Below are 922746 nucleotides of genomic sequence, written 5' to 3' on the forward strand. Positions count from 1 at the left end.
GGACGCTTCCGACGCTTGGAACAGGTGGACCGGCTCCCCGGCCGCCCGCGACAAATCCGCTCTAAGGGGAACGGCTTCGACCGTGCCGTCCCTCATCTGGATCCACTCATGACAGTAGACCATCCACGGTCTGCCCTCCTCGTCGATATACAGCGTCCCGTCCAGTGTCATGAGCGAGGAGTGCACGGCGGGCCCATCCGGCTGAAGCAGTTCGAAGGGTCCTTCCAGCGAGGAGCTCACCGCCACCGCCGTTCCACGCCAGTGATTCGGCATGGGGATCAGCGGGGAATCCGGGAGCCTCCGGTCGTTATTGTGCAGCGTAACCAATAGGTAGTAGCTTCCCTTATACGCATGAACCTCCGGCGCCCAGGCTCCGTGCCGGGGATTCGCCCACACGCCGTCCGGAACCGTGAAGACGACATAGGGCCCCTCCCAGTGCCGGAGATCCGCGCTTTTGTAGGTCACCACCCCGCATCTCTTCATCCCGTGGAGCTGCGGCCCGCTGCCGGTGTACAAATAGTACGTGCCGCTCTCCCGATCCGCCACCACAAAGGGATCATGCGCCGGAATGTCGCTCAGCCGCAGGCCCTGCTTGGGATGGGCGGTATCCGAAGCTTCGTTGTAGATGTTCATAGGACTCTCCTCACCTTCCGCTTGCCCTGATTCCTCTGCTGCTAGACCGGCATGAACGCAACCCGCCGGAGCTCCGCATCGTCTCCTGCTCCTTCTACCAGCAGGGACAGCCGGCTGCTTCCCTCCCGGTACCAGGGCTCCGGCAAATAGATCACGTCCTGTCCTCCCCCGGTCATATGCGGCCTTACTCCCGCGCCTTCGAGCCAGACCCTCCCAACCAGATGGCCGTTAAAAAAGGCGGTGATCTTCATGCTGCGGCCTTCGCACCTCAGCTTGCGGCACTTGGCAGCCAGGCCCGCAGGCAGCTCGGTCTGCAGCCAGGCCCATTCCCCGGGCAATAACGGCACCGGCAGCTCGCAGGCTGCGGCCTGGCCGGCAGCCTCCTCCGAGGCTTGCCACAGCTGCTCCTCCTGGCATCCCGCGACCCGCCAATGCACGGCATCGCTGCCTTCGTAGAGCATCACCCTGCCTGCCGCCTGATGGTCACGGCGCTCCAGATACAGGGCGATTTCGATCTCCCCGTCCCGGTCTATATAAGGGGTCAGATCGACAAACGGAAGGCTCTGCACGATCTCACCCGCATACTGACGGTTTACATACACACGAACCACACATGCCGCCCCCGGCACGTGAAGCACCCACCGGTCTGCATCTGCGGAAGCCGTGAAGGTCTTCCAATAGATCCCCGACTCCGGCAGGCGCGTCGTCATCCAGCCGCCCCAGCTTTGAATCGAGCAGAACCCCGGGTCCAGCTCACCGGCGGCTAAAGGCTCGCCGGCCTGCTTCGGAGAGCAGGTCTGAAAGTTCCAGTTGGACATGGGGCTCACCTGCCTCGTGACCATGACCGCACGGCTTAAACCCTTCAGAGCGTTCAATCTCAGTCCCGGCAGGATACTGTCATCGAAGTTGGTGTGGCCCCAGATTTCCGCACGGATCAAGAGATCGGGATACCACCGCCGGCGGGTCGAGCGGAATGTAGGCATGGCCTCCGCCCGGAATGACCGTGCCGGCGTAGGTCCCATCCGTATACACGCTCAGAATATCGCCCGCATCCTGGAGCAGTACGCCGACCACCGGCTGCTTAGCCGGCTCCCGCCGTTTGGCTTCGTACCACGCCATCCCCCGGTATATGCCGGCTTCCTCCAGGTGCACGGCCTGATCCCCAAGCTCCAGCCACCGCTGCGGCAGGGCGGCGCCTCCGAGCGGAAGCGTCACCTTCCTCCAGTTCAGGGTCTCCGCCTCCGCGACCGACTCCGATGCCTCTCCTTCTCCTGCGGTCTCCTCCTCAAACCGCAGCTCACCGCCCGGTAAGATCTCGAGCAGCCGTGACGCCCGATGTCTCTCCAGCAGCCGGATTTCGAGGAGGCTGCCGTCCCCCAAGCGGATTTCCGTGCATCCCTCTGCTCCCGGTCGGTAACACAGCACAAGCTCCTGCTCATTGCGGTACACCTCCGCTCCGCCATCTGCCACGACGGCGGCATCCGGTACGCTCAGCGCGATCTCGGATTCGGCATCCTTCTCCGCCGTCAGGACGAGGATCAGCTTCTGCTCCGATGACCGGACCGCCGCCGGTTCGGCAGTCGAGTAGCGGAGTCTGCCCTCGAGACCCCAGTGCTGTAACGGGAACTCGTACAGAAGCAGCGGGCATCGGTCTGGGGCAAGCCGGAGTGAGGTATATTGAGGAATGACCTGCCCATCGCCATGAAGCGCTGCGCTCCCGTCCTTCCCGTCCACATTCGGCAGGGCGATCACGTACCCGCCTCCATCCAGCGCAAGCACATAACGCATTCCGGCACTCACCGTCAGATCCGTTTGAACGGAGAAGAAGCTCGGAACAGTCGCCGCCTTGGCCAGACTGCTTCCCATGGACCGCAGGAAGCCTCCCAGCAGCCTGCCTTCATAGAACTCCTCGCGCTTGGCTCCCCCGGGGGTGATCATCCCGTGAAAGTCATAGTCAGAGGTCAGGAAGGCCAGCGGCTTCCCCCAATTGTTAATCGCGTTCGTGAAACCAAAATCGGTGCCCGATGCCTGGAGGTAGGGGCCCAGCAGCTTGGCTCCGCCCGCGAGCTAGCCGGCGAAGCAAAAAGTGGGAGCGGTTCGTCTCCGTGACGCACAAGGGATACCCCCGGCCCCCGAGCGTCTGCGCATACCGGACCACCTTATCCTCGAATGCCGGCTCCCTGTCGTTCGGATAAAAATTGCATGTCGGCATGACGCCTTCCGCATGCCCGGTTGCCCGGTACAGGTCTCCCTGGCCCGCGCAGGCAAACAGCGGAACGCTGACCCCGTAAGCGAGGGCCATATCGCGCAGCGCGGATATATAGCCGGACGGGTCCTGACAATCATAGAAATCAAGCTCATTATCCAGCTGTACGGCGATCACCGTCCCATCCTTCCCCAGCTCGAAGCGGCTCAGGATGGGCAGGATTCGGCTGAACCACCGGTCTGTTGCCCGGAGGAAATTCGGATCGTTGTCCCTCAGCCGCATTGACCGGTCCGTCAACAGGTGGGCAGGCAGTGCGCCGCCGTCCCACTCCGAGCAGATATAAGGCCCCGGACGGGCCACGACCCATAAGCCTTCCTCCGCCGCAAGCTTCAGGAAAGCCTCGACATCACGTTCGCCGCCGAAATCCCAGACTCCCGGCTCCCGCTCATGGTGATTCCAGGGAAAGTACACATCGATGGCGTTATAACCCGCCTCCCTTACCTTGTGCAGCCGGTCCTTCCACAAGCCTCTCGGGATCCGAAAGTAGAAGAGGGAGCTGCACAGCAGGATCACCGGAGTCCCCCCGATATAAACCGCATCCCGTTCAAACCGGACGTTCGGATCCACGCTCCCCTTTTGTCCTGCCTCATGGGTCACATTCCGTTCGTTCACCGTATTCATTTCATTCATTGTACCCATCTTCCTCCTGTCTCCCCTTCCTGCATCCCACGAGAGAAGGGCTGTCTCCCGTCAGCAAGATCAGCCCTTCCGCCCAGTATCCTATCCGGTTATTTGCTTTCGACCAGCTTCTTGTATTCGTCGAGCTGTCTCTGCACCTCGGCCATCACCTTATCGTATCCGGCCGCCTTCAGCTTGCTGCGGAGGTCCTCCACCGCCTTGACCGGATCTCCCGCTTTGCCGTAGGCAATGGCCGGCCCCATCTGAGAGGTCACCTGCGACATGGCGGTCAGCTGCGGATCGATCTTCGACTTGTCGAGTACGAACCGGCCGTACGGGTAAGGCTTCTTGATCCCGTCATATTTCTTGTAGATGTCCTTGATGCCGTCCCAGGTCGTTGCGCTCGGAATCTCGAGACGGTCCACACGGCCGCCCCAGAAGTTCGAAGAGAACCCGTCCCGTGTCGCATCGTAGCCTTCCGGCTGGGCGCGCTTGCCGTCCTTGATCACATACTGCACGCCTTCGATGCCGTAGTTCATCAGATAATAGACTTCCTTGTTCTGGCGAATGAGCTCATAGGCCATCAGGGCGCGCTCCGGATGCTTGCTCTTCGCTCCGACCGCGGTGGCGCCGTGGGTGATCGGCTGCGAGATCAGATTGCCGCGCGTGTCGGACCAGGCGAACATCTGAAGCTCGGAGCCCGGCTGCTTCGCGTCCATCTCGGTCCGCAGTCCGCTGAACGTCTGGGTATGATGCTGGTCCGCGCCTGTCTGTCCGGCCTTCAGTTCATCCCTCACGTTGCCCTTGTAGTTCAGCACGTCTTCCCGCCAGTAGCCCCGGTCGGCCCAGGCCTTCATCATCTTCGCGAAGTCCACGAAGGTATCGTCGAAGATCGGGCTGTGAGCCGTGTATCTTTCGTCATAGGATTTGCCCCATACCACAGGGAGATAACCTGTCGGAACCGCCAGCTCAATCGCGTCCGTCTTGGACTGAATGAAGCCCTTGGCATGCTCGCCGTTCGTTCCGTTGGAATCCCAAGGGATGACATCCGGCTTCTTGTCTTTGATTCCCTGGAAGTACTTGCCCATGGTTTCAAAATCCTTGATCGGCTCCGTGATTCCGAACTCCTTCGCCCAGTCCCCCCGGTAGAAGAAACCGTGATTGACCCACTGGGTATAGCTGTTCTCCGGGATCATGTAGATCTTGTCCTTGTATTTGGTCTGATCCCATTCCTCCGGCTTGATCTCCTTCCAGGTCTCCGGCGCATACTTGGGCAGCAGCTGATCGAGGGGCAGGAAGGCGCCCTTCTGGGCATTAGGCCACGCATCCAGCCAGTCCGTCGCCGTCGTGATCAGATCCACGGGCTCGCCGGAAGCCAGCAGCAGGTTATATTTGGTCTGCCAATCCGCCCATTCCACCCACTTGAGCTCCAGCTTGGCATTGATCTTCTCCTTCATGATGACGTTAATCTTCTCCAGCACCTTCTCGACCTGGCCGTTCTTCGGTTTGTCGCCAAGCATGACGTAGGTAATCGTCTCGAACTTCGAAGTGTCCGCCTGTCCGGAATCCGCCGTACCCGCCGGGCCGGGGGCCGCTTTGCCGGATTCCGAATTGCCGCCTCCGGAACAAGCCGTCAGGCTTACCGCCATCACCGCGGACAGCAGGGTCATACCGATTTTTCTGGTTACCATGTTATTGCCTCCCCATTCGTTATCCATTCTTGGCGAAACCGCCAGTTCACCCTTTTACCGCCCCAACCGTAATGCCTTGGATAAAATAACGCTGAACAAACGGGTAGAACAGGATCACCGGGCCCGTTGCGACTACGGCCGTCGCCATCTTCATGGACTCCAGAGGGACATCCCGAAGAGGCACATTGGAAGCGGCAGCGGAGTTCCGTATGAAATCCGCCGAGGTGACCACATTGTACAGGAACAGCTGCAGCGGCCTGTACTTCATATCCGGGGACAAGAAGAGCATGGAATTGTACCATTCGTTCCAATACCCCAGAGCAATGAACAATCCGATCGTAGCGAGAGCGGGAGTCGACATGGGCAGAATCAGGCGCATGAAGATGGTGAAATCCCCGGCCCCGTCGATCTTCGCCGATTCCGTAATCGCATGCGGGATCGATTGGGTGAAGCTCTTCATCATGATGATCAGGAAGGGACTGAGCAGTCCCGGCAGCAGGACGGCGAGATAGTTATCCTTCAAGTGAAGATACTGGGTGATGAGCAGATAGAAAGGAACAATGCCCCCGGAGAACAGGGTGGTGAAGTAGATAAAGAAGGAAATCTTGTTCCGGAAGTGAAAATCCGGCCTTTGCAGCGCATATCCCGTCATCGCGACCAGGAACAGGCCTACGGCCGTTCCGACCAGCGTAATGCCCAGGGTGACGATATACGAGCCGATAATGAGCTCCGGGTTCTCGAAGACGATCCGGTACGCATAGGTGCTGAATTCCTTGGGCCACAGATTAAAGCCGTTCTTGAGGATGGAAGCTTCCGAGGTGAGGGAGGTGGCCACAATCAGCACAAAGGGAAGCAGGCAGCTTACCGCAAGCAATGCGATAAACACATAAGAGACGATCCGGATGATCAGGGACGAACGGTCCGTATGCCTTACATTCATGGAAGCTTGCACAGCTGAACCTCCTCTCAGAATAAGGAATTATCGGGCGAGAACTTCTTCACGAGCCAGTTGGCGGTCAGCACGAAGGCGAAGCCGAACAAGGACTGGTACAAGCTCACGGCACTGCCCATGGAGAAGTTGAAATTGTTCATCAGGGAGCGGAAGACAAAGGTCTCGATAATATCCGTCGTGCTGTACAGCATCGTGTTATTGGCTCCGACAAGGTTATAAAATAAGCCGAAGTTGCCTCTCAACACGCCGCCCAGAGAGAACAGAAGGAGGATGATGAATGTCGGCTTGAGCCAAGGGAGAATGATGTACCGGATGCGCTGAAAGCCGTTCGCCCCGTCGATCTCCGCCGCTTCCACGATCTCGGAGTCAAGTCCCATGATGGCGGCAAAATATACGATGGACCCGTACCCGGTGGACTGCCACAGGTAGGTAAGAATGATAATGTAAGGCCAGATGCCGGGGTTCGAGTAGGTCTTCACGGGCTCCATGCCCATCGACTTCAGGATGCTGTTGAGCAGACCGTAATCAAAGCTCAAGATGTTATAAGCAATCAGGCCGATCAGGACCGCAGAAATAAAGTGGGGAAGAAACATGAGAGTCTGGGATACTTTCTTGAAAAATTTGCTCCGCAGCTCGTTCAGCATGATGGCCACGAAGATCTGAAGGGCATTGCCAAGCAGGATAAAGGCCAGATTATAGGCTACGGTATTGAAGGTTAATCTCCACAGGTCCCCTGATTCCACGAGAAACCGGAAGTTGTCGAGCCCGATGAACTCACTGCCGAAGATGCCGTCGGTATAATTGTAGTTGATGAAGGCCAGATACAAGCCCGGCATCGGCAGATAAGAGAACAGGATAAAGAACAGGACGGCCGGCAGGCACATCATGAGCAGCGTCCGGTTATTCCGCAGTTTCCGCCAAAACGTAAACTGGTTCTGCTTGGTCAGGGCCGACGGTACGGACGGCTCAGCAAACGCTCGATTCATATCGGTTCCCCCTTTGCCATAGTTATGAACTTCCTGAAACCCGTTTCATGAAATGGGTTTCATTAGTTGCAAAAAAAGAGATGGTGCATCATGTCGGGCAGGAACAATCCCGCTGCTATCACCGCCTGGGTCTAAGGATTCGGAGTACTGCGATCGGTGGAGAACGATCCCTTCGAAGGGTGCACCTTCTATGAAAGGGGTTTCATTTGGCTAAATTTTACTCCCGTCCTCCGCCTATTGTCAAGCGATTTGTTGAAACCGCTTTATTCAACGGGTGCTCCCCTTTTATTCACCTGTTTGTTTGGGAATGGTGTGGGATTGGTGTGGGATTGGTTTGTGCGGCATCTCGAAGAAAAGAAACAGGCGTAACGCAGCAGCGCACGCCTCTCCCTTCTTCCCTCGTCTGTCGGCGGAACCTGAAGCCTTGAGGAACGCCTTATCCCGCCTTATCCCACTGGCAAAAGCTCCTCCGCCGCAGCCGTCCGGTTCCGGCCGCTCCGCTTGGCCTGGTACAGCGCCTGGTCGGCCCGCTCGAACACCTCGCCGAAGGTCTCTCCGTGCCTCGGGCAGGCCGCCGCCCCGATCGATACGGTGATCGGCCTGCCCGTCGGCGACACCGTGTGCTCCATCCGGCTGCGGATCCGCTCGGCCAGATCCAGCCCGTCCTCCAAGCCCCCGCCCGGCAGCAGGACCACGAACTCCTCGCCTCCGAACCGGAAGGCGAAGCTCTCCCCGCCCGCTTCCAGGCTGATCATGCGGGCCAGATGCACGAGGGCCTCATCCCCCGTCTGATGCCCGTACACATCATTCACCGATTTGAAATGGTCGATGTCCAGCACCAGCAGCGCATACGGCTGATTCCCGGTCTCCATGTCCGCCACCCGCTCCTCCAGGCACACCCGGTTGGCCAGCCCGGTAAGCCCATCGGTCCTCGCCTGCTCGCTCATCCGGTCGGCCTGGTGCTGAAGCGCACCGACCGCCCACATCATCGCCTTCGCCAGGTGATGCGCCTCGTAGTTCCAATGCCTCGTGAACGGCGGATCGACCATCCGTTCCCCCGCCGAAATCTGCCGGGCCGCAGCCGTCAGCGCCGCGAAGGGCGCGGCCAGCTTCCGGGCGATCCCCAGGCTCACGAGCAGCATGAGGACGAACAAGGGAAGAATCCACGCCAGCTGGGCCTTGATCAGTACGCCCAGTGCTTCGTCCACCACTTCCGCCGGGGACTGGAACACGATGCCCCAGCCGATCTTCGGAATCGTCAGATATCCTGCAAGCACTTCACGGCCTTCGGTATTACGAACCGCCGCATAGCGGATATCCTCATTCGGGAAGGTTTGCCGGAGCACCTCCGGTGCGATCAGTTCGCCGGACCGCTGGTCGTCGGGATTGAGCATCACCTGCCCCCTTTCGTTCACAAGATAAGCGTACGTCCCGTTCTTGCTCCGGCTCGCATGCTCGAAGAAGTCGCTGAATACGTTCCTCTCGTCGAGATCGATAACGCCCGCCACGACACCCAGCCGCTGCCCGTCCCGGTTCATCACCGGGTGGGACACCAGCACCGCGCAGTGGCCGTTGGGTGCTATGAAGGCTCCGGACACGAAGGGACGGGGAAGCGCCAAGGCCATCTCTACGACTTGTTCGTCCAGCGCTTCGCCCGCCTGCATCAGCAGTCCGGGCGTGCTTGCACGGACGACCCCCTTGGCGTCCAGGAGCACCGCCCCTGCAAAAAAGCGCCGTCCCCCCAGCATCTCGTTGACATATCCCGCCTGCTGCTCGAGCGGACCTTCCTGCCCGCCGATGAATTTGGCCGCAGCCCCCAGTTCACGCATCATCAGATCGAGCAGCTTGTTCATCGATACGTTGAGATTGCGGGCGCCTTCGAAATTCGACTGCAGGATCGAATCGGTCATCGAGTCATTCTGCTTGGTCAGCGCCACCCCCGTGAGCACCGCTGTCGTTCCCGCCAGAGAGAAAGCCAGCAGCCCGGTCAGCAGCACCTGAAATTTAATAAGGCCCAGTCTTTTCGGTATCCATCCGGGCATCCCGTCACACTCCTACATTTATACAGACTGGCCACTATTTTCGACACGTTTCCCCATATTTCCTGCCATGCTTCGACAGTTTTCTTTTCATTTGATAAGAATATCCCTGATGCGGGCCCTTTAAGATCTCTGCGTGCGAGTCCATTACACGGGGAGGAATGGGTATCGGGTTCCAACCGCTCTCGAAGTCGTATCCAATTTGATTTATTTAGCGGTCAGGACACGACTTGAAAGACGGCCCGTAAACTTCGCCCATCCCCATCCCCTATCTCATCTCCGATAAGAAAAATAAGATGTGCATAACGGGGACAGCGGTGCGGGGATTACGCCTGCCGGACGGCTGGTTTCAGCTGAAGCCGCCGCAGGTGGATCTGAGAGTTTGATATCGGAACCCTGGTCAAGCTGAGTGACGGACGTACCGGGGAGATCGTGTTCCCGGACCGTGCTGAACCGCTATTTGCCTCAGGAGGCCGCGACCGGCGACCTGGCAGTGCGGGCCGGAAGTTGTGCGGGTCAGCGTCCGCCTTGGTGACCGATCGTTTCGGCAGGACGCCGGAACGTTCGTTTTAAAATAGCGGAACTCCGATGCCTTATTCGACTATTTCCCATCATTTCCCGAAGAATAGCGGAACTCCGATGCCTTATAAGGGGAAAATGGCCTGGAAACGGTGCTCCTCCCTACAATAGCGCATCTGAGTTCCTTTATTTCTGAAGGGAACCATCGAGAAGCGGAAATAACGCACCGTGCTTCCGTTATTTTCATAGACGGCTTGCGCGCCAGCAGGATCAAGTCCTGGCGAGATATAAATTCTTATATTTCAATATATAAAAAAACTTGAAGGGCACGGGGCCGATCAAGTTCATCATCAGTACATCATCACCTGTTCTGTTCTCTTTCGTTATCGAAAGCTCCCCGCGATCCATGACATAAATTCAGCGTCCGGGCGCTCCCTTCTCATGTTCATGACAAACTCCGCATCTTCCCCTGCAAGATACCGGAACTGATCCGTTCCGTCTGACGCGGCCCGGTAGATGGTCCTGGCGATGAGTTCGGGCGAGGAGCCGTTCGCTTGAAAACTCTCCACCTGCTTCTGCAGCACTGTCTCCGTGTAGTCTTTATAGGCTTCGAGTGAATCGCTTCGGATCAGATCCAGCGACCGCCCCGTCGAAATCCGTGTGCACGTTGCCGGGCTCCACCACCTTCACCCTGATCTTGAGGCCCGCGAGCTCATAATACAGGGACTCCGAAAATCCCTCAAGAGCCCATTTGCTGGCATGATACAGGGTTAATAACGGAAAGGCCACCCTTCCGCCAATCGATGACACATTGATGATCGTTCCTTCCTGGTTGGTCCTGAAATGAGGGAGAATCGCCTGCGTCATACGAAACACACCGAACACATTGACATCAAACTGCCTATGGATCTGCTCTTCCGATGCCGCCTCAAATGCACCGAATGCCGCATAACCGGCATTATTCAGCAGGACATCGATTGTACCGAAACGCTCGATCCCCTGGCTCAGGGCCTCCTGAATCGTTTCTTCGCGTACAACATCCAGCCTTGAAACCAGAACCCGGTCCAATCGGCCGAGTTCCGTCTCCTTCTCCGGCGAACGCATCGTTGCGATTACATTCCACCCCTGCTCCTGAAAGTATAAAGCTGCGGCGCGTCCGATCCCTGAAGAAGCTCCCGTAATCAAGATGGTTTTCATGGTCATCCTCCCTTGGTTTCGCTGTACAGGAAAAATTATACACCGGGAACAGATCAAAGTAAACTAATTATACTAATTTAGTTCATTTATTATTTTTCGTTCATTTATATAGTTTATTTAGCCTGCGGATAAGCATATAATGGAGTTATACCTAAGAGTGGAGGGTCTGGAGTGAGGAAGCCGGGAAGTGTGGATCAATATATCGAACGAATCAAGCCCGTTGTCAGAAAAACCAGGTTCAGTCAGCTCAAAATCGACGAGGTCGCCAAGGTAATGGATATCAGCAAGGCCACCCTTTATAAGTATTTTTCTTCGGGTGAAGACATCATCTCTACGATTGTAGATCACTATACGGACTATATGCTTCAGGCGGATACCCTGGTCCAAGAGGACTCGGTTCCTTATCCGGAACGGTTTCAGAGGCTGTACGGGCATTCGCTGCGGTGTGTGATCTACGGCTCCAATCTGTTCATGCAGGATCTTCAGGAAAACTATCCGCCGTTGTACGACAAGCTCGCTGCAGCCCAGCAGGTCCGGAATAAAAATTTAACCCCCTTCTATGAGTCGGGCATGGAGAAGAAGATATTCAACCCCATGAATCCCATTCTATTTATGATCCAGGACGAAGCGGTCCTCCGGTCGATCGTGGAGCCTCTGTTCTGCGTCCAGTATGACCTTACCCTGAAACAGGCGCTTCTCGATTTTTATACGCTGAAGAAATTCCAGCTGCTTACACCGGAGCACCTCCAGGCGGTGGACGACTCCATCATCGAGAACGAGATCGTACAGCTCCTGCAGAGCCTGTAAGATACGATATCCCGATAAAGAAAATGCGAATAGGGCACCCGCCGGAGCAGGTCATCCTGCCCGCCGTGGTGCCCTTGCCTCCCTCTATTCCCGCGATTCCCCGACCAAGCCTCCATACGCTTCGCTGCCGAACGGGAACAGCAGCTTCTGGTTTGCCTTCGAGAACATCGTGCTTCTCGTCACGGTGACCGCCCCCGTATCGACCCAAGGAGCAGCAGCGACTCCCGAAGAGGCCTCGACGGCTGTTTTGACCGCCAGATACCCCATGTTGAACGGCTTCTGCACAACGATGGCCTGAAGGACGCCTTCCTCCAGAAAGGCGATTTCCCTCATCGAGCTGTCGAAACCGACCATCGGCACCCTTCCGCCCTCCGGCTGCCCTTCCTTCAAGGCTCGGGCCGCCCCCACGGTGGAGGGCTCGTTCAGACCGATGAAGCCGTCCAGCTCACTGGCTGCCGCAGTTTGCAGCAGCTCCGTGGTCAACCGGTAGGCGAGCTCTTCCTCGGCATTCGTATAGAGGGTCTGCGCTACGGTGATCCCTTTCTCCTCCAAGCTGTCCCTCACCCCTCTTTCGCGTTCCACCGCAGGGGTCGAGCCTTTCACGAAGCTGATGACCGCCACCTTGGCCCCCGGCTTCAGCAGGGCCCCCATCGCATCGCCGACCTGCCTCCCGGCCGCATAATTGTCCGTGGCGATCAGGCTGGCGGCCGCCTCTGCACTCAACCCCGAATCGACGGTAATGAGAGGGATTCCCGCCTCCTTGATCCGGGTGCATACAGGCAGCAGCCGATTGGAATCCGCAGCCGCCAGGATGATGGCCCGGGGCTTCCGGAGGATCGCCTCCTCCAGCAGGCGGATCTGCCCTTCGATCTCGGTCTCCGCCGCCATACCGGCCATCTGCACCTCCACGCCGTACTCCCTGGCGGCTGCCTCGGCTCCTTGCCGCATCGCCTGCCAGAACGAGATCCGGGGATCCGTCGTCTTCGGGATGAGCAGAATCGGCCTGCTCTTGGCATCGGCGCCCGACGTCCAGCCGTAATATCCGAGTCCGGCGGCAAGCAGCAGCAGTACCGCCAGGACCACTCCCCATCCTTTATTCAACCCGCTGACCCTCCCTTGTCCTCCAGCTCCGGAAGCCGGATCGTCACCGTTGTCCCTTCCTCCAGTTCACTCTCGAACCCAAGGCCATAGCCCGGCCCAAAAGCCAGCGCGATCCGTTGATGGACATTATGCACGCCTACGCCGGAGCCTCCGGGAGCCTCCTTAGTGCGGGGAGTCCCGCCCAGTATCGTCTGCAGCTTCTCCGGGGTCATGCCGACGCCGTCGTCCGATACCGCCAGTTCAATCCCTCCGGCCCCCCGCCGCCCTGAGATGCGGATATGGCCCGGCTCCGCCTTGTGCTTGATCCCGTGGTAGATGGCGTTCTCCACGATCGGCTGCAGAACGAGCTTTACGATGGGGTACGGGTACAGCTCCTCCGGCACTTCAATGGAATAGGTGAACTTGCGGCGGTACCGGATCTGCTGGATCGTCAGGTAATGACGGATCTGCTCAAGCTCCACAGCGAGGGGGACCCATTCTTCCCCTTGGTTAATGCTGGAGCGGAGCAGCTTGGCGAGCGCGGAGGTCATCGTGACGACTTCATCCACCTTCCGGGTTTCGGCCATCCATATGATCGAGTCGAGGGTATTGTATAGAAAATGGGGCTTGATTTGAGCCTGAAGCGCTTTCAGTTCACTGATGCGCTTCTGCTCCTGCTCCTGTACGATCTGCTCCATGAGATCCTGAATCCGGCCGATCATCACATTGAAAGTTCTCGCCAGCTTGCCGATCTCATTCGTGCTCTCAATCTCGACACGCTGCCCGAAGTCCCCCTTCTCCGCCAGCTTCATATGGCCTTCCAGCGCTTTGATCGGCCGGGTCAGCCTGAAGGACAGGATCACCGAGATCGATAGGGCGACGGCAAGGCACAGGCTCCCCCACAAGGCCGCGGACCCCTGCATGGCACGCTTGTTGCGGGCGAGATCCTCCGGATACACGACACCGACGACCTTCCAGCCGAACCGGGTTGTCGACACGGTGTAGATCTTCTGCTCCGCGCCCCTTCCGAAGGTCATCGTCCCGTCCCTGGACTCCAGGATGTCCGGTATCCGCTCCGTCTTCAGCTGCGTATTCAGGATCTGCTGCTGCGGATGATACACGAGGTCGCCGGAGGGCGCCAGGATAAATACATATCCCCGCCGGCCGAGCTGGATCTGCTTGCACAGGTTATCGATCACGCTGTAGTTCAGATCCACCAGCAGCACGCCTCCGTCCGCCCCTTCGCCCGAAGGCTTGGCGGCGGTAGAAGGAAGGGCTTTACTGATGGATACGACCCACGGGTACTCTCCCCTGTACAGCTGCTGAACATGCGAGGAGGTGATGGCCGTGCCCCCCTCCAGCTGATGCGCATTCAAGTACCACTCCTGCTGCCGCACTTCCGAAGAGGGCTTGAGGCTCTCCCCGCTCCGCCCTCCGACCATTCCCCCGTGCCCGCCGACAAAGAGAATCGAAGCCATATCTTTCCGGGAAGCGAGGACCGAGCGGAAATAGTCGCCGAGCCGCCGTCCCAGCTCCTCCCCTTCTTCGCTGTCCTGCCGCGGCAGGGAGGCATACCGCTTCAATTCCCCGCTGCTGAGCGCAAGGGATGCAATGCTCTCCATGCTGTAGATGTAATTCTCGACATTCGTGTGCACCTGCCGGACCAATTCCTTCGTATACTCCAGCGAAGTGCCGGTCACCGCATCGGAGGAGAGCCGGTAAGCGGTATAGCTGAGAATGATCGTGGTGCAGAGAATGAGGGCCGAGAACGCCAGCGCGATCTGCGTGTGGATGCTCTGATATTGAAAGAGCCGGACGCCTCTCATACCGTCTCCCCGGCTGCTGCGAGCAGGCGGAATTCCTTGGGCGTCCTGCCGGTATGCCGTTTGAAGATGACGCTGAAATACTGCGGGTCGGGGTATCCCACACGGGAAGCGATGTCGTAGGCCTTGAGAGCCGTCGCCGCCAGCAGCTCCTTGGCCTTGTCGATCCGCAGACGGGTCAAATATTCCACGAAGGTCAGTCCGGTATGCTGTTTGAAGCAGGCGCTGAAGTAGCTGGCACTCATATAGATGTGGTCGCAGACCTGCTGAAGCGACAGGCTCTCGCTCACATAATGCTCCTTGATATAAGCCTCGGCGAGGTGCATCTGAGACTGGGTGGCCAGGCTCCGCCGCTCACCCAGGGTACAGATCACCCGGTGACAGAGCCCTTCCAGCCACTGCTTCAGCTGATCCAGGGTTCGGAGCGCCCTCATCTCCCGGAACGGATCTTCGCCGAATACCTCCGCTTCGCCGCAGCCCGTCTCCGCCACCCAGTTCATCAGGGCCACCACGAACTTATACAGCATGCCGTAGCATTTCTCCACCGGAAGACCGGCCGACCTCCATTCTTCAAGCCAGGCGGAGAGGACGCTGCTGACCTGACTTCCCTTGCCCATTTTCAGAGCCGACAGCAGCTTCTTCTCCCATTCCAGATATTCCATGGAATGCAGGCTCGTCCCCTGCTCCAGATCGCTGATGCACAGAATCCGGTTGCTTCCGAGCAGCAGGCGGTAATCCAGCGCCGAGCCCGCTTCCCGGAACGACCGGGGGACCTGCGTGAGGGCCGTACAATGCCTTCCTATGCCGATCGTCAGGGTAAGCTTCAGGTACTTCTCCACGCTGTAGGCTGCGTGAGCGGCCAGGTTCTGCGCGAGCGGCCCGATGCTCTCAGGCAGGCCGCAGAGCAGGACGCCGATCCGGTCGTCCCGCGTACGAAAGACCGCCCCGCCGTTCTCCTTCTCGAAGATTTCCTGAAAAATATTGAACACGGCGAAGTGCAGCAGTTCAAGGTCCGAACCGGCATCGGCGGCCCCTCCGGCAGCCTGGGGATTCTGCCGCGGATCGATGTCCGCCACCATGGACACAAAGGCCGGGCCCGGCAGCGTCAGCCCAAAATACTCCAGCTTCCGGTGCAGCTCTTCCCTCTTCATGACCGAGGCCGACAAGCGTTCCAGGAAACGCTCCTTGAGGAGGGGAAGGCTCTGGTTCAGCTGCTGCCGGATGACGCTGAGGTTCTCTCTGGAGGCCCGCTGCTCATCCAGCTCCGTCTTCAGCCTGCCAAGGAAAGCCATAAATTCCCTGGCATTGATCGGCTTGAGCAGATACTCATTCACCCTCAGCTTGATCGCCTCTTTGGCATAGTCGAACTCTTCGTAGCCGGTGATGATCACGATCTTCGTATCCCGGCTGATCTCCGCCGCGTAGCGGCTGAGCTCCAGCCCATCCATGAAGGGCATGCAGATATCGGTAATGAGGACATCCGGGCGCAGCGCTTCCAGAGCTTCGGCCGCATCCCTGCCGTTCTCATAGGCTCCTGCCAGCCGGAAGCCGCAGGCGACCCAGTCGGTCTTCTCCATAATGCCTTCCCGGACCTCATCTTCATCGTCTACCAGCATCAGCGAATACATTTCGATCGACCTCTCCGCATTCCAGAATGACCTACCGCAGCAAATATGTAACCGCTTTATTCATTGTACAACGAATGCCCAAAGAGACAACCCCTTGCGGAGCTGTCCCATTCGGCTTGGCAGCTGTACTAATTATAGAGCAGCGGCTTGATCGTATCCGAATCCATATTGCTCTTGTCGTACCAGTGGAAGCCCGTGTCGATGGTCTTCGGCACACTCTCGCCTTTGACCGCCATGGCCGCCGCCTTGACGGACCAGTAGCCGATCCCGATCGGATCCTGTGTAATGGCCCCCGCCATCCGGCCGCTTCGGATCGCCTCGATCTGCTGCTTGCCGGAGTCGAAGCCGATGATCACGAGCTTCTCCTTCTTCAGCTCGGCGGCCGCGTTGAGCACGCCGATCGCGGAGCCTTCATTGGCGCCGAAGAAGCCCTTCACGCCGGGATGCGCCTGGAGGATCGCCTTGGCCAGGTCCGTGGACTTCAGATGGTCGCCTCCGCCGTATTGAACGTCCACGATGCGGATCTTCGGATACTTCTCCTTGATCCGGTTCACGAAGCCGTCGCGGCGGTCGACGCCCGTTCGGCTCGTTTGGTCATGAACGATCAGGGCAATCTCGCCCTCCTGGCCGATCAGCTCCGCCATCTTATCCGCTGCCAGCGCCGCGGCCGCCTTGTTGTCCGTGGCCGCCGTCGTAACCGGCACGTCACTCTCGACGCCGGAGTCAAAGCCGACGACCGGAATGTTCTGGGCTTTGGCCTTCTGCAGCAGCGGAGCGACGGCTTTGCTGTCCAAGGCGGCGAGGGCGACAGCCTGCGGTTTCTTGCCGAGTGCGGCCTGCAGCATCTCGATCTGCTTATCCACCTGCGTTTCGGACTCCGGCCCTTCGAACGTAATCTCGACCTGATACTCCTTGGCCGCTTTCTCCGCGCCCTGCTTGACGGCCTGCCAGAACTGATGCTGGAAGCCCTTCGAGATGACGGGAATATACACCTTCCCGGCAGCCTGGCTGTCCCCGGCCTTCGATGCTTCCGATGAAGCCGGCGCATTCGCCTGCTGCGATCCGCCCCCGTTCCCCCCGCAGGCGCCCAGAAGGGCTGCCGCCATCACGGTCACTCCGGCAAGCGCAAACCAAGATTTCTTTTTGGCCATACGTCTTCTCCCCCTTGTTTCGCTTAGGATCAATGACTACTTCTTCCGGCGCCGCAGCATATCCGCATAGACCGCAAGGATGACGACCAGCCCGACGATCACCGTCTGCCATTCCTGCGGAACGGACAGGATGCGCAGCCCATTCGTCAGGACGCTCATGATCAAGGCGCCGATCACGGTACCCAGAATCGAGCCCTGCCCGCCGCTCAGCGAAGTTCCGCCGATGACGACCGCGGCGATGGCTTCCAGCTCATAGCCCGCGCCCAGGGCAGGCTGCGCCGAGTTGAGACGCGATGCCATCAGGATGCCGGCAATCCCGCTGAAGGCGCCGGTAATCGTGTAGATGATGATTTTCCACTTATCGACGTTGACGCCGGACAATCTCGTCGCTTCTTCATTGCTGCCAAGCGCGAAGGTGAAGCGCCCGATGATCGTCTTGGAGAGGATGATGCTGGCAATGACCGCCAGCCCGAAGAAGATCAGCACCGCATTCGGGATATCGAAGCCCGGTACGACCGCACCGATCACGGAGCCCATGGCGATGTCCATGAAGAGGGGAGCGTCGTTGAAATAAATCGGCTTCGTTCCCGAGATGACCAGCGACAAGCCCTTGGTGATCATCATCATGGCCAGGGTGGCGATAAAGGGCGGGATCTTCAGCTTGGCCACGGCCAGCCCGCTGAGAAGTCCGCAGACGGCCCCTGTAAGAATGCCTCCGATGATGCCGAGCGGCATGGGAAGCTGCCAGGTGGTGATGATGACGCCGGTCATCACGGAGGCGAAGGTCATGACGGTGCCGACGGAGAGATCGATGCCGGAAGTGATGATGACGAACGTCGAGCCCAGCGCCAGCACGCCGATCACCGCCGTGGACAGGATAATCGCAACCAGGTTGTCGAAGCGGAAGAAGTTGCTTGAAGCCAGAGAGAAGACGACCACCAGCAGGATCAGGCTGGCAAAGGCAAGCACCTTCTGCATGGCCCCGGTCCGGATGGAAGGCTGGCGGTTCAGTGAAACGACTTTCATGGTACATCCTCCTTACGTTCGCATCGTAGCCAATCTCATGATTCTCTCCTGCGTCGCTTCCCCGCTGCTCAGCTCTCCGGTGATCCGCCCCTCGCACATCACGAGAATGCGGTGGCTCAGCCGCAGAATCTCGGGCAGCTCCGAGGAAATCATAATGATCGATTTGCCCTCTTCGGCGAGCTGCTCCAGCAGGGCGTAGATCTCGCTCTTGGCCCCCACATCAATCCCCCGGGTCGGCTCGTCGAAGATCAGAATGTCACAGTCCCGCGTAAGCCATTTGCTGATAACGACCTTCTGCTGGTTGCCTCCCGACAGGAACTTGACGGGCTGTCCGGTGCCCGGAGTTTTGATCTTGAGCGACTGGACATACCGTTCGGCCGTCTGGGCGATCCGCTTGTCATCCATCCAGCCCCACCGCGCGCAGCCGGCATAGCTGGCCACCGCGATATTCGTCTTCACGTCCATCTCGGTCAGGAGACCGAACTGCTTGCGGTCTTCCGATAGATAACCGAGACCTTGGGCGACCGCATCGTGAGGCTGCTTGATGCTCACCGGCCTGCCGTGGATCCGGATCTCCCCCCGGTCGACCGGGTCCGCCCCGAAGATCGCCCTTGCCGCTTCGGTGCGCCCGGCCCCCATCAGTCCCGCGAAGCCCAGGATTTCGCCCTGCCGCAGATGGAAGCTGATATTCCTCAGCTGCGTCCCGCGGCTTAAGTCCCGCACCTCCAGCACGACCGGGTTCCGGTTCTCCGCCGCGGAGGGTCTCGAGAGATGCCGGATCTGCCGGCCCACCATCATCGCGATGATCTGATCGATGGTGATGGACTCCGTCCGCACGGTATCGATATAGCAGCCGTCCCGCATGACCGTAATCCGGTCCGTGATGCGCTTCAGCTCCTCCATCCGGTGGGAGATGTAGACGATGCCTACCCCCTGGCTGCGCAGCTGTTCGATGATCCGGAACAGCTCTTCGATCTCCGATTGGGTCAGCGCGGCCGTCGGCTCGTCCATGATGAGCACCTTGGAGTCGAAGGAGAGGGCCTTGGCAATCTCCACCATCTGCTGCTTCGCTACCGTCAGCTCGGAGACCGGAGTGCCCGGGTCCAGCTGCAGGTGAAGCCGCGCGAACAGCTCCTGTGTCCTGCGGTGCAGCGCCTTCTCGTCGAGAAACCAGCCCCTGCGCGGCTCGCGGCCGATGAAGATGTTCTGGGCCACCGTCAAATGCGGCATCATGTTCAGCTCCTGGTGGATGATGCTGATGCCCATCTCCTGGGCCGCTTTGGTGTTCGGGATCTCGACCTCCCGTCCTTCGTACCGAATCCGGCCCTCGTCCTTGGCGTACACTCCGGTGAGGATCTTCATCAGGGTCGACTTGCCGGCGCCGTTCTCCCCTACGAGCGCATGCACCTCGCCGGCATGCAGCTCGAACCGGCACCCATCCAGCGCAAGCACACCGGGGAACCGCTTCACGATTCCTTCCATGGATATCAAGGGTTCACCCATAACCTTCCCCCCTTCCCGTCTTATTCGCTGCCTATGTGTCTCATTGTAGAGCCTGAAGGGCAGCAGGAGAGTGGAGGAATCTATGGGAAAAGTTTCATTTTTCTCCTGTAGCCCTATCCTCCGGGAGGAAATAAAAAACAGGCGCCCGAAGTTCGGTACGCCTGTGATCCCATCACTGTGAAGGCTGCTGCTTAAGAAGCAGCCTGATTAAGAAGCCGCTTGATTTCGTTGTACGCCATAAGCAGCGGCGCCGCGCCGTGCCCGTTATTGTCCACGATCTTCTCGCTATGAAGATAATAGTCGACGCTGCCGTCCCGGACGGCACCGGTATCGGGATGTGTGCCGAGACCCGCGCTTCGGCAAATCCCGCCCAGCAGCACTTCCCCCTCCTCTTCCCGCACATAACGGCTGACCGTTCCGTCGAAGGCCTTCTTCCCGTGCCCTGCATATTCGCCCGGCAGGAAGCCGAGACGGACCCCCTTCAGGATGGCGTAGGCCATCATGAGGGTACCGCTGCTCTCGAGATAATTATCCGGATGGTCGGCCCGGTCGACCACCTGATACCACATCCCTTCGCTGTGCTGATGCCGCAGCATGTCGTCTATGGTATCCTGCAGATCCTGCTGCAGGAACCCGGCGTCGGCCTCCTCGCCCTCCAGCAGCTCCAGCACGTCGACAAGTGCCATCACATACCAGCCGACCGCCCGCCCCCATACATTCGGGGACTGGCCGGTGACCGGGTCGCTCCAGAACATCTGCCGGCTCTCATCATAGGCATGGCTGTAGAGCCGCTTCTTCTCGTTGTAGATGTTCTTCCGGACGTTGCGGAACTGGGCAAGCGTATCCGAATACTCCTTAGGTTCGGCAAACTGCTTCGTATATTGAACATAGAACGGCTGTCCCATGTACAATCCGTCTAACCATACTTGATGAGGGTAATTGGATTTGTGCCAGAACGCCCCCGAGTTCGTCCGGGGATAGTGGGACAATTGCCCGTAAAGCAAATCCATAACACGTTTATATTTCGGGTCGCGCTCCCGCTCGTATAAGGGAAACAGCACGGTGGCCATTCGAATCTGGTCGATATTATAATAGGCTGGGTTGACAGCGGAGATATTCCCCTCCTCATCATACAGCCGGTCGATGAACCCCTTGACGAACTGATAGTCCTCTTCACTGCCGGTCTGCGCCCAGCTGTCCAGATACGCCTTCAGAATGCAGCCTTCAATATAATGCCAGCGGACGGAATACCACTTCGGTTCCGCCCTGTACTGCGCCTTCATCTTGTCCACAAGCCCGTATTCCACTGGTTCTTCGCTCCCTCTCCACCTGGATTGTCCTGCACGCTGCGGCGTTCATCCGGCTCTCCCCGTTCACCTCTGACCGCGCAGCTATCCGCTCGAGTGGCTGTCACGGTACTGACCCGGGGTCATGCCGGTCAGCTTTCGGAAGGTCCGGATAAAGCCCGTCGCATTCGTGTAATTCAGACGCCCTGCGATTTCGGTAATTTTCAGATCGGTGTTCTCCAGCCACGACTTGGCCATCTTCATCCGGTAATCCGTCAAATAATCGATAAACGTGACTCCGATCTCCTTCTTGAACACCCGGCTCAAATAAACAGGATGGTACTTGAGGCGTTCCGCGCATGTCTCCAGCGTAAGATCCCGGCCGTACTGCTCATGGATAAGCTGAACCATCTCATGGGCGATATTGATATATTGGCGGTCGACGCGCTCCCTCATATATTCCAGGATGGGCGGCAGGAATTCCTGCTTGAACCAGGCTGTCATTTCCGAGGCGGTATGCAGCTTGACGAACCGGTTCAGAATCGATTGGTTCCGGACGAGACTGTGCAGCGAGCCCTCCTGTTCGTTCACCAGACGGTACACGCGGTTGACCAGCTGCAGCATCACCATCTGAAAATCGTTGAAGCCGATCTCCTTCTCCATGATCGCTTCGACATACCGGTCATAATGCCCGGCTGTGGAGACGGAATCGCCGACCTTGAGCGCATGGATGACGTCGTCCTCGAAATGCTCCAGGGACACACAAGCGCTGCTTCGCTGCCCGGAGCCGAGCTTCATATCGTCATAATGGAGAATGATGTCGTTGCCGAGACTGATTCTCCGCTTCAAGGCCTCCAAGGCCTCCGTGTACGCATGGTTCGCGTCGGTATATCGGGTGAAGCTCCGGCTGATGCCGATGCTGACCTTCAATTGCAGCAGCTCGTACACCCTCGTTTTGATCCAGGCGGCCGTTTGATGCAAAAAGGCTTTGCATGCATCCGGGTCGTCGGAGTCGCTGATCAGGATCGAAATCTGGGACTGATCGAGCAGCACATTGCCCAGCAATCCTGAAGAGGGAATGAGCTCGCCCACCATGTTGTTGATCGCGAACAGCAGGAGCTCCTTATCGTTCTCCGTGAACCGGGTTTCATGAAGCGCATCAATTTGGAGGGTCAGCACCCCCATCGACCTGCCCTTGCCGGCAAATCCGTAGGTCTCGCTCTTGTAGGTAAATTCGCTTTCCGTGATCTGTCCCATGAGCAGCTTGAGCACAAAAAACTCCCTCATCTGCCCGCGCTGCCCCTGTAGCTGGGTCTGAAGCTGCTTTCGCGTGCGGAACAGCGAATTGAACCTGTCCTCGATATAGGCGAACTCATCCTGCTGCCGGGAGACCGCCGCCTCGCCGCCATACCGTTCCATCATCAGGAACAGACGGCGGAACGGGGAGTACATGCGCCTGGACCCGTAATAGGCGCCGGCCGCGATAATAACAAAGATGATGAGACAGGCGTTGAGGGTAATGACCGCAATTTTTTTGGACTCCTTCGTCATCGATTCAATCGAATTGACCGAGGCATATGTCCAGTGATTGTAAGGGGACACCCGGTAGTTCACCGCCATGCCGTCCGCCTCGAAATACCCGCCGGAGTTCGTAAGCGTTTTCAGATGAAGCAGAATGCTATCCGTCAGATCGACCGAGCCCGGGTTCGTCAGGAACGGCAGCCCTTCGCGGCTCACCACATACATGTTGCCCCACTGCTCGTTCGGCGTCATGTCGCTCTCCAGCTTCTGTTCATCCATGTCGATGATCAGAAGGGCCTTCGGCTCGCTTGAGGGCGCGATCATGGGCAGCTTGACGACCATCCGGACCGTCTCCCGTGCGGGCGCTTCCTCTTCGGTGCTGCCGCCCCTCTTCTTCCCGGTGCCGCCGGCCAGCCAGAACAAGTTCTTCGGATTGCTGCTGTACTCGCTCAGCAGATCCGGCTCCAAATAATCGCGAACCTTCGTAAAGCCCAGATTGCTGATCATCCAGTCATGCTCCAGGTTCACCAGGTGCGTATCCGCCACACCCGACAGCGAGTGCAGGTTGTACAGACCCTTGGCCAGATCCGTTATCGTGACAAAATCGTCAGGCGTCAAATCATCGTACAGATGATCGGTAACCAGAGAGGAGCTTACATATTGGACGGCTCCCATTTCCACATGTTTCAACACCTGCTCGATTCTCATCTGATTCTGAAGCAGCATGTGCGTGTTGCCTTCGTTCACCTTCTGCTCGGTATCCTTGGAGGCGATATAGTAGGAGATCATCCCGATGGAAACGACCGGCGCTGCCACTAACAACAGAGTGAAAACAAGTAATCGATACAAGTATCTGGGCAATGGAACCCTCCTCCCCCTCTCACTTCATGCGGAGCATCGATAAAAGAAACCGGAAGGAGCGGAAAAACGGCTCCCCCGGCTATCATTATATCAAAAAGTTCGGAAGATTACGCCTTCGTTTGGGCCGTACGGTCCTGAAGCTGGTGCACCGAAATATTCCCCCAGCTCAGATCGTCCACCCGGTACTTCCCGATCCGCTCCCAGTCCAATTCCACGCCCAATCCCGGCTGATCGCGGCCCGGCACAAGAAGGTAACCGTCCTGATATTGAACCGGATGCTTCACGATGTCACCGACATATAATTCCGGTCCGGTCGGGTCCGACGTGTAGTTGAGGTTGACAAGCGCGCTTCCGAGATGCGCCATGGAAGCCGTTCCGACCGACAGCTCCTGCGTCGTTCCGATCAGGCACGACTTCCCTGCGACCTCCGCGGCTGCGGCCGCCTTCCTCGCGCTGGTCAAGCCTCCGATGAAGATCGGAGAAATGTTGAAGATGTCGACGGAGTCCTGACGGATCATTTCGAACTGCTGCCGGAAGCTCCACACATGCTCGCTGACCGGATGATCCGCCTTCAAACGGAAATGGCGGAGCCCTTCGAAGTCGTTCTGGACAGCCGGACTTTCGATCAGCTGAAAGTCGTACTGGCGGAACCGCTTGGCGGCCTGCAGCGCGAGCTTCCATTCGAGCAGATGGCTGAAATCGAGCGACTTGATCGTGACTCTGCTGCCGAACTCCGTCCGCACCCGGTCCATGAACGCCTCGTCCGCATCCAGATTTTTGCCGACATAGAGCCGGAACGTATCGAAGCCCTGCGCCAGCCGGCGGCGGACGACAGCCACATTCTCCTCGACCTCTTCCATGAAGCGGTGACGGAAGATCGGGAAGCAGACCTTGATCTTCTCCCGGATTCTGCCGCCCAGCAGCTCGGAAACCGAGATGCCGAGCGCCTTGGCGCACAGGTCATGAAGCGCCGTATCGATCCCGTTCCGGATAAAATTGCCCTTCTCGTAATAAAACATAGCCTCAGGGTAATAGCTCCCCAGCACTTTGTTGCTCAGCGAAATATCAAACGGGTTGGTTCCCAGCAGGGCTGATTTCAGTACGGTAAGCAGATCGTGAATATCGAGCGAGTAATACGGCAGATGGGAAAAATCGGACATCTCCCCGATCCCGGTCAATCCGTTATCGGCGTCGATTTCGACGATCACGTGCTTGCTCACGAATCCGGTATGTCGCGGCATGCCGACTACCGTCAGCCTGATGTCTGTTATTTTCATTGAACAGCCTCCTCTTGTTTCTTCAGCAGTCCCCATGCGCCAGCAGCGCGGTGACTTCCTTCTTATCCGATTCGTTCAGCGGATCGACAGGCTCGCGCGTGACCCCCGCCCGCAGCCCCAGCTGCTCCATCGCTTCTTTGACGATCACGACATTGTTCCCGGCGTTGTATTTGGCACGCAGGTTCTCGAAGGGCAGGATGTCCTCCCACAGCCGCCACACGGCCGTCCAATCGTCCTCCCGCAGCGCCTTCAGCATGGCATGGGACTTGCCCGGAACGACATTGACAAGGCCCGAGGTGAAGCCCTTGGCTCCGGCACGGAAGAAATACGGCGCCCACTTTCCGCTGTGCCGCAGATCCAGGCGATCCCGTACTCCTCCGGGATGCGCCGAACCGTATGCGTGAAGCGGGGCAGATCGTTAATCGCATACTTCACGCCGACACACTCAGGCAGCGCGGCTAAGGTCAGCAGAATATCGTCGGAGACCGCAGCATCCTTCAAATACAGCGTGGAGGGGATATCGAGGCTCTCCATCACCTTCCGGAAGTAAGAGACCGCCCCCTCCTTCGTAATATAAGGATGAATGGGCTGATGGATCATGACGCAGTCGGCCCCCGCCCGCTGGGCATGCCGCCCGAGCTCAACCGCGGTGTCCGCCGAGTAACCGATGCCGGCCATGACGATCGCCCGCTTGTTCACCTGCGCGACCACCCGCTCCGTGACTTCCTTCGCTTCCTCCAGCGTCAGCGCATAGAATTCGCCGGTATTGCCGCACGTCACAATCACCTCGGAGCCGCTTGCAATCAACGCTTCGATGTTGGCCTCCAGGCCCTTCCAGTCGATCTCACGGGTTTCTTCGTCGAACGGAGTGATATGAATGGCCGAAATGGTTTCCAACCTTTTACTGAACTCCCCATAGCTCATTCCCGATTCCGCCTTTCTTAAGCGCTCAATTTGAATTAAGGTGTCACTGCTACGGTCTTGACCTGCGTAAAGAATTCAATGGCCGCCCGGCCTTGCTCCCGGGAATAGGAGCTGGACAGCTTCATGCCGCCGAACGGCGCCTGCGGCTCCACACCCGCCGTCTCTCCGTTGATCTTGATCAAGCCCGCTTCGATCGCGTTCACGAAACGGTGGATGCTCTTCTGGCTCTGTGTGAAAAGAGCCGCGGCCAGGCCGTACCGGACATGGTTGGCAAGCTCGATCGCATGCTCCAGATCGTCCGCTTCCAGAATGACGAGCACCGGGCCGAAGATTTCTTCCTGTGCGAGCAGGCTGTTCGGGTCCACCCCATCCAATATCGTCGGCTCGATATAATAGCCCTTCCCGAAGCCGCCTTCCGTTCTCGCTCTGCCTCCGGCAAGCAGCCTCGCCCCTTCCCGGATGCCCTGCTCCACCATGCCCAGGATGCTGTCATACTGCCGCTTCGAGACCACCGGACCGAGATAGCAATCGCCCTCCCGCGGATCGGACAGCTTGATGCGCTGGGCACGTTCGACAAGCAGGGCCGTCAGCTCCGCCTTGACCGATTTCTCCACGATCACGCGGCTGGTCGCCGTGCATTTCTGGCCGGCCGAGCGCATGGCCGCGCTGATGATCGTGTCCGCCGCCCTGCCGAGATCGGCATCGGCCAGCACGACGCTTGCGTTCTTCCCGCCCATCTCCAGCTGGTACTTGGCGTGGCGGGCCGAAGCCGCCTGCGCGACGGTCCTGCCTACCGCGTCCGAACCGGTGAAGGAGATGCCGGTAATCCCCGGATGCTCCAGCATGCGCTGCCCGACGACGGAGCCCGAGCCGCTCACCAGCTGCACGATCCCGCGGGGCAGCCCGCTTGCTTCGAGCAGCTGCATGAGATAGGACGCGGTGATGGTGGCATGCTCCGCCGGCTTCCAGACGACGGTGTTGCCGAAGATCAGCGCCGGGGCCATCTTCCAGACCGGGATGGCGGCCGGGAAGTTCCACGGCGTAATCAGACCGACGACTCCGAGCGGAACGCGGGTCGTATACAGATGGGACACGCCGTCGGTTGCCGGCAGCACTTCGCCCACGCTGCGAAGCCCTTCACCCGCATAGTAGCGCAGCAGCACGACTGCACGGTTGACCTCGCCCCTGGCTTCGCCGATCGGCTTCCCCATCTCCAGGGTCAGCAGATCCGCGAGCTCCTGCGCATGCTCTTCGATCTTTTGCGCGGCCTTGAACAGATAGGCTCCCCTCTCGCCCCCCGACAGGCCGGCCCATCCGGGAAGCGCGAGCCCCGCGGCCTGAACCGCAAGGTCGACATCCGCCGCGGTCAGCTGCAGGCTGCGTCCCACCAGTATAGAGCTGTCCAGCGGGCTGTAATGCTCCTTAAGCGGCCGGCCCTCCGGGTCGATCCAGCCCCCGTCCACATAAGCGGTTCGTTCGATCACCGTTGTCATTTTGTCCTTCCTCCATTTCCTATTTTTTCTGCTTTGCGTACTCTGCCGTGAATTCTTCAATGACCTTGTCTCCGCCCATCTTTCTCCATGCCTCGATCTCCGCCTGGAAGCCGGCCTCGTCGAGCTTGCCCATAATGAATTTGGTTTGGGCGTCGCGAATGTGCGTATCCAGCTCGGAGCCGTTCTCCACGTAGGTCTTCGAATTCAGCGTGAGGGCCACATTCGGAACGACGTTCTTGAGATTGTCGGAGATGACCTTCCAGCCTTTCTCCTGCAGGGCGTCCAGCTTCAGAGGAAGTCCTTTGCCCGTTACCTCGAACGACGGCAGGCTGTCGCGGAACGGCTTGACCTCCAGGTTAAAGAGGTTCAGATCGAGGAATTCGGCTTTCCCGTCGTCCGTCTTCTTGAAGTGCTTGCCTTCGAGGCCCCGGGTAAGCAGCGTGGACATCTCCGGCTCCAGCAGCTTGTCGAAGAACGCCAGCAGGCGCTTCAGCTCCTCCTCCGATTTCACGCTGGACTTAGGGAAGACGAAGAACCCGTTATTGCCCGGCTCGGCCGGTACCCGATTGCCGCCTGGGCCGGCGAACGGAACCACATCCACTACCGCATCCGGAACGGCCTTCTTCAGGTTATTGGCCGAGGTAGCCGCGGCAGAGGCCACGGTATTCACCCGGATGGCCACCTTCCCGGCATTCCACTTGTTGTCGGCATCCGCCGCCTGGACGACGGAGAAGTCCTGGTTGATCAGCTTCTCTGCATACAGCCGCCTCAGCAGCTTCAGCGAGTCCTGGTAGGGCGCCGTCATGAACTCCGGGATGACTTTGCCGTCCACAAGCCCCCATTTGTTCGGAGCTCCCTGGGCGACGGCCAGCCGGGTCAGGAACGCGCTGCTCGCAACCGGGTCATTATAGGATTTGTCGAGGAACATCCCGTACGTGTCGGCTTGGCCGTTCTTGTCGGGATCCTTCTCCGCGACGGTCTTCATCATCTGATACCAATCGTCGATCGTCACCGGAGCCTTCAGCCCCAGCGCATCGAACCAGTCCTTGCGGTGCGTTATGCCGGCCCTGCCGATATCCCGGTACAGCGGGAGCCCGTAGAGCTTCCCGTCGACCTTGATGTTGTCGTAATGCATCGGATTTGGCTCGGCCAGATTCTTGTAATCCTTCAGATACGGACCGATCTCCCAGAACAGACCGGATTGGATGGCGCTGAGCGTGGTCGCATTGAAGGTCAGCTTGAACGCTTTGGGCATATCGCCGGAGGCGATCATGACGTTCTTTTTGTCCTCGAAGGCCGCGGTCGGAATCCATTGAATCTCCAGCCGGGAGTTCGTGTACTGCTCGATGGCCCGTTCGATTTCACTATCCGCTTTGGGGGCCTCGCCGACCTGCGGCGTCCCGATGGTAATCTCAAGCGGTCCATCACCTGCTCCCCCCTTGGCCCCGTTGGCCGAATCCTTGGCGGCCGTCTGATCGCTGCTGCACCCGGCAAGTGATCCTGCGGTCAGCACCATGGAAAGCAGCAAAGCTGCACCCTGACGTTTTCTCTTCATTCCGAAACCCTCCTTTTGCATCTGTTTGTATCTGGTTGAACCGGGACGGCCCGCTATCCCTTGACCGATCCCAGCATAACGCCTTTCGCAAAGTGCTTCTGAAGAAACGGGTAGACGAGCAGGATCGGCACCGTCGCAATGACGATCGAAGCCATACGGATCGTCTGCGGCAAATAATCCTCCGGGTCCTGCTGCGTGGTGGAATCCCCGATCTGGTCCTGCGAGAGCAGCACAATCTGCCGGAGAACAATCTGGACCGGAAACTTCACGGAATCGTTAATGTACATAACGGCGTTGAAGTAGGTGTTCCAGTGGCCCACCGCATAGAACAGGCCGAAGGTCGCCATAGCCGGCAGGGATAAGGGCAGCACGATGCGGAACAGAATCCCCAGATCGCTGCAGCCGTCGATTCTGGCCGCGTCCTCCAGCCCGTCGGGAATCTGCTGGAAGAAGTTCTTCAGTACGATCAGATTAAAGGCGCTGATCGCCGTAGGGATCATCAGCGACCAATACGTATTGATCATGCCGAACGCTTTGACGACAAAATAGGTCGGGATCATCCCCCCGCTGAACAGCATCGTGATCAGGACCAGAAGCAGGATCGTCCGCCTGCCCTTCAGTGTGCTGCGTGCCAGAGGATACGCCGTGATGGAGGTGAAGAACAGATTGATCGCGGTTCCGAACACGGTGATATAGACCGAAACCAGGATGGCTCTCATCATCGTATCCGTCGAGAAAATATACTGATAGGCCGCAAAGGTGAATTCCTTCGGGAACAGCAGCAGCCCTCCCTTAACCACCTCCGCCGGGGAGGTAAACGATACGGCAAGAATGTACAGGAATGGAATCACGGTAATCAGCGAAAAGAGCAGCAGCAGGGAAGCATTGGCCGCATTGAACAGCTTGCTGCCGACCGTCCGGTTCTCAATGGACACTTCATTCTCCCTCCTCGTGTTAATAGACGCCTTCTTCTCCGAATTTCTTGGCCAGCCAATTGGCGCCAAGCACCAGGACCAGTCCGACCGCCGATTTGAACAGGCCCACCGCCGCACTGTAGCTGTACTGCGCCTGGGTTAACCCTTTCAGGTAAACATAGGTGTCGAACACTTCCCCGACTTCCCTGTTGACGGAATTGAGCATGAGGAAGATATGCTCGAAGCCCGTGTCCAGGAAGCTGCCCAGACGCAGAATGAACAGGATGACGATCGTGCTGCGGATCGCGGGCAGCGTAACGTGCCAGAGCTGCCGCCAGCGGCCGGCTCCATCGATGCGTGCCGCCTCATAGAGCTGCAGGTCCACGCCGGACAAAGCCGCCAGGAAAATAATCGTCCCCCCATCCGGCCTCCTTCCAGATGGATTGGGAGATGATCATCGTCCGGAACCATTCCTCGCTGAGCAGGAAAGGAATCTTCTCAAAGCCGAGCCGGGCGATGATATCGTTAATAATGCCCCCTTCCGTCGTAAGAAGCACATAGAAAATGCCGACGGCCACCACCCACGAAACGAAATGCGGCAGATACAGCATCGTCTGGACCCACCGCTTGAACGTCTCCCGGCGAACCTCATTTAACATCAGGGCCAGAATGATGGGCAGCGGAAAGAAGAACACCAGGTTATACATCGCAAGAACAAACGTATTTCGGAACAGCATCCAGAATTGCGGCTCGGTGAAGAACCGTTCAAAGTGCTTCAACCCTACCCATGGACTCTCCAAAAATCCGATATGCGGCTTGTAGTCCTGGAAAGCGATGGCCAATCCGAACATGGGCACGTACTTGAATAGTAGAAAGTACAAGACGCCCGGGACAAGAAGCATGTACAGCCATTTGTCCCTGAGGATCTGTCGTCCCGCCGGAAACCGTCTAGGCTTGACTGCTGAAACTGCTGCCAGCTGAACTTCATATTGCCGTTTCATCCCTTTCCCTCCTGTTGATGTGGATTGCACTCAAGACAGCGCTTACAACTCCGATCATAAGAGACCGCGGTCTGACAGGCAATAGTACTGCCGCAACCAATCCCTTCCGAAGCCTGATACCACGGGCTTTTTTCCACCCGGATCATCATCTTTTGCACAGGCATCGTACTCGTTTAACCCGCTTCGGCACCGTATCGGCAGACGATCAGAACGGGGGTTCTGCAAAAATGCACAAAAAAACAAGGGCGGCTGCCGCGGCAGTCCGCTCCTTGCTGGGAATCCGATTCTTATTCACATGCCATCCAAAGAAGGAGTTTTCCTTCAATGGGACTTTTTTGCTCCCATGCGAAAAGCCGCTGCTTAGGAAGGGTCTTCCGCTAAGACAACCGCTCTCTGGAACGGTAACGCGGATGCTCTGAAAGCATAGACCCCAGCAAGCTTCTCACCGCGGGGTGAGGCGACAGCAGAAACTGCTCTTTACGCTCGCAGTACTCGGCCACCTGGCCCTTCTCCATCACCGCCAGTGCATCGGCAATCGTATAAGCCGCTTTGATATCATGGGTAATGAACAGATAAGACAGCCCAAACGCGGACCTCAGGTCGCTCAGCAAACGCAGAATATTCGTCTGATGGACCATATCCAGGGAGCTGACCGCCTCGTCCAGCACGATCATCTTCGGCTTCAAGGCGATCGCCCTTGCGATATTGATTCGCTGCAGCTGGCCTCCGCTGAATTGATGAGGATACTTCCCCCCATCCTTGGCGCTTAATCCGACACGCTCCAGCAGCTCTCCGACGGCCCGTTTTTGCTCCTGGGGCGACAAGGATTCATAATTGCCGAGCGGCTCACCGATGATTTGCTCGGCCGTCATCCTGGGGTTCACCGAGGAGTAACAATCCTGGAACACCACCTGGAGATCCCGGCGCAGCTGCCTGCGTATTTTGGAATCCACCGCATACAGATCGTGTCCCTGAAAGAGAACCTGGCCCTGCTTCGGCTTCTCCAACCCGAGAATGACCCGGCCCAGCGTACTCTTGCCGGCCCCGCTCGCTCCCAGAAGCCCGAGACATGTCCCTTCTTCGATCCGAAGCGATACGCCCGACAGTATATTCGTGTCCCGCTTGGAACGTCTGAACAAAGAGGAAGAGGCGTACGCATGCGTTACCTCGTTCACTTGAAGCAGTGTCAATCTACTCACCTCGATTCGGGGTCAGGACCAGATACAATGGGCCATCTCCGGACTGATTTGGAGCATGGGCCTTGCAGCCAGCAGGGTTTGGGTATACGCATGCTTCGGGTGATCGAACAGCTCGAACACATCCGCCTGCTCCACAATACGGCCCTGCTGCATGACCGCAACATCATCGGCCATCTCAGCGATGACCCCCAGATCATGAGAGATCAGGAGGATCGCTGTCCCATGGTCCTGCCTTACCCTGTCGAGCAGCCGCAATACCTGAAGCTGATTCGTCACGTCCAGTGCGGTAGTCGGCTCATCCGCAATAATGACCGATGGGTTCAGGCATACGCTCAGGGCGATCATCACACGCTGCAGCATGCCTCCGCTCAATTCGAACGGGTACTTCCGCAGAAGCTCGGAAGAATGAGGCAGATTGACGTCCGACATCGCACTGCAGGCCAACTCCGCCGCCTGCTTTTTACTGAGGCTGGTATGGGTGCGAATCGTTTCAATGAATTGGGTGCCTATGGGATAGACGGGCGAGAAGGCGTTCATCGGATTCTGCATAATGAGCGCCACCTCTTTCCCTCTGATCCGGCGCATGTCCTCTTCTTTGCGTCCGTTCAGCTCGCGGCCGTTCAAGCGAATGCTGCCTTCCACCTCGGATGCTTTTCGCTCCAGCATCTGCATGAGAGCTAACGACGTGACGGTTTTGCCGCTGCCGCTTTCTCCCACAAGACCAAGGACACGCCCCGGTTTCAGTTCAAAATCTATGGAATGTACAAGCGGCAGCTTCCCCTGCTCCGTCTTGACCGTTACCTTCAGATCCTTCACCTGCAGTACAGGGCTTGTTTGTTCTGCCACTACGCTCAGTCCTTCTTTTTAGAAACGTCGTTTTACGCCATACCGCTCTGACAAAGCCTCTCCAAGCAGATTGAACGTCGCTACAACAACAACGATCAGCAGGCCCGGATAGAGCATCAGCTGCGGATGATTGCGTATGAATGATTTCCCTTCGTTCACCATGGCGCCCCACTCCGGCGTCGGAGGCTGAATGCCCAGGCCCAGGAAGGACATGGCGGAGATATCCATGATCGCCCATCCCATCTCCAATGTGCCGATGACCAGAATCGGAGGCAGGATATTGGGAATCATATGCCTTCGGATGATCTGCCACTGCGAGGAACCGCTGACCCGTGCCGCCGTAATGAAGTTCCGGTCCTTGAGACCGACCACCAGATTACGGAACATGCGCGCATAATACACCCACTGCACCATCATCAAAGCAATCACCAATTGAAACAAGCCCGGACCCAGGATGCCGACCAGACCCAATACCAGGATCAGACTCGGAAACGCCATGACCCCTTCGCAGAACCGCATCAATACGGCATCCAGCCAACCGCCCCGGTACCCGGCCGCGGTTCCCACCAATAATCCGAGCCCCAGGGAACAGATGAATATCAAGGAAGCAAAGCCTAACGAAACACGCGAGCCATACAGGAGTCTCGACAGATTGCACCGGCCCAGCTGATCCGTCCCCAGCGGGTAGTCCCATGAGGGACTCTGCAGCTTGACCGCCAAATTCACATGAACCGGATCGTGGGGTGCAATCCATGGGGCGAATACACTCACGAGAAAGAAAAACACGATAATGATGGAGCATACGGCGACAGCCTTCTGACTTTTGAACCCTCTGCGTAATCCGCCAATCACTGGTCAGCCCTGCCTTTCCGTGAGATCCGGGGATCCATGTACAATTGGAGCAGATCCACAATGAGGTTGCATCCCACCACAATGCAGACGGACAGCAGCACGTAGCATTGGATCACCGGAATATCGCGGTTCACAATCGATTGAACGAAGTAGCGCCCGAACCCGGGCCAAGAGAATACCTGCTCTACGATGATAGCTCCCGTCAATAATTTCCCCATGTTCATGCCCAGTGCCGTGATCATAGGCAGGATGGCAATCCTCAGCACATATTTCAGCATGATCACTCTCTCTTTGATCCCTCTCGTTCGGGCATACCGCACGTAGGCTTCCTGCAGCTCCTCCAGCACCGTCGTCCGGAGCAGGCGCGTATAGATGGCGATGAGCCACAGCGCCAGCGTGACCGACGGCAGCACGAGGTGCTGCCAAGTCCCTCTGCCTTCTACGGGGAGCCAGTCGAGCTTAACCGAGAAGAAATAAACCAATAAGTACCCAAGCCAAAAAATCGGAATACAGGCGCCGATATACGAAAGCACCCTGCTCGAATAATCGACCGCACCGTTTTTAAAAATCGCGGATAAAAAGCCGATCGGCACACTGACGAGGATCGCTAGAAGAATACTGCACAGGGCAAGCTGAATCGTGGCCGGGAACTTCAGCACCACTTCCTGCCATACGGGCTCATTCGTAATATAAGATGTGCCGAAATCGAGCCGGCACATCTTCATCACGGATTGAGCATATTGAACAAGAAGGGGCTGATCCAGGCCGAATTCATGCCTCTTGGCAGCAAGCACCTCATCGTCGGGATGAATGTGGGCCGCGGCGAGATAGGCTTCGGCCGGGTCCACGGGTCCCACTTTGATCATGACAAACATAAGAAACGAGGCAAACAGCACAATGGGAACAATGGAAAGAATTCGTTTGCCGATATAGATGGCCATGTCCTGCCTCCTGCCCGTTACTCCTTCGTGTCGATTCCGTAGAACGGATGCTCGTCACGATTCGACGGGAACTGAACGGTGCTCACGTCTTTCTGGTAAACAGCGAGCTTCTTGATATAAGAGATCGGAAGGATCGATGACTGCTCCTGCAGTGTCGTGAGCACGGAACTGAACAACGCGGTACGCGCCTTTTCATCCGTTGTGGTCATGCCTTCCTTGATTTTCTGGTCAATCTCCGCTTTCATAGGCAGGGCCTGCAGCGGATCGGAAAGTCCGAAGCCCTTCTGCACCACTCCCGTCATGAAGGAATGCGGGTCATACGGAGCCCCGAAGTTGGAGTAGAAATTCATATCGAATTCATTCGCTTTTCTGCGCTGAATGTATACCGTTAATTCGACGCCGGTGATGTTCAGCTTGACGCCGATCGCAGCCCATTCGGCCTGCAGCGTTTCGGCCATGGCTTTTTGCGTTAAGTCGGCCTTGTCGTAAAGCAATTCCAGCTCGAGCGCTTTCCCGTCTTTTTCACGAACCGTTTTTCCGGCGGACAGCTTCCAGCCCGCTTCTTCCAGCAGCGCTTTCGCCTGCTCCACATTGTACTCCACCGGCTTGACGTCGATGTTGGCATAAGGCAGGTTCTTCGGCAGGATATTGTCGGCCTTCTCTTCCATCCCCAGCGTTACGCCTTCCACCATGGCCTGCTTATTGAAGCCTTGATGAAGCGCCTGGCGAACCCGCAGATCCGCAAGCTTCTCGTTCATCGTGTTGAGCACCAGGTTGCGGGTGCCTACCGGCTCGGACAGCTTGGCCTCATATTTTCCTGTCTGCTCCAGCTGCTTGTAGGCGTCGAAGCTGATCACCCCTTCACCGAAGATCAGATCCAGATCCCCCTTCTCGAAGGCCAGCACACGGGTTTCCGCATCCGGAACCACTTTCACGACAACCTTATCGACCTTCGGCTTCTCTCCCCAATAGTTCGGATTGGGGATAAACGTCGCAGACTCATCCTTCTTGTATTCACCGAGCATCCAAGGCCCGGTTCCGATCGGGTTCTTCACGCCCTTGGAGGTGTCGCCATCGTCAGGAAAGCCCGATTCCGCAAGAAACCGGACGGGACGCACGACAGCCAGATCGTGCAGGGTCGGATAATACGCCTCTTTGAGCGTCATCTTGAACGTAGCGTCATCGACCGCTTCCGTCTTCTCGAGCACGCTGATGACGCCCAGCCAGGTATGTAACTTCATATTTTTCAACACCGCATCAAAGTTCTTCTTGACGGTGGCGGCCGTAAAGGCGGTGCCGTCCGAGAATTTGACATTGCTGCGGAGCTTGAATGTGTATTCCTTGCCATCCGGCGAAAGCGTCCAGGATTCGGCCAGATGGGGGACAATCTTCCCATCCTTATACGCAACCAGCGGCTCGTAGATCATCGATTGGGCAAACAGCTGGGAAGGGTTATACAGATGCGGATTCATCGGCCCGATATCCCTTGGCCACGCCATCGTTACCGTTTCTTCCTTATTCCCCGTGGCAGCGGTCTCGGCGGTCGCTCCGGCATTCTCGGTCTTCGGTGTAGAACAGCCTGCGACTGCGGCCGATAAGGCCAGAAGCAAAGACATGCTGAGCAGCAGACTCTTTCTCTTGGTTGCAAACATTGACAAGTGACCCCTCTCTGTAGTGATAATGATTATCACTGATAGAAGATATCATACGTCATCTTATTAAAAATTGTCAATGTAATAAACTTCCGATTGCTAAAATCGTTACAGCTTATCGATCTCTTCATCATGGGGGTAAGCCATGGAAAAATCGGACAAGAAGCCCCCTCTCTGTTTTCGTTGTCCTCCCATCCATCCTCATGCTATATTTCATGAATACTCTTACCGAGAAAGGAGAAGAAGTAGTGGCTGTTCAAGGTCCATTCTCACCCGGACAAATCAAGCTGTACCTGCTCGCCGTCTTATTCTTCTCGGCCAACGCGATTCTGACGGTCATTCTCCCCCTGCAAAGCGATGCCCAAGGAATGGAGCAGGGTGAAATCGGCCTGATGATGGGCGCTTATATGCTGACTTGTATGCTTTTCCGCCCCTGGGCCGGGCAGTGGCTCAGCCGGTACGGAGCGCTTGCGGTCATGCGCATCCTCCTGCTCGTTCACGCCGTCTGCCTGGTCCTGTTCGCCGTCACCGGCACCGACAGCTATCTATGGCTTCGCGCCCTGCAAGGGGCCGTTACCGCCTTCTTCTCCATGATCATGCAGCTGTCGATGGTCACGATGCTCTCTGCCGCGGACCGCGCCCAGGGCATGTCGCTCTATACGCTGTCCACCATGATCCCCCAGCTGTTTGGGCCCATGGCGGCCTTATTCCTATGGGAGACGGGAGAGCCTTCCCTGTACCTTGGGGTCATGATCGCTTTGAGCGTCACGACCTGGCTGACCGGCTTCCTGGCCCCGCTGCCCGCCGCCCCTTTGGGGGAGGGGTCTTATACCTTCCGGGAGATGCTCCGGTCGACAGCCCAGCTGTGGCACAACCGGATCCTGCTCGTCTGCTCCGTCGTGATGCTGCTCGCTTCCTGCATCTTCGGCGCCGTGTCCACTTTCCTGCCGCTGTATATGGAGAAGACCGGCACGGGGCATGCGGGCTATTATCTCATGCTGCAGGGCCTCGTCGTGGTGGTCTGCCGCTTCGTCCTGCGTAAGCACATCCCATCGGACGGGAGCTGGCATACCGGACTCATCGCGGGGCTCCTGCTGTCCGCGGCCGCCGGTTCCCAGCTCCTGTCCCTGATGGAGTCGCTTGGCGCCCTCGTGTATGTCTCGGCCGTATGCAACGGACTGGCAGTAGCCTTCCTGTATCCCACATTGGTCACTTATCTGTCCTTTGTGCTGCCTTCCCGCAGCCGAGCTGTCCTGCTGGGCCTGTTCATTTCATCCTATGATCTGGGCTTCTCTTCCGGGGGACTCTTCATGGGGATGCTCGCCCAAAGGATCAGCTACTCCGGCATGTTCACCTTTTGCGCGTGGCTGGGGTTATCCGCCTTCCTCGTCGTGCTTATGAACAAGAAGCGAATGAGCACATCGAAGGCGGAATCGTGAGGGATTAGTAAGAAAACGCCTGACGGCGTCCTTTAAGATCTCTGCGTGCTATCCCATACCGTGGTGCATGGGAGGGGATGGGTATGGGGTTCCAACCGCTCATGAAGTCGTGTCCCATTTGAATTTCTTAGTGGTAAGGACACGCCTTCAAAGGCGGCCCGTAAACTCTCCACCCCATACCCATTCCCTCTCTCATCTGCTCTCTACTTCCCCTGAAATTTTATAAGTACCAAACAACAAAGAGCTGACTGCCGCGGCAGTCAGCTCTTTGTCCTGTAGGGATCGTTCACTTCATTATTTCAGATATTCTACGGCCGCCCGTTCGATAGCAAGCCCGCTCTTGTAACGCCCCATGAATACTTCAAAGCCTTCGACATCCTTCGGATCAGGGGAGATGGTTTCGCCGGCCTCTCCTGCGAAGACTTTCTGGCTCAGGTACGCTTCCAGCGTTTCATTCTCCGACTTGTTGATCATATAGGAGGCCAGCAGGGCAATACCCCAGGCTCCGCCCTCACCGGCCGTCTCCATCACGGAAACCGGTGTATTGAGCGCCGCAGCCATAATGCGCTGTCCTACGCCCTTCGTCTTGAACAAGCCGCCGTGGCCCAGGATTTCATCGAGCTGGACATTCTCTTCCTTCAGAAGAATGTCCATGCCGATCTTCAGTGCGCCAAGAGCGGTAAACAAGTGGACGCGCATGAAATTGGCCAGGTTGAAGTTGCTGTCGGAGGAACGCACGAACAGCGGACGCCCTTCTTCGAAATGGGTCATATGCTCACCGGAGAGATACCCGTATGCCAGCAGGCCCCCGCAATCCGGATCTCCCTGAAGGGCAAGGTTATACAGCGTGCCGTACAGCTTGTTCATATCCGTGTTCAGACCCATGGCCTTACCGAATTCTTCGAACAAACCCACCCATGCGTTCAGGTCGGAAGAGCAGTTGTTGGAGTGAGCCATGGCTACCAGGTTACCGGTAGGGGTCGTCACGAGGTCGATCTCTCCATAGGCTTTGGACAATTCCTTCTCCAGCACCACCATGGCGAATACGGAGGTCCCGGCGGATACGTTCCCTGTGCGCTTCGCTACACTGTTGGTTGCGACCATTCCGGTCCCTGCATCGCCTTCCGGCGGACACAGCGGAATGCCGGCCTGCAGTTCGCCGGTCACGTCCAGCAGCTTGACTCCTTCTTCCGTAAGCACGCCGGCGCTCGCACCTGCTGTCAGCACCTGAGGCAGGATGTCCTCCAGCTTCCATGGAAGATTACGGGAAGCAATCAGCTCGTTGAACTGATTTACCATGGCAGCGTTATAGTCCTTGGTAGCGATATCAATCGGGAAGACCCCGGATGCTTCTCCGACGCCCAGCACCTTTTGTCCCGTCAGTTTCCAATGGATGTACCCGGCCAGTGTGGTCTGGAAGCCGATCTCAGCCACATGCTCTTCCCCATTCAAGATCGCCTGATACAGGTGAGCAATGCTCCAGCGCTGCGGGATGTGGTAGTTGAACAGTTCCGTCAGCGTCTCGGAAGCGGGGCCGGTGATATTGTTTCTCCAGGTGCGGAAAGGAACCAGAAGCTCTCCCGCTTGGTTGAACGCCATATAGCCGTGCATCATGCCGCTGAAACCGATCGCTCCGATCTTCTGCAGGGTGACGCCATACTGCTGCTTCACGTCGGCAGCCATCTTCTGGTAGCTGTCCTGTATGCCCTTCCAAATTTCCTCCGTGCTGTAAGTCCAGATGCCGTTCACATAGCTGTTCTCCCAGTCGTGGCTGCCCGATGCGATGGCGGTATGATCTTCACCAATAAGAACCGCTTTAATCCGAGTGGAACCAAGCTCAATACCAAGTACTGTTTTGCCGCTCTCGATGGCATGTTTCACATCAAAACTCATGAATGCTCCCCCATCACACAATTTAAATTAATGGTTTTCATTACGGTAAATTAATTCATATAAAGATAAATAAATTATACACTTACTATACCATAGAATAAAAGACTGGAGATTTAAAAATATTCTATCCCACTATACAAAATTTCGATAGCGGCGTTGGACCCTCCGCATAAAAAAAGGCCGCGGTATTTACGCGGCCATTCATCGCAATCCTTTGATGCCCCGGCGGTGATTTAAAAAATGCTGTCGGGAACGTAATAAATTTTCTGCGTATTCTGTTTGTTCACCGGGTCTGTAACGATAGTAAAATAAACGTTCCCGTCTTTCGTCTGTACCCCCTCGATTTCATGGGTTCCCACATTCGTAATTCTCACGAGCGTTTTGTACACTCCTGTATTCGTCATCATAGCAATCTGCGGGGTCTCGCCTTCCGCGCCGCCCGACGTATAAAGCTCCGTATTCCCGAGCAGATCCAGCCCTTGGAACGAGCCGTTCGGTCTGACGATCCCGCTGCCCGACTGCGTAAAGCTGCCCACGGATGCGCTGACCGCCGCCGCACTGTCCATACGCACCTGTTCATTGCTGTCCAGGAGCTTGTTCAATGCCGCCGTGTCATACATGGACCAGGTGACCGTTCCTTCCGCGGTTTGGACGCGAAACAGAGTGTGGGTACTGTTGCCGCCGCCGTCCACACGGTAGGTTTCGCCCAGTCTTGTACCGGTCGTGTTGGCGTAATTCATGTAAGTGAACCGGTGAAGATCCGTATAATCGACGGTCACGCCGGGAGCGTATTGAAGCCTTGCTACCTGGAGCGACCAGTAATAGCTGGTCGAAGCATCCGCTTTGGAACTGAAATAAAAGTAATTGATGCCATTGTACGTATACATATCGAGGGTCTGGCAGTGGCCGGTATTCGTAATGGTCATTTCATCCACGTAGGTTGCGTCGTTTCCACTAATGAGCAGTCTGGAAAGATAGCACGTTCCCTGAGACCGCTGAGTGACGTAAACATACTTCGAAGCGATATAAGCTTTCTGGACAGCCACGTTGTGCTTGAGTCCCTTGAGATTGTAGGCAAGTGTCGCTGAAGCGTTGACCGTTTTCTCCGGAGCTGCCGCTTGCGCCGGCATACCGGACATTCCAAATAGAAGCAGCGTGAGTAGAGCGCAGATAAGAACTTTTAGCTGCTTGGGGTTCAGACTCCACGATGGAATATGAAACATTACGATTCCTCCCTTGTTTGGCCGTATCAGGTTTAATCGGCATGCCGTAAAATCCGCATGTTCTGGAACAGATCCCACATCCTTCCATTTGATTCTGTTCCCATGTTATCGTTTCCCCGCCCGAAGCGTCAAGGCCGGGATCAGCTTCGAGTAGGATGATCGAAAAAAACAGGCATCCGCAATTCGGCACGCCTGCTGTTATCTCACCGCCTCGGCTATGAAACTTCCCGCTTCCGCCCGTCCAGGCACAGCTCACTTTGGCGCCTGGCCCCGGTACCACTCGTTCGCCTCGCCAAGCACCTGCTCACCGCCGGCTTCCCTAAACGCCTTGACGAAACCGTCAAACGCCTCGATGGGCGTATCTCCCGTAATCATGGCAACATAGGCTTTATTGCGGAGTTTAATCAGCTCCGGGCCGTATTGGATCAGGGAAGGCAGGGGAACCTTCAGCGCATTGTAAATGCCGTGCTCCCCGAGCCCAAGGGTGGAGGCCCACTGCTCCCTACGGCCCCTCGGGCGCTGCGGAACCATCATGCCGATATTGGCCCCAATGTGGTTGGTATAATTGGCGCTCCGATCAAATGGAGGCAGGATGACGACATCGTCCTTCGCCTCCCCGGCCCACTTCCAGTGCTTTCCCTGGATTCCGTGCTTCATCGTCATGCTCGCTTCCAGATCCGGGTTCGCACTGACATAATCGAGGATTTCGAGGATTTTGGCCAGTTTGCCCGGCTCTTGCAGCGCCCCCGCACCGATCGCCGTATAACTCATCAGCTTGTCGTAGGCCTTGGAGCCCCTCTTCCCCTGGGGGCCTGTAACGGGCTGCCCGAAGATGATCCGGGCCTGGCTGTTCCTGCGGGCCAGCTCCAAGGCATTGAACGCCGCTTCTACCGGAACCTCTCCCCCTTTGTCGTCCATAACCTGGTAATCCCCTGCTTGAACCCAGTGATAATAGTTGCCCATCGAGGTCATTCCGATCCTGCCGTGAATAAAGGCATGGGACAAGTGCTTGTAGCCGCCCTTGTTCTCGCCGGTTATGAACTCGGGATCAATGACGCCGTCCCGGTACCACTTCTGCAAATACCCCAGCGCTTCCTTCATCTCCGGTTCCAGCGCCCCGATGACAAGGCGGTGATCCTTCTCGGCAAAATAGAGCTGCTCGGTAAACACCATCTGTCCGAATGCGCCGAAGACAACGTTCATCCCTTCGCTTGAGAGGCCATACGTATCGTGCTTCCCGTTGCGGTCCGGATCCTCGCGCGTGAAGGCATACATCACCTTCTCGAGCTCCGCCAGGGTTGCTGGGGGCTTAAGACCAAGCTGATTCAGCCAATCCTCCCTGTAAACGACGGGAACCCGGTACGCATTGGTCGGATTGATCACCGGAATGCCATACTGCCTGCCATCCAGCTGTCCGTATTCCATATAGCCCGGAGCATCGGTATGAATGAGGCGGGTCAGGTTCGGCGCATGCTGTTCGAGCATCCCCGGCGGGATTTCGGCCAGCACCTGCTGGTTCCGGTACTTCAACAGATCATACGACTGACGGATACGGAACAGATCGGGGATTTCGCCCTGCGCCAGCTTGAGATCCAGCAGCGCTTCATATTGATTGTTTTCGAGATTCCAAATCTCCAGATCCACATTGAATTTGTCTTCCAGGAACCGGACCATCTCCGCATCCCCGGGAACCGCTTCATTCAAATGCATTGTCCATGTAATGTGATACCGCTCCCCCTGGGCGGACGCAGCGGAAGCGGAGACGCCTTCGGCCACAGATGCCTGTTCGTCCGGCATTCGGCAGGCGCTTAGCAGAAGGAGCAGCGCTGAAAGAATAAGCCCCCATCGGCGGCTGATCGTCATTGTCATAAGCATGACCTTTCATCGAAGGAATGGCTGCCCGTGTTCACTAGACTTCGGACATAAGTCTTCGGTGTACATCCATGGATTTCCTTGAACTTCTTGATAAAGTAAGCGGGGGTTCCATAGCCGACAGCACCCGCAACCTGTTCAACGGTCAGGGAACTGTTCTGCATAAGCTCCAACGCGCGTTCCATCCGCTTCTGCGTGACGAATTCCGTATAGCCCATTCCCGTTTCTTCCTTGAAGATCCTGCTGAGGTATTTGGCGCTCAAAAAGACTTCTGCCGCTGCCGCATCCAGCGACAGATCTTCCGAAAGGTGCGAGATGACGTACTGCTTGACGGCTTCTATGCTGTCCTTAGCCCGTTCGTCACTGCGCTTCTCCATAAGCTCGTAACACTCCGCAATCGACGATAGCAGCCACTCCCGGAAGCTGTGGATGTCGTAAAGGGATGGGTACTGCCTGTAGAGATCGATCTGAAGCGGCCCCGGCTGCTTCACCCTCGCGGTCTTCAAGAAGTCCGCGTACATCGAGACCAGGTTCCTCAGCACAAATTGACCGTAATCGGCCGCATACATGCCTTCCATCAACTCTTCCAGAAGATGGTCGGTGGCAGCGGTCACGTCATTCAAACTCCTGGCCTGCAGCTTTTCTTTGAACTTCAGGAGAGCGGACTGCGGGATTTCCAGGTGGCTGTGTTCCCGGTTCAGCAGGCTGAGCTCCCGAAGAATCGAAGCTTCCGGGAAGAAAAAGCCGTACTTGATCAGCGTCTGCGCGGCTGCGAAGCTTTGGCAGACCTGGCTCCACTCCTCCACCCACAGGCCCCAGGCGATTTTAAACTGCAGGCCGAAGTGAGCCTCGACATCCGACAAAATCTGTCCCGAGACCGATTCCAGCAAGGCATCGTCCGGATGATGCGCACATACGATCACGACGATTTTGTGATCCGGCAGCTCTTCCGCAATGAGGCGCGCCTCTTCCATACCCGCCGCTTCCAGCTGGTTGATCAGCTTGTACACGGCATACCGGTTGGCCTTGGAGCCCAGCTCCTTGAAGCCCTTGCTGACCGGGTCGATCACCATGCAGCAGTAGCCGGAGTAGTCCATGGAGAAGTTCAGCGACAAGAGCTGATCTTCCAGCTCATCGGGAAGGTACCCGTTCCGGAGCACATTCATCACCACGTTGTGCTTGATCACCGGCTGATTGGCCTGGAGCGTCTCCTCCAGGGTGCTTACCTTGGTGGACAGCTTATGAATGGCCGTATCGATCAGCACGTACTCATTATGGCGGGTCTCGGAAGGATGCTCGAACAAGCCTTTCACTTTGCCCATGAGCCGTTTGATCGGAGAATAGCTGATCACCGTGAAGACCCCCGAGAGAACCGCACCAATGAAAATAGCGAACAAGCAGATGTACAGGATGACCTTTTGCAGGACGAGCGACTTTTGATAGAAGCTGTTCTCCTGAATGACATTGTAGATTTTCCAGGGGCTCGACGGAAGCTTATGGTGGGATACGACATAGGGGGTATCCCCGATCGTCTCGGTGAAGCTTTGCGCTTCCGCCTGGGAGGCAAGCATGCTCTTGATCGAGTCCGTCTCCCCGGCCCGGCGCCCGAGCATGGTTTTGTCCGCCGCCGAAATCACGATGCCCTGCTCATCGATCAGGTAAGTGTTCGGGTAGTCCGCAGGCATCATCTGCCGGAGAATGCCGCTGAAAGCCGATTCCTTGATATCCATGCCGATCATCAGGTCGGATGCTTCGCCCATCGAATGGAAGGGATAACTGCGGGCATACGTCATCAGAGGCTGCATCCCGTTGCTCGCGGATGCGCTCGCATGAATATCCTTGGGCACCATGCGCGGGCCGGTCCACAAGGAGCCGCTCCCGCTGGTCCGCATCCTCTCGATCCAGTCCATCGAGCGGAAGGCTTCGCTATCTGCATCCACGCGGGTCTTCAGTCCATACAGGGAGGAGATCATGACGCCCGACTTCGGATAGTACAAATGAATGGCCTGCACGAGATCCGAATTCGTGATGACCTCCTGCTTCAGATGATCCTGAATATCCAGAATGGTGCTGTTTTGTCCCTGAAAGGAACCCTTCGGCGCTATATCGACACTCGTCGTTTTCTTCAGTGTAATGTCCAAATAAATCTTATGGACCCGCTCGAGAACGGCGGATTCCATGGTTTGGGCCGCATTCTTCAGCATGATCCCGTTTCGGCTTCGGATTTCTTCATTATAGTTGTAGGGTACGACCAGATAGAAAATGGAGCACAGCAAGAGAACAACGACGATAACGATCGTCAGATACGAAATCGCCAGGTTCGCAAACACGGTATTTCTCTTTCTCATCGCTATCATCGCTTCCCCTCCTTCCAATTCCAGATTATACAGCATCCCCGGGGACAGGTTCGGCCATTTACCGAAACTTAACAGTTCGCTTGGGAGGAATGGAAATATTTGAGGGTTGGACGATGGGCTCCCCGGCTGACCGGCATCCCGGCCCCCGGGGAAGTGGCCTGAATTCATGGACGCTGCCTTGGATCGTACGATTTTGGTATCATGCGGAAATTGTTCTATTGAGGCCCCTTTCCCCGGATGCTAGATTGATGTCGTAGTTCCAAATTGCATGCAGAAGGGTGATGAAAAGAACAATGATGCCTTGGCGAAAGGTGCTGCCCATCGCGCTGGCGGCGAGCGTTATGCTCCCTCTGGGAATGACTGGCGGCCCCGTGAAACCGGCCCATGCGGCTGCGGGCAGCTTCGATGTCCTGTCCTATAACATAGGCGGGCTGCCGGCCATCCTGTCCAGCAGTGCCGATCCGGAGAAGTATACCCCGATGATCGGCGCCAAGCTCGCTCCTTATGAGGTGGTGAACGTGCAGGAGGACTTCAATTATCACGCCTCGCTCTATGCGAGCGATACCCATCCCTACCGTACGCCTACCTCCGGCGGCGCCGGGATCGGCAGCGGCCTGAACACCTTGTCCCATTACCCGCTGTACGATCTGAAACGGGTTACCTGGAACAAGCGGCATGGGCTCTTCGATAACGGCTCGGACGAGCTGACCCCTAAAGGGTTCACCTATACGCAGGTCAAGATCGCCGACGGAGCTTATATCGACGTCTACAATCTTCATGCCGACGCGAACACCGATACGCTCTCGAATGAGGCCAGACGCGACAATCTGACCCAGCTGGCCGCCTACATCGAGGCGAATTCGCAGGGTCACGCCGTGCTTGTGCTCGGCGACACCAACTGCAGATACACCAGGTCGGAGGATCAGCTGAAGTCGCTGTTCGTCGACAGACTGGGCATGAAAGACGCCTGGATCGAGCAGATCCGGGGCGGCAGCTATCCGGCCATGGGCTCCGCAGCACTGCTGGGCACGCCGGGGTCGACCAGTCCGGACAACGAAGTGGTCGATAAAATTTTCTACCGAAGCGGCGCTGCCGTATCGCTGCAGACGAATGCCTACAAGGTGGAGGATACTTACTTTACCGACTCCACCGGGCACCAGCTGTCCGACCATTATGCCGTCAGCGCGAACTTCTCCTTCTCCACCGGCGGCGGCCTGATCTACAGCGACCTGGTGGGCGGAGACGGCGGAACCCCCTTCAACTTCCTGGCAAGCACCTCCCCGGCGGCCAGCCAACCGGCCTCGGTCACCTTAAGAGGCGCAAGCCGGCTGGACGCGGTGTCGATGTCCTATGCGAACGGAACGGTGCTGACAAGCGGCGGAACCGGCGGCAATGCGTCATCGCTTATCCTCGGCAGCGGGGAATATTTCGTCAGCGCGCTCCTGTACCAGAATACGTACAACGAAAGCAGCCGCGTGTTCTATCTGGAACTGACCACGAACCAAGGCCGCAAGGTCTCCGCCGGTACGAAGAGCGGCACCGCCACCACACTGACCGCCCCGGCAGGCAGCTATATCGCCGGCTTCTTCGGACGCTCAGGCGATACCATCGACAAGCTGGGTCTGGTCTATAAAGCTTTGCCTGCGAAGTGAGTTTGTTTGCGAGGCTATGCGAAGCCATAGGCATGGGATGCACTTCATATGCCCGCGAGGCTGTATCTTTTTGATAGCGACCTTTATGCGAAGCATCTCTTACAAATTTAACCGCGAGGATATGCGAAGCCATAGGCGGATGCACTACCCTATACCAGCGAGGCTATATCTTTTTGGTAGCGACCTTTATGCGAAGCATAACGGAGCGCAAAAAGATATAGCCGAGCCGAAAGGAAGACACAACACATGAAAACCATAAAAACCGTATCCACCGCGTTAAGCCTGACCCTGCTGCTCCAAACGATTCCAGCGCATTTCGCCAGCGCGGAGGCCATCCCGTCCATCCCCTTGGCAGAACCGGCAGCCTCCGTATCCTCATCTGTGTATCTTCCTCCCGCGCCGGCCTGGGGACATTTCGTCGATTCCTACAAAACGAATCAGGCGGCGAACAATACAACGACCTCCAATGCGGCCATCGGGATGCTGTCCCAGTTCCTCGAGCTTTGGACACCGGGAAGCTCCTGGGATAACGGCACCAAGCTGAACAGCAGCGTGCTCGACGCCAACATTCAGAAGGTGGTTGACATTGCCGCCAAGCGGACCCAGGCCGAAGCCGATATGGCTTATTACGACGACCGCAGAAAGCAAAGCTACGGCGTCATCGACGGCCTCGGCTCGCTCACCGACGTATACCGCACGAACGCGGGCGCCACCACAACGATCAACGACATCCCCGCCGACACCACCACGAAAAAGTACGATGACGGCGGAACCGATGCCGGTGACCCGAACTCGAATTTCGGCCGGATCGTAACGCTGGTCAAGACCCTGCGCGGCAACTACTCGTCCACGAACCCGGCCAAAAACTTTTATGCCTATAAGCGCCCGTTCCGCTGGGCCGGCACGTCGATCATCGTGCCTTCGCTGGTGCCTGCCATCAGCAAGACACCGGAAACCGACGGCGGCTATCCGAGCGGACACACCAACGCCTCGTATCTGAGCGCATTCGCGATGGCCTATGCCGTGCCCGAGCGGTACCAGGAGCTGCTGACGCGGGCATCGGAGATGGGCAGCAGCCGGATTGCATCCGGGATGCACTCCCCGATGGATGTCATGGGCGGAAGGATCATGGCGACGGCACTGTCGGCTGCGATCCTGGCCGACCCCGACAATGCCGCGGTGAAGCAGGCCGCTTATGACGAAGCGCACGCCAAGCTGCTCACGCAAACAGGTACGGCGGAAGACCGCTTCAGCGATTATGCGAAGAATAAGGCGCAGTATACCGAGCGGTTGACCTACGGCTTCAGCCAGATCGGCGACACCTCCAAGCCCATGACCGTACCGAAGGGCGCCGAGGTGCTGCTGGAGACCCGTCTGCCTTACCTGGATGGCCCGCAGCGCCGCGAGGTACTGGCCACGACTGGCCTGCCTTCCGGTTACCCGGTGCTGGATGACCCCGAGGGCTGGGGACGGCTCAACCTCTTTGCGGCTGCGGACGGATACGGCGCCTTCCACCAGGATGTCACCGTAACCATGGACGCCTACCAAGGCGGCTTCCATGCGGCCGACCGCTGGCGCAACGATATTTCCGGTACGGGTAAGCTGACCAAGGCAGGCTCGGGTACGCTCAAGCTGCAGGGCGGCAACACGTACTCCGGCGGCACGCAGATCCTCGGCGGCCTGCTCGTGGGCGAATCCCCGTCCGCCTTCGGAACCGGCGACGTTGCCGTTAACGAAGGAAGCTTGGCGGAACAGGTTTCCGGCAGCATGACCATCGGCGGGAATTATACGCAGGCTGCAGGCGGTACGCTCGAGCTGAACGTCGGCGGCGCCCAGGATCTGCTGGAAATTAAAGGTGCGGCCCAGCTGAACGGCAAGCTGCGTCTGAATTTTACGGATGCCTATGTGCCTGGCGGCGTTATGACCATCCTGACCCATGCCAAGGATCAGCGGACAGGACAGTTCGCCTCCGTAGAGACGGCAGGCCTGCCGAGCCAGTATAAAGCGAATGTCAGCTATCTGTCCGACCGGATCCAGGTAGCGGTTGAGAATACATCGTCGTCCTCCGGCTCGGACAACTCTTCCTCCTCCCCTTCTGCTCCGGCTGCGGATCCAAAGCCAGCCGAAGGTACAAAGCCGGCTGACGGTGCTTTGCCGGCCGAGGGCGACCGGCATAAGATGAGCGTATCTGTCCCAGCTGCTGTGGACGAGAACGGAAGAGCAGCGGCCGAACTGCAGGCTTCCCAGCTGAGCGATCTGCTGAGCAAAGTCAATTCCCAGACCGGAGAAGGCATGGTCGCGGAACTGAAAGCCGAACCTGCCAAGCAGGCGAAATCGGTAGAGCTTACCCTTTCCAAAGAAGCAATCGGCAAGCTGGCCGACAGCAAAGCGAAGGAAGTCGCCATCACAACTTCGTTCGGAACTGTCACGCTCCGCAAAGACGTGCTGGAGCGTTTGGAGAACACGGCGGGAGATGCGATCCGGATCGGGATGGCTCCAGCGGACACCGCTAAGTTTGCTGACGAAGCCAAGAGTCTGATCGGCACAAGACCTGCGCTGCAGGTGACCCTTCTCTCCGGAACCTCCAGCATCAAGAGCTTCGGCGGAAGCCGCATCGGCATCCAGATCCCTTATCAAGCGGCGCAAGGGGAAGATACGAATGCGCTTGGGGTCAGCGAGATCGATGCGAACGGCAAGCCGCACCTTCTCCCGCAATCGGCCTTCAGCCCGCGTGATGGACAGGCGTCCTTCCTGACCGATCATCTCGGCACCTATGCCGTAAGCTATAACAAAGTCAGCTTCAACGACACATCCGCACATTGGGCGGACAGCTATGTGACCTACCTGGCTGCGCGCGGCATCGCCTCCGGTTCCGGCGACAGCACCTTCGCTCCCGATGCGAGCATCACGCGGGCCGAATTCGTCAAGCTGCTGGCAGGGATCGCCCATGCCGATGGTTCCGGCTTCACGGCTTCGGCATTCACGGACGTCCAGGCGGGCGACTGGCACATGCCATACGTGGCGTGGGCTGCCCAGCAGAAGCTTGTCGAAGGAGACGCGGATGGACAGTTCCGGCCCGATGCCCGAATCAGCCGCGAGGAACTGTGCGTCATGCTGAACCGGTTCGCCGGTCTGACCGGTTACTCCCTGCCGTCTGCTGCAGGTGACGCCGGTTTTGCCGACCAGCACCTGATCAGCTCTTGGGCGGCCGATGCGGTCAGCGCCTTGTACCAAGCGGGCTTCATTGCCGGCAAAGACAACCGGCAGTTTGACCCGCAGGGCCCTACCACGAGAGCGGAAGCCGCGAAGCTGCTCGCGGTATTCCTTCAAGGCATGGTGGAGCAAAGATAAGCATGACTAACCCGCCGTAAAACAATAAAAACCTTCTTTACTGTCCCGTTCCATATGAAACAGGGACAGTAAAGAAGGTTTTGTTCTTCCAGATCATCCGAAGAGCCGCTTTCCATTACTCTATACTTTTTAACGATTCAATCATATGGATTCGGGACACCTTTCTCCGCAGCAGCAAGTTAGAGAGAGTGGTGAGCAAGAAGGCAAGAATGACGGATACCAGGATAACCAACAGACTGAGTTGATCCGGGATTTGCTGATGGGTACTCGACAGCGCCTCAACAATGATGGAATACATCCAGCCGCTGATCGGCAGTGCTGCAATGACCGCAAAGGTGGTGAGGATCATGTTCTCAACGAAGATAAGCCGGTTTATTTTGCTTTTGGGATAACCCAATACCTTAAGAGTGGCAAGCTCGCGATTCCTTTCATAAATATTGATGGAGGATATCGTGTAGATGGCACCAAACGAAAGAATGACGGCACTGATGATAAACAGGACAAAGATAAAACGATTTTGCTTCAGAATATATTGTGCGGATTCTTTCAAATCATTCTTGTCATGGATGGTATCTACCTGCTTATCTTGTTCGAAGAACTGGCGGACGGAAGTAAGGTCTGCGGCGCTGCCGGCTTTCACTAGAAGCGAGGTTGGTTGGTAGTCGATGCCAAAGCTCTTAAGATACGCTATCGTGCAATAGAACGAGGAATTCGAATACTGGTTGGATATTTGCGCAACCTTCATATCAACCGTTTTATTCGCAAACGACGGATCGGTGAATCTGATGCGGATCGCATCCCCTACCGCAACCTGATAGTGGCCCGCATACGATTTGGGTACCAGCACGCCGCTGTCCTCAAGCGCCGTCGGATTGTCGTTCTCGTCGAAAAAGTGAATGAGATCATTATCCTTCTCCGTAACGATCAACGTGGCGTTCTCATGATGATCGCCTTTGATGAATTCCACGGGAAGGGCCGATTGATGATAACTGCTTTCAATCCCGGCGGGCAGCCGGAGCTTCTGCAGCTCTGCTTCCCTCGTATATTCTACCTTCAGATCATAGGTATTCACCTCCTCGATCTGGTCGGCCACCCTTTGTAAAGACGTCTGCGTCCCGAAAGCAGTGATCAATAACACGGTGCTCACCACAACGCCGACGGAGCTTGCTAACGCCTTTTGCTTATGAAGAAAGATGTTTCTCAAAATGAGCTTGTGGCTGTAGGAAAGGCGTCTCCAGATCCCCGGAAACTGTTCGATGAGCAGCTTCTTCATCTTCTTCGGAGGTTTAGGCCGCATTGCCTGCGCTGCGCGTTCACGCAGAATGCCTATGCCGCTCAAGTAACAAGACAGCATGCCGAATGCGCTCGAGAACAGGATGGGCAGAATGACCGAGAAGGAGGATAGGGAGAAGGCGATGTTCGGCAGCGAGTAGGCTTTGGCATTCGACGCCTCAATCAATGGAATGAATAGGCTGGCCGCAGCGACGCAGCCAAGAATGGAGCCTATGATGCCGACAAGCACCGGGAATCCCATGTAATGGAGCATGATGCTGCTGTTCTTCACTCCCAGTGCCTTCATAATGCCAACTTGGTTCCTTTGCGAATCGATGATCCGGGACATGGTAAGGAAGAGAATGATCGCTTCGATGATAAAGAGAACCAACGGAATAACCCTGCTCATCAATTGATTGTTATGGATGGTTTGCTGGAGCTGCGAATAACTGAATGTCCGCTCCTTGCTTATTTGGCTTACATAGGAAAGTTTCTTGGATTGCGCTTCAATGGTTTGACCTAACTGGTCTACATCGACCCCTTCTGCCGCATCGATCAAAACTTCATTATAGTAAAGACTTCCTGCGATTCGGGGAACTCCCGCTTCAGCCATATAGGCGAATCCAGACGTTTTATGGTCTTGGGTTTCGTTCTTTTTGGCATATTCCACATTCTCGCCCAAGCCGCTGATGATGAACGCCACATCCTTGTCATTGACACTTACCTTGATTTGATCCCCGACTTTGTACTGATGTTCCCTGGCGTAATGGGAATCCAGCAAGAGCTGATCCTTGCCGGACGGAATGCTGCCCTCTATGATCGCAGGCGTATTCATGATATTGCCCGCAGGGATCGAATGGATCTTTAAGGTCGCTTTCGTGTCGTCAAAGGATTGAGTCGCAGTGAAGGTGTAGCGTCCTTCAACTTTGTTGATCCCTTCGATGTTGCCAAGCGCCGCCGTGTCCTGCTTGGAAATGTGCTCGTAGTAGACGTTCAAGTCGCTTAAATGATGCGCTTGAAAGTAGTCCTTCGTGTAAGCGCTCAAATTATTGCTTAGCGTAACCAGCCCCGTGTAGAAAAAAGCGCCTACGGTGACAACCAGCACTAAGGCAAGAAATTGGCCGATCGATTGCTTGATATCCCGTAGCAATTTCTTGAATAAGTTCATCACCACTCTATCCCTTCGACGCTTTGCTTGAGCTCATTGACCGTTACGCTTTCGATTTTTCCGCTTTTCACCCGAATGATTTTATCCGCCATCGGCGCAATGGCGGCGTTATGCGTGACCAGCACAACACACGTTTTCGTTTCCCTGTTCAAATCCTGAAGAAGCTTCAATACGGACTTGCCGGTCACATAATCCAACGCGCCGGTGGGCTCATCGCAGAGCAGTAGCGAAGGGTTTTTGGCAACAGCACGGGCTATGGCGACTCGCTGCTGTTCTCCTCCGGAGAGCTGGGACGGGAAGTTGTTCATCCGGTTCTTTAACCCGATTTTAGTTAATATCTCTTTGGCATCCAGATGGTTTTTACAGACTTCAGCGGCGAATTTAACGTTCTCCAAAGCGTTCAAATTGGGGATTAAGTTATAGAATTGAAAGACAAAGCCTACCTTCTCAGCGCGATATGCCGTAAGCTTCTTCTCGTTCAAGCCGGTAAGATCCTGACTGCCGACCGTCACTTTACCCGAGGTAGCCGTATCCATGCCGCCAAGTATATTCAGAATCGTGCTTTTGCCGGCGCCGCTTGCACCAAGAACTACGACGAATTCGCCCTCGTTGATGATAAAATCAACGCCGTTCAGGGCCTTGATCGGCACTTCGCCTATGTTGTATTCTTTCGTTACGTTCTTGAATTCGATTAACTTTTTCACCTTACACCTCCTCCTAAGGGAATCCGGACCGCAAACTGCGGGCACATTGCACGTACACCTTTTATTGTCATTTTTAGAATATGTATCCTTCCCATTCAAATTGATTATACGAAGCCAAAAAGAAAGGAACAACCAACTTCAGTCCCCCCTGAAGCTGGACCAAAGTCGGGTTCCACAACACAACAAAAACAGGCGCCCATGATCGGTACGCCTGCCTTCCTCTCACCGCTTCGCCTTATAAAACTCATGATACAGCTTCATCAGCGCCCGCTTCTCGATCCGCGACACATAGCTCCGCGAAATGCCGAGCTCCTTCGCGATCTCCCGCTGCGTCCGCTCTTCCCCGCCGGCTTCGAGCCCGAAGCGGCCGACGACCACTTCCCGCTCCCGCTCGTCGAGGATATCGAGGTTCTTGTAGATCTTGCTCTTTTCGATCTTGAGCTGCACCTTCTCCACGACGTCGTCGTGCTCCGAGCCGAGGATATCGATCAGCGTGATCTCGTTGCCTTCCTTATCCGTGCCGATCGGGTCGTGCAGCGACACGTCCTTGCGCGTCTTCTTCAGCGACCGCAGATGCATCAGAATCTCGTTCTCTATGCACCGCGCGGCGAAGGTCGCCAGCTTCGTGCCCTTGTCGGGCGAGAACGACTCGATCGCCTTGATCAGGCCGATGGTGCCGATGGATATGAGATCCTCCAGGTCCTCTCCGGTGTTGTCGAATTTCTTCACGATGTGCGCGACCAGCCGAAGGTTGTGTTCGATAAGCAGGTTGCGGGAATGCTGGTTGCCCTGGGCCATGAGCTTCAGGTGCTTCTCCTCGTCATCCTCCGCCAGGGGTTGGGGGAAAGCATTGTTCTTGACATACGAGACGAGCAGCATCAACTCTTTGATGAACAGGGCAACGGCAGTAAAGAATCCAGGCACTTCAGGCACCCCCTCATGGTTTCGCAAAAGCAGCGGAGAGGCCGGCCCAGTGGTGCGGCTTCTTCCGCCAGAGATTAGTACCATTTTATGTGGGTGTCCGCCTATCCGTGCCTGTACCGCAAAAATTCGTTACCCTTTGACCGCGCCGATCGTCATGCCCTTGATGAAGTAGCGCTGCAGGAACGGGTACAGGAAAATGATCGGGCCGATCGTGATGCATACCGTCGAAAGCTGCACGCCGGCGGCGGCCGGGGAGATGTTCACATTCGCATTCAGGTAATCGAGGTTCTGCGAAGTGGACACGATTCTGCGCAGCATCATCTGCAGCGGATGCTTGGTCGGATCGTCGATGAACATCAGCGCATTGAACCAGTCGTTCCAGCACGACAGCGCATAGAACAGCGTGATCGTGGCGATGACGGGCATGGAGATCGGCCAGATGATCCGGAAAAAGATATAGAGCTCATGCGCTCCGTCCACGGTCGCCGCTTCATTGAGCTCGAAAGGCAGCGTACGGAAGTAAGAGGTCATGAGGAAGGCGTTGAACGCCGAGAACAGGTGCGGCAGGATGAGCGCCCAGATCGAATCCCGCAGGTCCAGCCAGTTGGAGATCAGCAGATAATAACCCACCAGACCTGGGGCGAAGAGCATCGTGAAATAAATGTAGAAGGCGAGCACATTGCGGTACTTCACCCTCGGATGGGCCGTTACATAGGCGAACATGGACGTGAGGAGCACCGCTCCCACGGTCCCCGTCACTGTGACGACGATGGAGACCATAGCGCTGCGGTACACCTGGCTGCCCTGAAGCAGGAAGCGGTAGGAGTCCAGCGAGAACTCGGTCGGCAGCAGCTGGAATCCCTTCACAATCTGGTGCTCCGCGGTGAACGATCCGATATACACGAGCCAGAAGGGAATGAAGCACAGCAGGGAAAACATCCCGATGAACACATAGGCCGCGGCGGACAGAGCCCACCCGGATGCGTCTTGTGGTTTGGCCGGCATGCGCAAGGCTCCTCTCTAGAACAGCTTCGAGTCGGGGTCGACCCGGCGGACAACCCCGTTGAAGAACAGGATGGTGATGAAGCCCATCACCGACTGGAACAAGGCCACGGCGGCCGCATTGCTGTAGCTGTTCATGTTGGAGACGTCCCGCAGCGCCCGGTAGGTGTAGGTGTCGATGACATCCGTCGCTTTGAAGAGCAGGGAATTGTCCCCGATGATGCCGTAGATCAGCCCGAAGTCCCCGTAGAAAATCCGCCCCAGCGCCAGCAGCGTCAGCACGATGATGGTCGGCCGGAGCAGCGGCAGGGTGATGTACCAGATCTGCTGCCACCGTTTGGCCCCGTCGATGCGGGCGCTCTCGTAATATTCCTCGGAGAACCCGGTGAGGGTCGCCAGATAAATGATGGAGCCCCACCCGGCCCCCTTCCAGACGAAGATGACCGTTAACAGCAGCGGCCATACGGACGGCGTCTGGAACCAGTCGACCGTCTCCAGTCCCACATCACGCAGCATCCTATTGATCATGCCGTCCTGCCCGTTGAAGAAGTTCAGCACCATCAGATTGACGACGATAATGGAGATAAAATGCGGAAGGATCACCAGCGACTGGGCGGCCTTCTTGAACCAGACCAGCCGGATTTCATTCAGCATCAGAGCGATCAGCAGCGAGAAGAACGTACCCGCGATAATGAACAGCAGGTTGAGGTATACGGTGTTCAAGGTGACTGCCAGCCAGTCCGGACCCGTGAAAAAAACATCAAGTTATCCAGCCCCACCCACCGGCCTCCCCCAGAGCCCCTTCACCGGGATAAACTGCTTGAACGCCAGAAGGTGGGCGGACATCGGCATATAAGAAAAGATAAAGACGTACACCACGACGGGCAGCGCCATGGCATACAGCCATTTGTTCTTCCGGAGCTCCCGGACCACACCCATGCTATTGCTCCCCTTTCATTTCCAACCCCGGCAGCGCGCAGCAAAAAGACCGGCGGCCTGCGTGCGCTGCCGCCGGTAGATGCAAGGCTTCCGGCTGGGCGAGACTTCCGCGGATGCGGCGGCTCCCCCGCAGGGCGAGGCCTCCCGCGTATGCAGCCTCCCGCTAAGCCAGGCTTCCCGCAGACTGGCCGTTCTCCCGCGGATGCAGCCGCGCCCGCCCATGTGCGCCGCGAAGCCCTACTTCTTTTTGCCGGCCAAATACGCATCAAGCTGCTTCTGATATTCCGCCTGGATCTTCTTCACATGGCCGTAGGCCTTCTCCTTGAATTTTGCCAAGCCCTCGTTCGGCTCGATCACCCCCAGCACGACGGGCTCGAACAGCTCCTTGCTCATACTGCTGAGCTGGGCGATCTCATTGGAGACCGGGCTCGGATCGAAGGTGAACCCGGAGAGAATGTCCGCCGTAAAGTTGTTCGGATCCCGCTCCCACTGGTTCAGCTTAATCACTTCTTCGTCCATCGTGGCGTCAATACGGTCGAGCTTGGGATTCCAGCCCCACGCGAACGGAATGCCGGTGTACGGATTTTCCTTGATCGGTTTGTACAGGCCTTCCCCGGCGTCCTCCCAGTTCTTCCCTTTGATGCCGTAGGCGAGCAGGTCGTAGTTGTCCTTCTGATTCAGCGCATTGATGAATTGAATCGCCCGCTCCTTGTTCTTGCTGACCACCGGCACCGCAATGTAGTTGCCCGCCTTGTACGTGGAGCTGAGCTTCATCCCCGGATCATACAGGCTGAACGCTTCCGCGGTGGCGCCAGGAACGGATTTCTCCAGGCCGGTACGGGTACCGAGATTGACGCCGAAGTCGAAGAAGGTCGTGACCGCCGCTTTGCCCTTGGAGAACTCCCCGTTCTTGAGCAGCAGAACATCCTTGGGGAAGATTCCGTCCTTGTAGAACTTATGGTTCATCTCGAAGTTCTTCATCATCATCGGGTCCATGTCATCGAAGATATTGTAGACCTTCCCGTCATTGCCCTTGGTGTACAATCCGGCATAATTCAGCACAGGCGCGAGATTCGCCCCCGGGTCGAGCATCCCGGCCGTCCGGACTCCCACATGCTCCGATCCGTTGGGAATGAACGGCGTGATCCCGGGCACTTTCTCTTTGACCGTATACATGAACCGGACCAGCTCGTCATAGCTCTTGATCGGCGGGACGCCGAGCTTCTCCCGGATATCCTTGCGGATGACGAACGTCCAGGGACGGATAAAATTCACCTCCAGCGGCACCGCATACAGCTTGCCGTTCACCTTGTTGGCCTCGAGCAGCTGCGGGGAGCGGGTGCTCTTGATGTCGGGCCCGTATTTCTCGATGAGCTCGTCGAGCGGTTCGTAGAGGCCGGCCGCGATGCTCTGTACCGGATTGTTGTCCCAGATGAGGTCGTAGTCTTCCGCCGAGGACAGAGCGACCTGCCGCTTCTGCATGACATCCGCCCAGGGGATGAACACGACATTGAGCTTGACGTTCAGCGAATCGGCCAGCCGCTTCTCGAGCTCGCCCTTCACTTCGCTCCAGTTTGCGGGCGGATCTCCCGGGAACATGATTTTCAGTGTAACCGCATTCAATTTACCGGAGGCGCCTTCCTCCCCGCCCTTGCCGGAAGGCCCCGCTTCATCGGAACTGCACGCGGCCATCGTTCCCGCCAGCATCAGCGCCACTGTCAAGGCAAGCCCCCGGGCCCCTCTTCCTCTTCTCATCGCAACCCCTCCTGAATTTCGTAGACCAGCGGAGCCTTCTTTACTGCCGGGCCGTTCTCTCTCTGCCGCCCCCATGCCCTGCTGCCGGCTCCGCTTGGTGTCTGCATCATAAACCGGTAGCCGGCGGTCCGTACAGTCCGGTTTTTACTCATCGGTACGGCTGATTACGCCAGGGGCGGAGTCCGTGATTTCACTGTGAGGAGTCCGGATTTTCATGATGAGGCTCCGGCTGACTTTTCCATACGGTACTGGTTCGGCGTCATGCCGGTGGCCCGTTTGAAGGCGGCGAAGAAGGTGCTTTTCGTCTGAAACCCGGACTGCTCCGTAATCTCCGCTACGGTCCAGTCGGTGGTGGTCAGCAGCTTGGCTGCATAATCGATCCGCTGGCCGGCGATAAAATCGGACAAGGAGCTCCCGAACTGGTCCTTGAAAATCTGCCGGGCATAGTTCACCGACATAGAGACGTGGGCGGCGATGTCATCCACGGAGAGCATCGGATCGTGCAGATGGTTGCGCACATAATCGATCATCTCGGCAGCGACCTCTTCCTTTCGGTTCGAGCCGCTCTTCCTGCGATGGCTGTCCATGATCTTCAGCATCTCCCGGTACATCCACGACTGGACTTCCCCCAGGGTGGCGAACTGGTCTAGGAACGAATGGATGCTCTTCATCCCGTGGAGGACGCTGTGATGCTTGAAGCTTTTCATGATCGTATAAATGATGTGCGTCAGCTGCAATCGGCATTCCTCGTAGCTCAGCTCCCGCATCTGGTGGGTGAGCTGGTCCCAGTACCCCTCCAGCGCCTTCTCATTGCGGAGCTGTACGGAGTGGATCACCTGCTTCAGCAGCGCTTCGTCCAGCTCACTGCCCCGGCCCCGTTCGTACCGCTCCAGGTCCTCCCGGGTATACACTTTGTCCTCTCCGCTGTGGATGAACCGCAGCAGCGTCAACTCGTAGAGCTGGTGGTAGGTCTGCGGCAGGTTCTCCTCCGCATCGAGCCGCGGGCTGACGGCCGCCTGCACCTCAAGCTTCAGCCACTGCCGGATCTGCACCCGTGCTTCCTCCGCTGCGGCGATGACCTGCTCCCACTCCCCCTCCGAAGCAGGTGAAGCAAGGATCGCCACAATGTGGTCGGAGCCGAAGTCCACGGTTTCCGCAGCATAACCCTGATTCGCAAGCACCTCGGACAGGATGTTCCCTATCGAAAAACGCAGCAGCTTCCGTGAAGCGAAATCATACTGCTCAGTGAAGCGTCCGTACGACTCCAGCCGGATGACGGCCATACGGAACCATCCCGCACGGAGCAGGGGCGTCCGGCTTTCGATGAATTCCCGCACGGGCTTCGAAGGCCTCGGACTGAGAATCCACTGGCGCAGAAAATCGTCCTTGATCAAAGCCTGGCTGCTCTTCATCGACAGATCGAGCTGCTCGATCCGCTCCACCAGGGACTGGAACCCCGAGTGAAGCAGCGCCATCTCGTTCCCGGCAAGCGGGGATTGGTTGACCGGGTCCCCTTGGCCAAGACGGCTCTTAACGTGGGCGGCCAGGTCGCTGAGCGGCTTCAGGCTCCGGTAGGACTGCCAGTACAGGAACAGCAGCAGCGCGGCCAGGAGCAGTACGGAAGAACCGATAATCTCGAGCCGGATCTTGGCAACCTTCGCCTGCCACAACGAGAGGGGGGACAGGTGATACACCTTCCAGCCTTCGATAGGAAGCTGCTCCGAGCGGATGGACCAGGTCTCCCCTCCGGACTCCCACCTCCAGCCTGCCGCTCCCTCCGGCACCTGCACGGCACTCAGCTCCTTCGCTAACGCAGGGTCCGCATTGCCGAGAATGTACTCTCCGTTTTTTCCTTCTATATATAGCTTGTTCTGATCCTCGTCCGAGACCTGGAGCATGTACTCCTTCAGCAGCGGTTTGCTGAACAGGATCGCCGCATAGCCCTGGTAGCTCTGACGGGGCCCGGCGGACGGAACGACCAGAGCCAGATACGTCTCTCCCTCCACTTCATGGTTCACGTACTGCAGATACGGGGTGGTCTGATGTTGAATGTAGTCCAGCAGGGCGGGGTCGTAAAAATCCTGGGTGGAATAAATGCTGGAGTCGGAGGTGTAAATGCGGTCGAGATCGAAGTTGATCAAATAAATGGCGTGGATAAAGGGCTCGCTGCTCATGAACTCCCTGACGCTGGTAGCGGCCTTGCTTAAGGCCAACGGTGCCTCTGCGCCCTTCTCCATGCTGAGCCAGAGCTTGATGCTCTCATCCGAATAGATCCGGAGGGCAAACTGGCGCAGCTGCTGCAGAGTGAATTCGGAGGATTTCATCACCTGCTTCATCTTTGCCTCGTGGGACTTGTCCATCTCCTCCAGGGCCGTCCGGACGAACTGCCCGCTGAGGAACCAGGTGAACATCAGGGTGAGCAGGCTGACGGCGGCACAGGAGTACAGAAAGATGGTCAAGTACATTTTCTTCGGTTTGATACGGCTCCACATGAGCTTCCTCTCCCCTCTTCCCAAGCTCCAAGATGAACATAGGCCAGGATTCCAGATTTGTCCAGTATGAATCTTATCGGGGAGGTCCGGATTTTATTACTCGGCGAGGAAAAAGCGGCGGAGCCGCGTAGTGTTAAAAGGCGAAGCGGCCATATGCATTGCAGCTTAACTGCGGGGTCACTTTAAGGATAACCGGCTTACGGTCCTTTAAGATGACAGAATCGAGCTGAAGCGAGTTATCCTTTCGGACATTTGCGCAAAAAAGCGCAGAAGAGATGAAGCATCCAAATGGAAGCTTTCATCGCATTCTGCGCTTGGGGGGCGTACGCGGCCGGACCAGCCGCGGCTCTCTACCGGAGCCCTTCCGAGCCGTCCGTATAGAGGGCCGGGGAACCGGCCGGCACCTCCGCAAGAGGAGCCTGTTCGGGCTGCAGCTCGTCGTCGGCCGCCTGCAGCTCGGCCAGAGTCGCGCCGCCGCTGTGTTCTTTTCCGGGGATGGCATAGGTCTTTATTTCCTTCACCGGTTCGCTATTGATCTTGCTTTTAAAATAACTGATAATCAGGGAAGCGAGGGCAATGGAGCCGATCGAATACAGGGCCTTGGTCACGCCGACAGCGGACAGGGAGATGAGCACCACCATGCCGTCGAAGGCAAAATTGACGAGCCCCGGGTCCCAGCCGTACTTCCTGCGGAGGTAGAACGCCAGGATGTTCGCTCCGCCGAGCGACGAGTTGTTCGCAAAGAGGATGCTGACCCCGAGGCCGATGCCCATCCCGCCCAGCACGGCGCCAACGAGATTCGAGGGCTCGAAGGCCGGGAGCAGGGAATCCACGCCGGTGAACAAGGTGAGGATCAGGACCGAACCGACGGAATACACGGTGAACGAACGGCCCATCGTCAGAGCGGAGAAAAGAAAGAAGGGAATATTGATCGCCAAGAACAATGCGGTAAAAGGAAGATTCATCAAGTAAGACAGGCTCAGCGACAGCCCTGCTGTACCTCCGGTCACGGCATGCGTATGTTTGAGGAATAACAAGCCGATGGCCGTTACCATACAACCGAACACAATATTGGCAAATTTACGCATAGCTCACTCACTCCACCGGTCTTTTTTTGCGACACGTTATCTTTTCTTACATGATATACTAAGCGTAAAGCTTGTTATATAAAGAAACGAACCCGTTTGGTGGAGCTGACCGAAACTTTGAAGGAAATTGATGCAAATAAACTTCACATTGAAAGTTGGTTGTAAATCGTGGATGCCATAGATATTGCCCTGCTCAAATGGCTGCAGGAAGATGGGCGGATGACGGTCAGCGAGCTGTCCAAGAAGCTCTCGCTCAGCCGTCCCAGCATCTCCGAGCGCCTGCTCCGTCTCCAGGAAAAAGGGGTTATTGAGGGATTCAGCGCCAAGGTATCACCGGCCGCGGTCGGCCGGAGTACCGTACTTATGATTCAGATGAGCGAGCTCAAATTGTCCTACCATGATTTCGAGCAGAAAATGATCGCCGATCCCGACATCATCGAATGCCACCGCGTTACAGGCACGGTGGACTACATCATGAAAGCCGCGGTCGGCGGCGTCGACGGCCTGAGCCTGCTCGTCGAGCGGCTCATGCTCTACGGCAGCCCGCACACGTCGGTGATCATCGGCTCCCCCGTCGCCGGACGGCCGATCCTGCCGCGGGAGAAGAAGTAGACCACGGCAGCCGCGAAGAACGAGAACAGCCCGCCTGCAGATTGCTGCAGGCGGGCTGTTTGCGTCGGCGCGGGGGTGTCGGGACGCGGCATATCGCGGGGATGGGCGGCGGGACAGTGGGCGCGTCATGGCCTGGCCTGGAGTCCGCCACCCCTAACACGGATTTTCCGTGTTAGACAGGCGGCTTCTCGCCGTGGCGAGCCTGGGCGGAAGTCCGCCACTGTTAACACGGATTTTCCGTGTTAGACAGGCGGCTTCACGACGCGCGGCCAAGTTAACGCGGATTTTCCGCGTTACGTGCGGGCCAGGCCGGGCCTGGGCGGAAGTTCGCCACCCCTAACACGGATTTTCCGTGTTAGACAGGCGGCTTCTCGCCGTGCGACCAAGTTAACGCGGGTTTTCCGCGTTACGTGCGGGCCAGGCCGGGCCTGGCCGGGAGTCCGCCACAGCTAACACGGATTTTCCGTGTTAGACAGGCGGCTTCACGACGCGCGGCCAAGTTAACGCGGGTTTTCCGCGTTACGTGCGGGCCCTCTAACGCGGCTTCGCCACGCCTCTCCCTTTTTGCCTGACCGGTGGCGAATTAAGGGGTTCACGTACCACTTTTTTCCTATATAATAGAATCAGATTCACGCTTGTCCCGCATCTGCGGCCGAGACTCTACAGAATGGGAGGATGAGATGAGCCGTATTCATACAGAAGCAGGAGGTGCTTCTCCCGGATGAGCCGATCGAACGATGCGTCCACCTGGCCCGCCTGGGCCGTGGAGCCTGTAACGCTTGCCCCGCCCGACCCGCAGTGGCCCGCGCAGGGAGAGAACCTGCGGCAGGAGCTGGCTTCGCTGCTGCTTCCCTTCGGCGTGACGGAGATCGAGCATATCGGCTCCACCTCCATTCCCGGCCTGTCCGCCAAGCCGGTCCTGGATCTCATGGCCGCCGTGCGCGGCTGGGAGGATGTGCCCGGGATCGCCCGCACCCTTGCGCCCTATCACTGGCACTTCGTGCCCCCTGAGCTGGACGAACGACCCTGGCGGCGGTTTTTCGTCAGAGCGCCGAAGGACCGGCGGACCGCCCACCTTCACCTGCTGCTGGATGGGGATCCCCATTGGGAGGAACAGCTCTGCTTCCGCAACCGCCTCCGGGCAGACGATACGCTACGGGATGCCTACGCAGCCCTCAAAGCAAAGCTGGCCGCCGATTTCCGGGAGGACCGGGAAGCCTATACCGCAGCCAAATCCGAATTTATCCGCAGTGTACTTCAGACCTAATCCGCAATTCCATTTTATCCCACCGACTGCCCGGGCTACGGGCCTATTTTCACTTCTTTTCATAGAATCACAGATTCTCTTCACATCCCCTTAACAAGCCAATAACACAACCCTGCTAAAATGTTCCATGAGTCGACAAATTTCTTAAAAGCGAACGGCTCCATACTACGGGAGGTAGAGAAATGAGATCACCAGCATTCAAACTGGCGCTGGCCCTGCTGCTGTCCGGCAGCACGCTCGCACCATCGGCATCGTACGCTTCTTCCGATACATATCGTATCCTGGCCGCATCAGGTGATACAGCGCCGGTACAGACATCCGTGTACGGCGGTGAGATCGGAACAGGCACCACCGTGCAGGAGGCCGCCTACGGACCGGTATCCGTCCAGCTCCTGAACATCAACGACCTGCACGGCAAAGTGGACCAGACCTACCCGGTCGACCTCGACGGCGACAAGGTCAACGAATCGAACCTCGGCCGCATGGATTACGTCGCCGCCTACCTCAAGCAGCGCGAAGCCGGCAATCCGAACACGCTGATCCTGCACTCCGGCGATACGATCGGCGGCAGCTCGCCAGTTACCGCCCTGCTGCAGGACGAGCCTACGGTCGAGATGCTCGAATCCATCGGCTTTGACGGCGGTACGGTCGGCAACCACGAGTTCGACGAAGGCACCGCCGAGATGCTCCGTATGATCCAAGGCGGCACGCATCCGAAGGGCACCGAGAACTATGACGGCATGAACTTCCCTGTCGTTGCCGCCAACATCGAGTACAAGGCGGACGGCAGCCCCGTGCTCCCTCCTTACTTCATCCGCGAGATCGGCGGCGTGAAGATCGGATTCATCGGCGTGGTCACCCAGTCCACCGCCTCCATCGTGATGCCGGGCGGCATCGCCGACATCCGCTTCACGGATGAGACGGCGGCGGTGAATAAGGCGGCGGCCGAGCTCAAGGCCCAGGGCATCCGCTCCATCGTGGTGCTTTCGCACTTGGACGCCGTGCAGAGCGGCACAGGCGTCACCGGCGCAGCGGCGGATCTCGCGAGCAGCGTGGATGACGAGGTCGATGTGATTTTTGCGGCTCACAACCACACGATCGTCAACGGTACCGTCGACAACAAGCTGATCGTCCAGGCTTGGGAATACGGCAAAGCCATCTCCGACGTGGACCTGCAGATCGATCCGGCTACGGGCGATATCGTGCAGAAGAGTGCGGAGATCGTATATGTGAACCAGGCCGGCATCACACCGGACCCTGCGGTAGGAACGATCCTCCAGAAGTACGTGGACCGCGTGGCTCCGATCATCAATGAAGTCGTCGGCGTAACGGCCGCAGAGATGACCGGCGGGTACGGCGTCCGCGGACCGATTGGCGACAATGCGCTCGGCAACTTCATTGCGGACGGTATGCGCCATGCCATGAACAGCGATTTTGCCCTGATGAACGGCGGGGGCATCCGCGACAACCTGAACCGAGGGGACGTGACGTGGGGCGAGCTGTATAACATCCAGCCGTTCAACAACCAGCTCGTGAAGGTGGAAGTCACCGGCGCGGATCTCGAGACGATCCTGAACGCCCAGCTCTCTTCGCTCTACGGGCCGGATTACAGCATCGGCGGCTTCTCCTATACGTGGAACGGCAGCACGACCAAGGTCGTCGACATCTTCCTGCCGGACGGCTCGAAGATCGACAAGACGAAGACGTACACCGTCACCGTGAACAACTTCATGCAGACCGCTACCTCCTCGAAATACAAGCCGATCGGCACGCTTGGGAAGAATCCGGTATACGGTCCGGAAGACCTCGAGGCTTCCGTAGCCTTCACGCGCAGCTTCGGCGGAACGCCGATCAGCTATAAGGCCGAGGGACGCATCAAGGAAGTCTCCGGCGTACCGACCGATCCGGCACTGCTGACGGTCGCACAGTTCCGTGCACTGGCTGACGGCACCGCAGGCAAAGCCCAAGGCGTCATCACCACCACGCCGCTCGGGAACAAAAGCTTCTACATGCAGGACAGCACGGGAGGCATCTTCGTCTATTCGCCATCCGTGACCGAGACGCTGGCCCTCGGCGATAAAGTATCGGTCAGCGGGATCAAGAAGACGTTCAACGGCGAGCTGGAATTCGACTCCGGCGCGACCGTGACCAAGATCGGTACCGAGCCTGTGCCGGCACCGATCCAGATTACCCCCGCACAAGTGGGTGACCACCAGGGCAAGCTCGTGACCCTGAAGGGCGTCAAGGTATCGGATATCCGTGCGAATGACTTCAACGTCACGTCCGGCGGCTCGACCGTCATGGTGTACACCGGCGCTTACGGCGTAGGTACAACTCAGGTGAAAGACGGCGACATCATCGACCTCACAGGGATCGCCGCCTACTATAACAAGAACCAGATCAAACCGCGCAGCGCAGCGGACATCATGGTAACCGGCGGACTCAGCGACGCTGAAATCACGGCGGCCGACCACAAGGCGCTGACGCTCGGCGATACGAGCGCCGTCACGCTGAACCTGACGCTGCCAACAACCGGGGCGAAGGGCTCCGTCATCACGTGGAGCTCCTCCAATCCGGCCGTCGTCGCAGCGGACGGAACGGTCACCCGTCCCGAGAAAGGCCAGCCGGCGGCAACGGCCGTCCTGACGGCGACGATCACGAAGGGCACCTCCACCCTGACCAAGAGCTTCTCGATCACCGTCAAGCCGAAGCGGCTTACGGACCAGGAAGCGGTAGCCAACGCCAAAGCCGCCCTGTTCCTGACGTATGACGGCGTATCCGACAAGCTGAAGCTGATCACCGCAGGGGCTGACATGACCACGATCTCCTGGAGACTGACGAATCCCGAGCTTTCGCGCATCGTGGACGTCACAACGGGTGCCGTAGACCGCACCAAGGTGATCGGAGGCAGCGAAAAGGTAACCCTCGTCGCCACGATCTCCCGCGGAACGTACTCCGATATCGACGTATTCACGATTCTCGTGCGCGGCCTCCCTGCACCGGCGGTAGTGAATGCCGTATACGAGAATGACACGTTCGTCACCGGCACGGCCAAGGCGGGCTCCACCGTAACGGTCCGCACCGGCGATACGGTCCTTGGCAGCGCGGCGTCCCATGCGACCACCGGCGCTTACCAGGTGGCCATCGCGGCCCAGCCTGCAGGCACCGTTCTTGAAGTCATCGCGACAGCCACGGGCTACACCAGCACCCCGGCGTACGTCCTGGTGCTGACACCCGTACTGAACGATGCCGGAGCGGTTGCGGCCGACAAGAACGCCCTGACGGACAGCGTGATCCTGAACGGTAACCCATCGCTGGATGCCGTGACTGGTGCACTGAAGCTGCCGGTTTCCGGCGAGAACGGAACGACGATCTCCTGGCAGTCCAGCCAGCCGTCCGTAGTGTCGGCAAGCGGCACGGTGACCCGCCCATCGTCTTCTTCCGAGAATGCCGTGGTGACCCTGACGGCAACAATCTCCCGCGGGGGCGCCAGCGATACCAAATCTTTCACCGTCACCGTGCTGAAGCAGACGGCTCCATCCGGTGATACGCTGACAGTCCTCGAAGCCAAAGCTTCGCCGCTCGGCACATTGGTCAAAGTCCGCGGCTACCTGACCTCCAAGACGGCGGCAAGCAACAGCAACATCGTCTTCGTCCTGGCCGATCAGGAAGGCGTGACCGACTTCACGGGGAATGCGGGCGCGATTCAGATTCCGCAGACGAACTCCTACTACGTAGACCCGGCTGCGAAGCAGACGCTGCTCGATGCGCCGATCGGCTCCATTGTTATCGTGGAAGGCAAGATCGATACGTATAACTCCAAGCCGTCCATCGAAGCGATCCGTTCCGCTGCCCTCCAAGGGGCCGAGAACACCGCGCCGACCGTAACGAACGTGACCTACAGCGGCGTGCCGCAGGTTGGCGCGACCCTCACGGGCGTGTACACCTACACCGATGCGGAGAACGATCCGGAAGGTGCCTCCGTCTATGCCTGGTACCGCTCGGATTCGGCAGACGGCACAGGCCTGACCGCCATTGCCGGCGCATCCGGCAAGTCTTATACAGTGACCGAAGCCGACCTCGGCAAATACCTCGTCTTCGAGGTCACTCCTGCCGCCGCCTCCGGCACCTCCGCCGGCCAGCCGGTGAAGAGCGCTCCGACAGGGCAGGTGACGGGGCAGCAAGGTCCCGGGCCAGTAGGCGCCGACCTCTTCTTCTCGGAGTACGTCGAAGGCACGTCCAATAACAAAGCCATTGAAATCTTCAATCCGTCCGGCACAGCCGTTAATCTCACTGGGTATACCGTGGAGCTCTACGCCAACGGGGCAACCGCACCAACGAACAAGCTGGATCTCAGCGGTACGCTGGCTGCCGGCGACGTCTTTGTCATCGCCAACGCCTCGGCGAATGCGGCGATCCTGGCCGTGGCTGACGTCACCAGCACCGTTACCTTCTTCAACGGCGACGATGCGCTTGTGCTCAAAAAGAACGGCGTGATCGTCGATGTGATCGGCCAGGTGGGAACCGACCCCGGCACCGAATGGGGCACCGGCGTAACCTCCACCCTGGACAATACGATCCGCCGCATGCCGGGGACGACCGCGGGCGACACCAACGCTTCCGACGCCTTCGATCCGGCGGCGCAGTGGATCGGGTATCCGGTCGACACGCTCGACGGACTCGGCCAGCACACGAACTAATCCCATCCTACACGAGGAGGCTCTCCCATGAAGATTCCGCATCAACGCTTCACCCGCACGCTGCTCAGCCTGGCCCTCTCCCTGACGGTGGCCGCTTCGGCGGTTCCCGCCGTCCTGGCCGAGGGGCCGGCCGATCCGGCTCCGTATCTCAATCCGGCGGGCACGGCCAACGGCAAAAAGGTGCTCTTCGACAACACGCACGGCCAGACGGCCGGCGCAGCCGACTGGGTGATCAACGGCGGGTTCTCGGACTTCGCCGAAGGCATTGCCGCCGCAGGCTACTACGTCAAGGAGCTGCGCAAGAGCACGCCGATCACGCTCGACGATCTCAAGGGCTATGACGTCTTCATCATTCCGGAAGCCAATATCCCCTACAAAACGACCGAGCAGGCGGCCATGCTGCAGTACGTACAGGGAGGCGGCAGCATCTTCTTCATCTCCGACCACTACAACGCCGACCGCAACAAGAACCGCTGGGACTCCTCCGAGGCCTTCAATGGCTACCGCCGGGGCGCCTGGACCGATCCGGCGAAGGGCATGTCGACGGAAGAGCGAGCTTCCGCCGCCATGCAGGGCGTAGCCAGCACGGACTGGCTCGCCACGAACTTCGGCGTGCGGTTCCGCTACAATGCGCTCGGGGACATCAACGCCACAGTCATCGTCTCGCCGGAGCAGTCGCTCGGCATCACGCGCGGCGTGAAGTCCGTGGCGATGCACGCCGGCAGCATGATCGCGATCACCGATCCGGCCAAAGCCAAAGGCATCGTTTACCTGCCGGCAACCAGCCAGTCCTGGGGCAATGCCGTGGACAAGGGCGTCTATGCCGGCGGCGGCATCGCGGAAGGCCCTTACGCCGCCATCTCCAAGGTAGGCAAGGGCAAGGCGGCTTTCATCGGGGATTCCTCTCCGGTGGAGGATATCACCCCTCGCTACCTGCGTGAGGAGACCGGTGCGGCGAAGACCACGTACGACGGGTACAAAGAGCAGGACGACGCCACCCTGCTCATCAATGTCGTGAACTGGCTGGCGAAGAAGGAGTCCTATACGAAGCTGTCGCAGATCAGCGGGCTGAAGCTCGACTCCCCTACGCCGCTGCTGACCTCCGGTCCGGAGAACGAAATTCCGCAGCAGTCGGTGGAGCCGCAGGCCGAGCCATGGGCCGCTCCGGCCGCCGGCTACAAGTGGTGGGATCCTTCCACCTTCAAGGCAGGCTCCTACGGGAAGTAAGAGCAGCCCGACGAGAATGTGAATGACCCCTGTACAACCAAAAACCTCCAATCCCACGCTTCGCGGGTTGGAGGTTTTTTGGTGTTTCGGTGGAGTTCTGAAAACGGACGGGCAAGGGCTATACAAAGCCGGCTCATTACAACCATGGCGACCGCAGCTTTACAGCCAGCCTGAACTGCCTGCAGCTTTCGAATCTTCCAGGCCGCCGGCATTCAGGAGCCCATCAGCTTCCGGATCAGCTCCTTGCGGTTGCGGACGCCGGTCTTCTCGAAGATGTGGCTCAGGTGCTTCTTCACCGTAATCTCCGCGACGATCAGCTTCTGCGCAATATCCGCCGTCGTGTGGCAGTCGAGCACCATCCGGGCCACTTCCGCTTCGCGCTCCGTGAAGCCGTACGGGTTGTCGTCCAGCAGCTGCGCGCTCCGCTTCGTCAGCCGCTCATGCAGCGCAGGCTGCCGGCGGGCCAGATCGCCCGCCAGCAGCTTCCGCAGCTGCCCGTGGATCTCCCATCCGCCCTCCCCGTGCGGGCGGACGAACGAGAGCGCGCACAGCCGGCCGAACTCGGCCTGCGCCACTTCCGCTTCCAGCAGCTCCTCGAGGCGCTCGTGCTGGAAGGAAGGCAGCATCGCCGCCGCGTCGAGCAGCGGGCGCAGCTCATCGGCCCCGTCCTCCCGCAGCCACCGGCCCAGCAGATAAGCCTGCAGCCCGGTTCCTGCTTCCAAGCCGGGGCCGCGCCCTGCTGCCTCCCCCTCTCCCGCCATCACAAGCGCGGCCAAAGTCAGCGGATGGCCCTGCGACGCGGCCCAGAGCCGATCGGCCTCCCCGGCCTCCCGCCGCCCGGAGGCTTCAGCATAGGCGCGGACCTCCGCCGCCGTGAAGTCTTCGAGCCGCATCACTTCCATGCGCCCGGCCTCCGCAAGTCCCGGCTCGGCCGGCCAGACGCCCGGGCCTCTCCGGCTGGCCGTCACGAGCAGAACAGACGGCGGAAGCTGCGGCAGCAGCGTCCCGCACAGCCAGCGCTCGGCATCTCCGGCCGCCTCGTACGCGTCGACGGCGAGCAGCACCGGAACCCTGGCGGCAGCTGCGGACAGCTTCTCCCGGCATAAGGAGCCGTAGGATGGCAGGATCGCCCAGGGATCGGGAGCCGGCCCGTCCGGCTCCGGAGGCATGACGGCGAGGATCGCCGCCGCCAGGGACTCGCCGTGTCCGGCCGCATCCCGGCTGTCGACCTGCAGGGTCAGCCAGCCTCTTGCCCCGGCGAGCCGGCGGAGCTCGGCCAGCAGGCTGCTTTTGCCCGCGCCCGCCGTCCCCTCGATATGAAGACGGGAGACGCCGGTCCCGGACACATGCGTTTGCATCTGTTCCAGCAGCGCTTCGAACCGAAGCAGTTCGCTGCTTCTTCCGATGAAGAGAGGGGAGGCATGAGAACGCTCTCCGGGTTCCCTTAGAGTCATACTTTTGAGCATAGCTGCATCCGACCTTTGGCTTGGTTTCGTTATCCCCATTGTAAACAAATCCCATAGCAGCGGCAATGCACAGACGGCCTTACTTTCTGTGAGATGTATCACAATTCGGCAAAATGTATACCTTCGTATACTACCCTGACGCGGTACTGCGGTGATATGCTTACCTACGTCAGACAACGAGACGATGACGGCAAGGAGGTGAGCATCAATGAAACGCACCCTGATGGTTATGGCGGCAGCAGCTGTCGTTCTGCTTGGCACAGGCGACTTCGCCGCTCCGGCAAGCGCCATGTACAAAGGCTATGTTCCCGGCTCGATCATGGAGACGATTGAGATGGGCTACTGGTACTGGTTCCTTACGTAATACGGCAGCAGCCATGCTTCGCCCGGTCCGCAGCGAATATACCATGAACCGCTTGATGGCCCCACGATCCCCCCTTTTTCGCCGGCCTTGCGCTGACGAGCTCCACACCCCACTAACCCACACTACTGGAGGATGATTCATCTATGAAAAAGCATACCCGCAAACTTGCCATGATCACGGCCTGCGCTGCCGTTGCAGCGATTGGTCTCGGTGACTTCGCCACGGAAGCCGGCGCTATGCCGCGCAGCGTGATGGAATCCATCGAATACGCGTACTGGTACTACTTCCTCCGCTAGGAGAGCATGCCATGACGCCGGCCGCAGTTTCTACGGGCTATCGCATGAGCGACCCGCTAGCAGCTGCAGCCGGCGTATCTTTTTTTATTCACCTGACCGGGATGTTGAAAGGAGACTTAATCCTTTATGCTTCACGCTGACCTCACGACTTCTCCGCTTGCCTCCTACGGCCGGTGGTCCGGCTTCGCGCTGCTCCTCGGCGGTGCCGCCGGCGTCATCGCCCACCTGCTTCACCCCGGCATGCCCGAAACCCTGCACGAAACCGCGGTCTACACCGCACGGACCGTTCCGGTGCATACCGTCCTGCTCCTGGCATCCGTCCTGCTGCTCTTCGGCCTGCCGGCCTGGTACGTCCGGCGCAGTGCCGAACTCAACCGGATCGGCTGGATCTCGCTTCCGTTCCTCTTCTTCGGCCTCCTGCTCACCGAAACGCTGCACTGTATGCTCGAGATCACCGTGCTGCCGGGCATGTATACCGGCCTCACCGCACCGGAGGAGATTCGCGCCGTGAATGTGGAGATCGCCCGGATGTATGCCGCGCCTCCCGGCCCGTTCCTGTTCATCCCGGGGACCCTGATGACCATCGCCGGCGCCGTGACCGCCTTCCTCTCCATCCGCCGGATGTCCCGTATGCCGCAAAGCGCGGCCGTCCTGCTCGTGCTGTATCCGGTATGCGGCCTGCTCCGTACCGTGTTCCACGCCTCATCGCTGTATGCCTTCCCGGCCCTGCTGTATGCCGCGCTTGCCGTGCTCGGCTGGACGCTGCTGAAGCCGCGGGCCTACACGTAAGACTTCAGCACCTCCTGGAGCCGGAACGCCACGGTCATCTTGCCCTCCATCTTGAGCTTCCCTTCCATATAGGCCGCCGCTGCATTGAGCCTGCGGGTCATCAGCCTGCGCATCGTGTCCTCCGTCAGAATCAGCTTGCAGTCCGGAGGATAAGGCGCGCCGTCCACGAGCTCCGCCTTCCCCCCTTTGAACCTCACCTGCAGCGTGTTCCCTTCCCCAAAATCAAACTGGTACACCGCCTGCAAATTCCGGATCGGATCCGGGCTGCCGTTCATTCGGTCGACGAGCTTCCCGATCTCTTCGCGAATGACCATGCTCTCACCTCGTTATCGTCCTAGTATCGTCCTATGGTCGTACCATCCCGTATCAAGTGGGGATACGCTCTTCCTCTTCCTTCTCCGCCGCCTTCCTCTCGGCTTCTTCCTCCAGCAGCGCCCGACGCAGAATCTTGCCGACGAGCGACTTCGGCAGCGTGCTCCGGAATTCATACTGCTGCGGCACCTTGAAGGCGGCCAGACGCTCCCGGCACCAGCGGTCGAGCTCGTCGCGCCCCGCCTCGCTGCCTTCCTTCAGCACCACGTAGGCCTTGACCGTCTCGCCCCGGTACGCGTCGCGGATGCCGGCCACCACCGCCTCCACCACGTCCGGATGCTCATACAGCACTTCTTCGACCTCCCGCGGATAGATGTTGAACCCTCCGGCGATGATGAGGTCTTTTTTGCGGTCCAGAATCGTAAAAAATCCCTCCTCATCCATCTTCCCGAGATCGCCGGTGTACAGCCATCCGTCCTTCAGCACCGCCGCCGTCTCTTCCGGGCGGTTCCAATAGCCCTTCATCACCTGGGGACCGCGCACGATAAGTTCACCAATCTCACCTGCCGGCAGCTCCTCGCCCGTCTCCGGATCGATCACCTTCGCCTCCGTATCGGGAAAAGGAATCCCGATCGAGCCCGGCTTGCGCTTGCCCCAGATCGGGTTGGCATGGGTCACCGGCGAAGCCTCCGTCATGCCGTACCCTTCGATGAGCCGGCCGCCCGTCAGTGCCTCGAAGCGCTCCTGCACCTCGAGCGGCAGAGGGGCCGCCCCGCTGACGCAGACCGAGGGCGCCCGGCCGCGGAATCGCAGCGAACGGGGATCGCCGAGGAACGAGATGTACATGGTCGGCGCTCCCGGGAACACCGTCGGCTGCGTCCGCTTCAGCGTCTCGAACAGCAGGTCGAGATCGAAGCGCGGCAGCAGAGCCAGCGTCCCCGCCAGCGCGACCGACTGGTTCAGGAGCACGGTCAGGCCGAACACATGAAAGAACGGCAGCGCCGCCAGATACACCTCTTCGCCGCGCTTGCACCGGTACGCCCACAGCCTGTTCTGAATCGTAGCCGTGACGAGGTTCGCATGGGTGAGCATCACCCCTTTGGGCCGGCCCGTCGTGCCGCCGGTATACTGGATCAGGGCCAGATCCTCCTCCGGATCGACATTGTGCCAGTAGGGCTCGGGGGAAGCCGCCTTGAGCAGCTTGGGCCAGGCATAGACGCCGTCCCCGTAGTCGACCGAGCGGTCCAGACCCTGCCGGCGCGCGAACAGCGGGTAGAGCAGGCTTTTGGGGAACGGCATATAATCTTTCAGCGAGGTGACGATGATCCGCCGCAGACCCGCGGCTTCCGCCGTCTGGGCGACCCGCTTATACAGCAGGTCGAGCGTCACCACCGTCCGCACCCCCGCATCGCCGAACTGGTTCAGCAGCTCGCGGGGCGTATACATCGGGTTCGTCATGACGACGATGCCGCCGAGCAGCAGGGTGCCGTAGAATGCGATCACCGCCTGCGGACAGTTCGGCAGCATGATCGCCACCCGGTCCCCCTGGTGAACGCCGAGATGCCGCAGCGCATTCGCGAACCGGTAAGCCGCCTGAAGCAGCGCCGCATACGACAAGCGCCCTCCGAGGAAATCGACGGCGGCCCGGCGCGGGTAATCCCGGGCCGCATCGAGCAGGAACTGCGCCGCATGCTGCTTCGGGTAATCGTAACTCGGCGGCACCTCGGCAGGATAATGGGCCAGCCAAGGCTTAGCAGACATAGGTGGACACCTCCTATAGAAGATGCGGGTACAAGCAGAGGCCAGGCTGGTGCAGCAGTAAGAGGCGCCCCTCCCCCGGCGGGTCTCCCGCATCAAAGCCAAACGTAGGCGAAGCAGCCATGGAAAGATCAGTAGAGCGCCCACAGGTTGTCCGAAAACGCTTACATTCGCTTTGTACTGAATAAGATATGCGGTGAACCGGAGAATATGCCAAGCGGTTGAGGATTTTTTTGCGGGGGAGCCTCTATGGGCTGCTGCCCAGGCTGCAGCGGCTGTGAAAGCCAAAAAAGACGGCCGTTGGCCCGTCAGTCTTCCCGAAAGAACGTATGATTTTTTTACCCTGCTTCTGCAAAAAGGACAGACAAAAAAGATCGGAGTTCATGCCTCCGACCTGTTTCTTGTGCCCCGTCTGCTATGGCTGCTGCTCCCGGTGAGCCGCATAGTACACGATCGCCATCGGCAGCCCCGCCTCATCGCGCAGGTCCGTCTCCGGCACCTGCTGCAGTCCGGCCCTGCTGCCGGCCGCCGACGCGGCGGCGGCCAAGGCGAGCGCGTCGACGATGTCGTCGCGGGCCAGCACCCGGCGGGGATAGCGGGCCATCAGCTCCTCCACGACCTGCACTGCCTCGGGCAGCCGCTGCTGCAGCACCGCCATCCGCTCGGCATATCCCTCCGCCGTCTTCTTGCCGCCGCGCATCGGCGAGCCGGCAAGCCCCGCGAAGACCAGCTCGGGATGCGCCTCGAAGATCGTACCGCATGCCGCCGGCTCCTGCTGCAGCAGCGCATCGAGCTCGCGGATCTTGGGCACAAGCGCCCAGGACTGGCGCGACAGGCCGCGCCCGCCGAGCTCCTTGTGCCGCGCGTTCGCCTCCGCGTAAGAGCCGACATCGAGCACCCCGCGGACCGGCGCAGCAAAAATGCTGGACGCCCGCCAAGGCCTCAGCAGCCGGCGGGCCTCTCCGTCGCAGCTGCGGCGCTCCGTGCCGGAAGGCAGGCCGATCGGCATATCGATCAGAAGCAGGCTGCACCCGCGGCAGGCCTCCCAGAGTGCGGCCAGGCTGGAGTACACCGCCCCCTGCCAGCCTCCCCCGCTCTCCAGCCGAACCGCCACCCAGCCGCCGGGACAGCCGTCGACGCCGACATAGCCTTCCCGGGAGTCAGGCTGCTCCGCGAACGGCTCCCTTTCCTTTTCGCTGCCGCCGCTCTCCCTGATCCCGGATCCTGCGGCATTCCCTTCCGTTGTCACCTGTAACCCGTCCGTCTTCCTCATTCGGCTCCCCCGCTTCGATTTTACGCTCTGCCCTTCATTCATCGCAGCTGCTCTATGAATCCATTATACGGGACATTCTTCCTTCCTGCCGGCAATTCTGGACGAATGAACAGGGACAGAGGTACAAGCGACAGGGCACGGGTACACATACCTTATAGAGGCATAGGTTTAGACATTCGTGGAGCGGCTTGGTCATCCTCCGGGCATCCGTCCTGCAGAAGATGGGTCTGCCGCATTCTATGGCCAGGTCAAGATGAGAGAGCAAGGAGTGGATAGAACATGGCCTACGGCATTGTGGATATTTCGGTCTCGGATCAGATGGAGGATACGGCAGCGGCGCTCGTGCTGGATTGCTACAACAGCTTTCCCCACGATTTGGACTCGATCCGCAGCGGCGTTTCCGTTGTCATGAAAAATAACAATACCGAACGCAGCGTACGCCTATACCGCGAACAGGGGGACGAATGCGGCTTCCCTTATCTTGAGCTGAGCAGCGCCGCGGCCAAGGCGCTCGGCCTCAAGGACGGATACCGCTACCAGATCGACTATAACGAGATGGGCGGGACTCTGACCTTCCGCCGGGTGACGCTGAGCCGGGTGATGGCGCCGATCGATGTCAGCACGGACCGCAGCAGGGAAGCGGCCGTTACGATGGGATACTCCATCCTCAGCATGCTCGGCCTCGCCGAACAGCGGGGGTCTTACGTGTCCGTCAAAAAAGGCGGCACAACGCACAAGCTCCGCCTGATCGTCCCTGAGAACGAGCTCGACGAAGAGGTCTGGCTCTCTCCCGCGGCCGCGGCGAAGCTTGGAATCTCCGGCGGGAATGAGCACCTGCTGGAGTACAGCCAGTCATCCAGGGTGCTGTATGTGGATGGAGCCTCGCAGTCCGAGAGCAGTGCAGCGGTCAAGCGCACCGCCAGTTCCCGGACCAAACGCACGACGGCCTCCCAAGGCAGCGTTTGGACCGCGAAGACAGCGAATCCCGCTTCCAAAAAAGGGAAGAACGTCTGGACGCTGCGTTACCCGGCCGGTCCGAAGAAGTCCCCGGGCCCTGCGGCCCCCGCACGGAGGAGCAGCCGCAAACCGGGCTCCCCCCAAAGGCAGGGAGCCTGGCTCAGCAGCCGCAAGCTGGCTCCCCGTTCCCGGTGATCCTGGGTCCGCAGGAGCTGCAGTATCACTGGAATGGGGCTGTCACTGGCACTTGGCGGGTGCCGGGTGCCGGCCGCCCAAAAAGCCTTGGTCCTACGCTTCGGCAGCGCGGACGCAAGGCTTTTTTGGTTTTGGAGTGCTGCTTAGCGCAGCATGCGCTCCGCGGCAATCCAGCCGGACATCGCACTGCCCAGCGTCCCTGCTCCCGGGTAGACCGTATCGCCGCACAAGTAGACGCCCGGAACTCCTGAGTACGCGGAGGACATCCGGAGCAGGTCGAGCGGCCCCTGCGGGATATACCCGCCGACCTTGCCCCGGCTGCGCTGCGTGTAGCGTTCGAAGGTAACCGGAGTGCCAGGCAGCACGACATCCAGTGAGTCCGAGAAGCCTGGGAACACCCTGTCCGCCCCTTCCAGGATGCTGTCCGCATACTCCTGCTTGCGTCGTTCGTAAGCCTCCCTGCCGAGCGACCACCAAGGGTCCGGCGCCGTGTGGGTGGAGGCCGTTAGGGCCGCATGACCGGCAGGGGCGCGCAGATCGTCGCCGGGCCTGGAGATCGAGAGCAGGAACTGGTTCGTCTCGGCCAAGGGCGCTCCATAGCTGCGGATGAATTGATGATAGAGCACCGGCGGTGCTCCGGCTTGATCAGCGGCGTCGGCGGCGACGGGTGGAAACACCTTGTCGGCGGGACACCCCATGTACAGGGTAAAAGCACTCCACGCCGGCCTGGCCTCCTCCTCCTCTTGGGACAAAAAGCCGGGGCCGCCATGCCGCTCCGCTTCATCCAGAAGTCCGTGGAAGCTGTGCAGCGAATTGCCCAGCACGACCTGGTGTGCATGGATGATCTCGCCGCGGCGGGTGCGCAGCTCCCAGCCCCCCTCCGCACCTGCGGACTTCCGCAGACCCGTGATCGGGGTCCGCAGCCTGACCTCTCCGTCGCTGCTGCGAACCGCCTCGGTCAGGTCCAGTGCGATGCGGGATAATCCTCCGTCGATATAATAAGCCCCACGGTGAAACACATTGAGAGCCGTATACGCCAGAACCACCGGACACTCATCCGCTGTGGTCTGTACGCTGTCGATCAGCTGCCCGTTCAGGAAATGAACGAACGCCTCCTCCCGCTCTATTCCGTACCGGCGCAAGCGCTGGCCCAAGGATTGCAGCAGCAGCGGCGCCCGCTTCAGCAGCCGGGGGTCAACCATCCGCAGCAGCCGGGCCGCGTCACCGAATGTTCTCGGCGGAAGCACTGGACGATGGACCGCGATCTGCTCCAGCAGGAAGGAGAAGCCGAAGACCTCTTCGTAGAAGTCGATGATGCTCTGGGCTTTGGCCGGGAACACCCGCCGGATCTCCCGGAACCACGCCTCCTTCTGCTGGTAATACCGCACCGTGCGGTCCGGCAGGTGTACGTCCATGATGACGCTCTGCGGATGCAGCGGCGGCAGCGGCAGCCCGAGCTCCCGGTACAGCCGCTGGAACAGGCCCCCCGGCTCGAACCCCATGCCGTAGGTGGCTCCGGCGGAGAACAAATAGCCGCTGCGCCGGAACGACCCTGCGCAGCCGCCGAGCTCCCCCGAGCCCTCGCATACGAGCACGGAGCGTCCGCCTGCAGCGAGAACTGCCGCCGCCGCGAGTCCTCCCATGCCGGCCCCCACTACCGCTGCGTCCACTTTTTTCATGCCGGCTCCCCCTTCGATGATGTCGATGCTGAACGTACATGATTCAGCGCTTTTCATTATACAAACATTATACACAACATTATACACGGACTCAAATGTTTTCGATTCGGTGGGAAGGCCCGTCCGCCCCTCGCTCTCTACCTCTCCAGCCCACTCTATATGATATTTTTCAGCATATAATCGTCGGGATGCTCCTTATTCGTCCCGTATCCGATGTTTTGAATCATATAGTAAGCTCTATCACGGAAAAATGCCTCATTCCTCCGATCATCCGATGTATTTCACCACATAAGGAGGCATTTTCCGGCTCCTGATTGTTTATATGATCTTTTTCATCCCATACACTTCTGTACCGGCTCAACTGCTTCCCTAGCGTTTTGACTCCTTCTTACACTCAACCTTCTCACTTCCCGCACCCTCAAACCTTCTCATAACCCTCCTCTCTCCATACCATCTCTGACCTGCTGCTTCTCTTCCAAGCTCTGCACACCTTACCCTCGGCTCTTCCCACACCAAAATAAAAAAATCCCCGCTATCCATAAGGACAACGGGGATGATTCCATCAGATCAGAGCGGGAAACCCGCAAAACAATGACTGCACCAAATCGTAACCGCACAGCGCCATATCACTTACCGCCTTACTCGAACAGCGGCAATTGGCTTAACCACTTACCTCACCATGTCTGCAATACAATCCAGCGCACATCCTTCGCGCGGTGCTATTACTGCTTTAGTACACCGACCAAACGTTTGGCTTCGCCGGTAGCCGTGGTGATCGTCTCATAGATGTTCACCGTCAGCGGGTAGTACTGCTCATCGGTCTTCAGGTTGTCGAACGTGATGAACTGCTTGCCCGAGACGACGCGGTTCATGCCGGTGAACGGCAGGGTGCGGACCGAGATCAGCTTACCCGTCGAATCGACGAGCTCCAGCGACATCTTCGAGAAGTTCGAATCGACGACAACGTGCTCCTGGCGCGTAATGTCCATCGAGAGGCCGAGCTTGTACGTGTATGTCATCGGCGAATACGGATTCAGCGCGCTTGGCATGTTCGTACGGAAGCCAAGCTCCCAGTCGTTCAGCTTCACCGTGAACGGATAGAACGCCATATTCTTGAGATCCATGGTTTCCTTCTGCACGGCTACGCGGTACGAACCGAGCGTCGTCACGGCCGGAGCGGCGGTCTTGAGATCGCTGAGCTTCAGCACGAACTCCTCGTCCTGCACTTCCTCCGGCATGTTGAACGCATAGCTGACGACATAGCTCGTCTGCGGCATGATCTCGGTGACCGTACCGGCCTGGCGGCTGCCGCTGTAGGTCAGGCCCGACTTCGTGACGAGCTTCGTCCCGAGCGTCGGCAGCGGAATCGGCAGCTCGCCGCTGTTCGTCAGCATGATCTTGGCGATCGCCGTCTGGTAGCCTTCGCCCTCATTCACATGCTGGTGCAGCTCCACGAGCGATACCGCCAGGTTCGGGTCGACGGCATCCGCTGCGCCCTGCAGCGGGAACGGCTTGCCGTTCTCCACCATCGCCGCTGATGCAAACTCGGCGATGCCGTTCACGACCGGCAGCTTCATCCCGAAGCGGCCTACCGAGTAGGCGCTCGCCGACACTTGGCCTTTGGCGTCCATCTGGCGGAACGTCTCCTGCGTCATCACGTTGAACGACTTCAGCACCGTGCCTTTGTCGGTCGGAATTGCAAAGTGAATGTACCGCTGCTCGCCCGCTTCGAGGATCAGCGGGGAAGCTTCCGTCCGCTTGCCGCTGTAAACGGTCTGGTCTGTGCCTACGGTGCCTTCCGTTCGCCCGTCCACCGTGAAGTCCGGGACCGCTTCTCTTTTCGCCGAAGGATTCTTAACCAGCACCTTCACTGTCGTAACCGGCCCGTTCGCCGTGTTATCCGTGCTTACCGATTCCGGCGTGTACACAAGCGGGGAATCCACGGCCGGCGACAGGCGGAACGGTGTGCCCCAAGACAGCAGGGCATCCCCGAAGCCTGCCGCAGGCCCTGTCCATGCCTGGCCGGCCACCGGCACAGCCAGCTTCAGGGTCTCCTGCTTCGGATACGAGTACCAGTCCACGGCGTACCAAGCCAGCTCCGAGAGATCCAGCGGTACCCGGCTGTCCACCGTAACCATATAGTTCAGCTCTTCCGTCGTTCCCGGACGAATCGCATGCGCATTGAATACGCTGGCCTGCAGCGGATACTCGAAGCCGTCCGACGTACGGGCGCGCAGCTCGAGGTCCGGAATTTTGGCCACTTTGGCCGCCGAGCTTCTCAGCTTCACCACAACGGCGATCTTCGTGCCTTCGCTCGTCGTTTCGTTCAGGAGGCTTTTCACTTCCACCTGCAGGTTGTCCGTGAGCTGGTAGGCTGCCGCTGCAGCCGTCCCGGTCACTGCGGCATCCGCAGCCGTTACCGCCGCCGCATCGGCCAGAGCAAGGCGCGCCGTATCCGGCACTGTGCCCGACAGCAGCACCGCTGTGGTCAGAAGAGCGGCCAGGGTTGTTTTTGTCCAGATCTTGTTGGTTGGTCTCATGCCATAATCTCCCCTACTTGCGTTGTTGTATGCGCAGCTGCCGGCAGGGCAGCCTCTTGTGGTGCAGCGGGCAGGCCGGTGTCGGCCGAAGCCTTCGCCGCCTTCCTCGTTTCTCTCCAGAGCAGCAGGCCGATGATCAGCGAGTATACACCGATCATGAGCACGAACACCCCGAGCTCACCGGTAAAATACTTCAGCTCGCCGCCCCGGTATCCCATGCCCCGGATAAATTTGAAGAGCCAGGTCAGCGGCAGCAGATTCGAAAGAAACTGGACCGGTGCAGGGAACATGATCGTGGCGACCTGCACGCCCGAGAGCATGAAGGACGGGTACACGATCGCGTACGTCCGCAGGGTCACCTTGGACGGCTCTGAAGCGGTCCAGCCGACCGCCATCCCCATCAGCGTCGCTGTCAGCGAGTACAGGAACAGCGGCAGCAGGAACTCGACCGGATTGCTGACGAAGCGCAGACCCCCGACCTGCTTCAGCATCCCGAAGGCAAGCTGCAGCGAGATTGTATTGATCACCGCATACGGCAGCACTCGCAGCCACAGCCCGATGGGGGAGCGAAGCGCCTCGGTAAGGCGTCCCTCCATCCGAAGCCGAGGCACGATGGAAGCCGCTGCGATCGAGGTAATCCCCAGCGCCGTCACATTCACGAAGCCGATGACCATGAACGCTATAAAATCCGACGTCGGGTTGAACAGCAGACGCTGCTGCATGGAGAGCGGGGTCGCCATCCCCATGGCCGCTTCATCCCCCATCCCCATCACCTTCAGCTTGCCAACGGTGAGCGACGTGTTCTCGGTGGTGATGAGCTCCTGCATCCCCGAGCGGATGTTCCCGATCGCCGAAGGCATGGAGTTGTCGATCAGGAATCCGATGTTGATCGACTTGCCCTGGAAGCGCAGCTGCTCCATGCCTCTTGGCAGGTACACGACAGCCATGAACTTCTCGTTGGCCATCAGCTTCTCCGGCGCGATCGCCTCGTGGAATACCCCCGCTACGTCCATATACTGTGAAGCGTTGATTTTGTCCGTGAATTGGCGGCTGTAGAGCGAGTTGTCCTCGTCCACGACCGCGACCGGCACCTCATTGATCTGCCCGTTCTGAAAAATATATCCGAACACCGCCGCCATAATCAGCGGAGCGAGCAGGATCGAAGGAATAAACTTGCTCGTCAGGACGTACTTCCACTCACTGAGCTGGGACTTCATCGACATGCACCTCCGCCGTCATGCCCGGCAGCAGCTTCTCCGTACGATCTACGTACACGCGCACCTGGAATGAGTTCAGGTCGGCAGTCCCTTTCTCCCGGCTCATACGGAGCGCGGCGAACTGCGGAGCGGCCGTGACGAATTGGACCTTGCCGTCCACGACGTCATCCAGCGCGGCAAAATGCGTAGGCACCGCCGAATCCGGATGGAACTTGCCCACCTGCGTTTCATCAACGTACAGGTCATAGTACAGCTTGCCGGTTTCGAGCAGAATGACCGGCGTGCCTGCGCCGACGTTCTCGCCCGCCTTCGGCACCACCTTCACGATCTTGCCGTCCGCCGGAGCCTTCAGCGTCATGCGGTCCTTCTGGATCTGCAGCGACTGGAGCAGGATGTTCTGCTGCTCGAGCTGCTTCTTGAGCGCATCGATGCCGATCTTCTGATTCGCGATATCCCCGCCGGCCAGCTCCTGCTGCTCGACTACGGCCGCAGCCCGATCCGCCTGCAGCGCCGCCTGCTGGCGCTCCTTCTCCGTCGCGCCGTTAAGCATCTTATCGAGCACGGCCTGCTGCTGGTTCTTCGCATTCTCGAGCGTCGCCACCTGGCTGCGGGCATTCTCCACGGCATCCCGGTGATCCTTGTAGTTGTAAGGATTATCATCGTAGCTCTCCTCGAGGTTAAGCAGCTGGTTATACAGCTTCAGCGCATGCGTGTACGATTCTTCAGAAGCGGCCACGGCCAGCTTCTGACGCTCGATATCCTCCGACCGGGCGCCTTCAGCCACCTGCGCCTGCTGCGTCTGGGCCTGCGACAGGCCGATCTGCGCCTGCTTCACCGCATTGCCGAGCTTGCTCTCGGCTACACGTATGCCGTCCTCCGCCTGGGCGATCTTCAGCGTCGTCACCTCGAGATCCGCCTGCGCCTTTTTCAGCTGCAGATCGATATCCGTCGGGTCAAGGGTCATGAGCACGTCGCCCTGCTTCACGCTCTGCTCTTCCTTGACCGGCAGGTCGATGATCCTGCCCGCCACGCCCTGGAACGACACGTTAATTTGCTCCGCCGTCAGAATGCTGGCCTTCTCGGACGCCGACAGCGTCACCGCATCCTTGCCTTCCGCCCGCAGCATATACCCCCCGCCGCCGAGCGCGAGCGCCAATACCACTACAGCCGCTACTTGTTTCTTCATACCCACACTTACTCCTCTCAGATAGTTACAACCCCTGTGCCTGACGGCACTGAAGGGCATTCATGATGAATCCGGTCGTGTACCTGACCACTTCGTCCCCGTTCTCCGAGGCCTGCGCCGTTTCGCCCGCCTGCTCGAACACGGGATCAAGGAATGCCGTGCTTCTTGCAAAAACCAGCGTTCCGATAATGGACTGGACCGTATGCCTCAGCGAATCATAGTGAAAATGACCGTCCGCCCTGCCCTTCTCCAGGATCATGATGAGCTGGCGCCACAGCCCGTGAATCACGGATTGGACCCGTTCGAGCCGGGGACTCTGCATCATGACCTCCTGCTGGAGCATGTTGATCAGGTCGGGCTCCGCCAGCCGGAACAGCGTGAACTCCCGGATGAGGGAGCTGAGGTCCTCCACGGGATCCTTCAGCTCGTACTCCGTCTGAAGGAATTCCGGAGCGAACGTCTCGAACAGGGCGAAGAACACATTCTCCTTACCCCCGAAATGGTACGAGACAAGCGCCAGCGCCACCCCCGCCTCATCGCAGATCTGCCGCACGGTCGTTCCCTCGAATCCTTTCTTCGCGAACAGCTTCTTCGCCGCATTCAGAATCTTCAGCTTCACGTCTTCCTTGACTTCCCTGCCTTCAGTCTCCCGTTTCAATGCAAGCCCCCCTTTTGCTCCGTACAGGTCACCCATGTGCTTAACGATTGTTTTGAACGTACGTTTTGAACGTACGTTTTGAACGATTGTTCAAATGTTCTTCGTTGATTATTTTACTACTAATGAAATCGGCCTGTCAATGAAAAACCTGCAGATTGGTTTCAAGGGAATTCTTCCCAAGCGTGCCATGGCTGCATCTTATCCCCTCTGTGAAGTACGAACTTCCCAGCCCCAATGCAAAAAAGCACCGGCCGCGCCGTTTCCGGCACGCCGATGCTTCTATTTCTTCAGCGGTTCCCGCTGTCTTACTGCACTTTCCGCAAGCGGATGAGCACACTCTCAAAATCACCATGCTGCACCGGCAGCGAAATGCCTGCGTGCATCAGCTCGTCGCCGCCGTACACCTCGCCCGACTCCAAGTCCGTATAGTCCGCAGCCGGATCGAGCCCCCGCAGCTTCAGCCGCTTATAAGGCTCGTTCGGCTCCGCCAGCACGTTGAAGTAGCAGGCCAGTACGTCGTCCCCGCTCTCCGACACGAACATCCACGCGGCCTCGAGCTCCTCGAACGGAGAGATCAGGCGGTAGAAGCGGCCGAACTGCACGAATTGGCGCAGCTCCTTGTAGAGCGCAACCTGAGCCTTCGCCAGCTCCTTCTCCTCCGGCGTGAACTTCGTCAGGTCCAGCTCGTAGCCGAAGTTGCCGCTCATCGCCACATCGCCGCGCATCTTCAGGGACGTCATCCGGTGCACCTGGTGATTCGGCACCGCGGAGATGTGCGCGCCCATCGCGGAGACGGGATACACGATGCTCGTCCCGTACTGAATCTTAAGGCGCGAGACGGCATCCGTATTGTCGCTTGTCCACGTCTGCGGCATATAATGCAGGATGCCCGGATCGAACCGGCCGCCGCCGCCGGAGCAGCTCTCGAACAGCACGTGAGGGAATGCGGTCGTGATCCGCTCCATGACCGAATAGAGGCCGAGCATATAGCGGTGCGCTGTCTCCCGCTGGCGCTCCGGCGGCAGCGCCGCGGAGCCGATCTCGGTCATATGGCGGTTCATGTCCCATTTGACATAGGAGATCGGGGCGCCGGCCAGGACACCGGACACCGTCTCAACGATGTAGTCGCATACCTCCGGGCGGGAGAGGTCCAGGATGAGCTGGTTGCGGCCCTCGGAGCGGACCCGATCCGGTACATGAAGGCACCAGTCCGGATGGCTGCGGTACAGCTCGCTGTCCACCGAGATCATCTCAGGTTCGAACCAGAGGCCGAACTGCAGCCCCAGCCCCTTCACCCGCTGCGCCAGATCGTCCAGTCCCTGCGGAAGCTTCGCCTTGTCCACGAACCAGTCGCCGAGCGAGGTCGTATCGTCGTTGCGCCGGCCGAACCAGCCGTCGTCGAGCACGAACAGCTCGATGCCGAGCTCCCGTCCGGCCTTCGCGATGTCTTCAATTTTCTCTGCCGTGAAGTCAAAATACGTCGCTTCCCAGTTGTTGATGAGCACCGGTCTCGGCTTGTCGCGGAACTCGCCGCGGCACAGCCGGGTACGGTAGAGCTCATGATATGTCTGCGACATGCCGGTCAGCCCTTCGGCCGAATACACCATGACCGCCTCCGGAGTCTGGAACGCAGCGCCTGGCTCCAGCAGCCAGCTGAAGTCGAACGGGTTGATGCCGAGGGACACACGGGTCGTATACCACTGGTCCACCTCGGCCGAAGCCAGGAAGCTGCCGCTGTACACAAGGTTGAAGCCGTAAGCCTCGCCCCGCTCCTCCGTCGTATCCTTCCCGAGCAGCGCAACGAATGGATTCTGCTGGTGCGAGCTTGCGCCCCTGCGGCTCTCGACGGACTGCGTGCCGCTGGCCAAGGCCCGCCGCTCGATATAACGCTCTCTTGCCCACGCACCCGGCAGCGTAAGAAGATCGAACCGGTGATGCGGGAAGTCGACGCTGGCACTCAAGGCGCGAAGCACGCGCACAGATTCTGTTCCCCCGTTGACGATCCGGGAGCTGCGGGTAATGACATTGCGCTCGCGGTACGCGGTGTAAGACAGCTCGACACGCAGGCCTGTCAGCGCATCTTCGAGCAGAAGCTTCAGCGTATCCGCTTCATCCTCCGCCTCCACATAGGTGGAGGGAAGCCCTTCGAGCGCCGGCTTGCCGGCTGTAATGTCATGCGATATGTATTTCAAATCGGTGACCGTCGTTCCGTTGGCGAGTTGAATCTGATAAGCCGGCTGGCGGAAGTCGGAATTGCCGTAGCCCGGGTACTCCAGCGGCAGCGCATCCAGGGAATAGCTGCGGTCGGGCGGATTCGGGTTCGGGGAGAAGGCACGGTCCCTGGTGCGGATGACATGAGACATCGGCAGGGCACGGACTTTCGCCCCCCAATATAGGTGAACCACATGGCCGCTCGGATAAACCTGCAGAATATAACTGCTGCTGCCGGCCTGCAGATGAAATTGACGCTGCTCCTCTAGGTAACGAATGCTCATATAAGTTCAGGCTCCCTTTTCTGTACCAAAATAGTCATCGTTTCTACCCTCATGATACCCTCTGTTGGGCAGGCCGGATATGGAGGGATGACTCCATTGTATGGAGGAATGTAGCACGTTCACGCCATGGGTGAACGATACCCCGGAAAAACCCGCCCAAAGCCCCGGTCATTTTTCGACATTTTTCTCCCCGTGCCCGGCGGGTATGCTATAATGATTTAAGATTATTTTTGGGAGAGAAGGATCCGCTTACGCCTATGTCCGATCAACAAAGCAGCGCCGCCCCCGCTATCTCGCTGGGCAGCCATTATGACGCCTTTTTCGCTGCGGCCACCAAGAGCTGCATCTTAATCCACCTGCTCTGGCTTGTTTTGTTCTGGGCGCTCGGCGTCATGCCCATGGCCATGTACAACTTCGTCAGCACCTGTTTTTTTGCCTGGTCTCTCCAGTTTCTCCTGGGCAAGCATAACCGGACCTGGGCCCTGCTGGTCCATATGGAAGTAAGGCTGCATATGGTGCTCGCCAGCATTTGGTCGGCTGGGATACCGGGTTCCATTATTATTTCTTCCTCCTGATCTTCGTCTGCTTCATGAATCCCATGTACGGCAGAGGCATGAGGATCTTCCTTGCGGTCTCCGATGTGGTGATCTACCTGCTGCTGACCCAATATGCCCTCAGGCCATGGTATACGGTAGATCCTCTTTATACCGAACTGCTTAACATTCACAATATTCTCATCGTAACAATCACGATCACCATCCTGTCCTCCGTGTTCCGCAAGCGGATTACCGAGACGATCGGCGATCTGGAGATGGCTGCGAACACCGATCCGCTCACCGGGCTGCTTAACCGGCGCTCCATGTTTGCCAGGCTCGAGAGAGAACATGACCGGTACCAGTCTGGGGCTGCCTCCTACTGCGTGCTGCTGTGCGACATCGATGATTTCAAAATGTTCAATGACCTGTACGGGCATGACTGCGGCGATTATGTGCTGAGGGAATGCGCTCAGGCGATCCGCGGGCTGGTCCGGACCGGCGACTCCGTATCCCGCTGGGGCGGCGAGGAATTTCTGATCCTGCTGCCGGCAACGGACCCGGAAGAAGCCTTCCACATCGCCGAACGCATCCGCTCCCGCATTCAGCATGCCGTTCATACGTTCCAGGGTGCCGAGCTGCGCATCACGCTTACCTTCGGGCTCTCTTCCTGCCCGCCTTCCGTCTCGGTATCCGATTGCATTAATCAGGCGGACAACGCGCTGATGCAGGGCAAGCAGGAAGGTAAAAACTGCGTAGTCAGCCAGCTGTTATGAGCAATATCCCCTCACGATAGTGCCCTATTCTCCGGTCCCTGCCAGAGGATAGGGCACTTCCTGCTTCCCTGAGACCTCCTCTTCACAATAAGGCCCCGGCTGTACCTGAAGCCACAGCACGCCCTCCTCGAATGCGGCCAACTTGAGGCCGTCTCCGGTAGGTTCCACTGCCATGATCGCCGGGCGTCCCTCGATACTGCGCCGGCACTTCTCGCCGAACAGATCCCGGTAAGGCGTGTAGAGCTTTCCACCGGCCAGCACCCTCATCGTATCTGAACGTGAGTGTCTCAGGATAACAACCCCCTCCTTCGGATATCCCTCCACATAAAAAGGCGTCCCCCAAGAGGCATCTGCCTGCGATGCCGGGGACTGCTGGCCCCCCGGCTGCTTCGCTTGTCCGTCCTGCTGTTCGGCAGCCCCAAGTCCGATCCGGGCTGCAGGCTCTCCGGTCTTATCGTCCCACACGGTCAAGACCCGGCCGTCATGCATCAGCACCCAATCCCCTGCTGCCGTTATATTCTTTCCCTTCCCCCAGTGGTACTCCAAATTTTCTTTCTGAAGAATTTTCCCGTTCCGGATATAGGCAAGTATCACACGGTCATGAATCAGGGGCTCCCCATACGATTGAACGGCTTGGAGAACTATACCTTGCTTCAGCACGGTCAGCTCATACTGAAACGAATTGCGCCCAGGCGCAGCGGGGTAGAGGGCCTCCAGACCGACTATCACCCCTTCCAAAGCCTTGGGAAGACGCGGAAGTTCCAGCAGCTCCTCTCGGGATATGGCATCCGGCGGTCCGGCCAGCCAGATCCCGTTTTCCCTGCCCAGTCCGTAGAAGCCGGGCGGCAGCTTGAAATCTCGCTCTATTCCCACAGCGTATAGAAGGGCTGCACACAAGATGACTGCACACGCCAGCATCCCAATCCGCTTACTTCGCATACTTTTTTTGCCCCTTGCCTCTTTCTCCCAAGCTCTGATCACCCGTCTCTCCCCCTTGAAAATACCAATAGGGCACAGCAGCAGACAGGAATCTCAGTGCCCGCCCCATTACCAGACGCTGGAAACTGGCAAAAAGGTTCGGCCTGTAAAAAAAGCCAGGACCCCAAGCGATAAACGCTTGAAATCCTGGCTGCTGCTTTTGCGTAATGAATGAGAATCTTACTTGCCGAGCTGGTGAATCGGATGGCCGAGCGCGCCTTCGGCGGCGTCCATCGTGATCTCGCCCAGGGTCGGGTGAGCGTGAATCGTCAGAGCGATATCCTCGAGGGTAGCGCCCATCTCGATGCCGAGCGTCAGCTCTGCAATCAGGTTGGAGGCTTCCGCCCCTACGACGAATCCGCCGACGAGTACGCCGGTGTCTTTGTCCGCGATCAGCTTCACAAAGCCATCGGTCGCGTTCATCGACTGGGCACGGCCGTTGGCTCCGTAAGGGAACTTGCCTACAACCGTGTTGATGCCTTTGGCCTTCGCTTCGCTCTCGCTGAGACCTACGCCGGCAATCTCCGGATCGGAGAAGACTACGGCCGGGATGACCTTGTAGTCTACGACGCTTGGCAGTCCCGCGATCGACTCTGCCGCCACTTTCGCTTCATAGGAAGCTTTGTGCGCCAGTGCCGGACCTGGAACGATGTCGCCGATCGCGTAGATGTGAGGCACGTTCGTCTGGCCCTTCTCGTTGACTTTGATCAGGCCGCGCTCGCCGATTTCGACGCCGGCAAGTTCGAGGGACAGATCGCCGTCGGTGTTCGGGCGGCGTCCGACCGTAACGAGGACATAATCCGCCGTTACTTTCTTCTCTTCGCCTTTGACCGTGTACGTTACCGTTACGGAGTCGCCGGACTGCTCGGAGCCCTGCGCCATCGCTTCGGTTACTACTTCCACCTCAAGCTTCTTCAGGTTGCGTGCAACCAGGGAAGACAGGTCCTTCTCAAAGCCTGGCAGGATGTGGTCGGAGCCTTCAAGCACCGTCACCTTCGTGCCGAACTTCGCGAACGTCTGGCCAAGCTCGATACCGATGTAGCCGCCGCCGATGACGACCATGCTCTTCGGAATCTCGGAGAGCTGCAGAGCTTCCGTCGAGGACAGGATGCGTCCGCCGAACGGGAACGTCTTGAGCTCGATCGGACGGGAGCCCGTCGCGATGATGCAGTAGTTGAACTTGTAACGTGCCGTTTCGTTATCGTTGAACACGCGGGCTTCATGCTCGTTGATGAACAGCGCCTCGCCGTTGAATACCTGAATCTTGTTGCCCTTCAGCAGCATGCCTACGCCGCCGGTCTGCTTCTTCACGATGCCGTTCTTCCATTCCTGCACCTTTGCGAAGTCCACGGCTACGTTATCAGCCGTGATCCCGATAGAGGAGCCGTGCTTGGCCACTTCATACTGATGGGCCGCGCTGATTAGCGCCTTGGATGGAATGCAGCCGCGGTTCAAGCAGACGCCGCCGAGTTCGGCCTTGTCCACTACGAGCACGCTCTTGCCCAGCTGGGCGGCACGGATGGCCGCAACGTAACCGCCAGGACCGGCACCAATGACGAGAACGTCAATTTCTACCGATGCGTCACCTACTACCATAGCGATTACACCTCCATGATCAGCAGCTCAGGATCTGCGAGGAGCTGCTTAATGTAGTTCATAAAGTTCTGTGCCGTAGCACCGTCGATAATCCGGTGGTCGAAGCTCAGTGACAGCGCCATGACCGGAGCCACAACGATCTCGCCGTTCTTCACAACCGGCTTCTCCGTAATGCGGCCGGTTCCGAGGATCGCCACTTCAGGGAAGTTGATCACCGGCGTGAAGAACATGCCGCCTGCCGAACCGATGTTGGTGATCGTCAGCGTGGAGCCCTTCAGTTCCGTCGGTCCGAGCTTGCCTTCGCGACCGCGGGCAGCCAGGTCCTTGATGCTTGCTGCGATCGTCCAGATGTTCTTGCGGTCCGCATCCTGGATGACCGGTACGAGAAGCCCGTTATCCGTATCGGTAGCGATACCGATGTTGTAGTACTTCTTGTAGACGATCTCCTGCTTCTCTTCGTCGATCATGGCGTTCATGACAGGGAACTGGCGTGCCGCTGCCACGAGAGCCTTCACGATGAACGGCAGGTACGTCAGCTTCATGCCTTTCTTCTCAGCCATCGCTTTGTTGGCACGGCCGCGCAGAGCGACGAGCTCCGTAACGTCGACTTCGTCCATCAGCGTAACGTGAGGAGCCGTGTACACGCTCTTCACCATAGCGTTCGCGATCGCCTTGCGGATGCCCTTCAGCGGTACGCGCTCTTCGACGCGATCGCCGCTTACGGCTGCCGCTGCGGAAGCTGCCGGCGCTGCTGCTGCCGGAGCCGCTGCGCTTGCCGCAGGAGCCGCTGCTGCTGGAGCTGCTGCTGCGCCAGGCGTGAAGCCAAGCACGTCCTCGCGGGTGATGCGGCCGTTCTTGCCGGTCGGCGTCACTTGGGCAAGGTTTACGCCCTTCTCACGGGCCAGCTTGCGCACGCTAGGCGTAGCCAGGACGCCGCTCGGCGTTACCGCAGGCTGGGCTGCAGCTGCCGGAGCGCCGCCTGCCATCGGCGTGTCGATCTTGCTGTTCGCGACGTTCGCCGCTACGGAGCTGCCTACCGGCTCGATGCCGCCGACAGCCGCTTCAGCTTCCGTCTTCGCTGCAGCCGGCGTAGCCGCCTCTGCTGCGCTTGGCGCTTCGCCGTGGCCGTGTGCCTGCTCAGGCATTTCGCCGGTTACGTCGATTACAGCGATGACGTCGCCAACCGTACATACCGCGCCTTCGCCGACTTTGATCTCGACGATGGTGCCTTCTACAGGAGAAGGAACTTCTACGGTGGATTTATCGTTTTGAACGTCCATCAGGATCGTTTCGTCATTGACTTTATCGCCGGCTTTGACATGCCACTTGACAATCTCGCCTTCGTGAATGCCTTCGCCCAGCTCCGGAAACCGGTACTCAAACTTTGCCATGGTCGCTCACCGTCCTTATTGATCGCTTCGATTTAGAAATCCAGTACTTTGTTCAGGCCCGCAACGATCTTCGCCGCGTTAGGCAGCCATTGATCTTCGATTTGGGCGAACGGATACACCGTATCCGGCGGAGCCACACGCAGTACAGGCGCTTCGAGGTGCAGGATCGCCTTCTCGTTGATCTGCGCAATCACTTCAGCCGCAATACCGGAAGTCTTCTGAGCTTCCTGTACGACGATCGCACGGTTCGTCTTCTTGATGGACTCGACGATCGTGTCGGTATCGAGCGGCATCAGGGTACGGAGGTCGATGACTTCCACTTTCACGCCGCGGGTCTTCTCGATCTCTTCCGCTGCTTTCAGGGAGGTATGAACCATAGCGCCGTACGTGATGATCGTTACGTCGGAACCTTCGCGGACCACGTTCGCTTTGCCGATCGGCACCGTGTACTCGCCCTCAGGCACTTCCGCACGGAACGAACGATACAGGTTAAGGTGCTCCATGAAGAAGACCGGATCGTTGTCGCGGATCGCGGAGATCAGCAGGCCTTTGGCGTCGTAAGGATTGGAAGGCACGACAACCTTGATACCCGGTGTCTGTACGAGGAGACCTTCGAGCGGGTCCGTATGAAGCTCGGCCGCCTTAACGCCGCCGCCGAAAGGCGTACGGATCGTGATCGGAGCCTGGTACTTGCCGCCGGAGCGGTAACGCATACGGGCAGCCTGCACGGCGATCTGATCGAAGGCTTCATAGATAAAGCCGACGAACTGGATCTCCATGATCGGGCGGAAGCCCTGGGTTGCCATACCGACAGCCATACCGCCGATAGCGGCTTCGGCCAGCGGCGTATCGTATACGCGCTCTTCGCCGAACTCGGCCTGCAGGCCTTCGGTCGCACGGAATACGCCGCCGACTTTACCTACGTCCTCACCGAAAATTACCACGTTAGGATCACGCTGAAGCTCGACGCGCATTGCGTCTTTTATCGCTTGAATCATTGTCATTTGAGCCATGGCTGAATGTCCTCCCCTTTACGCTAAGTAATCCGCTTTTTGCTCTTCGAGATGCTGCGGTGTCGTTTCGAACATGGAATCGATCAGGCCAGGAATCGTCATTTTCTCGGTCGTCTCGGCCTTCTTGATCTGCTCCGCCACCGTGTTCTTCGCGTCTTCCACGACAGCCGCTTCTTCGGCTTCGCTCCACAGGCCCTTGTTCACCAGGAACGTGCGGAAACGGTTCAGCGGATCCTTCTGCTCCCATTCAGCCGTCTCTTCTTTCGTACGGTACTTGGACGGGTCGTCACCGGACATCGAGTGCGGCAGGAAGCGGTAGGTCAGGGCTTCGATCAGCGTCGCGCCTTCGCCGTTGCGGCCGCGCTCGGCAGCATCCTGAACAGCCTTCACGACAGCGAGGACGTCCATGCCGTCTACCTGTACGCCTGTGATACCGGCTGCAACTGCCTTATGCGCTACGGACATAGCCGCCGTCTGCTTCGCAAACGGAGTCGTGATCGCATAGCCGTTGTTCTGAACCATGAAGATGGAAGGCAGCTTGAACGCACCTGCGAAGTTCAGTGCTTCGTAGAAGTCGCCCTCGGAGGAACCGCCGTCACCCGTATAAGTGATCGAAACGCGCTTCTCGCCTTTCTTTTTGAACGCCATAGCGACGCCCATTGCGTGCAGGTACTGCGCGCCGATGATGATCTGCGGCATCAGCACATGTACGTCGTCCGGAATCTGGCCGCCGTGCTGGTGGCCGCGCGAGTACAGGAACGCCTGGTACATCGGCAGGCCGTGCCATACGATCTGCGGCATGTCACGGTAGCCCGGGCAGATGAAATCGTCTTTATTGAGAGCGAACTCGGAACCGACCATTGTCGCTTCCTGTCCGGAAACTGGTGCATAAAAACCAAGACGGCCTTGGCGCGTCAGGTTGACAGCGCGCTGGTCCCACGTGCGTGTGAAGACCATGCGGCGCATGAGCTCCTTCAGCTGCTCGTCGGAGAGCTTAGGCATCTCGTCCGGATTGACGACCGTACCGTCGGTGCCGAGTACGGACAAAGGCTTTACTTCCTGCACTGCCACTACATATGACTTGTCTTGCACGCCCGCTACAGATGGCTTGCTCATAAGTTTAGTCACCTCGAAGATAGAATTTGGGGTTGAAGGTGTTGCTGAAGATCCTGCCCGCTCTGGAGAAAAGGAAAGAACTTCTGTTATAGTAGTATTATAAACCTGTTTTTGTGCAGAACACAAGAACTTACTTGAAAAATGCCGTGTCCTTTGCGGTATAGCATTGATACAGTGTCACAAAATAGATAGTACAGTTTCATGAATTGTTAAGAAACTATTATAATACAACGCCCAAAAGGAGAATGTTCCCATGGATGAAAATGTCTATCTCAAACGAACGATTGTCAAAGAGCAGGTGCCGTCGAACCATTTGGACGCTCCGAGACCGCTTCGGATCTACCTCCCGCCGGGCTATAACGAGCTGATCTCCTACCCGGTCATCTACTGCCAGGACGGGGAGGACTTCTTCAACTTCGGGCGCATCGCCACTACGATGAACCGTCTGATCTACGATGAGAATATCGAGCCGGCCATCATCGTCGGCGTCGATGTCGACAAATCCGTGCGGACTGCGGAGTACGCGCCCGAAGGCGACCGGTTCGCCGCTTACTGTCGTTTCTTTGCGGAAGAGCTGCTGCCCTTTGTCGAAAGCCGCTACCCGGTCCGCGGCTCCGCAGAGGACCGCATCCTCGCGGGAGACTCGCTCGGGGGGACGGTTTCCCTACATCTTGCCTTGGATTATCGTAGCCTGTTTTACCGCGTCCTATCCTTATCAGGCGCATTTTTGGAGGGCACCCGCAGCCGCATCGCGCAGGAAACCGATCTGTCCTGGCTCGAGCTCCACATGGTGATCGGCACGGAAGAAAACGAGGTGGCCACCGAGCGCGGCACCTACGATTTCCTCGAAGCCAACCGGCAGGCCAAGGCAATGCTTGAGGACCGGAACTGCCGGCTGTCGTACGAGGAAAAGCCGGGCCGCCATGTGTGGGGGCTGTGGCAGCAGGAGCTGCCGGGCATGCTCAAGCGGATGATGGAGTAGCGGGAGCAGCTGTGAGCGAGGGGCTATGGCAGCAGGAGCTGCCGTCCTGCATGTTCAATCGCAGGATCGGGTAGCGGGAAGTTGAATGCGTGAGGGAGCTGTTGGCAGCACTGCCGCCGTGTATGCTCAAGCGCATGATGAGTGTAGTGAGAAGTTGAATGACTAATTACCCCCCTCCCCTCATACAGCCCCCGAACTGCTTTCAACTCCCCTCCTCGCATCCAACAGGGATTCCGTGCGGGAGCCTTATCAGAACAGAAAAATAAAACAGCCCGGCCATCGACGGCCGGGCTGAACTGTTTTTATGCAAGAAAGGAATTTAGAATAAGAAAGGTTGCATAGGGTGTGCCATCCTGCCGATCGAGCTCACCCGGATAGACATAACCTTACCTGACTTTCCTTGATTCTGATGCATGATGTTTAAATAAAGGAACTGAGATTCCTTATTCGACTATTTCCCATCATTTCCCGAATAATAACGGAACTCAGATTCCTTATGAGTCCCGATTGACCGTTTACAAGGCCTTGACCCCAAAATAGCGAACCTCAGTTCCTCTATTTGATAATTGTCCCTCGCTGTATGACCCATAGCGAATCTGAGTTCCGCTATTTCTTTTTTAGCCTGCTGCGCCGCTTCTTCTTGTCGAGGATTCTCTCCGCTTCGGCTTGGCGGCTGTTTAGAAGTATATCAGTTGCAACTGGAAGGCGGAAGCAGGTTCATCCGGCGCGTGATGCTCGATGGCTTTACCTTCTTCGGGGAAGCGTCATCCCCGCCAGCCGGCTGCCGGCGCCGAGTCCGGCCAGCTCCTGCAGCGAAGCCGTGCTGCTCTCCGTTTCATTCGGGTGGCTGAGGCCCTCCCGCGCGAGGCATATCCACCATGCCTCTCTCACGCTGCCGGGCCCAAAGACAGCCCTTCCCCCGGCCTCCGGCAGGCGGAAGCGGGCAGCGGCCACGGCCATGCCCTCCGGCGTCTGGCCGCGAGCACAGCACGCCTCACCCTTTCGGTGAAGCGCTCCCCGCTCCCCGCGCGGCCCTTCCGCCAGGCGCATCCGCTGCGCCTCGCTCCGGCCTGCGTTCGGGCAGCGGCGCCGCCAAGCCCGCCGCCTACTGCGCGATGCCGTACCGGCGGCGCAGCTCCGCCGCCATCTCCCGCACGTCCGCAGCCTCCGGCAGGCGGAAGCGGGCAGCGGCCGCGGCCATGCCCTCCGGCGTCTGGCGGGCGCGCACAACGCGCTTCACCGCTTCGGTGAAGCGCTCCGCCCCCCGCCCGGCCGGCTCCCCAGCGCCGAGGCCGGTCAGCTCCTGCAGCGAAGCCATGCTGCCCTCGATGACCTCGGGGTGGCCGAGGCCCTCCCGGCCGGCCGCCGCGCGGTCGTAGAAGCCCCGGGCAAGCCGGGCCATCTCAATGCCGGAGCCCTCGACGATGACGAAGGCCTGCACGACGTACGCATGGGCCTGCCTCCGCTGGGCGATCCCACAGAACTTGCGCCCGCCGATGGAGAGGTCGAAGTCTCCGGGGCAGTAGGCCCCGAGGATCTCCCCCTTCTCCACCCGGCAGCCCGTCTCCTTCAGCGTCTCCGCGAGGAGCAGGTACATCCGCTCGAAGTCGTCGCGGAAGTCGATCTCCCCCGCCCGGCGCTTCGGCAGGATCAGCGAGACGTTGACGATGCCCGGATCAAGCGGCACCGCGGCGCCGCCCGAGTTGCGCACGACCGCGGAGTAGCCTTCGCCTTCCAACCAGGCGGACGCCTCCGCCGCCCCAGGGAGGCGCGAATCGCGCAGGCCCATCACGAAGCCCTTCGGGTGCCGCCACAGGTGGCACAGAGGAGCCCCTCCCTCGCCAACATGCCGGCACAGCAGCTCTTCCAGCGCAAAGTGGTAGAGCACGTCCTTCTCGCCAAGCTCCTTCGTCCGGTCGAGCAGCAGCAGCTCGGGAAGCCCGAGATCGGTTAGCTCCTCTGCCGGCCTTTCCTCGCGTATTTCTTCATTCATCCTGTTTTCCCGTCCTTTATCTGCATGGTCCTCCAATTGTACGGGCAGCCGCCGGCGGATTGCAAGGCTTGCCGGTTGCGAGTCTTTCCGCCCCGCACAAGCATGCCATATGAACGTTCACCGGACAGTACGGCGTCATAAGAACGGCGCTCCCCTACAAAGAAGCTCATACAAAACAAAGAGGCCCTCCCATGAGAGCCTTCCCGCTGACCTTATACCGTAGTACTGTGGAGCGCAAGCCGAGAGGATCGCCGTCACGCCTCCCTTGCTTTGTGTGCTCAGGAACGAGACGCCTTCCCGGTACCGCCCGAGCGCCCGAGGTGAGACGAATGTTGACCCGGCTTGCTGACGGTTTAAGTTGAAGGCGGCATCGCAAGTTGTACCGCCCGCCGTTTCCTTGATTGGCAGCCACCCCATTTAGAGTGACAACCGGCCTCAACTTCCCTGCTGCCCTGCGCCCGATTCCGGCACCGGCACCACGTCTTCGATCTCCCCGATCGTCACCTGCCCCCAAGGGGCCGCCTTGACCCGGACGATGAGATTCGCCGCCCGCTCCTCGAGCGCCTTCCCGGTCCCCTCCGGCACGTAGTACCGTTCGATTCCGTAGCGGACGGAGAAGCTTTCCTCGCCGCGGAAGTCCGGGTTCCAAGCGTACTGCACGATCCCCTTCAGGGCGGCTTCGCCTTCCGCCAGTGACGGCTTCGATACGTAGACCGCCATGGGAACCGCCACGCCGTCCGTTCCCTGCTTCACGACGACGTACACCGTATCGCCACGCTCCGGCGGCGCAGCTTCCTTCCAGAGCGTGCTGTCCAGCCGGCTGATCTCATAGCTCAGCGTCACGTAGTCGCCGTAGAAAATATCCCGCGGATCCACCGGCACGGTACGCAGCCTGATATCCTGTCCATACCAGCCGACGGCGTAGTAAGAAAGTGCAATCCCGGCAAGCACAAGGACCTGGGCCGCCGCGAAGAGGATAGCCCAAAGCCCCCGCCTTGCCGCATGCTTTTTATTTTCCATGGCCGTCATCCCCCTTCACTTCGCTCAGAAACCGGTTCTTCCTCCGGTTCAGGAACCAGCTGAGGACAAGAAGCAGCACGCCCCCGAGGATGAAGAACAGCGATTTGTCCATGAACGCCCAGGTCAGCTTGCCGTAAGCCACCAGCGTGCTGCAGATGAAGAGCACCGTCCCGAAGTTGATCTTGAAGCGGAACTCTTCTGCGTATCCCCGCCACAGCACATAGAAGGAGAAGAAAAAGAGAGCCAGCAGATACAGCACTTCATACCCGCTCGGCAGGTAGACATATGGGGCGAGCAGAATCCACTCGAAAGCGCTGGAGGCGCGGCCCTGGCGGAACTTGCCCGCCAGCGACACGGCGAACACCAGCAGCAGAGCCGGCACGTAATACAGCGGCTCGGCCCGCAGCTCCGACAGCATCCCGCTGTCCCATTCCGGGGGAAACAGCACCATGAAGACGGCAAAGCCGTACGCTGCGGCCAGCGGGGCGGTCTGCAGGGCGTAGCCGCCCTCCCGCTCGCGCAGCCAGTCCCCTGCCGCATACAGCGCCATGGCCGGCACGAACATCCAGAGGAAGGAGAGATCCTCGGAGACCGCCCACATCAGCGAATGCACCGTCCAGCTGAGGGCGCCGCACCAGGTTAGCAGGGCGCTCTTCCACCTCATGACCGGCACGTACATCACCGCAGCCATCACCAGGAAGGCGGTATAGCTGAACCCGTTGAATTCCGAGACGCTGTACCACTGGGCGATATCGAACAGCAGCAGGGCCAGCAGCGCCAGGTAGCGCGAGCGGTACAGATAAGCGGCTGCCGCACCGGCTGCCGCCCATAAGATGAACGAGCCCGCACTGTACGCAATAAGATGGAACATCTGCCCGATGAGGATGATTCCCGCACCGAAGGTCATGACGCCGAGACCCGCGAACGCCGTGGCGAACTTCTCCTGCCCCCGCCTCTGAAGAACCTCAGCGGCTGCATAGAAGCCGCCCGTAAAGACCATCATCATCAGAAGCCGCAGCAGCTCCGGCAGCTCCTGCCAATTCGCGGCGATAAAACTCAGAATCCCCAGCCCGACAAGAATGCTCCCCAGGATGGGCAGCAGCCTCGAGGGCTGCGATCGATCCTTATACAGGTCCAGGATCCGTCCGGCCTGTTCCTGCGTGACGATGCCCCGTTCCACCCACTGCGGGGCTTCCTTTTCCAGCCATTTGCGGCTCATGTCACTTCACCTCTGTCCTCTCCCGCTCACGCGCCGGTTGTCTATGATGCACGGATGCACAGTTCCATTGCCATTTCACCCTTCTTTAGCTCCAGTATACCTCCCATCCCTCGTGTCCAAAAGTACTAACTTCCCCTAGTACCCTGTCCTCCGCCCGCAGCAAAGCGAATCGCCCGCCGGAAATCCTTCCAGGGAAAAAGCCCCCCGGGTCCGCTTCCCTGCATTCAGCAGCTTATTTCTATTTATGAAGGCCTGCATTATAATAATAGTATTCCGTCCTCCAGAAGGACGCCCCGGAGGGATGAAGCTTTACCATGATATCCAGACGCCTCTTTGTCAAACAGATGCTCGCCTTCTTTGCTCTGGCCGCCGGCAGTGCAGCCTCGGCTGTCCGTGTATTCGGTCCGGGCTCCGAGAAGAACAGCGCCGAGCTCGCCGAGGCCGCTTCGCCGGCTGCAGCCGACCCTGCAGGACCGGCCGTGCCGATCGCATCCTTTTTTCTGCTCAGTGACATTCATCTCTCAGCCGTTGACCCGTCCATGGCCGATAAGCTGCACCTGGCCCTTCAGGATATTTCCAAGTTTGAGTCGAAAGTGGACACCGTCATCCTCGGGGGCGACCTGACCGATTTCGGGCGAACGATCGAATATGACCAGCTGCGCAAGATTCTCGGCAGCTACAAGCTTCCTCCGGTCTACGGCAACATGGGCAACCATGATTATTACGATATCTGGCTGACCTCAGCCGGCGCCTTCTCCACCGAGACGATGCCGAACGGCAAGACGGACGCCATGGCCCGCGAGCGGTTCCAGCAGTTCTTCGGCCAGCCGAAGCCTTACCGCGACGTGTGGATCGGCGGCACCCACCTCATCCTGCTCTCCCAGGATGCCTATGTGCAGGAGAGGCCCGAGGTGGGCGAAGGCGCCTGGTATTCCGATGAGCAGCTGGCCTGGTTCGAGGAAGTGATGAAGGTGCACAATTACAGCCAGCCGGCCTTCGTCTTCATCCACCAGCCGCTGCCGGATCCCGGTACGGACGGGGGCACCCACCGCCTCATCCGGGCCAAACGGTTCCGCGAGATTCTGGCGCCTTATCCCAACGTATTCGTCTTCTCCGGACACTCGCACCGCAACTTCATCGGTGAGAACCATTACAACCAGCAGAACACCTTCCACTGGTTCAACAACGCCTCCGTCGGCAAAACCCGTGCCAAGCCCGGCGGAGCGGCGGGTACGCAGGTGCAGGGCATGCACGTGCAGGTGTTCTCCGACCGGGTGGTGGTCCGCGGACGGGAATTCACGGACCGGACATGGATCGACGGCGCTTCGTGGACCGTTCCGCTGACCAAGCCGGGACACACCTAAGTGCGGCCCGGCAGACCGCCGGGCCGAACAGCCCATGAGACGCTTCTCCTTCTTTGCAAAAAATACCTCAATCCGTTTCAAACCGAATCACGCAGGGTAATAGTTCAGGTTAGGGAGCAGGCGGGTCCGCAGCGGCCCGGCGGCCTGAGCGGTTCCTCTGCCCAGCAAGCCAAAAAGAGCCGCGAGAGCAGCCGGAGTTCCGGCCGTTCTCGCGGCTCTTTTTGTCAACCCAGAGGTAGGTCACTTCAGCGTGTCGTAGCCGGACGGCGTCTCGAGATGCACGAACCGGAGCCTGCCGGCTTCCCTCGCATCCTTCGGCTCGGAACGCGAGGAAACGGCGAACACGGCCAGTCCCTTGCGCTGATACCGCCGGACAAGCTCCACCTGCTTCGCGGACCATTCGTCCTGGCGCCACTCGCCCCGCCAGTCTTCCCACAGGAAGCCCTGGAGATACGGCGCCGAGGCGGCGAGCGAGTCGAAGCCCCGGTTCTGAATCAAGAACACTCCGGGGAACCGGGCCTTCACTTCGCGGAGGAAGGCGACATACGAGCGCCGCTGCTCTTCCCGGAGCGCGGGCTCCTGCACATACTCGTCGATATCGCCGACCGTATCGAGGAATACCGCCGTGAAGCCTTTCTCTGCCGCGGCCCCGATCTCGTCCAGCAGCACCTGGCGGTAGGAGGCCTGCCGCAGGTCCATCAGGTAGGAATCCCAGGCCGCAAAGTGGGTCCGCTCCCCGCCCTGCAGCAGGTAGTCTCCGGGCTGAAGCCGGCCCATGCGGGTTTCGTTCCATGAAGGCGACTCCATGACGCTGAGATAGGCTGCCGGCAGCGTGCCCGCTTCCTGAAGTCCCGCCACCTGCTGCGGAGTGTACAGCTGGGGCTCGATGATGGCCAGGCCGGTCTTCTTGAGCGCGGCGAGTGCCTGCTCCGACGGCTCGGCATAATAGATGGCAAACGACTGGATATGCTGAAGAGGTCCTTTCGCCTGCGCCTGGAGGGTGCAGAGAACGAAGATGACCGCCCCCACACATAAGGCCGCGGCGGAAGCAAGTCCCGCTGTCTTCATGGCTGCTCCTTCTTTCGGGGTGATGTAGGGATAAGGGTTGCCGCTGTTATCAATATTATACAATGGAAGGCCTCTCCCGCCTATGGCGAGGAACCTGAATTTCCTTCCCGGGACGATCCCGGGGCTTGAACTTGATAAGGAGGTACCGGTATATGAACTCATTGGCGCTTATTGATGACGATCCTATCCTCCTGTCCGTGCTGGAGGAAATCTTCGGGCTCCGCGGACTGCAGGTCACGGCCTACGGCAGCCCTCTGAAGGCGCTGGAGGAGCTGCCGGAAGCGCGTCCCGATGCGGTCCTCTCGGACTGCATCATGCCCCATATCGACGGGTTCGAGCTGTGCCGGAAGCTGCGGGGGTCGCCGGGCTTTACGCGCACGCCGATCTTCCTCATGAGTGCCAAGCATTCCATCAGCGAGCTGTCGAAGGCCATGATGTCCGGAGCGGACGAGTATGTGATCAAGCCGTTCTCGCCCGACGATATGATGAAGAAGCTGGCCGAAACCTACGAGAAAAAGAACAACCCTATCCGCATCAAGCCCGGCGGAAGGTGATGGAGGAATTCCGTTGATCTATACGCAGGAACGCCGCTGGATTCCCTGGACCGAGCTCGTCATCCTGTTTCTGCTGCTTGCGGCAGCATCCCATTTCGGGTCTGTCCGGTTTTCGGAGTGGACCCCGAACCCGCTGTTCTTTGTCGTTCTCTATTTTGCGCTCCGCTACGGTACGCGGCTTGGCCTGCCCGCCGCGGCGGGGGCCGCCCTGCTGTACGGCTGGGATTATTACCGCGGAGGCGGGGATGGGTACACGCTGCTGCACGAGTGGGCGGATTACCAGCCGCTTGCCGTCTATGCGGGGCTTGCCCTGTTCGTCGGCCACTATTCCTCCACCCAGCGCTACCGGTACCGGTCGCTGGCCGAGGAGCACGAGGACCTGCAGAGCCGGCTGGCGCTTGTGGAAAAAAGCTACAGCGATCTCTCCATGGTGAAGGATGCATTGGAGAAACGGATCGTGGGAGCCCAAGAGAGCCTGTTTACGCTGTACAAAATGGCCAAAGCCTTGGGCTCCGACGACCCGGAGATCATCTTCACCGATGCCGTGCGCCTGTTCCGCGAGCTGATCCATGCCGAGTCCATCGTCATCTACCGGATGGATGCCTCGGGCAGGGTCCTGCGGCTGAAGGTATCGTTCGGCTCCAAGCCCGAAGGATATCCGGGCTCGGTCTTCCTCGAGCAGCCCTCCCTGTACCGCCGGGTATGCGACAGCCGGCAGATCCAGCTCCGGGATGCCGGCGATCCTCCCCGGGACCCGCTCATGGCCGGTCCCATTATCGGAGAGGAGGGAGAGCTTATAGGCATTATCGGCTTGGACGGACTCGATTTTAAGACGATGAACAAAGCGACGGCGGATTTGTTCAAGCTCATTCTCGGATGGATGGGCGAGAGCTGTGTCAGAGCCTTCCGCGAAGCGGCCAAGCTGCGGGGAGAGCGCTATTTCATGGATACCCTGATCATGAAGCCCGAGCCGTTCTACAAGCGGCTCTCCGAGGAAACGCTGCGGGCCACCGACTTCTCGCAGAAGTTCACGCTCTTCCAGCTTCCCATCGAGTTCGAGGGCCTGGACACCGACTCCGCCCTCCAAGAGATGGATGCGCTGCTGCGCCAGACGCTGCGGGCCGACGATGTCGTCGGCTACGACGCCTTCCGCGGGGAGCTGCTGTTCCTGCTGCCCGCGACGGCTCCCGAGCTCCGGGAGCGGATCGAGTCGCGCATCCGCGGAAGGTTCGGCGAGGGGGACAGCCCATGAAGCGCCCCCGCTCCTCGCTTCACCGGGACCTGCCCCGGTCCGCCTCCCTCTCGGCACTCGTGCTGCTGGCCGCCGGCACGCTGGATCTGGCCCAGACGCTGCTGCTGCCCGGCGTGCTGACAGGCACACCGTCCGGAGGGACCGCCTTCGGCTGGGACTGGGCGGCCGTCCTGCTCCTGCATCTGCTGCTGTGCGCCGGCGTGTGGCTGCTGTTCCGGGCGACTCCGCGCTACCGGCCCCACGACCGGGCCAGCCTCCAGTGGATCACGACGCTGGGCCTGTTCCTTCCCGGCGCGGGGCTGCTCTGCGGCGCCTTCATCGTCATCGCCCTGTGGGCGTGGAGATATGACGACGAGTTTTTCCGGGAATACGAGAATTACGTCTACTATGTGCCGGGCTCGCTCGATACGTTCGATGTGAATGTGGAGCAGCAGGCCGCACTGATCCCCTTCCGTGAGATTCTGCTCTCGGGAGGGTACGGCACCAAGAAGGATGCGATGTTCTCGCTGCTCCAGTACGAGGGAGGCAATAAAGTCGCCTTGTTCCAGGAGGCGCTGCGGGACGAGGATCCCGAGGTCGTCCACTATGCGGCCACGACGCTGACCTACCTCAACGAGCTCTTCGTCCGGGAGATCAAGAAGGAAACCCGCGAGCTGCAGGCCGATGAGAATTCGCTTCCCCAGTGGAAAGCGCTGCTTCAGACGTATGTCCGCTATCTGGACTCCCGCCTGCTCACCGAAGAGCTGGCGGCGGAGGTCCGGACCACCCTGCACCGGTTTGTCCAGAGGGGCGCCTCGCTCTTTCCCTCCGAGCCGTTCTTCACCGAGAAGCTCTGCTATCTGGCCCGGGCCGAAGGCGACTTTGCCCTGGCTGAGAGGCTCGCAAGGACCCTCGAAACCACGGCGGAGTACCGGTACGTCTCCTATCTGGCTTCTTGCGAACGCCTCTACCAGGAAAAGCGCTTCGAGGAGCTTCGGAGGCTGGCCGCAGTCTGGTGGAAAAGCGGCGTCACGATCCCGGAAAGCTATCAATCCGCCGTCAGGCTGTGGAAGGAGATGAACGATCAAGGTGTTCCGCAAACAAGTGATTTTGAGCTGCGTTATCGCTAGCGTGCTGCTGCTGGGCGGCCTTCTTCAGCTCTCCCGGTCCCTGCAGTGGAACCCCTTCCCCGCGGACAGCTCCTATGCCGAGACCGAATTCCCCCTCGGCAGCAGCGACCCGGCCCCCGGCGGCGAAGGGAGCCCCCTGCGCCTGATGATCTACAGCGACCCCTCCGATGCGGAAGGGCTGAGGGTAAAAGGAAATCTGGCGGAGGCGCTCGAGCTGGCCAAGTTGGCCTGGGACGAGATTGCGGCGGAAGATATCGCCGCCCTCCCCCCTGATCCCTGGCAGGTGCTGGTCCTCACCGGCCAAAAGAACGAGGCGATCGACCCGGTCCTCCTGAAGCGGTACGTGGAGAACGGGGGGCGGCTTGCGGTCATGACCCGCTTCTACGCCCCCGCACTGAACGAGCTGTTCGGCATGGCGCAGAACCGCGGCTTCCTGCAGGGGGCCGTGCAGGGCATGACCATGGTGAAGCCGCTCTTCCCGGGATATCCCGATCTGCCGTCCACAAACAACATGTTCTCCAACTCCATGTTAGATGTAACCCTGCTGCCGGCGTCTCGCGTGTATCTGACCGCCGGCGGTGTCCCGCTCCTGTGGACCCACGGGTACGGGAGCGGCCGGGTGGTCTACTGGAACTCCACCACCGGCGTGCAGAAGACGGGCCGGGGTCTTCTGGTCCATTCGCTCGGCCTGGCCGCAGAGAGCATGGTCACCGCCCAGGCCGGCATCCGGACGCTGGAGATCGACGACTTCCCGTCCCCGGCGCCCCAGGCGACCAACCCCTTGGTCCGGCAGGAGTACGGGCTGAGCACGCTGGAGTTCTACGAGCGGATCTGGTGGGCCGACATGGCCCGGTTTGCCGGCAAGTACGGGTGGAAATACACCGGCCTCATGATCGGCAATTACCAGAACCGGACGACCCCGCCCCTGCCGCCGCTGACCGGGGAGGGCCCGTCGCAGACGATCCGCTTCTTCGGCCCCAGGCTGCTGAAGCTGGGCGGCGAGCTGGGCCTGCACGGTTATAATCATCAGTCGCTGGTGACGCCGGACGAGCCGCTTCCGCCTTCGCTGAACTACGTCCCCTGGCCCGACCGCGGCGCCATGGCCGAAGGGCTGACCCGGCTCGCCGAGCTGGCCCATTCCTATTTTCCCGATCACGATCTGCGCACTTATGTGCCTCCTTCCAATGTCATGGGCCGGGAGGGCAAGGAAGCGATCGAGGCCGCCGTGCCGTCGGTGAACATCATCGCCTCCCTTTATTTTGCAGGCAGCGAGGAAGCCGGGCCGCTCGAGCAGGAGTTCGGGCCGGACCCCGACAACGCGAGGTTCTATGATTACCCCCGGATTTCGTCGGGTTACTGGCTTGACGAGGAAGAGCAGTTCTTCCAGACGGATGCCATCGCCAACTTCGGGCTTGTGAATCACTTCGTGCACCCGGATGACGTGCTGGACGCCAAGCGCTCGCAGGGCCGGGGCTGGTCCTTTCTCAGCTCCAAATTCGAAGAGTGGATGGCCCATTTGACCGGGAGCTACCCTTACCTGCAGCCGCTGACCGTCCGGGATTCGGTCAAGAAGCTCATCCTCTACCAGAACAGCCGGATCGAGACGCGCTATACGGCAGACCGGATTACGATCCGGGCCCAGGAGGCGCCCCTCCCTTCCGTCTATACGCTCCGGCTGCCGGTGGGCAAACAGCCTGAGCTGCCGGCGGAGCAGGGGACCGTGATCTCCTGGGAGCCCGCCTCAGGACTGTGGCGGATCGAAGCGGTGCAGCCTGCGCTGGAGATTACGCTGAAGGACGGGGAGGATGCGCCGTGAAGATCGCCCTGATCGTCGAAGGAAGCTACCCCTACGTTGCCGGCGGCGTGGCGAGCTGGATCCAGATGCTCGTCACCTCCATGCGGGAGCACGACTTTGAGATCATCGCCATCTCCTCCTCCCGCAAGGAGGCCCGGGAGTCCAAGTACAAGATGCCGGTGAATGTCACGGGCGTGCACGACGTGTTCATCATGGACTACCTGGAGCTCACGGAGGGCCGGGGACCGCGGCTGAGTCCCGAGGAAGCGCGGCTGTGCCTCGATTGGTTCGCCTTCCGGGAGGGCTCCGAAGGGGCTCTTCCCATCATTGCCGACCCGTCGAGGCTGGGCAATCCGATCGCCTTCCTGAAGAGCGAGGCCTTCTGGGAGCTGCTTGTGGATTCTTACCGCCAAGAAATGCCGACGCGGTCGTTCAACGCTTATTTCTGGACCTGGCGCTCCATGTATCTGCCGGCCATCTTCCTCCTGCAGCAGCCTTACCCGGAAGCGGATCTGTACCATGCCGTCTCCACCGGCTACGCCGGTATGATCGCCTCCTATCTGCGGCAGAAGCACGGCAGGCCGTTCATCCTGACGGAGCACGGCGTGTATGCCAGGGAGAGGGAAGAAGAGATTCTGCAGTCCGCCTGGGTGGAGCCGGGGTTCAAGCGCCGCTGGATCGATTACTTCTACCATATGTCGAAGGGCGCCTACCGCACGGCCGACCGAACCATCGCCCTCTACGGCGGAACACAGCACATCCAGCTGGAGCTCGGCGTCCCCGAGGAGCGCTCCCTGGTCATCCCGAACGGGATCGATTACGGAACGCTCTCCCGGCTGCCGCGGCGAACGAGCGAACCGGATGCGGGCATGATCTTCGGCGCCCTGGTGAGGCTGGTGCCGATCAAGGACGTGAAGACGCTGCTCTATGCCGCCCGGCTCGCCTCCCGGCGCATTCCGGGCATGGAGCTCTGGATCATGGGCCCGACGGAGGAAGACCCCGATTATTACCAGGAATGCCTGGCGCTGTCCCGGCAGCTGGAGCTGGAGGACATCGTTACCTTCACGGGCAAGGTGCCGATCGCCGAGCGGCTGCCGATGGTGGATGTGCTCATCCTCAGCTCGATCAGCGAGGGCCAGCCGCTGGCTGTCCTCGAAGGCATGGCCGCCGGCATTCCCTGGATCTGCACGGATGTGGGCAGCTGCAGGGAGCTGCTCGAAGGCAAGGACGAGCATGATCCCGGCACCGCGGGATACATCGTGCCGCCGGTAGACCCGGCCGCCATGGCCGAGCGCATGCTGCAGATGTACGAGTCGCCCGGGCAGCGAAGCTATATGGGATCGGTCGGACGCCGCCGGGTCGAAGCCTACTATCAGACCGAGCACTTCATTGGAACGTATCGCAAGCTGTACCGGGAGGCGGTGGACGGATGGCCGGAATAGGATTCAAGCTGCAGAAGCTGTTCCGTGAAGACTATACCTCGCTCCAGTTCCGGGCGTATGCCTATGCCTCCTTCATTGCGGCGGGTCCCTGGCTGATCTCGGTCCTGAGCGTATCGATCGTGAATTTCCTGATCCGCAGGTACGGAGGGATCGGCGAGCAGGAAGCCCAGCTGTTCATCGTGACGGTATCGTACTGCTTCATCTTCTCCCAGATCCTCTCGGGAGGCTGGCAGCTGGTGGTGACACGCTTTCTCGCGGATCATTTTTATCTCGGCCGGCTCGATATCATCACCCCGGTATATACCGGCATCTCCCGTCTTGTCATGGCCCTGTCGGCTGTCTTGGTGCTGCTCTTCTACTGGAACGCTCCGCTGCCCTTCAGCTACAAGCTGATCTCTGCGGTCCTGTTCCTCACGGTCGGCCAGATCTGGCTCTCCATGGTCTTCCTGTCCGCGGCCAAGAACTACAAGATCATCTCCTGGGCGTTCCTGACGGGCGGTCTGCTTGCCGTCGCCTCCGTGCTGATCCTGCTCCGCTATCCGCTGCCCTTCGCTTCCCACCGGGACGCTTCGAACGTGCTGCTGGGCTTTACGTTCGGCATGCTTGTGACGATGGCCATGCTGGCCGTGGTCCTGCTGCGTACGTTCCCGTCGAAGCGCATGGAGAATCCGTACGGCTTTCTGCACTATGCGGACAAATATCCCTCCCTGCTCGCGGCCGGCTTCAGCTACAATCTCGGGGTGTGGATCGACAAGATTCTGATCTGGCTCGGTCCCTCCGGCGTCACCGTGGAAGGAACCTTCCGCTTCTCGCCGATCTACGACAACGCCGTATTCCTCGCCTACCTGACCGTCGTCCCCTCTCTGGTGCTCTTCGTGGTATCCGTGGAGACGAGGTTCTATGACAAGTACCGGAAGTTCTACGGCTATATCACGAACGGCGGGACGCTGGAGATGATTCTGGCGGCCAAAAAGCGGATGGTGGAGGTCCTCTGGAACGAAATGCTGCGGATGGCCAAGCTGCAGGGCAGCCTGACTCTCTTCCTGATCGTGGTCTCCGGCTTTCTGCTCGAATCGTTCGGTTACGGTCCGCTGACCGCCGATATCTTCCGCATCTACAGCCTTGGCGCCATGGCGGGCACCTTGATGCTCACCGTGATTCTCATCATGCTGTACTTCGAGGACCGCCAGGGAGCCTGGGTCACGTCCCTGCTGTTCCTCTCTCTGAATGCCTTGTTCACGCTCGGCGTGCTGCCTCCCGGGCTGGACTTCTACGGCTTCAATTATTTCCTGGCGGCCTTCATCGCCTTTACCTACAGCGCGTGGAGACTGCTCGGTTTCCTCCAGCGCATCGAAGTGCAGACCTTTGTCCGCCAGGGCATCCTGGAGCCGGACTACCGCAGGTGGTTCACCCGCCTCAGCGAGTTCGCTTACCGCTGGCTGTAAGGGCCCTTGTCCCGGACCGGCCGCCGCCTCTCTTCTTTCCATGCCGAACACCTCTTTACCGCCCTGCAAGAAAGAATCCCGGGTGGTGAAGAGGTTTTTTTTGTTGAGGATGTAGGAAATTAGAAGAATTTGTCGAATACATAAGATATGAACAACAGGCCTGCCATGTCGGCCTGTCCGTTACCCGTCAATCCAGCACTTACTCTATAAAAGGCAAAGGTGGTTCTCTTGAATCTAGTCAATGTCCTGCTGCTCAATGTGCTCGCGCTGGCCGCCGCCGTCATGCTGTATCAGCTGCCGTGGTCGGAGAAGCTCCGCAGGGGCCGCGAGACCCAAAGCCGCCTGATGGCGGCGGCCGTCTGCGCTCTGGCTTCCCTGTTCGCCATGGCCCACCCGCTCCAGCTCGGTTCGTGGCCCCCGCTGGACTTCGGCATGATCCCGCTCGCCGTCTGCTTCTTCTACGGCGGTCCGCTCTACGCGCTCGGCGCCGCGGCGCTCATGCTCGCCTTCCGGTTCGGAGCCGGCGGGCTGGAAGCCTGGGTCTTCCCCGTCGTTCTAGCGCTCGTGCTCGGCGGCCTCTGGCTCGTCCGGCGCCGCCTGCGGGAGACCGCGGTGCTGCTGCATCCGCTGAACGGCGCCCTCCTCGGGCTCGCCGTCTCGGCGGTGATGGTGCTCTCGGGCGCAGCCACCCTGCTCGCCCAGGGCATCGCCCCTTCCTGGCAGTTGTACGCGCTGTGGGCCGCTTACGCCGCTGCCCACGCCTGTACGGCCGGGCTCATCGCTTACCTGCTCGGGCAGACGCGTCTGCGCATCAGCGGGCAGCAGGCCGGCCTCCCGGAGCAGAATACGTCGGCCGCCGCCGCCGAGCTCGCCTCCTCGATCGCCCGGGAGGTGCATCCCTCCCTCACCGCCGCCAAGGGCTTCGTGCAGATGCTCGCCGGGCACGAGCTGCCCGAGAGCAAGCGGCAGGCTTACGCGAAGCTCGCGCAGGAGGAGATGGACAAGGCCCAGACGGTCATCGGCGACTTCGTGACCCTCTCGCGGCCCCCGCTGGCCGACCTGGAGCTGCTCGACGTGAAGCAGGCGATCCTGAAAGCGCTGGAGACGCTGCAGCCTTACGCGGCGCTGCAGAAGATCGAAGTGCTGACCCAGCTGCAGGACAGCCTTATCATCAGCGCGAACGCAGACCACTTCACGCAGTGCATGCTGCATCTGCTCCGCAACGGCATGGAAGCCATGCCGGGCGGCGGACGCCTGCACATCGTGGCCGGGCGCCAGAACCAGACGGTCTGCATCGACATTATCGACGAGGGGGCGGGCATGTCGCCGGATGAAGTCGGCCGGCTCGGCACCCCGCTCTACTCCGCCGGCAGCAAGCGCAGCCGGCTCGGCATGATCGTCACGTACCGGACGATCCAGAACCTGCACGGCCGCATCGACGTGACGAGCGAGCTCGGCAAGGGCACCTGCTTCTCGATTCTGCTCCCTTCCCTCCCTGCATCCACTTATCATTAAGAGGGGGAAGGGCTCATCTTCGGCTTTGCTTCCTGTTTTGCCAGCACATCCATGACCTCCCGAAAGAGAGTCAGGGATGTGTTTTTTTGTCCCTCGGGCAGCTGCCCGACCAGCACCGCTGCCGCATAGCGCGGCTTCGCGGCGGGGCCGTAGCCGACGAACCAGTGGTTCTCGCCCGGCTGCCCGTTCTTCAGGGTGATCTGCGCGGTGCCCGACTTGCCCGCCAGCGGCCACACCGCCTGCTGGAGCGGCCGCCCGGTGCCGCGGGAGACGACCCCCTGCATCCACTTCAGCAGCACCTTGGCGGTGCCTGGAGCGATGCCTTCATCCGCCGGGACGGCCGCCGTCCTCACCTTCGGCTCGAATACCTCATACGGCCGGCCGGTGCGGAAGCGGATGCTCTCCACGAGCCGCGGCGAGCGGACCTCGCCCCCGTGCAGCAGCGTCACGACCAGATTGGCCGCAGCCAGCGGCGTGAGCTGGACGTCCCGCTGCCCGATCGACGTCTGCGCAACCGCCCCCGCATCCCTCGCCGCCGCGGGGTCCGCATAGACGAGCCCGCCCTCTTCGCCGTCCCATTGGTGAAGGTGCGGGTGCCCGTGCACCTCCCCGCTCCAGCCGACCGTGCCGGTCAGCCCGAGCTTCCTGGCGTACAGCTCCAGCTTCTCCCCGCCGAGCCGCTCGGCGATCTTCGCGAAGGCGACGTTGCACGACTGCGCGTACGCCTCCTCGAGCGTCAGGCGGCCGTGCCCGCCCTCCTTCCAGCACGAGAGCCCGAAGCGGCCGAGCTCGCCCGTGCACTCGAACGTCTCGCCCGGACGGACGGCCTTCGTCTCGAGCGCAGCGGCCGCGGTCACGGTCTTGAAGACCGAGCCGGGGGCGGCCGCCTTCACGGCCCGGTTGCTCCACCCGCCGCCGGAGAGATCTACATGCCCCGGATGGAAGGCGGGCCGGCTTGCCGCCGCCACCGTATCCCCCCGCTCCGCATCGAGCACAACGACGGCACCCTCCCGGATGTGCAGCCGTTCCATCACGGCCTCGATCTCCCGCTGGATGCGGCCGTCCAGCGTCGTGACCACCTGCAGCGGGTAGTTCGGGTTGTCCGGTGCGATCCGCCGCGCATCCAAGCCCGGAAGCGCCCGCTTCGTCCCGTCGGTGAACAGGGACACCGAGGTGGGCCCGAGGCCCTGCAGCCACGGCTCGAAGGTCTTCTCGAGCCCGGCATTGCCGATCTTGCTCGTGAGCTGGAGCTCTCCCTTATGAAACTGGTCCGTGAACTGCTTCGTGATCCGCTCGGGATTCTGCCCGATGAAGCCGATAAGCTGCCCGGCCGTCTGGTCTTCCGCATAGCGCTCCTTGTACGGCAGCACCCGGACGCCGGGGAGGCCGAGCGCTTCGAGACGCCGGGCTTCCCCGGGGGAGAGCGGGGCCGGACGCCCGGCCCGCTGCCACAGGCGGGGCGACTCCAGCCCGAGAATCAGGCTCTTCCACTGGGCAGGCGGCACGCCGAGGATCCCGGCCGCCTCCTCGTAGCGTGACGCCTCCGTGCCGCTCTCGAGCACCTGTTTGTTCACGGGGAAGAGCACCAGCACCTGCAGCTCGCGGCCGGTCAGCGGCTCCAGCCGTCGGTCCAGGAAGTCCCCCCGGCCCGAATCCAGCACAATCCCCTCCGCCCGCTGGATGACGGAATTCTCCGTCAAATCGATGCCCCGTCCGGCGAAGCTGTGCACGGCCGCCGCCTGAATCCAGAACAGCCGGATATTCCACAGGACGAGCACCGCCGTAATTCCCGTTAAGACGATAAAGATCCGGTTTTTCCGGACTCCCGTTTCCCTCATGCTGCCCACCTGCCAAGTCTGTCGAAGTTTGGCACTACAGGAATTCTCCTCTCAGTATCCACCTCCGCCGCCGCCTCTAAACGATGCCGGCCCAAAGATTCCCATGAAACGCCGCCTTACAGCAAAAACGCCTTCTCCCCGACGGAAAAGGCGTCTGCGTTCTGCTTGCGATTATACTTGAAACTTCGTCAGAGACTCTTTGAGCGAGTTCGAAAGCTGCTCGAGCTTCTCCGACAGCCGTACGAGCCCTGTGGAGACGCCCAGCTGCTCGGAACTTAGCGAGGCGACCTGCTCGGATGTAGCGGACGATTCCTCCGCCACCGCGCTCACATTGGCCATGGCGTCCGTGAGCACCAGCTGCGAGGATTCCAGCTGGGAGATCGACTCCGTGACCTCCGAGAGACGGCCGATCAGATTGCCCATCTGCTCATCGACCTGCTGGAAGATCGAGCCCGCTTCCTTAACCGAGGAGATCTGCTCCTGGAAGATCGGGTACGCCTGGGAGAGCACGCCCACCGTCTCTTCAATCTCCTTCTGGATCTTCGCCGTGATCTGGCCCACGATATCGATCGACTGCTTCGACTGGTCGGCAAGCTTGCGGATCTCATCGGCCACCACCATGAAGCCTTTGCCCGCCTCGCCGGCCCGCGCCGCCTCGATCGTCGCATTGAGCGACAGGATATTCGTCTGCTTGGTCATGCTCCGGAGCACATCGAGAATCTTCACGATGGAGCCCGTGCTTTCCTTCAGATTATCCACCTTCTCGACCATCGAGCGGGTCATCGTTTCCGTCGTGTTCGTCTTGCCGATGAGCTCCGACATGTATTCGATGCCCTGCTTGCTCGAATGCTGTACCTCCGAGGCGGAGGTGCCCATGACCACGTTGGCTTCGACCACGCTCTTCATCTGCGTCGAGATTTGGTAGGTGAGCTCGTTGCCCCGCTCCGATTCCATGGCGAGCGAGGTCGCCCCTCCCGCAATCTCTTCGGTCGCTACGGCAATCTCCTTCGCGGAAGAAGCCGTCTTCTTCGATACGTCGGAGAGCTCTGCGGCCGTGTCGAGCACTTCCTGCGCGGAGTGGTTGGTCTGCCGGACCAGCACCGTGATCTTCTCCATCATCTCATTGAAGCTCCGGCCGAGCTGCCCGATCTCGTCTTCGCTCTTCACTTCCATGCGGACCGTCAGGTTGCCCTGCTCGCCTTCCTTCATCAGGTTGCGGAGCAGCACCAGCGGACGGCCGATCATCCGGATAATGAAGTAGCCGATCCCTACGGCCATGATCATGGCGATGACCGCCATCACCCAGGTCATCGTAAAGATTTTCTTCGCATCCTTCACCAGCTGGTCTACCGGCATCGAACCGACGAGCAGCCAGCCTGTTTTTTCGGACTTGTAATAAACGATCTGCGTATCTTCCTTGTCGCTCAGCAGACTTCCTTTGGCTTCATTCAGCTTCTCCTTGGTCACGCCAAGGGCACTGTCCTGCCCGATCAGTCCGTTATCTACAGCGGAGATCGTCTTGAGCTCCGGGTTCACGATCAGGGTCCGGCCGCCATCCCCCATGTTGATCTCGGCGACTTCCTTGCTCAGCGTCTCTCCCTGGATCTCCATCATCAGGACGGCCTGGACACCACTTGATGTCGTATCCCGGAGCAGACGGCTGAGACCGTAAGTTGGGGTCCCTCCGAAGCCGATGCCGTCCGAATACCCCTTCGGATTGGTCTCCATCCAGTAAGGACGTCCGCCCTCTTCAACCGCTTTCTTGAACCAGACTTCTTCCGAAACCTTCTTCGCCGGCGACATGCTGCCCCCCACCGAGCTGAGAAGCTCCCCCTTCGAGTCGAACAGGTAGATCGATTTCAAGGTTTTGTTCGAAAAAGCGAACACATTGAGCCGCTCGCCCAGCTCCCGGCGCAGCTGAAGGAAATCGAAGCTTCCTTTGTCCATGCCGGACGACTTCACCAGGGCATCCTTGATGAATCCGTCGAGCATCACCTGCATTGAAAGATCTTCGTATACGGCATACATGAGATCAAGCTTCTGCCCCGCCTGCGAGATGGTGCCCTCCGAAGCTTCGCCCACCTTCGTCTGGATGACTCCCTTGGAGATGCTGTAGGAGGTCAGTCCCACCGTCAGCACGAAGAACAGGATCGACACGAAAAAAATCAAAAACAATTTGGCCCCCACCGACTTCACCAGCTGGCTGAGGCGCACCTCTCTCTTCGAGCCTGCCGCCCGAAGGACCGCCGCCGTCCCTTTGACCGTTCCCTTCACCGCGCCTTTGGCCGCCGCCTTGGCCGCACGCCGCGCCTTGTCCCCAAGCCCGCTCTCCTGCAGCTTCCGCCCGCCCCGGGACAGCCTGGATTTGATTGTTGCCCACTGCTCTTTCACATGTACCCACCCCTATGTAAGTTAGATTTCATGAAAGGATAGAGAAATTGGGGAATGCCAATGTAATCGCATACAAAATGTATTCGACATTTTATGCTCTATTCCTTCCTGAGCTTACAATAACGTTGTGAAAAAAGACCTATAATTACTGGAAACAGATAGTTCCTGGATCCCTCTTTGGAAAGAGGTTCCAACATCTCTTACTTTATATCGGGACATGTGTCTCCAATTGTTAGATCTTGGCGAATTTTTTACGGAACCGGGCCCGGTGAGATATCAATCCTTGGATATTAGAAAAAAACCTATCGGGTTTCTTTCGAAGAAGTACATGCGTGGTGGATATGAAGCTTTTCTTGCGGTATAAGAAAGCTTCAGCTTCGCTGAAAACTTTATATTCTTATATCATAAGAAAAAAAAGCCGCAGCGGCCGCTGCGGCTTTCCATGCTTGATTATTTACCGAACTTCTTGCGCATCATATCGAGCGGCTTCACCGGCGCATCCACCTTCATGCAGATGAGCTGCAGCGGATGTCTTGCGGCATCCAGCTTGTCGCCTTCCTGACTGAAAATCTCCGGCACCGCCTGTTTGAAGAACGTGCCCTTCGGTCCGAAGAATTCGACCTCCTGGCCCGGCTTGAAGTGGTTGCGCTGCTGGATCAACGCCGTCCCGGTCGCTTCGTCATACTCCATGACGACCCCGACGAAGTCGTACGGAGCGGCTTTCTCCTCCGGCTCGAAGATATGGTCCTCATGCCCCGGAGAATCGTAGAAGAAGCCCGTGTTCAGCGGCCGGTTGGCGGCCTTCTGAATCTCGTAGAGCCACTGCGGGTTCATCCGGTAGTTCTCCGGATCCTCGAAGTAAGCGTCGATGGCCTGGCGGTACGCATTGACGACCGTCGCCACATAGTGCACGCTCTTCATCCGGCCCTCGATCTTGAACGAATCCACGCCCGCACGGATCAGGTCCGGCACATGCTCGATCATACAGAGGTCCTTCGAGCTCATCGAGAACGGATTGTCGCCCTCCTGGAAGAGCGGAATCTCCTTGATGCCGATCTGCGTGTCCTCTTCCGTCGTGAACAGGTCATACTTCCAGCGGCAGGACTGCGAGCAGCCCCCGCGGTTGGAGTCCCGGTCCGTGAAGTGGTTCGAGAGAACGCAGCGTCCGGAATACGAGGAGCACATCGCCCCGTGGACGAACACCTCGATCTCCATCTCAACGTTCTCTTTGATCTCGCGGATCTCTTCCATCGTCGCTTTCGCGCGCCAGTACGACGCGGTCGATGCCTTCTTCCTTCCAGAACTGCACCGCCCCCGCATTCATCGTGGACTGCTGGGTGCTCAGGTGGATCTCCAGCTTCGGCGCCGCGCGTTTACAGGTCTCGATGATAACCGGATCCGCGACGATAATCGCATGCACGCCGGCATCCTGGATCCCCTTCAGATAAGCTTCAATGCCTTCGATGTCCTCGTTGTGGGCGTAGATGTTGGTCGCGACGAACACTTTCGCGCCGTATTGCTCCGCGAACTCAACGCCCTCCCGCATTTCTTCGAACGTAAAGTTGTCCGCATTGGAGCGCAGTCCGTACTGCTGTCCCCCGATATATACCGCATCGGCACCGTAATGCACCGCAAACTTCAGCTTCTCGAGGCTGCCTGCCGGCGCCAGCACCTCCGGCTTCTCGAACCGGACGCGCCTGCCGAGCAGCTGCTCTCTCATCAAGGTCATGATGTTCACCTCTCTATTCGTTCGTTCCTTGGATTAATAAACCTGCTCTTTGAAGAAAAAGCCGTAGCTCAGCTCCCGGTTCGGATCCTGAAGCTCCCGGATCTCATCCAGCCACTCCTCCTGGAACTCGTAGCCTGCCGGATCGACCGTATAAGCATCGATCACCTTGCGGTAGCTGCGGATCACCGCTTCGTTGTACTCCGCCGACTTCAGCAGCGACTCGAGCTTCATCGAATCGACCCCGCCTTCCATCAGCTCGTGCAGCGAATCGAGCATGCACATATCGTCCGAGCTCATGATATGCGTACCGTTCTCGTCCTCATACACGGGGAACCGCTCGTTCGGGCGCTCCTGCTCGATCAGGAACAGGCCTTCCTCCTTGCTGAGCTCCTCGCGGGAGATGGTCTCGAAGCGGCCCTGGTGCTCCTTGTAGTTCTGCAGCAGGCTGCGCTTCGAATGATAAATATTCGTGATGCCGTGCACCTGGACCTGCACTTCCATCGTGCCTTCCAGCTGCCGTGCGATCTCCAGCGTCTCTTCCAGATTCAGCTCGCGCGCCAGCACCATCCGCACGGCGCCCTTCGAGCCCCAGTACGCGCGCCGTCTCGTAGTTCGTGGAGGTCATCTCCGCATTCCAGTGCAGCTTCACGTCCGGAGCCGCCTGGCGCGCGGCCATCAGCACCGCCGGATCGCCGAAGACGGCGCCGTCGACACGGGCTTCCTGCAGCTTCGCCATATAGGCCTTGAGGTCCGGCAGGATGCGGTTATCCATAATGTTGTTGACCGCCGCATAGACGCTTGCTCCGCGGGCATGAGCCCACTCCCGCAGCGCGCCGAGCTCTTCTGCGGGCACCTCGCCCGGCAGACGCATCCCGAAGCGATGCTCGCCGACCAGCACGGCATCGGCTCCCGCTTCGATATACCGGCGGGCTTCCTCAGTCGAGCCGGCCGGGATGAGCAGTTCCGGTTTTTTCACCATAACGTTCCCTTCTTTTCTTTCAAGTGGTATAGCCTCAGTCATCGTTCAACCGCTCCGATCCAGCCTTAAGGATTGCCGGCCTTGTTGCTTTCGGCAATATTCTTCTTATGCTGCTCGAAGGTTTCGGCGAACAGATGTCCCATCGTTCCGTCCTTCTTCGTCACGTAGAACAGGTAGGTCGTCGTCTCCGGATAGAGCGCCGCTTCGATGGAAGCGAGCGACGGACTCGCGATCGGTCCGGGAGGCAGGCCTTTATTGAGATAAGTATTATAAGGACTGACCACTTCGAGATCCTTGTGCAGCAGCCTCTCCTTCGGCTTGTCCAGCAGATACTGGACCGTCGCGTCGATCTGCAGGGGCATCCCCTGCTTCAGGCGGTTCTGGATGACGCCGCTGACGATCTTCCGTTCCTCATCCACGACCACCTCGCGCTCGATCAGGGAAGCGATGGTGAGCACCTCATGGAAGGTCAGGCCGCGTTCCTTCATCACGTCCTGCCAGCCCTTGGGCAGCGCTTCGAGCCTTCGGCCCAGCTCCCGCACCATCGTATCCACAATCTCCTGCGGCTTCGCGTCCTTCTTCCATTCATACGTCTCGGGGAAAAGATACCCTTCGAGCCGGTGGCGCAGCTTCGCATCCGGCGCCGGCAGGGCAAGCAGGTCCTCCGTTCCTTCGGACGGCTGGTAGCTGTCCGCCGCGGCCAGCAGGTCCGCCGCCTTCATCCCTTCCTGCTCCTCCAGCTTCTGCGCAATCTGGAGCAGGGTGAAGCCCTCCGGCACGGTCAGCCGCAGTCCGGCTTCCTTGACGGTCCCGCCGCTGTTCAGCGAGGCGATAATCTCATCGGCCGTGACGCCGGGAGTCCATTCGTACTCGCCCGCCTGAAACCGTCCTCCCTCGCCCTTGTAGCGGAGATAGAGGCTAAAGATCCGGCTGTCCCGGATCAGTCCCTTCGCTTCCAGCTCCTGTGCCAGCTTGGCGGTCGAGGTCCCCGCCGGGTAAGAGATCCGCACGGCAGCCGCGGAAGGCACCGGCGGCTGAAGTGCGCTGTTGATATAAAACCATACGGCAGCCGCAGCTGCGGCCAGTAGTACAAGAATGCCCAATACGCCCCAACGCCGGGAGCGTCGGCGCGATGCTGTCGTATCCACGTCGCGTTGCTGCTCCCCTTTCCTGCTTTGCCCGGCTTCAAAATAAAAAGAGCGGATTGTCTCCGCTCCAGGCTTCCCTGCTTGCTCCCTTCGGTCAGGACGGCGCAGCAGCCCCATGGCTGCCGCAGCGTCCCCGGCTCGCGCGGAGCCTGCCGGTTCCGCATCATCCCGCAGGGTTACAGCGTATTACATCGATTCATCCGCCGGGAAAGTCCATTCATCGAAGAGTTCGGAGATGTTCTCCCACTCATCGTCGTCGTCGATCGTCTCCAGCTCGAGTTCCCCGTCCGCCTTCGCGGTGACGCGGAAAATCTCCGGTTCGTCTTCCTTGCCCGGAGTGGCCTTCTCGAGCATGGCATACCCCTGGCCGTTCAGCATGAGTTCGGCGGAAATCCGGTACACGACCGATTCCTGCCCCTCATCATACAAAATAATATCATCTCCGAACACGTCCCGCAACTGGCGTGTCGGCTGAGCTTCGGATGCAGCGCTCAAACGGATAAGCCTCCTCGGCAGACAGCCTGTGCCCCAATGTGGCGGCACAGGCTCTGTATGGATTAGGATTTGGATTCTTCTTCCTCTTCGTCGAACTCTTCCATCAGGGTGTTGAAGGTTTCCTCGACGATGTTCCATTCTTCTTCGTCGTCAATAGTGTAGAGCTGCAGATCGTCGCCGTCTTCTTCATAGCGGAACGCATACACTTCGTCGGATTCCTCATCGGCATCGACAGGAACAACCATCATGTACTTTTTGTCCGAGCCGTCCACTTCGAATTTCATGATGACTTCGAACTCTTCTTCGTTGCCTTCTTCATCCGGAATGTAAATGATCTCGGGCTCTTCTTGCAGCTGTTCTTGGATTTGGTCTTTGTCTGACATGTTCCTTCACCTCTTTACCTAGAATGAGAATCCATATAGTTTTGCAAAATGAGCGCAGCCGCCATCTTGTCGATGACCTGCTTTCGTTTCTTTCGGGAAACGTCCGCCTCCAGCAGTGTGCGCGTGGCGGAGACGGTCGTGAGCCGTTCGTCCCACAGATGAACCGGCATCCCTAGTGTTTCATGCAAAGTTTGGGAGAATGCAATACAAATTTCTCCACGGGGGCCAATCGTGTTATTCATATTCTTCGGCAGACCGACGACAATCTCGGTCACGCCGTACTGCTCGGTAATCTCCCGAAGGCGGGCGAAGTCTCGCTCCGCCGTGGTCCGGCGGATCACTTCAAGACCCTGTGCCGTCCAGCCGAGCTCGTCGCTCAGTGCCACGCCGATCGTTTTGTCCCCGTAATCGAGTCCCATGTAACGCATGCTGCTTGCTCTCCTTGCAGCGGCAGCAGCCCCAAGTTCAGCCGCCTGCCGCCATTCCCTCGGATGCTTAAGATTTGTGGTTCTGAAGATAGGAACGCACGAGCTCCTCGATCAGTTCGTCGCGCTCCCTCTTGCGGATCATGCTCCGCGCGTTGTTGTGGCGCGGGATGTAAGCCGGATCGCCGGAGAGCAGATATCCGACGATTTGGTTGATCGGATTGTACCCTTTCTCCTGGAGGGCATCATACACGGCGAGTATGACTTCTTTGGGCGAAGTCTCGATCTCCTCCGCTTTCACGTTAAACTTCATCGTTTTATCCATCGAACTCACGCTGAGCACCCCCTGCCATCATCTTACACTCTCTTATTCGCCATTTGTCGAAAAATTCCTCTTGACAAGCAAAAATTTATTTGGAAACGAGCAGCCCTTCCACGCTTTGCAGCGCCTCCTGGAGCTTCGAGGCATCCTTGCCGCCCGCCTGCGCCATGTCCGGACGTCCGCCGCCGCTGCCTCCGCAGCGCACAGCCACTTCCTTGATGAGCTTGCCGGCATGGTAGCCTTGGGCCACGAGATCCGGAGTAACGGCCGCCACGAGGTTGACCTTGTCTTCCGCAGGCGCCCCCAGCACGATCACGGCCGAACCCAGCTTCGATTTCATCTGGTCGACGATGTTGCGCAGGGACTCCATGTCGGCTGCGGATACCTGGGCCGCCAGCAGCTGGACGCCGTTCACGGTCCGCACCTGATCCGTCAGGGAGCCCGCTTCGATCCCGCCCAGCTTCGCCTTCAGGGACTCGTTCTCGCGGGAGAGCTCCTTGATCTGCCCGAACAGGGCGTCGATGCGCTTCGGCACGTCGGCGATGTTCGACTTGAGCAGCGACGACGCGTCGCGGAGCAGCTGGAGCTGGCCGTCGAGGTACTGGTAGGCATGGCGGCCTGTAGTCGCCTCAATCCGGCGTACGCCCGAGCCGATGCCCGACTCGCTGATGATCTTGAAGAGGCCGATCTGGCTCGTGTTCTGCACGTGGCAGCCGCCGCACAGCTCGAGGCTGTAGCCGCCGACCTTCACGACGCGGACCACGTCGCCGTACTTCTCGCCGAAGAGGGCCATCGCGCCCATCGCCTTCGCTTCCGCGATCGGCTTCAGGGAAATGTCGACCTCGGTCGTCTTCCAGATCTGCGCGTTCACCCGGCGCTCGATCTCCTGCAGCTCTTCGGCCGAGATCGAACCGAAGTGCGAGAAGTCGAAGCGCAGACGCTCCGGTGCCACGAGGGAACCCGCCTGGTTGACGTGCTCGCCGAGCACTTCTTTTAGTGCCTTATGGAGCAGGTGCGTCGCGGTATGGTTTTTGATGATATCCTCACGCACTTCCTGCGTGACGGTAGCCTGCACGGAATCCCCCTTGCGGAGCACGCCGGCTTCCACCACCACGGTATGCACGTGCTGGCCGTGCGGTGCCTTCGTCACATCTTCGACCTTCAGCACCGTATCGCCTGCCGTAATGTAGCCGTGGTCGCTGACCTGGCCGCCGCTCTCGGCATAGAACGGAGTGACGTCCAGGATCACCTGGCACGTCTCACCGGTGCCGACCAGATCCACGAACTGGTTCTCATGGACCACCGCGATCACTTTAGCAGGTGTTACCAGATCAGTATATCCAACAAACTCGCTTTTAACCGCGAAGTCGGCCAGCGGCCCGCCCTGCGTCTGCATGCTGCCGGAATCCTGGCGTGCGGCACGAGCACGGTCGCGCTGCTCCTGCATCGCGGCGTCGAACCCTTCGCGGTCCACGGTCATCCCCTTCTCCGCTGCAAAATCCTCCGTCAGGTCGAACGGGAAGCCGTAAGTGTCATAGAGCTTGAATGCGTCCGGTCCGGAGATCTGCGTGGAGCCCGCCTGGCGTGCCTTCTCCGCCATCTCGCCGAGAATCGCGAGGCCGTCGGACAGCGTCTCGTGGAAGCGCTCCTCCTCCGTGCGGATCACCTTCTCGATGAACTCGCGCTTCTCAACGACTTCCGGATAGTACACGCCCATCACGTCGCCGACGATCGGCGTCAGCAGGTACAGGAACGGCTTATCCATGCCGAGCACCTTGCCGTAGCGGACAGCCCGGCGAAGCAGACGGCGGATGACATAGCCGCGGCCTTCATTGGATGGCAGGACGCCGTCGCCGACGGAGAACGCGACCGTACGGATGTGGTCCGCGATAACCTTCAGCGCCACGTCGAACTCTTCGTTCTCCTTGTACTTCACGCCGGCCAGCTCGCAGGTCTTCTGGATCATCGGCTGGAACAGGTCGGTGTCGAAGTTCGAGTCCACGTCCTGCAGGATCGAAGCGAAGCGCTCGAGGCCAGCGCCCGTATCGATGTTCTTGTTCGGCAGCGGCGTATAGGAGCCGTCCTTGTTGTGGTTGAACTGCGAGAACACGAGGTTCCATACTTCGAGGAAGCGCTCGTTCTCGCCGCCCGGCCAGCACTCCGGATCGCTCAGGTCGCCGTACTTGTCGCCGCGGTCGTAGAAGATCTCCGTACACGGTCCGCAAGGGCCTTCGCCGATATCCCAGAAGTTCTCCTGCAGCTTGTAGATGCGTTCCGCCGGCAGGCCGATCTTCTTGTTCCAGTAGTCGAACGCCTCCGTATCCTCCGGGTAGACGGTAACGGACAGGCGCTCCGGATCGAAGCCGATCCACTCGGGGCTCGTCAGGAACTCCCATGCCCACGTGATGACTTCTTCCTTGAAGTAGTCGCCGATGGAGAAGTTGCCGAGCATCTCGAAGAACGTATGGTGGCGGCGCGTCTTGCCGACATTCTCGATGTCGTTGGTACGGATGCATTTCTGCGAGTTCGCGATCCGCGGATTCTCCGGCACGACGCGGCCGTCGAAGTACGGCTTCAGCGGCGCCATCCCCGCGTTGATCCACAGCAGCGACGGGTCGTTATGCGGAACGAGCGGCGCGCTCGGCTCGATTTTGTGTCCTTTGCTTTCGAAGAACTGCAGCCATTTGGAACGGATTTCACTGGCTTTCATGACGGTAACTCCTTTTATGGTAGGTTTGGGGAAAACAGGTGTGAAAAAACAAAAAAACGCCCCTGAAAAACAGGGACGAGTTGCTCGCGGTACCACCCTGGTTATTGCGCGGCGCGGCCCCGGTTCAAGGCGGCCCTGCAATCTCCTTAGACAAGACGATAACGGGTCTTGAGACCGGCGGAGTTGATCCGCGCTCCGAAAGTAGCGTTCAGTCATTCTTCATCAGGAAGGCATTCGCAGCGAGGACGGGCGCTTCCGGCTCCGGTTCCTCAGCCTTCTCTCTGGCTAATGGGCTATGACCTACTGAATTTCATCTACGCTTTGGTGGGATATGCTTACTTGGGTATTCCTTCCCAAAGTATACCCGGACGGGGGCGGGCATGTCAACTTGGGTCCGCTCCCGGTGGAAGCGCCTCTCCATAGAGCCGCCAGGGTTCATTGTGGCGTCGCTCGGTTCTTCCCCCGCCCCGATTACACCAGCCTCAGTTCCAGCTCATCCGGGTGACGAGCCGGTGCTTGAACAGGCTGAGCACGAAGTCGATATAGTAGTCCTCGCGGACAATCCACTGGTACTCCTCGTGGCCGTGTGCATAGAAGAGCACATCCGTAAGGACATCGTTGTCGTTAAAATGGTCGCGGATGCGCTTCACCGCTTTCTCCAGCTCGGCATCCGGGCTGTGGAGCTTCATGCGGAACTCGATATCCTGGCCTGATGCATCCTCTTCTATGGTCAGCAGCTCGGGATTGTATTCATAGTGGAGCATGGAACTGCCTCCTTACCTTGGACAAATGACAGCTTGGCGCTGCAGCGGCGGTACCTTTCCGATAGGTCCGTCCCTATATTTACTATCTCACAGCGGACACGCCAATGCAATCACCGGAAGGCCATGGCCGGCTGACTGGATGATCATGGTAAGTTTTTATAAATAAGGTAGCAACTTTGTTTTCATCGATGACTGATGAAGCTGACCGTCTTCCGCTCCTCCATCTTTTGGTAGTTATGCCGGCTGCTATTCTATTTTCGTTATGTTGTTAGTCTTCAATTCAGAACGCTGCAGTGTAATGTGAACCTCCACTTCAATGGGGGACTGTGCAAACGATTCATTCCATTTCCCCGCAACCGAAAGGAATTGCCGGTAATGCCTCCGATATAACTTCTCACCGAATCCGATGGGGTCAACTCCGTATTCCCCTTGGATATGCCGGATCGTTACCATCATCTGGTTCTTAATATAACTCGACGTCAGTTCCTCCAATTTCTGATACTCCAAAACGCTGCTTAAATCTTTCTCTATGTCCGTACTGGGCACATTTCCTTTACCATATAAGACCAGGCGGATCTCGGGCTTCCCGTGCTCCAGCGAGACTTTCATTTGCGAACGCCAATTCAGCAGTCGGATCGCCGCGTATTCTCCCTTTTTCTCAAGGGGGACAGACAAGGTTGTACCCTTTAATTCACCGGCAGCCATAGACAGCATACGAGTATCATCTAAAGAAATAAAACCGAGTAACTTGTCTTTTTGAAAGACTGCTGTTCCAACCAATTCAGCCGTGGCTTTGGGTGTCGGAGATTTTATACTGCCCGCATCCTTTCCCAATGCGGGGTCCCCTATGAGGGTGATCGCACTTAGAGTAGGCTCTCGGCCTTTCGCAGCCAGAGCCTGGTTAAAAATCAAACAAGCGGCTTCGAAGAGCTCCACCCCACAGCTTCGATAAATTATCCAGTTGCGAATGTATTTTAAAGGTGGGATAGGGTCCGCGAGGGAACAGAACCTTGAGTATGTCAGATGCTTTGTAATTCTTAGCAACCAGAATTAAGACGTCTTCACGTACGTATCTCGAGCGTTGAAGCACATCAATATAGTGGTTGAGCCCCTTACGGGCAAGGCGCTCGTCGATAATGATAACCCCAACGTGAGATACATTGATACTTCGATCCAAGACCTGGTTGAATTTTACCATGGCTTCCGGCGTCGTATTCGCCTCAACAGCGTAATTGATGACAGGCGCCGCTCCTTCCCCGCCTTTTATTGCCTGCGCCTCGCTGGCATTCAGCGTTTCGCCTGTCACTCGAATTTTACTCTCGGTACCCGGTTCGAGGGCTAATCCTGTGAAGAGAGACGTTCTATTCAGTTCCTGTAAGTCCCAGCAGCCTGAGAGCAATAGAAGTGATCCCAGACCTGCCATAGCGATAATCGGCTTGATCATCATGTGTGCCTCCAGGTCAGGTGTCCGCATTAATTCGATTTTGATCGAAAGAGGCGAATGGGGTCAAAGTACGAAAACCCAAACGTAGTAAGCCTGATCAAATGAATAATCAAAAAGCACGCAGACAAGATGAGCCCATAGATTCCGAAGAGGGATGCTATAATAATCAGCGCAAACCGGAGCAGACGGACATTAGATCCGAAAGTATACACCGGGGCTGCAAAGCCTGAAATGGCAGCCATCGCTACAATAATGACCGCAAAATTGCCAACGATCCCTGCTTCGACGGCTGCTTGTCCAAGTACCAATGCCCCGACAACGGATATGGCCTGACCTACGATCCGGGGCATTCTTGTACCCGCCTCTCTTAAAATCTCAAAGGTAACCTCCATCAATAAGATCTCGATCACCGCGGGAAACGGGACGCCTTCTCTTTGGGAAGCTATGCTGATCAACAGAATGGTTGGCACAAGTTCCTGCTGATAATTCGTTGCCGCAATATAGAGCGCCGAAATAAAAAGGGAGATGAGAAAAGCTGCATACCTTAGGTAACGGGTGAAATTGCCGAACACAACCCACTGATATTGATCCTCCGGTGACTTAAAAAAATCGCGCATGGCTGCAGGGAAGGCTAGTACGTAAGGACTTCCATTCACAATAACCGCAGCTCTGCGTTCGAGCAGGAATTCACAAATCGCATCCGGACGCTCGCTGCTGTAGATCGTCGGGAATAGGGCAAATCCTTTTGGCCGCAAAATGTTCTCAATGTTTCCCGAATCGAAAACACTGTTGATTTTTGTTTTTTGAATTGAAGTTCTCAATTTCCACAACAGGTCCGGATCAATCCCGCCTTCAATATAGGCGATGTACAGGTGCGTGCCTGATTGCTCGCCGATGGTGTGCTTCTCGAAACGAAGATTTACGTTCAGTAACCGTCTGCGGATCAGACTCATATTGGTTTGAGCGGATTCTGTAAATCCCTCTTTAGGTCCTCTGATGACAGATTGTGAAGTTGGCTCTTCTACCGATCTGGCGTCCAAGTGCTTTACATCGACCGCCAGCACACCCTCAACCTCATCGACAGCCAATCCAGCGTATCCGTTCACCAGCATGCGATCCAATCCTTCTACACTGCAGAGCAGTTCACTTGCCATGCCGCCAAAACAGGTTTCCTTTACTACTTGCAGCGGTTGAGTGCACGCTGCATCTATATTCGCAAAAGAAAGGGGCCCAATGACATGTTCCATCATGTAAGCCGAACTGGTCATTGAATTCAAGAAGCAAAGAAGTGCTTTTTTCTGTCCAATGCGAATCTCCATCATGGAAAGATCGTCCGAGTTTCCGAATATACCGTCGATGTGTGCCTTTATTTGAAGAAGGGAAGAGATAACCATAACTTCATCTTTTGATGACGGTGGATTTTTACCCCAATGCTTCATCGGCCCGCTCCCTTCGTTTCATGCGAATCCATACCATGAGTCCCGTTATAAGCGGAAGAATGAGTTGATGCGGGATATGCAGAATCTTAATGACGGTTTGAAGACCTTCGGTACCATGTTCAGCGAAATTTTTGGATACCATTAAAGAGACGGCTCCAATAACTAACGACAGGGGATAGACATAGTTCCGACTGGAGGTTTGAAAGACCAATGACAGACCCTTTGTACCGGCATACAAAAAAATCGCACTTTTTACCATAACTCCGAACATGATAATAAAGGCCACGAGAGCATCCATGCGGGTAATAAAGTTCCCGACATTGATCAGGCGGGCCGAATCCAATAACGGAAAAGCCGAAATTTGCTGCTGCTCCACTCCCAGGACCCAAGTTTGAAGAAGATCGGACATGGTCAAGAGAAGACCGGCGGACAGCACTGCAGCCAAGCCTACTTTTCGGATTTGATCAGGGGCACATAAGTTATTGTACAGAACCAGGAAAACGACCATTTCCCCATAGGGAAACCAAAGATTAATAGCCAGGCTTTCCTTCAAAATCGGCAGAAGCCCATTCGGCAAAAAGGGGAGCATCTTCTCCAGTTGGATATAGCCGCTCATCAGTAGGAGCAGAAGAATACCTAGAAAAAATATGATAACCAGGGCTGCGGTTATTTCCGCAAATCTACCTATAACTTTGATTCCCCCGCCTACCGCATAGGCAGCCACAAGGACAAACATGATGGTAATAATCCATTCGGGAGTATCGCGTAAGAGTGTGATTTTTACCAGCTCTACCATATCCCGTACATTGCGGGCCGCAATATATAGAAAGTATACGGTATAAGAAAGAATAAGCAGCTTTCCGCAGTACTTACCCCAAGCTTCAACTAAAAGGTTGTATAACCCCTTACGCTGACCCAGTGCTCCTACGGCTGTGTAGTATATCCATGCCATAAGCAGCCCGGGAATCAACGCCATGATATCGACAAGCCACAGGTCATGGACCAGCTTGGGGGTACCGAAAATAACGGAGGTACCCAGCAAAAGCCCGAACAGAAGGGAAAAGGTCTCGTATGAGCTTAATTTAGCCATTGCGTACCACCTTTTTGCGACGATTTCGGGCCCTTTTCCTGCGGAAATCTCCCACCATTGAAATAACGAAGGCCATAGCCATTATAAATTGGCTCTGGTGGTTATTAGCAGAGACTTGCCTTGATAGAGCGGCAGGAAAAGACTCTTGATACACCAGCATATCCAGCCAAGCAACCAGTTGAGATGTGAATAAGCAGATCACCAGCAAGCCTATGCTTATCATACAAACCCTTTCCTCTTCCTTGTACTGTCCTTTTCATATTTTTCCACGATGACAATTTAATATGTAAATATCAGCTTATTTCTTGTGTCCTCCCATGCCGGATATTCGATACGGCAAAAAGTGCCTGCACGAAGCAGGCACTCGGTTGACTCAACTATCCAGAGCACAAACGGCAGCAGGTGCAGCTTCTGCTCACCCGGCCATATGCCCCCCTTGCTCCCCCTGCCCCTTCCCACTCAGGTCGGGGTCCGGCGGTGAATATAATAAGAAAACACATGCTGCAGGATTACCTTCATCACGGCGAAGAAGGGCACGGCCAGAATCAGGCCCGCGATCCCTGCGATCTCCCCGCCCACGAGCAGGGCGAAGATGATGAAGAGCGGATGCATCTTCAGCGACCGGCCGACAACCTGCGGCGAGATCACATTGCCCTCCATGATCTGGCAGGCCGTGTTGACGAGAATGACGAAGAGCACCATTTTGACGGAGATGGTTGCCGCTACGATCAGCGCCGGGGCCGCCCCAAGGAAAGGGCCGAGGTACGGAATGATATTGAACACCGCCACCACGCAGGCTAGCAGGAGCGCATAAGGCATCCCGATCAGCCAGTAGCCGATGTACGCGAGCAGGCCGACGATCATGCATACGGTGAACTGGCCGCGGATGTAATTGCCGAGCGCGGTGTCGATATCCATCAGCATCGAGACGATTTCCTTACGGTGGTTTCGCGGCACGATGGCCAAGGTTGTTTTCTCCAGCAGCTGAAAGTCCTTCAGAATATAGAAGGCGACGAACGGGATGATGAAGATCAGGAACAGCGTATTGATCGTGCTGCCGATCGAGTTGATATAATTGGCGATCGCCAGCGAGATGCCGTTCTCGAGCTTCGACAGCGACTGGTTGATCCCGGTCCGCACGCTGTCCGGCAGAAACTGCAGCTCGTTCATGTTCTGCACGACGCTCTGCGCCTTGTACGCCACATCCGGCATGTGCTCGTTGAGCTCGGCGAGCTGGCGCACGAACATCGGGATGACGTTCATCAGCACGACGGTCGTCGAGGTGATGAAGACGGCATAGATCAGCAGCACGGCAATCGTCCGCGGCACCTTCCTGGCCCCCAGCAGGGTCACCACCGGATTGAGCACGTACGAGATGATCATCGCAATGATGAACGGCGTCAGGATCTCCCGCAAAAATTGATAGATGCCCACAAACAAGGGACGGAGCTGCTGCAGCATGAACAAAATGATCAAGGCGAGCAGCATATACACCATCCAAAGCAGCAGACTGTTCTTTGAAAACCGGTCCATGGCCAGCCCCCTCCCCCTCCGGGCCAAATTCGGCGCGCTCCCCATGCAGAGCGTCCGGTCCTTCTTCTACAGGTACTGGTTCACACATCTCTGAACGCATCTCTGAGGCCTGGGCCGAAGCCCGTCCGTGCAGGGCGAGAACGGAGCCCTCCGTTCTCTGCTCGTTACAGTATATGTAGGACCTCTCCCGCTTAACCCTGCAGGCCTGTCTTCCTCCTGAACAAGCCATCTGTCTTGTGGAAAAGCCTGATCCGTCCCCCAGCCCGCATATGCTGCCGGCGGCCGGAATACAATGAGGGGGATGAGCAAGGTACGCTTAACGGAGCAAGATCAAGGGTTTTGCCGTCCTTTCCATATACGAACAAAAAAACACCGCTCCCGTAAGGTCATCGACCCCGGAAGCGGTGCGTGTGCCCTCCCTCAGGAAGGGGAAAAGGGCGTTAGTTTGCGTGAACTTGCGGCATTTCTTCCTCAAAGAACAAATCGTCCAGAGAGCTCAGCGTGCCGTCTTCTTCCACCTGGAAGACCGACATTTTCTCTCCGTTGACGGTCAATTCGATAAAGCATCCCCAGCAGTAGAACTGATGGGAACCGATTTTGCCGATATCTTTGGAATTGCAGTTTGGACAACGTAGCATCGGTATCACCCTATTCTTCTTTTGATTCGAAGATTTCTTGTAATGTATCGCTGGCATGGACGGGTACAATGAGTACATCTTCCCCGGCTTTCACCGATTCAGGAAGCGGCAGCCACTTGCGCCCCTCTCTTAAGTCCGTCAGGAAACCCTCGCTAAGCTCGTAACCTATTACCTTTATACCCTGATCCGCCTGCAGGTAAACATCCTCGACAACGCCCAGCTCGCGGCCGTTCGACGTGAGCACAGGGATCCCTTTGACCTTGCAGTCCCCGCAGAGCAGGCTGCGGTAAGGAACCTCTTCCGGCAGGAGGGCGATGACCTCCTCGCATGGAATCATGACCGCGTCCTCGCCGAGAGCGGCTACGTCCTCCGCACGGATGCACATCGGATCGGAATACCAGTGCTTCGTCTCCAGCAGGAGCATCTGCACGAGCCATTTCTCGTCCAACAGAAGGTCTTTGACTTCGCCGGCCTGCTTGCCCGATTCCAGGCACATGACCGGAAGACCGATGACATCGCGCGCTCTTCTCAAGACTCGCTCACTCCTCTTCTGGCTGTTCACCCCGGTGACGGAGGACCGGAAGCGCTCGGATGACTTACCGTGAAAGCTGCGCCTATCTGCGCAGACGGGTAACGATGTCTTGGACGGCTTCGGCAGCGGCAGCGATCTGCGCCTCATCATTGGTCCGTCCGAAGCTGAAGCGCACGGCCGAGGCCGTCACTTCCTCCGGAAGCCCCATGCTGCGCAGTACGTGCGACACCTCCAGCGAACCGGAAGTGCACGCGGAGCCGCTGGCCGCAGCCACTCCCGCCAGATCCAGATTCATCAGCAGGCTCTCGGTCGATACCCCCGGGAAGCTGACGTTCAGGATGTGAGGGAGCCTCTCGGTAGGATGGCCGTTGACGACATAGCCACCGGAACCGAGACGGCGTTCCAGCTCCATTACCATTTCTTGACGTAGTTTTTCCAACTTTTGTTGCATTTCATACCTTGCACCCTCAAAAATCTTCACCGCTTCGGCAAACCCGACAATGCCCGCAGTGTTCTCCGTACCCGCCCGGCGCTTGCGCTCCTGAGAGCCGCCGTAGAGCAGGGGAGCCACCCGGGCCGACCTTGCTATATATAATGCACCAGTCCCCTTGGGACCGCTGAGCTTATGCGCGGAAAAACTCATAAGATCGACAGGCAGGCTGCCAAGGTCGATCGGAAGATGTCCAAGCGCCTGAACGGCATCCACATGAAACAGGATCCCCTTCTCCCGGGCGATGGCTCCGATCTCCTTCACGGGCTGGATCGTGCCGACCTCATTGTTGGCGTACATGACGCTGATGAGGACTGTGTCCGGACGAACGGCCGCTTCCACATCGCGGACCGACACCTGTCCGAACTTGTCGACCGGCAGGTACGTCACTTCGTACCCGAACTTCTCCAGCCGCTCGCAGGCATGAAGCACCGCATGGTGTTCGATCTGAGTCGTAATGATATGGCGCCCCCGGCCGGATGAAGCTTCCGCCGCTCCGAAGATGGCGGTGTTGTCGCTCTCCGTGCCGCCCCCGGTGAACACGAGTTCCGCCGGCGAGCAGCCGATGAAGGCACTGATCCGGTCCCGGGCCGCATTCAGGGCCGAGCGGGCATCGCGGCCCGCCCGGTGTGTGCTGGATGCGTTACCAAAATATTCCGACAAATAGGGCAGCATGCGCTCCACCACTGCCGGGTGAACCGGAGTCGTGGCCGCATGGTCCAAATAGATAGGATTCAAGTCAAGTCACCGCATTCTCGTGAAGAGTTCATTCCTAGATATAGAACATATAGCTGTCGCCGCTGCCCTCATCCTTGAATGAGATAAGATCAGCCAGGGTGGTTGAATCGAGCACTTCCGCGATTCCGTCACGGATTCGCATCCACAGGTGTCTCTTCGCCGGGTCGTCCTCTTCCGTAAAGTCTACGGGCGAGATCGGCCCTTCGAGCACCCGGATCACGTCGCCGGCGGAAATCTCTTCCGGCGTTTTGGACAGGATGTAGCCGCCGTATGCGCCGCGGATGCTTTTCACCAGTCCCGCATTACGCAGAGGCGCGACCAATTGCTCGAGGTAGTGCTCCGAGAGCTGATGCTTTTCCGCGATGCTTTTGAGTGAGGTAGGGCCTTCTCCGAACTTTGTCGCCAGCTCCATCATGATGGTAAGCCCGTAGCGGCCTTTGGTGGAAATCTTCAATTCAAAGCACCTCGTTTTGGTTTCAAAAAGTGCAAGTTTCTTACGGTCCATGAAATCACAAGCCGGAACAAAAACTCGCCTCGGACGGACTGCAGTCAGACCACCGGCAGAGCCGGCACTTCCCGACAATCCATACATTAGTGTATCGTTTCTATGGTAACATAAAACCTTCTATTATGGGAGAAATTCCGTGACATATTGTTGAAAATTTTTTCCGCTTTGGAGCTTGGGCCCTTCCCGTGTATAATGGGAAACAGATGTACGGATTGTACAGCAAAGCGAGGTAATGAACATGAATCACAAAACACGCGTCGTACTGGGCATGTCCGGCGGCGTCGACTCTTCGGTAGCGGCTCTTCTGCTGAAGGAGCAGGGCTACGATGTCATCGGGGTGTTCATGAAGAACTGGGACGACACCGATGAATTCGGCCACTGCACCGCCGAAGAGGATGCGGAAGATGTGCGCCGCGTCTGCGACCAGATCGGCATCCCCTATTATACGGTAAATTTTGAAAAACCATACATGGACAAGGTATTCGCCTACTTCCTCGACGAATACCGCAAGGGCCGCACGCCGAATCCCGACGTCATGTGCAACCGAGAGATCAAGTTCGGCGAGTTCCTGAACAAGGCGCTCGAGCTCGGCGCCGACTATATCGCCACGGGCCACTATGCCCGCGTCGAGCATACGGACGGCAAACACCGCCTCCTGCGCGGCGTCGACGGGAACAAGGATCAGACGTACTTCCTGAACGCGCTGAACCAATATCAGCTCTCGAAGGCGATGTTCCCGATCGGCCACCTGCCGAAGCCGGAAGTCCGCGCGATCGCGGAGAAGGCCGGGCTGGCTACCGCGAAGAAGAAGGACAGTACGGGCGTCTGCTTCATCGGCGAGCGCAACTTCAAGGAATTCCTGAGCGGGTACCTGCCGGCCAAGCCGGGCGACATGCGCACGCTCGAGGGCGAAGTGAAGGGCCGCCACGACGGCCTGATGTACTACACCCTCGGCCAGCGTTCGGGTCTTGGCATCGGCGGCTCCGGCAGCGGCGAGCCTTGGTTCGTCGCCGGCAAGGATCTGGAGCGCAACATCCTCTACGTGGTGCAGGGCGAGAAGCATCCGGCCCTGTACACGAAGGGACTGCTCGCCACCGATCTCAACTGGATCAGCGGCGAGACTCCGGCGGCGCCTCTGCGCTGCACAGCGAAGTTCCGCTACCGCCAGCCCGACCAGGGCGTCACGCTGACCTTCGGTCCGGACGGCACGGCCGAGGTAGTGTTCGACCAGCCGCAGAAGGCGATCACGCCGGGCCAGGCAGTCGTGTTCTACGACGGTGAGGAGTGCCTGGGCGGTGCAACGATCGACAAGCTGGTTATGCTGGACGAGGCCGCGGCCACGCCGAAAGCTCCGGCGGCGCCCAAAGCCAAGGCTTCGGCCAAGCGCTGACAGCTGAATGAACCGGTACTGCCGCCAGGCATACCAAAAGGACAAAGCAAGCAGCTTCGGCTGCGGGCTTTGTCCTTTTTTGTGCGGGCTCCGTTTCGATGACCCAGCCTCTACCCCCTGCCCGACAGCGGCGGCTCCCTGCGGTCCCTTCCGCGGCGCTTCACCAGAATACGCGAGATGCGCAGGTGGTCCATCTCCTCGATTTGAAACTCCGCTTGGTCATTCCAGTTCACGGCCTGGTGCTTCTTCGGCGGCATCTCCACCTGGGAGTAGATCCACCCGCCGATCGTATCGAAATTATCGGACTCGATGTTCAGCCCGAAATAGGAATTCACCTCTTCGATCAGCAGCCGGCCGTCGATCGAGTGGGTCTCTTCGTCCCTGCGTTCGATCTGGGGGCGCTCTTCGTCGAATTCGTCCTGAATCTCCCCGACAATCTCCTCGATAATGTCCTCGAAGGTGACGAGCCCTGAAGTGCCGCCATATTCGTCGATGAGCAGCGCCATCTGGGACTTCATCTTCTGCATGAGCTTGAGCAGGGCGCTGATCTGCATCGACTCCGGCACCTTGAGGATCGGACGCATGACGCTCTGCAGGTCGGGAGCCTCTCCATCCGCCTTCAGCAGGTCCTTGATATGCACGAAACCGGTCACATTGTCTTTGTCGGGATCGCAGACGGGATACCGGGTATGCATCTCGCTGATCGCTGTCCGCTTGTTCTCCTCGTAGGAGCGGAAGGCATACAGGCAGACCATCTCCGTCCGCGGAATCATGATCTCCCGGGCATGCGTATCGGCAAAATCAAATATATTATCCATCAGCGTCAGCTCCGCGGCATCGATATGGCCGCTTCGGGAGCTTTCCTTCATGAGCACGCGGATCTCGTCTTCCGTATGGGCGAGGGTATGATGGTCCGTAGGCCGGATCCCCGCCAGACGCAGCAGCACGCCGGAGGCACCGTTCAGGAACCAGATGAAAGGATACATGAGCTTATAAAATCCCGTCAGCAGGATCGAAGACAGCAGCGTGACCTGCTCGGACTTGCGGATCGCATAGGTCTTCGGGAACTGTTCGCCCAGCGTAATATGGAACACCGTAATGACCGTGAAGGCAATCACGAACGAGATCGTCTGCACCAGACGCTCCGGCAGACCGAGAGGCGCGAGCAGGGGTTCGAGCATCGCGGCCACCACCGGCTCGCCCAGCCATCCGAGCCCCAGTGATGTCAGCGTGATGCCCAATTGGCAGGCCGACAGATAGGCGTCTAGATTGCCCACCACTCCCTGGGCGAACCGTGCTCTGCGCGAGCCGGTTCCGGCCAGCACCTCCAGCCTGGAGGTCGAGACCTTGACCATCGCGAATTCGGCGGCAACGAAAAAACCGTTCAAGAGCACCAGAAGCAGCACCAGACTTACGTCAATCACCAGCGTCAACGGATCGCTACTCACCCATACCACCCATCCGCCCGGACGGGGCGGACAGGCGCACCTCCCCCCGGCTTAACGAGATTTTAACGCTTCAGCCGCGCCAGCTGAGGACTATTCCTGCGGCAGTCTTAATACAATATAAGCGCGAACCTTGTTCCAATATGCCTGTTTTCGCACAATTGGGACAGGTACGGCTCGGTCTCCTGCAAATGAAACACCCCAAAGCCGATGTTCATGGCCTTGGGGTGTTCTTAGGTTATAAGGATTACGCCTGCTTGGCGAGGCGGATTACGTTCCAGGACGCCTTGCCGAGTCTTGCGGACAAGCGGCCGCCGTCGAGCTTCGCGGAGCCGCCGGTGTGCGGCTTCACTCTTTCTTCCTGCAGCGTATTGGCTGCCTTCAGATCGTCATGCTCCAGCACGATGTGCTCCACTACGCCGTAGCCCTCGAACTGGCGCAGATCGCAGTCGAGCTCCAGCGCGTCGGACAGGTCACGGTTGACGGCGAAGATGGTCAGCGTACCTTCTTCTTCGTTGTACGTGACGGCGGACTCGAGGTGCGGCACATCCGTGAAGTCCTTGCTGTCGTACTTCGACGAACGGATAACCGGCTTCAACGATACGCCGCGGCCGTAGACGGAAGCGTGCATGTACGGGTAGAAGATCGTCTGCTTCCAGGCGCCGCCGCCCGTCTCGGTCATGATTGGAGCGATGACGTTCACGAGCTGCGCCAGGCACGCGATCTTCACGCGGTCGGCATGCTTGAGCAGGGAGATCAGCAAGCAGCCGACAAGCAGCGCATCTTCGAAGTTGTAGTGGTCCTCGAGCTGCGGAGGCGCGATCGTCCAAGGCTCCAGCTTCTTGTCGGACTCGTGGGAGTGGTACCATACGTTCCATTCGTCGAAGGACAGGTTGATCGTCTTCTTGCTGCGGTGCTTCGCCTTGATGTAGTCGGCGATCGCCACAACGGATTCGATGAACGCATCCATATCGAGCGAGCGGGCCAGGTAGTTGCCCGGATCATTCTCCTTGTTGCCGTAATAGGTGTGGAGGGAGATGAAGTCCACATGCTCATAGGACAGGTCCAGCACCGTAGCCTCCCACTCGGCGAAGGTCGGCATGCCGCGGTTCGAGCTTCCGCAGGCGACGAGCTCCAGCGAAGAGTCGTACATCTTCATCATGCGGCCGGTTTCCGCTGCAATACGGCCGTACTCCGCCGCCGTCTTGCTGCCCATCTGCCAAGGGCCGTCCATCTCGTTGCCGAGACACCAGGTCTTGATGTTGTGCGGGGTCTTGTAGCCGTGCGAGATACGCAGGTCACTGAAGTACGAGCCGCCCGGATGGTTGCAGTATTCGAGCAGCTGACGCGCTTCTTCCGGACCGCGGGTACCGAGGTTCACGGCCATGTTGATCTCCGTGCCGGCCTTGCGGCACCAGTCTGCGAACTCGTTCGTGCCGATCCAGTTCGGCTCGACGGTCCTCCACGCGAGATCCAGACGGCGCGGACGCTGGTCGACCGGACCTACGCCATCCTCCCAATTGTATCCGGATACAAAGTTACCGCCCGGGTAGCGCACGATCGGAACCTGCAGTTCCCGTACCAGGTCGAGGACGTCCTGCCGGAAGCCCTGCTCGTCGGCCGTCGCATGGTCCTGCTCATAAATCCCGCCGTATACGGCACGGCCCAGGTGCTCAATGAAAGAGCCATAGATCCGCTTGTCAATTTCGCTGATGATGAACTCTTTATCCACTACCATTGTCGCTTTTTTCTGATCGGCCATGATGGGTTGTGTCCCTCCCGAGGAAAATTGATTAATATATGTATTAATAAATTAATATTATTATTTATACCCCGGAGTTGTCAATCATAAATTTCATATAAATATAAACTTCTTTAGATTTCTCTCTAGTGAACCCGGAATCCTTCTTTTCGAGCCCAATGGAAAAAGATGTTCGAATAGGGCTTTACAAAAATAAAAAACCATCCGAGTGGTTGCGGACGGTCTGGGTGTTCCATGTATTCACTTCATTTCCAATCGGCCTCGCCTTACTCCCGACTCACCCTGAGCAGACGAGCCTTCCTCAGGGACCCTTTGGCTGCAAGGCGGTCAAGCAGCAGTCCGCCGGCCCTTAATGGGTGCGGTTCCCCACAATAGAAGCGGGCCATGGCCTCATATGCTCCAAGCACGAACTGCCACCTTACCCACGGATCCAAGGATCAGCAATAAAAGGAACAAGATCCGACTCCGCCGCCCCTGCCCGCCTCACTAGACCCGAAGGATAACGCAGGGAGAAAACGGAAACGGTCCCGCTGGAAGCAGGTCGATACAAATAGGGGAACCAGGATGCCTTATCCGCTCATTTCCGCTCATTTCCCATCATTTCCCGGAGAATAGCGGAACTCAGATGCTCTATGTGCTTCTTTTTCACTGCCAGATCTCCAAACGGCAGCAAATAGCGAACCTCAGTTCCTCTATTCAGAAAATAGCACAAGGAAAGTAGTACATAACGAATCGGAGTTCCGCTATTTCCAGCACAGCGAAAAAAATGCGAAGGAGCCCCCCTACTGCCGCTCCCGCAAGAGCCCCGCTCCTTTAAATACAACCGCCTCCGCATAAGCCGGCTCCTCTACGTACAGCCGCTCAGCACCGCGCGCCGATCTCCTCAAGCGACCCAGCCCCTGTCTACGATTTGCGCGAAGCCCCGTGACGCTTCTCCTGGTTCTGCCGGATCTTGTCCTCCATCCCCTGGTTCGTCGCCTCGTAGAACCGGGCGGTGCGGATCGGATCGGGCAGGTACTGCTGCTCCACGTAGTGGTTCGGGTAATTGTGCGGATACAGGTAGCCCTTGTGGCCCAGCTTCTCCGCACCCGCGTAGTGCCCGTCGCGCAGATGCAGCGGCACCTCCGCGCTGCGCAGCCGTTCGATGGCCTGGCCTACCCGGCCGAGCGCCTGCGGGATCGCGTCCGACTTCGGGCTCTCGACCGCGAAGAGGATCGCCTGCGCCACGACATACTTCGATTCGGGCCAGCCGATCTTGTGGTACGCATCCATGGCCGTCACGGCCTGCAACATCGCCTGCGGGTTCGCGAGTCCGATGTCCTCGCTGCACATGACGATGAGCCGGCGCAGGAAGGTCATCGGATCCATGCCGAGCTGCTCGACCGCATAGATGAACCAGAACAGCGCCGCATCGCTGGAGCCCCGCAGGCTCTTGTGGAAGGCCGAGAGGACGTCGTACTGCGTGGACTCGTCGGCCTTCAGCGTCGGCCGGCGGATCGACTCCTCCGCCACCTCGAGCGTGATGCGGATCGTGCCGTCCCGCTCCGGCGGGGTCGTCATGGCCGCGAGCTCGAGCGCATTAAGCGCCCGTCGGATGTCTCCTCCCGCCATTTTGGACAGATGGTTCAGCGCCTCTCCGTCCGCCTTCACGGGCAGGAACCCGAGCCCCCGCTCCGTATCCTCCAGCGCCCTCCGCATCGCGAGGAGGGAATGCTCATGCGTGAGCGGCTGGAGCTGGAACAGCGTGGAGCGCGACAGAAGCGCCCCGTTCACATGGTGAAACGGGTTCTCCGTCGTCGCGCCGATGAAGATGATGATCCCCTGTTCGACCGCCGGCAGCAGGGCGTCTTGTCTCGACGTGTTGAACCGGTGAACCTCGTCGAGGAACAGGATGGTTTTTTTGCCGTAGAGAGACCGGTTCTGCTTCGCCTGATCGATCACTTCCCGTACGTCTTTGACTCCGGCATCCACCGCGTTCAGCTTCACGAAGATGCCCGAGGTCCGGTGCGAGATGATCCCCGCCAGTGTCGTCTTGCCCGTACCCGGCGGCCCGTAGAGGAGAATGGAGGTTACCTGGTCCGCTTCGATCGCCCGCCGCAGGAGCTTGCCCGGGCCTACGATCTGTTCCTGCCCAATATATTCTTCCAGGGTGCGGGGACGCATCCGGTCAGCCAGCAGCCGGCCTTCCGGGCTCTGCTCCGCCGCCATGGTGAACAAATCCATATATGTCACAACCTTATTCCGCTTGGGATGTATGCCAGGGGGGATCCGCAAGTGGAACAACCCCCTTCCTCCATTATAAACCCCATAGCGCGAATTACAACGGCAGCGGACAGCCCCTCTCCTCCGAGCCTCCCGATAGATCCTCGGACTCCGGTCTGCAGCATTCTTTCCCCCACCCTTTTGGCTGTATACAGAAAAACACACCCTGTCGTCCGTGGACAGCAGGGTGTGTTTCCATTTCAATGCTCTAGGCCCGGTAATGCTGGGGCCATGCTCATCTTCATCCGGTCAGGCCTTGATGCCTGCCTTGTTCAGCAGATCGCGTACCGCGACACTGACCATGATGAGCCCGGCTACCGGAGGCACGAAGGCATTGCTTGCCGGCGGCTGCTTCGCCTTGCGGATCTCCGGCGCATTCTCCGGCACGATCTTCTGCGTGACATCCTGACGGGGCTTGATCGGTTCCTCCGTAGAGAAGACGACCTTGACCCCCTTCTTGATGCCTTCGCTGCGCAGCTTGTGACGGATGACCCGGGCCAGGGGATCCACCGACGTCTTGGAGATGTCGGCGACCTGGAACTTGGTCGGATCCATCTTGTTGGCCGCGCCCATGCTGGAGATCATCTTGATCTTGCGGCGCAGGCACTGCTTGATCAGGTGAATCTTGTACGAGATCGTATCGGAGGCGTCAAGCACATAATCGAGCGGGTACTTGAACAGCTCCTCGTACGTCTCTTCCGTATAGAACATCCGAAGAGCGATGACCTCGCACTCCGGGTTGATCTGCAGAATCCGGTCGCGCATCAGGTCGACCTTCGGCTGGCCGACGGTCGTGGTCAGCGCGTGGATCTGGCGGTTCACATTCGTGATGTCGACGACGTCCTTGTCGATCAGGACGAGCCGGCCCACGCCGGTGCGGGCCAGCGCCTCGGCGGCGATCGAACCGACGCCACCGATGCCGAGCACCGCTACCGTGCTGTTTTTCATCACTTGCAGCCCTTCCGGGCCGATGGCGAGTTCCGTGCGGGAGAACTGGTTCAGCATGGCGGAACACACTCCTTTTCGTGTCGGTCGCTTATTTCGGCGCAGGCTGCTTCACGGCCGTACGGATCGACAGCTGCTCAAGCTGCTTGTCGTCTACTGCGCTTGGCGCATTCATCAGAAGGTCCGTTGCGCTCGCCGTCTTAGGGAAGGCGATCGTCTCACGCAGGTTCGTGCGGCCGGCGATCAGCATCACCAGGCGGTCGAAGCCGTAGGCCATTCCGCCGTGCGGAGGCGTACCGTACTCGAAGGCGTCGAGGAGGTAGCCGAACTGCTCCTTCGCTTCCTCCGGGGAGAAGCCGAGTGCGGCGAACATCTTCTCCTGCACGTCACGCTGGTAGATCCGCATGGAGCCGCCGCCCACTTCATAGCCGTTGAGCACGAGGTCATACGCCTGCGCGCGGATTTGGCCCGGGTCCGTGTCGAAGAAGTGAAGGTCTTCATCCTTCGGACGGGTGAACGGATGGTGCTCCGCCACATAACGCTTCTGTTCTTCGTCGTAGCCGAGGAGCGGGAAGTCGACGACCCAAGCGAACTTGAACACACTGTCGTCGATGAGGCCCAGCTGGCGGCCGATCTTCAGACGCAGGTTGCCAAGCACGTCCGCCACGACTTTCTTCGTGTCGGCGGAGAAGAGAAGCAGGTCGCCTTCTTCCACTTCCAGGTGCGACTTCAGGGCTTCGAGCTCTTCCGGCGTGAAGAACTTCACGATCGGGCCTTTGAGCTCGCCTTCCTTGTAGGTCATCCACGCCAGGCCTTTGGCCCCGTAGCGGGCCGCATAGACGCCGAGATCGTCGATCTCCTTGCGGCTCCACGTACCGCAGCCCTTGGCGTTGAGCGCCTTGACTTGGCCGCCCTTCGATACGACGCTGGCAAACACCTGCACACCCGAGCTCTTCACAATGTCCGATACGTCCTTCAGCTCGAGGCCGAAGCGCAGGTCCGGCTTGTCGGAGCCGTACTTGCTCATCGCGTCCGCATAGGAGATGCGCTGGAATGGCGTAGGGATCTCGACGTTCGCCGTCTCGCGGAACAAGCGGACCACAAGCTTCTCCATCAGATCGAGGAGCTGGTCCTGGGACAGGAACGACGTCTCGATGTCCACCTGCGTGAACTCCGGCTGGCGGTCGGCGCGAAGGTCCTCGTCGCGGAAGCAGCGGGCGATCTGGTAGTAGCGCTCGAGGCCGGCCACCATCAGCAGCTGCTTGTAGATCTGCGGCGACTGCGGCAGCGCGAAGAATTCGCCCGGGTGCACACGACTCGGCACGAGGTAGTCGCGCGCGCCTTCCGGCGAGCTCTTCGTCAGGATCGGCGTCTCGACATCGATAAAGCCGTTCTCGTCGAGGTAGTCGCGGAACACTTTGGCCGCCTTCGAACGGAGCATCAGGGTACGCTGCATCTCCGGACGGCGCAGGTCGAGGTAGCGGTACTTCAGGCGGAGCGATTCATCGATCTCGATGCCGTCTTCGATGAAGAACGGCGGGTTCTTCGCCTGGTTCATGATCTCGATCTCGGTGATCTGCACTTCGATCTCGCCGGTCGGCAGGTTCGGGTTCACCGTCTCCGCGTCACGCTCGACGACTTTACCGCGTACCGCGAGCACATACTCGTTGCGCGCACGGTCGGCTACCGCGAGGGCTTCGCCGGAGAAAGCCGGGTTGAATACGATCTGGACCAGGCCGCTGCGGTCGCGCAGGTCGATGAACAGGACTCCGCCGAGGTCACGGCGGCGCTGCACCCAGCCGTTCAGGGTCACGGTCTCGCCGACGTTCGCTTTCGTCAGGGAGCCGCATTGATGGGTTTTGAGCATTGTAGACATGGTTGATTCTACCTCCAAGTGTTATTCGGTATGGGACAATCTATACATTCCGGATCCGGTCCGCCAGGGTCTGCACGAAGCCGGATAGCGGTAACGTCTCTTGTTCGCCGGTCAGCATGCTCTTCACGCTGATCTCGCCTCTCGCAAGCTCGTCGTCGCCAAGGATGGCCACGAAGGCTGCCGCCTGGCGGTCCGCCGATTTCATCTGGGCCTTCATCTTGCGGCTCAGGTAATCCTTCTCGCCGCTCAGTCCGGCGAGACGCACCTGCTGCAGCAGGCGGACGCACTCCTTGTCGGCGGCTTCGCCAAGGCCGATCAGGTAGACGTCCAGCGGCTTCGCTGCCGGAATCTCCACGCCCTGCGCCGCCAGCACCAGCAGGATGCGCTCCATGCCGAGGCCAAGGCCCACGCCCGGCTTGTCGTTATTGCCGCCGGCGATCTGGCCGACGAGGCCGTTGTATCGGCCGCCGCCGCCGATCGTATCGATGGCGCCGATCCCGCCCGCTTTGTACTCGAACGCGGTGTGGGTGTAGTAATCCAGGCCGCGGACCAGTCTCGGGTTGAGGCGGTACGGAATCTCCATCGCCGTCAGGTAATCCTGCACCGCCTGGAAGTGCACGGTGCATTCTTCATCCAGGTGCTCGGTGATGGTCGGGGCGCCCTCACAGAATTTCTGGTCGATCTTGCAGTCTAGAATCCGCATCGGGTTGCGGTCATAGCGCGACTGGCAGTCCTTGCAGAGCTGATCCTTCACCGGCGCGAAGAACCGCTGGATATGCTCGCGGTAAGAGGCACGCACCGACGGCGTACCGACCGAGTTGATCTCCACGACGACGTCCTTCAGCCCAAGCTCCTTGTAGAACGTGTAGCCGAGCGCGATTACCTCCGCATCAATGCCCGGATCGACGGCGCCGAACGCCTCGATGCCGAATTGGTGGAACTGGCGGTAGCGTCCGGCCTGCGGCTGCTCGTAGCGGAACATCGGACCGATATAATACAGCTTCGTGACGTCCGGCTCGCCGTAGAGCTTGTTCTCCACATACGAGCGCACGACGCCCGCCGTGCCTTCCGGACGGAGGGACATGCTGCGGTCGCCCTTATCGACGAACGTGTACATCTCCTTCTCGACGATGTCCGTCGTCTCGCCGACCCCGCGCTGGAACAGCTCCGTGCTCTCGAAGACCGGCGTGCGGATCTCCTTGTAGTTGAAGCGCCGGCACAGCTCGCGGGCCTTGTTCTCGACATACTGCCATTTCTCGATTTCTCCGGGCAGCAGATCCTGCGTGCCCTTCGGTTTCTGAATACTCATCTGTAGCGCTGACTCCTTTCCCTTCCTGCTCACCTGTTTCTTTAGACAAAAACAAAAAAACTCCCGCCCCTGAACAAATTCAGGGACGAGAGATTGAGCTTCAAGCAAGTCTCCCGCGGTACCACCCACGATTTGAAAGCGCACGGACCCGCTCCACGGATGGAAACGATCTGCTTCTCTTTCACACTTCATGCGGATAACGCCCGCCTGCGCGTTCGGCTACTGTCCGGTACTGAAGCGGGCGTTAGTTAGGCGCCAGCTCGGTACGGCGGAGTTCCCCGACCGTCCTCCGGGAGGTCTCTTCGTGCGATTCGCGCAAGGAAGCTTGCAGCCGGCGGCTTCCCTCTCTGGTATACGCAAGGTTCGTACTACTCTGTCCCATCATTGGATCGACATGTTTTGGCAATGGTTAACACTCATTGTAATGATCTCTTCGCCGGAAGTCAAGACCCAGGCGCCCGGAGAATCCGGGCGGAGGAGCAAGCCGCAGCTTCTCCTGAACACGGCAAGCGTTATGCAGGCAATGCCAAGCGGGTCCCATCTCGTTCCAGCTCAGATCTTCCCAGACTACTAGGATTCCGCTTTGACCGCGTTATATACGTCCCGGATCAGAAGATAGGTATCCCCGTTGGTCAGCTCATCCTTATTGGCGATGGCCTCCAGCGTCTCCGCCTTCAGGAGTCCGCGCTCGGTCAGCACCGAGACAGCGTTCTCCGCTCCCGCTTCCGCCTTGACGAGCAGTGCAATCATGTGGGCCGCCGTATCCAGCGTCAGCGGCAGGCTCTTCGGATCGGAGCCCTTCGCCAGCGCGCCGGCGGGGCTGCCGGTCAGAGCAGCCGGCTTGAACTTGCGGAAGCCTTCCAGCTGGTTCACGAACCGCTGCTGGTTGCTCTTGCCGTCCAGCCCGAAGTCGTTGTTGTAGCCTCCGGTTGCCAGCCCGAGCGTAACGGCGACCTTCAAGCCTTCATACGCTTTGTGCTCCATGAACGGCTCCGGCTTCAGCGTGTATGAATCCAGAGCCATGCCCTGCTTTTTCAGCGTCTCGTGAAGCGCCGCAATGCTTTCCTTATTGGCGGCCATCTGGCGGAAGGTCATCTTGCCGTCCGCCGCAATCTTGGCGGCCGCACCGGCCGCCTCCGCCGCCGCCATGCCGACCGGAATGACCCGCGCGGTGCCGTGTGGCAGCGAATCATAGGAAGCGGCGCGTCCGACCACAAGCAGCCCGTCCACCTTCAGCGGCACGATGCTGCGGAACGGTACGGCATACTGCTTCGGCACGGTCACGACCGCCCCCGTATCCGCCGGCGACATGCGCTGGATATCCACCGGGTACGAGCCGAAGGCGACGCGGTCCCACTGGTCGCGGTTCTCAAGCACGTCCACGATGCTCAGGCGGTATTCGCCCTGGATGTGCCGCGTTTCGCGAACATAGAGCTCGGGCGCGGTGGCATCCAGCTCGATGCCTGCCAGCTCCGGATACTGCTTCTTCATGTGGTCAACCACATGCGGCAGCTCCGCCTTGGCCAGCTCGAAGGCCTCTTCCTTCGATTTCGGATCGGTCCCGTCGACGCCGAAGATCTGCAGCGCGTTGATCAGGATCGTATTGTCGTTCTGACGGCCGATATTGAGCCCGCGCATGCGGATCCGCTCTTTGTTGACCGCCGGGTAGTCCTTCATATCCTTATAGCCCCAGATGCTCATCTCGTTGGAGCCTGTGCCTTCGTCATTATCCTGCTCCGCCCGCTGGCGCATCTTCGCCCATACGTCCGGCGTCACGTTCTTCAGGCGGAATACGAGCGTAACGGCCATCCGGGACTTTTTGTCCCCGAGGTCTTCCCGGCCCGTTGTATAAGGCACGCCTGCGGCAGCCGCGATATCCGCGTCCTGCGTCGCATCGATAACCGACTTCGCGCTGACGGTGACTTCGCTGCCGTCTTCCAGGGTCAGCTTCATCCCCTTCACCAGGGAGGCCGTATCCCCCTTCTCGACAACCGGCTCCATGGACTTCACCTTCAGCAGCACATCGATATTCTTCTCTGCCGCCACCATCTTGTTGAACGCGTTAGCCGCTGTGACCACATCGAAGGAGTCGCCCTCGATCTGGCTGTACCAGGCCGAGAACAGCCCCTTGTTCAGAAGCTCCCTCTGGTGGAGCACGCCTTCTCCCGGCCCGTAATTCATATCCAGCGAGTTCAGCCAGCCGAGCGTCATGAGTCCGCCCAGAATCTCCCGGTTGTGCCCGTCGACGAGCAGCGTCCGCTGGCCGTTCTTCGCAGCCGATACCGCGGCCGCCACGCCTTCCGGATCCGTTCCTGCGACGATCACATCGTAGCTCTCCTGCGGCTTCGACACCGTTTTCACCTTCTCCAGCTGCTGAACCGCACCCGGTTTGACTCCCGCACTGTGATTCGTATTCTTCGTCCACCTGTGCAGCCCGTACGCTCCCGCCGCAATCACCAGCAGCAGGACCGCCAGCAGCATATAGCCCTTGGAGCTTGCACCTCCGGCCCCTTTCCTGTTCGATGCCATAATACACCTCGTCTTCAAAAATAGTAAAAAATCAATAAGGACATGCTTCAGTTGACAATAGGTATCCCTATGTTAGGCGGGCTTGTCCGTTAGGCCCGGCAGCTCTGCCTCCCGGTCCTGCAAGTCCGATGAATGAATCCGAATCATGGAATCGGACCTGCCGCAGGCCCTCCGCTTTCGCTAATCGCTCTCTACAGCAGGAGTCGTAGTGACCTGACCTGATTTTGTCCCGTTACGGTATTACGCTCCTTGTTCCCTTTCCGTTTCTTCCTTCCGTTCACCTCTCCCTCCAAATCTACACCGTCAATCAGTGTAGCACATTCACCCAAGGGAGGTAAAACAAACAGACCGCTTCCGGATCGTGCCGAAAGCGGTCTGCCAAAGCTTACCGGTAGGGTTTGCGGGGCGTCCGCTTGCGCTGCTCGCTGTCCGAGGTATAGAAGCTGAGCAGCGAGCTGTCCGCCCGCTCCGCTGACAGCAGGGCCATCGCTTCGGCCGGGCTGCCGTGGCCCAGCAGCTGATCCGGCTGGGCGGCGAGTACTTCCTTCGTGGAACGGTACATGGCGGTTCAGGCTCCTTTGGGTTGATCCGGGAGTCGACTCCCTCATCTTCCCATTGTGCCCCGCAAACCGCGGTTCCAACCGGATCAGGCCGGATTGCTCTCGAGGATCAGCGTTACCGGCCCGTCGTTAACGAGCGACACGTCCATCATCGCGCCGAACCTGCCCGTCTCCACGGTCAGCCCGAGCTCGCGCAGCATGCCGTTGAACCGCTCGTACAGAGGCTCCGCATGCTCCGGTCTCGCCGCCCCCATGAAATTCGGGCGTCTGCCTTTGCGGCAGTCGCCGTACAGCGTGAACTGGGACACGGAGAGTATCTGTCCACCGGTCTCCAGCACCGAACGGTTCATTTTGCCGTCCTCATCTTCAAAAATGCGCAGCCCCGCGATCTTGTCCGCGAGATACTTCGCATCCGCTTCGGTATCCTCATGGGCAATGCCGACGAGCAGCACGAGCCCGTGCTCAATGCGGCCCACCGCCGCACCCTCTACCGTCACACGCGCTTCTTTGCTGCGCTGAAGCACCACTTTCATCGTTATGAGCCCCGCTTCTGTTTCGTATTCCGCATCGGCTTACGCCTGCATGATGCGCTGTACCGAATACACATCCTTCACCCGCTTGATCTTCTCCACAACGGAGTGCAGATGATCGATGTTGCGGATGAGAATGGTCATATGGATCGTCACCATCTTGTTCTTGTCGGAGCGCCCCGATACTGCCGAGATGATCGTCTTGCATTCCGAGACGACCTGCAGCACTTCATTGAGCAGCCCCCGCCGGTCATGCCCCGTGATCTCGATCTCGACGTTGTAGTTCGCCTCGACATCGTCCACCCATTCCACTTCAATCACGCGGTTCCCTTCATCGCTGCATTCGGGTGAAGGGATATTCGTACAGTCGAGCCGGTGGACGGAGACCCCGCGTCCCCGGGTGATATAGCCGATAATGGCATCGCCCGGCACCGGATTGCAGCAGCGCGCAAAACGGATGAGCAGGTTGTCCACTCCCTTGACCCGGACGCCGCCGGTCGGACGTCCCCTGCGCTCCTTGTCCGGAGCCTTCATTTCCTTGACTTCGGAGGTCAGCTGCATCGCCTGCGCCTGCGCTTCCTCCGCTTCCTTGCGGAGCTTCTCCGTCAGGCGTGTGACGATCTGGGCGGCGGTGATCCCGCCGAACCCGACCGCGGACAGCATATCTTCGACTTCCTGGAAGTTGAACTTGCGGGCAACCTCCATCAGTTCGTCTTCCTTCATCAGCGGAGAGACATCGTAGCCGAGCCGCTTCAGCTCGCGCTCGATCATCTCCTTGCCCTTGACGACGTTCTCCTCACGGCGTTCCTTCTTGAACCACTGGCGGATCTTCGTGCGGGCATGGGAGGATTGTGCGATCTTCACCCAATCCTGGCTCGGTCCGTACGAATGCTTCGAGGTTAGGATCTCAACGATATCCCCGGTCTTGAGCCGGTGGTCGAGCGGCACGATACGGCCGTTCACCTTGGCGCCGATCGTCCGGTTGCCGACTTCCGTGTGAATCCGGTAGGCGAAGTCCAGCGGCACGGAACCGACCGGCAGCTCGATCACTTCCCCCTTAGGCGTAAACACGAACACCAGGTCGGAGAAAAAGTCCATTTTGAGCGATTCCACGAACTCCTGGGCATCCTGGGCCTCGTTCTGCAGCTCGATGATCTCGCGGATAAAATGCATCTTGTCCTCGTAGCTGCCCGTCGGCACATTCGTGCCTTCCTTATATGCCCAGTGCGCCGCCACCCCGTACTCGCTCGTCCGGTGCATCTCGAAGGTACGGATCTGCACTTCCAATGGCTCGCCCTTGGGGCCGATGACCGTCGTATGGAGCGACTGGTACATGTTCGGCTTCGGCATGGCGATATAGTCCTTGAACCGCCCGGGCATCGGCTTCCACAGCGTGTGGATGATCCCGAGGGTCGCATAGCAGTCCTTGATATTGTCGACGATGATCCGAAGGGCCAGCAGGTCGTAGATCTCGTTGAACTGCTTGCTGCGCACGGTCATCTTCTTATAGATACTGTAGATATGCTTCGGCCGGCCGGAGATGTCCCCGTCGATGCCCATCTCGTGAAGCTTCTCCTTCACATTCGTGATGACATCGTTAATATACTGCTCCCGCTCCGTCCGCTTCTTCTGCATGAGATTCACGATCCGGTAGTACTGCTGCGGGTTCAGATAACGAAGCGCAATGTCCTCCATCTCCCACTTGATGGCCGAGATCCCGAGCCGGTGGGCGATCGGACAGAAGATCTCCAGGGTCTCGTCGGCGATCCGCCGCTGCGCCTCTTCCGATTGGTGCTTCAGGGTGCGCATATTGTGCAGCCGGTCCGCCAGCTTGATGAGAATGACGCGGATATCCTGGGCCATCGCCACGAACATTTTGCGGTAATTCTCATTCTGGTGCTCTTCCTTGCTCTTGAACTTGATCTTCTCGAGCTTCGTCAGTCCGTCCACGATCATGGCACAGGTCGCACCGAACTTCTCATGCACGGTCTCGAGGGATACCGTCGTATCCTCCACCACGTCATGGAGCAGCGCAGCAATGATTGACGTGGTGTCCATCTGCATGTTCACGAGAATTTCCGCTACCGCAAGCGGATGCAATATGTAAGGCTCCCCGGACTTGCGGACCTGCCCGAAGTGGGCCTGATCGGCAAATTCGTAGGCTTCCCGGATTCGTTTGAGATCTTGTTCCTTCACATAACTGGATGCCTTCTCAAGAAGCTGCTCTATCCCCATCCGTTCATCCATTCCCTTAAATCGATTTTAATCCATTATGCCCCCGATGAGGGCCCGGCGTCAAGAATATGCGGGAAGAACCGACATATTGCGCGGTCTGTCTTCCCAAGCCGCAGCCCTTACGGGAAAAGTCAGCGCTTCCTGAACCCGGAAAAAACGGCCTGGCCTTCTCCCGGGCCGCCCGGCTTCCATGGCTCAGAGCTCCTTGAGACCTTCAGCGATCAGCTTGCGGCGCTCTTCGATGTACCGTCGGATAAACTCCGGCTCGCCGTCGAAGGTGGAGAAGCTCCATTTGCGCTGCGTGTCGCGGTAGACATACGGACGGATCTGCGCATGCATCCGCTCGGCGACGGGCAGAACCCGGTTCACCGTGAACGCCGTCCGCAGCAGACGCTGCAGCAGCAGCTTATACTGCCTGCGCACCGACGCGTTCCCGAGAAGCCGCTCCGTCAGCTTGTTGTAGCCCCGGATCCGCACCAGGTCGCTGCCGCAGTCCCGGCCATAGCAGTTGCGTCCCCAGGTCCCTTCGTAATCCCAGGGGATGATCCGGTACCTGCCGCTAGGCTTGTGCCGGTACAGCGCATAGTTCTGGTCGAAGCCGTCGTAATTGCCGGTGAGCACGGCCCCCGCCAGCCAGCGGAGATAGTTGTCGATATTCAGCCGCTGCGCCAGGTACCGGTGCAGCTCCTTCGAGCCGGCCATCCCCCCGGCATTCAAGCGGCGGATGAACAGCACAAGACGCTGACGTTCGGCCGGCACTCCCATCATCTGCTGGTATCCCGAGTACAAGGAGGTCTTGCGGCGGGAGGAATCCGTGGCCTTCAGACCGAAGTTGGCATCGTCGTTCACGGCATAGAACAGGGACTGCACCCCGATCCCCCGCTTGCGGAAAAAGGGTCTCTCCACTCCTTCGATCTCCAGATACACTCCGAGGCTCTGGCCGTTCAACATCAGATGCACATGCTGCGTCTTCGGGCTCGGAACCCCGATCGATTCAAAGAAATGAAATGACAGCGCATTGCGGATGAGCGATGGGTCATCGAATTCCGCATTATAATGGTAAGTCCTGCCCCCGCAGACCACTTCATAGGAACGTTTGGGGTAGCTGCGCGTATGTCCGCCGCGGTAGCGCACCTTTGCGCTTGACCTCCCCCGTCCCGATGCAAGCCGGCAGCTCACAAACCTGTCGCTCCACACGTCCTTCTCCAGCTGCTTCAGCTGATCTTCACCAATCACCAGATGCCGCACCGGCAGTTCCGCAGCCATCGCTCTTCCGTCCCTCCCGTCCGATGAGCGGAAGGCACTGTCCAGGCCTCCGCTGCAAGCAAAAAGCCTATCCGTATCGGATAGGCTTTTTGTGCTACATTACCTTATGCCGGGTGGGAGGCCGGGGCGACGGCCGTTGTCCTGCGGGGATATCCGCCCTTTGTCACGGGTGCCTCAGCAGGTTTGGCCTCCGCCTGTGCGGCCGCCTCTCGTGCGGTTCCCCTTCGAGCCTTTTCCGCCTGTCCGGCTGCCTGCTGTCCGGTTCCCCTGGGTGCGGTTGCCCTGCGTACGGTTCCCCTTCGAGCCTTTTCCGCCTGTACGGTTACCTGCTGTCCGGTTCCCCTGGGTGCGGTTGCCTTGCGTACGGTTGCCCTGCGTACGGTTCCCCTTCGAGCCTTTTCTGCCCGAACGGCTGCCTTGTGTGCGGTTGCCCTGTGTGCGGCTGCCCTGCGTACGGTTTCCTTGGTTCTCTCCGCAATGGCAATCTCCCTGCACACTGGCCGCATTCGTCCCCTGCTCTTCATGACGCATCTCTCAAACTACCTCCTCTTAATAGAGATAATTCAAGATATGTAGAACGCTGCCAAGAGGTAAGGGACAACCGTCAATACCGCCAAAATCCGGCTTCTGCCCTTGTTCTTTCCTATCTACCGAACGATTGTCCCCCTGCTCATGATAGATGTGGAAATTGCAAGAAAACTAGATTCCAGACCATACCAAACCCTGCGTTATACATATACATATCTTACAAATCAACCCCATCGACACATGAAGGGAGGTGGTCGGTGCCCGTGCGGCAGGGTTCACCGGTTCAGCCCGATGCCAGTTGCCAGTGTCCAGTTGCCAGTCCAGCTTGTTTCTTCATTATCTGTTTTGCGAAGTACAACCTGATTATTCATTCATGAGAGGGGAATGTTCAAATGGCTTACAACAACCCGCTTAGCACACTGATCGGATCCGAGGTCCGCATTAACCGTGGAGGTCCCGACGCGATTACCGGCAAGCTGCTTGCCGCCAGGCACGGGTATCTCGTATTGAAAACGAAGGACGGGCTGGTTTATGTGAATGCAGCCCACATCAAAAGCATCAGCGATGCGCCCCGCGGCAACAGCAGCGGTAACCGCAGCGGCAGCCGCAGCGGTACGACACCTGCCTATGTCTCTGCCGGTTCCTTCCCAGCTGTGCTCCAGCAGCTCCGCCACCAGTTCGTGCAGATCAACCGCGGCGGTCCGGAGAAAATCGAAGGCGTCATCTCGGACGTTAGCCAGGATTTCCTGTTCCTTATCGTCAACAGAGAGATTGTCCGCATTCCTCTCTTTCATATTAAGAGCGTGACCCTCGGCTCCCGGAGCGGCAACCGCAGCGGTCAGAACAAAAACCAGGGGCAGAAACAAGGTCAAAATCAAGGCCAAAATCAAGGTCAAAACCAAGGTCAGAACCAAGCACAAGGTCAAAACCAGGCTCAAGGCGGGCAGCGCAATGCCAACAGCGGCGGCAACCGCAGCGGCAAAGGAAACTCCAGCAGCGGCGGCCAAAAGAAAGCGAACGCTAACGCCATCTCGCGCAGCAAATCCTTCAAAACGCCGGTATACAGCCTGAAACGTTCCGCACGCCGCTAAACGGAATGCCTCCCCTTCTTCCGTAAGGGACGGCCCCTTCGGTAATCCTTACCGCCATATGCCCCATGGAGATGCGCTGTGTTCCTTGACATCCATGGGGCTTTTTTTCTCTTCATGCCATCCGGAAGGAGGTGTACCCATTGTCAGCGATGCGCTCCTATCTGAACCGCCCCGTCGAATTGTGTATATCCGGCAAGAAAGAGCCGGTCCGCGGCATTCTGGTCGACATGGGCAGCGATATCCTCGTCGTGCATGACGGCAGACGCTTTCATTATGTCCCTGCTCTGCATCTGCAGGAGTTCTCCCTGGCGCAGGTCTCGGCAGGAGAGGATTCGAACCTGTCCTCGATCTCCTGGGAGGCTGCACCCGACCTTTCTTACCGCAAGGTTCTGATGAATGCGAAGGGCATTTTCAGCGAGATTTATATTACCGGCCAGCAGTCGATTCACGGCTACATCACCTCTCTCATGACCGACTTCTTTGCCTTTCAATCCCCGGTCTATCACACGATCCTGGTCTCGATGCGTCATCTCAAGACGCTTATTCCCTACGGGCCCAACGTGACGCCCTATTCCATGAATCCGGCCGCTTTTCCCGTCGCTCCGAACACCATGCCGCTGGCACGGACGATGGACCAGCAGCTCAAGAAGCTCGAAGGCGAATTCATCGTGCTGAATCTGGGCGAAAGGCAGAGCCATATTGGGCTGCTGAAGTCGGCGGACGCCCCCATTGTCGAACTCATCACCTCGGGCGGCGCGTCGGTATTCATGCATATGGACCATGTCAAGACCGTCCACAAGCCGTAAAGCCCCGACTCGCGAATGCCATATATGCCTCTGCACAAACAGGGCGGCCCTGAAGGGCCGCCCTGTTCTTCGTGATGCGTCGATGGATTAGTACTGTACGAGCGAGATGACGTCGATGCCGTCCAGGCGATCCCGGCCGTTCAACTCCTGAAGCTCGATCAGGAAAGCCGCTCCCACGACTTCGCCTCCAAGCTGTTTCACCAGGTTGATCGATGTCGCGATCGTTCCGCCGGTAGCCAGCAGATCGTCGGCGATCAGCACCTTCTGACCGGGCTTGATGGCGTCGTCGTGCATCGCCAGCTTGTCCTTGCCGTATTCGAGAGCATAATCCGCTTCGATCGTATTGCTCGGCAGCTTGCCGCTCTTGCGGATCGGCACGAAGCCGACGCCAAGGGCTACGGCCAGCGGAGCGCCGATGACGAAGCCTCTCGCTTCGGGACCTGCGATGAGGTCGATCTGCTGTCCTTCCAGACGCTTGGCCAGCTCACGGATCACTTCACTGTAGACTTTGCCGTCGGCAAGCAGGGTCGTAATGTCTTTGAACGAGATGCCCGGCTGCGGGAAGTCTTCGATCACGCGGATATATTCTTTGAAATTCATAGGATTCCCTCCATTAATGTGGTTGTGTTATGAGCCTCGGACACCAGGGTGCCCAGCAGCTCTCTTGCTGTGGTGTAAAGCAGTCGTTCTTCTAGTTCCTTGTGATTCATCCGGCTGCGGTAGAGCAGGGATGCCGTCAGATCCTTCTTCTCGACGGCCGGAAGGAGGCGGTAGGCCTCCCCCGACGCTTCCACGAACCCAAGCTCCGTGAAGACGTCCAGGATGAAGCGGACCACGGCGGGGTCCAGACGGGTCCTGGCGCCGATGCCCTGTACCGTGCTGCCGCCGGACCCGGCCCCGGCGAGTGCGCCGTAGACCGCCTTGAACTCCGCACGGTCCGGCAGCAGGGCGGCATCGTTTGCTTCCGCGCCGCCCCAAGCCGCGTAATACCGCTCCGCGGCACCGGCCTGCACGGCAACCGCATGGAGCTGTTCGAGCCGCTCCGGCAGGTGATACAGCACGATGTCCCGGGCCTCATGGAGCGGCAGGCTTCCGCTCAGGCCGCCGCGGGATGCAGATGCCCCTCCAGATCGCAGTACCAGAGAGCGCAGCCCCGGGCGGCTTCCTTCAGCTCCGGCGGGATCCAGGAGCGGAACACGACCACCGCCGCCGGAAGGTGGTCATGGCCCTGCGGACGAAGCTGGAGCCGCTCGCACAGCTCAGCCACCCTGCGCTCCGGCTTGGGCGTTCCCCGCCAGTCGAAGAGCTGGAGGTCCGTCACCTGCAGATCCTGCAGCAGAATCTGCGGACGGCGGACGCCGTTCCATTCGTTCACGGACAGCTCCCCGAGCAGATCGATCCGGGCGCTAGGTGTAATCCAATCGCTCAGCGCCCCCTTGTTGAAGGCCACGGCCTCCAGGGCGGCCGCTGTCTCCCCCGCCCCCTTCAATGAGAGCTTGAGGTGCTGCTGCTCCTTGCCCATCGTCCGCAGGTCGCTGAGCTTCAGCCCGCGGAACACGAACCTCGGTGACGGATTGCCCGTCCCGAACGGCCCCAGCTTCTCGAGATCGAGAATGCTCTCGAGGCTGATCTCGCTGAATTCGCACTCGGCGTCAGCCTGCAGCAGCGGCACGAAGTCCTGCGGTTGCAGCCACTCCTCCGCCAGGGTATCGAGCCTCCGTGCGAATTCGCCCAGGTTCTCCCGGCTCAAGGTCATGCCGGCGGCCATCTGGTGCCCGCCGTAATGATCCATGAGGTCGGCGCAGTGGGTCAGCGCCTTGTGCATGTCGAAGCCGGCGATCGACCGGGCGGAGCCTTTGGCCATCCCGCTCTCCTTGTCGATTCCGAGAATCACCGTCGGCCGGTAATACCGGTCCACGATCTTGGAGGCGACGATCCCGATGACCCCGACGTTCCAGTTCTCCTGGGCGAGCACGATCGCTTTGGGGAGTGAGCCGGACTTCTCCCGCTGGCGCTCAACCAAGGCGAACGCCTCCTTGGCCATCTCGTCCACGATTCGCTGCCGCTCCTTGTTCAGCAGGTCTAGCTCCTGAGCCAGCCGTTCGGCTTCCCGTTCGTCCTCCGTCGTCAGCAGCTTCACCGCCGTATCGGCGCTGAGCAGCCTCCCGCTTGCGTTGATCCGCGGGCCCAGCGCAAAGCCGATATGCGTCGAATTCACCTCGCGCACCGGTATGCCGGCCACGGCCAGGAGCGCCTTGATGCCGCAGTTCGACGTGGAGCGCATCTGCTCGATGCCCCGCTTTACGATGATCCGGTTCTCTTCCGTGAGCGGCATGAGGTCGGCGACCGTGCCGATCGCCGCATACGGCAGGAGCTCCTCCGGCCAGCGGCCGAGCAGCGCCTGCGCCAGCTTCAGCGCTACCCCCACACCGGCCAAGTGCTTGTACGGATAAGGACAGCCCGGCTTCTTCGGGTTGATGAGCGTGTACGCTTCCGGCAGCACCTCCGGCGGCTCGTGGTGGTCTGTGACAATCACATCCATGCCCAGAGAAGCCGCATGCGCGATCTCTTCCACGGCGCTGATCCCCGTATCCACGGTAATGATCAGTCCGACGCCCTGCCGGTGGGCTTCATCGATCGCCCCGTTGTTCAGACCGTACCCCTCGGTGACCCGGTGGGGGATATAATAATCGAACGTACACTCCAGCTGCCGGAGCAGGTAGACCATCAGCGTCGTGGAGCTGACTCCGTCGGCGTCGTAGTCCCCGTAGATCCGGATTCGCTCCCCGGTCTCCAGCGCCCGGCGGATCCGCCCGACCGCACGTTCCATTCCATCCAAAAGGAACGGATCGTGAATGTGATCCGCTCCCCCATCCAAAAATTCGGCAGCATGCCCGGTGTCTGTCATTCCCCGAACCACCAGAAGACGCGAAAGCAGCGGTGAGAGACCCAGCTGCTGCGAGAGGGCCTTCACCGCCGATTCTTCCGCTTCCCCGATGTTCCATCTTGCCTTGGCTTGTAGCATGCTTGCCTTTCCTCCTCTCCCGGCATGCCTTGGGCAGCCGGGCCATCCTAATACGGAATGATTCCGTTAATGCAGAAGTGTCGGCACGTCGTCGTGATCCCGGCTTGCTCCCTTGTACGGATAGCCCGGGTCATAGGGACTTACCTGTGTCAGCACTTCCGTAATATGACTGAACCGCTTCATCAGCGTCTGTTTGACAATTCTCGCAATCTCATGGCCCTCTTGAATGGTGATGCGCGGATTCACGCTGATCCGCACGTCCACGATCACGTAGTGGCCCAGCTCCCTGGCCTGCAGATCATCTACCGCAATGACACCCTTCACGCGCTGCACGGTTTCGATCAGATCGGCCGCATCTTCTCTGCCCAGCACCTTTTCAAGACTGCGGACAACGGACTCTATCACCGTCAAATAGCCCATCCGCAGAATCAGTACGGCTATCACGATTCCTGCCGCGGGATCGAGATAATACAACAAATTATTTCCCAGGTAATCCCCCAGGATGGCTCCGCCGATCCCTACCAGGGCCGCCATTGCGGCGTAGAGACCGGACCGGTGAACACCGGCCCCGCCGTAGAGCTGCTCTCCTGGAGCGGTCCCCGTTCCCGGACGCAGCCTGAACTGATAGATGGCTTCCCCTGCAATCACGGTTACAACAAGAACGATAAGTGCATAACGCTCCGGTGCCTCCACGGTACCGGATAGGATCGTCTTCAGAGACGTGATCCCCGTCTCGATCCCCATGACAAGCAGAAGCACGGAGAGCACGATCGACGAAACCGCCCGGAGCCTGCCGCTGTCCGGGTCCTCTGCGGCCCGCAGGCCGATCAGCGAGGCAAGTGAGCCAAGCGATCCGGCGGCCGAATGAAGCCCTTCGGCAATCAATGCTTTACTGCCTGCCGCCATCCCGGCCGCAGCCTTCAACACCGCGAGTGCGAGTCCGCCGGCGAGCGCCAGGCGTTCTGCGGCCTCGGTCTGCTTGTCACGTCCATCCGTCATGGGGCCCCTCCTCCGTGAGATTCAGGTTCGAACTCTTTATTTCGTTCGGCTCTCGGCCCATTGATAAAGGCCGCCGAAACTGCCGTTTCGCGCGGCCGGTACCTTACGGCGGCCGAGGCCCGGACCGATCTCCCGGATCAGTCGTTCTGCACTGCGGCCTTCTTCTTGGCTCCCAGAGCCTTATTTCTCATATCATACCAAAGCGGTCCGGCGATGCACACAGAAGAGTATGCCCCGCTAGTCAGACCAATGATCTTTGCGAGAGCAAAGAGCTTAATGGCCGGGCTGCCCAACACGAGCAGACAAACGGCGGCAATCAGCACGGTAAGTACGGTGTTGATGTTTCTTTTCATGGTCTGCCAGATACTGTCGTCCAGAAGCTTGCTTACATCTTCCGAAGTCTTCAGCTTCGCAAAACGCAGATTTTCACGGACACGGTCGAAAATGACAATCTTATCGTTAATGGAATAACCGATGGTGGTAAGCACCGCAGCCATGAACGGCAAGTTAACTTCGAGCTGGAAGATCGCGAACACGCTCACAACCAGAAAAGCATCATGAAGAATGGCAATGATGGATGCAATGGCGAACCGCCATTCAAAACGGATGGTTACGTACAAACATATTGCCAGCGAAGCTACGCCGATGGCAATCAACGCTTTGTTCCGGAGCTCCAGGGCCATATCCGGCGTGACGGTATTTACCTCCTGCGAAACCGCCGTCCCATATGCGGCCGCAAAGCTGTCTTTGACCTTTTTGATCGTGTCATCGGGAACAATATCACTGAACCGTACGGACAGCCTGTTGTTATTTTCGCCGCCCAGCGTGACCGTGCTGGGTTCCGCACCCGCAGAGCGGATCAGCTCCTCTGCCTGCGCCTTATCCATAGGCTTGTCCGCCGAGATGTCCATCGACGTTCCCGCCCGGAAATCCACGCCATAGTTAAGCCCGCTTACCATGAGCATCACGGCCCCGAGCAGGGTAATAAAGAGTGAAGCCATGTAGAAATACTTACGCTGCTTGACAAAGCTGAAGTACACTTTATAATCCACGGATTTCCGACTCCTTTACGCCAAAGTATGCCGGTTTCTTGAAGAGATTCGCACGAACGAGCAGCACAATCAAAAACCGAGCAAAAAAGCGTTCGTCAAGATACTGATAACGATACTGAGCATCGTCGTCAGCGCAAATCCGCGAATGGCTCCGTTGCCGATATAGAACAGTACGGCACTGGCAATGATATTCGTGATATTCGCGTCCATAATCGTGCGGAAAGAATGCTTGGAACCGGCCTTGAGTGACGAGAGAATGCTTTTGCCGCTGCGGATTTCTTCCTTGATCCGCTCGTATGTAATGATATTCGCATCCACTGCCATCCCGATCCCGAGAATGAAGGCGGCAATACCCGGCAGGGTAAGCGTGGCGTTCATCCAGTTAAATACCACCAGAAGAAGCCAGGCGTACGTGATAATCGTAATGGCGGCCACCACACCCGGAATCCGGTAGAAGATCACCATGAACAGCAAAATCAGCACGGAACCGATGAGTCCCGCCCGAACGGTCTCCTGAAGCGACAGCTGCCCGAGCGTCGCGCCTACACTCTGCGTATACTTCTCCGTCAGTTTCAGAGGAAGGGCTCCCAGATTAATCGTATCGGCAAGTGTCTTGGCTTCTTCGAAGGTGTAATTTCCGGAAATGGTAGCTTTGCCGTCGGTCAGAACCTGCTGGACAATCGGAGCCGACAGTTCTTTCTCATCTAGATAAATGGCCAGCGGCTGGTGAAGAAGCTTTTCCGTTACCTTACGAAACTTTTCTTTATCCTTAACCTCGATCTGGATAAGCGGGCGGTTCTGTTCGTCATATCCGATTTGGGCTGCGCCTTCTACGAAATCGCTTCCCAACATCTCCTTAGTCCCATCCGGCCCGCGAAACGTAAGTTCGGCCGGTTCCTTCATCAACTTTCGGACCTGCTCTTCATTCTCGACCCCGGCAAGCTTCACCCGAATCCGGTCCGTACCTTCGGTAGTTACCTCCGGTTCGGCAACGCCCAGACTGTCCGCACGCTTCTCCAGACTATGCGCGGTCTGCTTGAGCGATTCGGCTGTGACCGGTTTGCCTGCCTCAATCGGTTCTGCCACATACAAGATCTCGAATCCGCCTTTCAAATCCAGACCGAGCCTTACATCCCGGACAATACTGGGACTTGTGAGACCGATCGATACGAATACGATCGCCACGATGCCGAGAAAGGCGGCGAATCTTTTGATGTCCATGAAAAATCTCCTTCCACACTCAATATTCCCATTATACTCACCTGCCAAAATCGAGTCAATTTGGAATCCGCTAGGCAGATCAGGTGCGAATAGTCTAGCTTAACCGCAAAAAAAGAAGCCCATTCAACGGAAATGGGCACCCTTGAATGCGCTCATCGTCAGCCAGTTCATAAAATTCGTCACCCGCAGCGACAAGATGTCGTTCACGATCCGGTGCAAAGGCGGCACGCCGCTCTTCCGGTACTTGTCGCTGATGCAGTCCCAGATGTCCTCCGGCGTCACATGCTCATAGCCGATCATATGAAACTCCTCGGCTTTGCTGCGGCACATTTCCTCGATCACCAGGCTGAGCTCGGCATCGTCCAGCGTTTCCGGCTCCGCTTCCCCCGCATACGCTTCGGCACGCTCGATGAGAGGAATCGACGGATCCTCCTCATAGAGGGGCTCGTCCGGCTCATCTGCGGTCTCATCCGCCATACCGAAGCCTTCCGTCACCGCCTCTGCGTCCGGCCCCTGAACAGGCTGCGTGAGTTCCGCCTCCGCTGCTTCCGTATGTTCCGCTTCGTCGCGAATCATTGACGCGGCCGGCTCGGCGGATGCATAATACATCTCCATATAAGGGACCGGATCGGCACTTCCGCCCCCCGCATCCTGCCGGGGGCCCGCTTCCTCCTGCTCCTCCGAGGCGGCTTCATCGGCTTCATCGGCCTGATGGTCCCGCGGCTCCGCCCCATCCTGACTGCTTCCGCCGGGCTCCGCTTCGCTGCTGCGGTCCTGCTTCCATATGTCTTTATCCACCAGGTATCCCCTCCCCGTACGCAGCTCGTTGATTATCCTATTCGCTGCCCCCGGCCGAATTTCCTGCACGGGCCCGGCCGCCTCCGGCAAAATTCTAGCATGCGGCCGGACAGGTTCCGCATATTCATTATACAGGATCAACGGCTTGGCCGTCTTCCGGGACCGGCCCCAGACATCTACCCGGCACCCTATGCCCTTGGAGGGAGAAAAGAGGTTATTCCCTTGACCAAACAATCGTTCATCAAAGGAACGCTCATCCTGCTGGCCGCGGGCATCATCAACCGCATCCTCGGCTTCATCCCGCGCATGACCCTGCCCCGGGTCATCGGCTCGGAGGGGATCGGACTGTACCAGATGGGCTGGCCGTTCCTGGTGGTGATCTTGACGCTCGTCACCGGCGGCATTCCCGTGGCGGTGGCCAAGCTGATCGCGGCGGCCGAAGCGGAGGGCAGCGAAGCGCGCATCCGGAGCATCTTCCGCGTCTCTCTGGCCCTCTCCACCGTGCTCGGCCTCTTTTTCGGCGCAGCGATTTTTTATTTTGCACCCTGGATCACAAGCCACGTCTTCACGGATTCCCGGGTGTACTATACGTTCCTGTGCATGACGCCGATCGTTCCGATCGTCGCCGTCTCCTCGGTCTTCCGCGGCTATTTCCAGGGACGGCACAATATGATTCCGACCGCCCTCTCCCAGGTCATCGAGACCCTGATCCGCATAGTCACCGTGCTGCTCTTCGCGTATTGGATGATTCCCTACGGCATTGAATATGCCGCAGCCGGGGCGATGGTCGGGGTAACCATCGGAGAGATCGGCGCCATGCTCGTGCTGGCCATCATCTACCTCCGCGGCCGGCAGAGCCGGCCGGAGAAGCCCCGCGCCGAGATCGGCAGCCGGAAGCCGCTGAACCGGCTGGCCAACCTGAAGAACCTGCTGTCCCTCGCCGTTCCGATTACAGGCAGCAAGCTCGTAGGCTCAGGCTCGTATCTGCTTGAGTCGATCCTGACCGTGCATGCCCTTGCGGCGGCAGGCCTTGCCACCGGTGTGGCCACCGCCCAGTACGGTGCCCTGCAGGGGATGATCATCCCCGTGCTGCTCCTGCCGAGCGCGCTGACCTTCTCCCTCGCCGTCTCCCTGGTTCCGTCCTTATCTGAAGCGGCGGCGCGCGGTGACATGAAAACGATCCATATGCGGCTGCACCAGTCCCTGAAACTCGCGCTGGTCACCGGTGCGCCGTTCGCCGTCTTGATGTATGTGCTGGCCGAGCCGATCTGCCTCTATATGTACAACCAGCCGGGTGTGGGCGCCATGCTGCGCATGATGGCTCCGGCGGCTTTGTTCATTTACTTGCAGGCTCCGCTCCAGTCCGCTCTGCAGGCGCTCGAAAGACCCGGTAGCGCACTGGTCAATACACTCGTCGGGTCGGTGGTCAAGCTTGCGCTGATTGTCATGCTCGCCTCCCGGCCTGAATTCGGCATCCTGGGAGCGGTGGTGGCCATTACGGTGAACATCATGCTGGTCACCGTCCTGCACTGGAACAGCATGGTCCGCCTGCTGCAGTTCCGGATGGAGGTCTCCGACTTCGTCAAGGTGGGCTTCAGCATGGCGGCGGCAGGGGTGTCCAGCTACTCCGTCATGTATTCCGGATGGCTGCCGGACGGCTTCGGCAAATTCGCCTCCGCCTGTTTTACGGGATTCGTCATCTACCTCCTGGCCGCCACCCTGCTCCGGCTCATCGACCGGGACGATCTCTTCCGGATCTTCTGGCTCGGGAAAAAGTTCGTTAAATAAAGGTTCGTCAAATAGAAAAATCATCCGTGCAGCCTTCGTTCGATCATGATTCGGCCGCGCCCTACCTCTTCTTATCGATAAACCAGCGCCCCCGGTGGTCCAGGGAGCAGAAGAACACTTCCTTGAAGTCCTTGATGCCCCGGCTTTGCAGCTCCCGCTTGAGCCAAAACCGCGTTTGGTCGAGCTTCTTCAAACTGTCGTCCTGGACTTTGCCGTCCATAATCAAGGGCAGCGGCAGTCCCTCATAACGGAACGACGGCGGCGGACACGGCGGTTCTTCCTCCTTGTCCGTCTTCTGCTGCACCGTCAGCTTACCCGAAGGCTCCAGCACCGCGAACTCCACATCCGCCACATTCAGCACCTTGTTCTCCCGCAGCTGCAGGAGCAGATCGTCCAGGTTATAGCGCTGCTTGCGCATCTCCTCCCGGTTCAGGTGTCCATGCTCGATCAGAGGAGAAGGCTGCCCTTCGAACAGACGGCGCAGCTTCTGGCTCTTGAGCGAGACCAGCGCGATGAACACCTGCACGAGCACCAGGGTCAGCATCGGAAGGATGCCTTGGATCAGCGGCTTGTCCAGATCCTCCAGTACGAATACGGCGATTTCGGCAATCATGATCGAGATCACGAGATCAAACAGCGACAGCTTGCCAATCTCCCGCTTCCCCATGAGACGCATCGTCAGGAAGACGACCACATAGACCAGCAGGGTACGGAAAAAGAGGACCAACAACATCTCCATAGCTCAACCTCCCGGCAACGGTTCCAAGCCTATTGTGACCTTGGCCATGGGTTGTCATGCGGGAGAAATGCTGGTAACGAAGGGCTCTCCGACCTGTACTATTTTGCCGTACAGGCCCATAGAATGAGACAAGATCAAGTTACGGGAGGATGAGGAACCATGAAGGGATCGCCGCTGCTCTCCGGATTAATGTACGCCGTGCTGTTCATGCTGGCCGGCACGCTGGCCGCCTCGCTGGTGCTGCTCGGCACCGAGGTGGCGGAAGGCTCGTGGCTGAGTGCGACCTTAACGATCCATGCGCTGTCGTTATTCATTGGGGGAATCGTGTCAGGCCGACGAAGCGGCTCCAGAGGCTGGTATCAGGGCGGCCTGCTCGGCCTTCTGTATACGGCGGTCATCTGGATGATCGGCTTCCTCGCTTACGATGCGGGCTTCACGCAGGAGATGCTCGTTCTTGGCGGCGTCGCCCCGGTGGCCGGCGCCCTGGGCGGGATGATCGGCGTGAATCTCAAGAGATGAGGCGCGGTATCCAAGGAGAACCTCCGTCCATTCAAACATCAGCATCCATGGCTTCACTGCCTGTTAAAGAGCGTCGGACCAACAGGCCGCATGCACCCTGGCCGACGCATGAAAGATTCCGCTATTATTCAAAAATGCTGCTGTAAAAAAAGGCCTTCCCGCTGCGGCAGGAAGGCCTTTTTGATGCTGCACAGATTCCAGTGCTCTCTTACTTCTTCTCGTCCCCGGATGGGCTCGCCGTCACCGTGTTGATCGCAGAACGCTCAAACGTCAGCTTCGTCACATCGTTCACACGAAGAATGACCGTATCGTCCGTGAGCTCCAGGATCGTACCGTGCAGTCCTCCGATCGTGACGACCTTATCTCCCTTCTTGAGGTTCCCGAGCAGCATGTTGCGCGCCTTCTGGCGCTTCTGCTGCGGACGGATCAGAAGGAAGTAAAGAACGACGAACATAAGAACGAGCGGTCCGTAAGTTACGAGGTACGCCATAGGCCCGGTGGCTTCCGCCGGTGCGTTGGCCGCTGCCAATTCCCACATACAAGAATTCCCCTTTCTGTCTTTCGGTGTCTATGAAAAATTGGTTCTAAAACCCTTTGCTGTTCTCGTCGATACCGTAGGCGGCAAAGAATTCGTCGCGGAAATCAAGCAGCCGGTCTTCCCGGATCGCCTGGCGCACGCCCCGCATCAGCTCGAGAAGGAAATGCAGGTTGTGGTATGTCGTCAGACGGATGCCGAAGGTCTCGTCCGCTTTGATCAGATGGCGGATATATGCTCTCGAATAATTCTTGCAGGTATAGCACGAGCAGGCCGGATCCAGCGGTCCGAAGTCGTTCGCGAACTTCGCGTTGCGGATCACCAGACGTCCTGCACTGGTCATGATGGTCCCGTTGCGGGCAATCCGGGTCGGCAGCACGCAGTCGAACATGTCGATGCCGCGGATGGACCCTTCGACAAGGGCATCCGGCGATCCCACGCCCATCAGGTAGCGCGGCTTCTGCTCGGGAAGCAGCGGAACGGTGTAATCGAGCACCTCGTACATCAGGTGCTTCGGCTCCCCTACGCTGAGTCCCCCAATAGCATACCCCGGAAAATCCAGGGAAGTCAACTCGGCCGCGCTCTGCTTGCGCAGATCCTCGTACATGCCCCCCTGCACGATCGCGAACAGCGCCTGGTCTTCCGGCCGGCTGTGCGCCTTGAGACAGCGCTCGGCCCAGCGGGTCGTGCGCTCAAGCGACTGCTTCGCATAGCTGTGCTCGGCCGGATACGGCGGGCATTCGTCGAACGCCATCATGATATCGGATCCGAGCGCGTTCTGGATCTCCATCGCCTTCTCCGGGGAGAGGAAGAGCTTGTCCCCGTTCAAGTGGGAGCGGAACTCCACGCCCTCTTCGCTGATCTTGCGCATGTCGCTCAGGGAGAAGACCTGGAATCCGCCGCTGTCCGTCAGGATCGGACGGTCCCAATTCATGAATTTGTGCAGGCCGCCGGCCGCCTTGACCGTCTCGTGGCCCGGCCGCAGGAAGAGATGGTACGTATTGCTGAGGATGATATGCGCATCCATGGCCTTCAGCTCCTCCGGAGCCATCGTCTTCACGGTCGCCTGGGTGCCGACGGGCATGAAAGCCGGCGTCTCGATCACGCCGTGCGGCGTGTGAACGCGCCCAAGACGGGCGCCGGACTGCTTGCAGGTTTTGATATGTTCGTAAGTAACTGCTGGCATGAGGTTCTCACTTCTTTCCGTTCCGTATAAGAACCGGCCGCTGCGGGCCGGTCAGTAAATAAACATGGCGTCGCCGAAGCTGAAAAAGCGGTACTTGCGCTCCACCGCTTCCCGGTAGGCGGCCAGTACATTCTCCCGCCCCGCGAGCGCGGAGATCAGCATCATCAGCGTGGACTTCGGCAGATGGAAGTTCGTCAGGAGCGCATCCACCGCCTTGAAGCGGTACCCCGGATAGATGAAGATTCCGGTGGAGCCGCTGCAGGCCTGCAGGCTGCCGTCTTCCGCGGCGGCCGTCTCCAGCGTCCGTGCGGAGGTCGTTCCCACGGCGACCACGCGCCGGCCTTCCCGCTTCGCAGCGGTGACCAGCTCGGCCGTCTCCTGCGGCACTTCGTAATATTCCTCGTGCATGTCGTGCTCGTCCACCGTTTCGGCGGAAACGGGACGGAACGTGCCGAGTCCCACATGAAGCGTGACATAGGCTAATTGTATACCTTTTTGTTCCAGCCTATGCAGGAAGGCCTCGGTAAAATGCAGCCCGGCCGTCGGCGCCGCGGCCGAGCCCTCATGCTTCGCATAGACCGTCTGGTATCTCTCCCGCTCGGGCAGCTGCTCCTTGATATAAGGAGGCAGCGGCATATGGCCGAGCCGGTCGAGCAGCTCGTTGAAGATGCCCTCGTACTCGAAGCGCAGCACGCGCGCCCCCTGCGCACCGGTCTCCTCGACGGTCGCCTTCAGCAGCGGTTCCCCCTGGCTTGCGCCGTCTGCGCCGGTCTCCACGCCGAAGTGGATCACGGCGCCTTCGCGCAGCCGCTTGCCCGGCTTCACCAGGGCTTCCCAGCGGTCGCCTTCGAGCTGCTTCAGCAGCAGAATCTCCGCCTTGGCTCCGGTGTCCGCTTTCACGCCAAAAAGCCGGGCTGGAATGACCCTCGTGTTGTTCAACACGAGGACATCCCCGGCTTGCAGGTACTGCTCCAGATCTTCAAATGTATGGTGAGCCGTCTCCCCGCTCGTCTTGCTCAGGGTCAGCAGCCGGGAAGCCGTGCGGTCGGCCAGCGGCGTCTGGGCAATGAGCTCCTCAGGGAGATGGTAGTCGAATAAATCCACCTGCATCGGTTCTTAACATCCTTCTGTGGTTGTATTCCGCCTTCGCGGGAGTATGGCAAGCCGGGTTACCTCGCCTTACGGCCTGGTAATCTCAGCGCCGGTGTAATAGGTCCTCAGGATGGCCCGGTAATCCAGCCCCTGCTCGGCATAGCCCTTGGCTCCCCACTGGGACATCCCGAGGCCGTGGCCGAAGCCGGTGCCCTTAAAGATGAACTGGGCGTCATCCGTGGCTGCCCGTACCTGCCCCGCGCCATTCATGACGAACAGCGGTGCTTCGGCATCGGACTTCCGGGGTGCTGCGGTGCCTCCTGCGATATAGACAGGAGAAGAGCCCGGCGTGCGTGTACGGACCGTCCCTTCTGCTCCCTGTATAGTATACCTTCCCGTTTCTTCGATTTCAAACCGGGTGGACGGCAGCCCGCCCAGCAGCCCCCTCAGCGAATCGGGATACGCGGCCTTCACCGGCTGGCCGTTGACGCTGACGGCCGTGGCCCGGCCCGAAGCTCCCCGGCTCGTGACCTCCAGCGAGGTGATGCTGCCGGAGACCTGGGAACCAAGCTTCTCCTTCAGCTTGGCGGAATCGAACGGACCGCGGATCCAGGCATAGGCATTGGACTCCACGGCTTCCCCGATCACGACGAAGCGGTCGCCGATATCGACGGTGAACAGCGAAGGATTCGCGGTGTCATCCACATACGGAGCCCCCCGCACGTTGGTGCCGGTCGTATTGCCCTCATAATACGGGAGACCCGCCGGATTCTTCTCCCCCGTCGCCTGGGCATAATCCGAGCGGATATACCCCATGCGCCCGCTCGGCGTGACGATCTTGTACCACGTCTTCTTACCGTTCTGCGCTCCCTCGTCAGGAGACGAGGCGCTCTTCAGGTAAGGGACGGCGTTGCCCCATACTTCGGTGGATTCGGCCGTCTTGCCTCCCGCGTTGGAGTAGTAAAGCGGATCGATCAGGGAGCCGCCGTAGGTCAGCACTTCCCCCTCCGTAGCCTTCACCGCCTCCAGGGCTGTGGGAAATTCCACGGATACTCCCTTGTAAGCCTGATCGGTCGTCGTATCGGAGATATGCGCGATCCCGTACTTCATCCCCTGCTTGAGCGCATAGGTCCGGGCCGCCACCGCCTGGGCCTTCAAGGCCTCCGCAGGCCAGGACGCGCCCAGCTCGGAGCCGAGCACGGAGTAAAGGTATTCCTGGAACGGCAGCTCGTTCACCACCGCGAGCTTGCCGTTGTAGACCGAAACTTCGATCCCGCCTCGGTAAGCCCGATCGTAGCGCTCGTCGACCTTGATCCCGGACGCCGCCCCGCCGGCCGGCTCGGCCCACAGCTTCGCGCCGCCGCCGAAGGCGGCCGCGTCCACGGCGGCCGTGCCGGCCAGCTCCCGGCGCAGCACGGCGTAGCCCAGCGAGGCGTCGACCGGCGTCAGCGTGACGCCCGGCACCGCCGCAGCGACCTGCGCCTTCAGCGCCTCAAGCGCAGCCGCGTCGGCCGCGCCGCCGACGAAGACGGCGTAGCCCGCCCCATGCAGCGCCGCGGGTCGGCGGCGAAGCCGGCCGCGGCGATCTGCGCGGCGGCGGCCTGCGCCTCCGCCAGGCCGGCGTGGCTGCCCGCGCTGGCGTAGTGCGGCCCGGCGACGGCTGCGCCCGGCTGCTTCGCGGCGGCGGCCGCAGCGGCTTCCTTGGTCGCGAACGGACCAAGGTACGCCTGGTAGGCCGCCCCGCGCTGCCGGACGCCGGAGCCGGCGCCGCCTGCCAGCCGCGCCGCCTGGGCCGCGGCATCGGCGGCGGAGCCCGTCTCCGGCAGCAGCGCGTAATAGCCGTCGGCTTGGACGCGCACCGCGCCCTTCGCCGTGCCCGGCGCCTGCAGCGCTTCGCCGCCCGCTCCGCGCAGGCTGAGCGCGACTCCCGCCTCAGCCGACAGCGTAACGGCTGAGGCGGCGCTGACGTACTTGCCCGTGTCAATGAACAGCGCGACACGGATCTTGTCCAGCATCGGCGGCAGAGCCGCAGCCGGTGCTGCCGATACGGTCCCCCCCGCTGCCGTGCCTCCTGTCAGATCGCCCCAGGGGTCGAGCCCCAGGCTTCCCGTAACGAGCAGGAGCGCCGCCAAAGCAGCCCGTGCCCCTCTATGTATCTCACGCCCTGTCCGGCGTTGGCGCTGGTCCGGCCAGCGCCCCGCCGGGCGTTCCACTTCCGACATCTTCCCGATTCCCCTCTCATCGCGCCGGAAGAGCGGCCTTCTCCCCTGCCCGCTCTCCGGCTGATCTCCCCGTGATGACTCTATGAACGGCTCGGCATCGGCAGCCCGAGGTGCTTGCACGCGCTCGGCGTAATCATCCGTCCACGCGGCGTGCGCTGCAGGAAACCGATCTGCAGGAGGTACGGCTCGTACACGTCCTCGATCGTCTGGCTTTCTTCGCCGATCGACGCCGCAATGGTATCCAGCCCCACCGGGCCGCCCTGGAAGCTCAGGATGATCGCCCGCAGCATCTTATGGTCGATCTCGTCGAGGCCGAGCGGGTCGACCTGGATGCTCATCAGGGCCTGCTGCGTAATCTCCTGGGTGATGATGCCGTCGCCCTTCACCTGCGCGAAGTCCCGCACCCGCTTCAGCAGCCGGTTCGCGATCCGCGGCGTGCCTCTGGACCGCATGCCGATCTCCCGGGCCGCTTCCCCGACAATGCTCACCTGCAGCAGGTCCGCCGTGCGGGAGACGATGTAAGACAGCTCGTCAACCGTGTAGTATTCAAGCCGGCTGACCACGCCGAAGCGGTCACGCAGCGGAGCGGACAGCAGGCCGACCCGTGTCGTTGCTCCGATCAGCGTGAACGGCGGAAGATCCAGCCGCACCGACCGGGCGCTCGGCCCCTTGCCGATGATGATATCGAGCGCATAATCCTCCATCGCGGGATAGAGCACTTCCTCCACCGTCCGGTGCAGACGGTGAATCTCGTCGATGAAGAGCACATCGTTCTCCTGCAGATTCGTCAGGATCGCCGCCAGGTCTCCCGGGCGTTCGATCGCCGGACCGCTCGTCGTACGCAGGTTGACCCCGAGCTCGTTCGCGATAATATTGGACAGCGTCGTCTTGCCGAGTCCCGGCGGCCCGTACAGCAGCACGTGATCGAGCGCCTCCCGGCGCATCTTGGCCGCTTCGATATAGATTTTGAGGTTCTCCTTCGCCTGCGCCTGTCCGATATATTCGGCCAGGTACCGGGGACGCAGGCTGAATTCCGCAACCTGGTCCTCCATCATCAGATGTGCGGAGATAATCCGGTCATCCATAACCCCCACTCCTTCCCGTTACCCCTATAAAAAGCAGAATTCCCGCAAAGCCCCCGGACTGTCCCTCTTGCAGGTGACAGTGCCGGGCGGTCCGCCGGATTCCGCAGCTCGTGCTTCAACATGCCATTTCCCTTAAAAAGTCCAGCAGCGCCAGCCCCATGGACCTTCCGCCGCCTTCTTATCTCATCATCGATTCCTGGAACAGCGCCTGCAGCGCCAGCTTCGTGACGGCATCCGCCGTCTCGCCGCCCTTGAGCTTGCCCTTGATGGCGCTGCCGGCACGGTCCGCTTCGGCCTCCGTATACCCGAGCGCCATCAGCGCCGCCTTGGCTTCGCCCCAGGCGCCCTGGCCCTCCGGCACGGCTGACAGCGGCTCGCTCGGTGCGAACAGCCCTTCGTCGAGCCCGCCGGTAATCGCCCCGAGCTTGTCCTTCAGGTCGAGCACCATGCGCTGCGCCGTCTTCTTGCCGATGCCCGGCAGCTTCGTGAGAAAGCTGAGGTTCTCCTGCCGGATCGCCCCCGCGATCGTCTCCGGCCGGCCGCCGGCCAGCACGCCGATCGCCACCTTCGGCCCGATTCCCGAGACGTCCAGGAGCAGGCGGAACAGCGACTGCTCCTCACGTGTCGTGAAGCCGAAGAGCAGGTGCGCATCTTCCCGCACATGGTAATGGATGAACATCGTCACTTCACCGCCGTCCCTGCCGTCCTTGGACGGCGCCACACCGAACGGGTTGGCGCAGAAGATGCGGTATCCCACGCCGTTCACGTCCAGAACGACATATTCCGTGTCGCGGTAGACCACCGGTCCCCTCAAAAAATCGATCATCGTTTGTATGCTCCGTTCAATTGTTGTTGTAGTCCGGAAGAGTGCGCGTGGCAGATCGCCACGGCAAGGGCATCCGCCACATCGTCAGGCTTCGGCACGGCCGACAGATGCAGGAAAAGCTTCACCATCTCCTGCACCTGCTTCTTCTCCGCCTTGCCGTAGCCGACGATCGCCTGCTTCACCTGCATCGGCGTATATTCCGAGATCGGCAGCCCCTTCTGCTCGGCGGCAAGCATGAGCACGCCCCTCGCCTGGCTGACGATCATCGCCGTCGTCACGTTGCGGCTGAAGAACAGCTTCTCGATTGCGATGGCGTCAGGCTTGTATTTGTCGATCAGCTGCACGGTCGCCTCGTACACCTGGCGCAGCCGCAGGCTGTCGGAGGTATGCGCCTCCGTCTGGATACAGCCGTACTGCACCGGCACGAGCTTGTGCCCCTGTTTGTCAATAAATCCGAATCCCACAATGGCAATGCCCGGGTCAATTCCCAGAACGCGCAAGCCGTATTCCCCCATCCGCTGCGATGCCGGGAGAAACCCTCCCGAACATATGTATTCATTTCATTATAGCAGATTCTCCCGCGGATGAATACGGGTTTGGCTGTCCGGGCCGCTGAGATCCCGGCCTGCAGGCCGGGAGTGCAAAAAAAGCGGAGCCCGTCCCAAGGAACGGCACCCCGCTGTCTGTCTCTTCCTGTATGCTTGTACGCTTGCTTCGTACGCCCGCTGCCGGGATGACGCTGCCGTCTCCTTACACCTTCTGGCGCTCCTGCGCTCCCCGGATGAACTCGTCGGCATCCTTGTCCGCCTTGCTCTGGTTGCAGGCGTAGCAGGAGCAGACGCAGTTGACCGGCGTCGTATGCCCGCCCTTGGCCCGAGGGACGATATGGTCGATCGTATCGCCGTATTCGCCGCAGTACCGGCAGGTGAACCGGTCCCGCTCGAGAATCATCAGCCGGAAGTCGTCGTTGCTGTACAGCCGGCGGATCATATATGGCGTCAGCACGATCGCCGCCCGCTCCTCCACGAGCAGCACCGCCAGCGCCCAGTCGATATCCTGCACCCAGCGCTTGCCGTTCTTGCTCCGGCCCTTCATGCGGATGAGCCCGTCGCGGTCCTGGCGCAGCAGCCTGCCGGCTCCCGGCTTCTTGCGGACGGGGGCCTTGAGCGGCGGTACGGTCCTGCGCGGTCCGCCGCTCTGCGGCCCTGCCTGCCTCCGGTCCGCTCCCCGGGCTTCCGCAGAGCGGGACCCGGCGGCAGCCGCCGGCGGTGCCAGCCTGAACGGTTCCGGTTCCTCTGCAGGGGGCTGCAGCGAAAGCGGAACCGGCTCGGCCGCCTGCACGGCAGGCGCAGGCTCTGCGGGAAGCGCTTGCTGAACCGCCGTCAACTCACCCATGACGGCGGTGTCAGGCGCCGGAAGCAGCTTTCCTTTGGACTTTCTTCTGGTGCAGGTGCGGCATATATTCTTTCGGGCCCCGTTCTTCGAGCGCTTGAGGCCCTTGGTCGGAAACTGAAGGTAGTATTTGGTTTTGCCGCATCGGCTGCAGGTTTTGTGCAGCAGGCAATGCGCTCCCATATCCATGGTTGTTCTCACCCTTCCGGACGCCGCTTCTGCCATCCCCCGTGAGAGCCCGCAGCACGACAACTTTTCCCCATTATATCAGACTTCACCTCAATGCCATAGGTGCTGGCAGGATAAGACAATATTCGATGCTTCCCGCCCCCGCCGTTGTCCGTCTCCATTGTTTTCAACAGAAAAAAGCGGACCGCGCCCCTGACGGACGGCTCCGCTTGCTCCTGCATACGGCGCTTCACCGGTGACGGCTATGACCCGGGCTGCACCTGCATGACCTTCTCGGTTTCTTCCACCGCGTAATCGCTGAGGGTGGACAGCACGCTGTTATAATCGTCGAGATCCCGCACCCGGATACCCTGGTACAGCTGCTTCACCGTCTCTCTCGGAAGGCTGCTCTCCAGGTACTGGATGTTGAGCTGGAAGAAGGTGCGGATTACATTCTCTTCGCCCCCGCCGGCGGGCACGCCGCTGAAGAGCGACAGATTGCCCTTGGCATCGAGCCCGAAATACGCATTATCCTTGCACTGGGGAGAGAGGTCGTCCACTTCCTCGGTGAACAGCACCGCGCCGTCCGGGTTCATGGAGACCGTCAGCGCCGGATGATCCTTGTAGTAGCTCAGGATGTCCGATGAAGACATGAGCCCGATCCGCTGCAGCTCCTCCCCGCAGACATAAGCCTTTTTGACAAACGCTTCCCTCTGTCCGTCGATCCCTTTCACGAGCTCCCGCACCTCGTTCTCCTGCTGTTTCGGCTGCTGGATGACCCGGCCGAATACCGCATGGTCCGCCGGCCGCTCCGGCGCAAGTCCCTGCAGATTCCGCAGCCCGAGCACCCATGCGCCCGCTCCGAACACGCCCGCCGCCAGCAGGATCAGGGCCAGTCCCAGCCATCTGCGCTGCGAACGAAGCTTTCGTTTCCATTGCTTCTTGAGTTGGTTCCAGAAGTTAAGCAGTATCATGCAATCCCCTTCTGTCTATGGCAGCTTTTTTACTATATTTGCCACGGGAATCGACGTTTATACATGGGATGTGTATACTTGAAGGATAGCCCTGTTTATAGAATATCCCCCTCAGGAAGGAAGGTATGATCCCATTGCATCCGATCGTCAAAGAAATCTGGGCCTGGTTCCGTTCCCTTGCCGCCGCATTCGTCCTTACCCTGGCCATCGGCATGTTCGTCTTCCAGCCGACCAAGGTGCTCGGGCATTCCATGGATCCTACGCTCCACAACGAACAGCGCATCTACGTCTCCAAGCTTTCGCACACCTTCCGCCGGGAACCGGATTACGGCGATATTGTGATTATCGACTCCCGGGTCGAGCGGCCCAGAACGCTGAAGGACGATGTGCTTGAGCATCCGCTGCTCCGCCTGGTTCTGGGCAATGATGACCCGAACATGTACGTCAAGCGCGTCATCGGCAAACCGGGCGACGTCATCGAGCTGAAGGATTCCAAGGTCTACCGCAACGGAACCGCACTCGAAGAGCCCTATATCAACGGTACGATGAACATCCGCGAAGAGCGCTCCTGGACCGTGCCCGTAGGCCATGTGTTCGTGATGGGCGACAACCGCAATAACAGCCGGGACAGCCGGGATATCGGCTTCATTCCGTTCGACCACGTGCTCGGCATCAAGTTTTGATCCTCGGCGCAGAACGGAAGCATAACTTCATACCCATGCAACAAAAACAGCCTGAAACGGATCGTCCGTTTCAGGCTGTTTGGTCTTGAGCGGAACAGGGGAGGAGCGCCCCGGTGCGGTGCCCGCTTGGGGATGCGGCCCCGGCCGATCGGATCGGGCTTATGGCTCTCCCCTGCCCTCACTCGCCAGGGCAGCTCCTGCGTCCCCCTCGGTTAATCGTTCAGCCAGGGCCGTGCTCTGCGGGCCGGCTCCCCGCGGGAGGCGCGCCGGTGGCTGCGCTCGATCAGCGCCGCGAGAGCCGCGCGGGCCTCGCTCTGGCGCGAGCGCCGCTTCGGTGCGGCCGCGGCCTTGACCGTCCGTTTCCGCTCTCGGCTCCGGCTCCCTCACGGCATCCTGCTCTTCCTCACGGACGGCGGCCGTACCGGCGCTCTGGGCGATGACGGCCCTCTCTTCCCTCTTCTTCGACTTGGCCGGGTGCTCGGCGCCACCCTTGCCCTTCTTGCCTTTGCCTTTCTCCTCCAGGAAGGGGAGTTCCTCCTGCGGAGGGAAAGGGGCTTCGAAGCCGAAAGGCGCTTCTGCTGCCGGTCCGGCCCACTGCGGATAAGGCGAGACGCCCGGATAGCCGGGAAGGCAGCCGTACGGATGGGCATGCGGCAGCGGGAACCCAGGGTAAGGGGCCGCGCCATAGCCGAAGGGGCCAAAGGCGTCATACGGTCCCGCTGCAGGCAGCCCGGCCGCCCAGACCGGCTGGCCGTACGGCGCATCGGGGACGGGAGGCAGTGGCGGGAAGCCCTCGCTCGGCAGGGCGTACGGCAGATTCAGCCCGCCGCCGCAGCCGCAGTCCCCGGCAGGCACAGCCCAGGGCTCCGCTGCCTGCGGATAGCCGGGATAACCACCGGGAGCCATGTAGAACGGATGCTCGGCAGCCGGCTCCTGGCCGTAAGGGAACGGTGCGTTAGGCAGCTCGGGCTCATGCCAGGCGTTCTCCTTCCCTTTGCCCGGATATTCCGGCACCGCCATCGCCTCTGCAGCAGGCAGGTTGAACTGATCGAAGGGATGAACCGCCTGCGGCAGGCCAAAATCAATGGCCCCCCAATTGGGCTCCGGCATGTTGTCGAATGACGGCAGCACACCCGCGTTCGGCTGCGGCATGTCGTACGCAGGCAGTGCACCCATATTCGGCTGCGGCATGTTGTCGTACGACGGCAGTACACCCATGTTTGGCTGCGGCATGTCGTACGCGGGCAGAGCCCCCACGTTCGGCTGCGGCATGTCGTACGCAGGCAGCATGCCTGCATTCGGCTGCGGCATGTCGTACGCCGGCAGCATGCCTGCGTTCGGCTGCGGCATGTCGAACGCCGGCAGCATGCCTGCATTCGGCTGCGGCATGTCGTACGCCGGCAGCACGCCTGCGTTCGGCTGCGGCAGGTTCTCGTTCGCCGGCAGCACACCCGCATTCGGCTGCGACAAGTCGCCCATCTGCGGCAGCTCTTGTACCGGCAGCGCCCCCATATTCGGAATAGGCGCCGGAGCCTCCACCGCCGGTGCGGCCTCTACGGGCGGTGCCGGTACGGCCGGCAGCTCGGGCAGATCCACGTTCGGCGCAAGCGGCAGATCGGAGATCGGTGCGGCTTCCACCGGGAGCGGCTCTTCGGGAGAAATGACCGAAGTGTCCTTCTTCGGCGGATTCCCCGCTGCGTCCGCCTGGTCTGCCGCTCCCTCGGGCTTCAGCTTCGGAATATACACGACATCACCGGTCATGAGCACGTTCGGATTTTTGAGATGGGGATTGGCCGCCACCATATCGGACAGCGGAATGCCCCACGCTTTTCCCAGCTTCCAGAGCGTATCTCCTTGCGAGACCACATGCTTGTAAAGATAGTCGGAAGGCGGCTCTGCCGGCTTCGGGGACAGCGGGATCTTAACCTTCGCCCCCACGGTCAGCTCATTGGGATCGGCGATCTGGGGATTGGCGGCGATCAGCTTTTCGAGCTCCACGTTGTATTTTTGGGAAAGCGCGTAGAGCGAATCGCCATTTTTCACGATATGAATCTTCAATGCGGTAACCTCCTTCGGTTTGCGGAAGTCCATCAGGCCGGCTCGCTTCGCTATGTATGGCGTCGACCCGCCCCCGCCTGGAGGCAGGCAGCGGCCCTGTGCCGGCTGGGCTGCCCTCGGGGCACCAATAAGCAAATGACATTACAGTTTATGCAGCAACCTAGGCATATGACCATCCCGCCGCGAAAAAATCCCCGCAGGCACGCGGGACAACCCCACAGGAGCCTGCCCGGAAGCCGCTTGGGCCGGCGCGCTCCCCGCCATGCCCTGCATTCACCCGCTCTCCCCGATCCGCTTTTCCACGTACAGAACGTTTTTCTCCGCCGAAATCGCACGCCAAAAAAACGCCGAACCGCTCCGGCGTCTTCCTTTACTCCCTTTCCTTTTCTCCCTTTCCTTTTCCCTTGTTCTAGGAACTCACGTCTTCGACTTCCACATGCTGCACCTGCTTAAGCCGCTTGATATTGTAGTAGATTGCGGTTGTGCTCCGGTTGGCCGGTGCCACCACATAGAAGTGCACCCGCTGCCGGTCCCCCTCGATGTCCTTGATTTTCAGGTGCTTCAGCCCGTATTCTCTGTCCATGTAGGCCACAAGCTCGCTCAGCTCCTCGCACCCGAGGGCCTCCACTTTGACCGATACATACTTCTCGCGAAGCTGCTTGGGCCCGAGCAGCTTGACGACGACCGGGAACAGGTTCACCGCGAGCATGATCATGGCGACCGCCGCGAACGCCTCCTGGTAGAAGCCCGCCCCGGCCGCGATACCGAGGGCCGCCGACGCCCAGACCATCGCCGCCGTCGTCAGCCCGGTGATGACATCGTTGCTGCGCCTCAGGATCGCCCCCGCCCCGATGAAGCCGATGCCGCTCACGATCTGGGCGGCCAGACGCATCGGGTCCATCTGCGTATACCCTTTGATGCTGAATTTATCCACGGCATAGATCGATACGATCGTGAGCAGGCAGCTCCCGACTGCAATCACCGTACTCGTTTTCATGCCGAGCGGCTTCTGCCGCAGCTCCCGGTCGATCCCGATGAGCAGTCCGAGGAACAAGGCTACGGCGAGACGCAGAATCATTTCGGTGTTGAGCAATGTGCTGGCCTCCTCTGCTGTGCAGGTTCCTGTCCTTGATACGCAGGGCGCGTAGTATCCCCATTTACCCGGTTTGTCCCCTTTTGCACCAAAGCCTCCTTCGGAGCCCCGTCCCCCCTGCCGCCTAACGGCAAAAAGAGCCCGCAGCTCCGTGCGGACTCCTCGATCATTTCTCTATTCTTGCTTGACTCTATCCTTCTTTAACCTCTTTGTCGTAGGCAAACACGGGATAGCAGCCCATGATGCGCACCTGGCAGCCGATCGCTTCGATCTCCTGGAAGGCCGCCGGCAGCAGCACGGTGTCCAGAGACTCTTCGATATCAATGTAGAAAAAGTAGCTTCCGAGCTTCTTCTTCGTCGGCCTCGACTCGATCTTCGACAGGTTGATCCGCCGCCAGGCGAACGCGGAGAGCACCTGGTGCAGGGCTCCCGGATAGTCCTCGGGCAGCGTTACGAGGATGGTCGTCTTCATCCGGCTTCCCCTGCGGAGCTCCGGCTTCTCCGGGCCCACCAGCACGAAGCGGGTGAAGTTGTTCTGGTGATCCTGCACGCCCGCAGCCAGCGTCTGCAGCCGGTAGAGCTCGCCCGCACCGAGAGGGGCCAGCGCCGCAACCGACGCGTCCTCCCCTTCGCGGACCAGCCTGGCCGCTTCGCCGTTGCTGCCGACGGGCTCCAGCTCCACATGCGGCAGGTACCTGCGCAGGAACTGCTGGCACTGGGCCATGGTCACCCCATGGGAGTAGACCTTGCGGATCCGCGAACAGGCGCGCTCCAGATCGTCCCCATCTTCTCCCCCGTCGTAGAGCCGAAGCAGGTTGATCGAGATCGGGTACACCCATTCCGCCTGGATCGGCAGATCCACTTCATGCACCAGGGTGTCGACGTGCAGGGAGACGGACCCCTCGAACGTATTCTCGATCGGAATGACGCTGTAGTCGGTCTGGCCCTGCTGCGTCGCGCCGAAGACATCCGGGATGAGCTTGTAGTTCACGAACTCGAACGCTTCCCGCCCGAGATAATGCAGTGCCGACTCCTCTGTATACGTGCCCGGTCCCAGGAGAGCGACCTTCTTCATGCCCCCACCCCACTTCTCAGGGACTTCACCCAATCAGCCAGATCTTCCTCCGGCTGCACGGCGCGGACCGTCACGCCGGACGGCTCGGGACTCAGCCACAGGGCGGTGCACTCGATCCCTTCCCGCCCGAGCGTCTCCTTCAGATAGCCTTCGAGTTCCCTCTTGCGGGGGCTCGTGCGGTCTACGAGCGTGAAGATCGTCGGCCCCGCTCCGCTGAGGGCCGCACCGAGTGCGCCGTGCTCCGCGGCGTTCTCGAGAATGTCCGCGAGACCGGGCACCAGGGAAGCCCGGTACGGCTGATGCAGCGCGTCCTTCATCGCGCGCGGGATCATGTCGAGCCGCCCGGTGCAGAGGGCGGCCACCAGGACCGAGGAGTGGCCGACGTTGTAGACGGCCCTCTCCAGGGTAGTCTGGCGCGGCAGCACGCCCCGCGCCTTCTCCGTCGAGAGCTGGAAGTGCGGGATGGCCACCAGCACCTCCAGCTGTTCGTGCGGCTCCACGCGGATGTGCTCCGCCCGCTCCCCGTCCCAGAAGGCGACGACGAGGCCGCCGAAGAGCGACGCCCCGACGTTATCGGGATGTCCTTCGAGCTCCGTGGCGATCTGGAACAGCTCGTCGTCGCTGAGGGGGCTGCCGATCAGGGCATTGGCTCCGGCAAGAGCGCCGACGATCGCCGCCGCACTGCTCCCGAGCCCCCGCGTCAGCGGGATATCGCTGTACATCGCGATCTCGAGCTCCGGGTGGGATACCCCCGCCTTGTCGAATACCATCTGGGCCACCTTGTAGATCAGGTTGCTCTTGTCCGTCGGCACCCCGGGCATGCCTTCGCCGATCAGGCGGACCGAGGTCCGCTCCGCGAGGCTCATATCGATCCAAGCATACAGGTTCAGCGCCATGCCGAGCGAGTCGAACCCCGGTCCGAGGTTCGCCGTCGACGCAGGCACCCGTACGCGCACTTTCATCCTTCCGTTCTCCACACTGACTGCTCCTATTCCTTCAAGCTGCCGGATGGCTTCATGAAGCCCCCTGGGCTCAGCCTTCCACCCGGTATACGCTCTTGATCGACTGTACGACATCCATCGCTTCGAACTGCTCGAGCACTTGGTTCATGGCCGCCTTGTTGGCGTCATGGGTGATGATGATGATTTCGGCGAACGGATTGACCGCATTCGGATGCTGCAGCACCGATTCAAGAGACACGCCGTATTCAGCGAACACCTGCGTGATCTGCGCCAAGACGCCGGCCTTATCCTCCACATGCAGCAGGATAAAGTTCTTCGAAGCGATCTGCTCGTCGCTCTTCAGCTTCTTCTCATTGTAGGAGACGAACCCGCGGCGGCCGACGATGCCGAGGTTCAGGTTGCGCACCACCGCCACGAGGTCGGCTACGATCGACGTGGCCGTAGGCAGCTCGCCTGCGCCCGCTCCGTAGAACATCGTCTCGCCTACGGCTTCCCCGTGGACATAGACTGCGTTGAAGACGCCGTTCACGGAGGCCAGCGGATGGGACTTCTTCACCATCGTCGGCTGGACGGAGATCGAGATGTGCTCATCCTCACGCTCCGCGATGCCGAGCAGCTTCACTTCGTAGCCAAGCCGCTTGCCGTAAGCGATGTCCTCTTTGCTGATCTGGAAGATGCCCTTCACGGCAACGTCCCCCAGAGCCACTTCCGTACGGAAGCCGAGCGTGCTCAGGATCGTCATTTTGCGGGCCGCATCGAAGCCTTCGACATCCGACGTCGGATTCGCTTCGGCATAACCGAGCGCCTGGGCTTCCTTCAGCACCTCGGCATAGTCCGCGCCTTCCTGGCTCATCTTCGTCAGGATGAAGTTCGTCGTCCCGTTGACGATGCCCATGATCTTCGTAATGCGGTCGGACGAGAAGCTGTCGGTCAGCGTCCGGATGATCGGAATGCCTCCGGCCACGGCCGCCTCGTAGAACACGTCACAGCCCTTCTCCGCCGCCTTCGCCATAATCTCCGGTCCGTGCAGCGCCATCAGGTCCTTGTTCGCCGTCACGATGTGCTTGCCGCGCTCGAGCCCCGCCAGAATCAGCTCCTTCGCCAGCTCAATGCCTCCCATCACCTCGACGAGCACGTCGATCTCCGGGTTCTCGACGACATCCCAGGGGTTGTCTGTCAGCAGATCCGGGGACACGCTGATATTCCGGGCCTTGCTCTTGTCCTGCACCAGAATCTTCACAATCTCGATCGGCGAGCCGGATTGGCTCGTCAGATCATGCTGATGGTTCTCCACAATACGGACAACACCGGTTCCTACCGTTCCGAGACCGAGCAGTCCCACATTAATCTTTTTCATCGTATTCCTCCTGCACGCTATAGTCAAAAAAATAATAAAGTATGGGGCTCCCGTCTTTTATCCCTGGCCCACCAGCACAGCACGGCTCACGCCGTCCAGCCGGTGCAGCCTCTCGAGCAGTTCCGTCACCGTATCGTTCATGACGGAGGTCTCCACGGAAACCACCACGTTCGCCACTCCCTGCAGCGGGATGCTCTGATGGATCGTCAGCACGTTGCCTTCGAGCTCCGCGATCATCGCCAGCACCTTCGACAGGATGCCCGAACGGTGCTCGAGATCGATCGAGACGGTGACGATCCGCTCGCGATCCAGCTTGCTCAGGGGGAAAATGCCGTCCTTGTACTTATAGAAAGCGCTGCGGCTCAGCTCCACCTGCTCGACGGCCTCGTGCACCGTCCTCACTTCCCCGCGGGCGAGCAGCTCCTTGGCCTGGACCGTCTTGATCAGCGCCTCGGGCAGGATATCCTGGCGAACCAGGTAGTAGCGCTCCATGCCCTGAAGATTCAATCCTGTCGCCTCTTTATCCGGCACCCGAACCGTCCTCTCTGCGTAGACGATTGTTTTTGCTTAGTGGACATTATAACCCAGCCACCCTCCATGAGCAATAGGCTTTCCCTTTGAAAATATGTTAAAGTTGTAAAAGGAACCTGACCCGCAAAGGAGAGAATGTCATGATCCGCGCCCGCATGCTCGCAACTGCCGTATTATTCCACGACGGGGACCTGCTGATGATGAAGCGGTCACCGAACCGCACCCTGTCGCCCGGGATGTGGGCTGCCGTCGGCGGCCACCTGGAGCCCCACGAGATCAATGACCCCGAAGCCGCCGTGCTGCGGGAGATCCAGGAAGAGACGGGGCTTCTGCCCGAAGACCTCGAGGAGCTGCGGCTGCAGTACATTCTGATTCGGCTGAACGAGCAGGAGATCCGGCAGCAGTTCATTTATACCGCCCGGACGAAGCGGCGCGACGTTAACCTGACGGAAGAAGGCGAGCTGCACTGGATCCCGCGGGCCGAAGTGATGAACCGGTCGATTCCCTTTATTTTCCGCCGGGTGCTTCAGCATTATTTTGACCGCGGGCCCCACCCGCACGTCTGGGTCGGTACGGCCGGCTACGACAGCGCAGGGACGGCCACCGTTCACTTCACCGAGCTGGTGGACCCGCAGCAAGTATAGGAACAAGGGGGATGCACAGCGTCCGGGGACCCGCCCGCCGCCCGAAAGTGGGCATGACGAAGGCGGCATTCGGGATCAACGGCTCCCTGTTTGAACCCAAGCCCGGCCTGCTTCCCGCGCCGCCCCTTCGCCGATCCGGCCGGACGGGCGGCGTTTTTGGCTTGGCCCGCACCGGGAAGAGCCTATGAATGACCACGATCACAGGGAGATGAGAAACCGTGAACCCACAGAGAGAAGCAGACACGGCTTATGGGGATTATGCACTGCGCATGCAGGGCATCCGTTATGTAAGGGAAGACCGCGAGCTCCTCGCGGGAATCGATTGGGAAGTGCGGCGGGGCGAGCACTGGGCCCTGCTAGGGCTCAACGGATCGGGCAAAACGACGCTGCTGAACATGATCTGCGGCTACCTGTGGCCGACGAAAGGGAGCATCGAGGTGCTGGGGGAAACCTACGGAAGCGTCGACCTGCGCGACATGCGGCGCTCGATCGGCTGGGTCAGCTCCTCCCTGCAGGAGAAGCTGTATGCCAGCGACAGGACGGAGGCGGTCGTGCTCAGCGGCAAATACGCCACGATCGGCCTCTACGACCGGCCGGAGGAGAAGGACGTGCAGAAGGCTCTCTCGCTGATGGACCAGCTCGGCTGCGGGCATCTGGCCGGACGTCCTTACCAGACCTGCTCCCAGGGCGAGAAGCAGAAGGTGCTCATCGCCCGTGCCCTGATGGCCTCCCCACGCCTGCTCATCCTTGATGAGCCCTGCAACGGGCTGGATCTCTTCGCGCGGGAGAACCTGCTGGCCTCCGTCGAAGCGCTGGCTGCCGGGCCCGGGGCTCCGACGCTGCTGTACGTCACGCATCATACTGAAGAGATTCTGCCTCTCTTCACGCATACCCTCCTGCTCCGCCGGGGGGAAGTGTTCGCCGCCGGACCGACGGCCGAGCTGCTGACCGCAGGGCCGCTCTCGTCATTCTTCGAACGGCCCGTCGACGTTCTGACGCGCAGCGGGCGCGCCTGGCTGGCGCCCTCCGAAACCGGAGCCTTCGCAGAATAAGCGGCGGGTGCAGGCGCCCTGCCATCAGACCCCCGGATCACGGCCGTCCCGTTCAGGATCTCTTTGCCGCTTCGCCAATTGTTGGCCGGGCGCCGTCATACTCACCAACGCATACAGGGCTGACCGGGCACGCGGATGCAAGAGCGTGTGCCCGGTCAGCCCTGCGGCTGTTCCATGCTGATTTTGTATGCTTCGCTGCTATCCGTTCGCCTGCAGCCGCGAAGGGAACGCGCTGCGGGAGCTGAGCTCCTGCCACTTGCCCAGCAGCTTCTGGGCTTCTTTGCGCTGCAGCAGCGAACGGGCCAGCCCGAAGCCCTCCTCATAGGAAGCAACCTTGTCGAACCAGTAGAGCCGCAGCCCGGTATTGAAGATGACATGCTCCCTTTCGTTGCGGATATCGGCGGAATCATCGCCCGCGATGATGCGCCTCAGCAGCTCAAGCTGGCGCTCCTTCGTGCACTTCTCGAGCGGCTCCCCGCTGAAGCCGAAGGTGGCCGGATCGATCGTGCTCGACTCATCCCCCCAGGGGGTGACTTTGCGGATGGAGCTGTTCTTGTAGGTCGGCAGATCCTCCGAGCCTTCGACCCCCTGGACAATGTACGCCGTCTCGAAGCCGGACTTCGGCAGGAGGTGGATCAGATGGTCCATCGCGGTCTTGTGGTTGACCCCGATCACCATATTCAGGGAATGCACCGGGTTGATCACCTTCTCCACCGTATTCAGGAAGGTCCGCAGGCCCACCTGCTCCCGCACATGGCGCACCCGCCCGAACGGCGGACAGATGAGATCCGTCCAGATGAAGCCGATGCCGAGGGTCAGAAAGTTCTTCTCCCACTCCTTCGCCTCCAGCTCGACGCGAACCCCAAGTCCCTCCAGAAGCTCCTTCAGCGACTGCCCGAGCTTCGGCGGCAGCGACTCGCTGCCGTGCAGCACCTGCGGAAACCCGACGGAAGCAAGCAGCAGACTGACCGGGATCGTCACCGGAAAATAGAGCCGCCCGTCATAAGGACCGGCGCAGTTCAGCGAATGCGAGAAGGAGCGGTACGGCAGCGAGTATTTGCGGAACACGTCGATGAAGCCCATCATCTCGTCATCCGCTTCGCCTTTCATCCGCATGGCCATCAGGAAGGCTGCGGTCTGGGCGTCCGTGGACTCGCCCCTGGCGATGGCGTGGGCGGCGGCCACCGCTTCGTCATAGGTCAGATGACGGGACCCCAGCCGGCCGGTGCCGACAATTTTGATCCACTGCTTCATGATGATCACCTCCGGAAGAGTTTCCATAGGAAAGGCTCCATACGAAATGGAAAAAGAGCGCGTGGATACGCGCTTTTAAAAAAGGAAGAGGTCCGCTCAAGCCCCTCTTTAGTTCGGTGAGATCGATACCGCGCATACCTTGAACTCCGGCATCCGGCACACCGGGTCGAGCGCCGGGTTCGTGAGCCGGTTGACGCATTGGTCACCGCCCCAGTGGAAGGGCACGAACACCGTATCCTGGCGGATCTTCGCCGAATACTTGACCTTGAGGCGGATCGTGCCCCGCTTCGAGGTCACCTTGGCCCGGCCTCCGTTCACGAGGCCGATCTCCCCCGCCGTATCCGGATGGATCTCCAGCAGCGGCTCCGGATACTTGGAATTGAGCTCGGAGGTGTTGCGGGTCTGCACCCCGGACAAGTAGTGCTGGAGCACCCGGCCTGTCGTGAGCAGGTAAGGGTATTTGCGCGTGGCGACCTCCTTCGGATTCTGGTGCTCGATCGGCGCCAGCCTGGCGCGGCCGTCCTCGTGGGCGAAGCCGTTCTCGAACATCCGGGGCGTTCCCGGATGGCCTTCCTCCGGACAGGGCCAGAACATCCCGTGCGACTGTTCGATCCGCTCATAGGTCATGCCCGAGTAATCCGCCTTGCCGCCCTTCGAGGCGATCCGCAGCTCCTGGAAGATTTCCTCCGCCTTGGTATAGCGGAAGTACTCCCCCTTGCCGAGCACCTCGGCGATATCGCAGAGAATCTTCCAGTCGAGCCGCGCCTTGCCCGGGAGCGGGCGGATCGCCCTTCTCACCAGAACGCGCCCTTCAAGCTGCGTCATCGTGCCCTCGTCCTCAAGGTACGAGGAGCCCGGCAGCACCATGTGGGCCAGCTTCGCCGTCTCCGACTCGAACAGGTCGATGACGAGCAGGAAGTCCAGCTTCTTCAGCGCCTCTTCCACGAGCGCGGCATTCGGATTCGACACGATCGGGTTCGAGCCCAGGATGATCAGTCCCTTGATCTCCCCCCGGTTGATGCTCTCCATCATCTCGTAAGCCGACACGCCCTTGCGCGGAAGCGACTCTTCCGGAACGCCCCACACCTTGGCGATATAAGCCCGGTGCTCTTCGTTCTCGATCAGCCGGTACCCCGGCAGCTGGTCGGCCTTCTGTCCATGCTCGCGTCCGCCCTGGCCGTTCGCCTGGCCGGTCACGGCCCCATAACCGCAGCCGGGTTTGCCGATTTTGCCTGTGAGGAGCACCATGTTCAGGAAGTTGCGCACGTTGGCCACGCCGCTGGCATGCTGCTCTACGCCACGGGCCGTGAAGATCATGCCCGTCTCCGCCGCCCCGTAGATTCTCGCCGCTTCCACGATGAGCTGCGGGGGGATGCCGCAGAGCGCCGCCACCTCGGCCAGGGAGACCTTCTTCAGGTGCTCCTCCAGCTCGGCGAAGCCGGTCGTCCGTTCTTCGACGAAGGCGCGGTCCACGTAGCCTTCCTCCAGCAGCACCTTGAGCATCCCGTTCGCCAGTGCGGCATCGTAACCGGGTCTGACCTTCAGGTGAATGTCCGCGATGGAACAGGTCGCCGTCTCCCGCGGATCGATCACGATGATCTTGCAGCCTTCCTGCCTCGCCTTGCGGAACGTCTGCATGATCGTCGGCTGGCACTCGGCGATGTTCGTACCGGCCAGGATGATGCACTTGGCCAAAGGCACCTCGGACAGCGGATTCGTCAGTCCCCTGTCGATTCCGAAGGTCAGGTTCGACGCGCCGGCCGCCGCCGACATGCAGAAGCGGCCGTTGTAGTCGATATGCTTCGTGCCGAGGGCCACCCGGGCGAACTTGCCGAGCAGGTAGCACTCCTCGTTGGTCAGCGAGCCGCCCCCGTAGACACCGACGGCATCCTTGCCGTACTTGCGCTGAATCTCCGTCACCTCGCTGCGGATCCGCCCGAGGGCGTCCTCCCAGGTAATCGGACTCAGGGTGCCGCCGATGCGCAGCATCGGATAGCGGAGCCGGCGGTCGTCCACCGCGTGGGAATGAGCATTCAACCCTTTGACGCACAGGCGGCCGTCCGTCACCGGATCTTCCTTATTAGGGGTGACGGAATAACGGCTTACCTTAATCGACTTCTCCTCATGGAGATTCATCGTACACTGCACGCTGCAGTAGGGGCACTCGGTTTTGGTCGTTTTTTCACGCGGAGGCTGGACCGCCTGCTGTTTCTGAAAATGTCTCAAAAAATCGCTCATCAGACTCACTCACCTTACTGTCACCCGGATGGCCTTTTGATGAAGGAAAAGGAACCGTCAGGTTTAGAAGTTTACTCCCGAATCGGCTGTGGCCCAATCCTTGCGCCAGCTCCGGGTTACGGCATAGAACACAAGGGTGACAACCAGTACGATCGAGGCTACTACGATAAAGCCGGTTACGTGCGAGCCGGTCGCCTGCTTCAGAGGGCCGAGCACGTTGTTCGGAAGAAGGAATCCGCCCAGGCCCCCGGCTGCGCCGACAATCCCGGTCACGACTCCGATTTCCTTGGAGAAGCGCTGGGGAACAATCTGGAAGATCGAGCCGTTACCCATACCGAGGCAGGCCATCATGATGCTTGTGAGGGCCAGCATGACCATGAAGCTCGAAGGCATCGTGGACACGGCGAAGGCACACATGCAGACCACCGAGTAGAGCACGAGCATGAATTTCATTCCGCCGATCCGGTCTGCGATGTATCCGCCGATGGGCCGGAAGAAGCTGCCTGCGATAACGGTGATGGTGACGAGATAACCGATCTGTACCCGGGTCAAGCCGCCTTCAATACTCTGGTCGCCGTATACATCATAGAAGAAGATGCTGAAATAGCTGGAGAAGCCTACGAACCCGCCGAAGGTGATGGCGTAGAAGATGCTGAACCACCAGGTGTCAATGTTCTTCAGGACCGCAAGATAATCGCGGATTTTCTTCGGTGCCGGTTGATTCGGCGCGTCTTTGGCCATCAGGAAGTAGGCTACGAATACGAGAAGCAGTGGAATGATCGCAAGGCCGAAGACGTTATGCCAGCCGAACTTCGCTGCCAGCTGCGGTCCGAAGAAGGTCGCCAGGGCCGTACCGCTGTTGCCTGCGCCGGCGATGCCCATCGCCAGACCCTGATACTGCGGAGGATACCAGCGGCTGGCCAGCGAGAGGGAGACGGCGAAGCTCGCACCGGCGATCCCGAGAAGGAAGCCGAGCGCCTGCACCTGGCTCAGCGAGGTGCCGCCAAGCCATCCCCACATCAGAGGAAGGATGGTAAGTCCCATACCGATCATTCCCGCCTTACGGGAGCCGATCCGGTCGGCCAGGATGCCCATCGGAATCCGGAAAATCGAACCGCCCAGCGTCAGAATGGCCACCATCGTCGCTTTCTGCGCATCCGTCAGGTTGAAATCCTTCGTGATGTACAAGGAGAGCGCACCGCACAAAACCCAAATCATAAAACTGACATCAAAGTAGAGAAATGCTGACAAAAGACTTGGGAAATGACCTGCCTTACGAAAGTTTTTTACGTCCACTCCACTAACCTCCCATAATTTTAACTCTTTTGTACCTTATCTGTCTAGTTCGTGTAAGGATTAATTACATGTTTATAATATACAGCCGAAAATCAGAAAATTCAATCCCCTTTCCGAAAAAAAGTTCATTTTTTCCTGTCAATTCGGAGTCATATTTCTTGATTACCACACATTATCCCAGAATTCACGAACATTAAAATTAACATCTATATATAACGTTCGTTTGTTAAGCACTTACACAAAAACAAAGACACCAACCTCACATGTATGTTACATGTAAGATAGGTGCCTTAAGTTCATTCCGTCGCCCGTTTTTTATTCCTGCTCCACAAATTCGAACTCAAAATCGCCGATCCGGATGGTTTGTCCGTCTTTGGCGCCGCGCTCACGCAGCGCTTTATCAATACCGCGTTTGCGGAGAATGCGGGCAAACCGCATTACCGACTCATGCGTACTGAAGTTCGTCCGCTTGATGAGCTTCTCGATGCTCGGTGAATCGACTACGAACGCTTCGTTGTCGCGCCGGATCGTGAAGTCCTGATCCTCGTTCGCCTCAAGGCGGTAAACCTTGCGCTCCGTAATCTCCGGCAGCTCTTCGACCACCGGTGTCTCCGGAATCGACTCCAGCAGATCCATGACTTTGTACAGCAGCTCCTGTACTCCGCTCTTCGCCACAGCCGAGATGCCGTAGACGGCGTAATCCTTGCCGGTCTCCGCCAGACGGCGGCGGAACTCGGCCAGGTTCGCCTCGGCCTCCGGCAGATCCATCTTGTTGGCCGCAATGATCTGTGGACGCTCCTCGAGCTTCGCATTGTAGAGCCTCAGCTCATCGTTGATCTTCTCCCAGTCGTCGAAGGGATCGCGGCCTTCCGTACCGGCCATATCGACGACATGAAGAATGATCCGCGTCCGCTCGATGTGGCGGAGGAATTCGTGGCCGAGACCTACGCCTTCATGCGCCCCTTCGATGAGACCCGGCAGGTCCGCCATGACGAAGCTGCGCCCGTCCCCGACATCGACCACACCGAGGTTCGGCGTCAGGGTCGTAAAGTGGTACGCCCCAATCTTCGGTCTTGCGCCGGATACGACGGACAGCAGCGTCGATTTGCCCACGCTCGGGAATCCGACTAGCCCCACGTCCGCCATCACCTTCAGCTCCAGCACGACCCAGCGTTCCTCGCCTTCCTCGCCATTCTCTGCGATCTCGGGCGCCGTATTGTTCGTCGTTGCAAACCGCGTATTCCCGCGTCCGCCGCGTCCGCCCTTGGCGATGACCACCTCTTGGCCGTGCTTCGTCAAGTCGGCGATAATCTCCTGGGTATCGTCATCGACAACCACGGTGCCGGGGGGCACACGTACGATCATATCATCCGCATTGGCACCGTGCTGGCTCTTGTTGCGCCCCTTCTCCCCGCGCTCCGCTTTGAAGTGCTTCTGGTAGCGGAAGTCGACAAGCGTCCGGAGACCTTCATCCACACGGAAGATGACATCGCCTCCGTCGCCTCCGTCACCACCGGCCGGACCGCCTTCAGGTACATATTTCTCCCGGCGGAACGCTACGAGTCCGTCCCCTCCGTCGCCGCCCTTGACATAGATCTTCGCTTTATCTACAAACATTGTCCTTCACCCTCTTTATCGGTCACTCTGCGTAACGCCACTCGGACGTCCATACAGCCTTGCCTTCACAGTACACTGCTCCGAACTGAACAGCACCCGTGGAGCCGAGTCCGGCGGTCAGAGCCGCTTCCCTGCCCTTCATCCGCTCCACGGCATACGGTCCTTCGTATTGTATCGCAATGGTCAATCTGGAAGCTTCCCCATCCCGGCTCAAGTGCAGATCCAGCAGTCCCTGGCCATCTGCAAAAGACCTGGCTTCCTCCTTGAAACACTCCAGAGCCTGAACCAGGGCCGCCGCCGCGGCCGACGGATTCTGCAGTTCCGGAAGCCGGATTTCCTCGTTCATGGAAATCTCCAGCTCCAGCTCCTTGACTTCCGACTGGAATGAAAGCAGATATACAATCAGGGAGGGGATCCCGAGCTTGGAGACATACCCTTCCTGTCGAACCTTCTCTTTTATTTTTTCCATGAGGGGCGGCAGTTTATCATACTTTTTCAATTGGACATAAGCCATCAGAAGCTGGATGTCATTCATCCAATCGTGCCGGTAATGATTAAACAACCGAAGCAACCGGCTGTCCGGGTCGCCAGGTCTGCACCTGCCTTCTCGTCATCGACCGCCTGCCTCGCCCCTTCTTCCAGCGTCGTATCCAGGACCCTATCCTGGTCCATAAGCGTTCGACATACCTTGACCTCTCCGTTCCGGTACAGGTGATATGTATAACAGTATAGCATGAGGATGCCCAAAATTCACGGTCCGCCCCTCCCCCCTGAGACGAAGAAACCCCCGGCAAATTCATTCGCCGGGGGGTTCTCTATCCATAGATGGATGGGAATATTACACTTCCACCGCTGCAGCCACCGGAGCAGCTGCCACAGGGTAGACACTTACTTTCTTGCGGTCACGGCCAAGACGCTCGAACTTCACTACGCCTTCGACTTTCGCGAAGAGCGTGTCGTCGGAACCGATACCCACGTTGTTGCCCGGGTGAATCTTCGTTCCGCGTTGACGAACGAGGATCGAACCTGCAGTAACGGTTTGACCGTCTGCACGCTTCACGCCAAGGCGCTTCGCGATGGAGTCACGACCGTTCTTCGTGGAACCTACACCCTTCTTGGATGCGAACAACTGAAGATTTAATTGTAACATGTCTGTCTACCTCCTTACTTGTCTGATGTGGTGGTGATTGCTATATATGCACCGTATGATTGTTGAATCGAATCCAGCATCACTGCCATACTCTCCAGCAGGAGCTGCACTTTCTCATTGCGTTCCGCCGAATCGAGGGAAGGCACCTTCACATGCAGCAGACCATGATCCATGTCCGCTTCCAGCTCCAATCCCGTCAGCGCTTCGACGGCATTCACCGTACCCACGGTCACAGCGGATACGCCGGCACAGACAATATCCTTGCCCGGCTCGTCGTAGAACGCATGACCTTCCACACGGTAACCCGTAATCCGACCGTCAGCCTTCCTATGAATCGCCACGCGAATCATGGATTAGCCTTGGATCTTTTCGATTACGACTTTCGTGTATGGTTGACGATGACCTTGCTTGCGGCGGTAGTTCTTCTTCGCTTTGTACTTGAAAACGATGATCTTCTCGCCTTTGCCTTGCTTCTCAACTTTGCCGGATACGGTTGCGCCGGAAACGACCGGAGCACCTACCACGAGGCCGCTGTCCTTGGATACGGCCAGAACACGGTCGAATACTACCGCTTCGCCTTCACCAGCTGTCAGCTTCTCGATGTAAACTACATCGCCCTCTTGCACTTTGTACTGCTTGCCACCTGTTTCAATAATTGCGTACATTTGTTGCACCTCCCCATGTCTCAGACTCGCCTAAGCCAGGTGGCTTGGCCCCAAAGAGCCAGCACTTAAAGACCCGCTTCGTGCGGTTACAGCATGCTATAGCAACGCACCAAACTATATTACCACAGACGTATACCCAAAGCAACCTGTTATTTTTTATTCGATGGACTGAGCAGACCGCTGCCGCCGCAGGCCTGGCAGTACTGGGGCGCAGAGGCTTCCATGCTGTCGCGCACTTTCTTGCGCGTCATCTCGACAAGCCCCAGCCGGGTCCAGCCCGCCACGACCGCTTTGGTCCGGTCCTTGCGCACTTCCCGCTCCAGCTCCCCGAGCACCTGCGCCCGGTTCGCCTCCGTCTCCATATCGATAAAATCAATAATAATAAGTCCTCCGATATCGCGAAGCCGCAGAAGCCTGGCGATCTCTCTGGCCGCTTCCCTGTTCGTATCGAACACAGTCTGCTCCAGATCCACCCCGCCGGTATACTTGCCGGTATTGACATCAAACACCGTCAAGGCTTCCGTCTGATCAATGATCAGATAGCCGCCGTTCTCGAGCCATACTTTGCGTTTCAGGCTCATCTCCAGCTGCCTCGACGCCCCGTAATCGGCCATCGGGTCCACATCCCGGCGAAGCCGTACCCGCTCTGCAAGCTCCTGGGCCCCTGGAGCGGTGACCAGGCCGCGGATCTCCCGCAGCAGCTCCTCGCTGTTCACCACCAGCTCGTCCACGTCGCCCTTGAACAGGTCGCGCATCAGCCGCGGGAGCATCTGGAGGTCGCTGTAGATCTGCCGCGGGACAGCTCCCGGCTGCTTCGCCGCCTGCTCCAGCCTGTGCCAGCGCGAACGCAGATCCGCCAGATCCGCCGCAAGCGCCTCTTCGCTCTCTCCGAGAGCAGCCGTACGGACGATGAACCCTTCCCCGGTGAGCAGATGACGCTCCGCCATCCGCTTCAGCCGGTCACGGTCGGCCGCGCTTTCGATCTTGCGGGATACGCCCACATAATCGGCCTTGGGCATAAAGACACCGAACCGCCCCGGTATCGCATAATGGGTCGTCACCCTGGCCCCCTTCGTGCCCACAGGCTCCTTGGCGACCTGCACCATGATCTCCTGGCCGGTGCGCACCAGTTCGTGGACCGGCGGTTTTTCCTTGGGCTGTTTCTCTAGGTGGGCAGGGAGCAAATCGTCGATGTAGAGGAACGCATTGCGCTCCAGCCCCACGTCGACGAAGGCCGACTGCATGCCCTGCAGCACACGGGTGACCCGCCCGATATAGATATTGCCGGCGAGCTGTCCCTGATCCCGCCGGCCTTTGTAATATTCCACAAGCCTGCCGTCTTCCAGGACGGCAACCTCGGTATGTTCCACGTCACTTTTCACTAGTATCCGCTTCATGTCCGGCAGCACCCCGGCCTTATTGTACCATAACCGGGCCGTCTTAGGCGAAGACCTCCGCCACCGTCCGGGCGCGCCGGGCCTCGTCGAAGTAGCATTCCAGCAGCTTCTGCTCCGGCACCACCTGAAGGACCCGGCCCTGCCGGTCCATCACATACACCAGGTGGTAGCGGTCGCGCATGAAGAGCCCCACCACCTCGGAGATGCGTCTGGATCCCGCGACAATCAGCGGACCGGCCAGCGTGCCTCGGGCCTGCTGCCGCTCATAACGGCCTCCCCTGTGGACCAGAAAACGCATGAACCGGTAGGGAACCCCCTTCAGCTCGTACCAATTCGAGTAGAACAGGAAAATGCCTATGAGCAGCCAGTTGAGCTGTACACCGCCGCGTTCGGTGAAGAGATGGACCAGGGAAGCGGCCATGAGCAGCCCGCTCAGGACCAGGGATACGGCCGCCCCCACCTGCATCGTCCGCTGGTAAGGCAGCCACAGGCCGATGAGCACCTGCATGACCTTGCCCCCGTCGAGCGGCAGGACCGGCAGCAGGTTGAAGAGGGCGATGAGCAGATTCGCGCGGATAAAATAGTGCCCCCACTCCGGAGGCACGATCTGTATCGCGATAAGCCCGTAGGCCAGCGCGATCATCCACAGATTCTGCAGCGGTCCGGCCAGCGCCACGACCAGTTCTTCCCGTGCCGGTGCGCCTCCCGACTCTTCCACTACCGCCACCCCGCCGAAGGGCAGCAGCTGCACCTCCCGCACCCGCCAGCCGAAGCTGCGCGCCGCGGCCACATGACCGAGCTCATGAATGAACACAATCCCGAACAGCGTAGCCATCTCGGGCAAATATCCGGTGACTGCCGACAGCAGCAGCATGATGGAGAACAAGGGATGGAAGCGCAGCCGGATGCCGAACCATTCGTTCCAGACAAGCCGCCGCCCTTTAATCAAACGCGATCACATCCGCCGGATTGACCGCTTTGCCGTCTTTGGACATCACGGCGAAGAACAGGGTGCCGTCGCCGCCTCCCTCCGCAGGCTCCGCCACGGTACCGACGGTCTCGCCTCCCTTGATCCAGTCGCTGGCCTGGATGGTGCCGGGCTTCAGATGGCCGTAGACCGACTGGACCCCGTCCGTGTGCCGCACCACGACCGTGAATCCCGTATCCTCCTTGGTGCCTGCAAACTCCACCCTCCCTGTGTCCAGCGCCGCTACCGGCGCCCCGGCCGGAGCCGAAACCAGCACACCGCCCTGTACGGGGGTGAACGGGGCGATCAGCTTGCCCTGCACCGGTGCGAAGTAGTGCTTGGCCACCGAGTCAACCTTCTCGACCTCCTCCTGATGCTTGGCCGGATTCATGGCCGGAAGAAAGGAAGGAATGCTCCCGAAGCTCTCCTCGTACCAGGCAGCGATGGCATTCACGTTGACGGATTCGTTCAGCTGGGCGGTTACCAGCTCGCGGCCTTTGTCGGCCCAGGGATGCTCCCATTGGAAAAGTTCCCACACGCCGGCAAATAGCAGCCCGCTGAGCAGCACCTTGACCGCAAAGCGCCGGCCCGCCCCGTCCGGCTGGGGGCCTCCCCCGCCGCCGGGGTAGGACGTCCGCCCGTCGTAACGCGACCACTCCTGCTGCCACTTGCGGTTCCACTCCGCTTCGGGATCAGGGCCGTACTCCCGGCCTTGTCCCTCCCGCAACCACGGCGGCGGAGCTTCCTCCCCCTCCGGCCTCGGTCCCCTCTCCTGGCCCGGTTCCCGGTAGACCGGGAACTCCCAATGTCCCGCCTCCGGCCCCCAATCGGTACGGCGGCCTGTCCCCTGCTGGAGCTGGCGGAGCTTCTCCGTCCGGCGTTCCCGAATGTTTTTTCTCGTATCCATGCACCCTTCTCCTCCTGCCGCCATAGCTTCTCCTTACCATCCTATGAGCTTGTACGCGAGAATATACAAGAGTCCCCAGGACGCTTGGAGGGGAAGGAGAGGAGCGTGGGCATATCCGGTAGGGGCAGGTATGGGCAGGCAAACTCTTGCCGCAGCATGTAAGTATGGCGCTCCTCATGGGCTTCGGCACAGCAAAAAAGACACCTGAGGCAGGTGTCTTTCCATCTAGTTTGTTATCTTGAACATCCCTCAATCTTCGTCAAGCAGCATATCGTCATGAAGCTTGATGCTCATCACAAGGCCCATCGCAATCATGTTAATGAGCAGCGAGGTGCCGCCATAGCTGATAAACGGCAGCGTGATCCCCGTCAGCGGCATAATGCCGATCATCATGCCGATGTTCTGGAAAATCTGGTACACGAGCATCGAGACGATGCCGACCACGATATACGAACCCGAATAATTCTTGCAGTGCAGCGAGATCAGAATCATCCGGTAAATCAGCACAAAATACATGAGCAGCAGCGCCGAGGAGCCCACGAAGCCGAACTCCTCCCCTACGACCACGAAGATCGAGTCGGTGTAAACGACCGGGATGAAGTTGCTGTGCACGGAGGAACCTTGCAGGTACTTCTCCCCGAGCAGGGAGCCCGATCCGATCGCCCGGATCGCATTATCCACGTGATACCTCGCATTGGAGGAAGCCGAGGATGGATCGATCAGCGTCAGAATCCGGGGCATCCAGTGCGTGGTAATGTCCTTGGCTTCCAGATAAGCCTTCAGCGGGTCATAATAATGCTTGAACAGGTACAGGAACAGCGCCGCGGAGCCGATGAACACGGTCGATCCGATGAGCACATACGACAGCCGAATATTGCCGATCCAGAACATGCCGAGCAGAATCACACACAGGATAATGGCGTTCCCGATATCCGGCTGGATGACGACAAGCCCGATCGGCAGCGCCGCCAGCAGCCCTACCGGCACGACATCCCTTGCCAGCTGAAGCGTTTCTCCCCTGCGCTTGGCCATAAAGGAAGCCAGCGTCACGATGAGGATGATCTTCACCAGCTCCACCGGCTGGAAGTCGAGTCCGAAGCCGAGCCGGAACCAGCCCCGCGCCCCGTTCAGGTTCACGCCGAGGAAGTACACCGCGATCAGGAGCACGATGCCCACGCCGTACAAATAGTAAGCCACCTTGGTCAGCACGCGGTAATCCACAATCATAGCTGCGGTGAAGCCGAGCAGGGAAACGACATAGATCAGAGCCAGCTTCTTCGGATCGAAGGTGAGCTCCGCGTTGCCTGTCAAGGTCGCGCTGTAAACCAAAGCGGTGCTGATGGCCATGAAACAGAGCAGTATGACAACGATGGGCACATCGATTTTCTTCAGTTTATGCAGCACTTACCCTCATCCGCCCATTCCCAAAAACTTTTTCATTCTGCCGAACATGCCCGGCTTCTCTTCGAGCGGCATCAGCGGCACCGTATCTCCAAGCATCCGCCGAGCGATATTGCGGTATGCGATCGCCGCGCGGGAGTTCGGGTTCATGACGGTGGGCTCGCCGATATTGGCGGCCTTGATGACATACTCGTCGTCCGGCACGATGCCGAGCAGGTCGATCGCGAGCACCGAGCAGATCTCGTCGATGTCGAGCATCTCGCCCTTCTTGACCATGTTCGGACGGATCCGGTTGATGATGAGCTTCGGCGATTCCACCCCCGGCTCCTTCTCCAGAAGACCGATGATCCGGTCGGCGTCGCGCACGGCCGCGTTCTCCGGAGTCGTAACGACGATGGCTTTGTCCGCACCGGCCACCGCATTCTTGAAGCCCTGCTCGATACCTGCAGGACAGTCGATGATGACATAGTCAAAATCCCGTTTGAGCTCCAGCACAATCTGGCGAACCGCTTCGGGCGTGATGGCGCTCTTGTCTTTGGTCTGCGCCGCCGGCAGCATATACAGTTCGTCGAACCGCTTGTCCTTGACAAGCGCCTGCGGAAGACGGCACCGTCCTTCGGCCACGTCGATCAGATCATAGATAATCCGGTTCTCCAGTCCCATGACCACATCCAGGTTGCGGAGGCCGATATCCGTATCGACCATGACCACTTTCTTGCCCTGCAGGGCCAAAGCCGTCCCGATGTTGGCCGACGTTGTCGTCTTGCCGACACCGCCCTTCCCTGAAGTGATGACGATTGCTTCTCCCATAGGTTTCACTCCTACTCCCTTAAGATAAACGGTTACCATTCTGCGTGAACGGGGGCTCGTTTATATAACATGACATGTTGTTGAAGAAAAAGAGGACGGACCACTCCACCCGCCGGAACTTCAAGTGTACTGGTTCAGGCTGAATTTGTGGAGATGGTGGATTTTGTCGATCTCCATCTTCCCTTCCTTTACGTAGGCAAATTCCATATACGTATCGAAAGAGTCCCCGAGTCCCCATTCGTCGGGCGGCCGGGAGATGATTCCGGCGATGCGCAGCTGCGTGGGCCTCATATGAGAGGCGGCGATGATCGCCCGCTCGTCCCCGTCCACTCCCGCATGCGCCATCCCGCGAAGCGAACCCATGATATATATGCTCCCGGTGGAAATGATCGTCCCTCCCGGGTTCACATCGCCCATGAACATGATGTTTCCATCGTGGGTGAGCGTCTGTCCGGAACGCACCATCCCCCGTACCATCCGCACTTCCGCCGGATCCGGATCCGTCTTCTGATGCGACGGGTCCAGCGTCTCGACGGACTGGATGAGCAGATTCCCCTTGGAGGAGATAATCCCCCGTACCTGCTCCTTCTGCTCCTCCGTCACGACGCGGCTTCCCAGCTTCACGTGGACATGAATAATAGGGCCGGTCAGGATCTGCTGATGGGTTTTCTCCAGCTTGTGCTTCAGCTCGGCGAGCACCTCCGAGAATTCGCAGGAATCGTCGAGCAGGAACACAAGCCCTTCTTTCACGCCTTTGATCGTCACATGATGTTTTGCTGCCGCCATAAACGCTCCTACCTTACTGCTTAAGATAAACGGCTTGGCCGTCCTTCCAAGGACGATACGCGTTTAGTCCAAATTACAGATGCCCGTAACGAGCTTAGGCGGGCCGGATGTTCTGTAATTTGATGATAAACGGCTGCGCCTTCCTCTGTCGAGGCTGCGCGTTTATCCCTTGCTATCGGATGACAGAGTACAAGCATCTCTCGGCGGACGCTGAGTTTCCGATAGGTGAAGATAAACCGCTGGGCCGTCCACCGGGGACGGTACGGCGTGCTGAAGCCGCCTTCGGAAAAGACGGAGGCACGTGACCCGAATACCGGACGGCCGCCGACGGCATGCAAAGCCGGCAGCCGCTTGCGGTACCCTGAGGGGTCCATCCATGCCTTCGGCGTCCTTGGGCAAGGGACATGGCGTCAAGTTCCGCCCGGCCCAAAGCCGGGGTCTTCCGAACACAGCCGGCTCCGCCGCCTTCAGGTCAGCACAAAGCCGCAGACCAAGGCGGCGGCGGGTGTGGCGTCCAGGGCCTCCCCACCGCCGCCGTACCGGCTGCGACCCGCCTTCCCGCCGTGGATGCACCCGCCTTCCCGCCGTGGATGCACCCGGCTTGCCGCTCTGATTCCCTTAAGCCTATACATTTCGGCTTCGCCTGCTTGTTCTCCTGCCGGAGGGCAGGAAAATTATTCTGCCTCCTCCTTGGAGACCACGGGCAGGCTCTCGAACAGCCGGCGGGCCGGCACGTAGATCGCCAGGGCGAACAGCAGATTGATCAGCATACTCGGCAGCATCTGGTGAAAGAACATCCATTGGAAATCGACATGCGTCACGCGGAACAGGCGGTACAGTGCGAACAGCACCGCATCATAGAACAGGTTGCCGGCTCCGATGACCAGCATGCTGATCAGAATGGAAGAATAGATTCTTCCCTGCATCAAGCCCGCCACATATCCCGCCAGCCCCATGCCGAACGCGACCGGTCCGAGCATCGGCGAGTAATGGATGAAGTCGTGCAGGATGCCGAACACCAGCCCGAAGGCCAGTGCCGTATGGCGGTTGATATAGAGACCGATATAAATAACGATAACCAAAACAAAGTGCGGAATAATTTGAATATGACTCTGCCATGCGGCAGGAATCAGCCACGGCATCAGCGTGCTTTCCAGCAAAAAGAGGAGGAAGAGAATGAGCCATAATTTCCCATATCTCATACCGGCTACTTCGCCTCCGGAACATCGACGACGAAGACTTCACGCAGATGGGTAAACGAAGCGAACGGCTCAATCGTCGCGACATAGGTGATCCCGAAGTCTCCCTGGCGCTTTTCCACCACTTTGCCGACCTCGATCCCATATGGGAATACCAGCCCTTTGCCGGAGGTGATCACCGTATCCCCGGGCTGGATGTCATCCCCCGGTTCGATCTTGGTCATGAGCAGCAGCCCCGTATCGGCATCCACCGTCTCCAGCACGCCGAACGACTTGTTTTCCTTCCCCTTGACGGTCAGGGCGATCGCCTTGGAGAATACGCCGCTCCCTGCATCGGCTTCCACGGACGCCTTGTCATCAATGCCTGTAATCAGCTGCACGTCGGCATAGAAGTTGGAGACCGACACGATTCGTCCTACAAGCCCGGCCACCGAGACCACAGCCATATTGGCCCGGATCCCGTCCTTCTCCCCGAGATTGATCGTTACCATCTTCTGTGCCTGCTTATAGTCGACAACCTCCGCAATCCGGAAGTTGTATTTGTTCATCTGTTTCTGCCGCTCGGTAAAGGCCAGGGCCTCTTCCAGGCGCTTGTTCTTCTCAAGAAGATCGTTCAGCAGCGTCGTATCCCGCGCATATTTCGTTACGGTCTGGCGAAGCACCTGGTTCTCCTCATATACAGTACGAAAGCCCCGGATGTCCTCGAACAATCCGGCTATGTATCCGACGGGCTTGTAGATCATCCCCTGAACCCAGGAAACCGTGTCTTTCACGAACCGCTCCGGCCATGTCTGATATCCCCGGTTTCCGAACGTCAATCCCATCAGCGCAATAAAGAGGATCAGCCCCAGCATCAAAATGAGCAGTCTCTTATTCCCGAGTAATTTCACTTCTCCTGCACCTTCCAACCTTTCCTTCAGAATTGGCCCTGCCTCATGTCTGATCTTACAGCAACCTAAGGGTTAAGCCGGACGGAACGAGGCATTGTGTACCCGCACCGCCCGGCTTCTATGGGACAATTCATCAACGTCTGGCTTTGGATGTAGGACCCGAACGCGTCTTGAACAGATGAATGTTCTCGAGCGCCCGGCCCGTGCCGATCGCCACGCAGTCGAGCGGATTCTCCGCTACGAGAACCGGCATGCCCGTCTCGCGGGAGAGCAGCTTGTCGAGGTTGCGCAGCAGGCCGCCTCCGCCCGTAAGCACGATCCCGCGGTCCATAATGTCGGCCGCGAGCTCCGGCGGACACTTCTCCAGCGTGACCTTCACGGCTTCGACGATGCTGAACACGGTATCGGCCAGCGCGTCGGTGATCTCCTCGGAGGTGACCGCCATCGTCTTCGGCAGCCCGGATACGAGGTCGCGGCCGCGGATCTCGAAGCGGGTCGGCGCGTCCATCTGCAGCGCGGAGCCGATCTCCATTTTGATCGCTTCGGCCGTGCGCTCCCCGATCATCAGGTTGTAGGTGCGCTTGATGTACTGGATGATCGCATCATCCATCTCGTCGCCCGCCACCCGGATCGAGCGGCTGGTCACAATGCCGCCGAGGGAGATGACGGCGACTTCCGTCGTTCCGCCCCCGATATCGACGACCATGGAGCCGGTCGGCTCCCACACCGGGAGATCGGCGCCGATAGCGGCCGCGAACGGCTCTTCAATCGTGTAGGCGTCGCGTGCGCCCGCCTGCCGGGTCGCATCTTCGACAGCACGCTTCTCGACGGCCGTGATGCCCGAAGGAACGCACACCATCACGCTCGGATGGCGCTGGAAGAGGTAGCGCTGCTTCTGTGCCTGGCGGAGGAAGTACTTGATCATGGTCGAGGTCGTCTCGAAGTCGGCGATGACCCCGTCCTTCATCGGGCGGATGGCACGGATGTTGCCCGGCGTACGGCCGATCATCATCTTGGCGTCGTTGCCGACGGCCTCGATGGTTTTGGTATCGGTGCGGATCGCGACGACGGACGGCTCGCGAACCACGATCCCTTTTCCTTTGACATAAACGAGCGTATTGGCCGTGCCCAGGTCAATCCCCAGGTCTTTCGTAAATCCTCCGAACATAGTTGGTGCTCCCTTCTGTATTTGAACGCAAATTTCTCGGAATAGGCAAAAAGCAGGATGGGTTTACTCCGCAGCAGCACAAGCGATGATATGTACCCAGGAGGCAGCGTTTGCTTGGCAATCGGACATGCCTGTCCGGCAGCCGGCCCGGAGTAAACAACGGTTGCGCCCGTCCGTAGACGAACGCTCTTGTATGAAATTAACGAAGGTTCGCCGGCGGAATGCCGGGAAGCCGTACGATGGTTTCATGTCCAATCAGGCCGAACCCCGACGCTTGCGGGTCGAAACCTGCACTTCATTATATTACATGTATCCGAGCTCCTTCAAACTCACGAAGCGCTGGTCTCCGATGACCAGATGATCCAGCACCTCGATGCCGACAATCTCCCCGGCTTCCGCCAGTCTTCTTGTCAGCGCAATATCCTCCGGGCTCGGGGTCGGGTCCCCGCTGGGATGGTTGTGCGCACAGACGATCGAAGCGCTGCTGCGTTTGATCGCCGAGCGGAACACCTCCCGTGGATGAACGATCGAAGCGTTGAGGCTGCCCATCGACAGCGTCTCCCGCCCGATCACATGATTCTTCGTGTTCAGAAACAGACAGACGAAATGTTCTTTCTGAAGGTAACGCAAATCCTCCATGAGCAGATTGGCGGCATCCTGCGGCGAGCGGATCGTTACCGTCTCGTTCAGGCCGCTGCGCGCCATCCGCCGGCCGAGCTCGATGCCCGCCCGGATCTGCAGCGCCTTCGCGGAGCCGATCCCCTTGATGCTTGTCATCTGCTCCAGGCTCATATCGCTCAGGCTCCGCAGGCCTCCGGATTCGCGCAGGAGCCGCTGGGCCACATGGACCGCGGACTCCTGGTAGGTACCGGTGCGAAGCAGAATCGCCAGCAGTTCCGCGTTGCTTAAGGCTTCCGCCCCGTAGTGGATCATCCTCTCGCGGGGCCGGTCTTCTAGGTGTAGTTCACGCAGTGTGTAATTCGGCGATTCCATGGGTGCCGCTTAACTCCCCCTTCAAGTAGTACGAAACACCATTATAGCACGTCCACGCCCTAAATGACAGCGACTCCCAGACGTTCCAGAAGCTTCGACAGCAGGCTAAGCGGCAGTCCCACAACGTTGAAATAATCGCCCTCAATCCGGTCGATCATCGTCGCGCCCAGCCCCTGAATCGCGTAGGAGCCGGCCTTGTCCATCGGCTCGCCGGAGGCGATATAACGGCGGATCTGGGCTTCCGTGAGCGGGTTCATGTACACCTCGGTCACCCGGTGCTCCGTCAGGCGCTCGCCCGTTACCAGATCGAAACAGGCCACGCCGCTGTATACCTGGTGCCTGCGCCCCTGCAGGGAGCTCAGCATGCGGAAGGCATCCTCTTCGTCCTGCGGTTTGCCGAGCACCTGCCCGTCCAGCACGACGATCGTATCGGAACCAATGACAATGCCGTCCGCCGGACCCTCTTCCTTACAACGTTCGTACACTGCGCCCGCTTTGCGGGCGGAGAGCTCCTCCACGATCTGTGCGGGCGTGAGCCCCGGTTCCGTCGTCTCGTCCACATCGCTGACGCGGATCGCATAAGGAAGGCCCAAGGCCCCAATAAGCTCCTGGCGCCGCGGAGAAGAGGAAGCCAGAATCAAGGTGCGCGTGTCGGTTATTGTCATAAAAACAGTCCCTCGTTTCGAATAAGTTTCTTGGCTGACCCACCTCGTTACAGCTTGCGGAAAATCCAGAATCCGAGAGCGAGCCCCAGGATGCCGATCAGGTTCAGCCGGATCTGCAGGTCGAGGTCATACCTGATCACAAGCAGATCCGCCTTGGGCTGCCAGGTCAGCGTGACCGACTTCGTCAAGAAGCCGAGATACGGATAGGGCGCCAGCAGCTGGCCGATGAGCGTGCCCGCGATCAGGCAGACCAGCAGCAGCAGAATCAGGGTGAGCGAATTCTTCTTCAAGATGTAGGATACCTCTTTCGGACGGTAGTCAATTCACGCCAAAGCGCTATAGTCAAAAATTATTATAGCATATTTTGGCTTCCCTTCATGGGGATTTTGGCGCCGGACCGGGGCTGCCGGGCCCTTGGCACCGGGCCCCTCGGGAGGGGAAAGTTGCTTGCTTACAGCGCTAGGTAGGCCATGTACAATGAACAAATGAGAACAGGAAGGAGTGACGGCCATGAGTAAGCCTTGGGCGCGAGCCGCCCTGCTGGCGCTCGGCCTTCTGATCCTGCCCGGCCAGGCCGGTGCGGCCAAAGTGGTGCTCGATCCCGGACACGGCGGATCCGATCCGGGAGCGGTAGGCGTCAACGGACTCTACGAGAAAACGGTGAACTTCGACATCACCACCCGGGTCAGGGAGCTGCTGGTGAAGCAGGGCTACGAGGTGGTACTATCGAGGGAAACCGACAGCTATATGTCGCTGCAGGACCGCGTAACCTTCAAGGACAGCCAGTCGGCCGATCTGTTCGTATCGATCCACGCCAATTCGTACGGCAGCCCGGATGTGCGGGGGGCTATGGTACTGTATTACGACGATGCCTATCCGCAGGAGAGCTATCCGGCCAGCGAGGCGATGAAGGTGCTCACCCCGCAGAGCCGGCAGCTCGCGCAGGAGGTGCTTGACGCTTTCGTTGCCGAAAGCGGAATGCAGAACCGCGGGCTCGTCCCGAGCGCGGTCTACGTCGTGCGCAACGGCACGATGCCGAGCATTCTGGTCGAGACCGGGTTCCTCTCGAACGCCGCGGATGCCGCGCTCCTCGCCCGGGACAGCGTCCGGGAGTCGATGGCCCGCGGGATCGCCTCCGGCATCGCGGCGTACCTGCCTCCGGGCACGGTGTTCCCGGACCTTACGGGACACTGGGCCCGCGAAGCGGTCCTGCGGCTGAAGGCGCAGGGCCTGGTGGAAGGCGCCGCGGGCGGGCGGTACGAGCCCCGGCGGGTGCTCACGAGAGCGGAATGGGTGACGCTGCTCGGCAGGCTCTTCGACCTGCCGCAGGCGGCGGCAGGGAGCGGATGCTCCGCCGGCGGAGCCGGCAGCAGCGTATCCGGCGCCGTGTACGGCGGCGGGGAAGGCTGCCGGCCGGAGGCCGCGCGGGGGGCTGCCGCGTTCCGTGACGTGAACGCGGGGCACTGGGCCTTCGCCGCCCTCGACAAGGCGGTGAAGGCGGGCGTGCTGGAGGGCTACCCCGACGGCACGCTGCGGCCCGACCGTCCGGTGACCCGGGCGGAAGTGGCCTCGCTCCTGCAGCGCCTGTCCGGCGCTGCCGAGGGGCAGGCGCACCCGTTCGGCGACGTGCCTGCCGGCTACTGGGCCGAAGGCTCAATCGCCGGGCTGCGGAACACCGGATGGATCGACGGCGTCAGCGCGGACCGCTTCGCGCCGGAGAAAGGCATGACCCGGGCGGAAGCGGCCGCCCTGCTCGACCGGTACACGGCCGCAGCCGGAAGGTCAGCCGTCCCGGCTGACGGCAGATAACTTGATGATGTAGTGTAGACGATGCAGGCCTGCCCAAAGTCGCGTGCCGTCCCCAAAAGGGCAGGCGCGGACCGAGGCCCCTACGGCAAACAGCCAAAGCATACCCGCAGATTGCGGAAGCTTTGGCTGTTTGTCGTTTTTGCTGTGAGGCACGGTTACGGCTGGGCCGCGGTCGTCATGAGCTCCTTCTCCGCCACAAGGTACTGAAGCAGCGCACCCTGTGCCTGCCACAGGATGGCATGCGACGGATTCTTCTTATACTCGCCCAGCGCATTCACCGCCGTATTCAGCGCATTATTCATCTTCGGCAGCAGGGTCTTGCCTGCTTCACCCAAGCCGTCGCTGACCGCGGAAGCTCCCGCCGCCCACGCCACATGCGACGTCTTGATCGTCTGAAGCGCCTTCTCGTCAATCGGGCCCGGCTCCGATTCTTTCAGCTTGGCTGCGGTCTGGGAGGCCGCCTGCTGCACGATCGAGGCTCCCTGCGAGATGTAGGTTTGGAAGACCTCCGCCCCCTTCCCGTTCCACCTTACTTTCTTGGCTCCCGGCACCTCGAAGGACTTGACCATCACCTCTTGCTGCCCCTGCAGTCCCTGGGCGAGACCGAGCGCGTCATCCCGGTTCGTCGTGACCCCCAAATAAACCGTGTTCTTGTCGCTGATCTCGGTGACCGCCTCAATCCCTTTCTTGCGCAGATCCCCGGCGAAGGTCTCCGCCGCTGCGGCGGTGCCGAATACCCCGCCCTGCAGGATCGTATAAGAGCGTGCCGGCAGATTGACGGCAGCCGACGCTCCCGGGAGCGCCCCTGCTGCAGCCGCCGGTTCGGTACCGGCCTTGGCGCTGCCGGCCGCGCCCCCCTTCGCCCCGGTGCCCTGAGGCGATATTACCGGTGCGTCCTTCCCCGGCACCGCCCCCGGCTCGCCGCCGGTGAACATCGACAGCACCAGGAAGCCGAAGGCTACCCCGGTCACTACCGCTCCCATCACCGAAGCCGTAATTTTGAGCCAGGATCCCTGCTGGGGAGGCCGGGTGTAATAGCCGTTGTCCGTCACCCGGCTGAAGCGGGAACCGGATGGCTCTTGTCCGCCGCGGGCGCTGTCCCGGCCGACATAGCCGGTCTCGCCGTCATAGACATCCGCCGGCTTCGAGTGCTCCGAATGCCGGATGAGCTTCTCAACCCGCTCCTCCTCCGGATCGAACGAGCTCTGCCAGGCGCCGAACTCGCTCCCGTACCCCTGACGGGACTCGGCCTCCGGCTCCAGCAGCAGCCACCCTTTCGACGCGGCCGGCGGTACGTCGTCCCGTGGAACATTCCCTGCAGCGGACACAGCTTCTTCCGGCTGCGCCTGGGTGCCCCGGCCGAATTGCCTGTCCGCCGCTTCCGGACGGAAGCGGACAAGCTCCGCTTCCCGTTCCGCAGGTGTTGCTTCCGTGCTGGGTTCCGGCTTCTTCTTTTCCTCAACCACCTCGTACTCTTCTCGGCGCAGCGGAATGACCCGCGCTTCCCCCCGCCCGCTTTCCGTTTTGGAGCTATTATATCGGAATGTCATTTTGGCCTTGTTCATCGTACTCAGCACTCCCTTGTCCCATTATCGTATTACTAGACTATGAGACTTGGGAGAGAAGTAGAACCTTCCGGATACATCCGGGCGGAAGCCCAGGCAAAAAAGAGGAATAAGAGCGGCCGCCATCCCGCATCCTAACAGCAAGCAGGTTCGGATTCATCGCAGGGGACAGCCGGATGTTCAGCACCGGCCCCCCGGCTCCCTTCGGATAAAGAAAAACCCGGCTCCTGAAGGACAGGAACCGGGATATGCTAAAGCTGCCTTGCCTTACGCACCGCGGGCTTCCAGCGCTTTGGCCAGGCCGTCCGCAGCCTTCCAGATGTCGCCCGCGCCCATGGTGAGTACGAGATCGCCGGGCTGCACGGAGCCGAGGAGATAGTTCTGCACTTCCTCCTTGGTCGGTACATAAGCTACGTTCGCATTGCTGTTCTGGCGGATGAGCTCCACGAGCTTCGCCGACGTGATGCCCTCGATCTGCTTCTCGCCCGCAGGAGAGTAGATATCGGTGATAATCACCTCGTCCGCATCGGGGAACGCCCGGCTGAACTGCTCAAAAAGGAAATACGTCCGCGTATAGCGCTGCGGCTGGAACACGGCGATGATCCGCTTGCCGGTCGCCTTCGCCGCCAGGATCGTCGCTTCGATCTCCGTCGGATGGTGGGCGTAGTCGTCGATTACGAGGATGTCGTTCACCTCGCCGAGCACCTGGAATCTGCGCTTCGCGCCGCGGAACTCCTTGATCGCTTCCGCCACCTGGGCGAACGTCAATCCCGCCTCCATGCAGGTAATCAGCGTGGCCATCGCGTTGTAGACGTTGTGCTTGCCCGGAACCGACAGCGAGATCGTGCCGAGCAGCTGCCCGCCGCGCATCACCTCGAACGACACTTTACGGTCGCCCAGCACGATGTTGTGCGCCGTCACGTCGGCATCGGAATGGATGCCGTAGGTGATGACCTCACTCTGAATCTGTGGAATCATCCCGGACAGATAGGCATCGTCCAGACAAACCACGGCTTTGCCGTCCGCCTTCACCTGACTGAGGAACTGGGCGTACGCCTTCTTGAGATTCTCAAAATCCCCGTTGTAGTTCTCGAGATGGTCGGCCTCAATATTGTTCACCAGCGCAATGGTCGGATGGTACTGGAGGAACGAGCCGTCGCTCTCGTCCGCTTCCGCCACGACCCAGTCCCCTTTGCCCGCCTTGGCATTGCTGCCCACGTTCATGATCTCCCCGCCGATAATGAAGGTCGGGTCCGAGCCGCAATGCTCGAGCACCAGCGCGATCATGGATGACGTTGTCGTCTTTCCGTGCGCGCCGGCCACCGCAATCCCCTTCTTCGCATTCATGAGCCGGGCCAGCATCTGGGAACGGTGAAGAATCGGAATGTTGAGCTCTTCCGCTGCAGCCATCTCGACGTTGTCCTTGGACAGCGCCGTGGAATAGACGACGACGTCCGCCCCTTTGACATTCTCCGCCTCGTGCCCGATGAAGACCTGCGCGCCCTTGGCCGCCAGCTTCTCCGTCAGTTCCTGCTGCGCCAGATCGGATCCCGAAACTTGATAGCCCATCTCCAGCATTACTTTGGCGATCGCGCTCATGCCGTACCCGCCAATGCCGATAAAATGGATATGCTCCGATGTATTCATGCTCGTTTCACCAGCCCTTTTCAGAATCGGATTGATGCTTTACCCAGGAACGGACGTCCCCGATCAAATATAACGTTCCGGAGACCACGGCGAGATCGTCCTCTTCCGTCAACCGCTGCGTCAGGTCCAAGGCGGCCTTCCAGTTCGGCTCCACGATAACCTCCACATCCGTACGGCCCAGCTCTTCGAGCAGCGTCCGTGCCAGGGCCGCCAGGTCTGTGGCCTGTGCTTTCTTGAGCCATTCGGGTTCGGTCAGAATTAATGTGTCCACTAGAGGTAGTATATGCCTGAAATAGCCCGTATGATTCTTGTTCGACAGCATCCCCATCATAAAATGAAGCTTGCGGTACCGGTACGTCTCCCGGAGTGTGGAGGCGAGCATCTGCGCCCCCTCCGGGTTGTGCGCTCCGTCGATGAGCAGCCGCGGGGACTCCGAGAGGAGCTCCAGCCGGCCCGGCCACTGCGTGCGCTTCAGCGCGGCGAGCAAATCCTCGTCATCGATGATCAGCGCATAGTACTGCCGCAGCACTTCCAGCGTCATGAGTGCGGTGGCCGCGTTCTTCACCTGGTGCGGCCCGTTCATGGAGATGACGGCTTCCGGAATCCCCCGGAACACCCCGTGGAATGAGAACGTCTGCCGGTTCTCTTCCGCCGAGGACCTCTCGTAACGGAAATCGCGTCCGAGCAGGTACAGCGTGCTCTTCTTCTTCTTGGCCGCCTCCGTCACCACTTCGATGACTTCCGGCTGTTCCACGGCGCTCACAACGGGAACGCCCGCCTTGATAATCGCCGCTTTCTCCGCTGCAATCTCCGGCAGGGTCTCTCCAAGGAAGTCCATATGGTCATACCCGATGTTGGTGATGACCGAGACGAGCGGGGTAACGATGTTCGTGGAATCGAGCCGTCCGCCCATCCCCGTCTCCCAGACGACGAAGTCCGGATAAGCGATACGCGCAAAATATTCGATGGCGAGGACCGTCGAAATCTCGAACATGGACGGCTGCCCGAATTCTTCCGCCACCCGGTCGACGACCGGCTTCACCTTGTTGGCTACGCGAAGCAGATCCTCGTCGCTGATGTTGACGCCGTTCAGGCGGATCCGTTCATTGTAGGACTCGATGTAGGGGGATGTGAAGGTCCCTACATCGTAGCCCCCGCTGCGGATAGCTTCCGTCAGGAAGGCGCACACCGATCCCTTGCCGTTGGTCCCGGCCACGTGGATGAATTTCAGCCTCCGGTGCGGATCATCCAGATATTCCATCAGCTTCTCCATCCGCTCCAGGCCCGGCTTGATGCCCGCCAGGGGAATGAAGCGGACGATCCAGTCGACCGCTTCCCGTGCGGTTTGGAACGGCGCCGCCGTTCCCGCTTGGTTCTCTTCTGCTGCACTCATGCTGCACTCATCCTTTCAGCTCGGCGATGCGTGCCGTCACTTTGTCGCGCTTGTCGGCGTAATCGGCCAGCTTCGCTTTTTCCTCTTCGATCACCTTGGCCGGCGCCTTCGCTACGAAGCCCTGGTTCGAGAGCTTCTTCTCGATCCGCTCGACTTCGCCGTGCAGCGTGGACAGCTCCTTCTCCAGACGCGCGATCTCCTGGCCGATATCGATGAGTCCGGCCAGCGGCAGGAACAGCTCCGCGCCCGTCACGATCCCCGTCATCGCCTTGTCCGGCGTAGCGAGCGCCGTGCCGATCTCAAGCGTCGACGTGTTGCAGAAGCGGCGGATGTACTCTTCGTTGCGCTTCAGGATCGATTCCGTCTCCGCGCCGGCCGGCTTCACGAGCAGCTCGACCTTCTTGCTCATCGGCACGTTCACTTCGGCACGGATGTTGCGCACCGTGCGGATCATATCCATGAGCAGCTCCATCTCACGGACGGCCTCTTCCGCTTCGAAGCCGTTCTCGTAGACCGGCCAGGATGCCAGCGTAATCGTCTCGCCCTCATGCGGCAGATGCTGCCAGATCTCCTCGGAGATGAACGGCATGAATGGATGGATGAGGCGCTGTGTGCGGTCCAGCACGTAAGCGAGCACCGACTTCGTCGTCTTCTTCGCTTCCTCATCCGTGCCGTACAGGGACAGCTTGCTGAATTCGATGTACCAGTCGCAGAGATCGTCCCAGATGAAGTTGTAGAGGAGACGGCCGGTTTCGCCGAACTCGTATACATCGATGAGACGGGTCACGTCGCGTACCGTCTCGTTCAGGCGGTGCAGGATCCAGCGGTCAGCCGTGCTGAGGCTGCCGCTGAGGTCGATGTCCTCGTAACGGAAGCCGCCGAGGTTCATGAGCGCAAAGCGCGAAGCGTTCCAGATCTTGTTCGCGAAGTTGCGCGCCTGCTCGACCTTCTCCCAGCGGAAGCGCAGATCCTGCCCCGGCGTGGAGCCGGTGGAGAGCATGAAGCGCATCGCGTCCGCGCCGTACTTCTCGATGACCTCCAGCGGATCGACGCCATTGCCGAGCGACTTGGACATCTTGCGGCCTTCCGCGTCGCGCACCAATCCGTGAACAAGCACATCCTTGAACGGAATATCGCCCCGGAATTCCAGGGAACTGAAGATCATCCGGGATACCCAGAAGCCGATGATGTCATATCCGGTCACGAGCAGACTCGTAGGGAAGAAACGCTTCAGGTCCTCGGCGTCCTCATCCGGCCAGCCCAGCGTGGAGAACGGCCACAGCGCGGAAGAGAACCAGGTGTCGAGCACATCCTCATCCTGCTTCAGCTGCGTGCCGCCGCACTTGGAACAAACCGTAACATCCTCGCGGGAGACCGTCGTTTCGCCGCAGGCGCCGCAGTGCCAGGCCGGAATGCGGTGGCCCCACCACAGCTGGCGGGAGATGCACCAGTCGCGGCTGTTCTCCATCCAGTGCAGGTAGATTTTCTCGAAGCGGTCCGGTACGAAGTTCGTGCCCTTGCCCGACTTCTGCACTTCCACCGATTGATCGGCCAGCGGCTTCATCTTCACGAACCACTGCGTGGACAGGTAAGGCTCCACGACGGCACCGCTGCGCTCGCTGTGGCCTACCTGATGGACATGCTCCTCGATCTTGATCAGCACGCCAAGCTCCTTCATGTCCGCTACGATCTGCTTGCGGCAGTCGAACCGGTCGAGCCCCTGGTACTTGCCGGCATTCTCGTTCATCTTGCCCGACTCGTCCATGACGAGAATCTGCGGCAGGTCGTGGCGTCTTCCTACCTCGAAGTCGTTCGGATCGTGGGCCGGAGTAATCTTGACGGCGCCGCTGCCGAATTCCTTCTCGACATACTCATCCCCGATGATCGGAATCTCGCGGCCGAGAATCGGCAGCACGAGCGTCTTGCCGATGAGGTGCTGATAACGCTCATCCTCCGGATGCACCGCCACGGCCGTATCGCCGAGCATCGTCTCCGGACGGGTGGTCGCCACCACGATGAACTCTTCGCTGTTCTTCACCGGATACTTCAGATGATAAAGTGCGCCCTGCACTTCCTTATATTCAACTTCGATATCCGAGAGCGCCGTACGGGCCGCCGGGTCCCAGTTGATGATATATTTGCCGCGGTAGATCAGGCCCTTCTCATAGTAGCGGACGAACACTTCGCGAACCGCTTTCGACAGCCCTTCATCCAGCGTGAACCGCTCGCGGGAGTAGTCGAGCGAGAAGCCCATCTTCGCCCACTGCTCGTGAATCGTGGCCGCATAGTGATCCTTCCACTCCCAGACCTTCTCCAGGAATTTCTCGCGTCCGAGATCGTAGCGGGTCACTCCTTCTTCGCGCAGCTTCTGCTCCACCTTGGACTGCGTGGCGATGCCCGCATGGTCGGAGCCCGGCAGCCAGAGGGCGTCATACCCCTGCATCCGCTTCGTGCGGATCATGATGTCCTGCAGGGTGCAGTCGAGCGCATGCCCGATATGCAGCATGCCCGTTACGTTCGGCGGAGGAATCACAATCGTATAAGGCTCGGCGTCCTTGCGCTGTCCCGCCTTGAAGAACTCATTTTTGAGCCAGTAGTCGTACCATTTTTTCTCGGCGTCTTTCGGGTCATACTGCGTCGGCATGCTGATTTCCGGCGCCCCGGTTGCTTTGGTTTCTTCCATTGCTGCTGACCTCCAGTGTGTATCTCAAGTTTGGTTTAGCTTCCTCTGGTTTTGCTTTTGCCTTTTGCTCTTTGCCTTTAAGGTTTTTATGCCTTCCAAGGGTTTTGCGCCTTTTAAAGGTTTTGCTCCTTGAAAGTAATCCCCAATACGGAGTGAGGGGTATCTGCCGCAGGAGCGGAGCGTCCGCCTTTACACTTGGACTTCTTCCCCTACCCTTTCTCATTCAAAGAAGTCCAAGTGTAACAGCGGCCGGAGGCAGATACCCCGAACGTCACAGATCCCCCGAACGAAACAAAAAAGCCCTCCGTCCGCAAAGGACGAAAGGCTTGCGCTTTCCGTGGTACCACCTTTATTCCGCAGCTTTCCCAGGACCTGCCGAGCTGATAAAGCATACGGGGCCCGTGACGAAGGCACGGCACTTAGGGCAGGATAACGGCTGCAGCCGGCCGAATCTAGGCAAACGTTCAATTCGGCAACTCCGGGGCGACTTCGGCAGATACGTCCTGCGGAACCTTCCAGCCTGATGCCGGCTCCGCTCTCTGAAGGGTTCACTGCCTACTATTCCCTTTCCAAGTCATTAGGGGATGATCTATGCGTACTATGATAAACAATCCCGGAAGGAGAGTCAATATTTAGTATAGCCCAAAAAGCCTCAAGTCAAGCCCTGTTCGGCTTGACTTGAGGCACTTTTTTGCAAAAGTCGGGGTTAGACCTTCGGAATATACACGATCTGCCCTTCGTTGACTCCTCCGTCCCCAAGTCGGTTATAGAGCGCCAGCTCTCTCGAGCTGATCCCATAACGTTCGGCAATCGACTCCAGAGTCTCCTCCCTCTGCACGATGGCCAGACGGACTCTGCGGAATTCCTGCTGATCCTCCCTGCTCAGCAGCAGGTTCTTCCACTCGACCTTCTCGGCCGGTACGGCGGCCGGCGCAGGCGCGGCTTCCGGCTGGCTGCGGTTCTCGCGTCTGGCCGAAGAACGGTCGAGCAGCGAAGCGACCCCGAAGGAGCGGATCGGTGCCGCCGCTTCGGCCGCTGATGCAGCAGGTGCTGCAGGCTCCGCAGCCGGAGCCGCAGCGCTGCTGATGGACACCCGCGGTTCACGCGGCGCTTCAGCTGCCGGTGCTTCCTCTGCGGGGCCATCTTCCGGTGCCGGCCTCTCGAGGATAAACACGGACGCCTCCTCCCCGGCCTGGGACACCTCCTCGGGTGCATCCCAGCTCACAGGAGCCGATTCCTCCGGCCCGGCTCCCTGATGGGCTCCTTTGGGAACGGTGAATTCAGGCTCGAAGAGTGCGGCGTTGTTCCCTGGAGGGACAGAGATCCCAGGGGAAGCATCTCCATAAGGCAGCTCTTCCTCGGCCCGTTCCGGGCGCGCTTCATGAACGAAGAGCACTTCTTCCTCTTCACGGTCGCTGCGCCAGGTTTCCTCATCCGGGGAAGAGACGACCTCCAGTCCGCCGAGCGACAGGACGCCGGTAATATTGAGGCTGCGGCCCGACAGCAGATCGATATCGAAGTTATCGATTTCGACCGCAATATCCTCTACCCGGTGCACCCGGTTCAGCGGCAGGGTGATCTCTACCGGAATCAGATGCTCAAGCCTCTGGTTCGCCCGGTCCTGCTCGTCCACATACGTGCCGGTCAGCAGCAGATTCCCCCGGAGAAGGGCCTGCTCCCCCTGGCTGAGCACCTGAATATGAGGAACGAGTTCGACCTCCTCCAGCTCCTTGATGCCAAGCACCCCTTCGGATAAATGCACGCGTTCGTAGATATCGAAACGCAGTCCGCTTCTTTGATTCGTCAATGGAACATCCTCCCTCCATGCGTTGACCTGCCGTCCCGGCAGGCGCCAGATCCATACAATCGCCTTTTAGTCTCTACAATTTATATGGCTGGGCCGGAAGGAGCATGACTACTATTTTTCGGAGCGCTGCAGCCGCTCATACAGGGATTCAAAATCCCGGGGCCAAGGGCAGGACACGTCCACCGGCTCTCCCGTCAAGGGATGGTCGAATGTCAGCCTCTGCCCGTGCAGCGCCTGGCGGCCGATCTCAGGGGCGGACGGACCGCCGTAGAGCGTGTCTCCGAACAGCGGATGCCCCAGATGGGCCAGATGGACCCGGATCTGGTGCGTGCGTCCGCTTTCCAGCTTCAGCTTGACCAGCGCGGCCCCGGCGAACTGCCGCTCCACTTCATAATGCGTAACCGCCCGCTCTCCTGTGGGCGACACCCGGCGGCGCGTCGGGTGGTGCCGGTCCCGTCCGATGGCCGCGTCAATCGTGCCGCGGGCCTGACCGAACCGCCCCCGCACGAAGGCCGCGTACTCGCGGGAGATCCGCTTCTCCCGCATCTGCTCATCGAGCCGCACCTGGGCCCAGCCGCATTTGGCCAGCAGCACGGGGCCGGTCGTGTCCTCATCGAGCCGGTGGATATGGCGCGGGCGGCAGCGCTGACCCGAAGCCTCCAAGTGCCATGCGGCCGCATGCAGTAGCGTGCCCTCCTCCCCATCCGCGGTCGGGTGAACTTTGACTCCCGCCAGCTTGTCCGCCACGAGGCAGAAATCGTCCTCATAGAGCACCTCCAGCGGCATCCACGCCCCGGCTTCGATCCCCGGCTCCTCCGGGAACATGCGGAGCAGCAGCCGGCGGCCTTTTACCACTGCATCCCCGGAGGCTTCCCATTTACGCAGCCACTTCTCCCCTATGAGCTCCAGCACGGCCCGGTCTGCCGCCCAGATCGAAGAGAGTTCGGACGGAGCCGTCCATTCCAGCCACTCGCCCCGGCGTTTCCAGCCTTTCATGCGTCTCCCTCCTCGGCTTCCACGGCTTTCTGCCGTCTCGCCTGCCTCACATGCGCCGCAGCCGCCAGCACCACCACCAGCAGCAGAAGTGCCGCGAAGCCTCCGGCCACGGCCAGCAGCTCCAATGTAACTCCAAAGAAACTGTATCGTTTGAGCATAGGTCCTTCCTCTCATCCGCCGGAATTCCGGCCGGCTCCCTGCAGGCTATAATCGTTCATTGTATCAAAAAGCGCCCTTCGGCTCCAACCGAGCCCCCCGCTTCCCCTGCCAGGTTTTCCTTTATCTTACTCTAGTAAAGCTGGAGAATCCCCAGTTCATATGATAGAATGTCAGAGGGGAAAAAGAAAATTCGACAATAGCCGCGTTTTACGCTGCGTTTACTTCAGCGGCCAAGCATGCCATGCCGGCACCTGCCGGCTATCATATCAAGTTATGGGAGAGGACTTCATTGCAGCTGATGCGCAGTATCGGAACGTTTCGGGCCTGGGGAAGGCTCAAGAAGACGCTTTTTTCGATCGCCCTGTTTACCTTTATGACGTCCAGCTTTTTGTACCTGACCGGTCCCGGCGGGGACATCCGCCAGTGGATGGCCGAAACCGTGATTACCACCCAGCACCGCAGCTGGGCCTGGATCTTCGTCGGCGCCGAGCGCAGGGACGAGCTGGTGCAGGAAACGCGGGATGCCATCGAACGGGCCGCCAAAGAGAAGCAGGACATGAGCCTGCTCAATATTCGCGGCAGCCACGGCAATGCCCGCTCCGCCGACGAGCTTGTGAAGATTGAAGATATTTCCGGCCAGTTCTGGAAGGGCAAGAAGATGTATGTATACGACCCGAAGACGATCCGGGTCATGACCCCTTCCAAAGTAGGTGAAGGCGAGAGAATCACCTCCATGGTCGACCGGACCGGAGCCGTAGCCGGTGTGAACGGCGGCAGCTTCGACGATCCGGAGGGGCTCGGCAACGGCTTTGCCGCCATCGGGATGATCATCTCCGGCGGGGATATCGTCTTCACGGATCAGGACGGCAGCATCCCGCAGCATATTGTGGGCTTCACCAAGGAAGGCGCCCTGGTCGTCGGCAAGTACGATGCCTTCGAGCTGAGAGATATGGGCATCTCCGAAGCCGTATCGTTCTATCCCTCGCCTCATTGCCAACGGCAAGCCGCTCATCACGAGCGGCGACGGAGGCTGGGGTCGCGCGCCGCGGACCGCGGTGGGTCAGAAGGCCGACGGAACAGTGATCTTCATCGTCATCGACGGCCGCCAGTCGCACAGCGTGGGCGCCACGCTCAAGGAAGTGCAGGACCTGTTCCTCGCCGAGGGCGTCATCAATGCCGGCAACCTCGACGGCGGCGCTTCCTCCGAGCTCGTGTACAAGGGCGATGAGGACGAGCAGAGCAAGCTGCTCACGAAGCCGTCGAGCCGCTACGGCGAACGCCGTCTGCCTTCCGCCTTCCTCGTCTACGACGATCCCGAATCGGTACAGGCCATCCGGATCTGGGATGGAGTGGACAAGATCGACGCCGGGGGCTCGTACGACCATCCGGAATACCTGAAGGAGCAGGCGGAGAAGAAGGCGAAGCAGCCGGCAGCGACTCCGAAGCCGAAGACCGAACCTTCTTCGACGCCCGGCACCGCCAAACCGACAGAAACCACCAAAACGGCCCCGTCCAAGAGCACTACCGACACCAAAGCGACAGATGCCAAAACGGCTCCTGCGACCAAGACGGATCCGAAAAACAGCACTGCTCCGGCGGCTGGAAGCACTACAGGAACAACAGGAAGCGGCACAGCAGGGACCGGGACATCAAGCCCTGCACCAAGCACGGGTACGACGAGCCCCGCGCCGGCAGCCGGAAGCGGCACAACCAATGGAGGTACGGCGGCGACGGATGCCGCCAAGGACAGCGGCGGTACGACGACAACGCCTGCCCAGCCGGCTCCAAGCGGCACAAGCACCGGCACGCCGTCCGGGACCGGATCGGCTCCGGCTCCCGCACCTTCCTCCGGAAGCGGGAGCACAAGCGGTACTTCCGCCGGCACCAAACCGGTGGAATCCGCCGCTCCCGTTCCGTCCACCTCGACTTCCACCGAGTCAACTACGACAGGGGAAGCGCAGATTAAGCCTTAATCATCCGTCTTTCAGAAACACGCCCCAGCCTCTTGAGGAATGGGGCGTGTTTTACGTTGACCTCTACATGGCAAAAAAGGCACGGGCCCTCTCCCCTTCCGGAGAATGGCCGTGCCTTTTTATGTCGAGAGCCGCCAGCACAGCCGGCAGCCGCCTTCGTTACACCCGCTTCAGTGCTTCGCGGTTCGCTTCGATCGTCGCTTCGATATCCTCGTCGGTATGCGCCACCGAGACGAACATCCCTTCGAACTGGGAAGGCGCGATGGAGACGCCCGCGTCGAGCAGCCCTTCGAAGTAACGGTTGAACGCTCCCAGATCGGACGTCTTCGCCGTCTCGTAGTTGATGACCTGCTCCTCCGTAAAGAACGGACAAACCATCGAGCCCACACGGTTGATCACCGAAGCGATGCCGCGCTCCTTGGCGTTCGCCATGAAGCCTTCCTCGATCCGGGCGGCTTTGCGTTCGAGCTCTTCATACACGCCCGGCTCGCCCAGCAGCTTCAGTGTCGTATAGCCGGCCGCCATCGCCAGCGGGTTGCCGGACAAGGTGCCCGCCTGATAGATTGGTCCGGCCGGTGCGATCATTTCCATGATCTCCCGCTTGCCGCCGTAGGCGCCTACAGGAAGCCCGCCCCCGATGATCTTGCCCATGCAGGTCAGGTCCGGTGTGATCCCGAAGCGGCCCTGCGCGCTGTTCAATCCTACGCGGAAGCCGGTCATGACCTCGTCGAAGATCAGCAGGCTGCCGTACTGCGTAGTGATCTCGCGCAGCCCTTCCAGGAAGCCGGGAAGCGGAGGAACGACGCCCATATTACCCGCTACGGGCTCTACGATCACGGCGGCGATCTCCTCACCGAACTTCTCGAAGGCCAGCTTGATCGAATCCGGATCGTTGTAAGGCACGGTGATCGTATTGACCGCCACGCCTTCCGGCACGCCGGGACTGTCCGGCAGCCCCAAAGTGGCCACGCCCGAGCCCGCTTTGATCAGCAGGGAATCGGCATGCCCGTGGTAGCAGCCCTCGAACTTCAGGATCTTGCTGCGGCCCGTATAGCCTCTGGCCAGACGCAGCGCGCTCATCGTCGCCTCCGTACCGGAGTTCACCATGCGCACGAGCTCCATGGACGGCATGCGCTCCGTAACCAGCTTCGCCATCCGGGTTTCGAGCTCGGTCGGTGCGCCGAAGCTCGTTCCGAGCTCGGCGGTCTGCTTCACCGCTTCGATCACTTCCGGGTGGGCATGGCCCAGAATAAGCGGGCCCCACGAACCGATGTAATCGATGAATTCGTTGCCGTCGATATCGTATACCCTTGAGCCTGCTCCCCTTTGGATGAACAGTGGCGTAAGCCCTACGGATTTGAAGGCACGAACCGGGGAGTTGACCCCGCCGGGAATGTATTGTTTCGCTTCCGCAAAAGCCTGCGCGGACCGCGCATCGGAACGTTTACGCTGATCTTCCATCCTCACACCTCTTCCCCAAGATACAATCCACCAAGTGGGCTATCCCACCACCGCAGCCTGCGGCTTACTTTCCTTCGAGCTTCCCGTATACGGAATCGCTGAGTGCTTCCATATAGAGCGGATCCGTGTTCAGCGAACGCGTGCGCTCCAGGTGCAGGCCAAGCTCGCGGGCGGTCTTCTGCGCTTCGATGTCGAGATCGTACAGAACCTCCAGGTGGTCCGATACGAAGCCGACCGGGCAGACGAGCACTTCCTTGGTCTCCCCTTCCTCCTGAATCGTCTTCATAACATCCAGGATGTCCGGTCCGAGCCACGGCACGCCCGTTTGGCCTGCGCTCTGCCATCCGAACTGCCAGCGCCCCAGACCTACTCTCTCGGCGATCGCCTTGGAAGTGGCCAGAAGCTGCTCCGGATATGGATCCTTCATCTCGAGGATCTTCTCCGGCAGGCTGTGCGCCGTGAAGACCACCTGCACACGCTCCTTCGCGCCTTCACCGAACTTCTCCAGCGCTTCTTCCACGCGGACCGTCAATGCTTCAATCAGCGCCGGGTGCAGATGATAGCTCTGCACGAAAGAGATCGGCAGCCCGAGCTCCTCGGCCTTCTCCTTCGCGCGCTTGATATACCCTCCGACGCTCATGACCGAGTAATGCGGTGCGAGCACGATCCCGACCGCTTCCTTCACGCCGTCCTGCACCATCTTCTCCACGCCGTCCTCGATGAACGGAGCGGCATGCTTCAGGCCTTGATAGCAGGCGAAGCGGATGTTCGGGTACTTCTCGTTCAGACGCTCCTCGAGCGCCTGGACCTGCTTGTCCGTGTTCTCCCGCAGCGGGAACACTCCGCCTACGATCGCTTCGTACCGGCTGCGCAGATCCTCGAGCTGTTCGGCTGTCGGCGGATGGCCGCGGCGGATATGGGTATAGTAGGCTTCGATGCCTTCCAGATTCTCAGGTGTACCGTAGGACATGACCAGCACGCCTACTGTTCTTTGCTGTTTCTCGCTCATGCTAAACCCCGCTTTCCTGTTTATACCCCCCGCGCGCCTTGATCGCCTCACGGGAATAATCATGAATATAGTCCGTCAGTTCCTTGAGTTTCTCCAGCGACGCTTCAGGGAACAGACCGTGACCGAGGTTAAAGACATAGCCCGGCTGCTGAATCCCTTCGTCGATGATGGCTTTGGCCTGCTCCTGAATCACGTTCATCGGTGCCGTAAGCACATAAGGGTCCAGGTTGCCCTGTACCGCGTAGCGCGGGCCGACCCGGCGGCGGCCTTCATTGATCGGCACTCTCCAGTCGAGTCCGATGACGTCGGCTTCGATTCCCTGCAGATGAGGCAGCAGTTCACCCGACGCTACGCCGGGGAAATAAATCTTCGGCTGCTCGAGATGCTTCAGCTCGGCGAAAATCCGCTGGATTGTCGGCAGCACGTACGTGCGGAAGTCGGCTGGAGACAGGGCGCCGATCCAGCTGTCAAACAGCTGTACCGCTTTGGCCCCGGCGGCAATCTGGCTCTTCAGGTACGTGATGACCATGTCGCCCAGCTTGTCCATCAGCTGGAACCAGACCTTCGGCTCGCCATACATCATGCCCTTCGTGCGGATATAGCTCTTCGACGGACGGCCTTCAATCAGGTAGGATGCTATGGTAAAAGGCGCTCCCGCGAAAGTGATCAGCGGGACCTGCAGATCGGCGGCCAGAATCTCGATCGTCTTCAGGATGTGCGGCAGATCCTTCTCCACCTGGATCGGACGCAGCCGTTCCACGTCCGCCGCCGTGCGGATCGGATTGTCGATCACCGGACCGATGTTCTTCACGATGTCAAAATCGATACCGATCGAAGCGACCGGGTTCATGATATCGGAGTAGAGAATCGCGGCATCCACGCCCAGCTTGCGGACCGGCATCAGCGTGACCTCGGCGGCAAGCTCCGGCTGTTGGCAGATTTCGAGCAGGCTGTATTTTTCCTTGATCTTGCGGTACTCGGGGTCGTAGCGTCCGGCCTGGCGCATATACCAGACGGGAAGCGTGTCCACGGGCTGTTTTTTACAAGCACGGATAAACCGGTCGTTATAAGTCATGAGGGTTCCTCTTTTCCGCTTGCTTCCATAGTCTTTCTTCCCATTATGCCCTATTTGAAAACGGGTAACAACTTCCAGCGGAAGCCGTTTCCGACAAATTATTGACATGGCTCGGCGGCGGGCGGCGGGTCCATAACGAACCGACCCCTTCTATGTAAGCAGGCTGTATGTGATTCTTTGGGACGGACAACGCCCTTGAATTGATAATGAAAAACCGCCTTGTCCCGGAGCGGGAAGCACGGCGGTTCTTGCATGTGTCATGTCAGGAACGGGCGATCCAGCGGGCAATGTCTTTGGCGAAATACGTGATGATCATGTCGGCGCCGGCACGCTTGAAGCCCACCATCGTTTCGAGCACGATGGAGCGTTCGTCAATCCAGCCCTGGGCGGCGGCGGCCTTCACCATCGAGTACTCCGCGCTGACATTGTAAGCGCAGATCGGCAGATCATAGCGGTCGCGCAGCATACGGATAACGTCCATGTAGGCCAGAGCCGGCTTGACCATGAGCATATCCGCTCCTTCCGCCACATCCGCATCCGCTTCGCGCAGCGCTTCCCGTCCGTTGGCCGGATCCATCTGATAGGTCTTGCGGTCGCCGAATTGAGGCGTCGAATGGGCCGCATCCCGGAATGGACCGTAGAACGAGGAAGCATACTTGACGGAGTAGGACAGAATCGGCACATGCTCATAGCCGGCTTCGTCGAGCCCCTGGCGGATGGCATGAACGAACCCGTCCATCATATTCGAAGGCGCGATGATATCGGCCCCCGCTTCAGCCTGGGAGACCGCGGTACGGGCCAGCAGTTCGAGCGATGCGTCATTGACGACATCGGCCCGCTGCTTCGCCTCGTCGTAGTGCACCACGCCGCAGTGGCCGTGATCCGTGAATTGGCACAGGCAGGTATCGGCGATCACGAGCAGCTCCGAATCCCAGGTCTTGATCAGACGGGTTGCCTGCTGCACGATGCCGTTCGGGTCGTAGGCCGAGCTGCCGTGGGCATCCTTCTCGTGCGGTACGCCGAAGAGCAGAACAGCCGGCAGTCCGAGAGCGGATACCTCCGTGATCTCTTCCTGCAGACGGTCCAGCGAGAAGTGGTACACGCCGGGCATCGATGGAATCTCTTCCTTGATGTTCTCCCCGTGCGTAACAAAGATCGGGTAGATCAGATCATTTAGGGTGACGTCGTTCTCCCGCACCAGCCGGCGCATGGCGGCCGAGGTGCGCAGACGGCGGTTTCGGATCAATGGAAAAGCCATGAAATTGTCCTCCTGACTTGGGGAGGGCAGCCGGCATCCAGCGCCGGCCGCCTAAGCCCCTACTCGTATAATGAAGCTACCAGCGAAGCCACGGTAGCCTCCTTGGCGATGTGGTCCACCTGGAGCCCGACTTCGACGGCCGTCTCGGCGGTCACCGGGCCGATGCAGGCAATCCGGCAGCCCCGCAGCAGCTCCAGCGGCTGCGCTTCGCCTGCTTCCTGCAGTGCACGGATCAGGTTCGTTACGGTCGAGGAGCTCGTAAAGGTGACGATATGAATCGCCTTCTGCCGCAGCAGCTCCAGCACTTCCGCGCCGCCTTCGGTCTCCAGCACCGTCTCATAGATGTCGATCTTCGTCACGTGCAGTCCCCTGGCGCGCAGGCCTTCCGGCAGTTCCTCCCGGGCGATATCCGCCGTCGGCAGCAGCACCTGCTGCCCCGGCTTCAGCTCGCCGTCCAGCGCTTCAAGCAGCGCGGCGCCCTGGAATTCGGACGGAATGGTCTGAACAACCAGTCCGCGGTCTTCCAAAGCGGCGGCCGTCTTCGGACCGACCGCTGCGATCCGTGCGCCGCCCATGGATCGGATATCGACCTTCAGCTCGCGAAGCCGCTGGAAGAACGATTCCACTCCGTTGACGCTCGTGAAAAAGATCCAGTCGAATCCGCCAAGCGATCGCATCGCTTCATCCCGTGCCGCCTGCGCTTCCGGCTTGCTCGAAGGCTGCGTACGGATCACCGGGAACTCGACGGCCTCACCACCGAGCTCATCGATCTGCGCAGACAGCTCGCTGCTCTGGCTGCGTGCCCGTGTCACGAGGATCCGGCGGCCGAACAGCGGCTTCTTCTCAAACCAGGCCAGCTTCTCGCGCAGCCGGACCACCTCGCCGACAATCGTGACGGCCGGGGATTGGAAGCCGGCTGCCCGGACTTTCTCCACGATGTCCGTCAGCGTGCCGGTCAAGGTCTCCTGCTCCATCCAGGTTCCCCAGCGGATGAGGGCCACCGGCGTATCCGGCGACTTGCCGCCCTCCATAAGCTGCGTACAGATATGCTCCAGGTTGGCTACACCCATCAGGAAGATCAGTGTGCCGGAGGCTTGGGCCAGGTTCGGCCAGTTGACCGTATTGTAGGTCTTGTTCTTGTATTCGTGTCCCGTCACAATCGAGAAGGAAGACGTAAAGTCCCTGTGCGTCACCGGAATACCGGCATAGGCCGGCACGGCGATCGAAGACGTGATGCCCGGCACGATCTCGAACAAGATTTCATTCTCGGCCAGGAGCTCCGCTTCTTCCCCTACCCGCCCGAAGACGCTGGGGTCCCCGCCCTTGAGGCGGGTAACGGTCTTGCCCTGCAGCGCGAGGTCCACCAGCAGCTGGTTGATCTCTTCCTGCTTCAGCATATGCTTGTCCGGCAGCTTGCCTACGAAGATCTTCTCGGCTCCCGGCTTCATGTGCTTGAGAAGCCGAGGGCTTGCCAATCGGTCATACACCACGACATCCGCCCGCTGAATCGCCTCAAGCCCCCGAAGCGTAATCAGCTTCGGATCCCCGGGCCCGGCGCCCACCAAATAAACGACTCCCTTTTTCAACCGAATCTCCCCCATCCCGAACCTGCAGCGCAGTTTCCGATATTAGCCCTGGCACGGCAGCTTCTTGCCGCCGCACCGAACTTTCCCATGAAAACCAGTGCCTTGCGGCTTTCTCTCTATTCTTCTCTGGCCGCAGCAAGCAGCTCGGCTGCCCCTTTGGCGATCAGAGCTTCAGCGAGCTCACGTCCAAGCCGTTCCGGATCGGTTCCGGTACGCGTTTCTTTCAGCATCTGTTGTCCATCCGGCGAGCCGACCATCCCGGTCAGCTTCACTTCGGGTCTGCCGTCATTCTTATCTCCGGTCAGTTCCCCATAGGCTCCGATCGGCACCTGGCATCCGCCGTTCAGGCGGCCGAGGAAGCTCCGCTCCGCCGCCACCGCGACGGCCGTCGGCTCATGAAGATACTTCGAGAGCAGGTTCAAAACAATGTCATTGTCGCTGCGGCATTCGATACACAGTGCCCCTTGGCCTACGGCAGGCAGGCACAGCTCCGGCGGAAGGTAGCTCGAGATGCGGTCGCTCCACCCGATGCGGTGCAGTCCGGCCGCAGCCAGCAGGATGGCATCGAATCCTTCGGTCTCCAGCTTCCGGAGCCGCGAATCGATGTTCCCCCGGATCGGTTCAATCTTCAGATCCGGCCTGTAATGCTGCAGCTGGGATGCCCTGCGCAGGGAGCTTGTTCCTACCTTCGCCCCCTGGGGCAGATCGTCAATCGTCCTGCCTTCACGCATGATGAGGCAGTCCCGCGGATCTTCCCGCAGAGGCACCGCACCTACGACCAGCCCCTCCGGCAGCTCGAAAGGCATGTCTTTCATGCTGTGAACCGCAAGGTCCACTTCCCCGTCCAGCAGCGCCTGCTCGATTTCTTTGACGAAAAGGCCCTTGCCGCCTACCTTGGACAGCGTCACATCGAGTATCCGGTCCCCTTTGGTCACGATCTTCTTCAGTTCAAACTCCGCTTCGATGCCGTTCTGCCGGCAGATCTCACGGAGATGGTCGATCACCTGCCCGGTCTGTGTCAACGCCAGGGCGCTCTGTCTAGTTCCTACCACGATGGTGCGCATATGATTTCTCAGCCCCTTATCTATCGTATCCCGGTTTGTCAGCCCGGGTTGCTTCTGTAATCGGACCGGTGCCCGCTGTCCCCGCCGCTTCCCGGCTGCCGTACCTGCTCCAGGAGCCACTCTCCCGTCCGTTCCACTCCGGCAGGAGACGGATCGCGGCGGAGCCGCTCGAGCAGAAGGCTCTTCCAGCCTGCCGCCGCTTCGCCATGTTCCCGCTCCAATACCTCGAGCAGCGGCCAAGCCAGGATGCCGCGGAACATCTCCTGCCGTATGCGTGTATCCGGCACCCATTCCTGAATAGACGTACGCAGGTCATGGAGCAGTTCGAGATACGGTTCATAAGCAGCCGGAAATACGGCCTCGAGCCTTCGCTTCAGTGCGGCGGCCAATGCCGGACTGGCCCCCGAGGTGGACACCGCAACGGTCAGCCGCCCGCGGCGCACGACCGCCGGTACGATGAAGCCGCCGGACTCCTGATCATCCGCGCTGTTGAACAGCGTCCCCAGCTCCTCGGCTTCCCGCTTCACCTGCGCATTCACCCCGGCATGGTCCGTTGCGGCGAAAATAAGCTGCGCTTCCCGGAGTTCAGTCATTCCCGGGCTGTACCTCTCCCGGCGCAGACCGATGCGTTCCTCTTCTCCCCAGGCTTCGATACGGGGAGTCACTTCAGGGGCGATGATCTTCACCATCGCGCCCGCTTCGAGCAGTGAAGCCGCCTTGCGCTCGGCTACCTGACCCCCGCCCACGATCACGCAGATCCGGTTCTGCAGATCAAGCAGAACCGGATAATAGGCTTTGCCCATCCCTAAGGCCCTCCGTTCTATGACCACTGATGGAACGTAGTGTAGTAGTTGGCGAGCACGAAGTTCAGGAAGGTGATCGCGAAGGCCGCCAGGTTCCACTGGGCCAGCCGGTTGCCGGGAGCTTTCATCCACAGCCGCTGCACCAGATAGAAGATATAGGCCAGCAGCACGAACCAGGAGTTGATGACCTTCGGATCAAAGAACAGGGACGTATCCCCCTCCAGCGAGATCCATACGATTCCGAGGGTGATGGTCAGCAGCAGCAGCGGCGCTCCGATGACCACGGCCACCATCGCGTACTGGTCCGTCTTCTCCAGGCTCGGCAGCCGCTGCATCACCTGGGTCCACTTCTTCTCCTTGAGCTTGCGGTGCAGGAACAGATGCATGCCCGAGAATACGGCGGATACGACGAACGCCGCATACCCTGCGGCGGCCAGTGTGATGTGGATGAAGAGCAGCTCGTCGTTGATCTCCCAGTGCGCAAGCGTCGGAGACATCCCCGGCTTGCTGAATATATTGAGCGCCAGTGTGGCGAAGCCAAACACGTTCACAATAAACACGAAGAGCTCAATGCGTATAAACCGGTTGACGATCAGGGAGATCGTGACGAGCAGCCACGACACCAGGAAGAGCGTCTCTCCTATAGATAAAGCCGATAAGGACGTATGTACGGCCAGGTTATAGCCAAGGTAGGCCGTTTGAAGCACCCATACAAACAAAAGTAACCCTGCGCCCATCCGTTTGGCACTTCGGTTCGGACCGACGAAGTCCGAGAAGTAAAACAGGAGGCTCAGGGCGTAAATATAAAGAATGGCATCGTACAGCCAAGTTTGAGTGACCATGATGTTCCTTTCCGGTCAGGCTTTGGCCAGGGCATCCACAGGGGCAGGCACCCGTACTTTGCTCAGCAGTTCTTCTTTTATCCGCTCCCCGGCGGCTTCCGCTTCCTGCTGGCGCATTGCCCGTTCCACCTGTTTTTGCTCGGCCAGCTGTTCCTCCAAAGCAAAAATTTGTGTGAACATCTCGAGCGCGTCATCCCCGTGACGCTCGGCGGCCATCTCTTTGATGCGGACAATGGGATCACGCAGCATCTGGTTGACAATACTCTTCGTCAGCTTGCGGATGACCTTGAGCTCGCGCTCGTCGAGATCCGGCAGCTTCTTCATGAGACTGTCCATCGTTTCTTCATGAATGGCCGAAGCTTTGGTCTGCAGCGCCTGGATCACCGGAGTGACTCCCAGCGTTCTCGTCCACTGCTCGAATGCGGCCATCTCGGCTTGAATCATTTCTTCGATCTGTACGGCGGCCTTGTGCCGCTCCTCCAGATGCGAATTGACAAGGGATTGGAGATTGTCGATATCATACAGGAACACATTCGGCATATCTCCCAGACGCGGATCGAGATCCCGCGGTACGGCAATATCAATCATGAACAGCGGCCTCGAGCGACGCCGCTGCAGAATACAGGATACCTGCTCTGCGGTGAGGACGTAACCGGCAGCCCCGGTCGACGATATCACGATATCGGCTTCCTCCAGATGATCGAGCAGCCGGTCCATCGTGCTGGCCGCTCCATTGAATTTGTCCGCAAGCTCCTTCGCCCGACTGAGCGTGCGGTTGACTACCGTGACCTTCTCCGAACCGTTGGCGTACAGGTGCTTGACCGTCAGCTCGCTCATCTTGCCCGCCCCGATGATCAGCACTTTCTTTCCTTTGTACGTACCGAAGATCCGCTTGCCGAGCTCGACTGCCGCATAGCTGACCGACACCGGATTCTCTCCGATGCCCGTTTCGGTATGGGCGCGCTTGGCCATGGTAATCGCCTGTTTGAACAATGTATTGAAAAGCACGCCTGTCGTCTTCCGGTTCTGAGCGAGCAGGAATGCGTCACGCACCTGACCCAGGATCTGCGTCTCTCCGATCACCATCGAATCAAGCCCGCTGGTCACGCGGAACAAATGGTGGATCGCCTTCTCGTTCTCGTAAACGTACAGGTGCTTATTGAACTGCTCCTTCGGCACACCGAACCACTTCTCCATGAAACTGCGCAAATGGTGGCCGCACAGCTGCTGGGTGTCTACTGCTACATACAGTTCCGTCCGGTTGCAGGTGCCCACAATCACGCACTCCATGATACTCTTCGTTGCCTTCAGCTCCTCGAGCGCTCGCGGCAAATCTCCTTCGGCGAATGCAAATTTCTCTCTGATGGCTACTGGTGCAGTCCGGTAATTCAGACCCGCCACGACGATATGCATGTGGTTCACCTGCCTCCTCCTTTGAAGATGTAATCAATTATAACATACTTGTCCGACCTGCTTCGACAACATTTATGAATTTTTTTTGAGCGGTTGATTCCCGGCAGCTCCCCCTAAATCCCCCCAAGGGGGACCCCATGGGGCTTTGCCCCCTGGACCCCCGAGCGCTTCGAAGAGGGTTTGGTGCGGGGCTCGCTTTTCCTCCTTGCACGGAGGGACCGGCGTCCCGCTTCTCGCGCCGCCTTCCTGTCCATGGCAAGGATACGCTTCACGTCGTGCGGTAACATCGCAGGAACGTTAACCCCGGCAGAGGCGCTCTATGGCGGTGTTGCGTGCGGGGATCGCGTCCGTTCCTGTCTGATGGCCCGCTCCCTGCGGAATCAGGCCATCAGACAGGAACACGCTTCACGCGGGTGCAGGGCGGTGGCGGCCTCGCTGGGCTCGGGGGCCGCGGGGACGGCCGACTGGCTCCTCCGGTCGCCAGCGGCCGAACACCGGCAGTGCCCGCCACACCAAAGCCCAAGATCAAAAGCCCAAGATCAAAAGCCTAAGATCAAAAGATCAAAAGATCAAAAACCTAAGATCAAAAGATCAAAAAATCGAAAGCCTAAGACCAAAAGACAAGATCAAGACCGGACGGTTTACAGGCAGCGGCCCCTAAAAGCTGACCTCATCATAACTTGACTTCCCAGCCATACCAGTTAAGAAAAAGAAAAGGATTTAGATCTAGTTCAAATCTTATAATCCTAGAATACAGCATAGCTTGCGTTTTGTCATGAATGTCTTATGAAAAAACCATGAAATTTCGCCCGTCCAAGAACTGCTGGCTTCCTCCAGACTACCACGAAATATACTAGGAATCAGTGAGGAAGATCACGGCAGGACGCACGGCGCCACCGTTGTTAGTTTTTTCCCATTACGCGCGGCGTATACGGACTACGGAAGTTTTTTCTTCAGAAGCTTGGCCAGCTCTTCGGCCGCTGCCCGAACCCGATACGCCGCCGCTCTCCGATACCAGCTCGCTGTAGGCGGTATAGATGTCACTGTAGAGGTTCCCGGCTGCCGCCGACCTGCAGGCGGAGCAGGTACTGCATCAAGGCCTGCAGCGAAGGAAGCGGTGCGACTTCGCCTTCCCGGTAAACCTGCGCCAGATGCTCGTGGGTGAACTGCGCGGAGTAGACGGCCTGGCGCAGAGCGTCAAGCTCGGCGGTATCCCGGATCTTGGCGCTTTCGAGCAGGTAGCTGTTCAGCCGCTCCATCTGGAACGGCGACACCTGATAGAGCAGCTTCTCCGCCCGCTCCTGGGGAGCCCGGCCTCCCCGCATCTCCCCGATCTGCAGCAGCGGCCACAGAATCAGGATGGCGGCGATCGTGTATTTGAACCATTTGCTGCGGGTCCGTCTCATCCCCTGCCCTCCCCGCTCGTCAGTAACTCCTTGTGAGCATTGTATGGGACAGGGATAAAAGAAATAACCACGGATTGCTCCGTGGTTACTGTATGTCATCGATATTATTTCACCAATTGTTCTTGCTTCAGTGCAGGTGTTTCGACTTGCAGTTCACCCATACCGCGAACCAGTTTCTTCGCGTGAATCGTTTCCGGCTTCAGCACGGACAGCATGTGCTCGATAGCTACCTGAGGATCAACCGTCTCGCCGCAAGTGTAGCAGTCAAGAGCAGCAAAACCTCTCTCAGGATACGTGTGAATGGAGAGATGACTTTCCGACAGCAGTACCAGTACAGTTGCCCCTTGGGGTTCAAATTGCTTGGACTGAACGGACAATACAGTTGCACCACAAACCTCAGCAGCTTCTACCATTTGTGCCTGCAGCCACTCTGCATTATTCAGTAGATCAAAATCTACTCCCCAAGTGTCTACAGCTACGTGTCTTCCGAAAGTTGAATATTCCATCCTTCCGGTTCCCCCTTCCTAGGAATAAAATGTTGTAAAAATTTCATCCGCTAGGACCTACGTCATTCACTTCCCGAGGGATAAATCTCTCGCAACATAACATGTCCTGAGTGAATCCTGGTTCCTATTTTGTTTTCAACCTTGCGACTCTCGTTTGCAATCAACGAAACTAAAAATAACATCTCTTGAACAGAAATGCAATACTTTTTTTGAATAAGCTGTAGTCATTTGTCGAGAGATTCCTAACACATGAACAAATTATGTCCGATGCCTGTCCGGTGTGATTAAAGATCGCCGTCATTGCGCCTATCTTTGGGCCCGATCCGGCCTTTCTCGGAAGAAACGCCCCACAACGCCCCTGCACATATTCAAAACCCCGCAGCGGGACGCTGCGGGGCGGTAGACATTCGTATAAGTATAATTACGCTTCAAGTACGAACAACCGGTGAGTGAGCTTCTGGAGCCGCTCGTCGATATGCTCGCGGAGAGAGACATCCTGCAGCTCGTTTCTCAAGTCGAGGAGCGAATTCACCTGGGCTTTGAGAGAAACGATCTCCTGCTCCACCTCGTTCTTCAGGAACAGGGTTTGCAGCTCTCCAAGGGTATCTTTATATTCATAAATCAGTTTATCGGATTGGCTGGTTTTTTCCACGATTTTGACAACTGCACCTTGCTTGTACGTATACTCCATCGTATAGGCCGGATAGATCCGGTTGACTACGGCATCACCCTTGTATGTCGATACGGCTTTACGCATCAAATTCACGAGGTCCTTATTCCGGATGCGGCATGTGCCCTGGCAGATGTACAAGTTGTTTTTGCGCTCGAACGACAGGTTGATTTCTTCTTCCGAATCGTCCGGCAGTACCACCTCTTGGTTTCCGTTTTCTAAAACTTTGACTTGCAGGGAGGCTCCTTGATCCACAAACATCTGAATGAAACTGATCATCTCGGCTTCCGTTAACTGTAGGCAGGTTTTGACGTATTCAGTCGCTAACCTATTTGCCATAAAAATCCCTCGATTCATTTTTTTCGAACCTTGCAGCCTCAACACTTTTCAGTTGTTCTATATACATTATACTACATAATTATTTAATATTCCTGCCGGCGAATCATTGATTTTCGCCGGAATTCAGAAAATTTCGCTTTCTCGCCGAAGGAGCGCTTGGTAACTTCCAAATCCCTCGCTTTCCCACGTGTGTTTGTACGGTTCCCTAGGGGATCGGACAATAGGCGCAGCATGGTTCTCGTACCTTCGATTACCCCAAAAGCCTGTCCCTGAAACGCCTGAATTCTTTCGGATCAAGATAAACGGCTTCGCCTTGATGAGGCATACATTCTTATAGTTGCAAAAAAACCGCCTCCCGGCCCTAACGGCCGCAGAAACGGTTTTGTCGTTCAATGATTATAGTTCCCTGTCGTCTGCCGAAGCCGGCTTATGCTCTCCCTTTTCCAGTTCAGCAGATGCGGTTTCAGCGGGAACCGTCCCCGGAGGAACATACCCGATCCGGTCCTCAATGAGGCTCCACAGCTCGTCCTTGCCGATCCCAAGCTCCGAAGAGAACAGGATCATCGGATCGTCCTTATCCGCTCCCAGCGTCTCGCGGACGATCTTGAGGTGCTGCTGCCACTTGCCGCGGGGGATCTTGTCCGCCTTCGTGACGACAATGCACAGCGGCACGCCGTTGTGCTTCAGCCACGCGTACATCGCCTGGTCGTCCTTGGACGGCGGGTGGCGGACATCGATGACCTGCAGCACCAGTTTGAGCGGTTCGCGCTCGGTCAGGTACTGCTCAATGAATTTGCCCCACTTCTCCCTCTCGGTCTTGGAGACCTGCGCATACCCGTATCCCGGCAAATCCACGAAGAATAAGTCCTGATTAATCCGGTAATAGTTGAGCTGCTGGGTCTTGCCCGGTTTGGAGGAGGTGCGGGCGAGATTCTTTCTTTGGATCATGCGGTTGATGAGCGAAGACTTGCCGACATTAGAACGCCCTGCCAGAGCAATCTCCGGCAAGGCATCGGCAGGATACTGGCTCGGACCAACCGCACTGATAACGAATTCAGCCTGATTGACTTTCATGGCGTATCCTCTCTGTAGGCCGCCGGCCGGGTGAGCCGTCCAATAGGGGCTCCGCACCGGCCGGCGGCAGTGACTATGCTAGACTCTGGCCGGTTTGACCAGGGCATGCTCGAGTACTTCATCCATATGCGACACCGGATAGAACGTCAGTTCATTCCTTACGCTTTCCGGAATATCGTCGATATCCTTGGCATTGTCCTTCGGCAGGATGATCGTACGGATTCCGGCGCGGTGAGCGGCCATGCATTTCTCCTTGAGTCCGCCGATCGGCAGCACCCGGCCGCGCAGCGTGATTTCACCGGTCATGGCCACATGACGGGAGACCGGGATGTTGGTCAGCGCGGAGATGAGCGCCGTGCCCATCGTGATGCCTGCGGAAGGACCGTCCTTCGGAATGGCCCCCTCCGGGATATGGATGTGAATGTCGAACTTCTCATGGAAGTCCGGCTGGATGTGGAACTGCTCCACCCGCGAGCGGGTGTAACTGAAGGCGGCCTGGGCGGATTCCTTCATGACGTCGCCAAGCTTACCGGTCAAGGTCAGCTTGCCGTTGCCCGGCATGACGGTGACCTCGATGACCAGCGTATCGCCTCCGACCTCGGTCCAGGCAAGACCCGTAACGGCTCCGACTTGATCCCGCTCCTCGGCCATGCCGAATCGGAATTTCGGATTACCAAGGAAATCCTTGAGGTTCTCTGCCGTCACGTGCACGGTCGATGCGCCGCCGACGATCTGTTTGGCCCCTTTGCGGCAGATCGAAGAGATCTGCTGCTCCAGATTCCGCACCCCGGCTTCCCGGGTGTACTCGCGTACCGTACGCATCAGGGCAGCTTCATCCACGACGAGCTGGCCGTCCTCGAGACCGTGGTCGCGCTGCTGCTTCGGCAGCAGATACTTTTTGCCGATATGCAGCTTCTCCACCTCGGTATATCCCGGGATGTAGAGCACTTCCATCCGGTCGAGCAGCGGACGCGGAATGTTCTGGATGACGTTCGCGGTCGTGATGAACATGACGTTCGACAGGTCGAACGGCACCTCGATGTAGTGGTCGCTGAACGTGCTGTTCTGCTCCGGATCGAGCACCTCGAGGAGGGCCGAAGCCGGGTCGCCGCGGAAGTCCATCGCCATCTTATCAATCTCGTCGAGCAGGAACACCGGGTTGTTCGTCCCCGCCGTCTTCATCCCCTGGATAATCCGGCCCGGCATCGCACCGACATAGGTGCGGCGGTGACCGCGGATCTCCGCCTCGTCCCGGACGCCGCCGAGCGAGATCCGGACGAATTCACGGCCGAGCGATCTGGCGATGGAACGCGCGATGGACGTTTTACCGACCCCCGGAGGCCCCGCAAGGCACAGAATCGGCCCCTTGAGCTTCTTGACGAGCTTCTGCACCGCCAAGTACTCCAGGACACGCTCCTTGGGCTTCTCGAGGCCATAATGATCCTCGTTCAGGATCTCTTCGGCCTTCTGGATGTCGAGGTCGTCTTCCGTCTCGTTGTTCCAAGGCAGGCCGAGCAGCCAGTCGATGTAATTGCGGATGACGGAGCCTTCCGCCGAAGTCGCCGGCATCTTCTCGAGCCGGTCGATCTCCTTCTCGATCTTCTCGCGCACCTTCTCCGGCACGCCGCTCTCGGCCAGCTGGCTGCGCAGATCCTCCACTTCGCCCGCGCGGCCTTCCTTGTCGCCGAGCTCCTTCTGGATGGCTTTCATCTGCTCGCGGAGATAGTATTCCTTCTGCGTCTTCTCCATCTGCTTCTTGACGCGCTGGGAGATCTTGCGCTCGAGCTCGAGCACTTCCCGCTCGTTGTTCAGAATCGCCAGCAGCTTCTCCAGGCGGTCCTTCACGTTGACGGTTTCGAGAATCTCCTGCTTGTCTTTGATCTTAAGCGACAGATGACTGCAGATGACATCGGCCAGACGGCCCGGTTCATCGATATCGGAAACCGCCGCAAGAGTCTCCGGCGTCACTTTCTTCGATAGGTTGATATAATGCTCGAACTGGTTCAGAACCGTCCGCATAAGCGCATCGATCTCGGGATCGGATGTCTCCAGCTCAGGCAGTTCCTTCACCGTCACTTCGTAATATTCTTCGTTGCTCAGAAACTCGGTGATTTCGGCCCGGATGACGCCCTCGACCAGCACACGGATCGTCCCGTTGGGCAGCTTCAGCATCTGCCGGACTTTCGCGATGGTGCCGATCCGGTAGATGTCCTCGGTCTTCGGTTCCTCGATGTTCACTTCCGACTGCGAGCAGAGGAGAATCATGCTGTCCTCGACCATGGCCTTCTCCAGGGCGCGAACCGACTTCTCCCTGCCGACGTCCAAGTGAAGCACCATACTCGGATATACGAGCAGCCCCCGAAGCGGCAGCAGCGGCAGACGCCGCGTTTTATGTTTACTCGGTCCCATCCCGACGAGCACCTCCAGACTAAGGGTACAATGCTGTAAATCTCATTTTAACAAAATCCCTTTCAAAACACCAATGAGGCTCTGTTCCCGTCCGGAGAAAAAGAGAGACGCCGTACGCCCCGGATCAGGGCGCATCGGCGTGCAGAATCGTAACGGAAGCGGGAGACATGCCGTCCTGCGGCAGGGCCACCGTCTCCTCCGTCAGAACAAATTCCTGGCCAAGGGCATGGTGCAGCGCCTCTTCGATCGACTCGACCGGAATGACCTGCAGCCCGTTCAGCCCCGCGAAGATCTCCTGCCAGTTTTCCTTCGGAATGATGACCTTCGTCGCCCCGGCCTGAAAGGCCGCTTCCACCTTGGCGATAACGCCCCCCACCGGCTTGATCCGTCCGTGAATGGAAATTTCGCCTGTCATTGCCAGATGGTTGTCGACGGGCACTCCGCGGATGGCCGAAGTGATGGCTACCGCCATGGATACACCGGCAGACGGGCCGTCAATCGGCGTGCCCCCGGGGAAATTGATATGGAGATCGTAATTGTAAGGCTTGATGTTCAGCCGGCGGAGTACCGTCAAGACGTTCTCCACGGAACCCCTCGCCATGCTCTTACGGCGCAGCGTCCGGGAGCCGCCTCCCATCTCCTCCTCATCCACGACGCCCGTGATCGTGAACTGGCCTGCGCCCGGCTCCGCGGCCGGAATGGCGGTCACCTCGATATCCATCAGCGTGCCGAGATTCGGTCCGTAGACCGCCAGCCCGTTGACCAGCCCCACTTCCGGCTGCCCGGAAATCTTCTTCTCGGGACGCGGAGGGATCTGCGAGGAATTCACGACCCACTCGATGTCCGCTGCGGTGACTTCCCGCCGCTGGTCCGTCAGGGCCATGCCTGCCGCGAGCTGGATGACATTGACGGCTTCACGCCCGTTGGTCGCGTACTTCTTCACGACTTCGATCGCCGGCTCGCTGACCGGGAAGCCGATCTTCTGCAGCGCCTTCGTGGCAATATCCCCAATCTCACCCGGCAGCAGTGGACGGAAGTAGATCTCCATGCAGCGCGAGCGGATCGCCGGCGGCAGCTCCTGGGGATTGCGGGTCGTCGCCCCGACCAGACGGAAGTCCGCAGGAAGCCCGTTCTGGAACACATCATGAATGTAACCGGGGACATTGGAATCCTCGGAATTGTAATAGGCGCTCTCCAGGAAGACCTTGCGGTCCTCCAGTACCTTTAATAATTTATTCATCTGATGCGGATGCAATTCACCGATCTCGTCAATAAACAAAATGCCGCCGTGCGCCTTGGTTACTGCCCCCGGCTTCGGCTGGGGAATGCCGGCAACGCCCATGGCGCCGGCCCCCTGATAGATCGGATCGTGAACGGAGCCGATCAGCGGGTCTGCAATGCCCCGCTCGTCGAAGCGGGCGGTGGTCGCATCGATCTCGTGGAACTTCGCATCCGGGCGGAACGGCGACTCCGGATTTTTCTTCGCTTCTTCGAGAATGACCCGGGCAGCCGCGGTTTTCCCCACCCCCGGAGGACCGTATACGATGACGTGCTGCGGATTGGCTCCGCACAAGGCTGCTTTCAATGCGCGCAGACCTTCCTTTTGGCCTACGATGTCTTCCATCGCCGAAGGTCTCGTTTTCTCTGCAAGGGGCTTGTTCAGGGAGATGGAGCGGAGCTTGCGCAGCTTCTCGAGCTCTTTCTTCGATTCTTTATCCACAGCGGTGCGGTTCGTCTGTTGGTTGCGCAGCAAATTCCAGAAATACATCCCGATAACAATGGCGAAAAACAGCTGAACGACCATCATTACAACAGTGATACTCAAGGACATCAGGCCTCCCATCGTCGCAGCCCATCCGGCAGTCCGGACAGCCGCAACCATTCAATTATATATTTGGTAGTATTGCCCTCGGATGGAAGCATTAATCCCGCGGAAGGGAGAAACTTTTTGGGGGAACCTAAGACAGTCCCGGTATTAACTGCAATCCAAGCTTGAAGTCTTCAACCCAAAGGAGGAAGGACACGGTGAAACCACGCACACCCGTACGACAAAGGATAGGGAGCCTGCTGCTGGCCGGGCTGGCGGCCGGGATCCTTCCGGGCTTCGAACCGGCGGACATGCCGGAATCCCCCCCTTGGCCCATGGTGGACCAGCTTCTGCTGCCCGAGATCCGGGCGGATCATCCAGCCCTGTCCCAGACCGACATCCTCATTGACGTCGGACACGGAGGGGTGGACGGCGGAACCGTATACGGTGATATTCTGGAAAAAAACATCAACCTGGAGATCGCCCGCCGGACCTATGACGCGCTGCGGGGCAGCGGTTATACCGTGCTGCTGAATCGTGTGGGCGATTATGCCCTGAGCAGCGACAACCACTGGCTGAACAGCCGCTCGCGGCATCTCAAGGACCTTGCCCAGCGCAGCCACCTGGCGAAGGAAGTGAGCCCCAAGGTGATGATCTCGCTCCATGTGAACTCCGCGAAAAATTCATCCAAGCGGGGAGCCCTGCTCATCCACCAGAAAGGCAAGGAGAGCCGGAAGCTCGCGCTCTGCCTGCAGGAAGCGTTGAACCCGCTCTACGGCACCGATACGGAGCCGGTTTACGGCCGCTCCTATTATTTGATGAAGCACGTGAAGGCCCCTTCCGTCATTGTGGAGATGGGCTACCTCACCAACGAGGAGGACCGGCGGCTCCTGTTGGATGCCGCTTCGCAGCAGAAGATTGCAGAGCGCATCGCGGCCGGGGTGAGAACCTACCTCGACGTGCATGCCCGCTGAGCGGCTCTGCAGCGCATGCGAAGAAGCCGGATTCTTCGCAAGAATCCGGCTCGGGGTCACCCCGTCCTATGGAATGTGCATCGTCTGGGATATAGGGACAAATACCGCTCCCTGTCCCTGCAGCACCGGGATGGACTCCTTCAATACGGAGGCCGTATGTTTGCCCGGCGGTCCCACATGACCGATGAGCACCGTCACCTCATGGCTTTTGACATGCTTCTGGACCTTCAGCGCCTGCTTCAGGATATGACTGCGCGTATAGATGTCGTCCATGAAAATATGGTTCTCCGCGGTCTTCACGCCAAGCTCCTTGGAGAGCTTGCGCACCACACTCTTGTCCGTTGTCCGGCTGTCCAGGAAAAACAGCCCTCTCTCGGCACATACCTCGAGCACCACGCGCATCACCCGCTCGTCCGCCGTAGCCCGGGAGCCCATATGATTGTTGAGGCCAATGGCATGCGGCACATCTTCAATGGCGGCGATGACCCGCTCCCGGATCTCCTCGTCCGTCAGCCGGGTCGTAATGGCTCCGGGGCCCAGCCAGCTGGCCTTGCCCTTGCGGGGCTCCATCGGCAGATGAACGAGCACTTCCTTGCCGAGCGAATGAGCCTTCTCCGCATCCGATTTGGTGCTGGGCAGGAAAGGCATCACGGCTGCGGCGAAAGGTATCGACAGCTCGAACATCTGCTCCGTCCCCGTCATACTGTTCCCGAAGTCATCGATCACGACGGCCACCCGCCTCTGCGCCGGTTCCTCCGCATGGGTGACCGGACTGATGACGGCTGCCGCCAGCACGGCCCCCAGCGTTAAGGCGATCCAATGTTGTTTCATGCCATCCCTCCTCCTCTTCCTCGCTGCTCTCCCTGTTATTTCCTATCCCCTCCCTCTTTATGCATGATTCAGCCATACAGGCCGCAGAAGCCCGCGGGAACCGTAAAATAAAAAAGCCCTGTACGCCGGAGCTGCAGCAGCTCCTCGGTCGTACAGGACTTCGTCTTTGTTGCTTGGTTATGCCAGGGAGCCGGTCCGTTATACGCCGGCGTGATGCTTGCGGCCTGGAATCTCCCCGGTCCGCTCGAAGTGTTCGACGATGATATCGATCTCCTTCTTAAGCTCGTTCAGCAGTTCGGCTTCCGGTACCTTGCGGATCATCTGCCCGTACCGGAACAGCATTCCTTCTCCCCGTGCGCCCGCGATGCCGATATCCGCTTCACGCGCTTCACCGGGACCGTTCACCGCGCAGCCCAGCACCGACACCTTGATCGGCACCTTGAGCTTCGAGATGTAAGCTTCCACTTCGTTGGCGATGGAGAAGAGGTCGATGTCGAGACGTCCGCAGGTCGGGCAGGATACGAGCGTCGCCGCATTCGTAATCAGTCCGAAGCTCTTCAGCAGCTCGCGGCACACCTTCACCTCTTCGACCGGGTCGGCACTGAGGGAGATCCGGATCGTCGAGCCGATGCCCATGCTGAGCAGGGCGCCCAGACCCGCAGCACTCTTGACCGTACCGGAGAAGAGCGTACCGGCTTCGGTGATCCCGAGGTGCAGCGGGTACTTGAAGGCGGAAGCCGCTTTGGTGTAGGCCGCAATGGCCATCGGTACGTCAGAAGCTTTGAGCGATACGATGATGTCCCGGAAATCGAGCTCTTCCAGGATCCCGATATGGTAAAGTGCACTCTCTACCATCGCTTCCGGCGTAGGGTAGCCGTACTTCTCGAGCAGATGGTTTTCCAGGGAGCCGGCGTTGACGCCGATCCGGATCGGAATTCCTCTCTCCTTGCAGGCCTTCACCACGGCCTCCACCTTCTCGCGGCGGCCGATGTTGCCCGGGTTGATCCGGACTTTGTCGATGCCGTTCTCAATGGCCATCAGGGCCAGGCGGTGGTCGAAGTGAATGTCCGCTACCAGGGGAATCGAAATCTGCTTCTTGATCTCCTTGATCGCCTCGGCCGCTTCTTTGTTATTCACAGTGACGCGGACGATCTGACACCCCGCCTCCTCGAGCCGGTGGATCTCGGCGACCGTCGCCTTCACATCGGCCGTCTTCGTGGTGCACATGCTCTGGATGATCACGTCGTTGCTGCCGCCGATCGTCAGGTTCCCGACCCGGACCGGTACCGTCTCAGTTCTATGAAACATGTATTGTTTTCTCTCCCATGATACCAAACATCCTCCGCTCCGAAGACATGCCCCGGAAAGATCTTCCTGGGCACCGAACAGCTTCGGATTGGAGGTGTTTGGTCTTATAGTATTACACGCTCACGCGGCAGGCCGCGCTTACGCACTTTCTTCTTTCTTCTTCACGGACTGCGCATCGACCGCCGTAATCTGCGGAGCGATCTTCGCCTGCACCGCTTCTTTCGTTACGATGCACTTCGAATTCTCGCCGCGGGAAGGCGCTTCGTACATCACGTCGAGCATGATGCCCTCGATGATGGCACGCAGGCCCCGTGCGCCGGTGTTGCGCTTGATCGCTTCCTTCGCGATCTCTTCCAGCGCTTCCGCATCGAATTCGAGCGTCAGGTTATCCATGTCAAGCAGCTTCTGATACTGCTTCACCAGGGCGTTCTTCGGCTCGGTCAGGATCCGGACGAGCGCTGCTTCATCGAGCGGCTCGAGGGTCGAGATGACCGGAAGACGGCCGACGAATTCCGGAATGAGGCCGAACTTCAGAAGGTCCTCAGGCAGCACCAAAGAGAGGTACTCCCCTGGCTTCAGGTCGGCTTTGAAGCCGTCCGTGCCGAAGCCGATGACTTTCTTGCCGATCCGGCGCTTGATGATCTGCTCGAGGCCGTCAAAGGCACCGCCGCAGATGAACAGGATGTTCGTCGTATCGATCTGGATGAATTCCTGATGCGGGTGCTTGCGGCCGCCCTGCGGAGGAACGGAAGCTACCGTGCCTTCGAGGATCTTCAGGAGCGCCTGCTGTACGCCTTCGCCGGACACGTCACGGGTAATCGACGGGTTCTCGGACTTGCGGGCCACTTTATCGATTCTGTCGATATAGATGATGCCGCGCTCTGCCTTCTCCACGCATAATCCGCCGCCTGGATCAGCTTCAGCAGGATGTTCTCGACGTCCTCGCCCACATAGCCGGCTTCCGTGAGGGAAGTGGCGTCGGCGATAGCAAACGGAACGTTGAGAATCTTCGCCAGCGTCTGGGCCAGAAGCGTCTTCCCGCTTCCTGTCGGGCCGACAAGCACGATGTTGGACTTCTGAAGCTCAACGTCCTCCACCTTGCCCTGCTGGGAGTTGATCCGCTTGTAGTGGTTGTATACGGCTACGGAGAGGGATTTCTTCGCCTGCTCCTGGCCGATGACGTAGGAATCCAGGATCGCCCGGATCTCCATCGGCTTCGGTACGTCCTTGAGGTCCAGCTCTTCCTCGTGGCCGAGCTCCTCTTCCACGATTTCGGTGCAGAGCTCAATGCACTCGTCGCATATATAAACGCCGGGGCCGGCTACCAGCTTGCGCACCTGTTCCTGCGACTTGCCGCAGAAGGAGCATTTCAGCTGACCTTTTTCATCGTTAAATTTAAACATGGGATCACTCCTTTTCTAGGTCAGGTCACTGCGAGTGATGACCGCATCAATGAGCCCGTACTCTTTGGCTTCAGCCGCGCTCATGAAGTTGTCTCGGTCGGTGTCGCGTTCGATTTTATCGTAAGGCTGTCCCGTACGCGCCACATAGATTTCATTGAGCTTGCGCTTCGTCTTGATGATCCAGTCGGCGTGGATCTTGATATCCGACGCCTGGCCGCGCACGCCGCCGAGCGGCTGGTGAATCATCACTTCGCTGTTCGGCAGAGCAAAGCGCTTGCCCGGTGCGCCGGCTGTCAGCAGAAGCGAGCCCATGCTGGCCGCGAGGCCTACGCAGATGGTCGAAACGTCCGGTTTGATAAATTGCATTGTATCATAAATACCCATCCCGGCGGTTACCGAACCACCCGGCGAGTTAATGTACAGATGGATGTCCTTATCCGGATCCGTTGCCGCTAGGAACAGCAGTTGGGCAATGACCAGGTTTGCGACGTCATCGTCAATTGCGCTGCCCAAAAAGATAATACGGTCCTTGAGCAAACGCGAATAAATATCATAAGAGCGCTCGCCGCGGCCTTCTTGTTCCACAACCATTGGTACCAGAGTCATCTATTCCAACCCCTTTACTCCATGAAATACAGTGCGTTATGTGCCTTACCTTCGTATTGTAGCACAAATCTTTGGTAAAAGCCCAACATCCCCCTAAATCCCCCTTCCAAGGGGGACCCCATGGGCTGCCGCCCCTGGACCCCGCTAAGTTCAAGGAACGTCGGCGGGACAGGAGAGTCGCTTCGAAGCGGGTGCGGCGGGGGATCGCGTCCGTCCTTAGTGCCGGTTTGCCCCTCGGGCAAGCCGGCACTAAGGACACGCTTCACGGTGGGCGGGTAACGGGAAACCAGCGGCTTCATGGCGCGAAGCCGAAGAGCGGAAAACCGGCGGCTTCATAGCCCGTCCGTTCCTCCGGGCGCGAAACCGAAGAGCAGGAAAGCGAGACAGCCGTGCCTTAGAGACGAAAATGGCTGCTGGGCGGCACATCCCTATCGGGGGCGGACGAACAGCAGACAGCGGCAAAATCCTATGTCTTCCTATGTACTTACGGATACTTCATATGTATGGATCAGTATGGCTCAAGTGCTTATGTTCTATGTACCACTTATGGGGTGTTTTGAAACGCCGGCTGCAGCCATATGGGCTCCCGTGTTCGGGGGCGTCGGGGTAATCCGCGTTTTTAGGGTAAAACAAAGGCACGCTTGTGGAACACACGTGCCTTTGTTTCTATCTCTATAGTACGCGGTAAGCGTTAGGCGGACCTAAGCTTAAGCCGATTTGCTGTTGTCAACCAGGAATGCCACGGTCTTGCGGGTGATGATGTCAGCCAGCAGCGTGGACAGGTTGCCGTTGGAAGTGAAGATGCTGCGGATCTCGGCTGCGGAACGGCCGTACATGCCGGCCAGGTTCTCGAACTCGGCGTTGATCTCTTCCTCGGTTACCTCGATGCCTTCCTTCTTCGCGACGGCTTCAAGAACCAGGTTGTTGCGGACGCGCTTCTCAGCGTCGCCGCGCATTTGGCCCTTGAGGTCTTCAGCGCTTTGGCCGGTGAACTGGTAGTACATGTCAATGTTCATGCCTTGCGTACGCAGACGGTTTTCGAATTCCTTCAGCATTTGCTCGGTTTCGTCATTGATCATGACTTCCGGGATGTCCACTGTAGCGGATGCAGCGACTTTCTCTACTGCGTCAGCTTCCTTCTTGGACTTCACTTCGTTCTCTTTGCGCTCTTGAAGCTTCTTCTGGAGATCGGCTTTGTACTCGTCCAGCGTTTCGAACTCGCTTACGTCCTTCGCGAACTCATCGTCAAGCTCAGGCAGGTTCTTGCGCTTGATGTCGTGCAGTACGATCTTGAATACCGCTTCTTTGCCTTTGAGCTCTTCGGAGTGGTAGTTCTCAGGGAAGGTTACCGTGATATCCTTCTCGCCGCCCTTCTCAAGGCCGACTACCTGCTCTTCGAAGCCAGGGATGAAGCTGCCGGAGCCAAGCTCGAGGGAATATCTCTCGGCTTTGCCGCCTTCGAATGCTACGCCGTCAACAAAACCTTCGAAGTCAATCACAACGACATCGCCGTTTTGTGCAGCGCCTTCTTCAACTGGAACCAGCTCGGCGTGACGGTTTTGCATTTTTTGGAGTTCCTCTTGCACTTCTTCAGCCGAAACTTCGGAAGATACGGACTCGAGTTCAAGGCCTTTGTACTCGCCGAGCTCCACTTCAGGCTTCACGACAACCTTCGCTTTGAACTTCAGCGTCTGGCCTTTCGCGAACTGCTCAACGTCTACTTCAGGACGGTCTACAGGCTCGATGCCCGTCTCGTTCACAGCGGCTACATAAGCATCGGGAACGATGAAATCCAGAGCGTCTTGATACAGGCTCTCCACGCCGAATTTGGATTCAAAAATAGCGCGAGGCACTTTGCCCTTGCGGAAACCCGGGACGTTCACTTTTTGTACGACTTTCTTGAATGCCTTGTCCAGAGCGGCGGCCACCTGTTCCGCTTCGACTTCAATATCAAGAACTCCAACGTTCTTCTCTATCTTTTCCCAGCTTGCTTTCATTTTATGCTTTCCCCTCCAAAAATTATCCATCGCAATTTTGTCACGCGGCAGTGCCATGAAACTGCCACGGACGAGCCTGCCAATATAACCATTCCATTATAACCATTATATAACGGCTTTTCAAGGCTTGTCCTTAAGGCGCTTTCAGCCCGCAGCGGCGGAGCCTCACGGTCTCCGGCTGAACATCGTCTGGGCGAAGAGCTGCATCGTCCGGTAGGCCTGCTCCCACTGGAACATGAGATCGCTTGTAATCCCGTACAATTCAAAAATCTCCGCCCGGTCCCCTCCGTCGAAAACCTTCTCGAGAAGGGTCAGGTGGAGCGCGGCCGCCCATACATCCACACAGGCGGGGTCCTGCTTCAGCATCTGGCGGTAGGCCGAGGTGCCGTACACGAACGCCAGAAACTCATTCCACGTCTCCGCAGCAAAATAAGATAAGGCCGGATACTGCATCTCGCTGATTTCCTGCACTCTTGCGATTATCTCCTGAATCTGCGCCGGGAACTGGTCGAAGCCCGCCGGCGTCTCTTCGATCTCGATCTCCGTGCTCTCCCCGTTTTTGCTCAGGGCTAGGGTCCCGCTGACGCCCCGTTTGCGCAGCGTCTGCAGGGTTTTGAACTGGATCAGGGGATGCATCGGCCGCTCCGCAACCCATTCGAGCAGCGCGTCATCAATGGCCGGGTGATCCAGGAACGCCAGCTGGTCGAGCGCCAGCAGCTGTTTATCCACCGCTTCCTGGTTCATCAGGTGCTCCAGCAGCTTCTCGGCGTACTCCCCGCTGTCTTCGTGCCTGCCGTTCAGGTGCTGCCGCAGCAGCTCCTCTTCATCCCACTCTGGGTCCTCGTCCGTTCCCGGGTTCCCTTCCCCGTGAAAAGCAGCATCCGGAAACATCATCTGAAGCCAGTCGAGGAGCGACTGCCATTCCTCCCGGGCCTTCTCGTCGCCTGTCCTGCAGGAGAGGAGAAACTGCAGCAGCCGGGTCGTCTCCCCGTACCGCTCGGATTCGAGCAGCCGGGTCAGCTCGAATTGGTAGTATTCAACCGTCTTCGGAAACAGAATGACGTTGTCGCTTGGCTGCCCGCTCATCTTACACCGTCCTTCCCGCTAGGGCATCTATGAAAGCCAGTGTACCCGAAATAGGCCGTGAAAGCAAAGCCGAGGCCCCTCCGACCGCTCCGCTCCAAGCCCGGCTGCAGAAAGGGGGACCCGGTCCAGGAGGCAGGTAAAGCGCCCGCCCGGACGGGCAGCCAAGAGCCCGTCATCCCTCCGCATCCCCAGTACACACCCCTATGTGCTCTCCGCAGCATCTGCCGTATGTCGTCCTTTCCACTTTCCTTATCAGGCCGTGGGCTCTGCACCGCCCTTACCGCTGATTATACCTCTCCAGCGTATACTTGCCCCCCGAAACGATGTAGGGCTTGACGCGGATCTGCCGCAGCGAGCTCTCCTTTAGCTTCTCTGCCGCGAGCTCCGCCTTCCGGCGGGGCGGCAGAACGGCGGCGGTCCGGTACCGGTGCTGCTGCAGCCCGTACAGATCCCCCTTCAGCTTCAGGCCCGCCGCATAGGTCCGGCGGATCTCTTCCTCAATGAGCCGGGCGGCCTTGCCGGCCAGCTCCTCCTCGGTCATGGGACGCTTGAGCTCGGATACCGTGCCCTGCACGGATACCTCCAGGTCGTAGACCGGCGCTCCGTTCTCCTCGCCCTCGATGATCGTGTAACGGGGTTTGCGCATCCGCAGGATCGCGGTCTCTTCTCCCCCCTCTTCAATATCCAGCCAGGCCCTGTGGGTGGTCCGCTCCAGCCAGTGCAGCCCTTGAAGCTGCTCCATCGAAAGAGCTCCCAAGGTTTTCTGCCCCTGGATTAGATAGGCTCCGCTGATGCGCTGGGAGGGGACCGGCTCCAGGTTTTTCTTCCAGTACTCCTTCGAGAGGGAGACCGAGGGCAGCAGGACGCAGCGGTACGGCTCATAAAAACCGGCCATGAAGCGGCTCAGCCGGATCGGACGGATGCTCGACGAGGCGAAATAATTGTCCTCCGGCGAATGCAGAATCATGCCGAGGCGGGTGCGCTCGAAATTCGGAGAGGCGATGAACAGCGCCGGGATGCTGTCGCGTGTCCCGAACACCCACATCGTATAGCGCATCTCATAGTAGCGGAAAAAGGATTCGAGCACATCGGAGACGTTGGTCATCCGCAGCAGCGTATCCCCGAGCAGCAGCGAGGTTACATGCCCCCAGTACAGCTTGTGCTCGGAATTCGCCATGATCCGGCCCACGGCTTCGACGTAGCTCTTGCCCCGTCCTTCGGCAATCCAGGCCGGAACGGGCTTCACATCCTGATTTCCCTCTCCCTTGGCGACCTTGGAGAAGGAAATGAGCTGCGCATACACCACAAACTGCTTCTCCTCCGGAAGATAGTCGATCCCCACGGCATTGACGTAATCAAGCTCATCCACATCGTTGGCGTTCCAGCAGCCGGAGAGGAGAAGGACGGGCAGTAGAAGCGCAGGCAGACGCAGAAGGGATAACCCTCTTTTCCGTAACCCCTTCACGTTCCATAAACTCTTCACGCCTCTCCCTCCCCCGCCCCATCCCGTTTGCTCGGCAGATGGAACTTCAGAGCCTCCGGCCGCCGGCGCTCCTCGCCCCTCGGCATCCGGGAGAACACGAAGCGCAGGTCCTTCCAGACCGGAGGGGAGAACGGCGACAGGAAAGGGACGCCGAAGGATCGGAGATTCGCCATGTACACGAGCACCGAGAAGGTTCCCGTGAAGAAGCCGAACAGCCCGAAGACCGCCGACAGCAGGAAGACGTACATGCGGATGAGGCCCACCCCGACGCCGAACAAGCCTCCCGACAGCACAAACTGGGAGATCGAGGTCACCGCCGCCACCACCAGCGACGCCGGGGAGGAAAGGCCCGCATTGATGATCGCATCGCCGATGATCAGCCCCCCCACCACGGAGATCGAAGGACCGAGCGTGCTCGGCAGGCGGATGCCCGCTTCGAGGAACAGCTGGAACATGAACATCATGAGCAGCAGCTCCAGCGGCCCCTCTATCGGCGTGCCCATGTTCTGTACGGAGATCGTCGCCAGCAGAGGAAACGGAATCTGATCCTGGTGATAGGTCGTCAGTGTCCGTCCAGAAGCCCGGGAGCAGCAGCGTCACCACGAAGCCGAATCTGCGCATGAGCATGCTCACATAATTGAAGGCCAGCGGCATGTGGGCGTCCTCGGCGCCGGTCAGCAGATACGACAGATTCACGGGGGCGATCAGCGCATTCGGGATGCCGTCCATGAGCAGGACGAACCGGCCGTTCATCAGGCTCTCGACCGCCATGTCCGGCCGGGTCGTATTGTACATCATCGGCAGGAAGCCGAGCCCCGGGCGCTGCAGCATCACCTTGAGCTGTTCATTGGTCATGAGCGCCCCGGTTTCGATGGCATGCAGACGTTCGCGCACCTGCAGCAGCGTGCTCTCTTCGAGAAGATCTTCCATGTAGAGCAGGGCGACGCGGGTCCGGCTCCGGGTCCCGATCACCATCTGCTCGCACGCCAGCTTCTCCGTCTTGAGCCGCTTGCGGATCAGCGCCACATTCACCGTCAGCTGCTCGATAAAGCCGTCCTTCGGCCCGTAATTGGTCGGCTCGGTCGTCGACTCCTGCGGAGTCCGCTCCGGTCTGGCGGCGCAGTCCACACTGTACAACACCCCCGAATCGTCAAAATAGAGCAGCGCTTTGCCGGAGAAGAGCTGATCCGCCAGCGCCTCCCCCGTGATCCCCGGCGACAGACGCTCCACAGGCAGCGGAAGCCATATTCGAGCCTCCTTGATCCGCTCCTCCAGGCCCGCCGACAGGTTCTCGACGAGCCGTTCGGTGCCGGCCAGCCCTTCGCAGTACAGCAGCACACCTTCTTCCCCCGGCAGTCCATGCGTCTTGACATCCTGGCAGCGGACGAACAGCGCCTCCAGCCGCTCCCTAGTCCAGCCTTGCGTGATCACGGGTACGTCCCCCCTTTCTCTTCGTGAAGAGCACAATGCCCAGCAGCAGCAGCGTCAACAGCCCCCAGCCGATGAGTGAGCCCGGAAGATACCAGGTTTTGAGCCACTCGTAGAACAGCACGTCGGGCCAGTGCACCGCGCAGAGTGCGAGAAGCATGCCCGTCAGCCCGAGCAGAAGGAGATCCTCCGTCCGCTGCCGCTTCACCGGGAGCATCTCGATAAGCAGCACGTAATACGTCGAAACCCGGATGAATGCACCCGCGAACCACTGGTAGATCGACAGAAAATCCAGCCGTTCCACATTGTCCCGGAAGTTGACCAGCTTCCACTGCTCGAAGGCGGGATAACGCTGCTTGGCGGACTCCACCGGGCCGAATTCGGCGATCGAGCCGGTGACGGGGCCTACGGTAAGGCCGACCAGGATCACAACGAGCAGAGCCAGGTGCCACCACCGGACGGACGTGCGGATATGATGCTGCAGGAAGACGAACAGAACGAATTCGGCCTGGGCCCCCAGGGACAGGATCATGCCGCGGACAAAAGGCGCCCCCCCCTCCTCCATCAGGGGAAACAGCAGGGAGTAATCCTTATTCGGAATATTGCCGAAGGCGACGAACCAGCCCAGCGCCACGATGACCGGCAGCAGGATGCCCGTCATCACCGCAATGCAGAGAATCCCGGAGCGGGCCGCCACGAAGCAGAGCAGCAGGAGCAGCACGGCCAGCGACAGCACCGGGGTCTCGGGGAGGTAGGATGTCGCCGCCCAGACCACCGTATCTTTGACCGTAATGAAGACCGCCAGGAGGAGATACAGGATGAGCACCAGACGGAGCAGGCCGGAGACGGCGCGCCCGGTCCGCTCCCGGACCCACTCCAGCAGCGGCCGCCCTCCGCTGCGCTTCACGATCACAATGAGACAGACGGTCCACAGCAGGAGTACGGGCAGGCAGGCCAAAGCGGAGAGCCAGGCATCCCGTCCTGCCGTATCCAGTACGGCCGGAATGACAAGCACATGGTTCATCAGCCCTACGGACGCCATCAAAATCATGGCTACCTGAAGCATGGAAATCCCCGTATACATCCCGCCTCTCCTCCTTCCGCCTCCGCATCCATAATGTTCCTTGCCTCTTCCCGTGTAGGATGCCGGAATCGCGAAGTTCCTATGCGATGTTCAAGGACGGATTTCAGGGCCCGCCTTCCGCGGCGGCGGAGGCGCTGCCCGGGTTCCGGGGCGCAGCAACAAAAAAGCAGCCGGGATGCTGGTTCTCAGCATCCCGGCTGCCGTGAGATCGATCGGCGTGAAGGGGTTGTTGCCAAATAAAAAATAAAATCAGTTCATATTCATGGCCGCTTGAATAAGCTGGGCCTTAATGTGCGGGTTTTTGTCGATGAAGGCATACATGCGGTCTACCGCTTCCTTGTTCTGCAGATAGTCCTTTTCCTTCTTGATCATCTCTTTGGACCACTTCAGCAGAGCGGATTCGGCGGCACCGAGACGGTTGAGCGCCGTATGCAGACCCGTATCTTCGACCAAACGCTCCATGGTCTCCTGGTTCACAGTGCCAAGCAGCTTGGTCGCCGCCAGCTTCTGCTCGAAGTCCTTGTTGGTTTGTTCGAAGTGTTCTTTGGCTTCTTTATATTCTTTTTGTTGCTGTGATAACGCTTTTTTCATACGTAATCCACCTTTGCGTGTTTGATGATCCATTGCGCTCTTCAGATAGTGTAACTTTTCTTCGACGGTTTGTCCATTTCTTCGGCAAGTTTTTGGGCCGAAAGGCGGGGAGGGACAGACATGTTCCGCTTTCGTCCCGCATAACCTTTATCATCTTGCTGTCGCATGCAGCCGTAGGGCCGAGACATTCTAGAGAGCAGAGAGGATGAAGGCTATGTGTGGAATCACGGGATGGATCGATTGGAACAAGGATTTGACCCAGCATCCGTCCGTTCTCGAGAATATGACGGATACGCTGGCACCGCGCGGCCCGGACGCGGCCGGAACCTGGATCGTGCCCCGCTGCGCGCTTGGCCACCGGCGCCTCAGCGTCATGGACCCCGCGAACGGTGCCCAGCCGATGACGCGCAAAGTGGGCGAGAACACGTTCGCCGTTGTGTACAACGGGGAGCTTTATAACGCACCGGAGCTCAAGAAGGAACTCGAAGAACGCGGCCACCGCTTCCGGACGACCTGCGATACGGAAGTGCTGCTGGCCGCCTATGTCGAGTGGGGCCCGGGCTGTGTAGACCGGTTTAACGGCATCTTCGCTTTTGCCGCTTGGAACAACGAGGAGCAATCGCTCTTTGCAGCCCGGGACCGGCTTGGGGTCAAGCCGTTCTTTTATGCGTATACGGAAGGCCGGCTGCTGTTCGGTTCGGAGCCGAAGGCGATTTTGGCGCATCCGGACTTTCCCGCCCAGATCAACGGGGAAGGCCTCGCGGAGATCTTCGCGGTAGGACCCGCACGCACGCCGGGGCATGGAGTCTACAAGAACCTCACCGAGCTGAAGCCCGGCCACTGCCTCACCCTGGACGCGAACGGCCTGCGCATCCGTGCCTACTGGAAGCTCGAGAGCCGGCCGCATGAGGACGACGTGGAAGCGACGGCGGCCAAGGTGCAGGAGCTGCTGCGGGACACGGTCATCCGCCAGCTTGCCTCCGACGTGCCGGTGTGCACCCTGCTCTCCGGCGGCCTCGACTCCAGCGCGCTGACCTCCCTGGCGGCATCCTACTATAAAGACCAGGGCCTCGGCACCCTCCATACATTCTCCGTCGACTACGTTGACAACGACAAGCACTTCAAGGCGAACGCCTTCCAGCCGAACGCGGACGCTCCGTGGATTCAGCGGATGACCGATCACCTCGGCACCGTGCACCACCCGATCGAATTCGATACGCCGGAGCTCGTCGAGGCGCTGCGCCAGGTGGTCAGCGCGCGCGACCTGCCGGGCATGGCCGATGTCGACGGTTCGCTGTACCTGTTCTGCCGGGAGATCAAGAAGCATGCGACCGTGGCGATCTCGGGCGAAGCCGCCGACGAGATCTTCGGGGGCTATCCGTGGTTCCACCGCGAGGAAGCCCTGAACGCCGACACGTTCCCGTGGTCGCTCGCCACACCGGACCGCGTGAACCTGCTCTCGAAGGACTTCGTCGATTGGGTGAAGCCCGAGCAGTATGTCAAGGAGCGCTACCGGCAGGCCCTCTCCGAGGTGCCCCGTCTGGCCGGCGAGAACCAGCAGCAGAACCGGATGCGGGAGATGTCGTACCTTAATATCACCCGCTTCATGCCGACGCTGCTCGACCGCAAGGACCGCATGAGCATGGCCGTCGGGCTCGAGGTGCGCGTGCCGTTCTGCGACCACAGGCTGGTGGAGTACGTGTGGAACATCCCTTGGGAGATCAAGACGAGCGGCGACCGGGAGAAGGGTATTCTCCGCAAGGCGCTGCGGGGTGTCCTTCCCGAGGATGTGCTGACACGCAAAAAAAGCCCCTATCCGAAAACGCACAACCCGAACTATCTGGCTGCGGTCCGCTCGTGGGTGCTGGAGATTCTGGACGATTCGTCCTCCCCGCTGCTGCAGTTCATCGATGTCGCCAAAATCCGGGCCCTCGCCGAGGACGACGGCGGCAAGTTCGATCTTCCGTGGTTCGGACAGCTGATGACCGGCCCCCAGCTCTTCGCCTATCTGGCGCAGGTCGATACCTGGCTGCGGCAGTACAAGGTGGCGATCCGGTAAATCCACCCGGACTTGGGCGATGCATACAGAAAAACCCGCAGCCGGGCTGCCCGCTGCGGGCCTTTCTCCTCTTCCAGTCTGCGGCACCCTGCCGCAGGCTTATCCTTGCTTGGGCGCAGCCTGTCCGCTTCCCCCTCCGTTAACCGAGCAGGGTCAGGCGGAAGGAGCGCCGCCCTTCAGGACGTCCATCAGCCTGCGCAGGGCCTGTCCCCTGTGGCTGAGCTTGTTCTTCTCCTCCATCGCCAGCTCCGAGAGCGTGCGGCCGAGCTCCGGCACATAGAAGAGTGGATCGTAGCCGAAGCCGCCCGCGCCGCGCGGCTCCCCGATAATCGCGCCTTCGCATGTGCCTTCGACCTCGGCGGCGGTCCGCCCTTCGGCGTCGACCAGCGCCATTGCGCAGACGAAGCGGGCCGGGCTCAGCAGCGCCGGCCCCCCGCTCGCCGGCTCCCCGGCGGGGCCGAGGCGGCGCAGCTCTTCGAGCAGCTTGCGGTTGTTCGCCGCATCGTCCGAGGGCTCGCCGGCATAGCGGGCCGAATACACGCCCGGCGCCCCGCCGAGCCGGTCGACGCACAGCCCGGAGTCATCGGCCAGCGCCGATACGCCGAGATGCTGTGCCACGGCTCTTGCCTTGATCAGCGCATTCGCCGCGAAGGTCTCCCCGTCTTCCGGAATATCGGGAATCGACGGATAGTCGAGCAGGCTCTTCACCGCAATCCCCTGCTGTCCGAAGAGGGCCGCGAATTCCCGGACCTTGCCGGCGTTCCGGGTCGCGATGACGACTTCAGTTCCGAGCTGCCGCATGGGAAGCCCCCTTGATCTTGTCGGCGATCGGGCCAAGCACCCGCTTCTGCTCCTCGATCACACCCAGGATGCCGCCTTCGGCCAGACCCAGCAGCTCGTCGAGCTCCCTGCGGGTGAACGGCGCTTCTTCGCCTGTGCCCTGCACTTCCACGAAGGCCCCGCCGCCCGTCATGACGACGTTCATATCGACTTTGGCTTTCGAATCCTCTTCATAGTTGAGGTCGAGATAAGGGGTCTCTCCGATCACTCCGACCGAGACGGAAGCCAGGAAATCATTCACCGGGAACCGGCTCAGGTTCTTCTCGCGGGCGATCTTGTCCATCGCGAAGACCATCGCCACGAAGGCGCCGGTGATCGAGGTGGTGCGTGTTCCCCCGTCCGCTTGAATGACGTCGCAGTCCAGCGTGACCGAACGCTCCCCGAGCGCCTCCAGACTGACCACGCTCCGCAGCGCCCGGCCGATCAGCCGCTGAATCTCCATCGTCCGGCCGCCGAGCTTGCCCTTCGCCGCCTCGCGCTGGTTCCGGACATTCGTCGCCCGCGGCAGCATCGAGTACTCCGCTGTAACCCAGCCTTTGCCCTGGCCCTTCATGAATGGGGGAACCCGCTCCTCCACGGTTGCCGTACAGATGACTTTGGTATCTCCCATTTCGATCAGAACCGAGCCTTCGGCATGTTTATTATAATGGGCGGTAATCGTTAAAGGTCTCGTTTCATCCGCTTTTCTGCCATCGTTTCTCATGTGCTTCCTGAATCCTCCTTTGGCTTGACGACTCCCATTGTAACAGAGGCCCTCTGGAAATCCAAACCTCATCTGCGGCGGGTCCCCACACCAAATACAAAGCGCCTTCCGCCGGGTTCTCCGGGCAAAAGGCGCTGGATGGAAGCGAAGCGGATGGTGCCGCCGCCTAGAGTTTCAGCTGGTTGACGGCCGCCGGACGGCTAACCGGCTTCGCGTAGCTTTGGTTGTCGGTTGCGGCGACCTTGGCTTCGCCGTTCACGAGGATCTGGACCTTCGATCCGGCGCCGGCATTCTCCGTGAGCGAGAGCACGACCGCCTTGAGCGCTTCGGCCGGCGCCTTCTTGTCCGCCCCGAGCATGGTCTCCGTGAAGTTGACGGTGATGACGTCGTCCGCCCGGCTGACCTTAAGCAGCTGCGCCCCCGGAAGCACCGCCGTCAGACCCTTCTTCTGGTCGGGCCCGGCGATCAGCTGCTCGATCACGGCCTCGTCCACCTGGTCGGTCCGCTGGATCAGCCGGGTAACGGGCACGTAATACGTGAACTCCTCCTGGTTCTGGTTCAGGAAGTAGAGCGTCACCGGCGTCGTCTGGCCGTACTCCACCTGGTCCGGCTTCTCGAGGTTGATGCCGAGCGCCCGGGTCAGGGGTTCGTCGAGCGGCGTCTCCCCTACCGGCATCTCGGTCAGCGCCTTACCCTCCACGCGGATCTGCACCTTCTCGACCGAAGGGAAATTCGTCAGCGTCCAGGTCAGGCCCTCCAGGATTTTCCGTTCGTCCGCCAGGTTATAATCCGTGAACATTTTGGAGAAATCAACAGTAGCAAGTTTTTGTTCCTTGTTGATGTCGATGCCGCGGATCTCGGTCCCCTTCGGGAGCAGGCTTGTGAAGCCGGCCGGCAGCTGCCCCTGCACCGCTCCCCCGTCCACCATGTACTCCAGCGCCTTGCGGGCCGCACTCTCGGTCTTCTCGATCTGCAGGGCGATCGGTGCGACGAAGCCTTTCTCGTCCTTGGCATAGATCGTGATCTGCATCGGATTGGCTATCGCCGTCGACGCCGCCTTGGCGCTTGTCGGCACTGCGTCCGTTCCGGTCGTCTGGGGAGGATCGATCTGCAGGGATTGGTCTTTGGATTCAAGCAGCGAACAGCCGGAAGTCAGCAGGGCGACAATGCCGGCGGCGGCGGCGATCCGGGTCCAGCGGTAGGGTTTCATGGCGTTTCCTCCTTGGGTTTACGGGGTGTTTGTCCGTTTTACTTCATGTATACGGGGAAGAGACAAGTTTATGACTAAAACTTGTGCCAAGCCCTCCCTCCGCCGCCAGGAGGGCATTCTTGATTTGCCATAAATCCGGTGCCTATAAGGATAGATGTGTTTTTCCAAAAAGAGGTGATTCGCCATGGAAAACCGTCTGCATGGACTCATTCCGGAAGCTTGGTATCCCCGGGCACTTCAGCAGTCGCCGGATTGGCTGTGGTTCGTGGATCAGGATGGAGAGGAGCCGCTTGGCGTCGCTCCCGCCGACAATGCCGGTGCCAGGCTGTCCGGCCGGGTCTATGCCGCCGATCTTCCCGAACTCGAGGACGCCTGCGTGGAGCTAGTACGGGACGGCAGGGCCTTCACGCTCGACTTTCGCGTAGTGCTCCGCAGCGGCAGACTGCTCTGGCTCGAAGGCAAGGGCTATCCGCTGGAGGATGGGCATGCGGTCATCGCGGCGCGGGATATCACGGCGTTCAAGCAGCAAGAGGAGCGCCTCAGCCGGCTCGCTTACTATGATGCGCTGACGGGCCTTCCGAACCGCCGGCTGTTCCAGGACCGCTTCATGCAGGCCCTGTACATGGCCAAGCGGTATCATCATAAACTCGCCGTGCTCTACCTCGACATGGATGATTTCAAGCAGGTGAACGATTCGTTCGGTCATGCTGCCGGTGACGAGCTGCTGATCCTGGCGGCCTCGCGGCTCTCCCACTCGATCCGGGAGCCCGACACCGTATGCCGTCTCGGCGGAGATGAATTCGTGCTGCTCCTGCAGCAGTTCGAGATCAAGGAGGATATCCTCAAGATCGGCAGGCGCATCGGCGATGCCCTGAGCCAGCCCTTCGACATCGGCGGCCGCGGCATCCGGATCTCCTCCTCCATCGGAGCTTCATTCTATCCGGATGACGGCAAGGACCTGGATACGCTCCTGAAGTGCGCGGATGCGGCGATGTACGCATCCAAACAGCGCGGCAAAAACCGGCTGGAACTCTTCTCAGAACCGTAAGGAGGCTACCCGTCCATGAATCCCTACAGCTTGAACAGCAAGAAGGTTGCCGAAGCCTCAAGAGCCTGGCTCGAGGAGCGGGGCGTTACGGTGGAAGATATTACGGAGCTGACGTTTTTCCTGCAGAACGGATATTACGACTCCCTGACGCCCGAAGAATGCCGCGAGAGCGTCGAGCAGGTCCTCTCCAAGCGGGAAGTGCAGAATGCGATTCTCACCGGCATTCAACTCGATAAGCTGTCGGAGGAAGGCAAACTGCTCTCCCCGCTGCAGGAGATGGTCGAGAATGACGAGAGCCTGTACGGCTGCGACGAGGTGCTCGCCCTCTCGATCGTCAATGTATACGGAAGCATCGGCTTTACCAACTTCGGCTACATCGATAAGTCAAAGCCGGGCATCATCGGGAGGCTCAATGACAAGAGGGGCGAGCATAAGCATACGTTCCTCGACGATATCGTCGGAGCCATTGCGGCGGCGGCCGCATCCCGCATCGCCCACCGCAAGCAGGCCCAAAAGGAAGCGGCGCTCGAGCCGGTTACCTGAATCATCCCAAATATAAGATAAAAAAAGACGTCCCCGAGCAAAGGCTCAGGACGTCTTTTCGTTATCGTCAAAATTAGAATTGAATCGCTGTATCCGTCGTTGTTTCTGTTGTTGTTTCTGTCGTTGTTTCTGTTGTTGTTTCTGTCGCTGTTTCAGTAGAAGCTTCCGTCGTCGTTTCAGCTGCCGCATCCACTGCAGCGGCCTCTTCCGTCGTCGTTTCAGCTGCCGCCGCTTCTTCGGCTGCCGCTTCTTCCGTAACGGTCTCTTCGGCTGCCGTTTCTTCAGCTGCGATCGTCTCGTCTACGATAACAACGCTCTGGGATTCCGGCTCCCACTGAACATCAGCGTTCAGGGACTCGCTCACGAAACGGACAGGGATGACCGTCGAACCGTTCTCGATCTGTGCAGCCACTTCCAGCGTTACCTCTTCCCCGTTCACGATGGCTGTCGTGCTGCCGATGAACAGCTTCACGACCGTCTCACCGCGGGTAACGGTAACGGAGCGCTCTTCCGCATTCCAGGCCACTTCCGCCTGCAGGGACTCGGCAATCGCGCGGAATGGTACCAGCGTGCTGCCGTCTTTAATGAACGGCGCTACTTCGAACTTCGGCTCTACGCCGTTGACGAAGGCTTTGATGCCTTCAGCTTGTCCAAGCTTCTTCTGGAGCTGGGCCAGCTTCTTGTACAGCTTGAGGTTCTTCAGGTCCGCCTTCACGGCTTCCTTCTGCACTTCGACAGCCGTTTCCGTCTCGCCCTGCACTTCGAGCTCCTCGGCGAGCGTCGTCAATTCTTCCGGCGTCTGTACTTCTACGCCGTACTTCTGAAGGAGAGCGCCCAGAACCGCACCGGACGGCTTGTCCTTGTTGTTCTCATACGCGCGCTGCAGCCCTGGAGGCACTTTGCCTTTGCCTTTACCCTTGCCGTACGTGTCCTCGGTTACCGTTACAGCCTCTTCTTCTTTCACTTTCACTTTCAGCTGCTTCTCGCTTGCAGCTTTCGTGGTAGTTTCCGTGCTCTTTTCCTGGGTATTCTCACTGCTTACACCCTTGGAAGAGCCTTTGCCTTCTTTCGGCGCTGCCACAGCAGCGGAAGCGATCAGAGAGGCGGCAACAACAGACGACAGAACGGTAAAAGTCAGCTTTTTCACGATATTCCTCCTAAGATGTATGAGTGCCTTGCTGTGATTCTATTATATCATTCGACATTCATTTGTCGATTGAGTGGATTCAATTACCTAGTTAGTCGAAAAATATCGAATAATATTTAGAGAATAAGAAAAAGGAACAGGAGCGCCTCACGGAAGCGCCATTCCTGTTCCTTTATATCGGCTCCGCAGAGCCGATCGATTAGATCTGTCCGGTCACAGCGGAGCCATCGTTTCGGCGATAGCCTGCAGTTCCGCCCGCGACAGCCCCTTGGCCGACTGCAGCGCGATGAACGTGTCTTCCATCTTAAAGTAGAGCGTATCCTGTCCGCCTACAGTAACGAACTTGCCGGATCCCTGCTTCAGCGTCACATTCTCTTCCTTCTCTACCGTTCCGGCAGGCTTGATCTCGCTGGCGGATTCGATGATGCTCATCTTCGCATACTTGAGCGTCACCTGCTTCTGTCCGCCCCCGACCTGATCGAACTTCTCATCGGCCGTTCCCTGCTGGGGCACATACACCTTGGCGAGCTCCTGGATTTTGGCTACGTCGGCAATCCCTTTGCGGTCCGCGTCACTGTAAGTGATCTGCGCCAGGCTGATCTTCTCGGCCGGCTTCTGTGCCGCCGTATCCCCCTGCTGCCCTTTCTTGGCGGTGTCGGCGGTTCCTCCGCCCTGCGTTGTTCCCCCCTGCTGCCCGTTATTCTCGGTTCCCGGCGCCGGCGCTGCCTCGTCATTGCCGCATCCGGTCATCAGGGATAAGGCCAGAACGGCAGCGGCCAGCCAGGCCGCCTTGCGCCGGCCGGTGTAACTTGGTGACATAAGCTTCATCTGAAGCACCTCCGGTGAGTTGTGATCCTGATGGTTTATTTTTCCCGGAAGGGAGCAAAATATCCATCCTTCTCCTTTATCCCGGCAGCGGCCCCCGTGCCGCAGACAAATTCAGGAAGGGCCGTGCCGGTTCCGGTCCGGCTTGGAGAATGGGCATAGTATGAAGAAGACGTTGGGCGAAAAAAACGGCCCGCCGGCTCCCCCGTCCCGGCCGAAGCGGCCGGATCAACCGGAATGAAGCACAGCGGGCCGCCTGATTGCAGCCCTATTAACCTATTCTGCTTGGACCAAACACTTTATACGGTGAGCTGCAGAGGCTCGTACCGCACCCGCCCGTCCGCCTCCGTCTCCCGCAGCCGGCCCGCTTCGCGCAGCCAGATCAGGTGCGCCAGCGTCTCCGCCAAGGCGAAGCGCAGCTGATGGAGCGTAAGCCGGTCGCCGAACGAGGCACGGCATACTTCATAGGCCGTGCCGCCCTCGCCGACAAGGGCCTGCATCGCCTTCAGACGCTCATCGTGATGCGCGAGGAGCTCCTGTGCCCGGCGCGCCAGATGGGCGAACGGCTCCCGGTGGCCCGGGAACGCGAGCCGGACTTCGCAGCGCGCGATGTCCGCGAGGCTGGCCAGATAGCTCGCCAGCGGGTTCTCGTCGATGCCGCCGGGCAGGTAGCTCACGTTCGGCGAGATCTGCGGCAGCACATGATCGCCGCAGAACATGATGCCGGTCTCCGGCCGGAAGAAGATGATATGCCCTGCCGCATGGCCTGGCGTCTCAATCGTCTCGTAGAGCGCATCCCCGAGCCGGAAGGGTTCTCCGGCCCGGATCGCCGTAACCTGCGGCTGGGGCGACACGGACGGCACGAAGCCGTCCATATGCCCGCGCATCGGCCCGTCCAGCTCTTCAGGCAGACCGTGCCGGCGGAACAGCTCCATGAGCTGGCCCGTCATCGGCTGTCCCTCGCCCCAGAGCAGGCGCACCTGCCGGAGCCCCGTCTCCGAGAGGAAGACCGGCGCGCCGGTGCGCTCCTGGAACCAGCCGGCGAGACCGTAATGATCCGGGTGGTGATGCGTCAGCACGATCCGTTCGATGCTGCGCCAGCCGATGCCCTGATCCGCCAGCACGGTCTCCCAGAGCCCCTCGGCCGCTTCGGTGCGCAGGCCCGGATCGATCAGGGTCCAGCCCGCCTCTCCCGGCACCAGATACGCGTTCACCCAGCGCAGCGGGAACGGCAGGGGCACCTTGACCTGGAGAATCCCGTCGTGGGAGGTTACCGGTGCACCGGTGTTTGGTTTGCGTTCTTCCGGCATGCTAAGCTCTCCTCCGCCCTACAAAGATCATCCGCTTCGAGCCGGCTTCCCGGTAAGGCTCCGCATCGTAGCCCCCATAGACGGCATCCACCTCGAGACAGGCTTCCTGCAGCATAGCCAGGAACCGCTCCTGAGGAATCAACCGCACCTGCTCGCGATATTCCCGTTCCTCTCCGCCCTGGAGATCCCGGAGCACAATCGTCTTTTTGACGAAGCCGTCCTCGATCCGCCGCTTCTCTTCGATGCGGATACCCTCTTCCTCACGCGCCGAAGCGGGCACCAGATGCTCCTCTACATAGGAAGGGTTCAGATAATCGATGATGAACCGCCCTCCCGGCGCGAGCAGCCGGTGAATTTCGCGGAGCACCCGCATGTTGTCCCCCTCGTCGTCGAAGTACCCGAACGAGGTGAAGAGATTGACGACGGCATCGAAGGGGCCTTCGAGCGGCACGTCGCGCATATCCCCCCGCAGCCAGCGCACCTCGCCCGCCGGATCTCCCTTGACCGCTTCCTCCAGAAGCACCTCCGACAGGTCGACGCCCGTCACCCGGAAACCGAACGAGTGAAGCGCCTTCGAATGGCGTCCCATCCCGCAGCAGAGGTCGAGCACCTCGGAGCCTTCCGGAAGCTCGAGCCATTCCATCATGCGGCGCACCTCTTCGTACGCCCCCTGCATATCCCGATGCTTGTAAACGAGCAGATAGTCCCGCCCGAAGCTTTTTTCATACCATGGTTCCTGCTCCATTTGTTCCTGTACCATTGCGTGTAGGATTCCCCTCTCCCGGCAAACTAAGCCCTATTTTACCAGATTTCGTCTCCATAAAGAACTTGAAGCCTGACCAGGCCCGCAGGAGCCGCCTCCGCTCCCCTCCGCGAAGCAATTCCATGATGCACGGCAGGCCGGAATCAGTTACTATAGGATTAACTGACTAAGGCACCCGGATTTGGAGGACTATCATGGCACACACGGAACAAATGACGCTTGAAGGGCGGATCGCCGGCCGCAAGCACAAGGATATCTTCGAGAGCATCCGGCGCCGGGGAACGGTATCGAAGATCGAGCTTCTGGACAAAAGCGGCCTCACCGGCAGCACCCTGACCCGCACGCTCGAGGAGCTGACAGCCCAGGGGCTGATCCTCGAAGCGGGCTTCGGCGAATCCACGGGCGGCCGGCGGCCGATTCTCTACGAGATCAACCCGCACTACGGCTACGTCTTCGGGCTGGACCTCTCCCGCATTCATTCCCGGCTCATCCTCTTTGACCTGCGGATGAACAAGCTGGAGAGCAGGCGCTGGGCCATGACGGAGGAGCTCACGCCGGCCCTGCTCCTGGACCGCATCGCCGAGGCGGCGCTCGAGATGCTGGAGCGGCACGGCATCGCGCACGACAAGGTGCTCGGCCTTGGCATCGGCGCTGTCGGCCCCCTCGACCGCGAATCCGGCACGCTGATCGACCCGCTGCACTTCCCGTCGGGAGGCTGGGCGAATCTCAGCATCGCGCCGTATCTCGAGCACCGGCTCGGCTTTCCGGTGCTGCTCGAGAACGGCGCGAATGCCGCCCTGATCGGCGAATCGTGGTCCGACCGCGAGCGTGACTACCGGCATATGCTGTACATCCATGCCGGGGTAGGCCTGCGCTCGGCGATGATGACCAACGGCCAGGTCGTGTACGGCGCCGTCGATATGGAGGGGTCGCTCGGGCAGATGATCGTCCAGAGCGACGGCCCCCGCCTGTGGGGCCAGGGCAATTACGGGGCGCTGGAATCCTACGCTTCGATTCCCGCCCTGGAGCATCAGGCCCAGTCCCTGCTGAAGCGGGGACACGACAGCCTGCTCGCACGGCTTGAGCCGGATCCCGAGCGGATCACCTTCGCCCACCTGCAGACGGCGCTGCAGGAGAACGACCCTTTGACCGTGGAGCTGTTCACGCAGGCAGCCACCTTCTTCGGGATCGGACTCGCGAACCTGCTCAACATTCTCCACCCCGAGAAGGTCATTCTCGGCGGCCCTCTGGTCAGCAGCTATTCGGGCTTCTTCCATACGGCCACCCGCGTGGCCGTCCAGCGCACTTACTACTATCCTACCTATCAGGTCGTGTTCAGCCACGGCTCGCTCGGCGAGGAAGCGATCGTGACCGGCTCGGCCCTGCTCGTGGTGAACCGGCTGACCGCCCCTTAAGCCGGCCGGCCGGTTCCCCAACCCAAAAAGCTCCGCCCCTTCTCCCTGCTGCAGGGAGAAAGAGCGGAGCTTTTTTCATAGAGAACCAGGGGTTGAACCGTCTGAAGAACCTTATGCCGAAGCTTCGTCCGCCTCGTCTTCCGTTACCGGTTCGCCCTTCAGCTCCTGGAACAGCTGGACGAGCTTGCCGTGCTTGCGCAGCGACTTCTCGTGAATGAGATTCAGCTTGCCGTTGTCCAGCACGCCGAACCGCTCGACGAGCAGCTCGTTCTCGTGCGTCCAGTCGAAGCCCTCGAAGATGCTGAGGCACGAGGTCCAGTTCTTCGTGTACTTGCCGTCCGTGAAGAGGTAGCGGTGCGCATACAGCGCGATGCTCTCCTGCATGGCACGGGCGGAGGAGCTGTACTGCGGCAGCCCCGGCTGCTCGGGCATCAGCGGAATCAGAGCCGAGTAGAACTGGTGCAGAATCTCGATATACTGCGAAGGGTCCTGCTTGATCCGGCGGGCCAGCTCGTAGGAAGGCTGCATTTTGCCCGTGAACAGCATGGTCGCCGTCGAGTACAGCCAGGAGAACGACGTGAAGTTCTTGTTGTAGGCCGTCAGGTTCGCACGGCGCTCCACGCCTGCCCCCTTCAGGAAGACATTGTGGTCCACCGCCTGCTGGATCACGAGATTCAGCGGATCGATCGAGTCGAACGAGTGGCCGAGCTCCTTGCTCACCAGCTGCACCTTCGAGTTGATGTCGCCGAAGAGCTGCTTCTCCTCCTCTTCGCTCAGCCCGATGTAGATCTGCACGGCAAGCTCGCTCTCCATCAGCTCCAGGCGGCGGCGTTCGAGCTGCTCCACCTGGCCCTCCAGAAGCTCCAGCTCCGAAGCGAGCTCGGTATCCTCCGGCGAACGGCGGACCTTCACTTTCATCGCCGCCACCTTCCGCTCGAGGGAACGCGACTCCTTCAGCATCTGCTCGTTCACATAGCCGAGCGCCAGGATCCGGTGCTGCCCGTCGAGAATGCTGAGCTTCGAGCCCGGGCGCAGGAAGAGGCCCTCTTCGGTCTTCGCCAGCGAGCTGACGTCGCGCAGGCTCAGCGTTACCGGGCCGAAGAAGACCCGGTCGAGCTCGCGCTCCTGGAGATAGTTGGCGATCTTGCGGCGCTGTCCCCCGCTGAGCTTGCGCTGCACCATCGGGTCGATCGACGTATAGTTGAGCAGATCCTTGACTTCCACAGGCACCGTCGCGAGACCGTAACGGTCACAGAACGGATGGATGGTCATTTGCAGGTTTAAGCCGTCCATTAGCTGGCATCCTCCTCGGAACCGGATTCGTAAGGATCATTATCGGAGCGGATCAGGAACAGATGATGCTCGTCGTAGAAGTCACGGACGAACTGATACGCCTTCATGATCCGGGAGCGTCTTGGCAGACGGTCCTTCTCATCGCCGGTGTAGATTGCATTCCAATCGATGTGCGGCAGAATTTTGAGCGCATGATCCAGCGCATATTTGTTGAACGTGCCGGTCTTCGTCACTTCGTCGTGGAAGAACATGGCGAGGGCGATCTGCAGGTTCTCGGACCAGCACAGCTCGCCTTTCTCCGGCTCCGGCAGGTACTTCAGCAGGCTTTCGAAATACAGGGAAGCGAGCTTCAGGTGCTCCTCGATCTCTTTCTCCTCGAAGTAGTAGCCGTTGTTGCGGGCGGCGGACTTCAGGCGCCCTTCGAACAGGCCGATGAGCACTTCAATCAAGAGATGGTAGGAGAACAGATACTCCGGCCCCTTGCCCCGCTCGGTGAACATGTCAACCGGAATGCGCTTCATGACCGGCGCCTCTTCAGCCAGACGCGAAGCGAGCACATGGTAGAACCGGCGCTGCTCGCGGAGCACGGCCAGGTTGCCGCCGATCTTGCGCGGAAGCTTGTTGATATCGGAGAAGAGCTGCCGCTCCTGGCGGGCGTTGATATCGAGATAGATCATCGTCGACATCGGGAAAGAGTACAGCTTGCTGAGCTTCGCGCTGATCTCTTCCATCCGGTCGTATTCACGCCGGTCCTTGGCCCGCGCCATGGCGCTCTGCAGCGTCTCCATCAGGCGGCGGAAGGCGGCCAGACGGTGCTGTCCGTCCACGACGTAGAGCTTCTCGATCGCCTGCAGGCGGTATACCTTGGCCGAGTTGTCATACTCGCCGGCTCCGCGGGCCGACAGGATGATGCCCGGGAAGTAGATGCCCTGCCCGTGGTCCAGATAGAGCATGATGTAGTCCATCATCTTCGAGAGGTTCTGAGGGACGATCGCGCGCTGTACTTCCAAGTCCACCTCGTAAATGGCAAACAGCTTGCTCATGGGAAGCGTGGTGGAAAGCGTCGTTTGTCCGAACGTGCGCGATTTCACGCCGGGAATTTCTATATAAGATGACGCTTTCTGCTCTGCCAGCAGTTCCGACAGAGATGAAATTTGATCCATAACCGGTTCCTCCTTGGCTCATCTCACAGTGAGGCAATATTGATCTATTTTACTATAATAGGTTCATATAGTTCCATTATACACCGATTAAAGCCGAAACATTCAGGAGGAAACGGGAAAAAGCCGATTTTTTCCTGAAAAACTCAGGAAATCCGCCCTCTCCCCCGGACCTTACCGCAGCTTCGTCTTCTGCTGGAGCTGCAGGAAGCGGTCCACCGCCTGCGCGCGGGAGCGGACGCCGAATTTATCGTAGATGCGCCTCAGGTAGTTATCCACCGAACGCTTGCTCATCTGGATGTCCCGGGCGATCTGCTCATTGGTCGCGCCTGCGATCACCATCGTCATGATATACACTTCATCCTCGGTCAGGGGCTGGGCTTCCTCCGGGTCTGACGTAAAGCGGATCCGGCGGAAATAATCCTGCGGCAGCAGGGTCTGCCCGTGAATCACCGCGCTCACCATCAGCTTGATGACCTCGGGGCTCGACTCCTTGCTGAGGATGCCGCTCACGCCGATCTGGATGAAGTGCGTGTAGAGCTCCGAAACATCGACGCCCGTAAAAATAATGATATGCACGGACGGGTACTTCTCCTTGATCTCGGAGGCGAGCCCGTCGCCGAGCCGGTCCGGAAGATGGAAGTCGAGGAGCACCACATCGGGCAGCTCGCTGGCGATAAGCTCAAGACATCCGGCACCGGTGCCGGCAATGCCGATGACCTGTACATTCTCCAGGCCCCGCACGAGATCTGCGGTGGCCTGCGCTATCAGCGGGTGATCGTCCACAATCAGGACTTTTTTCGTGTAGTTCATACGGCATGTACCTCTTTCACGGGAATCTGTATCGTAACCTGCACGCCGTGCCCCGGGGAAGAGACCAGCTCGAAGGAGCCTTCCAGCAGCAGAACACGGCTGCGCATCTGCAGCAGACCGAGGCCCGGGGAGGAGATGCCTCCCAGGCCGGCCCGCTCCGCTGCGGCGTCCGGGTCGAAGCCCGAGCCGTCATCGGTATAATGGAGGCGGACCTTCCCAGGCTCCGCCGCCGACAGCTCGACGGCGATCCGGGAAGCGTCCGCGTGCTTGCGGGCATTGTTCAGGAGCTCCTGGACGAGACGGAACAGCTGCCGCTTCGTCTCGGACGGAAGCTGCTCGAGCCTTGCGGCCTCCTCCGCCCGGAACTCGATCTCCGCCTCCTGCATGCCCTGCTCGAGCCCGGCGAGCTTCTGCAGCGCCCCGGTCAGGCCGAGATGCTGCAGCTGCAGCGGGCTCAGCTCGAAGAGCGTCTGCCGCAGGTTCTCGTTCATGAGCTCGAGATGGCCGGCGGCGCTGGCGGCCAGACGCGCCTCCTCCGAGCCCTCGGGCAGGCGCTCGAGCAGCGGCAGCAGCCGGCTGCGGACGTAGATCAGATCCTGCGCGGTCGTGTCGTGCAGGTCCGAGGCGAAGCGCAGACGCTCGCGCTCCTGCCCGTCGATCAGCGCCCGGCGCAGCCAGCCGAACTTCACCTCATGCGGCATGCGGGCCGCCAGCTCATGCAGCCGGAGCGACAAGCCCCGCGCCAGAATGACGTTCTCCAGCGCGAAGCGCAGGGAAGAGAGCAGCAGCGCCAGCCGTTCTCCTTCTTCCCTGCCGAGCGCCTGCTCCTTCACCGGCCCCTTCAGGATCAGGTAGCCGGTGACGGGCTCGTCCATCATGATGACCTGCCGGAGATAACCGGCCCTCTCCTCTTCCGCAGCCCTTCGGGCCTCCGGCCCTTCCATCCCTTCCTCGATGCTCTCCAGCGCGGACTCCGTCCGGCCTTCCCCATAGCGGAGCACCACAGCGGCCGCTCCCCCGAGAAGTCCGGCAATCCCCCTCAGCAGAGGCTTCACGACGCTCAGTCCCCCCGCCTCCTCCCTGGAGGCGCCGGCCGAGTCGAACGCCAGCAGGGCTTCCTCCAGCGTTCCGCCGGACGGAGCTTCGGTTACTGCGTCTGCTTCCGCTTCTGCGGCCTGTTCGGACGCTGCCGGAGTCCCCGGCCTTCTCCGCAGGAGCAGGATGAGCAGCAGCGTAAGGGAACACCAGCCCGACAGCAGCGGGTGAACTCCGTATGCGCCGGTCAGGAGCAGAGGCAGGAGACTGAGCAGCAAGGGGGGAGCCAGAAGGGCGGCAGCGGTCCAGACGGCGGAGAGCGCCGGATCTCTTAGGGGACTGCGCTGCAGGGGCAGGGCGGATGGAGCAGGAAGACGGATCAACGCCAGGACAAGGGGCGCCGTTCCTCCAAGCAAAAGCACGGCGCCCCCCCAGTCATCGTACTTGACGGCAGCGGATGCGGGGCCCGGCGGAAACGCCAGCAGACGCCCCGCGCCGAGCAGAAACCAGGCGGCCAGAAACACCGCCAGGCGGGCACGCGGGAGAGCCGCCGGGCGGGAAACGCCGGCCTTCTCGGACGCCCTGACGGCTCCCGCCGCCAGGGCCGCCAGCAGCGGCAGCGTGAACAGGACGGCGGCCGTCCCGCCCCCCGCAGCGGGTACTTCCTCTTTCGGCCAGAAACCGCCGTGAAGACAGACGGTTCCGGCGGCGGCAAGCAGGCCGGAGAGCACGGAAGCCGCTCCGTAGGACAGGGCCGTCCTTACGGCGAGCGCAGCCCCGTAACAGAACAGCCCTGCCAGCACAGCAGCCAGCGTGGAATCCGGAGACAGAAGCAGAGCCGAAGCGGCTCCCAGGTGTAGGACAAACAGCATGGGCGTACACCATGTGCACCCTTAAATATTCTCATTCGACCTCCGGATGACCCTGCGTTTCTTGCGCATAGATGCACTTTTTTGATGTTATTTTGCACAAGAAACGTTTCGTTTTTAATTATAGCATGTGACCGTGGCCTTTAATACTAAGAAACTCTTAATCTCCAGCACGCATCCGCCGGTGAAAAGACCTCTCTGCGGCGGAAGTTGGCCGGACTCGAAAGCCGGGCAGTCCTGCGGGGCTGAAGCGCTTTTCCCCGCCGGTTTACCAAGGCCTGAAGGCAGCGCGGAGGTACGGAAGCGAGCTCCCGAGTAAGCGTTTCCACATATTGGGATTACTTACAAATCAAAGCGGTAATGAACACTGATCCCTGGTTACAACGATATATTTCACATTTGTATTCAACATCCTTCATCTCATGTCCTGCTTGGGAGAACACGGATTGTTCCGCTTCTTCTCCCCTACCATTCCCCACATTCCTCTCCGCCAAATCATTCGGAGGAACGTACGGCAGTAAGTCCGCACGGGAGGCCCCTTCCCGATGAGTCCTTGCGGCTCCGCCCCTGACGGCCCGCTGTCCCTTCAGGTGCCGGCTGCGTTCGCTTTCCCATCCAAATCTTGACAACCGATGCTTGCCATTCTACTATAAAATACACAGCAAACGTACGTTCGAGAAAGCTCGATGGTCCCCGTAATCCATCAGTAATGGAGGATGAAACCTTATGGTCAACGGAATCAAGTATCCCCGTCTGGAGGCAGCCTCCGGCCGGACTCCCGAGGATTGGCTCGGACTGCTGCACGAATCCGGTGCCGGCCACGGCACTGCGGATGACATCACCGCCTGGCTGCAGGGGGAGTACGGTCTTGCCCCCGCCTGGAGTGAGGTGGTCGCCGCCGCTTACCTTCACCGGTACAAGGGCATCCGCCCTGTCGGTCTGACCGCCCAAACCGGATATCAAATCGGCGTGCGCCGGACCGTTGCCTCCTCCCCGGAGCCGCTGTGGGACCTGCTCACTTCCTCCCGCGGCCTGCCCTTGTGGCTCGGTGAGACGGACGCGCTGCCTCTCGTGCCACGGGCTGCCTATGCGGCCGGGGATGGCCTCAGCGGAGAACTGCGGGTCGTGAAGCCGCCGGTGCAGCTGCGCATGACTTACCTCCGTGCGGACTGGCCTCGGCCTTCGACCCTCCAGGTCCGGCTCCTCGCCGCAGCCGGGGGACGGACGACCCTCAGCTTCCATCAGGAAAACCTCCCTGACCTGTTCGTACGGGAAGAGATGCGCCAGCAGTGGGATCAGGCAGCGGCAGGGCTGGAGGCCTTGCTCTAGGCAGAGGGAGGGAAGGGGCTGAGCGGCCTTTTCCGGCAGGGCGGTGAAGCTGAAGCTTTCTTATATCGTGAGAAAACTTCATATCAACCACGGATGTACTTCTTCGAAAGAACCCCGGTCAGGGGTTTTTCTTGTGAAAATGCTGTAAAGCGGCAGGATTTGGGAAGCCCCCAGCGAATATGCGAATAGAATAGCGGATGAACGGATCCTGGCATCCGCATCCCATCTGCGCGGATTCCGCACGGTGAGCTCCATGCCCTGCAGCCGCTGAAAGGAAGATGCCGCTCATGCTACCTCCTCAGGCCTCTGCCGTCGAAACGCCACGGCGCGGAGCCGCCTTGTTTCTGTCGCTGCCCATTCTGGCCTGGGCGCTGTACGATTTTGCCAACACAATCTTCACCAGCAATATTGTTACGATCTTCTTCCCGTTCTATCTGAAGGAAGCGGTCGGGGGCAGCGAAACGGCGAATCAGATCGCCGGCACCTTCATCACGTATACGAATGCGCTTTCAAGCCTGTTTCTGGTGCTGCTCTCCCCGCTGTATGGCGTATGGATCGACCGGACGGGGCGGAAAAAGGTGTACCTCGTGCCCTTCACGCTCGTCTGCGTGGTGAGCACGATGCTGATGGGCGCCGCTGCCGGTTATTGGAACACGGACCGGACGTTGGCCGGTCTGCCGCTTCCCCTGGCCGCCGTGCTGCTGCTCTTCATGATCGCCAAGTTCACGTATAATTCGGGTCTGGTCTTCTACGATGCCATGATATCGGATCTTGGGCGAGGGAAGGAGATCCCCCTGATCTCGGGCTTTGGCGTGGCCGTCGGCTATATCGGCACCCTTGTGGGTCTGTGCGTCTACCCGCTGGTCGGCGACGGCGGCTTCCACCGCTCCTTCATCCCGAGCGCCCTGCTCTTCCTGCTCTTTTCCCTGCCGCTCTTCCTATGGTACAAGGAGCCTCCGCCGAAGCCGATAGCCGGACCGAAGCCCTCCTTCTTCAGCGGCTACCGGGAGATCGCGGCGACGTTCCGGGAAGCCCGAAGCTACCGTGCGGTGTTCCTGTTCATGATCGCCTACTTCTTCTTCAACGATGCGGTGGCGACAGCCATCACCGTCATGGGCGTCTATGCCACGGGCGTCATCGGCTTCAGCACGACGAAGTTCATCCTGCTGTACCTTGTATCCACCGTCTCGAGCATTATCGGGTCGTTCCTCTTCGGCTATGTGACCCGAAGCCTCGGGGCCAAGCATTCCGTCAGCTTAGTCGCGCTGGTCATGATTGCCTCGATCGCCCTGGCTTCGCTCGCCTTCAGCGAAGCCGTGTTCTGGGCCGCCGGCAGCCTCTACGGGGTGGCGATGGGAGCGATGTGGGTCACCTCGCGCACGATGATCGTGGAACTGACCCCGCCGGAGCGCCGCGGCCAGTTCTTCGGCCTGTTCGCCTTCTCGGGCAAGGTGTCCTCCATCGTGGGCCCCCTGCTGTACGGCTCGATCACATGGGCCCTGGCCGATTACGGGAACATCGCCAGCCGGATCGCCCTCGGCTCGCTGCTGGTACTCGTCGTGATCGGCCTGCTGTTCCACCTGCGGGTCCCGTACGAGCGGGAGCGGGCTTAAAGGCCGCTGCCGGGCAGGTGCAACGGGAGCTGCGGTAGTGGGGGTGCAGGCGCTGGCTTGCTCGCACCGCGGGGCGGGCGCTGACGTTACAGGGCTGGCGGGACTTTGGCTGGCCGCACAGCGGTCAACGCTGACACCAAGAGGACTCCTTCACGCGGGAGTCCTCTTACTTATCGAGCAGCTGGGCTGGGCCGGGCCTCAGCGGCAGCAGCTTATCTCATGCACAAAATAGCGGAACTCAGATTCGCTATTTCACTCTTTGAAGCCACCGAACCGCAATAGAGGAACTCAGATTCGTTATTTGACCGTTCGGCCGCCCATCGAGGCAGGGTGACGGCCAATAAGGCATCTGAGCTCCGTTATTATTCGGGAAATGATGGGAAATAACCCGATAAGGCATCTGAGTTCCGCTATTTCGGAGGACCCCCTCAGTACCTTCTCGTATGCTGTAGACCGCGCCCTGCTCTCCCGTTCCCCCGCAATCAATCTAGCAGCTCTCCCGAATCTAGCAAATTACGCGGATCGCTCCCTCCACTTCCCCACTCCCTTCCCCTGCCGCATGCATATGCTGTTGGCAAAGGGAGGTGAACAAGCCATGAATGCCAGTGAACTTCATCTTACCCTGCTCGGCAGCGGAGGCGGCGTGGCCAAGGCGGTCCTGGGTCTGCTTCAAGCGGCTGCGCAGACTCCCGGTGATCCGCTGCAGGATCTTCTGTCCCGCAGCACGCTGCATCTGGTGGATCTCCAGCAGAAGGAGCCGGGATATTACAGCACCCTGTTCCCGAAGCTCTATCCGCGCCTGCAGCTGCATGAGTTTGACGCGATGGATACCGCACGCCTGGAGCAGCACCTGCGCACCACAGGCACCCGGCTCGTGATCGACGTTTCCTGGGCGGATACGCTGCAGATGCTGCAGTGCTGCAATCAGCTGGGTATCGCTTATGTCAACACCGCATTAGAAAATACAGCCGTAGACGAGGACGAGTCCCTTGAGGGCTTCACGCTGCTCGAGAGATACCGCCGGGTCGAAGCCGTACGCTCTACCCTGAAGGGGCTGCGGGCGATCATCGGCTCCGGCATGAATCCCGGCATTGTACAGTGGATGGCGCTCGAGCTCCGGGCCCAGGTGCCGGACGAGGAGCCGGAAGCCTGCTATATCGTGGAACGGGATACTTCGTTCTACCGCGATCCCGCACTGGCGAAGCCGGGCACGCTCTACTCCACCTGGTCGCCCGAATGCTTCCTGGACGAAGCTATATTCAACCACCCTCTGTACGTAAGCCGGGGGATTCCGCATATTCTGCTCAGCAAGGTCTATCAGCAGGAGTTCCGGGTGGAGCTGGGGGATGTGAACTTTTACGGCCGCCTCATGCCACACGAAGAGGTCCTTACCCTGGGAAACAGGTTCAAAGGAGAGATCGGCTTCCTGTACCGGGTTAACGATGTGACGACAGCCGCCATCCGGGACCATCTGGACCGGCTCTCCGAGCTGTGGGACTGGGAGGAAAAGGTACTCGACCCCTCGGAAGCGGAGCTGGCGGGCGAGGATCTCGTCGGAGTGCTGCTCGTGTCAAAGACAAGGAGCGGTTCATGTATAATGTCATGACGCATACCGAGGTGCATCCGGCCTTCCCGACGAACGCTACCTACTACCAAGTAGCCTGCGGGGTCTATGCGGCGCTAGCCGTCCTGCTCCGGGACACCCCGCCTGCCGGCGTGCACTACGTAGATGAGCTGTCCGAGGAGCTGCTCGCACGCTATGGAACCTATGTGCGGCAGCATATGCGCCATTTTGTGACCGGCGAGAACCCGAAGAGCAGCGGACTGCTCTTCCATCGCATGCGCGAAGGGTAAGGGCGCCTTACTCGCTCCTTACGCCCATCCTCTCGCCTAATTTTCGCCCTCACTCATACCCTTCCTCTCGCCCTAATTTTCGCCCTTACTCATACCCTCACTCTCGCTACTTACTCTTGCCCTCACCCTCACTGTCGCCCTTGCTCTTCCTTGCCCTCGCCCACACTCTCGCCCTTACTCTCACCCTCACTCGCTCCCCTACTCGCCCCTTATGCCCTTGCTCTCGCCCTTGCTCTTGCCCTAACTTTCGCACATACTCTTACTCTCACTCGCGCCCTCACTCTCACTCCCGCCCTCACCCTCACTCCCGCTCCCGCCGCTATTCAACCGGCGGAAATGTACGGCATGCATCCTGCCGGACGGCACTCCAAGAAGACCAACCTGCGCCTCCGGGCCGGGCAAGGAAGACAGCCTCCTCCTCCCATCAGGCAGGACAACGGGAACAGCCTCCCCATTGTGGGAAGGCTGTTATTTTTTACACCTGTCCTGCATCATCCGCCAACTACAATCCCTGCGCCTTGCGATTCAGCCAGTGTACGCCTGTAGGCCGGTGACCGTTTTCCTCGATCTCAACAAAATCGACATGGTCCCATTCGCTGATCTTCTTCAGCGCCTCGCCAGTCGCCATGCCTTCCAGCTCTGTCACGAAGTAACTCTCCCTCGGCTTCTCCCCGAAAATCTTCGTGAGAAGATCCTTGTCGGTCTGGAACCAGCTGTAGGTCGTGCGCTCATCCGTCTTCTTCTGTTTGTAGCTCTCCGCGTAGTACTGCGTAATCTTGACCCCAAGCTCCTCCAGCCGCTCCGATCTCCATTCCGAGTCCAGCAGCGACCTGTCCGGCTTGGCCGTGATCGCGAAGCGGTACGTCTGCGTATCGGAAGCCTCCAACAGCTTCTTCGTCTGCTCGGTCTTATAGAGATCCAGCGCCTCATGGGACGTAATCCGCAGGTAAGCGCCTTTCACCGGCAGAATCTCCTCATCCACCGACTCATACCAGAGCGGGAAGAACGGCAGAGCATCCGGGTCCAAAGGAACTTTGGTCCGCCAGGCCGCAACCTCCGCGCCGTTCCAGCTCATCGTGCCGATCCGGTCGTCCGACCCCGGCAGGTCGGTCACCTTCGCCCCCGGCATATAAGTGGTGTAACGGACCTGCGAACGGAGAGTCAGCGCGGGGTCTTCGGTCCCCGACTTGTACCAGGAAGAGTACAGCCGGTAGGTCTTGCCTCCCAGCAGGTCCGATGCGCCCGTTACCGTGACCCTGACGGTTTCTCCCTGCTTGTCTCCGGCCGGAATCCGGTCGAACTTGGCCCCGGGCAGCGTAGTCGCCATCACGGCACCCTTCAGCTCGTTCTCCACATCCGCCATCCATCTCAGCGCGGGCACATAAGTATAGACCGCCTTGTTCTTCTCCCGCTCGCCCAGCTTCTCCTTGCTCCACTGCAGGGAGGTCTCTACGGTGAGCGTCTGATCATCCATCCGTTTCGACTCCAGCGCCCCTTGGGCCGGAAGATCCCAATTCGCCGCATCCGCATTCGTGAACTCCGCAGTCCCGGCCAGGGCATTGGATCCCAGCAGCAGCTGAAGCGAGAGGAGGGCCGCGACGGCTCCTGTTTTTTTCATGGCTTTCTCCTTCAATATATGGTAATAATTGGAAAAGTACGATTCCAGTATAACCCATTCTTGGAGTGCCTTCAACCAACAATGAGTGCCGCGGTGCCTCTGCCTCCGCTTAACAGACCCATGCATAAATTATCTTCCATCGGAAAAAAATGGGTAGGTCCATGACCCGACAGGAGGAAGCATACATATGACACCAGCCAATGAACATGACAATGACATGACCCTGACGAACCGCCAGGGCCATCCCATCTCGGACAACCAGAATATCCGTACGGTAGGCAGCCGCGGCCCGTCTACACTGGAGAACTACCATTTTATCGAGAAAATCTCGCACTTCGACCGCGAACGCATTCCGGAGCGTGTGGTGCATGCCCGCGGCGCCGGGGCACACGGCTACTTCGAAGCTTACGGCACCGTAGGCGACGAGCCCGTCTCGAAGTACACGCGCGCCAAGCTGTTCCAGGAGAAAGGCAAGCGGACGCCGGTCTTCGTGCGCTTCTCCTCCGTCGTTCACGGCGGCCACTCGCCCGAGACGTTCCGCGACCCGCGCGGCTTTGCGGTCAAATTCTACACGGAGGACGGCAACTGGGACCTCGTCGGCAACAACCTTAAGGTGTTCTTCATCCGCGATCCGCTGAAGTTCCCGGACATGGTGCATGCGTTCCGTCCCGATCCGGTGACGAATCTCGGGAACCCCGAGCGCTTCTTCGACTTCGTCTCGAACTCTCCGGAAGCGACGCACATGGTCACGTTCCTGTATTCCCCATGGGGCATTCCGGCGAACTACCGTCAGATGCAGGGCTCCGGCGTCAACACGTACAAGTGGGTCAATAAGGAAGGGCAGGCCGTCCTCGTCAAATACCACTGGGAGCCGCTCAAGCAGGGAATCAAGAACCTGACGCAGAAGGAAGCCGAAGCGATCCAGGCCAGAAATACAAGCCATGCGACGCAGGACCTGTACGAAGCGATCCAGCGCGGCGATTATCCGGAGTGGGAGCTCTGTGTGCAGATCTTGAGCGATGACGAGCATCCGGAGCTCGACTTCGATCCGCTGGATCCGACGAAGCTGTGGGACCATGAGAAGTTCCCGTTCCTGAAGGTCGGCAAGATGGTGCTCAACAAAAATCCGGAGAACTATTTCGCCGAAGTGGAACAGTCCGCGTTCGGTACGGGTGTGCTCGTGGACGGCCTCGATTTCTCCGACGACAAGCTGCTGCAGGGCCGCACCTTCTCTTATTCGGATACCCAGCGCTACCGCGTGGGCACGAACTATCTGCAGCTGCCGATCAACGCGCCGAAGACGCATGTGGCAACGAACCAGCGCGACGGGCAGATGGCCTTCATCGTGGACCGGGCGCCGGGCCAGAGCCCGCACGTCAACTACGAGCCGTCTTCGATCGGCGGGCTGAAGGAAGCCGCACCGTCCGGCAAAGATCACGAGCCGGCTTACAATGCGAAGCTCGTCCGCCAGAAGCTGGAGCGCACGAACGACTTCGGCCAGGCCGGCGATACGTACCGCAAGTTCGAGGACTGGGAGCGCGACGAGCTCATCTCGAACCTTGTGGCGGACCTCAGCATCTGCCGTCCGGAGATCCGCGACCGCATGATCTCCCACTTCACCCAGGCCGACGCCGATTACGGCCGCCGGGTGTCGGAAGGCGTTGCCGCCCTGCTTGCGAACTCGCCGCACCTCGGCTCCGTCTCCGCCCAGGAGGGTGCAGAGATCGCCAAGAACTCCGGCCATGGGACCGACGGATACTAGGCATTGGGCTCGGAGGCAGGCTCGGGTAATCCGGGCCTGTTTTTTTCAACCCTTAAAGCCGAAATAATGTGGAATTTCAGCCCAAACCCTCTTGCATGCGGAACCCCAAAATGGTTACAATAAAAACCGCTTTGCTAGGAGGTGTCCTGATGGACGTGCAGCAGGAAGAAAATAAACCCGAACTGAAACCGACCGTCATCTGGAAATGCAAGAATGCGGACTGCAAGGCCTGGGTCCGCGAGGAATTCGCGGCAGCGGAATATCCGGAGTGCCCGATCTGCAAGGGGCCCACGATCCGCAGCTACAAGCATCTGCCCGCTGTAGCCAAGGCCAAGAAAGCAAGAAAGAAAGCGGCTAAGTAGCCACCGAAAAACGGCTGAAGCGGGGTCGCCCGGCCATCCGTAAGCCCTCACCGCCCTCTCCCCCAGGAGACGGGCCGGCGGGGGCTTTTCGGTAGCCTGCCTGTGTACGCCCAAACCAAAGAGCCTTTTTCGCGTGCACTTCCGAGAAGAAGGAAGTGCCCCGAAAAAGGCTTGTTGTGGTGTATGCAGGGGATCAATCAGATCTGCAGTTCCCCAAGCTTGATCAGCTCGACTACCGCCTGCGAACGGCCTTTTACGTTCAGCTTTTGCATCACGTTGGAGATATGGTTTCGCACGGTTTTCTCACTGATGAAGAGCTGCTGCGCGATATCTTTGGTCGTTTTGTCCTGCACCAGCAGTTCAAATACTTCCCTCTCGCGGCTTGTGAGTAAGAACTTGCTCTTGTGATCGCTGCCCAAGTGTCACCCCTCCTTGCCCGGGTTTTTGTATCATTACAAGGTCTAGGGATACAGTCAAATCCAGTTTATGAACGGGAGTACTATGTGGTGCGTCCACTGCATAAAATAGGCGCTGTGCCAAGTTAAACGGCTTCGCCGTCCTGTAAGGATGAGGCGCGTTCAAGGAAAATAACCGGCCCCGCCATCCTCCAGAGACAGCAAAGCCGGTTATCCAATATGACAGACGATGGAGACGGCGGGCGGCGGGAGAACCGACTCTTCAATCAAATAAAGGGACGGGTCCCAGGAGACCCGTCCCTTCCGTATCCGAAGCAGTGCTCATGCAGATCGCACTGCCTGCCGGCCGGTTTAGAGCAGATAGCGCAGATAAATATAAACCGTGCAGAGCACGATGGACAGCAGCATGAGCGGGAAGCCGTATTTCAGGTAGGTCACGAACTTGATCGGATACCCTTCCTTGCCGGCGATTCCGGCGACGATCAGGTTCGCGCTGGCCCCGATCAGGGTGCCGTTGCCCCCGAGGCAGGCTCCGAGCGCCAGGCTCCACCAGAGCGGCTCGAGGTTCTCGACGCCCCGCACACCCATCTCCTGGATCAGCGGGATCATCGTCGCCACGAACGGAATGTTGTCGAGGAAGGCGGAGGCGATGGCGCTCAGCCACAGGATGAGCATGGAAGCGGCCACAAGGTCGCCGCCGGTCAGCTCGACAGCCTTCTCGGCCATACTGGCCACGACGCCGGTCTCAACAAGACCGGACACGAGGACGAACAGGCCGACGAAGAAGAAGATCGTCGTCCATTCGACCTTCTCGAGCGCCCGCTCCATCTTATGCTCGCCCGTGAAGAGCAGGAGCAGGAAGGCCCCGGCCAGCGCCACGGTGGCCGACTCGAGATGCAGCAGCTGGTGCAGGAAGAACCCGAGGATCGTCAGCCCGAGCAGCGTCAGGGACAGCTTCAGCAGCTTCGCATCGGTGATCAGCGGGGCCGCCTCCATCTCCATCACCTTCTTCATCCGCTCCGGGGTGCTCACCAGCGACTTGCGGAAGAGCAGGACGAAGATCGGGATATACACGAGCATGATCAGGGCCGAGATCGGCGCAAGATTGTAGATGAAATCCATGAAGCTCAGCTCTTCGACGGCGCTGCCGATCATGATGTTCGGCGGGTCGCCGATCAGCGTCGCGGTCCCCCCGACGTTCGAGGCGATAATCTGGGAGATGAGGAAGGGCACCGGATTGACCTGCAGCTGCCGCGCGATGCTGAAGGTGACGGGCACCATCAGCAGAACGGTCGTCACGTTGTCCAGGAAGGCGGAGCAGACGGCGGTGAGCAGCATCAGATAGATCAAGATCCTGACGGGGCTTCCCCCCGCCTTCTTCGCGGCGACAACGGCTATGTAGGCGAATAAGCCGGTCTCCGCCGTGATGCCGACCATGATCATCATGCCGACGAGCAGGCCGAGCGTGTTGAAATCAATGTGATGCAGCGCCGTCTCCTGGGAGACGATCCCGAATACCACCATGAGCACGGCCCCGAGCATGGCGACGATGGTCCGGTGGATTTTCTCGGAAATGATGAGCGCGTAGATCAGCAAAAAAATGGCGATGGCATAATAAGCTTGTTGTTCCATGACTCCTCCAGCATTCCGATATAATTGGCGGCGAAACCCAAAAAAGACAAAAGGAAGCCTGCGCTTGACAGACTCCCCCTGTTTACTGCCTATTCGGTTCCAAAACACTCCCCTGATTATAGAAGAATTCCCCCGTGAAGTAAAGCATGCCCTGTTAGACCACCCGGAGCTTCGAGACCAGCTTCTTGAGCGTCGTGCCCTGTACCAGAAGGGAGAACACCACGTTGCTGAACGTCATCGCAAGCAGCAGCTCCCTGCCTTCGAAGTCCGGCGCCACCCCGAGAAGCAGGGCGATCGACAGCGAGCCCTTCAGGCCTCCCCAGGCGATAATGGGCTTCCAGGCGGCCGGCACATCCCGGCAGGGCACCAGGGCGGTATACACGGCGATGAGCCTTGCCGCCAGGACGATGAGTATACTGATCGAGATCGGCACCCACTTGTCCGTGAACGAAATATTCGCCACTTCGAGTCCCACCATGAGAAAGATCAGCGCGTTGGCGATGAAGGCGATCGTTTCCCAGAAGGAGTCCATCTTCTCGTGCGTGAGCGGGCTCATCCCGATCCGCCTGCCGTACGTGCCGAGAATAAGGCCTGCCAGCACCACCGCAATAACGCCCGAGAAGTGGAACAGTTCGGCTATCTCGAAGGCGCCGTAGAACAAAACGATCGACAGGCCGATCTCCACGAGATAGTTATCGATGCCGGCGGTCACTTTGGAGGCGGCATAGCCGCAGGCCGCTCCTACCGCCATCCCGCCGAGGATGACCTTCAGGAATTCGAACGATCCCCCGAGCACGCTGGACCAGGTCAGGACGGTGGTGACCAGCGCGATTTTGAACAGAACGACCGCGACCCCGTCATTGGCCAGACTCTCTCCCTCCACGATGATCGACAGCCGCTGGTTGAGGCCCATCGACTTGAAGATGCTGAGGACCGACACGGGGTCGGTAGCGGCCATGAGCGCCCCGAAGACCAGACTGGTCTGCAGGGAGAGGCCGAGCAGCAGATAAGACAGCAGCGCAATCATCACGAAGGTGAGGAGGGTTCCCGCCAAGGCGAGCCAGAGGATGGGCCGCTTGTTCTCCTTGAGCTCATGGAAGGGAAGCTTCAGGGCGGCATCGCCGATCAGGGCCGACAGGAAAATGAGGATGACGGTCGTCCGGAAGACGGTATCCGAAATCACGTAAGCCTTCACCTCTTCGAGCAGAGGCAGCGGTGCGATCCCGAGCAGGAGACCGGTCACGACTAGCAGCGTCGGATAAGGCTGCTTCAGTTTATCCGCCAGATAAGCGACGGCGACGGCAATCGCCAGCAGGATGAGCCAGTTATGCAGCATGGTCTGCCCTCCCTTTCTAATCCATCCTCCCAATCCACGGGGGCTGGCAGGAGCTTGTCTCTAAGTATTTAAGGGGCTTCCCGGGCGGATGAAACACCGGAGGAGCACCCGGAGGAACCCGGGAGCCGAATCCTTCCCCGGTTCAGCGGGACTCCGCCGTCTCCAGCTGCGGAGCATCCTTGAAGAAGAGCTTCATCATCGGAGGCGTCACGATTGTGGTGACGAGCACGACCACGACAATCACGGCGAACATCTCCTTGTTCAGCAGCCCGTTCTCCAGACCGATCGCCGAGATGATCAGGGCCACTTCCCCCCGCGAGACCATGGCGGCTCCGATTCCCCAGGAGCTCCTCCAGGCGAACCCCGACAGCTTCGCTCCTAGTGCCGCCCCCACCAGCTTGGTTGCGATGGCCAGCACGCTCAGCCCGGCAATGAGCCCGAGGTTCTGCGTAATGCCGATGAACTCCGCCGTAACCCCGATCGAGGTGAAGAAGACCGGCACGAAGATCGAATAGCCCAGCGTCTCGACTTTTTCGAACACCTCATGCTTGTAAGGCGTGACCGAGATCGCCACCCCGGCGATATAGGCCCCGATGATGGCCGCCACCCCGGCAGACTCGGCAAGATAAGCATAGAGGAAGCAGATGATCAGCCCGGCCGAAATTACCGTCTCGGATACCCGGAGATGCGCGAAGCGCTTCAGGAACCACGGAACGAGCTTCCAGCCGATGAGGATCGCCCCGGCGAAGAACACGAATTTCTTGAGCACCACCATGCCGAGATTCACATCGCCGCCCGCAAAGCTCATCACGAAGGCCAGCGCGATAATGACCAGCACGTCGTCGATGACGGCCGCTCCCAGGATCGTGGCACCTTCCCTCGTCTTGAGATTGCCCATCTCCTTGAGCGCCTGCACGGAGATGCTGACCGAGGTAGCGGACAGCAGCAGGCCGAGGAAGACCGCTTCGAAGACGGGCAGGTTCAGCATGACGCCCGCCAGATATCCCAGGGAGAAGGGAACGATGATCCCTGCAACGCCGACGAACAAGGAAGGCTTGCCGGTTCTTTTGAACTCGTCGATATCCGTCTCGAGACCCGCGATGAACATGAGAAGAATGACGCCGATCTGGCTGATCTCCTGCAGAATGTCGGTGTTGTTCACAATGCCGAGAACGCTCGGTCCGAGCAGAATGCCGATCAGCAGCTTCCCCAGCACCGAGGGCTGTCCCAGTTTGACGCTGATGTCCCCCGCCACCTTGGAGGCAATAAGAATGATGGCCAGCTGAAAAATAAGCACGATGGTCTCACCTGTCTTTCTTTTGTCGTTAGGATGTGGATTTTCCGGTAAAAAAACACAAAAAGAGCCTGCGACCACCGATCTGCTGTAAAAAAGGCACAGCAAACCCGGGGTGACAGGCTCCTCCGAAAAACACGATCCGTATATAGGCGGTACTACGCGGAAGTCCGCGGATGGTTTCAAAACAGGCGCATTATTTTTTTCGGCACACATAGACGAACGCCGGCGGCACATTCAAGGGGACGAAGCGGATCGCTTCGATCTCGAACGAGCGGCTGAGCAGCGAGCGCATCTGCAGCGAATACTGGAACGCAACGAAGCTGCCTCCCGGCTTTAGCGAATCCACAATCTCCCGCAGCAGCCTCGCTCTCAGCGGCGGCGGGAAGTTGAAGAACGGCAGGCCGCTGATCACCGCGTCCAGCCCCTCCATACCTTCCCGGAACATCGCATCCCGGATATGGCAGGCATCCGGGTGGCAGGTGAAGGACGGGAAGCGCTCCTTGAGCTGGCTGCGCAGGGCGGGCTCGCGCTCGAAGAGCAGCACCTTCGCCTCTCTGCCGGCCGCCTGGGCTATGTACTTCGTCAAGGCCCCCGTGCCCGCGCCGAGCTCCGCCACGTGCAGGGTGCGGTCCCAATCCAGGCAGCGCGTCATCGCCTGCGCCAGATACTTGGAGCTCGGCATGACACTGCCGACTTCCTTTGGAGATTGGATGAATTTATGTAAGAAGACGAGCTTCTCCTGTACGATGGCACTCAAATTCATACGAACCGTTCCTCCTCACTCAGTTATTACTAGGTTACCCAAACTTTCTTAAGATCAAAGCGGGACGTTCCTGAATATTTTCTTAAGCGAGGAAAGCTGGTCCGGAATCACACGGAACCGCCCCGGCATGAGGGGTTCCGCGGTCTCGTATGGAATGTCGGCGGATAGAAGCTCTGGGTGTCTTCGGTGAGACCGGTCAGCCTCTCTCTACGTCCAGCGCATGGAGCTGGGCCGTACAATATTTGCAGCGGGAGGCCTTGCGCGGGATCTCCGACAGGCATTCCGGGCACTCCGTCATATTGGCTTTGGGATCGGGCTTCGCCTCTTCCTTGCGCCGCAGCCGGTTCAGCTGCTTCACCGCAATGAAAATGACCAATGCGACAATCAGGAAATCGAGCACATTGTTGATAAACAGGCCGTAGTTGAACGTAGGTGCGCCTTCCAGCTTGGCTGCAGCGAGAGAATCATACGTTTTCCCGTTGAGCGGAATGAACAGGTCCGAGAAATTCACTTTCCCTACCAGCAGACCGATCGGCGGCATGACCAGATCATTCACGATCGAAGTCACGACCTTGCCGAACGCCCCTCCGATAATCACCCCGATGGCCAGCTCGATCATATTCCCCTTGATGGCAAACTCTTTGAACTCCTTGATAAACTTGGACGCCATAAAACCTGAACTCCCTTCATTTTTCCAAACATTCCCTAAGGTGTTCTCCTATTGTACAACATGCCGGGGACAAGGGTAAACGTTTCCTTCGGCGCGGCATTCATATAAAATCCCCGAAGCCTCGCTCCGGGGATGGACCTGCCTTCGGTTATTTGCCGATAAACTGCTGGGTGAACATCTTGCCGCACGGTCCGCCGTTCACGATCCCGATGCCGATGTGCGTGAAGTCCTTGCTGAGGATGTTCGCGCGGTGGCCCGGCGAATTCATCAGCGCCGTATGCGCGGCCTGTACGCCCTGGTTGCAGGCAATATTCTCGCCGGCCGTCCGGTACGCAATCCCGAACCGCTTCATCATATCGAAGGGCGATCCGTAGGTCGGGGACTGGTGGGAGAAATAGTTGTTGTCCACCATGTCCTGGCTCTTCAGGCGCGCCACCTTGGACAGCGGCAGATCGACGGCGAGTGCAGGCAGTCCCGCCTGGGCTCTGGCCTGGTTCACCAGCGTCACCATCTGCTGCTCCTCGCTCGTCAGCTGATACCCGGACGGCTGCGGTGCAGGCGCCGGGGCCGGCGTCGGTGCCGGGGCTGGCGTTGGGGCCGGGGTTGGCGTGGGTGCCGGAGCCGGCTTCTTCGGGATCTTCAGGTTCCCGTAAGCCCACAGGATGGACTGCAGGGTCTCGCTGTCCACCGCTCCCGTCACCGGAAGCCCGTAGGCCTTCTGGAACAGCTTCACGCCGTTCTCGGTGACAGGCCCGTAAGTTCCCGTAATCGTGCCGGAGAAGTAGCCGAGCGACTTCAGCATACCCTGAACGGCATACACATCCGGCCCCTGGGAGCCCCGCCCGAAGGCGAAGACCGTGCCGGAAGCCGCCACGCTGACGACAAGGCACAAGGCAAGCAGCATCGCCGTTTTCTTTTGGCGCAGTTTTTGCATCATGGATTCGTAGTCCTCCCTAACTCATAAGTCGAAGCTACTTTGAAGCATCCCCCGTGCATTTCCTTTTTATCCAGATCAACGGCTCCGCCGTCCTTGAAGCCCTTGGGCTGCGTAATCCGGGCCGGTCTTCTCCCTCCCTCGGCGCTTACGGCAAAGAGCCCCCCGGAGAGGGAGGCACGGTATCGTGCTTCCCCCGGGGGGCTCAACTTTCTTCCGGGCGGCCGGTTACCTGCGGCGCAGCAGGGACACCGCCAGCGAGGCGGCGCCCAGGATCAGGGCCAGGGCCGACAGGTAGAGCGGCGTCTGCGAAGGCGCAGCCGCTGCGGCTGCCGGCTCGGCGCCCGCTGCCGCAGCAGGGGCCGCTGTGTGGCCGTGGCTGTCCGCCGCCGCGCCGGCGGGCTTGGCGTTCACCTTGGTGACCGAAGCCGGCTTGTCGGCGCCTTCGGCACCGGTCCACTCGACGACGCTGCCGTCCTTGTACGTCTGGTAAGCTTTCCACGAGATCGCCGTGGCGTTGTCCGCTACCTTGCCGGACATGTAGAACTCGCCGAACTCGGTCGGCCCGAGACCTTCGCCGCTGGCGGTCCAGATCACGCCCGTAATCTTGTTGTCCGCATCCCTCTTGATCTCGTAGGTCCATCCCGGCTTCGGCTCGAAGCGGGAGACCGTTACGGCATCCAGCGGGAAGCGGACCTCCACCTTCACGGTGGCGGCGTCCTTCTCCGAAGGCACGCGCACCGCGAATTTCTCATAAGTGCCCTGGGTCGTTTCTTTGGGATATACGGTCACGTGGGCACTGGCGATGCTTCCGCCGAGCAGTGACATCAACAGGCCTGCCGCAAGCAGGTACCGGATCGGTTTCGTAGTACGCATGGTTCGCATGGTTCGGGTCCCCTTCCTCTATACGCTCATTCTGTCCTTAGTTACTGTACTGTAAAAGGCGTATAGAAGAAAATGACTCGACCGGGCTATTTGTCCTCCGAACTATGGCCGAACTGTGTCAATCCGTGCCTCACGGCATAAGCGGTCAGCTGCACCCGGTTGTCGAGCGCGAGCTTGGCCAGAATGTTCTTGATGTGGTTTTTGACCGTGTGCTCGCTGATCACGAGCCGCTCCGCGATCTGCCGGTTGCTCTGCCCGCTGGCCACGCAGCTGAGAATCTCGCACTCCCTCGCCGAGAGCACGGACGCCGCCGGGTCCTCCTGCAGCGGCTGCTGCTGGGCGGAGCGGAACGAATGGAACAGGCGGTCGGCCAGACCCCGGGAGACTTCGCTGTCCTCGTCGAGCAGCCCCCGCAGGTACGCGATCCACTCGTCAGGGTCCATGTTCTTGAGCAGATACCCCTGCGCCCCGCAGCGCACCGCGGTGAAGAGATCGGCGACATCGTCGGAGACGGTCAGCATCACCACGCGGATCTGCGGGTAGAGCGCCTTGATCCGCTTCGTCGCCTCCAGGCCGTTCATGCCGGGCATCTGCAGATCCATCAGCACGAGGTCCGGCAGCAGCCGGCCGGCCGCTTCCACCGCCTCCTCCCCGCCCCCGGCCTCTCCGGCCCATTCAAAGCCCGGCTCCCCCTCCAGCAGCTGCCGGATGGCCCGCCGGGACAGCGGGTGATCGTCGGCCACCAGTACACGGTAGCTCATAAGCTTCCTCCTTCCCCGGACGGGCTGTGCCGTACGGCCAGTGTGATCGTCAGTCCTTCGCCCTCTTCACCGCTGAGGACGAGCTCCGCCCCAAGCTCCCGGGCCTGCTTGCGCATCAGGCCGAGGCCGTAGCGCCCCGCCCGGTCGGCGCTGCCTGGCGCCAGGCCCAGCCCGTTATCGGCTATGCGCAGCCGCCAGGTCGAGCGGCCTTCTTCCCCGCTGACGAGCTCCAGCCAGGCCCGGTCGGCCATCGAATGCTTGCGGATATTGGTGAAGGCCTCGCGGATGATCGAGAAGAGCGGCACCTCGGCGGACGGCGGCAGCGCCCCGAGGTCCATAGCGATCCGGTGCTCGACCGGTATGCCGCTGAGCACGCTCCACTCCTCCAGCCAGGTCTGCAGGCGGGAGGCGAAGGTCGCGCTCTCCTCCGGCACCGTCCGCAGGTTGAAGATCGCCTGCCGCAGGTGGTGGTCGATCTCCGAAACGGCCGAGCGGGCTTCCTCGAGCTGGCCTTTCTTCAGCTGCACGTTCAGGAAGAACAGGGTCTGGGCGATGTTGTCGTGCAGCTCGCGGGCCAGCCGTTCCCGCTCCTCATAGACGGCATGCCGGGCCTGCTCCCGCGACAAGCGCAGGTTAACCGATTCAATGCGGCGGAACATCCACGAGGCGAAGAGATAGGAGAGCAGCAGCGTGAGTATAAGCATATAAAAATTGCCGGTCTCCATCGACAGGCTGTCCAGCAGAAATTCATGCCGCACATACTCGAAGCCGCCGATGATCAGCGGAGGCACGAGGATCGTGAGCAGCTTCAGCGTTTTCATCGACATCAGGGAATCCCACTTTCTTTTTCTTGTCATCGGGCAGGCTTGTACCTTGGGAAGTCCTCCCTATTATACACCCCGGGCGCTCCCTCCTACGAGAGCAGCTTCCGGTACCCCTGCCCCTTCCGCGGCGGCTGCTCCCGATTCTGCATAAGTCGGATTCCCTGCGGCACATACTACGGACATGTAGAATGTGGAAGCGCCGGACAAGCCCTGACGGGGGAGCATCCAAGCCAAGTGGAAAAATTAGGATTGACAAGGAGGCCTGCATGCGTTAACTTAGTACCAGGTACTATATTCAGGTCATTAAAATTGAACCCGAGGTGATCTTATGTCCACCGGCTTGTTCCCCGCCTCCGCACCTTACCGTCCGCGGATTACGGCGATTGGCAGCTACACGCCCGAGCGCCGGCTCACGAATGCCGAGCTGGAGCGTCTGGTCGAAACGAATGATGAATGGATCGTACAGCGGACCGGTATCCGCGAACGCCGTATCTGCGCACCGGAGGAGTCGACGGGCACCCTGGCGATCCGGGCGGTGCAGAACCTCGTCGAGCGCTACGGCTCCGCACTCGATGACGTCGACCTGCTGATCGTCGCCACAAGCACGCCCGACTTCGCCTTCCCGGCCACCGCGTGCCTCGTTCAGGCCCACTTCGGCATCCCGCACACGCTGGCCTACGACCTCAGCGCGGCCTGTGCCGGCTTCGTGCACGGGCTGCATACCGCCTCCGGCATGATTGCCTCCGGGCTGCACCGCAAGGCGCTCGTCATCGGTGCGGATGCGCTCTCCAAGATCACGGACTACACCGACCGGACCACCTGCATTCTCTTCGGCGACGCCGCCGGTGCCGTGCTGGTGGAGCGGGACGAAGCGCGGGACGCGGAGAGCTCCCTGCTCGCCTATACCGCCGGCACCGACGGCCGCGGCGGCCCGCACCTGTACCGTGCCGTCACCGCGGTGAGCTGGACCGACGGCGAGCCCGTCCCCGCCGGCGGCAAGCTCATGCAGAACGGCCGCGAGGTGTACCGCTTCGCCGTGCAGACCGTGCCCCGCGCCTCCGCCGAGCTGCTCGAAGCCGCAGGCCTGTCCCCCGCGGATGTGGACTGGTTCATCCCGCATTCGGCGAACCTGCGCATCATCGAGTCGGCGTGCGAGAAGCTCGGCATCCCGCTGGAGAAGACCCTGCACACGATCGAGGACTACGGCAACACCTCGGCGGCGACCATTCCGCTGGCCCTGGATGAGGGCGTGCGCGCCGGACTCCTCAAGGACGGCGACAGGCTGCTCCTGTTCGGCTTCGGAGGCGGTCTCGTCTATGGCGGACTGCTCCTGAAGTGGAAGGAGCTTCAGCCGCGGGTATAGATGCAGGCTTCGTCCAGCCGCTGCTCCGTTCCGCCCGGACACCGGCCGGTGCCTGCCATGAGCGGAGGCGGAGCACCGCTTCAGACCCGCCTCCGCTCCCCGGGGCATGCCAAAAGATGACTCCTGTGCCGGCCGGGAGTCATCTTTTTCCTATTCTAAGTACCCTGCGCCTAAGGTGGACTGAGCGCGTACCTGCACGCCCCTCACGCTTCCTGCTTCAGCAGGAACAGCGCCGCAAGGCGGTCCACCCCGTCGCTCATCGCCAGGAAGAACACATCCCTTACCCGCGGACTCGGCGTAAGAAGATACGTATCGCGGAACTGGCGGATCGCCTCCCGTTCCATGCCGATCGCCTCCCGCAGCCCTTCGCGGTACGATACGGCAGAGGTCCCGGCCGGCTCGATCTTCGGCTCCATGCCTTTGAGCTCCACATACAGTTCCCGGACCAGCGCAAAGTGGCCCTTGGCCTGCAGCAGAAGCCTCTCCAGCTCCTCGGCCTCCGCCTCTCCCGGCGCCAGCTTCGCCAAGGCGGCATAGATGCGGACCGAGCCGGCAATATGGTTGAGACTCCACTGCAGACCCTCCAGGAAGCGAAGCACATCCCGGTACTGCAGCTTCATGGCGGCGGCGAGGCGGCTCGAGGTTTCCAGCGAATACATGCTCATGACGTTTTCCTCCCGTCACATCCGAGAATCCTTACGCGATCATTGTATTCGCCGGAGCCCAGATGTGCGACTGCCGGCAGCGGGAAACTTCAGGCCCTGTACTACAGCTCGGCATAAGCCGCATCATGGCCTTCCTCCAGACCTTTGCCGTATCCATGGTTGAAGCCTGCGTCATAGCCGTCGTTATAGCCGCTGTTATAACGGACCGCGTAGCCGGGGCCCCGCCGGACCGCCTTCTTTCGTCTGCGGCTGCTCCCCGGGGGGGCGGAAGCTGTGCCCGAAGCGGCCCGCTTACGCTTGCGTGCCTTCACCGGACCGGCGGATCTGACAACCGTCACGGCCTTCCGCCGTTTCCTCCCCGGTGTGTGTCGTTTCATCCTAACCGCGCTTCGTTTCGCCCGCCTGGTCTTCATGCGCGGCACCTCCCTTCTTCCGGCCTCCGGTTCCCTGCCGCCGGGCTACCGGGAGCCCGGCGCCCGTCACTTCCCCGCAGAGCCACGGCCGGGCCGGCACCCCGCTCCTGGGGCGGCGGCCGATCGTCAGGCCGGTGATCTTCACGGTCATCGCCCTCTGATAGGCGCTGATCGCCTGCAGATTCTCAGCCAGGTGCCTGGCCGCCGCCTCCGTGGAGACGCCGACCTCGGCTATCCCTTCGAGCATACGGGCCAGGGCCCGCTGGCTGCGGGCCAAGGAGTGCAGCATATCGAGCTTGATGTCCTGCTCCAGCTCCCACCGGTTCATGTCAGTTCTCACCCATGCCGAACATGTCTCCGAGTCCGCCTCCCTGCATGCCGCCTCCGCCCATCCCGCCTTCCTCCTTCTGGTTGAGCAGAATCTGCAGATTGCGGGTCAGGGCGTTCTCCATCTTCGTCACGCCCTCGATCACTTCGATCAGCTGGTCGTGGATATCCATCGTTTCCTTCACCTGTACCGCATGGCCGTCATAGGCCGCGACCGACAGGTGATTACAGATCCAGTGGCGCGACTTCTCGGCCTCCGCCGTCTTGGCTTCCAGCATCAACGCGATATTGAGCTGAATCTTGGCGGCCGCCTTCATGATGCGCGTAAGCGATTCGGCTCTGTTCATCCGGTTGTCCCCCTCTCCTGCTGCGCGGCCGCGGCTTCCCGTCGGACCCGCTTATTCCTCCCCGGGCCCATCTCCAAGCTCCCTGACGATGCACTCCAGACTCCCCGACATGGCTTCCTCAAGGTCGGACAGCACGTTAAGATACGAAGTCACGCTCTTGGTGACCGAGAGGGAGTGTTCCATCAATGCGTCCAACCCTTCAAATTCAGGGTTTACGGGTGGAATGTATTGGTTCATGAGCGCGAGATGGCACACGACACACCGTTTGGCCTCCAGAATGCTGGCAAGCTCCTCCTGCGATTTGGCCATATGAAGAATGATTTCATCGATCTGCTCCTGCACCCGGTTCTCCTCCTCTTCCCTATTCTTCCCTCTATGCTATGCCGCACAGCGGGGCACAGCCACTGGCTCTGCCGCCCAATTCAGCGGCAGTTGACCGGCGGCTGTGCCCTTACAAGTTATCCGCCTTCAGCGTAACCGGAGCGATGAGGGGCAGTCCCCGGGGCAGCCGGGAAGCCAGCTGCGGATCAAGCGGCAGCGGGCCCGGACGGCCGGCTCCCCAAACCTCGGCGGCATGCGGAGAGGTGAAGCGGCGCAGCGTCCCCTGCTCGTGCAGGTACAGGTGGTCATCCTCGCCGCGCAGCAGCGCCCCTTCCGGCGGCAGGCCCGCATCGCTCTCACTCCAGGCGCTCTGGATCTCCGCCGCCGCGACCGCTTCTCCCACCGGCAAATGCCGCAGCTCGATGTGGGAGAGCCGCACCGCCGGGAGGCCCGGAACGCCCGGAACGCCCGGACCGTCGACGGGATGCCGTACACCGCCGCGAAGCCAGAACAAGCGGCCGGTATAGCTCTGCACCAGCGCCTCCCGGGGATACAGCCGGAACGTATCGAGGAAGCCTTCCGAGACGTTGGCCGTCTCCCCCGGCAGTGCCTGGGCGTCCCCCCATTTGCGCCCGTAATAATCCTGATTGCGGCCGTACACCTCGCCCATCTCGGTTCCGAGCGCCTTCACACTCACGCTCCCGACGTGATGAATGAACGTGTCCCCGGCAATCACCAGTTCATGGCCGAGCAGACGAACCCGCAGGCAGAAGTCGTCGTCCTCGCAGTTGCCCTTCTCGAAGCCCTCGTCAAAATAGCCGAGACGGTCGAACAGCTCCCGCCGCAGCAGCAGGCAGAATCCCGTAATCCGGGTGGTGGGCCTCCAGCGGGATGCATCCGGGACGTTGAATTCCCTTGCGAAGCGGTGCATCTCCTTCATCGAAGCGTAGGAGACCGGCTGCAGCTGCTCCCCGCTGATATAATTGGTCATCGGTCCGACCAGCCCGATCCGCTCGTCACTGTGGAGACAGCGGAGCAGATTGCCGAGCCACCCCTGCGTCACCACCGTATCGTTGTTGAGCAGGAGCAGCGTCGATCCCCTCGCCATCCGCATCCCTTGGTTCACCCCGCCGGCAAAGCCGATATTCTCGGCATTGATCCGGAAGCGCAGCTGCCCCCGCATGGACTGCAGGTACTCGGCCGTTCCGTCCGTCGAGGCATTATCGATCACGATAATCTCGTGAGGCTCGGGCGTATACTGCCGGATGCTCTCGATGCAGGCCTTGAGCAGCCCCGCCTGATTATAGGTAGGAATAATAATGCTGCAGCCTTCCCACGGCTGGCGGTACGACTGCAGGCCGGCCGCTCTTCCCTGCTCCAGGCCGGCCGGGTAGCCGGCATGATACCCTGCGGAGTAGCCCCTGCTGAAGACGTCTGCCCGGGTTCCGGCACGCAGGTGCCGGCTCCGGCGCGTCTTCCCGCGGACGATGCCCGGCCGGGCTGCCGCCTTCACCTGCGGACCTCCACGCCCTCTCATCGGAAGGGCTCCTGCCGCTTCCCGAGCTCATCGGCGAGGTGGCCGAAGTCCAGGGCGACCCGCCCCATCTCCGAGGCAATCCGCTCGGCAATCGTCACCGCCGCGATGCCCGAGGAAACGAGGGCGATATCGAACGAGCAGCCGCGAATCTCGTCCATGACCCGCGGAATATCCTTGACACCGTTCACCGGCGTCACTACGGCGCTGACCGTGATGCCGTTCTCGGTGAGCACCTCGGCCAGCGGCTTCATCACGTTGCCCGCCAGCAGAACGCGGCGCCCGCGAAGCAGCCCGCCGAGGTATCCCTGGTGGTGCAGGTAGTAGTTCACCAGCGAATGGGTCAGGCTGAGCTGCAGGTAGTCGATCCCATGAGCACGCAGCGCCTTGAAGGCCAGCGGCTGGTACGTGAAGTTGCGGAGCTTCGGAATCCCCACAACCGTGGCGGCCCGCAGCGAAGCGGCCAGCTGGTCTCTTGCGGCCAGATCCGGAACGTCTACACCGGCATAGCCAAGAAAGGCCCCCCGGCTCCGTACCTCCTCTATCGGCAGCACAACCTCCTGGGCCAGCGTCAGCACCTCCCCGTCGCCGATCCGCACCAGTGAGAACGGCTCGCCGCGGTCCAGGGCTCCCTGAATCCGCTCGGCAACCTGCTGGGCGCTCTGCAGCAGGAACTGCCGGGATTGCAGCTGCTCCACGCCCGCTGCAACGATCTCACTGATAGAAACCTCGGGAAGGATCGCATCGAAGGGCAGCGTCAGATCGACGATCGCATCGCCCCCGGCATAGAGTCCCTTCCCGTAGCCCTCGTCATAGCCTTGATCGAATCCCTGGTCGTAAGGGCCCTTGCCGCCCTCCGGTGCCTCCCGGCTCTTCCGGCCGTCCCCGTAGCCCGCCTGGTAGCCCCGGGTATGGGCCTCATCGATCATCCGGTTGACCGCCCCCAGGGTGAGACGGCCTCCGGGCCTGCGCCCGGGCCGCTTCAGGATCAGCCGCCGGGTCCGACCCGGAGCCCGGGCCGCCCGCCGCTTCCTTTTTACATTGAATTTCTGCATGTCTTCGTCACCGCCTCCGGTAGAGTTAGGGCCATTAGCCCCGGATCAGGGCCCAAACGCCGCCTGCAGCAGTTCGCCCAGCCTGACCGTATACGTATGGTCCCGAAGGGTACGGGCCAGTGCGTTCCGGGCGATCCGGCTCCGCTCCGCCTCATGCCCGAGATAATACCTGATCTTGTCGACGAGCTCCTCCGGGGAAGCGAACGTCTCGATCTCCTGCCCGGGGACATAGAAGCCGGCCAGCCCCTCCCGGGCGTCCACAAGCTGCAGCGTGCCGCAGGCGGAGATTTCGAAAGTCCGGGGATTGGGCGACACGGCGGGCACCCCCTGCCCGTTCGCATTGACCTCCCCGTCGTCATGCGCCCGGTGCAGGTTGATCACCAGCTTCGCCCCGCTGTAATACTGCACCGTCTCCTCCGGCGACAGCCAGGCCGCGTCCTCCCTCAGGCTCGGCTTCAGCAGCTCATAGTTCGAGAGCCGCTCCCACCACCTGCCGGCGATCAGGGTCCTGCGGCCGGCCAGCTCCGGTGCGATCGCATCGAACAGGGCCACCCGGTTGTGGTATCCGCTGCCCAGGAACAGGATGTCGGTATGATGGGAGGCCGGTGCCTTGCCGGGCCGATAGATGCCCGGGGCCGCCGCCAGCGGGATGAAATGCACCTCGGAGCAGCCCCGCTCCCGGTACCAGTCCACACAGGTGCGTTCGATCGTGAACACCACGTCGTAGCTGCGGGCCACCCCTTCCGACACATCGGTGTAGTAGGGGTCGTCGGTAAACCAGACCGCCGTCCGGATGCCCCCTTCGCGGATGGCGCGGATCGTCTCCGCGGACACATAATTCAGCCCGTTAAACACCAGCAGCAGATCGGGCCTCAGCCGCAGTGCCGCCTCCTCCAGGTTCTCGAAGGGCGTCATCACGTGCAGCTCCGCCACAAGCGGACGCAGGCTCTCCAGCAGTCCGCGCTCGATCGTCATGTAGGGCTCTCCCTGTCCGGACACGACAAAAATCAGGCGGACCGGCCTGGCGGGCGGACGCTGCTCCGGAAACCGCCGGATGACCGCCTCGCACCTGCCGGCATGATAGCCTGCCTCCGTGCCGGTCCGGTAGCCGGCTTTCCAGCCCGCGCCATAGGCGCCGCTTCCCTTCCGTGCAGGCCGTTGTCGCCTGGAAATGGCCACGCCTTCTCCCTCCTTTTCTAATAAAGCTAAGCTTGGGAACCTACGTCCAGACCGTCCGGAGCAGAGCCTCCACCCGGTGCCGGTACGTATGCTCTTCCCGGGTCCGGCGCAGGCCCCGAAGAGCGATGGCTTCCCGTTCCGCGTCATGGGCCAGGTAATAGGCCGCCACATCCATGAATTCCTCCGGGGATTGATAGGTGGCCACCTCGATCCCCGGCCGGTACATCGCCGGCAGGTCAGCACGGACATCGGTCAGCTGAAAAGCGCCCGCCGCACAGATCTCGTAAGTCCGCGGATTGGGCGAATGCGCCTGCAGGCCCCTGCTGTTATGATCCCCGGGGTCCGAGTCGGCCCGGTGGAGATTCACCACGATTTTGGCTCCGTTATAATAGGTACAAACCTCCTCCGGCGGCATCCAGCCCACATTCTGCCGGATTTTCCCCTCCAGCCGATCGAAGCTCTGCAGCCGGTCCCACCACCACCCCGCAATGAGCACCCTGTGCTTCTCGAGAAAAGGGGCGATCCGGTCAATGAACTCCACCCGGTTCGGGAAGGCGTTGGCTATCAGGCAGATATCGGTATGAATTCCCCTGTCGACCATGCGCGGATAATAGATGTGCGGACCGGCCGCCAGCGGCAGATGATATACCCGCGGGCAGCCGAGCTCCCGGTACCAGGAAACCGTGTTCGCCTCATGGGTGAACACATAGTCATAGAGCGGCGCGATCTGGCTGCTTCGGTCCGTATGGTACGGATCATCCACAAGCCACAGCGCAGTCGGAATGCCCTGGCTCCGCAGAGACTCCACTTGGGATACCGGAAAACGGGTGCCGTTCAGCACGATCACAAGATCGGGCTTCTCCTCAGCGGCCCGGCCGGCCGCATCCTCCGATTCGTGCAGTCCGGCCGCTTCGCTCACGAGACCCTGGAGGGCTTCCAGAATCCCCCCGTCGATCGACTCGAAGCCCTCTTTGACGAAGAACACCTTGGCCTCCCTCAGAAGCCCGGTTCCCGGCGGTGTCCGGGCCGCTACGGCTTCGCATGCGCCCGTATGCCAGCCGTAACGGCTGCCCTCCGCGAAGCCGGCCGCATGGCCCTCGCCCCAGCCGGAGACCGCAGGTCTTCTTCCCCTCCCGCGGGGGGCCGGTAGACTTCCCCGTCTTTTGCTCCCTCTCACTTCCACACCTCCAGAGGGACGCTCTTCGTCCCGTTAACTTTTATATAAATTGCTGCGGATCGACGCCCCACTTGGCCATGAAGATCTCGCGGTTGCGGCGGATCAGCTCCTTGACACCTTCCTGCGGCTCCTGGCCGAAGCTCGCGCTGCCCTGGTGATAGACGAAGGTGTCCCCGGCGGCCATGAGCCGGTATCCGGCCGCCCGGGCGCGGTAGCAGTAGTCGTCGTCTTCAAAGTGGCCGGGCGAATAAGCTTCATCGAGCAGGCCGATCCGCTCCATAGTCTCCCGCTTGAACAGAAGGCAGAATCCGATCAGCCGCCGCACCTCCTGCCACTTGGCCGGATCGGGCTCATTGGGCACGCTGTCCGCCTGCTCCGGGGTATTATAGGGCGTATCCACCATCTGCACCCCGCTCGCATAGTTCGTGACGGGGCCAACCAGCCCCATATCCTCACTGGCGTACAGACAGCGCATCAGGTTGGTCAGCCAGCGGGGGGCCACGACCACGTCATTGTTCAGCAGAAGCACCGCATCCCCGCCGGCAAGCTGCATTCCCAAATTACAGGCAGCCGGGAACCCCCGGTTCGACGGCGATGAGATCAGCCGCACCCCTGCCTGCAGGCAGTACTCCACGGAGCCGTCCCGGGACCCGTTGTCGACCACAATGATTTCGTACGGCGTTTCCGTGTGCCGGCGGATCGAATCGATGCACCGGACCAGCAGCGGAAGGCCGTCCTTGTGGGGTATGACAATACTGGCTTTTTGCACGTGAACCTCCTCCCCTCCCGTCTACAGAACCTCTCTGCGTCTCCTCGTATCCGGATAGCCGAGACGGCTTCCTCGCAGCTGCCGGGCTTGGTGCAGCGCCTCCATATGGTCCCCGATGATCAGCTCGGCGACCGGGTTGCCGCCTCCCGTGTTGCGCAGGTTCACCCTGTTCTTCGTGACGACGTCGACGCTGCAGGGCGCCTTGACGTTCAGTCCGCCGAGAAGGCCTACGGCCTGCGCCACCGGCGGTACAGCCAGATGCCGAAAGCCTATCGTCTCCAGCGCTCTGCGCGACAGGGCATGAGGAACCGCCGTCAGGGAATTCGCCTGCAGGTCGCCCCGCCCCAGCGTGTGGTTCAGGAAACGCTTGACGATGCTCACCCCGTCCCAGCGCTTGAATGGTCCGAGGTAAGGCGTGATATCATTGAGCGCCACATCCGTTCCCTGGTCCACAGCCGCAAGGAAAGGCAGGAGCTGCTCCGCCGTTACGGGAATGTCGCCGTCCACGAACAGGACAATGTCCGCCCGGGCCAGCTTGGCGCCGATGCCCCGGCCGACGTCATATCCGAGCGCCTCGGGGTAATGGACGACGAGCGCACCCGATTCCGCCCGCACCCGGGCGAATGTGCCGTCGTCCGATCCGTTAACCACCACGATCAGCTCATGGAGATGCAGGCGCTGCAGCTCCTTCAGAATCCCCCCGATGGTGGCCTCCTCGTTCATGACCGAGAGCACCGCAGCTGCCGTGCGGTCGGTTGGCAGCGGCAGGATCCCGCCCGTCTCCAGGCCCGACTGCCGGCCGAAGCCCTCGGCGAAGCCTCGGGCCGCCGCCGCGTAGTGCTTCCACGAGCCCCGGGCCAGACCGAAGCGCCGCATCAGCGGCACCCAGCGCTCCTGAAGCGCCTGTGCCGGGCTCGCGGCCGCGGCCGGGTCCAGACCTCCTGCGGCCTGGCTGCCGGCCTGCAGGCCCCAGCGGTACCAGGACGCTTCGCTGCGCCCCGTGCGCGGGTTGAAGCGGGCCGCGCCGCGCGGCTGCACCCGCTTGCGTCCGGCTGGGCCCCGCTTGGACGGGACCGCCCTCCGGAGAGCCGGCTTGCGGACGGGTCCGCGCTTAGCGCCTCCTGCCCGTCTGCGGCGGCCCCTGCCCTCCCGCACGGCCGATACCTGCAGCAGAGCGCCTCTGCCCCCTGGATGCCTCCCGGCGGGCGCCGGCGGACCCGCATGCCGGGGAATGCTTTCTTGATCCGTGCCTTCCGTGCTTTCCGTGCTTTCCGTGCCGCCCAGGCTGCCCGTACTGTACGTGCGGCTTGGGCGGCTTGGGCTGTCCGTGCGGACGGACTCCGGCTGCCCGGTTTTCTCATGCTGCTCACCTCACGTTCTCACCTCACGAATTCGCGCTTGCGGCCGAGGTCGGTCCGAAGCCCGCGTGCCCCGGTCTCCCGGGTCAGCCATTCCACCGCCTCCAGATGATCGCCGATGATCAGATCGCCGACGGGATCCCCGCCCTTCCGGCTTCGGCGGATCGGGTTGAGCCTGCCTACGGAGAGCAGGTGCACGGCCTTGATCCGCAGCCCCCGGGCCGAGGCGATGGCCTGCGCCTTAGGCGGTACCGCCAAGGCCTCCGCCCCGATGGTCTCCAGCGCCTTTCGGCTGATCGCATGGGGCACGGTCGTCATGGAGGCGCCCTCGAGTTCTCCTTTGTTCAACAAAACGTTCAATGCATACTTGGCCAGCACCACGCGGTGAGTCCGTTTGCTCTTGGCAGGTCCCGAATACCGGTTAAGCGCCACATCCACCCCCTGCTGAACCGCTTGAACGTAAGGCCGCAGCTTCGCTGCCGGAATGACCATGTCACCGTCAAGGAAGAGCAGCACGCTCCCCTGGGCCGCCTTGGCGCCAATGCTCCGGCCGACATCATGGCCGAGCGCCTGCTTATAGGAGATCACCCGGGCTCCAAGGCGGGCCGCCGTACGGTCCGAGCCGTCCACTGTGCCGTTGCTCACCACAATCACTTCCGTCTGGGGATGCACCCTGTAGGCCTGCCGGATCACGCGGGCTAACGTTCGGCGTTCGTTCAACACAGGAATGATAACGGACACTTGCGGGCTTACGGGATTTCGATGCGCCGCGTGCCTTCGCAGCCGCCGCCGCTTCTTCATCCACGCTCAACTCCTGTCCCAAGAAATCAGGGCAGCTGTCTCCGGTCGTGCCGGCAGACATCGGCCTCTGTACCGCTCCCCGGCGGACGCCGAGGGATAAGTGTCACTTCTTCATCTTATGTAGTTCTGCCCGTGGAGACAGGGCATTCGTGCCATCTCGGCAAAAAGGGCGCCAGAGCCGCCCCCATCCGGTATCCCTCCGCCCGCACCCATTTCTCTTCCGTTTCGGGACAGCCGTCCATGAGCCGGCCGCAGGAGCTGCATAGGCTGAAGGGAAGATGAAGCACAACAGGCTCCATACGCAGGAAAGGAGGCAGCAGCGTGAAGACACTCCGGAGGCCCCTCCTCCATCAGGACGTGAAGCGTCCGAAACGCACCCGGCGCCGCAAACGCCGGCTTCGCAGGCTCCCGGCCGCGCCCAAAACCCGTTCCACCGTCAGGAAGAACAGCCGCCTGCGCCAGGCGGCTGTCAAGAGACGGCGCGTCAAAAAGCCGGGAAGCCGCCGCTCCCCGGCCAAACCCAGGCTCCTCCGGCGGCCGGCTGTGCGCTCCACCGAAGCCGCAGCTGTCCGCATACCGTATACCGGAGCTCCCGGCATCAATCTCATTGGCTATAACCGCGCCGAAATGGGACTAGGCGAGGGCTGCCGCCTGCTCGCACTGGCTCTGGAGAGCTGCGGCATGCCGTACGGCATCAACAACTTCGAGCGGGGCAACCCTTCCCGCATGGGCGATCTCAGCTGGGCCCACCGCGAACAGGAAGGCCATCCGTACCGTGTGAATCTGTTTCATGTGAACGGGGACAACATGAGGTATGTAAGGGAGGAGTTCGGAGACGCTTTCATGAAAGAGCGCTACAACATCGGCTACTGGGCATGGGAGCTCTCCGAACTTCCTGATTCCTGGCGGGACGGCTTCACGGGCCTGCAGGAGATCTGGACGCCGACCACCTTCGTGCGGGATGTGCTCGCCCGGCATACGGCCCTTCCCGTCCGGGCGATGCCGTACGGCATCCGCATCCCGGGCACCTTCGACCGCGCCGCGCTGCGCGCCCGCTTCGGTCTGCCTCCCGCATCGTTCCTGTTCCTGAGCATGTTCGATGTCTTCAGCACATCGCTGCGCAAGAATCCGTCCGGAGCCATCGAAGCGTTCCGGCGCGCCTTCCCGTCCGGAAGCTCCGGAGCCGCCCTTGTGGTTAAGATCAACAACGCGGAGGCCAAGCCGGAAGAGGTCGAGAAGCTCCGGACCGCCGTCGAAGGGTGCCCGAATATTCTCCTTCTGCCGGAGCGGCTTACGCGCCAGGAGGTATACGGACTTCTTGCCGCGTGCGACAGCTTCGTCTCCCTCCACCGTTCGGAGGGCTTCGGCCTCGTGCTGGCGGAGGCGATGTACCTGGGCAAGCCGGTGATCGCGACGGACTGGTCCGGCAATACCGACTTCATGAACGGGGAGAACAGCATCCCCGTACGCTTCGAGCTGCAGCCGGTCGGCCAGGACGCAGGACCGTATACCTCCGCTCAGGTATGGGCGGAGCCGGACCTGGAGCACGCCGCCGATGGCATGCGCAGGGCTGCGGCGGATCTGCCCTGGAGCACCGCTCTGGGCTGCCGGGGGCAGATGACCATCCGCAGCCGCTTCTCGCCGGAAGCGTCCGGGCTGGCTGTCCGGCAGCGGCTTCAGGAGCTCAGTCTTCTCTGAACGGCGAAGCGGCTCTTGTCCAGCCCCCGGCAACCTGGGCATGGCCGGATGGATTGCCTGCCCGACCGCCCGCACCGGGTATTCCCCAGCCGGCTCCCGTTCCCGGGCGTCGGCTTCCCCCCATCAGGCCGTCCTCCGCCCTTTCAGCGCACGGAAATCCCTTCGAGCAGCCCCCCGAAGAAAGCCCGGTTCCTCTCGGCCTGCGTCTGCGAATACGGTATTTCCACCGTACATACGCCGGGGATGCCCCAGTCCAGCTCCCTCGGAAGCGCAAGGCGCGGATGGTTGTTGATGATGAGCAGATGGGCCGTCTTGCCCGGACCGGTAATCTGCTCGATTACCCCCTTGAGCAGCCGTCCTTCCTCGGGCGTCACTTCGCCCGTACGGATGAACAGCAAGTCCCTCTTTTCCTGAAGGATTCTGTACAGCCTCTCGATTCGCCGCTCCAGCCTCACCCGGAACACCGGATATTCCGGCAGGGACGAGCTTGTATTGAGAAACAACGCAAAATCGTGATACGACTCGATCCCGTTCACCAGGTCCTCGACGACGTAAGTGCCGAGCTTCGGGTCCGGGCAGCGGATGACCAGGTTCGGCAGCTGCATGTAATTCGGAAACCGGTAAAGCAGCAGCTCGGCCACCCTGGTTGTCGAGCGGGATATAACCCAGTCGAGCGGCAGGGTTTCCCGCTTCAGCCCCTTTTTCTCCAGTTCCATGGCCGGCATGCAGTTATTCCCGAGCGAAATGCAGTAATCGTAAGGTCTTCTCAGCTCCGCTAGTCTCATGGTCTCACCCCCTGTCCGTCCCTTGCTCCCAAGGTATGAAAACAACCTTGGGTTGGAAACGGCTGCCACACAGCGGAAGGCGCGCGGCATGAAATTCCGGATCGTCGCCGGCGATGTTCCATCCCGCGTGCTCCTGTTGTGCGGTCCTGTTCATGCACCACGATGCCGGCGGCCTTCAGGTGCTCCAAGGCTTGGACACCTTCCTTGCATGGTTTCCCCGCGGGCCGGGAAGTCTTGACTCTGTGTAAAAATGCTCTCGCTTCCGCAGGGACGACCGGTCGGGGATGGCTTGGTTCCTCTTGGACGGCAAGCCGCATGCTCCGCGGGCGGGAGGCCTGCCGATCGTATGCCGGGCCTCCCCTTCCCCTACAGCAAGCCCAGTTCGCTCAGCCGGGCCCGGATCTGCTCGCCGACGCTCCGGGGCGAAAACTCGCTGCGGATCGTCTGCTGTCCATTCGCCGCAATCCTCGCGCGGTAGCCCGGATGGCTCACCAGCTCGCGCATATACGCCGCCGCATGCCGGGTATCCGGCTCCGCCCAGATTTGACCCGCATCGTACGGTCCCCAGCTCTCGCCCACCGGGACCAGCCGGTAATCGACGGGACAGGCATTGTCCGGCCGCATGAAATCGGTGTTCCCCGACCAATTCGTGCCGATCACCGGCTTGCCGAGGTACATGGCCTCCGCGAGACCGAGTCCGAAGCCTTCGGAGCGGTGCAGGGAAACAAAGCAGTCCACGCTGTTCAGCAGGGAGTTCACTTCGAGACGGGAGAGCACCCGTTCGATCAAATAAATATTGCGGTAGCCTTCCAGCAGCCGATAAAGGGTGTGCAGGTCGTCGATTCCCGAATCTCTCCCCTTCACCTTGAGCACAAGGCCCACATTCCGATCGTCCGGACCGAAGGCCTCCTTGAAGGCCGAGATTACCGCATGCGGATTCTTCCTCCGGGTGCTGCTGTGCACATCGAACATGGACATGAACAGGAACCGGTCCGCCGGCAGCGCGAAGGCAGCCCGGCCCCACTCCGGCTGTACGGGAACATGGATGCCATGCGGGATCCGCATAACCGGAACCGGCGACCGTTTCTTCACGCTCTCCTGCACGAACGCCGTCGGGGTCCATACCTCATCCACATAATCGAAGGCCTGGAGGTCCGCTTCCCTCAGGTCCGGCAGCTCCCAGTGCCAGTAGCCGATATTGTACCTCCCTTTCGTCCGGCCGGATACGAACTGCCATACGGGGCCCATGGAATCGGCATTGACGTGGAAGATATTGGTCCGGTACATCGCGGTGCTTTCCTTATGAATCCAGGACGTGTCTCTGCTTGGGCCGGAAAGAGGATAGTCGATGATGCCGAAGGGAATCCCCGCCGCCTCCATCGCGCCGGCCGCCAGCCTCAGCGACTCGCCGAGTCCGAATTCTCCGCGGGCATAGCCGATAAGTGCGGCTCCCGGCAGCAGCTGCGGCACTTCTTCCGTCGTCTGTGCCGGTGCTTCTGCGGGCGGGTGCTCCTCCTGAACGGCTATCTGTAACGGAGCAGGCTCTATCCGGTGCTTTATCCGGCGCCGGCGCTTTTTCACCCGTTTCCTCAGACGCATCCTCCCCCGCTTGCCTGCGCCCTTTCGGCCCCTGGCATGCAGGCTCCGCTTCCTGCGGCGCTTCTTCCCCTTAGCGGGAGTGCCGGGGAGCTTCTTCTTTTTCCTCCGGGCCGTGCTGCCCTTCCCCCGTTTCAGCTTCCATGACGCGGCTTTTCCCCGCCGCTTTCTCTTCTTCACGGTCTTGACGGCAGTGATCAGCATCATCCTCCCCCTCTCCCTCCTCATGGCTGCGACCGCCAATAGTTCAGCAGATCCTCCAGCGTCCGCTCGAATGGAATTTCGGGCTTCCATCCCGTCTTCCGGTGGAACTTCGTGTAATCGCCGAGGAGAATCTCCACATCCGACGGACGCAGGCGGGCCGGATCCTCTTCAATGCGGATCTGTACGGTGCTGAAGGACAGAAGCTTCTGCAGCACCTCCTCGATCGCACAGCAGGTGCCTGAAGCGATGTTGTAGGTCTCCCCGGCGCCGCCTTTCTCCAGGGCCAGCCAATAAGCGCGCACAACGTCGCGCACGTCGGTGAAGTCCCGCTTTGCCTGCAGGTTGCCGACATGGATGACCGGATCCTTTTTCCCCTTCTCAATATCTGCAATCTGCTTGGCAAGGCTGGAGGTGACGAAGCTCTCTCCCCTGCGCGGGCCCGTATGGTTGAAGGTGCGCGTCATGACCGTGTGCAGACCGCAGCTCCGGTAATACTGGTACCCGAGATAATCCTGGGCCACCTTCGATATGGCGTAGGGGCTGAGCGGACGGATCGGATTCGTCTCTTTGATCGGCACCTCGTCCGGATTCACATGGCCGTATTCCTCGCTGGAGCAGGCGATCTGGATGCGGCAGTCCACCCCGTGGCTGCGGACGGCCTCGAAGAGATGGACCTCTCCCGCCACGTTGTTGCAGATCGTATCGATCGGCGAATTCCAGGAGGCCGGCACGAAGCTCTGGGCGGCGAGATGGAAGATGCGCTCCGGCCTCTCTTCGCGGATCAGCGTATCCACGGAGATCGGGTCGCGCAGCTCGCACTCCACCAGGCGGATCCGGCCGAGGAGATGCCGGATATGATTCATGGGGCTCCGCCCGCGGATCGTCCCGATGACCTCGACCCCCTGCTTCAGCAAATACTCGGCCAGATGGCTCCCGGCAAAACCGGAAATCCCGGTAATCAGCGTTTTTATGGTGCCGCCTCCTCCCTATGCAGATTTGGTCTATGCCCTGCTACAATTGTATGCACCGGGACAAAAGAGCATATGGACACCTACCCCGCCCTCCCCAAAATAAGTTCCTGGGCTAGCGGTCAGGTGCCCCCGCACAACAAAAAAGAGGCGGGGTCCCAAGTTCCCCATCCTCTCTTCTCCTTGCCGACGCGTAGAACTCCTCCAGAACCGCCCTTGCCGCTCCCATCAGGCTGTTCAGCAGACTTAAGGCTGCCCGGCCGGCTCGCGGGCCCGGGTCACATCCGGCTTCTCAATCAACAGCTTCAACAGGAACGTCGGCGGCATGGGCCGTGTCGGCACGTCGCCCCGTCCTATGGCCCGCTCCGCGCCTCAGCGGAATCGGGTCTGCCAGTTGAAACCGATATCCGGGTCGTTGTAAGCCAGCCGGAATTCATCCGGGTCGGCCGGATCATAGGCCTTGTTCGTGAAGTAGACGATCGTCGCCGGCAGATGCCCCAGCACCCGGTAGCCGTGGGCCACGCCCCGCGGGATGAAGAGCAGATACGGACTGAGTTCTCCCATGTAATACACGTCCGTCTGCTTGTAGGTCGGCGAATCCGGCCGCAGATCATGCAGCACCACCTGAGCCTGCCCCGACGGGAAGTACCAGATATCATCCTGCTGCGCGTGGTAGTGGAACGCTTTGATTACTCCCGGATAGCTCAGGGACAAGGAAGCCTGCCCGAAGCCGTTGAAGATTTCGTCGTCCTCCCGCAGCAGCTCCATGAAAAATCCCCGGTCGTCGCTATGCCGGATCAGCGTCTTGGTCAGCACGTTTCGAATCATCCTTGGGCCCCTCCTCTCCGTCCTCATTGTGTTCCAGTCCCCCGCATTTCAGGTCTTCCCGGATGAAAGCCTCCAGCGCGCTTTTCCAGTGGCGCATCCGTCCGAATCCACGCCGGCGCAGGGCCAGATCGGAGAGTCCGGAATGCACAGGCCGTTCCGCCGGGAGAGAGAGCTCCGCCGACTCCACCGCTTCGAGCCTCACGCCCGCAAGGCCGGCGATCTCCAGGATCGCTTCCGCGAACCGCAGACGGCTGCAGAACCCGCGGTTGGACACGTGGTAGACTCCGTATTCCTCAGTTTCGATCAGCTCCGCAATCTGGGCGGCAAGGTCCAGCGTGTAGGTCGGAGAACCGTACTGGTCGGACACCATGCGGAGCGATCCCTGCTCCTTCGCCAGCTGCAGCACCTTCGTGACGAAGTTGGAGCCGGAGAGGCCGTACAGCCAGGAAGTACGCACGATAAAGTGGCGGTCGCACAAAAACTCCGTGAACTTCTCCCCGAGCAGCTTCGAGTTGCCGTAGATGCCGAGCGGTGCCGTCCGGTCCCCTTCCGTATAGGGCTCACCCTTCCGGCCGTCGAACACGTAGTCCGTGCTGACATAGACCATCTTGGCGCCGATGGTATGCGCAGCCCAGGCCACATGGCGCGTGCCGAAGGCATTCACCATATAGGCCGCATCAAGATTCTTCTCCGCCGCGTCGACCCCGGTGAAGGCAGCCGCATGAATCACCGCGTCCGGCCGGTGAAGGGCAAAGGCCTGTTCCACCGCCTTCTCATCGGTGATATTGAGGTCCTGGTGCTTCCAGGCCACGAGCTCATGCCGGGACTCCAGCATCCGGATGAGATCCTGCCCGAGCTGTCCGCCTGCACCGGTAATGCCAATCTTCACCTGCCCCGCCTCCCTATTCTTGTTGTCCCCCTCCGGCCAGGAGAGGCTCCCACCAATCCTGATGCTCCACATACCACTGCACCGTCGTCTTCAGCCCTTCTTCCAGGCTCCGCAGCGGCTGCCATCCGAGCTCCCTGCGGATCTTCAAGGCATCGATCGCATACCGGCGGTCGTGCCCCGGCCGGTCCTCGACATGGCGGATCAGCGACAGGGGCCGGCCCAGCTCCTCCAGAATCAAGCGGACCATGCTCAGATTCGTCCGTTCGTTCCCTCCGCCGATGTTGTAGACTTCCCCCTGCCTTCCCTGCAGAATCACCCGCTCGATCCCCGAGCAGTGATCCTCCACATGGAGCCAGTCACGAACGTAGAGTCCGTCACCGTACACGGGAATGTCCTCTCCCCGAAGCGCCCGGGTAATGATCTTCGGAATCAGCTTCTCCGGGAACTGGTACGGTCCGTAGTTATTCGAGCACCGCGTAATGACGGCAGGAAATCCGTACGTCTCGCAGTATGCCCGCACCAAGAGGTCCGAGCCCGCCTTGCTCGCCGAATAAGGACTGTTCGGGGCCAAAGGCGTCTCTTCCGTGAATGCGCCCGTACTGCCGAGCGTGCCGTAGACCTCGTCCGTCGAGATGTGAACGAACTTCTTGACGCCGGTCCGGCGGGCAGCCTCCAGCAGGTTCTGGGTGCCGAGCACATTCGTACGCACGAACCGCTGCGGATCGAGGATGCTCTGGTCCACATGCGATTCCGCCGCAAAATGAACGACGGTATCGATCTTCTCTTCCTCGAGCAGCCGGAACACCATCGGATCCGCAATGTCCCCCACACTCAGGGCATAACGGGGATCACGGACGACGTCCGCCAGATTCTCCTCGCGTCCCGCATAGGTCAGCAGGTCCAGATTCAGCACCGTATCCTCCGGGTGGCGCTCCAGCCAATACCGGATGAAGTTGCTGCCGATGAAGCCCATGCCTCCGGTTACCATCATTCGTCTCATTTACGATTCACCTTTCATTAACCTGAGTCCCGCCTCCAGCAGGGAGCGCGGGGTGCCCGCATCCGCCCACCAGCCTTCGAGCATGCCGTACTGCAGCAGGCCGGCGGCGGCATAGCGGTTGTTGACGTCCGTAATCTCCAGCTCTCCCCGTGCAGAGCGCGTCACCTGACGGATCTCCCCGAACACGCCGGCATCATACATATAAATTCCCGTTACGCAGTAGGTCGAAGGAGGATTCTCCGGCTTTTCCTCAATGGATACGATCCTCCCGTCCCGGAGGACCGGGACACCGTAGCGGCGGGGGTCGGGCACTTCCTTCAGGAACACCCGCGCTCCTGTCGGCTGTTCCTGAAATTCGCTTACCGCCGCAGCGAGCGAATCCTCGAACAGGTTATCCCCGAGAAGAACCACGAACTTGTCTCCGGGGCGGATAAACCCCTCGGCCAGCGAGACCGCTTCGGCGATGCCGCCGGGCCGTTCCTGAATCCGGTACGTGACCTGAATCTCCCACGGTTCCCCGCTGCCGATATACTGGGTGAACAGACCGGCCGAAGCCTTGCCGGTGATCAGCAGCACCTCCCGGATCCCCGCTTCGGCCATCTTGGCGAGGGCGTAGTGGATCATGGGGTAGCCTCCGACCGGCAGCAGGTGCTTATTCACCAGATCCGTCAGCGGCCGAAGCCGCGTTCCGCTTCCGCCGGCCACAATGACTCCTTTCATCGGCTTGCTCCTTTCCCTGCTACCGGCCGAGTTGGCCTCCTGTGCAGAGTCGTCTGATGCATCATCATTAAAGGATATGCCCGCAGGGCTGCAAGTACATGGACCAATACCACGACACTCCGCAATTTGGCGGATGTCTATGGTCCCGCCTCCGGGCATCGCCTAGAAGGCCGAGCCTGCCAATGGGTCAAGCATAATGCAAAGGCCCGGACGAAAACAATATGCTGCCGACGACCGGAATGCAGCTGAATGCGCGGCTGTCACCGAAACAGCAGAAACAGGCCGCCGGGGCTGAGCCCGGCGGCCTGACAGACGGATCTTGAAGGGGAGCCGGGGGTCTCCCCTATGGGACGGCTCCCGGCCTCCTCCTGGGTCCGGCTGGTCTTTATTCTGCGGAGCGGCCCATCGCAATCCAGTTAACGAAGCCCTGGCACTCCGGCGAGAACCGGCTGCGGACGATCTCCAGGATGGCGCTCTCGCGTCCCTTCGACTTGATGACCGCGTAGCAGTCCTGGTGGCTGGTCGTAGCGACGAGCGAATAGTTCTCATCCAGGAACGGCCGGTCGAACGTTACGCCTACCTCTACCTTGACCACCTCCACCGGCAGCAGGAACAGGCTGAGCCCGAACTGCTGCAGCGGGGCCGTGACCGGAACAACAGGGACTGCTGCAGCCTCCGTTACCGCGATGTGCGTATCTTCCGCTTCCCGGGTTTCAGCTGCCTCCACCACTGGCAGCTGTTCCGATTCAACGCCTAGGTCCGCCTGCTGCGGCTGCTCGATCTCTGGTGCTGCCGCTGCGGACGCCTCCTGTTCTGTGAGGACTCCGGCGGCAGGCTCCACGTTGATCACAGGCTCGCTCTCCGTCAAATGAGCCTCTGCAGAGGCAAGCTCTGTGATGATCCCTTGCGTAACAACCGCATCCGCATCTGCGGCAGGCCCCGCCTCCGGCGCCACAGGCACTTCCTGCACCGCTTCGCTGACCTCTGCCGTAAGACCGGCCGGCTCCATTGAAGCTGGTTCCATTGAAGCTGGTTCCAATGAAGCTTCCGGAGCAGCCGTATCGGTACCGGGCGTCTCCCTGGCTTCCGGAGCATCCGCTGCACCGGCCGGTTCCGCCGCCGGAGCTGCGGATGCAGCTGCATGGGCGCTGAGGAGAGCCTGCAGCGAGGGCTCCAGATGCAGCAGCGAGATGCTTCCCGGCAGCAGGTGATACCCCGATACCGATTCCTGTTTGATGTGCAGACCATCGATGGAATCATCGGCGATGTGCTTGCCGGTAACGGAGGCGGGCGCAAGCTTCTCCCCCGTAACCGAATCGGCACCCAGCTTCTCCGTGGTTACCGACTCCGATGCCAGCTTCTCGGCGGTAATGGACTTCGAAGCGAGCTTATCGCCGGTGACCGCGCCGGACGCCAGCTTCTCCGCCGTCACCGACCTTACCCCGAGCTTCTCCGCCGTCACCGATTTGGACGCCAGCTTTTCCGTCGTCACCGCTTCCGCCGCCAGTCTCTCCGCCGTCACGGACCCCGGGGCGAGTTTCTCCGCCGTCACCGTCTCCGATGCCAGCTTCTCCGCCGTCACCGACTCTGCCGCCAGCTTCTCTGCCGTTACGGATTCCGCCCCGAGCTTCTCTGCCGTCACCGACTCCGAGGCCAGCTTCTCCGCCGTCACCGACTCCGAGGCCAGCTTCTCCGTCGTTACCGACTCATCGGCCAGCTTCTCCGCCGTCACCGACTCCGCTCCCAGCTTCTCCGCCGTCACCGACTCGGCCGCCAGCTTCTCTGCCGTCACCGACTCCGACGCCAGCTTCTCCGCCGTCACCGACTCCGCTCCAAGCTTCACTCTTGTTACCGACTCGGCCGCCAGCTTCTCCGCCGTCACCGAGTCCGCCGCCAGCTTCTCCGCCGTCACCGACTCCGCCGCCAGCTTCTGCGCCGTCACCGACTCCGCTCCCAGCTTCTCCGCCGTCACCGCGTTCGCTGCAAGCTTCTCTGCGGAGACCGCCGCGATCGCCAGCTGTTCGCCGCCAACGGCTCCAGGCGCCATATGGGTCCCCGTGATCGTAACAGGCGCTATCCGGCTGCCTTCCACCGCACCCTCAGCCAGGTGCTGGGTCCGCACGGCACCGGTTGTCAGATGCAGAGAGGTGACCGCCCCTTCTGCGAGCTTCTCCCCCGATACCGACGCATTCTCAAGCTTGTCGCGGGTGACCGCCCCTGTGGCCAGCTGCTGGGATTTCACAGCCGATTTGGCCAGATGGCTGCTGCCGACCGCTCCGGGGGACAGGTGCTCAGACTGCACCGCTTCCCGGGCCAGCTTCTCCGAAGTGACGCTGACATGAGCCAGCTTGGCGGAAGTTACCGCCAGGTTCGTCAGTTTGTCGGTCGATACGGATTCCACCGAGAGCTTCGAGGTCGTTACACTTTGGTTGCCGAGATGCATGGATTGCACGATATTTTCCATCAGATGCTGGGACTGTACGGCTCCGGGCGCCAGATGGATGGCCGTGACCGAACGTTCCTGCAGCTTATCGACGGTGACACTGCGGTCTTGAAGATGCTCGGTGCCTACAGCCGCCGGCCCCAGGTGAACGGTCTGCACGGCCTTCGGTTCCAGGTGAACGGAAAGCACCGTTCCGGCCGCCAGATGCCCGGAATGCACGGACTTGGGTGCAAGCTTCAGGGAAGTCACGGCCCCATTCGCCAGCTTCTCCATCGTCACTGAGCCGTCCGACAGCTGAGAGCTGCCGATGCTGCCGGATACAATCTTCTCTGCGGATACGGAGTGAGGGGCCAGGTGGCTTCCATCGATGCCTCCGGCCTGCACATGCCTGCCTTCAACGCTGGATTCGGACAGGTGAATGCTCTGAATCACATTCTTGGCCAGCTTCCCGGAGGTGACCGAGCCATCCTTGATCTGCTCCGACTGCACCGCTTCATCCGCCAGATGGAACGATTCGATCTGCTTCGATGCAATGTTGGTGCCGCGGACACTGCCGGGGGCCAAGTGGTCGTGCACGATGGAATTAAGCTTGAGATGCTCGGAAGCGATGCTCCATGGCGCCAGCTTCTCCTCGGTCACCGCCCCCTGGCCGAGCTTCTCCGATGAGACCGCGCCGTCCGCGAGCTGGGATGTGCCGACACTGGCGGGGGCAATCTTCTCCCCAGTCACGGCATGGGGGGTAGGTGCCGGCCCTCGATGCCTCCGGCCTGCACATGCTTGCCTTCGACAATCGATTCACTCAGATGCGTACCTTGCACTGCGTGTTTGGCCAGCTTGCCGGAGGTTACCGAACCGTCCCTGAGATGGAGGGACTGTACGGCCTCCTCTGCCAAGTGATTGGATTCAATCTGTTTTGATCCGATATTCAGAGCGCGGACACTGCCGGGGGCCAGATGATCATGACTGATGGTGTTCGGCTTGAGATGACCGGAGGCGACGCTCCAGTGTCCCAGCTTCTCCTCGGTCACCGCCCCGTCCGCCAGCTTCTCGGTCGTGATCTCTCCGTCAACGATCTTCGATGCCGTAACCGCTCCGTCGCGCAGCTTCTCGGTACTGACCGCCCCGTCCGCCAGCTTCGCCGTATTCACGCTTCCGTTGGCGAGCTGCGAAGCCTGGATCGCGCCGCTCCTGATTTTGTCCGAGGTGATCGACTGGTGCTGGATCATCTCGCCCGAAATCGCCTCGTCCGCGAGATGCTTAGCGTGGATCGAGCCGTCGGCGATCTTCATCGCGTCGATCGACTTATCCGCCAGCTTCTCCGAACTGATGCTGTTGTCGAGCAGCTTATCCCCCGAGATGGAGCGGTCGCGTACTTTCTCCGAGGTGACGGCGCCGGACGCAAGGATATCCTCGGTGACCGAACGGGGGGCGAGCTTCTGTACGGTAACGGATCGGTCGGCCAGCTTCGCACTGTCCACCGCGTAATCCGCCAGATTCTCACGGCTTACTCCCCCGCGCCGGATCCGGGTGCTGTCCACTGCATAGCGGGCAATCTTTTCGGTAGTGACGGATTCTTCCCCCAGATCGTCGGTATACACCGTCGCACCTTGGAATGTCTTCTTGATCTCCGGCTGAGGTGCCGGTGTATGGGGCTGGGGTGCGGGTGTGTAGGGCTTTGACAAAGACTCTGCGGCAGGCGGCCTTGATATCGTGTAGCGCTTCAAGGAAGGGGCGGCCTTCGGAAGTACGTCCCACTCCTCTTCCTCCGTTAGAGGGTCCGGCTCTATCAACGTCTCTTCAGGGGGGTGGATCTGGGAGACGGAAGCTTCTTCCCGGATCACCTGCTTGCCCGGCTTTTCATCCAGCCAGCTTAGTTCGTTGATATAAGAAGCGATACGCTGCTTCCGGGGTTTTGACTTACTACCGGCAGGGCGGCGGCTGTCCTTTTTCATGAGGGTCCTCCTAATGTGAATTCATCGATGCCTATCTGATGAAAGGGCATTTGATGTCTCAATCATGCAGTCACTGGTAACATATGCATTCACCCAGAAGGTGGTCATCCGCCCGGAAAAAAATAGGCAGTCATCCCGCCCAGCCGCCCGCGCCTTCCTTACGCCCCGCACAAGCCCATACTCTTATATTCGCACCAAAAAGCCCCTGTTCTTCACAGAAGAACAGGAGCTCTTTACCCGGCTTACCGGTGTTATCGTCAGCTTCAGCCGGGATACGGCGGGGGCGGAAGCTCCAGTCCCGGCTTCCCCGGCAGGAGTTCCGCATACAGGGCGAGCCAGCGTTCCGCGGTCCGCTCCCACGTAAAATGCTCGAGCACCCGCTCCACGCTCATCATTCCCATGCGGCAGGCGGCCTCTTCGTCGCGAAGCAGCCAGGCCAGCCGCTCCGGGAGCTCCTCCCCGATCGACGACAGCCGGACCGTCAATCCAGTTACGCCCTCCTCAATGATCTCGGGGATGCCGCCCGCGTGGGTGGCCACCACCGGCACACCGGCCGCCATCGCCTCGACGTTCACGAGCCCGAACGCTTCCCGGCGGCCGGAAGGGACGACCAGGACGTCGGCAAGCCGGAACCAGTCCGCAACCTCGCCGTGGGGAACGTAGGGGATGAAGCGTACGTGCTCCTTCATCCGCTTCGCCATGCGGTGCAGCCGTCTGACGTACGGCGTGGTCCGCTTCGAGCCGTAGAAGGCGCTTCCCACGATGAGCAGTACCGCATTCGGCACCTCCTGCACAATCCGGGGCATCGCCTCCAGCACGTGATGCACGCCCTTGATGGGAATCAGCCTGCCGACGTAGAGCAGAACCCGCCTGCCCTGGAGTCCGAGCCGGGCGGTCATCGCTTCCCGGCGCAGGGCCCCCTCCCCGTGCCAGCGGCTGGCAAAGCCCGCAGGGTCTACGCCGAGGTGGTTGACGACCAGCTTGCCGCGGGAACGCGGGTCCCTGCGCTCCATCTCTTCCCGGATAAACTCCGAGTTCACCACGATCCGGTCCGCCGCGGCCAGGCAGCGCCTCAGTTCCGCCAGCCGGATATGCGGGCGGGAGACAAAGGTGACCGAGTGGAGCGAGAGTACGATCTTCGCACGGGGATGGCGGCGGCGCAGATACCTGACGAACCTCGGCCGGTTCTCGACCTGGATGATGTCCGGTTTCAGCTTCTCGAGCCGTCGGGAGACGTTGCGGATGTAGCCGGCGGGGGTTGGCGCCGGTACGCGCGCATACTTCACACCGCCGCGGAGCTCTTCCGGCGGAAGAACACGGCTGCGGCGGCCGAGCACCGCCACGCGGACCCTGCGGCCCACTCTCGCGGCAACCTCCTCCACGACCAGCTCCACCGAGCTGCTCTTGCCGGACGGGATGACGAAGGAACCCGGTGTTACGACAGCCACATCGATTCGCGGTTTCATGCGCAGCCCCTCCTCCTGATGCATTCGCTTCTGCATTATATTCAGGAGGGGACGAAGGTGGATGGGCTGTTCGTCCATCCCGGGCCGGCCCAATTCTTCGGGAGGCATATCCGATTTCAGGATCGGGTAAGCCCAGAGTTTCCGTGAGCTTGTCCGGTCCCGCTGCTTGCCGCAATTCCGGGCATAGGCTTCCGAATCCCTCCAACCCTTTGCGCCCGGCTGCCGCCTTTAAGCCTCTCCGCCCAGCTCCTTGAACCGGAAGCAGTCCACGGTATGATCCATCACCATGCCGGTCGCCTGCATGAACGCGTAGCAGATCGTCGAGCCGACGAAGGTGAAGCCCCGCTTCTTGAGGTCCTTGCTCATGGCGTCGGACTGCGGGGTCTGCGCCGGCACTTCGCTCAGCGAGCCCCAGCTGTTGCGCACGGACTGCCCGTCCGTGAACCGCCAGATATAGCGGTCGAAGCTGCCGAATTCCTCCTGCACCCGCAGGAACGCCTGCGCGGAAGACACCGCGCCCCGGATCTTCAGCCGGTTGCGGATAATCCCCGGGTCCGCCAGCAGCTCCCCGAGCTTCGCTTCGTCATAAGCGGCCACCTTCACCGGATCGAAGCCGTCGAAGACCTCGCGGTACCGCTCCCTTTTCTTCAATACGGTGTACCAGCTGAGCCCGGCCTGCGCCCCTTCGAGCACCAGCATCTCGAACAGCTTCCGGTCTTCATGGACCGGCACGCCCCATTCCTTGTCGTGGTATTCCTGATACAGCGGGTCCTCATTGACCCATGCGCAGCGGCATGTCATGATGCCAACGCCTCCTCTATCATTTCGGTCCGGATACGCCATCCGCTCTCTGACCGGCACTCTGCTCTCCGTCTATGATAAACCCAATCCCTGACAGTTTCTGTCATAGTCTGTCCATTCCAGGCTTCGAATCATTTGGGGGTCCCTTCCCGTATAACGTATAATACTACCAAGAACCTCCTCGGCGGTCATTCTTACAAAGGAGCCGAAGACCATGAACGAAGAATTAAGCGTATATGAGCAGCAGGTGCAGCGGAAGCTGGAGCATTGGCGCGCCGGCCTGCTGAAGCCTCCGGGCATGATCGAGCGGACTTCGAAGGCCGTGCAGTCGCGCATCAATCAGGCGATTCCGGAGAAGGTCCATGCGGCGATCACCTCCGCGGTCAAAGGAATCGTGCAGACCGCCCTGTTCTCGATGGATTATATCCCGAAGAGCGAGCCGTCGGCCGGAGTATCCCTCGCCCTGCGTGACAAGGAAGCCGAAGACAAGCTCGCCTTCTACAAAAAGCTGGCTGCCGCCGAAGGCGCAGGAGCCGGAGCCGGCGGGTTCCTCCTCGGGATGGCCGACTTCCCGATCCTCATCGGCATCAAGATGAAGTTCCTGTTCGAGCTGGCCCATGTCTACGGCTATTCCACGTACGACTACCGGGAGCGGCTGTTCATCCTCCATATCTTCCAGCTCGCCTTCTCGGGCCAGACGGCACGTCCGCCCCTCTATGAAGCGATCGCCGCATGGCCGCAGACAATGCGGACCCTGCCGATGGCGAGCAGCTACGCGGAGCATATTGACTGGCGGAAGTTCCAGCAGGAGTACCGGGATACGATCGATTTCCGCAAAATGCTCCAGCTGGTCCCCGGCATCGGCATGGTGGTCGGAGCCTGGGCCAACTACGGCCTGCTCGAGGAGCTCGGCGAGACGGGCATGAACTGCTACCGGCTCCGCTGGCTGGCGGAAGCCCGGGACCGCGGACCGCTTCCCCGCTCCGGCGGGTGGCTCGGCAGCAAGGAGGACGGAGAGCCCCGGTTCACGACCCCTCCGCTTCCGCAGGATGCTTCTCCATCCCGGCACAACCCGATGAAAGAAGGCGATTCCTATGAAGATCGGCAAAAGTAACGCGGAGCATTACGTGTGGGGCGGCACCTGCGACGGCTGGCACCTCGTCAAGCAGCCCGAGCTCAGCGTCATCCACGAACGGATGCCCCCCGGCACGGAGGAGGTCCGCCACTATCACGGGCAGGCGCGGCAGTTCTTCTTCGTGCTCTCCGGCTGTGCCGAGCTGGAGGTGGACGGCACGGTCCACCTCCTTCATCCACAGGAGGGCTGCGAGGTGGCGCCCCTTGTGCCGCACCAGATGAAGAACACCTCCGGGCAGCCGGTGGAGTTCCTCGTGATCTCCCATCCGCAGACGCGCGGCGACCGGTTCGAGGCCTGAGCCCTGCCGCTGAATGAGGCCGGGGCCGGCCGGGACAGCAGCCCCCCAGAGAAAGCAGCGCCTGTCGGGGATGCGGCTGGGCAATGACCCGCAGCGCAGAAAGCCGGCAGAGTGGTTGCCCCTGTGGCGATGCCCTAAGCACCCGCGGCCGCATTCCCGCCTCCGGGTGCATTCCCTCTGCCCACTGCCGCTTCCGGCCAGCCGGCCTGCTCTGCTTCTACATGCGCCAGCCGAACTTAGAAGCGCATCAGCTTATCCGTTCCGCCTCTCTGTTTCCACTCCCCATCCTCCCATTCCAATCTATTCTACGAATCTTGTGCTTCCTGCACGAAGGACGGCCCTCCCTGCATTCCCTTCGACAGCAGCCGCTCTAGCTTCACACGCTCGCTCCCGTCCGCGGCAAAGAGCCGGTCCCGCCAAGCGGCGTCTTCCTTCCCCTGCTTTTGCGCCGCAGCCGCATACCATCGGACAAGCTCCCGGCTGCCTGCCGGCTTCAAATCCTCAGGCAGCACCGGCCGGAGCAGGTCTGCCGCCCCCGCGTAATTCCCCCGCCGGTACTCCACGCGGGCCTGCTGCAGCTTCAATCCGGGCGTGGGATCGAAGGACGGTACCGCGATGCTTTTCGGAATAAGCTCCAGCTCCCTGCGCTTCTCCTCTATCGTAACGGAGAGCATCTGCACCTGGTCCCAGTGACGGTCCTGCTCCCGCAGGTCGCCCTGATCTCCGGCCCTCTCCCCCAGCACATAATGCAGCTCGGCCGCCCGCTCGTACCAGGGCATAGCCCAAGGGCGCCGCCCGATCGCCTCCCGCGAAACCGCCAAGGCCTGGTCCTCCTGACCCTTCAGCCTGGCCCAGCCGTACTCGTATTCCGAAATCTCGGGGGCATACGGCTCCCGCTCCTTCAGGGCGGCCAGCAGCGCCGCCCCTTCGTCGAGGTAGGTCTCCTGCTGCGTCTGGCGGTACAGCGCATCCAGGAGCTTGATTTGGATCAGCACATAATCGGCATTGGAGGGCTGCAGGGCGACCGCCGAGTCGAGGGCCTCCATCACCGGGGCAAGCTGCGGCGACGGCTGCGTGACCAGCCCGATGGCCCGTACGGCTTCGCTGTTCCCCCTCTTCAAAGAGAGGGAGACGAACAGCATGCTCAGCGACAGAAGCGCAAGGACTGCTGGGTACCCCCACCGGACAGCGGAGCCGATCCCTGCAGAACGGTCCGCCGGCTCCCGCTGCGGCAGGGCTCCCGCCATGCCGCCAAGGCAGAGGTAGAACAGCGCCGACAGGAACACATAGCTCATATCGAAGTCCATGAAGCTGTGCAGGAGCAGCGGTACGGCCGTGACCGCATACAGCAGGCGGCCCTGCGGTCCGGCCTGTCCGCTTTCCATGCCGGAAGCCCGGACCGTACGGATGTGCTGGCGCACATAGGCCGCAAAGATCCATGCGATGAAGCCAAAGATGGCGAGAGCGCCGATCAGCCCCACATCAATCAGGGTCTGGAGGACAAAGTTATGCGCCTGCCGGCTGGAGTAGCCGTAGCTCTGGTACGACGGATAGAGCGAGGCCCAGCCCCCTCCGCCGGTCCCAACGAGCCAGTGCTCCCTGAAGATCCGCAGGGCGTCGGCATAAAAGTATCCCCGCTCCTGGACACTGTGCTGGGTGAAGTTGATGTTCTCCACCCGGGTACGAATGCCCTCCGGCAGGATCGAGAGCAGTGTCGGTGCTGCGGCAAGCAGCAGGACGGCCCCGCAGCCGAGCAGGAGCAGCAGAACGGGGAATACGACCCCCCATATGCTTCCACCTGCGGCGCGCCGTCCACTTCTCGAGCAGCAGCTGCCCCCGTCTCAGGAGCAGGACGATGCCGGCGCTGGCAAGGGGAGGCGGCGAGGAGCAGGAGCCAGTCCCACAGCGCGGAGGCCGGCGCCGCCCCCTGCTGGATCGCTGCGGCCGTGCGCATGCCCGGGGAGGTCAGGACCGCCGCCAGCAGGACCGCCGCCGAGAGCTGGGCCAGCAGCATCACCTGGCGGGAGAAGGTGACGAAGGGCATAAGAAGCAGCAGCGCGGGCGGCAGCAGGACGTAAGCCCCGCGGGAGAGGGTCAAGGCCAGGGACAGCAGCGCCGGCACCAGGAAGAAGGCATGCAGGGCAGCGGCGGCCGTGGAGGAAGTCCTCACCGACAGGAAGAGGCTTCCCAGAAGGACGGCCATCAGATAAGCGGCATAAGAGTTCGCATACGTGAAGACGGACGCCAGCCGGATGCCGTTCGCATCGGAGATGATCAGGCCGTGCTCCTGCACAAGGCCGTACCATGCAAGCAGGCCGTAGATCACCACGGCATAGCCTCCAAGCACAATTCCGTGCCGGAGAAGACGGTTCACAGATTCCTTCCGCGACAAGAGCAGGCCGAAAACGAAGAAAGCTGCGGACACCATCTGGGCATACCAGGTCTGATAGTACATATAAGAGGAGACGGGGCTTGTACCCGGCAGCAGGCCGGGAATCAAATAGACGAGCGGAGTGCACCATATCAGCAGGAGGGCCGCATCCTGCCGCCCCCCTCTTCGCTCCTGGAAGAACAGCAGCAGCGCAGCGGCGCCCAGCGCGAGATACACAAGGATATAGCTGCTGAACAGCGGGCTGTTAAAAGCCAGGCTCTCCTCCGGCTTATGTTCATAGCGGGCGTGCAGAAACAAGGCGCGTCCATAAGGCGCCGCGGCCAGAAATAACAGAACACAGCCCAGCAGAAACAGATGGAGCAGCGGCTGGCCTTCTTTCTTCTGCTGCAGCGGCAGACGATTCGTATTGTGCTTCGGTACATATCCGGCGTTCATGATTCTCTTTCCTCTCCTTCTCTCCAGGGTCCTATCTTTCCCAGACGCCGGCCTGCCTACAGAAGTTGCTAAATTTTTCCTTATAAAATTCAAAAAAAGAAACGCCCTCGCAAGGACGTTTCCAGTCGCAGGATGCTTCTCATCAGCCGGGCGGTTCCTGCCGCCCCTACCCGGCCTCTTCTTCCCCGTGCTGCCGCAGCGGCCTAGTAAGTGATCGTGACGATTCTCGTAGCTTCGTTATACTTCACTTCCGCCCCCAGCACCTCGGACAGCAGGCGGACCGGAATGAGCGTAAGCTCATTCTCAAGGCGGGCAGGCGAGCCGGTCGTATACGATTTGCCGTTAATCTCGTACGCACCGCGGTTCGTGAAGAACGTGATCGTTCTCCCGTTCTTCGTATAGATCGCAGCCTTGCGGCTGTCGTCCCAGGTAACGGAAGCGCCGAGCGCTGCGGACAGGTCGCGGACCCACAGGTAGGAGGAGCCGTCCAGCAGGAACGGCGCCCGCTTCATCGGAAAGCGCAGCCCGTCCAGCGTGTACTGGTCGCTGTCGAGCTTGAACGAGACGACGTGCTTCAGCGGCGAGGTCAGCTCAGCCAGCTTGAGATAAGCCGATGCGTCGGCATGCAGCTTGGTTTTGCCGATCCCGTCGGCCGGCTCCGTGCGGAAGCTCCATGACTTCTCCAGCACGGCCGGTACACCGCCTCGGGAAACATTCAGCTTCACATACGCCTTGTACTCCGTATCCGGCTGCAGCGGAGCCTTGGGAATCAGAATCGCCGCGGTCTTCAAGTGGTCGTCGTTGGCCGGCGAGTTCTTCAGGAGCTCCACGGGATTCCCGGAGCTGTCGGTCAGCTTCGCATCCGCCAGCTCGACCGAGGTGATGTTCGCCCCTTCGGCCACCGCCATGATCGGGTAGCCCACCGGGTACTTGGCCGCAGTGTGCATGCGGATCGGGTCCGGATCCTCATAGCCGTCGAAGTTCAGCGGCACATACGGATCCCCCGGAGCCGGAGAGACGACCAGGTTCAGGTCGGCGGACTCGTCCGCGAAGCCGAATTCGATTACGACGTAGTCGCCGACCATCTCGATGCCGAGATCCTTGGCATCCGGGTTCAGGAACGGGGACCGGTGGTAAGGGGCATCGAACAGGGCGTCGATCGATTCGACGAGCGTACCGGTGTAGAATGAGACGTCTTCCCCAATACCTTTGTAATATCCGGCATAGACGGCACGGTCTCCGGGCCCCTCGCCCACGAAGCCGGGCAGGCCGGACTGCTGCTTGTGCAGGGACAGCCCGCTCTTCGCCGCCTGGTTGGCGGAGAGATAGGAGGCGTGCAGCTTGGCGGCCAGCGTCAGGTTCGGATTCAGCTTCAGCGGCTGGAGGCCGTACAGGGTACGGTAGTCGTTAATGGCTTTCAAACCGTCCTGCTGGTTCTTCGAGTAGTCCGCTTGCACTTCATCTACCGCGTTCTCGGCCACCTCGAAGGTCCAGGAGTTCTCGATCGGCTGATAGCCGTCGAACTGAAGCGTAACGAGAACGGTATGCGTGCCGGGAGCAAGCTCTTCGGACGGAGTATAAATGTAGCTCATCTCCGCCGTATCCAGCGTACCGTCGACAGCCTGTCCGTCCACTTTCATATGAAAGGCGCTGAAGCGCGGCGAAGCATCGGTTTCGGCCACGTCGAAGCCGATCGTCGGCTTTTTCATGCCCACGGTGCCTTTGGGATATGCCGAATAGGAGAAAGAAGCCGCATCCGCAGGCGGGGCCGGAAGCACCAGCAGCGTCAAGGCAAGAGTGAAGGTCAGCAGCAGCTTCCACAGCCGGTGGTCCTTTATTCGATTCATGCGGTCAGTACCTCCATCAGGTAAGAATCAGAGAATAGACAATAAGGCAGCAAGGAACAATAAAAACAGGGGAACGGACGACAAGCCGCAGCGGCCTAATTACATGTACGAGTTCCACCTCCAAAAAGTTCTGCATTCATGCCATTTTCCCTGCTGAAAATACGCTGAACGCTTCCGGCAATATATGGGCCGGACCCTGATGCTGTTTCACTGGTACGGTCTGGCCAATCCCCGATCCGGTGCTTTGGCAGGATTGACAAACAGGCCGTTCTCCACTACTTTTAGTTCAAGCTATACCGCTTTACCGTATTGGAAGCCAGGAGGCATCAAGTCGATGAAAGAAGATCTGGATGAATCGCTGCACTTGTTCGTCGTACTGTCCCGCGCCAGCGAGTGGGTGATGGCCCATGCCCACAGGGATATCCGCCGGCACGGACTCAACCCGACCGAATACGGCGTGCTTGAGCTGCTGTATCACAAGGGCCCCCAGCCGCTGCAGCAGATCGGAAGCAAGATTCTCATGACGAGCGGCAATATTACCTATGTGGTGGACAAGCTCGAAGACAAAGGCCTTGTCAGACGCCGCCCATCCGAGGAGGACCGCCGCGTCTCCTTCGCGGAGATTACCGAAGAAGGACGCGAGTTCTTGGATGAGGCCTTCCCTTCCCACCGGGAAGCCATCGCACACGCGGTATCCGCCCTCTCCCCCGAGGAGAAGCAGCAGGCGATCTCACTTCTGCGCAAGCTGGGGCTGGCCGCCAAGGAGAACTTCAAATGCGCTCCCATTCCGGGCGCCAAGCAGCCGTAGGGGCACTCCCCTTACCGGCTGAGGCTTTGATCTTAACTTAGAGCCCGGACTTCCGTCCGCATCCTATATCTTAATTTTAAGACGATATGCCCCATCTACATTTTCACCTTACTCAGGAGGTACTCCCTATGCAGATTCTTATTTATCCCCCGTCCATGCAGGGCACCGGCTCTTTCGACGGAGGCAGCATCACCGAGCAGAAGCCGATCGGTTTCTCCGGCGAAGGCTCGGTCGTGAAGCGCGTCGGCCCGCTCTTCTATTGGGCCTGGGCCCGGGCCGAAGAGGAAGGGTATATCCCGCTGCACCCGCACCAGGGCTTCGAGATTATGACCTACGTGCTGCAGGGGCGCGCCGAGCACGGCGATACGCTCGGCACCCGCAGCACGGTCGGGGCCGGCGGCGCCCAGATCATGCAGACCGGCTCCGGCGTCTCGCACGAGGAGCGGTTCATCGGGCCGGACATGGAGGCCTTCCAGATCTGGTTCGAGCCGGCGATCCGCCAGGCGCTGCTGCGGCAGCCAACCTATGCCCAGGTCGAGCATGGGGAATTCCCCGCCGAGCAGGCCGAGGGCTGCACCCGCAAAACGGTCATCGGCGAAGGCTCCCCTGTCCGGCTTGTCACCGACGCGCTCATGTGGGATGTGGAGCTTGAGCCAGGCAGGCTGCTCCGCCACCCGCTGCCGGCGGGACGCACGCTCACAGCCCTCGCCGTCCGCGGCGGCGGCTCCTGGCATGCGGCCGACGCGCCGGAGAAGGCCGGTTCCTTCCGGGAGAAGGACTTCGTGCTTCTCCATTCGCACAAGGACGCCGAGGCCGTTGTCACCGCCGATGCGGGCGGCAGGCTGCGGCTGCTCCTGATCGAAGTCCCTTCGAGCGTGGATTATCCGCTGTACCCGAAGCGCTGAGAAGGCTCTGACCGATGCTGGGCGATTGGCCGGGGGTCTCCGCTCCGTTGAGAGCCTGAGCGGTACAGGGCCGCACTGGACCGTTCACCCGCCGCTGCACAGAGACGCACGGTGTCGGTGCGGTCCGGCCTCGCCAGCCAACCGTCCCTAATGGACGGACCTCCAACGCGGACACGTCTTCCCTTTCGAGCGAGCCGTTCCCTCCCCCCGAACAGCAAAGAGCAGCGCAGTCCCCTTCCGAGGACCGCGCTGCTTCCTTTTTTCCGCTGCGCACCGTTACCAGGTCTTGAAGCCCTTGGCTCCGACGCCCGGATGATTCAGCATATCCATCACCGGAATCGTATAAGCTACGAGAATCAGCACGACCAGAATGCCGACCCATACGCCCCACCGCTCGAAGAGGGCCGGGGCTTTCTCCGCCGCGTCGCTCACTTCGGCGATCGGGAACTCCTCCGGCCGGCCCTTCGGCGCCCGGAGCAGGGTTACGATGTTGAAGAGCATGAGCAGGACGCCCACGAACAGGATCGTGCCGCCGACGGCCATCGCCACATGGTAAGGCATCCACAGCACGGCGTCCGGGTGATCCTGGTAAGTCGTGAAGGACGTGCGCCGCGGCGAACCGAGCAGGCCGACCGTGTGCATGGAGCCGGACATGAACAGCATGCCGACGAGCCAGATCACCGTCTGAGCGATCCCGAGGCGGTGCATGCGCGGGGTCAGCGTGCGGCCGGTGAGCGCCGGAATCAGCCAGTACGTGATGCCGAAGAACGTCAGTGCCACCGAGGTCGCCACCGTGAGATGGAAGTGCCCCGTCACCCACAGCGTGTTGTGAACGATGGCGTTCAGCTCATGGCTCGCATTAATGAGGCCGCCCGCGCCGGCCGGAATGAAGAGCAGCATGCCCATGAACGGGGCGAAGAAGCGGACATCCTTCCAGGGCAGCTTGCGGAGCCAGCCGAACAGCCCCTTCGCTCCCAGGGAGCGCCCGTGCATCTCGAAGGTGGCGAAGAGAGAGAAGGCCGTCATCAGGGAAGGGATGACTACCATGAACGTCAGCACGACCTGCACGAATTTCCATACGTTCGAGATTCCCGGCTCCATCAGCTGATGGTGGAAGCCGACCGGGATGGAGAACAGCAGGAACATCAGGAAGGACAGGCGGGCGAGCGCATCGCTGAACAATCGGCCCCCGATGACTTTCGGGATGACGACATACCAGCACATGTAGGCCGGCAGCAGCCAGAAGTAGACGAGCGGGTGCCCGAAATACCAGAACAGCGTGCGGCTCAGAACCACGTTGACGGTCTCAACCCAGCCGAACGACCACGGAATGAGCTGGAACAGCACTTCAATGGCGACACCCAGCGTAGCGATGAGCCACATCGCCATCGTCACCACGGCCATGAAGGTGAAGAGCGGCGTGGTCTGCCCCGGGTGGAGCACCTTCCAATAGCGGTACTGCATGAAGATCCCGAAGCCGCTCATCCAGCTGCCGACCACCACGAAGACCAGCGCCACGTAGAACCAGGGCGAGGCTTTGAGCGGCGCATAGAAGGTGTAGAGCACCGTCGCTTTGTTCAGCAGAATCAGGACGGTGGCCCAGAGAGTCCCGGTCGTCATCAGGCCGAAGCCCAGCCAGCCGAGCCTGCGCGGCAGCCCGAGCAGGGTGCCGAGCGTACGGGCTACGCCCGAGTAGAGGAAGCCGATGATAAAATACGTGGTGAACACCAGCGCCATGAGGACTCCGTGTGCGGTAAGCAGCTGGTAATAGCCGATGCCAAACGGCAGGGCGTTCGCCCCTCCGCGGACGAGCCCCTGAAGGAGGCCCGCCACGCCGCCCAGGAACAGGGCGAAGAAGGCGAAGAGAATATGGGCCAGGATGAGTGCGCTGTCCCGGCGGTCGAACGGTTTAGGTAGGTTATCCATGCTGTCATCTCCTTTGCCTGCAGGCTTTTATTTCACGATCAGCTTCATCATCATCACTTCATGGGCCGCGCCGCAGTACTCGTTGCAGATCACGAGATACTCCCCCGGCTCCGTAAACGTGTACGCGAGGTGGTTGACCTCGCCCGGCACGACCATCATATTGATCGTGGTATTCACGACCTGGAAGCCGTGGACCACGTCCGAGCTCGTAATATTGAAGTTCACCTTCGCGCCGAGCGGGATTTCGATCACATCCGGTTTGTATCCGAACGCGAAAGCGATAATGTTCGCTTCGTACTCTCCATTGCCGAGGCGCTGCAGTCCCGGCTTATCGAACGGCGCCGTCGTGCTCAGCTTCTCGGGGTCCACGGTATGCCGGTGGCCTCCCGGCGGCTCCATTCCGAGGGCGAACGCCCCAACTCCCACGACCGTCAGGAAGACGGCCAGCATGCTGATCCCGAAGACCAGCCATAGTTTCTCTAAACGGTGAATATGCATGATGCTTCCCCCATCTCTTCCCTTAGTTCCTGTTCATAAAGAGCATAAACACGCCGGCCCAGGTCACGATCAAAAACAACCCGAGCAGCATGACGGCCGTGAAGGTTCCCCGCAGGGACGGCTCCCGGTGTTCCCGGTTCCCCTGCTCTGCAGCCGGTCCGGTCTGTTCCTTTTTCATTGCCCTTCCCCCTGTTCGCTGTCTTTCTTGGTTATGGCTTTATTGTAGTGGGGAGGCCGGGGGCTTCTCTGTGAAGTGAATCACACGCGATCCGGGAGATCGGTGAACATTGTGCGTCCAGGGGGCCGGAGAGATCGTGCGAGGTCGAGAGAGCCGCAGCAGGAAGGCCTGTGAGCAATAAAAAAAACGCCCCGGAGGCCGGGGCGTGGTGTCTGGCGGATCTTCAGTTATTTCAGCTGACTGTACACTTCTTCGCTGCAGACAATATACAGCTTGTCGGAGGCTTGGAGCCCCTCTCCCGCATGCCGGGCCACCTCCAGATTATCATTCACGGCAACGAGGTTGGCACCAAGGTCCCACAAGGCGTGAGCAGCCGCACCGTAGGTCTTCCACTCGGGACGCGGCCTGATTTCGTACCAGTTGGCACCGTCCCTCTGGGAAAGCATCTGGCTGTAGATGCTGGAACTGCCTTTATGCAGGGATTCCCTGACCATAAGCAGCGCCACGGATTCCACCGAAGGAATGAACGCATCCACCTTGGCGTAGCGGAACTGCTTCTTATGGGAGGATTTGCGCAGCTCGACGATCGTATGCACCGTTCGGCCATGATCCGAAGCAACCCCCTCGACGCCAAGGGCAATCAGGGCCGTTTTACCGTCCGCAGACAAGGCGTCTTCGAGCCTCTCATCCGAGAAGATGGCCACACTTCCGGCCTCGAGCAGGTTGGCCTTCATCAGCACCTCCTCACTTGCCGCGTCTCCCCTGATAAAATGTACCCGCTCATCCGAGACGGGCGTCCGGTTCAGCGAATGATCGATCAGCACGATTTCAGCGTCCTCGTATGAGCTCAGGATCTCCTCCACCGCCGTTTCGACTTTCCTGCCCCATCCTATAAAGATCAGATGACCTTTCTTCTTGTAGGCCAATTTGCCTTCCTCCCTCCACCTTCTCCATGTGGCCACCGCGTCAAAGAACCTCCCGATAAACAGCGTCATAAGCCCGATCCCGTATACGTACAGCGACATGACAAACAGCTTGCCGAGATCGGTCTTGGGGCTGTAATCGCCGTACCCCACGGTAACTACTGTCGTCATGACAAAATAGACGCTCTCGAGCAGCGTCGGAAAGGTGGCGGGCTCCAGCCTCCGAAGAAGAAGGGAAGACAGCAGGATCACGAAGAAGGTGAGCACGAAGACGCTCCCCGTATTCATCTTCATGAGCTTTCTCCACAGATGAACGATGGTGTACATGCGCCTCTCCTGTCCTTGAATAGGTATCAAGCTAACTTCAGCGTACAGCGCAGCTCCCGCAAATCAGAGCAGGCTGACACCTGTACTGCAGATGTCAGCCTGCTGCCGTTCCCTCCTCACGCCGGCGGTTATCTCTGGGGGAGTTCTTGCTCCGCCGGTCAGCCGGGCTGCCTACCGGTCAAGGGTATTGAAGCCGGCGCCGGGCTTCACGCCCTTATCCTTGCGGGCCTTGGAGGCTGTGCCTCCTGCCGGCAGCCCGGTATCCTCCGGCTTGATGCCGGTGTTCGCCTGCACGAGAATCTCGTCGAACTTGTCGCTGTGCTCCTGCGGCACCTTGCTGCTTGTCGTCACCAGCGTGCCGATGATCGCGCCGAGGAAGCCGAGCGGGATCGAGATAATGCCCGGGTTGGCGTACGGGAAGAGCGGCGTGCCGACGAGGATCGCCTTGCCGGCCTCCGGCGACCAGACGCTCGGCGAGAAGAACACGAGCAGCAGCGCGGAGATCAGACCTGTCAGCATGCCCGCGACCGCTCCCGCCGTGTTGAAGCGGCGCCAGAAGATCGTGAAGAGGATGACCGGCAGGTTGGCGCTCGCCGCGACGGCGAAGGCCACGCTGACCAGGAACGCCACGTTGAGCTTCTGCGCGAACAGCGACAGGATGATCGACAGCACCGCCACCCCTACGGAAGCGAAGCGGGCGACCTTCACCTGCTCCTTCTCCGTCACCTTGCCCTTGCGGAGAATGCTGCTGTAGAAGTCATGGGAGAAGGCTGAGGCCGCGGACAGCACGAGACCCGTGACGACCGCCAGGATCGTCGCGAAGGCCACGGCCGAGATGAAGGCGAAGAAGAAGTCGCCCCCAAGCGCTCTGGCCAGCAGCGGAGCCGCCATGTTGCCGCCCTTGTCCTGCGCCACGATCGCGTCATAGCCTACGAAGGCGGCCGCACCGAAGCCCAGGAAGATCGTCATGATATAGAAGGCGCCGATCAGCCAGGTGGCATAGACGACCGAGCTGCGGGCCGTCGGGGCGTCCTTCACCGTGAAGAAGCGGATGAGAATGTGCGGCAGACCCGCGGTCCCGAGGACGAGCGCCAGGTTCAGAGACAGCGTATCGAGCGGGACCTTGTACTTGTTGCCCGGATTCAGGAAACTTTCCTTCAGCGGGGTCGCGTTCTTCATTGCCTCGAACATCGTCACGACGGAGAAGTCGAACTTCGCGAACACGATCAGGGACACGATGAAGGTGCCGGCCATGAGCAGGATCGCTTTCGTAATCTGCACCCAGGACGTAGCGGTCATCCCGCCGAACACCACGTAGATGGTCATGAGCACGCCTACGATGAGGACCGATACCGTGTAATCGAGATTGAGCAGCAGCTTGATCAGGGAGCCGGCCCCGACGAGCTGGGCGATCATATAGAAGATGGAGATGGCGATCGTATTCAGCGCCGCAATCCCGCGGACCCGCGAGTTATTGAAGCGGGCGGCGATCATATCGGCCATCGTGTACTTGCCGAGATTCCGCAGAGGCTCGGCGACCAGGTACAGCACGACAAGATAAGCCACCAGGAAGCCGATGCTGTAGAAGAAGCCGTCGAAGCCGGCCAGGGCGATCGTCCCCGCAATCCCGAGGAACGAGGCTGCCGACATATAGTCGCCCGCAATCGCGAGACCGTTCTGCCAGCCCGTGAGGCTGCCGCCGCCGGTGTAGAATTCGCTGGCCGTCTTTGTTTTCTTGGAAGCAAAGTATGTAATGATCAGAGTCAAAGCTACAATGCCGAGAAACAGCAGAAATGCGGTCGCGTTCATGGAATCCCTCCGTCAGCTAGGAAAAGTTCGGTACCAGAGTCTGGATCAGGCGTGCTCTTCGCGGATCTCCTCGATCATGCGGTCGTAGTCGGCGGACTTGCGGGAGTACAGGATGCAGAGCGCCCAGGTCATGATGAACTGCGAGAAAGCGAAAATCCAAGCCCACGTGACCGGCCCAAAAGCAGGCTGGTTCAGAACCTTCGAGTAGGAAGTAAGAATCGGAAGCGTGAAGTAATAGGCCAGGAAAAAGAGGCTCATCGGAAGCAGGAATTTCTTCTTCCGGGCCATCAGGTCCTGAAACTTGGGGGTGCGGGCTATATCCGCGTAGCGCTTAGCTTGGACTTGGGCTTTCATAACATCTCCTCCGTTTCAAATTGGGCAATATTGGGTAGTAAGCGCTTCCAAAGATAATCATTTTAATTATAGCGTTTACGCTCCATGCCCGTCTAGGGGGAAATGAGATAAACGCCTGTGCCGTCCTTTTCAGGAACAATGCGCGATTATAAGAAATACAGGATGACAGAATGGAGCCTTGGCGGGATACACATTCTTCTAATTTAAATCAAGCACAGCCCGGACGGGCTGTGCTCTGCTTCACCAAACCCTGCCCCACACGGCCCCGGCGGCTTACACCGGCCAGGTTTCCTTCCGGTAGGCCATATCCCAGAACATGTACTCGTAGCGGCTGCTCGTCACGAAGTGGCGCTTCATCCGCTCGCGGTCCTGGGACGAGGCCGTCTCGGCCAGCTCGTCCAGGCGGGCGATCTGCTCCTCCACGAGCTCCCGGAACCAGTCGCCCCCGTAGGCGGCGATCCACTCCCGGTAGATCGGCTCCTCCGGCGTGCAGCCGGCCAGCCTCTCGCCGATCTCATAGTACAGCCAGTAGCATGGCAGAATGGCGGCGATGATGTCGCCGAGCCCTCCCGCGTAGGCTGCCCGCAGCATGTGCGAGGTATAGGCGTACGAGGTCGGCGCCGGCTCGAAGGCCGCCCGCTCCTCCTCCGTAATGCCGAGCAGGCCGGCGAACTTCTCGTGGAGCGAGAGTTCCGCGCCGTACGTGCCCTGGGCGTGAACCGCCATCCGGTTCACGGTGAAGAGATCGTTCGCCTTCGCCGCCCCCAGCGCCTGCACCCGGGCGAATTGGGACAGGTAATACGCATCGTTGAGCACATAGTGGCGGAAGGCGTCGAGCGGCAGGCTGCCGTCGCCGATGCCCCGCACGAACGGGTGGTTGAAGCTCGCCTGCCAGCTGGCATCGGCCGCTTCCCGGAGTTCTTGCGAGAATTTCATAAGATCTGCCTCCCTGGAGTGAATGGTTGAAATTAGGAATCTGCGTTATCAGGCCGCTGAAGTGTACGTGCAGGCTCCCGTCCCGGTTAACGGACGTCCGTGACGGACAGGAACGGCAGATGCCCGCCGAGCAGCAGGCCCGCCGTCCAGATCAGGAGGGCTGCCGCAGCCAGGACGAGATCGCTGGCGGACCAGCCGATGACATAGTAGTACGTCCTTCCCGCATCGGAAGAGAAGCGCTTCGCCTCCATCGCGACGGCGATCCGCTGCGCGCGCCGGATGCTCTGGGCGAGCAGCGGGATCGCGTGCCGCTGGATGGAATCGGTCCAGCCCCGGATGCCCCGGGCCCGCTTCACGCCTCTGACCTTCAGCGCCATCTGCAGCGCCTGGTACTCGGTGACGATCATCGGCAGCAGCCGGAGCGCCGCCATGAAGCTGTAGGCATAGCGCGCCGGGAGGCGCGTCTGCTGCATCAGCGAATAGAACAGCCGAACGGGGCTCGTCGTGAGCCCGAAGAGCAGGCCGAGCACCGCCATGTTCACGGTCTTGAGCCCGATATGCAGGGAACGGTAGAAGCTCTCCTCGGTGATATGGATCAACCCCCAATGCAGCCACGTCGTCTCCCCCTTGCCGAAGAACAGCATGGAGGTCGAGGAGGAGACGAGCATGAGCACGAACGGCAGGGACAGCAGCAGCAGGCGCCGCAGGGGCAGTCCGGTCGCCGTGTAGAACAGCAGCAGGTGCATCCAGGTCACGTGAAGAAGCACATTGATGTTGTGGGTCAACAGCACCGCGAGAAACAGGAGCACAGACAGCCCGATCTTGAAGGCCGGGTTGGCCCGGTGCAGCCAGGTCTCGCGGAAGGTCCAGGTCAGCGGCAAGGCGCTTCCGCCTCCTTTCCGGCAGCGGCTTCGCCGGCCGCTTGGAGCTTCCGGTACGCCTCCGGCGGCAGATCCGCCGCCAGCCGGCCCCCTCGGACCTCCCACACCCGGGTGGCGAACCGCGCCACGATCTCGGGGTCATGCGTGACCATCACGATCGCGCTGCCCCCTCTGCGCCACTCCTCGAGCTTCTCGAGAAGGGCGAATGTATTGGCCGCATCCTGCCCGAAGGTCGGCTCGTCAAGGAGCAGCAGCCTCCGGGCTTTGCCGGTGGCCGAGGCCACGCTGAGCCGGCGCTTCTGCCCGAGAGAGAGCTGGTACGGGTGCAGCTCCCGGTGGCCGGCGAGCCCGTACCACTCCAGCACCTCACCGGAGCGGGTGCGCACCTCAGCCTCCGGCAGGCCTTCCTGCCGGAAGTCCCACGCTACCTCGTCGAACACCGAGTGAGTGACGAACTGCAGCTCGGGGTTCTGGAACACATACGAGGCGTCCCCGATCACATCGTCGAAGCCCTTCACAGCACGCGGGCCGAGGTTATAGCGCCCCTGGGTCGGAATCAGCTGCATCAAGGCCTGCAGCAGGGTGCTCTTCCCCGCCCCGTTCGGCCCGACGACGGCAATCCAGTCGTCGCCGAAGATGTCGGCCGAGGGAATCTCTATCTTCTTCTCCCGGCCGTGGAAGCCGCAGAACGCCTCCAGCCGCAGCAGGGGCTGGGCTACCTGCGCGCTGCGGGCCGCAGACTGTCCGCGCTCCGGCATCAGGTCCGGACGGCGGTCGTAGTCCTCCCAGACCCCCGGGTACCAGATGCCGTACTCCTGCAGCTCCTGCCGGTGCTCCCGGAATACGCGCTGGGGCGGCCCGTCGGCCAGGATCCGGGCGTCATGCCCGAAGAGCACGACCCGGTCCACGAAGCCGGCGATCTCTTCGATCTTGTGCTCCACGATCAGCACCGTCCGGCCCTCCGTGACGCGCTTGACCGTCTCCCACACCTCGCCCGTGCCTTCGGGATCGAGCAGCGATGTCGGTTCGTCCAGGAACCAGACGTCCGGATTCAGGGCGAGCAGGGACGCGATCGCAAGGCGCTGCTTCATGCCGCCGGAGAGGGAAGCGATCGGGGTGTGGAGGTCCGGCAGACGAAGCCCGACCTGCTCCAGGCAGAGGCGGATCCGCTCCCCCATCTCTTCGCGGGGCACCTGGAGATTCTCCAGCACGAAAGCCAGCTCCTCATCCACGAACGGCATGCAGAACTGCGTGTCGGGGTCCTGGAACAGATAGCCCCAGGCGTCGGGAAGCTGAAGGGCGTCCGCTTTCATCGGCACTTCGATCGACTTCGGAATCAGGCCTGAGAACACCTGGAGCAGGGTCGACTTGCCGCAGCCGCTCGGTCCGAGCAGCAGCACCTTCTGCCCGCGCGGCACTTCCAGTGTCAAATCGTCGAAAAGCAGCGGGGCGCTGCCCGGGAACTTCAGCCGCAGTCCCGTTACCGAGACGGCAGGCTCCTGTTCCTGAGCGGACGGCCCCCCGCTGCCATGCGCTGTGTGCGTATCCGCTGCGTTCATCAGAGTGTCTTCTTCCTGTCCAGTGCCTGGTAATCGAGACTGCTCGCCGGACGCACGAGCTGGGTAACCCCGGTTTTTTCCAGTGCCTTCACGATCACATAAGCCAGCGGCCCGGTAATCACGAACGCGCCCACGAGGCGGAATACGATATAAAGCATCAGGTTCCAGCTTTGAAGCTCCGCGAGGTACAGCTTGAAGTAATCATAGACAATGGAGCCGACGCCGGAAGCCGCACCCGCCAGACCCGCGATCAGAGCCGTGTGCCGCTTATAGCCTGCAGCTGCGAAGACCAGCTCGGCCAGCAGCCCCTGCACCAGTCCGTACGTGAAAGCTTCCACGCCGTATTGGGAGCCCATGATCATCTCACCGGAAGCGGCGGCAGCTTCAGCGAGGAAGGCCACGCCGGGCTTTCTCAGAATCAGGAAAGCCACGGTGCCGGCAATGAACCACATGCCGTATCCGAGCTGCTCCAGCTGCAGACCCGGGATCTTGAGGACGTTGTACACATCGCCCCACAAACGGTAGATCACGGCGAAGACAACGGCTATGACGACCGTGACGAGAATATCCGTCAATTTCAAACCTTTGGACAAATGAATCCACTCCTTAAAATATAATGGAAGAAGCCGGGGCGATGCCGAAGCGGACAAGGAGCGGGGGGAATGACGGATGCCGGTATACAGCAAAAAAAGCCGCCCCCGTTGCTCGGAAGCGGCTTTGTAAGCACATGAGTAAACTAACAGCGTGCTACGCTCTCCACTTCCCTACGCTGGTATCATCCAGATCAGGTTCAGAGGGTTTAGGACCTATTGGTCCAATCTCAGCCTGTGCGGCTCCCCTAGTGACATTTCCCATCTTATCACGAAAGACCCGTTTGTCAATCCATTTTACGCATTCTGAAGATTTCAATAAAAATCCATGGAACCCCTAGCCTTCTCTTCCGGATTCTGGTACACTAGTCCTTGCTCGCTCTTTACGGATTCTGCATGAGTCAGAGAGTATTCATCTTGTGCTGCGGCATCTGCCATTGGAAGCGCTATCTTTAAAGAGAAAGAAGGAACGCGACGAATGAACGAAACCGTAACCGTACCGATTGAATCTACTCCTATTCTGCTTGGGCTCACTGCCGAGATGGTGTCGAACTGCACCTACTGCACGATGATCTCCTCCGACCCCGGGTACCGTACCCCTGTCTCCTGCACCAAGCTGTCCGGCTCCTGCTGCCCCATCCTCGTCAACCTCGCCACCTGCCTGACCTGCGGCGAGTACAAGAATGCATGCGGGAACGGCGGGGCATCCGCCGAAGGGACAGACGCTTTCTAAGCAGCAAGCCAGCCCTGATCCGGAGCATGGAATCCGTAACCGACATTGACGTTTGTCTTCATGACACTTGCATATAGGCCGCTTCGGCACGTTCCTCAGCCTCCGGGTGGAGGCTTTTCGTGCTGTCCGGCCGCGTTTCTTTGTTGATTTGTGTCCTCTCTTATGTCAAGATAAGCGTTAGATTACCGAATACTTACATCCAAAGAAACAGGTGAATCCAGAAGCATGAAGATATCGTTCTTTCGGCTGCTGACCGAGCTGTCGTCCCGCAAATCGGTGTCGCAGCTCACCGGCGCTTTTGCCAAGTCCAGGGCCTCCCGCTCCCTGATCCCCCGCTTTGCCAAGACTTACGGCATTCCGCTGGAGGATGCGGAGAAGGCCGTCCATGAATACGTCTCGCTCAACGACTTCTTCACCCGGCGCCTGAAGAGCGGCCTGCGGCCCATCGACGCTTCGCCGGAGACGATGGTCTCCCCCGTGGACGCGCTGATCACCGGGATGGGGCCGATCAAGGAAGGCTCGATCCTGAACGTGAAGGGACAGGACTACACGATCGAGGAACTGCTCAATCACAGTCCGCGGATGATCAATTATAAGAACGGCTTCTATTATGTGCTCTATCTCAGCCCGACCGACTACCACCGGATCCATTCGCCCGTGGACGGAACGATCATCGAGAAGGAGCATGTGCCGGGCAAGGTGTACCCGGTCAACGACTTCGGTTTGAAGCATATGCGCCGCGTGCTGAGCCGCAACGAGCGGCTGATCACCTACGTGGAGCATGAAGGCGGAGAAGTGGCGGTCGTCAAGGTCGGCGCGCTCAACGTGGCTTCGATCCAATACGTCGCCCCCCTGCCGGACCTGCTCGAACGCGGCGGCGAGCTCGCCTACTTCGAATTCGGCTCCACCGTGGTGCTGCTGACGGAGACCGGCACCTTCGAGAGCCGCAGCGACCTTCAGGTGGGCAGCAAGGTCCGGATGGGCGAGAAGCTCGGCTCCTTCAAGCGCCGCGGCTGATCATCCAAATGTAGTTTATAAACGCAGGCGCATGCTCGGGAGCTGCGCCTGCGGTGATTTTAGGCGGGTCCGCCCGCCGCTGGCATGAACAGCCGAGAGCCTCTTGCCAGGTGCCAGTGCCCAAATGACCGAGAGGAGCCCTGACCATGCAGCTTCAAACCGGGGCCGCCGCGGGACCTGCCGCGAAACCGGCACCGCAGCCGGATGTGCGGCCGACCTTATTCCGTATCCTGTTCGCGATCTCGCTCGTCCATTTGTTCAATGACACGATCCAGTCCGTCATTCCCGCGATTCTGCCGATCATCAAGGATTCGATGCAGCTCTCTTACATGCAGGCGGGGATCATCGTCTTCGCGCTCAACATGACCGCTTCGGTGATGCAGCCTGTCGTCGGGCTGTATTCGGACCGGAAGCCCATGCCGTATATGCTGCCGCTCGGGATGGGCCTCACCTTCTTCGGCGTGCTGGGGCTGGCGCTTGCCCCGAACTATGCGCTTGTGCTCGTATCTGTCCTGCTCATCGGTCTCGGCTCGGCCGTCTTCCATCCGGAGGGCTCCCGAGTGGCCTATATGGCCGGCGGCTCAAGGCGCGGTCTGGCCCAATCGATCTTCCAGGTCGGCGGCAACACCGGCCAATCGCTCGCTTCCATTATGACCGCCCTGGTCTTCGTGCCGCTCGGCCAGTTCGGGGCGATCTGGTTTACGGCCGTCGCGGGTCTGGCCATTGTAGTCCAGATGTACATCTCCCGGTGGTATGCCGGATACCTCAAGGCCCATCCGAGACCGGCCAAGTCGGCCGCCGCCCGCCGGATCGATCCGCTGAGGAGCCGACTAATCAAGTTCGCCGTCGGTATGCTGATCTTCCTGGTCTTCGCGAGATCCTGGTACCATGCGGGGATTACGATTTATTATCCGTTCTATCTTATGGATAAGTTCACCATTACGCTGGAGCGCGCCCAGCTGTTCATCTTCCTGTTCACGGCCGCCGGCGTGCTGAGCACCTTCCTAGGAGGGCCGATCTCAGACAAGATCGGCCGGCGCAACGTTATCTTCTTCTCGATGCTGGGCTCCGCCCCTCTGGCGCTGGTGCTGCCTTACGCCAATGAGTTCTGGACGTATGTCATCCTGCTCGTCAACGGCTTCATCATTCTCTCGAGCTTCTCCGTAACCGTCGTCTATGCCCAGGAGCTTATTCCCGGCAAAGTCGGTACGGTATCCGGCCTGATCACCGGCCTGGCCTTCGGTCTCGGCGCCTTGGGCGCGGTCGCCCTGGGCGGCTTGATCGACGTGATCAAGCTGCGGCCGGTGATGGAGCTTGTGAGCTATCTGCCGCTGATCGGCCTGCTGACGTTCTTCCTGCCGCGGGACCGTACGCTGAAGGAATGGTCTTCCGAATCCGGAAACGCGTGACCGCCTGAGAACCTAACCGTCCGGAGCCCCGGACGGTTACCCTTCCTGAAATATCCAAAAAGCCGCCAAACCGGGGCACGGCCTGTGCCTCCCGTTTCGCGGCTTTTTTGCCTCGTCTTCCGCAGCATACCACGTAACGACCGGCGGCAGAGCCTACCTGCCGCCCTTCATGCTCGCCGCCTTCATGCTCATCGTCTCCTCCAGCATCTGGCCAAGGAGCTCCCGCGGCTCGCCTTCGCGGCTCGCCTCTTCGATCTCCAGCCAGCGCTCCTTCGGAATGCGCAGGAACGCCCGGACCACCTCCGGACAGAACTGGGTGCCCGTACAGCGCTCAATCTCGGCCCTCGCTTCGTTATAGCCCCAGCCCTTGCGGTACGGCCTGTCGGAGGTCATCGCGTCATAGCTGTCGCAGAGGGCGAAGATGCGGGCGAAGAGCGGAATCTCCTCTTCCCGCAGCCCATGCGGGTAGCCTCCTCCATCCCAGCGTTCATGATGGTAGCGGACGACATCCAGCGAAGGACTGAGGAACGCAATGTGCTTCAGCATCCGGTAGCCGATCTCCACGTGGCTTTTCATCACGACCCATTCTTCTTCCGTCAGCTCCGCCGGCTTCAGCAGGATCGCATCGGGCACTCCGATCTTCCCCACGTCATGCAGCAGGGCCCCGCGGGCCAGATCCCCGAGCTCCCTGTCGGTCAGATTCATCTCCATCCCGAGGCGCAGCGCATAGGACGTGACGCGGAAGGAATGACCGTGGGTCTCGTTGTCCCGGGAATCGAGTGCGGAGGAGAGCGCCTGAAGCGACTCGTCATAGGTCCGCTCGATCCGGAAGACCATGGCCTCCAGCTCCCGGTTCTGCCGGTCGATCGTGCCCGCCGAATTGCGGAACACATGGTGCAGCGTGAGGAACAGGCCCAGCATCCCGAGCACGATGATCGTCATCAGGATGCCTTCCAGCCAGCCGATCTGGCGGTCCTGTTCGCTGATATCCCGCTTGACCTCGACCACGCCGGCCACCTGTCCGTCCTCCCGCTGCACCGGCATCCACAGATGCAGAATATGGCCGCTGAGACGCTGGTGCACCACCTGGGCGTTCGTTGCCGCCCTCTCCAGGGAACCGGCCAGGGAGGCATCCACCTCCTGCCCGATCGCCTCCTTGTCATAGGAGAATACGATCCGGCCTTCCGTATCATAGAAATTGGCGTCCAGAATGGAGTATAAGTCAAAATGCATCCGCACCAAAGGCAGCACCCTGTCGTAGCTTTGAAGAAGGTCTGCCGGAGTCTGGGAATGGGGCGTATGGGGCTCCCCCACGGGACTGGTGGAGCCTTCCTCTCCGGAGGATTCCGGGAAGATCGCGGCCAGCTGAGGTACTTTGGCAAAATGCTTCACTACGGCTGCTGTCGTCAGCTCCACGGTATCGCGGGTGACAAACGTGCTGCAGGCCCACAGGGTAACGGCCGAGAGGAGAACACCGATGAAGCCGACGGATAAGCCCAGCGTCCACGTAAACCTCCGGTAGGGCGAGAGCGCAATGGAGGCAATGTTGCCCATTTCCTTTCCTCCGTTTCATCATCTGAAGCCGGTCCTGCCGGCCGTATATGTATCTTCCTGACGCTGAATTTCAATAGACAACAGGGCTAATAGAAATCAGGGTCCAACCTCAGAAATATTCGACCTGCAGGTGGAATTTCCTGCCGGAAGCCTAACTTCTTTGGCCGCTCCGCTCCCCGCCCCGGACCATCCGCCGGACCCCTTCCCGGATCTGCTCCTCCGTCAGGTGCGGGAAATTCAGGTACAGCCCGAAGCGGCGCTGTCCTCCGAGCTCCGCTTCCGTCTCCGACCACCGGACGCCCTCGGCCTCTCCCGCGCTCCGGAACGCCCGGTACTCCGCCTCGCCGCCCCGCCACCATCCGAACAGGTGCAGCCCCGCATCGCTCTCGGTCCAGTCGACAAGGGAGCCGAGCTCCCGCTTAACCAATTCGGAGAGCAAGTGGAACTTGCGCCCGTAGCTCCTCTTCATCCGGCGCAGGTGCCGCTCGTACGCGCCGCCGGCCATGAAGGCGGCCAGCGCCTTCTGCTCGAGTAGATTGACCGGGAACGGCTCGAAGAGCGCCTGCGCGCGGGTGAACGGCTCGACCAGGGGCGGAGGCAGCACCGCGTACCCGAGCCGCGTGGGCGGGAGCAGCGACTTCGTGAACGATCCGACGTAGACGACCCGCTCCTCGCCGCCGAGCACGCGCAGCGGTTCGACGGCTCCTTGCCGACGGTGGCGGAACTCGCTGTCATAATCGTCCTCGATGATGACAGCGCCCTTCGCGTCGGCCCACTCGAGCAGCCGCTGCCGCCGCTCCAAGCGAGAGCACCGCTCCGGTCGGGAACTGCCGTGTCGGCGTCACGAACAGCACCCGCGCAGTCCCAGGCGGCGGGGATGATGCCTTCGCCGTCGATCGGGGCGTCGATACAGCGGCCGCCGGCGGCACGGACCGCGCGGCGGAAGCCGCCGTACGACGGCGTCTCCACCACCGCAGCCTCCCCCGGGCCGATCAGCAGCTGCGCGAGCAGCGCGATCGCTTGGACGGAGCCGCCGGTGATGGCGATCTGGCCGGGCTCGGCCGCCAGGCCGCGGGCCCGGCGCAGGTACTGCGCGATCGCCTCGCGCAGCGGCTCCCAGCCCTGGGCCGGCTCGTCCATCAGCCGGGCCGCCGGCTCTCCCCGCACCGCCGCGTGCAGGCAGCGGTTCCACTCTTCGCGCGGGAAGCCGCTGAGGTCCGGCGCGAAGTAGTGGAAGTCGATGAACGCGCCGGAGCCGGGCCGGCTCGAGGGGGCTTCCCCGCCGCCGTGCACCGGCTCTCCCGGAGGCGGACCGAGCCGCCGGCTCCACGGGGAGAGCGGGTAGGCGGGCGCCTCCTCCGGCCGGGCGGCGGCTGCGCCAGCCCCCGAGGTGCGCGTGCTGCGGCGGAACGCGACATACGTGCCGCTGCCGGTGCGGCAGTCGACGTAGCCTTCGGCCGCCAGCATCTCGTAGACCTGGTTCACGGTCCCTCGGGAGAGCCCGTAGGCGGAGGCAAGCTCCCTGGTGGAGGGCAGCCGCGTCCCGCGCTCCAGCACGCCTTCCACGATGCTGTCCCTGAGCGCATGGTACAGCGCCAGGAGCTTCGTCGGGTAGCGTTCAAGATTGGAGTGATACGGTATATGAAAATGCATAGGCTCAGGGTCTCCTTCATCCTGCAGACGATGATGGTCCGGGGCCCCGCCTACCGGGGGTGAAGCTGCCGTGCAGAATCGGGGCGCTCGGAATGGACTAATCTTTTTAATGATAATTGGATCTTTCCGCTTGTCAATGAAGAAGGTATGATACCCTCTAGCACTTACACGCGATTCGGAACCATGCAAAGGAGCCCAGCCCATGACCCTACCATCCTCCTCTATCCGCATCATCACGGCCGGACGTGCCGAGCTGTCCGCCGTCGTCCCGCTCTTCGACGCCTACCGCCGGTTCTACGGCCAGCCCTCGGATCCGGAAGGGGCCGAACGCTTCCTCGAAGGCCTCATGGCCCACGGCGATTCCGTCATTCTCCTGGCCCGCCAGGAGGGATCGGCCGAAGCACTGGGCTTCACCCAGCTGTATCCCGGCTACTCTTCCGTCTCCATGAAGCGGCTGTGGACACTCAACGACCTGTATGTCCGGCCCGAAGCCCGCGGACGAGGGGTCGCGGCCCTGCTCCTGGAGGCCGCCGAAGGACTGGCCCGAGAGAGCGGAGCCAAGGGCCTTCAGCTGGAGACGGCTCCGGACAACCGGACGGCCCAGCGCCTGTACGAACGGATGGGGTATGTGAGAGACGAAGAATACCTCCATTACTTCCGGAGCACGATGGAGAACTGAGGCCTGGAAGGCGCATGATGCGGGAAAGAGCATCGTGCACAGGCAGCCGCCTAGCGTCGGACGGCCGTTGAGCCTGAGCAGCAGGCCGCTTGGGAGCGCGGCTGCGATGCCGGCGTACTGCTGCGGTACGACAATGGCGGACCCCTGATGAGCTGCGGTCTCTTGTGGAGGAGGCTGCCCGATTAGAGGAACTCAGGTGCGCTATTTTGTTCGTGGAGAGGTACGCTTCCGAGATAGCGGAACTCAGGTGCGCTATTTCGAAAAAATGCTCTATTGGGACGCATCGGTTGAGATATAGGATACCTGAGTTCCGTTATTCGCCGGGAAATGACGGGAAATATTCAAATAAGGAATCCTAGTTCCTTTATTTTTCATCTGCGAAGGAACATGACAGCTCGACTCATGCTTGATTATACAAAGAACTACCCACCGCACCGCGCTTTACACCATCTGACCGCCTGTCCCCGGATAGGCGGTTATTCGTATGCTGGTTTCAAGAATGTTTTTGACCATGCATCCTCACTCTACCGGACCACCCCTGCCTATCCGTACCCTTGGTGATCCAATCGTCCTCCTATGCACGGCCTTTCCAACCGCCCCTTCCATTTACCTCCTTCTCCCGGTGCAGCGCCTGTCCCCGGATAGGCAGTTATTGGTATGCTGGTTTCAAAAAGTTTTTGGACATGCATCCTCACTGTACCGGACCTCTGCCTATCCGTACCCTTGGTGATCCTATCGTCCTCCCATGCACGGCCTTTCCAACCGTCCCTTCCGTTTACCTCCTTCTCCCGGTGCAGCGCCTGTCCCCGGATAGGCAGTTATTGGATCCAATCGTCTTCCTATGCACGGCCTTTCCAACCGCCCCTTTAATGTCCTCCCATACTACGCCACTCCAACCTGCCGTTCCGTGACACACCTCTTCCCCCCCCCCAATTGGTACAATAGAAAACCGTATAATTGGATCTTTTGGTTATCCACTTCCTCCCGTATGATGGTAAAAAATCATCGATGGAGGAAGCAGCCCATGAGAAGAAAAGAGTTTTCCGTAGAGGAACAAAATGAGATCGATGCCTTTCTGAACGAGATGTCATACGGTTATCTGGCCACGGAGGGAGCTGACGGCTGGCCGCATCTCACGCCGCTGAACTACGCCTACTGGAACGGGAATATCTACTTTCACGGGTCCCGCGCCGGCAGCAAAATGAAGGAGATTGCCCAGTCGGACAAGGTCAGCTTCGCCGTCTCGAAGGAATATGCCATCATCCCTTCTTACTATTCGGACCCGCGCCAAGCCTGCCCCGCAACAGCGTTCTTCAAATCCGTGCATATCCGCGGGATCGCGGAACCCGTCGAGGATCTCGACGAGAAAGCCGGCGCCCTGTCCTCCATGATGGAGAAGCTGCAGCCGGAAGGCGGCTATGCGCCGATCACGGCGGAGGACCCCGAGTACCGCGGCGAGCTCCGCGGCGTCTCGGTCGTGCGGATCACGGTCAGCGAACTCACCGCGAAGTTCAAGTTCGGCCAGAACATGAGCGAAGAGCGCCGCGCCCATATCGCCGAGAGCCTGGCCGAACGGGGCCGCCCGGACGATGCGGAGACGGCCGAGCTCATGCGCCGGTTCTGTCCTCATCACCAGTAATGAAGAAGGCTGTTCCTGCGCAGAGAAGGTTCTGCGCCGGAACAGCCTTCTTAGGGTCTGGAGGATGGCTTGCAGCGGATCGCGAGAGCCATGCATACCAAGGGCACGGCGGTTGTCCTGACAGCCCGTCCTGCCAACTGCCTCCACCTGACACTGCCCCCGCGCCGGATTACACAGCCACGCACCCGCCGGTTATTCGTCCCGCTGCCAGGCTTCGATCCCCAGGCGGTACTGGAGCGGCGTGAGACCGGTTTGCTTTTTGAACACGGCGCTGAAGTACTGCCTGGAGTTCATGCCGATGTAACCCGGAATCTCAATCACGGGAATATCAGTCTGGGCCAGCAGCATCTTGGCCTTCTCAATGCGCAGCGCTGTGAGGTATTCGACGATCGAGCTTCCCGTATGCAAACGGAAGATCCGGTGCAGGTAGCTCGGATGCAGATTTACGGCCTCCGCCAGCTCCTTCACCCGGAGATCGCAGTCGTAGTGGTGATGCAGGTAGGCGATGACCTTCTTCACATACAGATCGCCGGGGTTCGCCTGATGCTCCTCCGCCTCCGCCGCCAGCCGGGCCACGCGCAGCAGCAGCTGGGACAGCAGCAGCTGGACCATGAAGCCGCCCCGGCTGCGGTCGCTGAGCTCCAGCACCAGGCTCTTCAGTGTATGATAAACGTCGGTGGTGTCGCTCAGCACGAGATAAGGACGCACGCGCCCCAGCATCGCCCGCAGCACCTCGTTCTCCTCGGCCAGCTGCCGGAAGGACGGGAACGCGCCCTGCCTCGGCCCCAGCACGAACTCCACGTTCAGCATCCGGCACACGGTACTCTCCTCCACGAAGAGCCGGTGCGCCACCAGCGCATCGATGAGGATAAAGTCCCCTTTTCCCAGATGCACCCGGTCCTCCGCGAACTCGACGGTACATTCCCCCGAGATCACGTACATGATCTCGGCGGCACGATGGGTGTGAAACGGCATCTGAAACCCGTTCCACTGCTTGGAATAGTACGCCACCGTCCGCAGATGGCACTCTTCCTCCAGATATCTCGGATGATACAGACTGGCTTGGTCCATTGGCTCCTCCACGGATGGTCCGATTCGTCCTTGCAGGCATATAGTTCCATGATGCGCGGGCCGCAGCCGCTTGTCAACTCGAGCGCGGCCCGCATCCCGAGCGGATTCCGCCTTCCCCGGCTGCCTGGAGCGGAGCCCCTCCGCAGCGGTCTCCGTATCGCTCCTGCATGGTCCATATATCGGATCCTCGGCCAGTCTTCCGCGACACTTCCAATTACGCTTCCGCCCGCTCTTCTGCTCTTTGCCTCCAGACTTCTTGCCTTTTCTTCCTCCCCAAAAAAGGCTATGCTAGGAAGGATAACGAACTTTCCTGCTGAGGAGGCTGACCGATGAACCCGAAGAACGATCTGAATCTCATTGCCGACAAACTGCCGGAGTGGCTCGAAGAAAGCCGCAAATATACCGTCCTCGGCCGGCCCGCCTCCTATATTCCCGAGCTGGCTTATGCACCCGCGGAGGCCCTGGGGGTCACCGTGATGGGAGCGGACGGCACCGAAATCACGGCGGGGGACTGCGGACTTACCTTCACCATGCAGAGTATCTCCAAAGTGTTTACTCTGCTGCTCGCCCTCATGGACCACGGGGAAGACGGCGTCTTCCAGAAGGTGGGCATGGAGCCGACCGGCGACGATTTCAACTCGATGCTGAAGCTGGAGCTGGTGCCGCCCGGCATCCCGTTCAACCCGCTGATCAATGCGGGGGCCATCGCGATCTCTTCGCTGATTCACGGGGTTTCCCCGTCGGACAAGCTCAGCCGGATTCTGGCCTTCTTCCGCGAGGTATCGGGCGATCCCGATCTCACTTATAATGAAGCGGTATACGCTTCCGAGTCGGCCCATGCGCACCGCAACCGGTCGCTGGCCTACTTCCTGAAGGACAATCACGTGCTGGACGGGGACGTCGAGGAGGTGCTCGACCTCTACTTCAAGCACTGCTCCATCGAGGTCACCTGCCGTCACCTGGCCCGCATGGCTCTCGTGCTCGCCCTGAACGGCAAGGACCCGGTGAGCGGCCGCGAGCTGATCCCGAAGCGTTATGTCGCCATCGCCAAGACGTTCATGATCACGTGCGGCATGTATAACGCTTCGGGCGAGTTCGCAATTAAGGTCGGCATGCCGGCGAAGAGCGGTGTGGCCGGAGGCATCCTCGCCCTCGTGCCCGGACGCTTCGGCGTCGGCGTCATCGGCCCTGCGCTGAACCATAAAGGCAACAGCACCGCAGGCGTGCATCTGCTCCAGACGATGTCCGAGGCGATGGACTGGAGTATATTCTAAGCAGCCTCCGGGAGCATGCCCAACCCTAGGCCGGCATGAGGCTGCTCCAACAGGTCAGAGGCGGCGGACTCGAAGGGAGCAGAGGGGCACTGTCCGGCAGCCCCCTGCCCGGGTTCGCCCATACACTCGAATTTCAACACCCTGGGATGACAGCGGGGTACCCAGACGCCCCCCCACATCCTCCAATAGGACGCCTGCAAAAATAAAGGAACTAGGATTCCTTATCTTGGTATTTCCCGTCATTTCCCAAGGAATAGAGGAACCAGGATGCGCTATGTAACCAGGAAGCCGGGGAAAACCGGCCGCACTGACCTGATAGCGCATCTCAGTTCCTCTATTTTTCCGATATCCTCATCCGACCTCACCATAACGCACTAGAGTTCCTCTATTTCGCAATTTAGCGCCTTCACCCTAGTTCACTCCCGCCCATCCATGGGCTTCGAGCGTCTCAGATTCGTTCTGCTCCAGCGTCAGAGCGCCAGCCGCTCCCCACATCCAGTATCATCTAGTCTCATCCACTCTCATCCCCCTCTTGCCCGCCTAGTACGGCTGCTCCCCCGAGGTCTACTTTCAGGCCGCTACAAGATAACCGGCATCGCCCTCATTTTAGGACAGTGCGCGTATATTAAGAAATAGAAGATGACCGAATCGAGCCTTGGCGAGATATAAATTCTTATATGTTAAAAGGGCTCCGGAGCCCCTTCGCCCCGAAACCCAACAAAATGATAAAACCCAATCAGCTTACGCCTTTGTTCTTATTATAGATGTCGAACCCTACCGCGAGGAGCAGCACCAGTCCCTTGATGCCCTGCTGCCAGTCGATGCCGAGGCCGACGAGCGACATCCCGTTGTTCATGACGCCCATGACCAGGCCGCCGACGATCGCGCCGATAACCGTCCCGATCCCGCCCGAAGCGGACGCGCCGCCGATAAAGCACGCTGCGATCGCATCGAGCTCGAAGTTCACGCCGGCCTTCGGCGTGGCGGAGTTCAGACGCGCCGCGAAGATCAGGCCCGACAGGGCGGAGAGCACGCCCATGTTCACGAACACCCAGAACGTGATGCGCTGCGTTTTGACCCCGGAGAGCTTCGCCGCCTTCTCATTGCCGCCGAGCGCATAGATGTGGCGTCCGACAATCGTACGGTTCATCACGAAGGTGTAGATCACGATGAGCACGAACAGCAGAATGAGGATGTTCGGAATCCCCTCGTAGGTCGCAAGCACATAAGTGAAGATATTGAGCACGGCGACCATCGCCGCCAGCTTCAAGGCAAACAGCGCACCGGAGCCCACTTCAAAGCCGTATTTCTGCTGCGTGCTGCGCTTTCTCCACTCGGAAAACACGAGGATCAGCGATAAAACGATACCGATGATAATCGTCAGCATGTGGATTTTGCCGCCGAACGCATCGGGCAGGAAGCCCGAGGAGATCTTCTGGAACGTCTTCGGGAACGGCGCGATCGACTTGCCGTCGAGCACGATCATCGTCAGGCCGCGGAACAAGAGCATGCCGGCCAGCGTCACGATGAACGACGGGATCCGCACATACGCGACCCAGAAGCCCTGCCAGGCGCCGACAAGAGCGCCGATGAGCAGCGAGATTAGCATCGCAGGCACGAAGTGCATCTGCATATCGACCATGAGAATGGCCGAGATCGCGCCAACGAAGGCCGCCACCGAGCCGACCGACAGATCGATGTGCCCGGTGATGATGACGAGCAGCATACCGATCGCCAGCACGAGAATGTACGAGTTCTGAAGAATGAGATTCGTAATGTTAAGCGGCTTGAGCAGAATGCCGTCCGTTAGAATCTGAAAAAACACCATAATGAACAGCAGCGCGATCACCATGCCGTACTGCCGGATATTGCCCCGGAAAAGCTCCTTAACCGTATTCATGCCCTACCCCCTGGTCTTCGTCATAAATTTCATGAGCTTCTCCTGCGACGCCTCGGCCCGCGGGAATTCGCCGGTGATCCGGCCCTCGCTCATGACATAGATCCGGTCGCACATGCCGAGCACCTCCGGCAGCTCCGATGAGATGATGAGCACGCCTTTCCCCTCGGCGGCCAGCTGGTGAATGATCGTATAGATCTCGTACTTGGCCCCGACGTCGATGCCGCGGGTCGGCTCATCGAGGATCAGCAGATCCGGCTCCGCGAACATCCACTTGCTGAGCACCACCTTCTGCTGGTTGCCCCCGCTGAGATTGCCCGTCTTTTGCAGAATGCTCGGCGACTTGATGTTCATCTTCTTGCGGTAGCTCTCCGCCTCGACCACTTCCCGGTTCTCGTCCACGACGCCGCGCTTCGAGATCTTGCCGAGATTGGCCAGCGTGATGTTCTGCTTGATATTGTCCATGAGCACGAGTCCGTAGTGCTTGCGGTCCTCCGTCACGTAAGCGATGCCGCTGTCGATCGCCTCGGGAATGCTGCGCAGCTCGAGCGGCCTGCCGTCCTTGATCATCGTGCCGCTGATCTTCTGCCCGTACGACCGGCCGAAGATGCTCATCGCCAGCTCCGTGCGTCCTGCGCCCATCAGCCCGGCAATGCCGACGATCTCGCCCCGGCGGATCCCCAGGTTGATGTTATGGAGCACCTGCCGGTCCGCCTGCTGCGGATGGAACACGTTCCAGTTCTTGATCTCAAAGATCGTCTCCCCGATCTTCGGCTCACGCTCCGGATACCGCTGGGTCAGGTCGCGGCCGACCATGCCTTTGATAATCCGGTCCTCGGTAATGTTGTCCCGGCGCATATCGAGCGTCTCGATCGTCCGGCCGTCCCGCAGGATCGTGATGGAATCGGCCACCTTCGAGATTTCGTTCAGCTTGTGGGAGATGAGAATCGACGAGATGCCCTGCCGCTTCAGCTCGAGGAGCAGCTGCAGCAGATTCTCGCTGTCGTCCTCGTTGAGTGCGGCCGTCGGCTCGTCAAGAATGAGCAGCTGCACGCGCTTGGCCAGCGCCTTGGCGATCTCCACGAGCTGCTGCTTGCCGACGCCGAGCTGGGCGATCTGCGTGTTCGGGGACTCGTGAAGCCCCACCTTGTCCAGCAGCTCCTTCGTGCGTACGAACGTCTCGTTCCAGTCGACGATGCCCCCTTTGGCCCGCTCATTACCGAGGAAAATATTCTCCGCAATCGACAGATACGGGATCAGCGCCAGCTCCTGGTGAATGATGACGATGCCCAGATTCTCGCTCATCTTGATATCCTTGAACTCGCATACCTGGCCCTTGAACAGGATATCGCCCGTATACGTGCCGTGCGGATAGACACCGCTCAGCACCTTCATCAGGGTGGACTTGCCGGCCCCGTTCTCGCCCATCAGGGCGTGGATCTCGCCTTCCTTCACCTGCAGGTTCACCCGCTCGAGCGCCTTCACGCCGGGGAACTCCTTCGTTATGTTCTTCATCTCCAGGATGATGTCCGTCAATCGTCTCACCACGCCTTCTTGTCAGTTCTCTTCGTTATCGCAAAAAGGGATGGGCGACAGGGACAGGCCGCCGTCACTCCATCCCTTCCTCTTCGCTGCCTTACTTCGCCAGCTGGTCCTTCGTGTAATAGCCGCTGCCGACGAGCACCTGCTCGTAGTTCGTCACGTCTACGGATACCGGCTCGAGCAGGAAGGAAGGCACCACCTTCACTCCGTTGTTGTACGTTTTCGTATCGTTGACTTCCGCTTCCTTGCCCTTCAGCACCGCGTCCGCCATGGCCACGGCTTTCTTCGCCAGCTCTCTCGTGTCCTTGAAGACCGTCTGCGTCTGCTCGCCGGCAATGATCGACTTCACGGAAGCGAGCTCCGCGTCCTGGCCGGTGATGACCGGAAGCGGCTTGCTGCCGGAGCCGTAGCCCACGCCCTTCAGCGAGGACAGGATGCCGATGGAGATGCCGTCATACGGGGAGAGGACCGCGTCCACTTTCTCCGTCGCATAGTTCGCGCTCAGCAGGTTATCCATCCGGGCTTGTGCGGCTGCGCCGTCCCAGCGGAGGGTCGCCACCTGCTTCATCTCCGTCTGCTTGCTGCGCACCACGAGCTTGCCGGAGTCGATGTAAGGCTTCAGGATCGACATCGCGCCGTCGAAGAAGAAGTACGCGTTGTTGTCATCCGGGGAGCCCGCGAACAGCTCGATGTTGAACGGCCCTTTGCCTTCCTTCAGGCCCAGCTTCTTCTCGATGTAGGACGCCTGCTGTACGCCGACCTTGAAGTTATCGAAGGTCGCATAGTAAGCGACATGCTCGCTCTTCTTGATCAGGCGGTCATACGCGATGACCTTGATGCCGGCCGCGTTGGCCTTGTCGAGCGCGTCCGTCAGCGATTCGCCGTCCACGGCGGCGACCACGAGCACCTTCACGCCCTTGGTGATCATGTTCTCGATCTGGGATACCTGGTTCTCGACCACGTCCTCCGCATACTGCAGGTCCGTCTGGTAGCCCAGCTTCTCGAACTCCTTCACCATGTTCGCACCGTCGCTCACCCAGCGCTCGGACGACTTCGTCGGCATCGAGATGCCCACCTTGCCTGCCTTGCCGTCGCCGCCGCTTCCGCCCTCCGTCTGGGCTGCGCCGCCCGTCGTTTCCGCTGCGCCACCCCCGCCTCCGCACGCCGCCAAGCTGAACAGCAGCACGAGAAGCATCATCATTGAGACCGCTTTCTTCATCGTTTCGAATCCCCTCTCTACCGGTACATTGTGTGGTTGATTTGCTATGTCTTCACTCTACCACCCTACCCCGCCGGCGGTCTTTTTACAGAACCGCACACTTTTTACACAAATCATACTTTTGGGCAGGCGGGCTGACCGTTCATGATCCAGTTTGGTTTTGCAAAGTGGATTATGAAAATGCAGCGGAAGCCGCAGCCCTTCCATCCAAGTCCGGTAATCTCAAAGCATCAGTCTCCTGATGCGGCACGACCTGTCCGCAACCTTCTGCTAAGGAAGGCCGTTTAACCTTATGGGACTGCGACAGAGCCCGAAACGATCCCTGAAGGAGGAGCCGGACATGAACAAAGAAACCATCCTGCAAGCTCTTGATGCGGCAGGCCTTGGCCCTTACCGGGACGCCATCTCCCGGCTCATCTATCCGTCCCACCGGCTGCTGCTGCACGGTACTGTGGAAAACAGCATGCCCCCGGGGGCAAGCAAAATCGGCGGATGTCCCGACCTGCCCCCAGACTTGGAATGGCCAACGTGGAGGGGATATCCGCAATCCTTCATTGCCCAGCTCAATTTGGCTGATCTCCCGCCGATCTCCCCTCTGCCCGCTGCCGGAGTCCTGTACTTCTTTTATGCGGCTCAGGCCATGTATGGAGTACGCGGCTTCTACGAGGATCCCCGGACCTGCAGCGTGTTCTACCTGGGTGCCGACCGGATTCCCAGCCTGCAGCGCCGGCCGCATCCGGAGACACTGGATGCCGGCAGCACGTTGTACGCTTCACGTATCGAAGCCCGCCCCACGCTGTGCGTCCCTTCCGCTGACTCGGCATACCTGGAGAGCCTTGGGCTGGGCTGGGACAGCAATTCGGAAGATTACGACACCTACTGGGAGATATTCCTTCCTCAGCTTGAGGACCGGCCCTCCGGGATCATTCACCGGCTGCTCGGCCACCCGGATCAGATACAGGCAGACATGCAGATGGAATGTGAAATGCTGCGGCGGGGCTGGACCTGGGAGGACATTGGCCGTCCGGACCAGCGGCAGAACCTTCTCCCCTCCGCTGCAGACTGGCGGCTGCTGCTCCAGATCGATTCCGATGAGCGCATGACGGGCATGACCTGGGGCGATGCCGGAAAAATTTATTTCTGGATCAGGGAAGAGGACCTCGCCTCCTTGCATTTCGATGGAGTTACATGCATCATGCAGTGCACCTGAACCTGCAGACCAAAAAGGGCAGCCTCAAACGGCCGCCCTTTTCTTTTGAGATTGCTTCTTGATCGTTACAACTCTGTTGTCCAGTGTTCCTGCCAGGATAGGTCAAGCGCCTATCCTGTTCATTCCATCTGCTCTCCCGCACTGACCACGCCCCGCCGGTACTGATTGGGCGAGACTCCCATCACCTTCTTGAACGCGGTGCTGAAATAGTGCTGCGACTCGTAGCCCGCCCGCTCCGCGATCTCGCCGACCGGCAGGTCCGTCCCCCCGAGCAGCTGAACCGCCAGCTGGATGCGCATCTGCGTCACCAGCGAGACGAACGGCATGCCTAGCTCCTGCTTCAGCACCCGGCTCAGATACACCGGCGACATCTGCAGCTCCGCCGCCGCCGACTCCAGCGTGAGGCCGCTGTCCGTGAAGCGGTCGCGGATGTACTGCCTCGCCCGCCGCACGATCGGAGAGATCTGCTGCTCCTCATACACCTTCGTCCGGCAGTGGCGGTACACGGACGCGATCCCGGTCACGGAGCCTTCCACGTGCTCGAAGCAGAGATGCACGGTCAGCTTGAGGTACGTCTGCACCGCCCGCTCGATCTCCGCGTAGACGCTCTCCGGCACCGCCTCCCACAGACACACGACCAGAAGCCCCATGGTATCGCGGAACATCGCATGCCGGTAAGGCTCAAGCAGCTCCGCGGCGATGTTCTCGATGGCAAACAGCAGCAGCTGCCGGTCGCTCTCCTTCATGAGCCGCTGGGGGGCGGACGACTCCGGCCAGCGGATGATGCCCAGGCGCTGCGGCGCCGAGGCCGGCAGCTCGAGGAACTGCAGCTGCTCCAGGATCTCCCCCTCAGTCATCGTGCCCTCCACCCACTCCAGGCAGAAGCGCTCGCGCAGCAGTGGAAAATTCTTCGAGATCTGCTTCGAAGCCATGGCGAGATAGCCGTTCTGCTTCTCGGCCAGCTCCAGCTTCCGCCGTACGTTCCCCAGCACCGTGTGCAGCTGCTTCGGGTCGGCCGGCTTCAGAATGTAATCATCCACCTCCAGACGGATGGCCTCCTGGGCAAATACAAATTCGTCATGCCCGGTAATGACGACGATACGGCTGCCCGGCAGCTCCTCGCGTACCCGCTTCATGAGCTCGATGCCGTTCATGATCGGCATGTTGAGATCCACAAGCAGCACCTCGGCGCTGTGCTCCAGCGCCAGCTCCAGCGCTTCCTCCCCGTCTTCGGCTTCCGCCACGACCTCCATGCCTAGCGACGTCCAATCGACCGCATCCCGGATGCCTTCCCGGATCCAAGGCTCGTCGTCGGCGATGAGCACTTTCCATCTTTTTTCCATAGCTGATCATGTCCCTCCTTCGCTTGTACGCTTAACCGGCGGCAGCCCATCCCGCAGCAGCGGGTGAATGATTGTCACCGTGGTGCCCTGTCCGGCCTCGCTCTCAATCGTCAGCCCGTATGAAGTGCCGAACGCCAGCTGGATCCGCGCCTGCACGTTCATCATGCCGTAGCTGGCCGGCTCCCTCGGTTCTCCCTGCTCGTCCTCCGAAGCGGCCGCTGCCGCCAGACGCTCCTGCAGTTCCCGCAGCTTCTCCGCATCCATCCCTGCGCCGTCGTCGCGGACCCGCAGAAGCAGCATTCCCCAGCGCTCCTCCGCCTCCACGGAGATATGACCGGGGCCGCGGCGCTCCTTGATCCCGTGATAGATCGCATTCTCGACGATCGGCTGCAGCACGATCTTCAGCACGGACACGTTCATCAGGTGCTCCGGCACGTCGATCGTATAGTTCAGCTTGTCCTTATAGCGCGACTTCTGGATCGTAAGATAGGAGCAGATATGCTCGATCTCGTGAGCGAGCATAATGCGGTCGCTGCCCTTGCTGAGGCCGATGCGGAACAGCCGGGACAGGGACTGCACGACCTCGGCGACGTCCTCGGCCCCTTTTTTGCGGGCCATCCAGTGGATGGTATCGAGCGTATTGTACAAAAAATGCGGCTTGATATGCGCCTGCAGGCTCCGCAGCTCCGCCTCCCGCTTCTGCCTCTCCTGCCGCTCGGTCAGCGTCAGGAGCTTGTCGATCTGGGCGATCATCGTGTTGAAGCTCCGCCCGAGGTTGCCGACCTCGTCCCTGCGGTCCCCCCAATAGCGGACCGTGAGATCCCCCGACTCCGCGATGCGCATGAACGACATCAGCTGCACGATCGGGCGGGAGATCGAGTGGGAGAGATAGTAGGACGCCGCAATGCCGAACAGGCAGACGATGAACACAAAGCACACCACATAAAAACCGATCTCCTGCGCCTCGAGCGCCGACTCCTCCATGGAGAACACGCCGACGGTCGTCCAGTTCGTGAACGGGGACGCCCGGTAGATGAACTGCAGCTTCTCCCCGCCGACCTCCTGCGCGAAGGTGCCCGAGCCGTGATCCCCGAGCCACTCTGCGGGAATCCGGCTCACCAGCGGACGCGGCGGCGCATAGATGACGTCCCCCTGGCCGTCGATAATCGTAAGGTAGCCGGACTTGCCGAGCCGCACATCCTTGGCCGTCTCTGCGATCACCCTCAGCTTCAGGTCGATGAGCACGACGCCCTTCACCGCCTGGGTCTGCGGATCGAGAATGGCCCGGACGGCCGACACCACCTCGCTGTCCTTGTAGCTGACGTGGGTCGTCACGTTCCGCCCCTGGGGATGCCCCACCATTGTAAAAATCCCCTTGCTCGCCACCGCCTGCTTGTACCACTCCTCCTCCGTCAGACTGCGGGAAGAGCGGGCGTACATTTCGTTCGAAATATAGTCCCCCTGCGCATTCACCACCAGCACGCCGGCCACCTCGGGATACAGCGTCGTGAAGCCCTGCATGAACTGCCGGATCTCATACTCCTCCGCTGCCGCACCGCGCTGGGCCGTTCCCGGCCCCCGCTCCAGGAACCGTTTCACCTCCGGCTGGAATGACAGGAAGTACGTGATATTCTGCATGTTCCCCGCGTACGACTCCAGCGTCTTGTTCACCTTGCCGATGAGCTGCAGCGTGTTCTCGCTGACCTGCTTTTCGATGATCCGGTCCACCGTCCACAGGATGCTTCCCCCAAGCAGCACCGACGGCAGAATGATGATGAGCAGAAAATGAATGATAAGCTTGTCCCGGATCGGCAGGTCGTTCATCCGGTATCTTCCCGTCTTGGTTTGGGGCCGCACGGCCGCCAGTATCCTCTGGAGTCGGTTATTTCGCATAGAACTGCTCCACATTGTCGCCCGTCACCACCGTGATGCCCGTATCCACGTTCCTCGGCAGCGAGGAGGCGGCGGCTTTCGTCCCTCCGCCCGGCCCGGCCAAGCCGTGATGCTGGTGGAAGAGGAACTGGAGCGACCAGTATCCCATGTTCCACGTCCCCTGCGCGAGGGTGGCGGAGATGGCGCCTTTTTTCACCATATCCAGTGTATCCTTGTCCGTGTCGAAGCCGATGATCTTCACCTTCCCGGCCGCCTCCGCCTCCTGCACCGCTTCGCCGACGCCCACGCCCCCGTTCGCTTCCGTAGCAAAAATGCCGTCCACCTCCGGAAACTCCTTCAGGATGTCGGCCGCCGCCAGCTTCGAATAGATCCGGTCCCCCCGCCCGTCCTTCACGGACTGCAGCCGGATCTGCGGGTACTCCTTGTGTAGGGTGTCGATGAACCCCTGTTTGCGTTCCTCGTGATTGAGCTGTCCCGGCAGCGTCACTACCGCTGTCTCTCCTTGGCCGCCAAGCAACTCCGCCATCTTGCGGGCCGCCGTGACGCCGGCATTGTAATTGTCCGTCGACAGGAACGACAGCGCCCGGCTCTCCGGCGCGCCGGAGTCAAAGAGGACGACGGGGATGCCCGCGTCCACCGCCTTGTTGATGGCGGCCGTCAGCCTCACCGGGTCGATCGCCGACAGCGCGATGCCCTCCGGCTTCTTCGCAATCACCTGCTCTAGCACGGTGATCTGCTCATGCACGTCGTACTGCGTCGCCCCGCGGTATTCAACGGACACGTTCAGCGCCTGCGCTGCGTCCTCGAAGCCCTTCAGCGAGGACTTCCAGTACTCCATGCCGGACTGGAACGTGACCATCACGTACTTTTCGCCAATCTCCCCGCGCAGCCCGTCATGCGCGCCCCCCGCCCGGGACGATACCTCCCGCGTATGGTACTGAACGACATACAGAATGAAGGTGCCGATCAGGATAGCGTAGATCCACAGCAGCTTTTTCATAGGATTGATTGTAACCCCTTTCATAGTAGTGCGGACGAATTTGCCCAGCGACACAAGTGCTGGCCCTCATTGTAGCGCCTTCCGCGCTGCGGGGCAATGAGGAACCTGTGGAAAGCGGAGACGGATCGCAAGTCCGAGACCGGTGGGAACAGCACATTGGGGCGCTGGACACTCAATAACCGCTGGAGCTCAGCGAGTGCCGAGCGCTGCGACGGCCGGAGGCTAGCGACCACCGGAGCGCTGTGAATCCTAATGCGCTGTGGGCAGAGCAGCGCGAGCGAAGCGCTAGAGTTCCCCGAGGCGAGGCGGTGCCACGCACGTCGCACCCTGTTGGCAATTCAGGGTCCAGCGACAAACATTGGTACGGCGTCGCGCTGCGGTGTCCCCTATCCCCGTTCCTTTTCGGCATTTCCGTAACCAAGAAGCCCCCCTCTTCCAAATAGAGGAACTACGATGCGCTATTCCCCCTTTTCCTACGCCATTTTCAAAAATAGCGGAACTCAGATACGCTATGCGGCCCTTTTACCCGCCCACCCCCTGTTTTCCGGCCAAATAGCGAACCTCAGTTCCTCTATTTCGTATAAGAGCCTCTAAATGGGGCCAATAAGGTATCTCAGTACCTTTATTTTTGACGGGCCATTTCCTCCCTGCCTCATTTTCCTATCAACCCGCCGCTCCCTCCCTCCCCAGCTCCACTTCGCTCCCATGTGCCCTAACGCTGTTCTCTACCCAACTCCCATGTACCCCGCCGGCCTGCTTCTCCCCAGCTCCACCTCACTCCCACGTGCCTCGACGCCCCTCCCTCCCCAGCTCCACTTCGCTCCCATGTGCCCCAATGCCCTTCCCTCCCCCAGCTGCACTTCTCCTCCACGAGTACCTTTTCTCCCGCCGCCTCACCCTCCCTGAGCTCCCTTCACCTCGACTCCCTTACGTTCCTTCCGACAAGATCCTTTCCTCCCTACACCTTTCCGTCCTACAAGTCCCCCTTGCCCCAACGTCCTCCTACTTCCCCCGGGTGCCATTCCTGCCGCCGCCTTCTCCTTCCCCCAAAGTTTTTCGCCCTCGCCCCTACTCCCCCAGTCCTCGCCCCCGCTCCCTCGCCCTCGCACACCTGACGTCCACCTTCTCCCAACGCCAACGACAACGCCAAAAAAAACCGCCGGCCCCAAAAGGCCGACGGTTCTCGGATCAAACACTATATTACTTCAGGTCCTGCATAGCCACGTGGTCCATGTCGGAGAACTCTTGGTTCTCGCCGGCCATAGCCCAGATGAACGTGTAGTTGCTCGTGCCCACGCCGCTGTGGATCGACCAGCTTGGGGAGATGACGGCCTGCTCGTTGCGCAGAACCACGTGACGGGTTTCGGAAGGCTCGCCCATCAGGTGGAAGACTACGCCGTCTTCCGGCATATCGAAGTACAGGTATACTTCGGAGCGGCGGTTGTGCGTGTGGCAGGGCATCGTGTTCCACATGTTGCCCGGCTTGAGCAGCGTCATGCCCATCACGAGCTGACAGCTTTGTACGCCGTTCAGGTGGATGTATTTGTAGATCGTGCGCTCGTTGGAGTTCGTGATCGAACCGAGGTGCGCAGGCTCCGCTTCGGAGATGGCGACCTTCTGGGTCGGATAGTTCTTGTGAGCCGGCGTGGAGCTCAGGTAGAAGCGGGCAGGGTTCGCCGCATCCGCGCTCTCGAAGAGCACTTCCTTGTTGCCGAGGCCGACATACAGGCAGTCTTTGCTCTCGAGCACGTACTCGGTGCCGTCAACCGTAACCTTACCCGGCGCGCCGATGTTGATGATCCCGATCTCGCGGCGCTCGAGGAAGAATTCAGCGCCCATGTCGTGCTTGTCGGCTTCGAGCTTGATCGGCTCTCTAGTCGGAATAACGCCGCCCGTGATGAAACGGTCCACGTGGCTGTACACCAGGTTCAGCTGGCCTTCCACGAACAGGTTCTCGATGACATATTCACTGCGCAGGCGTGCGGTATCGTATGTTTTGGCTTCTGTCGGGTTCGTCGCATAACGGATTTCCATAGACATGAATGATTCCTCCCGGATATGTAATGCTTCACGGACTTATTATAATACGAATGTTCATTTAAGTTCAATTAAAATATATGTGAACCCATTTGAACTATTGAAAACAGGACGAAGCGGCGGACAGCGTCCCCTGCCGGCAAGACGGCAGGTATCGCCTCCTTCTCCCCATCTGAATCCTCATTACTTGCGCGCAGACGCCGCTGTAGAAATCCTCTCCCCGCCCGGGGCCGTTCTTCCCAAGCTTCTGGCAAACCGAAGGGGCTCCCACACCGTACACGCCCACTACCCCCGCTGAATTCTCACGCCGGCGGCCTCATATTTCGCCGCCGTTTCTTCCGGCAGCCCCGCATCGGTGATGATCGTGCCGATCTCGCCGAGCTTCGCGAACGTCATCAGCGCCGTCTTGTCGAACTTGCTGTGGTCGGCGACGCAGAACGCTTCCTTCGCCGACTCGATCATCGCCCGCTTCTGTTCCACATGAGAATGGGTAAATACCGTGAAGCCGTACTCCGTATGGATTCCGGTCGCCGACAGGAACGCCTTTTGCACGTTGAGCCGGCGCAGGAACGATCCCGCCTCCTCGCTGACGAGCATGTTCCGGCTGCGGAAGCCGCCGGGGACGACCAGGCGGATCTGGTCCTTTTTGATCAGCTCCGCAATAATGTAGAGATCGTTTGTGATGACCGTCAGCGGCGCGTTCTCGAGCAGCCGGGCCATCTCGAGGGTTGTGCTCCCGCTGTCGAGGGCAATAATATCATGACGCTCGACGAAACGCAGCGCCGCCAAGGCCGCCCCATGCTTCTCGTCCGGATGCCGGCCGGTCAGGGGCTGGCTGCCGAGCAGGCCGGAATAGCTCTCGTTGGCAAGCACGGCTCCTCCGTGGGTGCGGTGCAGGAGGCCTTTCTCCTCCAGCTTCTCGAGATCCTGCCGGATCGTCTTGCCGGTGACCTCCAGCCGCGCCGCCAGATCGGCCACGGACACTTCGCCGTGCGCCATGAGCAGCTCCATGATTTTTTCGTAACGTTTGATGGCTGTCACTACTCCAGCGCACTCCTCTCCGTTGTGGGTCCAGGCAGATCCGAACGGGTCAAAATGAACCCAAACGAACCATACCGCACCCCAGTGCCTACTATGGTAACACAGCTCGTGGCCCAAATCCACGAAAAATGCCAAACGGGCCGTGACGCTATTACACTAAAGTGCTATAATATGGGCTAGTTAAAATCCAGTGCAATTCCAGCACAAATCCAGATGACCTATGGAAGGATGGACCGTCATGAACCCTCTTGCCCACAAGCTGAATGAGACGATTTCCAAGGAGGCTCCGCATGTGTACGACATGCTCTCCGATCTCGGGAAGCAGATTTATTTTCCAAAGGAGGGCATCCTGAGCCAATCCGCCGAAGCCAAGGCGAAGGCCAAGAAATTCAACGCAACGATCGGCACGGCGCTCGAGAATGGCAAGCCGATGCACCTGAAGGTCATCCAGGATACATTGTCCGCGTACAACCCGAAGGACATTTATGAATATGCCCCGCCGGCGGGCAAGCCGGAGCTCCGCACCGCATGGCGCGCGAAGATGATCGAAGAGAACCCGTCGCTGAAGGGCAAAAGCCTCGGGAATCCCATCGCCACCAACGCGCTGACCCATGGCCTCAGCATCGTGGCCGACCTGTTCACAGGCCCTGGCGACGCTGTCGTCATCCCGGACAAAAACTGGGAAAACTACGAGCTGACCTTCGGCATCCGCCGCGGTGCCGAGATCGTCAATTATCCGCTCTATAACAGCGAGCGCCGCTTCAACGCCGAAGGGCTGAAGGAAGCGCTCCTTGCGCAGAAATCCAAGGGCAAGGCGATCGTTGTCCTGAACTTCCCGAACAACCCGACAGGCTACACGCCGGATGCGGAAGAAGGACGTTCCATCGTGGCGGCCATCAAGGAAGCGGCGGAAGCCGGCATCAACGTGGTGGCCGTGACGGACGACGCGTACTTCGGCCTCTTCTTCGAGAACTCCCTGCAGGAGTCGCTCGCAGGCGCCCTCGCAGACCTGCATGAGCGCGTGCTGTCGATCAAGGTGGACGGCGCGACGAAGGAAGAGTACGTATGGGGCTTCCGCGTGGGCTTCATCACGTATGTCGGCCAGCCGGAAGCGACGCTTGCCGCGCTGGAGCAGAAGACGATGGGCATCATCCGCGCCACGATCTCGAGCGGCCCGCACCCTTCGCAGACGTTCGTGCTGCACGCGCTGCAGTCCCCGGATTTCCCGCAGCAGAAGCAGGAGAAGTTCGACATCATGAAGGGCCGCGCGAACAAGGTCAAGGCCCTGCTCGACTCCGGCAAGTACGACAGCGTGTGGGAGTACTATCCGTTCAACTCCGGTTACTTCATGTGCCTGCAGCTTAAGACGGTCGATGCCGAGACGCTCCGCGTCCACCTGCTCGACAAGTACGGCATCGGCACGATCGCGCTCGGCGAGACCGACCTGCGCGTCGCCTTCTCATGCATCGAGGAAGAGAACCTCGAAGAGCTCTTCGAGACGATCTACCAGGGCGTACAGGATCTCGGCAAAGTGTCGGTGAAGTAAGAAACCGAATAGATTGGGGCTGCCGCCCCTTGGATCACGGACCGTAAGGTTCGTGATCTTTTTTTATTCCACCGGACCTGCGGTTCGGATCCTACCTGAAGCTGATGTGCCTGAACGGGCTGGCTCTCGGAATCGTCTTCGGCGTGCTGATGCTGCTCCTGTCCTTGGCCGGCTACGATGCGACCACCCGGATCGGCAGTACCCAGGTACAAGGCTTCAGCGCGGGGCTGATCTCTCTCGTCGTTTTTCCCCTCTCTTCCGTTGTCTCGGCCTTCTTCTTCTCGCTGCTCTCGTACCTGCCCTTCAAGCTTCTCATGAACGGGTTCAAAGGCATTGAAATCGAAGGCCAGGTTGAGCGGGCCGCCTAAGCGGTCCAAGCCGGCATAAGCTTGCCGCGGTAAGCAGCGCGGATGGACAAGCCTTTCATGCGCCGCAGCCCCAAAGCAGCCGGCCTGCGCAAGTAAACAAAGAGGAGTAAGGGACCTTCCTCCCTCACTCCTCTTCGTTTGTCCGCCTGGCCCCACGCTTCTCCCAGGATCCGGCATCTCCGCCGCCCTTATGCCGGGCTCGCCGTTGGCCGCACGATGATCTCGCTTACGGTGACATCGTCGGGCTGCCCGATGGCGTGCAGGATCGAGCGGGCCACCGCCGAAGCAGGGATGGCGACGCGGCGGTACTCCTTCATCGATTCCCGCGCTTTGTCATCCGAGATGGTGTCGGCCAGCTCGCTCTCCGTCACGCCCGGGGAGATCAGCGTGACCCGGATCCCGGAGCCGCCCATCTCCTGGCGCAGACCCTCCGAGATCGCACGGACGGCGAACTTCGTCGCACAGTAGACGGCGGCTGTAGGCACTACCGTATGCGCACCGATGGAGGCGATGTTCACAAACTGGCCTCCGCCCTGCTCCTGCATGAGCGGAAGCCCCGCAGCAATGCCATGGAGCACGCCGCGGATGTTCACATCAACCATGCGGTCCCATTCCTCCACCTTCAAGGCGGCCAGCGGCGACAGCGGCATCACACCGGCATTATTGACAACGACATCGACGCGCCCGAAGGTTACTTTGGCGAAGCTCATGAAGTTTTCCATAGGCTCACGCCTCGTAACATCCAGTTCCCGGTATACGGCAGTGCCTCCTTCCGAACGGATCTCCGATACCAAAGCCTCCAGCCGGTCCGTACGTCTTGCCCCCAGCACGATCTTCGCTCCATGCTCGGCCAGCAGCCGCGCGGCCGCCTCTCCGATCCCGCTGCTTGCTCCCGTAATGACAACCACTTTTCCTTCGATCGCATAGTTCACCATTTTCTCCTGCTCCTTTACCTTGGGTTTGAAGGGGCGCTGTACCCGCTCTCTCTTGAGAATCATCCGGGAACCCGTCGCCCTTGACATCCTTAGTGTATAATGGAACCGATAAGGCAAGGAGTGGTCCGTTTATCCTGGAAGTGGCACTCCCCCCTAAGGAACGGAGGCGAATCTTGTGAACCGTTTGGAACAAAAAAAGTTTGACCGACGCACCGAGCTCGCCGAATTTCTGCGCAGCCGCCGTGAACGGTTATCCCCTGAGCAGGCCGGTCTGCCGCCAGGCGGCAGACGGCGGACGCCCGGTTTGCGGCGGACGGAAGTCGCACTGCTCGCCGGCGTCAGCGTCGAGTGGTATACCTGGCTCGAACAGGGGCGGGAGATCAGCGTATCGGCTGCGCTGCTGGAGAGCCTATGCCGGACTCTGCAGCTGGATGCCGCTGAACGAAGGCACTTGTTCCTGCTCGCGCACCGGCAGCCTCCTCCGGCCGATCCACCTGCCCGCAGGTCCATCCCCTCGGCTCTGCAGCCGTTCCTGGACGGACTCGGCCTCACACCCGGCTGTGTGCTGGATGCCCGCATGACCGTCGTCGCCTGGAACAAGGCTTTCTGCGCCGTCTTCGGCGACTATGACGCATGGGATGAGCAGGAGCGTAATCTCATCTGGATGACGTTCACCTCTCCCTATTTGCGTCAGCTGAAGGGAGAGGAATGGGAAGCTCAAGCCCTTCGCCTGCTGGCCCAGTTTCGCGCAGGCTACGGGCGGTTCGTCGAGGACCCCTGGTGGGCGGAGACGCTGCAGGAGCTCAGCCAAATCTCCCCGGAGTTCCGCGAGATGTGGTCACGGCATGAGGTGATCGAGACGCCTGAGGGGCGCAAGCACATCCGCCACCCGTCCGCCGGCCTGCTGACCTTCGAGCCTCTGGCCCTGCAGGTGATCGACTCGCCCGACCTTCAGCTGCTGGTGAACACGCCGGTTCCGGGAAGCGGAACGGCAGAGAAGATCGAGCGGCTGCTCGCCGACTCCTAACAGGCGACGATCACAGAATAAACGGCCTCCGCGAAGCCGTACAAAACACAGCAAGCCCGCGACCAGGGCTCCGCCAGCTTTCCCGCTTCGGTATACCTCTGCGCCAGCCGCAGCATCTCGACCTTACCGGCATTGCCGGACAGCTCGAGCCGGATGACCTGGTCTTCGTGGGTTTTATAGGACACCACGAGCAGCTTCTCCTCTGATTCCTTCCCCTGGCGGAACACACCGAGCGTATTGTCTGTTTCCATCACCTTTTCCCAACTGCGCCAGCAAAAAAACACACAACCTCCCCGGACCTGTGGTTTCCACGCTGCACACTGTGCTGCTCCGCCTAAAGTCCAGTTCATTCTTGGACCTTAGGATGTTCTGTAACACTTCTTCAGACTGCATAATGAGGAAGTGAACATGAACCAAAGGAGATGAGTATAGTGAGAAAAATCATCGTATCTTCCCTGCTGTCCGCCATGGTATCCGTAAGCGCATTCGGCGCTGCCGTGCCCGCTGGTGCCGCCGCTTCCGAAGTCCCCGCAGGCATCATGGATGCCGCAGGCGCTACCGCCTCCAAGGAATCCGGCAGGACGGTCCTTCCTCCGCTGGACCTGCCGTCGGTGAGCAAAGCTATAGCCGGACTCCCTAATAAGGAGGCCACGGCAGCACTGGTCTTCGTGGGCACCCCAACACAAAGCTGGATGGGCGCCTCCGGCGTATCCGATCTCCGAACGAGCGCGCCGGCCCGGGCTGACGGACGGTTCCGCATCGGCAGCATCACCAAGGTGTTCACCGCCGCCGTCGTCCTCCAGCTCGCGGCCGAAGGCAAGGTCGACCTCGACAAACCGATCCAAAGCTATCTGCCCGGGCTGCTGCCCGAATCGTATCCGCCCATTCAGGTAGGCCAGCTGCTCCATTATACGAGCGGGCTTCCAAGCCCCAAGCTCCCGGACGGCGTGAAGGAATCGGACCTGCCCGCAATGACCTGGACACCCGAGGAGGTCGTCCGGCTGGCCGTAACCCAGCCCATGGAGTTCGAGCCGGGAACCCGCCAGCATTATGCCAATATCAACTACTTCCTCGCAGGACTGCTCATTGAAGCAGTGACGGGCAATACCTACGAGACGGAAGTGGAGTCCCGCATCATTATACCTCTCCGCCTGTATGACACCTACCTGCCGGGCAGCGATATCCGGATCCTCGGGAACCATGCCTTGGGATACCAGGCAGTAGAGCAGAACGGCAAACCCGAGCTGGTGGATGTAACCGAAGGCAGCCAGTCCTTCACCTGGGCCGCCGGCCAGATCATCTCCACTACCTCCGACCTCGATACCTTCATGACCGCACTCTTCCGGGGCCAGCTGGTTCCTGAAGACCAGCTCCAGCATATGTTTACCGTACCGGATGTGCCTGCGTGGAGTCCAGACGGCAAAGACGCGGGGCGGGCGACCATGAGCATGGGCATGTCCCGCGCCGTCATCAACGGGATTACTTTCTGGGGGAAAACGGGAGCGAGACCCGGTTATGCGAACGGCATGTTCGCTACGCGTGACCTCGAGCGGCGTGTCGTCTATTCGGTGAATTCCACGGATGCCAAGGGAGCCGGCGAGAATAAGCTCGGGCTGCGGATCGCCATGTCCGCCTTCGGGGTCCTGCCCAAATCTGCACCATGAGTTAATAAAAATGACAAAAGCCCCCTCCGGCTTATCACCGGAGAGGGCTCCAACCTGCCTGCTTACATCAGCCGCGGACGCCGGCGCAGCGCAGCATTGCGGTCGCGGCAGCCGGCGCGCAGGCCGCCCGGACGCCAGCGGTCATCGTCGTCCTCGGCGTACTCCTCGTAATCCTCCAGGAACGTATCGGTCACCGGTTCCTGCTTCTCATCGATCGGCATGCCTTCCTCATTCCTCCCTGCAGGCTCCGCGCCCGGTCAGATCAACAGATTGAACAGGTTCGGATCCTTGTTGATTTCGCTGAACTGCAGGCCCCGCTGGATCATCCGCTCGGTCAGCGGGCCGTAGTCTTCCTTATGCTTGAGCTCGATGCCCACCAGGGCGGGCCCGTTCTCCTTGCTCGTCTTCTTCGTATACTCGAATCCGGGTGATGTCATCGTTCGGGCCGAGCACATGCTCGAGGAACTCGCGCAGGGCGCCCGCGCGCTGCGGGAAGTTCACGATGAAGTAGTGCTTCAGGCCTTCGTAGATCAGGGAGCGTTCCTTGATCTCCTGCATCCGGTCGATATCGTTGTTGCCGCCGGAGATGATGCAGACCACGGTCTTCCCCTTGATCTGCTCGCGGTAGAATTCGAGCGCCGCCACAGTAAGCGCCCCTGCAGGCTCGGCCACGATGGCGTTCTCGTTGTACAGCTCAAGGATCGTCGTGCAGACCTTGCCTTCCGGCACGACGATGATGTTGTCCACAACGCTGCGCGTGATGCCGTAAGTCAGCTCGCCGACCCGCTTCACCGCCGTGCCGTCGACGAATTTGTCGATCTCGGCGAGCGTCACGACCTCGCCCGCCTCCAGCGACTGCTGCATCGACGGGGCGCCCGTCGTTTCGACGCCGATCACCTGGGTCTGCGGCGAGATGCTCTTGACATAGCTGCCGACGCCCGAGATCAGACCGCCGCCGCCGATCCCGGCGAAGACGAAGTCCACCTGCTCCCGCAGGTCGTTCATGAGCTCGAGGCCCACGGTCCCCTGCCCGGCCACCACCTTATGGTCGTCGAACGGGTGGATGAAGGCCATGCCTTCCCGCTGGCCGTAGGCCACAGCTTCCCTCAGGGCATCGTCGAACGTATCGCCCGTCAGCACCACTTCGACGAAAGCGCCGCCGAACAGCTTCACCTGCGAGATCTTCTGCCGCGGTGTTGTCGCCGGCATGAAGATGCGCCCCGGAATGCCCAGCGCCTTGCAGGAGTAGGCTACGCCCTGCGCATGGTTGCCGGCACTCGCGCAGACGACCCCCTTCTCCAGCTGCTCCTGGGGCAGAGAACGGATCATATTGTAGGCGCCGCGGATTTTGAACGAGCGGACGACCTGCAGATCCTCCCGCTTCAGGTAGACATTGCAGCCGTAGCGTTCGGAGAGGATGAAGTTTTTTTGCAGCGGTGTATGTTGGATGACATCCTTCAGCACGTGGCTGGCTACGAGGATATCTTCAAGTTTGATGGGATTCGTATTAGATGCTTCTGTCATGACGGGGGTTCCTCCAGCCGCTTTCGGATTTCCATTCATTCTAATTTCTATTCATTATACACCGAACCCTTCCGGTGTCCACCCCATTCCGTCCGCGTGCTTCCGCCCAATTCCCGCCAAATGCGAAACAGCCCTCCCCCCGGCGCACCTAAGGCACCGAAAGAAGGGCTGCTTCCAGCCGTCCTAACCCTTTTTAATAGAAGGAGAACCTCTCTCTATTTCAGCGAATTAGCGGATGATGAGTGTCGTCACAACGGAGTTCTTGCCCTTCAGCTCGATGGAGCGGCCGGCGGTCAGCAGGCTCAGGTCCCCGGAGATGTAAAGGTTCGAGGATACCGGATAGACGGCCGTCTGCGTGCCTCCGTTCACGGACTGGTTGATGGTGATCGTAGCGATCTCGCCCTGGTTGTTCAGCTTGTAGCTGTTCAGCGTGCCCGAGACGCTGAAGTCCGTGGAAGGCGTCGTCGTGCTGTTCGCCAGCTTCGTGACCTCCACATAGATCGCCTTGGAGTTGTACGTGCGCACGAGCAGCTCGTCACCTGCGCGCAGTTCCGACGAGGCTGCACGGGAGCCATTGCGGAAAATAAACGCGTTCGAATCGAGCTCGATGTTCACTGTCGTGTTGTTCGACAGCTTCACATTAAGGAGGTTATTGCTCACACCGGCCGTAAGCGTTCCTTTGACGGAAGCCTGGTCAGGCAGCTGGGTGCCCGTACGATCAAGCAGCGCAGCCAGCTCGGCGCGGGTTACCGGCTTGTTCGGGCGGAAGGTGTTGTCCTCGTAGCCGTCGATGAGGTTCTTCTCGATCGCCACGGCGACATAGCCCACCGAACCGGCCGGAATCTGCGACGCATCCTTGTATGGAAGCTTCGCGTTCATTTTCGACTTCGCTTCGTTCTGCAGCTTGAGCGCCTTGACGAGCAGCGTCGTCGCCCACAGGCGGTCCGCTTCTTTCTCCGGCTGAACCATCGTGTCGGTTTCGGAGAACAGGTCGTTCTGCAGCGCTACCGAGACGTAGCCGACCGCCCAAGGATATTTCTCTTCGAGCTTGTCGCTGTCCTTGAAGTTGAGATCGGCCGACTTCGCCGCATCGGATTCGGCTTGATCGCGCAGCCCCATCAGACGCACCGCCGCCGTGATGGCCTCGATCCGCGTGATCGTTTTGCGCGGCTGGAACGTGCCGTCTTCATAGCCCTCGAATACCTGCTTCGAGGCCAGGGAGGCGATATAGCGTTGTGCCCATTCGACATCCGCACCCTGCAGGTCGTCGAAGCTCAGCTTGATGTTCACATTCACATCCTTGGAAGCCTTTACATTTGCGGACTTGCCTTTATTCTTATCGCTGCCTTTGCCGTTACCGTTATCCGCGAACGCCGCCGTGGCACCGCTGAGCATCATGGCCAGGGTCAATCCGGAAATTACGGACTTCTTGAACGTCTTGTTCATCGTCATTCTCCTCTGATTATGAAGTTGGTTGATGGTGATGCAGATTGGGAATTCAGAACAACCTTCGCGAAGTGTTCCGTGCTAATACTAAGGATTTCGCCGGATTGGAAACCTTTGGGGGGGTGCTTTGATCGTTCTCCCTAAAAATGTTAGACTGGTCTTCAGTAACGCCAAACCCTCCGTACGGGAGCGGTCTGGAGAGAACGAGGAGCGTGTAACGGCACCCATGAAGAAGAACGGAAAAAGGCTGTCGGTCGGACTTCTCGTCCTGGCCCTGGTGGCGGTCGCCGCCGTGGCCGCACTGGTATCCGGCCAGTTCGGCGGAAGCCGGCAGCAGACGGCGCAGCCGTCAGCCAAGCAGGAGACCCCCGGCAGTGAAGCGGCAGGAAACCCGTCCACAGGGCAGACGGATGCCGGAGCGGTGAAGCAGGCCAGTATACAGGAAAAGGTTGACATTGCCCTGATCGGCAGCGAGCTCGAAGGGCTGTATCTGGCCCGGGCCGCAGCGGATGAAGGGCTGAAGGTGAAAGTGATCGATCCCCGGCCGGCCTTCGGCGGGCAGGTGCTGCAGGGCGAGATGCTGTTCCTCGACGAGACGCGGGACGAGCAGCATCGGCTGCTGGTGCAGGGACGCGCGAAGGAGCTCTTCGACGGGTTCCGTGCCGGCAAGATCCGCAAGCTGTCCGAGTTCGAGCAGTATTTCGGCAAGCTGAGCAAAGACATCCCGGTGGAGCAAGGGGTGAACATCGACGGCGTGCAGCTCGAAGCAGGTGCTTTCGGCAGCGAGAGCAAGGTGGCCGGTATCGATTACACGACCAAGGACGGGGTCAAGAAGCGCCTGACGGCGAATTACGTAGTGGAGAACACCGACTACGCGGCCGTGGTATCCCGGCTCAAGGGTGCCGTGCGGATGCCGGGCCTGGAAGCCTTTTACGGACAGAAGGATATCGAATATATGAGCGCCGGCTTCATGATGAAATTCAAGAATGTCGACTGGGAGAGATTCCAGAGCAGCTTCAAAGCCATGACCCCCAAGGAACGCAGCGCCAAGTACGGCTACGGCTCGGTCGACCACAGCTATGCGATCGGCCTTTCGGGCATGACGTCGAAGTACAAGCCGTCCAACGACAGAGTGTTCCTGCGCGGCTTCAATGCGGTCCACCAGCGGGACGGCGAAGTGCTCATCAACGCCTTCCTGATCTACACGGTGAACCCGGCGGACGACAAGTCCGTGGCGGAGGCGATGGAGCTCGGGAAGAAAGAGATACCGCTGCTTCTCGAACACTTCCGGAGGAACATCACCGGCTGGGAAAAGGCGGAGCTGAACGGCTTCCCGAGCTATCCGTATATCCGCGAGTACAACCACTACGAAACGGATTATGTGCTGAAAGTGTCCGACATGCTGGGAGCCAGAATGTTCTGGGACAACGTCTCCATCGGCGGCTACCCGCTGGATCTGCAGGGCACCTCCGCCAACAAGTGGGGCATCGAGATGGGCCGTCCCGACAAGTACGGGATGCCGCTGCGCAGCTTCCTGCTCAAGAATTACGACAACGTCATTCTCGCGGGCAAGAATGTCGGCTCCTCGGCCATCGCTTACGGCAGTGCGCGCATTCAGCCGAATACGAGCCTGGCGGCGGAATCGATCGGCGTGATCCTGGGGCAGATCCAGGGCAAGAAGACGCTCCGCGAGCTGAAGGAAGCGGACATGCCGGCCCTGCACAGCTATCTCGAGAGCAAGTATGCGATCAAGGTTACGGGCGTGACCGGACGCAGCAAGATCGAGGGCTGGAGTGCGGAGGAGATCGCGAAGCTCGACAGCGGAGAGATCGTGTATCCTTCCTATGTCCAAAAAAGAAAGAAATAAGAAGTGTCAAGCTAAGACGGACCGAATACCCGGGGTTCTGCAGCGCTCATACTGTATAGAGCGGCTGCAGGGCTCTTTTGTTTTTTGACATGGGGCTCCAGCGGGAGTAAAATTAATTTGTTCAAGAGTTAAAGTATTCAATTAGTAAACTATTGAATGGTTAATACATAAGGGAAGCTCTTCCCCTTTTTTCCATGATTCGGAGGTATATTCTGATGTTAGAACCCACCGCGCGGACCGAGATTGAAAAATGGACCCGCCTCGCCATGCGACGCTGGATCGCGGAGATGAGCAGCGCGCTGCGCAATAATCTCTCCAGCCAGCAGTACTACCTGCTGGAGGTGCTCCGGGCCGAAGGGGTCCGGCGTTCCTCCGAGCTGGCCGAAGCGCTGCAGATTACGCTGCCGGCCGTTACGAACCTGGCCAACAAGCTGGTGGCCGGCGGCTTCGCCGAACGGGTGCCGCTGGAGTCCGACCGCCGCGTCGTCCAGCTGCGCATTACGGACCAGGGCCTCGAGGCGCTGCAGGAGCTGGATGAGAAAGCTTCACTGCTCGTCGAACGCTTCTGGAAAGGCCTGGACACCGGGGAGAAGACCGAACTGACCCGGCTGCTCCGCAAGGCCATGGAGTACAAAGAATAAGCAGGCGGAAACGCCTCGACAAAGACAGCAAGACACAAAAAGAGATACAAAGCCATACTGCAAGCTTGTTCAGCAAGGAGAGGAGAGAAACACTCATGTCCACCCCCCTGCCGCCGGTGGAGGACCGGAATCAGCCAGTGGCGTTCTGGCCCCTGCTCATCGGCATTTTCTTCGGGTCGTTCCTGGCCATCCTGGGCGTCTCCACCATTAACGTGGCGATCCCCGTGCTTATGGAAGACTTTAACACCGGTCTGGATATGGTCCAGTGGACCCTGACCGGCTTCATGCTCGCCACGGGGATTATCGCCCCGATCACCGGTTATCTCGGCGACCGGTTCAGTACCAAATACCTGTACGTCTTCGCACTGGTCGGCTTCACCCTGATGTCGGGACTCTGTGCCGCGGCCTGGAACATCGAATCGCTGATCGCCTTCCGCATCCTGCAGGGCGTCTTCAGCGGCATGGTCATGCCGACGACGATGACGATCATCTATCAGGTCATTCCTCGCGAACGCCAGCCGTTCGCCATCTCCATGTGGAGCTTGTCGGCCATGCTGGCCCCCGCCCTCGGTCCGACGATTGCCGGCTGGCTGATCCAGATTTTTGACTGGCACTCGCTGTTCCTGATGAACCTGCCGTTCGGGATCGTCGCCATCTACGTTGCGGTGCGCAACATCCCGTATTACCGGATCGCCGCGCCGAAGACCTTCGACCTGCCCGGCTTCGTCACGGTCATCCTCAGCAGCGCCTCCCTGCTCGTCGCCTTCAGCAACGCCCATACCTGGGGCTGGGGCTCCTGGCAGACGCTCTCGCTTCTGGCGGTCGGCCTGATCTCCCTTATTCTGTTCATCCGGCGGGAGAACCGGGTGGCGGAGCCGCTGCTGAATCTCCGGGTGCTGAAGTATCCGGTCTATACGTACACGCTGATCCTCAGCTGTATCATTACGGTCAGCCTGTACTCCGGCACCTATCTCACGCCGGTGTTCCTGCAGAACATCCAGCATGTAAGCGCGCTGGATACGGGTCTGATTCTGCTGCCGGCGTCCCTCGCCATGGCGGTCTTCATGCCGATCACCGGCAAGCTGTATACCAAAATCGGGCCGATGCCGCTCGTCATTGCGGGCATTCTGCTCATTGCCGTCGGCACCCTGGCCATGGCTCAGCTGACCGTTGGCGTATCGCACACTTACATCATCCTCTGGATGACCGTCCGCAACATCGGGATCGCCCTGGCCACGATGCCGGCCTCGAACGCGGGCATGGAAGTCATCCCCCGCGAGCTGTCCGGACATGCGTCGTCCGTCAACAACTGGATCCGTCAGGGACTCGGTTCCTTCTCCATCGGCCTGTTCACGTCGATGCTGGCCTCCCGCGTCAGCGTCCACTCGGCCGATCTCGCTCAGACCGGCGGCGCTGCAGGTCAGGCCGCCATCGGAGCGCAGGCCTTCACGATGAGCGTCAACGACGTCTACTGGGCAGCCACCGTCGTCGTGCTGATCGGCCTGCCGTTCACCCTCACCCTCCGGCGCCGGAAAAACCAGGGCGGCGGAGGCAAGCAGGTCCCGGACCGCGGCGGCCTGCAGAAGGCTTAGCGGCGCCGCGGAGCGCCGGTTGGCATGTAATAGGGTATCGTCGATAGCAAATAAGCCTTCTCCCATGGCGGAGAAGGCTTATTTGCTATGTCTGCTGGTGAAATCGAGTCGGCGCGCAGGCGGTTTGCTGTAAATAGCGGAAGTACGATGTGCTATTTCGACTTTTTGAAGGTTCCCATCAGAAATAAAGGAACTCAGATGCGCTATTCGCGAGATCGAAGCTGTTTCTGGGCTTATCTGGACTTCTGTCAATAAAGTAGACACAAAAATGAAGGAACCCTTTAACGCTAAGCTGCTCTTTGTTCATGGTACATCTGTTCAAAGCGATGAGGCGTTTTATAACCCAAAGTGGAGTGGCGCCGTGTTCGGTTGTAGTAAAACTCGATGTAATTATAGAGTTCATCGGTTGCTTGTTTACGAGTTTTAAACTTGGTTTGGTACACAAGCTCTTTTTTCAATGTACTGTGAAAAGACTCGATACACGCATTGTCATAGCAGTTCCCTTTTCGACTCATGCTGCCGGTCATGAAGTAGTCTGCCAGCCGTTCTTGGTAATCACTGCTTGCATACTGAGATCCGCGGTCGGAGTGGTGGATCAAGCCAGGGGCCGGTTTCTGACGCTTGTAAGCAAGCTCCAGGGCTTCGATCACGAGCTCCCTAGTCATCCGCGCGCCTGTAGCCCAGCCCACGATTTTACGTGAATATAAGTCCATCACACTGGCTAAGTATAGCCAGCCTTCGCCAGTGGCGACATAAGTAATATCTGTTACCCAGACCTTGTTGGGTGCCTCCACTTTAAACTGCTGATTTAGGATATTGTCATGAACAGGCATGTTGTGGTTGGAATTGGTCGTTGCTTTGTATTTTCCAACCGTAATCGACTTAAGACCCATCTCTTTCATAAGGCGACTGACCGTTTTTGAGGAGACAGCACAACCGTCTTCCTCTCGCAGAATCGCAGTAATCACGGGGCTGCCCGGGCGCTTCTTCAAACGGTAAAAGTGATGCCGGATGCGTTTTTTCAGCCACATCCGGTGCTTTTCCCGTTTACTAGGCTTGTGTTTTACCCACTTGTAATAGCCGCTTCTGGATACTTGTAAAACGGAGCACATCTTCTCGACACGGTACTGGAAGCGGTGTTTATAAATAAACGAAAAAATCAGTCCCGGTCTTTCGTGAAGAAGTGCATTGCCTTTTTTAAGATTTCGTTCTCCTCTTGCAGTTCGCGGTTTTGCTGCTCCAACTTTTTTAGTCGTTCGTAATCCACAAAGACTTGTGATTGTTCCGAAGCTGCACTTTTCCCGTACTGTTTGATCCAGCGGCTTAAGGTACTTTTCGGAATCCCAAGTTCCCGGGCAATCTCAATTGGCTTCTTCCCCTCCTTCTCTATATGTTCCACTGTTTTTTTCTTAAACTCACTGTCGTAACTCTCCCGCTGCTGACTCATGGCACACCTCGACCTTTGTTCGTTTGTCTTTATTATAAAGGTCGTTCCTTAAGTTGTGTCCACCGTTTAGTCTACTTCCAATCGGCCCCACATAAGGCATCTGAGTTCCGCTATTCTTCAGGAAATCACGGGAAATACCTCAATAAGATACCTGAGTTCCGTTATCTTGGATCCGCCGGCTAACCGCACCGGACTCTGCGAAGCGGAGATGACTTCCTCCAGCTGCAGGCCCCCTTACCTGTACCGTCTCCTAAGCTCAGAGCCGCTTCCTATACCGCATACCGCAGCTTGAACCGCTACGTCAGCGGAGACGGAAGCCGACCCGCACACCGTCCGGCTCGAACTGCAGGTCGCGGATCGCGGCCGCCTGCGGCAGATAGCTGTTCAGCTCCGCCTGCAGCGGCTGCAGCTGAAACCATCCGTCCGGCAGGCGGACTCCCCTGACCTCGGTCCCCGTATGAACCGCGGTCAGATAAGGGTCCTGCCAGGACAGGTCGAAGAACAGGCGTCCCGCCGCTTCCCAGCGGTCCCGGTAGAGCAGCTGCACATCGGCGGACAAGGCTTCACCCTCCAGATAGAATCTCGCGCCGGTGATCCGGACGTTCCCGGATACCTGAGGGGAGGCGGCCAGCGCCTTCTTCAGCAGCTCGTTGACCTCCGCCTCCGTCAGCACCACCTCGAGCTTCCGGCTGCGGAGCATATCGAGCGCCTTCTCTCTAAGCGGGAGCTCGGTATAGGCAAGATCCAGCGGCTGCTGGGGCCGGAGGAACCAGAGCAGCAGCGCCGCGGCAATGACCAGCACGGCTCCCGTCAGGAAGATCGTCTTCATCAGCACTCGCATGGCGACCACCGCCTCCTATTGTTTCGACTCACTGTGCCTATCCTTCAGCGCGCGGGTTGCGGTCACAGCGGACCACGCCTCATGGATGCCCAGGTTCCGGGACTCGGACTCGCCGCGGCCGGTGCATCCGCCCAGCGGCCCGGCCTAGCTGCACTGCCAGCGTCGCGGTGCCCCAGCTGCTGCACCGCGTCCGCTTCGGCATCTCGGCTCCGCGCTGCACAGCGGCCGGCCTCGACGTCCCCCTGCGCTTCCTAGCCCTTCGGCTTGTCCTGCTTCTCCTTCAGCCAGCGCGGCGCGCCCTTGTTCTTGCGGTCGCGCTCCCGCTCCGCCTTGCGCTTGTCCGGCGCAGGCTGCGGCGATCGCGGCCCGCGCGCCCCCGGTACCGGCGCTCCGGCGGTCCGTGCAGCCGGACGCCCGGCAGCCGTGCCTTCCCCGCGCTCCGGCGCCCGGCCCTCACGCGGCGCCCCGGCCGGCCCATCGCTGCGCTCGGCGGCAGGCCTTGCCGCCCGCGCGGCTCCTGCCGCGGTGTCACGGCGCTGCGCCGCTCCCGGCTCCGCAGACGCTCCGCGTCCGTCTTCGCCGCCCGGCACCCGCCGCTCCACGAGCTTGCGCTTGCTTTCCTGGCGGATCGCACGCTCCTGCTCCGGATCGATCAGACGGCCGTGCGACATCACGCGGCGTTCGATCGTGATACCGAGCGCCTTCTCGAACTTCTCGAGAATGAACTGCTGGCGCGGCGTCACGATCGACACGGCCATGCCCTTGCGGCCCATCCGGCCCGTCCGGCCAACGCGGTGCACATAATGATCCGCATCGAGCGCCGGATCGAGATTGATAACGTGCGTCACCTGCGGCAGGTCGAGTCCCCGCGCCGCGACATCGGTCGCCAGCAGCAGCTGGAAGCGTCCGGCACGGAAGCCCTGCATCGTCCGGGCCCGCTCCTGTTTGAACGAATCGCCGTACAGCCCTTCGACCGACAGCCCGGCGTACTGCAGCTTCGCCACCGCCTCGCCGATATTGTCGGTCTCGTTGATGAACACGATCGCCGCCCGCGGATTGTACAAACGCACAAGCTTGCGGAGCGTATCGATTTTTTCCCGCTCCTCACAAACGAAGTATACGTGCTCCAGCGTCTCCGACGTCCGCTGGGCCGGCTTCACGCGCACATATTCCGGATCGTTCATCCAGCGGTCAATGACCGCCTGGATCGGCGGCGGGAAGGTCGCGGAGAAGAACAGCAGCTGGCGGTCGCGCAGCATGCCCTTGAACAGCGCCTCCACGTCCTGCATGGAGCCGAGCTCGAACACCTGGTCGACCTCGTCCACGACGACCGTCTTGATGCCGTGCAGCTTCAGCTTGCGCAGCTTCACGAGCTCCTGCACCCGTCCCGGCGTGCCCACCACGATCTGAGGCTTCGTCCGCAGCTTGTCGATCTGCCGGTCGATGGAGGCCCCGCCGATGAGCTGCTGGACGCGCAGGCCCGTCCCTTTCGTCAGCTCCTCTACGGTCTGCACGATCTGCATGCCGAGTTCGCGGGTCGGAACCAGCACCAGCGCTTGAACCTCCCGCAGGTTTTCATCGAGCTTCTGCAGCACCGGTAGTGCGTAAGCCAGTGTTTTGCCCGTGCCCGTCTGCGACTGGGCCACCAGGTCCTTTCCTGTGAGCGCCACCGGAATGGCGTCGGCCTGAATCGGCGAAGGCTCTGTGATCTCAAGCTCCTCCAGCCGCTGTACGAAATGGGGATTAATATGTAAAGATGCGAATCCCGTTGTCAATGCCATCATCCCTTCTCTTTCCTTGCGTGCTCCTAGTATACCAAAATCGGGAAGGTTTTTCCCGCCGCCCCCAAAATCACCTGCCCCCGCTTATCCATAGGGTGAACCTATCGTAACCAGTTCAAATTAGAAATAGATGGAAAGGGCCCATTCCTTCTATACTCAGGTTGTAAGCACAAACCACAACTTAACGAAGGAGCGATGAGAAATGGCAAAAGCGGTGTTCTACCATGCGGGGTGCCGGGTATGCGTAAGCGCGGAGCGAATGGTGGTTGAGTATCTCGATCCGGCACAGGTGACGACGGAGATCGTTCATCTCGGTGAGCAGTCGGCCAGGATCGGCGAAGCCGAAGCGTCCGGCGTCGTGTCCGTGCCTGCGCTGGTGCTGGACGGTCAGGTGTATCACATTAACTACGGGGCGAGCCTGGAGGATGTTAAAAAGGGATAATCCCGACGCCCAGACCCAAACATCCCACTCCCGTTACCAGAATAGGTGGCTTGTACTACGAGGCTGGGCGCTCCCTCCCGGCTTGGCAGCGGGAGCCGGGCAGCGTCACGGATGCTGGTGTACGCCTCGGCATGCAAGACAGCTCAAGCTCGGGCTCACGATTCCTGGCTTCTCGCCGCTCAAGGCAGCGCGAGCAGGTAATCCCCGGCAATGGCGTCTCGCCACGCATGGCAGCGGGGCCAGGCTTCCCGTGCCCGGCTCCTTCGCCGCGGCATGGCTGCTCAAGCCGGGCTCCTGGCCAGGCAAGGCAGCGCGTGCCGATAATCCCCGGCAATGGCGTCTCGCCACGCATGGCAGCGGGACCAGGCTTCCCTCGCCCAGTCGCCGCGGCATGGCTGCTCAAGCCAAGAGCATCCGCTCTCCGGCCTCTTGCCCGCGGTTCGTCACAGCGAACCGGCATTCCCGCGCCCAGCCTCCTACCGCCGCATGGCAGCGCGAGCCGGCGGGTGTCCCGCCGCTCAGCCTGCCGAGGCGGCCTGAGTCTCACTGCCTGCCCGGGAACGAAACAGCAAGGAAGGGGGCCCTGCGGCACCCTTCCTTGCTGCGTTTTTTCATCGTCCCCTCTCCCTCGCCCTATGCCTGTTCCCCCCCTGCAGCTCCACCTGCCTCTCGAAGTCACCTGCACACACCTGGGCGAAACAGCCTCCTTCGATTTTCTCCATTGACAATCCGCTTGCAATAGTGTAGAACTGTAAATAACTGAATGATCCGACAAATTCATTGACGAGAAAGAGTAAGCTGAACCCCTTGTTCCCCAGAGAGTTGGCCCCGTGCTGAAAGCCAACGTTCAAGACTCAGCCCAAAATCCTCTCCGAGAAGGAAAGCCGAAGCTGCTGAAGTAAGCTGACCCGGGATCCCGCCGTTACAAGGGACGCGTATGATGGTACGCAGTAAGTGGGCTGAAGAATAACCGGGCAACCGGTCCTTCAGAACAAGGGTGGTTAAGCGAGAAATCAATCTCGTCCCTTTGGGGGCGGGATTTTTTTGTTTTGTTTTTCACCCCCATCCATTTGAGCGGAATGGAGCGAATGATTCATGAGAAAAGTCGACGTCAAAGAAAAAGCAAGAACCCGGGAGCTGCGGATCCTGGAGCAGTGGAAGCGGGACGATACGTTCGGGGAGTCTATCCGGAACCGGCAGGGCAGGCCGAACTTCGTATTCTACGAAGGGCCTCCCACCGCGAACGGCAAACCGCATATCGGGCACGTGCTGGGGCGTGTGATCAAGGATTTTATCGGGCGGTACAAAACGATGTCAGGCTACCGCGTCATCCGCAAAGCCGGCTGGGATACCCACGGCCTTCCTGTCGAGCTGGGAGTGGAGAAGCAGCTGGGCATCTCGGGCAAGCAGGCCATCGAGCAGTACGGCGTCGCCGAGTTCGTCGAGAAGTGCAAGAGCAGCGTCTTCGAATATGAGAAGCAGTGGCGGGAGCTGACCGAAGCCATCGGCTATTGGACCGACATGGATCATCCCTATGTGACGCTGACCAACCCGTATATCGAGAGCGTGTGGCACCTTTTGTCCGAGATCCATCGCAAGGGGCTCCTCTACAAAGGCCACCGGGTCAGCCCCTACTGCCCGGACTGCCAGACGACGCTCAGCTCCCATGAAGTGGCCCAGGGTTACGAAGAGGTCAAGGATCTCAGCGCGACGGTGAAGTTCAGGAGCCGGGTGGGAGAGGAAATCTTCCTGGCCTGGACGACCACCCCCTGGACCCTTCCGGCCAATGCGGCTCTGGCGCTGAACAAGGATCTGGACTATGTCAAAGCCAGACAGAACGGCAGCGTATACGTGCTGGCAAGCGGACTTGTGGAACAGGTGCTCCAAAAGGATTACGAGATCCTCTCCACGCATAAGGGTGCGGAATTCGTGGGCACCGAGTATGAGCCTCCTTTTGCCTATATCCGGGTGAACGGAGGGCACCGGGTGGTCGATGCGGCCTACGTGAGCGATTCGAGCGGCACCGGGATCGTGCACATCGCACCGGCGCACGGGGAAGACGACTACCGCACGTGCCAGCAGCACGGCATCGAATTTGTCAATGTGGTGGACCTCGCCGGCCGGTATACCGGGCAGGTTACCGATTTTGCCGGGCGCTTCGTCAAGGACTGCGATGTGGATATCGTGCGATGCTTGTCCGAACACGGCCTGCTGTACGCCAAGGAACGGTACGAGCACAGCTATCCTTTCTGCTGGCGCTGCAAATCCCCTCTCCTCTACTACGCGATGGAGAGCTGGTTCATCAAGACGACGGCCGTCAAAGAGCAGCTGATCGAGAACAACCGGCAGGTCGATTGGCACCCGTCCCACATCCGTGAGGGGCGTTTCGGCAAGTTCCTGGAGGAGCTCGTGGACTGGAATATCAGCCGCAGCCGGTATTGGGGGACGCCGCTGAACATCTGGCTGTGCGGGGATTGCGGAACCGAAACGGCACCCGGCAGCCTCAAGGAACTGCGCGATCTGTCCGTCACGCCTCTCGATGAGAACCTGGAGCTGCACAAGCCTTATGTAGATGCGGTCCGGCTGCGCTGCTCCTGCGGGGGAACCATGCACCGGACGCCGGAGGTGATCGATGTCTGGTTCGACAGCGGCTCCATGCCGTTCGCCCAGTACCACTACCCCTTTGGCGACAGGCAGCTGTTCGAGGAGCAGTATCCGGCGGACATCATCTGCGAAGGCATTGACCAGACCAGGGGCTGGTTCTACAGCCTGATGGCGGTATCCACCCTGTACAACGGGAAGCTGCCGTACAAGGCGGTGATCTCCACCGGTCACGTACTGGACGAGAACGGCCTCAAGATGTCCAAGAGCAAAGGAAATGTGGTGGACCCGTGGGAGATCATCGGGGAATTCGGGGCGGATGCCTTCCGCTGGGCGCTGCTGTCCGACAGTGCGCCGTGGAACAGCAAGCGGTTCTCGAAGCAGATCGTCTCCGAGGCGAAGTCCAAGGTGATCGATACGCTCCACAATACCCATGCGTTCTACTCGCTGTATGCGGCGATCGATCAATATGACCCGGACGCCCATCCGCTGCCGACTTCCAGGAACGAACTGGACCGGTGGGTGCTGTCGAGGCTGAACACGACGCTGCAGCACGTGGTGAACGGGCTGGAATCCTATGACCTGCTCAACCCGGCCAGACAGATCGAGGCCTTCGTCGACGAGCTCAGCAACTGGTACCTCCGCCGCTCCCGGAACCGCTTCTGGGGCAGCGGCATGACGGAGGACAAAGTGTCCGCCTACCAGACGCTCCGCGAAGTGCTTCTGACCCTGGCGCGGATGATCGCGCCTTATGCCCCGCTCCTGGCGGAAGACATCTACGGGAACCTGGGCGGCGAAGGCAGCGTCCATCTGACGGACTACCCGAAGGTGAACGAAGCCGCAGTGGATGCCGCGCTTGAGAAGGAGATGGAAACCGCCCGCGGGATCGTCGAGCTCGCACGCAACCTCCGCAGCGAGGCGGGGATCAAGACCCGCCAGCCTTTGTCCGAGCTGATCGTCTCGCTGGACCGCGAATTCGATCTGGACCGGTTCGAAGCCATCATCAAGGAGGAGATCAACGTCAAACGCATCCGCGTCGAGCACAGCGACAGCTCGTTCGTTGACGTCCGCCTGAAGCTTAACCTGAAGGCGGCCGGCCGAACCTACGGGAAGCTCGTCGGCGCCATTCAGACGGTGCTGAAGGAGCTGCCTGCATCCGAAGCGAGGATGGCGGTCGAACGCGGCTTCCTGGACGCCGCGGTTGCCGGCGAATCCGTCCGTCTGACGCTGGATGAGCTGCTCGTGGAGAAGCAGGGCAAGGAAGGGTTCGCTTCCGCGTCGGCGCACGGCATCAATGCCGCGCTGAACACGGAAGTCACAGAGGAGCTGGAACAGGAAGGCCTGGTGCGCGAAGTGATCCGCGGCATTCAGGACTACCGCAAGAAGCTTCAGCTGCCCATCGAGAAGAGAGTCCACCTTACGCTCGATGTCGATGCCCCGCTGAAGCAGGCGCTGGAACGGTTTGATTCTCTTCTGCGGGAAAATGTGCTGCTTGCTGAGCTGAGGTTTGCCGCGGCAGCGGACATGGAGGATGCTTCCTTCGGAGGACACAAGCTCCGCCTGCACATTCAGTGACAAGGGGAGATATAAATTCTTAGATTGGAACCAAAAACAAGGAGCAGCATGCCGTGTGAAGACCGGCAGCTGCTCCTTGTTCTGCATTACAACGATGGCCTGCTAAGGAATCGACCTTGCGGCGAGCTGATACATATACTCATGGGCGGACACGGGCTTCCGGCCCGGCCCCCAGCCCACCTTCTCCCGGTAACCGCCGAGCAGCCCCTGCGCCTCCAGGCTCTCTTCCGTGACGCCGGCCGCCGCTTCCGCATCGGGGGAGACATACATGGCGTCGGCCGGGCAGTACAGCTCGCACATGAAGCAGGTCTGGCAGTCGCTCTGGCGCGCAATGACGGGAATGCCGTCCTCGCCTTTGTCGAAGACATTGGTCGGGCAGACGTCGACGCACCGGCTGCACTGCACGCAGCGCGATTCGCTGATGAGCTCGATCACTGGGCCGCCACCTCCTTCCGCAGGGGCTCGGGCTGCACCCAGACCTCATCAAGCCCGCCGGAACGGAGCCGGTAATGCTGCCCGCTGTCCTGCTCCGGGTAGTCTTCGCGCTTGTGCATGCCCCGGGTTTCGGTGCGGGCCAGGCCCGAGCGGTACATCCACCGGGCGGTGGCCGTCATGGCCGCCGCTTCGCGCGCCTGCACCGCATGGGCACCAAGGGACGAAGCCCCGCTGCGGATGTCCCGCCAGATGCCGTCCAGCCGGCCGACCGACGCCCGCAGACCCGCCTCCGTGCGGAACAGGTTGCGGTCGTAGGGCATGACCTCTTCCTGGACGGCGCGGATGTGCTCCTTCGGGCGGTCCGACCGGTCTCCCGCCGAAGCGGCCGTCACCGTGGTCGACGACAGGCCCTTCAGTTCGCGCCGTCCGGCGAGGGGCCCGAGGCTGTGCGCGTAGGCGGCCGCTCCTTCTCCGGCGAACGAGCCGGACGACATCGCCCAGGCCGCATTGTGGCTGCCTCCTCCGGTGAAGCCGCCGCAGATCAGCTCGCGCGTGGCCGCATCCCCCGCGGCGTAGAGCCCCGGCACCGCGGTCCGGCAGCTCTCATCCGCGATCCGGATGCCGCCCGTCCCGCGCACGGTGCCTTCCAGCCGGAGCGTGACCGGGAAGAGATCCGTGAACGGATCGATGCCCGCCCGGTCGAACGGCAGGAAGAAGTTCGTCTGGCCTACGCGCAGCAGCGGCTTCACGTCCTCGGGCGCCTTATCCAGGCGCGCATACACCTGCCGGCCGGCCAGCAGCTGCCGGGCGATGACCGAGCGGCCCCTCGCCGAACCCGCCCCCTCCACTTCCGTCCCGTCTTCATAATAAAAGGTGGCATACCGGTAATACGCCGTCTTGGTTACGGAAGAGAACACCGGCGAGATGCCGTAGGCATTGGAGAACTCCATGCCGGACAAGTCCGCGCCCGCCTCGGCGGCCAGCAGGTACCCATCCCCCGTCAGCACATTGGTGCCGAGCGCCTTGCTCAGGAAAGCGCAGCCGCCCGTGGCAATAATGACCGCCCCGGCACGGACCTCCCAGGCTTCTCCCGTCTGCGTCCGGACGCCCCGGGCACCGCCCACGCCGTGGGCGTCCCCCAGGAGCTCCAGCGCCGGGCTGTGGTCGAGGATGGTGACGCCTGCCTTTTGCACGAGCCTCCGCATGAGCCTCATGTATTCCGGGCCCTGCAGCCCCCGGCGGTAGGGCCGTCCTGCTTCATCCTTCGGGAACGGATAGCCGAAGCCGCTCAGCCGGTTCATGTTCTCATAGGTCCGGTCGAGCACGCGGTTCATCCAGTCTTCCTCCGCGAGCCGGCCTCCGAGCCCGAATCGGCTTTGCCTGGCTTCCTCCCTGGCCTCGCGGTCCGGCTCTACGTACCACACCCCCGTCCCCGACGGGGCCGTCGCCCCGCTCGTTCCGCAGTAGCCTTTGTCGGCGAGCACCACGCGCGCGCCGTGCGAGGCGGCCGTCAGCGCCGCCCAGGTTCCCGCCGGTCCCCCGCCGATCACCAGGACATCCCCTTCCAGCCTCAGTCCCCCGGCCCAGGTTTGCTCCGCTTCCTGTATCGTCATCCGCATTCATCCTCCTTCAGCTGCTTGCTTATTAAGAAAAGAAGCACCCCTCATCGCCAAGGAGTGCCTCCATTCAAACGGTAGGCCTGCCAGACGAATGCTTGGTCCCTGATACCGGGCCCAGCTCTTACGAAGCCCGGTACCGTGCCAAGGAAACCAAAAAAGGAGACAGTTCCGCCTTCCGGCAGCTGTCTCCAGGGTGTCTGGTAGATGGTATTCAGATATTAATTCACACTTATGGAATAGGAATAAAAGGATTTTACCATTCCATCCTTCTGCCTGTCAATCCTCTGCTGTCATAGGGTGCTGCTGCCAACGCACAGGTGATGAACGGGGTGACTGACCGTGCCAACCTTCAGCACGGATCTGCTGCTTCTGATTCGCCGCGGAGCACAGTCCAGCAGCACGTTTCCTTCCGGTCCTGCTTCTGACGCCCCGGCTAAGCTAAGCCAGACCGAGCCTCCCCCTGCTGCTGCGCCGCCTCGGTCAGCTTCCCGATGAAGGTTCGGCTCGCTGCGCAGAGATGCTTGTTGCGGCGGTAGGCGATGCCGATCCGCCGGGTCGGCCGCTCCCGGAAGGGCAGCACCCGGATGTTCGGATGGCCCGCATCCAGCAGATACGGCAGCGGGAGCACCGTGACGCCGATCCCCTGGGCGACCATATGCAGAAGGGACTCGAGCGTCGTCAGCTCCATGACCGGCTTCGGCCGGAAGCCGTGGGCCGCACACTCCCCGTCGATCAGCTGGCGCAGCCGGTACGAGCCGGGCAGCAGCACGGACGGCGCCTCCTTCAGCATGCGCAGCTCCGCTGCTTCGCCCTCGGCCCATCTGCTGTCGGCCGGTACGGCCAGCACAAGCTCCTCCTCGCAGAGCAGCACGTTCTCGAGCTCCGGATGCTCCATCGGGTAGAAAACGATACCGAGATCCAGCTCGTTGCGCAGCAGTCCCTCATAAATATCGCCCGTCCGGAGGCCGAGCACCGAAATCTCGCAGGGGCCCTTTCTAAGAAACTACTAGGGCGAATATTTCATTTGGACTGATAGAAGGCTGGGACGGATATTGGAGTAAAGCAATCGAGGTCTTAATCTTATCAAGAAAGAGGGGGATCAGCATGATTTGTTCGGATTGCAGTAACACTGAGATGACTGTACTTGCCCTATTTATGGGGCTTTCAGCTGCAATTATTGTCCTTTCGTACGTGGTAAAACTCTTAGGAGTTACGACTATGGCTTTTGATCAGAATGAACAGGAGCGCGCGTCCGAGTGGGAAACCATCCTATGCTCCAATGATGGAAGGTTGATCATGGAGCTGTCGAAGGATTCGCAGGCACCCAAGCATATTCGGGATCAGGCAGAGAGAAAACGAAAGCAAATGGTCTCAATCAATAGCCACTAACATCCGTCCTGCGACGGGCAGCGACACCCTTAGCGTCAGCAGGTACTTCTTCGGGATGAGCACGGATAATGTGCTGTCGGGTGGCGCAGGAGCGGATGTCTATGACATCGGCCCGGACTTTCGGCGGAGCGTCATCCGGGAAGAAGGACTGGCCGGCGAGACCGACACGGTGCACCTCTACGATGAGTATCGTGCGTCCGATGCGACAGTCTCCCGCAGCGGCAGCGATCTGGTGGTGAATCTCGGCGAATGGAACGGCTCGCAGCAGGCGCTGACCGTAGAACGCTTCTTCGAGAGTGCCGCACAGCGAATCGAGCGATTTGAGTTCGGCGACGGTAGCGTATGGACCGACACGCAGGTGGAGCAGCTGGTCCAGGCTGCGGCTGCGGCATCGGGGACTGCTGGCGGGAACACCGATCCGGCAGGGGCTTCGGCTGCCGGGCTCCGGGAGCTGTTGCTGGCGGCCGGAGCCACCGAATAGCCGGGCGGCAGGGCCGAAGTGTCTCGCAGAATTACAGCGGCGGCAGTAGGGCGATCCAGACCAGAGGTCAGGCCGGACACGCCTGACCGGTGTGCTTAAGATTTGGTAAAGAAGCTATCGGGCGGGCGTAAGGTTTGGTATGATTTGTATGGAATTATATAACAATGGAGGGATTAGTTGTATGAAACTTTCTAAAATATCCGCTTCTTTCGTGCTTTCTCTTTCTCTGCTCACGGGTACGGCGTCCGCCGCCGAGCCTGTCGCCCCGGGGTCAGGAAGGGCTGTGAGCGAGGCAAGCGCCGCCGCTTCGGCCATTACACCGATCGCAGTCACCTTGAAGGTGGGGCAGACGTACGCCATCTCCAGCGGAGGAACGGATTCGGTTCCTGCGCCGGTGATCTCCATATTGAGCCAAAGCGAGGAAGGGGTCATTACCTGGAGAAAATTCTGCTTCCTCGGGTGCTCCCAGATCATCACGGCCCAAAAGCCGGGTTCAGTCCTTATTAGCGCCACCACCATCTTCTCGTCGTACCCGTTTCCGACCTACCCGTACAGGCAGTATTCCATTACGGTAACGCCTTAGAAGTCTGGTGAAAAAGCATGGGCCGCCCCTGCCAATCAGGTTTGCCATACCCAACGTATAGGCTCTTCACAAGCAGCTTCTCCGGCCTCATACATCCATAAGCAGTGTTCGGCGTTCCCTGCAGGAGCCCTCCGAAGCGGATGGCCGTGCAGGCTCGGTGTCCGGCGCCCGCCTAATCCGCGGCGCCGCTGCCGCACAAAGAAGAAGGATCTGGCCAGAGCCCGCTCCTTCTTTTTTTTTATTTTCTATTACGTAAAATTCTAGTTTGATGAAATTAAAATAGAGTGTTCGCCATACATGTGGCCAGTAAAGCAGCTTTGCAAGCAGGCTCGAGTGAACAATCAAGGCATTAAGGCATCACACATTTGTTTCATCATTTGTATTTTTCTTTCGTGCATCACCAAGTTGACCCGATTATCTGCATCATATAGAGTCCTAATTTTATCATCAATGAACTTCTGACCTAAATTCCATGCATTATTTTCAAATTTCATTAACATGATCCCATATATCTCAATGAAGCTTGAATATTCATGAAGATCGATGGGTTTTCCATTTAATACGAGATGCCGCATGAGATTGCATTTCTCCGCTATCATCGAAAACACTTCATAATTGATTTTTAATTCCTGATCAATTAGATGGCCGCATTCATGTGCTAAAACTACCTTCAAAGAAGTTAAGGAAGGAATAGTGAAAACCACAAGGTTAACACTCATCTGCTCATATAATCTTAATGGATTTACATTGATCTCATTAGACACTACATCGTAATTCGCGCTTTGATTATATTCATCTGTAATGTTGACCGGCACATTAATTCCCCAGTTAGATACCACATCTCTCGCCGCATTCAATATCACTTCAGACGAGTAAGAAAGTATGGTTTCCGCCTCATCGATTGCAACATAACAAAACTCCGAAGACAAATCCCTCTGAACTGTTTGTATAAGGTAATATGACCTGCCGGAAACTAGATCACCTGTTGCTGTGCTACCCGCTGGAATAAAGCAATGAATATCTTCAGCAGGACATGGTCCCGCATACACATAACCAAATCTTTCTGCTGTATCGTGATAGAAAGACAGAACGTCATTTTGAATAAGGTCAGCATAATGACCTTTAAGATTAAAGACAGTTGAAGAGCCTACAGCAGTACCTTCTATATCCTTTGCCTTTGATAAGTGCATGCTACTCCACATTGAATGTATACAATAGTCAACGGACGGAGTATAACGAGGGTGCCCGGAACGTTAAGCGAAACGGAGGAATGGGACTTCGCTGGTCGTTAGTCTCGGATTAAAGGCGGAAAAAGACGCTTGGCTCGCGATCCTTTTGGGACTTTCCGGCGGTTTGGCATTGTTCTGCGTATACGTTTCCTTGAATCGCCGCTATCCGGCTCTTCCGCTCACCGCTTATGCCAGATCGATTTTGGGCAAATGGATCGGGTGGCCGATCGGTATGTCCTATGTGCTTTTTTTATGTACTGAGCGGCTAGAGACATGCGTGACGGCGCCGATCTGTTGGTCACCTCTGTACTCGATCAAACGCCGATGATCGCGGTCAGCATTATCATGATCCTGACGATCGGTTACGTCCTGCATAAAGGCATTGAAGTGCTGGCAAGAACGGCCCAGATTTACCTTGTGGTCATGATCGCGCTGGGCGTGTTTAGTAACTTCCTTCTTGTTGTATCCGGTGTGATCGATGTGAATCAGCTGCTTCCGATTCTAGAAAAAGGCTGGGAACCCGTCATCCACACGGGCATCACGCAGGCCTTTGAATTCCCGTTCAGCGAAATGATTTGCTTTACGATGCTGCTTCCTTATTTGAACGAACCGAAACAAGGAATAAGAGCGGGCTTCATCACGATGTTCGCCGGCGGACTGATCTTAAGCTTCAGCACGGCGATGAACATTGCCGTGCTGGGCGTCGATATTGCAGGAAGAGCCACCTTCCCGCTCTTGACGACGATCAGTCTGGTCAATATTCGGGAGTTCATTCAGCGGATGGACGTTTTTGTCGTCATGACGCTAATTATAGGCGATTTTTTCAAAGTCGCGATCTTTTATTATGTCGCCGTCATGGGGGCGACCGATTTGTTCGGGATGAAAGATCATCGAAAGTTGGTGTATCCGCTCGGTCTGATCGTTTTATTCCTCTCCGTCGCCATCGCGGACAACTTTGCGGAGCATATCAAGGAAGGAAACTTTGCTCTAGTGACGGTGTTTTTATTGTTCGGCGTCATTCTGCCCCTCTTGCTGTGGTTCGTTGCTTTCGTGCGTAGCCGATTCCGGTCCGGCAGCTGATACTTTTGCCTTTGCCTGTTGTTTCCATAGGCGGCGTAATTATACTCCACGATAATGATATAGAGTATGGCTACGATGATAATAACGATCTCGATACGAAACATGAGACGGAACGGAGTTAGCAGCATGTTGATGGATGCATTCGGATTGTAGCCTAACAGCAGGTCTATGGTCATCGCAAAGCGAAGCTTAATATAAAGAGGAGCAAAGTTACAAGCCATCTTTTCAAGGCCGCATTCCACCTTCCGATTTTGAAAAATCGATATTAGTGTGAAACCGGCGGGGAGGTTTCATGCATCGAATTTGACGGGGCTCATTTGTGCTGCTTCTTGTATTCTGTTGGTGTAAGCCCGAATTTTGCTTTAAACTGTCTCATTAGATGGAAGGCATTGCTGTATCCGCTTTGCGCAGCAATCGAATCCAGCGACAAATCTGTTGTTGATAGCAGAGCCTTTGCACAATGAAGGCGGCTATTAATAATGTCGTTCATAACATTGACGCCGAACAGTTTTTTGTAGGTGTGCTGGAAACTCGATAAGCTCATGGATAATTCTTTAGCCAACTCTTTTACAGAGGGGATTGACACAGGGTTGGTGCGAATACGGATTCGAACGTTTATCATACATTCATATTTTGCAGAAGCCTTTACCGATGGGAAGTGAAGTCCGCTATGAAGTTTGCGGCTAAGTTTAATAAAGAAAATATACAAGTAATGCTTGATGGCATCTCCGCTGTGAGCACCCGCCGTATAAAATTCATAAGTCATTTTCTGTATAATTGAAGATATCTCAGAAATATCCCCTAGCCACGTAACCGTGTTATAGGGGATATTTAGTTTGCCAAAAAATTCCTTATCAGCGTCGTCTATACTGAAATAAAACCAGTCGTCCACGTACTCATTGCCATATGAACGATAATGTTGCGGCTCATCACTGGTAAACAAAATAAAGGAATTTTCCTTTGTGACCACTTCTTTACCGTTCTGCACAAAGACGGCAGGCGTTTTGATTAATAATAGAATCCAACTGCTGCCAATGCCGTTAGGGTGATCGATCACAAAAGTTTTGTCATGGGAATGATGATATCCGATCACGTGTAATTCCATGGGAACGGCTTCCTTTCGTCCTATTTAATTTTATATAGCAGCGATTTTGGCAGAAAATGATATCATATCATGCGCATTTCGCTATCGGACTTCGTAACGACATTTATTATAATTTTAACAAAATGTATCAAAAAAAGGGATATCAAAAGTTATTATGGGGGGTGGTGATACTTCAGCAAATCCAGGGACTTGTAATGCTTCAACCATCAATGGCAGTTCGTTTAGCTTTATTTTTATCCAAAACGGGACAGGAGCGATTTCATGATGAGTGGGACAAGATTTTCAAGGCAGCTGACCGCATTATTGTTAACACTATCGATCGTGTTTGTGTTTGGGGTTAGTCATACCCAGCCCGTATCGGCATCAGAGGTATCTCCGTCGCAGGCGTATGTCTTGGCCATGGGCAAAGGTCTGAACGTATTTAATACGTTTGATAGCTTCAGAACAGACGACTTCTCGCTATCCGATGAGACTTCCTGGGGGCAGCCGAGGGTAACGCAAGAGTTGATTTTGGCGGCCAAAGCCAAAGGCTTCAAAAGCATTCGCATCCCCATGACCGCCTATACCCGATATACATTGGGAGCCGACGGACACTACGTCATCGATTCCGCATGGCTGGCCAGATATAAAGAAGTGGTGGACTGGGCTGTTTCCGCAGGGTTATATGTCATGATCAACCTGCATCACGATTCCTGGATCTGGCTTAGAGACTGGGATGGAGATACGGCATCCGAGGAGTATAAGCGATATGTGGATTTTTGGACACAGCTTGCGGATTATTTCAAGGACGAGCCCGATACCGTATCCTTCGAGACCATAAATGAGCCGCAATTTACAAGCGATACCGGAAGCATCACGAAGCAGGATAAATTAGATAGGATCAATGAGGCTGCCTACCAGGCGATTCGCCAATCGGGCGGCAATAATGCAACTAGAATGATTATCATTCCGACTATAGAGACAAACGCTGCTGTGGAAAAAGCAAATGCAACCTACAACTTTATTGCCGGCCTGAATGATCCGAACATTATTGCCACCGTGCATTATTACAGCGACTGGGTATTTAGTGGCAACCTTGGTAGAACAGGCTTTGACGAACAGCTTTACGCCGGATCCACTGAAACGCCGAGATCCAACACGGATCTGTTATTCAACACCTTGAATGACACCTTTATTTCGAAAGGCATCGGGGTTGTCATTGGGGAATATGGCTGGTTATCCCCTGATGAAGGCGCTGCAGCCAATCAGTCGGGTGAAAAGCTGAAAATGCTGGAATATCTGAACTACATGGGTTCGAAATATGGCGTTAGTACCATGATCTGGCCGCCTGCATTTGATCGGGTTCCGCCATATGATTGGAATTATTTAGTCGGCTCAACTATTAAAGCAGCCGTTCAGGGACAACGTTCCTCCTATTCGACAGGGTTAAATGAAATCTATATTAAGGAAATGGTTGCAAGCGATATTCAGATTCCGCTTACGCTGAACGGGAATACCTTTAAAGGTATCGCAGGATTGAAGAAAAGCGATTATTCCTATAATGCCAAAACCGCAACTCTTACGCTTTCCAAGAAATTTGTAGACGAAAAATTCACTAAGGGATCACACGGCATCATCGCGGATTTGGAGTTGCAATTCTCGGCAGGTGCTGCTTGGCATCAGTATATAATCAAATATGCAGCGCCGGTATTTCAAACCGCTACAGGCACAACAACATCCGGAATTACGATTCCGGTAACCTTCAACGGTTCCAAAATAAAACGTGTTTCAGCCTTTGATGCATCTGGCAACAGAATCGGCCCTAATTCATGGTTCCCGTATATGCAGTTTGGCCATGAATTTAATGCGAACTATTCGGAAGGCACGTTCACCATCCAAAACAACTTCTTTAACAGTTCCGTATTGGATGGAACCATCAAGATCACGATCGAATTCTACGATGGGCAAGTCATAAACTATGCCATCCAAAAGAGCGCATCGAATTTGACGGGAATTGGGAAAGCACCCTGAATGGGATTAGGATGTAATCAGGGAACTTAAAAAGCACAAAAAAAGCCCAAGCGGTCTGGGGGACCAAGAGGACGAATGATCAGTGCCTCGGATCGCATGGGAACGCTAACACTGGTCAAGAAAGACTCCGCCCGATTATTGTCCAACGGGATGTGCGGACGTTGTACGAAGAAAGGAGGTGCTGCCAGCACTATTAGGCCATGGAAGAGCAGTTTATCTCACTTCCAGTCGGACAGCAAGAGAAAACAATTTAAAGGAGGATTTTATGAAAAAAGCAATTTCGTTTATACTTGCAGTATTATTATTTGTTGGAATGGGCTTCAGTTATGGCGGAAGCATTAGCTCAGCGTATACCACCAATACCTACACATGGAACAATGTAAAAATCGGCGGCGGAGGCTTTGTTACCGGGGTGGTATACAATCCTGTAGAAAACGGCTTGTTGTTCGCACGTACTGATGTAGGAGGAGCTTACCGTTTTGATTCCTCTACAAAAACGTGGATACCATTAACGGATTTCATTGGAAGAACAGACCGGGATGATATGGGAGTTCTAAGCATTGCAGTGGATCCTACGAATGCAAACAAGGTTTATATGATGACAGGACTGTATACCTCTCAATGGGCAGCAAATGGCAACTTCTATGCATCAACAAATAAAGGTGCAACATGGACCAAAACTGCTTTACCGTTTAAAGTTGGCGGAAATGATATTGGAAGGAACACGGGGGAACGTCTTCAGGTTGACCGCAATCTTACAAATGTTTTATATATGGGCAGCACAACGGATGGCTTGTATAAAAGTACAAATAGCGGAGCCAATTGGAGCAAGGTTACTTCCTTTCCGGCTGCAAATATAAACTTTGTCATTCTTGATACATCGAGCTCAATGCCGGGCACAGCTACAAGCAGGATTATTGTAGGTGCAAACGGTACTTCAAACACGATGTATATAAGTAATAATGGAGGAAGCACCTGGAGTACAATATCCGGACAGCCTTCAGGGTATTGTCCGATACGTGCAGACATAGCTTCAAGTACATTATATGTCACTTTTTCAGCCTTTTCCAGAACAGAGGATATGCCCGGACCAAGCAGTGCGTCCAGTGGTGTTATCTATAAATACAGCATTTCTACAGGGACCTGGACCAATATTACGCAAGCACGACAACCTTGCTGTGTCGCCGCCAGAGGGTGAATTTACTCCAGGAGAAAGCAGCAACAACTACAGCATTGATTTTGCAGAGTCCGTACCTACCAAGGTTGTAAGGTCTTACGATAAAAAAAGCAGTACATCCTATGGTGCCTATTCGACGAATGGGGGAAGTACCTGGACAGAATTTGCATCAGCGCCGGCTAATGCAGGAGCGGGCGGATATATTGCAATTTCTGCCGACGGGTCAAAGATCGTCTGGACACCAAGGGATTCAAGCCATAATTATATTGCTCCCTATGTTTCTGCAAATAACGGTTCATCATGGATCTCATCCACTGGAGGAGTTATCGGAAAGAAACCTGTGGCCGACCGTGTAAACTCAAACAAGTTCTATCAATTTGATTATGAGAATGGGATCGTGTATGTAAGCACGAATGGCGGAGCATCCTTTACAGCTGGTGCAACGGGCCTGCCTACAGTACCAAACTATTCAAGTAATGATGCAGACATGGAAGCTGTATTCGGCAAGGAAGGCCACCTGTGGGCGGCTGCCGGAGCAGGAGGGCTCTATTACTCCACTAATTCCGGTACATCATTCACAAAATTGTCCAATGTAACCGAGGCCTATAAGGTAGGCTTTGGTAAAGCAGCTGCAACTGGCGGGTATCCTGCAATATTCCTGAATGGTATTGTTGAAGGTACTTATGGCTTCTTCAGGTCAGATGATCAGGGTGCATCGTGGGTCAGGATCAATGATGCGGCACATCAATTTGGCAATGTAGTCGATATAACCGGGGATCCCAAGGTTTATGGACGTATTTATATAGCAGTCGGCGGCAGAGGAGTTATATATGGAGATTTACAAGGAACCACACCATCCGGAATCCAATCAGGGCATATCTATGAGCTGGTAAACAGAAACAGCGGCAAAGCACTGGATGTAAGTGGCGGCTCGACTGCCGACGGCGGTGATGTAATACAATGGACATGGAGCAATGGAAATAACCAGAAGTGGAGAATTGATGCCCTTGGGAACGGGTATTACACCCTTACGAATGTAAATAGCGGTAAGCTGTTGGATGTAAACGGAGGATCGACTGCCGATGGCGGAAATGTAATACAGTGGTCTTCTAATGGCGGAACTAATCAACAGTGGCAGATTATTGACAATGGAGGCGGATACTACAGGTTAATCAACAGAAACAGCGGAAAAGCACTGGATGTAAACGGCGGATCGACTGCCGACGGCGGTGATGTAATCCAGTGGACATGGAGTAGTGGAAATAACCAGCAGTGGACACTGGTACCTTTAAACTGATTCAAGCTGGGCCTTAATATTAAAGGAATCACTTTGAATTTAGGGTGATTCCTTTTGTCGGAGGACAAGAACAATATTTAAGCTGTGAAATAGATTAGTAAGCAAATTATTATCTGTGTTTCTCTAGCCACCAAAATCCAGCCGCCTTCATGACCCAACTGAGAGTCGGGGGTTCTGGAAGCGATGTTCTTCGAGCCATTGCTGCAGGCGGAGCATATTCCGTATTTCCGCAGCGAGCCGGGGGGGGGGGCGGGCGGCTATATGCGCGTGTTTTATAGACATATGTATAAAATCCAGATTTGGTGCATATGTACGTCGTTAATTCTTATGTGGCGCGTGAAAGTCCTCCATTATGATAAAAAAGGCTGCCATACGCGGCAGCCAAATGGACTAATACCAGTTTCTGATGTATGCTGTACCACCGCTTGATCCAACAATGAGTTTAACCTTATAGGAGCATGCACCGCTCATATAATACATAAGAGATTTTTGGGTTATTCCTTCAGTAATGTTGACAGAAACAACGTCTTTATACGTATAACCACTGCCGCAATCCTCGTATATTTCACCTGCTACTCCACCGGAGCCATTAGTAAAAGACACGGTCACTTTCCCATATTGATGCTGGCCTTTTACTGGATTCGTCCACTTTGGGCTCTCGTTATTTGCGGATACTGACTGCCACTCATTTGCTGCAAACGCTGTTGTTCCCGCAGACAATGCCATGAATGCGGAAAGGACAAGGGTCATTGCTTTTCTCATAGAAAACTTCCTCCATTTCAAGGTGAAAAACCTTTTAAAATATACCATTTACCCCATTTATTGAAAATAGTACACTATTACTAGAAAATTTTCGACATTGCATTAACAAAGTTCCTTCGTTAACTCTCGCTCCGTGGCATTTTCACGGTACATAACTACTGACACCCTTCCCTATGCTTATAATTATATTGCACCACAAACTGAACTTTTTAAACAACAATCAAACTTATACTGAACTACGTTAGTCTTTAAATAATTGGTTGGGTTTTTTATTATTCCTTTTCAGGCCTCTTAACCATATTCCACATTCTTAACTTCTCTTTGACTGTCGCATAGTATGATTCGGCATCTTCTAAATACCATTCCCAGAAATGCTGTCCAGAAGCAGTAATAAACCTCTCTAACCACCGTTCAAAGTTTAAGTTTAATGGGGTTGCCGTATCAGTAAATATCATTGACGAGTAATGAAGATAGTCATTTCTCTTATTGAAGGACTCGACTCATCGTTGAGCACCGTTTGGTCTATCCAAAGCATATCTCCATTATCAGAACCTATAGGATACCAACCAGCCGGACACATGCTTTTATAGTCAAAGATTAAAAAGTGATTACGGATATCCTCTAGCCCAAAAATCTCAAAACTATATCAACTTCTGTTATAATAATATATTATTTTACAGGTTTTTTAGTGCTTCTAACTCAGTCATCATGAAATCTAAAAAACATATGAACGCCATGTTTATTGTCGCCCCTATAGTATTTCTTCTGAAACGGTATTACTTCGGTTGCACCATGTTGCTTCAAGTATCTTTCTATCCATTCAGCCCCAACCTTATTATGAAAAGAGTAGTCCTTAACTTCTCGCTTCTTCCGAGAAGCAAGGATAGGTCTTACATCGGTCATAAATGCAGGCCAATAGGAGGAATACTCATGGTAGAGCACTTGGACGAACAAACTTTCGAGGCCATTATTAAGCTGCTGAAAAAGTATGACGTCAAGAGCGAAGAAGTGATTATTAACTTAAAGAAGAGAACATTGTCTGAAGTACCCGCTAGTACGACAGACGACCTGGATGCACTTCTTCACCTGGGAAAGGGTTTAACACCAAATGAGAAGCAAGAGTGGATTAAAGGTATCGATGAAACGAGGAAAAGTTGGTGAATAGGGCGCAAATAACTCTCTAGAAAAAAACAAACCTCCTGATTCAGGAGGTTTTGTGAGGCGCTATGTATAACCACCTTGCGGAAGGGTGGCCACGTTGCAAAGAAAGGCTGTCGTATGCCATTTCCATTATACTATATCTAAACAGGCAATTATATGAAAGTCAAAGAGGGCAGCTTCACGGTATTCTCCCCTACTCGCCATTAGAGGGCCGTTATAACCCTCTGATTGGTCATCTAGGAGCTTTCCATTCCCCTTCTTAAGGTAACGTAACCCATTCAAATACCTTATATACGCGAAAGAGCCCCATTTCAGGGGCTCTCAGCAAAGGTACTTTCGATATGCGGTTGAGAGGACTCGAACCTCCACGGGCGTAAGCCCACTACCCCCTCAAGATAGCGTGTCTGCCATTCCACCACAACCGCTTATTTACGCGGCTTTCGCCGCGGCAACCGGAGAGAGAGGGATTCGAACCCTCGAGACGCTTGTGACGCCTACACGATTTCCAATCGTGCTCCTTCGGCCAGCTCGGACACCTCTCCATAAAGGATATTTGGTTGCGGGGGCAGGATTTGAACCTGCGGCCTTCGGGTTATGAGCCCGACGAGCTACCGGGCTGCTCCACCCCGCGTCAGTAAAAGATCATGGTAGCGGCAGAGGGGATCGAACCCCCGACCTTACGGGTATGAACCGTACGCTCTAGCCAGCTGAGCTATGCCGCCATATTGTATTGCAACGGAGAGAGAGGGATTCGAACCCTCGCACCACTTACGCAGTCTAACCCCTTAGCAGAGGGTCCCCTTGAGCCACTTGGGTATCTCTCCATGCATTGTGGCAGAGAGGGTGGGATTCGAACCCACGAGACGCTTACACGCCTACACGATTTCGAGTCGTGCTCCTTCAACCACTCGGACACCTCTCCACAAAGCTTCCAACCGGGATCGAACCGGTGACCTCATCCTTACCATGGATGCACTCTACCTACTGAGCTATGGAAGCATATTGGTGGAGCCAAGCGGGATCGAACGGCTGACCTCCTGCTTGCAAGGCAGGCGCTCTCCCAGCTGAGCTATGGCCCCTTGAGCGGAATTTCATTATACCTCGCCGGCAGCCGGCTGTGAACCGCAATCTGTTTCCTCTGGTGGGTGGCTCTTCCCTGGCGCTAATCTCCTCTTCCCTTCCGGGCCACCCTTTGATAAGATGGGATCAAGGCAAACACGAAGTTCGAACCGCGTCAGGTCCGGGAGGAAGCAGCGCTAAGAGCCAAGGGGTGTGCCTACATACCCATGAAGAGACCAAAAGAGCCCATTTGGGCTCTTTTTTGCGTTATCGGGATGACACGATTTGAACATGCGACCCCCTGGTCCCAAACCAGGTGCTCTACCAAGCTGAGCTACATCCCGTCAAAGCGTTCCCTGAGAGATTCGAACTCCCGACCTTTTGATTCGTAGTCAAACGCTCTATCCAGCTGAGCTAAGGGAACAAATTATATAAAAAGGCGCCGAACATGATTTTCAAGTGTTGAGAGAAAAAATGAGGATCTTGGGAGATCCTTTGAGTACATGGCGCCGAATTTTATGTTTGAAAAGCGGAAGACGGGAATCGAACCCGCGACCCTCGCCTTGGCAAGGCGATGCTCTACCGCTGAGCCACTTCCGCATGAGTTTGGTGCGGTCGAGAGGACTCGAACCTCCACGGCTGTTACACCACTAGAACCTGAATCTAGCGCGTCTGCCAATTCCGCCACGACCGCATATAACAGTGAGCCATGTAGGACTCGAACCTACGACACCCTGATTAAAAGTCAGGTGCTCTACCGACTGAGCTAATGGCTCAAACTCAAATGGCTGGGGATCTAGGATTCGAACCTAGGCATGACAGAGTCAAAGTCCGTTGCCTTACCGCTTGGCTAATCCCCAAAAGACATATGGGGCGGTCGAAGGGAATTGAACCCTCGAATGCCGGATCCACAAACCGGTGCGTTAACCACTTCGCCACGACCGCCGCAAAGAAATAAGTAATGGCGGAGCCGACGGGATTCGAACCCGCGGTCTCCTGCGTGACAGGCAGGCATGTTAGGCCTCTACACCACGGCTCCGCGCATTATGTATGGTGGAGGCTGAGGGGATCGAACCCCCGACCCTCTGCTTGTAAGGCAGATGCTCTCCCAGCTGAGCTAAGCCTCCATAATGGCTCCCCGAACAGGACTCGAACCTGTGACAACTCGATTAACAGTCGAGTGCTCTACCAACTGAGCTATCAGGGAATATTGAATTGTAAGTGGTGGAGGCTGATGGATTCGAACCACCGAACTCGATGAGAGCAGATTTACAGTCTGCCGTGTTTAGCCACTTCACTAAGCCTCCAAGATAAATGGTGCCGCCGAGAGGACTTGAACCCCCAACCTACTGATTACAAGTCAGTTGCTCTACCAATTGAGCTACAGCGGCATATATGACCCGTAGGGGATTCGAACCCCTGTTACCTCCGTGAAAGGGAGGTGTCTTAACCCCTTGACCAACGGGCCGTATGTATTCGGTTATGGTGGAGCCAAGGGGGATCGAACCCCTGACCTCATCGCTGCCAGCGATGCGCTCTCCCAGCTGAGCTATGGCCCCGCGTTGTAATGGGCCCTAGTGGACTCGAACCACCGACCTCACCCTTATCAGGGGTGCGCTCTAACCAACTGATCTAAGGGCCCTAATGTAATTTCCGCATAGAAAAACCCACCCTAAGGTGGGCTTTCATGGGTTTGTCTTGGCGACGTTCTACTCTCCCAGGACCCTGCGGTCCAAGTACCATCGACGCTGGAAGGCTTAACGTTCGTGTTCGGGATGGGTGCGCGTGGTTCCCTTCCGCCATCATCACCAAACGATTGTGATGTATCTGCCAGGATACACCTGTATTCAATTCAAAGTGACTTGCACCTTGAAAACTGGATCGAAACAAAGCTGAGATAGCGCCACAAAGTTTGTGGAATATCATTAGGATAAGCCCTCGACCGATTAGTATTCGTCAGCTCCACGCGTTGCCGCGCTTCCACCCCGAACCTATCAACCTCGTCGTCTACAAGGGGTCTTACATACTGGGAAATCTCATCTTGAGGGGGGCTTCACGCTTAGATGCTTTCAGCGCTTATCCCGTCCGTACTTGGCTATCCAGCCGTGCTCCTGGCGGAACACATGGTACACCAGCGGTACGTCCATCCCGGTCCTCTCGTACTAAGGACAGCTCCTCTCAAATTTCCTGCGCCCGCGACAGATAGGGACCGAACTGTCTCACGACGTTCTGAACCCAGCTCGCGTACCGCTTTAATGGGCGAACAGCCCAACCCTTGGGACCTACTTCAGCCCCAGGATGCGATGAGCCGACATCGAGGTGCCAAACCTCCCCGTCGATGTGGACTCTTGGGGGAGATAAGCCTGTTATCCCCAGGGTAGCTTTTATCCGTTGAGCGATGGCCCTTCCATTCGGTACCACCGGATCACTAAGCCCGACTTTCGTCCCTGCTCGACCTGTTTGTCTCGCAGTCAAGCTCCCTTATGCCTTTGCACTCTTCGAATGATTTCCAACCATTCTGAGGGAACCTTGGGGCGCCTCCGTTACGCTTTAGGAGGCGACCGCCCCAGTCAAACTGCCCACCTGACACTGTCCCCGTACCGGATCACGGTACCAGGTTAGAACTCCGATACGATCAGGGTGGTATCCCAACGGCGCCTCCACCCAAGCTGGCGCTCAGGCTTCTCAGGCTCCCACCTATCCTGTACAGATCGTACCAAAGTCCAATATCAAGCTGCAGTAAAGCTCCATGGGGTCTTTCCGTCTTGTCGCGGGTAACCTGCATCTTCACAGGTATTAAAATTTCACCGGATCTCTCGTCGAGACAGCGCCCAAGTCGTTACGCCATTCGTGCGGGTCAGAATTTACCTGACAAGGAATTTCGCTACCTTAGGACCGTTATAGTTACGGCCGCCGTTTACTGGGGCTTCGGTTCACAGCTTCGGATTGCTCCTAACCGCTCCCCTTAACCTTCCAGCACCGGGCAGGCGTCAGCCCGTATACTTCGCCTTGCGGCTTCGCACAGACCTGTGTTTTTGCTAAACAGTCGCTTGGGCCTTTTCACTGCGGCCCCCTCGGGCTATTCACCCTACCGAGGCACCCCTTCTCCCGAAGTTACGGGGTCATTTTGCCGAGTTCCTTAACGAGAGTTCTTCCGCGCGCCTTAGCATGCTCTGCTCGCCTACCTGTGTCGGTTTGCGGTACGGGCACCTTCTCCCTGGCTAGAGGCTTTTCTTGGCAGCCTGAACTCATGACCTTCGGTACTTAAATTTCCCTCCCCATCACAGCTTAGCCTTACGATGTGCGGATTTGCCTACACATCAGCCTTACTGCTTGGACGAGCATCCATCAGCTCGCGTCACTATCCTTCTGCGTCACCCCATTGCTCATAACGGTTCACGGTGGTACAGGAATTTCAACCTGTTGTCCTTCGACTACGCCTTTCGGCCTCGCCTTAGGTCCCGACTTACCCTGAGCGGACGAGCCTTCCTCAGGAACCCTTAGGCTTTCGGCGGATCAGATTCTCACTGATCTTTTCGTTACTCATACCGGCATTCTCACTTGTATGCAGTCCAGCTGTCCTCACGATCAACCTTCAACCCGCATACAACGCTCCCCTACTGCCCGGGTGCAAACAAGTTTGCACCTTGGACTCATAGCTTCGGTGGTGTGTTTAGCCCCGTTACATTTTCGGCGCAGAGTCACTCGACCAGTGAGCTATTACGCACTCTTTCAATGGTGGCTGCTTCTAAGCCAACATCCTGGTTGTCTGTGCAACTCCACATCCTTTCCCACTTAACACACACTTGGGGACCTTAGCTGATGATCTGGGCTGTTTCCCTCTTGACAATGGATCTTAGCACTCACTGTCTGACTCCCGGGCATCACGTTTGCGGCATTCAGAGTTTGACTGGACTTGGTAACCCTTGGCGGGCCCCGCACCCAATCAGTGCTTTACCTCCGCAACGCTAACCCGAGGCTAGCCCTAAAGCTATTTCGGGGAGAACCAGCTATCTCCGAGTTCGATTGGAATTTCTCCGCTACCCCCACCTCATCCCCGAATTTTTCAACATTCGTGGGTTCGGGCCTCCAGTGCGTGTTACCGCACCTTCACCCTGGACAGGGGTAGATCACACGGTTTCGGGTCTACGTCCACGTACTATGTCGCCCTATTCAGACTCGCTTTCGCTGCGGCTGCGGCTTCTCACCTTAACCTCGCACGGGAACGTAACTCGCCGGTTCATTCTACAAAAGGCACGCCATCACCCATTAACGGGCTCTGACTTCTTGTAAGCACACGGTTTCAGGTTCTTTTTCACTCCGCTCCCGCGGTTCTTTTCACCTTTCCCTCACGGTACTGCTTCACTATCGGTCACCAGGGAGTATTTAGCCTTGGCAGATGGTCCTGCCGGTTTCCCACGAGGTTTCACGTGTCTCGCGGTACTCAGGATCCGTCTAGGGTGTTCGCAGAATTTCAGTTACGGGGCTTTTACCCACTCTGGCCGGCCTTTCCAGACCTGTTCGCCTACTCTGCTTAACCCACATTGACGTCCTACAACCCCAAGGAGCAAGCTCCTTGGTTTGGGCTGTTCCGCTTTCGCTCGCCGCTACTGACGGAATCACTATTGTTTTCTTTTCCTGAGGGTACTTAGATGTTTCAGTTCCCCTCGTATGCCTCCAATGCAGCTATGTATTCACTGCATGGTACATGCGAATTACCACATGTGGGTTTCCCCATTCGGACATCCCCGGATCAAAGCCTGCTTACGGCTCCCCGAGGCATTATCGTTGTTCGCCACGTCCTTCTTCGGCTCCTGGTGCCTAGGCATCCTCCGTGTGCTCTTAATAGCTTAACCTAATCGCTATTCGAAACATTGGATGTTTCAGCTTTATTTGCTTTGTTTCGCTATCCAGTTTTCAAGGAACAAACCATGTTCACCGCCGTTTCACTGGCAGGAACGTTATCTTAGCATGGCGCCGCGGCCGATACAAGTATCAGCTTTTGACAGCCTAGCCAAGTTTGAAAGGCATTGCACCTTTCAAAACTGAACACGAGTGAGTGTCCGCAGCTCAAGGGCTGCTATAAGATTTGTCCGCCACCCTGCAGGTGACATGGACTCCATAGAAAGGAGGTGATCCAGCCGCACCTTCCGATACGGCTACCTTGTTACGACTTCACCCCAATCATCTACCCCACCTTCGACGGCTGGCCCCCTTGCGGGTTACCCCACCGGCTTCGGGTGTTGTAAACTCTCGTGGTGTGACGGGCGGTGTGTACAAGACCCGGGAACGTATTCACCGCGGCATGCTGATCCGCGATTACTAGCAATTCCGACTTCATGCAGGCGAGTTGCAGCCTGCAATCCGAACTGAGACCGGCTTCTAAGGATTCGCTCCATCTCGCGACTTCGCTTCCCGTTGTACCGGCCATTGTAGTACGTGTGTAGCCCAGGTCATAAGGGGCATGATGATTTGACGTCATCCCCACCTTCCTCCGGTTTGTCACCGGCAGTCACTCTAGAGTGCCCAACTCAATGCTGGCAACTAAAGTCAAGGGTTGCGCTCGTTGCGGGACTTAACCCAACATCTCACGACACGAGCTGACGACAACCATGCACCACCTGTCACCTCTGTCCCGAAGGAGGACCCTATCTCTAGGGCTTTCAGAGGGATGTCAAGACCTGGTAAGGTTCTTCGCGTTGCTTCGAATTAAACCACATACTCCACTGCTTGTGCGGGTCCCCGTCAATTCCTTTGAGTTTCACTCTTGCGAGCGTACTCCCCAGGCGGAGTGCTTATTGTGTTTACTTCGGCACCAAGGGTATCGAAACCCCTAACACCTAGCACTCATCGTTTACGGCGTGGACTACCAGGGTATCTAATCCTGTTTGCTCCCCACGCTTTCGCGCCTCAGCGTCAGTTACAGTCCAGAAAGCCGCCTTCGCCACTGGTGTTCCTCCACATCTCTACGCATTTCACCGCTACACGTGGAATTCCGCTTTCCTCTCCTGCACTCAAGTCTTCCAGTTTCCGGTGCGAACCGGGGTTGAGCCCCAGGATTAAACACCAGACTTAAAAGACCGCCTGCGCGCGCTTTACGCCCAATAATTCCGGACAACGCTTGCCCCCTACGTATTACCGCGGCTGCTGGCACGTAGTTAGCCGGGGCTTTCTTCTCAGGTACCGTCATTCGCAGAGCAGTTACTCTCCACGACGTTCTTCCCTGGCAACAGAGCTTTACGATCCGAAAACCTTCATCACTCACGCGGCGTTGCTCCGTCAGGCTTGCGCCCATTGCGGAAGATTCCCTACTGCTGCCTCCCGTAGGAGTCTGGGCCGTGTCTCAGTCCCAGTGTGGCCGATCACCCTCTCAGGTCGGCTACGCATCGTCGCCTTGGTGGGCCGTTACCCCGCCAACTAGCTAATGCGCCGCAGGCCCATCCGTAAGCCACAGGTTGCCCCGTGTTTCATGATTCCGGCATGCACCGAAACCAGCTATCCGGTCTTAGCTACCGTTTCCGGTAGTTATCCCGATCTTACAGGCAGGTTGCCTACGTGTTACTCACCCGTCCGCCGCTAAGCACCGAAGTGCTCCGCTCGACTTGCATGTATTAGGCACGCCGCCAGCGTTCGTCCTGAGCCAGGATCAAACTCTCCATTAAAGAAAAGCTGATGACTCATTTTGAAGCTTGGCAGAAACTCATCGCTGAGTCTCTATATTTAACACTCACTCGTTGTTCAGTTTTCAAAGGGCAATTCGTTTCGTTAACCGCTTGTTTCAGCGGCGAGAATCAATGTAGCACATTTCATCTCATCGTGCAACCTACTAATGTTATCCAATCTAAGGATGACCCAAAAGACCAGCACTAGAAGAATTTCACATGCAGCTCTTAGCCGCGAGAAGTAATCTATCATATTCTCAATGAAAGATCAACACTTAATTTCTTGACCGCCTCAACTGGGTAACATAACGTTGAGGAAGATCGGGACTAGTAATGTAACATGCAGACGCCCCCGAATCAACCGATACTAATTTCCAAACAAGGAAGGAGATCCTTCTGATGAACAAAGCTGTCTTCCTGGACCGAGATGGAGTCATTAATGAATGTATGACGGAACGAGTGAAGCATGTGAACCGCCCCAGTGACCTCTTTATTCTCCCCGGGGTGGCCGAAGCAATCTCAAAGCTCAACAGCGCCGGCTTCCTAATTATCATCGTCACAAATCAGGGGGGTGTAGGGTTAAGGTTCATGAAACCGGAAACTCTAGTGCGCATACATGAGCGTCTCCTTTCTATATTAAAGAAGCAGGATGCCCATATCCACGATATTGCCGCGTGCATCCACAAGCCAAAAGAAGTCTGTGCATGCCGAAAGCCAAACCCCGGCATGATAATGACAATGGCCGAGAAATATGAAATCGATCTGGCCAACAGTTTCATGGTTGGTGATATGGAAACCGATATCGCAGCAGGCAAGGCAGCCGGTACGAAGACGATCCGAATTGGCCCAGAAGATGAGAATGCTGATTTTTCGGCCCCCTCTCTCCTGGAAGCGATCCCTTATATATTGAATCAGACAACAGCACTAAAAGAGCGGTAATCCGCCCTCGCCCTCCATGTATCAGAGCTCTGTGCTTAATTCGCATAGAGTGTGAACAAACAGTCCATAACATTCTTTAGGTATCAGAGCGATTGTCATCATGATTAAAAGTTAAGGCCGTTTGCCTCACAACCCCATCAAAGATCTTCATCTGACCTAAACAACAAAAACACCACCTGACATGAAAACAGGTGGCATTCGTAATGCATAAACCTATGTATCTGTCCAAGGATTTCAAACTTTATTCCAACTTCTTGAGTCGTATTAATAGTAAATACCCATGTTATCGTCGAGCCAGCGGAGGAATACCACAACATCCTCGATGCCGTACCCTTTCTCTAGAGCAGTCTCGGATAGGAACTCATCTCTGCAAAGACGTGATAAAAAGAACCGTTGCTCCTCAACGCTCAGAGAATGCAGTTTCTCTTTGGTTTCAAACTCAAGACTTTCAGTTTCCTCTCTGTTTTCGTCACGGATGCCCGTTTCTTCATCACTATAAATAGCATGTAGATGTAAAAGATTGTTACCCAGTTTTACATAATCCATCATCATCACCCCAAGCGAAGTATATCACGATTATCCATTCCTTGGTAGTTTATGTGTTATCATGCGTTATAAGTCTCATTTGGTGTAATAGACAAAAAAAGCCTGAGAACACGTAGCTCTCAGACCTTTGATTTTACTTACGTTTGAACGATAAATGCTCTTCTCGTCTTTCAAAACAACCTTAATTTAGTCTTTATAATTTAGTGACGTAATACCCCTTGCTTTAGCGATGGGGATGTAAGGCACTTAGGATGTGGGATAGCTTTAGCTATCTTGAACATCCCACATTTTTGCGCTATACTGTTTACCGGAACATATGTTCCTTGATAACTGAATCATATGGGGTTGTGGCGAAGAAATCAGTCGCCACCTAAAATGATTCCTGTATAGGGCAGACAAACTGCCGCCAAACCAATAGCTGCGCACGTAACCTACATTGCAGCTGGCTCGGACGGAGCCATCAGGGAGAGATGAGGTTACGAATCTCGATGATCTGAGAAGCCCCTGCCTTTAGGCATGGGGAGTCGTCACGAGGACACTAATTTTTATCCTTGGACACTTATTAGGGTCCTGGACAGGAATTATTGTTGTTTGAAAGCCTCTTTACGGTATCACCTCAAACAGTACGACTGTAGCAGCCATGGCCGCATTGATCGATTCGGCACGCCCGTTCATCGGGATATCAGCACGTTATGCTTGGCCAGGGCCTGCACCTCCAGCGAGCCCCCCTGCCCTTCGCTGCCGATACGAACCACGTCGGTGCGCGGAAGTCATGCTCTTAGCATGGGACCGCTCCCTGCAGCGAGGTGCTGACGACCTGTACTCCCCGCTCTGCCACGGCCGGCAGCCACTCCGTGAGGTCCCCCTGCACCACCTGCAGGTGGAACAGGGATCCCATCGCCGAGCGAACGGTCTTGGGGTTTTATACAGATCTACCGTGCCCTTGCCCAGCAGCACACCCGAAGCGCCCACCGCATCGGCGCTGCGGATAATCGTACCGAGATTGCTTGGGTCCTGCATCCCATCGACGACCACGACGAGGCCGCCCTGCTCGCTGGCCTTCAGCAGATCCTGCGGCCGCCATGACAGCTTCGGCACACAGCGAAAACAGACTGCAGCATTCCCGTATCGGTGCACTTGGCAAGCACCTCTTCGCCTACAGGCACTCATTCGATCCCCTGCCTTGCGGCTTCTTCGAGCAGTTCCGGCAGCTGTCACGCCGCTCGTCTGAGAAGAACACGGTATCCGGCATCGCGTCGAATTTGCAGCGCTTGGTGGACCAGATGATGCCCCTCAATCAGGAAGCGCCCTGTCTTCTCGTGTCCCTTGCGGCTCTGCAGTTCTGTCCACTGCTTGACCCGCGGATTCTGGAGGGAACGGATGATTTCCTCCGCTCGCCCGCGATGTGAACAGATTACATATGAATAGAAGCGGACAAATTTGTCCGCCCCTTACTTGGAATTTAGCTCTTCAATCAGGTCCGCACTATCATTTCGAACGTTTCCCACTAGACTAGATACCGGGTAGGAGAACATTTCTTCTGCCGGATACGGCTGCAGCAGGCTGTGAAGGAACTCGGTATCCTGAGTGCCTGGGTCAAGCCAAGCCTGCTCATTCTCCCGCGGCAGAATCACAGGCATGCGGTCATGGACATCTTTCACGACATCATTGGGTGTCGTCGTAATAATGGTACAAGTCTCAAGCACCGTTCCATCGGGCCCCCTCCAGGTATCCCAGAGACCGGCGAAGCCGTAAACCTCCTTGCTCTTTAACAGAAAGCGCATCGGCTGCTTCTCTTTCTTACTTAACGAAAGCCATTCGAAGAAGCCATCGGCAACGATTAGGGTGCGCGACCGCTTCAGCGGTTCGCGGAATGCCGCTTTCGTGGCCACCGTTTCAGCCCGAGCATTAAAGGTGCTGTACCCCATTTTAGGATCCTTCGCCCAGAAAGGCACAAGCCCCCATTTGAATCGCTTGATCTTGTATTGTTGACCGTCATTAACTACAGCCAATAGCTGCTGCCCTGGCGCTACATTATATCGAGGTTTATAATCTTCCAGCGGTTCGGATAAATCGAAGTGTTCAATAATTGCGGATTCCGGAGCTGTTAAAGTAAACCGTCCACACATTATCGGACCCTCCTTTTTTCTTCTATTACCCATCATTTCCCACTAGCGTGCCACACAGAACACGACCGCCTTTCGTGGTCTCCTATTGATCCACATGCTCCACATGAATGATTTTTCCGAGAATCATTTCCACTTGAACAAGACCAAGACCTGAACGGCTGTCGAAACTGTTGTTGTAATTGTCCCCGATAACAAAATACTGACCCGCTCCCAGTGTGATATCCTCCTGGCTCAAAGTGTTCTCAGGGAACGTAAAATCCTTTGAGCGGACCCCATTTACAAACAAATACTCGCCCTCTATGCGGATCGTTTCCCCTGGAAGTCCGATAATTCGTTTGGCGTAGAGCCTATCCTTTAATGGCTCAAAGAGCACAAGATCCCCCCGCGCTACCGCCTTGGTGTCGTAGTATTTCGTATCAATCCAAAGCCGGTCATCAACATGTATGGATGGTTCCATGGACGAGCCATTGCCGTAAACTCTTTCATATTGATCATGTCTGGTTATGGTCGATTCGGATTCAATGATTGTTCGCATTTCTTCCAAAGCCTCTCGATCTTCGGGGGTTTCCGCTGTTTTGAGCTTGTCATTAATAGAGTCCATAAGCGTTTTTCCACGGTTATTTGGACTTAGAGGATCAGCTCCGTACTGTATTAACAGCTTAACTGTTTCTGGATTTTTGTAATAAACCGCCATCTGAATATCCGTGACAGCCAGAGGATATAACATATCCGGTATTGCCCCATGCTCTAATAACAGGGTGATCATTGGAATATCCTGAAGATATACAGCCATCCCTAAGCTCGAGTGGCCATCATTCTTTGATACGAAATTGGGGCTGGCCCCACTATCGAGCAGTCGTTTAGCGCCCTCATAGTTCTGATCCATCACTTCTTTAAGTACTAAATAACTCCGATCCGATGGGATGATGACCACATGATTGGTCTTGGGATCCCAGGTTACTTCTGCCTCGGTACTCTCTCCAAGGAAGCGAATTGGCACAAAGGCAGATCCATTGCTGATTCGCGGTGCAACCGGCAGCTCTTTGGGTTCCCCGTTCACGTTTGCCGTTTTGTTATCCATCTGCAATACAATCTTGGTATTTGGCTTCGTTCCGATGACCGATCTGCTTGCCTCATCCCATTGGACCTGGAAGCCAAGCTCCTCAAAGGAGGGGCGGAATTGAACTAGCGTTGTACCCTCATCAACGATGGGAAGCTGGTTGTAGATCACCTGAAAATCATTCACAAAAACCCGGACTGGCTCTTCCGCGTGCGCCGCGGGGGTGAATATCGTACATAATACTAAGAATGAGGTAAGAATGCTTGTAGGAACTTTCAAGATAGGACCCCCATGTTTTATTTAACTCTGATGTTATTAGATTTGTTCGATTCGTATCTTCACCCGGAAAGGTCCATTCACTTGCTTGAGGAGGTGGCCCATAACGGTCATTTCACGTGAAAGGTAGGAGCCGGTGCAGCGGCCGGCAAATTGAATCACCATATCCCCCTTCTCCAGAAGGCTGCTGTCTACTTCAAGCTCCTTGTTTTTAGGAGAAATGTCCTGCCTAAAATGCAGTTCACGTCTAGTAGCGGCAACTTCCTCCATGGGAACTCGAAGCGTTCCTAAGTAAGCATACAGCTCTCTGATGTTCATTCCCCATGCCTGTAATAAGGCTAAAGCCCTAACTGATCCAATATGGAGCGGTTAGGGCTTTTGGGGACATATGGATACTGCCGTAAGACAGCATGAATACAGTTAGCGGCCAGCCGGGATGCATGCCCCGGATGGCCGCCGGTCTTTATTCTATTTGCCGCTGTTTCCGTTTTTTCCGTCATTCACTTGAAACGTCCATACATCCGATAGGGTCTTGCCTAGGTAAGCATCTTCTACACTAACATACCAGCCATAGGTGCGGCCTGGGGTAAGCCCCGTCCACTTCGCCTTCGCCGTAGTTCCGCTGACGACGTTCGATTCTTGACCGATCAGCTTCGTGGTGAGTACGTTCAGCTGAATGTAATCAGTAGCTACTTGCTTTGCTACCGGTTTAAGCTTTATTGGAATTGTAAACTCCTCTTTCGAATCTTCATAGTAATTATAGTCATTTAAGTACGAAGAGAACGTATTTACATGCAGCAGTCCATGCTCCGTGTCAAACTTCAGCAAACGTAGATAACCGAGTCCGCCCTGCTCCAAACCCTGATAGTCGGCCAGCATCTCCAATACTTGGCGGTCACCGATCGTTTTCACATTATGGCTCACCCCGATGATATGTCCACTTAGCACCATAAACACATTGTCGTTCGGAACGACGACCTTCTCATATATTTCTTTCCCTTGACCCGAGTAATTCCCTTCTGGGTTGATGTATTCATGCAGAGCGACAATAGCATTGCGGTCGCTATATTTTTTCAATACCTGATTAGCCCAATCAATGGACTGCTGATCGATCACCCAGCCGAAATAAAGGATGACGAAATCGTTGCCCCCAGAGGAGATCAAATCGTAGTGGTCACGATTGTTGTCGAGCTCGCCACCGTAATAAGAGCGATTCTCGAAGCGGTGACGGCCGAAATATTTGCCGTACATGGAGTAATCCGCCGCTGCATAGTGAACATCATGATTGCCTGCCAACACGCCATATGGCATCCCCGCATCGTCAAGAATTTTCATACTCCTGTCCGCGTTTATGTATTGATACTCATCCATTCCGTCCACGATATCGCCTGTGTGAATGGTATATTGTATTTTCTGCTTTGCCTGCTGGTCGACAAGCCACTGCGTCATATTCGTGTAAATATGAGGGTACGATTTGGAGTAATACTGAGTATCACTGATCCAGGCGAAGGAAAAATCATACTCGTCCGGTGAGGGGATTTGATCCTGCACCAGTACCTGTACGGTACCCTCACGCACCGTGTCTGCAACACTCACTTTTCCCTTCAGAACAAAATCCTGTGTGCCTATGCCCGAGTCGACCTCGGTCCATTTGCCGAGCTTATGGTTCCAAGCATACATCGTCACCCGGCGGCCTTCAAGCGAGTGCCCCTCCCAACGGACTTCCAGCTCCGATACCCCGGTCAAATCCTGATCTACTTTCAGCTCGAACCGGTGATAAGGGAAGTCCCCGTTCACATCAGTCGTTACATATTGATCATCGGAGATCGAGATTTTACTATATTCACCCTCATCGAAGGCCTTCTCGCCTTGGGGCACCTGCAATAACGGCGGTTCCCGGTCTACTGCATGGCTGTACGCTTTCGCTTGTCCCCTGTTGGCGTAGTCGTACTTGTACCCCTCATAAAAGGACACCTTCAACGCATCCCCATAAGGATCCTGAACGTTCGCCATCAGCATCGGATTCGGACCCACCTTCTCGTCTCCGTCATTCGGCTTCGGATTCATCGGCGCATTCGGATGCTCCTGCAGCGACTCAAAGACGCTTGCGGCGGAAGTCTCATTGCCTGCGCGGTCGGTTGCCGTGACCTCCAAGCGGTGAGAACCTGGCGTTAAGCTGGCCGCAGCAACGGTGCCGGGAAAGTCCACCGGATTTCCATCCAGCTTCGCTTCTACCTTGCTCACCCCAGAGATTGTATCACTCACTTGAGCGGTAAGCGGGATAAAACCCTTGACCTGCGAGCCGGCATCCGGTGTGATTGCTGCGATGACAGGCTTCGTGTTATCTACGATCACGTCTGCGGCGGCTATCGTTGTGCCTTCACGCTCAAGAGAGACCCGGTGCTTACCGTCCACAGCTTTTTTCGTATCCCAAGCATAGGTAATTGCCGACAGCTTCTGCTCCGGGATCATGAAGTGAAAATCTCGGTGCTGGATGTCATCATTGACGCCATAGCTTGTTTTGCTGTCGTAGGCAGGATCCCTAAGAATCGTTCCGTCCCAAAGAATGAGGCGCACGTTTCGAATACTGAAATTATCATTGTTCCCCTCATTGCTGGTCGGGGAGATCCGGTCCCCCGCCCACACGGACAAGGTGTTCGCTCCGGAACTCAGCAGCTCGGGAGAAACCGGTACGGCAACCGTCTCGAATTGGGAATAATCATGTATCCCTTCAAATAAATGAATGATGGTATCACCTATCAGGATACCGTTCTTAAACCCGAGCGCCGGCTGCAGCCCGTCCGCTTCAAGTACGAGGTATGCCTCGCCCGGCATCACACGCTTGCTTTCGATAGGCTGGCCGTCGATCGACACCCGCAGGACACTGCCGTCCGCCATAGGCTGATAGCCTTGAAGGGCTACGGTTTCACGCAAATATTGACCGTCTGCAACATTCAACAGGGGAATCGGCTGGTGCTGCAAGTGAATCTGATACGAAGCGGCCGGTTCAGAAGGGGCTTTTACCTTATGAATCCCATCCGACACTTCATAATAATACTGCAGCTTAGAACCGGACATGATGTCATATTTCGAAATGGTCTTGCTGAACATCCCCGCTTCGTTTAATGTCAGGTCCTCCTGTTGATACACTTCTTGAGCATCCGTCTTGTAATATAACGTGACACGTTTCACAGACTGATCATCTGTAACCTGTGCAGTTAGCGTCAAATCAACGGGGGGCGTGCTTGTATAGGGTGGCGTGTGCACAACAGCCGGCTGAGCTGAGTCCTTCGGTAATACCACGGTGCCTGTAGGAGCTTGGTCAGTGCGAATAGTCCCCGGTGTCGGCTTCTGCCCGGAAGCGAGCTTGATGAGTACGGTGCTTCCATCTGCAGGCAATGTATAAATATTGCTTTTGCCGGCAGAAATGTCTTGGTTCGGATGGTTATAGTTCGCTCGGCTAATCTGCGTTCCCGTATCAGTAGAGATGACAACGGCGCGCATGCCTGTGTTGGCCATCCCGCCCGAGTGTACCTCCAGCAGCTGCTGGGAAGTGACGTTACTCCCGAAATGCCGGTTGAAGTCGGTTAAGGTTTTTCCCTCGCTGGCGCCGGTTCGTACCCAGACCACCGCTGTGCCGCCTGGAGGAATGACCTGGTCGCCGTCTAGATTCCATACTTGATAAGTACCATTGGCGTAGGTATAACGGATTTGTAAGTCCCTTGCCGGCAGCGCTCTGTCCGTTGGGTTGTACAGCTCGATGTATTCATAAGCATCCGTTGATGAATTATCCGGCACCAGCTCGGTAACCATCAATTCTATAGGGCTGACTGTTCCATAAACCGACTGAGTTACTTGAGCTGCAGCGGGTGATTGGGTACCGTATACGGAAGTCAATACGCTCGAAGCCTGAACATTGGTCTCCTGGTTTAAATCCATACCGGAGGAAGGCACCGAACTGTACGAAACCGGACCGGACAAGCCCACCGATAGTGCAATTGAGGCAGAAACCGTCCTCCACCATTTTTTATTGGATCTCATTTTACTTATTCATCCTCCTGATAGCTGCGTCGTATAGTGCTACTACAGCTTAAACGAAGATTGTAAAGCGATTGTAAGATCGCGATGAATAAATTGTAAATCATGAGCAATAATTCTTTTCTATCAGAGAATGATGTTGATCAGGCTAGAGAAGAGGGTGCCAAAGGTCTAGATATCGGGATATGAAAACGGAAAATGGAAATTTGTGTGAAATGCTAAGTGTGATTTGAGAACAACAACTCCAATATGTGTTTGTTGGGGGGAGGGTATAGGAAACTGAATAAGAATTTGTGTCCGGATTCCGGATAAGCTTGAATTGGATGTGGCTAGCCCGCTTTTGTGTGCAGGTATCACGACATACTCTCCCTTGAAACATTGGAAAGCTGGTCCAGAAGGTTGCCATGGAGGGCTTGAGCACTTGCAGTTCAATTTGCCCACGCTATGGGTGCAGAAGTAACGGTCTTAAGTCACACGATGAACAAGAAAGAAGAAGCTCTTCGTTTGGCGCTGATCATTACTTGGCAACCAGTGATCCCGCAACATTTAAAGAGCTGGCTGGTCGGTTTGACCTCATCTTAAATACGGTGTCTGCGAATCTTAACGTTGATGCATATTAATCCACGCTTCGCGTAGATGGAACGCTTGTCAATGTTGGTGCACCACCCGAGCCAGATCAGTACCTTGCATTTTCCTTAATCATGGGACGTCGCAGTATTTCCGGTTCCCTTGTTGTAGGAATTCGGGAAACACAAGAGATGCTTGATTTTGCTGCCGAGCATGGCATTGCCCCTACAATTGAAGTGATTCCAGCTGACCAGGTTGATGAAGCATATCAGCGTGTCCTGCGGAGCGATGTGCGCTATCGGTTCGTTATCAAATTTGAGCATTCTCAGGATCATTGCAAATGTTGGGACTGTTAAATTTGTACCTCAGAGGATTACCGTACTCAATTCTTTACTTATTGGACATAATTCTCATTCAGATGGTTTACTATTTCAGGGGGGTACATTTTATACAAAAAGCAACAATTGGAAGATCAAAGGAGTCGTAGAAGTATCTACCATCAACATGTTTTCTCTTCGGCGATTATGTAGTGAAGTACCGCATGGACATCGCCAAGCAGCTGCTGGAGGAAACCGCTCTTCCTTTGAATGACATCGCGGCCAAGCTCCAGTATGCGCATACCAGCGCATTTATCCGCGCCTTCCGGAAGCTTGAGGGAGTGACCCCGGGCAGTATCGACAGCTGCGGGGAAGGTACGAGCTATCTCCATTATGCTGATTTTCTTCTGCGAAGCAAGGCAACCAAAAACAGCAGCAAGGGGATCCCAAGCTCCATAGAGTAATTAAAGAATACATTGGAGGTCCCCATATAATCCGAAAACTCCTGAAGGCTTGGGGATAGCCAGAAGCTGTACACTGTAATCAGAATTCCGAAAGGGAAGAGCAAAAACCGATAATCGTTCAAGCCCAGACACTGTGCCGAGCCAAGCGCAAGAGCATAGTAAAAAACCGATAGCTTTAAGAAGGCCCCGGCAACCCATAAAGCCATTACAATCGACTCCAGACGTGTCAAAAATTCAGCGATACTAATGTACCTTGCGGCGGATATCGTCGGATAGGTTAGCGAAGTGGTGATGTTTCCGAAGATCATCAGGACGGTTGTATTAATTGCAGTCAAAACAAGCGTTACGACGAGAATGGCAATCAGACTCCACTTTAGGCCCTTATGCCTGTCGGATAGGATCGGAAAGAAGAAAGCCAAAATTCCAAAATGATGAAACCAGGTGAACAGAGGTACGGCGCCCATAAAGGCCGGCTGAATTCCTTTTTCCATTATTGGCAGCATTCGTTCAGGCTTCATGTCGGGCAGCAGCAGTGCGATGATGATCACCCATGATAAGAAAATGACGGGAACCATGATTTGTGAAGCTCTGGCCAGCACTTCGCCGCCCCCCCGAACGGCAAAGGAACAAACGAGCAGCATGCTAGTTGATATGACAACAACGGGTGTAAGCGAGAAGTAGTTGCCCACAATCAGCTCCGAATATTGCCTTAAAATGTTCGCGCAGATGTATAAATAAAACAATAGCAGCAGCGCGCTGAGCAGCTTCCCCGCCGCTTTCCCCAATATGTCTTCGCTGTACTCCACAATGGTTTTTCCAGGATACCACTGGCTTAGTCGATTCACGATCAGAACCATCACAACCCCGACCAAGGAAGCGATAAACGGAGAAATCCACAAGTCGCGCCCTGCATGCTTGGCGGTTAAGGCCGGTGCTGTCAGGTCGCCGGTTGCGATAATCACAGGATAGATAAGAAAAGCCAATTGAATAGAAGAGATTCGTCCTTTTTCCAGCATCGATACCGCCCCGTTATTCCTGTAATGGATATGCTCTATGGTTTGCAGCATTCCGCGTAACTATACAGCGATTCTCAACATAGATATATTTTTCCTTATTGGTAAATAATATTTTCAAATAAATCCATTAAGGGGGGCGCCTTTGAAAAAGCTCGGAAATTTGCTCCAACACTTAGTGAAGCCCGGAACACCAATATCTTCGACCTCAAACACCGCTCCGTCATCGGAGGAAATGCTCTTCGCTACCTTAGACGACAACATACAGGTTCTTCGTGCGCTTTACCAAAAGTGTGACGATGTCATTTTCAGAAGCTTCTCGATCGGAGGAGGCATTACAAGGGCGGAGTTAATATATATCGAGGGGTTAACCGACACGATTCATCTGGACAAGCTTGTCCTCGAGCCGCTGATGCAGGCAGCAGGCATAGATTCTTTGGAGCCTCAGGCGCTGCTCAAGGAGAAGGTGCCTGTTTCGAAGGCCAAAGAAATTAGCAGCTTTCCGGCTGTAATCGAAGAGATATCTAACGGAAACCCTCTTATTTTCTTTGACGGAAGTCCGCATGCGTTTGCATTAGGAATGGCTAGATGGGAAATGCGGAGCATTGAGGAGCCAACGGCCGAATCGGTGATTCGAGGCCCGCGCGAGGGCTTCAATGAGTCTATTGGGGTCAATGCCTCATTAATTCGACGCAAGCTAAAAACTCCGCACCTCAAAATGCAAGCAATGAAAGTCGGCCGGTACTCTCAAACGCAAGTGATGATCGCATATATTGAAGGGCTTGCGGATACAACGCTCATCGAGGAAGTGCAGGCGCGCATTCGGCGGATTGATATTGACGGCGTACTGGAAAGCGGATATATCGAGGAAATGATCGAGGATAACCCGTTCTCCCCCTTCCCGCAGGTTCTTGCGACGGAGCGTCCGGACACAGTGTCCGCGAGTCTGCTAGAGGGCCGGGTGGCGATATTGGTGGATGGTACACCGTTTGTCCTGGTTGCCCCTGTTTCGTTCTACTCCCTGCTTCAATCCGCAGAGGATTATTACGAAAGGTATATTGTCGGAACGGCGATCCGGTGGATGAGGTATGCGTTTTTGCTGGTTTCGCTACTGATGCCCTCAGCCTATATTGCCATATTGACCTACCACCAGGAGATGATTCCGACCACGCTGTTACTAAGCGTCGCAAAGTCCAGAGAAGAGATACCGTTTCCGGCGTTGGTGGAGGCCTTATTAATGGAGATTTCCTTTGAGGCCTTAAGGGAAGCAGGGGTCAGACTTCCAAAGCAGGTGGGTGCGGCCGTAAGTATCGTCGGGGCGCTTGTTGTCGGACAAGCCGCAACGTCCGCAGGGCTCGTGTCAGCTCCTATGGTCATGGTGGTCGCTATTACCGGGATCGCCTCTATCACCATTCCGCGATATTCCGCCGGCATTGCGCTGAGAATATTGAGGTTTCCGATCATGTTCCTCGCCGGGACTCTGGGATTATTGGGAATTATGCTCGGCTTGATCACAATTATCATTCATTTGTGCTCATTGCGTTCCTTCGGCGTGCCTTATTTGACGCCAATGGCTCCTATGAAGTTCAGCGACATGAAGGACGTTATGCTTCGCGCACCCTTTTGGGCTCAGAACTCACGGCCGCATCTATCCGGGGAGTATGACTCGCTTCGCCAGTCTTATGGCAATAAGCCTGGACCTGGGAAAGTCGGCGAGTAAGGGAGCCAGCGTGTGTTAAGGGCAGGCTGCGATGCCAATAGCTTGTAAGTTGAGGAGGGTGCAGAAATGAACGATAGACAAAGGAATAGAACGGCACAGTCGGTCTTTTGCCTGCTATGCGGCTTCCTTATCCTAACACTTACAGGTTGCTGGAATCGGGTGGAAGTGAATGATCTGGCCTTGATTATGGCAGCTGGCATCGACAAGAAGGATGAAGACGGGATTGAACTCACTGCGCAGATATTCATTCCTAAGTCCGGGGGAGCACAGCAGGGGGGCGGTTCAACGTCTGGCTCGGGAGGTGCTCAAGGGCAAACACTGGTAAGAACAGGGAGAGGCGTAACCATTGCCGACGCCATGTCCAAGCTTCAGGAAGCACTCCCTCGGAAAATATTCTGGGGGCACACCGAAGTATTTATTATCGGGGAACAGCTCGCTCGGTCAGGGATACGGGAGCAGCTCGATTTCATTTTGCGTTTCCCGCAGATGCGGGAGCGTTCGAGTATCTTCATCTGTAAGGGAACGGCGAAGCAGGTCATGGAGGCTTCGCCTCCGTTAGAACGCTCGACTTCGGAGGTGCTTAGGGAGATGACGAAGAGCAAGCAGGGACTGAGTCTTACGGTGAACGAACTCGCTCAAATGCTGTCGGGTGACTCGAAGGCCGCCATTATTCCTTGGGTTGAGCCACTCCCCGCTGATAGAGGGAATAGAGACCAACAGCCGATTCCTTACATTATGGGCACTGCTGTGTTCAAGAAGGATCAAATGATAGGCCGGATCGATGATAAGACAACTAGAGGAGTTCTTTGGCTTCGCGATGAAGTGGAGCGAGCCATTGTTACGGTTGCTCCCGAGATCGCAGACAAGGGGTATGTATCCTTTGTGCTGCTTCGAAGCAGCACGGAGCTGATCCCTTCTGTGAAGGGGGATCAATGGAGCATGACCGTAAAGATTGAAACAGAAGACGACGTCATTCAAAACACGACAAAGCTGGATATTATGAAGCCGGAAATTACGAACTCATTGGAGAAGGAGCTGGAGAAAGATATCATTAGCCGCGTGAATTTGGCGCTGACCAAGGCGCAGAAGGAGCGAAAAGTGGATATTTTCGGATTCAACGAGGTGTTTCATCGACATTATCCAAAGCAGTGGGAACAAATCAAGGAAAATTGGGAGGAGAAATTCCCTGAGATCGAAGTACGTGTGTTAGCAGATGCGAAAATACGCAGACCCGGCTCCATTACATCCGGCGGTACCCTCCCGGAGGAAGAGGTGATGAAATAGTGAAGTGGCTGCATGTACTAGGCATCCTAGTGACAGTGACGCTCATGACGCTCTATGAATGGCCCCGTATTCACGGGAGAAAAGAGAGGATAACGTATGCCGTTCTGATGCTGATTGGCTTGCAGCTATCTGTTCTTCTTCTGTATATTCCAGAATTGCCGGGACCTGTACAGCTCATCGATACGGTGTACCGCCCGCTAGGAAGACTTCTTGAAAAGTGAGAAAACCTCTATCAAGGCCTTTCAAGGATGCGCGACCGCGATCCAGAGGAAGGTTTTCTTGTTTCCTAACAAGCCGCTTACCCTTATTTTTGGGAGTTTAGTAGGTGCAACTTTACATACTTTGTAATCTAATTAAATAAACAGTTTATTAGAGAAGTTGGAATTAATTCGAACTTCTTTTTTTATTCACATAAATTCAGTAAAACTTAAATCAATAGTACTCATGAATAAATATGCATGATTATGCAACGATAACATATTTGCATTTCCTAGTTTATATTAATATGCTTCTAATCCAACTAATTGTGCTGAACAACACTTGCTTAATCAGAGTCGCTGAACCGCATGCGGGGCAAAGATCAGTCGAAAACGGAGCTCCTGTTCTCTTCTGAAATCCCGATGCATCTTCTTCCTTAACTTGATAGACCGGAGCCAGCGTCGGCTCGTCTGTTCCGATATGCATCTCGAGTGCCTTGGCCACAGCATCAGCAATCGAGTCCACACGGTTTGGACCAAAGCCAACCGCCCCGGAACCCCCAATGCCCTTCAGGTGCTTGATCAGCAGCTCCGCCTTCTGGCCATGATCGCCATACCGCAGGAACAAGCTGGCTACGCGGCCAAGTGCCTCAGCCATGGCGAATACATCTGAGCCCGCTTTCCCTACATTCAAGAACAGCTCCCCAGGTACCCCATCCAAATCATTGATCGTGATATAGGCCATGCCGAACGGAGAGTTCATCTTATAGGTCGACCCGCGGAGAACCTGCGGCCGCTGTTTGTACTCGGCCTTTGCCTTAGGAGCAGGCGCATCAGCCATTGGAACGGGAGCCTGTTGAATTGCTGCAGTCTAACGCCCGGTGGAATGGAATGACCGTGGGCGGAAGCAGATACTGGACCGACGTGAGCAGCGCGCCGATCGTGAGGCGTCCCCGCCCCAGCCCCTGCAGCTCGCCGATGGCGGCCCTCGCCTGAGTCAGCTCATGGAACACCCGATAGCCGTGCTCCCGCAGAATGCGGCCGGCCTCGGTCAGTACGATTTTCTTCCCTACCCGGTCGAACAGCAGTGTCCCCACCTCATGCTCCAGCAGACCGATCTGCTGGCTCAGCGACGGCTGGGTAATGTTCAGCTTCTCCGCCGCTCTCGTAAAGTGCAGCTCCTCGCACACCTTCATGAAATATTCGAGCTGTCTCAGCTCCATCCTCGCTCTCCCTCTCCCCGCATGCGCGTCCCGCACCGCGGCCTCCGCCTTCCTGCATCCCGAAAGCATAGGAATTTCCTATGAGTATAGCCAGAAGAAGGGAAATCTGCAATGATTCGAAAGACCTTGCCATTTGCTATAAACAATCAACCCCACTCATCCGATAAAATTCCTAAAGAAACCAATTACCGTTACTGAACTAATATAGATGAAGGTGGGTTATTTTCATGAACCTCGAAAAAGCCGAACAGATCCTATCCGAGAACAACCGCCGCATTGAACAGCTTCTCACCACCTTCGGACTTCGGTTGTCGGATCCCATCATCGTCGAACTGAGCCAGGAGATGGACGCGGCGGTCCTGTACCTGCAGAAGCTCGTCACTCCCTCCCGGCCCGGCAAGAAGTGCGGTTCGGTCCGTCCGGGATGCTGGCACTTCACCTCCCCGCTGGAGGCGGCGGAAGTGGGTTGAAGCCAAGGAGACGATTCATCTGATGCGTAAGCTCTGGGAAGCGGTTGCAGCACCGGCTGGACGGATGACCCGCAAACCGGGGAGAACGGATGGACCCTGCTGCCCACAGCGAAAGAAGGCCCTGTGCAAGTGCCCACGGGGCCTTTTTTGTGCTTGTCCGTCCAACCCGTTCAACCCGTTCAACCCGTTCAACCCTGAGGAGCCCGCCGATTGAATCAGTGCGGGGCCCGGTCCTTCCCGCCATAGCGCGAACCGTACCGGTGCAGCTTCACGGTGAAGGTGCCGGCGAAGAATAGCGCCGCAGCCGGGAGGGCCCAGAACATCCACCGCGTCACCCCGGCCTCCTTTTCCGTCCACAGCAGCCAGCTTAATGCCCCCATGATGAAAGTACCGAGCAAAATCAGGACGAGCTCCATACGCTGCTGCTTCTGTGCCTTCTCCTCATCGAACCGGCCGTAATCCGCCTCCGTCCGGGGCTCGCCCGCCGAACCGGGAAGCAGGCGTTTCTCCGCCGGGCGGTACCGCTCCAGCGTCTCCCGGAGCAGGAAGCCATCCTCATAATACGGGGAGATCGTAACGCTCCGGCCGCTCTCCAATACGACGGCATAGCCTTGACGCAGCCTTTTGAACTCCCTGATCTCATCAAGTGCGAAGACATCCTGTTCCTTGCGTCCGAACATCAGATACACATAGCCGTCCCGGACCACGATCGACATCTTGCGCAGCAGCCCGAACAGCACGATCCCCAGAAGGGCAGGCAGCAGAACGACAAGCCTCATCGCCCCGAGCCCCGATGACACCTGAAGCAGCATAAGCGAGAGCAAGAGTGAACCTAACAGCAGAGCGTTGGCCCCCCGGCTCCCGCGGAACACCCGGTCTCCCAGCTGGACGTCCGGGCCCCCATTTTCTTTTCTTTTTTGCCACAGGTAACACGAGATCAGCTTGTACGCCACCACTCCCCCGATGAGCAGCCACCCCATCCACTGTCTCCCCGGGATGCTCTCCCACCACATGCGTTCCACCTCCGTCAATCCAAGTCCGTTTACCTGTCATTACCATGCCGGAAAGCGGGCGTAACGCACCTTAACAAACCTTTAGAATACGGCAGGATTCCATGCTGAATAATTCCAGTGAATCATAGGCACAGCCTATCATCACGATTGGCATCCAGGGATGGTGCGCCCACCGGTTCCCCTGTACAATGGGACCATCTTACAAACATACTGTCGGCATAGGAGGACATGTTCATGAAAACGGAGGTTATCTCATTGAATACAGGCCTGCCCGAATCTTTGCCGTACCGCGGCCGGGAGGTATCGACTGGAATCCGCAAGCACCCTGTACGGGAGCCTGCGGCGCTGCTGCGGGAAGGGCTCGCCGGAGATGGACAGGCGGACCTCGTGCATCACGGGGGACCGGACAAGGCGGTGTGCGTCTACCCTTGGGAGCATTATGCCTTCTGGGCCAAGGAGCTGGAGCAGCAGCTCGGCTTCGGCGCCTTCGGGGAGAATCTGACCCTGCACGGCCTTCAGGAGGCGTCCGTGTGCATCGGCGATATGTTCCGGCTCGGCACCGCCCTCGTCCAGGTCAGCCAGCCGCGCCAGCCCTGCTTCAAGCTGTCCGTGCGCTACGGTCGGCCCGATCTGCCGCTGCTCATGCAGGAGACCGGCTTCACAGGCTGGTACTTCCGGGTGCTCGAGGAAGGCCGAGTCCACGCGCCGTGCCCCCTGGAGCTGACGGAGCGGCCCTCACCCGGGTGGACCGTGTCCGAGGCCAACCGGATCATGCACCGCGATACAGATGACATGACGGGTACCGCTGAGCTCCTCGCCGTCCCGGCCTTGTCGGCGAGCTGGCGGGCCACTCTGCAGAGGAGGCTGGAAGGCATTCCCACGGACCCGGCCGCACGGCTGCACGGCAGCCAAGGACTGCGGTAACCCATTTTTTTAATATTTCATGAATCCACCGCAGCCTTTCTGCGTACAACCTACCACAGAGAAAATCTTGAGGCGCTTCCAGCATTTTGTCTGATGCAGCTTACTGAATCTTCTTGTCATCACGGCTTGTTAACGGATACAATGAAGCTGAAGTGCCACGCCATCATTCCATATCGTTACATAGAGAAGGAGACAAACATTCCATGGAACTCTTCGGTAAAAAGAAAGCCAGAACCGCAAGCAATGACATCGACAAAATCCTGATTCAGATCGACTCCATCACCCAGGCCGAAATCGACCGGGTCTGTGACCGGATCGACTCCGAGCTTAACTCCTGCGGCAGAGAGCTCAGCAATGCCTCCAATACCATCAATCAGATCAAGCCGCTGATCGACAGGCTGGTGGCTCAGGTCGGACAGAATGCACCGGACCACGTGCAGGTTCTCGTAACTTCCATCGCCCAAGAAGTGATGAGCAAGGTTGTCGGCGCCGTGGATAACATCAATGAAGTTAAGAAGAACATCGACGACATCAACAAGTACACCGATGAGATCGATAAGCTGACGAATAAAATTGACGAGCTGACGGACGAAATCGACAAGATCACGGACAAATTCCAGGGATAATTCGGGCGCCTGAAGGGCCGGATCCCGGGCTGGGGGAAGATGCGATGAGCAACTATACGCCTCCTGTGGGAGGAAACAACAACTACATGAATAACTGGGGCAATCCGAACCGGATTGACCGCGCGGCCAACCAGATCGACCACATTGCCGACAAAGCCAGCTTCGCGATCGATATGATCAACACCGCCCTGCTGGCGATTGACAGCATCGAGAAGGAATTGGTGGAACTCTCCAATGCTCCTGTCCCACCGCAGCCAACGACCTTAACTTCGCTGGCTCACCGGCTGGATACGAACCAGAAGCAGGTCAAAGACGGGCTTGACAAGATCAAGACGCTGATGGCCGAAATCGACCGGACCACGGACCACCTGCAGCGCAATGACGGGTGGAAATAAAATGCAAGGCAGGAGCCTCCTCCAGGAAGGCTCCTAGAGCCTGCAGACCGCTTCTCGATAGGAGCGGGCTGCAGGCTTTTTTATATATTGATAAGCAGTACCCAACGAAAAAAAGCAAACTCCCCTATCCTCACGGAAAAGAGAGTTTGCCTGTCATACGAGCCACGAGACAGCCCCATTACCCCCGCCCGGCCGCCAGCTTGTCCGTGATCCAGCCGAACACGGCATCGAGCGCCTGCTCGTCCTCATCCTTCGGAAAGCGGTGATCGAGCCCGTCGTACAGCTCCATCCGGTACTCCTTGCCGGCCTCTTCGAGAGCCGTTCCAAGCTTGCGGGCCTGCTCGACGCTCACCTGCGTGTCCCCCGTGCCGTGCACAATGAGGACCGGCACCCGAATCTCGTCGATCCAGTACACGGGCGAGCGGTCCTCGTAGGCTTCGGCCTGTTTGCGCGGATGGCCGACGACCCGCTTCAGCATGCGCCGGAGGTCGACCCGCTCCTCGTACGTATCGAAGAGGTCGCTGACCCCGCTCCACACGACGACCGGCCCGGCCTGATCGCACTCCCTTGCCGCGAGCAGCGCCATCAGCGCTCCGCGGGAGAAGCCGATGAGCGGCACGGGCCCCGGCTTCACCTCGGGCAGCGACTGCACCAGCGAGATCGCGCCGCAGACATCATGGCGGTCCTCGCCGCCAAAGTCCTCGCGTCCCTCCCCGCCTTCATTGCCCCGGTAGAACGGCGCGAACACCACATAGCCGCGGCGGGCCATCGAGAGAATGCGGCGCTTGCGCACCATGCCGACCTTGCGGATTCCCCCGCGGCAGAAGATCAGTCCGGGCGCGGGCACCGCCCGCTGCGGAACGGCCAGATAGCCTTTCACCTGCAGTCCCTGGCTGGCATAAGTCAATACATAAAGAGCGATTCCCTTGGCCGGACTGCGAAGCTCCTCCCGGTGAAGCAGCGTACCGTCTGGGAGCCCGGCGGCAGCCCCGGCTTTTTCAAGCGTTTCGGTGTGCATCCGCAGCCCCTCCCTTCTTTTGACATCCCCCTGCACCGGCAGTACACTAGGAGTTAGTATGACCGGAACGAAAGGTGGACTTTCATAAATGAATTCGCAAGCCTTGGACGAGTTCGAAGGCCTCGTCGCCAAATTTACCGAGCTGCTCATCGGCGATTCTTCGCCCGAGAACATCGAGAAGATTAAAGTGTGGGCTCTCTACAGCCATATTCACAAAACGATGCCGGCCCTCACCGGCCACTGGAACGGGCTTCATCCTGAGATGAAAGCCGGAGTGCGCGAGCTCTACGAGGAAGTGCGCAGCCTGAACCAGAAGCTCAAAGCCGAGAACCAGAAGCTCGAGCAGCAGGCCCAGCCGGACCCGGCGAATGGGCAGGAATCCTGAGCGGCCGCCGGCCACCATAGGACCTGCTATACACAATACATACCCTCAGACCGGAAAAGCAAACGATTTTCGGTCTTTTTTTTCATTCCTGTCCGGTGAATCGGTCAGATATCGTCCGGCTGCGGCATCTATCTTACAGGAGCACCCGACAAGCGGGAAGGAGCGAATGAGATGCGGTCCACTACAGAACAGATGGAGGCCGGCCCGGATCGGGAGCGGGAGCAGCCCCTGGAGCGGGAAGCTCCTCCGGCCGGTACGGCGGAAGACAGCCGGGCCCTTCTGATGCGGGCCCGGGGCGGCGACGCGGAGGCGTTCAGCGAGCTGATGGGCAGGCACCGCCGGGAGGCCTACAGCCTGGCCAGCGCCCTGGCCCGGGACACTCACCTGGCCGAAGACATCGTCCAGGAAGCGATGCTGCGCGCCTTCCTGCGGCTCGGCACACTGGCCGATCCGGGCCGCTTCGTGCCCTGGCTGCAGCGCATCGTGCGCAACGAGGCCTACATGAAGCTGCGGCGCGGAGGTCCCCACGCCAAGGAGCGGCCGCTGGCCTCCTTGGCCGATGCGGCAGACCACGCGGCGGACAGCGCACAAGAGCAGGCCGGTCTGCTCGACCGCCTGCAGGTGCAGGGTGCCGCGCGCTCGCGGGAGGGGCAGCCTTATGTGCTGCCCGAGGCCTCCCTGCTCCGCCGCGAAACGATCGATACGGTCATGGGCCTGCTCGGCTGCCTGACCCCGAAGGAGCGGCAGCTGGTGGAAGCCGCCGTGCTGGAGGAGCTCTCCCCGCAGGAGCTGTCCGCCCGGTTCGGCAGCTCGGCAGCCGCCATCTACAAGACGCTCTCCCGCTCCCGCCGGAAGCTCCGTGAAGCAAGAACGCAGCAAAGGCTCGGCGAATATACGCAGCAGCGCCGCGACCGGGGCTGCCCGGTCCGCCGCTCGCTCGACGCCGGCCGGCTGATCTTATGAAGCCCGCCGATAATGAGAGGAGCAGCCAACCGATGGAACAAACGACACCCTGCATGACCTGGACCAGTGCCGCCCAAGCCCTGTGGAACCTGACCCGCTATACGAATACGCCCGATCTGACGCTGACCGAAGTGATGGGCTATACGTCCCACGCCTTCCGCATCAATATCAACCCGGCCAACGTGGATGTAGCCGGCCCGACTTCCTTCCCCTGGCGCCGCCTTCTCTCGGAGGGGATGGCCAATCTGGGCTTCCGCACGGCCTGCGCCGAGTCGGCACCCCTGACCCCGCCGTCGGACGACGAGCTGGAGAAAGCGCTGGTGCTCGCCCAGCGGAGCATCGACCGGGGCATTCCCGCGATGGCGTGGGACCTGTTCATTCCCGAGTTCGGCGTGCTGTACGGCTACGATGATGAGAAAAAAGCCTTCGAGGCGCGCGACGTCCAGCAGGACGGTCTGCTGCCCTATGCCAGCCTGGGCCGCGGACGGATCGGCGAGCTCTTCGTCCTGACGCTGGAAGACCCGCTCCCGCTGCATCTGGACCGGCAGGCTATGCTCCGCGGGGCGCTCGAGATGATCGTCCGCCATGCCAGGGACAACGAAGAGGGCGAGCATGCCTGCACGTACCGCAACGGCCTCGCCGGCTATGACGCCTGGATCGAAGCCTTCCGGGGCGGGAACGTCAGCCCGATGGGCAATGCTTACAATGCGGCCCTGGTCGCCGATGCCCGGTACCATGCCGCGGAGTTCCTGCAGGGACTGCAGGCCATATGGGCCGGAGACCGTCCGGTGGAGCAGACCGTGCGCGGGCTGGCCCTTGATGCCGAACGGCACTATCGCCGGGTGCATGAGGCGCTCGCAGGCCTGCTGCCGCTCTTTCCTTTCCCGCAGGGCGGGTCGCCGGACGATCCCGATACGGCTGCTCAGACTGCCGCCCTGCTCGGCGAAGCCAAGTCAGCGGAAGAAGAAGGCGTCCGCACGCTGGAGGCGATGCTGGCAGCCCTGCGGGAGAACCGCCCGCAGCAGGCGCAGTAGAACAACCGCGCAGCCGTGCAGAAGCTTTACCCGCTCCGAAGCCGGAATAGCGGGCTGCCCTTGTACGGACCAGAATCCGCTAACCGTCCAAAAGCCGGAGGGGGACAGCCAAGGGATATCCCTTGTGCTGTGCCCCTCCGGCTTTTTTTTGCCGCGCCTACTTCTTGTTCAGCAGCTTGAACGCCACCCGGTCGAACATCCGCGGGAACAGCTGGAACAGTTTGACCCCGGCGGCTCCGACCCAAGGCAGGTTAATCTCCGGTGTGCGGCGTTCCACCGCCTTCAGGATCTGCCCGACCACCGCCTCCGGCTTCAGCATGAACCACTTGACGTTCTTGACGTAGCCGCCTCCCGGGTCCGCCCGGTCGAAGAACGGCGTGTCGATCGGGCCGGGATTGACGGCCGTCAGGTAGACGCCCGTGCCGACGAGCTCCTGCCGCAGGCTGTTCGTCAGGCCGAGCACCGCATGCTTCGTCGCCGAATAGCCGCTCGACTTCGCCGACCCGATCTTGCCCGCCATGGAAGCGACATTGACGATATGCCCGCTGCCCTGGTGGAGCATCGCGGGAAGCACCGCTTTCGTGCACCGCACGGTCCCCATGTAATTGACATCCATCATGCCCTCGAATTCTTCCAGCGGGGCATCCACGAAGCGGTCGAACACCCCGTAGCCCGCATTGTTGATCAGGATGTCGATCCGCCCATACTCGGCCAGCACCTTGTTCATGACCCGGGAGACGTCCTCGGAGGACGTCACGTCCAGCACCTCTACGCCGTGGCGGCCGCTTATGCGTGCTGCCGCCTCCTTCAGCTTTCCGGCAGACCGCGCCATCAGCACGGGGACGGCCCCCCGTTCGGCCAGCCTCTGTGCCAGAAGCGCCCCCAGTCCGCTTGATGCGCCCGTAATGACCGCTATTTTGCCTTCCCACTCCATCGCCGCGCCCCCCTGACCCTCTTACCCTATGTATTCCATTAGTCGCCACCTATTCGACGCCGCCGGATAGGAATCCTCCCGGCACCCCCGACCTTATTGTACCCGGTTTCGGCCCCTCTGCCTCTTCCTTCCTGATCCTCCCTCATGCCGGCGGCACTGCCTGCCGAAAACCCAAATAGGCTGCCTTTCTCCTTCGGGGAGACAGCAGCCTTGCGTTTGGGATTCCGCAATTCGGATACATTAAGCGATAAGTACTTGAATATCCAGCTCGCCGATGCCTTCCATGATCAATGGAATCGTCAGGGCTTTCTTGGCTTCCGTCGCCGCCTGCACCATCAGCTTTGGAGGCGTGATATCCACGACAACCCCCTGATTGAAGAGCATCGTGCTGGCGTTGCCGCTGATCATGTTGCCGAGCTCCGAGATGGCGCTCTTGCTCATCTCATCCATCTCTGTAATGGAATAACCGCCCATCATGGCCGAGACCACTTTCTTCGCCACATCTTCATGCAGGCCGAATACGATGTCCCCTTCCATTTGTCCCGTCATGCCGATCTGAATCCAGATGTACTGCTCGCTGATTACGACTTCCTTCACTCCGAGCTGGCCTGTGGACGGACGGACGTTGGCTACCTGCTCTATGACAACGCGGGCCGATTCCAGAAACGGATTAATAAGTTCTGCCTTCATGTAATGTCCGGTCTCCTTTTTCGACGAATCTACATAACCCTTAAGGACTATATTGTTATTCCATTATACCTATTATCGGCACATTCGTATAGTTTCTTTATGGGACTTAAGGTAGAAAAGGATGGAAAAAGGCCTCGCCAATTTATGGCATTTCTGGCGGCAGACTCGGGTCGTACATCATGATGGCGTGGTTGTCGGTGAGATGCTGCTGTTCCAGCAGCAGGCCCTCCGGATTCCACACATTGCGGCAGATGGTATTGTGACGGATATAGCCGCCCCAAAGTTCCTGGGTGAACCAATGCTTCTTCTCCACAATCTCGTAACGGTGCATCGCCGGACGGTCCGAGCGCCAGGTGCCGATGAGGTGGGTATCGCTCAGCTCCAGGCTGATCTGGTACAGCGCATCCGTCCCGTTCACCGCCTGAAGATCCAGATAATTATAAAAGCAGGTCGCCCCCGTGCCGAAGGGCTGGGTCCGGCCCGCATCCGGGAACACATCGTATCCGTGACGGCAGCGTTCTGTAATCTGAACCGGCGTGTGGAGCATCATCCAGTACAGGAGGTTCGAGAGCTGGCACAGCCCGCCGCCGATTCCGCTCCGGACGGTCCCCCGGTGCAGCACCATCCCCTCGAGGTACCCTTTGGACCGTGCAGGCCGGCCGATGGTCTTCCAGTAGGAGAATGTCTGCCCCGGTCTCAGCAGCAGTCCGTCGATCCGGGCGGCCGCCAGCCGAAGGTTCGTCACCTTGTTGATCTGCAGCTGCATGTCCACATCCTTCAGCTGCCGGAGCAGCGGCGTCCGGTGGGTGAACACGACGTACGGCAGGAGCTCCCTGCTGCGCTCCGAAGCGTAGTCGCTGCCCGAGGTCAGCCACTGCAGCCTGCGGCGGGCCCGGTAATAAGCGACGCCTGCAGCGAGCCGCAGCGGGGAGCGGTCCTTGGGCGCCGGAATGGGATTTCGGAGATTCATGGGCTAAAGCTCCTTTATCGTAATAGAGGACATCTGCGGCTGCGGCTGCCGGGCTGGGGAATCCTGCAGAAGAAAGCACGGCCGGACCACGGTACGCTAAGCCCCCGTCTCCCAGCCCCAGCTGTCATAGAACAACCCGCTGCGCACCTGCTCCACAGCCCGCCGCACGTGAGGAATCGTATCCTCCGGCAGGGCGTCGAGCGGCGCCCAGACGAGCTCGGAGCATTTATCCGGCTCCATGTTGGCCGGCTCTCCCTGCCATGACCGCACGGTCAGGTAAAAATCAATCCATTCCCCCGAGTCCGAATGTCGGTGCATCACGGCCGCCACGGCCAGATCGTCCGGTTCGATCTCCACGCCGACTTCCTCCCGCGCTTCCCGCAGGGCCGCCTGCCGGACCTCCTCGCCGCCGTCCAGCTTGCCTGCGACGAGGCTCAGCTTGCCGTCTTCATATTTGGTATTGCACCGCCTCAGCATAAGCAGCCTGCCTTCCTGAATGAACAGGAGGTAGACTGCACTGTAGACGCTGAACCATGTGGGTCTGCCCATAGAACTTTCCCCTCCTTTCTGCCTGAATCTTGCTGCCGCCATGAGACCATCTCATCGTCAGCAGAGAGTGAGGAGTTTCGACATCCTTCTCATATGTATTCGCAGCAAGCCCCCGCCATTCATAGCGGAGGCTCCTGAGATTAGACGCGCGTTATCCTGCGAAAGTTTCCTTGCTTGTGGGGCCGCTACATCCGCATCCCGATGCCGTTGCCCGAAGTATACCGCCTTAGGCCCAGTTGGAATATCCCCATGCCGATGATCGTCAGCAGAAGCGACACGCCGAGAGCCTGCAGCGTGAACCCGAGATCCGCCTCCCGCAGCAGCCCGATCGGCAGATACGAGATGAAGCCGGCGGGAATCACGGTGAACAGCAGCAGACGCCCCCAGCCGCTGAAGATGCCGGTCGGATAGGTGGAGAAGGCCAGGATCGCCTGGAACAGCTGGTGCCCGATCCCCTCGGCCTGCCCGATGAAGAAGGCGAGCGACTGCACCGTCACCACGAAGAACAGGAAGATCAGCATCGCGATGAGCAGCGCCAGGGCGAACCGGAGGATGCCCCAGGGGGACAGCTCCCCGAACATGGCGTACAGGATGAGCGCGAACAGCACATCACCGATCGCAGACAGGGACATCCGCGACACAAGCAGGTGGAGCAGCACCGGCTTCGGCTGCGCCAGATAGACGTCGAGCTGTCCGCCGGCGACGAGAGAGGCGAGCCGGTAGGCGTTGCCGAAGAATACCGCCGACAGCCCGAACCCTCCTGAGCTCACCGCCCACATCATCATGACATCCTGCAGCGTCCAGCCGTTCACCACGGGGAATCGCTGAAAATACAGCCCCCAGAACAAGATCCATACCGTATTGTTGACCATCATCATGCCCGCCGTCATCAGGAAGCTCATCCGGAACTCCATTGCCCCCGCAAGATTCAGCTTCCAGCAGGTCCATACCCAGGCGGCGAGCCCCTTTGCCCGGTACCCGTTCATTCGTCTCACCCTCCGTTCACATTCAGCTTGCGCACGCCGCGGCTGTAGATCCACAGCGTCAGCGCCGTGAGCAGCACGATCCACCCCAGCTGGATAAGCAGCATGGAGGAGAGATCCGCCTCCCGCCAGTTCACGGCCGTCTTGGCCGGGAAGTACAGGACCGCCTGCATCGGCAGCCAGCGGCACACCTCCTGCAGCTTCTCCGGGAACAGCTCCAGAGGCATCAGCATGCCTCCGACCGTGAAGAGCAGCTTGTGGTACACGAACTCGAGCCCCCGGGTTTCCTCGATCCAGAAGGCGCAGAGCGCCAGCATCATGTTCATCAGGAAGTTGACCGTCACCGCCCCGATCCCCACGAGGAAGAATCCCGCCCAGCCGGGACCGAAGTCCGGCCAGCCGAAGACGGCGATCCCGAGCGTACAGCCCACGGCGAGGTTGACCAGGACGCGGACCGCCACCTCGCTGGCATACGAGGCATAGTGGTATCCGATATAGCTGAGCGGGCGGGTCAGCCGGTAAGCGACGTCGCCGCTTTTGACCTCTTCCTCCACCCGGGTCGTCAGGCTCGGGAACGCCATGGCGAGCGACTCGGCGAAGAGGATGTACCAGAGGATGCCCTCCAGGCTGTACCCCTCGATCGTCGCGCTGCCCTCCCCGCGGTAGGTCGCCTGCCACAGCTGCAGGAAGATATACATGATGATGACCAGGAATACCGTCCGCAGCAAAAAATCCGTGACGTAAGCGAGGTGGTTGCGCAGCGAGATCTGTCCCACCGCGGTATACTTGAGCACCTTAGCCCGCATGGCTGCCTCCCCTCTCCCGCTCGTAAATGTGCGTGATGACCGCCTCCATCGGCGGGTCCTCGACCGTGATGTCCGACACGCGGTAAGCCCCGACCAGATGCGTCAGCACCTCCTGCGTGGAGACCGCGGCCGTATCGACCGCAAGCTTCAGGCTCGTGCCCGTCTGCTCCAGCACCTCCACCCCGCGGAAGCGCAGCAGCTCGCCGGGCTCCAGCAGCTGGAGGGAGATCGTTTTGCCCGTCAGCAGATCCCGCTTCATCGAATCGACCGTGTCGTCGAAGATGACCTCGCCGTAGTTGATCACGACCGCCCTCCGGCACAGATGCTCGATATCCCCAGGGTCATGGGATGTGAGGAAGACGGTCGTGCCCTCCTCCCGGTTCATCTCCAGGATGAGCTCGCGGATCTTCGCCTTGACGACCACATCAAGGCCGATCGTCGGCTCGTCGAGGAACAGGATCTGCGGCCGGTGGAGCACCGCGGCGGCGATCTCGCAGCGCATCCGCTCGCCGAGCGACAGCTTGCGCACCGGCGTGTGCAGGTACGGTTCGAGCTCGAAGCGCCGAACAAGCTCGTCACGCCGCGCGTGGTAATCGTTCCGCTTCAGCTCGTAGATGCGGCTCATCAGCTCGAACGAATCCGCAGGCGGCAGGTGGTACCACAGCTGCGACTTCTGGCCGAAGACCGAGCCGATCCGGTAGGCGAGCCGGCTGCGCTGCGTCCAGGGACAGAGACCGAGCACCTCGGCGCGTCCGTCCGACGGATGAAGAATGCCGGTGAGCATCTTGATCGTCGTCGACTTGCCGGCACCGTTCGGGCCGAGGAAGGCCAGCGTCTCCCCCTGCCCGACCTGAAGGTCGATGCCGTTCACCGCCACCTTCTCCGCATAGCGGGGCCGCAGCAGGGAGCGGAGGCTCGCCCCGATCCCCTCCTCCTTCCGCTTGACGGCGAACTTCTTGCTGAGCTTCTGCACCTGAATACATGACATACCGGCTGCACACTCCTCTCTCTTCTCGCGATAACGGCCGCCTGCGGGCTTCCCGGGGCGTCCTCTGCTCTGGTACAGCAAAAAAGACCCTCGTGCCTCCCCGCCCGGCCGGCGGAGGAACTTGCACGAAGGTCTTTTATCCCTACGGTGTAGCGCGGCCCTATGCGGCCGTGCCGGCTTCGCTTGGTTCGCCCGCCCAAGCAGGCTGCGGTACAGCCGCCCGGCGTCGGATCCCTAGAAGCCCTTCCCCATCATTTCGCAATAGCTTACATGGGATAATACCACGGGATGTAAGGATTGGCAATACTGGATTTTGCTGTCTTGTCCTGCCCCCGTTATACCTTCGAGGCAATCTCCTCTTTGAAGCGGAGCAGCGCCTCATCCGTGTCGGTCGTATACCCACATTCGAGTCCGACATAGCCGTTGAAGCCTGTATCCCGGATCGCCCGGAGAATGTTAATGTAGTTGAGCTCGCCGGTGCCCGGCTGCTTGCGCCCCGGGTTGTCCGCAATGTGATAGTGGTTGATCTGGGGGGCATATTGGACCGCATTGCGGATCACGTTGCCCTCCGTGATCTGCTGGTGGTACACGTCGAAGACCAGCTTGACGCGGTCGCTGCCGACCCGGTCGATGACCTCCGCCGACTCGCCGGAAGCCTGCAGGAAGTGTCCCGGGTGGTCGACCAGCCCGTTGAGCGGCTCCACCTCCAGCACGAGGTCCGTGCCTTCCAGCAGCTGGGCGCAGCGCTTCAGCGTCTCGACCATAGCGTCGCGCTGTTCTTCGCGCGGCACGCCTTCGCGAACTGCACCGGTCTGCGTAATGATCGAGCGGGTGCCGAGCACCCGGCACGCTTCGATCGTCTCCCGCAGGCCGGCAAGATAGTCCTCGCGCTTCGCCGGGTCGACGAGGTTGAACTCCTTGGTGCAGGTGGCGATGATGCCTGCGCCGATCTTCTCCTGCTCCCGCGCGAAGGCGCTGAGGTCGCCGAGCTGCCACCAGGCGTACAGCTCGAGTCCGCCGAAGCCGTGCTCTTTGATTTTGCGCAGATGATACAGGGCGTCCTGGCCCGGGTAAGCTCCGATACACAGCGAATACTGCATGGAATTCTCTCCTTTGAGGTGCGTGGTTGTGGTGGGGCTGGCAGTGCAGACCGGTGCTTACTCGTGAAGCTTGTATGATTGCGGGTGGGGCGTGGCCGGCCTTTATTCTTCCGGCTTGTAGATCGAGCCGAGGAACAGCAGGCTGCCGGTCTCCGAGCTCTGGATGGCCAGCAGGAATGGGCGGTTCACGGTCATGTGGAAGGGGTGGACAGCACTCACCGAAGTACTCTTCGTTATTCCGATGGAAGTTACGGCAGCCGCCTCCGTCCCCTCTTCGTCTACCTGAAGATAGCTCTTATGGGCGACTTCGGAGATCTTAACGGGCTCTTCCGATATTCCGCTGAACTTCGCTGCCCCATCCACGAAGGCTTCCCGCATCCCAAGCTCCTTCAGAGCCGGGATGAGATCGTAGGAGGCCTCCAGCTTAAAACGCGGAAGCTCGATCGTCCCCTCTGTATAGGGCATCTGCCGGGTCCAGAACGCTTCGTCCTTTCCCAGCTGCTCCTGCAGCTTCGCCAGACTCCAGCCTTCGTCCGGGAGCACGACGAGCATGCTGATTTTCTCCCCTCGGTACGGCAGACGGATCGCTTGATATCCGTCCTTCTGCTGATAGGCGAACCGGCCGCTCCGCTTCATCATCTTCACTTCCGTCCGCGCATCCGGTGAGGCGTAGAAGGGGGCGGGCACCGTGTCCTCCTTCAGGAAAGGAAGGGACCAGGTGCCGTGAAAATACACGGCATTAATCAGGTACATGATAAGGTCCTCGGGGATGGGCGCCTTCACAATGCCCTGGATCTTCTCCTCCGTCCGCTTCCTTACCCATTCGTTGATGAGATCGGCGGCTGAATCCTTGGTAAAATCCAGTTCGGACACCTCAGCGCCGTACTCTTCCCGGTTCCGCTTCACGAAATCCTCCCGGATCTCGAAGTCCTTCCGAAGCCAGATCGAATTCGCAATGTTCAGCCGGTTCCCCGCCCCGGAATGCTCCAGAAGGTCCTTCAACACCCGGCTGCCCCGGTTCCATTCTTCCAGGTTCAAACCCACCGCCTGCAGCACCCGCCCGATCTCCTGCCGCGTCGTCCCTTCGGCGCCATGATACACCATGGAGAGCGCGGCGGCGGCACTATACGGGGAGACAAATAAGTTCTGCGCCGGATGCTCTGCAGCCAGCTGCCCGTGCAGACGGAGCCCAAAGGCGTTCTGTGCGGACACGACCCGCTTGTCGAGATCGGCCGGGGTGAAGGTGCGCTTCGCTTCGGAGGAATCGAATGCAGCGGGAGCTTCCTTTGGCAATGGCGTCTCCTGCACGGCAGGCGGCTTGCTTCCGCAGGCTGCCATAAGCACGGCGGCGGCCAATAGAACGGCCAGCGTCCCTTTCCTGCCCTGAATTCGTTGTCTGGTCATTGTCTCTCGCCCCTCTTTATCCACTTATATCCACATGGACGGATGAGGGGATGCAGAGGTTGCATGGCAGGCACACACTTATTCCTCCGGCTTGTAGATCGATCCGAGGAACAGCAGGCTGCCGGTCTCCGAGCTCTGGATGGCGAGGAGGAACGGGCGGTTCACGGTCATGTGGAAGGGCCCGTCCTCGGGCGGTGCGGAGCCCGCCATATTCAACGCGGTAACCGCCGCCGCTTCCGTACCCTCTTCGTCCACGCGGATGTACGTCTTATGCCTCGCCCCGCTGAGATAAAGCACCTTCTCCGAACCCGAGATGCCGGTGAATTCGGCCTTCTCAGGATCGAAAGCCGTCTCCATTCCGAGCCCCTTCAGAGCCTCATTGAGCGTGTAATCCCCTTCGAGCTTGAACCGGGGGAGCTCCACCGTACCCTGCCGGCGGGGCATGTCCCTGCGCCAGAATTCCGTATCCGCCCCCAGCTTCTCCTGCACCTGAGCCAGGCTCAGACCTTCATCCGGCAGCACAAGAAGCATATGGAACGGTCCTCCCTCGTAAGACAGTCGGACGGCTTGATAGCCCATCTCCTGAAGGTAAGGGTACTGCCCTTGGCCCCGCATCATTTGTACGGATACGGCAGGCCCATCCGCAGTCGGGTAAAACTCCTTCGTTCCTGTGGCGCTCTTCTCAAACGGGTCAGCCCAGCGCCCCTTGAAATAGACGGCGTTGATCAAGTACATAAGCGTGCTGCCGGGAATGGGATCTTCTACAACAGCCTGAATTCGGCCTCCGGTGCTGTTCTTGACCCAGTTATTCATGGTTTTGGCGGCCTTCCGATGGCTGAAATCCAGCTCTCTCACTTCTGCACCGTAATCCTCCCGGCTGCGGTTCAGGAAGCTCTCCCGGAGGGAGATCCCCTTGCGGGTCCAGACCGAATTCGCAGCGTTCAAGTGAACGGCTTCTCCCGAATGCTGGAGCAGGTCCCTCAGGATCCGGCTTCCCCGGTTCCACTCTTCCATCGGCATCCCCTGCGTCTGGAGCACTCTGCTCATCTCGCTCAAGGTGGCGCCCTCCGCGCCATGATAGATCAATGACAATGCGGACGCCACGCTGTAGGGCGACAGGAACAGATTCTCGCCGGGGCGCTCCGCGGCCAGCCTCCGGTGGAGCTCCAAGCCAAATCGATTGTGGGCGGTGACAATACGGGGATCGAGCTCCTTCAGCTCATAGGTCCGTTTCTCTACGGCCGCTTCCGCGCGCCGCTCCTGCCCGCTGCCGCAGCCGGCCAGGAGCAGGGCTGCCGACATCAGAACGAGCAGCCCCCGGGGATATGTATACGTTTTCTTATTCACGAATCTCACAAGCTTCCGCCCCCTCTCTGTACCCTGTCATTGACGGGATACAGGGAGGGGATGTTGCAGCATGATGGGGCGGGAGTATCGGCTGAAGCCGCTGCTAGCCCCACTGCTTCCGGATCCATTCTACCTGCAGCCGGAAATGATCGCCGCTCGTGTGGTGGCCGTTGAACGGGAAGACGTGAATGTCCTTCGGCACCGTGATCCGGTTGTACACCGCGTAGACGGTCTCCGGCAGGCATACCGTGTCCTTCAGGCCGACCGAAACGAAGACCGGGCTGTGCAGTCTCGCGGACAGGTGCAGCAGGTCGAAGTATCCCAGGGTATGCAGCACCTGATCGAGATGCTCCGGATGGCGCGAGACGAACTTGGCGGCCTCGGTCAGCGAGCCGGTTGAGTTCAGGATGCCGTAGTCCATGTGGCACAGGTTCGGCAGATCGGCCAGGACCAGCGCCGGGATCGGGCTGAGTGCGCCGGTGAGCAGCGACAGGCCGCCGCCTTGGCTCGTGCCCGCGGTGATCACCCGCTGCCCGTCCACCTCCGGCTGCGCCGCCACCCACTCCACGGCCCGCACGGCGTCCACCGCCGCCGCCCGGTAGTAGCTCTGACGCGGGTCGAGCAGCCCCTGCGTGATCCAGCCGGAGCTCATGCCGTGCGTCTGCGGCAGAAGGTTGCCGCTGTCGCCGCCCTGCCCGCGGACGTCCACCGCGAAGACGGCGAAGCCCTGCAGCAGCCAGGGTGCATGCTGCTCCGGGTAGCCCTTGCTGCCGGTGTAGCCGTGGTACAGCACCACGCAGGGCAGCCGCTCCGGCCGGGGCTGCGCCGTGAAGGAGGGCAGCAGGAACCAGCCGTGGAGCGGCGTGTCGTCATAGCCTTCGTAGACGACCTTATAGGTCTTGATATAGGGCGAGAGGCTCTCCGCCTCTTCCCTGCGGGCGTTCAGCGGCCTGCCCGCGGCGGCCTCCAGCGTCTCCTGCCAGAAGGCATCCAAATCGCCCGGCGCCTCCGTCTGCGCCGTAAAGCCTTCGAGCTCGCGGATCCGTTTGTGGATATGATTCATGTCCCCCGCCTTCCTGCCGCCGAACGGTCCTTCCAGGACCTGTCAATGCGGCATTTTCCCTCAGGGTAATCGAATCCCGGCTGCGGTGTCAATGGAGAGAATACCAGTAAAGTTTGGAGCGTGGAGAGCCGTCAGATGACGTAATCGAGGACTTCTTCGTAAGGAAGATACGTGTGGGCCTGGGCCGGGGCGGGCATGTAGATATGAAACGAGACGGCGCGCGCCATTCCCGGATTCGCAAGCTGGTGGATCTGATTCTTCGGCGCATAAAAATAGCTGCGCTCACCCACCGGCACCTCTCCCGTCAGGTGAGGATATCCGTACGAGTCGATCCGGAACATCCGGTTCGTGAGCGTCCCCTCCACGAGAAACATACAGCCGACCGCATCCCCGTGGTCGTGAATGAACGTCTCCTTGCCTGCCGGCAGATGGATGACTACCGCCTCCGCCTGCTCGGTGCGGATCAGCGAGGTCCGGCCATAGGGCAGCGCATGAGGCTCGGCGATATACGGCGCGAGCGTCTCCGGCGACAATTCGAACCCCTGCAGCAGTACTCTCAGTTCCTTAGGCGACGCCTGGGTCAGCCCCGACAATTCCTTTTCCATCCGCTGGATCCAGTTCATCTGGTGTCCTCCGCTCTTTTTATCAATTTTCCTTACCGGTTCCATAAATTTCCCTTATGATCTTGAGTTATCAACACGATATGCGCCTGCCCTTGCCGGGGTGCCTGCCCTAAGACCCTCCGGAGAGCGGACGCGAAGCCTATTTTGTCCGGCGGGCCCTTAAGAATGTTTTAAGGATTGGGCTCCATATTCGTTAAGATTTGGAACCTATACTGGATTACAGCAAGAGAGCGTGCGGCTGTCCGGCCGTCATTGTCCGCTCTCCCGGGCACATGGTATGCTTGCACAAGAATTCCCCAAGGGAAGGAGAACGGACCCCACATGGCCCAGCCCACCATACTGATCGTCGACGACGAAAAAGACATTATCGACCTCATTGAGATTTACCTGCGAAACGAGGGGTACCGGCTGCTCCGGGCGGCGAACGGACTCGAAGCGCTCAGCGTACTCGAAAAGGAGGACGTGGACCTCATCGTCCTCGACATCATGATGCCGAAGATGGACGGGATCGAAGCGTGCCTCAAGATCCGCGAATCCCGCAACATGCCCATCATCATGCTCTCCGCCAAGAGCCAGGATATGGACAAGATTCTCGGCCTCGGCACCGGAGCCGACGACTACATGACGAAGCCGTTCAATCCGCTGGAGCTCATCGCGCGCATCAAATCCCAGCTTCGCCGCTACACCCGGCTGAACGTGGCCGCCCCCAGCCGGGAGCACGAGATCGAGGTCGACGACCTGACGATCAACACGGCCACCCACGAAGTGAAGCTCGACGGCCGGGAGATCAAGCTGACTCCCCGCGAATTCGCCATCCTGGAGCTCCTTGCGCGCAACCGCGGCACGGTTTGGAGCATCGAACGGATCTATGAGACCGTCTGGAAAGAGACGTATCTCGATTCGGACAACACCGTCATGGTACATATCCGCAAGATCAGGGAAAAAATCGAGGACAATCCTCGCAAGCCGCGGTTCATCAAAACGGTATGGGGAGTGGGATATAAAGTTGAGTAAGCCTGTCAAAATCAAGAAACCCCGGAAGCCGGTGCTGGACCGGTTCCCGTTCCGGCTGTTTCCCTTCACGCTGCTGCGCGGATTCCTGCTCTTCCTGGCGGATCTCTACAAGATGGCGAAGGTGCAGGTGGAGCGCAGCGTCCGGCTGCAGCTCGTGCTGACCTTCGGCGTCTGCCTGCTCGCCTCGCTGATCTTCTATTCGATCTCCTCGGCGATCTTCGGCCAGATCAACAAGGGGACGGTGATCGACTATTCCGTCGGCATCGACCGGATCGACAGCGAAGCCCGCGGGCTGATCAGACTGCTCGAGCCCGTGCAGGATGACGAAGAGCTGGAGGAGCCGGAAGGCGGAAGTGAGGAGTCGGTGACAAGCGAAGCCGTGCAGCCGGGAACAAGCGGTGCGGGCGCAGGCGCAGCGGCGACGGCGAGCACTCCGGGTGCGGCGGGTACGCAGGCCGCAAGCGCGATAGGTGCGGCGGGCGCGGCTGGAGTGGCAAGCGGGCAAGCGGTAGGCGCCACTGCGGCGGCTGGGACGATGGCGGCGGTACCCGCGGCGCCAGGTGCGGTGACGGCTCCGGCTGGTGCTGCAGGCTCTGCAAGCGTGCAGGCGGCTCCGACGGCTCCCGGCGCGGTATCGGCCCCGGCTGGTGCTGCAGGCTCTGCAAGCGTGCAGGCGGCTCCGACGGCTCCCGGCGCGGTATCGGCCCCGGCTGCAGGGAGCGCCGGTACGGTCCCCGCCGTCCCCGCAGCCCCTGCGGTGCCGCCGGCTGCTGTCGTGCCGGGTACACCGACGGATGCGGAGCAGCGGGAGCGTGACGCGGAAGACCAGAGGCGGCGGATCGAGCAGCAGGAACGCAACAAGCGCCAGTTCCTGAACACGGTGAAGCAGCTTGCAGCGAACGAGAATTACAAGACCGTCATCACCGATCTCGAGGGACGGGTGGTGTTCCGCAGCGAGAATGCCCCCGAGACATATGTCGACGTGCACAGCGTCATCCGCAACGCGATGAATGCCCGCAACAGCAGTGACGATTCCCGTACGGAATTCTCGAGCTTTTACCCCGTCACGTACAATAACCAGAAGTCCTACCTGATCGTGACCGGCATTCCGCAGCCGGTGATCTCGTACCGCAAGGGAACGAGCCCGCTGTCCATGCTCAGCGCCTTCGCCGTCTTCATCTTCCTCTTCTACTACCTCACCCAGCGCAAAATGAGGTACATCGAAGAGCTTGCGGGAGGCCTGCGCATTATCGCCACCGGCAATCTCGACCACCGGGTGATCGAGCGCTCGAACGACGAGCTCGGCTCGCTCGCCAAGGACATGAACCAGATGGTCGCCGATCTGCAGCACCGGATCGAGGAAGAACGGCGGTCCGAACGGTCGAAGAACGAGCTCATCACGAATGTCTCCCACGACCTTCGCACTCCCCTCACGCTCATCATGGGGTATCTCAAGCTGCTGCATGACCGCAACTACGAATCTCCCGAGCAGGCGGCCGGCTATGTCGGCATTGCTTACAGCAAGGCGGAGAAGCTTCGCGGCCTTATCGAAGACCTGTTCGAATACACGAAGTATTCGAGCCAGGAGGTCCCCCTGTACAAGAAGGGGGTCATCCTGAACGAGGTGCTCGAGCAGCTCCTTGAGGAATATGTGACGCTGAGCGAGGAGCAGCAGCTCACCCTGATCCGCAGCCTTCCTCAGGAACGGCTTCCGGTCAGGGTCGATGTCGAGAAAATCATCCGGGTCTTCGAGAATCTGCTCGGCAACGCCGTCAAATACAGCCCCAAGCCCGGCGTGATCTCGGTCGGCATGGCGAAGGACCGCGGCTGGGCGGTGGTGCGGATCAGCAACAAGGCGGACGCCTTGACACGCGACCAGCTCGAACAGCTCTTCGACCGCTTCTACCGGGTCGATGCCGCCCGCAACTCCAGCAGCGGGGGCACGGGCCTTGGGCTCGCCATCGCCAAGAGCATCGTGGAATCCCACGGCGGCAGCATCTGGGCCGAATCGGATCAGGGCGACATCCACTTCTACGTCAAGCTGAAGCTTCAGGAGTAAAACAGATACGGCCGCCTGGTAAGCCAGGCGGCCGTTTTCGTGTTTTTATCGGGCGGGGAAGCTGCAGGAATCACTGTCGCGCACCGCTATGTAACTGTTCCACACGGGACCCGTCGGAATGGCTTTGCCCCGGATTCGGAAATAGCTGAACCTGGATGCCTTATCCGGCTGTTTCCCGAGGATTCCCTGCGATTAGCGGAACTCAGGTGCCTAATTCGCCTCCCCATCCGCCCTAGGCCGTGTTCCGCAGTGAAATAACGAACCTGGGTTCCTCTATTCTGAATGAGGCTGTCTTGAAGCGAATAACGAATCGGAGTTCCTTTATTTTTTCTCACCATCGGGCTGATCCTTTATCCGCCCGCTTGGGGGCTTGTCCCCTGCAGCTCCCGTCGTGACAGCCTCCTCACGCCATCCGCTCCATGCCCCTTGCGGCCTGCCGGTCCGGCTTTGTCCTCGTCTGCCTCGGTTCGCTGAGTATCAGGCCCGTGAAACACTCATGGAGGCAGGTCACTCCGTCAGGAGGACGGTCATGCGAAGACCGCCTCCCTCATCGGCACGCCTGGGCGGCCAGGCCCGAGCCGATCTGTCCGGCACCTCTTCCCTTATCGGCCGTCCCGTAAGGGGAGCTGACGCGACAAGGAAACGGCATTAATCGAAGAAAGGCAGACCCGGATCTCCCGGCCGCAGGAATCGATCACCGCCGTACTGCCGCTCACCTGGCGCAGCCGGCCGTGCAGATTTTTGTCATTGGTGCAGAGGATAACCTGTGAACCCACATGCTTTGGCAGCGCAGAATCGAAATACGGTCTTTGGGGGAATTCCACTTGATCCACGGCACGAACCCACTTTCTGTTTTTGTTCTTAATTATAATGACCTGTACGCCCCGGGATAAGGGTCAAACACCCGTTTTTCGCGGCGTCCGCCAATTTTTTCAGTGGAAGGTACGGGCTGGGACATCGGCAGGCTTGCCCGGAAGGAGAACCGGAAGGTATACTGTCACTGACTTGCATGCAAGCGGATAGAGAGGATGAGACCATGCCGGGCTTTTTGCTGGATTTGGATGGAACGCTGTATCACGGGGATCACCCGATTCCTTACGCTGCCGAATTCATCGGTTGGCTGAAGGAGCGCGGGTACCCGTATGTCTATGTAACGAACAATTCGTCCCGGACACCGGAGCAGGTGGCGGACCACCTGAGGAAGACCGGTATTGACGCTGCGGCTCAGGAGGTGCTGACTTCCTCCCAAGCCGCGGCGCTGTACCTTAAGGACGCCTCCCTGCCTCCAGGCCCGGTTCTGTATATCGGCGAAGAGGGACTCCGTCAGGCGCTCACGGAAGCCGGGTTCGAAGCCGTCCCCGCGGATGAAGCCGGACAGCTGGATAAGGCGGCCGCCGTCGTTCAGGGGATTGACCGGAGCTTCAGCTACGGCAAGCTGCTGGCTGCCGTGCGCCACATCCGCCGCGGCGCCCTGTCGGTGCTGACCAACCCCGATCACCTGCTGCCGTGGAACGGCGAGCTGACGCCGGGAGCCGGCTCGATCGGGGCCGCCATCGAACGCTCCAGCGAGACCGCGCCGGTGGTGATCGGCAAGCCTTCACCGGTCATTATGCGTTACGCTGTAGAGCGGCTCGGTCTGCCGCCGGAAGAGATCTGGGCGGTGGGCGATAACCTCGGCACGGACATCCGCGGCGGTGCCGATGCGGGCTGCCGCACCGCGCTCGTGCTGACCGGCCTCGCAACCGAGGAGAACGTCAGCGAACAGATTGCCCGCATCGGTGTTCAGCCCAAGCTCGTATGCCGGCACCTGATGGAGCTCGCAGAGCGGATCGGTTAGCCATCAAGCGCTGGGAGTCGGTCGGATGCCAACTACCGCCGTTCGGCAAGCGGGTTCTGACTATCCGGGCCGGTACATCCCGCTTAGGTTGGGATGCACCGGGGAGGCAAGCTGGAAGCCAAGCCTGCTGGGATTGAAGAGCCCTCTGCGGCCTGAATGGCAAAGCTGTGAAAAGGAAGTAAGCGGAAGCTCACGCGAGTGGTCACGCGGCTGCGGCAAAAGATCGGGGAGCAATGCTCACGGAGAGCCATTGCGGCCGACTGGCAACGCAGAGAAAAACCCATAAGCGAAGCCCCATGGGAATGGCAGCCCAGCTGCGGCTTTACCGTGGTAATGGCTCCGAAAGGCCGGCAGACTGCCGGTCTTTTTTCTATGGGCTGCGGGGCTGCCGTTACAAGAAGTCCCTTCTATCCTCTTCTATCCTCTGCAGGCCAGCGCGCGACGACCAGCCCTCGCGGCCAAAGGACTGCTTCTGCAAGAGTTCAGCCCCCCTCCCTTGGCGGAAGCCCGTGCCGCGTCCGAATCTCCGCGATCCGGCGCAGGTGGACGTTCGCGTGACCCGCCATCATCTTCATGAGCCGGCCGGCGCTCTCTTCACGGCCGCCTTTCGTCCTCACGCTGCGCCCCAGTGCACCCGGGACGTGCCTGCAAACGGACAGCACGTGCTCGCGGACATGACGGAACAGCTGCACTTCTGCCGCAACAGGCCGCTCCCCGTAATTCATCCCTTCGGCCCAGGCGTCCTGATGAAACGACGGACCGACGTATTCAACTCCCCGTTCGGGGGAAGACAGGGCGAATTTGAGCTTGTGCAGAGCGGCAAGCTCCAGATCCACCAGATGCAGCACCTGCTGCCGGATGCTCCAGGAATCCGCGGTCAGGCGCCAGTCGAGTGCATGATCCTCCAGATCGGACAGCAGCGATTCGAGTCGCCCCGGGCCATCAGCGAACATCTCCACTATGTCCTCCATGGGAGGAAACAGCTCCTGCCAGTACGCCGCGATCCCTCCTTCGGGGAGATCCACCGCCAGAGTACGCCAGCAGCCCGGCTCGGATTCGTCCCTGTACTTTGCTCCGGCCGCCTGCAGCCTTGCCTCCAGCCGGTTCAGCGCAGCGTCCCCTTCCTCGGGAAGGGACAGGTACAGCCGTTCTCCCGGCTCCAGACGCCTCACAGCGGGCGAAGCCCATCGGCCGGCCGCCTTTACCCACGCATCCCTGTCTGCAAGCAGGGCATGGTCCCCGCCGGTCATCCGCAGCAGCACCCACCCCTCCTCTGGGCTGAAGTCCAACGGCTCCCATGCCAATACGTCCGAATACCAGCGTGAAGCGCGCTCCGCATCCTCCGTTTCGATTCTTATCCGCACATCTCTCATGCGCTTCCCCCCATTCCTCCAAAAAAATCTACACTACGCCGGGTGAACGGACCGCCTTTGGATCATACTTGTAAGGAGCAGCACTACCTGATTCTCCCTATTCCAAGCCTCTGACGGAGGGTGACCCGCATGAATAAACTCCTGCTGCCGCTGACTGTTCTGCTCGGTGCGGCTCTGTTCCTGGCCGGCGTGATGGCCGATCGTCCCGGAAGCCCCGAGGCCGGCGTATTTCCCATGGCCGAGGACATTACCGCTGCCCGGATGATCCCGGGCGGGGAAGAAGAAGGCGCGCAATCGCCGGTCGACCTGAATCTGCAGCACGATGACAAGAACCGGCTGGAGATCGCCCGGATTCTGTACTGGCTCTCCGTCGGCACCCTGCAGGGCGGACTGAGCCGGCAGCCGCTGCCCTCCGGCGGTCCGGAACAGCTCGTGATGGAAACGGCCGACGGAACGGTCCTCACCCTCACCAACGCGGTCGACCGGATCGCCGTCCCGGCGCAGGACAGCTGGCTGACCACCGGGGTCTCCGTTCCACAGACGGTCAACGTCCGGATCAACGACATGGCGGGCCGCATCACCGCCCCCGATCTCAAGCGGTGGATGGAAGAAGACCTGCCGCGCCGAATCGAAGAAAGCCGGAAGGCCCCGCAGTAACCTGCAGGCTGCCTCCGGCTTTTTGGGGCTGGTGAGAGTGCTCCACAGGACTTTGAAGCCTATGGCCGTCCGCCTTGCTCAGCGCTCCAGCCAGACGCGCAGTCACCTGATGCTGCTGGAGCGGGCTTCACCCAGCATTGGCTCCGCCGAGCTTCGAAGCCTGTGGCGGGTCCGCCTCATCTGATGCATCCCGCTGCTCTGCCGGCCGTCCGCCCAATCTCTGCCTGCCGTTCCCCCGGCGGCTGTAGCGTACCAAGGGTCCCGGCGTCATCACCCTGCCGGCTAAACGGCAGGCTTCACCTCATATGCGCCGCTTTCCAGGGGAACTTTGCGCCGCTCCACCATGAAATAATAGAGGCCGGACTTGGGGTCGGCGATCTCTTTGGTCTGCAGCAGGACGCCGTTCTCCAACAGGTTCATCTTGCGGATCGAGGGGTCGTACACCCGGCCCGAATACACCTTGATCGTGTGTCCGCTCTCCGACTTGACGGTGAAGCTCATGGTGTCGAAGGGCACATCGACCGACTGCGAAGCGTGGTAAGCCTCCGCACGGTACCAACGGTACCCCTGCTCCCCCTTCGTGATGCTCGCCACGCCGAGCGCCCCGTCAGCCCCGCCCGTCCGGGCCATGAAAAAGACAAAGGTTTCCGCTTCATCCTTCTCCACCGACAGCAGCCGCCCGTCCTCGGCCGCAAGGCCCGCCTTTACCGCCTCGTCGACGGTAGGGTGCCAGGCCTCCCTGTTCTCCGCCGCCGTACCTGTCGCCCTTCTCTCCGCTTCACCTGCCTGCTTCGCCGGCGTATCCTTGTCCGGCGCGCATCCCGCCGCGAAGATCAACAGAATCACAACCAGCATCAGCCTTGCCCCTTGCCTCATGCCCATCACCCTTTCTTCCGGACCCGGGAGCCCTTGGTAGAAGCGTATAGAAGAGTGTATGCACTGTTGTCCTTATTCTTACTTACCCCATACGAGGGCAGCCGTCCACGTCCACCGCCTGCTCCGCTGAGCGGAAGCAGGCAAGCCGGTTACAATCAAGCTGTAGATGAGATTGGCGTATAACGTGAAACGTACGGGGGCTGCCGGATCCAAAGCCTCCCTCCGGCCCTTCCATGCCCAGTTACCGCACCATGCTCGGCCACACGACGAGGGCAGCCCGGTCGGTCTCCGCTCCCAGCGCCCGGAGCGGCACGGCCGCCGGATGCTCCCCGATCGGCACGCCGTCCCACGTCTCCATGACGAGCTTGCGCACGCCGGGCCGGCGGAGGTAAGCCGCCGCCAGCCCTCTCACCACGGCTCCGAACTCCTCCTCCCCGGGGACGAAGCCGTCCTCCCGGGGCAGCGTATGGATCCGGCGGCCGCCGCCCTCGCTCCAGACCAGCCACCGCCCGCCGTAGAGCAGCAGGTCGCAGCCGCTCTTGCGGGCGAAGGTAATGCCCTTCACGGCGGGCCAGCGGACGGTCAGCCCGAACGGGTTCGCCGGATCGGCGGCCGGCAGCAGAATCACCCCGTGCCCGGCATCCGGACCCGAAGCCGGCCTGCGCAGGCTCTCGACCGTATCGGCAGCCGCATACTGCATGGCCGGAATGTCCTGCACCCAGAGGCCGCGCGTGAGCATCCCCCAGCTCTCCAGCTGGCGCAGGGTGGCGTACACGGCATCCCAGCTCCACGGCAGCTGCGCTTTCACCAGGTCCCGGGTGAGCAGGCCCCAGCCGGCCAGCAGCCCTTTGACCCAGGCCGCCAGGGAGGCGCGCAGGTCCGGCTCACCCGGCGCTTCCAGCGCGTACCAGCGCCCCGGCGGCGGCGGGAGACGCCCGGCTGTCCGCAGCGGCTTGGCCTTGGCGGCTGCCGGCCGGTCCCCCCGCTGCCATGCTGCCGCAGCGGAGCGAACTGGTCGCTCGACACGAGCCCTTCCCACGCCAGGGCGATGAGCTCGTCCGTCACCTCCGACGGCAGCCGGTCGGTCTCCCGGGCCAGCGCGGTGACGAAGGAAGCGCCCCGGCGCCGCAGCACCTCAAGCAGCGGAGACGCTTCCGCTGCCGGCGGCCGGGCGGCCAGCAGCGGACCGTACAGCTCTTCCGCCTCCGCCAGGAAGAAGGCCACCCGCCCCTCCTTCTGCTTCGGCTCCCGGCGGCCGATCCAGATCACCTCGCCGGCGGCGCACAGCCCGTCGAGGTACTCCTTGCGGTAATCGGTCAGCCGCAGGGGGAACACCGTCCCCTCCCAATCGGAGAGGGGCAGGAAGCAGCCCTGCAGGCGCCCGATCACCTCTCGCAGCCCTTCCTCGCCGCTCAGGCGGCAGTCCGGGCGCACATGCTGCAGCTCCAGCAGCCGGGCGAGATACCGCTCCCCGGCGGCCGGCTCGGCCCGGCTGCGCATCGCCTGCACCGCCTGCCGGATGCGGCGGGACTGCGCCTCGCGCGAGACCCACGCGGCCGGCTCCCCGTCCGCCGCAGCTCCCGGGGCGGGCTCGATCCGCCCCTCCTCCGCCCAGGCGGACACCGCCTCCTCGGCGGCCGCCGGCTTGACGCCGTAGCGGGCGGCCAGGCCGCGCACGGTGAACGGCTCGGCGCTGCCGTCGACGCAGCGGGCAAGCACGAACCGCAGCGCCAGCGGGTCGTCCGCGAGGCGCGAGTACGTCTGCGCCTCCTCAGCCGCGATCCAGCGCTGCTCGCCGGCGAGGCGGACTTGGGCCGCCCGGCCCTGCGCCTCCAGCGAGGCGAGGGCCGACGCCACGCCGGCCTCCCCGGCGCCGCCGGTATCGGCTGTGATCTCGCGGGCGCTCCGGTCGCCACGCCGCTTCAGGTAGCGAAGCAGCTCGCCGGGTTCTTCCGCGTCGAACCCATCTGCCGGCGCGGACCCGCCGGGGCCCTCCTCCGCCAGCAGCGCCTCCACGGCGCCCTCCCCGAACAGCGTGCCCGCAAGCGTCCGGTCGAGCCCCAGCAGCTGCAGCTGGAGATCCCGCGACAAGGTGTCGGATTCATAGATCTGCGCACCCGCGAAATCCGCCAGGAAAGCAGCGGCAAAAGGCGACGGGAACGCATTCTCGCAGACTTCCCAGGCTGTACGCCCTTCTTCGATATCCTGCAGCACGCGCTGCAGGCCCTCGGCATCCAGTTCCTCCTCGAGGCAGATCCGCATCGCTTCGGAAACGAAGGGAAACCGCTCCGCATAGGGCAGCGCCTCCCGGAGCAGCGATTCGCTGCGCATCCGCTTCTTCCACGCCGGCATCCGCTTGAAGCTCCGCGGCAGGAGCAGCGACGTCTCCGCCAGCCGGCGGAAGACCGAGCCGAACAGGGGCGAGCCGGGCACCGCCTGACGCAGCATGTCCAGGATATTCCCTGAGGTGACGCTCTGCACCAGGGGAAGCACAGCCTCCATTGCCGCTCCGCCCACATCCGGCCATACGAACTGGATGCCGTTGTCCCGCGAATGGGCGTGAAGCCGGTAAGGCAGCCGGCTTTCGAACAGCTGCTGGAGGGCCAGCTGCCACGTCCGGTTCAGCCTGCGCCCGAAGGGGCTGTGGATAATAAGATGATGCTGCTTCATCTCATCCTGGAACCGTTCGGCTACGATGCGGCGGTGGGTCGGCAGCACGGAGACGGCCTTCTGTGACTTGACGAGGCCGATCAGCTCCCCGGCGCTTCTCGCATCCAGGGCATAGGCAGCCCCCAGCCAATCCACCGTCCCGGTATCGGTCTCTTTCCCGCCGTCCAGTCGCTGTTCGAGCTCCTCCAGGAAGGAGCCGATCGACAGCGACAGCTCCAGGGAGCGCCCCTGCCCCTCGCCCCGCCAGAAGGGAATCTCGCTGAAGGATTCCCCGGCCTCCGTCACATAGACGCGGTCTCCGGCGATCCGCTGGATTTTCCAGGAGGAGGTCCCCAGCTGGAACACATCGCCCACCCGGCTCTCATGGATATACTCTTCGTCGAGCTCGCCGATATGAATCCGGGAATCCGCGTGGTGCACGGGATAAGCGGAGCCCTGAGGAATCGTGCCCGCTCCCATGATCGCCGCCATCGCCGTAACGCTGCGGGGGGTGAGCTCCCCGCTCTCCCGGTTCCAGTCGAGCAGCGGCTTCACGAACGGATAGTAGCCGGAGAGCACCTCGAGCACCGACTCGAACCGCTCCCTCGGCAGATCGTGATACGAGTCGCTGCCCTGCAGCACGGCGAAGACTTCGTCCACGGTCCAGACCCCGCCGGCCACCATGGCGGTGACCTGCTGGCACAGCACGCCGAGCGCCCTTCGGGGAATGCGGATCTCTTCGATCTCGCGCCGGATCACCTTGGCGGCCAGCACTGCACATTCCGCCAGCAGGCTGCGGCTGCGGGCCACGATGATCCCCCGGCTCTCGTCGCCCACCCCGTGGCCGGCCCGGCCGATGCGCTGGATGCCCGATGCGGCGCTCTTCGGCGAGTCGATCTGCAGCACGAGATCGATGTGCCCCACATCGATGCCGAGCTCGAGCGACGAGGTCGCAACCAGGCAGCGCAGCTCGCCCGCTTTGAGCGCCCGCTCCACCTCGAGGCGCTGCTCGCGTGAGACGCTGCCGTGGTGCGAGCGGGCCATCTCGTAGCCGACATGGTCGTTGAGCCGCAGGGTCAGCCGCTCGCAGAGGCGCCGGTTGTTCGTGAAGACAAGCACGGACCGGGCACCTTCCATCAGCTTCAGGATCCGCTCGGTGAGCGGCGCCCACAGGGCCTCCTGCCGGTCCTGCGTCACCGGCGCCTGCTCCGGCATCGTCACGGAGAGGCGGAAGACCTTATCCATCCGGCTCTCGATGATCTGCACGGGCCTCGGGCGGCAAGCCCCTTCCCCTGTGCCTTCCCCAGCGCTCTCCCAGCCGCCGAGGTACTGGGCTACCCGCCCGATCGGATTCTGCGTCGCGGACACGCCGATCCGCTGCGGCGTTCTTCCGCAGAGCGCCGTCAGCCGCTCCAGGGTAACGGAGAGATGCAGGCCCCGGTCGCCGCCCGCGAGATCATGGATCTCATCTACGATGAGATGCCGGACGTCCTTCAGCATCGCCTTGCCCTTCGCCGAGGTGAGCAGGATGTACAGCGACTCCGGCGTCGTCACGAGCACATCCGGCGGCTGCCGCAGCATCGCCGCCCGCTCCCGCTGTGTCGTGTCTCCGGTGCGTACGGCCGCACTCAGTCCGGGCCAGGGGAGGCCAAGCCGCCCGGCCTCCGCCGCAAGCTCCGGAATGTAGCCCATCACATGATGGTGGATGTCATTGTTCAGCGCCTTCAGCGGCGTGATATAGAGCAGGCGGACCTTGGGCGCCGCCTTCCCCTCCGCCTCCTTGTCCTTCACGATCCGGTCGAGGCAGGGCAGCAGTGCCGCCAGCGTCTTGCCCGAACCTGTCGGTGCCGCGATCAGCACATGTCTTCCCTCCTGCAGCGGAGGGAAGGCCTGCAGCTGCACGTCCGTCCCCCGGCCGAAACGCGAATGGAACCAGGAGGACAGCACCGGGTGCAGCCCACCGCCCCCATTTTCTTCACCAGCCTGCAAGTCTCCCGCCTCCCACTCTCGATCTGGAATGTATGTTCGTTCTCTCATCATAGCAAAGCGCCGCCCGATTACCAAGATATACAAATCCGCGTTCGCCCGCCCGGCCGCCATTATAGTAAGATGAAGCCAATGAAGAAGTCCGGTTACAGGCTGCTGGTTACAAAAAAACAGCTGCTTTCCCTGTTGACCCTCACGCTGCGTGATAGCTTATTGTGATGAATAAGGAGGCGAGACGCATGAAGCACACGGTCAAAGAAGTGGCGAAGGCCTCCGGCGTCAGCGTGCGGACCCTGCACTATTATGATGAGATCGGCCTGCTGACCCCGCAGCGGGACGAAACAAACGGCTACCGCTGCTACGGGGAGGAAGAGCTGCTCCGGCTGCAGCAGATCCTGTTCTTCCGGGAGCTCGACTTCCCGCTGGAGGACATCCGCAGCCTGCTGGGCAGCGATTCGTTCGACCGGATCGGGGCGCTGGAGGAGCACAAACGCCTGCTCGCGCTTCGGGCCGAACGCCTCCGCACATTAATGAACACGATCGATCAGACGATCGGCAGACTGAAAGGAGAACGGACCATGAACCGGGATGAGCTGTACGAAGGCTTCGACCAAAGCAAGCAGAAGCAGTACGAACGAGAGATTATTCAAAGGTACGGGAAGCAGGCGGAGAAGCATATCGAGGAAAGCCGGGAGCGGATGAAAACATGGACGAAAGAGGACTACGACCGGGTGAACGGGGAATACGCCGAACTGAACCGGCGGATGACCTCCGTACTGGAGAGCGGCCTGACTCCGGACAGCCCGGAAGCCCAGGGGGTGGTGGAGGACCACTTCGGCGTCGTCTCCCGCTTCTATACCCCTTCCCGCGAGATGTACGCCGGACTCGGCGACCTCTATACGGACCACCCGGATTTCCGCAAGCTGTATGATGCGTTCCATCCCCGCCTCGCCGACTATTGGCGGGACGCCATGAAAGCCTATGCCGCAAGCCGGCTGAGCTGATCCCGCTGCTGGAAGGAAGCAGGGTTCCACAGGATTTACCACCGGATAACCGCCTCTCCCCTGGTCATTCTAAGGGAGAGATTACCTATGGGAGGTTGCCCGCGTGGCTCAATCCAAATCCTTGAAAAAACCGCTCCTCGGACGGCCGGAAGAGGACGATATCCATTCCGAAAATAACTCTGCCGCCGGGGACCGTGACGAGAGCGGAGACGGTTCCGGCTCCTCCGGCGCACCGGGCGGCTCCTGGCTGCTCATTGCCGGCCTGCTCATCGCGATGCTGTTCTCGGCTCTTGAGGGCACGATCGTCGGCACGGCCATGCCCCGCATCGTCGGAGAGCTCGGCGGCCTCAGCCTGATGACGTGGCTGACCACCGCCTACATGCTCAGCTCGACGACGGTCGTTCCGATCGCCGGCAAGCTCGCCGACCTGCTCGGCCGCAAATCCGTGTACGTCACCGGCCTCCTGATCTTCATGCTCGGCTCTGCGCTCTGCGGCATGGCCCAGAATATGACGCAGCTCATCTGGTTCCGGGCGCTGCAGGGGATCGGGGGCGGGGTCATGATGCCGATGGCCATGATCATTGTCGGCGACATCTTCACCGGCAAGCAGCGTGCGAAGTGGCAGGGCGTGTTCGGCGCGATCTTCGGACTCGCCTCCGTCATCGGCCCGCAGGTCGGCGGCTGGATCGTCGATGCCTGGAACTGGCACTGGGTCTTCTACATCAACCTGCCGGTCGGGATTCTGGCCACCGTCCTGATCGCCCTGGGGCTCAAAAGCCATAAGGCCGCCGGTCCGGTCAAGTTCGATATTGCCGGTATGGCCACCATGATTGTGGGCGTCGTCTCCCTCCTTCTGGCTCTCAGCTTCGGAGGCGGGCAGTACCCTTGGGGCTCCTGGCAGATCATCGGCCTGTTCGCGCTCTCCTTCGCCGCGCTGACCGCCTTCGTGCGGATCGAATCGACGGCTTCCGAGCCGATCCTGCCCGTCCGGCTGTTCCGGGACCGGATCTTCTCGGTCGTCAACGCGATCGGTTTTCTGATGAGCATCGGGATGTTCGGCGCCATCATGTTCGTCCCCCTGTTCATGCGGGGAATCGTCGGCATCAGCGCCTCCGCCTCGGGCACCGTCATGACCCCGATGATGGTCACGATGATCCTGGCCAGCATTGCCGGCGGCCAGCTGGTGCTCAAGATCGGCGTCCGGCCGCAGATGACGGCGGGCATGATCATCATGGCCTGCGGCTTTCTCCTGCTGACCACCCTCGGCATGGAGACCACGAAGCTGTATGCCAGCGGCATCATGCTCGTCATCGGTCTCGGCATGGGGCTCGTCATGCCGCTCTTGACCCTGACGCTTCAGGAGCACTTCCCGAAGTCGGAGCTGGGCGTCGTTACTTCTTCGAGCACGTTCTTCCGGCAGATCGGCGGCACCTTCGGGATGACGCTCCTCGGGGTGGTCATGAACAGCCGGTCGGACGCGCTGCTGTCCGCGAACCTGCTGCCCCTGCTGCATGATCTGCCTGCGGAGGCGGACGGGCTGGAGGAATCCATCACCCATATGGTGCATACGAACCCGCAGAGCCTCTATTCCGCCCTGCTCAGCCCCGAATCCCTGGCCCAGATTCCGCAGGCCCTGCTGGGAAGCCTGGTCCCCGTGATCAAAGCTTCGCTGGTCGCCTCCCTGCACGCGGTGTTCTGGACCGGGCTGGCCTTCGTGCTGTTCGGGGCGCTGCTCACCCCGCTGCTTGGCCGGGTCACCGTCTCCGGCCGCTCCAAGGAACCGGAAGAAGCAGCGGCGGAGTAGTGCGCAGGGCATTGGCCATTCCAAGGCCCTGTCCCAACCCGTCTGAATACCGAACTCCTGTCCACAATCAGTCCGGCATCGCAGCACCAAAAGAAGCAGAGGCGGTCCATGCGGACTGTCTCTGCTTCTTCTTTCTCTGCAGCCATTTCCCGGGAAAAGCCGGCAGGCCCTTACTCCAGCGGCGTCCCCCGCTCGCCGAGCCTTCCGGCTCTGCAGTCGGCCAGCAGACGTTCCATCCAGCGGAGCTCCGTCTCGGCATGCTCGAGGCGGCCTTTCATGATATGGAGCACCCCCCGGGATACCTCCGGGATATGCTCCTCGTAGATCTCCTGCAGATGCCTCACGATAGAGCGCTGCTCCTCCGTTTTGGCTTCGAGGATCCCGGCAATCCGCTCCTGGTCCCCATGGCGTGCGAACATCAGAGCCGCATACATCGGGTGGAAGACGGCCTTCGGGTCCTCGAACTGCTCCAGAAGCAGCCCCCGGAACAGCTCCCTTCCCGCTTCGGTGATCCGGTATACCGTCCGGTCCGGGCGGCCGGCCTCGCTTACGATCTCCGCCGCTTCCACGTGGCCCGATTTATGAAGCGTATCTATCGCGTAGTAGAGGGAGCCTTCCTGCATCTTGATGTAGTTGAGCATGGCTCTCTCCTTCATCTTCTGGCGCATCTCGTAGGGATGGCTGTCCCCCTCCATGAGCAGACCCAGAATGACGAGCTTCATCGACATCGGCTCTCCCCCTTAGTGTCCTTGGGGAGACGGCCGGTCTCCACTCCCTCCGGGGCCCGCCGCGCCGCCGGCCGGAATCTCCAGCTTCGCGCGCCCCATCAGCAGGATGAAGATAATCGCGATCGCCGCCATGATGATCGAGATCTGGAACACATAGGCGATGGAATCGGCCATGCCCGCAATCAGCTTCTCGAGGACCGGCTTCGGCACCTGGGCCTGGAATTCGGGCGAGAGCAGCACCTGCGGATCGACCGGGGCCTGCCCGGCCGCATCCGGCATGGATTCCGCCAGCCGCTTCTGCAAGGCCGAAGCCTGCAGGCTGCCGAGTACCGTCAGACCGACGGCTGAGCCGATCGAGCGGAAGAAGGACACGAGCGACGTAACGATGCCGCGGTAATGGAACGGCACGCCGTGGATCGAGGACACCGAGGTCACCGGGAACCCGGTGCCGATGCCTAGCCCCATCAGAACCATGTAGATGGTAATGAGCCACCGCGGCGTATCTACGGTGATCATGCTGAGCAGGATCGTAGCCAGCAGCAGGAGAACGGCCGAGCCCATCATGATATTGCGGTAAGGCAGACGGGTGATGAACCGGCCGCCGATGGCGCTGCTCGCGACAACCCCGAGCATCATCGGGGTAAGCACGAGGCCCGCACTGGTCGCCGAGCCCTGGAACACGCCCTGCACGAACAGCGGAATATAGGTGGCTCCCGCCATCATGATCGCCCCGTAGAAAAAGCTCGCTCCCATGCTCGCCGTGAACACCCGGTTGCCGAACAGGTCCAGCGGGATGATCGGTGCCGATGCCCGCCGCTCGGCATACAAGAAGAGCAGGAAGAAGATGACAGCGACCGCGAACAGACCCAGAATCTGCGGCGACAGCCAATCATACTCCTTGCCTCCGAGCTCCAATCCGAACATGAGGGAGAGAACGGAGACGGCGAAGACCATCGTTCCCAGCCAGTCGATCTTCTGGTTCGGATTGCTCGGCAGCACCGGATGGTAGAACAGCCAGATGAGGATCAGGGAGATGACCCCGAGCGGCAGATTGATGTAGAAGATCCAGGTCCAATCGACATGGTCCGTAAAATAAGCTCCGGCCAGCGGGCCGAGGACGCTTGAGATGCCGAATACGGCGCCGAAGAGCCCCTGCATCTTCCCCCGCTTCTCCGGCGGGAAGATGTCGAAGACGATCGCGAAGGTGATCGGCATGAGCGCGCCGCCGCCGATCCCCTGCACCGCCCGGTAGATGATCAGCTCGGTCATCGTCGACGAAGTGCCGCATAAGGCGGAGCCCGCCATGAACACGACGAGCCCGATCAGGAAGAACAGCTTGCGGCCGTACATGTCGCCGAGCTTGCCGAAGATCGGCATCGACACGACATTCGCAATCAGATACGCCGAGAACACCCAGACGTAGTACTCCAGCCCGCCGAGCAGGCCCACGATCGTCGGCATCGCCGTGGACACGATCGTCTGGTCCAGCGAGGCGAGCAGCAGACCCAGCATGAGGCCGGCCACGGTCCACGGAATGTTGGATTTCCTCGGAGAGGGGGTGGTGACAGATGGGGACAACAGAAATCACTCCTATGTAAAAATGACCAATTATGTGATGCGGGGCCGCCCGGCCGTCAGGATGTACAGCCCTTAACCGGGTGCGCCACTTGTCTAGTATACTCAAATTTGAGTATACTGCAAGTAGGCTTTCCTGCCTCCAGCCTGCCTAACTTGGGTTAGTTCCTAGTTTGCCCAATAGCGAGAAGTATCTTATAATGGGTTTGTGCGACAAATTGTATTTATATTAAATACATAGCCGATAAAATTCCCTTATTTATGAATACGTTGTCAGCGTGCACGTTCATGCCTTGGGAGAGGAGGAACGACGTGAATCTCAATCAATTGGAAACCCTAATAACGATCTCCAAAACCATGAGCTTCCGCAAAGCGGGCGAGCTGCTGAACCTGACCCAGCCTGCCGTATCCGCTCAGATCAAGAGTCTCGAGGACGAGTTCAAGACGACCCTGATCGACCGCAACCAGCCCGTTACGCTGACCGACAGCGGCCAGGTCTTCCTGGAGCATGCGGAGCTGATCCTGCAGACGGTGGAGGATCTCAAGCAGCGGCTTGCCGACCTCAACCAGACGCCACAGGGCCATATCGACCTGGGCACCACGACGTCCATCGCCATTCAGATTCTGCCGCGGGTCCTGTCCTACTTCCAGAACCAGTTCCCGCTCATCAAGACCACGATCCACTCCATGACGACCTCGCAGATCATGCAGAGCGTCGAGAACGGTACGATCGACCTCGGGATCACCTACCTGTTCGACAAGCATCCCGCGCTGGAGAGCTCGGTCCTGTATTACGACACGTTCGAGCTTGTTGTGTCGCCTGACCATCCCTTGGCCAAATACAGCCATGTGCCGATCGAGCGGCTGCACGATCTGCCCCTGATCATGCTGTCGCCGGAGACCGCCGGCCGGCGCTTCGTCGACCAGATCCTGAAGCAGCTCTACATCACCCCGCAGGTGGTCATGGAGCTGTCGTCCAGCGAGGAAGTGAAGCGCATGGTCGAGCTCAATCTCGGCGCCGCCATCATCTCCAAGCTGTCCATCCAGAGCGAGCTGCGTCTCGGCACGCTCAAGATGATCAAGGTCAACGAGCTTGAGATTTCCCATCCCGTCGGCGTGGTCTACAAGTCGGGCCGTTATCTGAGCTCGGCGCTGCACCAGTTTTTGCTCGATCTCAAAGGCATGCAGGAAATTCAATTCATAGGTTCGGAGTGAGGAGAAGATCATGAAATTCGATTTGCATACCCATCATGAACGCTGCGGTCATGCCATCGGCACGATCCGCGACTATGTCGAAGCCGGAATCCGGAACGGCCTGCAGGTCATCGGCATCTCGGACCATTCCCCTTACTTTGCGAGCAAGAAAGACCGGGAGCAGCCGGGCATTGCCATGGCGAAGAGCGAATTCGCCCGTTATATCGAGGAAGTGCTGAAGCTCAAGGCGGAGTATGCCGGTCGGATCGACGTGCTGCTCGGCGTGGAATCCGACTTCTTCCCCGAGCATGCGGAAGTGTACCGCAAGATGTATGACCAGTATCCGTTCGACTATATCATCGGCTCGGTGCATCTGTCCGGCGGCGTCAGCATCTTCAACAAGAAGCGCTGGAACGGCCTGACGGACAAGCAGAAGGTGGAGCAAAAAGAGCTCTATTACAGCCTCATCGAGCAGTCCGCGCGCAGCGGCATGTTCCAGATCCTCGGGCACATCGACGCCATGCGCGGCTTCTACCCCGCGTTCTCCGAGATCCAGACCGATGCCGTCGACAAGACGCTGCAGTCGATCGGCGAGTGCGGCATTGCCATCGAGATCAACACCTCCGGCAAGACGAAGGACTGCGGCGGCTGGTATCCGATCGACGCCATCCTCGAGCGCGCGCTGCATTACGGTGTGAAGGTTACCTTCGGCTCTGACGCCCATAAGCCCGAGCGGGTCGGGGACGACTGGGACGAGGTGGCCGCCCGGCTGAAGGAGATCGGCTTCCGCGAATGGGTGTACTACAAGGAAAAGCAGATGGTTACCGTTCCGCTGTAATCCCGGCCGCACGTCACGCTGGGAACGATTTCCTCCCAAAGAGAACAAGCTGCCTCAAGCGGCGCCCGTTTCCCGGGGCCTGCCGCAGAGGCAGCTTTTTTGTGTACTCCTGAGGAGGAGGCACGCCGAAGCCGCAGCTTATGCCAGCGGCCCATAGCCCAGCCGGTGCAGCTGTCCGGCGATTACGCGGTAGCCTGCCGCATTCGGGTGGATGCCGTCCGCCGACAGCAGCTCCCGCTCGCGCCCCTCAAACAGCCCGTAGAGGGACGCGAACTTCACGCTGCCTCCCGCCAGGCTGCCGAGCAGCCGGTTGCACCGCTTCACCCAGTCGGCGGCCTCCGGCACCCCGGGCAGGGGGTTGTAGAGCAGCGCCGCCCGGACGACATAGGGGCCGGAGCCATCGGACTTCAGCCGCCGCAGCGCCTGCAGCAGGGCGGCATAGTCTTCGTGGCACCGCTCCAGCGCCGCCGCCAGCCGGCCGGTATCCCGGTCGGCCGCGAACCTTTTGGCCGCATCGATCAGGTCATTGCCTCCCGCCGTCAGCGTCAGGAGCTGCGCCTCCCGGGCCATGCCGCGGAGCTGCGGACTGCGCTCCAGCAGCATCCGCAGCTCCCCGGTTGTGGCCCCGGGGATGCCTATCACTCCGGTCTCGACCGGACGGTTCAGCGCTTCCCCGGCAAGCCCCCCGTAGGCCCGCACGAAGCCGCCGCTGCCGAACGCCCCGACGCCTGCGGTCAGCGAGTCTCCGAGCGCCAGATAGGAGAAGCTCTTCCCTACGGAGCGGGACCGTGAGCCCGTCATGGCCGGCGCCGCGGTCCGGCCCCGCGCCGGACCGGCTTTTTCCTCGGGTGCACACGCACGGAGGCCGTCTTCACCGGTCCGCCCAGGCCGCCCGCCAGCCCGCCGAAGCCCCCCAGACCCCCGAAGCCGCCAAAGAGCTTGAAGATCGGCCCGAACTGCTTGAAGATATTGTACATCTTCTGCACCTTCCCCATCGTATTGAGCAGGCCGTCCAGCCCGCCGATCCGGCTGAACCAGTCCCCTCCGCCGAAAGCGGGCTGCGCACGGTCCGCCATCTGCTCGGCGGCGGCTCCCTGCTCTCCCCCCGCTTCCTTGACTCCAGCTCCCTTCTCCCGGGTGCCTGCCGGATTCCGGGAGTTCGCCGGCTCCGCATAGCTGAACGGAAATCCCGGGCCGAACGGACTGTAGAAGCCTTCCACCTCAGGAGCGGCATACCGGGGACGCGAGGGCTTCGGGGCAGATCCCGAAGGGGCTTTCCTGCGGGGCCGCTGCGGCCCTTTGACGGTGGATGCAATGATACCTGAGTGCCTCCGGGAGGCGGCATGTTTGGTCTTCTTCATCTCGATCCTTTCCCTTCTGATTGGCCTTGGGCCCGCATCCGCAGCCTCACGCGCGGCGCAGTGCCTACTTGTCTATACATTAGCGTATGTCACTGCGCCCGCCGGGGAACTGGGTAAGTGGACCGGAATGCCAACAATTGGGTGAAGGCGGGGGCCCGCTCCCCCAGCGCAAATAAACCGCATTCCCGCTTCCGCACCAGCGGGCAGGGAACACGGTTTATTCGGGTGTGGTGGAATGAAAGCCCTTGTGCTACAAAATCGGAGCCGGCAGCACGCCGGCCGGCGCAAGTTCACCTCCCAGTACCCGCGCGAGCGCCTTCATCGCGAACGGGGTGTTCTCATAGCAGGCGAGATACACCCGCACACGGCCCAGGACCGCCAGGTCCGAGGGGATGCGCACGGACGCCGCGGTAAGCCGCAGGCCCGGCAGCTCCGCCAGCTCGCGGATCAGCGCCGCCTGCTCCGGCTCGAACGCCGCGTTGTAGCTCACGGCTACGGCCTGCCCGCCCTCGCGGGCCAGCCTCAGCACGCGCTGCCGCTCCTCTTCGGTCGGCCGGACGCCGATCCGCTCCTCGCGCACGACGAAGCCCATCTGGGCGAGCCAGTGGCCGAGCGACTCCTTGCGGCCGAGCACTTCGTCGACCTCGGAGCCGACCCGCACCTCCGGCCAGACGACGAGCACGCGCCGGCCGCGCTCCAGCGGCTGCAGCTCGCCGGCCACGAGCGTCACGCTGGCTTCGCCGATCCGCTCGGCGAAGGCCTGCGACGCCGGGGTGGCCAGCGTGCGGCCGATCAGCGGCGCCGTCCCTTCGGCCGCCTGCACTGCCCGCCGCGCCTTCAGCGCGAGCAGCCGGTCGACCGAGCGGTCGATGCGCTCTTCGCTGAGGCGGCCGCTCTCCACGGCGGCGGTCAGCGCGTCCAGCGCCGCCCGCTGCAGCTCGATGCGGTGCGAGACGAGCACAAGGTCCGCGCCGGCCTCCACGGCGAGCACAGCCCCCTCCGCCACGCCGTAATGCCCGGCGATGGCGTTCATCTCGAGGCAGTCGGTGACGATGACGCCCCCGTAGCCGAGCTCCTCGCGCAGGAGCCCGGTCAGCACGCGCGGCGACAGCGTAGCCGGCAGCGGTTCCGGCTCCACCGCCGGGAAGAGCAGGTGGGCCGTCATCACGGCGTCCACGCCCTGCCGGACGGCTTCGCGGAACGGCACCAGCTCCAGCCGGTCGAGCCGCCCGCGGTCATGCGGCACCGTAGGCAGCTCGTGATGTGAATCCTGCGAGGTGTCGCCGTGGCCGGGGAAGTGCTTGACCGTAGCGGCGACGCCCGTCTCCTGGTATCCCCGCACGGCCGCGGTACCCAGCCGCGCCACGAGCTCGGGGTCCCCGCCGTAGGAGCGGACGCCGATCACCGGGTTGAGCGGGTTGTTGTTCACGTCGAGCACCGGGGCGAAGTTCATGTTGATGCCCATCGCCAGCAGCTCGGCAGCCGTTACTTTGGCCGCTTCGTACGCGGCGTCCGCGTCGCCGGTCGCCCCGAGCGCCATCGCCCCCGGCATGACGCTTACGCCCTGTTCGATGCGGGTGACCATCCCGCCCTCCTGGTCGACAGCAATGAGCAGCGGCACCCCGCTGCCTTCGGCCGCGAAGCCCTGCAGCTTCGCCGACAAGGCGGCCGCTTGGGCCGGCTCCGCCAGGTTGCGCCGGAAATAGATAATGCCGCCGATCCCGCCGTCCCGGATCAGCTCCTCCATCTCCGGCGTCGGTTCCGTCCCCGGGAATCCGCACATGAGCAGCTGCCCGATCTTTTGCTTGAGACTCAGTTTACTGCGCTCCATCATAAGCCTCCTCCTTCTCCCTCTCGCCGTTCCCCGGCTTTCCCCGGTCCCGGAACTCCGAAGGCGTCATGCCTTCATATTTATGGAATACCTTGGTAAAGTAACGCCGCTCCGCATACCCCGCCAGCTTGCCGATCTGCGTGACGCTCTTGTCGCTGGTCAGCAGCAGGCTCTTCGCCAGCTCCATCCGCTCCCGCGTGACATACTCCAGGAAGGTCTCCCCGTGCTGCTGCTTGAACAGCAGGGAGAAGTAGGAGTTCGAGATCCCGAGGTGCTGGGCGAGCTCCTCCAGTCCGAGATCCCGGGAGAGCCCCTTCTGAATATACTCGCGGGCGGTGGCCATCAGCACCTCCGGCGACTTGCGCCGCGCCTGCCCCGTCTGCATGCACTCGCGTACGAGCAGCAGCACGCAGTCCATCAGCTCCTTGATGCTCATGCTGCGCTCGAGCTCGCCCATGACCCGCTGCTCCTGCAGCGAATCCAGCAGCCCGATCGCCCGCATCTCCCGCAGCAGATGCAGGTTCAGGAAGTGCAGCATCTGCTCGGCGCGCATCCCGTGCTCCTTGAGCAGCCGGCCGAGCTCCTCCAGCGCCGCATCCACCTTGGGGGATTCACCCTGGGTGAGGCCCGCCACCAGCCGGTCGGCGAGGCTCCAGAACGACTGGCCCTGCGGGTCCGCCTCCTGCACCTCCCGGTGCAGCACGATCGCCTGCTTCTCCAGCGCGAGCTGCAGGCTCCGCTGCAGCTTCTTGTACGCATCCGCCAGCCCTTCGGCCGAGACCGGCGACGGGTAGACCCCTACGCTCACCGACAGCTTCACGTACCGCCGGACCGCCTCCTGCACTTCCTCGGACCAGGCTTCGAGCGGGGCCGCCGGCTCCCGGCCCGCCTGCGGCAGCGGGATGAGCAGGCACCACTCCCCCTCCCGGGTCAATAGCACGGCATATTCCACGAACTCCGAGCGCAGCGCCTCCTGCAGCACATTGCGTACCGCAAAGTGGACCAGCTTGCGCTCTCGCTCGTCCTGCCGGATCATCTGCGAGTAATCGTCGAGGTCGACCAGGAGCATCCAGTACCTCTGATGGAGCCAGACGCGGTCCTCTTCCTCCTGCAGCCGGTGTAGCGGGAACGAGGTATAGTCCATGAGCAGATCGAGCAGGATCTTCTCGTACGCCAGCTCGGAGAGCTCGCGCCACTTCGCCATATCCTTCATCCGGCTGAGCTTCACCGATTGGATCTCCGCCGCCAGGCTCTGGAGAATATTCTCGAGCTCTTCGTAATCGATCGGCTTCAGGATATATTCCCTGGCTCCGTATTTGACCGCAGAGCGGGCATAGTCGAACTCCTGGAAGCCGGTCAGCATGAGAATCTCGCCCCCGTAGCCCGACCCCCGGAGCTGCTTCAGGAGCTCGATGCCGTCCATGACCGGCATCCGGATGTCCGAGAGAATGAGATCCGGCTTCAGCTCCTCGGCCAGCTCCAGCGCCTTGGCCCCGTTGCCGGCGGTCGCGATGATCTCAATGCCGAGGCTTTCCCAGGGAATGATTTTCTCCAAGTTCCGTACGATATGAATCTCGTCGTCCACCAGCATTGCTTTGACCTTCATGCGTATCACCCGCTTGCTTCTTTTGGTATCGTACAGCGGATCAGCGTCCCCTGCCCCGGCATGCTGCAGATCATCATCCCGCAGCGGCTGCCGTAATGGATGCGCAGACGGTCCGCTACGTTCGGTATCCCGAGCCCGATGCGTTCCCCTCCTTCCTCCCCGTCCCCGGAGGCACTGATCCGGGACCCCGGCGTACCGTGGAACCGTTCCAGCACCTCGCTGCGGATGCCGGTCCCGTTGTCTTCCACCCACAGGATGACCGCATCCTCCTTCTCTTCCGCCCGGACGCGAAGCATGCCCTTGAAGCCTTCTCCTTCCGCATGCAGCCTCTCCTCGATGCCGTGCTGAATGCTGTTCTCGAGCAGCGGCTGCAGGGTCAGCTTCAGGATCGGCACCCCGCCGAGCCCGGCCGGTACGTCGATCTCATAGTCGAACAGATCCTCGAAGCGGTACTTCTGGATCTCCAGATAATTGCGCACATGGTCGATCTCGAGCGACAGCGGGATCTCCTCCTTCTGCAGGAAGCTCACCCGCAGCATCGTGCCAAGCCGCTGGACCATCCGGCTGACCTTACGCCCCTCGTTCTGCGCCGCCAGCGCATTGATCGACTCAAGCGTATTGAACAGAAAATGGGGCTTGATCTGCGCCTGCATCAGCATGAGCTCCGCCCGGTTCTTGCGGTCCTGCTCCAGCTTCACTTCCCCGATGAGCGTCTCGATCCGGTCGACGAGGGAGTTGAAGCCCCGCGCCAGCACGCTCGTCTCATCCTTGCTGCCCGGCTCGACCCGGATGCTGAGATCCCCGATCTCGACCTTCTTCATCGAGCTGACGACATACAGGATGAAGCGGATGATCCGGTTCACGAAGAACAGATTGTAGAGCAGCGCACTGATAAGCGTCAGCGCCGTGATCGCCGAGATCCACTGCAGCACCTGCTCCGTGCGGCCCGACAAGTAGGCCCATGGGGTGATCGATACGATGCTCCAGTTCATCTGCCCAAAGTCCTTGAGCTCGAGGTGATGGACCGATACGACGCTCTCCACGCCGTCGAATTCCATCTTCCGGCTCTGGTACTCTTCGCCGAGCTGCAGCCCTTCCGAAGCGTGGCCGTCCAGCGTCTGACCGGCGAGCTCCCCCTTGTTGTCGACCATGATCAGCCCTTCGCTGTTCACGATCATGAAGCGCAGGTCCATGCTGTGCGAGGTGCCGAAGTAGTTGAAAATCCGGTTGAGCTCATGAAACTGGAACTGCTGGAGCAGAATGCCCCGGTTGTCGAGGGTGTACTTGTCGTTAATGACGCGCACCACGGTGAAGAGCGGTTCGCGGCCCGTCCACTCCGGCGCCTCATGCGGCCCGAGCCATCTCGGCGGGCCGTTCAGGGCCATGACCTCGCGGAACACCGGATGCTTGACGAGGCCCGTGTAGGGAACCCGCTGGTACCCGATCCGCCCCTGGGAGAACGACTGCCCGTTAAAGCTGTACAGAGTAACGGCATACGCCGGCGTGTAGGAGAGGAACGTGCGCTGCAGCAGCCGTTCATACTCGGTCTGCATGACAGGGTCGACGGACTCCCGCTGTCCGAGCAGCCGCTGGATGTCGTCGCGGAGCATGTAGTCCTCCGAGAAATAGTTCGCTTCCTTAAGCACGTAGGTAATGTTACGGCCTACCGCCTTCAGCGTGAATTCCGACTGTTCGGCGTAATTCTGCTCGATAATGTGCTGGGACAAAAGATAGGTGATGGCGCCAAGCACGAACAGCGGCGCGATGATGAACGCCATGAAGGCCGTGAACACTTTGATGCGAAGATTCATCGCGCGCGATTCTTCCTTTCCTCCAAAAGCGCCCCGCCGCTTCCGCGTCCGCAGGCGGGAGGCCGCACAGCCTGGGCGGGCTTCCCTATCCTTTGGTGCTGCCGGCCGTTACGCCTTCGATAATTTTCTCCTGCAGGAAAGCATACACGGTGAGCACCGGCACCACGCTGAACATGATGGACGCGGCCAGGCCCCCGTAGTTCATATTGAATTGGTTCATGAAGGCGACCATGCCGGTCGGCAGGGTCCGCAGCTTTTCTTTGGAGAGAAAAAGGTAGGCCATCACGAACTCGTTCCAGTTCGAAAGAAAGTTCAGGATGAATACCGTGACGAGCGCGGGTACGGTCAGCGGCAGAATGATTCTGGCGAACAGGCCGAAGGCCGTCAGTCCGTCCATGACGCCCGCTTCTTCGAGATCCGCCGGGATCGACTTCATGAATGCGGATACGATGAAGACCGTGAGCGGAAGCCCGAACGTCACATAGGGGAAGATCAGGGCCAAATGCGTGTTGTATAAACCGAGGTCGCGGAGCCAGACGAACAAGGGGAGAATGAGCGTTCCGCCGGGCACGAGCAGCGCGAGCAGGAGAGCCGCATTCACGTACTTGTCGACGCGTCCGAGCTGCATCCGGGTGATCGCATAGCCTGCCGCCGAAGCGAACAGGATCGTCACCACGCTTGCCACTATACTAACATAGAACGAATTGAAAAAGTACGTGGAGATCTTCGCGCCTTTCCATGCTGCGACGTAGTTATCTAGCGTGAATTCCTGCGGCAGGCCCCAGGGATTCGTGATGATTTCCTTGTTCGTTTTGAACGAGGAATTGAGCACCCAGACGAGCGGGTAAAGAGTCAGCAGCAGGTACACCCAGAGGATGCCGTGGGACAGCCCTCTTTTCCATGTCGATGCCATCGTTATGCGTCAGCCTCCCCGATTTTTTTGGATATCACATTGAAGAGCAGCGTCAGGATCAGCGTGAACAGGAAGATGAGCAGCGCAATGGCGTTGGCATACCCGTAATCGTTAAGCCGGGTTCCCTGCTTGATCATATAAGTGGCAAGCACCTCGGTCAGCCCCGCCGGACCGCCGTTCGTCATGACCATGACGATATCCAGCGCTTTCATCGCCCCGGTTATTGAGAGCAGGACGATGACCATAATGACCGGTCGGATGAGCGGAAGCGTGATATGCCAGGCCTTGCGGAAGCCCCGGGCGCCGTCGAGCTCCGCGGCCTCGAACACTTCCTTCGAGATGCCGAGGATCGCGGCCAGCACCAGCACCACGTAGAAGCCGACCCACTGCCAGCCGTTGGTGACGAGCACCGAAAGCATCGCCGTGCTGTCCTCCGCCAGCCACGTATGCGTCAGCTCCTTGAAGCCCGATGAACGGAGCAGCTGATTCAGAAGGCCGATCTCGGGGTGGTAGATGAAGGACCACAGAATCCCGACGACCGCGGTGGAGAGAATGCTCGGCACGAAGACGAAGGTCTTGTAGAAGCCCTTAAGCCGGGTAATGCCGGAGATCAGAATGCCGAGGAACACAATGAGCGGAATCTGGACGAAGACGGAGAACAGAATGAAGTACGAGTTGTTCCTGAACGCCTGCCACACCTTCTCGTCGGCGAAGGCCTGGATGAAGTTGCCGAGGCCGATGAATTCCGGCGTATTGACGCCGTCCCAGCGGGTGAAGCCGTACTGGACCGACTGGGCCAGCGGGATCAGAAAGAACAGGATGTACAGGGCGAGCGTCGGCAGAATAAACAGCATGTATGTCAGCGGATTTTGCATCGTTTTTTTCATATGGAAACCTCCTGTGGGACACACCGGGCATCCCGCGGCAGCGGTCCTCCCTCTTGGGGAACGCGCTTCGAAAAGTCGGGTGAGATGAATTCGGGCGGGCCGGGCTCCGGCAGCCCCCCCTTCGTATCGAATGCCGCCTCCGGGGGGAGAACGGCATCCGCAGGATGAAGGAGGGAACCGTACGGTACGGCTCCCGCTTCGGCTTCGAACGACCGGACGGGCCTCTCCGCCGTGCTCCGCAGAGGAAGGCCGCCGGGCCCTCTCCCTGCTTCCTGCACGGCTGCAGAGTGCCCGTCAGGCTCCAGCTTGGGCCATCCCTCTGATTCCGGACCTTGCTTAGCGCCTCTTACTTGCTTTCCTTGTTGGCCGCATCCTGGGCCTTCTGCACTTTCTCGACGACCTGCTCGGCTGTCGCCTTGCCGCCGATCATCTCCTGCATGCTCACTTCCAGCGCCTCGCGCACCTTCGCCTGGATGACGGAGTCGAAGGCCGGGAACTGCTTCGCATTCGCCACCTTCAGGATCTCGCCGACGATCGGGTTCACGCCGGAGAGATCGGAGATCTTCAGAGCCGGGAGGAATCCGGATTCCTTGAGCTGGCGCTTCTGCATTTCTTCGCTGTACATGATCTTGATGAATTCCTTGACCGCTTTCATCTCATTGTCGTTCAGCGTGGCCGAGAAGCCGTAGCCGTTGGAGAAGGAGCCGTTGATGAGGCCGTCGCCCTTGCCGCCCGTTGCCGGGAAGTTGAAGAAACCAACGTCGTTTGCGATTTTCGATTTCTCGGGATCGACCACCGCGGAGTTCGCCCAGGAGCCGTCGAAGAGCATCGCCGCTTCACCCGCGCGGAACTTGTTCTGCTGCTCCGCATATTTCAGCCCGAGGTTGCCCTCCTGGAAGTAGCCGCTCTTCACGAGCGTCTCGAACTTCTTGAAGCCGTCGAGCACATCCCCGTCCGTCCATTTCTTCGTCCCGGCCACGAAGCCGTTCACGGATTCGGCGCCGGCGGTGCGCACCCAGAGGGTGTTCATCAGCATGTTGATCACCCACGCATCGGAGGAAGCGAAAGCGAGCGGCGTGATGTTCTTCGCTTTGGACTTCTCGGCGACCGCCACGAACTCTTCCCAGGTCTTCGGCACTTCGGCGCCGAGGTCTTTGAAGATCTTCTTGTTGTAGAAGACCCCTTCCACGAAGCCCGCGGTCGGCAGGCCGTAGATCTTGCCGTCCACCGTGAACTCGTCGAGGTTCAGGAACTTATCCTTGAGACCGAGCTCCGCGAGGATCGGGGTCAGGTCCAGCAGGCGTCCCGCCTTCACGAACTTCTGCGTATCCGTGCCGCCGAAGAGGTCGAAGATGGTCGGAGGCGTGCCCGCCGCCATCTCGGCCGGCAGCTTCTCGAAGCGGTTGACCTTATCCTCCACGCCTTCGAGCTCCACCTTCAGGCCCGGCACGTTCTCTTCCATCCGCTTCGCCACATCTTCGAGCAGCTTCAGACGCAGCTTCGCATCGTCGCGGACCTGCACGTGGCGGAGCGAGACCGTGAAGGGCTTCGCTTCGTCCTTGCCTGCAGCTGCGCCTCCCTTGTCGGCCGCCCCGCCGGTGTCCGAGGATCCGCAGGCTGTCAGGCCCGAGACGAGCATGGCGGAAGCCACAAGCGTGGATACTGTTTTTTTCATAACATGACCCCTCCGTAAGGTACTTTGAATTTGGGATGATCTTTACAAGTTCGATTATAGTATGGGCCTCGAGAAGCCCGGCAGGGTACGATTTCGACAAAGAGGGGGTAAATTTCTCTTCTTTGGTGAAAGCGATTTCAGATCATTCCGAATAAAAAGGCGGCTCTCCCTGGAGAGAAACCGCCTCCTTTCCGTTACATCAGCTTGTTGATTTCATCCTTGAGCGATTCGGACTGCGGCCCGAAGATGACCTGCACGGCCCCCTGGCCGAGCCGCATGACGCCGGCCGCCCCGAGCGCTTTGAGCGCTTTGTCGTCCACGATCTTGTCGTCCTTGACGACCAGACGCAGACGGGTGATGCACGCATCGAGCCCCACGACATTGTCGGCTCCGCCGATCGACGTCAGCACGCTGCCCGCCTTCTCGCGCAGCGCCATTGCCTTGCCCCCGGCGGCAGGTGCAGCCGCAGCCGGCTTACCGCTCTCCGCCGAAGCCGCGGCATCCGTCGGCTCTTCGTCCTCACGGCCCGGCGTCTTCAGCTTCAGCGCGGAGATGAGCACGCGGAAGACGACATAGTACAGCACCGCGAAGACCAGGCCGACCGGGATGATCAGCAGCGGGTTGGTGGCGAGCTGGTAATTGATGAGATAGTCCAGCAGGCCGGCCGAGAAGCCGAAGCCGTGCTTCACGTCCATGACGTACAGGATGTAGCCCGAGACCCCCATCATCACGGCGTGGAAGCCGTACAGCACCGGGGCGACGAACATGAAAGCGAATTCGAGCGGCTCCGTGATCCCGGTCAGGAACGAAGCGAAAGCCGTGCCGAACATGATGGAAGCGACCGCCTTGCGCTTCTCCGGTCTTGCCGCATGCACGATAGCCAGCGCGGCGGCAGGCAGGGCGAACATCATGATCGGGAAGAAGCCGGTCATGAACATCCCCGCGGACTTATCTCCCTTGAAGAAGCGGGTCAGATCGCCATGGACCACCTGGCCGGCCGCATCCGTGAAGTCGCCGATCTGGAACCAGGCGATGGAGTTCAGGACGTGGTGCAGGCCGAACGGCAGCAGCAGCCGGTTGCCGATGCCGAAGATCAGGGCGCCGAAGCCGCCGAGGCCGACGATCCAGCGGCCGAACTCGTCGAGCACGTTCTGGACCGGCCCCCAGATGATGCCGAAGACGATCCCGACGATGACCATCGCCAGCGACGTGATGATCGGCACGAACCGCTTGCCGCTGAAGAAGCCGAGCCAATCCGGCAGCTTGATGTTGTGGTACTTTTTGTAGAAGTAAGAGGCCAGGACCCCGGCGAGGATCCCGCCGAGCACGCCCATGTTGAGCTTGACGTCCTTGCCGATCATCTCGGTGAACACGCCTGGTATCTTGGAGAGCACGCTGGTCAGCACCAAGTAAGCGATTACGGCGGCAAGAGCGGCAACCGCGTCGCCGACCAGACCGATCGCGATGCCCACCGCGAAGATCAGCGGCAGGTTATCGAAGATCGCCGAGCCGCCGGCGTTCAGGAACGGCGCGATGTACTGGTTAAGGAAGCCCCCGGCCCCTTCGCCCATGTGAAAGTCTTTGATGTAGTCGATGTTGCCGAAGCGCAGCAGAATCGCCGCAGCAGGGAGCACGGCCACGGGAAGCATGAGGGCCTTGCCGATTTTCTGTAAGGATGCCAGCATTAGCGTCAACCCTTTCGGATGATGTATATGGATGGGAGGGCCGGCCTGGCTTGTGCAGGCCTGGCGCTCCGGATTACCGGGCAAGCTGAGGATTTACTGCGGCTTCACGCTCACACGGAGCATGCCGGGTTCGCCGGCCTGCACGCGGCCCGTCTTCACGGCATCGAGCTCCGCCGCGGCTTCCGCCTGATTCGCCAGGACGACGGGGGTGATCAGCGGATAGCCCGCGGTCCGGATCGCCTCCATGTCGAATTCGATCAGCGTCTGCCCCGCCTTCACCGTATCGCCGGTGGCGACAAGCGCATGGAAGCCTTCTCCCTTAAGCGCGACCGTATTGATGCCGATATGCATGAGGACCTGGACACCGCTTGCATGCTCCAGAATGACGGCATGCTTTGATTTGATGAGATGGGCTACGGTCCCGTCAAACGGCGCGACCAGCCGGCCTTCCTCCGGCTCGACCGCCAGTCCGCCGCCCATGTGCCCTTCGGCGAACGCCTGGTCCGGCACCGCGTTCAAGGGAACAGCCGTCCCGGTCAGCGGCGCCGCGATTTCGAGCACGTTTGCTTTGTTTTTGCCCCCGAACAGTTTGGATAACATCTTTCTTCCTCCTTCAGCTTTCGCGCTGCGGCGGAGCGTACGTCAGGAACAGCCGGTACAGGTGCATCACCATGTAGCCGATCTCATCCTCCGGCACCTTCTCGCCGAGCCCGTCATGAATGATCTCCCCCAGCTCGGATGCCAGGAGATACTCACGGCGGTACGTCTTCTCGAATTCCCGCATGAAGGGATTCGGCACCGCTTTCCCCTGGGCGATCCGGTCCAGAGCCGACCGCAGGTGGGTCACCAGCCGGATGTAATCCATGCTGTCCCTGGACAGCCGGACGCCTAGGCTTTCTTCCACCCGCTCCACCAGCTCGCCGACCAGCGAAGACATCTTCACAAGATGGCCGACCGATACGTCGGACACGGCCGAATGCACGTGGAACGCCAGGAACCCGATCTCATCCTCCGGCACCGTGATCCCGAACCGCGAAGAGATGGCTTCCGCCGCGCTGCGCGCGATCTCGTATTCTTTGGGAAAGCACATCTGCGTCTCCTGCAGGAACGGATTGACAATGTCCATTCCGCCCCGCAGCCGGTAGACGGCGAACTGAATATGGCTCGGCAGCGCAAAGTACACTTTGTTGTTGACCGGCTGCTCGAACTGGAGCTTCACGCTCTCGATGATCTTCTCCGAGATCGCGATGACCTCCGGATCGATCCCCTCAAGCAGCTTCTGGTACTCGCTCAGCTGGTCGCGGTCGTCGAGCCGGAACCGCTTCTCGATGCGCGGGTCCCCGCTGTCGATCGCTGCGCTTCCCTTCGTGGTAAAGCCTAATCCCTTGCCCATCAGGACATATTCTTTACCGCTTTGGGGCTCAAGCACCATCAGTACATTGTTGCTGATGACCCTCTCAATCCGCAGCGGACGGTTCGTAGTCAAGGGGGGACACCACCTTTCACGGTTGTAGAATCTTGGATGCGGAGACAACAAAAAGAGCCAGAAAATAGACTATGGTTGATCTCTAGTCTTTTCCTGGCTCATGCCCTTTAAACGGTAACACGCCAAATGTATTCGATTACAATGTCATCATAAGGGATGGGGCGGGGATTCGTCAATAGGGATACTTTTGGCCAATAGAGGGATACAATTCTCTTCTGCCGAAGGCCTGACGGCGTCTGGCGGCGCTGGTACCCCTCAAGAATTCCCCATAATTTACCTGAAGCATTGAATTCATACTGGAAAACATATACAATAAAGAAAACAGCTATCTTGTTATACAAGGCAGATATCCGCCCCACTACCTTGCTATGCAACATACCCTGCCGAAAGGATGATGTCTCCTTGTTCAGCCAGCTGATGAAAGGCGTCCTGGAGGGCTGCGTGCTCGCCATTATCGCAGAAGAGGAGACTTACGGCTACGAGATCATGGAAAAGCTCACAGCCCGCGGCTTCCGCTTTGCGAAGGAAGGCAGCATCTATCCCCTTCTGCTGCGGCTCGAGAGAGAGAAGCTCATCGAAAGCTCCCTTCGCCCTTCGTCCTCAGGGCCGAACCGCAAATATTACCGGCTCAGCGGGGAGGGAGCGAATCAACTCGCGCAGTTCCGCGGCGGATGGGAAGAGCTGAGCCAGGCCGTGGACGCCATACTCCAACCGAAAGGATGATCGACCATGACCGCAGACCGGGACACGTCCCCCCCGCTGAGTCCGGCCAACCGGAAGGTGTTCGACGAAATGAGATTCTACGTCATGAGCTCGCTGTCCCTCTCCGAGCCGGAAGCCATGCAGGTGCTCGGCGAGCTCGGCGAGCATCTCGCCGAAGCCGAAGCCCGCGGCCGGTCGTTCGAGGAGGTATTCGGGATGGACCCGAAGGCTTACTGCGAGGAGCTGATCCGCGAGCTGCCAAGGCGTTCGCCCGCCTCCCGGTTCCGCTTCTATGCCCTGGTTTTTCTCAGCCTGTTCCTCGTCTTCGTGCTGAAGCAGGGATTCGCCGGCCGGATCGTCTTCGATCTGTATGAACTGCTCTCTTACATCGGGGTCAGCTTCATCCTGTTCCTGGTCACCTGGGCTTTCCTGCGCCGCACCGCCTTCCAGAACAGGCGAACCACCCATCTTATCTTCTACGTTGACGCCATCCTGTCCATCGGCATCTATGTTCTCTTGATCCTGGCGAACCGCTATCTCATGCCCGCCGGGCCGAGCTTCGCCCTGGAAGGGCTCCCCGCCTATGCCTTGTCCGCCGCCTGCGCCTTTATCTTTCTCTACTATCTGCTGGGCCCCCTTCTTTCTGCGAAAAAAGCAGGAAAAGCCGCCAAAAACTGACGCAGCCATCATATGAATTTCTCATTTCCTTTTGGGCCTATTTGTGGCACAATGAAACATAGGCTTTTGCCTTTGGACCGGCAGACCCCTGCCGGCTTTTCTTTTTATTGTCCCGTTATCCCATCGCATATCCAAGGCACCATTCAATATACAGAAAAGCGGAGGAACACCCATGCAGTACATCATCTACGACTTGGAATTCACGGTGCAGCGCAAACAGCATCAGATCGCCGAGATCATCGAGATCGGAGCTGTCCGGGTGAAGGAAACGGACGGCACGGCCGCGATCGTCGACACCTTCCAGACCTTCGTGAAGCCTACGAAGCAGCCCACGCTCACTCCTTCCACCGTCTCCTTCACCGGCATCAAGCAGGAGGACGTGGTGGGAGCGCCGCAGTTCCGCGAGGCCGTCAAGGCTTTCACCGAATGGATCGGCGAAGAGGACTACTACCTCTGCTCCTGGGGACCCGACGACAAGATGCAGCTGCTCCGCCAGACCCGCGAGCTGCAGATGGAGCTCGACTGGATCCGCAACCATAACAACCTACAGAGCCAGTATTCCCGGATGATCAATCCCGAGGTCTACAAGCAGGTCGGGCTGAAGCGTGCGCTGGAGATTGAGGAGATCGTCCTGCAGGGCCAGCAGCACCGCGCATTGGACGACGCCTACAACACGGCGCAGGTGTTCGTGAAGCGCTACTCCGCCTTCACCCTGGAGAAGAACCTGGCCTCCGAGGAGCTGCTTTATTCCACGGAGCTGGTCTACTCCGAAGGCGAAGCCTCGCACAATCCGTTCGGCGCCTTGGCGAAGCTGCTCGATACCGGCACCTCGTCCTGAGCGGATCAGATCAACGCGCATGGTCCTTTGCTTTTAAGGACATGCGCGTTTCCTTTTGAAACAGACGCTGCCGCATGAGCCTGACCCTCAGGGACAATGTCATTAAGTTAAGGCGCTGGGCCAAAAATCAAGAAAAAGAGCAGGTTATCGAAAAAAGATAGCCTGCTCTCTTTTTGCACGAAAAAAGACGTGTTAATGGCTCATGGAAAATTCATATTCACCCGATTTCGTCGCTGGCAGATGGTCGGTGTATGGGATCGCGAGTCCTTAAGGCCCGTTTCGAGCCGTAACGTTTTATTTTATTGAGAGCGGTAAAGCATAATGGCCAAACGCTTTATCCAACAGTGCAGCTGCCTCCTGCCGAAGCAAAGGCTGGTTGGAACGGAAATCGACTGTGCCATCCGCCTGTACGATTGTATCCGGATCGATAACGCCCTGCGAAACCAGCGCAGTAACGGCCTCAACCGCCCACGCGTCCGTTTGACCGCTCAACCGAACTTCGGACGCCGGCTTGAGTGCTTTCAGGTTTTGAATCATGACCGCTGCCGTTTGCCTCGTAATGACCGCATTCGAATCAAATGGAGGGAGACCGGCTACCATTTGCTTTTTCGTACCTTCAATGGCATAGGGAAACCCATACATTCCATGGGCACGAAACAGCACGTCAGCAAACTCGCCTTGCGTCATGAATGCCTGCGGCTCAAAGTTGCCGCCCGATTTCGCCCCCATGATATCCAGGGCGTGCAAATCGTCAATGAAGCTTTTATTTTTGTTATCCTCCGCTACATCCGGAAACGGCTGCTTCCTATGGATTTTTCGCGAATCCGATCCTAGGTGAAATCCCTCAAAATTGTCGTAATAAAAATATTCAATGGATCCGCGATGGTCTTTTTTAAACGCCAGCTTATTGCCTGATTCGTCTTCAAACAGCAGCGGAGTAATCATCTTGAAGGTATGCTTGCCCGGCGTCCCTGTCTCCATCCGCAATGTCCCGTCGGCGTACGAAAATTTCGATTTCAAGAAATGGAAGCGCGTATTCTGGTACAGCCCGACGTATTTCTCCGCATCCTTTTCATCCAAAGGGATATAAACAGGTTTCTCCGGCTGTTTCGTTTGCGGAAAATAGTGATCCATAAAGGCTTCATATACTTCCAAACTCATCATCGTATCATTATTGTACGACATATAAAATGCGGTGTTCTTCTCGGGTACCAAAACGATCAAAGATTGATGGCCCGTCATATTCCCGCCTTTCAATACGACATGCTGGCCATTCGCCAGCTCTTTGCGGTAGCCTTCAAATCCCCCTACGGTGGTAATCGGAATGCTCTTATCGGCGAAAACCTGATATTTGTGCATCTGCTCGGCCGCCTTTTCGCTGACCAACTGACGGTCTTCGTATTTACCTTTTTGCAGATGCATAATCAAGTACTTGGCCATATCATCGCCAGTCGATATGATACTCCCCTGCGGCCCGTCGGTTGGGGCAGTTCCTTCGACCGGAATCAGGTCGCCGGCCAGATTATAGTGAGCGGCCATGCGATCGAGAAGCTTCGGGGTTATACGTACGCTGGTCGAATTCATGCCTAGCGGCTTGAACACATTCTTGTCCATGTACTGATGGAACGGCATGCCGCTTACATTTTCTACGGCATATCCCGCTAACAAAAAAGCAAAGTTATCGTACGTATAAGCTTCACCGGGAGGCCGGACCACCGTAGGCATATGATCCAGGAGGAACTGCTTCATCGGTATGTCCTTATCTACAAACTCGTGCGCAATAAAACTTGTACTATCCGGTAAATCAACCCCGCTCGTATACGTAAGCATATCAAACATGGTCAGTTTTTTTTCGGTCTTGTTTGGAATCTTCATTCCTCCCAAATACGTTTGGATGTCCTCATAAAGGTCAATTTCGCCTTTATCGGCAAGCTGCATGGCGGCCAAAGCGGTGAAGGTCTTCGAGACGGAACCGATTTGGAAGACGGTATGTTGATCCACAGGAATTTTCTTTTCCAGGTCGGCATAGCCATACCCCTTGTTTACCAATACCTTGCCATCCTTGACAACAACAAAGTTCGAACCGTTGACATTGTATTTTTTCATTACTTCTGCAAATAAAGGATCGGCAAATGCCTCTGCTTCCTTGGCATCCTGCGGGCCATCCAGTGCCGGTTTTTCCGTCGCCTGCTCCGATACAGGTATGCTATCGGATGGGGTGCATGCCGTCATCAGGGCCGCACACAATACTAGCGCCGCCATATTCAACTTGGGTTTCTTCTTGATCATGGTTTGTACTCCCTCTCGTCTTTTTTTCGTAAAATATCGGTTCGGTGCTATCCTTTCCTCCTTCTCTTGGGCTAGCATGGCACACAACGTGTCATAGGAGAGAGTGATTTTCTGTCACCGTTTTTTTATCCCGCGCCCCGCAAGGGAACTCCCTGTCGGGATGACGAAATGTCATAGGACATTCATGTTAGGCAAATGCACCGGATCAAATAAAAAAGCACGGGTCTGTTCCTTCTTTCAAAGGTACAGACCCGTGCTGTCTTCCCAAACCATCTAAACTTGATTTCCGAAAACTCTTTGTAAAGCCTCTTCACGATTGCGGACGCCCAGCTTGGTATAAATCGTGGAAGCATAATTTCGGACTGTTCCTTCGGACAAATACAATTTGGCCGCGATCGCTTTATAACGAAGTCCCTTGGATAAACATAGCATAATGTCCATCTCCCGCGGGGTCAACCCCGAAGGAGAAAACCGTTTGTCCGGCTCTGCCGGTTGCTCCCTAGAGACTGCTCCCCCATAGTTTTGAATCAATTGGTTGGTGACATCTTGGGAGATCATCATCACCCCGCGATGCACGAGACGTATCGTTTCGGACAGCTCCTGAGGCTCCGAAGACTTTAATAAATACCCGTCGATTCCGCTCCGCAAAGCTTCAACAGCTTTTTCGGTTTCTTGAAACGTGGTCAAGATCAGCACCCGGACATCCGGATACTTTTGCTTCATTAGTTTGGCCGCTTCCACACCGTCCATACGGGGCATATTGAAATCCATGAGAACGACATGAGGGCGAAGCCGCTCGCATTGTTCCATCGCCTGCTCCCCGTCCTCCGCAAGTCCCACGACTTGAAGATCTTTTTCTCTCTCCAACATCACTTGAAGGCTTTCCCGGATGCATGGCTGATCGTCAACCAACAGCAGCCGGATTGCCTCCTCCTGCTGCTCCCCCTGCCAGGGCAATGTGCAGGTCACGACCGTTCCTTCGTCGGGCTTCGAGTGGATGGACACCTGTCCCTGCAAATCGGAAGCCCGTTCCTTCATCGCCGTTAAACCAAAACCTGCTCGAAGTTCTTCGGTACCAACCCCGTTGTCCTGTACTACCAGTCGAATTTGCTTCTCCTCAAACTGCAGGCTAACCGCAATTTCACCCGCCTGTCCGTGACGTACGGCATTTGTCAGTGATTCCTGCAGACAACGGTACAGGGTCATCTTGACCTGTTTGGATACCTGGACCTCCTCGCCCGATGTCCTTATGCGAACCGTCACTTTAGTCAACGCCTGAAATTCGGCCGTCAATGCCCGCAATGACTCTACAAGGGTAAGCGAATCTTGTGCAGCGCCAACCTGATGCAAATATTGACGGACCTCATCCAGACTGCCTCGGGTTAGTTTTAACAAGGAATCGAGCTTCCGCTCCCCTTCCGAGGTTCTCACTTCCGAGCGTAACGTTTCAAGCCCCATCATAATGGAGGTAAAGGAATGTCCCATGGTATCATGCAGATCTTTCGAGAGCCGGTTTCGCTCTTCCGCCAATGTCATGCGCTCCACTTGCGATGAATAGTGTTCCAGAACGGCATATTGATCACGAATCATCTCGCTTTGCCGATGGGTCACAACCAGCAATTGAAAGGCAAACCCTACCGCGTAAATGAGGCCGAATTGGAAGATCATGGTCATCAGGTTGCTTGGTTCAGACAGTTCCGCAAATAAGGCAGGGAAAACAAAGATGGTCATCGGGCCAGACCAACGGTATGACTTTTGGGCGCTATTGCTGGCAATCATAAAAGCCGGACCTAAAAAAGCCACGTAGGCTTCGGGGAACAAAGAGACCGTGTATAGGCATAATCCCCCAGATATGACCATTTCCGAGACGAGGTAATACGTATAGTGCCTTTGCAAACAAACCCAAGGGATGAAAAAAGCCATGATCCCCCACAGAGCCCCTAACCAGAAAGGGACAGTCAACTTATCAGAAACATGTTCCAAAGTAAAGAGAAGAGAAACGAAAAGGATGGTCCGAATGACGAACATCATCCAGTCATACCAATACCAACGCTTGATAAAGTCCAGCAATTCATCACCCTCACTGCGCATTAAAGTCCATATTTTTCATCCTACTAACAACGTAGATTTTATGCAAGGAAAAAGGGGCCAGCATTTCCAAGCCATCGGACGGTCACGCGGAAGTTTAACCTCCAAAATTCATGCTGCCCGATATCCTTAATTTATCGCAATGTCATGATTGAGAAAGATGCCTTTTCTCAGTTGCATAAAACGATTAATTACAGCAAAAAACCAGCATCGCCCTCGAACAATGAGTACGATACTGGGTTGTAAATTAACGGCCAAATTCTTTGTTGAATATTTTGTCCCTGCCCGTGATCACTTCCGGACCTACTGCGTTCATAACGGTTACCAAAATGTGCTTCCCGTCCAGCGTGCCGCCGGCTCTCGACTCATATCCAAACGTGCCGCCGGCATGTCCCCAATAAGATTGCCCATCCGGCGTTTTTTCTTCATAAATTCCTAGTCCGACTTTACCGATGGGGCTGTCTACGGTTGTGAGCATCTGATCCATGATCTCTTTATTCAGGAGCTTTCCGCCTAACAGGGCACTGAAAAAGGTGGTCAGATCATCGATTGTCGAAACCATATCTCCGGCTGCATTGGCCCACGATTGATTCACTTCTGTCATATCATACAAATGTCCAGATCTGTCCATGTTATATCCACTGGCATGATCACCAGGAATCCGGGAGCTGGCTTCCGTCACGAATGTCCTCGTCATCCCAAGCGGTTCAATAAACCGTTTTCGGATCTGCTCCGCATAGGTATCCCCTGTGACTTTCAGGATAATTTGACCCGCCAGCACCGTGTTCACATTGGAATAGCTCCAGCCCTCCCCTGGTGCAAATACAGGCGGTTTTGCAAGTGCCTTGCTTATCAGTTCATCAACGCTATAGTAGCGGAATGGATTTTGAGGCAGGGTAATGTCCCGCATATCCAAATCTGTGTAGTTCGCAAGCCCGCTCGTATGATTCAATAGCTGACGAATCGTAATCTTATTGCCGTCATACCCGTTACCTTGTACGATTCCAGGCAGCCACTTTTCGACGGAGTCATCCAAACTTAATTGTCTCTCTTCGGCGAGCTGCAATACAACAGCAGCGGTGAACGTCTTCGTGATGCTTCCGATGCGGAAGGAAAAGGAGGGCTTGACCGGACGCGGGATCTCGAAGCTCGCTGTACCCTTGGCGTAGGACCAGCGTTGTCCATCCTTTAGTCCGCCTGCCGCTACACTCGGGATTTTCTTATTGGTTACCACTTGATCCATAACAAGTTTGACATCTTCCCGATGCTTTTTTCTCTGCTCCTCTTTCGTCAGTTCTTGTTTGGTTTCTATTGCGAATTCCGGGGCCAAGATGTCGTGTATATGTGTTTCCGCACCGCCCAGCACATTGATATTGATCGAGATAACATGTTGGCCATCCGCTGTTCCGCCTGCAAAATTAGTAAATCCCGGAATGCCGCCTCCATGTCCCCATACGCTGACGCCATTCGCCAGTTTTGTTTCGTATATGCCAAGTCCGAACCTGCCCAGTGGGGAATCAATCGTGGTCATCATTTCCTTCTGAATCTCTGGTGTCAACAGCTTTCCACTCAATAGGGCACGAAAAAAAGTCGTCATATCTTCCCCGGTTGAGATCATCTCCCCGGCGGCGTTGGTGAACGATGGATTAAGCAAAGTAATATCCACTAATTGATCTCCAGTGTTCAAGTAGCCCCGGGCATTCTTTTTTGGAATATCCGCCGAGCTGCCGGGCAGGAATGTTTCCTTAAGCTTAAGCGGTTCAATAATACGTTTCTTAATCTGCTCGGCATACGTATCTCCTGTGACCTTCTGGATAATGAGCCCCACGATAACTGTATTCGTGTTCGAATATTCGAAGCCTGTTACCGGCTTCATCGTTAAAGAACGGGCGATTAATTGTTCGGCCGTGAAATTTTGATCAGGGTCCGCAAGTATACTATTCTTGAACGTTTCATCCAAGTAGTTTGGAATTCCGCTTGTATGATTTAGTAACTGACGAATCGTCACTTTATTGCCGTCATGTCCATTGCCCTTCACGACACCCGGCAGCCATTTCTCCACCGTATCATCAAGGCTTAGCTTCTTCTCGCCGGCAAGCTGCAAGGCAACCGCAGCGACGAACGACTTCGTTGTGCTTCCGATCCGGAAAGCAGAATCGGCATCCACCTTATGATTCCTTTCCATATTGGCTTCCCCGGAAGCATACGACCAGTTTGCATCGCCCTTCTTTACGGTAACAATGACCCCTGGAATGTTGTCCGCATGGGCAGCCTTATCGATAGCTTGCTGGGTTAGCGTTTGACCCTTAGCGTGGACACTTCCATAAGCAGGCCATAGCAGCGTCCCTGCCACGATCGCTGTTAGAGTTAAGGCCATTCCTTTTCGCATGGTTAATGATTTCATCACGCATCGCTCCTGTTATTTGGATTGGTGTATTGGTTCACGTTTTCAACTTACCTGGAACGTTGTCAAATCGGATAGTAACGAAACCGCTCCGTTTTAAATGACATTGTACTTCGACGTGTCACATCTTCCCTGTGACAAACTGTCAGCTGTTCGATATGACATCCATGTGCAGCAGTGCTGCTCGTTAAAATTGTTCTTTTCTTGACCAATGGGGAACCGGTGAGGCATGATAACTGTGAATTATTCTTGAAATGGTTTTCCCACAAAAAAATAAAGCAGAAGCAGGTGCATATAATCGGTGTTGTCTATTATAAAAAAGTGGTTCTGGTACGATTGGATCGCTTTTGCGATACGTACCTTCTGGCTGGTCACTATCTTAAGTGCTGAATTTATCGACCCGTCATTGATCGTTGTACCGTTCTGGAGGGTAGTCATCCTTGCTTCTTTGGTATATCTCCTGCCACTACTCATTCAATATCGGAAAGAAAGCTGGTATCTTGGGGCCGAAGTCATAGCGGCGGGCTTCTTCCACGTTTATTTAGCCTACGCAGCGCCGGGATTGCTCTGGACTTTCATTTTACTCGTAATGATTGTTGGCTTAGGCAGCACCCGGAGAACGTATGTGTGGACGGGACTGCCGCTTGGAATCATTTTCCCTGCCATAAACGGTTGGATCGCTGATCGCTCCCCGTATGAGTTCATCTTTAGCTGCAGCTTTGGTTTTGCCATCGGCTTCGCGTTCAATGTATTAATTCAGTCGAGCAAGCAGGCCCGAATTATTCAGGAGCAGAAACAATTGCTGGAGCAGCATCTTACACGGATTGAGGAGCTTACACTAATGGAGGAGCGCAATCGGTTGTCACATGAACTGCATGACACGATTGGGCATACGCTAACCTCGATGATCATCGGTGTAGAATCGCTGAGATCGTCCGTACCTGATTCGGAGATCGAGAGGATCGATTCACTTGTCCGTGTCGCGCAGCGCAGTTTGGATGATATTCGTAAGCATCTGCACCAGCTTTCTCCTGTTTCGCTGGGTCCGTCGCTCGGTGAGTCGCTACGGCAATTGTCGGATGAATTTATGAAGTCAACCGGAGTGGCGGTCAGCTTCCGCGTCATTGGCAGTGAGACCCCCCTGATGCAGAAAATAAACTTTTGTTTATATCGCTGTCTGCAAGAGTCCCTTACCAATGCGGTTCGTCACGGCCAAGCGAGCGCGATATCCGTTCAGCTTCATGTTGATAATCAGCAGCTGCGATTGCAGATCGAAGATAATGGGATTGGAGCGGAAGGTATCCGCTTCGGATTTGGCTTGAGCGGTATCAAGGAACGAATGGATCAACTTCTTGGAACACTGACCGTTCATTCTCAATTAGGACAAGGAACCGTGGTTATATGCAGCATTCCTCTGCAGACAGAGCCTGTTCTTGAGATGATCCGCTTGCTGATTGTTGACGATCAGGAGATCGTCACAGGCAGCTTGAAGCAAAATTTTGACCAGGATCCTAATTTCCTTGTCGTTGATACGGCCGGGGACGGCCGCGCAGCATTAGAGTGCTGTGAGCAATCCAAGCCGGATATCGTGCTCATGGATATTCGGATGCAGGGAATGAACGGGCTTGAAGCGTTAATGGAGATGAAGCACCGCTGGCCCGCCATGAAGGTTGTGCTTATGACGACGTTTGAGGACTCCATATCGGCAGCAACCGCACTGGAGCACGGGGCGGAAGGCTATATGCTGAAGTCGGTTCATCCACGGGAAATGATGGAAGCCTTGAAGCTTATCTATAATGGAGGTACGTGGATCGATCAATCGATAGCCACGCGGTTATTCGAAGGGATGAAGCGTCAACGTGAGCAGTTGGAGAAGTACGGCTCACGGCAGGCACAGTATCCGTATGGGCTTACGAAACGCGAGATGGAGATTTTGGAGCATCTGTCGAACGGACTGCGCTACAAGTCGATCGCCGCCAAAATGTGTTTATCGGAGGGGACGATCCGCAATTATTGCTCGATTCTTTACTCGAAGCTCGGGGTCAGCAATCGTGAAGAAGCCGTAGGATTTGCGCAGACGGAGAGTATTTTATGATGGCAGGAATTATTAATTTGATTTTCCAGCGAACGTCCTTGTAATGAAGCCATTATAGTTAGCCCCCCAGGGACAGGCTTTATTGCCGTGTGCTGCAACCTTTGCCCCGCTCCCGCCGTTAGAATAAGCACATACGCCCAGAAGGAGGCAGAGCATGCAGGAATACATAACGATGGCGGAGGCCTTGAGCGTCCGCGCAGCGATCACACGGCGGCTGCATCACCTGATGCAGGAGCGGATGCAGAACAGCACGACGGTTATCGAGAAAGGCGAGCAGGCGGAATATCCTTCCCGCACCGTGGACCTGATTACCGAGGAAATCGAGAAGACTTCCGCCGATTACCGGACTCTGGATGTCCTGATCGCCAAGGCCAATATCACGCATACGATCCGCTGGAATGACCGGGATCTGACCGTGCTGGAAGCGATCGAGCTGGCGAAACAGACCCGCAGCGAGATTCAAATGCTGAATATGCTCGGCGCGGTCAAAAAGATGGACCGGCAGGTCTCGCGGGGCGGAAGCAGCGACGGCGGGAAGCCTCTGTTCACCGTCGCCCTGTACGATCCGGAAGCCTACAGCCGCGCGGCCCAGAAGAAGGAGCGCGAAGCGGTCAGGCTCTCTTCCCTGATCGAACAGTCGAACCATACGCACAAGCTGCCGTTCGATGCCTCGGCCTACATGGGGTAGGCCGGCTTGCCGCCGGCTCCGAAGAGCGGAGGCCGCGAAGCTTCCGGCCTTGGGAGCCGGTGACACACCGGCGGAAGAAGCGGGTGAGTGCGGGCAGCCGTTTGGTGGTTTGTCGGATACAAACCATGCTTGACCCATCCCAGAAGCGGATACCCTGAACCTACAGGTTACGCTTCACGTCTCACGCCTGCACACCATTACCTTTAACGGACTTCACTCGATCAAAAAAAAGTTCGCCCCGTCCCCGTCTTCTTTTCCCCTTGGACTGATGACCGAAACGAGCAAATGCGAGATATACTTCCGATATGTAATCGAAAGGCGGAAGCCCCGCCGCTGACTGAACTTATCAGTCAGCGGTCCGGAGCTTCCGCCTGTTTGGCATTTATCAAGCGCATGGGAACTTCAACGATATGGAGGCCGACTTACGCGCGGCTGCGAAGCGTGTCCGCCGAAGCGGCCACCTTGCTTACCGCGCCGCCGATCTCACGAACCACCTGCTGCAGCGTATCCATCTCGGATTCCATATCGACCGTACGGTCGATGTTGCTCTGCATGGAGTCCATAATGCCCGTGAATACCCTGCGGGCTTCGGCCGCTTCCTTGCGGGAGGTCTCCACTACCTGCTGCACCTCGGCAATCGAACGGATGACATTCGTATTGTATTTGTCCGACTGAGACACAATATCCCCAATCCGGGTGAGAGTGGTCTTGGTATCTTCGGAGAGCTTGCGCACCTGATCGGCCACGATGGAGAAGCCTCTTCCGTGCTCTCCGGCGCGGGCGGCCTCGATCGCCGCATTGAGCGACAGCAGGTTCGTCTGCTCCGCAATGTCCTGCACGATCGTGACAATCTCCTTGATCTGGCCCATGAGCTCGCTGAGCTGGCCGATCGCCGTCTGCATGTGGTCCGCGCGGTCATGAATGGCATGAATGCGGGTCTCGAGCGAGTTCAGCCGCTCCTGGCCCGTACCGGCCAGGCTCTGGCTTGTCTTGGACTGCTGGACTGTCATCTCCAGCGCCTCCTTGACGCCCCCGCTGCTGGATATCAAGCCATCGACCGACCGGCTGCTCACGTCGGTGAGCAGCGACAGCTCTTCGCTGATCGAGCGCAGATCGCTGCGGTAGCGCTCATGCTCCAGCTCCCGCTGGCGGAGATTCTCCTTCTCGTACGCCTCGAGCACGAGCTGCTGCTCGAAATTCAGCAGCTTCGTCACGATGCCCGAGATGACGACGCTCTCCTCGCGGTCCTGCACATGCGTCTGCACGACCTGAAGGAACGCGTTCTGCAGGTTCTGGAAAGCGCCCATGTACCACTTGGGCTCCAGCCCGATCCGCTGATGGATCAGAGCGATCCCGATCCGCTTCTCGACGAATTTGCGGTCGATCTGCCCGCTGAACAGCTCGGTCAGATGCACCTTCAGCGTCCTGCGCAGGCGCTCTACCGAGCTGTGGTCGTGGATGATTTTCTCCAGCTTGCCTACCTTCAGGACGGCATCATAGAACTGTTCCACAATCCAGTCGATCTGGCTGACCATCAGCGGCTGAATCATCTTGATCACCCGCAGGTCCTGCTCCGTGAACCGGATCATTCGCAGCTGCTCATCCAGCTCGCTGTCATCGATTGTATAGGATACGGCCACCTGGTTCATCTGCTCCTGCTTCAGGAACAGCTCATGATGGGCGGGCTTCGCATCCCGCTTCCACCCGAACCATCCGGCTACCGTGCTGAAAGGACATTTGCTCATGGGGGCTCCTCCTGTTGACATCGTCCGCGGCTGCCCGGCGGAAGTGCCGGGCTTCTTTCCATGCAGCCGAAAGAAAGCGCGTTGCGGTCAATCCAATGATATATATCATTTGATATCGGCAGGAGGAGCAGAACATATTAGGAGGCAGGGGACTCATTTGTTTTCCAGGGAGCGGCCGTCGATGCTTTACGTCTCGGAGATGCCGCGGACGAACTTGTAGCCGACTCCGTGAACATTGATGACATACCGGGGATTGGCGGGGTCGGGTTCGATCTTTTTGCGCAGGTTGCTGATATGTACGATGATCGTCCGGGAGTCATTGAAGCACTCCTGTCCCCAGATTTCACGGAACAGCTCTTCGTGCGTGAACGTCTTCTCCGGACTCAGGGCAAGGAAGCTCAGCAGATCGAATTCCTTGCGGGAGAGCACGACCGTCCGCCCCTCCACCGTAACCGTTCTCGAGAGCCGGTCGATGGCGATGGGACCCACCTGCACCTTCATCCCGTTCGGCTCTCCTTCCGCGACCAGACGGGGCCGCCTGAGATTGGCCTTGACCCTGGCCACCAGCTCGTTCGGCGAGAACGGCTTCGTAATATAATCGTCACCTCCCAGGTTGAGTCCGTTGATTTTATCCTCTTCCTCCTTCCTGCAGCTCAGGAACAGAATGGGCGCGGAGGTCATCCCCCGCAGCTCCCGGCAGACCTCAAACCCGCTTGCGTCGGGGAGCATCACATCCAGAATCGCCAGATCCGGGCGCTCCCGCGCGGCCAGGGCCACCGCCTCGCCTCCGTTCGGAGACCAGACCACACGAAACTCGTTCTTCTCCAGGTACTTACGGATCATCTCACCAATCTCACGGTCATCCTCGACCAGCAGTATCGTTTGTCCCAGCATTCGATTCCACCACCACTTGATATTTCGACTTTCTACTTGACTGCTTCAACCGGCGCGGCCGATTCGTGAACCGGGATCGTAAACATAATCAGGGTTCCCTGCCCCGGCTCGGACCACTCGATCCAGATCCTGCCCCCGTGGGCCTCGACGATTTCCTTGGAAATGGACAGCCCGAGTCCTCCGCTCGTTTTGCCCGGGGAGGCGCGCCCGGAATAATGCCTCTCGAACACATAGGGCAGATCCTTCGGTTCGATGCCCCTTCCGTTGTCTCTGACACTGCAGCGCATCTCGCTTCCGTCTTCCGTGACGGTCACCTCGATGCGGCCGCCCCGCGACATGAAGCTCATCGCATTGAAGATCAGGTTGCCAAACACCTGGTGCAGCCGTTCCATATCCGCCTCCACCACCGCGAACTCCGCCCGTCCGGCTGCGTCCCCCGTCCGTTTCACCGTCAGATCATAAGCGATCCCGCTGTTTCTCGTATCGAGCTCGTACCTGCCGAACAGCAGGCCCGCGAGCCGGTCCACCGGAACCGGCCTGAACTTGAAGACGACCCGTCCCGCCTCCAGCTGCGAGAGCTGGAAGAGATCTTCGATGAGCCGGTCCATCCCGAGCACCTTGCCGTGAATCAGGCGGACATAGCGCTCCCTCTCTTCATCGGTATCGACCATCCCGTCCATGATGGCTTCCAGATAGCAGCGGATGGTGGTCAGCGGCGTGCCCAGATCATGCGAGATATTGCTGATCAGCCTTCTTCGGGAGCTCTCGAGACGGGACAGCTCCTCATTCTTGCGCACGAGCTCCCCGTTCGCCGCCTCGAGTTCGGCCGTGCGTTCCAGCACCTTGCTGTGCAGCCCGGAATTCAGGGCCGTCAGCGCCGCAGTCAGCTGCTCCTCCTGCACATAGGTGCGGGAGAGCTTCACCGACAGCATCACGGACTGCGAGAAGACGAAGAAGAGCAGGCCGAAGGCGGACAGCGTATCCCGGGATACCGCCAGTTCGTGGGCATAGAGCATGTCGCTGATCACCGTCGCGAAGAACAGCAGGCAGGAGACCAGCAGGAACCTCGCTCCCGTTCTCCTTCGCCTGGCGGCCCGGGCGGCGATCGTGATAATGTACACGGCGCAGAAGCTGATCAGCAGCTGAAGCAGAATCAGGGTCCGGGTAAACAGCACGGGAGGCAGGACGATGACCAGCAGCGCGTAGGCTCCGGGCAGGAGCGTAAACAGCCGCGTATACCGCTCCGAGCTCTCCTGCGGGAACGAATTCGAGAAGAAACGCGTAAACAGCGGGAGGCTCAGCACAGCCGTCAAATATTCGAGCGTCAGCTGGAGCTCCCCGTCGAGCCCCGGCAGCACCTTGACCAGCAGCACCTCGCCGAGCAGGGTGATTCTCAGCGAGAAGAGCAGACAGAACATGCCAAAGTAGAACATGGACCAGGACTGGGGCCTCGCGCTGAACAGGCCGAGATGATAGAGTCCCATGATCAGCAGGGAGCCGATCAGCAGGGCGTCGAACCCTGCCGCCAGATCTGCGGAGCGGTGGACGGCCTCCACCCCTCCGAGCTCGATGGACTGCCGGAGACCGCCTTTGGCGTGCGAGAAGTTTGCGATCTGCAGCACGATGTCCAGCTCCGCATTCCGGGAATGAAACATCGCCGTCGCCTTCGTATACTGCGGAACCGAGGCTTCCCTCGTGGTCCCCACCTCTCCGGCCGAGGCGACCGGCGTGCCGCCGACCCAGAGCCGGTAGGCGCTGTTCACCGGCGGAATTCTTACGGCAAGCAGCGAGCTGTCATCGGTTCCCGGCGGCAGCAGGACCCGGAGCCGGTAAGTGGCATAGCCGAGGCCCGGCAGTTTGCCCTCCGGAGACGGTAGGCCGGTCCATGTGCCGGGCAGCACGACGGGCCGGCCTTGCCGGGGAGGCGCCGCAGCGGCCAAATCGTCCGGCGTGAGCAGCTCGCCCCAGAACATCTCCCACTCTCCCTCCAGCAGGACTCCCCGCCGGAGCTGTTCCGGGTTGTCCAGGGTAAGCACTCCCTGCCGCGCCGCTGCGGGCGGCCCGTCCTGCCGCAGAACGGCCAGCCCCCCTGCCAGGACGAGTGCGAAGAGGCACATGGAAATGATCAGGACCGCACCGTATGGCCATAAGGTCCTGCTGAACATGCGGATGGTTCAACTCCCTCCGGTCGCTTCCGAGTCGCATATAGGACCAGCGGAACCTTATGTGTCAATTACATAATTCGATGCTTTTCTGTAAATTCCTTCAAACCACATGGCAGAACGCAAAGAACCTCTGCCGCGGAAGCCGAAGCTTGCCGCGGACAGAGGCTGCAGGCCGCTTTCTTCAGCCGCCGTGGCCCGGACTCTGCTTGACCGTAACCGAATACCAGTCGGTGCGGTAAAACCGGATGCACAGGACCACGGCGAAGGCGGCCAGGAAGGCATAGAGCGAGAACCAGGCGCCCATGCTCCCAAGGCCCGCCGTAAAGGTCAGGCCGTAGGCCAGCGGAACGAAGAGCAGCCAGTTCAGGATCAGCGACACCCTGAGCAGGAACGTCGTATCGCCGAGGCCGCGCAGCCCGCCCGCATAATAATTGAGCAGGCCGTCGAACAGCTGGAGATAGGCCGAGGCCATGATGAGCCGTCCGGCCAGCTCATAGACCGCCTGATCCTGGGTGTAGAGCCGGGCGACCTCGGTGGAGAAGACAAGCTCCGCCGTGCCCAGCACGAGCAGGAACAGGCTGCCGAGGACGGCCACATCCCCGGCCATGCGCCGGGCCCCCAGCGGATTCCCCCGACCGATCTCCTGTCCGACGAGGATGGTGGCCGTCGCTCCGAAGCCGAAGGCCGGCATGAAGCCAAGCCCCATGACGTTAAGGGCGATCTCATTGGCCGCAAGCGCTTCGGTGCCTAGACGGGTGACGAACATCGTGAACACGAACATCGCGAGGGACATAGCCAGCTCCTGCATGCCGAGCTTGCCGCTCTCCGCGAGGATGAGAGAGGCCTCCCCCCGGTCGACCGTCACCCGGCGTCTGGTGCCATAGCGTCCGTTCAGGCGGACGAAATACACGTAAGCGCTGCCGAGAAGTCCCAGGGCTTCGCCGATCAGCACCGCCAGGCCCGCACCGGAGAGCCCGAGCTCCGGGAAGCCCCAGCGGCCGTAGGTCAGCGTATAGGTGAAGAAGATCATCGCGACATTGGCGGCGATCGTCATCACCATAGGCGTACGGGTATCGCCGATGCCCCGGAAGAAGCCGTGCAGGATGAAGCTCAGGGTGAAGCAGGCGACCGCATACAGCCGGTACATCAGATAGCTGCCGCCCGCCGCGACCAGCTCCGGCGAGCCCCCCATCGCCCGCAGGATCAGGCCGGGAGCCAGCCACCCGGTGAGCACGGCCAGCACCGCGGCGGCGAGCCCCACGTACAGCGCGATGTAGGTACGGCGCACGGCCTGGTCCATCTGCCCGGCCCCGTAGTTCTGGGCCACCAGATAGTTCACGGAGTGCCCGAAGCCCGAGCACAGCGCCCAGGCGTTGTAGGCGATGATGTTCGACACCCCGACGACTGCGATGACCAGAGCCCCCATCCCGCCGACCATCATGAGATTGATGGTGCCGGTGACCGTACCGGAGGCGAAGGAGATGATCGAAGGCAGGGCAAGCGTGAGAATCAATTTCCAGTTCTGTGTCCATGCGGCAAGCTGACGTATCATAGCGCACCGTCCGTCCATCGAAGAGTAGGCTTTCCTTTCCATTGTGCCTCAAAGGCTCCGCAGGAACAAGCGCCAATCCCGTCGAAAAAACGGTTCTTTTTTCGGGCCTTGCAGGAGGAATTCCCTCCAGAATGTGGAATGAACTGGATGTGCACCCCCAATTCGCAAGCCGCCTGCGAATGCTGTACCAACAGCCTGAACGTCAGGCGGAGAGGCAGGAGAACCTATGAGCAATCCGCTGCAAGAGCTGACCCGTGAAATGAATGAAATCGAACGCCGCTACGCCGGGCTCGGCGCCCGGATGGAGCGGCTCGAGCGCCGTCTGTCCGAGATGGAGGAGAGAATGGATCACCTGGAAGATCAGGCCGCCCTCCTTCCGGAACGCACCGCGAACAAGGCGCCCGTTACCGTTTGACCGCCGTGATCCGCAGCCTGCGGTAATCCGCGATATATTCCCCGCCGCGGTACAGCTCCTCCCGGACGGCCTCCTCGCACCGGGCATAGGCCGCCTCCTTCTGCGGCTCACTCAGCCCCGAGAAGAACATGCCCGCGAAGGCATCCAGCCAGTTCCGCAGCCCCCGCTCCCCGTCTCCAAGCGGCGTCGGCCGATCATAGAGCTCCGCGGTGCGGACGTTGAGGCCCTGCGCCTCCAGCAGCGAGGCATATTCGCCGATCCCCGGGAAATACCACGGATTCCGTTCTTCCGCATCGATTCCCGCGGCCGCCAGCGCCGTGCGGATTCCCCGGTAGATGGCGGCAATATTGCCGCATCCCCCAAATTCCACGACGAGCCTTCCGCCGGGCCGCAGCGCCAGCGCCATGGCTTCGGCCGCCTCCGCCGGCCTGCGGATCCAGTGCAGCGCCGCGTTCGAGAAGAGGGCATCGTACGGCGCCTCCCCCGCCTGCAGCCGGAATGTCTGCGCATCGTCACAGCGAAATTGCAGGGCCGGATATTTGGCTGCCGCCTGTGCAATCATCGCTTCCGAGCTGTCGATCCCCGTGACATGGGCTCCGCTCTTCGCAATCTCCCAGGCCAGGTCGCCGGTGCCGCAGCCGATATCCAGAATGCGCTCCCCCGCCGCCGGCTGCAGCATGCCGATGAGGCTTTGTCCCAGCCGGGAAACATACCTGATTTTCTCATCATAATGGCCTGCATTCCAAATGTTCGCCGCTTTTTTGTTCATATCCGATCACGCTCCCACTATGTTATATTTTGCATTATCTTACAGCCGAACTTATTGTTCCAATATATAATTGTGATTATATTTATTGTTTTTGCCTATTAAATATACCCACCGAACCCCTGATATGGATTACTCACCCAGCCCCTTCCGTGTCCCGACCCGCCCCCTGTCTGCCATTCTCTGGAATGCCGCAAACGTTTTCCTGCTGTTCCCTGCCAGTTTTCCATGCTATAATGAATCGAATGCGACAGGCAGGTGATCTCATCATATGCAGAAAATCCCAGTCATCCGCGATAAAAAGAGCTCCGACATCACGATCATCTCGTCCGATGACGTAGTCAAGATCGAGTGCATCCGGGACAAGGAGTTCATCATCCATACCGTCTCCGACAAATATTACTGGGCGGCCTCCCTCGAGGTGTTCGAGGAATGGCTCTACGAGGAAGGATTCCGGCTCATCGACCAGATGAACGTGGTCAACATGAACCATGTCACCGGCTATGAACCCCGCAAAGGCGTCGTGACGCTCCGCACCGGCTCCTCCCCCCGATACAAGACCGCTTCCGCCGCATGGATTCACGGCGAGCATATTATGAACGTGCGCAGTCTTCTGGCCAAAATGAAGGAGCTCGACCAGGGCATTCCGCCGAGCCACGAAGGGGACGAGCTCTTCGAAACCGTTCTCGCGCAGGAGGAAGACCACCGCTTCGCCCGGTCCTACGCCATGATCAAGGCCTTGTACGAGAAGAAGAAGGCCGAGCTGCTGCTCGAGGAAAGCGAGCTGCGGTACAAGTCGCTCTTCGAGCACAATCCCGATCCGATCTGCTCCCTGAATCTCAACGGGATGCTGACCAGCATCAATCCGGCCATGTTCCAGGTCATCGGATACTCCGAGCAGGAATTGTCCGGCGGTACAATCGAGCCGCTCATCCTGCCCGAGCATTACCCCCGGTGGTTCCAGCACTTCCAGGAAACCCTGAACGGCTCCACGCCCCATTACGAGCTTACCTTCATCCACAAGGAAGGCTACCCCGTGGAAGCCAGTGTGCTGAACTTTCCGATCTTTGTGGGAAAGCAGATTGCCGGCGTCTACATGATCGGCCAGGACATCAGCGACCGCAAGCGTGCGGAAGAGATGCTGATCCGCTCCGAGAAGCTGTCGGTCGTCGGCCAGCTGGCCGCAGGCGTCGCCCACGAGATCCGCAACCCGCTCACCTCGCTGAAGGGCTTCGTGCAGCTGCTGCAGGGCAAGATCAACGGGTATGACAACTACTTCGACATCATGCTTGAAGAGCTCGACCGCATCAATTTTATCGTCAGCGAATTCCTGGTGATCGCCAAGCCCCAGTCCGTCCGGTTCCAGAAGAAGGACGCCGGAGCCATCCTGCAGAACACCCTGATGCTGATGGGGTCCCAGGCCTTGATCCACAACGTGGACATCCATACCCATATCGACCCCGATCTTCCTCCGATCCTGTGTGACGAGAACCAGATCAAGCAGGTGTTCATCAACATTCTCAATAACTCCGTGGACTCCATGCCTGCCGAAGGCGGCCAGATCCACATCGATTTCGGCCGGGCGGACCATGACCAGGTCCTGATGCGCTTCACCGACCAGGGCTGCGGCATTCCGGAGGACCGTCTCCCGCGGCTTGGAGAGCCCTTCTACACCACGAAGGAAAAAGGCACCGGGCTCGGGCTTATGGTGACCTTCCGGATTATCGAGAACCACGGCGGCACCCTGAAATTCCACAGCTCCCTAGGACAGGGCACCACAGTGGAGATCTTCATCCCCGCCGTCGTGCCGGGCGGAACGCTCGCCGTATAACACCGGAGCAGGACCGAAAGCGTCCTGCGGCCCGCAGAGGCAGCCTCCCCTGCCGCATACCTCTCAGCCCGAACACCAAACAGCCTGCCGCTCCGGTGAAGGAGCAGGCAGGCTGTCTGTCGGATCCGTCTTCCACTCTTCCTAATAATAAGGATACGGGCCGTACGGGTACGGCGGATACGGATAATACGGAACCGGAGCCGGAATCGGCAGCGGAAGCACGAGCGGCACGCCTCCCCAAGGGCCGAATTTGGGGTACCCGTAGTGCGGATATCCGTATTTGGGTCCCCATCCGTGGAAGACGCCGTACGGCGGACGTCTCATGTCGACGGGTGCGGATCTCGGAGCGGAACCAACCTTTTTCTGCATAGGCAAGGACCTCGTTTCAAGTTATAATCGGGTTCTTGGGACCCTCTTCTACTCTCCTGTATATGACACCCCCCGCGGAGGGTGAATGCCCATCGCCCGAATTGGGTCCCTGCCCAGCATCCCTTTCTTGATTCCCTACATATTATCTATCCGGAGGTTATAGTCCATGTCTATTCTGGTTACCGGCGGAGCCGGCTATATCGGCAGCCATACCTGTGTCGAGCTTCTTAATGCAGGACAGTCCATCGTCGTCGTCGACAACCTGTCGAACAGCAAGATGGAATCCCTTGAGCGGGTGCGCGAGCTGACCGGCCGGGATTTCCGCTTCTACGAGATCGACCTGCTGGACAAGGATAAGCTCGGCAGCGTCTTCGCCGAGAATGAAATCGAAGCGGTGATTCACTTCGCCGGCCTCAAGGCCGTCGGGGAATCCGTCGCCCAGCCGCTGCGCTATTACGAGAACAACATCACCGGCACGCTGAACCTGTGCGAGCAGATGCAGAAGCACGACGTGAAGAAGCTTGTCTTCAGCTCCTCGGCCACCGTCTACGGCATGTCGGAACAGGTGCCGATCACGGAAGCCTCACCGCTCTCCGCTACGAATCCCTACGGCCGTTCCAAGCTCATCATCGAAGAGATTCTGCGCGACCTGCATGTCTCCGACCCGTCGTGGAGCATTGCCCTGCTCCGCTACTTCAATCCGATCGGAGCCCATGCCAGCGGAAGAATCGGAGAAGACCCGAACGGCATCCCGAACAATCTCCTCCCTTACATCAGCCAGGTAGCCGTAGGCAAGCTCCAGGAGCTTCGCGTCTTCGGCAGCGACTATCCGACCGTCGACGGCACCGGGGTGCGCGACTATATTCACGTCTGCGACCTGGCTGCAGGCCACCTGAAAGCCGTGGACAAAGTACGCTCCACGACGGGCGTGGAGGCTTACAACCTCGGCACCGGCAAGGGCTACAGCGTGCTGGAGGTCATCCGCGCCTTTGAAGAGGCCTCCGGACAGAAGGTGCCGTATGCGATCGTCGACCGCCGCCCCGGCGATGTGGCCGTCTGCTATGCCGACCCGGCCAAAGCCCGCGAGGAGCTGCAGTGGACCGCGCAGCGCGGCATCGAAGAGATGTGCGCCGACGCGTGGCGCTGGCAGACGGGTAATCCGAAGGGCTACTAGGGCGCTCGGGCGCTCGGGCGCTCGGGTATATGATTTTGCGTTCCGTTGTGCTTCGCACAAAGGTCACTTTCAAAATCATATATCCTCGCTTGTATCAAATGCTTATCCGGGCGCTCGGGTATATGGTTTCTCGTTCCGTTGTGCTTCGCACAAAGGTCACTTTCGAAACCATATATCCTCGCTGGTATCAAACTGCATATTGCCGCCTCCTCAGCCTGAAGGCAGGCAAGTGCAAAAAAGAAGCCTCCACCCTTGGATCGGGTGGAGGCTTTCTTGCCAAGACGGCCGGCTCTTCCAGCGGCGGAGAAAGAAAATCCTCCTTGCCGGAGGATGAGGTCGGGCTGTAAAGCGGCGGAAGCCTGCGGCGTCCGCGGGTAGGACAGGCTGCTCACTGCGCCTGATGCACCGCACTAAAGCGCGAAGCCGGACTTACCGGTTCAGCAGGCTGCCGACATAGCGCAGCAGCTCGTTGGCCGAAGCCGTGGTGTAGCCGTGCTCCTCGACCAGCCGCTTGATGACTTCGTTGATCCGCTTGAGCTGGTTGCCGTCCGGCGTTTTGGTGGACGTCGTGATTTTGACGATATCCTTGAGGTCGGCGAACAGCTTCTTCTCGATCGCCTCGCGCAGACGCTCGTGGCTGCTGTAGTCGAAACGCCGGTTCTTCCGGGAGTAAGAGGACATCCGGATCAGGATCTCTTCGCGGAACGCCTTCTTCGCATTCTCGGAGATGCCGATCTGCTCCTCGATCGACCGCATGAGCCGCTCATCCGGATCCATCTCTTCGCCCGTAAGCGGATCCTTGATCTTGGCCCAGTTGCAGTACGCCTCGATGTTGTCGAGGTAGTTGTTGAAGAGCGTCTTCGCCGACTCGTCGAAGGAGTACACGAATGCCTTCTGCACTTCCTTCTTCGCCAGCTCGTCGTATTCCTTGCGCGCGATCGAGATGAAGTTGAGGTACCGCTCCCGCTCCTCCTTGGTGATCGAAGGATGCTGGTCGAGTCCGTCCTTCAGCGCCCGCAGCACGTCAAGGGCATTGATGAACTCGAGATCGTGGCGGATGAGCGCGCTGGAGATGCGGTTGATGACATAGCGCGGATCAATCCCCGACATGCCCTCTTCGAGATACTCATTCTGCATCTCTTTGAGATCCGCTTCCTTGTAGCCCTCGACTTCCTCGCCGTCGTACATGCGCATTTTTTTGACGAGGTCCATGCCCTGCTTCTTCGATTCCTTGAGACGGGTCAGGATCGAGAAGATCGCCGCGGCGCGGAACGAATGCGGGGCGATATGCACATGCTTCATGTCGCTCTGCTGGATGAGCTTGGAGTAAATCTTTTCCTCCTCGGACACCTTGAGGTTATAAGGAATCGGCATGACGATCATCCGGGACTGCAGCGCCTCGTTCTTCTTGTTGGCGATGAACGATTTGTACTCGGATTCGTTCGTATGCGCGATAATCAGCTCATCGGCGGAGATGAGCGCGAAGCGCCCGGCCTTGAAATTCCCCTCCTGCGTCAGGGAGAGCAGGTTCCACAGGAATTTCTCGTCGCACTTCAGCATCTCCTGGAACTCCATGATGCCCCGGTTCGCTTTGTTCAGCTCCCCGTCGAAGCGGTAGGCGCGCGGATCGGATTCCGAGCCGAACTGGGTGATCGTCGAGAAGTCGATGCTGCCCGTAAGGTCGGCGATATCCTGGGACTTCGGATCCGACGGGCTGAATGTCCCGATCCCGACCCGGTTGTCCTCGGAGATCAGCACCCGCTCCACCAGCACATCCTCGATGCGTCCGTGGTACTCGTCGCGAAGACGGATCTGGCACGACGGGCAGAGATTGCCTTCGATCTTCACTCCGAGCTCCTTCTCCACCTCCGGCCGCAGCTCGTGCGGGATGAGATGCAGCGGCTCTTCATGCATCGGGCAGCCCTGGATGGCGTACACGGCGCCGGCATCGGTCCGGGAGAACTGCTCAAGCCCCCGCTTCAGCATCGTCACCAGCGTCGACTTACCGCCGCTCACCGGACCCATCAGAAGCAGAATCCGCTTGCGCACTTCGAGGCGGCGGGCGGCGGAATGGAAGTACTCCTCCACCAGCTTCTCCACAGCGGAATCCAGACCGAATATTTCTTTGTCGAAGAAATTGTACCTCCGGCGCCCGTTCTCCTCCGTGATGCCCTGGGAGGCGATCATCTCATACACCCGTGCATGCGCCGTCATGGCCAAACGCGGATTCTCGCGGAGCTTCTCCACATATTCGGCGAAGGAACCAACCCAAGCCAGTCTTTCGGTTTCCGTGCGGTGGTCGGCGATTTTTTTGAATAAGCTCATGATTCTAACCTCCTAAGGGTTTTGCCAAGCAAAACCTACTTCGAAAGCGTCGGCTCGCCCAAAGCCGTACCTCGGAACCACATGAGGCACAGCAGGAGACAACCCGCGGTTACACATACGTTGTCAGAAAGGCCTTGAGGTCATCTTCTGCTGCTTCTGGTGGAGACGGCAGCGGCTTCGGCGGTGGATACCGGCGGCAGTACTTGCTTGGACAGCATCGGCGTGAGTTTCCTATGGATGACAGCGCGTCAGGTTACTTTACAACCCTCTTCATGTTCTGAAGTGTATTAAATACCTATGCAGGAAGAGGGACGAAGTTGCCCGAAATTTTAGACAAAATCAATAAAAGCAGCCGAGCCCCCCCTTGCACCAAACATTCCCTGGGAATGGAAGGTATTCATGACAAACACCCTCACGGCATGCGCCGGAGGGTGTTTGTTCCTGTATGGACAGGGCAGCCGGAGGCCTGGACGCAGCCCCTCAGCAGCACCGGGAGACTTTGCCTCCCTTGGCGTTGTAGCGGGCATCCTGGGCTTCCCGGAAGAACTCCTCCCGCGTCTGGACGGGGAGCTCCGGGTGGCATTCCTGCATATGCTTCACATACGTTTCATAGTTGGGTACGCCGACGAGCAGATCCAGGAACTGCTGCCGGTACTGGAGCACGGTCTTCACGCGCTCAAACATAGGTCGTCGCCTCCCGGCCGTCCTGCCCCCGCGCCACGTACGGCGCCTCGTTCACTTCAAGCTGCCCCTTCGCCAGCACGCGGTACCATGTACGGAGGGCGGACAGGAACACAAGAAGGACGATGATCATGAACAACCCGCACAAGGCCGCATCCACGTAATCGTTGGTGATGATCTGCTGCATCTGGGCCATGTTCTTCGCCGGCGCGATCAGCTTGCCTGAGGCCATCGCTTCCTTATATTGCGCGGCATGCTTCAGGAAGCCGATCTTCGCTTCGGGATGGAACAGCTTCTGCCAGCCCGCCGTCATCGTGACGACGAGCAGCCATGCGGTCGGCACCAGGGTAACCCAGGCGTACTTCTTGCGGCCCATCTTGAGCAGAATCGTCGAGCCGAGAATGAGCGCCATGCCGGCCAGCATCTGGTTGGCGATCCCGAAGAGCGCCCACAGCGAGTTGATGCCGCCGAGCGGGTCCACCACGCCCTGGTACAGGAAGTAGCCCCACCCCGCTACGCACAGGGCGGTCGCCACGACATTGCCCAAGGTCGACTCCGTATTCCCAAGCCGCTTCGAGAAGCTCCCGAGAATCTCCTGGATCATGAAGCGCCCTACCCGGGTGCCGGCATCGATGGTCGTCAGGATGAACAAGGCCTCGAACAGGATGGCAAAATGATACCAGAACGCCATCAGCGCTTTCCCGCCGATCACCCCGGAGAGAATATGCGCCATGCCGATGGCGAACGTCGGCGCCCCGCCGGTCCGCGACAGAATTGTTGTCTCGCCGACGTCCTTCGCGAGCCCCGTGAGGTCATCCGGGGTGATGGTGAAGCCCCAGGAGGTCAGCTTGGCGGCCGCCTGCACGGCATCGGTGCCGATCGCGGCCGCAGGCGAGTTGATCGCAAAGTAGGCGCCCGGCGTAATGACGCAGGCGGCGATCAGCGCCATGATCGCGACGAACGATTCCATGAGCATCGCGCCGTAGCCGATCGGCCGGGCGTGCGACTCCCGCTCGAGCATCTTCGGCGTCGTGCCCGAAGAGATCAGGGAGTGGAACCCCGAGACGGCGCCGCAGGCGATCGTGATGAAGAGGAACGGGAACAGGTTGCCGGCGAACACCGGGCCCGTGCCGTCGATGAACTTGGTAGTGGCCGGCATCGCAAGCTCCGGCATCACCACGAAGATGCCGAGCGCCAGGCCGACGATCGTGCCGATCTTCAGGAACGTCGACAGGTAGTCGCGGGGCGCAAGCAGCAGCCAGACCGGCAGCGCCGAGGCGATGAACCCGTAGGCGATCATCATCAGGGCGATCGCTTCGCCGCTGAAGGTGAACATCGCCGAGAGGTACTCGGACTCCGCCACGTACTTGCCGGCGATCAGAGAGCCGAGCAGCAGCACAAGCCCGATCAGCGAGGCTTCCACCACCCGGCCCGGCCGGATATAGCGCATGTACATGCCCATGAGCAGAGCGATCGGGATCGTGGCGGCAATCGTGAACATGCCCCACGGCGAGCCGATCAGCGCTTTGACGACCACGAGCGCCAGGACGGCCAGCAGGATGACCATGATGCCGAGGATGCCCACCATCGCGATGGCGCCGGCGACCGGCCCGAGCTCCTCCTTGATCATCTCGCCCAGCGACTTGCCGTTCCGGCGGGTCGAAGCGAATAGGATGACGAAATCCTGTACGGCGCCGCCGAGAATGACGCCGATGACGATCCAGAGCGTTCCGGGCAGATAGCCCATCTGGGCGGCGAGCACCGGACCGACCAGCGGGCCGGCTCCGGCGATGGCCGCGAAGTGGTGCCCGAAGAGCACCCATTTGTTCGTCGGCACGTAGTCCTTGCCGTCGTTCTTGAGCTCCGCCGGCGTCTTGCGGTTATCGTCGAGCCCGAACACCTTGTGGGCCAGGAACCGGCTGTAGAACCGGTAGGCTACGGCATAGCAGGACACGGCGGCGATGATGAGCCACATCGCATTCACCGACTCGCCCCGGTTCAGGGCGATCGTGGCGAACGCGAATGCGCCGAGTACGGAGACGATCCCCCATAACAGGATGGATTTGAAGCTTCTTGCCACAGCATTCCCCTCCAATGGATATGATAGCGCTTGCATTGTCTTTATCCATCAGTATAAACGCTTCCCTGTCCGGGAGGAATGCCTGCGGCGCAACATGTCGGCGCCCTCTTCCAACGTGTCAGATTTCGAGCTTCAAACGCAGTTCCTTGACGTAATTGCGGCTCACCGGAACGGTCGTGCCGGCCTCGTCGTCGATCCGGACATCATAGGCGCCGTTGATCCAGGACTTCAGCTCCGTGATCGCAGCAAGCCGGACGAGATAGCTCTTGTGGCAGCGAAAAAATCCGTAAGGGGCCAGCTTCTGCTCCAGCTCCTGCAGCGTATAGCCTACCGGGTACGCCCCGCCGCCCGTGTGGACGAGCACATGCTTGCCCTCTTTGCTGATATACTGGACCTCCGCCGGGAAGACGTATTTGATCCCTCCCTCGACCTCCAGTGCCAGCTTGACGCACCCTCCTCCTGCCGCCGCCGGCTTCGGCGTCACAGGCACCGCGGCCTTGCGCAGTTCCCGGAATACCTCCGCCACCTCCTCCTCGTCATAAGGCTTCAGCAGGTAGTGGAAGGCGCGGAGCTTGAACGCATCCACCGCATATTGGTCGTAGGCGGTGGAGAACACAATCTTCAGCCCCGGCTGAAGCTCCGCCAGCAGCTGTGCCACCTGGCGGCCGCTGAGGTCCGGCATGTCCATATCGAGGAAGAGCAGATCGGGCTGCTCCTCCTGCACCCGGCGCACCGCCTCCATGCCCCCCGATGCCGTAACCACGCTCAGGACATCCGGAATCTGGCCGGTCAGGTAAGCGAGCTCCTCCCGCGCCGGCGCTTCATCGTCTGCAATAACCACCTTGTATCCCATGAATGCTCCCTCCCTTCTTTGGCCGAAGAAGACGGCTCATTATTGTTCGTGAATCGAAACCTGACTGCCAGGTGATTCTCCCTCGGATAGGGCCAAAAGAACGCACCACGCACTCCGGAAAACCCGGCTCATCCAGGCCGGCTCATCCAAGCCTTCGGGCCGCCGGCTTGGTCGGCTCCGCCGGTGCCGGTATGCGAAACCGGACCAGCGTCCCCCGCCCGGTTCGCTGCGGATCTCGAGCGGCTCCTCCGTCCCGTAATGGTACCCGAGCCGCTGGGCGATGTTGTCGAGGGCCATGCCCGCGTGCTCCTCTCCCCCGCTCCGCTCCCCGTGAAGCGGCATGCCGCTGCCGTTATCCTCCACGCTTACCTCCACCTCCCCGCCCTGCTCCCGGATGCGGATGCGGATCAGTCCGGGACGGCCGCTGTTGCGCGTGCCGTGCAGAATGGCGTTCTCCACCAGCGGCTGGATGGTAAACGGCGGGAGCAGCCGCTCCACCGCCCGCTCATCGATCTCCGTCACGAGCTGGAGCTGATCCCCCAGCCGGGCCTGGGTCAGGCTGAGGTACGAAGTGACAAGCTCGAGCTCTTCCCGAATCGTGATCAGCGTGCGGGAGGAATTCTTCATATTGGTCCGCAGGAAGCGCGAGAGCTGGGTGACCAGCGTCCGGGCCTCATCCGGCTTCGTGCGGATGAACGACTTCACCGTATTGAGCACGTTGAAGAGAAAATGCGGGTTCATCTGCGCCTGCAGCGACCGGATCTCGGCATCGGCGAGCAGCTGGGCCTGCCGCTCCGCCTCCACGAACGCATACTGCTGCGACATCAGTCCGGCCAGTGTCCGCAGCATGAGGCGGCGGGAAGGGCTGAGCTCCCGGACGCGCTCATAGAACAGGCGGAATGCGCCCAGGGTTGTCCGGTTCTGCGTCTCCAGCGGCAGGTCGATGAAATAAGCCGTCTTCCTCCCCTGATGCGCGAGCTCCGAGCTCCCCTTCAGGAAGGAGGCCCCCACCGCCTTCGTCTCCTCATTGAGCGTCCGGGCCACCTCCTCCACGGCCCGGTCGAACGGCAGCCGCCAGAGCGGCATCGTCAGATCCGCAATATGCAGCGCCTTGCGTGCATGCTCGGTCCCGATTCGGTCCTCCTCGCTCTCGATCGTCTGGTAGAGCACAAAGAACAGGGCGACACCGATCGAATTCGCCAGGGTCTGCGGCCCGCCGATCAGCGAGACCAGCGTCAGCGCATCATGCCAAGGACGGGCGATGAGGAGGATCAGCCCCATCTGCAGCAGCTCAGCCAGCAGGCCTGCGAGGAAAGCGAGGCGGATCGCGGACGAAGACGCCCGGCGCAAGCGCTTACGAAGCGGTCTGCGGCACAGCCCGCCGAGCAGGCCCTGCAGCAGCGGCGCAATCATGCACGCGACGGCGACGAAGCCGCCGAGGCTGTACCGGTGCAGCCCCGCCAGGCCGCCGACGAGCAGGCCGATCCACGGGCCGCCGAGCAGCCCGGCGATCACCACGCCGACCGAGCGGGAGTTCGCGATCGCCGATGCCGGTGAGATCTCCCCGATCCAGGGGGCCGGCCGGTAGCTGTAATCGGTGACGGTGACGCCGGAGTAGGTGCCGAGCATCGCATACAGGCTGAAGAAGAGGACGAACCTCCACGGGTACGTCCCGTCCCCTCCGTAGCTCATATACCCCCGCATCCACCGGCTCCGCGAGAAAACAAAAGCCAGAGCGATCAGAAACCCGACCCGCTCCAGCATATCGACCAGCAGATGAAACATTCGGCTACTCCGTCTGTGCCTGTACGCCCGCCGCCACCTCAGGCTGTGCCGCCGTACCTGCCAGCCACTCCTGCAGGCGCAGGATCGTGTAGCGGCTGCGCACGTACTTCGCATAGCGCAGGCTCTGCTCCACGAGCTCCGGCTCCACGCCCAGCTGCGCTTCCGCCACCGGCCCGCCGGCGCGGCTGAGCCACTGCGCCATCTGCTCCGGCCCCGGAACGCTGCGGCAAACGGCCTGCACGGCCTCCCAGCGCGAAGCGAGGCGCTCGCCGATCCCCCGCAGCAGCGCTTCGCGGCCTGCCGGGTCCAGCTCCGCGGCATTCTCCGCGCGCACCTGATCGGCGATCGTGCCGTAGCCTGCCGCGATGGCGGCTTCGGCCTGCGCCGGCGACAGGAACGCCGGATCGGCGAGACGCTGCGCAGCGGCAGCCCGGACCGCTTCGGCGCTCAGCTGCGCCGTCTGCGCATACAGGCCGGCCATGCGCACCGCCGCCACGCCGACCTTCGCGCCGTGCAGCAGCGCCCGGCGGCGCAGCTGCAGGAAGCGCATCTCCCAGAAGTGGGAGAGGTGGTGCTCCGCGCCGGAGGCCGGACGGGAATGACCTACGATCAGCATGGAGATCCCGGAGAGGATCAGGCCTTCCATCAGGCGGCGCTGCCCTTCCTCGGTGCCAGCCGCGATCTCGTCGACATGATCGACGCAGCGGGCCAGCGCCTGCCGGGTCATCTCGGCGGAGAGCTCGCACACATGCTCGTCCAGCAGCAGCCGGCCGAGCTCCCAGTCGGCGAGCGACGTGTACTTGCCGAGCATGTCGCCGAAGCCGGCGGCGGTCAAGGTCTGCGGCGCATGCGCGAGCAGCGCCAGGTCCGCGAAGACGGCTTCCGGGGCGCAGGCCGGGACCGTCTGCTTGAAGCCGCCGAGGATGAGCGGCGCGCCTACGGAAGCGAAGCCGTCGACCGACGAGGCGGTGGGGACGCTGAGGAACACGCGGCCGGTCTTGAACGCCGCGAAGCGGACGATGTCGTGGAGCGTGCCCGAGCCCACGGCGACGATCGCCTGCGAGGCGGCGTCCACGTGCAGCAGCAGCTGCACGATGGCCCGCTCGTCCGCGGCGAGCTCCCCGTGTTCATCCTCGGTGAGCACGACCAGCCTGGCGTCAAGCTGCGCCTCCCGGCAGCGCCCCAGCAGCTCTTCACCGGCGGCCTTGGCCGTGTGCCGGTCGCACACCAGCAGCAGCGAGCGGAGCTCCCTCTCCTGCGCATAGTCCGGCAGCGCCGCCAGCGCGCCGCGCTCAATGATCACGCGGCGGATCGGCACCGCGTGGTCCTTCCCGCAGCTTTCGCAGTAGAAGCTGCGGCCGAGCCACGGGTCAATCTCCCCCGCCTGCTCCAGCCCCAGCCCTTCGGCGCGTTCCAGTTTCCATCCAAGCTCCATATCCATCATTCTCCGTCTCCTCTCTCATCTGCACTCTCCCCTATTATACCAAATCTATCCTATGGAATCTGTGCTATAATTGCAGGTACGAACAAAAGTCGAACGGAAAGGACGGGTCCCCTTGGCCATCAAAAGCGAAACGGAGCTCTACGCTCCCGTCAAAGCCTATCTCGAGGAGCTCGGCTACAGCGTCCGCGGCGAGGTGCGCCACTGCGACGTGGTAGCCGTCCGCGGCGAGGAGCCGCCGCTGATCATCGAGCTCAAACGCAGCTTCTCCATCCCCCTGCTCCTGCAGGGGATCGACCGGCTGCGGCTCACCCGCTCCGTCTATGTCGCCTTCGAGCGGCCGGCCAAGGGCAAAGCCCCGCACAGCGCCACGTGGCCCGAGCTTCGCAAGCTCTGCGGGATGCTCGGCCTCGGCATGATCACCGTACAGTTCTACAAGACGCGCAAGCCCCGCGTGGAGGTGGAGTGCCATCCGCTCGAAGGTCAGGCGCTGTACCCGCTCGCTTCCCCGCCGCGGCACAGCAAATACGCCGCGGGCAAGCTGCTCCAGGAATTCCAGGAGCGCCGGGCGGATTACAACGTGGGCGGCAGCTCGAAGCGCAAGCTTGTCACCGCCTACCGGGAGAAATCGCTGCAGCTCGCCAGCCTCCTCGGCAGCCATGGGCCGATGAGCCCGAAGCAGCTCCGCGATCTTACCGGGCAAGCCCAAGCGGCGTCGATGCTGCAGAAGAACTATTATCTCTGGTTCCGCCGGGTGGAGCGCGGAGTCTACACACTCAGTCCGCAGGGTGAAGAAGCCCTCAAGACTTACGCGCATGTGGTCGATGGGCTTCCTTCCCTGGACATGGCACAGAGATAAGGCGCCGGGATGGGCCGGCTCCTCGAGTTGCCGCACTCGGCCTGCGCCTGCTGCTTCCCATCCATTTCGGGCCTTGTTCAGGCCTTGGGCCGCTTCCTCACGGATCGCCCTCAGGCCCTCCCCGTCCCCGTTTTTTTGACAGCGCTTCCTATAAATATGCATCACCCGCCGGGTACCCGGGTACATATAGGTAAAGATGAGCTTTTCCACCTTATCCCATGGAAGGAGCTGCTCCCCATGTCTCTGACCGCTCGCCGCTGTGCCCGATTATTCCTGCTTGTTTGCTGCCTCCTGCTCTCCGTTTCCGCATCCGCCGTCTCCGCTCCGCAGCCTGTGCGCATTCCTGTGCTCAACTACCACAGCATTACGGTAGATCCAGGCAACCGGGCCACGATCACCCCGGTGAAATTCGAGGAGCAGATGACCCACCTTGCCGAGAACGGGTACACCACACTCACCCTGCGGCAGTTTACGGACATCATGGAAGGCCGGGAGACCGCTCCCGAGAAGCCGGTCCTGCTCACCTTCGACGACGGCTACGCGGACAACTACACGGAAGCCCTGCCCGTCCTCTCCCGCCTCGGTCTGAACGCCACCCTCTTCGTCTCGCCGGGGGTCTCCGCGGCCGATCCTTACTTCCTGACGTGGGACCAGATCCGGGAGATGCACGAAGCGGGCTGGGACATTCAGCCGCACGGCATGAGCCATCCCCATCTGCCGCGTCTTAGCGCAGCGAAGCAGGAAGCCGAGCTCACCGAGGCGAAGCGGCTGATCGAAGAGCAGCTCGGCACGACGGCCGACGTCTTCTGCTACCCTTACGGGGAGTACAACCGCACGACCCTGCGCCTGCTCAAGAAAGCAGGATACCGGTACGCCTTCACGATCAAGCAGGGCGTGACCCTCCCGACCCAGGATCCCTATCGGTTGACCCGCATCTTCGTAAACGGGGAAGAGTCCTTCGAGACATGGCGAAACAGGCTGGAGAAGGCATATCAGCCTTGATTCCAGCCCTTGACCCCGGAGACTCAATCGCGGCTTCGGCAGCCCTGCCGCCGGTTGTCTTCAGCCTGGCAGGGCTCCGCAAGCCCCGCGCTTGCGCGAGCTTCTCACAGATCAGCTTGGCCAAGCCCCGGGCATCACGCCCTTGCGCTATGCTACAAGCCCTCTCACCCGCTGTGTTCCACGGTCATCTGCCGAAGCCGCTTCACCAGCTCCTTGTGAATCCAGATCGCCGCCAGCGCCCCTTCGCCCATCGCGATGCTTGTCTGCTCCGCGTGGATGCCCACGTCTCCGGCCGCCCACACGCCGGGGACGCCGGTCATCTTCGTCCGCGGGTCGGTGACGATATGCTTGTTCTCGAGCCGCTCGATCCCGAGCGGCATCGCCCAGTCCGTGATGACCCGGTTGCCGCCGAACGCGATGAAGGCCCGCTCGCCTTCGATCACGCGTCCGTCCTTGAGCCGGACGCCGCGGAACGACTTGTCTTCGCCGCCGAGCACTTCCTCGATTTCTTCCTCTATATATTCAATGCCCCTTGCTTCCAGCGCTTCCCGTTTGGACGTGGACACCGCCGAGCGGTCATGGTTGACGTAGGTGATCCGGTCGGTCCAATAGCTGATCGCCATCGCCATGCCCGAGCCCGCCTCGCCTGCGCCCATGACGACCGCCTTGCGGTCCATCACCTCGTAGCCGTCGCAGTCCGGGCAGATGTAGATGCTCTCCCCGAGCCGCTCCTCGAGTCCGGGCAGCGGAGGGAACCGGTCCATGACGCCCGTAGCGATCAGCAGAGTCTGGCTCTTGAACGAGCCGCCGTCTCCGGCCAGCGCCACCTGAAACTGGTCATCCGACTTCGCCGCCGCAATGACCTCATCCTCCAGAAACTCGACGCCGAGCCGCTCCGCATGCCGGCGGCCCCGCTCCCTGAGCTCGGGACCCGAGACTCCCTCGGGCCAGCCCAGCAGGTTGTGATAGCTGCCGCACAGGGCGGAGCGTCCCTTCTGCTTGTCGATGACCAGCACCTTGTGCCGGTACCGACCGAGTTGAATGGCGGCCTGGAGCCCGGCGATGCCTCCGCCGACAATGATGCAATCGTACATTCCCTCTTGCTCCTTTCCCAACCATCCGTATTGTATAGCTTCCCCAAGCTTCTCCATCCTTCATACCCGCTGAGTGCCCCCGTCAAACTAAGATAAACGGCTTCGCACGGGCAAACGCGAGTTATACTTTATGATATTTCAAAAAGAAGCCTCCCCCATGCAGAGGAAGCTTCTTCATATGCCGCTCATCCTATTAAGCCCGAATCATGTTTTATTGCTGCCAGCCTGCAAGCCGATCACAGCCTCGTCCCGGCCGTGCCCCCAGGAGCGTTGTCTTTTCCGGTACGGGCCAGAAGCCTGTGCGCCTGCCGTCCTTCTCCCTCTTCCCGGGAGGAGATCAGCCCCGCCAGTCCGATCTGCAGCAGCGAAGCTGCGGCCAGAACCCAGGGCAGCACTTGGTCCCCGGCATACTCCATGAGGCCGAGCAGCGAGAAGATCGATACGACCCGGCCCCCGTTCAGGAATACCTCCCGCATGACCACCGACTCGACACGGAGCTGCCCCTTGAGCGGCAGGCGCCCGATGATCCGGAAGTAGGTGGAGGTGATCGTATTGCCCTGCAGCGGCGCACAGACGGAATAGAGGATCATGAAGGCGATGACGGTGAAGAGCGTCATCTTCCAGATAAGGAAGCACGTCGCGAACAGGAAGCCCGCCGTAGAAATCACAATGAATTTGACCGCCTTCTCCTCGCTGCCGAAGCGGGAGAGGAACAGGTTCGTGCCGATCGACAGGCCTGCGTACAGCACTCCGAGATAACCTACGAGGTCCTCGCGTCCCACCAGCTGGAAGAGCAGGATGTTCGGCAGGAAGAGCATCATGCCCTGGAACAGCCCCATAAGCCCGAAGGCCAGCAGCGAATGGAGCCAGGCGCGGCTGCGGTGCATGAGCAGGCCGGTGAATTTCAGGTAATAGGCTTTATGGTGCGAGGGCTTCAGCGGAATCTTCATGGAGACGATCGTCGCGATCAGGAACATGAAGCAGGCCGTGCCGAAGACGAGCGTATATCCCTGCAGCCCCTCGGACTGTGTGATCATGAATCCGGCGAGCGCCGGCCCGATCAGCCCGCCCAGCGTGAAGAGCACCATGTTGATGGCCAGAAACCGGATGCGGTTGCTGTCCGTCGACACGTCGTACATCAGCGTCAAGTAGCCCGCCCAGTAGAAGGCGCTGGAGATGCCGTTCAGTACAGCGAACACCAGGTAATACTCCGCCACCTTTTCTCCCGCAAAGACGACTCCAAGATAAAAGGCCGCGGTCATGGCGATCCCGATCCGGTACGTCACCATCCGGTCCTTCCGCTTGATGAGCCAGCCGCCGAGCGCAAAGGCGAACGGCGCCACCGCATACGTCACGGCATAATAAATGCCGTTGATCGCCAGACTGTGCGTCAAGCGCCACAAATACAGCGTCAGGAACACCCCGGACATCGAAGCGCCGAACTGAAAGCAGAAGTGGATGAACAGCGACACCCCGGCTTCCTTCGACAGTCTCCGCTCCTCCGGAACCGCCTCCCTGCGCAGGCTCCACTGCTCCTTCGCCCACTGCCCAAGACTACCCACACCCTCACACCCTCTTTTGTCAGAATGGCCAACCCGAACCTTTTTGGTGCAGTCCCCGACTCTATTTTTTTATCCGGTATTCTTTTAATTGAAACGTTATAATTTGGACGGATTGCTCCCTATTGTACTCCTGAATCTTCCGGTTGTTAAACGGCAAAAAGCCCCAGCCGGAGGGCTGAGGCTTCTTCTCGTGATACCAGTAAGGGAAATCCGCGGCGGATCGCTGTTATTTCTTCGCTTTCAGGTTATCCCAAGCTTTTTGGAAGTCGGTGTACATTTGGTCTTTGTTCACTTTGCCGGCAATGTAAGCCTGCATCGTAGCACCCAGCTCGTTGGTTACGCCATCCGGGTATTTAGGCCAGTTCCAGCTCAGCGTCTTGCCTTCTTTGCTGTACTTCATGAGGTCGGTAGCGATCGAACCGAGGTCCTTCTCATCAGCCGTGATGTTCGTGAACGCCGGAATGAACTTGAATTCCTTCGTCATGTACTGCTTACCGATGTCGGAAGTCACGAGCCAGTTCAGGAAATCCTTCGCTTCCTTCTTCACAGCGGAGTTCTTGTTGACAACCCAGTTGTTAGGAACGCCGATGAAGAGCTTGTCGTTCGCAGCCGCATCTTCATTGATCGGCATTGGAAGCACGCCGAGCTTCAGGTTCGGGTTGATCTTGTCGATCTGCACCTGAGTCCAGTTGCCCTGCTGCATCATAGCCGCTTTACCGCTTGCGAAGTTCGTTACCTGCGTGTTGTAGTCGGTCGTCAGCGGGTTAGCCTGGCCGTACTTCAGTGTCAGATCGAGCAGCTTCGTCCAGTCGTCGAACACTGGACCGCCGAATTTCTGAGAGCCGTCATAGAGGCCTGCGATGAACTTGTTCGGATCCGCTTGACGGGCCATCGCCACGTTCAGGTTGTGGATACCGAGAATCCACCACTCGCCGTAACCGTTCGAGAACGGCGTGATGCCTGCCGCCTGGAGCTTCTTCGCCGCATCTTCGAGCTGGGAGAGCGTCTTAGGCGTTTCGGTGATGCCGGCTTTCTCGAACAATTCCTTGTTATATACGAGGCCGTAGCCTTCGATGTTCATCGGCATGCCGTAGAGCTTGCCGTCTTTGGTCATCGGTTCCTTCGCAGCCGGAACCACGTCCTTCACCCAAGGCTGGTCGGACATGTCCTCGAGGTGCTCCATCCATGTATCCATCTCGCGGTAACCGCCGACGTTGAAGATATCCGGCGCGTCGCTGGAAGCGAACTTCGTCTTGAGGGCCGCACCATAGTCTGCGCCGCCGCCGACCGTTTCGATCTGCAGCTTCACGTTCGGGTTCGCCTTCTCGTATTCGTCCTTGAGGCGGTTGAGCGCTTCGTTAATCTCTACTTTGAATTGGAAAATTTTCAGTGTAACCTGCTTGCCTCCTGCATCCGTTCCGCCGGCAGCCGGGGTCTGCTCTGTGTCTGTATTCCCGCCGCAGCCTGCAGCCAGTCCTGCAAGAAGAACCGCGCTCAGCGAAAGGGCTGTTGCTTTTTTGAATCCTTGTTTCATGGGTGTACCCTCCCTTTATTGGTAGACTCTGTTGATGCTTACGTTTAGTGTGTCTACATTTCACATTATAAATTCTGGCAGGTGAACCCAACACCGAGGATATTGAACAAAAAGGTGGAACAAATTGACCACGCTTTCATTCTTTCATGTCAAAAAAGGATACTCGGACGCCTCTTTTTTTGCGGTGCGGGCCGGACATGCCTCTACGTTTAGTACCCGGTTTGTCCCCGGATGAACCCCCTGCAGCGCGGATTGACGCCGCCGTCAGCCCTTCTATGCTCAGCCCTGCAGGGCCACCATTCAAGCCATGCTATCCTTATTCCCCTGCTGTCTGCAAAACAAAAACCGGCGCACGGGCCGGTTTTTGCGCAGATGCTTCTTGGTTGCTTACCCCTTGACCGAGCCGGCCGTGATGCCCTCGATGATATGACGCTGCATCGCAAGGAAGAAGATCACGATCGGGATGATGCCGAGTACCAGAGCGGCGAGCGCCAGGTCCCACTGCTTCGTGTACTGCCCGAAGAAGGTATTGGTCGCCAGCGGAATCGTCTTCAGCGTCGGATCCTGGAGAATCAGGAACGGCAGCAGGAAGTCATTCCAGATCCACAAGGAATTGAGGAGAATGACCGTTACGCCGATCGGCTTGAGCAGCGGAAGCACGATGCGGAAGAACGTGCCGTATGTGCTTGTGCCGTCCACAACAGCGGATTCTTCAATCTCCATCGGGATCGACTTGATGAACCCGTGGAACATGAAGATCGAGAGCGGTGCACCGAAGCCGATGTAGCAGACTACGAGACCGAAGATGCTGTCAAACAGGCCGGCCGTCTTCGCTACACGCACCAGCGGAATCATAATCGACTGGAACGGGATGACCATCGCCGCGACGAAGATCAGGAACAGGAAGTTGTTCAGCTTGTTCGGATGGCGGACCATCCGGTAAGCCGCCATGGCACTCAGGAAGGCGATGGCGAGGTTCGCAATCACCGTAATAATGAGCGAGTTCGTCAGTACCGTCGGGAACTTGAGGATCTTCCAGGCCCGCACGAAGTTATCCCACATCAGGGAGGTCGGCAGCGAAGTCGGGTCCGTCAGCAGGTCCGCGAAAGTTTTGAACGAGTTGACGATAACGAAGTAGAACGAAACCAGGAACAGCAGACCGAGCAGGATGGCGATAATCTCAAGGCTGAATGTACGGATGGTATAGCGTGGTGTTTCCATTACACTTCAACCTCCTTGCTTTTCGTGATGCGTACTTGGATGGTGGTGATCACCGCTACGACAATGAAGAACAGGAACGCTTTGGCCGTACCGAGACCGAACCGGTTATTCTGGAACGCTTCCGTGTAGATATTGAGTGCGACGGATTCCGTTGACTTGAACGGACCGCCCTTGGTCAGCGACAGGTTCAGGTCGAACATCTTGAAGGCGTTCGAGATCGCGAGGAACAGACACACCGTCACGGCCGGCATGATCAGCGGCACGATGATCTGGTAGAGCAGCTGCCAAGGCTTCGCCCCGTCAAGCTGTGCGGCTTCCATGATATCCTTCGGCACGTTCATCAGTGCCGCAATGTAGATGACCATGAAGTAACCGGCTGTCTGCCAGGCGAAGACGATGACAATGCCCCAGAAGGCCGTCACTTCATCCCCGAGCCAAGGCAGGTTGAAGAAGGGAATGTTCGTGAGCTGCCCGATCGCCGGGAAGCCCTTCACGAAGATGAACTGCCAGATGAAGCCGAGCAGCAGGCCGCCGATGACGTTCGGCAGGAAGAAAACGGTACGCAGCGTATTGCGCAGCTTCAGCGGACGCGTGAGAATCAGCGCCACAGTGAAAGCCAATACGTTCGATATGATGACGGCCGCCACGGAGAACCGTACGGTGAACCAGAAGGATTTGAGGAAATCCGGATCATTGAACAAAATTTGCTTGAAGTTGGCGAGACCGCTCCATGTGACTTTACCAGAAACCCCATTCCAATCGGTGAACGAGTAGTACATCCCGAGGAAAAAAGGCACGATCACAATCAACGCGAAGCAGATGAAAGCTGGGCCGACAAACACGAGCTGTTCGAGCCAGTCTGCCGATTTTCGTCGATTCATCGTATGTTCCTCCTTTGAAATTCGCACTTTTTTTTACTTTGCTTTTTGTCTATAGTACAGAGTATACAAAATGCAGCCCCTCTCCCAACACAGAGAATGATGAACCGTTAGGTGTAATATATTGACCTATCGTGCGGGAGACGTATGGAAAGGAGACCGATGTGGGCCGAAATTCGCTTCGCTTCAAGTTAATCGTGGTCCTGCTGATTGCAACCATTGCTCCCATCGTGACGTCCATGATCGTAACGAATGCTTATACGAAGCAGTCCGTCAAGGAAAAAGCGATCCAGGAGAACACCAACCTGCTGGGACAGAGCCGGATCAATATAGTCAATTATATGAACCAGCTTATCGACCTGAGCTTCAGCGTCTATAAGAATCCGTCCTTCATCCGCCTGATGGACCTCGGGTTCCGGGGCTATCAGAGCGAGGCGGAGATCAAGAATCTCATCCGGACCATCGCCGTCAACCGGGAAGTGTTCCAGGTATATATGAACATTCTGGAGCGCAATCCGGGGGAGGACCGGTCATTCCTGCTCACCAACAACACGGTGATCCGGCCGAGTCCGGAAGTGACGATGCCGCTGAATCCGCTGATCAAACCCGGATCCTACGAAGCTGTTGTGGAAACGACGCATACCAGCCATGATTACGGTTTATCGCTTTTAGCTTACTTTACCCCCCGGGAAGTTCTGACTATTCACCGGGCGATCTACCGGGTTCCATCCATGGAGCATATTGGAAGCCTCTCGGTGGACTTCCCCCTTGATACCTTGTCCGGGCTTCTGCACCAGCTGCTGAACGACCAGGAGGAGGCTTACCTCCTCGACAGCGAGGGACGGCTGATCTACTCCAGCGTTCCCGGTGTGAAATTCGGCTGGAAGCTGCAGGACCCCTGGGTGGAGCAGATGCTCCAGGCTTCGGATACCCACGGGACGATGGAGGACAAGAGCAGCATTCACCTGTATGAGAAGATCGAAACCCCTTACATGAATTGGTATCTCGTCAAAAAAGTTCCTTATGAACAACTTTACCGCGGAGCGAGAGAGTTGACGCAGATTCAGTTCCTGATTCTCGGCATTCTGCTGTTCGTGGTGGCCGGCCTGACGCTGTGGATCTCGGTCCGCTTCACCCGTCCGATCAAGGAGCTCATCGGCTACATTAACATCATCCAGACCGGGCAGCTTGATGTGGACATCCAGGTGCGGACCAAGGACGAGATCGGCATCCTCGCCCGGCGCTTCCGCCTGATGATGGATACGATCAACGACCTGATCACCCGGGAGTACAAGCTGGGGCTCGCCAACAAGACGAACCAGCTGAAGGCGCTGCAGGCCCAGATTAACCCGCACTTCCTGTACAACTCGCTGCAGTCGATCGGTACGCTCGCACTGCAGCACCAGGCGCCGAAGGTATATCACCTGATCTCCACCCTGGCCAAAATGATGCGGTACAGCATGAACACCAGCGAGAGCCTCGTGCCGCTCCGCAAGGAAGTCGAGCATGCCAAGGCGTACCTCGAGCTTCAGCAGCAGCGCTTTGAGAACGAACTGACGGTCGGTTATCATATAGATGAAGCGACAGTGGACTGCGTGCTGCCGAAGATGACCCTGCAGCCGCTCATCGAGAATTATTTCAAGCACGGCTTCGATCCGCGGGAGAACCCGGGGGAGCTCATCATCTCCTCCCGTCTGCTTGCCGACGGATCGGTGGAGCTCACCGTGGAAGACAACGGCCGCGGCATGAGCGACGAAGCGCTGCAGGAGCTGTCGCTCCGCCTGGCGCAGAGCGATCCAGCCGCCGAAGCGGCCGACCCCGGCCATCTTGGCGAGAGCATCGGGCTGAAGAACGTCAAGAACCGGCTCGAGCTTCATTTTAACCATACCGCGGTCCTCTTCCTGGAGCACCGCGAACCTACCGGACTGCGGATCACCCTCCGCTTTCCGTCCACACCGCTAGGAGGAAGCACACTGTGATTGCCATCATCGTAGATGACGAGAAACATGTAAGGGAAGCCATCAAGCTGCTGGTGCCGTGGGAAGAATTCGGCATTACCCGGATCCTGGAGGCCCAGGACGGACTGGATGCGGCCGATCTGATCGCCGAGCATAGGCCCCAATTGATCTTCACCGACATGATGATGCCGCTTCGCAGCGGCACGGAGCTGCTTGACTGGCTCCAGCTGCATTACCCGGAGGGCAAGACGATCGTGATCAGCGGTCATGACGACTTCGAGTTCGTCCGCCATACCGTCAAATCGGGCGGCATTGATTATATCCTGAAGCCGATCGACGCCCAGCAGCTCTATAAGGCCGTGGACAAGGCCGTTACGGCCTGGAAGCGGGAGGAAGCCGAGCGGCTGCTGCAGACCGAGCGCAATATCGAACGCAACCAGTTCAAGCCGGTGTATTGGGAGAAGATGCTCTCCGGCCTGACCGCCGAGCCTTCCGGCTACGAGGCCTGCTCGCTGGCCCTCCAGCAGGAATTCGGTCTCTCGACCGGTGTCAGCTCATGCCGGGTCGCCATCCTGAGCCTCGATACGATGAGCTCCGTCCTGCGCCGCAAGTTCGATAAGAACACGGATCTGCTCTACTTCTCCTTAACGAATATAGCTAACGAAGTGCTCAAGGAAGGCAGCCGTGCCGGCATTGCGTACCGGTACTGGAACAGCGACAACGAAGTGCTGATCCTGCTGTACGACCGGCTCGAGACGGCGGAAGAACTGCTCCACAAGATTCAGCAGAGCCTGCTTGTCGTGCTGCAGAGCACCCTCGATATCGGCCTGTCCCTCGTCCAGGATTTTCCGAAGGGACTGCCCGCGGCGTACGAGGAAGCCCGCCGGTCCCTGCGCGCCCGCAATCTGCTCTCGCGGACGAAGGGCGTCCATGTGTACAGCCCGCAGGGAGCGCCGGCCCACAAGCTGCTGGCCTTCTCGGCCTATGCCGAGTCCGTGCAGCTGGCGGTCCGCAGCGGCAGTGCGGACCAGATCCGGCGCGTCGTGGGCGAGTGGATCGCCGCGGTCCGTGAGCTGCCTTCCATCGATGTCGAGCAGCTCGAGGAAACCTCCCCCCAGTCCGGAGGCGGAAGCGGGGAGCGGTCGCCGTTCATCGTCCCGCTGGACGAGCACGGTGCCTTGTCCCTGGACCAGTGGGAGCAGCAGCTCACCGCAGACCTCATTGAGCTCTCCCGTCAGCTGCTCACCCAGCAGCACCAGGACAGCAACGTGATTTTCGAGATCTCGAAGTACATTCAGAGTCATTATCATCAGGATATCACCCTGCAGGAGATCGCCAGCCATTTCTTCCTGAGCCGCGAGTACATCTCCCGCAAGTTCAAACAGGAATTCGGCGTGAACCTCTCCGATTATGTCAGCGGCATCCGCATCGACAAAGCGAAGCTGCTGCTTCTCAATCCCCACCTGCGCGTCTCCCAGGTGGCCGAGATGGTCGGGTATGAGGATGAGAAATACTTCAGCAAAGTGTTCAAGAAGATGGTGGGCAGTTCTCCGAACGAATACAGGAAGGTGAACCCGTCATGAATACCCCCATGGAGCCGGCAGGACGGCCGAACGCGGTCCGTGCCGGCGTACCGGGACAGAGGCGTAAACGCAGAACGTACCTCGTGCTGCTGCTCTTCTGGCTTCTGCTGGTGGGCGGAGGCGCCTTCGTTGCCAAGCTCTATACGGATCATCTCCGCCGGCAGATCGCAGCGGACATCGCTGCACAGACGGATGCGAGATTGATACAGGTGCAGCAGCAATACGAAAGCCAAATCGCGGGCCTGAGGGAATCCCTCGGCGGCGACATCGCGAAGCTGCAGGAGAAGATTGATTCCGTCAACGAGCTTCTGGCCTTCACCAAGGACAGTGCGAGCTCCAAAACCGATAACAGCAACCAGCTGTACACCCAGCTCTCCGAGCTTCAGAAGAAGCTGGAGGCCCTGCAGAAACAGCTGGATGCGCTGCAGTAAGTGAAGGAAGTGAAATCTGCACCATGAATCCGATCCAAGCCATTAACCGGATGATGATGCTTGCCCTGGCGCCGTTCCTCGGCGGGATGGTGTTCCTCCTGCTCTCGGCCCTTCCCGTCACGCTGCCGGAACGCGCACTTCCGGCTCCCCCGGCGGCCGGCCTTCAGCAGGAGCTGCAGACCGCCCTCACCGCGCTGGACCGCAGCCGGGTGGACGCCGCCCTGACCCGCACCACCGTGCAGAAGTACTTCGAGCTGTACGCACAGAGTTCGGCCTCGGCCGCTTCTATGGTGAACACGGCCGAGACGGCGGCGAAGCGGCCTGCGGCCCTCTTCGATTCCCGGTTCGCCGCCAGGCTGGGTACGGGGCCCTCCCGCGCCGTGACCTCGCCGAACGTGGACCTCAAGCTGTACACCTTCCAGGAACAAGGGTACAGCGGCTACGCATTGAAGGTCGCGCTGGGATCGGACCAGGGAATGAAGATGGTTCTCGGCCAAGACCGGGTCGGCGGCAGCGAGACCACCCTCGAAGCGGTGAAGCGCTATGGAGCGGTCGCCGGGGTCAACGCCGGCGGATTCGCCGACGACCCGAAGTCCGGACGGCGCTACCCGCTCAGCACCACCATGCTCGGCGGCAAATATGTCTACGGCTTCGAGCCGACGTTCGAGGAGCTGGCTTTCATCGGCCTCAGCAAAGACCGGAAGCTCATCGGCGGCAAGTTCTCCAGGCAGGAGGATCTGGACAAGCTCCAGCCCGAATTCGGGGCCACCTTCGTTCCGGTGCTCCTGCAGGGCGGTGTGAAGCAGCCGATTCCCACCCAGTGGCTGACTTCCCCGGCCCGGGCTCCGAGAACGCTTGTGGGCAGCTTCAAGAACGACCAGCTGCTCTTCATCGTAACCGACGGTCAGGATGAGAAAGGCCATTCGGGGGCGACGCTTCCCGAGCTCCAGGACAAACTGCTTGCCCTGGGCATCCAGGATGCGTATAACCTGGACGGCGGCGGCTCCTCGTCGCTGATCTTTGACGGGCAGATCATCAACCGCCCGTCGGACGGCCGCCTGCGGCCGCTGGCCACCCACTTCTTATTCTTTCAATGATTTGTTCACAGATTTATATGTTTTCTTTTGAAACCCCGTTGGTTATAATATAGGGCGGAGGTGCTGCCGCATGTCAGCTACATTTTGGATAATGATCGTTGTGTTCCTGCTGTTCATCGTTGCGATGCTTACAGCTGCTTATAACGACGATAAGACGAAGGGTCTGTAAACGGGCAGCCTGCCACGAATGCCGGAGGCAGACACAACGAATAGGCTGGAACCGTAACGGCATGAGCGAAGAATCCGAATCTTTCGCTCATGCCGTTATGTTCCAGCCTATTTTGCATGCTTATCGGCCAGCGGGCCATGCGGCCGAATCCAGCCCCTGCCCGCTCACAGTGGGCGGCTCAAGGCAGCCGATGATACGCCGGGGCGGCGGGTCAGCGGAACCGGAGCACATTGCCTGAGTCCGCCATCCTCTCTGCGCCCTTCAAGGACAGCGGTTATGCACCGGGGCCGCGGATCAGAGGAATCGGAGACTCACTGTGTCGCCACTCTCTCTGCCTGCTTGAGGCTCCGCCGGCTGCTGCCAGCCAGCCCTATCTGCCTCTCCAAGCGGGCAGCCCGCCTCCAGCATCCTTTCCTACCCTGCCTGCCGTAAGAACTGCGAGTCCCTTTTAGGCCAGCTGATCCTTCAGCCGTTCCGGCTTCTCCTGAGTCTCCGCCTGGGCTTGCAGGGCTTCCCAGCGTTCCATGCTGAGCCCAAGCTGTGACAGCACCTCTCGGATCTCCAGCCTGACTTTCCCTGCTTCTTGTGTCAACATTATGGTTCCTCCCGTCTCTTCTCCCATGAATCCCTATCTTGTCTCTTATCCTTTATCTTTATCTTTATCTCTATCTATATCTCTATCACAATCTTTTTCTCTAACTTTTTCTCTATCGCTATCTTTATCTTTGCATCCTGCAACTTTTCCTTCTCAATGCCTGTCTTTCTCTCCAGAAGGCCGGCAGTGGTTCTTGAAAAAGAACTCCTCAGTGAATGGATTCATTTTAGCATACCTTCCGTTACAATAACGTTACAGTACGATCTCGAATCTACGATTTTTTCGGAACGCTTCTTAAAAATCTCCTTATCATTTGATATAATGACTTTTGACCTAGTTCATTCACCCTAAAACCATACATCATCCATGTCGGAGGACTTACCCTGTATGCTCCATCGCACCTCGTTCTCATCCGATATTCATTACGAATGGCTGCCGTGTGCCTCTCCCTCAGCGCCGACCCTGGTTATGATCCACGGGGCGGGGCTAAACAGCTCCTTCTGGTTCTCAGTCGTTCCGCTTCTCCAGGCCCGCTGCTCGCTGCTCCTGTACGATCTGCGAGGGCACGGCAGAAGCCAGGATGCGCCTGATACGTTCACGCCCGACGATCATCTGCTTGACCTGCAGCGGCTGCTCGACCGCCTCGGCATCCGGCAGGCCGCTTTCATCGGCCATGAATTCGGAGCCTTGCTCGCCGCCCGCTTCGCTCAGCTGAAGCCTTCGGTCGTCGACCGGCTCATTCTGATCTCGCCGCCCCCTGCCTTTCCCTTATCTGCCGCCGAAGAAGAGTACGAGGGTCGTCTGGCCCTCGCCGAAACGTCCGGCATGCCGGCTCTCGGTGAACGGATGGCCCGCAAGCTCACGGTCAAACATACCGAAAGTGCCGTACGGAGGCGCATCACGCAGGCCTTCGTGCGCTGCGGCGCCTCCGGGTACGCCCGCTGGATCCGCCAGATTCTGAACCCGGACGGCCCCTGCTGGGACCCACCCGGCAAGCCGGTCCTGCTCCTGAGCGGTGAGTACGATGAACTTTGCACGCCTTCGGCCGCCGGCATCATGCATGCCTTATGGGATACCTCGCTCTTCCTGGTCGTCCCCGGAGCCGCCTCCCTGCTGTTCGTGGACCAGCCGATCTACACCGCTGACTGGATTGAATATTTCATGCGCCGGCCCAAGGGGGAGCTGTCTGTCCGCCCGGCCGCTCAGCGTGAGGTACAGCGGCTCCTGAGGCTGGTCATCCGGCAGGATGCTGCTCCGCAGATGTCCAAGCCGCTGCTTCAGGTGCGCTGCCTTGGCACCTTCGAAGTGAGGTTAAACGGGAAGCTCGTTGAAGAGAGCTGGAATACGCGCCATGCCAAGAGCCTGCTGATCTATCTGATTTTTCACCCTGCCGCGGGACGGGAAGAATTATGCGAGCGGTTGTTCCCCGAAGTCGAACACTCCAAGGCTATGCGCAATCTCAGGGTATATCTCAGCCATTTTGCCAAGCTCCTCGAAATGCCGGCAGGCAAAGACCCGGTCCTTCACGTGGAACGGGATCTTATCCGCTTGAACGGACGTATCCAGTGCGACCTGGAGGATTATCTGACGGACCTGCAGCGGGCCCACGATACGCACGAGCCCGAAGACAAGTATGCCCTGTGCCGCAACCTGCTCGAACGCCTCAAAGGCAAGATCATTCCCGGCAGCTACGATCCCTTCTCCCTGTCTCTTCGGGAACAGGTCGAGCACGGTTGGGAGCAGCTCTGCTTATGGGCCGCGGATTACTGCCTGCAGGACAAGCAGGAGCTTGAAGCCGCTCCCTTTCTCCAGAGCGCCCTGCTCTACTGCCCGTCGGATGAGCTGCCGTTCTATGACCGGCTGATCACCCTCTACCAGCGCAGAGGCATGCAGCGTGAGCTGAGGAAGTGGACCCGCAAGCGCGATGCGGCTCTGAAGCGGCTGCCGGAGTGAACATCCCGCAAGCCCTCCGGATAAACGACTCGCCGTCCTTTAAGGACAATACGCATTTCGAGTAATACTTTCTGCGATTTTCCAAAAAAACACCCCGGATTCCTGACCGCCTAGGGTCGAAAGGAATACCGGGGTGCTTCTCGTGCAGACATGCCGGTTCAGGCAGGATGCTTATTCGCTGGTCTTGAGGAGATGCATCTCACCCAAACATTCGGCACATATATGACGTTCCTTGAAGTCGCTGACTTGATCCATGGAGCCGCAGAATACACAGCGCGGCCGGTACCGCTCCAGGATAATATGATCCCCGCTTACCAAAATCTCGACAGGATCTCCTTCGTTCATTTGATATCTTTTGCGCAGCGACTTGGGAAGCACGATTCTTCCCAGTTGATCGACCTTTCGTACTACACCTGCCGGTTTCATCATCAATTCACCTCACTTTTCACACATTGCCTTAGGTTCCCTTCATAGGATTCGACGCACCTGTCTAAATTCCTTCCCAATCAGGTCAGATTTCGCTAAGAACGTCAGTTTCTCCTGTATACAGCCCGGTCACCTGGAGATGTGCATGAGTCCGAAGCGCTAACGCAGCCCCTGGAAGCCGGTCTGTCTCAGTCCTTCGAAGAGCACAATCGCCGCGGAATTCGATAGATTCAGCGACCGCACGGCCTCGGTCATCGGCATCCGGATGAGCTGTTCCGGGTGCGCTTCCAGAATGTCCGGAGGGAGTCCCTTCGTTTCCTTGCCGAAGACCAGGAAGTCGCCGTCGCGGAATTCGACATCCGTGTACAGCTTCTGCGCTTTGGTTGTCGCGAAGAAAAAGCGGGCGTCCGGGTATTGATCCTTCACTTCCTGGAACGAATCATGATATTCCAGCTTGACGCTGTGCCAATAATCGAGCCCCGCGCGCTTCAGCGTCCTGTCGTCCGTATCGAAGCCGAGCGGTCTGACAAGATGCAGCCAAGTTCCCGTGGCCGCGCATGTGCGGGAGATGTTGCCGGTATTTGCCGGTATTTCGGGTTCCACCAATACAATATGAAAAGCCATGTCGCCTTTCCTCTCTAATTTTGCAATTTTAACACAGGTTTTACCTTTTCTTAATACGAAGATGATAGTGCGTTGAGATAATAGGAGCATCCCAGCGTTTACAAAGGAGATTATTCGGAATGATGAAGAAGAAAATTCTTGTCGTTGACGATGAACCTTCCATCTCGATGCTTATAGAGTTTAATCTCAAGCTTGTCGGATATGAGGTTCACTGTGTGTATGACGGCGAGGCCGTATTTGGCGCCATTCAACATTTCCGCCCGGACCTGATTGTCCTGGATCTGATGCTGCCGAAGATGGACGGCATTCAAGTGTGCCGCAAGCTGAGAAGTCAGAACAACCTCGTTCCCATCATCATGCTGACAGCCATGCAGGATCTCTCCGACAAAATCGCGGGACTCGACAACGGGGCCGATGACTATATGACGAAGCCGTTCAGCCCCCAGGAACTGATCTCCCGTATTCAGGCCATTATCCGGCGCATCCAGACCCTGCCTTCTTCCTCCGAGAATACACCCTTAACCATAGGCCAGATTGTGGTCCAACCGGACCAGCGCGAAGTCAAAGTAAAAGGCCAGAACATCGACCTGACGCCGAAGGAATTCGACCTTCTGCTCTTCCTCTGTAAGCACCGCGGCAAGGTCCTCAGCCGGCAGCAGCTGCTGCACGGAGTGTGGGACTACCACTTCCTCGGCGATACCCGGATCGTCGATGTGCATATCTCGCACCTGCGGGACAAGATCGAAACCAACGCACGCAACCCCGAATATATTGTAACGATTCGCAACGTCGGATACAAACTCACGGAACCTTCCGTCAAAGAAGTCCCCGTCTAAGAAGCGGCCTTCTGCTGCCCGAACGCTCCTAGCCAATCCCCCGCAACCCGCAGTAAAGCTGCTGCAGACACTGCCATGTTGCTGGCGGCCCATGCGGTCCGCCCCAGCAATCCCGCTCCCCGCTCCAACCGCCCCTTCATACGAATGAGCGCCCTGGAAATTCCAGCGGCGCTTTTTTCGTATGGCCGCAGCCCCCATGCAAGGAATCTTTGCGCTTCAAAGGCATGGTTCGCACGGGTTAGGAGTTGTCCAATGAGATATGGAGGTTGGGTTTCCTGAGGTTAACAAAAACAGCCTTTCCGCAGCCCCGTACGACAGGTCCTGCAGAAAGACTGCATGGTTCTTAGCTGTTGCGCTGCTGGAAGTCCTTCATGAACTCGGCAAGCGCCTGGCAGGCCTCGTGAGGAACAGCGTTATACGCCGATGCCCGAATGCCGCCCACGCTGCGGTGTCCGGCAAGACCCACAAAGTTGTGATCCTTGGACTCCTTCACGAACTGCTTCTCGAGCTCTTCGCTAGGCAGACGGAACGTCACATTCATGATGGAACGGCTGTCCGCATCAATGTTGCCGCTGTAGAAGCCGCCCGATGCATCGATGACATCATAAAGAAGCTTGGACTTCTCCACGTTGCGCTTCTCCATCGCTTCCACGCCGCCCTGCTCCTTCACCCATTTCAGGACCAGATTCACCATGTAGATGGAGTGTACCGGCGGGGTGTTATAGAGCGATTGGTTCTTCGCGTGCGTCGTATAACGCAGCATCACCGGAAGGTGCTTCGGCTCTTCCGCAAGGAGATCGTCGCGGATCACGGCTACCGTAACCCCCGAAGGACCCAGGTTCTTCTGGGCGCCGGCATAGATCATGCCGAACTTGCTGGCATCGATCGGACGGCTGAGAATGCCGCTGGTCATGTCGCCGATGAGCGGAATGCCGCCGGTATCCGGAATGTCCGACCACTGCGAGCCTTCGATCGTATTGTTCGTCGTCATGTGCACGTAAGAAGACTTCGGATCGATGACGATCTCGCTTGCTTTCGGCAGGCTTCTCCACTTGCCTTCCTTATTCGAAGCCGCAATAGAGGCTTCACCTACGATTTGTGCTTCCTGATACGCCTTCTCCGAGAAGCTGCCGGTAATAATGTAGCTTCCTACCGTACCCGGCTTCAGGAAGTTCAGTGGGATCTGGGCAAACTGCATGCTCGCCCCTCCGCCGAGGAAGAGCACCTGATACCCTGATTGGATTCCGAGCAATTCAAGCAGGAGGGATGCCGTTTCCGCATTCAGCGCTTCGTATTCTTTGCTGCGGTGGGAGATCTCCATCAGAGACATGCCGATCCCGTTGTAGTCAACGAATGTCTCTTGTGCTTGCTGCAGCACTTCCAGTGGAAGCGCGGCCGGACCTGCATTGAAATTATAAGCGCGCCTAGTCACGATTAAAACACCCTCGCTTTTCATATGATATGGCTATGATAGCAAAGGTTGGCGCGTTACATCAAGTGTAAGTTTCTTGAACAGGAGGAGGAAGGCACTATGAATTCAACGCTCCGGCTGTTCGCAGCCGTGCCGCTGCCGGACTATCTCAAAGAAAGTTTGGGGGGATGGATCAGCGGGGTTAAGAACTCGGTTCCGTTCCGCAAGTGGGTGCATCCGCAGGATCTGCATATCACCCTTCAATTCCTGGGGGAGGTGGAAGGCGCAAGGACACCATCTATTGAGAAAGCGCTGGAGACCGCTGCGGCACGCTCAAGATCGTTCCGGCTTCAGCTTGGACACAGCGGAACCTTCGGACGGGCCTCGTCCCCTTCCATCTTATGGGTAGGTTTGGACGGTTCACTGGAGGAGCTGCGCTTCCTTCAGAAGCAGGTGGAGGGCGCAATGACGGATGTGGGTTTTCAGGCAGAAGAAAGAAAGTTCAAGCCTCATGTCACCGTGGCGAGAACGTATCAGGGACAAGCCGGCTGGGACCAGACGGAGCTAAGCCGTCACCCGCTGCCGGAAGCATGTCTGATTCCGTGGCAGGCCGATCGGTTGGTCTTGTACCAAAGCCGCCTGGGAGCCCGGCCGATGTATGAACCTGTGAGCAGCTTTTCTTTGAGTTCTGTGGAATAATGGTGGTTCCTGTGCGGGGGAGATCGGGGGTGAACAACCGGAGGACAACCACCGGATTATTCCGCGTCGCCGGCGCGGGCGGTCCCGTCTTTCAGGTCGGAGGAAGCGGCCGGGGAAACTGCCGTTTCAGGTGTGATAAACTCCAGCGCCTTGGCTGTGCTGATGCCCAGCTGGCGCAGGGTGTGGATAATATCCAACGGAATGCTTGTTTCCATGATGGCCCCACTTTCTTCGGGTTCTTATACAGATGTCATCAAATCTGACTCTCGTCACCTATTTTATCCGATATTCCCATAATTTTGATGATCTGAAATAGCCAATTTTGGCGGAGCCTTCTTCTATTTAAATCCACGCAAAAATGCGACCATAGAAGCAAAAATAGGGGGTAAATTCCTTATTCCCCTATCTTGCTTGTTCATATGTCACGGCTTGCCGTGTCTTCAATTGTCGAACGATCTTGCGGAGGGAATCCTTGCTGAGCCCCAGCTCGTTGAATTCCTGTATAATTTGCACCCATTCCTGATCGAGCTGTTCCTGCTTCTCGCCCGGGTCATGAAGGATCAGGGTCTGAACGTTGACTCCAAGTACCGGCGCAAGCTTGCGAAGGAATTGAATCGAAGGATTCGACTGCAGATCTCGCTCAATGGAGCTTAGGTAGGACTTGGCTACACCGGCGCGTGCGGCTAATTCCGTCAGCGACATGCGTTTTTGGTGTCTTAGTTTTTGAATGCGAGCTCCTATCATTTGATGATTCCTCCCTATGAATGAAAATATCCTTATCTCTAGCAATAAGGTGCCGGATACATACTAATTGTATCATATTTGGATACATTCTGTATCTTTGTTTAGAAAATTTTATGATTTCATGGTCGTCTGACCTTATTGTAAATTTTGTAATCTCCTTCTTCACAAACCATGATACGTACTGTATAATCATATCTAATGATTCAACAAGATTCGACATTATCATGCAGTGCTAAAGCAGCGGCAACTTGACGGAGGGAACAGTAGCATGATCAGAATTGGGGACAAGATCGCTCTTCTCAGAGAGAAGCATGGCTTAACGCAGGAGGACCTGTCCAGGAAGCTGGAGATCTCGCGCGCTTCCCTCTCGCATTATGAGAAGAACCGGCGGGAGCCCGACTATGAAACCATCGTGAGGATTGCAGACCACTTCAAAGTTTCCATGGACTACCTGATGGGCAGAACGGAAGACCCGCACAGTGTGCTCGACCCGGAAGTACGGGATTTTGTCGACAGTCTGGAATTGTCCGACGAGAAGATCATCGGCACGTTCTCCTTAACCATAGATGGCAAGAAGCTGACGGTACAGGAAGCCAAGAGATTCATCGCCTTCGTAAGAGCCGAAAGATCGATCTGACCCTGAACAACCGGATCAGATCTCTTTGGCATGTGTGTTTTTTTTCGCAAAGGAACCGTTCATTACTCTGCCATGTGGAAGAGCAGGGCCGGCTTGCTTGGTTTTGCGCCCGGGGCCTTAAGAATTATTCGGCCGCAGCTTCCGGCCCAACCGTCTCGGTATAGAACGCCCGGCGGCGCGGCAATGACGCCGGCATCCTGGGGATCCTCAAATCCGGTGCGGCCTACGTCCCGGTCGGAACGGAGCTGCCGCCGGAGCGCATCCGCTATATGCTGGAGGATGCAGGGGCGGAAGCCGTAGTCATTCAGCAGAGTCTGAAGGACCGGGTGCCGCCCGCACTGCACACGGTTCTGCTGGACGGCGCCGCTGCTTGCGCCCCGGCAGCCGCGGGCCCGGACCCGGCAGGCGGATCCCGCGATCTCGCTTACCTTCTCTACACCTCCGGCACGACGGGAACACCGAAGGGCGTACAGATCGAGCACCGGAGCATCCTGAATACGATCACCTGGTTCCATGACACCTACGAGCCTTATCTGTCCCCGTCCGTCATGCTGACCACCGAATACACCTTTGACCCGAGCCTCGAGCAAATCTTCGGCACGCTGCTGTACGGAGCCCGGCTGCACATCATCCGCAAGGAAACGATGCTGAACGGTCCGGTGTTCCGTGATTATATCCGCAGGCATGGCATCAAGCTGCTTAATACGACCCCGATGCTGATGGGCGAACTGCTCGCGGACGTGGAGCGTGTCGAACCGCTGCAGGCACTGATCTGCGGAGGGGAGAGGCTCGAGGAGGGACTGAAGGATGCACTGCTGGCCAAAGGCTACGAGCTCTACAACCATTACGGGCCGACGGAAGCCTCGGTGGACGTGCTTGTGAGCCGCTGCCTGCCGGGTGAACGTGTGACCCTGGGACGGCCGGTCCGCGGTATGGCGGTCTGCATCCTGAATGAGCACCGGCAGCTGCAGCCTGTCGGAGCGGCAGGCGAATTGTACCTGGCCGGAGCGGGGCTCGCGCGGGGCTATCTCAACCAGCCTGAGCTTACGGCGGAAAAATTCACGGAGCATCCCGACCTCCCCGGCATGCGGCTGTACCGTACAGGCGACCGCGCCCGCAGGCTGCCGGACGGGCGCATCGAATTCCTGGGCCGGACCGACGATCAGGTCAAAATCCGCGGCTACCGGATCGAGCCGGGCGAAATCGAGCACGCTCTCTCGCGGATTCCCGGCGTCCGGATGACGGTGGTTATCGTGAGGGAGGACGGGAACGGCCAGAAGCAGCTTTGTGCGTATTACACGGCAGAGCGGGAGCATAACGGACACCCGGCTAGCACCTGCCAGTCCGATCCCGAACCCTGCCGTATCCCCTGTCCCTTTCCCCACAGGCACGGAGATAAAGTTATTGGAGATGATGATATTGCTTGCAGCTTCATAAGCAGACTTCTTGGTTCCGGAAATCGGACTGTTGATTTCGATCGCATCACCGTAAATATCAATAAACCGGTTGCCGATAATCTTCAAATCTTCGAGATCGTCGGCATTATAGTTCGTGAGCACCCCATAGGTTACCGCTTCGAAGATGCAGTCCTGAATCAGGATATGCTTGATCCCCTTGGCGTTCATGTCGATGGCCTGGGTTTTCACACCCGTAAATTTGCAGGAACGGATCTCAATGTGCTTGGCATTGCGGGCCAGATTGATATTGTAGCCGGCATTCTGGTTCAGGTTCTCGAGCCAAAGCTCCTCCACCGACACATTGCTGCCGTCGATGCTGATCATGCCCACTTCACTGTTGTCCGGCTTGACCAGTTTGGCATTGCCCTTCAGCACCGTATTGCTGCCGACGAACAGCCGCGAGGAGATCAGATAAGTGCCGGCAGGAAGATACACCGTTCCCCCGCCCGCCTTCTTGCATGCCTCGATGGCCTTCTGAATGGCCGGCTGGTCGTTCGTCGTACCGTTCCCGGCCGCACCGTATTTCATCACGTTATAAACATCATCTTCTACAGCAGCGCTTGCGGCTGCCGGAACGGGAGCAAGCCATTTGCTTGTTGCCAGGGAGAGCCCGCCAAGTCCGATCATGCTGAGGATTGCTCTTCTGGTCAGCTTCTGGTTATCGTTTTTCACTTTATTATCCCACCCAACATATGGTAGTCCCTTCATCGTATAGTATTTACTATCGGAGCATATGCTCAATCACTTTAGGTTAATTTTTGCATACTATGAATAGTAATTTGAAATTAGGGAGGTGATTGCATATGGACTATACGGTAGAGAATGTTCGGGACCCTAAATATGGTGCCTTGGGAGACGGAAATCGCGACGATACATCCGCTATCAATAGAGCTCTGCGCGCGGTGGAAGCCAGCGGCGGCGGAATTGTATATTTGCCCCAAGGCGCGTATAAGATTTCAGGAGTCCTGGCAATTGGATCAAACACCATCGTACGCGGTGCCGGACCCGGAACGGTTATTTTCAACAGCAACCCGGCTAACGTTACGATTCTTCAGATTAACGGCAACCATACCGCCGTGGAAGAGCTGACCGTCCGGTATGATACGCCTCAAGTAGGGATTGGCATCTTCTGGGCTGCCAATACCATGCATACCCGGATCAGCAAGTGCACGTTCACCGGGGCAACCGCACAAGCCGTGTATCTAGACAGACCCGGCATTCAACATGTTTCGGTTACGGACTGCCGGTTTGATGGGGTCATCTATGGTATTCTTACAAATCTTAATGCGAACGACTTGACGGACCTGCGCATTATGAACAACCATTTTGTCAATATCAGCGGTGATGCGATCGAAATCAACAGTCCCATTCAAATGATGGGCGTCAACCGCGAACCGTTCGATGCGGCCTACAATATCTCGATCCACGGAAACTACATCTCCTGTCCCCCTGAACTCTCCTCCACTGTCAACGCCGGCTTCGGAATCGGTATTGCCGGCGGAACCTATATCTCCATCACGGGCAACATCATTGCCAACTGCCGCCAGCAGGGCATCCATATTGAAGACAACGCCTCCCACATCAACATCACCGGCAATACGATCCATGATATTGGAAGCAATCCCGACCTGGCCACGAACTCCGGGATTTATGTGATTCACAGCGATTATCTGACGATAAGCAGCAACACCTTTCGCAAATGCGGCGATTATGGGATTCACCTCGACTTCAGCGCGAATGAACAAGTGAATGAAGTCGTGGTGACGAGCAATCTGATTACGGAATGCAGCAGCGGCGGAATCCGGATCACCGGGGATACGTTCAGCGATTTTCATGTTGCGGACAATATCGTCAACCGCAACGGAGGCAGCGGACTGAGCATCGCCGGCCAGCCCATCGGACTCAAAGTGCTCAATAATACCTTCCGCAACAACGCCGCGTACGGCATCCAGCTGGTGAACGGCGGATTTCTCAGTGAATTCTCCGGCAACAGTCTCTACAGCAATAACTTGGGACCGGTCTTTTTTGAGACGGCGCCGCCTAGAATCCCTGTCCCCATGAGGGATCAAAACAATTATGTAACGGCTGTGGTAAATGGAAGCTACACGCCCTGGGTAGACGCACTCTCCCTCGGCAAAGCGGCCGAAGGTCTGCTTTACATCGTTGCCAAGCAGGGCCCCCTCAGCAAGACGGACCTGTACCGGGTGGTCTGGAACGGTACTGCCCTGACGATTACCAAGATCAGACAGGATTACGTCGGAGCGATCGATCTGGTGACCCCCAAGATGAGAGGATCCTTCTTACAGGTGCAGGCTTACCGTCCCTCATCCACCGGAACTGTAGTCGAATTCTCCGTACAGTTCTTCGGAACGATATTGTTAGGCTGAATATCCTGAACATACACTTTCCCTAACATATAAAAAAGGCGAAGGCTCCTGGGTCCAGGCACCTTCGCTTTGGTTTGCTGAATTCTTCAATTAACGGGCCGGCCATGTGATGGATTCCACCGCCGACAGCGGAACATCCCTGTAACCGCCGATCAGTACCAGGGAAGATTCCCCTAAGGAAATCACCCCGGGCTGGTTCCGGTTGCCGAGCTCCGATGCCGGAACAGGACTCCATCCGTTCACCTCCGGCACGTACACATCGCCCAGTACTTCCTGCCGGCCGCCTCCCAGAACGAACCACTGGCCGCCGATCACTACGGAGGCTGCATGCATTCTCGGCGTGGCCATCGACGCGCTCGTGCTCCATGTCTGAGCTGTGAAGTCATAGGAGATCACCGAGCTCATCGGCCTGACGGCCCCGTATGCATTAGGTGCACCGCCGGCAATCATCAACCTGTCGTTCACAATGGCTGCCGTGTGCCCGAACCTTGGGGCCGGCATAGCTGCCACCTTCTCCCGCTTGCCTGTCCCCGGATCGAACGTGAAGACCGTATCCAGCGTAACGCCGGAATTATGGTAGCCTCCTGAGATCAGGACCTGCCCCTTCCATACCGTCACGGCAGGCTCATAAATATCAAGCACCACATCGGGCAGTATGGTCCATTGGTCCTTGCCCGGATCGTAGTATTGAACCGGAATCGGTGTCCCAGTAAGGGGCTCGTATCCTGCAATTACATACAAAAGTTCATGATATACCGCCGTCTTGAGATGCACTCCCGGCTGTGGAAGATCGGCCTTCTTCAACCACTGGTTGCTCGCCGGGTCATATGCTTCTACAGTCGCGGTATAGCCTCTCTCCGAATCGTCTTCCCCGCCAACCGAATAGATCAAATTCCCCAGTCGTTCCACTCCCTGCCCGTACCTCGCATGGCTCATCGATGCTTTCTTCTCCCAATCCCCTTCAGCCCAAGCGGTACTTGTGCTGAAAACCGTGGCAAATTGAAGAATGAGTAATAATAGGACCGTATAAAGGCGATTGGAATACTTCTTCATGGTGCAGCCCCTTTCACTTCGCTGTTCTCGTTGATCCTGCTTGCCGGGTAGGAGTAGGTTGCGGAAAGTCTTGCTATTTAAACTGTATGCGGTCTTACCAGAGTTAGTCCTACTTGGGGGCAACATCATAATAGTACAATACCCCAGGAGTATCCAAGCGAAACAGCAGCCGTCTCTCCTCAGCCCATAATGGACCTAAGTCCTACAACAACACCATTCAAGGGCTGTATCAGGGAGGTATGACTCATTATATGATACACTATGTAGCGAGTCAAGAACCACTCTGTATCTTTTTTCCTAAATGTTCCTTTAGAAAAGCAGCATATTTCCGGGCCGAATCGCCGGTCATATGAATGCCGTCCCCCGTCTCGTACTCATCCGGGTTAGGCGTCTGTGCCCAATCATAACGGTCTTTGGGGAACTCCGCTTCCCAATGCTTGCGCAGGGCCGTGGAGCGGACGGACTCGTGCAGGCTGCGGTGTGAAGGAGGCTCGAACAGCACCACCTGCACTCCCTTGGCACGCAGCGTATCAACGGCCTGCTTCAGCTCGCCCGTGACGGCCTGCAGCTGCTTCGGGTCAGGCGCCTTGGCATGGTCTGCCGCGTGTCTGGCCAGCTCCGAAGCGAGAATGTCAGGGTCGACAGGGCCTCCGGCCTCCGGTTCCTTCCCCGATCCTCCCTTGATCCATTCCTTGAAAAGAATCACGGGCTGATATTCGGTCCGGAAGGCGGCGAACGTGCTCTTGGCCCCGCCCAGCACCGGTGAGGTCAGCTTCTGGATGAATTCCTTATCCTGACCCCGGAGCAGCGTATCGTTCATCTCGACAAATACGGTGGAAGGAAGCGCCCCTTTGCTCTGCAGAATAACCTGCAGGCCCGTCAGGGCTCCGCCGCCTGCAAAAGCGATATTGGAATAGTCCGTACCTAGATATTCGGGCAGCAGGCGGTAAGCCATGGAGGAACCTGTGACTACAGATTTGACAGGCTCTGCCGCATACAGATACCGTTCCGCCTTAATGACGTTATTCTGCCATTGGTTGGTTCCGCTTCCTCCATGGACGACCCCCGTACCGACAAAGGCAACGTAGCCCACGGTAAGGACAAGAAAGGAAGCGAACGACTGCACGATCAGCTTAGAACTGGAAGTAGATGAATTCACCGGCATCCCCACTATTTAACAGAATGAAGAACAGCATCACTGCGTAGAACAGAGGCTCCAGCCTGCGTCCCCAGGCCTGACCTTTGCTTTGGCGGATCAAATAAACCATATGGTACACAATCACCGGCAGGGAGTAAATCAGGATATACAGCACCTTGCCGAAATCGATCCCCCGGTGGAAGTTGGTTGCTATAGAACTCACATAGAGAATAACATGATGAAACTCCGGAAGCTTGAAGAGCAGCCATCCGATCGTTACAAAGGTAAATACCAACAGCATATACAAACCCTTCAGGAAAGGCGTGCTCCAATGCTTCTCGGCTGCCGCTTCGCTTGTTGCGGCAATCCGTCCGGCCACCTCCGGCGGAATCGTGCCGAGTCCCGCCGTTTTGGTTTTTCTTTTCTTCAGCCAGGTCTGCACCGCCCGCTCAATCGCCAGCGCACCACCGTGCCAGGCTCCCCAGATCGCGTAGCTCCAAGCCGCCCCGTGCCAGAGACCGCCGAGCACCATGACGAGGAACAGGTTGATATACGTCCGGGTTTTGCCTTTGCGGTTGCCTCCGAGCGCAATATACAAGTATTCCTTCAGCCAGGTGGACAGCGAGATATGCCAGCGTCTCCAGAACTCCCCGAGAGAAGTCGAGATATACGGGAAATTGAAGTTATGCGGCATGCGGTAGCCGAAGAGCGCAGCCAGGCCGAGAGCAATCAGTGAGTAGCCCGCGAAATCCGCAAAGATCTGCATCGAATAGCCGAACAGCATCGCTGCGAGCGTCACGCTCGATTCCAGCTGAAAATACGGATACGCGATCCAGAAGGTCTGATCTTTCATATTGTCCGCCACGACCATCTTCAGAAAATAGCCCATGGTCAGCAGCTTAAAGGCGCTGTCCCAAGGGATATCCCGCATCAGCTTGCGCTTGATCTGCGGCAGGAAGTCATAGGCCTTGACGATCGGCCCGGCCACAAGCTGCGGGAAGAACGCTTTAAAGAAGGTAATGATAAAGAGATGCTTGCCAAAGTTTTTCTCGATGGAGATGCGACCCTCGCCCTTTTGTTTTTCCCTGTAAACATCAACCACCAGGCTGATTCCTTGAAAGGTGAAGAAGGAGATTCCGAGCGGAAGCGGCAGCCCCGATAACCAAAGGGCGATATCGCCTTCATGCCCGAACAGCGATTGATACACCAGACTGGAGTATTTGAAGAAAGCCAGGATCGCCAGATTGACGACAACCCCGAGTGAAGCCCAAAGAAGCCTTTGCTCCTTCCTCCCGTAGAACACGCCGTAACTGGAGACTGCGTTAATGAGAATCGAGAGCATGAGCAGCAGCAGTAATACAGGCTGATGGTATCCATAGAATACCAAACTGGCGGCAATCAAGATCGGGATCTGCAGCTTCTGCAGAGCAGGAATATAGTACAACCCGAAAGTTATGAGCAAGAGTACAAAAAACTCCCAGCTGTTAAACAGCATATTACATGCCTCTCCTTAGACTGAAGCGGCCGGCCGGCACGCCCAGAAATTAAGATAAAAACAGCTATCCCGCAAAAAAACCGCCGCCTCAATCCATACGTCCACCATCTGCCCCCAAGACACCGAAAGGAAAACGAATCCTGATCTATCGCGCGCTTCACGGGAAACCGGTTATCCCACGCTTTATATTTATTTCCACCCGCCGATGGGTTTGATCACTTTGGCCGGCGAGCCCGCCACCACACAGCCCGGCGGCACATCTTTCGTTACAACGGAGCCGGCTGCAACAACCGCCCCATCCCCAATCGTAACCCCCTTGAGGATTATCGCCTTACAGCCGATCCAGACGCGGTCCCCGATCTTGACCGGAGCCGTTGACGGCATGCCGTCAATCGCATGAAAGTCCGTGTCCATGATCGACACGTCCCAGGAAATCGCGCAGTGACTGCCGATGGAGACGCGCTCCTTGGACATGATCTCTGTCCGCCGGTTCACATAGGTGTAATCCCCAATGGAGATCTCCGCCCCCGGCGCATCCAGATAGAAACCCACATCCTGAAACAGCATGACCTTGCGTCCAATTCTTAGTGTTGTTCCACTGGCCCCGCTGCGGGTTACTTTCCCGCAGACGCGCAGCCAAGGCCCACAGGACTCCGTCCGGAAGCGGAAGAGGAATCCCAGGCCGATACGGTAAGCGTATCTTACATACTGCTTTACAGATCTTTTCGACATATCTTTTTCTCTCTTCTCTCTCTTCTCAGTACTAAGCCCCTACTGTTGCACAAATGAAAAAAAGGAGGGCATTGCCTGCCCTCCTTCTCTTTAAGCCAAATCGCTCTTGGCGTCGTTGACATGAAGCTGAGCCGTCTTGATGGGGTGGGTCCACGTGTAGTAGTAACTCGAGTTCTTGCCGTACGAATTGTCTATAAGGATGTTCTGCTTATCCATCAGGCAGGACAGGATGTGCCCGTGAAGCCTGGACGTCTTGATCACCCGGTACGAGCTGAACAGCTCAATGGCCTTCTTCAGCAGGTAATCCGTGTAGTTGTACCAGAGGGCGCCTACCGGCAGGCTGTTGCCGGCCATACGCTTCACCGTGTACATCTTCGAGAACAGCTTGGCTACCTTGTTATCGAATGGGGTGAAGAGCGTCTGCCAGTCGAGCGTATCGGCCGGGCTTCCCACTTCAAGGTTCGCCTGCCCGTTGCCTGCCTCCACGTCCGTACGCAGGAAGTAGAGCGTATCCTTCTGCGTCTGCTTCGGATTGGCAATCGGCCAGAGCTGGTGAGCCATGTCCGGGGAGAGGTATACGTTGCAGCCGGTGAACTTCGTCAGTGCCAGTTCATAGCACAGCGTATCCCTTAAGTACACGTGAAGATCACGGTGCTTGTTGAAGATGGCTGCGGTCTTGTCGTATTCCTTCTCACTCTTGTAGAAGATCGTCTGCGGCATCACCACGATGCGGTGGTTAGGGTAGTTCTTGATAACCATCTCACGCAGTCTCTGGTGAGCCGGGTAGATGTCGCCGAAGTTTCCGCCGCCGTGCAGAACGATGATGCAGTCCGAAGGGATATCGGTGCCTTCCTTGAAATCAAGCACGCTGTATCTGGCGCGCACGTTGATGTTGTAATCCTTGAAGAATTCCTCCGTGCCCTTCATGATCAGCATGTCGCCGCCGTTGCTGTGAACGGGATAGTCAAGGTAAAACACGTTCGACCCGCGAGGGATTACGTTCAAAATATCCTTCAGCTTTTCCTTCAATTCATCCATTGGATGAATGGCTTTCGTGCTTTTCATGAGGACGATCTCCTTTACCCGATATCTTTTGTTTTATCGTCTGGACCATAAAGGTGTAGTCACCCTTATCAAAAACAATGCTCCGAAGAGGAACCTTAAATACCCGCGGAATCTGGAACAGGGTAATGGCAAGCCGCACCACGGCCCCGATCACCAGGGCCAGGGAAAGACCGAACAGCCCGTACATCGGCGCGAGGACGAAGAAGAGCGCCACAGTAATGCTGATCGCAATCAGTTGCCGGATCAGTACGAGGTCCGGACGCCCCATGGCGTTGAAGGAAGATGCAAGCACCCAGGACCCTCCGCCGATGATGCATTCGATCGACAGGAGGTAGAAGGTCGAGCTCGCTTCCAGAAACTCGGGACCGAAGAGCAGCCCGAGCATGAATTTGCCGATGATCATACTCGGCACCACCACAATGGCCATGACCGTCATCGAGATCCGGAAGGCGCGTGCGACCAGCCGGATAATCTTGTCATGCTCCATTCCGGTTACCTTCGGGAACATTACGTTGCTGATGGCCGTCTGGACCGTATTGAACACCCGCGAAAGCGCGAAGACGACCGAATACAATCCGAAGTCCCGGGGGGTCAGCAGCGCTACGATAATGATCTTATCGAATTGATTGTACAGCGTCCCCAGCAGCTCCATCGCATACACTTTCATGCCGTAACCGAACAGCGGTTTGACGGCGGTCCGGTCGATCGGATTCCCCCTCAGCCCCATGGAGACATAAGGTCTCAGGCTGACAACGGAATAAGTGACGACAAGCAGGGTGGTCAGGAGAAAAATATTCGTGGAGGAGGTCAAAGACAAGGAACCCAGCAGCCACAGTACAATCAAGCCGATGACGTTAAACAGCGGCACATTCAGCCGGATGCCGTTGTAAATATTGAATTTGTCGAGGCTCTGGGCAATCGCTGACAGCAGATTGACCGCCAGCAGCAGAGGAACCGTCAATACCGTATAGTATTGGGCCAGCCGCACCGCCGTAGCGGAATATTCGCTGAGCCAGATCGGCAATCCGAACCAGGCCACCACTCCGGCCAGTATACTCACCGGAATCTGGAACAGAATCGAGAGCCGGAGGTAATCCGAAGCCCGGCTACTGTCCTGTTTTAAATTGTAGATTAAAGATGTCGGCAGACCGAAGCCGATACATCCGGCGATGAAGGTCGGCCAGAACAGAATGGCGGATAATTCACCTTTGCCTTCCACCCCCAGCATGCGGGCTGTAATGATGGAAGTTAACGTCGTGATCAACAGCATCGAGAAATTGGTAAGAGCAGCAGCAGTAATACAGGCTGATGGTATCCATAGAATACCAAACTGGCGGCAATCAAGATCGGGATCTGCAGCTTCTGCAGAGCAGGAATATAGTACAACCCGAAAGTTATGAGCAAGAGTACAAAAAACTCCCAGCTGTTAAACAGCATATTACATGCCTCTCCTTAGACTGAAGCGGCCGGCCGGCACGCCCAGAAATTAAGATAAAAACAGCTATCCCGCAAAAAAACCGCCGCCTCAATCCATACGTCCACCATCTGCCCCCAAGACACCGAAAGGAAAACGAATCCTGATCTATCGCGCGCTTCACGGGAAACCGGTTATCCCACGCTTTATATTTATTTCCACCCGCCGATGGGTTTGATCACTTTGGCCGGCGAGCCCGCCACCACACAGCCCGGCGGCACATCTTTCGTTACAACGGAGCCGGCTGCAACAACCTCTCTCCGAATCGTCTTCCCCACCAACCGAATAGATCAAATTCCCCAGTCGTTCCACTCCCTGCCCGTACCTCGCATGGCTCATCGATGCTTTCTTCTCCCAATCCCCTTCAGCCCAAGCGGTACTTGTGCTGAAAACCGTGGCAAATTGAAGAATGAGTAATAATAGGACCGTATAAAGGCGATTGGAATACTTCTTCATGGTGCAGCCCCTTTCACTTCGCTGTTCTCGTTGATCCTGCTTGCCGGGTAGGAGTAGGTTGCGGAAAGTCTTGCTATTTAAACTGTATGCGGTCTTACCAGAGTTAGTCCTACTTGGGGGCAACATCATAATAGTACAATACCCCAGGAGTATCCAAGCGAAACAGCAGCCGTCTCTCCTCAGCCCATAATGGACCTAAGTCCTACAACAACACCATTCAAGGGCCCATCGTACGCGGTGCCGGACCCGGAACGGTTATTTTCAACAGCAACCCGGCTAACGTTACGATTCTTCAGATTAACGGCAACCATACCGCCGTGGAAGAGCTGACCGTCCGGTATGATACGCCTCAAGTAGGGATTGGCATCTTCTGGGCTGCCAATACCATGCATACCCGGATCAGCAAGTGCACGTTCACCGGGGCAACCGCACAAGCCGTGTATCTAGACAGACCCGGCATTCAACATGTTTCGGTTACGGACTGCCGGTTTGATGGGGTCATCTATGGTATTCTTACAAATCTTAATGCGAACGACTTGACGGACCTGCGCATTATGAACAACCATTTTGTCAATATCAGCGGTGATGCGATCGAAATCAACAGTCCCATTCAAATGATGGGCGTCAACCGCGAACCGTTCGATGCGGCCTACAATATCTCGATCCACGGAAACTACATCTCCTGTCCCCCTGAACTCTCCTCCACTGTCAACGCCGGCTTCGGAATCGGTATTGCCGGCGGAACCTATATCTCCATCACGGGCAACATCATTGCCAACTGCCGCCAGCAGGGCATCCATATTGAAGACAACGCCTCCCACATCAACATCACCGGCAATACGATCCATGATATTGGAAGCAATCCCGACCTGGCCACGAACTCCGGGATTTATGTGATTCACAGCGATTATCTGACGATAAGCAGCAACACCTTTCGCAAATGCGGCGATTATGGGATTCACCTCGACTTCAGCGCGAATGAACAAGTGAATGAAGTCGTGGTGACGAGCAATCTGATTACGGAATGCAGCAGCGGCGGAATCCGGATCACCGGGGATACGTTCAGCGATTTTCATGTTGCGGACAATATCGTCAACCGCAACGGAGGCAGCGGACTATCTGATAACACGCCAGGAAGATTACACGGATTTAGGCTCTGATTACTTTGAGAAGCGAAAGCAAGACGCCATTGTCAGACAGACGGTTCGAAAGTTAGAAAACTTAGGATACTCTGTTACTTTGGCCACTACCGAAGTATCTTAGTTCTGAAATAACATCATTACTTGGAGGAAGACGCAGCTTTTAAAAAATTGAAGCAGCTGCGCCTAGTTTCGTGCTGCCTTTTTAGGCTATACGCTATGAGTTATTTTCAGGGTAGCTTTGAGCTTAAGAATAGTACCAGCCATCCCCTTTCCCTGGAACACCTTTTTAATTATCATTACGCTCATAGCCGGCATCTCCAAAAACTTGCTGTCCCGTTATCTATAGTACTCACCCATCCGAACGATACATTTCGTATCGATATCTATATATTTATACAATACATTCCGGAGACCGTCAACGTTTTGGCCGTTCGCTCGCTATGCTCCCTTGTACGTGCGAAGTACGCCTGCTATCGCTCCGTTCCCGTAAAGGATCTTGACCATCAGCTTCACTCTGCTTCTCACATTGAAGAACGAGAAGAGCAGTCCCACTCCAGCCAGGGCGATCTTGACATTGGACTTCAGGAACACGTTCGTCTTCTTCTCCGAGCGGATCGCGTCACTTACACCCTGCCAATAAATGCGGCGCAGGAACCACTTTTTCGTCGAGCGGTCCTTTGCAATTTTATGTTTGACGGGCGCGTTAGGCGTGTAATACACCTTGTACTTTTGACGGAGCCGGCCGATCAATTCACTTTCCTCGTTGGACAGCAGGTTCGTTCCCACACGCCCCAGGTCCACGCGGAAAGGCTTGAATTCCTTGAACATGCTCAGCCGGAACGCCACATTCGCGCCGAATGGGATCGCCGGAGCTTTCATTTCGGTGAGCTTGTCGGAATAATCCAGGACCGTGTACAGCGTCTTATACTCATGGGGCAGCCAATCAGGCTCTCCGCCTTCCCAGATCGGATCGATGCGTCCGCCCACGACCCCAACCAGCGGATCGCTCTCAAATACATCGAGAAGACCCTTGATCCACTGCTTGCTCGCAATCGCGTCATCGTCCAGGAAGAGGATGTATTCCCCTCTGGCCTCACTCATAGCCCTATTGCGCGCATAGGACAATCCCAGATTCTCTTCATAGATGTATCGAACTTGGGATGGATGAGATTCGCTAAATTTACCCACGAGCTCTGCCGTATGATCCGTCGAGCGGTTATCCACAACAATGATCTCGAATGCTTCCGGGTCAAAATCCTGATCCAATCCACTCCTGATCGCCAGTTCCAGATCATTCGCTCTGTTGTACGTGCAGATGGCAATGGTTGCCTTCATCGAACTCTCTCCAATTCCTTAGGATTCTTAGACCGGTTTGCTTTGTTCCATGATCTCGGACCATTCGAGATACAGACGGATGTTGTCCTCTTCCACGAGCTCGCTGCCTCTTTGCACCTCGATATACTCGAGGTCCGTGATGGCGCGGATGGCGTGGCGGCCGCCGACCGGAATGACGAGCACATCTCCCGCTTTGACTTTACGGTAGTTCTCATCGAGAATGAATTCACCCTCGCCCGATACGATCGTCCATACTTCGCTGCGCTTCAGGTGAAGCTGGTAGCTGATGTTTTTGCCGGCTTGAATGCACATGCGCTTGGTCAGGATCTCCTGGCCTTCGGCAAACTTTTTATAGTCGAGTACGCGGTAAGAACCCCAGCGTCTTTCTTCGTACATCGGACGCTGTTCCATGTTCTTCAGCATATCCTTTATTTTAGGGCTCGCATTCTTCTCGGTTACCAGAATGCCGTCCGGGCTAGTCGCAACCACAACGTTATCGAGTCCAAGCACGACAACGGGAATATCCAGCTCGTTCACGAGGTGGGTATTGGTCGAGCATGGGGAGATCAGGCCTTTCCCGATCTGATCGGTGTCCATCTGCTCGGTCAGCGTGTTCCATGTGCCAAGGTCCTTCCAGTAACCGTCATAGGCGGTCACGACGAGCTTCTCGGCTTTTTCTACGATTTCGTAGTCGAAGCTGATTTTGGTCATCTTGTCATACTGCTTGACCATTTCCTCATATTGAATCGGGTAGCCTTTGTTGATCAGGTGGTTGATCATGTAATCCAGCTTGAAGGCGAATACGCCGCAGTTCCACAGAGCGCTGTTCTCGATGAGGGCCTTCGCCGTCTCTTCGTCCGGCTTCTCCGTAAAGCGGTCCACCACGTGGTAATCCGTAGCGCCCACTTTGGCCTCGCTGCCGTTCTTCGGAACGATATAGCCGTACTTCTCCGACGGATAGGTTGGCGTTACCCCCATCAGCGCCAGGTCGGCATTCGTGCTCAGGACAAGCTGCTCCAGCTCATTGATCTTGTTGAAGAATGCTTCATCCACGTAAGGGTCAACCGGCAGAATCGTCACCACTTCATTCAGGCTCACGCCTACGATGGAGTACAGGTACGTAGCGGCCAAGGCAATCGCAGGGAACGTGTCTCTGCGCTCCGGCTCTACGATGATCGGTGCGGAGCCGAGCTGGCTCTGGATCATCTCCACTTGGGCTTTGCTTGTCGCCACATAGGCCGATTCGGACAATCCGGCTGCTCCGAGCTGGCGCCATACGCGCTGCACCATGGACTCCATTTCATTCTCCGGATTGACCAGGACTTTCAGGAACTGCTTCGATCTGGAATCGTTGGACAGGGGCCACAGACGTTTACCGGATCCTCCGGATAACAATACGAGTTTCATGCTATCACTCCCTCTATCTATTTTTATTAGTTGTTTACAGGTTCTCTATAGTGTCTCGTCATGCTCGGACGGCCGACAGAGTAGTAGCTGAAGTTGGTTTTTTCGATCTGTTCTTTGGAAAACACGTTACGTCCGTCGATCAGGATCGGCTGCTTCATCAGGGCTTCCGCCTGGATCAGGTCGACATTCTTGAATTCATCCCACTCGGTCAGCAGGCAGACCGCATCGCAGCCTGTTGCCACTTCGTAAGGCTCATCGCACCATTCGATCGACGCATGCTGGACGACACGTTTGAAGTTCGGCATCGCAATCGGGTCATACACGCGGATGCGTGCTCCCGCCGCAACGAGGGCTTCCACGATGTCGATAGCCGGCGCATCACGGATATCGTCCGTGTTGGGCTTGAATGCCAGGCCCCAGATGCCGATGGTGCGGTCCTTGAGATCGCCGAGCGATTCCTTCAGCTTCGCAATGACGTTGAAGCGCTGATCGGTATTGACGTCGACGACGGCTTTCAGAAGCTTGAACTCATAGTTGACATTCCCGGCAATTTGGATGAGGGCGCCTGTGTCTTTAGGGAAGCAGGAACCGCCATAACCGATACCGGCCTGCAGGAACGAAGAACCGATCCGCTTGTCATAGCCCATCCCGACGGCTACCTTGGTCACGTCCGCGCCCACCTTCTCGCAGATGTTGGCAATCTCGTTGATGAACGAGATCTTCGTCGCGAGGAAGGCGTTGGAAGCATATTTGATCATCTCAGCGCTGCGGATGTCCGTAATGATGATGTTGTCGGTCAGCGGCTGGTGCAGGCGGGTAATCTGCTCCTGGGCTTTCGGGCTGTCGGAACCGATGATGATCCGGTCCGGGTTCAGCGTGTCCTTGATCGCGGAGCCTTCTCTCAGGAATTCCGGAACGGAGACGACATCGAACGGATGCGCGGTCAGTTCGGAGATAATGCCCTTGATTCGCTCGTTGGTTCCAACCGGCACGGTGCTCTTCGTCATGACGATCTTGTAGCCGTTCATCGCAAGAGCGATATCGCGGGCTACCTGATCGACATACTGCAGATCGGCTTCCCCATTCGGAAGAGGCGGTGTTCCTACGGCGATGATAATGATCTCGGAGTTCTCCACCGGTTCGGTCAGATTATCGGAGAACGAAAGTCTGCCCTCTTTGGTGTTCTTCTCGATGAGCTCTTCGATGCCCGGCTCGTAGATCGGCACCTCACCGCGGTTCAGGCTGTCGATTTTCGCCTTGATTTTATCCACGCATACGACTTCATTCCCAAGTTCGGCAAAGCAAACGCCGGAGACCAAGCCAACATAACCCGTACCAATCACAGTGATTTTCATGAAGCCACCCTCTATCCTTTTGTTTTTGTATTTTAGCCTTTGTCTAATGCCCTGCTGATGCTCGGAGCAGGCCGGTTCTGATAAATCTCGCTGAGCTGCATCGCAATGTTCTTCCAATCCAGCCGGGCCAGAATATGCTCATAAACGGGCTCCACTTGGTCCGGATCCACCTTCTGTACCTTCTTCATGGCGTCCTCCAGAAGCTCCCCTTTGCTCGGATCGTAGATGGAAGCAATCTCCGGAGTGAAATACTCGTCTACGAACGGGGTTTTCGGAATGACGATCGGCTTCTTGAAGCTCAGAGCCAGGATTGCCGATCCCGAAGTCGTTATCTCCTGGAACGGAAGGACGAAGGAATCGCACATGGAGATGATGTCGGCCACTTCTTCATCCGGGATGAAGCGCAGATCCATGACGATGTTCTGCTGCCCCTGATACCGGGACAGAACCTCCTCCATCTCTTTGGACGGCTTGCCCGCGACCACCAGGTAAGTGTTCGCGCTCTTGATCCGGTTGAAGGATTCGACGAGCTGCTGCACTCCTTTGTAAGGCTTGATCGCTCCGATGAAGAGATACACATAGCCATCCTCGGGAATGCCGTAGATCTCACGGTAGTTCTTTCCTTGGTGCCCGTAGACCCCTTGGTAGTGGCCGTGCGGGATCACCGCAATCTTATCCGGCTTGACGCCGAACTCTTTGACAACCTCCAGATTGCGCGGATAATAGAACAGGTCCGTAGGCTTGCCGAAGACGGCCAGCTGTCCGAACAGCACGGTAGCGCCGGCCGCTTCGTACTTGGCCACGTAAGGACTCGGACCGGGAAGCAGTACGAATGCGCGGTAACGCGACCGGTCGAGTCCCTCCACCAGCTGCAGCAGCACCGTATCCACGCCGCCGACCTGGCTGGCATAAGGCTGAATATATAAGATATGCTTCATGAGACCCTCCCCCTTCCCGGGTAAACGTATGACTTGCTTCTATGGCCCGGCCACCGGAGTCCGCGGCTCCTGCCACACGATTCTTTGCTCCAATGGCAGTTCACCCGGCTTCGGCTTCTTCTTGTAAGCGGCCATCAGCATGATATCTCGAGCAGCAAACTGTACTTCTCTATCGATTGTTCCTTCTTCAGATAGGATTCGAGGTAAGTCCTCCCATTCAGTCCCATTCGGCGAAGTTCGGCGGAATCTGTCACTGCCATGGCCTCGATGCATGCGGTGATGCCCCGGTAATCCTGCGGTTCGACAACATATCCCGACTCGCTCTCCCCCAACAGTACCTTCACCGTTTTTAAGATGATCTTTATATCAAAGAACAAATTGCGGTTTGCGATGTACTTCAAATCCAGTTCGACCATTTCTTCGAATCCGAGCTGGCTTCTTCCGCTAACCTGCCAGAGCCCAGTGCAGCCGGGCGTAACGGAGAGACGCTGTTTGTGGTAGTTCGAATACTCTTTCACTTCCCGCGGAAGCGGCGGACGCGGACCGACAAGGCTCATGTCGCCTCTCAGCACATTCCACAGCTGCGGAAGCTCATCCAAGCTGGTTTTACGGATAAAACGGCCGATTCTTGTAATCCGCGGGTCGTTTTTCATTTTGAACATATGACCGCTGACTTCATTCTGGCTGAGCAGCTGGGCAAGCAGTTCTTCCGCATTCGAGACCATGGAACGGAATTTGAACATGTGGAACAGCGCTTCGTTCTTGCCTACACGCTGCTGTTTGAAAAATACGGGGCCTTTCGGGTCTTCAAGCTTGATGAGAATCGCGACCTTCACCGGTACCAATGGAAGCCCCGGTTCAGTTGCGAAGAATCCGCCGCGGATCAATCCGATCAACAGCCAAAAATCAATAAAAGCGTACGAATCAAAGTTCATAACCGACGACAGGCAGATGGCAAATACGAATTTGCTGTACTGTGTCGTGCAGCTCTGCTTGAAGATGGACACCAGGAATCCGAAGAACAGTACGACCCCGATGAAGCCTTCTTCACTGAAAAGCTTGGCGTACAGGTTCCTCGAAGTGGCCATCTCCGGCGTGCGAAGCACCATGTCGCTGACTTCGCGGAACTTCAGCCCCACATCGAAATACTGAAGCAGGGTGTCGGCGAATTCCCTGTAGTAGAACCCACCGCCCATACCCGTCAGCGGATGTCTGGCGAACTCGATGAAGCCGATGACCGGGAAGACAAACCGGACAAAGAAGGAATTGTCCGTTCTCATCAAGTAGTCGAGGCTCATGTTATCCAGATTGAACCGGTGGGTGTAATACCCGCTTACCCCAAACGTCTTGATGAGGAAAGGAACCAGAACAAAGATGAACGAGAACATCAGACCCATAATGACGAGCATCTTAAGGCGCTGCTTACTGTTAATCAGCATGTAGATAAAGAAGGCGATCAGGATAACAGCGTAGGCGTAGGCGGAGAACGTCATAATGAGCAGCAGGGCTAAAGCGATAACCATCCATGACCTCTTGTTCTGCTTGTCGTACAGAAAGTAGATCAGAAGCCCGCCGGTAATCATATGCAAGGCCGCCCAGGAGGGCTCGCCCGACAGCATCTGAATCCGGTTGTGGTATACCTGCTCGGAGAACAGCGAGGTAAGTGCTTTGGAGAACCCGTTGTGAACGAAGAAGGCATCGAAGAACTGCATGAAACCGGCTAGAATGGCTGGGACAAATGCAATCATTAATGCTTTGTTCAGGGTCTGGGTACCGGCAGCCTGCTCCTTGATGTGCCGTCCCGCATACATGGCCACTCGATAGATCGAGATCCCGATGACCAGCGTGATCATATGCTCCATACTGCTGGACAAATCATTATAAACGGCTGCCTTGATTAAGGAATTGCTGCAGCTGTAGATGAAGAACGCGATGAGAAAGATATCGCCCTGATGAAACCGGAATCTTTCGAACAGCATCAGCACGGAAGCTGCAAACAGCGGAAACATTGCTATCGGCCGATATACCGAAAACTCGAAATAAGGCAAACTGTCGTAGGTCAATACGGCAATCCCTATAAAAAATAAGGAAAAGATGAGCGATTTCATCAGAGGCACCACACTTGTATTCTCAAATTTCTGTTGCTGCTAGACCAGGATCAGCTGCAGTTTCTCCTTCGTTACCGTACTGCTGAAGTGCTGGGACACGTAATCGATCGAGTTCTTGGACATCGAATGATTCATCTCCGCATTGTTCAGAAGCTGAAGGATGTGCTGGACCATTTCCTCGTCATTCTCGCTGATAAACAAATCTTTCCGGTGGCTCGCATTGATGCCTTCGCTGCCTATGGCATTGGTTACAACCGGAATGCCCCAGGACATGGCTTCGACGATCTTCGTCTTGATGCCCGTACCGAAGAGCAGCGGAGCAATCATCAGTGCCGAATCCATCACGGTCTTCTTAACATCATTCACTTCCCCCGTGACAATAACGTCTGGATACTGCTTTTCGAGCTGAAGCACCTCTCTGGTCGGATTCTTCCCGACAATGTAGAATTTCGCATCCGGCTGGTGCTTCTTGACTTTCGGCCAAATCTTCTCGCAGAAGTAAAAGACTGCGGAGCAGTTATGCGGAATATCCATTTTACCGACGAATACGATTTTGTTCGGATCGTACTGGCGTGCCCCAACACTACCGTCTGCGGCAATCGGATCAATCTTCATCGGAATGCCGTGGCACGACTCATGCCGCACGATATCCTTGAAGTGTTCCGCTTCCTTCGGAGAGGTGAAGATCAAGTGATCGAACCGTGCGGCCACCGATTGCTCATACTTCTCAAGCAGCCGGCTCTCGAGACGGATCAAAGCCTTCTGAATGAACTTCAGCTCCGCCGCTCCGCGTGCGAACTTGGGCAGCTTGTCGGCAAATCCGCCGAACACGGAAGGAATGTACTTGAACCACTCCAGCTGCCGCTGATAGCGCAGGGACAGCAGATCGTCGTAGCTCAGGATTGTCTTCGCGGGATGCTTCTCCGTATACTCGGCAACACGCACCATATCGTAGATAACGTAAGCGGGATTCTCTTTTTGGATCGTCTTGGCAATCAGCTTGTGGTTTTTCTTGCTGTAGTAGACTGATACCTGAAGAGGCCACTTGCGGAGAAGGAGCGAATAGACCAGCGCATTGTAGACCTTCTCGAAGAAACCCGGCGAATCGATGGTAATGATTCTGTCGATAAGCTTCGGCTTGGCGCTCAGGTACTTCGGATCATCCACAAAGGAGATGTTGATAATCTCGCTGTCCGGATGAATCTCCTTGATTTGGGTGAGATACTGGGAAAGCAGATTTTTTCGTCCATCGGTGTTGGGAAATGGAAGCCTGTTGGTAATAAATATGATTTTCTTCATTGGAGACCTCCGGTAAAATATCAAAATGCGTCTTTTGATCCCAACAGTACCTTCACCGTTTTTAAGATGATCTTTATATCAAAGAACAAATTGCGGTTTGCGATGTACTTCAAATCCAGTTCGACCATTTCTTCGAATCCGAGCTGGCTTCTTCCGCTAACCTGCCAGAGCCCAGTGCAGCCGGGCGTAACGGAGAGACGCTGTTTGTGGTAGTTCGAATACTCTTTCACTTCCCGCGGAAGCGGCGGACGCGGACCGACAAGGCTCATGTCGCCTCTCAGCACATTCCACAGCTGCGGAAGCTCATCCAAGCTGGTTTTACGGATAAAACGGCCGATTCTTGTAATCCGCGGGTCGTTTTTCATTTTGAACATATGACCGCTGACTTCATTCTGGCTGAGCAGCTGGGCAAGCAGTTCTTCCGCATTCGAGACCATGGAACGGAATTTGAACATGTGGAACAGCGCTTCGTTCTTGCCTACACGCTGCTGTTTGAAAAATACGGGGCCTTTCGGGTCTTCAAGCTTGATGAGAATCGCGAGGATGATAAAAAGTGGCGCTGTAATCACCAGACCGACGATAGCTCCTACGATGTCGATCATTCGCTTCATAGCCAGATACACATTATGCCCGTACCCCTGATTGATAGCGGCGGTTGAATAATATTCTCCGGATTCGAGGGCTTTGCCCTCTTCTGATAAATTCGGAACGCTCATTGGAATCCTCCTCTACCCGATTGTTTCGGCTGCTTCTTCTAGTGCGACCAGCTCTTCCAGTGCCTTCAAGAGCGGTTGGTTCAGCTCCTTGTTCTTCAGGGCAAAGTCCAGGTTCGTAAGAATGTATCCCAATTTCTCACCGACGTCGTATCTTACGCCGCTGTAGTTATACGCATAAACCTTCTCGATTTCGCTCAGCTTCTGGATCGCATCGGTCAGCTGGATTTCTCCGCCCGCTCCCGTCTCCTGCAGTGCCAGGAAATCGAAGATGCGCGGTGTCAGCACGTAACGGCCCATGATGGCCAGATTGGACGGCGCCTTGCCGAGCGGCGGCTTCTCCACCAGGTTCTGTACTTCATAGAGCCGGCCGTTTTTGGTGCCCGTATCGATAATGCCGTAACGCTGCGTCTCTTCCAGGGATACCGGCTGCACCCCGATCACGGAGCTCTGTGACTTCTCATATTCCTGGATCAGCTGCTTTAGGCACGGCGTATCCCCTTGTACGATGTCGTCCCCGAGCAGAACGGCGAACGGCTCGTCACCGATGAACCTTCTTGCGCACCAAATCGCGTGTCCGAGACCTTTCGGTTCTTTTTGACGGATGTAGTGAATTTCGACTCTGGCGGAACGCTGAACTTCGCGGAGCAGGTCGATCTTGCCCTTGTCCTCCAGGTTCTTCTCCAGCTCGAAGGCATGGTCGAAGTGGTCTTCGATCGCTCTCTTCCCTTTGCCCGTTACGATGATGAGATCCTCGATCCCCGAAGCGACGGCTTCTTCCACGATGTACTGGATCGTAGGCTTATCAATGACAGGAAGCATTTCTTTAGGCATGGCTTTGGTTGCAGGCAGAAAACGCGTGCCGAGACCCGCTGCGGGAATGATTGCTTTTCTTACTTTCTTCATGGTTTTCTACCTCCACTATTGTAGGCTCTGGGCCGATCCATACTATCTTTATCCACGATACGAATCGTATCATAAAAGATACCAGTTATGCTTTCTTACCGCTGGAACATAAAGCTGCACGTAGTGAAGCTCTACTCGGTGTGATGGTCCTTCTCGAGTCCGCCCTGATTCCAAATCCGCAGGCTGCGAGCGGCATATGCGATCACCCAGTCTCTCATGCATCAAGACTGCATAACTTGTGCTTCTATGAGGAGCCAACAGCGCCTTCCTTAAGAGGAACGCGGCTGCCGGTCAGTCTGCACTGCTTTGTAAGCATTCATGCAAACAGGGCATTGAACCCTTCCTCACGCCACACCCTTGACGACTCGCGTCTAAGGCTACGAAACCCACAGCATGGCCGAGTGCCTACAGTGATAAAGGTACAGTAGACATTACCTGATAAATGGAGAGATCCTTCAGGAACTACTGATTGGCTGCAACGGCCGGGGAGTCGGTACGATTGATCGTGGAAGTAGGCTTGCTTGAATTCATGTCCGTCTTCGTGGCCTTCATGATGACAGCCAGAGTCGGCAGCTGAAGGACGTGTTCCACATCCGCTTCGGTTCTGATCGTGTCGTCCATGTACTCAATAACAAATACTACGCCGGTTGCAAGAACCAGGGAGACGATCAACCCGATTAACGTATTGAGGATATGATTCGGTTTGACTGGGCTAGGATTGCTGATTGTCTTGGCTTCGTTCAATATGGTAACGTTGTCGACCTTCATAATTGGGGGGATTTCGGCTTTGAACACTTCCGCTACCGCATTGACGGTTTTGGCTGCGCGTTCGTAGGAGGTGTCTTGCATAATTAATGTCATTACCTGGGTGTTATTGACGGAGCTGACTTTGATCTTTCTCATCAGTTCTTCGGTGCTCAGTTTCAAGTCCGGGTATTGAGCGACGACCTTATCCATAATGGCCGGGGTGAGAATAATCTCTTTGTACGTATTGATGAGGCGGATGTTCATATCGATGCTTCCGACATTCAGTTCATCGTTGACGTCATTCGATTTGTTGACGATGATCTTGCTGGAAGCCTCATAAACCGGTTTGACGTAGTAGTAACTGAAAAAGCCTGATCCCACACTCGCGATAAGTACAAACGCTAGAATATACCATATTCGCTTGAGAATCATTTTGCCGTACTGCTTCAGTTCCATAATGGTCCTCCATCCGATTTGTGTATTTATTTTCATATATTTTCATAAAGCGACATGTCGAGATACGAAATGTATCGAAAACACACTTTAAATTTATGATACATAGTGTATCTTGTCAAGTATTTTTTGGAAATCCGACGCGGTTCCATGTCATTCTCGCTTATTCGAACCGGGACCGCGTTAGACACCTCAGATGCTCTCGAGCAGCAAACTGTACTTCTCTATCGATTGTTCCTTCTTCAGATAGGATTCGAGGTAAGTCCTCCCATTCAGTCCCATTCGGCGAAGTTCGGCGGAATCTGTCACTGCCATGGCCTCGATGCATGCGGTGATGCCCCGGTAATCCTGCGGTTCGACAACATATCCCGACTCGCTCTCCATAATCAGCCTGTGGGCTTCGCTGCCGTTCTCCAGGACGCCCAGAATGGGCTTGCCGGAGGCCATGACCCCATAGATCTTACTGGGCACAGAGACGCCTTTAATGCCCTTCTGGTTGACGACCAGGTGGACGTCGGCCGCATTCAGCGAGTAGCGGATGTAATCCTTCGGCTGGTACGGGAGGAAGAGGACGTTCTTCAGCCCATGCTCCTTCACGAACTGCTGCATCCTGCCCTTGACGGCCCCTTCACCGATAAAGACGAAGGCGACACGCTCGTCATCCGCAAAATGTTTGGTTACGGTGATGATATTCTCGAGATCGTAGTATAGACCTAAGTTCCCCGAATACATGACAATAAACCGGTCCGTCAGCCCGTTTTCCTCCAGGAAAGCGCGTACCTGAGGATGGTCCTTCGTCAGAGGCACGATCTCGTTCTCCTCGGTCCAGTTGTTGATGACGGAGTTATCCGGCACGCCGCGGTAGCCGAAGCGCTTGGCAAGCGTCTCCTGCATATCCCGTCCCACCGTGATGATATGGTCGGCCAGCTTGCAGTTGAGGTTATCGAGCCCCCGCGCGAGGCTGTACATCCATTTCATCTTCGTGAAGCTGACGGCTTCCGCCTGCTCCGGATTGAAGTCCTGAATATTGTAGACATGCTTGGTTCTCTTCAGGACCTTGCCGATGGTTCCTATCAGACCGCCGAGGATCGGAGGAGAAGAAATGGTATAGACAATGTCCGTCTTTTTCTCCATGAGCATAGCCCAGGTAGCCAGGAAGAAATAGCTGGTAATATAGCGAAGGCGGCTCCACTTGCTGCTTTTGTCAAGCACAGGGAGTTTGATTCTTACGATTCGAATATTCTCGAGATAGTCGGTGGCGAACCTCTCGGCCACCTCCGACTTCTGGCCTGCATACCCCGGCTGTGCAGCGATTACCGTAATATCGAATTTGTCCTGCAGATGCAGGCAGAGTGACGTCATCAATTGTCCCGTCGACGCGAAGTCCGGGTAAAAGTAATTGATCACAAATACGATTTTTTTCTTCATGGCTACCTCTTATCCTCGAATCTGTATTTCTTGAAGCGGGCCGGAGAACCGATATGTACCTCACCGGCTCCCACATCTTTCGTAACCGTACTGCAGGCGCCAACCACACCCATTTCGTGGATCGTAACGCCCGGATAAACAAAGGAACGGCTGGCCACCCAAGCGCCGTCCTTCAGCACAATCGGCTTCGTAATCAATCCGAAATTCGGATCGTCCATTCGATGTGAGCCCGTGCACAAGTAAGCCTGCTGTGACACCACGCAGTGGGCTCCGACCTCTATGCTGTCGAGACTGTAGAACTCCGCGTAATCCCCTACCCAGGAGTGCTCCCCAATGCTCACCTTCCACGGGTAGGTAAACCGGGCCGTGGATCTTACCCGCACTCCCGCTCCGATCCGGGCTCCGAAGAGTTTCAGCAGAAACCTCCGCCAGCCGTACATGTTGTGCAGCGAGAACCGGAACAGGCTGCCCTGAACCAGCCACCACAAGAGGACAACGATCCCGCTGCGTCCCCTGGAATAGCCGTCTTGATTATACAGATCTAGCCGTACTATATTTTTCATACGACTGCCATAGCTCCTCGTATATGTCGGTTGTTTTGCGTACGTAAACTTCTCTCGAGAACTCGACCTCTACCAGCTCGCGGGCTCTCTCGCCCATCGCCCGGTAATCCCCATCCATCACGCGCGCGATGCCATCGGCCAGCGTCTCATGATTTTCCGCAGGAACGAGCGCGCCGGTCGTCTCCCTGACCATCTCCGGCACTCCGCCAACATCGGTCGCCACGACGGGCAGACCCGCTCTCATCGCTTCGAGAATGACCGTAGGGAAGATGTCGTAGACGGAAGGCAGGACGAACAGGTCCGACTGCCGAAGGAGCTCAGGAACGTCCCTGCGCAGCCCCAGGAAGTGAAGCGTACCGTTCAGCCCGGCTCCCTCGGCCAGATCCATCAGCTTCTGCTTATAAGCCTTCTCGTGATCGAAGGCTACGTCCCCCACGATCAGGAAGTGATAAGGCCTTCCCTGCTTCTTGAGCCGGTCGGCAGCCTGAATAAAGTATTCCATTCCCTTCATCGGGGACAAGCGGGCCACGGCAATGACCACCTGCGCGTCGGCCGGAATGCCGAGCTCGCGGCGGATATCGCTGCCGCCCAGTGCGGCGAGTTCTTTTTTGAAGTCGATGCCGTTGTAGATCTTGAGCAGTTTGTCCGAGACCCGTGAGCCCCAGTTGAACATAATCTTGCTCCGCTCGCACAGGACGATGACCTTATCATTGAAATAGTGATTGAGGTACCCTACCGCCTGATATGCGAACAAGGGCCTGCGCGGAAGCTCATGAACGGTTTGCACCGCCGGCACGCGCATCAGCTTGGCCGCGATGTTGCCGCCCATCAGCTCCATTTTGTGCGAGTGCACGATATCGATCCGGTGTTCGCGGATTACCCGCATCACCGTGCGAACCGTGACCCACAGCTTAGCCAGATTGCGCGGATAATAGAACAGGTCCGTAGGCTTGCCGAAGACGGCCAGCTGTCCGAACAGCACGGTAGCGCCGGCCGCTTCGTACTTGGCCACGTAAGGACTCGGACCGGGAAGCAGTACGAATGCGCGGTAACGCGACCGGTCGAGTCCCTCCACCAGCTGCAGCAGCACCGTATCCACGCCGCCGACCTGGCTGGCATAAGGCTGAATATATAAGATATGCTTCATGAGACCCTCCCCCTTCCCGGGTAAACGTATGACTTGCTTCTATGGCCCGGCCACCGGAGTCCGCGGCTCCTGCCACACGATTCTTTGCTCCAATGGCAGTTCACCCGGCTTCGGCTTCTTCTTGTAAGCGGCCATCAGCATGATATAGAACAGCGGAGCGTCAAGAACAGGCTGTGAAATCAGCAGGGTCAGGAACAGCGGCGTGACGGCCACGAGGTACTGCGCTTTGTCCTCTACCCAGAAGACCGTCGCAAAGTACACGGTCAGTACCAGCAGAACCCCGACGATCCCGATCATATAACTCGATGACAGAAGATTGATGCCGAGCTGGTCCGCGTTGTTGTACCCCATATTGTACATCCCCACCCCGAACGGGTTCTCCAAGAAGAGCTGGATCCCTTCCCAAGTGGCATCCGAACGGTCCGTAACCGAAGCGCCGAGTTTCTCGGACTTGTCGTTCAACCCGATGAACGGAGCGAAGAAGGCTGCATAGAACATAAACAAAAATATGACTGTGCCTTTGACGATTCTGCGGTCGAAAAAATACCGCATGGCCAGCGCAACGAAATAAATGGCAAGTCCGCTGGTGGATAAAGTCCCGGCCACGCCAAAAAACAGCACGGTTTGAATCCACTTGCGGTTCAAATTGTAGGACTCCAAAGAGAAGATCGCCCAGATCAGGAAGGCCTGGAAGATCCCCGCCTCACGGAACAGGCCAAGCAGCCTCGGCAGATTCAGCCCAGGCATCTCTATGAAGCTGTATAGGATCGTGAAAGGAAAATACGTGTTGCCCGTCGAGTCATAGGTTTCTACATTGATCTTGAACAGATAGAGAGATTCCCAAGGCACGAAGGCAGTCAGCAGCACGCTGATATAGTAAGAAATGACAAAGCCCATCATGATAAAGATAAAACCGCGGAAATACTTCTGGTTGGCTCTCTCATCGCTCAGTACAAGCGCAAAGGAGAACAGGATGACAATGTGCGCGACGGCCGCCTTGATGACGAATTCGAAGTTCATGCCGCCCTGCACCCCTGCGTGGGCGAAGAAATACACCCACATGATGATACTGACGACGAGAACGAACTGAATGTGCCGGGTGAACCGGACATTTTTGATGATGGATTGCTCTACCATGTGGAAGTAGACCGCCCCCAAGCTCAGCACCATGGCCAAGCTTGACAGGTTCTGTCCGAAAGCGGTCGGCCGCATCATGAAAGTAGCGATAAGAAGCAGCAAGACCTTAACTCGCAGCAGCATGGTCTACTCCTTTCATGTAGTTAAACTTATGTCCCAAGTGTTTTTCCATACTTATCCATGAAAAATTGCGGTTGGATTAATTGGCGGTAATGGTTCTGGTTGGCATTGATTTTCTCTGCCAGCTCCGCCCGGTGGCGCAGAGCGTATGTGATCTGTCCGGCCAGATCGTCCACATCTTCCGAACGGAAGACGAGACCGAGCTGATAATGCTCGATCGTGAATCCGACTTCGCCGTGATCCGGACCGATCACCAGCTTATTGCGGACCACCGCTTCCGTCAGCGGGCCGCTCTGGCCCGTAAACATCCGCCGGTAGGGAAGAACGATCAAATCCGAGGAATCGAAGTAGGAAGACACCGCCTCGTCGGCTATGTATCCAAGCTCCGTTACGACATGGCAGTGCGATGGAAGGCGCTCCTTCCAGGCCTCGATGTCCTTGCGGGTAAAATGCTCTTCTTTGCCTGCAATCACCAATGTGCAGGGCTCTTCCACCTTGGCGAAGGCCTGCAGCAGCAGATCCAGCCCCTTGTCGTACCGCGTGCCGCCGAAGGCCAGCAGATACGGTCCCGGACCGGCTGCGCCCCAGCGAAGCTTCATCTCCGCATCCTGTTCAGGGTTGGCATGCTGCGGATGCAGCTGAGGGTAGAGAATGCTCTCCACGGCTCCCTTGCCGGACGAACGGACACGTTCGACGGTATAACGCTTGGTATACTCCCCGTGAACAATGAGCTGACGAATCACGCCAAGTCCCAGAAAAAAAGAAAGGGCCCGCTGTTTGCTCGGACGCGTCGGATACCAATGCATGGTGGCTGTGCAGTGCAGACCGAGAAGCAGCGGCCATACCAGCAGCAGCGGTATCAGAAGACAATCGAGATACAGCAGGTGAAGCTTGCGGTACCCGTGCTTCCGGCAGTACCGGATGAGACGGTAGAGCATCACGGTCCGCCCCAGCACGGCCGGGAGCCTGGGCGGTTCGGGATCCATCAGCATCATGGAGATCCCCGCCTCCGCCAAGCTCTTGGCCTGTTCCGGTTCCATGGATGTGGTCGCATAGCAGCACACCGCATCGGGCTCTTTCTCACGCACGCCTTGAATGGCCGTCCAGTTGTAGTAAAAATGATGTCCGTCGTTGGACGTATCGAAAAACATGAATTTTGTACTCATATAGCCTCACTTTTGTGCCTGCCGAGAAACCGTTCCAAGGCTTTGAGATGGGCGTCCACCATATGGTCCATCGAATACCGGGCGGCAATCTCCAAGCTTCGTTCCCCGAACCGTGCTCTGCGTTCCGGCGACTCCAGAATGCCGCGCAGCGCGGAAGTAAGCCGCTGCTGGTCATCCACCGGAATCATGTATCCGTTCCGGCCCTCTTCGATCAGATCATGTGAAGCGCCGGCCATCATGGTGGAGATCAGCGGCAGGCCGAACATGATCGCTTCATTGAGCACCAGGGCCCATACATCATAGCGTGTAGGAAGCACGAAAGCGTCGGATACCTTGTAGTACTCGATGAGCTCCTCCTTCTGGAGGAAAGGCAGAATGACGACGTTCTCTACCTGATTCTCCTTCAGGTAAGCCCTGTACTCCTCTTCCTGCGGCCCGCCGCCAATAAGCAGAAGGCTCGCATCTGGAGCGTTCAGCTCCCGGAAGGAACGGAGCAGCAGGTCCAGCCCCTTGCGCTCGATGAACTGACCTACCGAAAGAAAGACGGTCTCCTTCAGGTTATGCCTGCGCTTCAATTCGGCATGCCGCTCCGGACTCAAGGGCCGGAGCTGCTCGGGAGTATAGTGCACCGAGCTCAGCGGATATTCATGGATCTGATCCGCTTTGGCTCCGTAGTAGGTCAAATACTCAGTGCAGTTCTTCCCGGACGACAGCCAGAAGGAAGCGCTGGAGATCAGTCCTTTCTTCAGATTGCGTTTGAACCGCGACTCTTCCGGCGCCGGAAATCCGCCATCGGAGTTCAGGATGTACGGGATCCGCCTCATGCGCAGCCATTGAATGGCCATCATCTCCGTAGGTGAGCTGTAGCACCCCATGATATGTACGTCGAAGCGACTGCGCTGCAGCTCTTTCCACACGGAAAAGTTCAAGTGTTTGTCGAGACCGAACGTCCGGCCGGGAAGGAATTTGTACTGGAAGTGGCGGCCGATTCCATCCACCTTCCACTCCCGGTTCGCTTCGTTCTTCGCCTGGAACCACACGGTCAAGTCGCAATGCTTGCCGAGTTCATTGAAGAAATCCACCCGGTAAGGACTTGGTATGTTGGTCATGAACATCACTTTTGGTTTCACACAGCCTCTTCCCTTTCCCTTTTACGCAGTCTCCCGATCCGAAGAGACAAGATCTTCACGCCGAACAAAAGCACACCCATCAGAATCAGCACGACCGTTCCCGCCGCCGCCAGCTGGAGCAGCAGGGAGATCAGCGATCCTGCGGAAGGCCCGCCTGACCAGTAAACCCACATTCCGCTCAGCAAAAATAAACAAACCGGAGGAATCAGCGTGCCAAGCAGCAGCTTCATCTTCAGGCCCATCAGACGGAACTCGATAAACACCCTGGCACCGATCCCGATCGGAAATCCGAGCATACGGGAGAAAGCGGCGCCCGGAATGCCGAGCAGCGGAATCAGGATCAGGCTGCCGAGCAGCGTGGCCGCACTCGTTCCGAAATTGATTCCTGTGTTTAATTTCACATATTCGGTACCGTTCAAATAATAGAATGCCACAATCGCCACTGTACCTGAAGCCACACCGACAATAAGCAGACGAAGAAGCGTTGAAGCTTCGGCCGCAAATTCCGGCGAGATCCACACGGTTAAAATACTCTCAGCATACAGAAGCATCGGTACGCTGAGAGAGGTGACCGCCAAAATGACAATTTTGTTGGCAAAGATATATACCTTCTTGAGCTCTTCCACATTGCCGCTCTCCCGAAGGGAACTGAACTTGGGGAACAGGAAGGCGCCGGCCGCCGCCGGAATTTCATGCAGCTTAGCGGCAAGCTGCATGCACACGGAGTACATGCCAAGCGCCGCGGGCCCCAGAAAGGAGCTGATGATGACCCGGTCCATCTGCGTGTAGATGACGCTGCTGATCACCTGCAGCCAGGAGTACATGCCGTACCCCAGCACCGTCCTGGAAGCCTCCCGGTCCCAACGCGGCGTATAGTTGAGCTCGGGGCTCAGCCTGCGGCCGATCATATATTGAAAGCCCGCTGCACCTATCGACATCAGTAGCATCAAAACGACAAGACCGAGCAGTTTGAAGCCGAAGTAGACCAGCACCACACTCATCAGGTTCGTGACCACATTGACGAGCATGTTCGTTTTATTCAGTACGTCGTACCGATGATGTGCCATACATACGGCAGCAAATACGCTGCTGATGATCTTGACTCCGACGACGGCACCGAGCACCCGTGTGGCCGCTACGATCTGTTCCCCGGTCTCCCCTGCTGCGTTCTGGAAGAGAACCAGGAGACTAGGACCAAGCAGGTACAGAAGAACGGTGGTACCTGCCCCGATCAACAGACACAGCGCCATCGTAAAGCGCAGCACACGGTTGAACGAAACATAATCATGGGTCTCGAGATAGGCTGAACCGAATTTGACTACCGAGCTGCTCACTCCGAGATTCGTGACACTGAGGATCGCTATGATGGATCCCATAAGAATCCAGCTTCCATAGAATTCGGCACCCAGCATCTTCAAAAGCAGCGGAGTGATCAATATCGTAATGAGGGGGTTGACGATGAACTCCATCGAACTGTAAGTCAGGTTCTTAAAGTCCCGCGTCTTGCCCATTTGCTTGGCCTTGCCGAAGAGGGTTTTGAGTGCGCTGCGCATCTCGTTGAACCAGGATTAGCTCAATGCCATTGCATTGGCGTAGCGTGCCTCTGCCTGAACGCGCTTGATGTCTTCGTCAACCATCATGTGCACGAGCTGCGTGAAGTTCACTTCCTGCTTCCAGCCAAGCTTCTCCTTCGCCTTCGTGCAGTCGCCGATCAGAAGATCCACTTCGGCCGGACGGACGAACTTCGGATCAAGAACTACATAATCTTCATAGTTCAGACCAACATAAGAGAATGCAACTTCAAGGAATTCGCGTACGGAATGTGTTTCTTCCGTGGAGATGACGAAATCTTCCGGTGTGTCCTGCTGCAGCATCAGCCACATCGCTTTGATATAGTCGCCTGCAAAGCCCCAGTCGCGGAGTGCATCCAGGTTGCCGAGACGAAGCTCGTTCTGAAGACCCAGTTTGATGCGAGCCACACCATCGGTAATTTTGCGCGTTACGAACTCCAGGCCGCGGCGCGGGGATTCGTGGTTGAACAGAATGCCGGAGCAGGCGAACATATCGAAGCTCTCACGATAGTTGACCGTAATCCAGTGTCCATATACTTTCGCAACGCCGTAAGGGCTGCGCGGGTAGAACGGTGTCGTTTCCTTCTGCGGAACTTCCAGCACTTTACCGAACATCTCACTGCTCGAAGCCTGATAGAAGCGAGCTGTCGGCTTCACGATCCTTACGGCTTCCAGCATGTTCGTCACGCTGAGTGCCGTGATGTTGCCTGTCAGGATCGGCTGGGGCCACGATGCCGCCACGTAGGATTGGGCAGCCAGGTTGTATACCTCATCCGGATCAGCGATGCGAACGGCTTCGATCAGGGAAGGAAGATCCGTCAGGTCGCCGGAGATCCATTCGATCTGATCTTTAATTGCCTGCACGTTTTCATAGTTCGGTGTGCTTGTTCTGCGGCGCAGGCCGTATACCTTATAGCCTTTCTCGAGCAAAAACTCCGCCAGATATGATCCGTCTTGACCGGTAACCCCAGTAATAAGTGCTGATTTCATGTGTATATTCCTCCTATATGTTCGTGAGTGTTCTTAGGTGCTTCTGTGTCTGCAGGAACCATTCGTATGTCGATGCAAGGCCTTCGTCCAGCGAGATGTTCGCCTTCCAGCCCAAGCCGTTAAGCTTCGTTACGTCAACCAGTTTTCTCGGCGTACCGTCCGGCTTGCTTGAGTCGTATACGACATCGCCTGTGTACCCAACAATCTGTTGAATCTTCTCCGCCAGCTCGCGGATGGAGATGTCTTCTCCCACACCGATATTCACAATATCGCTTTCATTGTACGTATTCATGAGATAGACACATGCATCGGCGAGATCGTCCGCATGCAGGAACTCCCTGCGCGGGGTGCCTGTGCCCCACAGCTCGACAACCGGTTTCCCTTCCGTCTTCGCCTCATGAAACTTTCGGATCATGGCAGGAAGAACGTGGGAATTCTTCAGGTCAAAGTTATCGTTCGGACCGTACAGGTTCGTCGGCATGACGGAAATGTAGCTCGTGCCGTACTGCCGGTTGTAGCTTTGGCACATCTTGATACCGGCGATCTTTGCGATGGCATAAGGCTCGTTCGTCGGTTCCAGAATGCCCGTCAGCAGATCATCTTCCTTCATAGGCTGCGGAGCGAATTTCGGATAGATGCAGGTGCTTCCGAGGAACATCAGCTTCTTCACGCCGTACTGATAGGCCGAATCGATGACGTTCGTCTGGATCATCAGGTTATCGCGGATAAAGGTGGCCGGGTATTCGTTGTTGGCCACGATACCGCCCACTTTCGCCGCGGCCAGGAATACGTAGTCGATTCCTTCCGATGCGAAGAAAGCATTCACCGCACCCGGATCGCGGAGATCAAGCTCCTGCGATGTGCGGAATACTAGGTTGTCGTAGCCTTCGGCCTGCAGCCTTCTCACGATGGCGGAGCCGACAAGCCCGCGATGACCGGCAACATATATTCTAGAGCTCTTATTCATTGCGCTCACCTCAATTGGAGTATCGTAGGGCCCGGAGCTGCTCTTTCCTGCTGCCGGGCCCTGCGGGATAATGGACCGATTAGCCAATCACATCAATCAGCTTGTGGTTGGCCAAGGTTTCCTTGATCGCGTTCAAGACCGGCTGGCGAAGCTCCTTCGACTTCATCGCGAATTGCAGCGTCGTCAGGATAAAGCCCAGCTTCTCGCCCACATCATGGCGTGTGCCTTCGAAATTGTAGGCGTACACCCGCTGCAGCTCGTTGAGCTTCTGGATAGCATCGGTCAGCTGAATCTCTCCACCGGCACCCAGCTCCTGCAGGGACAGAATGTCGAAAATTTCCGGCGTCAGGATGTAGCGGCCCATGATCGCGAGGTTGGAAGGCGCTGTGCCCAGAGCCGGCTTTTCCACGAATTTACGCACTTCGTAGAGACGATCCTGGTTCTGACCCGGATCGATGATGCCGTAACGGTTGGTCTCCTCATCGGATACTTTCTGTACACCGATCACCGAGGAGCCGGTTTGCTCATATTGTTCGATCAGCTGTCTCAGGCAAGGCTTCTCGGCCGAGACGATATCGTCTCCGAGAAGTACGGCGAACGGCTCGTTCCCGATGAACTTGCGTGCGGTCCATACGGCATGTCCAAGACCCTTCGGTTCTTTCTGACGGATGAAGTGCAGCTCCACCTTCGAAGAACGGCGTACTTCCTCGAGAAGCTCCAGCTTGCCTTTTTCGTTCAGATTATGCTCAAGCTCGTGAACATGGTCGAAATGATCCTCAATGGCCCGTTTGCCTTTGCCTGTCACGATAATGATATCTTCAATTCCGGACTCTACGGCTTCTTCCACAATATACTGGATGGTAGGCTTGTCTATGATGGGAAGCATCTCTTTGGGCATCGCCTTCGTAGCGGGCAAAAACCTTGTTCCAAGTCCTGCTGCGGGAATAATTGCTTTTCTTACTTTTTTCATTTGGTTTCCCTCCTACTCTTTTTCTTTCTCTAAGACAAACCTACAATGCAATGTATGTTGAGATAAAAAAGCTAGCTATATTGTCTTACTCTGCCAAGACAATATAACTAGAATTTTTATTGGTTCGGAGAGAGGGCATTCAACCCAACCTCACATCACACCACCGACGATAGACGTCTAAGGCTCACCGAGCCCACAGCATGATCGAGTGCCTACAGTGATAAAGGTGCAGTAGACATTACCTGAAGCTGGGAATTCCTCTCCATTGCGGCACCAGCTGCAGCTTAGTACTGGTAGGCGTAAGTGCCGGCTTCCTTCTTGTTCATATTGTTGAGCACTACACCGAGAATGCGGCCCTTGGCGTGCTCGAGGTTGCTTTTCATCTTCTTCACGGCTTCGCGTTTCACTTTGCCGACATCGATGACGATGACCACACCACAGCTGTGTCCGGCTACCAATTGAGCATCCGGGAGGCTGAGCGCCGGCGGCGTATCAATGATGACTACGTCATATTTGTTCTTGGCGAATTCAATGAATTGGACCCATCTTTCGGATGAGAGCAGTTCGGAAGGATTGTGGGGAATAACGCCCGCGGAAAGCATTTCTAAATGAGGAATGTGGGTTTCGGTTACCAGCTCCTGGACCGTATACTGGCCGGCCAGCAGGTTCGAGAGACCTACCCGGTTCGGACGCCGGAACATGTTGTGCACATTGGGTCTTCTCATGTCTGCATCGACGATCAGCACTTTCTTCTCGGTTTGGGCATACGCCACAGCCATATTCACTGCTGTTGTCGTCTTGCCTTCCGCCTGCTGGGTGGAGGTCACCATGATCACTTTGTTGTCATTGTCCACCAGGGAGAAGTCGATGTTGGTTCTTAACGTACGATAGGATTCGCTAATCGGAGACTGGGGATTGGCTTCCGTAATGATAACGTTGTTCTTACTGCTTCGCTGTGGCATAAGGGATCTCTCCTACCTTTCGACCGCTTGGGGATAATTGCAGGGCGATATCTTTTGATTTGACAGTGGGGATGGCGGCCAGTACCGACAGCCCCAGCAGCTCTTCCACATCTTTCTCGTTCTTGACGGTGTCCTGAAGCATGTGGTGAAGAAAAGCATAACCGACGCCGAGCAGGAGTGTGACAAGGACACTGACTAGAACATTAAGCTGCGTATTGGGGAGAATCGGCCGGGCGGGCTTCTCGGGATTCGCCACTCCCAAGGTTGTGATGTTGCTGACTTTCATGACATTCTCTATTTCTTTCTGGAACGTGTATGATATGGCATTCACCGTTTCAGCAGCTCTTCTGTAATCCGTATCCCGGATCACCAGTGTCATGACCTGGGAGTCCGAGGATTGCTTGACCTCGAGCATCTCGGCCATCTGCTCAGGTGTGAGCATAAACTCCGGATATGCCGCCGCCACCTTCTCCAGGACAGCCGACGTCCGCAGGATTTCCGAATAGGTCTTGATCAGCTTCAGGTTGGTGTTGATCGAACTGATGTCGACCCCATTGCCCTTGCCTTCGCTGTTGATCAGCAGCTTCACTGAAGCCTGGTAGACCCGCGGTAAATACTGAACGCTCACCAGCGCCGTACACAAACTGGTGATCAACGTAACTCCCAGTATCAACCATATGTATCTCCGAAGTATTTGCAAGTAGTGTTTGACTTCCATGGTTTTTCCCCCTGGGAATTTTCAGAAAATTTTCATGTTGTTTTCAAAAAATGCCAAACCATTTTCTCGCCGGTCGAATGGGTTCAACCGTCTCTATATTCAGGTTTTGCACGACAAGAGATGCTCTGCTGATAAATCCTTCTACGTAGTCCGCCCCGAGGTGCTCGCCTATATATTCGTAAGCCGTAGGCAAATTAAGGCATCGTCCCGTTTCATGATGAGCATCGGAAGCAATAAAGTGGGCACAATGTTTGCGACACAAATCCATAGTGAACTTCTGAATCTTCTTTCCGAATAAACCGGTAATCGAGTGAGAAGTAACCTGGGACAACGCCCCTTCTCGAATCAAATCGTACAGCAGTGAAGGTTGTTGGAAGATGGCCCGATTGCGCTCCGGGTGAGCAATTATAGGAATATAATTCGCAGCCAAAAGCGAAGATATGGTCTGCCTTGCGGCAGCGGGTACGTACGAAGAGGGAAACTCAAGCAACAGATATCGGGAATCGGCGAGCGTCACCAGCTTGCCGTTCTCCAGATCCTTCATTAATCTGCCGAACCAGCGTACTTCCTGACCCGGCAGCACCTTGACCGTCATTCCACGTTCTTGCAGCTGCCGATTGACTTCGTCTACTGTGCGCCGGATTACGGCCGATTCATTGATGAAGGTTCCGTTGGCATGATGAGGAGTAGCTATGAGGGTTGTGACCCCCTGGAGCTCAGCCTGCTTAATCATCCGCAGTGTCTGCCCCATATCCCGCGCCCCATCGTCCAGAGCGGGGAGTATATGACTATGAATATCGATCATTCCTGTTTCCACCTTAGGTATTAACGAATCCTTATACCATGTGATCAAACAAACAACGGGGCTGCTCTATGTCCATAATCGTGTAGGCGTGTTTGGCTTCTTCATAGAACCGTTCGAACGAATCGATCCGATTCCGGATGGCGGTCGTCAGCTGTTCTCTCTTCCAGGCACTGAGCTGCGGCTTGGCCGTGTATTGAAAAGTTGTCCCAGACCTGCTACTCTGTACGAGTACGGCTTCAAGTTCGACCTTCTGCTCCTGTAGCGGGAGTTCGAAGGAACAAATGATTTGGGCGGATACCGGAAAATTCAACGGCGACTGAAATTCAATCCGGTCCGGTCCGACCGAAACTAACGTGACGAGAGCCTTAGAGCTGCTTACCTTCATGGAGTTGATTTGCGAAATATACATTTCCGAAGCCATGTTCATCTTCAAGACAACCGGAGAGGATAGTTTTTCTTTTGTCTCAATCATGGGGATTACCTTCCTTCTCTTGCAGCGATGACTATACTTTGCGCTCCCGATAAAAAATATGTCGCTTAAAGTTACATTATGTATCGTTCGCCATACTCTAAATTTATGATACAAAGTGTATCTTGTCAAGGACTATTTTTCACATTGTCGAGACCTGGTAGAAAAGTGAGTTTTACCACAGAAAAAAGGCATTCCTCATGAATAAAACGACAAAATGAAACAAAAGCAGACAACCACTATCCCCGAAAATATATGATAGCCCCTATGAAAATCGGAGCTGACCGTATCCTTCTAATTCTAGAAATAAATCAAGAAAAAAAACTGCTCCGGACTGTTTCAACTATTCCCTCATGAGGTAATCTAATGATACGTCGAAGAAATCGGCAATATTCTTTAAAGTTTCATAATCCGGATGCCTTCTGTTATTCTCGTAATGTGAAAGCGCTGACCTGGAAATTCCGATGCAAACGGCCAGCTCTTCTTGGGTCAGTTGTCTCTCTTCACGCAGCAAGCTGATTTTGTTACCATACTTCACGATCCTTGTCCTCCTTGATCATAATATTGTCCTCATTCGCCGCCCACACTACATATTATAGCGAATTTTGCCGGAAGATACAATTCGTATCGCTCCTTTTACATATTAATGGCATATTTTTTTTATACGTCGGCGCATTTGACACTTTGGCAGCAGCCTGTTTGATTCCGCACCGCCTTACCGTACGCCGCAGCAGCCCAGACGCTCCAGAATCCCTCCTAAGCCGCCGGAAGCGGAATCAAGCCTCAACACACATACCAACGGTTATTAAACAGCCCTACTCCTCCCTATGCATCGCCTGCAGTCTGTAACTGACTCAACCGCCGAAAAATCGCTTCTATAATATACTGCTTTTTTCACTTTCTGTTCTCCGGTAGTCCAAAAACGAAAAAAGCCCCCTTGCAAACAAGGGAGCTTCGAATATAGGTAATCTGTAGATCTTACAGATCGAAGTACAGGGAGTACTCGTGCGGATGAATGCGGATGGATACCGCTTTGGCTTCGCCGCGCTTCAGACCGACATAGTTGTCGATGAAGTCCTTCGTGAAGACGCCGCCTTCTGTCAGGAACTCATAGTCAGCCTCAAGTGCGTCAAGCGCCTCATCCAGCGTGCCCGGTACGCTGCGGATCTCGCTCTTCTCAGCGTCGGACAGGTCGTAGATGTTCTTGTCCAGCGGACCGTAGCCCAGTGCACGAGGATCGATCTTCTTCTTGATGCCGTCCAGACCTGCAAGCAGCATAGCTGCGAATGCCAGGTATGGGTTAGCCGTGGAGTCCGGTGTGCGGAACTCGATACGGCAGCCTTTTGGCGTAACGGCAGCAACCGGAATACGTACTGCAGCGGAACGGTTACCTTTGGAGAATACCAGGTTTACCGGAGCTTCATAGCCAGGAACCAGACGCTTGAAGGAGTTCGTGCTCGGGTTCGTCAGAGCGATCAGAGCCGGTGCGTGGTACAGGATACCGCCGATGTAGTGCAGCGCCATTTCGCTCAGGTTTGCATAGCCGCCTTTTTCATAGAAGAGAGGCGTGTCCCCGTTGAAGATGGACTGGTGAACGTGCATACCGCTTCCGTTGTCGCCGAAGAGCGGCTTAGGCATGAATGTAGCCACTTTGCCGTACTGTCTAGCCGTGTTCTGCACGATGTATTTGTATTTCATCAGGTTATCGGCAGTCTTGGTCAGGGTGTCAAAGCGGAAGTTGATTTCGCCTTGGCCTGCCGTTGCCACTTCGTGGTGGTGACGCTCGATGCGAAGGCCGGATTCCATCAGAAGACGGCACATTTCGCTGCGGATGTCCTGCTGTGTATCCGTAGGACCTACAGGCACATAACCGCCCTTGTGGCCTACTTTAAAGCCCAGGTTGCCGCCCTCTTCTTTGCGGTTGGAGTTCCAGTGAGCTTCTTCGGAATCCACGAAGTAAGAGGATTTGTTCTGGCCGCTTTCGAAACGAACTTCATCGAAGATGAAGAATTCGGATTCAGGAGCGAAGAATGCGGATGTACCTACGCCGGATTGCTGCAGATATTCTTCAGCCTTCTGTGCGATGCTGCGCGGATCGCGCTCATAGCGTTCGCCGTCAGGCGTATAGATGTTACACATAACTACGAGGGTTGGATGAGCCGTGAACGGATCGATGAATGTGGATTCCGTATCCGGCATCATGACCATGTCGGACTCTTCGATGCCTTTGAATCCAGGGATCGAGGAACCATCAAATGCTACGCCGTTCTCAAAAGTTGCTTCTTCAACTTCAGAAGCCGGCAAAGAAATGTGGTGTGCTCTACCGCTAAGATCTACAAAACGGAAATCTACCCACTCGATGCCTTTTTCCTGGATGGTGTTTAACACGTTTTGAACTGACATGGACTACCTTACCTCCTAATTTCCGAACATTAACGGCTGTTCGGTCTCACATTGTTCAAGTTTTTGTTAATCATGTTGCTATTATAAGACTTTTCGGGAAAGTTCGTCAATACTTATGTAAGGTATTTTTTATCGAGGTGTAAGATATGCTCACACTGTCCCTTGATTTTCATCATTTCGACAAAAAGCAGGCTTGACTCCCTCCAAAAAAGGGTTCTCAAGCCTGCTTTTCGTTCTTTATTCCGAAAGTTATCCTGCAAACACCGCTTCTTTACGGGTATCAAATCGCTTGCCGCACAAGGGGGCAAGTTTCTCCAGATCTACCATCAACCGGGCGAACTGGTCCGGGAACAAGGATTGTACGCCGTCACCGGTCATGGAGTTATCCGGATCCGTATGCATCTCCACGATCAGGCCGTTGGCTCCGGCAGCGACGGAAGCCTTGCACATCGGCTCTACCAGCTCCCGGCGCCCTGTGCCGTGGCTCGGGTCCGAAATGACCGGCAGGTGACTCAGAGTCTGCAGGGCGGGAATAGCCGCCAGATCCAGCGTATTGCGCGTGTAGGATTCGAAGGTGCGGATGCCCCGCTCGCAGAGCATAACGTTCGGATTTCCGCCTGCGAGAATATATTCCGCCGCATTCAAAAACTCATCATATGTAGCGCTGAAGCCGCGTTTGAGAAGAACCGGCGTCTGGATCGATCCCAGCTTGCGCAGGAGATCAAAATTCTGCATGTTGCGCGTGCCTACCTGGAGAATATCCGCGTACTCCGCACAGATGTCCACATACTCCGGGGTCATGACTTCCGTAATCGTGAGCAGCCCGTGCTTTTTGCCCGCTTCGGCCATCATTACGAGCCCTTCCACGCCTGTTCCCTGGAAGCTGTACGGACCCGTTCTCGGCTTGAACGCTCCGCCGCGCAGCACCTGCGCTCCCGACGCCTTGACCAGACGCGCAATCTCATCGATCTGCTCCGGGGATTCGACGGCGCACGGCCCTCCCATCACGACCAGCTGATCGCCGCCAATGGCAACATCCCCGATACGGATGACGGAATCGTCCGGATGGAAATCACGGCTCGCCAGCTTATACGATTTGGAGATTTTGACAACCTGTTCCACTCCCGAGAGCTGTCTAAGCTGCTCGGCCAGCACGGGGCTTGCCTTGCCGATGATCCCGATAATCGTACGGTCGACCCCTTTGGACACATGCGCGGTTACCTCATGCTTCTCAATGTGGTGCACCACTTCTGCAATTCGCTCTTCGCTTACCGTTCCGGACATAATCACGATCATATGAGAACACTCCCTTGGGGACAAGTTTTCTGTTATACGTAAACGCTTCGACGCTTATACGCTTTTAAGCGCTAAAGTAATTTTACAACGACTTGCCGCTCCCGTCAATACATTCTTCCTGGTTTTACCCAAAAGAAAAAAGCTTCGTTCCCGAAGCTTTCATGGACCTGTCCTACGCGCATCCTGCGGCAGTTCAAGGCGGATCTGCCCAGCGCCTACCCGTTGGTGCCTGCGGCAAGGAAGCGCTGTTCTTTTCTTTTTTGACGTTTTTCCCGGCGCTTCCCGTCAAACCAGACCAGCAGCCACTTGATGGGAAAGAACAGAAGAAGTCCGAGAATCACCCCGTCGACCACACCGCCGACGAAGAGCTTGAGATTAAACTTGATGAACGTATCGAGCCAATCCGGCAGCCGCTGGAGAAGCGCTCCCTTGATGCCGTGCGGAAGCAGCATCTCCCCTACTCTCCGGTGAACGAAGGAAAGCGGGATATAGATGATCTTGCCGAACATGAATCCCAGCAGCGCCGCGGCCATACTGGCCCTCATCAGATACACCAGAGGAAAGATCAGGAAAAAGGCGAGTCCGGCCGTGGGAAGGGTAAACATCTCCACGGCAAGACCGATCGAGAAGCCGAGGGCCACCATCGCCGGCCCTCCTTTGGCCCTGGTCAGCAGCAAATATTTGAGCCGGAACCAGCGCCCGATGTTTTGAAGCCGAAATGTTTGTTTCGCCGATGTTTTCATCCGCTGCCGCCCCCCTCTTTCCCGTCCATTGTCCTATTCCGCCCGCGTTTTGGCTTTCGGCGCCGGAATCAGGCGGTCCAGGTTAACCGTCCGGCGGATCTCCCAGGTCTGCGGGTCGTCGTTATTGTACTGCTCCAGGTACGTAATGACTTCCTTCGTGATCGGAGTCGGAGTCGAAGCGCCCGACGTCACCGCCACTCGGCGCACAGGCACCAGCCACTCCCTGCGCAGCTCCGTAATGTCGGCGATCCGGTAAGCCTTGACCCCGGCGATCTCCTCGGAAACCTGGGCAAGCCGGTTGGAGTTGTTGCTCCGCGGGTCGCCGACCACGAGGACCAGGTCCGCCTCCTTGGCCTGCTCGGCCACAGCCTCCTGCCGCACCTGTGTCGCCAGACAAATCTCGTTATGAATCTCCGCACCCGGATACCGATCCAGCAGGCGCTTCATAATATGCTTAATGTCCCATTGGCTCATCGTGGTCTGGTTCGTAATCAGGATCCGGGAGGATTCCACCTGAAGCGAATCGATCTCCTGGGTCCCCTCGATCAGATGCACACGGTCCGGTGCCACGCCGATCGCGCCTTCCGGCTCCGGGTGGCCCTTCTTACCGATATAGATGACATGATACCCTTCGGCCGTCTTCTCCCGGATAAGATCATGCGTCTTCGTTACGTCCGGGCACGTCGCATCCACTACGGTGAGCCCCTTCTCGCGGGTACGCCGGCGCACTTCCGGTGACACGCCGTGCGCCGTGAAGATCACGGTCCCTTTGTCCACGCTCTCCAGAATATCCAGCCGGTTCGGCCCGTCCAGTGTGATGACGCCTTCCTTCTTGAAGAAGTCGGTCACATGCGCGTTGTGTACAATCATGCCCAGGATATATATAGGTCTTGGCAGATCCAAGTTCTTCACAGTCTGCATGGCCAGCGCCATGGCGTCCACAACCCCGTAGCAATAGCCCCGGGGAGAAATCTTAATTACGTCCATCCTGCACCTGCCTGTCGAAATTTAGTCGCTCCTGTCTATTATACCTGATTCCCCTCCGGTAGGGAATGCCCCTGCGTTCCCCCGGAAGCAGCCACATCCTTGCACGGGAGCACAGGAAGCCAGATCGTAAAGGCCGTCCCTTCATTCTTGCGGGTACGCACTTCCACCGAGCCTCCATGCTCATCGATAATCCACTTGGCGATGGACAGCCCGAGGCCGGTTCCCGCCTTCTTGCCCCGCGACGGATCGGCGCGGTAGAAGCGCTCGAAGATATGGGGAACCTCTTCCTTGTCCATTCCGATCCCCGAATCCTCGATCCGGATCCCCACCTGATCCCCATCGAGCGACGCATCCAGAAGCGCAAAGCCTCCATCCGTGTATTTGAACGCATTCTCGATAAAGATAAAGAGGAGCTGCCGGATGTAATCCGCATTGCCTTGAATGCACGCTTCCCCGATCCCCTCAAAAGGACCGGTGCGGAATTCCACCGTGCGGGGCAGCAGCTGCGCTTTGCGCGCGACCTCCTCCAGCAGAGGCAGAAGCTGAATCTCCGTCTTCGCCATCTGGAAGCCCGCATCCGCCCGGGCCAGCGAGAGCAGATCGTTCACCAGGCGGGACATCCGCTCCGCCTCGCCCGAGATGTCGTGCATGGCCTCCAGTGTCATCTCCAGCTGCACCTCCCCGGGAGCCAGCGCCCCCTGCTGCACGTTCTTCCACATCTTCTCGAGCAGATCCACATTGCCCCGGATGGTCGTCAGCGGAGTCCGAAGCTCATGCGATGCGTCCGACACGAAGCGCCGCTGGGCGCCGTAGGCCTCCTCCATCTCCGAGTAAGCCGTCTGCAGGCGCTCCAGCATCCCGTTGATCGTCTGCGTCAGCTCACCGATCTCGTCGCTCGGCCCGAAGTATTCGATCCGCTTGTCGAGATCCACGCCTCTCTCGATCCGGTTGGCGGCCATGATGACCTGTTCGATCGGACGCAGCGCCTTGCGAGCCAGGAACCAGCCGACCGAAGCGGCCAGCAGAATGGAGAGCAGGCCCGTCACCGTCAGAATGAGCCGGAGCATGGCCAGCAGGCGTTCGATATCGTCGATCTCGTAGATCGCCTGCATGATACCGATGACGGGCTCCCCGGGAAGCGCGAGGCCGCTGACGGTCACCGGCGTCGAGTACATCAGAAAATGAACATTGTTCATCTGGATCTTGTCGAACCGGCATTCGTTATTGACGATGCACCTGATCTTCGTCACCTTAAGATCCGGCAGCTCCAGCCCGGTCTCCGCCAGACTCGGCGAGAGCGTCTTGCCTCCGTCCTCGAGACTGACCACCTGAAAGTACAGATTATTATAACGGAGCTGGTCGCGGACATTTAATTGAAAGGAGTATCCGTCATACTGGATCCGGGTGCGCAGCACATCCGCTGTCCGCTGCAGATCCGGCTTCAGGGAATTGAAGTAATAATAGTAGAGAAAAAAATAAAGCCCAACCCCGAGCAGGAGAAGTGTAGCCGACAAAATGGCCGTGTACCACAGGGTGAGCCGAAGACGGATCGACATCTTTAGGCTTCACCTCTCAGCACATAACCGGCCCCCCGGACCGTCATAATGATCCGCTTGTGCCCGTGCTCCTCCGTCTTCTGGCGCAGCAGCGCAATATAGACCTCAAGCACATTGGATTCCCCGCTGTAATCGTAGCCCCAGATCTTCTCCATGATGACATCCCGGGACAGCACGCGCCGCGGATTCTGCAGGAACAGGTGCAGCAGGTCGAACTCCTTGGTCGTCAGCTCAATCAGCTTGTCACCGCGGTAGACTTCCCGGGTGTCGAGATCCATGAAGACGTCGAGATACTGCAGCTTGTTCGCCGCAAGCTCCTCCCTCTCCGACGCTTTGCGGCGCAGCAGCACGCGGATGCGGGCAAGCAGCTCCTCCAGCGCGAACGGCTTCACGAGATAATCGTCCGCCCCGAGATCCAGCCCCCGTACCCGGTCCGAGATCTCGTCCTTGGCCGTCAGCATCAGCACGGGCACCTTCGAGCCGCCCTCGCGGATGCGCCGGACCACCTCCCAGCCGTCGAGCTGGGGCATCATCACATCGAGCACGACCGCATCCGGGTCGTTCTCCAGAATCTGCTTCAATCCGTCCATGCCGTGATTCGCCGTGAATACCGTGTACCCCTCGAAGGCGAGTGAACGGCGCAGCATGGAGGTAATTTTCTCATCATCGTCAATGACCAATATTTTCTCTCTCATCCGTTATATGCACACCTGCCTCTTCCTCTTCCATTTATTGTACCAACAAACCGCGCAGCAATACAAAAAAAGAAGCAGAGCTCCGCGTTCCTCCGCTCTGCTTCCTCTTCTATTCAGCCCTTTTCGGGGACTTACTGCTGTTGCTGCTGCTGAAGCAGAACATTGCGGTCGCCGATCGTTACGCTGACCGGCACCTTCTTGCCTTCGCGCATGATGCCGATCGTCACTTTATCGCCGGCTTTCAGCTTTTTGATCGCTTCCTGCGTTTCCTTGGTGTTCTTGACCTTCGTCCCGTTAACTTCAACGATCACGTCGTACGGACGGATGCCGGCCTGGAAGGCTGGGCTCTTGCGCTCCACCTGGGTAACAATGGAGCCTTCGGTATTCTCAAGCTGGAGCTCCGCCACCCAATCCTTGTCGATCTCATCGAGCGCTACGCCGATGTAAGGAACCGGCTCCTTCGGAATCGCCACATTGTTCTTCAGGTTGTCGAGAACCGAAGAAATCGTGCTCGTCGGAATGGCGAATCCGATACCCTGTGCCTGGGCGCTGACGGCCGTATTGATCCCGATAACCTCACCGTTGAGGTTCAGGAGCGGACCGCCGGAGTTGCCCGGGTTGATGGAAGCGTCCGTCTGGAGCAGATGCTTGTAATGACGCGTGCCGTTGCTGTCCGGAATGTCGATCGGACGTTCCTTCGCACTCAGTACCCCCACCGTAACCGTGTGGTCGAAGCCGTAAGGGTTACCGATCGCCACCACCCAGTCGCCTTCATTCACGGAATCCGTGCTGCCGATCGGCAGGGTCGGGAAGTCCGTGTCCCCCTCGATCTTGAGGGCCGCCAGGTCGAGATCATAGCTGTTGCCGAGCAGCTTGGCCTTATACGGCTCCTCTCTGCCCTTCACGTACACATTGATCTCATCCGCACCTTCGATCACATGCTCGTTGGTCAGAATGTACCCGGACTTCTCGAAAATAAAGCCGGTTCCCATGCCTCCCGGCTGCAGCTGGCCGGAGCTGCCGCTGTCCGGCTGCTGAGGCACGGCGTCTTCCCCGAAGAACTGGCGGAAGAACGGATCGTTGAAGAGCGAGTTGCTGCGCTGCGTCGCCTTCGGCTTGACCAGCGTCTCGATCTTGACCACGGCAGGCCCCGCCTGCTGGACGATCGAAGAGATATTGTCCGGGCGCACCACGCCGCCGAGCGCCGTAGGAACCACACCGCCGTTGCCCGCCGCCGGAGCCGCCAGCTGCGAGCTGCCGGTACCGCTGCCGGTCATGACTCCCTGCGGTCCCGTGAACAGGTTCATCCGGTCGGAGGCCACCATCAGCGAGCCGACAACCAGGACACCCGCCATGAATGCGGCGAAGATGCTGCGGAAGCCGGCGCCTTTCTTCTGCGGCTGGCCCACCTGCCAGCTGCCCATCGGCCGGTCGGCCCCTTCCTCCTGAGGAGAAAACGCATACGAGCGGAGCGGCTTCGGAGGCGTCACCTCTACCGGCGTATGGCCTGTACCGTCGCTCGACATGGTGCTGCCGATATTCGATTTATAAGGGCCGTAAGAGAAATAATGGGATGCCCGGTCTTCTCTGCCGGCTGCTTCTTCGCCGTTGCCTGCCCCGGCCGATTCACGAGCGGATGCCGACTCTTCGTTCTCCGGACGCGGCCGGCTATCAAAAGGATTGCGTTCGTTGTTGTCCATTGTGCAAAAGCCTCCATTCGATGAGTTTCAATGCAGTTTCGATGCGGTTGTATGAGTGCACTCATTAGCGTTCCTGTTATGTTCTTATATTGCACCCTTAACCTTAAGGAAACCTTAAAGTAACCTAAAATGGAGGTAAAATAGCAGGCCGCCCCGCATAGACAAGACATCCCCCATACGGCCTCCCGGAGGGAACGCAGGGGGATGCGGAAAGAGACGTTATCGGGCGGGGGACGAAGGGAACGAGGCTTCCACCTTGCGAAGCAGCTCCTCGGCCTGCGCCGCCCATTTGGGCTCCACTGGGGCATCCTTGTCCACGGGCTCCTGGAACTGGTCGATCAGGGCCCCGAACGTCATCCCCTTTGCCTCGGGATCCAAGCCTTCATTATATAGATGCTTCAGCACGAACGGCTGGCCGATCTGAATGACGGCATCCGTCGCATCCGTGTCTCCGTCCAAGGCGCCGTGGGTTACCTGGAACGGGATGCGGAGCCATACCTTCTGCACCTCGTCGAGGGAGCGGTCAAAGCTTCCGTGCTCATAGTCCCAGTTGCCTCCGAGCGAAAACCCATGCTGCTGCAGATAGCTGCGTACTTGCCCATAGGCCTCCTCCCGGCTGGTCAGCGAGGAATTCAGCGGGATCATATCGGTTCATCTCCTCCATAGCGGATAGTCGGCATGCGATGTAGATATTCTATAGAATGATCGCACCGCTTGAAAATTATCCCCAAACTTTCCAATGCCGTCGAAACCTCCCATCCATTTTGAAATTCCGAAAAATACAGGGTTTCATGTGATAATATCTTACGTATTTCGTTGACATATTTTCCATCAAAACCGTATAATTAAGAGCGTAAAATCTATATATTGTACGGATCAAGGGGGATTGGCTTCATGGATTTGGCTACCTTGGCCAGCGGACTCGATACGGTTTGGGTCGTGCTGACCGCCGCCATGATTTTGCTTATGGAAGGCGGCTTCGCCCTGCTCGAAGCAGGCTTTGTCCGACAGAAGAACGCCGTGAGCATCATCATGAAAGTATTCGTCGACATTACCTTTGGCGCACTGATCTTCTACTTCTTCGGATTTGCCATCATGTACGGCAAAGACCTCTCGGGTCTCATCGGCACCAGCGGGTTCTTCCTCGGCGGAGACCTCTCGCACATCGATCTGACGATCTCGCACGAGACGTACTGGCTGTTCCAATGCGCATTTGTCATCGCCGTCATCTCGATCGTATCCGGAGCGGTAGCCGAGCGGATTAACTTTCACGCTTACATTCTGTTCACCATCGCCATGACAGGCTTGATCTATCCTATCGCAGGACACTGGGTATGGAGCATCGGAGGCTGGCTGGGCGGCCTCGGCATGATCGATTTTGCGGGCTCCGCGGTCATTCACGCCCTGGGAGGCTTCGCGGCTCTTGCCGCCGCGGTCATCATCGGCCCCCGCATCGGGAAGTTCACTGAAGACGGCACGGCGAATATCGTCCCTCCGTCGAACCTCCCCCTTGCGTCGGTCGGCGCCTTTATCCTGTGGTTCGGCTGGTTCGGCTTCAACTCCGGAAGTACGCTCAGCGCGACCAACGGCTCGATCGGCCACATCGCCCTCACCACCATGCTGGCAGCTTCCGCCGGCGGCGCCACCTGCATTCTCTTCACGATGCTGCGGTACCGCAAATCCGATCCGCCGATGGTTATCAACGGTTCCCTTGCCGGGCTTGTCGGCATCACGGCCGGCTGCGCATTCGTGAGCAGCGGCGCGGCGATCCTGATCGGAGCCGTATGCGGCATCGCCATGGTCTTCGCTACGGAATACCTGGAGTCGAAGAAGATCGACGATCCGGTCGGCGCCTTCGCGGTCCACGGCGTCAGCGGCAGCATCGGCACCCTGGCGGTAGGCCTGTTCGCCAAGCCCGAGCTTATCGAAGGTCTCGGACAAGGATACACCGGGCTGTTCTACGGCGGCGGCTTCCAGCTCCTTGGCGTTCAGGCGCTCGGACTGGCGATCATCATCGTATGGGGCTTCGCCACGACCTGGGTCGTCTTCAAGCTCATCCGGCTCGTCGTGCCGGTCCGGGTATCCCGTGATGAAGAGCTCGTGGGTCTGGATGTGGGCATCCACGGGGTTCCGGCGTACAGCCAGGACACCGATTTCATCGAGCTCGATCAATTGAAGAGATAATCGGAGACGAAGCACACCGCTTTTTCTGCAGTATGCAGAACAGAGCGGTGTGTTTTTACTTTGATCCGGAACCCCCGACAGAAAAACAGCTTCCGCGCCTTGGGCCAGGCACAGAAGCTGGAACGTAAACCAGGACAGGCGTCCCGTTATGAGTTCAATTCTCTCTCGAGATCCCCGGTGACGGTAATCGTATCCGCCGGGTCCCCGTTCAGAATGCTGCGCGCATTCTCGATCTCTAACCGCAGAGCCCGGATCTGTTCCATCGGTCTCTTGACGTAATGGATGTACTCCACGGCAAGGTGATGGTCCGGTTTTTTGCCGGCAAACATCCGGCGCAAAGCTGACATGGACTGATAGCTTCGTTCTTCCATCATCCGTTTTTTCTCGTACCGTTCGATCACTTGCTCGATTTCTGAGATCTGTTCTTCTTTCCGGGCAATGTAAGCCTCCAGAAATGGATAAATTTCGGCTGCTTTCCGCTCTTTCACACGTATCGAGCTCCCTGCTAACAAAGCATTTAGCATGAAATATCACCTATCCCATAATGTTAACAATAATCACTGTAATCTTATTTTACACCAAAACAATAACTTTGGAAACCAACAATTTTGTTCGGATTTTCTTCCTTCATTCTGCAAGCCAGCCCTCTTTCATCCCGGATCTTCTTCTCATTTGCTTCATTCCTCTATATAAAGAAGCCTTATTCCTCTATCAATGTCCGGATTTAGCTCAAAACGGCCGGCAAAAACCCCGGAGAAGCTTGTCCCCGGGGTTCTGTGCTGCCGGGCGGAACAGGCGGTTCTCCCGCCCTTCTCCGCTGCGTTTTCTTCCCTGGCCGCCGCTGATGGCAGCAGGCAGGCACTCCGTATCTGGTTATGCTTTTACTTTGCCATGTTAGAACAGCAGCTCCGTCTTCAAGGTATTCCACAGCACCTCGTTGAGCTTCCCGGAGCCTTCCTTGACCACGAACACATTCAGCGTCTTTTTGCCCCACTCCCGGTATACTTGATCCTTCGTCTCAAAGTACAAATCGATCCGTTTGCCTTTGATCGCCCCGCCGGTATCGGCTACAACGCCATAGCCGTAGCCTGGGATGTAAAGGACGGTTCCGATCGGGAATACGGACGGGTCGGCGGCAATCGTCGAGAACGATTCGACGTCCCGGGTGACCTTCAGACCGGAATAAGTTACCCCATACTCGGGATGCCCCGGCTCCTTGCCTGTGGACTCGATGCCGGCATAATAGCCGGTAGCCGTCACCTCTACCGCCTTGAACCTCTTCAGATCTTGTCCGCTGTGCGGAAACAGCTTGTAATTCGTTCGTGCCGCCTTTTTCCCTGCGGCTGCCGAACCGGATACCGGCTTGGCTTCGGGCTCCTCAGCGGCAGAGGCGCTGCCGGCAGGCGGGACAGCCCCCATGACCGCTACGGATGGCTCCTCCTTCGGACGAAGCCCGTCCGCTGCAAATGGCGGCTCTTGTTCAAACCACATCCATACGGACAGCATCAGAGTCATGCAGCAGATCCATAAGACATGGCTTGCGGTTTTCGATAACATATGTTTGTTCCAAACCTCCCCTTACTTAAGAGGCTATCCACTGGAAGCCCCTGCTATACATCCGAATATGGCAGGCTTTGACTGCCGGGCCGATTGGCCGCACGGGCCGAAGAGGCGGAACTGGGCACCGTCCACCTTACAATGGATGTCATAGTACAAGGTTTTTCATTTATATAACCTTGGGAGGTCAGGAAGAAACACCGGGGTTACCGAACAGCCGCCGGAGAGCCTATCCGGGTATAACAAAAAAAACGCCCGCCCAGCACTCCAACAGAGTGACCGGGCAGGCGTCTACCGGGTAAAGCGAATAGGATGGGGCTGGCCCCAAAGACTTACTGCACCTTCTTGCTGCGGATGTCGTCGAGAATCAATGCGGCCACTTCATCCAGGCTCTGGGCACCGAGGTCCCCCTGGCCGCGGCGGCGTACGGACGCCCCGCCGGACTGCACTTCATTCTCGCCGACCACGAGCATGTAAGGAATCTTCTCGAGCTGCGCTTCGCGGATCTTGTAGCCGAGCTTCTCGTTGCGCAGGTCGGCTTCCACACGGATGCCTGCCGCCTGCAGCTTGGATTCGACTTCCTTGGCGTACGCGTCGAAGTTCCCCGACACCGGCAGCACCTTGGCTTGTACAGGGCACAGCCAGGTCGGCAGCGCTCCAGCGAAGTTCTCGAGAAGGAAGGCGGTCATGCGCTCCATCGTCGAGATAATGCCGCGGTGGATGACTACAGGACGGTGCTTCTGGCCGTCCGCGCCCACGTACTCCAGCTGGAAGCGTTCCGGCAGCAGGAAGTCGAGCTGTGCCGTTGACAGCGTCTCTTCTTTTTTCAGGGCCGTCTTGATCTGCACGTCAAGCTTCGGACCGTAGAAGGCCGCTTCTCCCTCCGCCTCGAAGTAAGGAAGGCCGAGCTCTTCCACGACTTCCTTCAGCATGCGCTGGGACATTTCCCACATCTCGTCGTTCGGGAAGTACTTCTCCGTATCCTTCGGATCCCGGTAGGACAGACGGAACCGGTACTCGGTAATGCCGAAGTCCGCGTACACTTGACGGATCAGGTTCACGACGCGGGCGAACTCTTCCTTGATCTGGTCCGGACGGCAGAAGATGTGCGCGTCGTTAAGCGTCATGGCACGTACACGGTGCAGTCCGGTCAGGGCGCCGGACATCTCGTAGCGGTGCATCGTGCCGAGCTCGGCGATCCGAACAGGCAGGTCGCGGTAGCTGCGCATGTCGCTCTTGTACACCATCATGTGATGCGGACAGTTCATCGGACGCAGCACCAGCTCTTCGTTGTCCATAACCATCTTAGGGAACATGTCCTCGCTGTAGTGCTCCCAGTGGCCGCTCGTCTTGTAGAGCTCCACGTTCGCCAGTACCGGCGTGTACACGTGGTTGTAGCCGAGACGCTCCTCGAGATCCACGATGTAGCGCTCGAGCGTCTGACGAACCTTGGCGCCGTGCGGCAGCCAGATCGGCAGGCCTTGTCCGACCTCGTTCGAGAAGGTGAACATCTTCAGCTCGCGTCCCAGCTTGCGGTGGTCGCGTTTCTTCGCTTCTTCGAGCAGGTGCAGATGCTCTTCGAGCTCCGACTTCTTGGCGAACGCCGTGCCGTAAATGCGCTGCAGCATCTTGTTCTTGGAATCGCCGCGCCAGTAAGCCCCGGCCACGCTGAGCAGCTTGAACGCCTTGATCCGGCCCGTCGACGGAAGGTGAGGTCCGCGGCAGAGGTCGAAGAATTCGCCCTGGTCATAGATCGTCAGCACGGAATCCTCGGGCAGGTCGTTGATGAGCTCCAGCTTCAGCGGGTCACCGAGCTCCGTGAAGATCCGGATCGCTTCTTCCCGGGAGACGACTCTGCGGGAGATGGCCAGGTTCTCCCCGGCGATCCGTTCCATTTCCTTCTCGATCTTCGCGAGATCTTCCGGCGTCAGCGAAGTTTCCATATCAATATCGTAATAGAAGCCGTCTTCGATCACCGGACCGATGCCAAGCTTGACCGCCTGCTCGCCGTACAGTCTCTTGATCGCCTGAGCCATCAGGTGGGCCGTGCTGTGACGGTATACCTCAAGCCCTTCTTCGCTGTCGAGGGTAACGATCGAGACTTCGGCGTCCGCTTCCAGCTTCGTATTCAGATCGACCAGCTTGCCGTTGACTTTGCCCACGACTGCATTCTTCTTGAGTCCGGAAGAGATCGATCCGGCGATCTCTTCAACCGTAGTCCCCTCCGCATACTCTCTTACCGCCCCATCCGGGAATGTAACTTTGACTGCCATGTTCATAACCCTCCATTTTCTTCGAGAAAATACAAAAAAGCGCATCATCCCAAAAGGGACGAGGCGCTTCGGCTCGTGGTTCCACCCTAATTCGATTCACTGCCCATGCACATATGTACTTGCAGCGAATCCTCAAGACATCCTGTAACGGGAATGACCCGGTGATATATACTGGCGGAACGTTCTTGGCTCCCTGTTCCATATCACAGCTACAAAGGGGTAAAGATCTGTCGTTCACTGAAGGGGATTACAGCCAATGTCCCCTCTCTCTGGGCAGCACTTCAGCTCTTCATGTCTTTGATGGCGGCTTTATCCTTTATTATATTCGGCAGCCGTCGAGCGGTCAAGGCTGTGGCACATCCGGCAGTACCCGCACAGCTCCACCCGGTTCTCGAAGATCTGCCGGATAGTATGGATGACCTGTACGTCAGGCTCCCGCGTGTGAATAAAGATCTTGCCCGGCGACACCGTAATCAGCGTGGAGACGATCATGTCCTCGAAGTTCATATCCTTCTCCAGCATCTGGGCGGTGACGACCGTTTCATTCTCTTCCGTTTCGATCAGCTCCATGCGCTCATTCATCAGCAGGAAATCCGCTCCGCCCTTGTGAATGAGATGAACGATCGGAACCTTGGCTTCCTGGATATAGACGAAATACTGGAGCAGGGAGATAAATTCCCGGTACTGCTGGTCCATCACGAATTCGTCAACGGCATACTCGACAATCTCCCGGAGCTCTTCACGGTACGTTTGAAGCCGGAATCTCAGGAAGCCGTCCAGATTAAGCAGTGTTTGTTCCTGCAAAAATTCACGGAGCTCCTCGGCTATGATTTCCCTGCGCCGCGCATAAGCTTTAGCATAGTCATTCGGACCGGTCCGATGCGCTTCCGTGCCGAGCATCCGGTCACAGTAAGACAGGATCTGGCTCACATCCTCTTCCCGCTTGTACCCATACTCCTGTCTGATCATGCTTCTCAGAAGGGGGAGCTCCTCTTCGCGCAGCACGTAATCCGCAAGCACCTGCGCAGCTTCCGCCAGCAAGACATCCCCATCGATATGAAGTTGAAAAGCCGGAAGCTTGCCTGACACCTCGATCTGATGCAGCCCCTCCGTGCCGTTAAGAGCGATATGGATTTTGTCTGTATTATGTAGCAAATCGCCGGAACCCGAGAGTTCCCGGCTGAGCCGGTCTGCCTGTGCGTCCGAACGTTTCAGCAAATATACCGTAAACAGCTTCATCCCCATTCACTCCTTTCAGACCCTTGCCTCTGTTAAAGTATATGGCCCAAGAGTCGCATATATACAAATATCAAGCGCCCATGGTATAGTAATAAATGAGATTTACACAGGATATTGGAGTGAATTTCTATGGTTTTTGATGCGGCGCAGCAAGCGAGACTGTCCCGCTGGAACCGGAGGCTGCTGAATGGATACTGGGGCATTGCGGTTCTCACGGTCGCTGCCGCATCCGTCTATGTGACGACCTCGCGATGGAACCCCGATTATACCCCCATAGCGATCCTGAGTCTCCATACGCTCTGGATGGTGCTGGGGCTATTGGCGGTGGAAGCGGCTTATCTTCTCTTGAAGCGTTTCAAGGATTATGTCGTCATCTGCGGCGGTGCTGCGCTCTCCCTGAGTCTTATTACCACATTTCCGCAGCTCAGCCCCTCTTTGGCCACGTTATTTCTTCCGATATTGGCCTCGGTCTTTTATTTTCAGCGGCGTAAGCTTCTTTTCGCGTATGGAATCGCACTCGCCAGCTTCTTTCTCATCCATACCACCGTTCTGCACGTGTTCAGCTCCTCGCCCTGGGGGGAACGGATTTCGATGACGGCCATCTTGACCTTCGGCGCATACCTGGGACTTGAAATCCGCCGCCGCGGTCATGACCTCCTTCAGGATTTGAAATCGACCCTGGCTTCGGAGCAGGATCTGCTGGTACGCAATATTCTGATGGACAAGATGGCCAAGACCGACGCGCTGACCGGACTTTACAACCATCGGTCGTTCCATGAGTATCTGGATGAATTGATGATCCACGGCGAGAAGAACGGATTGGGCTTTCATCTGGCCCTGCTCGATATAGACCACTTCAAGAAAGTGAACGACACTTACGGGCACCAGGCAGGCGACGCCGTACTGATCAGGGTCGCAGCGGCCATCCGCGAGATGGTATCGCCGAATGATTTTCCCGCCCGCTACGGAGGCGAAGAATTCGCGCTCCTGTGCCCGGAGAGCGGGCTGGCGGAGCTCCTGGACCAACTCGAACGGATGCGGCTCCGCATAGCGGGGATGATGCATCCCGAGCTGGATGGTAATCCCGTAACCATTTCCGTAGGAATCCATGCCTTCAGCAAGGGCTGCTCCAAGGAAGAATTGTTCGATGGAGCGGACGAAGCACTTTATGAAGCCAAACGTGAGGGACGCAATCGGACGAAGGTGCATGGGAACGAAGTCATGACACTGACGTCTTAAAAGGCGTCTTTTTTTGATGTCTATGATACATAATGTATATTTTTTTAGGTCCAGCCCTTTCGTTCGGACCTACTTTGTGATACTATCTGTATCATTAGGACAATTCTTCTAGGAGGCTCCTGCTATGCCGTACCCGACGACCCGTTATCGAGTTCCTAAAGCCGACCATCTCATTCATCTGCATAAGAACCTGTATTTGAACCGCAACGACCCGAATTATTATCAGAAGGTCATCAATTATCTCGATCGCCGCTCTCCCGAAGCCCACTTCCGGCTGGCCCAGCACTATGAGGGAGAAGGCCGGCGGGAGAAGGCTCTGTTTCACTACAGGGAAACGATGAGAACCCATCCCTCCCCTTATTATTACCTGGCTTCCGGGTCCATCCGCCGGCTCGAGAAGGAAGCCGGACTCGCCGATTCCGCAGAAGTCCCCGCTGCATCGAAGGACAAGCCGGTCATTCCGCTCTTCCTCAAGGTGCTGCTCCTGGCCCTGCTCTTCATCAATCTTCTGCTGGCCGGACTCTTCTACGGACCTGCGGCCATCTCTAAGGTGGTTTCGGTCTGGAGCCCGCTTGGCATCGGCAAAGCCGTTACCTACGAGAGCGTAGAGCTCCCCTTCCTGCTGCACATCCCTTACGGCACACCGAATGAGGAAGTCGAAGAGCTGCTTCATGACCGGGCCGTTCAGCTGTCCGAGGGTCATCCGAAGAACAGCATCGTGATCTTCGGGATCGCCTCCCCAGTCGCCGGCAAAAGTGTCGTCCCGCTGACGGACGAGACCTGGAAGTCCAAAGCCTTCGTGGTCGCGGAGTACCAGCCGGCCGTGGATGATTCCGTCAAGATCCGTTTCCTTCAAGCGGAGCTGCAGAAGCTCCGCACCGAAGCGGGCGCCAATCTGGTGCGTACCGCTTTGGCTGCCTACAAGAGCGAGCACGGCGCCTATCCTGCGTCCGTGCAGTCTCTGCTGAGCGCCTACCCGTCCAACTACATCTCTTTCCTTCCTGAGGAAGCCCTGTCCGGTTCGTCCGAGGTTAGGGCTTTTTTCGATGGAAGCGGCGGCTGGGTATATCAGCCGGGCGGCTCCTCGCCTGAGGGCGCCTTCTACCCGAATGTTACCGCGGCCGCAGCCGAAGGGATCGCCGCAGCGGCTGCGGCGGGAGGCAGCGGCAGTGGCGATGGCGGTGGAGAGGCCCCTGAGCAGAGCCCTTGGGCTGTCCCTTACCGCCCGGCGGCCCTTGAAGTGATACAGGATCAGCACGTGATCCGGCTGACCGCCGGGGAAGCCCTGCTTGCCGAGTATCCTGTAGGGCTCGGAGCGGAAGGTGCCACGCCGAACGGAAGCTTCACCATTGGCGAGCGGGTCCTGGCTCCCCAAGGCCGTCAGGAAGGCGTCTACGGTGCAGCCGCGCTCGGGATGGGCCGGTTGGCTGTGCACGGCACCTCCGATGCTTCGTCCGTCGGAAGGGATGCCTCCCTGGGCTGTATCCGGATGACGAATGAAGACATCGCCGCGCTGTATCCGCTCGTGCCCCGCGGCACACAGGTCGTCATCCGCCCCGCGGAGGCCGCCGAAACGGCCGCGCATGCGGCCCTCCCTGCACGGACCGTGGTTCCGGCACAAGCCTTACTGCCGGCAGAGTACCATCGCCCTTCCGCATCCGCATCGTCCGGCTCCGGTTCAGCTTCGCCGGTATCGGCTGTGCCGGCCTCCTCTTCACCCGCAGCAGCCCCACAGAACGAGACCGCGCCTGGCCGGATCTTCCACTGGCTCGGATAAGCACAGCGCAGGAAGGCCTGCTGCCCATCGGCAGCAGGCCTTCCTGCGCTGTATGATAATCCGCTTCGCCGTCCTCACGAACGGGCGTACTCCACCTGCCGGCCGCCCTTACCGTACTGGATCCACAGCTCTTCATAGAGCCGCACCGTCTGGCCGACATAAGCTTCCCGCGAGAACTCATTCTCCATGATTTCTTTTCCTCTACGTCCCATTGTCTTATAATCCATGGAGAGCATAGTTGTAACCGCTTTCGATAATGCATTGAAATCAAAGACCGGCGTCATCAATCCGTTCTCCGGACGCACCATCTCAGGTACACCTCCGACATCCGTCGAGATGACAGGCAGGCCCGCCCGCATGGCTTCCAGAACCGCCGTGGGGAAGGTATCATAGACCGATGAGAGCACGAATACATCCGCTTGGCAAAGCAGTTCCGGCACATCGCGTCGAAGTCCGAGGAAGTGAACCCGGTCGGTCATGCCCAGCTCACCGGCCAGTGCGAAGAGCTTCTCCTTGTAGACCTTCTCATGCTCGAAGGTAGCATCGCCAACGATCACGAAATGCCCCCGATTCCCATCCGCTTTGAATCGCTCGGCAGCCCGGATCAGGGTCTCAATGCCTTTCTCCGGCGCCAGCCGGGCCACCGTCATCATCAGCGGTTCTTCTGCCGACACCCCCAGCTGCTCGCGGAGCGGTATGGAAGCGTTATCGGAATTGCTCTTGGAGAAGTGGATGCCGTTGTAAATCTTCGTCAGCTTGCCCGATTCCCTGCCGAACCACCGGAACATCACCTTGCTCCGCTCACACAGCACGACAACCTTGTCATTCAGCAGATGATTCAGCATTCCGACCATCTGGTAAGCCGGCAGCATCCCTCTCGGCAGCTCGTGCACGGTCTGTACGGAAGGAATCCCTTTAAGCTTGGCTGCGATATTCCCGCCCATCAGCTCCATCTTATGGGAGTGTACGAGATCAATCCGGTGCTTCTTGATAATGTCGAGCACGGTCCTTACGGTACTGAAGAGCTTCAGCGTATTGTCCCAGTAATACCTGTAGCTCGTCGGCTTGCCGAATACGGCCAGCTTCCCGATGAACACCTTCACGCCGAGGCTCTCGTACCTCTCCACGTAGGGACTGTGTCCGGCCAACAGCACGAACGGCTGGTACTGAGTCCGGTCCAGGCCTTCGATTAGCTGCAGCAGCACCGTATCCACCCCGCCAACCTGGCTCGGGTAAGGCTGGAGATATAGAATATGTTTCACCATGGTTTCCCCGGCTTTCCAATTATTGTTGTGATGCTATAAAACTAACATCCATTAGGGGGCCCGTCAATAACCCCCGACTAAAGCTTTGTTTAGAATTCGGCAGATCAACGGTCCCGCCTGCCACAAAAAAAGACCGCCAAATCTCTCGGCGGTCTTCCCTGTATGAATCTAGTTCTGCATGATAAAGTCGTTCTCTACCTGCACCGTCTCATCATCGAACATCCGCAGAATGTCGTATTTCGTATTGCGCTGGGCCGGAATCTTGCCCGCTTCGCGGATGAGCTGCAGCGTGGAAGAAATATTGACCTTATGGGTCGTGCCCGCCGCGGAAACCACGTTCTCCTCGATCATCGTCGAACCGAAGTCATTGCAGCCGTAATGCAGCGAAAGCTTGCCCACTTCCGGCCCCATGGTCACCCAGGAAGACTGGAAGTTCTTGACGTTGTCGAGCATCAGGCGGGAGATCGCCACGTTCTTCAGGTAATCCTCCGCACCCAGCTTCTCCGCCTTCAGGTTCGTATTCTCCGGCTGGAAGGTCCACGAGATGAAGGCCAGGAAGCCCGGAACCGGGAACCCGCTTGCCAGCGACAGATCCTGCTGCTCGCGGATCCGCAGCAGGTGCAGCGCCCGTTCTTCATTCGATTCGCCGAAGCCGATGACCATCGTACCGGTCGTATGCATGCCGACCTTATGCGCCGCATGCATGACGTCCATCCAATCGCGCCACGAGCCTTTGAGTCTCGAAATCTTGCGCCGCGTGCGGTCGTCCAGAATCTCGCCGCCGCCGCCCGGGAGGGAGTCGAGCCCCGCTTCCTTCAGCGCGCGGATCACTTCTTCGAGAGAGAGGCCGGACAGCACCTGCATCTTCATGATCTCCGCCGGCGAGAAGGAATGCATCGTAATCGCCGGGAAGCGCTTCTTGATCTCGCGGAGAAGGTTTGTATAGTAGGAGAACGGCAGGTCCGGATTCACGCCGCCCTGCATAAGGATCTCGGTGCCACCGACATCGATCGTTTCCTGAATCTTCTGGAATATAACTTCATCCGGCAGAACATAACCCTCCGGTGAACCCGGAGCACGGTAGAATGCGCAGAACCGGCAGAATACGTCGCAGATGTTGGTGTAATTGATATTGCGTCCGATCACGAAGGTCGTCACCGGCTCGGGGTGATGCCTCAGCATGATCTGATTGGCCGCGTGGCCCATTTTCTCAATCTGGTCGGATTCATACAGCGCGATGCAGTCTTCCACGCCAAGGCGTTCTCCTGCCAGCACCGAATCCAAGATACGATCGATGGAACTCATCGCATTTCATCTCCTTTATACTCCCCATCGTACCACAAACCGCTCCATCCCCGCTATACAAAAAGGCCGCAGGAAGAACCCTCCGGTTCTCCCCGCGGATATTTTGCAAACATTATGTGAACAGCCGGGGTGCCTCGATGGAACCCGGAATGTCAGAGCGGCGAAACTGGCTCGCCTCTTGGATAGGATACCCTAAGCCAGCAAAAAGCATAGGACGGAAAAAGCCCCGCTTAGCTGCTTGAAGGGAAATCTGGTTACTGGAGAGGGAGCAGCCCATGGCTCTTCAGAATGCCCGTCACCGCCGCCTTGGCCTCCGTTCCGCTGCCTTCGAGATTCGCCGCAAAGACATAGCTGCGTTTCTCCCCCGTGAGGAAGCCGACATACCAGCCGAGCCCGTAATCGGACAGGCGGGTGCCCGTTTTGCCGTACAGCGTGTAGGTATCGCCCTCCTCCTGGATCATCATGCGCTTCACCGTCTTCATGACCGGGCGGTCCAGGGGCAGCTGCTCCCGTACCAGCTTCTCAAGGAAGTCGACCTGCTCCATCGCCGTAATCTTCAGCGTGCTGTCCAGCCAGAACCGGTCGATGCCTCCGCTGAGGTCCCGGTTGCCGTAGGACAGGCTGTCCAGCCCCTGCTGCATATGCTCCGCTCCGATATCCCGGGCCAAGGCCTGATAATACCAGATGGCGGACTCGCGCATCGCCGATCCCAGCGTGTGATCCCGGTTCCAGCTCTCGAATTCGCGTATGGTCCCGTCCCAGCGCTTCACGTCATACTCATCGCGCACCGCTCCATTCTGAAGTCCGATCAGGGCATTCGCCACCTTGAAGGTCGACTCGGGGGTAAACGGCGTCTCCGCCCGCTCCCGGTTATAGACATACGTATCCCCGCTGTGCAGGTCTTTGATGACAAAGGTTCCCGTCCGGCCCTCAAACGCCTGCTCCGCCTGAATCTTCTTCACGGGCAGCGGACGTCCCGCCTCTCCCGTCTCCCCCTTGTCTTTGGCTGCTGCCGCCTGCACCGCGGCTCCGAACAGCAGAACGAGCACAGTCAATACCATGCGTTTGCGCATCATCTTGGTTCCTCCCCTAATCTCCATCTCTATCTTCATCTTCATATTGGATAACCTCTGCCTGCAAGTCTTATTATAGACCTCCTCCCTTCGGCAGAACATGGACGGACCCTGACGGTTGACTGATAAGCGAGGGTTCCCCAAGGATATGAAGCCGGATGCAGGACCGAAGCCAACACAAAAAAGAGGAGCCCTGCTTGGCAGGCACTCCTCTTTCTTCCTATTATATATACGCGCAAAGACGCTTCCTGCGGATCAGCCGAGAACCGGCGTACCGCTCTCGATCTCCTGCTTCGCGAGCTCAATCGCCCGGGACAGATCGGCGATCAGGTCGTCGGCATGCTCGATGCCTACCGAGTAGCGCAGCAGCTTCTCGTCGACCCCCACCTTGCGGCGGATCTCCTCCGGAATATCCGCGTGTGTCTGCACGGCCGGATAGGTCATCAGCGATTCCACCCCGCCGAGGCTCTCGGCGAAGGCAATGAGCTTGATGTGGCGCAGAATCGGTTCGATCGTGCGGGCGTCCTTCATTTTGAATGAGAAAATCCCCGTGTTGCCCGACGACTGCCGGTTCTGAATCTCGTGCCCCGGGTGGGACGGAAGCGCCGGATAGTAGACTGTCTCCACATCCGGATGCTCCTGCAGGAACGTGGCGATCTTCGTCGCGTTATACTGGTGGCGCTCCATACGAAGCGCGAGCGTCTTCATCCCGCGCATGAGCAGCCAGGAATCCTGCGGCCCGAGAACGGCTCCGATGGAGTTGTGCAGGAAGGCCATCTCCTCGGAGAGCTCCTTGCCCTTCGTGACGATGAGACCGGCCAGCACGTCGTTGTGGCCGCCGAGGTACTTCGTCGCGCTGTGGATGATGATATCGGCTCCGAGCTCGATCGGGCGCTGGAAGAACGGCGTCAGCAGCGTGTTGTCCACGATGGTGAGGATGCCCTTCTTCTTCGCCCATGTACACACGAGCTCGATATCGGTGACCATCATCAGCGGATTCGTCGGCGTTTCGATCAGCACGGCTTTGGTTCCCGGCTGCACGCTCGCCTCCAGCGCATCCAGATCGTTGGTATCCACGTAGGTCGCCGTCACACCGAAGCGGGACATGATCTTCTCGAGCAGGCGGTACGTGCCCCCATAGAGATCCAGCGATACGATCAGATGGTCGCCCTGGCGGAACAAGGCAAAGATCGTCTGCAGGGCGGCCATGCCGGAGGAACAAGCAAAGCCGGCGTCGCCGGATTCCAGCTCCGCGATCGCCTTCTCGAGCACCGTACGGGTCGGGCTCTTCGTGCGGGCGTAGTCAAAGCCTGTGCTCTGGCCAAGCTTCGGATGGCGGAATGCCGTCGAATTGTAGATCGGGAAGGATACGGCCCCGGTAACGGGCTCTTCGATAGAGCCGATCTGTGCCAGGCGGCTTTCAATTTGGAGCTTGCTGAACTGCGGCTTCTGTTCCTCGTTCGTACTCATATCACATATTCTCCTTTGTACAGGTCATAGGGCGTTTCCTGATAGACATAGTAGTTGAGCCAATTCGAGAAAAGCAGATTCGCATGGGCTCTCCAGGTGTTGAGCGGCTGCCGCGTCGGATCGTTATTCGGATAGTAGTTCTTCGGAATCGCGATATCGAGCCCTTTGTTCACATCCCGGTCGTATTCCGCCTTGAGCGAACAAGCGTCGTACTCCGAGTGCCCGGTGACGAAGATCTGCCGGCCGTCCTTCGTCGCGACGATGTAGACGCCCGAATCCTCGGATTCCGATAGAATCTCGAGCTCCGGATGCTTCAGGATATCCTCCCGGCGCACTTCGGTATGGCGCGACTGCGGCACATAGAACGCTTCGTCGAACCCGCGGAGCAGCTTCACGTTCGGCTTCGAGATCGTGTGCGGGAACACTCCGAACATCTTCTCCTCGAGCGGATGCTTCGGCACGCCGTAGTGATGGAACAGGCCGGCCTGCGCCGCCCAACAGATATGCAGGGTGGAGGTCACATGCGTGCGGGACCAGTTCATGATCTCGGCCAGCTCGTCCCAGTAGTTCACATGTTCGAAATTCAGCTGTTCCACAGGAGCGCCTGTAATGATCATGCCGTCGAGATACTCGTGCTTGACGTCTTCGAAGGTTTTGTAGAACTGCTCCAGGTGCTCGACCGGGGTGTTCTTCGAAGTATGCGTCTTCGGGTGCAGCAGAATGAATTCGACCTGCAGCGGAGTGTTCCCGATCAGCCTGAGGAGCTGGGTCTCCGTCGTTTCCTTGGTGGGCATCAGGTTCATGATCGCAATCCGCAGGGGGCGGATATCTTGGTGAAACGCCACGCTCTCGTCCATGACGAAGATATTCTCGTTAATCAGAACTTCTTTGGCGGGCAGTTGATCAGGTACTTTAATAGGCATCCGGGTTTCACTCCTTCTTGGGATCGATTCGTTATTCCCGCACTCTGCGAGGGAGAAGGCCGGGCATTGCATCAAAAAAGACCTTCCCCGCGCGCGACGAGAAAGGCCTTTGTAATTACATCGTCCTCTCTCTCATCTATCAGAAGCCGTTACGCTTCCGCAAGAATTAGCACCGTGCAATGCCTTCGCTTCGTGTCTGTTTACCTGCCTGTTGTCTGCAAAGGATTGTCGGTTGCCGGGTATCATCGGGCTAGTCCCTCAACCTGCTCTTGATAAGAGTGTGAAACCGAATCTATTCAGTTGTTTTGGATAACAATACTTTAATCGAAAAGAAAGCGCCCGTCAAGGGGGAGTCCATGCCCCGAGTCCGTTTATTTTCCCTGCCGGAGGAGCCGGCTGCACCATGGAAGCATCGCGAACATACCTTACAAGAGGCCCTCAAATCTGCATTGTGTTCTTGAAAACACCGAGTTATACTAGACAAGGGTTCGACAATCTTCTTAGTCAAAGGGGTGCGATCAAACGAATGGACGGAGACCCGAGGAGTCGCTTCTGCGTTCAATTAAAGCTTCATATTCCGAATGGAACCCGGCCCCCTGCCATCGTTCGATTCTGCCATCCGCCTGCCCTCCGCGGCCGAATCTCCGGCTGACGCCCACAGCAGGTTTTTGCAGTCCGCACGCCATCGGTAAGGGTCGTGTTCCGGTTTCGGCAACACGAAAGGGTGAGACCTATGAAGGCACGCTTGGTGCAGGACGGCATATTTACATTGGTGGAGGATATTACCCAGACGGTGGTCCCGCCGCATCACGGATTCTACTGGATCGACGCCGAACCGGAGGATCTCGAGATGCTTCAGCCCTTGTTCCACCTTCACGAACTGGCTGTCGAGGATGTGCTGACGGAAGAAGAACAGCGTCCGAAGATCGAATTGTACGACACGCACTATTTCATTGTATTTAATTCCATCCGCTTTGATGACGAAGAAATTTTTCTGCGTGCCCTGAACATCTTTCTCGGCAGGCATTACATCATAACGATCACACGGCAAAAAATTAACGAAATCCGCGCCCTGAAGCCCGTCCTCTGGGAGGAGGAGGTCAAGGCGCCCGACGAATTCCTGTACCACCTCATCGACCTTATCATCGATAATTATACCCTTGTCGGCGACCGGATCGATGCAAAGATTGAGAAGCTTGAGGAAGAGATCCTCATGCACACGAAGAAAGCGCACCTCAACGAGATCATCGGTCTGCGAAGCGAGATTCTGTGGCTGAAGAAGGTGCTGAATCCGCAGCGTGAAGTGATCGCGACCCTGGGCCGCAAGGAATTGAAGCTGATCTCCGAGCCGCTGAAGAAGTACTTCGGCGATATCTACGAGAACGCGGTCAAGATCTCCGAGACGTTCGATACGTTCCGCGAACTCATGGGCAACTTGCGTGAAGCCTACCAGTCGTCTCTGGCCAACCGGGCGAACGAAATCATGAGGGTATTCACGGCCATCACCACGATCTTCATGCCCTTGACGTTCATCACCGGGATCTATGGGATGAACGTGACATACATTCCCGGAGCCGATACGCACTGGGGCGGGCTCTCGATTATCTTCGGCATGGTGTTCCTCGGCATCGCCATGTTCTGGCTGTTCCGCAAGAAAGACTGGCTGTGAGCCCTTCGCCGGCAAGAGAAACCCCGGACTTCCTTTGATGGAGGTCCGGGGTTTTGTTGTGTTGAAGCGATACGTGGTCCCCGCTTACGATGCCGCGCTCTGCCTTACGGCGTTCGCCTTACGGTACTTCATGCGGAGCAGGCGCAGCCACTCGTAAGCCCGGTCGCTGTCCTTAGCAGAGAGCTCTTCACTCGTGAATACGGCCTGCAGAATCGGCTTCAGGTAGCGGTCCCCCTGCTGTTCGAACGCCTGCCAGGCCGCCGCGATGCGGGCTTCCTCCACTTCCTCCAGCATCACTTCGATGAAGGCTTCAAGATCATAGCCGTCCCGGTCGAGCTCCTCGAGCCAGAGCAGCAGATTGCGCCGCTGCATCTTCGTCTCCTCCTGGACCTCGTCGAGCTTCGCCCCGCGCTGCGCCGCCTCCAGCAGCCGGCGCTTCACTTCCCGCTTGTCGGCTTCGGCCTTCAGCTTGCGCTCCTTCTCTCCGAGCAGCCAGGCGTTCAGCTCCGCCGGATCGACGGCCGACTCCACCCACGTCAGCGGGAAGCTGCCCATGCGCTCGCGCCCGGCGGTCAGCGCCAGGATCGCTTCGCTGTAGGAGGCCGCCTTCGTCTTGCCGAAGCCCGGCAGCTGCAGCAGCTCCTCCTCCGTCTGCGGCACGAACGCGGAGATCATCTTGAGCAGACGGTTGGTCGCCACGATGAACGGCGCCTTGCCCTCCTGCGACGCCTGCTTGAAGCGCCACTGGCGGAGCGCCTCGTACAGCTCCTCCTGGGCATGCCGCTCGCTGTAGAAGTGCAGCGGCTGCATGTAAGCCATGCGCCCGTCCAGCCCATCCATCTCGCTCACCTGCATCTCGAGCAGCGGCGTGTAGCCTTCGCACTGCTTCGCGAACACGTGCTCGCGGAACGCCTTCATCATACCGCTCCACTCGCTGCCCTCATACCAGGTCTCCGCCGCTCCAAGGCCTTCGTCCGGCGATTCGTTCCACATGACGATCCAGCTGCCTTCACTCTCGCCGATCGATACCTGGGCTGTGAACACTTCCCCCTCCGCCGTCGTCTTCTCCATGCTGTTCAGAAACATCAAATTCATATGTCAGTCCTCCTCAGGTGTTTGGTTTCCAAACTAGAACTAGAACCTTATGCCCATGCAAAAAAGCACCCCTCCGGCCGGTTAGGCAAGAGAGGTGCTTCCTCATTTGTTCGTCGTTTGAAATTAGTACCATAGTACCATGGCGAAAGAAGGACGTCAAGCAGGAATTGGATATTTTGTATCCCTCTGGGGAATGCTACCGGAGCAGAGCTCTGACTTACAGGAGGATGAACTATGGACAAAGACATCACCGACCGCAATGACGACGGATTTGCCGATCAGGCGCCCCATCAGAAGTATACGGACCTGGCGACCGTCGAATCCATGCGCAATGACCTGACGGCCGAGGAGTTCCCCGAGGGTCCCTACGGCAGCAGCGCCCTGACCGAGGGCCTCGGCAAGAGCACGCCGTGGCGGGACGACCAGCGGCCGCAGAAGCGCTTTGCCTACGAGAACCGGGAGCTGCATGCCGGCATGTCCCGGGACTATCCCGGCGGCCACCCGACCCACGATTCCATGGGGGACGATCGGGTGGAGTCGTAACGGCCACGGGACCGTAGAACGCGTCTTAACCAAACCGTTCCAAGAAGCGGTTACCAGCGCTTGTGGACCAACGAAAAAAAGACAGCCTGCCGCGTACGGTCAGGCTGTCCTTGCTTTTGCGGATCAGATCTTCATTACCGATCAGATCTTCATTACGCCGCCGGTGCTGGCATTGGTTACGAGCTTGGAATAACGGGCCAGATACCCCGTCTTCACCTTCGGCTCGAAGCCCTTCCAGTTCGCACGGCGCGCTTCCATCTCTTCGTCGCTGACTTCGAGCTGGATCGTGCGGTTGACCAGATCAAGCTCGATGATATCGCCGTCGTTGACGAAGGCGATCGGACCGCCCTCCGCCGCTTCCGGCGAGATGTGGCCGATGGAGATCCCGCGGGATGCACCGGAGAAGCGGCCGTCAGTGATCAAACCGACCTTCGCGCCGAGGCCCATGCCCACGATCTGCGATGTCGGAGCGAGCATCTCGGGCATACCCGGGCCGCCCTTCGGACCTTCGTAGCGGATAACGACTACGTGGCCTTCCTTGACCTTCCCGTTGGCAATGCCTTCGAGCGCCGCTTCCTGGGAATCGAAGCAGATCGCAGGCCCCTTGTGGTAGCCGCCGACGGACTTGTCCACCGCGCCGACCTTGATGATCGAGCCGCCCGGAGCCAAGTTGCCGAACAGTACGGCCAGGCCGCCCTGCTCGGAGTGCGGGTTGTCCAGCGGATGGATGACATCCTTGTCGAGAATCTCGCAGCCTGCGACGTTCTCGGCCAGCGTCTTGCCCGTTACGGTAATGCAGTCGCCGTGCAGCGCGCCCGGCTTCTTGAACAGCTCGTTGAGCACCGCGCTGACGCCGCCGGCATTGTGTACGTCTTCGATATGGTAATCGGAGGCCGGAGCGATCTTCGCAAGGTGCGGCACGCGCTTCGCCACTTCGTTGATGCGCTCGATCGGATATTCGAAGCCCGCTTCATGCGCCAGAGCCAGCGTGTGAAGCACGGTGTTCGTGGAGCCGCCCATCGCCATATCAAGGGCAAAGGCATTGTCGATCGCTTCGATCGTCACGATGTCACGCGGCTTGATGTCGAGCTTGATCAGCTCCATGAGCTGCTTCGCGGACCTCTTCACGAACTCTCTGCGGTCTTCGGAGATCGCGAGAATCGTGCCGTTGCCCGGCAGTGCCAGGCCAAGGCCTTCGGCCAGACAGTTCATCGAGTTCGCCGTGAACATACCGGAGCAGGACCCGCATGTCGGACAGCCGTACTGTTCGAGCTCGAGCAGCGACTTGTCGTCGATTTTGCCGGCCTGGTAAGCGCCTACGCCTTCGAATACCGAGGAGAGGGAGATCGAACGGCCGTCGCTCGTCTTGCCCGCTTTCATCGGACCGCCGGAGACAAACATCGTCGGGATGTTGACGCGCAGCGCGCCCATCATCATGCCCGGTGTGATCTTGTCGCAGTTCGGAATACAGACCATGCCGTCGAACCAGTGGGCAGCCACCACCGTCTCGAGCGAGTCGGCGATAATCTCACGGCTCGGCAGCGAGTAACGCATGCCGATATGGCCCATAGCAATGCCGTCGTCCACGCCGATGGTGTTGAATTCGAACGGCACGCCGCCCGCTTCGCGAATGGCTTCTTTCACGATCTTGCCGAATTCCTGAAGGTGAACGTGACCCGGTACGATATCGATATACGAATTGCACACCGCAATGAACGGCTTGTCGAAATCCTCTTCTTTCACACCCGCTGCACGAAGCAGACTGCGGTGAGGTGCGCGGTCGAAGCCCTTTTTGATCATGTCGCTTCTCATCTTAGCCTTGGCCATTGCTCTGTAATCCTCCGTTTCTGTACCTATGCATCATAATAAAAAATGACATCTGGTGTCGCTTCCTCCGATTGTACCATGTTTCCCGGCAATTGACTACGAATCCCAAGCATGTTCATCCGGTTTTCATCCGAGGCAATTGGAGGAAATGCGTGCGTTCCCCCTCGGCTTCGAGCCGTTTCCGCACGATTTTGCCACGTCTTCCGCTAATCTGGTATAATGATCCGGTTGGAATATCTGCAGCCCCGCTGCAGGAGGAACGGAGGAAACGGCATGTCGGAATTTGACTTTTTGTATGACGGCACGGAAGAAACCACGACCCGCTTCGTCTGTGTAGTTGGGGAATCGCTGCGCCGGTTCGACCTGGCCATCACCACGACGAACCGCTTCTACGGCAAGAAGCTGGTGACGGATTTGCAGACCGGCAAGACCTGTGTCATCGGCCCGGACGATCTCGAGGAGGAAGGCTACCTCGAGCATGCGTACAAGCTGTCCGAGGAAGAGGCCGCGGAGCTGCGCGAATTCCTGACCGAAGTGGTCGGTCCGATCAACTTCACGGATATTTAACCCGGCGGTATCCAAAAGCAAAACAGCCCGCCCGGCAAATAAATAACGCGCACCTCCCAAAGCGGGACGATGCGCGTTTTTATTATGCCTATGGCTTTCATTTCCCGAACTGCAAAAGACGCATTAACGCTTCACAAGATCCTCGCGCACCGGCGTGAAGGAATCAAGCAGCGCGCTCGGCTCGAGCGCCCGGCAGCCGTGCTTCGCGCCGCTCGGGATGTAAATCGTCTCGCCGGCGGATACCACCTGCTTCTCCCCGTCGATCGTGAATTCCAGACGGCCCTTCAGGCAGTAGGACAGCTGCTCGTGCGGATGGCTGTGAATATACCCTTCCGCCCCATCCTCGAAGTGTACTTCCATCATCATGATGCCCGCGCCCGGCTCGAAAATTTTGCGTTTGACGCCCGGCTCGGCGTTCTCCCATACGTTGATGTTGCTCATATCCACTCTCTCCTCCCACAGGAACCGATGGTATTAGTCACGTACCTTCTCGTAAAACAAACGGAACAGGATATTCTGGTCGTAGTTGCCGAAGCCTTCCCCATAGATCGTCAGCCCGCCGACATTCTGGGCATCCTCCGGCACGGAGAGCCGCAGCGTCCACTGCTTGCGCCGGATATCGAGCTGCTCGAGCGTCACCTCCGACACCTTGTATCCGTCGATGAACGTGCCTTCCGCGTCGATGCGGAGCACCTTGAGCAGGCCGTACTGGTTGCAGTCGATCGACCACCACTCCGGCGTATACTTTCCCTTGCGGCCGCCGAAGTCGCCCGGCGACGTCCAGGCTCCGAGCGGAACGCCGTTCAAGGCGAAGTGGATATCCGAAGGCCAATCGTTGTTGCTCGACGGAGCCTCCGAACCGAGCTCCAGCGAAATCTCCAGCTTCGTCGGCGTTTCGTTGCCGAGCATGTAGTTCGGCACCTTGTATTCTATGTACCCCTGCCCGAACCAGAGGATCCGGGCATCGAAGCGTTCCGGGGACAGGAAGAAGCGGGGATCGTCGTATTCGCCGACGATCTTCTCCCTCGTCGCCAGACCGCAGGTCGGCTGGATCTCGAAGTCGGTGTAATGGCCTACGCCGATCTCGGTCTCATAGTACGACTGCTGCACACTGTCCCCCTGAGGGAACTCGATATGCAGCGAGTCCACATTCAGCGAGCATACCTTCTGGGCGCCCCCTTTACCCGGGAACATCTCGGTCTTGATCAGTTCGGCGCGCTCGAGCTTCTTGATATGCATGGTCATGATCGCGGAGCTCAGCCCGAGGGCTCCGGCCAGCTCCTTGACATTCATGGGCTTCACGGCGAGCAGACGGATCATCTGCAGCCGCACGCCGCTGGCCAGCGCTTCGTAGACCGGCAGCGATTTCTCGGATATGTCGAGTTTCATTGCGGCACCACCCCTATGTCTCCCAAGGGAAGGTTGTGGTCAGCACACCCGCGAAGTTCCGGCTCTGCTCGCGCCTCAGCCGCCGCATCTCCGCCCGGGCCTCGGCCGTCTCGAAGAGCTTGCGCTCCTCTTCGGATTCAGGCACCACCTGCGGCACGGGAGACGGACGTCCCTCGGCGTTCAGGGCCACGAAGGTAAGGAACGACGTCGCCGCAATCTTGCGGGTGCCCGAGAGCAGGTCCTCCGTCGATACCTTGACGAACACTTCCATCGAACTGCGGCCTGTCCAGGTAACGTAGGCTTCGAGGCAGACCGAATCGGAGGGACGCACCGGGGACAGGAAGTCGACCGAATCCGTGGAGGCCGTCACCACGCTGCACCGTGAGTGCTTCGTGGCCGCGATGGAAGCGATATCGTCGATATAAGCCATGAGCTTGCCGCCGAACAGGGTATTATGATTGTTGACATCGGTCGGGAAAATCCGGGATGTCTTGTAGCATCGTGATTCCTTGGCGAATCTTTGCACCTGCTCCCATGCCTCCTGCAGCCAAGGATAGTCAGGAAACTTCATCCAAATGGCCTGTTTTGTCGTTATCATACCGAAAACGCCCACCCAAATCAATAGGCCCGGACAGGCCGGCCGGTTAAGAAACCGCCGCCCCGATCCAGCGCAGCTCCCCGAGCAGCCCTTTGAACTCGAGCTCGACGAACTTGCTGCGCACCGTATCCGTATCGGGGTTCCAGCAGCTGTCCTCGACCGAGCAGGCCACCGGCGCGTCGCAGCGGATTCTGGCGAGGTCCCGGCAGAGGTGCAGCATCTCGAGGTCCGCCGAGATTTTGGTCCGTACGCCCTTCGGCAGGTTCTCCAGGTTCTCGAGAATGCCTTCGATGCTTCCGTATTCGAGCAGGAGCTTCACGGCCGTCTTCTCACCGATCCCCTTCACGCCCGGATAGTTGTCGCTGGTATCGCCGATCAGGCCCTTGAGATCGATGAACTGCTGCGGGGTCAGTCCCTTCTCGAGCAGCAGCGCCTCCGGCGTGTAGACCGCATAGTTCGAAGCGCCCTTCTTCATGATGATCACGCTCACCTGCCCGCTCACCAGCTGCAGCATGTCGTGGTCCCCCGTCAGGATCATCACCTGCATCTCCTGTCCGAAGCAGCCTGCCAGCGTCCCGATGCAGTCGTCCGCTTCATAGCCGGCGAAGCCGATGTTGGGCACGCCGAAGCTCGCAACGGCTTCCTTCACGAGATCGAACTGCGGGATGAGCTCCAGCGGGGCTTCCGGCCGGTTCGCCTTGTACCCCGAATACTGCTCCGTGCGGAACGTCTTGCTCCCCATATCCCAGCAGCAGATGACGTGCGTGGGCTTGAACGTTTGGACCGCATCAAGGAAATATTTGAAAAATCCGTATACCGCATTGGTCGGTATGCCGGTTGACGTCCTGCGGATGTATCCGCCGTACGCGTTCGCGTAGTACGCCCGGAACAACAGAGCCATTCCGTCGACGATCAGCAGCTTGCGTTGTTCTTCCATCATTGCCGGTTTCGCACTCCCATTTCTAACAAGATAGTCCCATTATACCATAAACCGCCCCCTCCCCCTCCGATATTTTTGAACATCCTACAAACCATTAGGCACACTGAAGATGCACGGCGTGAATGGTTAGTCCGCTTACGGAAGCCGCCGGGATCACCCCTTATACAGCCAAAAGAACCCCCTCTTCGGCAGGGCTCCCCGCCATTGCTGGCGGTGGACCTGTGTGAAAGGGGGGGTCCGGATGAAAGCTGCCCGGTTACCGGATGACCGGATGACCGGATTGTTGGGCGCAGGATACGGTTCTCATTTCTCGTCCCTCAGTTACTGAGCTCCTGCATTACCGGGACTGGGACTGCGGATGCCGTTGCTCCCGGTGCTGCAGCCGGTACTGCATCGGGGTCGTGCCCAGCTTGCGCTTGAACACGTAGTGCAGATAATTGCTGCTTGAGAATCCGCACCGCACAGCGAGCTGGTCCATCGTCAGGTCGCTCTCCGCCAGCTCGCTGCAGATCCGCGAGAGGCGGACGCTCTCGATGTACTCGCTGAACGTGCCGCCCGTGCGCTCCCGGAAGATCCGCTGCAGCTGCCGGGGGCTCACCTGCACCCGCTCGGCCACCACCTCCAGCGTCAAGGGAGCCATGTAATTGTCCTGGATGAACTGGACGGCAAGGCCGTAGCGGTAGTGCTTCATGTCGCGGGAGGGCAGCAGCGGCTGGGGCGGTGCGTCGTAGGCCCGGGCCACCCGGAGCAGGATCTGGACGATCGCCTGCTTGATGACGGTCATCACGCCCGGCTGGTTCTCATGCCACGCCCGGTAAGCGGTCAGGAAGCATTCCATCGCCTTGAAGTTGTCCGGGACGGGACGGGGCGGCAGCTGCTCCAGCTGGCGGACGCAGGCGTGCGCCTCCTGGCGCTCCCAGCTCTCGCCCCAGTCTTCGCCTCCGGCTTCCGGCCGCCCCTCCAGCCTGCGGATATCCAGGTGCAGGCACAGCTCATCCATCGCTTCGCTCGCATCCGCTTCCTGGTAATGCAGCAGGCCGGGACCCGTCAGGTACATCAGTCCCTCGTAGGAGGGAATAAGGCTCGCTGCCGAGGATCACCTTCCCTTTGCCCCGGGGAATGAAGTGGAACTCAAAGTCGGAATGCTTGTGGAACTGCACCGTGCGTCCCGGCGGGAAGGACGTATGGTGGAAGCGCAGCATGCGGATGCCGTAGTCCCCCCAGCGGAACTGCACGTCGAGACGGTCGAGCGCGCTCGGGTTCTCGAGCATGAGCTCATAAGGGTACGGCTTGGAGCCGGCGCGGGTCTGCCCGTTCATGACGGCAGATCGCTGAGCGGGACCGCCGCCCCCGTGCCGGCCGAACGGTTCGCCGCCTCCATCAGCCGGGTCAGCTCCAGCGCCAGCGCGATGTTCTCTTCCGCCTTCGTGTCTTCCTGAATATGCGCCACCCACTGGTGGAACGCGGAAGGAAGCTCCGCCGGCTGCGGCTGTACCCGCCACTCCCGCTCGGCCCCCTCCCCGGCCAGATTCGAGCGGAGCAGCAGCCGGTTATCGTGCGAGGAGAACAGCAGGCTGCCCTCGGTGCCGTGCACTTCGATCACGAAGGGCGAGTGCGCGTTGACGAAGCCGGCCTCGACCACGGCGAGCGCCCCGTTCGGGTAGCGCAGCACGGCCACCGCGTTGTCCTCCACCTCACGCCCGGTAACATACCCGTAGTGGGCGGACACGCTCTCCGGCTCTCCGAGGAACAGCCGGGCTAGATACATCGGATGGCAGCCGAGGTCGATCAGCGCGCCGCCCCCGCACTGCTCCCTGCCAAAGAAATGGCCGGGAAGCCAGCCGTCCGGCGACTGCTGTGTGGAGACCGCGCCGTTATGGGACAGGCGCGTGCGCACCAGCGTCAGTTCGCCGAGCAGCCGGCGGGCGAGGATGTCCTGCACCGCCAGGGTGTAGCTGTGGTTGAGGCGGGGCAGGGAGACCGTGAGCTTGACGCCCGCCGCCTCCACGGCCTGCAGGATCTCCACCGCCTCCTTCTGGGTCGCCGCCAGCACCTTCTCGGTGAAGATATGCTTGCCTGCCCGTGCCGCAGCGATGATCACATCGCGGTGAAAATGGGTCGGCGTGTCCACGATGACCGCGTCGATCTCCGGACGGGACAGCAGCTCCTCCAGGCTCGCGTAGAACGGCACCCCGCGGGCTTCCGCTTCCCGCCGGCCGCGCTCCGGCTCTTCATCCCAGACGGCCGCAATCTCCGTACCGGGATGCTCCTGCGCCTGCTTGGCATAGTCTTTGGCATGCACATGCCAGAAGCTCAGCATGGCTACTCGAATCATGATCGCACCAGCCTCCTTATTCCCCGTCCGGGTTCTTAATCAAAGTACACGGCTTGACCGGTCCTCGACGATTCGTAGATCGCCTCCAGAATCTCCGAGACGACCAGCGCCTGGCGGGGGGTGACGACCGGCTCCGTATCGTTCAGGATCGCATCGATCCAGTGCCGCATCTCGGTGTCCTCCGCCTTCTCTGTCTTGCCGTCGTAGAAGTCGACGCCCTTCGTCCCGAGCTCCACCTTGTTGGTGTAGAGCTTGCTGTGCTTCTCGCCGTTGAGCCTGAGGCCGTCCTCCATATCCGCCCCGCCCTCGGTGCCGCTAAGCGTACACTTCGCTTCCTTGACATCCAGCATGTTGATCGCCCAGCTCGACTCGAGCATGATGGTAGCCCCGTTCTTCATGACGATCATGCCCATCGCCGAGTCCTCGACCGTGAACTTCGCCGGGTCCCAAGACCCCCACGCATTGGCCGCATTCTCCTTCGACGAGAGCTTGTGGAAGGCGGTGCCGAGAACCACCTTCGGCTCGTAATTGTTCATCATCCAGAGGGTCAGGTCGAGCGCATGGGTGCCGATGTCGATCAGCGGGCCTCCGCCCTGCTTCTCCCCATCGAGGAACACGCCCCAGGTCGGCACCGCCCTGCGCCGGATCGCATGCGCCCGGGCATAGTAGATCTCGCCGAGCTCCCCGTCCTCGCAGAGCCGCTTCAGATACAGGCTGTCCGGGCGGAAGCGGTTGTTGTAGCCTACGGTCAGCTTCCTCCCCGTACGCTCCGCCGCTTCCAGCATCCGGCGCGCATCCGCCGCCGTCTTCGCCATCGGCTTCTCGCTCATCACGTGCTTGCCGGCCTCGAGAGCCGCAACGGAAATCGCCGCGTGCGAATCGTTCGGCGTACAGACATGCACCGCATTAATGGAAGCGTCTTCAAGAAGCTTCGTGTAGTCTATGTATACCTTCGCGCCTTCGCTTCCGTATTCCTTCGCCGCCTTCTCCGCCCGCTCCGAGATAATGTCACAAAAAGCGACAACCTCTACGCGATCCTGCTTTGCCAGCGCCGGCAGATGCTTGCCGTTCGCGATTCCCCCGCACCCTACGATACCGATCCGAAGCTTCTTCGACATGAATATTCCCTCCTGTTATGCAGGTAACCTGCTTCATCTGCCTTCATCGTAACAGAATTGCCCTGGACTGGATATTGCAATATGGCGACAGGGCAGGGTCAGAAATCACGACACCGACTTCGCGATGCATTAGAAAAAAGCCGCTCTCTCAGACATTAGAGAAACGGCTTCGCATAATCACTGTGAATTCGTGCCCGGACACTGCCCGGCTCCCTGCAAAAAGGCTCCGATCCGCCGGACGGCCTCCTGCAGACGGTCTTCCTCCTGGACGAGCGCGATGCGGACATAGCCCTCGCCCTCCCGCCCGAAGGCGTCTCCCGGAATTACGACAACGCCGGCGGAATATAGCATTTCCCGGGAAATCTGTCGAGATGTCCACCCGGGCGGAATGGGCGCCCAGATGAACATGGTGGCCTGCGGCTTTGGAAGTTCCCAGCCGGCCGCCCGCAGCCCGTCCACCACCAGATCGCGCCGCCGCTCGTACAGGCCGGCTACGGAGACGCTGCCCGGCTCCATGTCCTCCTCCAGCGCCGCGATCCCGGCCCGCTGGACCGGCAGGAAGACGCCGTAGTCGATATTGGACTTCAGGATGCGCAGCGCCTGCACCGCGTCCGGCTGGCCGACCATGAAGGCGATGCGGCAGCCGGCCATGTTGAAGCTTTTCGACAAGGAATGAAATTCGACAGCGACCTCCTTGGCCCCTTCGACTTCGAGGATGCTCGGCGGCCGGAAGCCGTCATACGCCATCTCGGAGTACGCCACGTCATGGACGATCAGCAGGTCATGCCTCTTCGCGAAGCGCACCAGCTCCTCGAAGAAGGGCCTCGTCGCCACCGCCGACAGCGGGTTGCTCGGATAGTTGAGCAGGATGAACTTCGCCCGGCGCGCCGTCTCCTCCGGAATCTCGCCGAGCTGCGGAAGGAAGCCGTTCTCCGCGCGGAGCGGCAGAAAATACGGCTCGACACCGGCCAGCACGAGGCTCGCCGCATAGATCGGATACCCCGGATCGGGCACCATCACCGTGTCGCCGGGATCGGTGACCGCCATCGCCAGGTGGGCGAGCCCGTCCTGGGAGCCCATCAGCGTGACGACCTCGCGCTCGGGATCGAGTTCGACACCGAACCGGTGCCGGTACCACTTCGCCACGGTCTGCCGGAAGAGCAGACTGCCTTCGGACGTCGGGTAGCCGTACTGCCCCGGATCGCTCACCGCCTCGGCCAAGGCCGCGCGGACCCGGTCGGACGGTCCCCGGTCCGGGCTGCCGATGCCAAGGTCGATGACGTCGACACCGCCCGCCTGCACTTCCCTCTTCCACTGCGCCACTTCAGAAAAAATGGCCGAACCCAGTTCGGCCAAGCGCTTCGACTGCCACTTCGACATATTCACCCAACCTTTTTTTCTAAGATAAGACCTGCCTGCTTCCGGGGAAGAGAGGGCCGTCAGCGCAGCTGCAGCCCCGGCACCTCGTGAACCTCCCTCATCATCACGAACAGGAATGCGGCGAGCAGCAGGTAAGCGATGCCGTACTTCCAGCGGGTAGCCGGAGTGACATCGTAGTAGGCGTCGTTCTCGTACTTCGCGTATTCCACCTGGCAGTGGACCATGAGATACAGCCCGTCTTCCTTCTGCTGCCGTTCCAGCCGCGTGACATGGGTCCGCTTGATCAGGCCCTGCTCCATCATCGGGATCGTCCCGGTAAAATCGAGCCCCTCCCAGTACACCTTCACGAACTGCTGCCCCTCGAGATCCGAGTACGTCAGGAAAGGCAGGTCCCGCTTATGCTCCGGTCCCGGAATGAGGTAGCCCTGCTCGATCAGCGGATCGGCCGCCACCTGGAAGCTCGCGTTCATGACGCGGGTCTGCCCGGATTTTTTCTTGCTTACGAACTTCTTGTACAGGTCGTAGGCGAACATCGCCCAGATGATGAAGAACAGGATGGACCGCAGATAGAAAATGACCACAAGCCCGGCAATCAGGCCGACCAGCCACAGCCAGCGCGTGACTGCGGTGGAGATTCTCCCTCCGTCCAGCGGGTGGATCGGAAGAAGGTTGAGCAGGTTCAGAAGAAATCCTACATAGGCGAGACTGTAAAACAGGGGACTGTCCAGGTAGATACCCAGACCGTAGGCCGCAAGCGCCCCCACCGTACCGAGTACGGGCCCTCCGATCGCCACATAGGCCTCCGTCGCCGCATCGCGCGGATGCCGTTTCATGCTGATCAGCGCGCCCAGGAACGGAATGAACATGGGAGCCGACACGGGAAGACCTTTCTGCCTGGCGGCAAAGACGTGGCCCATCTCATGAACCAGCAGAAGGAGGACGAATCCCACGGCGAACTGCCACGGGTAGATCAGCGCATAGGCTCCGACCGAGATCAGCATCGACAGGAACGCCCCGCCGAACTTGCTGAACTTCAGCAGGGGAACCAGCGTCTTCAGCTGGCTGAAAATGAACATGACCGCGGCACCGATGTACCACAGGGGAGTTTGCTTCTTTGGTTTCTGCCGCTGCTGCAACAGGCTTCACGCTCCTCGTCTTGCTTGGATTAGCCCCGGCTGCCCCAGGCCTCCTCATACTGGTCGGCCTTGAAGCCCACCGTCACCTGACTGCCGCTGATGACCACCGGCCGTTTGATCAGTTTGCCGTTCGATGCCAGCAGTGCAATCTTCTCCTCTTCGCTGAGTCCCGGAAGCTTATCCTTCAGTCCGAGCTCCTTGTAGACTTCGCCGGAGACATTGAACCACTTTTTAATATCCAGGCCGCTTCTCGGGATGATCTCCCGCAGCTCCTCCACGGTCGGCGGCTGCTCCACAATATGCACCGTCTCCACGTCCCAGCCGTGTTCCTTGAGCCACTTGACCGCACTGCGGCACGTACCGCACTGGGGATATTGATATACCTTCAGTTTTGAGTCGTTCATGGGGTACTTACCATCCTTATCGTCTGTTAGCGTTAGCGCGCCGGCATTTCCCTCCCATTATACCGATGAACGCCTTCCGCCTGCAAATGTACGGGGATGTACGGTTTATTGAAAATAGGCCGCTTCCGCAGGATAATGGAAAAGGGAGCGTACAGGCCCGGTTCATCCGGCCGAACCCTTCCCCAGATCCCCTGAACAGTAAGGAGTCCCCCATGATTTATGTCATTAAACTCGTCTACAGCTTCCTCTTCCCTCCCGGCCTCTACATCCTGGTTCTGCTCCTTCTTGGCGCGTGGGTCTACTTCCGGGTCCGTCGTTCGGCCGGCCTGGTGACCTTCGCCGCTGCGCTGCTCTTCTACTTCATGTCGATCCCGCTTACAGGCGAAGGACTCCTGAAGTCGGTCGAGGACCGCTACGATCCGCCCAAGGCGGTCGAGGGCGATGTGTACGTCATGCTGACCGGCGGCGGCGTCAGCGGCACGCCCGACATCAGCGCCACGGGCCATCTCAGCGGCTCCACGCTGCACCGCGTCGTCGCCGTTACCGAGCTCTTCGCCAAGAAGCCGCTCCCGATTCTCGTCTCGGGCGGCCAGGTCTATGAGGATACGGTGAACGAGGGGCGCCTGTCCAAGCAGAAGCTGATCGCCCTCGGCGTGCCCGAGAAGGCCATTCTGCTCGATGACGCTTCACGCACGACCCAGGAGAATGCCCGCAATTCCAAGGTGCTGCTCGATCAGCATGGGTTCCGGAAGCCGATCCTCGTCACCTCCGCCTTCCACATGGCCCGCTCGATCAAGCACTTTGGGAAGCAGGGCGTCGAAGTGCTCCCTTACCCGGTGGACTACAAGATCAGCCGGTATGACGGCGGCATGACCAGCCGCTTGTGGATCCCGACGGCCGGCGGCCAGGACTCATTCTCCCTGGCACTGAAGGAGTATGTCGGGATGCTGCAGTAAAAGAAGGGCAGGTGCTGCAGCGGCGGTGCCCCGGACCCGTCAAACCCTCTGGACGGGACGGGCAGCGGGCAGGCGGGCAGCGCACGGGATTCCAGCCTGCAGCCCTCCTCTCCTCCGGAGGGCCGCACATCTTATCGCAGAGCAGCGGATGCCAGGATGCCGCCTATGTGATGCGGAACCCGTGCCGCCGCTCCGCCGGCAGCGGGGTTCGCACTCCACCGCCGCTCCCAAGCATGCCAAAAAACCGTGCCGGACACTTCTCTTGAAGTCCGGTACGGTCTGTTTGGCTTGGGAAGAAGTGCTGCCTCGGACAGCATGCCCTTCAAGGGCGGCCCTGCTCCCCGCCCTCCAGCTGGCGGAGCAGATGCTGCAGGTCCTCGGGCAGCGGGGCCTCGAACTCCATCCACTCCCGCCGGACGGGGTGGGTCAGGCCGAGCAGGCAGGCGTGCAGCGCATGGCGCTGCAGCCCGTAGACTCCCTCTTCCTCCGGAGGCCCGTACATCTTGTCGCCGAGCAGCGGATGGCCGAGATGCCGCATATGCACGCGGATCTGGTGCGTGCGGCCGGTCTCCAGCCACAGGCGGACCAGGGTCGCGTCCGCAAACCGGCGCTCGACCCGGTAGTGGGTCACCGATCGGTAGCCCGAAGGCGTCACGATACGGATATGCGGCGCCTCCGGATCGCGGTCGATCGGCTGGTCGACGGTTCCTTCGTCCGTCTCCAGCTGTCCGTGGACGAAGGCGAGGTACTCTTTTTTGAGCCCCGTCGTCTGCATCTCTTCGGAGATCTGCTGGTGGACATACGGGTTCTTGGCCACAGCCAGGGCCCCGGAGGTCTCCTGGTCGAGCCGGTGGATCGGCCGAAAGCGGAAGCTCCAGCCCTGCTCGTGCCAGTAATGCACAACGCCGTTCGCCAGCGTATCCGTATAATGGCCGTGGGTCGGGTGGACGATCCTCCCCGCCTCCTTGTTCAGCACGAGCAGCTCATCGTCCTCGTAGAGGATCTCCAGCGGCATCGGCTGGGGCAGGATGTCATCCGAGGCCTCGACCTCCATCCGTACGGCGACCCGGTCTCCCGGCTGCACCTTCACGCTGATGTAGCGACGCTCGCCGTTCACGGTGATGCCCTCTTCCGTCAGCTTCAAGCGGGAGAGCAGCTTGCGGGAGAGGCCCATCCGGTTCTGCAGCACGGTCTTGAGGAGCAGGCCTTCGTCCTCCGGAGGCACAATGTATTCAATCGGTTTGTAGTAGGTCATGATTTGCGCCGGAACACCTCGGCACTTCTCACATATTCCACGTCCGGCATCCCGGCGCGGTGGTTCGCCACACGGGCCACCGTGAAGAAAAAGTCCGACAGCCGGTTGAGGTAGCGGCGCACCTCGTCGTTGATCGGCTGCGTGCGGGCCAGCGTCACCACCCGGCGTTCGGCCCGGCGGCACACGGTGCGGCAGACATGCAGGGTCGAAGAAGCGAGCGAGCCGCCCGGCAGAATGAACCGCTTGATGTCCGGCGTCTCGGCGTCGTACTTGTCGATCCATGCCTCCAGCCGGTCGACCATCTCCGCGGTGACTTTGTACGGCCGCAGCTCCTGTTTCAGCAGGGCGAGGTCCGAGCCGCAGTCGAAGATCTCGTGCTGGATCTCCAGCAGGTCCGCTGCGAGATCCGCGTCGCGCTGGGGATCGAGAAACCCGATCGCCTGCCCGACGAAGCAGTTCAGCTCGTCGGTCGTCCCGTAGGCTTCCACCCGGACGTCGTCCTTGTCGACGCGCCCCCCGATGACACCGGTCTGGCCGGCATCGCCCGTTCTTGTATAAATGCGCATGCCCAGTCCCTCCTTAGGTAAGAATGGCAGTTTCCTGTTCCTGTATCATCTCATACAAACGCTCCATATCCAAGTGGGAGCGCACATGCCCGGCCAGCCGGTCGAAGGCGGCCTCCCGCCGTTCGGTGAACCGCAGCTCGGCCGGCAGCGGGGCAAGCCCCCTGCTCTCCCGGATACGGTTCAGCCAGGCGCGCCGGAAGTCGTCGCTGTGCAGCACGCCGTGAAGGTACGTGCCCCAGACGCGTCCTTCGGCCACCGCAGCTCCATCCGGCAGACCTGCGGAGCCTTCCTCCTGCAGCAGGAACGGATGCTCCACCGGCTCCAGGAAGGTCGTACGGCCCATGTGGATCTCGTAGCCTTCGACCGGGTAGCCGCCGTACAGCCTCGCGACTCCCGCCGCCTGGACGGTCCGCTTCTCGGCGGCAAACAGCGTTTCGGTCGGCAGCAGGCCGAGGCCCTCAAGCTCCGGCTTGTCGGATTCGACAAGCTGGGGATCGAGCAGCCGCGCCCCGAGCATCTGATAGCCGGCACAGATGCCGGTGACAAAGCCGCCGCCTGCCGCATACGCGAGCAGCCTGCGGTCCAGCCCGCTCGAACGAAGATAGAGCAGGTCGTCGACCGTATTCTTGCTGCCGGGAATGATCACGGCATCCGGCTGCCCGAAGTCCTCGGGCGAGGAGACGAACCGCAGGCGCACATCCGGCTCGAAGGCCAGCGGATCCGCATCCGTGAAGTTGGAGATGCGGGGCAGGCGCAGAACCGCGATGTCGAGCATCTCGGGCGGCAGCTTCGCCGGAGGGCCGCTGCGCGCCGTCTCGGCCAGCTTGCGCTCGAGCGAGGCCGAATCCTCGTCCTCGAGACCGAGCTGCGGCAGGTACGGGATCACCCCGAGCACCGGGATGCCCGTGCGCGCCTCCAGCCAGTCGATCCCCGGCTGCAGCAGCGTCACGTCTCCGCGGAACTTGTTAATGACAAAGCCGCGGACACGGGCACGTTCTTCAGGCGTCAGGATTTCGAGCGTGCCGACGAGTGAAGCGAACACGCCGCCCCGGTCGATATCCGCGACGAGCAGCACCGGTGCGTCCGCCCAGCCCGCCAGCCGCATGTTCACGATATCGCGGTCCTTCAGGTTCACCTCGGCCGGGCTGCCGGCTCCCTCGATCACGACCACGTCGTGAACGCTGCGCAGCCGCTCAAGCGCTTCCTTGACCACGCCCTCCGCCTCGGGCAGGTAGCGTTCCCGGTAGGTGCGGGCGTCGAGATCCTGATACGGCCTGCCGTGGACGACGACCTGCGCCACCATATCCTTCTTCGGCTTGAGCAGGATCGGGTTCATGTCCGTCGTCGCCGGAATGCGGCAGGCATCGGCCTGCATTCCCTGGGCCCGGCCGATCTCCTTGCCGTCCGGCGTCACGTAGGAGTTCAGGGACATGTTCTGCGACTTGAACGGCGCCACCCGGCGGCCGTCCTGCAGCAGAATGCGGCAGAGCGCAGCGGTCAGCAGGCTCTTGCCGACGTCCGAAGCCGTGCCCTGCAGCATGACAACCGATCCTCGGCGGCGGGACGGTCCTGCTCCCGCCGGTGAGAGCGGGGCGTCCGGGCCGGAAGAAGCCGGTGCTTCCGCGCCCAAGCCCTCTACTGCGTAAGGCGCCGTCTGAGCTGCGCCCGCTGCCGCCGCCTCAGCAGCTGCACGGCCCCTACCTTCCCGCTGCCGCTCCGCGAAGACCTCCGCCAGCACGGCGAGCAGCCGCCGGTTCATCTGCGGGAGCTTCACCGCGAGCCGGACGTAGGAATCGTCCAGGCCCGGGAACAGCGAGGCGTCGCGAATGAGGATGCCCCTGCGCCCCATGGCTTCCTGCAACCCACGCCCGGTCCACCCGAGCGCCCGCAGCGAGCACAACACATAATTCGTGTCGCTGTCCCAGGCCAGCACACCCAGCTCCCGCAGGCCCGCGAGCAGCTCAGCCCTCGCCCCGGGCAGCCACTCCAGCGTCCGCCGGGCGTAAGCGCGGTCCTCCAGCACCGCCGCCCCGATCCACTGGGCGAACGCATTGACGCTCCACGGCACCTGCAGCTCCCTCATGGCCCAGATGCGGTCCGGATGCGCGACGGCATAGCCGAGCCGCAGACCCGGGATCGCGTAGAACTTCGTCATCGAGCGAAGCACGATGAGATTCGGGCTCGACGAGGCTGCGGCGGCAAGCGACAGCTTCTCTTCCTCCGGCAGAAAGTCGAGGAACGCCTCGTCGACGACCGCCGGAAGCGCGTCCGAGGCAAGCCTCTCACGCACGGCCTGCGGCAGCAGCCGCCCTGTCGGATTGTTCGGCGAGCCGAGGAACAGCAGGTCGCAGTGGGGCGCTGCCGCCTCCAGATCCTGCAGCTGCAGCTCGAAGCCCTGCTCCTCCCTCAGGGGGATATCCTTGACGGCCCCGCCCGTCTTCCGCACCGCATCCTCGTATTCCTTGAACGAGGGGCGGGCCAGTCCCGTAACCGCAGGGCGCAGCACCCGCACAGCCAGATCGATCAGCTCGGCGGCCCCGTTGCCGACGAGAATGCACGCCGGGTCCACGCCGTGCTTCTCCGCCAGCCGTCGCGTCAGCTCCCTGGCCGCCGGGTCCGGATAAGCGGCCGCTTCCTGCCAGCGTGTGCGCAGTATGTGCCCTGCCGCCTCCGGCGGACCGAACGGATTCATATTCGAGCTGTAATCGACAAACTCCCCCGGCGGCCTGCCGTACTTCTCCGCCGCCGTCTGTAGGTCCCCGCCGTGCCCGTATTTCTCCAACATCCCCTTCGCCTCCTATAAGCCTGTCATGCCGACCCATACGGCCAGCAGCAGCGTCTCGACCCCTTCATTAATCGCACCGTACGTATCGCCGGTGAGCCCGCCCAGCTTGCGGTGCAGATAAGCGCCCATAAGTGCGCAGCCCGCTGCGGCGGCCGCAGGCAGCGCCAACAGCAGGGGCAGCAGCGCAGCTCCGCCGGTCCACCAGCCGGCGGAGAGTGTCAGTACCGCAGCGAGCCCGGCGGCGCCCGTCAGGTGGCGGAAGCCGAGGCCGGCGAACAAGCTGCCCATGCCGCCCCCCTGCTCCTGGCGGGCATAGGGCCAGCAGACCAGGGCTGCGGCCATCATGCAGCGGCTCCACAGCAGCACCAGGGGCAGCAGCGCCAGTCCCCCGCCCCGCTCCATTATGGAAGTCAGCAGCGACCACTTCAGGAGCAGCACCAGCACGCAGACAACCACGCCCATCGCGCCGACCCGGCTGTCCTTCATGATCTCGAGCATCCGCTCCCGGGAGCGGTGGCTGAGCACCCCGTCCGCCGTGTCCATCAGCCCGTCGAGGTGAAGCGCGCCGGTGAGCGCAGCCCACAGAGCCAGCAGCACCGCAGCGGCCGGCAGCGGGGGCAGCACCGCCTGCAGCACCGCTCCCGCTCCCCAGAGGATCGCGCCGAGCACCGCACCGACCAGCGGATAGAAGACGACGCTGCGGCGGAACAGCCCCCCGCTGTAATCGAGCGTGAGCGGCACGGGCAGTCTCGACAAAAATTGAAAAGCGGCCGCAGCCGCCCCTCCTATCCCGCGTATGTAATCCCAAGCAGTACGCACAGCAATCCCCCCGCCGCCAGATAGCTTTACCTTATACAAAAGACCGACCGTGCGCAGAATATCACCGCGCTCGCGGGTTCTCAGCGGCCAGCCCATCCGGGCCCGCTCGCTCGTCCGCCCGTGGTAGACGTTGACACCGCCGAGCTCGATGCCGAGCGCCCCGGCCACGGCCGACTCCGGGATCCCGCTGTTCGGGCTCGGATGCAGCCGGGCGAAGACCCGGACGGCCTTCGCCGCCCGTGCTGCGGAGAGCCCGGGCGTCAGCCCGGCCGCCGCCACCAGCAGCCCGCCCGTCAGCCGGGCGGGAAGCCAGTTCAGCACATCGTCCCACCGCGCGGAGGCCCAGCCAAAATGCAGGTACTTGTCATTTTTGTACCCGACCATGGAATCCAGCGTATTCGATGCCCGGTACAGCATCGCCAGTGGGGCCCCTCCGAGCAGGGCGAACACCAGCGGCGAGATGAACGCGTCCACGATGTTCTCGGCCACGGTCTCGACCGTCGCCCGCGTAATCTCCGGCTCCTCCAGCCGAGTCGTATCCCGGCCGACGATATAGCCGACATACTTGCGGGCCTCCTCCAAGTTCCCCGTGCAGAGCGGCCGGTAGACGAGCATGGCGGCATCCTTCAGGCCTTTGACCGCGATCGTCGTGGAGACGAACCAAGCGGACGCCGCATAGCCGAGCCAAGGATGAACGGCTTCCGCCGCCCGGCAGACCGCCCACACGGCAGCGTAGGCTGCCGCTATCGTCGTCAGTGTAAGCGCCAGACCTCGCAAACGGAGCTTCAACGGTTCTGCGCCGCCGTCGCCGCCTGGCGTCCGGTACAGCCCCCGCTCCAGCAGGCGGATCAGCCGGCCTATCCACACGACCGGATGCGTCAGCCACTTCCACTGCGGATCGCCGATCACCCAGTCGATGACGACCGCAGCCAGCGCGACCGCCAGTATTTCCTGCAAACCGTATTGAAGCACGTGCGTCCCCCATCTTTCTTATCCGTTGGCTTCGCGTACCGCCGGACCTAGATTCCTGAGCTGCCGGCTGCCCGGTCTCTCCGTTAATTACTCGGGATAGGCCAGCGCCTTGAGCTCCAGCGGAATCCCCGAGGTCACAAGGAACACCTGGTCCGCCGACCGGGCCAGACGCTGGTTCATCCGGCCCGAGAGATCGCGGAAGATCCGGCCGAGCTTATACTCGGGCACGAGACCGTACCCGACCTCGTTGGTCACGAGAATCACCGGCCGTTCGGCTCTCTCGAAGGCCCGGGCGAGCTCTTCGATCTTCTCCTCGAGCAGGCGCTGCGCGTCCGGCTCCTGCTCCAGCCGGAGCAGCCAGTTCGACAGCCACAGGGTCAGGCAGTCGACCAGGACGACCGGCTCGCGCGCTTCCTGCAGCAGGGCGCTCAGCACGTAGGGCTCCTCCGCCGTCGTCCACGGGAAAGCCTGCGCCTCCCGGCTCTGCCGGTGCAGGGCAATGCGCTCGCGCATCTCATCGTCGTACGCCTGCGACGTGGCGATGTAGAGCCCCCGCGCACCCAGCCGCGCCGCATGGCGCTCGGCGAAGCCGCTCTTGCCGCTGCGCGCGCCCCCGGTGACGAGCACCCGCAGCGGGCGTACCGCTTCCCGCGCCCCGCTCATGCCCCGGCCGGCGTCTCCCCGGCCGCCTGCGACACGCCGGCCGAGCCGAAGGTCGCCATCTCGCGCATGAGCTTTAGGGAGGCCTCCACCAGCGGGAACGCCAGTACCGCGCCGGTGCCTTCGCCCAGCCGCATATCCAGCTGGAGCATCGGCGCAAGGCCAAGCTCCTGCAGCAGCCGGGCATGCCCCCTCTCCTCCGAGAGATGCGAGGCGATCATGAAGTCCCGGCTCAGCGGAGCCAGCCGGGCGGCAATCAGCGCCGCCGCCGAGGAGATGAAGCCGTCGATCACGACGGGAATCCGCCGGGACGCCGCACCGAGGATCACACCGGCCAGCCCCGCAATCTCCAGGCCGCCGACCTTCGCCAGCACATCGAGCGGATCGTTCGGGTCCGGCCGGTTGACGGCGATCGCCCGGCGGATGACCTCCTGCTTATGCCGCAGGCGGGCATCGTCGATACCGGTGCCGCGTCCTGTGACCGCTGCCGGCTCTTCGCCGGTCAGCACGCTGAGCAGGGCGCTGCTCGCCGTCGTGTTGCCGATGCCCATCTCGCCGGTCGCCAGCAGGCCGAAGCCTTCATCCGCCAGCCCGCGGGCGATCTCGATGCCGGTCCGGATGGCCTCCACGGCCTCTTCCCGCGTCATGGCCGGGCCCTCGGCCATATTGGCCGTCCCCCACCGCACCTTGTGCGAACGGAGCAGCGGATGGGACAGCATGGCATTCACGCCGATGTCGACGCAGACGACTTCGGCGCCGGTCTGGCGGGAGAGCACGTTCACGGCCGCCCCGCCGCCAAGGAAGTTCAGCACCATCTGCGGCGTAACCTCCGCAGGGAAGGCGCTGACTCCTTCCGCGCAGACGCCGTGATCGGCCGCCATGACGACGACCGCCTTGCGGCCGAGCTCCGGCAGCGCTTCGCCGCGGATGCCCGCGACCTGCTGCGCCACCGCCTCGAGCCGCCCCAGGCTTCCCGGAGGCTTCGTAAGCTCGTCCAGACGCCTCGCCGCTTCCGCCGCCGCTCTCTCATCCAGCGGGCCGATACCCGCCAATATGTTCCCAAGTTCCTGTTCACTCATGCCCCATTCGGTCCCTTCCAAGCAGTATTTGCGGCACGCCGCTGTCCGGATGCGGCAGCACGTAGGGTCTTGTGCCATAGACCTCCTCAAGCCCTGCCGGCTGCAGCACCTGCTCCGGCGTGCCGATCGCGCGGATCCGCCCTTCCTGGAGGAGCAGCAGCCGGTCGCAGAACATCGAAGCGAGATTGAGATCATGCAGCACCGAGACGACGGTCATGCCGTTCTCTTCCTTCCACCGGTCGATCCGCTCGAGCATCTCCAGCTGATAACCGATATCGAGGAAGGTCGTCGGCTCGTCGAGCAGCAGCAGCCTCGGCTCCTGGGCCAGGGCCCGGCCGAGCGCCACACGCTGCCTTTCCCCGCCGCTGAGTGCATCCACCGTGCGCTCCTGCAGCTCCTCCAGCTTCAGCCAGGAGAGAATCCGCTCCACGAGAGCGGAGCGGTCCTCCCTCTCACTCCCCCAGCCAGTTCTGATAAGGATAGCGTCCCATCTCCACGATCTCCCTGACCGTGAAGCCCAGGGGAGGAAGCGCATCCTAGCGGAAGGACGGCCAGCAGCCGGGCCAGCGCCTTGCGGGAATACCCGGCAAGCGGCTGCCCATCCAGCTCGATGCTCCCTTGATCCGGCGCCTCCACGCCCGAGAGCAGATGCAGCAGCGTCGACTTGCCGCTGCCGTTCGGGCCCAGGATGCCGAGCCATTCGCCCTGCCGGACCTCCAGGTCGATCTCCCGGAGCACGATCCGCGCTCCGAACCTTTTGCCCAGCCCCCTTACCTTCATCCCGGCCATGGCCGTCCCTCCCTTCTTTGATGTATCTGACTTCACTTCATTTCACTTCATCATCAATATCTGCATTCCAAATTTTTACTGAACCCTACATTCACCCAGTCCAGCTTCCCCGGTCCCTGTCCCAAGCTCACCTGTTACTCCCTCAGCGCCTGCTTGCGCCGGCGGAGCAGATAAGCGAAGAACGGTGCGCCCATGAATGCCGTAACGACGCCAAGCGGAATCTCCGTCGGGGACAGCAGGGTCCGGGCCAGCGTGTCGGCCCACAGCATGTAGACCGCCCCTCCGACAAGGGAGAGCGGAAGCAGCAGCCGGTAATCCGGCCCCGCCAGCAGGCGCAGCAGATGCGGTACGAGCAGGCCGACGAACGCCACCACACCGGACACGGAGACTGCTCCGGCCGTGAGCAGGGTGGAAGCCGCCAGTACCGTAAGCTTCGCCCGCTCCACATCCACGCCCAGGTGGGCCGCCTGCCGTTCGCCGAGGGCAAACAGATTCAGCGCACTGCCGTAGGCCATCAGCACGGCTGCGCCCAGGCAGACGTAGGGCAGCAGAACCATCGAGTATGACCAGCCGCGCATCACCAGGCTGCCCATCATCCAGAAGATAATCTCGTTGATCACCTCATCGGACATCGCTACCATGAAGGATACGATGGCACCGAGGAACGCCTGCATCACGACACCTGCGAGCAGCACCGTCTCCATCCGGAGCCTGCCCCCCGTCCGGGCGAGAGCCAGCACCGCATAGAGCGTCAGACTCCCCGTCACAAAAGCCGCCGCAGGAATCGTCCACTCTCCAAACAGCGCATACTGCAGGCCGAAGAGGATCAAGAACGCCGCGCCCACCGAGGCGCCCGAGGAGACGCCGAGCGTATACGGATCGGCCAGCGGATTGCGCAGCACGCCCTGAAACCCCGCTCCGGCAAGCGCCAGCGCCGCCCCGACCAGACAGCCGAGCACCATGCGGGGCAGCCTCACCTTCCAGATGATCTGCTCGTGGGCCGTCGTCCACGGAACGGTTGCGCCGTCAGACCCGCCTCCCGTCAGCCCGTGCAGCAGAATGCCCCATACATGGCGAAAAGGCACGTGAACCGTGCCGATCGACATCGCTGCGGTGGCCGACAGCAGGAGAAGGAGCAGCGCTCCCCCGACCCACAGCGCGAGCCTCCGTCTCATTTTATTTCACCCGTTCCGGGTAAATGCCCTTGGCAATCTCAAGCAGCCCCCTCGGTAATGCGCGGACCCGGACGGGACGTTGTATCCTTGTCGACTCCAGCCAGCTTGTTATTCTTCACGGCATCAATCTTCTCCCAGCCGCTGCGGGCGCGGATGATCTCATCGAGCTTCTTGCCGGACTTGTCGTCGATGAGATTCCTCGGATACAGAATCACCTGCGGGTTGTCCACGATAACCTTCTCTTCATTAATCTTCATGTAGCCCTTCTCCCCGGCGGCCACGTTCACCCCTCCGGAGAGGGTGATGAGCTCGTCCAGGAATTCACCGGAACCCACCGTCCAGCCCGGCGAGAATTCAATCAGCACCCGGCGCTTCTCCTCCGGCTTCAGATCCTTCACGGCCTGAACCACCTGCTCCCGCTCGCTCTTCATCTTGTCCACAACCTTCTGCGCCTGCTCCTGACGGTCGAAGATCCTGCCCATCGTCAGAATATTAGCGATCACGTCGTCTACGGTCTTCGGCTCCACCTTGAACAGATTCACCTTCAGCTCACGCAGCTTGTTCACCGTGTCGTTCTTCATGGATACTCCGCTGACGACCACATCCGCCCCGGAGCCGATCAGCGCCTCTTCATTCGGCTTCATGATGCTGCCGAGCTTCGGTTTCGCCTTCGCTTCCGCCGGATAGTCGCAGAAATCCGATACGCCGACCACCTTGTCCCCGAGTCCCAGCGCGAACAGAATTTCCGTTTCACTCGGCGAGGTCGATGCCACCCGCTCGGGCGCCTTCTCGAAGGTAAACTCCTTGCCCGTCGCGTCCGTTATCTTCAGCGGATAGACCGTCCGCTTCGCTGCTGTGCCTTCGCTCCCGCCTGTGCCGCTCTCCGCCTTCGGCGGCTCCGCCAGCTCTCCCTGGCCCGGTACGGGCGCTGCCGATTGGCCGCAGGCGGTAAGTGTACCCGCCAGCGCCAGACTCAGCACCGTCCCCATCAGTTTTCTTCTCCACGCTTTCATCTGTCCACTTCCTAACCCCATATTTATTGGGAATCCTGGCTGCAGCCCTATTCCAAGAATGCCAAAAAGCCCTCCGCCGCGGAATCGCTTCCGAGCAGAGGGCAGCCCTTATCGCACCGCCGAACGCCCTGCAGGGTCCGCAAGGGACGCAGGGGGCCGCCGGGGCAGGAGAAGGTCTGCCCTTTTTCCTCGAAAGGGCGACAACGCCAAGGTCCGGGCAGGTTTCCTGACTTACGGGGCCGGCCGAAGAATACGGACCGGCGGCGCTCCGCCTTCCCGCACGCCTTCCGGCGCGCAGTGGCTGTATGGAGCTTACCCCGATGACAGTGGCGGGACCGTGCCGGATTCACACCGGCTTCCCTTTTAACCTGAGCGGCCTCCTCTTGCGGCTCGGCCCCCAGGCACCCGGACTGCGGACGGCCGCCGTGATCCGGCAGCCGTGTGTTCACTTCGTACAAGTCGAATTGCGCTTACTTCACGGCAATCTGCTTCATGACCTGCTTGGCCTTCTCCTTGTCCGGCGCATTCACCGGAATGAAGGCATATAGATCCTTGCCGTTCAGGTTCAAATCCTTGAACCAGGCCGATTCCTCCATCGGAATCACGTACAGGTGTTTCTCCTTCTTCCCGTTCTCCTCGATCTCAAGGACACCGTTCGGAAAATCCTCCGGCTTCGCCACATCATCCAGCGGGATGAAAGCCTGCTGGTTCTTCAACGACTCCAGCTGGTCGCCCGGCAGCACGTGAATCCCGTGATCCCCCGCAGCGATCTCCACAATCATCTTCTCCATGCTGAAAACCGGCGTTGCCAATACCTGGACCGTCGGCGCCGTCCCAAGCTTCGCCTGAAGCGAAGCCTGCAGCTTCTCCGACGCTTCGCTCGGAATCCCCTTCGAAGACATCATGAAAACCGTCACATCCGCCTTCGGCCCTCCGCCGCATCCGGCCAGAATCACCACAAGCAGCAGCGCAAGCAGCCACTTCCTTCTCATGAACTTCATGCTCCCTTCACGCACCTTGGAAACCCCGTTCTTCTATCATGCTATCTTATCATAAAGAAGCCGCGGCTTTCAAAGCTTCCCTGTCCTTACACGGCAAAAAAGAAGCCGGTCATGACCGGCTTCTCCGAAATCCCTGCATATATTCGTTAATCTTTATATCCAGCTCCATGCTGATCTCAACCACGCGGGAGGATGTAAGGCTGTTTCCGCTTTGAACAAGCTGCTCCATCTCCTGCCTCAGCCGGTAGATATCATCTTCCAGTGTTGAAGCCGCGGAACCCTTTTTGCGTTTGCCAAAGATCCACTTGGACTTCTCCTCGCTCTCGCGTATCCAACCAAGATTGAAGTTCTGCCGAAGCTGGTATTCCGGAAATGCCATTCCTTATCCCTCCCAACCTTCTAGTATCTTAGTCCTTAGACGGATAGTTCCATAAATGATTAATATAGAAAACTTCCATACTTCTAAGATACCAGTTATTGGGGAAATTGAAAATGACTTTTTTGTCGAATTTAGAGATTTTTCATAAATTTTCCTATTCTATCGATCGCTTCGAGCAGCTGCGAAACCGAATAAGCATAGGAGCAGCGGACAAAGCCCTCTCCGCCGATGCCGAAGACCTGCCCCGGCACCACTGCGACCTTGGCCTCAAACAGGCAGCGCTCCGCAAATTCCGCCGAGCTGAGGCCCGTGGCTTGAATCGACGGGAACGCATAGAACGCGCCCTGCGGCTCGTGGCACTGAAGACCGATCTCCCGGAAGCCCTGGACGACCAGACGGCGCCGCTGGTTGTAGGACTCGACCATGCGGTCCTTCTCTTCCATCCCGTTCCTCAGCGCCTCAAGTGCGGCCACCTGGCCCATCGAAGGAGCGCACATCACCGTATATTGGTGAATTTTGGTCATGGCGGAGATGATGTCCCGGTGTCCGCAGGCATAGCCCATCCGCCAGCCGGTCATCGCGAAGGCCTTGGAGAAGCCACTGACGAGCACCGTGCGGTCGCGCATCCCCGGGATGGAAGCAAACGACACGTGCTTCCGGTCATACGTCAGCTCCGCATAGATTTCGTCGGATATCACGATAAGATCGTGCTCTTCGACGACTTTGGCGATCGGCAGCCAATCCTCGTAGGTCATTATGCCCCCGGTAGGATTGCTCGGATAGCACAGAATGAGAATCTTCGAGCGCGGCGTAATGGCATTCTTCAGCGACTCCGCCGTCAGCTTGAACTGGTCCTTGGCGAACGTCTCTATGCCGACCGGCACCCCGCCGCCGATCGCGGTAATCGGGTTGTAGGAGACATAGCACGGCTCCGGAATCAGAATCTCGTCTCCCGGCGTGACAAGAGCCCGCAGGGCCAGGTCGATCGCTTCACTGCCGCCCACCGTCACCAGCACCTCATCGGCCGGCTCATACGGCGTCTGGAACGATTCGTACAAATATTCGGCGATGGCCTCCCGCAGCTCCGGCAGACCGGAGTTCGGGGTGTACTTGGTGTTGCCGCGTTCGAGGGAATACACACAGGCTTCCCTGACGTGCCACGGCGTGCTGAAATCGGGCTCGCCCACGCCAAGGGAGATAATGTCCTTGCGTCCGCTCGCAAGGTCAAAGAACTTCCGGATGCCCGATGGCGGAATATCGCGTACGAGCGGTGCCAGATAACGGCTCATCGATTGGTTCTGGGTTTCCCCCGTTTGCTGTTTCGGCTCAATCATCGTTCCATCGTCCTTTACGGCGAGATTAACAGACGGTGGTCATCTTCGTGATCTTCGAAGGTGATGCCGTCCTGTTTGTATTTTTTGAGGATAAAATGCGTCTTGGTCGACAGCACGCGGTCGATCGGCGACAGCTTGTTGGAGACAAAGGAGGCCACTTCCTTGAGCGTCTTGCCTTCGATCTCGACGAGCAGATCGTACGCGCCCGACATGAGATAAACGGATTTTACTTCAGGATATAAGTAAATGCGCTCCGCAATCGCATCGAAGCCGCGGCCGCGCTCGGGAGTAATCTGCACTTCAATCAGCGCCGTAACCTTCTCATCGTCGACCTTCGCCCAATTGACGACCGTCGCGTACTTCACGATGATATGTTCTTCCTCCAGCTCGCGAATCGCTTGCGCCACTTCCGCCTCGGGCGCGGCGAGCATCGTTGCGATCAGCGCAGGGGTGCGGCGCGCATCTTCTTTTAATAACTCAATGATCTTCAGCTTGAACTGCTCCATGGCTTGGGGTCCTCCTACGGCCTTCAGGTTGTGCCGGATTCTTAGGGATCCGGCAAAAGGTTATTCCTCCATATTACACCTACGCCGCACCTTTTTGCAAAGCAAAAATAACCCTGGCAGCCGGTGCCAACGCTGCGGGCCGCTCCTGTGCAGAGGAAGCCGCGGGCCTCCCGGGAACAGCAAAAAAGCAGCCCCTGTAGACAACAGGAAGCTGCGGTGATGTCGGGTTCTATTATAAGGCGGCAGGGATCAGCGGCACATGCGGCGGGCGGAGAGAAGCTTGCGCATGCTCGACTCGATCTCCCGGCCGGAATAGCTCGGAAGTAGCGTGCATTCGAAGCTGCCGGCTTCCGCGCCGGTGTCCACGAGACGGCCGACACCGATCAGCCTTCCGCAGTCATAGGCGGCAATGACACGCCCGCTGCGGTCCGCTTCGGGCTCCTCCAGATGCGGCTGTACCCCCGCTTCGACAGCCAGGTCATCCATCAGCCGGCGCAGCTGCGCTTCTTCCGGCCGTTCGTTATGCAGTGCGATCTTCATCTAAAGTTCCCTTCCTCTCTTCATGGATCCTTCGTTCCGTTTGGATACTCATTATTATACACATAACTGAATAAATATGCAACAAAGTCCGTCGATTTACACTCGTAACCTTTGAGCAGGTCAATGATTCATCCCGCAGCCTGTTCATCCCGGTAACCACCCGCCGCTTACTCTCCTATTCTTATTCGGCTCTGCTTGCCTATGTTCCCCCAAAAGATAGAGGCCTGCCCCTGTTCGGGCAGGCCCATCTTCTTATGGGGCCGGCAGCGAACGCGCCCCTTCTTCGGGGAACCGCCCCCCGTCTTACACAAAAATATCCATGCTCAGGTAGCGCTCTCCCGTATCCGGCGCAATGCACAGCACGCGCTTGCCCGGACCGAGCTTCCGCGCCACCTGCATGCCCGTCCACACGGTGGCACCGGCCGAAGGCCCCACGAGGATGCCCTCCTGCCGCGCCAGCTCCCGCGTCGTCTGCAGCGCATCTTCATCCGATACCTGAACGATCTCGTCGTACACCTCCGTGTTCAGGATCGGCGGAACGAAGCCGGGGCTTGTGCCGACCAGCTTGTGGGGGCCCGGCTGTCCGCCCGAGAGGACGGGCGAGCCCTTCGGCTCCACCACGGAGATCAGGATGCCCGGCAGCTTCTCCCGAAGCACTTCGCCGGTTCCCGTGATCGTGCCGCCCGTCCCCGAGGAGGCGACGAAGGCATCGAGCCGCCCTTCCATCTGCTCGATAATCTCCAGCGCGGTCGTCTCCCGGTGGATATCCGGATTCGCCGGATTCTCGAACTGCTGCGGGATGAAGGCGTTCGGGATCTGTGCCTGCAGCTCCTTCGCGCGTCGGATTGCCCCCGGCATCCGCTCCGCCGCCGGCGTCAGCACGACTTCCGCGCCGTAGGCCTTGAGCAGGTTGATCCTCTCCTTCGTCATGTTATCCGGCATGACGAGAATTGCCTTGTACCCCTTGGCCGCCGCGTTCATGGCGAGGCCGATGCCCGTGTTCCCGCTCGTCGGCTCGATGATCGTCGCCCCGGGCAGCAGCCGGCCGTCCTTCTCCGCCTGGGCGATCAGATTATAGGCCGCCCGGTCCTTGACGCTGCCGCTCGGATTGAAATACTCCAGCTTCACGTACAGCTCGGCGGCATCGCCGCCAAGCAGCCGCGAGATCCGCACCGCCGGCGTATCCCCGATCAGCTCCGTAATGCTGTTCACCATTCTCCTGCTCTTGGTCCCCATGGCCATCACGCCTCCTCTATATCCAGCCCGCCTGCCGGGCCTGCCTTTTCTCTGGCTGCTGCTTTCCCCCTCATTGTAGTATTCCGCCCGGGATTGTCAAGCTGATCTCTTCCGGAGGTACAGCCCAAAAACGGACCGCCTCCCCTTGGGGGTGACGATCCGTCTCCGATCAACGCAAGGCTTACGCCGTCTTCCTCACTTGACCCGCCTTGCTTGCCTTGCTCATCCAATACCAGGCCAGCAGCGGCGAGCTGCCGAGGGCCAGCAGCAGCCAATTGAGGGCGGCCGGCGACTGGGTCAGGCTCACGACAACGATGAAGACAGTGGTCCCGAGCAGACGGCCGCCGTTCAGGGCGAGCTCGCGCAGCACGATATACTCTTCCCTCCGCTTCGCGCTCTCCTCGTCGCTGCCGATCCGGTCGAACACGATGGACGTCATCGGAATCCCGTAGAGCGGGTAGAAGATCGCCGCGCCGATCCCGAAGATGAGCAGCGTGGTGAAGTTCACGCGCCAGAAGAAGGGCAGGATGATCAGCACGAGCATCGCCGCGCCGATCAGCATGGCCTTGCGGCGGGAACCCGGCTTCAGCAGCCGGCCCGCCACAAGGAAGCTCAGCAGGGCGACGGCGGAGGTTACCAGCGAGAAGTTGCCGAGGCTCATCTCGCTGCCCGTATGGACAAAGACGAGCAGGGCGATCATGAAGCCGAAGACGCCTTCGCGCGCGCCTTGCGCCATCAACGCGAGCCCGATCGTCCTCCAGGCCGCGTCCTTCCGCAGACAGCGCCAGGTCAGGAACCATTCGTACGTCCCCGAGGACTTGCGCTTCTTGAGGAAGAACGACACGATGACGCCCACCAGGAACACCGCCAGCGACAGGGTAAAGATCAGCCGGTACCCCTGCGCGGCCTGAAGGCGGACGATGAGGAAGCCCGAGATCCAGGGGGCCACCATGCCGATGAAGGAGCCGACCAGTCCCGCCCAGCCGTTGAATTTGTCCCGGGTATCGGGCCCCGTCACCTCGAAATAGACGACATTGAAGGCGATCCAGAAGAGGCCCGACGACATGCCGATCACCATGCCCAGCGGCACGAACCAGTCGGCGGCCCGGTCTCCGAACCAGAGGACGAGGGTATAGAACAGCGCAGCGACCGCTACGCCGGCCCTCAGGCAGTTCATTTTGTTATGCTCCTTGACCCACTTGCCGGCGATCCAGAACGTGAGGGCCATCGTCAGATGAGTCACGAGGGTGAACCAGCCGATGAGCGAGAAGTCACCCTTGGATTTCCACAAGTAAACGTTGACGAACGTCCCCGACAGGGCATTGGCGGCGGCGAACAGCCCGTTCACCGTCAGAAGGAGCTTCGCCTGCGCTTCGAGCGGCGCGCTTCGGCCCTTGCGTTTCGGAGCGCCTCCCCCTGCGGGGTCTCCCTTCTCCGTGCGGGGAACCCCCTGCCACGCCGGGTATTTCATCACAGCGGGTGCGGAGGGGCTTTTTACCCATTCATGGGGAAAATGTCTCGAACCGGAATGCATGCTCTCACCTATGAAATGGAATGTGGTGCCTGTGTCTAGTTAAGCTTCCCTATCCGGCAAATTCCATGAGTCCTTCCCCCAAATTGAACACAAAAAAGAAACCGGAGGCGCAGCCGCGCTCCGGTTTCTTCTCATCTATGCTTTCGCGCTGCCCTTCAGCTGTTCGATCATGGCCAGCCGGTCCGCTTCGGACAGATGCTGCTCGAGCTTGAAGCACGAAGGACACGTATACAGGTCCAGCGTGAACGACGCAGCCACCAGCGGCTTCGCCAGCACTTCGTGAATGAACGGCTGGAATCCCGCCGGTGCGGGCTGCGTGCCGACCTTCAGCATGAAGCTTCGGCACGAGGAGCATTCGGGGGCGATCTCCTGCGTATCGAGCACACTCTGTACGCCTTCCTCATAATCATCCATAGCTTCCGCATCTTCGTCCAAGAGTCCGAAATCTTCATCTTCTTCATCATCGAACATGATATGCTGGCCGGTTCCTTTGACCTTGAGGTTAATGCTCCGGTACTCCCCAAGCTCATTGAAGCAGTGCGGACAGGATTCCTCCGGTCCGATCTCCGGATCCCATACGATCTCCGTCTGGCACCACGGGCAGATCACGTCATTACTTTGCGACAATCGTCATTCCTCCTTGGACGGCTCCCACAGCCGCGGACGCATCATGCCTGAATTCAGGCATGATTAATAAAATAGTATACGCCTACGCCGAAAAAAACAAGCGCAAGCGCTAACAATGTACCCCATAAATACTTCACCTGCCAAACTACCCTCCCTTGCCCGCTCCGCAGGCCGATCCATTAGGTGACGCAGGCTCCGATGACATAAGACAGCGATATGGATATCATCATCGAGATCAGGCCCACGGCCCGGTTGTCATTCTTGATCTGCTCGTCAATCTTGAAGTAAGGCGTCAGGAATTCGAAGATAAAATAAGCCGCGAGCAGCAGCACGAAGCCGTAGCCGGCCCACACGAGCGAAGCCAGAATCGAATCGTTGTTCAGGATCGCAAACCGGAACAGGTTGCAGATCCCGAAGATTTTGCCTCCGGTCGCCATGGCCACGGCCACATTGCCGTTCTTGATTTCCTCCCAATCCTTATACTTCGTGACCAGCTCGAATACCGCCAGGAACACGATCAGCGCCAAGACGGCCACCGAGAAATAAGCAAGCGTCTCCACGTAAGGATTGCCCATCATCCAATCCATTTGTTCGTTCATGGACCGTATTCACCCGCCCTTTCGCCCTACGATTGATCTTCCTGCCTTAACAGCCGAAGAGACTGAAGGAATAGACTCCTCCAGTCTCCGGTCTCCCCTGCCGTGATTTACGGCTGGTTCTTGGAAGCGATCTTCGCCTTCAGGGCCGCCAGTTCGTCCTCCACACCGTCATCCTTGCCGAGGGCGCTGAGCTCGTCATCGAGCGTGCGGTCCTTCGAACGAAGCTCATTGCTCGCTTCCGCCTCGGCTTCGAGCTGCAGCACCTTCTCGCTCATGCGGTCGAAGCCCTTCGCCGCGTTGTCCGTGCCGAAGCCCGACATCGCCTGGTTGATGTGCTTCTGTGCTCTGGCGGCTTCCGCCCGGGCAACGAGCAGGTCCTTCTTGTTCTTCATCTTGCCGAACTCGTCTTTCATCTCGGCAAGCTGGGCCCGCAGCCGGTCGGCGTTGCCCTTGGCCGTTTCGTACTGCTTCTTCATCTCGTCGAAGCGGGTCTGGTGCTCCTTCTTGTCCTGCAGCGCGCGGCGCGCCAGATCCTCGTTGCCGGCCTCCAGCGCCTTGACCGCCTGCTGCTCCCGCTTCTGCACCATTTCCTCGGCTTCCTCGTACTGGGCCTTGAACTTCTTCTCGATGGCAATCTGCTTGGCGACGGCAATCTCCGCCTCCTGAATATCCGCTTCCATATCCCGAAGGAACTGGTTCAGCATCTTCACCGGGTCTTCCGCTTTGTCGAGCATGTCATTGATGGCTGCCATCGTCAGATCGCGAAACCTTTTGAAAATTCCCATTGCCTGAGCCCTCCCTGATTTGCAAGTTTTACTTGTATTAATCACTTTTGCGGGTTCAAGAAACACGACGGGGTATCTATGGCTCATTACGAGTACGGACGGGTCATCGTTTCAAAAAGGTGTTCATGCCGGGCGGATGCTGTGGAAACGGCCCTTGCAGGGGGCAAGAGATGGGAGGCTCTACTTCAGCTCCGCCACCGTCACTCCGGCGCCGCCCTCATTATAATTGCCCATACGGTAGCTCTTCACGTGCTTGTGCTTGCGAAGATATTCCTGGATGCCGGCGCGCAGCACGCCGGTGCCCTTGCCGTGAATAATGTACACCTGGCCGAAGTTCGCGAGGTACGACTCGTCGAGGAACCGGTCCACCTCGATCATCGCCTCTTCCACGTTCGCCCCGCGCAGATCGAGCTCCATCTTGGCATTCTCGTCGCGGGTACGCTTGAGGGAGGACGTCGCCTTGGGCGGCTCCGCCTTCTTCTGGGGCGCCTGCTTCACGAGCTCGAGATCGGCCTTGTTCACCTTCATCTTCAGGATGCCGAGCTGCACGGTGTACTCCTGGGCATTCACGACATCCACGACATGGCCGCGCTGGCCGAGATTCGTCACGAGCACCTCGTCGCCGGGACCGATCGTCTCGGGCTTCTTCTTCGGCAGCTGGCTCACCTGCTTCGAGCGCAGCTCCGGCGCGGCATCGTTAAGCTTCTTCTTCAGCTCGCTGAGCTTGTGGTCCTTGACGCCGCCGGCCTCTTCGCGCTGCAGCCTCCGCAGCTCCGCGATAACCTCCTCGGCTTCCCGGCGCGCCTTCGCCACCGCTTCGCGGCCCTCGCGCTCGGCCTTCTCAAGCAGCTTGTCGCGCTGCTCCTCGAACCGGTGCCGTTCGGCGTTCAGCTTCTCCCGGAGCGTCTCGACCTCGCGGCGCAGCTCCTGGGCCGTCGCCCGCTCGGCTTCCGCCTGGATCGTGTTCTGCTCGAGCGTTGCGATCATCGACTCGACGCGCTGCTCCTCCTCGCCCACCTGGCCGCGGGCGTTCTCGATGATCGACCGCGACAGGCCGAGGCGCTCGGCGATCGCAAACGCGTTGCTTCGGCCCGGCACGCCCACGAGCAGCCGGTAGGTCGGCCGCAGCGTCTGCACGTCGAACTCCATGCTCGCATTGATGACGCCCTGCCGGTCGTAGGCATAAGCCTTCAGCTCCGTGTAGTGCGTCGTGGCCACGATGCGGCAGCCCATGCGGTGCATGTAGTCCAGGATCGAGATCGCGAGCGCCGAGCCTTCGGCCGGGTCGGTTCCCGCCCCGAGCTCATCGAGCAGCACCAGACTCTTCGGGGTCATCTCCCGGAGAATGCGGATGATGTTCGTCATGTGGCTCGAGAACGTACTGAGGTTCTGTTCAATGCTTTGCTCATCGCCGATATCCGCATAGATCGCGTCGAAGACGCAGAGCTGGCTGCCCTCCTCCGCCGGGACGAACATCCCGGACATCGCCATGAGCGAGAGGAGACCGATCGTCTTCAGGGATACGGTCTTGCCCCCGGTATTCGGACCGGTGACGATGATCGACGAATATTTGCCGCCGAGCTCCACATCCAGCGGCACGACATTCTCGGAGGCGATCAGCGGATGCCGGCCGCGCTTCAGCTTGATGAAGCCGCGGTCATTAAGCAGCGGCAGGGTGGCTTTCATTGTCCGGGCCAGACCCGCTTTGGCGAAGATAAAATCAAGCTCGCCCAGGATCTCCACATTCACAACGAGGAGATCGGCCGCTTCCGCCACCAGCGCGGAGAGCATGCGGAGAATCTTCTCGACTTCAGCTTCTTCCTTGAGCTTGAGCTCCCTCACGCGGTTGTTCATCTGGACCACCGCTTCCGGCTCGATGAACAGCGTCGCCCCGGAGGCCGACTGGTCATGGATCATGCCGCCGAAGTGGCTCCGGTACTCCTGTTTCACCGGAATGACATATCGGTCGTTACGGATCGTCACCAGGTTATCCTGCAGCATCTTCTGGATGGACGGGGTGCGGACCATCTGCTCGAGCCGTTCCCGCGCCTTCGATTCGCTGCCGCGCAGCTCCGAGCGGATCCTGGCAAGCTCCGGGCTCGCCGAGTCCACGACATGTGCATTCTCGTCGATACACTGGCGGATGCGGTCCTCCAGCGCTTTATGATCGGTCATCGGCTCCGTCGACTCGACGAGCAGAGGCACCGGGTAATCTTCGTTGATGCTCTCCAGGAACCGCTGCAGCCGGCGGCCTCCCTGGCTCGTCAGCGCGATATCGAGCAGCTCCGCCGGGTTCAGCATCCCGCCGATGCGGGCGCGGTGCAGCGCGGGGCGGATGTCACGGATGCCGCCGAACGGGGCTCCGCCCTTCAGCCGTTCGACATTCACCGCTTCGTCCGTCGCCTGCAGGCGGCGCTTCACTTCGTCGAACGAACCGCTCGGCTCCAGCTCCTCAACCCGGCTTTTCCCGAGCGAGGTGCTGGCATGCGCCGCGCAGCGCTCAAGCACCGCGTGGAAATCCAGCGTGGCCAGTATTTTTTGACTATATGATGAGTTCTTGTTCATTGGTTGGTTGTGGTCCTGCCTTTCGCCTGTTTGGAGACGTTCATACACATACGACGCCTGGGGAAAAACCCCTTCATTTATTATATCCAACCCGCGGAGGTAAAGCTAATGGATTCCCCAAGGTTTCCCATGCTAACCTGCCGCTCGGAGGGGAAACCTACCCTTGTGCACCTTTGCCAAGGTTGACAAATACGCCGCAAGGAAGCCAAGGAGGAGTAGAACGATGCATTTGCTGGGTCATCTCGTCAGATTTATCGTTTCCGCCTTCATGCTGCTGGTCGTAAGCTGGATTGTCCCCGGGTTCACCATCGGCGGATTCTGGAGTGCCTTCTTCCTCGCACTGGTGATCGCTGTTGCCGCCTGGGTGATCGAAGGCATCTTCGGACGCAAAATCACGCCGTTCGGCCGCGGGATCGTGGGCTTCATTACAAGCGCGCTCGTCATCTGGGGCGCACAGTTCATTGTAGGCGGTATGTCGACAAGCATCATCGGTGCCATCCTGGCCGCCCTCGTCATCGGGATCATTGATCTCTTCATTCCGGTGAAGACTCCATTCGAGCGAAGCAGTTCGCGCTGAGGAGCGTGCAGCCGCAAGAATCAGCCGCCGGACCTTGCCAGCGGCTGATTTTTTAATTTCCGGGAGGTGACGAAGGGTAGGAATCGTCAGCGGTTCACATGGAAAATTCTCCAGTCCCCTTTGTCAAACAATATTCAACAGAGTGTCACCTGCCCGACACAGCCAAAGCCCCCGAAAAAGAGTATGGTGAGGAAGTACGGCATATTCCGCATATTTCCACACCAGTTCCATACAAAGGGGCGTACTTTACCATGAAGACATTGTTGACAATAGCCGCAGCCGCCGGCATGCTGCTCGTATTCTCGGCGTGCGGCGCCAAGCCGGCGACGACCCCGGAAGCGGCTCCCGAAGCGGCGGCGGGCTCCGGCCAGCAGGTCAAGCTGATTGCTACGAACTATGCGTTCGACCAGAAGGAATATAAGGTGAAGGCGGGCGAAGAGGTCACCTTCTCGCTGCAGAACAAGCAGGGTCTGCATGCCGTAGCCATCAAAGATCTGAACGTCGAATTGAGCAACCAAAAGAAAACGGTCACGATCAAGCCTGATAAGCCCGGCACCTACGACATCCTCTGCTCCCTGCCCTGCGGTCCCGGCCATGCGATGATGACCGCCAAGCTGATCGTGGAATAAACCTTCTGTTACGATAAGATCCGCTGAAACCTCTTTACCGTGCGAATGGTTTATTCCGCTGATCATCAGCATGGTAAGAGTACCTCCCCCGCAGTCCATCAGGGCATGGGCGGGAGATGACACCGGCCCTGTCCGCTCCCCGGGAGCAGGCAGGGCTGTTTGATCTGCTCCAACCTTTTCTTATGCGATCCATCAGAAAACGTGATTTCACGGCCCCGCCTTGTTCTGGTACGATAGGAACAACCATAAAATACGGAAAAGGCGGTAGGAATCATGGGGAATGAACGGAAATGGGACGGCTGGACGGTCATCGTCACGGGAGCGGGCTCAGGTCTCGGCCGGGCTGTCGCCCTCGGTCTTGCTGCCGAAGGCGCGAACGTCGTGCTCTGCGGCCGGCGCGCGGGCAAGGTGGAGGCGGCTGCGGCGGAAATCCGCGAAGCCGGCGGCCGCGCGCTCGCCCTGCGGGCCGATATCAGCCGGGAGGAGGACGTGCGCAGGCTTGTCGCGACCGCTCTCGAGACCTACGGCCGGATCGATGCGCTGATCAACAACGCCGCCGTGTTCGAAGCCGGACGCGTGGCCGACACTTCCCTCGCCGAGTGGAACGAGCAGATTGGAGTCAACCTGACCGGGGCGTTCCTGATGACCCGTGAGGTAATCCCCGTCATGCGCCGTCAGCAGAGCGGGCGGATCGTAAGCATCACTTCCTCGCTTGCGGCCAACGGGGCGGGCGGCTTCGCGGCCTATGCCGCGTCCAAGGCCGGACTGGAATCGCTGACCCGCACGACCGCCGAAGAAGAGAGCGGCTTCGGGATCATCGCCAATCTCTACGATCCCGGCACGATCAAGACCGAGATGCACGCCACAGGCCGGGACCCCTTCCTCGTCGCTCCCGAGATTGTCGCGCTGGCCGCTCCGGACGGCAGCCGCTTCTCCTCGCGGCTGGTGCTGGCCGGCGGCTCGCACGGCGAACGCACGACCCGCTACCGCATCGAGCGGGCCTAGGCCTGCGGTGCAGCCCGCCCAACCAAGATAAACGTGCATCGTCCTTTTAAGGAAGATGCACGTTTATAAGCAATATAAGATGACAGGATCGAGCTCCGGCGAGAAATAAATTTTTATATTTGAACCACACCTCCGCGCACCGGACAGATGATGTCCGGCAGGCGGAGGTGTTTTTTTGCCGCGGATAACGGCTGTATGGAATGCTGGGGGGGAGCCCGACCAGCCTCTATTAGAAGACAGGCTTGGAGGGAGGGCCCGCCTTCTCCCGCGCAAGGCAGTCATGCAGCACGCGGCAGAGCCGCATCGTTCCCTCGCGGAGCTCCTCCTCATCCATCTGGGTGAAGGACAGGCGCAGATGATTCCTCTGCGGTTCGGCCGCATAGCAGGCCGCGCCGGGCAGCAGCACGATGCTCCTCTTCAGCGCTTCCCTGTAGACCGTGCTGCTGTCCACCCAGGCAGGGAGCGTCAGCCACAGGTTCAGGCCGCCTGCCGGATCGCTCCAGGATACGGAGGACGGCGCATGGGCCTTGAGCAGCCCGGTCACCAGCCGGCACCGGGCCGCCATCGCGTCCCGGAGGCCGCTCATATACGTGTCATAGCGCCTCCGGGCCAGCAGCGGCTCGACCGCTTTCTGCGGCAGGAGCGGCGAACCCAGGTCCGCCGTGGCCTTCGCGGCGGTCAGTCTGGAGATCAGCCCGCCCGAGGCCGCTGCGCAGGCCACCCGGCACCCGGGGGACAGCACCTTGCTGAAGCTTTTGAGGTAGATGACGTGCCCCTCCCGGTCCATGGACTTCAGCGAACGGGGCGGCGCTTCGCCATAATAGAGGTCGCTGAACGGATCATCCTCGATAATCAGGCACCGGTAGCTCCGGGCAATCTCGAGCAGCTCCTGCCGGCGCCGCATGCTCATCGTCACTCCCGTGGGGTTATGGAAGGTCGGGATCGTGTAGATCACCTTCGGCGGGTGGGTGTCGCAGAGCCGGGTCAGCAGGTCCGTCCGCATGCCTTCGGCATCCACCGGCACCGTCAGGATCTTCGCTCCGCGGCTCGCGAAGACATCGATCGCCCCCGTATATGTGGGCGCCTCCATATACACCGTATCTCCCGGCCCCACGAAGGTGCGGGCGGCCAGGTCAATTCCCTGCTGCGATCCGCTGGTCACGAGCAGCTCCTCCGGACCTGCAGCGATGCCCCGCTCCGCCAGGTAGCGTGCCAGGGCCCGGAGCAGTCCGCCGTCCCCCTGGAAGGGGCCGTACGTACCAAGCAGGGCAGGGTCTTCCGCGATCAGCCGCTGGATATTCCTCCCGATCTCCGCGGAGGGCAGCAGTGCCGGCTGAATGGCCGCCGTATTGAAGCGGTACATGCCCTCCCCCTCGTTGTAATGCCTCCACAGCTGGGCCCTAGGCAGATAATCGGGCAGCGCCAGCTGCCAGTCTTCGGGATTCGGCCGGGCGGCCGGCGCTTCCTCGGGCGGTACGGCCACGAAGCAGCCCCTCCCCTGCGTGCACGCGATGTATCCCTTCTCTTCCAGCTCACTGTAGGCCTTGCTCACCGTCACCTGGCTGATCTTCAGGAAAGCGGACAGGTTCCTTACGGAAGGCAGCTTCTCCCCCGGCCTCAGCAGCCCGGAATCGATGCGGTCCCGGAAGGACTGGACGATCTGCCCCGTCAGAGCTACCGCGCTTTTGCGCGTCAATTCGATATGCATGGGGCACCTCCGGCGGTAATGTGGTCTCCTTAGCATGCACGCCGGCATGGGTTTGCGTACATATAACACTATAACAGTTGGAAGACTCCGGATGGTACGGATCGAAGACGGAGTAAAAAGGACCCTTCGCCGAAACGAAAGGTCCTGCTTCAAGCTACCCGGTCCGCCGGACGGCGGCGGCACGGCGTTCTTCCTGCCGGCTGCGCTCCCACAGCTCCCGCAGGTGCCCGGTCAGCGCCGGCATCTGCTCCAGAATATAGGGAGCCGTCACCGACGTCTTCACCAGCCGCTGGACCGGCTCGGCCGGCGTCACGGTCATGACATGCAGGGCCAGGATGAGGAGCAGGCCCGCTTCCGCCAGACCCAGCAGCGCACCGCTGAGCTGGTTGAGCTGCTTGAGCCCAGGCACCGCCGCAAGCCAGCCGAGCATCCGTCCGGCAATGCTGCAGGCGAGCTTCACGCCGAAGAGCAGGAGGCCGAAGGCCAGCGCATTGCAGACGTACGTCTCCAGCCTGCTCCCCGGCGCCAGCAGGCCGGACGGGCTCTGCCAGGCTTCCATGCCCGCCAGCGCCAGCACGCCGCGGACGAACGGGGCGGTCTCGTCGTAGAAGGTGAAGGCGGCCAGGCAGCCGAGGACAAATCCCGTTACCGAGACCAGCTGTCCCACGATGCCCCGGGAGAACCCCAGTGCCGCTCCCGCCGCCGCAATCACCAGCAGCGCCCAATCGAGCCCGTTCCACAAAGCCAATGGTGCCGGCATCGCTAATCCTTCTCTACGAGCTCGATCCACTCGTTATATTCGTTCTGCAGCTTCTCGTACTCGATCTGGAGCAGCTTCAGCTCATGGAACACCTGCTCCGCCTTCTCCTGCTGCGTCTCATACTCCGCCTGCAGCGTTTTGTACTGCTGCACCTGGGCGTTCAGCTGATCCTGCAGCTCGTTGTACAGCTCCACCTGAAGCTCAAGCTCCTCCCGGAGCGAGCCGGCGGCGGCCGCCTGGGCTTCCAGTTCGGCAATGCGCGCCTCCTGTACGCCGATGCGCTCCTCCAGCCGGCCTCGCTCCTCCAGGATGCCGCTCTGCTGCAGTTCGAGAGCCGCACACTGCTCCTGAAGCGCCCGGCCCAGCTCCTCCGATGCTTCCCGGGCCTGGCGCAGCTCCTCCAGCTCCGCTTCCCGGGCGGCCAGAGCTTCCGCTTCCTGCCGGGCCTGCGCTTCCTTGGCGCTCAGCTGCTCGGCGAGCCGGTCATGCAGCTCCTGGAGCTCGTCATAAAGCTCCTGCTGCACTTCGATCTCCTCCTGCTGCTCATGCACCTTGCCCCGCAGCTCGTCGACCTGGGCGGCCTGCGCTTCGCTGCGCCGCTGCCACTGGGCGCTGCCCTCCTGCAGCTGCAGGTTATAAGCCTGCTGCTGGGAGAGCTGGTCCTCCAGCTGCCGGCTGCGCTGCTCGCGTGCTTCGAGCTCCTGCTGCAGCTCCGCTTCGCGCGCCTGTCTGGCGGCCAGCTGTTCCAGTGCGGCACGCTCGGCTTCGGACCGCTGTTCCAGCTCGGCTTCGAGCTCGGCCGCCCGGCTGCGCAGGAGCTCCTGCTCTTCCGCCTGGCCCGCTGCGATGCGTTCCAGGGCTTCCAGCTGCTCCCGCTGCCGTGCCTCTTCCGACTGCGCCTTCGACTGCAGGGCGCTGAGCTCGTCGGCATAGCCGCTCTGCAGCTGCTCTACCTCACGCTGCAGCCCCGCCGCACGGGCGGCTTCCGCTTCCGCCGCCTCTCTGGCGCGGGCCAGCTCCGCCGCATACCGCTCCTCTACCGCGGCGCTCTCTTCCGCTCCCCGACTGCGCTGCGCTTCCAGCTCGGCTTCCAGCTCCTGATACAGCTCCTGCTGCAGCAGAAGCTCTTCCTCCTGCTCCCGGTGACGGGCGCCGAGGCGCGCAAGCTCTTCTTCGAGCTGCCTGCTCCGTTCTTCCTGCTGCTTCAGCTGCAGCTCCAGCGCTTCGCGTGCGGAACGGTCCGCCTCGCGGTGCGCTTCCAGTTCGAGGAGAGCCGCCGCCCGTTCGGCCGCCAGCGCTTCCGCTTCCGCCGCCTGCTCCTGCCAGAGCTCTTCAAGTCCCTGCTGCTCGCCCAGCAGCTGGGACTCCCGCTCGGCAAGCCGGGCTGCCGCCGCTTCCGCTTCGGCCAGACGCACCGCTTCCAGCGCCTCGTGCTGCTGCTTCAGGCGGGAGAGCTCCTCCTGCAGCTCCGCTTCGCGCTGAGCCAGCCGGGCCTCTGCACCCTCCAGCCGATCGCGCCACTGCCGTTCGAGCTCTTCCTGCTCCCTGCGCAGTTCGGCCTCCCGTTCCAGCAGCTTGGCCGCACGTGCCTCTTCAAATTCCTGCGAGGTCAGCTCCAGCGCTTCGAGCTGCCGCTGCAGCTCGGCTACCCGGGCTGCGGAGGTTTCCGCCTGCTCCTGGCGGACCCGCTCCAGCGCGCCGAGCTTCCGCTCGAGCTCCGCTTCCCGCTCCGTCAGCTGGGCCTGCACTTCCTCCAGCTGCTCCTGCCACAGCGCTTCCAGCCCGCGCTGTTCTTCCAGCAGCTCCGCCTCACGCTGCACGAGCCGCGCTTCGGCTTCCGCCGCACGCTCCCGTCCGGCCTGCTGCACGGCAGCCAGCGCCTCCTGCAGCTCGGCCTCGCGTGCCACCAGCCGGGCATCGGCCGCTTCGGCCTGCTCGCGTCCGGCCTGCCGCAGCGCTTCCAGCTCACGCTGCAGCTCCGACTCGCGCGCGTCCAGCTGCTCCTGCCACAGCGCTTCCAGCTCGCGCTGCTCTTCCAGCAGCTCCGCTTCCCGCTGCGCCAGTCTTGCTGCTGCCGCTTCCGCCTGCTCCCGCACCATCTGCTGAAGCGCCTCCAGCTCGCCTCGCAGCTCCGCTTCGCGTGCGGCCAGCCTCGCTGCCGCTTCCGCTGCCTGCTCGCTTCCACGATGGGCCAGCCGCTCCAGCTCGGCCCGCAGCTGAGCCTCACGCTCCGCCAGCTGCTCCTGCCACAGCCGGTCCAGCTCCGCCTGCTCCGCACGCAGCTCTTCTTCGCGCTGCGCCAGCCGGGCATCAGCCTCAGCAGCCTGCTCGCGTCCGCGCTGCTCCAAAGCCTCCAGCTCGCCTCGCAGATCCGCTTCACGCGCCGCCAGCCTCGCTTCCGCTTCCGCTGCCTGCTCACGTCCGCGCTGCTCCAAAGCCTCCAGCTCGCCTCGCAGCTCCGCCTCGCGCGCCGCCAGCTTCGCCTCCGCTTCCGCCGCCTGCTCACGGCTAAGCTGCTCGAGCAGCTCCAGCTCGCCTCGCAGCTCCGTCTCGCGCTCCGCCAGCCTCGCTTCCGCCTCCGCAGCCCGCTGCCGGCCCGCCTGCTGCACCTCAGCCAGCGCCTCCAGCAGCTCCGCCTCGCGCGCCGCCAGCCTCGCTTCCGCTTCCGCAGCCTGCTCACGTCCGCGCTGCTCCAAAGCTTCCAGCTCGCCTCGCAGCTCCGCTTCACGCGCCGCCAGCTTCGCCTCTGCTTCCACCGCCTGCTCGCGTCCGCGCTGCGCAAGCAGCTCCAGCTCGCCTCGCAGCTCCGCCTCGCGCGCCGCCAGCCTCGCCTCCGCTTCCGCCGCCTGCTCCCGGCCCAGCTCCTCGAGCAGCTCCAGCTCCCCTCGCAGCTCCGCCTCGCGCTCGGCCAGCTGCACCGCTGCCGCCTCGGCCTGCTCGCGCCGGGCCTGCCTCAGGCCCTCGAGCTCGGCCTCCAGCTCCGCTTCGCGCTCCGCCAGCCGGGCCGCCGCCGCTTCCGCCTGCTCCCGGCGCGCCTCTTCGAGCGCTTCGAGCTCCAGCTGCAGCTCAAGCTCCCGCTCGGCAAGCTGGCTCTGGGCCGCCGCAGCCTGCTGCAGCGCCGCGTCGATCTCTCCGCGCAGCACCGCTGCCGCCTCCGAAGCCTCCCGCTGCAGACGCTCCCGCTCTTCCTGCAGCTGACGCTGCAGTTCGCCCTCACGTGCACCGCTCTGCTCAAGCAGCTCGTTGTACAGCGCCACCTGCAGCTCCACTTCCTGCTGCTGGGCGGTCAGCTGCTCCTGCATGGAATCGAGCTGCTCGCTCAGCTCCGCATACTGGGCCTCACGTGCCGCAAGACGCCCCGTGAGCTCTTCCCGTTCCAACTCGCCGGCCCGCAGCGACTCCTCCAGTCCGGCAGCGCGTGCCTCCTGTGCCGCCAGCTGCTCCCGTACGGCCTGCTCGGCCTCGGCCCGCTCCGCGAGCCGGGCTTCAAGCCCCGCGATCCGGTTATGTAATGCGTCCCGCTCTTCCGCCAGCTCCACGCCGCGGAGCTCCAGCCCGCTTACCTCCTCTTCGAGCTCCTGTACACGCTTACCGAGCCGCTCGGCCTCCGCCGCATCCTGGGCATGCAGGCTCTGCGTCTCGCGCAGCTTCTCCAGCGCATTCGAGAGCTGGCGCTCCAGGTCCCCGGTCAGCTCGAGCTGGCCCGTCAGCCGCTCCCGGCCTTCCGCCAGCTCGGCCTCCAGTGCCGCCCTGCGCTCCTGCAGGCCGCTGAGCTCCGTGCGCAGCTCCGCCGTCTCCTCCGCAGCCAGCTCCTTCTCGAGCTGCAGATTCTCGTGCTCAGCCGTCAGCTCCGCAAGGCGGTCCTGCGACTGCACGAGCTCCTGCTGGGCAGCTGCATGCTTGTCCCGCAGCACCGTCAGCTCCCGCTGGGCCATCTCCAGCTGCCGCATCTTATCGGCCGCCCCTTCGAGCTCCTGAGACATGCGTGTCCATTCGTCCGCCATATTGACGGCGGCGAGCACCGCGATTTTCGGGAGATCGAGCCTCGGGCTCCCCGAAGCGATCCGGTGCATTTGGTCGTTCACAACCTCAACGACTTTTTTTATATATGAAGGCGTAGACCTCGAAACCAGCTTATACTGGGTGCCATAGATGTCGACGGTCATTCGAACTTTCTCTTCACCGCTCACTAAAGTTGCTCCCCTTTCGCGCAAAACAAAAAAAATTCTCCGTATCCTAAAACATTCGATACGGAGAATCGCTTTTCCTGCTGTACCTCTTAACCTTTTGTCGAACTTTCTAAGGCCGCTGCATGGCCGGGATGCCGCGTCCTACTTGCGAAGTTCGGCCCCGAAGGCCTCTTCCAGCGAGGCTACGACACGCCCGTGCAGCTCGCTTACTTCCTCGTCGGTCAGCGTGCGCTCCGGCGTCCGGTAGACGAGGGAAATCGCTACGCTCTTCTTGTTCTCGCCCAGGCGTTCGCCCGTGTAGATATCGAACACCTGGATCGATTCCAGCAGTCCGCCAGCCGTCTCCTGCGCTTTGGCGACGAGGTCGCCGACAGCCACCGTACGGTCCACAACAACAGCTGTATCCCGGGAGATCGCAGGGAAACGCGGCAGCGGCTTGTAGGTGAAGGAGTCGTCTACGAGCTCCGCCAAGGTCTCCAGCTCCACTTCGAGCACATAGGTGTCGGAGAGGTCCTTCTGCTGCTGAAGCTCCGGATGCAGCTGACCGATCACACCGACCACCTTGCGAATGCCGTCCCGCTCCACCGCAATCTCGGCGGTGCGGCCCGGGTGGAAGCCCTTCGGCTGCGCCGGCACATACTTCGCGTCAATGCCCAGGTAAGAAAGCAGCCCTTCGAGCACGCCCTTCAGGTCGTAGAAGTCGACGACGCCCGGCTTGCCCGTCCAGTGCAGCTCGCTGCGCTTGCCGGTCAGCAGGGCCGCCAGCAGCAGCTTCTCCTGCGGCAGGGAACGGAGTTCCGCTTCGTTCGAGACGAAGACCCGGCCCATCTCGAAGACGGCCACGTCGTCCTGGTTCCGGTTGCGGTTGTAGACCGCCACGTCCAGCAGGTGAGGGATCAGGCTCGTACGCAGCACGCTGCGGTCCTCGCTCATCGGCATCGCCAGCTTCACCGGCTGCGCTTCGCCATACGCGCCAGGGTAAGCCGCGATCTGATCCGGATGCGTGAACGAATACGTAATCGCCTCGTGCAGGCCGCTGCCGGTCAGCAGCGTGCGGGTCAATCGGCGGATGCTCTGCTCCTTCGTCAGGGCGCCCGGCGTCGTCACGCCGTGCATCAGCGTCGTAGGGATGTTGTCGTAGCCGTGCAGGCGCGCCACCTCTTCGATGAGGTCGACGGCACGGGTAATGTCGCCCCGGCGGCTCGGCACATGCACGAGCAGTCCGTCGGCTTCCAGCGGCTCGACGGTGAAGTTCAGACGGGCGAAGATCTCCTTGACTTCCTCCACGGTCAGAGAAGTCCCGAGGTAGCCGTTAATGCGGCCCACGGTCAGTTCGATTGCGACGGGCTTGTGCTCCGCCGTACGGGCTTCCACCACACCGGAAGCCACCGTTCCGCCGGAGAGCTCCGCGATCAGCGACGCAGCGCGGTGCAGGGCCGGCAGGACCGCTTCGGGATTGACTTCCTTCTCGAAGCGCAGCGACGCTTCGGAGCGCAGGCCGAGCTGGCGGCTCGTCTTGCGGACCGTGCCCCCGTCGAACTTCGCCGACTCGAGCAGGATGCGCACCGTGCCGTCCGTCACCTCGGAGTTCGCTCCGCCCATGACGCCTGCGATCGCCACCGGCTTCACGCCGTCGGTGATCAGCAGCATATGCGGCTCGAGCGTACGCTCCACCTCGTCGAGGGTCACCAGCTTCTCGCCGGCCTTCGCCAGACGGACGTCGATGTGCCCGTTCTCAAGCTTGTCGGCGTCGAACGCGTGCAGCGGCTGCCCGTACTCCAGCATGACGTAGTTCGTCACGTCGACGATGTTGTTGATCGGACGGATGCCCGCCGCCATGAGCCGGTTCTGGATCCAGAGCGGGGAGACACCGACCTTCACGCCTTCGATCAGCGCCGCCGCATAGTGCGTGCACTGCTCCTTTGCCGTGATCTCGACGGAGATGCGCTCGGCCGCCTGCACGGCGCCCGTACCGCCCTGCTCCGCCTGCGGCAGCTTCACTTCACGGCCCAGGATCGCGCCGATCTCGTAAGCTGCACCGAGCATGCTGAGCGCGTCGGAGCGGTTCGGCGTCAGGTCGAGGTCCATGACCTCGTCGTTAATCGCCAGCACATCCAGAATGCTTGCACCGATCTCCGTATCCTCCGGAAGCACCAAGATGCCTTCCTGGATTTCCTTCGGCAGCAGCTTGTCGTTCAAGCCAAGCTCTTTCGCCGAACAGATCATGCCCTGCGACTCGACGCCGCGCAGCTTCGCGCGTTTGATCGCCAGTCCGTCCGGCAGCTTCGCACCGACGACGGCTACAGGCACCTTTTGTCCGGCCGCCACGTTCTTCGCCCCGCACACGATCTGCAGGTCTTCCCCTTTGCCCACATCCACGATACAGACGCTGAGCTTGTCGGCATCCGGGTGCTTCTCACGGGACTTCACATAGCCCGCGTACACCTCGGTAACCCCTTTGTTGCGATTCTCCACGATATCGACCTCGATGCCGCTGCGGGTCAGCTTCTCCGCAAGCTCTCCGGCCGTAAATCCGCTAACGTCCACATATTGGGACAGCCACTGGTAAGATACTTTCATCGCCGTCTCACGCTCCTCTCTTTATAGATGCACGAACTGCTTCAGGAACCGCAGGTCGTTCGTATAGAAATGACGGATGTCTTCAATGTCGTACTTCAGCATCGCGACGCGCTCTACGCCGAGGCCGAACGCGAATCCGCTGTACTCCTCCGGATCGTAGCCAGCCATCTCCAGCACGCGCGGATGCACCATGCCCGAACCAAGGATTTCCAGCCAGCCCGTCTGCTTGCATACCCGGCAGCCTTCACCGCGGCACATCGCGCACGTTACGTCGACTTCGGCGCTGGGCTCCGTGAACGGGAAGAAGCTTGGACGCATGCGGATCTGGGTCTCTTTGCCGAACAGCTCCTGCACGAACTGCAGCAGGGTGCCCTTCAGGTCGCTCATACGGATATTGCGGTCGATAACGAGCCCCTCGATCTGCGTGAACATATGGGAGTGGGTCGCATCGTCATCGTCGCGGCGGTACACGCGGCCCGGGCAGATGATCTTCACCGGCACGTCGCCCTTCTTCTTCTCCATCGTGCGCACCTGCACCGGGGACGTATGGGTCCGCATCAGGATCTCGTCGGTCACATAGAACGAATCCTGCATATCGCGCGCCGGGTGGTTCTTAGGCAGGTTCAGGGCTTCGAAGTTGTAGTAGTCCTGCTCCACCTCGGGGCCTTCGGCCACCGTGTAGCCCATCCCGATGAAAATATCCTCGATCTCCTGGATGACCTTGGAAATCGGGTGTACCGCTCCCTGTGCCGCCGGACGGCCCGGCAGCGTCACGTCGATCGTCTCGGCCGCAAGGCGCGCCTGCGTTTCGGCCGCATTGTACTCCGCCTGCTTCGCTTCGATCACTTCCTCGATCGCCGCGCGCACTTCGTTAGCCACCTGGCCGATCACCGGACGCTCTTCCGCGCTCAGTGCGCCCATGCCGCGGAGAATCTCCGTCAGCGGCCCCTTTTTGCCCATATACTTGATGCGCAGCTCGCCGAGCTGCTGGGGGCTCTCCACGCCCGCCAGCTCCCGCAGCGCTTCTTCCTTCAGCGCCAATAACCGTTCTTTCATCGCATCCTGCCTCCTTCGGATTGGTTGTACCTGCACTGCTGCCCCTGTCCGTTCAACGCAAAAAAGACTGCTCCTCCCCCAGGTAAGGGACGAAACAGTCGTGGTACCACCCTTGTTAGAAGCTTCTCCAGCCCTTCCCGCACGGGGGAAACGGACATAGAAAAAAACTTCTCACTTCATTGAACATAACGGTTTGCACCGGTTCCTCCTACTTGCCGCCCACCCGCGATGGGGACGAACGGTTTCAAAGGACTGCTCGGGAGCGAACTTCGGCAGCCTGATTCCACGGACCGTGCTCTCAATCTCCGGCACGGCCTCCCTGTGAGGAAGCACTGCGTACTTGTCTCCGTCGCTGCATTTGGACGGTATGGAATTACTGACCATTATATGCAATCCCCGAGCAGGTTGCAAGAGGCGCCTTGCGGGCCCCTGCTCCGGCCGGCGTTATGACGCATAGGCCTTGGTCCGTTTGCGGCTGCGCCAGGCGATGATCCCGAGAGTCAGCAGCGCACCGAGACCGGCGAGCGCCATATCCTTTTCGCTGTCGAAGACGTCGCCCTGCATGCCCACGTAATCCTGGCCTGCGCCTTGGCCGAGCAGTCCCACAGCCATCTCAATCACTTCGAAGAACGTGCTCAGGGTGACGATCATCGCGGCCGGCACGGCATAAGACCAGCCTCCTCTTTGTCCGCTGCGGCGCATGTAGAACTCCCGGGCGGGGATCACGAGCAGCAAGCCGAATAGGAAGTGGACGATCCGGTCAAAATAGCTCCGGGCAGCGCCGGGATATATCCGCTTCAGCCAGTCGTCGAACGGCGTGAACTGGTAGGTGTAATGGGCTGCATAAGTATGGATGCAGAGGAACAAGAACAAGACGAAGTAGGACCCGTCCGAGAACCGGAACCTGCGGTACGTGAACACAAGCAGAGGAACGGTGATCACGACCAGCGCATTCTCGAGCATCCAGATCGTGCGGTCTTTCGGGTAGAATGCCATCCACGTCCAAAATGCAATGAATACGGTCAGCATGACCAGTGGCCGTGCGGGCGAAGCCGTCATGGGGATCCCCTCTTTCCTTGGGTAGGATGAACATGGCAGATCTCCCTTAGTATGGACGGCTTCACGGAAGACATACATTGAGGGGGCATGGGACGGCTCGAAAAGGCATGCTGCTGGGGAAAAAGGGACACTCGTTCCCGGCAGGGCCAGGGCTGAACGCGGCTTCCTCCCAGTCCTTTATCCCTAAGAGAGGGGCTCCGGAAAAAGCGCAAAAAGCCCCCCATCCGTCCGAATGGAGGATGAGGAGCCCTGCGTGCTTCTATTCGTCGGAGGGCCGTGCTGTGCCGGCCGGGCTTACTTCCATGGCTCGGGCGCCGCAGCCGATACCACATAGACACTTTCGCCCCGGGCATCCGTTCCCAGGAGGGAAGACTGGCCGGACAGCTTCGCGAAAGCGCCGGAGGTCCGGTTCGTATCCGCGTCGTACGTTTTGAGCTCGTAGTGGAAGGTGACCGGTTCCCCGGACCCTGTCTCCACATACTCCTGCAGCACAGCCCGGTGCGACCCTGCCAGCCAGAAGCTCAGGGAGCTTTGGACCGGCGGCTGGAACTTCAGCGTGCCCTCCCGGGTATACACTTCCCCGTTCTGGTACAGGCGGTAACGGCCGTCATCCGTCTCGGTGTAGTCGGAGCTGTATGCTTCCTTCATCGGGGGGTCCCACTGCGTCACCTTCCCGGTGCTCCAGCTGTAAACGTACGGGATCTCCGTTAAGGCTTCGTCCTCCCGCATAGCTGTCCGCACCTCACTGCCATTGTCACGGAATGTGACCGGGATCCGGTCATCGCTGACCTGGCTGTGTTCGACTCTGCCCTTCAATACACCGGGGAGTCGCTGAACGGTCAGATTCACTGTATCATAGATCACCAGATCCAGGTTCTCGTCCTGCTCCTTCGCCGAGCTTACCGCCAAGAGAACCTTCGTTCCATCCTTGCTCCATCCGCTGCCGTGCACATATCCGCCGACGGCGACCCGCTTCGCCAACGCACCTTCCGGCAGTTCCTTCGCCGCTGCGTCCGCCGCATCGGCGCCATAGAAGAATCCGCGGGGATCCGCATACAGATCGCCAGCCCCCTCGTAGCTCGCCATGGGCCTGAAGGAAAGGTCCGTCATAACGCCCTTGTCGAGGTCATAGAGGGAGTAGAGTCTGGGAAAAGGAGCATCGCATTCGCAGTAGCCTGTCGTCTTCGCAGCCAGCACGTACCGTGAACCCGCTTGAAGCCCGTGGAACGCATACGGTTCAGCCAGCTCACCCGTCCGCACAACCGTCCCCCCGCCAACCGGTACCTTCCAGACCGAAGCCGGATATTGGAGCACCGTCTCGAACACCGGCTGTCCGCGGAGCTCGCCGCCGTCCGCCGTCCTGGCCCCGTTCGCGTCCACATGATATCCGTAGACCGGATAGGGACCCGGCTTCCAGGAGAGCACCTCCACCTCGAGCTGCAGCTTCCGGTCGCTCTGCCAGCGGTAAGCGAGCTTCACCCGGACCGGCTCGCTGTCCGGTGCCATACCCGGCTGCGTCCCGGACGGCTCGGCGTTCTTCCGGAGCGCGGCCTCCACGGAAGCGCGGTCCATCGCTTCCGCGAAGGTCAGCGTGAACGTCTGCTTCCGCGGCGCCACCAGCGTGCGGACCGGCGCCTGCAGGCGGGGATCCGCCTCCAGCCGGATCGAGAAGCCCTGCTCCGCGGGCTCCGGCCGCTCAGGCTCCACGCCGGGCTTAGGCTCCTGCGGCGCAGGCGCCCCCGGCACGGACGGTGCCCCGCCCGGCAGCTGTGTTCCTGCCGCTCCTGCGGCCAGCATAAGGCACAAGGCGGCAATGACGATGGTTTTGCTCATGTGGATTCCCCCGTTTTCTTCGATGTCCGTTGATTTGTCCTCTTAGACGAAACGGCGCAGGGAAAGTTACAGGGCCATGAACCAAACGGGAGAAATATTTTCGCACCCTCAATCAACAAAAAAACGGCTTTCGTCCGCTGACGAAAACCGCTCTGTGTACTTCGTGGCTTACTCGGATGGCGGCGTAAACGAACGCTGGGCGAACTCGGCATCCATCATGAAGAAGGCGTTGCTGTCCTTGTCGATGCGCTTCAGCTTGTTGATGATCGAATCGAACAGGGCTTCCTCCTCCACCTGCTCGTCGATGAACCACTTCAGGAAGTTGATCGTCGCATGCTCCCGGTCATCCATCGCCAGGTCGGAGAGATGGTAGAATTTCTTCGTTACGATCTGCTCGTGGTTGTAACCATGCTGGAAAGCGTCCAGCACGGAGGCGTACTCGTTGTTCGGGTTCTCCATTCCCGCCACGGTGACGCGCTTGCCGCGGTCGTTCAGGAACTTGTAGATTTTCATAGCGTGGAACCGCTCTTCCTCCGCCTGCACGATGAAGAAATTCGCGAACCCGTCCAGGCTTTCCCCGGAACAGTAGGCCGCCATCGCCAGATAGACCTGTGCGGAGTAGAACTCATAGTTCATCTGATCGTTCAGCGCCTGGCTCAATGCTTCATTCATCCCTTGTCACACCTTTCGCATTCATGATGATCGGGTCAGCCGATGGCTTTCTCCAGCTTCTTCTGCAGCCCCTCGGCCGTAGAGGCGGAGATGAGCTTCTTCGACTTGCCCACGACGGCAAAGCACGCTTTGGAGCACAGCTTGCAGTGTCCGAGACAGTCCCGCTTCTTCTGCTTGAGCCCGCTGTGCTCTTCTTTGAGCGCGCGGTAGACACCCTTCGTTCCCTGCTTGAAGTTTCTGCAGCAATACCTGATCTTCTTCACTTTCGCCGTGCCCCGCTTTCCGATAACCTGACATTTTCTCAATGATAATCGTTATCATTAGCATTGTCAATGCCCGTTTACCGTACTCGGGACGTGTAAGCCGTCCGGTCCGGCAGCCCCGTCTTTCCGCTCCTTCTGGGGCTTTTTTCCTGGAGCTTCCGGATCACTTAAGTATACCGCTGCATCCGCCCGATGACAAAACAAAAAGAGCTCCCCGGATCCAGCCTCCCATGCTATGATTTACAAAAGCTTACATTTCATACGGAGGGATGACTTTATGGATCTTGACCGGCTGTACCGCCAATACCGGCCGCTGCTCTTCACGGCGGCATACCGGATGCTCGGGTCCGCCGCCGAAGCCGAAGACGCGGTGCACGACCTGTTCGCCTCCCTCGGCACCGCCGCCGTGCCCTGGGACGAACTCCGCAGCGAGCAGGCATACCTGCTCCGGCTGCTGTCGAACCGCTGCCTGAACGTGCTGAAGTCCGCCCGCCGCCGCCGGGAGACGTATCCGGGCCCGTGGCTGCCCGAGCCCCTGTTCGAGCCGGCTGGAGGCAGCGGCGACCCGCTGCGGCAGGTACTCGACCGCGAGGCCTTCACCTACGCGTTCCTCGTGCTGCTCGAGGAGCTGAGCCCGCCCGAGCGCGTGGTCTTCGTGCTGCGCGAGACGCTGGACCTCGGCTACGGCGAGCTCGCCGAGCTGCTCGGACGGACGGAGAGCGGCTGCCGGCAGCTCTGCTCCCGGGCGCGGCGCAAGCTGGACCGGGCCGCCGAGCGGTCCGGGCCCGCCGGACCGTCCCCGCAGGCGGAAGCGCTCGTGGAGGCGTTCATCGGCGCCGCGTCCAGCGGCCGCTACGAGACGCTGCTCGAGCTGCTCAGCGAGGATGCGGTATTCGTGAGCGACGGCGGCGGCCGGGTCCGCTCGGCGCTCTTCCCGATCCTCGGCCGCAGCCGGATTCACGCCTTCTTCCAGGGCATCGCCCGGAAGGGCTCTCTCGCCGGCGAACTGCTGCCGGTCCGCCTCTCCGGCCAGCCGGGGATCCTGCTGCTGCAGGAAGGCCGGCCCCGCTTCGCGTTCACCGTGGTGCCGGACACCGGCGGAAGCGGCATCCGGCGGATCTATATGATCAGCAATCCCGACAAGCTTGGGGGCGCAGCAGGCTTCGGCAGGGCACCGGGCGAAGGGCAGTCTGCGGCAATCATTCCTTAGCCGTTTATTACCCCGGAGCGCGATGGGCTTAACCGTTTCGAACTTTTTTTCGAAGGGCTGCAGTTTTCGTGTCACAAACGGCGATCCTCCGTTGTCTTCTTAGTGTAAATACAAAAAAGGCCGGCAGGCTGGAAGAGTCGCTGCCGGACCTCAAATGGAGGAATTGAATCATGATGCAGCCCCGTATCGATCACACGAAAGTCAACCCGGAAGCCATGCAGACGATGCTGAAGCTGGAAGGCTTCATCTCCCGCAGCGGACTGGACCGCACGCTCTATGAGCTGATCAAGATCCGCGCCTCGCAGATGAACGGATGTGCCTTCTGCCTCGATATGCACACCCGGGAGCTCCGCGCCATGGGCGAGAGCGAGCAGCGGGTGCATCTCATCACCGTCTGGCGGGAGGTGCCGTTCTTCACGGAGAAGGAACGCGTGGTGCTCGAGCTGACCGAAGCGCTCGTGCGCATCGGCGACGCCGGCGTCCCGCAGGAGCTCTACGAGCGCGTCCGCCGGCATGTGGACGAAGCGGAGTTCGTCACCGTGATTATGGCGGTGAATGCGATTAACGGCTGGAACCGCCTGGCCATCGCCACCGGCATGGTGCCCGAAGCCAGAGTGACGGTGTAACTTCGGGAACAGAGCCTTGGCTGGCCGCACGGGCATGCCCTTCGAGGCTCGCCTGCCGGACAGGGCGGATGCACGCAGCTCAGCTCGCCTGGCCTGCCTTCGACATGCAGAACCCGGAACCGTACGGCGGGGGATTAGCTGCAGCATCCGCGTCATGCAGCAGGCATGACCTGCGGTGCGCCCCTTCCGGATACAGCAAAGCCGGCCCTGCTCTTCCATGTGGAAGAGCAGGGCCGGCTTGCTTGGTTTTGCGCCCGGGGCCTTAAGAATTATTCGGCCGCAGCTTCCGGCCCAACCGTCTCGGTATAGAACGCCCGGCGGTGTCCGCCGGCTTCCTTGGCCTTGAACATCGCCAGGTGGGCTTGGTTCATGAGCTCGATGGCGTCATCCGAATCGTCCGGATACAGCGCGATCCCCATGCTTCCGGTCAGACGGAATTCGCCGCCGTCCGCCGCATGCGGTTCATGGATGCAGTTCAGGCACTCGTCCGCCGTCCGGGCCGCATCCGCCGCATCCTCTACGCGGTAGAGCAGCAGGAGGAATTCATCCCCGCCGGCGCGGCATACCTTGCCCGCCTCCCCGACGCACTCCTGCAGCCGGTCCGCCGTATCCTTCAGCACGCGGTCGCCCCTCTCGCGCCCGCAGGCCTCATTGACGGTGCGGAAGCCGTCCAGGTTGACGTGAATCATCGCCAGCTGCTGCCCGTCCCGCCGGCAGAAGCGGAGGGCCTGATCCAGCAGCTCCTTGAACAGCCTGCGGTTCGCCGTACCCGTCAGCGTGTCCTCCAGCGCCATACTGGCGAGCTGCTCCTCGAGCTCCCTGCGCTCGCCGATATCCCGGGATACGGCGAGCACGCAGCGGCCGCCGTCCCCTTCCTCGAGCAGGCTTGCCTGCGTCTCCACCCACAGATAGGTGCCGTCCGCCCGGAGATAGCGGAATTCGACGGTCTGCTGCTCGCCTGTCATCAGCAGCCGTTCGAACCTGCTCCGCACGATGGACAGATCCTCCGCATGCACAAGACGGAAGCAGTTCGTCCCTTCGAACTCCTCCCGCCGGAAGCCCAGCACGTTCAAATAAGACGGTGAAGCGTATCGCACGACGCCCGTCAAATCCAGAAGGGCGATCATGTCTTTCATATTTTCGGCGATGAGCCGGTAATTCGTTTCGGCCGCCGTGACAGCCGCCTCCAGCCGCTGCAGGTCGGTCACATCCCGGTAGATGCCCGACAGGGCGATCATCCGGCCCGCTTCATCCCGCACAGGCGCATAGGTGATGGAGAGCTCCACCATCCCGCCCTGCTTGTTCATCCGGCGGGTCCGGTAATTCCGGTACGTCCGCCCTTCCTGCAGACCGCGGAACACCTTCTTCTGCTCTTCGCGGATGTCCGCATCTTCCGGCAGGAAGATCAGATCGGTCGCATGAACCCCCATGATCTCCTCCCTCGTCCAGCCGAACATCTCGGTGAAAGCGCCGTTACATTCTATAAGAACACCCGAAACATCGCAGATCAATACGGCGTCCGGGATGCTTCGGATAAAAGCCTGCAGCAGATTATGCTCCGCTTCGGATTCGTTATACTGCTTTCCATTGCGTTCCACATCCAATGTTGTCCGCTCCTCCTCCGACTCCATCTGCATTCCGAGAATCATCATAACACAGATCAAGAGCCGCCAGGTGCGCGGATTCTCCTAAAAATACGACGGAGCGGTTACAGAACGCCCCGTAACCGGATTGGAAGTGCAGCGGGCCGCCTCATGCTCTCCACGTCTGAACGTTCTACCGCAGCAGGCCCATCCTGCAGAAAAAACCGCCTGCGGACTATCCCGCAGACGGTTCTCCCTGTGCCGGCACCGCCGGCTCAAAAGCGGCGCAGCGCTGCAGCCAGCGCTCCACCAGCTTCGGCTGCGAGCCGAAGTGGAGATGGGTGTAGCCGGCTACAACGCTGTAGAGCAGGCCGCCCTCCGGCTTCGTCCCCCGCAGGCCCGAGGTCTCGTAGGCCGGCGGCAGCTGGGCTGCGCTCTCCGGAAGCTCATAGGCCGAGTAGTGGAACTCGTGTCCTCTGGCGGTCAGCCCGCCTTCGAACAGGAAGTTCCCTTCGGCCCCCTTCACCTCGCGCAGACCCAGGGCGGCCAGCTTGCGCTGCATGGTGACGCGCCCGGGCACGAGGCCCAGCATGGGGTGCGTCTCCCCATCCGTACCGGTTATGCTCTCGGTGAGATACATGTAGCCGCCGCACTCCGCCAGCGTCGGCAGGCCCTGCCTCACGGCCCGGCGGATCGACTCCGCGGTATCCGTCTGCCGGGAGAGCCGCTCCGCGAACTCCTCCGGGAAGCCGCCGCCGAGATACAGCCCTTGGGCTCCTTCCGGCAGGGGCTCGCCCCCCAGGGGCGAAAAGTACGCCAGCTCCGCCCCGTGCAGCTCGAGCAGCTCGAGGTTCTCGGGGTAGTAGAAGTGGAACGCGGCGTCATGCGCCACGGCCAGCTTGACGGGGTACGTCTTCGCAGGCGGGGCAAAGAGGCGCGGCTCTTCCTCCGGCAGCGGATCGCTCCCGGCGGCCAGCTCAAGCAGCCGGTCGAGCCCCACATTCGCCTCCATGCGGTCCGCGAGCAGGTCGAAGAACGCGTTCAGATCGCCGCGCTCGATCGACGGGACGAGGCCGAGATGCCGCTCCGGCAGCGCGAGCTCTTCCTGCCGGGTCATATAGCCGATGACCGGGATGCCGCACTCCGCTTCAACCGCATCCTTCACGATGCGGTAATGCCCCTCGCTGCCGACCTTGTTCGCGAAGACGGCGGCGATCCGCACCCGCGGATCGAGCAGCTGGAAACCCTTCACGATGGCGGCGCAGGAGCGCGCCATGCTCTGGCAGTTCACGACGAGCAGCACCGGCACGCCGAGCTCAAGCGAGATTTCGGCCGTGCTGCCCCGGTTCGACGTCGCTTCCTTGCCGTCATAGAAGCCCATGACGCCCTCGATGATCGAGATGTCGGCATCCGCGCCGGCCCTTTGGTAGATCTCCCGGACGCCCTCGGAGGAGAGCATCCAGGAGTCCAGGTTACGCGAGGCGCGGCCCGTAACGGCCCGGTGGTACGTCGGGTCGATGTAATCCGGCCCGCACTTGAAGCCCTGTACGCGCAGACCCCTGCGCTGCAGCGCCGCCATCAGGCCGATCGTCACGGTCGTCTTGCCTGCTCCGCTGCCCGTGCCGGCGATGATGAGGCCCGGGCGCCCCTTCCGATCGCTCATGACCGTCCTCCCGAAGCGGCGGCCGTGGATGCTTCCCGGCCGGCTGCCGCCTCCGCCGTGCCCGCCGCTTCCGCTTCAGGGAAGGAGAGCAGCCCGACGGAGATCGTCACGTTGCCGCTCTTTTTCTTAGTGAGGACGAGATGGTTCTCTCCTGTATACCGCTTCACAGCAGGCTCGCTGACGCCGTACGCGCCGGTGAACTTGAACACCGTCTCGGACGGGGCCTCGATCTCCATCTCGTTGAGCTCCGCCGGCGTATAGCACTCGAGCGGCCAGCCGTGCCTGCCGCAGACGGCGAGCAACCCTTCCTCGTCCTTCTTGAGGTCGATCGTGCACACCGCCTTCACGCTGCGGATCGAGAAGCGGAGCTCCCCGAGCGTCTCCGCGATGACCGCTTCGATCTCCTCGGCCGCCGTCCCGCGGTTGCAGCCGATGCCGAGCACGATCACCTTCGGACGGTAGAGCACCCCGTTCGCCAGGATGGCCTCCTCATGCGGCTCCAGCTCGCGGTGGGTAACGACGAGCGCCCCATGCGGCGGCTCCTGCAGCGCCGCTTCTATCGTGTCGTAGATGTGGATGTTCGGCGGCAGCGGCGTGTCGAGATGCCACCAGTTCCGCTCGCCCGACTCCTGTACGACGGCGACGCGCTCTTCGTTCACGACAGAGGCGCTCACCGGCGTCAGCTTGTCGGCGGACTCCCACGCCCAGCCGAAGCGGCGGCCGAACAGGTCGACCGCGATCGTCTTCTGCACGTCGGACGCCGTGGTGATGACCGCGCGGGCCTCAAGGGCCGCCGCCACCTCGCGGGTCAGTTCGTTCGCGCCGCCGAGGTGGCCCGACAGCACGGAGATGACGTTCTCCCCCCTGTCGTCGATCACGACGATGCCCGGGTCTTTTTTCTTATCCTGCAGCAGCGGGGCGATCATCCGCACCACCGCGCCGAGCGAGATGATCGAGATAATGCCGTGGTAGGCCGGGAACAGCGCCGGATACAGCATCCGTACGCTGCCGGAGAACAGCCGGATGCCGCGCTCCGCTTCGTCTCCCCGGGCGAACTTGGACATATAGTATACGTCCGCCGCCGGGAAGCTGTCCTGCAGCCGGCGGGCCAGCTCCACCCCGTGCTTCGTGATCGCCAATACCGCGTAGCTGCGGGTCGGCTTCACTACAGGAAGGACGCCCTCCTGCAGCTCGATGATCTCCACCTCACCGTTGGCGGCCGGGGCGGCCGGCCCGGAGGTTACAGACGGCTCGTGAGGTTCCGAACGCTTCGCTTCGTCCGCCATCTTACGCCTTCACTCCTTTTCGGTAGCCGTGCGTGAAGGTTTTGTCGTAGAGCTTCGAACGGTACTCATCCTTCTCATGAATGTTCGGATCGAGCGCCCAGCCCGCCAGAATCATCGCATGGGAGCGGATGCCGTTCACGCGCATGTCCTCATCCAGCTTCTCGAGCGTCGTCCGCACGATGAGCTGGTCGGGCCACGTCGCGCGCTGCACGACCGCCACCGGTGTCTCCGGGCTCCAGCCCGCTTCAGTGAGCTCGCGCACGACCTTCTTCGTCAGCGTCGCGCTGAGGAAGAGCGCCAGCGTGCTGTGATGCGACGCCAGCTCCTTGAGCTGCTCGCGCTCCGGCACCGGCGTGCGGCCTTCCGCGCGGGTGAGGATCAGCGTCTGCGTCAGCTCGGGAATCGTCAGCTCGGCCCCGACGGCCGCAGCCGCAGCGAAGACCGAGGAGACGCCCGGGATGACCTCAATGCCGATGCCTTCCCGCTTGAGCAGGGCCGCCTGCTCCATAATGGCGCCGAACACGGACGGGTCCCCGGTATGCACGCGCACGACCTTTTTGCCCGCCTTCACCCGGTCCACCATCACTTCGACCATCTCTTCGAGGCTCATGCCCGCACTCTGCAGCACTTCCGCCTCCGGCTTCGCCCGGGCAATGAGCTCCTCGCTGACCAGGGAGTCCGTGTAGAGCACAACGTCCGCTTCCTGAAGCAGCCGCAGGCCCTTCACCGTAATGAGATCGGGGTCTCCGGGACCCGCGCCGATAATCTGGATCTTGAGGCTCTCGCTGTTGTTGTGTTCGCTCATTTTCTCACCACCATCAGAGTTAAGTACTCGAGCTCGCGCCCGGCCAGTTCCCGCACATTGCGCCATACCTGTTCCTCGGACGACGTCACCTTCGTGATGACCGACGCCTTGTCCGTCAGTCCGAGGTCGCCGAGCACCTGCAGCATCAGGTCGATGACCTTCGCCACCTTGATGAACACGACGCAGTCGTGGGTTTCGAGCACCCGCCGCATCTCGTCGTAATTCTCCGTAGCCGGAATGACCGCGAACTGCTCGTCGCCGTCCGCCAGCGGAAGGTTCAGCCTGGAAGCCGCCCCGAGCACGGACGAAATGCCCGGCACCGAGACGCACTGCACCTCCGGATGCTTCTCCTGCATGAGGCGCATGAGGTGGATGTACGTGCTGTAGAGCATCGGATCGCCCTCGGTGACAAAAGCGACATTCCGCCCTTCGCTGAGGTGTCCCCACACCGTATCGACCGTCTTGTTCCACTGCAGCTCGAGCGCTTCACGATCCCGCGTCATCGGGAAAATCAGCGGAAGCATGATTTTCTCATCCGTATCGACATACAGCTCCGTGATCTGCAGCGCATAGCTCTTCGCGCCGGATTTCTTGCGCGGATAAGCGATGACCGGCGACTCCTTCAGCAGGCGGAACGCCTTCACCGTAATGAGCTCCGGGTCCCCGGGCCCTACTCCCAGTCCATATAACGTGCCGAGCTTACTCATCGTTCTTCTTCCTCTCTTTCCTGCCCGTCGATGCCGCGGGTTCCCCGTCCGGCCCAGCATCACCCTTGCCCCGCTTCGCGGTAATGATCCAGATCGGGTTCAGCGCTTCGAAGCGCGTCATGTCAAGAATCGGCTTGCTCCGGCTGAGCTGGGCGAGCGTAATGTCCGTCTCGAAGCCCTCCTCGCCGAACGCCTTGGAGGCGGCCGCCAGATTCTCGATCGTCGCCGCATTGAGCACAATCCGCCCGCCGGGCTTCAGCCTCGCGCAGCAGAGAGCCAGCAGTTCCCGCAGTTCGCCCCCGCTGCCGCCGATGAAGACCGCATCCGGGCCCGGGAACCCGTCCAGCCCCTCCGGCGCCTTCGCATGCACGGCCGTGATGTCCGTGCGGAACTTGCGGGCGTTCTGGCGGAAGTTCTCGAGGTCGCCCTCATTCTTCTCCACCGCATACACCGCTCCGTCCCGGGCGATCCGTGCCGCCTCGATCGCCACCGAGCCCGTGCAGGTCCCGATGTCCCACACGACGCTGTCGCGCTTCAGGCCGAGGTTCGCGATCGAGAGGATGCGGACCTCCTTCTTCGTGATGAGCCCCTTGTCCGGCTTGCGCTGGGCGAATTCCCCATCGTCGATGCCGAGCGGCCAGGCCGGCGGCGCTTCGGCGTCTGCCCTCCTGCGCAGCACCACCACATTGAGCGGCGAAAATGCATCATCCGGCGTCTCCGCAAGCGTCTCCAGTTCATGCCAGCCCGTACGCTCCTGCGGCCCGCCCAGATTCTCGCCGACGAACACGCGATACTCCGTCATGCCGAAATTCAGCAGGTACCGCGCAATTGCCCCCGGCGTGTTCTTCTCGTCGGTGAGCAGCGCCACCTTGGCGCAGCCGTCGATCCGCTGGGCCAGGCCCTTCATGCTGCGCCCGTGCACGCTTGTGATCAGGGCGTCCTGCCAGCTCTCGCCCATCCGCGCGAACGCCAATTGCACGGACGAGACTTGCGGCAGCACCTCCACCCGGCCGGGCAGCTTGCCCGCCAGGTAGCCGCCGATGCCGTAGAACAGCGGGTCGCCCGATGCGAGCACCACCGCGGGACGTTCCTCCGCGCGCAGCTTCTCCACCAGCTCACCGAGCCCGCTTTTGAGCACGATCTTCTCCGCCGGATGTTCTTCGAAGAACGTCAGCTGCCGCTCACCGCCGATGAGCACCTCGCTGCCCCGGATCCGCTCGATATACGCAGCCGGCAGACCTGCCGCCCCGTCGTCCCCGATGCCGATCACGGTAATTCGTTTCGCTTCCCTGCTTGGTTCCCCAGTCATTGCTCCTTCGCACACCCTCTCTGCCCATACCTTCCGCGGCTGCCGGGCTTACGCTTCGCCCCACTTCAGGCTCTGCCTCCCGAGCAGCTTCGCTTTCATGGAGATGATGACCGTCTCGACCTCGAGGTCCATCTCCCGCTGCGGTTCCTTGCCCGCCGCTTCCTTCAAGCCTTCCCTGCAGCAATAAGTACTCATGATGTCAAAAAAGGCGCTGCAGCCCATCCCGTCCATGAGATCGCCGACCTGCGCCGCCGTGTTCGCCCCCCGAATCTCCTCCAGCGTTTCTTCGGAAGCTCCTGCCTCCTCGGCCATCCGGGCGAGGAAGCCGAAGTCGACCGGCGCGCTCTTGGAATGCACCATCATGACGCCCTGGGCCACTTTGGAGAATTTGCCCATCATGCCGACGAGGGTCACCTTGCGGATCCCCTGCCTCGCACACTGCTGGATCGCAAATCCCACGAAATCGCCCATCTCCACGAACGCCTCTTCCGGCAGCTCCGGATAGAGGTCCATGCCGAACTTCTCGGTCCGTCCGCCCGTGGACAGGATGACGTGGGTGCAGCCGCCCTTGACGGCCACCCGGATCGCCTGGGCCACACTCGCCTTGTAAGCCGCTGTGGAAAAAGGCACTACAATGCCCCGGGTCCCGAGAATCGAGATGCCCCCGACGATGCCGAGCCGGCCGTTCAGCGTCTTCTTGGCGATCTCCTCGCCGTCCGGCACGGAGACGACCACCCGCACCCCGCGGTGCATGAGCTCGTAGCGGTTGAGCACGTTCGTCACGGCTTCGCGGATCATCTTGCGCGGAACGGGATTGATCGCCGCCTCGCCCACTTCGACCGGCAGCCCCGGCTTCGTCACCCGGCCGACGCCGACGCCGCCGTCGAGCTCAATGCCCGGCTCGCTGCGCCAGCTCACCTCGACGATGATGCGGGCGCCGTGCGTCGCATCCGGGTCGTCGCCGCCGTCCTTGATGACCTCGGCCCAGGCGCGCTCCGGCGAGAAAGAGCAGGCGACGATCTCGAAGGTGACCTCCTGCCCGATGGGCAGCCGGATCGTCGAGTGCGTCTGCCCCTCCTGCACGATCAGCGCTTCGAGCGCCGCCTGGGCCGCCGCCGTTGCGTTGGCGCCGGTGGTGTATCCGTGGCGCAGCGGCTTGTCTTCCTTGCCGTCCTTCTGCGCTTCCGCCATGGCCTCTTACCCCATCTGCTCCGCGAGCAGCGAGATCGCGTTGACCGTCGCCACCGCGACCGGCGAGCCGCCCTTGCGCCCGATATTCGTGATGAACGGAATGTCGAGCTTCAGGAGCTCGTCCTTCGACTCTTCCGCCGACACGAATCCGACCGGCACGCCGACGATCAGGCCCGGCCTTGCTTCGCCGTCCTTCACCATGCGGATCAGCTCGAGCAGCGCCGTCGGCGCGTTGCCGATGGCGTAAATCGCACCGTCCGCTTCCCTTGCCGCCTTGCGGATCGAGATAATCGCCCGCGTCGTGTTCAGGCGCTTCGCCTCCTGCATGACATCCGGGTCCGAGATGTAGACGCGCACGTCGCCGCCGAATTTCTCAATGCGGGGCTTCGAAATGCCCGACTGCACCATCTGCACGTCGGCGATCACCGGACGGCCGCTGCGGATCGCCTGGATGCCGGCCTGGATCGCATCCGGATGGAAGCGCAGGCTGCGCCCGAGCTCAAAATCCGCGGAGGCGTGAATAACGCGCTGCACGACCTTGAACTGCTCGTCCGAGTAATCGTGGGGGCCGAGCTCCTCGGTAATCATTTTGAACGAAATCTCCTCAATCTCCTGCGGCTGAACGCTCAGCGGCTTGAACTCCGTACGAAAATCCATTAGTCCCGCACCTCCTGTAGTAGTTGCAGTCCGGCCAGCTCGGCCGTCACGCCTTCAAAATCCGAATGGGTCACCCCGTACTCCAGCTGCGGGCGCCCGATGACAATCGTATCGATGTCGAGCTCGAGGGCGGCGGACAGCTTCTCCTCCACCGCGCCGACCTGCCCGCTTTCCTTGGTGATGATCGTGGTGACGCCGTAATGCTTGTACATCGCCTGGTTCAGCTCCTTGCCGAACGGACCCTGCATCGCGATGATGTGCTTCTGAGGCAGCCCGAGCGCCTCGCATTTCTCCATGTTGTCCTTGCGGGGCAGCATGCGGGCGACCAGCGTCGTATCCGGCAGCCCCAGCAGTTTCTCGGTAAAAATCTGCAGCGTCTTGCTGCCCGTCGTGAGCAGGATCGTGCCCCGCTTCTCGGCGGCCAGCTCCGCCGCCTGTTCGTAGTCGTCGACGAAGTGGAGCTTCGGGTGGGCCGCATACTGGCCCCGCTCCCGCTCGTAGCGCACGTACGGCACGCCGGCGGCTTCCGCCGCCGCCATCGCGTTGCGCGACGCTTCCTCCGCGAACGGATGAGAAGCGTCGACGACGGCGCGGAAGCCGCGCTCCGCGATCAGCCCGCGGAGCTGTTCGGCGTTCAGGCGCCCGGTCTGCACCGGCAGGCCGGCCTCCCCCAGCGAGGAGGCCGCGCTCTCGGTCACGACGGTGCAGAGCAGCGGATAGCCCGCCGCCTGGATGCGCAGCGCCAGCTCTCTGGCGTCGCTCGTACCGGCGAGGACGAGGATCATACCGGCACCCCTTTTCCCGCCTCCGGCGCCGGCTTGGTGCTGGTATTGTGCGCGTGGTCGTGGCTGTGATCGTGCGCGTGGTCATGGTTGTGCGTGTGGTCATGGTTGTGCGTGTGGTCATGATGATCGTGATCATGATCATGCCCGTGGCTGTGATCATGCGCATGCACATGCCCGTGGTCATGATGGTGATGATCATGATTGTGGTCGTGATGATGATGGTCGTGCCCATGCTCATGATCGTGATGATGGTGGTCCGCATGCTTCAGCGCTTCGATGCGGTATTGGCACATGTCACAGTTGGCCTTGGCCTCACCCATCAGCGCTTCCTCGGCCCGGTCACGCAGAATCTCGCGCAGCATCGGATGGAACCCGAAGTAGTCGGCCAGCACGAAGCTGTGGTCCGGATACTTCAGCGCGAACTCGGCCATCATCGCCTCCATCCGCTTGATCAGCACCCCGGTGAACAGGAAGTAAGGCAGCACGATCACCCGCTTCGCCCCCAGGCGGATACAGCGTTCGATTCCCTCATCCGCCAGGGGAGCCGTCACTCCGATGAAAGCCGTTTCCACATACTTGAACTTCAGGCGCTCCCACAGCAGGCGGGAGACTTTGAACAAATCGCTGTTCGCATCCGCATCGCTGCTGCCCCGTCCGATAACCAGCAGCGCCGTATCGTCATACGCCAGCGAAGGATCGAAACCCGCATCCTGAACGCGGGAGGTGAGAATGTCGAGCGCCAGCTCGTGCACCCCGATCGGCCGGCCGTAATCGAACTGCACCTGCGGATACTGCAGACGCGCCGCATCAATCGCCGCCGGAATATGCAGCTTCGCATGCCCCGCCGCAAACAGCGTGATCGGCACGACCGCCACCTGCGTCGCCCCCCGCTTCACGCACGTTGCAATGCCGGTGCGGATCGACGGCGCTTCGAACTCCAGGAAGCACGTCTCCACAATCGGCACCGTCAGCCGGCTCGTCAGGGAGTCCACCATCTCTCTCACTTCCTGATTCCCTTCCGCATCCCGGCTGCCATGTCCTACAAATAATATCGCCTTCAATACGTCACCCTCCTTGTACCCTCGTTATATGATCGGACCCGCCATCTTTTTCCACTTGTCCGCTACATTATTTTGAAATGGTGCTTAGCCTCGGTAGCCGCCTCTTTCACAAATAGCGGAACTGTAGTTCGCTATTCACCTCTCGAGCGGGCTCTTTTCGTAAATAGCGGAAGTATAGTTCGCTATTTCTCCTTGGACAGGGCTTGAGCCGCCCCCGCAGCCGAAATAAGGAACCTGAGTTCCGCTATTTCCGGGTTTCCCCCTCTGGAACGGCTCAATAAGGCATCCCAGTTCCGTTATTTGCGCTGAGCCGCAGAATAATCGCCTCTGCGGACAGGGAAGGCTTTCCCCCGAGGGATAAAATCATTGTGCGAGGGCTCTACCGGAGCCCCATGCATCACGTCAGCAAGAAAAGCAGAGTATACCGCAGTACTGCGCTTTTATCGCCTATGCCTGGATGTATCCCCTTGCTGCTTAATCGCCGCAGAGGGCATTTTCGATCTCGAACGCAGCCGGTTCGCGGTATTTGAAGCCCTCCACTTCCTTGACGCGGGCAAAATACTTATGGAACCGCTCGTTCGGATGTCCTTTGTCCGCATACCCGCGGACGATGCGCTCAATGGTCTCGATCAGCCGGTCCGGCTCGATCCCTTCCGCCACCGGCACGCCGGGATGAGCATTGCGGCCGACCGTTTTGCCGCCGAGGAACAGATCGAACTTCTCCCGCCGGTAAACGATACCGATGTCTTCCTTCACGGCACCATAGCAGGCCATCCCGCAGCCGTTGAAGCCGATCTTGAGCTCCTTCGGCACCTTCATGCCGCCGAGCTTTCCGTGGATCTGCTCCAGATACGGCACCGAGTCGCCTTTGTCCATATTGCAGAAGTCGCACGCCTTCAGCTGTACTACGTCGCCCACCGGGGCGAGCAGCAGTCCGGCAGCCCTCAGCCGCTTCGTGACGCTGTCCGGGTCCGCGGTCTTCAGCCGAATGAGCAGCTGGTGGTGCGGCGTGTACTCCATCGAGCCCTTCTCGCCGACCACCTCGGCCAGCAGCATCATCTGGGCGCTGGTGATCCGCTTCTCGGCCAACCCCGGCGAGACGGCGAACTCGAGGATCGCCTCCTGCCGGAACAGCCTCGCAGCCGCCGCAGCGCCTGCTGCTGCCGGTGCGGCGCCCTGACCGCTTACGCGTCCGAGCGCCTCCAGCGCCAGGGCCAGCGGCCCCGCGGCGCCGGCCGCCGCCGGTGCCGCTTCGCGCTCGGCTACGGCGACAGCGGCGCTCGACGCCGGGACGCCGGCCGCCGCTGCAGCCGGGCTGTCGCCTACCGGCGCTGCGCTTCCGCCCGCCGGGCGCACCGCTGCCCGCAGCACCGCCGCGTCATGCGCCGCACCGCCGGCCGCCTCTTCGGCCTCCCAGCCATCATCCTCGTCGCCCACCGGCCACGCCCGCTCCGACGCCTGCTGCGCCGCCGTGCCGCCGGCCGCCTCATCGGCCTCCCAGCCGTCGTCCTCGTCGCCTACCGGCCACGCCCGCTCCGACGCCTGCTGCGCCGCACCGCCGGCCGCCTCTTCGGCCTCCCAGCCGTCATCTTCGTCGCCTACCGGCCACGCCCGCTCCGACGCCTGCTGCGCCGCCGTGCCGCCGGCCGCCTCTTCGGCCTCCCAGCCGTCGTCTTCGTCGCCTACCGGCCACGCCCGCTCCGACGCCTGCTGCGCCGCTGTGCCGCCGGCCGCCGTCGCCTCCAGCGACCATGGCTCCGCCTCCTGGCGCAGCCGCTCGTGCGGCCGCAGCGGCTGCACGTCTGCACCCAGCGTATACTTGCGCTGGTAGCCGCGCGGCGTAATCATCAGACCGTCATACACGACGGTCGTCGAGTTGCCGATGATCACGGTCGTCAGCATGCCGATATCATGCTCGAGCATGGCCTCCAGCGTGGTGACCTCGATCTCCTGGCGGTCACGGTAGGCGCTTTTGACAATACCGACCGGGGTGTCCGGCGAACGGTACTTGAGCAGCATCTTCTGCGTCTCGACGATCTGCCGGGTACGCCTTCCGCTGCGCGGATTGTACAGCGCGATGACAAAATCCGCAGCAGCAGCCGCCTCCACCCGGCGGATGATCAGCTCCCAGGGTGTCAGGTGATCGCTCAGCGAGATCGTACACGCATCGTGCATGACCGGCGCACCGAGCAGCGATGCGGTCGAGTTGATTGCCGAGATCCCGGGGATCACCTCGACCTCCACGCCGGTTTCTTTGCGCCAGCCGCGCTCCATCAGCACCTCGTAGACAAGACCGGCCATGCCGTACACCCCCGCGTCACCGCTCGAGATGACCGCCACCTTAAGGCCCGCTTCCGCCTGGCGCACCGCTTCCTGTGCCCGGGAGACCTCCTCCGTCATTCCTGTACGCACGACCTGCTGGTCGCTCAGCAGTCCCCGGATCAAATCCACGTACGTGTTGTATCCGATGACGACATCGCTTTCCTGAATCGCTTCCCGCGCCCGCTGCGTAATGTGCTCGAAGCTCCCCGGTCCGAAGCCGATAATCAATAATTTGCCTTTCATCCTGCTCCCCCTCTCCGCTCTCCCAAACCTTCACGCTTCCCTGCAAGCCCTGCGGATCTATCCGGAACATCAAAAAAAGCATCCTCCTTATGGAAGATGCTTGGACGATTGCGGTTCAAGGTCTTACGTACCCGGGTCCCGGCAGCGGACCGCTCAGCCTCATGGGCCCGATCGATCCTGCCGGCCAGCGGGGTACAGCCTGCTGCCGTTCTCGTTCACCTCCCTATCCGCGTAGGTCGCATGGTGAATGGATGCGGACCGCACCGCCGGGATCCCCCGGAGAATACAGCCGCAGCCGAACAGGCAGGTCTCCTGACTTGCGTCTCATCGCTTCACTCCGCTGCCTTCCCATCGAATGCTCAACAGTGGCTTGTCGTATCGGTGAAGCTCCTCGCTTACAGTGGCGGGACCGTGCCGGAATTTCACCGGCTTCCCTTTTCATCCGAATCCTCTGCCTGCCGGCAGGGATGTCGTCACCTGTTCGTTACCATATATGAAATTGTCGGGTTGGTCATCAGCTTGGTAAATCCTGCATTACTCTTCATGATAGCACGTCCGTTCCGAAACTGTCTACCGCGCAGCCCGGCCACACGGCTCACGCTAAACGCCTCCCGGCTGCCCACGCCCTTTTGCCTGCCGGCACCTCCTCGGTCCTTCCTCCCGAACAGCGGTCATACAGCAGGGGCAGCCTCGCCTCATCACCCTACTCCAGACCATTCCACGCTCCGGCCCCTTATCGTAATCCTGTTCAACAAGAGCCGTATGGGGTATGCTCAAGATGACCGTTCCGCAGTGTGGACCCACCGTTTTTTTCATCTGCCGAACCATTATATGAAAAGGAGACCGCCCTCATGAATCATGCTTATCTTATTGAGCAGGGATTGGCCAAGCCCGGCGTCACCCTCCGCTATCCGTTCGATCCGGCGATGCCGGTGCTCTTTGTCGGCTCCAAGATGTTTGCCCTCCTCAGCACCCACGGCGGCCGGCCCAGCGCCAACCTCAAAGGAGATCCCGAAACCAATTGGCTCCTGCGGGAGAGCCATCCGGACACCGTCCTCCCCGGCTACCACATGAACAAGCGGCACTGGAACACCGTCGTGCTCGACGGCAGCTTAAGCGAAGGCGAGATCCTGGACATGTTAGACGAATCCTACCGGCTCGTGTGCCGCAACCTGCCCAAAGCAGAGCGGCCGCCCATGCAGCAGGAAAGCCGCTGAAGAACCTTCACTCCCCTTCCGTACCGCATCTTTCGGCCTCAGCCGACATCATCCTTCCCGCGGCGACATAAATATGAAGGAAGACGTGTTTGTCTGCCCGAAAGGAGGAACGAATGATGCTGAACGCCGACACAGCCGCCTTCTGGACCCGGAACCTGCGGGACCACGCGCTGTTCGTATACGATACGCTTTCGTCCCAGGAAGAGGCCGAACGCCAGAGGGCGCTGTATTACCTGCGCTGGTTCGATACGCGGCTGAAGGAAGACCCCTCCGCCAATCCGCGGCGGCTGCTGCCCGGTGCGGAGTCCCTGCGGATTTTTCTGCTGCATCTGCTGAGAAGACAGCTCACCGAGGGGCTCGGCATCCCTGCTCACCCCGACTTACATCAGCCACACCGTGTCCGAGAACGAAGAAGCCCTGCGCGTGCTCGGCAGCTCTTCAGGCGCAAGCAGCACCGACCCGCAGCTTCGAAGCCATCTGCTCTGGCTGCCCGTTCTCGCCGGTGACGCCTTTGTCATCCAGGGAGCCCTCGACGAGGTGGAAAAAGAACTCGTCCGCTCCTACATCGGCCATACCCAGCGCTTCGAAGATGCGTACGCGTATGCCGTAGAGCTGGCCGGGTTCCTGCGGACCGGGCTCACCGACTTTCCCGCCATTACTCGCTTCCGCGAGATCGTCCGGCGGGAGACCGAGGCCTTCCTGGTATCGCTCCGCGAACTGGAGCGGCTCGAAGCCGGCAATCTCGTACTCGACAAGCTTCCGCTGGTCTTCGTCGAGCATATCCGGAGGGAAACCGAGTTTTACGTGGGGACGCTGGGGTAGCGTCCTTTTTGCTGTCCACAGGTTTAATGCTGGCGACAGCCGGCTCCTTCTGTAGCTTTATGTAACCTTTCGGCCTCTCTTCCAGTCTATATTTATTATAGAAGAAAACGGTAAAAAAGGAGGCCGCTCCATGTTATCCAGCCGGTTATCGAAGCACCGTTATCCGCCCCTCATGGGCTTAGCCCTGGGACTGATTCTTCTTCTGCTCTCCTCCTGCCAGGTTCCCGGCAGTCCCGCTCCGAACGTGAAGGACACTCCCCCGCCCGGCGTGTTCTCGATCGAGCCTTTCGATCTCTTTCAGGGGAACGACGCCAAATTCAAGGCCCTCGTCGACGGCTACGCCGCGGGGGTGCGCATCCGCAGCACCGCTTCCGGTAAGCTGCTTCTTGCTGAAGTGGAATTGTGGGAAGATGGGGAGAATAAAGGGGTGCAGTCCGTATTTAACTTTCAACTTAGCCCCCCGGACACGCCTCCAAAGACCGGCGAATTCCTCTATACGATCCAACAGCTCTCGTTGGAAAAGGAATCCGCCTGGAAAATAAAAGCCACTTATGCCGTTCCGAGCAGCAGCGGATCCTCTTCCAGCAGCACGACCTTGCCGCCCACTGCCGAAAGTACCATTCACATCTGGAGCCCCATTAATCAGCCGCTGACCGCTCGGGAATCCGAGGGAGCTTATATCTTCGCCTTGGTTGGCGACACAGACATCAGCTTCGACCCGCTCCAATCCGCCCAAAAGGCACCTTGGGCTTATCTCCTCAAGCTGAGCGTCGTTTCATCCGATGAGCTGCCCCACAGACGGCCGCAGCAGAAGAAGCCCTAAAAAGATCCCGACTGGGCTTCTTTCAGGGCTTCCATGATTCGTGCTGTTTACTTCTTCTCCTTCGTCGACTCGGCTGCGTCGGAGTCCTGGTTGTTGCCCGGCTGTCTGCCTTTGCCGTTGTTGTTCGTCGTGTTCCGCGACATCCTGTTTCCCTCCTTTCCTGGGTCTACCTGAATACGGTACCCAGAGGAGAGAAAGTTATGAAGGATCGCTTCAATAAAAAACACACCAACCCACGGACCTTTAGGCCCTCGGGTTGGTGTGCATTCTGACTTTGTTAAGCGGGTGATGGGAATCGAACCCACGCCACCAGCTTGGGAAGCTGGAGTTCTGCCATTGAACTACACCCGCATGCGGTGGATTTGCTTGTTTTTCATTCTATCCCTTGTCCCCCCTATTGTCCATAGTCCGATCGGCCTCCCTTGTTATGTATGAACAGCTCATCCTCTCCCCACCACGCACCACCGTACTATCCATGCCCAAGCTCCCCCGCCTCCCAATTGCATCCCTGCTCCCCCGGCCTGTACAATAAAAGACGAATACCTTCCATAAAAACTGGAAGAAGCGGCCCGCGGCCGGGCAAGCTATAGCGACAAGCTATCAGACGTACAGGTGTATGGCTTCCCGGCGCAGGGCAGGACCAGGCAGGAACCAACCCAACCATAACCCGCAGGAGGGGACGAATCATGAAATACCGCAAGCTGGGCTCGACGAATCTCAAAGTATCCGTTATTGGCGTGGGCACATGGCAGTTCGGAGGCGAGTGGGGCAAGCCGTTCTCCCAAGGGGAGGTGGACGCGATTCTGGACCAGGCGGCCGAATCGGGCATCAACCTGATCGATACCGCGGAATGCTACGGCGACCACACGTCGGAATCGCTCATCGGCGATTATGTGTCCCGCAGGCGCCGGGAGGATTGGGTGATCGCGACGAAGTTCGGGCATAAGTTCCACGCCCATCTGGACCGGAGCCAGCACTGGTCCCCGCAGGAAGTGCTCGATCAGCTGGATGCTTCCCTGAAAGCCCTGCGGACGGATTATATCGATCTCTACCAGTTCCACTCGGGCTCCGACGAAGCCTTCGACCAGGACGAGCTCTGGACCCTGCTCGACAAGCAGGTGAAGGCCGGCAAGATCCGCCATCTCGGCACCTCGATCGCCAGCAACGATAACCTGCATCAGACCGACTCCTCGGACAAAGTGGGTTCGCAGGTCATCCAGGTCGTCTACAACCGGCTGGACCGCAAACCGGAGGAGCGCGTCTTCCCTTCGTGCATCCGTCAGAACCTGGGCGTCCTGGCACGCGTACCGCTGGCCAGCGGCTATCTCAGCGGCAAGTACCTTCCCGGCGACACGTTCGCCGAGGATGACGTGCGCCGCCGCCATGACCCCGAGCAGACCCGTCTGAAGCTCGAGGAGGTTCGTCGCATCAAGGCCGAGGAGCTGCCGTCGGGCATGGAGATGCCGACCTGGGCGCTCGCGTGGTGCCTGAAGCACCCGGCCGTCACGGCCGTCATCCCGGGCTGCAAGAGCCCCGAGCAGGTCATCGCCAACGCCGCGGCAGCCGCCTACGTGGGCGAAGGCCATCCGCAGCACTGGAGCGGTGAGGATGAAGCCTAAGCATAGGGCGCGGGTGTCTTCGGTATTCCGTTCCCGCGATCATCGGGGAGCCCAGCTTCATAAGTCTCCCTTCAAGCCCCGGACTTCGTCTTCAATAGAGTGCCTGCGGACTATCGCATCACAATGAAGGGAGTGTCCCTGGGACTCTCCTGAATGAGGCCTCCACCCGTTGTAAAAAAGGGGGCCGCAGTGTAAACGAGGAAAGTCCCTTATCCAACAAACGGATAAGGGACTTTTCTTTTGGCGTTGAAGCCGAAACCATACGATTCTTCGTTAGAACGAACACCAGGCCGCCTGACTCCTGCCCATCCGCCCCGCAGCACCTATACGCCCGCCTGGCAGCCGGAGCCGGGTGTACATACAGCTCCTGTCTTCCCCACTGAATCCGTGATGCTCCGCCGCCCAAAGCGCTTAATCCTCGTTCTGCTTCAGCAGCGCCTCGAAGTCCGAAGGGGGCACCGGCCGGCTGAAGATGTAGCCCTGGATCTCACGGCACTTGATGTCGAGCAGGAACGAGAGCTGCGCATCGGTTTCCACGCCTTCGGCGATCACGTTGAGCTTCAGGCTGAGCGCCATCGCCATGATCGCCTGCACGATCGCCGCATCATCCGGATCCTCGGGGATATCCCGGACAAATTGCTGCGCGATCTTAAGCTTCGTGATCGGGAACTTTTTGAGATAGCTCAGCGAGGAGAAGCCCGTCCCGAAGTCGTCCATGGAGATATGCAGCCCGTGCGCTCTCAGGGTACGCAGCTTCTCGATCACCTGGTCGACGTGATACATCGCGATGCCTTCGGTGATCTCGAGCTCCAGGTACTGCGCATCGAGACCGCTCTCCTCCAGCGCGTTCAGTACGATCTGAACGAAGTTGTGCTGGTGGAACTGGATCGGCGAGATATTCACCGCCATCTTCAGCGGCGCATAGCCCGCTTCCTGCCAGGCCTTGTTCTGCCGGCACGCCTCACGCAGCACCCACTCCCCGATCGGAATAATCTGGCCCGTCTCCTCCGCCAGCGGAATGAATTCCCCCGGCGAGATGAACCCGAGACGCGGATGCTTCCAGCGGAGGAGCGCCTCCATGCCGTTCATTTTGCCCGTGAAGATATCGACCTGCGGCTGGTAGTAGAGAACGAACTCCTCGAGCTCGATCGCCTTGTTGAGCCATTCTTCCATGACCAGCTTCTGGATGACGGTATCGTTCATCTCGGCTCGGTAGAACTGGCAGCCGTTCTTCCCGTATTCCTTCGCCCGGTACATCGCCGTGTCCGCATTTTTCATCAGGGTGATGGAGTCCTCCCCGTCCTGCGGATACATCGCGATGCCGATGCTGCAGCCGACGCGCAGCTCATGGCCTTCGATCGTGAACGGCTGGCTGAGCAGCTGGAGGATCTGGTTCGCCACCTTCTCCGCGTCTTCCGGCTGCTCCGCGTCCTTGACCAGCACCGTGAACTCGTCCCCCCCCTGTCTCGACACGACGTCACTCGTCCCAAGTCCCGACTTCAGGCGGTCCGCCGCCTCTACCAGCAGCTGGTCGCCGAACGCATGTCCGAACGTATCGTTCACGTTCTTGAAGCGGTCGAGATCGATGAACATGACGGCCAGCTTCCGGCGGCTCTGGTTCGCCGAATGGATCGCCATCGTCAGCGACTGCTGGAACATCTGTCGGTTCGGCAGCCCTGTGAGAGGATCATAGTAGGCAAGATAGCTCAGCTGCCGCTCGGTGAATTCCCTCCGCCGGATATCCGACGCGATCCAGACCATGAGCGGTCCGACGAGAAGCAGGGTCAAGAGCAGATCCATGCCCGATTCGGCCCAGTAGATGTTCCCTCCGAGGCTCAGCCTCACGAGCATTTCGAGCATCTCGGCACCGAACAGGATACACAATACGGCCAAGCAGACGCTCCAGACCTTAACCTCGTACCACCGAATCGTAAAATAGAAGACCGGGGCGGTCAGCAGAATGACAATGACCGACTTGGTCACATCCAGCACATCGTTACTCTCTCCAAGCAGCTGCCCAAGAGCGAGAATAATCAGTTCGGCCCCGGACAGCGTAAACCATAATCGAATCAATGAAGCATGTTGAAATATCCAGTCCCGCCAGGCTTTCCTGGGCGGCCCTTCGCCGGTCAGGCTGTCCTTGTAGACCATGTCAATCCTCTGCTTCCTTCTTGAAAGGTGTACTTCCATTGTTATTTCGCTGTGGAGAAATGGACAATAGATTCTAGAATAGTTCACCTTATATTTCGACAGAACGCAGCGGATTTATTAGAGGCCTCCGCCCCGCCCCTCTTAGAAATTAATACACACGGATTTCGGAGTTATACACGGTCTCGGTGTCCTCGGAGTCCATGACGCGCACTTCCACTCTCCAGCGTCCCGCATACGGCAGGTAGGCCCCGCGGACCCGGTAGCTGTGGCGCTTCATATCGTAGGAATCCTCGAAGCTCGCATCGTCGAACGGCTCGACAGGCACGACGATCGGCGCGATCTCCGGCCCATCCAGAGAATGCAGTTTCAAGATGACATCCTTAGGTTTCCCCAGCTTCTCTGGAAGCCAAACCTTGACGGTAAAATCGTTGACCCCCGGCACCTTAGGCGAAATCTGCGCCGTCATGTGGATCTTCTCCCCCATCACGTGCCAGTGCAGCGGTTCATTGGCCGGCAGCGGGGTCAAATACGTGAACACCCCGACAACCCCGATCGTTGCGGTCATCAGGATGGCATCCAGCGCGAGCAGGCGGCCCGCCGTGCGGTCCCGCAGTCTGCGGTAGGAGAAGCGGATCAGCGCCCCGGTCACCATCACCGCGGCCACCAGAGCGCTTTTGACGAGCAGCAGCCGGCCCCAGGACGTCTCGAGAATATACCGGATATCCGGCAGAAAAATGAACGTGGTGAGCACGCCCGAAACCGTGAGCACCAGGAGGCTGAGCAGCGCCGCGGTCGAAAAGACCGGCAGCAGCCGCTTCGCCTGCTCCCGCTCCGTCTTCCATAGCAGGAGCAGCATGACCAGTCCGCCCGCCCAGACGGCGGCCGCCGCGAGATGCAGCCAGTCCAGCAGCAGCGTCTGCGTCTTCGGCTCGAAAGCGGCGGCGTGGCCGAGCATTCCCTTGGCCAGCCAGGCCAGAGCGGCCCAGACCAGATCGAGCGCGGTGCTGCGGTACAGCATCACGAAGCTCAGCAGCGCGAGCAGCAGACCGCCGATCCAGGCATAGCCCGCGGCCGTCTTCGTGAAGAGAGTCACCAGCCCCGCAGCCCCGCTGTCTCCGAGCAGGTCCGGCAGATGCGCCCACATGAACAGGATGTAGGCGATCAGATAGAGTTGCTGCCACTTCTCGGCCAGGCGGCGCAGCCGTGTGCGCGTCTCGTCCGGAGCCGTGCCCCCGAACCGGCGGTACCACAGCAGCCAGCCTGTGAAGACGAGCAGCGCGGCGTAATAGAGGATCCGCGAGGCGAACTGCAGCACATCCCCTGCCGAGGTGCCGCCGAAGGGCTCGTCCCCATGGCTGTGGTGCATGCCTGCGGGCATTTCCTGCGATCCGGCGTCCTCACTCAGGCTCTGACCGACCGCAAAGAGATAGGTTCCCTCCACCGGATGCCCGTCCGCCGAGATGACATGGTACGTCACGAGGTAGTTCCCCTGCCCGAGCGCAGGCAGCTCCAGGATGACGGCCGTTTGCGCCGGATTCATGACCGCCGCGGCATCCGTTACCTGCCTTTTGGCGCTGTCATAGACCCGCAGATAGAAGAGTCCGTTCTCCAGCCTTTCGTTGAAGGTGAGCGTAATGCGCTCCGGTGCGGCCCTCAGCTCGCTGCCTGCGGCAGGAACCGCCTCCACAAGCGAAGCGTGAGCCGCTGCTGGGGATGCGCCGGCGGTCACCGTCAGCAGCATGACCATCGTGAGCAGCAGAAGCGCTGCGAACCGCGACATTTTTGCGACTATATGATGAAGCCTCAATGAAGATTCCTCCCACAATTCCCAAATAGGTGGACGGACTTCTGCCGAGACCGGGAGCTCCCATACCGAAATAGAATATGAACCGGAGCCCGCCGGGCCTCATTCCGCCCGCATTCTACTGTAGCATACTCCTCCGCCGGCCACCAAGACCTGCCATGGAATCGTAACGTTTGGGGAGGCCGCCGCTGGAAAACCGTGTCGAAATAAGAGATTGACACAGCCGCCCCAGTAGGGTAAATTCATACTATTGTCTCTACGAAACAACTACATATGGTAGAATCAGGTGCTTCCTGCTACGAGATATGGTAGGAAGAGAATAGGGAAGCCGGTGCGATTCCGGCGCGGTCCCGCCACTGTAAGAAGTGCGCCTGCAGCCCGGCCCGTTCGCCGCTCCGCTGCAGTGCCGCCGTCCGTCCCCGGACGCCTTCGAAGCCAGAAGACCTGCCGGATTCTTCAGCACGACTCTCCCTACGAGAGATAGGGAGTGCTGCCTTCGAGAGACTCGAATCTTCCGTTTCGAATCCATTTGGGCGTGCATTCCTTCCCGCCTGGGAAGGCTGCATGCTTTTTTAGTTCAGTATACCGAAGGAGCTGGAATCATGATTATCGTCAAACGTGACGGCACCCAAGAAGAGCTTGTTTTCGCCAAAATGAAAAAGGTGATCGATTTCGCCTGCGAAACGTATCCGGAATGCGACCCGCTGGAGCTGGAAACCGCACTCCTCCCCCTGTTCCGCAATGGAATCACCACCAAGGAAATCCAGCGCCTGCTCATCCAGGTCGCTGTTGAGAAGACCAGCGTAGAACAGCCGAACTGGCAGTATGTCGCCGCCAAGCTGCTCGCCTACGATCTATATAAGGAAGCCCAGCTCAACCGCAAATACGGACATTTCGGCTACGGCGACCTCTACTCCCTGATTACATACCTGACGAACACCGGGCTGTACGGCAGTTATATTCTCGAGCATTACACGAAGGAAGACATCCAGGAGCTCGGCGCCTACATTAAGCCGGAGCGCGACCACCTGCTGAACTACATCGGACTCAAGACCCTCGCCGACCGCTACCTGATCCGCGGCCTCGACAAGGAAGTGCTCGAGCTGCCGCAGGAGCTCTTCATGGGCGTAGCGATGCACCTGGCGATGAAGGAAGCCGACAAGCTCTCCTGGGCCAAACAGTTCTACGACGTACTGAGCTCCCTGGAGATGACCGTAGCCACGCCGACGCTCGCGAATGCGCGTAAGCCGCTGCACCAGCTCTCCTCCTGCTTCATCGATACGGTGCCGGACAACCTCTGGGGCATCTACAACGTCGACCAGAACTTCGCGCAGGTGTCGAAGCACGGCGGCGGCATGGGCATCTATGTCGGCAAGGTCCGCTCCCGCGGCTCCAACATCCGCGGCTACAAGGGCGTAGCCGGCGGCGTCGTGCCTTGGATCAAGAATTACAACAATACCGCCGTGGCCGTCGACCAGCTCGGCGTGCGCTCCGGTGCGGTAGCCGTCTACCTTGACGTATGGCACAAGGACATCCTGGACTTCCTGAACCTCAAGACGAACAACGGGGACGACCGGATGAAGGCGCATGACATTTTCCCCGGCGTGTGCATTCCGGACCTGTTCATGAAGACCGTCGAGGAGCGCGGCACCTGGTATCTGATGGACCCGCACGAGATCCGCAAGGCCAGAGGCTACTCCATCGAAGATTCGTGGGGCGAGGAGTGGGAGAAGCGTTACTGGGAGTGCGTGAACGACGACAAGGTGTCCAAGGAAGAAATTCCGGCGATCGACATCATGAAGCGCATCCTGACGTCTTCCTTCGAGACCGGCACGCCGTTCGTCTTCTTCCGCGACACCGTCAACCGGACGAACCCGAACAAGCACAAAGGCATGATCTACTGCTCCAACCTCTGCACGGAGATCGCGCAGAACATGAGCCCGACCGAACTCATCCAGACGCAGCATGAGGACGGCATCATCACCCAGCAGGTGAAGAGCGGCGACTTCGTCGTGTGCAACCTGTCGTCGACCAACCTCGGCCGCGTCTACACCCGCGAGGACATCGAACGCGTCGTAACGACCCAGATGCGGATGATGGACAACGTCATCGACCTGAACTACTATCCGATCCCGCAGGCGGAGATCACGAACAAGAAGTACCGCGCCGTCGGCCTCGGCTCCAGCGGCTACCACCAGATGCTCGCGCAGATGAAGATCAACTGGGAGTCCGACGAGCACGTGGAGAAAGCCGACGAGATCTACGAGTGGATGAACTATTACGCCGTGAAGGCCTCCATGGAAATCGCCAAGGAAAAAGGCGCCTACCCTGCGTTCAAAGGCAGCGAGTGGCAGACCGGCGTTTACTTCGAGGACCGCGGTTACAACAGCCCTGAGTGGCTGGAGCTGAAGGAGCAGGTAGCGCAGTACGGCGTCCGCAACGGCTGGATGTTCGCGATCGCACCGACGGCCTCAACGTCCCTGATCGCCGGCTCCACCGCAGGCATTGACCCGATCTTCAACAAGTTCTTCGTCGAGGAGAAAAAGAACGCGGTCATCCCGCAGACGGCGCCGAACCTGAACGCCGAGACGATGTGGTACTACAAGGAAGCCCACCGGATCGACCAGCTGTGGAGCATCCGTGCCGCAGGCGCCCGCCAGCGCCACATCGACCAGTCGCAGTCGTTCAACCTGTACATCACGCCGGAGATGTCCGCCCGTGAATTCCTTGAACTCTACCTGGCCGCATGGAAGAACGGTCTGAAGACCGTCTACTACTGCCGCAACAAGAGTCTTGAGGTGGAAGACTGCGTCTCCTGCAGCGCGTAAGCGAATGGAGCTGCCCACGGGCGCGGGATCATTCCTGCGCCCGTACGTGTGACCTGCCCTTTTCCGGGGCAAGGTAAAAGAGGAGGCGGCCGGGGGCAGCGGCAGAAACGTAGGCGGAAATGGGACTCCTGGTGGGCGTTGGGCACAGCGGCATCGCTTTTTCCATAGATAACGGATCTCAGACGGATGCGGATATCCGACTGTTGGGTACTTCTGAGAATAGCGGAATTTTGATGCGCTATTTGCCCGCTTCGGCCCTCTTTGTTGGGAATAACGGAACTGAGATGCGCTATTCCTCTTAGATTGGAAGTAGACTAAACGGTGGACACAACTTAAGGAACGACCTTTATAATAAAGACAAACGAACAAAGGTCGAGGTGTGCCATGAGTCAGCAGCGGGAGAGTTACGACAGTGAGTTTAAGAAAAAAACAGTGGAACATATAGAGAAGGAGGGGAAGAAGCCAATTGAGATTGCCCGGGAACTTGGGATTCCGAAAAGTACCTTAAGCCGCTGGATCAAACAGTACGGGAAAAGTGCAGCTTCGGAACAATCACAAGTCTTTGTGGATTACGAACGACTAAAAAAGTTGGAGCAGCAAAACCGCGAACTGCAAGAGGAGAACGAAATCTTAAAAAAGGCAATGCACTTCTTCACGAAAGACCGGGACTGATTTTTTCGTTTATTTATAAACACCGCTTCCAGTACCGTGTCGAGAAGATGTGCTCCGTTTTACAAGTATCCAGAAGCGGCTATTACAAGTGGGTAAAACACAAGCCTAGTAAACGGGAAAAGCACCGGATGTGGCTGAAAAAACGCATCCGGCATCACTTTTACCGTTTGAAGAAGCGCCCGGGCAGCCCCGTGATTACTGCGATTCTGCGAGAGGAAGACGGTTGTGCTGTCTCCTCAAAAACGGTCAGTCGCCTTATGAAAGAGATGGGTCTTAAGTCGATTACGGTTGGAAAATACAAAGCAACGACCAATTCCAACCACAACATGCCTGTTCATGACAATATCCTAAATCAGCAGTTTAAAGTGGAGGCACCCAACAAGGTCTGGGTAACAGATATTACTTATGTCGCCACTGGCGAAGGCTGGCTATACTTAGCCAGTGTGATGGACTTATATTCACGTAAAATCGTGGGCTGGGCTACAGGCGCGCGGATGACTAGGGAGCTCGTGATCGAAGCCCTGGAGCTTGCTTACAAGCGTCAGAAACCGGCCCCTGGCTTGATCCACCACTCCGACCGCGGATCTCAGTATGCAAGCAGTGATTACCAAGAACGGCTGGCAGACTACTTCATGACCGGCAGCATGAGTCGAAAAGGGAACTGCTATGACAATGCGTGTATCGAGTCTTTTCACAGTACATTGAAAAAAGAGCTTGTGTACCAAACCAAGTTTAAAACTCGTAAACAAGCAACCGATGAACTCTATAATTACATCGAGTTTTACTACAACCGAACACGGCGCCACTCCACTTTGGGTTATAAAACGCCTCATCGCTTTGAACAGATGTACCATGAACAAAGAGCAGCTTAGCGTTAAAGGGTTCCTTCATTTTTGTGTCTACTTTATTGACAGAAGTCCAGTTGAACCCTCGGACGTTCTGTCTGACAGTCCAAGCCGCGGGAGGTCCCGCCAGAGCTATCGTCTCGTCGGACTTCACCGTGCCGATCAGGCCGGCGCTGAACGGGACTTCCCGAGCCGAAGACAAGTCTGCGCGTGGCGGTCGTCGTGACTACGTATCCTTATTGAGCTTGTTCTTTTTATGTCATGAAGAGGATAAGCCATCCCCTCTTCACGACAAGGACAGCAGCGAAGCAATCTGTCCGATGTTTTTTTGCTCTTTAGCTTTTGCTCTTGTCTTTAGCCTTTAGTCTTTTAGCTTTTTGCTCTTGCTGTTGCTCTTGTGCTGTTGTGTTCTCGAGTGGGGGCGGATCGAGCCGGCGCAAGCCGCGCAGACCGCCCCCCACGCGGCGGCAGCGAAGCGATCCGCCCACGCTTTTTCCACCTGGCGGAGGCTGGCGAAGCAGCCAAGGTTACAATTACCAGCGTTCGAGCGGTGCGAGAACAAGCCTGCTCTGCACCAACATCAAGCGTGTAAGCCGTGCAGGAGCCTCCTTGCGTGAGCAACGGAGGTTCCTGCACGGCTTACGGACGCGATGCCTGCACATCACACAACTCATCTGCACACGGCCGCTCCATCGACAGCATTCCGGGGTCCAGGGGGCCGGTGCCTCCTGGGGTCCCCCTTTGAAGGGGGATTTAGGGGGTTGAGCACGCTCATTTAGGAGGTAGCTTTTCACATGGATCTGCAAAAGAAAAAACTGTTCAACGAAAACGGGGACCGCGACTGGGGCAAACGCCGCATGATCGGCGGCAACACCACGAACCTGATCGAGCTCAACAATGTGAAATACGACTGGGCTACGAAGATGTACCGCACCATGATGAACAACTTCTGGATTCCGGAAGAAATCCCGCTCGCCCAGGACGCCAAGGATTACAAATTCCTCAGCCCGGAAGAACGCCAGAGCTATGATAAAATCATCTCGTTCCTGATCTTCCTGGACTCGCTGCAAACGGCCAACCTGCCGAACATCAACGAGTACATTACGGCTTCCGAGGTGAACCTATGCCTTACCGTGCAGACGTTCCAGGAAGCGGTCCACAGCCAGAGCTATTCCTACATTCTCGACAGCGTCTGCTCGGCCGAGGTCCGCGACGAAATCTACAACCAGTGGCGGGAAGACAAGCACCTTCTGAAGCGCAACCGGTTCATCACCGATCTGTACGAGCGCTTCATCGAAGAGCCTTCAACCGACAACCTGATGCGCACCATCATGGCCAACTACATTCTCGAAGGCATCTATTTCTACAGCGGCTTCTCCTTCTTCTATGCGCTCGGCCGCCAAGGCAAAATGCTCGGCACCGTGTCCGAGATCAAATATATCCAGCGCGACGAGCTTACGCACCTGGCGCTGTTCCAGAACATCTTCCGGGAGATCCGCAAAGAAAATCCTGAAGTGTTTACGGATGAGCTCATCGAAGACCTGCGCGGCATGATGCGAACCGCCGTCTCGCACGAAATCGAGTGGGGCCAGTACATCACGAACAACAAGATCCACGGCCTCAGTAACGAGATCATCGACCAGTACATCAAGTACCTCTCCAACGAGCGGATGAGAAAGCTTGGCCTCGAAATCCTCTATCCGGAGATCGTCGAGCACCCGATGAAATGGGTCGAGAGCTTCAGCAACATGAACGCGATCAAGACCGACTTCTTCGAACAAAAAGTAACGAACTACAGCAAATCGTCCAACCTCAACTGGGACGACCTGTAAGTTCCCTAAGGACCGGCCCCGAGCCGGTCCTTTTTTCATTTCGGCAGCAACGTTCCGCCCCTAATGACGGAAAAGGTGTGAGCGGTATTCCCATGAGCTATAAGCAGTCCCGCGGCGAGAGGGAGCTTAAGCGTGTAAGCGCCTGTTGGGCATAGTATAAATTCTCAGGGGTAGGATTTTGACAATGAAAATTCAACTTGCAGAAGATACGTATTATCAGTTTTTAAATGCCGCGACAGAAACTGAAGGCATTGGCACGCTCTCATGGAGGCATATATCGATCGATTCAAATTCCGATCACAAGACTTGGAAATACAAGGGTTGATTGAACCGGAAGGGTTGGGGATAGTTGGTTCAGGTGTTTTGGTTGTTTTGGTTGAGGTGCTTTGGTCTGGGTGTCCGGTGCTTGGGTTCCGGTGTCTGGGTTCCGGTACTTGGGTTCGGATGCTTTTGGGTTCGGATGGTTGGTTCGGGGCGATTGGTTTAGGTGCTTTGGGATCGGGTGTTTTGGTTGAGGTGTTTTGGTCCGGGTGTTTTGATCCGGGTGTTTTGATCCGGGTGTTTTGATCCGGGTGTTTTGATCCGGGTGTTTTGGTCCGGGTGTTTTCGGGTGCTTGGGCTCGGGTTGCCTGGGTTCGGGTGTTCTGGTTCGGGGGCTTAGATTCGGGGGCCTGAGTTCGCGTTGCTTGGGTTCAGGTGTTTTGATCCAGGTGTTTTGGTTCGAATTCTTAGGTTCTGGTTGCTTGGGTTCCGGTGCTTGAGTTCGGGTTGCTTGGGTTCCGGTGCCTGGGTTCCGGTGCTTGGGTTCCCATGCCTGGGTTCCGGTGCTTGGGTTCGGGATGCATTGGCGGCCCTATCCCAGCACCCTGCCCCAATTACTCCGTCTCCCGCCTCTCCGCCAGGCGGGGGACGTTCTTTTTTGTCCACACCCACAAGGGCCGTGACGGGATCACGCCCCTTGGATGCTGTACATGCGAATGCTGCTCGGGATCGAATAGGCACCGCAGGAGTTTACGTCCGCCTTTGAACCCTGTGAGAATCCCTTTCCCCCATTCCAATCCAATTCTCACAGGGTTCAACCGCGGCCGGAGGGGCCTATTCGATCCCTCTCCATCGCAGCTAGAGAGCATCTCCAGCACCTCTCCAACGCAGCCCCAGCGCATCTCCAGACTCCACCGCCATCCCATCACGGCCCTACCAAATCTCCAGTAGTTCCTTCACCTTCAGCTCCAGCTCCACCATCGAGAAGGGCTTATGCATATAAGCATGGGCCCCGAGCTGCACCGCACGCGTGATGTCTTCCTCCCGGCTGCGCCCCGAGAGAATCAGCATCTTGGTGCCCCGCGGCCGTTCGGCCCGCTGCTGCAGCCGCTCGAGCACGCCGTAGCCGTCCAGCCGCGGCATCACGCCGTCAAGGATGCACAGATCCGGCGGTGAAGCCAGGATGGCCTCGTAAGCCTGCTCGCCGTCAACCGCCTCCTCGAAATCCACGGGCAGGTGCTTCAGCTTCGCCAGCAGGATGGACCGCAGGATTTTATCGTCATCCGCGAGCAGCACCCGCTTGCGTTCCGGGTTCCCCGGGGACAGATGCGCCGCTTCCTGCTTCGAAGGCCCCGACTTCAGCACCACCTGGTTGCGGCCCGACTGCTTGGCCTCATACATCCCCTCGTCGGAGCGGGCAATCCACTCCTCAATGCTGAGCCCCGGCGTCCACTCGGCGATACCGGCGGAGAAGGTAATGTGATAGGCCTGTCCTTCGTTCTCCGCCACGGCTTCCTTCTGTGCGAGATGGAGAACATGTTCGATCGCCCGCTTGGCATCCGGGCCGGTGGAGCCCGGCAGAACGACGACGAATTCTTCTCCGCCGAAGCGGGCCAGCAGATCCGTGGAACGGAGATTGTGCTGAAGCAGATAAGCGAGCCCCTGCAGCACCAGATCCCCGATATGATGGCCGTGCAAATCATTGATCATTTTGAACCGGTCAATATCGATGAAGGCCATCGAGATCGGTGCCGGATACCGTGCGATCCGCTGCAGCTCCACCACGATCTGGTGGTCGAAAAAACGCCGGTTGTACACGCCGGTAAGCGGATCGCGAAAGGCCATCTGCTCGAAGGTCCGGGTCCGTTTGAGCAGGCTGTAGATGCGGGCGCCGAGTTCTTCGTACTGGAACGGCTTTGTCACATAATCGTCCGCTCCGAGATAGAAGCACCTCACCTTATCGTGTACGTCGTTGCGTCCCGAGAGAACGATAAGCGGCACATATTTCAGCGTCGGGTCGTTCTTGAGCAGCTCGAACAATTCGTACCCGCTCTCCGGATGCATCATGAGATCCAGCGTAATGAGCTGATAGGTATGCTCCCTGAGCAGCCGGCGGGCAGCCGTGACGTCGTGGGCCTCGTCCACCTCATAACCGTCCAGCCGCAGACGGCGGACCAGATAAGAGCACAGCACCTTGTCGTCATCGATCACCAGCAGCCGTTCGCCGAGCGGCGGGCTGATCTTGCGCTGCAGCTGCTCCTGGTTCTCGTCCAGCTCGAACTCCTGCGTATAGATCTCAAGCTCCAGTCCAAGCTCCACCAGACGGGATCCGGACGCCGCTGCGGACTCCCGGTACCGCCGGGCGACTTCCTCCGGCGAGTCCATGATTTCCTCCTGCTGCGTCCATTCCCATTCGGTCACGAGCTTCTCCGCAAGGCTGCCGACCCGGACGAAACCGAACATAGGAGCGCTGCCTTTCAAGGTATGAACCGTACGGTAGAACCGTCTGGCCTGTTCCTCCAAGTTGTCCGGATCAGCGGCGGCGGCTCCCTCTTTCAGCTCCCTGAGCTGCTTATGAAGCTCGTCGATATATCGTTTTCTTCCTTCCTTCATCAACCGGATTTCCCGAGCCGCCCGGTCTTCGGCAGGTCGCTGGTTCATTGGATCATTGCCACATCCATTTCTCTATACGGTATCAAATTAGGAGCCCGACTTGCCGATTAAATCTTCTACGGTATCCAAAAGCTGAAGCGGACTGAACGGCTTGACAATATATTGGGTCACGCCCGCTTCCTTGGCACGTTCGCGGTCTTTTTCGAGCGCCTTGGCGGTAAGCAGGATCACCGGGGTGTCCCGGTTGGGATTTCCATGGCTCCGGAGCCATTCGCATACTTCAACTCCGGTGCGTTCGGGCATCATATAATCAAGAATAATGAGGTCGAATCGCTTTTCCTGCAGGTAGTCGAGGGCACCCTGTCCATCTTCCGTCCTCCGTGATCTCGTAACCTTCGTCTGCCAGGGTTTCGGTCAGCAGGAACCTCAGGGCCGCCTCGTCGTCCGCAAGCAGGATATGGTAATTGGCCATAGGGGACACGCTCCTCTAATGCATATCACTAATTATCTGCATTATAACATGGTTTGAACAACGATGCGCCGCAAGAGGACAGGGGGCATAAATTGGCTTGGCCTGCTCCTGCCGGAACGGGTAGCCTCCCCATGGAAGGTATGGTATGATAGTTCGGGATTTGAAGACTTAGTTTATACTTATATTAAATAGGTAAAAAGTAACTGAAAGGATGAATCCATCGTGAATATAGAACATCTCATCAAAAAAGTCTCCAAATATGTTACGTTTGGACAACCGGTTTCTTCGGGCTCTGTCGTCAGCCAGCGCTTGTCGGATCCGCGCATCCCTATCCTTGCTTATTATCTCATTAACAAGCAGCAGAATCAGGAAGAGCAGCATTATCATGAAATTTGGCTCAAAAAAGACGGAAATTTCGCCATCACGGAATCCTGGTACCGCGAAAGCAATGTAACCCGCAAGCTCCTGAAAGATCATCTCAGCTTCGAAGCGCTGCAGAAGGATATCAGTGCGGAAGATGCGGAAGCGATCGTCATCCGGCTTACCGAAGTCATCAAAAAATCGGAAATGGACGACTGGCGCCCTCTCTCCTCCCGCCGCGGGTAATCCGCCGAAGCTCCACATAACGCATATCTGTTCGATTGCGCCGCTCGTCAGTGCTGTGCCTCCCCTGCTTCCTTCCCGCGGAGATGTCTCCGCCAAGAACACGAAGACAAAGGCGGACAGCCGCGGGAATGGCGCCATACATAGACCCAGCCTTCCCGCTCTTCCCGCAGGGCATCACGGATCCAGACCCGGTCATAGTCGTTGTCGGCGCCGGGACCATAGTATTCTTCAAGCTCATCCATGGCCTGGAGTCCCTCCGGCTCGACGACAAGCCATTCCCCTTCAACCAAGGGGGCGGAGACCGCCTCCCCCGACAGCACCAAGGCGGGATAGCTTCCGGCGTCGTACAGCGTTCCCCTGACTGCACCCGGACGGACCGATAGAAGATAGGGGGCAACGATACCATGATTGGACTCCCCCTGAAGCAGTGTCCCGTATACAAATACGCGAATCATACGGCCCCTCCTTTGCCCCATCTTTTCCCTTTTCCGCTTATCATATCATACCGCCCGCCCTCCGCGGGAGTGCACCGGCCACGGCTTGTCGCAGTGACAACCCGCTGCCTTCCTGCATAAGATACAAGGAAGCAGCAGTGGCTCACATCCGCTTAACCGACAGCCAGAAGGAGGGTTCTGCATGCTCAGTCCTGAAGACGCGGAGAAGATCATCCGCTTTTTGTCCGCCGCTTACTTCTGTACGGAATCCGAAGAAGCCCGCAGGGAATTTAACCGCCTGGCCAACGAGCTCCGCAAAGCATCCGGGCAGCCGGAAGAATAAGGGACGCCCCCCGCACCGTCTCCAATTGGAGGTGGTGTTTTTGGCATGTCCACGTTATTATTCTTTGCAAAGCAGCCTCACACGCCCAGGGGGCAAACACCTGGATCCCTGGGCATACATACACTGAAATAGAACCCGAAAACATCATAAAACCAAGAAAAAATTTATTGCATATCTGTTTAGTGGGGATTATACTTGAAATAACAAATTCATATCGGATTGATGAGAAAAGCTTATATTTGAGGTGACCATACCAATGGAACTGAGTATTGTTTTGATGGGCGCTCTGGTGGGCCTCCTGGTCGGTTTGACCGGGGTGGGGGGAGCCGCTCTGCTGACACCGCTGTTGATGCTGCTTGGCATAGCGCCAACGGTTGCCGTAGCGACGGACTTATTTTATAACTCCATTACCAAACTGTTCGGAAGCGTGCAGCACATGCGGCAGGGCACCCTGAACAAAAAGCTGGTGCTTCACCTGGCTATCGGAAGTATCCCCGGCGCTGTTGCGGCCGTGCTGCTGATCCGCTTTTACCCGCCGCTGCATCACTTCCAGGATGATATTATCAAGCATGCGCTCGGCTTTGTTCTCATCATCGTGGCCATTCTGAGCATCGCGAAGGTCTGGTTCCTGAAGGAACAGGACAACGCCATCCAGAAGAAGCCGCTCGAAGAAAAAATGGGGCTGACGATCTTTATCGGCGTGGTGCTCGGCTTCATCGTCGGTCTGACCTCCGTCGGCTCCGGTTCGCTGTTCGCCCTGGCCATGATGTTCTTCTACCGCCTCAAGGCCGCCGAGCTGGTCGGCACGGATATCGTGCACGCCTTCCTGCTCGTTTCGGCAGCAAGCCTCGTGCACGCAGGTCTTGGCAACGTGGATTACATGCTCGCCCTGAACCTTCTGCTCGGTTCGGTCCCCGGCGTTCTGCTCGGCAGCAACCTGTCGGCGAAGCTGCCGGCCAAACCGCTTCGGACCGTGATGGCCAGCATCATCCTGATCAGCGGCATCAACCTGATCTGACGTTCCCGGCAGGTCTTACCTCGATTCCTTCGTTCTCCAGCCGCTTCCGGATCCGGACGGCCATCTCCACCGCCTCGGGGCCGTCGCCGTGTATGCACACGGTGTCGGCCCCGAGCTGTATCTCCTCCCCGGTCCGGCAGCGGACGATACCCTCCTTCACCATTCGAATCACCTGGGCCTCCGCCTCCGCACTCTCATGCAGCACCGCTCCCGGCATACTGCGCGGAGCGAGCGTGCCGTCCGCTTCGTAGGAGCGGTCGGCGAACACTTCTCTTGCAGCCCTCAGCCCGATCCGTCCGGCCGCGGCAATCAATTCGCTGCCGGCCAGCCCATAGAGCACCAGCTCGGGGTCCAGCCGGTAGACGGCCTCGGCCACGGCCTCGGCAAGCGCCCGCTGAACCGCCGCCATGTTGTACAGCGCTCCATGCGGCTTGACATGGGTCATCCGGACGCCTTCCGCCCGGGCGAATCCCAGCAGCGCGCCGGCTTGATACAGCACCATATCATAGACCTCCTGCGGGGTCACCGCCAGATTGCGCCGGCCGAAGCCTGCCAGATCCGGCAGGCCGGGATGTGCGCCTACCGCGGTACCGTTTTCCGCGCACAAGCGCACGGTGGCGCGCATTGTCTGCGGGTCACCGGCGTGGAACCCGCAGGCAATATTCGCGGAGGTCACGACCCGGACGAGCTGCTCGTCAGCCCCGAGCCTGTACACTCCGAAGCTCTCGCCCATGTCTCCATTGAGATCGATTGTTTTTCGTTCGGCGGACAACGCGCTCACACTCCTTCAGGAATAGAAAAAAAGCCAAAAGCGTCCACTTCTGGCTTCTTCCCTTTACGGCATAAGCCGTTATACTCTTATCGTAAGGGGATCCTTCCGGATCCCGCCATTAGTGCCTCGTGGACGCCGCTTCCTGCTGCCTTGCGGACAATAAGCCGCGGGTTTTGACGATGATTTTGCGAATGCTGTCTTCCGACAAATGAAACTGTCCGATGAGCTCGGTCACCGAATGACCGTTCTCATACAACCGGAAAATCTCATGATTGCGCCGCTGGATCGATTGGCGAGTGCCATTGTTCTCTCCCCAGCCCGCACGCGTTTGCTCTTTCTTGGGAATGTAGATGATCTCGCCCTGTATGTAATCCTGCAGCTGCTTGAGCAAACTAGCCGGAAGAATATCCTTGCCGTTCTTGTACCCCACCGATGAATGCCTCCTTTCGTGCCGTTATAGCATTAGCTCCGAAAGTAATAAGCATTTTCATCTTCACACCTCCTTAGTTTTGCACCTGCAAAACCTGTTCGTCGTCGTGAGCTGGGGCATGGTTTTATCGGAAACGGCCGCTGGGGCCCCGAGTACGCGGTCCAATAAAACAAAAAAACACGATCTGCCGTATCGTGCCCGAATGCCTCTAGTATGTCGTGGCCTCTGTCCTTGACGGTTTCAGGTGACGGTGATGGAGAAAATGCTTATTCAATTGGGAGCAGTTCCTTTTCCATTCATCATGATCGTTACAATTTGAACCAACATTGTATCGCCACTCCTTTCACCTGATTAGGTCATATTTGGTCTTGCCGGTTACCCGATTGTCGTACAGATCTTGCAATCTTGAATGTTCTGTGACATTCACGTTCCCATTATAACCCAGCTCCTTCGAGCTGTCTACCGCGAGTGCGGAATTCATTCCGCGGGCTGCCACTTCAAGCCTTCTCATTCGCATCCGTCCTGTACACTTCAGGAGTACTCCTGATTTCCCTGGCGTTTGGGAAGATAAGGGGCCCGCAGGCCCCTCCTTACACCATGGAGCCTCCGCTTACGCGAAGACCACCTCAGCAGTTGTAATCATGTTCCCGATCACTCCTTTCTTCGAAGTGTCAGCGGCCGGCTGCACTCTTATTAACTCATATTCTACCGGCAGCGGCAAGGTGAGAGAATTCTTATAACGATTCTATCCTAGCCCGCACCACCGCCTCCAGCCGGCGGAATGCCAGCTCCTGCAGCAGGTACAGCGCCTGTGCCTCCGCCAGCGGGATCTCCTCGAAGCGTACCGGCGTCCCCGCCCTCGCCTGGGCGAGCAGCGGCAGGTCCACCACCGCGATCTGGGCGATGCGCGGATAGCCGCCGGTGGTCTGCGCATCGGCGAGCAGCGCGATCGGCTGCCCGCCGGCCGGCACCTGCACCGTGCCGGGCACGACCGCCTCCGAGAGCATCTCGCCGGCGGCGCGCAGACGCAGCGGCTCGCCCTCCAGGCGGCAGCCCATGCGGTCCGCTTGCGCGCTCACGCGGTAGGGCCGCGCGAAGAACGCTTCGAGGCTCTCCGCCTCGAAGCGCTGCGCCTCCGGCCCGCGCACCGCGCGCAGCCGCACTGCGCCGCCGGGGCCGGGGGCCCCTCGCTGCGCCGGGCCGGGCGCCGTCCGCGGCGAGAGCGCCCACGGCGCCGGCGTGAGCGCGGCCCCGGGCACAGCCGCTGCCGCGAGGCGCCCGGCGAGCGCGGCGGCCGCTGCCGGCGGCGGCCCGGCGGGCAGGCGGTCGCCCGCCTGCAGGGCCCGGCCGGCGAGGCCGCCGAGCCGCGCGCGCACGTGCGTGCTGCGGCTGCCGAGCACGGCGGGCACGGCCAGGCCGCCCGCCACGGCGAGGTACGCGCGCACGCCGGAGCGCGCGGCGCCGAGACGCAGCGCCGTGCCGCCGCGCACAAGCACGGGTCGCCCGGCAGGCAGGGGCGGCCCGCCTTCGGCGCGCGCATCCATCGCCGCGCCGCAGAGCGCCACGACGGCATCCTGCTCGAAGCGCAGGACGCCGCCGGTCAGCGTCAGCTCGAGCCCGGCCGCCCAGGGCTCGTTGCCGATCAGCGCGTTGGCCGTGCGCAGCGCGGCAGGGTCTGCGGCACCGCTCGACACAACGCCCGACGAGCGGCTGCCGATGCGGCCGAGGTCCTGCACCGTTGTCAGCAGGCCCGCCTCCAGTACAACCAAACTCATGCGCAGCTCCCCTCCTCTCCCTCGATCCGCTCTAACGGACCGCCGCCCAGCCCTTGGGCTGACATGCATATCGGTTTCATAGGCCTTTGGGTCGGCATCCCGTTAATTCACCTAACTCCATACGCTTGTCATGCCGTCGGCTAACTTCCCCCATGTCGGCGCCCATCAACTCGCATGCCTTCGACTGACGTCTCAGCCTACTCACTTGCTTTCGGCCAACCTGCCTTCGCTTCACTCCAGCCTTCGCCCGTTAGCCGCGGCTTCTCTCTCCAGCTCGGCTAACTCTTCCCCGGACACGGCCTGGAAGCGGACCCGGTCCCCCGGCTGCAGCAGGCTCGCGGGGGTTCGCTCCGCATCGAAGAGCCTCAGCGGCGTGCGGCCGATTAGCTGCCAGCCGCCCGGGCTGTCGACCGGGTAGATTCCGGTCTGCAAGCCGGCGATGCCGATCGAACCGGCCGGCACGAGCGCCCGGGGCTGGGCAAGCCGGGGAGCCGCCAGCGGCGAAGGCAGCCCGCCGAGATAGGGGAAGCCGGGCAGGAACCCGATGAGGTGGACGGTGTAGACCGCCGAGCAGTACAGCTCCACGGCCCCTTCCGGGGTCAGCCCGGTCCGGCCCGCCACCTGCACCAGATCGGGGCCGGCTTCCCCGCCGAAGAGGGCCGGAACGACGACCGTCCTCCCCGGCTGGCCGCCCGCTTCCTGCTCCTGCTCCAGACCCGAGAGAGCCTCCCGGATCCAGGCGCACACCCACGCATAGGGAGTCCCTTCGTTACCGGTATCTCCATCCGCCGGAGCCTTGCCCCCCGTGTAATCCATCTCCGCCAGGCTGTCTTCAAGCAGACGCTCCCCAAGCGTCCCGGACCCAGCGTCTGCGGACACCGGGCGCCCGGACTTCGGGTCCCCGCTCCCCTGCATCTGCGCGTACACCAGCCAAGGGTCGTAGAAGACCGTGATCGACGTATAGGCCCGGACCCATTCGGTCACCCAGGCGGGTGCGGAGGCCTTCAGCCGGGCCTCCGCTAGGTCCAGCCTCCGCAGGCTCCGCTCCCCCGCTTCTCCGGGCCAGCGGACCACCGCAGCGGATTCCCCCAGCGGGTACAGCTCATACGTCTCCTGTTCCGGCAGCCCGTTAAGCCCATCCCCCATCAACTCAGAATCCCTGCTTCTTCAGCCACGTTCCGCAGAGCTGCGTCCACGTATGCGCCTCGGGGTGATCTTCCGCAAGCCCGAGGCCGTGGCGTCCGCTCTCGTACACGTGAAGCTCAAACGGAACCTTGCTGCGGCTCAGCGCCGAGGCGAAGAAGAGCGCATTCTCCACCGGCACCGCGCCGTCATCCGCCGTATGCCAGAGGAACGTCGGCGGCGTATTTTCGTTTACCTGCCGCTCGGAGGACATCAGGGTGACGAGTTCTTCCGGCGCTCCCTCGCCGAGCAGGTTCATCTTGGACCCCTCATGGGTATATGGACCGAATGTAATGACCGGATAGCAGAGCACGAGCAGGTCCGGGCGGCAGCTCTGCCGCTCCACCGGATCCGCCGACTCCGGGTTCCCCGCGTCATAATGCGTTCCCGCCGAAGAAGCCAGATGGCCTCCCGCCGAGAAGCCTAGAATGCCGACCCGTGCCGGGTCAATGTTCCACTCGGCCGCGCGGTGACGGACAGTGCGGATCGCCCGCTGGGCATCGGACAGCGGGTGCGGATGCTGGTAAGGGGCTACCCGGTAGTGGACCACGAACGCCGAGATCCCGAGCCCGTTCAGCCACAGGGCCACCGGATCCCCTTCATGGGCGGCCCTGCGGGCGTAGCCTCCTCCGGGACACACGATCACCGCCGGCTTGACGCCCGGCCCCTCGGCCAAATACGGCACCAGCGTCGGCTTGTCCTCCGCCTCTTCCCCCAATGCACCCGGTGTTCCTTGCGGCCATAACAACAAACTCATCTCTGCAGCCTCCTGTTCACGTTTTCATACGCAATATGAACCCATCATACTACAGAACTTCTCCTCCGAAAACGGGAACTTTCAGTAGCCTAGCAGGCAGCATTGGTTTATAATGTCAACTAAGCTCACGTCAAGAGGAGGGTCAGAACCGCAATGAGACTGCTTCAGGACAAAATACGCCGGGAAGGCACCGTGCTCAGCCCCTCGATCTTGAAGGTCGACACGTTCTTGAATCATGGCATTGACCCGCTGCTCATGCGGGAGATCGGCCGGGAATTCGCGTCGCGCTTCGCAGGCGGAGGCATAACCAAGGTGCTGACGATCGAATCGTCCGGCATTGCTCCCGCCATGATGACCGCTCTGGAGCTCGGGGTGCCGCTCATCTTTGCACGCAAACGCAAATCGCTGACCCTCCGGGACGACGTATTCACGGAGAAGATTTACTCCTACACCAAGGAGGAAGAGAACGAAGTAACGGTTGCCCGCAAGCTGCTGCTGCCCGGCGATACGGTGCTCATCGTCGACGATTTTCTGGCGAACGGGGAAGCGGCTTCCGGGATGGCTCGCATTGCCGGACAAGCCGGGGCCCGGATCGCCGGCTTCGGCATCGTTATCGAGAAGTCGTTCCAGTCCGGCCGGCGCCGGCTGGAAGAGGAGGGCTTCCGGATCGAAGCCCTGGCACGCATCCGCTCCCTCGAGAACGGTGCCGTGACCTTCCTGGAAGAGCCGTCCGGCCCCCTTTTCTGAGCCAAAATAATCCCCTATCCATCCGCAGGACATTATGCCGGTTACCTTGGCGGCCGGGAGGAAGTACCTTTTAAATCCCCCAGTCGCGAACGCTATGTTTCCTTACGCCTGCATCACCGGAACTTCGTTAAAGCACTGCACAAAAAAGACGGAAAGCCCGGTACGCCGCTCGTTCCGATCCGCAGCATGCGTACCTCCGCCTTCCGTCTTTTCTCCATCACATCCGTAACGGCTCTCTCAACGAACCCGCCTTTGCCTTACCGTGCTTCCTTCCGCTCCTGGTCTTTGCCGTCCCAGACGACTTCCCAGTTCCGGTTCAAGGCTTCCTGAATCGTGCCCCGTTCCATGATGTAGCCCGCCAGGAGCTCCGCCATATCCGTCGGAATATCCTTCACGACCGGCTTGCCCTGGAACATCATGTAATTCCCGCCGCCGGCGGCCCGGTAGTTGTTCATGACGACATCGTATTCCCCGTCCGGGTCCAGCGGCTGCCCCTGGCGCGTCAGGCGGACGATCCGCTCCCCGACAGGCTTCGAGATGTTGATCGTGTATTCGATGCCTTCCCACATGTCGTAATTATAGTGCTGCGGCTTCGGATCGCTGAAGGCAGGGCTCACCTGGATCGGCCCTTCGCCGTGATAGGCGGCGAAGTAGCCGGCCGACTGCTCCAGCGCCGCCTTGATGTCCCGGCCGGTCACCCGGATCACCTGCAGCGTGTTCGGGTAAATATAATTGGATACGATATCCCGCATCGTGATATGCTCCGGAAACCCCGGCGAGATGTTATCGAAAAGGGCGGTGTTCGAAATCTCCGCACCCGAGAGCTCCATCTGCACCCGGTTAATGAACTCAATGAGCGGATGCTCCTTCAGGCGCACCTCCATCGGATCCAGCACGCGCATATCGCCGAGCAGCCGGCCGATCGGCTGGTCGAGCCACTGCTGCGTCAGCTCCTCGTGGGGACGAGCCAGCTCCAGAATCGCCGGATCGGGCTCCAGGCCTTCAGGCGAGAGCAGGTCCGTCTGCGCTTCCCTGATGCTCCAGCGTCCGCCTTCTTCCCGGGCCAGCGTCAGCCTTACCCGGCCGAGCCGCGCCCCGCCGCTGCCCGGCTGCACGACAGGCACCCCGGCAACCTCCACGCCGGAGATCAGCCGGTGCTGGTGGCCGGTCAGCAGCACGTCGATGCCTTCGACCTCACGGCAGAGCGCATAGCCCTGGTTCTCGCCGGTGAGCGGCTCCGTCGGCTGCCCGCTGAAGAGGTCGCGCTCGAAGCCTCCGTGATAGGCGGCGATGACGATATCGGCCCCCTCCGCTTCGCGCAGATGCCGCACCCACCGCTGCGCCGAAGCGACCGCATCCTCGAAGCGAAGGCCCCGGATGTGCTCGGCCTTTTCCCAGTTCGGGATGTACTGCGTCGTGAGACCCAGCACCGCCACCTTCACGCCGCCCTCCAGGGTGCGCAGCAGATAGGGTTGTCCGAAGAGGGGCTCACCGGTTGCCTCGTCGACCGTATTCGCGCTGAGCCAGGGGAATGCGGACTCGCGCACCGCTTTGCGCAGATGATCCATGCCATAGTTGAATTCATGGTTGCCGATGACGGCGGCATCGTAGCCGAGCTCGTTCAGGCACTGGATCATCGGGTTCGGCTGCTCCCTGCCCAGCTTGGCATGGTGGTACGCGAACGGTGTCCCCTGGATGAGATCACCGTTGTCGACGAGCAGCAGGGCGTCGGCCGCCTCCCGTTCCCTGCGGATCAGCGTGGCGATTTTGGCAAGTCCCGTCTCGGTCTCGTTATGATTCGCATATTGGATGGGCAAGATATGCCCATGAATGTCACTGGTTTCCAGTATGGTGATTGTTATTTTTTGGCTCATGGCTCTCAACTCCGCCTCTATTAGTCATTGTGTACACTATATCAAATTCAACCGGGGGAACCAATATCGACAGGACTCCTTTCCTGCCGACAAAGATCGCCCTCTTCACAAAAGATTTACTCCAGGTCCTATCCAATTTGTGGTATAGTAGTCATTGTTGATTGCACAAGCCCATTTAACAGGAGGTCAATTCCATGTTCAAGAAGTTTACGACTCTCGGTCTGTCTCTCGTACTTACGGCGGGTCTGGCAGCCGGCTGCGGTCAAAAAACAGAGAATACAACGCCCGCAGCCCCTGCAGGAGAACAGAAAGAAGCGGCGCCGGCCAAAGGCTATGTGCCGAAGGAACTGAAAGTCCAATTCGTGCCGTCGCAGAACGCCGAAACGCTCGAAGCCAAGGCGAAGCCGCTCGAGAAGCTTCTTGGGGACAAGCTCGGCATTCCGGTGAAGGTCTCCGTCTCGACGAACTACAATACGGTTATTGAGGCCATGGCCTCCAAGCAGGTGGATGTAGGCTTCCTGCCTCCGACTTCCTATGTTATGGCCCATGACGAGCGTAAGGCGGCGGACCTGCTCCTTCAGGCCCAGCGCTACGGGATCGATGATGCAACCGGAGCCGAAACGAAGGATCTCGTCGACTTCTACAAAGCCATGATCATTGTCAAGGCCGATTCCCCGATCAAGGAACTGAAGGACCTCAAGGGCAAGAAGGTCGCCTGGCAGGCCGTCACTTCCTCCGCCGGATACGTATGGCCGGCCAACGAGCTGAAGAAAGCCGGCGTTGATCCGGAGAAAGACGTAACGAGCCTTGAAGTGAAGGGCCATGACAAAGGCGTACTTGCTGTAGTTAACGGCCAGGTGGATGCCGCTGCGATCTTCCAGGATGCCCGTAACACGGTGAAGAAGGACATTCCGGACATCTTCGAGAAGACCCGCGTGCTCACCTTCACTTCCGCCATTCCGAACGATACGATCACGGTTCGCACGGACATGGACAACGAGTGGAGAGAGAAGATCGCTAAAGCGTTCATCGAGATCGGGCAGGATCCTGCCAGCCAGCAGATCATCTATGACGTCTACTCCCACCGCGGTTATGTCAAGTCGGACGACAAGAAATTCGATGTCGTACGCGAGTACAACAAGCTGATCAGCGGAAAGTAATCCGCTCCGGGCACCGGCTCACTCCGGTTCCCATGCATAGAGAAAAAGCACTGCCGCTCCGGCAGTGCTTTTTCTCTATGCCCCCCTCCGGGCCCGGTATAACGCGCGCACAAAGACACGCTATCCCTTCTTACTTCTCGAACTCCACCATCAGCTCGCCGTCCTGGACATAGGCCGTCACATGCTTGATCGGCTGCAGAATCTGCCGGCACAGCTTGCCGATACAGAGCTTGCCGGGGTTCATCCGGTTCATGGTGATCCGCCGGCCCGCCTTCAGCATCGTCTCTCCGCCGAAGTCCCCGCCCACCACATTCGCGGTAATCGTGTCCTGCGCATCGAGCTGGCTGCCCCGGCAGACGGCATCCCGGCCGAAGAACGTAATGCTCCCCCGGCAGGTCAACGTGCTCTGCAGCACCCCCTCCTTGCGGATCAGGATGTCCCCTGTAGCCTTGGCTTCCGACAGATAGCACTGGCCGACGTCGATATTCGCCCCGATCTCCTGCATGCGCTCCACCATATCGTAGGTCTCGCGCACCGTATTCTGAAGCGCGTGAATCAGATTGAACGAGTCCAGTCCGAGAATCCGGCGCGGATCGGTCAGCAGGCCGACCTGATCTCGCAGATCGTTCATCTCCTTGCTGGCCAGCCGCTGGATGCTCTTCACACAGGACAGCGTATCCGCCGCCGTCTTCGGAACGTCCTTGAATTTGCTTTCGATCAGCGTCATGAGAATCTGCCCGATCCCCACCCGCTGTCCCTTGGCCTCAATCACGCCCATAAGCAGCTGGCTCGCCTGGACAAGCCGGGCCAGCTGATCGTTCAGCGCTTTGCAGTTGGTGTAGAGCCGGTTGAACACAACGCCGTAGTATCCCGAGTAGAAGTGACTTTTGACGATGCTGCCGGTCGCCTGGATGCTCCCTGTTGCCGTCACCGTAGCCTGATAGGCATTGCCGAAAATATAGACATTGCCGAGCGACTCGATCACCATTCCTTCTTTGACGCTGCCGTGAACGATGACATCCCCCGAGAAGGCGATATTGCCGGTCTTGAGATCGACATCCCCGTTCACCACATAGCTCGTGGCGATATCGAAGTACCGTACGGCCTGGCTCCCCGTCATCCGGGGCCGTCCGTCCTTCGCCGCATAGACCTCACCGTCACCCCGGATTTCGACATTCTCCTTGGCAATCACCGTAATATCCTTGGGCGGGACCGGTTCGATCAGCTCTCCGTAGACCGTATAGCCGATGACGCCCGGCACCATGGGATACCGCCTTGCGATGAGGTCTCCCTTCTTCACCGAAGGAATGTGCAGGTGGTTGCGGTAATCCACCGTCCGGCCCTCCTTCTCTTCGATGCTGCTCTGCACCTCTTGGGCGAAGTACAGCTCCAGCCTGGCGTCCTGGCTCGGTTCGGGCCGCAGCCCCTGGGCGACGAGGCGCCGCTCATGGGTCGGGTGGGCCAGCTCCTGGAAAATGACGGCGCTGCGGATGTTCTTCACGATGCCCATGGACTGCAGCGTCCTCATCACCTCCGAGAGGTTCACCGTCTCCAGGACCACCTCCCGGTCTTCCACCGCCTCGATCCGCAGAGGAGAGGATGCCGGCTGATCCACCAGGTTCCAGCCATAACGGACCTTGGACACGAGCTGAAAATAAGCTTCCAGTTTGTTCTCCGATACTTCTATCGCATATAAGGGCTCACGGGCGATCTGCCACTCGAGCTTATCCCCTGCGCCCACCCGGGTCCTGCCTTCCACGAGCTTGCCGTTCTTCAGCAGCCGGACCGGCGGGACCGCTTCCACGAGCGGATACCCTCCGCCCTCCACGGCCCTTACCACGATCTGGTTGTTCTCCACATGCACGGAAGCTCCTTCGCCGGAAGGAAGGAGATCTTCCCCACCGGACCGTCCTTCCCTCTCCGGGACCGCTTCCTCCAGGTTCAGAGACTTGATCAGTCCGAGGAGTTCGTCATCGCTGATATGATTATTCATGGGCATTCCTCCGTAGGCCGGATCCGCAGGGGTGAAGAGCTTGCCCGCCTCGGCGGCTTCTGCAGGCGCTCCGGCCTGGTTCTCATACCTTTAGTATCGGTTCCGGGGAGGAAAAACATAACTTTTTTGGGCAGATCCGATGGACTGCGCTTCTCCGCCAAGGCCTGCCTTATCCTTCGATCAGCCTCCGGACAGACCCCGGCTCCAGGCTGCCCGCTGCGCAGCTCGGCCCTGCCGGGATCCTCTTCAGCGCATCGAGGTCTTTGAGCAGATGCCCGGTCAGCAGACAGACGGCCGACGCCTCCTTGTCGATCCTTCCCTCGCGGACCAGCTTGCGGAGTCCTGCCACGGCGGCGGCTGAAGCCGGTTCGCAGCCGATGCCGGCGCGGTCTATGCAGGCCTTCGCCTCCAGGATCTCCCCATCGGAGACCGCCACGGTAAGACCGTCGGTATCCCGCAGGACGCCCCTGGCTTTCTCCCAGCTCGGCGGATTCCCGATGTTGAGCGCGCTCGCCAGCGTCCATGGGCGGGGCTCCGGCTCCAGGCGGTCCCCACCGCCGGCCATCAGCCGGTGGAAGGGGCTGGCCCCCTCCGCCTGGACCACGAGCACCCGCGGCAGGCGGGAGATCAGCCCGAGCCGCAGCAGATCGCGCAGCCCTTTGCCGAGCGCCGAGGCATTGCTCAGCGCGCCGCCCGGCAGCACGATCCAATCCGGCAGGCTCCACTGCAGGCTGTGCGCCAGCTCGTAGACCATGCTCTTCTGGCCCTCGATCCGCAGCGGGTTGACCGAATTGCAGACATACAGCTCAAGCTCCTCCGCATGGGCCTCGAGGAAGCGGATGCCATCGTCATAGGTCCCTTCGAAGCGGATCAGCCGGGCACCGTACGCCGCCGTCTGGAGCACCTTGCTCTCGGCCACCCCCGACTCCGGCACGAAGACGTAAGACTGGCAGCCCGCCAGTGCGGCGTACATCGCCAGCGACGCCGAGGTGTTGCCTGTCGAGGTGCAGGCGAAGCGGCGATACCCGAGCGACAGGCCGTGGGATACGGCCGCCACCATGCCGTTGTCCTTGAAGGAACCGCTCGGGTTCTCGCTCTGCGCCTTGAGCAGCAGACCGGCCACGCCGGCAAAGGCGCGTACCGGTTCGGAGGCATACAGCCCTGTATTGCCTTCATACTTGGTCACCGCGCAGTCTTCCGGCAGAAGGGGGTGGATCAGCTCCTTGTACCGCCATACACCGCTGGCATAAAGGCTCCGGCGTTCCGCCAGCCGCTCGTCAAAGAGCCGCCTCAGTCGCTCCCCGTCCCAGTCCCGCTCATCCTGCTCCACTTCCAGCAGTCCCCCGCAGGGACAGTGCAGCAGCTGCCTGTCGATACTCCATTCCCGCCCGCAGGCCGTACACCGCAGTTTCATCGCCTATTCCTCGCTCTCCGCTTCCGGGCGGCTTTGCACCCGGAGCCTGTTTGCTATAGAATAAGCCGTACTTCGTCATATGAAAAATATATGTTTTTCACCTTATCATAAATATGATTTATGAATCCACAGGAGGCGAACCCGCCCATGAACCTTCATGCACTCCGCCTGTTTCATACCGTCGCCCGGCTGGGCAGCGTGACCCGGGCCGCCGAAGAGCTGCGGCTCTCGCAGCCCGCGGTAACAATCCAGGTTCGCAACCTGGAGCAGGAGCTCGGCCTGACGCTGCTTGCGCCCAAGGGAAGGGGCGTCCTGCTCACGGAGGCGGGAGCCTGCGTCGCCGCGGAAGCAAGGCGCCTCTTCGCCCTGGAGGAGGAAGTCGAGGCGCGGGTGGCCGCCTTCCGCGAAGGACGGACCGGACGGCTGCGGATCGCCGCCACGTACCTGCCCGCCAACTTCCTCCTCCCGGCGTGGACTGCGCGTTTCCGCGAGACGCACCGCGGCGTCTCGCTCAGTCTCTCGACGGCGAACGCCCAGGAGGCGCTCCGCCGGCTGACGCACTACGAGGCCGATCTGTCGGTGATCGGCGGCGGTCCGGAGGCGGCCAGCGGCATCACCCGGCGGCTCCTCCGGGAGGATCCGATGTGGTTCGTCGTGCCGCCCGGCCACCCGCTGGCCGGACGGGAGGCCTCGCTCGGGGAGCTGATGCGAGAGCCCTTCGTCCTGCGGGAGCCCGGCAGCTTCACCCGCGATATGCTCCTCTCGCTCTGCCGCACCGCCCACGTCGAGCCGCCCCGGATCTCCCTCGAGATGGACGGCTTCAGCGAGACGCTTCGGGCTGTGGCCGCCGGCTGCGGCGCCGCCTTCGCCTCGGCCGCCGAGGTCCGGCCTTACATCGAGCGCGGCGAGGTTGCCCGCGTCTTCGTCCCTTCGGCGGCGGCGGTGAACCCGATCTCGCTCTGCCTGCGCGAAGGGGAAGAGCCGTCTCCCACGGCGGCGGCCTTCCTCTCGTTGATCGAAGCTTCGCACCCCCCGGCCGGCGGGTCTCCTTAATCCGGCCCCGCCTTTCTTGCCTCGTTCCGCCGGGATCGCGCCCCCGCTTTCCCAAACCAAAAAAGCCCGCCCTCCCCCATTGGCATGGAGAAGAGCAGGCTTTCACTGTATTTCGCAGCCGGCTGGGATTACACGAGCTTCCGGCGGATCGACGTGGAGATGATATCGATGATGGTTACCATCACGATGATCCCGAGCAGGATCACACCGACGCGGTCCCACGCTCTGGCTTCGAGCGCCAGAATGAGCGGAGCGCCGATCCCGCCTGCGCCGATCAGACCCAGGATGGAGGCCGACCGGATGTTGATCTCGAAGCGGTACAGCGCGAACGAAAAGAAGTGCGGCAGCACCTGCGGAATCACCGCGAACCACAGCACCTGCAGCCGGTTCGCCCCGCAGGCCGTGAGCGCCTCGGTCGGCCCGAGATCCAGGTTCTCGATCGCCTCCGAATAGAGCTTGCCGAGCATCCCGATCGAGTGCAGCCCGAGGGCCAGCACGCCCGCATAAGCGCCGGGACCCACCGCCTTGATGAAGATGATCGCCATGATAATCTCCGGGAACGTGCGGATAAAGCTCAGCATGAACTTGCCGCTGCCGGATACCCAGGAGAACCGGCTCATGTTCGTAGCCGCCCAGAAGGCGAACGGCACACACAGAATGGCCGAGATGAACGTACCGATGATCGAGATTGCCAGTGTATCGAGAAGCCCCCGGATCAGGTCTTCCCCTTCGGGGATATAGACATAGCCCCAGTCGGGGTTGAACAGTCCGCGCACGATGGTGGCGAAGTCTCTCCCCGCATTCTCGGTCAGTCCTCCGAATTCTATACCGAGGAACGACCAGATGTAGATCGCCAGCACGATCAGCGCGACCAGCCAGTAACGGATACGGAAGGAAGGCTTGGCTGTCTCCGTTCTCATAACAATCTCTCCCTCACCTTCGTGCTGACATAGTCGATCAGAAGAACGATCGCCAGCGTTAACAGTATGATCAGCGAGGCGCGGTCATAGCGGAACTGCTGCAGCGTCCGGTCGAGGAACAGACCGATGCCCCCCGCTCCGACGAGACCGAGCACGGCCGCCGCCCGGACGTTGACTTCGAACGTATACAGGAAGTAGGCCATATACTGCGCCGCCACCTGCGGCACAACGCCGAAGTGAATCCACTGCAGCTTGTTGGCCCCTACCGCCGTCATCGCTTCGAGCGGACCCGGATCGATCGCTTCGATCGATTCATACGTCAGCTTCGTGATCAGGCCGAAGGAGAAGAAGGCCAGCGCGAGTACCCCGGGCGCGGCACCGATCCCGAAGATCGCTACGAACAGACCCGCGAAGAGCAGCTCCGGAATCGTACGGATCAGGTTGAGAATAATGCGGGCCGGCTGGTAGACCCAGGGCGAACGCGTTACGTTGCCTGCGGCCAGCAGCGCTACGGGAATGGCGAAGATCCCCCCGATCGTTGTGCCGATAACGGCCATCTGGACGGTCTCCATCATAGGGTCCCAGACCACATCGATATAGCTCCAGTCCGGCGGAACCATCTCGACAAGCAGCTTGCTCATCTCCGGCATGCCGGTGAACAGCGTCGTCAGGCTGGAGTCCGTCATATCCGCACTCCACCACAGAAGAATGATCAGCAGCAGCGTCGTCATGTAAGACTTGGTGCGCGGCGGCTTCTTCAGAATGTCCTTGCGTTCGGTGGACGTCATCTAGGCATCCTCCCCCAGAAGCTCATCCTTCTTGATTGCGCGTCCGTAGATCTCCGAGAATTTCTCATCAGTCGCCTCGGCTACCGGACCGTCGAACACGACCTGGCCGGCGCGCAGACCGATGATGCGTGTCGCGTATTCACGGGCAAGGTCGATGAAGTGGAGGTTGACCACCGTCGTAATGCCGAGCTCCTGGTTGATGCGCTTCAGGTCGTCCATGACCTGACGTGTCGTCAGCGGGTCGAGGGAAGCGACAGGCTCGTCCGCCAGGATGATCTTCGCTTCCTGCGCCAGCGCCCTGGCGATGGATACCCGCTGCTGCTGTCCGCCGGAGAGCTCGTCCGCGCGGGCATAGGCCTTCTCGCGGATATTCACCCGCTCAAGCGCCTTCAGCGCCAGCTCGACGTCTTCCTTCGGGAACAGCCCGAGGAGCGTGCGCAGCGTGGAATGATAGCCGACCCGGCCGGAGAGGACGTTGCGGAGCACGGACACGCGCTTCACCAGGTTGAAGTTCTGGAAGATCATCCCGATGTCCCTGCGCAGCCGGCGGAGCTCCAGACCTTTGGCCGCGGTGATCGAGCGGCCGTCGATCAGAATTTGACCGTCGGTGATTTCATGGAGGCGGTTTATGGATCGGAGCAGCGTCGACTTCCCTGCTCCCGAGAGTCCTACGATCACGACGAATTCGCCCGGTTGGATCGTCAGGTTAATGTTCTTGAGACCGATCGTACCGTTAGGATATACCTTCGATACATTTTGGAATTGGATCATAAGCCACCCGTTAGCCCCTTTAAGCAAAGATTTAGCAGACCTTCATCCTATTCGACAGAAAACGAGATATTCCTTTTTCCTCCGCGGTTTCTTTACAAAACCTTAAATTACCAAAAAGAGGATGATCCATCCGAAGACCTAATCCAAAGAAATGTACCAGACCACGAGCTGGGCCCCGGGCCAGAGCAGGAGATGGGCGAGCAGCGTACCGGCCAGACGCGAGAGCATCAGCAGCCCGAACATGCGCTGCATCTCCGCCTCGGAGGTCTGCCCGCCCATGACCTTGTCGGTCAGCAGGGCCACTCTCGGATCGACGAACAACGTAAGCAGAATCGTCGCGATACCATTGATGATCCCCGAGGAGCCCACCGCCTCCGTCGCCGCGGCGGGCGCAAGATACGCCGCGTACATAGCCGACAGGACCCCTACCGTATAAATACCGGTAATCAGCGTGTTCAGCAGGAGCAGCCGCTTCGGGATCCCGCCGATCCGCAGCCGGGACAGCATCCGGAGCCTGGGCAGCCGGGCATAATGGCCCACCATCTTCAGCTTGTCCACGGAGACGGACTCCCGCATCAGCGCGGGGATCGAGCCCAGCGCTTCAAGGCGTGCCACCAACCGCATGGACAGGAAGGACAGGGTCGGGAAGAGCAGGATGGCGGTCAGCGTACCGAGTGCCGCTCCCCCCAGAATGATGTGGATCTGACCGCCGAGATCGGCGCCGCCGCCTCCCTTGGCCTGATCCACGAGCTCGCCCACGTACTTCGACTGGAAGAGATTCGAGGTCCGGGCGACAAGCAGCACCATGCCGGTCAGCGACAGCGCTACGGCCAGCTTCCGGCTGCGGATCCCCGCTAGCCGGATGGCGTAGGAGCTCGTCTCCGCGGCATGGACGAACAGCGTCAGCAAACAGATCAGCAGCAGCTGGCCGCTCATAAGGCCGCACCCGCGGCAGCGTACGGTTCCGCGTGCCCCTTCCGCCCCCGCCTCCCGGCAGCCGATTCCGGCCATCCGCCTGATCGGCTGCCAAATAACCTTTGGCCCAAGGTCATTGCCGGCTCATCTCCTCACAGCGTAACCCTCAGCCGAAGCGAAGCGGTTCGCCATCTATACTTATCATTACCCTCTACCAAAAAAAACGTGACCCGCTCCTTACAGGAATAGAGTCACGTTTGGGGCCAAGGTCACACGCCCCGGTCGTCAAATCAGCTGCCGGCCACGTCCCGTTTCGTGAAGACTCCCCACGAGATGCCGTAAAACAGCAGCCAGTACAGCACGAGCATCGTCACGGAGAAACCGAGTGTCATCCCCTCGACCAGAGGCCCCGGACCTCCCCCGAAATACGGGGACAGATCCGTATTGGCGAACAGCAGGTACTTCGCCCACGTGTAGCGCAGGCTGATCAGCACCAGCATCGCCGTTCCTGAAGTGAACATCAGGAAGATCGACAGCCCGATCGCCAGCGACGAGCTGCGGAAGACGCTCGACACCATGAACGCGAGCGTGGCGGTCATCAGCATCTCCACCGCGCTTAGCGCGTAAGTCCGGAGGAGAACCGGCAGGCTCTGCTCCGGACCGATCGCCCCGCTCATCCCGAACAGCACCAGCCCGGTAAAATACGAAACGATGAAGAGCAGGACGAGCATGGCCGCCATGAAGAGCAGGACCGCCAGATACTTCGAGAACAGGATTTTGCCGCGGGATACCGGGCGGATCAACAGCAGCTTGACCGTTCCCCAGCTGAATTCGGAAGCGACGATATCCCCCGCCACGATCACGGTGAATATCGTAGCCAAGGCCGTCAGATTCTGCGCCGTTCCCATGAACTCAAGGGCATGGCTCAACATCAGGGCGGAGTCCGCCACGTACTTGATGATCAGCCCCATCGCCAGCACCATGACCACGAGCAGACCGAGCATGATCCAGGTGCGCGTGCGGGCAAAAATCTTCATCAGCTCGTTGCTTACGAGCGAGACCAGACTAGACAATCCGATTCCCCCTTGTCACCTCGAGGAACTGGTCCTCCAGCGTCTTCGTCCGGATGCGGATCCCGTAGACCCGGATCCCCGCCTTCACGAGCCTAGCATTCAGCGCGGCTACACTCTCCCGGCGGTCCGGCAGCTCGACGGTCAGCTCCGATGCCGTGCCGCCGACGGTCCACTCCCCTTCGAGCAGCGCCCGGGCCCCGGCGGCGTCATCCACCTCGAAGTGGACCGTCACCCCGTCCGCCTCTCCGGATGCTTCCCGGAACGAGCGCACGTCGAGCAGGCGGCCGTTCTGGATGATCGCCACCCGGTCGCACATCAGCTCCATCTCCGACAGCAGATGGCTGGAGACAATCACCGCAATGTTCTCTTCCCTGGCCAGCCGCCGCAGATAATCTCTAAGCTCGCGAATCCCTTCGGGGTCGAGCCCGTTGGTCGGCTCATCGAGGATGAGCACCGACGGCCGGTGCAGAATCGCTTGGGCGACCCCGAGACGCTGTCGCATTCCAAGCGAGTAGGTCTTGACCTTGTCCCCGATCCGGTTTTCAAGGCGGACGAGCTCCACCGCCTCCTGAATCCGCTCTTCTTTCACGCCGGGCATCATTCTTGCAAAATGCAGGAGATTCTGATACCCCGTCAGGAATCCGTAGAATTCCGGATTCTCGACGATGGCGCCCACCTGCCCCATGGCCTCCTCGAATTGCCCGGCCACGCTCTTGCCTCCGACCCTCACCTCACCGGCGGAGATCGAAATAAGTCCGACCATCATCCGGATGGTCGTCGTTTTGCCGGCTCCATTGGGCCCGAGGAAGCCGAACACCTCGCCGGGCCTCACGTCGAACGTCAGCCCGTCGACGATCGTTCGGCCCCCGATGCGCTTGGTCAATCCCCGGAGCTCCACCACATTCGTTTCCATGAATCGCTCCTCCAACCGCAGCCTCGCCCTATGAAAGACCAGGATCTGCTTAACCCAAAAAGGCATCGTATACTTTCCTTAAACAGGAAAAGTATACCATACCTTCGGGAGAGGTCCAAACGGCTGCAGGCCTTTGGTTATCCGGTTTTCTCGGAGTCCTCATAGTACTTGGCCAGCGAGACGATCATGCTGCCCATCCGCTCTTCCTCCGGCGCCACCACGCGCACAATGCCTTCGTCACGCAGCGCTTCGGCCGTTACCTTGCCCACAGCGACACCCACGACTCTCTCGCGGAAGGCTTCCAGCACCTTCTCCGCAAGCCCCTGCTCCCGTGCATAGGCCATCAGGAAGCGTACCTGCGGGGTGGAGGTGAACGTCACCGCATCGATCGCCCCTCCCAGAATCTCGCCGAGCAGCGTATCGACGACCGTCAGGTCCGGCGGCACATGCCGGTAAGGCAGAATCCCGTAATGTAGGGCCCCCTGCGAAGCCAGCCATTCCACCAGCCGCGGCGCATGGTCCCCGTACAGCTGCAGGGCCACTTTGCGGCCCTGCAGGTCCAGCGAACGCTCCTGAAGCGCCCGGAGAATACCGACCGTCGTCCCATCGTCCGCTTTCACTTCCGGCTCGATATCCAGGGTTTTGAGGTATTTCACCGTCTTGTAGCCCCGTACGGCGAGCGGAGTTTGCCGGAGCGTCTCCAGGAACTCTTCCCGCAGACCGATGCTTTCCGCCACCTCCAGCAGCATCTCCGTCCCCTGGGATGTCGTCAGCACGATCCAGTCCGTGCCCTCCCGGACCAGCTTGCGGATCTCTTCCTCCACCTTCTCGCGCTGCATCTCCACCGAACCCTGGGCCGGACGGACCACGGGAATCCCTCCGAGTTTCTCGACCATAATACTGAGCTCCGCCGCCTTCCGCGGCCCCGTCAATGCGATGCGTTTGCCTTCCAATCTGCGCATGATGTCACCCCTCCTCCGAAATCCGGATCGTTGTCTAACCTTAAACCGCAGAAACGGATTCTTATGTAAGTTCCGCTTCGATCGGATGTAACCTATCCTGACATGATTATTAGTTGTAATATACCTTATGCTTACGTATTTTTCAATATACACTTCCTTATCATATTCATAACAAACGCTTATTTTAATGATATAAACGAATAATATCGAGTCTTTTTTGCGCTAAAGTTCGTTTTCCCTCCTTTTCTTTTGTCATTTCCTTCTCTCTTCCCTGCCGCCCCTCCCCTGCTTTGGGCCAAATTCCCTTTCCTTCTCCCCCTTCGAGGTTTATCTTTCGGAACAAGTGGCAAGTCTAGTACTATCAACACCGCTCAGATGCTAGTGCTAGAGGAGGAAAATAGAAGAATGAAGATCACCGTATCTCCCCCAATCACACGCTGGCTGCTCCTGATCACCATGACGCTCGTTTCTCTTCTGCTGCCGGTGCACTCGGCTTTGGCCGTACCTTTATCCCATGACCATTCCGCCGATTACACTTGCTATATGCCCGGACATAATTGCGGCGGGGATACCGCTTCAACAGATGACAGCGAGCTTCCAGCCGAGATCCGCTATGAAGTCCGCTCCGGCGATACGCTCTACCGGATTGCCCGCTCCTTCGGCGTCCGAGTCGAGGATCTGTATGCGGTCAATGACCTGCCCGATACTCAGAAGCTGACCGTCGGGCAAGTCCTCGACATTCCGCCGCTGGGGGCCTCCCTCCGGCTTCCCGAAGGGGAGAGCGTCGTCAGCCAGGTACTCACCTCGACGCTCACCGCCTACACCGCCGGCGCCGAATCCACGGGCAAATCGCCAGGCAATCCCGCCTACGGCATTACATACAGCGGAAGCCGCGCCGAAGAAGGGCGGACGATTGCCGTCGACCCTGATCTGATTCCGATCGGTTCCACCGTCTTTATCGACGGCATCGGGCTCCGTAAGGCCGAGGATACCGGTTCGGCGATCCAGGGTCCCCGCATCGACATCTTCATGCAGGATGTGAAGATGGCCCGGCAGTTCGGGGTCAAGAAGAATGTCAAAGTCTATGTGCTCTCGGGTGAGAGCTGACCTGCGGTGCAGGAATACGACCAATACAGCGAATACGGCGGACAAGCTGATGCCTCAGCCTCCGCCGTATTTGGTCTGCAGTGCTCTGACTTGATTCATCAGCTCCGTACCGATGACCCCCTTCAAAATCCCGGTACAGCGGCTCCATCGCCTTGATCCACTCGAGGCGCTCCTCCGCCGTTTGCCTATGGATGCGGATCCCTTTATACCGCTCCAGCTCCCGCAGCTGGCTTGCATTCATCTCCTGCGCATTGCGGTTCGCCCAGGCCGACGTTTCCTCGAGCGCTTCCCGGATCAGGCTCTGCTCATGGGAAGGAATCCCCTTCCAGAACGCCTCATTCACCAGGACGGCATAGCCGAGGTAGGCATGGGCGGTCAGCGTCATATGCTTTTGGACTTCATAAAATTTCTTGGAGTGAATATTCGAAACGGTATTCTCCCCTCCGTCCACCATGCCGGTCTCCATCGCCTGATACGTATTGTTGAACGGAATCGGGATCACGGATGCCCCGAGCAGGGAGAACTGCGCTTCGATCACCCGGCTCGGCAGCACCCGGAAGCGCTGACCGGAGAGATCCCCGGGATGAACGATCGGCCCGCGGTTCGAGGTCATATGCTTGAATCCGTTGCTCCAGAAGGTCAGGCCGACCATATGCTCGTCTTCGAGCTTTGCGTTCAGCAGACGTCCGATCTCCCCATGAAACGCTTCGTCGACGGCCTTCTCCGAGAGAAACGCATACGGCAGATCGAACAGCTGCCAGGCCGGTACGCGCTCCGATATGTTCGAGAGCGCAGGCGCGATCATCTGGATCTCCCCGTTCATCAGCGCCTCCACTTCGTTCGTTTCGTTATACAGCACCCCATTGGGGAACACTTCTACCTTGATCCGGCCCCCCGCTTTCTCCTTCACTCTCCTGGCAAAATCCTGCGCGGCCAAGCCCTTGGGCGTATTCTCGGCTACCACATGGCTGAACTGGATGACGATCTTGTCATGAAACCCCAGCTGTTCGTCGTCCTCCACAACCATAGAGGTCAGGAACGCCGGATAGAAGCCGATCACGAGAGCCGCCGCCACTCCCGTCAGGACCATCAGCAGCGTACCGAATAACGGGCGCATGGGCACTCCTCCTCTGTCTGATTCTTGGCTCGTTGCTCTTTGTGCCTTCAGTTTTCCCCAAGTATACAGGAAAGCGGTCCGCCTGACAGCCCTCCCTTCCTTCTCATGAACTCCGTCACTTCCGGTTACACTAGCAACAGCGAAGATCTACCGACCAAGGAGGAGTGGACCTGATGCTGCAAGGAAAACGGATTTCCGAACTTCTGATCAGCCTGACCGTCTGTTCTCTTCTGCTTGCCGGATGCGGCAAAGCACAGCAGGAACAGCAGGGAGCCGCCAAGGCCCAAAGCGCACCTCAAGAGACCAAGCCGCCGATCGATTCCGAGCTGCAGCAGCATATGAAGATGTACCAGGATCTCAAGAAGCAGGAGACCGAACAACTGGAGAAGCGCCGCAAGGAAGAGAAGAAAACGCTCGAGAAGCTGCAGAAAGAAAAGGAGAAGACGCTTCTAAGGGAGTTCGACACGGAAGAGAAAATCCGCAAAGGCGGCAACCCCTGGAAGTCTCTCGGCAAGAAGGAAGAAGGCAAAGAAAAAGGCGGAAAGGAAGAGAAGAAGGAAGGCGGCGGCAAAGGCGATGAGCAGGGAAAAGAAGGCGGCGATGCGGGACAGAGCGGCGAGAATCAAGGCGGCGGTTCCGGCTCGTAGCACGCGGAGGCCCCGGGAAGATGGGGCTTTTTTGCTGTGCGCCCATTTCCCAATAAGCTGCGCCTTGTTGTATGATAGGGGCACGAAACACGACCCGGAAGGAAGACAGGCCTATGCTTCAGCGACTGCGCATCGGTTCCAAGATTGCTATTCTTTCGTTCGGCATCGTTCTCTTCTCCCTGCTTATCGGCGGAACGATTCTGCTCGGCACCATCGTCCATCTGCGGGAGGAGGAACTTGGACGGCGGCTGTTGGTTACCGCCCGGACGGTGGCCCAGATGCCCGAGATCCGGGACGGGCTCCGCGACCCCCGGCTGCGCGAAGGCATCCAGCCCGCGGCCGAGCGGATCCGTATCATCAACGATGCGACCTACGTGGTCGTCATGGATATGAACCGCTTCCGGCAGTCGCATCCGGTGGAAAGTCTGATCGGCTCCCGCTCGGCCGGAGAGGATGAGGGGGCCGCTTTTGCCGAGCATACCTATCTCTCCAAGGGGAAGGGCGAGCTTGGAACCGTCCTGCGAGCCTTTGTGCCCGTCATGGACGAGAACCATGTTCAGATCGGCGTGGCCCTGGTCGGGCGCCTGATGCCCACCATCCCGCAGATTATCTCCGGGATGACCCGGGAAGCATCTCTTGTCCTCCTGCTTTCCCTGCCTTTCGGGTTATGGGGTTCCTGGAAGCTCGCCCAGCACATCAAGCAGCAGATGTTCGAGCTGGAGCCGCAGGAGATCGCGAGGCTGCTGGTCGAGCGGACCGCCACCTTCCATGCCATGCACGAGGGCGTCATCGCCATAGACAAGCATGAGGCCATTACGATCTTCAACGACAAGGCCAAAGAGATGCTCGGCATTCAAGGCGAGGTGATCGGCCGGCCCATCCGCGAGGTCATCCCGGACACCCGGCTGCCGGAGATTCTGGCCATGAACCACCCGGTTTATAATCAGGAGCTGATGGTCCGGGGGGCCCGGATCATGAGCAACCGGGTACCGATTACGGTGGGAGGGGACACCGTTGGCGCCGTTGCGATCTTCCAGGACCGCACGGAAGTGACGCGGATGGCGGAGGAGCTGACCGGCGTCCGGGCCTTCGTCGATGCGCTGCGGGTACAGAACCACGAATACATGAACAAGCTCCATACGATCGGCGGCTTGATCCAGCTCGGCCGCAACGACAAGGCGCTCGATTACCTCTTCGAGATTACGGAGCGCCGTGAAGAGCTGACGGGCTTCCTCAGCGCCCGGATCAAGGATGAGAGCATCGGCGGCCTGCTCCTCGGCAAGATCAGCCGCGGTCAGGAGCTTGGCATCGAAGTCACCGTCGACCGGCAGAGCAGGCTGGACCGCTTCCCTCCCCGGCTCGATCAGCATGATCTCGTCATCGTGCTCGGCAATCTTATCGAAAATGCCTTTGATGCGCTGGCGCCGGTAGAGCGGGACAAACGCATCTTTGTCAGCATTGAGCAGGATGAGGAGATTCTCTCCCTGCTTGTCGAAGACAACGGGACGGGCATCGAGGAACCCGCCCGCGCCCGGATTTTCGACCGGGGCTTTACGACCAAGGGAGGCAGCGACCGGGGGATCGGACTCCACCTGGTGGCAGGCATCCTGCACAAGGGCGGGGGCGAGCTGTCCCTCGAGTCCACGCCGGGAGAAGGCACGTCCATTACCGTAACCTTTCCCATGATGGAAGAAGACCTTTAACTGAAAGCGAGGCCAAGCGCAAAATGAATTCCACGCCCTCCCGTTTCAGCGTGATTCTTATTGAAGACGATCCCATGGTACAGGAGGTCAACCGCCAGTTCATCGAGCGGGTCGAGGGCTTCCGTGTCGAAGCCGCGGCATCGAACGGCAATGAGGGGCTTCAGCTCATTCGCACCATGCGGCCCGATCTGGTCTTCCTCGACATCTTCATGCCCGGGCTCGGCGGGATCGAGACCCTGGCGCAGCTGCGTTCGGAGCAGTTCCCCGTGGAAGTGATCGTCGTCTCCGCGGCCAACGATCAGCGGACCGTGGAACAGATGTTACGGAACGGAGCGTTCGATTACATCATGAAGCCGTTCAAATTCGAACGGGTCCGCCAGGCACTCGAGCGCTTCCGCAGCATGAAGCACACGCTGGGCAGTGAGCAGCCCCTGACGCAGGCCGACCTGGACCGGCTGCGCTTTGCTTCCGCCGCGCACGCAGACGATGCGGCCCCGGCGGGGCCCAGCGAGCTTCCGAAGGGCCTGCAGGCGGTGACCATGAAGCAGATTGTGGGCTTCCTGTCCGGCCAGGCCCGCCCCCTCTCCGCCGAGGAGGTGGCCGAAGGCGTCGGGATCGCCCGGGTTACCGCCAGAAGATACCTCGACTATCTCGAGAAAAACGGCCGCGTGCGGCTGGATCTCCAGTACGGCGTCGGCCGCCCGGTGAATACGTATGTCATGACCACGAAAGCGGACGGCTGGCTCTAACCCGGCGTCCGCTACGGGTGTTCCTTTGGCCTGCTGAGCGCCCGGATCGCAGCTGACGCCTGATCGAGTTCCCACCGCCCTACATTTGGACTTTTCTTTGCTTGTCTTCCCCTGGTTCCTCATGCACTCTTCTCTCTGACCCCCGGAAAACTTTTACGACCTCCCGACCGATCCCCACTTCCAGCCCGAAGCTGCTCGTCCTCTTCTCACTCCTGTTCCTTTACCGTTCTGGCCCCACCCATCCCTGCCTCTTCTCCCTGTTCCTTTACCGTTCCTATCTCTAGCTCATTCAGTGCCTTCTTTGCCAATCAAGCGCTCCCTCTTCCTGTTTCACTTGTCTCCCTTCACTGCTCGGACTGTACCTCATCTCCATGCCGGTCCTCCTTCTCACACTGCTTCCCCCCTTCTCCAATCTTAATCCATGCCCGCCGACCGCCCCCCTCCGCTTATAACGCTTCGCTGACTCCTCAAGCTGCCATCGAACTATTTTTCTCCCCGCCCGGCCAAGACCATAAAGACCAAAACATCCATTATGTTCAAATGATTCCCTTCCTTGATTGTAAGCGATATCATCTACACATAACCTTAACATTCTACAAAAGGAAGTGAATTTACGTGAAATTCAATCCGAAAAGCCTGACTACCCAAGTGATTGCAGCTATCGTATTAGGCATAGCTTTCGGGGCCTTCTTCCCTGCATACGGAACGGAATTGAAAGTGCTCGCCGATATTTTTATCAAGATGGTCAAAATGATTATTGCTCCGATCGTCTTCCTCACTATCGTCATCGGGATCGCGGGAATGGGAGATCTCAAGAAGGTCGGCAAAATCGGCGGCAAGGCGCTCCTTTACTTTGAGATCGTAAGCACCATCGCGCTGGCCATCGGCATCTTGGTTGCAAACGTATTCAGAGCAGGGGAGGGCTTCGATGCGGCGAATGCGTCCAAAGGAGATATTTCCACCTACACGAAGCAGGCTGCCGCCACAAGCCACGGATTTATGGATTTTGTCCTGACGATCATCCCTGACAGCTTCATTGGAGCGTTCGCCAAGGGGGACCTGCTCCCTGTGCTGTTCCTTGCCGTGCTGTTCGGCTGTTCTCTTGCGGCCATGGGCAAAGGCGGCAAGCCGGTGATCGATTTCTTCGAGAAAATCACCGAAGTCCTGTTCGGCATCGTCAATATCATCATGAAAGTGTCTCCGATCGCCGCCTTCGGTGCGATGTCTTATACGATCGGCAAGTTCGGCTTCGGGTCCCTGATCTACCTCGGCAAGCTGATGGGATCGGTTTACACGACGATGGCCCTCTTCATCATCATTATCCTTGGAGCGATCTGCAAGATGTACGGCTTCAGCATCTTCAAGTTCATCCGTTACATCAAAGAGGAGATTTTCCTCGTAGTCGGCACCTCATCTTCCGAAGCCGCGCTGCCGAAGATGATGGACAAACTCGAGAAGTACGGCTGCTCCAAGTCCGTCGTCGGTCTCGTGCTTCCAACAGGGTATTCCTTCAACCTCGACGGCACTTCCATCTATCTTTCGATGGCCGCCCTGTTCATTGCGCAGGCCTATGGCGTCGATCTTTCCCTGATGGAGCAGCTGACCCTTCTCGGTGTGCTCATGCTTACCTCCAAAGGAGCTGCCGGCGTCACCGGATCCGGTTTCGTCACGCTCGCCGCGACCCTGGCCGTCTTCCCGTCCATTCCGGTCGAAGGCATGGCCCTGATCCTCGGCGTCGACCGCTTCATGTCCGAAGCCCGCGCCGTCACGAACCTCATCGGCAACGGCGTAGCGACGGTGGTCGTCTCCAAGATGGAAGGCGAATTCACACCGCAGACGGCTGAAGTGCTTTCCACTTCCAAAAAGCAGGTCAGTGCCTAATAAAGTCGACTTATATGCCTCCCTCGGGCCTACCGAGGGGGGCTTTCTTGTCAGCCGCCTGCCGCATCATTCCAGCAGTAACGGCATCATTCAGCAGCACCAAAAAGAGCCCTGGTCGGCACATGACTGCCGGTTCCAGGGCTCTTGCTCGTTGTCACACCGTATGATATTCCGAAAGAATCTGCCTCGAAGCTTACCTTCGGACGATCCAACCTCAAACCTCGGGGCTCTTCACCGGGCATCCCGCTAAGGGCTGGCTGCCTGCAGGCGCTGCCCGCTGTGTATCCTTGCTTTCCGCCAGAATCTCATGTCCGCCGTTCGCAACCGACACCGCAGGAGCAGCACGAACGGGGACATAGTACTTCAACGGCGGCGGGGATCGGCCGCCAAAGCTGAGGCGCTTTTAACGGCTGAGCACGCCCTGCGCGCTTCCGCTGCGGGTGTCTTCTGCAGACGCGGCCGCCTGGAGAATGACCGCGCCGTGGGCCGGCAGCTCAACGATGCCCGCTTTGCCCCCGGCCAGAACGTCCACTGCGTCGAGCGCTGCAGCATCCACTGTCTGAGGAGCGGCGTTGTGGTTGAGCAGGAAGTAGTAATCCTTGCCGTCCTTGCGGCGGCGGGACACTTCCACACCGGCTGGAGTCTCGAGCAGGGGCTCGATCCCTTTATCGCGGCAGAGCTGCTGCAGCAGCCCCTGCAGGAAGCTTGGCTCCGGACTCGACGCCAGGTACCAGGCCTGCCCCTGTCCGAAGGTGTTCGCCGTCACTACCGGCATGCCTTGGTAGAAGTCGTCTCCGTACTCGGCGATGATCTCAGCGCCTTCCGAGTGAATCAGGTCGCACAGCATTTCGCAGGCATACTCACCCTGCAGCGAGCCGAGCTCCTTTTTCATCACGATCCGGTTCTGCTTGCCAGGGAGCAGCGCATCGATCTCCTCCGCCCAGATGCCGAGCACCTTGCGCAGCTCGCCCGGATAGCCGCCGAGCGTCACGATGTCGTTCTCGTTGACAATGCCGCTGAAGAAGGTCGTCAGGAAGGTGCCGCCGCCTTGGACGAACTCCTCGACCTTCTGGGCATAGCCGGATTTCACCATATAGAGAACCGGGGCGATCACGACATCATACCCGCTAAGGTCGGCATCCGTGCCGATCATGTCCACCTGGATATTCGCCTGATACAGCGCATCGTAGTACTTGTGCACTTCTTCCACATACTGCAGCGCTACAGTCGGGCCGCTCGAGAATTCCACAGCCCACCAGTTCTCCCAGTCAAAAACGATCGCAGCCCGCGACGGCACCCGCGAATCCAGCAGGGAATCGCCGAGCTGCTGCAGCTCCGCCCCAAGCTGGGCGCATTCGCGGAAGACGCGCGTGTGCTCGTGGCCGACGTGCTCGATTACCGCACCGTGGTATTTCTCGCAGGCGCCTACGGAGCGGCGCAGCTGGAAGAACATCACCGTATCGGCGCCGCGGGCCACCGCCTGGTAGCTCCACAGCCTCATGACGCCCGGGCGCTTCAGTGAATTGTACGGCTGCCAGTTCTGCTGGCTCGGCGTCTGCTCCATGAGCATGAACGGCGCGCCGTCCTTGAGTCCCCGCATGAGGTCATGCGTCATGGCCGTCCGGCTGACCGGCGTGTCCGCAGCAGGATAGTTATCCCACGATACGATATCCATGTGCTTCGCCCACTTGAAGTAGTCGAGCGGCTTGAACGTCCCCATGAGGTTCGTCGTAACCATAATGTCCGGCGTATGCTTCTTAAGCTCCTCGTGCTCTTCCTTGTAGCACTCGAGCAGGCTGTCGGAGTTGAAGCGTGTATAATCGAGCGAGATGCCCTGGAAGTTCGTTCGGGTCGGCCCCCACTGCTCACTGAGTTCGTTCGGAGGCACGATCTCCTCCCAATCGTAGAACGTGTGGCCCCAAAAACGCGTGTTCCACGCCTTGTTCACAGCCTCAAGCGATCCGTAGCGCTGCTGCAGCCATACGCGGAAGGCTTCGGCGCAGTTGTCACAGTAGCACTCCCCGCCGTACTCGTTCGATACGTGCCATACGAGCAGCGCCGGATGGTCCTTGTACCGTTCAGCGAGCTTGCCGGCCAGAAGACGCGCATATTTGCGGTAGGTAGGGGAATTCGGGCAGGAATTGTGTCTGCCTCCGAATTTGCGCTTGCGCCCCTGGAAGTCCACCCGAAGCACATCAGGGTGACGGTGAGCCATCCAGGCCGGGTGTGCGCCCGTGCTCGTAGCCAGGCAGGCATACAGGCCGTTTTCGTGCAGCTTATCCATAATCTCGTCGAGCAGCTCGAAGTTGTATTCGTTTTCACTAGGCTGCAGCAGCGCCCATGAGAACACGTTCACCGTAGCGACGTCGATTCCCGCGAGCTGGAACATCCGCATATCTTCATCCCATACCGGTTTGTCCCACTGTTCAGGATTATAATCTCCGCCGTAGAACATCTTGGGAAGCTTCTTATTGATCACAGGACATCTCTCCTCGTGTTAGGTTTGAATATAAGAATACATTCATAGTACTATAAGGAAAGAAGCGAATATATATAATATTTGGTATGTGTATATAAGAATACGGAACTTTACCGAGGTCATTCCATGGACAAAAAGCACTGCATCCCCGCCCTGCCGGAAACGCCGCTGCCGCTGTATCTCGAGAGCGTGGGCCTCAATCCCGAGCAGGAGCGGATCTCCCGGCCCCAAGGCTATCCCGTCTACCACTGGCTGCTGACCGTCCGCGGCGAAGGGGTGATCACCTTCGCCGGCAGACAGGAGCGGCTGCCCGTTCAGACGGCCGTACTTCTGCCGCCGCACCTTCCTCATGTCTATGAAGGTACGGCGGGCGACTGGGCTACCGCCTATGTCACCTTCGACGGTGCCCAGGCGGAAGGGATTCTGGCCTCGCTGGGGCTCCCCTGTCCTTCCGTGTGGACCTGGAACACGGCGGAAGGGGAGAACAGCATGAAGGCCGAAACCCAGCGCCTCCTCGCCGCGGCGGAGCGGCAGCATCCCGGCTCCCTGCTTGAGCTCTCCTGCGAGGTGTACCGCTTCCTCGCGGCCCTCAAGCAGTTCGGGATGCCGGGCCGGCTTCCGTCCCTCTCGGACGCCCTGCGGGTGCTCGAGCCGGTCACGCGGTGGCTCGAAGCTCATTACGGTGATCCGGGGATCGGCATGCCCGAGATTGCCTCCGTGCTCGGCCACAGTCCCCGCCACCTGACGACCTTGTTCCGCCGCGCTTACGGCACAACCCCTTATGCTTATCTGCTGTCTCTGCGCATCCGCAAGGCCAAAGAGCTGCTTGGGGGCGGCGCCTCGCCTCCCATCCATGTCATCGCGGGACGCGTCGGGTTCCGCGACGCCTCCCACTTCATTGCCACGTTCCGCCGCTTAACCGGCATGACGCCGGAGCAGTACCGCAGCCTGCATTAAAGCTGCCGCAGCAAAGCTAGGTTAACCGCCGGGACGTTCACTGGAGTGCTGGCTTTTATTCCTGAAGCAGCCGTCTTGTTCTCCTCTTCAACCCCCGCAGCAAAAAAGCCGGCTCTCTCTACGAGAACCGGCTCTTATGTTTCATATGATGAATTATTCGCCAACCATATCGTCAAAGACGCACTCTTCGGGCTTCAATACTTTGGTTTTGTGCTTGAACTTGTACGAAAGCCAGAAGACGAGGAAGATGGGAATCCCGATATAAGAAGCGACCAGATAAGCCCAATCGATTTTGCCCTCGCTGAACGCCCCGAAGCTTTGCCCGATAATTACGATCGTACAGAGCACGCCGGCCAGAATCGGGCCGAACGGGAACCATTTGGCCCGGTAAGGCAGATCATCGAGCGATTTGCCCTGAGCGACATATGCCTTGCGGAACCGGTAATGACTAACCGCAATCCCCAGCCAGGCGATGAAGCCGGTCATCCCGGAAGCGCTGAGCAGCCAGGTATACACAACACCCTCACCGAAGAAGGAGGACAAGAAGGCTAGCATGCCCAGTGCTGCGGTCGCTATGAGAGCCGGAACCGGCACGCCATGTCGGTTCAGACGGCCGAACCATGCCGGCGCTTTGCCTTCCTTAGCCAGCTGCCAAAGCATCCGGGTCGAAGCGTACATCCCCGAGTTCCCTGCCGAGAGCACCGAAGTCAGAATGACGGCGTTCATGACGGAAGCCGCAATACTGAGGCCCGCCTTCTCGAAGATGAGGGTGAACGGACTCATCATGACACTGTCATCGGCCAAATTCTCATTGGTGTAAGGAATCAACAGACCAATCACCGCAATGGCGAGGAGGTAAAAGAGCAGGATGCGCCAGAAGACGGTACGGATCGCACGCGGCACATTCTCACGCGGGTTCTCGCTCTCTCCCGCAGCGATCCCCACAAGCTCCGTCCCTTGGAAGGAGAAGCCGGCAGCCATGAACACCCCGAGAACGGCAAGGAATCCGCCCGGGAAGGGTCCTTCCCCTACGCCCAGATTGCTGAACCCCACCGGCTGGTTGGTCCAGATCCCGAAGATCATCAGAATCCCCACCGCAATGAATACGACGACCGTAATAATCTTAATCATCGCGAACCAGTACTCCGACTCACCGTACCCTTTGACCGCGAGCAGATTGAGCCCGACCATGAGAAGCAGGAACAAGACGCTCCAGGGCAGTGAAGGGGTATCCGGCAGCCAGAACTTAATGAGCAGGCTTGCCGCTGACAGCTCGGCTGCTATCGTGATAGCCCAGTTGTACCAATAGTTCCACCCCAGGGCAAAACCGACGGAAGGGTCGATAAAACGGGAAGCATACGTGCTGAATGAGCCGGATACGGGCATGTAAGTAGCCATCTCTCCAAGCGAAGTAACGAGAAAATACACCATAATGCCGATGGTTAGATAGGCAAGAAAAGCTCCGCCTGCACCTGCCGAGTGGATGGCTCCGCCGCTGGCCAGGAAAAGACCCGTTCCGATTGAGCCGCCGAGCGAAATCATCGTCATGTGCCGCGCCTTCAGCCCGCGCTGCAATTTGTCATTGCTCATGCTTATGTACTCCTTCTTAGATGTGATGTGCGGGATCATTTACCAAATATCGCTTATAAAAGAAAAAAGCCGCAAGCAGCGGCTCTTCCCTTCTATTTACGCGAAGCGGATGATGGGAATCGAACCCACGCTACCAGCTTGGGAAGCTGGAGTTCTGCCATTGAACTACATCCGCAAAAATGGTCGGGACGACACGATTTGAACATGCGACCCCCTGGTCCCAAACCAGGTGCTCTACCAAGCTGAGCTACGTCCCGATCTTATGGGTTTACTTTTATTTAAACACTTCCAATCACGTAAGAAACGTAGTCTATTCCAGAAGGTAGAAAACGCTTCCCGATCAAGTGTTAAAGAAAAAGAAACCGTTCCCTGAGAGATTCGAACTCCCGACCTTTTGATTCGTAGTCAAACGCTCTATCCAGCTGAGCTAAGGGAACAAAGAAATGAATGGAGCGGAAGACGGGAATCGAACCCGCGACCCTCGCCTTGGCAAGGCGATGCTCTACCGCTGAGCCACTTCCGCAAAGATGGTGCGGTCGAGAGGACTCGAACCTCCACGGCTGTTACACCACTAGAACCTGAATCTAGCGCGTCTGCCAATTCCGCCACGACCGCATATAAAGTTAGATGGTGCGGTTGAGAGGACTCGAACCTCCACGAGCTTACGCCCACTACCCCCTCAAGATAGCGTGTCTGCCATTCCACCACAACCGCATATAAAATTAAAAAGTGAGCCATGTAGGACTCGAACCTACGACACCCTGATTAAAAGTCAGGTGCTCTACCAACTGAGCTAATGGCTCAAATGAAAAATGGTGGAGGCTGATGGATTCGAACCACCGAACTCGATGAGAGCAGATTTACAGTCTGCCGTGTTTAGCCACTTCACTAAGCCTCCGGGCTTGGATCACTTGAGATGTGATTCATGGTGGCTCGGGACGGAATCGAACCGCCGACACGAGGATTTTCAGTCCTCTGCTCTACCGACTGAGCTACCGAGCCATAGTAAGATCCGCTTGGCGACGTTCTAGTCTCCCAGGACCCTGCGGTCCAAGTACCATCGACGCTGGAAGGCTTAACGTTCGTGTTCGGGATGGGTACGCGTGGTTCCCTTCCGCCATCATCACCAAACGGTTGTTCAAGGCTTATACCTTGAAAACTGGATATACGTTCGGTTATGTCATTTTTCGTTCCGTTGTGCTTCGCACAAAGGTCACTACCAAAATGACATATCCTCACTTGCTAGCTGAAAACCTAACATCTATATTGCCGCCGCTTCCTTGCGGAAGCTTGTGGATAAGCCCTCGACCGATTAGTATTCGTCAGCTCCACGCGTTGCCGCGCTTCCACCCCGAACCTATCAACCTCGTCGTCTACAAGGGGTCTTACATACTGGGAAATCTCATCTTGAGGGGGGCTTCACGCTTAGATGCTTTCAGCGCTTATCCCGTCCGTACTTGGCTATCCAGCCGTGCTCCTGGCGGAACAACTGGTACACCAGCGGTACGTCCATCCCGGTCCTCTCGTACTAAGGACAGCTCCTCTCAAATTTCCTGCGCCCGCGACAGATAGGGACCGAACTGTCTCACGACGTTCTGAACCCAGCTCGCGTACCGCTTTAATGGGCGAACAGCCCAACCCTTGGGACCTACTTCAGCCCCAGGATGCGATGAGCCGACATCGAGGTGCCAAACCTCCCCGTCGATGTGGACTCTTGGGGGAGATAAGCCTGTTATCCCCAGGGTAGCTTTTATCCGTTGAGCGATGGCCCTTCCATTCGGTACCACCGGATCACTAAGCCCGACTTTCGTCCCTGCTCGACCTGTTTGTCTCGCAGTCAAGCTCCCTTATGCCTTTGCACTCTTCGAATGATTTCCAACCATTCTGAGGGAACCTTGGGGCGCCTCCGTTACGCTTTAGGAGGCGACCGCCCCAGTCAAACTGCCCACCTGACACTGTCCCCGTACCGGATCACGGTACCAGGTTAGAACTCCGATACGATCAGGGTGGTATCCCAACGGCGCCTCCACCCAAGCTGGCGCTCAGGCTTCTCAGGCTCCCACCTATCCTGTACAGATCGTACCAAAGTCCAATATCAAGCTGCAGTAAAGCTCCATGGGGTCTTTCCGTCTTGTCGCGGGTAACCTGCATCTTCACAGGTATTAAAATTTCACCGGATCTCTCGTCGAGACAGCGCCCAAGTCGTTACGCCATTCGTGCGGGTCAGAATTTACCTGACAAGGAATTTCGCTACCTTAGGACCGTTATAGTTACGGCCGCCGTTTACTGGGGCTTCGGTTCACAGCTTCGGATTGCTCCTAACCGCTCCCCTTAACCTTCCAGCACCGGGCAGGCGTCAGCCCGTATACTTCGCCTTGCGGCTTCGCACAGACCTGTGTTTTTGCTAAACAGTCGCTTGGGCCTTTTCACTGCGGCCCCCTCGGGCTATTCACCCTACCGAGGCACCCCTTCTCCCGAAGTTACGGGGTCATTTTGCCGAGTTCCTTAACGAGAGTTCTTCCGCGCGCCTTAGCATGCTCTGCTCGCCTACCTGTGTCGGTTTGCGGTACGGGCACCTTCTCCCTGGCTAGAGGCTTTTCTTGGCAGCCTGAACTCATGACCTTCGGTACTTAAATTTCCCTCCCCATCACAGCTTAGCCTTATCGATGTGCGGATTTGCCTGCACATCAGCCTCACTGCTTGGACGAGCATCCATCAGCTCGCGTCACTATCCTTCTGCGTCACCCCATTGCTCATAACGGTTCACGGTGGTACAGGAATTTCAACCTGTTGTCCTTCGACTACGCCTTTCGGCCTCGCCTTAGGTCCCGACTTACCCTGAGCGGACGAGCCTTCCTCAGGAACCCTTAGGCTTTCGGCGGATCAGATTCTCACTGATCTTTTCGTTACTCATACCGGCATTCTCACTTGTATGCAGTCCAGCTGTCCTCACGATCAACCTTCAACCCGCATACAACGCTCCCCTACTGCCCGGGTGCAAACAAGTTTGCACCTTGGACTCATAGCTTCGGTGGTGTGTTTAGCCCCGTTACATTTTCGGCGCAGAGTCACTCGACCAGTGAGCTATTACGCACTCTTTCAATGGTGGCTGCTTCTAAGCCAACATCCTGGTTGTCTGTGCAACTCCACATCCTTTCCCACTTAACACACACTTGGGGACCTTAGCTGATGATCTGGGCTGTTTCCCTCTTGACAATGGATCTTAGCACTCACTGTCTGACTCCCGGGCATCACGTTTGCGGCATTCAGAGTTTGACTGGACTTGGTAACCCTTGGCGGGCCCCGCACCCAATCAGTGCTTTACCTCCGCAACGCTAACCCGAGGCTAGCCCTAAAGCTATTTCGGGGAGAACCAGCTATCTCCGAGTTCGATTGGAATTTCTCCGCTACCCCCACCTCATCCCCGAATTTTTCAACATTCGTGGGTTCGGGCCTCCAGTGCGTGTTACCGCACCTTCACCCTGGACAGGGGTAGATCACACGGTTTCGGGTCTACGTCCACGTACTATGTCGCCCTATTCAGACTCGCTTTCGCTGCGGCTGCGGCTTCTCACCTTAACCTCGCACGGGAACGTAACTCGCCGGTTCATTCTACAAAAGGCACGCCATCACCCATTAACGGGCTCTGACTTCTTGTAAGCACACGGTTTCAGGTTCTTTTTCACTCCGCTCCCGCGGTTCTTTTCACCTTTCCCTCACGGTACTGCTTCACTATCGGTCACCAGGGGAGGTATTTAGCCTTGGCAGATGGTCCTGCCGGTTTCCCACGAGGTTTCACGTGTCTCGCGGTACTCAGGATCCGTCTAGGATGTTCGCAGAATTTCAGTTACGGGGCTTTTACCCACTCTGGCCGGCCTTTCCAGACCTGTTCGCCTACTCTGCTTAACCCACATTGACGTCCTACAACCCCAAGGAGCAAGCTCCTTGGTTTGGGCTGTTCCGCTTTCGCTCGCCGCTACTGACGGAATCACTATTGTTTTCTTTTCCTGAGGGTACTTAGATGTTTCAGTTCCCCTCGTCTGCCTCCGATGCAGCTATGTATTCACTGCATGGTACATGCGAATTACCACATGTGGGTTTCCCCATTCGGACATCCCCGGATCAAAGCCTGCTTACGGCTCCCCGAGGCATTATCGTTGTTCGCCACGTCCTTCTTCGGCTCCTGGTGCCTAGGCATCCTCCGTGTGCTCTTAATAGCTTAACCAAATCGCTCGATGATTTTATTTTACGTTCCGTTGAGCTTCACTCAAAGGTCACTACCAAAATAAAACATCTCGCTAGGCAGCTAATAAAAAACATTAGATACTTCAGCTAGTTTGTTTCGTATATCCAGTTTTCAAGGAACAAACTTCTTTATTGAAAGGTATTGCACCTTTCAAAACTGAACACGAGTGAGTGTCCCGCTTGCGCGGTCGATGCAGCTTGCGCTGCCATATTTGATCCGGCCATTTTCATGGCCATGATCTCCATAGAAAGGAGGTGATCCAGCCGCACCTTCCGATACGGCTACCTTGTTACGACTTCACCCCAATCATCTACCCCACCTTCGACGGCTGGCCCCCTTGCGGGTTACCCCACCGGCTTCGGGTGTTGTAAACTCTCGTGGTGTGACGGGCGGTGTGTACAAGACCCGGGAACGTATTCACCGCGGCATGCTGATCCGCGATTACTAGCAATTCCGACTTCATGCAGGCGAGTTGCAGCCTGCAATCCGAACTGAGACCGGCTTCTAAGGATTCGCTCCATCTCGCGACTTCGCTTCCCGTTGTACCGGCCATTGTAGTACGTGTGTAGCCCAGGTCATAAGGGGCATGATGATTTGACGTCATCCCCACCTTCCTCCGGTTTGTCACCGGCAGTCACTCTAGAGTGCCCAACTCAATGCTGGCAACTAAAGTCAAGGGTTGCGCTCGTTGCGGGACTTAACCCAACATCTCACGACACGAGCTGACGACAACCATGCACCACCTGTCACCTCTGTCCCGAAGGAGGGCCCTATCTCTAGGGCTTTCAGAGGGATGTCAAGACCTGGTAAGGTTCTTCGCGTTGCTTCGAATTAAACCACATACTCCACTGCTTGTGCGGGTCCCCGTCAATTCCTTTGAGTTTCACTCTTGCGAGCGTACTCCCCAGGCGGAGTGCTTATTGTGTTTACTTCGGCACCAAGGGTATCGAAACCCCTAACACCTAGCACTCATCGTTTACGGCGTGGACTACCAGGGTATCTAATCCTGTTTGCTCCCCACGCTTTCGCGCCTCAGCGTCAGTTACAGTCCAGAAAGCCGCCTTCGCCACTGGTGTTCCTCCACATCTCTACGCATTTCACCGCTACACGTGGAATTCCGCTTTCCTCTCCTGCACTCAAGTCTTCCAGTTTCCGGTGCGAACCGGGGTTGAGCCCCGGGCTTAAACACCAGACTTAAAAGACCGCCTGCGCGCGCTTTACGCCCAATAATTCCGGACAACGCTTGCCCCCTACGTATTACCGCGGCTGCTGGCACGTAGTTAGCCGGGGCTTTCTTCTCAGGTACCGTCATTCGCAGAGCAGTTACTCTCCACGACGTTCTTCCCTGGCAACAGAGCTTTACGATCCGAAAACCTTCATCACTCACGCGGCGTTGCTCCGTCAGGCTTGCGCCCATTGCGGAAGATTCCCTACTGCTGCCTCCCGTAGGAGTCTGGGCCGTGTCTCAGTCCCAGTGTGGCCGATCACCCTCTCAGGTCGGCTACGCATCGTCGCCTTGGTGGGCCGTTACCCCGCCAACTAGCTAATGCGCCGCAGGCCCATCCGTAAGCCACAGGTTGCCCCGTGTTTCATGATTCCGGCATGCACCGAAACCAGCTATCCGGTCTTAGCTACCGTTTCCGGTAGTTATCCCGATCTTACAGGCAGGTTGCCTACGTGTTACTCACCCGTCCGCCGCTAAGCACCGAAGTGCTCCGCTCGACTTGCATGTATTAGGCACGCCGCCAGCGTTCGTCCTGAGCCAGGATCAAACTCTCCATTAAAGAAAAGCTGATGACTCATTTTGAAGCTTGGCAGAAACTCATCGCTGAGTCTCTATATTTAACACTCACTCGTTGTTCAGTTTTCAAAGGGCAATCTTGGTTCGTAATCATCAGGCCGCCGAAGCAGCTCAATCAACTTACCACATCGTTGTCCCTACTAGCAAGCGGCTAATTTTCGCTAATGCTTCATACCGGCTTCATTTGTTTCGACAACGTTTTACACTCTATCACAACTTGAAGTTCTTTGACAAGCACTTTCTTTTTCCATTCCAGGGGACGAACCCGCTGGTGCAGATCAGTGAATACTAGTAAAGAAGTTGATGCGACAGCGAAAGTTAATTTACCACAAATGGGACAGGAATTGCAAGTGTCTAATTGTTTCCTGCCCTGCATCTTCGGACCCTTGACGCCTCCGCGGCGAACCGACCGGAAGGATGATGCAGCAAAGTTGCATAAGGCAGGGCAAGAGTGTATGTTTTCCAAGTAGGCAATTAACCCTAATCTTTCATCTATACCGCAAAAGGAGCTGAACCATGGAATCCTTGCTTGCCGTTGAGGAGTTGACGGGCGGGTACAGCCGCCAAAAGCCTGTGCTGCATCAGCTTTCCTTTGATGTCCGGGAAGGGGAAATGATCGGACTGATCGGCTTGAACGGTGCCGGCAAGAGCACGACGATCAAGCATATTCTCGGACTGCTGCAGCCCCACTCCGGGTCCATCCGCCTTCAGGGACGCCGTTTGGATGAAGATCCTACCGCGTACAGACGCACCTACGCCTATGTGCCCGAAAGTCCCCTTTTATATGAAGAGCTTACGGTGAAAGAGCACCTGGCCATGGCTGCGATGGCCTACGGCATCGAAGAAGCCGCATTCGAAGAGCGGGCTGAAGAGCTTCTGGAAGAGTTCCAGATGTCGGTGTATGCGAACCGGCTGTCCGCGCACCTCTCGAAGGGCATGAAGCAAAAAGTCATGATTATGAGCGCCTTCCTAGTCCGTCCGCGCCTCTACATTATAGATGAGCCGTTCCTGGGTCTTGACCCCCTGGGGATCCGATCTCTGCTGGAGCTTATGGTGAAGGTCAAGAACAGCGGTGCCGCCATTCTGATCTCGTCTCACATCCTGTCGACCATCGAGAAATACGGTGACCGGTTCCTGCTGCTGCACGGAGGGGTCCTGACCGCTGCCGGAGACATGGACGCGCTGAGAAGCCAAGCGGGGATGCCGGGGGCTTCCCTGGACGATGTGTTCTGTCATCTCGTCAGCCCGAACGGGTGCAAATCATGAAGGGCCCGGCACCTGCTCCCGCCCCAAGGACACCGGAAGAGCTGTGGAACCGGCGGACAGCGGGGTTTCTGGCCGAAATTAGACCTTATCTGGTTTATGCCCTGCAGAGTGTCGCCCTGGCGGTCATCCTGCTGATGCTCGGTGCGGGGGTCGGCTACAATTACCTGCTGACTTCGGCCCCTCCGTCCTTTCCATTCAAAGAGCTTGCCGCATGTATCCTGCTGCCTGCCGCAGCGCTCAGCCCGATCCGCACTTATATGAAAGAAGCCGATCTTATTTTCCTTATGCCGATGGAAACCGGGATGTCAGCTTATTTCGACAAAGCGGCTTCCAGAGCCTTCCGCCTGCAGCTGCTGCTGCTCGTCGTGTCTTGGCTCGCCGCCTGGCCGCTGTACGCTAAAGGCGCAGGAGAAAGCGGCCTTCTCCTGTTCGTCCATATCCTCCTCGTGCTCGCCGCCGTCAAGAAAGTCCTGCTCTACGGCCGGTCCTTGGAACTTAAGCTGTCGGAGAAGAAGATGATCTCCTTCTATGTCACACTCCGGACCTTGGTGGCGGCGGGCACGGTGTACCTGATCACTGTTCTGACTGCGTGGGAGGGAACGCTGGCCGCCGCACTCCTGCTGCTAATCTATCTCGGCTGCCTGTACCCTGTAAGAAGCAGAGCAGTGAACTGGACACGCCTCGTAGAGCTGGAGAGACGTCACCGCGGCGTGACTTTTCGGCTGCTGAATAACTTCATCGATGTGCCTTCGGTACAGGGCCGGCCGCGTTCCGTCCATGCTCCCAAAAAAGGGCTCGGAGTGCTCGGCGGCTTCCGTCACCGGCCTGAGGATACGTACCGGTATCTGTACACCCTCGTATGGCTGCGCTCGGAGTGGTTCGGGATCACCGTGCGTTTGACGCTGCTCGGCGTCATCCTGCTGGCGGCCGTACGCGGCGCCTGGATGGCCGGGATCCTCTATGCGTTGTTCGCCGGGCTCACCGCCCTACAGCTCAAGGAGCTTCAAAAAGCGTACAGGCACTCGGACTGGTCGTTCATTTATCCGCTGCCCGAAGGAATTCGCAGCCGTTCCGCCTCCACCGTCGTCTTTCGGATTCACGCCCTGTGTCTGGCCCTGCTGGCCCTTGCTTCGCTGGCCTCCATGCCGACACCGCTTTATTCGGCAGGCTGGTTCGCCGTGACCCTGCTCCTGTCGTATCTCTATTCGAAGCGGCAGCGAAAGGAACGGCAGTGGAGCTGATGCTTAGAATACCTATAGAGCTGATAAGCGCAGCCTCTTCCTGACAGAAGCGGACTGCGCTTGTTGGGCTGCGCCGTAAAAAGAATACTGTCTATAATGTAAATCACAGACACGGGACGCGCTTTGATTTTACTGCATTGACGTTCGGAAATTCTCCATAGTATCATGGAAAACGGTGCCTGCATCCTGTGGTGCCGCATATCCATAATCAAAGGCGGGAGTATCGTGGATCATGTAAAAACCATTACGATTTCCTTGTATCTGTTCGTCATCTACTACATCTCCGTACATATCCCGGCGCTCAAGCCTCTCTTCTATCCTACGCTCGGCGCCTTCTCTTATCTGTTCGTGTCCCGGGCCTTCGCGGTTAAGGATCTATTGAAGCTGATTGCAGGCGCAACAACAGCCTCCCTGCTCGGCTCCTGCTTCTACTTCTCCCATGCCGGCGGCGTAGCGTTCCTCTGCACCTCCCTCGTGACCATCTGGATGATCCGCAAATTTCACTTGAATGCCCCCCCGATCCTTGCGGTGGCGCTAATTCCTTACTTTGCCCAGCCGGCACAGTGGTGGACGGCCCCCGTCTCCGTGGTCAGCTCCCTGACCGGTCTGGTGCTTCTGCTTCTGCTCATGGAGACAGCTGCCGCCGGCGCGTCCGGCGCAATCAAAAAACTCCGGCGCGGCGGGACACCGGCACCGGAGCAGTTCAATGAGGGAGCTTAGCGTAAGAACAGAGGCTGACAGCGTCTCCTCTGCGAACGTTAAGCCAAGAAACGGGCACGCTCCTGAGGACGCGGAAGCATGCAGGCGTCGGTCCGTCCGAACAGGCGGTACCGGTTGCTTGCGATCAGTTTGTAAACAAGATCTCTGAGCGGCCTTGGTACAATGATGAATAAATACAGCAGCTTCCACAGCCCGCCAAGTTCGCGCAGTACCCGCAGGCCGGCCGTTGATCTCGTATAAATCTTTCCCCGGTCCAGCAGCACAAAGGTGCTCAGCTCCTCAGGATCGAGACCATGCTCCGTAAGCACCCTGCGTCCGAATTCGGATTGAATCGCCACGAACCGAAACTTCCCTTCGGGATCCCGGGGCAGAATAAACTGCACGATCTTCTGGCAGAAGCCGCATACCCCGTCATAAAAAATAACGGCATACTCCTGCTCCCCCGATATCCTTTGCTCTTCATTCATGTGCTCCACGCTCCTTCCCATGGGTCATTCATTTTCTTTCATCCTACTCCCCGGTACTTCCTCTGATTATCATTGTACTATACCCGGCACGATCTTAATACATCCCATCCATACCTCTTATTACCCCAATGGAGGCAGCCCTTACGCATCGAACCGAAACCGGGGGTGAACGCCCAGCGGCTCCGGCTGCAGCAAGATCCGCCGCTGAAGCCGGGAGACCAGATTCAGCCGGCCACCGAGCGAAATGATCACGGGAGCAAGCGACCGCACGAAGGACGTGGAAGCGAACAACACCTTCGCCCCCCGTTCCTGGATACGGTGCACGGACCGCATCTCGCCGCTGCGCCGCTCCTGTACGAGGCCGAGCCGCGCGGCGGAGACATCGCCGTCCTGCAGCGCGCCGTAGATTACATCCGCCGCGGCCGCCGCCGTGGCGGCGGAGAGCGAAACGCCGACCGCCCCGATCGGCGAAGCGCAGTGGGCGGCATCCCCGATCAGCAGGCAGCCGTCCCGTGCCCATTCCCGCACGAAGAAAGTCTTCGCCTGCAGCAGCACAAAGGGCTTGAAATCGTGAAGCTCTTCAGCAAAGGATTGGAAAGCCGGGTGGGCACCCAGCAGCTCCCGCCGGAACGCATCCACCCCGCGGCTCTTGATCGCCCTCCATTCTCCGGGAGGTACCGCCAGACCGACCTGCAGCAGATCCGGGTACTTGGGCAGAATAATCATGGGATGACCGTCGGTCAGCTTGATTCGCAGCCCTTCCCCCCAATCCGCCGGTTGCGGTACACTGAACCAGATGAGGTCGCCCGAATGGTTCTCGTACTCCATCTCGAACCCTCCAAGCCGCCGTACGGCCGAGAAACGTCCGTCCGCGCCTACAGTCACCTTCGCCCTCACAGTCAGCTCGCCGTCAGGGGTATCGACCCTTACTCCGCAGACCCGCTCCTCTTCCTGCAACAAACCGGTAACGGACGCCTGAAAGAGAAGGTCGAACGACGGAAGCTCACGGGTCTTCTCATACAGTGCCCCAAGCAGGATGGGCTGCGGAACCCACAGCGCATAAGGGATTTCCTCGGAGAAACGGTCAAATTGAAACTCGGCGAGCCGCTTTTCTTTATAATAAAACGCACCGGAACGCACCTTCGAGCTCGGAAGCGATTCGATATAGGATCTCAGTCCAAGCTCCTCCATCAGCTGCAGAAAACGGGGCTGCAGCACTTCCCCCCGGTATTCGCGGTGAAAGTCATGCTGACTTTCAAGCACCGAAACGCGGACCCCCGCCTTCGCAAGCATCATCCCAAGGATCAGCCCCGCCGGACCGCCCCCTATAATGCAAACATCGGTTTCGACCGTACGACTCATGGTCATCGCTCCCATCAGTAGAGTTGCGAGTTATCACCCGGATGCCGTATCAGTGAAAATGAGTGATTACTCACTTTAATTGATTTCAGTATATGCCTCTCGGCATCCTGCGTCAATGGGTACATAAACAAAAAATGGGTACATAAACAAAAAAAAGAAGGCCCCGTTTCTCCGGAGCCCTCCTATGCTCATTGCTTACATTACAGAGGTAAAATCGAGGATCGCCTGCGCCAGTTCGCCCGGCGCCTCCACCAGGCTCATATGCCCCGCCCCGTCGATCTGCCTCTTCGTCGTCCGCTCGCCTTCCGCCGCGAAGGTCTTCTCCGGCGCAATGACTCCGTCTCCCGTACCGGCCACGAGCAGGACCGGCAGCTTCGTTTCCTCGATAACGTTCCGGCGGTCCGGACGGGCCCGCATGCCTTCGAGCGTCCGTACGGCTCCTTCCGGGCTCGTCCCGAGGCCGATTTCTTTGGCCTTGGCTACGGCCTGCGGCATCGTCTCCAGATGGGCCGGCGCGAACAGCTTCGGCACAAGGCCTTCGATGAAGGCCGGCAGCCCCTGCTCCCGGATGGTGTCCATCGCCTTCAAGCGGCCTTCCTTGCCCTTGTCATCGTCTGGCAGCGGGGTCGAATGAATGAGACCGAAACCGAGCAGCAGGTCCGGATGGCGTTCGGCCAGCGCCAGGGTGATATACCCGCCCAGCGAGTGGCCCAGCACTACGGCCCGGCCTATATCAAGCGACTTCAAAAAGCCGGCGATGTCTTCTGCGAACGTTTCCATCGCATAGGGGCCTTCAGGTGCGGAAGAATCCCCATGGCCGCGGAGATCCGGCACGATCAGACGGCACCGTCCTTCGAGCAGCGGAACGAGCTCGTCCCAATAAGCCGAAGAGCCGCAGAAGCCGTGCAGCAGCACGACAGGCGTCCCTTCCCCTGCGTCCCTGTAGGACAGCCGGATTCCGTTTACTTCCTTCACGAGCTTTTCCATCCTATATCCTCCTTCGCGTTGTATGCGTCATCTGTTGTCCATCGTAAGGTGCTATTGGATAGTATACCCGTTTTACCCGCTGGCTGGGAACTTGAACCGGAACCGGCACAGCCGCCCGTCCTGCTTCCGGGCTCCATCAGCGCTAAAAAGCCCCTGCCTCCCCAAGTGGAGAGACAGGGGCCGTGGAACGAACACTTGCATCCTATCGTTGGCGGCAGCCTGGTTGGCGAAGAAATTATTGGGCCTGCGGCTCAGCGGCCGGCTTGTATTGCGAAGAAATGTAGGTCTCGGCCTTCGGCTCCGTGATTACCGTGGCATTCATGCTGTCCGGCGCCGGGTCGGACAGCTTGTAAGTCACGACCGCCCGTCCCTCCCCTTCGAAACGGATGCCGGTGATCTCAATGCCATAGCCTGACGTCGGCTTCTGCCCCCTCGACAGGACGACCCGGTTCACGCTGTCGTTCACCTTTTCGACCGTCACCTGAACTTCTTCTTGGGGTACAGGAGCAGGCTCCGGCTGTCCCTGGTGATTCTCGAGGAAGCGGATGGCATTATGCAGCCAGACGGCCGCCTCCCCGCGGGTCAGCTCACGCTTCGGATAAAATTTGCTGTCTTCGCCGACCGTAGCGAACTTGTACAGCACCAGCCGCTGCACAGCGCCGCCCAGCTCCGGAGTGATCTCACTCTCATCCGCGAAGGCGATATACATCTTGATCAGCGGAAAGTTCCCTTTGGTTTCGACGGCATGAACCAGCAGATTGGCGAAGGCTTCGCGGGTAAGCGTGCCGGCCGGATTCACATCCTTCGGCAGCGGTACGCCGTTCAAGTGCGCTTTGATGAAGCTGTCCGCATACCAGGCGTCATTGGGCACATTCGTGAAATAGTCGGAAGCCTCGGGCGCTTTGATGAACTTCATGTTATCGGTATTGAGATTGAGGCCTTTGACAAGCATAGCGACGCCTTCGGCGTAAGTTGTTTTCCCCTGGGGAACGAAACGGTCCTGATCCACCCCGCTCACCACTCCCCTCTCCTTCAGGTCCAGAATCGGCGCAGCCTGCTCCCCCGACACATCACCGAAGGCGAGCACGGAAGAAGATAAGGTAACGGTCAACAGAAGCGCCGCCGACAGGGCGGCCGTCCATGTATAAGCAGTTTTCTTTGTCATCAGTAACAACCTCTCTTATTTAACTGTCATTTGCTCCGGAGTTATCTTTCAGACGCAGATCGGCCCCGAATTGTTGCAGTACAAGCGCCCGCAGGATTCCGTCATGAAGATGGACACCGGCCGCATACACTGGGTAGTGAACCTACATCCAGGTGAAAGCGAGGGATTCCCATGCCTGAACTCCTGTTTCAAGCGGCCCTGCTCATCATTATCATCCGCGCGGTCTACATGATATTCTCCCTGGCCCAGCGTCCCAAGAAGCCTTGGCTTGATCTTCTGCACTATATCTCGGTCGCCATCGTTGCGCTGACGTTTCTCTTATAACAACCCCGCAGGCAAGTTACTGTAACGATACCGTGCGGCTGTTCGTTATTACGTCCTTCCCCTCAAGTCCGTGAAGGCTTAGTCTTTACGGGCTTTTTGGCATGGAATTTACTGGATTCCGACAAAATTCGCCTAAGGGATTGACCAACGGTTGGGCGGATGATACAGTACTATTACCAGTAATTCCATTGGAATTATATTATAATCTGAGACAGGAAATGGGGAGGAATCATTCATGCGTTTCTGGAAAAAAAGCATGCTGTCCGTGCTGACGGTCATCTTGTCCGTGAGCCTTGCAGCCTGCGGCACCGCCAAGCCGGCGGCAGAAGGCACCACAGCCGGTGAGAACACATCGGCCGGCGCCAACACGGCAAACCCGCTGGCGGGCAAAAAAATCGCTCTGATCATGCAGATCAACCTCGGGACCTTCTCGGCCCAATACATTGAAGGCGTCAAGGAGCAGGTAGAGAAACTCGGCGGCAAAGTGACCGTCACCCCTGCCGACGGCGACCTCGCCAAGATGTCCTCCAACCTGGATGCGGCGATCAACCAGAAAGTCGACGGCATCCTGATCGACCACGGTACGGCGGAAGCCCTCGAAGCCGGCGTGAGAAAAGCCATCGAGCGCAAGATTCCGGTCGTGGCCTTCGACGGCGACATCAACGTGCCGGGCGTTACCGTTCTTCAGCAGGATGATGCGAAGATGGCGGAAGCCACCCTCGAGCGCCTCGCTTCCGATATCGGCGGCAAAGGCAACATCGTGAAGATCTGGGTAGCCGGCTTCGCTCCGATGGAACGCCGCCAGATCGCCTACAAGGCATTCCAGGACAAGTATAAGGACATCAAGGAAGTCGCCGCCTTCGGCGCCGCTTCGCAGAACACCGCGCTGGATACGCAGGCGCAGATGGAAGCCATCCTGAAGAAGTATCCGAACAAAGGCGATATCGCCGCTGTCTGGGCTTCCTGGGATGAATTCGCCAAAGGCGCTGCCCGTGCCATCCAGCAGGCAGGCCGTACCGAAATCAAGGTCTACGGCATTGACATGAGCGACGAGGATCTGCAGATGATCCAGGATCCGAACAGCCCTTGGATCGCTTCCTCCGCGGTTGATCCGAAGGACATCGGACGCATTCAGGTCCGCTACCTGTACCAGAAGCTGCACGGCGACCAGACGCCGGACAAGGTCGTCCTCGAGCCGGTCTTCGTCGCCCGCGACCAGCTGCCGAAGGAACAGATCTCCACGGCTCAGCTCAGCGAGCATGTCAAAGGCTGGGGCAACAGCCAGCAGGGATACACCGACTGGCTCAAAGCGGCCGAAACGCCTGCCGCGAAGTAATGACACCATCCCACCGGCACCGCTCCGGTGGGATTTTGCTTATCAGGGCCGGCGGTCCTGCCGCCCGGTCCACGGCCCATACCGATGAAGGGACGCGTACTCCATCCATGACCGCATCGTCCAATGACCGGCTTCCTCACCAGAGCCCTCTTCCAACGGAGGGGCTGCTGCAGATGAAGTCCATCACGAAATCGTTCCCCGGCGTATTGGCCCTGCAGGGCGTCGACTTCGACGTCCGGCCGGGCGAGATTCACGCCCTGCTCGGCGCGAACGGGGCGGGCAAAAGCACGCTCATGAAGGTGCTGTCCGGAGCTTATGTCCCCGACGGCGGCGAAGTGCTCATCGGAGAACAGCGCCTGTCCATACAGGCGCCCATCGACGCCATCCGCAGCGGCATTCAGTGCGTGTACCAGGAGGTGGACACAGCCCTTGTGCCGACACTCTCCGTCGCAGAGAACATCATGCTGGACCGCCTGACCTCCGGTCCCGGCTGGCTGCAGTGGAGCGCGCTGGAGAAGGAAGCTTCCCGCGTGCTCGGCGATCTCGGCCTCTCCGGCCTCGACGTGAGGGCCCAGGCGGGTTCCCTGTCCATCGCCGAGAAGCAGCTCGTCCTGATCGGACGGGCCCTCGCCCAGAAGGCCCGCTTCCTCATCTTCGACGAGCCGACCGCACCGCTCAGCGGCGAGGAAGCCGAACAGCTTTTTGCCCTGATGAACCGGCTCAAGGCCGACGGCGTAGGCTGTATCTTCATCTCGCACCGGCTCGGCGAAGTGTTCCGGATCGCCGACCGTGTCACCGTCATGCGGGACGGGCGCCGCATCTCCACGAAGCCGGCCCCGGAGACGGACGCCCACCGCGTCATCGAAGAGATGCTCGGCAAGCCGTTCGAGGAGGAGTTCCCGAAGGCCGTCGTGCCAATCGGGGACACGGTGCTCGAAGCGCGCGGCCTGACCTTCGGCACGAAGGTGCGCGGGGTCGACCTGACCGTGCGCCGCGGCGAGATTCTCGGCGTCGTCGGGCTCGTCGGCGCCGGCAAGACCGAGCTGTCGCGCCTGCTCTTCGGCGCGGACCCGCTTGAAGGCGGCGAGATCCGGCTCGGCGGGCAGCCGCTGCGGCTGTCCTCGCCGACGGATGCCGTGCGGGCCGGGATCGCGCTCATTCCGGAGGAGCGGCGCAAGCAGGGCGTGCTCGTCTCCCAGTCGGTGATGAGCAACCTGGCGCTGCCGCTGCTGAAGTCCTTCAGCCGGCTCGGCTTCGTCTCGCGGAAGCGGGAGATCTCGAACGCCGAGGAGCGGATCGCCGAGCTCGGCATCCAGCCGCCGCACCGGGAGCAGCTCGTCCAGCACCTCAGCGGCGGCAACCAGCAGAAGGTCGCGGTCGGCAAATGGCTGCCTACGGGAGCCAAGGTATACCTGTTCGACGAACCGACCAAAGGCGTCGACGTCGGAGCGAAGAGCGACATCTACCGGCTCATCGGCCGGCTCGCCGGAGAAGGCAACGGCATCATTTATTTTTCGTGCGAAATTCCGGAGATTCTCGGCATCGCCGACCGTATCCTCGTCATGAGCTACGGCAGGGTCGTCAAGGAGCTGCAGCGCAGCGAGGCGACTCAGGAGCAAATTCTGTACTATGCAAGCAGCGGGGAGGCTTAATCTGCACACATGAATACGAATACGACCAAGCTGGACTACCTATACCGATACGGCGCCCTGCTTGTCATTGCCGGGGTTATCGTCATCTTTTCCCTTCTTAACGAGAACTTCCTGTCCTACGACAATATGGCGGATATTCTCCGTTCCATCTCGATCGTGACCTTCATCGCGATAGGCGTCACCTTCTCGCAGATCGTCGACGGCTTCGACTTGTCGGCCGGGTCCACGGTCTCTCTCACCACAGTCGTCACGGCCACGCTCATGGTCTGGTACCAGATGCCGCTGATCGCCGTGCTGACACTCCCGCTGCTCATCGGGGTTCTTGTCGGGCTGCTCAACGCCCTGCTCATCGTCAAGATCCGGATTCCGGATCTGCTGGCCACACTGGCCGTGATGTATATCATCGGCGGCGTCCACAAGACCTACACGAAGGGCTTCTCGATCTACAACAACATGCAGATGACCGACGGCACCAAGGCGCCTGGCAAGTTCACAAGCGAGTTCCTGTGGATCGGCCAAGGCAAACTGCTCGGCATTCCGGTCCCCGTGCTGCTCATGATCGGAGCCGTCATCCTCGTGCATGTGTTCCTCACCTACACGCGCTGGGGCCGCCAAATGTATGTTACCGGCGGCAACCGGGAAGCGGCCCGTCTCTCCGGGATCGCCGTGAACCGGGTCCGCACGCTGGCTTATGTGCTCTCCGGCGTGTTCGCCGCCGTCGGGGGCATCCTCTTCTCCGCACGGGTGGGCTCCGGCCAGATTGACGCGGGCTCCCCGCTGCTGATGGAGGCTGTGGCCGCCGTATTCGTCGGCTACTCCGTACTTGGAGCCGGCAAGCCGAACGTCATCGGCACCTTCTTCGGCGCCGTCCTGATCGGCGTACTGCTCAACGGACTGACGATGCTGAATCTCCCTTACTACGCCTTCGATATCATCAAAGGCGCAGTGCTGGTGGCAGCCCTCGCAGCAACGTTCATTCACCTTTCCCGGCGCAGGTCTTCCTGAATCTATCTCTATCTCTTGTAAAAAAGGCGGAGCGGTCCAAGTGACCCTCCGTTTTTTTGTTCTGCTTTGATGTGTATTGTCTCCTGCCTCCATCCGCCCCACCTCTCGCCTGCTGCTTCATCCCCCGCCTTTTGCTTTAAATAGGGTACAATCCTACTCTTGCAGAAACGGAGCGATAGCCATGGCCAACCAACCGCCCCCTCGTCCGGCCGGCGGGCAGCCGGCACCTGCCCCGCGCCGCGATACCGTACACGTGATTCGCTGGATCCTGCGCTCCCTGGCGGTCCTCCTGATCGTAATGGTGACCGCCGTCCTGATCTATAACAGCCGCAAGCCTCTGCCACCGGGCCTCTCGTATGAAGGTCCCGTCCACCGGACCGACTCGGTGGAGTTTCTCTATGATTTGACCTATAAAGACAAGACCGGAAACAAGGAGATGCGGGAGGAGACCATCTTGAAACGGATCCTGCAGGCGATCGATGAAGCCGATTCGTTCGTGGTCATCGATATGTTCCTCTTTAACAGCTATGTGAATGAAGGCCAGTTGTTCCCCAAGATCACGGAACAGCTGACGCAGAAGCTCATTCAGCGCAAGCAGCAGAACCCGAAGCTGAATGCGGTTTTCATTACGGATGAGGTCAACACGTCCTACGGCTCGCACCCATCGCCAGAGCTAGAACGGCTGAAGGCCGCAGGCGTACAGACGGTTATCACGGATACGGACCCCCTGCGGGACTCTACACCTCTCTACTCGGCGCTGTGGCGCATCTTTTTCCGTCCCTACGGCACGGAAGGCCGCGGCTGGGTCAGCAACCCGATGGCCGATACGGCGCCCGACATGACCGTCCGCTCGTATGCCAATCTGTTCAACGTAAAAGCGAACCACCGCAAGGTCATCGCCACCGAGGACATTGCCATCGTCTCCTCAGGGAATGTGCACGATGCCAGTGCGAAGCATTCCAACGCTGCCTTCGCGGTCGGCGGCCCGATCATTGCCGATGTGCTCGCTTCCGAGCAGGCGGCTGCGAATCTCGGGGGAGGCGCTTCCTTCCCGGAGTATGCGCCGAGCGAAGGTGCGGACAGCGGTGCTCTGAGCGTACGTCTGCTGACCGAAGGGAAGGTCAACGCCCACCTGCTGCACCTGCTCTCCGAAGCCGGCAGCGGGAACACCGTCTGGATGGGCATGTTCTATCTGGCTGACCCCGATGTGCTGAAGGCGCTGAGGGAAGCGTCGAACCGCGGAGCGGAGATCCGGCTGATCCTGGACCCTAACCAGAATGCCTTCGGCAATGAGAAGATCGGGCTGCCGAACCGCCCGGTAGCCGAAGATCTTGTGAACGGGACCGACGGCCGCATCAAGGTGAAGTGGTACAATACGGGCGAGGAGCAGTATCATACGAAAATGATGATGGTGACCGGTGCGAACCGGATGTCGATCCTCTCCGGCTCCACCAACTTCACGACCCGCAATCTCGATGACCTCAATCTCGAGACGGATCTGCTTATCTCCGGCCCCGCCGACAGCGAGGTTTCCCGAAACGTGGAGGCCTACTTCAACCGGCTATGGGACAACCGGGACGGAAGCTATACACTGGATTATGAGGCCTACAAGGAAAAAACGTACCCGCTCAAAAAGCTGGTCTACCAGCTGCAGGGCTGGCTCGGGTTTACTACGTTCTGATGTCCGCTCATAAGTCGCAACTGAAACTCGTGCCGCCTCTCTCCTCATGCTAAAATAGGGATGTAATTATTTTACATTTATCAAGGAAAAAGAGGTGTTTTGGCGTGAGAAAACAGTGGATTTGTGCTGCCGCCGGTACGGCTCTGCTCCTCTTAGCCGTACTTCCAGCTGGACATGCCCTCGGTTCCGTTCCTGCTTCCGAATCCGCTTCCGTGTCTGCCGGAAGCCATCTCTCCTCCCCCGCTGGGCTGGGGAAACGGTTGATTCGGCCGAAGAAGCTTCCGGATGCCTTCATCCAAGGCGACTATGCACGCATCTATGCACAGCTGAGTCCTGAGCTTCAGGCAAGCTTCAGTGCCGCCGAGCTGGAGCAGGCCGGAACGGAGTTTTTCAGGGATACAGGCTCTCTTCATCTGCTGACCAAGGTGGACCTGTCTGTCGGGACACAGTACATTTGGGCCAATGCCGATGCAGCCAAGGGCCTCATGGCTGTCTTCTCCCCGGACGGCAGCATCACGGGGCTCCTGCTGAAACCTCTGACTCCCCATCCGGAATCGGATGCCCGTCTCACCCGTACGGCCTACCGCATGCCGGTAACAGGATCTTGGTTTGTCTTCTGGGGCGGAACGAATGAGCTTCTGAATTACCATTATCCTTACGAAAGCCAGCGGTATGCCTATGATCTGGTCGTTGCCCGAAGGGATGGCACCACATACACGGGTGACCCGGCCAAACTTGAGAGTTACTTTGCCTTTGGCCGGGAAGTCGTTGCTCCGGCCGACGGCAGGGTAATACGCACCTTGGACTCCGTGCCTGACAACTCTCCCGTCGGCGGGACAACCAATACGGCCCGGCCATTCGGCAATTATGTCGTCATCGATCACGGCGGTGGCGAATACAGTGTACTGGCCCATCTTCAACTGGGATCTGTGAAGGTTCAGCCCGGCCAGGCTGTGAAGAGGGGGGAAACCATCGGACGCTGCGGGAACTCCGGCAATTCGACCGAGCCTCATATCCATTATCAAGTTCAGAATTCCCCGGAACCAGGAGAGGGTCAGTCGCTGCGCATCCGGCCTCTGCACGGCAAAGAACCCATCAGAGGGGAATTTGTCCGCGGCATGGGGCGGCAGGGTTAGCCAGCATATAGGGAAGGAACCGCCAGGGAATGTTTTTCGAGCCCCCGACGGTTTCTTTCCCATTGCATCCTTAACATTGAAGTCTTCGGCCTGCCTGGCATGCCAAACTCCTCCCCTCCATATACTTAGAAGGACAACCGGCTGCGATTCGCTTATCACCTGATAGGTTAAACGTAGGTATATCTATTCCTTGGGAGGCGTCTTTATGAAAAAAAACGTTATTATCCGTTGGCTGAATGTTGCCGGCCTGCTCGCCGTCCTTATCCTCAATTACCTGGCCAATGCCCTGCCGCTGAACAACCTGACCACCGGCCAGATCTCCGCCATGTTCCCTGTGCGGATCACGCCCGCCTCGTACGCCTTCTCGATCTGGGGGCTGGTCTATGCGCTGCTTGTGGCGTTCATTATCGTTCAGCTGTGGCCGGGCAAACGGAACCAGGAGGAAGTCCTCGGGGCGAACCCTTGGTTTCTTGTGAGCTGTTTCTTCAACTGCACCTGGATCCTGCTGTGGCATTACCTCTATACGGTGTCCTCCGTCTTTGCCATGCTGGGGCTGCTTTTCTCACTGATCGGGGCCTACGTGAATACGCGTCCGAACGGCTGGTCGCCGGACAGGGCGATCCGCTGGTTCGTGCAGCTGCCCTTCAGCGTCTACCTGGGCTGGATTACCGTTGCCTCCCTGGTTAACATCGCCATCGGACTCAAGCTGCTCGGCTGGGGCGGCTTCGGACTCTCTCCCGTGACCTGGACGGTGCTCGGCATCTTGACCGCTATGCTGCTCGGCCTGCTGGTCGGCTTCCGCTTCCGCGACCCGGCCTATGCCCTGGTCATCGCATGGGCCCTCGCAGCCGTGGGGGTCGCCAACCGGGCGGAAGCCGTTATCGCCTACAGCGCCTGGGGGGCAGCCGCTCTGCTCGCGGTCTTCGCCCTCTGGCTGCTCGCTTCCGGCGGTCTCTTGAAGGGCCATGACCGAGCCCGTCACTGAGCAACAGCACGCATGAAGAACCCTCAGCCTTCTAAAGGCTGGGGGCTTCATCGTAGGGTAGAGGACGCCAGCTGCCGAGTGGGATGACAATAAGGGAGGCCCCGGAAGGGGGTCTCCCTTATTGTTCTCGCCCATCAGCCCCGTCTCTACGACCGTCTGTGCACATGCGCGCCGCTGCGGCGGAGCAGATCGACGACTTCTTCGTAAGCCTCCGAACCGATATTCGCCGTCAGCACATACCTCAGCTCTCTGTCGTCTCTTCCATCCCCGTCGCGGTCGTGAAGAGCGTCATCCGCCGTGCGCAGGCCGACATAGGCTCCCGCTGCATCCGCGCCGGTATTCACCGCGCCGACTCCGCCCAGGTAGCCGGCTCCCGTCGCCGTTCCCGTCGTCCCGCCTGCCAGGGCAAACGGGAGCAGGAGCGGGACGCCCCGGTCCAGGGGCTCCGCAAGCTCGCCTACCTCAATGGAATCCACCGGGTAAGCCTGCAGCTTGATTCGTACGTCTTCCGCATCATTCTCGGTATGAAAGTAAGCTTCGATCGGAATCATCATCGTTCATCACTCCTTAAGGGAATTGGCTGTACCGCTGCTGATGCAGGTGCCGCTACATGTACCTTCTTTTACCCCAGTTTGTCCCTCTTCAAGCAGGACCATCCGGCTGCTCCCCGCACTCCCGCGGGAATAGCGCCCTTCCGTTCTTGGCACGCTAAAGCTGGAGGTGAATCATCATGACAGGACGCAACAGCAAACCGAAAAACCGCGGACCGGCCGGCCATCCGGGACGGCTCGACCAGTTCGGCGAGAAGCTCGCAGACGATACGGTGTCGCGGGAAGCCGCCGAAGCCTGCGATACGGACAAGCGCTCTTAAGGCTTTCGCTGCGCTGCCTTTCACGACGAACCCATTTTCCTCCCGCAATACCAAAAAACCGTCCGGCATTCCGGCGCTCCTGGCGCTGTGTGCGGACGGTTTTTGTGCAGCCTCTTGGAATTCCTCAGACTTGTCTGGCTTCGAGCCTCTTGGCGAGAATGGACAGCGCATAGTTCACTACAAAGTAGATGAGTGCCCCGAGAATGAAGATCGGGATGACCCAGTTGGCGTTCTTCGCGGCGATCAGCTGCATGTGGTGCGTCAGCTCAGCCAGCACGATCACTGTGGCCAGGGAGGTATCCTTGAGCAGCGAGATGAACTGGCTGACCATTGGAGGCACCATACGGCGCATCGCCTGAGGCAGCAGGATATACCAGAGCGCCTGTACGTAAGTCAGACCCGACGAGCGTGCCGCCTCCATCTGGCCCCTCTCGATCGACTGCAGTCCGCTTCGGACAATCTCCGAGATCATCGCCGCCTCGAAGACGGTAAGGGCTACAATCGCCGCATATTCCGCATTCTGGAACACCTTGAGACCTGCCTCAGGCAGCGCGAACCGGGTGAAGAAGATGATGAGCAGCAGCGGCAGATTCCGGACGATTTCTACCAAGACGGCCAGCACCTGCGCCACCACCGGAATGCGCGCGAAACGGAGCGTTCCCACAAGGGAGCCGATCAGGAAGGCGAAGATGGTGGAGAAGAAGGCCACTTTGAGAGTTACATACAGCCCCTGCATCAAAAACCGCATATTCTCCGGTGCATAAGCTCCGGTAAAGTCCATGGGGGTTCCTCCTTTCCTCTGGTCTTAGCGTGCAAGCCGTTTCTCCAGATAGCGTACGCCGAAGGAGATCGGAATGGTAAGTACAAGATAGAACATCGCTACGAAAATATACACGCTGAAGGTGACGAAGACCTGGGATGAAATGATATCGCCGAAGTACATGAGATCGAGCCCCGCCACCACACCGAGGACGGAGGAATTTTTGACGAGGTTCAGGAACTGGTTGCCGAGCGGCGGAATCACGATCCGCAGCGCCTGCGGCAGAATAATGTAGCGCATGGTCTGGATGTAGGTCAGACCGGAGGAGCGTCCCGCTTCCATCTGCCCCTTCGGCACAGCCTGGATGCCCGCCCGGATCGCTTCAGCGATGAACGCCGAGGTATAGATGGAGAGAGCAAGGGTACCGGCCACGAAGCCGTCGATGAAGGACAGCCCGAAATTCGGACCCGCAAGAAAAATGAGCAGTACAATAAGCAGCAGCGGAATGTTCCGCAAAAACTCGACATAAGCGGCGCCGAACCAGTTCAGCGGCTTGACCGGCGAGATCCGGAAGACGGCGATGACCGCACCCAGTATAAAGCTGGCGACCAAAGCGATCAGACTCGCCTTCACCGTGTTGCCGAACCCCTGCATGTAGGTGTCCCAATGCTCGAATAAGATATTCCACTGGAGTAAGCTCTCCACGTTCTTCCTCCCCCTCCCTATGTATCCTGATCCTCCCCTATGTAAGGAGAAAAGGTAGGACGAAGCCCGGATCCCGGGTCCATCCTACCCCATATTGCAGTCCGGTTTCTGTTATTTCGCCGGCTTTTCCCCGATCCACTGTTCGTACAGCTTGTCGTATTCTCCGCTGGCCTTCATGTCGCTGAGGAACGTGTTGACGTACTTCACAAACTCCGCGTCGCCCTTCTTGATCGCCATGCCGTAAGGCTCATCCGTGAATGTGCCGCCGACGACCTCGAAGTTCGGATCCTGCTTCACCATACCGTAGAGAATCGCGTTGTCCGTAGTCAGCGCGTCGCCCTGGCCCGCTTTGAGCGCGGTGAAGGCATCCTGGTAGTTGTCGAACTCGAGAACCGTTGCGTCCGGAGCCTTGGCCTTGACATTCGCGCCGGAGGTGGCGCCTTTGACCGCAAGCACTTTATTGCCCTTCTTGAGATCCGTGACGGACTTGATCGGGCTGCCTTTCTTCACGAGCAGGGACTGGCCGGCCTTGAAGTAGACGTCCGTGAAGTCAACCTGCTTCTTGCGCTCTTCGTTGATCGTCATCGTCGCGATGATGATGTCGATCTCGCCCTGGTTCAGCATCGGAATCCGCGTCTTCGACGTGACTTCCTTCAGCTCCAGCTTGCTCTCGTCGCCGAAGATCTTCTTCGCGAGCGCCTTCGCCATGTCAATGTCAAAGCCTTCCACCTTGTTCGTGGCCGGGTCCTTGAGACCGAACAGCTTCGTATCGTACTTGACGCCGGCTACGAGCTTGCCGCGGGCCTTGATCGCTTCGAGCGCGCCCCCTCCTGCCGGTGCCGTCGAATCCGCCGGCTTCGTCGTGTCAGCTGCCGGAGTTCCCCCGCCGGCCCCCTGGCTCGTTTCATTTGTCTTCGTGCCGCACCCTACCAGCAGGGCGGGTACCAGGCAGAGCGTCATCCCGATCGAAACCCATTTGTTCTTCATCATACTGAATTACCCCTCTCTCTACTCGGATTATGATATTAATGGTGCAGAAGCCGGCTGAGGAAAGTACGTGCCCGCTCCTCACGCGGATTCTCGAAAAAGTCCTTCGGCGCGGAAGTCTCCAGAATCTGTCCCTGGTCCATGAATACGACCCGGTCGGCCACTTCGCGGGCAAAGCCCATCTCGTGGGTCACGACCACCATCGTCATCCCTTCCTTCGCCAGGTCCCGCATGACGTCCAGAACCTCACCGATCATCTCGGGGTCCAGCGCCGACGTCGGCTCGTCGAAGAGCATGATCTTCGGCTTCATCGCCAGCCCGCGGGCAATGGCCACACGCTGCTGCTGTCCGCCGGACAGCTGGGACGGGTACACCTTCGCCTTCTCCGGGATCCCGACTTTGGTCAGATAATGCATCGCGGTCGTCTCGGCTTCCTGGCGGGAGACCCCCAGCACTTTCATCGGTGCCAAGGTGATGTTCTCGAGCACCGTCCGGTGCGGGTAGAGGTTGAAATGCTGGAACACCATGCCGATATTGCGGCGCAGCTGGTTGATATCCGTACGCTTGTCATTAATCTTCACGTCATCCACCGTGAGCTCACCGTCCGAGATCGTCTCCAGACGGTTGATGCACCGCAGCAGCGTACTCTTGCCGGAGCCCGAAGGACCGATGACGACGACCACTTCCCCTTGACCTATGGTAAGGTTAATGTCCTTGAGCACGTGAAATGCGCCGTAGTGCTTGTTCACATCGTGGAACTTTATCATGTTATTCCCCCTTACGCCTCACGATGCAAGCTGATTATTATGTAATATATATGTTATATGTAAGTAATTATTAATAACATATATCTACAAAAACAATGATACATGGCATCCTGTTTTTTTTCAATGCCGTTTTCATAAATTCAAAACCGAGGTAATATAAAGTTGGCAAACGCTTTCATTGCCAGTATTACTGTATATCGCTTTTTAACCCTGTGTCAAATGCAATTTTCCATCCGGTCTCTCTATCTTTCTATGACCTGGTCCCGATGGGTGTGATTGCCATAGACTCCGCCCTGCTGGACCGATATCATGAAATGAAACCGAATGCTGTAGAAACCTGAAGGAGGGAACCCCATGAATAAACGATGGATGTCTTATGCGCTTCCCGCTGTCCTGAGTATCTCGTCGGTCCTGTCCCTTGCGGCCACTGCCTGCGCTGCCACTCCGGCAGCCTTCTCCGATACAAGAAACCATTGGAGCGCCGATGCGGTCAAATGGGCGGTCGGCAGCGGGATCGTCGACGGCTACGAGGACGGCACGTTCCGTCCGAACCAGACCGTGTCGGAGCCTGAATTCCTTGCGATGCTCCTGCGCGCCTACCCGAGCAGCCAGCTGACTTCTACCTCGTCCGGCTCGCCCTGGTATACGCCTTATTATGATTATGCGAAAAAGATGAACTGGCCGCTGCTCGGCAGCCCCGACCGCCAGAGCTATAACCGCGGGCATGTCGCCCGGCTTATCGCCGGCACCCAGCAGGGCACCGCGCTGAGCTTGAACGATTCGATCCGCTTCCTGCTCGACCAGGGCCTGTCGCAGGGCAAGAGCAGCGCCACCGTGCAGGGCTATGCCGCGGCCGATCCGCTGTCCCGGGCCGAAGCGGTCCAGTTCATCCGCAACCTGAAGGGCAGCGTATCCGGGCTGAAAGCCGCCCAGCCAACTCCCGGAGGGACTGCGCCCGAAGCCTCCGCCGCCGCCGTCTCCGTGCGGGGAATCGCCATTGGCGACAGCGAAGCTTCCGTGCTGAGCAAGCTCGGCCAGCCGGCCCGCAAAGATGCCAGCGGCTACGCCGGGATGCAGTGGTACATCTACAACGGCGATTACAGCCGGTACGTGCAGGTGGGGATCAGCGGCGGCAAGGTGACCGGCCTGTATGCCCCAGGCGGCTGGACGACGAATAAGGGACTCACGGACGGCGTCTCGCGAACCGAGATCCAGAACGTCTACGGCCAGCCCCTCTCCTACATCCTGAAGGGCAACACCCGCTTCATGAACAACTACGGTGAAGGAGAGTACGGCACCTATGAGGATGCGGGCGCCTACGTCACCTTCTTCTATGACGTGCATCAGGAAGGCGAGGTGACGGGCGTTCTCGTCATCGACCGTTCGACCGAGCTGGCGCTGGCGTCCTTCTATCCGCAGGGCAGCGATACGCTCGCCCGTGCCTTCGAGCGGCAGAGCTTCGACCTGGCGAATGCCGCCCGCGTCCGGCTGGGGCTGCAGCCGTTTGCCTGGGATGAGGGTGCCGCCGGCACCGCCCGCGCGCACAGTGCCGATATGGCCGCCAAGGGCTACTTCGACCACACGAATCCCGCCGGGCAGAGCCCGTTCGACCGGATGGAAGCGGCCGGCCTCTCCTACAGCAGCGCCGCGGAGAACATCGCCGCCGGCCAGACCAGCGCCATCCATGCCCATCACGGCTGGATGAACTCGGCCGGCCACCGCAAGAATCTGCTCAGCGGCATCACCCGCCTCGGGGTAGGCGTGGCCTTCGGCGGGAAGATGAGCGTGTACTACACGCAGAACTTCCTGACGCCCTGATCCAGTGATTCACTGCCCGATACGCTGAGTTTCGGACCAAGGGCTCCAAAACCACTTTTACCCACAGGAGCCATTTTTGAAACCTTCTCAGAAACTCTGAAGCTCAACCGAAAAATTCCGGCAGCCCCACAGCCGGGCCGGTAAACAAGACAGCGCCTCCGGGTTCTAGAATCGCTCTAGAGCTTGGAGGCGCTGTCTGTGCTTCGGGTGTCGGCGGGGCCGGTTACAGCCCCTTCTTCTCCATATATTCAAAGAGGAACGATTGGCCGTTCCGGTAAAACCGCGGATCGTACAGGCCGATCCGCTGCTCGTCGTTCACCATCACCACGAACGGCGACCATTCGTACAGGGTGCGGGCCTTCGGGTTCTGCTCGAAGAGGCGGTCGAGGTCCGCCTGCTCGGGTTCCGCGGACGTCAGCGTGGCGAGCGGCTTGACGCCCGTGAACACACTGCCGCGGAGCAGGTCGACCGTGGTCCCCTGCTTGCCGATCACGGTGAACACACCCGGCACGAAATCGGCGGACAAGGCCACCTGCTCGTAGCGCGCGGAGGCGTCCTGATACAGGGAATACCCCTGGGCCGACTGGGCCGCGACATAGAGTCCCATCAGGAGCCAGACCGTGCGGTAGACCTTGTGCGGCACCCGGCTGCCGCGTCCGAAGCGGACGAAGAGATAGCCGCCGAGCATCAGCGCCCAGAAGACCAGATCGACGATCGGGATGGTGCCGAAGGTGATCCGCATCGTGGAGAAGGGCTCGAAATACCCCGTCCCCCAGGCATTGAAGAGGTCGCTCGTATCGTGAATGAAAACGGCAATCAGTGCGATCACAAACCAGCTCCAGCCCCGTACCTTGGCGAAAAGGCGGACGAGTCCGGCCAGCAGCGCGGCCCATACCGGCACCAGGAACACCGAGTGCGTCAGCCCCCGGTGCCACATCTGGTACCGGCCTGTCGTATCCCACCACGACGAGATGACGTCGATATCGGGGATCTGCGAGCCGGCCACTGTCGTGAAGAGCAGCGCCCGCCGCTCCGTCTTCGTCATGCCGGCCTTGTCCACGGCCCCATAGAGCGTCAGACCAAACAGCGTATGTGTAATCGTATCCATATTCCGTACGTTTCCCCTCTGGAATGTGCATTATGATGTCATCTTCCAGTATACCTCATGCGCCGGGACACGGCCAATGTACGGAGCTTAACAATAACCGCCGCCAGTGATGTCATGTCGATGGTGGAATTCCGAATACGAAACAGCCTGCAGCCAAAAAACGCCGTCCGGAGCCGGACGGCGTTAAACCACTTGTCTTCCTCGGCGCAGGCAGGTTCCGGTCAGCCGCTGCGGCCCAGTTCGACGGCGGCCGGAGCGGAAGCGGTCTGCATCTGAACCGTGAACAGGAACTCGGCGCCCTCGCCGGGCACCGACTCCACCCGGATCGTCCCGCCCATGAGCTCCACAATCCGCTTCGAGATCGCGAGCCCGAGTCCCGTACCGCCGTGCTTCTTGGCGGAGGAGGCATGCTGGTAGAAGGGCTGGAAGAGGTTCGGCAGCGCTTCTTCCGGGATCCCCGTCCCCGTATCGCGCACCGCAAACTCCAGCTCCACCCGCTCCCCTTCCCGCCGCCGCTCGCGGACGGAGACCCGGATCTCGCCGCGCTCGGTGAACTTCACGGCATTGCCGATCAGATTGATCAGAACCTGGCGCAGCCTTCCTTCATCCCCGAAGAGCTGCGCCGGCAGCCGCTCATCCCACTCGCAGCGGAGCTCCAGCTCCCGCTGCTGGGTCTGCGGGGCGAACAAGCCGAGGCTCTCCTCCATACAGGCGTGAAGAGAGAAGGCTTCCCGCTTCAGAGAGACCGTGCCGTACTCCATCTTGGAGAAGTCGAGCACGTCGCCGATGACCGACAGCAGTGCGGTTCCGCTCCTATTGATGATTTTGGCGTATTCCCGCGGTTCTCCCTCCAGATCCGATTCCAGCAGCAGATCGCTCATCGCGAGAATCCCGTTGAGCGGCGTCCGGATCTCGTGGCTCATGACCGCCAGGAATTCACTGTTGACCCTCGCGGCCCGTTCCGCTTCCATCTTGGCCTGGACCAGGAGCCGCTCCGATTCCTTCTGCTCCGTAATGTCCTTGGAGATCGTATAAATATCCACTATCCGTCCGCCGGCCACCATGGGGACGATCGTGGTGCTCAAGTGAATTTTGCGCCCGCTCCTGTGCCGCAGCGTGCATTCGATCGTCTGGGGCGTTCCCTCCAGCACCCGGGCGAAGCAGGCGCGCACCCGGGCGGCATCCCTGCGGTTCAGCAGCGAAGTGAAGGAGCGGCTCAGGAACATCTCGCGGTTGTAGCCCGTAATGCGCTCGGCCGCAGGATTCACGCGAAGCAGCTGGCCCTTCAGGTCGAAGAGGCACACCATGTCCGGGTTATGCTCGAAGATCGAATCGTACCGCTGACGGCTTTGCTCCGCGAGCCGCAGGGCGAACCGCCGGTCCATCATCTGGCCGCCCGAGACAACCAGCACAAGCAGCAGCGACGCCGCTCCCACACAGGTCGCCAGCACGACCTCGCTGAAGCCGGCATCAGGGTCGGGCAGCAGCGGAGCCGCCGGATAAGCTTCGTACGAGGCCGCACTCATGCCGGTGTAATGCATGGCCGCCAGCAGGGCGCCGAACAGCAGCGAGGAGGCGATCCGCGCCCGCAGTCCCGGAGGTCCTTTTCCCCGTCCCCGCCGGCGCTGCAGCAGATAGATGGAGGCGAAGGAGACGCCTCCTGCGAACACGCAGGACACCAGGACGATGACAGGGTCGTAGCGGATCTCGGCCGGCATAATCATGGAGGTCATCCCGACATAGTGCATGCCGCAGACCGCCAGGGTCATGAACACGCCTGCTGCCGCCAGCTTGATCCGCGAAGGATGGCCGTCCGTGAGCACGGACAAGCCGGCCAGGACGGCCGCTACCGGCAGGAGCATGGAAATAAAAATATAGGGTGCGTTATAGCGAACTTCTATGGGCAGCCGAAGTGCCAGCAGCCCCACAAAATGCATTGACCAAAAACCGAGACCCAGCGTCAGGGAGCCGAGCGCAATCCGTACCGCTTTCATCCTCGCCTGCACCTGCCACAGGCGGCAGCATAGCTCTACCGCGCAGTAAGAGGTGAACACTGCGATGATGAAAGAGAGGAGAACCAGAGGAAGGCTGTACGTCCCTTGCAGGTGTTCCATGCCATCACCTCAATCTTCGGGCCCTTGTGACCCGATTCCTTACCCTATTCTTTTCGACCGAAGCAGCCCGATTCCTGCTTAATGTGACAGTTTTCTTAAATATCGCCTTCATTCCCTGATGCTGGAATCCTTACTTGATCCATACGCTGCCGAAAGGCAGCACCTCGCGCAGCACGCGGCGCAGCAGGGATTCCCGCTTCAACGGACCGCCCCCGCGGCCCCTCTCCCCGGCCGGCTGAACCAGGATGCTTCCCGTGCCGGTGATCTCCCACTGGTAGTTCATGCGCTGGGAAGCCAGCGTATTGCCGTAGACGCACAGCCGCAGCTTCGTTTCTTCCGGATAAGCAACGAGACAGCCCGTATCCACATACACCGGCTGCTCCGGATGCAGGGTCAGCCCGCAGAGCGGACCGCTCGAAACGAGGCCCAGTGTCCCGCCGCCGGAGAACTTCATCCGCACCCAGTCCCTGGAGACGAACGCTTCTTTGGTATGCAGCAGCCGGCTCTGCAGGCGGAGATTCTCACTGTAAAACAGCACATGCTCCATATCGAACAGCAGGGAACTCTCCTCTTGCAGCTCCAGCGTCTTCAGATAATAGCCCGGGGGGACGCCCAGCACAAAACGGGCCGGACCCGACAACCGGGATTCGACCCAGAGCTTCTTGCGGTACATGCCGGAGGGATTCAGAAAACGGTCTTCCCTTCCCTGCGGCGCCCCCTGGTATGCGATAATCTGATCCGGCCGCAGCACAAGGCAGGCTTCTCCGGCATCCAGCCGGACGGCGGCCGTCTGTCCCTCGCTTCCCCCGCCGTCAGTATCGATATGCAAACCGCTTCCCCCTCCTCTTCCTAAGAGCGATCCCGCGCTAGCGCGTACGGCGCCATACGGCCAGACGCACAACGCGCATAAGAACGAAATACAGCACGACCAGGCCGCCCGCGGCCAGCGCGGTGCGTGTAATTCTGCGGTTACGCTCGGCCTCGGCGCGTTCGGCGGCCTCCATCTGCCCGATCGCCTCGTCCAGCCGCGCATTACGGCTTTTCAGCTCCTGATTCTCCCGAAGCAGCTGCTCCTGGGTCTGCTGGAACTTCCGGATCGTCTCTTCCGAGCGCTTCACCGATGCATCCAGCTCTTCCTGGGCGTCATCGTACTGCTGCTGCAGCTCCTCCACCCGCTCCGGCATGCCGTAGATGTCTTTCACCCGGTCCATAAACCCCGCCTCGGCAGCGGGCCAAGGCAGCAGCGCAGCAAGCAGAACGGCTGCCAGCCCGATCCGGTGCATCATGCGGGGCCCCCGGTCTCTGCCGGCAAGCCCCTTCCTTCCTGATTCTGCCGCCACGCGAATCCCTCCCCGGCCCGTCTGTCAATCTAGCAATACGGGTTTGATATACTACTATATTACCCGCTTTCTCGACAAAAAGGAACAGGAAGGGGGAGCCTGCATATCGGGGTCCTTTCGAGGATATCTCTTACATGCTAAGAAAAGGCCGCCTCGCCCTTGACGGGCGAAAGCGGCCTTATAAGTTCAGGCACCTCACAGGATGCCGTTTAAGGTATAATATGAAGCGTTGACAGCATGTTGAAAGCGGATCCAAATAACTGCATCCATCCCCACATGGACATCCATAGAGGTATACTCAGCGTTACACCTACAACCAATCCTACAGACAATCTTCCCTCCATGGCGATGCCTCCTTCTTCAGCGGGCTGCCGCTGATTAGCCTATCCCCATTATATGATGAAAGCGCTCTATTTTACCACCGATTTTTCTGAATTTTTAAAATTTTGTAAGCATCGCACAAAAACGCTTGTGAATTCCTTGTAAACGTGATGAAATTCACATTTTCGGAAATTTAAACTATTTTAATGCACAATGGCGTAAACTAGAATATAACGGCGGTCAAACGCTTCAATCAGCCGCTCCTCCTCCTTCGGCCCGTTAGGGGGCCGGTGCAGGATCATGCCTTGGATCAGCGGTACACTCAACCGGAAGGGAGCTTGGTTACGATGATGTTTCTCAGCCCTACGAAAGGTTCCGTCACCATGGAAGAAATGATCGGTCAGCTGCATGAGTATGTCAAGGAAGATACGGAAGCGAAGTACAAGGTCATCATCGGGACGGACTCCCATACGACGCGGCGGGTGACAACACTCGTTACGGCAGTCATTATCCACCGTCTCGGGAAGGGAGCCCGTTTCTTCTACCGCAAAAAGAGCTCGCGCCCGCTGCACGACCTGCGGACGCGGATCTATAAGGAGACCGAGCTGAGCCTCGAGCTCGTGGATATTCTCAACCGTGCAGGCATGAGCAGCCTGCTTGCGGACTGGCCCCTCGAGATCCATATCGATATCGGCCAGCAGGGGGACACGAAGGTGCTCATCCAGGAGATCTGCGGCTGGGTCACCTCGGTCGGTTACGAGGCACGGATCAAGCCGATGTCGTTCGGCGCCAGCGCCGTGGCCGACCGGTTCGCCGAATAGGGGGCCGGCCGCAGGAGACCCTCCATCTCCCCGCAGACCTCCGAACCCTGCCACTGCACAAAGAACCGCCCTTACCCGGGAGCACAGCCTGGGAGGGCGGTTCTTTGTGCTGCTCCCCGGGACGGACAGCTGCGTTTTGCGAACAGGCATAAGACGCGCCTCTGGAGGGACCTTTCCCAGTTTCTGTAACGAAATATACACACTCTTAAGCGTTTACGGTATGATAATGTATTGGTTATGAAACTTTTAGTATTAAATTATTAAGACATAAAGGAGAGATTCTCGTGCTTCAACGAAAATGGCTTCCCCTTCTGCTGTCCGCCTCGCTGGCCCTGGCCCTGAGCGCCTGCGGCGCCAACTCCGTCGCTCCTGCCGAACCCTCCAAAGCGGAGACCCCTGCCCCAAAGACGGAAGCACCAAAAAAGACCGAAACCACCCATGCCGCTCATTGGTCTTATGAAGGCAATACGGGTCCTGCCCACTGGGCCGAGCTGGATCAAACCTTCGCCGCCTGTGCGAACGGAACGGAGCAGTCGCCCGTCGACATCGAACTGACGCAGACGAAGGTCGACAAGACAGCCGTTCAGGTGGAGCTGCATTATCAGCCTTCCGCCTTCACTCTGATGAACAACGGGCATACGATCCAGGCCAATGCCGCTGCAGGCAACGGCAATACGATCACGGTAGACGGGACCGATTACACGCTCGCCCAGATGCACTTCCACCACCCGAGCGAAAATCAGATCAACGGGAAAAACTTCGAAATGGAAGGCCACCTTGTGCACAAGAACAAAGACGGCGGCCTGGCTGTAGTCGGCTTCCTGATGACTGCAGGCAAAGAAAACAAGCCCCTCGCCGAGATGTGGTCGAAGCTGCCGAAGCAGGAGACGAAGGAAGATGTCAAGCTGGAGCAGCCGGTCGACCTGCCGGGCCTCGTTCCGTCCACGGCCCATGCTTTCCGCTACGAGGGCTCCCTGACGACGCCTCCATGCTCCGAGCACGTGAAGTGGATCGTGCTGGCCGACCCGATCGAAGTATCCAAGGAACAGATCGAAGCATTCGCCGCGATCTTCCCGGATAACCACCGCCCCGTCCAGCCGCTCAACCAGCGCACCGTCGTGAGCAACTAAGAGGTTCGGCCCGCGGTTGGAACCAGAATAACGGCAAACCCAAAACACCCTCCGGGTCCGCTTCTGCTGCGGCTTCGGAGGGTGATTTTCGTTATGCCGGCAGCCCTTCGAGGATGCGGGCCAGGTTGGCGAGAGAACCGGCCGCCCCGAGCTTCTGCTCATCGTCGCCTTCGTACTCGACCGTGAGCCAGCCTCGGTAGCCGTCCTGATGCAGGCGGCCGAGCAGCCCCGGCAGGTCGATCATGCCCTCGCCGGCGATTCGGCCGGCGAACCGCTCGCCCGTAAGGCCGGTGTAAGCCCGGCCTGCATAGCCTTCGTCCACGGGAACGAAGTCTTTGAAGTGAACGTGCGCCACCTGCGGGCCCAGGGCTTCCAGGGCCGCTGTGGGGTCTTCACCGACGAGCAGGAAGTTCCCCGTGTCGAAGGTGCTGCGCAGGTACGGCGAGCCAACCTCGTCCAGGATCGCCTGGACCTGCCCGGCTTGGCCCGCGAAGACGCCGTGGTTCTCCAGGCAGAGGACGATGTCCTTCTCCGCGGCCGCGGCCGCCGCTTCGCGCAGGCCTTCGACAATCCACGCCTTCACTTCGTCGAAGGCGTATCCCTCCGGCGGCCGGTCGCCGGCGAACACCCGCACGATCCGCGCGCCGAACGTCTCCGCGAGATGCACCGCAGCAAGGATCTCATCCACCTCCGCCCGGCGCCGCTGCGGGTCCGGGTGCGAGAAATTATTGGAGGCGCCTACCGCAGCCACCTGGATCCGGGTTTCCGCCAAGGCCTTCCGGACCTCCTCCAGCTCCTCCCCCTTCCAGAAATACGTCAGCAGCTCCACGCCCGCGGCCTTCGTCTCCTGCGCCACAAAGCGGATAAAGTCCGCGTTCGTCCACTGCCCGTTCTGAAGGTAAGTGTGACAGCTCCAGATGCTCAGTGCCATGTTCATATCGGACACTCCTCTCTTCTACCGGTATCCCCGGATAAACTCGACGGCCTTCCGGATGTCGGCTTCCGGCCGGTCCCCCACTTCCCGCTCGATCGTCAGGTACCCTTCATACCCGATGTCCTGCAGCGCCGCGAAATAAGCATCGAACGGCACGCGCCCCTCCCCGAGCGGCACCTCCCGGAAGAACTCGCCGGAGGCGACCATCTCCGCGATCTTCTCGTGGTCCATGCCTTCATAGCCGAGCGCGCCGTACACCTGCCGGGGATCGATCTCTCTGTACCGGATGCCGTCCTTCACATGCGTATGTACAATATAATCCTTGAGCAGATAGACGCCCTGCACGGGATCGTCTCCCGTCACCATCACCATGTTGGCCGGGTCAAAATTGACCGACACGCCTTTCGTACTCAGCGTATCCAGGAACGCCTTCAGGTGCGCCGCCGGCTCCGGTCCCGTCTCGATGGCAAAATAAGCACCGCACTTCGTCGCATACTGCCCGAGCTCCTCACACGCGGTCTGCATGCTGTGATAGACCGCGGGGTCCGCTTCCTCATGCGGCACGATGCCGATATGCGTCGTCACGACCTTCGTGCCGAGATCAAGAGCCAGGTCCAGAATACGCTTCGACTTCTCGACCTTGGCCGGATTCGCCCCCGCGTCCTGGAAGCCGTGCCCGGCGAGGTCTCCGCACAGCGCGGAGATCTCGAGGCCCAGCGATGCGATATAGCTGCGCAGCTCGCGGCGGTCCTGCGCCGAAAGATTCGCCGGGTCCATCTCCCCGGAGACCGCGTAGATCTGCACGCCTTCGGCTCCGACCTCGTGCGCTTTTTTCAAACCTTCCCGTACGCCTATACCGAAGCTGTCGACAATCACGCCGATTTTGTTCGTAAGCCTGCCTGTCATCCGAAGCCGCCTCCCTCGCCCCTGCCGGGGGGTAGATTGTACTTTCATCCTTGCGGGATGGACTGCCTCTCGAATGAAAAAGGCAGCGGACCCGATACTTTACACCGCTAAAGATCCGTTGGCGATAAGGAACCAAGTACGGATATCCTGCTCTCCCTCCGCTTAAAAGACCACTTCCCGGCCCTTCGCCGCCGACTCGTAGATCGCGCTGACGATCTTGGTCAGCTCGACGCCATCCTCTACCGGCGCGATGAGCTCCGCCCGGCCGAGGCAGCATTCCACGAAGTAGTCGATCTCGCTGCGGAAGCCGCCCATGAAATCGAAGGTCCGCTCATCGATCTGCGGTGACACGTTCAGGATCGTGTCGTGCTTCTCGGTCACGATGCAGAGCTCCGGCTCCACTTCCGCTCCGCCCCGGTCGCCGTACAGCTTCACCGTCACTTCGTCCTGCTTCGCGTGCAGGGTGAACGACACATCGACCATCAGTGACGCTCCGTTCTCGAAGCGGATCAGCGCGTTCGCCATATCCTCTACCGTGTTCAGTGCCGCATCGTAATCGGCTGCCTGGTAGAAGCTCAGGTTCCCGACATTCGAACGGTTGCCGAGCTTCGTGTACACGTTCCCCGTCACCGACTTCACCTTCGGCCGGCCCATGAGATACCAGCACAAGTCGATCACGTGCACGCCGATGTCGAGCAGCGGCCCGCCGCCCGAGCGTTCGCGGTCCGCGAACCACCCCCCGGGGTTGCCGAGCCTGCGCAGATACGAAGCCTTCGCATAGTAGATCTCCCCGAGGTCCCCCGCATCGATGAAGCGCCGGAGCACCTTCGTGTTCGTCCCGTACCGCCTGACGAAGCCGACCTGCAGCAGCCTGCCCGTCCGGCGGACCGCCGCCTCCACCTCCAGCGCCTGCTCCACACTCGTGCACAGCGGCTTCTCGCAGAGCACATGCTTGCCGGCTTCGAGCGCCGCAATAGAGATCTCCCCGTGGGTATCGTTCCACGTACAGATGCTGACGGCGTCGATGTCCTTGTCGGCCAGCAGCTCGCGGTAATCCGTGTACACCCGCTTCGCTTGGAAGCGGTCCGCAGCGGCCCTGGCCCGGTCCCCTTTTTGATCGCAGACGGCCGCCAATTCGACATGCGGATTCTGCACATAAGCGCTGAGATGCGCCTCGGAGATGGAACCCGCTCCGATGACCCCGATCCGTACTTTGCTCACAGCCCTCTCCCCTTTCCCCTGTAGACTACCACAATCCTCCAACCCTGTTAATTGCAAAAAAGTGCCCTCTCCCGTGTCCGAATTTAGCCCTTGACGGCCCCGGCGGTCATCCCCTTCATGATCTGCTCCTGGAACAGGAGGAAGGCGAGAATCGTAGGCAGGACGGCAATCGAAAGCGCTGCCATCGTCAGCTTGTAATCTGTCGAATAGCCTGTGGCGAACACCGAGAGACTGAGCGGCACCGTCTTCAGCGCGGGCTTCGAGATGAAGACGAGCGCGAAGGCGAAGTCGTTCCAGAACCGCAGGAACCCGAGGATCGCCACGGTCGACAGCGCCGGCAGCGAGAGGGGCAGCATCATCCGCAGGAAGATGCCCCAGTACCCCGTTCCGTCGATCAGCGCCGCCTCCTCGATCTCCTTCGGGATCGACGTCAGGAAGGCAGCGATGACGAACACCGCCAGGGGCAGCTCGAAGGCGGCATACGGCAGCACGAGCGCGGCGTAGGTGTCGAGCAGGTTCGTTTTTTTCATAAGAATAAACAGCGGCACGAGCGTGCTGTGCACCGGAATGAGCATCCCGAGCAGGAATAGCCCCATCCAGAACCCTTTCAGCCGGAACTCGAACCGCGCCAGCGCGAAAGCGGCCAGGGCTCCGAAGACCAGCGTCAGCACCAGAGCCAGCACCGTAACGAGCAGCGAGTTCACGATCGACGTCCCCATCGCCGACACCTCCCAGGCCCGGCCGAAGTTGTCGAATGACCACTGTCCGGGAAGGCCGAACGGCTTCGAGTGGAATTCGTCGTTCGTCTTGAAGGCGCTGAGGAACAGCCAGATCAGCGGATACAGCGTAACCAGGGCATACAGCGCGAGAGCCAGCCGAATGACCAGCTCTCCGAACCTGCGGCGCAGAACCGGTCCTCTGCCCCTTGCGCCGCTCCCCAGAGAGAGTGAGCCTTCCATCCGGATCTCCCCTTTTCGTAGCTTATTAGCGGTAGTCCCGCTTCATGAGAAACTGGCTGCCCGCGATCAGCACGAGGCTGAGCACGATAATGGCCGTCGACACCGCGCTGCCGTAGCCGAAGCGGAAGACGTTGAACGTATTGTTGTACATGTAAGAGGCGAGCAGCTCTGTCGAATGGGCCGGCCCCCCTCCCGTCATGACGTAGATGAGGTCGAAGGCTTTCAGGCTGCCCGAGATGCAGAGCACGACCGCCACCTTCACCGTATCCCAGATCATCGGCAGCTTGACCGAGATCAGCTTTCGCGCAGGTCCGACACCATCGATTCGCGCGGCATCGTCAATTTCCGGGGAAATATTTTGGAGCGCGGCAATGAACATCAGCATGTATGGACCGATATAATTCCAGATGATCGGCACGGTCAGCGAGTACATTGAGATCTTCGGGTCGGACAGCCACTGCATCTTCCAATGCTCAAGACCCGTCCGTTCCAGTACAAAATTCAGAATCCCGATCTGCGGATGGTAGATGTAGCCCCATATGATGCCGATGACGACGGAGGAGAGGACCATCGGCATGAAGACCGACGCCCGCACGAAGCGCTGGAAGAGCGTCGACTTCGTCAGCACGAGGGCCAGCAGCAGGGCAATCGGCACCTGACCGAACACGGAGGCGGCGACAACGATCATGTTGTTCTTGAACGCCAGCCAGAAAATCTGATCCTGCAGCACCTCGGCGTAATTGTCGAATCCAATATATTTCGCCGCCCCGATTCCCTTCCAGTCGAAAAAGCCGTAGTAAGCGGACCAGAATACCGGCACGATGACGAAGAAAGCGAACAAAAGGACGGCAGGAAACAGGGCCACTGTGATGAATCCCCGGGCCCGGACAGCTGCGGTCATGGGCAGCACCTCCTTGAATGAACGTGGCTGGAAGAATGGACGGGCGCCGCAGCCGGTTCCCTTCGGAGTCCGGCGCAGGCGCACCGCCCTCCGGATGGCGGCGAATCAGCGCCGCTTCCGTCTATGGTCCGCTACTTGCCGACCGACTTCGCCTGGGCTTCCTGAATCTTCTTCGCCACATCCTCCGGCTTCGCCCCCATGAGCAGCTCCTGCAGCCCGTTGTTGACGACATCCGCCGCCGCCGAGCTCAGTCTGCTGTCGTACACCGGCGTACGCGCCACCCGTCCGGTCAGATCATACGCCTTGGCGAACAGGGACGACACCTTGCTCTTGTCGAGCTCGGCCTTGTAGCTCACGAGCTGGTTGCTCTCGAGCGTCGCCTTCTGCGCCTCCGGTCCGCTCATCGCGTAGATGAGCTGGTAAGCGGCCTCTCTGCGCGCCCCCTCGACCTTCTTGCTGAGGCCGAGACCGGTGCCCACCACGCCCGACAGCGAGTTCGGGTCGCCCTTGCCTCCGGGTACGGACGGCAGCACCGTGACGTCCATCGCATCGAGCGCCTCCTTCGAGGCGTTCGCCGCCAGGGAGGTCAGCGCCCAGCCGCCGTCGATCATCATCGCGGCTTTGCCCTGGGCGAACATCTGCTCCATCTGGGTATTGTCGATGGAGTTGAAGCCGTCCTGGAAGGCTCCCGCCTGGCCGAGCTGCTGCAGATAGGCAAGGGCCTGCACGAACTCGGGGTCCGTAAACTTTGCCCCGTCCTGGGCCGCCGCCTTAAGGAACCACTCCGTTCCGGTCACGCGGTCCGCCAAGGAGCTCAGGATGGATGACTGGGCCAGCCAGGCCGCCTTGTTGCCGAGCGCGATCGGTGTCACCTTGTTCTTCTTGAAGGTGTCGACCAGCGCCAGCAGATCGTCCCAGGTCTTCGGCGGCTGCACCCCGTATTTGTCGAACAGCGTACGGTTGTAATACAGGATGGAGGTCGGCGACAGGCCCATCGGGGCGCTGTAGATTCGGCCGTCGATCGTAAAATCATCGAAGGAGCCCGGCAGGAAGCCGTTCTTCCAATCGGCTTTGCTCTCCAGCAGTCCGTCGATCGGCTGCAGCAGATCCCCGCCGGCGAATTCCCGGGTCATCACGCCGGGCCACATCATGAACACATCCGGCATCTCGCCCGCCGCCGCCACCGTCTTCAGCCGGGCCCGGTAGCCGTCCGGCGGGATGCTCTGCACATCGAGCTCGATCTCCGGATGGTCCGCCTTGAACTTGTCCATGATGCCCCGCATCGTCCTGGCCCGCAGGTCATCTCCGGTGAAGTTGTGCCACAGGGAGAGCTTCACCTTCTCTCCAGCCTGGCTCCCCGTCCCTGCCGCTGTCCCGCTGCTCTCTTCCCCGCCTCCGCCGCAGCCTGCCAGCAGCGACACCGCGATGGCGGCCGCCGCCGCCCCAGGCCATCCTTTGGTCTGAACTCTTCCCATGCTCCAGCCCCTCCTCTTCCCGAGTACCGTGTGGACTCTTGTCGTTCTTGCTATCTTCAGTATAGGGGCCCCCCGGCGGACGGGGTACGGGAGAAACCCCGGAACCGTAGGGGGCAAACACCGGACTCTCGCCGGTGTATTCATGCATGGTGACTGCCAATAACGGCAGCCGGGTTCCCCCAACTCGGACATTCCCGGGCCAACGCCTGCTTCAGCCCCCTTCCCGCACCGACTGCCGGTATTCCGACGGCGTCACCCCCGCATACTTCTTAAAGAGCTGGCCGAAATACTTGATATCCTCGTAGCCGGCCCGCTGGGCCACCTCGCTGACCTTCGCCGGCGACTCCCGCAGCAGCGCTGCCGCCCTGCGCATCCGCTCCCCCGTGACGAACTCGAGATAGGTCTGCCCGGTCTCGCGCTTGAACACCTCGCCAAAATGGCTGGGGCTTAGATGCACGACGGCCGCGGCCTGCTGGAGCGACAGGTTCGGGTCATCGAGGTGGTCCCGGATGTAAGCGACCGCCTTCGGGATATACCCGCCCCGGCTCTCCGAGAGCGACGCGTGGAACCGTTCCATCACCGCAGCGAGCCGCCGGTACACCTCCTCTTCCGCCTGGCCGCCGGCCTCCGGCAGCGGGGCGTACCCGGGCGCGGGTGTGCCCTCCAGCGCCCGCTCGAGCCAGCGGTGGCCGGAGAGCACAAGCGAGTGCAGGAACGCCTGCAGCGACTGCGGCGTGGCTGCCGGATGCTCCAGCTCGGCCCGCACGATCCGGCTCACGAAGCGGCGCAGCCCGGTCGCCGAGCCGCCCGCCAGCAGCGCAGCCAGCTCGGCCTCCTCCGCCTGCGAGCACACCGTCCGCGAGCCCGTGCGGCCGCTCAGCTGCTCCGGCGTGAAGAGCCCCCGCCCGCCGAGCAGCTCGCGGAAGCCGAGCACGCGCTCCGCCTCCCGGCAGGAGGCGGGCAGGCAGGCCGGGTCTGCGGCGGTGCCGCCGAGCGCGGCAAAGACGCTGCACTTCAGCGTGGCGCCCAGCCGCTCCAAAGCGCGGGCCAAGTCCTGGCCCCCGGCGGCGGCTGCGCCATCGGCGGGAAGGATCACGGCGACGCGGTCCGCCTTGAGGAGCGTAACGCAGGGCAGCAGCTCGTAGAGGATGTTCTCCGCTGCGCCCAGCAGCAGACCCGCGAACGGCCCGTCTCCCCAGCCCTCGGCCTGCACGAGCAGGACCCGCAGCGGGACCGGCTGCCCTTCGGGGCCGCAGAGACCGCTGCGGCGGAACCAGCTCTGCAGCGCCGCCGGCAGCGGGCTCTCCGAGGCGGTCCCGGGCCCTTGGGCGAGCAGGCGCTCGATCAGCTGATGGCGCAGGGCGGCCGTCTGCAGCGATTCCTGCCTGCGCGCCTCCCAGCGCTCCAGCACGCGCTGCTTGGCCTTGGCCGCCGCCCGGATGATCTCCTCCGGCCGGCTCGTCTTCAGGAGATAATCCGACACGCCTTCGCGCAGCGCCTCCCGGGCATAGCCGAAGTCGTCGTAGCCTGTGAGGATGACGGTCTCCGTGCCCGGGAGCAGTTCCCGTACCCGGCCCGCCAGCTCGATGCCGTCCATGCCCGGCATCCGGATATCGGTGAAGAGCACATGCGGCTTCTCCTCCGGGATGCGCTCCAGCGCCTCATCGGCCGAAGCGGCCGGGGGGAGCAGCGTCAGGCCGATCTCCGTCCAGTCGATCACCGTGCTCAGCCCCCGGCGGATAATGTCTTCGTCGTCCACGATCATGAGCCTCATGCGGTTGCCTCCTCGATAGGTATGGTGAACGTGATGCGCGTTCCCTGCTGCGGAGCGCTGTCGATGCCGAGCCCGGCCCCGCGTCCGTAGTGCAGCAGCAGCCGCTGGTGCACATTGCGCAGACCGTAGCCGCTGGTTTTCTTGGTATGCTTCAGGGCGGCAGGCGCCGGGACGGCGGCCTTCCCGGCCTCCCCTCCCGTCAGCTCGCTGCGCAGCTCCCTCAGTCGCTCCTCCGGGATGCCGGCCCCCGTATCCTCCACGGCGAACACTGCGCTGTCCCCCTGCCGCCGCACGTGGATATAGATCGAGCCGCAGCGGCCCAGCTTCTGGATCCCGTGTACGAGCGCGTTCTCGATGAGGGGCTGCAGGAGCAGCTTCAGGACCGGCTGGGGGCTCAGCGACGGGTCGATGTAGAACTCGATCTCGAACTGGCCCGGGAAGCGGATCGCCTGGATGTACGCATAATTGCGGGCATGCTCGACCTCCTGCTGCAGAGGACAGTACTCCTCTCCCCCGTTCAGCGAGAAGCGGAGAAAGTCGCTCAGCGCGCCGACCATCTCCGACGTCTGCCGGTCCTTGTTCATCAGGGCGGTCCAATGGATCGAAGAGAGCGTGTTGTACAGAAAATGGGGATGAATCTGCGCCTGCAGCGCCTGCAGATCCGCCTCCTTTTTCCTCGCTTCCTCCTGCTGCACCTGCTCCTTCAGCCGCTGAATCCGGTCGCTGAGCTTGTTGTAGCTGTGCAGCAGCAGCCCGACCTCGTCGCTGCTCTTGACCTCGTAAAGCGGCATCGGCTCATCCGGGTTCAGGCCCTTCAGGTTGTGCGCCAGCCGGGTCAGCGGACGGGTCACCCGGTCCGTGAAGACCAGCACGAGCCCAGCCGCCAGCAGGAGGCCGAGCAGCACAGCCCCTGCCGTGACCGCGAGGATATACCCGCTTTGGGCGGTGTAGATGCGGGTCGGCAGGAAGCCCACCAGCTTCCAGCCGATCCCCGGCAGCGTGTGGTAGAGCACCGTCTGCCGCCCCTCGCCCTCCCCGTAGTGGGCGATGCCGCTGCTGCCGGCCAGCTGCCCGATCCCGGGGTAGAGTTCCGCCAGCGGACGGCCGGGCCACGCCGGGTCGGCGGCCGATAGCACCTGCCCTTTCTCGTCCAGCATCAGCACCCGGCCCTCAGCCTCCCAGCCGGACCCGGTGAGGTACGTGCGGATCTCCGCTTCGTCCACGGCGATGGACAGTGTGCCGAGCGTCCGGAAATCGTTGAAGCTGCGGATCGGCCGCACCAGTGAGAACACGCGCTTCGTCCCTTCGGGCGTGCGGTTCTCGTACAGCGGGGACCACCAGCGGACGCTCTGGCGGTACGTCTCCTCGTGTCGAAGCAGCACCTCCGGCAGACCGGTGCTCCGCTTGGTCGTGGTCGTCAGCGGCGGTATGCCCGAAGCCGGCTCGACCGTGATGTCGGCGATGTACTTTTTGGAGAAAGCCAGGTTGGTCAAAAACCCGACATTGAGCGTATAGCGTGAGATATCCTCCTCCCCGTTGTCGAGGTACAGCTGGATATCCCTCTGGCCGATGAGGAACAGGGACATGTTCTCGAGATCCTGCACGACGAACTCCAGCTTGCCGGCGATCTGGCGCAGCGTGTTCATCCCCGCCCCCTTCGCTTTCTCTTCGGCGGCGTTCGCCGCCATGCGGTACAGGAGCGCCCCCGTCAGCAGCAGGGGAAGCAGGATGGCCGGAAGCAGGAGCAGGATCAGCTTGCGTTTGAGCGACTTGGCGAGCCAGCGTGTCATGCGGTGATTCACCCCGTTGATTGGTTTGGTCGTTAAGGAATGCGGCGGTGAGGCAGGTGGAAGTGCGGAAGCGATGCGATGGAGCAGCTGCGCTGCCGGGACGGCAACAGCGAGGCAAGGGCGGCAGTGCTGCTGCGAGGCCGGCACGGCGGATAAGCTGCGCTGCCGGGACGGCAGTGCTGCTGCGACGGTGCGGCGGGTATGCTGCGCTGACGGGACGGCCGTGCTGCTGCGACGGTACGGCGGGTATGCTGCGCTGCCGGGACGGCCGTGCTGCTGCGACGGTACGGCGGGTATGCTGCGCGCCGGGACGGCGGGGCTGCTGCGACGGTGCGGCGGGTATGCTGCGCTGCCGGGACGGCCGTGCTGCTGCGACGGTACGGCGGGTATGCTGCGCCCGGTGTGGTGGATGAAGGGCATGGTGTGGTCAGCCTGGGACTGATGCACGGCAGCATTGGGAGCCAGTTTGGTTGAAATGAATAGGGAGCGGTACAGGGTAGCCGCCGGGAAAAAATATGCGGCAGACAGCTAATGGCTGAGCGCAGTCTGGTCCGGCACCGAAGTGCGCCTCGTCAGGAAGCACGTATAAGGCGGCCCCGCGTGCAGCGCATCTGGAAGACTGCTATTCTCAGGCTGGCTGGCGGCAGGGTCACTGCTGCCGGGCAAGCGTACGCCCCGTTACACAGAGCACTGGCCTGACCAGCTAAGACAGGATCGAGCCCCCGGATTCCGTTGTTACCCAGCCCCCCTTGCCTTTATACTAGCACACTGTTTATTGGGCCAAACAGACTTTTTTTTAGCGCAACAAACTTTTTGTTTGAAATTCGCTTGGAATATGCTACCATCGATCTCATAAAGCAGCCCATGATTTGGGAACAGCGAAAAAAGGAGTTTTGCGGACGAATGGAGTCCATACGGGATGAATTTGATTTTTTGTCAGTGCTGGTAAAGGGCATTGCCGCCCAATTCGGGGAGAACTGCGAGGTGGTGCTGCACGACTTGACGGGCTCTTACGAGAGCACGATCGTCGCTATCGAGAATGGCCACATCACCGGCCGCAAGGTCGGCGATCCGGGAACGAATCTCGGCCTGGAGCTGCTGCGCGGCAGCCAGGTCGACGGCAACCGGTTCAACTACGTGACCCAGACCAAGGACGGACGGATGCTCCGTTCGACCTCGATGTACATGAAGAATGCCGAGGGGCGGACGGTCGGGGCGCTCTGCATTAATTTTGACATCACGGACCTTATGGTTGCGGAGCGGACCCTCCACTCGCTCACAGCGGCCAATCTTCAGCCGGAGGTGAAGGAATCGTTCGTCAGCAACGTGAGCGATCTGCTCGATGCGCTCATCCAGGAGGCGCAGGAGGATGTCGGCCGGCCCGTCGCCCTCATGACCAAGGAGGATAAGATGCGCATGATCGCCCTGCTCGACCGCAAAGGGGCCTTCCTCATCAAGAAGGGCGGCGAGAAAATCTGCGCCTACCTCAATATTTCGAAGTATACGCTCTATAACTATCTCGAAGAAGCTAAATTGGAAGCTAAATTGGAAGCCAAATTGGAAGCCAAGGCGGAAACCAAGCCCGCCGAGGACACAAAGGAGGACTAACCATGAATGCTGAATTGGGGCTCTCTGATCAAGAAATCCCCAGCGGGAGTGCTCTGGATAAAAGTGAGCTCGAGACCCCCTGCCTCCTCATCGATACGGAGGTCATGGAGCGCAACATTGCCTCCATGGCGGATACCGCGCGCCGCCTAGGGGTAGCTCTGAGGCCGCATGCCAAGACGCACAAGCTCCCTTCGGTCGCCCGGCTCCAGCTCGAGGCCGGTGCGTCCGGCATCACCGTCGCCAAGGTATCCGAAGCCGAAGTGATGGCGGCCCACGGCATCCGAAGCATCTTCATTGCCTACCCGTTGGTGACCCCGGGCAAAATCCGACGGGCTCTGGCGCTGCATGAGCAGGCGGAGCTGATTCTCGCCGTCGACTCGCTGGAGGGCGCAGTCCGGCTGTCCGAAGCGGCCGTGACTCATGGCGGCGCCCCGCTGGCCGTACGCCTCGAGATCGATACGGGGCTGCGCCGCACCGGCGTCCCTTACGACGATGCACCCGCGCTGGCCGAGAAGATCGCGGCGATGCCGGGGCTGTCGCTCACCGGCATCTACACCTTCCGCGGGGCGCTGCTCGACGGAGCGCCGACGCTTGATCTTGCAGCAGCCGGGAAGCAGGAGGGGCGCCTGATGGCGGACCTGGCGCAGCGGCTGCGCGAAGCGGGTGTGCCCGTCGCAGACGTCAGCGTCGGCTCCACGCCGACCGCCGCATTCGCGGCCGCCGTGCCCGGCGTGACCGAGATCCGGCCCGGCACCTACGTGTACCAGGACCGGATGCAGGCCCGTCTCGGCGTGTGCTCCCTGGACGACTGCGCCGGGCGCGTGCGCGTCACGGTCGTCAGCCGCCCGGCGCCGGATCTGGCCATCATCGACGGCGGCAGCAAGACGTTCGCCACCGACGTGCAGCCGAACACGGCGCCGCTGCTCCTGCAGGGCTTCGGCTGGTCCACCGAGCTGCCGGACGCCGTACTCGAGCGCCTCACCGAAGAGCACGGCATGCTGCGCCTCGGTCCTGACGCCCAGGCTTCCGGGCTGGCGGTAGGCGATGTGCTGCATCTGGTGCCTAACCACATCTGCAGCACGGTCAACCTGCATAACCAGGTCTGGTTCCGCGGGACGGACGGCCGCTATACTCCCCAGCCCGTGTTGGCCCGCGGGATGCTGGAATAGCCAGTACGGGCAGAGCGAGACGGTCGGCGGCAGCAGGTTAGAATCAAGCTGTGAGTGCAGTGGGAGCTAGGATGGCAGCCGGGATGCTTCTCCCCTCCTGCTGCACGGTGCCGGACGCCCGGCTGAGCTGGCGGCCAGCTCCTTATCAGCGTACCCGACTAGTTCCCCAGAACAGCAAGATCACGGGGCGGAGTGTAGGTCGGGAACTGAGATAGCGGAACTGTGATGCGCTATTGCCTCTGCAATGGCCCCTTTTCTCACGATAACGGAACTAGGATGCCTTATCTGCTCCCATATGCCCTATCCGCCCCCCGCTGAGGTCTAATAGAGAATCTGAGTTCCTCTATTTAACTCTGTCACCTTTGGAGAAGGCCTTTAGCGAACCTCAGTTCCGCTATTTTTCGTATCCGAAGGTTGGCCGTTCGTTAAGCTGGCTCTTCGGGTCGCTCATCAAGTATATAGCTATACTCAGAGCCGACTTGCACCTACCGGACATCGGACCGCGGATGTTTTCGCACAAGGACGGCCTTCTGTATTTCACAAGGGACTGTTCTGCAGCAGCGTCTCCATGTCAGCACAGCCGCAGGGTTTTCCTTTTTCCCAATCCGGCTTATCTCATTCCTTCCCACTTACCGCATCAACACGGCCTGCTCCTTTATACCCATGCGCCTTACCTTACCGAAAAAGGCCCTTGCTCCCCATGACTCAAGCCAAGGAGGCTTCACTCATGCTCGACCTTATTCTTCGCAATGGACGTGTCATCGACGGCAGCGGGAACCCCTGGTTCCTCGGCGACGTCGGCATCAAGGACGGACGGATCGCCGCTGTCGGCCGGGTGGATCAGGAGGCCCGCAGTGTAGTCGACGTGCACCGCCAGGTGATCGCGCCCGGCTTCATCGACGGCCACTGCCACTCCGACCTGATGCTGCTCGACCATCCGCACAGCGAGATCAAGCTCTCGCAGGGCGTCACCGCCGAGGTCGTCGGCAACTGCGGGCTCGCCCCCGCCCCGCTGGTACCGGAGCGCGCCGAACTGCTGCAGAGCTACGTGCAGCCGGTGCTCGGCCGCACGGATTGGGCCTGGCCGTGGGAGACACTCCCCGGCTACATGGACACCCTCGCCCGCTGCGGCCCGTCCAGCCACGTCGCGACCTATGCCGCCCACGGGGCGCTGCGCATCGCCGTCATGGGCTTCGATAACCGCCCGGCGGCGCCGCACGAGCTCGAGCGCATGAAGCAGCTGCTCGCCGAGGGCATGCAGGCGGGAGCGATCGGCCTGTCGATCGGCCTGCTGTATGCACCCGGCAGCTACACGTCGAAGGAGGAGCTCGCCGAGCTGTGCTCCGTACTGCCGCGCTACGGCGGACTGTTCTCCACGCACATCCGCGGCGAAGGGAGTTCGCTGCTTCCCTCGGTGCGCGAGGTCATCTGGATCGCCGAGAAGGCCGGCGTGCCGCTGCATATCTCGCACCTTAAAGCCGCCGGCCGCCGCAGCTGGGGGCAGGTGCTGGAAGCGGTCGAGGAGATCGAGAACGCGCGGGCCCGCGGGCTTGATGTCACATGCGACGTGTACCCTTACGCCGCCGGCTCCACGACACTGACGACCGTCCTGCCGCCGTGGGTGCTGGAGCGCGGTATTGAGGGGGCGCTCGAAACGTTCCGCGACCCGGCAATGAGAAAGCGCATACGTGAAGAACTGACGGAGGAACAGGAAGACTGGGACAATCTGGTCTGCTCTACCGGCTGGGACAGCGTCGTCATCTCGGCCATGCACACGGAAGCCGGCCGAGCTCTCGAGGGCCGCTCCATCGCTGACATCGCAGCGGCACGGGGCCTCCCTCCGGCCGATGCGATGATGGACCTGCTGCTGGAGGAGGAGGGCCGCATCTCCATCGTCTACTTCCATATGTCCGACGACGACGTGCGGGAAGTGGTGCGGTATGACAAGTCCCTGATCGCCTCCGACAGCCTCACCTGCGAGACGGGCAAGCCGCATCCGAGGCTGTACGGCACCTTCCCCCGCCTGTTCGCCAAGTATGTGCGGGAGGAGCGGGCGCTCTCGCTGGAGCAGGCGGTCCGCAAAGTCACCTCCTTTCCTGTCCAGCGGTTCAAGCTCGGCAAACGCGGGCTGCTCGTCCCCGGATACGCCGCCGATATTACCGTGTTCGACCCCGAGACGATCCAGGACCGGGCAACCTACCAGGACCCCCGGCAGTTTCCCGCCGGCATCTCGCACGTGCTTGTCGGCGGAAGCCCCACGCTTCAGGACGGGGCGCACACCCGCGCGCGGGCCGGCAGTCTGATCCGCGCAGTCTCCTGCTGTTCTCATTAAGTGGGTGCCGCCCCGGCCCATTCTGTGAGCAAGGTCATAAAGATCCAATCTTTAAGCACCCGGCCTTTTAACTCCCTGTACTCTTCGGGTGCCTGATTACTTACGGCTCTAAACGCTTCCGCATTCCGAATTCGTTTGCCGCCTTGATGGCTTATCATCCTAATTTTTTATGAACTGTAGTACCCTGCATGCATTCCCAGGATCTCGTCCAAACCATCCCCCGGAGGTGCTTCACCGTGTCCAAAATCGAACAGCGTCTGCAAGAGCTCGGCATTATGCTGCCGCCATCCCCCGAACCGCGCTTCACTTATATCCCCTGCAGCCGCACCGGAAATCTCATCTATCTCTCCGGCCAGGACTGCCGGATCGACGGCGAACTGATGTACAGCGGCAAGCTCGGCCGGGAGGTCACGATCGAACAAGGGCAGGCCGCAGCTCGCCAAACGATCATCAACTGCCTGGCGGTCATGAAGGGCTACCTTGGCGACCTGGACCGGGTCGAGCGCATCGTGAAGCTGCTCGGCTTCGTCAACTCGGCTCCGGGCTTCGCGGATCAGCCTTACGTTATGAACGGCGCGTCCGACCTGCTCGTGGAAGTGTTCGGCGAGAGGGGCAAGCATGCCCGGTCGGCGATCGGCACCAGCGAGCTGCCTTTTCATACGCCGGTGGAAATCGAAGTCATCGCGGAGATCCGGGACTGACCGCCAAGCGGCCTTATAAAAACCTACCTAAGGAGGACACCGCAATGAATCTGCGTCTTATGCAGCCGCACGAGCTCGCCGAAGCCACCCGGCTCGCCGACAGCATCTTCCGGGACGGGGAGCAATCGTCGATGGGCGAGGCCTTCCCGGATCTGTTCTCGCCCGGCATCAGCCACTCCTACGGCGCCTTCACCGACGAAGGAAAGCTTGCCGCGTTCATGGGACTCGCCCCCGCCGTCGTGCGGGTCGGGCCCGCCCGTCTGCGCATCTTCTCGATGGGGGCCGTCTGCACCCACCAGGAGGCCCGCGGGCAGGGCATCGGCAGCCGACTGCTTGACTTGTGCAAAGCCCACGCGGATGCCGCCGGCGCCGCCCTGATCCTCATCTCGGGCGACCGCTCCCTCTACACCCGGGCCCACTGCTATCCGTACGGGCGCACGGAGCGCTTCGCACTGGATGCTTCAGCCGCCGACCGGCTGAAGCATCGCCCTCGCACAGAAGGCCTCCGCATCAGCGGCCTGGAGCCCGCCGACCTCCCGGCCGTGCACCGGCTGGCGGAAGAGCGAAGCGTCGCCTACGAGCAGAGCGTCACCGACCTGCCCCGGCTGCTCGCCGCCGAGGCTTACGCCGGCTGCTTCAAGCTCGTGCACCGCACGCTGACGGCGCGGAGGGGGGACGGCTCGCTTGCCGCTTACGCGGTCTTCGCCGTGCCCGGCACGGCTGCTGCCGGCCGCAAAGCCCCGTTCGCCGTCGAGTGGGGCGGCGAACCCGAGGCGGTCGCCCTGCTGCTCGCGGAAGCATTGGAGCGCTTCGGCCTCCCTTCGCTCAGCGTCACCGCCGCCTGGCATGAAAGAGCGCTGCTTGCCCTGCTCCGCGAAGCAGGTCTGCCGTCCGAGAGCGGTACGAACGGGGGCACGCTCTACCTGGTGAACGCTCAGCGCCTGCTGGAGCAGGCCGGCCCGTTTTGGGGAGAGACGCCGCTGCCTCCCCTACGCCTGGGAGCTGACGGGCAGTATGTCCTCCCGGGCGAAGGTGGAGCGGAATTGAAGCTCTCCCCGGGCGAGCTGGTCCGGGAGCTGTTCGACCTGGGAGCCGACGGAACGCAGGCCCGCAGCCTGCCGGTTCCGGCGCTGCCGCTCCCGCATGCCAATGGCTTGAACTACATTTGATCTCAACATATCATTATTTTAGAAAGCTGGTACATCGTTACCGGCTTTTTTCTCGTCTTAATTTCTAAACCTCATCGATATTGACTATACCTCCAATTTTACTAATTTTGTAAATTATATTGCAATATTGGTAAATATGTAATATTATACAAATAGTGAAACAACTAGAAATACTTCAAATAAAAGTTTTAGGAGATGAGAAAAATGAAAAAAGCTATCCTGACTCTCACCGCAGTAGCAAGCCTCTTATCGTTTAATTTGTCTACAAGCGGAGTATCTGCAGCGACAGTCCAAAAGATCGAACCTACGAAAATTGAAGCAAGCTCTACTATTTATTCATCTATTACTATGAAAGTAGGAGAGGGAAGAAAAATTGCGGGTGACCGAGTATATATTTCTTCTGCTAATCCAACTTACTGCCTCGGTTTGGATGCCTATGGGAATCTGACTGCTTTTGCGCAAGGATATGGTACGGTAGTTGCTGAATGGAATAGCGGCACAAGAGTTGTTTATTACGTCACCGTAACTCCTTAAGATTATTATCTAAACCATCCGTTCTTGGTTGAGATCCGTAAACCCTTCAAATTGGACAAACTCCCTTGCCAACTTTAGCAAGGGAGTTTGTCCAATTTAGGGCAATAAATTAAGAATACCTAAATGTTACTTTCAAACTGGCCTGGAACCACTAACAAATGATTTTTTGGAAAGCCCCTACTCCTTATACCACACCGGAACCATGCTCTCAAAGTTCCGGTGATCCTCCAGCACGACGCGGATGCGGTCCATCATCGATGGAAGCTGCTCGGGCACTACCTGCAGCGTCCAGGTGATCGTCCCGCCCAGGATCATCGCGGTATACAGCGCGTACAGCGTCCAGAACAGATCCGGCGCCCGTCCACCGAAGTATCCGTGAATCTGTCCCGTGCTGAAGGAGACGGAGACCTCCCGGCTGAAGTAAGCGATCTTCAGAAAATCATGATACGGGTCTCCCCAATCGTACCGGTTGAAGTCAATGACGGCGGCATACCGGCCGCCGGCGATCAGCAGGTTCGACGGATGAAAATCGTCATGCTGAAGTCCGCTCGGACGCCCCTCCATGCAGGGAAGATGCGTCTCTATGAAGGCTTCCACCGCTTCCTCCGCCGGAAGCTTCACCCCGCACTCCCGGTACGCCTGCCACTGGCGGCGGTGCTTGGCCTCGCGGAGCCTGTGCCACGGCTGCATTTCCGCCGGCGCCCCAATCGTATGCAGGAGCCGCAGCTCCCGGCCCGCTTCGACGCCGGCGGCGTACGGAAGCGCCTCCGCAGCGTCGGTCCCCCCGGCATGTTCCAGCACCATGCCGCACGTCTGCTGCTCCGTCAAGGTGAAGAAGGCCACGGGAGCCGGTGTGCGGACGCCGGCGGCGGCAGCCCTGCCCACCACCTCAAACTCCCTGCGCTTCGCCCCCTCTTTTCCGATCTCCGCCGTTCTCACCACATACACCGGCCGGTCCGCCGCATCATATACGATATATTTGCGGTCGGACGAGAAGCCCTTGGTCAGCGGGGTCATCCGCGCGGCCCCCCGAAGCTCCGGCACCTGCTCCAGAATCTGTTCTAAGTTCATCCCGGATCGCCTCCATCCTGCTCGAATTCATTTAACAACGTTTGCTCGCATCCTTGATACCGTCCTGTCCAACCTCCTCAACCCTGCTGCAGCCAAGCGTCAATCAGCCGGAGCAGGCCCGGCCCTCATCTTCCCCAAGCTCCACCAGCCGGGCGGCGGCGACCACCGGAAGCCAGGCCTCCAGATCCGCTTGACGCCTGCCCGTCAGCATGCCGTATTCGTCCACATAGCTCCGGCTCAGACGGCTGCGGACCTGCGTCAGCTGCTCTTGCAGCGCTGCTGGCAGTCCCGGAGGCATCCCTCCATGCTCCAGCAGCAGCCAGGTCCGGGCGGCATCCGCTTCAGGCAGCCCCCGAACTGCCGTCATCCAGTCGATCACGACCGGTTCCGGAGAAGCCAGCAGCACGTTGTCCGGGTGAAAGTCACCGTGGCACAACTGCTCGGCCCCCTCGGGCAGCCCGTCCAGCCGCCGGAAGAGCTCCCCCCTCGTTAACGAAGCCAATCCAGGCGCATGCGAGATCCGCTCCCGGAGTACTTCCTTGAAGGGCCGCAGCCCCTTCCCCTCACAGGCATGAATGCGTGCATGCAGGCCGGCCAGCTGCCTCCCCACCACTTCCGCCGCTTCCGCCTCTTCGAATAAACGGCGGGTCAGCGGCAGGCCTTCCACCCGCTCATAGATGACGCCGGCGCGGCCTTCCACCTTCTCCAAGCCAAATACCCCGGGCACCGGCAGACCGGTATCCGCCACAAGCCGGGCGGTTTCCCACTCCTTCACCGCCCACTCCTTCATAAATGGCTTGTACAGCTTGATCACCCGGCCTTCTTCCCACCGGTAGACCTCAGCAGTCCTTCCTTCCCCGATCCGTTCCCCAAGGACCATCCGTCTTCCCTCCCTCCGATTTTCCAAATTTCGTCCTCCCCATTCTCACCCCCCGCCATGCAAAAAGCAACCGGATTGGGAGCTTCGCTTGAATTCCGCCCTAGGAATCGCTATAACTGACTATAGGCTCTTTTTGCCATTCTGCTTCCTGATCCCACGGAGACGATAATCGAAGCATTCCACTACTGGGCGGCGCAGCCGCCTTGACGATAGGAGTTTCTCTTCATGCCGACCCGAATTCTGATGGCCTGCCTTCTGCTCGCCGTCATTCTCTATGCCGGATACGATACGCTGGTCCCCAAGGCGGACGAGACGTACCGCGACCAGGTGGCGGTGCTGATGTATCACCACGTGCATGACACGGACCACAGCGCAAGCACGGTCAGCACGGCGCTGTTCCGGGAGCAGCTCAGCTACCTGCAGTCGCGCGGATACCACTTCATCTCGCTCACGGACTTCAAGCAGTTCCTCGGCGGCGCGCCGGTGCCGGACAAGGCGGTGCTCGTCACCTTCGACGACGGGTACAAAAGCTTCCACGACTTCGCTTATCCCGTCCTCCGGGAGCTGCAGGTGCCGGCCGTGAACTTCATTATTACGAAGGACCTGGATGCGCCGCTGGCCCCGCCGATTCCCGCGTTGTCCCCGGAAGAGATCCGCGCGATGCTGCAGGAAATGCCCGGACTCATCGATATCCAGTGCCACACGAACGCCCTCCACTTCAAAGAAGGCAAAAACGCCGCCCTGACCGCTCCCCTCCCGCTTGAGGGGGGCCGGACGGAGACGGCGGAGCAGCGGGTGCGGCAGGACAGCGAAGCCTGCGCCCACAAGCTCGACGGTCTGTATGGACGTGACGGGGCAGGCGATACGTTCGCCTATCCTTACGGGATTTATTCGCCGCGCACGCAGGAGATCATCTCGGCGGCCGGCTTCAAGTACGCCTTCACCATCATCGGCGAGATGGCGACCCGGTTCAGCGATCCCCTCGCCCTCCCGCGGATCAACGCCGGTAACCCGGGGATTGACCCGCGCAAGCTCGACGTTACCATCCGTCAGCGGGTCGTTCACCCGGCTCCCTGACGATCCTGCCCTTAGGGGCCCGACACTCTCCGGATGGAGCAGGTACGGGCCTCTTCGGCGATCTCGGGAGCGAAGGCGCTCAGCTTGCGTATGAAATAGCAGGCCTCCGGCAGATGATGCTCCAGGAAACGGAGCGTCGTCCGGCTGAGCAGCTGCCTGGCTTTGTACCTCGCGATCACCCCGCGGATAAAATGGTTCATCTCCAGCGCCACCTGTCCGACCTCCGAAGCGAGCAGCTGCTGGCGCGGCATGCCCGGCGGCGTGAAGCGCAGATATCCGCGGATATGATGATTCTGGAGGATGAATCCCTGAAACTTCTCCGCATACTCCCCCGCCTTGGCCAGCACGCCCACCTCGACCGGGTCCGTGACGTTGCGCAGAAGGACGGCATGCCCCAGCTGGTCCTCCAGCCACAGATCCAGCAGCTGCCAGAGCGGCTGGGGATCGGCCCACCGGCCCTCACGGAAGGCGGTCAGCTGTCTCAGGTATTCCTGGTTTTCCCCCAAGGTGCCGTTAAAATAGGTCGGGGTCAAATTGACGATGAGCTCATTGTTGATCCGCAGGTTCTGCAGCCGTCCCTCGAACCGGAAATACCCTTCGGCCACCAGCCAGGCCGCCTCCGCGAATGCCCTCATCTGGGGCGTCTCCGGCCCCAGCGCCGGATCCAGCGTGAGCAGTTCCCTGAGCCGCTGCTCGAAGGCTGCGATATACCAGCGTGCCGCCTCCACCTCACGGACGGCGTCCGGCGACAAAGCATCCCTCACAAAGTAAGCATGATCCTGCAGAATCTCGAGCCAGAACAGATGCTCCTCCCATACGCTCAGCTCCGCTCCACCGTTCATTCCATCTCCTCCTCTTTCTCCCTTACACCTGTACCCCATGTCCATCTTCTCCACTTTATGCCGATCCCCCCGGGAAAAAGAACAAGCAGGCGTCCCGGAACCCCATCTGCCATCTGCCCGCCCTAACTGTATAAGGTTTGTACAACTTCTTCGTTTCGCACCTGCGCCCAGCGGGTATTTTGACTGTAAGATCCTGCGGAATGCATGCCGATCCCCGCAGCCGGTAGGAGGTACATGCCATGCGAAGCAATGTATTCATCTCGGGCGGCGGCGTGGCCGGGCTGACGCTGGCTCTCCTTCTGGCTCGGGAGGGCCTATCCGTCGTCTTGGCGGAGCAGAGCCGCGGCCCCCTCTCCCTCTACAAGGGTGAGCTTCTCCAGCCCAAAAGCCTCGCCATCCTGGACAAGCTGGGCGTTCTGGACGACCTGATCCGGACCGGAAGAAAGGTACATACGATCCACATGAGAGAGCTGGAGGAGGCCCGTCCGTCCCAGGAGAGGCCGGCGGTTGAAGCTGAGATCCGCTTCGAGTACGGCGTGCTCGGGGCCCCTTACAATTACGCGCTGATGGTGCCGCACGAGAAGCTGAAGAGCTGCCTCGAAGAGCATGCCGTGCGAACCGGGCGCGTCAAGCTGCTGCGGCCCGGCCGGTGCACAGGTCTTGTCCAAGGCGTCTGGGGGCTGGCCGAGGAAGCGCTCGTCGAAACGGGCAGCGGCCTTGAGCGGATTGCGGCGGATTATTTTATCGGTGCGGAAGGCCGCACCTCTCCGACCCGGCTGCACATGGGCGTGCGGATGCGGCGAAGCGGGTACAACCACCATTTTCTCACCGTGTCCTTCCCTTCCCCGCCCTCGCTCGACGACTCGCTGATTCTCTCCCGGGGCGGCCGCTTCCTCGGCCTGTTCCCCCTGCCGGAAGGCCAGGTGCGCACCGTGCTGCTCATCAAGCCGGAGGAATATCAGTCGATGCGCAGCGAGGGGCTCGAATCGTTCTACCGCGAATATGTCTCCCTCCTGCCGGAGCTCGGCGGGTATGTGCATCAGATCCGGGAGTGGCGCAAAATTCAGCTCATGATCCCGTTCCGTTCCCACGCGGACCGGTATGTGTCGGGCAATATGGCCATCCTCGGCGATGCGGCCCACAACGTGCACCCCATGGCCGGCGAAGGGATGAACATGGCGATTCAGGATGCCGATGTGCTCGGCTCGCTGCTGGTCTGGCTGAGACGCTGCGGACACCGCTCCCCGGCCGGGCTGACGTGGTACGAGCGGGTCCGCCGGCCGAGAGCAAGCTATATCTCCCGGCTCAGCCATCTGTCCGCCCTGGCTTACGCGTACGAAGCCGGACCGTGGGAGTGGATGCGCACCCGGGTGCTGCAGGCGATCGAACGGTCGCCCTACCTGCATTACAAATATATGCTGAACGTCTCCGGGCTCGGCCTGTGGCCGGATTCCCCGGCGGACCTCATGCGGCAGGCGGGCCTGTGGCCGGACCGCCGTTCCCTCTCGGAGGAGGAGAGGCTGCGCATGCGGTTCAGCGACAAGGACGATTACCCCTGGTTGAATCTTGGAGAGGAGGAAGCCCCATGACCGTGGTGGAGAAGCTGCAGGAATGGAAAACGTTATGGCTCGCCCGCAAGTGGATGAAAAGCAATGCCCGCTTCCTGCCGGCCTGGCATATCTACGTCGGCATCACGGAGCGGTTGTTCGAACGGTTCGAGAAGGGGGCCTTCCCTCCCGTGATTGCCGGGAAGTACGGGCTTGATGCCGAGCTGCTTGCCAAGTGGGTCGATGCGGGCGTCGCCGTCGGCCACCTGAAGCGCTCGAAGGACGGGCGCGTCCATGCCAAGCGGGAGATGCTCGAATACATCGAAGGGGGCAGACACAGCTCGGTCGGGGCGCTGATCCGGGAGATGATGGAGCTGCACATGCCGACGCTGCTGCAGTATCCCCGGCTGCTCGAGGGCAGGCAGCGGCTCGACTTCCATGCGGAGACGCACGGCCCCACCGTCGCCGAGACCTCCTCGCTTCTGGAGAAGCTGGCTTTCCCCAAGATCGCCGGGTGGCTCCGGGAGCATTCGGCCCGCTCCGTGCTCGATATCGGCTGCGGGCATGCCGGCTATCTGATCCGGCTCGGCCGCCGCTTTCGCGATCTGCGGCTGCTCGGCATCGAGACGAACGAAGCCGTAGCGAAGGAGGCGATCCGCAAGGCCCGGGCTGAAGCACTGCCGAATCTGGAGCTCATGCACGCGGATATCGAGCAGTGGTCCGGTCCGTCCGCGCCGGTCGATCTCATCCTGATGAACAACATCCTGCATTACTTCGAGCCCGGCCGCCGCAGGCAGCTGCTGCGCAAAGCACGCCGGCTGCTCAGCGACAACGGCTCGATCGCCCTCGTGACGCCGCTGTACCTCGCGCCGGGCGGGCAGCCGTTCTCGGCGGCGTTCAACTCCTTCATGGCGGCGCACAACAACCTGCACCCGTTCCCGACGGAGCGGGAGCTTGCCGCTTACGCCGAGGAGGAAGGCTACGCCGTCGATACGGTCTCCCCGATCATCCGGGAGGGCAGCTGGTACTTCGTCGGTCTGACGAAGCAGGAGTAACAGGGCGGCAGGCGCTCACCCCGTCCTTCGGACGTCCCAAGCTGCCCCCTCTTTACTAAGCTCGGTTGATAAAAAAGCGGTCCCCACCTGCAGTCTGGCTGTAGGCACGGGGGCCGTTTTTGGGGATGGATGCGAAACTCCCGCGGGTACTGCGCCTGTTAACGCGCCGGCAGGCGGACCGTGCCTATGCGCCGGTACTAGCTTAAGATAGTACTTTGCCATGCCCCCTTTCCCTTATATACTGAACCATGTCAGAAGCAAATGACCGGTTACGGCTCGGCCCTCCTCTGTTTCGCAAACCTCCCTATCCGGACTGTCCACGCAGCTTCCCCCCGCCTCTTCCGGCTCCTCCTCGCTTTAGGCCACCCCCAGCCCTTTCCTTGTCCGCTGCCAAACCGGCCTCCTCCGCAGCCTCAGCCATCGCTTCCCCGCAGTTCTCCTCTCTAACGCGCCGCAGCCCAGGTACCCGGGAGCCCTCCCGGCTGCCTGAGCGCAGGGCAGCGTCCTCCATTCACCCGCGTGGGATAGGCCTCCAGCCTTGTCCAGCCCTTTCTGCCGAACGCGGCTGATTTCCACCCCACTCTCTGCGCATCCCATCCACAGCACACCAAAAAGCCGCAGCCTCCCCTGAAGGAAACTGCGGCTCTTTATATCGCGCCCGCCTTAGCGGTTGTCCACTTTCTCCGGATAGAGATCGTGGTTCAGCAGGCGGTGTTCGGCCATGGCCTCGTACTTGGTGCCCGGGCGGCCGTAGTTGCAGTACGGGTCGATGGAGATTCCGCCGCGCGGCGTGAACTTGCCCCAGACCTCGATATACTTCGGATCCATGAGCTTGATGAGGTCGTTCATGATGATGTTCATGCAGTCCTCATGGAAATCCCCGTGATTGCGGAACGAGAACAGGTACAGCTTCAGCGACTTGCTCTCCACCATCTTCTGGTCCGGGATGTACGAAATATAGATGGTCGCGAAATCCGGCTGCCCCGTGATTGGGCACAGGCTCGTGAATTCCGGACAGTTGAATTTGACAAAATAGTCGCGGTACGGATGCTTGTTATCGAACGATTCCAGCATCTCCGGCGCGTAGTTCATCGGGTATTTGGTGCGTTCGCTGCCGAGCAGCGTCAGGTCGAGCTCGTCTTCTTTTCTTCCGGCCATGAGATAGGCTCCCTTCTTTCTTGCTTCCCTCTCATTATACCGGAAAGCCCGGGGGGCCGTAAACGGCCGGCGGCGCGGAAGCTTCATCCAGCCTCTTCTTGAGGCGCATGGCGGGTGAAGAGGCTGCGGACTTCATCGAGCAGCGCGAACAGCGCTTTGCCCGACAGCATTCCCACGAGCAAATGGGGCAGAAGGTAGAGCAGGCCCTCCAGCTGGAAGCTCATGGCCTGCATCACCGACAGGATGACCGCGGGGACCATCGCCGCGAGCAGCACCAGCATGCCCGCCAAGCCTGTCAGCAGCAGGGGAAGCCGCAGCCACCGGCCTGCCGGAAGCGGCAGCATCAGCAGGAGCCCCAAGGCAGCCGCGGCTGCGCCGCCCGGAGTCAAGATCGCCCGGTAAAAGCCGGCTATATCCTCTACACCGAACAGGTCAAACCATCCCGCGAGGAACAGGATCGAGTCCGGCAGATACAGGCCTCCGAGACAGGCAGAGCACAATCCCGCCAGAAGCACGCGCCCGCCGGATCGCCGGGCGGTCTCCCGGCTCCATGGCTTCATCAGGTATGTCATGCAGCAGTCCTCCTATTCGTCCGTCTGCCTGCTATTCTTGCCGGGCCTCCCGCCCCGCAAACCCGTCATCCGTGATAACGAAGCGGCCCGCTTCCTCCTTCACAAGCAGGGTTCCCTCCCGCTCCTCCCGCGTACCGGTGGAATCGGTCAGCGTGCCGCGTGCCGCGAACTCCCATGTCCCGTCCGGCCGCTGCCGCCCTTCATCCGCCGCATAGGATTCCCACCACGGGCTGGAGCTGCCGGTCCGCCAGCCGGCCGCTTCCATGTCGGCCCGGCGTTCGCGCTGCAGCTCCGCCGACAGCACGGCATACTGCTTCGCCCCGTTGCGTTCCCGGATGCCGTCAAGGTACCGACGGGCCGCCTCCTGGGCCGTCGGAGCCGCCAGTGCTTCTTCGAGCAGCGCGATCCGCTGCCGCTGCACCTCATCGTCCGGCCGGTTGACGCTGACGGCCCGGTGCTCCGCATCCCACATCACCTGCGCATCGAGCGCTTCGGCGAGTGCCCGCAGATTTACCCTAACGCTGCCGTCCTCGAGCCGGGCCATCGCTTCGCCCGGCAGCCGCTCAACCCCGACATGCACCTGCACCGAACTGTCCGCCAGCACGGACGGCGCGAAGAACATGCTGCAGGCTGCGAGGGGAGCCAAGACTTTTTTGTTCATATCCCTCATTCCTCCGAATCCCTCTCTCATTCCACTGCATTGGACGGCGGCATCCGGAAGAAAGTTGCAGACCTGTCGACACCAAAAAGACCGGAGCCCCCAAGGAGACTCCGGTCCGACCCGCTCAAGCTTATGACGTCTGCGTCTGCGGTACGGCAGGTGCTGCCGCAAAGCGGCTGGCCGGACGGGCCAGGCCGAGGTTCTCCCGCAGGGTCGCCCCCTCGTATTCGGTGCGGAACAGGCCGCGCCGCTGCAGCTCGGGAATGACAAGCTCGACGAAGTCGTCCAGCCCGCCCGGCAGGGTCGGCGGCATGATGTTGAAGCCGTCCGCCGCCCCGTTCACGAACCACTCTTCGAGCTGATCGGCGATCTCCGCCGGGGTTCCGAGGATCTCACGGTGCCCCCTTGCGCCCGCGATCCGCTGGTACAGCCCGCGGATCGTGAGTCCCTCGCGGTCCGCGAGATCCTTCAGCAGCTGGAAGCGGCTCTTGCCCCCGTTGATGTCCCGGATGTCCGGCAGCTCCGGCAGCGGGCCGTCCACCGGATACGGCGTCAGGTCGTACGAGATCAGCGCGGAGAGCAGGCCTACGCCGGCAGTCGGATGGATGAGCTCCTTCAGCTGCTCCGCCTTCGCCTCCGCTTCCGCCCGGGTGCGGCCGATGATCGGGAATACGCCCGGCATGATCTTCAGCTCGTCAGGCGTACGGCCGTACTGCAGCATCCGGCCCTTGACGTTCGAGTAGAACTTCTGCGCCTCCTCAAGCGTCTGCCATGCGGTAAAGATCACCTCCGCCGTCTCGGCGGCAAGCTCCTTGCCCGCTTCCGAGGAGCCGGCTTGAATCACGACCGGATGGCCCTGCGGCGGGCGCGCGATGTTGAGGGGCCCTTTGACGGAGAACGCTTCGCCCTTGTGGTTCACATAATGCACCTTGTCTTTGTCCGCAAAGAGGCCGGATTCCTTGTCGATGAGCAGCGCACCGTCCTCCCAGCTGTCCCATAGGGCGCGCACTACATCCACGAACTCCCGGGCGCGCTCATACCGCTTCTCGTGCAGCAGGTGCGAATCCCGGCTGAAGTTGTGGGCTTCGTTCTCTCCGCTGGAGGTCACGACATTCCAGGCCGCCCGGCCGCCGCTGAGGTGGTCGAGCGAGGCGAATTTGCGCGCGACATGGAACGGCTCGTTATACGTGGTCGACACCGTAGCGGCCAGACCGATATGCTCGGTCACCGCGGAGAGAGCGGAGAGCAGCGTCAGCGGCTCCGGCCTTGCATTCACCGTATGGGAGATGCCGGTGCCGAACCGATCCCATACGGCGAGGCCGTCCGCGAGGAAGACCATATCGAATTTGCCGCGCTCGGCCGTCTGGGCGAGCTTCTTGTAGAATTTGAAATCGAGCACGCCCTGCGCTTCCGCTTCGGAATGCCTCCAGGCTGCCACGTGGTGGCCCGGAATCATGAAGAACGCACCCAGTTTCATCTGCCGTTGACTTTTACTCATAACCTTCCAGCCCCTTTTTATAAATCTAAAAACCTTACTCTCTCGCCTGCGTCGTCTTCCAGGAGGTGAACCGCTGCTCCAGCTTCACCAGGCCGAAGTTGAACAGGAAGCCGATCGCGGAGATCGTGATGATGCCTGCGTACATCTGCGGAATCATGAAGCTGTACTGCGTGTAGGTGATCAGGTAGCCGAGCCCCGCCTTCGCCCCGATCATCTCGGCGGCTACCAGCACGAGGATCGAGGAAGCCCCCGCCAGCCGGACACCGACGAAGATGGTCGGCACCGCCGCAGGCAGGATCACCTTGCGGAACAGCCGGACATTCGACAGCCCCATGGACTGGGCGGACTTGATCAGCAGCGGATCGACGTGCTTCACGCCGGAGATCGTATTGAGCAGAATCGGCCAGGAGCAGGCATAGATCACGAGCGCGATCTTCGACGCTCCCCGATCCCGAGCAGCAGGATGAACACGGGAAGCAGAGCCAGTGCCGCGGTATTGCGCATCGTCTCCAGCAGCGGATTGATGATCTCCGCGAACCGCTTATACCAGCCGATCGCAATGCCGAGCGGGATCGCATAGAGCAGCGCCAGCGCATAGCCGGTCAGCGAGCGGATCAGGCTGGCCTCCACGTGGCTGTACAGCTCCCCCGATGCGGCAAGTGCCCACCAGGCGCTGACGATCTCCGAGAACGGCGGAAGGAATGTCGTATCGACCAGGCCCAGCCTCGGAAACACTTCCCAGAGTGCCAGAACGGCGATGATCGCGATCCATTTCTGCAGGAACCGGCTGACGGACGACCATTTGAACGCTACCGGCTTGGCGCTTCGGCCGAGCGCGACGGATTCCCCGATACTAGCCATGGAGGGCCACCCCTTTCGCTTTCTGTCCTATTCTGGCTTTGTTCTTCTCGTACTCCTGGGCTCTCAGCACTTCTTCGCGCAGCAGACTCCATACCTCATGCCGCGTACGGATGAACTCCGGGTCGCTCCGCAGGTCCTCTTCACTTGAGCGCGACGCGAGCGGAATGTCCACCACCTGCTTGATTCTTCCCGGGCGGGAGGTCATCACAGCCACCCGCTGGCCAAGATAGACCGCTTCGTCGATGCCGTGCGTGATGAACACAATCGTCTTGCCCGTCTGCTCCCAGATGCGCAGCAGCTCGGTCTGCAGTGTCTCGCGGGTCTGGGCATCGAGAGCGGCGAAGGGCTCATCCATCAGCAGCACCTCGGGATCGTAGGCGAGGCTTCTCGCTATGGCAACCCGCTGCTTCATCCCTCCGGAGAGCTCATGAGGGTACCGGTCCTCAAAGCCCGTAAGCCCCACCAGCGACAGATAGGTGCGGGCGATCTCTTCCCGCTCCTTCTTCGGCACACCCTTGGCCTCGAGGCCGAATTCGATATTGCCTTTGGCGGTCTTCCACGGGAAGAGCGCGTACTGCTGGAACACGATGCCCCGGTCGAGAGCCGGTCCCGTGATCGGACGGCCATCCAGCAGGATCTCACCGGAGGTGGGTTTCGTGAGGCCTCCAAGCAGATCGAGCAGCGTGGATTTGCCGCAGCCGCTTGGACCGACGAGGACCATGAACTCTCCGGTCCGCACCTCGAGATGAATGTCCTGCAGGGCGGTAAATGATTCCGTGCGGTTCACCTGAAATACCTTATTGACCTGGCTGATCCTGATCTTTACGCTCATGATTCCTGCACCTCCCTGAGATTTGCCGGCAGCAGCATCGGCACCGGTCGGCACCATAGCTTCCGTCGGTTATTTCGCTGCTTTTCCTTCCTCGAAGAACGGATTGAACTTGTTCGTGTACAAGTCAGCCGCCTTCAACTGGCCTTCCTTGAGCTGGCCGTCCTTCACGAGCCAGTCGATCCATACCTGGAACTCCTTCTCGGCGATGAGCCCGCCCTTGCCCGCTACGCCCCAGCTCTTCCAATATTTGATGTTGGAGTTGTCCTCGCTGCGGCCCCGGTCCTTGGCGATCTTCTCCATCCGGGCGATGACCTCTTCCCGCGGCGTCGTCCTCGACCACTCGATCGCTTTGGCGACCCCCTCCACGAACTTCTTCGTCGTATTGGGGTTCGTCTTGATGAACTTGTTCGTCATGATGATGCTTCCCGCCGTGAACTCCCCGAAGAGCTCCAGGTCCGTGAACACCGGGCGGATGCCGCCCCTCTCCTTCGCCTTATCCTGGTAGATCCCGCCCAGCGTGCTGACTTCGACCTGCTTCTGGCGCAGCACCTGCTCCCCGTTCGCCGGCGGAATTGCAAGCAGGGTCACCTGCTTGATCTCCTCGTTGGTCAGTCCGGCCCGGTGAAGATACTCCTTCACCATGAACTCGTGGTGGGCGCCGAGCGTATTCATCGCAATCTGCTTGCCGATGAGATCGCGGGGCCCCTTGATCGGGCTGTCCTCCAGCACGTAGTAGCCGTTGTACGTCTTGGCATCTTCGCCGTAGTAACCGAATAGGGCGGTGATCGGCGCCTTGGCGGCAATGAGCTTGACGATCGCCCCGTTGAAGGCGCCGCCGAAGTCGGTGTCCCCGGTCGTTGCCGCCTGAATGCTCTGCGGCCCGCTTGTCGTGTTGCCGATCCACTTCAGCTTGACCGGCGCGAGATAGCCCAGATCTTCGGCAAGCTCCGGCAGGGTGACGGTGCCGGGCGACCCCTGATATCGGAGCTCCAGCACTTCGGGCTCCCCGCCTGCAGCAGCAGCGGCGCCTGCAATGGCCTCCGCGTCCCCAGTTTGTTTGCCGCATCCTGCAAGCGCCAGACTGGCGGCCAGTGTCAGCGCGATGGCTGCATGGGCGCGAATACGGTTAAGACCTCTACGCTTCATCTTTTCTACTCCCCTTCTCTTTCGTACAGACGCAGGTAAAGCAGGATCATCGCACAAAAAAAGGAGACGCACTCCCACCCCGTTCAGGTGTGAATGGTCTCCGGTTTACCGGTAGAATGAACTTCGGTTGTTATATTTCATCTAATTCCCATGTGTTAACTATGAATAGGATCATATCAGGGATATTCCGGGGTGTCAAGGACAAATTGATCCCGCTGCCCCCGCTATTTGACGCTCTCCGGAAGCATTCGATACAATATGAGCACTACAGTACAGGAGGTACCCTGCTCGTGAATGCCGTCATCGAACTGCTCCAAAATCACCGTTCCATCCGCAAATTCAAGCCTGATCCCTTGACCCCGCAGCAGACGGAAGCGATCGTCACCTCGGCGCAGATGGCCTCCACCTCTTCCAACGTGCAGGCCTACACCATCATCGCCGTCACCGATCCCGCCAAAAAGGCGGAGCTTGCCCGTCTGGCCGGCGGCCAGGCCTACGTCGAGCAGTGCGGGCTCTTCCTCGTCTTCTGCGCGGACCAGTACCGGCTGAAGCTCGCCACCGAGCACAACGGGGAAGCGTTCCACCAGAATACCGAGAGCTTCATCGTCGCGACCGTGGATGCGGCGCTGGCCGCGCAGAATGCGGCCGTAGCCGCCGAGTCGCTCGGCTTCGGCATCTGCTATATCGGCGGTATCCGCAACAACCCCGGGGAGGTCAGCTCCCTGCTCGGCCTGCCCGAGCTGGTGTATCCGGTCTTCGGCTTATGCGTCGGCGTGCCCGACCAGGAGCCGGGAATCCGCCCGCGCATGCCGCGCGAAGCGGTCCTGCATCCGGACGCCTACAGCGAGGAGGCGGTCCGGGAGGGAATCCGCGCGTACGATGAGATCACGTACGCCTATTACAAAGAACGGACCGGCGGCCGCACGCTGACCACCTGGTCCAGGGGGATCGCGGACAAGCACAAGCAGCCCGTCCGCGCCCACATCCGTCCCTTCCTGGAAGCCCGGGGCTTCCGGCTGAACTGAGCGGCGGCCTTCCGGGCCCATAGACCAAACAGGACAAAGCCCCATGCCAGCAATGCCATGGGGCTTTGTCCTGTTCGGCCGGATGCCGACCGCCTGCCGGTCCGACCGCCTTCCCCTACCTAGCATAACCAGGCCTGCTGCGGCCGGCTCTCCCAGGGCTATAAGACGAAGCCTCCGCCGTGCCGGACCGCCCTATTCCAAGTCCTGACTCTCACGCCGGACGGTCCTGCCGCTTGCAAGGTCCATCCCACAGCGTACCCTCAGCCCTTGAGACCGCCAAACTTCGCAAGCAGCGCTTCCCCCAGCCAGGCACCGTCGGCCACGAGCCGCCGCTGCAGAGCCTCCGTATTCACCGCGCGCGAGTCGAGTCCTCCCTCTGCGGCCAGGGCCGCCGCCGTACCGGCCGCCTGCCCCATCGCGAAGCAGTTCGGCATGACCCGCAGCGAACCCTGTACGACCCGGTCGCAGGAGGCGGCCCGTCCGGGCACCCACACATTGGAGAGACCCAGAGGAAGCATGCTGCGATACGGCACGCCGTGGGATTCGCCCGGAGGCAGATGGCGTACCTGCATCTTCGAACGGCTGGTGGCCATGTGAATATCGATAAAATAGCTGTTGCGGGCGATATCGTCAGGGAAGCTGCGTCTTTCCATGAAATCGTCCTGCGTCAATACGTAATCTCCGACGATCCGGCGCGTCTCCCGGATTCCGATCTGCTCTCCGGTAGCGACCAGGTGGGCTTCTTCGAAGCCCGGCACGCAGCGCTGCAGGAACTTCAGCTGTACCTCGGCCAGCCGCCGGCCTTCGACCGCGCCCCGGGTCAAGTCCTCTGCCCGGGTCCCGTCGATGCCGAAGATATGTCCGAAATTCACGCCGACCACACTCTCCGTCACCCAGGCAAAGCCGGAGACTTCCCTCCTCCCCGGGGGCAGGTCACCCCGGTCCTGGGCCTGCGATACGGCCTTGGGAATCTGCCATCCGTCCCCGCTCTCCTGCAAGTACGCCCGGAACCGGTTCAGGTTCGCATTCGCGAGGAGATAACACATCGTTCCCGGCTGCAGCTCCCCGTCTTCCCCGCCCTTCTGGAAGGGGGCCCCCGCCAGAGCGGCAATGTCGGCATCTCCTGTAGCATCAATGACCTGGGCGCACCGGACAAAGGATGTGCCGCTTTTGTTATGGATCACCAGTCCCTCGATCCGCTCCCCCGAGGCATCCGTCAGTACCCGGCTTACCCCGGTATGCAGCAGCAGGCGGGCTCCGTTGCCGAGCACCGCTTCATCATACACCCGCTTCAGCACTTCGGCATCGATCGGCACCCAATCGAGCTTCTCCCCGTTCAGCCGGCGGTAGGCCCCGCTTCCCTGCCGCTTCATCGCCTGCAGCAGCTCCAGTCCGATCCCCCGCACCACCGGCTTCTCCTTGTCCGTGAAGGGGCAGAACGCGGGAACCAGCGAGACGGTCCCCATACCGCCCAAGAAGCCCCGCTGCTCGATCAGCAGGGTATCGGCCCCGCTCCGGGCTGCGGCCATCGCGGCGGCAATGCCGCTGGCCCCTCCCCCCACGACAACGACCTCAGCCTCGTGTGACACCTCTGCCTCCAGCGCAGGCAGCACGATGCGTTCTTTTGCAGGCATCCAGCCATCCCCCTTTCTTCCTCTGCTCTCAGTATACCGCCGGGCCCCGCTCCGATCGTCTCCATTTTTTCGATATCCGTCTCATTCCTTCACCGCTCCGCCGGCTCCCTTCCGGCGCTCCGCCGCCCTCAAAGCTTCCCGCACACTCAGCGGGGATAAGGAGGCTGATGCGATGAAAGCCCGTACCGTGGCCTCGTCCGTCTTCGAATATTCCCGGAGTGCCCAGCCGATCGCCTTGCGGATGAAGAATTCTGTCGAGTCGCTGCAATGCCGGATATACCCGAACAGCCGCCCGGTATCCGTCTTCCCTTTATAGCCAAGCTGGTACAAAAGCGCCGTCCGCTGCAGCCAGAGCTGCCCGGAGCGGATCCAGACGTCCACCGTCCCCTCCCTCTCCTCCCGATGGTTCGCGAGAATGCCGCCGACCTGGTGGCTCGCCAGCAGATCGACCGTATCCCACCACGGCTTGGTGAGAATCAGCTCCTTCAACAGGGGAAGCTCGGCCGGGCCTGCCTCCCTCCGCCGCTTCTCGAGCAGTCCCATCGCTGCGTACTGCATCTCGCGTTCCGGCTGGCTCCACAGCACACGAACCGTCTCCCGCAGCCCCTCCGCCCGCGGCCCCCCGTGCATCCGCATCCACTCCCGCATCAGCGCCTTGAGCTCCGGGGAGCGGATCCCAAGGAAAGCGAACTGATGGCGCATATAGGCTTCCATGGGAACCGCCTGCTCCTCGTCGCCGTGAGCACGCAAATAGTCCATCAGCGCCGCCGTATACTCCTGTGCATTCTTGTACGACTTCACGGCCGTCTACCTCCTAAGCATGGATTGCTTCTACTGTACCTGCTGCGCTCCGGCTGAACAAGCCGGTCAAGCTAGGCGGCTCCGCCGTCCTTTAAGGACAATGCGTGCTTATAAGAAATAGGAGTAACAGAAACGAGCTGTACGATTTTTCCTTTCTGAGATTTGGAAAAAAGCCGCTTCCGGGGGTACAATGAAGTGTACGCCTCAGCCGTTTTGCAACCTTATTCCCTCTCATGTCGTCACTTTGTTATAGAGTAAGCTGCCGATGAACTTGCAGGCAGCATAACGAAAGGATCCTGGAACTTATGCCTATCCTGCATCATAGAACGCGCAGACACTGGTCAGCCGCACTGCTGCTCTGCACGATGCTCGCCGCATCCGGCTGCGTGAACCCTGCCGGGCAGTCCACCGCTCCGCCCCCTGTCCCCGGAAGCACAGAACCGGCACAGAAATCACCTTCGGAAGGAACGGCGAAGCCCCCGTCACAGCCCGCAGCGGACCCTGCCGGGAAGACGCCCGGCACAGGCTCTGCAGCCAAGCCGGACACCGGCGCTAAAGATCAGCCCGCCCCTGCGGAGAAACCGCCGGCCGTCCAGGTCGCCGCGGAGCCCGCTTCCATCGCGGTGCTCGTCAACAAAACGAACAAACTGCCGGAGAACTACCGTCCGGCGGATCTCGTAGACCCGAAGATTCCGTTCATCTTCGAGGAGAAGCTCGAGAAGCGCAAGATCCGCAAGGAAGCCGCGGAGCCGCTCGAGAAGCTGTTCGCCGCGGCCGAGAAAGCGGGTCTGCCGCTGTCCGGCGTATCGGCCTACCGTTCGCATGAAACGCAGAAGACACTGTATACCAACTATGTGCTGAAAGACGGCGAAGAAGCCGCAAACAAGTACAGCGCGAAGCCGGGTCACAGCGAGCACGAGACGGGCCTGGCGATCGACGTCACGAGCCGCAGCGGCAAGTGTGCCGCAAGCGACTGCTTCGGGGCGACGAAGGAAGCCGCCTGGCTGGCGTCGCACTCCCACGAGTTCGGCTTCATCATCCGCTATCCGAAGGGCAAGGAATCGATCACGGGCTACCAATACGAGCCGTGGCACCTGCGGTACGTCGGGCAGGAAGCTGCCTCCGCCATTACCAAGGGCGGCCTGACGCTGGAGGAATACCTAAGCGGCGCCGCGCCGGTCTCCAAGCCGTAAGAAAGAGTGGTCAGCCCTGCGCACGCAGCAGCCAAACCAAAGAAGCCTCACCTTCCCATTCAGGGAAGGTGAGGCTTCTTGTTACGTCCGGCACGCTGTGTTATCTTGCCAGGCTGAAGTCGAAGAAGAACGGCGCGCGTGCGCCCAGAAGCACATCGTAGATCTCGTGATTCGTCTGCGTAATGCCCGTAAGCATCTGCTTGTACGGCCGGTCGGCAACATTGAGGAGACCGGAGTTGTACCGCTCCCCGTACAGCCCGGACCAATAGCGGCCGGTAGCCGCCTGATCGACGTAGTTGAACCAGTGCGCCCCGACGACGAATCCGAGCGACGCCGCGCCCTCCACATAATTGCGGTAGCGCAGCTGCCGGTCGTTCTCGGTCAGCGCAGAGCCGGCTACGATCGCCTTGAGCCCCTGCTCCGCCGTACCGAAGCTGAACTCGCTGAGGAGAATCGGACGTCCGCCGGATTTGGCGTACACGTCGTTCATCATCGTTTTGTCCAGCGAGTAGCTGTAGTGGTTGATCGAGATCACATCCACATACTTGCCTGAAGCGGCGGCGAGGAATCCGCGCACCTTCACGTTCTGCGATGGCGTGGTCAGCCACCGGTCACCGAGCAGCAGGTGGTTGCTGTCATACTTGCGGAAGAGCTTGTTCACCGTGCCGTAGAACGTATCGAGATACATCTTGAAGAAATGGTCCATATCCGTGGTCGGCGCCCCGGTCTTCGTAATGAGCTCAGCTTCCTTCAGCTCCTCGAACGAGTAGAACTTCGTCCCCCAAGCCGTATTGAAGGCACCGATCGTCACGTACTTTTCCTGCAGGTACTGCACGAGACGGCCCTTGATCGCCGCCGTGCTCGCCTTCAGCTTCGGCACGGTCGTATTGAACACATGATAATCGTACTCGTTATCGATGAAGTAGCCGATGAGCAGCGGATCGTCCTTCAGCGCGGGAAGCATGCTCGCGAACGCCTTGTCCATGAGCGCTTCGGCATTCGGCGCATAAATATCAAAGAGCGAGATGCCAGGCAGCTTCGCCCAGGTCATATTCGCGAGCGGCAGCATCGCCGTGTACGGGAAGCTGTTCTCCTGGGCAAAGTTCGTCGGCGCCCAGGCGCCCGCCCCGTTGAAGCCCCACTTCTTGATCCGTTCGACCGCTTCCGTATAGAAGCTGCTGCCGAGCACGAATTTGCCGGTTTTGCGGTACTTGTTGGCCACATAATAGGAGAAGTTATCCTGCGAATTGATGAACGCAGGCTTATACTCGCTCGAGTAGCTCGGCAGCCATTCATACTGGTCTTCGCGCCCTGCCACCATCGTGTAGGTCTCGTTCGGCGTAATGCCGTTCATCCCGAGGGAGAAATAAATGTTGCCCTCCGGCGTGGTCATCACCTTCCGCCCGGCGGCCTCCTGAATCCCGAAGAAGCCGGTGGCGGCCAGGCCGTACTGCGCGGCGCTGCCGGCAAGCCCCCCGAAGCGGTCCCGGTTCTGCGGCTCCTGCAGCGATCCGTAATAGAGCTCGTCCGCCTGCACGTCCGCTTTCAGCTCCGCATCGCTTCTGACCTTGGACGGGAAGTCGGCGGACACCATCTGGCCGTACCGGTCCACCTGGATGCTGGTGTTCCCGTTCACCGTAAATGTGCGCACCGGGCTTTTTTCGTAGCCGCTCTTGACCGCATAAGTCTCCAGCTCCTTGTACCCCGTCAGTACGATCGGTGCGGTGTACGGCTGGAAGGCGGAGGCCGCATCGCTGCGGTAGTAGATCTTGGCCGGGCTCGCCGGCGAAGTCAGCGTCACATTCATGGCGCCGGAGGCCAGGGAAGTCTGCAGATCGACCGAAGCGGTATGCTGGTTTATCGTGATCTTGGACATCTGGGGCGTCCAGGCCTTGGCGGTGCCGCTCATCTCCACCTTAAGATAGCGGGTGCCGGCCGGCAGTCCCCAGGCTTCATAAGCATACTGCTGCCAGTTCGAGATCGCCTTGCCGACCGGATAGATCGTCGTGGCTGCCTCAGTATACGTCTTGCCGTCCGCCGATGCGTAGATCCGCTGGGGCTCCATCGCCACGCCGGTGAAAAAGTGGGTGTAGACGGTGAACGAGCGGATATCCTGATCGAGCTTGTACAGGACATGCCCGGGGGCCGTCGTGCTCCGCGTCATCCGTTTGGTATCCCCGCCGAAGTAAGCCGAATCGGCCCCTTCGATGCGCATATTGGCACGGCTGGCGAGCTTCGTGAAATCGGCAAGCTCATCCACCAGGCCTGACGGCGGCAGCGCCGGAGTCACCTTCAGGAACGGGGCCGTGGCACCGGTCTCGCGGCTCGCCAGGGTGGTCATCCGGTCCGCTGCGTTCACGATCGCCAGGCTCAGCTCGGTCTTCCCCAGCGCCTTCTGCTCCCGGGCATAGGCCGTGATATCGAATTGGAGCCAGCCGGCCGGAGCCATCTCGAGCGTCTGCTCGGTGAGCGGCTGCACCGCCGTCCGGTTCAGGGGCTTGTTCGTATACTTGAGCGTGCTCTCGGTCCAGGCACCGGCGACCGGATACACCTGCAGTCTGGCCGGTGTCCGGACCGTGTCGTTCGTTGAGGCGTAAACGTTAAGCGTCACGGACTGTGCGTCTTCGCCGATGCTCGTCAGGTTGAATTTCATATAGGAGTGGCGGTCCCGGCTCGATTTGGCCTGCAGGGCGGCGGCGGTGCCGTAATTCGTCGCGGATGCGCCGCTGTCGACGAAAGCATCCTCCTTGGCGGCAACCACCGGCTTCTCCGCACTCTGTCCCACGTATCGGAACGTCGAGACATTGCCCGTAACCGTCGCACCGTCCGGAGCCGTCATTTCGGCCGCAGCTTTGAGCAGCAGATAGTCTGCCACAGGGACCGGAGACTCATACTTCCGGCGGGTGCCGGAGGTCAGAGGATCGCTGCCGTCCGTCGTATAGTAGATCGACGCGCCCGGAGTCGCCGAGCTGAGAGCCGCAAAACTGCCTTCCTCGACAATGCCCGCAGGAAGCGAAGAGCGTACAGCCGCCGGTCCGTTCAGCACCACTTTGCCGATCGACGGGGCCTTGGCCAGTACCGCTGAAGAGTATTGAATCTTGAGGTACCGGGTCTCAGCCGGCAGGCCGGTCAGCTCATAGGCCAGCTGATTCAGATTGCCCCCGTTGTCATACATCTCGGGGAACACCTTCGTATACTTGATGCCATCGCTGGACACGAAAAAGTAAGGGTGGTCATAAGGCTTGTACGCCGGATTATAATAAGCATTGACGGTGAAAGACTGCAGCGGACTGTTCGTGCGGTAGACGACGAACTCGCTGAAGGCGGAGGATTTCTTGATCCGCGTCGGGTCGTCCGCATCCGCAGCCACCTGCAGACTCAGCGTACCGGCATATTTGTAGGTGCGGCTCCAATCCTTCAGCTCGTCCACGACGATCTCGGAAGCTCCGCTGCCCAGAGCGGAAGATGGGATCAGGGAGGCGAACAGGGAAAGGGACAGCAGCGAAGGCAGTATCGGTTTAAACCGCTTGGTCATTATTGATCCATCCATTCTCGTTGGATTTTGGGAGTACAGTTATAGAAAGAACGTTCTATATAACGAACATCCGACTGCACAAAGCTCTTTCTTCCGAGAATACCGCAGCTGCCGAGTGGAGTTGGAGGAAGTCGATGAATGGGATGCATAATTGTCGATTTTGGTCGAATAACGAATGATCCATCTCATTATAACTGCGCATTCTCTCTTATACCATCGGCAAAATTCGACTTTCATTTCATAGTTCACCCCAAAAAAACCAAAAAAGAGGTGCCTAAGCACCTCTTTCCTCTCTATCCTTATCTTCCCTCAACTAAGGTCTCATGCCTTGAGACCCCCATCCTCCCAGCCCTTCTACTCCTGGAATGGACCTGTCTTGCCCATCACGACATCATAGATCTTGCTGTGGGTGGCCATGATCCCCTCGAGCAGCTGCTTATAGGGGCGGTCGGCCACGTTCACCAGGCCCGAGTTATAGCGTTCTCCGCCATAGCCCTCCCAGTACCGGCCCGCTGCCGCCTGGTCCACATAATCGAACCAGTGGGCGCCGACCACATAACCGAGGGCTGCGGCCCCTTCCACATAGCTGCGGTACCGGAGCTGACGCTCATGCTGGCTGGCCGCCGACCCCGGCACGATCGGCTTCAGGCCCTGTTCCGCCGTTCCGAAGCTGAATTCGCTGAGCAGGATCGCCTTGCCGCCCGACTTCGTATGCACATCGTTCAACATGTCCTTATCCAGCTGCGCGCTGTAATGGTTGATCGAGATGGCGTCGAGATATTTGCCGGAGGCTTCGGCGAGCAGTCCCCTCACCCGCACATTGGCCGCCGTCATGGTAATCCAGCGGTCGCCGAGCAGCAGATGGTTTCCGTCATACTGGCGGAACAGGCGGGAGACCGTGCCGTAGAACGTATCGAGGTACAGACGGAAGAACGCGTCCATATCGAGATACGCCTGTCCCGGGCGGACCGTCAGCTCGGCGTCATACAGCTGGTCGAACGAAGTATAAGGCGTCGCCCATGACGCGTTGAAGGCCTCCATCGTGACATATTGGCTGCGCAGCATGTCTACCAGCTTGCGCTTCATCGCCGTATGGCCCTTGAGCTTCGGCACCGCCGTATGGAATTTGTGATAGTCGTACTCGTTATCGATAAAATAGCCGATCAGCATCGGGTCATCCTTCAGCGCAGGCAGCGCGGCGGCGAAAGCCTTATCCATCTGCTCCGCGGCGCCCGGCGCGAAGATATCGAAGAGCGAGAGGCCGTCCAGCTTGCCGGCGGTAACGCTGGCCATCGGGAGCATCACCGTATAAGGGAACGATTGGCCGCGGACCACCTGAACCGGGGTCCAGGCGCCGGCCCCGTTGAAGCCCCACTTCTTCAGCCGTTCCACCGCTTCCGTATAGAAGCTGACCGTGGAAGGAATCCGTCCGGTCTTGCGGAATTTGTTTGCGAGATAATACGAGAAGTTGTCCTGCGAGCCGAGGAAGGCGGCGCGGTATTCACCGGTAAACTGCGGGATCCATTCGAAGTTATGCTCCCTGCCGGTCACCTTCGTATACGTTTCGTTCGGTGTAATGCCGTTCATCCCCAGAGAGAAATACACATTTCCCTCCGGCGTGGTCATCACTTTGCGCCCTCCCGCCCTGCGGATATCGAAGAATCCGGTTTTGGGGATCCCGTAGGTCCAGGAGCTTCCCTTAAGCCCCCCGTACGCATCCCGGTTTGCGGGAGCCTGCAGCGAGGCATAGTACGCTTCGTCCGCCGCCGCATCTGCGGCAAGCTCCTCATCCGACCGGACCTTCCCTGCAAAATCCGTGGAGATCACTTGGCCGTAGCGGTCGATCTGCGCCTGTCCGGTCGCGTTGATCTTGAAATGGCGGACCGGGCTGGCCTCCAACCCATTCTTGACGGCATACGCCTCGATTGTGTGATAGCCTGACAACGTGATCGGTCCGGGGTAGGTCTTGAAGCCGCCTTCCCCGTCAGTGCGGAAGAAAATCTGCGCCGGGGCGGACGGTGTCGACAGCTCGACCTTCAGCGAGCTGTCCCCCGGAGCCGTGTTCACCTGTACCGATGAGGTATGCTGGTTAAGACTGGCCCTCGACAGCTGCGGCGTCCAGGATTTGCTGTCGCCGGACATCTCCACTTTGACATACTGCGTCCCTTCAGGCAGCGAGGAAGCTTCATAGATATACTGCTGCCAATTCCCTGCGGCCGAACCCGAAGGGTACACTGTGGCCGGCAGCTCCTTGTAAGTCACCCCATCGGCAGAAGTATAGAGCCTGTTGTGAACGATCGGGATTCCCGTATAGAAGTAGCTCGATACCATGAACGACCGCACGCCCGATTCCAGCCTGTACACGATGAAGCCGGGCTGTGTGCTCAGCCGGGTAAAGCGGCTGCCGTCCCCGCCGAAGTAAGGGGCGTCGTTCGTGGAGATCAAGATATTCGAGCGCTTGTACAGCAGGGCGAAGGAGTCCATCCCGTCGACCACACCGGATGGCGACAAGCCGCCCCCGGACGTAATCTTCAGGAACGGGGCGCGGTCCCCGGTTTCTCTCGAGGCGATCTGCGTCGTTCCCTGGGTACCGTTGCGCAAGGCCAAGGTGATCGAGGTCCGCCCGAGCGCCTTCTGCTCTCTCGCATACTCGGTCACATCGAACTGCATCCAGCCCGGCAGACCGTAAGCGAGCGGCTTGACCGCAAGCGGCGTATCCGACAGGAGAGCCGGCCGGCTCCGGTAGGTGACCGAAGCCTCGTCCCAGCCGCCGGCAGCCGGGTACAGCTGCAGGCTCGCCGGCTCGCGCGTGCTGTCCGAAGCATAGCCGTGCAGCAGCAGCTTCGCGGTATCCGAGAGGGCATTGAAGTTCTGGAGGCTGAAGGTGAAATAGGCATCCTTGACCCGGCTGTGCCGGACGCCCAGGTTCTGAGCGCTGCCGAAGGCCTTGTCCGGCTGGGCCTCGTCCACCATCGTATCGGCAGCGGCCGCGACCCGGATATCCTCCGGCCCCATCGCCGCATAATTGAATCTCGAGATCCGCCCGCCGATCTTCCGGCCCATCCCGTCGGTGATCTCGGCGTGTGCGGCCAGATCCAGCACCTCCGAGGCCGGGATCTCCAGCGGGGCTGTATACAGTTTGCGTGCCGAAGAGGTCTTCGGGTCCGTGCCGTCGGTCGTGTAATAGATCGAGGCGCCTGCCGTAGGTGTCGACAGGGCCACCTGGGTGCCGAGCGCAGCGATCCCCGAATAGACCGAAGCCTGTACGGAAGCCGGGCTGCCGAGCACGACCTTGCCGATCGAAGGGGATTTGAGGATGACCCCTCCTCTATAACGAATCTTGAGATAACGAGCACCTGCCGGAAGATCCGAAGCCTCATAGACAAGCAGGTTCAGATGGCCTCCGTCCTCATACTGCTGCGCGATAACTTCCTGGTAATTGACGCCGTCCGAGGAAGTGAAGAATTGGAGATGGTCATACGGTTTGTACAACTCATTGATGTAGGTATACACGGTGAACGACCCGAACCCGTAGGGAGCCTGATAGATCAGATATTCGTTATAAGCGGCGCTCCGCTGCACACGCGTAGGATCGTCGGCATTGGTCATATTGGAGAGCAGGCTTAATGTGGAGGACCGCTTGTACGCCACATCCCAGCTTTGAAGTTCGTCAATCACAGCCGGGGGCCTGGTTTCTGCAGATGCTGCTGGAGGAGGGAGAGCCGGCAGACCGATCAGGATGGCGCTCAGCAGCAGTCCGGTTCGGACTCTAATCTTATTCATCATGAGGGCAGCATCCTGCTTTCATGCTTACGGCTTGCGGATGTACCTGAGTTCATTACAGTATCGATCTCCTTTGGTTTTCTTTTTTTATCTTTGTTTGTGTTGGTCTCCAATCCTAAAGATAATTTTACATTTGGGAAGGGCGAACGGCCTTGAATTTTTTGTCGATTATCAGGAATTATATGTCGGAGCCGCACGAAAGGACACGGCGTCCGTTCTCTTTAGCCCTATGCAAGTCATTTTTTGTAAGAAAAAAAAGAAAATCCCCTGCCTGACGGCTAGGGGATCGAATGATACTTCCTCGACGGAGAAGCCGCTTCCTGCTGCTCCTTATTCTGTTTGCGGAATTCAGTTGGCGTGACGCCGTGCGTATCCCGGAATACGCTCGCAAAGTAATTCGGATCGTCATACCCCACACCGGCCGCCACCTCGGAGATCAGCAGATCGGTACCCGTGAGGAGCCTTTCCGCCTGCTCCATGCGCAGGCGGGTCAGACAGCCGGAGAACGTCTCCCCGGTTTCCCGCTTGAAGAGCTTGCTGAAGTAGGCCTGGCTCATGTGAAAGCGCTCCGCCATGTCGCTGGCGCTGCAGGCTTCCATATAATGCTTCTGCAGGTATGCCAGCGTCCGGCGGATAATGCCCCGGTCCGCATGGGAAGGCCGGCTGCCAAGCCCCTTCGCCATGCGGGCGAGCGCACCCCCGGCCCATTCCGCGGCCTCCTGTGCCGTGAAGAGCGCAAGCACCTGCTCGAGACAGGCTTCATAATCGAACTCGGGCGCGCTCGGCCCGAGCTGGCGCTTAAGCGACGCATGGGCTCCGGTGACCAGCCGCAGGGCCTCCAGCTTGGCTTCGGCCGGCGGCAGGAAGGCCAGCTGCTCGGCGAGCGAAGCGGCCTCCCGCTTCCAGAGAGCGAACCTGCCGCTCTGCAGGTATTCCCTCCACCGCGCCTGACGCTCGGCGGCCGGCCCGGGCTCCGCAATGCCGGCAGGCTCCGGCTCCTGGGCCGCCTGCCGCCTCTCTTTGACCAGACTATGGACGTAGGCCCTGCGGAGCAGTCTCAGAATTCTCTCCTGGCTGCAGGGCTTTGCGATCATGTCAAAGATCCCATGCTTCCAGGCCGCCTCCGCCTCCGCAAGCTCCTTATCTTCCGTCATCACGACAAGCAGCGGCTTCACCCGGAGCTCCTGCAGACGCCGGGCCAGCTCGGCGCCGTCCAGCCCGGGCGTTGCCAGATCGCACAGAATCAGATGGGGACGGGTCTGCCGGATTTGCTCCCAGGCCTGCTCGCTGCTGCCGGCCTCGCCTACGACCGACCAGCCTGTCCCGCTGCCTTCGACTAACGTGCGCAGCCAAGTCCGGAAGAATGGCTGCCCATGGGCTATAAGCAATTTCCTTTTCAACATTCGGTCCCCTTTGGTTCTACCGGCGGAGTTTCTCGGGTGCGATTAGGAATAGGAACGGCGGTGCCGCTGCCGGTGGTTTATATTTCCATTGTACACGAACAAGGTGCGAACGTCATGATGCTCGGGATACGGAACAGCCATTCCGCTCTGTTCGGCACCGTCTAGGACCTCCGGCCCCATAAGACGGCTCTATTCGGCGCCGGGAATCCAAGGCCGCATGCTATGAAAAAGGGACACCCCCACCCCGGCCAAAGCCTTGAGTGAACGGCGCCCCTGAGGGTCACACGCGAAATTTACGGATCAGGTCAGACAAATCTTCGGCCATGCGGCTGAGCATGGTCGAGGAGGACACAATCTCTTCCATCGAAGCGAACTGCCCTTCCACGTGGTGGGACACCGAGTGTGTGCTCTCCGCTGCAGCGGCCGCGACCTCCTGGACGGAGTGCATCGTCGACACGGCGCTGCGGGACTCGGCTGCGATCGCCTTCGTCTCTTCGGATACCCGCAGCATCTGGCCGGCCACATCGTCGACGGCTTCATGGATCCGGCGGAAGGCGGCTCCAGCCTCTTCCACGATGCCGATCCCGCGGGACACTTCCTGTGAACCCGCTGCCGCCCCCTGCACGACCGCCGCCGTCTCCGAGCGGATGCCCTCAATCAGGCGGGCAATCTCCGCCGCCGCTTCCGTCGTCTGCATCGACAGCTTGCGGACTTCGTCGGCCACCACGGCGAAGCCGCGTCCGGCCGCCCCGGCCCGTGCCGCCTCGATCGAGGCGTTCAGCGCCAGCATGTTCGTCTGCTGGGCGATGCCGGCAATGAGCTCGTTAGCCGCCATAATCTGCGATGAACGGCCTCCCAGCCGCTCGACTGCCGCCGACAGCTCCTGCATCTTGGCGAGAATGGACTGCATCTGCCCCATGGCGGAGCGGATCGCTTCATCCCCGGAGGAAGCCGTGCGGCGCGCCTCGGCCGAAGTGGCATCCGCCGCTTCCGTAATGCCGGTGATGCTGCCGAGTTGATACGACACGCCCTCGATGATGCCTACACCGGCCTGCACGCTGCCGACCTGCTGCTCCGTGCCGGCCGAGATGTCCTGCACAATCTCGGTAATCTGCTGAAGCGCCTCGCTCACCTGCCCGGAGCTGCCGTTCAGCTCTTCGGCGGCTGCGGCCACTTCCTGCGCGGATTGCCCCACGCGGGAGACCATCTCGTGCAGGCTGGCCTTCATCCGGTTGAACGCCCCGGCCAGCTCGCCGATCTCGTCCCGGCTCGTGATGCGCAGATCGCCAACGGTCAGATCACAGTCGGCGATCCGGCCGGCGGCCTGGACCATCTCCCGCATCGGACGGACGATGCTGCGGGACAGCAGCAGACCGATCGTTATAGCGAACAACAGGACGAACAAACTGATGACCAGCATCGAAGTCTCCGTCGCATCCACGACCTCCGAGTTCTCCGCTTGGCGCTGAGCCAACAGAGCCTGCTGCTGCTCGCTGATCTGCCCGGCGGCCTGCTCCAGCGTCTGCGTCGTGGGCACAGCCCACATCAGCGCCTCGGTCCGGGCCAGCCCCGGCTCACTACGGTCCACGTACTCCGTCACCTTCTGGGTCAAACGGGCGAACGTCTGGTTCGACTCCCCCATCTTCTGCACTTCGCTAAGTGTCTCTTCGGTCAAAGCCAGACCTTCGAGCTCCTTGATCTTGCCGCCGAGCTGCTCATTGAGCGCCTTGAGCGAGGTCTCCTTCTCCTTGGACGGCTCCACCAGGTAGGCGAACAGCATGCCGTTCTGCTGATGGGTCAAGGCCAGCACCTCGCCCACCCCCTCGAGCATGCTCGAGTTGTCCTCCAGCAGAGACGAATAGGAATGGTCGATCTTGTTCAAGAATGAGTACGATATGCCGCTGGCCGCCGCCGTCAGCAGGGCGACGGCTACGAATGCCCCTACCACCTTTTGTCTGACACTGATCTTCACGAGACCCTCTCCTCCAAAAATATGAAAACGTATCCATCTCTTCTAGTAGAGAAAGCTGCCGGAGAGCCCGACAGCTTTCAACATTATTCTACAATATCGATTACTTCTTCGCCAAGTACTTGCGGATGTCAAATGCTACCGCAGCGACGATGATCAGACCCTTGATGATCAGCTGCCAGTAAGGGCTGATGCCGATGAACGTCAGACCGTAGTTGATGACACCGAAGATCAGTACGCCGGCCAGTACGCCTGGTACGGTACCGATCCCGCCGGCCGTGGATACCCCGCCGACGACGCAGGCTGCGATGGCATCCAGCTCGTACATGTTCCCGTAGTTGTTCGTTGCGCCGCCTGTTCTTGCGGCTTCAAGTACGCCGCCGAGACCGTAGAGGGCGCCGGCTGCACCGTAGATGTAGATCAGGTTGCGGGCTACGTTAATCCCCGATACCGTAGCAGCCTGGATGTTGCCGCCGATCGCGTACATGTTCTTGCCGAGACGGGTCTTGTTGAATACGACCCATACGATCACGGCGATCAGGATGGCGATGATGACGATGTAAGGAATCGAGTAAGGACCGTTCGGACCGATGAAGCCGGTGCCGAGGTTCGTGAAGTCTTTGCGCAGACCGGCGATCGGCTGCGATTCGTTCGGCTTCATATCGAAGTAGAGCGAGTTGACACCGTATACGATAACCATCGTACCGAGCGTTGCGATGAACGGCGGTACGCTGAGCTTCGCGACAACCCATCCGTTGATCAGACCGACAACCAGACCTGCCAGAATCCCCACGACAATCGGAATAAACAGTGCAATCTCACCGAGCTCCGGATAGAACAGGCGCGGATAATCGCTCGCCTGCAGCATGGAAGCGGACAATACGGCACTTAAGCCGACGATCCGGCCGGATGACAAGTCCGTTCCGCCCGTGATTAGAATGAAGGCAGCGCCCAGCGCGATGATGGCGCGGGTCGAGTTCTGCAGCAGGATATCCCGCAGGATGTTGATCGACAGGAACGTCGGGTCCTTGATGGCGATCCCGATAACGAGCAGGATCAGTACGATATAGATGGCGTTCTGTGTCAGAAACCCGTCCGAGTTTTTTGGTATTCATAGTAAGCTCCTCCTCCGGTGAACCTCTCAGTGATTGGCGGCCAGCCGCATGATTTCTTCTTCCGTAGCGCCCTTGCCTTCGACGATGCCCGTCAGTCTGCCTTCCGACATGACCATGATCCGGTCGGACATCCCGAGCAGCTCCGGCATTTCGGAGGAAATCATGATGATGCTCTTCCCTTGGCTCGCCAAGTCGTTGATGATGGAATAGATCTCGAACTTCGCACCGACGTCGATCCCCCGTGTCGGCTCGTCAAGCAGCAGGATATCCGGCTCGGTGAGCAGCCACCGGGCCAGCAGCACCTTTTGCTGGTTGCCCCCCGACAGGTTCTTGATCTTCTCGCGGACCGACGGCGTCTTGACCCTCAGCTTCTCCACGCTCCGGGCCACTTCTTCCTTGGCCTTGCGCTCATTGAGCAGCTTGAACGGGGTTTCGTAGCGGTCGATGTTCGCGATCATCGCATTCTCGTGGATCGAGAGCACCGGGAAGATCCCCGTTACCCGCCGTTCTTCGGTCAGCAGCGCCATCTTGTGCTTCTTCGCGTCGATCGGCGACTTGATCTTGACCTTCTTGCCGTGGATCGAGACTTCGCCCGACTCCACCGCCCGCAGGCCGAACAGCGCTTCGATCAGCTCCGTCCGCTGGGCGCCGACGAGACCGCCGAGGCCGAGCACTTCGCCTTTGCGCAGCTCGAAGGATACGTCCTTGAACGACTTCGGCAGCGGAGAGGTCAGGCCTTCCACCTTCATCAGAACACCGCCCGGCACGTTCGTGCGGTCCGGGAAGCGCTGGCTGAGATCGCGTCCCACCATCCGCTGGATGATGAGGTCCGTGGTCAGCTCGGCTGCCGGCCAGGTGCCGATCAGCTTGCCGTCACGCATGATCGTGACGTCATCGGAGATGCGGAGGATCTCCTCCATTTTGTGCGAGATATAGATCATGCTGACTCCGCGGGAGCGCAGCTCGTTGATGATCTTGAAGAGCGCCTCTACTTCATTGCCCGTCAGCGAGGACGTCGGTTCGTCCATCACGATAATCTTCGAGTTGAAGGATACCGCCTTGGCGATCTCCAGGGACTGGATCTTCGATACGGAGAGATTCCCTACGAGCTCCTTCGGATCGATATCCATCTCCAGATCCTCGAACAGCTTCTTCGTATCTTCGAGCATTCTGCGGTGGTCCACTATTTTAAACGGCCCGAATCCCTTCATCGGGAAACGCCCGAGCCAAATGTTTTCCATGACATTGCGGTGCGGTACCGGATGGAGCTCCTGGTGAATCATCGATACGCCGTAGTTCAGCGCATCCTTGGAATTGTTGATCTCCACCTTCTCGCCGTCGAGAATAATCTCGCCCGCATCGGGTTTGTAGATTCCAAAAAGCGATTTCATCAGCGTCGATTTGCCGGCGCCGTTCTCTCCCATAAGCGCGTGCACCGTGCCGGGACGCACTTTGATGGTTACTCCGTCCAGCGCTTTCACGCCGGGAAACTCTTTGACAATACCGTTCATCTCAAGCAAGTATTTCGAATCAGTCATGGTAACGCCCCCCTGCGTATTGGATACGCCTCCTCCCAGTTCCGTCAAGGGACTGGAATCTCCTGTCAGAGGCACCCGAATTTCAGTATGTGTATGTTTGTATATAGTGAGGATGGCAACAGCGTCGGACCGGCACAAACCGTATGAATGTTTTCATGAAAAAGGCAAGGGAGCAGGCACCTGAATCACCTGGCCCCCTGCCGTGTGGCAAAAGACGAATTACTTCGCGTCGTTCATGTTTTCTTTGGTGATCTTCTTGTAAGGAACCCAGATGTACTTGCCGTCGGTGATTTCGAAGCCCGTGTTCTCTTTGCTAGGCGTTTGGCCGGAAGCGAGCACGTTGGCCAGGGCGAAGGATGCCGCACCTTGGTTCTTCGCATCGTTCAGTACCGTACCGAGCATCGTGCCTTCTTCGAGAGCCTTCACCGCTGGAGCCGTAGCGTCTACGCCGACAACCGGCATGTACTTGCCGCCTTGGAAGTAGCCTTTGGCTTTGAGGGCTTCGATCGCGCCGAGAGCCATGTCGTCGTTGTTCGCGAAGACCGCTTCGATCTTGTCGCCTTGGGAAGCAAGGAATGCCGCCATTTTCTCTTGGCCCTTAACGCGGTCCCACATCGCTGTGTCTTCCGCCAGCTTCTCTACGCCGATGCCTGCGTCTTCTACGGCTTTGACAGCGAACTTCGTGCGGAGCTCGGCATCCTGGTGTCCAGGCTCGCCCTTCAGCATCGCGTACTGGAGCTTGCCGTCCTTGTTCTTATCCGCTTCCGGATGAGCCTTGAAGTAGTCGGCTACCAGCTGGCCTGCCATCGTACCGGACTGCTCGGCTTTCGCGCCGACATAGTATACTTTGTCCCACTTCTTCATATCGTCAGCCAGCGGTTCGCGGTTCAGGAATACAACCGGGATGTTCGCCGCTTTGGCTTTGTCGATGATTACGCCCGCTGCCGTACGGTCAACCGGGTTCACGAGAAGGCCGTTCACTTTCTTCGTGATGAACAGGTCGACTTTATCGTTCTGGGTCGGCTGGGAGTTCTGGCTGTCTACGATATCGACTTTGGCTTTACCTTCCGCTGCTGCGCTGATCGCGTTACGAACACCCGTCATGAACGTATCGTCGAATTTGTAGATTGCTACGCCGATCGTTGGCTGCTTGCCAGCCGTCGTACCGGTTTCGGTCTTCGCGCCGCCCGCGTTGTTGTTCGCTGTGCCGGCATTGGTATCCGTTTTATTTCCGCAGCCTACGACTGTTGTGGCGAGTGCAGCAGCAAGCATCATGGAAACCACTTTTTTGTTCATCCGTAAAAGACCTCCGTTATTTCTTTTTTTGTATACTGGATTGCTTTACACTTTCATTATCGTTAATTTTGTGCCAAAAACCCATGCAATATCCTCATGTGTTCTATCGAAATTCTCATGTGTTATGAAAAAGCTAAGATTATGTCGAAAATTTCAGACTTTTGTCGCATGAAAAAGGGGCCTGTCCCCGATAGCCAGGCATCTTCTGTGGAGCGGTCGGGATTCCTCGGCCCGAGTCTTCACGAACTCCGCGACCGGGACTTTGCGATCCCCGCGACTCGCGGCCTTCGGAAGTACGCGACTCGAACCTCCGCGATACCGCGATCCGGCGGCCTTCGCGATTCACGCGACCCGGACCTCCGTGTTTTCCGTGACCCGGGCCTTCCTTCGCTAGTCCCCGATCCGGCCTTCTCGCGATATCGATCCGATAACTTCAAATAAAGGAACTGAGGTTCTTTATCATCTTATTTCCCGTCATTTCCCAAGGAATAGCGGAACTCAGGTTCCTTATCAGCCTCCATTTAAGCGAAAAGCAGGCTCATTGTACTTCTGTCAATAAAGTAGACACAAATTAAAGGAACCCTTTAAGGCTAAGCTGTTCTTTTTTCATGGTACATCTGTTCAAAGCGATGAGGCGTTTTATAACCCAAAGTGGAGTGACGCCGTGTTCGGTTATAGTAAAACTCGATGTAATTATAGAGTTCATCGGTAGCTTGTTTGCGAGTTTTAAACTTGGTCTGGTACACAAGCTCTTTTTTCAATGTACTGTGGAACGACTCAATACACGCATTATCATAGCAGTTACCTTTTCGACTCATGCTGCCCGTCATGAAGTAGCCTGCCAGCCGTTCTTGGTAATCACTGCTTGCATACTGAGATCCGCGGTCGGAGTGGTGGATCAAGCCAGGGGCCGGCTTCTGACGCCTGTAAGCAAGCTCCAGGGCATCGATCACCAGCTCCCTAGTCATCCGTGCACCTGTAGCCCAGCCTACGATTTTACGTGAAAATAAGTCCATCACACTGGCTAGATATAACCAGCCTTCGCCAGTGGCGACATAAGTAATATCTGTTACCCAGACCTTGTTTGGCGCATCGACTTTAAACTGCCGATTTAGGATATTGTCATGAACAGGCATGTTGTGTTTGGAATTGGTCGTTGCTTTGTATTTTCCAACCGTAATTGACTTAAGACCCATCTCTTTCATTAGGCGGCTGACCGTTTTTGAGGAGACAGTACAACCGTCATCCTCTCGCAGAATTGCAGTAATTACGGGGCTGCCCGGGCGTTTCTTCAAACGGAAAAAGTGATGCCGGATACGGTTTTTCAGCCACTTCCGGTGCTTTTCCCGTTTACTAGGCTTGTGTTTTACCCACTTGTAATAACCGCTTCTGGATACTTGTAACACGGAGCACATCTTCTCGACACGGTACTGGAAGCGGTGTTTATGAATAAACGAAAAAATCAGTGCCGGTCTTTCGTGAAGAAGTGCATCGCCTTTTTTAAGATTTCATTCTCCTCTTGTAGTTCGCGGTTTTGCTGCTCCAATTTCCGTAGTCGTTCGTAATCCACAAAGACTTGCGATTGTTCCGCAGTCGCACTTTTGCCATACTGCTTGATCCAGCGGCTCAAGGTACTCTTCGGAATCCCGAGCTCCCGGGCGATCTCTATCGGCTTCTTCCCCTCCTTCTCCATGTGTTCCACCGTTTTTTTCTTAAACTCACTGCCGTAACTCTCCCGCTGCTGACTCATGGCACACCTCGACCTTTGTTGGTTTGTCTTTATTATAAAGGTCGTTCCTTAAGCTGTGTCCACCGTTTAGTCTACATACACATCCCACCTAATAGCGAATCTGAGTTCCTTTATTTTCAAAAACTCCCCTTCGATGGCCATCATAACGAATCTGAGTTCCGCTATCTCCCTGCCCAGCATCCCCAGCGGCTTCAAGCCGAGAGGCGTAAAGCCGAGAGGCGTAAAGCCGGAGAGGCGTAAAGCCGAAAGGCGTAAAGCCGAGAGGCGTAAAGCCAAGAGGCGTAAAGCCAAGAGGCGTAAAGCCGAAAGGCGTAAAGCAGAAGAGGCGTAAAGCAGAAGAGGCGTAAAGCCGAGAGGCGTAAAGCCGGAGAGGCGTAAAGCCGAGAGGCGTAAAGCCGGAGAGGCGTAAAGCAGAAGAGGCGTAAAGCCGGAGAGGGCACGAATAGAGTAAAAACCCGCAGCAGCCGCTGCGGGTTCTTGAACCTTATTGCCTATCCCGACGCTTATTGAACGCACATGACGAGAGGGTTACTTCACAAAGGGGAACAACAGCTTCTGATTATCGGACCAGAACATATTGACCTGATCGATCACCTTCGTATCCGTAAAAAAGTTCTCCTTCACCCGCCTGCCTTCCAGCGCATCGACCGCGTATTGAACGCCGAGATAGCCCATCGAGAACGGATTTTGGATAATCGTGGCCTGGACGATCCCTTCCTGGAGATACTCGATGTCCTCGGGCGTGCTGTCCATGGTGACGACCTTCACCCGGCCTTCCAGCCCTTCCTTCACGATCTCCTCCACGACCCCGCGGGTCGAAGCGCCGTGCAGCACGGCGATGCCCGTCGGCGTATTCAGTACGTGCGCCAGCCTGCGCACCCCTTCGCCGCATTGGTCCGGATCCGCGTAGCAGTAGGTCTTCTCGACGACCTGGATCTTCGGGTGCCGCGCCATCTCGTCGAGGAAGCCCCGCTCCCGCTCGGCGGCGGCCTGGCCGTCCGGCTTGAAGCCCACTACGGCTGCCCGGCCCTGGTCGCCCAGCAGCTCGGCCAGCTTGCGTCCGGCCTTCTCCCCCGCTTCATAATGGTTGACACCGATATAGCTGAGCGGCTTCGGCGAGTCCAGGCGCGAGTCGATCGTGATCACGGGGATATTGTTCGCCGCGGCCCGGGCGACCGCGTCGGCCGGCGCCATGTCGTCGCTTGGGGCTAGAACCAGAGCGCTGCGCTTATAGTTGATGACATCGGAGATCAAGCCGATCTGTCCTTGGATGTCCTGCTCGGACTCCGGCGCTTCCACCAGCACATCGACGCCCAATTCCTTCTCGGCCGCTTCCGCTCCGCTGATGACCGCCTTCCAGTAGTCGCTGTTCTTCGATTTGACGATCAGGGCGATCTCCTTCTTGCCGGTATATCCCGCCTCGGCGGTGTCCGTCAGCTGGCCGCACGACGTAATACCGGCCGACACCGCCAGCAGGACAAGGAGAAGCATGATCCGTCCCGGGAGCCGTCCGTTCATCCGGCCTCCCCTCCTCTCACACCCGTCCGGTAAGGAATCCACAGGGTCACCGTGGTCCCCTCCTCCAGCCGGCTCTCTATCTCAAGCCCGTACTCTTCTCCATACATCAACCGGATTCGCTCATGCACGTTGCGGATGCCCACTCCGGAACCGGAGCTGGAACCGGGGCCGGGGCCGCCGTTCTCAGGCGCCTCCGCCTGCAGCAGTCCCTTCACCTTCTCGGGCGGCATGCCGAGCCCGTCGTCCGCCACCGTAATGCGCACCCGGTCGCCGGCCCGTTCCGCCCGGATGCGGATGAACCCTTCGTCGACCATCATCTCGATGCCGTGGTAGATCGCATTCTCCACCACCGGCTGCAGGATGAGCTTGACGGTCGGGCAGTCCTTCACCTCGTCCTCACACTCGATCTCGAAGCGGAATTTGTTCTTGTACCTCATCGTCTGGATGATGAGATAGTTGCGTACATGCTCGAGCTCTTCCTGCACTGTGATAACCGATTTGCCCTTGCTGAGGGAGATCCGGAAGAACTTCGACAGGGAGGTGATCATCCGGATGACCTCCTCGCTCTTCCCGCTGCCCGCCAGGCGGACCACCGAGTTCAGCGTGTTGTAGAGGAAGTGCGGGTTGATCTGCGACTGCAGCACTTCGAGCTCGCTCTTGCGCTTGGCCTCCTGCTCCTTCACGCTCTGCTCCATGAGCTCCCGGATGCGGGCGACCATGAGATTGAAGCGCCGGGAGAGCCGCCCGACCTCATCCTCTCCGCCCTCCTGGATATGGATGTCAAAGACGCCCTGCTCCACCTTGCTCATCGAACGCTCCAGCCGGCGGATCGGCTGGGAGATCTTCGCCGACATGAAGGCCGACAGGAGCAGCACGAACACGAGCGCCCCGAGCATCAGCCAGGCAAGGAACCAGCCGATCTCCCGCTTGGCGGTGACAATCTCGTTCATGTAGGAGACGCCGATCATTTTCCACCCGATGTTGTTGACGGTCTGGATGGTTATCAGCCGCGTCTCCCCGGTGCTGTCGTCCACGTAATTGCCGTAGGCATACTTCATCGCCTGCTCGACGTTCTCATACTTCAGTCCCGCATAGATCAGCTGCTGCTGGGGATGGTAAACCATGTTCCCGGCCGACTCGTCGATGATGTAGACGTAGCCGCGCTGCCCCAGGCTGACCCGGCTGAGCAGGTCGTCGATCGTCTTGAAGTTGAAATCCACGAGCAGCATCGCCGGCTCCCGCACGCCGTCCCGCTCCAGGATGATGCTTTTGCTCATCGACACGACCCAGGGATACCGGCCCTTATACAGGTTCTGCACGTGCGGCAGCGAGACGGTCACATGGCCCGGATTCTCCACCGCCGAGCGGAACCAGCTCTGATCCGTGATGCGCGTATTGCGCCGCATCTCCGTCTCCGGCAGATGGGCCAGCGGCGTCCCCTGGGCTGTGAACAGCGCCATCGAGACGACATCGCTGCGGGTTTCCAGGATCGTGCGGAGCTGCTCCTCAAGCTTCGGGTCCGGCACTGTCTTCGAGGCGCGGATCCGCTCGTCCACCATCTTGAACGCCTGGTCCATGCCGTCCAGGTACATCTCCACATTAAGCTTCACCTGCTCAACGATCTGCTCATTGCCAATAAACGCATTCTGCTCCGCCGTCCGCGCGAATTTGTCGTAGAGCAGCACGGACACGACCACCATCACGAGCAGCGTCATCAGCATGAAGGAGGCCGTGATGATGAACTGGATGCTCTTCACCTTCCAGATGTCGATCAGGGAAGAGAGCGGACCACGGCCCGGCGGCTGCGGCACCCGCCGTTTCATCGCTGCTCCTCAGCCGCGGCGCTCCGGTATTCCTTCGGCGAAACGCCGGCATATTTGCGGAATGAGAAGCTGAAATAGTTCGGCTCCGCATAGCCGACCTTCTCGGCAATCTCGAACGCCTTCAGGTCCGTCGTGCGCAGCAGCTCCTTCGCCGCTTCCATGCGGATCTGGCTGAGGTAGGAGCCGAAGGTCGTTTTGGCTTCTTTTTTGAAAATGGAAGAAAAATAGCCCGCCGAAATGTGCAGCATCCCGCACACCTTGTTGATCGAGATGTCCGTCTCGTGATAATGCTGCTGGATATATTCCTTCGCCTGGTCGACCAGCGACTTGTAGGCGTACTGCCGCTCGCTCGCGATCCGGCTCATGATATTCGTGCAGATGCCGAGCACCCAGTTCTTCGCCTCCTGCGGATTCGTGAACTTGTGCAGCTCCGCCAGCGGCACGAAATCCGGGCCGAAGATGGCGTCGAGGTCCGCGTTCGAATCCTTGGCCGCCTTCAGGATCGCCGTCAGGATCTCGATCAGATAGATCTGGTAGTCCTTGAACGACACGCCCATGTCCGCGATGCCCTCGAACAGGCTCTCGACGATCTCCCCGATCTCCTGGGTCGTCCCCACCTTGAGGCAGCGGATCAGCGCATGCTCCTTGAGCTCGTCGAAGCGCAGCTTCTCCACGAAGCGCGTCTCGACGTCGCTGATGCAGATGATCCGGTTGTCCCCGAGAATCGGCCGGTAATCGAGCGCAAGCACCGCGTCCTGATAGGAATACGACACCTCGGGCAGCGCCGGGCAGAACGTGCCGACCCCGATGGTCACCGTGAACTTGAGGTACTTGTCGATGCTCTGCCGGATCTCCTCCAGCGCCGCGAGCGTCCGCTCCATCAGAGACTCCCGCTGCGCCCCCTTGACGGCGCTGAGCAGGACGACATGACGGTTATGGACGAAGACCAGGCCGAGCCCGTGCTTCTGTACGATCTCCTCCGCAATGTTCAGCACGGCGAAGAGCTTCAGTTCCGTATCCTTGGAGCGGCGCAGCGAGCCCGAATCGGCCGCGCCTGCGGACTGCTCGTCCGCTCCGAGGTTGTCGAGCGACAGCAGCGATACTGCGAACCCGCAGTCCTGCAGGTCGAGATTGTAGCTCTCGCACTTCTCCTGGATCTCCCGCAGCGGCAGACGCCGGGTCACCAGAGAGGCGAGGAACACCTCGCGCAGCACCGGCAGGCTCTTGCGGTAATGCTCCTGCAGCGTCTGCACGTTCTCCTTGCGAGCCGCTTCTTCGTCGATCTGGCTCTTGATTTTGGCAAGCATGCCCACCAGATCCTCCGACGAATACGGTTTCAATAAATATTCATCAATATGCAGCTTGACGGCCTTCTGGGCATATTCGAATTCGTCGAAGCCCGTCAGGATGATGATCTTCGTGGTCGGATACCGTTCGCGGATCCACTCGGAGAGCTGCAGCCCGTCCATGAACGGCATCTGGATATCCGTCACGACCACGTCCGGCACGAAGCGCTCCATGAGCTCGACCGCCTCCTGGCCGTTCTCCGCCGCATCCACGACCTCGAAGCCGCAGGCCGCCCAATCGATCTCCGCGAGAATGCCTTCCCTTACGTCCGCCTCATCTTCCACAAGCAGTAATTTGTACATAATCGGTCCTCTCCATCGCAGGACATACCAATAGCCCGGCACAGGCCAGGCCGGTATTCCTCCGGTCCGGAGCCTGGCAGCGGGATCGCTTCCCCCTCTGCCGGCCCGGCATGTCATCATTATAGTGTAATCACTGTACCAGAATCGCGCAGGGTTGGGAAGTGGGGAGAGGTGGGAGCGCTTGCGGCTTGCCCCCAGCGGGAAGAGGGCAGCGTTCTGCCGCAGCGGTTCGGGCGGGCAAACGCTTCGCTTACCCGCCGCCGAACTCCTTCTCAAATGCCCTGAACGTCTCCTGCCCGGCCGAGCGGTCATAGACCGCAAAGACAACCCGCACGAACGCCCCGGCGAATGCCTCTTCCGCTAGCACCTCGCGGAACCATGCGGCCACCTCCTGGGGCCGGTTGCGGAATACCCCGCAGCCATAAGCTCCGAGCACCACCGTACAGTGCCCGTGCAGCATGGCCGCGTACAGCACCCGCCGGATGCGGCCGCGCATGACGGAGCCGATCTGCTCTGCGGCTTCGGGCTCCCGTTCCCGCACCACGCCCGCGTTCACGGCGGGCGCTGTGATGAACGCCGCCGGGTAAGCTTCGGGGAGCAGGCGGTCTTCATCGTCCCGGAAGACCGGGACGGCCGGCGAGTAGATCATATAATCCGAGTACAGCGCCGTCCGCCGTCCCCGGTTGTATTCGTACATCTCCTGCATCTGTACGATGCAGGGGTACAGGCCGCTCGCGCGGGCCAGGCTCTCTTCCTGGGCCTGGCTCCCGCCGAGGAAGCCGCCGCCCGGATTCTTCGCGGAGGCGAAGTTCAGACAGGCGGCCGGCTCGCCGTCCTCGAGCCAGCAGCGGTGAGCGGCGGCCAGCGTCGTCTCGGGCGTCAGCTCGATGCGCATCGCAGCCGGGCTGCCTGCGTTTGCAACAGATGCCTCCTGCAGCCGCGCCAATGCGCGCCCGCGCAGCTCCTCATCGGTGCCCGGCCGGTACAGGACCGAGCCCCGCACCGCCGCTTCCTGCGCTGTGCGAAGATCGACCCACTCCCCTGCAGCGTCCCCGTATCCGCCCGCCTCCAGCATCTCCAGCGTCTGCGCGGCCACCGCCGCTCTATTCGATCGGTTCATGGTTTGTTCCATCCTTTCTTAAAGTCACTTATCAGTAAATTTCGTAAATCTTCAGGGAGCTCCTCACCGGTCGCCGGCTTCCCTGCGATACGCAGCTACCCGCTCCGCGAGCTCATCCAGCCGCTCCTTGACCAGAATCTTCCCGGCATAGGCTTCCGGAATGCTGCCGTACCCGTAATGCACACCGGCCAAGCCGCCGGCGATGGCCCCGATCGTATCCGTATCTCCGCCGAGATTGGCGGCTTCCTGCACGGTCTCGACGAAGCTTTGGGTTGTATTCAAAATATACAGCACCCACCGGAACGTATCCACGACATACCCGGTCGGTCCGCAGTCCGGCTCGCCGCCCAGCGCCTCCGCATAAGGAGTGCCGGCCGTCTCCAATGCGAGCACAAGCCCGAGCTCCTCCCCCTGCAGCAGGCGGTACGCCATCCGGTTGTACATCACGCAGGCTTCGCTGCACCGCTCATCCCAGTGCGTCATCTTCGACTGCATCCGCGTGACCGTCTCCATCCGCTCCCTATCGGTATAGATCAGGGCCGCAGGCAGACAGCGCATCAGGGAGCCGTTGCCCGCGGAGAAGCCCCCGAGATCCCGATTGGTAACGAAGGACGCTTCGAGCCAGTCCCCCTCGTACCGCTGCAGGGCCCGCCGGATGATATTCCCGATGTCCTTCGGGTCCGACCGGTACCAATCCAGAAACCGCTCGCCGATCGCTCCCATCGGGTCCTCCGGACTGGCCAGGATGCCTTCGGCCACGCACAGGGACATCATCGTGTCGTCCGTTACTTCCCCCGGCTCGAGGTCCCAGACCCCTTCCCCGATCATCTCCGTCAGCCGGCCGTACTTCTTCCGGATCTCCGCCCGGGTCATGAACTCCGTCGTGCCGCCAAGCGCATCCCCGACGGCCGTGCCGTATAAGCCGCCTCGGATTCGATCCATGATATTCATCTGCATCTCTCCTCTCCCTTCGCACAGGGGCCCTCTACCTGCTTGCCTGCAGCCCCGAAGCCCACCGATTGCCCAGACTCTCATACCTGCGGTACGCCTGGAGCACGGCCGACACCGCGGCCACCCGCTCTTCGAGCGTACCGCTTACTTCAATATAAGGCACACGCCACTCCTTGAGCAGCGCGGTGAACCGCTTCTGGAACTTGCCGCGATGAACCTCTCCCGACCGGTCCCACGTGTCGTCGTACGGAATCTCATCACCGCACAGGAAGACGAGATCGTACGCGAAGGCCGCCTTCCTCGCGAGCTCTTCCAGCCGGGGCAGCGCCATGCCGTGGTAATCCAGGGAGAAGAGGTAGGTCGTGACCGCATTCGTATCCGTAAAAAACACCCCGTCCGCCTCGCCCGCCAGCTCCTCTTCCCGCACTACGTGACCTTCGGCCAGTTCGACGAGCTGTTCGGGGGTCAGGCGCCGGTCCCGCTGGTGTGCCGCCCAATATTCGCGCCCGTACTCCGGCATCCAGACGGTGCCGTGCGCCTCGGCCAGGGCGGAAGCCAGCGTCGTCTTGCCCGTGGAGGGCGCCCCGAGCAGCACCACTCTCGTGATCAGGTCGCGGTAGACGAGTCCGTCCACGTAAGCGCGGTTCGCGTACGGCTTCTGCCTGACGGCCGTCCCCGAGACCGGAAAGACGGTTCGTGCCGGATCGACCTGCCGGTTCACAGCCCCGAGCCTGCGGCTCATATGATCGCCGTACGGCTCGCTCGAAAAGAAATGCGTCACGCGGCGGCCGCCCAGCAGCCCCAGGATATAATCCTCCTGCAGCTTCTGGATCCGCGGCGTATACCCCGTCTCCGCCGGGCCGTCCCATGCTTCGATCACCTCGGCCTCCGGGTAGAGGCTCCGAATCCAGCCGGCGCGCACCGTCAGCGGAATGTCCGTCGTCTCGGGGCAGTCGTAGATCACGACGATGAGATGGTCCGTCTCCTTCAGCCCCGTCTCGATCATATATTGATGCCCCTTGTGCAGAGGCGCAAATTTCCCGAGCGTGAGGCCGAGGGTTCCTTGGGCACCTGCATTCATATTCCCACCTCCGCATCGCTGACCTGCAAGGAGGCCGTCCGCTGCCTGCGGTACTCCCGATGCCACTGAACCCAGCCACCCGCGGCAATAGCGAGAAACACGGCATACAGCAGCGCCACTCCATACAGCTCCTTATAAGCGTACATCCCCACCGACAGCACGTCGACGGTGATCCAGAGCAGCCAGTTCTCGAGCACCTTGCTTGAGAGCAGGAACTGGGCGAGGAGGCTGAGCGAAGCGATGAACGCATCCAGATACGGGATCGAGGCATCCGTATACCGGGCAAGCACATGCCCCCATCCGGCCGACAGGGCTGCGAGGAGAAGAAACGCACTGATGGCCTGACGGCCGGTCAACCGGCGGGTCGGCCGCACACCGGCCGCCCCTCTCCCCCGTCATCCACACGATCCAGCCCTGGATGCTGAGCACGAAGTACAGCAGCTGCAGCGACATGTCCGCATACAGCTTCGCATCGCGGAAGAGGAAGAAAAAGCAGATGACGTTGACCAGCGAGACCGGCCAGCACCACAGGTTCTGCCGTGCCGTCAGCCAGACGCTCATCAGTCCCGTCGCGGTCGCCGCCCCTTCGAGCAGCGACGAGGAGGTGGCCGCGGCGAACCCGGCCGCCCCCAAGATCAGAAGAACCCATTCCCATGTCCGGTTCATAAGCATACTCTCCTTTTTATACTATCAAAGTGACTTTATTATTGAGTAAAAAAAATAGTCAGCCGTACAGCGACAGCTTCGGCACATTCCCGGTAAACCGGTACAGCTGCGCGGCCCGCTGGGAGTAGGCGTTGGACTTCTTGAGCTCGCCCTTATGATCCCGCACCTCTTCAAGAATGCCGCTGCGGCTCTGGGTCGACTTCATCTTCCTTATGAAATTCGCCTCTTCGAAGGTCGGCACCACCGTACGGATTACCTGGTAGAGCTCCCCGAGGGTGAACTCGGGAGGCAGAAATTCCTTGGCCAGCGGCGTCAGCAGCATCCGCTCTCGGATATGCTCCAGCGCTTCGACGATCATCTCTCTATGGTCGAACGCCAGCTCCATCCGCATCAGAGCTTCGTCCACGGTGAACAGCCCCACATCCGCGGCATCGTCGGAAGCCCTCCGCTCCGCCAGCTGCTCCTCCCGGACCAGCGCACAGAATACATGGGAGAGAATCCAGCCCCCGCGGATCGCGCCCGGGACGACTGTAGACGTTGAGGTACTCCATATGCACGTTCCCCACGCCCGCTTCCTCCTGAAGCTCCCGCCGCGCCGTCTCGTACATCGATTCGGTCTCGCGCGAGAAGCCGCCGGGAAGAGCCCAGTGCCCCTCGTACGGCCACACCTTGCGCTGGATGAGCAGCACCTTCAGCTCCCGCTTCGGCAGCGATTTGGTCGAGGTCATCTGAGGCTCCGAAGTGATCGTGAAAATCACAATGTCGGCCGGCGCCCCATCCGGTGTGCGGTAGTTCTTTGCCGAGTAGCTGCTTTCGTTTTCGGCTGCCATACGCTTCCTCCACCTTATCTTCATTTTTATAATATCATTATGACAATATTGAGTAAAATGTCAACCCCATTTTCTCCGGTGTCTTCCTACTTTAGTATTGACAGCCGGTCCGGGGACAAGTAAGATTTTCCATAACCTACTATACATATGGGAATAACTAAAAATGATGAGGAGGAATTCGCATGCCGCACCGTTTCACCTTCCGGACTCGTACGCTCCTTGCCTTATCCGTTTCTCTCGCCTTCTCGGGACTCTCCCTCCCCTCCGGCTTCCCGTCCGCCCAGCCGGCTTCCGCCGCTCCAGCCGCGGGATCGGCCGAGACGCCTGCAGCCATCGAAGCCTTCCTGCAGGACCGCTATGGGCTGAGCCTGCCTGCAGCGCCTACCAAGGGGGACTTTATCGCCGAAACGGCGGAGATCCTGGAGCTCGGGGACGCCGCCATTGCCGGCCCCTTCACGGATGTATCCGTCAGCGACGCCGTGTACCGGCCGGCTCTCGCCTTATACAGCCAGGGCATTCTCACGTCGGACACGGTGGGGGCTGCCGCTCCGCTCACCCGGGGCACCGCCGTCTATCTGGCCGTGAAGGCCGCCGGGCTCAAGGAGCTCGCTTACACGTATCCGCAGGAGAAGGTGCAGGCTTCGCTCTCCCGTCTCGGACTGGCGTACCCCGGTGACGGCCGGCTGACGTTGCAGGCCGCCCAGGAGCTGGCGGCGGCGGCTGATAGCGGCCTGCTGCCTGAGGCCTACGCCGCGTCCTTCGACCCGTGGGCGCCGGCCGGCAAAGCGTTTGCCGCCGTGCTGCTCGGGCAGATCCTCTCGGTGCGCGGCGAGTACAAGCATTACCTGACGACGACCGGCGACAGCGAGGTCTACTCTAAGCTGCTGCAGGCCTACCGCACCCAGGTGCTGATCGAGGTGCCCGCCCTGCAGCCGGCCGTCGACCAGGCGCTGAAGGAGGGGCTCATCACCGGCTACAACCTGAAGGATGAGCGGTATGCCCCGCACTTTGACAAGTCCCGTTCCCTCACCTACGGGCACAGCGACATCGCCCATGCCGTGCAGCTGATCGGCCTGCTGCGCAGCGAAGGGCTGCAGGCGAAGATCCAGCTCGAGCCGAAGACCTCCGCCTTCCTCTATCTGAAGGAATGGGGCGAGCCCGAGACCTCGCCGGACTATAAGGTCGTCCCGCTGGAGAACGGCAACGGCATCGCCTATGCGCGCGAGTACGATCTCTCCTTCGAGTTCGATACCGCGGAGCAGAAGGAGACGTTCAACGGCATCATTTCCGCCTATGCCAAAAAGAACAGCGAAGACCAGCACGGCCTCATCACCGGCTCGTGGTGGCAGCCGCTCTACTATTCGCTGACGGAGCTGCCGGAGTACAAGCTTATCGCGAACAATGTGATTCAGGGCGACGGCTACTATGCGCAGACCTTCACGCTTGTCGACCAGGCGCAGGCCTTCGCCGACGGAATCAAGAAGATCAAGCCGGATGCGGGCGTCGATTCCTATACGTTCTGGGTCGACGAGCCGTTCTACAATTACCTGCTCGGCGGGTTTAAGTAAGCCGCAGCAGGATACAGACTTAGCATGAGGGATGTGGTTCCGACCGCATCCCTTTTGGGTTTGTGCCTGGATTGACGCTGCCATGGGCCGAGGCTCGGCACACCGCTGCAAAAGCCCTGCGTTCTAGTGTTTTCCTCTAGTTCAAATCTCCTAGTCTGTGCTAGAGTAGATGGAGGCAGTAAGATTCAAACAACACACCATAGACATATGAAGGAGAGAACCACTTTGGCTTTTGGACACCGACTGCTCAGTCTTATTCTGGCTTCGGCCGTAGGACTCACCGCTGCTCTTCCCTCCGCTTGGGCAGAGAATTCCGTCATTGAGGACGATAATCTGGAGGCCCTGGTACGCGACCAGCTGGACATGCCATCCGGTAATCTAACCAAGGAGGACCTGCTGGAACTCACATCCCTGTACTCTTACCGCGGGGAAGACATTCACAGTCTCAAAGGACTGGAGTATGCTGTGAACCTGCATACACTGGTGCTGGATGGCAATCCCATCGAAGATTTCACGCCGATTGCGAGCCTGAAGAAGCTGGAGATGCTGGCTCTGCAGAAGACGGGCATCAAGGATCTTTCCCCGCTCTCCGGCCTGCCCTCGCTGACGAAGCTGCTGCTGGATGCCAACGGGATTGAGGATCTTTCCCCGCTCTCCGGGGTCTCGACCCTTACGGATCTGCTCATCTCCAAGAACAGCATCAGCGACCTGCGTCCACTCGAGCATCTGCCGCTGAACTGGCTGATTATCAGCGAGAACCGGATCACGGACATTACGCCGCTCGGCAGCTCGAAGACCCTTGATCACCTCTATCTGTCGGACAATGCGGTGGAAGAGATTTCACCTCTCCTGTCGATCGACACGCTGGAACAAGCCGATCTTTCGGGCAATCCACTGAATGCGGCGTCGGCCGAAGTGGTTAACAGCCTGAAATCCCGCGGCGTGGAAGTCACGCTTAGCCCTGATGCACCGGTGGGAAGCGCAGAGAGCGGCGCTGTCGCATCCGACATCTCCATTTATCTGGATCATATGGAATTGGAATTCGACCATGCTCCGGTCATCCTCGAAGGCAGTACGCTCGTACCGTTTCGCAGCTTATTTGAACAGCTTGGGCTCACCGTAGCATGGGACGGGGCCACACGAACGGTCACCGGAAGCAGGGACCGGTTCAAGCTTACGCTTCAGATTGACAATCCACAGGCCATCGTCAACGGAAAGGCGGTGGAGCTCGCCGTTGCTCCCAAGCTCCTGGAAGGAAGCACATATGTCCCGCTGAGGTTCGTAGGAGAAGCTACCGGACGGGATGTCGAATGGCTGGATCATATAAGAACCGTCTTCATCCGCTCCACTCCCGCTTCTCTTATCTACGAAACGCTCTACTCTAACCAAATCGTATATGAAGGCGAGACGGAGAACGGCTTACCCCAGGGCAGCGGAAAATATCTTCACGACGGCAAGCTATGGTACGAGGGCACCTTCGTCCAGGGGGCGATGGAAGGCTCAGGCAAACTGACTGACCCGTATAATAAGTCGGTTTACGAAGGCGGCTTTCAGCAGAACCTGATGCAGGGGCAGGGCAAGCTGGTCTACGGTGACGGCTCTTACTACGTCGGTGGCTTTGACCGCGGCAAGCGTCAGGGTTCCGGCAAGCTGTATTTTGCTGACGGCACCACGGCTTTTGAAGGAAACTTCGATAACGACGGACGTTCTGGCGAGGGCACCCAATATTTCCAAAACGGTTCCAAAATTGTGGGTCCGTTCAGTAATGATGCACTGTTCGGGCAGGTCAAAGAATATTCCAACGGCGAACTGATCTACGAAGGTGAGCACAAGGGCTCCATCCGCAACGGCCCCGGAATCGAGTACAGCGGCGGCGTGGTGGTCTACCGCGGAGACTTCGAGGACGGATACCGATACGGGAACGGCGAGCTCTATATCGAAGGCAAGCTTCACTATAAAGGCAAGTTCTATTACGGCCAACCGAATGGGGCCGGCATGTTTTACTTCCCGTCCGGCAAGGTTCAGTTTGAAGGCAAGGTGACGGACGGAGATTTGAGCGGAGAGGGCACACTCTTCTTCGACGATGGAAGCTTCTACATCGGTGAAGTGTTCCGGGGCAAGCCGGACGGCCAAGGCATCTTGTACGATGCAACCGGCAAAACGGTATCCGAGGGCCTCTTCTTCGACGGCACTTACATCACCGATACCTTTGCCACAGAGAAGACCGAAGCCTACAAGAAGCGTCTGGTGGAAAAGAGCCTGGATTACTATGTGGTTGACGGTCTGCAAGAGGATGACCTCTGGGACTTCGGTTTAACTCCACAGCAGGCTGTTATGATGATTGATCTTGCCCGGGAGCCGGAGCTGGAAGCCTTCAAGAGCCTTTCCGAGGCTGCCAAAAAAGAGCTTCTGAACGATTATGTCCAAAGACACTGGGGAGAGCTGCCGGGAGTGAACCAATGCTTCGTGCTGGTATACCACGGCCCGCTGCTCTACGCGTACACCGAAACAGGCCATCAGAAGAAGTCCTCCGAGCTGAAGCTCAATTACTTCCCTGAAGGCAAAGCGTCAGACGATCTTGGGCCCGTCACGTCTTTGTGGACCTCCTCACCGGAAGATCAGTAAAGCATGCATCACCCCAAAAAAGGAGACATGGCCCAAGGCCTGTCTCCTTTTTTGGGTTACCGTACCGCCATGCCAGACCAACCCTAACTGCCTGGCGGCAGTCTCTCGGCACACTTCGCGCCCCTACCTGAACCCGACCTTCGGGGGCGCGTCCGCCGAGTGCCATACCTGCGAAGCGGCCCGGCCGAGGTCCGACCGCATCTCCTGCACAAGCTGTGCGATATCCACGCGCTTCTCATAGTGCATCCGGAATGCCGCCGAGACGTACAGCTCGTTCAGCTGGGCGAACGAGAATCCCTCGGCTCCCCGGGCCGCCGCAGCGAGCGCTTCTTCGCCGCACAGCTCCCCGAGACGCTTCAGCGTCAGGTAGTGAAGGCGCTGCGCCTCATCCGGCAGCCGGATCTCATAGGCCCGGTCGAACCGGCCTGCACGGTTCATGAGCGCGGGGTCGATACGTTCCGGGTAATTCGTGGTGCCGATCAGGAAGACACCCTCCTTGGAAGTCGCCCCGTCCAGCGTGTTGAGGAAGAAGGACCGCACATTCTCCGGCATGGAATCGATGTCCTCAATGACAAGCACCATGGGAGCGAGACTCACGGCATTCGAAAACACCTGCTGGACCGAATAGGACGAGGTGTGCTCGGTAATCTGCCAGTACGCCACCGGCGCCTGCACGCTGCCCGCAATCGACTTCACGAGCGTCGTCTTCCCGTTGCCCGGCCGGCCGTAGAGGAGCAGCCCCCTTTTGTACGGGATCCCGTAATCCCGGAAGAACTGCCGGTCCCCCGCGAAAAATTCGTCGATCGACCGGAAGATTTCGGTCTTCAGCGCCGCATCCATCACCACCTCGTCCCGGCCGACCCCGCGGGTAATGCTCATCTTCTCGATCTCAAGGCCCTCCCTTGTATCGGTGAACACGGTGACCCTCCGGCGGTCCGTATCCCGCCGCCTGTCCCGCACATAGGCGGTGAAGCCCTTCATGCAGTCATCATCCTCCGCCCAGATGAAATCCTCCATATCCAGGCCCTGCCTGCGGAACACCGGCACCTGGGCCAGCGCCACGCCGCGCTGCGCATAGAAGAACAGGTTGTTGCGGAGCGTAGGGAACACCCCCGGCTCCTCGTCCCCGCTCTCCTCCTCGGAAGTAAAAGCCTTCGTCTCCAGCCCTTCATAGACGGAAGCGAGATGCTCGACGTCCCGGCTTCCCTTCTTGACGTCCTCCTCCAGCACCTGCCACAACTGCCGCCCGTAATCGTCCTGCAGGTACAGCGTGAAGGACTTCCCCGTCCGCTCCCGCAGCAGGGCCTCGATCTTCTCCGTTACCTGTGCATATTGGGGGTAGTCCCCCATCCCCTGCAGTCCGCGCGCTTCCTCCTGCCGGAAGAGCAGCCCGGCGGCAGCCCCTATCGAACCATCGCTGCTGCGGCCGGCTGCCCGTTCGTTAAGATCATCAATCGTTAATCCCCTTGCCAAAATGCTTATCGTATCCTTTCCGAAGTGAAGTGTTAACAGAGCAAGATCAACGGCCTCACAGTCCTTTAAGGACCATGCGCGTTTATAAGAAATAGAAAGCTGAATACTATACGCCCTTAATGACCGCAAGCGGCACGCACTTCGCCACGACACCCGCGAGTCCGGCACCGACCACGCTGTCGATGATCGCGTCCACATCCTTGTAGGCCTGCGGCGCCTCGTCCACGATCGCCTCCAGGCTCCGCTGGTTGACGACGACCTCGTCCGGCGTGCCGACCCCAAGGGCAGAAGCGAAGTCCCCTGCGCTGACCAGCCGCTTCGTCGCACTCCGCGAGCGGACCCGGCCCGCCCCGTGGCAGATCGAATGATAATTCGCCCGCCCCTGCGGCAGGCCCGCCATGAGGTAGGACGCGGTCCCCATCGAGCCGGGGATCAGCGCCGGATGACCCGTCGCACGGTAGGGCTCCGGGTTGTCCGGATGGCCCGGCGGCAGCGCCCGCGTCGCTCCCTTACGGTGCACGAAGTAAGCTTCGCCTTCGTGCTCCTCTTCCCATGCATAGTTATGCATGAGGTCGTACAGCGTCCGCATCTCGAAGCGGGAGCCGAATACGTCCTTCGCCGCCTCGCGGATGGCATAGGCGATCAGATGCCGGTTCACGACGGCATAGTTCAGCGCCGAGTACATCAGGTGCAGGTACAGCTGCCCGGCTTCGCTGTCCAGCGGGGCGAAGGCGAGCTTCGGGTCCGCCGTGCCCATGCCGCTGCTGCGCATCCACTTCGCCACTTCCCGGCCGGCCAGCTCATTGACCGCGCCGCCCCACGCCCGGGATCCCGAGTGGATCATGACGATGATCTGCCCGTCCTTCAGTCCCCACTGCTCCGCGGTGGCACGGGCCTCTTCGGGAATCTCCAGCGCCTGGATCTCGGCAAAATGGTTCCCGCTCCCCAGCGTTCCGAGCTGCCGGTGCCCCCGGTGCCAGGCCGCCTCGGGCATCCGCTCCAGGTATTCCTCATCGAAGCGGAACCGGCTGTGCTCGACGTGAGAGAGCGAGGTGGCTTTCTTCGGCGTATAAGCGTCCGGCACGTACTTGCGCGGCAGTCCGTGCAGCCCCTTCCGCACCACCTCTTCCAGCCGGAAGTCAGCGAACTGCCCCCTGCTCTGACTGTCCGCCGGCAGCAGCTTCTCCACGGCCCGCACCAGCTTGCGGCGCAGCTTCAGATCCTGCAGCTCTTCCCGCTGCAGATTCGTCACATGCACCCGCATGCCGCAGCCGATGTCGCTGCCGACGATCGACGGCGAAACGTACGCCTCCTCCGCCCGCCACACCGCCGTTGTGCCGATGCAGGTCCCGACGCCCACATGGACGTCCGGCGTATAGCTCAGGTAATGCCCTCCCGGTATCTGCAGGTTGTTGTTCGCCATGGTGAATACCTGGGTCTCCATCGCCTCGAACAGCTCCCGATTCGCATACACGTGCAGGTCCCCCGCCGGCAGCCGCATCCTGCGGTAATACTCATCTTCCCAATCCTTGATGTCGTTCATAATAAAGAAAGTCAACTTCCTCCTTCTGCATTCTTGTACCGCGGCAGTCCGCCTGCCATATAAGTTAATTCATACGTCAAATGATTAGAGTCCCGAATAAAAGTCGAACGGAATGCGCATTACGTTTGGGGTCCGTAGAGGCCGGAGAAGCTGGGATGACCTGTACGGGCCCCCCTGAATTTCTGCTCTTTCATCATGGCGTCCGGCCTCCTTGTCGTATGAGATAGGCTTATGATACAGCCACCGAGCGCCTCCTGTGGAGGGAGAGCTTCGGTATAAACGAATTTGTACCGCCCCCGCTGCCGGAGCGCCGCCTTCCAGCAACACGAGATCAGCGGCCCGAGGAGCCCTATGTTCGGACAGTGCGCGTTACGCTTCAAGCACAGAGGAAGGAACCGGGTTCCCCGAGCCCCCATTTCCGTCCTCCATACACAGCAAAAAGCCCGGCTGCGCACTGCGCTGCCGGGCTTCCCCTTGCTTGGAACAGGGATGTTCGCTTATACGTTCAGGCTGACTTGATAGCCAGGCTGATTCTTCGGATGGCTCTGGTCGAGGAACACCGAACGGTCATTCTTCAGCATGATGACCTCGAAGAATGGAGTGAATCTCTGCTCCGTAATGTTGAAGGCCGTCAGGAACTTCGCGAAGAGCTCCTGCTCCTGGCGCTCCGGTTCGCCGTCCGCCAGCGAGGAGTCGACGAGGTTGACGAGAATACACATTTTCTGCGCATCGGTCAGGATCGGAGCCGCTTCCTTCAGGAACGTATCGATGGAGTTCGAACGAATGTACTTCAGCGCGCGGTCGAGCAGCGCGCGGTTGTTCGCGCCTACGCCGATCGTGCCGCCGCTCTTCTCGCCGCCGAGCACCGCCAGCAGCTGGCCCACTTCCTCGTTATCCATCTCTCCGTCGGACTGCATCATGTAGAGAAGCGAAGTCGCGAATGCGAAGTGAGGTGTCATGCCTTCCGTTGATTTATCGCCTTTGAACATATCAAACAAACCCATGAGTGGAACCCTCCCTGATTTATGTAGCCTGGGCCGGCTGTGCCGCCCGATACCCGTTCATACGGACGAGCCTCCGGATGGTTTCAGACAGGTTTATGCTTTTTATTTATCAGGACGGATTTCCCTGGATTCCCCTTGAATCCTGACTTCGAACAGCGTATCATGAGCACCAAAAGATGAGGTGAACATGTCCATGTATGAACATATCGTAGCTTTCCGATTCCACAAGCCGATCGGCCCGGAGATCGAACGCGGGCTGCTGGAGCAGCTGCATGCCTTCAAGGGCCGGATTCCCGGTATTGTCGAGGTGACAGCCGGCGTCAATATGACCGAGGAGAAAGACAACATTCACGACTATACGCTGGGCCTGCGGGTCACCTTCGACAGTCTGGAGGCCCTGCGCGCTTACGGCCCGCACCCGGTACATCAGGAGTTCGTCCGGTCGCTGGACGGTATTCTGAAGAACGTGGTTGTCATCGACTATCCGATCGCTACCTAGGATCGCTACCTAGGATCGCTGCCTAAGCCGGCTGCCTAACCCACCGCGGTCCCCTTTTTGTCCAAGCGCCTTCCGGCCAAACGATCCTCACCAAAAGAAGCTTAGCCAAGCGTCGCTGTCCGCAGCCGCCGGTTAAGCTTCTTTTGGTTTGTTCCCTGGAAGATCCGTCCACACCCGCCGCCTCCTGCATCCGCAGCTCCCTTCGTGGAACCTCATCAGAAGAACCCGCAGGCCGGCCCCTCGGTGTGGGTATGGGCATACCCCTGCACGCCCTCGGGCACGTAGATCTCCAGCCGGACTCCGTCCGGATCCAGGAAGAAGATGCCGCCGACCGGTCCAGATCCGTAACGTTCAACCCGACATGCCCTGTTTTCATGCTCCGCACTCTCCTTTTAACCATCATAATGTACTTACGGGTATTATATTATCGATTTTGGTTTAACTTGTAAATACCTAATTTACAGGTTAGAATAAAAAGACAACACGAGGAGGACCGCTCTTATGAAAGAATCCAAAATGCCATCACCCTTCCTATGGATCGGCAACCACTGGGTCGTCGACTTCGTCAATACCCGGATCATCGCCTCGGGCAGCCGTGTGGAGCTTATCCCCGCCTTCGGCGATGTCCTCCGCTGGCTCGGGGAAAGCGGCCGTTCCTCTCTCATCCAGCCAGCGGTGGCACAGCTTCCGGCCGGCAGGGAAGAGGAGCTGTACGCCGAAATCCTCGAGCTGCGGACGCGGCTGGAGGACGGCTTCGAACAGCTGCTCCGGGGCGGGTCCTGGCCTCCGGAAGACATGCGCAGCCTCTGGAACGATGCGCTGCAGCGCCATCCCGGCTGCCTTCAGGTCCGCACGGAAGGGGGCGCCTTCCGGACGGAGCGCGTCTACGCGCTGGAGCACCTGCCCGGGCTGTTCTGGGAGGAAGCCGCGCTGTTCCTGCAGTCGCTCGAGCCCGGCAAGCTGAAGCGCTGCGAGAACCCGGCCTGCATCCTGTACTTCTACGACAACAGCCGCAACCAATCACGCCGCTGGTGCTCCATGGCCGGCTGCGGCAACCGCATCAAGGTAGGCCTGCACTACAAGCGCAAAAAAATACCGCTTCCGAAGGAAACGGTACGGCATTGGAGTAGCGAAGCACCTGAATCGTCAGGCAAGACCGCGGACGTGGCGGGATTCATTCCGGCCGTTGAAAAAGGCCTCAGCCTGGGCGGCAGTGCCCGCCCAGGCTGAGGCTTCTTATGGTTTGCGCCGGACACATGCGTGCTGCCCCTGCCCGGAGACCCGATGCCGCACAGAGGCGGGGCCGGGCAGCATACACGGACTGGCCCCGAGGGACCAACGGGGTTCCCCCCCTGCGGGAGCGGACCGCTCCGGCAGTGAGCCCCGGGCTGCCAAGCTCGCCGCGTGCCGGCGAGCCTAACGCCCCGGCCCCAGCCGTCTACGCGGCACGCTGAGCAGCAGCCTGCCTCCCGCCTTCGGTCACTCCCTGCCTGCGGCCGGCCTGCCGGCCCAGTGGCGGAGCACCCGCTCCACCTCCTGCTTACGCACCGGTTTCGGCAGGAAATCCTTCATCCCGCTGCGCAGGCAGGCCTCCCGGTCCTCCGGCCTCGCGTGGGCCGTGACGGCAATGATCGGCGGCACGCACTCCGGCGGCAGACGACGGAAGAGCGTACGGGCGGCCTCCGTGCCGTCCATGACCGGCATCTGCACGTCCATCAGCACGGCATCGTACGGCCGGGAGAGCACCGCTTCTACGGCCTCCGCCCCATTCTCGGCGAAGTCCGCCCGGCACCCGAGCTTCTCCAGGATGCGCAGGAGAAGCTGACGGTTCACGGGGTGGTCCTCGGCCACGAGCACCCGTACCCCGTACAGCCCGCTCTCCTCCGGCGCCGGGCCGGCCTGATCTTCTTCCGGCGTTGCCGCCGCAGGAGCACCGCCCTCATCCGCGTCTTCGGCCCCCCCGAAGGGCAGCACAAAACGGAACGTCGAACCCCGCTCCCACTCGCTGGCCACGGTGATGTAGCCGCCCATGAGCTCAGTCAGCTTTTTGCAGATGGCCAGGCCCAGTCCGGTACCGCCATACTTGCGGGTAATGACCGGATGCAGCTGGGAGAACGACTGGAAGAGTTCGCCAAGCCGCTCCGCAGGAATCCCGATGCCCGTATCCTGCACGGCGAATTCGACGAGCAGCCCGCCCGGCTCCCGCACCGGGATGCGCCGGACATTCACCAGGACGCCGCCGCGCTCCGTGAACTTGACAGCATTGCCGACGAGATTGACGAGCACCTGCCGGACCTTGGCGCTGTCCCCGGTGAGGATGAGCGGCAGGTCCGGGGCCAGCCGGCACGAGAGCTCAATGTCCTTTTCGGCCGAGCGCGGCCGGAACAGCTCGAGAACGCCGTCCAGCAGAGACCGCAGATCGAAGGGTCCCGGGTCCAGCGGCATTTTGCCCGCCTCGATCTTGGAGAAATCCAGCACATCGTTCAGCAGGAGCAGCAGCGCCTGCGAACTCTGGCGGACGATCTCCCCGTACTCTCTCTGCTCCTCCGTCAGCTCCGTCTCCAGCAGCAGCTCCGTCATGCCGATGATCCCGTTCATCGGGGTGCGCAGCTCATGGCTCATCATCGCCAGAAATTCGCTCTTGGCATCGGCCGCCCGCTCCGCCGACTCCTTCGCCCGCAGAATCTCTCGTTCTCCGGACATGTCCCGGAAGACGACGACGGCCCCTTGAATACTCCCCCCGTCCAGCATCGGGTTCACGCTGTACTCGACGAGAAAGCTGGAGCCGTCCTTGCGCCAGAACACTTCGTCGCTCACCTGGCGGCTCCGCCCATCCCGAAGCGTACGGTGAACGGGGGCCTCGCCGGCTTTGTAAGGACTCCCATCCACATGGGCATGCTGCAGGAGGCGGAAAACCTCGGCCCCGAGCAGCTCTTGAATCCCATAGCCGGACATGTCCGCCCCTGCCGGATTCATGAAGATGAGACGGCCTTCACGGTCCACCCCGAAGATGCCCTCGGACACGGAATCCAGAATGAGCGTGTGACGGTAGCTCAGCTGCTCGATCTGCTTGATGTACCTTTTGCGCTCGGTAATATCGTTCGCGATCCCGTACACCCCGACCACGCGCGCCCCCACAACAATGGGCACATTGGCTACGCTGATATCGATGCGGCGCCCCTCCTTATGGATGATCGCCGTCTCGTAATATTGGGGGCTTCCCGCAGCAGCCCGTTCGAAGTGCATTCTCGTGCGCGGCAGCTCCCGGGGGTCCACCACTTCGGCGAAAGACATGCCGAGCAGCTCCTCCCGGGTATACCCGCTCAGCTCCTGAAGATTCGCATTCACGGAGAGGTAGCACCCCTCGAGATCGAACGAATACACGCTGGCCGGGTTGTACTCGAAGAGCGACTTGTACCGCTGCTCGCTCTCCTGCAGGCGCTGCTCCGCTTCCTTGCGTTCCGTTATGTCGCGGGATACCGCGATAATCTCCAGTCCTGCACCTGTCATGGCATCATACGTATACCTGCCCGTACTCTCGAACCAGACGTAATGCCCTCTCTTATGCCGGACGCGGTACGTTACCGTGTAGATGCCCTGTGCCCGCAGATTGGCGGAGAGATAGTCGCTCACGAGCGCAGCGTCTTCCGGGTGAAAATAATCGTAGGCACTGCTGCCCAGGAGCTCCTCCGGCTCGTAACCCAGCAGGGCAGCCGAGGACGGAGAGGCGTACAGGTAGGTCGCCCGTTCATCGGCCGCATGCAGCGAAATGAGATCCATCGAATGCTCCGAGAGCAGCCGGTACCGCTTCTCGCTTTCGCGCACCCGCTCCTCCATCCGCCGGCGCTCCGTGATATCCTGAACGGTTCCGATGCGCCGCACCTCATTCCCCTGCTCGTCCCGTATGGTGCTCCACCGCGAGTGAACGAACTTCTCCGTGCCATCGGCCAGTCGGACGCGGTACTCCATGCCGTCCGGCGCCCCTACCCTCGAGCGCCGCAGTTCTTCATCGAATGCGGGACGGTCCTCCGGATGGATGCAGTCCACGAATACCCTATAGTCCGCAACCGCCTCTCCGGCCGGCAATCCGTACATGCCCAGCAGGTCATCCGAGCAATAGAACTCCCTTGTCGCAAGGTCCATGCTCCAGAACCCGAGCTTCGCCACCTGCTGGGCCTGGGCGAGGCTTTCCCCGCTGCGGCGCAGCTCTTCCTCGGCCGCCTTGCGCTCACTGATATTGCGGCCGATGCCGATAATCTTGTCCACTCGGCCTCCGGCATCCCGGATCAGCTTGACGGTGGTCTCGAACCAGACATAGTGTCCGTCCTTGTGGCGCACACGCCCGGTGTTCAGCAAATGATTTCCGCCGGTCCGGTTGTTCATCTGTGCAGCATCCTCCGGATGGTAGAGATCCTTCAGCTGCGTCCCGACCAGCTCTTCCGGCCGGTAACCGAGCTGCGGCTCCACCGACGGGGAGATGTACCGGCAACCCCCATCCGGCGTGCTGTAGGAGATGACATCCTGCGCATTCTCCGAGATGAGGCGGTACAGCTCGTCGGACTCCTTCCACCTCCGCTCCATCTCCCGCTGCCCCGTCACATCTTTGGCGAGTCCGTAGATGCCGACAACCGTGCCTTCCGCCGTGATCGGCACATAGGTGACCTGCAGGTCAATGAGGATGCCGTCCTTGCGAAAAAAAATCAATCTCGAAGGAGCTCGGACGCCCCTCCAAAGCCTCAGCCAGATGCCGCCTGCGCTTCTCCAGCTTCTCCTCCGTCAGGAGCCGCCTGCAGGGCAGTCCGATGAACTCGTCCACGGTGTAGCCGGTAATCCGCTCCACCGAAGGATTCGCGTCGATGTAACAGCCGCCAGTGTCCATCACATAGATGGCATCGGGATGATTGTGATACAGGGACTTGTACGCTCCGCCCTCCGAGATGATCTGTCTGAGCCGCTCCGTTTTGTTCGTCTCCAAGTCCAACTTCCTTTCCCGGGGGATGAGGGCACCGGCGTTACCGAAGTCCATGCCCCTCCCTGTTGTCCGTAAATGTACACGCTCCCATTATAGGGCCTGCGGCCGGATTATCCAATGCGGACCCGGGCAGCTGCCGCCCGGGCCTCACGATTATGCTTCCTGTGCACCGGGCAGGAAACCGGCCGAAGGACGGATTAGTCCGGCGCCCGCACTCCATCCGCACTCAAGCAAGGTCACCGGGCCTCATCCTTCCGGGCAGCCGCCCGCCCCATCATATACGGATAGAGGAACACGAGACCCAGGGCGTACAGCATGAAGGCAAAATAGGCCGGCAGCAGGTGGATGAAGCTCGTGTAGCCGATGAAGTAATGAACGCTGAAGCCGGCCAGGAAAGCCGGCAGGCCTCCCAGCGCCAGCGTCCACCATACCCACCGCCGCCCCTCCCCGATGCCCCAGAGGGCGATAATCAGCACGGCCAGCGCATCGGAGAACAGCGCACCGCCGAAGCCGGCCCGGTCATGCGCGATGAGCGGAATCAGCCGCGCGTTGATCTCATTCAGCATCTCCGGGGTCGCACACAGGTACTCGAGGTCCGTCGGAACGAACACCCGGGTGATGCCGATCGAAGCGATAATGACCCCGCCGGCAGCCAGGGCGAAGCCCAAGACGACGAACAGGAGCTGTCCGAGCTGCGCGAGCCGCCACTCCGGGCTGTTGAGCCGACCTGCCGGCTCATAGGACGGCCGATCCGCTGGCGCCCGCATCGCCAGCACGAACATCGGCAGGAGCAGCGCGGCCGCCAGCGCATGGAGCGGGTCAAAGTAGCCGTAGCCGAGGTACAGGAAGAACGAGCTGAAGCCGACAAGCCCGGAGGTCATCAGCGCCGTGCGCGTCCAGTGCTGCCCGTGCCGCAGGCCGTGATAAGCGAGCTGGAAGTAGACGACGCCGATGGAGATCATCGTGCCCGCCAGGGTGACCCGGTCATGGGACATGAAGCGCAGGATGCCGCTGTTCGCCAGGTCCAGCAGAGCCGGGTCCATGCCGAGGAAGCTCACGTCATAAGGCAGCACGACGGTGGTGGCCGCGATCATCCAGGCCAGCACCCCGCCGAGGATCATGCCGAGCCCGAGCAGGCACATCCAGCCCCAATGCGCCCAGAAGGAAGGCAGGGCGGGAGGCGCCGCTCCGCGCACCTTCTCGTAGATCAGCGCCTCGTTGATCCGCTTCGGCAGCCCCGGCCCCGAGAAGACGAGCCCGCTGTGCAGCAGTACCGCATCCGCTCCCGCCTCCACTGCATCCAGCGCATCCTGCGGCTGGTGGATCCCCGCAGCGGCGACCAGCGGGAGCCCGGGGCCGAGCGCGCTGCGGACCCGCCTCAGCTGCGCCAGTGCGGGCTCCAGGCCTCCTCGGCCGATATGGGCCGCTCCCTGCGCCGAGTAGACGGCCTCGCCGACCACGAGGCCGTCCCACGCCTGCTGCCGCAGGAAGGGCAGCAGTGCCGCGAAGCCCGCCGCGGTGAAGTCGAGCGGCAGGTAGAACAGCATCGGCCGGCCGCCCTGCTCCGGCTCTGCGGCCCCCGCTTCCCGTACCGCCCGCATCACCCCGGCCGCCGCTTCCAGCGTCCAGCTGTCCCGGACCTCCGGTGTCAGCACGTCGATGTGGAAGCCGGCCGCATAAGGGGCCAGCTTCGCGGCCATCTCCTTCAGCTGCGCGGACGCCTCCGCCGGGGAAGCGCCGGGCATCGGCCGCAGGCGGAAGAAGCGGGGGAGGGTGTGCCCCTCTCCCCGGGCCAGCCGGCCCAGCAGACGCTCCAGCCCAACGTTTACGGCCGGCTCGGGATACACCAGCGTCTCCTCAGCGGTATCCCGGCCGACGGGCAGGCTCCCGGGGATCTCCCTTACGGTGACCGGGCCGATCTCCATGAAGCCGAAGCCGAACTGCGCCAGCGCTTTCTGGGCCGCCCCGCGGATATCCAGCGAGCCGCTGAGGCCGACCGGATACTTCACGGGTATGCCGCACAGCTCCCCTTCCAGGATCGGGTGCGATTCCATATGGCCGAGCGTCTTGATCACGAACGTACCGCCCGGGATCCGGCTGAGCAGCCCCATCGCCCCGAGCGTCAGATCGCGGGCCGGAAGGGAAGGCAGACGGAACAGAAGCGGGCGGAACAAGGATTGATAAGACCAATCCGGCATACCTTTCCTCCTTAAGGGCCGGCATCCCGCCGGCCTGAAACTTCCGTATTGACCTTGACACTAATGTCAATCGCTAGAATAGGATCATCCCACCGACACAGGAGATGATCGAGATATGATGAATAAGGAACAGGCACAGATAAGAATGAATCCGGAGGACCGGCCGCCCGTTACGGTGGTCGGCCTCGGCCCGATGGGCCGGGCGCTCGCCGGCGCCTTTCTCCGCGGCGGCCATCCCGTCACGGTATGGAACCGCACGGCCGGGAAGGCCGGGGAACTAGTGGCTCAGGGGGCATTCCTTGCGGACAGCCTGACCGCCGCAATCTCCGCCAGCCCGCTCGTCATCGTCTGCGTGCTGGACTACCACGTCGTCCGCACCCTCCTCGGCCCTGAGGCTCAGGCACTCGGCGGACGAACGCTCGTGAACCTGACGGCCGACACCCCCTCGCGCTCCCGCGAGATGGCCGCCTGGGCAGCTGGGTACGGCATCGATTATCTCGATGGGGCGATCATGACGCCTACGCCGACCATCGGCAGCCCAGCAGCCGTCGTGCTGTACAGCGGTCCCGAGGCCGTCTACGAGGCCTCCCGGCCGGCACTTGCAGCCATCGGAGGCAGCGCTTCCTACCTCGGGACCGATCCCGGCCGGGCCGCCGCCTATGACGTGGCCCTGCTCGATGTCTTCTGGACGGCGATGAGCGGATACACCCATGCTCTGGCCCTGGCCCGCGCCGAGCGGATCGCCCCGCGGGAGTTCGCGGCGTATGCCAAGGGCATTGCGGCCATCCTGCCCGATATCATGGAGTATATGGCTGCCTTCGTCGAAGAGGGCCATCATCCCGGCGACGCCTCGAACCTGAACTCCGCGGCCGCAGGAATGGATCATATCATCCAAGCCTCGGAAGACCACGGCATGGAGGCCGGCGTGATGAAGGCCGCCAGGGCCCTGGTTCAGAGAGCCCTTGACGCGGGACATGGGAACGATGGGTTCTCATGGCTGACCGGACTTTTGGAGAAGGACTCCGTCTAACCCGCCGCCCGTCCCCCCCATCCATCCCGGATGGGGGCTTTGGGCTTGGAGCGTTAGACGGGCGCGGTCTGCTCCGCTCCTTCGCTTAGCGCCGCCCTTTCCCTTGCCCTCTTTTTGTCCAGCATGGCTTTGATCTGCCGGTCCAGCCGCGCTTTCACCGTCTGCAGGTCACGAATCTGCTCTTGAATCCGGTCCGCCTTCTGCCGGTACAGCTCCAGCATCTCCTCACAGAATTCGTATTCCTCCGGCCCGCTGTTCTCGCCGCGCAGAATATTCTCGATCTGCTCCACGGTCAGCCCCAAGCCCAGGTAGAGCTGAATGATGCGGATCCGTTCCACGGCCGACTCGTCGAACTCCCGGTAATCGTTCCCAAGACGTACGGCCGGGAGAATCTTCTTTTTCTCATAATGCCGGATGGAGCGCGTGCTCGCCCCGGTGAGTCTTGAGAGCTCCCCTATCTTCATCTCCGAATCCCTCCCTGTTCTCCCATTGTACCCCAGGGCGGATCAATCAGGAAGCCTCCCGACCCTTCCCCCGAACGAAAAACGCGCCTCCAGAAAACAAAAACACCGTGTCTCCATAAAAATAAAGAAACGCCCCCTCCATCAAAGGGGACGTCGTATCGTGATACTGCTCGTGCTTCGGACCACAGCGGTCCGGACGTCTTCTCACTCGGCTGCAGGCAGATCGAGCGTAGGGGTTTCGTCAAAGAAATTCCACGGCTTCAGCATGGCATGCACCCATTCGGTCGGCATGATCGGCCACTCTTCGGCGCGCGCCACGTGGGTAGCTCCGGTGGTGATCCACACCACATTGTCCCGTCAAAGGCAGATGCTCCGTGATCTGCCGGATCCAGGCCTTCTCGGCCTCGAACAGCAGCCTCTCATGCTCAATGAAGAGCAGGTCATAGGCATGCTGCTCCTTCTGCCCCTCCACGGAATGAAGATGAGCCTCCATATCGCCGAGAATACGGTTGATCTTCAGGAGGGCCAGATCGGCGAAGCGCCGGATCTCTTCAGGGGAACGGCGCATATTGAATTTCAATGCCAGTTTGAAGCCGTAGAAGCTCGGATACAATCCCTCGAACGCAAGCTCCTGCAGCGAATCAAAATACCGCCGGCCTGCCTCCGTAGGTTCATACATCGTTTTGGGCGGAAACGGTCCTCCTTTCATCTGCTTTGTCTCCTGAATGTACTGCTCTTTCTGAAGCTGCCGGATCGCATGGTAAATGGAGCCCGGCTTGATCCCGATCCAACGGTTAACCTTCTTCTGTTCGAGCACCTGCAGAATATCGTATCCGCTGCCTTCCCCCAACTGCTCCAGGGCGCCCAGCGTAACGAACTGGGGAATGTTCATGATGGACCGCCATTCATTATTGGGATATTTTAGATTATTTTATTCAAATTTTACTATTCAAATTTGAATAAGTCAACAGGCTGATGGTAACCCAAGGCAGTCCCCTGCCCAGCGTTCGGGGTCCCTTTGGAAGAAGTACATCCGTGGGTGATATGAATCCGGCACCAAAAAAAGGACCACACGCTCCAGGCATGTGATCCTCTCCTCTCCCCTTCCTTTCCCTCCATCGCCTAGCGTCCCGGTGATCTACTGCTTGTTCTTCCACTCCAGCAGAATTTCTTTGTCGCGGCCGAGCCGCTTCTCGATCTCCTTCCGGACTTCCTCCAGAAGCGCCTTCGAGTCCTGGTCCGCCTCTACGCCCTTCACGATCGCTTGAGACCAGATGGCCTGCGCTTTCTTGTCCAGCGGAGTCACTGTCCGCTCCTTCATCCGCCCGGCCAGCTCTTCGAACAGGGCGTACGTCCGCTGGCCGCCCAGGTACGCGTTGACCCGCTCCAGCTCAACCGGATTCCCACGAGCCGGCAGGTAAGCGGGAATGGAGCCGCCCATGCCGTCCTTGCTCGCCACCGTTACCGAATGCTCGATGAACTTCCAGGCCTCCGCCTTATGCCTGCCTTGGGAAGGCAGGAGGAAGCTCGAGGAATTCTCGAATCCGTACAGCCCGAACGGCAGGCGGGCAGCCCGCCACTTCCCCTCGAGCTCCGGGGCCCACGCCTGAATCTGGTCCGCCCCCCAGGTGCCGAGATACATCATGGCGATCCGGCCGCTGCGTACGGCCTTCTCCCCCACCTCGGTCCACACATCCACATTGGCGTCCAAGCCCCTGTGGTTCACTTCCTTCGCCAGATCAAGCGCACGTTCGAACTCGGCGCTGCTGCGCTGGAAGTTCAGATTCCGGTCAAACAGAGGCGTACTCGCTTCAAAGAACCGAATCAGTTCATTATCCCATTGGGTGATGTAACTGCCGTGCTTCAGCAGCTCCTCGCCCATGGCCAGCCAATTGGCCGGGTCCTCCATGAACGTCCCGAGCGCTTCCGGCTCATCCGGGAACCCGTACGCCTTGAGCAGGTCCGCGCGGTAATAGGTGAGCGACGGTGCCGTTGCCAGCGGCAGGGGCGATCAGCCTTCCGCCGTCCAGCGAGAGCATGCTGTCCCACATCGCCGGGCTGAACCCGGCTTGATAGCGGCCCGCATCGTATGGGGGGGACAGCAGATTCTCCACCCCTTCGATGGCTCCGAACTCACCCAGATGCGCGCTGTCCACCATCAGGATGTCCGGAGCCGTCCCGTCAGCGAGCGCGGCCAGGTATTTCTGCGAGTATTCGGCGAACGGATGGACCTCCACCTTGATGTCAATCTCCGGATAATGCCGGCGGAAGCCTGCGATCGTCGCGTCCCAGCCGTTCGGGTAATACGTCCACATCGTGAGCTCGACCGGCCCCTGGGAGACGGCCGGCGAATCGGCAGGCGGGGCCGGGAGCGGAGGATCCGCAGGTTGGCTGCATCCCGCCAGCACAGCCAGACAGAACGCAGGGAGCGCCGCCGTGAAGCGGCGGAATAGGTCGGAAGCTTTCATGCTGCATCTCCTTTTTGATCCGTAATCGTCTTACTCCCTCAGTCTTACTGCCGCACCATCAGCGGCTCTCTGCGGGCCACCAGCTGTGCGAACTCCGGGACGGGCAGCGGACGGCTGAAATAATACCCCTGCAGCTCGTCGCATCCCTGCTCCACAAAGAAATCGACCTCGCCCTGCGTTTCGATCCCCTCCGCCACCACGCGCATCCGCATGCTGTGCGCAAGCTCGATAATCGCCTGGACGACCGCAGCCTTCTTCCGGTCCGCTTCGATGTTCTCGATGAACGAGCGGTCCAGCTTCACATGATGAATCGGCAGATGGAGCAGCTGGCTCAAAGAAGAATAGCCCGTCCCGAAGTCGTCGATCGAAATCTGCACACCGAGATCCTTGATCTGCTCGATGGTCCCGATGACGCTGTCGACATTCTTGATGAACACCCCTTCGGTCAGCTCCAGCGAGATGTAGCGCGATTCCAGACCGGTTTCGTTCAGAATGCTCCGAAGCTTGCCGGCCAGGTCGCCTTCTTCAAAATGCCGGGCCGAGATGTTCACGGCCACCGGCAGGGCGGGCAGCCCTTCATCCTGCCAGGCCTTGTTCTGGCGGCACGCTTCCCTCAGCACCCACCGGTCAATCTCAAGAATGAGGCCCGATTCCTCCGCCTGCGGAATGAAGCGGTCCGGCGGGACCGCGCCGAGCTCCGGATGCTGCCACCGGATGAGCGCCTCCATCCCGCAGATCCGCCCGGTAGCTCCGCAGACCTTCGGCTGATAGTGCAGCCGGAACTGCCTCTGCTGCAGCGCCTCCCGGATGCCCGTATCCATCCGCAGCTTCTCCGCGGCCCCCTCCTGCAGCGGTTCGTCGAAGAACCGGATGCGGCAGCCCCCCTGCTCCTTGGCATGGTACATCGCCATATCCGCATTCCGCACGATCGTATCCATATCCCGGCCGTCCCGCGGGAAGAGGGACACGCCGAGACTGGTCGTGACATAGACCGGGGTTCCCTGCAGCACGACCGGCTCCTCGAACGAAGCGAAGAGCCGCTCAGCCTGCCGGCGGAGCAGAGCTTCATCCGATCCCTCCGCGACCAGGACGAACTCGTCGCCGCCCAGCCGGAATACCCGGGAGCCGGCCGGCGCATGCGCCACGAACCGGCTTGCGGCCACCTGAAGCAGCTCGTCTCCCGCCGCATGGCCGAGTGTGTCGTTGATCTGCTTGAAGCGGTTGAGGTCCGCGAATAGTACGCTTGCCGGACGCTCCGCAGCATCCTCCCGCTCCATGAGCTCCCGCAGGTAGCTCATGAAATACAAGCGGTTCGGCAGCCCTGTCAGCGCGTCGTAATAAGCGAGACGATGAAGCTTCTCTTCCGAGCTGCGCAGCTGCCCGGCCTGCTCCTCCAATCGCGCGTTGATCCGCTGCGATTCCTGGAACATGCGGCTGAGATTGTGCGACATTTCCCTGAAGTTGAAGATGAGATGGTGGAACTCCGAGATCCGGCTGCTCGGCCATTCGACGGCCTGTCCTTCCTGCAGCTTCCGGGGCAGTCCCGTAGTCGCTTCCGTCAGCTGAAAGACAGCCCGCATCAGCACTCGCCGAAGGAAAACGGACACGAGCGTGATACAGGCGACGAACAAGAAGAGAAACCGGAACTGTTCCTTGTATTCCCCGAACACCTGGCTCTGGTAAGCCGACGTCGGCACCTCAATATACAGGTGGAACGGAAGCGGCTCAAGCTGCTGCACGAGCACGAAGCCGCCCTCCTGCCACTGCTGCGCCGGGAGACGGCCGGACTGCGGCTGGGACAAACGGAGGAAGAACCGCTCCCCAAGCGGTACGGTCCTGTGCTCCTCCTGCCACCGGAAGACCTGGCGGGACACCACACCGTCGCCGTTGCCTGCAAGAATGCGCCCGTCCGGATTCGTGATAATGATCTGGAACAGCGTTTCCGACGTATGCTTGTCCACCAGATCCTGCAGACGCCCGAGCTGGACCACGCCCATCAACCGGACCCCGGTCAGGTCCTCCTGCTCCCACTGCTTCAGTTCCTGGATCAAGCTGTTCGCGGTATTGACCGCAAGTCCTCTGGAGCTCCGAACCGCGGCATCGTAGGACGACCAGGAATTTACCACCATATAGAGCATGTAGGGAAGCACCAGTCCGCCGAGGGTCAGGTGGACGAACAGCTGACCGAGCGACAGAATGCCCTCCGGTTCTCTGCAGGCACCGATGCCTGCAGGGTACAGCACACTGCGGATGAGCAGATCCGCCGCCAGGGCATTGAATACGCCGTTTGTAATCGAGAACATCAGAATCGGCACCAGCAGGCTTTCCCCCGCCCCATACCCCACGTCCCGGCCCAGTAGGTCAAGGGCAGCCCGACTGCAATCCAGTAGACAAAATCCCACCGCGCCAGATTGGCTCTTCCCTTGCCGGAGAAGAGTCCGAGGAACAGCACTTCCAGCATCAGCACACCGGCTTCATAGACCGGACCTCCGAACCAGAGCCCTGCGGCCCCCGCCGTCGCTCCCGCGGCAAGCCCCGCCCACAGGCCGAAGAGACGAAGGGCGGTCAAGAGAAAGAGGCTCGCAGCCGACAGGGAGATCCCATACACCAGCTGCAGCTCCCAGGCGGCTCCAAGCACCGCGAGAAGCAGACAGGCCAGGAAGAGGAACAATTTCCTCTTCCTGCCCCCGCCTCTCCCCTTTGCCTGAGGATTTCTATGTAATTCACCGCTATTCATAGCCGTAGTCTCCTTTTGGCGCGCTGCCAAAGAAAATTTGCGGTCGTTAGGGCCTGGTCGAAGAGCATCCGGGAGTGGCGGGCCATCCCGCATTCCTTCCAAGCAAAAAAGGAGCACCTATGATTAGGCAGCTCCAGTTATGGTCCTTCCATCGCTGTCTGCAGCAGCCCGGCTGTCATGCGCATAACGCTGTAGACCCGTGGCTTTGCGTCCCATGCTTTCGCATGGTTTGCCTTTTTCGATCGCATATCTAAATACTTTTCGACACAAATCATCAAATTCCTCTTTTTATCCTACTTTGTTCCTATTGGAAAATGCTGCTGACCCTCTTACGAAGCTTCATTATACTTGTTTATCGCTTAAAAAAGCGGCCCGCCGGATGTCTCCGGAGGCCGCTGTCTGCTTAGCGTACCTGGCTCCGCCTAATCGCGGTTCCAGCCGGCAATCGCCGCCAGGAAGCGCAGAATGTAGAGGAACAGGTTGATGAAATTCAGGTACATGTTCAGTGCGGCCAGCGGCACTTCCTCCGGCTCCACTCCGTCGCGGTACTGGGCTACGTCATAGAGCACCCATCCGCTGAAGATCAGGATGCCGAGCGTCGACCAGACCAGGTTGACCGCCGGCCCCATCGGAACGAAGATTGCAATGACGCTCATCAGGATCAGGCCGATCGTGCCGGCGAACAGGAAGCCGCCGAGGAACGAGAAGCTGCTCTTGGAACGGTACGCATACCAGGCCAGCGAACCGAAGATCACCGTAGTGGCGAAGAACGCGCCCGATACGATGTTGGCGCCAAGGACACCGCCATAATGCATGATGACCGGATACAGAGCCACACCGGAGATGGCCGTGAAACTGTAGAGGAACCCGTAGCCGATGTGTCTGCCCCTCATCCGGAGCACGAACGCCGCCACGAGCATTACCAGCTCGGCCACAATGAAGGCCGGCACGAGGGCCGGCGGCACGAAGACCGCGCCGAGCAGGGTGCCCACGAAGGACACCAGCAGGGACAGGGAGAACATGCGGAGAATGTGGCCTAAGCTTCCCCGGTCCGAATACGTTAATGTTTGCTGCTGCATGGAATGAGACAGCCTCCTTTTTCCATTTCATGAACTAGCTTCATTATCTTGTCTATTTTATATTACGTCAATAGCCGCGTTATGCCTTTTCCCGTTCCTCACTTTTGTTTGAGGCCGGACAGGCAGGGGTAAATACATAGCGTAATCGTGAGAGGGCTGCTGGACGAGGGGCCCCACAATCCAATTGACGGTATGGGAGGTTATTCAAATGAGCAAGCAAATTGTCGGGGTATTCAATACGGAGGAAGAAGCGATTCGCGTCATTGACCAGTTGAAAGACCAAGGGTACAGCGCAGACGATATCTCGGTTGTCGGCAAAAACCGCGGCGGACTCGATATGATCGAGGACGAGACGGGTTCGAAGGCCGAAGAAGGCGTTGCTACCGGTGCGGCAGCCGGCGGGATGCTCGGCGGAGTAACCGGCCTGCTGGCGGGGATTGGGGCACTGGCGATCCCTGGCGTAGGTCCGGTGATTGCGGCAGGTCCGATCGCAGCGGCGCTGACGGGCGCGGCGGTAGGTGCGGGTGCCGGCGGGATCGTGGGCGGTCTGATCGGCCTCGGCATTCCGGAAGACGAAGCGCGTGACTATGACGCCTACGTCCAGGAAGGCAAGATCCTGGTTCTCGTCGAGTCCGACGCCGTTCGTGACGAGCATGCCTTCGGCACGTTCCGCTCGAACAACTCGCTGAACGCCGACCGCTACGGTACGGATTATTCCTACCGCGCCGACAAGGACAGTGCGCTGGATCGCGCCGGTGACGCGATTGACCGTTCGGCCGACCGTGCGGCTGACGCCATCGAGCGCGGCTGGGAGAAAACGAAGGATGCGGTAGGCAGCGCTGCCGACAAGACGGCTGACGCGGTAGACCGCCTCGACGGCGAAGTGGAGCGTCCGTATGCCGGCAACGCGGATGCGGCCAACGTCAGTGTCTACGGCCAGTCGCTCGACGGTACGGCTACGGCGGACCTGAGCCGCTCGAACCTGGGCGCCCCTCTGAACGAAACCGAAGCGGAGCGTGAGCTGCGCCTGCGTGAAGAGCGTCTGCAGGTGGACAAGGAGCGCGTGCAGTCCGGCGAAGTCAGCATCCGCAAGGAAGTCATCGAAGAGCAGCAGACGATCAACGTGCCGGTGAGCCGCGAGGAAGTGTATATCGAGCGCCGCGACGTAACGGACGGCCGCACGGACAACACGCCGCTCGGCGAGGACGAAGTCATCCGCATTCCGGTCACGGAAGAGCGCGTCGAAGTGACGAAGAAGCCGGTCGTTACCGGGGAAGTGGCTGTCGGCAAGCGTGAAGTTACGGAGAACCGTCAGGTGTCCGATACGGTGAAACGCGAGGAAGCCGTCATCGACAGCACAGGCGAAACCCGGGTGAAGGGCGACCTCGTCGATGCCGACGAAGAGCTCATCAACCGCAACCGCCGCTAATCCGGAGGCCGGCTGCAGCCCATCCCTGCAGCTCCCCAGGCCGCCGTGCCGTTGCTCCCGCATAAGCGGGGGTAACGGCTTTTTGGCGTGGACAGGGTTTCCCCCGGCCATTGTGCAGGCGCAGGCTGCGCGCGAACCGCCTTCCACCCTCTGGAATAAATTCCAGACTTCAGGCGCATCCTGAAGAGGTATGGAAGCCCCGTTCGCCCCTCGCGGGGAATCACGTATGGAAAAGGCTGTGATGCATTTTGGTTGCCGTGCTGTATTCACTGCTGTGGATTCTGGCTGCCTTCCGGTGGGCGGACCGCAATTGGGAACGGTATTATCCCACCCTCCTCTTCTCCGTCATAGGCAACTGTCTGTACGAACTGCTCTGCTACCGGTACCCGCTGTGGCAGATGGAACCGAACGGCCTGCCCGCCGCCATGATTCCCATCCTCCTGCTCATTCTGATCGGCATGCCGCTGTCCACCTGGGTGTACCTGTCCCTCTATCCGTCCGGGGGAGGCTGGCTCGCTCAAGCCCGGCACATCCTTGCCTTCACGGCTGTATTCATCCTGCTCGAATTCGTCTCCGTGAAGTGCGGCTCCATTACCTACCATAACGGCTGGCACCTGGGCTGGTCGCTGCTCTTCAATATCTTTATGTTCATCATGCTGCGGATTCATTTCTTGAAGCCCCTCACCGGCCTGGTACTGTCGGCCGCATACACCCTGCTGCTCATGAGCCTGTTCCATGTGTCCCTCGATAAGATGAAATAAAGCCTGTTAGCCCGGCGGGCCGCAGCCATCTGACAAGCTTAACGGCTTTGCCGTCCTCCTAAGAAAAAAAGCCCCCACCGCTCCCTGCGGTGAGGACTCTCCTGCCTGCATACCCCTTATTGCTTCGGTTCCTGGAAGGTGATCGACGCGGCGGCCTGCTGGATCTGTGCCCAGAGCGCATCGGTCTTCACCGCTTCATTGACCCGGACTTCCATGGTGTACACCACGCCGTTCTTTTCGAACACATATTGATTGAGCGTGTACGGAATATCCTTGCTGATATACTGCAGAGCGAATTTCTTCACCGTCAGTCCGAGCATCGGCTCATCGCTCACCGTATACACATACTCCGCATCAATCCCGTGATTCGTCTGATGCTCCTTTTCGATCCGGCTGACGGTCTCCGCCAGATTGCCGTCTTCCACGGCGGACAGCTTAATGCTGCCTCCGTAGAAGTAGAACGTGCGGCCGGTGCCCAACTGGCTGAGGTACTCCGCATACCGGCTGTCAAAATCCTCGCGGCTTGTCGTGCTCCAAGACTCCGGCACCACAATCGAGTACCCGTATTTCTCACTGGTGACCGTCACGGTGTCCGTGTCCTTCAGAAGCTCGTTCTCGTCCTGAATGAATCCGATGGAAGCATTCATGCTGTCCTTGGGGAAATGAACCGAGGCGATAAGGTCCGCCATCGTCTTCTCCGCAGCTTCCTGCGCCTCTTCGGCATACTCGAACTGCAGCTCATACTTGTACTTGTCTTTGAAAATATACAGAACGAGCGCGTGCTTCCACTCATCCCCCATCGTGTAGGCGAACCGCTGGCTCAGTGCAGGCACGCCGTCTACCGTAATGTCAGCCGGCGCTTCTACCTTGCGGTACTCTTCCACGTAGGTCCGCTTGAAGCGTTCCTCGTCGCGGGCCGCCCAGTCCTTCAGCGTATCGCCCGACGAGACGGAGCTGACGCGTACGGACAGATCCACATCTTCTTCGGTATGGGTATAGGTCATGCCTTCCCCATAGCCTTCCTCCCAATCCGCCGGCAGGTCAAAGGAAATTCCGTATTCCGTCGCCACCGTGTTCTTGTCCCCGTAGGAAGAAATGTCCTTCAGCGCCTTGTCCTGCTTATCGAAGGCAAGCGTGAACGTATCGAGGAGATCCTCATACGAGCTGCGCTTCGCATTGTTCTGGTAGTCGGCTTCCTCCGACACAAGAAGAGTCAGGTAGTAAACTTGGTCTCCCTTGTGGAAGGCCCGGGCCTGGTAATAATACTCTCCGTCGGCCTTGCCCACAAGCTTGGCGTAAGGCTGGGAGCCCTCTTCCACATAGCGCCTCTCGAGCACGGTCTCCGCTTCCCCGTCCAGCTTGCGGAGCAGGCCGTAAGGGGACAGGTCCGCACTCTGGTTCTCTTCGACATGGATGGTGATCGCATACTCTTCCTTCGCATCCCGGAAAGTCACGGAGCCTTCATCGGACTGGTTCATCTGGATGAGGCCGGCCGGATATCTCATCGACCAGCCGTAATGGCTGTCGCCGATCCTCGTCTTGCCCTGGTCCGAATCGATGTACGAGCCTGCCGCATCCTGGACCAGCTTGACATCAGCCGTCTTCACCTCGCCGAGGACGAGCTCGACGGTCTTCGACTGGCCGCCGGAGCGCAGGGTCAGGCTGATCTTCTCCTGCGGAAGATACTTCTTCAGAGCCTCATTGTAACCGACCAGGGTGTTCACGGCGGTCTGGCCGATGGATTGGATGATATCGCCCTTCTTCAAGCCCGCCTTTGCCGCCGGCGATTCGGCTTCCACGTAAGTGACTTCAAGCCCGCTGCCCGAAGGAATGCCCACGACCGCTTCCCAGCTCTCGCTGAGCTCCACACCGACATACGGCCGTTTGACCTTGCCGTACTTGAAGAAATGGCCCAGCACATGCTGCACCGTATCCACCGGGATCGCAAAGCCAAGGCTGTCCACCCCGTACTCCACATACTTCAGGGTGTTGATCCCGATGACCTGTCCCTTCATATTCACGAGGGCGCCGCCGCTGTTGCCCGGATTGATCGCGGCGTCCGTCTGGATCAGGCTGTAGGACGAGTGGACCGAACGCTCCATCCCGCTCACAATCCCCGAGGTCACCGAATTGCGCAGGGCAAACGAAAGCGGCGTGCCGATCGCCATGACCTGCTCCCCTACCTGGATGTCCGACGGTGAAGCGAAGGTGGCCAGCGTCAGTCCGGAGGCTTCGATCTTCACCAGAGCCAGATCGCTCTCTTCATCATAATGCGTGGTGCGGCCCGCATAGGACTTCCCGTCCGAGGTCACGACGGTGATGTTGCGCATATCCTTCACGACATGCGCGTTCGTCAGAATGTACCCCTCGCTGCGCACAATGACACCCGTTCCGTGCGCGAGCTGATAGCGGCTCTCGACCTTCTTGCCTTCGCCCGGCTTGCCGATGATCGCGACGACCGACGACGTCGTCTTCTCGATCACCGCCGCGCTGCCGGTCTTGGCGGCTGCAGCCGTCTCTGCGAATACGGACGCAGGTCCCGCCAAAGTCACCAGCAGCAGCGCCGCCGCGGAAGCATATCCTACTTTCGAACCCCAACTCTTTGTTGTCTTCATCTGACGCCTATTCCCCCGTCTCAAGTTTCCATAGCTACTAAAATCTATCACAGCGCCGGGGGCTTGGCAATAGAGAATATAGGACTTTATACCTGGTAGTTTCCGCCTGTTTCAGGCTTGCGAATCTGCGTTTCCCATTCAAGAATTGGGTCTCGGCAATTAGATGTTGCATTGATAGACCTTCCTCTTTATAATCGATAAATGATAATGATAATTATTATCGATGAATACATAGCAGTCACTACCTATCAAAGGAGCCCTCCGTCATGACCCGCTCCTCTCTCCCTTCCGGAGACCGTACCGTCCCCTGGCGTACGCTGCCGTATCTGGTTCTGGCCGCGTCCCTGCTCGGCCTCATCCTCTCCCTGTTCTTCGCGGTATCGTTCGGAGCCAAGGAGCTGACCAACGCGTCGGTATGGCAGGCGGTCACCGCTTATGACCCGGCGCTGCCGGCCCATCAGATCATCCGCGAGCTGCGCCTGCCCCGTGTGCTGGGCGCCGCTCTTCTCGGTGCCGCCTACGCCGTGGCCGGTGCCCTGATGCAGGGGGTCACCCGCAATCCGCTGGCCGATCCCGGGATTCTTGGCATCAATTCGGGGGCCATGCTGGCGGTTGCGCTCAGCTTCGCCTTCTTCCCCAATCTGCCGTATGCCGGCATGATCGCGCTCGCCTTCGGCGGGGCCGTGTGCAGCACGCTCATCATCTACCTGCTGGCCTCCTCGGTTCCCGGGGGACTGACGCCGCTGCGGCTGACGGTCGCAGGCTCGGTCGTGGCCGCCCTGCTCGGCTCCCTGTGCGAAGGCATCGCCATCTACTATGAGCTGAGCCAGGATCTGGCGTTCTGGTATGCCGGTGGAGCCGCCGGCGTCAAATGGATGCACTTGAAGCTGCTCCTGCCCGTCATTCTGGCGGCCCTGCTCTTCACCGTGCCGCTGGCCCGCTCCGTCTCCCTGCTCTCGCTGGGAGAGGAGACCGCCTCGGGGCTTGGGATCCGCACCGGGCGGGTCCGCGTCCTGGCGATGGCCACGGCCGTGCTGCTCGCCGGCGCTTCCGTCTCCGCCGTCGGCCCGGTCGGCTTCGTCGGCCTGGTCGTCCCGCACATGGCGCGCAAGCTGATCGGCGGCGATTACCGGCTGATCCTGCCGCTCTCCGCCCTGCTCGGCGCCCTGCTGCTCGTGCTGGCGGACCTCGCCGCCCGCACCGTGAACCCGCCCCGGGAGCTGGCGCTCGGCGTGATGGTGGCGATGATCGGCGTACCGTTCTTCCTGTATCTCGCCCGTCAAGAAAGGAGCGGTCTCTAGCATGCTCTCATTCACCGCCAAGGGGAGGCGTGCCTGGACCGCCGGCGCGGCCCTTGCGGCCCTCAGCGCCTGCGTGGTGCTCCTCTCCCTGAATACAGGATCGATGAGCATCCCGCCGTCGGGCGTTCTGCGCACGCTCCTGGGATTCGGCTCCCCGGACGAGAATCTGGTCCTGTTCGAATACCGGCTGCCCCGCATTCTCGTGACGGCCCTGGCGGGCATCGGGCTCGGGCTCTCCGGCGCCATCCTGCAGGGCCTCTCGCGCAATGCGCTGGCGGACCCCGGCATTCTCGGGCTGAACGCCGGAGCGGGGTTCGGTCTCGTGGTCTTCATCTCGTTCTTCTCGGCGATGAAGGGACCGCTCTCGCTGCTCATACCGTTGTTCGCCTTCGGGGGCGCCGTCTTAAGCGCGGGGCTCATCCTGCTGCTGGCCTATGACCGCCGGCTCGGCCTCACCCCGATCCGGCTGATCCTCACGGGCATCGCCGTGGCCGCCGGCTTCAGCGCCCTGGCGCTCTTCCTCTCGCTTCAGCTCGATGAGGATACCTATGCGTTCGCGGCCCGGTGGCTCGCCGGGAACGTGTGGGGACGCACCCCGGAGCATGCCGCTGCGCTGCTCCCCTGGATCGCCGTCTTCGGGCCGTACGCGCTGCTGCAGGCCCGGGCGCTCAACGCCTTCTCGCTCGGCGACGAGGTGGCGGCCGGGATCGGCCTGCCGGTGAACCGGCAGCGCATCCTGCTGCTGCTGACTGCCGTGGCGCTCTCGAGCGCTAGCGTGGCCATGGCCGGCGGCATCGGCTTCCTCGGCCTGCTGGCCCCCCAGCTGGCGCGCAGGCTCGCCGGGAACCGGCACGAGCATCTGCTCCCGCTGGCCGGGCTCATCGGGCTCGCGGTTCTCGTGGCCGCCGATACCGCCGGCCGGACGCTGTTCCTGCCGAGCTCCATTCCCGCCGGGGTGGTGGTGGCCGCGGTCGGTGCGCCTTATTTTCTCTACCTGCTTACCCGCACCAAGTAACATCCATTTGTACAATTCTACAGTCATCCAGAAGGAGATCCGTAACCCATGTCCATGAAAAAGCCTGCTCTGATGCTTACCGTCCTCTCGCTGCTGGGGCTTGCCGCCTGCGGCACCCCTGCCGCCCAGCCGGCCGCCAGCCCGCAGCCGCAAACCGCGGCTCAGCAGCCTGCAGGCGCCGAGCCGCGGGTCGCCTCCCTGTCCATCCACCTCACGAACAACCTGCTGGCCCTCGGCATTACACCGGCCGGCTCGGTACTTGGGGGCAAGGCCAAAGATTTCCTGCCCCACGTGGCTGACCGTCTGACAGACACGAAAAAGCTCGGCGTCGCCGCCGAACCGGATATGGAAGCCCTGCTGGCCCTGAAGCCCGAGACGATCTATGCGGACGAGGCTTTCGCCGGCAAAGATCTCTCGAGCTACGAGAAGATCGCCAAAACCGAAGTGATCTCACTTGATAAAGGGACCTGGCGGGATCACCTCAAGCTGATCGGGAAGAGCGTTCACCGCGAAGCCCAGGCGGAGACCTTCATCGCCGATTATGAGAAGCAGGCGGAGAAAGTCAAGGCACTGCTCCGGAACAAAATCGGCGGCGGCACGGCGATGGCGATCCGGGTGTCGGCCAAGGAGCTGCGCGTCATGGGCATGGCCCGGCCGCTCGGTCCGCTGCTGTTCCAGGACCTCGGCCTCAAGCCTGCGCCGGGGGTCGAGAAGATCAAGAAAGCCTATGAGGTCATCTCGCAGGAAGTGCTGCCGGACTACAACCCGGACGCGATCTTCGTGATCGTGAACGTCGAGGACGACGCCAAGAAGGTGTTCGAGCAGCTGCAGAGCAACCCGCTGTGGCAGGGGCTCAAGGCCGTGAAGTCGGGCCAGGTGTATCTCATCCCTGAGCAGCCATGGCTTGACTACTCCGCCCTCGGCAGCAAGATGTCGCTCGATGAGGCGGAGAAGATGTTCTCCAAGTAAGAGCGGCGGGCGGTCCTGATTTCGTCAGGGAAGGTGATCTGGGAGATACCCCAGCACGATGTGCCGTTCCATAACAAAGAGGCTGTCCGGAACCTTTCCGGACAGCCTCTTTTTACATACTTACGACCGTATTGCGGCCCTGTCGCTTCGCCATGTACAGACTGCGGTCGGCCCGCTTCAGCATGGCGGGGATATCGTCCTTCGCCCCGTTCCACACCGTAAGGCCGATGGACACCGTCACCCGCTCCGGCCCGCCCGGGCCGTACTGGAACGAGTGCCCGGCAATCCGCTGCCGGAGCCGCTCGGCGAAGGCCGCAGCCTGCTCGATCCCCGCCTCCGGGAGCAGCACGATGAACTCTTCACCGCCGAAGCGGCCCACGAGATCCGCCGAGCCGGCCGTATCCCGGAGCACACGGGAGATCTCGGTAAGGACCACATCCCCCGTATCATGGCCATACGTGTCGTTGATCTTTTTGAAATGGTCGATGTCGAGCAGCACCACGCTCAGCTTGCGCTGGGCTGCGGCATGCTTGTGCAGCCATTCGTTGATGCTGCGGCGGTTGCTCAGCCCCGTTAGAAAGTCCGTGCGGGCCTCCGCTTCGCGGGAAGCGTTCAGCTCGTTCAGCTGCCCGATCGTCCGCTCCAGCTCCTCTTTATGATACAGGTTCTCGCGGTGCAATCGCTCCAGTTCCTCGTGCGAGCGGGAGACGACACCGAGCAGCTTCTCGTAGCTGAGAATCGCCACAACCTGACGGGCCAGCACCAGCAGCGTCGTCACCATCATGCCGATCGTCAGCGGCCGCCATTCCTTAGCATCGAAGAAAACGAAGCAGATCAAGAGGCTGGCGGCAAGGTAAGGCAGCAGGGTTTGCAGCCGGTGCTCGATTCTTCTCGCCTTGGGGCGGTCTGGTACAGGGAAATTCTGCGGTGTATCCGGCAGGATCGAAGCCAGGGCGAGCAGATGTAGTCCCAGCGTCCACAGCGGGTCGATCCAGCTGCCCGAGGCATAATGTCCCTCGATATTCAGGATAAAATACAGATGATTCACTGCGGTCCATACGCCTACGGCTCCAATCCCGCACAGCTCCCCGGCATTCCTGCGGCTGTGCTCGCGGTAACGCAGATAGAAGAGCACACTTCCAATCCAGCCTCCCGCCGACATCACGGGATACAGGAACGATAACATCATCGCCCCCTTCTCGGAATCGGCAGCCCCCGCCAGATGGGGAGCCAGCAGAAACTGCCACTCCAGCGTACACGCTACAGCCACAATAATGACAAGATCGAACAGCACCCGCAGAGCGGCAGAACGGCTGGGCCGATTCAGGGAATAAGTAATGCCGGCAAAATAGCATAGGGGAATGAACACATAGAGAAGATCGTAGACGGAGGCCATCGGGCTGTGGCCCTTCCAGGCCAGAAGATCGGTCCCTCTCCAGAGGAACTCGACCACGTTGTAGACACAGGTTCCGATAAAAAAGAATCGCCAGCGCATACGCTCCCCCGGCTCCTTGGACTTCATCCCCTTCCAAAGAATCCAGAGTGCGCCGGCCGCACCCAGCGGGCTGAGAAGATCCGCTGCCGGCCCTCTCAGGGATGCGGGCACCAGAAAGAGCAGCATATAATAGAGAGGAGTATAGAGAACCAGGAACCCTAAAGCCGGACGCCGGAAGGAAGGCGTCAGCCTGCGGGCGTCCAAGACAGTTTCAATCATGTGATCATCATGCCCTTCGGGTGGTCGGATAAGTGGTGTTGTCCCCATAATACTACCGCCCTTCTGCCCGGAAAGCAACGACTAAATAGGCCATTTTACCTACTCGCTTCCGTTGTAACATCTTCCATGCCCCCGCCGGCAAACAGCACCTGCAGTGCCAGGCTCTGCCTTACTTCTTGCCCGATCAGACCGGCCAGATAGCGCGGGTCCTCCTGCCCGAGGGCCATGACATATTCCGTACGTCCCTCGGTGCGGATCACGGCGGAGGGATAACCCTCCTTCTCCAGGATCCAGTTCATGCACAGACGCGCCACCGGGCCGTTTCCCTCCGGGAAGGGATGCAGGCGCATCAGACCGAGATGCAGCTCGGCGGCCGTATCCACCGGATGACGGCGGCCTTGGGCCTCACGGCAGCGCTCCAGGAGCGCCCGCACCTCTGCCGACGCATGCGCCGAAGTACAGGCTCCGGGGCGGAACGGCAGCCCCGAGATCCCTTCGTACAGCCTTGCATGCAGATCCAGCAGGCTTTCTTCCGTCAGCCCGTCCATCTTCAGCACCTCATCCCAGCCGCGGATCACGGCCGCCCGGTTCGCGATCTCCTGATGCTCCCTCAGGGTGCGGCCGTGTACCGTCAGCCCCTCCCTGAGGAAGCCGACCGTCTCCCTGTACGTGAAGCTGCCGCCCTCCAACACGTGGCAGTGATGGATCCAATCCTCCTGAAGCTTGCGCCGAAGCGCCAGGCGGATCTCGGACCCCGCCGCCTCCACCTGCTCGAGCCGGACCTTCAGCCGGGTTACCTCCTGCCGTACATCCACTTCCCTGCTCCCCTTTCCTTTTCCATGTGCCCTGTTTTCTTTTACTTCAGCCTCCGGGCGGATTTTGAAACAGAGAAGAAACCGCAAGAAGCCGCAGCCCGGCATTCCGGAGTGCAGCTTGTCCAAGGGGAACGAATGAAGGTTACGGAACTCTATCGTTTTTTCATGCCGAAGAACTCACAGCCGGCCCGTGGATGATAGGCCAGCTCGGAGACGCCGGACTGGATGACCACCGTCGTCTCGTCGAAGCGGATGACGCAGCCTCCCGCATCAATCACATGGTCGTCCTTGAATACCCGGACCGGCACCTGCCGCTCCAGCGCTTCCTGAAAATCCTGGTCCGTCTCCAGACGGCGGTTATAGGCCATGGGCGTAAATCTCCTTGATTCATTATATGCTCCGCTAAACGGCGAAAGCCACCCCACCAAAATACCATGTTCGGTCCCAAAATCCAAGAGGAGCGAAGGGTCCAACTGCGGTCCACATGGATAGGAGCGTCAGGAAAGTGCGCGCGGAATCCTCCCGCCGCAGCTTTTTTACGTTGTCCCTGGGGCGATAAGCCCATTTTGCAGCTACCCCTTGCCAATGATACGATTTCGTAGTATTCTGACGGTAGTTCATATTACCATTTCGTAGCAACTGGAGGATCACATCATGGATCAGCTGCTGGAGCTCTTTCTGAGGAACGGCCTGCGCCCCTTGAGCCTGTTCGCCGACACGGCCGATCTGGAGAAGAAAGTCAACCGCTCCGAGCTGACCGCCCTGCTGCTGCTTCTGCTGAGGGGCGAGCTGACGATGTCCGAGCTGGCCGTCCAGCTGGGGGCACCGCTCAGCACCTTGACCTCGCTAGCCAAACGCCTGGAGAAGAAGGGGCTCATCGCCCGCAGGCCCTCCCCCGTGGACCAGCGGATTACGCTGGTGGATCTCACCCCCGAGGGGCGCGAGATGGCATCCCGGGCGAAGGAAACGATGGCCGCTTACCTGAAGCGGATCGAAGAGGTACTGACACGCGAGGAGACCGAGCAGTTCTTCACGCTGTTCCTCAAGATCGCCAAAGCGCTGCAGGACGGCGGCGGGGAGCAGGCCGTACCGGAGAAACCGGCACTTCGGAAGATCAGCATAGAGGAGTGAGAGCCGGCCCTTTTTTTGCCCAATTAGTACGAAATCGTAATAATTAAAGGAGCGGATCATATGCGGATTCTCATCTATACCGGCAAGGGCGGCGTGGGCAAGACCAGCACCGCCGCGGCCACCGGCCTGAAGCTCGCCTCTCAAGGGTGCCGGACCCTCGTCATGAGCACGGATGCGGCGCACAGCCTCTCCGATTCGTTCGGCATCCCGCTCGGCAGTGAGCCCGTCTTGGTGGCGGAAGGCCTCTGGGCACAGGAGATCGACTCCCTGCGGGAGACCGAGAAGCGCTGGGGCTCGGTTCAGAGCTGGCTGCAGGGCATGCTGCAGTGGGCGAAGCTCAGCGACATCACGACGGAGGAGATGCTCGTCTTCCCCGGCATGGAGGAGCTCTTCAGCCTCCTGCGGATCAAGGAGCATGCGGAGAGCGGCCGGTACGACTGCCTCATCGTCGACTGCGCGCCCACCGGCGAGACGATCCGGCTGCTGAGCTACCCGCAGCTCCTCGGCTGGTGGGTCGACAAGATCTTCCCCTACGAGCGCCGGCTGGTCAAACTCGTGCGGCCGGTCGCCAAGGCGGTCACCCGCGGCAATCTGGAGCTGCCGAGCGACCAGGTCATGGACTCCATCGAAGCGTTCGTGCGCGAGCTCGAGGAGCTGCAGGAGCTGCTCCTGAACCCGGAGACGACCACGGTACGCATTGTCATGAACCCCGAGAAGATGGTCGTGGCCGAAGCCCGGCGCACCTTCACGTACCTGAACCTCTTCGGCTTCCGCACGGATGCCGTCATCGTCAACCGGGTCCTTCCCGAGGAAGCCGGCACAGGCTACTGGGCCGCCTGGCGCGAAGTGCACGGGAAGTACGAGGAAGAGATCCGCTCCTGCTTCGCCCCGCTGCCGATTCTGCGGATTCCGCTGATGCCCTCCGAGGTGCACGGCCTGGAGATGCTGCGGCGGGTCGGCGAGACCGCCTTTGCGGAGCACGACCCGGGCGAGGTGCTGTACCATGGCAATATCCAGGAGCTGCGCAGCGAGAACGGGGAGCGGCTCCTCGACATTACCCTGCCCTTCGCCGCCAAGGAAGACCTGCAGCTCAGCCAGAAGGGCGACGAGCTGACCGTCCAGGCCGGTCCCTACAAGCGCAAGGTGCTGCTCCCCCGCATGCTGCTCGGCTGCCCGATCGCCGGGGCCCGCTTCGCGGACGGCAAGCTCTCGATCCGCTTTGGCGAGCGTACTGCAGCTCAATAAACGAAGGAGGTATAGGTCCATGGACAAACGACCGCTGACCACCCACCTGTTCGATACGCTGATCGACCTGCAGGAAGACCTGATCCGCGAGGTTCTTCCGCGCGAAGCCCGCACCCACTTCCTGGCAGCCCGCAGGGAAGCCCTGCTCGGCATCCGCTCGCTGCTCGACGAGGCGATCGAGAGGACCCGGGAGAGGGAGCAACGGCAAGGGGACCCCACTCAGGGGCCGGGGAAGCGCCAGGATCCGGCCAGCCCGGGCACCATTCCAATCGAGGATTGAACTCCTGTACAGGAACGCGCTGCTTACACTTACATGCCAGGCCCCCTCTGGCACTTAGATTTCCTCTATTAATGAAGGAAAGAGACGGTGATTTTATGCTGACCCCGGCTTCGCACGTCCGTCCGGCTCCCCATGCCCGGCGATGGTATACCCTGGCTTCATGGCTGGTCGTCCTGCTCGGCCTGCTCCACAACGGCGCGTTTGTGTCCGGATTTCTGCTGGACGCGGTCCGCCGGCAGAGCAGCCCGGTGTTTCAAAGCATGCAGGAATACAAGATCAATCTGTTCGGCACGCACAGCCTGCTGAAGTTCTATGAAGGCTTCAGTCTGACGATGGGCTGTCTGCTTATTCTTCTCGGGGTACTGAACCTGATCGTCTCCCGCTCCCTGCCGCTTCCTGCCCTGCGCAGCGCTGCGCTGTTCAATGCTGTGGCCTGCCTGCTGCTGACGGGCTTGTCGCTGGTCTATTTCCATGTGCTGGCCACGTCGCTTTTCGTGCTGGCTCTCGCAGGGTATGCGGTCTGTTATGTTCGTTCCGCTCCATAACAAGAACACAAGATCACAGTCTGAAAATGGTACACACCAAAGCCCGTCCTGCCGTGATGGCGGAACGGGCTTATTGGCCTTTGAATTATGCTTTAATTCGCGTTAGGTTATACCCCCCACCCCGTACGCGTGACCTCCGCGTAGAACCGGTGGAACTCCTCGATGTTCAGCTGCTGGGCGGCATCGGACAGCGCGGTGGCCGGGTCCGGGTGGACCTCCACCATAATGCCGTCGGCGCCGGCTGCGATGGCTGCTTTGGCGCACGGCGCGAGAATGTCCTTGCGGCCCGTGGAATGCGTGACGTCAACGAGCACCGGCAGGTGGCTTTCCTGCTTGAGGATCGGCACAGCCGAGATGTCGAGCGTATTGCGGGTCGCTCTCTCGTACGTGCGGATGCCCCGCTCGATGAGCATCACCTGCGTATTGCCTCCAGCCACGATGTATTCCGCCGCATGCAGGAATTCGTCGATCGTCGCAGCGAGGCCGCGCTTGAGCAGGATCGGCGTGCGCACCTCGCCGGCGGCCTTCAGCAGCTCGAAGTTCTGCATGTTGCGTGCGCCGATCTGGATGACGTCGATGTATTCGGACGCCAGCCCGACGTGCGCCGGGTCGACGATCTCGCTGATCGTCTTCAGGCCAAACTCGGATGCCGCTTCCTTCAGAATCTTGAGCCCCTCGATGCCGAGCCCCTGAAAATCATACGGCGACGTTCTCGGCTTGAACGCCCCGCCCCGCATGACCGTAATCCCCGCTTCCTTCAAGGCGGCAGCCACCTGGCGTACCTGTTCGTAGCTTTCGACCGAGCATGGCCCCGCCACCATAACCGGACGGCCGCCTCCTATGGACACGCCGCCCAGCTCGACGATCGTGTCTTCTTTTTGCTTCTTGCGGGAGACGAGCAGCTGCTTCTTATGATCGGTCTGCTGCAGACTCAGCGACGCCTGGAAAATCTGCTTGAACAGATGGCGCACCGTCTCATGGGAGAACGGCCCCGTGTTGCGGGAGACGAGATCCTCGAGCATCGCTTTTTCGCGTACGGGGTCGAACTTCGGCACGCCCTGCCTCTCCTTCTCCTGCCCGATCTCCTGGGCAATCCTTGCCCGCTCCGACAGCAGCTCCAGCATCACCCCGTTGATTTCGTCCAATCTTCCCCTGAGTTCATCCAGCCTTGTTTGTCCCATCGTCTTGACTCTCCTTTGCCACATTAAATGTTGATATGGAAAAACACAAAAAGCCCCCCGCCGCAAGGGACGAGGAGCCGTGGTACCACCCTTATTAGAAGAAGCCTGCCTGCCGCCGGAATCCTGCAGATCGGCATCCTTCTCACTTGAAGCCCTGTAACGCAGGGCATACGGGGAACCCTAGACGCCTGCCTCTGGACAAAATGCGGGGCGGACGCTTCAGGAACCGGCTCGGGAGTGAACTTCGGCAGCCGGCTTCAATCGGGTGCTCTCAGTCTCCGGCACGCCGTCCCTGTTATGAATCCGGTCCGCTTACTCTTTCCTTCATTGCCTTTGGGGAAAATGCTGTATGTATGTATTTTCTTTGGTTCTTGGTTGCTGTGTTGAAAGGATTGTAACCTGCCCGTCCGAATGGCGCAAGAACATGGTTTAACGCAGATTTGCTTCATCGCAGTGAAGAGGTATAGGAATACGGGGATATGCATGGGGAAGAGGGGTGCGGCTCCGGCAAACATGGTATACTGGAAGCGGATATCGACTATGGGAAAGAGCAAGGTGAACTTCATGAAGGATTCGCTCATTTGGCTGGCTTTTGCCGCCGTGTGCCTGGTGTTATATATCGTCAACCGGATCTACCGCAGAACGGGACGTCTCGGCCAGGCGACGCGGGAGCTCCGGCGGCTGACCGGCCGTGTGCGGGAAGGACAGGCTTCCGCCGGGGACCTCGGCGAGTGGGACCGGTGGCTGCCGCAGCTTGAGAGCTACCCGTCGGATTACAATCAGCTCAATCAGGATATTGATTTTACGGGAGCGTTCACAGCCTTCCTGCAGCAGTATTATCCGCAGGACCCCAGGCTGCCCGCCTTGGCGGAAGCGGCCCGTCATAAGAAGGATACGATCTGGGGGATCAAAATCCCGGGGGACAAACGATGAAGCTCAGCGTTCTCGATCTTGTCCCTGTCCTGCAGGGTGCCGATAACGCCGGGGCGCTGGGGCAGGCGCTGCGGCTCGCGCGGACGGCTGAGACCCTCGGCTACCACCGCTACTGGGCGGCCGAGCATCACGACCTGCCGGGCCTCGCCTGCACGGCGCCCGAGGTGCTTCTTGCGCATATCGGCGCACAGACGCAGTCGATCCGCCTGGGCACCGGCGCGCTGCTCCTGCCCCATTACAAAGCGATGAAGGTCGCCGAGACGTTCCATATGCTCGCCGCCCTCTATCCGGGGCGCATTGATCTCGGTCTCGGCCGGGCCCCCGGCGGGTCCGCCCACGCGGCGATTGCGCTCAGCGGCAACTTCCTGGAGGGCGTCCGGCAGCTTCCGGACACTCTCCGCAGCCTGCTGCAGCTGCTCGAAGGCACCTTCCGTGTAGAGAACGAGCCGGTCACGGCGAGGCCGATGCCCGGCATTCCGCCGGAGGTCTGGCTGCTCGGCACGAACCGCAAGAGCGCGGAGCTCGCCGCCGAGCACGGGACCGGCTACGTCTTCGGCCAGTTCATGAGCGACCAGGATGCGGGGCAGACGCTGGACGCGTACCGGCAGGCCTACCGTCCCTCGGGGCGTGCTCCCCGGCCGAGGTCCATCGTGGCCGTCGGCGTGGTGTGCGCCGAGACGGAGGTCGAGGCCCGGCGCCTGGCCGCCGAAGGGCGGAAGGCGTTCCGGCCCGAGGCCGGTGAGGCCGGGCGGGCGCAGACGGAAGCCGGCGGCCGCTTGGCGGGCGAGGGCGCTGAGGCGTCGGGCGCGGAGCGGCCGGCCGGCCTTGAGGCGCCCGGCGAGCCCGAGGCGGCGGAGGGCGCAGGCTGCTGGCCGGCACGCCACAGCAGGTGAAGGCCCGGCTCGAGGCCATGGCGGCGGAATACGGTGTGGACGAGTTCCTCGTCGTCACACCGGTTTCGCACTATGGGCAGCGGCTGCGCTCCTACGAGCTGCTGGCGCAGGCGGTTCTGACATAGGCCGGCAATCAGAACGCAGGCTGCTTATTGCCGGCATCTGCGGACAGAAGCGTAATCTGCCGGAACCCGCTTAGATTGGACATTCGCTGGAACCAGGAACGCGATTCGAACATACGGGCGGAGGCTCTCCACTGTCGGGAATCCATGAATAGCCAGCCTCTGCGGCTGGCGGAGTCCAAACAGTCGACCCGTTCACCGGCGTTCACAGCTTCTTTTACAGCAAACGGCCTTCCGGGAGAAACACCGGCAGGCCGTTTTGTTTTCTTCCGCATTCCATGCAGCCCTCGGCCGCGAGATGCAGAGCATGAACAGCGCTGTCGGCTTACTTCCTGGCCGGCTCACGCTGGCTCCTGTACGGACTGCGGACACCCGCACTCTCGCGCATCTTTGCCTCAGGCAGCCGTCCAGCCTCTATCCCGGCACTGCTGCCGGCTTACTTCAAGCCTGCCCATGCCGGCTCCCGCACGGACTGCCAGCGCTCCCGGATCTCGCGCATCTTTGCCTCGGGCAGCGGGCCTCGGGCCGCCATCTCGACATTGCTGCGCAGATGCTCTTCCTTTGTCGTACCGACAATGGCCGTATGCACGCCCGGTACCGACAGGGTAAAGCGCAGCGCCGTCTCGAGAATCTCCTCGGACGATTGCTCAAGGAACGGGTAGTTCAGCTTGTCCAGCCGCTCCCTGTACTCATCCGGGTTGTTCGGCTCATCTTTGCCGCGGCTCCAGGCGACATTGGCCACAGGGCGCTTGGCTATGACGCCAAGCCCGTCACGTGCCGCACGTCCCAGCGTCATCTCGATCGCCTCCTGATCCGCGAAGTTTACGGTCGTCTCGATTGCGTCGAAGAGCCCCAGCTCCAGCGCATACAGCATATCCGTGCTGTCGCCGCTGTAGCCGATATAGCGGACGAGTCCGTCGCGCTTCAGCTTTTTGACCTCCTCCACAAGCCCTCCCTGACGCAGCACCGCCTCCGTACAGCTGTGGATCAGAATCAGGTCCAGATAATCCGTCTGCAGCCGCTTCAAGCTCCGCTCCACACTGGGCCGGACATTCCTCGGGTCCCAATCCGGGTACTCCAGGCCGACCGAGGTGCCTTCGCCGCATTTGCTGAACAGGTAATAATCCTGCCGCCGGTCAGAGACGGCTTGTCCGATCAGCTCCTCGCTGCTCAAATAGCTCGCCGACGTATCAATCACATTGATGCCCAGCTCCAAAGCCGTGTTGAGCAGCTTCTTCGCCTGATCCAGCGGCGTATCCTCCAGCCCGATCATCGCTCCGCCAAAACCAAGCACCGACACTTTCATATCCGTTCTGCCGAATGTTCGCTGTTCCATCGTTTCCACCTCCACAGGGTTTCAGTATTTATTACCCTCTACAAGGCCTGGCAAACGTTTCCTTTTTCTCTTTCCCATCGTCTATTATGTACCTGCTACCGATTCGCCGCTCCCATGAGGTGAGAAATGGCTCTATGCCGCGCCAGCCTTCCTCTGCCCTCCATCTTCACCGTCGCAGACCACTGCCGCATGTTTGCTGCTGGAGATTCTCCTCTGCCGCCCAGGTTCTGGTTTTCCACTTTTTATTTGGAGGTGTTACGGTGATGCTGACCCTGTTCACTTGGCCGCTGGTCATTTTATCCGTCCCGCTGGCCCTGATCGGTCTCATCCTGCGCTCCCCTGCCCTGCTGTATGCCGCCGCTCTATGCATTGTCCCCACCTTTCTTTATTTGGCCATGACGCCGCGGTTCCTCGGCTGGGGACTGCTGTTCCCCTTCGGTTATACAGGTGCGGGCTGGCTGCTGATGCGAAAAGCACCGCTCTGGGCCTCTTCGCTGCCCGTTCTTCCGGTCTGCTGCCTGTTCGGCTGGCTTGGGTATATCATCTGGCAGCAATAATGGAACACTCCACGTTCTGCACAAAAAGGGTATAACCAATCTCCCCCATGACCTTTCCGCCTGCCCGTGGTAAGATGGAAACATTGGTAATTCCATCCATATCCATTCATCATTCTTATGATCCCCATCCCAATACCGAGGTGAATCTGAATCCATGAAGTATTCGATCCGCAGGCTGCGTCTTCCCCAGGATTATCCGGCTATCGCCGAGCTGCTCGGCCATGCTTTCTCTGAACCGACCACAGCGGAGAACCTTGCACTGGAAGATTCCAAAATCCCCGCCCACGGCAATCTGAGCCGGGACGACCAGGGCCGGCTGACCGGCCACGACCGCTACCGTCTCGTCGCCGTCGACGACCAGGATGTGCCTGTCGCTTACGGCATCTCTTGGCGCGCCCCGTGGACAGCTCCCGGTGAGCTCAACAATCTGCTCATCGTCTCCCCGGACTACCGCCGCCAAGGAGCCGGCCAGGAGCTCTACGGCCGGTTCGAGCAGTGGGCCTACGAGGTCGGCGCCTCCAAGATCAATTACGAAATCCGTGAGCAGAGTGAGGACTCGCTGCGGTTCGCCCTGGCCCGGCATTATGAGATCGAACGGCATTCGTTCGAATCGGTGCTGGAGCTTCCGGGCTTTGACCTGGAGCGGCACCTTCCCGCCCTGCAGCGCCTGACGGATCAAGGCCTGAAGGTCGTTACCCTGGCGGATCTTCCGGGCGAGGAAGCCGAAGCCCGGCTCTACGAGCTGTACCGGGAGACCGCCTTCGATATCCCCGGGTTCAGCGGGGATTATTTCAGCCGCAGCGAATGGCGCAAATGGACGCTCGACCTGCCTGGCGCAAGCCCTGCACAGGTCTTTATTGCTCTGGACGGCGAGATGTTCGCCGGAGTGGCGAGCCTGGTTCATTTTGAAGCCACCTCGAGCATGTATCACGAGTATACGGCCGTCCGCCGCGCTTACCGCGGGAAGGGCATCGCCCTGGCGCTGAAGATCCGCACGATCCAGCATGCCCTGGAACGCGGAGCGGCCTATATGCGCACCCATAACGATTCGTTGAACGCCCCGATGCTGCGGATCAACCGGGACCGGCTCGGTTTTGTCGCGGTGCCCGGGATGTACAAGGTCGTCAAGCGGCTGCCGCAGGGTGCGCAGACCCCTGCCTCCGTATGACAAACACCCCCGGGGAAACTTTCTCCGGGGGTGCCGCCGTATGGCCTGAACCTTGTCGTGATCATCAGACGTTATCGCTTACTCCTCGCCCTCTTCGCTGCACGTGACGTTCGTAAACCGGTTCAGCGGGAAGATCGTAGGAACGCTGCGCCCGGGAACCTGAATGAATTCCACGAAGCCCCGTCCCACGCAGATCAGCTTGCCGGTGAGGCTGCCGATGTCCTCAGCCGCAGCCACCACTTCGTACGGCAGCCGCTGGCTGGCCCTGCATCCGAGCACGATGTAGAACGACGTATTGTAATCAAATACCCGGCTGCCTACCTTAAAGTTCCGGTGAGAAACGCAGGTCAGCACCCCAACGGTACGTGTCAGCTTGGGGAAGCCGGGGGAATACACGGTGACCTTCTTTCCCAGTAACAGACGAAGCCTCTGCTGCAAAGTGATCGGGCGCGGCTTCGGACAACCCTGCCTGTTCTTTGTCGGCATATCGCATTCTCCTTTGCTGGTAATTGTCGGTACACGATAGTGTATGCCAAGCCGCCCGATTCCGTATGGGGAGCCGCCGGGAAGCCCGCACCCAATCTGCACTGAAGCCTCTGGACGGAACGGAGTGCAGGCGCGCTGCCCGGCAGCGTCTTCGGCAATGAGGGGCCTTGGTCCTAACTGCACCGCTGTCCAATGACCCCGGCATACGCCTCCAGCTGCCCCGCTACGGCACCAGCCTTCAGGCGCCGCGATCCAATAACTGACACCTTCCAGGCTGAAATATCATACGATACGCCTCCCAACGTACCGCAGGCATGCCAAACACCCCTGCCTGGCAGCAGAGGTATTTGTTCCCGCCGAGTCCGAGCAGCGTTCGGCCCAGGGCGGCTTGTATATGCGAAATTCTATGTGCCCCTCCGGGAACGCTTCTAAAAATAACGGAACTCCAATGCCTTATCCGTTTATTTCCCGGTATTTCCCAAGATATAACGGAACTCAGATGCTTTATTGGTCGGGAATCCACCGCCAGGCCCCCGGATCCGTCCAGATAGTCTCAGTTCCGCTATCTGTAAATCAGGCCTTTGGCTGGACTGGATAACGAATCTGAGTTCCGCTAAACAGCCACCCCGCTTCACGACTGGTGCGTTCTGTGTTCTTCCAGCGGAGTCTAACAGGCTGCAAGAACAAGTATACCTTCCCGGGCCTTGCAAAAGGATTTCAGTCAGTCGGCTCTTTTGCTAGCAGACCACCAGCGCCCAACCCAGCGGCACTTCAACCCGCCGCCCTTGAGCCAAAAGCCTCCAGCCGGTCTACTTTCAGCCCTCCAGTCCGCCAGCCCTCAGGCTTTCTCCCCTTAGCGCTGCGCTCTCTTCAGCCGTGGCCTTTTTCCTTTAGCTCTGACCTCCTTCTGCCTGCCAGCCCAGCCCGTGCCCTTCCGGCCCCGAAGCTCTTCCCGCCGCACCTGCCCTGCTTACGATCGTCCCTTACGCTTACAGCGACTTGCGGTAGATCGCCAGCACATCCTCACGGTCCAGCTTCTGGAAGTGGCCGAACGGCCCGTACACCATCGCCTTGTCGGCCATCTCCTCGAGACGGTCGTCGCCGATCTCGTAATCCGCGAGGCGGCTCGGAGCGCCGATGGAGGTCCAGAACGCGCGCAGCGCCGCGATGCCTTCGAGCGCCGTCTCTCGGTCGGATTTGCCGGACGGATCCACGCCGAAGACGTTGACCGCCATCTGCTTGAACCGGCCCACGCCGCTGTCCAGCACGTGCTCCATCCAATTCGGGAACAGGATGGCGAGGCCGCCGCCGTGCGGGATGTCGTACACCGCGCTGACCGCGTGCTCGATATTATGCGTCGCCCAGTCACCGCGGACGCCCATGGCGAGTACGCCGTTCAGGGCCATCGTGCCGCTGTAGAGGATCGTCTCGCGGTGCTCGAAGCTCGACAGATCCTGAAGCAGCTTCGGCGCCGTATCGATCACCGTGCGCAGGATCGTCTCGCAGAAGCCGTCCTGTACCAAGCTGTTGCCCGTGTGGTTGAAGTACGTCTCGAACACGTGCGACATGATATCGACCATGCCGTACACCGTCTGGTCTCTAGGCACGGAGAAGGTGAACTCCGGATCGAGGATCGAGAACCGCGGGAAGGCATGCGGGGAGCCCCAGCCGAACTTCTCCTTCGTCTCCCAGTTCGTGATGACCGAGCCCGAATTCATCTCGGAGCCGGTCGCGGCCAGCGTGAGCACGGTGCCGAACGGCAGCGCATCGTGAGCCGCGGCCTTGCGGGTGATGATCTCCCACACGTCACCCTCGTACTTCGCCCCTACCGCGATCGCCTTGGTGCAGTCGATGACGCTCCCTCCGCCTACCGCGAGGATGAAGCTCACGCCCTCATTGCGGCAGATCTCCACGCCCCGGTGCACCGTGGTCAGCCGCGGATTCGGCTCTACACCGCTCAGCTCGTGCACCTTCGCCCCCAGCTCCTTCAGGTGCCCGAGGACGCCATCGTACAGGCCGCCCCGCTTGATGCTGCCTCCGCCATAGACGAGCAGCACCGTGCTGCCCTGCGGCACCTGCGTGCGAAGCTGCTCCAGCGTGCCTTTGCCGAAGATCAGCTTCGTCGGATTGTGGAATGTGAATGTATTCATGATCTTCTCTCCTATCCTTATCATCATTGACTCTTCTCAAAAAACGGACCCCTGTACCATTACCCGAATCCGCCCATAATATTACAGTCCGTACTTCCGCAGCACGTCCTCGGTCAGTCCTTCGCCGCCGTAAGAGTCGAGCGGGGAAATCTCGACCTCCCGTCCTTCCAGCCGGGATGGCTGAACCCCTGCTTCCAGCAGCCAGCGCTGATGCAGCGCAAGCACGAGCTCCCGGGCCGTGGCCGGACTGTCGGCTCCTTCCTTGTTCTTCACCGGGGCGAACTCCCGCTCCCGGTCCATCCGCAGCACCGTCATCTCCTCCATAAGAAGGAAGAAGTCAAAAATAAACCGTTCGAACTTGTACGCATTGGGCTCCTGCGGGGTGAAAGGCTCTCCGGCGCTATCCAGCGTCCGGATCTTTTTGTGGGCCGCATGGTAGGGCAGGTCCGTCTCCGCATGGGCTTCGATGAAATCCGTACGGAACAGGTGGATCGAGATATTCCCGAGCCCATACACATACCGGCTCCGGCTGTCCCGTTCGTACATCAGCTCAGGCGGCACATCCGTATACTCGACGACGGCCGGACGGCCGTTCCTGCGGCAGAGAATGCCCACCTTTTCCTCCGGGTACGCCTTCTCCACAACCTTGGTCGCCACAGGGTGGTTGAAGTGCGCGGCCACGCCGACGAACGCCGGGTCCGCGATCGCGATCAGCGCATTGTCCACGTTATAGTAAAAGAGCCACTCCACCCCGCGGCGCTTCAGGTCGGCCAGTGCCCCCTGATGCTTCATGGAGGCGAACACCTCCCCGTTGCCGCTCGGCGCCAGAGACACTTCGCCCTTGGCCGCCAGCAGGACCCGTCCGTGCTCGTCAAGTGCGGGCATCACCCCCTGCTCGAAGAAAAAGATGTGCTCCTTCGGATAGCCGAAATGGCCGTGCTCCTCGAAGAAGCCGGTCGTCGCCCCGTGATTCTCCGGGCTCGTCATGATGTACCACGGCACCGTCCGCCCCGAGAGAGCCGACAGCCTCAGCAGACGTTCCGCCTGCAGCTGGAACAGCGATTTGCCGGACGGCAGGCCGATGTCGTAGGTACCCTTGGGCCCTTCGTGACCGAGCCGGCTGCCCTGGCCCCCGGCCACCACAAGCGCCCCGACCTTCCCTTGGCGCAGCAGCTCCCAGCCGGCCTCCTCGAACCGCCCCCGCTCCGCGTCACTGTAGTCAACCCAGTGCACAGCCCGGATGGGCTCCATCGTCCCCGTCAGCTCCTGAGGCTGCCCCACCTTTCCGAACAGCCGGGCCATCCGCCCAAAATCCAGTGCGGCGACCTGCTCCAGCAGCCGGCTCTGCGCCTGCCGCGGCAGTTCTTCATAATACCGGAGCAGATGCTCCTGCCCGTAGGCCTTGGTCCGCTCCAGAAGCTCCCCGTAGCTTGCGCTCATTCTCTTTCCCCCTTAGGTACCCGGTAAGCCCTGGCGTGAAAACCGCCCATCTGCCGGAACAGGCTCGCCCCGTCCCGCTGCAGCAGCTTAGCCGAAGAATCGAAAGCATACACCATCGCCTGAAACGGCTCCGGCACCCAAATATATTGATGGACATAGTCCCGGACAAGCTGAAATCCATTCTTTTCCCAAAAAGAGGCGCGCCTGCGGTTCACGGCGTTCTCTTCGCATTCGATCTCGATGACGATCCCCTCGAGTCCCTGCGCCTGTCCCCATGCCTTGAGCGCATCCAGGAACCTCCGGCCCATCCCTTGGCTTCGTACCGCCTCCGCCACCGCGATGTAATCGATCAGCAGCGCCCGGATCTCCTCCAGCCTGCCGGTCAGCGCCATGGCGGCCACTTCTCCCTCATCCACACCGGCATGAAGGTAGCCTCCGCCCCGTTCGACGGCATTGCGGATTACCCTTACCGGCTTGCGGCAGTGCGGGGGAAAGCCTTCGTGATAGACGGGTTCCATCCGCTCCCACAGGACCGGGTCCCATTCACTTTTGGTTATCAATTCCATGTGCCGTCCCTCCCCTGTCATCATAACAGAAAGGCCCCGGCGAACCCAAACCGAGCCGCGGCCCTGCGGACCAGAGTGCCGCCACACCGGTCGGCATCAGCCATGCCCCTTTTCGCATACGGCGTCGCTCCCCACACCCTCCTCCGTCAGCCCACTTTCCGCTGCCTTTTTCCCTCCGGCTTGACCGGCATGCCGGACTTGTAATACGCTGTACAACGGACTCCAATCCGCCCGGACTCCATCTTCATCCATTCTTCATGAAACTTTCATGATCGGGTCATGACGCTAAAGACCCCTCTCGGTATAATGAAAATACATTCCGTTTTTTTCAAAAACGCAGCCGCAGAACCACATAAAAAAACAAGTATCACTAGGAGGAAACCATATGTATAAATCCATCGTTATCGGCACAGGCCCATCCGGTCTGACCGCCGCCATCTACCTGGCCCGCGCCAACCTGAGCCCGCTTGTCATCGAAGGACCGGAGCCGGGCGGCCAGCTCACCACGACGACTGAAGTCGAGAACTTCCCGGGCTTCCCGGACGGCATCATGGGCCCTGAGCTCATGGCCAACATGCGCAAGCAGGCCGAGCGTTTTGGCGCCGAGTTCAAGACCGGCTGGGTGAACTCCGTGGACATGTCCCAGCGTCCGTTCAAGCTCCAAGTGGAAGGCATCGGCGAGCTCGTCTCCGAGACGATCATCATCTCCACCGGCGCTTCCGCGAAGCTGCTCGGCATCACCAACGAGAAGGAAAGCATCGGACGCGGCGTGTCCACCTGCGCAACCTGTGACGGTTTCTTCTTCCGCAACAAAAAGATCCTCGTGGTCGGCGGCGGCGACTCCGCTATGGAAGAGGCGGACTTCCTGACCCGCTTCGCATCCGAAGTAACGCTGGTCAACCGCCGTACGGAGCTCCGCGCTTCAAAGATCATGCAGGACCGTGCGCGCAAGAACCCGAAGATCTCCTGGGCGCTCAACAAGACGCCGCTTGAAGTCATCTCCGGCGACAGAGGCGTAACGGGCCTGAAGGTGAAGAACAACGAAAACGGTGCGGAAGAGATCCTCGAGACGGACGGTATCTTCGTAGCCATCGGCCACACGCCGAACACCGGATTCCTGAACGGCCAGATCAAGACCGACGAGATCGGCTACATTCAGGTGACACCGGGCACCACCATGACGAACGTCCCTGGCGTATTCGCCTGCGGCGACGTGCAGGACAGCAAGTACCGCCAGGCGATCACCGCAGCGGGCAGCGGCTGCATGGCGGCACTCGAGTGCGAGAAGTTCCTCGAAGGCCACATGGTGCACGACTGGAGCCAGACGCTGAACGCGTAACTTACGCGGTGAAGCTTCCCATAGATTTGCGAAAAGAGACTGCCCCGCGGCAGTCTCTTTTCGTTGTTCTTCCCGCGCAGTTCAAACGCGGTAACATGCATATATGAAATAACGGAACCAGAATGCGCTATTAGGGTATTTCCCGTCATTTCCCAGAGAATAACGGAAGTACGATATCTTATTAGCCCCCTGCTCTCCGAAAAGCGCCTCATTCCCACAAATAACGAACCTCAGTTCCTCTATTCTCAGAACAGCCCTATGGGTGAAGAACATAACGAATCTGAGTTCCGCTATTTCTCTTATTACCCTGAAACGGCGTTCAACTGTGCCGCCGCAGCTGCTCCAGCAAAGAGACTGCTCCGCGGCAGTCTCTTTGGGTCGTTCTTCCTGCCGCAAGCTACAAGGCCGATTCAATTCAGCCTGCGTTCCGGCTGATCCGGTTTGGGATTCAGCCGGAAGCGGGCTTGCGCTTAGACCAGCCTTGCCTGCGGCTGCATCCGAGGCAGGCTGCGTTTGCTGCCGCATGATTGCGGTGCATTCGTACCGGCTGCGCTTGCCAAACCCGGAAGTCATCCTTAGCTGGCCTGTCTTACTACAGGCCTTCGGTTCCATGCATGTGCAGTCTGCCTGCTCTATTGCCGCTGCCTCGGAAGGCCGCTCCCCTGTACCCGGCGACGCAGCTGCGGCGTGCCATGTTCCGCAGCTCACCGCCGCAGCATTCTGCTTATTCCGCTCCCCGGAAGTAGCCGGTCCACTCGGACTTGGCCAGCGCATGCTCCTCCAGCACCGGCTCCAGGTCCTCGAAGAACACCGGAGCGTTCTTCAGCTCCACCTTCTCCGTATCCAGGGCATACACGACGACGCGGTAAGGATGATCGCCCGAATGCGGCGGCGGGCCCATGCCGAAGTATGCGTTCGTCTCCGCTCCTTCCGGGAGAGCGCCTGTGACCCCTTCGGAGATTCCCTGCGCGGACGCCGGCAGATTCAGCACGCTCCAGTGAATCCAGTTGTCCGCGATCGGATGCAGGTCGTACATTACGACGGCGTACGACTTCGTCCCCTGCGGCGCGCCTTCCCACTGCAGCGGCGGGTTCACGTCCTTCCCGTCCGCCGAAGCTCCGTGCGCATAGCGCGCAGGAATATCGCCTTGGGCTTCATAGGCCGGCGACCCGGCCTTGAACCCGGAAGCCGTCGGGGCCGCTGACTCGAGCAGAAGCGTGCGGCTCACCAGGTCCCACTCGAACCGGGTGCCGGAGGCCGCAGTCAGCATCCGCAGGGGCACGTACAGGCTGCCCTCACGGTTCACGGCTTCGTGGTCATAGGTGTAGGAGCTTCCGTCCACGACGGCTTCTTCCTCCCCGGCCCGTACCTGTACGGAGTGTGCCGACCCGCCGGACCCCATCACCGCCGAAGCGCTCCCTGCCGCCCCATCCCAGGTCACCTTGGCGCCGAGCGCCTCGAACGCCGCCCGGAACGGGATGAGAATTTTCGTGCCCTCCATCTCCGCCTTCACCGGCAGCTCCTGCCCGTCCAGCTTCACCGTCACCGGGGAATTCCACTGCAGATAACTTCCGACGTTCTTCATAACGTCCCGCTCCTTCGCGGGTGCCTCTGCGCTCACCCCACCGGTTGACGCCATGATCAGGGAGAAGACGGCGGCGGACACCGCCCACCGGTGGATCCCGCTTGTTCTGTTCATACCCATTCGCTCCTTCGTGTTGGAATGTTCAGTCTGCGCCGCTTCCGGTATAATAGGGGGAAGTTGCCGGAAAGAAGCAGGCAGCAGATTCGAAACCAACTTTGTAATAAAAATAATAACGTTCGTATAAATTTATGTTATAACCAAATCTTGCCTTTGTCAATAAGGAGGTGGGCTTCTTTTGCTGTCGATCGAAAAACAAATCCTGTTCCTGCTCTCCCGCTCCGGCCCCATGGACACGCAGGAGCTCCTCCGCATCTATGAACGCCGGGGTTATACCGCGCCTACAATCCGCAATGCCCTGTCCCATCTCAAAAAGAACGGCTACGCCGTGTCCCCCGCCCGTTCCGTCTATGAGATTACGGAGACCGGACGGACCTTCATCCGTACGATCAACCGGAAGCCTCAGTTCTATGACCGTGCTTGGGACGGGTCCTGGCATCTGGTTATGGTGGAGATCCCGGAAGCCGAGCGGCGCCGGCGCGATGCCTTCCGTGCGGATATCCGGCAGACCGGCTTCGGCCTGCTCTATCACAGCGTCTACATCGCCCCCTGGAATTACAGCGAGGAGGTGCAGGACCTGCTCGGCAAGCACGGGATCGGGGACAAGGCCCGGCAGTTCCACGGCTCCATGCAGGAACCCCGCCTGTCGGCGGCGGAGGCAGCGGAGATCTGGGAACTCGCGGCAGCCGGGCGAGAGTACGAGAAGATGTGGGCCTGGTACACGAGCATCTGCCTGCCTGCCGCCGGAAATCTCCTTGCCCAAGGCGAGGCGGCCGATCCGCTGGATCTGTTCACGCTCTACCTGGAGCTCGGCGAGGTGATCAGCGGCCTGTACCTCGTCGACCCGATGCTGCCTCCGGAGCTGCTGCCGGCGGACTGGCAGGGCAGGCACCAGCTGCGGACCATGCAGGAAGGACTGCGGCAGCTGGCCGAAGCCATTCCGGCCGACTCGCCCTATGCCCGTTTCCTGTAAGGCAGCCTTCTCCACAAAACGTTAACGTTCCGTTCATATCCGGCACACCTTCCTCCTCTAGAATGAATGCTTGAGCAGGCCCACACGCTCTGACCCAAGTCCGCTTTAGGAAACGGAGGAAGTCCATGATGTTCAGCCAAGCGCTCCGCCGCACAGCGGCCTGGCTCTCCCTGGTCCTTATGACCGCCGCTCTCGCCGGAGGCCTCTTCACCCTGCATACGAGCCAGGCAGCAGCTGCCGGAGAGTACGACGCCGTCCTGTATTTCCCGTTCAACAAGTATCCGTACACGGGAGACCATATCCGTGATGCGATCGCCGCCGGCCATCCGGACGTCTGCACGATCGACCGCGACGGAGCCGACGAGAACCGCGCCGAATCGCTCCAGGGCATCCCCACCAAGACAGGCTATGACCGGGACGAGTGGCCGATGGCCATGTGCGAGGAAGGCGGCGCCGGCGCCGATGTCCGCTACGTGCCTTACTCCGACAACCGGGGCTCGGGCTCCTGGGTAGGCAACCAGCTCTCCGTTTACCCGGACGGCACCCGGATCAAGTTCATCATGTCGTATAACTAGACGAATGCAAAAAGCCCTGCTTATGCAGGGCTTTTGAACACCTATCCAAGGAGGTCCGGCACATGTCCGATCCCTTACAAACCTGGCCGAAGCAGGAGCTGCTGATCTCCTATGCCCAGCTCGCCGTCTACGCCTCCGGACTGTCGAATCCGTTTCCCGAGTGGACAGACCGGCATCTCCGGCAGGGCTTTGCCTGGCGGCCGGGCAGCGTTTCGTTCGCCGCCCTGGAGGACGTCCACAGCGAGATCATGGTTTCCCTGGGCGGGAAACCGGCACCCGACAGGGACGCCGTACGCGCCATCTCCGTCCCATTCACAGTTACAGGGGGCGGCGGCATTACGGTCAGCAGCATTTTGTCCCGTTCGTACTCCTACGATCTTCCTCATGGAAGCTATGAGCTGCTCTTTCAAGCCGTACCTCTGCCCGCGCCGGAGCCCAAAGCACCGAAGGTCCGCTACCTCCTGCATTTCACACCGAACGCTCAAGCCGAGGCACAGATCCTGAAGCGGGATCAGACCCTTGCCCCTACGCTGCCGCTGCTCATGGAAGCCGAACCCGCTGTTTCCTGACCGATACCCGAAAACCGAACATTAGACGACAAATTTAGAGTTATTTGTAACGGAATTGAAATCTATTATTCATCCTGCCTTAATGTCGCTGTTCTATAATAAATCTCGACCCCCTTTTTAATATATAAACCCTTTAGGCCCGCAGCCCGTTGCTGTGGGTCTCTTTTTTTGATGGCGGCCATATGATTCGGAGAGGAGCCTTCCGTCCAATTAAACTTATCACTTGAAAAGGAGATGCACCCGATGGATATGCCCATCTATGCCGCCCTGGCCTGCGCTTACCTGGTCCTCATCGCCTTTGGCTGGAGCCGGGTCCGGGAGCAGGGCGACTTCAGCTATTCCTCGATCCCCCTGCTCGTGGCCCTGGGACTCTTCTACGACAATGCCATCATCGCCGCGGGCGAGTGGATCGGCGAAGGCCGCACGCTGCGCTTCCTGAGCACGTTCCGTTACTGGACGCACGCCCTGTTTACTCCTGCGCTGGTCCTCTTCGCATGGGACACCCTGCGGCGCGCGGATCTTCGCTGGGCCCAGCACCCGTGGAGCCGGGGAGCGGCCTGGCTCGTAACCCTGGGGCTGGTCGCCTACCAGACCTTCACAGCGGCCCTGCCCGAGACGGCGAGCCTGGCTCCGCTGCGCGAATACGGCGTGCTTCGCTATGTGCCGCAGGCGGAGACCGGCGGACCGCTCATGGTGATTGTTACGTCCATGCTTCTGCTCGCCGCCGGCCTCATTCTGGCCTTCCGGCAGCGGTGGATCTGGATGGCCGCCGGGACCGCTGCGCTGTTCGTCGGCCGGATGATCCCGCTGCCCTTCGAGAGCTCCGCGCTGACCAACATCTACGAGCTGATCCTTATCGTGTCCCTGTGGGTCACGGCAAGGCATCAGGACCACAGCAGCCGATGGACCGTGCGGTAACTCCGCAGAACAAAAACAGCCCGCAGAACAAAGGCTTAGGCATCTTCGTTCTGCGGGCTGCCGTGTTCCAGGCTACAAATAGGGCTCTACGATCTTCCGGATTCGCTCCAGGCCTTCCCACATATCTCCCGGCCCGTCATAGATGAGTACGACCGCGCCGTTATAACCTGCGGCTCTTACCTGCTCCAGGCAGCGGAGATACTCCTCTTCGTCGGGGAAGCCGTTCTCATCGTAATTCGCCTTCGCATGCACGGAGACGCTCCCCGGGATGGCCGCCGCCAGCTCCTCGTACTTGGCCGGCGACTTGAAGTTGCCGAAGTCGGTGATGAAGCCGACCTGCTCTCCCGCCAGGGAGCGCAGCTTCAGGCAGCTGTCCGCCGTGGAGGTGAGCGGCTTGAAATTCTCCGTGACGACGCGCACGCCGTGCTCCGAAGCATACGCTGCCAGGCTGGCCAGCGTCCCGGCGCTGAGGCGGAGCGCCTCTTCGTCGTCCGGCTGGGCCTCTCCCGCTACCACGCGGATCTGCTTCGCCCCGGCAAGAGAGGCATAGCCGATCCAGCGCCGGATGAACTCGACGTCCGCGGCGCGGCGCCGCTCATCCCCGCTCGTCAGATCGCCGTAGTCGAGCAGCAGCGTATCGAACGAGATGCCCGCGGCGGCGAAGGCTTCCCTCAGCCGGCCGAGATAAGCCGGGTCCGTGGCAGGGAAGTGGAAGTGGCACACTTCCAGCGCCGCGTAGCCCCGGCCCGCTGCCTCCCGGGGCAGCTCGAGCAGGCTCAGCACCTCGGGCTGTTCCTGCTCGAGCGTGACGTGCGTGCCGGTCTCCGCATCCCACTGCGTCCAGCGCAGCGGTCCGAGCAAGCGGTGCAGACTCCAGGTACTTACGGACAAGTAAGACATCGTAACAAGCCTCCCTATACAGAGCGTTCGAATGGAATACACCACGTTGTATTCCACGCCCGGTTGGAATATCCTGCCTGCAGACGTTGGCTGTCTTAGCTGCCCGAGCAGGCCATCGTTTTCCAGCCGTTGGTTTCGATAGGTTCTTCTAGAGGATTCAGAGGACAAAGCTGCCCGATGTCCGGCAGGCCACCTGTAAATACACTGCGGTAAGTCACTGTCCGTTCCCCATCACGAAACGTCAGGTTCGCATGGCCGCCGCACACGCAGGCATCATCATAAAACGCATTGACGCTGTCATATCCCACTAGGTAGAACCCCTGCTCCTTCAAGCCCCGCATCCGTTCGATCCAGGCTTTCCGGTGCGCTTCCCGCTTCTCAGGGTCGTCCGCATAGGAGTGCGCCGTGGCAATCGCCGCCGCTTCCTCCCACTTCTGCTCCACCATCAGGTCCAGAAAGCGCTCCGCATTCCTGCCGGCCTGCCACATGTTCACCCCGACCCAGCCGTAATAGGCAATAATGAAAACCCCATAGAGCAGCAGCAGTCCCCCAATGATATTCCTCACGTATCTCACTCGGCTCATCCTTCTGTCCCGAGGGCCAGGCAGCCTGTCTATAGAGGCAGGCCGCCCCGGGTCTCCTCCTGTGATCTTTGCTGGCTTCATCATACCTTATACCGGGATGGAATATCCCCTGATAAAACCAGCATATGTCCCAAGCGTCACCCTGCCGCAGCCGTTTTGTCCGCCACGTACTGGATATCCGTCCGATCGATCCGGCCGTCCCGGTTCAGGTCGAACTGCGGTTCGTAGCCCGCCTGCTCCGCTGTCTGCCCGTAATGCCCCGAGATTCGGACGAGATCGCTCAGTCCGACCCGGCCGTCGCCGTCAAAGTCCCCGGCCCCTACGTTCACCTTCAGCACGACCGCCGTACCCAGCGGGGTGACCACTCCCCGGCTGTTCGAAACAGCGGAGTCGGCAAGCAGCCGGATCTCGCTCTCCCCTGCCTTGAGTGCCGTGAACTTCAGGGTAATCAGATTCGCACGTCCGCTCCGGCCCGGCACATCGCCCAGCAGGGAACCGGTGAGCTTGGCCCGTCCTGCAGCCGAAGCCACTCTGCCGAACACGGCATTCTCCTGCTCCCGGCCGAAGTCCGGATGCAGCCCGGTCTGCATCAGCTTCAGCCGGGACGGATCGTACTCCAGCTTCGCCAGGAAGCCGTAGAGATCCTGCGCCCCTTCCGCTTTCACCGTCACTTCCAGCACGGATCCGGCTTCCACCATGCCCTTCTTGGCCTGCAGGCCGAGCAGGCCCGCCGGTCCCGGCTCGGGGCCATATGCGGAAGTCGTGACCGTGACGCTCGGGTTGTTCAGGCTCACATTCCCCGCCGCATCGCGGGCTTTCAGAGTGAACACATAGACGGTCTCCGGCGAAAGACCCGAGGCCCGGTAGCTGTACACCGCTCCGCTGACCGTATCCAGCAGCTCCTCGTTCCTGTAGATCTCATAGGCGGTCACGCCCTTGAGATCCGAGGCCGGAACCCAGCGCAGCTCGGCCGCCGCATAGGTTACGCCGCTGACGGTCACGGCTTCCCCGGAAGGCCACTCGGGTGCCGCCGTATCTTCCGGCTCGGGCTCCTGTCCTGTCGTGAAGGACACGGAAGGGTTAGCCGTACTCCGGTTGCCTGCAGCGTCTTCCGCCGCCAGGCTGAACGTATAGGCTGTCCCCGGCTGCAGGCCGCTTACCCCATAGGTCGCCGCCGTGACGGGAAGCTCGGCGGTTCTCGCTCCGTTCTGCAGCAGGATGTACTTCGCAACCCCTACGTTATCCGATGCAGGCCGCCAAGCCAGCCTGGCTGTCGAATAGGTCACGTCCGTCACGGTGAGTTCGCTGCCGGCCGGCCACACGGGCGCCTGTGTATCCGCGGGTTCTCCGGTTCGGATCTTGAACAGCGTGTTCCCCAGCAGACCGTACCATGTGCCGTCCCTTTGAACCAGCTTTTTCATAGAGGCAAATTCCAGCACGGGTTTATCACTGCCAGGCGTGTAATAGAAGGTCTTTCCGTTCACGGAATAGAATAAAGCTCCGTTCGCCCCAAGCCCCTGGATTCGTTTGGTTTCGCCGAGCGTATAGGTCAGCTGACGGTCCTCGCCCTGCGGAGATTGAAGGACCACCTGCTCATGGGATCCCATGGAGGATTTCTTCAGATAGGCGGTCCACCCTCCGCGGGTCACGGCTCTCTTTTCGAAATCGGGTTCATATAACCCATAGGACAGCGAGGTCTGCTGCCCGGACTTCACGTCGTACTTCGAGGCCCCTACGGAAGAATAAATCAATACGATATCCCCGTCCACCTGGAACGCTTCGATGTTGAACCCTAATGCCGATGAACCCATATGGGTAATGGTTCCATCCTTCTTGGACAATCCGAACCCATAGTAAGTGGAGAACCAGACGTCTCCTTCCGGGGTAAGCTCCGCCTTAAGGACGGAGGGAAGGTGCGGATACCCGCTTACGATCTCCCGAGTTTCGCCTGTAACCCTATGCTTCACCAGGAGCTTGCCTGAGTCATAATACATCATGTAGCTCCCTCTCCACTGCACGCTTCCGATCTGGGTCACCTCCCCGTCCTTCCATTGGTAGGTAGGCCCGTCGTAGGAAGAATCCTTGTCTTTCACCGTGAAGATGACCTGCCCGTACTGCAGCGATGCGGAATGGAACAGCTGGTTCGCACCTGCGGTATGGATCAGCGTCTCTCCGCCGCCCGCCCGGTTCTTGAGCTTGAGCTCCTTCTGAGGGGTCAGGTACAGGTAATGCACTGCATCAAAATCCAGCAGTTCACCCTCCACCTGCCCCACCTTCACTGCGTGCTCGCTGTTATGGGTATAAAATTGGCTCGACTCCTTAACCTGCCTACCCGAGCTGTCTTCGGCGGTCACCGTGATGTCGAGCAGCTGCCCGTCATAATCGCTGAGCAGGATCCATTTGTCCAAGCTGCCGGCTCCCGTGCTGTTGTATATTCCTTTGCCTTGAGAGGAGACGGATATGCGGACCTTGGGTGCACCCAAATCATCGCTCGCGGAAGCCTTGATGTGCAGCGGACTTTTCACTACGGAGAGGTTCGCCGGCAGCTGCGTCTTCAGGACCGGGTAATGATCGTGCTGGAACGCGAGCACAGCTTCTCCCTTATTCCCGAAGTGATCTACAGCCGTGACCTTCACCGTCTTCTTTCCCTTAGGCAAGCCCGAGAGAGACAGCTCGCCTTCCCAGTAGCAGCGGGTGGACAGGATACAGTGCGGATACATGATCGCTGTCCGTCCCTCCACCTCCATCACGACTTCCTTCAATTCGACGCTAAAATCAATGTCTCCCACACGAACCACGAGCTTATCGTTGGAGGGTATCTCGGCCGACAGCTTGCTTACCGTTACGGTATGCTCTTCGGCCGAAGCAGACAAGGGGACCAGCATCATCAGGAACAAGCAGCAGATTGTGAACAACAGGCGGCGGTACGGTTTCATCCAATTCATCATCCCTTCAAAAAGTTGAATGGCCATCCGGGGTTTCTTTTTCTCGTCACACAGCTGTTCCTAGTACGATTCGTCTTCTGCGATGAAAACCCTATCATCAATTGGCGTTATATCCTAAAATTAACTTTATATAGGAACCAATCCATGCCGAATAAACGGTTCAATGAAGCCAACCGGTTTTCTCCCCCGCCTGCCGTTATGGTACGATGAGAACAAGGAGGGATTATTTATGATGAAAGCACTCGTACTATTGGGGCCGGGCAAGCCCGATACCCTGCAAATCGCGGAGCTGCCGCTGCCGGAGCCCGGACCTGGCGAAATCCGCGTCCGTATCCATGCCGCCGGCCTTAATCCGGTCGATTACAAAGCGGCGGCGAACGGCCATCCGGCCTGGATCTATCCCTTCGTTCCGGGAGTGGATGGTGCAGGCATCGTCGATGCGGTAGGCGACGGGGTCACAGAATGGAAGTCCGGCGACCGGGTGGCGTATCACGGCAGCTTTACGAAGCCGGGTACGTTCGCCGAGTATGCGGTCACTACCGCACATACCGCCGCCCGGATTCCCGAGGAGCTCACCTTCGAAGAAGCGGCTGCCTTCCCCTGTGCGGGCCTGACCGCCTACCAGGCGCTGCAGCGCAAAATGAACCTGCAGGAGGGCCAATCGGTCCTGATCCATGCGGGAGCCGGCGGCGTCGGGGGCTATGCGGTCCAGCTCGCCAAGGTGTTCGGGGCGTCGAAGATTTTGGCTACGGCTTCCCCCGCCAATGCGGACTATGTGCGGAGCCTTGGTGCCGACGAAGTCATCGACTACAACACAGAGGATGTACATGCTCGGGTCATGGAGCTGACGGACGGGCTGGGGGTTGATCTCATCCTGAACTCCGTCAACCGCAAGACGGCGCAGGCCGACCTCTCCATGCTGGCCTTCGGCGGACAGCTGGCTGTCATTGCGGGAGCGCCCGAGAACGTGGCGGACTTCCAGCCGTCGACCAAGACGTTCTCCGTCCACAAGCTGATGCTGGGCGGAGCCCACGGGTCGGGCAATCTCCGGGCGGAGCGCGACCTGGCCGTGATGGCCGGCGAGTTCATGGAGCTGCTGCGTACCCGCCGCATTCAGGCTATGGTCACCGAGACGCTCGCTCTTGAAGATGTGCCAGCCGCGCTCACCCGGATGTCAGAGCGTCATGTCCGGGGTAAGATGGTAGTGAAGTTCTGAACCCGTCCCCTTTGGGGAAGGATGAATGATAATCATCCAAAAGGAGGCTGTTCCATGAAAGAGGTTGCGTTGGGTGCTGTGAACGAGTTCACGACCTTCCCCGCCAAGGTGGAGGTCGAGTCGAAAGCTTACTTCGTGCTGAAGGAGCTCGATACCTATCATCTCGTCTCGCGGACCTGTCCGCATGCCGGTGCCCGGGTCGAGGCAGAAGACGGCGAGCTGGTCTGTCCGCTGCACGGCTGGACCTTCGATGAGCACAACGGCGCCTGTCTGAACGTGCCGGTGAAGCGGCTCGCGTCCTATCCGGTCGAAGTGCGGGACGGGCAGCTTATCGCGCAGATGGAAGAGTAGCAGAAGAAGGCCCGGCACCTCTGGGGCGCCGGGCCGATTCTGAAAGGAACGGAACCAGAAAATCCGTACATACAGAGGAGGCCGCGATGAGCCAATCCCTCGCCGTCCTGATTGTCCATGGAATGGGACAGCAAAAAGAAGAATATGCCGACGAACTGAAAGAGCAGCTGGCCGATGCCTATCGGCTGCGGTCGGAAGATCCGGAAGCCTCCACCCACTTGTGCATGGAGGCCGTTCAGTGGTCCCATGTGTTCGAGTCCGGAGAACAGGAACTTTTCGAACGGCTCGTCCGCCGGCATGATCTGCGGTACCAGGGCCTGCGCCGGTTCATTATCCACTATCTGGCGGATGCCATCGCCTACCAGCCGGTGGAGACCGCCGAGCATAACTATGACGCGGTCCACCATACGATCAGCGGGGCGCTCCGGCGGCTGTCGGAGCGCTGCGGTCCGGCCGCCCCGCTCTGCGTGATCGCCCACAGTCTCGGCGCGGTCATTGCCAGCAACTACTTTTATGATCTTCAGTATGAAGTGAGGCAGCCTGCCGCCGAGTGCGAACACCCCGTTGGAATGCGGGGATACGCTGGCCCTGTTCTATTCCATGGGTACGACGCTGCCGCTGTGGAGCCTGAGGTACCGGAATTTCAACCGCCCCATTGCGGTCCCGTCGCGTGGACTGCACAGCCGCTATCCCGCCGTGGACGGCGAATGGGTCAACTTCTACGACAAGGACGATATTCTCGGCTACCCGCTGCGAAGCATCGACCCAGCCTACGAAGAAGCTGTGCGGGAGGATTACGAGGTGCGGATCAGCGACTGGCTCCGGGGGTGGAACCCGCTGTGCCACAGCGAGTACCTGAGAAGCCCCGAGGTGATCGGCCGCATGGCGGACGGGCTCGCGCAGACCTGGCGCGCGGTGCACGGTGGGCGAGTGTAGTACCGGTGTGCAGGGGACGCGTGAGGCGGCAGCAGAGGGCAAGGCGGCCTGCGCGAGCGAGGTAGGACAGGAAGTGGGCGGGGATGCTGTCGGTTGCGTGCCGGCTGACCAGTGAGTATGAACACTCGTGTGGCACCTCCGCTGCTCCTGCTGCTTAGGATGGTGCTTCTCCCTTCTATTGCTTCAGCTATATAAATGAGCAGTAAATAGCGAAAAGAGGCATCCGGTCCCATGGGCCAGATGCCTCTCTTCGCTATCGTCACCTTCTACTTCAACAGCTTGAGGAACTCCCGCATGAAGCCCGGCAGGTCCGGCCAGGCATGGCCGGTGACCAGCTTGCCGTCCACATGCAGCGGGTCCTTCGCATACGTTGCGCCAAGCTGCTCGACATCCAGTCGGCAGGCCGTGTAAGCCGTCAGCGTACGGCCTTCGAAGAAGCTCGTATCCTTGAGCGCGGAGAACACCTGCGCCGCGTGGCAGATCGCGCCGACCGGCTTGTCCGCTTCGAAGAAGTGGCGCAGAATGCGCGGCAGGTTCTCATCCGAGCGGATATACTCCGGCGCCCGGCCTCCCGGGATGATCACCCCGTCGTAATCCTCCGGATTCACATCCGCGAAGCCGATATTCGACGGCAGCAGATGCCCCGGCTTCTCCGTGTACGTCTCCCACCCTTCCACGAAATCATGGACAACGGTGTGCAGCACCTTTTTGGTCGGGGAAGCAATCACCGGTTCATAACCTTCCTCCTGAATCCGGAAGTACGGATAATAGACTTCCAGCACTTCACACGCGTCGCCGGTCAGAATCAGAATCTTCTTGGACATGGGATCACTCCTCAGCTTGGATATGGAAAAGTCTGGAGTACGTTCCTCTCCATTATGAGCAACCCGTCTTTCGTTGTAAATGGGTGGAATTTGTCGAAGACGGAAGCTTGGTTAACAACTCTTTAGATTGGAGATAAAGGGACTGCGCTAACCCCAAAAATATAACAGGACCCTTCGTGAGCCGAAGGGTCCTGATCATGATCGTGTGAGGATGAGGCTGCGGGGAAGGAAGTACGGAGAAAAGGCAGGCTCAGGTGCAGGAGCTCTCCCTGCGTGTACTAAACGCCGGCCATGACCGGAAGCTCCTCGCGAAGCCACTGCATCTCTTCGGCGAGCACACGGGCGGGATCGGGACCGAACCATTCGAGGGAGGCATAGTGATCCGTCTCGCGGATCGCCTCCAGGATCGGCCGGTAGTCAACCACGCCTTCGCGGAGCGGAACCATGCCGGTCCGGCTGCCGCTCGGGGCATACACATTATGAGGGGCGAAGACACCAAGGTGACTCCGGTCGGTAATGTTCTTCATATGGTAGTGCATCACCCAAGGCTCCAGCTTCTTGAGGCCTTCGACCGGATCGGTTCCCCCTTCCCAGACATGCAGGAAGTCGAGGTTGATCTTCAGCGCGGGATGATTCACCATCCGCAGCAGATCGAGCGCCGACTCCACCGTGTCGGTGAGGGTGCCGGGGTGCATTTCGAGCAGCAGGTACACGCCCTGCTCCCCGCACAGCTCGCACAAGCGGTGCAGGTTCTCCGCGTACAGCGGGCGCTCCTCGGCCGGAACGTCCCGGCTGCCGAGCTGCCCGGCGAACGTGCGGACGCGCGGGGTGCCGAACCAGCGGGCGAGCGAGATCAGGCGCTGGCACTTGTCCAGCACCGCCTGGCGGTCCGCCTGGGGCGAGATGTCCAGATAATCGCTGACCATGGAGATCCCCATGCCGGAGGCATGCAGCCGCTGCAGGTGATCCCACGCCGTGACGCGTTCATTCTCGTACAGCTGCTGGGCATGGGTCCCCCACAGCTCGATCCCGTCGAACTGCAGGCGGGAAGCCAGCCGGACCAGGTCGCCGAAGGAGACGAGCTGGTGGCGGAACGAAATCGTGCAGAGGGAGGTTTTCATAACGTCACACCTTTCCTGTAGTAAGCTCCGCTCCGGCCGCCGTAGTGGCGAAGTGTGCAATGTACGGCCGGCACAGCGGCATCCATGCCTCGTAAGGCGTCTCGCTCCGCGAAGCCAGAAGCGACAGCGGCGTCTGCGAAGCGAAGACGCCGGAGCGCACGGCCGGCGTGTACAGCGCCGGCGAGTCGGCCAGCGGCCGCTGGAACACAGCAGCGCCTGTGGCCGGTCCGCCCGCTGGCGCGCACTGCAGGCCGGGGCCTGCGGCACGGCCATCGCGCAGCGCGGCCTCCCGCTCCGCCAGCCGTGCGGACCAGCTGCGGCATAACCTGCGCCGGCGCATAGCGCCCGAGCCCGGCCAGGGCCTCCGCGCGCATCGCCGCAAGGCGCGGTTCGTCCTGCAGCAGGCCGAGCAGCTTGGCGGATGCTTCCGCCGGGTCGATCTGCGGGCACGGCCCGGACCAGTCGACGCCGACCAGTACGGCGTCCCGGCCATCCGTCACGAGCTCGCGGAAGCCGTCCCACGCGGTGCAGAGCACCGGCAGGCCCCAGGCCTTGGCCTCGATCAGGTTGTAGCCGAACGTCTCGCCGGGATCGGTCGAGAAGTTCAGAAGCACGTCGGCCGAGCGGAACAGGGCGTCCTTGGCCTCACCCGACACCGGTCCGGTGAAGGTCACGCTGTCCTGCAGGCCGTACGCCTCCACCTTCTCCTCCAGGAGAGAGCGGTAGGCAGCGATCTGCTCCGGCGTGCGGCCCGTGTATTCCCCGGCAATGTTCAGATGCACGTGCGGGAAGGCTTCTCTTACCGCATGGAACACGTCCAGCAGTACGTGAACGTTCTTCACGTCCTCCAGCCGGCCCATGCAGAGCAGCTGCTTCACGCGGTTCGCCTCCGTTCGCAGCGGCTTGGCAGGCTCCGTGCGGATGCACAGCGGAGCCCGGAAGGCCTCTGCGTAAGCCGGCGACAGCGCCAGGAGCGCCTCCTTCGCCGTATCCGTCGCGCAGAGCAGCGTATCTCCCTCCCGCAGCAGCGGCGCCATGGCCAGCCACTGCTTCATCCACCACTCGGAGCCGACCGAGTGGGCGAGGAAGAAGAGATTCAGCGGCACCTCCGCGCGGCCCCGGGCCAGCATCAGGTACGGGATCAGCGGCGTCAGATTCGCATATAGCGTGCTCACGCCGTACTGTGCGCAGAGATCCGCCAAGGCCTGACCCTTCGCTTCCGCCTTCGCGAGGAAGCCCGCCGGGTCCCTCGACGGATCGCCGCCGGCCCATTTCATGAGCTTCAGCGGAGGGATCGGCACGAGCTCGGCATACTCGCCCAGCGCGCCGACCCACTCGCTGTCGATCGCCCGCTCGTTGACCCGTCCGGCCTGGCCGCCGATATAGCCGATGCGCAGCCCGCTAGACATGGCCCACCCGGCCGGCTCGGCCGCTCGGCCCTCCATTGCTGCGCACCACAGGCCGAACTGGCGCTGCAGCTCGCCTTTGATACGGAATTCGATCTCATCCGCCTTGTCGATCGTCTCGAAGAGCTGGGGAAGGATCGACCTGCGGCCGGTCATGGACAGCTTGACCGCCAGATATTGGGCGTGGTTAAACGCACTCACCAGGTCACGGATCTCCTGGCACCAGTCTTCATAATTCTGCTTCGGCAGCTTCAGCGTGTCGTCGAAGAACATCAGGGCATAGTCATAGCTGTACTTGCGGATCACCAGAATATTGAGCTGCTTCACCGCACGGGTCAGCAATGGAAGGTCCCATCCGTGGTTTCCTTCCGCCATATCCATGACCAGCCGGCGCAGACGTGAGACCAGTTCATTGTCCTCCGGATGGAACGTCGTCACAAAATGGTCTCGGATCGTCTCGAACGAAGGCTCCTGCACGGTCTCGGCATCCACATAAAAGCCACCGCCGAACTCGTTGCCGAGGATCGCTTCGATCACCCGGTCCCGGCTCACATTCCCCTCCCACCGGAAGTCGGGATCGAACATGAACCACTCATCCTCCTTCTCGGTCTTCGAGATCATGAGGTAGTGGGGAAACGGCTTCTGCTGGAACTTGTTCTCCCGCTCCGGCATCAGCGACATGTCGATCTGCACGATGAGGTACCGGTGCTCCGGCTTGTTCTCGAGCAGCTCCAGGAACACCTCCAGGTTCTCCTCCCGGCTTCGGGCGGCATCGTACCACTCGTGCACCTTCAGCCCGAAAAACTGTTCGTAGGTGTTCAGGAAGGCATCATGCCCGATCCGGTCCGAGAAATAGGTGATCTCCCCTTCGTCCGTAATGTCGAAGTCGGAATCCCATATTCCGAAATAGTAGGACCGGTAATCAACGCTGCTGCGCCGTTTGACGATCTCGCAGAGGCAGGAGATCAGGCAGTGGACCTTGATCATACGCCCTGCCCCGCCGCATCCAGCGGCCGCAGCTCCGCCATGAAGTCCAGCAGTGCGCCGACCGTATCCAACCCCTTGAAGTCCAGCTCCTCCTCGGGCACCGCCAGCTTCAGTTCTTCTTCTATGTACACGATCAGCTGCAGCAGCCGTACCGAATCCACATAGAGATCCGCATTCAGCTTCAGCGAATCGTCCAGGGTCTCCCGCTTCGCCGCTTCCGGCAGCTCCAGGTTCTCCGTCAGCAGGCGCTTCAGTCCTTCTCTTAATTCCTCGCGGTTCATTGGGTCGCATCCTCCATTTCCAGCCGTTTGCGGCTGATCTTGCCTGTCGGGTTCTTCGGTATGGCCGTTACGAATTCAATGTCCGCCGGCACCTTGTAAGCGGGCAGCCGCTGCAGGCACACATCCCGCACATCGTCGGCGGAGACCCGTCCGGACGCTACGATCCGGGCTTTGACGATCTCGCCCATCACCGGATGGCGGCCCCGGTACACGACCGCTTCAGCCACTCCCGGCATGCCGAGCAGCACCTCTTCGACCTCGAGCGGAAAGACTTTGAGCCCCGATACATTGATGACGTCATCGATCCGCGACAGCAGGTGAATATGCCCGGAAGGGGCAATATAGCCAAGGTCGCCGGTCGCAATGCGTCCGGCCCTGCCGGTAACGGCCAGCTCCGACGGCTGTGCCTCCTCCCGGCTGTCCAGCTCGAGCTTCCAGTGCCGCAGCGGCAGCCCCATATCCGTCGCGGCTTCCATCCGCGGGGAGATCGAGATGCAGCCCGCCTCCGAGCAGCCGTACTGCTGCAGCAGCGTGTCCGCGAGCCCGCTGAGCCTCTCGAACAGCGGGGCCGGCATCGGCGCGCCGGAGGTCATCAGCTTGTGGAACCGCAGCCCTTCCTGGCTGAAGCCCGTCAGCATGTGGAACAGGGTCGGCACGCCGTACACCAAGTGCTTAGGCGTATCGCGGATGACGCTCAGCGCGAACTTCGGGTTCTTGTTGGTCACGATCACGGGGCTCACGCCCCGCTCGAGGGTCGCCAGTACGCCGCACAGGAGCCCGTAGGAGTGCGTCACCGACGCAAGCACCACAGGCGTCTCACCGGCATCGGCGGGAATGGCCTCGTTGTAGGCGGCGATTTCTTCCGCCACCGCGCTCCAGGAGCGGCGGATGAGCTTGGCTCCGCCCGTCGTGCCGGAGCTGAAGCTGTAGAGCGACGGCTCCTCTTGGGCCGCCGGCGTCCCCGGCAGCACCTGGCACTGCTCCGGCGTACCGATGACGAGCGCATAAGCTCCCGCCTGGCGTGCCGAGGCCAAGGCGGTCTCGAGCGGCGTATCGGCGGCCAGCAGCAGCACCGAGCCGCCACGCTCGCGCAGGAAGAGCACGAGCGTGACCACGTCGGCCGGGGAGCTCAGGCACAGCGCATAGAGCCGGCCCTCCGGGCTGCGAAAATGCTCCAGCGCCCCGTATGCATCGAGGCGCACGCGGGCATCCGATGCTGAGAAGCGTTCACGGTTCACGGTAAACATCATGTTCCTCCTTTTGGACAAAGTGGACTGTATGGTTAGGTTGAAAAGGTTGGAAGTAAGGAAAGGCTCGACTGCAGATCAGACGCCTGCCGTCTGCAGTTCCGCGCCGGCCTTCTCACGTTCCCGCACATGATACAGGGGATTCGGCACGTCATGACTGCAGCCCCCCCGCTCTTCGGCAGGAACCAGCCGGCGCTTCGTCAGCTGCTCGACCCGGGTCTCCGGCACGAACAGGTCCAGCGTCCGGAACCGCTCCTCGTACTGCGGGAAACGGATGCGGTAGCTCTCCAGCAGATCCGCCGCCAGCGTCCAGAAGCGAGTCTCCTCATAGCCGTACCGGTCCGCCAGCGTCAGCGCCAGCTCCCCGAGATTGATGAAGAACAGCGCGCCGAGCGTCAGCCCCCGCACGGTAGAGAGGCTGCCCGCCTCGAACGAGGTGCCGGGTCCTGCATTCCGGTAAATCTCGTGTACCGCCGGGAAGTCCGGACAGCGCTCCGGCTCCCGCAGGAAGTCGCGGGTATAGAGCACATCCTCGTGAAAATCCTTCAGTGCCGCCCGGACCGGCATGCCGCCCCGGTGCACCAGCACCATGTTCTGCGCATGCGATTCGAGCGCGATGCCGTGGGCCACCGCCAGGTGGACGACCGGCAGCACGCACGTCTTGAACAGCCGGCGCAGCCAGCTCTCGACGCCGATGGACTCCAGCCACGGAGCGATGAACAGCGACCCGTCCAGCTCCCGCGAGCACAGGGCATGGAACGGCACGGCCTCCTCACCCGGCTCCAGGTAACGGTGTACGCTCTCGCGCCAGATGCAGCCGAGCGAGCCTGCCGAGCCGCCCGTCCGCGCGCCGTCTCCGGCTTCGACCGGAGGGTCGTACGACACCCCGGCGAACTCGCCGAGCAGGATCAGCTTCGTCTCCTCCCGCAGGTACGGGTCGGAGGCGGCAATGCCCTTCAGCCAGCCGGTAATCGGCGGAGCGGTCACGACGAAGTGCGGAAGCAGCTCCCGCGACGAGGACGTATTGATGAGGTCCATCGACAGCTTCGCGTAGGCTTTGCGCGGGTTCGTGCGGTTCGACAGCGTACGGATCGACTGCTGGGGCACGTACAGATCTCCGGCCGTCCCGAGCGGAACGATCCGCCCGTCACGGATATCCCGGAAGAACCGGCCGGCCGTGTGCCGGCGCCACTGCCACGGATGTACCGGCAGGAACACGTATGCCTCCGGTGTATAACCCTGCTTCCGCAGCTCCGTGCGGAAGGTCTCCAGCTGGGGAGCCCCAAACTCGGCGGCGATCAGGTCGTCGTAATTCTCCCCGGGGGATACGGCAACCCGCGCACAATCCCGGCGCACCGCCACCCACTGCAGCTGCAGCGAGGGCTTGAACTCGGGCCCGTAGGCCAGCTGGTCCGCATAGTCGAACCCGACGCGCGACTTGTAAGCCGGATGGTACGGATGGCCGTCCATCGCGTCGCCTTCCAGGTCATCATAGGCTTTGCCCCGCAGCAGGTTCCAGCTCTGTGTCCGCCGGTACTGGGCCAGCGAATCGTTGAGCAGCGTGCCTTCCATCTCGCCCACGAACGAGCGGAGCTTCTCCGGGCTGAAGCCCTGGAGCGGGCCGAGCACCTCTTCCACGAAGCCCGCCAGGCTTGCCGCCTCTTCCTCCCGGTCTGCGGCCAGGCGCCGCACGGGCTCATCCGTCAGCCGGACGCGGCCGAACGTCAGGCTCCGCCGGCCCCGGCACTGATACGCGACGGCATCTCCGTCCGCGTCCCGGCCGTGCAGGGTGAAGCGCGTATGCCCCGCCTCCTCGGCGGTATCCGCCGTCACCACGCCCTCGTACAGGAGCGATTCGACCAGCTGGCGGAACACTCTCCGGCGCACCGTGATATAGACGGGCGAGCGGAGCGCTTCGCTGAGCGTTCTAAGACCTTGCTCTGTTTCCATCATGGAATGGATTCCTCCTGAATGGCTTGTATAAAATGACCCGCGGCCTGCCGGGCAGGCCCGGGATTAAGATCGGTTCAGTGCCGCCGCCCGCCCTCTCAGAAGGAAAACGAACAGCGCCAGGTTCAAGATGCAGATCGCCGCGCTGCTGACGAACGGAACGGCAAGTCCCGCACCGGCCACCAGGGCGGATGCCAGCAGCGGCGAGGCCAGCTCGCCCATGTTCTGGCAGGAGACCATCACGCTGTAATGGAACGACAGGTGCGGTCCGCTGCTGTGCTGGAACAGAAGCACGTCGAGCGACGCCATCGTGATGGCGAGGAACAGGCCGTACATCAGGCGCCCGAGCACGAGCAGGGCCAGAGAGTCCGCCTCACCCTGCAGGTACAGGCCTCCGGCCATCACCGCCACGCCGAGCACATAGACGTTCGTCAGCTTCTCCGGCACGCAGAGCCGCTTGATCAGCGGCATCGCCGCCACGGCCATCGCATTCGGGATCAGGAAGAGCAGGCTGAGCGCGCCCGCCCCGAGCCCGAACGTCTCCTGGGAATACTGGGTGAAGAAGGGCCGGATCAGGTTGTTCGCCACCGTCAGCGTGAAGAAGACACTGCCGAGCACGATGAGAAAACCGCTCCACCGGCGCAGCCCGCCGGATGGCTTCTCCCCTTCGGGCTGCTCCTCCTTCTCCCGGCTGCCGAAGCCCCGCAGCGCCCAGACGCACAATCCGAGCTGGACGACGTCCACCGCTGCCGCCAGGTAGAACAGGCTCAGCGGATTCTCCATCGTCATCATGCGCGCTCCGGCAAGCGTCGACAGGATGATCGCCAGGTGGTAGACCGCATGGAACTTGCTTGCGGTCGCCGCATTGCTTCCGTTACCCGAGAGCGAAACCATCAGCGGGTAGATCAGCATGTAGCTGCTTTTGAACAGGAGCAGGAGCACGGTGAAGGCAAGGAAGGCCCCCGCCGTATCGGCCGTGGCCATCATCGCGGTGAACACCGCCGTCCCCGCCTGGCCGAAGAACAGCAGCCGCTTCGGGTCAAACCGCCGTGAGAGCAGCCCCCACAGCGGGGAGCAGAGCACCACGGTCAGCCGGCAGATGAAGATGTACCAGCCTGTGTAGGCAAAGTCGTCAATGCCGAACACCTTGCGGAAAAACTGCGGATAGAACGGCGACAGGAGCACCTCGGTGAACAAGCCGAGGAACACGCAGCCGAGCAGGGCATACTGCGCCCGCGCCACACGCGCTTCGGAAGGCTGCGTGTTCAGGACCGGAGCCGTCATGAGGCCCCGGATCCTCCGGCTGCTCCCGCGAGCACCGCAGCCGCCCCGTTTTCTCTGCCGCTGCTCTCAGCCTCTTGTCCTGCAGCGCCTGCCTTTTCGGCTCCCGTGACAGCGTCCGTGCTTACGCCGAACTGCTGGAACACAGTGCGCTCCTGCAGGCGGTACACTTCCCGGCCGGCCAGCGCATTCACGATCGCACTGCTGCGGTAGGCACCAAGTCCGAGGTCCGGCGCGCCGATGCCGTGGGTATGAAGCTCGCCGTTCTGCACGTAAATACGGCCGCCCAGCTCCTCCTTCAGCGACAGGCGGTAGTCCGCCTCCACTTTGTAGCGTCCCTCTTCGTCCCAGGCGATGAGATCACTGAGGGACTTCAGGAAGCGGGGAACCGGATGCGCATAGCCTGTCGCGAGCACGACCATGTCGCTCTCATGGCTGAAGACCGTGTCCTGCTCGCGGTGGCGGCAGGCCAGCCGGTAACCGCCGCCCGAAATTTCCATCGCTTCGACCTCGGTGTTCGCCAGCAGCCGCACATCGGGCTGCGCACCGCCTACGCTTGCATCGTAGAGCGTATCGTAGATGTCCGCGATCGCCTTCGCCGAGATGCCCTTGTAGAGCAGCGACTGGCGCGAACGGATTTCGTCCCGCTTGGCCTGAGGCAGTCCGTAGAAGTAACGGGTGTAGTCCGGGGAAAAATGCTCCAGCCCCAGCTTCGAATACTCCATCGGGAAGAAGCCGGCGGAACGGGTGAACCAGTCGAGCCGGTAACCGCAGGCTTCCTGCTCCTTGAGCAGCTCAAGGAACACCTCGGCCGCACTCTGGCCCGAGCCGATGACCGTCACCGAGCGGGCTTCCCGCAGGCGGTGGCGGCGGCTCAGGAAATCCGCCGAATGGAACACGTTCTCGCCGAGCATCGGACGCAGGGCGGCAGGCACCGAAGGCACGCTGCCCACACCAAGCACAAGATGACGGGTGAATACCGTCTTCGCAGCTCCCGCCTTCCCGTCGAATACTTCGACCTCGAACAGGCTCTCCGCCGCTTCCCCGCCTGCAGGCACCACCCGCCGCACATCCGTCACCTCGAAGCCGAACCGGCAGGACGGCAGACGTTCCGACGCCCAGCGGCAGTAATGGTCGTATTCCCGGCGCGGGATATGAAACTTCTCGAGGAAGTAGAAGTGGTACAGCCTTCCCTGCTCATGCAGGTAGTTCAGGAAGGAGAGCGGATGCGTCGGGTCGGCCATCGTCACCAGATCCGCGAAGAACGGGACCTGCAGCGTCGTGCCGTCGATCAGCATGCCCGAATGCCAGCCGAACTGCGCCTTGCGTTCGAAGAACACCGCCTCGATCTCCGGTGCCTTCTGCAGCAGGGCGGCGAGGCCCAGATTGAACGGCCCGATGCCTACGCCGACGACATCGTGCACCGGCTGCCCCCTGTATGTTTTGCCATGCTGTGCGGTTTCCCCTGTGTTACTCATGTTCCCAGCTCCGATCGAAGCGGCTCCGTTCGCAGAACATCAGGGCCCCCGTCTTGTCCGGCAGGTCCACATGCTTCTGGAACACGAATCCGCATTGTTCAAACACATGAATCATCTTGCTGTTGCGCGCATCCGGCTCGGCGATGATTTTGTCCGTCTCGCCCCGCTGGAATTGAAACGCGGTCATCGCCTGCAGCAGCGGCAGCGCATAGCCCTTGCCGAGGTACTCCGGAGGCCCGATCAGCAGGTGAATCCCCTGGTCCCCGGGCAGGGCGTCGTAGTACTTCCCGATAATGTCCCGGTCGCACCAGTAGGCTTCCCAATAGCTCATCGGCACCCCGTCCAGCTCTCCGATGTAGAGAGTCTGGTGGGTATCCGCGAGGAACGCCTCGAGATGGGCGCGGTACGCTTCGCGGGAGATGTTCAGATTCCAGAACGGAATCACGTGGGTCTGATGCTGCCAATCGAAAAGCCGTTCAAAGTCCTCCTCGAGCGTTACCGGGCGAAACGAAATCCGCCGGCCGATCCCCGGATGGAAGATCTCATAGACTGCGGCCGAATCAGCCGTGTACGAGCTGCTGCTCTGCGGTGCCTTGGCGGTCAAGCTCGCCGACCTCCTTCACGAGCGGGTTGTCGATCTCCACATAGACCGACTGCGTGTCGAGCGAGCCGACGAGTTCGTCCATATTGAACAGACGCGTGAGCAGGTTGGCCTTGCACGGCAGCTTCTCGTTATGCAGCAGGGTATGGAGGAACACGGACGGTTCGCGGTTCATCGGCACGAAGGAGGCCAGCGCTTCGCGGAGCTCGGCGAGCAGTACGCGTTCATCGGCCAGCCCGGCCGTGCCGAACCCGTTAATGAGACCGAACATGTGGTTGAAAATGAGATAATACCGGAACCGCTCGTCCGCGACTTCGTCGCTGCAGACCGTCTGGCTCTTCGCCCCGATGCCCGGCAGCTCCCGCTCCAGCAGCTCCTTGGTCGAGGAACAGAAGTAATACCCCTGGTTATCCCGGTAGTAGAACTTGTGCGGGTAGCCTCCCTGAAGCACCACGACACTGTTCTGCTGGTGCGCTTCGAGCGCGATGCCGTGGGTCATGTACAGCCAGACCATCGGCTTCAGCGACATGCCGAGGTACAGGCGGAACCAGTCCCGGCTGACCTCCTCGGTCGTCCGGCCTTCCTTCGCCGCCAGCTCACGGATCACGTTCGAGAGGCGGGAGGTCTTGCCCGGCAGCGGATCCTGCACGAGACCGGCCACCAGCGTCGCCCCCTGCGCCGCTTCCCCGCGGAACGGGTTGTCGCGCAGCACGAGCTCGAAGCCGGACTCTTCCTGGCCTTCCATGCGCAGGGTAAGGTAGGCCGGATCGCCTACGATATCGAACGGCGGGTATTCCTCGCGCACCCGTCCGACACTGGTGCCCATCAACCGCTGCACTTCCACGCCGCGCTCCAGTTCCTTGAACAGGTTGACGCGAAGCGAGTTCGTGACCTTCACCGGAATCGAGAACTTCAGCATGAAACGGGAGTCCGGACGGTACACCGTGCGCAGCGAAGACGTCGCATAGTACTCGCTGCCGATCTCCCCGAGATCCTTCAGCAGCCCGGCGGCGATCCAGGCACGCACGCCCGGGCGGCGAAGCAGCTCCTGCGCCTGCAGCGGATGCACCGGAATCAGCACATGTTCTCCGCCTGCAATCTGCTCCTCGAGCCAAGTCCCGTCCACCAGCGGATCGCTGCGGAGCTCCTCCAGCAGCAGCTCTTCAGCCGAGCTTTCCAGCACGGAATCCTGGGCCACAATGCTGCGGTGGGCGCGGAAGTAATGCAGCGGGAACGATCCCTGCAGCTCCGGCGAATACCGGGCCTGCTCTCCGTCCGGCACGCCCTGGCGGCTCTTCGGCGTCGGGTGGATCAGATGCCCGAACAGGAGCGACTGCTCTGCGTCCAGGAACGTAAAGTCAGTGCCGTACAGGGCCTCCGCGTCGTCCTTGCGGCCCTCTACGAATTCCTGGATGAGACGCGTGCTCTGAATGACCCGCAGCACGAGCTCATCGGGTTCGGATACTTTGCCCTGCGTCAGGCCCAGTTCTTTGATCAGCAGCACGGTGACCGTCAGGTAATCGCCCTGAATCCACTGGGCTTCGGTGCCCGTGCGGTAGTACACCGGAAACTGGAACAGATGACGCCCCGTCGGGGAAGTATAGCGTACGCCGCAGCGCAGCGTGATGCCCTGCCGGCTGAGCGGAATGCTGAGATAGAGGCCTGTCGGGCTCGCCATCTCCTCCGCTCCTTCGGTCCGCAGTGCGATCGCTTCCGCCGTCTCCCAGACGCCGGATTCCGTTTCGCGCAGATAGCAGTTAAGCAGGCTCTGCAGTGCCATGTGGTCTGCCGTCGTTTGGATATCAGCCTTGTATGCCTCGTTCATCAGATGGCCCTCGCTTTCTTTTTGGCTCCGTTGGATGTGTCGATCGTCAAGCTCTCCGTGCCCTTCTTGGCCGCTTGGCTTCGGGCGGCTGTGCGGCCCAGCATGCCGCCGATCCGCTTCACTTCCTGGAGAATGCCTGCCGTATGCTCGGCGGTCGTTCTCGGGTTGAGCAGCGTAAACTTCAGGCATACCCTGCCCTTCACCCGGGTACGCGCCACTACCGCCCGCCCTTCGGCCAGCAGCTGTGCGCGGATCTCCGTGTGGAGGAGGTCGGCCCGCAGGCCCGCTTCCTCTTCCGTCTCCCCCGGCACAGCCGGCGGCACGTAGCGGAACACCACGGCGTTCATCTCCGGTTCCCCGATCAGCTCGAGCTGGGGATCCTGGCGGATGAACCGGGCCGTCGCCCGGGCCGTTTCGACCGTGAAGTCGATCATCTCGCCGAAGGCCCGCCGCCCCAGATGCTGCAGGGACATGTAGAGCTTCAGCGCGTCGAAGCGCCGCGTCGTCTGCACGGACTTCGTCACGAGGTTCGGGATGCCGTGATCCTCGTCCTCTTCCGGGTTGAGATAGTCGGCGTTGAGCCGGATATAGTCAAAATACCGCCGCTCCTTCAGCAGGAACGCCCCGCAGGAGATCGGCTGGTAGAACATTTTGTGAAAATCGACCGTGATCGAATCCGCAAGCTCGAGCCCGCGCAGCCGCACGGCATACGTATCGCTGAGCACGAGCGCACCGCCGTACGCGGCGTCAGCATGCAGCCACAGCCCGTAGGTCCGGGCCAGGCCCGCCAGCTCGCGCAGCGGGTCGATGCTGCCGAAGTCGGTCGTGCCCGCCGTCGCGACGAGCGCGAACGGCAGCAGCCCTTCGGCCGTCAGCGACGCCAGGATCTCGGCGGCCGCATCGGCGCGCATCCGGTGCCGGCTGTCGACCGGCACGGTCACGACCGTCTGCTCGCCGAGGCCCAGCAGGGCGGCGGACTGCTTCACCGTGAAGTGCGCCGCCTCCGAGCACAGAATGCGCATGCGGGAGGCCTCCGGAGGAAGCCCCTTCCGCTGGATGTCCCAGCCCCACTGCCGCTTCGCGAAGTGGTTGCGGGCCAGGAGCAGCCCCATGAAGTTGGACTGCGTACCGCCGCTGGTGAAGACCCCATCGCTGCCCGGGTCATAGCCGAAGATCCCGCACAGCCAGGCGGTGATCCGCTCCTCGAGCAGCGTGCCCGACATGCTCTGGTCCCAGGAGTCCATCGACTGGTTCGTGCCTGAGACCAAGGCCTCTGCGGCCAGGGACACCGAAAGCGGCGGGCAGTGCAGGTGTGCGATGCAGGCCGGGTCGGTGACCACAGCCGAGTGACGCACTACCGTAGTGCCGATGCGCTCGATCAGAGCGTCGATCGGCGCCCCGTCCTCCGGACACACCGGAACCTCGCGGTACACGCGCAGCAGGCTCTGCGGGTCCGCCCCGCTGTACGGGCCGGGTGCCGAGGCAAAGTCGCGGATGAGCACATCCATCGCGCGGTTCATCGCCTGGCGGTATTCCTCTTGGCTGTCTTCGCTTCCGTGAAGAAACAGCCTGTCATATGGCGAGCTCATCCGCAGACCTCCTGCAGTACCCCGCACTGGGCTTCCGCTGCGGCAACCGCCTCCAGGAAGATTCCCGTGATCGCTTCGATCTGCTCTTCCGTGATGATCAGCGGAGGCAGGAACCGCACCACGCTGCCGTGGCGCCCGCCGAGCTCCAGGATCAGGCCCCGGTCGAAGCACTGGCGCTGGATCGTCTTCGCCAGCTCCGGATACGCCGGATAGCTGCCGAGCGCATCCGCTCCGGCCGCCTTGTTCACGATCTCGGCGCCGACCATCAGCCCCCTGCCTCTTACTTCACCGATGCAGCCGGTCTTCTGCTGCACCTCGCACAGGGCGCCGAGGAGCTTCCCGCCCATCTTGGCGGCATGCTCGACCACACCCTCTTCGCGTATGTATCTCAGCGCTGCGGCTCCAGCCGCCATCGCCATCTGGTTGCCGCGGAAGGTGCCGGCATGCGCGCCCGGCTGCCAGGTGTCCAGCGACTCGTCGTAGACCACCACCGACAGCGGCAGCGACCCGCCGACCGCCTTCGAGATGATGAGCACATCCGGCACGATGCCGGCATGCTCGAAAGCCCACATGCGGCCGGTCCGGCCGACACCCGCCTGCACTTCGTCCACGATCATCGGAATCCCCCGCTCACGGGTGATCCGGCGGATCTCCTTCAGCCAGGCTTCCGGTGCCGGGATCACGCCGCCTTCGCCCTGCACGGCTTCGAGGATGATCCCCGCCGGCGGAAGAATGCCGCTCTCCGGATCGTCGAGCAGGCGCTCGATATAGCGGGAGCTGAGACGGTGGCTGTCCTCGCCGCCTTCGCCGAACGGACAACGGTAAGCGTACGGATACGGCAGGAAGTGCACGTCCGGCATCAGCCCGGACACCTCGCGCTTCGGCCCCAGGTTCCCCGTCAGGCTGAGCGCCCCGCTCGTCATGCCGTGATAGCCGCCGTGGAACGACATCATCGTCCGGCGTCCCGTGGCCGTCTTCACGAGCTTCACGGCCGCTTCGACCGCATCCGCTCCGGATGGCCCGCAGAACTGGATCCGGGCCCGCGAAGCGAACTCCGGAGGAAGTGAGGCGAACAGCTCATCGACGAACTGCTCCTTCACCGGCGTTGTCAAATCGAGTGTATGCAGAGGCAGCCCGCTGGCCAGTACCTCCTGCATCGCTTCCACCACAACCGGGTGGTTATGTCCAAGCGCGAGCGTTCCCGCTCCCGCCAGGCAGTCATAGTAGGTCTTGCCGTCGGCGTCTTTCACCGTCATCCCGTGCGCTTCGGTCAGCGCCAAGGGAAGCTTCCTAGGGTAGGTTCTTGCGCTCGATTCCCTGCGCTGCTGCTGTTCCAGGTAATGGGCATTACCCAGGTTCATATCATGTCTCCCCTTTACCGCATGTATTGGGAAATTTTACATCCCACTCGTTCGACCAAATTGTAAATGATTATCATTCTCATTTCAAGAACTATTTTTTGCTTCACTAATGCATTTTTGAGAAGGGTCCAAAAGCCCGCAACCCGCGCCACTTCGTCGTTTACAGCATACAGGGCGGCTTTCTGTCTGCATGCGGGTCGCCCCCATATTCACACCCATTGCATGTTCCCACGCATCCCGGCTTGCCTTAAGATTCTTCTCTCTTGGCCCATTCTTACGCGGCTTTGCCGTGAATGAAGCTATATTGCTTGCGGAGCGCCTGCACCGCAGATTGCCTTTTACTTCCGGCAGGCCCAGCCGGACTCCAGCCGCTTCTTGCGAAGAGAGCATGCCCCGTTTTCACCCTGCATTCTCATTCTCATTCTCATTCCCATTCTCATTCTCATTCTCATTCCCATTCGCTTCCCTCCTGCCCCCCACTCCGTGTTCATCTCCGCATTCTCACTCCACCATCCTTCTCGCCCTCTCCTGCCGCTCTTCGATCCCGCATTCTCACTCCTCCCACATCCCCCGCTTTTCATTCCACTTCGTACCCTGCTTTCTCACTCCTTCCCTGCTCCCGGTATTCTCAAACCGCGCTCATACCCGCATTCCCACCATGCCTCCTCACTCGTCGTCCCATCCCACGCACTTTCCACTCCATCCCGAACCCTGCTTTACAGCCCCTTCCCCGCAATCACAATCACCCCCATTCTCACATTCTCACTTCGTCCTCGTTCCCCGCATGGCCACTCCATCTTGATCCCTGCTTTCACAACTCATCATTCCCCGTATTCTCACTCCCACCGCACCCTATACAACCAATCCTCCTCCGCATCGCATTCTCACTCCCTCCGCGCCCTATACAACTAATCCTCCTCCGCATCGCATTCTCACCGCATCCTCACTCCCTCCCCCTCCTGTAACTCCTTCTCTTCCAGCCTCCTCATCACCCAGCCTCTCATCCCGTGTGCCGTCAGGCCTTCTACCCTGCTCCACCCAATGTCAACACCCTTTACAAAAAAATGGGTTGACAAAACTTGGGCAGTCCTCTTTAATATTAACGAGAATGATTATCATTCCGAACAGGTCTAGATCAGCATCCAACAGATTCGGGGAGGAACCAATTCATGTTTTTCCGTAAGAGCAAACCCATTGCGGCCGCACTCTGCCTGACGCTGGCCCTCATCACCGCAGGCTGCGGGGGAAATACCGCTGCAACGACAGGCACCACCGAGAAGGGCGATACAAAGACAGCCCCGGCGGCGGCTCCTGCTGCAGACGCAGTACGCAAGGTCAAGCATGCCATGGAAGAAACCGAGCTTAAGGGCAATCCGCAGCGCGTTGTCGTGCTGACGAACGAGAGCACCGAAGCCGTACTCGAACTGGGCGTGAAGCCGATCGGAGCCGTAAAGTCCGGTCTCGGCGATACCTGGTTCCCGCATATCAAAGACACCATGCAGGGCGTTCAGGAGCTCGGCGACGAAACCCAGCCGAACCTGGAGCTGATTGCCGGCCTGAAGCCTGATCTCATCATCGGCAACAAAGTGCGCCACGAGAAAATCTACGCGCAGCTGAAAGCCATCGCACCGACGGTTCTGTCCACCGAGCTCTCCGGCAAGTGGAAGCAGAACTTCACGCTCTATGCCGAGGCGCTGAACAAGAAAGCCGAAGGCGAGAAAGCCATGGCCGCTTATGACAAGCATGTAGCCGATGTCAAAGCGAAGCTCGGTGCCAAGACGTCTTCCAAAGTCTCCATCGTCCGCTTCCTTCCAGGGGCTACCCGCATCTACCAGAAGGACACCTTCGCAGGCATCATTCTGAAGGACCTCGGCTTCTCCCGTCCGGCAGCACAGGATAAGGATGCCTTCATGGAAGTCATCACGAAGGAACGCATGGCCGATATGGACGGCGATGTCATGTTCTACTTCAACGCTGACTACGATGACAAAAAGGGCGGCACGAAGCAGGCCGAAGAATGGCTGAACGACCCGCTCTTCAAGAACCTGAGCGTAGCCAAGAACAACAAGTACTTCAAGGTGGACGAAATCATCTGGAACCTCTCCGGCAATATCAAGGCGGCGAACCTGCTGCTCGACGATATCTCCAAGCACGCGGATAAGTTCTAAAGTCTATTATTTATTAATGAAGTAAATAGGTAGAAACACGCTTCATTTCTCATGACCGTCCGGGCTCCGGGCGGTTTTTATTTTGCGGGGAACGCCCTTCCGCCCCTCCTTCCTCTCGATCTCCATGACCTACGCAATGACGTCTTTTTCCCACACTTAAGGTTCTTGTGGTAAAATATGTATATCATTACACTTCTATCGTAAGGGAGGACACGGCATGACCACGGAGCCTGTAATCCTCATAGAGAACCTGCAGATGAGTTACGGCAGTCATCAAGTCCTCAAGGGAATCTCCCTCAAGGTCCGGCAAGGGGAGGTGATCGGATATATCGGGCCGAACGGGGCAGGCAAAAGCACGACGGTCAAAATCCTGCTTGGCCTGACGGAAGGATATTCGGGCAGCGTCAAGGTACTCGGTACCGACATTGCAGGCGGCGGCGTGGACTACAAGCGCCGGATCGGGTATGTCCCCGAGCTTGCGGATCTCTATGACTCCCTGACGGCCAGGGAATACCTGACCTTCATCGCCGAGCTCTACGGCATAGAGCCCGAGCGGGCCGACCGCAAAGCGCAGCGGCTGATGGAACTGCTGGGCGTGAGGGAAGTCTATGACAGCCGGATCGCCTCCTATTCCAAGGGAATGAAGCAGAAGGTGCTGCTGATCTCCTCCCTCCTGCATAACCCCGACATCCTGTTCCTCGACGAGCCGCTGAGCGGTCTCGATGCCAACAGCGTCATGGTGGTCAAGGAGCTGCTCGCCCAGCTGGCGCTGCAGGGTAAAACGGTCTTTTACTCCTCCCATATCATGGATGTCGTAGAGAAGGTGAGCTCCCGCATCGTCCTGCTGTATGACGGGCGGATTGCGGCGGACGGTTCATTCGAGGAGCTGCGGGCTATGGGAAAGGACACCTCGCTCGAAGGGATTTTCAACGAATTGACTGGCTACCACGACCACAAGGAGACCGCCGAGACGATTGCCCAAGCGGTACGGGAGGAATGAGCCGATGAACGACTTCCTGACCTTACGCCTGCTGGACCGGCTTCAAGGTCTCTTCAGACGGCTGGGGGTGGATTACCCCCTGATGCGGCTGATCCTGAGAACCAAGCTGACCATGGACCGCAGGCGGGTTCCGGTGATCCTGTCGGGCACCGCCAAGAAAGGCTCGGATGAGCCGGGGAATGCCGGGGAAAGCAATCACTTTCTGAAAGGGCTCGGGATGTATGCCTTCATGGGCATCGTCATGGCTCCCTTCCTGTTCATAGGGGGCAGCTGGATGTTCCAGATGAGCATTGTGTTCTCCCTGTTCATGTTCCTGCTCAGCTCCTCCTTCATCTCGGACTTCTCTTCCGTGCTCCTGGACACCCGTGACAAAACCATCCTGTACACCCGCCCCGTCAACCGGCGGACGCTGCAGATGACCCGGACCGTGCATGTGCTGGTCTATATGACACAGATGACACTCGCGATCGCCGCGGCACCGCTCCTGGTTTCCGTCTTCCGGCACGGGCCGCTCTTCACGCTCCTCTTCCTGGTCGAGCTGGCGCTGATGGATCTGCTGATCCTCGTCCTGACCGCTCTGCTGTACCTCCTGATCCTGAAGCGGTTCGACGGGGAACGGCTCAAGGACCTGATCAACATGGTCCAAATCGCCCTTTCGGTCTCCATCATGATCGGGTACCAGCTCGTGAGCAGGGCCTTTCAACTCATCGGCCTGGAAACCACCTTCACGCCGTCCTGGTGGAATTTGCTGCTGCCCCCGCTGTGGTTCGGGGCTCCGTTCGGTTGGCTGCTGCAGGGAGACCGGCACCCTTACCTGGCTGTCCTCTCTGCCATGGCGCTGCTGATTCCGGTACTCGCGCTCCTGATCTATGTACGCGCGATGCCTTCGTTCGAGCGCCATCTGGTGAAGCTGACGTCGCACGACGCACCGGCCCGCCGCGGACGGAAGAGCGGCGGACGGCTCTCCGCCCTGCTCTGCCGTTCGCCCGAGGAGCGGGCCTTCTTCCGCTTCGCTTACCGCATGATGGGCAGCGAACGGGAGTTCAAGCTGAAGGTCTATCCTTCCCTCGGCTTCTCTCTGGTCTTCCCGTTCGTCTTCCCGCTCCAGACAGCGATGCTCAAGGGGTGGAGCGATATGGCTGCAGGGTCCGCCTATTACGCCATCTATCTCTGTGCAATGCTGGTTCCCACGCTCATCCTCATGCTGGGCTATTCCGGCTCCTACAAAGGGGCCTGGATCTATGGCGCGGCTCCGCTGCGGGATACGGGAGCCATCTACAGGGGAACGCTCAAGGCAGCCCTAACCAGGCTCCTGCTGCCGATATTCCTGCTGGACAGCCTGCTCTTCATGGCCCTCTACGGCCTTCGGATTGCGCCCGACCTGGCTGCGGTCCTGCTTGGCCTCTGCCTGTTCTCGGTCCTCAGCTTCCGTATTCTGGGCTTCAGCCTGCCGTTCTCCCGGCCTTTCAACGAAGCTCAAAGTGAAGGATGGAGAGCGCTTCCTCTGCTGCTGCTTCTGGCCGTCTTCCCAGGGCTCCACCTGTTGTCGAAGCTGATCGGCGGCGGACTATACCTGTACATCGCGATCCTATTCGTCGGCAACTACCTTGCGTGGAGCACGCTTGGGCGGAAGACACCTGCAGAAGTCCAATCCACGCTGACACGGTAAGAGGTCCTCTGCTTTATTGCAGTGAGATCACCCCGCCCCGACAACAATAAATAGGGCCATGCCTATTGGCATGACCCTATTTGGCCCGGTGAACCGTCAGATTCACCTTATTGGTCTCACACATATATGTGGACAGATGTACCGGCTCATCGTCCGCGTCGAAGGCGACCTTGACGATCCGGAAGAGGTTGGCTCCCACATCGCATTCCAGCAGCCGGGCGTAGTCCTTCGTGGCACCGATGACCCCGATGATCTTGTCGTTGCTGACAATCTCCGTATGGTACTCCTCCGCGAGGATTTTGTAGGTGGAATCGTTCATCGCGATCTTCTTCTCCAGATCCGGAAAGCGGATCAGCGAGTAGTGGGCGATATCATAGAAGAGCGGACGGTCGTTGACATACATGAGCCGCTCCAGCTCCAGCACCGGGCTTCCGGGTTCAATCTTGAGATGCCCGGCGGCCTCTTCCCCGGCCGGAATGACTTCGCTGCGCAGAATGCGGGAATTGGGGATCATGCCGAGCTGATAGCTGAACTCCGAGAAACCGCTCACAGACAGCAGCTCATTGTGGAACTTGTTGGAGGTGACGAAGGTGCCCCTGCGGGGAATCCGGGTCAGCGTGCCTTCCTTCACGAGCTCCTCTATCGCTTTGCGTATCGTGATCCGGCTTACATTGTAGGTGTCGCAAAGCTCCGCCTCGGTAGGAATCTGCTCATCCGGTTTATATTTGCCGTGCTGGATATCTTTCTTCAACATCTGCCGGATCTGCATGTACAGCGGCTGGGGGGTCGAAGGATTCAAGCCCATTGCATCCTCATCCTCATCCATCAATGATTGTATAGTATGTATTATACATTGATGGCCTGCTCCAGTCACCATGCGCCCCAATATCCGATCGTCTTCGCCGCCGCCCGGGTCCCTGCTTCCATGCATTCCTGTACCGGAAGCCCCCGCAGCAGCGCGTGCAGAAAGCCCGCGATGTACGAATCGCCCGCTCCCATCGTATCCACCACGTTCACCTGCTCCACACCGCACCGGTAGAACCGGCTGCCGTCATAGGCGAGAGAGCCGTTCTCACCCAGGGTGGCCACCGCGATCTTCGGCCCGCGTCCCTGGACTTCCTTCAGCCACTGCCGGATATACCCGTCGTCCTGCGTATAGGAGAAGAACGGATAATCCACATGGGGCGGCAGGCTCGCTGCCAGCTCGTGATTCAACCGGTCGGCAAAGTCGAACGAGGTCTGAAGGCCCTTCTCTTTAAAAAGAGGGAAGTATTCCTCCGCATGCCCCCAGATCCCCGAGTGCACGAGCTCATACGACTGAATAAACTGCAGATCCTCGGCCGTTAAACGGAGCTGGGCGTTGACTCCTTCATCGTAATCCCCGAGCTTCCTCTCGCTTCCGTCCATCTCTACGCAGGTAACAGCCGTTCGTCCCTCCGCTCTGGTGATTCGTGAGGTATCGACCCCCTTGGCCCGTATGGCCTCGATCATCATCTTCCCGTAGGCGTCGGTTCCGACCCAGCCTACATAAGCCGACTCGGCGCCGAGGCCGCTCAGATAAACCGCCACATTCACCGGATTGCCTCCCGGGTATGCCTTCCCGCCCGCCCCGTAGACATCCATGCAGTTGTCTCCGACCGTTACGATTCTCATCTTGTCTCCCGCCTTCCCCGGTCCGGAGGGGGGAGAACCGCCGGACGGCGGTCCTCCCTGCCCCCGGTCTCTTAATATTCCATCTGCCGGTAGTACCTTCTAAGGGTTAACGGATGGTTTCTCTCCCGCTCCAGGTAGACGCTGATGCGGCTGAGAACGGCCCAGTTGATGCTCACGGCAAAATGCTTCCGGAACTCCCCGCTGATTCCCTCCATTGCGAAGTCCCGGGTATCGATGACGGTGAGCTCTCTCGTAATCTTCTCGCAGAAGCGTTCGACCCGGTCGGTGAGCGGTCTCGTCTCGTCCTCGCCCTTGAGCAGAATCACGCTCGTATCTTCGAGAACCAGTTCCAGCGTGCCGTGGAAGAATTCCGCCGCATGAATCGACTTCGCATGAATCCACTGCATCTCCTCGAGAATACACATGGCGTAAGAATACGTGTTGCCCCACAGGTTGCCGGAGCCCACCATCATATGATAGGCCGTATCTTTGTGCCGGACCGCGAAGGCTTCCGCCCTGCTGTCGAAGACCTTGACCGCCTGGAGAATCGCCCGCGGAAGCAGGGCCACCTCCTTCGTGAACTGCTCATACTGCGGAAACTCCCCGCGGTTATGCATGAAACGGAAGACGACCATGTACAGCAGCATGAAGAACGTATCGAAGGAATGCTTCTCCGAGCCCGTCGTGATGCAGTGGTCGACAATCCGGGTCAGCGGGGTTCCCGGTTCGGCAACCAGTGCGATCGTGGTCGCTCCTCCGGCCTTGCAGTATTCCGCCGCAGCCACAGTTTCCTGGGTCGTGCCGGATACCGAGGTGAAGATACAGACCGAATCCTTGGTGAAGTGCTTGTGGTTCATGGCCATGAATTCCGCCGCAATCACCGCATGCACATCTATGGTGGAGTTGGACTTGAGGATATACTCGTAAGGGTACATCATAGCGATCGTGCCGCCGGCGCCGATCAGGAACAGATTGCTGAAGCCCCTTTGGCAGATGCCGTCCACGATCTCTTCGATCTGACCCCTGAAGGCTAGACCTTCCTCCTCGACCAGCTTCAAGAATAACGTTTCATCGAATTTTAACATCGGGTAAGCCCCTCCCCGGGCGGAGCGGTGTGCACTCCACTCTTTATATTTGTTATGTCTTGTATTGTATTCAATTGATACAAAATATGCAACCCATTTCGGATCCCTTGGGTAACCAGCCAGGTCAGCTCATAGGCGGCCCTTCATGGGAGTCGGGCGTAAGGATGGGACTGCCGGCCGAACGTACATGGCCGTGCTTCTTTTCCCAATAGTAGTATACCGGCAAGCCTGTAGCGATCACGATGAGCGCAGCCACCATCCCCTGCACCGGTGCCCAGGTGAATGTCCCCCATGCCAGCCAGGCCGCCCCCAGAATGGCCAGGACGGTCGTCACCCTCCATGCCGGCATCCGATAGACCGGCTGGTAATCCTCCCGCTTCCTGCACTTATACACTGCCGCAAAGTCCATGATATTAATGACGAGCTGAATGAGGGTAAAATAGCCGAGCAGCTCCGTCAGATTGCTGAAGAACACAAGGAAGCAGGCCAGCGTCACCTGGGCAAGAATCGAGAAGCTGGGGGTTTCATACTTCGGATGCACCTTCGCGAAGCGCCGAAAGAACAAGCCGTCCTTGGCCATGGCATACTCGAGGCGGGGCTGAAACATAATGCAGGAGCTCAGGGAACCGAGAATCACGATGATCGCCGTCACGGCAACGAACGGGGAGGCTGCCCCCGACAGCCCCGGAATATGCTTCACCGCATCGGAGAGGGCTGCACTCGAGCCCATCAGTTCGCCGAACGGCATCAGCCCTGTGACACACACCGCAAGCAGGGTGTAGAGAGCGAGTACGATCAGCACCGAGCTGATCAAGGCACGCGGAAGAACCTTCCCGGGATTCTTGAACTCTCCGGCCATGAAGCAGATCGCCGCCATCCCCGTATAGGCCCAGGTCGTTGCCGACACGCCGCCGATCAAGCTGCCCGGCTGCGCTTCCGGGGCCGGCGTATAAGCGAAGTATTCCGGGTTCATATACATCAGCCCCAGAACGATAACGATCAGGAAGGGGATGATCTTGAAGGCGGTGATCACCACTTGAAAGCGGCCCCCTTCCTTCACGCTCCGGTAATGAAGGGAAGTAATCGCCAGGATCAGCGCAACGCCCAGCAGTTTGCCGGCTATGCCGGAGAAGAACGGAAAGAAGCTCGCCGCATAGGAGACAATCGCCAAGGCCATGATCGATATCGACGGAGGGTCCAGCGCCCAAAAGGTCGCCCAGCCGTACAGGAAGGCCATGGGCCTCCAGCCCGCTTTATTCAGATACACGTAACCGCTTCCATTTTGCGGGTAAGCCGTGGACGAGTTCGGCAAGCACCATCACTCGCGGAATCGCGATGAGTCCGCGCATGATCCAGGCCAGAATCGAAATCGAAGGGGTTCCCGCCGCCCTCGCCACATCCCCCGTGGAGACGAAGATCCCCGAGCCGATCGTCGTTCCCACCGCGATCGCCAAGGCGGACCAGAAGCCCAATTTTCTCGTGAGCGTACCGCTGCCCATAGAGAATTCCTCCCTATCCAGATGATAAAACACCGAGTTCCTGAAGTTTGCCGATGGACTGCTTCATCGTGTCTTTCGGATTCCGATAGTATGCGTACCCCATGATTTCCAATGTGCAGGCTCCCTCGTAACCGCACTGCTGAAGGCCGGCCAGATACTGCCTCCAATTCAGCACCCCGTCATCCAGGGCCAGATGGGCATCGGACTGCCCGTCTCCGTCGATCAGGTGAACGTGGGAGACTCCTCCCGGCAGCGCCCAATAATCCTCCGGATGTTCTCCCGCCAGCTGCATGGCGACCGTATCGATCATTCCCTTCAGCGCCGGGGATCCCACCTCTTCGAGCATCCGTTTGACTCCGCCGGCATCGGTAATGAGATTCGACTCGAACCGGGTCAGCGGTTCCAGGGCCAGGGTTATGCCTTTCCGTTCCGCCGCTTCGCAGAGCCGGAAGAGCGAATCGGCGGCATACTTCCAAGACTCCTCCAGGGAAACCGAGAAGTCCCCTATCCCTGAGGTGAGCAGCATGGTGCCTGCCTCCAGCTCCGCAGCCGCATACAGATTATCCTTGAAATACTCGATGCTCTTCTGCCGCCAATCCGAATCGGAAGCCGCGAGATTAAAGGGATATACGCACTGTTCCGGCGTATAGCATACAATCTTCAGGTTCCGTGCAGCCACCTGCTGCCGGATGCTTCGAATCGTGCCGAGCGCATTCCGGTACACATACAGGTGGGGTTCGCCTGCCCACAGCTCGATATGGCCGATCCCCAGCTCGTTCATGGCGTCCAAAAAATACGTGAGAGGAAAGTGCCGGAACGTAATATTCATCCCTGCGGCCTTCATTGATTGTCTCACCTCCTTAATGAAAACGCTTTTATTTGTTATGTCTTGTATTATAATCAAGAGTTACAAAAAATTCAATCCATATTTTTCTTAATGGACACAACCATCACTATTGGCGCATAACAAAAGGGAGAGGCCAGCGGCCCCTCCCTCTTTCTTACTCCCACCCGCCCCGCCGTCCGGCAGCAGACCGGCATGTGGTCGTTACATTGACAATGACGCGTACGCTTGTACCTGGTTATGGGCTAAGTCATGACTGCAGGAATCGAACCTGCCAGGGCATGGCCCCTCGTCCCTACCCAGGTTCCAACTTTCCCAGTTGGAGGGCTGTGCCCGCTTCCGGCTGCCGGACGGCTCCCACCGGCTGGCTGCGCCATGTTATTTCAAGGCAGGCGCCGCCATCCGGCCGCTTGTGTGTGCTGCTTCAGCTACCCGTCGATCGAAACCGGCAACAGATCCGTCTGCCAATTCAGCTCCTGGATCTTCATGTCGAGCTCCCGGTACGCCTTGGCGTAGCCGTCAACCTGCTTCTGCAGCTCGGCGACGCCGACGGTCGGCACGAACTTCACCTCAGATTTGCTGTAACGGTCCTGCTTGATCGCCGCCGCCTCAATGACGCTCTGCACGATGGTGCGGCGCATCGCCAGGATGTCCCGCTCGGCCAGGACGGCCGCGAGGGAGGCATCCGAGCGGAACGCGGTTTCCGAGTTGGTCCGGTTGATGCCGATGATCAGCGACTCCAGCCGGTCCAGCGTCTCCGACAGCTCCCGGAACAGGTCCTCCGGCTTCTCGCCGGGAAGCTCCCCCTCCTGCACCTTGGCGCTGCGGACCAGCCGCACCTTGAGCTGTTCGATCCGCTTCAGGCAGTCCGCCCGAAGCATCAGTGCTTCTGCCAATTTCATAGGTATCACTCCTCTCTTCAATAGAACATGATTGAACATTCAGCCGTTCTTGGGCTGCTCTCTTCCGCGTCTTACAACCCTTTGATAGCCGCCATCGGCCTGCACTTGGCTACGACATCCGCGAGACCTGCGCCGACGACGCTGTCGATGATCTGATCGACATCCTTGTAAGCCTGCGGGCACTCGTCGAGAATCGCCGCCAGCGACCGGTGGTTGACCAGGATTTCGTCCTCCGTGCCGACCTTCAGCGACTGCTCGAACTGGTCCACCGTCACCGCCTGCTTCGTCGCCCGGCGGGAACGCAGCCGGCCTGCGCCGTGGCAGATCGAGTAGAAGTTTTTGATCCCCTCGTCCCGGCCCACCATGATGTACGATGAGGTCCCCATGGAACCCGGAATCAGCGCTGGGTGGCCGGTCGCCATGTAAGCCGGCGTGTTCATATAATGCTTCGGCGGCAGAGCCCGTGTCGCTCCTTTGCGGTGTACGAGCATGCCTTGGTTCCGGTGAAACTCCTTCAGCGCATAGTTATGCATAAGATCATACAGCACGGGCAGCTCCATCTGCGGACCGAACACCTCGCGGAACGCCTCCTGCACGCCGAACGCGATCATGTGCCGGTTGCTTACCGCAAAGTTCAGCGCCGAGTTCATGAGGTTCAGGTACGTCCGCCCTTCCGTACTGCCGATCGGCGCATAGATCACGTTCGGGTCCGGGTTCGTTACGCCCCAGGACTGCATCGCCCCCCGGATGACCTGCGTATATTCGCGTCCGAGCATCGCTCCCCAGGCCCGTGAGCCGGAGTGGATCATGACGACGACCTGGCCGTCGAACAATCCCCAGGCGGCCGCCGTATCCTTGTGCTCCTCCGCGATCTCCAGGTACTGGATCTCGCAGAAGTGGTTGCCGCTGCCCAGGGTGCCGAGCTGCCCGTGCGCATTCTTGCGGATATTGGGAGGCAGGTACTCGAGCGCCGCCGGGTCAAAAGCGAACGAGGCCTGCTCCACATGCGTCAGCCACCGCTCTCCCGGTACATAGCGTTCCGGCAGCCCTTGCAGGCCGTGCTGGACGACTTCCATCACATCGATATCTTCGTAGTTGGAATTCTTTCGTTCATTCGTCGGCACATACTTCTCGATGGCCCGGATCAGAGCCCGGCGGACGCCTTTGTCCTGGATGTCGCGCTTATGCAGCGGGGTCGTATGCACCCGCATGCCGCAGCCGATATCCACGCCGACGATGGAGGGAGAGACGAAGCCGTCCTTCAGTCCCCACACCGCCGTGGTGCCGATACAGGTTCCAATCCCGATATGGGCGTCCGGCGTGTAGCTCATATAGACGCTGCGCGGGATGCGCAGGTTGTTGTCCGCCATCTCATAGACGCGGTCCTCGAAGGTGCCGAACACCTCGTCATTGGCAAAAACGTGCAGGCTGCCATGCTCCAGCCCGATCTCATGATGATTGCTGCCGTGCAGCTTGTGAATCCTGTTCACTGTTGATTCGCTCCTTCATTTCATGCTGTCCTCCAGCGGGTTTGGGGTGCTGACCGGTCAACCGAGAGCTGACCGTGCGGGTGATTTGGTATATCGGTTCGCATACGCGGATGCTCCGTACGATTCAGGCTTGACGCGAACGGCGTACGTCCCCATCGCCCTGACCCGCTCCACCATCTCCTGGAGATAGAGGGAGGTCTTGTTCTTCGACGGATGCGTTCCCGCATCGATATCGATAAAAGTGCGCAGCGCGGCCCCTTGATACACATAGGGCAGCAGCAGATCCTCCAAGGTCTCTATCGCCTGAAGCTCCTCCAGGCACCAGGCCGCCTCCTGGGACAGCGAGGTCTCCAGGCTCAGCTTCTCCTTCACCGAGGTCAGCTCCCTTGGGAGCACCACCGTCCGGCAGCAGGCCCAGGCTCCCCGCCCCAGGCGGTGGAGTATGATTCCGGTCACGAGCTTCGTGTGGCCGCGGTGCACCTGGCTGTCGCTGCCGATCACCAGATCGTACGCAGCACGCGGGTCCTGCATCGCGAACCTCTGTATGCGGTCCAGCACATCGGCAGGGGTGAGCCTTTGCTCCGTCAGATTGTGGAAGCGCAGCTCAGGGGTCATGGGCATGTAAGTCGTTCTTGTTCTCATCGGGTTCACCTGTACACTCGTACATGTCATCCTTTCGCGTTAGTCTTTTCTTTGGTTTGGGGAGAACAGCGGGACTCGAACCCGCACCTGCCGATCCACAATCGGCCGCGCTGCCTTTGCGCTATGTTCTCCATAGTGACGCATAAGAAACTGCCAGCGACGCTCTATTCATTTGAAAGTGACCTTTGTGCGCAGCTCAACGGAACGAGAAGGAATAGAACGGAGCGTCGTACCTCTTGCCTAATGCGCCTAAATGCAACTTGATTGCTTGAGTTGGACGGGCAGGAACGGGAGTGACCCGTTACCGTCTGCCGGCCGCCGATAATACAGCGGCTTCTGTGACTTGCTGCCCATGATGATATGGGGAGAACAGCGGGACTCGAACCCGCACCTGCCGATCCACAGTCGGCTGCGCTGCCTTTGCGCTATGTTCTCCATGGTGACGCTTGAGAAGCTGCCAGCGACGCTCTATTCATTTGAAAGTGACCTTTGTGCGCAGCACAACGGAACTGTATTCCGCCCTTCCCCTGCCAGCGAGGATCTATTCATTTGGCAGTGACCTTTGTGCGCAGCACAACAGAACGAGAAGGAATAAGTCGAGCGTACGCACGGGCCTTTCGCACTTCCCTGCCAGCGAGGATCTATCCATTTGGTAGTGACCTTTGTGCGCAGCACAACGGAACGCAAATGGATAGATCCGAGCGCCCAAGCACACCAAAAAGACTGCCTTCCACGTGACTCCCCGCCTTGGATTGACTCCAAGTTACTGAGAAGCCGCGGTGATCCGGCAGCCTGCATCCTGGTACGCCTAAGGTAACCCGCCGTGCTCTGCGGGTAGGTCAGGTCTGCTCCTCCTCCCTCAGGAGAGGAGCGGCCAAGGTGCTGCTGCCGTTCTGGTTCTCATGAACGGCCTGTTCGTCTGCACCAAGCGTGCAGGCGGACTCCGGCCGAAGAACCGTAAATTTCTGCTGTTGAGACAGCTGTGCCCCCAACAGATCCAAGCTAATCTGTTCGCTAATGTTATGCATAATGCGTTCCATGATGTCCTCTCCTTTCCTTGGAATGAAGGGCTTCTGCCCTGTACGGTTCTTTCTGCGTTGCCTTTTAGTGCCAATAAAAAAGACTGCGCCGCTCCTTTTTCTCCCCCCTCGGGCAAAAGAAAAAGGCTGCGGTCCGCAGCCTCACACATACCGGTTATGCTTACACGGGCCCCCTATCAACTGGACGGCGTGACGGTATATGGATGCTGCGTGGAGGACGAAGGTCGAAGCTCTCCTCATGGGATGTTCCCTGAATGTGCTTGGACGGATTTTGTGATTCAAGCCCTTGGTACGTTCTCATGAGTCTTCCTCCTCCTTGGTTTAGAGTTTAGGCATTCTCTGCCGAATGATGCTTCTGTATATCATGGGATTCAGCGGCCATACCGCTTTCTCGCCAGCCTACTCGTTTGCTTGCCTGCTAACTTGCTGCTCATCGTAGCATGGGTCCAAGAAAGATGTCAACCATATTTTTATAAATTTAGTTTTTTTTACTAATTGATGGACCCTACAGGTACAAAAAAAAACGGCTGCCCCAGCACTCCCCCTGGTCCAAACGAAACCGGAGAAAGATTGCCGATCAGCAGCCGTTTACGGAGTAAATCTCACAGGTTAGTTACCCAGTGTCGGGTTAACCCGGAGACCCCTGTTCGGCGGCCGATGGACAAGAATGGGATGGGATTCCACGTCAAAGCAGCGGTGCTGGGATTCCAGACTCCGCTCGTACGATGGTGCTCCATTCTCCGGTTTCAACGCTGTCATCGTCAGTCCCATCCATGCCTTCATCGTGCCGCACTCCTTTCCGTTTTCCTGTATTGTCCAGGGTTTTGTTGTTCCCAAGCTTAAAGGGTCTCCCCAGCTCTTGTCAAGAGGGACCTTCATATTCTTATATCAGACTTCCGGCCCGGCGTCCCCCGCCATCGTGCTGAGCACCTTCCCGATGCTGTCCTGAACGAGGTAATTGGCCGAGCTGTCGTAAGGGGTGGCCGACTTGTTGATGAGCACCAGCTTGCTCCCCGAGTAGTAGCGGATCAGTCCCGCCGCCGGGTACACGCGCAGCGACGTACCGGCCACGATCAGCATGTCCGCCGCCTCGATCGCTTCCACCGCCGCCGATAGGATCTCCTCGTCGAGCCCTTCCTGGTACAGGACGACATCCGGTTTGATAATCCCGCCGCAGGCATCGCAGTGCGGAACCGGTTCTTCCGCCTGCAGCACCGCCTCCAGAGGAAAGAATTTGCGGCAGTCCATGCAGTAGTTGCGGTGGACGGACCCGTGCAGCTCCAGCACCCGCTCGCTGCCGGCCTTCTGATGCAGCCCGTCAATGTTCTGCGTGATCACGGCCTTCAGCCGGCCTTCCTTTTCCAGCAGAGCGAGCGCCTGATGAGCCGCATTGGGCTCTGCCTGGGCGTGGATCATATGGGTCCGGTAGAAGCGGTAGAACTCCTCCGGTTCGGACAGGAAGAAGTCTCTGCTCAGCATCTCCTCCGGCGCATGCCGGCTGCCCCGCTGGGTTTCGAACAGCCCCTGAGCCGACCGGAAATCGGGAATTCCGCTCTCCGTGGACGTCCCCGCCCCTCCGAAAAAAACAATATTGGAACTCAACTCCACCAGCTTCCGAAGCTCCTGAAAGTCCTCCAATGTGCTCTCCCCTCCCTGCTCGCCGTTTCGTTATTACTCTCCGCTATGCTTCGTGTAAAGCCCGCTTTTCGGAAACGAAACACATTACAGCCATAAGAATGACTGTATCTATTATACCAGAAGCTTCCACCTGCCGCTCAGGGACAGGCGTACGGTACGCAAGCCGACAAGCCCAGCCCACCCGCATAAAAAGCCCGCCCCCGGCCGCTCTCACCGGAGAACGGGCACAAGGACGGGCAGGTTACGTCATGATTCCGGATGCTATGGATCTGCAGCGGTTAGGGACAGCCTCTTGGGCCGTACTAGCCGATTATACGCTGAAGATCACTTCGTTCAGCGTAGCGCGGATGCGCTCCAGGCGGCCGGACTCGTTGCGGATCGGATTGTTCTGCAGCGCGTACTGCTCGAGGGAAGCCAGCGTTGCTTTGCCGGATACGATCTCGGCACCGATCCCTTCGTTGAAGCTGCGGTAGCGGTTGTCGATGATGTCGTCGAGAATGCGCTCTTCGATCAGCTTCGCTGCAGCCTTCAGGCCGCGGGCATAGGAGTCCATGCCGGCGATGTGCGCGTAGAACAGATCCTCGTCTTCGAAAGAGCCGCGGCGTACTTTGGCGTCGAAGTTCACGCCGCCCTTGCCGAGGCCGCCGTTCTTCAGCACTTCATACAGCGTCAGAGTAGCCGAGTACAGGTCGGTCGGGAACTCGTCGGTATCCCAGCCGAGCAGCATGTCGCCCTGGTTCGCGTCGAGGGAACCGAGCATGCCGTTGATGCGCGCCACATGCAGCTCGTGCTCGAACGTGTGGCCGGCCAGCGTGGCATGGTTGGCTTCGAGGTTCAGCTTAAAGTGCTCCTTCAGGCCGTAGTTCTGCAGGAACGCGATCGTCGTTGCCGCATCGAAGTCGTACTGGTGCTTCGTCGGCTCCTTCGGTTTCGGCTCGATGAGGAACTGGGCGCCGAAGCCGATTTCCTTCGCGTAGTCTACAGCCATATGAAGCAGGCGCGCCAGGTTATCCAGCTCAAGCTTCATATTCGTGTTAAGCAGCGTCTCGTAGCCTTCCCGGCCGCCCCAGAACACATAGTTCTCCGCGCCGAGCTCGAGCCCCACTTCGAGGCCCTTCTTCACTTGGGCTGCCGCATATGCGAACACGTCCGCATTGTTCGTCGTGCCTGCACCGTGGACAAACCGCGGGTTCGAGAACATGTTCGCGGTGTTCCAGAGCAGTTTTTTGCCGCTGGACTGCATGTATTCCTTGGTCATCGCCACGATGACGTCGAGGTTCTTGTTCGTCTCCTGCAGCGTCTCGCCTTCCGGAGCGATGTCGCGGTCATGGAAGCAGAAGTACGGAACGCCGATCTTATCCAGGAACTCGAAGTTCGCTTCTACGCGCTTCTTCGCCTGATCGAGACCGCTGTAGCTGTCCCAGGCGCGGACCATTGTGCCCACACCGAACGGGTCGGTGCCGTTCGCGGTATAAGTATGCCAGTAAGCGACTGCAAAGCGCAGATGCTCTTCCATCGTTTTGCCGAGCACCACTTCCTGCGGGTTGTAGTGCTTGAATGCAAACGGGTTATCGGAATTGCGGCCTTCATAGGCAATCTTCGGTACGTTCTTGAAAATACTCACGGGTAAGTCCTCCTCGGATAATGGTGGATTCACTCCGCTTCCTCCTTCATCCCGAGCCCCTCCGTAGGATCGGCGGCCTCTGTGGACGATTCGAAGAAAGCGTTCTTATCCTTAGCATATCACCACCGGGGAACTTTGTCTATTAAATAAACAAAGTATTTATTTTTATGGTGAACGGGTTGAATGAAGGGCCTCGCTCCGGTACGATGAAAGAGAAGTTATTCCAGAATGTGGGAGGCAGTACATATGAGAGAGACCTTTTTGTTTGACCTGGTGGAGCGTGTCCGCACCCAGTTCCTGAAAGCCGCCGAGTCGTGTCCCGCCGATCAGCGCCGCGAGGTGCCTCAGGGCTTCAACAACCATCTGCACTGGCAGCTCGGCCACATCGTGACCGTAGGAGAAGGCATCCTGTTCCGCCTCTCCGGCGAACCTTCCGCGCTGCCGGAGTCGTACGGCGCCTTATTCAGCAACGGCACCCGCCCATCGGAATGGACGCAGGAACCTCCGTCCTGGGAGACGCTGGTCGCCCAGCTGAACGAGCAGACGGCGCGTATGCGTACCGTACTCGCCGGCCGGATGGATGCGCCCGCCCTCGAGAATTTCCTGTCGATGCAGACCGTTGACGAGCTCCTGACCGCTGTCATTATGCACGAGAGCCACCATGCCGGCACGGCCAAAGCGATGCTCCGGGTCCTTCCGATAGAGAGCAAATAAACCGTCCAAATATTGGTGTAGCCTGGGGGCCCCGAAATTGGTATAATAGTACGCATTGATTATGTTACATATTTCGGGAGGGGTTACCCATCAAGAAAATCGGTAGAAACGAACCTTGTCCCTGCGGTAGTGGATCCAAGTACAAGAAGTGCTGTCTGCCCAAGCACCAGGACGGCAGCGTATCACCGCAGGAACGCTTACAGGCAGAGGCCCTGAAAGAAGCCCTGTCGGCCGCTCTGGTAAAAGCGGTTGCCGCTCCGGCACAGGCTGCTGCGACGCAGGCCGCTCCAGCTCAGGCTGCTCCGGCACAGGCTGCCGAAGTACAAGCCGTGCCCGCCGCTGCTGCGGAGGAAGCCTGTTCCGCCGGCGAAGCGCTGCAGTGGAACGATCCGCTGTACGAGCAGGTGGCACATGAGCTGACCGAAGGCATGACCGGGCGCTACGGCGACGAAGAGATCCGCAGTGCCGTTGCGCTGTGGAACGATTTTACGATCCGTACGACTCCGGCCGTCCGCAAAACCGGCGTCTTCGCTGCGGCCGTCGAATTCTGCATCGCGCAGAAGCTTGGCTCCGCGCAGGTCACCAAAGCGGCACTGGCCGAAAGATATAGCGTATCCACCAGCACGATCACGTCCCGCGTGAACCAGCTGACGGAATTCATGGACACCCAACTCGCGGTAAGCGTGTAAGTGCCGATGACTTTAAGACGAGGAGCTTTGGCTTCTCGTCTTTTTATTTTGGGCAGGCGGGCGGAGGCTGAATTGCAGCTGATGGCCGGGTGTTTTATCAGCCGCAATATTTAACCAATGGATAAATTTGAGGCGACCGGCGCTGCTTCTCCATGGCTGTACCTCAGCAGGAGAATTCGCGACCGCATTTGCAATATAGCGGAACTGTAGTTCGCTATTCGGCCTGTTGAGGCGGTTATTTTGCAAATAGCGGAACTCAGGTTCTTTATTGGTCCGAATCCCCTGCCGGAAACGACGTATTGGGGTGAATAAGGCATCTCAGTTCCTCTATTCCCATATTGGTCAGCTGATTCCGCTGAATAGCGAATCTGAGTTCCTCTATTTGGATAATGCGATTATGCTGCATGCCCAGCGCCCGATCCGCAGCTTCCTTGCTGCTCCTGGGCAAGCCTGCATGAAGCAGTGCAGCCCTGAACAAAGGGGCTATCCCCGGAGCCGCCATAACCAGTAATCCGGGCACCTGATCTCCTCCTCGGATGAAATCCATCAAAGGTTCGCTTCCTGCTCCCACCACTAAAAGGCTATTTTCCCTGCCCTCATGCGCCAGCTTTTTCCGACTGAGAACCGTCCCTAAACTCCGCTCCCCGGGCCAACCACCAGCATTCATCCCTGCAGTCGGCACCGTATAGCTGCCACGGTACATGCTGCATGCCCAGCGCCCGATCCGCAGCGTGCCGGTCATCCACTGCTCCTGCGGGCCTTGCGGTACTGACACCTCCCGACGCAGGCAGCTCACCTACCTCCTCCCTACCTTGTGGCAGACGAGACCGTATAGCTGCCGCGGAGCGGATGCCGATCAATCCGCACGTGCCCGGCTGCTCCTGCGGGCCGAGCGGCACTGTAACCCACGCCGCAGCTCTACCTACCTGCCCGCAGGCGGCACCGTATAGCTGCCACGGTACAGCGGACGCTGGCCGATCCGCAGCGTGCCGGTCATCCGCTGCTCCTGCAGGCCCAGCGGTACCGACACCTCCGCCTGCGACTGCTGCCGCCCGTTCACCGCTTCGCCTCTCTCGGCATGCTGATGCCTGCGTCGCGTCCGCTACGTCCGCACGCTACGGCCCCTACCTGCCCGCAGGCGGCACCGTATAGCTGCCACGGTACAGTGGGCGCTGGCCGATCCGCAGCGTGCCGGTCAAGCGCTGCTCCTGCGGGCCCAGCGGTACCGACACCTCCGCCAGCGACTGCTGCCGCCCGTTCACGGCTTCGCCTGCCGGGACGCCGATGCCCTGCGTCGCGGTGCTCGCGTACGCTTCCAGCGACAGCACGACCGGCGGCAGCTCGGAGCGCCGCGGAGCGTAGTCCGCCACGGCCGCGCGAACCGGCAGGGAAGCGCCTTGGGCTCCCGCGGGCAGGCCGTAGTCCCGCACCGCATAATCCGCCCACAGCAGCTCCAAGCGGCGTCCCTCTTCGCTCCACCAGCAGGCGAGGCCGAACAGCTGCACGAGATCGTGCAGACCGGCATGCGGGCGGTCTTCGAGCATCTGCGCCGGCTGGGTCATGGCGTACGTCCCCGTCGGCATGCCGTCCCAGTAGATCCGCGCAGACACAAGATCCGGTGTCAGCTCGAACCGGTGCAGCCCTTTCGCGGCGCTCCAGCCAGCCGCCGAACGGGTCACCGTGTAGCCCAGCCGCTCGGCCAGCAGACCCGCATCGAGCATCGGCACGCCCTCCTGCGACAAGTAACCCGCCGACTCCTCAGCCGCATACAACCCTAGGCCGCGGACATCAACGGTGAACCGTTCTTCGGCCGCCGCGGTAACAGAGAACGCCGTTCCGTCCGCTACCGGACGGGGGATTTTGCCGGCCCCCGCTCCACCTTGGGCCTCGAAACGGATGACCCGCTCCCCCGCATCCCAGGTCACGTCCCCGAAGGGCTGCAGATCATTCATGAGCACGGCCGTACGCCCGTTAATGTTGTACGAAGGGATCGTGGAGCCGCCATAGTCCGTCGAATACAGCGCCCGGATATCCGTGTGAAGCACCTGGCCGACGACCGCTCCTGCCGGCTGTCCTTTCCCCTGAGCCGCCGGCAGCGGATGCAGTTTTTTATCAAGCGTCTCGTAGATCGTCAGCGTCCGGGACTGCGGGGACCACGCCACCTCAAACCCGTAGCGCCGCAGATCCTCCGCCGCCACCGCCGTATAGCCCCCGATATTCATCGAAGGGATAGGCTGTCCGTTCACCAAGGCGCGGATATCCGTCGACAGCACCATCCCGACCACATCGCCCACTTGAGGCTCAGCCTTCAACATCGGTGTAGGACTGCCTGTCCACAAGAGCGGCAGAAGCGCTGCCGAGACGATCCATTGCTTTTGGGCCACACCATTCATCTCCCTGTCTATCTCAACTATATGTCTGTCTCCCGTCCATCGGAACAGCCCTGGTTACCAACAAGTATTCCCTGCCCTAACCTGGTTAAATCTTCTACCAGACCAAGCATCAACGGCTTCGCCGACCTTGAAGGATGGATCGCGCAGGTCCAGGCACACAAAAAGACCCGCCCACAGGCGGATCTTCGTATTCCCGCTTCGCAGCAGGTTCGGTTCAATGATGGTGGTCCTGCAATCCGGGAACTCCCTGGATTCCTTGCCCCTCCTGCTCTTCGTCTTCCCGCGGCTCCTTTGAAGCCCCTTGCACGAGAGAGAGATGCCCCTCGAACGCGTCGATAATCTCCAGGAACCGCTCCGCCTCCCGGAACGTGTGGTCCGCCAGCAGCGGGTGAATGATGCTCTTGATCCGGCAGGCCTCGATAAGGTCCCGGGCGGTTCTCTTGAAATCGCGCAGCGACTGCACCGACACCCGGTTCTGATCGAGGAATTGGTCCAGGAGAGGAACCGTATGCGACTGCGGCCGCATGGATTCAAGATCTCTGGCCTGGAACAGGAGCTGGTCAAAATCATAACTGAACCCCCGTGCCTGGTCCACCAGCTGCCGCTCGGAGGGATCCAGCAGATGACTGATAAACTTGGCATGGTCCGCCATGATCCGGAGGAAAAACACATTCTCGTTGATAATCGCATCCGGCAGAGGATCCAGCCGCCCTTCATTGAGCTCCGCCAACCGGTTGCGGAAATAGTTCGCCTCCCGGCTCGTATGATCCACCAGCAGCGGAAAATTGTTCCCTCCCGGAAGCTGGCAGTGCAGGATCAGACCCAGCACCTTGCGCTTAAAAGCCCAGATGTGGGAGGCTGCACTCTGCACCTGCACATTGAACGCCCGGATAGTCTGGGGATCGACGTTCACAGGGTAGGCATGAGCCTGCTGCTCAATCTGTTCGAACACGCCGTAGAAGTAATTCGCCTCCTGGATCAGCTGCGTATCTTCGCAGCGAAAGCCCAGCTTGAGGAACAGGGAATGCTCTTTCATAATCCGGGACCAAAAACGGATCTCATCAAGCGAACGCGCCACAAAAGCATCGGGCACCGGCACACTCAAAACCTCCCGCCTATCGAATGGTTACTACCACGATATGCGGGAGGTTCTCGGATCATACGAAGTTTAGGAACGCTTTACCGCTCCCCACTCTTATTACCTGTTACTGGGATCGTCGCAATCCCCGGCCTTCCCCACGGCTCCCCGCTCTTCCGCCCGCGCCCTACCGCACCGACTCCGCCCCGCCGCCCTGGCGGTACTCCGTCGGCGTAACGCCGAAGCGCTTGCGGAACACCTGCGTGAAATGCCGCATGTCCTGGTAGCCGATGCGCTCGGCGATGTCGGCGAGCTTCAGCGTCGGATTCTGCAGCAGCTGCTTGGCCTGCTCGAGGCGCAGGTGGATCACATACTCCTTGAACCCCTGGCCCGTCTTCTGCTTGAAGAGCTGGGAGAAGTATACCGGGTTCAGGAACACCACCGACGCGACCTTCTCGAGCGATAAGTCGTCCTGGTAGTGGGTCTTGATGTACTGCAGCGCCACCTCGATCGCCTTGTCCCCGCCGCGGGTGTCGTGGTCGTAGACCTGTGTGGCCGAGGCCTGCCGCATCCGCTGCACCTCCGCCGGGATCGCCTCGAAGTCGGACAGCAGACCCGTATGCATCACCTGGAACGGTACCCGCAGGTACGTCTTCAGGTGCGACTTCAGGTCGGCGATCAGCGAATCGATCCGCCCCCCTTCGGCGAGCGTCACCAGGCCGATCAGGCTCTGGCTGTCGTAGGAGGCGACGAACCCGTGCCCGCTGCCCTCGATGAGCTCGGTGAGGACATTTTCGATAATGTAGTGCTCGAGGTTGACCTTGCGGTCGCTGTCCATCTTCACCATCACAAGATGAAACTGCGGATGGCTGTCGATCACCGACAGCATGTCGATCCGCCCGATATCGAGCCCCGAGGCCCAGCGCTGGAAAACCGCTTCGCGCAGGTACTTCAGCGAGCTCTTGAACAGCTCCGCCTCCTCCGACACCTGCGTCTCCTGCTCGAGCTCATCGCTGATCTTGCCGATGAGCTCTGCGAGCTGGTCTTTGCCCACGGGCTTCAGCAGATAATCCCGCGCGCCGAGCCGCACCGCCTCCTGGGCATAAGCAAACTCCGAGTGCGCGGAGATCACGACCCACTTCACGTTCGGATGGAGGCCCCGCGATACGTTCATGAGCTCGAGCCCGGTCATGCCGGGCATGAGAATATCCGTCAGCACAAGCTGAATCGGCTGAGACCGCAGCACGCCCGCCGCCTCCTCCGGCGAAGGAGCCAGGTGTACCGTATGGTCCGGGAAGCGGCTCTGGATCGTCCGCTTGATCCCGTCGCGGATGATCGGTTCGTCGTCTACGACAAGTATGTTCATCACGTTGTCCTCCTCTCTAGCTGACCCCTCGGATGGCCTGCGCCTGTGCTTGCGCCTGGGCCGGCGTTTGAACCTGCACCTGAGGCATCACCACCGTTACGACGGTGCCTTCGCCCGGACTGCTGCTCACCCGCACGCCATACGCCTCGCCGAACATGAGCACGAGCCGCCGGTGCACGTTCTGCAGCCCGATGCCCCTGCGTCCCTTCGGTGCCATGGCCCTGGCTGCCGACACAGGGGCATCCGCCGCCGCATCCACCTCGGCCAGCTCCTTGGCCGCACTTAGCGTCTCGCCCGTCAGCGTCTCCTGCAGCCGCTGCAGCGTGTCGCGGTCCATCCCCGGTCCGTTGTCCTGGACCACAATATGCAGGCTGCCGTCCGACGCTTCCGTGTACACGCGCAGCACGCCCTCACAGTTCAGCGGCTCCAGCCCGTGCTTCACCGCATTCTCGATGATGGGCTGCAACGTCATTTTGGGCAGACGGTAATCGAGCCACCGGTCCTCCATGTCCACGTACACCGTCAGACGGCCTTCCAGCCGGCTCTTGATAATCGTCAGGTAGTGCCGCATCTGGTCGCGCTCCTCGCGCAGCGTCACCTCCGACGAGCCCTCCCAGTGGGAGCTGTAGCGGAACATATGCGAGAGGGACAGCACGACGCGGCCGAGCCGGTCATTCTCCTTCTCATCGAGCATCCAGTAGATCATATCGAGCGTGTTGTACAGGAAGTGCGGGTTGACCTGGCTCTGCAGCGCCTGCAGCTGCGCGTTCTTCTCGGAGATCGACGAGAGCTTCACCCGCTCGATGAGATCGTCCATCCGGTGCACCATCTGGTTGAAGGACGATACCAGGATATTGATCTCCTCATACGATTTGACGTGGAGCAGCCCGCGGAAGTTGCCCATCTCGACCTGCTTCATCTCCTGGATCAAGCGCTTCAGCGGCGAGGAAATGGTACGCGACACGAACGTCGCCAGCGCGGTCGCCACCACGATCAGGATCGAGAGCATGATGAGGATAAAATTCCGCGTCTCATCCAGCTCCACGTTCATGTCGCTGTCCGGGGTAAGGCTGAGCACCGTCCAGTCGGCCATCTCCGGCCGCCCCGCCACCGCGAGCCGCCCGTCCTTCGGGTCGACGACCACATCCCCCTCATAGGCGGGTCTCGGGATATCCTCCGGCACCAGCGCGGGTCCCCTGCTCTCCACACCTGTCGGAATCGTCGACGCCATCACCCGGCCGTCCGGCGAGACGATGTACGCTTCCGAGTTCGGGCTGAGCTTCAGGTTCGAGAGCGCCGCGAGCGCCTGGTCCGCATCCGTTTCGATCAGAACGACGCCGATCGGCTTATGCTGGGACAGATCGTAGAGCTGCCGGCCGAAGGCGAACACCGGCCGCTTCTCGAGCTGGTCGATCACCGAATTCGGAGATACCCCGAACCAGCGGATCTCCCCGGTCGACTCCTGCAGCTCCTTGTACCAGGCCGAATCCGCATAGTCCGGGTCGATGACGCTCATCGAATTGCCGTAGCTGTAGATCGGGCCCGAGTACGAGATAACATGGATGCCGATCATGTCCTCCCGGGAGTAATAGATCGCCCCCAGCGTGTTCGTGATCGTCCGCTCGGTGATGAAGCGCAGCGCAGGGTCCTTCGGTCCCGGCTCAGCCACCAGCCGCTGCAGGTCGAAGTTCCCCGAGATCGACTTCGACAGGCTGTCGTAGCCCTGCAGCAGCAGATCGAACAGGCCGACGGTCTGCGACACGTTCTTGCGTGCAATCTCGCTAACCTTGTCCTGCACCTGGTCGGTCGTCCGCTGGTAGAATAGAGCGCTTACGATCAGCAGCAGCGACAGCATGCTCAGCAGAAAAAGCACGAACAACCGGTTATGAATACTGTGGATGCCCCGCGCCATGCCCCCACCCTCTTTTCTCCGAATTCTGGGCTGTATACCGCCAATCATACCACAAGGACGGCCCCGTGGCACCGGAGAATCGCTGCCATCACAAGCCTTGGCAGTACGAATTCCGGTGACGGTTCCGTCCCTATGAACATGAAGCCGATATGCAGCTGCTTACCCCTTCACCGCTCCCGCGACCATCCCTTTGGTGATCTTCTCGGAGAGCAGGAAGTAGATCACGATGACCGGCAGCGCACCGAGCACGAGGAACGCGCCGATGGCCCCGTAGTTAACCGAGTACTGGCTGACGAAGCTGTTCACGCCGAACGGCAGGGTCTTCAGCCGCTCCGCCGAGATGAACGTCGAAGCCAGGATGTACTCATTCCAGATGTTGATGAACGTCAGGATGCAGACGGTCATGATCGGCGGCACCGACACCGGCAGGATGATGCTCCAGAAGGTGCGGTACACATTCGCTCCGTCCATCACCGCCGACTCTTCGAGCTCATGCGGGATCGTCTTCAGGAACCCGCACAGGATGAACACCGCCAGCGGCGTCGAGAATGCGACATACGGCAGGATCAGGGCGAGGTGCGTGTTCAGGATGCCCATGTTCTTGAAAATAATCATCAGCGGCAGCAGCGTCGACTGCAGCGGAATCATCATCCCGAGCAGGAAGATCAGCATGATGAGCTGGCCGTATTTCCACTGGAAGCGGGTAATCGCATAAGCGGCCATCGCGGCCAGCACGATCACGCTCGCCATCGTCACGGAGGTGACGAAGAAGCTGTTGAACAGGTAGCGCCAGTAATTGCCCGCCTCCAGCGCATCCGTATAGTTGCTCCACTGCGCGACCTGCGGGAGGGAGAAAAAGCTGCCCGAAAGAATCTCCTCGTTGGTCTTCAGCGAGTAAGTGAACAGCCAGAGCAGCGGGTACAGCTGGGTGACGACCAAGGTCGAGAGGAAGAGCAGCACGCCGCTTTTGACAATCCCGAAGCTGCTGCGGCGCGCGCGGACCTCCGGCCTCGGTTTTTCCATGATGGCATTCATCCCTGCACTCATATCCGAATTCTCCTTTCTACTAGGAGGCTTCATCATAAGCGGAAGCCCCTCTCTATCGGTTCTTGCCTGCGGCGGTTACGTGTATCTTGCCTCCAGCTTCTTGAAGAGGAAGTTGATGATGACCGTGGCGATGAGACACAGGACCACGAGGAACGAAGCCAGCGCACTGCCGTAGCCGTATTTCATGGACAGGAACGACATGTTGTACATGAGTGTTGCAATCACGTCCGTGGCGTGAGCCGGGCCGCCGCCCGTCATGACCATGATCATGTCGAAGGCCTGCAGGGAACCGATGAACGCGAGGACGATGGAGATTTTGAAGATCGGCACCACCATCGGCAGTGTGATGTACCGGTCGGCGGTGAAGCCTTCCGCGCCGTCGATCTTGGCCGCTTCATACACTTCCGAAGGGATGTTCTGAATGCCTGTGAACTGGATCAGCACGTGGTACCCCAGATACTGCCAGAGGGCCACGATATACAAGGCATACATCGCTACGCTCGGATCGGTCAGCCATGCCTTCGTCCAGGACTCCAGACCGACCGCCATCAGGACCTGATTCAGCATCCCGCCCAGCGATGCAGGGTTGTAGATCGTTTTCCACAGCTGACCTACGATAACAACCGAGAGGATGACGGGGAGAAAATAGCTCGATACGAGGAAGTTGGGCTTGCGGATGTAGCGGTTCAGCAGAATGGCGACGAAGAGGGCCACCGGAATTTCCACCATGGAGAAGACCGCGAACATCAGGGTGCGCTTGACAGCCGGCCAGAATACCGGATCCGCCGTGAACATCTGCACATAGTTGTCGAACCCGATGAACTTCGAAGCCCCGATCCCGTTCCAATCCAGCAGGGAGCTGTAGAACGACACCAGAATCGGCACGAAGACGAGACCGACGTAGATCAGCAGGCAGGGCAGTATGAATACAGCGATCGTACGGCCGGGTACCTTTAATACATTCATGAGGATCGCCTCCTTGTTGGGTTGTTGGGTCGGCCGCTCCGACAGGTCATACACGGCCCGATGCTTATGGAAAAAGGGACTGGCATCCGTCAGTCCCTCTCCTTACAAGAACAGAACTTTACTTATTGTTGGCTTCGAACGCCGTCTGGTGTTCCTTGGCCACGTCCTTCGGTTCCTTCTTCTGTACGAACAGGTTCTGGATCGACGTCAGGTGCGCCTGGGACGTGCCCGGGTTCATCGAGTTGTCGAATGCGAGGTCGCCGCCCTTGACGCTCTTGAACAGGTTCGTGATCTCAACGGCCATATCGGAGTAGCCGGCTGCCTTGAAGTCGCCTTCTACGGTCTGGGCAACGCCTACGGCGCCTTTGTTCGCAAACGCTTCTTTCGGATAGTTAATCATCAGGTAGTTCAGGAAGTCTTTCGTTTCCTTGAGGTGCTTGGAGTTCGCGGATACCGCGAAGCCGCTGCCCGGCGCCAGCATGTACTCGTCCGGATTGCCCTTGCCGCCGACCGTCGGGAATTTGAACACGCCGACCTTGCCGTTAACCGAGGACGTCTCGATGCCGCCCGTCGCCCAGGAGCCCATGTAGTACATGGCCGCTTTGCCCGTCTTGAACAGGTTCTCGCCCGCGTTGTAGTCGAAGGACGTTACGCCTTCCTGGAATGCGCCGGCCTGGATCAGGTCCTGCATTTTGGATACCGCTTCAACGAACGCCGGATCTTCGAACGTCTTCTTCTTCGCCGCTACGTCCTTCAGGAAGCCCGGCCCGTTATTCGTGCGCAGAAGGATGTTCATGAAGAGGAACGAGCCCGTCCACGTATCCTTCTCCCCGATGACCATCGGCTGGATGCCCTTGGACTTCAGCGTCTTGACGGTCTCGACCATCTCTTCGAACGTCGTAGGAATCTTCACGCCGCCCTTCTCGAACAGCTCCTTGTTGTAGTACACGACGCCGATGTTATTGCCGTCCGGTACCGCATACGTGTTGCCGTTAAAGCTGTAGTAGTCGAGGATCCCCTGCTGGAACGTGCCCTTCAGGCCGTTCTGGTCGAGCATGTCATTGAGCGGTGCGAGGAGGCCCGCTTCGACGAAAGGCTTCATCTGCTCGGCCGGGTTCACGACCGTGATGTCCGGCACTTCCTTGGAAGCAGCCTGCGTCTTCAGCTTCATCTTCTGCTGGTCCGTGTTCAGGGAGTCGAGCTCGATCTTGACGTTCGGGTTCTTCGCTTCGTAGTCGGCTACGACTTTCTTCATCAATTTATTTTTCGGATCGGTTGCATCCGGCCAAATATTCTGGAACGTAATCGTGATTTTATCTTTTTTCGCATCCTTGCCCGCATCGCCGCCGGCCGCTCCGGTGCTGCCGGTGCTTTCCCCGCCGGTGCCGCATGCAGTCAGCGAGATAGCCATCGTTCCTGCGAGTACTGCCTTCAAGGTTTTACGTTTGTTCACTTGAGTTCCCCCTCGTCTTTTATAAAGGTATTATCTCGTAAGCGCACGCTTTCAACAATGCGGGAACTTAAGGAGTCAGGTTTGCTTTTTTTAGGTGAAAATCTTCAGGTGAGGTGGAGAAAATCAAGATTGGGGCGCGCGGGAGAAGGTGAAGCGCTTAGTCTTGAGGGGGATTGAGGGGGAGTGCTGATCCGATGCTGAGACATCGTCATAGGGCGCAGCCCGGCGTGAGCATGGGCGATGAGAAGATAAGCTGATGTGATGGCAATTTCCGCATACTTCGGCTTTATCTGATAGTAAACATCAGATATTTCGACTCAGAGCTCCTACAGCTTCCTTATGCGATGAAAAACATCGCATAAGCTCATGTCACCGACCGTTTTGCGCAAAAGGCGCTTTTATGTGATGTTAAACATCACCTAACTCGGATTACAGCGACTCCAGCTTCCTTATGCGATGGAAAACATCGTATGCGCTAATGTCACCGGCTGTTTTTCCACTAACGGCGCTTTATGTGATGTTAAACATCACATAACTCGGATTACAGCGACTCCAGCTTCCTTATGTGATGAAAAACATCGCATAAGCTCATGTCACCGACCACTTTTCCGCAAACGGCGTTTTATCCGATGTTAAACATCACATAACTCGGATTACAGCGACTCCAGCTTCCTTATGCGATGAAAAACATCGCATAAGCTCATGTCACCGACCGTTTTGCGCAAAAGGCGCTTTTATGTGATGTTAAACATCGCATATCCCCACTCACAGCCCCACGGCCTACCTTATGCGATGCAAAACATCACATAGGCGACGCCACCACATCTTTCATCACGCCCGCCTCTCCCCCGCCCCTCCGGTGCCGTGCCCCCATGAAAATTCTATTAACTCGTAAGGACATCCATCATTAACCTCCTATATAATTTAGAGAGATTGAATGGCTACTAGATGAGAGGAACATCCCCATGAGCGAATTTACCTATGGCACAGTGGTGCGCAGCGAGCACATCGATAAGATTCGAAAGCATGCCCCGAAGGGTTCGTCGGCCGATCCTGCCGTTGAACGACCAGTGGGTTGGAGTATTTACCAAACAGGACGGAGAGATGGACGGGCCCGAGGAGTTTCTAAGCGCCCTGTCTTCGGAATGCCCTGCACTATATTTCTACAATCTGGGCGACCACCACTGGGGTTATGAGATCTGGAGCGAGGAAGATGTGTTTTCTTACGCTCATGTCCCATACGAGATGGAAGCGGAATTGATGCTTAAGATCTTTCGCGAACGGTATCCGGACAAACGTCTATCCTTCTTGATGACCCAAGAAGGCGAGGCTGTTCAAAAACAGATCGAGGACGAACTTGCCGAGGGTGACAATTATGCTGCTGCCGTGCGGAAGCATTTTGAGACCGTGTACCCGGAAGACTTCAAGCTGTTCGGCTTCGATGACAAGACCATAGAAGCGCTGCGCGGGCTGCTGACGGCCGAATCGTTCCTGCAGGGGGGCGCCGATGTCGACATCTTCAAGTCCCTGACCGGACTGGAACAATTCAGCTGGATGCGGTACGAGCGCATGGAGCGGTACGAAGAGCAGGTCGAATACATCTAAATCGTTTACAACTGATTGTTTATCTTCCGAACAAACTGCGGTAAGCTTAGGGAAAGGAGGAGATGCACATGTTAACACGCAAAGTAGGACGGCTCGGCCACGAAAGCTCCGTCGTCATGTTCGGGGCGGCCAGCTTGGGCAATGTTACCCAGGAGGAAGCGGACGCTTCCATCGCGCATGCGCTGGAGAACGGCGTCAACCACTTCGACACCGCCGCGAGCTACGGGGATGCCGAGCTGCGGATGGGCCCGTGGATGCCGAAGATCCGCAAACAGATCTTCCTCGCGACGAAGACCGGCGAACGCACCAAAGACAAGGCCAAGGCCGAGATTCACCGCTCACTGGAGCGGCTGCAGACGGACTACCTGGACCTCATTCAGCTTCACGCCGTCGGCGACCTCAGCGAGCTCGATGCTTGTACGCGCTCCGGCGGTGCGCTCGAAGCGCTGCTTGAAGCCCGTGACGAAGGCCTGGTCGGCGCCATCGGCATCACAGGCCACGGCCACGGCGCGCCGGCGACGCATTTGGAAGCGCTTCGCCGCTTCCCGTTCGACACCGTGCTGCTGCCGCTGAACTACTACCTGTACTCGCTGCCCGAGTACAGGGAAGGCTTCGACCGGCTGCTTGAGGAAGCCGGCCGGCAGAACACCGCCGTGCGCGTCATCAAGGCGGTCGCCAAGGGCCCTTGGGCCCCGGACCAGCAGCGTGACTTCGCCACGTGGTACGAGCCGTTCCACCAGCAGGAGGTCCTCGACGCGTGCGTGCACTTCGTGCTCTCGTTCCCTTCGGTGGTCGGCTTCGCGACAGCCGGCGATGTGCACCTCTTCCCGAAGATCGTGGATGCGGCGCAGCGCTTCGGCAGCATGACGGACGAGGAGGCCCGGCGCATCCTCTCCGGGATCAGCGGGTATGCTTCGCCGTTCGACGCCCCGACGTCGATCGCTTAGCGACCGGCTTACAGCAGCAGTTGAAGGGATGCTCCCTGCCGTATGGCGGGGGCGTCCCTTTTTGATATGGGCCGTCCGTTCTCAGCGTGATCCTTCCTCTTGCCCGATACCCATACAAAAAGCAAAGAAGCCGCACCGCGTCTCGAAGAAACGCGGGCAGCTCTTTTTTCACTCTACAGCGGTTAAGCCGATTAATTCACGGTGCTCAGATGGAAGTGATCCGCATGATCGGAACGCACCACAATCTTGGAGCTCGTCAGGCCATGCTTTGTATAGAACAGCACCTGCGATACATTCGGGTTCGCTACCGCGATCTCCAGGACTTTTTTCTCCTGGGCGGCCGTCATCCCGTAGTTGCGGATATCCACCGACTTCCCGTCCTGGTGGCTGCTGTGCTCCGGCGTGTCGGCGCCGTCGATCAGGCTGGCGTCGTTGATCTCGAGCTTTTTGGCGTAGGTGCCGTAGAAGCTTGCCGCGATCTGGTCCAGCGTCGTCTTCGTCGAAGGCGTTACGAAGCTGTGATCGAGCTTGTAGGTACCGTCGTTCGAGAGGCCTGTCGCCGTATCGTTATAATTGATGTAATGGGTCGTATTCTTGATGCGCACATACCCTCTCGGCGAAGAACCGATAGCCCCGTGCATTGCATTACGGCTTGCCGCCCCATAGATGCCGTCCGCCGTCAGGCCCTTGTTGCGCTGGAACACGATCAGGTTGTCCTTCGTCGCCTGGTCGAAAGTTCCGCTCGTGCTCGTAATCGGCGCTACGCCGGTGAAGAGGCTCTCGTTGCTGCCGTAAGCGCGCCAGGCCCGCAGGTTGTTCTTCAGCACCGCGATCTGGGAATGCGTCTGTCCAAGGGAATAAGAAGACTGGTAGCTCACGCCGTAGAAACTGTTCGAAGACGCCGTCCCTACAGCAGCCACATTGGCGTGCCCCGCTGCGGCGAAGGCACCGGACACCATCGATACAGACATTGCAGCCGTCAATGCAAGCGCTGTCACAAATTTCTTGTTCATTCTCCTCATCTACCTCCGATACTGGAATGGTTGGTGCGGCGAGTGGTGTAAGCATGCTGGTCGATTGGTTGGTCCTCTGCGGACACGTGCCTCACGGGAATCTGTCAAACCGCGATTCTATCAGGCACAATTCGAATTCTATCATATAGAATATTATGGATAAATATCTAATATTGTCACATACTGTAAAGTTATAATTAAAATAATAGAGTTCAATGAAGTGAGCTTCTCCTGTTGGCAGGATCGGTTTCCCATGCTTGGTTAAAGTCAATCTCCGGTGCGCCATTGTCCACGTCAAAAAAGCCCTCCTCTGTAGGAGAGCCTCTTGACCCCTGCCGTATCTTAACTCCACTTGACGCTCCTCAGCTCATCCTGCAGCGCACTCCTTCGCGGATAGAGTGCTTGCAGCGTCCCTACGCAATGTCTGGCCGCATCTACTCCCCCCGCCTTAGCCAGCATGCTGATCATCCGGCACACATTCCGGTAGTTGCTGCGGTTGCTGGCAGCCTTCGCCGTCTGCATAATATAATCCTTGAACAGCTTGTACACTTCATCCGGATACTCAGAGACCAGCTGTGGATAGAATTGCTCTATTAAGGACGGCTCGCGCGATACATAATCCAGCAGCCTGGCCGTTTCTTGTTCCTCGATCAGAATTCGGGGATACGGATCGAAATAATAGGAGCGTCCGGAATGTTCGAGCCGCGGGAGCAGCTCCAGGTACACCCCTTTCCACTCCTCCGGTGTATAAGTCGACTTCAGCTTCAAGTAATAGTCATAGTCACCGTCCAGCAGCAGCTCCTCCGCCAGCTTCCGCTGCTCCTCCAGCTGTCCCGAAGCACGGTAAGCCTCGTGCCGAAGCTTCTTCCAGTGCTTCACGGTTCCCGGATGACGGCGCTCCGTATCCAGCTGCTCCCCGTCCAGCGCCAGCCGGATCGCCTCCTCATAATTTCTCTGGTCCATCGCCTGCTTGATAGCAATTTTCGGAAGCCGGTATGCTCCAGCCTCCCCTGCACGAAGGTCTCCGCCTGAGCCTCTCCCTGCAGCCTGATCATGATCTCCAGCCTCATCAGGTCGATGTGCTCGTTCCAATAGTTCCGGCTCCATTCGGTAGTTCCTTCGTTCTCCCCCAGCTCTTCCAGCAGCGCTTCAAAAGCCTCCTGCCGATCCGGCCCATCCACCAGCTTGGCACACACATCCAGAAGCTCAATGCGCCAATCCGACCAGCCGTCGTACTGCTCCTTGGCTGCTTCCTCGAGCAAGAGGTCAAACAGCGAATCTCGTTCAACGCTTCCCTCCGGATCCTCGTCAAGCACGGCCTCCGCGATCACTCCCAGACTCATGTCCATGAGGGGCTGATGTGTCCACCGGAATCGTCGCATTCCTGAATGAACTCAATCATCTCCTCCATGATGCACAGTGCCAGCCGGACGGCCTGCATCGCAGCCCCCTTTTGAAGCTCCCGCTGCGCCTTCTCCAACACCATCTCCGCACCACGTACCGCTGTCGATACCCGGGCATACGTTACGAATCCGTCGCGCTGTCTCTGATTATCGATATGCGTCTGAATTAACCGCCTGCTCTGTTCCACCGCACTGTCAATATCGTCCCGGCCCAGATGCAGCCGGATCCGCTCCTCCACGCCTTCATCCCTGGCCAGCACCATCAGGAGATCGACCAGTTCTTCCTGCCTACAGCCCGAGAGCAGTGTTTTCAAATCTGCCTGCTTCCCGGACCCTGCCTGCTTCTTGAATCCCTCTCCCTGCGCGCCCAGCATGTCCCGAAGCTCATACAGCACGGCCACCTGATGCTTGCACACCGGCCCCAGATCGTACGGGCAGGTGCAGTCCCAATCGACCACCGTCCCCCCGTCGTTTAACTCGATCTCCACCTCGTACTCCTCGCTGCCCTCCACCTCGGCAGTATAGCGGTTCGTTTCCGTTTCGCGCAGCGACATGACACAATCGTCTTCATAGTACTCCCGCCCCCGGCTTACAATCTTCCCGTCGACGGAGTGTTCAAAGTCGGCAAGCTTCATGCGTTGTCCCCTACCTCCGTTTTTGGGCCACAACGGTCACCTCGAAGCCCTCGGATTCCAGCCATTCGATGACCGCTTCCCGGTTCTTCTCCTCCTCGTAGGCGTACCACTGCTGCTGCACTTCCGGATAGTCCACCAGCTTGTCCTTGAACCGCCGGAACACCCCTTTACGACCTTCCAGAGCACGAAGCAGCGCTTCTCTCACCGGTCCTGCTCCAATACTATAGGCAAAATCCTCCATTCGCTCGTACCCATCACGTGAGCTGCGTTCAGGAATCTGCAGGTATCTCTCCTCGGGGTGGAGTTCTTCATCTTCCTCATCTACTTCACGAGCATCGTCTTCTGCGAATTCCCCTTCCTCCTCTTCCTCCCATTCATAATCATCCGGACCCTTCGTATCGATCTCTCCCGTTACGACATCGTAATAGAACCTTTCACCGAGCTGGTCCGTCTCCATCAACATGCTGATCTGTTCGATTTGCTGCAGAGTAAGCTCAAGCTTTCTCATTCGGGCACTGCTCCTTATGCCAATAATTATTCCTATGCTTCCATCTTAGCACGGAGCGGACTTCGTTGAATAACCCATCACTGGTGCTCTACGCCAACCGACGCAGCCCCACTGTTTATCCCCCCTCCCTCGAAGAAAAAAAGACAGCCCGCTCCCCCAGCGAACTGTCCTTCTCCTGCTTTCCTACTTCACCCGAGCTCCCATCCGAGCCTCCACCCGAGCCAAAATCTTGCTCAGCGTATACGTCAGGATCAGATAGATGAACGCTGCCGCGAGATACGGCTCCCATACCCGGTAATACTGGCCGCGCATCGCGTTGCTCCAGTACATGAGCTCCGGCGCCGCGATGATCGCCACGAGCGACGAGTCCTTGATGAGCACCACGAACTCGTTGCCGAACGCCGGCAGCATGCGCCTCACCGCCTGCGGCAGAATGATGTGCCGCATCGTCTGCGCCTTCGTCATCCCCGACGAGTACGCCGCCTCGAACTGACCCCGGTCGATGGACTGGATGCCCGCCCGGTAGATCTCAGCCGTATAGGCCGCACAGTTCAGGGACAGCGCCGCGATCGCCGCCACGATCGGGTTCGTCTTCCCGATCACCAGCGGCACCGCGCCGAAGTGCACGATGAGAATCTGCACATACAGCGGCGTCCCGCGGAAGAAGTGAATATACGCCTTGGCCGGCACACGCAGCAGCCACTGCCCCGACATGCGGCCGAAGCCGATCACGAGCCCGAACAGCGAGCCGATCAGGATCGAGAGCAGAGACAGCCCGATCGTCAGGAGGACTCCTTTGCCCAACAGCGGCGCATAGCCCAAGATGATATCGTATCGAAAATCCATCGCAAGGTGCCTCCCCGGTCGTCACAATCGCAAGTAAGTATGGTTTCTGTGTACCCATCCGTACGTCCTGCCCTAAGAAGAAAAAAGCATGCACAGCGGCCAAGCTGCACATGCTCCCCCACGGCCTTACTTCGCTGCGGCCTCCAGCAGCTTCTTCACGTTCGGCTCCTCGCCGAACCACTTCTTGTACACCTCGGCGAACTTGCCGTTCTCGAGCACCTTCTTCACCGCCGGGTCCAGCTTCGCCTTCAGCTCGCTGCCCTTCGGATACAGAATGCCGTAGTATTCGGCCTGGAAGTTCTTATCGTCGCGGACGCTCTGAAACTTCTTGCCCGGGTTGTTCTTGATATACTCCCGGACGATCGCAATATCGGCCACCACGGCCTCTACGCCGCCGGATTCCAGCTCCATCAGCGCCAGCGCGTTGCTCTCGAACCGCTTCAGATCCGTGCTTTCCTTGCCTAAGATCCCGCTCATGATCGTATCCGCCGTCGTTGCGCCCTGCACCGCCACCTTCTTGCCCTTGAGGTCGTCCGCACTCTTGACCGTGCTGCCTTCCTTCACGAGAATCATGTTCGTCGACTCAAAGTAAGGGATCGAGTAATCGTACGTCTGCTTCCGTTCATCCGTGATCGAGACCGAGGAGATGCCCGCCTGGTACTCCTTGCCCTGCTTCACGCTCTCCAGCATCGTATCCCAGCCCACATTCACGACCTCATATTTCAAGCCCGCTTCCTTCATGACCTCCGCCAGGAAATCGATATCGAAGCCGGTAATCTTGTCCTTATCCATATACTCCATCGGCGCGTAGCTGGCATCCGTCGCGATCTTGTACGTCACTTCCCCGCCGGCCGTCCCTGATCCGGTGCTGGTCCCGCTTCCCGTCGTGGCACTTTCGGTTCCACAAGCTGCAGTGAACAGGAAGGTAGTTAACGTCATTAATGTTAACACGCTTTTCAATCTCATCCGGCCAACTCCTCGCAAAATAGAATAAATTTATCATGATTCTACCAACAAATCCCGAGAGTCGCAACGTTATTTTTAACTAGTGTTATTTTATGTGACATATTATTTATGTTGGTAACGCTTTATCAGGAAAGGCTGGAGATGAGTGATGGAAGCTTTATGGAGACATTGTTTTCCTTTTATTGGATATGTTTTAATAGATAGAGAGGGACAGACTACCAGCGGATTTGTTCAAAAGACATCATCCCCCCAAAGCATCGACCAAGGATATGGAGGAGATGTACCTGTGGAATTAGCCCTAAGCGCAGCACTGCTTATTGCCCTCTACGCAACCTATGCCGTTGGATTGTTTCTTCTACTGAGGTGGATCGCCCGCAAGCTGTCGCTCCGCCGCTCCACCCAGCTGATCTGGGCAGCCACAGCGGCAGCGGGACTGCTGGGGTATGTGATATACAGCGGGTACCGGCTGCGCGGTTTTCAAGTGGAGCTGCTGCATGTCCTCTTGGTGGCAGCACTCGTGAATTTGTTCGTGCACGCCTTCAGAGCACGCCAAAGCGAAAAGGCCGCCGATGAGCATCGGTAGCCTAAGGTTGGGGAGGCAGCGGCCTCCCTTTATTTTATTTATAGCATACTTCCATTAGATAGGCCCGGACGATACCTCTTTTCCCCCCGCGTCCTCCTACCCCATCCTCTTCCCCGCCGCATCCTTCGCCGACTCCGCCCGCCGCGCAGCCACTTCATCCAGATACTTCGTGAACTTCGACTCCCCGCTGTACGTCAGATAGAGATCATCCAGGGCACGCGTCATCCCGATGTAGAACAGAGACACCTCCCGCTCCTCCACATCCACCAGAGGGAACGGCATGTTCTCAATGTTCACCAGAAACACGGCACGGAAATCCAGCCCTTTGGCGCTGTCGATCGTCGAGACCTTCACCTGGTCATCCTGCCTCACGAATCGGCGCTTCGACTCCGGGCTCTCCGTAATCCAGTCGAAGGCAATGCCCTGCCGGTCCAGCTGCCGGCGGATCATATCGATATAGGAAGCCTGGTGCGTATTCTTCACCCGATACAGGATCGCGATGTCGTGCAGAGGCACCCTTTTCTCGCGGCTGAGCTTGCGGATCTCCTCCGTCACGAACCCCATCTCCTGCGCGAAGCCTTGGCAGCGGCGGATCACCGGCTCCGGCCCCCTGCGCTTGGTCGCCTGCGGCGGAATGATCTCCACCCCGTCCACGGAACCGGCCTGCACCTTGGTCTGCAGCTGCGAGTGGCGCTGATAGAACTCCCAGGCGAAGCGCACGATCTGCGCCGTATTGCGGTAGTTGATCGTGAGAATACGCGAGCGTCCGCGAAAATCCAGCCCCGTCTCCTGCGCCAGACTGACCCGGCGTTTGAAGATCGCCTGTGCCCGGTCCTCCACCAGCAGCAGGGACTGGGTGTCCGGGTTCAGACAGGCACTGAGCAGCCGGAGCCATTCCGGCTCGAAGTCCTGCCCCTCATCGATCAGGATCGCATCGTACTTGGGGACGATGGCCTCTTTGCGGGCGATTTTGTCGAGCAGGTTCGGCAGGTCCTCCTCCTTCATGCGGAAGGAATGCCGCAGCCACTCGTGGAAGTTGTACACCTCCACCGGGCAGCGCCGCGGCCCCTCCGACGAGGCCTGGTCGATCAGGTCGAACAGATCCTCCGGCTCCTCGAACTTCCGCTCGATAAGCTGCTTGAGGCTCCGGGACAGCGGAATGCCGTAGCACAGCACCAGAATGCGCCAATCCGGATGCTCCTTCGCCAGAATCTTCGCCCGGCTCGCCAGCACGAGCGTCTTCCCGCTGCCCGCCACGCCGCGGATCAGCCGGTGCCGGTCGCCCACCTGCCGCGCCATGTTCTCCTGATGCAGGTCCATCGTCTTGATGTTATGCATGGACAGCAGCAGCTGATCCTGGTAGTACACCGGCTCCTTGTACTCCGCGCTTATGCGCACTTCCGGGAACAGGTGGAACCGGATCGCCTGAATATCCTCATGCGTCAGCATATACCGCCGCCGGCTCCATACCGTGAACATGCCGTGGATTTTCTCCTGCAGGATCTCCTCCGAGAACCCCTCATCGTCCGTGTCGACCTCATCCCGGCACAGCACGAACTCCGGCGCAATGACCTGGTACAAGCCCAGCTTCACGAAGTCCTCCTGTTTCATCCGGGTGAACACGGTGCCGAACCCGTAAGCGAACTTCAGGTTCCCTTGGTACTGCCCCTCCTGCACGATCAGGTTCTTGTCCTTCTTGAGCTGGTTCGCGATCAGGCGCACGTTGTCCCTCGCCTGCTTGTAGGGATTCTTCACCGTCACCATCTCGCCGCTGCCCGATGCCCGCAGCACCCAATCATCCTGATTGATCTGATACAGCGTGCTCTTCGTGTAATCCTTCACTTCCAGAACCACCAGCCCCAAGTCCGGACCGATAATGACCAGATCCGGCCGCCGTCCCTGAATCTCCGGTTCATAATAGACGATATAATCATCCGGCAGATGCCGCTTCAATGTCTCAAACACCAGCCGCTCCCCTGGCGTCGCGCTTCTTGGGATGTGCTCGGGTACCGTCAGTGCCATACAACGCGCCTCCCTAGTGCTTAGTACCTAATTGATTTTATTATAATACGAGCGGCCGGAGAACGGTACCCGTTCCAGATTTCAATTTGTTGGAAAAGGAAGAAAACTGAAAAGCCCATCTCCCGAGGGAAGACAGGCTTAGATTTACAGCGGTGTTCCGCGTTATTTCGAGATTGTAAACGTGTTGTTCGCAAAAGAAATCTGGAGCCCCAGCTCTTCCACGGCGAATTTCCAGGTCATCGGGAAGTAGGTGACATCGTTCAGGACAAGCACCGGGTACTCTTCCTTCGCGTTATCGAGCCAGACATCGTTCACGTAGATGTTGAACCCCGGCTTCTTGGCATACAGCTTGGAGGCCGGCGTACCGTAGTCCAGGCTCAGCGCGGCACCGGCACGGTCGGTCTTGCGGATCGAGAAGCCCGTATTGGCATCCCACGCCGTATCCAACCCAAGAGCCTGCGTGTAGTTCCAGGTCATCGGGAAGTACGTGATGTCGTTATACACGATCACCGGGGACGCCGTGGAAGCGTTGGCAACCTGCTGACCGTTCACCACGATGCTGAATGCTGGCAGAGTCACCTTCACCGTTCCTGGAGGAATCACTTCTTTGGGCGTACTAGGTGCAGGAGCTGGCGTGGCTGCTTTGCTGCTGGAAGAAGAACTGCTGCCGCTCGAGCTGCTGCCACTGGATGAAGAGCCGCCGCCATTGTGATAATGGTACTCCCCGTACTCGTAGCCCCATTTCTCACAATTGGTTCGACAGGTATGCCCGCCGCTCGAATCGGTCCGCCCCGGATGAGCCGCGGCCACGGAAGAGAAGGTCAAGCTGAGCAGCGCAATGATAAGTGCCGATTTACGCAAATGCATGTTGGATTCCCCTGTATGCTATGTATGACACGAGGGGATTTTAACACGGCCGCGTGATACTGGCAATGCAAAGAATGGAAGGGGGGGAGGGATTACCTTATGCGACGGAAGGATTGTTCTTTCATCGGTTAATTCAATTATACAACTCAAGGGTAGAAAAAAAGAGCAGCTCTGACAAACTAGGGAGTGCTCCCCCACCTCCTTTGTTACTCCACCACCACCTCGAAAATCTGCTTCACAAAATCCACATGCTGCAAAAAAGTCTGCAAGGCTATCAACACCTCTCATAGTAAACGTAAATACTTAGTTCGGTAGACCGAGCCGGGAAGCAGCATAATCTGTAACGACGTCAATAACCAAATTTTCAATCGGGAGCATGTGGCAGTTATAAATTCTGTGCTAGTTGGTTAGCACCCTTGATTTACATGGGTATTGAATTGTTCATTTTGAGTGATTACTATTAAAGCTCTAACACTCTGGTATCATAATCTTCAAAATGCAAGTATTTTAAAAGTGTATCCAAGTCAACTGATTCTTCTAATCGTCCAAAATCAAACAACGCGGGATCTTCAATTCGATACCCATTAAATCCATATTTAGCCAATAACAACATTTGAATTGTGAATAATATTATTCTTGAGCTCAGTTGTATAATTTCCACTTCCCTTGTAAGTCCATCAGACCAATCTTCAGGAAGCGGAAGCAACCTTGAACCATGAGCAAATTGATTGCGCAATCTTGATACTAAAAACAATCCCTTGGCGGCATGATGTTCCCTTTCAATAATTTTCAACTCTTGTTCTGATAACTCTTCTTGAAATATGTTATACAATTTATTGTACGCCTCAATAAAACCTTTAATTGTTGGCCCCTTATAATTTTTACTTATAAACTTTCTACCTAAATATGTAGTTGAGTCCTCGTTGGTCTTAGTGATAAATTTTAATATTAAAGATTCTATACTCCCCCAAATAAAATTAAAGATTACTAACTCGGCACATAATTTTGACCATAATTTACTTTTCTCATTGGAATACTCTAGCGAAGCACTGCATATAAAAATCGATGAATCATATCTTTCAGTGATGACATTTATCTGCTCAACTCCAGCGGCCATATTCAGCCAGTCAGTAATATTTTGAAAATCTTCTTGAGAGATTTCTTCGAACTCAATTGCATTTAATATTCTCATCAAGCAATATGCATGTTCATTTATAGAAATGTATTTCAAAAATAACCACTCCTCGCAGTTATAAAGAAACGCTAACAATAAGACCTATAACTTTATAATTAGAAAAAGAAGTAAACTCATCAAAGCTTACTTCTATCAATTAATTGCTATTTTTTTGAAATGTCTTTTATCTCCTCAAGTAATTCTTCTGTTTCGGTGGCCCCCATATTAATTTTTGCAGCATAACCCTTGATTAGTTCCCTCACATTTTTCTCTGTTAATAATTTCGAATCATACATGTACATTAACAAATGTGTCACTAATTTATCTGCTTTTGGGAGCATAACTTTTTCATAATCATTCCATAACACTTGTTTCCACGGTAATTCATTAAGATTAAAATTAATCTTATTCATTCTTTGTAATATTACACCATACGTTAGATTATTTTTCTTATTAATCTCAATAATACTGTTCACAAAGGGTTGGAGCCCTAGAGGTCTGAAGAGTAGTTTTCCACCATCGTCACTATTTCGATATGGAAGTGCCGCTGCATTACTATTTTCCTTCAAAAATTGTCTTACATGATCTATATTTTTAGTAAACTCATTCCAAAATAACTCACTATAATCATTGAACAGTTGTATGAAATCTCCAGACGGTCTCTTCCTTAACATCTCCTCTCTATTATATTTCAAATTATGTTCTTTCATAAAAGCCTTTAGTAAGTATAAATTACAGTTATAGAGCGTTTCTATCGAAGTAAATGCTGTCTTGTTTTTATCTGAAATTGCTTTTGTTTTATCTAGACTTATTCTGTTTCCCTCAAATAAAACATGGTTCTCAACCAAACTTCTAGTGATTATTGCTACAACATCGTCTTCATCAAGTGCAATGATTTCACTAGGAGTAACTGGCTTAGCATATCGGTTTAAGGTACTGAATAATCTTCTAGTTCTCTCCATACCTTCTTTTGTTTTTCTATGACTTATTAATATTACTGGAATTTCTTCATTACCTAGAGCTTTATTTTCCTTTAAAGCACTCTTTATACCTTCAATTCGATGTTGACCATCAACAGGAAAGATTTTTTCATCACCAGTAAACTCTAGAAGGCCTATTGAGGTATATCGTGTCTCCTTGTAGTCAAAATCAACTTCAATCCAGTTAGGATCTCCATCATAAACTGCTAGTACAACCGAGTTAAAGAATCTTTCATCATTTTGTAGTAGGTACTGTTTAATACTTAGATAATTCTTAGTAATACTTCTCTGAATCATGTCAGATAAAGTCTTGGATTTATGAAGTTCATCTCCAATTCTTTTTACGTTTTTAGCCAAGTCCTTAAATGTTAATGTAGCTATATAATAATTCCAATCACCAATTTTAGCATTGATCGCTGGGATCCTCATATTTTATCTCCTAACCAAATGCTTTTTTACTTTTTCTTAGTGTCACATCTTTTATTTCCGAGCAAAATGGAGGATGTATTGATTCGATTAGTCTTTTTTCCACTTCATCAATGACATCATTATTTTCGAGTTCAGTATAATAAATATGAAGATTTTCGCCCCAGAACTCACGCATCTTTATTACTTTGGGTCTTTTGTTTTCAGTTAAATATTCTCTGCATCTTTTTTTCAAATTTTGTTGTCTACTGAAATGTGCTCTTCCTATATACATAATTTGTCCGGATAAACTTGGTAGCAAATGATGTTTGGCGCAAAAAATATATATACCGCCTTTCCTAGGCAGTTTATCCATATCCGTATGAAGAACACCTGGTTCTGATAAAAATTTGACCTCTTTCCATTTTAGCTTCGAAAAATCAACAATATCGCATCCATGATATAGATCCGGGCAGACAAATACATCTTCAACCTTAAATTTTATTTTACGAAGCCCTGTTTCCAGAAAATCCATCATACAAAAATTACTCCTTACATGATGTTTATTAACTACAGTTTAAATCATGAATAGAGAATTTAGAAAAAACATTCAAAATAAGAACGAAAAATCTGTACTCGACAAAAAAGGAACTTGCCCAAATATTAACCCAGACTCCCCTTGAAGCCTAGCAGCCAAGTGCCCCTTTCCAAGTAACTTCTCCGCCCCTTTTTCACCAAGGGAAATCTCAGAGGTTCCTACACTCTCGACCCGCAATATTAACCGATTCCCCAAGTTATCCCTTAACTGAACCGGCAATACGTTTGCGTCAGGTCGTTGAGCAGCAAATATCAAGTGTATGCCCGCGGCGCGAGCTTTAACCCCTAGTCGCTGAACAATGGAGGAGACTGCACTCTTATATTCATCAACAAGCATCCATTCGGCGAACTCGTCGTGAATTAGGAAAATAAGGGGAAGCTTTTCGCCATCCGATACTACTTTCGCATTATAATCTTTCAAGTTATTCACTTTGATTTCTTTAAATTTCTGATACCTGTCATTCATCTCAACGACAAGATCCTCAAGTATCTGCGTAGCTTTGCCCTGATCATCAATGATACCTTCAACAAGATGTGGAAGATCAGCAAGATGCATGTAGTCGACACCGTACTTAGGATCAATTAAAAAAATGTGTGCTAGATCCTTACTATTCGTTACACATATATCCAATATGAGGTTTTGAAGCAACACCGATTTACCACTTCCCGTTGCACCAGCTATAAGGGTATGTGGTGCATGTTGAGCTCCGCCCTCAAACTCGCCACCGAGATTTAAATACAGGAGCTCACCATCAATCTCTTTCACACCAATGACAAAGCTCATGTTTAGACCCGATGCATTAGTCTGTACCTTTCTTACTTTCCACACATCAGCTAACGAAATACTTTGTCGTTGTGGACGAGCCAAGGAAACAACGATTTCACCAGGTTGTGCCATTATATTTATTACACTAAGGGCATGCGTCGTAAGAAGCATGGATCTTTTTTTCTCGATATCATCAACCCTTAATTGATCAGACCCTTTTAACCTTATGACAACGGCATTTGGGGTCAAACGATGCCCAATAACCTTGGCCTGCAGGTTATAACTTATTAATGCGAGTCTTAGTTTATTTACTGTTTCATTAACCCACGATTGATCCTCATTACTTTCCTCAGTGCCTTGGGCATTTTGCTGAATCCAATTAGCTAATTGAGGACTAGCCCATGATATCTCGGGGTTGTTTTCATTACCTGTCTCGACATCATCTACTACTTCTGCGATATCAGCTTTATCAGCTTCATCTGTATCTGTATCTGCCGCGGCCACCTCAGAGCCAATCTTCGCTTCTACTTCTTCAGAGGTCCTAGGCAGTATGCTTTGATTGGAACTCTCCCCATTGTAACTCGCAGCAACAAAGTTAATTCTAGGTGCGGGTACCTTGGCTTCACAAAGTTCCCATGGCTTGCTATCATCTAACTTCTCACGAATTGAGATAATAGACTCTCCTTTGTGATACGCCAACACTAGTTCTCTTACTAGATCCCTAGTAAACACTTCTTGGTAGCATTTTTTAGCATTAGTAATAGGAACTCTTTCGCTATCTAATGCAATATCAGGTAGAGTGGACAAGAATACATGGGAGTATCCTTTAATCTCAATAGGAATATCTCCATTACGAATCCCCTCTCTCAATTCTTCAACAGTGAATGGTGCTCCTGGAGGTAATTCAATACCGTCATTTAACATGTCGCTCAATCTAGACAACCATAAATCCCGATCAAGTCTTCCTGGATCACCAAAAAGTGCGTTATCCATTCTCGTTACGGTATCACGTAACTGTTTTGAGGAATTCTTTTTCGCTTCGGAAACACCTTTAGCATCGACATATTTCGCTTCAGATACGAATACTTGTAGTTGTGGTTTGTTATCCACCATTTTAGGTTCTAAAGCTAGTATATCCGCAATTTGTTCCTCTTTTTGTCCAAGCCATGTTGCATAATCGTCCAAGAAAAACCAACCAGTAGCTTGCTCTTTTTCCATTTCAGATTGGAGAATTGCTTTACTTAATACAACTCCGATTAATTCACCCGCAAATACTCCACGCTTTGCTGCACGGAGTACAATATCACCCGAGATCGCATTCGCATCTTCGATAAAACGATCTGTAAGCTGTACTAAATCGTTGTCTGATAACCCTAAATTTAGAGCATTTAATCGTCTTTTTACTAATACATTAAGCAAATTCAATTGCGATTTTGATGAGACAACTATATTTGAGCCATGAGATTTATTGTGTTGGTACTTGATAACTTTAACACCTAAGTTTCTCAGTTGCCTACGCTCTAATAGTTCATCATAATTGACTACCCATTCACCGAGCTTATGTGCCTCGTCGAATATAGCCTTAACTTTTTCATTCTGAAAAGATATTTGTCTCGCTGGTAGGAAGAATGTTCCTGGGCTAACATCTTTTCCTTTCACTACGGAGTAAACCGATGAAAGATAAGACCAACCAACAGACGGTTGACTTGGACATGCTAGATATACAGTTGATTTAAGTTCATCTTTGGCCGCGGAGCGTCTCTTCGCCCACCGAGGAGGGTAATGATTAAGGAGCTCGGGAATCTGCCTAACCCTTACTTCATCCCATTCAAGATTCGCTTGCCTTGAGATGACATCTTGCAAGAAGACAATATCTGCCGCCTTTCCTTCTTTTGGATCCAATGAAGTTGCTTCATGTGCCATGACACCTACACGCAAACGTGCCATAAAGTCACGAGTTACTTCACTTGCTACAAAAGAGTCAGCATCACTATCCGTATTCTCGATCATTTTCATATACAATTCATTTAATTTATTTGTATCCCGATGTCTCAAGATAACTTGACAACGAACCTCATCCTCAGCTTCATGCATTGTGGCCAATGAATTCACAATTGTCTCTGGTAGTCTTGTAGAATCACAATTGTACAGGACTAAGCTTAGATTGGTCTTTTCATGAGGTTGAAGATCTAAATAACGTTCAACAAGACTCAGCAGCTTAAGACTTGCTTCTTTAGGATCCTCATTGGTCTGCATATCTACATCATCACGCACAGGACATTCCATTAAGGTGTAATCATTCTTAGCATCCGTAATCGAAAGAAGTACCGGTTCCTGGCCCTTATAACCTACTGCTACTTCTGGATAGTAAGGGCTTAAAATTTCATCTTTGAGGTCTGTGAAGAATAACCGTTGATCCCCAAAGTCTACTTGATCTGTAGTCAAGACATAATTAATTAATCCAATGACTTGTCGAGCTTTCACGGATTTAGCAGCCATACGCATTGGGTGCCATGGGGCTATTATAGTCATAGGTTTGTTCTTATCCCCATCCACCCTCACATTGCCAATACTCATAACCGGCTGTATGATATCAATCCGATTCTTATCTCCCAACGCATACTCTTGTAAGGAACGCAAAAACTTATCGTACAACTCACTTTGTTCAATCAATGACTCCGAACTAATACCATCTACTAGCCAATCATTTATAGATTGCTTATATTTAACCGAGAAATAATTCCAGGTTTCTTTAAGAGCATCATAATCCCTTTGTGAGAGTCTTTCCTCTTCAAATGATTTCTTTAAATTATTTAGAATCACTTTTTGCAGATCCGTTGTCTTCGCGTAAACTCCAACTAAAGAACCTCTATCTTGGCCGAACACTGCTTGAATTGTACCAACATCGCTTAAAGATAATCCTTGAAGTTTTCCTTTTTTACTTACAGGATTCTGGGACACACTTGAATAGGAGAACGGATGCTCTGCTAATCGCTTCAGATCATCATGAAGTTCCAGTCCAATCTCCAACGGATTGCCTTGCCAAATGAGCTTTACTTCATTTTTTTGCTTTGTTCCTTGCAAATCGTGGTAAGTAAGCTCAATATAAAATGCAATTTGAATGGCGGTTTTAGCCGTTGAAGTATTCTTTTTGTAATTATTTTTCTCTCTCGACTCTTTAACTAATTGATCGTACTTAAATAAATGATAAGTCTCCCAATTCACTTGCCAATTTGTTAATTTCTCCAGCCCTCTATACACATTGCAGAAGTATAATCCTACATCTTCATTTAAGTCCAACCAGGACTTCTTACTGGTCGTCTTCTGAGTACGAATCTTTAGGGTCTTTTCCCCATTAAAACTATCGCACTGTGTAAAAAGTCGTTCAGTTGCTTCTAATAACCCAACTAAAAAATCAGTACATTCGATCGCCTTTCCATAAACATATCTGTCCCACTCAGCCTTAAGAGCCTTGTCCGTCTCTAAATTATGTCTGTGTTTATCATAAAAATCCTTATCTTCCTCAGTAGCTTCCTTAGCTTTCCTCTTATTGAAAAGTTCGTTGAGATTATTTAAATAGGTGATTTCTTCATCCGTAAGGGTATCAGGAAACTCATCCTCATATAGTTGTCGAGTTTTTTCCGCCAAATTTATTTTCATTGGCTTCAACTCAAAAAATAATAAGTTAACTTTGTCCGATTCCCATTCTAATTCAGAAAGATTTTCGGCAGCAGCAGACCAATTAACATCCGATTCAATGAACAATTCCATAATTGGTTGAATAGACGGATCGATCTGGCTCTTTACTTTTTCGTAAGATGCCAAAACTTCATTATTCTCGATAATTTGTCGATTAGGGTGTTGCTTATATAAATAACAAGCTCTTTTGGTATACGCTTCTACAAACATCTTTTTCCATCGACTTGCATGACCTAATGCACTTGCAGGTATAGCATCAAAATAAAAGGAATCTCGAGGGATACGAAGAGCAGGCAAAGCCCAACCAAGTGCCCGAATTACAGGAACACTATCCTCAGCAATTGTTTCACGAACCTTTACAACAAATTCGCTAAATTCCTCAAGACTGCATTCATTGGCTTCTTGCAGCCCCTTTAAGGCTTGTTGCCAATATTTTTTCTGTTCATCACTTAAGGGTAGATCTTTGCTTGCTACTTGAACCCAGATGTCTGGTTGACTCTTTAAATCGCCTGCTCCAACTCTTGCAATATCTCTTAATGATTGTCCTTGATCATCATTCGTGTTTGCTAATAATATAGCCGGTTTATCACAGGAAGCGTTTCTCCAGTATGTTGTCTTCTCATCCGTAACCATATCTTCTGATAACCCGCTGCCGTCAACTAATTTCCGAGGAACCTTAATAGCTAATGTCGAGGATAGTAACACATCCTGACTAATCGTCTTACATATATTGGAGACCTGATCTCCTGTCAGTCGATCCAATAAAAAGCGAGCCACACCCTCTTCAGATTGGCCATTTTGTAATTGTCGACGTAGATACTCGGTTGCTACTTGTCCAATTAGCTCTAGTTGATTCATCAGTGTGTTTCCTCCCGAGTTCCAAAGGGATTTTCTACATATGCGCAAGCATCGGATAGTCTACGTAGTAATCCCATACTCGCTAGTCGTTGCTCAAGACGCCTTGCATTGTCAGAGAATGCTTCTAAGTCAGCCCTACCAGCTTCCGTTAGTGCTAAAGCCTGTTTATCACCTATAATAAAACCATATTTTTCATACAGCTTATCTAAGAAGTCTTGAAATTCCATTCTTTTTGGAACAACACATAATACCAAAGATTTTAGTAATATATCCTGAGGGGCATACCGTAGCCTCCGAGCTCCCCTTCTAGAAGACAGTCCAATCTCTTTTCCCCAAACCCCGTGGAATTTATCTACATGTTGCTTATGTCTACTAATCGCGGCAGCAACAAATTTATTAATCAAGTCATCCGGAGAATTAGCAGAATCGATTTCATTTTCTTTAGGCCATTTATATTCATTATTAAGCAAAGAGATTGCTTCAGTTATATCCGTTAATTGTCCCCAAGCTTCTGTTTGAACAATCTGTCTGATATAGGCCTCTACCGCGCGCCGCGACAAATTGTTGTGTTCTGTAAATGAATCTGAAGATAGCTCTCTAATAATTGATTTCTTTGGAGATACGATTTCTAATACAAATGATAATTTTGTTTCATCCTTCAAAACAGCTTTTGCCCGATTTAGACTATATAAGATCATATGCAATCCCGTAATATTCACAAGGTGAGGAATTACGTCATATTTTGGAATGTTGCTTTCTAATAAACTCAACCAGTCGTCGGCTAACTCTTGATATTCCGGTAAATCTAAATATGGTAAATAAGCCCCTGATCTTACTGTAGATGAGTTTATTGTCTCTTTAGGTTCTAAAGCAGCAACCAAACGGTTAAATTTATTTGTTGCATTTAGAACACTCTTTTGTAAGTTTGAGATGATCTCAGGCCCTCTACCACTTCTGGCCAACATTAAATACAGCAGTTCCCCAGTTCTACCAAAGAATCTTCGATCATTAGTAGGGGCTTTGTTTTCTTTTACATTTAGGTCTTCATATAAGCAATTGGGACCATATGGGAAAATAAATTGAGAACTCCATCTTTTATTGTTTTCTCCCTCTATGGTGGTTTCTTTTAGAAATTGTACTACTGAAGCGAAATCTTCAAACTTAGGGAATCGTTTCTCTAAATATGTAAAGTCTGCGTTGATGATTCCGGCCTGCCCTTTACCCATCACTTCATACCACTGCGCCCAAGCTTCTTTATCATCATACTTATATCTGCTGGCTATTAATGATAATTGGGGATTATTGAACAAGATGTTTCGCAAATATAATCTCGACTTGGGTAAGTAAGCTAATTTGTTCGGTTCAACTTCCATTAATGCGTTCCCTGCATCTAGTTCAGCTTGAAGTACATTTAAAAATTCCATAAAACAAAGCCATGGAGTCTGCTCATCGTATAACCGATGCCCCCAAATAGCCTCATCTACCCACATATCTGAATCAATTTTAGTTGGATATGGAAGTCTATTATTCATTGTAATTTACCTCTACGATTCTGTCGTCTATTAAACCATCGGGAGTGAGTCGAATAATTCTAAAGGATAGATCACTCTCATTATCCAGATCTTCCTCATCTAATTTACGACGCAGTTCTAATTGTTTCAGAAGTTTACTCTTGAATCCCAGAAGGTCTTCGTAACATTCCCGTGAAAAACTACCTGGCAACGCACCTTCAGCTACTCGCGATAGGAACTCGTATCGAACTAGTTGTAATGGTAATTCAACAGCATCAACAGAGGGAGAAAGCCTTACTTCGATAACAAGCTTTCCAAATTGATTTATTTTTATCTGCATACTTTCTCCGCGCT

The 922746-nt window shown here is 59.2% G+C and carries 753 protein-coding genes, 35 tRNA genes, 6 rRNA genes, 1 other RNA gene, 37 pseudogenes, 6 riboswitches and 2 other annotated features (2 of these 840 only partly in view); of the genes and pseudogenes, 211 read left to right on the forward strand and 621 right to left on the reverse strand.

All coding sequences use genetic code 11. The features are described from left to right. The 9 genes from PM3016_RS28725 to PM3016_RS28760 form a co-directional block, all read right to left on the reverse strand. On the reverse strand, window positions 1-633 hold the 5' portion of the coding sequence (locus tag PM3016_RS28725) for a glycoside hydrolase family 43 protein (RefSeq protein WP_014371862.1). The gene continues 363 nt to the left of window position 1, outside the view; only the first 633 of its 996 coding nucleotides appear in the window; the start codon lies at window positions 631-633; the stop codon falls past the left edge of the window. A gap of 41 nt (window positions 634-674) precedes the next feature. Next, complete coding sequence (locus PM3016_RS40360) at window positions 675-1616, reverse strand: hypothetical protein (RefSeq protein ID WP_238540343.1); 942 nt, start codon at window positions 1614-1616, stop codon at window positions 675-677. Continuing rightward, the gene (locus PM3016_RS40365) at window positions 1531-2571 is read right to left on the reverse strand and encodes a hypothetical protein (RefSeq protein ID WP_238540344.1); all 1041 of its coding nucleotides are present in this window, start codon (window positions 2569-2571) and stop codon (window positions 1531-1533) included. Before PM3016_RS40365 ends, PM3016_RS40360 begins: the two co-directional genes overlap by 86 nt. 52 nt (window positions 2572-2623) lie before the next feature. Further along, a complete protein-coding gene (locus tag PM3016_RS40370; protein ID WP_238540345.1) occupies window positions 2624-3529 on the reverse strand; it encodes a beta-galactosidase in 906 nt (301 codons plus the stop codon). A gap of 98 nt (window positions 3530-3627) precedes the next feature. Further along, window positions 3628-5208, reverse strand: a complete 1581-nt coding sequence (locus tag PM3016_RS28735; protein ID WP_014371863.1) for a DUF3502 domain-containing protein — start codon at window positions 5206-5208, stop codon at window positions 3628-3630. 46 nt (window positions 5209-5254) lie between these two features. Then, window positions 5255-6160: a carbohydrate ABC transporter permease gene (locus tag PM3016_RS28740; RefSeq protein ID WP_013919947.1), complete on the reverse strand. Its 906-nt coding sequence runs from the start codon at window positions 6158-6160 to the stop codon at window positions 5255-5257. Window positions 6161-6174: 14 nt separating this feature from the next. After that, on the reverse strand, window positions 6175-7146 hold the full coding sequence (locus tag PM3016_RS28745; protein ID WP_013919948.1) for an ABC transporter permease: 972 nt from the start codon (window positions 7144-7146) through the stop codon (window positions 6175-6177). A 446-nt stretch (window positions 7147-7592) separates the two neighbouring features. Further along, window positions 7593-9188, reverse strand: coding sequence for a GGDEF domain-containing protein (locus tag PM3016_RS28750; RefSeq protein ID WP_014371864.1), 1596 nt, complete (start codon window positions 9186-9188; stop codon window positions 7593-7595). 1116 nt (window positions 9189-10304) lie between these two features. Further along, window positions 10305-10901 (reverse strand): SDR family oxidoreductase, encoded by a 597-nt coding sequence (locus PM3016_RS28760; RefSeq protein ID WP_014371865.1) that lies wholly within the window; start codon window positions 10899-10901, stop codon window positions 10305-10307. A gap of 171 nt (window positions 10902-11072) precedes the next feature. Here PM3016_RS28760 and PM3016_RS28765 point away from each other — a divergent pair, with 171 nt between their 5' ends. Continuing rightward, window positions 11073-11708, forward strand: coding sequence for a TetR/AcrR family transcriptional regulator (locus PM3016_RS28765; RefSeq protein WP_014371866.1), 636 nt, complete (start codon window positions 11073-11075; stop codon window positions 11706-11708). Between the two features lie 84 nt (window positions 11709-11792). Here the strand turns inward: PM3016_RS28765 and PM3016_RS28770 are convergent, their stop codons facing one another. The 20 genes and pseudogenes from PM3016_RS28770 to nikA form a co-directional block, all read right to left on the reverse strand. After that, window positions 11793-12809 (reverse strand): substrate-binding domain-containing protein, encoded by a 1017-nt coding sequence (locus tag PM3016_RS28770; RefSeq protein WP_014371867.1) that lies wholly within the window; start codon window positions 12807-12809, stop codon window positions 11793-11795. After that, window positions 12806-14614 (reverse strand): cache domain-containing sensor histidine kinase, encoded by a 1809-nt coding sequence (locus tag PM3016_RS28775; RefSeq protein ID WP_014371868.1) that lies wholly within the window; start codon window positions 14612-14614, stop codon window positions 12806-12808. Before PM3016_RS28775 ends, PM3016_RS28770 begins: the two co-directional genes overlap by 4 nt. Then, window positions 14611-16239: a helix-turn-helix domain-containing protein gene (locus PM3016_RS28780; RefSeq protein ID WP_014371869.1), complete on the reverse strand. Its 1629-nt coding sequence runs from the start codon at window positions 16237-16239 to the stop codon at window positions 14611-14613. Before PM3016_RS28780 ends, PM3016_RS28775 begins: the two co-directional genes overlap by 4 nt. Before the next feature lie 128 nt (window positions 16240-16367). Then, window positions 16368-17390: an ABC transporter substrate-binding protein gene (locus PM3016_RS28785; RefSeq protein WP_013919955.1), complete on the reverse strand. Its 1023-nt coding sequence runs from the start codon at window positions 17388-17390 to the stop codon at window positions 16368-16370. Between the two features lie 36 nt (window positions 17391-17426). After that, on the reverse strand, window positions 17427-18416 hold the full coding sequence (locus PM3016_RS28790) for an ABC transporter permease (RefSeq protein WP_013919956.1): 990 nt from the start codon (window positions 18414-18416) through the stop codon (window positions 17427-17429). A gap of 12 nt (window positions 18417-18428) precedes the next feature. After that, complete coding sequence (locus PM3016_RS28795) at window positions 18429-19919, reverse strand: sugar ABC transporter ATP-binding protein (protein ID WP_014371870.1); 1491 nt, start codon at window positions 19917-19919, stop codon at window positions 18429-18431. Between the two features lie 191 nt (window positions 19920-20110). Continuing rightward, on the reverse strand, window positions 20111-21226 hold the full coding sequence (locus PM3016_RS28800; RefSeq protein ID WP_014371871.1) for a glycoside hydrolase family 88/105 protein: 1116 nt from the start codon (window positions 21224-21226) through the stop codon (window positions 20111-20113). 84 nt (window positions 21227-21310) lie between these two features. Then, complete coding sequence (locus PM3016_RS28805) at window positions 21311-23587, reverse strand: helix-turn-helix domain-containing protein (protein WP_014371872.1); 2277 nt, start codon at window positions 23585-23587, stop codon at window positions 21311-21313. A 107-nt stretch (window positions 23588-23694) separates the two neighbouring features. Beyond that, window positions 23695-24864, reverse strand: a complete 1170-nt coding sequence (locus tag PM3016_RS28810; protein WP_014371873.1) for a mandelate racemase/muconate lactonizing enzyme family protein — start codon at window positions 24862-24864, stop codon at window positions 23695-23697. A 22-nt stretch (window positions 24865-24886) separates the two neighbouring features. After that, window positions 24887-25225 carry a dihydrodipicolinate synthase family protein gene (locus PM3016_RS41495; protein WP_420798978.1) on the reverse strand — a complete coding sequence of 113 codons (339 nt, stop codon included), beginning with the start codon at window positions 25223-25225 and terminating at the stop codon, window positions 24887-24889. Further along, a complete protein-coding gene (locus PM3016_RS28815) occupies window positions 25114-25761 on the reverse strand; it encodes a dihydrodipicolinate synthase family protein (RefSeq protein WP_420798951.1) in 648 nt (215 codons plus the stop codon). The genes PM3016_RS41495 and PM3016_RS28815 overlap by 112 nt, the downstream gene beginning before the upstream one ends. Before the next feature lie 62 nt (window positions 25762-25823). Then, window positions 25824-27281 (reverse strand): aldehyde dehydrogenase family protein, encoded by a 1458-nt coding sequence (locus PM3016_RS28820; RefSeq protein WP_014371874.1) that lies wholly within the window; start codon window positions 27279-27281, stop codon window positions 25824-25826. Between the two features lie 19 nt (window positions 27282-27300). Further along, window positions 27301-28836 (reverse strand): extracellular solute-binding protein, encoded by a 1536-nt coding sequence (locus PM3016_RS28825; protein ID WP_014371875.1) that lies wholly within the window; start codon window positions 28834-28836, stop codon window positions 27301-27303. Window positions 28837-28889: 53 nt separating this feature from the next. Then, window positions 28890-29771, reverse strand: coding sequence for a carbohydrate ABC transporter permease (locus tag PM3016_RS28830; RefSeq protein WP_013919964.1), 882 nt, complete (start codon window positions 29769-29771; stop codon window positions 28890-28892). Between the two features lie 19 nt (window positions 29772-29790). After that, window positions 29791-30751, reverse strand: a pseudogene (locus PM3016_RS28835) (ABC transporter permease). Between the two features lie 377 nt (window positions 30752-31128). Beyond that, window positions 31129-31941 (reverse strand): nickel import ATP-binding protein NikE, encoded by an 813-nt coding sequence (nikE, locus tag PM3016_RS28840; RefSeq protein WP_014371876.1) that lies wholly within the window; start codon window positions 31939-31941, stop codon window positions 31129-31131. A 21-nt stretch (window positions 31942-31962) separates the two neighbouring features. After that, complete coding sequence (gene nikD / locus PM3016_RS28845) at window positions 31963-32796, reverse strand: nickel import ATP-binding protein NikD (protein ID WP_014371877.1); 834 nt, start codon at window positions 32794-32796, stop codon at window positions 31963-31965. Between the two features lie 18 nt (window positions 32797-32814). Continuing rightward, a complete protein-coding gene (nikC, locus tag PM3016_RS28850) occupies window positions 32815-33648 on the reverse strand; it encodes a nickel ABC transporter permease subunit NikC (RefSeq protein WP_014371878.1) in 834 nt (277 codons plus the stop codon). Beyond that, window positions 33645-34589, reverse strand: a complete 945-nt coding sequence (gene nikB / locus PM3016_RS28855; protein ID WP_014371879.1) for a nickel ABC transporter permease subunit NikB — start codon at window positions 34587-34589, stop codon at window positions 33645-33647. Before nikB ends, nikC begins: the two co-directional genes overlap by 4 nt. A 17-nt stretch (window positions 34590-34606) precedes the next feature. Continuing rightward, window positions 34607-36241: a nickel ABC transporter substrate-binding protein gene (nikA, locus tag PM3016_RS28860; protein WP_014371880.1), complete on the reverse strand. Its 1635-nt coding sequence runs from the start codon at window positions 36239-36241 to the stop codon at window positions 34607-34609. 248 nt (window positions 36242-36489) lie between these two features. On the opposite strand from nikA, the gene cntE reads away from it, so the two are divergent. Further along, window positions 36490-37680 (forward strand): staphylopine family metallophore export MFS transporter CntE, encoded by a 1191-nt coding sequence (cntE, locus tag PM3016_RS28865; RefSeq protein WP_014371881.1) that lies wholly within the window; start codon window positions 36490-36492, stop codon window positions 37678-37680. A gap of 294 nt (window positions 37681-37974) precedes the next feature. Here cntE and PM3016_RS28870 read toward each other — a convergent pair whose 3' ends face one another. From PM3016_RS28870 to PM3016_RS28885, 4 genes are all read right to left on the reverse strand, one after another. After that, entirely contained in the window at window positions 37975-39573 is a 1599-nt protein-coding gene (locus tag PM3016_RS28870) for a xylulokinase (protein WP_014371882.1), read from the reverse strand. 233 nt (window positions 39574-39806) lie between these two features. Further along, entirely contained in the window at window positions 39807-40796 is a 990-nt protein-coding gene (locus PM3016_RS28875; RefSeq protein WP_014371883.1) for a helveticin J family class III bacteriocin, read from the reverse strand. Window positions 40797-41048: 252 nt separating this feature from the next. Then, window positions 41049-42665 (reverse strand): extracellular solute-binding protein, encoded by a 1617-nt coding sequence (locus PM3016_RS28880; RefSeq protein WP_014371884.1) that lies wholly within the window; start codon window positions 42663-42665, stop codon window positions 41049-41051. Further along, window positions 42662-45025, reverse strand: coding sequence for an AraC family transcriptional regulator (locus PM3016_RS28885; RefSeq protein ID WP_014371885.1), 2364 nt, complete (start codon window positions 45023-45025; stop codon window positions 42662-42664). The genes PM3016_RS28880 and PM3016_RS28885 overlap by 4 nt, the downstream gene beginning before the upstream one ends. Window positions 45026-45318: 293 nt before the next feature. On the opposite strand from PM3016_RS28885, the gene PM3016_RS28890 reads away from it, so the two are divergent. Further along, complete coding sequence (locus PM3016_RS28890; RefSeq protein ID WP_014371886.1) at window positions 45319-46677, forward strand: jacalin-like lectin; 1359 nt, start codon at window positions 45319-45321, stop codon at window positions 46675-46677. A 246-nt stretch (window positions 46678-46923) separates the two neighbouring features. Next, a complete protein-coding gene (locus PM3016_RS28895; protein ID WP_014371887.1) occupies window positions 46924-50028 on the forward strand; it encodes an S-layer homology domain-containing protein in 3105 nt (1034 codons plus the stop codon). A 115-nt stretch (window positions 50029-50143) separates the two neighbouring features. Here PM3016_RS28895 and PM3016_RS28900 read toward each other — a convergent pair whose 3' ends face one another. From PM3016_RS28900 to PM3016_RS28935, 9 genes are all read right to left on the reverse strand, one after another. Continuing rightward, window positions 50144-52468 (reverse strand): ABC transporter permease, encoded by a 2325-nt coding sequence (locus PM3016_RS28900; RefSeq protein ID WP_014371888.1) that lies wholly within the window; start codon window positions 52466-52468, stop codon window positions 50144-50146. Next, the gene (locus PM3016_RS28905) at window positions 52468-53172 is read right to left on the reverse strand and encodes an ABC transporter ATP-binding protein (RefSeq protein WP_014371889.1); all 705 of its coding nucleotides are present in this window, start codon (window positions 53170-53172) and stop codon (window positions 52468-52470) included. Before PM3016_RS28905 ends, PM3016_RS28900 begins: the two co-directional genes overlap by 1 nt. A gap of 222 nt (window positions 53173-53394) precedes the next feature. Next, window positions 53395-54096: an RNA polymerase sporulation sigma factor SigK gene (gene sigK, locus PM3016_RS28910; RefSeq protein ID WP_013919982.1), complete on the reverse strand. Its 702-nt coding sequence runs from the start codon at window positions 54094-54096 to the stop codon at window positions 53395-53397. A 129-nt stretch (window positions 54097-54225) separates the two neighbouring features. Continuing rightward, window positions 54226-55101, reverse strand: coding sequence for a carbohydrate ABC transporter permease (locus PM3016_RS28915; protein WP_013919983.1), 876 nt, complete (start codon window positions 55099-55101; stop codon window positions 54226-54228). Window positions 55102-55116: 15 nt separating this feature from the next. Next, on the reverse strand, window positions 55117-55821 hold the full coding sequence (locus PM3016_RS28920; protein ID WP_238540346.1) for an ABC transporter permease subunit: 705 nt from the start codon (window positions 55819-55821) through the stop codon (window positions 55117-55119). Between the two features lie 42 nt (window positions 55822-55863). Next, a complete protein-coding gene (locus PM3016_RS40375) occupies window positions 55864-56037 on the reverse strand; it encodes a hypothetical protein (RefSeq protein ID WP_238540347.1) in 174 nt (57 codons plus the stop codon). A 237-nt stretch (window positions 56038-56274) separates the two neighbouring features. After that, the gene (locus PM3016_RS28925; protein ID WP_014371891.1) at window positions 56275-57792 is read right to left on the reverse strand and encodes an ABC transporter substrate-binding protein; all 1518 of its coding nucleotides are present in this window, start codon (window positions 57790-57792) and stop codon (window positions 56275-56277) included. A gap of 212 nt (window positions 57793-58004) precedes the next feature. Then, on the reverse strand, window positions 58005-60284 hold the full coding sequence (locus tag PM3016_RS28930) for a cache domain-containing protein (protein ID WP_014371892.1): 2280 nt from the start codon (window positions 60282-60284) through the stop codon (window positions 58005-58007). Window positions 60285-60634: 350 nt separating this feature from the next. Continuing rightward, window positions 60635-61372, reverse strand: a complete 738-nt coding sequence (locus PM3016_RS28935; RefSeq protein ID WP_014371893.1) for a YitT family protein — start codon at window positions 61370-61372, stop codon at window positions 60635-60637. A gap of 168 nt (window positions 61373-61540) precedes the next feature. On the opposite strand from PM3016_RS28935, the gene PM3016_RS28940 reads away from it, so the two are divergent. The 4 genes from PM3016_RS28940 (at window position 61541) to PM3016_RS28955 (ending at window position 69178) form a co-directional block, all read left to right on the forward strand. Further along, window positions 61541-61984: an Lrp/AsnC family transcriptional regulator gene (locus tag PM3016_RS28940; RefSeq protein ID WP_013919989.1), complete on the forward strand. Its 444-nt coding sequence runs from the start codon at window positions 61541-61543 to the stop codon at window positions 61982-61984. A 721-nt stretch (window positions 61985-62705) separates the two neighbouring features. Further along, complete coding sequence (locus PM3016_RS28945) at window positions 62706-63251, forward strand: GrpB family protein (RefSeq protein ID WP_013919990.1); 546 nt, start codon at window positions 62706-62708, stop codon at window positions 63249-63251. 182 nt (window positions 63252-63433) lie between these two features. Further along, window positions 63434-67951, forward strand: a complete 4518-nt coding sequence (locus tag PM3016_RS41200) for an immunoglobulin-like domain-containing protein (protein WP_014371894.1) — start codon at window positions 63434-63436, stop codon at window positions 67949-67951. A gap of 27 nt (window positions 67952-67978) precedes the next feature. Beyond that, window positions 67979-69178, forward strand: a complete 1200-nt coding sequence (locus PM3016_RS28955) for a DNA-binding protein (RefSeq protein ID WP_014371895.1) — start codon at window positions 67979-67981, stop codon at window positions 69176-69178. A gap of 212 nt (window positions 69179-69390) precedes the next feature. On the opposite strand, the gene PM3016_RS28965 is transcribed toward PM3016_RS28955, so the two are convergent. Beyond that, window positions 69391-70644 carry a helix-turn-helix transcriptional regulator gene (locus PM3016_RS28965; protein WP_014371896.1) on the reverse strand — a complete coding sequence of 418 codons (1254 nt, stop codon included), beginning with the start codon at window positions 70642-70644 and terminating at the stop codon, window positions 69391-69393. Between the two features lie 208 nt (window positions 70645-70852). Here PM3016_RS28965 and PM3016_RS38920 point away from each other — a divergent pair, with 208 nt between their 5' ends. The 3 genes from PM3016_RS38920 (at window position 70853) to PM3016_RS28970 (ending at window position 72093) form a co-directional block, all read left to right on the forward strand. Then, window positions 70853-71008: a hypothetical protein gene (locus PM3016_RS38920; protein ID WP_013919994.1), complete on the forward strand. Its 156-nt coding sequence runs from the start codon at window positions 70853-70855 to the stop codon at window positions 71006-71008. A 143-nt stretch (window positions 71009-71151) separates the two neighbouring features. Beyond that, window positions 71152-71304, forward strand: a complete 153-nt coding sequence (locus PM3016_RS38925) for a hypothetical protein (RefSeq protein WP_013919995.1) — start codon at window positions 71152-71154, stop codon at window positions 71302-71304. Window positions 71305-71430: 126 nt separating this feature from the next. Next, window positions 71431-72093, forward strand: a complete 663-nt coding sequence (locus PM3016_RS28970) for a hypothetical protein (protein WP_014371897.1) — start codon at window positions 71431-71433, stop codon at window positions 72091-72093. Here PM3016_RS28970 and PM3016_RS28975 read toward each other — a convergent pair. The 3 genes from PM3016_RS28975 to PM3016_RS28985 all read right to left on the reverse strand — a co-directional run bounded on the left by PM3016_RS28975 (window position 72084) and on the right by PM3016_RS28985 (window position 75436). Then, window positions 72084-72407, reverse strand: coding sequence for an SCP2 sterol-binding domain-containing protein (locus tag PM3016_RS28975; protein WP_013919997.1), 324 nt, complete (start codon window positions 72405-72407; stop codon window positions 72084-72086). The genes PM3016_RS28970 and PM3016_RS28975 overlap by 10 nt on opposite strands. Before the next feature lie 52 nt (window positions 72408-72459). Then, window positions 72460-74166: an AMP-binding protein gene (locus PM3016_RS28980; protein ID WP_014371898.1), complete on the reverse strand. Its 1707-nt coding sequence runs from the start codon at window positions 74164-74166 to the stop codon at window positions 72460-72462. Window positions 74167-74578: 412 nt separating this feature from the next. Continuing rightward, complete coding sequence (locus PM3016_RS28985; protein WP_014371899.1) at window positions 74579-75436, reverse strand: DUF429 domain-containing protein; 858 nt, start codon at window positions 75434-75436, stop codon at window positions 74579-74581. A gap of 279 nt (window positions 75437-75715) precedes the next feature. On the opposite strand from PM3016_RS28985, the gene PM3016_RS28990 reads away from it, so the two are divergent. Then, complete coding sequence (locus PM3016_RS28990; RefSeq protein WP_014371900.1) at window positions 75716-76588, forward strand: hypothetical protein; 873 nt, start codon at window positions 75716-75718, stop codon at window positions 76586-76588. 143 nt (window positions 76589-76731) lie between these two features. On the opposite strand, the gene PM3016_RS28995 is transcribed toward PM3016_RS28990, so the two are convergent. The 6 genes from PM3016_RS28995 to PM3016_RS29020 all read right to left on the reverse strand — a co-directional run bounded on the left by PM3016_RS28995 (window position 76732) and on the right by PM3016_RS29020 (window position 86363). After that, complete coding sequence (locus PM3016_RS28995; protein ID WP_014371901.1) at window positions 76732-78267, reverse strand: phytoene desaturase family protein; 1536 nt, start codon at window positions 78265-78267, stop codon at window positions 76732-76734. 722 nt (window positions 78268-78989) lie between these two features. Continuing rightward, window positions 78990-80807, reverse strand: coding sequence for a hypothetical protein (locus PM3016_RS29000; RefSeq protein WP_014371902.1), 1818 nt, complete (start codon window positions 80805-80807; stop codon window positions 78990-78992). After that, window positions 80804-82024 (reverse strand): ABC transporter permease, encoded by a 1221-nt coding sequence (locus PM3016_RS29005; protein WP_013920005.1) that lies wholly within the window; start codon window positions 82022-82024, stop codon window positions 80804-80806. Before PM3016_RS29005 ends, PM3016_RS29000 begins: the two co-directional genes overlap by 4 nt. Further along, on the reverse strand, window positions 82005-83210 hold the full coding sequence (locus PM3016_RS29010) for an HlyD family secretion protein (protein ID WP_014371903.1): 1206 nt from the start codon (window positions 83208-83210) through the stop codon (window positions 82005-82007). Before PM3016_RS29010 ends, PM3016_RS29005 begins: the two co-directional genes overlap by 20 nt. Before the next feature lie 25 nt (window positions 83211-83235). Beyond that, on the reverse strand, window positions 83236-83868 hold the full coding sequence (locus PM3016_RS29015; RefSeq protein WP_013920007.1) for a TetR/AcrR family transcriptional regulator: 633 nt from the start codon (window positions 83866-83868) through the stop codon (window positions 83236-83238). Window positions 83869-84173: 305 nt separating this feature from the next. Continuing rightward, complete coding sequence (locus PM3016_RS29020; protein ID WP_014371904.1) at window positions 84174-86363, reverse strand: alpha-galactosidase; 2190 nt, start codon at window positions 86361-86363, stop codon at window positions 84174-84176. 257 nt (window positions 86364-86620) lie between these two features. Here PM3016_RS29020 and PM3016_RS40390 point away from each other — a divergent pair, with 257 nt between their 5' ends. Further along, on the forward strand, window positions 86621-86938 hold the full coding sequence (locus PM3016_RS40390) for a hypothetical protein (RefSeq protein ID WP_238540348.1): 318 nt from the start codon (window positions 86621-86623) through the stop codon (window positions 86936-86938). Further along, entirely contained in the window at window positions 86893-87672 is a 780-nt protein-coding gene (locus tag PM3016_RS36875; protein WP_238540349.1) for a GGDEF domain-containing protein, read from the forward strand. Before PM3016_RS40390 ends, PM3016_RS36875 begins: the two co-directional genes overlap by 46 nt. A 24-nt stretch (window positions 87673-87696) precedes the next feature. Here the strand turns inward: PM3016_RS36875 and PM3016_RS29035 are convergent, their stop codons facing one another. From PM3016_RS29035 to pdhA, 5 genes are all read right to left on the reverse strand, one after another. Beyond that, window positions 87697-88653: a hypothetical protein gene (locus PM3016_RS29035; protein ID WP_041619287.1), complete on the reverse strand. Its 957-nt coding sequence runs from the start codon at window positions 88651-88653 to the stop codon at window positions 87697-87699. Window positions 88654-88830: 177 nt separating this feature from the next. Next, window positions 88831-90246 (reverse strand): dihydrolipoyl dehydrogenase, encoded by a 1416-nt coding sequence (lpdA, locus tag PM3016_RS29040; protein ID WP_013920011.1) that lies wholly within the window; start codon window positions 90244-90246, stop codon window positions 88831-88833. Between the two features lie 5 nt (window positions 90247-90251). Beyond that, window positions 90252-91637, reverse strand: coding sequence for a dihydrolipoamide acetyltransferase family protein (locus PM3016_RS29045; protein WP_014371906.1), 1386 nt, complete (start codon window positions 91635-91637; stop codon window positions 90252-90254). Between the two features lie 32 nt (window positions 91638-91669). After that, window positions 91670-92650, reverse strand: a complete 981-nt coding sequence (locus tag PM3016_RS29050) for an alpha-ketoacid dehydrogenase subunit beta (protein WP_013920013.1) — start codon at window positions 92648-92650, stop codon at window positions 91670-91672. 18 nt (window positions 92651-92668) lie between these two features. Beyond that, entirely contained in the window at window positions 92669-93766 is a 1098-nt protein-coding gene (gene pdhA / locus PM3016_RS29055) for a pyruvate dehydrogenase (acetyl-transferring) E1 component subunit alpha (RefSeq protein ID WP_014371907.1), read from the reverse strand. A gap of 253 nt (window positions 93767-94019) precedes the next feature. On the opposite strand from pdhA, the gene PM3016_RS29060 reads away from it, so the two are divergent. Beyond that, window positions 94020-94748, forward strand: coding sequence for an alpha/beta hydrolase (locus tag PM3016_RS29060; protein WP_014371908.1), 729 nt, complete (start codon window positions 94020-94022; stop codon window positions 94746-94748). Window positions 94749-95492: 744 nt separating this feature from the next. Here the strand turns inward: PM3016_RS29060 and PM3016_RS29065 are convergent. The 4 genes from PM3016_RS29065 to PM3016_RS29080 all read right to left on the reverse strand — a co-directional run bounded on the left by PM3016_RS29065 (window position 95493) and on the right by PM3016_RS29080 (window position 98980). After that, entirely contained in the window at window positions 95493-95798 is a 306-nt protein-coding gene (locus PM3016_RS29065; RefSeq protein ID WP_014371909.1) for a hypothetical protein, read from the reverse strand. Between the two features lie 55 nt (window positions 95799-95853). Continuing rightward, the gene (locus tag PM3016_RS29070) at window positions 95854-96741 is read right to left on the reverse strand and encodes a lipoate--protein ligase family protein (protein WP_014371910.1); all 888 of its coding nucleotides are present in this window, start codon (window positions 96739-96741) and stop codon (window positions 95854-95856) included. A gap of 435 nt (window positions 96742-97176) precedes the next feature. After that, complete coding sequence (locus tag PM3016_RS29075) at window positions 97177-97761, reverse strand: GDYXXLXY domain-containing protein (RefSeq protein ID WP_014371911.1); 585 nt, start codon at window positions 97759-97761, stop codon at window positions 97177-97179. Next, window positions 97751-98980, reverse strand: coding sequence for a DUF2157 domain-containing protein (locus PM3016_RS29080; protein WP_014371912.1), 1230 nt, complete (start codon window positions 98978-98980; stop codon window positions 97751-97753). Before PM3016_RS29080 ends, PM3016_RS29075 begins: the two co-directional genes overlap by 11 nt. A 314-nt stretch (window positions 98981-99294) precedes the next feature. Here PM3016_RS29080 and PM3016_RS29085 point away from each other — a divergent pair, with 314 nt between their 5' ends. Further along, complete coding sequence (locus tag PM3016_RS29085) at window positions 99295-100344, forward strand: metallophosphoesterase family protein (protein WP_014371913.1); 1050 nt, start codon at window positions 99295-99297, stop codon at window positions 100342-100344. A gap of 240 nt (window positions 100345-100584) precedes the next feature. On the opposite strand, the gene PM3016_RS29090 is transcribed toward PM3016_RS29085, so the two are convergent. After that, on the reverse strand, window positions 100585-101475 hold the full coding sequence (locus tag PM3016_RS29090) for a glycoside hydrolase family 191 protein (RefSeq protein WP_041619290.1): 891 nt from the start codon (window positions 101473-101475) through the stop codon (window positions 100585-100587). A gap of 89 nt (window positions 101476-101564) precedes the next feature. Here PM3016_RS29090 and PM3016_RS29095 point away from each other — a divergent pair, with 89 nt between their 5' ends. The 7 genes from PM3016_RS29095 (at window position 101565) to PM3016_RS29125 (ending at window position 110524) form a co-directional block, all read left to right on the forward strand. Then, window positions 101565-101966 (forward strand): response regulator, encoded by a 402-nt coding sequence (locus PM3016_RS29095; RefSeq protein ID WP_014371915.1) that lies wholly within the window; start codon window positions 101565-101567, stop codon window positions 101964-101966. Window positions 101967-101979: 13 nt separating this feature from the next. Beyond that, a complete protein-coding gene (locus PM3016_RS29100; protein ID WP_014371916.1) occupies window positions 101980-103218 on the forward strand; it encodes a GAF domain-containing protein in 1239 nt (412 codons plus the stop codon). After that, a complete protein-coding gene (locus PM3016_RS29105) occupies window positions 103215-104327 on the forward strand; it encodes a hypothetical protein (protein WP_014371917.1) in 1113 nt (370 codons plus the stop codon). Before PM3016_RS29100 ends, PM3016_RS29105 begins: the two co-directional genes overlap by 4 nt. Next, the gene (locus PM3016_RS29110) at window positions 104287-106143 is read left to right on the forward strand and encodes a DUF2194 domain-containing protein (RefSeq protein ID WP_014371918.1); all 1857 of its coding nucleotides are present in this window, start codon (window positions 104287-104289) and stop codon (window positions 106141-106143) included. The genes PM3016_RS29105 and PM3016_RS29110 overlap by 41 nt, the downstream gene beginning before the upstream one ends. Beyond that, window positions 106140-107564 (forward strand): GT4 family glycosyltransferase PelF, encoded by a 1425-nt coding sequence (pelF, locus tag PM3016_RS29115; protein ID WP_014371919.1) that lies wholly within the window; start codon window positions 106140-106142, stop codon window positions 107562-107564. Before PM3016_RS29110 ends, pelF begins: the two co-directional genes overlap by 4 nt. Next, on the forward strand, window positions 107552-109009 hold the full coding sequence (gene pelG / locus PM3016_RS29120; protein ID WP_013920028.1) for an exopolysaccharide Pel transporter PelG: 1458 nt from the start codon (window positions 107552-107554) through the stop codon (window positions 109007-109009). Before pelF ends, pelG begins: the two co-directional genes overlap by 13 nt. Window positions 109010-109228: 219 nt before the next feature. After that, the gene (locus PM3016_RS29125; RefSeq protein ID WP_236628564.1) at window positions 109229-110524 is read left to right on the forward strand and encodes a sensor histidine kinase; all 1296 of its coding nucleotides are present in this window, start codon (window positions 109229-109231) and stop codon (window positions 110522-110524) included. Here the strand turns inward: PM3016_RS29125 and PM3016_RS29130 are convergent. The 20 genes and pseudogenes from PM3016_RS29130 to cymR all read right to left on the reverse strand — a co-directional run bounded on the left by PM3016_RS29130 (window position 110521) and on the right by cymR (window position 132066). Continuing rightward, complete coding sequence (locus tag PM3016_RS29130; RefSeq protein WP_014371920.1) at window positions 110521-112362, reverse strand: peptidoglycan D,D-transpeptidase FtsI family protein; 1842 nt, start codon at window positions 112360-112362, stop codon at window positions 110521-110523. The two genes, PM3016_RS29125 and PM3016_RS29130, sit on opposite strands and share 4 nt — an antisense overlap. Window positions 112363-112533: 171 nt before the next feature. Next, window positions 112534-114753, reverse strand: coding sequence for a methyl-accepting chemotaxis protein (locus PM3016_RS29135; protein WP_014371921.1), 2220 nt, complete (start codon window positions 114751-114753; stop codon window positions 112534-112536). A gap of 450 nt (window positions 114754-115203) precedes the next feature. After that, a pseudogene (locus PM3016_RS29140) lies at window positions 115204-116482 on the reverse strand (peptidase U32 family protein). A gap of 33 nt (window positions 116483-116515) precedes the next feature. Further along, window positions 116516-117461 (reverse strand): annotated as a pseudogene (locus PM3016_RS29145) (peptidase U32 family protein). Between the two features lie 65 nt (window positions 117462-117526). Next, complete coding sequence (gene mltG, locus PM3016_RS29150) at window positions 117527-118726, reverse strand: endolytic transglycosylase MltG (protein WP_013920035.1); 1200 nt, start codon at window positions 118724-118726, stop codon at window positions 117527-117529. Window positions 118727-118795: 69 nt separating this feature from the next. Further along, entirely contained in the window at window positions 118796-119104 is a 309-nt protein-coding gene (locus PM3016_RS29155) for a DUF1292 domain-containing protein (RefSeq protein WP_013920036.1), read from the reverse strand. Window positions 119105-119166: 62 nt separating this feature from the next. Next, the gene (locus tag PM3016_RS29160; RefSeq protein WP_013920037.1) at window positions 119167-119487 is read right to left on the reverse strand and encodes a DUF1292 domain-containing protein; all 321 of its coding nucleotides are present in this window, start codon (window positions 119485-119487) and stop codon (window positions 119167-119169) included. A gap of 14 nt (window positions 119488-119501) precedes the next feature. Then, window positions 119502-119915: a Holliday junction resolvase RuvX gene (gene ruvX, locus PM3016_RS29165; RefSeq protein WP_013920038.1), complete on the reverse strand. Its 414-nt coding sequence runs from the start codon at window positions 119913-119915 to the stop codon at window positions 119502-119504. A 67-nt stretch (window positions 119916-119982) separates the two neighbouring features. Next, window positions 119983-120246 carry an IreB family regulatory phosphoprotein gene (locus PM3016_RS29170; protein ID WP_013920039.1) on the reverse strand — a complete coding sequence of 88 codons (264 nt, stop codon included), beginning with the start codon at window positions 120244-120246 and terminating at the stop codon, window positions 119983-119985. A 76-nt stretch (window positions 120247-120322) separates the two neighbouring features. After that, the gene (gene alaS / locus PM3016_RS29175; protein WP_014371924.1) at window positions 120323-122944 is read right to left on the reverse strand and encodes an alanine--tRNA ligase; all 2622 of its coding nucleotides are present in this window, start codon (window positions 122942-122944) and stop codon (window positions 120323-120325) included. 482 nt (window positions 122945-123426) lie between these two features. After that, window positions 123427-123708, reverse strand: a complete 282-nt coding sequence (locus tag PM3016_RS29180) for a hypothetical protein (RefSeq protein WP_013920041.1) — start codon at window positions 123706-123708, stop codon at window positions 123427-123429. A 246-nt stretch (window positions 123709-123954) separates the two neighbouring features. After that, window positions 123955-124542 carry a Ger(x)C family spore germination C-terminal domain-containing protein gene (locus tag PM3016_RS40395; RefSeq protein WP_238540350.1) on the reverse strand — a complete coding sequence of 196 codons (588 nt, stop codon included), beginning with the start codon at window positions 124540-124542 and terminating at the stop codon, window positions 123955-123957. Window positions 124543-124609: 67 nt separating this feature from the next. Next, window positions 124610-125155 carry a Ger(x)C family spore germination protein gene (locus PM3016_RS40400; protein ID WP_238540351.1) on the reverse strand — a complete coding sequence of 182 codons (546 nt, stop codon included), beginning with the start codon at window positions 125153-125155 and terminating at the stop codon, window positions 124610-124612. 26 nt (window positions 125156-125181) lie between these two features. Continuing rightward, on the reverse strand, window positions 125182-126591 hold the full coding sequence (locus PM3016_RS29190) for a spore germination protein (protein WP_041618512.1): 1410 nt from the start codon (window positions 126589-126591) through the stop codon (window positions 125182-125184). Next, the gene (locus PM3016_RS29195) at window positions 126575-127681 is read right to left on the reverse strand and encodes a GerAB/ArcD/ProY family transporter (RefSeq protein WP_014371926.1); all 1107 of its coding nucleotides are present in this window, start codon (window positions 127679-127681) and stop codon (window positions 126575-126577) included. The genes PM3016_RS29190 and PM3016_RS29195 overlap by 17 nt, the downstream gene beginning before the upstream one ends. 459 nt (window positions 127682-128140) lie before the next feature. Continuing rightward, a complete protein-coding gene (locus tag PM3016_RS29205) occupies window positions 128141-129214 on the reverse strand; it encodes an AI-2E family transporter (RefSeq protein WP_013920045.1) in 1074 nt (357 codons plus the stop codon). Window positions 129215-129654: 440 nt separating this feature from the next. Further along, window positions 129655-129852: a hypothetical protein gene (locus tag PM3016_RS29210; RefSeq protein WP_014371928.1), complete on the reverse strand. Its 198-nt coding sequence runs from the start codon at window positions 129850-129852 to the stop codon at window positions 129655-129657. A gap of 10 nt (window positions 129853-129862) precedes the next feature. Beyond that, window positions 129863-130384 carry a PRC-barrel domain-containing protein gene (locus PM3016_RS29215; protein WP_013920047.1) on the reverse strand — a complete coding sequence of 174 codons (522 nt, stop codon included), beginning with the start codon at window positions 130382-130384 and terminating at the stop codon, window positions 129863-129865. An 82-nt stretch (window positions 130385-130466) separates the two neighbouring features. Continuing rightward, the gene (locus PM3016_RS29220; RefSeq protein WP_014652500.1) at window positions 130467-131612 is read right to left on the reverse strand and encodes a cysteine desulfurase family protein; all 1146 of its coding nucleotides are present in this window, start codon (window positions 131610-131612) and stop codon (window positions 130467-130469) included. Window positions 131613-131646: 34 nt separating this feature from the next. Beyond that, window positions 131647-132066 (reverse strand): cysteine metabolism transcriptional regulator CymR, encoded by a 420-nt coding sequence (gene cymR, locus PM3016_RS29225; protein WP_014371930.1) that lies wholly within the window; start codon window positions 132064-132066, stop codon window positions 131647-131649. Between the two features lie 286 nt (window positions 132067-132352). Here cymR and mnmA point away from each other — a divergent pair, with 286 nt between their 5' ends. Next, window positions 132353-133510, forward strand: coding sequence for a tRNA 2-thiouridine(34) synthase MnmA (gene mnmA, locus PM3016_RS29230; protein ID WP_016362939.1), 1158 nt, complete (start codon window positions 132353-132355; stop codon window positions 133508-133510). A 110-nt stretch (window positions 133511-133620) separates the two neighbouring features. Here the strand turns inward: mnmA and PM3016_RS29235 are convergent, their stop codons facing one another. The 12 genes from PM3016_RS29235 to PM3016_RS29290 form a co-directional block, all read right to left on the reverse strand. Then, window positions 133621-134958 carry a hemolysin family protein gene (locus PM3016_RS29235; protein WP_014371932.1) on the reverse strand — a complete coding sequence of 446 codons (1338 nt, stop codon included), beginning with the start codon at window positions 134956-134958 and terminating at the stop codon, window positions 133621-133623. A 244-nt stretch (window positions 134959-135202) separates the two neighbouring features. Next, on the reverse strand, window positions 135203-136717 hold the full coding sequence (gene arfA, locus PM3016_RS29240; RefSeq protein ID WP_013920053.1) for an arabinosylfuranosidase ArfA: 1515 nt from the start codon (window positions 136715-136717) through the stop codon (window positions 135203-135205). A 903-nt stretch (window positions 136718-137620) separates the two neighbouring features. Then, entirely contained in the window at window positions 137621-138940 is a 1320-nt protein-coding gene (locus tag PM3016_RS29245) for a replication-associated recombination protein A (RefSeq protein WP_014652503.1), read from the reverse strand. A 288-nt stretch (window positions 138941-139228) separates the two neighbouring features. Then, window positions 139229-139984, reverse strand: coding sequence for a tRNA threonylcarbamoyladenosine dehydratase (locus tag PM3016_RS29250; protein ID WP_013920057.1), 756 nt, complete (start codon window positions 139982-139984; stop codon window positions 139229-139231). A 31-nt stretch (window positions 139985-140015) separates the two neighbouring features. Further along, window positions 140016-141800 carry an aspartate--tRNA ligase gene (gene aspS / locus PM3016_RS29255; RefSeq protein ID WP_014371934.1) on the reverse strand — a complete coding sequence of 595 codons (1785 nt, stop codon included), beginning with the start codon at window positions 141798-141800 and terminating at the stop codon, window positions 140016-140018. A 40-nt stretch (window positions 141801-141840) separates the two neighbouring features. After that, window positions 141841-143109, reverse strand: coding sequence for a histidine--tRNA ligase (hisS, locus tag PM3016_RS29260; protein ID WP_013920059.1), 1269 nt, complete (start codon window positions 143107-143109; stop codon window positions 141841-141843). Between the two features lie 570 nt (window positions 143110-143679). Then, window positions 143680-145638, reverse strand: coding sequence for an FAD-dependent oxidoreductase (locus PM3016_RS29270; RefSeq protein ID WP_014371935.1), 1959 nt, complete (start codon window positions 145636-145638; stop codon window positions 143680-143682). 385 nt (window positions 145639-146023) lie between these two features. Continuing rightward, a complete protein-coding gene (locus PM3016_RS38930; RefSeq protein ID WP_013920061.1) occupies window positions 146024-146200 on the reverse strand; it encodes a hypothetical protein in 177 nt (58 codons plus the stop codon). An 84-nt stretch (window positions 146201-146284) separates the two neighbouring features. Next, window positions 146285-146731 carry a D-aminoacyl-tRNA deacylase gene (dtd, locus tag PM3016_RS29275; protein ID WP_013920062.1) on the reverse strand — a complete coding sequence of 149 codons (447 nt, stop codon included), beginning with the start codon at window positions 146729-146731 and terminating at the stop codon, window positions 146285-146287. 39 nt (window positions 146732-146770) lie between these two features. After that, window positions 146771-148963, reverse strand: a complete 2193-nt coding sequence (locus tag PM3016_RS29280) for a RelA/SpoT family protein (RefSeq protein ID WP_013920063.1) — start codon at window positions 148961-148963, stop codon at window positions 146771-146773. 195 nt (window positions 148964-149158) lie between these two features. After that, window positions 149159-150229, reverse strand: coding sequence for a CotH kinase family protein (locus PM3016_RS29285; RefSeq protein ID WP_013920064.1), 1071 nt, complete (start codon window positions 150227-150229; stop codon window positions 149159-149161). A 174-nt stretch (window positions 150230-150403) separates the two neighbouring features. Continuing rightward, entirely contained in the window at window positions 150404-150760 is a 357-nt protein-coding gene (locus PM3016_RS29290; protein WP_014371936.1) for a hypothetical protein, read from the reverse strand. Between the two features lie 389 nt (window positions 150761-151149). Between PM3016_RS29290 and PM3016_RS29295 the strand changes: the two genes are divergently transcribed. Continuing rightward, window positions 151150-151848 carry a DUF6897 domain-containing protein gene (locus tag PM3016_RS29295; protein WP_013920066.1) on the forward strand — a complete coding sequence of 233 codons (699 nt, stop codon included), beginning with the start codon at window positions 151150-151152 and terminating at the stop codon, window positions 151846-151848. A 149-nt stretch (window positions 151849-151997) separates the two neighbouring features. Further along, window positions 151998-152654, forward strand: coding sequence for a hypothetical protein (locus PM3016_RS29300; RefSeq protein WP_014652509.1), 657 nt, complete (start codon window positions 151998-152000; stop codon window positions 152652-152654). 87 nt (window positions 152655-152741) lie between these two features. Here the strand turns inward: PM3016_RS29300 and PM3016_RS29305 are convergent, their stop codons facing one another. From PM3016_RS29305 to PM3016_RS41500, 7 genes and pseudogenes are all read right to left on the reverse strand, one after another. Beyond that, on the reverse strand, window positions 152742-153254 hold the full coding sequence (locus PM3016_RS29305) for an adenine phosphoribosyltransferase (protein ID WP_013920068.1): 513 nt from the start codon (window positions 153252-153254) through the stop codon (window positions 152742-152744). Continuing rightward, window positions 153251-153715 (reverse strand): single-stranded-DNA-specific exonuclease C-terminal domain-containing protein, encoded by a 465-nt coding sequence (locus PM3016_RS40405; RefSeq protein ID WP_041619292.1) that lies wholly within the window; start codon window positions 153713-153715, stop codon window positions 153251-153253. Before PM3016_RS40405 ends, PM3016_RS29305 begins: the two co-directional genes overlap by 4 nt. A 35-nt stretch (window positions 153716-153750) precedes the next feature. Next, window positions 153751-155679, reverse strand: coding sequence for a single-stranded-DNA-specific exonuclease RecJ (gene recJ, locus PM3016_RS29315; protein WP_238540352.1), 1929 nt, complete (start codon window positions 155677-155679; stop codon window positions 153751-153753). Between the two features lie 66 nt (window positions 155680-155745). Then, window positions 155746-156678 (reverse strand): cation diffusion facilitator family transporter, encoded by a 933-nt coding sequence (locus PM3016_RS29320; RefSeq protein WP_014371937.1) that lies wholly within the window; start codon window positions 156676-156678, stop codon window positions 155746-155748. 137 nt (window positions 156679-156815) lie between these two features. After that, window positions 156816-157730 (reverse strand): protein translocase subunit SecF, encoded by a 915-nt coding sequence (gene secF / locus PM3016_RS37655; RefSeq protein ID WP_013920071.1) that lies wholly within the window; start codon window positions 157728-157730, stop codon window positions 156816-156818. Next, a pseudogene (gene secD / locus PM3016_RS37660) lies at window positions 157720-158951 on the reverse strand (protein translocase subunit SecD). The gene secF and the pseudogene secD overlap by 11 nt, the downstream one beginning before the upstream one ends. Before the next feature lie 123 nt (window positions 158952-159074). After that, window positions 159075-159749 (reverse strand): post-transcriptional regulator, encoded by a 675-nt coding sequence (locus tag PM3016_RS41500; protein WP_016362941.1) that lies wholly within the window; start codon window positions 159747-159749, stop codon window positions 159075-159077. A 222-nt stretch (window positions 159750-159971) separates the two neighbouring features. Between PM3016_RS41500 and spoVB the strand changes: the two genes are divergently transcribed. Continuing rightward, window positions 159972-161537, forward strand: coding sequence for a stage V sporulation protein B (gene spoVB, locus PM3016_RS29340; protein ID WP_013920074.1), 1566 nt, complete (start codon window positions 159972-159974; stop codon window positions 161535-161537). Window positions 161538-161598: 61 nt separating this feature from the next. On the opposite strand, the gene PM3016_RS29345 is transcribed toward spoVB, so the two are convergent. Continuing rightward, entirely contained in the window at window positions 161599-162276 is a 678-nt protein-coding gene (locus PM3016_RS29345; RefSeq protein WP_013920075.1) for a DUF421 domain-containing protein, read from the reverse strand. 159 nt (window positions 162277-162435) lie between these two features. On the opposite strand from PM3016_RS29345, the gene PM3016_RS29350 reads away from it, so the two are divergent. Then, a complete protein-coding gene (locus PM3016_RS29350) occupies window positions 162436-162795 on the forward strand; it encodes a TIGR04086 family membrane protein (RefSeq protein ID WP_013920076.1) in 360 nt (119 codons plus the stop codon). A gap of 208 nt (window positions 162796-163003) precedes the next feature. On the opposite strand, the gene yajC is transcribed toward PM3016_RS29350, so the two are convergent. The 10 genes from yajC to PM3016_RS29400 all read right to left on the reverse strand — a co-directional run bounded on the left by yajC (window position 163004) and on the right by PM3016_RS29400 (window position 172275). Beyond that, window positions 163004-163333, reverse strand: coding sequence for a preprotein translocase subunit YajC (gene yajC, locus PM3016_RS29355; RefSeq protein ID WP_013920077.1), 330 nt, complete (start codon window positions 163331-163333; stop codon window positions 163004-163006). 46 nt (window positions 163334-163379) lie between these two features. After that, a complete protein-coding gene (tgt, locus tag PM3016_RS29360) occupies window positions 163380-164516 on the reverse strand; it encodes a tRNA guanosine(34) transglycosylase Tgt (protein ID WP_013920078.1) in 1137 nt (378 codons plus the stop codon). A gap of 51 nt (window positions 164517-164567) precedes the next feature. Then, complete coding sequence (gene queA / locus PM3016_RS29365; RefSeq protein ID WP_013920079.1) at window positions 164568-165626, reverse strand: tRNA preQ1(34) S-adenosylmethionine ribosyltransferase-isomerase QueA; 1059 nt, start codon at window positions 165624-165626, stop codon at window positions 164568-164570. Between the two features lie 69 nt (window positions 165627-165695). Further along, on the reverse strand, window positions 165696-167072 hold the full coding sequence (locus tag PM3016_RS29370) for a SpoIID/LytB domain-containing protein (RefSeq protein WP_238540353.1): 1377 nt from the start codon (window positions 167070-167072) through the stop codon (window positions 165696-165698). A gap of 20 nt (window positions 167073-167092) precedes the next feature. Then, window positions 167093-167950: a hypothetical protein gene (locus tag PM3016_RS40415; protein WP_238540354.1), complete on the reverse strand. Its 858-nt coding sequence runs from the start codon at window positions 167948-167950 to the stop codon at window positions 167093-167095. Beyond that, complete coding sequence (ruvB, locus tag PM3016_RS29375; RefSeq protein WP_013920081.1) at window positions 167911-168915, reverse strand: Holliday junction branch migration DNA helicase RuvB; 1005 nt, start codon at window positions 168913-168915, stop codon at window positions 167911-167913. Before ruvB ends, PM3016_RS40415 begins: the two co-directional genes overlap by 40 nt. 178 nt (window positions 168916-169093) lie before the next feature. Further along, window positions 169094-169741 (reverse strand): Holliday junction branch migration protein RuvA, encoded by a 648-nt coding sequence (gene ruvA / locus PM3016_RS29380; protein ID WP_013920082.1) that lies wholly within the window; start codon window positions 169739-169741, stop codon window positions 169094-169096. Next, complete coding sequence (gene ruvC / locus PM3016_RS29385) at window positions 169738-170241, reverse strand: crossover junction endodeoxyribonuclease RuvC (RefSeq protein ID WP_014371940.1); 504 nt, start codon at window positions 170239-170241, stop codon at window positions 169738-169740. The genes ruvA and ruvC overlap by 4 nt, the downstream gene beginning before the upstream one ends. A gap of 250 nt (window positions 170242-170491) precedes the next feature. Then, window positions 170492-171322 (reverse strand): HNH endonuclease, encoded by an 831-nt coding sequence (locus PM3016_RS29390; RefSeq protein ID WP_013920084.1) that lies wholly within the window; start codon window positions 171320-171322, stop codon window positions 170492-170494. Between the two features lie 242 nt (window positions 171323-171564). Then, window positions 171565-172275 carry a BofC C-terminal domain-containing protein gene (locus tag PM3016_RS29400; protein ID WP_013920086.1) on the reverse strand — a complete coding sequence of 237 codons (711 nt, stop codon included), beginning with the start codon at window positions 172273-172275 and terminating at the stop codon, window positions 171565-171567. Between the two features lie 125 nt (window positions 172276-172400). Between PM3016_RS29400 and lepB (PM3016_RS29405) the strand changes: the two genes are divergently transcribed. Further along, window positions 172401-172958, forward strand: a complete 558-nt coding sequence (gene lepB, locus PM3016_RS29405; RefSeq protein ID WP_014371941.1) for a signal peptidase I — start codon at window positions 172401-172403, stop codon at window positions 172956-172958. A 159-nt stretch (window positions 172959-173117) separates the two neighbouring features. On the opposite strand, the gene PM3016_RS29410 is transcribed toward lepB (PM3016_RS29405), so the two are convergent. The 6 genes from PM3016_RS29410 to PM3016_RS29435 form a co-directional block, all read right to left on the reverse strand. After that, window positions 173118-175016 carry a LysM peptidoglycan-binding domain-containing protein gene (locus PM3016_RS29410; protein ID WP_238540355.1) on the reverse strand — a complete coding sequence of 633 codons (1899 nt, stop codon included), beginning with the start codon at window positions 175014-175016 and terminating at the stop codon, window positions 173118-173120. A gap of 409 nt (window positions 175017-175425) precedes the next feature. Continuing rightward, window positions 175426-176109 carry an MgtC/SapB family protein gene (locus PM3016_RS29415; RefSeq protein ID WP_013920090.1) on the reverse strand — a complete coding sequence of 228 codons (684 nt, stop codon included), beginning with the start codon at window positions 176107-176109 and terminating at the stop codon, window positions 175426-175428. 190 nt (window positions 176110-176299) lie between these two features. Then, complete coding sequence (gene pheA / locus PM3016_RS29420; RefSeq protein WP_013920091.1) at window positions 176300-177184, reverse strand: prephenate dehydratase; 885 nt, start codon at window positions 177182-177184, stop codon at window positions 176300-176302. Then, window positions 177181-178146, reverse strand: a complete 966-nt coding sequence (thrB, locus tag PM3016_RS29425; protein ID WP_014371943.1) for a homoserine kinase — start codon at window positions 178144-178146, stop codon at window positions 177181-177183. The genes pheA and thrB overlap by 4 nt, the downstream gene beginning before the upstream one ends. A 70-nt stretch (window positions 178147-178216) precedes the next feature. Next, the gene (locus PM3016_RS29430; protein ID WP_014371944.1) at window positions 178217-179503 is read right to left on the reverse strand and encodes a homoserine dehydrogenase; all 1287 of its coding nucleotides are present in this window, start codon (window positions 179501-179503) and stop codon (window positions 178217-178219) included. A gap of 57 nt (window positions 179504-179560) precedes the next feature. Beyond that, window positions 179561-180034, reverse strand: coding sequence for an ACT domain-containing protein (locus PM3016_RS29435; protein WP_014371945.1), 474 nt, complete (start codon window positions 180032-180034; stop codon window positions 179561-179563). 140 nt (window positions 180035-180174) lie between these two features. Here PM3016_RS29435 and PM3016_RS29440 point away from each other — a divergent pair, with 140 nt between their 5' ends. Both PM3016_RS29440 and PM3016_RS29445 read left to right on the forward strand, forming a co-directional pair. Beyond that, window positions 180175-180678 (forward strand): NUDIX domain-containing protein, encoded by a 504-nt coding sequence (locus PM3016_RS29440; RefSeq protein ID WP_014371946.1) that lies wholly within the window; start codon window positions 180175-180177, stop codon window positions 180676-180678. 218 nt (window positions 180679-180896) lie between these two features. Continuing rightward, window positions 180897-181730: an ABC transporter ATP-binding protein gene (locus PM3016_RS29445; RefSeq protein WP_014371948.1), complete on the forward strand. Its 834-nt coding sequence runs from the start codon at window positions 180897-180899 to the stop codon at window positions 181728-181730. 198 nt (window positions 181731-181928) lie between these two features. Here the strand turns inward: PM3016_RS29445 and PM3016_RS29450 are convergent, their stop codons facing one another. From PM3016_RS29450 to PM3016_RS29545, 23 genes and pseudogenes are all read right to left on the reverse strand, one after another. Then, the gene (locus PM3016_RS29450; RefSeq protein ID WP_013920097.1) at window positions 181929-183011 is read right to left on the reverse strand and encodes an anthranilate phosphoribosyltransferase; all 1083 of its coding nucleotides are present in this window, start codon (window positions 183009-183011) and stop codon (window positions 181929-181931) included. 81 nt (window positions 183012-183092) lie between these two features. Beyond that, window positions 183093-185222, reverse strand: a complete 2130-nt coding sequence (nasC, locus tag PM3016_RS29455; protein ID WP_013920098.1) for an assimilatory nitrate reductase catalytic subunit NasC — start codon at window positions 185220-185222, stop codon at window positions 183093-183095. A gap of 63 nt (window positions 185223-185285) precedes the next feature. Beyond that, window positions 185286-186518 (reverse strand): MFS transporter, encoded by a 1233-nt coding sequence (locus PM3016_RS29460; protein ID WP_014371949.1) that lies wholly within the window; start codon window positions 186516-186518, stop codon window positions 185286-185288. Between the two features lie 315 nt (window positions 186519-186833). Further along, complete coding sequence (gene obgE, locus PM3016_RS29465) at window positions 186834-188135, reverse strand: GTPase ObgE (RefSeq protein ID WP_013920100.1); 1302 nt, start codon at window positions 188133-188135, stop codon at window positions 186834-186836. Between the two features lie 22 nt (window positions 188136-188157). Then, complete coding sequence (locus PM3016_RS29470) at window positions 188158-188604, reverse strand: hypothetical protein (protein ID WP_238540663.1); 447 nt, start codon at window positions 188602-188604, stop codon at window positions 188158-188160. Between the two features lie 9 nt (window positions 188605-188613). After that, window positions 188614-188670: pseudogene (locus PM3016_RS41205) on the reverse strand (hypothetical protein); the annotation flags it as partial. Next, window positions 188667-188807, reverse strand: a complete 141-nt coding sequence (locus PM3016_RS38935) for a hypothetical protein (RefSeq protein ID WP_187297977.1) — start codon at window positions 188805-188807, stop codon at window positions 188667-188669. The pseudogene PM3016_RS41205 and the gene PM3016_RS38935, both read right to left, overlap by 4 nt. 166 nt (window positions 188808-188973) lie before the next feature. Beyond that, window positions 188974-189285 carry a 50S ribosomal protein L27 gene (gene rpmA, locus PM3016_RS29475; protein WP_013920102.1) on the reverse strand — a complete coding sequence of 104 codons (312 nt, stop codon included), beginning with the start codon at window positions 189283-189285 and terminating at the stop codon, window positions 188974-188976. 14 nt (window positions 189286-189299) lie between these two features. Further along, window positions 189300-189635, reverse strand: a complete 336-nt coding sequence (locus tag PM3016_RS29480) for a ribosomal-processing cysteine protease Prp (protein ID WP_014371950.1) — start codon at window positions 189633-189635, stop codon at window positions 189300-189302. 3 nt (window positions 189636-189638) lie between these two features. Continuing rightward, a complete protein-coding gene (gene rplU, locus PM3016_RS29485; RefSeq protein ID WP_013920104.1) occupies window positions 189639-189950 on the reverse strand; it encodes a 50S ribosomal protein L21 in 312 nt (103 codons plus the stop codon). A 12-nt stretch (window positions 189951-189962) separates the two neighbouring features. Continuing rightward, window positions 189963-190048: a sequence feature (ribosomal protein L21 leader region), on the reverse strand. A gap of 51 nt (window positions 190049-190099) precedes the next feature. Next, a complete protein-coding gene (locus tag PM3016_RS29490) occupies window positions 190100-191347 on the reverse strand; it encodes an Rne/Rng family ribonuclease (protein WP_187296697.1) in 1248 nt (415 codons plus the stop codon). Window positions 191348-191390: 43 nt separating this feature from the next. Next, entirely contained in the window at window positions 191391-192296 is a 906-nt protein-coding gene (locus tag PM3016_RS29495; protein WP_013920106.1) for a M50 family metallopeptidase, read from the reverse strand. Next, entirely contained in the window at window positions 192289-193221 is a 933-nt protein-coding gene (locus PM3016_RS29500; RefSeq protein ID WP_014371951.1) for a M23 family metallopeptidase, read from the reverse strand. Before PM3016_RS29500 ends, PM3016_RS29495 begins: the two co-directional genes overlap by 8 nt. Window positions 193222-193470: 249 nt before the next feature. After that, window positions 193471-194625, reverse strand: a complete 1155-nt coding sequence (locus tag PM3016_RS29505; protein WP_013920108.1) for an FtsW/RodA/SpoVE family cell cycle protein — start codon at window positions 194623-194625, stop codon at window positions 193471-193473. A 6-nt stretch (window positions 194626-194631) separates the two neighbouring features. Then, on the reverse strand, window positions 194632-195432 hold the full coding sequence (gene minD / locus PM3016_RS29510; RefSeq protein WP_013920109.1) for a septum site-determining protein MinD: 801 nt from the start codon (window positions 195430-195432) through the stop codon (window positions 194632-194634). Window positions 195433-195552: 120 nt separating this feature from the next. Then, on the reverse strand, window positions 195553-196218 hold the full coding sequence (locus PM3016_RS29515) for a septum site-determining protein MinC (protein WP_013920110.1): 666 nt from the start codon (window positions 196216-196218) through the stop codon (window positions 195553-195555). Between the two features lie 467 nt (window positions 196219-196685). Continuing rightward, a complete protein-coding gene (locus PM3016_RS40425) occupies window positions 196686-196850 on the reverse strand; it encodes a hypothetical protein (RefSeq protein WP_014371952.1) in 165 nt (54 codons plus the stop codon). 42 nt (window positions 196851-196892) lie between these two features. After that, the gene (gene mreD, locus PM3016_RS29520) at window positions 196893-197420 is read right to left on the reverse strand and encodes a rod shape-determining protein MreD (protein WP_013920111.1); all 528 of its coding nucleotides are present in this window, start codon (window positions 197418-197420) and stop codon (window positions 196893-196895) included. A 5-nt stretch (window positions 197421-197425) separates the two neighbouring features. Then, on the reverse strand, window positions 197426-198307 hold the full coding sequence (gene mreC, locus PM3016_RS29525; protein ID WP_081473237.1) for a rod shape-determining protein MreC: 882 nt from the start codon (window positions 198305-198307) through the stop codon (window positions 197426-197428). Between the two features lie 133 nt (window positions 198308-198440). Continuing rightward, entirely contained in the window at window positions 198441-199475 is a 1035-nt protein-coding gene (locus PM3016_RS29530) for a rod shape-determining protein (RefSeq protein WP_013920113.1), read from the reverse strand. A gap of 303 nt (window positions 199476-199778) precedes the next feature. Next, window positions 199779-200468, reverse strand: a complete 690-nt coding sequence (radC, locus tag PM3016_RS29535) for a RadC family protein (protein WP_013920114.1) — start codon at window positions 200466-200468, stop codon at window positions 199779-199781. A 59-nt stretch (window positions 200469-200527) separates the two neighbouring features. Continuing rightward, window positions 200528-201133: a Maf family protein gene (locus PM3016_RS29540; protein ID WP_014371954.1), complete on the reverse strand. Its 606-nt coding sequence runs from the start codon at window positions 201131-201133 to the stop codon at window positions 200528-200530. Window positions 201134-201180: 47 nt separating this feature from the next. Continuing rightward, window positions 201181-201423 (reverse strand): DUF4321 domain-containing protein, encoded by a 243-nt coding sequence (locus PM3016_RS29545; protein WP_013920116.1) that lies wholly within the window; start codon window positions 201421-201423, stop codon window positions 201181-201183. Between the two features lie 220 nt (window positions 201424-201643). On the opposite strand from PM3016_RS29545, the gene PM3016_RS29550 reads away from it, so the two are divergent. Next, entirely contained in the window at window positions 201644-202942 is a 1299-nt protein-coding gene (locus PM3016_RS29550; RefSeq protein WP_014371955.1) for an N-acetylmuramoyl-L-alanine amidase, read from the forward strand. A gap of 155 nt (window positions 202943-203097) precedes the next feature. On the opposite strand, the gene PM3016_RS29555 is transcribed toward PM3016_RS29550, so the two are convergent. The 7 genes from PM3016_RS29555 to PM3016_RS38940 form a co-directional block, all read right to left on the reverse strand. Continuing rightward, window positions 203098-204507: an SPOR domain-containing protein gene (locus PM3016_RS29555; RefSeq protein ID WP_014371956.1), complete on the reverse strand. Its 1410-nt coding sequence runs from the start codon at window positions 204505-204507 to the stop codon at window positions 203098-203100. 267 nt (window positions 204508-204774) lie between these two features. Beyond that, on the reverse strand, window positions 204775-206154 hold the full coding sequence (murC, locus tag PM3016_RS29560) for a UDP-N-acetylmuramate--L-alanine ligase (RefSeq protein ID WP_014371957.1): 1380 nt from the start codon (window positions 206152-206154) through the stop codon (window positions 204775-204777). A 7-nt stretch (window positions 206155-206161) separates the two neighbouring features. Continuing rightward, the gene (locus PM3016_RS29565) at window positions 206162-207547 is read right to left on the reverse strand and encodes a bifunctional folylpolyglutamate synthase/dihydrofolate synthase (protein ID WP_013920121.1); all 1386 of its coding nucleotides are present in this window, start codon (window positions 207545-207547) and stop codon (window positions 206162-206164) included. Window positions 207548-207554: 7 nt separating this feature from the next. Next, window positions 207555-210230: a valine--tRNA ligase gene (locus PM3016_RS29570; protein WP_014371958.1), complete on the reverse strand. Its 2676-nt coding sequence runs from the start codon at window positions 210228-210230 to the stop codon at window positions 207555-207557. A 310-nt stretch (window positions 210231-210540) separates the two neighbouring features. Then, window positions 210541-210811: a binding site (T-box leader), on the reverse strand. Between the two features lie 125 nt (window positions 210812-210936). Next, the gene (locus PM3016_RS29575; RefSeq protein WP_014371959.1) at window positions 210937-212037 is read right to left on the reverse strand and encodes a LysM peptidoglycan-binding domain-containing protein; all 1101 of its coding nucleotides are present in this window, start codon (window positions 212035-212037) and stop codon (window positions 210937-210939) included. Between the two features lie 111 nt (window positions 212038-212148). Continuing rightward, on the reverse strand, window positions 212149-213033 hold the full coding sequence (locus tag PM3016_RS29580) for an RluA family pseudouridine synthase (protein ID WP_014371960.1): 885 nt from the start codon (window positions 213031-213033) through the stop codon (window positions 212149-212151). Continuing rightward, a complete protein-coding gene (locus PM3016_RS38940; RefSeq protein WP_013920125.1) occupies window positions 213030-213191 on the reverse strand; it encodes a hypothetical protein in 162 nt (53 codons plus the stop codon). The genes PM3016_RS29580 and PM3016_RS38940 overlap by 4 nt, the downstream gene beginning before the upstream one ends. A gap of 1011 nt (window positions 213192-214202) precedes the next feature. Between PM3016_RS38940 and PM3016_RS40430 the strand changes: the two genes are divergently transcribed. Then, window positions 214203-215165 carry a phosphodiester glycosidase family protein gene (locus PM3016_RS40430; RefSeq protein WP_238540645.1) on the forward strand — a complete coding sequence of 321 codons (963 nt, stop codon included), beginning with the start codon at window positions 214203-214205 and terminating at the stop codon, window positions 215163-215165. Window positions 215166-215324: 159 nt separating this feature from the next. On the opposite strand, the gene hemL is transcribed toward PM3016_RS40430, so the two are convergent. The 15 genes from hemL to lonB all read right to left on the reverse strand — a co-directional run bounded on the left by hemL (window position 215325) and on the right by lonB (window position 233911). Next, window positions 215325-216626, reverse strand: coding sequence for a glutamate-1-semialdehyde 2,1-aminomutase (gene hemL / locus PM3016_RS29590; RefSeq protein WP_013920128.1), 1302 nt, complete (start codon window positions 216624-216626; stop codon window positions 215325-215327). Between the two features lie 64 nt (window positions 216627-216690). Next, window positions 216691-217635 (reverse strand): ferrochelatase, encoded by a 945-nt coding sequence (hemH, locus tag PM3016_RS29595; protein ID WP_014652537.1) that lies wholly within the window; start codon window positions 217633-217635, stop codon window positions 216691-216693. Between the two features lies 1 nt (window position 217636). After that, window positions 217637-218710: a uroporphyrinogen decarboxylase gene (gene hemE, locus PM3016_RS29600; protein ID WP_014371964.1), complete on the reverse strand. Its 1074-nt coding sequence runs from the start codon at window positions 218708-218710 to the stop codon at window positions 217637-217639. 262 nt (window positions 218711-218972) lie between these two features. Next, on the reverse strand, window positions 218973-219968 hold the full coding sequence (hemB, locus tag PM3016_RS29605; protein ID WP_014371965.1) for a porphobilinogen synthase: 996 nt from the start codon (window positions 219966-219968) through the stop codon (window positions 218973-218975). A gap of 59 nt (window positions 219969-220027) precedes the next feature. Further along, window positions 220028-221569, reverse strand: coding sequence for a uroporphyrinogen-III C-methyltransferase (cobA, locus tag PM3016_RS29610; RefSeq protein WP_014371966.1), 1542 nt, complete (start codon window positions 221567-221569; stop codon window positions 220028-220030). A gap of 101 nt (window positions 221570-221670) precedes the next feature. Then, window positions 221671-222618 (reverse strand): hydroxymethylbilane synthase, encoded by a 948-nt coding sequence (hemC, locus tag PM3016_RS29615; protein WP_014371967.1) that lies wholly within the window; start codon window positions 222616-222618, stop codon window positions 221671-221673. 38 nt (window positions 222619-222656) lie between these two features. Beyond that, window positions 222657-223421 (reverse strand): precorrin-2 dehydrogenase/sirohydrochlorin ferrochelatase family protein, encoded by a 765-nt coding sequence (locus PM3016_RS29620; protein ID WP_014371968.1) that lies wholly within the window; start codon window positions 223419-223421, stop codon window positions 222657-222659. 17 nt (window positions 223422-223438) lie between these two features. Next, a complete protein-coding gene (gene ccsA, locus PM3016_RS29625; protein WP_013920136.1) occupies window positions 223439-224263 on the reverse strand; it encodes a cytochrome c biogenesis protein CcsA in 825 nt (274 codons plus the stop codon). A 15-nt stretch (window positions 224264-224278) separates the two neighbouring features. Beyond that, the gene (gene hemA / locus PM3016_RS29630) at window positions 224279-225676 is read right to left on the reverse strand and encodes a glutamyl-tRNA reductase (RefSeq protein WP_013920137.1); all 1398 of its coding nucleotides are present in this window, start codon (window positions 225674-225676) and stop codon (window positions 224279-224281) included. A gap of 1040 nt (window positions 225677-226716) precedes the next feature. After that, window positions 226717-227082 carry a hypothetical protein gene (locus PM3016_RS29635; protein ID WP_014371969.1) on the reverse strand — a complete coding sequence of 122 codons (366 nt, stop codon included), beginning with the start codon at window positions 227080-227082 and terminating at the stop codon, window positions 226717-226719. Between the two features lie 104 nt (window positions 227083-227186). Then, window positions 227187-227588, reverse strand: a complete 402-nt coding sequence (speD, locus tag PM3016_RS29640) for an adenosylmethionine decarboxylase (protein ID WP_014371970.1) — start codon at window positions 227586-227588, stop codon at window positions 227187-227189. Window positions 227589-228009: 421 nt separating this feature from the next. Beyond that, window positions 228010-228597, reverse strand: a complete 588-nt coding sequence (locus PM3016_RS29645) for a hypothetical protein (protein WP_014371971.1) — start codon at window positions 228595-228597, stop codon at window positions 228010-228012. 396 nt (window positions 228598-228993) lie between these two features. Further along, on the reverse strand, window positions 228994-229671 hold the full coding sequence (gene yihA / locus PM3016_RS29650; protein ID WP_014371972.1) for a ribosome biogenesis GTP-binding protein YihA/YsxC: 678 nt from the start codon (window positions 229669-229671) through the stop codon (window positions 228994-228996). Window positions 229672-229749: 78 nt separating this feature from the next. Beyond that, a complete protein-coding gene (gene lon, locus PM3016_RS29655; protein WP_013920142.1) occupies window positions 229750-232080 on the reverse strand; it encodes an endopeptidase La in 2331 nt (776 codons plus the stop codon). 124 nt (window positions 232081-232204) lie between these two features. Next, window positions 232205-233911, reverse strand: coding sequence for an ATP-dependent protease LonB (gene lonB, locus PM3016_RS29660; protein WP_013920143.1), 1707 nt, complete (start codon window positions 233909-233911; stop codon window positions 232205-232207). A gap of 194 nt (window positions 233912-234105) precedes the next feature. On the opposite strand from lonB, the gene PM3016_RS29665 reads away from it, so the two are divergent. Further along, window positions 234106-234861: an N-acetylmuramoyl-L-alanine amidase family protein gene (locus PM3016_RS29665; protein WP_014371973.1), complete on the forward strand. Its 756-nt coding sequence runs from the start codon at window positions 234106-234108 to the stop codon at window positions 234859-234861. Window positions 234862-234927: 66 nt separating this feature from the next. Here the strand turns inward: PM3016_RS29665 and PM3016_RS29670 are convergent, their stop codons facing one another. The 11 genes and pseudogenes from PM3016_RS29670 to PM3016_RS29715 all read right to left on the reverse strand — a co-directional run bounded on the left by PM3016_RS29670 (window position 234928) and on the right by PM3016_RS29715 (window position 246678). After that, complete coding sequence (locus PM3016_RS29670; RefSeq protein ID WP_013920145.1) at window positions 234928-235692, reverse strand: divergent polysaccharide deacetylase family protein; 765 nt, start codon at window positions 235690-235692, stop codon at window positions 234928-234930. A 198-nt stretch (window positions 235693-235890) separates the two neighbouring features. Beyond that, window positions 235891-237000 (reverse strand): flavodoxin-dependent (E)-4-hydroxy-3-methylbut-2-enyl-diphosphate synthase, encoded by a 1110-nt coding sequence (ispG, locus tag PM3016_RS29675; protein WP_013920146.1) that lies wholly within the window; start codon window positions 236998-237000, stop codon window positions 235891-235893. Between the two features lie 138 nt (window positions 237001-237138). Further along, window positions 237139-238403, reverse strand: a pseudogene (clpX, locus tag PM3016_RS29680) (ATP-dependent protease ATP-binding subunit ClpX). 15 nt (window positions 238404-238418) lie between these two features. Continuing rightward, window positions 238419-239009, reverse strand: a complete 591-nt coding sequence (clpP, locus tag PM3016_RS29685; protein ID WP_013920148.1) for an ATP-dependent Clp endopeptidase proteolytic subunit ClpP — start codon at window positions 239007-239009, stop codon at window positions 238419-238421. 707 nt (window positions 239010-239716) lie between these two features. Next, complete coding sequence (gene tig, locus PM3016_RS29690) at window positions 239717-241006, reverse strand: trigger factor (protein ID WP_014371974.1); 1290 nt, start codon at window positions 241004-241006, stop codon at window positions 239717-239719. Window positions 241007-241171: 165 nt separating this feature from the next. Next, window positions 241172-242092, reverse strand: a complete 921-nt coding sequence (locus PM3016_RS29695) for a hypothetical protein (protein WP_013920152.1) — start codon at window positions 242090-242092, stop codon at window positions 241172-241174. Window positions 242093-242369: 277 nt separating this feature from the next. Next, entirely contained in the window at window positions 242370-243575 is a 1206-nt protein-coding gene (locus PM3016_RS40435) for a Ger(x)C family spore germination protein (RefSeq protein WP_041619295.1), read from the reverse strand. Beyond that, window positions 243572-244141 carry a spore germination protein gene (locus PM3016_RS40950; protein ID WP_337999645.1) on the reverse strand — a complete coding sequence of 190 codons (570 nt, stop codon included), beginning with the start codon at window positions 244139-244141 and terminating at the stop codon, window positions 243572-243574. The genes PM3016_RS40435 and PM3016_RS40950 overlap by 4 nt, the downstream gene beginning before the upstream one ends. 64 nt (window positions 244142-244205) lie before the next feature. Next, a pseudogene (locus tag PM3016_RS40955) lies at window positions 244206-245006 on the reverse strand (spore germination protein); the annotation flags it as partial. Beyond that, window positions 244984-246087, reverse strand: coding sequence for an endospore germination permease (locus tag PM3016_RS29710; protein ID WP_014371976.1), 1104 nt, complete (start codon window positions 246085-246087; stop codon window positions 244984-244986). The pseudogene PM3016_RS40955 and the gene PM3016_RS29710, both read right to left, overlap by 23 nt. A gap of 249 nt (window positions 246088-246336) precedes the next feature. Next, entirely contained in the window at window positions 246337-246678 is a 342-nt protein-coding gene (locus PM3016_RS29715) for a hypothetical protein (protein WP_013920157.1), read from the reverse strand. Window positions 246679-246892: 214 nt separating this feature from the next. On the opposite strand from PM3016_RS29715, the gene asnB reads away from it, so the two are divergent. Further along, window positions 246893-248737 (forward strand): asparagine synthase (glutamine-hydrolyzing), encoded by a 1845-nt coding sequence (gene asnB, locus PM3016_RS29720; RefSeq protein WP_013920158.1) that lies wholly within the window; start codon window positions 246893-246895, stop codon window positions 248735-248737. Between the two features lie 153 nt (window positions 248738-248890). Here asnB and PM3016_RS29725 read toward each other — a convergent pair whose 3' ends face one another. The 3 genes from PM3016_RS29725 to PM3016_RS29735 all read right to left on the reverse strand — a co-directional run bounded on the left by PM3016_RS29725 (window position 248891) and on the right by PM3016_RS29735 (window position 251490). After that, window positions 248891-249538, reverse strand: a complete 648-nt coding sequence (locus PM3016_RS29725) for an XTP/dITP diphosphatase (RefSeq protein WP_014371977.1) — start codon at window positions 249536-249538, stop codon at window positions 248891-248893. Next, window positions 249519-250280 carry a ribonuclease PH gene (gene rph, locus PM3016_RS29730; protein WP_014371978.1) on the reverse strand — a complete coding sequence of 254 codons (762 nt, stop codon included), beginning with the start codon at window positions 250278-250280 and terminating at the stop codon, window positions 249519-249521. The genes PM3016_RS29725 and rph overlap by 20 nt, the downstream gene beginning before the upstream one ends. 166 nt (window positions 250281-250446) lie before the next feature. After that, window positions 250447-251490, reverse strand: a complete 1044-nt coding sequence (locus PM3016_RS29735) for a GerMN domain-containing protein (protein ID WP_014371979.1) — start codon at window positions 251488-251490, stop codon at window positions 250447-250449. 184 nt (window positions 251491-251674) lie between these two features. On the opposite strand from PM3016_RS29735, the gene PM3016_RS29740 reads away from it, so the two are divergent. Both PM3016_RS29740 and PM3016_RS29745 read left to right on the forward strand, forming a co-directional pair. Continuing rightward, window positions 251675-252538, forward strand: a complete 864-nt coding sequence (locus PM3016_RS29740) for a sensor domain-containing diguanylate cyclase (RefSeq protein ID WP_014371980.1) — start codon at window positions 251675-251677, stop codon at window positions 252536-252538. A 15-nt stretch (window positions 252539-252553) separates the two neighbouring features. Beyond that, a complete protein-coding gene (locus PM3016_RS29745; protein WP_013920163.1) occupies window positions 252554-253081 on the forward strand; it encodes a phosphatidylglycerophosphatase A family protein in 528 nt (175 codons plus the stop codon). A gap of 73 nt (window positions 253082-253154) precedes the next feature. On the opposite strand, the gene PM3016_RS29750 is transcribed toward PM3016_RS29745, so the two are convergent. From PM3016_RS29750 to PM3016_RS29765, 4 genes are all read right to left on the reverse strand, one after another. Further along, window positions 253155-254228, reverse strand: a complete 1074-nt coding sequence (locus tag PM3016_RS29750; protein WP_014371981.1) for a copper amine oxidase N-terminal domain-containing protein — start codon at window positions 254226-254228, stop codon at window positions 253155-253157. Between the two features lie 213 nt (window positions 254229-254441). Continuing rightward, window positions 254442-255056 (reverse strand): hypothetical protein, encoded by a 615-nt coding sequence (locus tag PM3016_RS29755; protein ID WP_014371982.1) that lies wholly within the window; start codon window positions 255054-255056, stop codon window positions 254442-254444. Between the two features lie 296 nt (window positions 255057-255352). Next, window positions 255353-256363: an MBL fold metallo-hydrolase gene (locus PM3016_RS29760; protein ID WP_014371983.1), complete on the reverse strand. Its 1011-nt coding sequence runs from the start codon at window positions 256361-256363 to the stop codon at window positions 255353-255355. 1 nt (window position 256364) lies between these two features. Further along, complete coding sequence (locus PM3016_RS29765) at window positions 256365-257123, reverse strand: class I SAM-dependent methyltransferase (RefSeq protein WP_013920168.1); 759 nt, start codon at window positions 257121-257123, stop codon at window positions 256365-256367. A 197-nt stretch (window positions 257124-257320) separates the two neighbouring features. Here PM3016_RS29765 and PM3016_RS29770 point away from each other — a divergent pair, with 197 nt between their 5' ends. Continuing rightward, window positions 257321-258541 carry an ROK family transcriptional regulator gene (locus PM3016_RS29770; RefSeq protein WP_014371985.1) on the forward strand — a complete coding sequence of 407 codons (1221 nt, stop codon included), beginning with the start codon at window positions 257321-257323 and terminating at the stop codon, window positions 258539-258541. A gap of 111 nt (window positions 258542-258652) precedes the next feature. Here the strand turns inward: PM3016_RS29770 and PM3016_RS29775 are convergent, their stop codons facing one another. The 4 genes from PM3016_RS29775 to PM3016_RS29790 form a co-directional block, all read right to left on the reverse strand. Further along, the gene (locus PM3016_RS29775; RefSeq protein ID WP_013920170.1) at window positions 258653-259834 is read right to left on the reverse strand and encodes a DNA sulfur modification protein DndB; all 1182 of its coding nucleotides are present in this window, start codon (window positions 259832-259834) and stop codon (window positions 258653-258655) included. Next, window positions 259834-260997, reverse strand: a complete 1164-nt coding sequence (locus PM3016_RS29780) for a DGQHR domain-containing protein (protein ID WP_014371986.1) — start codon at window positions 260995-260997, stop codon at window positions 259834-259836. The genes PM3016_RS29775 and PM3016_RS29780 overlap by 1 nt, the downstream gene beginning before the upstream one ends. Before the next feature lie 171 nt (window positions 260998-261168). Beyond that, entirely contained in the window at window positions 261169-261807 is a 639-nt protein-coding gene (locus PM3016_RS29785) for a response regulator transcription factor (protein WP_013920172.1), read from the reverse strand. Then, the gene (locus tag PM3016_RS29790; RefSeq protein ID WP_013920173.1) at window positions 261804-263714 is read right to left on the reverse strand and encodes a sensor histidine kinase; all 1911 of its coding nucleotides are present in this window, start codon (window positions 263712-263714) and stop codon (window positions 261804-261806) included. The genes PM3016_RS29785 and PM3016_RS29790 overlap by 4 nt, the downstream gene beginning before the upstream one ends. 723 nt (window positions 263715-264437) lie before the next feature. On the opposite strand from PM3016_RS29790, the gene PM3016_RS29795 reads away from it, so the two are divergent. From PM3016_RS29795 to PM3016_RS29805, 3 genes and pseudogenes are all read left to right on the forward strand, one after another. Beyond that, complete coding sequence (locus PM3016_RS29795; RefSeq protein ID WP_013920174.1) at window positions 264438-265040, forward strand: SRPBCC domain-containing protein; 603 nt, start codon at window positions 264438-264440, stop codon at window positions 265038-265040. 287 nt (window positions 265041-265327) lie between these two features. Beyond that, a complete protein-coding gene (locus PM3016_RS29800; protein WP_014371987.1) occupies window positions 265328-266653 on the forward strand; it encodes an MFS transporter in 1326 nt (441 codons plus the stop codon). A gap of 595 nt (window positions 266654-267248) precedes the next feature. Then, a pseudogene (locus PM3016_RS29805) lies at window positions 267249-268507 on the forward strand (saccharopine dehydrogenase NADP-binding domain-containing protein). Window positions 268508-269009: 502 nt separating this feature from the next. Here PM3016_RS29805 and PM3016_RS29810 read toward each other — a convergent pair. Beyond that, window positions 269010-270125, reverse strand: a complete 1116-nt coding sequence (locus PM3016_RS29810; protein WP_014371988.1) for a hypothetical protein — start codon at window positions 270123-270125, stop codon at window positions 269010-269012. Between the two features lie 187 nt (window positions 270126-270312). Between PM3016_RS29810 and PM3016_RS29815 the strand changes: the two genes are divergently transcribed. Next, window positions 270313-271887 (forward strand): catalase, encoded by a 1575-nt coding sequence (locus tag PM3016_RS29815; RefSeq protein WP_014371989.1) that lies wholly within the window; start codon window positions 270313-270315, stop codon window positions 271885-271887. A 149-nt stretch (window positions 271888-272036) separates the two neighbouring features. Further along, window positions 272037-272249 carry a cold-inducible protein YdjO-related protein gene (locus tag PM3016_RS29820; protein ID WP_013920179.1) on the forward strand — a complete coding sequence of 71 codons (213 nt, stop codon included), beginning with the start codon at window positions 272037-272039 and terminating at the stop codon, window positions 272247-272249. A 197-nt stretch (window positions 272250-272446) separates the two neighbouring features. Here PM3016_RS29820 and PM3016_RS29825 read toward each other — a convergent pair whose 3' ends face one another. From PM3016_RS29825 to PM3016_RS29870, 10 genes and pseudogenes are all read right to left on the reverse strand, one after another. Next, on the reverse strand, window positions 272447-272668 hold the full coding sequence (locus tag PM3016_RS29825) for a helix-turn-helix domain-containing protein (protein ID WP_013920180.1): 222 nt from the start codon (window positions 272666-272668) through the stop codon (window positions 272447-272449). Between the two features lie 348 nt (window positions 272669-273016). Next, window positions 273017-274297: an ArsB/NhaD family transporter gene (locus PM3016_RS29830; RefSeq protein ID WP_013920181.1), complete on the reverse strand. Its 1281-nt coding sequence runs from the start codon at window positions 274295-274297 to the stop codon at window positions 273017-273019. A 154-nt stretch (window positions 274298-274451) separates the two neighbouring features. Continuing rightward, the gene (locus tag PM3016_RS29835) at window positions 274452-275633 is read right to left on the reverse strand and encodes a cation:proton antiporter (protein WP_013920182.1); all 1182 of its coding nucleotides are present in this window, start codon (window positions 275631-275633) and stop codon (window positions 274452-274454) included. 142 nt (window positions 275634-275775) lie between these two features. Then, on the reverse strand, window positions 275776-276930 hold the full coding sequence (locus PM3016_RS29840) for a cation:proton antiporter (RefSeq protein WP_014371990.1): 1155 nt from the start codon (window positions 276928-276930) through the stop codon (window positions 275776-275778). A gap of 193 nt (window positions 276931-277123) precedes the next feature. Next, window positions 277124-277546: pseudogene (locus PM3016_RS29845) on the reverse strand (class I SAM-dependent methyltransferase); the annotation flags it as partial. Window positions 277547-277889: 343 nt separating this feature from the next. Beyond that, window positions 277890-278363, reverse strand: a complete 474-nt coding sequence (gene mscL, locus PM3016_RS29850; protein ID WP_013920185.1) for a large conductance mechanosensitive channel protein MscL — start codon at window positions 278361-278363, stop codon at window positions 277890-277892. A gap of 148 nt (window positions 278364-278511) precedes the next feature. After that, window positions 278512-279300, reverse strand: a complete 789-nt coding sequence (locus tag PM3016_RS29855) for a peptidoglycan-binding protein (protein WP_013920186.1) — start codon at window positions 279298-279300, stop codon at window positions 278512-278514. 225 nt (window positions 279301-279525) lie between these two features. Then, a complete protein-coding gene (locus PM3016_RS29860; RefSeq protein WP_014371991.1) occupies window positions 279526-280182 on the reverse strand; it encodes a YcnI family copper-binding membrane protein in 657 nt (218 codons plus the stop codon). An 86-nt stretch (window positions 280183-280268) separates the two neighbouring features. Next, window positions 280269-280943, reverse strand: coding sequence for a response regulator (locus PM3016_RS29865; RefSeq protein ID WP_013920188.1), 675 nt, complete (start codon window positions 280941-280943; stop codon window positions 280269-280271). Then, complete coding sequence (locus PM3016_RS29870) at window positions 280940-281770, reverse strand: sensor histidine kinase (protein WP_014371992.1); 831 nt, start codon at window positions 281768-281770, stop codon at window positions 280940-280942. The genes PM3016_RS29865 and PM3016_RS29870 overlap by 4 nt, the downstream gene beginning before the upstream one ends. Before the next feature lie 325 nt (window positions 281771-282095). Between PM3016_RS29870 and PM3016_RS29875 the strand changes: the two genes are divergently transcribed. Further along, entirely contained in the window at window positions 282096-283130 is a 1035-nt protein-coding gene (locus PM3016_RS29875; RefSeq protein WP_014371993.1) for a ketoacyl-ACP synthase III, read from the forward strand. A 203-nt stretch (window positions 283131-283333) separates the two neighbouring features. Here the strand turns inward: PM3016_RS29875 and PM3016_RS29880 are convergent, their stop codons facing one another. The 12 genes from PM3016_RS29880 to PM3016_RS29935 form a co-directional block, all read right to left on the reverse strand. Further along, window positions 283334-283795 carry a hypothetical protein gene (locus PM3016_RS29880; protein ID WP_013920192.1) on the reverse strand — a complete coding sequence of 154 codons (462 nt, stop codon included), beginning with the start codon at window positions 283793-283795 and terminating at the stop codon, window positions 283334-283336. A gap of 101 nt (window positions 283796-283896) precedes the next feature. Then, window positions 283897-284133, reverse strand: coding sequence for a hypothetical protein (locus tag PM3016_RS29885; RefSeq protein ID WP_013920193.1), 237 nt, complete (start codon window positions 284131-284133; stop codon window positions 283897-283899). Between the two features lie 40 nt (window positions 284134-284173). Then, window positions 284174-284536, reverse strand: coding sequence for a hypothetical protein (locus PM3016_RS29890; RefSeq protein WP_013920194.1), 363 nt, complete (start codon window positions 284534-284536; stop codon window positions 284174-284176). Window position 284537: 1 nt separating this feature from the next. Continuing rightward, the gene (locus PM3016_RS29895) at window positions 284538-284882 is read right to left on the reverse strand and encodes an alpha-helical endospore appendage domain-containing protein (RefSeq protein ID WP_013920195.1); all 345 of its coding nucleotides are present in this window, start codon (window positions 284880-284882) and stop codon (window positions 284538-284540) included. A gap of 51 nt (window positions 284883-284933) precedes the next feature. Beyond that, window positions 284934-285224, reverse strand: a complete 291-nt coding sequence (locus tag PM3016_RS29900; protein ID WP_013920196.1) for a hypothetical protein — start codon at window positions 285222-285224, stop codon at window positions 284934-284936. 109 nt (window positions 285225-285333) lie between these two features. Further along, window positions 285334-286740: a glycosyltransferase family 2 protein gene (locus tag PM3016_RS29905; RefSeq protein WP_014371995.1), complete on the reverse strand. Its 1407-nt coding sequence runs from the start codon at window positions 286738-286740 to the stop codon at window positions 285334-285336. Continuing rightward, window positions 286737-287792, reverse strand: a complete 1056-nt coding sequence (locus tag PM3016_RS29910) for a GT-D fold domain-containing protein (RefSeq protein ID WP_013920198.1) — start codon at window positions 287790-287792, stop codon at window positions 286737-286739. The genes PM3016_RS29905 and PM3016_RS29910 overlap by 4 nt, the downstream gene beginning before the upstream one ends. A 45-nt stretch (window positions 287793-287837) precedes the next feature. Then, window positions 287838-288971: a CgeB family protein gene (locus tag PM3016_RS29915; RefSeq protein ID WP_013920199.1), complete on the reverse strand. Its 1134-nt coding sequence runs from the start codon at window positions 288969-288971 to the stop codon at window positions 287838-287840. A 40-nt stretch (window positions 288972-289011) separates the two neighbouring features. Beyond that, a complete protein-coding gene (locus PM3016_RS29920) occupies window positions 289012-290148 on the reverse strand; it encodes a CgeB family protein (RefSeq protein WP_013920200.1) in 1137 nt (378 codons plus the stop codon). 40 nt (window positions 290149-290188) lie between these two features. Continuing rightward, complete coding sequence (locus PM3016_RS29925) at window positions 290189-290917, reverse strand: glycosyltransferase family 2 protein (protein WP_014371996.1); 729 nt, start codon at window positions 290915-290917, stop codon at window positions 290189-290191. 21 nt (window positions 290918-290938) lie between these two features. Then, window positions 290939-292072, reverse strand: coding sequence for a glycosyltransferase family 2 protein (locus PM3016_RS29930; protein ID WP_238540357.1), 1134 nt, complete (start codon window positions 292070-292072; stop codon window positions 290939-290941). Window positions 292073-292296: 224 nt separating this feature from the next. Further along, entirely contained in the window at window positions 292297-293076 is a 780-nt protein-coding gene (locus PM3016_RS29935; protein WP_014371998.1) for a glycosyltransferase family 2 protein, read from the reverse strand. Between the two features lie 321 nt (window positions 293077-293397). On the opposite strand from PM3016_RS29935, the gene PM3016_RS29940 reads away from it, so the two are divergent. Continuing rightward, window positions 293398-294774, forward strand: a complete 1377-nt coding sequence (locus PM3016_RS29940; protein WP_014371999.1) for a glycosyltransferase — start codon at window positions 293398-293400, stop codon at window positions 294772-294774. Between the two features lie 143 nt (window positions 294775-294917). Here PM3016_RS29940 and PM3016_RS29945 read toward each other — a convergent pair whose 3' ends face one another. From PM3016_RS29945 to PM3016_RS29995, 11 genes are all read right to left on the reverse strand, one after another. After that, the gene (locus tag PM3016_RS29945; protein WP_014372000.1) at window positions 294918-295559 is read right to left on the reverse strand and encodes a DUF1796 family putative cysteine peptidase; all 642 of its coding nucleotides are present in this window, start codon (window positions 295557-295559) and stop codon (window positions 294918-294920) included. A 366-nt stretch (window positions 295560-295925) separates the two neighbouring features. Next, entirely contained in the window at window positions 295926-297362 is a 1437-nt protein-coding gene (locus tag PM3016_RS29950) for a glycosyltransferase family 4 protein (protein ID WP_014372001.1), read from the reverse strand. Between the two features lie 17 nt (window positions 297363-297379). Further along, window positions 297380-298330 (reverse strand): GDP-mannose 4,6-dehydratase, encoded by a 951-nt coding sequence (locus PM3016_RS29955; protein WP_041618516.1) that lies wholly within the window; start codon window positions 298328-298330, stop codon window positions 297380-297382. Window positions 298331-298699: 369 nt separating this feature from the next. After that, window positions 298700-299155 carry a dTDP-4-dehydrorhamnose 3,5-epimerase family protein gene (locus tag PM3016_RS29960; protein ID WP_014372003.1) on the reverse strand — a complete coding sequence of 152 codons (456 nt, stop codon included), beginning with the start codon at window positions 299153-299155 and terminating at the stop codon, window positions 298700-298702. After that, a complete protein-coding gene (rfbD, locus tag PM3016_RS29965; RefSeq protein WP_014372004.1) occupies window positions 299115-300044 on the reverse strand; it encodes a dTDP-4-dehydrorhamnose reductase in 930 nt (309 codons plus the stop codon). Before rfbD ends, PM3016_RS29960 begins: the two co-directional genes overlap by 41 nt. Before the next feature lie 13 nt (window positions 300045-300057). Beyond that, the gene (gene rfbB, locus PM3016_RS29970) at window positions 300058-301044 is read right to left on the reverse strand and encodes a dTDP-glucose 4,6-dehydratase (protein WP_016362955.1); all 987 of its coding nucleotides are present in this window, start codon (window positions 301042-301044) and stop codon (window positions 300058-300060) included. Then, complete coding sequence (locus PM3016_RS29975; RefSeq protein WP_014372006.1) at window positions 301045-301764, reverse strand: sugar phosphate nucleotidyltransferase; 720 nt, start codon at window positions 301762-301764, stop codon at window positions 301045-301047. Between the two features lie 385 nt (window positions 301765-302149). After that, entirely contained in the window at window positions 302150-304936 is a 2787-nt protein-coding gene (locus PM3016_RS40960) for a WIAG-tail domain (RefSeq protein ID WP_041619300.1), read from the reverse strand. Further along, window positions 304933-306159 (reverse strand): hypothetical protein, encoded by a 1227-nt coding sequence (locus PM3016_RS29985; RefSeq protein WP_041619301.1) that lies wholly within the window; start codon window positions 306157-306159, stop codon window positions 304933-304935. The genes PM3016_RS40960 and PM3016_RS29985 overlap by 4 nt, the downstream gene beginning before the upstream one ends. 263 nt (window positions 306160-306422) lie before the next feature. Next, the gene (locus tag PM3016_RS29990) at window positions 306423-307625 is read right to left on the reverse strand and encodes a glycosyltransferase family 4 protein (protein WP_014372007.1); all 1203 of its coding nucleotides are present in this window, start codon (window positions 307623-307625) and stop codon (window positions 306423-306425) included. Window positions 307626-307853: 228 nt separating this feature from the next. After that, the gene (locus tag PM3016_RS29995; protein ID WP_014372008.1) at window positions 307854-308426 is read right to left on the reverse strand and encodes a DNA-3-methyladenine glycosylase I; all 573 of its coding nucleotides are present in this window, start codon (window positions 308424-308426) and stop codon (window positions 307854-307856) included. Window positions 308427-308640: 214 nt separating this feature from the next. On the opposite strand from PM3016_RS29995, the gene PM3016_RS30000 reads away from it, so the two are divergent. Next, the gene (locus tag PM3016_RS30000; protein WP_014372009.1) at window positions 308641-309540 is read left to right on the forward strand and encodes an EcsC family protein; all 900 of its coding nucleotides are present in this window, start codon (window positions 308641-308643) and stop codon (window positions 309538-309540) included. Then, window positions 309521-309859, forward strand: a complete 339-nt coding sequence (locus tag PM3016_RS30005; protein ID WP_014372010.1) for a cupin domain-containing protein — start codon at window positions 309521-309523, stop codon at window positions 309857-309859. Before PM3016_RS30000 ends, PM3016_RS30005 begins: the two co-directional genes overlap by 20 nt. Before the next feature lie 305 nt (window positions 309860-310164). On the opposite strand, the gene PM3016_RS40445 is transcribed toward PM3016_RS30005, so the two are convergent. Next, on the reverse strand, window positions 310165-311649 hold the full coding sequence (locus PM3016_RS40445; RefSeq protein ID WP_337999646.1) for an O-antigen ligase family protein: 1485 nt from the start codon (window positions 311647-311649) through the stop codon (window positions 310165-310167). Window positions 311650-312889: 1240 nt separating this feature from the next. Continuing rightward, on the reverse strand, window positions 312890-314533 hold the full coding sequence (locus PM3016_RS30015) for a stalk domain-containing protein (RefSeq protein ID WP_014372013.1): 1644 nt from the start codon (window positions 314531-314533) through the stop codon (window positions 312890-312892). Window positions 314534-314867: 334 nt separating this feature from the next. Between PM3016_RS30015 and PM3016_RS30020 the strand changes: the two genes are divergently transcribed. Continuing rightward, window positions 314868-315341 carry a MarR family winged helix-turn-helix transcriptional regulator gene (locus PM3016_RS30020; RefSeq protein ID WP_013920221.1) on the forward strand — a complete coding sequence of 158 codons (474 nt, stop codon included), beginning with the start codon at window positions 314868-314870 and terminating at the stop codon, window positions 315339-315341. Between the two features lie 128 nt (window positions 315342-315469). Continuing rightward, window positions 315470-316246, forward strand: coding sequence for a pirin family protein (locus PM3016_RS30025; protein WP_014372014.1), 777 nt, complete (start codon window positions 315470-315472; stop codon window positions 316244-316246). 276 nt (window positions 316247-316522) lie between these two features. Here the strand turns inward: PM3016_RS30025 and PM3016_RS30030 are convergent, their stop codons facing one another. From PM3016_RS30030 to PM3016_RS30075, 10 genes are all read right to left on the reverse strand, one after another. After that, window positions 316523-318172 (reverse strand): b(o/a)3-type cytochrome-c oxidase subunit 1, encoded by a 1650-nt coding sequence (locus PM3016_RS30030; protein WP_014372015.1) that lies wholly within the window; start codon window positions 318170-318172, stop codon window positions 316523-316525. Between the two features lie 27 nt (window positions 318173-318199). After that, window positions 318200-318670, reverse strand: coding sequence for a cytochrome c oxidase subunit II (locus tag PM3016_RS30035; RefSeq protein WP_013920224.1), 471 nt, complete (start codon window positions 318668-318670; stop codon window positions 318200-318202). A gap of 22 nt (window positions 318671-318692) precedes the next feature. Beyond that, window positions 318693-318848 carry a cytochrome c oxidase subunit 2A gene (locus PM3016_RS30040; protein ID WP_014372016.1) on the reverse strand — a complete coding sequence of 52 codons (156 nt, stop codon included), beginning with the start codon at window positions 318846-318848 and terminating at the stop codon, window positions 318693-318695. A gap of 227 nt (window positions 318849-319075) precedes the next feature. Next, window positions 319076-320098 carry a potassium channel family protein gene (locus PM3016_RS30045; protein ID WP_014372017.1) on the reverse strand — a complete coding sequence of 341 codons (1023 nt, stop codon included), beginning with the start codon at window positions 320096-320098 and terminating at the stop codon, window positions 319076-319078. A gap of 171 nt (window positions 320099-320269) precedes the next feature. After that, window positions 320270-321907 carry a solute symporter family protein gene (locus PM3016_RS30050; RefSeq protein WP_014372018.1) on the reverse strand — a complete coding sequence of 546 codons (1638 nt, stop codon included), beginning with the start codon at window positions 321905-321907 and terminating at the stop codon, window positions 320270-320272. Between the two features lie 45 nt (window positions 321908-321952). Beyond that, the gene (locus PM3016_RS30055; RefSeq protein ID WP_014372019.1) at window positions 321953-322261 is read right to left on the reverse strand and encodes a DUF485 domain-containing protein; all 309 of its coding nucleotides are present in this window, start codon (window positions 322259-322261) and stop codon (window positions 321953-321955) included. 273 nt (window positions 322262-322534) lie between these two features. After that, window positions 322535-323197, reverse strand: coding sequence for a thiaminase II (gene tenA / locus PM3016_RS30060; RefSeq protein WP_013920229.1), 663 nt, complete (start codon window positions 323195-323197; stop codon window positions 322535-322537). 86 nt (window positions 323198-323283) lie between these two features. Next, entirely contained in the window at window positions 323284-324078 is a 795-nt protein-coding gene (locus PM3016_RS30065) for an energy-coupling factor transporter transmembrane component T family protein (protein WP_013920230.1), read from the reverse strand. Next, window positions 324069-325637, reverse strand: a complete 1569-nt coding sequence (locus PM3016_RS30070; protein ID WP_013920231.1) for an ABC transporter ATP-binding protein — start codon at window positions 325635-325637, stop codon at window positions 324069-324071. Before PM3016_RS30070 ends, PM3016_RS30065 begins: the two co-directional genes overlap by 10 nt. Further along, window positions 325637-326230, reverse strand: coding sequence for an ECF transporter S component (locus PM3016_RS30075; protein ID WP_014372020.1), 594 nt, complete (start codon window positions 326228-326230; stop codon window positions 325637-325639). Before PM3016_RS30075 ends, PM3016_RS30070 begins: the two co-directional genes overlap by 1 nt. A gap of 151 nt (window positions 326231-326381) precedes the next feature. Next, a riboswitch (TPP riboswitch) is annotated at window positions 326382-326487 on the reverse strand. 218 nt (window positions 326488-326705) lie between these two features. Here PM3016_RS30075 and PM3016_RS30080 point away from each other — a divergent pair. From PM3016_RS30080 to PM3016_RS30090, 3 genes are all read left to right on the forward strand, one after another. Then, a complete protein-coding gene (locus PM3016_RS30080) occupies window positions 326706-326960 on the forward strand; it encodes a hypothetical protein (RefSeq protein WP_013920234.1) in 255 nt (84 codons plus the stop codon). Window positions 326961-327185: 225 nt separating this feature from the next. Continuing rightward, window positions 327186-327977 carry an archaetidylserine decarboxylase gene (gene asd, locus PM3016_RS30085; protein ID WP_013920235.1) on the forward strand — a complete coding sequence of 264 codons (792 nt, stop codon included), beginning with the start codon at window positions 327186-327188 and terminating at the stop codon, window positions 327975-327977. A 146-nt stretch (window positions 327978-328123) separates the two neighbouring features. Continuing rightward, window positions 328124-329386, forward strand: a complete 1263-nt coding sequence (locus tag PM3016_RS30090; RefSeq protein ID WP_014372021.1) for an MFS transporter — start codon at window positions 328124-328126, stop codon at window positions 329384-329386. A 153-nt stretch (window positions 329387-329539) separates the two neighbouring features. Here PM3016_RS30090 and PM3016_RS30095 read toward each other — a convergent pair whose 3' ends face one another. The 3 genes from PM3016_RS30095 to PM3016_RS30100 all read right to left on the reverse strand — a co-directional run bounded on the left by PM3016_RS30095 (window position 329540) and on the right by PM3016_RS30100 (window position 332797). Next, a complete protein-coding gene (locus tag PM3016_RS30095; protein WP_013920237.1) occupies window positions 329540-330940 on the reverse strand; it encodes an HD-GYP domain-containing protein in 1401 nt (466 codons plus the stop codon). A 151-nt stretch (window positions 330941-331091) separates the two neighbouring features. Next, window positions 331092-331445 carry an aminotransferase-like domain-containing protein gene (locus tag PM3016_RS40450; protein ID WP_238540358.1) on the reverse strand — a complete coding sequence of 118 codons (354 nt, stop codon included), beginning with the start codon at window positions 331443-331445 and terminating at the stop codon, window positions 331092-331094. Continuing rightward, a complete protein-coding gene (locus PM3016_RS30100) occupies window positions 331406-332797 on the reverse strand; it encodes an aminotransferase-like domain-containing protein (RefSeq protein ID WP_238540359.1) in 1392 nt (463 codons plus the stop codon). The genes PM3016_RS40450 and PM3016_RS30100 overlap by 40 nt, the downstream gene beginning before the upstream one ends. Window positions 332798-332816: 19 nt before the next feature. Between PM3016_RS30100 and PM3016_RS30105 the strand changes: the two genes are divergently transcribed. Beyond that, window positions 332817-333272, forward strand: coding sequence for a GNAT family N-acetyltransferase (locus PM3016_RS30105; protein ID WP_201768588.1), 456 nt, complete (start codon window positions 332817-332819; stop codon window positions 333270-333272). 1024 nt (window positions 333273-334296) lie between these two features. Beyond that, window positions 334297-334911: a pyridoxamine 5'-phosphate oxidase family protein gene (locus PM3016_RS30110; protein ID WP_013920241.1), complete on the forward strand. Its 615-nt coding sequence runs from the start codon at window positions 334297-334299 to the stop codon at window positions 334909-334911. A gap of 192 nt (window positions 334912-335103) precedes the next feature. Here PM3016_RS30110 and PM3016_RS30115 read toward each other — a convergent pair whose 3' ends face one another. Then, window positions 335104-335982: a helix-turn-helix transcriptional regulator gene (locus PM3016_RS30115; protein ID WP_013920242.1), complete on the reverse strand. Its 879-nt coding sequence runs from the start codon at window positions 335980-335982 to the stop codon at window positions 335104-335106. A 329-nt stretch (window positions 335983-336311) separates the two neighbouring features. Here PM3016_RS30115 and glsA point away from each other — a divergent pair, with 329 nt between their 5' ends. Then, complete coding sequence (gene glsA, locus PM3016_RS30120; protein WP_014372024.1) at window positions 336312-337256, forward strand: glutaminase A; 945 nt, start codon at window positions 336312-336314, stop codon at window positions 337254-337256. Between the two features lie 736 nt (window positions 337257-337992). Here the strand turns inward: glsA and mmsB are convergent. The 3 genes from mmsB to chvE all read right to left on the reverse strand — a co-directional run bounded on the left by mmsB (window position 337993) and on the right by chvE (window position 341914). Next, window positions 337993-339156: a multiple monosaccharide ABC transporter permease gene (mmsB, locus tag PM3016_RS30130; RefSeq protein ID WP_013920245.1), complete on the reverse strand. Its 1164-nt coding sequence runs from the start codon at window positions 339154-339156 to the stop codon at window positions 337993-337995. Between the two features lie 3 nt (window positions 339157-339159). After that, a complete protein-coding gene (gene mmsA / locus PM3016_RS30135) occupies window positions 339160-340689 on the reverse strand; it encodes a multiple monosaccharide ABC transporter ATP-binding protein (RefSeq protein WP_041619303.1) in 1530 nt (509 codons plus the stop codon). Window positions 340690-340789: 100 nt separating this feature from the next. Further along, window positions 340790-341914 carry a multiple monosaccharide ABC transporter substrate-binding protein gene (gene chvE, locus PM3016_RS30140; RefSeq protein WP_013920247.1) on the reverse strand — a complete coding sequence of 375 codons (1125 nt, stop codon included), beginning with the start codon at window positions 341912-341914 and terminating at the stop codon, window positions 340790-340792. Window positions 341915-342254: 340 nt separating this feature from the next. Between chvE and PM3016_RS30145 the strand changes: the two genes are divergently transcribed. After that, window positions 342255-343124 (forward strand): YwqG family protein, encoded by an 870-nt coding sequence (locus PM3016_RS30145; protein WP_014372026.1) that lies wholly within the window; start codon window positions 342255-342257, stop codon window positions 343122-343124. A gap of 119 nt (window positions 343125-343243) precedes the next feature. On the opposite strand, the gene PM3016_RS30150 is transcribed toward PM3016_RS30145, so the two are convergent. The 5 genes from PM3016_RS30150 to PM3016_RS30170 form a co-directional block, all read right to left on the reverse strand. Then, a complete protein-coding gene (locus PM3016_RS30150) occupies window positions 343244-344467 on the reverse strand; it encodes a response regulator transcription factor (protein ID WP_013920250.1) in 1224 nt (407 codons plus the stop codon). 6 nt (window positions 344468-344473) lie between these two features. Next, window positions 344474-346360 (reverse strand): cache domain-containing sensor histidine kinase, encoded by a 1887-nt coding sequence (locus tag PM3016_RS30155; protein WP_014372027.1) that lies wholly within the window; start codon window positions 346358-346360, stop codon window positions 344474-344476. Further along, window positions 346350-347360, reverse strand: coding sequence for a substrate-binding domain-containing protein (locus tag PM3016_RS30160; RefSeq protein ID WP_051045006.1), 1011 nt, complete (start codon window positions 347358-347360; stop codon window positions 346350-346352). The genes PM3016_RS30155 and PM3016_RS30160 overlap by 11 nt, the downstream gene beginning before the upstream one ends. Window positions 347361-348560: 1200 nt before the next feature. After that, window positions 348561-349394, reverse strand: a complete 834-nt coding sequence (gene kduI / locus PM3016_RS30165; RefSeq protein ID WP_202948964.1) for a 5-dehydro-4-deoxy-D-glucuronate isomerase — start codon at window positions 349392-349394, stop codon at window positions 348561-348563. Window positions 349395-349682: 288 nt separating this feature from the next. Then, window positions 349683-350438, reverse strand: a complete 756-nt coding sequence (locus tag PM3016_RS30170) for a DeoR/GlpR family DNA-binding transcription regulator (RefSeq protein WP_014372030.1) — start codon at window positions 350436-350438, stop codon at window positions 349683-349685. A 238-nt stretch (window positions 350439-350676) separates the two neighbouring features. Between PM3016_RS30170 and PM3016_RS30175 the strand changes: the two genes are divergently transcribed. Both PM3016_RS30175 and PM3016_RS30180 read left to right on the forward strand, forming a co-directional pair. Next, a complete protein-coding gene (locus PM3016_RS30175) occupies window positions 350677-351984 on the forward strand; it encodes an aminotransferase class I/II-fold pyridoxal phosphate-dependent enzyme (RefSeq protein ID WP_014372031.1) in 1308 nt (435 codons plus the stop codon). Window positions 351985-352088: 104 nt separating this feature from the next. Beyond that, on the forward strand, window positions 352089-352352 hold the full coding sequence (locus tag PM3016_RS30180) for a hypothetical protein (protein WP_013920258.1): 264 nt from the start codon (window positions 352089-352091) through the stop codon (window positions 352350-352352). A gap of 188 nt (window positions 352353-352540) precedes the next feature. On the opposite strand, the gene PM3016_RS30185 is transcribed toward PM3016_RS30180, so the two are convergent. Continuing rightward, window positions 352541-353287, reverse strand: coding sequence for an SDR family oxidoreductase (locus PM3016_RS30185; RefSeq protein WP_014372032.1), 747 nt, complete (start codon window positions 353285-353287; stop codon window positions 352541-352543). A 175-nt stretch (window positions 353288-353462) separates the two neighbouring features. On the opposite strand from PM3016_RS30185, the gene PM3016_RS30190 reads away from it, so the two are divergent. Beyond that, entirely contained in the window at window positions 353463-354314 is an 852-nt protein-coding gene (locus PM3016_RS30190) for a helix-turn-helix transcriptional regulator (protein WP_013920260.1), read from the forward strand. Here the strand turns inward: PM3016_RS30190 and PM3016_RS30195 are convergent. After that, window positions 354311-354565 (reverse strand): hypothetical protein, encoded by a 255-nt coding sequence (locus PM3016_RS30195; protein ID WP_013920261.1) that lies wholly within the window; start codon window positions 354563-354565, stop codon window positions 354311-354313. The two genes, PM3016_RS30190 and PM3016_RS30195, sit on opposite strands and share 4 nt — an antisense overlap. A 171-nt stretch (window positions 354566-354736) precedes the next feature. Here PM3016_RS30195 and PM3016_RS30200 point away from each other — a divergent pair, with 171 nt between their 5' ends. Then, window positions 354737-355978, forward strand: coding sequence for a serine hydrolase domain-containing protein (locus PM3016_RS30200; protein WP_238540360.1), 1242 nt, complete (start codon window positions 354737-354739; stop codon window positions 355976-355978). Between the two features lie 62 nt (window positions 355979-356040). Here the strand turns inward: PM3016_RS30200 and PM3016_RS38945 are convergent, their stop codons facing one another. The 3 genes and pseudogenes from PM3016_RS38945 to PM3016_RS30210 all read right to left on the reverse strand — a co-directional run bounded on the left by PM3016_RS38945 (window position 356041) and on the right by PM3016_RS30210 (window position 358948). Beyond that, window positions 356041-356199, reverse strand: coding sequence for a hypothetical protein (locus PM3016_RS38945; protein ID WP_013920264.1), 159 nt, complete (start codon window positions 356197-356199; stop codon window positions 356041-356043). 36 nt (window positions 356200-356235) lie between these two features. Further along, window positions 356236-357502, reverse strand: a pseudogene (gene ilvA, locus PM3016_RS30205) (threonine ammonia-lyase IlvA). 228 nt (window positions 357503-357730) lie between these two features. After that, on the reverse strand, window positions 357731-358948 hold the full coding sequence (locus tag PM3016_RS30210) for an S-layer homology domain-containing protein (RefSeq protein ID WP_013920266.1): 1218 nt from the start codon (window positions 358946-358948) through the stop codon (window positions 357731-357733). Window positions 358949-359174: 226 nt separating this feature from the next. On the opposite strand from PM3016_RS30210, the gene PM3016_RS30215 reads away from it, so the two are divergent. From PM3016_RS30215 to PM3016_RS30225, 3 genes are all read left to right on the forward strand, one after another. After that, window positions 359175-360815 (forward strand): FAD-dependent oxidoreductase, encoded by a 1641-nt coding sequence (locus PM3016_RS30215; protein ID WP_014372035.1) that lies wholly within the window; start codon window positions 359175-359177, stop codon window positions 360813-360815. Window positions 360816-361030: 215 nt separating this feature from the next. Further along, on the forward strand, window positions 361031-361456 hold the full coding sequence (locus PM3016_RS30220; RefSeq protein ID WP_013920270.1) for a MarR family winged helix-turn-helix transcriptional regulator: 426 nt from the start codon (window positions 361031-361033) through the stop codon (window positions 361454-361456). 95 nt (window positions 361457-361551) lie between these two features. After that, entirely contained in the window at window positions 361552-363048 is a 1497-nt protein-coding gene (locus PM3016_RS30225; protein ID WP_014372036.1) for an MDR family MFS transporter, read from the forward strand. Between the two features lie 287 nt (window positions 363049-363335). Here the strand turns inward: PM3016_RS30225 and PM3016_RS39170 are convergent, their stop codons facing one another. From PM3016_RS39170 to PM3016_RS30245, 4 genes and pseudogenes are all read right to left on the reverse strand, one after another. After that, a complete protein-coding gene (locus PM3016_RS39170; RefSeq protein WP_420798972.1) occupies window positions 363336-364328 on the reverse strand; it encodes an IS3 family transposase in 993 nt (330 codons plus the stop codon). Next, window positions 364226-364495, reverse strand: a pseudogene (locus PM3016_RS39175) (transposase); the annotation flags it as partial. The pseudogene PM3016_RS39175 and the gene PM3016_RS39170, both read right to left, overlap by 103 nt. Before the next feature lie 301 nt (window positions 364496-364796). Next, entirely contained in the window at window positions 364797-365336 is a 540-nt protein-coding gene (locus PM3016_RS30240; protein ID WP_013920272.1) for a hypothetical protein, read from the reverse strand. 251 nt (window positions 365337-365587) lie between these two features. Then, window positions 365588-367120 carry a DEAD/DEAH box helicase gene (locus tag PM3016_RS30245; protein ID WP_014372037.1) on the reverse strand — a complete coding sequence of 511 codons (1533 nt, stop codon included), beginning with the start codon at window positions 367118-367120 and terminating at the stop codon, window positions 365588-365590. A 199-nt stretch (window positions 367121-367319) separates the two neighbouring features. Between PM3016_RS30245 and PM3016_RS30250 the strand changes: the two genes are divergently transcribed. Both PM3016_RS30250 and ileS read left to right on the forward strand, forming a co-directional pair. Beyond that, on the forward strand, window positions 367320-367559 hold the full coding sequence (locus tag PM3016_RS30250; RefSeq protein ID WP_014372038.1) for a thioredoxin family protein: 240 nt from the start codon (window positions 367320-367322) through the stop codon (window positions 367557-367559). Window positions 367560-368654: 1095 nt separating this feature from the next. Next, a complete protein-coding gene (gene ileS / locus PM3016_RS30260) occupies window positions 368655-371735 on the forward strand; it encodes an isoleucine--tRNA ligase (protein WP_014372040.1) in 3081 nt (1026 codons plus the stop codon). A gap of 102 nt (window positions 371736-371837) precedes the next feature. Here the strand turns inward: ileS and PM3016_RS30265 are convergent, their stop codons facing one another. From PM3016_RS30265 to PM3016_RS30275, 3 genes are all read right to left on the reverse strand, one after another. Next, window positions 371838-372170, reverse strand: coding sequence for a 4Fe-4S dicluster domain-containing protein (locus PM3016_RS30265; protein WP_013920276.1), 333 nt, complete (start codon window positions 372168-372170; stop codon window positions 371838-371840). After that, complete coding sequence (locus PM3016_RS30270; RefSeq protein WP_014372041.1) at window positions 372167-373783, reverse strand: FAD-dependent oxidoreductase; 1617 nt, start codon at window positions 373781-373783, stop codon at window positions 372167-372169. The genes PM3016_RS30265 and PM3016_RS30270 overlap by 4 nt, the downstream gene beginning before the upstream one ends. Window positions 373784-374222: 439 nt before the next feature. Further along, a complete protein-coding gene (locus PM3016_RS30275; RefSeq protein WP_014372042.1) occupies window positions 374223-374762 on the reverse strand; it encodes a LysR family transcriptional regulator substrate-binding protein in 540 nt (179 codons plus the stop codon). 245 nt (window positions 374763-375007) lie between these two features. Between PM3016_RS30275 and PM3016_RS38950 the strand changes: the two genes are divergently transcribed. The 3 genes from PM3016_RS38950 (at window position 375008) to PM3016_RS37665 (ending at window position 376242) form a co-directional block, all read left to right on the forward strand. Beyond that, the gene (locus tag PM3016_RS38950; protein WP_187297979.1) at window positions 375008-375178 is read left to right on the forward strand and encodes a hypothetical protein; all 171 of its coding nucleotides are present in this window, start codon (window positions 375008-375010) and stop codon (window positions 375176-375178) included. Window positions 375179-375233: 55 nt separating this feature from the next. Next, window positions 375234-375659 (forward strand): calcium-binding protein, encoded by a 426-nt coding sequence (locus PM3016_RS30285; protein WP_014372044.1) that lies wholly within the window; start codon window positions 375234-375236, stop codon window positions 375657-375659. A gap of 181 nt (window positions 375660-375840) precedes the next feature. After that, the gene (locus PM3016_RS37665) at window positions 375841-376242 is read left to right on the forward strand and encodes a hypothetical protein (protein WP_014372045.1); all 402 of its coding nucleotides are present in this window, start codon (window positions 375841-375843) and stop codon (window positions 376240-376242) included. Window positions 376243-376583: 341 nt separating this feature from the next. On the opposite strand, the gene PM3016_RS38290 is transcribed toward PM3016_RS37665, so the two are convergent. Next, window positions 376584-377432 (reverse strand): hypothetical protein, encoded by an 849-nt coding sequence (locus PM3016_RS38290; protein WP_014372046.1) that lies wholly within the window; start codon window positions 377430-377432, stop codon window positions 376584-376586. A 91-nt stretch (window positions 377433-377523) separates the two neighbouring features. Here PM3016_RS38290 and PM3016_RS41505 point away from each other — a divergent pair, with 91 nt between their 5' ends. Together PM3016_RS41505 and PM3016_RS30300 are read left to right on the forward strand one after the other, a co-directional pair. Further along, a complete protein-coding gene (locus tag PM3016_RS41505) occupies window positions 377524-377799 on the forward strand; it encodes a GerAB/ArcD/ProY family transporter (protein ID WP_081484350.1) in 276 nt (91 codons plus the stop codon). Further along, window positions 377745-378551: a GerAB/ArcD/ProY family transporter gene (locus tag PM3016_RS30300; protein ID WP_014372047.1), complete on the forward strand. Its 807-nt coding sequence runs from the start codon at window positions 377745-377747 to the stop codon at window positions 378549-378551. The genes PM3016_RS41505 and PM3016_RS30300 overlap by 55 nt, the downstream gene beginning before the upstream one ends. A gap of 59 nt (window positions 378552-378610) precedes the next feature. Here the strand turns inward: PM3016_RS30300 and PM3016_RS41615 are convergent. Then, window positions 378611-378772 (reverse strand): annotated as a pseudogene (locus tag PM3016_RS41615) (YczF family membrane protein); the annotation flags it as partial. 92 nt (window positions 378773-378864) lie between these two features. Beyond that, the gene (locus PM3016_RS30305) at window positions 378865-379656 is read right to left on the reverse strand and encodes an AraC family transcriptional regulator (protein ID WP_014372049.1); all 792 of its coding nucleotides are present in this window, start codon (window positions 379654-379656) and stop codon (window positions 378865-378867) included. Between the two features lie 261 nt (window positions 379657-379917). Between PM3016_RS30305 and PM3016_RS30310 the strand changes: the two genes are divergently transcribed. The 3 genes from PM3016_RS30310 to PM3016_RS30315 all read left to right on the forward strand — a co-directional run bounded on the left by PM3016_RS30310 (window position 379918) and on the right by PM3016_RS30315 (window position 384140). Then, window positions 379918-381666: a cellulase family glycosylhydrolase gene (locus PM3016_RS30310; RefSeq protein WP_014372050.1), complete on the forward strand. Its 1749-nt coding sequence runs from the start codon at window positions 379918-379920 to the stop codon at window positions 381664-381666. Between the two features lie 265 nt (window positions 381667-381931). Next, window positions 381932-382864 carry a WD40/YVTN/BNR-like repeat-containing protein gene (locus tag PM3016_RS38955; protein WP_187297980.1) on the forward strand — a complete coding sequence of 311 codons (933 nt, stop codon included), beginning with the start codon at window positions 381932-381934 and terminating at the stop codon, window positions 382862-382864. Next, window positions 382776-384140 carry an RICIN domain-containing protein gene (locus PM3016_RS30315; RefSeq protein WP_238540361.1) on the forward strand — a complete coding sequence of 455 codons (1365 nt, stop codon included), beginning with the start codon at window positions 382776-382778 and terminating at the stop codon, window positions 384138-384140. Before PM3016_RS38955 ends, PM3016_RS30315 begins: the two co-directional genes overlap by 89 nt. Before the next feature lie 390 nt (window positions 384141-384530). Here PM3016_RS30315 and PM3016_RS38295 read toward each other — a convergent pair whose 3' ends face one another. Continuing rightward, window positions 384531-384902 carry a hypothetical protein gene (locus PM3016_RS38295; protein ID WP_014372051.1) on the reverse strand — a complete coding sequence of 124 codons (372 nt, stop codon included), beginning with the start codon at window positions 384900-384902 and terminating at the stop codon, window positions 384531-384533. 930 nt (window positions 384903-385832) lie between these two features. Between PM3016_RS38295 and PM3016_RS30320 the strand changes: the two genes are divergently transcribed. Further along, complete coding sequence (locus tag PM3016_RS30320; protein ID WP_014372052.1) at window positions 385833-386063, forward strand: hypothetical protein; 231 nt, start codon at window positions 385833-385835, stop codon at window positions 386061-386063. A 342-nt stretch (window positions 386064-386405) separates the two neighbouring features. On the opposite strand, the gene PM3016_RS30325 is transcribed toward PM3016_RS30320, so the two are convergent. The 8 genes from PM3016_RS30325 to PM3016_RS30360 form a co-directional block, all read right to left on the reverse strand. Beyond that, window positions 386406-386488, reverse strand: a tRNA-Leu gene (locus PM3016_RS30325). Window positions 386489-386516: 28 nt separating this feature from the next. Further along, window positions 386517-386605 (reverse strand) — tRNA-Ser (locus tag PM3016_RS30330). A gap of 12 nt (window positions 386606-386617) precedes the next feature. Then, window positions 386618-386694 (reverse strand) — tRNA-Met (locus PM3016_RS30335). Window positions 386695-386708: 14 nt separating this feature from the next. Continuing rightward, a tRNA-Met gene (locus PM3016_RS30340) sits at window positions 386709-386785 on the reverse strand. A gap of 14 nt (window positions 386786-386799) precedes the next feature. Beyond that, window positions 386800-386887 (reverse strand) — tRNA-Ser (locus PM3016_RS30345). An 8-nt stretch (window positions 386888-386895) separates the two neighbouring features. Then, window positions 386896-386985, reverse strand: a tRNA-Ser gene (locus PM3016_RS30350). Between the two features lie 4 nt (window positions 386986-386989). Then, a tRNA-Thr gene (locus tag PM3016_RS30355) sits at window positions 386990-387062 on the reverse strand. A gap of 4 nt (window positions 387063-387066) precedes the next feature. Continuing rightward, window positions 387067-387142 (reverse strand) — tRNA-Ala (locus PM3016_RS30360). Between the two features lie 119 nt (window positions 387143-387261). Here PM3016_RS30360 and ffs point away from each other — a divergent pair. Continuing rightward, window positions 387262-387356, forward strand: an RNA gene (ffs, locus tag PM3016_RS36945) — signal recognition particle sRNA small type. Window positions 387357-387392: 36 nt separating this feature from the next. Here ffs and PM3016_RS30365 read toward each other — a convergent pair. The 18 genes from PM3016_RS30365 to PM3016_RS30450 all read right to left on the reverse strand — a co-directional run bounded on the left by PM3016_RS30365 (window position 387393) and on the right by PM3016_RS30450 (window position 393784). Beyond that, window positions 387393-387466, reverse strand: a tRNA-Pro gene (locus PM3016_RS30365). A gap of 6 nt (window positions 387467-387472) precedes the next feature. Beyond that, window positions 387473-387546 (reverse strand) — tRNA-Arg (locus PM3016_RS30370). A gap of 104 nt (window positions 387547-387650) precedes the next feature. Then, a tRNA-Gly gene (locus tag PM3016_RS30375) sits at window positions 387651-387722 on the reverse strand. A gap of 7 nt (window positions 387723-387729) precedes the next feature. Beyond that, window positions 387730-387816, reverse strand: a tRNA-Leu gene (locus PM3016_RS30380). A 9-nt stretch (window positions 387817-387825) separates the two neighbouring features. After that, window positions 387826-387898: transfer RNA gene (locus tag PM3016_RS30385), tRNA-Lys, on the reverse strand. A 9-nt stretch (window positions 387899-387907) separates the two neighbouring features. Further along, a tRNA-Gln gene (locus PM3016_RS30390) sits at window positions 387908-387982 on the reverse strand. A gap of 9 nt (window positions 387983-387991) precedes the next feature. Beyond that, window positions 387992-388067: transfer RNA gene (locus tag PM3016_RS30395), tRNA-His, on the reverse strand. Between the two features lie 17 nt (window positions 388068-388084). Beyond that, a tRNA-Asp gene (locus PM3016_RS30400) sits at window positions 388085-388161 on the reverse strand. Window positions 388162-388173: 12 nt separating this feature from the next. After that, window positions 388174-388249, reverse strand: a tRNA-Val gene (locus PM3016_RS30405). Between the two features lie 4 nt (window positions 388250-388253). Next, window positions 388254-388329 (reverse strand) — tRNA-Asn (locus tag PM3016_RS30410). Window positions 388330-388344: 15 nt separating this feature from the next. Then, a tRNA-Tyr gene (locus PM3016_RS30415) sits at window positions 388345-388429 on the reverse strand. An 8-nt stretch (window positions 388430-388437) separates the two neighbouring features. Then, a tRNA-Thr gene (locus tag PM3016_RS30420) sits at window positions 388438-388513 on the reverse strand. Between the two features lie 5 nt (window positions 388514-388518). Next, window positions 388519-388590 (reverse strand) — tRNA-Glu (locus PM3016_RS30425). Between the two features lie 15 nt (window positions 388591-388605). Further along, window positions 388606-388681, reverse strand: a tRNA-Ala gene (locus PM3016_RS30430). A gap of 9 nt (window positions 388682-388690) precedes the next feature. Beyond that, window positions 388691-388764 (reverse strand) — tRNA-Ile (locus PM3016_RS30435). 54 nt (window positions 388765-388818) lie between these two features. Then, window positions 388819-388935 (reverse strand): 5S ribosomal RNA (gene rrf, locus PM3016_RS30440). A gap of 113 nt (window positions 388936-389048) precedes the next feature. Next, a 23S ribosomal RNA gene (locus PM3016_RS30445) occupies window positions 389049-391978 on the reverse strand. Between the two features lie 269 nt (window positions 391979-392247). After that, window positions 392248-393784: ribosomal RNA gene (locus PM3016_RS30450) — 16S ribosomal RNA — on the reverse strand. The 16S, 23S and 5S rRNA genes sit together here with 15 tRNA genes alongside, the layout of an rRNA operon. Window positions 393785-394183: 399 nt before the next feature. On the opposite strand from PM3016_RS30450, the gene PM3016_RS30455 reads away from it, so the two are divergent. Next, the gene (locus PM3016_RS30455; RefSeq protein WP_014372053.1) at window positions 394184-394723 is read left to right on the forward strand and encodes a D-glycero-alpha-D-manno-heptose-1,7-bisphosphate 7-phosphatase; all 540 of its coding nucleotides are present in this window, start codon (window positions 394184-394186) and stop codon (window positions 394721-394723) included. Window positions 394724-394987: 264 nt separating this feature from the next. Here the strand turns inward: PM3016_RS30455 and PM3016_RS30460 are convergent, their stop codons facing one another. The 7 genes and pseudogenes from PM3016_RS30460 to PM3016_RS30490 all read right to left on the reverse strand — a co-directional run bounded on the left by PM3016_RS30460 (window position 394988) and on the right by PM3016_RS30490 (window position 402775). Next, the gene (locus tag PM3016_RS30460) at window positions 394988-395275 is read right to left on the reverse strand and encodes a hypothetical protein (RefSeq protein WP_014372054.1); all 288 of its coding nucleotides are present in this window, start codon (window positions 395273-395275) and stop codon (window positions 394988-394990) included. A gap of 972 nt (window positions 395276-396247) precedes the next feature. Continuing rightward, window positions 396248-396439 (reverse strand): annotated as a pseudogene (locus tag PM3016_RS41210) (hypothetical protein); the annotation flags it as partial. A 44-nt stretch (window positions 396440-396483) separates the two neighbouring features. Then, entirely contained in the window at window positions 396484-396684 is a 201-nt protein-coding gene (locus PM3016_RS41510) for a hypothetical protein (protein ID WP_420798979.1), read from the reverse strand. Window positions 396685-396720: 36 nt separating this feature from the next. Further along, window positions 396721-397398 carry an SOS response-associated peptidase gene (locus PM3016_RS30470; RefSeq protein WP_014372055.1) on the reverse strand — a complete coding sequence of 226 codons (678 nt, stop codon included), beginning with the start codon at window positions 397396-397398 and terminating at the stop codon, window positions 396721-396723. Window positions 397399-397480: 82 nt separating this feature from the next. After that, entirely contained in the window at window positions 397481-398737 is a 1257-nt protein-coding gene (gene lepB, locus PM3016_RS36885) for a signal peptidase I (protein WP_014372056.1), read from the reverse strand. 36 nt (window positions 398738-398773) lie between these two features. Beyond that, window positions 398774-399052, reverse strand: a complete 279-nt coding sequence (locus PM3016_RS30485; RefSeq protein ID WP_041619310.1) for a hypothetical protein — start codon at window positions 399050-399052, stop codon at window positions 398774-398776. Window positions 399053-399202: 150 nt separating this feature from the next. Next, window positions 399203-402775 carry an Ig-like domain-containing protein gene (locus PM3016_RS30490; RefSeq protein ID WP_014372058.1) on the reverse strand — a complete coding sequence of 1191 codons (3573 nt, stop codon included), beginning with the start codon at window positions 402773-402775 and terminating at the stop codon, window positions 399203-399205. Window positions 402776-403058: 283 nt separating this feature from the next. Between PM3016_RS30490 and PM3016_RS37680 the strand changes: the two are divergent. Together PM3016_RS37680 and PM3016_RS41515 are read left to right on the forward strand one after the other, a co-directional pair. Then, a pseudogene (locus PM3016_RS37680) lies at window positions 403059-403695 on the forward strand (NAD(P)-dependent alcohol dehydrogenase); the annotation flags it as partial. A gap of 170 nt (window positions 403696-403865) precedes the next feature. After that, window positions 403866-404120 (forward strand): annotated as a pseudogene (locus PM3016_RS41515) (helix-turn-helix domain-containing protein); the annotation flags it as partial. Here the strand turns inward: PM3016_RS41515 and PM3016_RS30505 are convergent. Next, the gene (locus PM3016_RS30505; RefSeq protein WP_014372061.1) at window positions 404048-405136 is read right to left on the reverse strand and encodes a GerAB/ArcD/ProY family transporter; all 1089 of its coding nucleotides are present in this window, start codon (window positions 405134-405136) and stop codon (window positions 404048-404050) included. The pseudogene PM3016_RS41515 and the gene PM3016_RS30505 sit on opposite strands and share 73 nt — an antisense overlap. Window positions 405137-405278: 142 nt before the next feature. Here PM3016_RS30505 and PM3016_RS30510 point away from each other — a divergent pair, with 142 nt between their 5' ends. Together PM3016_RS30510 and PM3016_RS30515 are read left to right on the forward strand one after the other, a co-directional pair. Next, the gene (locus PM3016_RS30510; RefSeq protein ID WP_014372062.1) at window positions 405279-406853 is read left to right on the forward strand and encodes a spore germination protein; all 1575 of its coding nucleotides are present in this window, start codon (window positions 405279-405281) and stop codon (window positions 406851-406853) included. 66 nt (window positions 406854-406919) lie between these two features. Then, window positions 406920-408137, forward strand: coding sequence for a Ger(x)C family spore germination protein (locus tag PM3016_RS30515; RefSeq protein WP_014372063.1), 1218 nt, complete (start codon window positions 406920-406922; stop codon window positions 408135-408137). Window positions 408138-408632: 495 nt separating this feature from the next. Here PM3016_RS30515 and PM3016_RS30525 read toward each other — a convergent pair. Together PM3016_RS30525 and PM3016_RS40965 are read right to left on the reverse strand one after the other, a co-directional pair. Continuing rightward, window positions 408633-409142 (reverse strand): annotated as a pseudogene (locus tag PM3016_RS30525) (TSCPD domain-containing protein); the annotation flags it as partial. A 67-nt stretch (window positions 409143-409209) separates the two neighbouring features. Then, window positions 409210-409557 (reverse strand): annotated as a pseudogene (locus PM3016_RS40965) (LysR family transcriptional regulator); the annotation flags it as partial. A gap of 227 nt (window positions 409558-409784) precedes the next feature. On the opposite strand from PM3016_RS40965, the gene PM3016_RS30535 reads away from it, so the two are divergent. Further along, window positions 409785-410027 (forward strand): hypothetical protein, encoded by a 243-nt coding sequence (locus PM3016_RS30535; RefSeq protein WP_013920280.1) that lies wholly within the window; start codon window positions 409785-409787, stop codon window positions 410025-410027. Between the two features lie 215 nt (window positions 410028-410242). Here PM3016_RS30535 and PM3016_RS30540 read toward each other — a convergent pair whose 3' ends face one another. Then, entirely contained in the window at window positions 410243-411040 is a 798-nt protein-coding gene (locus PM3016_RS30540) for a hypothetical protein (protein ID WP_014372067.1), read from the reverse strand. Between the two features lie 234 nt (window positions 411041-411274). On the opposite strand from PM3016_RS30540, the gene PM3016_RS30545 reads away from it, so the two are divergent. The 3 genes from PM3016_RS30545 to PM3016_RS30555 all read left to right on the forward strand — a co-directional run bounded on the left by PM3016_RS30545 (window position 411275) and on the right by PM3016_RS30555 (window position 412985). Continuing rightward, window positions 411275-411964, forward strand: coding sequence for an MOSC domain-containing protein (locus PM3016_RS30545; RefSeq protein WP_013920282.1), 690 nt, complete (start codon window positions 411275-411277; stop codon window positions 411962-411964). 203 nt (window positions 411965-412167) lie between these two features. Continuing rightward, window positions 412168-412590 carry a methyl-accepting chemotaxis domain-containing protein gene (locus tag PM3016_RS30550; RefSeq protein ID WP_013920283.1) on the forward strand — a complete coding sequence of 141 codons (423 nt, stop codon included), beginning with the start codon at window positions 412168-412170 and terminating at the stop codon, window positions 412588-412590. 44 nt (window positions 412591-412634) lie between these two features. Continuing rightward, a complete protein-coding gene (locus PM3016_RS30555; RefSeq protein WP_013920284.1) occupies window positions 412635-412985 on the forward strand; it encodes a hypothetical protein in 351 nt (116 codons plus the stop codon). Window positions 412986-413163: 178 nt separating this feature from the next. Here the strand turns inward: PM3016_RS30555 and PM3016_RS30560 are convergent, their stop codons facing one another. After that, complete coding sequence (locus tag PM3016_RS30560; RefSeq protein ID WP_337999613.1) at window positions 413164-414177, reverse strand: alpha/beta hydrolase family protein; 1014 nt, start codon at window positions 414175-414177, stop codon at window positions 413164-413166. Between PM3016_RS30560 and PM3016_RS30565 the strand changes: the two genes are divergently transcribed. The 3 genes from PM3016_RS30565 (at window position 414092) to PM3016_RS30575 (ending at window position 416385) form a co-directional block, all read left to right on the forward strand. Further along, complete coding sequence (locus PM3016_RS30565) at window positions 414092-414388, forward strand: YusU family protein (protein ID WP_013920286.1); 297 nt, start codon at window positions 414092-414094, stop codon at window positions 414386-414388. The two genes, PM3016_RS30560 and PM3016_RS30565, sit on opposite strands and share 86 nt — an antisense overlap. A 171-nt stretch (window positions 414389-414559) precedes the next feature. After that, the gene (locus tag PM3016_RS30570) at window positions 414560-415351 is read left to right on the forward strand and encodes an RNA polymerase sigma factor (protein ID WP_049819077.1); all 792 of its coding nucleotides are present in this window, start codon (window positions 414560-414562) and stop codon (window positions 415349-415351) included. A 32-nt stretch (window positions 415352-415383) separates the two neighbouring features. Beyond that, window positions 415384-416385: a hypothetical protein gene (locus PM3016_RS30575; RefSeq protein ID WP_041619315.1), complete on the forward strand. Its 1002-nt coding sequence runs from the start codon at window positions 415384-415386 to the stop codon at window positions 416383-416385. Window positions 416386-416542: 157 nt separating this feature from the next. Here the strand turns inward: PM3016_RS30575 and PM3016_RS30580 are convergent, their stop codons facing one another. The 12 genes from PM3016_RS30580 to PM3016_RS30635 form a co-directional block, all read right to left on the reverse strand. Then, window positions 416543-417319 (reverse strand): SDR family NAD(P)-dependent oxidoreductase, encoded by a 777-nt coding sequence (locus PM3016_RS30580; protein WP_013920287.1) that lies wholly within the window; start codon window positions 417317-417319, stop codon window positions 416543-416545. A 240-nt stretch (window positions 417320-417559) separates the two neighbouring features. Further along, window positions 417560-418009 (reverse strand): chemotaxis protein CheX, encoded by a 450-nt coding sequence (locus PM3016_RS30585; protein ID WP_013920288.1) that lies wholly within the window; start codon window positions 418007-418009, stop codon window positions 417560-417562. A 142-nt stretch (window positions 418010-418151) separates the two neighbouring features. Next, window positions 418152-418979, reverse strand: coding sequence for a VanW family protein (locus PM3016_RS30590; RefSeq protein WP_014372069.1), 828 nt, complete (start codon window positions 418977-418979; stop codon window positions 418152-418154). Between the two features lie 96 nt (window positions 418980-419075). Further along, a complete protein-coding gene (locus tag PM3016_RS30595) occupies window positions 419076-419528 on the reverse strand; it encodes an NUDIX hydrolase (RefSeq protein ID WP_013920290.1) in 453 nt (150 codons plus the stop codon). A 185-nt stretch (window positions 419529-419713) separates the two neighbouring features. Continuing rightward, complete coding sequence (locus PM3016_RS30600) at window positions 419714-420514, reverse strand: ABC transporter permease (RefSeq protein ID WP_014372070.1); 801 nt, start codon at window positions 420512-420514, stop codon at window positions 419714-419716. A 5-nt stretch (window positions 420515-420519) separates the two neighbouring features. After that, a complete protein-coding gene (locus tag PM3016_RS30605) occupies window positions 420520-421317 on the reverse strand; it encodes an ABC transporter permease (protein WP_014372071.1) in 798 nt (265 codons plus the stop codon). Further along, window positions 421307-422305 (reverse strand): ABC transporter ATP-binding protein, encoded by a 999-nt coding sequence (locus PM3016_RS30610; RefSeq protein ID WP_014372072.1) that lies wholly within the window; start codon window positions 422303-422305, stop codon window positions 421307-421309. The genes PM3016_RS30605 and PM3016_RS30610 overlap by 11 nt, the downstream gene beginning before the upstream one ends. 335 nt (window positions 422306-422640) lie before the next feature. Continuing rightward, window positions 422641-423405 carry a TIM barrel protein gene (locus tag PM3016_RS30615; protein ID WP_014372073.1) on the reverse strand — a complete coding sequence of 255 codons (765 nt, stop codon included), beginning with the start codon at window positions 423403-423405 and terminating at the stop codon, window positions 422641-422643. A 102-nt stretch (window positions 423406-423507) separates the two neighbouring features. Then, window positions 423508-424809: a serpin family protein gene (locus PM3016_RS30620; RefSeq protein WP_014372074.1), complete on the reverse strand. Its 1302-nt coding sequence runs from the start codon at window positions 424807-424809 to the stop codon at window positions 423508-423510. Between the two features lie 78 nt (window positions 424810-424887). Further along, complete coding sequence (locus tag PM3016_RS30625) at window positions 424888-426165, reverse strand: serpin family protein (RefSeq protein ID WP_014372075.1); 1278 nt, start codon at window positions 426163-426165, stop codon at window positions 424888-424890. A 94-nt stretch (window positions 426166-426259) separates the two neighbouring features. Continuing rightward, the gene (locus PM3016_RS30630) at window positions 426260-427219 is read right to left on the reverse strand and encodes an acetylxylan esterase (protein WP_014372076.1); all 960 of its coding nucleotides are present in this window, start codon (window positions 427217-427219) and stop codon (window positions 426260-426262) included. A 131-nt stretch (window positions 427220-427350) separates the two neighbouring features. Further along, window positions 427351-427842: a cysteine dioxygenase gene (locus PM3016_RS30635; RefSeq protein ID WP_014372077.1), complete on the reverse strand. Its 492-nt coding sequence runs from the start codon at window positions 427840-427842 to the stop codon at window positions 427351-427353. Window positions 427843-428163: 321 nt separating this feature from the next. On the opposite strand from PM3016_RS30635, the gene PM3016_RS30640 reads away from it, so the two are divergent. Further along, window positions 428164-428856: a response regulator transcription factor gene (locus PM3016_RS30640; RefSeq protein ID WP_013920300.1), complete on the forward strand. Its 693-nt coding sequence runs from the start codon at window positions 428164-428166 to the stop codon at window positions 428854-428856. Then, entirely contained in the window at window positions 428849-430915 is a 2067-nt protein-coding gene (locus PM3016_RS30645; protein ID WP_014372078.1) for a sensor histidine kinase, read from the forward strand. The genes PM3016_RS30640 and PM3016_RS30645 overlap by 8 nt, the downstream gene beginning before the upstream one ends. Window positions 430916-431517: 602 nt before the next feature. On the opposite strand, the gene PM3016_RS38300 is transcribed toward PM3016_RS30645, so the two are convergent. After that, complete coding sequence (locus tag PM3016_RS38300; RefSeq protein WP_148279723.1) at window positions 431518-431748, reverse strand: hypothetical protein; 231 nt, start codon at window positions 431746-431748, stop codon at window positions 431518-431520. 203 nt (window positions 431749-431951) lie between these two features. On the opposite strand from PM3016_RS38300, the gene PM3016_RS30650 reads away from it, so the two are divergent. After that, on the forward strand, window positions 431952-432752 hold the full coding sequence (locus PM3016_RS30650; RefSeq protein ID WP_014372079.1) for an HAD-IIA family hydrolase: 801 nt from the start codon (window positions 431952-431954) through the stop codon (window positions 432750-432752). A gap of 482 nt (window positions 432753-433234) precedes the next feature. Here PM3016_RS30650 and PM3016_RS30655 read toward each other — a convergent pair whose 3' ends face one another. Then, window positions 433235-434125, reverse strand: coding sequence for a DinB family protein (locus PM3016_RS30655; RefSeq protein ID WP_014372080.1), 891 nt, complete (start codon window positions 434123-434125; stop codon window positions 433235-433237). A gap of 129 nt (window positions 434126-434254) precedes the next feature. Between PM3016_RS30655 and PM3016_RS30660 the strand changes: the two genes are divergently transcribed. After that, entirely contained in the window at window positions 434255-434782 is a 528-nt protein-coding gene (locus PM3016_RS30660) for a hypothetical protein (protein WP_014372081.1), read from the forward strand. Between the two features lie 282 nt (window positions 434783-435064). On the opposite strand, the gene PM3016_RS30665 is transcribed toward PM3016_RS30660, so the two are convergent. From PM3016_RS30665 to PM3016_RS30670, 3 genes are all read right to left on the reverse strand, one after another. After that, window positions 435065-435637 carry a hypothetical protein gene (locus PM3016_RS30665; RefSeq protein WP_238540363.1) on the reverse strand — a complete coding sequence of 191 codons (573 nt, stop codon included), beginning with the start codon at window positions 435635-435637 and terminating at the stop codon, window positions 435065-435067. Window positions 435638-435899: 262 nt separating this feature from the next. Then, window positions 435900-436559, reverse strand: a complete 660-nt coding sequence (locus PM3016_RS40460; protein ID WP_420798980.1) for an Lhr family helicase — start codon at window positions 436557-436559, stop codon at window positions 435900-435902. Next, a complete protein-coding gene (locus PM3016_RS30670) occupies window positions 436463-440296 on the reverse strand; it encodes a DEAD/DEAH box helicase (RefSeq protein ID WP_238540365.1) in 3834 nt (1277 codons plus the stop codon). The genes PM3016_RS40460 and PM3016_RS30670 overlap by 97 nt, the downstream gene beginning before the upstream one ends. Before the next feature lie 236 nt (window positions 440297-440532). Here PM3016_RS30670 and PM3016_RS30675 point away from each other — a divergent pair, with 236 nt between their 5' ends. Continuing rightward, entirely contained in the window at window positions 440533-441297 is a 765-nt protein-coding gene (locus tag PM3016_RS30675; RefSeq protein ID WP_014372083.1) for a MerR family transcriptional regulator, read from the forward strand. 247 nt (window positions 441298-441544) lie between these two features. Next, window positions 441545-443101, forward strand: coding sequence for an MDR family MFS transporter (locus PM3016_RS30680; RefSeq protein WP_274380033.1), 1557 nt, complete (start codon window positions 441545-441547; stop codon window positions 443099-443101). A 170-nt stretch (window positions 443102-443271) separates the two neighbouring features. Here the strand turns inward: PM3016_RS30680 and PM3016_RS30685 are convergent, their stop codons facing one another. Together PM3016_RS30685 and PM3016_RS30690 are read right to left on the reverse strand one after the other, a co-directional pair. Next, window positions 443272-443829, reverse strand: a complete 558-nt coding sequence (locus PM3016_RS30685) for a PadR family transcriptional regulator (RefSeq protein ID WP_014372085.1) — start codon at window positions 443827-443829, stop codon at window positions 443272-443274. 12 nt (window positions 443830-443841) lie between these two features. After that, window positions 443842-445407 carry an MDR family MFS transporter gene (locus PM3016_RS30690; RefSeq protein ID WP_014372086.1) on the reverse strand — a complete coding sequence of 522 codons (1566 nt, stop codon included), beginning with the start codon at window positions 445405-445407 and terminating at the stop codon, window positions 443842-443844. A 309-nt stretch (window positions 445408-445716) separates the two neighbouring features. Here PM3016_RS30690 and PM3016_RS30695 point away from each other — a divergent pair, with 309 nt between their 5' ends. Together PM3016_RS30695 and PM3016_RS30700 are read left to right on the forward strand one after the other, a co-directional pair. After that, window positions 445717-446619, forward strand: a complete 903-nt coding sequence (locus tag PM3016_RS30695) for a LysR family transcriptional regulator (RefSeq protein WP_013920312.1) — start codon at window positions 445717-445719, stop codon at window positions 446617-446619. Window positions 446620-446629: 10 nt separating this feature from the next. Further along, window positions 446630-447436 (forward strand): histidinol-phosphatase, encoded by an 807-nt coding sequence (locus tag PM3016_RS30700; RefSeq protein WP_014372087.1) that lies wholly within the window; start codon window positions 446630-446632, stop codon window positions 447434-447436. 138 nt (window positions 447437-447574) lie between these two features. Here PM3016_RS30700 and PM3016_RS30705 read toward each other — a convergent pair whose 3' ends face one another. From PM3016_RS30705 to PM3016_RS30760, 11 genes are all read right to left on the reverse strand, one after another. Then, window positions 447575-448237, reverse strand: coding sequence for a GDSL-type esterase/lipase family protein (locus PM3016_RS30705; RefSeq protein ID WP_014372088.1), 663 nt, complete (start codon window positions 448235-448237; stop codon window positions 447575-447577). Next, window positions 448234-448797, reverse strand: coding sequence for a hypothetical protein (locus PM3016_RS30710; RefSeq protein WP_013920315.1), 564 nt, complete (start codon window positions 448795-448797; stop codon window positions 448234-448236). Before PM3016_RS30710 ends, PM3016_RS30705 begins: the two co-directional genes overlap by 4 nt. A 250-nt stretch (window positions 448798-449047) precedes the next feature. Next, window positions 449048-450628 (reverse strand): beta-N-acetylhexosaminidase, encoded by a 1581-nt coding sequence (gene nagZ, locus PM3016_RS30715; protein ID WP_016362966.1) that lies wholly within the window; start codon window positions 450626-450628, stop codon window positions 449048-449050. Beyond that, window positions 450615-452234: a response regulator gene (locus PM3016_RS30720; RefSeq protein ID WP_014652607.1), complete on the reverse strand. Its 1620-nt coding sequence runs from the start codon at window positions 452232-452234 to the stop codon at window positions 450615-450617. Before PM3016_RS30720 ends, nagZ begins: the two co-directional genes overlap by 14 nt. 5 nt (window positions 452235-452239) lie before the next feature. Then, window positions 452240-454045, reverse strand: coding sequence for a cache domain-containing sensor histidine kinase (locus PM3016_RS30725; protein WP_014372091.1), 1806 nt, complete (start codon window positions 454043-454045; stop codon window positions 452240-452242). An 85-nt stretch (window positions 454046-454130) separates the two neighbouring features. After that, window positions 454131-454958 (reverse strand): carbohydrate ABC transporter permease, encoded by an 828-nt coding sequence (locus PM3016_RS30730; protein WP_014372092.1) that lies wholly within the window; start codon window positions 454956-454958, stop codon window positions 454131-454133. 2 nt (window positions 454959-454960) lie between these two features. Next, window positions 454961-455845, reverse strand: a complete 885-nt coding sequence (locus PM3016_RS30735) for a carbohydrate ABC transporter permease (protein ID WP_014372093.1) — start codon at window positions 455843-455845, stop codon at window positions 454961-454963. 346 nt (window positions 455846-456191) lie between these two features. Then, window positions 456192-457520 (reverse strand): extracellular solute-binding protein, encoded by a 1329-nt coding sequence (locus tag PM3016_RS30745; RefSeq protein WP_014372094.1) that lies wholly within the window; start codon window positions 457518-457520, stop codon window positions 456192-456194. Between the two features lie 194 nt (window positions 457521-457714). Then, a complete protein-coding gene (nagE, locus tag PM3016_RS30750; RefSeq protein WP_014372095.1) occupies window positions 457715-459205 on the reverse strand; it encodes an N-acetylglucosamine-specific PTS transporter subunit IIBC in 1491 nt (496 codons plus the stop codon). Between the two features lie 93 nt (window positions 459206-459298). Next, a complete protein-coding gene (locus tag PM3016_RS30755) occupies window positions 459299-459805 on the reverse strand; it encodes a PTS sugar transporter subunit IIA (RefSeq protein ID WP_014372096.1) in 507 nt (168 codons plus the stop codon). A gap of 13 nt (window positions 459806-459818) precedes the next feature. After that, window positions 459819-460691: a PRD domain-containing protein gene (locus PM3016_RS30760; RefSeq protein WP_014372097.1), complete on the reverse strand. Its 873-nt coding sequence runs from the start codon at window positions 460689-460691 to the stop codon at window positions 459819-459821. Between the two features lie 402 nt (window positions 460692-461093). Here PM3016_RS30760 and PM3016_RS30770 point away from each other — a divergent pair, with 402 nt between their 5' ends. From PM3016_RS30770 to PM3016_RS30780, 3 genes are all read left to right on the forward strand, one after another. After that, complete coding sequence (locus tag PM3016_RS30770; RefSeq protein ID WP_014372098.1) at window positions 461094-461414, forward strand: PadR family transcriptional regulator; 321 nt, start codon at window positions 461094-461096, stop codon at window positions 461412-461414. 6 nt (window positions 461415-461420) lie between these two features. Further along, the gene (locus PM3016_RS30775; RefSeq protein WP_014372099.1) at window positions 461421-462071 is read left to right on the forward strand and encodes a hypothetical protein; all 651 of its coding nucleotides are present in this window, start codon (window positions 461421-461423) and stop codon (window positions 462069-462071) included. Between the two features lie 172 nt (window positions 462072-462243). Beyond that, entirely contained in the window at window positions 462244-462909 is a 666-nt protein-coding gene (locus PM3016_RS30780; RefSeq protein ID WP_014372100.1) for a 3'-5' exonuclease, read from the forward strand. Between the two features lie 294 nt (window positions 462910-463203). Here PM3016_RS30780 and PM3016_RS30785 read toward each other — a convergent pair whose 3' ends face one another. The 3 genes from PM3016_RS30785 to PM3016_RS30795 all read right to left on the reverse strand — a co-directional run bounded on the left by PM3016_RS30785 (window position 463204) and on the right by PM3016_RS30795 (window position 469690). Then, window positions 463204-465198, reverse strand: a complete 1995-nt coding sequence (locus tag PM3016_RS30785; protein ID WP_014372101.1) for a serine hydrolase domain-containing protein — start codon at window positions 465196-465198, stop codon at window positions 463204-463206. 273 nt (window positions 465199-465471) lie between these two features. After that, window positions 465472-467289, reverse strand: coding sequence for a helix-turn-helix transcriptional regulator (locus PM3016_RS30790; RefSeq protein WP_014372102.1), 1818 nt, complete (start codon window positions 467287-467289; stop codon window positions 465472-465474). A gap of 244 nt (window positions 467290-467533) precedes the next feature. Then, on the reverse strand, window positions 467534-469690 hold the full coding sequence (locus tag PM3016_RS30795; protein ID WP_014372103.1) for a serine hydrolase domain-containing protein: 2157 nt from the start codon (window positions 469688-469690) through the stop codon (window positions 467534-467536). Window positions 469691-469991: 301 nt separating this feature from the next. On the opposite strand from PM3016_RS30795, the gene PM3016_RS30800 reads away from it, so the two are divergent. Both PM3016_RS30800 and PM3016_RS30805 read left to right on the forward strand, forming a co-directional pair. Next, window positions 469992-471785: a helix-turn-helix transcriptional regulator gene (locus PM3016_RS30800; RefSeq protein ID WP_014372104.1), complete on the forward strand. Its 1794-nt coding sequence runs from the start codon at window positions 469992-469994 to the stop codon at window positions 471783-471785. 154 nt (window positions 471786-471939) lie between these two features. Beyond that, a complete protein-coding gene (locus tag PM3016_RS30805; protein ID WP_013920334.1) occupies window positions 471940-472473 on the forward strand; it encodes a hypothetical protein in 534 nt (177 codons plus the stop codon). A gap of 422 nt (window positions 472474-472895) precedes the next feature. On the opposite strand, the gene PM3016_RS30810 is transcribed toward PM3016_RS30805, so the two are convergent. The 4 genes from PM3016_RS30810 to PM3016_RS30825 all read right to left on the reverse strand — a co-directional run bounded on the left by PM3016_RS30810 (window position 472896) and on the right by PM3016_RS30825 (window position 478829). Beyond that, window positions 472896-474218 (reverse strand): globin-coupled sensor protein, encoded by a 1323-nt coding sequence (locus PM3016_RS30810; protein WP_013920335.1) that lies wholly within the window; start codon window positions 474216-474218, stop codon window positions 472896-472898. 186 nt (window positions 474219-474404) lie between these two features. After that, the gene (locus PM3016_RS30815; RefSeq protein ID WP_013920336.1) at window positions 474405-475112 is read right to left on the reverse strand and encodes a response regulator transcription factor; all 708 of its coding nucleotides are present in this window, start codon (window positions 475110-475112) and stop codon (window positions 474405-474407) included. Between the two features lie 32 nt (window positions 475113-475144). After that, window positions 475145-477277 (reverse strand): sensor histidine kinase, encoded by a 2133-nt coding sequence (locus tag PM3016_RS30820; RefSeq protein WP_013920337.1) that lies wholly within the window; start codon window positions 477275-477277, stop codon window positions 475145-475147. Between the two features lie 181 nt (window positions 477278-477458). Next, entirely contained in the window at window positions 477459-478829 is a 1371-nt protein-coding gene (locus PM3016_RS30825; RefSeq protein WP_014372105.1) for an MATE family efflux transporter, read from the reverse strand. 226 nt (window positions 478830-479055) lie between these two features. On the opposite strand from PM3016_RS30825, the gene PM3016_RS30830 reads away from it, so the two are divergent. Further along, window positions 479056-479244 (forward strand): hypothetical protein, encoded by a 189-nt coding sequence (locus PM3016_RS30830; RefSeq protein ID WP_014372106.1) that lies wholly within the window; start codon window positions 479056-479058, stop codon window positions 479242-479244. Here the strand turns inward: PM3016_RS30830 and PM3016_RS30835 are convergent. Beyond that, the gene (locus PM3016_RS30835) at window positions 479234-480013 is read right to left on the reverse strand and encodes a class I SAM-dependent methyltransferase (protein WP_014372107.1); all 780 of its coding nucleotides are present in this window, start codon (window positions 480011-480013) and stop codon (window positions 479234-479236) included. The genes PM3016_RS30830 and PM3016_RS30835 overlap by 11 nt on opposite strands. A 268-nt stretch (window positions 480014-480281) precedes the next feature. Between PM3016_RS30835 and PM3016_RS30840 the strand changes: the two genes are divergently transcribed. Next, on the forward strand, window positions 480282-481841 hold the full coding sequence (locus PM3016_RS30840; protein WP_014372108.1) for an ATP-binding protein: 1560 nt from the start codon (window positions 480282-480284) through the stop codon (window positions 481839-481841). 141 nt (window positions 481842-481982) lie between these two features. On the opposite strand, the gene PM3016_RS30845 is transcribed toward PM3016_RS30840, so the two are convergent. Beyond that, the gene (locus PM3016_RS30845; RefSeq protein ID WP_014372109.1) at window positions 481983-482210 is read right to left on the reverse strand and encodes a hypothetical protein; all 228 of its coding nucleotides are present in this window, start codon (window positions 482208-482210) and stop codon (window positions 481983-481985) included. Between the two features lie 166 nt (window positions 482211-482376). Between PM3016_RS30845 and galE the strand changes: the two genes are divergently transcribed. Then, window positions 482377-483384, forward strand: coding sequence for a UDP-glucose 4-epimerase GalE (galE, locus tag PM3016_RS30850; protein ID WP_014372110.1), 1008 nt, complete (start codon window positions 482377-482379; stop codon window positions 483382-483384). Window positions 483385-483813: 429 nt separating this feature from the next. Here galE and PM3016_RS30855 read toward each other — a convergent pair whose 3' ends face one another. The 6 genes from PM3016_RS30855 to PM3016_RS30880 form a co-directional block, all read right to left on the reverse strand. Next, window positions 483814-485709, reverse strand: coding sequence for a PrkA family serine protein kinase (locus tag PM3016_RS30855; protein ID WP_013920346.1), 1896 nt, complete (start codon window positions 485707-485709; stop codon window positions 483814-483816). A 480-nt stretch (window positions 485710-486189) separates the two neighbouring features. Continuing rightward, window positions 486190-486393: a YbdD/YjiX family protein gene (locus tag PM3016_RS30860; protein ID WP_014372111.1), complete on the reverse strand. Its 204-nt coding sequence runs from the start codon at window positions 486391-486393 to the stop codon at window positions 486190-486192. Then, window positions 486386-488470: a carbon starvation CstA family protein gene (locus PM3016_RS30865; RefSeq protein ID WP_013920348.1), complete on the reverse strand. Its 2085-nt coding sequence runs from the start codon at window positions 488468-488470 to the stop codon at window positions 486386-486388. Before PM3016_RS30865 ends, PM3016_RS30860 begins: the two co-directional genes overlap by 8 nt. A 118-nt stretch (window positions 488471-488588) precedes the next feature. Beyond that, complete coding sequence (locus PM3016_RS30870; protein ID WP_014372112.1) at window positions 488589-489323, reverse strand: LytR/AlgR family response regulator transcription factor; 735 nt, start codon at window positions 489321-489323, stop codon at window positions 488589-488591. A gap of 39 nt (window positions 489324-489362) precedes the next feature. Further along, entirely contained in the window at window positions 489363-491108 is a 1746-nt protein-coding gene (locus PM3016_RS30875) for a LytS/YhcK type 5TM receptor domain-containing protein (protein WP_014372113.1), read from the reverse strand. A 4-nt stretch (window positions 491109-491112) separates the two neighbouring features. After that, entirely contained in the window at window positions 491113-492552 is a 1440-nt protein-coding gene (locus PM3016_RS30880) for a sn-glycerol-1-phosphate dehydrogenase (protein WP_013920351.1), read from the reverse strand. A gap of 112 nt (window positions 492553-492664) precedes the next feature. Here PM3016_RS30880 and PM3016_RS30885 point away from each other — a divergent pair, with 112 nt between their 5' ends. Then, entirely contained in the window at window positions 492665-493408 is a 744-nt protein-coding gene (locus tag PM3016_RS30885; RefSeq protein WP_014372114.1) for a DUF2161 domain-containing phosphodiesterase, read from the forward strand. Window positions 493409-493645: 237 nt separating this feature from the next. Further along, window positions 493646-494410, forward strand: coding sequence for a polysaccharide deacetylase family protein (locus PM3016_RS30890; RefSeq protein WP_014372115.1), 765 nt, complete (start codon window positions 493646-493648; stop codon window positions 494408-494410). 164 nt (window positions 494411-494574) lie between these two features. Here the strand turns inward: PM3016_RS30890 and PM3016_RS30895 are convergent, their stop codons facing one another. The 5 genes from PM3016_RS30895 to PM3016_RS30915 all read right to left on the reverse strand — a co-directional run bounded on the left by PM3016_RS30895 (window position 494575) and on the right by PM3016_RS30915 (window position 500702). Continuing rightward, entirely contained in the window at window positions 494575-495504 is a 930-nt protein-coding gene (locus PM3016_RS30895) for an NAD(P)/FAD-dependent oxidoreductase (RefSeq protein WP_014372116.1), read from the reverse strand. Between the two features lie 236 nt (window positions 495505-495740). Further along, window positions 495741-497066: an MFS transporter gene (locus PM3016_RS30900; RefSeq protein ID WP_014372117.1), complete on the reverse strand. Its 1326-nt coding sequence runs from the start codon at window positions 497064-497066 to the stop codon at window positions 495741-495743. Window positions 497067-497292: 226 nt separating this feature from the next. Continuing rightward, complete coding sequence (locus PM3016_RS30905; RefSeq protein ID WP_014372118.1) at window positions 497293-498600, reverse strand: ABC transporter substrate-binding protein; 1308 nt, start codon at window positions 498598-498600, stop codon at window positions 497293-497295. Window positions 498601-498987: 387 nt separating this feature from the next. Further along, window positions 498988-499821 (reverse strand): carbohydrate ABC transporter permease, encoded by an 834-nt coding sequence (locus tag PM3016_RS30910; protein ID WP_014372119.1) that lies wholly within the window; start codon window positions 499819-499821, stop codon window positions 498988-498990. Continuing rightward, on the reverse strand, window positions 499821-500702 hold the full coding sequence (locus PM3016_RS30915; RefSeq protein ID WP_013920358.1) for a carbohydrate ABC transporter permease: 882 nt from the start codon (window positions 500700-500702) through the stop codon (window positions 499821-499823). Before PM3016_RS30915 ends, PM3016_RS30910 begins: the two co-directional genes overlap by 1 nt. Window positions 500703-500863: 161 nt before the next feature. On the opposite strand from PM3016_RS30915, the gene PM3016_RS30920 reads away from it, so the two are divergent. The 4 genes from PM3016_RS30920 to PM3016_RS30935 are packed head-to-tail and all read left to right on the forward strand — an operon-like array spanning window position 500864 to window position 505768. Next, complete coding sequence (locus PM3016_RS30920) at window positions 500864-502678, forward strand: cache domain-containing sensor histidine kinase (protein ID WP_013920359.1); 1815 nt, start codon at window positions 500864-500866, stop codon at window positions 502676-502678. Next, the gene (locus PM3016_RS30925; RefSeq protein ID WP_014372120.1) at window positions 502675-504240 is read left to right on the forward strand and encodes a response regulator; all 1566 of its coding nucleotides are present in this window, start codon (window positions 502675-502677) and stop codon (window positions 504238-504240) included. Before PM3016_RS30920 ends, PM3016_RS30925 begins: the two co-directional genes overlap by 4 nt. Further along, on the forward strand, window positions 504237-504671 hold the full coding sequence (locus PM3016_RS30930) for an ABC transporter C-terminal domain-containing protein (RefSeq protein WP_014372121.1): 435 nt from the start codon (window positions 504237-504239) through the stop codon (window positions 504669-504671). The genes PM3016_RS30925 and PM3016_RS30930 overlap by 4 nt, the downstream gene beginning before the upstream one ends. Window positions 504672-504694: 23 nt before the next feature. After that, a complete protein-coding gene (locus PM3016_RS30935) occupies window positions 504695-505768 on the forward strand; it encodes a phosphodiester glycosidase family protein (RefSeq protein ID WP_014372122.1) in 1074 nt (357 codons plus the stop codon). Window positions 505769-506385: 617 nt separating this feature from the next. On the opposite strand, the gene PM3016_RS38960 is transcribed toward PM3016_RS30935, so the two are convergent. Next, window positions 506386-506532: a hypothetical protein gene (locus PM3016_RS38960; RefSeq protein WP_013920363.1), complete on the reverse strand. Its 147-nt coding sequence runs from the start codon at window positions 506530-506532 to the stop codon at window positions 506386-506388. Between the two features lie 387 nt (window positions 506533-506919). Here PM3016_RS38960 and PM3016_RS30940 point away from each other — a divergent pair, with 387 nt between their 5' ends. Continuing rightward, a complete protein-coding gene (locus tag PM3016_RS30940) occupies window positions 506920-508485 on the forward strand; it encodes an alpha/beta hydrolase (protein WP_013920364.1) in 1566 nt (521 codons plus the stop codon). Window positions 508486-508656: 171 nt separating this feature from the next. On the opposite strand, the gene PM3016_RS37690 is transcribed toward PM3016_RS30940, so the two are convergent. Together PM3016_RS37690 and trmL are read right to left on the reverse strand one after the other, a co-directional pair. Then, complete coding sequence (locus PM3016_RS37690; protein WP_187296798.1) at window positions 508657-508911, reverse strand: AbrB/MazE/SpoVT family DNA-binding domain-containing protein; 255 nt, start codon at window positions 508909-508911, stop codon at window positions 508657-508659. Window positions 508912-509070: 159 nt separating this feature from the next. Further along, complete coding sequence (trmL, locus tag PM3016_RS30950; protein WP_013920366.1) at window positions 509071-509535, reverse strand: tRNA (uridine(34)/cytosine(34)/5-carboxymethylaminomethyluridine(34)-2'-O)-methyltransferase TrmL; 465 nt, start codon at window positions 509533-509535, stop codon at window positions 509071-509073. A 119-nt stretch (window positions 509536-509654) separates the two neighbouring features. Here trmL and PM3016_RS30955 point away from each other — a divergent pair, with 119 nt between their 5' ends. After that, window positions 509655-510371, forward strand: coding sequence for a response regulator transcription factor (locus PM3016_RS30955; protein ID WP_013920367.1), 717 nt, complete (start codon window positions 509655-509657; stop codon window positions 510369-510371). 343 nt (window positions 510372-510714) lie between these two features. Here the strand turns inward: PM3016_RS30955 and serC are convergent, their stop codons facing one another. After that, window positions 510715-511803 carry a 3-phosphoserine/phosphohydroxythreonine transaminase gene (serC, locus tag PM3016_RS30960; RefSeq protein ID WP_014372124.1) on the reverse strand — a complete coding sequence of 363 codons (1089 nt, stop codon included), beginning with the start codon at window positions 511801-511803 and terminating at the stop codon, window positions 510715-510717. 99 nt (window positions 511804-511902) lie between these two features. On the opposite strand from serC, the gene thpR reads away from it, so the two are divergent. After that, window positions 511903-512481, forward strand: coding sequence for an RNA 2',3'-cyclic phosphodiesterase (thpR, locus tag PM3016_RS30965; RefSeq protein ID WP_014372125.1), 579 nt, complete (start codon window positions 511903-511905; stop codon window positions 512479-512481). 56 nt (window positions 512482-512537) lie between these two features. On the opposite strand, the gene PM3016_RS38965 is transcribed toward thpR, so the two are convergent. Both PM3016_RS38965 and PM3016_RS30970 read right to left on the reverse strand, forming a co-directional pair. After that, a complete protein-coding gene (locus PM3016_RS38965; protein WP_013920370.1) occupies window positions 512538-512696 on the reverse strand; it encodes a hypothetical protein in 159 nt (52 codons plus the stop codon). 187 nt (window positions 512697-512883) lie between these two features. Continuing rightward, on the reverse strand, window positions 512884-513225 hold the full coding sequence (locus tag PM3016_RS30970) for an XRE family transcriptional regulator (protein WP_013920371.1): 342 nt from the start codon (window positions 513223-513225) through the stop codon (window positions 512884-512886). A gap of 268 nt (window positions 513226-513493) precedes the next feature. Between PM3016_RS30970 and PM3016_RS30975 the strand changes: the two genes are divergently transcribed. Together PM3016_RS30975 and PM3016_RS41520 are read left to right on the forward strand one after the other, a co-directional pair. Next, window positions 513494-513862: a helix-turn-helix domain-containing protein gene (locus PM3016_RS30975; RefSeq protein ID WP_013920373.1), complete on the forward strand. Its 369-nt coding sequence runs from the start codon at window positions 513494-513496 to the stop codon at window positions 513860-513862. A 245-nt stretch (window positions 513863-514107) separates the two neighbouring features. Next, window positions 514108-515052: pseudogene (locus PM3016_RS41520) on the forward strand (AMP-binding protein); the annotation flags it as partial. Window positions 515053-515418: 366 nt separating this feature from the next. Here PM3016_RS41520 and PM3016_RS41525 read toward each other — a convergent pair. Further along, window positions 515419-516027, reverse strand: a pseudogene (locus PM3016_RS41525) (glycosyl hydrolase family 28-related protein); the annotation flags it as partial. Between the two features lie 95 nt (window positions 516028-516122). On the opposite strand from PM3016_RS41525, the gene PM3016_RS30985 reads away from it, so the two are divergent. Continuing rightward, on the forward strand, window positions 516123-517706 hold the full coding sequence (locus tag PM3016_RS30985; protein ID WP_013920380.1) for a right-handed parallel beta-helix repeat-containing protein: 1584 nt from the start codon (window positions 516123-516125) through the stop codon (window positions 517704-517706). Window positions 517707-517796: 90 nt separating this feature from the next. Here PM3016_RS30985 and PM3016_RS30990 read toward each other — a convergent pair whose 3' ends face one another. From PM3016_RS30990 to PM3016_RS41530, 7 genes and pseudogenes are all read right to left on the reverse strand, one after another. Further along, the gene (locus tag PM3016_RS30990; protein WP_014372127.1) at window positions 517797-518759 is read right to left on the reverse strand and encodes a Kelch repeat-containing protein; all 963 of its coding nucleotides are present in this window, start codon (window positions 518757-518759) and stop codon (window positions 517797-517799) included. Window positions 518760-519030: 271 nt separating this feature from the next. After that, window positions 519031-519918 carry a hypothetical protein gene (locus PM3016_RS30995; RefSeq protein WP_014372128.1) on the reverse strand — a complete coding sequence of 296 codons (888 nt, stop codon included), beginning with the start codon at window positions 519916-519918 and terminating at the stop codon, window positions 519031-519033. Next, a complete protein-coding gene (locus tag PM3016_RS31000) occupies window positions 519893-521359 on the reverse strand; it encodes an MBOAT family O-acyltransferase (protein WP_236628574.1) in 1467 nt (488 codons plus the stop codon). Before PM3016_RS31000 ends, PM3016_RS30995 begins: the two co-directional genes overlap by 26 nt. Before the next feature lie 222 nt (window positions 521360-521581). Beyond that, the gene (locus PM3016_RS40970) at window positions 521582-522124 is read right to left on the reverse strand and encodes an acyltransferase (RefSeq protein WP_014372129.1); all 543 of its coding nucleotides are present in this window, start codon (window positions 522122-522124) and stop codon (window positions 521582-521584) included. Between the two features lie 90 nt (window positions 522125-522214). Next, window positions 522215-523189 (reverse strand): polysaccharide pyruvyl transferase family protein, encoded by a 975-nt coding sequence (locus PM3016_RS31010; protein WP_013920385.1) that lies wholly within the window; start codon window positions 523187-523189, stop codon window positions 522215-522217. Then, a complete protein-coding gene (locus PM3016_RS31015) occupies window positions 523155-524459 on the reverse strand; it encodes a lipopolysaccharide biosynthesis protein (protein ID WP_238540367.1) in 1305 nt (434 codons plus the stop codon). The genes PM3016_RS31010 and PM3016_RS31015 overlap by 35 nt, the downstream gene beginning before the upstream one ends. A 356-nt stretch (window positions 524460-524815) precedes the next feature. Beyond that, window positions 524816-524920 (reverse strand): annotated as a pseudogene (locus PM3016_RS41530) (acyltransferase); the annotation flags it as partial. A gap of 516 nt (window positions 524921-525436) precedes the next feature. On the opposite strand from PM3016_RS41530, the gene PM3016_RS31025 reads away from it, so the two are divergent. Continuing rightward, entirely contained in the window at window positions 525437-526279 is an 843-nt protein-coding gene (locus tag PM3016_RS31025; protein ID WP_014372132.1) for a right-handed parallel beta-helix repeat-containing protein, read from the forward strand. Window positions 526280-526699: 420 nt separating this feature from the next. Here PM3016_RS31025 and PM3016_RS31030 read toward each other — a convergent pair whose 3' ends face one another. The 33 genes and pseudogenes from PM3016_RS31030 to PM3016_RS31190 all read right to left on the reverse strand — a co-directional run bounded on the left by PM3016_RS31030 (window position 526700) and on the right by PM3016_RS31190 (window position 561690). After that, on the reverse strand, window positions 526700-527596 hold the full coding sequence (locus tag PM3016_RS31030; RefSeq protein WP_013920386.1) for a glycosyltransferase: 897 nt from the start codon (window positions 527594-527596) through the stop codon (window positions 526700-526702). A gap of 27 nt (window positions 527597-527623) precedes the next feature. Beyond that, the gene (locus PM3016_RS31035) at window positions 527624-529003 is read right to left on the reverse strand and encodes a sugar phosphate nucleotidyltransferase (RefSeq protein WP_013920387.1); all 1380 of its coding nucleotides are present in this window, start codon (window positions 529001-529003) and stop codon (window positions 527624-527626) included. 26 nt (window positions 529004-529029) lie between these two features. After that, window positions 529030-530358, reverse strand: a complete 1329-nt coding sequence (locus tag PM3016_RS31040) for a UDP-glucose dehydrogenase family protein (protein WP_014372133.1) — start codon at window positions 530356-530358, stop codon at window positions 529030-529032. 32 nt (window positions 530359-530390) lie between these two features. After that, window positions 530391-531296 carry a glycosyltransferase gene (locus PM3016_RS31045; RefSeq protein WP_014372134.1) on the reverse strand — a complete coding sequence of 302 codons (906 nt, stop codon included), beginning with the start codon at window positions 531294-531296 and terminating at the stop codon, window positions 530391-530393. Window positions 531297-531610: 314 nt separating this feature from the next. Then, window positions 531611-532231 (reverse strand): annotated as a pseudogene (locus PM3016_RS40475) (sugar transferase); the annotation flags it as partial. Between the two features lie 93 nt (window positions 532232-532324). After that, window positions 532325-533404, reverse strand: a pseudogene (locus PM3016_RS41220) (O-antigen ligase family protein); the annotation flags it as partial. 39 nt (window positions 533405-533443) lie between these two features. Beyond that, on the reverse strand, window positions 533444-534703 hold the full coding sequence (locus tag PM3016_RS31060; RefSeq protein WP_014372136.1) for a glycosyltransferase: 1260 nt from the start codon (window positions 534701-534703) through the stop codon (window positions 533444-533446). Window positions 534704-534723: 20 nt separating this feature from the next. Further along, window positions 534724-535419: a sugar transferase gene (locus PM3016_RS31065; protein WP_014372137.1), complete on the reverse strand. Its 696-nt coding sequence runs from the start codon at window positions 535417-535419 to the stop codon at window positions 534724-534726. A 12-nt stretch (window positions 535420-535431) separates the two neighbouring features. Further along, complete coding sequence (gene galU / locus PM3016_RS31070) at window positions 535432-536322, reverse strand: UTP--glucose-1-phosphate uridylyltransferase GalU (RefSeq protein ID WP_013920394.1); 891 nt, start codon at window positions 536320-536322, stop codon at window positions 535432-535434. A gap of 462 nt (window positions 536323-536784) precedes the next feature. Continuing rightward, window positions 536785-537525 carry a YveK family protein gene (locus tag PM3016_RS31075; RefSeq protein WP_013920395.1) on the reverse strand — a complete coding sequence of 247 codons (741 nt, stop codon included), beginning with the start codon at window positions 537523-537525 and terminating at the stop codon, window positions 536785-536787. 189 nt (window positions 537526-537714) lie between these two features. Beyond that, window positions 537715-538950, reverse strand: a complete 1236-nt coding sequence (locus PM3016_RS31080) for a glycosyltransferase family 4 protein (RefSeq protein WP_014372138.1) — start codon at window positions 538948-538950, stop codon at window positions 537715-537717. Between the two features lie 2 nt (window positions 538951-538952). Beyond that, the gene (locus PM3016_RS31085) at window positions 538953-539513 is read right to left on the reverse strand and encodes a WcaF family extracellular polysaccharide biosynthesis acetyltransferase (RefSeq protein ID WP_014372139.1); all 561 of its coding nucleotides are present in this window, start codon (window positions 539511-539513) and stop codon (window positions 538953-538955) included. Continuing rightward, on the reverse strand, window positions 539482-540660 hold the full coding sequence (locus PM3016_RS31090) for a glycosyltransferase (protein WP_014372140.1): 1179 nt from the start codon (window positions 540658-540660) through the stop codon (window positions 539482-539484). Before PM3016_RS31090 ends, PM3016_RS31085 begins: the two co-directional genes overlap by 32 nt. A gap of 39 nt (window positions 540661-540699) precedes the next feature. Then, window positions 540700-541920, reverse strand: coding sequence for a hypothetical protein (locus PM3016_RS31095; RefSeq protein ID WP_013920398.1), 1221 nt, complete (start codon window positions 541918-541920; stop codon window positions 540700-540702). Window positions 541921-541946: 26 nt separating this feature from the next. Next, complete coding sequence (locus PM3016_RS31100) at window positions 541947-543083, reverse strand: glycosyltransferase family 4 protein (protein ID WP_014372141.1); 1137 nt, start codon at window positions 543081-543083, stop codon at window positions 541947-541949. Continuing rightward, window positions 543080-544213 (reverse strand): glycosyltransferase family 4 protein, encoded by a 1134-nt coding sequence (locus PM3016_RS31105; protein ID WP_014372142.1) that lies wholly within the window; start codon window positions 544211-544213, stop codon window positions 543080-543082. Before PM3016_RS31105 ends, PM3016_RS31100 begins: the two co-directional genes overlap by 4 nt. Beyond that, window positions 544210-545766 carry a lipopolysaccharide biosynthesis protein gene (locus PM3016_RS31110; RefSeq protein WP_014372143.1) on the reverse strand — a complete coding sequence of 519 codons (1557 nt, stop codon included), beginning with the start codon at window positions 545764-545766 and terminating at the stop codon, window positions 544210-544212. Before PM3016_RS31110 ends, PM3016_RS31105 begins: the two co-directional genes overlap by 4 nt. 15 nt (window positions 545767-545781) lie before the next feature. After that, window positions 545782-546774: a GDP-mannose 4,6-dehydratase gene (gmd, locus tag PM3016_RS31115; RefSeq protein ID WP_013920402.1), complete on the reverse strand. Its 993-nt coding sequence runs from the start codon at window positions 546772-546774 to the stop codon at window positions 545782-545784. Window positions 546775-546787: 13 nt separating this feature from the next. After that, on the reverse strand, window positions 546788-547741 hold the full coding sequence (gene fcl / locus PM3016_RS31120) for a GDP-L-fucose synthase (protein ID WP_013920403.1): 954 nt from the start codon (window positions 547739-547741) through the stop codon (window positions 546788-546790). Between the two features lie 79 nt (window positions 547742-547820). After that, window positions 547821-548711, reverse strand: a complete 891-nt coding sequence (gene galU, locus PM3016_RS31125) for a UTP--glucose-1-phosphate uridylyltransferase GalU (protein ID WP_013920404.1) — start codon at window positions 548709-548711, stop codon at window positions 547821-547823. A 284-nt stretch (window positions 548712-548995) separates the two neighbouring features. Next, window positions 548996-549673 carry a CpsD/CapB family tyrosine-protein kinase gene (locus tag PM3016_RS31130; protein ID WP_013920405.1) on the reverse strand — a complete coding sequence of 226 codons (678 nt, stop codon included), beginning with the start codon at window positions 549671-549673 and terminating at the stop codon, window positions 548996-548998. Further along, complete coding sequence (locus PM3016_RS31135; protein WP_014372144.1) at window positions 549654-550391, reverse strand: YveK family protein; 738 nt, start codon at window positions 550389-550391, stop codon at window positions 549654-549656. Before PM3016_RS31135 ends, PM3016_RS31130 begins: the two co-directional genes overlap by 20 nt. Before the next feature lie 43 nt (window positions 550392-550434). Continuing rightward, window positions 550435-551196: a tyrosine-protein phosphatase gene (locus PM3016_RS31140; RefSeq protein WP_013920407.1), complete on the reverse strand. Its 762-nt coding sequence runs from the start codon at window positions 551194-551196 to the stop codon at window positions 550435-550437. Window positions 551197-551227: 31 nt separating this feature from the next. Further along, window positions 551228-551668: a hypothetical protein gene (locus PM3016_RS31145; protein WP_013920408.1), complete on the reverse strand. Its 441-nt coding sequence runs from the start codon at window positions 551666-551668 to the stop codon at window positions 551228-551230. A 340-nt stretch (window positions 551669-552008) separates the two neighbouring features. After that, window positions 552009-552203 (reverse strand): helix-turn-helix domain-containing protein, encoded by a 195-nt coding sequence (locus PM3016_RS31150; protein WP_013920409.1) that lies wholly within the window; start codon window positions 552201-552203, stop codon window positions 552009-552011. Window positions 552204-552643: 440 nt separating this feature from the next. Further along, window positions 552644-554068: a type I glutamate--ammonia ligase gene (gene glnA / locus PM3016_RS31155; protein WP_013920410.1), complete on the reverse strand. Its 1425-nt coding sequence runs from the start codon at window positions 554066-554068 to the stop codon at window positions 552644-552646. Window positions 554069-554317: 249 nt separating this feature from the next. After that, on the reverse strand, window positions 554318-555364 hold the full coding sequence (gene aroF / locus PM3016_RS31160) for a 3-deoxy-7-phosphoheptulonate synthase (protein WP_013920412.1): 1047 nt from the start codon (window positions 555362-555364) through the stop codon (window positions 554318-554320). Between the two features lie 215 nt (window positions 555365-555579). Then, window positions 555580-556107, reverse strand: a complete 528-nt coding sequence (locus PM3016_RS31165; protein ID WP_013920413.1) for a DUF2062 domain-containing protein — start codon at window positions 556105-556107, stop codon at window positions 555580-555582. A gap of 33 nt (window positions 556108-556140) precedes the next feature. Then, window positions 556141-557094: a 4-hydroxy-3-methylbut-2-enyl diphosphate reductase gene (locus PM3016_RS31170; protein ID WP_013920414.1), complete on the reverse strand. Its 954-nt coding sequence runs from the start codon at window positions 557092-557094 to the stop codon at window positions 556141-556143. A gap of 38 nt (window positions 557095-557132) precedes the next feature. Then, on the reverse strand, window positions 557133-558650 hold the full coding sequence (locus PM3016_RS31175; RefSeq protein WP_013920415.1) for a sensor histidine kinase: 1518 nt from the start codon (window positions 558648-558650) through the stop codon (window positions 557133-557135). Window positions 558651-558652: 2 nt separating this feature from the next. Continuing rightward, window positions 558653-559345 (reverse strand): response regulator transcription factor, encoded by a 693-nt coding sequence (locus tag PM3016_RS31180; protein ID WP_013920416.1) that lies wholly within the window; start codon window positions 559343-559345, stop codon window positions 558653-558655. A 131-nt stretch (window positions 559346-559476) separates the two neighbouring features. Next, window positions 559477-561045: a S1C family serine protease gene (locus tag PM3016_RS31185; protein ID WP_014372145.1), complete on the reverse strand. Its 1569-nt coding sequence runs from the start codon at window positions 561043-561045 to the stop codon at window positions 559477-559479. Between the two features lie 219 nt (window positions 561046-561264). Continuing rightward, entirely contained in the window at window positions 561265-561690 is a 426-nt protein-coding gene (locus PM3016_RS31190) for a YugN-like family protein (protein ID WP_013920418.1), read from the reverse strand. A gap of 249 nt (window positions 561691-561939) precedes the next feature. Here PM3016_RS31190 and PM3016_RS31195 point away from each other — a divergent pair, with 249 nt between their 5' ends. Next, entirely contained in the window at window positions 561940-563229 is a 1290-nt protein-coding gene (locus PM3016_RS31195) for an ammonium transporter (protein ID WP_013920419.1), read from the forward strand. Between the two features lie 146 nt (window positions 563230-563375). On the opposite strand, the gene PM3016_RS31200 is transcribed toward PM3016_RS31195, so the two are convergent. The 4 genes from PM3016_RS31200 to ytxC all read right to left on the reverse strand — a co-directional run bounded on the left by PM3016_RS31200 (window position 563376) and on the right by ytxC (window position 568298). Continuing rightward, a complete protein-coding gene (locus tag PM3016_RS31200; protein WP_013920420.1) occupies window positions 563376-563717 on the reverse strand; it encodes a hypothetical protein in 342 nt (113 codons plus the stop codon). A gap of 406 nt (window positions 563718-564123) precedes the next feature. Then, the gene (locus PM3016_RS31205) at window positions 564124-564786 is read right to left on the reverse strand and encodes a 3D domain-containing protein (protein ID WP_014372147.1); all 663 of its coding nucleotides are present in this window, start codon (window positions 564784-564786) and stop codon (window positions 564124-564126) included. A gap of 332 nt (window positions 564787-565118) precedes the next feature. After that, entirely contained in the window at window positions 565119-567059 is a 1941-nt protein-coding gene (gene thrS, locus PM3016_RS31210; RefSeq protein ID WP_013920423.1) for a threonine--tRNA ligase, read from the reverse strand. A gap of 309 nt (window positions 567060-567368) precedes the next feature. Then, window positions 567369-568298, reverse strand: a complete 930-nt coding sequence (gene ytxC, locus PM3016_RS31215) for a putative sporulation protein YtxC (RefSeq protein WP_013920424.1) — start codon at window positions 568296-568298, stop codon at window positions 567369-567371. A 129-nt stretch (window positions 568299-568427) separates the two neighbouring features. On the opposite strand from ytxC, the gene PM3016_RS31220 reads away from it, so the two are divergent. Both PM3016_RS31220 and PM3016_RS31225 read left to right on the forward strand, forming a co-directional pair. After that, complete coding sequence (locus PM3016_RS31220) at window positions 568428-569537, forward strand: GGDEF domain-containing protein (RefSeq protein WP_014372148.1); 1110 nt, start codon at window positions 568428-568430, stop codon at window positions 569535-569537. Window positions 569538-569661: 124 nt separating this feature from the next. Further along, entirely contained in the window at window positions 569662-571314 is a 1653-nt protein-coding gene (locus PM3016_RS31225; RefSeq protein WP_014372149.1) for a L,D-transpeptidase, read from the forward strand. A 74-nt stretch (window positions 571315-571388) separates the two neighbouring features. Here the strand turns inward: PM3016_RS31225 and PM3016_RS31230 are convergent, their stop codons facing one another. The 5 genes from PM3016_RS31230 to metA all read right to left on the reverse strand — a co-directional run bounded on the left by PM3016_RS31230 (window position 571389) and on the right by metA (window position 577350). Further along, a complete protein-coding gene (locus PM3016_RS31230; RefSeq protein WP_014372150.1) occupies window positions 571389-572579 on the reverse strand; it encodes a glycosyltransferase family 4 protein in 1191 nt (396 codons plus the stop codon). A gap of 168 nt (window positions 572580-572747) precedes the next feature. After that, entirely contained in the window at window positions 572748-573884 is a 1137-nt protein-coding gene (mqnC, locus tag PM3016_RS31235) for a cyclic dehypoxanthinyl futalosine synthase (protein WP_013920428.1), read from the reverse strand. Window positions 573885-574138: 254 nt separating this feature from the next. Further along, entirely contained in the window at window positions 574139-574957 is an 819-nt protein-coding gene (gene blaOXA / locus PM3016_RS31240; protein WP_041617986.1) for a class D beta-lactamase, read from the reverse strand. A gap of 255 nt (window positions 574958-575212) precedes the next feature. Beyond that, a complete protein-coding gene (locus tag PM3016_RS31245; RefSeq protein ID WP_014372152.1) occupies window positions 575213-576427 on the reverse strand; it encodes an aminotransferase class I/II-fold pyridoxal phosphate-dependent enzyme in 1215 nt (404 codons plus the stop codon). Further along, window positions 576424-577350: a homoserine O-acetyltransferase MetA gene (metA, locus tag PM3016_RS31250; protein ID WP_013920431.1), complete on the reverse strand. Its 927-nt coding sequence runs from the start codon at window positions 577348-577350 to the stop codon at window positions 576424-576426. The genes PM3016_RS31245 and metA overlap by 4 nt, the downstream gene beginning before the upstream one ends. A gap of 129 nt (window positions 577351-577479) precedes the next feature. Beyond that, window positions 577480-577629, reverse strand: a riboswitch (SAM riboswitch). 454 nt (window positions 577630-578083) lie between these two features. On the opposite strand from metA, the gene corA reads away from it, so the two are divergent. After that, window positions 578084-579019: a magnesium/cobalt transporter CorA gene (corA, locus tag PM3016_RS31255; protein ID WP_013920433.1), complete on the forward strand. Its 936-nt coding sequence runs from the start codon at window positions 578084-578086 to the stop codon at window positions 579017-579019. 84 nt (window positions 579020-579103) lie between these two features. Here the strand turns inward: corA and PM3016_RS31260 are convergent, their stop codons facing one another. Continuing rightward, entirely contained in the window at window positions 579104-580114 is a 1011-nt protein-coding gene (locus tag PM3016_RS31260; RefSeq protein ID WP_014372153.1) for an HRDC domain-containing protein, read from the reverse strand. Window positions 580115-580348: 234 nt separating this feature from the next. Between PM3016_RS31260 and PM3016_RS31265 the strand changes: the two genes are divergently transcribed. Then, the gene (locus PM3016_RS31265; RefSeq protein ID WP_014372154.1) at window positions 580349-580657 is read left to right on the forward strand and encodes a hypothetical protein; all 309 of its coding nucleotides are present in this window, start codon (window positions 580349-580351) and stop codon (window positions 580655-580657) included. A 141-nt stretch (window positions 580658-580798) separates the two neighbouring features. On the opposite strand, the gene ilvD is transcribed toward PM3016_RS31265, so the two are convergent. After that, window positions 580799-582484, reverse strand: coding sequence for a dihydroxy-acid dehydratase (ilvD, locus tag PM3016_RS31270; protein ID WP_013920437.1), 1686 nt, complete (start codon window positions 582482-582484; stop codon window positions 580799-580801). Window positions 582485-582757: 273 nt separating this feature from the next. Here ilvD and PM3016_RS31275 point away from each other — a divergent pair, with 273 nt between their 5' ends. After that, window positions 582758-583051, forward strand: coding sequence for a DUF3055 domain-containing protein (locus tag PM3016_RS31275; RefSeq protein WP_013920438.1), 294 nt, complete (start codon window positions 582758-582760; stop codon window positions 583049-583051). A 123-nt stretch (window positions 583052-583174) separates the two neighbouring features. On the opposite strand, the gene PM3016_RS31280 is transcribed toward PM3016_RS31275, so the two are convergent. From PM3016_RS31280 to PM3016_RS31325, 10 genes and pseudogenes are all read right to left on the reverse strand, one after another. Continuing rightward, window positions 583175-583492 (reverse strand): cupin domain-containing protein, encoded by a 318-nt coding sequence (locus tag PM3016_RS31280; RefSeq protein ID WP_014372155.1) that lies wholly within the window; start codon window positions 583490-583492, stop codon window positions 583175-583177. Window positions 583493-583525: 33 nt separating this feature from the next. Then, a complete protein-coding gene (locus PM3016_RS31285) occupies window positions 583526-584440 on the reverse strand; it encodes an ArsR/SmtB family transcription factor (RefSeq protein ID WP_013920440.1) in 915 nt (304 codons plus the stop codon). A 13-nt stretch (window positions 584441-584453) separates the two neighbouring features. Further along, window positions 584454-585011, reverse strand: coding sequence for an acyl-CoA thioesterase (locus PM3016_RS31290; RefSeq protein WP_013920441.1), 558 nt, complete (start codon window positions 585009-585011; stop codon window positions 584454-584456). A 73-nt stretch (window positions 585012-585084) separates the two neighbouring features. After that, on the reverse strand, window positions 585085-585978 hold the full coding sequence (locus PM3016_RS31295; protein WP_014372156.1) for a 5'-3' exonuclease: 894 nt from the start codon (window positions 585976-585978) through the stop codon (window positions 585085-585087). Window positions 585979-586315: 337 nt separating this feature from the next. Then, a pseudogene (locus PM3016_RS31300) lies at window positions 586316-587297 on the reverse strand (helix-turn-helix domain-containing protein). Further along, a complete protein-coding gene (locus tag PM3016_RS31305; RefSeq protein ID WP_013920444.1) occupies window positions 587294-588313 on the reverse strand; it encodes a Gfo/Idh/MocA family protein in 1020 nt (339 codons plus the stop codon). The pseudogene PM3016_RS31300 and the gene PM3016_RS31305 overlap by 4 nt, the downstream one beginning before the upstream one ends. 35 nt (window positions 588314-588348) lie before the next feature. Continuing rightward, window positions 588349-589431 (reverse strand): Gfo/Idh/MocA family protein, encoded by a 1083-nt coding sequence (locus PM3016_RS31310; RefSeq protein WP_014372159.1) that lies wholly within the window; start codon window positions 589429-589431, stop codon window positions 588349-588351. 177 nt (window positions 589432-589608) lie between these two features. After that, window positions 589609-590811 carry an aminotransferase class I/II-fold pyridoxal phosphate-dependent enzyme gene (locus PM3016_RS31315; protein WP_013920446.1) on the reverse strand — a complete coding sequence of 401 codons (1203 nt, stop codon included), beginning with the start codon at window positions 590809-590811 and terminating at the stop codon, window positions 589609-589611. A 59-nt stretch (window positions 590812-590870) separates the two neighbouring features. Further along, on the reverse strand, window positions 590871-591947 hold the full coding sequence (locus PM3016_RS31320) for a site-2 protease family protein (protein WP_013920447.1): 1077 nt from the start codon (window positions 591945-591947) through the stop codon (window positions 590871-590873). Between the two features lie 29 nt (window positions 591948-591976). Then, window positions 591977-592351, reverse strand: a complete 375-nt coding sequence (locus PM3016_RS31325) for an arsenate reductase family protein (protein WP_013920448.1) — start codon at window positions 592349-592351, stop codon at window positions 591977-591979. A gap of 212 nt (window positions 592352-592563) precedes the next feature. Between PM3016_RS31325 and PM3016_RS31330 the strand changes: the two genes are divergently transcribed. Continuing rightward, on the forward strand, window positions 592564-593307 hold the full coding sequence (locus PM3016_RS31330) for a YdcF family protein (protein ID WP_014372160.1): 744 nt from the start codon (window positions 592564-592566) through the stop codon (window positions 593305-593307). A 322-nt stretch (window positions 593308-593629) separates the two neighbouring features. Here PM3016_RS31330 and PM3016_RS31335 read toward each other — a convergent pair whose 3' ends face one another. From PM3016_RS31335 to PM3016_RS31435, 21 genes and pseudogenes are all read right to left on the reverse strand, one after another. Continuing rightward, window positions 593630-594562 (reverse strand): RluA family pseudouridine synthase, encoded by a 933-nt coding sequence (locus tag PM3016_RS31335; protein WP_013920451.1) that lies wholly within the window; start codon window positions 594560-594562, stop codon window positions 593630-593632. Continuing rightward, window positions 594559-595128: a cob(I)yrinic acid a,c-diamide adenosyltransferase gene (locus tag PM3016_RS31340; RefSeq protein WP_014372161.1), complete on the reverse strand. Its 570-nt coding sequence runs from the start codon at window positions 595126-595128 to the stop codon at window positions 594559-594561. Before PM3016_RS31340 ends, PM3016_RS31335 begins: the two co-directional genes overlap by 4 nt. Before the next feature lie 13 nt (window positions 595129-595141). Then, complete coding sequence (locus tag PM3016_RS41225; RefSeq protein WP_014372162.1) at window positions 595142-597913, reverse strand: cobyric acid synthase; 2772 nt, start codon at window positions 597911-597913, stop codon at window positions 595142-595144. 12 nt (window positions 597914-597925) lie between these two features. Beyond that, the gene (gene cobS, locus PM3016_RS41535; protein WP_085979950.1) at window positions 597926-598732 is read right to left on the reverse strand and encodes an adenosylcobinamide-GDP ribazoletransferase; all 807 of its coding nucleotides are present in this window, start codon (window positions 598730-598732) and stop codon (window positions 597926-597928) included. Beyond that, window positions 598699-599704: pseudogene (gene cbiB, locus PM3016_RS41540) on the reverse strand (adenosylcobinamide-phosphate synthase CbiB). The gene cobS and the pseudogene cbiB overlap by 34 nt, the downstream one beginning before the upstream one ends. 87 nt (window positions 599705-599791) lie before the next feature. Further along, on the reverse strand, window positions 599792-600367 hold the full coding sequence (cobU, locus tag PM3016_RS31360) for a bifunctional adenosylcobinamide kinase/adenosylcobinamide-phosphate guanylyltransferase (protein WP_014372164.1): 576 nt from the start codon (window positions 600365-600367) through the stop codon (window positions 599792-599794). Further along, window positions 600364-601443: a nicotinate-nucleotide--dimethylbenzimidazole phosphoribosyltransferase gene (gene cobT, locus PM3016_RS31365; protein ID WP_014372165.1), complete on the reverse strand. Its 1080-nt coding sequence runs from the start codon at window positions 601441-601443 to the stop codon at window positions 600364-600366. The genes cobU and cobT overlap by 4 nt, the downstream gene beginning before the upstream one ends. Next, window positions 601436-602232: pseudogene (locus PM3016_RS40975) on the reverse strand (ABC transporter ATP-binding protein). The gene cobT and the pseudogene PM3016_RS40975 overlap by 8 nt, the downstream one beginning before the upstream one ends. A 134-nt stretch (window positions 602233-602366) precedes the next feature. After that, on the reverse strand, window positions 602367-603407 hold the full coding sequence (locus PM3016_RS31375) for a FecCD family ABC transporter permease (RefSeq protein WP_013920459.1): 1041 nt from the start codon (window positions 603405-603407) through the stop codon (window positions 602367-602369). 38 nt (window positions 603408-603445) lie between these two features. Continuing rightward, entirely contained in the window at window positions 603446-604420 is a 975-nt protein-coding gene (locus PM3016_RS31380; protein WP_014372166.1) for an ABC transporter substrate-binding protein, read from the reverse strand. A gap of 199 nt (window positions 604421-604619) precedes the next feature. Next, window positions 604620-604844: riboswitch (cobalamin riboswitch) on the reverse strand. A gap of 46 nt (window positions 604845-604890) precedes the next feature. Further along, window positions 604891-605412, reverse strand: coding sequence for a hypothetical protein (locus PM3016_RS31385; protein WP_014372167.1), 522 nt, complete (start codon window positions 605410-605412; stop codon window positions 604891-604893). 118 nt (window positions 605413-605530) lie between these two features. Continuing rightward, window positions 605531-605800: an aspartyl-phosphate phosphatase Spo0E family protein gene (locus PM3016_RS31390; protein WP_014372168.1), complete on the reverse strand. Its 270-nt coding sequence runs from the start codon at window positions 605798-605800 to the stop codon at window positions 605531-605533. A 131-nt stretch (window positions 605801-605931) separates the two neighbouring features. Continuing rightward, a complete protein-coding gene (locus PM3016_RS31395) occupies window positions 605932-607134 on the reverse strand; it encodes an aminotransferase class I/II-fold pyridoxal phosphate-dependent enzyme (protein ID WP_013920463.1) in 1203 nt (400 codons plus the stop codon). A 14-nt stretch (window positions 607135-607148) separates the two neighbouring features. Next, the gene (locus PM3016_RS31400; RefSeq protein WP_013920464.1) at window positions 607149-607640 is read right to left on the reverse strand and encodes an Lrp/AsnC family transcriptional regulator; all 492 of its coding nucleotides are present in this window, start codon (window positions 607638-607640) and stop codon (window positions 607149-607151) included. Between the two features lie 249 nt (window positions 607641-607889). Then, window positions 607890-608180, reverse strand: coding sequence for a hypothetical protein (locus tag PM3016_RS31405; RefSeq protein WP_014372169.1), 291 nt, complete (start codon window positions 608178-608180; stop codon window positions 607890-607892). 303 nt (window positions 608181-608483) lie between these two features. After that, window positions 608484-609416, reverse strand: coding sequence for a cysteine synthase A (gene cysK, locus PM3016_RS31410; protein WP_014372170.1), 933 nt, complete (start codon window positions 609414-609416; stop codon window positions 608484-608486). A 181-nt stretch (window positions 609417-609597) separates the two neighbouring features. Next, the gene (locus PM3016_RS31415; RefSeq protein WP_013920468.1) at window positions 609598-610887 is read right to left on the reverse strand and encodes an MFS transporter; all 1290 of its coding nucleotides are present in this window, start codon (window positions 610885-610887) and stop codon (window positions 609598-609600) included. A 198-nt stretch (window positions 610888-611085) separates the two neighbouring features. Further along, on the reverse strand, window positions 611086-611577 hold the full coding sequence (locus tag PM3016_RS31420; protein ID WP_013920469.1) for a hypothetical protein: 492 nt from the start codon (window positions 611575-611577) through the stop codon (window positions 611086-611088). Window positions 611578-611756: 179 nt separating this feature from the next. Then, window positions 611757-612176, reverse strand: a complete 420-nt coding sequence (locus PM3016_RS31425) for a DUF350 domain-containing protein (protein WP_014372172.1) — start codon at window positions 612174-612176, stop codon at window positions 611757-611759. Window positions 612177-612283: 107 nt separating this feature from the next. Beyond that, on the reverse strand, window positions 612284-612961 hold the full coding sequence (locus tag PM3016_RS31430) for a PspA/IM30 family protein (RefSeq protein ID WP_013920471.1): 678 nt from the start codon (window positions 612959-612961) through the stop codon (window positions 612284-612286). A 180-nt stretch (window positions 612962-613141) separates the two neighbouring features. After that, complete coding sequence (locus PM3016_RS31435) at window positions 613142-615526, reverse strand: endonuclease MutS2 (protein WP_014372173.1); 2385 nt, start codon at window positions 615524-615526, stop codon at window positions 613142-613144. Between the two features lie 223 nt (window positions 615527-615749). Between PM3016_RS31435 and PM3016_RS31440 the strand changes: the two genes are divergently transcribed. From PM3016_RS31440 to PM3016_RS31450, 3 genes are all read left to right on the forward strand, one after another. After that, window positions 615750-616103, forward strand: a complete 354-nt coding sequence (locus PM3016_RS31440; RefSeq protein WP_013920473.1) for a phage holin family protein — start codon at window positions 615750-615752, stop codon at window positions 616101-616103. Between the two features lie 251 nt (window positions 616104-616354). Then, window positions 616355-616732: a cupredoxin domain-containing protein gene (locus tag PM3016_RS31445; RefSeq protein WP_013920474.1), complete on the forward strand. Its 378-nt coding sequence runs from the start codon at window positions 616355-616357 to the stop codon at window positions 616730-616732. Between the two features lie 273 nt (window positions 616733-617005). Next, the gene (locus tag PM3016_RS31450; protein ID WP_013920475.1) at window positions 617006-617737 is read left to right on the forward strand and encodes an SDR family NAD(P)-dependent oxidoreductase; all 732 of its coding nucleotides are present in this window, start codon (window positions 617006-617008) and stop codon (window positions 617735-617737) included. Between the two features lie 229 nt (window positions 617738-617966). Here PM3016_RS31450 and pdxR read toward each other — a convergent pair whose 3' ends face one another. The 9 genes from pdxR to PM3016_RS31495 form a co-directional block, all read right to left on the reverse strand. Next, window positions 617967-619445 carry a MocR-like pyridoxine biosynthesis transcription factor PdxR gene (pdxR, locus tag PM3016_RS31455; RefSeq protein ID WP_014372174.1) on the reverse strand — a complete coding sequence of 493 codons (1479 nt, stop codon included), beginning with the start codon at window positions 619443-619445 and terminating at the stop codon, window positions 617967-617969. A gap of 154 nt (window positions 619446-619599) precedes the next feature. Further along, window positions 619600-620205 (reverse strand): CvpA family protein, encoded by a 606-nt coding sequence (locus PM3016_RS31460; protein WP_013920477.1) that lies wholly within the window; start codon window positions 620203-620205, stop codon window positions 619600-619602. A 2-nt stretch (window positions 620206-620207) separates the two neighbouring features. Further along, window positions 620208-624371: a hypothetical protein gene (locus PM3016_RS31465; protein WP_238540368.1), complete on the reverse strand. Its 4164-nt coding sequence runs from the start codon at window positions 624369-624371 to the stop codon at window positions 620208-620210. A 165-nt stretch (window positions 624372-624536) separates the two neighbouring features. Beyond that, complete coding sequence (gene pheT / locus PM3016_RS31470) at window positions 624537-626975, reverse strand: phenylalanine--tRNA ligase subunit beta (protein ID WP_014372176.1); 2439 nt, start codon at window positions 626973-626975, stop codon at window positions 624537-624539. Between the two features lie 21 nt (window positions 626976-626996). Beyond that, window positions 626997-628031 (reverse strand): phenylalanine--tRNA ligase subunit alpha, encoded by a 1035-nt coding sequence (gene pheS / locus PM3016_RS31475; protein ID WP_014372177.1) that lies wholly within the window; start codon window positions 628029-628031, stop codon window positions 626997-626999. Window positions 628032-628475: 444 nt separating this feature from the next. Further along, on the reverse strand, window positions 628476-629090 hold the full coding sequence (locus tag PM3016_RS31480) for a DUF2238 domain-containing protein (protein WP_013920482.1): 615 nt from the start codon (window positions 629088-629090) through the stop codon (window positions 628476-628478). A 294-nt stretch (window positions 629091-629384) separates the two neighbouring features. After that, window positions 629385-630923 carry a hypothetical protein gene (locus PM3016_RS31485; RefSeq protein ID WP_014372178.1) on the reverse strand — a complete coding sequence of 513 codons (1539 nt, stop codon included), beginning with the start codon at window positions 630921-630923 and terminating at the stop codon, window positions 629385-629387. Window positions 630924-631091: 168 nt separating this feature from the next. Further along, window positions 631092-631595, reverse strand: a complete 504-nt coding sequence (locus PM3016_RS31490; RefSeq protein WP_014372179.1) for a ferritin — start codon at window positions 631593-631595, stop codon at window positions 631092-631094. Between the two features lie 35 nt (window positions 631596-631630). Then, entirely contained in the window at window positions 631631-631858 is a 228-nt protein-coding gene (locus PM3016_RS31495; RefSeq protein ID WP_013920485.1) for a DUF1450 domain-containing protein, read from the reverse strand. A gap of 277 nt (window positions 631859-632135) precedes the next feature. Between PM3016_RS31495 and PM3016_RS31500 the strand changes: the two genes are divergently transcribed. Together PM3016_RS31500 and PM3016_RS31505 are read left to right on the forward strand one after the other, a co-directional pair. Next, window positions 632136-633068 carry a sigma-70 family RNA polymerase sigma factor gene (locus PM3016_RS31500; protein ID WP_014372181.1) on the forward strand — a complete coding sequence of 311 codons (933 nt, stop codon included), beginning with the start codon at window positions 632136-632138 and terminating at the stop codon, window positions 633066-633068. A gap of 170 nt (window positions 633069-633238) precedes the next feature. Beyond that, window positions 633239-633694 (forward strand): carboxymuconolactone decarboxylase family protein, encoded by a 456-nt coding sequence (locus PM3016_RS31505; protein WP_014372182.1) that lies wholly within the window; start codon window positions 633239-633241, stop codon window positions 633692-633694. Window positions 633695-633963: 269 nt separating this feature from the next. Here the strand turns inward: PM3016_RS31505 and PM3016_RS31510 are convergent, their stop codons facing one another. The 11 genes from PM3016_RS31510 to cobJ all read right to left on the reverse strand — a co-directional run bounded on the left by PM3016_RS31510 (window position 633964) and on the right by cobJ (window position 647306). After that, window positions 633964-635331 (reverse strand): PAS domain S-box protein, encoded by a 1368-nt coding sequence (locus PM3016_RS31510; protein WP_238540369.1) that lies wholly within the window; start codon window positions 635329-635331, stop codon window positions 633964-633966. Window positions 635332-635512: 181 nt separating this feature from the next. Then, window positions 635513-636940: a cobyrinic acid a,c-diamide synthase CobB gene (locus PM3016_RS31515; protein WP_014372184.1), complete on the reverse strand. Its 1428-nt coding sequence runs from the start codon at window positions 636938-636940 to the stop codon at window positions 635513-635515. Beyond that, the gene (locus PM3016_RS31520; protein ID WP_014372185.1) at window positions 636937-638226 is read right to left on the reverse strand and encodes a cobalt-precorrin 5A hydrolase; all 1290 of its coding nucleotides are present in this window, start codon (window positions 638224-638226) and stop codon (window positions 636937-636939) included. The genes PM3016_RS31515 and PM3016_RS31520 overlap by 4 nt, the downstream gene beginning before the upstream one ends. Window position 638227: 1 nt before the next feature. Beyond that, on the reverse strand, window positions 638228-639031 hold the full coding sequence (gene cobM, locus PM3016_RS31525) for a precorrin-4 C(11)-methyltransferase (RefSeq protein WP_014372186.1): 804 nt from the start codon (window positions 639029-639031) through the stop codon (window positions 638228-638230). Next, window positions 639028-639738: a precorrin-2 C(20)-methyltransferase gene (gene cobI / locus PM3016_RS31530; protein ID WP_013920492.1), complete on the reverse strand. Its 711-nt coding sequence runs from the start codon at window positions 639736-639738 to the stop codon at window positions 639028-639030. The genes cobM and cobI overlap by 4 nt, the downstream gene beginning before the upstream one ends. Continuing rightward, window positions 639731-641047, reverse strand: a complete 1317-nt coding sequence (gene cbiE / locus PM3016_RS31535; protein WP_014372187.1) for a precorrin-6y C5,15-methyltransferase (decarboxylating) subunit CbiE — start codon at window positions 641045-641047, stop codon at window positions 639731-639733. Before cbiE ends, cobI begins: the two co-directional genes overlap by 8 nt. Window positions 641048-641095: 48 nt before the next feature. After that, window positions 641096-642238 (reverse strand): cobalt-precorrin-5B (C(1))-methyltransferase, encoded by a 1143-nt coding sequence (locus tag PM3016_RS31540; RefSeq protein ID WP_014372188.1) that lies wholly within the window; start codon window positions 642236-642238, stop codon window positions 641096-641098. A gap of 6 nt (window positions 642239-642244) precedes the next feature. Beyond that, the gene (locus PM3016_RS31545; protein WP_013920495.1) at window positions 642245-642895 is read right to left on the reverse strand and encodes a precorrin-8X methylmutase; all 651 of its coding nucleotides are present in this window, start codon (window positions 642893-642895) and stop codon (window positions 642245-642247) included. After that, window positions 642895-643680 (reverse strand): precorrin-6A reductase, encoded by a 786-nt coding sequence (cobK, locus tag PM3016_RS31550; protein ID WP_014372189.1) that lies wholly within the window; start codon window positions 643678-643680, stop codon window positions 642895-642897. The genes PM3016_RS31545 and cobK overlap by 1 nt, the downstream gene beginning before the upstream one ends. After that, complete coding sequence (locus PM3016_RS31555) at window positions 643677-644741, reverse strand: sirohydrochlorin chelatase (RefSeq protein ID WP_014372190.1); 1065 nt, start codon at window positions 644739-644741, stop codon at window positions 643677-643679. The genes cobK and PM3016_RS31555 overlap by 4 nt, the downstream gene beginning before the upstream one ends. A gap of 474 nt (window positions 644742-645215) precedes the next feature. Next, window positions 645216-647306 carry a precorrin-3B C(17)-methyltransferase gene (gene cobJ / locus PM3016_RS31560; RefSeq protein ID WP_014372191.1) on the reverse strand — a complete coding sequence of 697 codons (2091 nt, stop codon included), beginning with the start codon at window positions 647304-647306 and terminating at the stop codon, window positions 645216-645218. A gap of 285 nt (window positions 647307-647591) precedes the next feature. Next, window positions 647592-647802: riboswitch (cobalamin riboswitch) on the reverse strand. Between the two features lie 355 nt (window positions 647803-648157). On the opposite strand from cobJ, the gene PM3016_RS31565 reads away from it, so the two are divergent. The 4 genes from PM3016_RS31565 (at window position 648158) to PM3016_RS31575 (ending at window position 650168) form a co-directional block, all read left to right on the forward strand. After that, window positions 648158-648523, forward strand: coding sequence for an MmcQ/YjbR family DNA-binding protein (locus PM3016_RS31565; protein ID WP_014372193.1), 366 nt, complete (start codon window positions 648158-648160; stop codon window positions 648521-648523). A 113-nt stretch (window positions 648524-648636) separates the two neighbouring features. Further along, the gene (locus PM3016_RS40515; RefSeq protein ID WP_238540370.1) at window positions 648637-649029 is read left to right on the forward strand and encodes an RNA-binding protein; all 393 of its coding nucleotides are present in this window, start codon (window positions 648637-648639) and stop codon (window positions 649027-649029) included. Continuing rightward, on the forward strand, window positions 648920-649345 hold the full coding sequence (locus tag PM3016_RS40520; RefSeq protein WP_238540371.1) for a DUF2935 domain-containing protein: 426 nt from the start codon (window positions 648920-648922) through the stop codon (window positions 649343-649345). Before PM3016_RS40515 ends, PM3016_RS40520 begins: the two co-directional genes overlap by 110 nt. A gap of 130 nt (window positions 649346-649475) precedes the next feature. After that, window positions 649476-650168, forward strand: a complete 693-nt coding sequence (locus PM3016_RS31575; RefSeq protein ID WP_014372194.1) for a hypothetical protein — start codon at window positions 649476-649478, stop codon at window positions 650166-650168. Window positions 650169-650448: 280 nt separating this feature from the next. On the opposite strand, the gene PM3016_RS31580 is transcribed toward PM3016_RS31575, so the two are convergent. After that, window positions 650449-650519, reverse strand: a tRNA-Gly gene (locus PM3016_RS31580). 335 nt (window positions 650520-650854) lie between these two features. On the opposite strand from PM3016_RS31580, the gene PM3016_RS31585 reads away from it, so the two are divergent. After that, window positions 650855-651787 (forward strand): aldo/keto reductase, encoded by a 933-nt coding sequence (locus PM3016_RS31585; RefSeq protein ID WP_014372196.1) that lies wholly within the window; start codon window positions 650855-650857, stop codon window positions 651785-651787. 411 nt (window positions 651788-652198) lie between these two features. On the opposite strand, the gene PM3016_RS31590 is transcribed toward PM3016_RS31585, so the two are convergent. Then, on the reverse strand, window positions 652199-653938 hold the full coding sequence (locus PM3016_RS31590) for a putative bifunctional diguanylate cyclase/phosphodiesterase (RefSeq protein ID WP_013920510.1): 1740 nt from the start codon (window positions 653936-653938) through the stop codon (window positions 652199-652201). A gap of 148 nt (window positions 653939-654086) precedes the next feature. Next, window positions 654087-655745, reverse strand: a complete 1659-nt coding sequence (locus PM3016_RS31595) for a copper resistance CopC/CopD family protein (protein WP_014372197.1) — start codon at window positions 655743-655745, stop codon at window positions 654087-654089. A gap of 264 nt (window positions 655746-656009) precedes the next feature. Further along, window positions 656010-656208, forward strand: a riboswitch (cobalamin riboswitch). Window positions 656209-656344: 136 nt separating this feature from the next. On the opposite strand from PM3016_RS31595, the gene PM3016_RS31600 reads away from it, so the two are divergent. The 3 genes and pseudogenes from PM3016_RS31600 to PM3016_RS31620 all read left to right on the forward strand — a co-directional run bounded on the left by PM3016_RS31600 (window position 656345) and on the right by PM3016_RS31620 (window position 661919). Next, window positions 656345-658570, forward strand: a complete 2226-nt coding sequence (locus PM3016_RS31600; RefSeq protein ID WP_013920512.1) for a ribonucleoside-diphosphate reductase subunit alpha — start codon at window positions 656345-656347, stop codon at window positions 658568-658570. 384 nt (window positions 658571-658954) lie between these two features. After that, window positions 658955-660114 (forward strand): annotated as a pseudogene (locus tag PM3016_RS39185) (IS3 family transposase). Window positions 660115-660881: 767 nt separating this feature from the next. Continuing rightward, the gene (locus PM3016_RS31620) at window positions 660882-661919 is read left to right on the forward strand and encodes a ribonucleotide-diphosphate reductase subunit beta (protein WP_013920514.1); all 1038 of its coding nucleotides are present in this window, start codon (window positions 660882-660884) and stop codon (window positions 661917-661919) included. A gap of 1194 nt (window positions 661920-663113) precedes the next feature. On the opposite strand, the gene PM3016_RS31630 is transcribed toward PM3016_RS31620, so the two are convergent. Beyond that, window positions 663114-664841 (reverse strand): diguanylate cyclase, encoded by a 1728-nt coding sequence (locus tag PM3016_RS31630; RefSeq protein WP_013920517.1) that lies wholly within the window; start codon window positions 664839-664841, stop codon window positions 663114-663116. A 39-nt stretch (window positions 664842-664880) separates the two neighbouring features. Then, a pseudogene (locus tag PM3016_RS31635) lies at window positions 664881-665265 on the reverse strand (response regulator). A gap of 222 nt (window positions 665266-665487) precedes the next feature. On the opposite strand from PM3016_RS31635, the gene PM3016_RS31640 reads away from it, so the two are divergent. Continuing rightward, complete coding sequence (locus tag PM3016_RS31640; protein WP_013920520.1) at window positions 665488-665871, forward strand: hypothetical protein; 384 nt, start codon at window positions 665488-665490, stop codon at window positions 665869-665871. 47 nt (window positions 665872-665918) lie between these two features. Here PM3016_RS31640 and PM3016_RS31645 read toward each other — a convergent pair whose 3' ends face one another. Continuing rightward, window positions 665919-666326 (reverse strand): gamma-glutamylcyclotransferase family protein, encoded by a 408-nt coding sequence (locus tag PM3016_RS31645; protein WP_013920521.1) that lies wholly within the window; start codon window positions 666324-666326, stop codon window positions 665919-665921. Between the two features lie 181 nt (window positions 666327-666507). Here PM3016_RS31645 and PM3016_RS31650 point away from each other — a divergent pair, with 181 nt between their 5' ends. Together PM3016_RS31650 and PM3016_RS31655 are read left to right on the forward strand one after the other, a co-directional pair. Continuing rightward, window positions 666508-666648 (forward strand): hypothetical protein, encoded by a 141-nt coding sequence (locus tag PM3016_RS31650; RefSeq protein WP_013920522.1) that lies wholly within the window; start codon window positions 666508-666510, stop codon window positions 666646-666648. 256 nt (window positions 666649-666904) lie between these two features. Beyond that, window positions 666905-667666: a sulfite exporter TauE/SafE family protein gene (locus PM3016_RS31655; RefSeq protein WP_014372200.1), complete on the forward strand. Its 762-nt coding sequence runs from the start codon at window positions 666905-666907 to the stop codon at window positions 667664-667666. Here the strand turns inward: PM3016_RS31655 and PM3016_RS31660 are convergent. The 5 genes from PM3016_RS31660 to PM3016_RS31680 form a co-directional block, all read right to left on the reverse strand. After that, window positions 667653-668438, reverse strand: a complete 786-nt coding sequence (locus PM3016_RS31660) for a LamB/YcsF family protein (protein ID WP_014372201.1) — start codon at window positions 668436-668438, stop codon at window positions 667653-667655. The genes PM3016_RS31655 and PM3016_RS31660 overlap by 14 nt on opposite strands. Window positions 668439-668556: 118 nt before the next feature. Next, window positions 668557-668868, reverse strand: coding sequence for a CD3324 family protein (locus PM3016_RS31665; RefSeq protein WP_013920525.1), 312 nt, complete (start codon window positions 668866-668868; stop codon window positions 668557-668559). A 734-nt stretch (window positions 668869-669602) separates the two neighbouring features. Further along, entirely contained in the window at window positions 669603-670643 is a 1041-nt protein-coding gene (locus PM3016_RS31670) for a 5-oxoprolinase subunit C family protein (protein WP_014372203.1), read from the reverse strand. Window positions 670644-670874: 231 nt separating this feature from the next. Further along, the gene (gene pxpB, locus PM3016_RS31675; protein ID WP_014372204.1) at window positions 670875-671789 is read right to left on the reverse strand and encodes a 5-oxoprolinase subunit PxpB; all 915 of its coding nucleotides are present in this window, start codon (window positions 671787-671789) and stop codon (window positions 670875-670877) included. 4 nt (window positions 671790-671793) lie between these two features. Then, window positions 671794-672582 (reverse strand): alpha/beta hydrolase, encoded by a 789-nt coding sequence (locus PM3016_RS31680; RefSeq protein ID WP_014372205.1) that lies wholly within the window; start codon window positions 672580-672582, stop codon window positions 671794-671796. Between the two features lie 153 nt (window positions 672583-672735). Between PM3016_RS31680 and PM3016_RS31685 the strand changes: the two genes are divergently transcribed. Beyond that, the gene (locus PM3016_RS31685) at window positions 672736-673329 is read left to right on the forward strand and encodes a xanthine phosphoribosyltransferase (protein WP_014372206.1); all 594 of its coding nucleotides are present in this window, start codon (window positions 672736-672738) and stop codon (window positions 673327-673329) included. Window positions 673330-673586: 257 nt separating this feature from the next. On the opposite strand, the gene PM3016_RS31690 is transcribed toward PM3016_RS31685, so the two are convergent. Continuing rightward, a complete protein-coding gene (locus PM3016_RS31690; protein WP_014372207.1) occupies window positions 673587-675203 on the reverse strand; it encodes a bifunctional metallophosphatase/5'-nucleotidase in 1617 nt (538 codons plus the stop codon). 194 nt (window positions 675204-675397) lie between these two features. Here PM3016_RS31690 and PM3016_RS31695 point away from each other — a divergent pair, with 194 nt between their 5' ends. Further along, window positions 675398-676363: a phosphate/phosphite/phosphonate ABC transporter substrate-binding protein gene (locus PM3016_RS31695; protein ID WP_013920532.1), complete on the forward strand. Its 966-nt coding sequence runs from the start codon at window positions 675398-675400 to the stop codon at window positions 676361-676363. 130 nt (window positions 676364-676493) lie between these two features. Here the strand turns inward: PM3016_RS31695 and PM3016_RS31700 are convergent, their stop codons facing one another. Both PM3016_RS31700 and thrC read right to left on the reverse strand, forming a co-directional pair. Next, window positions 676494-678356 carry a DUF342 domain-containing protein gene (locus tag PM3016_RS31700; protein WP_014372208.1) on the reverse strand — a complete coding sequence of 621 codons (1863 nt, stop codon included), beginning with the start codon at window positions 678354-678356 and terminating at the stop codon, window positions 676494-676496. 169 nt (window positions 678357-678525) lie between these two features. Further along, window positions 678526-679770 (reverse strand): threonine synthase, encoded by a 1245-nt coding sequence (gene thrC / locus PM3016_RS31705; RefSeq protein ID WP_014372209.1) that lies wholly within the window; start codon window positions 679768-679770, stop codon window positions 678526-678528. A gap of 147 nt (window positions 679771-679917) precedes the next feature. Between thrC and PM3016_RS31710 the strand changes: the two genes are divergently transcribed. After that, window positions 679918-680823, forward strand: a complete 906-nt coding sequence (locus tag PM3016_RS31710; protein WP_014372210.1) for a LysR family transcriptional regulator — start codon at window positions 679918-679920, stop codon at window positions 680821-680823. A 128-nt stretch (window positions 680824-680951) separates the two neighbouring features. On the opposite strand, the gene phnE (PM3016_RS31715) is transcribed toward PM3016_RS31710, so the two are convergent. The 7 genes from phnE (PM3016_RS31715) to PM3016_RS31745 form a co-directional block, all read right to left on the reverse strand. Beyond that, entirely contained in the window at window positions 680952-681743 is a 792-nt protein-coding gene (phnE, locus tag PM3016_RS31715; protein ID WP_013920536.1) for a phosphonate ABC transporter, permease protein PhnE, read from the reverse strand. Then, window positions 681740-682531 carry a phosphonate ABC transporter, permease protein PhnE gene (phnE, locus tag PM3016_RS31720; protein WP_013920537.1) on the reverse strand — a complete coding sequence of 264 codons (792 nt, stop codon included), beginning with the start codon at window positions 682529-682531 and terminating at the stop codon, window positions 681740-681742. The genes phnE (PM3016_RS31715) and phnE (PM3016_RS31720) overlap by 4 nt, the downstream gene beginning before the upstream one ends. Beyond that, window positions 682532-683302, reverse strand: coding sequence for a phosphonate ABC transporter ATP-binding protein (gene phnC / locus PM3016_RS31725; RefSeq protein WP_013920538.1), 771 nt, complete (start codon window positions 683300-683302; stop codon window positions 682532-682534). A gap of 138 nt (window positions 683303-683440) precedes the next feature. Further along, complete coding sequence (locus PM3016_RS31730; RefSeq protein ID WP_041618785.1) at window positions 683441-684238, reverse strand: lipid II flippase Amj family protein; 798 nt, start codon at window positions 684236-684238, stop codon at window positions 683441-683443. Between the two features lie 269 nt (window positions 684239-684507). Then, a complete protein-coding gene (locus PM3016_RS31735) occupies window positions 684508-685290 on the reverse strand; it encodes an ABC transporter permease (RefSeq protein WP_013920540.1) in 783 nt (260 codons plus the stop codon). After that, window positions 685283-686203, reverse strand: coding sequence for an ABC transporter ATP-binding protein (locus PM3016_RS31740; RefSeq protein WP_014652717.1), 921 nt, complete (start codon window positions 686201-686203; stop codon window positions 685283-685285). Before PM3016_RS31740 ends, PM3016_RS31735 begins: the two co-directional genes overlap by 8 nt. A gap of 137 nt (window positions 686204-686340) precedes the next feature. Next, window positions 686341-687165 (reverse strand): uroporphyrinogen-III synthase, encoded by an 825-nt coding sequence (locus tag PM3016_RS31745; RefSeq protein WP_014372214.1) that lies wholly within the window; start codon window positions 687163-687165, stop codon window positions 686341-686343. Between the two features lie 405 nt (window positions 687166-687570). On the opposite strand from PM3016_RS31745, the gene PM3016_RS31750 reads away from it, so the two are divergent. Beyond that, a complete protein-coding gene (locus PM3016_RS31750; protein WP_014372215.1) occupies window positions 687571-688272 on the forward strand; it encodes a 3D domain-containing protein in 702 nt (233 codons plus the stop codon). On the opposite strand, the gene PM3016_RS31755 is transcribed toward PM3016_RS31750, so the two are convergent. After that, window positions 688241-689389: a DctP family TRAP transporter solute-binding subunit gene (locus PM3016_RS31755; RefSeq protein WP_014372216.1), complete on the reverse strand. Its 1149-nt coding sequence runs from the start codon at window positions 689387-689389 to the stop codon at window positions 688241-688243. The genes PM3016_RS31750 and PM3016_RS31755 overlap by 32 nt on opposite strands. Before the next feature lie 173 nt (window positions 689390-689562). On the opposite strand from PM3016_RS31755, the gene PM3016_RS31760 reads away from it, so the two are divergent. From PM3016_RS31760 to PM3016_RS31775, 4 genes are all read left to right on the forward strand, one after another. After that, window positions 689563-690036: a hypothetical protein gene (locus PM3016_RS31760; RefSeq protein ID WP_014372217.1), complete on the forward strand. Its 474-nt coding sequence runs from the start codon at window positions 689563-689565 to the stop codon at window positions 690034-690036. A gap of 113 nt (window positions 690037-690149) precedes the next feature. Next, the gene (locus PM3016_RS31765; protein ID WP_014372218.1) at window positions 690150-691739 is read left to right on the forward strand and encodes an ATP-binding protein; all 1590 of its coding nucleotides are present in this window, start codon (window positions 690150-690152) and stop codon (window positions 691737-691739) included. Window positions 691740-691762: 23 nt separating this feature from the next. After that, window positions 691763-692488, forward strand: coding sequence for a response regulator (locus tag PM3016_RS31770; protein WP_013920549.1), 726 nt, complete (start codon window positions 691763-691765; stop codon window positions 692486-692488). Between the two features lie 615 nt (window positions 692489-693103). Beyond that, window positions 693104-694369 (forward strand): dicarboxylate/amino acid:cation symporter, encoded by a 1266-nt coding sequence (locus tag PM3016_RS31775; RefSeq protein WP_014372219.1) that lies wholly within the window; start codon window positions 693104-693106, stop codon window positions 694367-694369. A gap of 403 nt (window positions 694370-694772) precedes the next feature. Here the strand turns inward: PM3016_RS31775 and PM3016_RS31780 are convergent, their stop codons facing one another. Further along, window positions 694773-696848: a beta-galactosidase gene (locus PM3016_RS31780; protein ID WP_014372220.1), complete on the reverse strand. Its 2076-nt coding sequence runs from the start codon at window positions 696846-696848 to the stop codon at window positions 694773-694775. Window positions 696849-696974: 126 nt separating this feature from the next. Here PM3016_RS31780 and PM3016_RS31785 point away from each other — a divergent pair, with 126 nt between their 5' ends. Beyond that, window positions 696975-697805 (forward strand): AraC family transcriptional regulator, encoded by an 831-nt coding sequence (locus PM3016_RS31785; RefSeq protein WP_014372221.1) that lies wholly within the window; start codon window positions 696975-696977, stop codon window positions 697803-697805. Window positions 697806-697958: 153 nt separating this feature from the next. On the opposite strand, the gene PM3016_RS31790 is transcribed toward PM3016_RS31785, so the two are convergent. The 13 genes from PM3016_RS31790 to PM3016_RS31850 all read right to left on the reverse strand — a co-directional run bounded on the left by PM3016_RS31790 (window position 697959) and on the right by PM3016_RS31850 (window position 705425). Further along, window positions 697959-699395 (reverse strand): amino acid permease, encoded by a 1437-nt coding sequence (locus tag PM3016_RS31790; protein WP_013920556.1) that lies wholly within the window; start codon window positions 699393-699395, stop codon window positions 697959-697961. Window positions 699396-699499: 104 nt separating this feature from the next. Beyond that, window positions 699500-699570: transfer RNA gene (locus PM3016_RS31795), tRNA-Gly, on the reverse strand. Window positions 699571-699575: 5 nt separating this feature from the next. Then, window positions 699576-699652 (reverse strand) — tRNA-Pro (locus tag PM3016_RS31800). A gap of 106 nt (window positions 699653-699758) precedes the next feature. Then, a tRNA-Arg gene (locus tag PM3016_RS31805) sits at window positions 699759-699832 on the reverse strand. Between the two features lie 11 nt (window positions 699833-699843). Further along, window positions 699844-699918: transfer RNA gene (locus PM3016_RS31810), tRNA-Gly, on the reverse strand. A 5-nt stretch (window positions 699919-699923) separates the two neighbouring features. Next, window positions 699924-700010 (reverse strand) — tRNA-Leu (locus PM3016_RS31815). Window positions 700011-700023: 13 nt separating this feature from the next. After that, a tRNA-Leu gene (locus tag PM3016_RS31820) sits at window positions 700024-700109 on the reverse strand. A gap of 16 nt (window positions 700110-700125) precedes the next feature. Continuing rightward, window positions 700126-700198 (reverse strand) — tRNA-Lys (locus tag PM3016_RS31825). 10 nt (window positions 700199-700208) lie between these two features. Continuing rightward, a tRNA-Tyr gene (locus PM3016_RS31830) sits at window positions 700209-700293 on the reverse strand. Between the two features lie 28 nt (window positions 700294-700321). Further along, window positions 700322-700397 (reverse strand) — tRNA-Phe (locus tag PM3016_RS31835). A 12-nt stretch (window positions 700398-700409) separates the two neighbouring features. Beyond that, a 5S ribosomal RNA gene (gene rrf / locus PM3016_RS31840) occupies window positions 700410-700526 on the reverse strand. A gap of 161 nt (window positions 700527-700687) precedes the next feature. Further along, window positions 700688-703620 (reverse strand): 23S ribosomal RNA (locus PM3016_RS31845). A 268-nt stretch (window positions 703621-703888) separates the two neighbouring features. Then, window positions 703889-705425 (reverse strand): 16S ribosomal RNA (locus tag PM3016_RS31850). Window positions 705426-705958: 533 nt separating this feature from the next. Here PM3016_RS31850 and PM3016_RS31855 point away from each other — a divergent pair. The 3 genes from PM3016_RS31855 to PM3016_RS31865 all read left to right on the forward strand — a co-directional run bounded on the left by PM3016_RS31855 (window position 705959) and on the right by PM3016_RS31865 (window position 708669). Beyond that, on the forward strand, window positions 705959-706708 hold the full coding sequence (locus tag PM3016_RS31855; RefSeq protein ID WP_014372222.1) for an ABC transporter ATP-binding protein: 750 nt from the start codon (window positions 705959-705961) through the stop codon (window positions 706706-706708). Beyond that, on the forward strand, window positions 706705-707949 hold the full coding sequence (locus PM3016_RS31860) for an ABC transporter permease (RefSeq protein ID WP_014372223.1): 1245 nt from the start codon (window positions 706705-706707) through the stop codon (window positions 707947-707949). Before PM3016_RS31855 ends, PM3016_RS31860 begins: the two co-directional genes overlap by 4 nt. A 225-nt stretch (window positions 707950-708174) precedes the next feature. Next, complete coding sequence (locus PM3016_RS31865) at window positions 708175-708669, forward strand: hypothetical protein (RefSeq protein WP_013920560.1); 495 nt, start codon at window positions 708175-708177, stop codon at window positions 708667-708669. 38 nt (window positions 708670-708707) lie between these two features. Here the strand turns inward: PM3016_RS31865 and PM3016_RS31870 are convergent, their stop codons facing one another. The 4 genes from PM3016_RS31870 to PM3016_RS31885 all read right to left on the reverse strand — a co-directional run bounded on the left by PM3016_RS31870 (window position 708708) and on the right by PM3016_RS31885 (window position 712650). Further along, a complete protein-coding gene (locus PM3016_RS31870) occupies window positions 708708-709136 on the reverse strand; it encodes a thiol-disulfide oxidoreductase DCC family protein (protein ID WP_014372224.1) in 429 nt (142 codons plus the stop codon). A 141-nt stretch (window positions 709137-709277) separates the two neighbouring features. Beyond that, window positions 709278-710498, reverse strand: coding sequence for an FAD-dependent monooxygenase (locus PM3016_RS31875; protein ID WP_014372225.1), 1221 nt, complete (start codon window positions 710496-710498; stop codon window positions 709278-709280). 195 nt (window positions 710499-710693) lie between these two features. Then, a complete protein-coding gene (locus tag PM3016_RS31880) occupies window positions 710694-711485 on the reverse strand; it encodes an alpha/beta fold hydrolase (protein ID WP_014372226.1) in 792 nt (263 codons plus the stop codon). A 235-nt stretch (window positions 711486-711720) separates the two neighbouring features. Next, the gene (locus tag PM3016_RS31885; RefSeq protein WP_014372227.1) at window positions 711721-712650 is read right to left on the reverse strand and encodes a protease complex subunit PrcB family protein; all 930 of its coding nucleotides are present in this window, start codon (window positions 712648-712650) and stop codon (window positions 711721-711723) included. A 171-nt stretch (window positions 712651-712821) separates the two neighbouring features. On the opposite strand from PM3016_RS31885, the gene PM3016_RS38975 reads away from it, so the two are divergent. From PM3016_RS38975 to PM3016_RS31915, 8 genes and pseudogenes are all read left to right on the forward strand, one after another. Further along, entirely contained in the window at window positions 712822-712974 is a 153-nt protein-coding gene (locus PM3016_RS38975; protein WP_013920565.1) for a hypothetical protein, read from the forward strand. A 235-nt stretch (window positions 712975-713209) separates the two neighbouring features. After that, window positions 713210-714310 carry a sugar ABC transporter substrate-binding protein gene (locus PM3016_RS31890; RefSeq protein ID WP_013920566.1) on the forward strand — a complete coding sequence of 367 codons (1101 nt, stop codon included), beginning with the start codon at window positions 713210-713212 and terminating at the stop codon, window positions 714308-714310. Between the two features lie 107 nt (window positions 714311-714417). After that, window positions 714418-714969, forward strand: a pseudogene (locus PM3016_RS41620) (ATP-binding cassette domain-containing protein); the annotation flags it as partial. 321 nt (window positions 714970-715290) lie between these two features. Continuing rightward, window positions 715291-715962 (forward strand): annotated as a pseudogene (locus tag PM3016_RS41625) (ATP-binding cassette domain-containing protein); the annotation flags it as partial. Window positions 715963-715971: 9 nt separating this feature from the next. Then, a complete protein-coding gene (locus tag PM3016_RS31900) occupies window positions 715972-716967 on the forward strand; it encodes an ABC transporter permease (RefSeq protein ID WP_013920568.1) in 996 nt (331 codons plus the stop codon). Between the two features lie 181 nt (window positions 716968-717148). Further along, window positions 717149-718648: a phospholipase D family protein gene (locus PM3016_RS31905; protein WP_014372229.1), complete on the forward strand. Its 1500-nt coding sequence runs from the start codon at window positions 717149-717151 to the stop codon at window positions 718646-718648. A gap of 104 nt (window positions 718649-718752) precedes the next feature. Further along, complete coding sequence (locus PM3016_RS31910; RefSeq protein WP_014372230.1) at window positions 718753-719784, forward strand: M23 family metallopeptidase; 1032 nt, start codon at window positions 718753-718755, stop codon at window positions 719782-719784. A gap of 205 nt (window positions 719785-719989) precedes the next feature. Continuing rightward, window positions 719990-720769, forward strand: coding sequence for a hypothetical protein (locus PM3016_RS31915; protein ID WP_014372231.1), 780 nt, complete (start codon window positions 719990-719992; stop codon window positions 720767-720769). A gap of 146 nt (window positions 720770-720915) precedes the next feature. Here the strand turns inward: PM3016_RS31915 and PM3016_RS31920 are convergent, their stop codons facing one another. Further along, window positions 720916-721323, reverse strand: a complete 408-nt coding sequence (locus tag PM3016_RS31920) for a hypothetical protein (protein ID WP_014372232.1) — start codon at window positions 721321-721323, stop codon at window positions 720916-720918. 176 nt (window positions 721324-721499) lie between these two features. Here PM3016_RS31920 and PM3016_RS38980 point away from each other — a divergent pair, with 176 nt between their 5' ends. Then, on the forward strand, window positions 721500-721640 hold the full coding sequence (locus PM3016_RS38980; RefSeq protein ID WP_013920574.1) for a hypothetical protein: 141 nt from the start codon (window positions 721500-721502) through the stop codon (window positions 721638-721640). Between the two features lie 124 nt (window positions 721641-721764). Here PM3016_RS38980 and PM3016_RS31925 read toward each other — a convergent pair whose 3' ends face one another. The 4 genes from PM3016_RS31925 to PM3016_RS31940 form a co-directional block, all read right to left on the reverse strand. Beyond that, entirely contained in the window at window positions 721765-722421 is a 657-nt protein-coding gene (locus PM3016_RS31925; RefSeq protein ID WP_014372233.1) for an amino acid ABC transporter permease, read from the reverse strand. A gap of 24 nt (window positions 722422-722445) precedes the next feature. Next, entirely contained in the window at window positions 722446-723054 is a 609-nt protein-coding gene (locus tag PM3016_RS31930) for an amino acid ABC transporter permease (protein WP_049819118.1), read from the reverse strand. A gap of 162 nt (window positions 723055-723216) precedes the next feature. After that, entirely contained in the window at window positions 723217-724095 is an 879-nt protein-coding gene (locus PM3016_RS31935; RefSeq protein ID WP_013920577.1) for a transporter substrate-binding domain-containing protein, read from the reverse strand. 35 nt (window positions 724096-724130) lie between these two features. Beyond that, window positions 724131-724859, reverse strand: a complete 729-nt coding sequence (locus PM3016_RS31940) for an amino acid ABC transporter ATP-binding protein (protein WP_014372234.1) — start codon at window positions 724857-724859, stop codon at window positions 724131-724133. Between the two features lie 354 nt (window positions 724860-725213). Here PM3016_RS31940 and PM3016_RS31945 point away from each other — a divergent pair, with 354 nt between their 5' ends. Beyond that, a complete protein-coding gene (locus PM3016_RS31945) occupies window positions 725214-726677 on the forward strand; it encodes a CAP-associated domain-containing protein (RefSeq protein ID WP_014372235.1) in 1464 nt (487 codons plus the stop codon). 223 nt (window positions 726678-726900) lie between these two features. Here PM3016_RS31945 and PM3016_RS31950 read toward each other — a convergent pair whose 3' ends face one another. From PM3016_RS31950 to PM3016_RS31965, 4 genes are all read right to left on the reverse strand, one after another. Continuing rightward, the gene (locus tag PM3016_RS31950; RefSeq protein ID WP_013920581.1) at window positions 726901-727785 is read right to left on the reverse strand and encodes a metal-dependent hydrolase; all 885 of its coding nucleotides are present in this window, start codon (window positions 727783-727785) and stop codon (window positions 726901-726903) included. Window positions 727786-728006: 221 nt separating this feature from the next. Continuing rightward, the gene (locus PM3016_RS31955; protein ID WP_014372236.1) at window positions 728007-729899 is read right to left on the reverse strand and encodes an MHYT domain-containing protein; all 1893 of its coding nucleotides are present in this window, start codon (window positions 729897-729899) and stop codon (window positions 728007-728009) included. Between the two features lie 130 nt (window positions 729900-730029). After that, window positions 730030-730728, reverse strand: coding sequence for an AIM24 family protein (locus tag PM3016_RS31960; RefSeq protein ID WP_014372237.1), 699 nt, complete (start codon window positions 730726-730728; stop codon window positions 730030-730032). A gap of 37 nt (window positions 730729-730765) precedes the next feature. Then, window positions 730766-731239, reverse strand: coding sequence for a hypothetical protein (locus PM3016_RS31965; protein ID WP_014652738.1), 474 nt, complete (start codon window positions 731237-731239; stop codon window positions 730766-730768). A gap of 668 nt (window positions 731240-731907) precedes the next feature. Here PM3016_RS31965 and PM3016_RS31970 point away from each other — a divergent pair. Next, complete coding sequence (locus PM3016_RS31970) at window positions 731908-732381, forward strand: ribonuclease H-like YkuK family protein (protein WP_013920586.1); 474 nt, start codon at window positions 731908-731910, stop codon at window positions 732379-732381. A gap of 284 nt (window positions 732382-732665) precedes the next feature. Next, window positions 732666-733511, forward strand: coding sequence for a carbonic anhydrase (locus PM3016_RS31975; RefSeq protein WP_014372240.1), 846 nt, complete (start codon window positions 732666-732668; stop codon window positions 733509-733511). A 91-nt stretch (window positions 733512-733602) separates the two neighbouring features. Here the strand turns inward: PM3016_RS31975 and PM3016_RS31980 are convergent, their stop codons facing one another. From PM3016_RS31980 to PM3016_RS32015, 8 genes are all read right to left on the reverse strand, one after another. Beyond that, the gene (locus PM3016_RS31980) at window positions 733603-734448 is read right to left on the reverse strand and encodes a sugar phosphate isomerase/epimerase family protein (protein WP_014372241.1); all 846 of its coding nucleotides are present in this window, start codon (window positions 734446-734448) and stop codon (window positions 733603-733605) included. 18 nt (window positions 734449-734466) lie between these two features. Next, window positions 734467-735351, reverse strand: a complete 885-nt coding sequence (locus PM3016_RS31985; protein ID WP_014372242.1) for a sugar phosphate isomerase/epimerase family protein — start codon at window positions 735349-735351, stop codon at window positions 734467-734469. A 162-nt stretch (window positions 735352-735513) separates the two neighbouring features. Further along, window positions 735514-736572: a Gfo/Idh/MocA family protein gene (locus tag PM3016_RS31990; protein ID WP_014372243.1), complete on the reverse strand. Its 1059-nt coding sequence runs from the start codon at window positions 736570-736572 to the stop codon at window positions 735514-735516. Between the two features lie 83 nt (window positions 736573-736655). Beyond that, window positions 736656-737531 (reverse strand): carbohydrate ABC transporter permease, encoded by an 876-nt coding sequence (locus PM3016_RS31995; RefSeq protein WP_013920591.1) that lies wholly within the window; start codon window positions 737529-737531, stop codon window positions 736656-736658. A gap of 25 nt (window positions 737532-737556) precedes the next feature. Next, on the reverse strand, window positions 737557-738432 hold the full coding sequence (locus PM3016_RS32000) for a carbohydrate ABC transporter permease (protein ID WP_014372244.1): 876 nt from the start codon (window positions 738430-738432) through the stop codon (window positions 737557-737559). A 131-nt stretch (window positions 738433-738563) separates the two neighbouring features. Further along, window positions 738564-739907, reverse strand: a complete 1344-nt coding sequence (locus tag PM3016_RS32005; RefSeq protein WP_014372245.1) for an extracellular solute-binding protein — start codon at window positions 739905-739907, stop codon at window positions 738564-738566. A 211-nt stretch (window positions 739908-740118) separates the two neighbouring features. Further along, complete coding sequence (locus PM3016_RS32010; protein ID WP_014372246.1) at window positions 740119-741681, reverse strand: response regulator; 1563 nt, start codon at window positions 741679-741681, stop codon at window positions 740119-740121. Then, window positions 741678-743471, reverse strand: a complete 1794-nt coding sequence (locus tag PM3016_RS32015) for a cache domain-containing sensor histidine kinase (RefSeq protein ID WP_014372247.1) — start codon at window positions 743469-743471, stop codon at window positions 741678-741680. Before PM3016_RS32015 ends, PM3016_RS32010 begins: the two co-directional genes overlap by 4 nt. 73 nt (window positions 743472-743544) lie before the next feature. Between PM3016_RS32015 and PM3016_RS32020 the strand changes: the two genes are divergently transcribed. From PM3016_RS32020 to PM3016_RS37705, 7 genes are all read left to right on the forward strand, one after another. Beyond that, window positions 743545-743913 carry a hypothetical protein gene (locus PM3016_RS32020; protein WP_016362989.1) on the forward strand — a complete coding sequence of 123 codons (369 nt, stop codon included), beginning with the start codon at window positions 743545-743547 and terminating at the stop codon, window positions 743911-743913. Between the two features lie 461 nt (window positions 743914-744374). Next, entirely contained in the window at window positions 744375-745079 is a 705-nt protein-coding gene (locus PM3016_RS32025) for a helix-turn-helix transcriptional regulator (protein WP_014372248.1), read from the forward strand. Window positions 745080-745081: 2 nt separating this feature from the next. After that, the gene (locus tag PM3016_RS32030; protein ID WP_013920600.1) at window positions 745082-746248 is read left to right on the forward strand and encodes an alanine racemase; all 1167 of its coding nucleotides are present in this window, start codon (window positions 745082-745084) and stop codon (window positions 746246-746248) included. A gap of 727 nt (window positions 746249-746975) precedes the next feature. Further along, on the forward strand, window positions 746976-748580 hold the full coding sequence (locus PM3016_RS32035; protein ID WP_013920601.1) for an N-acyl-D-amino-acid deacylase family protein: 1605 nt from the start codon (window positions 746976-746978) through the stop codon (window positions 748578-748580). Between the two features lie 236 nt (window positions 748581-748816). Continuing rightward, window positions 748817-749281 (forward strand): RidA family protein, encoded by a 465-nt coding sequence (locus tag PM3016_RS32040; RefSeq protein WP_013920602.1) that lies wholly within the window; start codon window positions 748817-748819, stop codon window positions 749279-749281. A 44-nt stretch (window positions 749282-749325) separates the two neighbouring features. Continuing rightward, entirely contained in the window at window positions 749326-750450 is a 1125-nt protein-coding gene (locus tag PM3016_RS32045; protein ID WP_013920603.1) for a GNAT family N-acetyltransferase, read from the forward strand. Window positions 750451-750654: 204 nt separating this feature from the next. Continuing rightward, window positions 750655-750984 (forward strand): hypothetical protein, encoded by a 330-nt coding sequence (locus tag PM3016_RS37705; RefSeq protein WP_013920604.1) that lies wholly within the window; start codon window positions 750655-750657, stop codon window positions 750982-750984. 177 nt (window positions 750985-751161) lie between these two features. On the opposite strand, the gene PM3016_RS32050 is transcribed toward PM3016_RS37705, so the two are convergent. Further along, a complete protein-coding gene (locus PM3016_RS32050) occupies window positions 751162-752055 on the reverse strand; it encodes an aminoglycoside phosphotransferase family protein (RefSeq protein ID WP_014372249.1) in 894 nt (297 codons plus the stop codon). Between the two features lie 103 nt (window positions 752056-752158). Continuing rightward, window positions 752159-752935, reverse strand: coding sequence for a phosphotransferase family protein (locus PM3016_RS32055; protein WP_014372250.1), 777 nt, complete (start codon window positions 752933-752935; stop codon window positions 752159-752161). Window positions 752936-753160: 225 nt separating this feature from the next. Between PM3016_RS32055 and PM3016_RS32060 the strand changes: the two genes are divergently transcribed. Next, window positions 753161-754012, forward strand: a complete 852-nt coding sequence (locus tag PM3016_RS32060) for a polysaccharide deacetylase family protein (protein WP_014372251.1) — start codon at window positions 753161-753163, stop codon at window positions 754010-754012. A gap of 11 nt (window positions 754013-754023) precedes the next feature. Here the strand turns inward: PM3016_RS32060 and PM3016_RS32065 are convergent, their stop codons facing one another. Next, window positions 754024-754854, reverse strand: a complete 831-nt coding sequence (locus PM3016_RS32065) for a DUF2935 domain-containing protein (RefSeq protein WP_013920608.1) — start codon at window positions 754852-754854, stop codon at window positions 754024-754026. Window positions 754855-755093: 239 nt separating this feature from the next. On the opposite strand from PM3016_RS32065, the gene PM3016_RS32070 reads away from it, so the two are divergent. Continuing rightward, on the forward strand, window positions 755094-756443 hold the full coding sequence (locus tag PM3016_RS32070) for an FAD-dependent oxidoreductase (RefSeq protein ID WP_013920611.1): 1350 nt from the start codon (window positions 755094-755096) through the stop codon (window positions 756441-756443). Then, window positions 756440-757456, forward strand: a complete 1017-nt coding sequence (locus PM3016_RS32075) for a class I SAM-dependent methyltransferase (RefSeq protein ID WP_013920612.1) — start codon at window positions 756440-756442, stop codon at window positions 757454-757456. The genes PM3016_RS32070 and PM3016_RS32075 overlap by 4 nt, the downstream gene beginning before the upstream one ends. A 663-nt stretch (window positions 757457-758119) precedes the next feature. Here PM3016_RS32075 and queF read toward each other — a convergent pair. The 7 genes and pseudogenes from queF to PM3016_RS32115 form a co-directional block, all read right to left on the reverse strand. Continuing rightward, on the reverse strand, window positions 758120-758614 hold the full coding sequence (gene queF / locus PM3016_RS32085) for a preQ(1) synthase (RefSeq protein WP_014372252.1): 495 nt from the start codon (window positions 758612-758614) through the stop codon (window positions 758120-758122). Between the two features lie 83 nt (window positions 758615-758697). Beyond that, window positions 758698-759186 carry a hypothetical protein gene (locus tag PM3016_RS32090; protein ID WP_014372253.1) on the reverse strand — a complete coding sequence of 163 codons (489 nt, stop codon included), beginning with the start codon at window positions 759184-759186 and terminating at the stop codon, window positions 758698-758700. A gap of 31 nt (window positions 759187-759217) precedes the next feature. Continuing rightward, on the reverse strand, window positions 759218-759847 hold the full coding sequence (locus PM3016_RS32095) for a stalk domain-containing protein (RefSeq protein WP_014372254.1): 630 nt from the start codon (window positions 759845-759847) through the stop codon (window positions 759218-759220). A 130-nt stretch (window positions 759848-759977) separates the two neighbouring features. Beyond that, window positions 759978-761345: an LLM class flavin-dependent oxidoreductase gene (locus PM3016_RS32100; RefSeq protein WP_013920616.1), complete on the reverse strand. Its 1368-nt coding sequence runs from the start codon at window positions 761343-761345 to the stop codon at window positions 759978-759980. Window positions 761346-761379: 34 nt separating this feature from the next. Continuing rightward, a pseudogene (locus PM3016_RS32105) lies at window positions 761380-762206 on the reverse strand (ABC transporter permease). Beyond that, a complete protein-coding gene (locus PM3016_RS32110) occupies window positions 762199-763038 on the reverse strand; it encodes an ABC transporter ATP-binding protein (RefSeq protein WP_014372255.1) in 840 nt (279 codons plus the stop codon). Before PM3016_RS32110 ends, PM3016_RS32105 begins: the two are co-directional and overlap by 8 nt. Before the next feature lie 69 nt (window positions 763039-763107). Continuing rightward, window positions 763108-764184 (reverse strand): ABC transporter substrate-binding protein, encoded by a 1077-nt coding sequence (locus tag PM3016_RS32115; RefSeq protein WP_014372256.1) that lies wholly within the window; start codon window positions 764182-764184, stop codon window positions 763108-763110. A 290-nt stretch (window positions 764185-764474) separates the two neighbouring features. Here PM3016_RS32115 and nfsA point away from each other — a divergent pair, with 290 nt between their 5' ends. Further along, a complete protein-coding gene (gene nfsA / locus PM3016_RS32120) occupies window positions 764475-765209 on the forward strand; it encodes an oxygen-insensitive NADPH nitroreductase (protein ID WP_013920620.1) in 735 nt (244 codons plus the stop codon). A 260-nt stretch (window positions 765210-765469) separates the two neighbouring features. Here the strand turns inward: nfsA and PM3016_RS32125 are convergent, their stop codons facing one another. Continuing rightward, window positions 765470-766843 (reverse strand): FAD-dependent oxidoreductase, encoded by a 1374-nt coding sequence (locus tag PM3016_RS32125; protein ID WP_014372257.1) that lies wholly within the window; start codon window positions 766841-766843, stop codon window positions 765470-765472. Window positions 766844-766924: 81 nt separating this feature from the next. Then, the gene (locus tag PM3016_RS32130) at window positions 766925-767644 is read right to left on the reverse strand and encodes a DNA alkylation repair protein (RefSeq protein WP_014372258.1); all 720 of its coding nucleotides are present in this window, start codon (window positions 767642-767644) and stop codon (window positions 766925-766927) included. Between the two features lie 305 nt (window positions 767645-767949). Here PM3016_RS32130 and PM3016_RS32135 point away from each other — a divergent pair, with 305 nt between their 5' ends. Next, the gene (locus tag PM3016_RS32135) at window positions 767950-768837 is read left to right on the forward strand and encodes a M15 family metallopeptidase (protein ID WP_014372259.1); all 888 of its coding nucleotides are present in this window, start codon (window positions 767950-767952) and stop codon (window positions 768835-768837) included. Window positions 768838-768937: 100 nt separating this feature from the next. Here PM3016_RS32135 and PM3016_RS32140 read toward each other — a convergent pair whose 3' ends face one another. The 17 genes and pseudogenes from PM3016_RS32140 to PM3016_RS32225 form a co-directional block, all read right to left on the reverse strand. Further along, entirely contained in the window at window positions 768938-772372 is a 3435-nt protein-coding gene (locus PM3016_RS32140) for a CBM96 family carbohydrate-binding protein (RefSeq protein WP_014372260.1), read from the reverse strand. Window positions 772373-772726: 354 nt separating this feature from the next. Further along, window positions 772727-776158, reverse strand: a complete 3432-nt coding sequence (locus PM3016_RS32145; protein WP_014372261.1) for a CBM96 family carbohydrate-binding protein — start codon at window positions 776156-776158, stop codon at window positions 772727-772729. Window positions 776159-776433: 275 nt separating this feature from the next. After that, window positions 776434-777558 carry a helix-turn-helix domain-containing protein gene (locus PM3016_RS32150; RefSeq protein WP_013920627.1) on the reverse strand — a complete coding sequence of 375 codons (1125 nt, stop codon included), beginning with the start codon at window positions 777556-777558 and terminating at the stop codon, window positions 776434-776436. 280 nt (window positions 777559-777838) lie between these two features. Then, entirely contained in the window at window positions 777839-779530 is a 1692-nt protein-coding gene (locus PM3016_RS32155; protein ID WP_013920629.1) for a methyl-accepting chemotaxis protein, read from the reverse strand. A 100-nt stretch (window positions 779531-779630) separates the two neighbouring features. Beyond that, complete coding sequence (mglC, locus tag PM3016_RS32160; protein WP_041619325.1) at window positions 779631-780638, reverse strand: galactose/methyl galactoside ABC transporter permease MglC; 1008 nt, start codon at window positions 780636-780638, stop codon at window positions 779631-779633. 30 nt (window positions 780639-780668) lie between these two features. Further along, window positions 780669-782180, reverse strand: a complete 1512-nt coding sequence (locus PM3016_RS32165; RefSeq protein ID WP_041617990.1) for a sugar ABC transporter ATP-binding protein — start codon at window positions 782178-782180, stop codon at window positions 780669-780671. A gap of 219 nt (window positions 782181-782399) precedes the next feature. Next, on the reverse strand, window positions 782400-783476 hold the full coding sequence (locus tag PM3016_RS32170) for a galactose ABC transporter substrate-binding protein (protein ID WP_013920632.1): 1077 nt from the start codon (window positions 783474-783476) through the stop codon (window positions 782400-782402). A 590-nt stretch (window positions 783477-784066) separates the two neighbouring features. Continuing rightward, window positions 784067-785226 (reverse strand): annotated as a pseudogene (locus PM3016_RS32175) (IS3 family transposase). A 528-nt stretch (window positions 785227-785754) separates the two neighbouring features. After that, complete coding sequence (locus PM3016_RS32190; RefSeq protein WP_013920633.1) at window positions 785755-786744, reverse strand: substrate-binding domain-containing protein; 990 nt, start codon at window positions 786742-786744, stop codon at window positions 785755-785757. Then, on the reverse strand, window positions 786741-788567 hold the full coding sequence (locus PM3016_RS32195) for a cache domain-containing sensor histidine kinase (RefSeq protein WP_014372263.1): 1827 nt from the start codon (window positions 788565-788567) through the stop codon (window positions 786741-786743). The genes PM3016_RS32190 and PM3016_RS32195 overlap by 4 nt, the downstream gene beginning before the upstream one ends. Beyond that, on the reverse strand, window positions 788564-790216 hold the full coding sequence (locus PM3016_RS32200) for a response regulator (RefSeq protein WP_013920635.1): 1653 nt from the start codon (window positions 790214-790216) through the stop codon (window positions 788564-788566). The genes PM3016_RS32195 and PM3016_RS32200 overlap by 4 nt, the downstream gene beginning before the upstream one ends. 250 nt (window positions 790217-790466) lie before the next feature. Beyond that, complete coding sequence (locus PM3016_RS32205) at window positions 790467-791336, reverse strand: TIGR02452 family protein (RefSeq protein ID WP_014372264.1); 870 nt, start codon at window positions 791334-791336, stop codon at window positions 790467-790469. A 63-nt stretch (window positions 791337-791399) separates the two neighbouring features. Beyond that, on the reverse strand, window positions 791400-792287 hold the full coding sequence (locus PM3016_RS32210; RefSeq protein ID WP_013920637.1) for an ADP-ribosylglycohydrolase family protein: 888 nt from the start codon (window positions 792285-792287) through the stop codon (window positions 791400-791402). 34 nt (window positions 792288-792321) lie between these two features. After that, window positions 792322-793368, reverse strand: a complete 1047-nt coding sequence (locus PM3016_RS32215) for an AAA family ATPase (RefSeq protein WP_013920638.1) — start codon at window positions 793366-793368, stop codon at window positions 792322-792324. Then, window positions 793365-793742 (reverse strand): nicotinamide riboside transporter PnuC, encoded by a 378-nt coding sequence (gene pnuC, locus PM3016_RS32220; protein WP_014372265.1) that lies wholly within the window; start codon window positions 793740-793742, stop codon window positions 793365-793367. The genes PM3016_RS32215 and pnuC overlap by 4 nt, the downstream gene beginning before the upstream one ends. Before the next feature lie 73 nt (window positions 793743-793815). Then, a pseudogene (locus PM3016_RS41630) lies at window positions 793816-793917 on the reverse strand (nicotinamide mononucleotide transporter); the annotation flags it as partial. Between the two features lie 175 nt (window positions 793918-794092). Beyond that, window positions 794093-794864: pseudogene (locus tag PM3016_RS32225) on the reverse strand (NUDIX domain-containing protein). Between the two features lie 182 nt (window positions 794865-795046). Between PM3016_RS32225 and PM3016_RS32230 the strand changes: the two are divergent. Beyond that, window positions 795047-796432: a hypothetical protein gene (locus PM3016_RS32230; RefSeq protein WP_014372267.1), complete on the forward strand. Its 1386-nt coding sequence runs from the start codon at window positions 795047-795049 to the stop codon at window positions 796430-796432. A gap of 225 nt (window positions 796433-796657) precedes the next feature. Continuing rightward, window positions 796658-799057 (forward strand): stalk domain-containing protein, encoded by a 2400-nt coding sequence (locus tag PM3016_RS32235; protein WP_014372268.1) that lies wholly within the window; start codon window positions 796658-796660, stop codon window positions 799055-799057. 123 nt (window positions 799058-799180) lie between these two features. On the opposite strand, the gene PM3016_RS32240 is transcribed toward PM3016_RS32235, so the two are convergent. From PM3016_RS32240 to PM3016_RS32255, 3 genes are all read right to left on the reverse strand, one after another. Beyond that, a complete protein-coding gene (locus tag PM3016_RS32240) occupies window positions 799181-800530 on the reverse strand; it encodes an AAA family ATPase (protein ID WP_013920643.1) in 1350 nt (449 codons plus the stop codon). 106 nt (window positions 800531-800636) lie between these two features. Further along, the gene (locus PM3016_RS32245) at window positions 800637-802073 is read right to left on the reverse strand and encodes an RtcB family protein (RefSeq protein ID WP_041619330.1); all 1437 of its coding nucleotides are present in this window, start codon (window positions 802071-802073) and stop codon (window positions 800637-800639) included. A gap of 497 nt (window positions 802074-802570) precedes the next feature. After that, window positions 802571-803077, reverse strand: a complete 507-nt coding sequence (locus PM3016_RS32255) for a tellurite resistance TerB family protein (protein WP_013920645.1) — start codon at window positions 803075-803077, stop codon at window positions 802571-802573. Window positions 803078-803264: 187 nt separating this feature from the next. On the opposite strand from PM3016_RS32255, the gene PM3016_RS32260 reads away from it, so the two are divergent. Further along, window positions 803265-803576 carry a Dabb family protein gene (locus PM3016_RS32260; protein ID WP_014372270.1) on the forward strand — a complete coding sequence of 104 codons (312 nt, stop codon included), beginning with the start codon at window positions 803265-803267 and terminating at the stop codon, window positions 803574-803576. A gap of 501 nt (window positions 803577-804077) precedes the next feature. Further along, window positions 804078-804806 (forward strand): CGNR zinc finger domain-containing protein, encoded by a 729-nt coding sequence (locus PM3016_RS32265; protein WP_014372271.1) that lies wholly within the window; start codon window positions 804078-804080, stop codon window positions 804804-804806. A 249-nt stretch (window positions 804807-805055) separates the two neighbouring features. Here PM3016_RS32265 and PM3016_RS32270 read toward each other — a convergent pair whose 3' ends face one another. From PM3016_RS32270 to PM3016_RS32280, 3 genes are all read right to left on the reverse strand, one after another. Next, a complete protein-coding gene (locus PM3016_RS32270) occupies window positions 805056-808280 on the reverse strand; it encodes a PAS domain S-box protein (RefSeq protein WP_238540372.1) in 3225 nt (1074 codons plus the stop codon). Next, window positions 808246-808551 carry a PAS domain S-box protein gene (locus PM3016_RS40530; protein WP_238540373.1) on the reverse strand — a complete coding sequence of 102 codons (306 nt, stop codon included), beginning with the start codon at window positions 808549-808551 and terminating at the stop codon, window positions 808246-808248. The genes PM3016_RS32270 and PM3016_RS40530 overlap by 35 nt, the downstream gene beginning before the upstream one ends. 233 nt (window positions 808552-808784) lie before the next feature. Further along, complete coding sequence (locus tag PM3016_RS32280; protein ID WP_014372272.1) at window positions 808785-810746, reverse strand: dihydroorotate dehydrogenase; 1962 nt, start codon at window positions 810744-810746, stop codon at window positions 808785-808787. 115 nt (window positions 810747-810861) lie between these two features. Here PM3016_RS32280 and PM3016_RS32285 point away from each other — a divergent pair, with 115 nt between their 5' ends. Beyond that, window positions 810862-811776 carry an NAD(P)-dependent oxidoreductase gene (locus PM3016_RS32285; protein ID WP_014372273.1) on the forward strand — a complete coding sequence of 305 codons (915 nt, stop codon included), beginning with the start codon at window positions 810862-810864 and terminating at the stop codon, window positions 811774-811776. Window positions 811777-811829: 53 nt separating this feature from the next. Here PM3016_RS32285 and PM3016_RS32290 read toward each other — a convergent pair whose 3' ends face one another. The 8 genes and pseudogenes from PM3016_RS32290 to PM3016_RS32310 form a co-directional block, all read right to left on the reverse strand. Beyond that, window positions 811830-812240 carry a MerR family transcriptional regulator gene (locus PM3016_RS32290; RefSeq protein WP_014372274.1) on the reverse strand — a complete coding sequence of 137 codons (411 nt, stop codon included), beginning with the start codon at window positions 812238-812240 and terminating at the stop codon, window positions 811830-811832. A gap of 204 nt (window positions 812241-812444) precedes the next feature. Next, window positions 812445-812588, reverse strand: a complete 144-nt coding sequence (locus tag PM3016_RS37715) for a copper amine oxidase (RefSeq protein WP_337999614.1) — start codon at window positions 812586-812588, stop codon at window positions 812445-812447. Window positions 812589-812895: 307 nt separating this feature from the next. Next, window positions 812896-813132: pseudogene (locus PM3016_RS40535) on the reverse strand (PadR family transcriptional regulator); the annotation flags it as partial. 246 nt (window positions 813133-813378) lie between these two features. Then, entirely contained in the window at window positions 813379-814245 is an 867-nt protein-coding gene (locus PM3016_RS32300; protein WP_337999647.1) for an extracellular solute-binding protein, read from the reverse strand. Continuing rightward, the gene (locus tag PM3016_RS40985) at window positions 814172-814708 is read right to left on the reverse strand and encodes an ABC transporter substrate-binding protein (RefSeq protein WP_274379990.1); all 537 of its coding nucleotides are present in this window, start codon (window positions 814706-814708) and stop codon (window positions 814172-814174) included. The genes PM3016_RS32300 and PM3016_RS40985 overlap by 74 nt, the downstream gene beginning before the upstream one ends. A gap of 44 nt (window positions 814709-814752) precedes the next feature. Beyond that, the gene (locus PM3016_RS32305; RefSeq protein WP_238540374.1) at window positions 814753-817023 is read right to left on the reverse strand and encodes a putative bifunctional diguanylate cyclase/phosphodiesterase; all 2271 of its coding nucleotides are present in this window, start codon (window positions 817021-817023) and stop codon (window positions 814753-814755) included. Beyond that, entirely contained in the window at window positions 817011-817445 is a 435-nt protein-coding gene (locus PM3016_RS40540; RefSeq protein ID WP_238540375.1) for a hypothetical protein, read from the reverse strand. Before PM3016_RS40540 ends, PM3016_RS32305 begins: the two co-directional genes overlap by 13 nt. A 159-nt stretch (window positions 817446-817604) precedes the next feature. Then, window positions 817605-817689, reverse strand: a riboswitch (cyclic di-GMP riboswitch). Between the two features lie 178 nt (window positions 817690-817867). Beyond that, entirely contained in the window at window positions 817868-818524 is a 657-nt protein-coding gene (locus PM3016_RS32310) for a Bax inhibitor-1/YccA family protein (RefSeq protein ID WP_014372277.1), read from the reverse strand. Window positions 818525-818732: 208 nt separating this feature from the next. Here PM3016_RS32310 and PM3016_RS32315 point away from each other — a divergent pair, with 208 nt between their 5' ends. Continuing rightward, window positions 818733-819953: a YsnF/AvaK domain-containing protein gene (locus PM3016_RS32315; RefSeq protein WP_013920660.1), complete on the forward strand. Its 1221-nt coding sequence runs from the start codon at window positions 818733-818735 to the stop codon at window positions 819951-819953. 257 nt (window positions 819954-820210) lie between these two features. Next, the gene (locus PM3016_RS32320; RefSeq protein WP_238540652.1) at window positions 820211-820714 is read left to right on the forward strand and encodes a CBO0543 family protein; all 504 of its coding nucleotides are present in this window, start codon (window positions 820211-820213) and stop codon (window positions 820712-820714) included. A gap of 116 nt (window positions 820715-820830) precedes the next feature. Here the strand turns inward: PM3016_RS32320 and PM3016_RS32325 are convergent, their stop codons facing one another. Beyond that, window positions 820831-823329, reverse strand: a complete 2499-nt coding sequence (locus tag PM3016_RS32325) for a S1C family serine protease (protein ID WP_014372279.1) — start codon at window positions 823327-823329, stop codon at window positions 820831-820833. A 332-nt stretch (window positions 823330-823661) separates the two neighbouring features. On the opposite strand from PM3016_RS32325, the gene PM3016_RS32330 reads away from it, so the two are divergent. Genes PM3016_RS32330 through PM3016_RS32340 form a run of 3 tightly spaced genes read left to right on the forward strand, consistent with a single transcriptional unit; the run spans window position 823662 to window position 826614 of the window. Then, on the forward strand, window positions 823662-824630 hold the full coding sequence (locus tag PM3016_RS32330; protein ID WP_420798981.1) for a FecCD family ABC transporter permease: 969 nt from the start codon (window positions 823662-823664) through the stop codon (window positions 824628-824630). A 1-nt stretch (window position 824631) separates the two neighbouring features. Then, window positions 824632-825645 (forward strand): FecCD family ABC transporter permease, encoded by a 1014-nt coding sequence (locus PM3016_RS32335; RefSeq protein WP_013920664.1) that lies wholly within the window; start codon window positions 824632-824634, stop codon window positions 825643-825645. A 48-nt stretch (window positions 825646-825693) separates the two neighbouring features. Next, entirely contained in the window at window positions 825694-826614 is a 921-nt protein-coding gene (locus PM3016_RS32340; RefSeq protein WP_014372281.1) for an ABC transporter substrate-binding protein, read from the forward strand. A 112-nt stretch (window positions 826615-826726) separates the two neighbouring features. Here PM3016_RS32340 and PM3016_RS32345 read toward each other — a convergent pair whose 3' ends face one another. The 3 genes from PM3016_RS32345 to PM3016_RS32355 all read right to left on the reverse strand — a co-directional run bounded on the left by PM3016_RS32345 (window position 826727) and on the right by PM3016_RS32355 (window position 829511). After that, a complete protein-coding gene (locus PM3016_RS32345; protein WP_041619334.1) occupies window positions 826727-828328 on the reverse strand; it encodes a GGDEF domain-containing protein in 1602 nt (533 codons plus the stop codon). Window positions 828329-828423: 95 nt separating this feature from the next. Next, window positions 828424-829143 carry a Fic family protein gene (locus PM3016_RS32350; protein WP_014372283.1) on the reverse strand — a complete coding sequence of 240 codons (720 nt, stop codon included), beginning with the start codon at window positions 829141-829143 and terminating at the stop codon, window positions 828424-828426. Window positions 829144-829295: 152 nt separating this feature from the next. Further along, window positions 829296-829511 carry a hypothetical protein gene (locus PM3016_RS32355; protein ID WP_013920668.1) on the reverse strand — a complete coding sequence of 72 codons (216 nt, stop codon included), beginning with the start codon at window positions 829509-829511 and terminating at the stop codon, window positions 829296-829298. Between the two features lie 286 nt (window positions 829512-829797). Here PM3016_RS32355 and PM3016_RS32360 point away from each other — a divergent pair, with 286 nt between their 5' ends. The 4 genes from PM3016_RS32360 to PM3016_RS32375 all read left to right on the forward strand — a co-directional run bounded on the left by PM3016_RS32360 (window position 829798) and on the right by PM3016_RS32375 (window position 832344). Further along, the gene (locus tag PM3016_RS32360; RefSeq protein ID WP_013920669.1) at window positions 829798-830274 is read left to right on the forward strand and encodes a MarR family winged helix-turn-helix transcriptional regulator; all 477 of its coding nucleotides are present in this window, start codon (window positions 829798-829800) and stop codon (window positions 830272-830274) included. Window positions 830275-830334: 60 nt separating this feature from the next. Beyond that, window positions 830335-831519 (forward strand): ArsA family ATPase, encoded by a 1185-nt coding sequence (locus PM3016_RS32365; protein ID WP_013920670.1) that lies wholly within the window; start codon window positions 830335-830337, stop codon window positions 831517-831519. A gap of 19 nt (window positions 831520-831538) precedes the next feature. After that, window positions 831539-831799, forward strand: a complete 261-nt coding sequence (locus tag PM3016_RS32370) for a hypothetical protein (RefSeq protein WP_013920671.1) — start codon at window positions 831539-831541, stop codon at window positions 831797-831799. A gap of 95 nt (window positions 831800-831894) precedes the next feature. Continuing rightward, the gene (locus tag PM3016_RS32375) at window positions 831895-832344 is read left to right on the forward strand and encodes an LIC_13387 family protein (protein ID WP_014372284.1); all 450 of its coding nucleotides are present in this window, start codon (window positions 831895-831897) and stop codon (window positions 832342-832344) included. A gap of 107 nt (window positions 832345-832451) precedes the next feature. Here PM3016_RS32375 and PM3016_RS32380 read toward each other — a convergent pair whose 3' ends face one another. Further along, a complete protein-coding gene (locus PM3016_RS32380; RefSeq protein ID WP_013920673.1) occupies window positions 832452-833525 on the reverse strand; it encodes a bifunctional 3-deoxy-7-phosphoheptulonate synthase/chorismate mutase in 1074 nt (357 codons plus the stop codon). A gap of 540 nt (window positions 833526-834065) precedes the next feature. Between PM3016_RS32380 and PM3016_RS32385 the strand changes: the two genes are divergently transcribed. From PM3016_RS32385 to PM3016_RS41235, 3 genes are read left to right on the forward strand one after another with little or no spacing between them, the layout of a single operon-like run. After that, the gene (locus tag PM3016_RS32385; protein ID WP_013920674.1) at window positions 834066-834458 is read left to right on the forward strand and encodes a hypothetical protein; all 393 of its coding nucleotides are present in this window, start codon (window positions 834066-834068) and stop codon (window positions 834456-834458) included. After that, complete coding sequence (locus PM3016_RS32390) at window positions 834455-835351, forward strand: MsnO8 family LLM class oxidoreductase (RefSeq protein WP_014372286.1); 897 nt, start codon at window positions 834455-834457, stop codon at window positions 835349-835351. Before PM3016_RS32385 ends, PM3016_RS32390 begins: the two co-directional genes overlap by 4 nt. Further along, on the forward strand, window positions 835348-835476 hold the full coding sequence (locus PM3016_RS41235; RefSeq protein ID WP_014372287.1) for a hypothetical protein: 129 nt from the start codon (window positions 835348-835350) through the stop codon (window positions 835474-835476). The genes PM3016_RS32390 and PM3016_RS41235 overlap by 4 nt, the downstream gene beginning before the upstream one ends. Window positions 835477-835909: 433 nt before the next feature. On the opposite strand, the gene PM3016_RS32395 is transcribed toward PM3016_RS41235, so the two are convergent. Beyond that, entirely contained in the window at window positions 835910-836809 is a 900-nt protein-coding gene (locus tag PM3016_RS32395) for an aldo/keto reductase (RefSeq protein ID WP_013920679.1), read from the reverse strand. A gap of 263 nt (window positions 836810-837072) precedes the next feature. Here PM3016_RS32395 and PM3016_RS32400 point away from each other — a divergent pair, with 263 nt between their 5' ends. Then, window positions 837073-837366 carry a hypothetical protein gene (locus PM3016_RS32400; RefSeq protein WP_014372289.1) on the forward strand — a complete coding sequence of 98 codons (294 nt, stop codon included), beginning with the start codon at window positions 837073-837075 and terminating at the stop codon, window positions 837364-837366. Window positions 837367-837520: 154 nt separating this feature from the next. Then, window positions 837521-838534 (forward strand): GNAT family N-acetyltransferase, encoded by a 1014-nt coding sequence (locus tag PM3016_RS32405; RefSeq protein WP_014372290.1) that lies wholly within the window; start codon window positions 837521-837523, stop codon window positions 838532-838534. Between the two features lie 78 nt (window positions 838535-838612). Here PM3016_RS32405 and PM3016_RS32410 read toward each other — a convergent pair whose 3' ends face one another. The 4 genes from PM3016_RS32410 to PM3016_RS32425 all read right to left on the reverse strand — a co-directional run bounded on the left by PM3016_RS32410 (window position 838613) and on the right by PM3016_RS32425 (window position 843176). After that, entirely contained in the window at window positions 838613-839020 is a 408-nt protein-coding gene (locus tag PM3016_RS32410) for a hypothetical protein (RefSeq protein WP_014372291.1), read from the reverse strand. A gap of 989 nt (window positions 839021-840009) precedes the next feature. Continuing rightward, complete coding sequence (locus PM3016_RS32415) at window positions 840010-841170, reverse strand: iron-containing alcohol dehydrogenase (RefSeq protein ID WP_014372292.1); 1161 nt, start codon at window positions 841168-841170, stop codon at window positions 840010-840012. An 81-nt stretch (window positions 841171-841251) separates the two neighbouring features. Next, on the reverse strand, window positions 841252-842610 hold the full coding sequence (locus PM3016_RS32420; protein ID WP_014372293.1) for a UTP--glucose-1-phosphate uridylyltransferase: 1359 nt from the start codon (window positions 842608-842610) through the stop codon (window positions 841252-841254). Next, entirely contained in the window at window positions 842607-843176 is a 570-nt protein-coding gene (locus tag PM3016_RS32425; protein ID WP_014372294.1) for a GNAT family N-acetyltransferase, read from the reverse strand. Before PM3016_RS32425 ends, PM3016_RS32420 begins: the two co-directional genes overlap by 4 nt. 385 nt (window positions 843177-843561) lie before the next feature. On the opposite strand from PM3016_RS32425, the gene trxB reads away from it, so the two are divergent. Next, a complete protein-coding gene (trxB, locus tag PM3016_RS32430) occupies window positions 843562-844515 on the forward strand; it encodes a thioredoxin-disulfide reductase (protein WP_014372295.1) in 954 nt (317 codons plus the stop codon). 724 nt (window positions 844516-845239) lie between these two features. Here the strand turns inward: trxB and PM3016_RS32440 are convergent. Next, window positions 845240-846214: a YbhB/YbcL family Raf kinase inhibitor-like protein gene (locus tag PM3016_RS32440; protein ID WP_014372297.1), complete on the reverse strand. Its 975-nt coding sequence runs from the start codon at window positions 846212-846214 to the stop codon at window positions 845240-845242. Window positions 846215-846395: 181 nt separating this feature from the next. Here PM3016_RS32440 and PM3016_RS32445 point away from each other — a divergent pair, with 181 nt between their 5' ends. The 4 genes from PM3016_RS32445 (at window position 846396) to PM3016_RS32460 (ending at window position 849252) form a co-directional block, all read left to right on the forward strand. Then, window positions 846396-847190 carry a PaaX family transcriptional regulator C-terminal domain-containing protein gene (locus PM3016_RS32445; RefSeq protein ID WP_014372298.1) on the forward strand — a complete coding sequence of 265 codons (795 nt, stop codon included), beginning with the start codon at window positions 846396-846398 and terminating at the stop codon, window positions 847188-847190. Window positions 847191-847369: 179 nt separating this feature from the next. Beyond that, window positions 847370-847765, forward strand: coding sequence for a NucA/NucB deoxyribonuclease domain-containing protein (locus tag PM3016_RS32450; RefSeq protein WP_413783347.1), 396 nt, complete (start codon window positions 847370-847372; stop codon window positions 847763-847765). Between the two features lie 62 nt (window positions 847766-847827). Continuing rightward, window positions 847828-848334 carry a competence protein ComJ gene (locus PM3016_RS32455; RefSeq protein ID WP_014372299.1) on the forward strand — a complete coding sequence of 169 codons (507 nt, stop codon included), beginning with the start codon at window positions 847828-847830 and terminating at the stop codon, window positions 848332-848334. 243 nt (window positions 848335-848577) lie between these two features. Next, entirely contained in the window at window positions 848578-849252 is a 675-nt protein-coding gene (locus PM3016_RS32460) for a hypothetical protein (RefSeq protein WP_014372300.1), read from the forward strand. A 72-nt stretch (window positions 849253-849324) separates the two neighbouring features. On the opposite strand, the gene PM3016_RS32465 is transcribed toward PM3016_RS32460, so the two are convergent. From PM3016_RS32465 to PM3016_RS32475, 3 genes are all read right to left on the reverse strand, one after another. Then, window positions 849325-850152 (reverse strand): sugar phosphate isomerase/epimerase family protein, encoded by an 828-nt coding sequence (locus tag PM3016_RS32465; protein WP_014372301.1) that lies wholly within the window; start codon window positions 850150-850152, stop codon window positions 849325-849327. Window positions 850153-850247: 95 nt separating this feature from the next. Then, entirely contained in the window at window positions 850248-850727 is a 480-nt protein-coding gene (locus tag PM3016_RS32470) for a hypothetical protein (RefSeq protein ID WP_014372302.1), read from the reverse strand. A 146-nt stretch (window positions 850728-850873) separates the two neighbouring features. Further along, on the reverse strand, window positions 850874-853672 hold the full coding sequence (locus PM3016_RS32475) for a fibronectin type III domain-containing protein (RefSeq protein WP_238540376.1): 2799 nt from the start codon (window positions 853670-853672) through the stop codon (window positions 850874-850876). Window positions 853673-853910: 238 nt separating this feature from the next. Between PM3016_RS32475 and PM3016_RS32480 the strand changes: the two genes are divergently transcribed. The 3 genes from PM3016_RS32480 to PM3016_RS40545 all read left to right on the forward strand — a co-directional run bounded on the left by PM3016_RS32480 (window position 853911) and on the right by PM3016_RS40545 (window position 856184). Then, on the forward strand, window positions 853911-854897 hold the full coding sequence (locus PM3016_RS32480; RefSeq protein WP_014372304.1) for a zinc-binding dehydrogenase: 987 nt from the start codon (window positions 853911-853913) through the stop codon (window positions 854895-854897). A 54-nt stretch (window positions 854898-854951) separates the two neighbouring features. Next, window positions 854952-855248, forward strand: coding sequence for a Rieske (2Fe-2S) protein (locus PM3016_RS32485; RefSeq protein WP_014372305.1), 297 nt, complete (start codon window positions 854952-854954; stop codon window positions 855246-855248). A gap of 564 nt (window positions 855249-855812) precedes the next feature. Then, entirely contained in the window at window positions 855813-856184 is a 372-nt protein-coding gene (locus PM3016_RS40545; RefSeq protein ID WP_238540377.1) for a hypothetical protein, read from the forward strand. A gap of 266 nt (window positions 856185-856450) precedes the next feature. On the opposite strand, the gene PM3016_RS32495 is transcribed toward PM3016_RS40545, so the two are convergent. The 13 genes and pseudogenes from PM3016_RS32495 to PM3016_RS32555 all read right to left on the reverse strand — a co-directional run bounded on the left by PM3016_RS32495 (window position 856451) and on the right by PM3016_RS32555 (window position 872135). After that, on the reverse strand, window positions 856451-857008 hold the full coding sequence (locus PM3016_RS32495) for a DJ-1/PfpI family protein (protein WP_013920702.1): 558 nt from the start codon (window positions 857006-857008) through the stop codon (window positions 856451-856453). A gap of 278 nt (window positions 857009-857286) precedes the next feature. Continuing rightward, a complete protein-coding gene (locus PM3016_RS32500; RefSeq protein ID WP_014372307.1) occupies window positions 857287-858129 on the reverse strand; it encodes a sugar phosphate isomerase/epimerase family protein in 843 nt (280 codons plus the stop codon). Continuing rightward, entirely contained in the window at window positions 858126-859574 is a 1449-nt protein-coding gene (locus PM3016_RS41240; protein WP_337999648.1) for a glycosyltransferase family 4 protein, read from the reverse strand. The genes PM3016_RS32500 and PM3016_RS41240 overlap by 4 nt, the downstream gene beginning before the upstream one ends. A 9-nt stretch (window positions 859575-859583) precedes the next feature. Further along, window positions 859584-860522 (reverse strand): annotated as a pseudogene (locus PM3016_RS32510) (DUF6005 family protein); the annotation flags it as partial. Beyond that, the gene (locus PM3016_RS32515; protein ID WP_014372309.1) at window positions 860519-860803 is read right to left on the reverse strand and encodes a phosphopantetheine-binding protein; all 285 of its coding nucleotides are present in this window, start codon (window positions 860801-860803) and stop codon (window positions 860519-860521) included. The pseudogene PM3016_RS32510 and the gene PM3016_RS32515, both read right to left, overlap by 4 nt. Further along, window positions 860800-862050 (reverse strand): AMP-binding protein, encoded by a 1251-nt coding sequence (locus PM3016_RS32520; protein WP_014372310.1) that lies wholly within the window; start codon window positions 862048-862050, stop codon window positions 860800-860802. Before PM3016_RS32520 ends, PM3016_RS32515 begins: the two co-directional genes overlap by 4 nt. 78 nt (window positions 862051-862128) lie before the next feature. After that, a complete protein-coding gene (locus tag PM3016_RS32525) occupies window positions 862129-864003 on the reverse strand; it encodes an IucA/IucC family protein (RefSeq protein ID WP_014372311.1) in 1875 nt (624 codons plus the stop codon). 63 nt (window positions 864004-864066) lie between these two features. Further along, a complete protein-coding gene (locus PM3016_RS32530) occupies window positions 864067-865284 on the reverse strand; it encodes an MFS transporter (RefSeq protein ID WP_014372312.1) in 1218 nt (405 codons plus the stop codon). After that, entirely contained in the window at window positions 865281-866759 is a 1479-nt protein-coding gene (locus tag PM3016_RS32535) for a lysine N(6)-hydroxylase/L-ornithine N(5)-oxygenase family protein (protein WP_014372313.1), read from the reverse strand. The genes PM3016_RS32530 and PM3016_RS32535 overlap by 4 nt, the downstream gene beginning before the upstream one ends. Then, a complete protein-coding gene (locus tag PM3016_RS32540) occupies window positions 866752-867285 on the reverse strand; it encodes a GNAT family N-acetyltransferase (protein ID WP_457194667.1) in 534 nt (177 codons plus the stop codon). The genes PM3016_RS32535 and PM3016_RS32540 overlap by 8 nt, the downstream gene beginning before the upstream one ends. A gap of 34 nt (window positions 867286-867319) precedes the next feature. Then, window positions 867320-869185, reverse strand: coding sequence for an IucA/IucC family protein (locus PM3016_RS32545; protein WP_014372315.1), 1866 nt, complete (start codon window positions 869183-869185; stop codon window positions 867320-867322). Further along, window positions 869185-870774: a pyridoxal phosphate-dependent decarboxylase family protein gene (locus PM3016_RS32550; protein ID WP_014372316.1), complete on the reverse strand. Its 1590-nt coding sequence runs from the start codon at window positions 870772-870774 to the stop codon at window positions 869185-869187. Before PM3016_RS32550 ends, PM3016_RS32545 begins: the two co-directional genes overlap by 1 nt. Further along, window positions 870771-872135: an aspartate aminotransferase family protein gene (locus PM3016_RS32555; RefSeq protein WP_013920714.1), complete on the reverse strand. Its 1365-nt coding sequence runs from the start codon at window positions 872133-872135 to the stop codon at window positions 870771-870773. Before PM3016_RS32555 ends, PM3016_RS32550 begins: the two co-directional genes overlap by 4 nt. A gap of 1169 nt (window positions 872136-873304) precedes the next feature. Between PM3016_RS32555 and PM3016_RS32565 the strand changes: the two genes are divergently transcribed. The 3 genes from PM3016_RS32565 to PM3016_RS32575 all read left to right on the forward strand — a co-directional run bounded on the left by PM3016_RS32565 (window position 873305) and on the right by PM3016_RS32575 (window position 876972). Continuing rightward, window positions 873305-874303: an ABC transporter substrate-binding protein gene (locus tag PM3016_RS32565; RefSeq protein WP_014372318.1), complete on the forward strand. Its 999-nt coding sequence runs from the start codon at window positions 873305-873307 to the stop codon at window positions 874301-874303. A 217-nt stretch (window positions 874304-874520) separates the two neighbouring features. Beyond that, a complete protein-coding gene (locus PM3016_RS32570) occupies window positions 874521-875303 on the forward strand; it encodes an ABC transporter ATP-binding protein (protein WP_014372319.1) in 783 nt (260 codons plus the stop codon). A 4-nt stretch (window positions 875304-875307) separates the two neighbouring features. Beyond that, entirely contained in the window at window positions 875308-876972 is a 1665-nt protein-coding gene (locus PM3016_RS32575) for a hypothetical protein (protein WP_014372320.1), read from the forward strand. 76 nt (window positions 876973-877048) lie between these two features. Here PM3016_RS32575 and PM3016_RS32580 read toward each other — a convergent pair whose 3' ends face one another. The 14 genes and pseudogenes from PM3016_RS32580 to xylA form a co-directional block, all read right to left on the reverse strand. Beyond that, window positions 877049-877777, reverse strand: a complete 729-nt coding sequence (locus PM3016_RS32580; protein WP_014372321.1) for a GntR family transcriptional regulator — start codon at window positions 877775-877777, stop codon at window positions 877049-877051. A gap of 65 nt (window positions 877778-877842) precedes the next feature. Further along, window positions 877843-878625, reverse strand: coding sequence for a fructoselysine 6-kinase (frlD, locus tag PM3016_RS32585; protein WP_013920719.1), 783 nt, complete (start codon window positions 878623-878625; stop codon window positions 877843-877845). 71 nt (window positions 878626-878696) lie between these two features. Continuing rightward, window positions 878697-879710, reverse strand: a complete 1014-nt coding sequence (locus PM3016_RS32590) for an SIS domain-containing protein (RefSeq protein ID WP_014372322.1) — start codon at window positions 879708-879710, stop codon at window positions 878697-878699. Between the two features lie 124 nt (window positions 879711-879834). Further along, window positions 879835-881209: pseudogene (locus PM3016_RS32595) on the reverse strand (amino acid permease). 13 nt (window positions 881210-881222) lie between these two features. Then, window positions 881223-882053, reverse strand: a complete 831-nt coding sequence (locus PM3016_RS32600; protein WP_014372323.1) for a sugar phosphate isomerase/epimerase family protein — start codon at window positions 882051-882053, stop codon at window positions 881223-881225. A gap of 428 nt (window positions 882054-882481) precedes the next feature. Further along, the gene (locus PM3016_RS32605; protein ID WP_014372324.1) at window positions 882482-882955 is read right to left on the reverse strand and encodes a DIP1984 family protein; all 474 of its coding nucleotides are present in this window, start codon (window positions 882953-882955) and stop codon (window positions 882482-882484) included. A gap of 71 nt (window positions 882956-883026) precedes the next feature. Further along, on the reverse strand, window positions 883027-884445 hold the full coding sequence (locus tag PM3016_RS32610; RefSeq protein ID WP_014372325.1) for an RtcB family protein: 1419 nt from the start codon (window positions 884443-884445) through the stop codon (window positions 883027-883029). 57 nt (window positions 884446-884502) lie between these two features. Then, window positions 884503-885087 carry a ribonuclease H-like YkuK family protein gene (locus tag PM3016_RS32615; RefSeq protein WP_014372326.1) on the reverse strand — a complete coding sequence of 195 codons (585 nt, stop codon included), beginning with the start codon at window positions 885085-885087 and terminating at the stop codon, window positions 884503-884505. A 57-nt stretch (window positions 885088-885144) separates the two neighbouring features. Continuing rightward, window positions 885145-885218, reverse strand: a tRNA-His gene (locus tag PM3016_RS32620). Between the two features lie 230 nt (window positions 885219-885448). Further along, a tRNA-His gene (locus PM3016_RS32625) sits at window positions 885449-885522 on the reverse strand. Window positions 885523-885926: 404 nt separating this feature from the next. After that, a complete protein-coding gene (locus tag PM3016_RS32630) occupies window positions 885927-886127 on the reverse strand; it encodes a hypothetical protein (RefSeq protein WP_014372327.1) in 201 nt (66 codons plus the stop codon). 609 nt (window positions 886128-886736) lie between these two features. Then, entirely contained in the window at window positions 886737-886910 is a 174-nt protein-coding gene (locus PM3016_RS38990; RefSeq protein WP_014372328.1) for a hypothetical protein, read from the reverse strand. 105 nt (window positions 886911-887015) lie between these two features. After that, a complete protein-coding gene (locus tag PM3016_RS32635; protein ID WP_013920728.1) occupies window positions 887016-887765 on the reverse strand; it encodes an NAD-dependent protein deacylase in 750 nt (249 codons plus the stop codon). Window positions 887766-888075: 310 nt separating this feature from the next. After that, window positions 888076-889389: a xylose isomerase gene (gene xylA / locus PM3016_RS32640; protein ID WP_013920729.1), complete on the reverse strand. Its 1314-nt coding sequence runs from the start codon at window positions 889387-889389 to the stop codon at window positions 888076-888078. A 246-nt stretch (window positions 889390-889635) separates the two neighbouring features. Between xylA and PM3016_RS32645 the strand changes: the two genes are divergently transcribed. From PM3016_RS32645 to PM3016_RS39200, 3 genes and pseudogenes are all read left to right on the forward strand, one after another. Next, window positions 889636-890103 (forward strand): DinB family protein, encoded by a 468-nt coding sequence (locus PM3016_RS32645; RefSeq protein WP_013920730.1) that lies wholly within the window; start codon window positions 889636-889638, stop codon window positions 890101-890103. A gap of 98 nt (window positions 890104-890201) precedes the next feature. Continuing rightward, window positions 890202-890264, forward strand: a pseudogene (locus PM3016_RS40995) (SEC-C metal-binding domain-containing protein); the annotation flags it as partial. Window positions 890265-890432: 168 nt separating this feature from the next. Beyond that, window positions 890433-890792, forward strand: a complete 360-nt coding sequence (locus PM3016_RS39200; protein WP_013920731.1) for a hypothetical protein — start codon at window positions 890433-890435, stop codon at window positions 890790-890792. Between the two features lie 265 nt (window positions 890793-891057). Here the strand turns inward: PM3016_RS39200 and PM3016_RS32655 are convergent, their stop codons facing one another. The 9 genes from PM3016_RS32655 to PM3016_RS32690 form a co-directional block, all read right to left on the reverse strand. Next, window positions 891058-891534, reverse strand: coding sequence for a hypothetical protein (locus PM3016_RS32655; RefSeq protein WP_041617571.1), 477 nt, complete (start codon window positions 891532-891534; stop codon window positions 891058-891060). Window positions 891535-891714: 180 nt separating this feature from the next. Beyond that, window positions 891715-891852, reverse strand: coding sequence for a hypothetical protein (locus PM3016_RS38995; RefSeq protein ID WP_187297983.1), 138 nt, complete (start codon window positions 891850-891852; stop codon window positions 891715-891717). A 64-nt stretch (window positions 891853-891916) separates the two neighbouring features. Next, window positions 891917-893176 (reverse strand): hypothetical protein, encoded by a 1260-nt coding sequence (locus PM3016_RS32660; protein WP_013920735.1) that lies wholly within the window; start codon window positions 893174-893176, stop codon window positions 891917-891919. A 223-nt stretch (window positions 893177-893399) separates the two neighbouring features. Next, window positions 893400-894284 (reverse strand): DUF2935 domain-containing protein, encoded by an 885-nt coding sequence (locus tag PM3016_RS32665; RefSeq protein ID WP_013920736.1) that lies wholly within the window; start codon window positions 894282-894284, stop codon window positions 893400-893402. Between the two features lie 166 nt (window positions 894285-894450). Next, on the reverse strand, window positions 894451-895629 hold the full coding sequence (locus PM3016_RS32670; RefSeq protein ID WP_014372330.1) for a response regulator: 1179 nt from the start codon (window positions 895627-895629) through the stop codon (window positions 894451-894453). Window positions 895630-895645: 16 nt separating this feature from the next. Next, complete coding sequence (locus tag PM3016_RS32675) at window positions 895646-897541, reverse strand: cache domain-containing sensor histidine kinase (protein ID WP_014372331.1); 1896 nt, start codon at window positions 897539-897541, stop codon at window positions 895646-895648. 159 nt (window positions 897542-897700) lie between these two features. After that, the gene (locus PM3016_RS32680; protein ID WP_014372332.1) at window positions 897701-898588 is read right to left on the reverse strand and encodes a carbohydrate ABC transporter permease; all 888 of its coding nucleotides are present in this window, start codon (window positions 898586-898588) and stop codon (window positions 897701-897703) included. A gap of 75 nt (window positions 898589-898663) precedes the next feature. Next, the gene (locus PM3016_RS32685) at window positions 898664-899554 is read right to left on the reverse strand and encodes a carbohydrate ABC transporter permease (protein WP_014372333.1); all 891 of its coding nucleotides are present in this window, start codon (window positions 899552-899554) and stop codon (window positions 898664-898666) included. 118 nt (window positions 899555-899672) lie between these two features. Then, on the reverse strand, window positions 899673-901007 hold the full coding sequence (locus PM3016_RS32690; RefSeq protein ID WP_014372334.1) for an extracellular solute-binding protein: 1335 nt from the start codon (window positions 901005-901007) through the stop codon (window positions 899673-899675). Between the two features lie 1026 nt (window positions 901008-902033). On the opposite strand from PM3016_RS32690, the gene PM3016_RS32695 reads away from it, so the two are divergent. Together PM3016_RS32695 and PM3016_RS32700 are read left to right on the forward strand one after the other, a co-directional pair. Continuing rightward, window positions 902034-902612: a hypothetical protein gene (locus tag PM3016_RS32695; RefSeq protein ID WP_238540378.1), complete on the forward strand. Its 579-nt coding sequence runs from the start codon at window positions 902034-902036 to the stop codon at window positions 902610-902612. Between the two features lie 68 nt (window positions 902613-902680). Next, window positions 902681-903559: an aldo/keto reductase gene (locus PM3016_RS32700; protein WP_014372337.1), complete on the forward strand. Its 879-nt coding sequence runs from the start codon at window positions 902681-902683 to the stop codon at window positions 903557-903559. A 191-nt stretch (window positions 903560-903750) separates the two neighbouring features. On the opposite strand, the gene PM3016_RS32705 is transcribed toward PM3016_RS32700, so the two are convergent. The 7 genes from PM3016_RS32705 to PM3016_RS32730 all read right to left on the reverse strand — a co-directional run bounded on the left by PM3016_RS32705 (window position 903751) and on the right by PM3016_RS32730 (window position 908930). Continuing rightward, window positions 903751-904572 carry a peptidoglycan-binding protein gene (locus PM3016_RS32705; protein ID WP_014372338.1) on the reverse strand — a complete coding sequence of 274 codons (822 nt, stop codon included), beginning with the start codon at window positions 904570-904572 and terminating at the stop codon, window positions 903751-903753. Between the two features lie 342 nt (window positions 904573-904914). Continuing rightward, window positions 904915-905535: a hypothetical protein gene (locus tag PM3016_RS40560; protein WP_238540379.1), complete on the reverse strand. Its 621-nt coding sequence runs from the start codon at window positions 905533-905535 to the stop codon at window positions 904915-904917. Beyond that, the gene (locus tag PM3016_RS40565) at window positions 905448-905921 is read right to left on the reverse strand and encodes a hypothetical protein (protein WP_238540380.1); all 474 of its coding nucleotides are present in this window, start codon (window positions 905919-905921) and stop codon (window positions 905448-905450) included. The genes PM3016_RS40560 and PM3016_RS40565 overlap by 88 nt, the downstream gene beginning before the upstream one ends. Continuing rightward, window positions 905912-906610 (reverse strand): SWIM zinc finger family protein, encoded by a 699-nt coding sequence (locus tag PM3016_RS40570; protein WP_238540381.1) that lies wholly within the window; start codon window positions 906608-906610, stop codon window positions 905912-905914. The genes PM3016_RS40565 and PM3016_RS40570 overlap by 10 nt, the downstream gene beginning before the upstream one ends. Window positions 906611-906620: 10 nt before the next feature. Then, window positions 906621-907118, reverse strand: a complete 498-nt coding sequence (locus PM3016_RS32720) for a UPF0158 family protein (RefSeq protein ID WP_014372340.1) — start codon at window positions 907116-907118, stop codon at window positions 906621-906623. A gap of 183 nt (window positions 907119-907301) precedes the next feature. Continuing rightward, window positions 907302-907964, reverse strand: coding sequence for an amino acid ABC transporter permease (locus PM3016_RS32725; RefSeq protein ID WP_014372341.1), 663 nt, complete (start codon window positions 907962-907964; stop codon window positions 907302-907304). A gap of 126 nt (window positions 907965-908090) precedes the next feature. Continuing rightward, window positions 908091-908930: a basic amino acid ABC transporter substrate-binding protein gene (locus PM3016_RS32730; protein WP_014372342.1), complete on the reverse strand. Its 840-nt coding sequence runs from the start codon at window positions 908928-908930 to the stop codon at window positions 908091-908093. 286 nt (window positions 908931-909216) lie between these two features. Between PM3016_RS32730 and PM3016_RS32735 the strand changes: the two genes are divergently transcribed. Continuing rightward, a complete protein-coding gene (locus PM3016_RS32735; RefSeq protein WP_014372343.1) occupies window positions 909217-909513 on the forward strand; it encodes a hypothetical protein in 297 nt (98 codons plus the stop codon). A gap of 96 nt (window positions 909514-909609) precedes the next feature. On the opposite strand, the gene PM3016_RS32740 is transcribed toward PM3016_RS32735, so the two are convergent. The 8 genes from PM3016_RS32740 to PM3016_RS32770 all read right to left on the reverse strand — a co-directional run. Next, window positions 909610-911535 carry a 3'-5' exonuclease gene (locus PM3016_RS32740; RefSeq protein ID WP_014372344.1) on the reverse strand — a complete coding sequence of 642 codons (1926 nt, stop codon included), beginning with the start codon at window positions 911533-911535 and terminating at the stop codon, window positions 909610-909612. Between the two features lie 162 nt (window positions 911536-911697). Further along, window positions 911698-912402 carry a YHYH domain-containing protein gene (locus tag PM3016_RS32745; RefSeq protein WP_014372345.1) on the reverse strand — a complete coding sequence of 235 codons (705 nt, stop codon included), beginning with the start codon at window positions 912400-912402 and terminating at the stop codon, window positions 911698-911700. A 460-nt stretch (window positions 912403-912862) separates the two neighbouring features. Continuing rightward, window positions 912863-913633 (reverse strand): hypothetical protein, encoded by a 771-nt coding sequence (locus PM3016_RS32750; protein WP_014372346.1) that lies wholly within the window; start codon window positions 913631-913633, stop codon window positions 912863-912865. A gap of 107 nt (window positions 913634-913740) precedes the next feature. After that, window positions 913741-914985 (reverse strand): DNA sulfur modification protein DndB, encoded by a 1245-nt coding sequence (locus PM3016_RS32755; RefSeq protein WP_014372347.1) that lies wholly within the window; start codon window positions 914983-914985, stop codon window positions 913741-913743. Window positions 914986-914995: 10 nt separating this feature from the next. Further along, a complete protein-coding gene (locus tag PM3016_RS32760) occupies window positions 914996-915499 on the reverse strand; it encodes a GIY-YIG nuclease family protein (protein WP_014372348.1) in 504 nt (167 codons plus the stop codon). 72 nt (window positions 915500-915571) lie between these two features. Beyond that, a complete protein-coding gene (locus tag PM3016_RS32765; protein ID WP_014372349.1) occupies window positions 915572-920881 on the reverse strand; it encodes an FtsK/SpoIIIE domain-containing protein in 5310 nt (1769 codons plus the stop codon). Beyond that, window positions 920881-922413 carry a methylation-associated defense system protein MAD7 family protein gene (locus tag PM3016_RS37725; protein WP_014372350.1) on the reverse strand — a complete coding sequence of 511 codons (1533 nt, stop codon included), beginning with the start codon at window positions 922411-922413 and terminating at the stop codon, window positions 920881-920883. The genes PM3016_RS32765 and PM3016_RS37725 overlap by 1 nt, the downstream gene beginning before the upstream one ends. Next, a protein-coding gene (locus tag PM3016_RS32770) for a hypothetical protein (RefSeq protein WP_014372351.1) crosses the window boundary here: on the reverse strand, window positions 922406-922746 show its 3' portion. 1498 nt of this gene lie beyond the right edge of the window; the window shows 341 of its 1839 coding nt (coding positions 1499-1839); its start codon lies off the right edge, out of view; the stop codon is at window positions 922406-922408. The genes PM3016_RS37725 and PM3016_RS32770 overlap by 8 nt, the downstream gene beginning before the upstream one ends.

The sequence above is a fragment of the Paenibacillus mucilaginosus 3016 genome (assembly GCF_000250655.1).
GTDB lineage: Bacteria > Bacillota > Bacilli > Paenibacillales > NBRC-103111 > Paenibacillus_G > Paenibacillus_G mucilaginosus.

Excerpts from the sequence above, each read along its gene's own strand:
- PM3016_RS28810 (WP_014371873.1), bottom strand. The coding sequence starts at position 24,864 with ATGAAAATAACAGACATCAGGCTGACGGTAGTCGGCATGCCGCGACAT.
- hemH (WP_014652537.1), bottom strand. The coding sequence starts at position 217,635 with ATGAGCGAGAAACAGCAAAGAACAGTAGGCGTGCTGGTCATGTCCTAC.
- PM3016_RS30100 (WP_238540359.1), bottom strand. The coding sequence starts at position 332,797 with ATGGGCTGGGCTCCTTTGCATGGTTCCGAATCGCGTGTAAGTGCTAGA.
- PM3016_RS30470 (WP_014372055.1), bottom strand. The coding sequence starts at position 397,398 with ATGTGTGGACGGTTTACTTTAACAGCTCCGGAATCCGCAATTATTGAA.
- PM3016_RS32570 (WP_014372319.1), top strand. The coding sequence starts at position 874,521 with ATGACCACGGAGCCTGTAATCCTCATAGAGAACCTGCAGATGAGTTAC.
- PM3016_RS30565 (WP_013920286.1), top strand. The coding sequence starts at position 414,092 with ATGAATTCGCAAGCCTTGGACGAGTTCGAAGGCCTCGTCGCCAAATTT.
- PM3016_RS29020 (WP_014371904.1), bottom strand. The coding sequence starts at position 86,363 with ATGAGCATTCGTTACCTAGAGGAGCAGCGTCAATTTCATCTGCAGGCC.
- lon (WP_013920142.1), bottom strand. The coding sequence starts at position 232,080 with ATGGGACCGAGTAAACATAAAACGCGGCGTCTGCCGCTGCTGCCGCTT.
- PM3016_RS31185 (WP_014372145.1), bottom strand. The coding sequence starts at position 561,045 with ATGGACAACAACGAACGCAATCCTTTTGATAGCCGGCCGCGTCCGGAG.
- PM3016_RS40365 (WP_238540344.1), bottom strand. The coding sequence starts at position 2,571 with ATGATCACCCCCGGGGGAGCCAAGCGCGAGGAGTTCTATGAAGGCAGG.
- PM3016_RS30990 (WP_014372127.1), bottom strand. The coding sequence starts at position 518,759 with ATGAAGAAGTATTCCAATCGCCTTTATACGGTCCTATTATTACTCATT.
- PM3016_RS30755 (WP_014372096.1), bottom strand. The coding sequence starts at position 459,805 with ATGTTATCCAAACTGTTCGGGGGCAAAAACAAAGCAAACGTGCTCGAA.
- nagE (WP_014372095.1), bottom strand. The coding sequence starts at position 459,205 with ATGCTGGCATCCTTACAGAAAATCGGCAAGGCCCTCATGCTTCCCGTG.
- PM3016_RS32030 (WP_013920600.1), top strand. The coding sequence starts at position 745,082 with ATGAATGCTGAATTGGGGCTCTCTGATCAAGAAATCCCCAGCGGGAGT.
- PM3016_RS29830 (WP_013920181.1), bottom strand. The coding sequence starts at position 274,297 with ATGGAACAACAAGCTTATTATGCCATCGCCATTTTTTTGCTGATCTAC.
- cobT (WP_014372165.1), bottom strand. The coding sequence starts at position 601,443 with ATGAGTGAACAGGAACTTGGGAACATATTGGCGGGTATCGGCCCGCTG.
- PM3016_RS32025 (WP_014372248.1), top strand. The coding sequence starts at position 744,375 with ATGGAGTCCATACGGGATGAATTTGATTTTTTGTCAGTGCTGGTAAAG.
- PM3016_RS29430 (WP_014371944.1), bottom strand. The coding sequence starts at position 179,503 with ATGAAAAAGATTAATGTGGGACTGCTCGGTCTCGGAACGGTAGGAACC.
- PM3016_RS32425 (WP_014372294.1), bottom strand. The coding sequence starts at position 843,176 with ATGGAATTGATAACCAAAAGTGAATGGGACCCGGTCCTGTGGGAGCGG.
- PM3016_RS32290 (WP_014372274.1), bottom strand. The coding sequence starts at position 812,240 with ATGAAGATAGGGGAGCTCTCAAGACTCACCGGGGCGAGCACGCGCTCC.
- PM3016_RS31860 (WP_014372223.1), top strand. The coding sequence starts at position 706,705 with ATGAAGGGCCCGGCACCTGCTCCCGCCCCAAGGACACCGGAAGAGCTG.
- PM3016_RS32740 (WP_014372344.1), bottom strand. The coding sequence starts at position 911,535 with ATGGCACTGACGGTACCCGAGCACATCCCAAGAAGCGCGACGCCAGGG.
- pelG (WP_013920028.1), top strand. The coding sequence starts at position 107,552 with ATGGCCGGAATAGGATTCAAGCTGCAGAAGCTGTTCCGTGAAGACTAT.
- PM3016_RS28915 (WP_013919983.1), bottom strand. The coding sequence starts at position 55,101 with ATGCCGGCCAAACCACAAGACGCATCCGGGTGGGCTCTGTCCGCCGCG.
- glsA (WP_014372024.1), top strand. The coding sequence starts at position 336,312 with ATGAACCCGAAGAACGATCTGAATCTCATTGCCGACAAACTGCCGGAG.
- kduI (WP_202948964.1), bottom strand. The coding sequence starts at position 349,394 with ATGGAAATCCGTTATGCGACGAACCCGACAGAAGCCAAAACATACGAT.
- PM3016_RS31930 (WP_049819118.1), bottom strand. The coding sequence starts at position 723,054 with ATGCAGGGGTTCGGCAACACGGTGAAGGCGAGTCTGATCGCTTTGGTC.
- PM3016_RS29550 (WP_014371955.1), top strand. The coding sequence starts at position 201,644 with ATGAGTAAGCCTTGGGCGCGAGCCGCCCTGCTGGCGCTCGGCCTTCTG.
- PM3016_RS28870 (WP_014371882.1), bottom strand. The coding sequence starts at position 39,573 with ATGAGTTTTGATGTGAAACATGCCATCGAGAGCGGCAAAACAGTACTT.
- PM3016_RS28890 (WP_014371886.1), top strand. The coding sequence starts at position 45,319 with ATGATGCCTTGGCGAAAGGTGCTGCCCATCGCGCTGGCGGCGAGCGTT.
- PM3016_RS29450 (WP_013920097.1), bottom strand. The coding sequence starts at position 183,011 with ATGGAAACTCTTCCGGAGGTGATCATCATGAAGCAGTGGATCAAAATT.
- PM3016_RS28885 (WP_014371885.1), bottom strand. The coding sequence starts at position 45,025 with ATGATAGCGATGAGAAAGAGAAATACCGTGTTTGCGAACCTGGCGATT.
- PM3016_RS30485 (WP_041619310.1), bottom strand. The coding sequence starts at position 399,052 with ATGAACATCAGAGAGCTGTATGCTTACTTAGGAACGCTTCGAGTTCCC.
- PM3016_RS32400 (WP_014372289.1), top strand. The coding sequence starts at position 837,073 with ATGCTGACCCTGTTCACTTGGCCGCTGGTCATTTTATCCGTCCCGCTG.
- radC (WP_013920114.1), bottom strand. The coding sequence starts at position 200,468 with ATGGAATCGCCGAATTACACACTGCGTGAACTACACCTAGAAGACCGG.
- PM3016_RS37665 (WP_014372045.1), top strand. The coding sequence starts at position 375,841 with ATGAAACTTTCTAAAATATCCGCTTCTTTCGTGCTTTCTCTTTCTCTG.
- PM3016_RS28930 (WP_014371892.1), bottom strand. The coding sequence starts at position 60,284 with ATGTGGAGCCGTATCAAACCGAAGAAAATGTACTTGACCATCTTTCTG.
- PM3016_RS29195 (WP_014371926.1), bottom strand. The coding sequence starts at position 127,681 with ATGGCTAAATTAAGCTCATACGAGACCTTTTCCCTTCTGTTCGGGCTT.
- PM3016_RS31585 (WP_014372196.1), top strand. The coding sequence starts at position 650,855 with ATGAAATACCGCAAGCTGGGCTCGACGAATCTCAAAGTATCCGTTATT.
- PM3016_RS31290 (WP_013920441.1), bottom strand. The coding sequence starts at position 585,011 with ATGAAGTTTCCTGACTATCCTTGGCTGCAGGAGGCATGGGAGCAGGTG.
- PM3016_RS31510 (WP_238540369.1), bottom strand. The coding sequence starts at position 635,331 with ATGCAGATGGAGTCGGAGGAGGAGCGGACAACATTGGATGTGGAACGC.
- PM3016_RS31500 (WP_014372181.1), top strand. The coding sequence starts at position 632,136 with ATGGATCTTGACCGGCTGTACCGCCAATACCGGCCGCTGCTCTTCACG.
- PM3016_RS29500 (WP_014371951.1), bottom strand. The coding sequence starts at position 193,221 with ATGGATACGAGAAAAAACATTCGGGAACGCCGGACGGAGAAGCTCCGC.
- yajC (WP_013920077.1), bottom strand. The coding sequence starts at position 163,333 with ATGTGGGAATTGGCAGCGGCCAACGCACCGGCGGAAGCCACCGGGCCT.
- PM3016_RS32195 (WP_014372263.1), bottom strand. The coding sequence starts at position 788,567 with ATGAAACGGCGGGTGCCGCAGCCGCCGGGCCGTGGTCCGCTCTCTTCC.
- hemL (WP_013920128.1), bottom strand. The coding sequence starts at position 216,626 with ATGGAAGATCAGCGTAAACGTTCCGATGCGCGGTCCGCGCAGGCTTTT.
- PM3016_RS29745 (WP_013920163.1), top strand. The coding sequence starts at position 252,554 with ATGAATCCCTACAGCTTGAACAGCAAGAAGGTTGCCGAAGCCTCAAGA.
- PM3016_RS32755 (WP_014372347.1), bottom strand. The coding sequence starts at position 914,985 with ATGAGGATCCCAGCGATCAATGCTAAAATTGGTGATTGGAATTATTAT.
- PM3016_RS28985 (WP_014371899.1), bottom strand. The coding sequence starts at position 75,436 with ATGAGGAAGACGGACGGGTTACAGGTGACAACGGAAGGGAATGCCGCA.
- PM3016_RS30050 (WP_014372018.1), bottom strand. The coding sequence starts at position 321,907 with ATGAACGCGACCGCATTTCTGCTGTTTCTCGGCATTGTAGCTTTGACT.
- PM3016_RS32760 (WP_014372348.1), bottom strand. The coding sequence starts at position 915,499 with ATGATGGATTTTCTGGAAACAGGGCTTCGTAAAATAAAATTTAAGGTT.
- PM3016_RS31195 (WP_013920419.1), top strand. The coding sequence starts at position 561,940 with ATGGATTTGGCTACCTTGGCCAGCGGACTCGATACGGTTTGGGTCGTG.
- PM3016_RS32485 (WP_014372305.1), top strand. The coding sequence starts at position 854,952 with ATGAAAGAGGTTGCGTTGGGTGCTGTGAACGAGTTCACGACCTTCCCC.
- PM3016_RS41200 (WP_014371894.1), top strand. The coding sequence starts at position 63,434 with ATGAGATCACCAGCATTCAAACTGGCGCTGGCCCTGCTGCTGTCCGGC.
- PM3016_RS29400 (WP_013920086.1), bottom strand. The coding sequence starts at position 172,275 with ATGATACTGCTTAACTTCTGGAACCAACTCAAGAAGCAATGGAAACGA.
- glnA (WP_013920410.1), bottom strand. The coding sequence starts at position 554,068 with ATGTCAGTTCAAAACGTGTTAAACACCATCCAGGAAAAAGGCATCGAG.
- PM3016_RS40370 (WP_238540345.1), bottom strand. The coding sequence starts at position 3,529 with ATGAATGAAATGAATACGGTGAACGAACGGAATGTGACCCATGAGGCA.
- PM3016_RS31770 (WP_013920549.1), top strand. The coding sequence starts at position 691,763 with ATGAATTCCACGCCCTCCCGTTTCAGCGTGATTCTTATTGAAGACGAT.
- phnE (WP_013920537.1), bottom strand. The coding sequence starts at position 682,531 with ATGACGTCCACCGAACGCAAGGACATTCTGAAGAAGCCGCCGCGCACC.
- PM3016_RS28925 (WP_014371891.1), bottom strand. The coding sequence starts at position 57,792 with ATGAGAAGAGGAAGAGGGGCCCGGGGGCTTGCCTTGACAGTGGCGCTG.
- PM3016_RS31885 (WP_014372227.1), bottom strand. The coding sequence starts at position 712,650 with ATGACAAAGAAAACTGCTTATACATGGACGGCCGCCCTGTCGGCGGCG.
- PM3016_RS30745 (WP_014372094.1), bottom strand. The coding sequence starts at position 457,520 with ATGAAAAAAACAGTATCCACGCTTGTGGCTTCCGCCATGCTCGTCTCG.
- PM3016_RS31670 (WP_014372203.1), bottom strand. The coding sequence starts at position 670,643 with ATGAGTTTGGTTGTACTGGAGGCGGGCCTGCTGACAACGGTGCAGGAC.
- PM3016_RS30685 (WP_014372085.1), bottom strand. The coding sequence starts at position 443,829 with ATGTCGATGAAGCTCGTCATTCTGGGTCTGCTCATGGAGGGGGACAGC.
- PM3016_RS38925 (WP_013919995.1), top strand. The coding sequence starts at position 71,152 with ATGAAAAAGCATACCCGCAAACTTGCCATGATCACGGCCTGCGCTGCC.
- PM3016_RS31230 (WP_014372150.1), bottom strand. The coding sequence starts at position 572,579 with ATGGTGAAACATATTCTATATCTCCAGCCTTACCCGAGCCAGGTTGGC.
- PM3016_RS31650 (WP_013920522.1), top strand. The coding sequence starts at position 666,508 with ATGCTCAGTCCTGAAGACGCGGAGAAGATCATCCGCTTTTTGTCCGCC.
- asnB (WP_013920158.1), top strand. The coding sequence starts at position 246,893 with ATGTGTGGAATCACGGGATGGATCGATTGGAACAAGGATTTGACCCAG.
- PM3016_RS32420 (WP_014372293.1), bottom strand. The coding sequence starts at position 842,610 with ATGAGCGCAAGCTACGGGGAGCTTCTGGAGCGGACCAAGGCCTACGGG.
- PM3016_RS29865 (WP_013920188.1), bottom strand. The coding sequence starts at position 280,943 with ATGAGCTACCGTGTACTGGTGGCCGACGATCACCCGCTGTCCCGGCGG.
- PM3016_RS40450 (WP_238540358.1), bottom strand. The coding sequence starts at position 331,445 with ATGGCCGGCGGCGCGTACGAGCGGCACCTGCGCCGGATGAAGAGGAGC.
- lepB (WP_014371941.1), top strand. The coding sequence starts at position 172,401 with ATGATCCCATTGCATCCGATCGTCAAAGAAATCTGGGCCTGGTTCCGT.
- PM3016_RS29320 (WP_014371937.1), bottom strand. The coding sequence starts at position 156,678 with ATGACGGATGGACGTGACAAGCAGACCGAGGCCGCAGAACGCCTGGCG.
- PM3016_RS31890 (WP_013920566.1), top strand. The coding sequence starts at position 713,210 with ATGCGTTTCTGGAAAAAAAGCATGCTGTCCGTGCTGACGGTCATCTTG.
- PM3016_RS32165 (WP_041617990.1), bottom strand. The coding sequence starts at position 782,180 with ATGACTGATTCGAAATACTTGCTTGAGATGAACGGTATTGTCAAAGAG.
- PM3016_RS31685 (WP_014372206.1), top strand. The coding sequence starts at position 672,736 with ATGAGACTGCTTCAGGACAAAATACGCCGGGAAGGCACCGTGCTCAGC.
- PM3016_RS31165 (WP_013920413.1), bottom strand. The coding sequence starts at position 556,107 with ATGAAAACATCGGCGAAACAAACATTTCGGCTTCAAAACATCGGGCGC.
- PM3016_RS29890 (WP_013920194.1), bottom strand. The coding sequence starts at position 284,536 with ATGAACCGGTGGGAGCTGGAGCAGGACATCAAGCTCGATATGCTGCAC.
- PM3016_RS29580 (WP_014371960.1), bottom strand. The coding sequence starts at position 213,033 with ATGAAAGGCTGGAAACGCCGGGGCGAGTGGCTGGAATGGACGGCTCCG.
- PM3016_RS29740 (WP_014371980.1), top strand. The coding sequence starts at position 251,675 with ATGGAAAACCGTCTGCATGGACTCATTCCGGAAGCTTGGTATCCCCGG.
- PM3016_RS30225 (WP_014372036.1), top strand. The coding sequence starts at position 361,552 with ATGTCCACCCCCCTGCCGCCGGTGGAGGACCGGAATCAGCCAGTGGCG.
- PM3016_RS30975 (WP_013920373.1), top strand. The coding sequence starts at position 513,494 with ATGATCAGAATTGGGGACAAGATCGCTCTTCTCAGAGAGAAGCATGGC.
- PM3016_RS30095 (WP_013920237.1), bottom strand. The coding sequence starts at position 330,940 with ATGGGCAACATTGCCTCCATTGCGCTCTCGCCCTACCGGAGGTTTACG.
- PM3016_RS29755 (WP_014371982.1), bottom strand. The coding sequence starts at position 255,056 with ATGAAGCTTATGTCACCAAGTTACACCGGCCGGCGCAAGGCGGCCTGG.
- PM3016_RS30860 (WP_014372111.1), bottom strand. The coding sequence starts at position 486,393 with ATGTTTGAGCGCGTGAAGACCGTGCTCCAGTACCGGCAGCAGTTCCTG.
- PM3016_RS29835 (WP_013920182.1), bottom strand. The coding sequence starts at position 275,633 with ATGCTGCATAACTGGCTCATCCTGCTGGCGATTGCCGTCGCCGTCGCT.
- PM3016_RS32480 (WP_014372304.1), top strand. The coding sequence starts at position 853,911 with ATGATGAAAGCACTCGTACTATTGGGGCCGGGCAAGCCCGATACCCTG.
- PM3016_RS32010 (WP_014372246.1), bottom strand. The coding sequence starts at position 741,681 with ATGAGGCTCATGATCGTGGACGACGAAGACATTATCCGCCGGGGGCTG.
- PM3016_RS31110 (WP_014372143.1), bottom strand. The coding sequence starts at position 545,766 with ATGCGCAGCGCACTCAAAACCCTCTTCGGCAAGGCCAAGCAAATGGGC.
- PM3016_RS32500 (WP_014372307.1), bottom strand. The coding sequence starts at position 858,129 with ATGAAAACCTCCCTCTGCACGATTTCGTTCCGCCACCAGCTCGTCTCC.
- obgE (WP_013920100.1), bottom strand. The coding sequence starts at position 188,135 with ATGTTTGTAGATAAAGCGAAGATCTATGTCAAGGGCGGCGACGGAGGG.
- PM3016_RS31095 (WP_013920398.1), bottom strand. The coding sequence starts at position 541,920 with ATGCTGCTGCGAGTTAAGGTCTTGCTGCTTCTTATCGCTACTTTCATG.
- tig (WP_014371974.1), bottom strand. The coding sequence starts at position 241,006 with ATGAAAGCAAGCTGGGAAAAGATAGAGAAGAACGTTGGAGTTCTTGAT.
- ruvB (WP_013920081.1), bottom strand. The coding sequence starts at position 168,915 with ATGGATGACCGGATTATCTCCGCACATCTGATGATGGAGGACCAGGTT.
- tenA (WP_013920229.1), bottom strand. The coding sequence starts at position 323,197 with ATGAAATTCTCGCAAGAACTCCGGGAAGCGGCCGATGCCAGCTGGCAG.
- PM3016_RS30155 (WP_014372027.1), bottom strand. The coding sequence starts at position 346,360 with ATGCGAAATAACCGACTCCAGAGGATACTGGCGGCCGTGCGGCCCCAA.
- PM3016_RS30905 (WP_014372118.1), bottom strand. The coding sequence starts at position 498,600 with ATGAAACAAGGATTCAAAAAAGCAACAGCCCTTTCGCTGAGCGCGGTT.
- PM3016_RS32535 (WP_014372313.1), bottom strand. The coding sequence starts at position 866,759 with ATGAGTAACACAGGGGAAACCGCACAGCATGGCAAAACATACAGGGGG.
- PM3016_RS31985 (WP_014372242.1), bottom strand. The coding sequence starts at position 735,351 with ATGACAGGCAGGCTTACGAACAAAATCGGCGTGATTGTCGACAGCTTC.
- PM3016_RS40515 (WP_238540370.1), top strand. The coding sequence starts at position 648,637 with ATGATGCTGAACGCCGACACAGCCGCCTTCTGGACCCGGAACCTGCGG.
- PM3016_RS32335 (WP_013920664.1), top strand. The coding sequence starts at position 824,632 with ATGCTCTCATTCACCGCCAAGGGGAGGCGTGCCTGGACCGCCGGCGCG.
- PM3016_RS31700 (WP_014372208.1), bottom strand. The coding sequence starts at position 678,356 with ATGAATAATCATATCAGCGATGACGAACTCCTCGGACTGATCAAGTCT.
- PM3016_RS30030 (WP_014372015.1), bottom strand. The coding sequence starts at position 318,172 with ATGGATAACCTACCTAAACCGTTCGACCGCCGGGACAGCGCACTCATC.
- PM3016_RS30040 (WP_014372016.1), bottom strand. The coding sequence starts at position 318,848 with ATGAAAAAGGAACAGACCGGACCGGCTGCAGAGCAGGGGAACCGGGAA.
- PM3016_RS30675 (WP_014372083.1), top strand. The coding sequence starts at position 440,533 with ATGAAGCACACGGTCAAAGAAGTGGCGAAGGCCTCCGGCGTCAGCGTG.
- PM3016_RS30090 (WP_014372021.1), top strand. The coding sequence starts at position 328,124 with ATGCAGCTTCAAACCGGGGCCGCCGCGGGACCTGCCGCGAAACCGGCA.
- PM3016_RS32450 (WP_413783347.1), top strand. The coding sequence starts at position 847,370 with ATGACCGCCGCTCTCGCCGGAGGCCTCTTCACCCTGCATACGAGCCAG.
- PM3016_RS30875 (WP_014372113.1), bottom strand. The coding sequence starts at position 491,108 with ATGTTTCATCTGCTGGTCGATATGCTGGAGCGGGTCGGGTTTCTGATC.
- PM3016_RS29555 (WP_014371956.1), bottom strand. The coding sequence starts at position 204,507 with ATGAACAAGGCCAAAATGACATTCCGATATAATAGCTCCAAAACGGAA.
- PM3016_RS30175 (WP_014372031.1), top strand. The coding sequence starts at position 350,677 with ATGAACCCTCTTGCCCACAAGCTGAATGAGACGATTTCCAAGGAGGCT.
- PM3016_RS32405 (WP_014372290.1), top strand. The coding sequence starts at position 837,521 with ATGAAGTATTCGATCCGCAGGCTGCGTCTTCCCCAGGATTATCCGGCT.
- PM3016_RS32045 (WP_013920603.1), top strand. The coding sequence starts at position 749,326 with ATGAATCTGCGTCTTATGCAGCCGCACGAGCTCGCCGAAGCCACCCGG.
- PM3016_RS30200 (WP_238540360.1), top strand. The coding sequence starts at position 354,737 with ATGAGTATAGTGAGAAAAATCATCGTATCTTCCCTGCTGTCCGCCATG.
- PM3016_RS30935 (WP_014372122.1), top strand. The coding sequence starts at position 504,695 with ATGAATCCGATCCAAGCCATTAACCGGATGATGATGCTTGCCCTGGCG.
- PM3016_RS31080 (WP_014372138.1), bottom strand. The coding sequence starts at position 538,950 with ATGAAGAAAAAAATCGTATTTGTGATCAATTACTTTTACCCGGACTTC.
- PM3016_RS32455 (WP_014372299.1), top strand. The coding sequence starts at position 847,828 with ATGTCCGATCCCTTACAAACCTGGCCGAAGCAGGAGCTGCTGATCTCC.
- PM3016_RS31920 (WP_014372232.1), bottom strand. The coding sequence starts at position 721,323 with ATGATGATTCCGATCGAAGCTTACTTTCATACCGAGAATGATGCGGAA.
- PM3016_RS29190 (WP_041618512.1), bottom strand. The coding sequence starts at position 126,591 with ATGAAGCATTGGGGTAAAAATCCACCGTCATCAAAAGATGAAGTTATG.
- PM3016_RS30145 (WP_014372026.1), top strand. The coding sequence starts at position 342,255 with ATGAACAAAGAAACCATCCTGCAAGCTCTTGATGCGGCAGGCCTTGGC.
- PM3016_RS30615 (WP_014372073.1), bottom strand. The coding sequence starts at position 423,405 with ATGCAGTATTCGCTGTGTATCGGAGCTTACCCGGGCCAGGACGCCCTG.
- PM3016_RS28785 (WP_013919955.1), bottom strand. The coding sequence starts at position 17,390 with ATGGCCAAAAAGAAATCTTGGTTTGCGCTTGCCGGAGTGACCGTGATG.
- rpmA (WP_013920102.1), bottom strand. The coding sequence starts at position 189,285 with ATGTTACAATTAAATCTTCAGTTGTTCGCATCCAAGAAGGGTGTAGGT.
- PM3016_RS29250 (WP_013920057.1), bottom strand. The coding sequence starts at position 139,984 with ATGCTGAACCAGTTCTCCCGCACGGAACTCGCCATCGGCCCGGAAGGG.
- PM3016_RS29070 (WP_014371910.1), bottom strand. The coding sequence starts at position 96,741 with ATGAATGAAGAAATACGCGAGGAAAGGCCGGCAGAGGAGCTAACCGAT.
- PM3016_RS29480 (WP_014371950.1), bottom strand. The coding sequence starts at position 189,635 with ATGATTCGCGTGGCGATTCATAGGAAGGCTGACGGTCGGATTACGGGT.
- PM3016_RS30070 (WP_013920231.1), bottom strand. The coding sequence starts at position 325,637 with ATGAACGCAGCGGATACGCACACAGCGCATGGCAGCGGGGGGCCGTCC.
- pheA (WP_013920091.1), bottom strand. The coding sequence starts at position 177,184 with ATGAAGAAGGTCGCTCTCCTGGGACCGGGCACGTATACAGAGGAGTCG.
- PM3016_RS30665 (WP_238540363.1), bottom strand. The coding sequence starts at position 435,637 with ATGCTGGTTGTGATTCTGTTGATCTTCGCGGCGGGATGCGCGCCGGAC.
- pheT (WP_014372176.1), bottom strand. The coding sequence starts at position 626,975 with ATGAAAGTATCTTACCAGTGGCTGTCCCAATATGTGGACGTTAGCGGA.
- PM3016_RS30730 (WP_014372092.1), bottom strand. The coding sequence starts at position 454,958 with ATGGCATCGACATGGAAAAGAGGGCTGTCCCACGGCATCCTCTGGGTG.
- PM3016_RS30810 (WP_013920335.1), bottom strand. The coding sequence starts at position 474,218 with ATGAGCAAATGTCCTTTCAGCACGGTAGCCGGATGGTTCGGGTGGAAG.
- PM3016_RS40565 (WP_238540380.1), bottom strand. The coding sequence starts at position 905,921 with ATGGACATGAGTCTGGGAGTGATCGCGGAGGCCGTGCTTGACGAGGAT.
- PM3016_RS31405 (WP_014372169.1), bottom strand. The coding sequence starts at position 608,180 with ATGAAGATCGCACTGCATAACGAACGGCCGGAAGAAGCGCAGCTGCGC.
- queF (WP_014372252.1), bottom strand. The coding sequence starts at position 758,614 with ATGGCCGGAAGAAAAGAAGACGAGCTCGACCTGACGCTGCTCGGCAGC.
- PM3016_RS31335 (WP_013920451.1), bottom strand. The coding sequence starts at position 594,562 with ATGACCTACTACAAACCGATTGAATACATTGTGCCTCCGGAGGACGAA.
- PM3016_RS29860 (WP_014371991.1), bottom strand. The coding sequence starts at position 280,182 with ATGCGAACCATGCGTACTACGAAACCGATCCGGTACCTGCTTGCGGCA.
- PM3016_RS31035 (WP_013920387.1), bottom strand. The coding sequence starts at position 529,003 with ATGAAACTCGTATTGTTATCCGGAGGATCCGGTAAACGTCTGTGGCCC.
- PM3016_RS32730 (WP_014372342.1), bottom strand. The coding sequence starts at position 908,930 with ATGAGATTGAAAAGCGTGTTAACATTAATGACGTTAACTACCTTCCTG.
- frlD (WP_013920719.1), bottom strand. The coding sequence starts at position 878,625 with ATGAGAATCGTAACGGTCGGAGACAACTGCATGGATGTCTACGGGGCG.
- PM3016_RS37705 (WP_013920604.1), top strand. The coding sequence starts at position 750,655 with ATGAAAAAAGCTATCCTGACTCTCACCGCAGTAGCAAGCCTCTTATCG.
- PM3016_RS30705 (WP_014372088.1), bottom strand. The coding sequence starts at position 448,237 with ATGACGGGCTCACGGTCCCGCTCCGTAGGGAAGAGCTTCTCCTATCTG.
- PM3016_RS29870 (WP_014371992.1), bottom strand. The coding sequence starts at position 281,770 with ATGTCGATGAAAACGCTGAAGCTGCTCACGATCCTCGTGCCTCCGCTG.
- PM3016_RS31970 (WP_013920586.1), top strand. The coding sequence starts at position 731,908 with ATGATGTTTCTCAGCCCTACGAAAGGTTCCGTCACCATGGAAGAAATG.
- PM3016_RS32050 (WP_014372249.1), bottom strand. The coding sequence starts at position 752,055 with ATGAACTTAGAACAGATTCTGGAGCAGGTGCCGGAGCTTCGGGGGGCC.
- PM3016_RS29130 (WP_014371920.1), bottom strand. The coding sequence starts at position 112,362 with ATGAGGGAAACGGGAGTCCGGAAAAACCGGATCTTTATCGTCTTAACG.
- PM3016_RS30940 (WP_013920364.1), top strand. The coding sequence starts at position 506,920 with ATGCTCCATCGCACCTCGTTCTCATCCGATATTCATTACGAATGGCTG.
- PM3016_RS30245 (WP_014372037.1), bottom strand. The coding sequence starts at position 367,120 with ATGATGGCATTGACAACGGGATTCGCATCTTTACATATTAATCCCCAT.
- PM3016_RS28880 (WP_014371884.1), bottom strand. The coding sequence starts at position 42,665 with ATGACAATGACGATCAGCCGCCGATGGGGGCTTATTCTTTCAGCGCTG.
- PM3016_RS29005 (WP_013920005.1), bottom strand. The coding sequence starts at position 82,024 with ATGAAGTCCCAGCTCAGTGAGTGGAAGTACGTCCTGACGAGCAAGTTT.
- PM3016_RS30005 (WP_014372010.1), top strand. The coding sequence starts at position 309,521 with ATGAAGATCGGCAAAAGTAACGCGGAGCATTACGTGTGGGGCGGCACC.
- PM3016_RS31275 (WP_013920438.1), top strand. The coding sequence starts at position 582,758 with ATGTCGGAATTTGACTTTTTGTATGACGGCACGGAAGAAACCACGACC.
- PM3016_RS32020 (WP_016362989.1), top strand. The coding sequence starts at position 743,545 with ATGCGATGGAGCAGCTGCGCTGCCGGGACGGCAACAGCGAGGCAAGGG.
- hemC (WP_014371967.1), bottom strand. The coding sequence starts at position 222,618 with ATGCGCACCATCGTGGTAGGAACTAGACAGAGCGCCCTGGCGTTGACA.
- PM3016_RS31465 (WP_238540368.1), bottom strand. The coding sequence starts at position 624,371 with ATGACCGTCGACATCTATGGCACCCAGTATAAGCTGGTTTCGAGGTCT.
- PM3016_RS31875 (WP_014372225.1), bottom strand. The coding sequence starts at position 710,498 with ATGAGTCGTACGGTCGAAACCGATGTTTGCATTATAGGGGGCGGTCCG.
- PM3016_RS31460 (WP_013920477.1), bottom strand. The coding sequence starts at position 620,205 with ATGCCGGCACCATTGGCTTTGTGGAACGGGCTCGATTGGGCGCTGCTG.
- PM3016_RS31785 (WP_014372221.1), top strand. The coding sequence starts at position 696,975 with ATGGACAAAAAGCACTGCATCCCCGCCCTGCCGGAAACGCCGCTGCCG.
- rfbB (WP_016362955.1), bottom strand. The coding sequence starts at position 301,044 with ATGAGACGAATGATGGTAACCGGAGGCATGGGCTTCATCGGCAGCAAC.
- PM3016_RS31085 (WP_014372139.1), bottom strand. The coding sequence starts at position 539,513 with ATGAAAAATATAGTACGGCTAGATCTGTATAATCAAGACGGCTATTCC.
- PM3016_RS30710 (WP_013920315.1), bottom strand. The coding sequence starts at position 448,797 with ATGAAGAAGACCAAACATGCCGCCTCCCGGAGGCACTCAGGTATCATT.
- PM3016_RS30575 (WP_041619315.1), top strand. The coding sequence starts at position 415,384 with ATGGAACAAACGACACCCTGCATGACCTGGACCAGTGCCGCCCAAGCC.
- PM3016_RS28955 (WP_014371895.1), top strand. The coding sequence starts at position 67,979 with ATGAAGATTCCGCATCAACGCTTCACCCGCACGCTGCTCAGCCTGGCC.
- PM3016_RS31015 (WP_238540367.1), bottom strand. The coding sequence starts at position 524,459 with ATGCTGTTGATCACGACGTTAACTTCCATCATTACAGCCCGCATGCTG.
- PM3016_RS31695 (WP_013920532.1), top strand. The coding sequence starts at position 675,398 with ATGTTCAAGAAGTTTACGACTCTCGGTCTGTCTCTCGTACTTACGGCG.
- PM3016_RS29045 (WP_014371906.1), bottom strand. The coding sequence starts at position 91,637 with ATGGCAAAGTTTGAGTACCGGTTTCCGGAGCTGGGCGAAGGCATTCAC.
- cobI (WP_013920492.1), bottom strand. The coding sequence starts at position 639,738 with ATGAGTAAGCTCGGCACGTTATATGGACTGGGAGTAGGGCCCGGGGAC.
- PM3016_RS30845 (WP_014372109.1), bottom strand. The coding sequence starts at position 482,210 with ATGCAGAAAAAGGTTGGTTCCGCTCCGAGATCCGCACCCGTCGACATG.
- PM3016_RS32565 (WP_014372318.1), top strand. The coding sequence starts at position 873,305 with ATGTTTTTCCGTAAGAGCAAACCCATTGCGGCCGCACTCTGCCTGACG.
- PM3016_RS30250 (WP_014372038.1), top strand. The coding sequence starts at position 367,320 with ATGGCAAAAGCGGTGTTCTACCATGCGGGGTGCCGGGTATGCGTAAGC.
- PM3016_RS30270 (WP_014372041.1), bottom strand. The coding sequence starts at position 373,783 with ATGACGATACAGGAAGCGGAGCAAACCTGGGCCGGGGGACTGAGGCTG.
- PM3016_RS31205 (WP_014372147.1), bottom strand. The coding sequence starts at position 564,786 with ATGTTATCGAAAACCGCAAGCCATGTCTTATGGATCTGCTGCATGACT.
- PM3016_RS30455 (WP_014372053.1), top strand. The coding sequence starts at position 394,184 with ATGAACAAAGCTGTCTTCCTGGACCGAGATGGAGTCATTAATGAATGT.
- PM3016_RS32375 (WP_014372284.1), top strand. The coding sequence starts at position 831,895 with ATGCTGACCCCGGCTTCGCACGTCCGTCCGGCTCCCCATGCCCGGCGA.
- lonB (WP_013920143.1), bottom strand. The coding sequence starts at position 233,911 with ATGTCCTTGAGTATCACTGTTGTAATGATGGTCGTTCAGCTGTTTTTC.
- PM3016_RS31540 (WP_014372188.1), bottom strand. The coding sequence starts at position 642,238 with ATGGCGGAAGCGCAGAAGGACGGCAAGGAAGACAAGCCGCTGCGCCAC.
- PM3016_RS31415 (WP_013920468.1), bottom strand. The coding sequence starts at position 610,887 with ATGAAATACCCGGCGTGGCAGGGGGTTCCCCGCACGGAGAAGGGAGAC.
- PM3016_RS40570 (WP_238540381.1), bottom strand. The coding sequence starts at position 906,610 with ATGAAGCTTGCCGACTTTGAACACTCCGTCGACGGGAAGATTGTAAGC.
- ilvD (WP_013920437.1), bottom strand. The coding sequence starts at position 582,484 with ATGGCCAAGGCTAAGATGAGAAGCGACATGATCAAAAAGGGCTTCGAC.
- PM3016_RS31245 (WP_014372152.1), bottom strand. The coding sequence starts at position 576,427 with ATGAGTACGAACGAGGAACAGAAGCCGCAGTTCAGCAAGCTCCAAATT.
- PM3016_RS32460 (WP_014372300.1), top strand. The coding sequence starts at position 848,578 with ATGGATATGCCCATCTATGCCGCCCTGGCCTGCGCTTACCTGGTCCTC.
- PM3016_RS29810 (WP_014371988.1), bottom strand. The coding sequence starts at position 270,125 with ATGAAAAAAACAGGAGCCGTCGCGGCCCTCCTCTCGCTTCAGCTGCTG.
- PM3016_RS31750 (WP_014372215.1), top strand. The coding sequence starts at position 687,571 with ATGAAGATCACCGTATCTCCCCCAATCACACGCTGGCTGCTCCTGATC.
- PM3016_RS31995 (WP_013920591.1), bottom strand. The coding sequence starts at position 737,531 with ATGGAAGGCTCACTCTCTCTGGGGAGCGGCGCAAGGGGCAGAGGACCG.
- PM3016_RS32745 (WP_014372345.1), bottom strand. The coding sequence starts at position 912,402 with ATGCATTTGCGTAAATCGGCACTTATCATTGCGCTGCTCAGCTTGACC.
- PM3016_RS38935 (WP_187297977.1), bottom strand. The coding sequence starts at position 188,807 with ATGGACCAGGATAGGGTCCTGGATACGACGCTGGAAGAAGGGGCGAGG.
- hisS (WP_013920059.1), bottom strand. The coding sequence starts at position 143,109 with ATGAGTATTCAGAAACCGAAGGGCACGCAGGATCTGCTGCCCGGAGAA.
- PM3016_RS29990 (WP_014372007.1), bottom strand. The coding sequence starts at position 307,625 with ATGAAACCGCGAATCGATGTGGCTGTCGTAACACCGGGTTCCTTCGTC.
- PM3016_RS30035 (WP_013920224.1), bottom strand. The coding sequence starts at position 318,670 with ATGCATATTCACCGTTTAGAGAAACTATGGCTGGTCTTCGGGATCAGC.
- cbiE (WP_014372187.1), bottom strand. The coding sequence starts at position 641,047 with ATGACTGGGGAACCAAGCAGGGAAGCGAAACGAATTACCGTGATCGGC.
- PM3016_RS30585 (WP_013920288.1), bottom strand. The coding sequence starts at position 418,009 with ATGAAGGCAGAACTTATTAATCCGTTTCTGGAATCGGCCCGCGTTGTC.
- PM3016_RS31285 (WP_013920440.1), bottom strand. The coding sequence starts at position 584,440 with ATGAAACTCGACATATCCGAGAAATCGCTGCCGGTCTACGAAGCGCTG.
- PM3016_RS32440 (WP_014372297.1), bottom strand. The coding sequence starts at position 846,214 with ATGAACAGAACAAGCGGGATCCACCGGTGGGCGGTGTCCGCCGCCGTC.
- PM3016_RS32280 (WP_014372272.1), bottom strand. The coding sequence starts at position 810,746 with ATGCCGGATTGGTCTTATCAATCCTTGTTCCGCCCGCTTCTGTTCCGT.
- PM3016_RS29570 (WP_014371958.1), bottom strand. The coding sequence starts at position 210,230 with ATGGAAGAAACCAAAGCAACCGGGGCGCCGGAAATCAGCATGCCGACG.
- PM3016_RS31745 (WP_014372214.1), bottom strand. The coding sequence starts at position 687,165 with ATGCGCAGATTGGAAGGCAAACGCATCGCATTGACGGGGCCGCGGAAG.
- PM3016_RS31950 (WP_013920581.1), bottom strand. The coding sequence starts at position 727,785 with ATGGATACGATTACACATACGCTGTTTGGTCTGACGCTCTATGGGGCC.
- PM3016_RS32555 (WP_013920714.1), bottom strand. The coding sequence starts at position 872,135 with ATGAACCTGGGTAATGCCCATTACCTGGAACAGCAGCAGCGCAGGGAA.
- PM3016_RS30790 (WP_014372102.1), bottom strand. The coding sequence starts at position 467,289 with ATGCGCAGTGAGGGTGATGAATTGCTGGACTTTATCAAGCGTTGGTAT.
- PM3016_RS29000 (WP_014371902.1), bottom strand. The coding sequence starts at position 80,807 with ATGAGACCAACCAACAAGATCTGGACAAAAACAACCCTGGCCGCTCTT.
- PM3016_RS40970 (WP_014372129.1), bottom strand. The coding sequence starts at position 522,124 with ATGTCGAAAAGATCTGTAAAGCAGTATGTAAGATACGCTTACCGTATC.
- PM3016_RS32200 (WP_013920635.1), bottom strand. The coding sequence starts at position 790,216 with ATGTACAAATTACTGCTTGTGGAAGATGAGGCGGACGTAAGGGAAGGC.
- PM3016_RS30310 (WP_014372050.1), top strand. The coding sequence starts at position 379,918 with ATGATGAGTGGGACAAGATTTTCAAGGCAGCTGACCGCATTATTGTTA.
- PM3016_RS29710 (WP_014371976.1), bottom strand. The coding sequence starts at position 246,087 with ATGTATACGGGGATTTCCATGCTTCAGGTAGCCATGATTTTGATGGCG.
- PM3016_RS29725 (WP_014371977.1), bottom strand. The coding sequence starts at position 249,538 with ATGCGGCAGCTCGGAACTGAAGTCGTCATCGCGACCCGGAACGCCGGC.
- PM3016_RS29285 (WP_013920064.1), bottom strand. The coding sequence starts at position 150,229 with ATGGCTGCGGAACTGCCGGTGCGGCATCTGGTGATTGGTGAAGATCAG.
- PM3016_RS32070 (WP_013920611.1), top strand. The coding sequence starts at position 755,094 with ATGCGAAGCAATGTATTCATCTCGGGCGGCGGCGTGGCCGGGCTGACG.
- PM3016_RS29270 (WP_014371935.1), bottom strand. The coding sequence starts at position 145,638 with ATGGCATCGAACAGGAAAGGGGCCGGAGGTGCAAGCTCCAAGGGCTAT.
- PM3016_RS31220 (WP_014372148.1), top strand. The coding sequence starts at position 568,428 with ATGGTTTTTGATGCGGCGCAGCAAGCGAGACTGTCCCGCTGGAACCGG.
- PM3016_RS30835 (WP_014372107.1), bottom strand. The coding sequence starts at position 480,013 with ATGAACAAAAAAGCGGCGAACATTTGGAATGCAGGCCATTATGATGAG.
- PM3016_RS30025 (WP_014372014.1), top strand. The coding sequence starts at position 315,470 with ATGCAGATTCTTATTTATCCCCCGTCCATGCAGGGCACCGGCTCTTTC.
- ruvX (WP_013920038.1), bottom strand. The coding sequence starts at position 119,915 with ATGCGTTACATGGGACTCGATTACGGGGACAAAACGATCGGCGTGGCA.
- PM3016_RS31435 (WP_014372173.1), bottom strand. The coding sequence starts at position 615,526 with ATGAACAAGAACTCATCATATAGTCAAAAAATACTGGCCACGCTGGAT.
- PM3016_RS30890 (WP_014372115.1), top strand. The coding sequence starts at position 493,646 with ATGTCTCTGACCGCTCGCCGCTGTGCCCGATTATTCCTGCTTGTTTGC.
- PM3016_RS38945 (WP_013920264.1), bottom strand. The coding sequence starts at position 356,199 with ATGCCGATCGATGAGAAGCAGGAACCGGTGACCGATACGTTCCTGGAG.
- PM3016_RS29735 (WP_014371979.1), bottom strand. The coding sequence starts at position 251,490 with ATGAAACCCTACCGCTGGACCCGGATCGCCGCCGCCGCCGGCATTGTC.
- PM3016_RS29875 (WP_014371993.1), top strand. The coding sequence starts at position 282,096 with ATGTCCACCGGCTTGTTCCCCGCCTCCGCACCTTACCGTCCGCGGATT.
- PM3016_RS29945 (WP_014372000.1), bottom strand. The coding sequence starts at position 295,559 with ATGAGACTAGCGGAGCTGAGAAGACCTTACGATTACTGCATTTCGCTC.
- PM3016_RS30660 (WP_014372081.1), top strand. The coding sequence starts at position 434,255 with ATGAATAAACTCCTGCTGCCGCTGACTGTTCTGCTCGGTGCGGCTCTG.
- PM3016_RS32255 (WP_013920645.1), bottom strand. The coding sequence starts at position 803,077 with ATGGGTTTGTTTGATATGTTCAAAGGCGATAAATCAACGGAAGGCATG.
- PM3016_RS31590 (WP_013920510.1), bottom strand. The coding sequence starts at position 653,938 with ATGGTCTACAAGGACAGCCTGACCGGCGAAGGGCCGCCCAGGAAAGCC.
- PM3016_RS32095 (WP_014372254.1), bottom strand. The coding sequence starts at position 759,847 with ATGAACAAAAAAGTCTTGGCTCCCCTCGCAGCCTGCAGCATGTTCTTC.
- PM3016_RS31395 (WP_013920463.1), bottom strand. The coding sequence starts at position 607,134 with ATGATTGAGCCGAAACAGCAAACGGGGGAAACCCAGAACCAATCGATG.
- PM3016_RS32110 (WP_014372255.1), bottom strand. The coding sequence starts at position 763,038 with ATGAGCGTAAAGATCAGGATCAGCCAGGTCAATAAGGTATTTCAGGTG.
- PM3016_RS32415 (WP_014372292.1), bottom strand. The coding sequence starts at position 841,170 with ATGAATACATTCACATTCCACAATCCGACGAAGCTGATCTTCGGCAAA.
- PM3016_RS31385 (WP_014372167.1), bottom strand. The coding sequence starts at position 605,412 with ATGAGAAGGAAGTGGCTGCTTGCGCTGCTGCTTGTGGTGATTCTGGCC.
- PM3016_RS30545 (WP_013920282.1), top strand. The coding sequence starts at position 411,275 with ATGAAAACGGAGGTTATCTCATTGAATACAGGCCTGCCCGAATCTTTG.
- PM3016_RS28990 (WP_014371900.1), top strand. The coding sequence starts at position 75,716 with ATGGCCTACGGCATTGTGGATATTTCGGTCTCGGATCAGATGGAGGAT.
- phnC (WP_013920538.1), bottom strand. The coding sequence starts at position 683,302 with ATGATCCAATTCCAAAATGTATCGAAGGTATATCCTAACGGTACGATC.
- PM3016_RS30590 (WP_014372069.1), bottom strand. The coding sequence starts at position 418,979 with ATGAATCTCCGAAATCCCATTCCGGCGCCCAAGGACCGCTCCCCGCTG.
- PM3016_RS29085 (WP_014371913.1), top strand. The coding sequence starts at position 99,295 with ATGATATCCAGACGCCTCTTTGTCAAACAGATGCTCGCCTTCTTTGCT.
- PM3016_RS28935 (WP_014371893.1), bottom strand. The coding sequence starts at position 61,372 with ATGCGTAAATTTGCCAATATTGTGTTCGGTTGTATGGTAACGGCCATC.
- PM3016_RS30785 (WP_014372101.1), bottom strand. The coding sequence starts at position 465,198 with ATGATCAAGAAGAAACCCAAGTTGAATATGGCGGCGCTAGTATTGTGT.
- PM3016_RS28970 (WP_014371897.1), top strand. The coding sequence starts at position 71,431 with ATGCTTCACGCTGACCTCACGACTTCTCCGCTTGCCTCCTACGGCCGG.
- PM3016_RS31330 (WP_014372160.1), top strand. The coding sequence starts at position 592,564 with ATGATTTATGTCATTAAACTCGTCTACAGCTTCCTCTTCCCTCCCGGC.
- PM3016_RS31295 (WP_014372156.1), bottom strand. The coding sequence starts at position 585,978 with ATGATGGAAGAACAACGCAAGCTGCTGATCGTCGACGGAATGGCTCTG.
- trmL (WP_013920366.1), bottom strand. The coding sequence starts at position 509,535 with ATGGCTTTTCATATTGTATTGGTGGAACCCGAAATACCGGCAAATACC.
- PM3016_RS29160 (WP_013920037.1), bottom strand. The coding sequence starts at position 119,487 with ATGTCAGACAAAGACCAAATCCAAGAACAGCTGCAAGAAGAGCCCGAG.
- PM3016_RS29795 (WP_013920174.1), top strand. The coding sequence starts at position 264,438 with ATGGTCAACGGAATCAAGTATCCCCGTCTGGAGGCAGCCTCCGGCCGG.
- PM3016_RS31925 (WP_014372233.1), bottom strand. The coding sequence starts at position 722,421 with ATGGACTTTACCGGAGCTTATGCACCGGAGAATATGCGGTTTTTGATG.
- PM3016_RS32675 (WP_014372331.1), bottom strand. The coding sequence starts at position 897,541 with ATGGCGCGGGGCATCCACAGTATTCATAACCGGTTGTTCGTGCTTTTT.
- PM3016_RS30160 (WP_051045006.1), bottom strand. The coding sequence starts at position 347,360 with ATGAAAAAGCTGCTGTGGATCTACGCTATCCTGATCGGCACCTTCATT.
- rplU (WP_013920104.1), bottom strand. The coding sequence starts at position 189,950 with ATGTACGCAATTATTGAAACAGGTGGCAAGCAGTACAAAGTGCAAGAG.
- PM3016_RS28745 (WP_013919948.1), bottom strand. The coding sequence starts at position 7,146 with ATGAATCGAGCGTTTGCTGAGCCGTCCGTACCGTCGGCCCTGACCAAG.
- PM3016_RS31030 (WP_013920386.1), bottom strand. The coding sequence starts at position 527,596 with ATGAAGGCAACCATTGCCATCTGCACGTACAACAGAGCGAATGATCTG.
- PM3016_RS30855 (WP_013920346.1), bottom strand. The coding sequence starts at position 485,709 with ATGAGCTTATTCAAAAAAATCGCCGACCACCGCACGGAAACCGAAAGA.
- PM3016_RS30505 (WP_014372061.1), bottom strand. The coding sequence starts at position 405,136 with ATGCTGGAAAAAGGACGAATCTCTTCTATTCAATTGGCTTTTCTTATC.
- PM3016_RS30210 (WP_013920266.1), bottom strand. The coding sequence starts at position 358,948 with ATGAACAAGACGTTCAAGAAGTCCGTAATTTCCGGATTGACCCTGGCC.
- PM3016_RS32525 (WP_014372311.1), bottom strand. The coding sequence starts at position 864,003 with ATGATGGAAACAGAGCAAGGTCTTAGAACGCTCAGCGAAGCGCTCCGC.
- pheS (WP_014372177.1), bottom strand. The coding sequence starts at position 628,031 with ATGAAAGAACGGTTATTGGCGCTGAAGGAAGAAGCGCTGCGGGAGCTG.
- PM3016_RS30150 (WP_013920250.1), bottom strand. The coding sequence starts at position 344,467 with ATGGAAAAAAGATGGAAAGTGCTCATCGCCGACGACGAGCCTTGGATC.
- PM3016_RS28820 (WP_014371874.1), bottom strand. The coding sequence starts at position 27,281 with ATGACAACGGTGATCGAACGAACCGCTTATGTGGACGGGGGCTGGATC.
- PM3016_RS29670 (WP_013920145.1), bottom strand. The coding sequence starts at position 235,692 with ATGAAACAACATTGGATCGCCTTAACGCTGGGGGCCGTGCTGGCGGCA.
- PM3016_RS28875 (WP_014371883.1), bottom strand. The coding sequence starts at position 40,796 with ATGTTTCATATTCCATCGTGGAGTCTGAACCCCAAGCAGCTAAAAGTT.
- PM3016_RS29960 (WP_014372003.1), bottom strand. The coding sequence starts at position 299,155 with ATGATTCGAAACGTGCTGACCAAGACGCTGATCCGGCATAGCGACGAC.
- PM3016_RS29300 (WP_014652509.1), top strand. The coding sequence starts at position 151,998 with ATGCGCTCCTATCTGAACCGCCCCGTCGAATTGTGTATATCCGGCAAG.
- PM3016_RS30180 (WP_013920258.1), top strand. The coding sequence starts at position 352,089 with ATGTGCCTGAACGGGCTGGCTCTCGGAATCGTCTTCGGCGTGCTGATG.
- PM3016_RS31450 (WP_013920475.1), top strand. The coding sequence starts at position 617,006 with ATGGGGAATGAACGGAAATGGGACGGCTGGACGGTCATCGTCACGGGA.
- recJ (WP_238540352.1), bottom strand. The coding sequence starts at position 155,679 with ATGCTACAAGCCAAGGCAAGATGGAACATCGGGGAAGCGGAAGAATCG.
- PM3016_RS28795 (WP_014371870.1), bottom strand. The coding sequence starts at position 19,919 with ATGGGTGAACCCTTGATATCCATGGAAGGAATCGTGAAGCGGTTCCCC.
- PM3016_RS30955 (WP_013920367.1), top strand. The coding sequence starts at position 509,655 with ATGATGAAGAAGAAAATTCTTGTCGTTGACGATGAACCTTCCATCTCG.
- PM3016_RS38990 (WP_014372328.1), bottom strand. The coding sequence starts at position 886,910 with ATGAAGGCATGGATGGGACTGACGATGACAGCGTTGAAACCGGAGAAT.
- PM3016_RS31515 (WP_014372184.1), bottom strand. The coding sequence starts at position 636,940 with ATGAGCGATCGGAAGGGGCGCCCGGGCCTCATCATCGCCGGCACGGGC.
- PM3016_RS30880 (WP_013920351.1), bottom strand. The coding sequence starts at position 492,552 with ATGATGGATATGGAGCTTGGATGGAAACTGGAACGCGCCGAAGGGCTG.
- PM3016_RS29935 (WP_014371998.1), bottom strand. The coding sequence starts at position 293,076 with ATGAAGAAGCGGCGGCGGCTGCGAAGGCACGCGGCGCATCGAAATCCC.
- PM3016_RS31090 (WP_014372140.1), bottom strand. The coding sequence starts at position 540,660 with ATGAAGCATATCTTATATATTCAGCCTTATGCCAGCCAGGTCGGCGGC.
- PM3016_RS31145 (WP_013920408.1), bottom strand. The coding sequence starts at position 551,668 with ATGATTGAGACAAAAGAAAAACTATCCTCTCCGGTTGTCTTGAAGATG.
- pxpB (WP_014372204.1), bottom strand. The coding sequence starts at position 671,789 with ATGGGGGATGGGCTTAACGGGCTGCCGGAACAGGAGACGTATGAGCTG.
- nagZ (WP_016362966.1), bottom strand. The coding sequence starts at position 450,628 with ATGGAGCGCAGTAAACTGAGTCTCAAGCAAAAGATCGGGCAGCTGCTC.
- PM3016_RS31575 (WP_014372194.1), top strand. The coding sequence starts at position 649,476 with ATGTTATCCAGCCGGTTATCGAAGCACCGTTATCCGCCCCTCATGGGC.
- PM3016_RS30595 (WP_013920290.1), bottom strand. The coding sequence starts at position 419,528 with ATGGGCAGACCCACATGGTTCAGCGTCTACAGTGCAGTCTACCTCCTG.
- PM3016_RS32545 (WP_014372315.1), bottom strand. The coding sequence starts at position 869,185 with ATGAACGAGGCATACAAGGCTGATATCCAAACGACGGCAGACCACATG.
- PM3016_RS29855 (WP_013920186.1), bottom strand. The coding sequence starts at position 279,300 with ATGATGCAAAAACTGCGCCAAAAGAAAACGGCGATGCTGCTTGCCTTG.
- PM3016_RS32035 (WP_013920601.1), top strand. The coding sequence starts at position 746,976 with ATGCTCGACCTTATTCTTCGCAATGGACGTGTCATCGACGGCAGCGGG.
- PM3016_RS32150 (WP_013920627.1), bottom strand. The coding sequence starts at position 777,558 with ATGTTGAAAAGGAAATTGCTTATAGCCCATGGGCAGCCATTCTTCCGG.
- galE (WP_014372110.1), top strand. The coding sequence starts at position 482,377 with ATGTCTATTCTGGTTACCGGCGGAGCCGGCTATATCGGCAGCCATACC.
- PM3016_RS32100 (WP_013920616.1), bottom strand. The coding sequence starts at position 761,345 with ATGAGTAAAAGTCAACGGCAGATGAAACTGGGTGCGTTCTTCATGATT.
- PM3016_RS30460 (WP_014372054.1), bottom strand. The coding sequence starts at position 395,275 with ATGATGATGGATTATGTAAAACTGGGTAACAATCTTTTACATCTACAT.
- PM3016_RS30540 (WP_014372067.1), bottom strand. The coding sequence starts at position 411,040 with ATGTGGTGGGAGAGCATCCCGGGGAGACAGTGGATGGGGTGGCTGCTC.
- mmsB (WP_013920245.1), bottom strand. The coding sequence starts at position 339,156 with ATGAATACGGTTAAGGAGCTTTTCCGGGGCAATATCCGGCAGTACGGC.
- PM3016_RS41240 (WP_337999648.1), bottom strand. The coding sequence starts at position 859,574 with ATGGAGGGCCGAGCGGCCGAGCCGGCCGGGTGGGCCATGTCTAGCGGG.
- PM3016_RS29080 (WP_014371912.1), bottom strand. The coding sequence starts at position 98,980 with ATGAGCCGCAAATGGCTGGAAAAGGAAGCCCCGCAGTGGGTGGAACGG.
- PM3016_RS30555 (WP_013920284.1), top strand. The coding sequence starts at position 412,635 with ATGAGCAACTATACGCCTCCTGTGGGAGGAAACAACAACTACATGAAT.
- nasC (WP_013920098.1), bottom strand. The coding sequence starts at position 185,222 with ATGAGCGATTTTTTGAGACATTTTCAGAAACAGCAGGCGGTCCAGCCT.
- PM3016_RS31140 (WP_013920407.1), bottom strand. The coding sequence starts at position 551,196 with ATGATCGATATTCATAGTCATATACTCCCCGCTCTGGACGATGGGGCG.
- PM3016_RS29095 (WP_014371915.1), top strand. The coding sequence starts at position 101,565 with ATGAACTCATTGGCGCTTATTGATGACGATCCTATCCTCCTGTCCGTG.
- PM3016_RS30600 (WP_014372070.1), bottom strand. The coding sequence starts at position 420,514 with ATGAACGGGTACCGGGCAAAGGGGCTCGCCGCCTGGGTATGGACCTGC.
- fcl (WP_013920403.1), bottom strand. The coding sequence starts at position 547,741 with ATGAATAAGAGCTCTAGAATATATGTTGCCGGTCATCGCGGGCTTGTC.
- PM3016_RS31710 (WP_014372210.1), top strand. The coding sequence starts at position 679,918 with ATGAACCTTCATGCACTCCGCCTGTTTCATACCGTCGCCCGGCTGGGC.
- PM3016_RS30560 (WP_337999613.1), bottom strand. The coding sequence starts at position 414,177 with ATGTTCTCGGGCGAAGAATCGCCGATGAGCAGCTCGGTAAATTTGGCG.
- PM3016_RS30000 (WP_014372009.1), top strand. The coding sequence starts at position 308,641 with ATGAACGAAGAATTAAGCGTATATGAGCAGCAGGTGCAGCGGAAGCTG.
- PM3016_RS31900 (WP_013920568.1), top strand. The coding sequence starts at position 715,972 with ATGAATACGAATACGACCAAGCTGGACTACCTATACCGATACGGCGCC.
- PM3016_RS32645 (WP_013920730.1), top strand. The coding sequence starts at position 889,636 with ATGAGAGAGACCTTTTTGTTTGACCTGGTGGAGCGTGTCCGCACCCAG.
- cobK (WP_014372189.1), bottom strand. The coding sequence starts at position 643,680 with ATGATCCTCGTCCTCGCCGGTACGAGCGACGCCAGAGAGCTGGCGCTG.
- nikB (WP_014371879.1), bottom strand. The coding sequence starts at position 34,589 with ATGGCCATCTATATCGGCAAACGAATTCTTTCCATTGTTCCCATTGTG.
- aroF (WP_013920412.1), bottom strand. The coding sequence starts at position 555,364 with ATGATCGTGATTATGTCCGGAACGGTAAGCGAAGAGCGAATTGCAGAA.
- PM3016_RS32000 (WP_014372244.1), bottom strand. The coding sequence starts at position 738,432 with ATGACCGCAGCTGTCCGGGCCCGGGGATTCATCACAGTGGCCCTGTTT.
- PM3016_RS32230 (WP_014372267.1), top strand. The coding sequence starts at position 795,047 with ATGCCGCACCGTTTCACCTTCCGGACTCGTACGCTCCTTGCCTTATCC.
- PM3016_RS32135 (WP_014372259.1), top strand. The coding sequence starts at position 767,950 with ATGCCTATCCTGCATCATAGAACGCGCAGACACTGGTCAGCCGCACTG.
- PM3016_RS30725 (WP_014372091.1), bottom strand. The coding sequence starts at position 454,045 with ATGAATCTTCGCATCAAAGTGTTCACGGCCTTCATGGCGTTCATCATC.
- PM3016_RS29010 (WP_014371903.1), bottom strand. The coding sequence starts at position 83,210 with ATGAAGAAACAAGTAGCGGCTGTAGTGGTATTGGCGCTCGCGCTCGGC.
- mltG (WP_013920035.1), bottom strand. The coding sequence starts at position 118,726 with ATGGGGCTGCTGCGCCGTCCTGACCGAAGGGAGCAAGCAGGGAAGCCT.
- PM3016_RS30020 (WP_013920221.1), top strand. The coding sequence starts at position 314,868 with ATGAAAGAAGATCTGGATGAATCGCTGCACTTGTTCGTCGTACTGTCC.
- PM3016_RS40425 (WP_014371952.1), bottom strand. The coding sequence starts at position 196,850 with ATGTATAGGCTTAAGGGAATCAGAGCGGCAAGCCGGGTGCATCCACGG.
- PM3016_RS32580 (WP_014372321.1), bottom strand. The coding sequence starts at position 877,777 with ATGGGCTTGAATCCTTCGACCCCCCAGCCGCTGTACATGCAGATCCGG.
- PM3016_RS30195 (WP_013920261.1), bottom strand. The coding sequence starts at position 354,565 with ATGGAAACAGACAATACGCTCGGTGTGTTCCGCCAGGGGAAGGAATCA.
- alaS (WP_014371924.1), bottom strand. The coding sequence starts at position 122,944 with ATGAAAGCCAGTGAAATCCGTTCCAAATGGCTGCAGTTCTTCGAAAGC.
- PM3016_RS30285 (WP_014372044.1), top strand. The coding sequence starts at position 375,234 with ATGAGCACGGATAATGTGCTGTCGGGTGGCGCAGGAGCGGATGTCTAT.
- PM3016_RS32205 (WP_014372264.1), bottom strand. The coding sequence starts at position 791,336 with ATGAACCGATCGAATAGAGCGGCGGTGGCCGCGCAGACGCTGGAGATG.
- PM3016_RS31325 (WP_013920448.1), bottom strand. The coding sequence starts at position 592,351 with ATGAACGACTCAAAACTGAAGGTATATCAATATCCCCAGTGCGGTACG.
- PM3016_RS30825 (WP_014372105.1), bottom strand. The coding sequence starts at position 478,829 with ATGATACGTCAGCTTGCCGCATGGACACAGAACTGGAAATTGATTCTC.
- cobM (WP_014372186.1), bottom strand. The coding sequence starts at position 639,031 with ATGAGCGAACACAACAACAGCGAGAGCCTCAAGATCCAGATTATCGGC.
- PM3016_RS32655 (WP_041617571.1), bottom strand. The coding sequence starts at position 891,534 with ATGACCGGCACGCTGCGGATCGGGCGCTGGGCATGCAGCATGTACCGT.
- PM3016_RS29645 (WP_014371971.1), bottom strand. The coding sequence starts at position 228,597 with ATGGCAAATAGGTTAGCGACTGAATACGTCAAAACCTGCCTACAGTTA.
- yihA (WP_014371972.1), bottom strand. The coding sequence starts at position 229,671 with ATGAAAGTCAATCAGGCTGAATTCGTTATCAGTGCGGTTGGTCCGAGC.
- mreD (WP_013920111.1), bottom strand. The coding sequence starts at position 197,420 with ATGAGATATGGGAAATTATGGCTCATTCTCTTCCTCCTCTTTTTGCTG.
- PM3016_RS38965 (WP_013920370.1), bottom strand. The coding sequence starts at position 512,696 with ATGGAAACAAGCATTCCGTTGGATATTATCCACACCCTGCGCCAGCTG.
- PM3016_RS31480 (WP_013920482.1), bottom strand. The coding sequence starts at position 629,090 with ATGACGGCTTCGCCCGCACGGCCACTGGTCATGCTGACCGTATTCATT.
- galU (WP_013920394.1), bottom strand. The coding sequence starts at position 536,322 with ATGAAGAAAGTAAGAAAAGCAATCATTCCCGCAGCGGGTCTCGGCACG.
- PM3016_RS38955 (WP_187297980.1), top strand. The coding sequence starts at position 381,932 with ATGAAAAAAGCAATTTCGTTTATACTTGCAGTATTATTATTTGTTGGA.
- PM3016_RS31955 (WP_014372236.1), bottom strand. The coding sequence starts at position 729,899 with ATGGAACACCTGCAAGGGACGTACAGCCTTCCTCTGGTTCTCCTCTCT.
- PM3016_RS40390 (WP_238540348.1), top strand. The coding sequence starts at position 86,621 with ATGTCCGATCAACAAAGCAGCGCCGCCCCCGCTATCTCGCTGGGCAGC.
- PM3016_RS31135 (WP_014372144.1), bottom strand. The coding sequence starts at position 550,391 with ATGGAAGTCAAACACTACTTGCAAATACTTCGGAGATACATATGGTTG.
- PM3016_RS40540 (WP_238540375.1), bottom strand. The coding sequence starts at position 817,445 with ATGAATAGCGGTGAATTACATAGAAATCCTCAGGCAAAGGGGAGAGGC.
- PM3016_RS29075 (WP_014371911.1), bottom strand. The coding sequence starts at position 97,761 with ATGGAAAATAAAAAGCATGCGGCAAGGCGGGGGCTTTGGGCTATCCTC.
- PM3016_RS31445 (WP_013920474.1), top strand. The coding sequence starts at position 616,355 with ATGAAGACATTGTTGACAATAGCCGCAGCCGCCGGCATGCTGCTCGTA.
- PM3016_RS31065 (WP_014372137.1), bottom strand. The coding sequence starts at position 535,419 with ATGAGCGTTCCGAATTTATCAGAAGAGGGCAAAGCCCTCGAATCCGGA.
- galU (WP_013920404.1), bottom strand. The coding sequence starts at position 548,711 with ATGAAAAAAGTAAGAAAAGCAATTATTCCCGCAGCAGGACTTGGAACA.
- PM3016_RS30815 (WP_013920336.1), bottom strand. The coding sequence starts at position 475,112 with ATGCTGGGACAAACGATACTGCTGGTCGAGGATGACCGTGAGATTGGT.
- thrB (WP_014371943.1), bottom strand. The coding sequence starts at position 178,146 with ATGAAAGTGCGCGTACGGGTGCCTGCGTCGACGGCGAACCTCGGACCG.
- PM3016_RS31180 (WP_013920416.1), bottom strand. The coding sequence starts at position 559,345 with ATGAGAGAGAAAATATTGGTCATTGACGATGATGAGAAAATTACCTCC.
- PM3016_RS30045 (WP_014372017.1), bottom strand. The coding sequence starts at position 320,098 with ATGTACACCATCGTTCATCTGTGGAGAAAGCTCATGAAGATGAATACG.
- PM3016_RS29815 (WP_014371989.1), top strand. The coding sequence starts at position 270,313 with ATGACACCAGCCAATGAACATGACAATGACATGACCCTGACGAACCGC.
- PM3016_RS31730 (WP_041618785.1), bottom strand. The coding sequence starts at position 684,238 with ATGAGCGGCCAGCTGCTGCTGATCTGTTTGCTGACGCTGTTCGTCCAT.
- PM3016_RS32060 (WP_014372251.1), top strand. The coding sequence starts at position 753,161 with ATGCCGACCCGAATTCTGATGGCCTGCCTTCTGCTCGCCGTCATTCTC.
- PM3016_RS32550 (WP_014372316.1), bottom strand. The coding sequence starts at position 870,774 with ATGAGCTCGCCATATGACAGGCTGTTTCTTCACGGAAGCGAAGACAGC.
- PM3016_RS32370 (WP_013920671.1), top strand. The coding sequence starts at position 831,539 with ATGGACAAACGACCGCTGACCACCCACCTGTTCGATACGCTGATCGAC.
- PM3016_RS32325 (WP_014372279.1), bottom strand. The coding sequence starts at position 823,329 with ATGAAGACAACAAAGAGTTGGGGTTCGAAAGTAGGATATGCTTCCGCG.
- PM3016_RS31390 (WP_014372168.1), bottom strand. The coding sequence starts at position 605,800 with ATGGCATTTCCGGAATACCAGCTTCGGCAGAACTTCAATCTTGGTTGG.
- PM3016_RS31600 (WP_013920512.1), top strand. The coding sequence starts at position 656,345 with ATGATTATCGTCAAACGTGACGGCACCCAAGAAGAGCTTGTTTTCGCC.
- PM3016_RS38920 (WP_013919994.1), top strand. The coding sequence starts at position 70,853 with ATGAAACGCACCCTGATGGTTATGGCGGCAGCAGCTGTCGTTCTGCTT.
- PM3016_RS32170 (WP_013920632.1), bottom strand. The coding sequence starts at position 783,476 with ATGAACAAAAAAGTGGTTTCCATGATGCTTGCTGCTGCACTCGCCACA.
- PM3016_RS32365 (WP_013920670.1), top strand. The coding sequence starts at position 830,335 with ATGCGGATTCTCATCTATACCGGCAAGGGCGGCGTGGGCAAGACCAGC.
- PM3016_RS32725 (WP_014372341.1), bottom strand. The coding sequence starts at position 907,964 with ATGGATTTTCGATACGATATCATCTTGGGCTATGCGCCGCTGTTGGGC.
- PM3016_RS30080 (WP_013920234.1), top strand. The coding sequence starts at position 326,706 with ATGAACGAAACCGTAACCGTACCGATTGAATCTACTCCTATTCTGCTT.
- PM3016_RS40985 (WP_274379990.1), bottom strand. The coding sequence starts at position 814,708 with ATGAAAGCTTCCGACCTATTCCGCCGCTTCACGGCGGCGCTCCCTGCG.
- PM3016_RS32390 (WP_014372286.1), top strand. The coding sequence starts at position 834,455 with ATGAAGCTCAGCGTTCTCGATCTTGTCCCTGTCCTGCAGGGTGCCGAT.
- PM3016_RS30650 (WP_014372079.1), top strand. The coding sequence starts at position 431,952 with ATGCCGGGCTTTTTGCTGGATTTGGATGGAACGCTGTATCACGGGGAT.
- PM3016_RS29880 (WP_013920192.1), bottom strand. The coding sequence starts at position 283,795 with ATGAGCATGTATTCGCTGGAAACCTCGAGCCGCCTCGCCGCCGCCATG.
- PM3016_RS31260 (WP_014372153.1), bottom strand. The coding sequence starts at position 580,114 with ATGAATTTGATGTTTCTGAACAGCATGGAGAAGACGACGGCGGAGGGG.
- dtd (WP_013920062.1), bottom strand. The coding sequence starts at position 146,731 with ATGAAAGTGGTGCTTCAGCGCAGCAAAGAAGCGCGTGTGACGGTAGAG.
- PM3016_RS31655 (WP_014372200.1), top strand. The coding sequence starts at position 666,905 with ATGGAACTGAGTATTGTTTTGATGGGCGCTCTGGTGGGCCTCCTGGTC.
- PM3016_RS38950 (WP_187297979.1), top strand. The coding sequence starts at position 375,008 with ATGGCTTTTGATCAGAATGAACAGGAGCGCGCGTCCGAGTGGGAAACC.
- PM3016_RS31190 (WP_013920418.1), bottom strand. The coding sequence starts at position 561,690 with ATGATCCCGCTGAATTCCTCGCTGACCAGCCGGGAGGAGGCCTATGGG.
- PM3016_RS32355 (WP_013920668.1), bottom strand. The coding sequence starts at position 829,511 with ATGGCCTATAACCGCCGTCTGGAGACGGACCAGGATTTTCAGGAAGCG.
- PM3016_RS32605 (WP_014372324.1), bottom strand. The coding sequence starts at position 882,955 with ATGAAATTGGCAGAAGCACTGATGCTTCGGGCGGACTGCCTGAAGCGG.
- hemB (WP_014371965.1), bottom strand. The coding sequence starts at position 219,968 with ATGGCTTTTCCATTGATCCGAAACCGCCGTCTGCGCACCTCGGCCGCC.
- PM3016_RS32395 (WP_013920679.1), bottom strand. The coding sequence starts at position 836,809 with ATGGAACAGCGAACATTCGGCAGAACGGATATGAAAGTGTCGGTGCTT.
- PM3016_RS31380 (WP_014372166.1), bottom strand. The coding sequence starts at position 604,420 with ATGAAAGCGTGGAGAAGAAAACTGATGGGGACGGTGCTGAGTCTGGCG.
- PM3016_RS32065 (WP_013920608.1), bottom strand. The coding sequence starts at position 754,854 with ATGAACGGTGGAGCGGAGCTGAGCGTATGGGAGGAGCATCTGTTCTGG.
- PM3016_RS32680 (WP_014372332.1), bottom strand. The coding sequence starts at position 898,588 with ATGAGTGCAGGGATGAATGCCATCATGGAAAAACCGAGGCCGGAGGTC.
- aspS (WP_014371934.1), bottom strand. The coding sequence starts at position 141,800 with ATGTCTACAATGCTCAAAACCCATCAATGCGGCTCCCTGACGAAAGCG.
- PM3016_RS31100 (WP_014372141.1), bottom strand. The coding sequence starts at position 543,083 with ATGAGTACAAAATTCATGTTTTTCGATACGTCCAACGACGGACATCAT.
- PM3016_RS28980 (WP_014371898.1), bottom strand. The coding sequence starts at position 74,166 with ATGTCTGCTAAGCCTTGGCTGGCCCATTATCCTGCCGAGGTGCCGCCG.
- PM3016_RS32700 (WP_014372337.1), top strand. The coding sequence starts at position 902,681 with ATGTTAACACGCAAAGTAGGACGGCTCGGCCACGAAAGCTCCGTCGTC.
- PM3016_RS31935 (WP_013920577.1), bottom strand. The coding sequence starts at position 724,095 with ATGATGAAGAACAAATGGGTTTCGATCGGGATGACGCTCTGCCTGGTA.
- murC (WP_014371957.1), bottom strand. The coding sequence starts at position 206,154 with ATGAATACATCGGAGCATATCCATTTTATCGGCATTGGCGGGTACGGC.
- PM3016_RS32765 (WP_014372349.1), bottom strand. The coding sequence starts at position 920,881 with ATGAATCAACTAGAGCTAATTGGACAAGTAGCAACCGAGTATCTACGT.
- PM3016_RS30055 (WP_014372019.1), bottom strand. The coding sequence starts at position 322,261 with ATGAAAGCCCAAGTCCAAGCTAAGCGCTACGCGGATATAGCCCGCACC.
- PM3016_RS29985 (WP_041619301.1), bottom strand. The coding sequence starts at position 306,159 with ATGAAAAAGGACAGCCGCCGCCCTGCCGGTAGTAAGTCAAAACCCCGG.
- PM3016_RS32670 (WP_014372330.1), bottom strand. The coding sequence starts at position 895,629 with ATGAACATACTTGTCGTAGACGACGAACCGATCATCCGCGACGGGATC.
- PM3016_RS31945 (WP_014372235.1), top strand. The coding sequence starts at position 725,214 with ATGAATAAACGATGGATGTCTTATGCGCTTCCCGCTGTCCTGAGTATC.
- PM3016_RS29785 (WP_013920172.1), bottom strand. The coding sequence starts at position 261,807 with ATGAACTACACGAAAAAAGTCCTGATTGTGGACGATCACCCGCTGATA.
- PM3016_RS29065 (WP_014371909.1), bottom strand. The coding sequence starts at position 95,798 with ATGCGCCTGGCGGAAGGGCCGCGCGGGGAGCGGGGAGCGCTTCACCGA.
- PM3016_RS29050 (WP_013920013.1), bottom strand. The coding sequence starts at position 92,650 with ATGGCTCAAATGACAATGATTCAAGCGATAAAAGACGCAATGCGCGTC.
- PM3016_RS30720 (WP_014652607.1), bottom strand. The coding sequence starts at position 452,234 with ATGAAGGTCAAAGCAATGCTGGTGGACGACGAGATTCATATCGTACGG.
- PM3016_RS32210 (WP_013920637.1), bottom strand. The coding sequence starts at position 792,287 with ATGAATATCATGGATCGAATCCGAGGCGGCTTATACGGCACGGCCGTC.
- PM3016_RS32260 (WP_014372270.1), top strand. The coding sequence starts at position 803,265 with ATGTCCATGTATGAACATATCGTAGCTTTCCGATTCCACAAGCCGATC.
- PM3016_RS32380 (WP_013920673.1), bottom strand. The coding sequence starts at position 833,525 with ATGGGACAAACAAGGCTGGATGAACTCAGGGGAAGATTGGACGAAATC.
- PM3016_RS32090 (WP_014372253.1), bottom strand. The coding sequence starts at position 759,186 with ATGACATACCTGATGAAGCCATGGAGCCGGGAGACCGCCCGGCGATCC.
- PM3016_RS31175 (WP_013920415.1), bottom strand. The coding sequence starts at position 558,650 with ATGTCGATCCGTCTTCGGCTCACCCTGTGGTACACGGCCATTTTGTCG.
- PM3016_RS29210 (WP_014371928.1), bottom strand. The coding sequence starts at position 129,852 with ATGCTACGTTGTCCAAACTGCAATTCCAAAGATATCGGCAAAATCGGT.
- PM3016_RS31060 (WP_014372136.1), bottom strand. The coding sequence starts at position 534,703 with ATGAAGAAAATCATATTTATTACCAACAGGCTTCCATTTCCCAACACC.
- PM3016_RS30830 (WP_014372106.1), top strand. The coding sequence starts at position 479,056 with ATGAGCAATCCGCTGCAAGAGCTGACCCGTGAAATGAATGAAATCGAA.
- blaOXA (WP_041617986.1), bottom strand. The coding sequence starts at position 574,957 with ATGCGCAAACGCATGGTATTGACTGTGCTCGTTCTGCTGTTCGGAGCC.
- PM3016_RS28775 (WP_014371868.1), bottom strand. The coding sequence starts at position 14,614 with ATGAGAGGCGTCCGGCTCTTTCAATATCAGAGCATCCACACGCAGATC.
- ytxC (WP_013920424.1), bottom strand. The coding sequence starts at position 568,298 with ATGAAGCTGTTTACGGTATATTTGCTGAAACGTTCGGACGCACAGGCA.
- PM3016_RS32520 (WP_014372310.1), bottom strand. The coding sequence starts at position 862,050 with ATGTTTACCGTGAACCGTGAACGCTTCTCAGCATCGGATGCCCGCGTG.
- PM3016_RS30620 (WP_014372074.1), bottom strand. The coding sequence starts at position 424,809 with ATGACCAGACAACGAATTCAGGGCAGGAAAGGGACGCTGGCCGTTCTA.
- PM3016_RS31315 (WP_013920446.1), bottom strand. The coding sequence starts at position 590,811 with ATGTCGAAGTGGCAGTCGAAGCGCTTGGCCGAACTGGGTTCGGCCATT.
- PM3016_RS29800 (WP_014371987.1), top strand. The coding sequence starts at position 265,328 with ATGCTACCTCCTCAGGCCTCTGCCGTCGAAACGCCACGGCGCGGAGCC.
- PM3016_RS31010 (WP_013920385.1), bottom strand. The coding sequence starts at position 523,189 with ATGAAAAGCACGAAAGCCATTCATCCAATGGATGAATTGAAGGAAAAG.
- PM3016_RS31440 (WP_013920473.1), top strand. The coding sequence starts at position 615,750 with ATGCATTTGCTGGGTCATCTCGTCAGATTTATCGTTTCCGCCTTCATG.
- PM3016_RS30915 (WP_013920358.1), bottom strand. The coding sequence starts at position 500,702 with ATGAATCGACGAAAATCGGCAGACTGGCTCGAACAGCTCGTGTTTGTC.
- PM3016_RS30110 (WP_013920241.1), top strand. The coding sequence starts at position 334,297 with ATGAGAAGAAAAGAGTTTTCCGTAGAGGAACAAAATGAGATCGATGCC.
- pdhA (WP_014371907.1), bottom strand. The coding sequence starts at position 93,766 with ATGAGCAAGCCATCTGTAGCGGGCGTGCAAGACAAGTCATATGTAGTG.
- PM3016_RS29905 (WP_014371995.1), bottom strand. The coding sequence starts at position 286,740 with ATGAGAGGGCGTGGAGGTCCGCAGGTGAAGGCGGCAGCCCGGCCGGGC.
- PM3016_RS30115 (WP_013920242.1), bottom strand. The coding sequence starts at position 335,982 with ATGGACCAAGCCAGTCTGTATCATCCGAGATATCTGGAGGAAGAGTGC.
- PM3016_RS31645 (WP_013920521.1), bottom strand. The coding sequence starts at position 666,326 with ATGATTCGCGTATTTGTATACGGGACACTGCTTCAGGGGGAGTCCAAT.
- hemE (WP_014371964.1), bottom strand. The coding sequence starts at position 218,710 with ATGACTTATAACGACCGGTTTATCCGTGCTTGTAAAAAACAGCCCGTG.
- PM3016_RS32055 (WP_014372250.1), bottom strand. The coding sequence starts at position 752,935 with ATGGTCCTTGGGGAACGGATCGGGGAAGGAAGGACTGCTGAGGTCTAC.
- PM3016_RS29635 (WP_014371969.1), bottom strand. The coding sequence starts at position 227,082 with ATGAGACGGACCCGCAGCAAATGGTTCAAATACACGATCGCCGCCATC.
- PM3016_RS31545 (WP_013920495.1), bottom strand. The coding sequence starts at position 642,895 with ATGGATTTTCGTACGGAGTTCAAGCCGCTGAGCGTTCAGCCGCAGGAG.
- arfA (WP_013920053.1), bottom strand. The coding sequence starts at position 136,717 with ATGGCCGATCAGAAAAAAGCGACAATGGTAGTGGATAAAGAGTTCATC.
- PM3016_RS32530 (WP_014372312.1), bottom strand. The coding sequence starts at position 865,284 with ATGACGGCTCCGGTCCTGAACACGCAGCCTTCCGAAGCGCGTGTGGCG.
- PM3016_RS30320 (WP_014372052.1), top strand. The coding sequence starts at position 385,833 with ATGGTAGAGCACTTGGACGAACAAACTTTCGAGGCCATTATTAAGCTG.
- PM3016_RS29060 (WP_014371908.1), top strand. The coding sequence starts at position 94,020 with ATGGATGAAAATGTCTATCTCAAACGAACGATTGTCAAAGAGCAGGTG.
- PM3016_RS31430 (WP_013920471.1), bottom strand. The coding sequence starts at position 612,961 with ATGGGAATTTTCAAAAGGTTTCGCGATCTGACGATGGCAGCCATCAAT.
- PM3016_RS32345 (WP_041619334.1), bottom strand. The coding sequence starts at position 828,328 with ATGATTGAAACTGTCTTGGACGCCCGCAGGCTGACGCCTTCCTTCCGG.
- corA (WP_013920433.1), top strand. The coding sequence starts at position 578,084 with ATGAAGGCACGCTTGGTGCAGGACGGCATATTTACATTGGTGGAGGAT.
- PM3016_RS31130 (WP_013920405.1), bottom strand. The coding sequence starts at position 549,673 with ATGCCACAGCGAAGCAGTAAGAACAACGTTATCATTACGGAAGCCAAT.
- PM3016_RS31310 (WP_014372159.1), bottom strand. The coding sequence starts at position 589,431 with ATGTCGAAGAAGCTTCGGATCGGTATCGTAGGGTGCGGGGGAATCGCG.
- PM3016_RS30735 (WP_014372093.1), bottom strand. The coding sequence starts at position 455,845 with ATGAAAAAAACGATGCAAAATCCGCTGACATACATGCTGTTTATTCTG.
- PM3016_RS30780 (WP_014372100.1), top strand. The coding sequence starts at position 462,244 with ATGCAGTACATCATCTACGACTTGGAATTCACGGTGCAGCGCAAACAG.
- hemA (WP_013920137.1), bottom strand. The coding sequence starts at position 225,676 with ATGCATATCGTCGTGGCGGGTCTGAATTACCGGACTGCACCAGTAGCC.
- thrS (WP_013920423.1), bottom strand. The coding sequence starts at position 567,059 with ATGGCAGTCAAAGTTACATTCCCGGATGGGGCGGTAAGAGAGTATGCG.
- PM3016_RS32015 (WP_014372247.1), bottom strand. The coding sequence starts at position 743,471 with ATGACACGCTGGCTCGCCAAGTCGCTCAAACGCAAGCTGATCCTGCTC.
- gmd (WP_013920402.1), bottom strand. The coding sequence starts at position 546,774 with ATGAAATCAGCACTTATTACTGGGGTTACCGGTCAAGACGGATCATAT.
- PM3016_RS29440 (WP_014371946.1), top strand. The coding sequence starts at position 180,175 with ATGATCCGCGCCCGCATGCTCGCAACTGCCGTATTATTCCACGACGGG.
- PM3016_RS41225 (WP_014372162.1), bottom strand. The coding sequence starts at position 597,913 with ATGTTGGAGAAATACGGGCACGGCGGGGACCTACAGACGGCGGCGGAG.
- PM3016_RS32285 (WP_014372273.1), top strand. The coding sequence starts at position 810,862 with ATGATGAATAAGGAACAGGCACAGATAAGAATGAATCCGGAGGACCGG.
- PM3016_RS29490 (WP_187296697.1), bottom strand. The coding sequence starts at position 191,347 with ATGAAGCGGATACTAGTGAAAAGTGACGTGGAACATACCGAGGTTGCC.
- PM3016_RS30655 (WP_014372080.1), bottom strand. The coding sequence starts at position 434,125 with ATGAGAGATGTGCGGATAAGAATCGAAACGGAGGATGCGGAGCGCGCT.
- PM3016_RS29205 (WP_013920045.1), bottom strand. The coding sequence starts at position 129,214 with ATGGACCGGTTTTCAAAGAACAGTCTGCTGCTTTGGATGGTGTATATG.
- cobA (WP_014371966.1), bottom strand. The coding sequence starts at position 221,569 with ATGGGGGAGATTCGGTTGAAAAAGGGAGTCGTTTATTTGGTGGGCGCC.
- PM3016_RS31485 (WP_014372178.1), bottom strand. The coding sequence starts at position 630,923 with ATGAGCAAAACCATCGTCATTGCCGCCTTGTGCCTTATGCTGGCCGCA.
- PM3016_RS31740 (WP_014652717.1), bottom strand. The coding sequence starts at position 686,203 with ATGGAAACGAATGTGGTGGAGCTCCGGGGATTGACCAAGCGCATCGGG.
- PM3016_RS32385 (WP_013920674.1), top strand. The coding sequence starts at position 834,066 with ATGGGAAAGAGCAAGGTGAACTTCATGAAGGATTCGCTCATTTGGCTG.
- PM3016_RS31170 (WP_013920414.1), bottom strand. The coding sequence starts at position 557,094 with ATGGACGTAATTAAGATTTCTCCCCGGGGCTATTGCTACGGGGTTGTG.
- PM3016_RS30795 (WP_014372103.1), bottom strand. The coding sequence starts at position 469,690 with ATGAAATCATTAACCATGCGAAAAGGAATGGCCTTAACTCTAACAGCG.
- lpdA (WP_013920011.1), bottom strand. The coding sequence starts at position 90,246 with ATGGTAGTAGGTGACGCATCGGTAGAAATTGACGTTCTCGTCATTGGT.
- PM3016_RS29290 (WP_014371936.1), bottom strand. The coding sequence starts at position 150,760 with ATGCGTCATGAAGAGCAGGGGACGAATGCGGCCAGTGTGCAGGGAGAT.
- PM3016_RS29305 (WP_013920068.1), bottom strand. The coding sequence starts at position 153,254 with ATGAATTTCAAAGAATATATCCGCGTGATCGAAGACTTCCCGCAGCCG.
- PM3016_RS30535 (WP_013920280.1), top strand. The coding sequence starts at position 409,785 with ATGAACCTCGAAAAAGCCGAACAGATCCTATCCGAGAACAACCGCCGC.
- PM3016_RS30610 (WP_014372072.1), bottom strand. The coding sequence starts at position 422,305 with ATGTCATGTATTCAGGTGCAGAAGCTCAGCAAGAAGTTCGCCGTCAAG.
- PM3016_RS30820 (WP_013920337.1), bottom strand. The coding sequence starts at position 477,277 with ATGTTCAGCAGGACCTTATGGCCATACGGTGCGGTCCTGATCATTTCC.
- ispG (WP_013920146.1), bottom strand. The coding sequence starts at position 237,000 with ATGTTTCATAGAACTGAGACGGTACCGGTCCGGGTCGGGAACCTGACG.
- PM3016_RS31490 (WP_014372179.1), bottom strand. The coding sequence starts at position 631,595 with ATGAATGAAGCATTGAGCCAGGCGCTGAACGATCAGATGAACTATGAG.
- PM3016_RS29470 (WP_238540663.1), bottom strand. The coding sequence starts at position 188,604 with ATGGAAAAAATAAAAGAGAAGGTTCGACAGGAAGGGTATGTCTCCAAG.
- PM3016_RS28975 (WP_013919997.1), bottom strand. The coding sequence starts at position 72,407 with ATGGTCATTCGCGAAGAGATCGGGAAGCTCGTCGACCGAATGAACGGC.
- PM3016_RS29390 (WP_013920084.1), bottom strand. The coding sequence starts at position 171,322 with ATGGATATGGGAGCGCATTGCCTGCTGCACAAAACCTGCAGCCGATGC.
- PM3016_RS30930 (WP_014372121.1), top strand. The coding sequence starts at position 504,237 with ATGAATACCCCCATGGAGCCGGCAGGACGGCCGAACGCGGTCCGTGCC.
- rph (WP_014371978.1), bottom strand. The coding sequence starts at position 250,280 with ATGAGAAACGATGGCAGAAAAGCGGATGAAACGAGACCTTTAACGATT.
- PM3016_RS30580 (WP_013920287.1), bottom strand. The coding sequence starts at position 417,319 with ATGGAGTGGGAAGGCAAAATAGCGGTCATTACGGGCGCATCAAGCGGA.
- PM3016_RS29565 (WP_013920121.1), bottom strand. The coding sequence starts at position 207,547 with ATGAGTGCAGCAGAAGAGAACCAAGCGGGAACGGCGGCGCCGTTCCAA.
- PM3016_RS30515 (WP_014372063.1), top strand. The coding sequence starts at position 406,920 with ATGAACGATAGACAAAGGAATAGAACGGCACAGTCGGTCTTTTGCCTG.
- pdxR (WP_014372174.1), bottom strand. The coding sequence starts at position 619,445 with ATGCATATCGAATTGACGCGCAAAAGCGCGGTAGCTCTGACGGGGCAG.
- PM3016_RS30490 (WP_014372058.1), bottom strand. The coding sequence starts at position 402,775 with ATGAGATCCAATAAAAAATGGTGGAGGACGGTTTCTGCCTCAATTGCA.
- PM3016_RS32215 (WP_013920638.1), bottom strand. The coding sequence starts at position 793,368 with ATGAATGCAGGTGCCCAAGGAACCCTCGGCCTCACGCTCGGGAAATTT.
- thpR (WP_014372125.1), top strand. The coding sequence starts at position 511,903 with ATGAATTCAACGCTCCGGCTGTTCGCAGCCGTGCCGCTGCCGGACTAT.
- PM3016_RS30015 (WP_014372013.1), bottom strand. The coding sequence starts at position 314,533 with ATGAATCGAATAAAGGACCACCGGCTGTGGAAGCTGCTGCTGACCTTC.
- PM3016_RS32695 (WP_238540378.1), top strand. The coding sequence starts at position 902,034 with ATGCCCCGAAGGGTTCGTCGGCCGATCCTGCCGTTGAACGACCAGTGG.
- PM3016_RS30840 (WP_014372108.1), top strand. The coding sequence starts at position 480,282 with ATGCAGAAAATCCCAGTCATCCGCGATAAAAAGAGCTCCGACATCACG.
- PM3016_RS31680 (WP_014372205.1), bottom strand. The coding sequence starts at position 672,582 with ATGAGTTTGTTGTTATGGCCGCAAGGAACACCGGGTGCATTGGGGGAA.
- PM3016_RS32360 (WP_013920669.1), top strand. The coding sequence starts at position 829,798 with ATGGATCAGCTGCTGGAGCTCTTTCTGAGGAACGGCCTGCGCCCCTTG.
- PM3016_RS31880 (WP_014372226.1), bottom strand. The coding sequence starts at position 711,485 with ATGGAAAAGCTCGTGAAGGAAGTAAACGGAATCCGGCTGTCCTACAGG.
- PM3016_RS28735 (WP_014371863.1), bottom strand. The coding sequence starts at position 5,208 with ATGGTAACCAGAAAAATCGGTATGACCCTGCTGTCCGCGGTGATGGCG.
- asd (WP_013920235.1), top strand. The coding sequence starts at position 327,186 with ATGAAGATATCGTTCTTTCGGCTGCTGACCGAGCTGTCGTCCCGCAAA.
- PM3016_RS31760 (WP_014372217.1), top strand. The coding sequence starts at position 689,563 with ATGCTGCAAGGAAAACGGATTTCCGAACTTCTGATCAGCCTGACCGTC.
- PM3016_RS32115 (WP_014372256.1), bottom strand. The coding sequence starts at position 764,184 with ATGAAGCGTAGAGGTCTTAACCGTATTCGCGCCCATGCAGCCATCGCG.
- PM3016_RS31375 (WP_013920459.1), bottom strand. The coding sequence starts at position 603,407 with ATGAGACGGAGGCTCGCGCTGTGGGTCGGGGGAGCGCTGCTCCTTCTC.
- PM3016_RS29975 (WP_014372006.1), bottom strand. The coding sequence starts at position 301,764 with ATGAAAGGAGTCATTGTGGCCGGCGGAAGCGGAACGCGGCTTCGGCCG.
- PM3016_RS30220 (WP_013920270.1), top strand. The coding sequence starts at position 361,031 with ATGTTAGAACCCACCGCGCGGACCGAGATTGAAAAATGGACCCGCCTC.
- PM3016_RS31045 (WP_014372134.1), bottom strand. The coding sequence starts at position 531,296 with ATGAAGCATATCTTATATATTCAGCCTTATGCCAGCCAGGTCGGCGGC.
- PM3016_RS38960 (WP_013920363.1), bottom strand. The coding sequence starts at position 506,532 with ATGTTGACACAAGAAGCAGGGAAAGTCAGGCTGGAGATCCGAGAGGTG.
- speD (WP_014371970.1), bottom strand. The coding sequence starts at position 227,588 with ATGGAATATTCAACTTTCGGAAGACACGTAGCTGTAGACACTTGGGGA.
- PM3016_RS32245 (WP_041619330.1), bottom strand. The coding sequence starts at position 802,073 with ATGAACGACATCAAGGATTGGGAAGATGAGTATTACCGCAGGATGCGG.
- ccsA (WP_013920136.1), bottom strand. The coding sequence starts at position 224,263 with ATGGTCACTCAAACTTGGCTGTACGATGCCATTCTTTATATTTACGCC.
- PM3016_RS38940 (WP_013920125.1), bottom strand. The coding sequence starts at position 213,191 with ATGCTCAAACGATACAGTTTCTTTGGAGTTACATTGGAGCTGCTGGCC.
- PM3016_RS30605 (WP_014372071.1), bottom strand. The coding sequence starts at position 421,317 with ATGCGGGCTAAGGTGCTCAAGTATACCGCGGTGGGACAGATCTCGCTG.
- PM3016_RS30570 (WP_049819077.1), top strand. The coding sequence starts at position 414,560 with ATGCGGTCCACTACAGAACAGATGGAGGCCGGCCCGGATCGGGAGCGG.
- PM3016_RS32685 (WP_014372333.1), bottom strand. The coding sequence starts at position 899,554 with ATGAATGTATTAAAGGTACCCGGCCGTACGATCGCTGTATTCATACTG.
- PM3016_RS31565 (WP_014372193.1), top strand. The coding sequence starts at position 648,158 with ATGAATCATGCTTATCTTATTGAGCAGGGATTGGCCAAGCCCGGCGTC.
- PM3016_RS30185 (WP_014372032.1), bottom strand. The coding sequence starts at position 353,287 with ATGGTGAACTATGCGATCGAAGGAAAAGTGGTTGTCATTACGGGAGCA.
- PM3016_RS31790 (WP_013920556.1), bottom strand. The coding sequence starts at position 699,395 with ATGAGCAATGACAAATTGCAGCGCGGGCTGAAGGCGCGGCACATGACG.
- metA (WP_013920431.1), bottom strand. The coding sequence starts at position 577,350 with ATGCCTATTAAAGTACCTGATCAACTGCCCGCCAAAGAAGTTCTGATT.
- ruvA (WP_013920082.1), bottom strand. The coding sequence starts at position 169,741 with ATGATCGATTTTTTGAGGGGACCGGTGGTCTACCGCGACACGGAATAT.
- PM3016_RS38295 (WP_014372051.1), bottom strand. The coding sequence starts at position 384,902 with ATGAGAAAAGCAATGACCCTTGTCCTTTCCGCATTCATGGCATTGTCT.
- PM3016_RS32720 (WP_014372340.1), bottom strand. The coding sequence starts at position 907,118 with ATGAGAAAGCTTGAGCTTACTCTGCAGCAAATCGAACAGATCAGCATG.
- PM3016_RS31265 (WP_014372154.1), top strand. The coding sequence starts at position 580,349 with ATGGACAAAGACATCACCGACCGCAATGACGACGGATTTGCCGATCAG.
- PM3016_RS31980 (WP_014372241.1), bottom strand. The coding sequence starts at position 734,448 with ATGAACATGGCACTGAGCATCTGGAGCTGTCACACTTACCTTCAGAAC.
- PM3016_RS31855 (WP_014372222.1), top strand. The coding sequence starts at position 705,959 with ATGGAATCCTTGCTTGCCGTTGAGGAGTTGACGGGCGGGTACAGCCGC.
- PM3016_RS28995 (WP_014371901.1), bottom strand. The coding sequence starts at position 78,267 with ATGAAAAAAGTGGACGCAGCGGTAGTGGGGGCCGGCATGGGAGGACTC.
- PM3016_RS30805 (WP_013920334.1), top strand. The coding sequence starts at position 471,940 with ATGCAGGAATACATAACGATGGCGGAGGCCTTGAGCGTCCGCGCAGCG.
- PM3016_RS28945 (WP_013919990.1), top strand. The coding sequence starts at position 62,706 with ATGAGCCGATCGAACGATGCGTCCACCTGGCCCGCCTGGGCCGTGGAG.
- chvE (WP_013920247.1), bottom strand. The coding sequence starts at position 341,914 with ATGAAGAAAGCGGTCTCAATGATGATGCTTCTCGTGCTGCTGTTCAGC.
- PM3016_RS32125 (WP_014372257.1), bottom strand. The coding sequence starts at position 766,843 with ATGCCTGCAAAAGAACGCATCGTGCTGCCTGCGCTGGAGGCAGAGGTG.
- PM3016_RS32515 (WP_014372309.1), bottom strand. The coding sequence starts at position 860,803 with ATGAACCGCGAGGAATTAAGAGAAGGACTGAAGCGCCTGCTGACGGAG.
- PM3016_RS29695 (WP_013920152.1), bottom strand. The coding sequence starts at position 242,092 with ATGAGCGGGCAGCCAAGCGACAACGTCATTCTGTTTCCGAAGACGGTT.
- PM3016_RS28895 (WP_014371887.1), top strand. The coding sequence starts at position 46,924 with ATGAAAACCATAAAAACCGTATCCACCGCGTTAAGCCTGACCCTGCTG.
- PM3016_RS31940 (WP_014372234.1), bottom strand. The coding sequence starts at position 724,859 with ATGATAAAGTTCCACGATGTGAACAAGCACTACGGCGCATTTCACGTG.
- mqnC (WP_013920428.1), bottom strand. The coding sequence starts at position 573,884 with ATGAGTTCCATCGATCGTATCTTGGATTCGGTGCTGGCAGGAGAACGC.
- PM3016_RS28760 (WP_014371865.1), bottom strand. The coding sequence starts at position 10,901 with ATGAAAACCATCTTGATTACGGGAGCTTCTTCAGGGATCGGACGCGCC.
- PM3016_RS29760 (WP_014371983.1), bottom strand. The coding sequence starts at position 256,363 with ATGCCGGAAGAACGCAAACCAAACACCGGTGCACCGGTAACCTCCCAC.
- PM3016_RS29295 (WP_013920066.1), top strand. The coding sequence starts at position 151,150 with ATGGCTTACAACAACCCGCTTAGCACACTGATCGGATCCGAGGTCCGC.
- PM3016_RS30215 (WP_014372035.1), top strand. The coding sequence starts at position 359,175 with ATGAAGAAGAACGGAAAAAGGCTGTCGGTCGGACTTCTCGTCCTGGCC.
- PM3016_RS30970 (WP_013920371.1), bottom strand. The coding sequence starts at position 513,225 with ATGATAGGAGCTCGCATTCAAAAACTAAGACACCAAAAACGCATGTCG.
- PM3016_RS29950 (WP_014372001.1), bottom strand. The coding sequence starts at position 297,362 with ATGATGCTGATCACTGCCGTCAAGACCGTGAAGAAGAGAAAGCGGCGG.
- cysK (WP_014372170.1), bottom strand. The coding sequence starts at position 609,416 with ATGGGGACCAAGAGCAGGAGAATGGTGAACAGCATTACGGAGCTGATC.
- PM3016_RS31505 (WP_014372182.1), top strand. The coding sequence starts at position 633,239 with ATGATGCAGCCCCGTATCGATCACACGAAAGTCAACCCGGAAGCCATG.
- PM3016_RS31620 (WP_013920514.1), top strand. The coding sequence starts at position 660,882 with ATGGATCTGCAAAAGAAAAAACTGTTCAACGAAAACGGGGACCGCGAC.
- PM3016_RS32590 (WP_014372322.1), bottom strand. The coding sequence starts at position 879,710 with ATGTTAAAATTCGATGAAACGTTATTCTTGAAGCTGGTCGAGGAGGAA.
- PM3016_RS30240 (WP_013920272.1), bottom strand. The coding sequence starts at position 365,336 with ATGCGAGTGCTGATGAAGACGATCTTCCTGACGGGAGCCGTGCTGGTC.
- PM3016_RS29620 (WP_014371968.1), bottom strand. The coding sequence starts at position 223,421 with ATGGGCAAAGCCTATTATCCGGTTCTGCTTGATCTGCAGAACCGGATC.
- PM3016_RS40375 (WP_238540347.1), bottom strand. The coding sequence starts at position 56,037 with ATGGGTGTGGTCCGGGAGCTCCGGAAGAACAAATGGCTGTATGCCATG.
- PM3016_RS32145 (WP_014372261.1), bottom strand. The coding sequence starts at position 776,158 with ATGATGAATAAGATTAGAGTCCGAACCGGACTGCTGCTGAGCGCCATC.
- PM3016_RS29540 (WP_014371954.1), bottom strand. The coding sequence starts at position 201,133 with ATGACAATAACCGACACGCGCACCTTGATTCTGGCTTCCTCTTCTCCG.
- PM3016_RS32495 (WP_013920702.1), bottom strand. The coding sequence starts at position 857,008 with ATGTCCAAGAAGATTCTGATTCTGACCGGCGACGCGTGTGAAGTGCTG.
- PM3016_RS31630 (WP_013920517.1), bottom strand. The coding sequence starts at position 664,841 with ATGAACCAGCGACCTGCCGAAGACCGGGCGGCTCGGGAAATCCGGTTG.
- PM3016_RS32600 (WP_014372323.1), bottom strand. The coding sequence starts at position 882,053 with ATGAAGGCCGCAGGGATGAATATTACGTTCCGGCACTTTCCTCTCACG.
- mnmA (WP_016362939.1), top strand. The coding sequence starts at position 132,353 with ATGAACATGAATCACAAAACACGCGTCGTACTGGGCATGTCCGGCGGC.
- PM3016_RS32575 (WP_014372320.1), top strand. The coding sequence starts at position 875,308 with ATGAACGACTTCCTGACCTTACGCCTGCTGGACCGGCTTCAAGGTCTC.
- PM3016_RS37725 (WP_014372350.1), bottom strand. The coding sequence starts at position 922,413 with ATGAATAATAGACTTCCATATCCAACTAAAATTGATTCAGATATGTGG.
- PM3016_RS29765 (WP_013920168.1), bottom strand. The coding sequence starts at position 257,123 with ATGGTACAGGAACAAATGGAGCAGGAACCATGGTATGAAAAAAGCTTC.
- PM3016_RS32190 (WP_013920633.1), bottom strand. The coding sequence starts at position 786,744 with ATGAACGGACGGCTCCCGGGACGGATCATGCTTCTCCTTGTCCTGCTG.
- tgt (WP_013920078.1), bottom strand. The coding sequence starts at position 164,516 with ATGCCAGCAGTTACTTACGAACATATCAAAACCTGCAAGCAGTCCGGC.
- PM3016_RS38975 (WP_013920565.1), top strand. The coding sequence starts at position 712,822 with ATGCCTGAACTCCTGTTTCAAGCGGCCCTGCTCATCATTATCATCCGC.
- ileS (WP_014372040.1), top strand. The coding sequence starts at position 368,655 with ATGAGAAAAGTCGACGTCAAAGAAAAAGCAAGAACCCGGGAGCTGCGG.
- PM3016_RS38980 (WP_013920574.1), top strand. The coding sequence starts at position 721,500 with ATGACAGGACGCAACAGCAAACCGAAAAACCGCGGACCGGCCGGCCAT.
- PM3016_RS30775 (WP_014372099.1), top strand. The coding sequence starts at position 461,421 with ATGACCGCAGACCGGGACACGTCCCCCCCGCTGAGTCCGGCCAACCGG.
- PM3016_RS30870 (WP_014372112.1), bottom strand. The coding sequence starts at position 489,323 with ATGGGATACAAGGTGGTTATTGCAGACGATGAAGCGCCGGCGCGGGAG.
- cobJ (WP_014372191.1), bottom strand. The coding sequence starts at position 647,306 with ATGAAAGGCAAATTATTGATTATCGGCTTCGGACCGGGGAGCTTCGAG.
- PM3016_RS28900 (WP_014371888.1), bottom strand. The coding sequence starts at position 52,468 with ATGAACTTATTCAAGAAATTGCTACGGGATATCAAGCAATCGATCGGC.
- PM3016_RS30550 (WP_013920283.1), top strand. The coding sequence starts at position 412,168 with ATGGAACTCTTCGGTAAAAAGAAAGCCAGAACCGCAAGCAATGACATC.
- thrC (WP_014372209.1), bottom strand. The coding sequence starts at position 679,770 with ATGAAACTGCGGTGTACGGCCTGCGGGCGGGAATGGAGTATCGACAGG.
- PM3016_RS29770 (WP_014371985.1), top strand. The coding sequence starts at position 257,321 with ATGGCACACACGGAACAAATGACGCTTGAAGGGCGGATCGCCGGCCGC.
- PM3016_RS29245 (WP_014652503.1), bottom strand. The coding sequence starts at position 138,940 with ATGGATTTGTTCACCATGGCGGCGGAGCAGAGCCCGGAAGGCCGGCTG.
- PM3016_RS31340 (WP_014372161.1), bottom strand. The coding sequence starts at position 595,128 with ATGCGCATTTATACAAGAACGGGCGATGCCGGCCAGACCGGTGTCATC.
- PM3016_RS29345 (WP_013920075.1), bottom strand. The coding sequence starts at position 162,276 with ATGGAGATGTTGTTGGTCCTCTTTTTCCGTACCCTGCTGGTCTATGTG.
- PM3016_RS29530 (WP_013920113.1), bottom strand. The coding sequence starts at position 199,475 with ATGTTCGGAGGATTTACGAAAGACCTGGGGATTGACCTGGGCACGGCC.
- PM3016_RS28780 (WP_014371869.1), bottom strand. The coding sequence starts at position 16,239 with ATGTATTCGCTGATGCTGGTAGACGATGAAGATGAGGTCCGGGAAGGC.
- PM3016_RS32005 (WP_014372245.1), bottom strand. The coding sequence starts at position 739,907 with ATGGGAAGAGTTCAGACCAAAGGATGGCCTGGGGCGGCGGCGGCCGCC.
- queA (WP_013920079.1), bottom strand. The coding sequence starts at position 165,626 with ATGCAGGTGGATTTATTCGACTACCATCTCCCTGAGGAGCTCATTGCC.
- PM3016_RS29280 (WP_013920063.1), bottom strand. The coding sequence starts at position 148,963 with ATGGGGATAGAGCAGCTTCTTGAGAAGGCATCCAGTTATGTGAAGGAA.
- PM3016_RS28750 (WP_014371864.1), bottom strand. The coding sequence starts at position 9,188 with ATGCCCGGATGGATACCGAAAAGACTGGGCCTTATTAAATTTCAGGTG.
- PM3016_RS30305 (WP_014372049.1), bottom strand. The coding sequence starts at position 379,656 with ATGGAATTACACGTGATCGGATATCATCATTCCCATGACAAAACTTTT.
- PM3016_RS28825 (WP_014371875.1), bottom strand. The coding sequence starts at position 28,836 with ATGAAGAGAAAACGTCAGGGTGCAGCTTTGCTGCTTTCCATGGTGCTG.
- PM3016_RS32310 (WP_014372277.1), bottom strand. The coding sequence starts at position 818,524 with ATGCAGCAGCAAACATTAACGTATTCGGACCGGGGAAGCTTAGGCCAC.
- PM3016_RS29895 (WP_013920195.1), bottom strand. The coding sequence starts at position 284,882 with ATGAACAGAGCCGAATCGCTTACGCGCATCATGAAGGCGGCCGCCAAG.
- PM3016_RS31690 (WP_014372207.1), bottom strand. The coding sequence starts at position 675,203 with ATGAGCCAAAAAATAACAATCACCATACTGGAAACCAGTGACATTCAT.
- PM3016_RS31400 (WP_013920464.1), bottom strand. The coding sequence starts at position 607,640 with ATGGAGCAGTTCAAGCTGAAGATCATTGAGTTATTAAAAGAAGATGCG.
- PM3016_RS28965 (WP_014371896.1), bottom strand. The coding sequence starts at position 70,644 with ATGCTCAAAAGTATGACTCTAAGGGAACCCGGAGAGCGTTCTCATGCC.
- PM3016_RS31905 (WP_014372229.1), top strand. The coding sequence starts at position 717,149 with ATGGCCAACCAACCGCCCCCTCGTCCGGCCGGCGGGCAGCCGGCACCT.
- PM3016_RS31225 (WP_014372149.1), top strand. The coding sequence starts at position 569,662 with ATGCCGTACCCGACGACCCGTTATCGAGTTCCTAAAGCCGACCATCTC.
- PM3016_RS30300 (WP_014372047.1), top strand. The coding sequence starts at position 377,745 with ATGCGTGACGGCGCCGATCTGTTGGTCACCTCTGTACTCGATCAAACG.
- PM3016_RS28790 (WP_013919956.1), bottom strand. The coding sequence starts at position 18,416 with ATGAAAGTCGTTTCACTGAACCGCCAGCCTTCCATCCGGACCGGGGCC.
- PM3016_RS31915 (WP_014372231.1), top strand. The coding sequence starts at position 719,990 with ATGAAAAAAAACGTTATTATCCGTTGGCTGAATGTTGCCGGCCTGCTC.
- PM3016_RS32615 (WP_014372326.1), bottom strand. The coding sequence starts at position 885,087 with ATGAGAACAAGAACGACTTACATGCCCATGACCCCTGAGCTGCGCTTC.
- trxB (WP_014372295.1), top strand. The coding sequence starts at position 843,562 with ATGTATAAATCCATCGTTATCGGCACAGGCCCATCCGGTCTGACCGCC.
- nikA (WP_014371880.1), bottom strand. The coding sequence starts at position 36,241 with ATGTTTGCAACCAAGAGAAAGAGTCTGCTGCTCAGCATGTCTTTGCTT.
- cobU (WP_014372164.1), bottom strand. The coding sequence starts at position 600,367 with ATGAGCGGGGCGCGGGAAGCGGTACGCCCGCTGCGGGTGCTCGTCACC.
- PM3016_RS29790 (WP_013920173.1), bottom strand. The coding sequence starts at position 263,714 with ATGCTGTTTGTCCTACACCTGGGAGCCGCTTCGGCTCTGCTTCTGTCT.
- PM3016_RS31280 (WP_014372155.1), bottom strand. The coding sequence starts at position 583,492 with ATGAGCAACATCAACGTATGGGAGAACGCCGAGCCGGGCGTCAAACGC.
- PM3016_RS31305 (WP_013920444.1), bottom strand. The coding sequence starts at position 588,313 with ATGATTCGAGTAGCCATGCTGAGCTTCTGGCATGTGCATGCCAAAGAC.
- PM3016_RS30630 (WP_014372076.1), bottom strand. The coding sequence starts at position 427,219 with ATGAATCATATCCACAAACGGATCCGCGAGCTCGAAGGCTTTACGGCG.
- minD (WP_013920109.1), bottom strand. The coding sequence starts at position 195,432 with ATGGGAGAAGCAATCGTCATCACTTCAGGGAAGGGCGGTGTCGGCAAG.
- PM3016_RS29105 (WP_014371917.1), top strand. The coding sequence starts at position 103,215 with ATGAAGCGCCCCCGCTCCTCGCTTCACCGGGACCTGCCCCGGTCCGCC.
- PM3016_RS29180 (WP_013920041.1), bottom strand. The coding sequence starts at position 123,708 with ATGCTCCACTATGAATACAATCCCGAGCTGCTGACCATAGAAGAGGAT.
- PM3016_RS37690 (WP_187296798.1), bottom strand. The coding sequence starts at position 508,911 with ATGAAACCGGCAGGTGTAGTACGAAAGGTCGATCAACTGGGAAGAATC.
- PM3016_RS29350 (WP_013920076.1), top strand. The coding sequence starts at position 162,436 with ATGAAGGGATCGCCGCTGCTCTCCGGATTAATGTACGCCGTGCTGTTC.
- PM3016_RS29775 (WP_013920170.1), bottom strand. The coding sequence starts at position 259,834 with ATGGACGGCTTAAACCTGCAAATGACCATCCATCCGTTCTGTGACCGT.
- PM3016_RS40560 (WP_238540379.1), bottom strand. The coding sequence starts at position 905,535 with ATGGACCAGAGAAATTATGAGGAGGCGATCCGGCTGGCGCTGGACGGG.
- PM3016_RS30985 (WP_013920380.1), top strand. The coding sequence starts at position 516,123 with ATGGACTATACGGTAGAGAATGTTCGGGACCCTAAATATGGTGCCTTG.
- PM3016_RS31040 (WP_014372133.1), bottom strand. The coding sequence starts at position 530,358 with ATGAAAATCACTGTGATTGGTACGGGTTATGTTGGCTTGGTCTCCGGC.
- PM3016_RS30635 (WP_014372077.1), bottom strand. The coding sequence starts at position 427,842 with ATGAACTGGATCCAGCGGATGGAAAAGGAATTGTCGGGGCTGACCCAG.
- PM3016_RS40400 (WP_238540351.1), bottom strand. The coding sequence starts at position 125,155 with ATGATGATCAAGCCGATTATCGCTATGGCAGGTCTGGGATCACTTCTA.
- PM3016_RS32340 (WP_014372281.1), top strand. The coding sequence starts at position 825,694 with ATGTCCATGAAAAAGCCTGCTCTGATGCTTACCGTCCTCTCGCTGCTG.
- PM3016_RS29820 (WP_013920179.1), top strand. The coding sequence starts at position 272,037 with ATGGACGTGCAGCAGGAAGAAAATAAACCCGAACTGAAACCGACCGTC.
- PM3016_RS32410 (WP_014372291.1), bottom strand. The coding sequence starts at position 839,020 with ATGCCGACAAAGAACAGGCAGGGTTGTCCGAAGCCGCGCCCGATCACT.
- PM3016_RS32075 (WP_013920612.1), top strand. The coding sequence starts at position 756,440 with ATGACCGTGGTGGAGAAGCTGCAGGAATGGAAAACGTTATGGCTCGCC.
- PM3016_RS31765 (WP_014372218.1), top strand. The coding sequence starts at position 690,150 with ATGCTTCAGCGACTGCGCATCGGTTCCAAGATTGCTATTCTTTCGTTC.
- PM3016_RS30700 (WP_014372087.1), top strand. The coding sequence starts at position 446,630 with ATGAAATTCGATTTGCATACCCATCATGAACGCTGCGGTCATGCCATC.
- clpP (WP_013920148.1), bottom strand. The coding sequence starts at position 239,009 with ATGACTCTGGTACCAATGGTTGTGGAACAAGAAGGCCGCGGCGAGCGC.
- PM3016_RS31755 (WP_014372216.1), bottom strand. The coding sequence starts at position 689,389 with ATGCGCCCGTTATTCGGTACGCTGCTGATGGTCCTGACGGGAGTGGCG.
- PM3016_RS29780 (WP_014371986.1), bottom strand. The coding sequence starts at position 260,997 with ATGGATCAAATTTCATCTCTGTCGGAACTGCTGGCAGAGCAGAAAGCG.
- PM3016_RS32475 (WP_238540376.1), bottom strand. The coding sequence starts at position 853,672 with ATGAAACCGTACCGCCGCCTGTTGTTCACAATCTGCTGCTTGTTCCTG.
- PM3016_RS31425 (WP_014372172.1), bottom strand. The coding sequence starts at position 612,176 with ATGAACGAACAAATGGATTGGATGATGGGCAATCCTTACGTGGAGACG.
- PM3016_RS29515 (WP_013920110.1), bottom strand. The coding sequence starts at position 196,218 with ATGGCGGCAGCAAAACATCATGTGACGATCAAAGGCGTGAAAGAAGGG.
- PM3016_RS32315 (WP_013920660.1), top strand. The coding sequence starts at position 818,733 with ATGAGCAAGCAAATTGTCGGGGTATTCAATACGGAGGAAGAAGCGATT.
- PM3016_RS38290 (WP_014372046.1), bottom strand. The coding sequence starts at position 377,432 with ATGCACTTATCAAAGGCAAAGGATATAGAAGGTACTGCTGTAGGCTCT.
- PM3016_RS40360 (WP_238540343.1), bottom strand. The coding sequence starts at position 1,616 with ATGCCTACATTCCGCTCGACCCGCCGGCGGTGGTATCCCGATCTCTTG.
- PM3016_RS29715 (WP_013920157.1), bottom strand. The coding sequence starts at position 246,678 with ATGAAAAAAGCGTTATCACAGCAACAAAAAGAATATAAAGAAGCCAAA.
- PM3016_RS31075 (WP_013920395.1), bottom strand. The coding sequence starts at position 537,525 with ATGGAACTGAAGCAGTACGGCAAAATGATTCTCAAGCGAATATGGTAT.
- PM3016_RS29910 (WP_013920198.1), bottom strand. The coding sequence starts at position 287,792 with ATGCAGAAATTCAATGTAAAAAGGAAGCGGCGGGCGGCCCGGGCTCCG.
- PM3016_RS32140 (WP_014372260.1), bottom strand. The coding sequence starts at position 772,372 with ATGACCAAGCGGTTTAAACCGATACTGCCTTCGCTGCTGTCCCTTTCC.
- mscL (WP_013920185.1), bottom strand. The coding sequence starts at position 278,363 with ATGGCGTCCAAGTTTATCAAGGAGTTCAAAGAGTTTGCCATCAAGGGG.
- PM3016_RS32705 (WP_014372338.1), bottom strand. The coding sequence starts at position 904,572 with ATGAACAAGAAATTTGTGACAGCGCTTGCATTGACGGCTGCAATGTCT.
- PM3016_RS32465 (WP_014372301.1), bottom strand. The coding sequence starts at position 850,152 with ATGTCTTACTTGTCCGTAAGTACCTGGAGTCTGCACCGCTTGCTCGGA.
- PM3016_RS32630 (WP_014372327.1), bottom strand. The coding sequence starts at position 886,127 with ATGGAACGCATTATGCATAACATTAGCGAACAGATTAGCTTGGATCTG.
- PM3016_RS30640 (WP_013920300.1), top strand. The coding sequence starts at position 428,164 with ATGGCCCAGCCCACCATACTGATCGTCGACGACGAAAAAGACATTATC.
- PM3016_RS29995 (WP_014372008.1), bottom strand. The coding sequence starts at position 308,426 with ATGACATGCCGCTGCGCATGGGTCAATGAGGACCCGCTGTATCAGGAA.
- PM3016_RS38930 (WP_013920061.1), bottom strand. The coding sequence starts at position 146,200 with ATGTACCGTTCCACGAAGGAAGTACTCGCCGCCCAGCCGGATCAGCTG.
- PM3016_RS31870 (WP_014372224.1), bottom strand. The coding sequence starts at position 709,136 with ATGAATGAAGAGCAAAGGATATCGGGGGAGCAGGAGTATGCCGTTATT.
- phnE (WP_013920536.1), bottom strand. The coding sequence starts at position 681,743 with ATGAGAACGGAGACAGCCAAGCCTTCCTTCCGTATCCGTTACTGGCTG.
- PM3016_RS31520 (WP_014372185.1), bottom strand. The coding sequence starts at position 638,226 with ATGGCGGACGAAGCGAAGCGTTCGGAACCTCACGAGCCGTCTGTAACC.
- PM3016_RS32265 (WP_014372271.1), top strand. The coding sequence starts at position 804,078 with ATGAAAGAATCCAAAATGCCATCACCCTTCCTATGGATCGGCAACCAC.
- PM3016_RS30895 (WP_014372116.1), bottom strand. The coding sequence starts at position 495,504 with ATGTACGATTGCATCATTGTCGGCGGAGGCATCGCCGGGCTCCAGGCC.
- PM3016_RS30910 (WP_014372119.1), bottom strand. The coding sequence starts at position 499,821 with ATGGAAACACCACGCTATACCATCCGTACATTCAGCCTTGAGATTATC.